General features: G+C 42.9%; 827 protein-coding genes, 23 tRNA genes, 1 other RNA gene and 8 pseudogenes (2 of these 859 cut by a window edge). 355 read left to right on the forward strand and 504 right to left on the reverse strand.

All coding sequences use genetic code 11. The features are described 5' to 3' along the window. The 13 genes and pseudogenes from QSH61_RS08890 to QSH61_RS08960 form a co-directional block, all read left to right on the forward strand. On the forward strand, nt 1-2,625 hold the 3' portion of the coding sequence (locus QSH61_RS08890) for a TonB-dependent receptor (protein ID WP_206472868.1). It extends 360 nt beyond the left edge of the window; the window shows 2,625 of its 2,985 coding nt (coding positions 361-2,985); the start codon falls outside the window, past its left edge; it ends in the stop codon at nt 2,623-2,625. Between the two features lie 95 nt (nt 2,626-2,720). Then, nucleotides 2,721-3,719, forward strand: coding sequence for a proline racemase family protein (locus QSH61_RS08895; RefSeq protein WP_206472869.1), 999 nt, complete (start codon nt 2,721-2,723; stop codon nt 3,717-3,719). Beyond that, nucleotides 3,716-4,804, forward strand: a complete 1,089-nt coding sequence (locus QSH61_RS08900) for a M24 family metallopeptidase (protein WP_206472870.1) — start codon at nt 3,716-3,718, stop codon at nt 4,802-4,804. Before QSH61_RS08895 ends, QSH61_RS08900 begins: the two co-directional genes overlap by 4 nt. 9 nt (nt 4,805-4,813) lie before the next feature. After that, complete coding sequence (gene lhpI, locus QSH61_RS08905) at nt 4,814-5,758, forward strand: bifunctional Delta(1)-pyrroline-2-carboxylate/Delta(1)-piperideine-2-carboxylate reductase (protein ID WP_206472871.1); 945 nt, start codon at nt 4,814-4,816, stop codon at nt 5,756-5,758. Beyond that, nucleotides 5,739-5,996, forward strand: a complete 258-nt coding sequence (locus QSH61_RS08910; RefSeq protein WP_045961857.1) for a hypothetical protein — start codon at nt 5,739-5,741, stop codon at nt 5,994-5,996. Before lhpI ends, QSH61_RS08910 begins: the two co-directional genes overlap by 20 nt. A 1,055-nt stretch (nt 5,997-7,051) precedes the next feature. Further along, nucleotides 7,052-7,345, forward strand: coding sequence for a hypothetical protein (locus QSH61_RS08915; protein WP_206472872.1), 294 nt, complete (start codon nt 7,052-7,054; stop codon nt 7,343-7,345). Between the two features lie 135 nt (nt 7,346-7,480). Beyond that, nucleotides 7,481-7,903 carry a hypothetical protein gene (locus tag QSH61_RS08920; RefSeq protein WP_206472874.1) on the forward strand — a complete coding sequence of 141 codons (423 nt, stop codon included), beginning with the start codon at nt 7,481-7,483 and terminating at the stop codon, nt 7,901-7,903. Nucleotides 7,904-8,038: 135 nt separating this feature from the next. Further along, on the forward strand, nt 8,039-9,115 hold the full coding sequence (locus QSH61_RS08925) for a hypothetical protein (RefSeq protein ID WP_206472876.1): 1,077 nt from the start codon (nt 8,039-8,041) through the stop codon (nt 9,113-9,115). Nucleotides 9,116-9,323: 208 nt separating this feature from the next. Further along, nucleotides 9,324-10,861, forward strand: a pseudogene (locus QSH61_RS08935) (transposase). A 208-nt stretch (nt 10,862-11,069) separates the two neighbouring features. Next, the gene (locus QSH61_RS08945) at nt 11,070-11,294 is read left to right on the forward strand and encodes a DUF6429 family protein (RefSeq protein ID WP_099029137.1); all 225 of its coding nucleotides are present in this window, start codon (nt 11,070-11,072) and stop codon (nt 11,292-11,294) included. A 199-nt stretch (nt 11,295-11,493) separates the two neighbouring features. Next, nucleotides 11,494-11,781 carry a type II toxin-antitoxin system RelE/ParE family toxin gene (locus QSH61_RS08950; RefSeq protein ID WP_174168916.1) on the forward strand — a complete coding sequence of 96 codons (288 nt, stop codon included), beginning with the start codon at nt 11,494-11,496 and terminating at the stop codon, nt 11,779-11,781. A gap of 10 nt (nt 11,782-11,791) precedes the next feature. After that, complete coding sequence (locus QSH61_RS08955) at nt 11,792-12,109, forward strand: HigA family addiction module antitoxin (RefSeq protein WP_099029135.1); 318 nt, start codon at nt 11,792-11,794, stop codon at nt 12,107-12,109. A 115-nt stretch (nt 12,110-12,224) separates the two neighbouring features. After that, complete coding sequence (locus QSH61_RS08960) at nt 12,225-12,848, forward strand: DUF5710 domain-containing protein (RefSeq protein WP_206472878.1); 624 nt, start codon at nt 12,225-12,227, stop codon at nt 12,846-12,848. A gap of 362 nt (nt 12,849-13,210) precedes the next feature. On the opposite strand, the gene QSH61_RS08965 is transcribed toward QSH61_RS08960, so the two are convergent. Next, nucleotides 13,211-14,377 (reverse strand): putative manganese transporter, encoded by a 1,167-nt coding sequence (locus QSH61_RS08965; RefSeq protein ID WP_206472880.1) that lies wholly within the window; start codon nt 14,375-14,377, stop codon nt 13,211-13,213. Between the two features lie 70 nt (nt 14,378-14,447). Then, on the reverse strand, nt 14,448-16,073 hold the full coding sequence (locus QSH61_RS08970) for a M28 family metallopeptidase (RefSeq protein ID WP_206472881.1): 1,626 nt from the start codon (nt 16,071-16,073) through the stop codon (nt 14,448-14,450). Nucleotides 16,074-16,120: 47 nt separating this feature from the next. Between QSH61_RS08970 and QSH61_RS08975 the strand changes: the two genes are divergently transcribed. The 5 genes from QSH61_RS08975 to QSH61_RS08995 all read left to right on the forward strand — a co-directional run bounded on the left by QSH61_RS08975 (nt 16,121) and on the right by QSH61_RS08995 (nt 20,424). Then, nucleotides 16,121-16,294 carry a hypothetical protein gene (locus QSH61_RS08975; RefSeq protein ID WP_206472883.1) on the forward strand — a complete coding sequence of 58 codons (174 nt, stop codon included), beginning with the start codon at nt 16,121-16,123 and terminating at the stop codon, nt 16,292-16,294. 37 nt (nt 16,295-16,331) lie between these two features. After that, nucleotides 16,332-17,132 carry a DUF3025 domain-containing protein gene (locus tag QSH61_RS08980; protein ID WP_130126383.1) on the forward strand — a complete coding sequence of 267 codons (801 nt, stop codon included), beginning with the start codon at nt 16,332-16,334 and terminating at the stop codon, nt 17,130-17,132. Nucleotide 17,133: 1 nt separating this feature from the next. After that, complete coding sequence (locus tag QSH61_RS08985; protein WP_174168911.1) at nt 17,134-17,919, forward strand: ABC transporter ATP-binding protein; 786 nt, start codon at nt 17,134-17,136, stop codon at nt 17,917-17,919. Then, nucleotides 17,912-19,120, forward strand: a complete 1,209-nt coding sequence (locus tag QSH61_RS08990) for an ABC transporter permease (RefSeq protein ID WP_102056757.1) — start codon at nt 17,912-17,914, stop codon at nt 19,118-19,120. The genes QSH61_RS08985 and QSH61_RS08990 overlap by 8 nt, the downstream gene beginning before the upstream one ends. 155 nt (nt 19,121-19,275) lie before the next feature. Continuing rightward, nucleotides 19,276-20,424, forward strand: a complete 1,149-nt coding sequence (locus QSH61_RS08995) for a hypothetical protein (protein WP_206472885.1) — start codon at nt 19,276-19,278, stop codon at nt 20,422-20,424. 442 nt (nt 20,425-20,866) lie between these two features. Here the strand turns inward: QSH61_RS08995 and QSH61_RS09000 are convergent, their stop codons facing one another. From QSH61_RS09000 to tsaA, 3 genes are all read right to left on the reverse strand, one after another. Next, nucleotides 20,867-21,667, reverse strand: coding sequence for a UDP-2,3-diacylglucosamine diphosphatase (locus QSH61_RS09000; protein ID WP_010604698.1), 801 nt, complete (start codon nt 21,665-21,667; stop codon nt 20,867-20,869). Between the two features lie 130 nt (nt 21,668-21,797). After that, complete coding sequence (locus tag QSH61_RS09005) at nt 21,798-23,525, reverse strand: proline--tRNA ligase (protein WP_206472887.1); 1,728 nt, start codon at nt 23,523-23,525, stop codon at nt 21,798-21,800. Nucleotides 23,526-23,656: 131 nt separating this feature from the next. Next, complete coding sequence (gene tsaA / locus QSH61_RS09010; RefSeq protein WP_010604700.1) at nt 23,657-24,364, reverse strand: tRNA (N6-threonylcarbamoyladenosine(37)-N6)-methyltransferase TrmO; 708 nt, start codon at nt 24,362-24,364, stop codon at nt 23,657-23,659. 157 nt (nt 24,365-24,521) lie between these two features. Here tsaA and QSH61_RS09015 point away from each other — a divergent pair, with 157 nt between their 5' ends. Next, nucleotides 24,522-24,704 carry a hypothetical protein gene (locus QSH61_RS09015; RefSeq protein ID WP_102056761.1) on the forward strand — a complete coding sequence of 61 codons (183 nt, stop codon included), beginning with the start codon at nt 24,522-24,524 and terminating at the stop codon, nt 24,702-24,704. Continuing rightward, nucleotides 24,704-24,991: a hypothetical protein gene (locus QSH61_RS09020; protein WP_206472889.1), complete on the forward strand. Its 288-nt coding sequence runs from the start codon at nt 24,704-24,706 to the stop codon at nt 24,989-24,991. Before QSH61_RS09015 ends, QSH61_RS09020 begins: the two co-directional genes overlap by 1 nt. Nucleotides 24,992-25,373: 382 nt before the next feature. On the opposite strand, the gene QSH61_RS09025 is transcribed toward QSH61_RS09020, so the two are convergent. Together QSH61_RS09025 and QSH61_RS09030 are read right to left on the reverse strand one after the other, a co-directional pair. After that, complete coding sequence (locus tag QSH61_RS09025; RefSeq protein WP_010372647.1) at nt 25,374-25,853, reverse strand: acyl-CoA thioesterase; 480 nt, start codon at nt 25,851-25,853, stop codon at nt 25,374-25,376. Between the two features lie 84 nt (nt 25,854-25,937). Further along, a complete protein-coding gene (locus QSH61_RS09030) occupies nt 25,938-27,587 on the reverse strand; it encodes an electron transfer flavoprotein-ubiquinone oxidoreductase (RefSeq protein ID WP_206472891.1) in 1,650 nt (549 codons plus the stop codon). A 176-nt stretch (nt 27,588-27,763) separates the two neighbouring features. On the opposite strand from QSH61_RS09030, the gene QSH61_RS09035 reads away from it, so the two are divergent. From QSH61_RS09035 to fos, 3 genes are all read left to right on the forward strand, one after another. Next, entirely contained in the window at nt 27,764-28,516 is a 753-nt protein-coding gene (locus QSH61_RS09035) for an electron transfer flavoprotein subunit beta/FixA family protein (RefSeq protein WP_174168906.1), read from the forward strand. Continuing rightward, the gene (locus QSH61_RS09040; RefSeq protein ID WP_206472893.1) at nt 28,513-29,439 is read left to right on the forward strand and encodes an electron transfer flavoprotein subunit alpha/FixB family protein; all 927 of its coding nucleotides are present in this window, start codon (nt 28,513-28,515) and stop codon (nt 29,437-29,439) included. Before QSH61_RS09035 ends, QSH61_RS09040 begins: the two co-directional genes overlap by 4 nt. Before the next feature lie 113 nt (nt 29,440-29,552). After that, the gene (fos, locus tag QSH61_RS09045) at nt 29,553-29,960 is read left to right on the forward strand and encodes a fosfomycin resistance glutathione transferase (protein WP_206472895.1); all 408 of its coding nucleotides are present in this window, start codon (nt 29,553-29,555) and stop codon (nt 29,958-29,960) included. Nucleotides 29,961-30,071: 111 nt separating this feature from the next. On the opposite strand, the gene QSH61_RS09050 is transcribed toward fos, so the two are convergent. After that, nucleotides 30,072-31,142: a DUF3083 family protein gene (locus tag QSH61_RS09050; protein WP_206472896.1), complete on the reverse strand. Its 1,071-nt coding sequence runs from the start codon at nt 31,140-31,142 to the stop codon at nt 30,072-30,074. A 248-nt stretch (nt 31,143-31,390) separates the two neighbouring features. On the opposite strand from QSH61_RS09050, the gene glnS reads away from it, so the two are divergent. The 7 genes from glnS (at nt 31,391) to QSH61_RS09085 (ending at nt 38,825) form a co-directional block, all read left to right on the forward strand. Further along, nucleotides 31,391-33,055, forward strand: coding sequence for a glutamine--tRNA ligase (gene glnS / locus QSH61_RS09055; RefSeq protein ID WP_206472897.1), 1,665 nt, complete (start codon nt 31,391-31,393; stop codon nt 33,053-33,055). 56 nt (nt 33,056-33,111) lie between these two features. Continuing rightward, nucleotides 33,112-34,938: a protein kinase domain-containing protein gene (locus tag QSH61_RS09060; RefSeq protein ID WP_206472898.1), complete on the forward strand. Its 1,827-nt coding sequence runs from the start codon at nt 33,112-33,114 to the stop codon at nt 34,936-34,938. A 102-nt stretch (nt 34,939-35,040) separates the two neighbouring features. Next, nucleotides 35,041-36,315, forward strand: coding sequence for an RNA polymerase sigma factor (locus QSH61_RS09065; RefSeq protein ID WP_206472899.1), 1,275 nt, complete (start codon nt 35,041-35,043; stop codon nt 36,313-36,315). Nucleotides 36,316-36,452: 137 nt separating this feature from the next. Continuing rightward, nucleotides 36,453-37,298, forward strand: coding sequence for a YciI family protein (locus QSH61_RS09070; protein WP_206472900.1), 846 nt, complete (start codon nt 36,453-36,455; stop codon nt 37,296-37,298). Between the two features lie 85 nt (nt 37,299-37,383). Further along, entirely contained in the window at nt 37,384-37,773 is a 390-nt protein-coding gene (locus tag QSH61_RS09075) for a YciI family protein (RefSeq protein WP_010372682.1), read from the forward strand. 14 nt (nt 37,774-37,787) lie between these two features. Beyond that, a complete protein-coding gene (locus tag QSH61_RS09080) occupies nt 37,788-38,141 on the forward strand; it encodes a DUF1428 domain-containing protein (protein WP_174168900.1) in 354 nt (117 codons plus the stop codon). A 54-nt stretch (nt 38,142-38,195) separates the two neighbouring features. Then, nucleotides 38,196-38,825, forward strand: a complete 630-nt coding sequence (locus tag QSH61_RS09085; RefSeq protein ID WP_206472901.1) for a glutathione S-transferase family protein — start codon at nt 38,196-38,198, stop codon at nt 38,823-38,825. Nucleotides 38,826-38,915: 90 nt separating this feature from the next. On the opposite strand, the gene fur is transcribed toward QSH61_RS09085, so the two are convergent. From fur to QSH61_RS09110, 5 genes are all read right to left on the reverse strand, one after another. After that, nucleotides 38,916-39,362, reverse strand: a complete 447-nt coding sequence (fur, locus tag QSH61_RS09090; RefSeq protein ID WP_010372691.1) for a ferric iron uptake transcriptional regulator — start codon at nt 39,360-39,362, stop codon at nt 38,916-38,918. Nucleotides 39,363-39,466: 104 nt separating this feature from the next. After that, nucleotides 39,467-39,994, reverse strand: a complete 528-nt coding sequence (gene fldA / locus QSH61_RS09095; protein ID WP_206472902.1) for a flavodoxin FldA — start codon at nt 39,992-39,994, stop codon at nt 39,467-39,469. A gap of 14 nt (nt 39,995-40,008) precedes the next feature. Further along, nucleotides 40,009-40,287 carry a LexA regulated protein gene (gene ybfE, locus QSH61_RS09100; protein ID WP_010372698.1) on the reverse strand — a complete coding sequence of 93 codons (279 nt, stop codon included), beginning with the start codon at nt 40,285-40,287 and terminating at the stop codon, nt 40,009-40,011. Further along, nucleotides 40,287-40,508, reverse strand: coding sequence for a DUF2788 domain-containing protein (locus tag QSH61_RS09105; protein ID WP_010372701.1), 222 nt, complete (start codon nt 40,506-40,508; stop codon nt 40,287-40,289). Before QSH61_RS09105 ends, ybfE begins: the two co-directional genes overlap by 1 nt. 87 nt (nt 40,509-40,595) lie before the next feature. Then, a complete protein-coding gene (locus tag QSH61_RS09110) occupies nt 40,596-41,363 on the reverse strand; it encodes an alpha/beta fold hydrolase (protein WP_206472903.1) in 768 nt (255 codons plus the stop codon). A gap of 136 nt (nt 41,364-41,499) precedes the next feature. On the opposite strand from QSH61_RS09110, the gene seqA reads away from it, so the two are divergent. From seqA to QSH61_RS09145, 7 genes are all read left to right on the forward strand, one after another. Further along, nucleotides 41,500-42,048, forward strand: a complete 549-nt coding sequence (gene seqA / locus QSH61_RS09115) for a replication initiation negative regulator SeqA (RefSeq protein WP_206472905.1) — start codon at nt 41,500-41,502, stop codon at nt 42,046-42,048. A 13-nt stretch (nt 42,049-42,061) separates the two neighbouring features. Continuing rightward, entirely contained in the window at nt 42,062-43,699 is a 1,638-nt protein-coding gene (pgm, locus tag QSH61_RS09120) for a phosphoglucomutase (alpha-D-glucose-1,6-bisphosphate-dependent) (protein WP_206472906.1), read from the forward strand. Between the two features lie 245 nt (nt 43,700-43,944). Continuing rightward, nucleotides 43,945-44,979: a succinylglutamate desuccinylase gene (gene astE, locus QSH61_RS09125; protein WP_206472907.1), complete on the forward strand. Its 1,035-nt coding sequence runs from the start codon at nt 43,945-43,947 to the stop codon at nt 44,977-44,979. Between the two features lie 351 nt (nt 44,980-45,330). Next, nucleotides 45,331-46,548: a thiamine pyrophosphate-dependent dehydrogenase E1 component subunit alpha gene (locus QSH61_RS09130; RefSeq protein WP_010372716.1), complete on the forward strand. Its 1,218-nt coding sequence runs from the start codon at nt 45,331-45,333 to the stop codon at nt 46,546-46,548. Next, nucleotides 46,548-47,525 (forward strand): alpha-ketoacid dehydrogenase subunit beta, encoded by a 978-nt coding sequence (locus tag QSH61_RS09135; protein WP_010604720.1) that lies wholly within the window; start codon nt 46,548-46,550, stop codon nt 47,523-47,525. Before QSH61_RS09130 ends, QSH61_RS09135 begins: the two co-directional genes overlap by 1 nt. Nucleotides 47,526-47,534: 9 nt before the next feature. Further along, nucleotides 47,535-49,106, forward strand: a complete 1,572-nt coding sequence (locus QSH61_RS09140) for a dihydrolipoyllysine-residue acetyltransferase (protein WP_010604721.1) — start codon at nt 47,535-47,537, stop codon at nt 49,104-49,106. Nucleotides 49,107-49,752: 646 nt separating this feature from the next. Beyond that, entirely contained in the window at nt 49,753-52,683 is a 2,931-nt protein-coding gene (locus tag QSH61_RS09145) for a TonB-dependent receptor domain-containing protein (RefSeq protein ID WP_206472908.1), read from the forward strand. A gap of 462 nt (nt 52,684-53,145) precedes the next feature. On the opposite strand, the gene QSH61_RS09150 is transcribed toward QSH61_RS09145, so the two are convergent. From QSH61_RS09150 to QSH61_RS09180, 7 genes are all read right to left on the reverse strand, one after another. Next, nucleotides 53,146-53,394, reverse strand: coding sequence for a hypothetical protein (locus QSH61_RS09150; RefSeq protein ID WP_010604723.1), 249 nt, complete (start codon nt 53,392-53,394; stop codon nt 53,146-53,148). Nucleotides 53,395-53,406: 12 nt separating this feature from the next. Then, nucleotides 53,407-54,231 (reverse strand): CsiV family protein, encoded by an 825-nt coding sequence (locus QSH61_RS09155; RefSeq protein ID WP_174168892.1) that lies wholly within the window; start codon nt 54,229-54,231, stop codon nt 53,407-53,409. After that, nucleotides 54,228-57,701: a transcription-repair coupling factor gene (mfd, locus tag QSH61_RS09160; protein ID WP_206472909.1), complete on the reverse strand. Its 3,474-nt coding sequence runs from the start codon at nt 57,699-57,701 to the stop codon at nt 54,228-54,230. Before mfd ends, QSH61_RS09155 begins: the two co-directional genes overlap by 4 nt. A 16-nt stretch (nt 57,702-57,717) precedes the next feature. Continuing rightward, nucleotides 57,718-58,608 (reverse strand): carbon-nitrogen hydrolase, encoded by an 891-nt coding sequence (locus QSH61_RS09165; RefSeq protein WP_206472910.1) that lies wholly within the window; start codon nt 58,606-58,608, stop codon nt 57,718-57,720. 5 nt (nt 58,609-58,613) lie between these two features. Further along, nucleotides 58,614-59,651, reverse strand: a complete 1,038-nt coding sequence (locus QSH61_RS09170; RefSeq protein ID WP_206472911.1) for an agmatine deiminase family protein — start codon at nt 59,649-59,651, stop codon at nt 58,614-58,616. 114 nt (nt 59,652-59,765) lie between these two features. Then, nucleotides 59,766-60,332: a hypothetical protein gene (locus QSH61_RS09175; RefSeq protein WP_010372743.1), complete on the reverse strand. Its 567-nt coding sequence runs from the start codon at nt 60,330-60,332 to the stop codon at nt 59,766-59,768. Between the two features lie 66 nt (nt 60,333-60,398). After that, the gene (locus QSH61_RS09180) at nt 60,399-62,267 is read right to left on the reverse strand and encodes a methyl-accepting chemotaxis protein (RefSeq protein ID WP_206472912.1); all 1,869 of its coding nucleotides are present in this window, start codon (nt 62,265-62,267) and stop codon (nt 60,399-60,401) included. A 165-nt stretch (nt 62,268-62,432) separates the two neighbouring features. Between QSH61_RS09180 and QSH61_RS09185 the strand changes: the two genes are divergently transcribed. Next, nucleotides 62,433-63,392, forward strand: coding sequence for a DUF4382 domain-containing protein (locus tag QSH61_RS09185; RefSeq protein ID WP_206472913.1), 960 nt, complete (start codon nt 62,433-62,435; stop codon nt 63,390-63,392). A 54-nt stretch (nt 63,393-63,446) separates the two neighbouring features. Here the strand turns inward: QSH61_RS09185 and ald are convergent, their stop codons facing one another. Then, nucleotides 63,447-64,568 carry an alanine dehydrogenase gene (ald, locus tag QSH61_RS09190; RefSeq protein ID WP_102056785.1) on the reverse strand — a complete coding sequence of 374 codons (1,122 nt, stop codon included), beginning with the start codon at nt 64,566-64,568 and terminating at the stop codon, nt 63,447-63,449. Between the two features lie 139 nt (nt 64,569-64,707). On the opposite strand from ald, the gene lrp reads away from it, so the two are divergent. From lrp to rmf, 7 genes are all read left to right on the forward strand, one after another. Next, nucleotides 64,708-65,187 carry a leucine-responsive transcriptional regulator Lrp gene (gene lrp / locus QSH61_RS09195; protein ID WP_095726862.1) on the forward strand — a complete coding sequence of 160 codons (480 nt, stop codon included), beginning with the start codon at nt 64,708-64,710 and terminating at the stop codon, nt 65,185-65,187. Nucleotides 65,188-65,301: 114 nt separating this feature from the next. Further along, nucleotides 65,302-67,911 carry a DNA translocase FtsK gene (locus QSH61_RS09200; protein WP_206472922.1) on the forward strand — a complete coding sequence of 870 codons (2,610 nt, stop codon included), beginning with the start codon at nt 65,302-65,304 and terminating at the stop codon, nt 67,909-67,911. Then, complete coding sequence (gene lolA / locus QSH61_RS09205; protein ID WP_010604731.1) at nt 67,911-68,549, forward strand: outer membrane lipoprotein periplasmic chaperone LolA; 639 nt, start codon at nt 67,911-67,913, stop codon at nt 68,547-68,549. Before QSH61_RS09200 ends, lolA begins: the two co-directional genes overlap by 1 nt. Further along, nucleotides 68,542-69,882, forward strand: coding sequence for a replication-associated recombination protein A (locus tag QSH61_RS09210; protein ID WP_206472923.1), 1,341 nt, complete (start codon nt 68,542-68,544; stop codon nt 69,880-69,882). The genes lolA and QSH61_RS09210 overlap by 8 nt, the downstream gene beginning before the upstream one ends. Nucleotides 69,883-69,884: 2 nt before the next feature. Next, entirely contained in the window at nt 69,885-70,265 is a 381-nt protein-coding gene (gene crcB, locus QSH61_RS09215) for a fluoride efflux transporter CrcB (protein WP_010604733.1), read from the forward strand. 7 nt (nt 70,266-70,272) lie between these two features. Next, on the forward strand, nt 70,273-71,568 hold the full coding sequence (gene serS, locus QSH61_RS09220; RefSeq protein ID WP_045988497.1) for a serine--tRNA ligase: 1,296 nt from the start codon (nt 70,273-70,275) through the stop codon (nt 71,566-71,568). A gap of 488 nt (nt 71,569-72,056) precedes the next feature. After that, nucleotides 72,057-72,227, forward strand: a complete 171-nt coding sequence (gene rmf / locus QSH61_RS09225) for a ribosome modulation factor (RefSeq protein ID WP_010372771.1) — start codon at nt 72,057-72,059, stop codon at nt 72,225-72,227. Nucleotides 72,228-72,305: 78 nt separating this feature from the next. Here rmf and fabA read toward each other — a convergent pair whose 3' ends face one another. Then, entirely contained in the window at nt 72,306-72,821 is a 516-nt protein-coding gene (gene fabA / locus QSH61_RS09230; protein ID WP_174168883.1) for a 3-hydroxyacyl-[acyl-carrier-protein] dehydratase FabA, read from the reverse strand. Nucleotides 72,822-73,061: 240 nt separating this feature from the next. Here fabA and QSH61_RS09235 point away from each other — a divergent pair, with 240 nt between their 5' ends. The 16 genes from QSH61_RS09235 (at nt 73,062) to QSH61_RS09310 (ending at nt 87,879) form a co-directional block, all read left to right on the forward strand. Beyond that, on the forward strand, nt 73,062-73,916 hold the full coding sequence (locus tag QSH61_RS09235; protein ID WP_206472924.1) for a 6-carboxytetrahydropterin synthase: 855 nt from the start codon (nt 73,062-73,064) through the stop codon (nt 73,914-73,916). Beyond that, nucleotides 73,909-74,733: a M23 family metallopeptidase gene (locus tag QSH61_RS09240; protein WP_206472925.1), complete on the forward strand. Its 825-nt coding sequence runs from the start codon at nt 73,909-73,911 to the stop codon at nt 74,731-74,733. Before QSH61_RS09235 ends, QSH61_RS09240 begins: the two co-directional genes overlap by 8 nt. Further along, nucleotides 74,730-75,164, forward strand: coding sequence for an acyl-CoA thioesterase (locus QSH61_RS09245; protein WP_010372783.1), 435 nt, complete (start codon nt 74,730-74,732; stop codon nt 75,162-75,164). Before QSH61_RS09240 ends, QSH61_RS09245 begins: the two co-directional genes overlap by 4 nt. A 284-nt stretch (nt 75,165-75,448) precedes the next feature. Next, nucleotides 75,449-75,814: a response regulator gene (locus tag QSH61_RS09250; RefSeq protein WP_010372787.1), complete on the forward strand. Its 366-nt coding sequence runs from the start codon at nt 75,449-75,451 to the stop codon at nt 75,812-75,814. Continuing rightward, nucleotides 75,811-76,392 (forward strand): chemotaxis protein CheC, encoded by a 582-nt coding sequence (locus QSH61_RS09255; protein WP_010604738.1) that lies wholly within the window; start codon nt 75,811-75,813, stop codon nt 76,390-76,392. Before QSH61_RS09250 ends, QSH61_RS09255 begins: the two co-directional genes overlap by 4 nt. A 2-nt stretch (nt 76,393-76,394) precedes the next feature. Continuing rightward, nucleotides 76,395-77,693, forward strand: coding sequence for a sensor histidine kinase (locus QSH61_RS09260; RefSeq protein ID WP_206472926.1), 1,299 nt, complete (start codon nt 76,395-76,397; stop codon nt 77,691-77,693). Between the two features lie 323 nt (nt 77,694-78,016). Further along, a complete protein-coding gene (locus QSH61_RS09265) occupies nt 78,017-78,532 on the forward strand; it encodes a chemotaxis protein CheW (protein WP_010604740.1) in 516 nt (171 codons plus the stop codon). After that, nucleotides 78,532-79,719: a methyl-accepting chemotaxis protein gene (locus QSH61_RS09270; RefSeq protein WP_193522450.1), complete on the forward strand. Its 1,188-nt coding sequence runs from the start codon at nt 78,532-78,534 to the stop codon at nt 79,717-79,719. The genes QSH61_RS09265 and QSH61_RS09270 overlap by 1 nt, the downstream gene beginning before the upstream one ends. An 8-nt stretch (nt 79,720-79,727) precedes the next feature. Next, nucleotides 79,728-80,093, forward strand: coding sequence for a response regulator (locus QSH61_RS09275; protein ID WP_010372802.1), 366 nt, complete (start codon nt 79,728-79,730; stop codon nt 80,091-80,093). Between the two features lie 10 nt (nt 80,094-80,103). After that, a complete protein-coding gene (locus QSH61_RS09280) occupies nt 80,104-80,388 on the forward strand; it encodes an STAS domain-containing protein (RefSeq protein WP_010604743.1) in 285 nt (94 codons plus the stop codon). 1 nt (nt 80,389) lies between these two features. Beyond that, entirely contained in the window at nt 80,390-82,366 is a 1,977-nt protein-coding gene (locus QSH61_RS09285) for a chemotaxis protein CheA (protein ID WP_069020652.1), read from the forward strand. Between the two features lie 14 nt (nt 82,367-82,380). Beyond that, nucleotides 82,381-84,615 (forward strand): methyl-accepting chemotaxis protein, encoded by a 2,235-nt coding sequence (locus tag QSH61_RS09290; protein ID WP_206472927.1) that lies wholly within the window; start codon nt 82,381-82,383, stop codon nt 84,613-84,615. Nucleotides 84,616-84,626: 11 nt separating this feature from the next. Beyond that, complete coding sequence (locus tag QSH61_RS09295; protein WP_010604746.1) at nt 84,627-85,427, forward strand: CheR family methyltransferase; 801 nt, start codon at nt 84,627-84,629, stop codon at nt 85,425-85,427. Next, the gene (locus tag QSH61_RS09300) at nt 85,421-85,921 is read left to right on the forward strand and encodes a chemotaxis protein CheD (protein WP_227387129.1); all 501 of its coding nucleotides are present in this window, start codon (nt 85,421-85,423) and stop codon (nt 85,919-85,921) included. The genes QSH61_RS09295 and QSH61_RS09300 overlap by 7 nt, the downstream gene beginning before the upstream one ends. Then, a complete protein-coding gene (locus tag QSH61_RS09305) occupies nt 85,921-86,973 on the forward strand; it encodes a protein-glutamate methylesterase/protein-glutamine glutaminase (protein ID WP_206472928.1) in 1,053 nt (350 codons plus the stop codon). Before QSH61_RS09300 ends, QSH61_RS09305 begins: the two co-directional genes overlap by 1 nt. A gap of 54 nt (nt 86,974-87,027) precedes the next feature. Continuing rightward, entirely contained in the window at nt 87,028-87,879 is an 852-nt protein-coding gene (locus QSH61_RS09310) for a lysozyme inhibitor LprI family protein (RefSeq protein ID WP_206472930.1), read from the forward strand. Nucleotides 87,880-87,913: 34 nt separating this feature from the next. On the opposite strand, the gene QSH61_RS09315 is transcribed toward QSH61_RS09310, so the two are convergent. The 19 genes from QSH61_RS09315 to ggt form a co-directional block, all read right to left on the reverse strand. Next, nucleotides 87,914-88,303, reverse strand: a complete 390-nt coding sequence (locus QSH61_RS09315; protein ID WP_010604750.1) for a hypothetical protein — start codon at nt 88,301-88,303, stop codon at nt 87,914-87,916. A gap of 62 nt (nt 88,304-88,365) precedes the next feature. Continuing rightward, entirely contained in the window at nt 88,366-90,657 is a 2,292-nt protein-coding gene (locus QSH61_RS09320; protein WP_206472935.1) for a sensor domain-containing diguanylate cyclase, read from the reverse strand. 2 nt (nt 90,658-90,659) lie between these two features. After that, nucleotides 90,660-91,637 (reverse strand): response regulator, encoded by a 978-nt coding sequence (locus tag QSH61_RS09325; protein WP_174168873.1) that lies wholly within the window; start codon nt 91,635-91,637, stop codon nt 90,660-90,662. Then, a complete protein-coding gene (locus tag QSH61_RS09330; RefSeq protein ID WP_206472936.1) occupies nt 91,609-92,748 on the reverse strand; it encodes a response regulator in 1,140 nt (379 codons plus the stop codon). The genes QSH61_RS09325 and QSH61_RS09330 overlap by 29 nt, the downstream gene beginning before the upstream one ends. Beyond that, complete coding sequence (locus QSH61_RS09335; protein ID WP_206472939.1) at nt 92,738-94,636, reverse strand: EAL domain-containing response regulator; 1,899 nt, start codon at nt 94,634-94,636, stop codon at nt 92,738-92,740. The genes QSH61_RS09330 and QSH61_RS09335 overlap by 11 nt, the downstream gene beginning before the upstream one ends. Nucleotides 94,637-94,638: 2 nt before the next feature. Further along, nucleotides 94,639-95,238: a response regulator gene (locus QSH61_RS09340; protein WP_206472941.1), complete on the reverse strand. Its 600-nt coding sequence runs from the start codon at nt 95,236-95,238 to the stop codon at nt 94,639-94,641. 149 nt (nt 95,239-95,387) lie between these two features. After that, complete coding sequence (locus tag QSH61_RS09345; protein WP_010604756.1) at nt 95,388-96,716, reverse strand: Na+/H+ antiporter family protein; 1,329 nt, start codon at nt 96,714-96,716, stop codon at nt 95,388-95,390. Next, entirely contained in the window at nt 96,716-98,659 is a 1,944-nt protein-coding gene (locus QSH61_RS09350; RefSeq protein WP_206472943.1) for a transglutaminase TgpA family protein, read from the reverse strand. The genes QSH61_RS09345 and QSH61_RS09350 overlap by 1 nt, the downstream gene beginning before the upstream one ends. Then, nucleotides 98,649-99,578, reverse strand: a complete 930-nt coding sequence (locus tag QSH61_RS09355; protein WP_248298726.1) for a DUF58 domain-containing protein — start codon at nt 99,576-99,578, stop codon at nt 98,649-98,651. The genes QSH61_RS09350 and QSH61_RS09355 overlap by 11 nt, the downstream gene beginning before the upstream one ends. A 14-nt stretch (nt 99,579-99,592) precedes the next feature. Further along, entirely contained in the window at nt 99,593-100,498 is a 906-nt protein-coding gene (locus tag QSH61_RS09360) for an AAA family ATPase (RefSeq protein WP_010604759.1), read from the reverse strand. After that, nucleotides 100,495-100,878, reverse strand: a complete 384-nt coding sequence (locus QSH61_RS09365) for a response regulator (protein ID WP_206472947.1) — start codon at nt 100,876-100,878, stop codon at nt 100,495-100,497. Before QSH61_RS09365 ends, QSH61_RS09360 begins: the two co-directional genes overlap by 4 nt. Before the next feature lie 260 nt (nt 100,879-101,138). Next, the gene (locus QSH61_RS09370; protein WP_206472949.1) at nt 101,139-102,395 is read right to left on the reverse strand and encodes a S41 family peptidase; all 1,257 of its coding nucleotides are present in this window, start codon (nt 102,393-102,395) and stop codon (nt 101,139-101,141) included. A gap of 45 nt (nt 102,396-102,440) precedes the next feature. Beyond that, nucleotides 102,441-103,013 (reverse strand): MiaE family protein, encoded by a 573-nt coding sequence (locus QSH61_RS09375; RefSeq protein WP_174168868.1) that lies wholly within the window; start codon nt 103,011-103,013, stop codon nt 102,441-102,443. A gap of 42 nt (nt 103,014-103,055) precedes the next feature. Further along, entirely contained in the window at nt 103,056-103,709 is a 654-nt protein-coding gene (locus QSH61_RS09380; protein WP_174168867.1) for a sulfotransferase family protein, read from the reverse strand. A gap of 2 nt (nt 103,710-103,711) precedes the next feature. After that, on the reverse strand, nt 103,712-104,086 hold the full coding sequence (locus tag QSH61_RS09385) for an MAPEG family protein (RefSeq protein ID WP_017217387.1): 375 nt from the start codon (nt 104,084-104,086) through the stop codon (nt 103,712-103,714). Between the two features lie 56 nt (nt 104,087-104,142). Continuing rightward, nucleotides 104,143-104,847, reverse strand: coding sequence for an SIMPL domain-containing protein (locus QSH61_RS09390; RefSeq protein WP_174168866.1), 705 nt, complete (start codon nt 104,845-104,847; stop codon nt 104,143-104,145). A 137-nt stretch (nt 104,848-104,984) separates the two neighbouring features. After that, the gene (locus tag QSH61_RS24325) at nt 104,985-105,200 is read right to left on the reverse strand and encodes a hypothetical protein (RefSeq protein WP_323054417.1); all 216 of its coding nucleotides are present in this window, start codon (nt 105,198-105,200) and stop codon (nt 104,985-104,987) included. A gap of 125 nt (nt 105,201-105,325) precedes the next feature. Next, a complete protein-coding gene (locus tag QSH61_RS09395; protein ID WP_206472950.1) occupies nt 105,326-107,020 on the reverse strand; it encodes an NAD-dependent malic enzyme in 1,695 nt (564 codons plus the stop codon). A gap of 172 nt (nt 107,021-107,192) precedes the next feature. Continuing rightward, nucleotides 107,193-108,953: a gamma-glutamyltransferase gene (gene ggt, locus QSH61_RS09400; RefSeq protein ID WP_206472951.1), complete on the reverse strand. Its 1,761-nt coding sequence runs from the start codon at nt 108,951-108,953 to the stop codon at nt 107,193-107,195. An 82-nt stretch (nt 108,954-109,035) separates the two neighbouring features. Here ggt and rrtA point away from each other — a divergent pair, with 82 nt between their 5' ends. Beyond that, nucleotides 109,036-109,620, forward strand: coding sequence for a rhombosortase (gene rrtA / locus QSH61_RS09405; RefSeq protein WP_206472952.1), 585 nt, complete (start codon nt 109,036-109,038; stop codon nt 109,618-109,620). A 25-nt stretch (nt 109,621-109,645) separates the two neighbouring features. On the opposite strand, the gene QSH61_RS09410 is transcribed toward rrtA, so the two are convergent. The 4 genes from QSH61_RS09410 to QSH61_RS09425 all read right to left on the reverse strand — a co-directional run bounded on the left by QSH61_RS09410 (nt 109,646) and on the right by QSH61_RS09425 (nt 114,458). Then, nucleotides 109,646-112,129, reverse strand: coding sequence for a S9 family peptidase (locus QSH61_RS09410; RefSeq protein WP_206472953.1), 2,484 nt, complete (start codon nt 112,127-112,129; stop codon nt 109,646-109,648). A 357-nt stretch (nt 112,130-112,486) separates the two neighbouring features. Beyond that, a complete protein-coding gene (locus tag QSH61_RS09415) occupies nt 112,487-113,635 on the reverse strand; it encodes a 5-(carboxyamino)imidazole ribonucleotide synthase (protein WP_206472954.1) in 1,149 nt (382 codons plus the stop codon). A gap of 1 nt (nt 113,636) precedes the next feature. After that, nucleotides 113,637-114,119: a 5-(carboxyamino)imidazole ribonucleotide mutase gene (gene purE / locus QSH61_RS09420; protein ID WP_102056812.1), complete on the reverse strand. Its 483-nt coding sequence runs from the start codon at nt 114,117-114,119 to the stop codon at nt 113,637-113,639. Nucleotides 114,120-114,251: 132 nt separating this feature from the next. After that, entirely contained in the window at nt 114,252-114,458 is a 207-nt protein-coding gene (locus tag QSH61_RS09425) for a hypothetical protein (protein WP_010604774.1), read from the reverse strand. Between the two features lie 129 nt (nt 114,459-114,587). On the opposite strand from QSH61_RS09425, the gene QSH61_RS09430 reads away from it, so the two are divergent. Continuing rightward, nucleotides 114,588-115,112, forward strand: coding sequence for a TetR/AcrR family transcriptional regulator (locus QSH61_RS09430; protein WP_010604775.1), 525 nt, complete (start codon nt 114,588-114,590; stop codon nt 115,110-115,112). A gap of 147 nt (nt 115,113-115,259) precedes the next feature. Continuing rightward, a complete protein-coding gene (htpX, locus tag QSH61_RS09435; RefSeq protein ID WP_206472955.1) occupies nt 115,260-116,120 on the forward strand; it encodes a protease HtpX in 861 nt (286 codons plus the stop codon). Between the two features lie 44 nt (nt 116,121-116,164). Here the strand turns inward: htpX and QSH61_RS09440 are convergent, their stop codons facing one another. Further along, on the reverse strand, nt 116,165-116,644 hold the full coding sequence (locus QSH61_RS09440; RefSeq protein ID WP_206472957.1) for a GNAT family N-acetyltransferase: 480 nt from the start codon (nt 116,642-116,644) through the stop codon (nt 116,165-116,167). 115 nt (nt 116,645-116,759) lie between these two features. Between QSH61_RS09440 and QSH61_RS09445 the strand changes: the two genes are divergently transcribed. Further along, the gene (locus QSH61_RS09445; protein WP_010604778.1) at nt 116,760-116,963 is read left to right on the forward strand and encodes a hypothetical protein; all 204 of its coding nucleotides are present in this window, start codon (nt 116,760-116,762) and stop codon (nt 116,961-116,963) included. Between the two features lie 187 nt (nt 116,964-117,150). After that, a complete protein-coding gene (locus tag QSH61_RS09450) occupies nt 117,151-118,656 on the forward strand; it encodes a hemolysin (RefSeq protein ID WP_206472959.1) in 1,506 nt (501 codons plus the stop codon). 247 nt (nt 118,657-118,903) lie between these two features. On the opposite strand, the gene bioD is transcribed toward QSH61_RS09450, so the two are convergent. Genes bioD through bioB form a run of 4 tightly spaced genes read right to left on the reverse strand, consistent with a single transcriptional unit; the run spans nt 118,904 to nt 122,561 of the window. Further along, a complete protein-coding gene (bioD, locus tag QSH61_RS09455) occupies nt 118,904-119,599 on the reverse strand; it encodes a dethiobiotin synthase (protein WP_206472961.1) in 696 nt (231 codons plus the stop codon). Continuing rightward, on the reverse strand, nt 119,596-120,375 hold the full coding sequence (locus QSH61_RS09460) for a methyltransferase domain-containing protein (protein ID WP_206472963.1): 780 nt from the start codon (nt 120,373-120,375) through the stop codon (nt 119,596-119,598). The genes bioD and QSH61_RS09460 overlap by 4 nt, the downstream gene beginning before the upstream one ends. Then, entirely contained in the window at nt 120,372-121,514 is a 1,143-nt protein-coding gene (locus tag QSH61_RS09465) for an aminotransferase class I/II-fold pyridoxal phosphate-dependent enzyme (RefSeq protein WP_206472965.1), read from the reverse strand. The genes QSH61_RS09460 and QSH61_RS09465 overlap by 4 nt, the downstream gene beginning before the upstream one ends. Before the next feature lie 3 nt (nt 121,515-121,517). After that, nucleotides 121,518-122,561 carry a biotin synthase BioB gene (gene bioB, locus QSH61_RS09470; protein ID WP_010604783.1) on the reverse strand — a complete coding sequence of 348 codons (1,044 nt, stop codon included), beginning with the start codon at nt 122,559-122,561 and terminating at the stop codon, nt 121,518-121,520. A 148-nt stretch (nt 122,562-122,709) separates the two neighbouring features. Between bioB and bioA the strand changes: the two genes are divergently transcribed. The 3 genes from bioA to QSH61_RS09485 all read left to right on the forward strand — a co-directional run bounded on the left by bioA (nt 122,710) and on the right by QSH61_RS09485 (nt 127,135). After that, nucleotides 122,710-123,999 (forward strand): adenosylmethionine--8-amino-7-oxononanoate transaminase, encoded by a 1,290-nt coding sequence (gene bioA, locus QSH61_RS09475; RefSeq protein ID WP_174168854.1) that lies wholly within the window; start codon nt 122,710-122,712, stop codon nt 123,997-123,999. A gap of 188 nt (nt 124,000-124,187) precedes the next feature. Continuing rightward, on the forward strand, nt 124,188-125,525 hold the full coding sequence (locus QSH61_RS09480) for a KamA family radical SAM protein (RefSeq protein ID WP_102056818.1): 1,338 nt from the start codon (nt 124,188-124,190) through the stop codon (nt 125,523-125,525). 638 nt (nt 125,526-126,163) lie between these two features. Next, nucleotides 126,164-127,135 (forward strand): transposase, encoded by a 972-nt coding sequence (locus QSH61_RS09485; protein ID WP_206472967.1) that lies wholly within the window; start codon nt 126,164-126,166, stop codon nt 127,133-127,135. Between the two features lie 234 nt (nt 127,136-127,369). Here the strand turns inward: QSH61_RS09485 and QSH61_RS09490 are convergent, their stop codons facing one another. From QSH61_RS09490 to QSH61_RS09495, 3 genes and pseudogenes are all read right to left on the reverse strand, one after another. Further along, nucleotides 127,370-128,104, reverse strand: a complete 735-nt coding sequence (locus QSH61_RS09490) for a hypothetical protein (protein ID WP_206472969.1) — start codon at nt 128,102-128,104, stop codon at nt 127,370-127,372. Between the two features lie 317 nt (nt 128,105-128,421). Further along, nucleotides 128,422-128,653 (reverse strand): annotated as a pseudogene (locus QSH61_RS24420) (IS91 family transposase); the annotation flags it as partial. 262 nt (nt 128,654-128,915) lie between these two features. Then, nucleotides 128,916-129,350, reverse strand: coding sequence for an AAA family ATPase (locus QSH61_RS09495; RefSeq protein ID WP_026000942.1), 435 nt, complete (start codon nt 129,348-129,350; stop codon nt 128,916-128,918). Nucleotides 129,351-129,578: 228 nt separating this feature from the next. Between QSH61_RS09495 and asnS the strand changes: the two genes are divergently transcribed. The 5 genes from asnS to QSH61_RS09520 all read left to right on the forward strand — a co-directional run bounded on the left by asnS (nt 129,579) and on the right by QSH61_RS09520 (nt 136,658). Further along, on the forward strand, nt 129,579-130,976 hold the full coding sequence (gene asnS / locus QSH61_RS09500) for an asparagine--tRNA ligase (RefSeq protein ID WP_010379069.1): 1,398 nt from the start codon (nt 129,579-129,581) through the stop codon (nt 130,974-130,976). A 279-nt stretch (nt 130,977-131,255) separates the two neighbouring features. Next, nucleotides 131,256-132,266, forward strand: a complete 1,011-nt coding sequence (locus QSH61_RS09505; protein WP_010604792.1) for a heme-binding protein — start codon at nt 131,256-131,258, stop codon at nt 132,264-132,266. 545 nt (nt 132,267-132,811) lie between these two features. Further along, complete coding sequence (locus QSH61_RS09510) at nt 132,812-133,222, forward strand: hypothetical protein (protein ID WP_248298727.1); 411 nt, start codon at nt 132,812-132,814, stop codon at nt 133,220-133,222. Between the two features lie 70 nt (nt 133,223-133,292). Then, on the forward strand, nt 133,293-135,686 hold the full coding sequence (locus QSH61_RS09515) for a TOMM precursor leader peptide-binding protein (RefSeq protein ID WP_206472971.1): 2,394 nt from the start codon (nt 133,293-133,295) through the stop codon (nt 135,684-135,686). Between the two features lie 9 nt (nt 135,687-135,695). Further along, the gene (locus QSH61_RS09520) at nt 135,696-136,658 is read left to right on the forward strand and encodes a Gfo/Idh/MocA family oxidoreductase (RefSeq protein ID WP_206472973.1); all 963 of its coding nucleotides are present in this window, start codon (nt 135,696-135,698) and stop codon (nt 136,656-136,658) included. A gap of 213 nt (nt 136,659-136,871) precedes the next feature. Here the strand turns inward: QSH61_RS09520 and bamJ are convergent, their stop codons facing one another. The 9 genes from bamJ to trhO form a co-directional block, all read right to left on the reverse strand. Beyond that, on the reverse strand, nt 136,872-137,486 hold the full coding sequence (gene bamJ / locus QSH61_RS09525) for a BamJ family beta-barrel-assembly machinery protein (protein ID WP_010604796.1): 615 nt from the start codon (nt 137,484-137,486) through the stop codon (nt 136,872-136,874). 119 nt (nt 137,487-137,605) lie between these two features. Next, nucleotides 137,606-137,989 (reverse strand): hypothetical protein, encoded by a 384-nt coding sequence (locus QSH61_RS09530; protein WP_206472974.1) that lies wholly within the window; start codon nt 137,987-137,989, stop codon nt 137,606-137,608. 53 nt (nt 137,990-138,042) lie between these two features. Then, nucleotides 138,043-138,133, reverse strand: a tRNA-Ser gene (locus tag QSH61_RS09535). Between the two features lie 90 nt (nt 138,134-138,223). Beyond that, a complete protein-coding gene (locus QSH61_RS09540) occupies nt 138,224-138,595 on the reverse strand; it encodes a hypothetical protein (protein ID WP_010379077.1) in 372 nt (123 codons plus the stop codon). A 234-nt stretch (nt 138,596-138,829) separates the two neighbouring features. Next, nucleotides 138,830-141,880 (reverse strand): efflux RND transporter permease subunit, encoded by a 3,051-nt coding sequence (locus QSH61_RS09545; RefSeq protein ID WP_172439979.1) that lies wholly within the window; start codon nt 141,878-141,880, stop codon nt 138,830-138,832. A 45-nt stretch (nt 141,881-141,925) separates the two neighbouring features. Beyond that, entirely contained in the window at nt 141,926-142,963 is a 1,038-nt protein-coding gene (locus QSH61_RS09550; RefSeq protein ID WP_206472976.1) for an efflux RND transporter periplasmic adaptor subunit, read from the reverse strand. 198 nt (nt 142,964-143,161) lie between these two features. Continuing rightward, nucleotides 143,162-144,172: an L-threonylcarbamoyladenylate synthase gene (locus QSH61_RS09555; RefSeq protein ID WP_206472978.1), complete on the reverse strand. Its 1,011-nt coding sequence runs from the start codon at nt 144,170-144,172 to the stop codon at nt 143,162-143,164. A 107-nt stretch (nt 144,173-144,279) separates the two neighbouring features. Then, complete coding sequence (locus QSH61_RS09560; RefSeq protein ID WP_010604801.1) at nt 144,280-145,662, reverse strand: NAD-dependent succinate-semialdehyde dehydrogenase; 1,383 nt, start codon at nt 145,660-145,662, stop codon at nt 144,280-144,282. Nucleotides 145,663-145,964: 302 nt separating this feature from the next. Further along, nucleotides 145,965-146,948: an oxygen-dependent tRNA uridine(34) hydroxylase TrhO gene (trhO, locus tag QSH61_RS09565; RefSeq protein ID WP_010379088.1), complete on the reverse strand. Its 984-nt coding sequence runs from the start codon at nt 146,946-146,948 to the stop codon at nt 145,965-145,967. Between the two features lie 208 nt (nt 146,949-147,156). On the opposite strand from trhO, the gene QSH61_RS09570 reads away from it, so the two are divergent. Further along, entirely contained in the window at nt 147,157-148,488 is a 1,332-nt protein-coding gene (locus QSH61_RS09570) for a DEAD/DEAH box helicase (RefSeq protein ID WP_174168842.1), read from the forward strand. Nucleotides 148,489-148,490: 2 nt separating this feature from the next. Continuing rightward, the gene (locus QSH61_RS09575) at nt 148,491-149,321 is read left to right on the forward strand and encodes a CvfB family protein (protein ID WP_010379092.1); all 831 of its coding nucleotides are present in this window, start codon (nt 148,491-148,493) and stop codon (nt 149,319-149,321) included. Between the two features lie 288 nt (nt 149,322-149,609). Here the strand turns inward: QSH61_RS09575 and QSH61_RS09580 are convergent, their stop codons facing one another. From QSH61_RS09580 to tssJ, 32 genes are all read right to left on the reverse strand, one after another. After that, nucleotides 149,610-150,491, reverse strand: coding sequence for a patatin-like phospholipase family protein (locus tag QSH61_RS09580; RefSeq protein ID WP_102056833.1), 882 nt, complete (start codon nt 150,489-150,491; stop codon nt 149,610-149,612). Between the two features lie 160 nt (nt 150,492-150,651). Beyond that, a complete protein-coding gene (locus QSH61_RS09585) occupies nt 150,652-153,768 on the reverse strand; it encodes an efflux RND transporter permease subunit (protein WP_206473232.1) in 3,117 nt (1,038 codons plus the stop codon). A gap of 9 nt (nt 153,769-153,777) precedes the next feature. Next, on the reverse strand, nt 153,778-154,818 hold the full coding sequence (locus tag QSH61_RS09590) for an efflux RND transporter periplasmic adaptor subunit (protein WP_206473230.1): 1,041 nt from the start codon (nt 154,816-154,818) through the stop codon (nt 153,778-153,780). 275 nt (nt 154,819-155,093) lie between these two features. Beyond that, complete coding sequence (locus QSH61_RS09595; RefSeq protein WP_206473228.1) at nt 155,094-157,262, reverse strand: DUF6359 domain-containing protein; 2,169 nt, start codon at nt 157,260-157,262, stop codon at nt 155,094-155,096. 70 nt (nt 157,263-157,332) lie between these two features. Continuing rightward, entirely contained in the window at nt 157,333-159,372 is a 2,040-nt protein-coding gene (locus tag QSH61_RS09600) for a bifunctional 2',3'-cyclic-nucleotide 2'-phosphodiesterase/3'-nucleotidase (protein WP_102056837.1), read from the reverse strand. Between the two features lie 319 nt (nt 159,373-159,691). After that, complete coding sequence (locus QSH61_RS09605; protein WP_010604809.1) at nt 159,692-162,406, reverse strand: DUF5666 domain-containing protein; 2,715 nt, start codon at nt 162,404-162,406, stop codon at nt 159,692-159,694. Between the two features lie 136 nt (nt 162,407-162,542). Next, complete coding sequence (locus QSH61_RS09610) at nt 162,543-163,499, reverse strand: hypothetical protein (protein WP_206473226.1); 957 nt, start codon at nt 163,497-163,499, stop codon at nt 162,543-162,545. Between the two features lie 51 nt (nt 163,500-163,550). Then, nucleotides 163,551-164,507, reverse strand: a complete 957-nt coding sequence (locus tag QSH61_RS09615; RefSeq protein ID WP_206473224.1) for a hypothetical protein — start codon at nt 164,505-164,507, stop codon at nt 163,551-163,553. A 50-nt stretch (nt 164,508-164,557) separates the two neighbouring features. Next, on the reverse strand, nt 164,558-165,520 hold the full coding sequence (locus QSH61_RS09620; protein WP_206473222.1) for a hypothetical protein: 963 nt from the start codon (nt 165,518-165,520) through the stop codon (nt 164,558-164,560). A 51-nt stretch (nt 165,521-165,571) separates the two neighbouring features. After that, nucleotides 165,572-166,534 carry a hypothetical protein gene (locus tag QSH61_RS09625; protein WP_206473220.1) on the reverse strand — a complete coding sequence of 321 codons (963 nt, stop codon included), beginning with the start codon at nt 166,532-166,534 and terminating at the stop codon, nt 165,572-165,574. Between the two features lie 51 nt (nt 166,535-166,585). Beyond that, nucleotides 166,586-167,542 carry a hypothetical protein gene (locus QSH61_RS09630; protein ID WP_206473218.1) on the reverse strand — a complete coding sequence of 319 codons (957 nt, stop codon included), beginning with the start codon at nt 167,540-167,542 and terminating at the stop codon, nt 166,586-166,588. 13 nt (nt 167,543-167,555) lie between these two features. Then, nucleotides 167,556-171,365: a toxin VasX gene (locus tag QSH61_RS09635; protein ID WP_206473217.1), complete on the reverse strand. Its 3,810-nt coding sequence runs from the start codon at nt 171,363-171,365 to the stop codon at nt 167,556-167,558. After that, nucleotides 171,362-172,384 carry a DUF4150 domain-containing protein gene (locus QSH61_RS09640; RefSeq protein WP_174168835.1) on the reverse strand — a complete coding sequence of 341 codons (1,023 nt, stop codon included), beginning with the start codon at nt 172,382-172,384 and terminating at the stop codon, nt 171,362-171,364. The genes QSH61_RS09635 and QSH61_RS09640 overlap by 4 nt, the downstream gene beginning before the upstream one ends. Beyond that, nucleotides 172,381-173,283: a hypothetical protein gene (locus QSH61_RS09645; RefSeq protein WP_206473215.1), complete on the reverse strand. Its 903-nt coding sequence runs from the start codon at nt 173,281-173,283 to the stop codon at nt 172,381-172,383. The genes QSH61_RS09640 and QSH61_RS09645 overlap by 4 nt, the downstream gene beginning before the upstream one ends. Beyond that, the gene (locus tag QSH61_RS09650) at nt 173,273-174,313 is read right to left on the reverse strand and encodes a DUF2169 family type VI secretion system accessory protein (RefSeq protein WP_211200958.1); all 1,041 of its coding nucleotides are present in this window, start codon (nt 174,311-174,313) and stop codon (nt 173,273-173,275) included. Before QSH61_RS09650 ends, QSH61_RS09645 begins: the two co-directional genes overlap by 11 nt. Further along, nucleotides 174,300-175,451, reverse strand: a complete 1,152-nt coding sequence (locus tag QSH61_RS09655) for a hypothetical protein (protein WP_206473213.1) — start codon at nt 175,449-175,451, stop codon at nt 174,300-174,302. The genes QSH61_RS09650 and QSH61_RS09655 overlap by 14 nt, the downstream gene beginning before the upstream one ends. A 17-nt stretch (nt 175,452-175,468) precedes the next feature. Then, complete coding sequence (locus QSH61_RS09660) at nt 175,469-175,891, reverse strand: DNA-3-methyladenine glycosylase (RefSeq protein WP_174168832.1); 423 nt, start codon at nt 175,889-175,891, stop codon at nt 175,469-175,471. 16 nt (nt 175,892-175,907) lie between these two features. After that, entirely contained in the window at nt 175,908-177,947 is a 2,040-nt protein-coding gene (locus tag QSH61_RS09665; RefSeq protein WP_174168831.1) for a type VI secretion system Vgr family protein, read from the reverse strand. 26 nt (nt 177,948-177,973) lie between these two features. After that, nucleotides 177,974-180,661, reverse strand: a complete 2,688-nt coding sequence (gene tssH, locus QSH61_RS09670) for a type VI secretion system ATPase TssH (RefSeq protein ID WP_174168830.1) — start codon at nt 180,659-180,661, stop codon at nt 177,974-177,976. Between the two features lie 28 nt (nt 180,662-180,689). Beyond that, the gene (gene tssG / locus QSH61_RS09675) at nt 180,690-181,655 is read right to left on the reverse strand and encodes a type VI secretion system baseplate subunit TssG (RefSeq protein ID WP_227387105.1); all 966 of its coding nucleotides are present in this window, start codon (nt 181,653-181,655) and stop codon (nt 180,690-180,692) included. Beyond that, entirely contained in the window at nt 181,656-183,380 is a 1,725-nt protein-coding gene (gene tssF / locus QSH61_RS09680) for a type VI secretion system baseplate subunit TssF (RefSeq protein WP_039495808.1), read from the reverse strand. Then, complete coding sequence (tssE, locus tag QSH61_RS09685; RefSeq protein WP_039495807.1) at nt 183,380-183,781, reverse strand: type VI secretion system baseplate subunit TssE; 402 nt, start codon at nt 183,779-183,781, stop codon at nt 183,380-183,382. The genes tssF and tssE overlap by 1 nt, the downstream gene beginning before the upstream one ends. A gap of 78 nt (nt 183,782-183,859) precedes the next feature. After that, on the reverse strand, nt 183,860-184,345 hold the full coding sequence (locus QSH61_RS09690; RefSeq protein WP_010377064.1) for an Hcp family type VI secretion system effector: 486 nt from the start codon (nt 184,343-184,345) through the stop codon (nt 183,860-183,862). Nucleotides 184,346-184,510: 165 nt separating this feature from the next. Further along, on the reverse strand, nt 184,511-185,017 hold the full coding sequence (locus QSH61_RS09695) for a hypothetical protein (RefSeq protein ID WP_227387104.1): 507 nt from the start codon (nt 185,015-185,017) through the stop codon (nt 184,511-184,513). Between the two features lie 752 nt (nt 185,018-185,769). Continuing rightward, nucleotides 185,770-187,296 (reverse strand): type VI secretion system contractile sheath large subunit, encoded by a 1,527-nt coding sequence (gene tssC, locus QSH61_RS09700; protein ID WP_174168826.1) that lies wholly within the window; start codon nt 187,294-187,296, stop codon nt 185,770-185,772. An 11-nt stretch (nt 187,297-187,307) separates the two neighbouring features. Beyond that, nucleotides 187,308-187,826: a type VI secretion system contractile sheath small subunit gene (gene tssB / locus QSH61_RS09705; protein ID WP_174168825.1), complete on the reverse strand. Its 519-nt coding sequence runs from the start codon at nt 187,824-187,826 to the stop codon at nt 187,308-187,310. Between the two features lie 58 nt (nt 187,827-187,884). After that, nucleotides 187,885-189,468, reverse strand: a complete 1,584-nt coding sequence (locus tag QSH61_RS09710; protein ID WP_206473209.1) for a TssA family type VI secretion system protein — start codon at nt 189,466-189,468, stop codon at nt 187,885-187,887. Further along, nucleotides 189,465-190,457 carry a type VI secretion system-associated protein TagF gene (gene tagF, locus QSH61_RS09715; protein ID WP_010604829.1) on the reverse strand — a complete coding sequence of 331 codons (993 nt, stop codon included), beginning with the start codon at nt 190,455-190,457 and terminating at the stop codon, nt 189,465-189,467. The genes QSH61_RS09710 and tagF overlap by 4 nt, the downstream gene beginning before the upstream one ends. A gap of 7 nt (nt 190,458-190,464) precedes the next feature. Then, nucleotides 190,465-194,175 (reverse strand): type VI secretion system membrane subunit TssM, encoded by a 3,711-nt coding sequence (gene tssM / locus QSH61_RS09720; protein ID WP_174168823.1) that lies wholly within the window; start codon nt 194,173-194,175, stop codon nt 190,465-190,467. 4 nt (nt 194,176-194,179) lie between these two features. Next, nucleotides 194,180-194,902 (reverse strand): type IVB secretion system protein IcmH/DotU, encoded by a 723-nt coding sequence (gene icmH, locus QSH61_RS09725; RefSeq protein WP_206473207.1) that lies wholly within the window; start codon nt 194,900-194,902, stop codon nt 194,180-194,182. A gap of 16 nt (nt 194,903-194,918) precedes the next feature. Then, nucleotides 194,919-196,259 carry a type VI secretion system baseplate subunit TssK gene (gene tssK, locus QSH61_RS09730; protein WP_206473201.1) on the reverse strand — a complete coding sequence of 447 codons (1,341 nt, stop codon included), beginning with the start codon at nt 196,257-196,259 and terminating at the stop codon, nt 194,919-194,921. Then, nucleotides 196,259-196,666 carry a type VI secretion system lipoprotein TssJ gene (gene tssJ / locus QSH61_RS09735; protein WP_232003163.1) on the reverse strand — a complete coding sequence of 136 codons (408 nt, stop codon included), beginning with the start codon at nt 196,664-196,666 and terminating at the stop codon, nt 196,259-196,261. The genes tssK and tssJ overlap by 1 nt, the downstream gene beginning before the upstream one ends. Before the next feature lie 1,196 nt (nt 196,667-197,862). On the opposite strand from tssJ, the gene QSH61_RS24425 reads away from it, so the two are divergent. From QSH61_RS24425 to QSH61_RS09745, 3 genes and pseudogenes are all read left to right on the forward strand, one after another. Beyond that, nucleotides 197,863-198,054: a hypothetical protein gene (locus QSH61_RS24425; RefSeq protein ID WP_502935071.1), complete on the forward strand. Its 192-nt coding sequence runs from the start codon at nt 197,863-197,865 to the stop codon at nt 198,052-198,054. Between the two features lie 160 nt (nt 198,055-198,214). Further along, nucleotides 198,215-198,889: pseudogene (locus tag QSH61_RS09740) on the forward strand (IS3 family transposase); the annotation flags it as partial. A 595-nt stretch (nt 198,890-199,484) separates the two neighbouring features. Next, entirely contained in the window at nt 199,485-199,805 is a 321-nt protein-coding gene (locus QSH61_RS09745) for a hypothetical protein (RefSeq protein WP_010604838.1), read from the forward strand. 74 nt (nt 199,806-199,879) lie between these two features. Here the strand turns inward: QSH61_RS09745 and pyrF are convergent, their stop codons facing one another. From pyrF to gyrA, 9 genes are all read right to left on the reverse strand, one after another. After that, nucleotides 199,880-200,590, reverse strand: a complete 711-nt coding sequence (gene pyrF / locus QSH61_RS09750; protein WP_010604839.1) for an orotidine-5'-phosphate decarboxylase — start codon at nt 200,588-200,590, stop codon at nt 199,880-199,882. Between the two features lie 28 nt (nt 200,591-200,618). Beyond that, entirely contained in the window at nt 200,619-201,755 is a 1,137-nt protein-coding gene (locus QSH61_RS09755; protein WP_010604840.1) for a lipopolysaccharide assembly protein LapB, read from the reverse strand. A 2-nt stretch (nt 201,756-201,757) separates the two neighbouring features. After that, nucleotides 201,758-202,021, reverse strand: a complete 264-nt coding sequence (locus tag QSH61_RS09760; RefSeq protein WP_010377035.1) for a lipopolysaccharide assembly protein LapA domain-containing protein — start codon at nt 202,019-202,021, stop codon at nt 201,758-201,760. Between the two features lie 17 nt (nt 202,022-202,038). Further along, nucleotides 202,039-202,329 carry an integration host factor subunit beta gene (gene ihfB, locus QSH61_RS09765; protein ID WP_010377033.1) on the reverse strand — a complete coding sequence of 97 codons (291 nt, stop codon included), beginning with the start codon at nt 202,327-202,329 and terminating at the stop codon, nt 202,039-202,041. A 61-nt stretch (nt 202,330-202,390) separates the two neighbouring features. Beyond that, nucleotides 202,391-204,058, reverse strand: coding sequence for a 30S ribosomal protein S1 (gene rpsA, locus QSH61_RS09770; protein ID WP_010604841.1), 1,668 nt, complete (start codon nt 204,056-204,058; stop codon nt 202,391-202,393). A gap of 96 nt (nt 204,059-204,154) precedes the next feature. Beyond that, nucleotides 204,155-204,871: a (d)CMP kinase gene (cmk, locus tag QSH61_RS09775; protein ID WP_174168821.1), complete on the reverse strand. Its 717-nt coding sequence runs from the start codon at nt 204,869-204,871 to the stop codon at nt 204,155-204,157. A 254-nt stretch (nt 204,872-205,125) separates the two neighbouring features. After that, nucleotides 205,126-206,406 carry a 3-phosphoshikimate 1-carboxyvinyltransferase gene (aroA, locus tag QSH61_RS09780; RefSeq protein WP_206473193.1) on the reverse strand — a complete coding sequence of 427 codons (1,281 nt, stop codon included), beginning with the start codon at nt 206,404-206,406 and terminating at the stop codon, nt 205,126-205,128. Then, the gene (serC, locus tag QSH61_RS09785) at nt 206,406-207,488 is read right to left on the reverse strand and encodes a 3-phosphoserine/phosphohydroxythreonine transaminase (RefSeq protein ID WP_102056857.1); all 1,083 of its coding nucleotides are present in this window, start codon (nt 207,486-207,488) and stop codon (nt 206,406-206,408) included. Before serC ends, aroA begins: the two co-directional genes overlap by 1 nt. A 211-nt stretch (nt 207,489-207,699) precedes the next feature. Continuing rightward, nucleotides 207,700-210,372, reverse strand: a complete 2,673-nt coding sequence (gene gyrA / locus QSH61_RS09790) for a DNA gyrase subunit A (protein ID WP_206473192.1) — start codon at nt 210,370-210,372, stop codon at nt 207,700-207,702. 265 nt (nt 210,373-210,637) lie between these two features. Between gyrA and ubiG the strand changes: the two genes are divergently transcribed. The 5 genes from ubiG to yfaE all read left to right on the forward strand — a co-directional run bounded on the left by ubiG (nt 210,638) and on the right by yfaE (nt 216,089). Next, nucleotides 210,638-211,348, forward strand: a complete 711-nt coding sequence (ubiG, locus tag QSH61_RS09795) for a bifunctional 2-polyprenyl-6-hydroxyphenol methylase/3-demethylubiquinol 3-O-methyltransferase UbiG (protein ID WP_174168818.1) — start codon at nt 210,638-210,640, stop codon at nt 211,346-211,348. Then, entirely contained in the window at nt 211,345-211,992 is a 648-nt protein-coding gene (locus QSH61_RS09800; protein ID WP_174168817.1) for an HAD family hydrolase, read from the forward strand. Before ubiG ends, QSH61_RS09800 begins: the two co-directional genes overlap by 4 nt. A 355-nt stretch (nt 211,993-212,347) precedes the next feature. Continuing rightward, nucleotides 212,348-214,633: a class 1a ribonucleoside-diphosphate reductase subunit alpha gene (gene nrdA / locus QSH61_RS09805; protein WP_174168816.1), complete on the forward strand. Its 2,286-nt coding sequence runs from the start codon at nt 212,348-212,350 to the stop codon at nt 214,631-214,633. A 53-nt stretch (nt 214,634-214,686) separates the two neighbouring features. Continuing rightward, nucleotides 214,687-215,817, forward strand: coding sequence for a class Ia ribonucleoside-diphosphate reductase subunit beta (gene nrdB / locus QSH61_RS09810; protein WP_010604850.1), 1,131 nt, complete (start codon nt 214,687-214,689; stop codon nt 215,815-215,817). Continuing rightward, nucleotides 215,817-216,089, forward strand: coding sequence for a class I ribonucleotide reductase maintenance protein YfaE (gene yfaE, locus QSH61_RS09815; protein ID WP_010604851.1), 273 nt, complete (start codon nt 215,817-215,819; stop codon nt 216,087-216,089). The genes nrdB and yfaE overlap by 1 nt, the downstream gene beginning before the upstream one ends. A 71-nt stretch (nt 216,090-216,160) precedes the next feature. On the opposite strand, the gene QSH61_RS09820 is transcribed toward yfaE, so the two are convergent. Further along, nucleotides 216,161-216,685 carry a YaeQ family protein gene (locus QSH61_RS09820; protein ID WP_039495785.1) on the reverse strand — a complete coding sequence of 175 codons (525 nt, stop codon included), beginning with the start codon at nt 216,683-216,685 and terminating at the stop codon, nt 216,161-216,163. 174 nt (nt 216,686-216,859) lie between these two features. Between QSH61_RS09820 and QSH61_RS09825 the strand changes: the two genes are divergently transcribed. Continuing rightward, on the forward strand, nt 216,860-219,313 hold the full coding sequence (locus QSH61_RS09825) for a TonB-dependent receptor (protein ID WP_206473190.1): 2,454 nt from the start codon (nt 216,860-216,862) through the stop codon (nt 219,311-219,313). A gap of 68 nt (nt 219,314-219,381) precedes the next feature. Here QSH61_RS09825 and QSH61_RS09830 read toward each other — a convergent pair whose 3' ends face one another. From QSH61_RS09830 to QSH61_RS09850, 5 genes are all read right to left on the reverse strand, one after another. Beyond that, nucleotides 219,382-220,809 (reverse strand): M1 family aminopeptidase, encoded by a 1,428-nt coding sequence (locus QSH61_RS09830; protein WP_206473188.1) that lies wholly within the window; start codon nt 220,807-220,809, stop codon nt 219,382-219,384. 124 nt (nt 220,810-220,933) lie between these two features. Continuing rightward, the gene (upp, locus tag QSH61_RS09835) at nt 220,934-221,566 is read right to left on the reverse strand and encodes a uracil phosphoribosyltransferase (RefSeq protein WP_010604856.1); all 633 of its coding nucleotides are present in this window, start codon (nt 221,564-221,566) and stop codon (nt 220,934-220,936) included. A gap of 12 nt (nt 221,567-221,578) precedes the next feature. Continuing rightward, on the reverse strand, nt 221,579-222,127 hold the full coding sequence (locus QSH61_RS09840) for an NAD(P)H nitroreductase (protein WP_010604857.1): 549 nt from the start codon (nt 222,125-222,127) through the stop codon (nt 221,579-221,581). 185 nt (nt 222,128-222,312) lie between these two features. Next, on the reverse strand, nt 222,313-223,020 hold the full coding sequence (locus tag QSH61_RS09845) for an HvfX family Cu-binding RiPP maturation protein (RefSeq protein WP_102056865.1): 708 nt from the start codon (nt 223,018-223,020) through the stop codon (nt 222,313-222,315). A 63-nt stretch (nt 223,021-223,083) separates the two neighbouring features. Further along, on the reverse strand, nt 223,084-225,045 hold the full coding sequence (locus QSH61_RS09850) for an FAD-dependent oxidoreductase (RefSeq protein ID WP_174168814.1): 1,962 nt from the start codon (nt 225,043-225,045) through the stop codon (nt 223,084-223,086). Nucleotides 225,046-225,257: 212 nt separating this feature from the next. Between QSH61_RS09850 and sppA the strand changes: the two genes are divergently transcribed. After that, nucleotides 225,258-227,138, forward strand: a complete 1,881-nt coding sequence (gene sppA / locus QSH61_RS09855) for a signal peptide peptidase SppA (protein ID WP_174168813.1) — start codon at nt 225,258-225,260, stop codon at nt 227,136-227,138. 71 nt (nt 227,139-227,209) lie between these two features. After that, nucleotides 227,210-228,220: an asparaginase gene (gene ansA, locus QSH61_RS09860; protein ID WP_010376991.1), complete on the forward strand. Its 1,011-nt coding sequence runs from the start codon at nt 227,210-227,212 to the stop codon at nt 228,218-228,220. Between the two features lie 98 nt (nt 228,221-228,318). Here ansA and gnd read toward each other — a convergent pair whose 3' ends face one another. Continuing rightward, entirely contained in the window at nt 228,319-229,692 is a 1,374-nt protein-coding gene (gene gnd / locus QSH61_RS09865) for an NADP-dependent phosphogluconate dehydrogenase (protein WP_174168812.1), read from the reverse strand. Nucleotides 229,693-230,135: 443 nt separating this feature from the next. On the opposite strand from gnd, the gene pyk reads away from it, so the two are divergent. Beyond that, nucleotides 230,136-231,569, forward strand: coding sequence for a pyruvate kinase (pyk, locus tag QSH61_RS09870; RefSeq protein ID WP_102056869.1), 1,434 nt, complete (start codon nt 230,136-230,138; stop codon nt 231,567-231,569). A 131-nt stretch (nt 231,570-231,700) separates the two neighbouring features. Here pyk and QSH61_RS09875 read toward each other — a convergent pair whose 3' ends face one another. The 6 genes from QSH61_RS09875 to QSH61_RS09900 form a co-directional block, all read right to left on the reverse strand. Next, nucleotides 231,701-232,525, reverse strand: coding sequence for a LytR/AlgR family response regulator transcription factor (locus QSH61_RS09875; protein ID WP_010376983.1), 825 nt, complete (start codon nt 232,523-232,525; stop codon nt 231,701-231,703). Then, nucleotides 232,525-233,595, reverse strand: coding sequence for a sensor histidine kinase (locus QSH61_RS09880; protein WP_010604863.1), 1,071 nt, complete (start codon nt 233,593-233,595; stop codon nt 232,525-232,527). The genes QSH61_RS09875 and QSH61_RS09880 overlap by 1 nt, the downstream gene beginning before the upstream one ends. Before the next feature lie 173 nt (nt 233,596-233,768). Then, a complete protein-coding gene (locus tag QSH61_RS09885) occupies nt 233,769-235,325 on the reverse strand; it encodes a SulP family inorganic anion transporter (protein WP_102056870.1) in 1,557 nt (518 codons plus the stop codon). 203 nt (nt 235,326-235,528) lie between these two features. After that, complete coding sequence (locus QSH61_RS09890; RefSeq protein ID WP_010376979.1) at nt 235,529-235,987, reverse strand: Lrp/AsnC family transcriptional regulator; 459 nt, start codon at nt 235,985-235,987, stop codon at nt 235,529-235,531. Nucleotides 235,988-236,098: 111 nt separating this feature from the next. Continuing rightward, nucleotides 236,099-236,740, reverse strand: a complete 642-nt coding sequence (locus tag QSH61_RS09895) for an MBL fold metallo-hydrolase (protein ID WP_206473186.1) — start codon at nt 236,738-236,740, stop codon at nt 236,099-236,101. Nucleotides 236,741-236,742: 2 nt separating this feature from the next. After that, entirely contained in the window at nt 236,743-238,533 is a 1,791-nt protein-coding gene (locus QSH61_RS09900; RefSeq protein WP_424793424.1) for a M14 family metallopeptidase, read from the reverse strand. Nucleotides 238,534-238,656: 123 nt separating this feature from the next. Between QSH61_RS09900 and QSH61_RS09905 the strand changes: the two genes are divergently transcribed. After that, nucleotides 238,657-239,490 (forward strand): SDR family oxidoreductase, encoded by an 834-nt coding sequence (locus QSH61_RS09905; protein ID WP_174168810.1) that lies wholly within the window; start codon nt 238,657-238,659, stop codon nt 239,488-239,490. Nucleotides 239,491-239,585: 95 nt separating this feature from the next. On the opposite strand, the gene rplT is transcribed toward QSH61_RS09905, so the two are convergent. From rplT to thrS, 4 genes are all read right to left on the reverse strand, one after another. After that, a complete protein-coding gene (rplT, locus tag QSH61_RS09910; RefSeq protein ID WP_010376973.1) occupies nt 239,586-239,945 on the reverse strand; it encodes a 50S ribosomal protein L20 in 360 nt (119 codons plus the stop codon). A gap of 15 nt (nt 239,946-239,960) precedes the next feature. Then, nucleotides 239,961-240,161, reverse strand: coding sequence for a 50S ribosomal protein L35 (gene rpmI, locus QSH61_RS09915; RefSeq protein ID WP_010604868.1), 201 nt, complete (start codon nt 240,159-240,161; stop codon nt 239,961-239,963). 181 nt (nt 240,162-240,342) lie between these two features. Continuing rightward, a complete protein-coding gene (gene infC / locus QSH61_RS09920; protein WP_095729294.1) occupies nt 240,343-240,906 on the reverse strand; it encodes a translation initiation factor IF-3 in 564 nt (187 codons plus the stop codon). A 56-nt stretch (nt 240,907-240,962) separates the two neighbouring features. Further along, a complete protein-coding gene (thrS, locus tag QSH61_RS09925) occupies nt 240,963-242,873 on the reverse strand; it encodes a threonine--tRNA ligase (protein WP_095729293.1) in 1,911 nt (636 codons plus the stop codon). Nucleotides 242,874-243,102: 229 nt separating this feature from the next. Here thrS and QSH61_RS09930 point away from each other — a divergent pair, with 229 nt between their 5' ends. From QSH61_RS09930 to QSH61_RS09945, 4 genes are all read left to right on the forward strand, one after another. Beyond that, nucleotides 243,103-244,095 carry an endonuclease/exonuclease/phosphatase family protein gene (locus QSH61_RS09930; protein WP_174168809.1) on the forward strand — a complete coding sequence of 331 codons (993 nt, stop codon included), beginning with the start codon at nt 243,103-243,105 and terminating at the stop codon, nt 244,093-244,095. Between the two features lie 34 nt (nt 244,096-244,129). Beyond that, complete coding sequence (locus tag QSH61_RS09935; protein WP_010604871.1) at nt 244,130-244,576, forward strand: DUF3010 family protein; 447 nt, start codon at nt 244,130-244,132, stop codon at nt 244,574-244,576. Between the two features lie 178 nt (nt 244,577-244,754). After that, nucleotides 244,755-245,942: a hypothetical protein gene (locus tag QSH61_RS09940; protein ID WP_206473184.1), complete on the forward strand. Its 1,188-nt coding sequence runs from the start codon at nt 244,755-244,757 to the stop codon at nt 245,940-245,942. Between the two features lie 89 nt (nt 245,943-246,031). Further along, nucleotides 246,032-247,876: an ABC transporter ATP-binding protein gene (locus QSH61_RS09945; RefSeq protein ID WP_102056876.1), complete on the forward strand. Its 1,845-nt coding sequence runs from the start codon at nt 246,032-246,034 to the stop codon at nt 247,874-247,876. On the opposite strand, the gene QSH61_RS09950 is transcribed toward QSH61_RS09945, so the two are convergent. Next, nucleotides 247,860-248,462 (reverse strand): TetR/AcrR family transcriptional regulator, encoded by a 603-nt coding sequence (locus tag QSH61_RS09950; RefSeq protein ID WP_010604874.1) that lies wholly within the window; start codon nt 248,460-248,462, stop codon nt 247,860-247,862. The two genes, QSH61_RS09945 and QSH61_RS09950, sit on opposite strands and share 17 nt — an antisense overlap. A 418-nt stretch (nt 248,463-248,880) precedes the next feature. Here QSH61_RS09950 and QSH61_RS09955 point away from each other — a divergent pair, with 418 nt between their 5' ends. From QSH61_RS09955 to QSH61_RS09970, 4 genes are all read left to right on the forward strand, one after another. Then, on the forward strand, nt 248,881-250,053 hold the full coding sequence (locus QSH61_RS09955) for an efflux RND transporter periplasmic adaptor subunit (RefSeq protein ID WP_102056877.1): 1,173 nt from the start codon (nt 248,881-248,883) through the stop codon (nt 250,051-250,053). A 4-nt stretch (nt 250,054-250,057) separates the two neighbouring features. Then, the gene (locus QSH61_RS09960) at nt 250,058-253,231 is read left to right on the forward strand and encodes an efflux RND transporter permease subunit (RefSeq protein ID WP_010604876.1); all 3,174 of its coding nucleotides are present in this window, start codon (nt 250,058-250,060) and stop codon (nt 253,229-253,231) included. Nucleotides 253,232-253,458: 227 nt separating this feature from the next. Next, nucleotides 253,459-255,177 (forward strand): AMP-binding protein, encoded by a 1,719-nt coding sequence (locus QSH61_RS09965; protein ID WP_174168807.1) that lies wholly within the window; start codon nt 253,459-253,461, stop codon nt 255,175-255,177. A gap of 190 nt (nt 255,178-255,367) precedes the next feature. Then, nucleotides 255,368-256,810 (forward strand): catalase, encoded by a 1,443-nt coding sequence (locus QSH61_RS09970; RefSeq protein WP_174168806.1) that lies wholly within the window; start codon nt 255,368-255,370, stop codon nt 256,808-256,810. 57 nt (nt 256,811-256,867) lie between these two features. Here the strand turns inward: QSH61_RS09970 and QSH61_RS09975 are convergent, their stop codons facing one another. From QSH61_RS09975 to QSH61_RS10025, 11 genes are all read right to left on the reverse strand, one after another. Next, the gene (locus QSH61_RS09975; RefSeq protein WP_174168805.1) at nt 256,868-257,314 is read right to left on the reverse strand and encodes a hypothetical protein; all 447 of its coding nucleotides are present in this window, start codon (nt 257,312-257,314) and stop codon (nt 256,868-256,870) included. A 195-nt stretch (nt 257,315-257,509) separates the two neighbouring features. Further along, a complete protein-coding gene (locus QSH61_RS09980; protein ID WP_206473181.1) occupies nt 257,510-258,847 on the reverse strand; it encodes a sensor histidine kinase in 1,338 nt (445 codons plus the stop codon). Next, a complete protein-coding gene (locus tag QSH61_RS09985; RefSeq protein ID WP_174168803.1) occupies nt 258,844-260,163 on the reverse strand; it encodes a sigma-54-dependent transcriptional regulator in 1,320 nt (439 codons plus the stop codon). Before QSH61_RS09985 ends, QSH61_RS09980 begins: the two co-directional genes overlap by 4 nt. A 60-nt stretch (nt 260,164-260,223) precedes the next feature. Further along, nucleotides 260,224-261,444 carry an ABC transporter permease gene (locus tag QSH61_RS09990; protein ID WP_174168802.1) on the reverse strand — a complete coding sequence of 407 codons (1,221 nt, stop codon included), beginning with the start codon at nt 261,442-261,444 and terminating at the stop codon, nt 260,224-260,226. Nucleotides 261,445-261,446: 2 nt separating this feature from the next. Further along, the gene (locus QSH61_RS09995; RefSeq protein WP_174168801.1) at nt 261,447-262,808 is read right to left on the reverse strand and encodes an ABC transporter permease; all 1,362 of its coding nucleotides are present in this window, start codon (nt 262,806-262,808) and stop codon (nt 261,447-261,449) included. Between the two features lie 9 nt (nt 262,809-262,817). Next, the gene (locus QSH61_RS10000; protein ID WP_010604884.1) at nt 262,818-263,513 is read right to left on the reverse strand and encodes an ABC transporter ATP-binding protein; all 696 of its coding nucleotides are present in this window, start codon (nt 263,511-263,513) and stop codon (nt 262,818-262,820) included. A gap of 41 nt (nt 263,514-263,554) precedes the next feature. After that, the gene (locus QSH61_RS10005) at nt 263,555-264,823 is read right to left on the reverse strand and encodes an efflux RND transporter periplasmic adaptor subunit (protein ID WP_174168800.1); all 1,269 of its coding nucleotides are present in this window, start codon (nt 264,821-264,823) and stop codon (nt 263,555-263,557) included. A gap of 569 nt (nt 264,824-265,392) precedes the next feature. After that, complete coding sequence (locus QSH61_RS10010) at nt 265,393-266,622, reverse strand: lipoprotein-releasing ABC transporter permease subunit (protein ID WP_010604886.1); 1,230 nt, start codon at nt 266,620-266,622, stop codon at nt 265,393-265,395. After that, complete coding sequence (gene lolD, locus QSH61_RS10015) at nt 266,615-267,304, reverse strand: lipoprotein-releasing ABC transporter ATP-binding protein LolD (protein WP_045990679.1); 690 nt, start codon at nt 267,302-267,304, stop codon at nt 266,615-266,617. Before lolD ends, QSH61_RS10010 begins: the two co-directional genes overlap by 8 nt. Further along, nucleotides 267,297-268,496 (reverse strand): lipoprotein-releasing ABC transporter permease subunit, encoded by a 1,200-nt coding sequence (locus tag QSH61_RS10020; RefSeq protein ID WP_010604888.1) that lies wholly within the window; start codon nt 268,494-268,496, stop codon nt 267,297-267,299. The genes lolD and QSH61_RS10020 overlap by 8 nt, the downstream gene beginning before the upstream one ends. 158 nt (nt 268,497-268,654) lie before the next feature. After that, nucleotides 268,655-269,134 carry an Lrp/AsnC family transcriptional regulator gene (locus QSH61_RS10025; RefSeq protein WP_174168797.1) on the reverse strand — a complete coding sequence of 160 codons (480 nt, stop codon included), beginning with the start codon at nt 269,132-269,134 and terminating at the stop codon, nt 268,655-268,657. Between the two features lie 114 nt (nt 269,135-269,248). Between QSH61_RS10025 and QSH61_RS10030 the strand changes: the two genes are divergently transcribed. Beyond that, nucleotides 269,249-270,166, forward strand: a complete 918-nt coding sequence (locus QSH61_RS10030; RefSeq protein ID WP_206473179.1) for a DMT family transporter — start codon at nt 269,249-269,251, stop codon at nt 270,164-270,166. Nucleotides 270,167-270,505: 339 nt separating this feature from the next. Here the strand turns inward: QSH61_RS10030 and QSH61_RS10035 are convergent, their stop codons facing one another. Beyond that, nucleotides 270,506-270,820, reverse strand: coding sequence for a hypothetical protein (locus tag QSH61_RS10035; protein WP_010604891.1), 315 nt, complete (start codon nt 270,818-270,820; stop codon nt 270,506-270,508). A 728-nt stretch (nt 270,821-271,548) separates the two neighbouring features. Here QSH61_RS10035 and dapE (QSH61_RS10040) point away from each other — a divergent pair. The 8 genes from dapE (QSH61_RS10040) (at nt 271,549) to QSH61_RS10075 (ending at nt 289,352) form a co-directional block, all read left to right on the forward strand. Beyond that, nucleotides 271,549-272,853: a succinyl-diaminopimelate desuccinylase gene (gene dapE, locus QSH61_RS10040; RefSeq protein ID WP_206473177.1), complete on the forward strand. Its 1,305-nt coding sequence runs from the start codon at nt 271,549-271,551 to the stop codon at nt 272,851-272,853. A gap of 34 nt (nt 272,854-272,887) precedes the next feature. Continuing rightward, nucleotides 272,888-282,229 (forward strand): hybrid non-ribosomal peptide synthetase/type I polyketide synthase, encoded by a 9,342-nt coding sequence (locus tag QSH61_RS10045; RefSeq protein ID WP_206473168.1) that lies wholly within the window; start codon nt 272,888-272,890, stop codon nt 282,227-282,229. A gap of 56 nt (nt 282,230-282,285) precedes the next feature. Next, on the forward strand, nt 282,286-283,941 hold the full coding sequence (locus tag QSH61_RS10050; RefSeq protein ID WP_206473167.1) for a phytoene desaturase family protein: 1,656 nt from the start codon (nt 282,286-282,288) through the stop codon (nt 283,939-283,941). Nucleotides 283,942-283,965: 24 nt separating this feature from the next. After that, nucleotides 283,966-284,502, forward strand: coding sequence for a flavodoxin FldB (fldB, locus tag QSH61_RS10055; protein ID WP_039497742.1), 537 nt, complete (start codon nt 283,966-283,968; stop codon nt 284,500-284,502). Nucleotides 284,503-284,572: 70 nt separating this feature from the next. Then, nucleotides 284,573-286,237: a phytoene desaturase family protein gene (locus QSH61_RS10060; RefSeq protein ID WP_206473165.1), complete on the forward strand. Its 1,665-nt coding sequence runs from the start codon at nt 284,573-284,575 to the stop codon at nt 286,235-286,237. Further along, on the forward strand, nt 286,230-287,186 hold the full coding sequence (locus tag QSH61_RS10065; RefSeq protein WP_206473163.1) for a sterol desaturase family protein: 957 nt from the start codon (nt 286,230-286,232) through the stop codon (nt 287,184-287,186). The genes QSH61_RS10060 and QSH61_RS10065 overlap by 8 nt, the downstream gene beginning before the upstream one ends. 4 nt (nt 287,187-287,190) lie before the next feature. After that, complete coding sequence (locus tag QSH61_RS10070) at nt 287,191-288,564, forward strand: MATE family efflux transporter (RefSeq protein WP_286121789.1); 1,374 nt, start codon at nt 287,191-287,193, stop codon at nt 288,562-288,564. Beyond that, nucleotides 288,561-289,352 carry a thioesterase II family protein gene (locus QSH61_RS10075; RefSeq protein ID WP_206473161.1) on the forward strand — a complete coding sequence of 264 codons (792 nt, stop codon included), beginning with the start codon at nt 288,561-288,563 and terminating at the stop codon, nt 289,350-289,352. The genes QSH61_RS10070 and QSH61_RS10075 overlap by 4 nt, the downstream gene beginning before the upstream one ends. Here QSH61_RS10075 and QSH61_RS10080 read toward each other — a convergent pair. From QSH61_RS10080 to msrA, 3 genes are all read right to left on the reverse strand, one after another. Beyond that, on the reverse strand, nt 289,347-290,651 hold the full coding sequence (locus QSH61_RS10080; protein ID WP_069022505.1) for a hemolysin family protein: 1,305 nt from the start codon (nt 290,649-290,651) through the stop codon (nt 289,347-289,349). The two genes, QSH61_RS10075 and QSH61_RS10080, sit on opposite strands and share 6 nt — an antisense overlap. Nucleotides 290,652-291,234: 583 nt before the next feature. After that, nucleotides 291,235-291,726, reverse strand: coding sequence for a GNAT family N-acetyltransferase (locus QSH61_RS10085; RefSeq protein ID WP_010604901.1), 492 nt, complete (start codon nt 291,724-291,726; stop codon nt 291,235-291,237). A 339-nt stretch (nt 291,727-292,065) separates the two neighbouring features. Continuing rightward, nucleotides 292,066-293,358 carry a peptide-methionine (S)-S-oxide reductase MsrA gene (msrA, locus tag QSH61_RS10090; RefSeq protein ID WP_502935072.1) on the reverse strand — a complete coding sequence of 431 codons (1,293 nt, stop codon included), beginning with the start codon at nt 293,356-293,358 and terminating at the stop codon, nt 292,066-292,068. Between the two features lie 173 nt (nt 293,359-293,531). On the opposite strand from msrA, the gene QSH61_RS10095 reads away from it, so the two are divergent. The 8 genes from QSH61_RS10095 to asnB all read left to right on the forward strand — a co-directional run bounded on the left by QSH61_RS10095 (nt 293,532) and on the right by asnB (nt 302,453). Beyond that, nucleotides 293,532-294,848 carry an MFS transporter gene (locus QSH61_RS10095; protein ID WP_211200959.1) on the forward strand — a complete coding sequence of 439 codons (1,317 nt, stop codon included), beginning with the start codon at nt 293,532-293,534 and terminating at the stop codon, nt 294,846-294,848. Between the two features lie 86 nt (nt 294,849-294,934). Next, nucleotides 294,935-296,449, forward strand: a complete 1,515-nt coding sequence (locus QSH61_RS10100; RefSeq protein WP_206473157.1) for a leucyl aminopeptidase — start codon at nt 294,935-294,937, stop codon at nt 296,447-296,449. Nucleotides 296,450-296,591: 142 nt separating this feature from the next. Then, nucleotides 296,592-297,242, forward strand: a complete 651-nt coding sequence (pxpB, locus tag QSH61_RS10105) for a 5-oxoprolinase subunit PxpB (protein ID WP_010604906.1) — start codon at nt 296,592-296,594, stop codon at nt 297,240-297,242. Continuing rightward, nucleotides 297,236-298,174, forward strand: a complete 939-nt coding sequence (locus QSH61_RS10110; RefSeq protein WP_174168787.1) for a 5-oxoprolinase subunit C family protein — start codon at nt 297,236-297,238, stop codon at nt 298,172-298,174. The genes pxpB and QSH61_RS10110 overlap by 7 nt, the downstream gene beginning before the upstream one ends. Continuing rightward, nucleotides 298,167-298,925 carry a DUF969 domain-containing protein gene (locus tag QSH61_RS10115; RefSeq protein WP_010372454.1) on the forward strand — a complete coding sequence of 253 codons (759 nt, stop codon included), beginning with the start codon at nt 298,167-298,169 and terminating at the stop codon, nt 298,923-298,925. The genes QSH61_RS10110 and QSH61_RS10115 overlap by 8 nt, the downstream gene beginning before the upstream one ends. Next, entirely contained in the window at nt 298,922-299,932 is a 1,011-nt protein-coding gene (locus QSH61_RS10120; RefSeq protein WP_206473155.1) for a DUF979 domain-containing protein, read from the forward strand. Before QSH61_RS10115 ends, QSH61_RS10120 begins: the two co-directional genes overlap by 4 nt. Continuing rightward, the gene (gene pcp, locus QSH61_RS10125) at nt 299,932-300,594 is read left to right on the forward strand and encodes a pyroglutamyl-peptidase I (protein ID WP_206473153.1); all 663 of its coding nucleotides are present in this window, start codon (nt 299,932-299,934) and stop codon (nt 300,592-300,594) included. Before QSH61_RS10120 ends, pcp begins: the two co-directional genes overlap by 1 nt. A 188-nt stretch (nt 300,595-300,782) precedes the next feature. After that, on the forward strand, nt 300,783-302,453 hold the full coding sequence (gene asnB, locus QSH61_RS10130; protein ID WP_045988083.1) for an asparagine synthase B: 1,671 nt from the start codon (nt 300,783-300,785) through the stop codon (nt 302,451-302,453). A gap of 51 nt (nt 302,454-302,504) precedes the next feature. Here the strand turns inward: asnB and pssA are convergent, their stop codons facing one another. Further along, the gene (pssA, locus tag QSH61_RS10135) at nt 302,505-303,830 is read right to left on the reverse strand and encodes a CDP-diacylglycerol--serine O-phosphatidyltransferase (RefSeq protein ID WP_206473150.1); all 1,326 of its coding nucleotides are present in this window, start codon (nt 303,828-303,830) and stop codon (nt 302,505-302,507) included. A 286-nt stretch (nt 303,831-304,116) separates the two neighbouring features. On the opposite strand from pssA, the gene trxB reads away from it, so the two are divergent. The 4 genes from trxB to infA all read left to right on the forward strand — a co-directional run bounded on the left by trxB (nt 304,117) and on the right by infA (nt 307,123). After that, entirely contained in the window at nt 304,117-305,070 is a 954-nt protein-coding gene (gene trxB / locus QSH61_RS10140) for a thioredoxin-disulfide reductase (protein WP_174168783.1), read from the forward strand. Nucleotides 305,071-305,159: 89 nt separating this feature from the next. Further along, nucleotides 305,160-305,876 carry a leucyl/phenylalanyl-tRNA--protein transferase gene (gene aat, locus QSH61_RS10145; RefSeq protein ID WP_010604913.1) on the forward strand — a complete coding sequence of 239 codons (717 nt, stop codon included), beginning with the start codon at nt 305,160-305,162 and terminating at the stop codon, nt 305,874-305,876. Further along, nucleotides 305,869-306,600, forward strand: a complete 732-nt coding sequence (locus QSH61_RS10150) for an arginyltransferase (RefSeq protein ID WP_010604914.1) — start codon at nt 305,869-305,871, stop codon at nt 306,598-306,600. The genes aat and QSH61_RS10150 overlap by 8 nt, the downstream gene beginning before the upstream one ends. 304 nt (nt 306,601-306,904) lie before the next feature. Further along, entirely contained in the window at nt 306,905-307,123 is a 219-nt protein-coding gene (gene infA, locus QSH61_RS10155) for a translation initiation factor IF-1 (protein WP_002962494.1), read from the forward strand. A gap of 1,026 nt (nt 307,124-308,149) precedes the next feature. On the opposite strand, the gene clpA is transcribed toward infA, so the two are convergent. Both clpA and clpS read right to left on the reverse strand, forming a co-directional pair. Next, on the reverse strand, nt 308,150-310,414 hold the full coding sequence (gene clpA / locus QSH61_RS10160; protein WP_010604915.1) for an ATP-dependent Clp protease ATP-binding subunit ClpA: 2,265 nt from the start codon (nt 310,412-310,414) through the stop codon (nt 308,150-308,152). Between the two features lie 28 nt (nt 310,415-310,442). Then, nucleotides 310,443-310,760 (reverse strand): ATP-dependent Clp protease adapter ClpS, encoded by a 318-nt coding sequence (gene clpS, locus QSH61_RS10165; protein WP_010379297.1) that lies wholly within the window; start codon nt 310,758-310,760, stop codon nt 310,443-310,445. 199 nt (nt 310,761-310,959) lie between these two features. On the opposite strand from clpS, the gene cspD reads away from it, so the two are divergent. The 8 genes from cspD to QSH61_RS10205 all read left to right on the forward strand — a co-directional run bounded on the left by cspD (nt 310,960) and on the right by QSH61_RS10205 (nt 319,999). Further along, the gene (gene cspD / locus QSH61_RS10170; RefSeq protein WP_010379294.1) at nt 310,960-311,178 is read left to right on the forward strand and encodes a cold shock domain-containing protein CspD; all 219 of its coding nucleotides are present in this window, start codon (nt 310,960-310,962) and stop codon (nt 311,176-311,178) included. Between the two features lie 491 nt (nt 311,179-311,669). After that, entirely contained in the window at nt 311,670-313,889 is a 2,220-nt protein-coding gene (locus QSH61_RS10175; protein ID WP_206471231.1) for an NADP-dependent isocitrate dehydrogenase, read from the forward strand. Between the two features lie 111 nt (nt 313,890-314,000). Then, on the forward strand, nt 314,001-314,669 hold the full coding sequence (locus QSH61_RS10180) for a pseudouridine synthase (protein WP_010604917.1): 669 nt from the start codon (nt 314,001-314,003) through the stop codon (nt 314,667-314,669). A gap of 114 nt (nt 314,670-314,783) precedes the next feature. Then, a complete protein-coding gene (mnmA, locus tag QSH61_RS10185) occupies nt 314,784-315,884 on the forward strand; it encodes a tRNA 2-thiouridine(34) synthase MnmA (protein WP_010379287.1) in 1,101 nt (366 codons plus the stop codon). Then, entirely contained in the window at nt 315,884-316,486 is a 603-nt protein-coding gene (gene hflD / locus QSH61_RS10190; RefSeq protein ID WP_206471232.1) for a high frequency lysogenization protein HflD, read from the forward strand. The genes mnmA and hflD overlap by 1 nt, the downstream gene beginning before the upstream one ends. A gap of 275 nt (nt 316,487-316,761) precedes the next feature. Then, nucleotides 316,762-318,132 (forward strand): adenylosuccinate lyase, encoded by a 1,371-nt coding sequence (purB, locus tag QSH61_RS10195; RefSeq protein WP_102056909.1) that lies wholly within the window; start codon nt 316,762-316,764, stop codon nt 318,130-318,132. 87 nt (nt 318,133-318,219) lie between these two features. Beyond that, nucleotides 318,220-319,407, forward strand: coding sequence for a ribosomal protein uL16 3-hydroxylase (locus QSH61_RS10200; protein ID WP_206472033.1), 1,188 nt, complete (start codon nt 318,220-318,222; stop codon nt 319,405-319,407). A 133-nt stretch (nt 319,408-319,540) separates the two neighbouring features. Beyond that, nucleotides 319,541-319,999: a GNAT family N-acetyltransferase gene (locus QSH61_RS10205; protein ID WP_029215775.1), complete on the forward strand. Its 459-nt coding sequence runs from the start codon at nt 319,541-319,543 to the stop codon at nt 319,997-319,999. Here the strand turns inward: QSH61_RS10205 and QSH61_RS10210 are convergent. The 15 genes from QSH61_RS10210 to QSH61_RS10280 all read right to left on the reverse strand — a co-directional run bounded on the left by QSH61_RS10210 (nt 319,983) and on the right by QSH61_RS10280 (nt 334,129). After that, nucleotides 319,983-320,432 carry a DUF4826 family protein gene (locus QSH61_RS10210; protein WP_010604923.1) on the reverse strand — a complete coding sequence of 150 codons (450 nt, stop codon included), beginning with the start codon at nt 320,430-320,432 and terminating at the stop codon, nt 319,983-319,985. The two genes, QSH61_RS10205 and QSH61_RS10210, sit on opposite strands and share 17 nt — an antisense overlap. A gap of 400 nt (nt 320,433-320,832) precedes the next feature. Beyond that, nucleotides 320,833-321,348, reverse strand: coding sequence for a DUF7691 family protein (locus QSH61_RS10215; RefSeq protein ID WP_206472035.1), 516 nt, complete (start codon nt 321,346-321,348; stop codon nt 320,833-320,835). Nucleotides 321,349-321,411: 63 nt separating this feature from the next. Continuing rightward, nucleotides 321,412-322,428 (reverse strand): biotin/lipoyl-containing protein, encoded by a 1,017-nt coding sequence (locus QSH61_RS10220; protein WP_206472036.1) that lies wholly within the window; start codon nt 322,426-322,428, stop codon nt 321,412-321,414. A 119-nt stretch (nt 322,429-322,547) separates the two neighbouring features. Next, complete coding sequence (locus QSH61_RS10225) at nt 322,548-323,498, reverse strand: sensor histidine kinase (protein ID WP_206472037.1); 951 nt, start codon at nt 323,496-323,498, stop codon at nt 322,548-322,550. Nucleotides 323,499-323,502: 4 nt separating this feature from the next. Next, the gene (locus QSH61_RS10230; RefSeq protein WP_206472038.1) at nt 323,503-324,042 is read right to left on the reverse strand and encodes a heme NO-binding domain-containing protein; all 540 of its coding nucleotides are present in this window, start codon (nt 324,040-324,042) and stop codon (nt 323,503-323,505) included. 130 nt (nt 324,043-324,172) lie between these two features. Continuing rightward, complete coding sequence (locus tag QSH61_RS10235) at nt 324,173-325,570, reverse strand: hypothetical protein (RefSeq protein WP_206472039.1); 1,398 nt, start codon at nt 325,568-325,570, stop codon at nt 324,173-324,175. A gap of 100 nt (nt 325,571-325,670) precedes the next feature. Next, nucleotides 325,671-325,967, reverse strand: coding sequence for a DUF1330 domain-containing protein (locus tag QSH61_RS10240; protein ID WP_045988103.1), 297 nt, complete (start codon nt 325,965-325,967; stop codon nt 325,671-325,673). Between the two features lie 29 nt (nt 325,968-325,996). Then, nucleotides 325,997-326,386 carry an SMU1112c/YaeR family gloxylase I-like metalloprotein gene (gene gloA2, locus QSH61_RS10245; protein ID WP_206472040.1) on the reverse strand — a complete coding sequence of 130 codons (390 nt, stop codon included), beginning with the start codon at nt 326,384-326,386 and terminating at the stop codon, nt 325,997-325,999. 118 nt (nt 326,387-326,504) lie between these two features. After that, complete coding sequence (locus QSH61_RS10250; protein WP_206472041.1) at nt 326,505-327,266, reverse strand: SDR family oxidoreductase; 762 nt, start codon at nt 327,264-327,266, stop codon at nt 326,505-326,507. Nucleotides 327,267-327,272: 6 nt separating this feature from the next. Beyond that, entirely contained in the window at nt 327,273-328,160 is an 888-nt protein-coding gene (gene mmsB / locus QSH61_RS10255; RefSeq protein WP_099029248.1) for a 3-hydroxyisobutyrate dehydrogenase, read from the reverse strand. A 12-nt stretch (nt 328,161-328,172) separates the two neighbouring features. After that, nucleotides 328,173-329,312 carry an enoyl-CoA hydratase/isomerase family protein gene (locus tag QSH61_RS10260; protein WP_206472042.1) on the reverse strand — a complete coding sequence of 380 codons (1,140 nt, stop codon included), beginning with the start codon at nt 329,310-329,312 and terminating at the stop codon, nt 328,173-328,175. Beyond that, the gene (locus tag QSH61_RS10265) at nt 329,312-330,088 is read right to left on the reverse strand and encodes an enoyl-CoA hydratase (protein ID WP_069022460.1); all 777 of its coding nucleotides are present in this window, start codon (nt 330,086-330,088) and stop codon (nt 329,312-329,314) included. Before QSH61_RS10265 ends, QSH61_RS10260 begins: the two co-directional genes overlap by 1 nt. 10 nt (nt 330,089-330,098) lie before the next feature. Further along, nucleotides 330,099-331,256, reverse strand: coding sequence for an acyl-CoA dehydrogenase family protein (locus QSH61_RS10270; RefSeq protein ID WP_128725998.1), 1,158 nt, complete (start codon nt 331,254-331,256; stop codon nt 330,099-330,101). A gap of 107 nt (nt 331,257-331,363) precedes the next feature. Beyond that, on the reverse strand, nt 331,364-332,854 hold the full coding sequence (locus QSH61_RS10275) for a CoA-acylating methylmalonate-semialdehyde dehydrogenase (protein WP_045988107.1): 1,491 nt from the start codon (nt 332,852-332,854) through the stop codon (nt 331,364-331,366). A 96-nt stretch (nt 332,855-332,950) separates the two neighbouring features. Beyond that, nucleotides 332,951-334,129, reverse strand: coding sequence for a thiolase family protein (locus tag QSH61_RS10280; protein WP_010378626.1), 1,179 nt, complete (start codon nt 334,127-334,129; stop codon nt 332,951-332,953). 314 nt (nt 334,130-334,443) lie between these two features. Between QSH61_RS10280 and QSH61_RS10285 the strand changes: the two genes are divergently transcribed. The 9 genes from QSH61_RS10285 (at nt 334,444) to QSH61_RS10325 (ending at nt 344,978) form a co-directional block, all read left to right on the forward strand. Next, entirely contained in the window at nt 334,444-334,836 is a 393-nt protein-coding gene (locus QSH61_RS10285) for a MerR family transcriptional regulator (RefSeq protein WP_010378624.1), read from the forward strand. Nucleotides 334,837-334,860: 24 nt separating this feature from the next. Next, nucleotides 334,861-336,036 carry an isovaleryl-CoA dehydrogenase gene (locus tag QSH61_RS10290; RefSeq protein WP_010378622.1) on the forward strand — a complete coding sequence of 392 codons (1,176 nt, stop codon included), beginning with the start codon at nt 334,861-334,863 and terminating at the stop codon, nt 336,034-336,036. 9 nt (nt 336,037-336,045) lie between these two features. Next, nucleotides 336,046-337,653 carry a carboxyl transferase domain-containing protein gene (locus QSH61_RS10295; RefSeq protein WP_010604938.1) on the forward strand — a complete coding sequence of 536 codons (1,608 nt, stop codon included), beginning with the start codon at nt 336,046-336,048 and terminating at the stop codon, nt 337,651-337,653. A gap of 9 nt (nt 337,654-337,662) precedes the next feature. Continuing rightward, complete coding sequence (locus QSH61_RS10300; protein ID WP_206472043.1) at nt 337,663-338,445, forward strand: enoyl-CoA hydratase-related protein; 783 nt, start codon at nt 337,663-337,665, stop codon at nt 338,443-338,445. An 8-nt stretch (nt 338,446-338,453) separates the two neighbouring features. Then, nucleotides 338,454-340,397, forward strand: coding sequence for an acetyl/propionyl/methylcrotonyl-CoA carboxylase subunit alpha (locus QSH61_RS10305; protein WP_206472045.1), 1,944 nt, complete (start codon nt 338,454-338,456; stop codon nt 340,395-340,397). Then, entirely contained in the window at nt 340,397-341,305 is a 909-nt protein-coding gene (locus QSH61_RS10310) for a hydroxymethylglutaryl-CoA lyase (RefSeq protein ID WP_174168762.1), read from the forward strand. The genes QSH61_RS10305 and QSH61_RS10310 overlap by 1 nt, the downstream gene beginning before the upstream one ends. Nucleotides 341,306-341,332: 27 nt before the next feature. Further along, on the forward strand, nt 341,333-342,031 hold the full coding sequence (locus QSH61_RS10315; protein ID WP_010378612.1) for a CoA transferase subunit A: 699 nt from the start codon (nt 341,333-341,335) through the stop codon (nt 342,029-342,031). A 9-nt stretch (nt 342,032-342,040) separates the two neighbouring features. After that, nucleotides 342,041-342,706 (forward strand): CoA transferase subunit B, encoded by a 666-nt coding sequence (locus QSH61_RS10320; protein ID WP_010604942.1) that lies wholly within the window; start codon nt 342,041-342,043, stop codon nt 342,704-342,706. Nucleotides 342,707-343,403: 697 nt separating this feature from the next. Further along, nucleotides 343,404-344,978, forward strand: a complete 1,575-nt coding sequence (locus tag QSH61_RS10325; RefSeq protein ID WP_010604943.1) for a BCCT family transporter — start codon at nt 343,404-343,406, stop codon at nt 344,976-344,978. Between the two features lie 61 nt (nt 344,979-345,039). Here the strand turns inward: QSH61_RS10325 and QSH61_RS10330 are convergent, their stop codons facing one another. Further along, nucleotides 345,040-345,726, reverse strand: a complete 687-nt coding sequence (locus tag QSH61_RS10330) for a 3'-5' exonuclease (RefSeq protein ID WP_051009502.1) — start codon at nt 345,724-345,726, stop codon at nt 345,040-345,042. Nucleotides 345,727-345,750: 24 nt separating this feature from the next. Further along, complete coding sequence (locus QSH61_RS10335; protein WP_039497644.1) at nt 345,751-347,646, reverse strand: DUF294 nucleotidyltransferase-like domain-containing protein; 1,896 nt, start codon at nt 347,644-347,646, stop codon at nt 345,751-345,753. A 332-nt stretch (nt 347,647-347,978) separates the two neighbouring features. Here QSH61_RS10335 and astB point away from each other — a divergent pair, with 332 nt between their 5' ends. Continuing rightward, complete coding sequence (gene astB / locus QSH61_RS10340; protein ID WP_206472047.1) at nt 347,979-349,319, forward strand: N-succinylarginine dihydrolase; 1,341 nt, start codon at nt 347,979-347,981, stop codon at nt 349,317-349,319. Between the two features lie 62 nt (nt 349,320-349,381). On the opposite strand, the gene QSH61_RS10345 is transcribed toward astB, so the two are convergent. Next, entirely contained in the window at nt 349,382-350,368 is a 987-nt protein-coding gene (locus tag QSH61_RS10345) for a WD40 repeat domain-containing protein (RefSeq protein ID WP_095727524.1), read from the reverse strand. A 116-nt stretch (nt 350,369-350,484) separates the two neighbouring features. Between QSH61_RS10345 and QSH61_RS10350 the strand changes: the two genes are divergently transcribed. Then, nucleotides 350,485-350,934, forward strand: coding sequence for a hypothetical protein (locus tag QSH61_RS10350; RefSeq protein ID WP_010378604.1), 450 nt, complete (start codon nt 350,485-350,487; stop codon nt 350,932-350,934). A gap of 75 nt (nt 350,935-351,009) precedes the next feature. Here QSH61_RS10350 and QSH61_RS10355 read toward each other — a convergent pair whose 3' ends face one another. Continuing rightward, nucleotides 351,010-353,280, reverse strand: coding sequence for an acyl-CoA dehydrogenase (locus QSH61_RS10355; RefSeq protein WP_206472049.1), 2,271 nt, complete (start codon nt 353,278-353,280; stop codon nt 351,010-351,012). 361 nt (nt 353,281-353,641) lie between these two features. Between QSH61_RS10355 and QSH61_RS10360 the strand changes: the two genes are divergently transcribed. The 3 genes from QSH61_RS10360 (at nt 353,642) to QSH61_RS10370 (ending at nt 357,334) form a co-directional block, all read left to right on the forward strand. Next, entirely contained in the window at nt 353,642-355,462 is a 1,821-nt protein-coding gene (locus QSH61_RS10360; protein ID WP_206472051.1) for a M2 family metallopeptidase, read from the forward strand. Between the two features lie 175 nt (nt 355,463-355,637). Continuing rightward, nucleotides 355,638-356,444 (forward strand): ABC transporter permease subunit, encoded by an 807-nt coding sequence (locus tag QSH61_RS10365; protein WP_174168757.1) that lies wholly within the window; start codon nt 355,638-355,640, stop codon nt 356,442-356,444. After that, nucleotides 356,441-357,334, forward strand: a complete 894-nt coding sequence (locus QSH61_RS10370) for an ABC transporter ATP-binding protein (RefSeq protein ID WP_206472053.1) — start codon at nt 356,441-356,443, stop codon at nt 357,332-357,334. The genes QSH61_RS10365 and QSH61_RS10370 overlap by 4 nt, the downstream gene beginning before the upstream one ends. Nucleotides 357,335-357,391: 57 nt before the next feature. On the opposite strand, the gene QSH61_RS10375 is transcribed toward QSH61_RS10370, so the two are convergent. The 3 genes from QSH61_RS10375 to QSH61_RS10385 form a co-directional block, all read right to left on the reverse strand. After that, entirely contained in the window at nt 357,392-359,005 is a 1,614-nt protein-coding gene (locus tag QSH61_RS10375; protein WP_206472055.1) for a M56 family metallopeptidase, read from the reverse strand. Further along, nucleotides 359,005-359,397, reverse strand: coding sequence for a BlaI/MecI/CopY family transcriptional regulator (locus QSH61_RS10380; RefSeq protein WP_174168754.1), 393 nt, complete (start codon nt 359,395-359,397; stop codon nt 359,005-359,007). The genes QSH61_RS10375 and QSH61_RS10380 overlap by 1 nt, the downstream gene beginning before the upstream one ends. 391 nt (nt 359,398-359,788) lie before the next feature. Further along, the gene (locus QSH61_RS10385; protein WP_174168753.1) at nt 359,789-360,253 is read right to left on the reverse strand and encodes a nuclear transport factor 2 family protein; all 465 of its coding nucleotides are present in this window, start codon (nt 360,251-360,253) and stop codon (nt 359,789-359,791) included. A 323-nt stretch (nt 360,254-360,576) separates the two neighbouring features. Between QSH61_RS10385 and QSH61_RS10390 the strand changes: the two genes are divergently transcribed. Both QSH61_RS10390 and QSH61_RS10395 read left to right on the forward strand, forming a co-directional pair. Then, nucleotides 360,577-361,548 (forward strand): transposase, encoded by a 972-nt coding sequence (locus tag QSH61_RS10390; RefSeq protein WP_286121879.1) that lies wholly within the window; start codon nt 360,577-360,579, stop codon nt 361,546-361,548. A 246-nt stretch (nt 361,549-361,794) separates the two neighbouring features. Next, nucleotides 361,795-361,953: pseudogene (locus tag QSH61_RS10395) on the forward strand (transposase); the annotation flags it as partial. 275 nt (nt 361,954-362,228) lie between these two features. Here the strand turns inward: QSH61_RS10395 and QSH61_RS10400 are convergent. The 5 genes and pseudogenes from QSH61_RS10400 to QSH61_RS10420 all read right to left on the reverse strand — a co-directional run bounded on the left by QSH61_RS10400 (nt 362,229) and on the right by QSH61_RS10420 (nt 364,408). Continuing rightward, nucleotides 362,229-362,639 (reverse strand): hypothetical protein, encoded by a 411-nt coding sequence (locus QSH61_RS10400; protein WP_206470946.1) that lies wholly within the window; start codon nt 362,637-362,639, stop codon nt 362,229-362,231. A gap of 162 nt (nt 362,640-362,801) precedes the next feature. Then, nucleotides 362,802-362,945, reverse strand: coding sequence for a hypothetical protein (locus tag QSH61_RS10405; RefSeq protein WP_206470947.1), 144 nt, complete (start codon nt 362,943-362,945; stop codon nt 362,802-362,804). Between the two features lie 24 nt (nt 362,946-362,969). After that, nucleotides 362,970-363,182 carry a hypothetical protein gene (locus QSH61_RS10410; RefSeq protein ID WP_206470948.1) on the reverse strand — a complete coding sequence of 71 codons (213 nt, stop codon included), beginning with the start codon at nt 363,180-363,182 and terminating at the stop codon, nt 362,970-362,972. A gap of 373 nt (nt 363,183-363,555) precedes the next feature. Further along, a pseudogene (locus QSH61_RS10415) lies at nt 363,556-363,940 on the reverse strand (transposase); the annotation flags it as partial. 51 nt (nt 363,941-363,991) lie between these two features. Next, the gene (locus QSH61_RS10420; protein ID WP_174168750.1) at nt 363,992-364,408 is read right to left on the reverse strand and encodes a MerR family transcriptional regulator; all 417 of its coding nucleotides are present in this window, start codon (nt 364,406-364,408) and stop codon (nt 363,992-363,994) included. A gap of 154 nt (nt 364,409-364,562) precedes the next feature. Between QSH61_RS10420 and QSH61_RS10425 the strand changes: the two genes are divergently transcribed. Further along, nucleotides 364,563-365,483 carry an NAD-dependent epimerase/dehydratase family protein gene (locus QSH61_RS10425; RefSeq protein ID WP_206470949.1) on the forward strand — a complete coding sequence of 307 codons (921 nt, stop codon included), beginning with the start codon at nt 364,563-364,565 and terminating at the stop codon, nt 365,481-365,483. A 137-nt stretch (nt 365,484-365,620) separates the two neighbouring features. On the opposite strand, the gene QSH61_RS10430 is transcribed toward QSH61_RS10425, so the two are convergent. From QSH61_RS10430 to QSH61_RS10440, 3 genes are all read right to left on the reverse strand, one after another. Beyond that, nucleotides 365,621-365,929: a hypothetical protein gene (locus tag QSH61_RS10430; RefSeq protein ID WP_045988126.1), complete on the reverse strand. Its 309-nt coding sequence runs from the start codon at nt 365,927-365,929 to the stop codon at nt 365,621-365,623. Between the two features lie 113 nt (nt 365,930-366,042). Then, nucleotides 366,043-367,056, reverse strand: coding sequence for a protease SohB (gene sohB / locus QSH61_RS10435; protein WP_206470950.1), 1,014 nt, complete (start codon nt 367,054-367,056; stop codon nt 366,043-366,045). Between the two features lie 103 nt (nt 367,057-367,159). Beyond that, the gene (locus QSH61_RS10440; protein WP_174168748.1) at nt 367,160-369,589 is read right to left on the reverse strand and encodes a VolA/Pla-1 family phospholipase; all 2,430 of its coding nucleotides are present in this window, start codon (nt 369,587-369,589) and stop codon (nt 367,160-367,162) included. A 196-nt stretch (nt 369,590-369,785) separates the two neighbouring features. Between QSH61_RS10440 and QSH61_RS10445 the strand changes: the two genes are divergently transcribed. Then, nucleotides 369,786-370,529 (forward strand): YciK family oxidoreductase, encoded by a 744-nt coding sequence (locus tag QSH61_RS10445; RefSeq protein ID WP_010604961.1) that lies wholly within the window; start codon nt 369,786-369,788, stop codon nt 370,527-370,529. Between the two features lie 301 nt (nt 370,530-370,830). Here the strand turns inward: QSH61_RS10445 and QSH61_RS10450 are convergent, their stop codons facing one another. The 6 genes from QSH61_RS10450 to rnm form a co-directional block, all read right to left on the reverse strand. Next, nucleotides 370,831-371,235 (reverse strand): GFA family protein, encoded by a 405-nt coding sequence (locus QSH61_RS10450; protein WP_206470951.1) that lies wholly within the window; start codon nt 371,233-371,235, stop codon nt 370,831-370,833. A gap of 273 nt (nt 371,236-371,508) precedes the next feature. Beyond that, nucleotides 371,509-372,369: a 23S rRNA pseudouridine(2605) synthase RluB gene (gene rluB / locus QSH61_RS10455; protein ID WP_010604963.1), complete on the reverse strand. Its 861-nt coding sequence runs from the start codon at nt 372,367-372,369 to the stop codon at nt 371,509-371,511. After that, nucleotides 372,366-372,953, reverse strand: coding sequence for an SMC-Scp complex subunit ScpB (scpB, locus tag QSH61_RS10460; protein ID WP_010378581.1), 588 nt, complete (start codon nt 372,951-372,953; stop codon nt 372,366-372,368). The genes rluB and scpB overlap by 4 nt, the downstream gene beginning before the upstream one ends. A gap of 53 nt (nt 372,954-373,006) precedes the next feature. Then, nucleotides 373,007-373,801 carry a segregation and condensation protein A gene (locus QSH61_RS10465; RefSeq protein WP_206470952.1) on the reverse strand — a complete coding sequence of 265 codons (795 nt, stop codon included), beginning with the start codon at nt 373,799-373,801 and terminating at the stop codon, nt 373,007-373,009. Nucleotides 373,802-373,812: 11 nt separating this feature from the next. Next, complete coding sequence (locus QSH61_RS10470) at nt 373,813-374,433, reverse strand: L-threonylcarbamoyladenylate synthase (protein ID WP_010378577.1); 621 nt, start codon at nt 374,431-374,433, stop codon at nt 373,813-373,815. 4 nt (nt 374,434-374,437) lie between these two features. After that, nucleotides 374,438-375,283 carry an RNase RNM gene (rnm, locus tag QSH61_RS10475; protein WP_010604965.1) on the reverse strand — a complete coding sequence of 282 codons (846 nt, stop codon included), beginning with the start codon at nt 375,281-375,283 and terminating at the stop codon, nt 374,438-374,440. A 436-nt stretch (nt 375,284-375,719) separates the two neighbouring features. Here rnm and QSH61_RS10480 point away from each other — a divergent pair, with 436 nt between their 5' ends. Genes QSH61_RS10480 through trpA form a run of 6 tightly spaced genes read left to right on the forward strand, consistent with a single transcriptional unit; the run spans nt 375,720 to nt 382,237 of the window. After that, the gene (locus tag QSH61_RS10480) at nt 375,720-377,297 is read left to right on the forward strand and encodes an anthranilate synthase component 1 (RefSeq protein WP_010604966.1); all 1,578 of its coding nucleotides are present in this window, start codon (nt 375,720-375,722) and stop codon (nt 377,295-377,297) included. After that, entirely contained in the window at nt 377,290-377,871 is a 582-nt protein-coding gene (locus QSH61_RS10485) for an aminodeoxychorismate/anthranilate synthase component II (RefSeq protein WP_010378569.1), read from the forward strand. The genes QSH61_RS10480 and QSH61_RS10485 overlap by 8 nt, the downstream gene beginning before the upstream one ends. Before the next feature lie 9 nt (nt 377,872-377,880). Continuing rightward, nucleotides 377,881-378,885, forward strand: coding sequence for an anthranilate phosphoribosyltransferase (trpD, locus tag QSH61_RS10490; protein WP_174168745.1), 1,005 nt, complete (start codon nt 377,881-377,883; stop codon nt 378,883-378,885). Continuing rightward, nucleotides 378,878-380,242: a bifunctional indole-3-glycerol-phosphate synthase TrpC/phosphoribosylanthranilate isomerase TrpF gene (gene trpCF / locus QSH61_RS10495; protein WP_206470953.1), complete on the forward strand. Its 1,365-nt coding sequence runs from the start codon at nt 378,878-378,880 to the stop codon at nt 380,240-380,242. The genes trpD and trpCF overlap by 8 nt, the downstream gene beginning before the upstream one ends. A gap of 7 nt (nt 380,243-380,249) precedes the next feature. Next, the gene (gene trpB / locus QSH61_RS10500; RefSeq protein ID WP_174168743.1) at nt 380,250-381,434 is read left to right on the forward strand and encodes a tryptophan synthase subunit beta; all 1,185 of its coding nucleotides are present in this window, start codon (nt 380,250-380,252) and stop codon (nt 381,432-381,434) included. Further along, on the forward strand, nt 381,431-382,237 hold the full coding sequence (gene trpA, locus QSH61_RS10505) for a tryptophan synthase subunit alpha (protein WP_010604970.1): 807 nt from the start codon (nt 381,431-381,433) through the stop codon (nt 382,235-382,237). The genes trpB and trpA overlap by 4 nt, the downstream gene beginning before the upstream one ends. A 42-nt stretch (nt 382,238-382,279) precedes the next feature. On the opposite strand, the gene QSH61_RS10510 is transcribed toward trpA, so the two are convergent. Then, nucleotides 382,280-382,552 carry an HU family DNA-binding protein gene (locus QSH61_RS10510; protein ID WP_010604971.1) on the reverse strand — a complete coding sequence of 91 codons (273 nt, stop codon included), beginning with the start codon at nt 382,550-382,552 and terminating at the stop codon, nt 382,280-382,282. Between the two features lie 122 nt (nt 382,553-382,674). Here QSH61_RS10510 and QSH61_RS10515 point away from each other — a divergent pair, with 122 nt between their 5' ends. Beyond that, the gene (locus QSH61_RS10515; RefSeq protein ID WP_010604972.1) at nt 382,675-383,244 is read left to right on the forward strand and encodes an inner membrane-spanning protein YciB; all 570 of its coding nucleotides are present in this window, start codon (nt 382,675-382,677) and stop codon (nt 383,242-383,244) included. 90 nt (nt 383,245-383,334) lie between these two features. Then, nucleotides 383,335-383,976, forward strand: a complete 642-nt coding sequence (locus tag QSH61_RS10520) for a CPBP family intramembrane glutamic endopeptidase (RefSeq protein WP_102056944.1) — start codon at nt 383,335-383,337, stop codon at nt 383,974-383,976. A 72-nt stretch (nt 383,977-384,048) separates the two neighbouring features. On the opposite strand, the gene QSH61_RS10525 is transcribed toward QSH61_RS10520, so the two are convergent. Beyond that, on the reverse strand, nt 384,049-385,473 hold the full coding sequence (locus QSH61_RS10525; RefSeq protein WP_206470954.1) for a sodium-dependent transporter: 1,425 nt from the start codon (nt 385,471-385,473) through the stop codon (nt 384,049-384,051). Nucleotides 385,474-385,695: 222 nt separating this feature from the next. Between QSH61_RS10525 and QSH61_RS10530 the strand changes: the two genes are divergently transcribed. The 5 genes from QSH61_RS10530 (at nt 385,696) to QSH61_RS10550 (ending at nt 388,793) form a co-directional block, all read left to right on the forward strand. After that, the gene (locus QSH61_RS10530; protein WP_138583523.1) at nt 385,696-385,995 is read left to right on the forward strand and encodes a YciI family protein; all 300 of its coding nucleotides are present in this window, start codon (nt 385,696-385,698) and stop codon (nt 385,993-385,995) included. A 108-nt stretch (nt 385,996-386,103) separates the two neighbouring features. Further along, the gene (locus tag QSH61_RS10535) at nt 386,104-386,361 is read left to right on the forward strand and encodes a PepSY domain-containing protein (protein ID WP_010374059.1); all 258 of its coding nucleotides are present in this window, start codon (nt 386,104-386,106) and stop codon (nt 386,359-386,361) included. Between the two features lie 2 nt (nt 386,362-386,363). Then, a complete protein-coding gene (locus QSH61_RS10540) occupies nt 386,364-387,038 on the forward strand; it encodes a response regulator transcription factor (RefSeq protein ID WP_010374057.1) in 675 nt (224 codons plus the stop codon). Beyond that, complete coding sequence (locus QSH61_RS10545; protein ID WP_102056947.1) at nt 387,032-388,375, forward strand: ATP-binding protein; 1,344 nt, start codon at nt 387,032-387,034, stop codon at nt 388,373-388,375. The genes QSH61_RS10540 and QSH61_RS10545 overlap by 7 nt, the downstream gene beginning before the upstream one ends. Beyond that, nucleotides 388,359-388,793, forward strand: a complete 435-nt coding sequence (locus tag QSH61_RS10550; protein WP_010604978.1) for a hypothetical protein — start codon at nt 388,359-388,361, stop codon at nt 388,791-388,793. Before QSH61_RS10545 ends, QSH61_RS10550 begins: the two co-directional genes overlap by 17 nt. Nucleotides 388,794-388,914: 121 nt before the next feature. Here QSH61_RS10550 and QSH61_RS10555 read toward each other — a convergent pair whose 3' ends face one another. Next, nucleotides 388,915-389,952 (reverse strand): AI-2E family transporter, encoded by a 1,038-nt coding sequence (locus QSH61_RS10555; RefSeq protein WP_010604979.1) that lies wholly within the window; start codon nt 389,950-389,952, stop codon nt 388,915-388,917. 115 nt (nt 389,953-390,067) lie between these two features. Here QSH61_RS10555 and QSH61_RS10560 point away from each other — a divergent pair, with 115 nt between their 5' ends. Beyond that, nucleotides 390,068-390,964, forward strand: a complete 897-nt coding sequence (locus QSH61_RS10560) for a TIGR01777 family oxidoreductase (protein ID WP_174168742.1) — start codon at nt 390,068-390,070, stop codon at nt 390,962-390,964. Nucleotides 390,965-390,978: 14 nt separating this feature from the next. Here the strand turns inward: QSH61_RS10560 and QSH61_RS10565 are convergent, their stop codons facing one another. Further along, nucleotides 390,979-392,304 (reverse strand): transglycosylase SLT domain-containing protein, encoded by a 1,326-nt coding sequence (locus QSH61_RS10565; RefSeq protein WP_206470955.1) that lies wholly within the window; start codon nt 392,302-392,304, stop codon nt 390,979-390,981. Nucleotides 392,305-392,345: 41 nt separating this feature from the next. After that, entirely contained in the window at nt 392,346-392,924 is a 579-nt protein-coding gene (locus QSH61_RS10570) for an LPP20 family lipoprotein (RefSeq protein WP_010604982.1), read from the reverse strand. Nucleotides 392,925-393,100: 176 nt separating this feature from the next. On the opposite strand from QSH61_RS10570, the gene QSH61_RS10575 reads away from it, so the two are divergent. From QSH61_RS10575 to QSH61_RS10585, 3 genes are read left to right on the forward strand one after another with little or no spacing between them, the layout of a single operon-like run. Next, the gene (locus tag QSH61_RS10575; RefSeq protein WP_174168740.1) at nt 393,101-394,762 is read left to right on the forward strand and encodes a COG3014 family protein; all 1,662 of its coding nucleotides are present in this window, start codon (nt 393,101-393,103) and stop codon (nt 394,760-394,762) included. A 4-nt stretch (nt 394,763-394,766) separates the two neighbouring features. Beyond that, nucleotides 394,767-395,384, forward strand: coding sequence for a penicillin-binding protein activator LpoB (locus QSH61_RS10580; protein ID WP_174168739.1), 618 nt, complete (start codon nt 394,767-394,769; stop codon nt 395,382-395,384). Further along, entirely contained in the window at nt 395,332-396,372 is a 1,041-nt protein-coding gene (locus QSH61_RS10585; RefSeq protein ID WP_248298608.1) for a hypothetical protein, read from the forward strand. The genes QSH61_RS10580 and QSH61_RS10585 overlap by 53 nt, the downstream gene beginning before the upstream one ends. Nucleotides 396,373-396,408: 36 nt before the next feature. On the opposite strand, the gene QSH61_RS10590 is transcribed toward QSH61_RS10585, so the two are convergent. The 3 genes from QSH61_RS10590 to yejK all read right to left on the reverse strand — a co-directional run bounded on the left by QSH61_RS10590 (nt 396,409) and on the right by yejK (nt 399,067). Further along, nucleotides 396,409-396,813 carry a type 2 periplasmic-binding domain-containing protein gene (locus QSH61_RS10590; RefSeq protein WP_010374038.1) on the reverse strand — a complete coding sequence of 135 codons (405 nt, stop codon included), beginning with the start codon at nt 396,811-396,813 and terminating at the stop codon, nt 396,409-396,411. 10 nt (nt 396,814-396,823) lie between these two features. Then, nucleotides 396,824-397,900, reverse strand: coding sequence for a porin (locus tag QSH61_RS10595; protein ID WP_010604987.1), 1,077 nt, complete (start codon nt 397,898-397,900; stop codon nt 396,824-396,826). Between the two features lie 153 nt (nt 397,901-398,053). Then, complete coding sequence (gene yejK, locus QSH61_RS10600; protein ID WP_039497545.1) at nt 398,054-399,067, reverse strand: nucleoid-associated protein YejK; 1,014 nt, start codon at nt 399,065-399,067, stop codon at nt 398,054-398,056. 65 nt (nt 399,068-399,132) lie between these two features. Here yejK and QSH61_RS10605 point away from each other — a divergent pair, with 65 nt between their 5' ends. From QSH61_RS10605 to QSH61_RS10635, 7 genes are all read left to right on the forward strand, one after another. Continuing rightward, nucleotides 399,133-399,345 (forward strand): YejL family protein, encoded by a 213-nt coding sequence (locus tag QSH61_RS10605; protein WP_174168738.1) that lies wholly within the window; start codon nt 399,133-399,135, stop codon nt 399,343-399,345. A 4-nt stretch (nt 399,346-399,349) separates the two neighbouring features. After that, nucleotides 399,350-400,870, forward strand: coding sequence for a DUF3413 domain-containing protein (locus QSH61_RS10610; RefSeq protein ID WP_174168737.1), 1,521 nt, complete (start codon nt 399,350-399,352; stop codon nt 400,868-400,870). A 65-nt stretch (nt 400,871-400,935) separates the two neighbouring features. Beyond that, entirely contained in the window at nt 400,936-401,412 is a 477-nt protein-coding gene (locus QSH61_RS10615) for a DUF4094 domain-containing protein (protein WP_010604990.1), read from the forward strand. A 162-nt stretch (nt 401,413-401,574) separates the two neighbouring features. Next, nucleotides 401,575-403,299 (forward strand): bifunctional isocitrate dehydrogenase kinase/phosphatase, encoded by a 1,725-nt coding sequence (aceK, locus tag QSH61_RS10620; RefSeq protein WP_010604991.1) that lies wholly within the window; start codon nt 401,575-401,577, stop codon nt 403,297-403,299. Nucleotides 403,300-403,315: 16 nt separating this feature from the next. Beyond that, on the forward strand, nt 403,316-404,254 hold the full coding sequence (locus QSH61_RS10625) for a LysR family transcriptional regulator (RefSeq protein WP_010604992.1): 939 nt from the start codon (nt 403,316-403,318) through the stop codon (nt 404,252-404,254). A gap of 99 nt (nt 404,255-404,353) precedes the next feature. Next, on the forward strand, nt 404,354-404,728 hold the full coding sequence (locus tag QSH61_RS10630; protein ID WP_206470956.1) for a hypothetical protein: 375 nt from the start codon (nt 404,354-404,356) through the stop codon (nt 404,726-404,728). A gap of 119 nt (nt 404,729-404,847) precedes the next feature. Then, nucleotides 404,848-405,456 (forward strand): MarC family protein, encoded by a 609-nt coding sequence (locus QSH61_RS10635; protein WP_017219127.1) that lies wholly within the window; start codon nt 404,848-404,850, stop codon nt 405,454-405,456. A 54-nt stretch (nt 405,457-405,510) separates the two neighbouring features. On the opposite strand, the gene mltG is transcribed toward QSH61_RS10635, so the two are convergent. From mltG to yceD, 9 genes are all read right to left on the reverse strand, one after another. Further along, nucleotides 405,511-406,482, reverse strand: a complete 972-nt coding sequence (mltG, locus tag QSH61_RS10640) for an endolytic transglycosylase MltG (protein ID WP_174168734.1) — start codon at nt 406,480-406,482, stop codon at nt 405,511-405,513. 5 nt (nt 406,483-406,487) lie between these two features. Continuing rightward, nucleotides 406,488-407,327 carry an aminodeoxychorismate lyase gene (gene pabC, locus QSH61_RS10645; protein ID WP_206470957.1) on the reverse strand — a complete coding sequence of 280 codons (840 nt, stop codon included), beginning with the start codon at nt 407,325-407,327 and terminating at the stop codon, nt 406,488-406,490. A 33-nt stretch (nt 407,328-407,360) separates the two neighbouring features. Then, nucleotides 407,361-408,599 carry a beta-ketoacyl-ACP synthase II gene (gene fabF / locus QSH61_RS10650; protein ID WP_010604997.1) on the reverse strand — a complete coding sequence of 413 codons (1,239 nt, stop codon included), beginning with the start codon at nt 408,597-408,599 and terminating at the stop codon, nt 407,361-407,363. A gap of 86 nt (nt 408,600-408,685) precedes the next feature. Then, nucleotides 408,686-408,922, reverse strand: a complete 237-nt coding sequence (gene acpP / locus QSH61_RS10655; protein WP_010374019.1) for an acyl carrier protein — start codon at nt 408,920-408,922, stop codon at nt 408,686-408,688. A gap of 216 nt (nt 408,923-409,138) precedes the next feature. Then, nucleotides 409,139-409,885, reverse strand: coding sequence for a 3-oxoacyl-ACP reductase FabG (gene fabG / locus QSH61_RS10660; RefSeq protein WP_010604998.1), 747 nt, complete (start codon nt 409,883-409,885; stop codon nt 409,139-409,141). A gap of 13 nt (nt 409,886-409,898) precedes the next feature. Beyond that, entirely contained in the window at nt 409,899-410,825 is a 927-nt protein-coding gene (fabD, locus tag QSH61_RS10665) for an ACP S-malonyltransferase (RefSeq protein ID WP_010604999.1), read from the reverse strand. A 53-nt stretch (nt 410,826-410,878) separates the two neighbouring features. Further along, complete coding sequence (gene plsX, locus QSH61_RS10670; RefSeq protein WP_010605000.1) at nt 410,879-411,925, reverse strand: phosphate acyltransferase PlsX; 1,047 nt, start codon at nt 411,923-411,925, stop codon at nt 410,879-410,881. Nucleotides 411,926-411,936: 11 nt separating this feature from the next. Further along, nucleotides 411,937-412,107, reverse strand: coding sequence for a 50S ribosomal protein L32 (gene rpmF / locus QSH61_RS10675; RefSeq protein ID WP_010374010.1), 171 nt, complete (start codon nt 412,105-412,107; stop codon nt 411,937-411,939). A gap of 10 nt (nt 412,108-412,117) precedes the next feature. Beyond that, nucleotides 412,118-412,642 (reverse strand): 23S rRNA accumulation protein YceD, encoded by a 525-nt coding sequence (gene yceD / locus QSH61_RS10680; protein WP_010374009.1) that lies wholly within the window; start codon nt 412,640-412,642, stop codon nt 412,118-412,120. 119 nt (nt 412,643-412,761) lie between these two features. On the opposite strand from yceD, the gene QSH61_RS10685 reads away from it, so the two are divergent. Further along, nucleotides 412,762-413,364, forward strand: a complete 603-nt coding sequence (locus tag QSH61_RS10685) for a Maf family protein (RefSeq protein ID WP_174168733.1) — start codon at nt 412,762-412,764, stop codon at nt 413,362-413,364. On the opposite strand, the gene QSH61_RS10690 is transcribed toward QSH61_RS10685, so the two are convergent. After that, nucleotides 413,350-413,994, reverse strand: coding sequence for an HAD family hydrolase (locus QSH61_RS10690; RefSeq protein WP_174168732.1), 645 nt, complete (start codon nt 413,992-413,994; stop codon nt 413,350-413,352). The two genes, QSH61_RS10685 and QSH61_RS10690, sit on opposite strands and share 15 nt — an antisense overlap. Nucleotide 413,995: 1 nt before the next feature. Continuing rightward, complete coding sequence (gene rluC / locus QSH61_RS10695; protein WP_010374006.1) at nt 413,996-414,946, reverse strand: 23S rRNA pseudouridine(955/2504/2580) synthase RluC; 951 nt, start codon at nt 414,944-414,946, stop codon at nt 413,996-413,998. 611 nt (nt 414,947-415,557) lie between these two features. On the opposite strand from rluC, the gene rne reads away from it, so the two are divergent. Both rne and QSH61_RS10705 read left to right on the forward strand, forming a co-directional pair. Continuing rightward, nucleotides 415,558-418,959: a ribonuclease E gene (gene rne, locus QSH61_RS10700; protein ID WP_206470958.1), complete on the forward strand. Its 3,402-nt coding sequence runs from the start codon at nt 415,558-415,560 to the stop codon at nt 418,957-418,959. Between the two features lie 148 nt (nt 418,960-419,107). Continuing rightward, nucleotides 419,108-420,766, forward strand: coding sequence for a SulP family inorganic anion transporter (locus QSH61_RS10705; protein WP_010605005.1), 1,659 nt, complete (start codon nt 419,108-419,110; stop codon nt 420,764-420,766). Here QSH61_RS10705 and QSH61_RS10710 read toward each other — a convergent pair. Next, a complete protein-coding gene (locus QSH61_RS10710; protein ID WP_102056963.1) occupies nt 420,753-421,628 on the reverse strand; it encodes a LysR substrate-binding domain-containing protein in 876 nt (291 codons plus the stop codon). The genes QSH61_RS10705 and QSH61_RS10710 overlap by 14 nt on opposite strands. A gap of 95 nt (nt 421,629-421,723) precedes the next feature. Between QSH61_RS10710 and QSH61_RS10715 the strand changes: the two genes are divergently transcribed. Both QSH61_RS10715 and fghA read left to right on the forward strand, forming a co-directional pair. Then, entirely contained in the window at nt 421,724-422,845 is a 1,122-nt protein-coding gene (locus QSH61_RS10715) for an S-(hydroxymethyl)glutathione dehydrogenase/class III alcohol dehydrogenase (RefSeq protein WP_069022378.1), read from the forward strand. A 56-nt stretch (nt 422,846-422,901) separates the two neighbouring features. Beyond that, the gene (gene fghA / locus QSH61_RS10720) at nt 422,902-423,744 is read left to right on the forward strand and encodes an S-formylglutathione hydrolase (RefSeq protein ID WP_174168730.1); all 843 of its coding nucleotides are present in this window, start codon (nt 422,902-422,904) and stop codon (nt 423,742-423,744) included. Nucleotides 423,745-423,843: 99 nt separating this feature from the next. On the opposite strand, the gene QSH61_RS10725 is transcribed toward fghA, so the two are convergent. Next, nucleotides 423,844-425,742 carry a beta-ketoacyl synthase gene (locus QSH61_RS10725; RefSeq protein ID WP_206470959.1) on the reverse strand — a complete coding sequence of 633 codons (1,899 nt, stop codon included), beginning with the start codon at nt 425,740-425,742 and terminating at the stop codon, nt 423,844-423,846. A gap of 117 nt (nt 425,743-425,859) precedes the next feature. Between QSH61_RS10725 and QSH61_RS10730 the strand changes: the two genes are divergently transcribed. Next, entirely contained in the window at nt 425,860-426,852 is a 993-nt protein-coding gene (locus QSH61_RS10730) for a GlxA family transcriptional regulator (RefSeq protein WP_010605009.1), read from the forward strand. A gap of 30 nt (nt 426,853-426,882) precedes the next feature. Here the strand turns inward: QSH61_RS10730 and QSH61_RS10735 are convergent, their stop codons facing one another. After that, entirely contained in the window at nt 426,883-427,359 is a 477-nt protein-coding gene (locus QSH61_RS10735) for a hypothetical protein (protein ID WP_010605010.1), read from the reverse strand. Continuing rightward, nucleotides 427,356-427,790 carry a hypothetical protein gene (locus QSH61_RS10740; RefSeq protein WP_010605011.1) on the reverse strand — a complete coding sequence of 145 codons (435 nt, stop codon included), beginning with the start codon at nt 427,788-427,790 and terminating at the stop codon, nt 427,356-427,358. Before QSH61_RS10740 ends, QSH61_RS10735 begins: the two co-directional genes overlap by 4 nt. 306 nt (nt 427,791-428,096) lie before the next feature. Here QSH61_RS10740 and ccoN point away from each other — a divergent pair, with 306 nt between their 5' ends. The 10 genes from ccoN (at nt 428,097) to uspE (ending at nt 437,192) form a co-directional block, all read left to right on the forward strand. After that, entirely contained in the window at nt 428,097-429,530 is a 1,434-nt protein-coding gene (ccoN, locus tag QSH61_RS10745) for a cytochrome-c oxidase, cbb3-type subunit I (protein ID WP_010373997.1), read from the forward strand. 12 nt (nt 429,531-429,542) lie between these two features. Continuing rightward, entirely contained in the window at nt 429,543-430,217 is a 675-nt protein-coding gene (gene ccoO / locus QSH61_RS10750; RefSeq protein WP_010373994.1) for a cytochrome-c oxidase, cbb3-type subunit II, read from the forward strand. 5 nt (nt 430,218-430,222) lie between these two features. Next, nucleotides 430,223-430,408 (forward strand): cbb3-type cytochrome oxidase subunit 3, encoded by a 186-nt coding sequence (locus tag QSH61_RS10755; protein WP_010373992.1) that lies wholly within the window; start codon nt 430,223-430,225, stop codon nt 430,406-430,408. After that, complete coding sequence (ccoP, locus tag QSH61_RS10760; RefSeq protein WP_206470960.1) at nt 430,405-431,370, forward strand: cytochrome-c oxidase, cbb3-type subunit III; 966 nt, start codon at nt 430,405-430,407, stop codon at nt 431,368-431,370. Before QSH61_RS10755 ends, ccoP begins: the two co-directional genes overlap by 4 nt. Before the next feature lie 118 nt (nt 431,371-431,488). Beyond that, nucleotides 431,489-431,980 (forward strand): FixH family protein, encoded by a 492-nt coding sequence (locus tag QSH61_RS10765; RefSeq protein ID WP_010605013.1) that lies wholly within the window; start codon nt 431,489-431,491, stop codon nt 431,978-431,980. A 6-nt stretch (nt 431,981-431,986) separates the two neighbouring features. Then, on the forward strand, nt 431,987-434,362 hold the full coding sequence (locus QSH61_RS10770) for a heavy metal translocating P-type ATPase (RefSeq protein WP_174168728.1): 2,376 nt from the start codon (nt 431,987-431,989) through the stop codon (nt 434,360-434,362). Next, nucleotides 434,359-434,559, forward strand: coding sequence for a cbb3-type cytochrome oxidase assembly protein CcoS (gene ccoS, locus QSH61_RS10775; RefSeq protein WP_102056971.1), 201 nt, complete (start codon nt 434,359-434,361; stop codon nt 434,557-434,559). The genes QSH61_RS10770 and ccoS overlap by 4 nt, the downstream gene beginning before the upstream one ends. A gap of 1 nt (nt 434,560) precedes the next feature. Further along, nucleotides 434,561-435,232: a sulfite exporter TauE/SafE family protein gene (locus QSH61_RS10780; protein WP_174168727.1), complete on the forward strand. Its 672-nt coding sequence runs from the start codon at nt 434,561-434,563 to the stop codon at nt 435,230-435,232. 184 nt (nt 435,233-435,416) lie between these two features. Beyond that, the gene (locus QSH61_RS10785) at nt 435,417-436,151 is read left to right on the forward strand and encodes an FNR family transcription factor (RefSeq protein ID WP_010373979.1); all 735 of its coding nucleotides are present in this window, start codon (nt 435,417-435,419) and stop codon (nt 436,149-436,151) included. Nucleotides 436,152-436,268: 117 nt separating this feature from the next. Continuing rightward, nucleotides 436,269-437,192: a universal stress protein UspE gene (uspE, locus tag QSH61_RS10790; RefSeq protein ID WP_010605017.1), complete on the forward strand. Its 924-nt coding sequence runs from the start codon at nt 436,269-436,271 to the stop codon at nt 437,190-437,192. Nucleotides 437,193-437,367: 175 nt separating this feature from the next. On the opposite strand, the gene ttcA is transcribed toward uspE, so the two are convergent. From ttcA to QSH61_RS10810, 4 genes are all read right to left on the reverse strand, one after another. After that, on the reverse strand, nt 437,368-438,261 hold the full coding sequence (gene ttcA / locus QSH61_RS10795) for a tRNA 2-thiocytidine(32) synthetase TtcA (protein ID WP_010373971.1): 894 nt from the start codon (nt 438,259-438,261) through the stop codon (nt 437,368-437,370). A gap of 163 nt (nt 438,262-438,424) precedes the next feature. Continuing rightward, nucleotides 438,425-439,561, reverse strand: a complete 1,137-nt coding sequence (locus QSH61_RS10800; RefSeq protein ID WP_010605018.1) for an ABC transporter permease — start codon at nt 439,559-439,561, stop codon at nt 438,425-438,427. Next, nucleotides 439,558-440,292 (reverse strand): ABC transporter ATP-binding protein, encoded by a 735-nt coding sequence (locus QSH61_RS10805; protein ID WP_095729531.1) that lies wholly within the window; start codon nt 440,290-440,292, stop codon nt 439,558-439,560. The genes QSH61_RS10800 and QSH61_RS10805 overlap by 4 nt, the downstream gene beginning before the upstream one ends. Before the next feature lie 3 nt (nt 440,293-440,295). Beyond that, the gene (locus QSH61_RS10810) at nt 440,296-441,780 is read right to left on the reverse strand and encodes an alpha/beta hydrolase (RefSeq protein WP_206470961.1); all 1,485 of its coding nucleotides are present in this window, start codon (nt 441,778-441,780) and stop codon (nt 440,296-440,298) included. An 89-nt stretch (nt 441,781-441,869) separates the two neighbouring features. Here QSH61_RS10810 and QSH61_RS10815 point away from each other — a divergent pair, with 89 nt between their 5' ends. The 3 genes from QSH61_RS10815 to QSH61_RS10825 are packed head-to-tail and all read left to right on the forward strand — an operon-like array spanning nt 441,870 to nt 444,324. Further along, nucleotides 441,870-442,241: a GntR family transcriptional regulator gene (locus QSH61_RS10815; RefSeq protein ID WP_010605021.1), complete on the forward strand. Its 372-nt coding sequence runs from the start codon at nt 441,870-441,872 to the stop codon at nt 442,239-442,241. Further along, nucleotides 442,241-443,074, forward strand: coding sequence for an ABC transporter ATP-binding protein (locus QSH61_RS10820; RefSeq protein ID WP_010605022.1), 834 nt, complete (start codon nt 442,241-442,243; stop codon nt 443,072-443,074). Before QSH61_RS10815 ends, QSH61_RS10820 begins: the two co-directional genes overlap by 1 nt. Continuing rightward, the gene (locus tag QSH61_RS10825; RefSeq protein ID WP_010605023.1) at nt 443,071-444,324 is read left to right on the forward strand and encodes a hypothetical protein; all 1,254 of its coding nucleotides are present in this window, start codon (nt 443,071-443,073) and stop codon (nt 444,322-444,324) included. Before QSH61_RS10820 ends, QSH61_RS10825 begins: the two co-directional genes overlap by 4 nt. A gap of 120 nt (nt 444,325-444,444) precedes the next feature. On the opposite strand, the gene QSH61_RS10830 is transcribed toward QSH61_RS10825, so the two are convergent. Next, a complete protein-coding gene (locus QSH61_RS10830; protein WP_010605024.1) occupies nt 444,445-445,005 on the reverse strand; it encodes a TIGR00645 family protein in 561 nt (186 codons plus the stop codon). A gap of 173 nt (nt 445,006-445,178) precedes the next feature. Between QSH61_RS10830 and QSH61_RS10835 the strand changes: the two genes are divergently transcribed. Further along, the gene (locus tag QSH61_RS10835; protein ID WP_010605025.1) at nt 445,179-445,424 is read left to right on the forward strand and encodes a hypothetical protein; all 246 of its coding nucleotides are present in this window, start codon (nt 445,179-445,181) and stop codon (nt 445,422-445,424) included. Nucleotides 445,425-445,632: 208 nt separating this feature from the next. Here QSH61_RS10835 and topA read toward each other — a convergent pair whose 3' ends face one another. Next, entirely contained in the window at nt 445,633-448,278 is a 2,646-nt protein-coding gene (gene topA, locus QSH61_RS10840; RefSeq protein WP_010373951.1) for a type I DNA topoisomerase, read from the reverse strand. 252 nt (nt 448,279-448,530) lie between these two features. Beyond that, the gene (locus QSH61_RS10845; protein ID WP_502935073.1) at nt 448,531-451,494 is read right to left on the reverse strand and encodes a hypothetical protein; all 2,964 of its coding nucleotides are present in this window, start codon (nt 451,492-451,494) and stop codon (nt 448,531-448,533) included. A gap of 201 nt (nt 451,495-451,695) precedes the next feature. Here QSH61_RS10845 and QSH61_RS10850 point away from each other — a divergent pair, with 201 nt between their 5' ends. Further along, nucleotides 451,696-453,030, forward strand: coding sequence for a dicarboxylate/amino acid:cation symporter (locus QSH61_RS10850; RefSeq protein WP_206470963.1), 1,335 nt, complete (start codon nt 451,696-451,698; stop codon nt 453,028-453,030). Between the two features lie 556 nt (nt 453,031-453,586). On the opposite strand, the gene QSH61_RS10855 is transcribed toward QSH61_RS10850, so the two are convergent. The 3 genes from QSH61_RS10855 to QSH61_RS10865 all read right to left on the reverse strand — a co-directional run bounded on the left by QSH61_RS10855 (nt 453,587) and on the right by QSH61_RS10865 (nt 458,031). Then, the gene (locus QSH61_RS10855) at nt 453,587-456,253 is read right to left on the reverse strand and encodes a TonB-dependent receptor plug domain-containing protein (RefSeq protein WP_174168721.1); all 2,667 of its coding nucleotides are present in this window, start codon (nt 456,251-456,253) and stop codon (nt 453,587-453,589) included. Between the two features lie 316 nt (nt 456,254-456,569). After that, a complete protein-coding gene (locus QSH61_RS10860; RefSeq protein ID WP_010605029.1) occupies nt 456,570-457,220 on the reverse strand; it encodes a DUF2987 domain-containing protein in 651 nt (216 codons plus the stop codon). Beyond that, on the reverse strand, nt 457,210-458,031 hold the full coding sequence (locus tag QSH61_RS10865; RefSeq protein WP_174168720.1) for a glucosaminidase domain-containing protein: 822 nt from the start codon (nt 458,029-458,031) through the stop codon (nt 457,210-457,212). The genes QSH61_RS10860 and QSH61_RS10865 overlap by 11 nt, the downstream gene beginning before the upstream one ends. A gap of 255 nt (nt 458,032-458,286) precedes the next feature. On the opposite strand from QSH61_RS10865, the gene QSH61_RS10870 reads away from it, so the two are divergent. Further along, the gene (locus QSH61_RS10870) at nt 458,287-459,582 is read left to right on the forward strand and encodes an anti-phage deoxyguanosine triphosphatase (RefSeq protein WP_174168719.1); all 1,296 of its coding nucleotides are present in this window, start codon (nt 458,287-458,289) and stop codon (nt 459,580-459,582) included. Between the two features lie 143 nt (nt 459,583-459,725). Further along, complete coding sequence (locus QSH61_RS10875) at nt 459,726-461,384, forward strand: BamA/TamA family outer membrane protein (protein WP_206470964.1); 1,659 nt, start codon at nt 459,726-459,728, stop codon at nt 461,382-461,384. An 8-nt stretch (nt 461,385-461,392) separates the two neighbouring features. On the opposite strand, the gene QSH61_RS10880 is transcribed toward QSH61_RS10875, so the two are convergent. Together QSH61_RS10880 and QSH61_RS10885 are read right to left on the reverse strand one after the other, a co-directional pair. Next, nucleotides 461,393-462,781, reverse strand: coding sequence for a histidine kinase dimerization/phospho-acceptor domain-containing protein (locus QSH61_RS10880; protein ID WP_010605033.1), 1,389 nt, complete (start codon nt 462,779-462,781; stop codon nt 461,393-461,395). Beyond that, nucleotides 462,778-463,455, reverse strand: coding sequence for a response regulator transcription factor (locus tag QSH61_RS10885; RefSeq protein WP_174168717.1), 678 nt, complete (start codon nt 463,453-463,455; stop codon nt 462,778-462,780). The genes QSH61_RS10880 and QSH61_RS10885 overlap by 4 nt, the downstream gene beginning before the upstream one ends. A gap of 162 nt (nt 463,456-463,617) precedes the next feature. On the opposite strand from QSH61_RS10885, the gene QSH61_RS10890 reads away from it, so the two are divergent. The 3 genes from QSH61_RS10890 to QSH61_RS10900 all read left to right on the forward strand — a co-directional run bounded on the left by QSH61_RS10890 (nt 463,618) and on the right by QSH61_RS10900 (nt 467,650). Beyond that, entirely contained in the window at nt 463,618-465,561 is a 1,944-nt protein-coding gene (locus QSH61_RS10890; protein ID WP_227387051.1) for an LTA synthase family protein, read from the forward strand. Nucleotides 465,562-465,636: 75 nt separating this feature from the next. After that, nucleotides 465,637-467,280, forward strand: coding sequence for a phosphoethanolamine transferase (locus tag QSH61_RS10895; protein WP_206470965.1), 1,644 nt, complete (start codon nt 465,637-465,639; stop codon nt 467,278-467,280). Then, on the forward strand, nt 467,270-467,650 hold the full coding sequence (locus QSH61_RS10900) for a diacylglycerol kinase (RefSeq protein WP_010605037.1): 381 nt from the start codon (nt 467,270-467,272) through the stop codon (nt 467,648-467,650). Before QSH61_RS10895 ends, QSH61_RS10900 begins: the two co-directional genes overlap by 11 nt. 67 nt (nt 467,651-467,717) lie before the next feature. On the opposite strand, the gene QSH61_RS10905 is transcribed toward QSH61_RS10900, so the two are convergent. Continuing rightward, nucleotides 467,718-468,953 (reverse strand): DEAD/DEAH box helicase, encoded by a 1,236-nt coding sequence (locus tag QSH61_RS10905; protein ID WP_174168715.1) that lies wholly within the window; start codon nt 468,951-468,953, stop codon nt 467,718-467,720. Nucleotides 468,954-469,234: 281 nt separating this feature from the next. On the opposite strand from QSH61_RS10905, the gene QSH61_RS10910 reads away from it, so the two are divergent. Both QSH61_RS10910 and QSH61_RS10915 read left to right on the forward strand, forming a co-directional pair. Beyond that, nucleotides 469,235-470,047 (forward strand): DUF8213 domain-containing protein, encoded by an 813-nt coding sequence (locus QSH61_RS10910; protein WP_102056985.1) that lies wholly within the window; start codon nt 469,235-469,237, stop codon nt 470,045-470,047. A 149-nt stretch (nt 470,048-470,196) separates the two neighbouring features. Continuing rightward, nucleotides 470,197-470,481, forward strand: a complete 285-nt coding sequence (locus tag QSH61_RS10915; protein WP_010605040.1) for a hypothetical protein — start codon at nt 470,197-470,199, stop codon at nt 470,479-470,481. A gap of 39 nt (nt 470,482-470,520) precedes the next feature. Here QSH61_RS10915 and QSH61_RS10920 read toward each other — a convergent pair whose 3' ends face one another. Next, a complete protein-coding gene (locus tag QSH61_RS10920) occupies nt 470,521-470,955 on the reverse strand; it encodes a hypothetical protein (RefSeq protein WP_010605041.1) in 435 nt (144 codons plus the stop codon). A 265-nt stretch (nt 470,956-471,220) separates the two neighbouring features. On the opposite strand from QSH61_RS10920, the gene xthA reads away from it, so the two are divergent. The 3 genes from xthA to rlmA all read left to right on the forward strand — a co-directional run bounded on the left by xthA (nt 471,221) and on the right by rlmA (nt 473,532). Next, entirely contained in the window at nt 471,221-472,030 is an 810-nt protein-coding gene (gene xthA, locus QSH61_RS10925) for an exodeoxyribonuclease III (protein WP_010605042.1), read from the forward strand. Nucleotides 472,031-472,111: 81 nt separating this feature from the next. Then, the gene (locus tag QSH61_RS10930; protein WP_045989339.1) at nt 472,112-472,735 is read left to right on the forward strand and encodes an energy-coupling factor ABC transporter permease; all 624 of its coding nucleotides are present in this window, start codon (nt 472,112-472,114) and stop codon (nt 472,733-472,735) included. Then, complete coding sequence (gene rlmA / locus QSH61_RS10935; protein WP_206470966.1) at nt 472,732-473,532, forward strand: 23S rRNA (guanine(745)-N(1))-methyltransferase; 801 nt, start codon at nt 472,732-472,734, stop codon at nt 473,530-473,532. Before QSH61_RS10930 ends, rlmA begins: the two co-directional genes overlap by 4 nt. 67 nt (nt 473,533-473,599) lie before the next feature. Here the strand turns inward: rlmA and yfbV are convergent, their stop codons facing one another. After that, complete coding sequence (yfbV, locus tag QSH61_RS10940) at nt 473,600-474,046, reverse strand: terminus macrodomain insulation protein YfbV (RefSeq protein ID WP_010605045.1); 447 nt, start codon at nt 474,044-474,046, stop codon at nt 473,600-473,602. A gap of 152 nt (nt 474,047-474,198) precedes the next feature. Between yfbV and QSH61_RS10945 the strand changes: the two genes are divergently transcribed. From QSH61_RS10945 to QSH61_RS10975, 7 genes are all read left to right on the forward strand, one after another. Then, nucleotides 474,199-475,398 (forward strand): acetate kinase, encoded by a 1,200-nt coding sequence (locus QSH61_RS10945; protein WP_174168712.1) that lies wholly within the window; start codon nt 474,199-474,201, stop codon nt 475,396-475,398. A 2-nt stretch (nt 475,399-475,400) separates the two neighbouring features. Beyond that, the gene (gene pta, locus QSH61_RS10950) at nt 475,401-477,548 is read left to right on the forward strand and encodes a phosphate acetyltransferase (protein ID WP_174169075.1); all 2,148 of its coding nucleotides are present in this window, start codon (nt 475,401-475,403) and stop codon (nt 477,546-477,548) included. Nucleotides 477,549-477,705: 157 nt separating this feature from the next. Continuing rightward, on the forward strand, nt 477,706-478,086 hold the full coding sequence (locus QSH61_RS10955) for an ACT domain-containing protein (protein WP_010605048.1): 381 nt from the start codon (nt 477,706-477,708) through the stop codon (nt 478,084-478,086). Further along, nucleotides 478,083-478,595, forward strand: coding sequence for a PTS glucose transporter subunit IIA (locus QSH61_RS10960; RefSeq protein ID WP_174168711.1), 513 nt, complete (start codon nt 478,083-478,085; stop codon nt 478,593-478,595). Before QSH61_RS10955 ends, QSH61_RS10960 begins: the two co-directional genes overlap by 4 nt. Further along, on the forward strand, nt 478,592-478,939 hold the full coding sequence (locus QSH61_RS10965; protein WP_010605050.1) for an ArsC family reductase: 348 nt from the start codon (nt 478,592-478,594) through the stop codon (nt 478,937-478,939). Before QSH61_RS10960 ends, QSH61_RS10965 begins: the two co-directional genes overlap by 4 nt. Then, a complete protein-coding gene (gene dapE, locus QSH61_RS10970) occupies nt 478,939-480,066 on the forward strand; it encodes a succinyl-diaminopimelate desuccinylase (protein ID WP_206470967.1) in 1,128 nt (375 codons plus the stop codon). The genes QSH61_RS10965 and dapE (QSH61_RS10970) overlap by 1 nt, the downstream gene beginning before the upstream one ends. Next, nucleotides 480,059-480,751, forward strand: coding sequence for a M15 family metallopeptidase (locus QSH61_RS10975; protein ID WP_102056990.1), 693 nt, complete (start codon nt 480,059-480,061; stop codon nt 480,749-480,751). Before dapE (QSH61_RS10970) ends, QSH61_RS10975 begins: the two co-directional genes overlap by 8 nt. A gap of 42 nt (nt 480,752-480,793) precedes the next feature. Here QSH61_RS10975 and QSH61_RS10980 read toward each other — a convergent pair whose 3' ends face one another. Then, a complete protein-coding gene (locus tag QSH61_RS10980; RefSeq protein WP_029215781.1) occupies nt 480,794-481,681 on the reverse strand; it encodes an NAD(P)-dependent oxidoreductase in 888 nt (295 codons plus the stop codon). Between the two features lie 128 nt (nt 481,682-481,809). On the opposite strand from QSH61_RS10980, the gene QSH61_RS10985 reads away from it, so the two are divergent. Both QSH61_RS10985 and QSH61_RS10990 read left to right on the forward strand, forming a co-directional pair. After that, on the forward strand, nt 481,810-482,325 hold the full coding sequence (locus QSH61_RS10985; protein WP_010373899.1) for a glutathione peroxidase: 516 nt from the start codon (nt 481,810-481,812) through the stop codon (nt 482,323-482,325). Further along, entirely contained in the window at nt 482,291-483,271 is a 981-nt protein-coding gene (locus tag QSH61_RS10990; RefSeq protein ID WP_206470968.1) for a 2-hydroxyacid dehydrogenase, read from the forward strand. Before QSH61_RS10985 ends, QSH61_RS10990 begins: the two co-directional genes overlap by 35 nt. 79 nt (nt 483,272-483,350) lie before the next feature. Here the strand turns inward: QSH61_RS10990 and QSH61_RS10995 are convergent, their stop codons facing one another. Beyond that, complete coding sequence (locus tag QSH61_RS10995; RefSeq protein WP_010373895.1) at nt 483,351-483,938, reverse strand: MlaC/ttg2D family ABC transporter substrate-binding protein; 588 nt, start codon at nt 483,936-483,938, stop codon at nt 483,351-483,353. A gap of 322 nt (nt 483,939-484,260) precedes the next feature. Next, the gene (locus QSH61_RS11000; RefSeq protein ID WP_227387048.1) at nt 484,261-485,241 is read right to left on the reverse strand and encodes a zinc-binding dehydrogenase; all 981 of its coding nucleotides are present in this window, start codon (nt 485,239-485,241) and stop codon (nt 484,261-484,263) included. 155 nt (nt 485,242-485,396) lie between these two features. Here QSH61_RS11000 and QSH61_RS11005 point away from each other — a divergent pair, with 155 nt between their 5' ends. Then, the gene (locus QSH61_RS11005) at nt 485,397-486,368 is read left to right on the forward strand and encodes a LysR substrate-binding domain-containing protein (RefSeq protein WP_010605058.1); all 972 of its coding nucleotides are present in this window, start codon (nt 485,397-485,399) and stop codon (nt 486,366-486,368) included. Nucleotides 486,369-486,429: 61 nt separating this feature from the next. Here QSH61_RS11005 and QSH61_RS11010 read toward each other — a convergent pair whose 3' ends face one another. Beyond that, nucleotides 486,430-487,932, reverse strand: a complete 1,503-nt coding sequence (locus QSH61_RS11010) for a putative bifunctional diguanylate cyclase/phosphodiesterase (protein ID WP_233525162.1) — start codon at nt 487,930-487,932, stop codon at nt 486,430-486,432. A gap of 252 nt (nt 487,933-488,184) precedes the next feature. Next, nucleotides 488,185-488,427 carry an HP1242/YdcH family protein gene (locus QSH61_RS11015; RefSeq protein WP_010373888.1) on the reverse strand — a complete coding sequence of 81 codons (243 nt, stop codon included), beginning with the start codon at nt 488,425-488,427 and terminating at the stop codon, nt 488,185-488,187. Between the two features lie 386 nt (nt 488,428-488,813). Here QSH61_RS11015 and purM point away from each other — a divergent pair, with 386 nt between their 5' ends. Genes purM through QSH61_RS11030 form a run of 3 tightly spaced genes read left to right on the forward strand, consistent with a single transcriptional unit; the run spans nt 488,814 to nt 491,225 of the window. Beyond that, nucleotides 488,814-489,866 carry a phosphoribosylformylglycinamidine cyclo-ligase gene (purM, locus tag QSH61_RS11020; protein WP_017219542.1) on the forward strand — a complete coding sequence of 351 codons (1,053 nt, stop codon included), beginning with the start codon at nt 488,814-488,816 and terminating at the stop codon, nt 489,864-489,866. After that, the gene (gene purN / locus QSH61_RS11025; RefSeq protein ID WP_017219541.1) at nt 489,866-490,516 is read left to right on the forward strand and encodes a phosphoribosylglycinamide formyltransferase; all 651 of its coding nucleotides are present in this window, start codon (nt 489,866-489,868) and stop codon (nt 490,514-490,516) included. The genes purM and purN overlap by 1 nt, the downstream gene beginning before the upstream one ends. Before the next feature lie 13 nt (nt 490,517-490,529). Continuing rightward, a complete protein-coding gene (locus QSH61_RS11030) occupies nt 490,530-491,225 on the forward strand; it encodes a DUF3108 domain-containing protein (protein ID WP_019647394.1) in 696 nt (231 codons plus the stop codon). Nucleotides 491,226-491,289: 64 nt separating this feature from the next. On the opposite strand, the gene QSH61_RS11035 is transcribed toward QSH61_RS11030, so the two are convergent. The 4 genes from QSH61_RS11035 to QSH61_RS11050 form a co-directional block, all read right to left on the reverse strand. Continuing rightward, nucleotides 491,290-492,054, reverse strand: a complete 765-nt coding sequence (locus QSH61_RS11035) for a class II glutamine amidotransferase (protein ID WP_138580261.1) — start codon at nt 492,052-492,054, stop codon at nt 491,290-491,292. A gap of 331 nt (nt 492,055-492,385) precedes the next feature. Next, nucleotides 492,386-492,868: a YbaK/EbsC family protein gene (locus tag QSH61_RS11040; RefSeq protein ID WP_206470969.1), complete on the reverse strand. Its 483-nt coding sequence runs from the start codon at nt 492,866-492,868 to the stop codon at nt 492,386-492,388. A 204-nt stretch (nt 492,869-493,072) separates the two neighbouring features. After that, nucleotides 493,073-493,357 carry a hypothetical protein gene (locus tag QSH61_RS11045; protein WP_206470970.1) on the reverse strand — a complete coding sequence of 95 codons (285 nt, stop codon included), beginning with the start codon at nt 493,355-493,357 and terminating at the stop codon, nt 493,073-493,075. A gap of 119 nt (nt 493,358-493,476) precedes the next feature. Next, nucleotides 493,477-494,364, reverse strand: coding sequence for a LysR family transcriptional regulator (locus QSH61_RS11050; protein ID WP_206470971.1), 888 nt, complete (start codon nt 494,362-494,364; stop codon nt 493,477-493,479). 147 nt (nt 494,365-494,511) lie between these two features. Here QSH61_RS11050 and QSH61_RS11055 point away from each other — a divergent pair, with 147 nt between their 5' ends. Both QSH61_RS11055 and QSH61_RS11060 read left to right on the forward strand, forming a co-directional pair. Continuing rightward, entirely contained in the window at nt 494,512-495,228 is a 717-nt protein-coding gene (locus tag QSH61_RS11055; RefSeq protein WP_174168705.1) for a haloacid dehalogenase type II, read from the forward strand. Between the two features lie 113 nt (nt 495,229-495,341). Then, entirely contained in the window at nt 495,342-496,985 is a 1,644-nt protein-coding gene (locus tag QSH61_RS11060; protein ID WP_206470972.1) for a sensor histidine kinase, read from the forward strand. A 61-nt stretch (nt 496,986-497,046) separates the two neighbouring features. On the opposite strand, the gene exaC is transcribed toward QSH61_RS11060, so the two are convergent. After that, nucleotides 497,047-498,567 carry an acetaldehyde dehydrogenase ExaC gene (gene exaC, locus QSH61_RS11065; RefSeq protein ID WP_010373868.1) on the reverse strand — a complete coding sequence of 507 codons (1,521 nt, stop codon included), beginning with the start codon at nt 498,565-498,567 and terminating at the stop codon, nt 497,047-497,049. A gap of 158 nt (nt 498,568-498,725) precedes the next feature. Between exaC and QSH61_RS11070 the strand changes: the two genes are divergently transcribed. Continuing rightward, nucleotides 498,726-499,637, forward strand: coding sequence for a helix-turn-helix domain-containing protein (locus tag QSH61_RS11070; RefSeq protein WP_206470973.1), 912 nt, complete (start codon nt 498,726-498,728; stop codon nt 499,635-499,637). On the opposite strand, the gene QSH61_RS11075 is transcribed toward QSH61_RS11070, so the two are convergent. From QSH61_RS11075 to QSH61_RS11085, 3 genes are all read right to left on the reverse strand, one after another. Beyond that, on the reverse strand, nt 499,573-501,090 hold the full coding sequence (locus QSH61_RS11075) for a trehalase family glycosidase (protein ID WP_206470974.1): 1,518 nt from the start codon (nt 501,088-501,090) through the stop codon (nt 499,573-499,575). The two genes, QSH61_RS11070 and QSH61_RS11075, sit on opposite strands and share 65 nt — an antisense overlap. Nucleotides 501,091-501,098: 8 nt before the next feature. Further along, nucleotides 501,099-502,361 carry an MFS transporter gene (locus QSH61_RS11080; protein WP_010605073.1) on the reverse strand — a complete coding sequence of 421 codons (1,263 nt, stop codon included), beginning with the start codon at nt 502,359-502,361 and terminating at the stop codon, nt 501,099-501,101. Nucleotides 502,362-502,490: 129 nt separating this feature from the next. Continuing rightward, nucleotides 502,491-503,492 carry a LacI family DNA-binding transcriptional regulator gene (locus tag QSH61_RS11085; RefSeq protein ID WP_102057002.1) on the reverse strand — a complete coding sequence of 334 codons (1,002 nt, stop codon included), beginning with the start codon at nt 503,490-503,492 and terminating at the stop codon, nt 502,491-502,493. A 253-nt stretch (nt 503,493-503,745) separates the two neighbouring features. Here QSH61_RS11085 and QSH61_RS11090 point away from each other — a divergent pair, with 253 nt between their 5' ends. Beyond that, nucleotides 503,746-505,998 (forward strand): TonB-dependent receptor, encoded by a 2,253-nt coding sequence (locus QSH61_RS11090; RefSeq protein WP_174168695.1) that lies wholly within the window; start codon nt 503,746-503,748, stop codon nt 505,996-505,998. A 109-nt stretch (nt 505,999-506,107) separates the two neighbouring features. Here the strand turns inward: QSH61_RS11090 and QSH61_RS11095 are convergent, their stop codons facing one another. The 9 genes from QSH61_RS11095 to rlmE form a co-directional block, all read right to left on the reverse strand. After that, entirely contained in the window at nt 506,108-506,512 is a 405-nt protein-coding gene (locus QSH61_RS11095) for a PaaI family thioesterase (RefSeq protein WP_010373862.1), read from the reverse strand. A 324-nt stretch (nt 506,513-506,836) separates the two neighbouring features. Then, complete coding sequence (locus tag QSH61_RS11100) at nt 506,837-509,080, reverse strand: TonB-dependent receptor (protein WP_206470975.1); 2,244 nt, start codon at nt 509,078-509,080, stop codon at nt 506,837-506,839. A gap of 489 nt (nt 509,081-509,569) precedes the next feature. After that, a tRNA-Leu gene (locus QSH61_RS11105) sits at nt 509,570-509,654 on the reverse strand. 23 nt (nt 509,655-509,677) lie between these two features. After that, complete coding sequence (secG, locus tag QSH61_RS11110) at nt 509,678-510,025, reverse strand: preprotein translocase subunit SecG (RefSeq protein ID WP_010373860.1); 348 nt, start codon at nt 510,023-510,025, stop codon at nt 509,678-509,680. A gap of 4 nt (nt 510,026-510,029) precedes the next feature. Continuing rightward, a complete protein-coding gene (gene tpiA / locus QSH61_RS11115; RefSeq protein WP_206470976.1) occupies nt 510,030-510,770 on the reverse strand; it encodes a triose-phosphate isomerase in 741 nt (246 codons plus the stop codon). Nucleotides 510,771-510,849: 79 nt separating this feature from the next. Continuing rightward, complete coding sequence (gene glmM / locus QSH61_RS11120; protein ID WP_010373858.1) at nt 510,850-512,190, reverse strand: phosphoglucosamine mutase; 1,341 nt, start codon at nt 512,188-512,190, stop codon at nt 510,850-510,852. Beyond that, nucleotides 512,187-513,032: a dihydropteroate synthase gene (gene folP, locus QSH61_RS11125; protein ID WP_206470977.1), complete on the reverse strand. Its 846-nt coding sequence runs from the start codon at nt 513,030-513,032 to the stop codon at nt 512,187-512,189. Before folP ends, glmM begins: the two co-directional genes overlap by 4 nt. Nucleotides 513,033-513,179: 147 nt before the next feature. After that, the gene (ftsH, locus tag QSH61_RS11130; protein ID WP_010605080.1) at nt 513,180-515,132 is read right to left on the reverse strand and encodes an ATP-dependent zinc metalloprotease FtsH; all 1,953 of its coding nucleotides are present in this window, start codon (nt 515,130-515,132) and stop codon (nt 513,180-513,182) included. 67 nt (nt 515,133-515,199) lie between these two features. Beyond that, on the reverse strand, nt 515,200-515,829 hold the full coding sequence (gene rlmE, locus QSH61_RS11135) for a 23S rRNA (uridine(2552)-2'-O)-methyltransferase RlmE (protein WP_010605081.1): 630 nt from the start codon (nt 515,827-515,829) through the stop codon (nt 515,200-515,202). 86 nt (nt 515,830-515,915) lie between these two features. Between rlmE and yhbY the strand changes: the two genes are divergently transcribed. Next, nucleotides 515,916-516,212 (forward strand): ribosome assembly RNA-binding protein YhbY, encoded by a 297-nt coding sequence (yhbY, locus tag QSH61_RS11140; RefSeq protein ID WP_010373854.1) that lies wholly within the window; start codon nt 515,916-515,918, stop codon nt 516,210-516,212. On the opposite strand, the gene QSH61_RS11145 is transcribed toward yhbY, so the two are convergent. Further along, entirely contained in the window at nt 516,209-517,456 is a 1,248-nt protein-coding gene (locus tag QSH61_RS11145; protein WP_010605082.1) for a serine hydrolase domain-containing protein, read from the reverse strand. The genes yhbY and QSH61_RS11145 overlap by 4 nt on opposite strands. A gap of 98 nt (nt 517,457-517,554) precedes the next feature. Between QSH61_RS11145 and QSH61_RS11150 the strand changes: the two genes are divergently transcribed. The 4 genes from QSH61_RS11150 to QSH61_RS11165 all read left to right on the forward strand — a co-directional run bounded on the left by QSH61_RS11150 (nt 517,555) and on the right by QSH61_RS11165 (nt 522,062). Then, nucleotides 517,555-518,358: a hypothetical protein gene (locus QSH61_RS11150; RefSeq protein WP_206470978.1), complete on the forward strand. Its 804-nt coding sequence runs from the start codon at nt 517,555-517,557 to the stop codon at nt 518,356-518,358. 119 nt (nt 518,359-518,477) lie between these two features. Next, on the forward strand, nt 518,478-519,185 hold the full coding sequence (locus QSH61_RS11155; protein ID WP_010605084.1) for a response regulator: 708 nt from the start codon (nt 518,478-518,480) through the stop codon (nt 519,183-519,185). A gap of 21 nt (nt 519,186-519,206) precedes the next feature. Then, complete coding sequence (locus QSH61_RS11160; protein WP_174168691.1) at nt 519,207-520,493, forward strand: sensor histidine kinase; 1,287 nt, start codon at nt 519,207-519,209, stop codon at nt 520,491-520,493. 222 nt (nt 520,494-520,715) lie between these two features. Next, nucleotides 520,716-522,062 (forward strand): sodium-dependent transporter, encoded by a 1,347-nt coding sequence (locus QSH61_RS11165; RefSeq protein WP_206470979.1) that lies wholly within the window; start codon nt 520,716-520,718, stop codon nt 522,060-522,062. A gap of 35 nt (nt 522,063-522,097) precedes the next feature. Here QSH61_RS11165 and QSH61_RS11170 read toward each other — a convergent pair whose 3' ends face one another. Both QSH61_RS11170 and QSH61_RS11175 read right to left on the reverse strand, forming a co-directional pair. Beyond that, nucleotides 522,098-522,544, reverse strand: coding sequence for a GNAT family N-acetyltransferase (locus QSH61_RS11170; protein ID WP_206471086.1), 447 nt, complete (start codon nt 522,542-522,544; stop codon nt 522,098-522,100). Between the two features lie 106 nt (nt 522,545-522,650). Continuing rightward, a complete protein-coding gene (locus QSH61_RS11175; RefSeq protein ID WP_010605088.1) occupies nt 522,651-523,394 on the reverse strand; it encodes a sporulation protein in 744 nt (247 codons plus the stop codon). 131 nt (nt 523,395-523,525) lie between these two features. Here QSH61_RS11175 and QSH61_RS11180 point away from each other — a divergent pair, with 131 nt between their 5' ends. Together QSH61_RS11180 and QSH61_RS11185 are read left to right on the forward strand one after the other, a co-directional pair. Continuing rightward, a complete protein-coding gene (locus QSH61_RS11180) occupies nt 523,526-525,097 on the forward strand; it encodes a cation:proton antiporter domain-containing protein (protein ID WP_010605089.1) in 1,572 nt (523 codons plus the stop codon). 276 nt (nt 525,098-525,373) lie between these two features. Beyond that, a complete protein-coding gene (locus tag QSH61_RS11185) occupies nt 525,374-525,661 on the forward strand; it encodes a hypothetical protein (RefSeq protein ID WP_088530338.1) in 288 nt (95 codons plus the stop codon). A gap of 149 nt (nt 525,662-525,810) precedes the next feature. Here QSH61_RS11185 and QSH61_RS11190 read toward each other — a convergent pair whose 3' ends face one another. From QSH61_RS11190 to ilvY, 6 genes are all read right to left on the reverse strand, one after another. Beyond that, entirely contained in the window at nt 525,811-526,797 is a 987-nt protein-coding gene (locus tag QSH61_RS11190; protein ID WP_206470980.1) for a sterol desaturase family protein, read from the reverse strand. Between the two features lie 117 nt (nt 526,798-526,914). Beyond that, on the reverse strand, nt 526,915-529,122 hold the full coding sequence (locus tag QSH61_RS11195) for a TonB-dependent receptor family protein (RefSeq protein ID WP_206470981.1): 2,208 nt from the start codon (nt 529,120-529,122) through the stop codon (nt 526,915-526,917). Continuing rightward, on the reverse strand, nt 529,115-530,383 hold the full coding sequence (locus QSH61_RS11200; RefSeq protein ID WP_206470982.1) for an imelysin family protein: 1,269 nt from the start codon (nt 530,381-530,383) through the stop codon (nt 529,115-529,117). The genes QSH61_RS11195 and QSH61_RS11200 overlap by 8 nt, the downstream gene beginning before the upstream one ends. A gap of 82 nt (nt 530,384-530,465) precedes the next feature. Beyond that, nucleotides 530,466-532,292, reverse strand: coding sequence for an Ig-like domain-containing protein (locus tag QSH61_RS11205; RefSeq protein WP_206470983.1), 1,827 nt, complete (start codon nt 532,290-532,292; stop codon nt 530,466-530,468). A 309-nt stretch (nt 532,293-532,601) separates the two neighbouring features. After that, on the reverse strand, nt 532,602-533,297 hold the full coding sequence (locus QSH61_RS11210; protein ID WP_010373828.1) for a response regulator transcription factor: 696 nt from the start codon (nt 533,295-533,297) through the stop codon (nt 532,602-532,604). 63 nt (nt 533,298-533,360) lie between these two features. Then, nucleotides 533,361-534,254, reverse strand: coding sequence for an HTH-type transcriptional activator IlvY (gene ilvY / locus QSH61_RS11215; protein ID WP_010605095.1), 894 nt, complete (start codon nt 534,252-534,254; stop codon nt 533,361-533,363). Nucleotides 534,255-534,359: 105 nt separating this feature from the next. Here ilvY and ilvC point away from each other — a divergent pair, with 105 nt between their 5' ends. The 4 genes from ilvC to QSH61_RS11235 all read left to right on the forward strand — a co-directional run bounded on the left by ilvC (nt 534,360) and on the right by QSH61_RS11235 (nt 540,346). Further along, nucleotides 534,360-535,832, forward strand: a complete 1,473-nt coding sequence (gene ilvC / locus QSH61_RS11220) for a ketol-acid reductoisomerase (protein WP_206470984.1) — start codon at nt 534,360-534,362, stop codon at nt 535,830-535,832. Between the two features lie 270 nt (nt 535,833-536,102). Further along, entirely contained in the window at nt 536,103-538,004 is a 1,902-nt protein-coding gene (locus QSH61_RS11225) for a methyl-accepting chemotaxis protein (RefSeq protein WP_206470985.1), read from the forward strand. A 195-nt stretch (nt 538,005-538,199) separates the two neighbouring features. Further along, the gene (locus tag QSH61_RS11230; RefSeq protein WP_174168680.1) at nt 538,200-539,402 is read left to right on the forward strand and encodes a tetratricopeptide repeat protein; all 1,203 of its coding nucleotides are present in this window, start codon (nt 538,200-538,202) and stop codon (nt 539,400-539,402) included. 8 nt (nt 539,403-539,410) lie between these two features. Continuing rightward, entirely contained in the window at nt 539,411-540,346 is a 936-nt protein-coding gene (locus QSH61_RS11235; protein WP_174168678.1) for a M20/M25/M40 family metallo-hydrolase, read from the forward strand. Here the strand turns inward: QSH61_RS11235 and QSH61_RS11240 are convergent. Continuing rightward, nucleotides 540,274-540,606 (reverse strand): GIY-YIG nuclease family protein, encoded by a 333-nt coding sequence (locus QSH61_RS11240; RefSeq protein WP_102057019.1) that lies wholly within the window; start codon nt 540,604-540,606, stop codon nt 540,274-540,276. The two genes, QSH61_RS11235 and QSH61_RS11240, sit on opposite strands and share 73 nt — an antisense overlap. A 181-nt stretch (nt 540,607-540,787) precedes the next feature. On the opposite strand from QSH61_RS11240, the gene QSH61_RS11245 reads away from it, so the two are divergent. Continuing rightward, a complete protein-coding gene (locus QSH61_RS11245; protein ID WP_010605101.1) occupies nt 540,788-541,147 on the forward strand; it encodes an outer membrane protein assembly factor BamE in 360 nt (119 codons plus the stop codon). A gap of 58 nt (nt 541,148-541,205) precedes the next feature. Here the strand turns inward: QSH61_RS11245 and QSH61_RS11250 are convergent, their stop codons facing one another. Both QSH61_RS11250 and QSH61_RS11255 read right to left on the reverse strand, forming a co-directional pair. Continuing rightward, nucleotides 541,206-541,541 (reverse strand): RnfH family protein, encoded by a 336-nt coding sequence (locus QSH61_RS11250; protein ID WP_206471087.1) that lies wholly within the window; start codon nt 541,539-541,541, stop codon nt 541,206-541,208. Next, a complete protein-coding gene (locus tag QSH61_RS11255) occupies nt 541,541-541,975 on the reverse strand; it encodes a type II toxin-antitoxin system RatA family toxin (protein ID WP_010605103.1) in 435 nt (144 codons plus the stop codon). The genes QSH61_RS11250 and QSH61_RS11255 overlap by 1 nt, the downstream gene beginning before the upstream one ends. Before the next feature lie 141 nt (nt 541,976-542,116). Here QSH61_RS11255 and smpB point away from each other — a divergent pair, with 141 nt between their 5' ends. Then, entirely contained in the window at nt 542,117-542,599 is a 483-nt protein-coding gene (gene smpB, locus QSH61_RS11260) for an SsrA-binding protein SmpB (protein ID WP_010379116.1), read from the forward strand. Between the two features lie 82 nt (nt 542,600-542,681). Here the strand turns inward: smpB and fabB are convergent, their stop codons facing one another. Further along, the gene (gene fabB, locus QSH61_RS11265) at nt 542,682-543,896 is read right to left on the reverse strand and encodes a beta-ketoacyl-ACP synthase I (protein ID WP_174168676.1); all 1,215 of its coding nucleotides are present in this window, start codon (nt 543,894-543,896) and stop codon (nt 542,682-542,684) included. 176 nt (nt 543,897-544,072) lie between these two features. On the opposite strand from fabB, the gene mnmC reads away from it, so the two are divergent. Continuing rightward, nucleotides 544,073-546,058, forward strand: a complete 1,986-nt coding sequence (gene mnmC / locus QSH61_RS11270; RefSeq protein WP_206470986.1) for a bifunctional tRNA (5-methylaminomethyl-2-thiouridine)(34)-methyltransferase MnmC2/FAD-dependent 5-carboxymethylaminomethyl-2-thiouridine(34) oxidoreductase MnmC1 — start codon at nt 544,073-544,075, stop codon at nt 546,056-546,058. Nucleotides 546,059-546,215: 157 nt separating this feature from the next. On the opposite strand, the gene QSH61_RS11275 is transcribed toward mnmC, so the two are convergent. Together QSH61_RS11275 and QSH61_RS11280 are read right to left on the reverse strand one after the other, a co-directional pair. Next, nucleotides 546,216-547,121 carry an RbmA family biofilm matrix protein gene (locus QSH61_RS11275; RefSeq protein WP_206470987.1) on the reverse strand — a complete coding sequence of 302 codons (906 nt, stop codon included), beginning with the start codon at nt 547,119-547,121 and terminating at the stop codon, nt 546,216-546,218. A gap of 267 nt (nt 547,122-547,388) precedes the next feature. Next, nucleotides 547,389-548,873 carry a DUF3612 domain-containing protein gene (locus QSH61_RS11280; protein ID WP_206470988.1) on the reverse strand — a complete coding sequence of 495 codons (1,485 nt, stop codon included), beginning with the start codon at nt 548,871-548,873 and terminating at the stop codon, nt 547,389-547,391. A 145-nt stretch (nt 548,874-549,018) separates the two neighbouring features. Between QSH61_RS11280 and QSH61_RS11285 the strand changes: the two genes are divergently transcribed. Together QSH61_RS11285 and QSH61_RS11290 are read left to right on the forward strand one after the other, a co-directional pair. Further along, the gene (locus QSH61_RS11285) at nt 549,019-549,507 is read left to right on the forward strand and encodes an aldolase/citrate lyase/malate synthase family protein (protein WP_206470989.1); all 489 of its coding nucleotides are present in this window, start codon (nt 549,019-549,021) and stop codon (nt 549,505-549,507) included. A gap of 94 nt (nt 549,508-549,601) precedes the next feature. Continuing rightward, the gene (locus QSH61_RS11290) at nt 549,602-551,788 is read left to right on the forward strand and encodes a cation:dicarboxylate symporter family transporter (RefSeq protein ID WP_206470990.1); all 2,187 of its coding nucleotides are present in this window, start codon (nt 549,602-549,604) and stop codon (nt 551,786-551,788) included. Nucleotides 551,789-551,923: 135 nt separating this feature from the next. On the opposite strand, the gene recD is transcribed toward QSH61_RS11290, so the two are convergent. The 5 genes from recD to QSH61_RS11315 form a co-directional block, all read right to left on the reverse strand. Beyond that, nucleotides 551,924-553,801: an exodeoxyribonuclease V subunit alpha gene (gene recD, locus QSH61_RS11295; RefSeq protein ID WP_174168669.1), complete on the reverse strand. Its 1,878-nt coding sequence runs from the start codon at nt 553,799-553,801 to the stop codon at nt 551,924-551,926. After that, nucleotides 553,798-557,334: an exodeoxyribonuclease V subunit beta gene (recB, locus tag QSH61_RS11300; protein ID WP_206470991.1), complete on the reverse strand. Its 3,537-nt coding sequence runs from the start codon at nt 557,332-557,334 to the stop codon at nt 553,798-553,800. Before recB ends, recD begins: the two co-directional genes overlap by 4 nt. Beyond that, nucleotides 557,321-560,578 carry an exodeoxyribonuclease V subunit gamma gene (gene recC / locus QSH61_RS11305; RefSeq protein ID WP_248298610.1) on the reverse strand — a complete coding sequence of 1,086 codons (3,258 nt, stop codon included), beginning with the start codon at nt 560,576-560,578 and terminating at the stop codon, nt 557,321-557,323. The genes recB and recC overlap by 14 nt, the downstream gene beginning before the upstream one ends. A 282-nt stretch (nt 560,579-560,860) precedes the next feature. Further along, complete coding sequence (locus QSH61_RS11310) at nt 560,861-561,886, reverse strand: GGDEF domain-containing protein (RefSeq protein WP_010605111.1); 1,026 nt, start codon at nt 561,884-561,886, stop codon at nt 560,861-560,863. 305 nt (nt 561,887-562,191) lie between these two features. Then, on the reverse strand, nt 562,192-563,232 hold the full coding sequence (locus tag QSH61_RS11315) for an alkene reductase (RefSeq protein WP_174168664.1): 1,041 nt from the start codon (nt 563,230-563,232) through the stop codon (nt 562,192-562,194). A 156-nt stretch (nt 563,233-563,388) separates the two neighbouring features. Here QSH61_RS11315 and QSH61_RS11320 point away from each other — a divergent pair, with 156 nt between their 5' ends. Further along, nucleotides 563,389-563,967: a TetR/AcrR family transcriptional regulator gene (locus QSH61_RS11320; protein WP_010605113.1), complete on the forward strand. Its 579-nt coding sequence runs from the start codon at nt 563,389-563,391 to the stop codon at nt 563,965-563,967. Here the strand turns inward: QSH61_RS11320 and QSH61_RS11325 are convergent. From QSH61_RS11325 to QSH61_RS11335, 3 genes are all read right to left on the reverse strand, one after another. Next, a complete protein-coding gene (locus tag QSH61_RS11325) occupies nt 563,964-564,779 on the reverse strand; it encodes a transporter substrate-binding domain-containing protein (protein WP_174168663.1) in 816 nt (271 codons plus the stop codon). The two genes, QSH61_RS11320 and QSH61_RS11325, sit on opposite strands and share 4 nt — an antisense overlap. A 137-nt stretch (nt 564,780-564,916) precedes the next feature. Beyond that, the gene (locus tag QSH61_RS11330) at nt 564,917-565,318 is read right to left on the reverse strand and encodes a hypothetical protein (RefSeq protein ID WP_174168662.1); all 402 of its coding nucleotides are present in this window, start codon (nt 565,316-565,318) and stop codon (nt 564,917-564,919) included. Nucleotides 565,319-565,400: 82 nt separating this feature from the next. After that, nucleotides 565,401-565,916 (reverse strand): hypothetical protein, encoded by a 516-nt coding sequence (locus tag QSH61_RS11335; RefSeq protein ID WP_206470993.1) that lies wholly within the window; start codon nt 565,914-565,916, stop codon nt 565,401-565,403. A 408-nt stretch (nt 565,917-566,324) separates the two neighbouring features. On the opposite strand from QSH61_RS11335, the gene QSH61_RS11340 reads away from it, so the two are divergent. Continuing rightward, entirely contained in the window at nt 566,325-567,680 is a 1,356-nt protein-coding gene (locus tag QSH61_RS11340; protein ID WP_206470994.1) for a hypothetical protein, read from the forward strand. A 350-nt stretch (nt 567,681-568,030) separates the two neighbouring features. Here QSH61_RS11340 and QSH61_RS11345 read toward each other — a convergent pair. The 20 genes from QSH61_RS11345 to aspS all read right to left on the reverse strand — a co-directional run bounded on the left by QSH61_RS11345 (nt 568,031) and on the right by aspS (nt 580,675). Continuing rightward, nucleotides 568,031-568,121: transfer RNA gene (locus QSH61_RS11345), tRNA-Ser, on the reverse strand. Between the two features lie 89 nt (nt 568,122-568,210). Further along, nucleotides 568,211-569,254, reverse strand: coding sequence for a quinolinate synthase NadA (gene nadA / locus QSH61_RS11350; protein ID WP_010605119.1), 1,044 nt, complete (start codon nt 569,252-569,254; stop codon nt 568,211-568,213). Nucleotides 569,255-569,387: 133 nt separating this feature from the next. Further along, a tRNA-Lys gene (locus QSH61_RS11355) sits at nt 569,388-569,463 on the reverse strand. A gap of 155 nt (nt 569,464-569,618) precedes the next feature. Next, nucleotides 569,619-569,694: transfer RNA gene (locus QSH61_RS11360), tRNA-Lys, on the reverse strand. A gap of 155 nt (nt 569,695-569,849) precedes the next feature. Then, nucleotides 569,850-569,925, reverse strand: a tRNA-Lys gene (locus QSH61_RS11365). Between the two features lie 155 nt (nt 569,926-570,080). Next, a tRNA-Lys gene (locus QSH61_RS11370) sits at nt 570,081-570,156 on the reverse strand. A 155-nt stretch (nt 570,157-570,311) separates the two neighbouring features. Then, a tRNA-Lys gene (locus QSH61_RS11375) sits at nt 570,312-570,387 on the reverse strand. A 29-nt stretch (nt 570,388-570,416) separates the two neighbouring features. Beyond that, nucleotides 570,417-570,492, reverse strand: a tRNA-Lys gene (locus QSH61_RS11380). Nucleotides 570,493-570,521: 29 nt separating this feature from the next. After that, a tRNA-Lys gene (locus QSH61_RS11385) sits at nt 570,522-570,597 on the reverse strand. 29 nt (nt 570,598-570,626) lie between these two features. Next, nucleotides 570,627-570,702 (reverse strand) — tRNA-Lys (locus tag QSH61_RS11390). A gap of 149 nt (nt 570,703-570,851) precedes the next feature. Further along, complete coding sequence (ybgF, locus tag QSH61_RS11395; protein ID WP_206470995.1) at nt 570,852-571,607, reverse strand: tol-pal system protein YbgF; 756 nt, start codon at nt 571,605-571,607, stop codon at nt 570,852-570,854. A 12-nt stretch (nt 571,608-571,619) separates the two neighbouring features. Continuing rightward, on the reverse strand, nt 571,620-572,156 hold the full coding sequence (gene pal / locus QSH61_RS11400) for a peptidoglycan-associated lipoprotein Pal (protein WP_010605122.1): 537 nt from the start codon (nt 572,154-572,156) through the stop codon (nt 571,620-571,622). A 40-nt stretch (nt 572,157-572,196) separates the two neighbouring features. Further along, on the reverse strand, nt 572,197-573,555 hold the full coding sequence (gene tolB, locus QSH61_RS11405) for a Tol-Pal system beta propeller repeat protein TolB (protein ID WP_010605123.1): 1,359 nt from the start codon (nt 573,553-573,555) through the stop codon (nt 572,197-572,199). A 9-nt stretch (nt 573,556-573,564) separates the two neighbouring features. Then, the gene (gene tolA, locus QSH61_RS11410; RefSeq protein WP_206470996.1) at nt 573,565-574,506 is read right to left on the reverse strand and encodes a cell envelope integrity protein TolA; all 942 of its coding nucleotides are present in this window, start codon (nt 574,504-574,506) and stop codon (nt 573,565-573,567) included. Beyond that, on the reverse strand, nt 574,506-574,934 hold the full coding sequence (gene tolR / locus QSH61_RS11415; RefSeq protein WP_010377593.1) for a protein TolR: 429 nt from the start codon (nt 574,932-574,934) through the stop codon (nt 574,506-574,508). Before tolR ends, tolA begins: the two co-directional genes overlap by 1 nt. After that, nucleotides 574,921-575,625 carry a protein TolQ gene (gene tolQ / locus QSH61_RS11420; RefSeq protein ID WP_010605125.1) on the reverse strand — a complete coding sequence of 235 codons (705 nt, stop codon included), beginning with the start codon at nt 575,623-575,625 and terminating at the stop codon, nt 574,921-574,923. The genes tolR and tolQ overlap by 14 nt, the downstream gene beginning before the upstream one ends. Before the next feature lie 993 nt (nt 575,626-576,618). Continuing rightward, on the reverse strand, nt 576,619-577,623 hold the full coding sequence (ruvB, locus tag QSH61_RS11425; RefSeq protein WP_010605126.1) for a Holliday junction branch migration DNA helicase RuvB: 1,005 nt from the start codon (nt 577,621-577,623) through the stop codon (nt 576,619-576,621). A 2-nt stretch (nt 577,624-577,625) separates the two neighbouring features. Beyond that, entirely contained in the window at nt 577,626-578,243 is a 618-nt protein-coding gene (gene ruvA / locus QSH61_RS11430; protein ID WP_206470997.1) for a Holliday junction branch migration protein RuvA, read from the reverse strand. A 2-nt stretch (nt 578,244-578,245) separates the two neighbouring features. Then, nucleotides 578,246-578,767 carry a crossover junction endodeoxyribonuclease RuvC gene (gene ruvC / locus QSH61_RS11435; RefSeq protein WP_010605128.1) on the reverse strand — a complete coding sequence of 174 codons (522 nt, stop codon included), beginning with the start codon at nt 578,765-578,767 and terminating at the stop codon, nt 578,246-578,248. Nucleotides 578,768-578,890: 123 nt separating this feature from the next. Continuing rightward, nucleotides 578,891-580,675 (reverse strand): aspartate--tRNA ligase, encoded by a 1,785-nt coding sequence (gene aspS, locus QSH61_RS11440; RefSeq protein ID WP_102057037.1) that lies wholly within the window; start codon nt 580,673-580,675, stop codon nt 578,891-578,893. 194 nt (nt 580,676-580,869) lie between these two features. Between aspS and QSH61_RS11445 the strand changes: the two genes are divergently transcribed. Together QSH61_RS11445 and QSH61_RS11450 are read left to right on the forward strand one after the other, a co-directional pair. Next, nucleotides 580,870-581,718: a DUF72 domain-containing protein gene (locus QSH61_RS11445; RefSeq protein WP_158299115.1), complete on the forward strand. Its 849-nt coding sequence runs from the start codon at nt 580,870-580,872 to the stop codon at nt 581,716-581,718. After that, nucleotides 581,718-582,224 carry a M48 metallopeptidase family protein gene (locus QSH61_RS11450; protein WP_206470998.1) on the forward strand — a complete coding sequence of 169 codons (507 nt, stop codon included), beginning with the start codon at nt 581,718-581,720 and terminating at the stop codon, nt 582,222-582,224. Before QSH61_RS11445 ends, QSH61_RS11450 begins: the two co-directional genes overlap by 1 nt. Before the next feature lie 27 nt (nt 582,225-582,251). Here QSH61_RS11450 and QSH61_RS11455 read toward each other — a convergent pair whose 3' ends face one another. Beyond that, on the reverse strand, nt 582,252-583,049 hold the full coding sequence (locus tag QSH61_RS11455) for a M48 family metallopeptidase (RefSeq protein ID WP_010377574.1): 798 nt from the start codon (nt 583,047-583,049) through the stop codon (nt 582,252-582,254). 231 nt (nt 583,050-583,280) lie between these two features. Here QSH61_RS11455 and QSH61_RS11460 point away from each other — a divergent pair, with 231 nt between their 5' ends. Next, nucleotides 583,281-584,486: a Bcr/CflA family multidrug efflux MFS transporter gene (locus tag QSH61_RS11460; RefSeq protein WP_206470999.1), complete on the forward strand. Its 1,206-nt coding sequence runs from the start codon at nt 583,281-583,283 to the stop codon at nt 584,484-584,486. 55 nt (nt 584,487-584,541) lie between these two features. Here the strand turns inward: QSH61_RS11460 and QSH61_RS11465 are convergent, their stop codons facing one another. The 5 genes from QSH61_RS11465 to QSH61_RS11485 form a co-directional block, all read right to left on the reverse strand. After that, the gene (locus QSH61_RS11465) at nt 584,542-585,105 is read right to left on the reverse strand and encodes a lipid-binding SYLF domain-containing protein (RefSeq protein WP_010605134.1); all 564 of its coding nucleotides are present in this window, start codon (nt 585,103-585,105) and stop codon (nt 584,542-584,544) included. Nucleotides 585,106-585,179: 74 nt separating this feature from the next. Continuing rightward, entirely contained in the window at nt 585,180-586,286 is a 1,107-nt protein-coding gene (locus tag QSH61_RS11470) for an aminotransferase class I/II-fold pyridoxal phosphate-dependent enzyme (RefSeq protein ID WP_206471000.1), read from the reverse strand. A 52-nt stretch (nt 586,287-586,338) separates the two neighbouring features. After that, nucleotides 586,339-588,444 carry a 5-histidylcysteine sulfoxide synthase gene (gene ovoA / locus QSH61_RS11475; protein ID WP_206471001.1) on the reverse strand — a complete coding sequence of 702 codons (2,106 nt, stop codon included), beginning with the start codon at nt 588,442-588,444 and terminating at the stop codon, nt 586,339-586,341. 302 nt (nt 588,445-588,746) lie between these two features. After that, entirely contained in the window at nt 588,747-589,610 is an 864-nt protein-coding gene (locus tag QSH61_RS11480) for a DUF417 family protein (protein WP_174170091.1), read from the reverse strand. Between the two features lie 118 nt (nt 589,611-589,728). Then, nucleotides 589,729-590,598 carry a LysR family transcriptional regulator gene (locus tag QSH61_RS11485; protein WP_174170090.1) on the reverse strand — a complete coding sequence of 290 codons (870 nt, stop codon included), beginning with the start codon at nt 590,596-590,598 and terminating at the stop codon, nt 589,729-589,731. Between the two features lie 103 nt (nt 590,599-590,701). Here QSH61_RS11485 and QSH61_RS11490 point away from each other — a divergent pair, with 103 nt between their 5' ends. The 5 genes from QSH61_RS11490 (at nt 590,702) to QSH61_RS11510 (ending at nt 595,011) form a co-directional block, all read left to right on the forward strand. Beyond that, the gene (locus QSH61_RS11490; protein WP_174170089.1) at nt 590,702-591,679 is read left to right on the forward strand and encodes a TDT family transporter; all 978 of its coding nucleotides are present in this window, start codon (nt 590,702-590,704) and stop codon (nt 591,677-591,679) included. 93 nt (nt 591,680-591,772) lie between these two features. Next, nucleotides 591,773-592,258, forward strand: a complete 486-nt coding sequence (locus QSH61_RS11495) for a MarR family transcriptional regulator (protein WP_039497284.1) — start codon at nt 591,773-591,775, stop codon at nt 592,256-592,258. Beyond that, on the forward strand, nt 592,251-593,315 hold the full coding sequence (locus QSH61_RS11500) for an HlyD family secretion protein (RefSeq protein WP_206471002.1): 1,065 nt from the start codon (nt 592,251-592,253) through the stop codon (nt 593,313-593,315). The genes QSH61_RS11495 and QSH61_RS11500 overlap by 8 nt, the downstream gene beginning before the upstream one ends. Before the next feature lies 1 nt (nt 593,316). Next, entirely contained in the window at nt 593,317-594,348 is a 1,032-nt protein-coding gene (locus QSH61_RS11505) for a DUF2955 domain-containing protein (RefSeq protein WP_206471003.1), read from the forward strand. Between the two features lie 15 nt (nt 594,349-594,363). Next, nucleotides 594,364-595,011, forward strand: coding sequence for a tRNA (adenine(22)-N(1))-methyltransferase TrmK (locus tag QSH61_RS11510; protein WP_174170086.1), 648 nt, complete (start codon nt 594,364-594,366; stop codon nt 595,009-595,011). On the opposite strand, the gene QSH61_RS11515 is transcribed toward QSH61_RS11510, so the two are convergent. The 4 genes from QSH61_RS11515 to QSH61_RS11530 form a co-directional block, all read right to left on the reverse strand. Further along, nucleotides 595,001-595,594, reverse strand: coding sequence for a DUF998 domain-containing protein (locus QSH61_RS11515; protein WP_174170085.1), 594 nt, complete (start codon nt 595,592-595,594; stop codon nt 595,001-595,003). The genes QSH61_RS11510 and QSH61_RS11515 overlap by 11 nt on opposite strands. 85 nt (nt 595,595-595,679) lie before the next feature. Next, on the reverse strand, nt 595,680-596,429 hold the full coding sequence (locus QSH61_RS11520) for a substrate-binding periplasmic protein (protein ID WP_010605145.1): 750 nt from the start codon (nt 596,427-596,429) through the stop codon (nt 595,680-595,682). A gap of 156 nt (nt 596,430-596,585) precedes the next feature. Further along, complete coding sequence (locus tag QSH61_RS11525; protein ID WP_174170083.1) at nt 596,586-597,167, reverse strand: nucleoside deaminase; 582 nt, start codon at nt 597,165-597,167, stop codon at nt 596,586-596,588. A gap of 40 nt (nt 597,168-597,207) precedes the next feature. Further along, complete coding sequence (locus QSH61_RS11530) at nt 597,208-598,602, reverse strand: aminotransferase-like domain-containing protein (protein WP_206471004.1); 1,395 nt, start codon at nt 598,600-598,602, stop codon at nt 597,208-597,210. A gap of 95 nt (nt 598,603-598,697) precedes the next feature. On the opposite strand from QSH61_RS11530, the gene QSH61_RS11535 reads away from it, so the two are divergent. Next, on the forward strand, nt 598,698-600,080 hold the full coding sequence (locus tag QSH61_RS11535) for a pyridoxal phosphate-dependent decarboxylase family protein (RefSeq protein ID WP_206471005.1): 1,383 nt from the start codon (nt 598,698-598,700) through the stop codon (nt 600,078-600,080). 17 nt (nt 600,081-600,097) lie between these two features. Here the strand turns inward: QSH61_RS11535 and QSH61_RS11540 are convergent, their stop codons facing one another. From QSH61_RS11540 to QSH61_RS11570, 7 genes are all read right to left on the reverse strand, one after another. Further along, nucleotides 600,098-600,940, reverse strand: a complete 843-nt coding sequence (locus tag QSH61_RS11540) for a hypothetical protein (RefSeq protein ID WP_102057051.1) — start codon at nt 600,938-600,940, stop codon at nt 600,098-600,100. Between the two features lie 15 nt (nt 600,941-600,955). Then, nucleotides 600,956-601,777 (reverse strand): hypothetical protein, encoded by an 822-nt coding sequence (locus tag QSH61_RS11545; RefSeq protein ID WP_010605150.1) that lies wholly within the window; start codon nt 601,775-601,777, stop codon nt 600,956-600,958. A gap of 126 nt (nt 601,778-601,903) precedes the next feature. Beyond that, nucleotides 601,904-602,284 carry a nuclear transport factor 2 family protein gene (locus QSH61_RS11550; RefSeq protein WP_102057052.1) on the reverse strand — a complete coding sequence of 127 codons (381 nt, stop codon included), beginning with the start codon at nt 602,282-602,284 and terminating at the stop codon, nt 601,904-601,906. 9 nt (nt 602,285-602,293) lie between these two features. Further along, the gene (locus QSH61_RS11555; protein ID WP_010605152.1) at nt 602,294-602,701 is read right to left on the reverse strand and encodes a GFA family protein; all 408 of its coding nucleotides are present in this window, start codon (nt 602,699-602,701) and stop codon (nt 602,294-602,296) included. Nucleotides 602,702-602,714: 13 nt separating this feature from the next. After that, entirely contained in the window at nt 602,715-603,167 is a 453-nt protein-coding gene (locus QSH61_RS11560) for a GNAT family N-acetyltransferase (RefSeq protein WP_174170080.1), read from the reverse strand. Nucleotides 603,168-603,182: 15 nt separating this feature from the next. Then, on the reverse strand, nt 603,183-603,470 hold the full coding sequence (locus tag QSH61_RS11565; protein WP_174170079.1) for a hypothetical protein: 288 nt from the start codon (nt 603,468-603,470) through the stop codon (nt 603,183-603,185). Further along, entirely contained in the window at nt 603,471-603,860 is a 390-nt protein-coding gene (locus QSH61_RS11570; protein WP_010605155.1) for an HIT family protein, read from the reverse strand. A gap of 176 nt (nt 603,861-604,036) precedes the next feature. Between QSH61_RS11570 and QSH61_RS11575 the strand changes: the two genes are divergently transcribed. The 10 genes from QSH61_RS11575 to hisC all read left to right on the forward strand — a co-directional run bounded on the left by QSH61_RS11575 (nt 604,037) and on the right by hisC (nt 617,104). Then, nucleotides 604,037-605,110 (forward strand): SGNH/GDSL hydrolase family protein, encoded by a 1,074-nt coding sequence (locus QSH61_RS11575; protein WP_206471006.1) that lies wholly within the window; start codon nt 604,037-604,039, stop codon nt 605,108-605,110. 402 nt (nt 605,111-605,512) lie between these two features. Continuing rightward, nucleotides 605,513-607,618 carry a TonB-dependent siderophore receptor gene (locus QSH61_RS11580; protein ID WP_206471007.1) on the forward strand — a complete coding sequence of 702 codons (2,106 nt, stop codon included), beginning with the start codon at nt 605,513-605,515 and terminating at the stop codon, nt 607,616-607,618. A gap of 9 nt (nt 607,619-607,627) precedes the next feature. Then, the gene (locus tag QSH61_RS11585) at nt 607,628-608,347 is read left to right on the forward strand and encodes an ABC transporter ATP-binding protein (RefSeq protein ID WP_039497249.1); all 720 of its coding nucleotides are present in this window, start codon (nt 607,628-607,630) and stop codon (nt 608,345-608,347) included. Next, nucleotides 608,347-609,747, forward strand: a complete 1,401-nt coding sequence (locus QSH61_RS11590; RefSeq protein WP_206471008.1) for a DUF3526 domain-containing protein — start codon at nt 608,347-608,349, stop codon at nt 609,745-609,747. The genes QSH61_RS11585 and QSH61_RS11590 overlap by 1 nt, the downstream gene beginning before the upstream one ends. Then, nucleotides 609,744-611,213, forward strand: coding sequence for a DUF3526 domain-containing protein (locus tag QSH61_RS11595; protein WP_206471009.1), 1,470 nt, complete (start codon nt 609,744-609,746; stop codon nt 611,211-611,213). The genes QSH61_RS11590 and QSH61_RS11595 overlap by 4 nt, the downstream gene beginning before the upstream one ends. Then, nucleotides 611,210-612,544 carry an alanine racemase gene (locus tag QSH61_RS11600; RefSeq protein ID WP_174170075.1) on the forward strand — a complete coding sequence of 445 codons (1,335 nt, stop codon included), beginning with the start codon at nt 611,210-611,212 and terminating at the stop codon, nt 612,542-612,544. Before QSH61_RS11595 ends, QSH61_RS11600 begins: the two co-directional genes overlap by 4 nt. Before the next feature lie 36 nt (nt 612,545-612,580). After that, nucleotides 612,581-613,639, forward strand: coding sequence for a cysteine synthase family protein (locus QSH61_RS11605; RefSeq protein ID WP_174170074.1), 1,059 nt, complete (start codon nt 612,581-612,583; stop codon nt 613,637-613,639). A 2-nt stretch (nt 613,640-613,641) separates the two neighbouring features. Beyond that, nucleotides 613,642-614,625: an ornithine cyclodeaminase gene (locus tag QSH61_RS11610; RefSeq protein ID WP_206471010.1), complete on the forward strand. Its 984-nt coding sequence runs from the start codon at nt 613,642-613,644 to the stop codon at nt 614,623-614,625. Further along, a complete protein-coding gene (locus QSH61_RS11615) occupies nt 614,619-615,995 on the forward strand; it encodes an MATE family efflux transporter (protein WP_206471011.1) in 1,377 nt (458 codons plus the stop codon). Before QSH61_RS11610 ends, QSH61_RS11615 begins: the two co-directional genes overlap by 7 nt. Then, entirely contained in the window at nt 615,992-617,104 is a 1,113-nt protein-coding gene (hisC, locus tag QSH61_RS11620) for a histidinol-phosphate transaminase (RefSeq protein WP_206471012.1), read from the forward strand. Before QSH61_RS11615 ends, hisC begins: the two co-directional genes overlap by 4 nt. Before the next feature lie 22 nt (nt 617,105-617,126). Here the strand turns inward: hisC and QSH61_RS11625 are convergent, their stop codons facing one another. The 7 genes from QSH61_RS11625 to QSH61_RS11655 form a co-directional block, all read right to left on the reverse strand. Next, nucleotides 617,127-618,002: a DUF1015 family protein gene (locus tag QSH61_RS11625; protein WP_248298611.1), complete on the reverse strand. Its 876-nt coding sequence runs from the start codon at nt 618,000-618,002 to the stop codon at nt 617,127-617,129. A 180-nt stretch (nt 618,003-618,182) separates the two neighbouring features. After that, nucleotides 618,183-618,770: a helix-turn-helix transcriptional regulator gene (locus tag QSH61_RS11630; RefSeq protein WP_102057064.1), complete on the reverse strand. Its 588-nt coding sequence runs from the start codon at nt 618,768-618,770 to the stop codon at nt 618,183-618,185. Between the two features lie 201 nt (nt 618,771-618,971). Then, a complete protein-coding gene (locus tag QSH61_RS11635; RefSeq protein WP_010605168.1) occupies nt 618,972-619,376 on the reverse strand; it encodes a hypothetical protein in 405 nt (134 codons plus the stop codon). Between the two features lie 101 nt (nt 619,377-619,477). Then, complete coding sequence (locus QSH61_RS11640) at nt 619,478-619,939, reverse strand: GNAT family N-acetyltransferase (protein ID WP_206471013.1); 462 nt, start codon at nt 619,937-619,939, stop codon at nt 619,478-619,480. 86 nt (nt 619,940-620,025) lie between these two features. After that, nucleotides 620,026-620,907 (reverse strand): polysaccharide deacetylase family protein, encoded by an 882-nt coding sequence (locus QSH61_RS11645; protein ID WP_206471014.1) that lies wholly within the window; start codon nt 620,905-620,907, stop codon nt 620,026-620,028. Between the two features lie 199 nt (nt 620,908-621,106). Next, nucleotides 621,107-621,286 carry a hypothetical protein gene (locus QSH61_RS11650; RefSeq protein WP_206471015.1) on the reverse strand — a complete coding sequence of 60 codons (180 nt, stop codon included), beginning with the start codon at nt 621,284-621,286 and terminating at the stop codon, nt 621,107-621,109. Beyond that, entirely contained in the window at nt 621,276-621,602 is a 327-nt protein-coding gene (locus tag QSH61_RS11655; RefSeq protein WP_206471016.1) for a DUF7691 family protein, read from the reverse strand. The genes QSH61_RS11650 and QSH61_RS11655 overlap by 11 nt, the downstream gene beginning before the upstream one ends. A 423-nt stretch (nt 621,603-622,025) precedes the next feature. On the opposite strand from QSH61_RS11655, the gene QSH61_RS11660 reads away from it, so the two are divergent. Next, nucleotides 622,026-622,727, forward strand: coding sequence for a hypothetical protein (locus QSH61_RS11660; RefSeq protein ID WP_010605170.1), 702 nt, complete (start codon nt 622,026-622,028; stop codon nt 622,725-622,727). 12 nt (nt 622,728-622,739) lie between these two features. Here the strand turns inward: QSH61_RS11660 and QSH61_RS11665 are convergent, their stop codons facing one another. The 21 genes from QSH61_RS11665 to QSH61_RS11765 all read right to left on the reverse strand — a co-directional run bounded on the left by QSH61_RS11665 (nt 622,740) and on the right by QSH61_RS11765 (nt 640,327). After that, complete coding sequence (locus tag QSH61_RS11665) at nt 622,740-624,086, reverse strand: DUF2254 domain-containing protein (RefSeq protein ID WP_206471017.1); 1,347 nt, start codon at nt 624,084-624,086, stop codon at nt 622,740-622,742. 122 nt (nt 624,087-624,208) lie between these two features. Further along, the gene (locus QSH61_RS11670) at nt 624,209-625,591 is read right to left on the reverse strand and encodes a Na+/H+ antiporter NhaC family protein (RefSeq protein WP_206471018.1); all 1,383 of its coding nucleotides are present in this window, start codon (nt 625,589-625,591) and stop codon (nt 624,209-624,211) included. A gap of 230 nt (nt 625,592-625,821) precedes the next feature. Then, nucleotides 625,822-626,241 (reverse strand): hypothetical protein, encoded by a 420-nt coding sequence (locus tag QSH61_RS11675; RefSeq protein ID WP_010605173.1) that lies wholly within the window; start codon nt 626,239-626,241, stop codon nt 625,822-625,824. Between the two features lie 52 nt (nt 626,242-626,293). After that, the gene (locus tag QSH61_RS11680; RefSeq protein ID WP_227387022.1) at nt 626,294-626,563 is read right to left on the reverse strand and encodes a GNAT family N-acetyltransferase; all 270 of its coding nucleotides are present in this window, start codon (nt 626,561-626,563) and stop codon (nt 626,294-626,296) included. Nucleotides 626,564-626,614: 51 nt separating this feature from the next. Beyond that, on the reverse strand, nt 626,615-626,752 hold the full coding sequence (locus tag QSH61_RS11685) for a hypothetical protein (RefSeq protein WP_227387021.1): 138 nt from the start codon (nt 626,750-626,752) through the stop codon (nt 626,615-626,617). Nucleotides 626,753-626,783: 31 nt separating this feature from the next. Then, nucleotides 626,784-627,158, reverse strand: coding sequence for a GFA family protein (locus QSH61_RS11690; protein WP_206471019.1), 375 nt, complete (start codon nt 627,156-627,158; stop codon nt 626,784-626,786). 139 nt (nt 627,159-627,297) lie between these two features. Further along, on the reverse strand, nt 627,298-627,765 hold the full coding sequence (locus QSH61_RS11695) for a DUF4265 domain-containing protein (protein WP_010605175.1): 468 nt from the start codon (nt 627,763-627,765) through the stop codon (nt 627,298-627,300). A 179-nt stretch (nt 627,766-627,944) separates the two neighbouring features. Beyond that, a complete protein-coding gene (locus QSH61_RS11700) occupies nt 627,945-628,208 on the reverse strand; it encodes a hypothetical protein (protein ID WP_206471020.1) in 264 nt (87 codons plus the stop codon). Nucleotides 628,209-628,353: 145 nt separating this feature from the next. After that, on the reverse strand, nt 628,354-630,612 hold the full coding sequence (locus QSH61_RS11705) for a hypothetical protein (protein WP_206471021.1): 2,259 nt from the start codon (nt 630,610-630,612) through the stop codon (nt 628,354-628,356). Between the two features lie 64 nt (nt 630,613-630,676). Then, a complete protein-coding gene (locus QSH61_RS11710; RefSeq protein ID WP_017216036.1) occupies nt 630,677-630,997 on the reverse strand; it encodes a DMT family transporter in 321 nt (106 codons plus the stop codon). An 836-nt stretch (nt 630,998-631,833) separates the two neighbouring features. After that, nucleotides 631,834-632,349: a P-loop NTPase family protein gene (locus QSH61_RS11715; RefSeq protein WP_206471022.1), complete on the reverse strand. Its 516-nt coding sequence runs from the start codon at nt 632,347-632,349 to the stop codon at nt 631,834-631,836. A gap of 252 nt (nt 632,350-632,601) precedes the next feature. Further along, nucleotides 632,602-633,216, reverse strand: a complete 615-nt coding sequence (locus tag QSH61_RS11720; RefSeq protein ID WP_206471023.1) for a LysE family translocator — start codon at nt 633,214-633,216, stop codon at nt 632,602-632,604. 25 nt (nt 633,217-633,241) lie between these two features. After that, a complete protein-coding gene (locus QSH61_RS11725) occupies nt 633,242-633,796 on the reverse strand; it encodes a GNAT family N-acetyltransferase (protein ID WP_099028907.1) in 555 nt (184 codons plus the stop codon). A gap of 74 nt (nt 633,797-633,870) precedes the next feature. After that, the gene (locus tag QSH61_RS11730) at nt 633,871-634,497 is read right to left on the reverse strand and encodes an SMI1/KNR4 family protein (protein WP_095728453.1); all 627 of its coding nucleotides are present in this window, start codon (nt 634,495-634,497) and stop codon (nt 633,871-633,873) included. A 78-nt stretch (nt 634,498-634,575) separates the two neighbouring features. Then, on the reverse strand, nt 634,576-635,100 hold the full coding sequence (locus tag QSH61_RS11735; protein WP_069018644.1) for a DUF4303 domain-containing protein: 525 nt from the start codon (nt 635,098-635,100) through the stop codon (nt 634,576-634,578). Between the two features lie 54 nt (nt 635,101-635,154). After that, nucleotides 635,155-635,823: a hypothetical protein gene (locus tag QSH61_RS11740; protein ID WP_227387014.1), complete on the reverse strand. Its 669-nt coding sequence runs from the start codon at nt 635,821-635,823 to the stop codon at nt 635,155-635,157. A gap of 329 nt (nt 635,824-636,152) precedes the next feature. Further along, entirely contained in the window at nt 636,153-636,980 is an 828-nt protein-coding gene (locus tag QSH61_RS11745) for a TolB-like translocation protein (protein WP_206471024.1), read from the reverse strand. Between the two features lie 455 nt (nt 636,981-637,435). Then, on the reverse strand, nt 637,436-637,675 hold the full coding sequence (locus tag QSH61_RS11750) for a hypothetical protein (RefSeq protein ID WP_045988746.1): 240 nt from the start codon (nt 637,673-637,675) through the stop codon (nt 637,436-637,438). A 135-nt stretch (nt 637,676-637,810) separates the two neighbouring features. Then, nucleotides 637,811-638,923: a serine hydrolase domain-containing protein gene (locus QSH61_RS11755; protein WP_010605183.1), complete on the reverse strand. Its 1,113-nt coding sequence runs from the start codon at nt 638,921-638,923 to the stop codon at nt 637,811-637,813. Nucleotides 638,924-638,925: 2 nt separating this feature from the next. Continuing rightward, a complete protein-coding gene (locus tag QSH61_RS11760) occupies nt 638,926-639,291 on the reverse strand; it encodes a hypothetical protein (RefSeq protein WP_248298612.1) in 366 nt (121 codons plus the stop codon). An 85-nt stretch (nt 639,292-639,376) separates the two neighbouring features. Further along, entirely contained in the window at nt 639,377-640,327 is a 951-nt protein-coding gene (locus tag QSH61_RS11765) for a TolB family protein (protein WP_206471025.1), read from the reverse strand. Nucleotides 640,328-640,691: 364 nt separating this feature from the next. On the opposite strand from QSH61_RS11765, the gene QSH61_RS11770 reads away from it, so the two are divergent. Then, entirely contained in the window at nt 640,692-641,900 is a 1,209-nt protein-coding gene (locus QSH61_RS11770) for a porin (protein WP_010605186.1), read from the forward strand. 70 nt (nt 641,901-641,970) lie between these two features. On the opposite strand, the gene QSH61_RS11775 is transcribed toward QSH61_RS11770, so the two are convergent. Both QSH61_RS11775 and QSH61_RS11780 read right to left on the reverse strand, forming a co-directional pair. Further along, nucleotides 641,971-646,413: a di-heme oxidoredictase family protein gene (locus QSH61_RS11775; RefSeq protein ID WP_206471026.1), complete on the reverse strand. Its 4,443-nt coding sequence runs from the start codon at nt 646,411-646,413 to the stop codon at nt 641,971-641,973. Between the two features lie 348 nt (nt 646,414-646,761). Beyond that, nucleotides 646,762-647,274, reverse strand: a complete 513-nt coding sequence (locus QSH61_RS11780; protein ID WP_206471027.1) for a GNAT family N-acetyltransferase — start codon at nt 647,272-647,274, stop codon at nt 646,762-646,764. A 359-nt stretch (nt 647,275-647,633) separates the two neighbouring features. Between QSH61_RS11780 and QSH61_RS11785 the strand changes: the two genes are divergently transcribed. Further along, on the forward strand, nt 647,634-647,792 hold the full coding sequence (locus QSH61_RS11785) for a hypothetical protein (protein ID WP_157782784.1): 159 nt from the start codon (nt 647,634-647,636) through the stop codon (nt 647,790-647,792). Between the two features lie 157 nt (nt 647,793-647,949). Here the strand turns inward: QSH61_RS11785 and QSH61_RS11790 are convergent, their stop codons facing one another. Further along, nucleotides 647,950-648,837, reverse strand: coding sequence for a LysR family transcriptional regulator (locus tag QSH61_RS11790; protein WP_206471028.1), 888 nt, complete (start codon nt 648,835-648,837; stop codon nt 647,950-647,952). Between the two features lie 105 nt (nt 648,838-648,942). Here QSH61_RS11790 and QSH61_RS11795 point away from each other — a divergent pair, with 105 nt between their 5' ends. Genes QSH61_RS11795 through QSH61_RS11805 form a run of 3 tightly spaced genes read left to right on the forward strand, consistent with a single transcriptional unit; the run spans nt 648,943 to nt 650,425 of the window. Continuing rightward, nucleotides 648,943-649,809 (forward strand): MBL fold metallo-hydrolase, encoded by an 867-nt coding sequence (locus QSH61_RS11795; RefSeq protein ID WP_206471029.1) that lies wholly within the window; start codon nt 648,943-648,945, stop codon nt 649,807-649,809. Further along, entirely contained in the window at nt 649,803-650,033 is a 231-nt protein-coding gene (locus QSH61_RS11800; protein ID WP_248298613.1) for a hypothetical protein, read from the forward strand. The genes QSH61_RS11795 and QSH61_RS11800 overlap by 7 nt, the downstream gene beginning before the upstream one ends. A gap of 14 nt (nt 650,034-650,047) precedes the next feature. Then, nucleotides 650,048-650,425: a DsbA family protein gene (locus QSH61_RS11805; protein ID WP_248298614.1), complete on the forward strand. Its 378-nt coding sequence runs from the start codon at nt 650,048-650,050 to the stop codon at nt 650,423-650,425. 142 nt (nt 650,426-650,567) lie between these two features. On the opposite strand, the gene QSH61_RS11810 is transcribed toward QSH61_RS11805, so the two are convergent. Next, nucleotides 650,568-652,043, reverse strand: a complete 1,476-nt coding sequence (locus QSH61_RS11810; protein WP_206471030.1) for a serine hydrolase domain-containing protein — start codon at nt 652,041-652,043, stop codon at nt 650,568-650,570. 82 nt (nt 652,044-652,125) lie between these two features. Between QSH61_RS11810 and QSH61_RS11815 the strand changes: the two genes are divergently transcribed. Then, entirely contained in the window at nt 652,126-652,659 is a 534-nt protein-coding gene (locus QSH61_RS11815; RefSeq protein ID WP_017216057.1) for a helix-turn-helix domain-containing protein, read from the forward strand. Nucleotides 652,660-652,812: 153 nt separating this feature from the next. On the opposite strand, the gene QSH61_RS11820 is transcribed toward QSH61_RS11815, so the two are convergent. The 3 genes from QSH61_RS11820 to QSH61_RS11830 form a co-directional block, all read right to left on the reverse strand. Further along, nucleotides 652,813-653,586: a hypothetical protein gene (locus tag QSH61_RS11820; protein ID WP_223193563.1), complete on the reverse strand. Its 774-nt coding sequence runs from the start codon at nt 653,584-653,586 to the stop codon at nt 652,813-652,815. 172 nt (nt 653,587-653,758) lie between these two features. Then, nucleotides 653,759-654,130 (reverse strand): hypothetical protein, encoded by a 372-nt coding sequence (locus QSH61_RS11825; RefSeq protein ID WP_039497169.1) that lies wholly within the window; start codon nt 654,128-654,130, stop codon nt 653,759-653,761. Nucleotides 654,131-654,216: 86 nt separating this feature from the next. Further along, nucleotides 654,217-654,567, reverse strand: a complete 351-nt coding sequence (locus tag QSH61_RS11830; RefSeq protein WP_039497167.1) for a hypothetical protein — start codon at nt 654,565-654,567, stop codon at nt 654,217-654,219. A gap of 165 nt (nt 654,568-654,732) precedes the next feature. On the opposite strand from QSH61_RS11830, the gene QSH61_RS11835 reads away from it, so the two are divergent. Further along, nucleotides 654,733-655,923, forward strand: a complete 1,191-nt coding sequence (locus QSH61_RS11835; RefSeq protein WP_206471031.1) for a serine hydrolase domain-containing protein — start codon at nt 654,733-654,735, stop codon at nt 655,921-655,923. Between the two features lie 577 nt (nt 655,924-656,500). Here QSH61_RS11835 and ffs read toward each other — a convergent pair. After that, nucleotides 656,501-656,597, reverse strand: an RNA gene (gene ffs, locus QSH61_RS11840) — signal recognition particle sRNA small type. Nucleotides 656,598-656,743: 146 nt separating this feature from the next. After that, nucleotides 656,744-657,622 (reverse strand): DUF3014 domain-containing protein, encoded by an 879-nt coding sequence (locus QSH61_RS11845; RefSeq protein ID WP_010371393.1) that lies wholly within the window; start codon nt 657,620-657,622, stop codon nt 656,744-656,746. A gap of 554 nt (nt 657,623-658,176) precedes the next feature. Between QSH61_RS11845 and QSH61_RS11850 the strand changes: the two genes are divergently transcribed. Genes QSH61_RS11850 through QSH61_RS11860 form a run of 3 tightly spaced genes read left to right on the forward strand, consistent with a single transcriptional unit; the run spans nt 658,177 to nt 661,113 of the window. Continuing rightward, on the forward strand, nt 658,177-659,316 hold the full coding sequence (locus tag QSH61_RS11850; protein ID WP_010606791.1) for a patatin-like phospholipase family protein: 1,140 nt from the start codon (nt 658,177-658,179) through the stop codon (nt 659,314-659,316). A gap of 30 nt (nt 659,317-659,346) precedes the next feature. Continuing rightward, nucleotides 659,347-660,525 carry a beta-propeller fold lactonase family protein gene (locus QSH61_RS11855; RefSeq protein WP_206471032.1) on the forward strand — a complete coding sequence of 393 codons (1,179 nt, stop codon included), beginning with the start codon at nt 659,347-659,349 and terminating at the stop codon, nt 660,523-660,525. A gap of 6 nt (nt 660,526-660,531) precedes the next feature. Then, nucleotides 660,532-661,113: a GNAT family N-acetyltransferase gene (locus QSH61_RS11860; RefSeq protein ID WP_206471033.1), complete on the forward strand. Its 582-nt coding sequence runs from the start codon at nt 660,532-660,534 to the stop codon at nt 661,111-661,113. A gap of 253 nt (nt 661,114-661,366) precedes the next feature. Here QSH61_RS11860 and QSH61_RS11865 read toward each other — a convergent pair whose 3' ends face one another. After that, nucleotides 661,367-662,578: an alpha/beta hydrolase gene (locus QSH61_RS11865; RefSeq protein ID WP_206471034.1), complete on the reverse strand. Its 1,212-nt coding sequence runs from the start codon at nt 662,576-662,578 to the stop codon at nt 661,367-661,369. A 115-nt stretch (nt 662,579-662,693) separates the two neighbouring features. On the opposite strand from QSH61_RS11865, the gene QSH61_RS11870 reads away from it, so the two are divergent. Further along, nucleotides 662,694-664,784, forward strand: coding sequence for a winged helix-turn-helix domain-containing protein (locus tag QSH61_RS11870; RefSeq protein WP_206471035.1), 2,091 nt, complete (start codon nt 662,694-662,696; stop codon nt 664,782-664,784). Between the two features lie 87 nt (nt 664,785-664,871). Here QSH61_RS11870 and QSH61_RS11875 read toward each other — a convergent pair whose 3' ends face one another. Next, nucleotides 664,872-666,842 (reverse strand): monovalent cation:proton antiporter family protein, encoded by a 1,971-nt coding sequence (locus tag QSH61_RS11875; protein WP_174170041.1) that lies wholly within the window; start codon nt 666,840-666,842, stop codon nt 664,872-664,874. Between the two features lie 153 nt (nt 666,843-666,995). Between QSH61_RS11875 and QSH61_RS11880 the strand changes: the two genes are divergently transcribed. Next, complete coding sequence (locus QSH61_RS11880) at nt 666,996-667,892, forward strand: GGDEF domain-containing protein (RefSeq protein ID WP_102057103.1); 897 nt, start codon at nt 666,996-666,998, stop codon at nt 667,890-667,892. 34 nt (nt 667,893-667,926) lie between these two features. On the opposite strand, the gene QSH61_RS11885 is transcribed toward QSH61_RS11880, so the two are convergent. From QSH61_RS11885 to rpsB, 19 genes are all read right to left on the reverse strand, one after another. Then, nucleotides 667,927-668,274, reverse strand: a complete 348-nt coding sequence (locus tag QSH61_RS11885) for a hypothetical protein (RefSeq protein WP_206471036.1) — start codon at nt 668,272-668,274, stop codon at nt 667,927-667,929. Next, nucleotides 668,267-669,574, reverse strand: a complete 1,308-nt coding sequence (gene tilS, locus QSH61_RS11890; RefSeq protein WP_206471037.1) for a tRNA lysidine(34) synthetase TilS — start codon at nt 669,572-669,574, stop codon at nt 668,267-668,269. The genes QSH61_RS11885 and tilS overlap by 8 nt, the downstream gene beginning before the upstream one ends. A gap of 85 nt (nt 669,575-669,659) precedes the next feature. Beyond that, complete coding sequence (accA, locus tag QSH61_RS11895) at nt 669,660-670,616, reverse strand: acetyl-CoA carboxylase carboxyl transferase subunit alpha (RefSeq protein ID WP_010606782.1); 957 nt, start codon at nt 670,614-670,616, stop codon at nt 669,660-669,662. Between the two features lie 16 nt (nt 670,617-670,632). Then, the gene (gene dnaE / locus QSH61_RS11900; RefSeq protein WP_102057105.1) at nt 670,633-674,124 is read right to left on the reverse strand and encodes a DNA polymerase III subunit alpha; all 3,492 of its coding nucleotides are present in this window, start codon (nt 674,122-674,124) and stop codon (nt 670,633-670,635) included. Between the two features lie 2 nt (nt 674,125-674,126). Further along, nucleotides 674,127-674,720 (reverse strand): ribonuclease HII, encoded by a 594-nt coding sequence (gene rnhB, locus QSH61_RS11905; protein ID WP_010606780.1) that lies wholly within the window; start codon nt 674,718-674,720, stop codon nt 674,127-674,129. Beyond that, nucleotides 674,710-675,864, reverse strand: coding sequence for a lipid-A-disaccharide synthase (gene lpxB, locus QSH61_RS11910; protein ID WP_010606779.1), 1,155 nt, complete (start codon nt 675,862-675,864; stop codon nt 674,710-674,712). The genes rnhB and lpxB overlap by 11 nt, the downstream gene beginning before the upstream one ends. 72 nt (nt 675,865-675,936) lie before the next feature. After that, nucleotides 675,937-676,710 (reverse strand): acyl-ACP--UDP-N-acetylglucosamine O-acyltransferase, encoded by a 774-nt coding sequence (gene lpxA / locus QSH61_RS11915; RefSeq protein WP_088530226.1) that lies wholly within the window; start codon nt 676,708-676,710, stop codon nt 675,937-675,939. Further along, entirely contained in the window at nt 676,710-677,162 is a 453-nt protein-coding gene (gene fabZ / locus QSH61_RS11920) for a 3-hydroxyacyl-ACP dehydratase FabZ (RefSeq protein WP_206471038.1), read from the reverse strand. The genes lpxA and fabZ overlap by 1 nt, the downstream gene beginning before the upstream one ends. Before the next feature lie 10 nt (nt 677,163-677,172). Continuing rightward, nucleotides 677,173-678,216 (reverse strand): UDP-3-O-(3-hydroxymyristoyl)glucosamine N-acyltransferase, encoded by a 1,044-nt coding sequence (gene lpxD, locus QSH61_RS11925; RefSeq protein ID WP_206471039.1) that lies wholly within the window; start codon nt 678,214-678,216, stop codon nt 677,173-677,175. Then, nucleotides 678,216-678,734 carry an OmpH/Skp family outer membrane protein gene (locus QSH61_RS11930; RefSeq protein WP_102057107.1) on the reverse strand — a complete coding sequence of 173 codons (519 nt, stop codon included), beginning with the start codon at nt 678,732-678,734 and terminating at the stop codon, nt 678,216-678,218. The genes lpxD and QSH61_RS11930 overlap by 1 nt, the downstream gene beginning before the upstream one ends. An 11-nt stretch (nt 678,735-678,745) precedes the next feature. Beyond that, a complete protein-coding gene (gene bamA, locus QSH61_RS11935; RefSeq protein ID WP_010606775.1) occupies nt 678,746-681,217 on the reverse strand; it encodes an outer membrane protein assembly factor BamA in 2,472 nt (823 codons plus the stop codon). 166 nt (nt 681,218-681,383) lie between these two features. After that, nucleotides 681,384-682,736, reverse strand: coding sequence for a sigma E protease regulator RseP (rseP, locus tag QSH61_RS11940; RefSeq protein ID WP_206471040.1), 1,353 nt, complete (start codon nt 682,734-682,736; stop codon nt 681,384-681,386). 2 nt (nt 682,737-682,738) lie between these two features. After that, a complete protein-coding gene (ispC, locus tag QSH61_RS11945) occupies nt 682,739-683,929 on the reverse strand; it encodes a 1-deoxy-D-xylulose-5-phosphate reductoisomerase (protein ID WP_206471041.1) in 1,191 nt (396 codons plus the stop codon). Beyond that, nucleotides 683,926-684,792: a phosphatidate cytidylyltransferase gene (locus tag QSH61_RS11950; protein ID WP_017216091.1), complete on the reverse strand. Its 867-nt coding sequence runs from the start codon at nt 684,790-684,792 to the stop codon at nt 683,926-683,928. The genes ispC and QSH61_RS11950 overlap by 4 nt, the downstream gene beginning before the upstream one ends. Before the next feature lie 10 nt (nt 684,793-684,802). Beyond that, on the reverse strand, nt 684,803-685,576 hold the full coding sequence (gene uppS / locus QSH61_RS11955; protein ID WP_010606771.1) for an undecaprenyl pyrophosphate synthase: 774 nt from the start codon (nt 685,574-685,576) through the stop codon (nt 684,803-684,805). A gap of 171 nt (nt 685,577-685,747) precedes the next feature. Further along, on the reverse strand, nt 685,748-686,305 hold the full coding sequence (gene frr, locus QSH61_RS11960; protein ID WP_010371327.1) for a ribosome recycling factor: 558 nt from the start codon (nt 686,303-686,305) through the stop codon (nt 685,748-685,750). A 92-nt stretch (nt 686,306-686,397) separates the two neighbouring features. Further along, nucleotides 686,398-687,135, reverse strand: a complete 738-nt coding sequence (pyrH, locus tag QSH61_RS11965) for a UMP kinase (RefSeq protein ID WP_010371324.1) — start codon at nt 687,133-687,135, stop codon at nt 686,398-686,400. A gap of 139 nt (nt 687,136-687,274) precedes the next feature. Next, nucleotides 687,275-688,126 (reverse strand): translation elongation factor Ts, encoded by an 852-nt coding sequence (tsf, locus tag QSH61_RS11970; RefSeq protein ID WP_010371321.1) that lies wholly within the window; start codon nt 688,124-688,126, stop codon nt 687,275-687,277. A 220-nt stretch (nt 688,127-688,346) separates the two neighbouring features. Further along, a complete protein-coding gene (rpsB, locus tag QSH61_RS11975) occupies nt 688,347-689,075 on the reverse strand; it encodes a 30S ribosomal protein S2 (protein ID WP_010371318.1) in 729 nt (242 codons plus the stop codon). A gap of 279 nt (nt 689,076-689,354) precedes the next feature. On the opposite strand from rpsB, the gene map reads away from it, so the two are divergent. From map to dapD, 3 genes are all read left to right on the forward strand, one after another. Further along, nucleotides 689,355-690,146, forward strand: coding sequence for a type I methionyl aminopeptidase (gene map, locus QSH61_RS11980; RefSeq protein ID WP_010606768.1), 792 nt, complete (start codon nt 689,355-689,357; stop codon nt 690,144-690,146). Nucleotides 690,147-690,362: 216 nt separating this feature from the next. Beyond that, nucleotides 690,363-692,981: a [protein-PII] uridylyltransferase gene (glnD, locus tag QSH61_RS11985; protein ID WP_102057114.1), complete on the forward strand. Its 2,619-nt coding sequence runs from the start codon at nt 690,363-690,365 to the stop codon at nt 692,979-692,981. A gap of 10 nt (nt 692,982-692,991) precedes the next feature. Continuing rightward, nucleotides 692,992-693,819 carry a 2,3,4,5-tetrahydropyridine-2,6-dicarboxylate N-succinyltransferase gene (gene dapD / locus QSH61_RS11990; RefSeq protein ID WP_174170035.1) on the forward strand — a complete coding sequence of 276 codons (828 nt, stop codon included), beginning with the start codon at nt 692,992-692,994 and terminating at the stop codon, nt 693,817-693,819. Nucleotides 693,820-693,869: 50 nt separating this feature from the next. Here the strand turns inward: dapD and QSH61_RS11995 are convergent, their stop codons facing one another. The 11 genes from QSH61_RS11995 to rpoE all read right to left on the reverse strand — a co-directional run bounded on the left by QSH61_RS11995 (nt 693,870) and on the right by rpoE (nt 704,491). After that, nucleotides 693,870-695,924 (reverse strand): TonB-dependent receptor, encoded by a 2,055-nt coding sequence (locus QSH61_RS11995; protein ID WP_206471042.1) that lies wholly within the window; start codon nt 695,922-695,924, stop codon nt 693,870-693,872. 81 nt (nt 695,925-696,005) lie between these two features. After that, nucleotides 696,006-696,740, reverse strand: a complete 735-nt coding sequence (gene pdxJ, locus QSH61_RS12000) for a pyridoxine 5'-phosphate synthase (protein WP_174170033.1) — start codon at nt 696,738-696,740, stop codon at nt 696,006-696,008. A gap of 93 nt (nt 696,741-696,833) precedes the next feature. After that, nucleotides 696,834-697,526 (reverse strand): DNA repair protein RecO, encoded by a 693-nt coding sequence (gene recO, locus QSH61_RS12005; protein WP_010606763.1) that lies wholly within the window; start codon nt 697,524-697,526, stop codon nt 696,834-696,836. Further along, entirely contained in the window at nt 697,527-698,426 is a 900-nt protein-coding gene (gene era / locus QSH61_RS12010) for a GTPase Era (RefSeq protein ID WP_010371295.1), read from the reverse strand. Beyond that, complete coding sequence (gene rnc / locus QSH61_RS12015) at nt 698,416-699,093, reverse strand: ribonuclease III (protein WP_010371291.1); 678 nt, start codon at nt 699,091-699,093, stop codon at nt 698,416-698,418. Before rnc ends, era begins: the two co-directional genes overlap by 11 nt. A 2-nt stretch (nt 699,094-699,095) precedes the next feature. Continuing rightward, a complete protein-coding gene (lepB, locus tag QSH61_RS12020) occupies nt 699,096-700,031 on the reverse strand; it encodes a signal peptidase I (protein ID WP_010371286.1) in 936 nt (311 codons plus the stop codon). 12 nt (nt 700,032-700,043) lie between these two features. Beyond that, nucleotides 700,044-701,831, reverse strand: a complete 1,788-nt coding sequence (lepA, locus tag QSH61_RS12025) for a translation elongation factor 4 (protein ID WP_010606762.1) — start codon at nt 701,829-701,831, stop codon at nt 700,044-700,046. 59 nt (nt 701,832-701,890) lie between these two features. Beyond that, entirely contained in the window at nt 701,891-702,349 is a 459-nt protein-coding gene (locus QSH61_RS12030) for a SoxR reducing system RseC family protein (protein ID WP_206471043.1), read from the reverse strand. Continuing rightward, a complete protein-coding gene (locus QSH61_RS12035) occupies nt 702,346-703,296 on the reverse strand; it encodes a MucB/RseB C-terminal domain-containing protein (RefSeq protein ID WP_010371273.1) in 951 nt (316 codons plus the stop codon). Before QSH61_RS12035 ends, QSH61_RS12030 begins: the two co-directional genes overlap by 4 nt. Continuing rightward, nucleotides 703,297-703,908, reverse strand: a complete 612-nt coding sequence (locus QSH61_RS12040; RefSeq protein ID WP_206471044.1) for a sigma-E factor negative regulatory protein — start codon at nt 703,906-703,908, stop codon at nt 703,297-703,299. Between the two features lies 1 nt (nt 703,909). Continuing rightward, on the reverse strand, nt 703,910-704,491 hold the full coding sequence (gene rpoE / locus QSH61_RS12045; protein ID WP_010371267.1) for an RNA polymerase sigma factor RpoE: 582 nt from the start codon (nt 704,489-704,491) through the stop codon (nt 703,910-703,912). Nucleotides 704,492-704,788: 297 nt separating this feature from the next. Here rpoE and nadB point away from each other — a divergent pair, with 297 nt between their 5' ends. Next, on the forward strand, nt 704,789-706,390 hold the full coding sequence (nadB, locus tag QSH61_RS12050; protein WP_206471045.1) for an L-aspartate oxidase: 1,602 nt from the start codon (nt 704,789-704,791) through the stop codon (nt 706,388-706,390). 57 nt (nt 706,391-706,447) lie between these two features. On the opposite strand, the gene QSH61_RS12055 is transcribed toward nadB, so the two are convergent. Both QSH61_RS12055 and QSH61_RS12060 read right to left on the reverse strand, forming a co-directional pair. Next, complete coding sequence (locus tag QSH61_RS12055; protein WP_320076053.1) at nt 706,448-706,801, reverse strand: protein YgfX; 354 nt, start codon at nt 706,799-706,801, stop codon at nt 706,448-706,450. Nucleotides 706,802-706,841: 40 nt separating this feature from the next. Beyond that, nucleotides 706,842-707,093 (reverse strand): FAD assembly factor SdhE, encoded by a 252-nt coding sequence (locus QSH61_RS12060; RefSeq protein ID WP_010371260.1) that lies wholly within the window; start codon nt 707,091-707,093, stop codon nt 706,842-706,844. A gap of 160 nt (nt 707,094-707,253) precedes the next feature. Here QSH61_RS12060 and ygfZ point away from each other — a divergent pair, with 160 nt between their 5' ends. After that, nucleotides 707,254-708,165 carry a tRNA-modifying protein YgfZ gene (ygfZ, locus tag QSH61_RS12065; protein ID WP_206471046.1) on the forward strand — a complete coding sequence of 304 codons (912 nt, stop codon included), beginning with the start codon at nt 707,254-707,256 and terminating at the stop codon, nt 708,163-708,165. An 11-nt stretch (nt 708,166-708,176) separates the two neighbouring features. Further along, a complete protein-coding gene (locus QSH61_RS12070) occupies nt 708,177-708,662 on the forward strand; it encodes an FKBP-type peptidyl-prolyl cis-trans isomerase (protein ID WP_010606755.1) in 486 nt (161 codons plus the stop codon). Nucleotides 708,663-708,693: 31 nt separating this feature from the next. Here the strand turns inward: QSH61_RS12070 and QSH61_RS12075 are convergent, their stop codons facing one another. Genes QSH61_RS12075 through QSH61_RS12085 form a run of 3 tightly spaced genes read right to left on the reverse strand, consistent with a single transcriptional unit; the run spans nt 708,694 to nt 710,317 of the window. After that, entirely contained in the window at nt 708,694-709,143 is a 450-nt protein-coding gene (locus QSH61_RS12075) for a hypothetical protein (protein WP_010606754.1), read from the reverse strand. Between the two features lie 11 nt (nt 709,144-709,154). After that, nucleotides 709,155-709,982, reverse strand: coding sequence for a DUF481 domain-containing protein (locus tag QSH61_RS12080; RefSeq protein ID WP_174170027.1), 828 nt, complete (start codon nt 709,980-709,982; stop codon nt 709,155-709,157). A 17-nt stretch (nt 709,983-709,999) separates the two neighbouring features. Then, on the reverse strand, nt 710,000-710,317 hold the full coding sequence (locus QSH61_RS12085; protein WP_102057123.1) for a DUF440 family protein: 318 nt from the start codon (nt 710,315-710,317) through the stop codon (nt 710,000-710,002). A 192-nt stretch (nt 710,318-710,509) separates the two neighbouring features. Here QSH61_RS12085 and QSH61_RS12090 point away from each other — a divergent pair, with 192 nt between their 5' ends. From QSH61_RS12090 to QSH61_RS12105, 4 genes are all read left to right on the forward strand, one after another. Continuing rightward, complete coding sequence (locus QSH61_RS12090) at nt 710,510-711,307, forward strand: crotonase/enoyl-CoA hydratase family protein (protein WP_174170026.1); 798 nt, start codon at nt 710,510-710,512, stop codon at nt 711,305-711,307. A gap of 111 nt (nt 711,308-711,418) precedes the next feature. After that, on the forward strand, nt 711,419-711,787 hold the full coding sequence (locus QSH61_RS12095; protein ID WP_174170025.1) for a CidA/LrgA family protein: 369 nt from the start codon (nt 711,419-711,421) through the stop codon (nt 711,785-711,787). Between the two features lies 1 nt (nt 711,788). Continuing rightward, entirely contained in the window at nt 711,789-712,469 is a 681-nt protein-coding gene (locus QSH61_RS12100) for an LrgB family protein (RefSeq protein WP_211200811.1), read from the forward strand. 17 nt (nt 712,470-712,486) lie between these two features. Then, nucleotides 712,487-713,308: a mechanosensitive ion channel family protein gene (locus QSH61_RS12105; protein ID WP_206471047.1), complete on the forward strand. Its 822-nt coding sequence runs from the start codon at nt 712,487-712,489 to the stop codon at nt 713,306-713,308. Nucleotides 713,309-713,350: 42 nt separating this feature from the next. On the opposite strand, the gene QSH61_RS12110 is transcribed toward QSH61_RS12105, so the two are convergent. Beyond that, on the reverse strand, nt 713,351-714,247 hold the full coding sequence (locus QSH61_RS12110) for a mechanosensitive ion channel family protein (protein WP_069018601.1): 897 nt from the start codon (nt 714,245-714,247) through the stop codon (nt 713,351-713,353). Nucleotides 714,248-714,427: 180 nt separating this feature from the next. Here QSH61_RS12110 and QSH61_RS12115 point away from each other — a divergent pair, with 180 nt between their 5' ends. Next, a complete protein-coding gene (locus QSH61_RS12115) occupies nt 714,428-715,951 on the forward strand; it encodes an amidase (RefSeq protein ID WP_206471048.1) in 1,524 nt (507 codons plus the stop codon). A gap of 89 nt (nt 715,952-716,040) precedes the next feature. Here QSH61_RS12115 and cysS read toward each other — a convergent pair whose 3' ends face one another. After that, nucleotides 716,041-717,420 (reverse strand): cysteine--tRNA ligase, encoded by a 1,380-nt coding sequence (gene cysS / locus QSH61_RS12120; RefSeq protein ID WP_206471049.1) that lies wholly within the window; start codon nt 717,418-717,420, stop codon nt 716,041-716,043. A gap of 199 nt (nt 717,421-717,619) precedes the next feature. Between cysS and QSH61_RS12125 the strand changes: the two genes are divergently transcribed. Together QSH61_RS12125 and QSH61_RS12130 are read left to right on the forward strand one after the other, a co-directional pair. After that, nucleotides 717,620-718,114 carry a peptidylprolyl isomerase gene (locus QSH61_RS12125; protein ID WP_010371206.1) on the forward strand — a complete coding sequence of 165 codons (495 nt, stop codon included), beginning with the start codon at nt 717,620-717,622 and terminating at the stop codon, nt 718,112-718,114. Between the two features lie 58 nt (nt 718,115-718,172). Then, complete coding sequence (locus QSH61_RS12130; protein ID WP_206471050.1) at nt 718,173-718,898, forward strand: UDP-2,3-diacylglucosamine diphosphatase; 726 nt, start codon at nt 718,173-718,175, stop codon at nt 718,896-718,898. Nucleotides 718,899-718,907: 9 nt separating this feature from the next. Here the strand turns inward: QSH61_RS12130 and miaE are convergent, their stop codons facing one another. Next, nucleotides 718,908-719,690, reverse strand: a complete 783-nt coding sequence (gene miaE, locus QSH61_RS12135) for a tRNA isopentenyl-2-thiomethyl-A-37 hydroxylase MiaE (RefSeq protein ID WP_206471051.1) — start codon at nt 719,688-719,690, stop codon at nt 718,908-718,910. Between the two features lie 209 nt (nt 719,691-719,899). Here miaE and QSH61_RS12140 point away from each other — a divergent pair, with 209 nt between their 5' ends. Continuing rightward, nucleotides 719,900-720,499: a Yip1 family protein gene (locus QSH61_RS12140; protein WP_010606742.1), complete on the forward strand. Its 600-nt coding sequence runs from the start codon at nt 719,900-719,902 to the stop codon at nt 720,497-720,499. Nucleotides 720,500-720,695: 196 nt separating this feature from the next. Here QSH61_RS12140 and QSH61_RS12145 read toward each other — a convergent pair whose 3' ends face one another. The 8 genes from QSH61_RS12145 to pspA all read right to left on the reverse strand — a co-directional run bounded on the left by QSH61_RS12145 (nt 720,696) and on the right by pspA (nt 727,324). Next, the gene (locus tag QSH61_RS12145; RefSeq protein WP_010606741.1) at nt 720,696-721,040 is read right to left on the reverse strand and encodes a 4a-hydroxytetrahydrobiopterin dehydratase; all 345 of its coding nucleotides are present in this window, start codon (nt 721,038-721,040) and stop codon (nt 720,696-720,698) included. Between the two features lie 10 nt (nt 721,041-721,050). Continuing rightward, nucleotides 721,051-721,848 (reverse strand): phenylalanine 4-monooxygenase, encoded by a 798-nt coding sequence (gene phhA, locus QSH61_RS12150; protein WP_010371198.1) that lies wholly within the window; start codon nt 721,846-721,848, stop codon nt 721,051-721,053. A 255-nt stretch (nt 721,849-722,103) separates the two neighbouring features. Further along, nucleotides 722,104-723,282 (reverse strand): trans-sulfuration enzyme family protein, encoded by a 1,179-nt coding sequence (locus tag QSH61_RS12155; protein WP_206471052.1) that lies wholly within the window; start codon nt 723,280-723,282, stop codon nt 722,104-722,106. A 190-nt stretch (nt 723,283-723,472) separates the two neighbouring features. Further along, a complete protein-coding gene (locus tag QSH61_RS12160; protein ID WP_206471053.1) occupies nt 723,473-724,498 on the reverse strand; it encodes a TIGR01620 family protein in 1,026 nt (341 codons plus the stop codon). Next, nucleotides 724,495-725,907 (reverse strand): YcjX family GTP-binding protein, encoded by a 1,413-nt coding sequence (locus QSH61_RS12165; protein WP_174170019.1) that lies wholly within the window; start codon nt 725,905-725,907, stop codon nt 724,495-724,497. The genes QSH61_RS12160 and QSH61_RS12165 overlap by 4 nt, the downstream gene beginning before the upstream one ends. Before the next feature lie 48 nt (nt 725,908-725,955). Next, entirely contained in the window at nt 725,956-726,357 is a 402-nt protein-coding gene (pspC, locus tag QSH61_RS12170) for an envelope stress response membrane protein PspC (RefSeq protein ID WP_010606736.1), read from the reverse strand. Further along, nucleotides 726,354-726,587, reverse strand: coding sequence for an envelope stress response membrane protein PspB (gene pspB, locus QSH61_RS12175; protein WP_010371190.1), 234 nt, complete (start codon nt 726,585-726,587; stop codon nt 726,354-726,356). The genes pspC and pspB overlap by 4 nt, the downstream gene beginning before the upstream one ends. 77 nt (nt 726,588-726,664) lie before the next feature. After that, nucleotides 726,665-727,324 (reverse strand): phage shock protein PspA, encoded by a 660-nt coding sequence (pspA, locus tag QSH61_RS12180; RefSeq protein ID WP_010371188.1) that lies wholly within the window; start codon nt 727,322-727,324, stop codon nt 726,665-726,667. 182 nt (nt 727,325-727,506) lie between these two features. Here pspA and pspF point away from each other — a divergent pair, with 182 nt between their 5' ends. The 8 genes from pspF to QSH61_RS12220 all read left to right on the forward strand — a co-directional run bounded on the left by pspF (nt 727,507) and on the right by QSH61_RS12220 (nt 736,121). Beyond that, nucleotides 727,507-728,598: a phage shock protein operon transcriptional activator gene (gene pspF / locus QSH61_RS12185; protein WP_174170018.1), complete on the forward strand. Its 1,092-nt coding sequence runs from the start codon at nt 727,507-727,509 to the stop codon at nt 728,596-728,598. A 2-nt stretch (nt 728,599-728,600) separates the two neighbouring features. Next, nucleotides 728,601-730,208 (forward strand): ABC transporter substrate-binding protein, encoded by a 1,608-nt coding sequence (locus QSH61_RS12190; protein ID WP_413782965.1) that lies wholly within the window; start codon nt 728,601-728,603, stop codon nt 730,206-730,208. A 1-nt stretch (nt 730,209) separates the two neighbouring features. After that, complete coding sequence (locus tag QSH61_RS12195) at nt 730,210-731,244, forward strand: ABC transporter permease (protein ID WP_010606732.1); 1,035 nt, start codon at nt 730,210-730,212, stop codon at nt 731,242-731,244. Continuing rightward, on the forward strand, nt 731,231-732,124 hold the full coding sequence (locus tag QSH61_RS12200; protein WP_010371175.1) for an ABC transporter permease subunit: 894 nt from the start codon (nt 731,231-731,233) through the stop codon (nt 732,122-732,124). Before QSH61_RS12195 ends, QSH61_RS12200 begins: the two co-directional genes overlap by 14 nt. After that, nucleotides 732,124-733,131: a peptide ABC transporter ATP-binding protein gene (locus QSH61_RS12205; RefSeq protein ID WP_010606731.1), complete on the forward strand. Its 1,008-nt coding sequence runs from the start codon at nt 732,124-732,126 to the stop codon at nt 733,129-733,131. Before QSH61_RS12200 ends, QSH61_RS12205 begins: the two co-directional genes overlap by 1 nt. Continuing rightward, on the forward strand, nt 733,116-733,877 hold the full coding sequence (locus QSH61_RS12210) for an ATP-binding cassette domain-containing protein (protein ID WP_128726417.1): 762 nt from the start codon (nt 733,116-733,118) through the stop codon (nt 733,875-733,877). The genes QSH61_RS12205 and QSH61_RS12210 overlap by 16 nt, the downstream gene beginning before the upstream one ends. 18 nt (nt 733,878-733,895) lie before the next feature. After that, nucleotides 733,896-734,924, forward strand: a complete 1,029-nt coding sequence (locus QSH61_RS12215; protein ID WP_206471054.1) for a helix-turn-helix domain-containing protein — start codon at nt 733,896-733,898, stop codon at nt 734,922-734,924. A 69-nt stretch (nt 734,925-734,993) separates the two neighbouring features. Further along, nucleotides 734,994-736,121, forward strand: a complete 1,128-nt coding sequence (locus QSH61_RS12220) for a nuclear transport factor 2 family protein (RefSeq protein ID WP_206471055.1) — start codon at nt 734,994-734,996, stop codon at nt 736,119-736,121. Nucleotides 736,122-736,188: 67 nt separating this feature from the next. On the opposite strand, the gene QSH61_RS12225 is transcribed toward QSH61_RS12220, so the two are convergent. From QSH61_RS12225 to QSH61_RS12275, 11 genes are all read right to left on the reverse strand, one after another. Continuing rightward, nucleotides 736,189-738,099, reverse strand: a complete 1,911-nt coding sequence (locus QSH61_RS12225; RefSeq protein WP_206471056.1) for a SurA N-terminal domain-containing protein — start codon at nt 738,097-738,099, stop codon at nt 736,189-736,191. 173 nt (nt 738,100-738,272) lie between these two features. After that, the gene (gene hupB / locus QSH61_RS12230) at nt 738,273-738,545 is read right to left on the reverse strand and encodes a nucleoid-associated protein HU-beta (RefSeq protein ID WP_010371157.1); all 273 of its coding nucleotides are present in this window, start codon (nt 738,543-738,545) and stop codon (nt 738,273-738,275) included. A gap of 216 nt (nt 738,546-738,761) precedes the next feature. Beyond that, nucleotides 738,762-741,119 (reverse strand): endopeptidase La, encoded by a 2,358-nt coding sequence (gene lon, locus QSH61_RS12235; protein ID WP_017216125.1) that lies wholly within the window; start codon nt 741,117-741,119, stop codon nt 738,762-738,764. 293 nt (nt 741,120-741,412) lie between these two features. Continuing rightward, on the reverse strand, nt 741,413-742,696 hold the full coding sequence (clpX, locus tag QSH61_RS12240; RefSeq protein WP_010606725.1) for an ATP-dependent protease ATP-binding subunit ClpX: 1,284 nt from the start codon (nt 742,694-742,696) through the stop codon (nt 741,413-741,415). A 122-nt stretch (nt 742,697-742,818) separates the two neighbouring features. Beyond that, nucleotides 742,819-743,436 carry an ATP-dependent Clp endopeptidase proteolytic subunit ClpP gene (gene clpP / locus QSH61_RS12245; RefSeq protein WP_010606724.1) on the reverse strand — a complete coding sequence of 206 codons (618 nt, stop codon included), beginning with the start codon at nt 743,434-743,436 and terminating at the stop codon, nt 742,819-742,821. Between the two features lie 333 nt (nt 743,437-743,769). Beyond that, the gene (gene tig / locus QSH61_RS12250; protein WP_010371144.1) at nt 743,770-745,074 is read right to left on the reverse strand and encodes a trigger factor; all 1,305 of its coding nucleotides are present in this window, start codon (nt 745,072-745,074) and stop codon (nt 743,770-743,772) included. Nucleotides 745,075-745,350: 276 nt separating this feature from the next. Then, a tRNA-Pro gene (locus tag QSH61_RS12255) sits at nt 745,351-745,427 on the reverse strand. 21 nt (nt 745,428-745,448) lie between these two features. Next, nucleotides 745,449-745,525: transfer RNA gene (locus QSH61_RS12260), tRNA-Pro, on the reverse strand. A gap of 19 nt (nt 745,526-745,544) precedes the next feature. Next, a tRNA-His gene (locus tag QSH61_RS12265) sits at nt 745,545-745,620 on the reverse strand. A 24-nt stretch (nt 745,621-745,644) separates the two neighbouring features. Beyond that, nucleotides 745,645-745,721: transfer RNA gene (locus QSH61_RS12270), tRNA-Arg, on the reverse strand. A gap of 41 nt (nt 745,722-745,762) precedes the next feature. Further along, nucleotides 745,763-745,839: transfer RNA gene (locus QSH61_RS12275), tRNA-Pro, on the reverse strand. A gap of 419 nt (nt 745,840-746,258) precedes the next feature. Between QSH61_RS12275 and folD the strand changes: the two genes are divergently transcribed. Continuing rightward, a complete protein-coding gene (gene folD, locus QSH61_RS12280) occupies nt 746,259-747,113 on the forward strand; it encodes a bifunctional methylenetetrahydrofolate dehydrogenase/methenyltetrahydrofolate cyclohydrolase FolD (RefSeq protein WP_102057141.1) in 855 nt (284 codons plus the stop codon). Between the two features lie 62 nt (nt 747,114-747,175). Here the strand turns inward: folD and QSH61_RS12285 are convergent, their stop codons facing one another. From QSH61_RS12285 to prmB, 3 genes are read right to left on the reverse strand one after another with little or no spacing between them, the layout of a single operon-like run. Further along, nucleotides 747,176-747,607 carry a hypothetical protein gene (locus QSH61_RS12285; RefSeq protein ID WP_010606721.1) on the reverse strand — a complete coding sequence of 144 codons (432 nt, stop codon included), beginning with the start codon at nt 747,605-747,607 and terminating at the stop codon, nt 747,176-747,178. 59 nt (nt 747,608-747,666) lie between these two features. Beyond that, nucleotides 747,667-748,764, reverse strand: coding sequence for a chorismate synthase (gene aroC / locus QSH61_RS12290; RefSeq protein ID WP_039497056.1), 1,098 nt, complete (start codon nt 748,762-748,764; stop codon nt 747,667-747,669). A 47-nt stretch (nt 748,765-748,811) separates the two neighbouring features. After that, nucleotides 748,812-749,747 carry a 50S ribosomal protein L3 N(5)-glutamine methyltransferase gene (prmB, locus tag QSH61_RS12295; protein WP_026000853.1) on the reverse strand — a complete coding sequence of 312 codons (936 nt, stop codon included), beginning with the start codon at nt 749,745-749,747 and terminating at the stop codon, nt 748,812-748,814. A gap of 96 nt (nt 749,748-749,843) precedes the next feature. Between prmB and smrB the strand changes: the two genes are divergently transcribed. Next, on the forward strand, nt 749,844-750,395 hold the full coding sequence (gene smrB, locus QSH61_RS12300; protein WP_130163757.1) for an endonuclease SmrB: 552 nt from the start codon (nt 749,844-749,846) through the stop codon (nt 750,393-750,395). Between the two features lie 236 nt (nt 750,396-750,631). After that, nucleotides 750,632-750,874, forward strand: a complete 243-nt coding sequence (locus QSH61_RS12305; protein ID WP_206471057.1) for a hypothetical protein — start codon at nt 750,632-750,634, stop codon at nt 750,872-750,874. Nucleotides 750,875-751,130: 256 nt separating this feature from the next. Here QSH61_RS12305 and QSH61_RS12310 read toward each other — a convergent pair whose 3' ends face one another. The 5 genes from QSH61_RS12310 to QSH61_RS12325 all read right to left on the reverse strand — a co-directional run bounded on the left by QSH61_RS12310 (nt 751,131) and on the right by QSH61_RS12325 (nt 755,802). Then, the gene (locus QSH61_RS12310) at nt 751,131-751,736 is read right to left on the reverse strand and encodes a peroxiredoxin (protein WP_010371125.1); all 606 of its coding nucleotides are present in this window, start codon (nt 751,734-751,736) and stop codon (nt 751,131-751,133) included. 320 nt (nt 751,737-752,056) lie between these two features. Further along, a complete protein-coding gene (gene fadR / locus QSH61_RS12315) occupies nt 752,057-752,770 on the reverse strand; it encodes a fatty acid metabolism transcriptional regulator FadR (protein WP_010371123.1) in 714 nt (237 codons plus the stop codon). A 168-nt stretch (nt 752,771-752,938) separates the two neighbouring features. Then, complete coding sequence (locus QSH61_RS12320; RefSeq protein ID WP_248298615.1) at nt 752,939-753,646, reverse strand: hypothetical protein; 708 nt, start codon at nt 753,644-753,646, stop codon at nt 752,939-752,941. Between the two features lie 185 nt (nt 753,647-753,831). After that, nucleotides 753,832-753,969, reverse strand: coding sequence for a GNAT family N-acetyltransferase (locus tag QSH61_RS24330; RefSeq protein ID WP_349237909.1), 138 nt, complete (start codon nt 753,967-753,969; stop codon nt 753,832-753,834). A 75-nt stretch (nt 753,970-754,044) separates the two neighbouring features. Then, nucleotides 754,045-755,802: a winged helix-turn-helix domain-containing protein gene (locus tag QSH61_RS12325; RefSeq protein WP_206471058.1), complete on the reverse strand. Its 1,758-nt coding sequence runs from the start codon at nt 755,800-755,802 to the stop codon at nt 754,045-754,047. Between the two features lie 145 nt (nt 755,803-755,947). On the opposite strand from QSH61_RS12325, the gene QSH61_RS12330 reads away from it, so the two are divergent. From QSH61_RS12330 to QSH61_RS12340, 3 genes are all read left to right on the forward strand, one after another. Continuing rightward, complete coding sequence (locus QSH61_RS12330) at nt 755,948-757,447, forward strand: amidohydrolase family protein (protein ID WP_206471059.1); 1,500 nt, start codon at nt 755,948-755,950, stop codon at nt 757,445-757,447. A 198-nt stretch (nt 757,448-757,645) separates the two neighbouring features. Further along, nucleotides 757,646-758,155 carry a disulfide bond formation protein DsbB gene (gene dsbB, locus QSH61_RS12335; protein ID WP_206471060.1) on the forward strand — a complete coding sequence of 170 codons (510 nt, stop codon included), beginning with the start codon at nt 757,646-757,648 and terminating at the stop codon, nt 758,153-758,155. Between the two features lie 12 nt (nt 758,156-758,167). Next, nucleotides 758,168-758,473 (forward strand): DUF6170 family protein, encoded by a 306-nt coding sequence (locus tag QSH61_RS12340; protein WP_017216140.1) that lies wholly within the window; start codon nt 758,168-758,170, stop codon nt 758,471-758,473. 51 nt (nt 758,474-758,524) lie between these two features. On the opposite strand, the gene QSH61_RS12345 is transcribed toward QSH61_RS12340, so the two are convergent. Next, complete coding sequence (locus QSH61_RS12345) at nt 758,525-758,833, reverse strand: ComEA family DNA-binding protein (protein WP_206471061.1); 309 nt, start codon at nt 758,831-758,833, stop codon at nt 758,525-758,527. Between the two features lie 271 nt (nt 758,834-759,104). Between QSH61_RS12345 and QSH61_RS12350 the strand changes: the two genes are divergently transcribed. After that, entirely contained in the window at nt 759,105-759,419 is a 315-nt protein-coding gene (locus tag QSH61_RS12350) for a YebG family protein (protein WP_010606713.1), read from the forward strand. A gap of 94 nt (nt 759,420-759,513) precedes the next feature. Here the strand turns inward: QSH61_RS12350 and QSH61_RS12355 are convergent, their stop codons facing one another. The 4 genes from QSH61_RS12355 to QSH61_RS12370 form a co-directional block, all read right to left on the reverse strand. After that, nucleotides 759,514-760,704: an amino acid aminotransferase gene (locus tag QSH61_RS12355; protein WP_010606712.1), complete on the reverse strand. Its 1,191-nt coding sequence runs from the start codon at nt 760,702-760,704 to the stop codon at nt 759,514-759,516. 179 nt (nt 760,705-760,883) lie between these two features. Beyond that, nucleotides 760,884-761,549 (reverse strand): GAF domain-containing protein, encoded by a 666-nt coding sequence (locus QSH61_RS12360; protein ID WP_206471062.1) that lies wholly within the window; start codon nt 761,547-761,549, stop codon nt 760,884-760,886. Between the two features lie 127 nt (nt 761,550-761,676). Further along, nucleotides 761,677-763,335 carry a fused response regulator/phosphatase gene (locus tag QSH61_RS12365; RefSeq protein ID WP_010606710.1) on the reverse strand — a complete coding sequence of 553 codons (1,659 nt, stop codon included), beginning with the start codon at nt 763,333-763,335 and terminating at the stop codon, nt 761,677-761,679. A gap of 21 nt (nt 763,336-763,356) precedes the next feature. After that, nucleotides 763,357-763,662 carry an STAS domain-containing protein gene (locus QSH61_RS12370; protein WP_010371095.1) on the reverse strand — a complete coding sequence of 102 codons (306 nt, stop codon included), beginning with the start codon at nt 763,660-763,662 and terminating at the stop codon, nt 763,357-763,359. A gap of 143 nt (nt 763,663-763,805) precedes the next feature. Here QSH61_RS12370 and QSH61_RS12375 point away from each other — a divergent pair, with 143 nt between their 5' ends. Continuing rightward, nucleotides 763,806-764,135, forward strand: coding sequence for an SUI1 family translation initiation factor (locus tag QSH61_RS12375; RefSeq protein WP_017216143.1), 330 nt, complete (start codon nt 763,806-763,808; stop codon nt 764,133-764,135). 40 nt (nt 764,136-764,175) lie between these two features. Here the strand turns inward: QSH61_RS12375 and QSH61_RS12380 are convergent, their stop codons facing one another. Then, on the reverse strand, nt 764,176-767,139 hold the full coding sequence (locus QSH61_RS12380) for a bifunctional diguanylate cyclase/phosphodiesterase (RefSeq protein ID WP_206471063.1): 2,964 nt from the start codon (nt 767,137-767,139) through the stop codon (nt 764,176-764,178). Between the two features lie 370 nt (nt 767,140-767,509). Between QSH61_RS12380 and pheA the strand changes: the two genes are divergently transcribed. Beyond that, nucleotides 767,510-768,664 carry a prephenate dehydratase gene (pheA, locus tag QSH61_RS12385; RefSeq protein WP_102057158.1) on the forward strand — a complete coding sequence of 385 codons (1,155 nt, stop codon included), beginning with the start codon at nt 767,510-767,512 and terminating at the stop codon, nt 768,662-768,664. A 315-nt stretch (nt 768,665-768,979) separates the two neighbouring features. Here pheA and QSH61_RS12390 read toward each other — a convergent pair whose 3' ends face one another. After that, nucleotides 768,980-771,820: a discoidin domain-containing protein gene (locus QSH61_RS12390; RefSeq protein ID WP_174170002.1), complete on the reverse strand. Its 2,841-nt coding sequence runs from the start codon at nt 771,818-771,820 to the stop codon at nt 768,980-768,982. 144 nt (nt 771,821-771,964) lie between these two features. Then, nucleotides 771,965-774,949: a TonB-dependent receptor gene (locus tag QSH61_RS12395; protein WP_174170001.1), complete on the reverse strand. Its 2,985-nt coding sequence runs from the start codon at nt 774,947-774,949 to the stop codon at nt 771,965-771,967. 384 nt (nt 774,950-775,333) lie between these two features. On the opposite strand from QSH61_RS12395, the gene QSH61_RS12400 reads away from it, so the two are divergent. Together QSH61_RS12400 and QSH61_RS12405 are read left to right on the forward strand one after the other, a co-directional pair. After that, nucleotides 775,334-776,080, forward strand: a complete 747-nt coding sequence (locus QSH61_RS12400; protein WP_010606704.1) for a copper homeostasis protein CutC — start codon at nt 775,334-775,336, stop codon at nt 776,078-776,080. Then, entirely contained in the window at nt 776,077-776,937 is an 861-nt protein-coding gene (locus QSH61_RS12405) for a glucosamine kinase nucleotide-binding domain-containing protein (RefSeq protein WP_174170000.1), read from the forward strand. Before QSH61_RS12400 ends, QSH61_RS12405 begins: the two co-directional genes overlap by 4 nt. Here the strand turns inward: QSH61_RS12405 and QSH61_RS12410 are convergent. Continuing rightward, nucleotides 776,917-777,651 carry an AraC family transcriptional regulator gene (locus tag QSH61_RS12410; RefSeq protein WP_010606702.1) on the reverse strand — a complete coding sequence of 245 codons (735 nt, stop codon included), beginning with the start codon at nt 777,649-777,651 and terminating at the stop codon, nt 776,917-776,919. The two genes, QSH61_RS12405 and QSH61_RS12410, sit on opposite strands and share 21 nt — an antisense overlap. A gap of 163 nt (nt 777,652-777,814) precedes the next feature. Here QSH61_RS12410 and QSH61_RS12415 point away from each other — a divergent pair, with 163 nt between their 5' ends. From QSH61_RS12415 to QSH61_RS12430, 4 genes and pseudogenes are all read left to right on the forward strand, one after another. Next, a complete protein-coding gene (locus QSH61_RS12415; RefSeq protein ID WP_174169999.1) occupies nt 777,815-778,975 on the forward strand; it encodes a Gfo/Idh/MocA family protein in 1,161 nt (386 codons plus the stop codon). A gap of 7 nt (nt 778,976-778,982) precedes the next feature. Next, the gene (locus QSH61_RS12420) at nt 778,983-780,038 is read left to right on the forward strand and encodes a sugar phosphate isomerase/epimerase family protein (protein ID WP_102057164.1); all 1,056 of its coding nucleotides are present in this window, start codon (nt 778,983-778,985) and stop codon (nt 780,036-780,038) included. A gap of 14 nt (nt 780,039-780,052) precedes the next feature. Next, nucleotides 780,053-780,718, forward strand: a pseudogene (locus QSH61_RS12425) (MFS transporter); the annotation flags it as partial. A gap of 33 nt (nt 780,719-780,751) precedes the next feature. Continuing rightward, complete coding sequence (locus tag QSH61_RS12430) at nt 780,752-782,323, forward strand: recombinase family protein (RefSeq protein ID WP_206471064.1); 1,572 nt, start codon at nt 780,752-780,754, stop codon at nt 782,321-782,323. Between the two features lie 1,280 nt (nt 782,324-783,603). Here the strand turns inward: QSH61_RS12430 and QSH61_RS12435 are convergent. Next, nucleotides 783,604-784,263 carry a hypothetical protein gene (locus tag QSH61_RS12435; protein ID WP_206471065.1) on the reverse strand — a complete coding sequence of 220 codons (660 nt, stop codon included), beginning with the start codon at nt 784,261-784,263 and terminating at the stop codon, nt 783,604-783,606. 212 nt (nt 784,264-784,475) lie between these two features. Here QSH61_RS12435 and QSH61_RS12440 point away from each other — a divergent pair, with 212 nt between their 5' ends. From QSH61_RS12440 to QSH61_RS12495, 12 genes are all read left to right on the forward strand, one after another. Beyond that, nucleotides 784,476-784,679 carry a hypothetical protein gene (locus QSH61_RS12440; protein ID WP_206471066.1) on the forward strand — a complete coding sequence of 68 codons (204 nt, stop codon included), beginning with the start codon at nt 784,476-784,478 and terminating at the stop codon, nt 784,677-784,679. Next, nucleotides 784,679-784,939, forward strand: coding sequence for a hypothetical protein (locus tag QSH61_RS12445; protein WP_206471067.1), 261 nt, complete (start codon nt 784,679-784,681; stop codon nt 784,937-784,939). The genes QSH61_RS12440 and QSH61_RS12445 overlap by 1 nt, the downstream gene beginning before the upstream one ends. Then, the gene (locus tag QSH61_RS12450) at nt 784,939-785,319 is read left to right on the forward strand and encodes a hypothetical protein (protein ID WP_206471068.1); all 381 of its coding nucleotides are present in this window, start codon (nt 784,939-784,941) and stop codon (nt 785,317-785,319) included. The genes QSH61_RS12445 and QSH61_RS12450 overlap by 1 nt, the downstream gene beginning before the upstream one ends. Beyond that, complete coding sequence (locus QSH61_RS12455; RefSeq protein WP_206471069.1) at nt 785,267-785,530, forward strand: hypothetical protein; 264 nt, start codon at nt 785,267-785,269, stop codon at nt 785,528-785,530. Before QSH61_RS12450 ends, QSH61_RS12455 begins: the two co-directional genes overlap by 53 nt. Continuing rightward, a complete protein-coding gene (locus tag QSH61_RS12460; RefSeq protein WP_206471070.1) occupies nt 785,531-785,683 on the forward strand; it encodes a hypothetical protein in 153 nt (50 codons plus the stop codon). Then, on the forward strand, nt 785,684-785,938 hold the full coding sequence (locus QSH61_RS12465; RefSeq protein ID WP_206471071.1) for a hypothetical protein: 255 nt from the start codon (nt 785,684-785,686) through the stop codon (nt 785,936-785,938). A gap of 20 nt (nt 785,939-785,958) precedes the next feature. Beyond that, entirely contained in the window at nt 785,959-786,570 is a 612-nt protein-coding gene (locus tag QSH61_RS12470; protein WP_206471072.1) for an HNH endonuclease, read from the forward strand. Between the two features lie 1,140 nt (nt 786,571-787,710). Beyond that, the gene (locus QSH61_RS12475) at nt 787,711-789,207 is read left to right on the forward strand and encodes a DUF5906 domain-containing protein (protein ID WP_206471074.1); all 1,497 of its coding nucleotides are present in this window, start codon (nt 787,711-787,713) and stop codon (nt 789,205-789,207) included. A gap of 107 nt (nt 789,208-789,314) precedes the next feature. Continuing rightward, entirely contained in the window at nt 789,315-790,439 is a 1,125-nt protein-coding gene (locus tag QSH61_RS12480) for a hypothetical protein (protein WP_206471075.1), read from the forward strand. 326 nt (nt 790,440-790,765) lie between these two features. Beyond that, on the forward strand, nt 790,766-790,942 hold the full coding sequence (locus QSH61_RS12485; protein WP_206471076.1) for a hypothetical protein: 177 nt from the start codon (nt 790,766-790,768) through the stop codon (nt 790,940-790,942). Between the two features lie 102 nt (nt 790,943-791,044). Then, nucleotides 791,045-791,395, forward strand: a complete 351-nt coding sequence (locus QSH61_RS12490) for a hypothetical protein (protein ID WP_206471077.1) — start codon at nt 791,045-791,047, stop codon at nt 791,393-791,395. Nucleotides 791,396-791,428: 33 nt separating this feature from the next. Further along, nucleotides 791,429-791,644 (forward strand): hypothetical protein, encoded by a 216-nt coding sequence (locus tag QSH61_RS12495; RefSeq protein ID WP_095729649.1) that lies wholly within the window; start codon nt 791,429-791,431, stop codon nt 791,642-791,644. A gap of 727 nt (nt 791,645-792,371) precedes the next feature. Here the strand turns inward: QSH61_RS12495 and QSH61_RS12500 are convergent. Then, nucleotides 792,372-792,995, reverse strand: a complete 624-nt coding sequence (locus QSH61_RS12500; protein WP_206471078.1) for a recombinase family protein — start codon at nt 792,993-792,995, stop codon at nt 792,372-792,374. Nucleotides 792,996-793,370: 375 nt separating this feature from the next. Between QSH61_RS12500 and QSH61_RS12505 the strand changes: the two genes are divergently transcribed. The 8 genes and pseudogenes from QSH61_RS12505 (at nt 793,371) to QSH61_RS12540 (ending at nt 799,670) form a co-directional block, all read left to right on the forward strand. Beyond that, complete coding sequence (locus QSH61_RS12505) at nt 793,371-793,748, forward strand: hypothetical protein (RefSeq protein ID WP_206471079.1); 378 nt, start codon at nt 793,371-793,373, stop codon at nt 793,746-793,748. Then, a complete protein-coding gene (locus QSH61_RS12510) occupies nt 793,738-793,995 on the forward strand; it encodes a hypothetical protein (RefSeq protein ID WP_206471080.1) in 258 nt (85 codons plus the stop codon). The genes QSH61_RS12505 and QSH61_RS12510 overlap by 11 nt, the downstream gene beginning before the upstream one ends. Before the next feature lie 18 nt (nt 793,996-794,013). After that, nucleotides 794,014-794,376 (forward strand): hypothetical protein, encoded by a 363-nt coding sequence (locus tag QSH61_RS12515; RefSeq protein WP_206471081.1) that lies wholly within the window; start codon nt 794,014-794,016, stop codon nt 794,374-794,376. A 618-nt stretch (nt 794,377-794,994) separates the two neighbouring features. Further along, nucleotides 794,995-795,564 (forward strand): annotated as a pseudogene (locus tag QSH61_RS12520) (MFS transporter); the annotation flags it as partial. A 53-nt stretch (nt 795,565-795,617) separates the two neighbouring features. Continuing rightward, nucleotides 795,618-796,313, forward strand: a complete 696-nt coding sequence (locus QSH61_RS12525) for a 3-keto-disaccharide hydrolase (protein ID WP_174169997.1) — start codon at nt 795,618-795,620, stop codon at nt 796,311-796,313. A gap of 2 nt (nt 796,314-796,315) precedes the next feature. Further along, complete coding sequence (locus QSH61_RS12530; protein ID WP_206471082.1) at nt 796,316-797,995, forward strand: GMC family oxidoreductase; 1,680 nt, start codon at nt 796,316-796,318, stop codon at nt 797,993-797,995. Beyond that, nucleotides 797,995-798,744, forward strand: coding sequence for a gluconate 2-dehydrogenase subunit 3 family protein (locus QSH61_RS12535; RefSeq protein WP_010606696.1), 750 nt, complete (start codon nt 797,995-797,997; stop codon nt 798,742-798,744). Before QSH61_RS12530 ends, QSH61_RS12535 begins: the two co-directional genes overlap by 1 nt. 68 nt (nt 798,745-798,812) lie before the next feature. Then, nucleotides 798,813-799,670, forward strand: a complete 858-nt coding sequence (locus tag QSH61_RS12540; RefSeq protein ID WP_206471083.1) for a sugar phosphate isomerase/epimerase family protein — start codon at nt 798,813-798,815, stop codon at nt 799,668-799,670. A 204-nt stretch (nt 799,671-799,874) separates the two neighbouring features. Here QSH61_RS12540 and QSH61_RS12545 read toward each other — a convergent pair whose 3' ends face one another. From QSH61_RS12545 to rpsP, 8 genes are all read right to left on the reverse strand, one after another. Continuing rightward, a complete protein-coding gene (locus QSH61_RS12545; RefSeq protein WP_174169994.1) occupies nt 799,875-800,243 on the reverse strand; it encodes a hypothetical protein in 369 nt (122 codons plus the stop codon). 242 nt (nt 800,244-800,485) lie between these two features. Continuing rightward, nucleotides 800,486-800,860, reverse strand: a complete 375-nt coding sequence (locus QSH61_RS12550) for a hypothetical protein (protein WP_174169993.1) — start codon at nt 800,858-800,860, stop codon at nt 800,486-800,488. A gap of 45 nt (nt 800,861-800,905) precedes the next feature. Further along, the gene (locus tag QSH61_RS12555; protein ID WP_174169992.1) at nt 800,906-801,343 is read right to left on the reverse strand and encodes a hypothetical protein; all 438 of its coding nucleotides are present in this window, start codon (nt 801,341-801,343) and stop codon (nt 800,906-800,908) included. A gap of 288 nt (nt 801,344-801,631) precedes the next feature. Continuing rightward, a complete protein-coding gene (gene tyrA, locus QSH61_RS12560; RefSeq protein WP_174169991.1) occupies nt 801,632-802,780 on the reverse strand; it encodes a bifunctional chorismate mutase/prephenate dehydrogenase in 1,149 nt (382 codons plus the stop codon). Nucleotides 802,781-802,992: 212 nt separating this feature from the next. Continuing rightward, complete coding sequence (rplS, locus tag QSH61_RS12565; RefSeq protein WP_017216162.1) at nt 802,993-803,352, reverse strand: 50S ribosomal protein L19; 360 nt, start codon at nt 803,350-803,352, stop codon at nt 802,993-802,995. 33 nt (nt 803,353-803,385) lie between these two features. Continuing rightward, nucleotides 803,386-804,153: a tRNA (guanosine(37)-N1)-methyltransferase TrmD gene (trmD, locus tag QSH61_RS12570; protein WP_174169990.1), complete on the reverse strand. Its 768-nt coding sequence runs from the start codon at nt 804,151-804,153 to the stop codon at nt 803,386-803,388. Then, nucleotides 804,153-804,686 carry a ribosome maturation factor RimM gene (gene rimM, locus QSH61_RS12575; protein WP_010606688.1) on the reverse strand — a complete coding sequence of 178 codons (534 nt, stop codon included), beginning with the start codon at nt 804,684-804,686 and terminating at the stop codon, nt 804,153-804,155. Before rimM ends, trmD begins: the two co-directional genes overlap by 1 nt. A 17-nt stretch (nt 804,687-804,703) precedes the next feature. Then, nucleotides 804,704-804,952, reverse strand: a complete 249-nt coding sequence (rpsP, locus tag QSH61_RS12580) for a 30S ribosomal protein S16 (protein WP_010371051.1) — start codon at nt 804,950-804,952, stop codon at nt 804,704-804,706. Nucleotides 804,953-805,208: 256 nt separating this feature from the next. Between rpsP and QSH61_RS12585 the strand changes: the two genes are divergently transcribed. Beyond that, complete coding sequence (locus tag QSH61_RS12585; protein WP_206471084.1) at nt 805,209-806,867, forward strand: tannase/feruloyl esterase family alpha/beta hydrolase; 1,659 nt, start codon at nt 805,209-805,211, stop codon at nt 806,865-806,867. Nucleotides 806,868-806,926: 59 nt separating this feature from the next. Here the strand turns inward: QSH61_RS12585 and ffh are convergent, their stop codons facing one another. After that, complete coding sequence (ffh, locus tag QSH61_RS12590) at nt 806,927-808,306, reverse strand: signal recognition particle protein (RefSeq protein WP_010606686.1); 1,380 nt, start codon at nt 808,304-808,306, stop codon at nt 806,927-806,929. A gap of 207 nt (nt 808,307-808,513) precedes the next feature. Between ffh and QSH61_RS12595 the strand changes: the two genes are divergently transcribed. Together QSH61_RS12595 and QSH61_RS12600 are read left to right on the forward strand one after the other, a co-directional pair. Then, the gene (locus tag QSH61_RS12595) at nt 808,514-809,320 is read left to right on the forward strand and encodes a cytochrome C assembly family protein (RefSeq protein ID WP_174169988.1); all 807 of its coding nucleotides are present in this window, start codon (nt 808,514-808,516) and stop codon (nt 809,318-809,320) included. Nucleotides 809,321-809,388: 68 nt separating this feature from the next. Next, nucleotides 809,389-810,651, forward strand: a complete 1,263-nt coding sequence (locus QSH61_RS12600; protein WP_010606684.1) for an HlyC/CorC family transporter — start codon at nt 809,389-809,391, stop codon at nt 810,649-810,651. A gap of 453 nt (nt 810,652-811,104) precedes the next feature. On the opposite strand, the gene QSH61_RS12605 is transcribed toward QSH61_RS12600, so the two are convergent. The 6 genes from QSH61_RS12605 to rluD all read right to left on the reverse strand — a co-directional run bounded on the left by QSH61_RS12605 (nt 811,105) and on the right by rluD (nt 818,972). Next, nucleotides 811,105-811,713, reverse strand: coding sequence for a transglycosylase SLT domain-containing protein (locus QSH61_RS12605; RefSeq protein ID WP_010606683.1), 609 nt, complete (start codon nt 811,711-811,713; stop codon nt 811,105-811,107). Nucleotides 811,714-811,842: 129 nt separating this feature from the next. Then, nucleotides 811,843-813,420, reverse strand: a complete 1,578-nt coding sequence (gene gshA, locus QSH61_RS12610) for a glutamate--cysteine ligase (protein WP_174169987.1) — start codon at nt 813,418-813,420, stop codon at nt 811,843-811,845. Nucleotides 813,421-813,548: 128 nt separating this feature from the next. Next, nucleotides 813,549-814,484, reverse strand: coding sequence for an NADP-dependent oxidoreductase (locus QSH61_RS12615; RefSeq protein ID WP_010606681.1), 936 nt, complete (start codon nt 814,482-814,484; stop codon nt 813,549-813,551). A 128-nt stretch (nt 814,485-814,612) separates the two neighbouring features. Then, a complete protein-coding gene (gene clpB, locus QSH61_RS12620; RefSeq protein ID WP_130163731.1) occupies nt 814,613-817,186 on the reverse strand; it encodes an ATP-dependent chaperone ClpB in 2,574 nt (857 codons plus the stop codon). Nucleotides 817,187-817,276: 90 nt separating this feature from the next. Further along, nucleotides 817,277-817,993, reverse strand: a complete 717-nt coding sequence (gene pgeF / locus QSH61_RS12625) for a peptidoglycan editing factor PgeF (RefSeq protein ID WP_206473404.1) — start codon at nt 817,991-817,993, stop codon at nt 817,277-817,279. A gap of 1 nt (nt 817,994) precedes the next feature. Then, entirely contained in the window at nt 817,995-818,972 is a 978-nt protein-coding gene (gene rluD / locus QSH61_RS12630) for a 23S rRNA pseudouridine(1911/1915/1917) synthase RluD (RefSeq protein WP_010371027.1), read from the reverse strand. Nucleotides 818,973-819,095: 123 nt separating this feature from the next. Between rluD and QSH61_RS12635 the strand changes: the two genes are divergently transcribed. Then, the gene (locus tag QSH61_RS12635) at nt 819,096-819,860 is read left to right on the forward strand and encodes an outer membrane protein assembly factor BamD (protein ID WP_010371025.1); all 765 of its coding nucleotides are present in this window, start codon (nt 819,096-819,098) and stop codon (nt 819,858-819,860) included. Nucleotides 819,861-820,078: 218 nt separating this feature from the next. On the opposite strand, the gene glnB is transcribed toward QSH61_RS12635, so the two are convergent. Continuing rightward, complete coding sequence (gene glnB, locus QSH61_RS12640) at nt 820,079-820,417, reverse strand: nitrogen regulatory protein P-II (RefSeq protein WP_010371023.1); 339 nt, start codon at nt 820,415-820,417, stop codon at nt 820,079-820,081. A gap of 137 nt (nt 820,418-820,554) precedes the next feature. Here glnB and QSH61_RS12645 point away from each other — a divergent pair, with 137 nt between their 5' ends. After that, nucleotides 820,555-821,106, forward strand: coding sequence for a GspH/FimT family pseudopilin (locus tag QSH61_RS12645; RefSeq protein WP_238536745.1), 552 nt, complete (start codon nt 820,555-820,557; stop codon nt 821,104-821,106). A gap of 98 nt (nt 821,107-821,204) precedes the next feature. Then, nucleotides 821,205-821,711: a GspH/FimT family pseudopilin gene (locus QSH61_RS12650; protein WP_238536744.1), complete on the forward strand. Its 507-nt coding sequence runs from the start codon at nt 821,205-821,207 to the stop codon at nt 821,709-821,711. Between the two features lie 63 nt (nt 821,712-821,774). Here QSH61_RS12650 and QSH61_RS12655 read toward each other — a convergent pair whose 3' ends face one another. The 13 genes from QSH61_RS12655 to murJ all read right to left on the reverse strand — a co-directional run bounded on the left by QSH61_RS12655 (nt 821,775) and on the right by murJ (nt 836,485). Beyond that, the gene (locus tag QSH61_RS12655) at nt 821,775-822,215 is read right to left on the reverse strand and encodes a type IV pilin protein (protein WP_206473402.1); all 441 of its coding nucleotides are present in this window, start codon (nt 822,213-822,215) and stop codon (nt 821,775-821,777) included. Next, nucleotides 822,208-825,345, reverse strand: coding sequence for a pilus assembly protein (locus QSH61_RS12660; protein WP_206473400.1), 3,138 nt, complete (start codon nt 825,343-825,345; stop codon nt 822,208-822,210). The genes QSH61_RS12655 and QSH61_RS12660 overlap by 8 nt, the downstream gene beginning before the upstream one ends. A gap of 25 nt (nt 825,346-825,370) precedes the next feature. Continuing rightward, a complete protein-coding gene (locus tag QSH61_RS12665) occupies nt 825,371-825,832 on the reverse strand; it encodes a pilus assembly protein PilX (protein WP_095727498.1) in 462 nt (153 codons plus the stop codon). Further along, a complete protein-coding gene (locus tag QSH61_RS12670; protein WP_095727497.1) occupies nt 825,820-826,827 on the reverse strand; it encodes a PilW family protein in 1,008 nt (335 codons plus the stop codon). Before QSH61_RS12670 ends, QSH61_RS12665 begins: the two co-directional genes overlap by 13 nt. Next, nucleotides 826,824-827,381, reverse strand: coding sequence for a type IV pilus modification protein PilV (pilV, locus tag QSH61_RS12675; protein ID WP_174169983.1), 558 nt, complete (start codon nt 827,379-827,381; stop codon nt 826,824-826,826). The genes QSH61_RS12670 and pilV overlap by 4 nt, the downstream gene beginning before the upstream one ends. Before the next feature lie 117 nt (nt 827,382-827,498). After that, the gene (locus QSH61_RS12680; protein WP_174169982.1) at nt 827,499-828,185 is read right to left on the reverse strand and encodes a LytR/AlgR family response regulator transcription factor; all 687 of its coding nucleotides are present in this window, start codon (nt 828,183-828,185) and stop codon (nt 827,499-827,501) included. After that, on the reverse strand, nt 828,182-829,186 hold the full coding sequence (locus QSH61_RS12685) for a sensor histidine kinase (RefSeq protein ID WP_174169981.1): 1,005 nt from the start codon (nt 829,184-829,186) through the stop codon (nt 828,182-828,184). Before QSH61_RS12685 ends, QSH61_RS12680 begins: the two co-directional genes overlap by 4 nt. Before the next feature lie 13 nt (nt 829,187-829,199). Beyond that, nucleotides 829,200-830,129 carry a 4-hydroxy-3-methylbut-2-enyl diphosphate reductase gene (ispH, locus tag QSH61_RS12690; protein ID WP_174169980.1) on the reverse strand — a complete coding sequence of 310 codons (930 nt, stop codon included), beginning with the start codon at nt 830,127-830,129 and terminating at the stop codon, nt 829,200-829,202. Continuing rightward, nucleotides 830,129-830,569 (reverse strand): FKBP-type peptidyl-prolyl cis-trans isomerase, encoded by a 441-nt coding sequence (gene fkpB / locus QSH61_RS12695; protein WP_010370993.1) that lies wholly within the window; start codon nt 830,567-830,569, stop codon nt 830,129-830,131. Before fkpB ends, ispH begins: the two co-directional genes overlap by 1 nt. Further along, the gene (gene lspA / locus QSH61_RS12700; protein ID WP_174169979.1) at nt 830,566-831,069 is read right to left on the reverse strand and encodes a signal peptidase II; all 504 of its coding nucleotides are present in this window, start codon (nt 831,067-831,069) and stop codon (nt 830,566-830,568) included. Before lspA ends, fkpB begins: the two co-directional genes overlap by 4 nt. Before the next feature lie 9 nt (nt 831,070-831,078). Next, the gene (gene ileS / locus QSH61_RS12705; protein ID WP_206473398.1) at nt 831,079-833,907 is read right to left on the reverse strand and encodes an isoleucine--tRNA ligase; all 2,829 of its coding nucleotides are present in this window, start codon (nt 833,905-833,907) and stop codon (nt 831,079-831,081) included. A gap of 21 nt (nt 833,908-833,928) precedes the next feature. Then, on the reverse strand, nt 833,929-834,855 hold the full coding sequence (gene ribF, locus QSH61_RS12710) for a bifunctional riboflavin kinase/FAD synthetase (RefSeq protein ID WP_206473396.1): 927 nt from the start codon (nt 834,853-834,855) through the stop codon (nt 833,929-833,931). Nucleotides 834,856-834,922: 67 nt separating this feature from the next. Continuing rightward, a complete protein-coding gene (gene murJ / locus QSH61_RS12715) occupies nt 834,923-836,485 on the reverse strand; it encodes a murein biosynthesis integral membrane protein MurJ (protein ID WP_349237920.1) in 1,563 nt (520 codons plus the stop codon). A gap of 427 nt (nt 836,486-836,912) precedes the next feature. Here murJ and rpsT point away from each other — a divergent pair, with 427 nt between their 5' ends. Then, nucleotides 836,913-837,173: a 30S ribosomal protein S20 gene (gene rpsT / locus QSH61_RS12720; protein ID WP_010370978.1), complete on the forward strand. Its 261-nt coding sequence runs from the start codon at nt 836,913-836,915 to the stop codon at nt 837,171-837,173. A 93-nt stretch (nt 837,174-837,266) separates the two neighbouring features. Here the strand turns inward: rpsT and QSH61_RS12725 are convergent, their stop codons facing one another. Next, complete coding sequence (locus QSH61_RS12725) at nt 837,267-837,650, reverse strand: response regulator (protein WP_010370975.1); 384 nt, start codon at nt 837,648-837,650, stop codon at nt 837,267-837,269. Between the two features lie 92 nt (nt 837,651-837,742). On the opposite strand from QSH61_RS12725, the gene QSH61_RS12730 reads away from it, so the two are divergent. Further along, nucleotides 837,743-838,228 (forward strand): hypothetical protein, encoded by a 486-nt coding sequence (locus QSH61_RS12730; protein ID WP_102057192.1) that lies wholly within the window; start codon nt 837,743-837,745, stop codon nt 838,226-838,228. Between the two features lie 97 nt (nt 838,229-838,325). Here QSH61_RS12730 and QSH61_RS12735 read toward each other — a convergent pair whose 3' ends face one another. The 25 genes from QSH61_RS12735 to QSH61_RS12855 form a co-directional block, all read right to left on the reverse strand. After that, on the reverse strand, nt 838,326-841,403 hold the full coding sequence (locus QSH61_RS12735) for an error-prone DNA polymerase (RefSeq protein ID WP_206473394.1): 3,078 nt from the start codon (nt 841,401-841,403) through the stop codon (nt 838,326-838,328). Further along, entirely contained in the window at nt 841,403-842,800 is a 1,398-nt protein-coding gene (locus QSH61_RS12740) for a Y-family DNA polymerase (protein WP_206473392.1), read from the reverse strand. The genes QSH61_RS12735 and QSH61_RS12740 overlap by 1 nt, the downstream gene beginning before the upstream one ends. A gap of 2 nt (nt 842,801-842,802) precedes the next feature. After that, on the reverse strand, nt 842,803-843,489 hold the full coding sequence (gene imuA / locus QSH61_RS12745) for a translesion DNA synthesis-associated protein ImuA (protein ID WP_174169974.1): 687 nt from the start codon (nt 843,487-843,489) through the stop codon (nt 842,803-842,805). A 662-nt stretch (nt 843,490-844,151) separates the two neighbouring features. Further along, a complete protein-coding gene (locus QSH61_RS12750; protein WP_206473390.1) occupies nt 844,152-845,246 on the reverse strand; it encodes a SidE phosphodiesterase domain-containing protein in 1,095 nt (364 codons plus the stop codon). 174 nt (nt 845,247-845,420) lie between these two features. Further along, entirely contained in the window at nt 845,421-846,464 is a 1,044-nt protein-coding gene (locus QSH61_RS12755; protein WP_206473388.1) for a hypothetical protein, read from the reverse strand. Continuing rightward, nucleotides 846,458-847,024, reverse strand: coding sequence for an isopentenyl-diphosphate Delta-isomerase (gene idi / locus QSH61_RS12760; RefSeq protein WP_010606658.1), 567 nt, complete (start codon nt 847,022-847,024; stop codon nt 846,458-846,460). Before idi ends, QSH61_RS12755 begins: the two co-directional genes overlap by 7 nt. Continuing rightward, on the reverse strand, nt 847,017-847,652 hold the full coding sequence (locus QSH61_RS12765; protein WP_206473386.1) for a sulfotransferase family 2 domain-containing protein: 636 nt from the start codon (nt 847,650-847,652) through the stop codon (nt 847,017-847,019). The genes idi and QSH61_RS12765 overlap by 8 nt, the downstream gene beginning before the upstream one ends. Before the next feature lie 11 nt (nt 847,653-847,663). Further along, on the reverse strand, nt 847,664-848,413 hold the full coding sequence (locus tag QSH61_RS12770; protein WP_010606656.1) for a nucleotidyltransferase domain-containing protein: 750 nt from the start codon (nt 848,411-848,413) through the stop codon (nt 847,664-847,666). A gap of 11 nt (nt 848,414-848,424) precedes the next feature. Continuing rightward, a complete protein-coding gene (locus QSH61_RS12775) occupies nt 848,425-849,321 on the reverse strand; it encodes an RES family NAD+ phosphorylase (RefSeq protein WP_206473383.1) in 897 nt (298 codons plus the stop codon). A gap of 3 nt (nt 849,322-849,324) precedes the next feature. Then, nucleotides 849,325-850,323 carry a prenyltransferase/squalene oxidase repeat-containing protein gene (locus tag QSH61_RS12780; protein WP_206473381.1) on the reverse strand — a complete coding sequence of 333 codons (999 nt, stop codon included), beginning with the start codon at nt 850,321-850,323 and terminating at the stop codon, nt 849,325-849,327. Between the two features lie 11 nt (nt 850,324-850,334). Next, on the reverse strand, nt 850,335-851,132 hold the full coding sequence (locus QSH61_RS12785) for a glycosyltransferase family 2 protein (RefSeq protein WP_010606653.1): 798 nt from the start codon (nt 851,130-851,132) through the stop codon (nt 850,335-850,337). After that, complete coding sequence (locus QSH61_RS12790) at nt 851,129-852,163, reverse strand: hypothetical protein (protein ID WP_206473379.1); 1,035 nt, start codon at nt 852,161-852,163, stop codon at nt 851,129-851,131. Before QSH61_RS12790 ends, QSH61_RS12785 begins: the two co-directional genes overlap by 4 nt. A 3-nt stretch (nt 852,164-852,166) precedes the next feature. Next, nucleotides 852,167-852,994: a glycosyltransferase family 2 protein gene (locus tag QSH61_RS12795; protein ID WP_238536743.1), complete on the reverse strand. Its 828-nt coding sequence runs from the start codon at nt 852,992-852,994 to the stop codon at nt 852,167-852,169. 71 nt (nt 852,995-853,065) lie between these two features. Next, a complete protein-coding gene (locus QSH61_RS12800; RefSeq protein ID WP_010606650.1) occupies nt 853,066-853,998 on the reverse strand; it encodes a glycerophosphodiester phosphodiesterase family protein in 933 nt (310 codons plus the stop codon). Beyond that, on the reverse strand, nt 853,995-854,699 hold the full coding sequence (locus tag QSH61_RS12805; RefSeq protein WP_010606649.1) for a hypothetical protein: 705 nt from the start codon (nt 854,697-854,699) through the stop codon (nt 853,995-853,997). The genes QSH61_RS12800 and QSH61_RS12805 overlap by 4 nt, the downstream gene beginning before the upstream one ends. Beyond that, complete coding sequence (locus QSH61_RS12810) at nt 854,696-855,916, reverse strand: glycosyltransferase (RefSeq protein WP_102057203.1); 1,221 nt, start codon at nt 855,914-855,916, stop codon at nt 854,696-854,698. Before QSH61_RS12810 ends, QSH61_RS12805 begins: the two co-directional genes overlap by 4 nt. A gap of 15 nt (nt 855,917-855,931) precedes the next feature. Beyond that, a complete protein-coding gene (locus QSH61_RS12815) occupies nt 855,932-856,798 on the reverse strand; it encodes a phytanoyl-CoA dioxygenase family protein (RefSeq protein WP_102057204.1) in 867 nt (288 codons plus the stop codon). Then, nucleotides 856,791-857,693 carry a phytanoyl-CoA dioxygenase family protein gene (locus QSH61_RS12820; RefSeq protein ID WP_206473378.1) on the reverse strand — a complete coding sequence of 301 codons (903 nt, stop codon included), beginning with the start codon at nt 857,691-857,693 and terminating at the stop codon, nt 856,791-856,793. Before QSH61_RS12820 ends, QSH61_RS12815 begins: the two co-directional genes overlap by 8 nt. Beyond that, entirely contained in the window at nt 857,686-859,269 is a 1,584-nt protein-coding gene (locus tag QSH61_RS12825; protein WP_158299122.1) for a carbamoyltransferase C-terminal domain-containing protein, read from the reverse strand. Before QSH61_RS12825 ends, QSH61_RS12820 begins: the two co-directional genes overlap by 8 nt. Further along, on the reverse strand, nt 859,263-860,720 hold the full coding sequence (locus QSH61_RS12830) for a hypothetical protein (RefSeq protein WP_029215871.1): 1,458 nt from the start codon (nt 860,718-860,720) through the stop codon (nt 859,263-859,265). Before QSH61_RS12830 ends, QSH61_RS12825 begins: the two co-directional genes overlap by 7 nt. Nucleotides 860,721-860,732: 12 nt before the next feature. Next, the gene (locus tag QSH61_RS12835; RefSeq protein WP_102057208.1) at nt 860,733-861,596 is read right to left on the reverse strand and encodes a hypothetical protein; all 864 of its coding nucleotides are present in this window, start codon (nt 861,594-861,596) and stop codon (nt 860,733-860,735) included. Nucleotides 861,597-861,623: 27 nt separating this feature from the next. Continuing rightward, nucleotides 861,624-862,826, reverse strand: coding sequence for an HlyD family secretion protein (locus QSH61_RS12840; protein ID WP_010606642.1), 1,203 nt, complete (start codon nt 862,824-862,826; stop codon nt 861,624-861,626). Next, nucleotides 862,819-864,489: an ATP-binding cassette domain-containing protein gene (locus QSH61_RS12845; RefSeq protein ID WP_102057209.1), complete on the reverse strand. Its 1,671-nt coding sequence runs from the start codon at nt 864,487-864,489 to the stop codon at nt 862,819-862,821. Before QSH61_RS12845 ends, QSH61_RS12840 begins: the two co-directional genes overlap by 8 nt. 28 nt (nt 864,490-864,517) lie before the next feature. Continuing rightward, on the reverse strand, nt 864,518-865,465 hold the full coding sequence (locus QSH61_RS12850) for a polyprenyl synthetase family protein (RefSeq protein ID WP_206473375.1): 948 nt from the start codon (nt 865,463-865,465) through the stop codon (nt 864,518-864,520). 293 nt (nt 865,466-865,758) lie between these two features. Next, nucleotides 865,759-866,127 carry a helix-turn-helix domain-containing protein gene (locus QSH61_RS12855; RefSeq protein ID WP_206473373.1) on the reverse strand — a complete coding sequence of 123 codons (369 nt, stop codon included), beginning with the start codon at nt 866,125-866,127 and terminating at the stop codon, nt 865,759-865,761. Between the two features lie 128 nt (nt 866,128-866,255). Between QSH61_RS12855 and QSH61_RS12860 the strand changes: the two are divergent. Beyond that, nucleotides 866,256-866,816 (forward strand): annotated as a pseudogene (locus QSH61_RS12860) (IS30 family transposase); the annotation flags it as partial. A 259-nt stretch (nt 866,817-867,075) separates the two neighbouring features. Here QSH61_RS12860 and QSH61_RS12865 read toward each other — a convergent pair. The 9 genes from QSH61_RS12865 to dnaQ form a co-directional block, all read right to left on the reverse strand. Beyond that, a tRNA-Asp gene (locus QSH61_RS12865) sits at nt 867,076-867,152 on the reverse strand. Between the two features lie 29 nt (nt 867,153-867,181). Continuing rightward, nucleotides 867,182-867,258 (reverse strand) — tRNA-Asp (locus QSH61_RS12870). A 41-nt stretch (nt 867,259-867,299) separates the two neighbouring features. Further along, nucleotides 867,300-867,376 (reverse strand) — tRNA-Asp (locus tag QSH61_RS12875). A 49-nt stretch (nt 867,377-867,425) separates the two neighbouring features. Then, nucleotides 867,426-867,502: transfer RNA gene (locus tag QSH61_RS12880), tRNA-Asp, on the reverse strand. 32 nt (nt 867,503-867,534) lie between these two features. After that, nucleotides 867,535-867,611: transfer RNA gene (locus QSH61_RS12885), tRNA-Asp, on the reverse strand. A 32-nt stretch (nt 867,612-867,643) separates the two neighbouring features. After that, nucleotides 867,644-867,720: transfer RNA gene (locus QSH61_RS12890), tRNA-Asp, on the reverse strand. A gap of 30 nt (nt 867,721-867,750) precedes the next feature. Continuing rightward, nucleotides 867,751-867,827, reverse strand: a tRNA-Asp gene (locus tag QSH61_RS12895). 110 nt (nt 867,828-867,937) lie between these two features. Beyond that, on the reverse strand, nt 867,938-869,308 hold the full coding sequence (locus QSH61_RS12900; RefSeq protein WP_102057212.1) for a TIGR03503 family protein: 1,371 nt from the start codon (nt 869,306-869,308) through the stop codon (nt 867,938-867,940). A gap of 101 nt (nt 869,309-869,409) precedes the next feature. After that, on the reverse strand, nt 869,410-870,120 hold the full coding sequence (gene dnaQ, locus QSH61_RS12905) for a DNA polymerase III subunit epsilon (RefSeq protein WP_010370953.1): 711 nt from the start codon (nt 870,118-870,120) through the stop codon (nt 869,410-869,412). A 69-nt stretch (nt 870,121-870,189) separates the two neighbouring features. On the opposite strand from dnaQ, the gene rnhA reads away from it, so the two are divergent. Beyond that, nucleotides 870,190-870,660 (forward strand): ribonuclease HI, encoded by a 471-nt coding sequence (gene rnhA, locus QSH61_RS12910; protein WP_099029375.1) that lies wholly within the window; start codon nt 870,190-870,192, stop codon nt 870,658-870,660. A 63-nt stretch (nt 870,661-870,723) separates the two neighbouring features. Here rnhA and QSH61_RS12915 read toward each other — a convergent pair whose 3' ends face one another. Continuing rightward, on the reverse strand, nt 870,724-871,473 hold the full coding sequence (locus QSH61_RS12915) for a class I SAM-dependent methyltransferase (protein ID WP_010370946.1): 750 nt from the start codon (nt 871,471-871,473) through the stop codon (nt 870,724-870,726). Between the two features lie 52 nt (nt 871,474-871,525). Here QSH61_RS12915 and gloB point away from each other — a divergent pair, with 52 nt between their 5' ends. Both gloB and QSH61_RS12925 read left to right on the forward strand, forming a co-directional pair. Continuing rightward, on the forward strand, nt 871,526-872,293 hold the full coding sequence (gloB, locus tag QSH61_RS12920) for a hydroxyacylglutathione hydrolase (RefSeq protein ID WP_206473371.1): 768 nt from the start codon (nt 871,526-871,528) through the stop codon (nt 872,291-872,293). A gap of 227 nt (nt 872,294-872,520) precedes the next feature. Further along, the gene (locus tag QSH61_RS12925; protein WP_174169972.1) at nt 872,521-874,095 is read left to right on the forward strand and encodes a lytic transglycosylase; all 1,575 of its coding nucleotides are present in this window, start codon (nt 872,521-872,523) and stop codon (nt 874,093-874,095) included. Between the two features lie 230 nt (nt 874,096-874,325). Here the strand turns inward: QSH61_RS12925 and QSH61_RS12930 are convergent, their stop codons facing one another. From QSH61_RS12930 to QSH61_RS12945, 4 genes are all read right to left on the reverse strand, one after another. Continuing rightward, nucleotides 874,326-874,526 (reverse strand): hypothetical protein, encoded by a 201-nt coding sequence (locus tag QSH61_RS12930; protein ID WP_045989219.1) that lies wholly within the window; start codon nt 874,524-874,526, stop codon nt 874,326-874,328. Between the two features lie 204 nt (nt 874,527-874,730). Further along, nucleotides 874,731-875,174: a flavodoxin gene (locus QSH61_RS12935; RefSeq protein WP_010606632.1), complete on the reverse strand. Its 444-nt coding sequence runs from the start codon at nt 875,172-875,174 to the stop codon at nt 874,731-874,733. Next, nucleotides 875,174-875,908, reverse strand: coding sequence for a tRNA pseudouridine(65) synthase TruC (truC, locus tag QSH61_RS12940; RefSeq protein WP_102057217.1), 735 nt, complete (start codon nt 875,906-875,908; stop codon nt 875,174-875,176). Before truC ends, QSH61_RS12935 begins: the two co-directional genes overlap by 1 nt. Further along, nucleotides 875,908-876,225 (reverse strand): YqcC family protein, encoded by a 318-nt coding sequence (locus tag QSH61_RS12945; RefSeq protein ID WP_010370929.1) that lies wholly within the window; start codon nt 876,223-876,225, stop codon nt 875,908-875,910. Before QSH61_RS12945 ends, truC begins: the two co-directional genes overlap by 1 nt. Before the next feature lie 158 nt (nt 876,226-876,383). Between QSH61_RS12945 and QSH61_RS12950 the strand changes: the two genes are divergently transcribed. Both QSH61_RS12950 and QSH61_RS12955 read left to right on the forward strand, forming a co-directional pair. After that, nucleotides 876,384-877,412 carry a DUF3549 family protein gene (locus tag QSH61_RS12950; protein WP_206473370.1) on the forward strand — a complete coding sequence of 343 codons (1,029 nt, stop codon included), beginning with the start codon at nt 876,384-876,386 and terminating at the stop codon, nt 877,410-877,412. After that, on the forward strand, nt 877,413-877,718 hold the full coding sequence (locus tag QSH61_RS12955) for a DUF3301 domain-containing protein (protein WP_206473369.1): 306 nt from the start codon (nt 877,413-877,415) through the stop codon (nt 877,716-877,718). A gap of 78 nt (nt 877,719-877,796) precedes the next feature. Here the strand turns inward: QSH61_RS12955 and QSH61_RS12960 are convergent, their stop codons facing one another. Next, nucleotides 877,797-878,144: a DUF805 domain-containing protein gene (locus tag QSH61_RS12960; RefSeq protein WP_095727928.1), complete on the reverse strand. Its 348-nt coding sequence runs from the start codon at nt 878,142-878,144 to the stop codon at nt 877,797-877,799. Between the two features lie 1,133 nt (nt 878,145-879,277). After that, the gene (locus tag QSH61_RS12965; protein WP_010606625.1) at nt 879,278-879,910 is read right to left on the reverse strand and encodes a nucleotidyl transferase family protein; all 633 of its coding nucleotides are present in this window, start codon (nt 879,908-879,910) and stop codon (nt 879,278-879,280) included. 276 nt (nt 879,911-880,186) lie between these two features. Here QSH61_RS12965 and QSH61_RS12970 point away from each other — a divergent pair, with 276 nt between their 5' ends. From QSH61_RS12970 to QSH61_RS12980, 3 genes are all read left to right on the forward strand, one after another. Further along, nucleotides 880,187-880,414: a DUF2789 domain-containing protein gene (locus tag QSH61_RS12970; RefSeq protein ID WP_010370914.1), complete on the forward strand. Its 228-nt coding sequence runs from the start codon at nt 880,187-880,189 to the stop codon at nt 880,412-880,414. Between the two features lie 71 nt (nt 880,415-880,485). Then, nucleotides 880,486-880,746 carry a hypothetical protein gene (locus QSH61_RS12975; protein WP_010606623.1) on the forward strand — a complete coding sequence of 87 codons (261 nt, stop codon included), beginning with the start codon at nt 880,486-880,488 and terminating at the stop codon, nt 880,744-880,746. Further along, a complete protein-coding gene (locus QSH61_RS12980) occupies nt 880,746-881,519 on the forward strand; it encodes a Zn-ribbon-containing protein (protein ID WP_102057222.1) in 774 nt (257 codons plus the stop codon). The genes QSH61_RS12975 and QSH61_RS12980 overlap by 1 nt, the downstream gene beginning before the upstream one ends. Nucleotides 881,520-881,547: 28 nt before the next feature. Here the strand turns inward: QSH61_RS12980 and syd are convergent, their stop codons facing one another. Beyond that, on the reverse strand, nt 881,548-882,099 hold the full coding sequence (gene syd, locus QSH61_RS12985; RefSeq protein ID WP_206473368.1) for a SecY-interacting protein: 552 nt from the start codon (nt 882,097-882,099) through the stop codon (nt 881,548-881,550). Between the two features lie 127 nt (nt 882,100-882,226). On the opposite strand from syd, the gene queF reads away from it, so the two are divergent. Beyond that, complete coding sequence (gene queF / locus QSH61_RS12990) at nt 882,227-883,072, forward strand: NADPH-dependent 7-cyano-7-deazaguanine reductase QueF (RefSeq protein ID WP_206473367.1); 846 nt, start codon at nt 882,227-882,229, stop codon at nt 883,070-883,072. A 307-nt stretch (nt 883,073-883,379) separates the two neighbouring features. On the opposite strand, the gene QSH61_RS12995 is transcribed toward queF, so the two are convergent. The 4 genes from QSH61_RS12995 to QSH61_RS13010 are packed head-to-tail and all read right to left on the reverse strand — an operon-like array spanning nt 883,380 to nt 890,462. Beyond that, the gene (locus QSH61_RS12995) at nt 883,380-884,246 is read right to left on the reverse strand and encodes a peptidylprolyl isomerase (protein WP_206473366.1); all 867 of its coding nucleotides are present in this window, start codon (nt 884,244-884,246) and stop codon (nt 883,380-883,382) included. Nucleotides 884,247-884,248: 2 nt separating this feature from the next. Further along, a complete protein-coding gene (locus QSH61_RS13000; protein ID WP_010606618.1) occupies nt 884,249-885,070 on the reverse strand; it encodes a transporter substrate-binding domain-containing protein in 822 nt (273 codons plus the stop codon). Continuing rightward, nucleotides 885,067-888,726, reverse strand: coding sequence for an autotransporter assembly complex protein TamB (gene tamB, locus QSH61_RS13005; protein ID WP_206473365.1), 3,660 nt, complete (start codon nt 888,724-888,726; stop codon nt 885,067-885,069). Before tamB ends, QSH61_RS13000 begins: the two co-directional genes overlap by 4 nt. Beyond that, the gene (locus QSH61_RS13010) at nt 888,726-890,462 is read right to left on the reverse strand and encodes an autotransporter assembly complex protein TamA (RefSeq protein ID WP_206473364.1); all 1,737 of its coding nucleotides are present in this window, start codon (nt 890,460-890,462) and stop codon (nt 888,726-888,728) included. Before QSH61_RS13010 ends, tamB begins: the two co-directional genes overlap by 1 nt. A gap of 238 nt (nt 890,463-890,700) precedes the next feature. On the opposite strand from QSH61_RS13010, the gene QSH61_RS13015 reads away from it, so the two are divergent. Beyond that, nucleotides 890,701-891,033, forward strand: coding sequence for a ribonuclease E inhibitor RraB (locus QSH61_RS13015; protein ID WP_010606615.1), 333 nt, complete (start codon nt 890,701-890,703; stop codon nt 891,031-891,033). A 16-nt stretch (nt 891,034-891,049) separates the two neighbouring features. Here the strand turns inward: QSH61_RS13015 and radD are convergent, their stop codons facing one another. The 3 genes from radD to pyrC all read right to left on the reverse strand — a co-directional run bounded on the left by radD (nt 891,050) and on the right by pyrC (nt 894,417). Next, the gene (radD, locus tag QSH61_RS13020; RefSeq protein WP_413782975.1) at nt 891,050-892,786 is read right to left on the reverse strand and encodes a DNA repair helicase RadD; all 1,737 of its coding nucleotides are present in this window, start codon (nt 892,784-892,786) and stop codon (nt 891,050-891,052) included. 120 nt (nt 892,787-892,906) lie between these two features. After that, the gene (locus tag QSH61_RS13025) at nt 892,907-893,212 is read right to left on the reverse strand and encodes an H-NS histone family protein (protein WP_010606613.1); all 306 of its coding nucleotides are present in this window, start codon (nt 893,210-893,212) and stop codon (nt 892,907-892,909) included. Nucleotides 893,213-893,379: 167 nt separating this feature from the next. Continuing rightward, nucleotides 893,380-894,417 carry a dihydroorotase gene (gene pyrC / locus QSH61_RS13030; protein ID WP_174169966.1) on the reverse strand — a complete coding sequence of 346 codons (1,038 nt, stop codon included), beginning with the start codon at nt 894,415-894,417 and terminating at the stop codon, nt 893,380-893,382. Nucleotides 894,418-894,601: 184 nt separating this feature from the next. Here pyrC and QSH61_RS13035 point away from each other — a divergent pair, with 184 nt between their 5' ends. Continuing rightward, nucleotides 894,602-896,962 (forward strand): bifunctional diguanylate cyclase/phosphodiesterase, encoded by a 2,361-nt coding sequence (locus QSH61_RS13035; RefSeq protein WP_010606611.1) that lies wholly within the window; start codon nt 894,602-894,604, stop codon nt 896,960-896,962. Between the two features lie 46 nt (nt 896,963-897,008). Here the strand turns inward: QSH61_RS13035 and metE are convergent, their stop codons facing one another. Beyond that, nucleotides 897,009-899,285 carry a 5-methyltetrahydropteroyltriglutamate--homocysteine S-methyltransferase gene (gene metE, locus QSH61_RS13040; protein WP_211200964.1) on the reverse strand — a complete coding sequence of 759 codons (2,277 nt, stop codon included), beginning with the start codon at nt 899,283-899,285 and terminating at the stop codon, nt 897,009-897,011. Between the two features lie 289 nt (nt 899,286-899,574). Here metE and QSH61_RS13045 point away from each other — a divergent pair, with 289 nt between their 5' ends. The 3 genes from QSH61_RS13045 (at nt 899,575) to QSH61_RS13055 (ending at nt 901,844) form a co-directional block, all read left to right on the forward strand. Continuing rightward, nucleotides 899,575-900,462 carry a LysR substrate-binding domain-containing protein gene (locus QSH61_RS13045; protein ID WP_010606609.1) on the forward strand — a complete coding sequence of 296 codons (888 nt, stop codon included), beginning with the start codon at nt 899,575-899,577 and terminating at the stop codon, nt 900,460-900,462. A 100-nt stretch (nt 900,463-900,562) separates the two neighbouring features. Further along, nucleotides 900,563-901,327, forward strand: coding sequence for a YdcF family protein (locus QSH61_RS13050; protein WP_010606608.1), 765 nt, complete (start codon nt 900,563-900,565; stop codon nt 901,325-901,327). Nucleotides 901,328-901,472: 145 nt separating this feature from the next. Next, on the forward strand, nt 901,473-901,844 hold the full coding sequence (locus tag QSH61_RS13055) for a hypothetical protein (RefSeq protein WP_010606607.1): 372 nt from the start codon (nt 901,473-901,475) through the stop codon (nt 901,842-901,844). A gap of 59 nt (nt 901,845-901,903) precedes the next feature. Here the strand turns inward: QSH61_RS13055 and QSH61_RS13060 are convergent, their stop codons facing one another. Beyond that, on the reverse strand, nt 901,904-903,238 hold the full coding sequence (locus QSH61_RS13060; protein WP_206473363.1) for a PepSY-associated TM helix domain-containing protein: 1,335 nt from the start codon (nt 903,236-903,238) through the stop codon (nt 901,904-901,906). A 353-nt stretch (nt 903,239-903,591) separates the two neighbouring features. Between QSH61_RS13060 and QSH61_RS13065 the strand changes: the two genes are divergently transcribed. Further along, a complete protein-coding gene (locus tag QSH61_RS13065; RefSeq protein ID WP_206473361.1) occupies nt 903,592-905,748 on the forward strand; it encodes a TonB-dependent siderophore receptor in 2,157 nt (718 codons plus the stop codon). Nucleotides 905,749-906,110: 362 nt separating this feature from the next. Here the strand turns inward: QSH61_RS13065 and QSH61_RS13070 are convergent, their stop codons facing one another. The 5 genes from QSH61_RS13070 to QSH61_RS13090 all read right to left on the reverse strand — a co-directional run bounded on the left by QSH61_RS13070 (nt 906,111) and on the right by QSH61_RS13090 (nt 909,862). Further along, entirely contained in the window at nt 906,111-907,679 is a 1,569-nt protein-coding gene (locus tag QSH61_RS13070) for a methyl-accepting chemotaxis protein (RefSeq protein WP_239422492.1), read from the reverse strand. Nucleotides 907,680-907,955: 276 nt separating this feature from the next. Next, complete coding sequence (locus QSH61_RS13075) at nt 907,956-908,147, reverse strand: hypothetical protein (RefSeq protein WP_010606603.1); 192 nt, start codon at nt 908,145-908,147, stop codon at nt 907,956-907,958. 40 nt (nt 908,148-908,187) lie between these two features. Beyond that, on the reverse strand, nt 908,188-908,355 hold the full coding sequence (locus QSH61_RS13080) for a DUF1328 domain-containing protein (RefSeq protein WP_010378934.1): 168 nt from the start codon (nt 908,353-908,355) through the stop codon (nt 908,188-908,190). 10 nt (nt 908,356-908,365) lie between these two features. Beyond that, the gene (locus QSH61_RS13085) at nt 908,366-908,812 is read right to left on the reverse strand and encodes a PA2169 family four-helix-bundle protein (RefSeq protein ID WP_102057237.1); all 447 of its coding nucleotides are present in this window, start codon (nt 908,810-908,812) and stop codon (nt 908,366-908,368) included. 165 nt (nt 908,813-908,977) lie between these two features. Next, on the reverse strand, nt 908,978-909,862 hold the full coding sequence (locus QSH61_RS13090; RefSeq protein WP_206473360.1) for a mechanosensitive ion channel family protein: 885 nt from the start codon (nt 909,860-909,862) through the stop codon (nt 908,978-908,980). A 236-nt stretch (nt 909,863-910,098) separates the two neighbouring features. Between QSH61_RS13090 and QSH61_RS13095 the strand changes: the two genes are divergently transcribed. The 5 genes from QSH61_RS13095 to QSH61_RS13115 all read left to right on the forward strand — a co-directional run bounded on the left by QSH61_RS13095 (nt 910,099) and on the right by QSH61_RS13115 (nt 912,721). Beyond that, nucleotides 910,099-910,662, forward strand: a complete 564-nt coding sequence (locus QSH61_RS13095) for a BON domain-containing protein (RefSeq protein WP_010606600.1) — start codon at nt 910,099-910,101, stop codon at nt 910,660-910,662. 62 nt (nt 910,663-910,724) lie between these two features. Next, the gene (locus QSH61_RS13100; RefSeq protein ID WP_010606599.1) at nt 910,725-911,300 is read left to right on the forward strand and encodes an outer membrane beta-barrel protein; all 576 of its coding nucleotides are present in this window, start codon (nt 910,725-910,727) and stop codon (nt 911,298-911,300) included. A gap of 413 nt (nt 911,301-911,713) precedes the next feature. After that, nucleotides 911,714-912,043 carry a hypothetical protein gene (locus tag QSH61_RS13105; RefSeq protein ID WP_010606598.1) on the forward strand — a complete coding sequence of 110 codons (330 nt, stop codon included), beginning with the start codon at nt 911,714-911,716 and terminating at the stop codon, nt 912,041-912,043. 2 nt (nt 912,044-912,045) lie between these two features. After that, nucleotides 912,046-912,483 carry a hypothetical protein gene (locus QSH61_RS13110; RefSeq protein WP_010606597.1) on the forward strand — a complete coding sequence of 146 codons (438 nt, stop codon included), beginning with the start codon at nt 912,046-912,048 and terminating at the stop codon, nt 912,481-912,483. Continuing rightward, a complete protein-coding gene (locus tag QSH61_RS13115) occupies nt 912,467-912,721 on the forward strand; it encodes a hypothetical protein (RefSeq protein ID WP_045989359.1) in 255 nt (84 codons plus the stop codon). The genes QSH61_RS13110 and QSH61_RS13115 overlap by 17 nt, the downstream gene beginning before the upstream one ends. Before the next feature lie 28 nt (nt 912,722-912,749). Here the strand turns inward: QSH61_RS13115 and QSH61_RS13120 are convergent, their stop codons facing one another. From QSH61_RS13120 to QSH61_RS13145, 6 genes are all read right to left on the reverse strand, one after another. Next, the gene (locus tag QSH61_RS13120; protein WP_174169962.1) at nt 912,750-914,702 is read right to left on the reverse strand and encodes a response regulator; all 1,953 of its coding nucleotides are present in this window, start codon (nt 914,700-914,702) and stop codon (nt 912,750-912,752) included. Nucleotides 914,703-914,815: 113 nt separating this feature from the next. Then, nucleotides 914,816-915,265 carry a response regulator gene (locus tag QSH61_RS13125; RefSeq protein WP_010606594.1) on the reverse strand — a complete coding sequence of 150 codons (450 nt, stop codon included), beginning with the start codon at nt 915,263-915,265 and terminating at the stop codon, nt 914,816-914,818. Then, nucleotides 915,255-916,739, reverse strand: a complete 1,485-nt coding sequence (locus QSH61_RS13130) for a sensor histidine kinase (RefSeq protein ID WP_206473358.1) — start codon at nt 916,737-916,739, stop codon at nt 915,255-915,257. Before QSH61_RS13130 ends, QSH61_RS13125 begins: the two co-directional genes overlap by 11 nt. Beyond that, on the reverse strand, nt 916,736-916,951 hold the full coding sequence (locus QSH61_RS13135; RefSeq protein ID WP_010606592.1) for a histidine kinase: 216 nt from the start codon (nt 916,949-916,951) through the stop codon (nt 916,736-916,738). The genes QSH61_RS13130 and QSH61_RS13135 overlap by 4 nt, the downstream gene beginning before the upstream one ends. Before the next feature lie 14 nt (nt 916,952-916,965). After that, complete coding sequence (locus tag QSH61_RS13140) at nt 916,966-918,369, reverse strand: sigma-54-dependent transcriptional regulator (RefSeq protein ID WP_029215868.1); 1,404 nt, start codon at nt 918,367-918,369, stop codon at nt 916,966-916,968. An 80-nt stretch (nt 918,370-918,449) separates the two neighbouring features. Further along, the gene (locus tag QSH61_RS13145; protein WP_102057240.1) at nt 918,450-920,060 is read right to left on the reverse strand and encodes a diacylglycerol kinase family protein; all 1,611 of its coding nucleotides are present in this window, start codon (nt 920,058-920,060) and stop codon (nt 918,450-918,452) included. 360 nt (nt 920,061-920,420) lie between these two features. Between QSH61_RS13145 and QSH61_RS13150 the strand changes: the two genes are divergently transcribed. Then, on the forward strand, nt 920,421-920,660 hold the full coding sequence (locus QSH61_RS13150) for a hypothetical protein (RefSeq protein ID WP_102057241.1): 240 nt from the start codon (nt 920,421-920,423) through the stop codon (nt 920,658-920,660). Nucleotides 920,661-920,768: 108 nt separating this feature from the next. Beyond that, complete coding sequence (smrA, locus tag QSH61_RS13155; protein ID WP_010606588.1) at nt 920,769-921,350, forward strand: DNA endonuclease SmrA; 582 nt, start codon at nt 920,769-920,771, stop codon at nt 921,348-921,350. 27 nt (nt 921,351-921,377) lie between these two features. On the opposite strand, the gene QSH61_RS13160 is transcribed toward smrA, so the two are convergent. After that, nucleotides 921,378-921,512 carry a hypothetical protein gene (locus tag QSH61_RS13160; RefSeq protein WP_010378895.1) on the reverse strand — a complete coding sequence of 45 codons (135 nt, stop codon included), beginning with the start codon at nt 921,510-921,512 and terminating at the stop codon, nt 921,378-921,380. A gap of 136 nt (nt 921,513-921,648) precedes the next feature. Beyond that, nucleotides 921,649-922,575 carry a 2-hydroxyacid dehydrogenase gene (locus QSH61_RS13165; RefSeq protein ID WP_206473356.1) on the reverse strand — a complete coding sequence of 309 codons (927 nt, stop codon included), beginning with the start codon at nt 922,573-922,575 and terminating at the stop codon, nt 921,649-921,651. Between the two features lie 116 nt (nt 922,576-922,691). Here QSH61_RS13165 and olsF point away from each other — a divergent pair, with 116 nt between their 5' ends. Continuing rightward, nucleotides 922,692-922,746, forward strand: partial view of a bifunctional ornithine lipid synthase OlsF gene (olsF, locus tag QSH61_RS13170; protein ID WP_174169959.1) — the start only. The gene runs 1,667 nt beyond the window's last position; the window shows 55 of its 1,722 coding nt (coding positions 1-55); the start codon lies at nt 922,692-922,694; the stop codon falls past the right edge of the window.

Raw genomic sequence — 922,746 nt, forward strand, 5'->3', positions numbered from 1 at the left:
GGGCAGGACATAGAACGGATAGCGGTGACTGGCACGGCGATTCGACGTGTGGATATGGCCTCTTCAACTGCTGGAGTAACGTTTACAGACGCCGAGCTTAAAGTCATGCCAGTAAATACCGGCTTTGAAAGTATAGCGTTATTGGCACCCGGTACAGCTGAGCCTGGTGGTGATTCATTTAATAGAGCCTCAAGTTTCGGTGGGTCCTCATCGGCTGAGAATGGCTACTATTTTAATGGTCTAAATGTCACGAGTATTCAAACTGGTTTAGGCTCAATTCGTTTGCCTTGGGAAGCTATCTCACAAACTCAAATCAAAACGGGGGGAATTAGTCCTGAATTTGGTGGCGCACTAGGTGGCATCGTTAACGCAATTTCTAAATCTGGGGATAACGAATTTAACTTAGGGGCAGAAGTGAGAATAGACCCTGCTTCAACCCATAGTTATCACGACTCAAACTACCTAGATAATGGCACAGTGAATCTTAATACTGAGCAAGAATACGACTCTTTTAAAGAGCTACAAGTTTGGGCAAGTGGTGCACTAATAGAGGACAGCTTATTTTACTATGGTTTGTATGCACCTCGACGGGAGGTTAATCGTTGGGCTGGGCAAACGACCTTCAATGACAGAAAACGAGATGAAGATCGCTGGTTTGCAAAAGTTGATTGGTTCATCAATGAAGACCATTCCATCGGTTTTTCCGCCATGAATAACAAAAGAGAATGGACACGGCAAACCTATGCCTATGACTGGGAAAGCGATGTGATTGGTGATAAACAAGGGGTTGCGGCTCCTGGTGAAGATGGCGGCAAGGTTTACAGTGTCAATTATAGTGGTTACTTTTCTGACTTTTTCTCGGTGTCGGCTGTGGTGGGCCGAGTGACCGAAAACGTTGAAAATATTGTCGCATCAACAGTGCCGGGTGTTTGGGATGAAAGAGAGGGATTCGTTACTTTATCAAGTCATACAGCCAGCAGTGTTTCTGAGCAAGAGTTTATCCGTGATCAAGCGAGAGTCGACTTTAATATCGATTTGGATTACCACTCCATTTTGTTCGGTGTTGATTATACTAAAGTTACGGTAGATCACTTTGAAGGTCAAAATGGCCTTGGAGACGCAGAAGGCTGGTGGACAATCAAAACCGCTGGTGAAGGGAGCATTTCTGGTGCTGCGCTCGGTCAGGATTATATCGAACGTCGAATAAGAACAAGGACGGTTGATTCTGAGGTTAACTCGCTTGCTTTCTACGTCAATGATTCTTGGCAAGTCACCGACCAACTCGTGTTAAATCTGGGCCTGCGTTATAGTCAGTTTGAAAATACCGTTACTGACGGTAGAGCGTTTGTAGATATGGATAACCAACTTGCGCCTAGATTTCAAGCGATTTATGACCTAAACGGTGATGGCGAATCCAAAGTTTTCTTTACTTACGGGCGGTACTTTCAACCTGTTTCTGCCAACATGAACATCACTCAAGGCTCGGCTTCAGTAGAGTGGTTTGAGTATTTCGACCTCGATCAAGTAGACAGTGATGGCTATCCTGTTTTATTAAGTGATGGCTCGCCAAGTCGAGGGGAAATGCTTCGAGATAGACGCTGGCGTCAACGCGGAATTACAGAACCCGGTTTGATTGCTTCATCCACCCTTAAGCCGATGTATTCTGATGAATTGACTTTAGGATATCAGACCACCGTTTTTGACGATATGGCATTTGGGGTTAGAGCGATTTATCGAGACCTTGGACGCAGTGTTGAAGATACGGATGTTGGTCCTGTGCTTGCGAAGAAATTGGCCGAACTCGGTATCCAAGACAATGTCGGTCAGGGTTCTTACTATGTGCTAAATAACCCGGGTGAAGCGATCACCATGAGTTATGACTTCGATGGCGATGGCCAAGTCGATGAAGTGACACTCAGTGCACAAGAGCTTGCCCTGCAACAAGCAGAACGTAAATATCTTGCACTTGAATTTACCTTAGAAGGAAATATTACCGACAAGTTACGGATTAATTCTTCTTATACTTGGTCACACAGCTATGGTAATACAGAAGGTTTAGTGAAAACCGATAACGATCAGGCAGATCCAGGTTGGACAACTTCTTATGATTACGCGGATCTGATGGATCACGGCTATGGTAATTTACCGAATGACCATCGCCATTCAATAAAAGTATCAGGTTCTTACGATATCACAGATGAGTTAACTTTGGGTCTGGTTGCAAGAACGTCGTCAGGTCGCCCGACTAACTATTTCTCTAAGCACCCAGTCGGTATAGATAGCTGTACCGCAGGAAGCCCTTGGGATGCATGCGTAAGTAAAGATTATGGCCATGTTTCGCATTACGACGAAAATGGCAACCCAGCCCCTCGCGGTAGTGTAGGTAATCTTCCTTGGGCAACCACGATAGACTTATCACTCAGTTACTCTACAGATATTATGGGACATGACTTGTTACTCAAGGGCACCGTTTATAACCTACTAAACAGTGATAAAGCGCTTGGGATCAATGAACAGCGATCTTTAGATGGTGCAAATGGCTTAATCGTTAACCCTGACTACGGCATTACAACGTTACGACAAACTGAGCGTTACGCGTCGTTAGTTGCAAGGTTTACGTTTTAATTTCCCTGGTGATAGCCAAGACTGGGTGCTATGCACCTAGTTCTTGGTTTAAGCCAAACAAAACGTTTGGCTTATTTCATGTCACGGAGAGTATGATGACGTTAACAATAGATTTTGAGCAAATACTGAGCCACGCGGAAGTAATAGAGACGGTTGACATGCATACCGCCGGAGAGCCTTTGCGGGTAATTGTCGATGGTTTCCCTGAACCTCAAGGCAACACTATTTTAGATAAACGGCAATACTGCGTAGAAAATCTTGATCACTATCGCACCGCGCTGATGTATGAGCCTAGGGGTCATGCTGATATGTATGGTGCGCTTATCGTTGAAAAGCAGTTACCAGAAAGCGATTTTGGCGTGTTATTTCTTCATAATGAAGGATACTCAACAATGTGTGGTCATGCGATTATTGCTTTAGCTACACTATTTTTACAGCACAATCCCGCAAAGAAACAGTTGTTGATAGATACGCCTGCAGGGCTAATTACCGCATGGCTAAGAGACGGCCAAGCTGAATTTGCTAATGTACCAGCAGAGGTAGTGACACTTGATAAGCAAGTCAAGACATCTGAATTTGGTTTAATCTCAGTGGATATCGCATTTGGTGGTGCGTTTTATGCCTATATTGACGCTGATACAATCGATTTAGCTCTTACGTCAGAAAATGCAGCTTACATTCAGCAGTTAGGTTTAACGCTTAAACAAGAAATTGCAACACAGATTAGCTTAGTGCATGACGATGCGCGCCTCGCATTTTTATATGGTGTGATTTTTTATTCCAATTCTCAAAAATCGGACTCTGCTCACAGTAAGCATGTGTGCATTTTTGCCGATGGCGAATTAGATCGCAGTCCAACAGGGACTGGGGTCAGTGGTAGGGCTGCAATTCTCGCCGCCAGAAATGAGCTTGCCGCAAACCAACGTATCTTTATTGAAGGTATATTAGGCTTGGGTTTAGATGTTTGTTATCAACTTAGTGATGATAGTAAATCGTTGATCCCAATAGTTTCGGGCGTGGCCTATATTACAGGCCGACACCAATTTATTTTAGACGACCACGATCCATTAGTAAGAGGATTTTTACTACGATGAATGTAGATTACGCAGCCAGACAGCAACGCTTAGTCAATAAATTACAACAACACCAAAGTGACGCTATCATTATTTATGGCTACGAGAATATTGTATATTTAACCGGCTTTACCGGTCATGCAGCAACATTGTTGATGTCTTCAAATGGGCAACACCGACTCATTACCGATTATCGTTACTTTGAACGTGCTAGCGATGAAGCGGTGGGAGTCGAAGTTATTTTAAGAAATCGTGATAAAGAAACGCTACCTGATTGTATTTTTAGATTATTGGATGGGCCGCGACAGCTTGCATTTGAAGCGCATCAAATCAGTCACGCAGATTATGTTTTATTAAACATCAGCGCAAAAAATACCACGCTTATTGCCGCGCCGCTTTGGGTGGAATCGCTAAGACAAGTTAAAGATGGTTATGAAATTAACTGTATTAAACGCGCCGCCGAGATTGCTGACTCGGCGCTTGCCCATACACTGCCTTTGTTAAAAGTAGGGATCACCGAGCGAGAAGCGGCAATTGAGCTTGAGTATCAGATGCAAAAGCTAGGCTCCGAAGGACTCTCTTTTGACACAATCCTATTATTTGGTGCACGTTCTTCCTTACCGCACGGAAACCCAGGACAGACAAAGCTCAACCAAGGGGACTTGGTACTTATCGACTTTGGTTCGGTGATAAGCGGCTACCGCTCTGATATGACGCGAAGTTACGTGTTAGGGGAGCCGACGAAGCAACAACAATCCATTTATGACACGGTCCAACATGCACAGCGAGCTGCGTTGGCGCTAATAAAAGCGGGCGTTAACTGCATAGATTTAAATAACGCATCACACGATGTGTTAAGTCATAGTGACTTTTCACAATACGCAGGTGAGGGACTTGGTCACGGTGTGGGGCTATTTCTACACGAGCAGCCGTTTATTAAACCTGGGGTCGATCACCAATTAGAAGCTGGCAATATCATTACCATAGAGCCGGGTATTTACATTCCAAATTATGGTGGTGTGCGCTTGGAAGAAGATGTACTGGTGACTGAAAATGGTTTTGAATGCTTAACCCACGCGCCACAAGTATTTCAGCTAACGAACTAAGGAGTTAGGATGCAAATTATTGCTCGCCAAGAGGTCGCGGATAGCCTCAACTACCCAAGCTTAATTCAGGCGCTTAAACAGGGTTTTGCGCAACCAGCAGGTACACCAACACGGCAAGTTTTTGAGCTAGATAATAGTCACAACAATCATGACGCTTTTGCTGTTTTACCTGCTTGGAATGCCGATGTGATTGGCGTAAAGGCGTTTACCTATTTCCCAGATAACAACCAGTACGATAAAGCCAGCCTTTACTCAAAAATCATGCTGTTTTCTAGGCAGTTCGGTGAGCCGCTCGCGCTTGTGGACGGCACCGAAGTAACATTGTGGAGAACCTCTGCTGTGTCAGCATTAGCCGCGGAGTATTTAGCGCCTAAGCATGCCAAACATTTGGTTTTCTTTGGCTCAGGTAATTTAGCTAGTTACATGATTAATGCGCATTTAAGTGTTAGAAGTTATAGTAAAATTTCAATAATTGCACGTAACCCTGAAAAAGGACGCCTGTTGCTGGATCTATTGTCCTCGCAGCATCCGGGAATGGAATTTTCATTGCATCAAGAGGCAACTGCGTCTGTTATTGCTTCGGCAGATGTGATCAGCTGTGCAACAGGCAGTCATACGCCTTTGTTCAATGGAGAGTGGTTGAGCGATGGTACGCATATAGATTGCATTGGCAATCATCATAAAGATTGTCGAGAAATTGATACCACAACGGTAACTAAGAGCCGCGTTTTTGTAGATAGTCGCGCCAATGTATTGAACGAGGCGGGCGAATTGTTGTTACCAATCAGTGAAGGTAAATTTAGCCCCGATAAGGTGGTTGCAGAGCTTAGCGAAATGACTAAAAATAACCTAGGTCGAAGTAACGAGAACGAAATTACTTTATTTAAGTCTGTAGGAACAGCATTAAGTGATTTAATTGGAGCGAAATTAGTGTATGACTTGGTTCAAAAATAAAGAGCACGGTAAAGTGTATGAAGTAACCGCAGTAGTCAAAGCTGCTGATAAGCGCTTGGTGAATCCGCTTATTTGTCACGAATGTCACATGTTGGTTAGTTATCAAGGAGTTGGTGGCGAAACGAAAAGTGAAAAGCTCCTATATGACGAGGTGTTTTACAAAGCGTTTCAAAACCACGATAACTGTTACGTCATGGTGGATGACAATGGTATTCGCCATTATCATCCAAGTGAGTAAAGTGACTTATTCAATTAAGTGAACACAATTAAGTGAACACAATTAAGTGAACACAATTAAGTGAACACAATTAAGTGAACACAATTAAGTGAACACAATTAAGTGAACACAATTAAGTGAACACAATTAAGTGAACACAATTAAGTGAACACAATTAAGTGAACACAATTAAGTGAATAAGCGCTAATTTTTAACCTGACAGAGTACAAATATAGAACGCTATGAATACTGACATTTCAGTTATTGGTCTGGTGCGGACTGCGGCACTAACATGTTTCTGCCCCGAAATGAGTTAACGTAAATGCTCTAAGGGTGGCTTTGAGCGAAAAGCTGACGTTCATCCTTTCACCTAAATAACTGTATATACATCCATTGTAATTGAGTTTCTTCCATAGTCAGGAAAACGACCCTGTGGGTCGTTTTTGTCGTGTTCACATTTAGATCAATGTAACGTAACTTCAATGCTGGTAAGTACTTCCTAAATTTGCTATCAATAGTCATGGGACAAAAACGAGACAGATTGCTGTAGAAAAACGACCCAATCGCTCGATATTAAATTGTTAGGTGAACACTCGGGATCGGTGTCTTGAATAAATATTTGTACAATTATTATTGGTTGGCATCTTCTTTAGCAGCTAGGTTGCTTTGGCTAATTGTCCCAGTTATTTTTATCTCTCAAGAGCTATTTTTACCATTTCTAATTTTTACAGTAGCTCTTGGTTGGTCAGCGATAATGGTTACAGCATTTTACAAATGTCCTAGCTGTAACAAGAGGGCTTTGGTTCATTCAGGTGTTGTAGTTAAACAACTCGAAACTGATCGTAGTAAGCTTCAAATATGGCTACTACCGAATGAATTCGTGTATAAGTTTTTTTACTGCTGCAAATGTGGGCATAAAATAAAATCGCAACCATAGCTTGGTTCTTTGTTCACCTAACAAATTAATTAAACAATGGACGCAAAACAGCAGGCTTGCGCTCATTCTTCGCTTAGTTTAGCCTGCTATTTTTCGCCGTTTATTAAGGCGTTATGCGTCAATGGAGTGATTTCAAAATATGGCTGTAGAAGCAGTTGGCGAAATATTCACAGGTATATTTAGATTCTTATTTCGCATTCTTACCGAAGTGTTATTGGAGTTTTTACTAAAAGGTACAGGGTATTTTATCTGCCGCCCATTCTCAAAAAACATAAATCCAGATGGCTTTAAAGTCGTAATAGCTGGTTTCGCCTTTTGGGTTTTAATGTTTATAGTAGCGCTTAAAGTATTTAATTTTGTTCAAGTTGATAAATGCTTGGACTCTGGTGGTAGTTACAACTACCAAACTAAAACTTGCGTACACCAAAGCTAGTTTACTTTAAGCAGGTTTACGCATAACAAGGCGCTCAAGCAAGGAATTTTAAAGTTTGGCTCGGCTCGTTCCTCGCCAATTTTAGCCAAACTCTAAAATCCGCTTAGCTTGGCGTTATATGGATTTTGAAACTTTATGAGTTTAACTACAGGCCTGGCAGTTATAGCCATTTTGGTTGCAATACTTTCGGCACATTATGCAAGAAAGGCACTTGGTGAAACAAAACGCTCAAACGTGATTGCATTGCACTCAAGTAAAAAGGAAATCTATGATGCTTTTTTGCACTTGAAATCCCACATGGAGCAAAAAGCTGATGGCGTAGAATTAACAGCCGTTAGTAATTTCTACCAACACTATAAAAATTCAATTCTTTATTTTGATGAGGCACTCTCAAAGGATATCGAGATATATTTCAAAATGTGTTTTCAAATAGCAGATTTAAATAGAACCAAAATCACAAAAGAGAAACGTTTTGAATTGATGGATCAAGTTAAAGTAGCTGCTAAATTTGCGGTTAGAATCGAAGAACAACTTAAAAATTCTATGATCAACAAGTAATCCATATAACAAGCGGTTTATGGATGGGACTCGTAATAGCTTGCTCGGGTTCGTTCCTCACCAGTTTAGCAAGCTAATACTCGCCCCATAACCGGGCGTTAGGTGCCTGTCAAAAATTTCAACTATGAGGTATCAATGGAAGAGCAAAATAATAGAATTAATCAAGAGTGGGTTACATTAAATGCCGTTAGAGGAATGGTTAAAATTGCTTCTAAAGGAAGCATGACGAAGTCTACCTATGATAATACGTTAGATCTTGCCGGAGAACTTTATCCTGAGCTATTGGGACCGGAGAACAGTTTATTGAAAAGAGAGCGTGAAAGCGATACAACAAAAGAGTATCGCCAAAAAGCAGCTCTTAAATCTATTAAAACTGAAAGTGAGGTTACTGCCCTAAGTTTAGTTTTAGAAGATATTGATGAATATAATTCATACTTGGATATAGCGAGAGAGAATAAAGGTGATAGAAAGAGAACTGACCAATTAAAACGTAAATTAGGTCAGTTGGAAAAAGCAAAAAAAGAGCTAGAACCTAAACCTCATAGTGAAAACCAACTAATATTTCGGGATGCATATAACGTAGATCGAGATTTGCCTGAACTGTCTAGAGGACATGCACATAAAGATTTTCAACTCCCTGATGGAAAAACACTACGTATCAGGGTATTACATCCAGATAGACCAGAGCATATTACAGGTGCTGACATAATCTATGAACGTCATAATGAACATACAGAAGGAGTAAGTATTGTTGCCGTTCAATATAAGATCTGGGAGGATCGTCAGTTATACCTTTCTGATCAAAGAATGTTAGGTCAGTTAGATAAAATGCGTAAATTTCTTTGTGATAAAGGAATCTGTCAAAACAATAATCATGAGAATTCGTATCGTTTCCCTTGCTGTACAGGTTTCTTGAGACCTACAGATAAATTACAAACTGTTGATCAGAAGTTTATTTCAACTGGTGAACATCTCCCAATCTGTCAAATTGACGCCTGTGCTACAGAAGGAAAGCGGGGAGGCACTTTATTGAAATATGAAGATATTAAATCGGCTTCTCTGTCTGGTGAGTTATTCGAAGAACTATTTAATCGTGGAAAGATTGGTTCAAGAGAATTATCCCGAGATGAGCTTGAACATTTATATCAAGAAGCATCTGTGATTGATTCTTCTGATACAGTGGTAATTTATGCGCAAGAGTTTGGCACTTAACAAAGCATTTAAGAGTGATTCGCAACGCTTGGCAGTTTCGCTTCGCTCAAGTATAGCCAAGCGCCGCTCACACCTTAATGCGGCGTTGAGGCTGTAGAATTACTCTTTTCAGGTACTGGATTGTTGGTTTTGGATTGACTATTTCTTAACCTTGAATCGAGTTGGTTACTGTGATCTAATAGATATTATTCACCCACGGTAAACTGTTATGGCCAACTACAAGCCTGACTTATCCTGCCTAAATAAATTCATTTCTATCAATTTCGCTGAGCAAATTTTGCCTGGTACATTTGAATATGCCCTTTGTTATATTGTCGAAAATAAACTCGACTTGTCGAGCTTTGACGCGTGGTATAACAATGATAAATCGGGCGCTGCGGCGTATCCGCCCACGGTGATGTTAAAGATAATTTTACTTGGTTATGCTCATGGATTAATTAGTAGCCGCCGAATAGCCAAGGCTTGTGAGAACAATATTCTGTTCATGAGTGTCAGGGGATCTTCAGCCGCATTACACATCAATAGCAAGTTTCGTGGCCAAAATGCACGAGCAGATTGAACCGCTATTTACGCAAGTGCTGATGATATGTGATGAAGAAGGCTTGATAGGACGCAACATGTTTGCCATTGATGGGTGCAAATTGAAGTCGAATGCGAGCAAGGAGTGGAGCGGTACATTCGATGAGCTAGGCCGTAAAAAAGCCAAATTAGAACGCGCAAGCAAACGCATAATTGAGCGCCATCAAGCGCAAGATGGCTTAAGTGAAGAGCTGGTCACTCAAGACTTAAAGCAAAAAGAAAAGCTAGATAAAAGAGCAGATAAAATCACCGCGTTCTTAGCTACTCACGAAGAGAAAACAGGCAGTAAAGGTAAGCCGGTTAAAAGTAATATTACCGACCCAGACAGCGCGAAAATGACCACGTCAAAAGGCACAATTCAAGGCTATAACGGGATAGCGATAAACGATGATAAACATCAAATTATACTACAAGCACAGGCATGGGGCTCTGTGGGCGAGCAACAAACACTGCAGCCAGCCGTTGAGCAATTAAAACGACAACTTGAAAAACTGAACAGTGATAAATTCTCTAACAAACAGGCCATTAAATTTACCGCAGACAGTGGATTTAATAGTGAAGCGAACCTTGAATTCATGGCGCAAAGTGGCTTTGATACTTACATAGCTGATAACCAATTTAGAAAACGCAACCCACTGTTTAAAGAGAGCGAAACCTACGAAACAGAGCAAGAAAAGCGGCGATTAAAACGCAGTAAAGGCAAGCCACGCTTATTTACCTCAGACGACTTCCATTATGATGAAGCAACACAAACCTGCCGCTGCCCCGCAGGCAATGAGAAGTGGCGAAGTGGTATCAATGTAAACAGCAATCATCAACAAAACACACGATTCTGCGGTTACTTAAAAGACCGTAAAGTTTGCTCCCTGCAACAGCAATGTATGCGAAAACCACCGATACAAACGTGGCGGCAAGTACAGTTTAAGAGTGATGAATCGCGCAAAAAAAATCAGTTGCATCGACAAAATGAAAGTAAAAAAAGACAGCCCAATAGGACGACGACAATACAGCAAACGACTTGGATGTATCGAACCTGTATTCGGCAACATCACGGTGAATAAAGGGATGAATAAGCTCACATTACGCGGCCAAGTAAAAGTCAATGCTCAATGGCAGCTATACTGCCTTGTTCACAATATCGAAAAGTTACGAGAAAGGGTGTCGTAAGCCAAGAACAACCTGACTTAACAGCTCCGAAGCGCTTCTCAAACCACAACAAACCAGCTTAAAAAAACGCCCTAAAATAACAACTCACACCCAACTAAACGATTGAATCAAAATAGGAACTCAGTTATCGTTTGTTGATTACAAAAACAAATTTGAAACGAGTTATTCTACAGGCTCGTTATATGCCCATCAGGTTTTGGAGTGTTGAATGGATATAGATGAAAATAAAATAGATGAAGCAGCTTTAGCTTTATTACATCTCACCTTGCATGATTATGGCCGAGCTTGGAAACAAATTGACTGGGAAGTTATGAATAGGCTTTATGAAAAAGGTCTAATTTGTGATCCGGTTGGTAAGGCAAAGTCAGTGCAATTGACCGATGAAGGCATTAAGCAATCAGAAGAGTTATTCAAAAAGCTTTTTTCAAAATAGAAGCTATTGGTCATATAACAAAGCAACTTAAAAGCTCGGACAAAAACCAGTTGGCTTTGTTAGTACCTCACAAATTATAGCCAACTAATTTTTGCCGTTTATTTGCGGCGTTATGTACTTTCTTGTCCTTCCAACTTGTGCACATCTCTTTTGTGCGATAGTATTTCACTATAGATGCACAGTAAAACAGTGCGAGGATATGTCAGTAAATTTTAAAGATGATTGGCTTGAAGCATTTTATGAGGAAGATAAGCGTCATCGCTTGATTCCTAAAACTATAGAGAATGCGCTGTATCGAAAGCTTGAAATCCTAGATGCAGCAAAAGCTGAATCAGATCTAAGAGTTCCACCGGGTAATCGGTTTGAACATCTTGAAGGCAATCTGAAAGGTTGGTGTTCGATACGGGTGAATAAACAGTATCGTTTGATTTTTAAGTGGGTTGACGGTGTAGCAGAAGACACCTATTTAGACCCTCATAAGTACTGAGGTTAGGATAATGCGCAGAACTAAACGTCGTCCAGTTGGTGTAGGAGAAATGCTCAAAGTTGAATTCTTGGAGCCAATGGAGATTACATCAAAAACATTAGCAGAAGCTATGGGTGTACATAGGAACACCATCAGTAACTTAATTAATGGTGGTACTCTGACTGCTCCACTTGCAATCAAGCTAGCGGCTGCACTTGGGAATACACCTGAGTTTTGGCTTAACATTCAACATGCTGTGGACTTGTGGGATACACGAAATCGTTATCAAGATGAAGCCAAGCAAGTAAAACCTTTGTTTTCAACGCAAGATATCAAACTACGTACATAACAAAGCGTTTAAGAGCGATTCCATAACGTGTGCCGATTTCGCTTCGCTCAAGCGTAGCAAACGTTATTCCACGCCTTTACGCGGCGTTAGGGCTTATCGAAATAGGTAGCTTTTTATGGATGAAATAACATATTTAGAAGTTCCATTTGAGGATAAAGAGAAAGTAAAGTCGTTGGGCGCTCGTTGGCACTCAGAGAGAAAGAAGTGGTTTGTTCCAAAAGGTTTAGATACGGGACCATTCGAAAATTGGCTACCGATTTATGATGATCATGCATCGCAAAAAGCTATCTCTCCATTTTATCTGCTTCAATCGACAGAGCTTTGCTGGAAGTGCGACAAACCATCTGAAGTCATTACCTTTGCTAGTCATGGCACAATCGACACTGAAAGTGATGAGCGCTCTGAAGGATTAACCAAGTATTTATACGTCAGCTTTATCCCAGAGAGACTGAGAGTATACTTGGATCTACACTTCAAAAGTTATTACTTGGATTATTCCGCAACGACCGATTCATTTTACTACATGAATCATTGTCAACACTGCAAAGCCCCACTAGGTGACTTTTTTATGCATTCTGAACCGGAGGGTGCTTTTTTCCCTATCAGTGCAGAAATGTCAGCCAATATTGCTATTACTAGACTGAAAGAAAGTGGATTTGTAAAAATCTCAGCATCTGAATCATATGGGGTTATTGAGCATATATTGGAAAATGGGCAAATGAAAGAGTTTCAGCCCTAACAGTCTGTATAAGAGTGATTCGCAACGCGTGGCATTTTCGCTATGCGTTGATTTTAGTGATTAAGGTGGCATGCTGAGGCTTTTGTATTGCGTTGCTCACTACTTAAAGCGGCGTTAGCCCATAGAAACTTTTAAGCGAAATTTGCCTAATACAGCCGAAGACCTGAAACATTTTTTGTCCAAAAATAGGTTTATTTAACCGTCCGCTATTCGCTCTTTCGGCAATTAATCAGTTACGAACGGTCAGATTTGGTTGAACTCATAACCCTAAACTGCCAGATCGTGTATGAGCCAGCGCACTAAGTCTTGTTAACACCAGCGCACTGAGCTGCGTCAGAGCATTTCGTCGACGTACTCAAGTATTAAGCCAAGTTAATGTAGTAGAGGCCGTAGCCCACGATAAACGCAGGCACTGCAGAGTAGATAGTGGCAAATAGCGCCGCCCTTGGTGCCAGTGCGATCGCTGGAAATAACGCATCGCCATCGTTAGCAACGGCATTGGCTGCAAGGGCACTAAATGGCACGACACCTTGCAGGTAAAGCGTTGTAACAACAATTTGGGGGCCACAGCCTGGTAATAATCCGACAAGAATGGCCACCAGTGGTGCATATAGCGCATAGTCTTTAAACCAAACCGCGAGATCAAGCCCTAAATACGCAGTAGATAGCTCGTAAAGCAAAAAGCTTGCAACGACCCAAGCGGTCACAAAATGCGTGTCCTGTAGCACTCTAGTGAGTTTTGACGGTGGGTCGCATTCACCTTCTTCACAGGTGATATCTTTATAGCTTACGCCCTTTGAATTAAGTGCCCACACGCAAACAGCAAAAAGACATAATGCTGCACCAAGCCAAGCAATTTCTGTATCAAATGGCGCTAAATCGACGTTAAAAGCAATCGCGAGTGCAATAGCAAGGCTAGGTAGTAAGCACAGCTTCCACACCTTACGGCTTAGACTAAACGCACGGCTCGCGTGTAAGGTTTCTTCTTCGACCTCATTGATGGTCTGCGGGACACAAAAGTCGGGTTGATGAATTAAGTGCACACATAGCCCACTCACGATACCCACACCAACGCCCATCGCAATGATAGTAAGGCCTGTCAGGGGCTCTTTGGCGAGTAGCAAAAACGCAGCATCTCCCATCGTCGCAGTAAGTACTGCGACAACTGAAGCAAAACTCGCTTGTTTTTTGGTAAATTGGGTGACCACGATAATCGCGCCACCACAGCCGGGCAGCGCGCCTAATATTGAGGCCATGGCTATTTCGAGAATAGGGGATTTGGTACTCAGATAACTGAGATTAAGCTGTGGAATTCTGTCAACAAGAAAGTAGTACACGAGCAGGGTAGCGGCAACAAAAACGCTGACTTGAAAGAATGCATCGCTCAGCGCGCTGACCACAATTGGTCTCGCCGTTTCAAATGCCATTAGTACAATAATAACGAGGGGTAAAATCAACCGCTTGTTGAACAACAAACTCACCTTAGCGCCATGTGCTGGTTGAGAGTATCGAAGTAGAGATGAAAACATAAAGTGCAACCCGTGTATTGTCTAAGTTGCACTTTAATTTCATTTTAAATGAAAATCAATATCATTTGCATTATTTTCTTTGGAACTCTGCGGTTGCTTTCCATTTTGGCCAAGCGTCTTGCTCAGAGACATCATAGCCAACTTTAAAGAACAGCTGTAGATCCTGTATCGCCCCACTTAAATCCCACTCTTCACGGTAGCGGTCACACGGCTGATGATAACAACCGCGCAATACTAAACCCATACGTTTACGATAGGTTTCAGTCTCTTCGTCACGTGCTTCAGTTCCACCACCTGCGTACATTGCAGGCACACCCATGTTCGCAAATGCGAAGTGATCAGAGCGATAGTAACCACCAGCGGCAGGACGCGGATCTCCCGAAACGACACGGTCTTGCGCTTTTGCTGCGGTTTCTAGCATTTCATCAAGCTCAGATTTACCAATACCAACTACGCTGATGTCTTTTACTTTACCCAATAAATTTAGGCTATCCATATTGATGTTAGCAACGGTTTTCTCTGCTGGAATAACAGGGTTTGCGGCATAAAATTTTGAGCCTAACAGACCTTGCTCTTCAGCCGTCACAGCCAAAAACGTAATTGAACGGCTAGGGCGAGTTGGCAGTTTAGTAAAGGCTTCAGCTACCTCAATCATACCGCCTGTGCCGCTGGCATTATCATGCGCGCCGTTATAGATCTGATCGCCTTTACGGTTTGGATCGGTACCTAAATGATCCCAGTGTGCTGAGTAGATGATGTGCTCGTCAGACTTTTTGCTACCTGGCAGAGTGGCGATAAAGTTATACGAAGTTGATTTTTTGATGGTGTTTTTGACAGTAACTGACGCGCTTAGGTTGCCCATATCAACGTGGTATGCGCCTTCAGCAGCTTTTTTCTTTGCGGTGTCAAAATCAAGTCCAGCCTTTTGAAATAGCTCTTTAGCAACGTCTACCGTTACCCAACCTTCAACCGCAACGCGGTCCATATTGTTATTTTCTTTTTGGAAGCCAAACTGGGGGCCACTCCAAGAATTTTCTACTACGCTCCAAGGATAAGAAGCCGGCGCTGTTTCGTGAACAATGATCGCACCTGCTGCGCCTTGGCGTGAAGCTTCTTCGTATTTGTACGTCCAACGACCATAATAGGTCATAGCTTCACCGGTAAATTTACCCGAATCAGGATTAGCAAAACCTGGATCGTTTACTAGCATCACCACTGTCTTGCCTTTCACGTCTAGGCCTTCGTAGTCATTCCAGTCGTACTCTGGAGCATTTACGCCATAGCCAACAAAAACCAGCTCTGAATCTTTGATTGATTCGAGTTCGCTGATACGGGCCGAGCCCATCACCATGTCTTTCTTATATTCGTAATTTTTACCACCGATTGTTAACGTCATATTAGGATCGGCTTCAAGCGAAACAAGCGGCACTTCTTGCAAGAAGCTGTTGCCATTGCCAGGCTGATAGCCAAGCGCTTTAAAATGTTTGGTTAAATAGGCAAGCGTTAGCTCTTCACCTTTTGTTGACGGAGCACGGCCGCCAAATTCGTCAGAGGCAAGGGTTTTAATATGGGCTCTGAGTTGAGAATCGTTAATACTATTGTATGCAGTATCGATGTCTTGGGGGCTATTGCTAGTGCTAACACAGCCCGCCAGCACCGCCATAGATAGAGCGCTGAGCGTCAGTTTAAGTTTCATAATTGCCTTTCTTTTACTTGTTAGGAACCCATAAGTAGTAACATAAAATGCGTAAAAGTTCGAGCGGGACAAGACGGCTAGAGGAGATAGAAATTAATGAAACAACCGTTGTGGAACAGATCATTGCATTGTTTTTAATCGCTATCCTCATTTTAGCGTGTGACGCAGCCTGTTACGCTCATTTACAATTGGCTTTTGCCAAGTATCAGGCGCTTCAGTAAAATAGTCGACTAATTGCATGATAAGTATCTCAATCAAATGAAAAAGTTTACAGCGCCTGAGGCGTGGCAGGTTGCATGTTTACATGCTGAGCCATTTTCCCATTTAAATCAGCTTTTTGACTTAAAAAGTCAACAAGACTGGCCAAGCCCCCAGTGGCTGTCTTCTCACGTAAACAGCATTAGCTTGCAACAATATGATACCCGCTTTGTGGCCGATGAAACGATAGACTTTGGCGATAAATACTATGAAGAGATTATCTTTGAAACCCATCAGGTACCGACGCGTAGTCAAAACTGGCACGATTTATTTGGCGCGTTGATTTGGTGTTTATTCCCAAAAACAAAAGCTTTGTTAAATGCCCTACATATCGAAGAAATAGCACAGTTTGGTTTAAAGCAGCGGAGTAAAAAGCGTAACGCGTTAACACTCTTTGATGAGTGTGGTTTGGTGTTGGCAATCGATGATGATAAATGGCGTGATGCCTTTAAATCACACCAATGGCAGAATGTATTTTACGATAATCGTTCAGAATGGCAGCAAAACCTAAAACCTTTCGTATTTGGCCACGCAAACTACGAGATGCTAACCAATCCCTTTATTGGGCTGACGGGAAAACTGGTGTGTATCAATGTTGATGCCGCATTTTGGCAACTTTCACTAAGCGAACAATATCGTTGGTTAGATGATAAATTGGTTGCACTGATCAATGATGGGCTGCTTGAAGACAATACCAAAATGTCACCCATTCCGCTGCTTGGGATCCCAAACTGGCATGAGCCACAAGATTTAGAGTTTTATCAAAATACGGACTATTTCAGGCCGAAAAGAAGGAAATAGCATGATAGCTATCAATGGATTAAAAAAACGCTTCGCCCTGACTCGCGAGCACAAAAAGAAAAAGAGTCAGACGGATCCTCGCGAGCGTGATGGCTTTTTTCACAGTGTAGAAGAGGTTAACCTGCACTGTGGACAAGGCGAAGTACTTGGATTGCTAGGCCCCAATGGGGCGGGAAAAACCACCACTTTGCGTATGCTCTCAACAGCGCTGACGCCGGATGCCGGCACTATCTTAGTGGATGGTCAGGATATTGTGAAAAAGCCTGTTGTTGCACGCAAAGCCATCGGCTTTTTATCAGGGTCAACTGGTTTATATGGACGTCTTACTGCCAAAGAAAATGTTGAATATTTTGCACGACTTCATGGTTTAAAAGGAAAAGCATTAAAAGCGAAATGTGATGAGCTGTTTCAGCGCCTGGAAATGGAAACCTTTTTAGATAAAAGGGCTGAACACCTATCGACCGGTATGAAACAAAAGACCAATATTGCACGGGCGGTGGTACACAATCCTAAAGTCGTCGTATTAGACGAGCCAACGACGGGTCTTGATATTATGACCACACAAACGGTTATCTCTTTTATTCGCGACCTCAAAGCGCGTGGTACACCCGTTATATTTTCTACCCATCACTTAGATGAAGTTGCATTATTGTGCGATAGGGTGTCTGTTATCGATAAAGGGATCACCTGTTTTGATGGCAGTTTGGCTGAGTTTAAAGTGAAGGGGCAAAGTGAAGAGCTAAATCAAGCATTTTTAAATTTGTTAACGGGAGCACAGCATGTTTGAGGTATTTTTAAAAGAAATTAGAGAGCTGCTGCGCGACCGCAAAACACTGTTTTTTGTGATTGCACTGCCGATGTTGGTATTTCCCGTGATTATGGCTTTAGTCGGCTTTATGGCTTCACAAGCCGCCATGGAAGCGAAGCAAGAAGTTCATACGTATTACATCGCAAATGAAGCCTATGCTGAAAAGTTCTCTGAGCAGGTTTTTTATCATAAAAGTTTTAAGAAATATGCAGGTGAGCTCAAGCTTGATAGCGTCGAAGCATTGAGTGATGCGGTACGAAGTGGCGTGATCGATGTTGGGATTTTTATTCCATCCGATCCGGTTGAAAATCTAGAGTCTGGCGTAAAAAGTGAATGGAAAATCGTGTTTAACGATGCGCAATCTATCAACTTTATTTACGACCGCTTGTCTAAACTTGCTAAGAAGTTTTCTGATGAACTCAGAGCGGTGAAGTTAACCTCACTGGGATTGTCGCAAGCGGAGCAAGCGGCAGTGCTCCAACCCATATCGATTACTAAAGTGGATACTGCTGACAAACGCGAAAATTTAGGCGAGAAGTTAGGTGCGTTTATCCCTTACATGTTAATTCCGTTGGTATTGATGGGGGCGAGCTATCCAGCTATTGATTTAGGCGCTGGAGAGAAAGAGCGTGGCACTTTAGAGACGCTGTTATTAACACCAATCTCACGCACGGAGCTGGTGTTAGGTAAATTTTTAACCGTATTGAGCAGTTCAATATTCTGTGCGCTTATCACGGTTTCCAGCATGGCACTGTGGATAGGAATTGCCAGTAGCTTCGTCGAGCTAGACGTAATTAAAAACGCCTTCTCGTCGGTTGCATTATTAGACTTTGTCTTGATTTTTGCACTGTTGCTTCCTGTTGCTGTGATGCTTTCGTCGCTAACACTTGCCATCTCAATTTACGCCAGAACCTTTAAAGAAGCACAAAACTACATGGGACCACTTAGCATGGGGATCTTCATTCCCATTGTGATGTCTTTAATGCCAAATATGGAGTTAACCGCAAAAACCGCATTGATCCCAATTACCAATGTGGCATTAGCGATTAAAGAAATCATCAAGGGCACGGTTGATTATGGCTACGTTGCGTTAATTTTTGGCGCTTCTGCCGTTTTAGCAGCAGGGTTACTCGTGTGCTGCGTTAAATGGTTTAATAAAGAAACTGTTTTGTTTAGGTAAAGCTTCAGTTAGGCGTGAGTCATTGAGAATTGTGGCGTTTTTCTGTACGATAAACGCCTTATTCAGCGCTTAACTTTTTGTAATTTAGTCTTCTACCTGTTTAGGTAGCTTGTGCAAGTAGTAGGTTTCAATATTAGTCACTCAAGGAATGTAGGATGACACCAACCACGGTACTTAAGTCAGTCAGTGAATCAGTTACTAACGGCATAGCTATTTTATTCTTTTTATCGTCGGTGTTGCACTTAGTCGGGTCAAGTTTTTTGGAAGCTCCGATCTACTTAGTGATTTCATTGTTACTATTTTCATACCGTAATCGTTTAATGTTTGACCCTGCACAAAAGCAGTTTGTTATCACTAAACAACTATCGTTATTGAATATAAATATTCGGCGAATAGACGAGTGTGTGATACCGCTTTCAACCGTGACTGATGTATCTTCGGGTTGTAACAAGCAACTCAATTATATTGGTATAAGTTATCTTTCAGAAAGTGAGGAGCCTGCGGTCTATTCATTTTCGTGTTTACGGCAAGCTGATAAACTCAATGCACTTTTGTCTGCATCAGCTCTTGACCATAACGTTCAACCAACGGCGGGCGCGGATGCAGATAGAAGATCAGCTACGAGCTCAACTCCCACTAGCCTTGCAAGATTATTTCCTTTATTTATGAATCGCAATCGCGATATTGAAGCGCGATTCTCCGTGTTACGATGTGCACTACCGACGCCTAAGCATAAGCGGCATATTGTTTGGATGGTGGTAGGGGCTTTTGCTCTAATGACCAGCTTTATTCTTTACTCGTCACAAAATTACATAGCTGGTTTGGTATTTTTGGTGCTCACGTACTTGAGCTATTGGTTGACGTCATTATTTATCAGTAATAAACACTATTTTGTCTATCACTCACCCTGTAACCAAATTAAGGTTGAGGAAGATAGTTTGCTGCTACCTGCGTTACTATTTACAGATAAACAAGCACGAGAGGTAAAAAAGGATGAAGTTAACGATATTAAGGTACACTGGAATACGTTTACAGTCAGCGATTTAGATAGGTTAACCTCTTCGACTCGTCGTAACCATATTGTTGATTTGGTCTTTGATACTGAGTATGGTGCGACGGTTTCACTCTCTGGCATGAGCGTAGAAGCCGAGCCACTCTTACTTGCGTTAACGCATTGGCAATATCCTTTGTCTATTGAACGAACGGATAAAGCGGTGTTCCCAATGGTGAGGCACTTTCAATATGGTATTCTAGTATTTATTATCGGTATTATTGTCTGGGCAATGACCACATTTGTGATATAACACACCTGACAAAAGCGGCGATTCTACCAGAATATCGGTATGCTAGTGGCAATAGTATTTTTAATCTATCGCTATCCAGAAATTATTGAACAACCCGTTTTATACCAGTTGTATTAAGTAAATGATCTATCTTGAAGCGGGGAAATAGCTTTAGTAGCACCGCTCTCGCGTCCTGCTACCGCTAAGGTACCTATCTCCATATAGGCAAGGCAAAAATTTTGCTATTTAGTTGTTCTAAATGAGAAATTTTTAACGAAGCTAATATGCTATTTCACCCTTCAAATTGATTAGAGAATTAATTCAATTGGTATTATACATCTTTTTGATTTTAATGATGCGCTTAAGCGCAGAGGCATACGTGCAAAACAAGCGTATCAATAAGCGCATTGACTTACTGCATAAGCTATTAAAAGAAGAATGACTGGAAGAACTGAAGCCGCTATTAAGCGGCTTCAACATTATCGGTTTTAACATTGTCAATTTCAACTACGTTGAGTACAGATTGTACATCTGACCAATGCAGCAATTCGATACGACCTTCTTGGTTTTCAACCAATGCCGTGCAGTTTTCTATCCAATCACCATCGTTGCAGTACACAATACCATCTACGACACGGATCTCTGGTTGGTGGATATGCCCGCAGATAATACCGTCGACACCTTGTTTCTTCGCTTCATGAATTGCTGCGTTCTCGAATGCGGCAATGGCCTCTCTGGCTTTATGCACGCGCTTTTTCAGCCAAGATGCAAGCGACCAATAATGACCACCATATAAACGTCTTACGCGATTGGTCCAGCGATTTAAGAAGAGTAGAAAATCATAAGCGGCATCCCCAATGATACTGATCAGTTTGTTATATCTTGTTGCCGAGTCAAAATCATCACCGTGTAATAATAAAAACCGCTTACCTGCGGAAGTGGTATGAATAAAGGTTTTATGCACTTCGACTTTAAAAAGCGTTTGCCCAACATAGTTTCTGAAGGTTTCGTCGTGATTACCCGGTATGTAGATAACGCGTGTACCAGATCCCGCTTTTTTTTGTATGCATTCTAATACCTGATAGTGGGATGGATCCCAAAAAAACTGGCGTTTCATTGACCATAGATCAACAATATCACCAACCAGATAGAGTACATCACATTCGGTTTTGTTGAGAAAATCTAGCAAGAACTTTGCTTTACAGTCCTTGTAGCCCAAGTGTACGTCTGAGATCCAAATACTCGGATAGTATGTTGTTTTCATGGCTTGGCTCTTTAGCGTAATAATGACAATGCTAAGAGGCAAAGATGACAGTGGCGGGGCAGTTAGGAGAAGCTAATATGACAAAAGAGCATACATCTGTATGCTCTTTTGTCATGCAATTTACGTAGGTTTATTTACTTCTAATTGCATTAACGATTGTTTCAACCGCAGATCCAATATCCAGCATCAGTTTTTCGCCAGTTTGACGATTTTTCAGCTCAACCTTATTTTCATCAAGATTACGCTCGCCAATCACTAGGGTATAAGGAACACCGATAAGTTCCATATCGTTAAACATAACCCCCGGACGCTCTTTACGGTCGTCGAATAACACATCAATTCCCGCATTTTGTAGATCTGTGTAGAACTTTTCTGCGATCTCTGGGATACGGTGAGACTTATGCATATTCATTGGCACGATTGCCAACTCAAATGGCGCAATAGCAACAGGCCATTTGATACCGTAATCATCGTTATTTTGCTCGATTGCTGCGGCAACGATACGAGAAACACCAATACCATAACAACCCATGGTTAATGTTTGGTTTTTCCCTTCTTCGCCAAGTACACCAGCTTTCATCGTTTCAGAGTACTTAGTACCAAGTTGGAACACGTGACCTACTTCGATACCACGTTTGATAAGGATTTTACCTTTACCACAAGGGCTTGGATCGCCTTCAACCACGTTACGGATATCTTCAACAGTATAAGCGCTTACGTCTCTGTCCCAGTTGATCCCACTATAGTGAACACCATCTTTGTTTGCACCGGCAACAAAATCAGCCATGATAGCTGCGCTACGGTCGACAATGATAGGCATTGAAAGACCGACAGGTCCCAAAGAGCCTGGTTTTGCACCAATAGCGTTAACAATGTCTTCTTCGCTTGCCATCTCGAGCGGTGAATCCACTAGTGCCAATTTCTCAGCTTTAAGCTCATTTAAGTCATGATCGCCACGAACGATAAGCGCGACAAGCCCACGTTTACCGTCTTCGTCTGGTGCGCCATACACGATGAGTGTTTTCACACCACGGTGTGGTTTAACGCCGTGTTTTGCTTTTAGTTCAGCGATGGTGAAAGCTTCTGGCGTGTCAAACGTATTAAGTTCTTTACTTGGCGCTGGGCGAGTTTCAGTTGGTGCAAGTGCTTCTGCCTTTTCAATGTTTGCAGCGTAGTCACTTTCATCACTGAATGCGATTGCATCTTCACCAGACTCTGCAAGTACATGGAACTCATGCGATAGGTTGCCGCCAATTGAACCACTGTCAGCAATAACAGGACGGTAGTCAACGCCTAAACGATCAAAAATGTTGCAGTAAGCTTGGAACATCTTGTGATACGTTTTTTCAAGGCACTCATCAGTCATGTGGAATGAATAGGCATCCTTCATGGTGAATTCACGCGCGCGCATCACACCAAAACGTGGACGAACTTCGTCACGTACTTTCGTACTGACTTGATAAAGTGTGATCGGCAGTTGCTTATAGCTGTTGATTTCGCGACGTACAAGATCAGTGATCACTTCTTCATGCGTTGGACCAAGTGCAAATGGACGGCCATGACGGTCATTAATACGAAGTAGTTCGGGACCAAACTGTTCCCAACGGCCTGACTCTTCCCATAGCTCTGCAGGCTGGATCACTGGCATTAGCAGCTCAATCGCTCCCGCTTTGTCCATTTCTTCACGGACAATTCTCTCTACTTTGCGGAAAACTTTTAGGCCTGATGGTAGCCAAGTATAAAGACCTGAAGCCAATTTACGGATCATACCCGCTCTAAGCATTAGCTGGTGGCTTACCACCTCTGCATCAGACGGCGTCTCTTTTAGAGTCGCTAATATATATTCACTCGTACGCATTCTTATTCCAGTATAAGTTACTTATTGTTCTCTTATTGGCGGCTATTCTAGCAGTGCAGTAGCCGCTTAAAAAGCTTTAATACCTAAACATCTTCATAATTTATAAGTTTATTGGCAAGCCGCTGAATTTGCTATTTTGCTAACGATATTTCAGTGACATGGTTATGCTCACCATCCACAGTCCAGCGAATATTAAAATCATACAAACTCATACCATAGTCCTGCTGTGATGTGCGTTTCTTTTTATAAGCCGGACGAGGGTCCTGCTTCAGTACATTGGTAATGAACTGTCGAAGTTCAGGATAGTTTTTCTGTTTTTCGATAAAAATGTTGGCCTCGTCTGAGAAACTAACAGACATTTGCGTTTCTGGCCGAGTATCAGCAAAGCCAGCCGTGGCATCCACCAAGGCATCTGAATAGGGAAGGTACGGCTTAATATCAATGATTGGTGTACCGTCCAATAAATCTACGCCGGAGAGCAATAGATCCAGCTGACCATTTTTATACTCTACGCCCTCGAGCTTTACTGCACTCATGCCAATCCCATTGGGTCGAAAAGTCGCTCTAGTCGCAAACACGCCTTTACGTTCATTGCCACCGAGTCTCGGAGGACGTACAAGTGCGGAGTAACCTTTATCAGCGGTTTCATGAAAACGAAACAACAACCATATATGCGTGAACGCTTCAATACCACGAACAAATTCTTCGCGATTGAATTCACCAACAAATCTAAGCTTGGCTTTTGCCTCTGGGACAAGCCTTGGTTGTCTCGGTATAGCGAACTTCTGTTTATAAGGAGATTGGATAAAGCCGATGGGCTCGATAGTGATTTGTTCCACTATGGTCTCTGTTTTAATTAAGATGAGCGAAGTTTACTATTGATCCTGACTTTCACAAAACCCTGCTCGTAATTAGCCCTGTAATGTCATGTAATTTATCTATTCAGATTTTTCGCATAACCTTGTAAATAATGGAATTGCTGGTGGAAGTCGCAACATGAATCGGCACACTTTTTCGCCCCAAAATGGCTTACGTTCGAGTTTACGCACAGATAACGAACAAATTATTGGTACTCGAGCGTACGAGTACAAGCAATTGGTAGAAGATATAAAGCCAATTCAAGGTTTACGAGAAAAATTACAAGCATTTAATCGCCTGAAACGAGATGAGTGTAAATAATGGAGTTTCATAGAAAGGTTGACCAAAGTTGTCAAGAAGTGCTCTGTAAATCATCCCCTTTAAAGCCTATTTTGATCCGCGCTATATCGGAGCGTAGAGCTGCATTGCAAGCAATAATTAATGATTTAACAGAAGGGGTAGTAAGTCCAACTAAAATGGATATACTGCTCAGTCAAGAGGCTGAAAAAGTAAGCTTACAATTATTAAAAGAAGGTAATTTAAGCAAACGCGATGCGCTAGCTGCTAGTGAAAAAGTTATTTTTTCTCTTGCAAGAAACCTTTTGTGAAATTGCTATTTAACTTAAAGTTTGAATAAGTAATGTTCTTTGTTGGATAAGCTTTTAAATGTAAAATTGGATTAAATCGCTAGTTCAATGGTACTTAGTTTCAGCAGCTTTAGTATCTCTGCATAGAGCGAATCCAATTTGCACTTGTCAACATTGTTAATGCTGGTCCACTTGCAAGAAATCCGTCCAAATGCCCCGAAGTTCGTCATTGTAACCAGTTCTCACAATTTAAATTTGCTGAAAATATGCAGTGGCATATATCGAAAAGTTGGGGTGAGTGTAATGTCGTGGTTTTTGGTGAGCCGAATAGCGCCTTTAAACTGCTAGAAGTTCAATCGTAGTTGAACTTCTACACTTTAATTTTTGTTATCAAACCTTCATGTTATTTACTATCGGACAAGGTTTCTTCTAATAGCGATTCGGTCTGGATCGCTATTTCCTTCATTTTCACCGCATAGGCTTCTAATTTTTTCTCCTCTTCGGTTTTCGCTTTAAACTGAGGAATTTGAATTGGATACCCAGCTTGGTCCATGGCGATAAAGCTGATAATACAGTGATTGGTTTCGACAAGTCGTTGCGTTTTTGGATCACCACAGCGCACCTGAATAAAAATCTGCATACTGGTGTTCCCGGTATGGGCAATGCGCGCGGAAACCTCAACAATCTGACCCACAAGAATCGGACGGTGGAAACGCATGCCCGCAACTGAAACGGTAACGCAATAGCTGCCGCTCCAACCCGCGGCGCAAGCATACCCAGCTTGATCAATCCATTTCATGACCATACCACCGTGTACTTTACCGCCAAAGTTGACGTCGGTGGGCTCTGCTAAAAATCGAAAGGTGACGGATTGTTGTGGCATAGGCTCAGCTCTATTTTTAAAAATATACGCTAAGTATAGGAAAGAAAGGGGCATTTCGCCCCCGCAATTTAGGATTTATTGATATTACATGTTTGGATAGTTCGGACCACCAGCCCCTTCTGGGGTGACCCAGGTAATATTTTGGCTCGGATCTTTAATATCGCAGGTTTTGCAATGAATACAGTTTTGCGAATTGATAACAAACTGCTTCTCACCTTGCTCGTTTTCGTTTACTTCATACACGCCTGCAGGGCAGTAGCGCTGCGCAGGCTCATCAAACTTAGCTAAATTCACTTTGATTGGTATTTCAGAATCTTTTAACTGTAAATGACATGGTTGCACTTCTTCATGATTGGTATTCGATAAAAATACGGAAGAAAGTTTGTCAAAACTTAATTTACCATCCGGCTTTCGGTAACTTATAGTTTGCGATTCAGATGCAAGCTTAAGCTGTGCGTGATCCTGATGTTCGTCCTTAATAGTAAATGGTAGCGAACCTGAGAAAATGTTTTGGTCGATCATATTGTAGGCGCCACCCATAATACGACCTAACTTATGCATTGCTGGGCCAAAGTTACGAGATTGATAAAGCTCATCATAAAGCCAACTTGCCTTAAATTTGTCGGCAAAACTTACCAAGTCTGACGGAGCGCTTTCTTGGCCTAATGCCTCAATGATGGCATCGGCTGCAAGCATACCTGACTTCATTGCAGTATGGTTGCCTTTAATTTTGGCAAAGTTGAGGGTACCTGCGTCACAGCCAATCAGTAAACCACCTGGGAAATGCATTTTAGGTAGGCTGTGAAAGCCACCTTTGGCGATTGCTCGAGCACCATAGGCAATGCGCTCACCACCTTCAAGTACACTCGCAAAGGTGTCGTGATGCTTCATACGCTGAAACTCATCAAATGGACTTAGGTGTGGATTAGTGTAATTTAAGTCGATGATTAACCCGACCACGACTTGATTGTTTTCAGCATGATACATAAATGAACCGCCATGGGTATCATTGTCGAGTGGCCAACCTGTGCCGTGTACAACAAGACCTTCTTTATGCTTGCTTGGGTCTACTTGCCAAATTTCCTTAAAGCCGATGCCATAGTGTTGAGGGGAAGCGTCTTTATCCAGTTTAAATTCAGCTATAAGTTGTTTGCCTAAGTGGCCACGGCAACCTTCAGCAAATACGGTATATTTCGCTCTAAGCTCCATTCCAGGCATGTAGCTGTCTTTAGGCTGGCCATCTCTATCTAGGCCCATATCACCGGTAATAATACCTTTAACTTGTTGCTCTTCTATTATTAGAGAGTGGGCGCTAAAGCCTGGGAAAATTTCAATGCCAAGTTGTTCTGCTTGTTCAGCGAGCCAACGGCAAACATTACCCATAGAAACAATATAGTTGCCGTCATTTTTAAATGTTTTTGGTACCACTAGATGAGGCAGTTTGGTGGCATTGATTTCATTTTTGAATAAATAAATGTCGTCACCCGTCACTTTTGTTGTCACGGGAGCGCCTTTTGCAGCCCAATCAGGGATAAGTTCGTCTAGTGCTTTGGTTTCAAACACTGCACCTGACAAGACATGTGCACCTACTTCAGAGCCTTTTTCGACTACACAAATCATTAATTCTTGTTGTTTTTCTTGAGCCTGTTGAGCGAGTCGGATAGCGCAAGACAGGCCCGCAGGACCTGCACCAACTATCACAACATCAAACTCCATGGTTTCACGTTCGACCATTATTAACCTCACACTATTTGACGGTAGATTAACTAAAGAGAGGCTTTAGTTTGATTTTCGTTAAACTAAGGTTATTTGAGGTTGACGTTTACGTCAACAGGAAGTAGTCTGAAACCAATAAAATAATTTGTTGACGTAGACGTCAGCTTAGAGAATAACCAGATGATGGAGTAACCATGAAAGTACTTGTGCCAATCAAACGCGTGATTGATTACAACGTAAAGGCAAGAGTCAAATCTGACAACAGTGATGTTGATTTGAGCAATGTCAAAATGGCGATCAACCCATTTTGTGAAATCGCGGTAGAAGAGGCGGTTCGTTTAAAAGAAGCGGGCACCGCAACGGAAGTTATTGCCGTATCAATTGGCGATAAAGCTTGTCAAGAGCAGCTAAGAACGGCGCTTGCACTAGGTGCAGATAAAGCAGTTCACATTGAAACAGACGCAAAGCTTGAATCTCTGCACATTGCAAAACTACTGGCTAAGGTAGTGGAGCAAGAAAGTCCAGAGCTGGTCATTCTAGGTAAACAGTCTATCGATTCTGATAATAACCAAACAGGACAAATGCTAGCGGCGTTAACTAAGCGTGCTCAGGGCACTTTTGCCTCTAAAGTTGTAGTTGAAGGCGATAAAGTACAAGTGACGCGTGAAGTTGATGGCGGTTTGCAAACGGTGTCGCTATCACTTCCAGCGATCGTGACAACAGACTTGCGTTTGAATGAGCCTCGTTATGCTTCACTGCCAAATATCATGAAAGCTAAGCGTAAACCACTAGACGTAATCGCAGCGGATTCGTTAGGCGTTGATTTAGCTCCTCGTATTGAATTGGTGAAAGTTGAAGAGCCAGCTAAGCGCTCTGGTGGCGTGATGGTTGAGAGCGTTGAAGAGTTAGTAAACAAGTTAAAAACAGAAGCAAAGGTGATCTCATGAGCGTATTAGTTATTGCTGAGCACGAAAATGGTGTATTGAAACCTGAAACCGCTAAGGTGGTTGCTGCTGCAACAAAAATAGCAAGCGACATCACCGTATTAGTTGCAGGTCACAACATCGCTGAGGCTGCCAATCACTCTGCACAGATCGCTGGTGTAAAAAAGGTGGTTGCTGTTGATGATGCTTCATTCGAACATCAGTTGGCAGAAAACACATCTGAGCTAGTTGTTGAATTAGCAAGTGACTTTTCACACATTTTGTTTTCAGCGTCTACCACAGGTAAAAATATCGCGCCACGTGTCGCGGCGTTACTCGACAAATCACAGATCTCAGAAATTATCGATGTGATTGATGCAGACACCTTTAAGCGTCCAATTTATGCGGGTAATGCAATTGCGACTGTAAAATCATTAGACTCACAAAAAGTTATCACTGTGCGTGCATCAGCATTTGATGCCGTAGAGACTCAAGCAGCATGTGACATTGAGGATCGCTCGCAAAGTATTGCCTCTCAAGTGAGTGAGTTTGTGAGCATTGTACAAACTGAATCTGAGCGCCCTGAATTAACTGCCGCACCGGTTGTTATTTCAGGTGGCCGTGGTATGCAAAACGGTGAAAACTTTGCCTTGCTAAATGGTATTGCTGACAAACTAGGGGCCGCAATTGGTGCATCGCGTGCTGCTGTTGACGCGGGCTTTGTGCCTAACGATATGCAGGTGGGCCAAACCGGTAAGATTGTGGCGCCTAACTTATATATTGCAGTTGGGATCAGCGGCGCAATTCAACACCTTGCGGGTATGAAGGATTCTAAGGTCATTGTCGCTATCAACAAAGATCCAGAAGCCCCGATTTTCCAAGTGGCTGATTATGGCCTTGTTGCGGATCTATTTGATGCGTTACCAGAGCTTGAACAGGCACTGTAACGCTTCTTTTTGTAGCTAGCCTACATCAAGAAAAATAATTCTGGTTGTTAAAGCCGTTGTACCTTTGGTCGCGGCTTTTTTCGTGTCTGGGATAAAAAGCGGTAGGAATAAATATGTTATCAGGATTAAATCACATCACAATAGCGGTATCTAACCTAAATACGTCACTGGATTTTTACTGCGGTTTGCTAGGGTTTGAGCTTTGGGTAACTTGGGACAAAGGGGCATATTTAACGCTTGGTGAGGTATGGCTTTGCTTATCTTTAGGTGAGGTATCTCCAAGCTCAGATTACAGTCATGTAGCGTTCAATATTGCTGCCGAAGACTTTACAACTTTTTCTAAAACATTATTGGAAAACGGGGTTGGCGTATGGCAGCAAAATAGCAGTGAAGGAGACTCACTCTATATTTATGACCCCGATCATCATAAACTTGAGATCCATAGTGGTAGTTTGCAAAGTCGGTTAAAAAGTTTGCAGCAGCAACCTTATTCAGGCCTCACTTGGTATAAAAAATTATAATTTCAATTACGAGAGTTAATTATCTCGTCGTTTAAATTGGTGCTTATATTATTCTGGTAAACAAGTAGGGCGCAATGACTTGCTCGGAAGCGCCCAAACCATATTTAATGGTTAGTAGTCGTAACTAATATGTTGGAAGAAGCGTACGTTGATATCTTGCTTTTCAACATTAACAGGAAGTTGTGCAACAAAGCGTTTAATCGCCGTTTCTACGTGATTCATAAAACGACCATAGCCCATGTCTTTTTTGTCTTTGTCATTGGCGACGATGACAAAGCGAATGGTGTCTACTAGGTTTGCTTCGTTAAACAGTGAGTAAATTTGATTGTCACCGGAGCCGGTATCAAAACTCAGTTTTTGTAGCTCTCGGTTAGTATCGGACTTATCGATTTTGGCGCTTCTGACGATAGGCAAACGGCCATCGGCTACCATTGCTACCATATTGAGCTGTTTATCATTGCAAGAAGAAATAAATGCATCTTCTAGTGTGCGATAGAATTGTCCGTAGTCACCCGGGCGCATTTGGCTTTGGAACTCTGTTTTTATTGCTCGTGACACTGGAATGTTAAAGGTCGCGTAAGTCATTTCGCTATATTCTTCTGGTAACGTGCAGTTTCTGGCTTGATAGCGTGGGTAAAGCGCACGCAACTTATAGCCATATGACTCTTTGTCGCCTTTAGCTTTGGCAAAAAGGTCATAGGTTAAATGTTGATGGTCTCTCACTCTAAACTGAGGTTCTACCGGAGAAAAGCCTTCTTTAAGTGCATCAAGCACCTTTTTCACTTTGCTGTGGAAGGTCGCAGCATTGGCGCGTAATTCATTTCCCGTGGCTAAAAATAATAAGCGGATTTTACGCGCTTGGTATCCGTCATTGAGATAAGTTTGGTGCGCTTCGTGGAACTTAGGGTTGTAGAAAAACAAAATCTGCTTTTCTGTTTGCATGGTATAGGCTTCGTCGTGGTAACGCACCACCGGCAATTTATCGTTCGCAATTACATGTACATTATGCAGCTCATATTCGTCACACAGTGCGAATAGCTGGCGAGACAAACGCTCGTAACACGCGCTGCTGGAGTCAAAACATGCATAGAATGCATCATCCGGTTTAAACTCAGCAAGAATATAGTGGTTGTTCCTAGCCTTAGTTGATATATAAACACGATTCAAATTCATTGAAGCCATTACTTTTGTCCTTTCCTCGGTAACGTGACTTAAGCAGTGTTTGTGGTATAAACACTGAGATGGCGCAACTATAGGATGAAGTTGTGACGGAAATATTGCGCTAGAACAAAATTTGTCACAAAAATCTGATGAACATTTAACCAAATGAATAAATCCTGATACAGCGCAGATAATTGCTGTAAGTTCGGCTGAGTTTTTGTAATAATGCCGAGGTTAACTAAGAGCATAATTCAGAGGAAAGATTTCCTATGGCGGAAACTGAAAATCGCCCATCAAACTTTATTCGCAACATTATTGATGCGGATCTTGCCAGTGGCAAACATGCGTCTACGCACACACGTTTTCCACCTGAGCCAAATGGCTTTTTACACATTGGCCATGCTAAATCAATTTGCTTAAATTTTGGTATTGCCCAAGATTATCAAGGTAAGTGCAACTTACGCTTTGACGATACCAACCCAGAAAAAGAAGACATCAACTACGTTAAATCTATCCAAGAAGATGTCCAGTGGCTTGGCTTTGAGTGGGATGGTGAAATTTGTTATTCATCAAACTACTTCGACAAGTTGTATAGCTACGCCGTAGAGCTAATTGAAAACGGTAAAGCGTATGTTTGCTTCCTGTCGCCTGAGCAGGCGCGTGAATATCGTGGCACGCTGACTGAGCCTGGCAAAAATAGCCCTTATCGTGACACTTCACCTGAAGAGAACTTAGCCTTATTCGAAAAAATGAGAAATGGCGAGTTTAAAGAAGGGGAATGTGTTCTTCGTGCTAAGATTGACATGGCAAGCTCATTTATGGTGCTTCGCGACCCTATCATCTATCGTGTACGTTTTGCACACCATCATCAAACTGGTGATAAGTGGTGCATCTATCCGATGTATGACTTTACGCACTGTATTTCCGATGCGCTTGAAGGGATCACGCATTCACTTTGTACATTAGAGTTCCAAGATAACCGCCGTTTGTACGACTGGGTGCTAGATAACATCAGCATCGAGTGTCATCCACAGCAAATCGAGTTTTCTCGTTTAAATCTTGAATACACGGTGATGTCGAAGCGTAAGCTCAATGACTTGGTTGTTAATAACCATGTTGAAGGATGGGATGACCCGCGCATGCCGACAATTGCAGGGCTTCGTCGTCGTGGTTATACACCAGCTGCAATTCGCGAATTTTGTAAGCGCATTGGCGTAACCAAAATGGACAACATGGTTGAAATGGGTATGCTTGAAGCGTGTATCCGTGATGACTTAAACGAAAATGCACCACGCGCAATGGCGGTACTTGACCCTGTTAAGCTAGTAATTGAAAACTTTGATGCAGATAAAGTTGAAATGCTACAAGCGCCTAATCACCCAACATTAGACATGGGCGAGCGTGAGCTACCGTTTACGCGCGAAGTCTACATTGAACAAGAAGATTTCCGCGTAGAAGCGAACAAAAAGTTCAAACGTTTGGTGCTAGGTAAAGAAGTGCGTCTTCGTAATGCTTATGTGATTAAAGCTAAGCGCATTGAAGAAGACGAAAACGGTAATATTACGACAATCTACTGTAGTTACGACCCTGATACTTTAGGTAAAAACCCAGAAGATGGCCGCAAGGTAAAAGGCGTAATTCACTGGGTATCTGCTTCACATTGTATTGAAGCGCCAGTGCGTCAGTATGATCGTCTATTTACTGTGCCAAACCCAGCGGCTGCTGAAGATTTCACGGAAGTGTTAAACCCAGACTCTTTGGTAACCATTGCAAATGCCAAACTTGAGCCAGCACTTGCAAACGCTAAGCCTGAGCAAGGTTATCAGTTTGAGCGTTTAGGTTACTTCTGTCGTGATAACAAGTCAGAAGCGCTAATGTTTAACCAAACTGTTGGTCTACGTGATTCGTGGGCTAAGATAGAACAGCAAGGTTAATACTGAATGAGGTCGGCTAATGTCGACCTTTTTTATTGCTTTTTCTACGTACAATTATGTCTGAAAAATCCATCCAACACTTCTATATCAACGAACAGCAGTCCATCTACTTACTGTCTCATCATGATGCAAAAAAGCATCGTCAATGGCTGAATATCTGTAAAAAACAATTGAGCCAACTTGGCTATAAACATGTTGAGGTAATTGGCTCTGGTGCATTTGGCTTCGTATTTGCTGGTACAAGTGATATGGGGAAAGACTGGGTGTTTAAATTTTCTCGGATCACGCTTGCCCAAAGTGTGCGTGATAGGCTTGAAGATGAAGGCTATATGTTGTCGCAAATTGACAACCCTATGGTGCCAAACTTCTATGCCTTCGAGCGAGTAAAAAAGCAAGGCATTTTAATGATGGAGCGTGCCCCTGGTGAAGATTTAGAAAAGATCTCACTCAAAAAGGGCCGTTTTAAAGCGCATGAGTTGGTAAGCCTCGCGTTAAAACTCAGAAATGTGTTGGTTGATTTGCGCGAGCGTCGCAATGGCATGTCTCCTCAGCCTATCGTTCATGGAGATATTAAACCATCTAATATCGTTTGGGATGAAGCTTCCGATGGTTTCTCTTTGGTTGATTGGGGAAGCTCAGTTTATGCTCAGGTGGATGTATATGGCGAGCCTATCGCCAGCAATATTATGGATTTGATGTCATCTGATGTAAGTACGACTAACGCTCGGATGGGAGATGTGTACTTTATTGGCGATGAGCAAATGTCGGGTGCACAATCTTCTCCTCGTTTTGATGAACAAGGCGTTGCGTCGACGATTTATGCACTGGCTAGTGCACAATCATGTCGCTTTGGTGCTCAGGTCATTCCTGCTTGCGCTTTGGGGCTGCCAAAAGTATTTGCGCAGGTGCTAGATGGCATGCTTAGCAAAGATAAAGCAACGAGGGATAGCGCAGGGGATTATTTTGTTCGTAATATGCCAGCAATGGCAAAAATGTATTTACCTGATTTAACACTGTCAGAGAAAAAATCCCGCATTCCTTTTTGGACCTACGAAACCGCAGTTAAACCTGAAACGGTCGTCTATAGCTCACGCAAGCAGTTTTTGCGTCGTGCTGACGATAAACACAATCTAAGAGACGTAAACGACGCGCAATTAGATAGATATTATAAAGAGTTTTTGTTTGATACCGGCGATACCGAGAAAGCCTTTTTGGCCTCAATCAGCAGGCTGGCAAAATATCCGGTCGTTGGTGGTCTCAGTTTTCACTGGAAAGACGTGCAAGTATTTGTTGAGTCGAGTCTTATTTTACACGATGAAACAATGAGTCTTGCATTTAAAGACGCGTTGAACGCCACCGTAATGCTCGCGCAGGGGATCAAACAAAAAGGTTTATTTAAATGTTGTTTATTCGACGCGCGGCAAACTATTCAATTGACTCGTGACGGCACCGGTGCGTTCCAATTTGACCATCTGCCAGAACTAGAGTTTAGCGTTAGCGATATTTCGAGCAATGAAATTACACGCCCGCATTCATACTTTGAAGACGGCAAAGATCCAGACGAGCAACTGCAGCTGCCAAGACAGATAATTCAATGCGTGTTCGAGTTAAATCAGATCCATCATACAGGTTGCATCATTTTTGAATCGTTGCAAGATAGGATGAAAATTCATTATTACTACCGGCTACTTGATGCTAATAAAGCAGCGCAATTTAAGGCGCTATTGACTCGGATCATGCAATACGCGGTTAGTATTCAAGATTATGGCGTAGCAGGGTTTATGAAGCTGCCCTATAAAAATACACGTGAGTTTGCTTTATGCGACCGTCAGCCTGACTTTTTCTTTCCCAAAAATCCCAAAACATTTGTCGTTAACACTTAGGTGTTAGTACCGCTTCTGGCCAGTTATTGAGGCTCTTGCTGATTTATGAAATAGTGACTATACCAATTCTAATTGCTATAACCTAGCTGACGAAGGAAAGTGATGAGCAATCAACTTGCTTGCGATAGCAATGCTATTCGTAAGTCTATAGCAGTGCTGTACAAGCAAGAAAGCCGGAAAATTTACGCTACACTGATCCGCCTTTTAGGTGACTTTGAGTTAGCGGAAGAAGCATTGCAAGACGCGTTTAATGCGGCGTTAAAACACTGGCCTACTCAAGGCATGCCAGAAAACCCAGTCCCTTGGTTAATTTCTACTGGTCGCTTTAAAGCCATTGATGCAATACGTAAACAGCAACGTCAAAGAGAAAAGCTAGAAGTTGCTGCTACTGAAGTGGATGGGGTTTCTGATATCGCAGGCCACGCTCAAGAGCAAAACGCCAATGCAATTGAAGACGACCAATTGCGATTAATTTTTACCTGCTGCCATCCGGCTATTGATCCAAAGGTACAAGTTGCGCTTACTCTGCGGGAGGTCTGTGGACTAACAACAGAAGAAATTGCCAGTGCATTTTTGGTGTCTAACACAACAATGGCACAACGAATTGTGCGCGGCAAAGCGAAGATCCGTGATGCCCGTATTCCGTTCGAGCTGCCAGACGACACTGACTTTAACAACCGACTTGATGCGGTGCTTACGGTTATCTATCTGGTCTTTAATGAAGGGTATTCAGCAACACAAGGCGAACTTGCAATACGCAGTGAACTGACGTCCGAGGCAATCCGCTTAACTCGTTTACTTTATTCTCTAACACCAGATCCAGAAGTGGCGGGGTTACTCGCCTTGATGCTCTTGAATGATGCAAGAAAGGCGGCGCGCACCAATGCTAGCGGTGACATCATTTTACTGGAAGATCAAGACCGAAACCTTTGGAGTAAAGGTATGATCGCCGAAGGTACGCAGTTGGTCGCTGAAATAATGCGCGCCGGTGAATATGGCTTTTACACCATTCAGGCCGCTATCTCTGCGACTCATGCAGTTGCGACAACTGCAGCGGCGACAGATTGGTCACAGATTGTTGAATTATATGCTCAGCTACACCAAGTAAGCCCGTCTCCTGTTATTGAGCTCAACCAAGCGGTTGCAATCGCTATGAAAGAGGGGCCGGATGCGGGTATTACCATTATAGAGCGGCTATTTGAGCACAAAGAAATGCAAAGATATCACTTGGCTCATGCGGCTTATGGCGAACTATTATCTCGTGCTGGCAGAACGGCTAGTGCGATTAATGCATTTAAAACGGCTCTCAACTTAACAACGCAATTACCAGAGCAAAGGGTTCTCAAACAAAAGCTTCTCAAGCTAGGTGAAAATTAATTAAGAAAATTTTCCTTACTTTGTCGATCTCTAAAGAATGCATTCGACTAGAGTGTATAGAGCACTTTATTTATTAACACCGCAGGTAACCTTTGGTTATTCAGCTCTATTTATAAAAGACAACAGGAGAATTGACGATGAAAGTAATGGTGATTGTAAAAGCAAGTGAAGGGTCTGAAGCAGGGGAGTTACCAACCGCGGAATTAATGGCTGCGATGGGAGAATTCAATAATGCATTAGTTGATGCTGGAATAATGACTTCTGGTGATGGTTTAAAGCCGAGTAAAGAGGGAGTTCGCGTTCGTTTTAAAGGCGAAGAGCGCATAGTAACTAAAGGGCCTTTTGCAGAGACTAATGAGTTAATTGCGGGTTATTGGGTATGGGAAGTAACATCAATGGAAGAGGCGTTAGAATGGGTTAAGCGCTGCCCTAATCCCATGAATGAGGAATCTGATATTGAAGTTCGACCGTTTTATGAAATGGCTGACTTTGCTGATATCGATCCCAGCGGCGAAATCCTCGCAGACGAAGAACAATTAAGACAAAAGATTGCGATGCAAACTGCACATGTTTGCAATTATTTGTTTTTTGCAGGGCGTACCGAAGAGGCACTTGAATACTATCAACAGCATCTATATGCCAAAGTCGGTCTGCTTATGCGTTTTAACGAAAGTCCAGATCCTATTCCTGATGGTGCGATACAAGAAAACTTCTCAGATAAAGTAATGCACTGTGAGTTTAGCATTGGCGATATGAAGATTTTTGCATCTGACGGCTGTGGTGATGATGCTTCGTTTGCAGGATTTAGTCTGTCTATAACCATTGATTCTGAACAAGAAGCTCACCGTGCATTTAATGCGCTAGCCGATGGTGGTACGGTCAGAATGCCATTACAAGAAACATTTTGGTCCCCCCTTTATGGTCAAGTCGTTGATAAATTCGGTGTTGCGTGGATGGTGATGTTACCTAGTAATACTAATTAACCTTGAGCACGGAATAGCTAAGTCAGATCGAGCAGCAAAAGACGTTCGCTATTCAGATACTAGTTAATAAGGAGCTGGACACACTATGAAATATGTCGCTTTAGTTTATTACGATGAACAAGCAATGGAAAAGCTCTCACAAGATGAATGGGACGCACTTAACCGTGAATGTATCGCGTGTGGGGAATCATTAAAAGAGCGCGAGCAGATGATAGGGGGCAACGCGTTACTCTCAACTCAAAGTGCGACAACCTTGCGGGTACGAGCGGGTAAAGTCGATATTACCGATGGCCCATTTGCAGAGACTAAAGAGCAGCTTGCGGGGTTTTATTTACTTGATGTCAAAGACTTAAATGAGGCCATCCAAGCGGCTAGCAAAATTCCGCCAGCGCGCTATGGCAGCATTGAAATTCGGCCTGTTCGCGAGTTACAAGACGAGAACAATGTCAGCTATGAAGCACAAAGACGAGAATAATAGAGGGGTCAAAGATGAGTTATATAGATGGTTTTGTATGCGCTGTACCCACCAGTAAGCGTGAAGAATATCAAGCACACGCCAGCAAAGCGGCAAAAGTGTTTAAAAAATTTGGAGCAGAACACGTTGTCGAGGCCTGGGGGGATGATGTTCCTGATGGTACGCTTACCTCTTTTCCAATGGCTGTAAAATGTAAGCCTGATGAAACAGTGGTGTTTTCCTGGATCACTTGGCCTTCAAAAGAAGTGCGTGATGCTGGAATGGCAGAAGTATTTAAAGATCCTATTTGCGATCAAGAAGCTAATCCAATGCCGTTTGATGGCAAAAGGCTTATCTATGGTGGCTTTATGACAATAGTAGAGTGTTAATCTTAGTTATTAAATTGGGCTGAGTTATCAGTCCAATAGACATGGAGCTGATATATGCCGAACTTTACCATTACCACGTTTGATTGGGTGCCTGAGCTGCCAAGAGGATATGTCAGGGATATTCGTTTGCGCTGGGCGCTAGAAGAGGCGGGCATACCCTATGATATAGAACTTACCGCATTCAATGAACGAGAAAATGCGCATTATTTACATCAACCATTTGGTCAAGTTCCTTGGCTTAGCCATGAAGATAAGGAGATATTTGAAAGTGGTGCTGGTCTGTTATACATCGCTGAACATAACGATGAGTTAATATCGACAGAAAATAGATCATCGGTAATACAGTGGTTATTCGCCGCGCTCAACTCTGTAGAAATGGCAACTCTTCCATGGACAATTTTGAAATTTTCTGAAGATACTTTTGAGAGTGATGGCAGCAAAGCGATAGAGCGATTTTTACATAGCCGTTTGAAACACATGAATGAATATCTTCGGGGAAAAACTTCGTTGGCTGAGCAATTTTCTGTTGCAGATATCGCGATGGCTGACGTGCTTCGTTTGGTCGATAGGTTTGATGGGCTAAATCAATATAGCTATTGCCGAAAGTATCTAGAGCAATGTGTTTCTAGAGCTGCTTTTAAAAAAGCATACAAAGATCAGCTGGAATTGTACTCTAGAATATAGTGACTATATAAATGGAAGGTGGTGTTTATGCAACAAATTAAAAAAGCCAGCAATTTGCTGGCTTAATGCTTAAATTGGCGAAAAGGTAGGTTAGTTACCATTTTCCTCAGCGTACTTTTTGCACGCTTCTTTATCTTCACACTCACCGTATAAATATAGTGAGTGATTCGTGAGTTTGATGCCATTGCTGTTCGCGATTTCTTCTTGGCGTGTTTCAATAACGTCATCTTCAAATTCGACAACTTTGCCACATTTTAAACATACCAAGTGATCATGGTGCGTGCTGCCAGACAGCTCGAAAACAGATTTACCGCCTTCAAAGTGGTGACGTGTTACAATACCAGCATCATCAAATTGGTTTAGCACGCGATATACTGTAGCTAGGCCAATTTCTTCACCTTTGTCCAATAAGATCTTGTACACATCTTCTGCGCTGATGTGTTGATTATCAGGAGACTGAAGGATCTCTAAAATTTTGATGCGTGGAAGCGTTACTTTTAAACCAGCCTTTTTAAGCTCTAAGTTGTGATCAGTCATTAAATCTGTCTCAATCTGTTAGTTATAATTTGTCTTAGGTCAATATTCACGACGCTATAACCTAAGAATAACTTGCTCGGGCAGCAAGTGCAAAGCAAATGGAATTAATCTTCCAGCTCGCTTAAGCACATTTCGTCATATACTTGTGCACACCACTGTTTAACGCGTTGCTCTGTTAGCTCAGGCTGGCGATCTTCATCAATACCAAGGCCAACAAACTTACCTTCTTCAACTACAGCTTTTGATGCTTCAAAGTCATAACCGTCGGTAGACCAGTGACCAACTACAATCGCACCGCGTTCGGTAACGATGTCATTAACCATGCCCATCGCGTCAAGGAAATATTCAGCATAATCTTCTTGGTCGCCACAGCCGAAAATAGCAACTAACTTACCTTCGAAATCGACTTCTTCAAGTTCAGGGAAAAAATCATCCCAATCACACTGAGCTTCGCCGTAGTACCATGTTGGAATACCGAAAAGTAGTAAATCGAATTCGGCAATCTCTTCTTTACTGCTTTTAGCGATGTCCTTTACGTCTACGAGCTTTTTACCTAGCTCTTTTTGAATCATTTTAGCAACGTGTTCTGTGTTACCAGTATCACTGCCGAAAAAAATACCTACGCTTGCCATTAATTTCTTACCTTCTATCTATTAACCGCTAACTTTTCTTGTAAGATGGTCTCGATGAGTGCACTTCGACTAATGTTTTGCGACTCCGCCATATCACTTAGCGCTTGATACAACTCTGATGAAACCTTAAATTCTACTCTTTTTAGGCCACGCGCGCGATCCCTCTTAATTTGATTGCGCTTGTTAACCTTTAACTGCACTTCTCGTGGCAGTGGATTCGTCTTAGGACGTCCTGGACGTTTTTCATTTTCAAATAGGTCGATAGTTGTTCTATCAGTTTCAGCCTTGGCCATTATCCAACACCTGCGCCTTGCCAAAATACTTGGATCAAGCCTTTTGCTATAAATCCAGAACAGCCGAGAAACAGCACTAGCCAAACGATGTAGCGTCCGAACTTTGGCACATCACCTTTTTTCAGTACGTCCTGAATTGCCATACCGATGAAAAAGAATATACCAGCTAGCGCAAACCACAGCCCTAGCGTTTCAAATTCATTTATAAATTGACTGACCATCTGAGCTCTACTCAATACTTAAACGGCGGCTACTATACCATAACCTACATGCATAAATTAAGTTTATAACGGTAAATTCAATTCGTTTTATTGAAGAAAATCAATAATTGAGCGATTTACAGCTTCAGGCTTTTCAGCATGTAGCCAATGTCCCGCACCTTGTATTATTTTTGCTCGCGCATTTGGGAAAAAACGAGCGATGGGCTCCCTATGCTCAGGCAGGATATAGTCAGAATTATTCCCTTTAATGAACAAAGTATCGCATAAACAGGAATGCGTTTCATTAATATTAGATGTAATTGCGTCGTATTTTTCAGTAATTACATCTAAATTAAAACGCCAAGTAAGCTTACCTTCTTCATTTTTTGCCAAACTTTTAAGCAAAAACTGACGCACGCCGACTGTTTCAATATATTGGGACATTATGGTATCTGCTTCACTACGACTTGATACATCACTTTTCTGCACTTCGTTAAGCGCGGCAATTATTGCGTCATGCCTTGAGTGATAATCAACAGGCGCAATATCTAATACGACAAGTTTGTTGATGCTTTCTGGGAATAATTGGGCGAATTGCATTGCCACTTTACCACCCATTGAGTGGCCAACTAGGCTGACTTTATCCAGTTTTAACTCATCCAATAACGCTTTGATGTCGTTTGCCATTATTGGATAGGACATTTGCTCATCATGAAAAGAGCGACCGTGATTTCTCAAATCGACGTTAATCACACTGAAATGTTCAGCAAGTGCTTTTGCCACCACATTCAAATTTTCCAAGGAACCAAAGAGTCCGTGCATAACAAATACACTAGGTTTGGCTTGGTCGCCAATTTGTTGATAGTTTAACTGCATAAATCCTCCAAAATTGGCGCTAATTGTGACATTGAAGAGTAAAAATGCAAAGCCATAGAGTAATAAGTTAAATTTGGATATACTAAGTGGCAATTGAAATGAGTTGCTCCTAATTAGCATAGATGACAGGAAACGCATGAAAAAGATAGAAATAGATGACGAGCTATATCAATACATTGCAAGTAACACACAAAGTATTGGAGAAAGTGCTTCTGAGATTTTACGTCGTTTATTAAAACTTACTTCTGGGACAGAATCTAAAGCCGTCACACAGCAGGAAGAAAAACAAGTACCAGAAATTACAGCTGAGTCACAAACAAAAACACCAAGCCAACCTGTAAAACCCGTTGCGAATGTCTTTAATATTCTAAATAAAGAAGAGCTTGCCATGCAAAAGGGCGTGGTCGGGCGATTTTTGTTTATCCTATCCGCGCTTCATCGTACACATAAATCCGAATTTAATTGTGTGCTCGAAATTAAAGGCCGCGATAGGATTTACTTCGCCACGAGTAAAAATGCGCTACTCGAAAGTGGTAGCAGTATGAACCCGAAAAATATAGCAGACAGCGAATATTGGGTGATGACAAATTCAAATACGACTAGAAAGAAAATGATGCTTCATGAAGTAGCTAAGGTGTTAGGTTACACAGATGAAGCTGCCGAGAAAATTAGAGACTACCTATAAGTAAGGAAATCTTATGGCGATCCATCCGCAAGCTGGCAAAAAGGTATCGAAAGAATTATTGGTAAATGTACCTAAGCTGGTTTCATCGTACTATTTAAATGAGCCTGACTTAGAAGCGCATCCAGAGCATTGTGTCGCCTTTGGCACAAGTGGCCACCGAGGTTGCTCACTTAATTTTAAGTTTAATGAGTCGCATATTCTGGCCATCACTCAAGCGATCTGCGATTACCGTAAAAACAACAATATTTACGGTCCGCTTTTTCTTGGTAAAGACACTCATGCGTTGTCGGAGGCCGCTTTTAACTCGGCTATTGAGGTCTTGGTTGCCAACGAAGTACAAGTTATCACACAACAAAATGATGACTACACTCCAACCCCAGTGATCAGCCATGCGATTGTCTCGCACAATTTAGTCAATCCTCATGAGCTTGCAGATGGAATTGTCGTTACGCCATCACATAACCCGCCAGAAGATGGCGGGTTTAAATATAATCCTCCGAATGGTGGACCTGCCGATACCGATGTCACCAAATGGATTGAAGATAGGGCGAATCAGTTACTACTCGAAGATTTGGTTGAAGTTGAACTATTTCCGTTTGCTAAAGCGAGAAGATCTGGATTTATCAAGTATGAAGATCTGATCACTCCATATGTTGAAGACTTGGGTAACATAATTGATATGGAAGCCATTGCTCGAGCCGGAGTTAATATTGGTGTGGATCCTCTTGGTGGTTCAGGTGTTAATTTCTGGCCAGTGATCGCCAAACACTACGACTTGAAGCTGACGGTTGTAAATGACGTGGTCGACCCGAGTTTTGCCTTCATGCCACTTGATAAAGACGGCAAGGTGCGCATGGATTGTTCATCGCTTTTTGCGATGGCTAATTTGATAGCACTAAAAGACGACTACGATATCGGTATTGGTAATGATCCAGACTTCGACAGACATGGCATTGTTACCCCTGATGGCCTGATGAATCCTAATCACTTTTTAGCGGTTGCAATTGACTACCTCATTAAACACCGAAGCTGGAAGAGCTCAGTAAAAATCGGTAAAACACTGGTATCTAGTGCCATGATTGACAAAGTGTGTGGCGCAAACGGCCGAGAAGTTTACGAAGTGCCAGTAGGCTTTAAATGGTTTGTAGACGGGTTAGCGGCTGGAGAGCTCGCGTTTGGCGGTGAAGAGAGTGCTGGCGCAGCGTTTTTAAGAAAAGATGGCACCACATGGTGTACAGACAAAGACGGTTTTATCATGGGGTTACTTGCTGCTGAGATCCTAGCTGTTACAGGTAAATCGCCATCTCAGCATTATCACGCTTTTGAACAAGCATTTGGCGCGCCTGTATACAAGCGTATCGATGCACCCGCAAATACTGAGCAAAAAGCAAAGCTCAAGGCATTAAGCGCGGACAATATCAAGGTGGACACCCTGGCAGGTGATCAAATTACTCAGATATTAACCAATGCCCCTGGTAACGGCGCGGCTATTGGTGGCCTTAAAGTCGTTACCAAAAATGGTTGGTTTGCGGCGCGTCCATCGGGTACTGAAGATATCTACAAAATTTATCTTGAATCATTTAAAGGTGACGCGCATTTAGCTGAACTTGAACATGAGGCAAAGACATTGGTTGACTCAGTGATTAGTTAACAAAAAGCTTCTAAAAGCCATACTCCTCGTATGGCTTTTTTGTATCCCAATGCGGGTTATACCAATTAGTCGTAATACTTGCTCAATTTGAAGGAGTAAATCTGACGCTAACCGCGTTAAAAATTTCTTATTTAGAATAACTAAATAGCAAAATTTTAGCCTTGTTATCGACAAGATTTTCTCGCCTCAAAATAGATCACTTAATTAAGATAATTGGTATTACTCAACAACATCAATTTGGAATTATGACGTACTTAGCAGAATTAAAACAAAGCGGTGACTTTCTTACTATCACAAGAAATAACGAATTTACACTTGAACCCGTGAGCTTCACTTTAGACAACGGTACCTTGGTGGAAGTCCATGATACTGGTGTGATCCAGTTTACGCCTGTAGGTGAAACAACGAAAGATATTGTGCTATCGAGCGCTGTGCACGGCAATGAAACCGCGCCAATTGAGATATGTGATGAGCTTATCCAACATATTATTACTGGCAGACTAGCGTTGGCACAACGGGTGTTATTTATTTTTGGCAACCCGAAATCCATTAATATTGGGCAGCGTTTTGTCGATGAAAATCTAAACCGCCTATTTAACGGCGCACATAATCAAGAAACAGATAATCCAGAAAAGGTCCGAGCGCAAAAACTAGAAGGTTATGTTAGGGCTTTCTTTGAACAGGGAAGCGGTGAGCGCTATCGATGTCATTACGACCTTCACACTGCTATTCGAGGATCTAAAAACGAAAAGTTTGCAGTCTATCCATTTTTACATGGTAAGCCGTGGAAGAAATCGCAGCTGCAATTTTTATTGTCATGCGGTGTCAACACTGTATTAATGATGCGATCGGCTGCTACGACATTTAGTTATTTTTCTTCTTATCAGTTTGGGGCCGACGCTTTTACTATCGAACTTGGACAGGTTAAGCCATTTGGTGAGAATAACATGGCAAGCTTTGCAAAAACCAAAGAAACGCTAAAAGCATTAATTAGCCAAGAAAAAGTAGAATATAAAGAATTTAATGCAGATGAGTTCGAGCTGTTTACGGTTCATCGTACAATCAATCGTACTCAAGCCGAATTTTCTTTTCCATTCGCTGATTCTGCTGAGAATTTTACAGGCTTTTCGAAAGGTGAATTACTAGCGACGGACGGAGATAAGCAATATTTCGCTGAAGTTGAGGGGGAAGCTATTATCTTCCCAAATGCCAATGTTGCTTTGGGGCAACGTGCATTACTAACGGTTATCCCGTTAGAGGTTGATGAAAACTTTATATAAATCATAGATGTAAAATTCTACTTGCCTTCGTATCAAAATCTTTCCAAAAACATTGATGCATTTTCACGGTTATTCATCTAGGATTAGTTGAATAACCGTTTACGTTAACGTAAAGTTGAAACGCTTTAATTTAATTTACTTACTTAAATCGCAAATATTATTCAGTCTTTGATAAGTTGTTAGACCAGTTATTCATACTAACCACGAATGTGATCAAGACCAATTAACACAATCATAAATGCGAGGTGAGTTAAGACTCTTTTCGTCTTACGCAATCTGAAGCCAGATCTCGTATGAGAAAGTCGGGTTTGAACTCCGTAAGTTTGTTATGACAACAAGAGAAGGTAGGTTATGACTAACCCCAATAATATATCCTTAAATATCAGCCACGCGCTGGAATTTATAGATGGTCATGCACTCAATATCCCTACATTAAAGATTTTAAGTGACCAAGGCGATGTTTTAGACGGTGCAACAGCACCTGATATTGATAAAGAAACGGCATTAAGAATTTACTCAACAATGCGGTTTATCCGTTTACTTGACGAGCGTATGCAAGGGGCTCAGCGTCAAGGACGTATTAGCTTCTACATGCAATGTCTTGGCGAAGAAGCCGCTGTTACGGCAAGTGCTGCAGCGCTTAAAGAAGATGACATGATCATGGCTCAGTACCGTGAGCAAGCCGCAATTCACTATCGTGGTTTTTCGCTTGAGCAGTTTATGAATCAGCTATTCTCGAATGAGAAGGACTTAGGCAAAGGCCGCCAAATGCCTGTGCATTATGGTTCTAAAGAATTACATTACTTGACTATTTCGTCGCCGCTAGGAACGCAAATTCCTCAAGCAACGGGCTATGCATACGGCCAAAAGCTAAAACACATTGATAAAGAAACTGGCGAGCTAACGTCTGAAATTGACAACGTCACGATTTGCTATTTTGGTGAAGGTGCTGCGTCAGAAGGTGATTTCCACGCTGGTCTAAACATGGCCGCGGTGCATGGTTCACCGGTCATCTTTTATGCACGTAATAACGGTTATGCGATTTCAACACCTGCGGATGAACAGTTCAAAGGTGATGGTATCGCCGCTCGCGGTGTGGGCTATGGTATTAAGACCATCCGTGTGGATGGTGCCGATGCGCTTGCTGTTTACGCCGCAACACAAGCCGCGCGTAAAATCGCAGTTGAAAACGGTGAGCCTGTGATGATTGAGTCTATCGCATATCGTTTGGGGGCACATTCAACATCTGATGATCCGTCTGGTTACCGTACTAAAGACGAAGAAGCTGAATTTAAAAATAGTTGCCCAGTAAATCGATTTAAGCAATGGCTTCTAAAACAAGGTTGGCTGGATGAAGCCCAAGATGATGCGGAAAAAGAGAAAATCCGTGAAGATATCTTGGCTGCATTGAAGGTTGCAGAAAAAGTACAGAAGCCTGCATTAGAAGATCTGGTCTCAGATGTTTATGACACGCCAATTCCATCGCTGCAGAAGCAATATGATGAATTGAAAGCGCATATTAAAGCTTATCCAGACGCATACCCAGTCACAGCAGGGAGAATTAAATAATGGCTAAAATGAACATGCTACACGCCATTAATTCGGCGCTAGATATCACGATGGCGGAGCATCCACAGGCTTGTATTTTTGGTGAAGACGTCGGCTACTTTGGAGGTGTATTCCGAGCAACTTCAGGCCTTCAAGAAAAATATGGTAAACACCGTGTTTTTAATACGCCATTGACCGAGCAAGGTATTTTAGGTTTTGCCAATGGTCTTGCAGCGTTTGGTGCTCCTGCGCTTGCTGAAATTCAATTTGCGGATTATATCTTCCCAGCATTTGACCAAATTGTGAACGAGTCGGCCAAGTTCCGTTATCGCTCAGGTAATGAGTTTGATGTGGGTAACTTAACAATTCGTACGCCATACGGTGGTGGTATTGCAGGTGGTCTATATCATTCACAATCACCGGAAGCTTACTTTGCACATACACCAGGTCTTAAAATTGTAGTACCGCGTAACCCGTATCAAGCAAAAGGCCTACTGCGTGCTGCCATTAAAGATGATAACCCGGTTATTTTCTTTGAACCTAAGCGCTTATATCGCGCCTCTGTTGGTGAAGTGCCAGAAGAAGATTACAGCATTGAGCTTGGTAAAGCTGAAGTAATTAAAGAAGGTACTGACATAACGCTATTGGCTTGGGGCGCGCAGATGGAAATCATCGAACAAGCGGCACAAAAAGCTGAAGAAGCGGGTATTAGCTGTGAAATAATCGACTTAAGAAGTATTCTTCCTTGGGATATGGACACGGTAGCCAAGTCAGTGGTTAAAACGGGTCGTTTGGTCGTGAGCCACGAAGCGCCAATCACAAATGGTTTTGGTGCTGAGATCGCAGCAACCATACAAAAAGAGTGTTTCCTGCATTTAGAATCTCCAATTGAGCGAGTTTGTGGATTAGATACGCCATACCCTCTAGCACTTGAAAAAGAGTATGTGCCAGATGCACTGAAAGTGTTCGCCGCTATCAAACGTTCTATGGAATTTTAAGGATAAGTTATGGCTAAAGAATTTATCTTACCAGATATTGGTGAAGGCATCGTAGAGTGCGAAATCGTCGAGTGGTTGGTGGCTGTTGGTGACGAAGTAAAAGAAGATCAACCTATTTGTGACGTAATGACGGATAAGGCACTAGTGCAGATCCCAGCGGTACATGACGGTGTGATCACCAAGCTGCATTACGAAAAAGGTGAAATTGCAAAGGTGCATGAGCCTTTGTTTGCAATGGATGTTGCCGGCGAGCAAGCTGCTCAGCCTGAGCAATCGGCACCTCAGTCCTCGCCAACTACTTCAACCAGTGCTGTACTTGAAGACTTTATCTTACCTGATATTGGTGAAGGCATTGTTGAGTGCGAAATCGTTGAATGGCTTGTTGCTGAAGGCGATGAAATCAAAGAAGATCAGGCCGTTTGTGATGTAATGACTGACAAGGCGCTAGTGCAAATTCCAGCCAAGTACGATGGTATTGTTGAAAAACTCTATTATCAAAAAGGTGAAATAGCACAGGTGCATAGTCCGCTATTTCAAATGAAGTTGGCGTCATCTCACGCCGGAAAATCAGACGATCCAATCGCTGATGTTCACAAGCCTAAAGAAAGTACAGTACAAGCTGCTACTGCAAACGATGAGGCTACGCGTAGTTTACCGAAAAATGGTAAAGCGATTGCCTCTCCGGCAGTACGCCGCAAGGCGCGCGAAGTTGGTGTTGACCTCTCTGAAGTACCAGGCTCTGGTAAAAATGGTCGCGTGTATAAAGAGGATATCGAACATTTCCTTGAGCACGGTGTAAGTGGTGCTTCGACCACGAATGAAGCTAACACAACGATACAGTCTCAAACACAAAAGCCGGCTCCTACCTCAGAAGGTGGTAAAAGAGTTGAGCCTCTACGTGGTATGAAAGCGGCGATGGCCAAACAGATGGTGGCCTCTGTTTCGACGATCCCACATTTCACTTACTGTGACGAGATTGACTTAACCGATTTAATTGCACTTCGTGGTGCTTTGAAAGAGCAATATGCCAAACAAGGCGTGAAGCTGACGATGATGCCATTTTTTATCAAGGCGTTGTCACTTGCAATCAACGAATTCCCAATTTTGAATGCAAAAGTAAATGATGACTGTACGGAAATCACTTATTTTGATGACCACAATATTGGTATGGCGGTGGACAGCAAGCTCGGTCTTCTTGTACCAAATATTAAATCATGCCAAAGCAAATCGATTGTAGAAGTTGCCCAGTCTGTTACTGAACTGACAGAAGCCGCTAGGGAAGGGCGTGTATCTCCTGATTCTCTGAAAGGCGGTACTATCTCAATCTCAAACATAGGGGCGATTGGCGGTACGGTTGCGACGCCGATTATCAATAAACCGGAAGTTGCTATCGTTGCACTTGGCAAAGTTCAGCAGTTACCACGCTTTGATGCACAAGGTAATGTGGTTGCGCGCTCTATCATGCAAGTAAGTTGGTCTGGCGACCATCGTATTATTGATGGTGGCACGATCGCACGCTTCAATAATTTATGGAAAACCTTCCTAGAGGAGCCGGCTAAAATGATGATGGCAATGCGCTAATCCTTGTTTTTGCTAGTTTCTACTTGTTGTAAAGGGCCTTTACGGCCCTTTTTTATGTCCCGCTATATATATGTAAACCACCGTGAAAACAAACTTGTAATACCTGTTTGCTTAATTTAGAGAGCTATTCTGAAGCAAGAAAGCCTTTTCGATAACACTGCTACGTCACCAGCTATCGTCAAAGTATCTACATTCATGTAGGCAAAAACTCTATTCTAAGTAGGAAGTTCTTAACGGAGTTAGCGTCAGATTCGTTCCTTCAAATTGAGCGAAAGTTTATTAGATATTATCTGCATTTCTACATTCTAACTCTTTGTATATAAAAGATAATTGGAATAGAGCTTAAGGAGCAACTGCTAATTATTTTGCAAAAAAATATTAAAAAGATCCCATTACAATAATTGTACTTCGTATTTATTTCTTTACAATTACTAGAGTGGGTGGGATGACTAAAATGGTATTTTTTCAACTAATTAACAATGGATGCGGGTTAGCTCTGTGTAGTAAAAGTGTAAAAATAAATTTGTACACTTTTTGGGGATAATGGAAATTGCGTTTAGTTGTATTTGCTTTTTTTTAAATTAAGTTAATCTGATCGCGAGACTAATTTTGTCTCAAAGAAAAAGTATAATTAGGGAAAGTCTATATGAAAAAAAGCAAACTGAGTAATGCTATTCACTCTGCATTAGCCATCTCATTGACAGGTATCATTGCATCAACAGCGATTGCAGAAGAAGTTGCTTCAGATGAATCACTTGATAAAGTTGAAAAGATTCAGATTACAGGTTCACGTATTGCCCGTTTTGAGTTGAGTCAACCAGCGCCCATTATTTCAATAACTGGTGAGGAAATTGAACAAGCGGGTATTCCAGACCTAGCTTCTGTACTTGCAGAATTACCTGCGATTGGTGCGACCGGAACAATTCGAGCCAACTCAAATAGTAACGGTTCTGCAGGTATGAGTACTGTAGATTTGAGAAGGCTTGGAGTAGCCAGAACCCTTGTGCTCGTTAATGGTAAGAGACATGTTTCGGGTGAAGCCGGTTCTTCTACAGTTGACCTATCGACTATACCTTCCGCATTGATTAAAACAGTTGAAGTGACAACTGGTGGTGCGTCAGCAGTTTATGGTTCTGATGCGGTATCAGGTGTTGTTAACATTATCTTGAAGAAAGATTTTGAAGGTCTAGAGCTAAGCGCTAGTTACAGCGACTCAACAGAGGGCGTGGGTAGTAAAAATAGTGCATATAGCTTAGTTGGTGGTGTGAATTCAGAGGACGGCAAAGGGAATGTAACCTTTTTCGTAACAAAAGACACTATAGAAGAAGTTATGACAAAAGATATGCCAAACTTCAATCTTGGTGGTCATATGCCAAATCCTGAAAATACTGGTGAAGATGACGGGATCTTTGATGAGCTTTGGGTTCCAAACGTTGTGTCGGAGTATGTTAGCCCTAATGGTGTATTGAGAGGTGGCGGTATTAACTACACATTCTCGAATGACGGCATTGGTGAGTTCATGCCAACTCGAGGCTTATTCGCCAATAGTGCGTTTGCAAGCTTCCCTGATGGTTGTAAATATTGTTTCTCTCCTGAAGACTATGTGAACTATCTTCCTCAGCGTGACAAAGTTTCAACAGGGGCGTTGTTTAACTATGCCTTTAACGATAATGTAGAGCTTTATGGTGATTTCAAGTACGTTCGCTCTGATATCGCTCAACAATTCCAGCCAAGTTTTCGATTTGGCCAAAATAGAATCAAAGTGGCAGATAACCCTTATTTATCTGCTGCAGATAAGAAAGTATTTGCAGATCGTGGACTAGAAGAAGTTCAAATTAATAAATTTCTAGACGAAATTGGTAACCGTTCGGCTAAAAACAAACGAGAAACGTTTACGCTTATGTCTGGGTTACGTGGTGCCTTTACTCTGAGTGACACAATATTTGATTACGATGTGTATTATTCATACGGCCGCACTGAAAATGACCGAATTACTGAAAATGATTTAATTTTGGGGAATTGGGCGGCAGCAATCGATGCGGTGATCGATCCGAATACGGGTAAAGCAGACTGCCGTAGCAATGTTTCTGAAGCTCAGCCGGAAGGTTACCAGAGTCCAGAGACAGTAAATATTGGCGGATGTGTACCTTACAATCCATTTGGATTTGGCCAAGCCTCAGCTGAAGCTATGGATTGGATCACAGCCGATGTTACCAGAAGCGATGCTGTGAAACAGCGTTTCGTGGGTGGTTCTGCATCGTTTGATACCGCTGAGTTTTTTGAATTACAAGGTGGTGCAGTTGGATTTGCGTTTGGTTATGAAAAGCGTTGGGAGTCGTCAGAGACTATCACCGATGAATTAACTCGTTCAAATGTATTATCAAATTCTGCTACACCAAATGTATATGGCGAGTATAATGTATCAGAATGGTTCGTCGAGACACGCCTACCAATTTTGGCTGATGTATTTTTAGCCCATGAACTTTCTGTTGATGCAGCGTTCAGAAGAGCAGATTACTCACATACCGGTGAGGCTGATGCTTGGAAAGTTGGTTTTATGTGGTCTCCATTAGAAGGCTATAGCTTACGTGGTACTTTCGGCGAAGCGGTTAGAGCACCAAACATTGCAGAGTCGTTCTCTCCACGATCACCAGGTTTTGGTCGAGTTACCGATCCATGTGACGTCGATAATATTTCCGATAACCCAAACCGTATCAAGAACTGTGCGGCATTAGGGATCCCGGCTAATTTCCAAGCTGAAGATAATGTATCAAAAGAGACGCTTACAGGCGGTAACCCAAATCTTAACCCAGAAGAAGCTGAGTCGTTAACTTTAGGCTTTGTATTCACGCCAATTGAGGGGCTGTCGGCGAGTATTGATTACTTTGATATCGAGATCACAGACGCAATTCAATCGCTAACAATACAAACCGTAGCGGATAACTGTGTAGATGGTCCTGATCTAGATTCTGTCTTCTGCGGACAAGTAACTCGCGATCCGGCTACTATGTCAATTACGCGTGTTGAGTCTGGCTATTTAAATACAGCTAAACTAAAAGTTAAAGGTGTTGAAGCTGATATTCATTATAATACAGATCTGACATCTATTGGACTTCCTGGTGATCTGAAATTAAAGTGGTTTGTTAGCCATTTGATCGAAAGAAATACATTCCAATTCCAAAACCGCCCTGAGCTTGTAAAACGCGAACATGGCGAGCTTGGTGATCCAGAATGGCAAAGCACGTTCAGAGCAACTTATGCTCAAGATAACTGGTCTGCAACATGGTATGCAAGATTTATTGATCGCTCAGCTTTGATTGATTTAGAAGATACACTGACTGAATCAGGAGAAGAAAGAGGCGAGTCGAAAGAAGACCAAGAGCATTCATATACTGGTAGCTTTATAACGCATGACATTTCTGCTAAGTATCGCTTCGACAAAGCTTCAGTAGAGGTTGGGTTTAGAAACGTATTCGACAAAATTCTACCAGATTACGTAGATGGCCGAGGTGCAAACTCTTCACTCTATGATCCTTGGGGTCGTAAAGTGTTTGTGAATTTGAAATATAATTTCTAATCTAAATACGAGAAAAGAGTACTCAAAGTAGTACTCTTTTTTCATAAACTTTCACTTATACCAATTTGCTTAATTAAGTGATATTTGCCGATAATACTACTGATACATCCAGCTACTCTCCAAGGTACCTAAATCCATCTAGGGAAGCCAAAAGCTTTTCTATTTAGTTGTTCTAAATAAGCAGTTCTTAACGCAGTTAGCGTCAGATTCGCTCCTACAGATTGAGTAAGTATTAAGACAAATCGTTATTAAACTTGCCTACATGTGTGCTCTTTATTCCACTTTACTCTGGTGGTTTTGTTGCGAAGCGAATTTGAAGGAATACCTTTCGCTTTTCCTAAATTGTGATTTTGATTAGTACTATATGAAATTTACACGATTTTTTAGGTTTAGCTTAAGTTGTTTCTCGGAACTCAACACTAGAGTGCTCTATCACATAAACGATAAAGCACTGAGTTGTGGTTAGTTTAACCCTTTCTTTGAATAAAGGGTGACTTTGTCAGAAAGTAGCGTTACTTTAATATGCTTGTCTTCGCTTCCCCAAATACAATTGGTATGTAGTGTTTTCTCTTCACAGTTATCAGCAGAGCCAAGAATACTCTCAACTTCAGCTTTGTCCATGCCCACTTCTATTTTGTTGTAGTTTTCTAAACTTACTTTAGAACAGCCGACTAGGGTAAGTAGCGCAGCAGCAGTTAGTAATTTTTTCATAGGGTTGCCCGTCTAATGTTTGTATTTTCTTATTTGAAAGATGACCCCAAGTTTAGGGTGATCTAAGTAATGTATGTCGCCGCTATACACGCGCGTATATTGAGACATACGAGCAGTACGAATATCGTTACCGTCTTCGTACTTTAAATCTAAATCTGTGGTTACGTAAAGGTAATGTCTCACGTGAATTTTAATCAAGCCTTCAAGCTGCCAATGCACATGCTCTTTCGATTCTTCGATATTAAAACGCTTCGATAGTGACGAAAACTGATCGTCATTTTCTATTACGCTATAACTGGATGGCGATGCAAACTGTTTGCCAGCAATAATCTCGATATTAGGAGCACGCTTATTACTTTGTTCTGGGAATCGCCAACCAGTGTGCAACAGTGGCTTGAGCCCTTTACGTTTTAGCTCTGCAATCTTGTTGGAAAAATTAAGCTGGGACTCATCCAACAAGTAGATAGAGTCCATGTGTTCTTGTGGATCAACTTTTGGTGAAAGAGGCAAAGTGTCGAATTTTTCAACATAGTTTGCATCTGGATCGCAAGAACTAGAGTGCGCGCCCGACGTTAATCCTCGAATAAAATCTTGCTCAGCAAACTGCTCACTGCCTTCCAAGCATAGTTTATAGCCGGTGGTATTAAAACCGTCGAATAATAGTGACTTGATGGTTTTTTGATAGAGCGGTTCAGGTTCAATACTAAAGTCTTCTCGCAAAGAGAAACTAGGCTCTTGCTCAAATGCTATCATTTCTACTTCAAACCAACGGGTGGCATGTGCAGACGCGCTACTGACCAAAGCCGCTAGGATGGCCAGACTTTTTATTGTTTTCATGCTACAGCCTTTTTCTCAAAGTCATCAATCATCGCATTAACCAGTTTTAATCTCTCTTGGCCATTTTTTTCTTCGATCAGGAACTTCAGTTTATTCGCGCCTTCCATTCTATAGGTTGACGGGCTACTTTGTATCAATCCTATGATGAATGTTGGGTTAACTTTTGTATGACTACTGAACTCAAAGAAGCCACCTTTGGGGTTTGCTTCGACCTTGTTAATGCCCAATTGAGTTGCCTTTAGCTTAACAGACTGCACCGCAAAAAGGTTTTTCGCCGCATCTGGAAGCAGTCCAAAACGGTCGATTAATTCGATTTGCAGCTCATCAAGTTCCGCCAGCGACTTAGTGCTTGCGATGCGTTTATACATGCTAAGACGAATATTTACATCATGAATGTAATCGTCCGGTAGCAGTGCTGGGAACTTAAGATCAACCTCACTTTGCTGCTGAAGTAGGTTATCGAGTGTTGGCTCTTTGCCATTTTTTAAGGCTTCAACTGCTTGTTCTAGCATTTCCATATACAGCGTGAAGCCAACGGTTTGAATTTGACCGCTTTGGTCATCTCCCAGTAGCTCACCCGCACCACGGATCTCTAAATCGTGGGTGGCAAGGGCAAAGCCTGCGCCTAAGTCTTCGAGTTGTTCTATGGCTTGTAAGCGCTTGACCGCGTCTTTAGTTAAGGCTTGGCTATTCTTCGTGAGTAGGTATGCGTATGCTTGGTGATGGCTTCGTCCTACACGGCCGCGAAGCTGATGTAATTGTGCCAATCCGAGTTTATCAGCCCTATCCATAATGATGGTATTAGCAGAGGGTATATCGATACCGGTTTCAATAATGGTTGTACATACAAGCACGTTATACTTTTGGTGATAGAATTCACCCATCAAGTGCTCAAGTTCTTTTTCACGCATTTGCCCGTGGGCAGTAGTAACGTTAGCTTCTGGCACGAGTGCCGAGATATCAGCGGTGACCTTATCTATCGTCTCGACGTTATTGTGGAGGAAGTAAACCTGTCCACCGCGCTTTATTTCACGCAGAATTGCTTCGCGAATAAGCTCGTCGTTGCGCTCTCGTACAAAGGTCTTTACCGCTAATCGTTTGGCTGGAGGTGTTGCAATAATAGAGAGATCACGCATACCACTCATCGCCATATTCAGCGTACGCGGGATTGGGGTTGCGGTCAGGGTAAGAATGTCGACATCTGCTCTTAGCTGCTTAATCTTTTCTTTTTGTCTCACACCGAAGCGGTGTTCTTCGTCGACAATCAGCAGACCCAAATCGGCGAACTTGATGTTTTCTTGAATAAGCTTATGGGTGCCTATCACAATATCAATTTTGCCTTCTTCAAGTTTTTGTAACGTCTCTTTTTGTTCTTTCGCTGAGTTAAAGCGCGAAAGCACACCGACTTCAACTGGCAGATCGGCAAAACGGTCTTTAAAGTTCTCAAAGTGTTGTTGGGCAAGTAGCGTAGTTGGCACTAAGACGGCCACTTGTTTGCTATCGTTGACGGCAACAAACGCAGCACGCATGGCCACTTCGGTTTTACCAAAGCCAACATCGCCACAAACAAGTCTGTCCATCGCTAGGCTTGATTGCATGTCCGCAAGTACGGCTGTAATTGCATTGCGTTGATCGTCTGTCTCTTCAAATGGGAAGCTATCGGAAAAGTCTCGATAGGCACTCGCATCTAGCTTAAATGCATAACCCGGTTTACTTTGACGTTTTGCGTATATGTCTAGGAGTTCAGCAGCAACATCTCTGACTTTTTCAGCCGCTTTGCGTTTTGCTTTTTCCCACGCGTCATTACCCAGTTTATGAAGTGGTGCAGAAGCTTCTTCACCTCCTGAGTAACGACTGAGCATATGGAGTGAAGAGACAGGCACATAAAGTTTAGCGTCATTGGCATAGATGATAGTCACAAACTCGGTAGCAATACCCGCTGCATCTATGGTTTCTAGCCCTAAATAGCGCCCTACACCATGATCTAAATGAACAATAGGTTGACCTTCTTTTAACTCAGCGAGGTTTCGGATCAGCGCATCTTGCCCTTGCTCGTATTTATGTTTGCGGCGGCGTTTTTGGGAGATTTTAACACCTAACAGTTCTTGCTCGGTGATGATAGACAGCGATTTTTTATCCAGTAGTTTCACACTGGTAGCGAGTGGAGTGACGACCACACCAACATCTGAGTCGCTAGATACAAATTCTGCAATGCGCTTATAAGGCTTAAGCTTTAGCCCTGTTGGTTTTAATAAGGTAAGCAGTGACTCTCGTCGGCCCTCTGATTCAACACTGAATAACACGCGAGACTTTTGTTTTTTCTCAGCAGCGATGTAATCGAGGATTTTTTGATATGGATTAGCTTGTTTATGCTCAATGCGAACATCGTCGATTAATTCAGCTGCGACATTGCTATTGCCCGCTTTGGTCCCCAGCATCGCTTGACTAAGCTTTATTCGAGAGAAGCCGTTAAGGCCTTCAAACAAGGTCTCTATTGGCTGATATAGCTTGGCTGGTGAAAGTAGCGGACGAAGTGGGTCAACCCGGCGACTTTCGTAGCGTTTAGATACGTCTTGCCAAAAGGTTTGCGCCGCAGATTCAATGTCGCCAAAAGGCATAAATACGGTATCTTCAGGCAAATAGTCAAACACCGTCGCTAACGAATCGAAAAAGAGCGGCAAATAATACTCTATACCAGCAGGCCAGTTTCCTTTACTAACCTGCATATAGATGCTGTCTTTTTCACTACTTGCGCCAAACGCTTCGCGGTAATTAATTCTAAAGCGTTCAATGTCTTCTGCATTGGTTGGGAATTCGTGCGCCGGTAATAAATCGATAGCATCAATCTCATCATTTGAGCGTTGGCTTTCGATATCAAAATGACGAATTGAGTCTAACTCATCATCAAAGAAATCTAGTCTAAAGGGGAGTGGGCTACCCATGGGGTATAAATCGATAATGGAGCCTCGAACAGCAAACTCACCATGTTCCATTACCTGCTGAACATGACGATAACCCGCTTGAGTTAAGGTATCACGCAAGCTTTGTGCGTCTACTGTGTCACCTTTTTTTACCTGAAGACTCATGCCGTGGATAAAGCTAGGTGGTGCGGTACGTAGCATAAGGGTTGAAACAGGAATGATGAGTACGGATTGCTTTTCCTGTTTGAGTGTATTTAGCGTCGCAAGACGCTGAGAAATAATATCTTGATGTGGTGAAAAGTGATCATAGGGTAATGTTTCCCAGTCAGGAAACATCATGACTGGCGTATCTTTTAAAAGATACGCCAGTTCATGCTCAAGGCGAAGTGCAGAGGGGGTGTCGGGAGTGACGAGTACAACTAAGTTGTCATGTTGTTGGATGTGCTCACTCAAACACAGTGATAAGCTACTGCCAACCAAATTACCCCACGAAATTTTATCCTTGTTTGATTTTACCCAAGGTAAATTGTTCCATTGCACATTCGCCATTGATTACTCCTATTTATTAATCGCGATAAATTTTGCAAAGATCCTGATAGTGATCGATTCGTCTGTCTCTTAAATACGGCCAGATGCGACGAACAGATTCACTGCGTGCAAGATCAACATCAACAACCGAGATTTCCTCAGCTGCTTCAGATGCATGCAATAACATTTCGCCTTGTGGACCGGTAACGAAAGAATTGCCCCAGAATTGAATACCTTCACTTTGACCTGAAGGGTCTGATTCATGGCCAACACGGTTAACGCTGATCACAGGTACTCCGTTCGACACTGCATGTGCACGCTGTGCAATTATCCAAGCATCTCGTTGACGGATTTGCTCTGCTTTGTCATCGCGAGGATCCCAGCCGATTGCAGTTGGGTAGATTAAAAACTCAGCGCCCGCCATTGCCATCAGACGCGCGCCTTCTGGGAACCATTGATCCCAACACACCAGTACGCCTAATTTGCCAACAGAAGTCTGAATTGGAGTAAAGCCCATGTCGCCAGGTGTGAAGTAAAACTTTTCATAAAAGCCAGGGTCATCAGGAATATGCATTTTACGGTATTTGCCGGCAATCGTACCGTCAGACTCAAGTACAACAGCGGTGTTGTGATAAAGCCCTGTTGCACGCTTTTCAAATAACGACGCAACGATGACAACATTAAGCTCTTTTGCAAGTGCGCCTAGTGAGTCTGTGCTTGGGCCTGGAATGGTTTCCGCTAAGTCGAAGAGAGCGGTGTCTTCAGTCTGGCAAAAATACAAGCTGCGGTGCAATTCTTGTAGCACGATAAGCTTAGCACCCTGACTAGCGGCTTTTCGGATACCGTCACAGGTTTTCGCAAAGTTATTTACGAGATCTGTAGAGTTACTATGTTGAACAATACCAACTTTGATGTTTTTTTCAGTCATGGTACTTACCTTAAAAAACCTTTTGGTAACTGCATCGTAATACAGTGCAGGCTACCGAATTGATGGATGATTGGTAGGCAGTTAACGCCAATTACCGTTCTTTCTGGGTGGGCAAGAGAGACTTTGTCCAGTGCTTCTTGATCTTTGTCGTCGCCATAGATAGGTACTAACACCGTTTTATTCAAGATCAGATAGTTTGCATAGGTTGCAGGTAATCTCTCACCCTCGTTATCAAACTTAGCACTAGGCCAAGGTAAACTAATTAAACGGTATGGATCGCCATTTGGGGTGCGGAATGTGCGTAGCTGCTGTTCCATTTTATTGAGGGCATCATAGTGCTCGTCTAATTTGTCATCGCACTTAACATATACCAAGGTGTTATCCGGTGCAAAACGCACTAAAGTGTCGATATGACTGTCAGTATCATCACCGGCTAAGTATCCATGATCTACCCACAAGAATGACTCAGCACCCAACTCTTTTTGCAACAATAGTTCTAATTCGGTTTTACTTAGATGTGGATTGCGATTTGGGTTCAACAGACACTCTGAAGTGGTCAATAAGACATTAGACTCGTTAATCTCAATACCGCCGCCTTCAAGTACCACGTTGACCTGTTCAAAGGTACAGTTTGGGTTGAGGACCTGTTTGGCAAGCTGCTGATTGATCTTATTGTCTAAATCCGCAGCAAACTTGTTACCCCAACCTGTAAAGGTGAAATCTTTGATACATAGATTTCCTGTACTTGTTTGCGTCGTAAGTGGACCGTGGTCACGGGCCCATGTGTCATTACAAGGCGTAACAACAAAGTGACTCTTAGCTAAGCTAACCTCAGCTGTGCTGAGTAAGTTTTCGATATGCTGTTTTAGCGCTTCATTATGCGCCACGATAACGACTTCTTGAACTTGGGTAATATGTTGGCAAAGTGCAACGTACACAGGTTCAACGTCACTGAGAATGTCGCTCCAATCGGTATCAGAATGCGGCCAAGTAAGCATGATTGCATCTTGTGGTGCCCATTCTGGGAGTAAAGTAAAACTCATTAAATCATCACCATATAATAATAAGCCTATAGTTTATCATTAACCTCAGGTGTGTCAGTAAGTTTTATGAAGATAATTGAGCATTTAAAGAAGGCACCTAATGCGTTAAATGCCTTATTGGTCTTTTTGCTGCTTTAGCTTAAGTTGTCTGGTCTGGGCGTGTAAGCTCGCCCGTACGAGTAACTCTTGATCCGCTTCTCTAATAGCGGTAAAGGCGAGAGTGAATTTACCATCTTGCTTGGCAATGACTTCTGAGTAGCAAAAGATAGCACTGGCTTCATTGCGCAAAAATATTTTAGTTCGCAATGATTGTCCGACCTCATAATCTGCTTCTAACGTTGCGGTCAGGCCGCCACCGCCGTAGCTGTCACAAAATAGATGACTGTCGTCAGGTTCTTCAGTTGCGAGAATGTGGCTGATAATTAAATCAATCTTACGTGATTGCGCCTGCAAATAAGCTGCTAACTCATTGGCAATATCACCCAGATTACGAAGTGGTCGCAGGGCATTAAGATCTAACTCATTAATTTCGTTCGCGAGCTTAAATAGCGGCGGAATTGCAGCTTCTAATTGATATTCGTTCTCTGGAACCATATTGTCATCAACCGGATAGAGGTTGATCTGAACCTGTTCAGCTATCTGAAAATACTGTTCAAATAATTCCTGCAAATTCGCTTTCATGTTTTATCTCTTGGCATCGCGCCGCTTTACAACTGTCTCTATAGTAACGGTTTAGTTTACCGATAATCAAACCTTGAATTGCTCTAGTAGTTGTTCTTGGGTTGTTATCTTTTCTACTTGAGACTGCATGGTGGCATCAACGCTCTTAGCTTCGCTATACACCGACTCGGAAATACCACGAATTGATGAGCTACTACTATTCACGTTATTTACAATGTCATTTTGCTCATTCAGCATATCAGCAATACGAGAGTTCAAATCGACAATGTGGCGAATGGCGCTGCGCATATCTTCAAGCGCGGCTTTGGTTTGGTCTGCCTTTTCAACCGTTTTATCGACATAATGTTGGCTTTGCTTCATTACAGTGACCGCGCTTTCTGAACCCGACTGCAGTTGACTTATCATTCCACGGATTTCAGTTGTGGCTTCTTGTGTTCTTTGTGCAAGCGATCTTACTTCGTCTGCAACGACGGCAAAGCCGCGACCAGACTCACCAGCCCTTGCGGCTTCAATGGCTGCATTGAGCGCTAGGAGGTTAGTTTGCTCGGCGATACTGTTGATAACAGATAGTATTTGTTCAATAGCCGTAGACGAGCTTTCTAACTCAGTAACTACGGTCATTGCCGAACTGATTTGATTAGATAGCTCTTGAATTGTTTCCGTTGTTTCTGCAACGATTGTTTCTCCTTGGCGAGCAACTTGATCGGTGGTTTTAATTGCTTCAGCGGCTTCATGGGCAGATTGTGTTACTTGATGCTCAGTTGCAGACATGTGTGTTGTTGCTTCATCAAGGACTTTGATACTCGCTAATTGCTCTTGAATGGAAAGTTTGGCTTTATTTGCGACCTTAGATGTTTGTTGAGCATCGTTTAATACCTCATGGCCTAAACCTTGAATATTCGCTATCAAAGACTGTAAGCTGCTGGTAAAGGCATTAAAATTTTGTGCCAGTGCTGCAAATTCGGGTTCATGCTCGGTATTTAATCGTACGGTTAAGTCTGCATTACCGCGTGCGATAGCAGCCATGGCGGTGTTGATTTCATCAAGTGGCTTTAATAATAAACTAATCACAAAAGAAAGTAGCACAGTCGCGAGTGCCACAGAAATAAAGGCAAATATGACTGCATCTCTTTGCAGTCGTGAAAGTGCAGCAAAAACGGTGTCTTCATCCAGCATCACCCCTAAATACCAATCTAAGCCTTCGACCTCTTTAAACTGCACTAATTTGTCTTCGCCGTTAACTTCAACGTATTGGATATTTTCTGAAATACTTATGTCACCGAGAAATGCACGAGAAGACTTACCATTTAGTTTTACATCAGGGTGTGAGATAGTCGACCCGTCTTTACTCACCATAAAGGCAAAGCCTGCGCCTAGCAGGTTAAACGAGTTAATCATTTCGCCGAGTTTTGCCAAACTAACGTCGTAAAAAATAGCGCCGTTAAATTGGCCTTGTTTAAACACAGGTGTACCAATTGATACCACGATTTCGTTACTTACCGCATCAGCGTAAGGTGCTGTGATAATGAGCTTTCGTGCAGTTTTTGCGTCGGTATACCAAGGCCGCTTTCTCGGATCCCAGTTTGCACCTGGGTTCCATTTTGGATCGCTAGCGACATACTTTCCTGTTTGCTCTTCGCCATAACCTATTAGTAGGAAGGAGGTTGTGAGCTGTGGCTGAGAGAGAATAGGGAAGGCCGCGTCTAAGGTGTCAGTGGAAGCTACGAGGTTGGTAGCAAGAGCGGCGAGATCGGTTGCTCCTTTCATTTGCGCAGTGACAGTATTACCAATTCCCTGAATTATTTCATTCACACTTTGTTCGGCTTGCGCTTTGATTGCTGATTGCACCGAAATATATTGAATAACAGATAAGATCAGTAATGCTGCAAGCAGCACAAGCGCAGAGACGGATACGACTTTGTGTTTAAACTTCACGGCCACACTCCAATAAGTTTGATACATTAAACTTATGACATTTAATAAGAAAATGCCAAACCTTCTGCACTGCATTTGAAGGTATTTCAAATTATTGCGTTTATATTAATTATTTATTCATGGCGCAATTCCTATTCTTTAAGACTTAGAAGAGGAGAAAACATCATGTACAAACCAGTTTTAACAGCGATTGCCTCGGCAATGATACTCGCTGCATGCGGTGGCGGTTCAGGTTCTGACTCAAACGACAACAACACCTCACAACCAACTCAAAAAACCACCGTAAGTGTTGGTGTTTCAGATGCTGCTGTGAATAATCTTGCAGAGGTAAACCTCGTTATTCAACGGCTGACATTTAGAGCATCAGGAAAAGAAGATGTGACATTTGATACCTTGGATGCGCAGGGTAATCCAATGAAGATCAATCTGCTTGAGTATACGGGTGATGATATCTATTTGGTTGTAAACGACCAAGAGATCGATGCCGGTGATTATGAGTGGATTAGAGCCGATGTTGTAAACGGTGGTGCGGGGTCTAATTTTGATTTAACCTCTAGCGTGCGTTTTTTAGATGGTAGCCAAGCACCGCTAGCCGTAACCCGTAAAGGTAATGATGGTGTGGGTGAAATCCAACTCAATAACTTCTCGTTAAATGAAGGTGAAAACCAAATCGTATTGGAGTTTGACTTAAATAAGGCGCTATTGAAGCGCACAAATGATGACACCGTTTATCTAAAACCAACAGCTGTCCGTTTGGAAAATCTGTTAACCAGTTTCGAGATTGAGGGTATGGTTAGCGAGTCTGTGAAAAATGCATGTATAGCAGATAACGCAGACTTAGCCCCTCTTGTCGGAGAGTACAAACATGTTGTTTATCTTTATAAAACGGATGTTGCAGTGCCAAGCGACATCAGTGATGAAGATTCAGCGCCAGTAGCAACTGCAAACTTAGATGCTGAGAGTGAATATGAGATAGCATTTATTGGTTCTGGAGACTACAAACTAGGGTATTCGTGCTTAGGTCATTTAGATGATGCCGAAACGATAGATGCAGATTTTAGTTTGTATCAAACAAAAGACGTTACGTTGACGCAAGATACCGAAGTGAATTTTGAGACAAACTAACAGCAAACAAAAAGGGCTTCAATTGAAGCCCTTTTTACTACTTAAAATTCAAAATTAAGCATTTTCTAGTGCAGCGCGTGGGTCAACATATTCCATGTTGAAGCCTTCTGCCACTTCTTTACACGTTACTTGACCTTTCAGAACGTTTAGGCCGTCCATAAAGTGTTTGTCATTAAGTAGCGCTTGTTTGTAGCCTAAGTTTGCAAGCTTGATGATGTACGGAAGCGTTGCATTGTTAAGTGCAAACGTTGAAGTACGAGGTACAGCACCTGGCATGTTAGCTACACAGTAGTGAACTACGTCATCAACAATGTATGTTGGATCTGCGTGTGTAGTCGCTTTAGAAGTAGCAATACAGCCGCCTTGGTCGATTGCAACGTCAACAATAGCAGCACCTGGCTTCATCGCTTTGATGTGCTCTGCAGTTACAAGCTTAGGAGCCGCTGCACCTGGAATTAGTACGCCACCGATCACAAGATCTGCTTCTAGTACGTGTTTTTCAAGTGCATCAGCAGTTGAGTAGATAACTTTAGCTTGGCTACCAAACTGTGCATTTAAAGAACGTAGAACATCGATGTTACGGTCAAGAATAGTAACGTCTGCGCCTAGACCTACAGCCATTTGCGCTGCGTTACGACCAACCATACCACCGCCGATCACAACGACTTTAGCTGGTTCAACACCAGGCACGCCACCTAGCAGCATACCACGGCCTTCACGCGACTTTTCAAGCGCTTGAGCACCAGCTTGAATTGACATACGACCAGCAACTTCTGACATTGGCGCTAGCAATGGAAGACCACCACGTGTATCAGTTACCGTTTCGTATGCAATACAGATAGCACCGCTCTTGATTAGATCTTCTGTTTGTGGAAGGTCTGGTGCTAGGTGAAGGTAAGTAAATAGGATTTGGTCTTCACGTAACATGGCGCGCTCAACAGCTTGAGGCTCTTTTACTTTAACAATCATATCAGCAGTAGCAAAAACGTCTGCTGCAGTGTCTAAAACTTTAGCACCAACTTGAACATAATCTTCGTCAGTAAAACCAATGCCGATACCAGCATTTGTTTCAACAACGACTTCGTGACCGTGATTGATTAGTTCACGAACACTCGCAGGAACCATACCTACGCGGTATTCGTGGTTTTTTATCTCTTTAGGTACACCAATAATCATAATATTCGCCTCAAAATAAGAACGGGGTAAAATTTTTGACTATTATATTTACCTATAGCCAGTTTGTCTCACTGTTTTAATATTTTAATGTAGTGATATAATCTGAATTAATGAGTCATTCAGGATAAAAAACTACACTATGTATCAACAACTAGACAGAATCGACAGAAAGATTTTAGTCGAACTTCAAAAAGATGGCAGAATTTCAAACGTAGAATTAGCCAAACGCATAGGATTGAGCGCTACGCCTTGCTTGGAGCGCGTTAAAAAGCTGGAACGAGAAGGATTTATTCGGGGTTATAAAGCCGTAGTCGATCCTGCTAAGCTTGGACAGGGACTTTTGGTGTTTGTTGAAGTTACAGTGAATAAAAACTCGCCTGATGTATTCGATAGATTTAATCAAGCAGTAAAGCAGCATGACGAAATTATTGAATGTCATCTTGTGTCCGGTAGTTTCGACTATCTATTGAAAACACGAGTGACCGACATGTCAGAATATCGAGGAGTATTAGGAGAAATTTTACTTAAGCTGCCAAGTATCAGTGAAAGTCGCACTTTTGTGGTCATGGAAGAAGTAAAAGGAGAAGAAGGAGAAGTAATAAAACCTTGTGCACCTTGAGGTATTTCTTGGTAAGGTGTAAGTATATACAGCAATACTAACGCAAATCACTAATTTGCTGACGTTTTGGGCTTACATAGTCCAGAAAAGAAACAGAAAAAAGGTTTAATTACAATGCGCTTAAATGGTGTGCAACGCCTCTTAGAGACAGGTTTGATTGTAAGCACGGCTGCAGCAATATTTATGTTGTGTGCGTTGATAAGTTTCGACCCAGCAGACCCTGCTTGGACTCAATCCGGTGAGTACGTAAAAGTAAACAATATAACGGGTGCTGCCGGAGCTTGGCTGGCAGACATTATGCTGCTGAGTTTCGGGTGGCTGGCGTTTTTGATCCCAGCGGCGCTGCAGTTTCTTGGTTATCTGCTATTTAAAAAGCCGCATAAGCTACTGCAACTCGATTACACCACGCTAGGTTTACGCCTTATTGGCGCAACATTGTTTATCACCTCTGCGAGTGCAATCAGCAGTATCAACTTTGATGATATCTATAATTTCTCATCTGGTGGGGTAGTAGGGGATGTGGTTGCAGGGGCCATGATGCCCGCCTTTAACTTTACCGGTACTTCTATACTGTTACTATGCTTTTTCTTTGCAGGAATGACGCTACTTACCGGTGTGTCTTGGGTTGAATTTGTTGATTATTTGGGTGAAAAGGTACTCGCCGGCTTTAGATGGTTACGCGATAGACTGACAGCAGAGCGCAATATAGAGCAAACGCAGTCAGTTTCACAGAAACCTGAGGGTGCTGGCACCAAAACGGATAGAGTAGACAGTGAGACACCAATAATAGCTCCCGAGAAAAAAAATGATTATGAGCAGGCTCTCCAGCAGCAAACCGATACTGAAACTGATATTGACTTCGATGTTGAAGAAGAACCTAGTGGACTTGGTAAATTAAAAGATAAATTGTTCCGCAAAACGAACACTGAATCTACACCTCAAACTTCGTCTGCACAGCACACTGATCTACAAGAGAAGAAAGAACCGTCGGTGTTCGATGAGCTAGATGATATCCTTGAGCAAGAAATCAACTTTTCAGCGATAGAGGATGAGCCACTGGATACTGTCGCGGCATTAAATGCCTTGGATGAAGCACCTGTGCACGAAACCAAAGTGGTTTCTCCTGCAAGGCCACTTAAGCCTAAAGCACCTGAAAAGGCGGCCAATGGTTATCAGCCTCCACCAAGCGCAAAAGAGCAATTTGAAGCGCTTCTAGAGGCTCAGCCACCAGCAGAGCCATTGCCTTCATTAGATTTGTTGGATAGGCCGGACAAGGCTAAGAATCCAATTTCGCAAGAAGAGTTAGATCAGGTTTCGCGGTTAGTTGAAACTAAACTATTAGACTTCAATGTCCAAGCACAGGTAGTTGGTGTGTATCCAGGCCCTGTCGTTACGCGCTTTGAGTTAGATCTCGCGCCGGGCATTAAAGTTGCTAAGATCACCGGTCTGGCAAAAGACTTAGCGCGTTCATTATCTGCAGTCTCAGTGCGCGTAGTTGAGGTTATCCCAGGCAAGACGTATGTGGGTTTAGAGTTGCCTAACAAACACCGCGAAATCGTACGTTTGTCCGAAGTGATAGATGCCCCTAAGTTTGAACAAAATCCATCTCCTTTGACTATGGTGCTTGGTAAAGATATCGCAGGCCAGCCGGTTGTTGCTGATTTAGCCAAAATGCCGCACCTGCTGGTGGCCGGTACAACCGGCTCTGGTAAGTCAGTGGGCGTTAATGTCATGATCCTTAGCTTGTTATATAAGTCGCCGCCAGAAGATGTGCGAATGATCATGATAGACCCAAAAATGCTTGAGCTTTCAGTCTACGAAGGTATCCCACATTTATTATGTGAAGTGGTTACTGATATGAAAGAGGCTGCAAACGCGCTACGCTGGTGTGTGGGGGAAATGGAACGCCGTTACAAGCTGATGTCGGCACTCGGTGTCCGTAACCTTAAAGGTTACAATCAAAAGATTAAAGACGCCAAAGAAGCGGGTCATCCAATCTTAGATCCACTCTTTAAAGATACAGACGGTATGGCGGATGAACCACAAGAGCTAGATAAATTACCGAGTATCGTGGTCGTTATAGACGAATTTGCCGACATGATGATGATTGTTGGTAAAAAAGTAGAAGAGTTAATAGCACGTATTGCACAAAAAGCGCGAGCGGCCGGCATACATTTAGTGCTGGCAACACAGCGTCCATCAGTGGATGTCATTACAGGTTTGATCAAAGCGAATATACCAACGCGAATGGCGTTCCAAGTATCAAGTAAGATTGATTCACGTACAATCTTAGACCAGCAAGGTGCAGAAAACCTGTTGGGTATGGGTGACATGCTCTATTTGCCGCCAGGAACGAGTGTTCCGGTTCGTGTACATGGTGCGTTTGTTGACGATCATGAAGTACATGCCGTAGTAAGTGACTGGAAAGCAAGAGGCAAACCAAACTACGTAGAAGAAATTCTATGCGGTGAAGCAACCGAGGATATTTTACTACCAGGCGAAGCACCGGAAGGTGGGGATGAAGAGTCTGACCCACTTTATGATGAAGCCGTTGGGTTTGTTATTGAAACAGGCAAAGTGTCTGTTTCGAGTGTACAACGTAAGTTAAGAGTTGGTTATAACCGTGCCGCTCGATTAGTTGAGCAAATGGAAATGTCGGGAGTGGTAAGTGCTCCTGGTCATAATGGTGCACGAGATGTATTGGTAAAAGGTGGAGCCAATTAATGAAAAAATTTAAGCAAATTGCATTGCTAACGGTACTATCAAACCTCCTTATTCAGCCTGTGTGGGCTGATGAGGCTGCGATGCAAAGTCTAAAAGGAAGACTGGCTGAATTAACCAGCTTTCAAGGTAAGTTTGAGCAAATAGTTAAAGATCAAGAAGGCAATGAGTTGCAAACCGGTGAAGGGGCGATAATCTTAGCGCAGCCACTAAAAATCCGCTGGCAACAAGAGATGCCGGATGACACTTTATTTGTATCAAGCGGAGCAACAACCTATTACTACGATACGTTTGCTGAGCAAGTGACCATCCTAGATACGACTAAACTTATTGATACTACGCCATTTGTGCTACTTACGACACAAGAGGACAGTCAATGGCTGAAGTACAACGTAGCACTTAACGGTCAAGAATATCTGATCACGCCAAAAAATAAAGTAGACTCGCAGGTAGAGCAATTAACACTGCGTTTTGATGACAAAAACGATGGTTTAGCACTATTGAAAGTGAACGATATTTCAGGTCAAGTCTCTACGTTTAGCTTTAAGGAAAGCAAAGTCAATGCGCCAGTAAAAGAGAGTTTGTTTGAGTTTACAATTCCACAAGGAGTGGTCGTAGACGACCAAAGAGGCAGTGACTAGTTTAGGGTTTGATTTTACACCAGATGTACGACCGTTGGCCGCAAGAATGCGGCCAACCTCGTTAGAGCATTATGTTGGGCAGAGTCATATTTTGTCCAAAGGCTCTGTACTTTATCGTGCGATTGAATCTGGACGCTGTCATAGCCTGATCCTTTGGGGGCCACCCGGAGTGGGTAAAACCACCCTTGCTGAGATCATTGCCAACTATGCGGATGCAGAGCTTATCAAGCTTTCCGCTGTCAGTGCAGGAATTAAAGAGGTTCGTGAAGCGGTCGTCGATGCTAAAAACCGATTAGCTCAATTTGGTAGACGTACGCTGTTATTTGTTGATGAAGTACATCGCTTTAACAAGTCCCAGCAAGACGGATTTTTACCTCACATTGAAGATGGCACCTTTATTTTTATTGGCGCGACCACCGAAAACCCTTCTTTTGCACTGAATAACGCGATCTTGTCCCGCGCGCGTGTTTATACCTTACAATCGCTTGTAGAGGACGAACTAGGTCAAGTACTTAAAGACGCGTTGTCACGAGATGAACAGCTGTCGAAATTAGCCATCACCATTGATGACAGTGCACTTGAACTCATTGCCAAAGCCGCTTCGGGAGATGCGAGAAAGGCGCTTAATCTACTGGAGCAGGCGGTTGACTTAAGTTTTGAGCCAAATTCAAACACTCATTTGGTGAATGAACTTGTACTAAAACAAGTGTTGCCCAGCCAATTATCAAGTTATGATAATAAGGGCGACCTATATTATGACCTAATCTCAGCGTTTCATAAGTCAGTTCGTGGCAGCGCACCAGATGCGGCACTTTATTGGTATTGCAAAATACTAGCAGGCGGAGGCGATCCGCTCTATGTAGCAAGGCGATTGCTGGCGATCGCCACGGAAGATATCGGCAATGCAGACCCAAGAGCGATGCAAGTTGCGTTAAATGCTTGGGATATATTTCATCGTGTTGGGCCAAGTGAAGGAGAGCGTGCGATAGCACAGGCAACGCTTTATCTCGCGAGTGCGCCAAAAAGCAATGCGGTCTACATGGCGTTCAGTCAAGCTAAACGTGATGCTGCAAGTGATCCGAATTACCCCGTACCTGAACATCTCAGAAATGCACCGACAAAACTAATGAAAGAGCTCGGTTTTGGCGAAGAATACCGTTATGCACATAATGAACCTGGCGCCTTTGCCGCCGGAGAAAATTACTTTCCAGAAGCCATTCAAGAGCGACAATACTATCATCCGACAGATCGGGGACTTGAGAAACAAATAGCCGACAAGCTCAACTATCTACAGACGCAAAATGCGCAAAGTAGCACCAAGAGGTACAAGTAGCGATGCTAATAAATTATCTCACAATTGCGCTAGGTGGAGCGTTTGGTGCAATGTTACGCTTTTTTATCAGCGATATGTCGATAAAACTCTTAGGTAAGGGATTCCCTTTTGGGACGTTGATCGTTAATATTCTTGGTTCATTATTGATGGGTGTGCTTTACGGTTTAATTGAAAAAGAAGTTATTTCAGTTTCTCCATCTAAAACGTTGATAGGTATTGGCTTTTTAGGTGCGCTGACTACTTTTTCTACATTCTCAATGGATTCCTTGTTGTTACTTCAACAAGGGCAATATGTGAAAATGGCGTTTAACGTCACATTAAACGTGGTGGCGTGTATCTTTATGGCCTGGGTTGGTCTTTGCCTCATCATGCAAAAAGGTTAAAAAAACAATGTTAGATTCTAAATACTTTCGTCAAGACATCGAGGAAGCCGCTGCGCGTTTGAAAAAGCGTGGTTTTGAACTCGATGTTGCTAAGATCACCGAATTAGAAGAAAAGCGCAAAGCGCTACAAACCAAAACTCAGGAATTACAGAGTGAGCGTAACAGTTCCTCCAAAGCGATTGGTCAAGCTAAAGCGAAAGGGGAAGACGTTCAACCTTTACTAGATGCTGTTGCAAACTTGGGCGACCAATTAAGTGCAGCGAAAGAAGAGCAGGATAAAATTCTTGCTGAACTTAATGACTACGCAATGTCGTTGCCAAATCTCCCTGCTGAAGAGGTACCTGCAGGTGCTGATGAGTCTGAGAATGTTGAAATAAGCACTTGGGGTGAGCCAAAGCAATTTGACTTTGAAGTTAAAGATCATGTTGACCTTGGTGAAGCGCTTGATAAGGGTCTCGATTTCGAAACTGGTGTTAAGCTAAGTGGTTCCCGCTTTACAGTGATGCGCGGTGGCGTAGCACGTATGCATAGAGCACTTGTACAACTGATGCTGAATACCCACACGGAGCAAAATGGTTATACAGAAATGTATGTACCATATCTTGTGAATAAAGCGAGCTTGTTTGGCACGGGTCAACTTCCTAAGTTTGCAGAAGATTTATTCCACACAGAAGCATTATCTGAAGACCAAGATGGCTTTAGTTTAATTCCAACTGCAGAAGTACCGTTAACTAACTGCGCTCGCGATGTTATTTATGACGAAAAAGAGCTGCCGATTAAGATGACGGCGCACACGCCTTGTTTTAGAAGCGAAGCAGGTAGCTATGGCCGTGATACGCGCGGACTTATTCGTCAACACCAGTTTGATAAAGTTGAACTTGTCCAACTGGTTAAACCTGAAGATTCCATGGCAGCGCTTGAAGAGTTAACAGGTCATGCTGAGCAAATTTTACAAGCACTTGGTTTACCTTACAGAAAAGTGGTGCTTTGTACTGGAGACATGGGTTTCGGTGCGACGAAAACGTACGATTTGGAAGTTTGGTTACCAGCACAAAATACCTACAGAGAAATCTCTTCTTGTTCAAACATGTGGGATTTCCAAGCGCGCCGTATGCAAGCGCGTTTCCGCCGTAGTGGTGAGAAGAAGCCAGAACTACTTCATACTCTTAATGGTTCTGGTTTAGCGGTAGGTCGTACTCTAGTTGCGATTTTAGAAAACTACCAGCAGGCAGATGGATCAATTATTGTGCCTGATGCACTAAAACCATATATGGGTGGTGTAGAGGTTATTAAAGCAAGCTAAGACAGTACTGCTTAATTGAGCTTTGCTCGATTTAAAAACTCAAGTTATTGAAAAGAGGTTGGATTCGTCCAGCCTCTTTTTATTACTATATTATGAATGTTTTTTTACAGGGAAATATAGAAAAATAAGATCATCAACCAATAATTTACGTCTTGAGTATCTAGGTATCTATATAAAATTAAAATAATTATGCTTTTTGTGGTCAGCTGTACAAGAATTACATTTCTGATCATTGCATGACTCGCTGAGATGTGATTTATTGAAGGTATGGGTTTGGCCAAATCTCATCGGTAAGTAGCACATCTGTATGAAATATGATGTCGCTCGTGTTTAACTTTTCTCAATAAAATCTTTAATTTAAATTGTTAGTACGAATTGTCATTATATCGCAAGTCACTATCTTCGTTTTGAATGACGTTCGCTTAAGTTTGAACTACACAGTATTAGAAACGCTAATGCTGATCGAGAAAAAGGTGAGGATATTACCTATGAAGAGACAGAAAAGAGACCGTTTAGAAAGAGCACATTCACAAGGATTTAAGGCAGGATTAGCCGGTCGGTCGAAAGAAAATTGTCCCTATCAACAAGTAGAACACAGATCAGAATGGTTAGGCGGATGGCGAGAAGCGATGGATAATCGCAACATCTTTAAAACCTGATACCGAATTTTAGGAGAGCAAAGCCCCAGATGGGGCTTTGTGTGTTTTTAAAGCTATAAAACGATAACAGCGAAAAAGTTAAAATGCGCTGGTATCTTGGAAAAGACCTACTTTCAAATCTTTTGCTTCATAAATCACGCGACCATCAACTTCGACGATACCATCCGCTAGACCCATAAATAGCTTACGTTTGATAACGCGCTTCATTTCAATGCGATAAGTCACTTTTTTAGCAGTCGGTAAGATTTGACCCGTAAACTTCACTTCGCCCACACCGAGTGCACGACCAAGACCAGGACCACCAGACCAACCAAGGAAGAAGCCTACCAATTGCCACATCGCATCCAAACCTAAACAACCAGGCATTACTGGATCACCTTTAAAGTGGCAGTCGAAGAACCACAGATCAGGGTTGATGTCGAGTTCAGCAATAATTTGACCTTTACCATGCTCACCACCGTCATCATTAATTTGAACGATGCGATCCATCATCAGCATGTTGTCGCTAGGTAGGCGGCAGTTGCCTTCACCAAACATTTCTCCACGACCACATAAAATAAGTTCTTCTTTTGTATAGCTGTTCTTCGATTCCATAAATCTTCTTCTTAACTTGCAAATTGACGCTACTTTAGCGTACAGATGTACGCTAAACAACTCCGAACAGTTAAAAAGCGTACGGAGACTTGTAAATTTTGCGCTAAAGATATGTCTATTTGATTAAATTTCAAAAAATTGAAGAGATTAAATGCAAATCAGTTCCAATTAGGGGCGATTTATAATGTGAAAATCATTATAATCGGTGATGATTTTTTAGCAGGCTATTTTAGGTGATCTATGATCCTTTTTGTTGACTCTTTGACCGTAATTGATTTTTCGTACCTTTGCCCACGTCGTGGTGCGGTAGGTGAAAGCTGGATCACCGATATTGTGTTGCATGGTGAGCTAAACGAAGAGTCTATGGTGTTAGACTTTGCAAAAGTTAAAAAGCAAATCAAACGTATTATCGACGAAAAGCTGGACCACAAATTAGCGGTACCCAGCGCGCTTGCGTGTAATGCAAAACACAGTGAAGGCCGATTCGAATTTGATATGCAATTTGATGGAAATCACTTAGCCATGAATGCACCGGAAGAAGCGGTGTGTGTAGTGGAAGGGGATGAAATCAATGAAGCCAATGCAATCGCTTACCTTAAGTCTGTTATTATGCCACATATGCCTGAAAACGTGAAAGATTTAGATATAACACTGCGTCCAGAGGCCGCAACTGGCTTCTATTATCACTATAGCCATGGCTTAAAGAAACACGATGGTAACTGTCAACGTATTATTCATGGTCACCGTTCATTGATTGGTGTGAAGCTCAACGATATCAGCATGCCTAGATTACAAAAGCAATGGGCGGATAAATGGCAAGATATTTATCTTGGCAGTGAAGAAGACTTGATTGATCCTAGTTTGCTTCAGTATGTAACCGCTCAAGATGAAGATTATGCATTCGCGTATACCTCGTCGCAGGGATATTTTGAGTTGGCGATCAGCAAATCACGTTGCGATATATTACCTTGCGATACAACAGTTGAATGTATTGCGGACTATCTTGCTGGCCAAATAAAGCTGCAAAACCCACATGATAAGGTTGAAGTAAGAGCGTACGAAGGGGTTGGAAAAGGAGCGATCGCGTATGCTTAAACGTGCAATTGTTATATTGCTAGCGAGCACCACATTATTTGCTGAGGCGCTTGAATTAAAAGGTAATCTGACACAAGGTGGCTTGGTCGTCGGCAAGCTTGAAAATGCAACTGAGATAAAGCTAAACGAAACAGAATTAAAGCACTCTAAAGATGGCTATTTCGTGTTTGGTTTTGGTCGTGATGCTGAACTTAACCACATCTTGAGTTGGCAATCTGATGATGGCCAAAAGCATCGCCAAGCGATAGTGATCACGAAACGAGATTACGATATAGACAAGATCACGGGTGTGGCGAAAAAGTATGTTTCGCCACCTGATTCGGTGCTAAAGCGCATACGTGAAGAAGCACAAGCTGTGTCAAAAGCAAGACAAGGCAATTCGGATTTATTATTCTTTAAAGACCCTGTTTTCAGACCTGCGAAGGGCCGTATTTCAGGTGTTTATGGTAGCCAAAGATATTTTAATGGTGAGCCAAAACGACCACATTTTGGATTGGATATCGCAAATAAAACGGGTGAGCCGGTCTTAGCGCCGGTATCGGGTAAAGTGGTGTTTGCAAATCCAGATCTTTATTACAGTGGCGGCACTTTGATTATCGATCACGGTCACGGCATTACCTCTACGTATATCCACCTTAGTAAACTGGATGTTAAGGTTGGCGATACGGTAAAAACAGGCGATAAAATCGCTGAAATTGGCGCGACGGGCAGGGTAACTGGCCCGCATTTGGATTGGCGCTTTAATTGGTTCGGGGAACGACTCGATCCAGCTCTACTTATGAAAGATACACTAGCGGATAAAGCAGTAAAAAAATGACAGACGAACAAAGACAAGCCATTGTTGAGCAACGCATCAAAAGCTCAATCACACATGTAACAAAGACCGTTTTCCCAGGCCGAACAAACCACCATAACACTTTATTTGGTGGTGACGCACTGGCTTGGATGGACGAAGTTGCCTTTATTGCTGCAACGCGTTTTTGCCGCAAACCTTTGGTGACTATCTCTTCAGACAGAGTTGATTTCAAAGAGGCAATTCCTGCAGGTACTTTCGCAGAATTAGTATCGAAGGTAGTGCATGTTGGTAATACCAGCTTAAAGGTTGATGTTGAAATCTATCTTGAAAGAATGCACAAAGATGATAAACACTTAGCAATTACAGGTAGTTTTACCTTTGTTGCCGTAGATGACAATCATAGGCCAACTCCTGTTGTTTGTGACAAAATGCTAAACGGCTTTGATAGCTAGTTTTTCGCTAAGATTTTGTTTTTAAAATCTCTAAAGCAAATATAGGGCTTAGCCCTATATTTTACCGATCCAAAAGAACACATCATACAAAATTGTAAAATTGCTACTCATCAAGAACCGCTAAAACTCATTTACGATAATTAATCGAGCCATTATTTGTTATTTCTAAGTTGAATCTCTTTCGTTCAGAGGACAAATGAGTCATTTTTTACTCATAATTTTTTGACAGTCAAAAAGCCAAAGACCATACTTTTTACCAATATAGTGAAATAGGAGTGGTGCTCATGGCAATTCCAGTAACCGTTGCAGACGATTCTATGATGTCGAGAAAGGCTGTGCTTAGGGCAATACCTGAAGACTGGGATGTCGAAGTCAGTGAGGCAAAAAATGGCAAAGAAGCATTGGTGATGGTTGAGCAGGGCAAAGCAGAGGTGTTATTTTTGGATCTAACTATGCCAGAAATGGATGGTTTTGAAGTTCTTACGCATCTACACGAACACCATGCAAAAACCGTGGTAATCGTTATTTCCGCCGATATTCAGCCCGAAGCGAAGAAGTTGGTAGATAAACTCGGCGCATTTCGCTTTTTGCAAAAGCCATTACAAAAAGAAGAGTTACATAACACGCTACAAGAGCTAGGTTTATTATGAACATGCCACTCAGTGAAGAGCAAAGGGACGGCTTGCAAGAGCTAATGAATATATCCATGGGCCAAGCAGCGAACTCTTTAGCTCGATTAATTGAAACGAAAATTAGTTTATCTATCCCTGAAATTACTTCGGTCAGCCCAAATCAACTCAATGAGATCTGTAATACCGCACATGTTTACAGAACGAGGCAGTCATTTTTAGGGGAAATTAAAGGTGAAGTCATTAATCTATTGTCACCGCAAGGCTTACAAGAAATAGCCGAACTTATGGACTACGATAGTCCACTGGATGACTCTGATCTTAATGAAGTCTTATTAGATTTATCTAATATCTTGGCTGGTGCATGTTTAAACGGCTTTTCTAGTCAGTTAGAGCTTAAAACCTCATTGACTATGCCGACTATTTACAAACATCAACTATCCGACGACATTGCCGAGTGGAAAACCACATTGGTGATGAAAATTGCATTTATAATCGAGTCTATTGCTTTTGATTCGAGAGTGATTATTTGTTTGGATGAGAAATCCATTAAAACTGTGATCCAAAAACTCAATGCCATGCTTGGAATAGAGGACTGACTGTGTTTAACGAATTGCAGCGTTATATTCCGGTTGGAATTTGTGTACTCGACCAATCACATACGGTGGTTTTTGCGAATGAATTTTTGAAAAACCGCCTACCGGATAACACTTCCAAAAATATTGAGGGCATGTCTATCGATGAGGTATTTCCTGAAGCTGCAAAAATCATTAAGCGGAAATTGAAGAGTGTTTTTGCTTTAAAAGCAGCAAGTTTTAGCTACTGGGAGCATCGTCCTCATGTTTTTGAACTAAGCAGCAGCCGTCCTGTTACTGGTGATGAAACTTCAATGTATCAGAATATTCAATATGTGCCGATTTTTGAGCATTCTGAAGAAGTGAAAAAGGTATGCGTGATCATACAAGATGTGACGGAGCTTGCGAGCTATTATCAAGAGCAAAAACGTCTAACCGAAGAATTGGAGATAGAAAAGCAGGAGTTAAAAACACTCAACCTTAAGTTGGAAGCTGCACAAAACCAATTACTACAGTCTGAGAAAATGGCAGCAATTGGCCAACTAGCCGCTGGCGTGGCGCATGAAATCAACAATCCAATTGGTTTTGTGAATTCCAATATTCAAAGTTTAGAAGGCCAGGCTAGCGGACTGTTTGCGATGCTCGATTTTTATGAATCGAATTTTAGTACACTTGCCGACAGTGATTTAGCACAGCAGGAGCAGCAGCTCCAAAGTCAGCATAGTATCGACTTTTTAAAGGAGGATGTGCCTGAATTACTGCAAGAGTGCTTAGAAGGGCTGGACCGTGTCTCTAAGATAGTTGAGAGTTTAAAATCCTTTTCTCATGTTGATAACCAGGAGTGGCAAGAGGCAGATCTCATTAAAGGGATTGAAAGTACGCTGAAAATAGCAAACAATTCAATTAAGTACCATGCGGTTATCAACAAAACTTACTCTCTCGATGATGAAGTGTTGCTATATTGTCAGCCAATGCAGATTAATCAGGTATTTTTAAACTTAATTATCAATGCAGCGCAGTCAATAGCGTCAAGCGGTACGGTAACTATCTCTATCGAAGATAAACAAAACGAGGTGGTTATTGCCATCCAAGACACTGGCAAAGGGATCCCTGCTGAGGACATCAATAAAATTTTTAATCCATTTTTTACCACCAAACCTGTTGGTCAAGGCACTGGCCTTGGGCTGTCTCTATCATATAGCATCGTCGCCAAGCACAAGGGTCGCATTCAAGTTGACTCACAAGTCGGTGTCGGCACAACGTTTACGGTATCCTTTCCTAAGCTCAGCGAAGCAGATTTCTCCGACGAATTTACGGATAATTAATCAATCAAACCCAGTTCATAAATAAAATTAGCCTTCATTAGGTTAGCGTTTCTTTGCAATTCATGTACTCCCTTATTGTTTTTGTTCTGATTATCCAGTTTTCAATTATTTGGCTTTAGCTTTCTGACGCTTTCATCATCATAAAATCCAATGCAAAACCGTCACAGCGACAATGCTAAATACTGAAAAATAATTTATAACTAGCTGTTTTTAAATTTATTTTTACCACTCAAAAATAGATAAAATAAATTGTTGCTCAAATTTTGACAGATAAGAAATGTGAGACTAAAGTAACATATAAGACAAATGAGACGGGGCGAAAAATGCAAGCGATCACAGAAAACACACAGTCATTGCAATATCTCACTTTTCAGTCAAGACAGGATTGCTATGCAATTGAGATCCTGTCAATAAAGGAGATTATTGAATTGGGCTCCGTGACAAAAGTCCCTTTGATGCCTGAGTTTATTAAAGGAGTGATTAATTTAAGAGGCTCAGTCGTACCCGTTATCGATCTGTCAGCTCGGCTTTGTGGAGAAGTAATAGAAGTTGGCAGACGAACCTGCATTATCATTTGTGAATTCAGTATTTCTGACAACCTCATTGAGATGGGTGTCATTGTTGACGGCGTTAATGAAGTCATAGAAGTTGACGCAAAAGATCTAACCAACTCACCTCAGTTTGGCGCGCAAATCAGAGCCGACTTCATTGCTTCCATGGTAAGACGCGGAGATGAGCTACTCATCGCGCTAGACCTTGAAAAAGTTCTCTCAGTTGAAGAGATGGCGGAGCTGATAGAGTTAAGCGAGCGTGGTAGTCATCTTGGGGAGTCAGCATAATGCAGATACTTCCAATTAATGAGCTAAAGGCAATCTACAAGTACTACATTAGCGCAGCGGTGTTGCTCAGCCTAGTATTGTCTCTAACGCTATTACTCAGTGTTCGCGTTGATATTTTGTCGCTATCTTCTGTGCTCATCACCAGTGCACTCTTAGCGGTAACGTTAAGGCAGCGTCATTTAACTGCAAAAGTCATTCTTGATTGTGAGGCATTTGCTAGTTATTCGAGTGAGATGCAAGAGCATTGCGAGGTGGAGCAGCACAATACAGAATCTGTTGCCGCGATTTTAGAAACCGTTATTAATCAGGTCTACAGTATTAAAACCTTGGGTAATGACTCGGTTTCTGGGCTGACCTTGCAGTTTTCAGAGCTAAGACAGGCACTAAATAACACGATCGAATCGGCACGAGGTTCTGTAGAAAATTTTGGTGATGATGAACACTGTTTTGCCAAACACAGTCAAGAAGAACTCAATGAAGTCCTGCATAGTTTGCGCGTGGCTCTCGGTTCAAAACTCGAGGTCGTCAATTCCAATCAAGCTGTAAGTCATGCTGCCAAAGAACTAACTGAGCAAACCAAATCCATTCAAAAAATATCAAAAGAGATCACGTTATTGTCACTCAACGCATCAATTGAAGCTGCAAGAGCGGGGGAAGCCGGTCGGGGGTTTGCCGTGGTAGCGGAAAGGGTGCGTGAGCTTTCGGATATTACCTCAGAAGCTGCAGAGCTTATTATTGAAAAGATGAACGGCTTAACCAATGCCGTTGCTGACAATACTGAAAAGCTCACCGAATCACAGGCACAAGACGTTACGCTTATGGATGACGCTGAATTACATATCCGAAAAGTGCTCAATGAGATGGCGACGGTCGCTAATGAGCTGACGCAATCGGTACATGGATTAGATGATACCGCAAGCAAGATAAAAGCGAACGTCGACGACGCGATAACCGATTTTCAATTTCAAGATAGAGTGAGCCAAAAGCTAGAGCACATTTGCAAAGGGCTTACTTCATTAGTCTCGCTCTACAGGACCGAAGGTGAGCTTGGCGAGGACGGGTTGGCTGCATTACAGCAAGAAATGTTCAACTCTTACACCATGAAAGAAGAAAGGGAATGTCATGTTTCAACCACTGAAAATACGTCTCAACACGACCATGTTGAAGACGAAGTAACATTTTTCTAGGAGGTCTTATGACTAAGAAAATTATGATAGTAGATGATTCAGCTTCAATTCGTCAGGTGGCAAAAATGACACTACTCGCTGAAGGTTATGAAGTCATTGATGCCTGTGATGGTCTCGACGCAATCAACAAACTAGATGACGGCAAAATCAACCTGATCATTAGTGATTTGAATATGCCAAACATGGACGGGCTGAGCTTGTTGAAGAAGGTGAAAGAAATGGGCCAATATCGCTTTACGCCTTTTTTGATGCTAACCACAGAATCGGGCTCGGATTTCGTGAGTCAAGGCAAGCAAGCGGGAGCAAAGGCTTGGATGATAAAGCCGTTTAAACCCGAAAAGCTGATTAATACCGTTTCACGTATTTTGGCGTAGGAGCATAAATATGAGCAACTTAACCATTGTGCTGCCAGAAGTATTGACCATTTATGAAGTGAGCAAAGTGGCAGCAAAATGGCAGCTCATGTTAAGCGATGACACGACGGCGATAGCAATTGACCTTAGCGAGCTGTTGGAGGTGGACGCTGCAGGCTTTCAATTAGTTGTAGCACTCGCACAGTGTTGTACGGAAAAGCCGTTATCTGTGATAGGTGTCGATGAGCATCACTCACCTTGTGCCTTATGGCTACTCAATACCTTAGTTGCATCAAACTGCGCGCAAAGGAGGTAAGATGGTTGATTTATCCGAAATTCAAGCGGTCTTTATTGAAGAAGCCAAGGAGTTGGTACTTCAATTTGAAGAAAGTCTCTTGGCAATGGAGTCTATACTGCCAAATAGTGACGACGAGATCATAAACGAGGCGTTTCGTGCTGCACATACCATAAAAGGCTCAGCCGGTGTTGTTGGCTATGACCATATTGTCGATTTTACGCATTTTGTTGAAGCAACAATGGAGCTTCTTCGTGATCACGCGCTAAATCCTTGCGAAAAACTGATTTCGACTTTGCTCGAATGTAATGACCATATAAATGCGTTAATTAAGTGCTTAGAGTCAAACGAAGATTTTCCTCAGGCGTTGACCGATGCTGAAACTGGGCTGCTAGAAAGTTTAAAGTCATATAGTGGTTTGCAAGACCAAGTCTCAAGTGAGCAAACCGTTGTCGAAAATCAAGAAGCAACGCAGAGCTTTCGAGTCTCAGCGCAGTTTTATAAGGCCTGCATGGTGGATGGTTTTGATCCGCTCTCGATTATTCGCTACATCGAAAGTAAAGGTAGTACGGTAGAAGTAGATTGGCTAATTGATGAGGTACCTGCGCTTAACGCGGTCACACCAGATGAACTAGAATTATGCCATTTTAGAATGCAGCTAGAGATACATCACTCTACGCGAGAAGATATTGATGAAGCATTTGAGTTTATTGCTGCAGAATCAAATATTGAGATAGCCCCAATTGAAGATGATAAGCCAACGCCAACACTTGTCAAAACTGATAAACAGCCCACCAAAAATAACAAAGTCAAACCAAAGAATCCCGAGCGAATGATGAAAATTCCGGCGCAGAAGCTAGATGAATTAGTCAATGAACTTGGCGAGCTGGTTATCGTGTCTGCGGCACTTGAAGATCACACTAAAACAATACGTGACTCGGCCCTTACTGAAATTGTTGAACATATTCAACAACTCGTTAGTGATGTGCAAAGCAGTACACTACAACTCAGAATGGTACAGATAGGCGAAACGTTTAATCGTTTTAGCCGTGTGGTGCGAGACACCTCAAAGGAGTTAGAAAAACAAGTTTCTTTAGAAATTATGGGGGCTGAAACCGAACTTGATAAATCAATGGTTGAAAAGATAGTCGACCCTCTTACACACTTAGTTCGCAATGCCATTGATCATGGGATGGAGTCACCAGCACAACGAGCGGACAGTGGAAAGCCTGAATACGGTACCTTATCACTCAAAGCCTTTCATGATTCTGGCAGTATTGTAATAGAGATCAGCGACGATGGACGTGGGCTAGACAAAGAAAAAATTAAAGAAAAAGCAATTCAGCGTAATCTGATCTCACCTGATACTGAGCTTACCGACAAAGAAATTGCTAACTTAATCTTCGAACCAGGCTTTTCCACAGCCGAAAAAGTATCAAATATCTCGGGACGCGGTGTTGGCATGGATGTGGTGAGAAAAAACATTGAAGCGGTACGTGGAACGGTGAGTGTTGAATCTGTCGAGCACCAAGGTACGTGTTTCCAACTCAGGTTGCCGTTAACCATGGCCATTATCGATGGTTTTATGGTGAGTGTTGCTGATGCTAAGTTCGTCATTCCACTGGATATGGTTACAGAGTGTATTGAACTTCCGCTTGGCAATGGGGCAACTCGTCAAACCGATTACATTAATCTGCGCGGTACAGTGCTGCCATTTATTCATTTGAGTCGTATTTTCGACTTACCAACGAACCCTAAGATCAGACCAAGTATTGTCGTTGTGAAGTACGGTCAGTTGCGAGCAGGCATCGTCGTCGATCAGCTGTTAGGTGAGTTTCAAACGGTCATCAAACCACTCGGTGCGTTATTTGAAAAGATGTCGGGGATCAGTGGCTCAAGTATTTTAGGGTCAGGAGACATTGCGCTCATTCTTGATGTACCAAAGCTTATTCATGATTTTGCTCATGAACCTGAATCTAGAAAATTAGCTAACTCTTAATAAGGGGATACATAATGGGAATTTTACCAGCAATCTTTGACAAACAAGTTACTCAACTGTCGAAGGCAGTCGTAAACGCGATTGAACACTCAGATCTTACCCAAGTAAACCCCGCTTTATATGAAGGGGAAGCCAAAACACTCGCGACCAATGTATTAAGTTTGCTTAAAGGCAATGCAGAATTAGAGGCTATCGAGACTACAGGAACATTTGCTGCTCTCCTAGATGGTGCTGGTCGGATTGTTCATCAAAGCAATCAATTCACCCAGCTTATTGCAAATAACGCACAAAGTGATGGTGGATATATTACTGATATGCTGTCGTTGCACAATAACTTTTCCGAGCTGATAGATAAGACCACCAAAGTTAATATGCCAAGCGGATCTTATCAATTAGAAATTATGAATTTAGCACAGCCCATTGCTAACTGTAGTTTCGTGGCTAAATTAATCAGCCAATCGAGTTTGAGCGCTGGAAGTAATAGCGATTTTTATAAGCAAGCCATGGATTACAGTACCGCTTGTATTATGCTGGCTGATGAAAATTACGATATTGTTTATATAAATCGTGCCATGCGAGACATGTTACTCAGGTTAGAAACTGCGATCCAAAGCACGTTACCTACCTTTTGCGTCGACAAACTGGTGGGAGGAAGTATCGACCAGTTCCACCGTAATCCAAGCCACCAGCGCACTATGTTAGCGAGTTTAACCTCTACGCACGTTGCAAAGCTCGGGTTTGGCGAGCACAGCTTGGAGCTCATGATCACCCCCGTATTTGATGAAAGCAATAAGCGTATTTCTACTACGGTTGAGTGGAAAGACGTAACTGATGAAAAGCGCAAAGAGCGCTTGTTAGAAGAAGAGTTTGGTGTTGCCTTCCAAGCGGTAGCTTGCGGGGAATTTGACAGACGCATTGAAGCCAATGAGTTAGAGGGATCGATAGGCAGAATTGCAGAGGCATATAATAAGTCGATGGAAGTGCTGGAATCGGTACTTGAGGACAATTTTGCCGTGCTCAACGCAGTGAGTGAAGGTAACTTATTATTAAAGCCCAAAGTACAAGCACAAGGGCTTTTAGGTGAGCTGGCGCAACGTACAGCCAATCTCACCGATGTGTTAGATACTTTAGCGACCGATATCGTCGAGTTGGTTTCGCAAGCGGTCAAAGGAAACATCCAAAATCGCGCAGACACCTCAAACTATGCCGGCGCATTTAAAACCATGACTGATGGTCTTAACGAGGTATTGGAAGCGACTGAAAAACCGATTCAAGAAATTGCTAACGTCATGGAGGGGTTAAAAGAAGGTCGCCTTGATGTTGAGATTGCAGGAAGCTATTCAGGTGTCTATGACGAGTTGAAGCAAAGCGTCAATAGTACAATCTCCAGTTTAAGTCGCATTATTTGTGATGTTCGTTCTAACTCAGAGTCGCTAGCGCAGGCATCTACCGAAGTCTCTTCTACAGCACAGTCATTGGCACAGAGTGCAAGCGAACAAGCCTCATCAGTTGAAGAGACATCAGCCTCTGTTGAACAAATGACGGCATCCATTGCCCAAAATGCAGAAAACTCCAAAATCACCGACGGTATGGCATCAAAAGCGGCAGGTGAAGCACAAGAAGGCGGTAGCGCCGTGGAAGAGACCGTATCGGCCATGAAACAAATTGCCTCTAAGATAGGTATTGTCGATGACATTGCTTATCAAACGAATCTGTTGGCACTCAACGCTGCCATAGAAGCGGCTCGAGCTGGAGAACATGGTAAAGGGTTTGCTGTGGTGGCTGCAGAAGTCAGAAAGCTTGCTGAGCGTTCTCAATTTGCCGCGCAGGAAATATCTCAGTTAGCATCTGGCTCAGTGAGCAAAGCCGAGCGGGCAGGCAGTCTACTTGCTGAAATTGTACCTGCAATTGGTAAAACCTCTGATTTAGTACAAGAGATCTCCGCAGCGTCAGACGAACAAGCGGCAGGTGTTGGCCAAATCAACGACTCGATGAATCAAATCACCCAGCTAACGCAGCAAAATGCGTCATCGTCAGAAGAACTTGCAGCCACCGCGGAAGAAATGTCCAGTCAAGCAGAGACGCTTACCCAACTCGTCGCCTATTTTAAGATCGGAGACATTGAAAGCCAAAGCAAAATCCGAGTGTTAGAAGGCGGAAAACCGCAAACAGAAGCACAACCCGTCGCCGAGCGAAAAGAAGTGAGTGCTGGGCAAGCTCGCTCAAAAGAGCACTTTGAACAGTTCTAAGGAGGTGCCATATGATTGGGGACTTTATTAGCGATCAAGAATTTACCTGTATTGCTGACTTCTTCAAAGCCGAATCAGGAATACATCTTAGGGATCATAAAAAGAACTTAGTCTGTGGACGACTAAATCAAAGACTGAGGATTTTAGGATTAAGTAGCTATGGTGAGTACATTGAGTATCTAAAAATACCCAATAACAAAGGTGAGCGAAATATGTGCATCGACTTGCTGACTACCAATGAAACCTATTTCTTCAGAGAGCGTAAACACTTTGAAAAGCTCGCAGAGCTGTTTACCACGTACTACCAAAAGTCTGCACCAGATATTTGGTGTGCGGCTTGCTCTTCTGGCGAGGAAGCATACACCTTGGCCATGTGCACGCAGGAGCATTATGGTCACGGGAATTGGGTGGTGCGTGCCAGCGATATTTCTGAGCGGATGCTGGATTTAGCGAAAAAGGCAATTTACCCCTTACATCGTGCTAAAAACATTCCTGACGAATACCTAAGGAAATACTGTCTAAATGGCGTCGGAGAGAAGACCGGCTATATCATGGTGAATGATGAGCTCTATCATAAAGTTAATTTTTTCAAAAATAATCTACTTGTGCCTTATATCGGTGGTAAAGCTGACATAATATTCCTCCGTAATGCACTGATCTATTTTGAAAAAGATGAAAAGGTAAAAATCCTCGAGAATATTTATAGGGCGATGCCGAAGCAAGGTTTTTTGTTTTTAGGACACTCCGAGAGCTTAAATGGCGTGTATGACAAATTTGAATCAATCGCCCCTGCGGTGTATGCAAAATGTTGATGCCAAACAGAGACGTTGAATCAATATTTTTGCAGCCGGGTAGTTTGGCGATTGAGTCATTTCGTCCAGCAACGCTCAATACCTTGCTGGGGTCCTGTGTTTCATTTGTTTTAGTGTCTAAGCAGCACCAACTAGTTGTTGTGAGTCATATGCTATTGCCAACCACAGAAAAGCCGAATGACGATGAGCCGGCTAAATATGTCGATAAGACTTTTTCGTTGGTTCGCCAATATTTAAAGCGGTTTAGTATCCCTGAGGGTTGTGTGGAGATTAAGCTTTTTGGTGGTGGAGAGATGTTCAAAACGTCTTGTTCAGAGACTGTCGGTATGCGAAACATCGAAATGAGTCATAAGCTGATTGACGATTATGGATTTAGGCTTATTGCGCGTGATGTTGGCGGCCCTTATTATCGGAGAATTCAAGTGGATCTCAAGGACGGCGCTTGCCGGGTAGACCGTTTTCATGTTGCGTTATCGAGCAGGAGAGCAACCTGATGTCGAATAAAATTTCCGTCTATATTATCGATGACTCTGCTGTGGTAAGGCAAACGGTCACTGCGATGTTGGAGTATTCGCCTGAAATCTGCGTGACTAAGGTGTTTAGCAACCCTGTCTTGGCGCAGCCCAGCGTGTTGGCAGAGCCGCCAGATGTAATTATTCTTGATATAGAAATGCCACAGATGGATGGTATTACCTTTTTACGCTGGCTCATGGCCAATAAACCTATCCCCGTGATCATTTGTTCATCGCTAACAACCACAGGTGCTCAATTGTCGGTAGAGGCACTCTCCCTTGGCGCATTTGAAATCTTAACTAAACCAGAGTGTGGCTTAAAATCATTTCTTGAGTCTCAACGCGAGCAATTTATTAAAGTGGTTAAGCAAGCGAGATTCTACAGACCAAAGTCCTCTACGGAAGACATAAGCTGTGCGCCTGCTATCAATGTTGCAATGAGCACTACCAACCTTGCCATTAATACCACTGATAAAGTGGTAGCCATCGGCACTTCGACAGGGGGGACGCAAGCGCTTGAGTACATATTTAGTCAATTAGAACCCGAATTGCCTGGTATTGTGGTGGTACAACATATGCCAGCCAACTTCACTAAAGCCTTTGCTCAAAGGCTAAATGATATTTCAAAATTAAAGATTAAGGAGGCTGAGCATAACGAACGCGTACTGGCTAACCATGTGTACATCGCGCCAGGAAGCCATCACCTTCAGCTTGTTCGTCGTGGTGCATTCTATTACACTCAGCTCAAAGATGGGCCGCCAGTGCAGCGCCATAAGCCTTCGGTCAATGTATTGTTTCAATCTGTTGCGAAGCAAGTTAGAAGCAATGCTATCGGATTTATATTAACCGGAATGGGCGCAGATGGTGCATTTGGTTTGTTAGAAATGAAGAAATCGGGGGCGAAGACTTATGCACAAGATGAAAACTCCAGCATTGTATTTGGAATGCCAAAAGAGGCCATTAAGCTAAATGCTCACAGTAAAGAAGTGACTCTAGCGGATGTGCCGATGACAATAACTCAATGTTTTTCATGACGTTACTGTTGGGGTGAGCTCAACTCTTGTTTACGCGATTAAAAGGAAATTAGCTTGAAAGCGACTACATTAACCCGTAATTTTTATCATGGATTGGCTGTAGTTATAGCCATCACTCTATTTGGATGTGCGTCACAAAATAGGACAGTTTTAACACCCACCGAGAAATTGAACGTTGAAGCGTTTCACTGTGGCGAGCAGTGGATGACAGAGGTCGATGATCTTTTAATAAGTGGCGATGGTAGCGGGCATGGTCCTGATCTTGGCAGCCAAGAATGGCAATCGGTCATTGAGTTTAAACTTGGTGTAAGAAGTTACTCGGATAAGCCTGACCGTAGCACGCAGGATTGGTGTCGCTATATTGACGAGCACTTAAAACAACATACCCTACATACGCCTTCATTCGCTTGTAACGAGGTAAGAGCAGGAAGCATGGAAGCCGTTATTTGTGATAGTGCGGCGTTGTCTCGACTGGATCGCAGGCTAAATTCTGTGTATAAAAAAATTGTAAAAGAGCCGCATTCGAAGCAGCTTAAAGCCGAGCAAAGAGGGTGGATAAAAGGGCGCAATGCGTGTTGGAAATCTAGCGATAGCACGCATTGCTTGAAGCAGTCGTATATTCACCGTATTGCCGAGCTTGAGGCTCGTTTTGCATTAGTGACTAGCTCCGGGCATACGACGTATCTCTGTAACGATAAGTTATTATCCGTTTTTTACTATGATACTCAGCCACTAAGCATAGTCGCAGAATTTAATGACAGTGAAAAGCTGATGTTCATCGATAACTCTGCCAGTGATACTCATTACCGCGGTGGCGATTATCACCTTAAAGTACAAAGTAATGTAGCAATATTAACTTGGGGTTATTATCAACAGCCCATCCAGTGCAAAGTTACAGTAGACTAAATTTAGAAGCAGATTAGCGCTTCGAGTTGAAGCGCTAATCACCGGTTGAATGATAGCAAATCTTGTCGAGCATCATGATAATAAACGAGTCGTCTTTTGCTTTTCCTAAGAACTCCATAGCGTTAAATTCAAACGTCCCATCAGATTTGACTTCGTATTGAAGAAGAAAATCAAACTTTTCGCCTTCTTCTTCTACATAACCATCAATATTTATGTAGTTTCTACCCCAATCGCTTGTGAGATAATCCCAAGTGAGTTCGGTAAAAAAATTATTCATAACTTGGCGAAAAGTGTAGTCGCTACACTCTTTAAACGGTGTGTCCTGCATTCGGTCAATTTCTAACTCAGCAGTATAATCGGCATAAGCTACAGATGAGGTGACTAAAAATCCAAGTGCAGCTAGGTTAAGTGAGAGCTGTTTCATCATTTTTCCATTTTTATTTCTGACGCGAAATTAAAGTATATCAAGCAATATGAAATATTTTGTTATTCGAACCAAACTACTTTATTTTTGCCAGTATGTTTAGCCTCATACAAAGCTTTATCAGCATCATTTAAATGTCCTGTAATAGACATTTTTTCCATCTCGGGAAGTACTGCTTTTACACCAATGCTGACCGTGAGATGTATTTTCTCTTCTTCTGACAGAGTAATTTCCAAGTTGGATATAGATTCTCTGATGGTCTCGATCAGTCCGCTAGATGATCCATGTGTGGCATCAAGTAACACAAATGCAAACTCCTCACCTCCCATTCGCGCAGTAAAATCATCACTGCGTAGCGCATCCTTTATGGTGTAAGCAATCAGTTTAATAGCTTTGTCACCAGCATCATGACCGTAGGTATCGTTAATAGACTTAAAGTTATCGATATCTACCATACCAATTAAATAGGGGAAGGATATCTCACCAACTTCGGCGGCTTTTTCCATAAAGGCACGTCGGTTGGGCAGGCCTGATAAGGTGTCGGTCATTGCAAGTTCAAGCAGTTTGTTTTCTGCTTCTTGGCGCTCTTTATCGAGTTTAACCGCATAGTATAAACCCGCTAGAGAATCGACCAGTGGTTGTAAGAATTTTGCATCTTCTTCGGTATAGTCAAAAAACTTATTCGCAAGTCCTATCATACCGACCAATTCGCCATTGAGCTTTATCGGCAGCCCTAAAAACTTAGAGATCCTTGGGTGTCCTTTTGGCGTGCCTTTCGACGCAGGGTGCTTGCCTCGTTCATTACTAATGACGGTTTTTCCCGTCAGGATCACTGATCCAAACAGATTATTAAAATCAGTAAAATAGAGATCGTTATCATAATATCTCTGTACCAATTGAGAGCTTAAATCATTCCACTGCATTTCTGAAATGGCATGAATAAAGAGCCTTGGTACACCGGCGGTATGCTCAAGCTCGCCGATCAGCGCAAATTGGCTATCCGCAATGTCGATGAGCTCTTCTAGAATTTCACGGCATGATTTAGACAGATCACCTGTCTTTAAATAGGCTGACTGTGCTTTACTGATAAAAGACAGTAATTGCTTTTGCTTTCGCTCTTGCAACTGTGCTTCCATCCGGTAGGTAATATCCCGGTGAGTACCAGCAAGGCGCAGTGCTCTCCCACTATTATCGCGTTCAACCACTTTGCCATAGGTTTCTATCCACACCCAGTGGCCATCGGCATGTTTCATTCTATAGGACGTGGTGTAGGCATCGGTTAACCCTTGTAGGTGTTTGGCTAGGTCTCTTTCTACGTGACTACGATCGGCTGGATGAATAAGTTGGCGGAAGTAATTAACACTGGTCTCAACGTATTCAAATTCAATTCCAAGCATATCACACCACTTTTTATTAACTTTATTGATATCTGCTGGAATATTCCAATCCCATGTACCTAGCTCCGAGGCTTCTAGCAACAGCCGCATCTGTCGGTTCGTCTCATTGAGTTTGTCTTCGGTGTACTTTTGCGCAGTATTTTCGGTAATAAAAGCCTGAATGCTTGTCATTCTGCCGTCGTGGTTAAAGTGCGCCACGGTGATCATACGGATCCAGATCTGTTTTGAGTCTAATGCCATCTCTAGCAAAATTTCAGACGCTTCTAAACCATCCAAGTGGTTTTGTAAGTTAAAATGAAATTTCTCAACACTTGGCTCGGTGAGTAAGTCTTCAAAATGCAATTCCCCGGAGCATAAGTGAAAAGCGTCAATACCAATCACGCGCTCAATATTCGGAGAAACCGTACGAATGCGCAGCCCATTATTGTACTTCCACTTAATTAACACGATTGGTGAAAAGCGGATTAACTCTTGATCTTCGAGGTATAACGAATAGTTTTTTTGTAGCTCTAAAATATTGGTGATAAGACCGCTGATCGTCTCGAGTAAATGAACATCTCGCTCGGCATAGTTTTTCGGTTTGGTATCGATTAAACATACGCCACCGATTGGCTTGCCGTCGAGTCTAAAAGGTACACCCAAGTATGAGCGAATGTAGGGCTCGGCAGTCACGAGCGGGTTATTGGCATAATTTTCATCCAAGGCGGTATCTGGAACAAGCAAAGACCTGTTATGTTTGATTAAGCTCTTACAAAAAGCATCTTGCTCCGGTGTCCTATCGGCTAGGATCCCATGTCTGGCGATCAGATGTTGCCATTGCCCTTCGATTACAGTGACTAAAGTTATTGGTACCTCAAAATAATCAGATAGGGAGGTAAGTAGCGTATTGAGGTCGGCGAGCGGAAAGCTTGATTCGACTAAATCTTGTGTTAATTCAACTTTTGCAAAAGTATCCACGCCTACTCTCCATTATTTAAAAATGCAGCAAGTTGAGTGGTGTTACTTTGTATCTCGTGAGGTAGCGCGGTATCGAGTAACTTTTCCAACTGAATTTCTAGCTCTATCTGCTTTCTTGGCAGTAAGGATTGCTCAATGTTATCCAGTACGAATAGATAGTTATGGGTCGGTGATGGTAATATTTTGTAGTTTCTGAAAACTTCTTGAGCTGCAGCTGCCAATTTCGGTGTGGTGAGTTCGCAAGTTGGCAACGCATAGTAAGTGAGCACGGGGTTTATCGAGTAACATAATAGCAGTTCGGTGATAACTTCATAGACGTTAATTTCGTCTGTAACTTCGACTTTTTCTATGGTGATCAGATAGAACTCTTCGTCTTTTGGATTGCTGCGGATCTCACATCTTAAAACACCAAGAGGAGTGTGGTAGATGCCATTACCACTAAAGCATGCCGAGAACTCTACAAGTATCTGAGATTCTATGTCTTTGCTGAGATTATGCTCGACAACTTGGCCTTCATTATTGATTAATACCCGTGGGCAATCACGGTTTTTTAGTTGTTCCTGTAAAACCGTTTTAAAATAATTATTATTGTATACGTCTATTGCTGCATTAACTTCTTCGAGTAATTTGTCGTTCTCCCATGGTTTACACAAAAACTTATGCGCAACCTTGCTATTAATCATATCAATAAGCATATCGGAGTCGGTATAACCGCTAAGAATTAGGCCAATTGCACCAGGGTTTATTTTTTTGGCTCGTTTTAGAAAATCTCCACCATTCATGAGCGGCATTCTAAAATCAGAGATAATAACCTGAACGGGGTGCGTGTCTATGTACTCAAGAGCTTCAAAAGGATTATCAAAACTGACAACCTCTACCGAAGGCAGCCGTATGACTCGTTTTAACGCCTTAAGTATTGACGTTTCATCGTCTAATATCAGTACTTTGTAACTAACTAAAGTATTTGCTTCTGAGTTCATAGAAAAGCTCCAACCAATCTTGGCTCTTTTGATCAAAAAAGGTGTTGATCACCGTCTGATTGACTTCTTTATTGGTGATAGTGTCTATAAGCAACAATAGCTTAGTGGCATTGCAATCTGAGCTAGCCGTTTCTAGGGCATTAATGAGTGCATACAATTGATCTGTGATGGCTGACTCGTAGCCAATTAGCGTGGCTGTATAAAGGGCGATGTGTAATTTCTCGATATAGCAACTCTGTGGGGAATGACATTGACTTTCGGTAATAAGCTGAGCTATTTCTGAGCCGAGCTCACCTAGAAATAATAAGGATTGAAGAAAAACAACACGCTCAGAGTCAATTGATGCGTCATGTAGCTTGTGTACCAATTCCTTAAGTAACTTGACCTTTTTAAAGTTAATATCGCTTAACTGCTCACAGTTCGCGATATCATATCTGGCTGCAACCATATTGTGATAACACACAGAGACAATAATTGCAGACACTAAATCTACACCGAGCGTCTTAATCGCGGTAGAGAGGGAGTATTGCTTCGTCGATAATCCCACATAAGCACTGTTACACAGGTGGAATAATTTAGCTTGAATGAGCACCTCTTGTTCTAGCATCGCTTCAAGCTTGTGAAAATCTAAATCAATGTCTTCAATTTTACTTAGCAAGATAGGCAATTCGTTTCCAATGAAAGTTTCATTTAACGCACGCTTTATTGCTTCTCTTAAAGGCAGCTCATTGAGTCGATAAAAAGCGGTGATAACCTCATCGAATTCTTCTCTTCGAAATGGCTTAGCGATGATAAAGGTCGCAGAAATTGAAGATTTGCACAGTACCTTGCCCGTGGTATCGCCCGTTAATAACACGGTGAGGACTTGCGGATAACGGCGCCTCACGATATTGATTAATTCAACACCGTTAATCGATGGCATAAGGTAGTCACTCACAAAGATGTCTATGCTCGCTAACGTATCTAGGGATTCTATGAATTGTTTAGGTGATGAAAAGGTCAGTATCTCAGCGCCTTCCATGCTGATTTTGAAGTGGCGGTGGAGCGACTTCAACATTAACTCATCGTCATCAACGAGCACAATCCGTGGCACTTGGCTTTTAATAGACATAGTGAGTAAACTCCTCAAGCAAAACAGGTTTTCCGATGAGATATCCTTGTACTTCATCGCATTTTAACTGTTCTAGAATTTCAAGCTGTTCCACGGTTTCTATACCTTCAGCGACAACTTTTAATTCAAGGTCGTGAACTAATCGAATAACATTTTGGACAAGATCTCGAGCTGATTTTGAACTGTCGATATTTTCAATCAGGCTTTTGTCAATTTTGATAACATCCACTGGCAATTTTGAAATATAGCCCAGTGAGGAATATCCCGTACCAAAGTCATCGATGGCAATGGAGAATCCGATTTCTTTTAATTGTAGTAATTTAGTTTTAGCTTGCTCGAGATTTTCTAAAACAAAGTTCTCGGTGATTTCTAACTCGAATTGCTCGGGTTTGAGCGAATACCTTTCAATAATCGAATACATGGTTTGTACAAAGCAGGGATCGGAAAGTTGATAAGGTGAAACATTCACTGCAACTTTTTGGATCTCAAGTTCTTCCTTTTGCCATTCGCACAGTGCGATACACGCCTGCTCAAGTACCCAAGTTCCTATTTTGACTATTTGTCCGTCTTTTTCTGCCAACGGAATAAAATAATCTGGTGAGTTAGCGCCAAACTGGGTGTTCTTCCAGCGAATTAACACTTCGCAACTATTGATTGAATGTTCATTTAAATTAAGCTTAGGCTGGAACCTTAGATAAAACTCATCATTATCAACGGCGTTAAATAATGCCTCAGAGACTTTATGCTCGTTTAGCTTTTCTGAAAGCAGTGATTGCGAATAACGCATATAGAAGTCAGTGCGAGACTCGCAAACAAATTGGGTATAGATAACTAAACTGTCTATTGCTTCCGAGAGTGGTTGCTTAGGCTCAATCATGGTGTACGAGACAGAGAACTTGATTTGGATATTTTTGCGAATGAAAAATTGTTTAATTGAGTTGATTAACTCATCTAAAAATTTGTGTACCTCAATTTCACTTTGTACTGAATCTAGCCAGAAAATGGCTTGATCAAAGCTGATTTCAAGCATCGAAAAATGAGTCGCTTCGCTCAGTAGAGCATGATCTATGATTTTTTTAAACGTATCTGAATATATTGGAGTATTAGAAATAATATTCTTAACCAATAAATCTCGAATTTTCAGGCAGATCATGACAGAGTTATCGGTGCGATTGATATGTTCAAGAAAGCCCAGTTTGCTCTGATAGAAGTTTGGATATTTATCCTGCTCGCTGGAGAGGGGTTTAATGATAAGTAGGTAGCTGGATTCTGTTTTTAGCTTGAGCTCAACTTGACATAACACCCCAGAGCTTTTTAATGTTGCAATTCTGCGCTCAGTAAAATCATCAAGGCATTTATCACTTTCAAAATTAAACAGTTGAAAGAAGTTGCCTTTATTGACCTCGTTTAACACTAATTCCGTGTAAGCGTAATTACAGTCAATGACATTACCTATGGTATTAACTTCGACTAAAGGTGCATTATTGTTACGCAATATCTGGGTTTTTAATTCGTTTTTGTGATGGTTTGTGAGTGCCGCTTCTATCGTTGTGTACAGTTCTTCGTTATTCCAAGGCTTGGATAAAAACTTAAAGGTGTTATTCGCGTTGATCAGCGACTTCATATCGTCATAATCAGCTTGCCCACTGAGCACAATGCATTCAATACTGGGATCATGCTTTTTCACTTCTTGGATAAGCTCTTGGCCATTCATGTTGGGCATTCTGAAATCAGTAATAAGCACATGCGGTTTGTGCTCTTGTATTAAACCGAGCGCTTGTCTTGGGTCATCGGTATATACCACTTCATAATGCTGTAAACGCAGAGTGCGCTTAAGCGACTTTAGAATATCAATTTCATCATCAACCAACATGATAGGTGCATTCATAGCTACCCCTGTATTAGCGCATTAATTTTTTCTAACAGAATAGAGTTATCAAACGGTTTAGAAAGGGCATCGTTGGCGCCCATCGTTTTGGCCTTTTCAAGTTCTACATCATTTAGCGCAGAGATCACCAAAATCTTAATCGCTTTAAATTCTTCTTTTTCGCGGATAAATGAGATCACTTGAAAGCCATCCATTCCCGGCATGGAAAGATCGAGCGTGATTAAACTTGGTTTAAACTCAGAGATGGCAATGCCTGCCATAAAGCCATCCCCAGCTTCTTGTATCAAATAATCGTTGCCTATCACTCGTCTTATCGCTTTTCTATATTGGGGCTCGTCATCAATGATAAGCACCTTAGCTAAATCCCGTTCTTTATCAGAGTGTAGACCACTTTCTGCGATTTGATAGTCGCTAATAAAGTCTTGCGAAAGGGGGATTTTGTGCTTGTTTAAAAAGGATAAAAAGTCTTCAAGTAAGACACGGTAGTTACCGCGTCCAGGAAGCTTATGACCTTTTAATTCGCCATTGGCAATCCAACGACTTACACTGCGTTGGTGTACGTTACAGTAGCTGGCGATTTCGCTTGGTTTAAGTGTTTGCATAGTCTTATTGCTTTAATTCTCTTACCTATTGGTATAGCACAAGAAAACTAATAAGACAAAAGCGACATTAGAGACAAAGAAAATAGAGTATGTTTGTGAGCTAAAGGTATCAAGGCGGGGAGCCTTGATACGATCATGGATATATAAACCTATAACACCATCGCGGCTATCCAGCCGAAGCAGAGTAGTGGGATGTTGAAGTGAATGAATGTTGGCACCACGGAATCCCATATGTGATCGTGCTGGCCGTCGGCATTTAAGCCAGAAGTGGGTCCAAGTGTGGAATCTGATGCAGGAGAGCCCGCGTCGCCTAATGCACCTGCGGTTCCCACCAAAGCGGCGGTAGCCATAGCGGAAAAGCCAACCTCTAGAGACAAAGGTACAAATAGCGTGGCAATGATTGGCACGGTTGAAAATGAACTGCCAATTCCCATGGTAATAAGTAATCCAACAAGCAAAATCATCGCAGCGGCAAGAGGTTTATTATCGCCAACAAAATCGGCACAACTTGCTACTAAACTTGCCACATCGCCCGTTGCTTTCATGACAGAAGCAAAGCCTTGAGCAGAGATCATGATAAAACCTATCATTGCCATCATTGCCACACCTTTACTGAAAACATCGGAGTTTTGCTCCCATTTCACAATGCCAAAGAGGCTAAAAATCATCACGCCAACGAGCCCACCTAATATCATTGAGCCACTGTTATTTTGTGCAATGAGAGAAGCCAGCACCGCAGCACCGCCGACGATCATGACTTTAGTTGCTTCTTGGCCTTCAGGTACAGTGTTTGACTGAGTACTTTGCTGTTGACTCACTTCATAATCTCGCTTTTTACGATAAGTAATGAAAACGGCAACCAACAGTCCTATCAACATACCAAGCGCTGGGATCACCATAGCGTATGGCACGTCGAACTTAACCAATTCTAAACCATTATCTACAAGGTTTTTATGCAAAATAGAGTAAAGGTAAATGCCACCGAATCCATATGGCAACACCATATAACTGGTCGCTAAGCCAAACGTTAAAATACACGCAATCGCACGGCGGTCTATCGTCAGCTTGTTCAGTACGACTAATAGCGGTGGAATGAGGATCGGAATAAACGCAATATGGACAGGCACAAGGTTTTGCGAGGCAATCGAGCAAGCCAAGATGATGACCATTATAAACATGCTTAAAAACGTTGAACCTTCGCTATCATTGGCATTAACCAATTTGAGCAGCTTTTGCGCGAGGATTTGAGTTAAGCCAGACTTTGAAATAGCAACTGCAAACCCACCTAACATGGCATAGCTTAAGGCTATTTCTGCGCCGCCAGATAGCCCATCATTAAAGGCGTTTAAGGTTGTCTTCAAATCTAAACCGGCCACTAAGCCCGCAGCTATTGCACTAACTGTCATGGCGACAATTACATTTATTCTAAAGAGGGTTAACCCCAGCATGAGCAAGACGCCCAAAATAACAGCATTCATTATTTTCTTGCCTTTCTTTTTATTGATTTATACAACCTCTTCAACTCACCAAGCTCAAGTTTATTAAGTGGTTTTTGTTGATACTGTGACTTTTCAATTAATTGATAAAACTGCCAAAGCGACGCTTCTAACTCAGGAAATAACTTACATAACTCAACAATATGTTGTTTCGCCGTAGTGCCACTTAGGTGCTCTTTGAAATCGGACACTATAGCATTGTAATAGACAAGTTCGATAGGGCGTTTATGCCGAGTAAGCTGCTTGCTAAGGTAAAATAGCGCAATTGAGAGCAAAAGCAGCATAAACAGGGAAAATATCCCAGCCCAAAATTGACCATTACTCCCAAACCACTCTTTAAACAGTGCGCCTTGCTTTTCTTTGTCAAAATTAATGACGACGCGAGTCCACTGATAGTCAAGCTCCTCGAGCTGTAATCGCAACCAATTAATAGATTGCCAATTAGACAACCCAATTAAGCTGTAGCCCAAACCACTTTTAAACTCGCTCGATAATTGTTCTAACTGAGAAAGACTCCCTGTCATGCGTTCTGGGGCAATCCAGGCAGTTGGGTCTAAGCGTTGCCAGCCAATTCCCGGTGTAAAATATTCAACCCAAGCATGTGCGTCATATTGATAAACGCTGTAATAGCCTTGATTGTCATTTTTTTCACCGCCCAGATAGCCTGATACTAAGCGAGCGGGGATACCCGCGCTTCGCAGTAGAAACGCCGCAGCAGAGGCGTAATGACCACAAAAACCGTTAAACGAGCTAAATAGAAAGTCATCAATCCTATCGCTCGATTGGGCTGTAGTTGGTGTTAAGGTATAGACGAAACCATTTTGCAAAAAATAGCGCTTCATTAATTCAATGAATTGGCTCGTTGTTGTCGATTGACTGTCCCAGTCGCGCGCCAGTTGCCTTGCCTGTTGATTAATGCCGTCAGGTAATGCGGTGTTACGCCTATAATACCAAGGCCTTAACGAGTCTTGGGGTTCAAAGTCAGTGAAATCGATTTGATACTCGACAGGTTTTGCTGATAGGTTTTTCAAATAGACCGTGCCAAACACGTTACTATTCAACTTAGCGTTTTTCGAATAAGAGTATGACAGGCCATACAACCAAGGAAGTTGACTTGGCTGCGCAATAATGGTTGCTGCGCCGATCGGCTCTTTGGGCAACGCTCTGATATTAGTACCTTGATACTCAGAGACTTTCCATTGCCGTCCGTCAAATTCATCATGAATAATTGCACGCCAATAGAAAGGTCCAGTTTGTTGAGTGTTCTCAAATGACGCCCTAAACACCAAGTCGCTGGACTGGGATAAGTTTGCGATATTGAAAGGATCTACATTCTCAGATAATCCTGTTTTTGCTTGATTCTGCGGTGCAGGTAACTGCCAAAATGCCGGGAGTTTTGGTAAAAAAACGACTAATAAGGTAGCTACAGGCAGCACCAATACCAATCCCTTTGCACTTACCTTAAGCGCAGGTTTGAACCTTAGGTTTTGCTCGAGATTAAGCATGATAGCTAAATTAACAGCCAGCAAAATCAATACAAGAAATGCTGCAAATATACTTTGTGTAAAAAGAAATAAGCACGGATAAGTAAAGAAATTCAAAATACATATTTGTGTAAATTGGCGAGCTTGCGTGGCATGCACTTGTTTCAGTAGCGATGCAACCAACATCAAAGCCACAAAAACATTCACGCTGTTTTTTATACCTATTAATGAGGCCGTTGCAATGGCGCCGAGTAAAGTGACCAAGTTGATAAAGCGAATGCTTAACACGCTTGGTTTAGTCACCAACCTCGATGCTTGCCATAGTGTTAAAACGGTACATAACCCGACAAAACCGATACCAAAATCATCGACAAGAATAATGCTCAGCAGCCATAAAAATAGTGACGTGCTGTAGTACCATTTTGGGAAGCTAGAATTCACTTAATGCCTCCAAGCAACATAGTTTATGGGTTTCACCTTGACCGAACGGGATCCTGTTTTGTTGAAGTAACAGGGCATAACTTGTTTGTTGCTTATCGGCGTCAAGCACCATAGTACAAAGTTTACTCAGACGTTCTTCTTTGCTGCCTGAAAGTTTAGAATAATCGAAAATAATGCGGTGTAAATCGGCCGACTCCGGTGCATTCTGTTTAATTAACATCTGTTCCGTCTTGGCGTAATGCTTCCAAGAAACGCGGCTTAAACTCATCCCTTTTTGATATTGCGAGAGATGGTCGAACTCAACTGAACGCTCTTTCTGTTGTATGCTTTGGCTAGTATTCGAGGCACTGCCGAAGCTAAACTCTGTGTCTACAACGGGCAATGGAGTAGGGTACACGTAGAAAGTATCGTTTGGTTTTATATACGACCAGGTACGAATAAGGCCAAATGGGAAGTAGCTGAGGATTTTAATTACCCCCGTATCATATACGCCACGAGGTAATTCAGGGGCACTTAGCTCGAGAATTTTCTCATCACTCACTTCGGAAATATGGGTAGTCGTTTGGTTGTATTCACTTGAAAGTCGAAGTGATTGGATCTCTGCGCTAGATGAAATACTGAGTCTAATAGATGAACTATATGGGCTAAAATTAGCATTACTTCCCAAATATCGGACATTTGTATTGTTCAAGTTAAAAAAACCTAAAAATAGGGCGGCTATCATCATCACAGCCATAATGTAGGACACTGCAAGGATTAGATTATTCTGATAGTTGATCCCCAATACAAAATTAAGCAAAGCCACAGCGATAAAAAAACCGCCATCCTTAGATGGCAGTATGTAGATATTATTATGAGATAACCGTATTTCTGAGCGTTGATGTCGTTTATAAATATGCTGCTTAACTTTCCGTTTCAAGCGGTTAATCATGCTTAATGTACCGGTACGTTTTGAAAGACCTGTGTCTGAACTTCTGCTTCATTAGTCGTGGTAACGCCAAGTCGATGGGCACAGACTGAAGTGAAAACGGCTTGAACATCATCGGGTATGACGAAATCTCGACCACTAATAAACGCATATGCACGACTTGCGGCTGCAAGTGCGATGCTAGCTCTTGGCGACAAAGGATCGCTAAATTGACCTGAGCTGCGTGTGTAGTTAACTAAGCGAAGGATGTAATCAATAATAGCGTCACTTAGCACAATGTTAGGCACAACTTGTTGATAGGCTAACAGTGTTTTACCATCGATCACTTGTGGTGCTTGAGTCAGTTTTCTCGCTTTCCCAGCTAATTTAATTAGCTGCGCTTCTGCCATTTCCGAGGGGTATCCTAAGCTTATACGCATAAAAAAGCGGTCTAGTTGTGACTCAGGCAGTGGATGCGTGCCAGATTGATGCTGAGGATTTTGCGTTGCAATCACAAAAAATGGGCTAGGGAGCTCATGGCTTACGCCATCGATGGTTACTTGATGTTCTTCCATGGACTCCAACAACGCGCTTTGAGTTTTTGGACTTGCGCGGTTAATTTCATCGGCCAGTAAAACTTGGCTGAAAATTGGACCAGGATGGAATTCAAAAGACTGATGTTCACGGTTAAAAATAGAAGTGCCGGTAATATCAGCTGGGAGTAGATCGCTAGTAAATTGCACGCGACGATATGTCAGGCCTAACACATCAGCAAGAGAATGAGATAGCGTCGTCTTACCCATACCTGGTAAATCTTCGATTAGAAGATGGCCGCGACACAAAAGACTGCAGATCGCGAGTTTTATTTGTTCAGGCTTTTCTAAAATAACGGTAGAGAGCGCATCGGTAAGTTTCTTTATTTCTTCATTCATGTAACCAGCTCTAAACGCTTCATTACCGAATCCACTTTATGTGCATTGAAAGGTTTAGCGATAAAGCCCTTAGCACCAAGCTCCCAAGTATTTTGAACATTCTCCATACTATTATGACCTGAGCACATGATGACATGGGCTACTGGAAAATTTTCGTTAATGTAGGATAGGATCTCGGTACCATCTGTATCGGGAAGCTCAATATCTAAGAAGACAACACTGGGCTGTTTATGCTTTAGTAGTGGCTTTGCGGAATCAAAGTCTTCACAACCATAAACTTCTTCAAACCCTAAGTTTTCCAAAATCTGTGTCAGAAAATCTCTGATCTCAGCTGCGTCATCAATTATCAAGATTGGTTCTAGCGGTCTTACAAATTCCATATGTCGATACTTCAAATTACAAATTCAACCACATACTATAAAAAGCGAAACCATAGCTCAATAGAAAATACAGTAAACTTTTTATTAATGTCCGATACCGTCTAGTATTGGACATTAATTGGTGATTTATTTAGCTTCTTGCTGCTGCTAATACTGGAAATAATTGTATCCTATAATTTATATTATGTTAAATAAAATAAATCAAAAGAGAGATTAACTTACTCTCTTGTACAATCAAAATTTCGCTGGATGTTTATGGGCTACTTTTTGACCTGCTTATCCGTTTTCGAATATAAAACTGACACCGCTGTTTCTAGTGCTACATCCCTACCATTATTGTCCATATCGCCAGCTACAATTATATTTGGTTCGAAGTCTTCACGAAAACTACCATTTACGTGATATAAGCGTTCAAACCCAACTTCAACCCAAGCGTTACTTTGATCAAGGACGAGACGTTTGATGCCGCCAAGCAAATCAGCCATCGGTGCGCCAATTACTGCGTCCGCACCCAAAGCATCAAAGCCAATTGTCATGCCTTCTCCAATACTGCCAGTCCAGCGCCCAGCAAGTACAACAAACGGTACCTTTATTTGTTGCTTTGCTGGTTTAGTGAGCGCGTCTTTTAACTCTGCTTTGTTGAATTGTACAGATCCCATTTGAGTACGGTACTTTTGATACACGCTTGGCGCAGCAGTAAAATGTCCAAGTATGGGTTCTGCGACACCAGTATTCCCGCCGCTGGGTGTATTTCTAAGGTCAATAACATAACCTTTCACTTCACCTAAGAGCTTTAATGCAGCTTTAAACTCATCAACGGTTTGGGCGTTGCCCATGGCGTTATTAAATCGAATATGACCAAATTCATCTATTTTTTCGTAGGATACTTTAGGCCCATTACCTAGCGCATTTATCGCATCATAACTTGCGGCAAGTTCGACAGTTGCTAACTTTGTATCCCGTTGAAATTCAATTTCGCGTTTTTGATAACGTTTTCCTCCTAACGCAATATTCAGTGCGTAACTCTTCTGAGCCTTATTTAATTGACTCAATGGCACCTGCATTACGTCTTGGATGGCTTGCGATATTGTATTGCCATCTATCCTTGTCACTTTATCTCCAGGTTTTATCCCTTTAACGTCTGCATCGCTGCTCCGTTTTACGTCAATAATAAGTGCGCTGTTATCATTAAACTCGACATACATATCTGCACCTGTTGGATACACACTGTAATCCTCTTCATTTAATGGACCAAGATTGAGATGCGGATCTGTAAAGTGGCGTAAATATGCTTGGCTTAAGTCAATAAATGCTTGCTTTGAATCTAAATTATTTAACTTATTCTCAAATAGTTGCCGAGTTTGCTGGTAACCTTTAAAGTCATCTAGATATGCGTAATGGGTTTGCAAGTTATTATCGAGTTCTTTCCACGCATCCAACGCGCTAAAAGTCTCAGCACTTGCAGCAAAATTTGTTGTTAAAAGGAAGCTGAAGCATAAAAAAGCATTTAATTTCATATTATTATGTCCTTGTTATTATTATTTAATCCCAGTTATTTTATTCTAATGAAGCGCTGCGCTAAATGGAATACGCTTACAAATACCCGCTTCTGCGATGAGAATTTCCTCTAAACGTTTGTCTATCGTTAATTTGTCGAAATACTCGTAGCCGAGCTCCACAAAGAGGTTTTTGTGTTTTTCTTCTGACTTGGCAATGGCAACATAAAAGTCTTTCTCTTTGCCTTCAGGAAGCGCTTCTGCAACTAAAGAAAAACGCTCATGGCCCCTAGCCTCAATTACTGCGCCAATCAGCAATCTATCAATTAAATATTCATCTGTGCCCTGGCGGAACAATGCACGCATTTGCTTTATATAGGGGTCTTTTTGATCGTTCCCTAGTAGCGTACCACGCTCGGTTAAGATCTTAAGTACCTGTTTAAAATGGATCATTTCTTCTATTGCGAGATCAGCCATCGCTTTTACTAGCTTGATCCTGTCTGGGTAATGACCAAGCATTGCCATCGCCATTCCGGCTGCTTTTTTTTCTGCAGCGGCGTGATCTTGAAGAAAGGTATCAAAGTCGGCTAGGACTTTTTCAGTCCAGCTAAAAGGTGTGTGATATTTTAATTCAAACATAATTCTATCTTGTATATACAGCTTGTGGTGAGTATAACAAACTCAGACGCTCGAGCGAACTTGCATGCTAAAGAGCGCTGTGTCTTTATCTGCTTTGCCATTACGTGTCGATTCCACTTTATTGGGGTGTGAAAACCACTTCCATGCAGTGACTTTACCACCGATATTGACATGCGGAATGGTCACTTTTTCTTGAGTCACGCCTATAAATTCGGCAAGCGTTTGCTCGGCATCAGTTGCGGTTAGATTGACCATTATAATAGGAATATGATTCATTTTTGCAAAGCTAAGCACCCTATCATGATGCTTGCTATAACAATCCCGCCAATAACCATCGTCTTCAAAATGTTTGTCAAAATCAGGAAAAGTTTCCAAATAACAACGCTTAATGGTGTCGTTAAAGCCCCCTTTTTGTGACAGTAAATTTTCTTTCATTGCCGTCATCAAACGCTTAATTGAGGGAAGCCATTGCTCAAAATCTCGTGTCAAATGTACTATTTTAACTTCAGGATATAAAGCATATAGTTTTTCATAGTCAGCAAAAACGGGCGTGTCAGCAATAAACTCAGCGCAGTCTAACGCTTGCCTTGTGTATGCCGTGTGTGCTGTTTTGTATCCAGCACCTAATGCAGCAATACACAGACTTGTTGTGCCCGTTCGTGGTAAACCCGTTACCAGAAATTTGTGTTTTGTCATATTTAGATAAAGTAATACACGAGGTTGAATGACGCTAAAATAAGTATTACTCCATATGTTGTCGCCATCGCTACTTTTCTGATTGAAAAGTTGGTTTTACCGAGTGCAACATAGTGTGCAACTCGAGAAAACAAAAAAGCAATGCCAAAAGCATGAAGTAGATATGGGTTGATTTGTTGAGTTTCGAGTAACAACATCATTAACAGTACGAAAGGTGTGTACTCGATAAAGTTGCCGTGGATCCGAATTGCACTTTGCAGTTCATCGATACCACCATCTCCAAGCGATACTTTATGTCTGTGTCTGAGTGATATTATGTTAAAACTGAGTTTAATATAGATTAGTGCCAGTAATGCCGCATATAAACCGGTGATCATAAAAAGCCCTCCAGTGGAGGGCTTAGTGTATAAGTTTAATTAGTTCACAGCCAGTATTACTCAATTAAGTAAACAGCATAAACTTCCGCGTTCAATGTAATTGCACCTGTGTTATACGCATTTTTGTATGCGCCTTGATCTGCTTCCATTGCCATCGCTGCAGAGCGCACGTAAGGCTGAACTGGCGTTTGCATTGGTTGGAATGAAACTGAGTACAGCTTTGCCAACTCAACATCAAACTCGCCTGCTAGTTCTTTAGCTGCTTTCTTTGCATCTTTAATGGCGGCTTTTTTGAGGCTTTGCAGATACTTGCCTTCATTTTCAACACCAAATTCCGTGTTATTGAACTGATTGATGCCGCTGTCAACAAACTCTTGAAGTAGCTCCGGGTATTTTTTGATGTCTTTAAGTTTTACTGTAAGGCTACGACTTACGCGAAAACCATCAAACTCTTCTTCATTTGATTCACGATTGTAGCGGGTCTGTCTGTAGACATTCAGCTGTTCTGCGTGAATATCGTCTTCTTTAATATCGAAGCGTTTAGCGATTTCTATGGCCTTAGCCATAATCTTATCGACGTTTTCTTTAGCTGTGGGTAGCGACTTTTGCTTTTCGGTAATGGCAACACGGATGGTTGCAACATCGGGTTGTACTTGAATAAATGAAGTGCCTTTAACATATAAATGCGGAGAGTCAGGCAATGCGCCTGCAAAGCTAAATCCAGATAAACATAATGCCAGTAAGCCAGTTAAAATTCGCATCTTTTGCTCCTAAAAAGTGATACCTGCATATTCAAGCATATTTCAATTAACAACTACTGAATTGGATTTCAAGGTAACAAACTTTAACAAAATGAGTGATTATCACTCTGAGAAGTTATATGTGGTACTCTCAACTTTTACGCGTGATTGATAAACAAAAATCGCCGCCAATATGAGTTGGCGGCGATTTCTGTTTTAGCTAGGGCCTGTTGACCTTTGCTGTTTGATTTTTGTTCTTCTGAGTGTGTTTTGGTCGCGACGCTCGACTTGCCGCCTAGTAATCTAGGCAAAAGTTGAGCAACAATGAACAAAGCGCACTCAGGTGAACCCAAAGGGCAGCGCTTGACTGGCATTTCTACTGTGTTATCACCTGACTTACATAGAATAACTATGCTACGCAGGCTCTGCCTTGTATAAATACCAGTCAAACTGCTGCAAAAACAAACTTGAAAGATCAACAGGCCCTAAGTAAAAGTAATTAGACGCTACAGCGTTTGTAATTTCTATACTTAGGGAGCCAATAGTTTTTCTCTATCGCTGCCCAAATTGCGTCGTCTTCCATTTCAAGTGCAACGCCCTCTTCCATTGCTTTTTTAGCAACTGCAAAAGCAATTCGTTTACTCAACGGCTCAATTTCAGTTAGGGCTGGTAGTAAGCTACCTTTGCCCGTATTAGCACGTGGTGATGATTCAGCAAGCATTTCGCTCGATACCATCAACATGCTATCTGTAATACGGTTCGCTTTAGCTGAAAGTACACCAAGGCCGATCCCTGGGAAGATATAACTGTTATTACATTGAGGTATGATAATTGTTTGCTCACCATGTACTACAGGTTCAAATGGGCTTCCCGTAGCTACAATTGCTTGACCATCAGTCCACTCAATCACATCTTTTGGATGCGCTTCAACTTGGCGTGATGGATTACTTAGTGGGAAAATTATCGGCTGTTCGCACCCTGCATGCATCGCGCGGATCACTTGCTCAGTGAATAAACCTGCTTGACCTGACACACCAATTAAGATGTCTGGTTTTGCACAGTGCATTACATCTAATAAAGATGCAAATTCACCACTGTATGTCCAATCCGCAAGGTTGGCTTGTTGTTGAACTAGCGCTTCTTGGAAATCTCTTAGCCCTTCCATGCCTTCTGTCAGAAGGCCAAAACGGTCCACCATAAACACTTGGCTTCTCGCTTGCTCGTCGGTTATCCCTTCTGAAATCATTTGGCTAATAATTTGCTCTGCAATACCACAGCCAGCAGAGCCTGCACCAACAAACACCACTTTTTGTTCCGAGAGCTTCGCTCCTTTCACGCGGCAAGCGGCTAGTAGCGAACCTACAGTAACCGCAGCGGTGCCTTGGATATCATCGTTAAAGCTACAGATTTCATCGCGGTAACGTTTCAATAATGGCATTGCGTTAGGTTGTGCGAAATCTTCAAACTGTAACAGCACATTAGGCCAACGGCGTTTAACCGCTTTAATGAATAGATCCAGGAATTCGTCATATTCAGCTTGGCCGATACGCGGGTGTCTTGCGCCCATGTACATTGGGTCATTGAGTAGCTTCTCGTTGTTTGTCCCTACGTCAAGCATTACAGGCAGTGTGTAAGCTGGGCTGATCCCACCACATACGGTGTAAAGTGCCAGCTTACCAATAGGAATACCCATACCACCTATACCTTGGTCGCCAAGGCCTAAAATACGTTCACCATCTGTAACCACGATAACTTTTACTTTGCCTTTAGTGGCATTTCGTAAAATATCGTCGATTTGATAACGGTCTTCATAAGAAATAAACAAACCACGAGAGCTGCGATAGATATCTGAAAACTTCTCACATGCATCACCTACTGTAGGGGTGTAGATGATTGGCATCATTTCTTCCAAATGATCGCGTACTAAACGGTAATACAGCGTTTCGTTGTTATCCTGAATAGCACGCAAGTAAATGTGCTTGTTTAGGTTGTCGCTAAAGCTTGAATATTGCTGATAACAACGCTCAACTTGCTCTTCAATTGTTTCATAACGAGGAGGAAGTAGTCCTGCTAAGTTGAAATTTTCACGCTCGCGTTGAGAGAATGCACTCCCTTTGTTAAGCAGTGGCGTTTCTAATAGTGTAGGACCTGAATAGGGAATGTAGAGATAATTTGGATCGGTTTGTTTAGTCATATTTACAAGCTTGACACTAATTTTTTAGTCTAAGGGTTCATTATTGTCGAAAAGGATTAAATTACAATGAATTTAGTGCTCATCAGACCATTATTAACGCGCTCCAGAGCACGTTAAATGCATTTTTCTGGAACGCGAAATTATAGCCTAAAAGCACTTAAGAAACCACGGCTTATTCGCTGCTTTCGCCAAGTGCAACACCTTCTCTTCTTGGGTCTGCACCACCGATTAAATGTGTTCCACGAACCTCAATGGCATGTAGTCCAGAGTTTAAGTCGCGGATCTGTACTTCATGGCCTTTTTTCTCAAAGTAAGGTGCTTGTTTTGTCAGCTCAGTGCCTTTTTCAAGCGTTGTGTACTTATTGCGGTTGGTGATTTTTGGTAAATCAATCGCAGCCTGAACAGATAACCCCCAGTCCAGTACACCAACTAAGGTTTGAGCAACATAGTTGATAATACGGCTGCCACCCGGTGAGCCGACTATCAATTTAAGCGACCCATCTTTATTAAACACCATTACAGGTGCCATAGAACTTCTTGGGCGTTTGTTTGCTTCTACCCGGTTAGCGACCCATTTATCTCCTACTTTTGGAGAAAGCGCAAAATCGGTTAATTGGTTATTGAGTAAATATCCGTTGACCATCACCGTCGAGCCAAATGCCATTTCAATCGAGCTTGTCATTGAAATGGCATTACCCTCTGCATCTACAATCGACACATGGCTGGTCGAAGGTAATTCATAACTATCATCCATAGCATAAGCGAGCGTACCCGAAGTTGGGTCGCCTATTGGAAAGTCCTGATTATCCGTTTCACCGATAAGTTTGCTACGGCCTAATAGATATTGCTCGTTAAGCAATGCTTTTGCTGGCACTTCAACAAAATCAGGATCGGCTACGTAAAAATCTCTATCGGCAAATGCTAGGCGAGATGCTTGAGTAAAGAGGTGCAAGGCTTCTGAGTCATTTGCCTTATACTTACCTAGGTCGTACGGTTCCAACAGCTTCATCATTTGCAAAACGGCAATACCACCACTGCTAGGCGGTGCCATAGAGCACACTTTATATACACGATATTCCGTACAGATAGCGTCTCGGGTTTTGCTCTTATAATGTTCCAAGTCGCTCAGCGCCAATTTTCCAGGTGCGATTTCAGACTTTTGCACAGCTTCCACTAATTGGGTGGCATTTTGCCCTTCATAAAAGGCTTGGATCCCTTGTGTTGCAACCTTGTAGTATAGGTTTGCCAAAGGCAGATTCTTTTTAAGGGTCCCTGGTTGTAGTGCTTTACCATTCGGATAGAAATATTCTTTTGCAGGACTGAGCTTTGTCAAACCAGGGTTGAGTTTTTTCTCAAGCAGCATATTTAAACGTGGAGAGACGATAAATCCGTCTCGAGCTAATTCAATCGCTGGTTTAAATAATTCCTGCCATGGCAGTTTACCGTATTTGTCATGTGCTGATTTAAACGCGTGTAAAATACCAGGCACACCAACAGAGCGACCGCCCACCACAGCCTCAATCCATCTAACCGCATTACCCGTATCATCTAAAAATAGATCAGGGCCTGCAAGTTTTGGTGCAGTTTCTCTTCCATCAAAACTAATTAATTCATTGCTTTTCTTGTCGTAGTGCAGGATAAACGCCCCGCCACCTACGCCCGAAGATTGCGGCTCAACCAAGGTAAGCACAAGTTGAGTCGCTATCATGGCATCAACCGCACTTCCCCCTTTTGAGAGCATCAATTGACCTGCTTTACTCGCATAGGGATTGGCAGCAACGACCATGTACTTTTCTGCGGTGCGTGCTTCTTTAGATTGGAAACCTGTTGCGGCTTCCGGCTCTCTAATTTCGATTTTTTGTTGCTCAGCTAAGGTGTTGGTTGAAAAGCTGAATGCGGCAATCACGGTTAGTGATGCAAGTGTATGTTTCATAATACCCACTTTGCTTACGTCTTATATTTGGCATCATAAAAGCAATTAGGCACAATATGCAAAAATAATAACGTGAAATCGTATGTTTGAACTTCCAACGAACAAAGAATATCTCATTGGCCCTGTGTCTTTGGCGATATTGTCAACAATACTAATGTTGTTCGGGCTTGGCCCACACTTAGATTTTGACAGGAATGCAATTGCTGATGGCGAAATATGGCGTATTTTGAGCGGTCAGTTTACCCATAGCAATTGGTATCACTTGATGTTAAACCTGCTTGGTATCTTATTTATTTGGCTATTACATGCCGAATATACAAGACTAAGAAAATATTGGCTGAATATACTTTTCCTTGGCCTCTTTACCGGGCTCATGATCTTGCTATTTTCGCCAAACATTGTTGTATATACAGGCTTGAGTGGCTTATTACATGGGCTTATCGTATGGGGAGCGCTTGAAGATATTAAGCGGAAGCTAACAACTGGATATCTGTTGTTTATTGGTGTGTGGGCAAAGGTATGTTGGGAGCAATATGCGGGTGCAAGTGCAGATGTAGCCAAACTGATAGACTCGAGAGTCGCCATTGAAGCACATCTATTTGGTGCAGTTGGTGGTGTGGTTTTAGCTGTTATCTATTTATTTTATAAAACAAAAAAGCCAGCTTAAGCTGGCTTTTTATCCACTCATTTGATTACAAGTTTTCTTTGAACAGCTTGTATATACGACGGTATTCATCCAACCAACTTGATGGCTGCCTAAAGCCATGAGGTTCAACTGGATAAATCGCCGTTTCAAAGTCTTCCTTTTCTAGCTCAATTAGGCGTTGCACCAAGCGCACAACATCTTGGAAAAACACGTTATCATCAACCATAGGTGCATTGATCAGAAGCTTGTTTTTCAAACCTTCAGCATGATAGATAGGTGAACTGCGTTTGTATGCAATTGGGTCTACATCTGGGCGATTAAGGATATTTGAGGTGTACGGGTCATTGTAATAGGCCCAATCGGTGACTGGACGTAAAGCTGCGCCTGCTTGGAATAGATCCGGCTGAGTAAATAGCGCCATAAATGTCATAAAGCCGCCGTATGAACCACCATAAGTACCTACAGCACCACGGTCAACATTAGCGTTGTTCACCATCCACTCAACACCGTCTGCCAAATCTTCGATTTCTGGTTTACCCATATGACGATAGATTGCCGTTCTCCAGTCTCGACCGTAACCTTTAGAGCCACGATAGTCCATATCCATGACGACATAGCCTTCGCTCGCGAGAAGTGAATGGAACATAAACTCTCTAAAGTAGTTAGACCAACCCATATGAGAGTTCTGCAAATAACCCGCGCCATGGTTAAAGATCACAGCCTTACGATTCTTACCCGTTTCGCCTTCTTGATAATCTGCTGGGTAATATACTTTTGCGTAGACAGGCTCACCTTGATGGCTTGAAGGAACCGCAACAATCTTAGGTGCAATTAACTTCTTATTTAAAAATGCATCTGAGACCGTATTAGTGAGTCGTGACACCGCTGCTTTTGGCGCTGCATCCGCCACATAAAGTTCTGGAGGCATCATGATTTTTGAGTGAGTTAACAACAGCTTTTGCTCATCTGGGCTTAGCTGGTAATCTGTCAGGCCATTTAAATCGGTTAACTGCTCATCTTCACCGCTTGCTAAATTGACGCGATAAATTTCGTATAAACCTGGGTGATCTTTATTGGCTTTGTAATAAACAAATTGACTATCGTGGGTTAAGGTTGGTTCAGAAACCACAAACTTCCCTGAAGTCATTGCTTTTGCTTTGCCGTTAAGCGGCTTAACATAAAGCTGGCTATATCCAGTTTGCTCTGAAAGATAGTACAAAGCATCTTGGTTGTTTAACCAGCCAAAATCATTGTAGGTGTAATTGATCCAAGCATTGTCATGTAGGCGGTGCTGAGAAACGAATTGTTGTTTATCAAAATCAACAGTTGCTAACCATCTGTCTTTATTATCCCAAGCACCAAGCATCACTGCGACTTGAGAACCGTCACTATTCCATTGGATAGCGGATTGACTCCAGCCCCATGTGTCGATCAAGTTGATATCACGTGGTGCTTTTTCACTCTTATATGATTCACCTTTTGCCTTAGCATTTTCGCGTTTCACCTCGGCTAGTACATCTTCATCAAAGCCAGGCAAAGTATCATAGCTCAGCGTGACTTGCTCTGATTTTGCTAAATCAATGAAAATAACATCAGAACTCATTGGTTTAGTGTCTGCAACGCGGCGGCGAGCTTTTACCGGATCAATGTCACCGTTTTGGCTCACGTAGTTAGGCATGATGTCAGAGTCAGAACGATTTGGTTTATCATCGGTGATCACGGCGATTAACTTGTCACCAGTAGGTGCTAAGCTAACTGAGATAAGCGTTTTTCCTTTACCAAGATAAAACTGATTATCTTGGATGCTTGCGTTATTCGCTTCTATCTCTTGATTTCTAGCTTCTCGATCTTTGCTGTTTTTGTGCGTTAGCGCGACGAATTGAATCAGTTCGTGTTGCTGCTCAGCGATATATCCATTTGGCTCTTTTACCCCTTCTGGCTTATCCGATAAATGTAACTTTACCAGTTCTTTGGTTAAACCTGTGGCTAAATCGAACGCAAACAGCGTATTGCCTGAACGGTAAGCTAATCGGTTATCACTTAAGAATTGCGGTGCATACTCATAGTTCGAAGAATGAGTAACTTGTGTTAAAGCGCCAGACTTCAGGTTTTTAACGAATATGTTACCCTTAAATTCATAAGATTGTAGCGTCCGCTCTTTATTATAAATCGCGTTTGCAGCACCAACGGCATGCAAATCTGACAGCGAAACCGCTTCGCTTGTTTGTGCGCTACTGACTTTAAATAGATCTCTTAACTCTGAACCAGCTTGCTTACGCTTATAGAAAACGGTTTTGCTATCGGCCCCCCAATACGCGCCTTCTGGTTGTCTTCCCAACCAATCAGGATGGGCCATTGCTTGTTTTAGGGTGATCTGCTCACCACCAAAATCAACAGGAGTCGCAACGACTTGTGGGACTGGTGAATTGGCTTCAACTTGTTGTGGTTTTGGGCTTACTTCAGTGGTCTGACAACCAGAAAGGAATAAACCTGAAGCGACTGCCATCGAGATAAGAGAGAGTTTCAACATGTGACTTTCTTATAATAGTTAAATTTGCCTAATTTAAGCAGAAAGCCAGCGGAATATCGACAGATTTAAGATTAAAAGCACAATGGGTGGGACAAAAAAAGGCCAGCATAGGGATGCTGGCCAAATACTCTCTGCGCTCACATAGTCGTTGATGGACAACGAGTATGAAATGAGGCCTATCCGCGCCTCACAATAGTAGACCGCACTATCAGAAAAGAGTTCCAAAAATTACGGTAAAAAATTAAATTTTTTATATCCAACCTGAGCTCTTCGATAAAGGAATGAGCTAACTCAATAGTTATCAGAAGCTTAGGTTTTTAGTTAACAATGGACCTTTTTTGCTAAAATACAGTAGTACTAATTCAAAATTAATTGCTGAGCGGTTTCCATAACCCCAGGGTAGTCTGCTTTAGGCAAGATGTCAGCAAGCTCTGCCAGTGCTTCACCTAACTTATGCAGTGAGTCAGCTGAAACATTGATATGCCCCATTTTTCTGCCCGGTTTCGCATCTTTGCCATACCAGTGACTGGTTGTCCCCGGAACAGCAAGAACTTGCGATGGAATGTGACTTTGCCCTAAAACATTAATCATCGCGGTTGGGCGAAGCAGCCTTGTATCACCAATCGGTAAACCGGCAACGGCACGAATATGGTTTTCAAACTGGCTTACATGGGCACCTTGTTGAGACCAATGTCCTGAGTTATGTACCCTAGGCGCTATTTCATTAACCAATAATTGACCTTCAACATCGAAAAACTCAATAGCAAGTACACCAACATAATCGAGTGCATTCGCAAGTTTCGCAAATGCGTCTTCCGCTTGCGATTGAATATTGGCTTTCTCTTTCCCGGCAATTGATAAGGTCAGTACACCATTGGTATGCTGGTTTTCAGTCAACGGATAAATTTTACATTCGCCATTTTTTGCTCGCACACCAATAATCGACACTTCACGGTCAAACGGTATCATTTTTTCAGCAACGATAGAGTGAGGCTGTGCTTCAGTGCCTGCTTGCAAAAACTCGGACATTTCGGCCCAAGTACTATCTATTTCAGACTCTGATTTAACTCGCCATTGCCCTTTCCCATCATAGCCTGCCTGACAGGTTTTAACGACCAAAGGCATGCCTAACTCATCAATCGCTGTGAGAAAATGCGCTTTATCCGTAATGATTTTGAAAGGAGCACAAGGAACAGATGTTTTATCTAGTAGTGCTTTTTCTTTCGCGCGATCACCACCGGTGGCGATTGCTTCTGCGCCAGGATAAAACTTACCGCTTTGTTCGCAAAGCGCTAAAACATCATGTGGAATATGTTCAAATTCGGCAGTGATGGCATCAGCATTGTCAATGGCTTGCTGTAATGACTCTGGTGTTGTTGCAAAAGTAACGGGGTTTATTACCGTTTGACTGCCAACATCATAAGCCAACACTTTTATATCAAGATGAGTTGACGATAGACTCATCATACGGGCTAATTGTCCCGCCCCTAAAACAAGAATATTCATGTTATTTCGCAGGATCTGGATTAGCTAATACCGTTTCTGTTTGTTCTTTTCTGAACGCTTCTACTTTTGCAAAAACCTCAGGCTGCTGACAACCTAAAATTTGAGCAGCTAGCAAACCGGCGTTTGCAGCACCAGCGTCGCCAATCGCTAACGTACCTACCGCAACACCTTTAGGCATTTGGCAAATTGACAGTAATGAGTCCACGCCATTTAGCGTTTTTGATTTTACTGGAACGCCAAGTACAGGCAGACTTGTAAATGCTGCCGCCATACCTGGTAGGTGTGCAGCACCGCCAGCACCGGCAATGATAACTTTGATCCCACGTTCTGCTGCTGTCGAAGCATAATCCGCTAAAAGCTGTGGAGTACGGTGAGCTGAAACCACTTTAGTTTCATAATCAATACCAAATTTATCTAACATTTCAGCTGCATGTTGCATTGTAGGCCAGTCTGATTTTGAGCCCATAATGATGCCAACGGTCATAATAATTCCTCGACTAATTTTGAACGATACAGGGCTAAGGTCCTTCACACCTTAGCTGCGGGCATTATACCTGAGTTCGTCTTTAATGCGAAGAATCAACTTATTGCAATTATCACGCGATGACACCCTGAGTTATTTAGACACTATCAATTCTTCAATACTTAATGCTTTAGCACGGTTAAAGTGAGAGAAAAACGTTTTAGGACCCATAATTAAGCATAGCACCGCGAGACCACCTGGGATCAGCACAATTTTTAAAGCTGGGCCAAGAATATAGCTGTAAAAAAAGATAAAAGGGATGAATAGAATGTATCCGATGAATAAGCTCAAATATTGCATAACAACTCCTATTGAAATTTAATGAGCACGCTCAATTATAATAATGAGCGCGCTCATTATTTGCAAACTTTATCTCTTAAATAATCTGGAACTGTGCTACACTCTCTTCGCAAATAAAAAGGTAACCATATGAAAAAAAGAGAAATTACGTACAATAAAATTCTCAGTGCTAGTTGGCAGCTTTTTCAAGACAATGGTTTTGAAAACACCACTACTCGGCAAATTGCCCAAGCAGCAAACGTGGCAACGGGAACGGTTTTCTCTCACTTCCCCACTAAGCTCGACATGCTCAAAGTCGCAATGCATAACCAAATAGATGAACTAATTAATGAAGCGAAAACATCAGATGAGCAGCATAGTGCCAGCTTAAAGTTACGCCACTATGCAAAGTATTTATTTGCTTTTTATCTTAGCAATAGAGATTTCAGTAAAGAGCTGCTTTGTGGGATTATTTGGCATAGCGAATTCTTTAAGGGGCAACTCAATTTGTTCAAACACTTGTTATTCAGTGAGCAGGAATACAATGAGTTGAAAGCAACCGTTATGATGGACTGCTACTTTATGACCTTATTAGAAGGGTTAAGCAATGAGCATAGTTCTGTTGACCAGATGCTGCATTCTCTATCTCAGAAGTTGAAACTGGTTAATCAATAAATTGTATGATGTGTTCTTTATTGAATATTCATACGAATTTACTTGTGCTTTTGAACTTCTGACCATATAAAGCATCTAGGACTAGTGTAATAAGCAAGTGCTTGGGAAAAGTTACTTAGTTCCTTATTTTTGTCTAACGAGGTCAAAATGAAACGCGTCATCTTATTCCTTATCACTAACTTAGCAGTAATGCTTGTGTTAGGAATTGTGTTATCTATCTTAATGTCTGTGTTCGGTATTTCTAGCCGAAGCTATACAGGCATTATGGTTATTGCTGCCGTATTTGGATTCGGTGGTTCTTTTATCTCTCTTTACATGTCTAAGTGGATTGCAAAGAAATCAACAGGTGCCCATGTTATTGAGCAACCACGAAACGAAACTGAACATTGGTTAGTTTCTACTGTCGCAGAGCAAGCTAAAAAAGCAGGAATTGCGATGCCAGAAGTTGCGATTTACGACAGCCCTGAAATGAATGCGTTCGCAACCGGGCCGAGTAAAAATAACAGCTTAGTTGCTGTGAGTACTGGCCTACTCCACAACATGAATCAAGACCAAGCAGAGGCAGTGCTTGCGCACGAAGTGTCGCACGTTGCAAATGGCGACATGGTTACACTTACCTTGATCCAAGGTGTTGTAAATACCTTTGTTATATTCTTCGCTAAAGTATTGGCGGGTATTGTTGATAACTTCTTGAATGGCGATGAAGAAGAGTCAGGTGGAAGCTGGACATATTTTATTTTTGATATGATATTCCAGATCCTCTTTGGTATTTTGGCTTCTGTTGTTGTCGCTTACTTTAGTCGTAAACGAGAATTTGCAGCTGATAAAGGTGCAGCGGATTTAGTCGGTGCGCAAAAAATGCGTTCAGCACTAGAGCGTTTGAAGCACAACCATGAATCGCAATTAGAAGGCTCAATGATGGCTTTTGGTATTGCTTCAGGTAAGTCTATTGCAGACTTCTTTGCTTCTCACCCGCCACTTGATGAAAGAATTAAAGCACTTTCGTAACTCTTTTCACATTCATACTAGGGCAACGATTAAGTTGCCCTTTTTTATAGCTCAATTTTATACAGATTATTTCCAACAGCGCTAAACCCTATACGCTTGAGTAGGTTTAATGAACGGTGATTATCAGCCGATACATGCGCCAAAACCACATTGAGCTCAAACTCAATCTGGCTTTTGTTTGCAAATAGACAACGTAAAGCTTCAAACATCACGCCTTTACCCCAATAATCAGGCATTAATTCATAGCCAATATGTAGGCCCTCAATATCACCGTCTTCGTGATAGAAACCAATACATCCAATCACCGCTTTAGTGCTTTTACACACGAGGCAAAAACGACCACCTATACCTTCATATTGACGCTCAATATCCATTTGGATCATGCATTTAAGGTCTACTTCAGTGAGGTTATCGCCGTAATCGTTATACGCTTTTACCTGCGGTAAATTAAGTAACGCTAATAACTGCGGATTATCTTTGTGCCTTATGGGCCTGATGACTAGCCTTGGTGTTTCAAATTCCATAAAATGCTCAGGTCTAAGTATCTGCCGCAATGGTAGCACTTATTGCAGCACATATACCTTTCAATATTATGATCGCTTGCATTGCTTTATAATTTAGCATTTTTGGAGAATGAATATGAGTCAAGAGTTCACCGTTATCCCACCAACGACGAAGGTTTACTGCCCAGAGAGAGGTGAAGGCTGGACTTTAACGGGCATTACAGGGATCGATGAAAATGCATCAGTGATGTTTTCTGGCGTACGCTATACCATCTCAGCAAAAGAAATTGTTGAGTCATTATTGCCAAACTTTAAAAATAGGCAAGAATCAAATAATTAGTACTTTTTAACTATTTTACTGTTGTAAAAGTGTAAATTATGATCAATTATAGCGCTAGATTGCAAAGTCAATAATGGAAGCGCCCGCCTTAAAGGATTAAGTCATCGCATTGAGTTGGACTCAATTGCGAAGACATTGCTTTGTGTTGTTTTAAGTTACAGGACGTACACTTTTTAGGGTTCCTGCTATGTTAAAAGCATCACTCACAACACTTGGTTTACTCTCAACATTACTTTCCACATACACCTATGCAGATAGTTGCCCAGGTCAGGTTTTTGGTATTAACGCTGGCCGCGGCGATATTGGTATTTTGTTTGGCCTAGATGAAGGTGCAGGACAAGCCAGCGCCAATAGTTTAGCCGCTTTTAGTTCGGCAGCACTCGCCTATGATACTAGCAGTGCGCGTTGGTACTATGCATCCGCACCAAGGCCAATCGATTATAAAGTTGATACCAGTCATCTAAACTTACCAGCTGACGCAGATATTCCCATTGAAGGTAAAAAACATCGCTATGTTCAACTGGCATATTTTGATGGAACCTCTCATACCATAGTCGGTAGAACGGCTTATTTGGTGGGATTGGCATATGACAGCACAAACGATAGACTCATTGGAACGAGTTACGATTCTATTTACAGCATAGATAAAAACACAGGCGACGCGACTAAGCTCTCGGATCTCCCCTCATTGGCGGGAAAATACCGCGGCGATCTTGAGTTTTATAATGGTCGCTTAATCCTAGTCACGAGTGCAGCCGTTTACCAAGTTAATACCAACGACTTTTCTGTGACTAAATTATCTGATCACGACCTAACTGCCGTTACAGGGGCAAGCCTTAATAGTAACGGAGAGCTTATTATCAGTCGCGTTATCATTAATGACGCCGGACACACCAACAAAAGTGCGATTTATAAGTTAAACCCTGATACAGGAAGCACCTGTTATATCAATACATTACCAATACGAGTAAATGACCTTACATATAACCCAAATGGTAGCAGTACATGCTATACCGTTACTGGTTGCGGCGGCACACCAACCCCTCCTTCGCCACCGTCTTTTACGTTAACGAGTATTGAAAACACGGTTTATGAAGGAAGTACCCTTAGCTATCAAATTACCTTAAGTAAAGCCTTCGAGCAGGACGTCAGCTTTTCGGTGGCGGTCAATGATGTGACAACGCAATCAGATGACTACGTAGCACCATCTACTTCATTGGTAATACCTGTGGGCAGCACAACAGCTACCATTCAAATAGCAACAATAGACGATGCCGAGTACACTGGCGATCGGGAACTCTCTTTGAGCGTAACAGGCGTGAGCAATACCTCAGGCAATGAAACCCTATCGGGAAACATACTCGACAATGAAACCGCATGTGTGCCTGACAACTACACGCGGATCAATTACGCGTTCGTCAGAGAAGATTCGTTATTCAATAACGACTGGGGTATCAAAGTAAACGGCCAGTATATTAAATTGCTTGATGAATACGGCAGTGCCGGCAGCTATGACATCCTTCAAGGACAATCATTTACCTATGTGCTTGCAATTGATGGTAACAGCAATGCTCTATCAACCAAGTACCAAGTTGCAGGTACCAATCAACGTTGGGAAGATGAAAACGATAATGATTACAATGACTTTGAGGTCAGTGTGACAACACAAACCATTCAAAAAGGTTGTAACTAACAGACTCAAAGCGGCTTACTACCTTTAGAAGCCGCTTTGTTTAACCTGAACTCGGGATAAGAAGTTAGTTAATCCACTAAAATCACTAAGTTCAAAAGCGTAATATCACTCTAGCCAGAAGTTATTTCTTAATACAAGGCAAATTTGTGCGTCAATAGCTGGCCTATTGCAAGCAAATTTAACGCAGTAGTAAGGAATAACAGCTGCTAGAGAACAAATTGTTATCCCGAGTTTAGGTTATTTAATACTAACTGGTACCTGATTTTAGCTCAAACAACTCTAATAACGCTGAGCGAAGCTGTAGCTTTGGTGTGCCCTCACTGTAAGGCGCTGTTGCAAGCAGCGGACAGTCTAGACGAAGCTTTAAACTTTCAAGGTTTTCTTCAAACACAGACATCTCAGGGTCAATCTGGTTTGCAATCCACCCCACCAGATTCAGTCCTTTTTGCTTGATAGATTCTGCCGTTAAAAACGCATGATTCAAACAACCTAGCTTCATGCCAACCACTAAAATAACGGGAAGTTGTGCTCTGACGACCCAATCATACAGATATTCGTTGTCGTTAATGGGCAATGCCCAGCCACCTGCACCTTCACATAATATATACTCAGCGCCTAGTTGCTGAATTTCACTAAAGCGCTCATGTAGCTTATCGACTGTGATGTAAACATTTACCTGTTTTGCTGCAATATGCGGGGCAATTGCTGGTGCAAAACAAAATGGGTTAACTTGCTCGTAAGTACCGTGCACCGTCGCAGCTTCCATTAAACTGATAGCATCGACGTTCACTAGTTCACCAAATGCCTCTTCAGCATCCGCCGCAATCGGCTTAAAGCCAAAAGCCTTTTTGCCGTGCTTAGCCAACAGTTTCAGTAATAAAGTAGAAATATAGGTTTTACCTACTTCTGTGTCGGTCCCAGTTACAAAATATGCTTGATTCATTTCCTTAACTCCAAAAATCCGACTTGATAACTGACATCAAAACCATTTTCACTCTCAGGGTAGCTACTCAGCAGCTGAGCGTAAGCTGATTTGCCTAACAAACCTTGTCGACGAGAAGCGGTTTTTACATCGTTGGCACCGATATTTTTTACCGAGCGCAACGCCTTTAACGGTGTGTCATAACTATCAATCAATAACGCTTCATCCGCCCAAGTCACTGCGAATCCGGCTTGTAGAGCAAAAGATTTAAGTGCCAACAGCGAATAAAATGAATTGATATGGCCACACTCATCGATGGCTCGCCATGCGCTATCGATTTCGTTTAACGAGCCGTCAAGCACTGAGCTTAGCAACACTCGTCCTTCTTTTTTTAGTACTTCATACAACTGCGCAAACAACGCTTGCGGGGAATTAGACCACTGAATTGCAAAATTACTAAAGACTAAGTCGATACAATTTGACTGAATAGCGAGTTTATCCATATCACAGCAAACACTATTTGTCGTATTTTCAGCACTTGCCAACATAGCCAAGCTAAGATCCGCTCCAACATAATGATTCGTGAAGGCGTTTAATCTATGAAAGTTTTCATGTGGCCCGCATCCTAAATCGAGCAACCTAGGAAACATACGCACCGCACCAAGCTCGCTATTTTGCTGTGTTAAACGTGAAAAGAGTACATCTGCGGCCTGTTTTTGTACGTTGGCGTGTTGAGAGTATGATTGCGCGGCTTTTGAAAAGCACTTTGCTGTTTGCGTCTTTTGTGCTTTGCTCATGCTCCCTCCACTAAGGCCGAAACTAAATTGTCTATATCTTCGTGACTGTGCTGTGCCGTTATTGTTATTCGCAATCGTGCGGTATTTTGCGGAACCGTTGGTGGCCTTATAGCCCCAACCCAAAGTCCCTTTTCCTTAAGTTTATGTTGCGCCGCTAATACATTTTCGCTGCTACCATACACAAGAGGCTGTATGGCCGTATCACTTGGAATGGGAGATAAGTTGGTTTGTGCAACTAACGACTTAAAATAGTCGATGTTTACTTGTAATTTGTGTCTCGCTTCAGATGCAGCAAGCAATTTATTCAACTGGCATAATGCAACGCTTGCCATAATAGGCGACAACGCCGTTGTATAGATAAACTCACGATTAAATTGCGTCATGTAATTTATCACATCATGACTTGCTAATACCGCAGCTCCTTGACAGCCCATCGCTTTGCCAAAGGTGATCACCAAAATTTCAGGTTTAATGCCGCTTTCAATCGTGCCAAGTCCTTGCGCTCCCACAACGCCAAACGCATGAGCGTCGTCGACCATGAGCCACGCAGAATGAGACTTAGCCAGCACACTGATTTCAGATATCGGCGCTTTGTCTCCATCCATAGAAAACACCCCTTCAGTCACAATGAGTTTACTGTCGGCTTTGGTTTTTTCTAATCGAGACCTTAAGTGCGTCAAATCATTGTGATTAAAGCGAACAAACTTAGCGCTACCCGCTAAACCACCGTCTAACAGGCTGGCGTGGTTGAGCTTATCTTGGAACACCGCAGCGCTTAATTGCTTTTCTTGGGGCGTGAACAATGCCTTTAACACACTGGTATTAGCGGCAAAACCGCTTGGAAATAACAGTGCTGCATCATAACCCAAAACGCTGCAAAGCTTATCCTCTAGCTGACGGTGAATATCAAGATAACCCGTAACAAGCGCCGAACTACGGCTTCCGGCTTCAGTGCATGCGAGAGCGTTAAATTCCAACGAGTCTGCAAGTCCCAGGTAGTCATTGCTGGCAAAGTTAATATATTGCTGATCAGCAATTTTAATTCTACTTGCAGAGGCCTTTTCAACCACAATGCGTTTTCTTAGCAACCCTTCAGCGTGACGAGCTGCTAAGGCAGATTGAATATACTCAAACGACATTGATTAGTTGGCTTCGTAAAATAGCTCTGATGTCGCCTTGTCTGCAATTGCAGAGCTTAACGATGCCTCATAGGCCTCATCCGAATAATCTTCACGTTTTTCAGGGTTCATCCCAAGTTTTCTGATGAGATTCATATCGGCGTCTGCTTCCGGGTTTTCCGTGGTTAATAGCTTATCACCATAGAAAATTGAGTTAGCGCCAGCGAAGAAACACATCGACTGCATCTGTTCATTCATTGCCGTTCTACCTGCAGATAAACGCACGTAACTGTGTGGCATCATGATGCGCGCAACCGCAATAGTACGGATAAACTCAAAGTGATCGAGATCATCAACATTTTCAAGTGGCGTGCCCTTAACCTTAACAAGCATGTTAATCGGTACACTTTCTGGTTGTTTTGGCAGGTTTGCTAATTGGATCAGCAAGCCATAACGATCAGATGCCTGCTCTCCCATTCCTACAATACCACCAGAGCACACTTTCATTCCTGCATCTCTTACGTGATCAAGGGTATCGAGTCTGTCTTGATAAGTTCTTGTCGTGATAATCTGCTCGTAGTATTCAGGTGAGGTATCCAAATTATGGTTGTAATAATCCAGGCCCGCTTCTCTTAGCGTGTGCGCTTTTTGATTATCCAGTTTACCCAAAGTCATACAGGTTTCTAGACCTAGCTCTTTAACTTCTTTCACCATTTTGGCGATATAAGGCATATCTCTGTCTTTTGGATCAGACCAAGCGGCGCCCATACAAAAACGCGTCGCGCCCTTTTCTTTCGCCAACTTAGCTTGAGTTACAACCTTTTCCACTTCCATCAAACGCTCTCGTTCAAGATCAGTTTTGTAATGACCTGACTGTGGGCAGTATTTGCAATCTTCAGGACAGGCACCCGTTTTGATAGACAGCAAAGTGGAGATTTGAACTTCATTGGGATTGAAGTGTTTGCGGTGAATACTTGCTGCATAAAAAAGTAAGTCGTTAAAAGGCATGGTGAACAGTGTTTTTACTTCTTCATGTGTCCAATCGTGTCTTAGCGCGCCTAATTCCATATTTTCATTCTCTTTTTATTCTTGCCTAAATTTACAACACGAGTATTTTCTAGTGATTAAATTTAGCGCAGTCAAACTGACGGTGATTGGCTTAGTCTACTTCTTAGCTTAGTATTGTCAACGTTACATGCGCCCACAAGGTTTACAAATGAGTAATAAACAGACAATCGATATTGAATTTGATCGCAAGCATATATGGCACCCTTATACATCGATGATTGACCCTCTGCCCGTCTATCCAGCCGCAAGAACATTCGAGAACAAAATTGAGCTTGAAACTGGCGAAACTCTCATTGACGGTATGGCATCCTGGTGGAGTGCTGTGCATGGTTATGGTCATCCAGAAATAATCACGGCGATAAAAAATCAAGCAGACACGATGAGCCATGTCATGTTTGGGGGGCTAACTCATCAGCCTGCCGTGGAGTTATGCAAACTACTTGTGGAGCTAACCCCAGCCCCACTTAATCGAGTATTTCTAGCCGACGGTGGCTCAGTCAGTGTTGAAGTTGCAATCAAAATGGCGATCCAATATTGGTTGAGTAAAGGCAAAAAGAACAAAACCCAAATAATGACAGCCAAAAAAGGCTATCACGGTGATACATTCGCGGCGATGAGCGTTTGCGACCCTGTGAATTCAATGCATGCCATGTACCAAGGCTTTTTACCTGAGCAAGTGTTTGTCGATGCCCCTAAAAGTGAGTTTTACGGCAGCCAAAGCCAAGATGAACTTAACACGCTAGAAACCGCATTTGCTGCTCATCATGAAAAGGTCGCGGCATTTATCATCGAACCGATAGTACAAAATGCAGGCGGTATGAACTTCTACCACCCTGAATATCTCAAGGCGATTCGAGCGCTATGCGATAAGTATGAGGTGCTACTAATTTTAGATGAAATTGCGACTGGATTTGGCCGTACAGGTAAAATGTTTGCCTGTGAACACGCAGGGATCTCACCGGATATTATGTGTGTTGGCAAAGCGCTTACTGGCGGAAACATGACGCTCGCGGCCACTTTGGCAACAGAAGATGTGGCTTTGGGTATTAGCCAAGGCGAAGCGAAAGTGTTAATGCACGGACCAACTTTTATGGGAAACCCGCTAGCGTGTGCTGCCGCAGTTGCTAGTCTCACTATCTTAAAGCGCCAAGAAACAATGGCCAATATTGAACGAGTCGCGAGCGCGCTTAACGCACTCAAGCGCTGTCTTAATCTAAATGCAGTAATAGATGTCAGGGTTCTTGGTGCGATTGGCGTGGTGGAAGTGGAAAGGGTTGTTGATGTTGCAAAAATCCAAAAATTCTTTATTCAGAAAGGTGTCTGGATAAGACCATTTGGCAAGCTAATTTATATTATGCCGCCTTATATCACCTCAAATGAAGATATTGAATCACTCATTGACGCGATTTATATTGCCATTGACGGCGAACACTTCTAAAACACAATAAATTTGGAATTAGGTCTATTTCATGACCTAATTCTAACAATGCAATCTAAAATCATGGCGCATAATCAATAAAATTACGTTATTTCGAACTTTCCTCGCTTTGTACCTGAAATGACATCAATGGTATGTTACCATGCTCGCTTTTATCATTAGCAAATGAGAAAAGAGACATATTATCTATGCAGCAAACCGTCAAATTGCAGCCAGCTGAAGCTTATCAGCCCCCTCGTTTTACTGTTTACCAACACCGCCAAATTGATAAGATTGAGCAATTGGATAAACTACCTGAACACCTTCGCTTTCAAATGAAAGTCGTCGCCAACGTGTTTCCTTTTCGCGTTAATAACTTTGTCATTGAAGAGCTCATAGATTGGGACAAAGTGCCTAATGACCCTGTTTTTCAATTAACTTTCCCACAGCGCGGTATGTTGGATGACGAGTCATACGAGCAAATGGCCAACTTGTTAAGTCGTGAACATACACCAGAAGAAGTGTTTAACCTCGCAACCAAAATTCGTCAAAAGTTAAACCCGCACCCAGCTGGTCAAATGGAAAAAAATGTTCCTGAGTATGAAGGTGAACGCGTAGACGGAATCCAACACAAATATAAAGAAACAGTGTTGTTTTTCCCGTCTCAAGGACAATACTGCCACTCATATTGCACTTTCTGCTTCCGCTGGGCGCAGTTTGTTGGAAAGGCAACTCGCTTCAATAATAACGACGCCGAGCTGCTCCACAACTACTTAGCCGAACACACTGAAGTGACCGATCTATTGATGACTGGTGGCGATCCTATGGTAATGCGCACCGTTAAATTGCGTAAATACCTAGAGGCGCTAAAAGAACCAAGGTTTGACCATATTCGTACCATCAGGATCGGTACTAAATCTCTCACTTTTTGGCCTTTTAGATACGTCACCGATCCAGATGCACAAGAGCTGTTAGCCTTACTAAAAGAGCTGGTTGATGCCGGAAAGCATGTGTCAATCATGGCGCACGTTAACCACAAACAAGAACTGCGTACTGATGTCACACGTGAAGCGATTAAACTCATCCGCAAAACAGGTGCACAGATCAGAACACAAGCACCGCTTTTAAATAATATAAACGTAGACGCTGACATGTGGGCTGACATGTGGAAAGAGCAAACACAGCTTGGCATGATCCCCTACTACATGTTTATCGAGCGTGATACCGGCGCTAAGCGTTACTTTGAAATCCCGTTACATAAAACGTGGGAAACTTTCCGTGAAGCTTATAAGCAAGTCTCTGGTGTGAGCCGCACAGTTCGAGGCCCTTCAATGAGTGCAGGTCCTGGAAAAGTTGAAGTGTCTGGCGTAACCGAAGTCGCGGGCGAAAAAGTATTTGTGCTGCGCTTTATTCAAGCTCGAAACCCTGACTGGGTGCAGCGTCCATTCTTTGCCAAGTTCGACGAGAATGCCCACTGGCTGGATGACTTAAAACCTGCATTTGGGGAAGAAAAATTCTTCTGGCAGGACGAGTACGACGCCATGTAAATGTGAAAATATCAAAAAAGCCAGAAAATACTGGCTTTTATTTTATCTGGCGCATTTAAATAACCTAGTGCTTGAATAAGATACGAGCTAACTCATTGCTTTTAAAATCACAGTGAATTATTTCCTTATCTAGCCAGATAGTTTTGCAGATAACTGGCTACTAAAAGCATTAATTTGAATAAGTCTTAACTATATCTATCAGGTTTGAGTACTAGAGCTTAATCAAATATGACTATCGCTTAAGGGCCAAATTCGGCGGTTCAACAGCAACATCATATCTTAAACCTAATTGCGATAACGGACACTCGACTGACTCGTATTTGGACAAAACGAGTTGGGAGAACGTCTGTATTAGGTGAGTTTCGCATAACAATTTCTATGGCGCGAAGTTAATAGCCTTGTTAGTAGCTATGTCCAAAGCGCCCACCTGATATGAATTAAACGAATCAGCATCTGGTTTTCTTCTTGATACTTTTCTTCGCTACAAGGATTATCATCTTCCTCATAAGATTGCCACCAAGCATACAACGCTTCTAGTTCCTTCTTTACAAATCGCTGACACCCACCTCTAATTTGCACCTTCCTAAAATACCACCTAAGCTTTAGCTCTGCACTCAATGGATTGAGGAAACCAAACTATGGCAACTGCCCGTAAAAGACAAATCAGTTTAACCGACACCAAATATTATCACTGTATCTCCCGTTGCGTCAGGCGCGCATTTCTCTGTGGCGAAGATAAATTTACTGGTAAATCATATGAACACCGCCGTGATTGGGTTGAAGAAAAGCTCTTGATGTTGGCTTCCATATTTTGCATTGATGTTTGTGCTTATGCCGTGATGAGTAATCATACTCACATTGTTTTATATGTTGATGACAAAAAGGCGAAACGTCTGTCGGATGAAGCAATTGTGATGCGGTGGCACAAGTTGTTTAAAGGCAATTGGATAAGCCAAAAATTTACTGAAGGTGAGCCACTCAATGAGTCGGAGCAATTGATGCTAGATGAGCTGGTTGATAAGTACAGGGGAAGACTAGCGGATATTAGTTGGTTTATGCGGGTGCTTAACGAAGACATCGCCCGCCGAGCAAATATAGAAGATAACTGTACAGGCCGATTTTGGGAAGGACGATTTAAATCCCAAGCATTACTGGATGAAGCAGCACTGGCTGCTTGTCTCGCTTACGTAGACTTGAACCCCATTAGAGCCAAAATTGCCGCAACGCCTGAAACCTCAGACTACACCAGCATCAAAAAGCGAATTGACCATGCGAAATTAAGTAAACAGCCAAAAAGCCTACTACGATTTGCTGGCAGCCCACGAAAACATATGCCAAAAGGACTGCCTTTCGAGCTCAAATCCTATATTGAGTTGGTTGAACTCACAGGCCAATGTATTCGCGCCGACAAGCGAGGCTATATTAACGAAGCACAACCCATACTCTCTCGACTAAATATCGAACCGGAGAACTGGATAAAACTCACTACGCAGTTTTCACGGGTATTCCACGGTGCCGTTGGCCGAGAGCGAACAATAACCGCTTACTGCGAAACACTGCAAAAACGACGACGGACAAACCTAACAAACTGCGAGCGCTTGTTGGCTTAGCAAGACTCACATTCTCAACTCTAGAATTTCATACTGCTGTATTTACAGCGCTTTGTCGTGCACGATAACCCAGTTTTAGTGTAGCTATACGCTTACCCGCCAAAGGTCGCCCTATCTAAGAACGCTTTTGTCTATATTCTTTTAGTGTTTCCGCACGCTTTAATCTCACTTTGCCAGCATAGATACAAATAACGGTGGGTGTCATCAATGATAATCAGGTGTCATCAATGATAATCAATCAGCAGATACGTTTGCGGTCTGCTGGGTTGATTTGTTATCTTCACGTTCTGCCTCTCCAATAAGTTTTCCCAACTCAATCATATTTCTCAAATAGGCCTGCATTTTTTCTTCAACGAATAACTTTCTGAATAATTCGTAATTAGGCTGCCGAGTCAAAGAATCACCACATCCAGCAGCAAGTAACCCTCCAAATGAACCAGATTGCCGCATATCCTCAATTAGTTGCACGACATCTCTAGAGATAATCTCGCTATTCTGAAGCGATGCCTTCTCCATAATACTCATTCCCTTCGATGTAAATTGGCAAGTAAGTGTGGCGAGGTTTTTATCCCCATATTGTGGGATTTTTGACAATTTAGAAAAGTCCACTTCAGCAAACTTTGAAAGTAGGCCGACATTTAATATTCTTTGTAACTCAACAACATTTCTTTGCCGTTTTTCACCACTGACCTCCCAATCTAGTAGCATGAATGGGGTTGCAACCATGCCCCAGCCTATCCTTACATCTTTCAATGCAATGGACTGGTAAACTTCTTTAGTCAAATGATCGTCAACGGATTTATATATATTGATAGATATACCCAGCGTTGCGACAGTTGCCGCGACCCACCCGACCTTAGTGATCTTCTTCAAGCCTTGTCGTTCACTATGATAGGTGTCTCCAAGAACAGCGGTAATCGCACCGATAAAGGTAAATACATGACCTAGTGTTGTGAGTAAAATATCCATCTTTAACTCCTTGGAGAAGATAACATTTTAGTATTTATGCGACACGCAGTTTGTGTTGCATAATCGCTTGTTGGACTGAGCAGCTCCCCGTTCGATGTATCATAGGAATTTGCTTTCTATAGACATTAGCCAAATCATTTAGTTTGAACAGCTAATCTATTATTAATGAAGCTTTCCCTGCATTGCTCAGCGCTTATTATGTATTCATTACACCTAAATTTGCCTTAATAAGCAATTATATTTTTTACGCGTACAAAGGCCGCTAGCCTGAGCAATTAAGTAGGTTAACTAATTGATTTTAATTAGCTATCTAGCTGCTAACTCTTTCGGTCTACTTTGCTCGGTGTTGCATCTAACTTAATTACGCCAATTAGCCGCAAGATACCTGTTCGACAATGTTGACAAGGCCAATGCGGTATCAGTGTCACGTTTTCTGTCTTTGGCCTCTTTGCTCTGCGTGTGTACGATGCCAGCAACCTTATCAGCCTAACTTTCGCTTACGACATGCATTGGCTAAAAACCGTAATGCCGAATACGCATTCGGCCCTTTAGACAAAGTATCTACACTCATGTTTTACAGCAAGACGCAAAACGCTGTTATTAACCCTTTGAGCAAAATTTTCTAGCTTATTTTGGGCAGGAATGAGTTAACTAACCGGCCGCTATGTAAAATAAGGCTAACATTGACGACCGTCTCTTGTTTGCTCTAAGGTGAAGTCTAAACCCACTCTTTTTAACTGTAAGATCGGATACGATACTACCCTGTTTTACATGTGCGAGCGTTGTTAGGGTTACTCTACCCTATACTTGATCACCATTCGAAAAGGTGGGCCATTTTTGAAATTGTTTTCAAGCCAATGCCATGGCTATTACGCTTGGCATATAAGTGCTGTAGGGATTTATCTTTAATTTCACCGACAATGACTTCTTTCACTTGATAACCCATTGCCACAGCAGCTGACGCATAAGCAACAAACTCCCATTTCTTGATATTGGTGTTATCAACAACGACCAAAGGGATACCTTCAGCTAAGGCGTTAATAAACCGGGCTAAGTTTAAGTTGTGATATTCTGAAAGGCGTTGTTTTTCAAAATGATACTCGCCGTTTTCATTAAGAAAATAATCATCGGTTGAACAGATAAAATACTGTGTTTCATCGCCGGAGACTAGGTCGTCGGCTAGCGTTTGCGCATAATGCGATTTTCCAGAGCCAGGTAGACCCCTCAAAATAAAAACTTGTTTCATCGAGTTTTGAACGTCACTGTTAGTATTAATAAAGCTATTTTTATCATCGAACATTCATAATGCCACAGTCCGACTGTTTTTTCATGGCTTTTACTCATTCTTTTCAGCCCAGTTTTTTGCATTTCAGTGTTTTTTTATTTGTCCATCGCAGGTAAGATACGGCTTACATGACGATAAGACACTCTGTCTTTTAATTTACAAATAAAAAATAAATCATTTGGAGTAAAGATGAGCCACACAGCGATAACGGAGCTACTAGCAGGCACCGTTGCGGTTGACAGCCAAGTAACAGTAAAAGGCTGGATCCGTACACGACGTGATTCAAAAGCAGGTATTTCATTTCTAGCCGTTCATGACGGTTCTTGTTTTGACCCTATTCAAGCCGTAGTCCCTAATTCGCTGAATAATTATGACGAAGTGACTCGTCTTACTGCTGGGTGTTCAGTAGCGGTGACTGGTGTGCTTGTACAATCACAAGGTCAAGGTCAATCTTTTGAGATCCAAGCGAACAGCGTTGAGGTATTAGGCTGGGTTGAGAATCCAGATTCATACCCAATGGCTGCAAAACGCCACAGTATTGAATACTTACGCGAACATGCGCACCTTCGCCCTCGCACTAATGTTATGGGCGCGGTTACGCGTGTACGTAACTGTCTTGCACAAGCTATTCACCGTTTTTATCATGAGCGTGGCTACCAGTGGATCAGCACGCCTATCATTACCGCAAGTGACTGTGAAGGCGCAGGCGAGATGTTCCGTGTATCTACACTTGATATGAACAACCTACCACGCACAGACAAAGGCGATGTAGACTATTCAGAAGACTTTTTTGGTAAAGAAGCATTCTTGACCGTATCGGGTCAGCTTAACGGTGAAACATACGCCAGTGCCCTTTCAAAAATCTATACTTTTGGTCCAACATTCCGTGCTGAAAACTCAAACACTTCTCGTCACTTAGCAGAGTTTTGGATGGTTGAGCCTGAAGTGGCATTCGCCGACCTTAACGACATCGCAGCGCTTGCAGAAGACATGTTGAAGTATGTGTTTAAAGCAGTACTTGATGAACGTCGTGATGATATGGAGTTTTTCGCACAGCGCATCGAAAAAGATGCCATTACTCGCCTAGAATCATTCATCGATAAAGACTTTGCTCAGGTAGATTACACAGATGCTATCGAAATTCTAAAAGCATGTGATAAAGAGTTTGAATTCCCTGTTGAGTGGGGCGTCGACTTACAATCAGAACACGAACGTTACCTTGCTGAAGTACACTTTAACGCACCAGTAGTTATCAAAAACTACCCTCGTGATATCAAAGCATTCTACATGCGCCAAAACGAAGACGGTAAAACCGTTGCTGCTATGGACGTCGTTGCGCCTGGTATTGGTGAAATCATTGGTGGCTCACAGCGTGAAGAGCGTTTAGATGTGCTAGATGCGCGTCTTGAAGAGATGGGCTTAAACAAAGAAGATTACAGCTGGTACCGCGACCTACGTAAGTATGGAACAGTGCCTCACTCAGGCTTTGGTCTTGGCTTTGAGCGCTTGGTTGCTTATGTTACTGGCATGGGCAACGTACGTGACGTTATTGCCTTCCCTCGTACTAAAGGCAGCGCGACTTACTAAAACGTCACAAACTCAGCTTTGCTAAAAACGCTCCCTTTTATGGGAGCGTTTTGCATTGTGCGTTTAGAGAGCTCTCATGATAACGTCAGCACTTTACTATAGTTGTACCAACATAGCGCTCACCCGAGTTCAAAGAACCCTACCAATTCAAACGCCTAAGCATTCGAATGCACAACACAGCCCTTAATGTAATGTGATGTAATCGATTAATTTGCATAACCATACTTAAATTAAACACCGAAAACACTTTATTAACAAACCTTTTAAAGGGAGTTTTTTATGTTTAATACTGTCACCAATCAGCAAGCAAAAGCCACAGCAGATCACCTACAAGCTGCACTGCAACCTAACAAGCAAGGTTTTGTCCCAGATTACAATATACCTTTACTCGCAACAGGAGGAGGAAATAGCCAGCCAGAAACCCTCAGCGCACTTGGGCCATTGGCAGATCTCATCGGCACTTGGGCAAGCGCTCGTTTTGCGGGATTTAACGTCATGCCGCTGCCGCAAGAAACTGCTCCAGAAGGGGTTATATTATTTAATTTCCCTTACTACGAGGTGATCACCTTTAGCGCCACACAAGGAAAAGTAGTAAATCGAGGTGGCGATTATCAACAAAATAGTTATACGATCTTTTATGAACAACGTGTATTTTTTGCCGACGGTGACAAGAAAGACCAACTTGTGCATGCTGAAAATGGCACTTGGCTCAATTTAGCCACCACCAATCAAGGTTCAGGTAAATACAACCGCCCTCCTTATATCCCCGCTCCTTCAGGTGGAGCAAACGTGCCAATACAAAATCCAGAGCATGCGATAGTCAAACAGGTTTCAATTCCACACGGTAACTCAATTTTAGCACTTGGAAATCATCACTTTGTCGATGGTCGTCCAGAAATTCCCATTGCCAACACGCTGCCGCAACCAGAAACTAAGGCAGGTACTGCCATTGCGGGTTTGTATGGAGAAAACTCACCGAGTAATCCAAATATCAATCCGAATATCGTGTTAGAACAACAATTGCTAGTTAACCAAGCATATAACCCTATCACTAAAACGGATATTTTGACCGTTAACAGTGACAATGATGGATTAGTTTCAAGTATCCCATTTTGTAAAAACCATGTAGACGTTCCAAACTTTTCTACCACTTACTGGATAGAAAGGTTATCCAGTGGCGCGTTGCAACTGCAATACACACAGAATATTTCGCTACAGTTTAACAACACCAAAAACAGCAAACTACTGTTTCCCCACATTACTGCAAACACCCTGTTTAAGGTGGGATAGCGATACTAGGATTTCGCTTAGGTTCAAAATATAAGTTGATATCTACACAGTGTAGTTAGTCAGGTCTCAACCTTGTTGTTATTTGCCATGGCGAATTTAGCGGTGTCTATCGCCCGGCACCAAACATCAACCTAAAGCCATGACTTTGGTCATAAAGGATTTGAAAATGAGTAATGACGTTAAAGATCTTCAGGTTCAGCTCACAGAGCTAAGTTCAAAAGTTAAAGAATTAGAAAAGCAATATTCTGAGCAGCAAGCAGAGGGAGTACGTAAATGCGACGCTTGCGCCCTTACGTGCAGTCCTTGCTATTTATGTACTCCTTGCACTCCATGTACTCCATGCTCGCCTTGCACAAACTGCCTCCCTTGTGTTGTCAATTTCTGTAACTGCTGCCTTCACTGTCAGCCTACTGCTACGCCAGAATCTGCATCACTGCAATGTCTACAGTGTCAACCTTCAGGGGGCGCTAGCGCTCAATGCGCACAAAGCATACAGTGTGTTCCTTGCATCGTTTCGTTCTGTGTAACCTGTCAGCCTGCGCAGTGTGTTACTTGCCAGCCAACACAATGTGTTTTATGTCAACCGCAGTGTGTTACTTGCCAGCCAACACAATGTGTTTTATGTCAACCGCAGTGCGTTCCTTGCCAACCAACACAATGTGTTTTATGTCAACCGCAGTGCGTTACTTGCCAGCCAACACAATGTGTTTTATGTCAACCGCAGTGTGTTACTTGCCAGCCAACACAATGTGTTTTATGTCAACCGCAGTGCGTTACTTGCCAGCCAACACAATGTGTTTTATGTCAACCGCAGTGCGTTACTTGTCAGCCGACACAGTGTGTGTTGTGTCAACCCTCAGTTAATCACTTTCAAGGTGCACAATTGTGTGCCGGAAGTAACCCAACATACCAATGTTATACCTGTACACCAGGTCCAATCTATTGCTGTATGTTGAGTGCAGTTCAAGGATAAAGACATTAGTGAAGCCTCTTTATCGGGGCTTCCATAACTTACAGAGGATGCATATGAATAAAGATAAAATAAGGCTATCACCTGCCGCAAGTATCTTACCTAACGATGAGGGAGTATTGTTACGCTCTGATCTTGGAGACTTTCAACTCCACGGAAAAGACATAAGTACTTTTGTTGACGACATTATTCCTTTATTAAATGGTGACTTTGGCCTCGATGAGATCGCATCACAAATAACGCAATACTCTAGCGCTAGTGTTGAGCAATTATTGCACTTATTGGAGCAAAAAGGTCTCATTGAACGCGTTGTTATCAACTCAACCTCAGCTCCTTGGCCTGAACAATACCGCTTTATTAACGCGTGGCAAAATGAGGCAAAGCGTGACCCTCGAACACTCCAGAATAACCGTATTCTGTGTATAGGGTTAACGCCTTGGGCGATGCCTATGCTAGAAGAGCTGTTAAATGCTGGCGTGGGGTATATTCATATTCTTGATGATGCTAATTGTACTAACCAAAGTGGCTATTATCATCATGCAGTTAATCACCTGCCAAGTAATACTACAACGGTCGATGCCTTCACAGACTACCTAAAGCAACGCTTTGTTCACTCAGAAGTTAGTGCACAAACTGCCGAACTGAACTCCCCATTAGATGAAGTTATTCTTCAAAACTGGGATCTGGTTGTTATTTCTCTGCCATCGGACTCGCTCAGTGCGCATACCAACATCGCCACGCATTTAGCTAAGCTTGCACTACCTACTTTTTACGTCTCAATTGATGGACTAACCGGGCATGTAGGTCCATATGTTACCAATCAAGGCGGTGGATGCTGGAACTGTTTACGGCTGCGAAAACTTGGCACCGCAATAAATCCGCAAACTGCACACAAGATTGATGAGATCACGAATAAAGCACATTCCGGCGCTCGAGCCCATTCAATTTTAAGTAGTATGTCAGCATCAATCGCAATGCAGGCTGCAACTGATATACAAACCATTTTGTTACAGTACACGCAATCTGTGCTGCAAAATACTACCAGAACAACCAATTTGGTTAGTGGAGAAAGCTCGCTCCACCCTATTATTCCAGTCCCTGAATGCGCAGTATGCTCTGGCCCTAGCGAACAAGATATCTCTTCCTGCAATAAGGCGTTACCAGCCATTTCTGAATTAGAGACAGTTGAGCAATTTAAAACAATGATGCGAGGTTGGGTTGACCCTGAATTTGGCGTGATAAAACAACTAACGGGCCATGCCCCCCACTTGCCTGAACTCCCTGTCACCGCATCTGCAAGCCTAAGTAGTTTTACAAGTGGTAAGTTTGATCCGAGAACACAAGGCCAAGTTGGTTCAGGCAAAGGATTAGACTCGCTTTCAGCTCATATTAGTGCCGTGGGTGAAGCGCTTGAACGTTATTCAGCAGCGAGATACGATATTCGTAACTGTCGTTATGCCACGGTAAATCAACTTCAAGGAGACTATGTAAACCCAGCAGATCTGGTCCTCTATTCTCCCGAGCAGTATGCAACACCTGGATTTCCCTTTAGCAAATGGCGAAGTAAACAAAAAATTCATTGGGTTGAAGGCAATTGGATTGGTACAAACCGCGCTACTTGGGTCCCCGCTTTAGTGAGCTACTTTAATTTTAGTTGCCCTTATGAAGAACAATTCAGTCAAGTTTCTTCCAATGGCTTAGCGGCAGGTAAAGATAACGAAGATGCGGCTATCAGAGCCTGCTTCGAACTCATTGAAAGAGATGCAATGATGCTTACCTGGTACGCCCAACTCCCTTGTACTAGATTAAATGCCGACTCCTTGCTAACTGGCAAGTTGAAGCTCATGGTAGAGTCAATAACACAACAAGGCATCGCGCTGGAGTTGTACCTTCTCGACGTCGGCATCCATATCCCAACGGTGGTTTGCCTTGGTCTAGGCGATGGCATCACCACGCCTGCGGTATCAGTTTCATTAGCAACCCATGACAACATCAATGTGGCTGTCACCAAAGCATTATTAGAGCAAGGTCATGTTATGCCCTATCTTTGCAGCCTAATGCAGAGTGGGCATAAAGCTCCACAAATCGTAGAACAGGTCAGGACGTTAGAAGATCATGCCGCGTTTTATTTCTCTAACGCGCACTTATCCACCTTTAACTTTATGAGACAGCCTAAATCTGAAGCTAAACCGCTATCATGCTGGCCTTATCCTACTCTTGAGGGAGCCGCAGATCTAAGACAGCGCATTACCAAAGCGGGGGTTGATATTGCCATTGTTGATGTCACTGCTTCAGACGTTGCATTAAGTCCATTTAGAGTGGCTCGAGCTGTTGGTGTTAATATGCAGCCCATTCACTTTGGCGAACAATTCAAGCGCATTGACAACCCAAGATTGCATAAACTCTTGGCTGGCCGCGCGGTTAACTTGTATCCACACCCCATTGCATAAGGACTCGCTATGAAAGTTTTAGTATGCGGAACCAATTACGGTGCTACTTATATTCGGGCATTACAATTTCAAAATACGGGATTGATGCTCAGTGGCATATTGTCAACTGGTAGTCTTCGCTCAACACAGTACGCTCAGTCCTTTGCCGTACCACATTACACCAATGCAGAGCAGATAACAGACAAACAAGTGGATATTGCTTGTGTGGCTATCGCTGGCGATGCCGGTATTGAGATTACTATCGCACTATTAGAAAAACATATCCATGTAATTTGTGAACATCCAATTGGGCCGACCTCGATGGCACAGGCACTAGCAGCTGCCAAAGCTAATGGTGTTAGATTCTGGGTGAACGCCCATTTCGCTGATCTGTACCCTATTCGCTCTTTCTATGACAACTACTTCAGTGCCGCAGCACATGGCCAATGTATGCATCTAGACCTCGCCGTCAACCTCAGGACACTATATTCGGGACTGGATTTAATTTGTCGTCTATTTACCGACGAAGTTGATGTGGCAGTTGCCATTCAACCCAAGGCTACTCCGAGTGCGTTTGCTAGTATTTTGCTACAACGCGGGACAATGTCCATTTCGCTGCTTTGTCAAAACTTTGCGTCTGAGTTTGATGATGGCTCAGCAACATTTATCAATCATAGAGTCTCAGCCATATTTAACCATGGCACATTACTGCTAAGCGATACTTATGGTCCATTAACTTGGTTACCATCACCTATCACTATGTCTAGTAAAGAGTGGCGAAGCCACTACCTGCTGGAGCAACATGCGTTTACGGTGAATGAAATAATGACATTGCGCGATAAAGCCAACTTAGCCGTACTTGAACAATTTAAAGCCGTGATCTATGGCGACAGCGTCTGTCCCCATTTTCAAACACCTGACTACCTAACTGCATTAGCCAAGCTTTGGGAGAATGTGTATTTAGTATTGAATGGAAGCAATGAGGCGGGTTAAAGAAAATATGTCGAAAAAGTAATAACAGCTAGCGTAGCTCAGTGACCCATTTTGAGGCGATAAAATCTTGTCGATAGCACAGCTGTGGGCAAGGTAGCGACGTCTGTGTCAGCAAGGTAAAAGTTTTTGTTATTTTAGTTGCTCAATTTGAGGGAATATTAAAGCTAAATGGAATAATAGAGTGGATCGAACAGATCCACTCAAAGCATAGACTTAAAGTACGTCTAGTAGTTCAACGTCAAAGATCAACGTTGAGAAAGGCGCGATTGCAGCACCCGCACCACGCTCACCGTACGCAAGCTCATGCGGTACGTATAGACGCCATTTAGAACCTGCTGGCATCATTTGAAGTGCTTCAGTCCAACCTTTGATCACGCCATTTACTGGGAATTCAGCTGGTTGACCGCGCTCGTAAGAGCTGTCAAATGTAGTACCGTTGATTAGAGTACCGTGGTAATGAACACGTACTTTTGAATCTTCAACAGGCTTATCGCCTTCGCCAGTTTCAACTACTTCATACTGAAGACCAGACTCAGTTACTGTTACTTCAGCACGCTTTGCATTTTCTTCTAGAAATGCAACACCTTCAGCTGCTAATACTTTCGCTTCTTCTTCACGACGCTGTTGGATTTCAGCATTGATCTTCTCAAATGCTGCTTGAATTTCAGGGATCTCAACGCGGAAGCTGTCACCAGCATAAGCGTCTTTCATACCTTCGAATACAGAGTTAAGGTTTAGACCTTCAAAAGGGTTTGCTTTAAGTTGCTCACCCATTTGTAAACCAATACCGTAGCTCGCTTTATCTGCGTCTGTGTTGAATTGAGACATAGTCTTTCCATATTTTTTATTAACAAGAACCTTAGATTGTATCACAGCCAAAATAGGCAAGATACCGGAGCGGCTTGATTATCAAGCAGTCGAGCTATTCGTCGGACACAAAAAAACCGCTAACTAGCGGCTTTCTCTTCGGCATATTGTTTGAGTTTTTTCATTACAAAGGTTGCAAATGGCAGCAATAATACAAGACCAATATTAAGCTCATCACTGTACTCTCCCAAGCTACCAACAAAGTAGTGTCCAAATCCAACCACACCAAATAATGCAATAACTACACTGGCGATTTCTGGCCAGGATTTTTCATATTTAGTGATCAGATGACCAACAAGGCAATTGAATAAAAAAACATGCAGCAGCGTCATCGTAATATCAGGGTCTTGTTGCGAATCAATCGACAACGTTAGCGCCATGTTTAGGCCGCTAAGATAAAAATAACTAAATACAATCCAAATAGAACCATGTTTTATTATTGCCATGTTACTAGCCGCAGACATACACGCCTCCAAACGAAAAAAACCGCCATTTGGAGGCGGTTTTGGGAATGAGGTGGCGGAGAGATAGGGATTTGAACCCTAGATACGCTATTAACGTATGCCGGTTTTCAAGACCGGTGCTTTCAACCACTCAGCCATCTCTCCGTTGTTGGCGCGCATTTTATGGAGTTATCCATCGGTTGTAAAGCACTATTTCAATTTTTGCATTCAAAAGCGCAAATAATAGCCGAATAATCAATAATATTGCTTTGGCCTTTTGGCAATGTAAGCAAAAATACAACTGGCGATAACCATTGCAATCACGATGATCCCCGAGTCAATCATACCAATGACTGCGTTTTTTGCAGGCAGCACTTTTTCAATGATAACCGGAATAGATGAAAACAACACAACGGTACTAAGCACTTTGAATGCTCTGGAAAAATCAAATCGCTTGGTGTAACTCATCCATGTTGTTAGTAATCCTAATACCAAGATAGGCGCCAATAGCCCCATCCATATCTCACTGGTATAACTCGATAATGCAACGGTTGCCGTGCATCCTATCAAGCTCCAAATAATCCAGGCGGTCCAATTTTCCCGTTCTTTTAAAAATAAATTACCCATGACACATCTTCTTTCAATTAGCTTGTTATTTTTATTATTGTTATAGAAAACAGGATTTACTGTCTTAGAGTAGCAAACATACTGGCTATAAAACAACCACATCGGTTGTGACAGTTTAAATAATGAAAAGTTCAACAAAAAGTATCAAAGAATGTGTTACCACAACATTAATCACTGTATAAAAAAAGCGCAGCTATTGCTGCGCTCACCTTACTTTATTTTTAACCGTGGAATTTAACTTTCAGCTTTATCAAGTTCATCCACTAATAATTTGGTTTCATCCGCCCTCGGTTTTGTAAATCTCGCTAAACCGAGATAAACGACAGGTGTGAGGTAAAGCGTAAAGAAAACCGCCAAGCCTAAACCGCCAAATACGACCCAACCGATTGCATTTCTCGATTCAGCACCTGCGCCTACCGATAAAATCAACGGTAAAGCACCAAGTAATGTAGATACTAAGGTCATCATGATAGGACGTAAACGGATCACTGCCGCTTCTTCAACAGCTTGTCTTACTGACCGTCCTTTATCACGTAACTGATCTGCGAATTCAACTAACAAGATGGCATTTTTAGCAATTAAACCAATCAACATCACTAAGCCGATTTGCGAATATATGTTTAACGAAGTACCTGTAAGATACAGCGCCAGTATGGCGGAGGTGATCCCAAACGGAACAGTGATCATCACTACAACGGCACTATTCACGCTTTCAAATTGCGCAGCAAGTACAAGCAACACAATCAAAAACGCCAGCACGTAGGTAAGTAACACTTCGTTGGCCGTTTCTTCAAACGTTAATGCTTCCCCTTTAAACGCCAGCGTCACGCTGTCGGGTAAACTCTGATCTGCCAGCGTTCGTAATTTTTCAACCACTTCTGCCATAGGCATGTCTTCTGGCTGTTTCATATCCAGCTCGATACTACGACGCTGAGCGTGGCGTTCAAGCTCGGCAGCTACGCCCTCTTCTACAATAACAGCAAGGCTACTTAGCGGAACTAATGCACCAGAGCGGCTGCCAACATAAAGGTTAGCCAAATCACTTGGATCTCTGATGGTATGGTTTTGAGCTTGCAGCATAATTGGTATGGATTGATCGCCAACATTCAAATCAGCAACATCATCGCCATTAATGGCCGCCCTAAGTGTCGTTGAGATATCACTCAAACTAACGCCAAGCTCTTCTGCTCTTCGACGGTCAATGTTTACGCGGAGCTGAGGTTGCGAGGGTTGATAAGAGATTTGCACTGGAGCCACGTCTGGCATTTCTTTTTCAACCAAAGCCGCAAATTGTTGCGCTGCTTTAAAAATCTCTAAATAGTCGTTACCAAGTAGCGCAAGCTCGATACCACCACCTTGGCCTCTTAGATTTAAGCTATTTGCACCAAAGGCACGAGCAGGTGCACCAGGTATATTACCAAGCGGTCCTCGGATCTTATCGATAATTTCCTGTTGCGAGAAATGACGCTCATCCCAATGCTTTAGCGGCACAGTAATGAACACGATATTGGGATCCCACTGACCAACAACCGTATAGATAGACTCTATTTCTCCACTTTCCACAAAAGGTAATAAAATGTCTTCCATTTGCTTGGCTTGTCTATCCATAAAGTTAAGGCCAACACCGTCAGGCCCTCTTGCGAAAATCCTGATCTTGCCTCTGTCTTCAGATGGCAAAAGCTCATTATCCAATTGCGAATAGAGCGCACCAGATAAGCTCGCAATAACCACAAATACACCAAAGGTTAGCCATGCATGGTCAAGTACCCAGTGGATCGTACCGCGATACATTTCTGCGAGTTTCACACCAATGCTCGAAAATAGATGCTTTTTGCTATCTTGCTTCACTTTTAACTTAGATGTTAATGCTGGCACCAATGACAGGGCCACAAATGAAGAAATAATCACAGCACCAGCTAACACGCCACCAAACTCCCTGAACAATCGGCCCGCAGTCGAGGGTAAAAAGGCAATCGGTACGAATACGGCAGCAAGTACTGCGGTTGTCGCGACTACAGCAAAGAAGACTTCTCTTGTCCCAAGTACCGCCGCGGCGCGACGACCTATCCCTTCGCCACGACGACGCTGAATATTCTCACTAACAACAATCGCATCATCGACGATAAGTCCAGTGGCCAACACAAGTGCTAGCAAGGTTAAAATATTAACAGAGAAGCCAAGCGCCCAGATCAGCGCCAAAGAGCCGATAAGCGCAACCGGGATTGCAAAAGCTGGAATAAGCGTCGCACGCCACGAGCCGATAAATACCCAAAGGGTGAATACCACCAGCAATATGGTTATCACTAACGAGCTCAAGACTTCGTCTACGGATGAGCGAATAAACTGTGCATCATCGGAGGTGACGAATAGCTCCAGATCTGGAAAGCGTACTTTTATCTTATCAACGAGCTGCAGAACTTCATCTGAGATTTCAATGGTATTGGACTGTGCTTGGCGAATGATCTCAAGCCCAATTACAGGCTCTCCGTCAAGCCTCACCATAGAGCGAGGATCAGCCGGCCCAAAATACACAGAGGCAATATCCCCCACCCGAGTCTCACCACGAATGATGATATCACTCACCTGCTCAGCGGTTACTGAGGTGGCATCGGCACGGACAATCAGCTGTTGATCGTCCGACTTTAAACTGCCTGCGGGTACATCAAACGGGGCTTGTCTAAGCGCCGCAGCAACATCCGGAACGGTTAAATTAAAGCTTGTCAGTTTTAACGGATCAAGTCTTACGCGCAGCACTCGCTCTCTATCGCCGTTCAGGCGCACATCGGCAACGCCTGGAATAGTTAAAAACTGCGGTGCTAAGTCTTTTTCTACTCGCTCGGTCAATCCTTCAAGTGTTAAAGAGGCACTACTTACAGTTAAAGACACCACGGCTTCTGCATCATTATCCGCTTTAATAATGGACACCCGCTCAACTTCTTCAGGTAGCTCTCTTTGTACTCGAGAAACGGATTCGCGTGTTTCGTTTGCTGCATCGTCTAGGTTAATGCCCGGACGAAATTCAACAACAATCCGTGCATTATTCTCTTCACTTTGTGCACGAATGCTTTTTACACCACTGACACGCGCGACTGCGCCTTCTAACTTACTCGTGACTTCGGTGTCGACGGTCTCAGGCGAGCCCCCAGGAAACGATGCGGACACCGTTAAACGCGGCCTATCTACATCAGGCAATTCACGAACTTCAACGCCGGCAAGAGCAGCAATACCTGCAATAATAATCAATAAATTTAATACAACGATTAACACCGGACGGCGAATGGCCATCGACGGCAAATCTTGTAACTGTGGTAACTCCGGTTTAGTCACGATTTATTCCTTCGCCAGTGCATTCGTCACCGCAATTTCTTGCCCAGGACGAAGACGTTGCACCCCTTCTACAACTAATAACTCTCTTGCAGCCAAATCGCCTGATACCAGCAATTTACCCGGCAACCGCTGTTGGATTTTGACATCTATACGCTTAGCTTTGCCATCTACTTCTTTCCATACATAAGGACCTGTTGCGCCCCAAAGCAGTGCGGCTTCAGGAATAACGGCAAACTCTTCACCCAATACCGTTAGCGATACTCTAAAGCTCATTCCAGGCAAAAAACGGTCATTGCGGTTTTCAAAGATGGCTTTGATTTTTAGTGTGCGGGCTGTTGGGTCTATTCTAGAGTCCATTTGCGCTATCTTTGCGACGATCCGTGTTGAATTATCATTCCAAGGTGTCAGCAGCACGCTATCGGTCGATTTAAGCATGCCATACGCCGATTCCGGCGCCGCAAATTGAACATACAACTTATCAAAGTTATCGATACTCGCAATCGCGGTTTGGGTGGTAATGCGATCTCCAACCTCAACGTCGGTGAGTCCCATTACGCCAGAAAAAGGGGCGATCACTTGGCGGTCTTCTAATTCATTCTTAGCTTGGATCAAGGCGACCTTTGCTAAGTCTCTGTCCGTTACCGCTTTATCTAATTCATTAATTGGGACGGCGCCGCGCTTTTGGCTATCGGTTAGACGGTCGACGGTGCGCTGCGCATCTGCAAGACGAATTTTAGCTTCTTCAAGCGCCGCTTTTTGGCGGCGTGAGTCTAGCTCCAATAGCAAAGTACCCGCTTTAACCTGATCGCCCGGTTTAAAATGTACCGCAGTCACCCTATCACCAATCGCGGGATACAAAATAACCGATTGAATAGCTTCAGCATTACCTACTGCCTGAATTTGCTGGCTACTGCTTTCAAATTGAATAGGCTCTGCAATCACTTGCGAAGGTTTCGCCAAAGCGGCATTGGTTATCAGCATAGTGGCCGTAAAAACCACCAAGCGCGTTACTTTACACATATTAACCTTAATAATTTCCATTGTTCTTAGCTATATTTGAGTGTAACAGTTAATCACTCACATCAAGATAAACTATTCGATAACACACAGGATAAGTGCGATAAGATGCAGTATGCCTTGCAGCGTTTTAAAGGCAAGCTAAGCCCATGTAAAGTAAGGTAAAGTTATGTAAAGATTGAGGCAGAGTTAGGCGCGATAGACTACCACGCCAAATAATGACTATTGTGCGGCCGCGCGCATCAGTCTGTCATTAACATCGCGCCACTCGGGCGCCGTTGGTGGTGCTTCCAACAAAATCTCGGTTGCACTTGATTGGTCCAATTGATGTAACCCGTGATAAAGGCCCTGCGCATACTTGGCTTTGTCAGCACCAAGTTTGAGATCCACCAGCTCGTTGTTTGCTGAATTCTCAGAGATCATTCGCTCAATTTGCGATGAATAATACAACACACCGGTATTCGCTTCGCACTGGCCGCTTAGGCGAGCAACTAACTCTTCCGTTGACAACAGGGTAAGCGGTTTGCTTGGTTGATAATGGGCTTTTACGTTACCAGGGACGGCTACAGTGTGCACATCGGGCTCGTCTACTTCAATATTGAGCACCGCTTCAAGTGCAGCTTTAGTAATAGGGCCTGCTCGCAAGATCCTCGGTGTGTCTGAAGATACATCGAGGATCGTTGACTCAAGTCCTACTTCACATGAACCGCCGTCTAACACAGCCGCTACCTTGCCAGACAATCCAAACAACACTTGCTCGGCGGTGGTTGGACTAATTTTTTTGTAAGGATTGGCAGAGGGCGCAGCAAGTCCGGAGTTAATGTGCTGCAATAATGCTAGCAATGCAGGATGATTTGGCACACGTATACCCACGGTTGGGTGGCCACCTGTGACTACATCGCTCACATGTGCTTGCTTTTTGGCAACGATCGTCAGTGGCCCCGGCCAAAACGCATCAGCTAAAGCGTCAAAATAGTCTGGTAATGTTTCCACCCACTCAGTGACCAAAGACTTGTCAGCGAGATGTACGATTAGCGGGTGATCAGCTGGGCGCCCTTTTGCTGCAAAGATTTTTTTAACCGCATCAGGTTGCCTTGCATCTGCTGCTAAGCCGTAAACGGTTTCTGTTGGAACCGCAACAAGGTGACCATCACGTGCAAGTTCAGCCGCTTGCGCCACTGCGCTTGGATCGGTTGCCAATAAATGTAAGGTTGTTAAGCTTGCTTCGCCCACGTGTCTTTCTCAGTGTAAAAAATGGACGCGAATTATAACCAATTTAAAATGCAAAGAGCCAGTATTACTGGCTCCAGCGTAAAAACTAACATCAAGAACGGCTTGCGTTATTCAGCGCTTGCGACCATTACGGTTTTCACGTTAACAAACTCTTTGATCCCAAAGCCACCATGCTCTCTACCATAGCCACTGTCTTTAACACCTCCAAACGGCAAATTTGGTTGTGCCAGCGAATAACCGTTGATATTCACCATGCCAGTATCAAATTCCTTGATAGCAAGCTCTGTGGCACGTTGAGTGTCTTCAGAAAAAATGCCACCACCTAAACCATAGCGTGAATCATTGGCTACCATCATCGCCTCAGCCTCATCATGCACACGAATTAGCGACGCCACAGGGCCAAAGAGTTCATCATCATAAGCCGGCATACCGGGTTTGACGTCTTCCAAAATGGTGACAGGATAATAAAACCCCTGTTGCTTTGGAATTTCTCCACCAAGTGGACAAGTCGCTCCCGCCTTAACGGACGCTTCAACTTGTTGGTGTAATTCATCACGTAAATCTTTACGCGCCATAGGACCTAAGTCGGTGTCTGCTGCGGTTGGATCTCCCACCTTAAGCTGCTTAAACCCAGCCACAAAAGCCTCTCTAAATTGGTCATAAATTTCATCAACGATAATAAAGCGCTTTGCGGCAACGCAGGTTTCACCATTGTTGACAATACGACCTTGAATACACGCGGACACTGCTTTATTAATATCAGCGTCTGCCAGCACCACAAAGGCATCGTTACTACCTAGCTCTAGGACGGTTTTTTTAGAAAGCTCAGCAGCTTGTTTGGCAACTTGTTTACCTACTTTATCGCTTCCGGTAAACGTAACACCACGAATATATGGATTCTTTATCAACTCGCTTGCTGTCTCACCATCAATTAACAGTGATTGATAGCAACCTTTTGGAAAACCGGCTTCTAAATACAGCTCTTCAATTAATTTAGCCATACCAAATACATTTGAGGCATGTTTCATTACCGTGGTATTACCCGCCATCACGTTCGAAACACTGTATCTGATAACCTGATAAAGCGGAAAGTTCCAAGGTTGTATTCCTAAGATCACGCCTATTGGTTGATAAGTGATAATGGCATGTCCCTGCTCAAATACCCGATGCTCGTCCTGTAATTCTTTTTCGCCATGCTCAGCGGTATATCGGCAAATTTCAGCACACAAGGAAACTTCCTGTTCACCCTGCTCCGTCACTTTGCCCATTTCCTCGGTCATCAGTGAGACTAACTTGGATTTATTTTGCTCAATTAAATCAGCAAGCCTGTTTAGCTTTTGTGCTCTTTGCGTAAATGTGGTTTTCTTCCAAAATGAATAACAGTCATTGGCTAAGTCCACCGACTTTTGCGCCTCGTCCAAGCTCATTAACGTATATTCATTAACGGGTTGTTCTGTCGCAGGATTAATTGTGGTTACCGTATTTGACATCATAAAGCTCCTTCAAAAATTTAACGGCGTAAATCAATTTTTAGATTTACAGTGATAGCCTTTGAATAAGCAAGGAAGGCACCAATCTGAGAATAATGAATATCCCATTGATTATTATGAATTAATTTAATTTCAGAATTAGATTTAAAAGAATTTGAATACGTGAATTAGAAAAGGCTACACACCTAATATGAAAAGTTTGCAGAGCGAATGGCGCTTGCGCAAATAGCTTGCAATGAAAGTTTAGCTGAGAAAAGGGACCATCCGGTCCCCTTGTTATGTATTCTTAGTACAATGCACCTTTAGCGCTTTTGACGTTGCGCTTCTTTTTGCGCTAGCTTTTCTTCTTTACGCTTACGAATAGCATCCTGTGCTTCATGACCGATATGACCTTCGCCGCGTAGCTTCGCCAGTTCAATTTGCTTTTGGCGCTCAGCAAATCGTGCAACTTGCTCTTCTGTTAAGTCTTTGTGGCAGTGGTGACAAGACACCCCTTCCATATATTCTTCGAGTTGTTTCTCTGCTTCCGTGATTGGCATACGACAAGCATGGCATTGATCATAAGACCCTTTGTTTAAATCATGATCGACAGCAACACGGTTATCAAACACAAAACACTCGCCTTCCCACATGGTTTCTTCTTTTGGCACGTCTTCTAAGTATTTTAGAATGCCGCCTTCCAAGTGATAAACCTCTTCGAAGCCTTGCTCTTTCATATACGCTGTCGATTTTTCACAGCGGATCCCGCCAGTACAGAACATCGCCACTTTTTTGTGTTTTTCTGGGTTTAAGTTATTTTGCGCCCACTCAGGGAACTCACGGAAAGTCTTGGTTTTAGGATCGATGGCATTTTTAAACGTACCGATCTCGATTTCATAGTCGTTACGCGTATCAACTAGCACAACGTCAGGATCTGAAATCAATGCGTTCCAATCTTGTGGTTTTACGTACGTACCAACCACTTCTTTAGGATTGATACCTTGTACACCCATGGTCACGATTTCTTTCTTAAGCTTTACTTTAGTGCGGTAGAAAGGGCAAGTTTCATCGAACGACTCTTTATAAACGATGTTATCAAGGCCCGGTTGTTTGTCTAACCATGTAAGTAGCGCATCAATGCCTTCACGTTTACCGGCAACGGTACCGTTAATGCCTTCTTCGGCAAGTAATAACGTACCGCGAACTTCATTCGCTTCCATCACATCGTGAAGTGGCTGTCTTATCTCTTGATAGTTAGGTAAAGAGACAAACTTGTACATAGCACAAACAACGTATTGTTCTGACATTGTATTTTCCTAGATTTAAGCTTTGATTAGCTTACACATTAAGCATGACGATGTGTAAAGCACGAAAACCGAGTCGCAAACCCGGCGCTGAGGCGCGTATTTTACGGATTTTTGATTAAAATGCAAAAAACACAAATTCTGTATCCGATAGCGTCTATGCTTTGGTATAATCTCGTGTTTTTAAAATTCAAGACTTGGAGAAATTGACTTGAGATTCACTGAACTTGGGATAGATACGCGCCTAGAACAACAATTGGCTCACCAAGGGATCACGGAACCGACCGAGATCCAAGCGCATGCCATCCCAACGGCTCTAGCTGGCCACGATGTTTTTGCGCAGTCTAAAACAGGCTCTGGCAAAACCCTAGCCTTCTTGCTGCCTGCCGTACAGCGTGTAATGAAACAAAAAGCGCTGAGTAAACGCGATCCTCGCGTTGTTATCGTAGCTCCAACTCGTGAACTCGCGACTCAAGTATTCTCTGAGTGTCGTGCACTGTGTGCTGGCACTAATATTCAAGTCTGTAAGATTTTGGGTGGTGAAAACTACAATGATCAGGTAAAAGCGCTACGCCGCGACCCGCATTTTGTGGTGGGTACTCCTGGTCGTATTGCCGATCACGTTGAAAATCGTTCATTATTTTTAGGCGGTCTTGAACTGCTTATTTTTGATGAAGCAGATCGTATGTTTGACCTTGGCTTTGAAAAACAGTTGGACGTCATTAATGATTCTGCGGATCACCGCCAAAGACAAACGCTGCTATTTTCAGCCACGCTAGACCATACCCAAGTTGAAGCATCGTCACGTCAATTACTTAAATCGCCAAAGCGCATTATGTTGAGCAATGCCCACCAGCAGCATGAAGACATTAAGCAAGCGCTCTACTTTGCCGATCATTTAGATCATAAAGAAGCGCTGCTTAAGCACTTCATCACACAAGATGACGTAGGACAGTGCATTATCTTTACCGCAACTCGTGGCGACACAGACCGATTAAGCAAACTGTTAAATGAGATGTCGATTAAAGCGGTATCGTTGTCGGGCGATATGCCGCAAAATAAGCGGTTAGACATTATGGAAAGCTTCAGCCGTGGGATTTATAAAGTGCTGGTTACCACAGACGTTGCCTCTCGTGGTCTCGATTTGCTCTCCGTTACCCATGTTATGAATTTTGACTTGCCTAAGCAGGCAGAAGAATATGTCCACCGTATCGGTCGTACAGGACGTGCCGGATTTAAAGGCACTGCGATTTCATTTGTTGGCCCCAAAGATTGGGATAGCTATGTGGCAATCAAAAACTATCTTGATGAGCCACTACGTTTTGAAGAAGTCTCTGGTCTTGTTGGTAAATTCAAAGGACTTAAGCAAAAACCGCAGCAGAGTAAAAATCGCTCTGCAGAGTCTGCGCCAAAGCAAACAAGTAAACCTAAGAAAAAGCCGGTGAAAAAATCACAACCGAGAAAAGTGGTCCCGCCACCAATTGATATTGACGGTACTATGCCGATGCGTCGCAAACCAAAACCACAAACTGACGAGGAATAATCATGTTAGGTCAAATCAAAATGTTAACCATTGAAGAGCTTACCGCGGAAGGGGCTTATTTAAACGGTGGTGAGCTTGGCGATGTGTTTCTTCCTCGAGCAGAAGTGCCAAAGCACACCGAAGAAGGTGACTCTGTTGAAGTATTTATCTATTTAGATAACTTGGGACACGCAACGGCAACAACCAAAAAGCCACTTGCACAAGTCGGTGAGTTTGCTCTGCTTCGCGTAAAAGAGATCAATAAGGTTGGTGCTTTTATGGATTTGGGCATTGAAAAAGACGTGTTAGCGCCTTTCAATGAACAAAAACCGAAAATGCGCGACGGCTATAGCTATTTGGTTAGGCTTTACCTAGACAACGCGAGTAAGCGTATTTGTGCGTCTAGTGCGCTGGGTAAATTTTTGAGTAAATCAAAAGCCGAGTACGAAAAATTCGAAGAAGTAGACCTAATCGTCGCGGCAAAAACCGATCTTGGCTATAAAGTGATCGTCAATGAAAAACACTTTGGATTGGTCTTTTTCAATGATGTGTTTAAGCGCATGTATATCGGTCAGCGCATGAAGGGCTTTGTAAAAGCGGTTCATGACGAAGATAAGATTGATATCGTGTTAGAAAAGCCAGGTATAGGTAAGGTTAAAGACCTTGCGGAAATCATTTATAGCAAGCTCGAAGAAAGCGGCGGCTATTTACCGCTAGGCGATAAATCAGATCCTGACGCCATCAAGCGTACTTTCTCTACCTCTAAAGCTAACTTTAAAAAAGCCATCGGTGGTTTATTCAAAGATGGCCGAATTGATATCGAAGCGACTTCTATTTCAATTCGCAAGTCTTAAACGCACATAATACTTAACCTGAGGTTTGGATAAGGAATGTTCCAACTCATTGTTTCTAAAGAACAACTTAGTTTTTCCTTTTCTAGCCAGAGAGTTTTAGGGAAAACACCGCTTCCGCGTCCTGCTCTCGCTAAGGTACCTACATCCTGTAGGCAAGGCGAATTTACGCACCAATAGCTGGCTATTGGAAGTGAATTCAACGCAGTTAGCGCTAAAACTGGCTGCTAGAAAGGCATTAATTATCCGCAGCTCAGGTTACTTAGCAAGTCTCAACCTGAGACTTGCTTGTTACATTACACTGACTTCAAGCATATCACGCCATTTATCTACCGCTTTTAATCCCAGCTCAAACCCCAATTTATAATCAGACTTTAAGGTCTCAGGGCTTGAGCCTAAAATCATAGATTCCAGTGGTCTATTGGGCGCTATTTGAATGATGTTAACATCTTCTGGTGGTGAATTCATAAAGTTCACCGCATCGGCATAGCGACTTTGATAGTGATGATACATTTCAAACATTCGAGGAGATTGATTAACGCGCCGCATGATTGGCTTTAAGCGCTCAAGCACTGGCATTTTGCCATCGTCATGTGCCTCAATGGTTCTGATCACCCAAATCGTCTTTGCCCCTTGACTGTGTGCCCAGCGCACGGGTAAAGGATCGGCCACGCCTCCATCCATCATTCCGTGACCCGCAACTTTAACGCCTGGACGATATAAAAAAGGGATCGCACTAGAAGCCTTTAAATGGGTAAACATGTTATCGTGCCACGTATGCAAATAATGTGGCTCAAGCGAATCTAAGTGACTTGCAACCGCATAAAAGTTACTTTCCGGCGTGAGGTGGTTAGGCTCAGTTGGAAACCGTACTTTGCCGCTGTGCTCTACTTGTTGAAAATACCAATCCAAGTCAATGACATTACCACCGGTAAAAAATCGCGCGGGACGGAAAAACTGCTGCTCCGTCGTCAGAGATTCGATAGCAGTTTGCGCATATTGACTTGCGCGAGCACAATAGGCTGCGAGATTTTGTGCACCCGCTGAGACACCCACTTTTAAATCAAAAGGCGTAAATTTTTTCTCAAGAAAAGCATCAAGCACGCCCGCTGTAAAAATGCCTTTTTGACCTCCACCCTCAGCGATAATTGCAGAGCGTATGTTAGTTGTCATGTTGTGCTCTTTTTATTATATAAACCTGTACGCATCTTATTTTACTGTGGGCAAAAACCCGAAATTCAAGCTTTCATACCACTTAGCAATAAAAATGCCCTGCAGAACAGAGTTGTTCAAGCAAGGCATTCATAATATCCACAGTGTGATTAATATGCGGTTAAAGTTTGCTTACAGAACTCTCTACCGGCCGTTTTAAAAAGCTGACTAATAGCGCGGGTAAAATGGTGAGTGTGACGATAGTTGCCATAGCAATACCACAAAGCACTATCATGCCAACGCCTCGATAAAGTTCAGATCCTTCTCCTGGAATGAACACCAATGGCGCAAGACCGCATAGGGTTGTCATCGTTGACATCACAATCGGTTTTAATCGCGTTTGTAGTGCTGAGATCACCGCCTCGTGAACACTCATTGCGGTACTCTCAAGGTTTCTGCGGCTTTGATCCACAATCAAAATAGGGTTATTAACCACAGTCCCTAACAAGATTAAAAAGCCAAGCATGGTGATCATGTCAAAAGGCTGGTGGAAGGTGCCTGTTATGCTACCAATGCCATTAATAGTAATTAGTCCAAGTAAGCCCCCTGCCATGCCAAGCGGCACTGTTGCCATGATAAATAGCGGGTAGCCCCAATGCTTGAAGATAGCGACAAGTAATAAGTAACACAGCGCTAATGCAACGATAAAATTACTGCCCAGCGCTTCTTTGGTTTTGTCTAGTTGATCGGCAGCACCACCTATACTCACATTGACACCAGGCAGCAGATCGCCCTGCCTCTGAAGCTGCGGTAATAATTCTGTTCTTACTAATTCCTGCGCTTCCTCTAGGGCAACATTTCTTGGCGGAATAATATATACAGTTACGGTTCTACGACCATCAACTCGACGCAAACTATCACTGTCTGCTTTTTCTCGTAGATCGGCCAAAGCGCTCAGCGGGATCAGTCCAGCTTTAGTGACAACAGGTGACTGCGCTAATTGCGAAAGACTTTGCTGATTACCCGACTCAGAAAATAAAAAGACGTCTACTTTGTCATCGTCTAAGATCAACTCGTCAACATACGCGCCATCACTCAAGGCTGCGACCGTATAGCCGAGTTCGTCAGCACTCATACCCACTTCAGCCAACCGTTGCCACCTTGGTTGGATTTCTATTAGCGGTTGGTCGAGTGTCAGAGAAGATGGCGCAGAATCCACTTGTGGATTATCAAAGACCTCCCCCGCTAACCGATACACTGCATCTGCTGCCCGATAGAGCGCCGTTTGATCTGTACCGCTAATATCCAAAGCCACTGCTCTTGAACCGCCATCATTACTTGAGATAATCGAGCCTCGTGAAGAAAATGCACGCATTCCTGGGTAGCTTCTAAACTTGGTCGTGATTGCCTCCATCATTTCATCGATGTATTCACGGTTGTATGGTTCACTCAATAGCCAAATGCTACCAACACCAACGGACATCGAATAATATTTTAAAGGTGGCAACGACGTTTTACCTGATACAAAATCGCTGTCATCGTTTTCCAAATGCTTATTTAAATAAGGAAGTAGTTCATCAGCAATTTTTTGCATATGGCTGAGGTTATAGCCCGGAGGCGCTATCATCATAGAGAACGCTTTTGGCTCCTCTCCCTCTGGCAAATATTCGGCTTTAGGCATAAATAACCACGCCCCACCGAGTAACAACACACTACCGAATACAATACACACTATGCGAGCACGTAGACTTGATAACATCGCCGGAATAAACGTTGGTAGTTTAGGCGTAGACAACATGCCACTGGAGATTTCCTTACAGGCAAAATTTGCATTAGCAGCAGGCACCACAAACAAGGCGACCAACATAGAAGCGATGATTGCGGCAGAAATAGCTATTGCTACATCGGAATAAAGCTGTCCGGCTTCTTGCTGAATAAATAAAATAGGTGCGAATACCAACACTGTGGTCAGGGTTGAAGCAAGCACCGCAGGCCATACCTCTTGAACACCGGTAATGGCTGCTTGAAGTTTGTCGAGACCTCGGCGTCTGGCTTGCTCTATGTTTTCAAGTACAACAATGGTGTTATCAACCGTCATGCCAATGGCGAATGCAACGCCGGCGAGGGAAATCACGTTGATCGTTCTGTCAAATAGCAACAGGCCCAAAAATGCCGCGATGGTACAAATTGGAACGCCCATCACACCAATAAAGGTCGAGCGTGGGCTCTTTAAAAACCAAAACATCACCAGAGTCGCAAGCACCGCACCTAGCGCTAAATTCGTCCAAACATTTTCAACAGATCCTTTAACGTAACGAACATCATCGCTCAATAGCGTCAGTTGTAGTCCATTACTTGCAAGCATGTCACGATTGATGCGAGCCACTACCTCCATCATTTCTTCTTTAATCGCCATCACGTTAGAACCACTTTCCCGTCTCACCGAGAGCATTAAGGTTCGCTCGCCATTGTTATAGGCAATATCGCGCACTTCATAATGATCAAGCTTTACCTGAGCGATGTCTTTGAGCTTAATTGTGGTGCCCGCACGGTGACTGACTACCAGCTCTTCTAGCGCTTTAGCTGACTCAAAGCGGCCGACCATACGCAGCAAATAACGGCGTTTACCACTGTCTATATCGCCGGCAGAGGCATCTTGGTTACGGCTGCGTATTGCATTTCTAACGTCAACTAAGCTAATTCCACGGCTCGCCAATTGTTCTTGATCTACCAAAATTTGTACTTGATAGAGTGCACCACCACGCACACCAACCTGAGATACTCCACTGACTCTCTCCATTTCTGGGCGAATAAAGTCTTCGGCATAATCACGAAGCATATCGATATCAAGATTGAGTGGATTTCCCGGTTGTGGCTTTAGATTAAAAAACATAAAGGCATTGCTCGAAAACGCGCTGCTGTATAACACCGGCTGGTCAACGTTTTCAGGATAATTTGGTACTTGAGATAACGCATTACTCACGTTTATGAGCGCTTCGTTGACGTCGACACCAAATGGAAACTCAAGCTCTATCTCTGCCTCACCGGTATTTGCATAACTGGACATGCGAGTTAGATTCGCAAGTGAGCGAAGATACCTTTCTTGCTCTATAAGTATTTCTTTTTCAACATCCTGTGGCGTGGCACCGGGCCAATTGGTCACCACAGTGATGGTTCTTACTTCAAGATCTGGGATCATTTGCACCGGAATTTTAAACGCTGCAACAATACCCAATATCGAACAGATCAATACCGTGACTGCAACTAAAATGGCGTGATTTACACTGGCTCTTAACATCACCCGCTCCTATAAACCCGGTACAATGTTTAATGCTTGGCCTTCTTGCAATAACTCATTGCCTTCAACCACCACTTGTTGCCCTATCTCTAAGCCTGATAAAACTTCAATATGACCATTAATTCGCTCACCAATTTGAACGTTTAACCGCTTTGCTTGACCGTCAACGGCCACAAAGACACTGAACCCACCGTCGGGATGACGCAAAATCGCATCGCTAGGAATAATCACGCTGTGGTCTTGTGCTCGAATTAGCGGCAGTTTTGCCGTAGCCGATGCGCCGACACGCAACTGCGCATCTGTTGGGATTGCCAATCTTAATAGAAACGAGCGACTGGTTTTGTCAACGACAGGAAGTTTTGCCAATACATGAGCTTGATGCTGCACGCTTGGCGCGCTTGCAACACTAAAATTAACGACGCGGCCAAGGTTAATAAGCTGAAAGTACTCTTGTGGCACTTGCAAATCGAGCCACAGAATATCGCTACTTACTAGCTCAAACACCGTTTGTCCGCGCGTCACCCACTCACCTAAATTAACCGTGCGCCTCGCTATTATCCCCGTAAAAGGCGCTTTTAATTGATGGCGGTTAACGAGCTCTCGCTGATAAGCTATCTTAGCTTGTGCTTCTAAAAGAGAGGCTTCTGATGCTTGTAACTTTGCCTGTCTGTCAGCAAGCTCTGTTTGCGCAAATAATTTTTGCTGCGACAGAGACTGTGCTTCTTTTACCAACCTTATCGCATTGTTGCGATCGACCTTGGCACGCTCAAGTGCAGCTTCTACACTTTTCAGCTCAGCTTTTACTAAAGCTGCATCGAGACTCAGCAGTACAGCATTTGCTTCAACAATGTCGCCGGCTTCAGCTGAGATCTTAGTGATTACACCATCGGTTAAACTTGACACTTGTGCATGTTGTGCGGCACTAATCGAGCCAGTTAAAGACAGTGTTCGTTCAAGCTGTTGTTGCTTTACATCAGTGACCACAACGTTGACCGCTGCAGCATAAAGGTTAAAGGATAAAAGAGAGAATATTAAGCAAACGCATTTCATGTAGTTTGATCCAAAGTTAAAAGCACTATTCCTTTTCGTAAGCACTTGGCAAAAGTACCTACTGATCTCGACTAAGCATTGCAGCTGGCGAGTTTATATCACTATAACGCGACACACTAACACAAATAAAAATCATTACTATCTAAACAGGATGAATGACCTCAAAAGTGTAGTTTGTGAAATAATGAATGAACAAAGAACATACAGAAATGACGCTTGGAATAAAGTAGACATAAATGTTGCTATGCCTACTTTAAGGGGTTAATTGCAGTGATTTAATTTAACAATACAAGTGAAGTGACATTACGAACACCAGGATGACTCATATAATCATTTTTAATTCCTTCAACTCTCAGTGATTTACCAATCAAACTCGGGTTAAGCTTGGGACTAAATGCATCACGCTGAGCTGCTTCCAACTTAATATATAGCTTGTTGCCAACGACAGTTGCGTCGCTTAATTCAAGCGCATAGATATCGTTTACAGCAGCTGTGATTTTGCCACTGACTACCACTGCTGAGCCATTATTTAGCGCTAATACGTCAGCTACACTCATATCACTAGATGGCTCTGTCGTTGTACCAACGGTTTGTATTTCACTGACTTCTCGTATCCCCGGTGCACTCATATACGATGAGCGAACACCTTTGATAACTAAAGTAGAATCAAGAATGGATGGATTAAGCTGCGGACTAAATGCAGCACGCTGGTGACTTTCAAGTTTAACATTTATCGTATGAGTAGGATTTTGGCTGTCCTCAAGTACTAAAGCATAGATATCATTAAGTGCAGATTTAACACGCCCAACAAGCTCAATTTCATTGCCCTCGGCGGTTGCAAGCGCCTGCTCAACCGACAATGCCACTGGTGCAATCTGAATATCGCTTACATAACGAATACCAGCCTCACCCATATAGCTGTCTCGAGTACCAGTCACTATAACTGATTGACCAAGGATCTCTGGATTGAGTTGCGGGTTAAAGTCACTGCGCTGAGCAGATTCAAGCTTTACGTTGATACTTAGCGATGCGTTGGCAGTATCTGTGAGTAATAGGCCATAGATACCGTTTACTTCGGCTGTCACTTTACCTAACACTGCAAATTTAGACCCAGCAGAAGCAGCAAGTGCCTGTGCTACAGAAATCGTGCCATCAGGAGTTGGCTCTGGATCGGGATTAGGATCTGGATTGGTTTGCCCTGAACCATAAGGCGCATTGAAAGAGTTATTTTTATAGCTATCTGTATTCCACGCATCAAAACCCGATGCAGGCGTCCCCCATGGCTGACCATTGTTTGGATCAGACATTTCTTGCAGCGCCATTGGCACAGGTGTTACTTCGCCGCTTGCATGACCGTTAGTACCATCAAAGTACTGATACGACTCGGGCGTTGCTAGCCAATTGATGATGTTGACCGAAAGTACAGCTGCATTACCTCTGTCCGTCCAGCCGGGGTACGTCTTTTTACTATTGCCATTATCCTGACGCTTGTATTTAGGTGTAGCGTCTTCAATTGGAGAAGAATCACCAATAAACGCAGCTTTACCTAATCCGGCTTTTGAGATAGCAACATACGGGCCTTCATTTCTACCACCAAAGTAAAGCCCATCATCTTTAGCATGACGCCACTTAGCTGGTGTATCTGAAGGTGAAAAATAAACCAAGCCCTTCGCTTTTTGTTCATCTACAATCGCAAGCGTCGCGCCCGCGGCCATCAATACAGGAGTAACTCCGAGTGTGATCCCTTCTGTTTTGCTCGCAGACTCAATACCACTTACGCCTTGCTTGTAGTCAGCGGCATTAAAGCGAAAGCGGATCCCAAAATTTTCTGCAAGCCATCCCATGTCTGCTGATTTTGGATTACGCCAGTCACCGTACTCACCACCTAGATTATACTTGGCCAGATCTGAGCGGTTGTAGCCGTTAAAGACTTCAGTGGCATCCCACGTATTTAGATTACGATCCGCGTCATAATGATCCGCAATAAAAAATATCCCTTTTCCATCCGCTACAAACTGCAATAACGCTGCTTGCTCTGATTGAGTGAAAGGACGGTTAGTTTCTGCCAATACAAAGACATCTGCATCTTTAATCGCATCGTAGCTGATAACCGCTTCATTTTGATTGCTTTGAGAGGTACGGTCGTCAAAGAATCTAATCTTGCCGTCATTGTTTAAATCAACACCGCGATATTCTTTTACGGTATATCCTTCATTAACCAATGCATCCGCAAAGTCTGAAAACGCACCGTCAATAACCCAATCGGCATTTCCCTCCACGCCACCGTGTGACACATCAAATAATACTGTCTTACCATTGCTGTTTGTGGTTGGTGTTTTAACTGGAATATGGTTATTCCAGTCATACGGCTGTGCTGCAAACACAGATGTGGATATAGCCGCAGCCAAAACTACGCTGCTAAGCTTGAAGTTTACTTGTTTCATTCGTCAAATCCCGTTGAAAATTATAAAAAGAAGCGATAAAAAAGCCGCCAAAATATGGCGGCGTAGTGTATTAGTTCAGCGGTTGTGTTAAATCCAGCTGATAAAGTGCAAAACCTCGTTCGTCGGTTTTGCCAGTAGGTAGAATATGATTAAATTGCTGACTGTAGGTTTCAGCATCCGCACTAGTTGAACTAAAGAACTCAATATTAGCGCCAACTACAGGTGCAAATGACCAGTTCATATCTGCCGATGGATCAAGTCCTGCGGCACCATTTTGGTCGCTAACAAAAGTAATATAGTCAGCAACGACCTGACGGTTCTCATTTGGCGAGTCGACAACGATTTTATCTCCCTTAATATTTGGGAAATTACCGCCACCAGATGCACGATAGTTATTCGTTGCAACCAAGAATACTTGGTCGTCCTTCACCAACTCACCTTGATACTTCAATGCCTTAATGCGGTTACCGTTTGACACCTTTTCACCGTTTGCCGCGTAGCGTGCAGGCTCAGTGACATCAATTTGATACGTCACACCATCTAGCACATCATAGTTATATGAAGGAAAGTCTGGATTGATCAGCGCTTGAACGCCTTCAGTATTCGGTGTGATTTGATTGAACTGGCCTGCAGACATTTCAAGCCATTCGCGCACTTCGCTGCCCTTGAGCTTCAACACCTTAAGTACGTTAGGATAAATGTACATATCTGCAACGTTACGATAGGCGATATCACCTGCAGGAATTGCGGTAAAGTCATCTGGCCCGCCACGCCCAGCTCTAAAGGGTGCACCCGCAGACAGAATAGGTAATCCATCAAGCTCAGTACCTTGCACTATTTTTGCTGTATACCATGCTTGTGCGTCAGTCACGATTTGGATTGAGGGGTCGTCATTCACTAACGCAAAATAGCTGTTCACAGTGTTGGTGATTTTAGCAAAAGGCTCATTCACCCATGCGCGCGTTTCAGCATGCTCACTATGCACTACCGCTTCAATTGCTGCATCGCTTTCAACCAATGATATCGTGTTTCGATTTTCATCCGTTTCATAGATTGGTTTAAGCGTTGACTGTGAGTCAACCACCGTCCATTTACCTGACTTAAACTGGATATCTAAGTCAATTACACCAAGGTGATTTCCCCAAAAACCAGGCATTACAGCCGCAACGCCATTGATTGTGCCTTTATCGTTATCAACACCATGTGCCGCTAAGTCTGCATAGCCCGAACCTGGGAAATTTGCATGCGCATGACCAAACATAATGGCGTCTATATCATCCACCTTAGATAAGGCATAAGATGCGTTTTCAGCCATTGGCTTATCGGCAGATACATCAAGACCTGAGTGCGGAATAGCAACGACAATATCCGCGCCTTCAGCTTTCATTTTAGGTACATAGTGTTTTGCCATTTTTACGATGTCTTTGGCGATCACTTTGCCTTCAAGATTGGCCTTATCCCATTGCATGATTTGCGGTGGAACAAACCCGATAAAGCCGACTTTAATCACCTGAAGTTTGTCATTCTCGTCAAAGAATTGCTTTTCTTGAATTAGGTAAGGCTTAAACAACGGAACATCATTTGTTTCATCTTCGTCGCCATCAACCTTAAACACGTTTGCACTGATGTAGGGAAAATTCGCATCGTCGATTGCTTCGTCTAAAAACGCCAAGCCAAAGTTAAACTCATGATTACCAATATTTGCGACATCGTACTCTAGTGTGTTCATGGCCTTATAAACAGGATGAACTTCTCCCTCTTTGAGGTTTTTGATTTTCGCCATATAGTCGCCAAGCGGACTACCTTGGATCAAGTCGCCGTTATCTACTAGCATGGAATTTTTAACTTGGCTTCTCGCTTGATGGATTAACGCCGCGGTTTTCACTAGACCCACTTTGTCGTCTTGCTTGTCTGAAAAGTAGTTGTAGTTCAATACATTTGCATGCAAATCTGTGGTTTCTAGTAAACGCAAAGACACCGCAGTGCCCTCTTTTGGAATATCAGGTCCTTTCGGCACGTTTATATCAACATTGTTATCTGAATCTGAGCAACCAGTAATAATGCTTGTGGCACCGCACAATAGTGCGATTGGAAGTAGTTTTGTTTTCATAAGTCCTTTCTTTACTTTGTTTGCATACCCGTGTGCATGCTTTTAGTTATTTCAGCAATACCAAGTCACGTCTCTTCTTATTCCACTTCATAGAAACTGAACCTAGAAGCACAGCGAGTCAGTATAAACCGTTGCGTTTTGCGTGGCGGGTGTCACTATACGAGGGAAAAAAGTCAGGAAAGCTAAGCTTTTATGGCAGTTCAGTGGGATAAATATGACGTTACTAAGTCAGGAGAAGCGAATTAATTTTAAAGTGAAATATAAACAAAAAAGCCTCCACATTGGAGGCTTTAATTGTGACTTTTACATTTACCAATAGTTAATCTTCAAAATCGACTTCTAGCGCGATGATCGTGCCTTCGACCATTTGAGCGGTAACTTCAACCTTAACATCATTACTAAGGTCACTTTTTTGGCCATCTTTGAATACGGTGTCATTGGTTACATGAACCGTCATTCCAAATAATGTAAATTGGTCGCCAGACAAGTTTGCAACTTTACCTTCGAGCTCAAAATAGGCGTAGTCTTCGAACTCTACCTTTTCAGCTTGAATATAAGTTTCACCATTTTCAGTTACTAAATAGCCTTCAACTTCAACGTTTTTGCCTGTTGCAATATCAGATTGACTGCCACCTTTAAACTGAGTTTGCTCAGATACTTTGACTTTTTGGCCAAGGACGTAAAACGCCTCATCTGTCTCAACTTGTGTGATTGGACCTTCAACCTCCACATATTTTACGGCTTCAAATTTGAGCTCTTTAGCAATAACAGTGACACCGTCGGTTGTGTAACCTTCAACCTCAACTGCCAAGCCATTTGAAAGCTTTTCAAAATTACCATTCTTAAGCTTTGTATCTGCCGTAATTTGAACGCGCTGCGCACCAAGGTTGAACTCGTAATCAAACGCAGAGTTTTTGACTAGGTCCTCAATTAAGCCCGCAATTTCGACTTCATCAACGTCATCTTCCTCAAACTCGACCTTTTTAGCCAACAATACATTGTCGTCAGTTAACACGCCTTCTACTTCAACCGTTACACCGTTTCCTAGGTTACTGCTACTGCCATCTTTAAATTCCGTGTTGCCATCAGTTGCAATAGAGACACCATTCACCATGAACTCAGACGCTGAGACAAAGTTTGTGATTTTGCCTTCGACTTCAAGTTCAATACCATCATCAGACTCGATTTCAATTTTAAGTGCCAAGATTGAACCATCAGCACGCTGAATAGCGGTAACTTCAACTTCATCGCCAATCACAAATAAGCCGTTTTTAAACTCAGTATTTCCATCAAAAAATACTGTCTTACCATCAACACTAAAAGTTGCGTCGACCGGATTAAAACTAACCACTTTACCTTCTAGCTCAAATCTACGGTCATCGAAGTCATCGTCTTTGTCATCAACTTCAACTTTAGTTGCGATCAATGAGTCTCCTTGGATCACATAATCAACTTCCGCGATATCACCTGCTGCCACTTGTTCAAAAAATGTCGTGAGGTTTACATCATCTTCAAGTTCCAGCTCTGTCGCACCATTGATGGCAAAGACAAGTTTGCCTACTGTGATTGTTTGCTCGCCAGCATTAACAGCCGTGATTTTTCCCTCAACCTCATGTTCTTGCTGGTCGTCAAAATCGCTTGCAGAGATACGCTCTAAATCTCTCACAACGTAGGCACCTTCAAAACCAAATGCCTCAATTTCTACGACATCACCTACACTAAGCTTCTCAAGTTTAAGTTCGATGTCTTCTGCATCCGAGTCATCTTCAAACTGGGTATAGCTATCCACAAAATAGGTGCTACCAAATACTGTTAGTGTCTGTGCTTCAAGGTCAATATCTTCTACTACGCCAGTTAATTCGATTTCAGAGTGCTTATCAAAGCGTACTTTTTTTGCGATTAAACCTTCTTCGGTTGCAACTGCAAGCACAAATACGCGCATACCGATTTGCAGGTCATCATCATCCCCTTTTTTGAAATCAGTGTCGTCATTTAATGTGAAGCTGTGCCCGCCGATTGCGAAGGTGTCGTCACTGACTTGAGTTACAATACCTTCAAATTTGGCGACCGCACCTGTTGATACTGGCTCGTTGCTATCAACCTCTACACTGTCTGCAAGTAATACACCGTCAATAGGTAAACTTGATGCTTCCACCTCCACTATTGCATTGTTTTCAAGCGTCCCTTCAACTTCTGTTGCTTGGCTATAGTCTATAGTCAACATACCTAATTTGAATGTTTTCGCATCAAGATCTAGCTCAGCAACCTTACCTTCAATTTCAAATTCGCCATTTTGCTCTTCCACATCAATGCGGGTAGCAACATACTGACCCTGCCCTTGATGCAACGCACTGATCTCTACGAAATCACCTGTCGTTATTTCTGTGAAAGCTACCTCTAATTTCGTACGTTTATCAACACTAAATTCTTGACCCAAAACAGTGATTGTTTGTTTGGCGTAGTCGACTGCCGTCACCACACCTTTAGCAGTTGCGTCATAGATAATAGAGTCAGCTACTGCAAAATTGCCATCTGCGCCTTGCTTACCTTGCAGATTTATCAGCATGCCCACTTTTAGATTTGCTTGTTGATCTGGCGTCGTCTCATAACGCACACCGTTTACGTATACACTGCCAAACCCAGTTACAGTTCCCTGTGCACTTACTGATGTACGGTAGGTAATGGTGATTGTTTCTTCTTCATTACCACTCAAATCGACAGTAACCGAGTTTTCATTTGGCTGATAGAGTGCTTGATCCACAGAACGAGAAGTAGCCGTTAATTTATACTCCCCGTTTGCTAAGGCATTTAGAGTAGTCGTGCTTGTAATGTCTTCGCTATAGCTAGAAGGGCCTGTTAGCGTTAAGCCCGCATCTGCACCAGCTGGTAAGCCTTGTACAATGACTTTTATTGAACCTTTAGTTCCTGTGTTATCACCAGGTTGCGGATCGGTATCACTTCCACTTCCGCCCCCACAAGCAACCAAAAGGCTACTCGATGCCAATAACGATGGTAACAACCATTTTTTATCCATTATATAATCTCCTAAATTTTGGCTCATTTAGTACATGCAGCTGCTAGCCACAAAAACTTAACATGCACTCTAGACGGCCGAAAATGAATGCGCGCTTTACTAACGCCTTGCTCGTACCTACTTTGACTTTTCGTCGTTACCACACTTCCATGCGATTTACTTGGCAGTCATCTGCATCAAAGTACTTTTTCATCACCTCTGGAAATGGACCATTGCCATGAGCATTCCTATTCTTTTTAAACGTATACTCCATAGCACTGTGATAGTACTCGTCAATTGGTTGAGTAATATCCATAAACCTATTCATTTGTGACCAATCGTGAGCATCGCCACCTCCTGCAATACCTATACGATTTCCAAACCAATAGTGCTCGGGGTATTTTCTACAACTTAAGTAACCCGTTTGCATCGATGCGCTGCCTCGCATATTTTTTACTTCTGGACCAACAACATACTCTAGGTCTTCTATGGGGATATAAAATGGCTTTCTGAATAAGGTGTAGGGCGTTCTTACCAGTCCGGTATGACGGTTAAACTCGATTGCATCCACAATACGAATTGCATTCCCTATTTTGTGCATTATTAAAGGGAATGCAGTCAGTAGAAACAGCCCCAACCATGAATGCCAAGCTGGCATACTGTCGTCTGTCATACTTACCCCTAACAGACAAATCCCAATGATAGGGCCTAATACCAACCCATGTAGCCTAAGGGACCATAATCCCGGTGAGCGCGGTACGGAAACAACCCGACCATCGCATTGGCTAGGGTAACTTACGCCACTAAAGTCGTCTCTCGGTGCAAATGCGTCTTTACAGGGTTTTGCTTCTTTAAACTTACAGCCGTTTAGTTCTTCAGCCTTGGCTAAGCGTTCCTTATAGCTTAAGTTATGGAGGTAGTCTTTTGATAACGCATCATAAAAATTTCCCTCTCTAATATATTTTAACCTTCGTTCTGAGTACCTTTGCATTTCCTCCAATTCTTTTTTCTCAGCTTCACTAGCTTCTTCTTGATAATATCTCTCTCTTCTTTTGTCGCCTTCTTTGATGATTTCTTCAAGTTCTTCTTGAGTCATCTCTTCAATCTTTTTCATCACCAATTCCTTTTAGTCAACCACTAGAAAGCACTTGTAATGATTAACGCCCTACCACACTTCCATGCGATTTACTTGGCAGTCGTCGGCATCAAAGTACTTTTTCATCACCTCTGGAAATGGGCTATTGCCGTGAGCATTCCTGTTATTCTTAAACTGGATTTCCATAGATTTGTGATAGTACTCGTCAATCGGTTGAGTAATATCCATAAACCTATTCATTTGTGACCAATCGTGAACATCACCTCCCCCTGCAATCCCAATACGATTTCCAAACCAATAATGTTCTGGGTATTTTCTACAACTTAAGTAACCCGTTTGCATCGATGCGCTACCTCGTGCGTTCTTTACTTCTGGACCAACAACATACTCAAGATCTTCTATGGGGATATAAAATGGCTTTCTGAATAAGGTGTAAGGCGTTTTTACCAGGCCGGTATGGCGATTAAACTCTATTGCATCAATAAAACGAATTGCATTCCCTAATTTGTACATTATTAAAGGGAATGCAGTCAGTAAAAACAGCCCTAACCATGAATGCCAAGCAGGCATACTGTCGTCTGTCATACTAACTACTAATAAACTTATTCCAGCCAAAGGACCCCATACCAATGAAAGCAATCTAAGTGACCATAGCCCTGGAGAGCGCGGTACGGAAACAACCCGGCCATCACATTTACTCGAGTAACTTACACCGCTAAAGTCGTCTCTCGGCGCAAATCTGTCTTTACAGGGTTTTGCGTCTTTAAACTTACAACCGTTTAGTTCTTCAGCCGTGGCTAAGCGTTCCTTATAGCTTAAGTTATGAAGATGATCTTTTGGTAGTTCTTCATAAAAAATACCGCTAAGACGGTAACCTGTTTCTCTATCTATATATGCGTCAGTTTTTGCAAAGTCTTCTTTTTCTTCTTCGGTAGCTTCTTCGCGGTATTTTCTGTTTCTTTCTTTAGCCCTTTCTATTAAATAAATATCCCGTTCTTCTTGAGTCATCTCTTCAATCTTTTTCATCAACAACTCCTTTTAGCTGACTACTAGAAAGCACTTGTAATACTAACCCTCTACCACACTTTCCAGCGGTTTACTTGGCAATCATCAGCATCAAAGTACTTTTTCATAACCTCTGGAAATGGGCCGTTAAAGTGGGCGTTCTTATCGAGCTTATAGTGATACTCCATAATTTCGTAGTAGTACCTATCTATCGGTTGGGTAGTGTCCATAAACCGATTTATCTGAGCCCAATCGTTTAGGTTTCCACCATCACCAAGTCCAATCGCGTGACCAAACCAAAACTTTTCAGGATATTTTCTGCAACTTAGATAACCCGTTTGGAACGAGCCGCCACCTCTTGCGCTTTTCACCTCAACGCCCACCACATATTCAAGGTCTTCTATTGGGATATAAAATGGTTTTCTAAACAGGGTGTAAGGTGTTCTCACCAACCCGGTATGACGATTAAACTCAATGTTATCAAGAAACCGTAAAGCGTCAGAAAATTTAAACAACAAGAAAGGCGTGATGAAAAGACCAGCCAAACTCAAGTATAAATAGTCTACTGGAAATACATCAACCAGTGTCAGTACAATCAACATAAACCCAGCAATTGCGGACAATATGGTGATTACCATTCGAAAAAGTATTAAGCTTGGGTGACGAATTACCGCAACTTTTTCACCGTCACAATTCCAAGCACCAAAGAGGCGTGTAGGGCCATCAAAATCGTCTCTCGGCGCAAATGCGTCTTTACAGGGTTTTGCGTCTTTAAACTTACAACCGTTTAGTTCTTCAGCCTTGGCTAGTCGTTCCTTATAGTTTAAGTTATGGAGGTAGTCTTTTGTTTGTTCTTCATAATAAATACCACTTCGACGATAACTTGTCTCTCTAGCCAAGTATGCATCTCTTTGTGCTTTCTTTTCTTTTTCTTCTTCAGTTGCTTCTTCTCGATAATATCGCTCTCTTTCCTTCGCTTTATTTGCCAAATAGCTATCCAGCTCTTCTTCAGTCATCTCTTCAATCTTTTTCATCAACAACTCCTTTTAGCTGACTACTAGAAAGCACTTGTAATGATTAACGCCCTACCACACTTCCATGCGATTTACTTGGCAGTCGTCGGCATCAAAGTACTTTTTCATCACCTCTGGAAATGGGCCATTAAAGTGGGCATTCTTATCGAGCTTATAGTGATACTCCATGATTTCGTAGTAATATTCTTCTATCGGTTGGGTAGTGTCCATAAACCGATTTATCTGAGCCCAATCGTTTAGGTTTCCACCATCTCCGAGTCCAATCGCATGGCCAAACCAAAACTTTTCTGGATACTTTCTACAACTTAGATAACCCGTTTGGAACGAGCCGCCACCTCTTGCACTTTTCACCTCAACGCCCACCACATATTCAAGGTCTTCTATGGGGATATAAAATGGTTTTCTAAGCAAGGTGTAAGGCGTTCGCACCAACCCGTTATGGCGATTAAACTCAATGTTATCAAGAAACCGCAAAGAGTCAGAAAATTTAAACAACAAGAAAGGCGTGATGAAAAGACCTGCCAAACTCAAGTATAAATAGTCTACTGGAAATGTATGAACCAGTGTCAGTACAATCAACATAAATCCCGCAATTGCAGACAATATGGTTATTACCATTCGAAAAAGTATTAAGCTTGGGTGACGAACTACCGCAACTTTTTCACCGTCACAATTCCATGCACCAAAGAGACGTGCAGGACCATCAAAATCATCTCTCGGGGCAAACGCGTCTTTACAGGGTTTTGCGTCTTTAAACTTACAGCCATTTAGTTCTTCAGCCTTGGCTAGTCGTTCCTTATAGCTTTGATTATGGAGATGATCTTTTGATAGTTCCTCAAAATAGATACCACTAATAAGGTATTTGCTCTCTCTATCAACATATTCACGTATTTCTTCTCTTACTTTTTTCTCTTCTTCTGTGGCTTCTTCTCGATAATATCGTTCTCTCTCCTTCGCTCTCTCCTCTAAGTAATCGTTTAACTCTTCTTGAGTCATCTCTTCAATTTTTTTCATCAACAACTCCTTTTAGCTGACTACTAGAAAGCACCTGTAATGATTAACGCCCTACCACACTTCCATGCGATTTACTTGGCAGTCATCTGCATCAAAGTACTTTTTCATCACCTCTGGAAATGGACCATTGCCGTGAGCATTCTTATTCTTCTTAAACGTATACTCCATAGCTTTATAGTAATATCGGTTGATTGGTTGAGTAATATCCATAAACCTATTCATTTGTGACCAATCGTGAGTATCGCCACCTCCCGCAATACCTATACGATTTCCAAACCAATAGTGCTCGGGGTATTTTCTACAACTTAAGTAACCCGTTTGCATTGATGCGCTGCCTCGCATATTTTTTACTTCTGGACCAACAACATACTCTAGGTCTTCTATGGGGATATAAAATGGCTTTCTGAATAAGGTGTAGGGCGTTCTTACCAGTCCGGTATGGCGGTTAAACTCGATTGCATCCACAATACGAATTGCATTCCCTAATTTGTACATTATTAAAGGGAATGCAGTCAGTAAAAACAGCCCCAACCATGAATGCCAAGCTGGCATACTGTCGTCTGTCATACTTACCCCTAGCAGACAAATACCAATAATAGGGCCTAATACCAACCCATGCAGCCTAAGAGACCATAATCCCGGTGAGCGCGGTACGGAAACAACCCGACCATCGCATTGGCTAGGGTAACTTACACCACTAAAGTCATCTCTCGGCGCAAATCTGTCTTTACAGGGTTTTGCGTCTTTAAACTTACAACCGTTTAGTTCTTCAGCCTTGGCTAAGCGTTTCTCATAGCTTAAGTTATGGAGATGATCTTTTGGTAGTTCTTCATAAAAAATACCACTCCGACGATAAACTAATTGTCTATCAAAGTATGCGTCTATTTCAGCATCCTTTTTCTTTTCTTCTTCCGTAGCTTCTTCACGGTTATATCGTTCTCTTTCCTTAGCTCTTTCCTCTAAATATTCGTTTAACTCTTCTTGAGTCATCTCTTCAATCTTTTTCATTCTTCGTTTCCTTCTATCTTATTGGCGGCCTTTCAGGAAATCTGAACTTTTGATTTAATCTGGATAGTTCTTTAATGTATCTAACCCCATTCGTAATCAAATAACCATCGTCTTTTTTGGTCACCACCGTTGGTAAAGAGTACAACTCAGTTGCACTTTCGATCACTTTTTTACCTTTACCATTGGGATAGCTTTCTATCTCTATGATTAACTCGATAGAGCTACCAACTTCTAGGTTTAATAGTTCACAGAGTCTTCCTTCTGTGAACTCAAAGTAATAACCGGTTCGATTAGGGTATAGCTTCCAACCACTGCTAAGCTTGGCCAACTGATGATGATTTATCTCCTGTATTTTATCATCACCTTCTTTTGACCAATAGAAACGAGCAGAAAACCCTTCTAATTCATTGGTAAGGGGCGCGCTTACCTGCACTTTAAACACACTTAAAAATCTTTGAATATTTATCGCAGGCGAGTACAACATACTATAAAAATCGGTTAACGCATTTTCCATTTTGTGTTGCCATGTTGACGCCCGAACTGCGGATGACTTATTGCTATCGTCTTTATATTTTTGTTGTTGCTTTTTACTCCAAGGACAAGCATTTAGCCAAGCCTCAATTTCAGACTCATGAAAAATAAGCAGTAAACCAGCACCAATTAAGACAATCAATAAACCCAATAACCCTAGCGCACTTGCAATAGCGCCAAATGTTGCGACTGCACCAACACTTAAGGCGGAAATTAAATGTGTTGCAGCGACTAAGCTTGCCGAAGCGGTTAGTGACAAAAAGCCCACCATCATTGTCATATTGGCATAATATAATGCAGTATCTCCGCTTTCCTTTTCTAACATCGCATCCTTAAACGCAACATAAGCGCTAACGGCAGCGGCAAGTAGGGAAACCGCGTTTGCTGTAAAAACCAATACCCCTCTTAATACGACCATGCTTGAAACATGCGATGCTGAGTTTTTCAATATGGCGTTTACTTGCCTAGGGGTTGGTAATCCAGCTTTTTTTTCTACCACATTCGCACCGATATTGATCATAATATCGGCAAAATCAAGAATTGCAGAGGCTTTTGTAAGTCCACTTGCATTGGCATTTTTCATTGTATCGAATAAATTAACTACCTCTAATGCGGCGACAAAAGATAGTGCGCCGTTTAATGCTATATTGTAAACCTGAGGTTTTACGCTGAATTTTGAGAGTCTCTCCAAGGAGTCCACTTCTTTTTTAACACTATCCAGTTCCCAGTTTTTTCCATCAATCTTACTTTCAAGTTTTGAGACTCTTTTTTCTGTATCTAAAAGTTCGAGATCGAGCTTTTCAATCTTACTCGCATCCAACACCAATACTTTTTGCTGTAAGCGTTTTTGTGCAAATTCGGCTTTTATTTTTTGTCGCTGCAGTGTTTTTTCAATTTCACCCAACGTGCCGTCTAGAGACAAAATATGATCTAACTGTTGCTGAACAATCTGTCCCCCACCCAACTCAGTTCTGACATAAGGGTGTGCTACAAGATTCTTCTGATGACTATCAGCAAACGCCTCTGCCGCTTTCTCCAGCTCATTCAGGCGCTTAGATGCTCGTTCAGCTTTTGACTGAAAATCCAGTGGTAAAAATCCGTCAGGTAAATTGCCATCTAAATAATCTGCAATAGACAGGTTAATCTCTTTTATCAAACCATTTGTCGAAACATCTACCAATTGCTTAAATCGACCAAAGAGATCCCCTCTGACACTGTTTTCAAATCTAGCTGATTTTGCATACTCTATAGAGCTTGACAATGCACTAAGCTCTCTCTTTGCATTCGTTAGTTGGTATTGCACATTGGAGGCAGTTTTTTTGATATCACGTAATGCTTGCTCTTGGCGTTTTATTTGTAAGTCTAGCTGTGCCACTACTGAGTCAGGATTCATCCCTCCTGCAACAGCCGCATTTAAAATTTGGTTACGCGCTTTAATGTAAGCATTAATTTCCGCTTGTTTAGCTTCAATAGAGCGCTCTAGTGCCACTTTTTCATCTTTTAGTGCATTTGTATCAAGCGCTAGCGTTTCTGCTTTAGCTTTACGGTCTCCGTATACCGATTTAATATCCTGCCCTTGCGCTGCATTTAATCCAGTTGGCACCTCGAGACCAATCACCAAGAATCCCCACATCGCCTGTGAGGCTCTTCGCAGTACTTGTATTACCGCATCTGTATATGATGCGTCTTGGTCATGTAAGGGCTGCAAGTTATCTTGCATAAGCGTAAGATCAAAGCGCGTGTCAAACTCGTCGTTTGAACCTTTAAGACGGCACTCATACGCTGTCATCTCATCCTTTATCTTTTTAGGATAGAGCAGCTCAATTAATCTTAGCCTTTCAGTCGGATGCGTCCCCATCACTTTTAGCCAACACTCTTGCCCTACGTCATTCGCATCCAATTCATCTAACTTTTTGAAATCATCGTCTGACACCGCAAAATGACTGATCAGGGTAATGGTTAAGTCCTTCATTGGGCCGAGTACATCGGAGCATACTGCGTATAGTAAGCACCGGCGTATATCATCGTAGTAGGCATAGTCTTCAATGGAGTAATAAAAAGAATTGTTTTTTTGCTCGTCGCTCATAATCTCAAAGAGCTTCGCTTTTGATTGATTAATTTGCAGACCGAGTTCAAAGGCGCGGTCAGTGTGAAGATATTTTCTAAATTCAGTGGTGCTGAAGCTATCTTCTATATACTCCCGATACTGCTGTGCAAGATCCTCAGCGTCTTCATCAACTTCCACTCCGAGCGCCTTCTTCTTTTCTATTCCTTTTGGATAGTGAAAGAAAGTGCTCTGAATTGCAGTTGCTAACGAATGCTTTGCCAATTGGTTTGGACTAGGTTCAAAACGTTCTGTGTTTGACTCTGATTTAAATTCAGGATCTTGTTGTATTGACGTTACCGGAAGGCTTAACAACTCCTTGCGATATATCGCAACTCTGGCACTGGTGTCACGGGCTAACCCTATACTGTCGGCTAGTACCGGTACATACACACCTGACATATCTGGAACAGGTAAAACTAGGTGATCGGGTAATGTCGAATTATCGTAACCCTGCTTAAAACTTGCCAGTTTATCGAGTTTTTGCATTCTGTTGGCACGTCTGTTGGTCGCTTGGTCTCCGTTAAGACCGGGCTTTACACTTGGTCCATAATTTAAACGCGGATCCGTTTCAGCCATACCGCCAAATGCTTCAATTTGCTTCCAGCTCCATTGCGTTTCTGAATAAGCAATTTCAACACTACACTGTTGACCATACAACTTGTTTGGGACGATGATGGTACTGAGCTCTTCTGTAGTGGCTTTTCGCTCACCTTTGTCAACCATCTCAAGTGCTAATTCTGTATTGTCTACACTACACTCTTTGCCATAGTTATCTTTTTTATAAGAATATTCAGCAACACGAATAACTTTATGACCCTTTTGAAAGGCTAAATTGACATCTTTAAACGCGACACCTTCACCATTTTCCCTTGGAAGTACTTCCAGCTCTCGCCATAAGTGTCCGTCAACGTAAATATAGATAAATCCTTCTCTTAGCTGATCTTCTCCGTCTATCCCCATTCTCAACGGATAAATATGGACCAACTCCACTTCTGTATCTTGTGCAGTGTCATTCGCCGAAGAAGTACCAAGTGGTATTTTGTAGTATCCCGAGGTGCCAAGATCTGGGTTAGTATCAGCAACCATCAAAGACACTTTCTCTTGGTCGTTTGCTAGCCCTTCAAAAACCAGCTCTCTGTGAGCAGTTTCAAGATTCGTTAAGTCTGGTACTGTAAAATCACTCATCCTAGTTTCACTCCATCCTTGTAATACTCTTTACCTGATACGCTTACTTTTAACTTTTTACTTCCTGATTTATCGGGGGTTGCATCTCTTTTCGCCACTGACAGTGAGCTAGGGGTCGCACCGCCCGGTTGATTCAAGGGAGAAGGTGGCGTGTTTTTACTGTTAGAGATCATAAGATCTCCTTGGCGCACGGCGGGTTTTCCTTCGATATACACATCAAAAGAGCTGGTAATAAACTCTGCTTTGCCTTTGATTGTGCCACTGGCAATGCCTTTCTTTTTACCGGGTTGATCACCGGTGCTTTTTGAAAAGTTACTTTTGATATTTGCTGCGGGATTGCCATTGATTTTTACTGAGCTTGCCGTGCTCGCTGCATCACCTGATTTGGCGAGATTGCTATAAGGGATTGGCACAACAACTTTACCAATCTTAGTCCAGCACACATCTATGGTATTTAGCATGCCACCACTGTCTTTATGAACTGCGGTGCGACCATTAATTAATACGTTTTGGCCGCTCACGATACCGACTTGCTGTGCTTCGCTATCTGTGTCTTTTTCGATTTGTTCCTCAGTGCCAGCTTGCCATCCTATTTTGCGCTCAACCAAATCTAAAAATGCCCGAGCGTTGTCAATGGGCATGTGCATATCCATGCCAGTCTCTGGCTCTTGATGAGGTAGAATTGGCTCGTTTTTTTCATCGTTCCACTTAGGCGGTGGGACAATATAGTCACTGGCAAACTCGGTTATCATTTCACCCAGCATCATATCGCCATATTTAGCGCGCGCAATCTCATCTATAAATGCGTTTTCACCGCTGGCTTTGTCAGGAAATACGGCTATCCCATTTACACAGCCAATGGCGCCATTATTTTTCGCTGCGATAGTAAGCTTTAACAATGCAGGATTATTATGTCGCCACGACACACTCCCGCCTACTCGAAGCGTCGCAGACATGGCATCTTGATCGTACTGAATCGAATCTGGCTCTTTTCCTTTTACTGCCGCGATAAAGCTCATAACACACTCCTTGTTACTGAGATTAATTGTGGTTTTTCTTGCTCTGTGATCAGCCACACTCTGTCAATATGGCTATTTAACGGGTTATGTAGATAACTACTGGCAACCGCAAGTCCCATTGCATTATGGCCAGCGCCAATATACCCAATGGTATTTGCAGTGTTGTTTAGCTCTATTAACGCGTCATACTCTTGGTACAAGGCGCGGCTGGCATTGAGCCATTCTCTTTGCCACTGCTCACTGAGTAAGCGGGTCGAAATATAAGGCTCGTTTATCTCCGCGTGCAGCTCTTTTAATAGCTCACCTAAGCCGCCCTGATATGCTTTGGTTTGGCATGAAGTCTTACTAGCGCTTGTACCAAGCAGTACGCAACCGCCTTCACTTAATACAATACCTTCAGGGCCGCCAACAACTTGTAGCTTGCCTACCCAGTTTGGTTTTGACGCTTCATCATAACCAACGCAACTATCTACAAATACATAGAGACTATTTGGCGAGAGCGAATCAATATCAAGCGTTTTATGCAACTGAATATCATCAACGTTCAGCTCAATATGGTCACAAAGCGTCCTAACATCAGACACTTCGATATATGGCTCTTCTGATTTTGCGTAGCCAGTAATTAGATTAATGGTGCCGTCCCACGCGTTGGCACTGCCATCAAGCCGTTGCTTAGTCTGGCTTAATAAAGATTCTAGAATGGTTAAACAGCGGTCTTTACGTAACGTGACCGAGATCTCTTCGATTTGTGCGCGCAAGTATGGCGCGTCGAGGCTTATATCGTACCTAACAATGGCTTTGCTTGGCGAGCAAAAGCGCATGTTATTTGCGACCGCGGTATATAAAGCACTAGGATGGTTACCGGCTGGGGTTTCTAGCGCGATTAATTCAAACTGCATGTGCCACTCCTTGAGTTTGTGCCACTTCGACTAAGAACACGCTGTTACTGCCTGTTTGGCTCTTTTTTACCCTTCCTCGCCATATTAATGAAAACTGCTGTGTTTGCGAGTCAATTACCAGCGTATCACACTGCATATCAATAGGCGTGGCGTCTGGGCCATTAACCAAACGACAGCGAGGTACGATTCTGGGCAACGTTAGCTTTAGGCTTTGTCCATAAGGTAAATCTGGCGTCAAGCCCATCATGTCAATCCACCAGCCATCACTAAATGGGTTTGAAGTTTGTTGGTCTTGCGGTGCGACTTGATAATGCGCAGCAGGGACTGCTGCTTTAAATGGGAACTTGCCCGCTAAAGCTTGGGATTCGTCAACCTCAGGAAGTTTATCCACCCTTGGCGACCAAAATGGTGGGATCGCTGCAAAGCTTGCAACCGCAGTGTCGTGGCTCGGCTTTTTTAATACCTGATTAGCATACTCCACTTGTGGCAATGGCTGGCCTTTCGCTTCTTTATTTTTGAGCTTATAACCACGACCGAGGGGATTTTGGGTAGAAACTTGTTCTTCATCCGACGGACTTGTGCCGCCATAGGCAAGTTGATAATTTAATACACAGGACGATAATACTTGTGGATCGCTCGCCACGGGCCCGAATAGCGATCGCTTCCACACACGCTCACCAGTAACTCGAAGTAATTTATCAACAAATACCCTGTCGTTACAGCCGAGTTTTAGTCCAACTTCAATCACTCGCGCTTGCTTGTCGGTTGGTGGAAAACAGGTCAATTCGCCGTATACTTCAAAACCGGTTTTATAGGGCTGAACTTCGCTAACGGCGGTTAGGCAGGCTTCAAGCCCTTCACCGTCGAAGTCATCAGCAAGTACAACAGGCGCTCCAGTTGGATCGGGATACACATTACCATTTACGTCGTATTCAAAGTTTTGCTTCACAGCGATGACTACGATGGGATCTTTTTCCTCATCCCAAGCCTCAACCGTGCTACTTTGCCACTCGGATTCATTCACTAGCATGGTTCAACTCCTGCTTTACTGATTGCCATTGAAGATAAGCCATCGGCATGTAAAAAAGCGCAGCGCCAAGTGCATGCGAGGAAATTTTGGAAAGCTTGCGCTGTATAGCAAGGCCAGCCAATCCCTGTTGTAACCAAGCCGCTGGCTCAGAGACTTTACGCCCTGCGAGTTGATGTTGGGTATTTGCTGTAATTAAGGCTTGGCGTTCGTATTCTGCTTGCTTAAAACTGGGTAATTTTTGCGATTTTTGAGATTTAATGCCAGTTTGCGCATCACTTATTGCGAATTCTTCAGGCAAGTCGAGATCGGTGATTTGTTTCCACGCCTCGTAAGCCGGACGAGCGGTACTGGGGGCTTCGAGTAACTTAACTAGATTTTGTAACGAACGGGTATGAGAAAAGTACGGAAATACTTCTGCAATGTAGCTTGGATTATGCTGACAATAAAGTAAGCATGGTTCATCCCATTTTGGCTCATCGAGTAAACCTGCCAGCTGCAATAGTTTTGCTTTTAGCGCGGCATCATCGGTCATCGCAAACCGCTTCACTAAGTGCTCTGAAAGTTGCTCTGTATTACACAGCCACATATTCACCAATGCCGTGTAGGCAATTTCAGGGTTGCTATGTTCAAGTGCGGCCATGAGTTGGTGGCGCGACAAGTTAGCCGTACTAAATGCTAAATAGATAAGGCTCGTAGGCCAATTTTCATCTGTTGATAAAATTCGCTGTCTGAGTGCATCACCAAAATCAATGCGCCATGCTGACAAGTTATGAATGAGCAGCTCAGCAAGCGCAGGCTGGCTGTTAATCGCCGTGATGATTTCACTAGCTTGGGCTTCAAGCGCTCTTGTCCCAAAAAGATGGTTAATAAGTAACAACAGCTGAGGTGAGTCAATCTCTTGGGTTAACGTAAATACATCATCAATCGACCCATGCGCGATACAATCTAGTTGGGAGCGATTTATCCAGTGTTCTTCGTCCGTCGCAGCTAAGGTATACACATGATTTAATAGTTGTTTTTCAAGAGCATGTAAACGCCCAGTCTCAACTACTTGGCGTGCATTAAACTTTTGATAATGACGCCAAAGCGACTTGAGTTGCTGACGGTGAACGGCCAATTTGGTTGCAGCTAAAAACATAGTCACACCGTATCAGCTTAATTTAATCGAATTGGCCAGCCTTGGAGGCTGAGATCTTGCTCAATATCGGCGTTTAACAGTTTACCTTCAAGCTGTATCTCACCATTGCCGTTGATCGCAATGCTGCCATTTTTGGTTTTGACACAGACTTCTTGCTCGCCATTTAACACCACGGTGCCGTTGTTATTTGTCACCGACGCCGCCGGAAAGTCTTGCGGTGCAGCTAAGCGACCAATAACGATAGGCATTGCCACGCTATGTAGCAACACTTCATCGTCAATACTTACGCGTGTCACACTGTCTAATTGACCTTTAACCTTCATTTCTACATTAGATCCGTCACACTTCACTCGTAACACTTTGCCTAATTTATCAATGGCAGATACACGCCATACGATGTTACTCAACGATGGTGGAAATTGTACGACATTGGTTTTCATAGACTTTGCTCCCTGCTTAGTTATGGCTAATTGCAGAGCCAGACACTGAAATGTTGCTGGCGCTTAAGTTCAAGTTGTTCGCATCAATGGTAATATTACCTGCCGCATCAATTTCTATTTTACCGCCGCCTTGAGAAAGCTGAATTGAGCCGCTACCTTGGCCAACGATAGAAATGTTTCTATCGGCATTGATGGTCAAGTTACCATTTTGCGCCGCAAGCTCGACGTTACCGTCAACACTGAAGTAACTGATGTCTTGCGCGGCCTCTAGATTAATGGATTGCTGCGCTTCGAATTGAATATTGCTATCAGCAGACTGAATTTTAATGTCGGTATCTGCGGTGAGTTGAATAGCCTCTTTGGCATTGATCTCAATATTGGACTCAATACTTTGGATATAAACAGCATCTTCTGCGCGAATGCTTATTTCTTTGTCGGCTTGTGCCACAATATTCGCTTGTGATTGCAGCGTCATCGCTTCTTTCGATTTAATATCGATGTAACCTTTTTTGGTTTCAAGCTTGATAAATTCGCTACCTTCAGTGGCATTAAATTCGAGTATATTTTCTTGCGATTTGGTGAACAATTGAATTTTCTCTTCGCCTTGTTTGTCATCCATCAACAAGGTGTTTTCTGCCTTTGTCACCAATTTATTTTCAGTGGCATTCTCTGCAGTTACCGGGCTTAGCGCTTCATCGTTAAATAGTGCACCGAGAATAACTGGCCTGTCTAAGTCACCATTTTCGCCCGCCACCATAACCTCAGTTCCTTTGTTTAGAGGAAAGTGTATGCCGTGCCCGCCAGGTCCACCATAGTGCTGCATAAGTCGAGTCGGTTTACTCTCTTCCCCTTCACCATCTTGGTTAAATGGCAGCTTGACTTTATAGCGCCCTTTGTCATCCACTTCTTGCTCAATCGTGGCATTAAACGATGCAAAGACCTTTTTACGCTTAACCACAGGCGCTTTAAACTGCACATCAATTGGGATGATCGTCGCTTGGTTTTTATAGGTTAAGCCTTTTACCTTGGAGCCATATTCAACGCTGCCACCTTGACAGCCTTTATGAGCAACAGACACCACTAAGTAACGACCGCTGTAATTAGGGTGATCGGTTATGGTTAAAGCGACACCTGGACGAAGCGCTCGACAGTCAGTATCGATTACAAAAAGATTTCGCTGACAATCAATACTTTGCTGGTGCACTTTGGTAAGTGCATCGCCATCTCCTTCAGTCATGAAGTTTTCAGCGAATATACTGTCTTCACCAAAGCCGCCAACCTCTGTTTGATTATTGCTATTTACAGACAGTGCGCAGCCTTTTTCATAGTCTTCGTCATACAGCCTAAAGCCGCTATTTAGTAAACTCGCTTTTTTAGAAAAGGCAAAGACAGACTCGCTCGGTCTTACCTGTCCGGTGGGTGACGCATAAGGCAAAGTGATCTCTTCCATCTCTGAAGAAAAATCACTGCTGCTGGCAAATACCGATAGGTTGGCTTGGCTACCCGTTGACTCTGTGCTGCCGTAAACAAAACCGTAGCGGCGCATTAGACGCGTTACAAAGTCAAAATCACTTTCATCATACTGTACTGTCATAGCAAGGGAAGGTGATGATGCCTTTAGTTGCAATTTTCCTGACGGGAACCCAGCCTTGTCTAACACACTTTTAACGATGGCATCCGCAGACATGTCGGTAAAAACGCGATTAGATCGTTGATGCTTGAGCAACACCAAAAGTGATTGAAAGGATAAGGTATACACGTAGCCTTGATGACTGCGACCATGGCAGATATATTCGGTAATAATCCCCGAAACCGTTCTGTCAGACATAGCCCATGTAATGGAAAATGTAACATCTTTACCAATCACTAGATCAGGCTCAATTAGCTCTTCACTTAACACCTCAATATCGAAGCGGTAGTCGCTGCATAAGCTGTCATTCTGTGATTCAAAACTCAATACTTTAAATAAACTCCCAGACAACCCCGCAATTTCGATTGCAAAGTGACTCTCGTTTGCCTTAGGTAGTTTATCGGCAAGTGATGCGAACATTTCCATTTTTGTCTCCTTACTCGTATCTACCGTTAACTTAAGTCGGCGAATACGGCTTCAATTTCACCATTTTCATCCAGTGTCAGCGTCAGCAGATCTGGCATATCTTCTTCGCTCATAAAGCCCAAAATTGAGCGAGCGATCCCAGGTAAAATTTGTTGTTCAATTGTTGCGTTAACCAATCGTGCGCCGCTATCAGACATAGCGCATTTATCGGCTAGATAATCTAGCGCTGTTTGATCTACGCGCAGTTGTATTGCGTGATTGTCACGAAGTCGTGCTGCGACCTTTTCAAGCTTTAGTGCCACAATATGTTTTAACACATCGGTATCAAGCGGGAAGAAAGGCACAACCTGCATACGTGCTAAAAGCGCAGGTGCAAAATGCGCGAGCAAGTTTGGCTTAATTAAGCTGACTAGCTGCTGAAAGCTCGGTCTCTCAAACGGTGTTTCTTCCTCGTTGTTGTCTTGTGCTTCTTCATCTTCAGGTACGCCTTGCTGAATGATCCCATCCACCATTTTTTGCATGGCCTGCTGCTCGGTTTCTGGTGTACAAGCATTGATGATTTGCTCAGCCCCTAAATTAGAAGTCATGATAATAACCGTGTTTCTAAAATCGATTTCACGCCCTTCACCATCACGCATTACACCCATTTCAAACACTTGGTAAAACATATTCATGACATCTGCGTGGGCTTTTTCCACTTCGTCAAGTAACACCACAGAATATGGACGTTGGCGCACCGCTTCGGTCAACACCCCGCCTTCACCATAGCCTACATAACCCGGTGGCGAGCCTTTGAGTTGTGATACCGTATGTGCTTCTTGATATTCACTCATGTTTATCGTGGTTAAGAATTTTTCACCACCAAATAGTAGTTCGGCTATGTGTTTTGCGGTTTCGGTTTTACCAACCCCTGAAGGACCCGCTAATAAGAATACGCCCAGTGGGCCAGACGACGCCGATACACCCGCTTTTGCAACCCGTAAGGTTTGTGCAATCGCAGTCAATCCAGCATTTTGACCCACAACGCTTTGTGCCAGTGATTGCTCAAGCTTAAGTAAGCTCTCCAGCTCGTCTTTCACCATGTTACCGACAGGGATCCCAGTCCAACTTGCGATCACTTGCGCTACCGTATCGCTGGTCACTTCAGAGAAAATTGCATTATCATCTTGATTTAACGCAGCAAGCGCTTGTCTAATCGCAGGTTTCTCTTCGTCACTTGCACCGTGTAAGGCATTATAAGTATCAATTTGCAGCTCACGACTTTGCTCAAGCTCAGCAAGCTGCTCTTGGGCTTGTGTAAGCGCATCGGTGAGGCTTTGAATACAAGTTTGATCTGCAATCCCAAGCTTTGACTCGATTGCCAAACGTTCAATTCTGCTTTGATAGTAACGGATCTGCTCTTTGGCTTTATCAATCACCACAGGCGATGTTGCCGGTCCCATTCTGACCATAGCAGCGGCGGTATCTAGTACATCAATGGCTTTGTCAGGTAATTGTCTACCTGTGATATATCGTGCAGATAAAGTAACCGCGGCTTCAATTGCACTGTCTGTGATTTGAATTTGGTGGTGCTTTTCGTATTTATCTTTCAGCCCCGTGAGCATGAGCTTCGCAGCTTGCTCGGTTGGTTCATCGACTTTAATTAATTGAAAACGGCGCTCAAGCGCAGCATCGCGCTCAAAATATTTTTTATATTCGCTCCATGTCGTTGCAGCAAGTGTTCTTACTTCTCCACGTGCAAGCGCAGGTTTTAGTAGGTTTGCGGCATCTCCCATGCCAGCGTCGCCACCAGCACCAATCAAGGTATGCGCTTCGTCAATAAATAAGATAACGGGGGTCGCTGAACGCTTTACTTCATCAATGACTTGTTTAAGACGACGCTCAAATTCACCTTTTACACCTGCTCCAGCTTGTAGCAGACCCATATCTAGTACGCAGATCTTAACTTCTTTAAGTTCTGGCGGAACTTGCCCTTCAACTACGCGCTGAGCAAGTCCTTCTACCACTGCCGTTTTACCAACACCAGGCTCACCGACAAAGATTGGATTATTTTTACGGCGACGACACAACACATCAATAGCGAGGCGGATCTCCTCGTTGCGCCCAAGGACTGGGTCAATTGCACCAGAACGTGCTTTTTCAGTGAGGTCTTCACAAAATGCTTCTAGCGCGCTTTCACCTTGTGAGCGACTATTCGACACCGTGTTGTCAGCATTTGGCTTACTGAATACTTGACGCTCAGTCGAACCTTTACAGATCTTATTTAAATTCTGCTTTAAGAAGTGCGTATCAATCTTGTCGAACTCGCGTGCCAGTCCAAATGCAGGGCTATATATCGCCATGTCTTTGAACGAGTCAATCAGCGCAGCTCCTGTGATCCAATCATTTTGATGGCGCATGTTTGCGCTGAGCCATGCTTTTTCTAACCACTCATAGAGGCGACGGGAGAAAACCGGCTTGCTCGGGTTACCAGCATCTTGTTGATTGATAAATTCGAGCGCACTATTCCACAATGCGTCTTGATCAACTTCGAAGAAAGGTAAGATCTTCGCAACATCGCCGTCATTGTGCTCTTCCATTAACTTTAATAGGTAATGCTCTGGTAGCACTTCAAAATGCTTTCGACTCGCTGCGAATCCAGCCGCGGCTTCTAACGCTGTCGCGCTGTGATGATTGAGTTTGTCTATGAGATTCTTTATGCCTGTTGCGTCCATCTTTTAATCCTTGCTATTCCCGTTCGCATTAAAACTGTGATTGTGAATATATTTTCTTCTCTACGCGTGCGTTAACTTTACCTATCGCACAACTTATCCCAAGCTTGCCAGCTCCTAACCGAGTTCCCTCGCGTGCTTGGCGATTGATCTGCACTACCAGTTGCCAATTCATTTTGGTTGAGGTGTGCCAATTTAATAATTGTGATAAACGTTTGGCTTTTACACCACCGGGCTCATATAGCTGCGCCTCAGCCTCGTCCATTGGACCAAGCTCAATGCAAATACGATTGCCCGTCACCAATACACGTTTGCCCAATATGCCATTGCCGCCCAACGAAAAGCCGCTTTGTTTTGACCCTAACTTACCCGCTTCGGTAATTCCTTCCCACTCAACGATATTATCTTTAATCGTTAAGCTTTCGTCTTGTAGCGCTTGCTTTAATACTTGCTCAAGCCCAGCTGCGCTGGTTTGTTTGGCACTAATTAGGTTTAATTTGCTCTTATCTGACTGGTTATTTTCAAATACTGCAGCAACTATTTGATCAAATTGCTGCGCACCTATGCCCGCAAGGTTTATCTGAGATTTCTTCCAACTTTGAAATAGCTGGCAATACAATACATGATTAAAGAGATCTAAAAATGCACGCGTTCTAGCACCTATCTCCTCGTCTCCTGCGGCTTGTTCTAACAAGTAGTGCGGCATCGCAGCGTCAACGCCATATAAACCGAGAAATGATGTTTCGAGCCTCAGTTTACCTCGTTGCCTTACTTGCAATTCACAGCGTCTAACGTCTGACGCTGGAAACCCAAGTTCTTTATACGGTGCAATTTCAACGCGATGACTGTGGCCACTTTGTAACTCGTTATTGCTAGCCCAGTGCTGTTCAATAAGCGTTAGCGCCTTGTACAAACTAAAACGCCAAGGTGTTGCCATCAATTTAGCGATTGGCTCTGGCAGTTTTGCCCAAATAGGTTGGTTTTGCTGCTCCATCATTTACACCTGATAACTATCGCCTGCAGTCACATCCCACTCCCACTCGTGGTAACTTGGCAGCAGCGTCACTCGGGTTTTTAAGCACTCGTTGATTGGTGCATATAGTTTAAAGAACTGATGCAACACATCGCAAAAATGGTAAGCGTCGGCTGTACAAACAAAGCTCTTTTCGTTTAGGGTTAAGTGTATCTCTATTCCTTTAACAAACACGCCCTTTTGTAGCAATGAGATAGGTTTAGACTCAGCGCCTTGGATGCTCTCGATACGATTTCGATTTTCAGAGCGCTCCGACCAATCAAACAGCGCCAATAGCTTTTTCAGCTGGGTTGGCTCCGCGAGCTGAGAGAAACGCATATTCAACAAGCTAATGAGCTGCCAATGTAATGCCTGATCAGGAGAATTAAGCAACTTGCTCGGCCTTACGACATTTTTAACGCTAAGTACCGACGGCACATCAGCGCTTTGCGCATTGATATCGCCTTCTTGCAGTGTTTGCCTTGGCCACGCCGCGTTATGTGCCAACAGATCAGTCGATAAAGTAGTAATATCACCCACTTCTTGCATTGAAAGCTGAATGTACGTCTGTGGCGATACCCCGCCAATATCACGGCTTATCAGTGAATACAAATGGGCGTTATCTTCATATACCGTGCTATACCGAGAAACAAAGTCGATGGCTTCTCCAGTGCTACTGCTTGCGCCTTGTACCGACTTCACGCTATAACAAAAACTCTCTCCAAGTTTATTTTGCACTGGATGCAATTGGTACTCTGTTTGGTTTTCACTGACTCGGATAGGCTCGGCATCTACAGGATAGATATTTACCGCAGGTACACAGTTAAGCAGGATATTATCCGCGTTTACTTTGTTACCGGGCGGCAATTTAATATCACTGGCTATTTTGATGCTGATAGTATTAGTGTCTGGATCAATATTTAGCGTATCCAGTCCCGTTAGTTCAACAAAATAGAACTTTTCACGAGAGTTAAAGTAATCAAGCAGCAACGCATATGCGGGATGACTCTGTTCGCTATTCGGCAGCATTCCGGTGCTGTCTTTATGAAAAGCCGCATCAATTTTTGACTTGTTCAAGGTATATTGCGTCGTACTGCCAAGCTTTCCTGTCTCAACCTCTATCGCTGCATTTGGATTCTTCATCATTTGATAAAGACTGGCACAAAGCGGCGTGTCTCCACGTAAATACACCCGCAATTTAGAGAGATCGTAATCATCTAAACTGCCTTGGCCTAACCGCTTGAGGTGCAAGTTTAACGTTGCACCAGTGTGGATCTCATGATAGTCCACAGAGTAAATCTCAAACGGCAGCACTTTCGTTTCTGCGGTGGTAGTAAAGTGACAAGCCACAGGGGCGTTGTCACTTTTATGGGAAGAGATTTTCGCGCCTTTTGGCACACTCACCAGTCCTTGCATAGTGAGTTTTGGCGCAAACTCTAGCACCGTCGTAGACGGATAATAATTTAATAATATTGGGCAAATCTGTCTGAGTACCTGCTCAGACACTTCGGGTAGCGTTTCGTCCAATCGCTTTTGCGTAAATGCCGTTAAGTAAGCGACTCCTTCGAGCAAGCGCTCAACATGAGGATCTCTATCCTTTAAAGCGTCAATATTTAAAAAGCCGGCATGTTCAGGATACTGCTGAGCAAATTGTTTACCTGCTTGTGTTAACAGCCTCATTTGCGCATCAAAATATTGCTGCATATCCATTAGTCTGCTCCTCCTGCATTGACGTTTGCTTTACCACCTGATGCAAACTTAGTATTCAATCTGATTATCTCGCCGGTTTTTAATTGCGCTCTTATCTCAAATCGAATCACACAGTTTTCCTCTTTTATGTCGATGGGTCGAACGATGAGGTTAGTAATTCTTGGTTCGTACTTTTCTATGGTTCTTTTTACTTCATTGGCAAGTGTTTGCTGCGAATAAGGTAGCCCTTCATATAGATCTTCCACATCCGGTAAACCGTAATCACCTAAGTGCTCAAGCACTCCCCTACGCGCATTCAATAGTTGCGTTAGGTGTTTACATACGCTGTCGCTTAGATGCGATAAATTGTTATCGCTATAGGCTTGGCGTGATGGCTGAGCTAGCAAATCAAATAAGGCCATAGAAAAATACGCTCTCTATTCATTGCGCGAACTAGTGTAAGCTTGAAAAGGAGGCCAATAGGCCTCCAACACTCGAAATTAACGACCTTCAGTCCATGAGTCAGAGAACTCAATGTTACCGTCTAGGTACGTCCAAGTGATGCGCTTGTAACGCATGTGCACTGTTTCAAGGTGAGGATAACGCTCTTTATCCAAATCTTTAACGTTGTGCATTGTTGGCGTGATTGAAGTGATTTTCACGTCTTCAAGCGTATGGCGGAAGTACTCACGCTCAGTACCAGTGTCATCAATACGGTACCATTTAAGCTCAAGTTGCTTTAATGTTTGACCGTTTGAACACGCTTTGTACATGTACGGAGTAGCAGCATCCACAGCTTTTGTGATAACAAAAGGCTCGTGCTTACGAGTACCTGTTAGCTCGCCCGTGTCGTTATCAGTTGGGATACGCAATTCGTGATCGAAATGCAAAATCTCAATTGAACCTTCACGCTCAGCTACAGTTACTGAACCTTTAACGTCGTTACCTTGGTCGTCCTTTAACCACATATACGCTGGAATTGCCATTTTTAATTTCTCCTTTTAAGATAAGATGTTTCCTAATTATTAAAGGCATTGATCAAACGCGTGTTTTTCACGTTTGATCCCCAAACAAAGCGCCACGCTTTATGCCAATTTGGGAACATGTCCCAAGTTGGTGGCAGCCAACTTGGGGCAATCTTTCACTACATGTTATAAGTCACCACGTAATTCCATCACTAACGTCGCCGCATCAAATGGCGTTTTTAGTATATCCAGCTGCAAAAAGTGCTGCTGAACTGCTTCGGGTAACTGTTTAAATTCGAATTCAGCTCTAAGCTCTTCATTCCATCTAAGCGTCACAAAACTGTCTACCGTGATTAGCTCATCCTTTGGCGCCGTCTGATTGTAGTGCTCAACTGCTTTTAAAAAATTTACATCATGGTCTTGCATACAATCATTAAGCACCACGTAATGCAGGTAATTTACTGCCTCTACGACTAATTCTATCTCTAGTTTGTCTGTCTCTAGCTCGCTTGGGCGAACGCGTGGAGTATGCTCAAAACACGTTTCCATCGCCGCGGTGTAAGCTATAGCTGCTTTTTGCAATTTCTTTTTTGCAAAGAAGAGCTCTGGTGTCATCTCCTGGCTATATGACAAGTTAGTCACCAAGGCTGTACTTAGTACTATCAACCAGCTACATACTTTTCGTTTAAACATGACAATCCATTGCCTCATAATTTCTTTCTCTCAGATATTTCAGTCTTCTATCGCACAACACTTGTTTTGGAGTACAACGAGTAAGCATTTATTATTTTAAGTTTATGCATGGCTTAACTGGTTCTCCTATAAAGCTTCTGTACTTAACTACAGGCAAGGAAAATAAAATTAAAATCCAGATTATATTCCCAAAAAACAACATTTCAGACGAGCTATAACCGCCCAAATAAAATTCGTTTAACAACGAGTATATATTTACAAACCACCACACCCAAACTACCAAACCCCATGTTCTTTGACTTAACACACGAACTTGTAATATGAGCAATAAATTTGCTACCAAAACCAAGCTATCTAAGACAAAGATAACAATGTCTACAAACGCGACGCTAATCTCAGACGAGGTTAAAAGCTGATTGTCGTATATTGAAAACACAGTTAAAGAACATTGCATTAAAAATATAAATTTCCAAATAATATGGTCTGCTTCTATATTCATAAATATACCTTTTAATACCAGCAACCATATTAAACTTGGTCTTTTTATTGATAACCGTTTTCCATAATTGTGCTTATCAACCTAACCGGGTTTAACAACTTCTTCTTTTTGCACTTTTAGACGCAAGCTCAACTAACATCTCAAAAGCGCTTGCCGCTACTTCCGAAACTCTACAATGAAGGTTCAATGTCATGCTTAATAATGGGCAGCATTCACTGCCCTAAATACGCTTCATTGGTTCTTCAGGTGGCCTTCATTTTTCGCCAGGCATTTGTCCAACGAGTGCGAGGCGTACGTCGATACCTTCCACTTGGAAATGTGGAACCACATACGTATTCACACGGTAATAACCAGGATTACCCGGGATCTCCGACACAGTCACGTTGGCATCTTTTAACGGGTGCGTAGCAATTAGAGACTCGTCTGGATTATTCATCTTAGTAACTAATGCACCTAACCAATCATTAAGTTGCTGTTCTAGCTCGTGACGAGGCTTACTTGAACCGATATTTTCACGTTGGATCACCTTCATATAGTGCGCAATACGTGATACCAAGTAGATGTAAGGTAATCTTGCATTGATCCGCGAGTTAGAGGTGGCTTCCGGCGTCTCAAAAATTTGTGGCTTTTGCGCACTATTTGCAGAAAAGAAACACGCAAAGTCACTGTTTTTGTAGTAGCTCAGCGGGATAAACCCTTGGTTTGCAAACTCAAGCTCTTTGGTTTCAGAGATAAGTACTTCTGTTGGGATCTTAGTTTCTTGACCACGACCTGCCTCAAAAGAATGCAGAGGTAGATTTTCAACGCGACCGCCAGATTGTGGACCACGAATATTTACCGCCCAACCATTTTGGTGGAAGCTACGGACGATATTTGCGGCGAACGCAAAAGTCGCGTTACCCCATAGATAACGTTCGTGATGCTCACTACTAACGTCTTCTTGATAGTTAAAGTGACGAATTGGGTTTAAGTCGCCGTATGGTAAGCGCAGTAAGAAGCGTGGGAACGCTAAGCCAATATAACGTGCATCTTCTGATTCACGGAAGTTCTTCCAACGTAAAAACTCAGCACGCTCCATGTAAGAGCCCAAATCCTGAATTTTTGACACTTCTTCAAGCGAATCTTTTAAGAAGAACTTGGCACCAACACTACCTAAGAAGGGACAATGGGCTGCTGCAGAAACCCTTGAAATTTCTTGCAATAACGATATATCAGGCGCTGAACAATCAAATTCAAAGTTTGACACCATAGTCGAAATTGGCTCGCCCCCTGGTGTGTCATACTCAGCCGTATACACTTGCTTATAAAGCGCAGATTGCGTGGTATCTGGTGCTTCTTCGAAGTCGTCACGTAGCGTTTCTTTATCAACATCAAGTAGTTCAAGCTTTACGTTTGAGTTATTTGGACAACGATTCACCAAATAACGCAATGAACGCCACGCTGACTCTACTTTTTGAAACTGTGGATGATGTAAAATTTCGTCCAGCTGTTCAGAAATAATTTTGTCGACTTTAGCGATGTAGTCATCAAGTAATAACTTGTCGATACGCGACACTTCTTTGCTGTCATTAGTGGCCATGTCTAAAAAGACATTGATAGCAGCAGTTAAGCGCTCATTGGTGTCTGTTTCCGCAAGATTATTAGCATCACGGAAGTTATCAATGCTGATTTCGCTTGAAACCGGCTCAATAGACACAAGATTACAGATTGTTTCGTAAGCTGAAGCAGTCAAAGTCTCTTCTTTACGCGCTTCAACGTTTAACGTTTCTTGCATATTCATCGGTAGTATCCTTACTCTTGCGGTTGTTTTTCTTGCTCAGATAAAAGTGGCGCCAGCTCATTAAGGCGTGCTTTTAACTCATCTAGCTCTGGTTTGTTTTGTAAAATACGCTCCAGTTCTTTTCTCAGTGTTGAGTTATCAAGCAAGTTAGATTTCAGATCACGTAACAAGTTACGCATCGACATCATCTTGTTAAGCTCTGGCACTTGCGCTGCAACCTGCTCTGGGTCGAATGACTTAAAATCATCAAACGTCAGGTTGATACCGATTTCACCGTCACCTGCGATTTTGTTCGATACTTGAAACTTTGCCTTTGGTGACATGTCTTTAAGCACTTGCTCTAAATTATTTTTATTAATAGCAATGCGCTCTCGCTCAGCGAGGTCACAGTCGTTTTGGCCGTTGGAATAATCACCCACAACCAAAACTTTCATCGGTAGTTCACTCTTTTGCGTTGCACCTTCGGTTTCCAGCTCAAGCGCTATATTAATCCGCGCTCTTGGGATCTCTTTTTGAAACGTATCAGACATAGTCTTTCCTTATTTAATCAGTCGTTGCGCCTGCCGTTACAAGCCCAGCGGTTAACAATCAAACCCAGTCAATCGCTGAGCTTACTTTGGTTACGAGCATCTGCTGCTTTATCGCGGTTGCTCGTAGGTCAAATTCATCCCCTTGCTCCAAGGATATTGCTTCATTACATTGCTTGGCATAACGCCAAACCTCTAGAGCAAACGACTCATGCCATAGATCCAGTCGGTACTGTTCAATGTCTTTAAGCAGCTGCTCAAACATTGGATAGGCAAGATCAGCGCGTTCACTGCGCATCAATAAACGCGCTTGATATAATTTTTGCTTTGCAAAATCGAACTTGTCTTGGGCAAACCCTTCCATTAGCTGCAGTGCTTGCGCAAGCTTATTTTGGTCAACAAGCGCCTGCGCTTCTTTAAATTTATCTAACCAAATCTTCTGATTACCGTCTGTGCTCGCACCGTCACCTTGGCTTAATAGTTTATGCTCACCAATTCGCTCACGATTCGCCGCGGAGCAGAATTCACTTCCATCTTCATATTTAAGACTTAACAGTGTTGGATACTGATCAGCAATTGCCGCTAACTCTAATTCTATCCACTGTGCTTCTTTAAATAGCTTGAGCCCTTCAAGTGCAGCGATGGTTAGCCTTTGTAAATTAAGGTTAAAATGCATCGCCCCTTCCATAAATAAGGCTTCTGCCTTTTCTAACGCCTGAGCAAAGTTTTGTGCGGCTAAGGCGTTTTCAATAGGCACAAATGCCGCTTGCCTGGGAGCTGGTAGGCGCGTTTTCAGCTCACCATCATGTGGTGGTAATGCAAGCGCCCCCCACCTCACTGCACGTGCCAAGCGAATCGCTCTCATCCAATTTTGGCTTTCTTTGTCATACGCCAATAGTTTGCGAACTTGCTCTGTATAGGCCGAGTCTGACTGCGGTGCTTCCACGGCAATAGCAAGCGTGGAAACTGGCTTTGAAGCAACAGCTGTAGGCTGTGAAGTCGCCGCTACAGATTGCTGTACTTGAGGCTGTTCAGCGGTTGCCACTTCAGGGTTTTCAACAGGTTCTCGTACCGTCGCAACAGGTTGTACAGGAACTGGTTGCGAAACCAAACCTTGCTCACACCAGTGTTTTAAATCGGCAAGCGGCCCTGAGTCTGCATCAAGTATCGCCACCGAATCTGTTGCATACTGTTCAAGTACACGCTTTAATTCTGGCCACTGCTCCGGCACTGTCGCGCTGTGCGCTGTAGCAACACCAAGTAAGCGCTGTTGTTGTTGTAAGAACCAAGTATGAACCGATGCTCTCGCACGTTCTTTCACAGGGTGGATCTGCGCCTGATACTGTTGCAAAAGCTGATTGAACAAATCTAGCGAGTGGATCAAACCCTCAAGCCCAAACTCATTGGTAGCGGCCAACGCTAGATACGACGCAATGCGAATATCTTTGGTTTGTTTTTCTAACAGTTCTGATGCCAAAATAAAGTTGGCTTTGAAGTCTGGCTCGGCAACACCAGATGAAGAACCTTTTAGTAATTTAAATGACTCTTCGTATTTTAAATCGTCACCGCATGGCATACCGCCTAAAGGCGCCAATAAGTTTTCATGCCACTGCTGCCAGCTCTGATACTTATGTGGTTGACTCATAACTTACTCCAACTCCTTAACGCATCGAAAACACTCATATTTGATGCTTTTGCCAATTCATACATATGCGGTGTCACCGGATGTTGAGGCAAAGTCCCTGTTAGATTAATGGTCGTTGACAAGCTATTGTGCTCAAGCCAAACAGACGCAAAATACGAGGCTGGCATAGGTCTGCAATACACCACCAGCGAAGCTTTCTGGCTCAATTGACCATAGTTGTAAAAACACCAAGGCTGCCAGTGATGATCGGCCACCATATTGGTAATTAGATGTAGCCAAAATGCACCTAACAGCTGAGTATCTTCACCCACTTGTGGCATCGGTAATTTCAACCCGAACTGACAACGCAAACAGCCTTGTGTTTTGATCATTTTGAGCGCAGACATCACTTGGCTTATTAATTGTGCTCGCTGGTCAAGATCTTCTAGTTCAAGTGCATCCCATACACGCTGTATCGGTGAAGCTCGTAATGAAGACATCGCCTTATCGAAATCAATCGGTTGCGAAACCAGCTCACTTACCTGCTTAAGCTCCTGCGCGCTATGACGCATTTGCTCAACACTACTGCAGTTTCTGATCAGCTCATGGCTTAAGCTTAATGATTTAAACGCACTACCACATTCACTAAATAAAAATGCAGGGTTTTGTTTGTAGTCCGCATTACTCGATAACACGAACGAACAAAATGGATATTGTCTTCCACTTTTATCTTCGCTTGGCTGTAATGTGCCTAATAAACAGTTTTCGTCTTGACCTGAGGCGATAAAAAATAACGTTGACTGCTCTTTTTGAGAAGATGCATCTTTTATCAACGCCTGTCGGCTCATGTCTGCATACCCTTCTTGAAGCCAGCGCTCAAGCGTAATCGCTTCTCTTGAATCAACGTTAAACTTAATGAAGTCTGCTTGGATTGGGTTCTTACCCATAAATCCAAATGGCTGAGTCGTTGGTACCTTGGCGACTTTCTTATTATTAAAAAAACCGAACATGCCTGCGTTACCTCAACGCCAAGTTTTCATTAGAAGCAACACTCACCTTGGTATCAAACAAAGACTCCGGCAGCGCAAATGACGTCATAAAATATTTACTGAATATGCCACTGTTTCTGCTCGACTTAAGTGCAACTTGAACTTGGATTGGCTCAACACTAGCCTCAGCTTCTCTTTGTAATTGCCACGTTGCCATAAATTCAGTACCACGAACCCACTGCACATTCGCTTCATTCAATACTTTTAGGAATGCCCAAGGTCCTGACTTTTCGATTTCGATTCTGCGGCCTTCACTGTCTAAACCATATACCACTGCTTTTTCAGTGCCCGCTCTTGCAGGCCAGTTAAAACGACGCCACTCTTCAGGTTCGTTTCTATAACGGTAATTTTGGTCACTAAAGCCGATATAAGTTTCTTTTAATCCCTTTTGTGCCACAGGCATCATTTGGAAGCTAATACCCACCTCAGAACCGTCTCGAGGAAATAGCGAACGCGTAACCTTTCTCGCCTTAGTTAGCTTGTCTAGTACCCCAGGCTTAAAGCCGATACCAATCCCATTCCACGTTTTCTCTACCCACTCACCACGTTTTAAACGAAGGTAAGGAGATAGATTTTCAGCCATAAATTGCCAAAACACACCTGACTCTTGGTTTAGCAGTTCGCTAATATCTTCAACCGCTGCATCTGGGCCGTCGATATTGAACGGATATTTACCACGGATATTTTCTTTGTATGTTAAGAATACTTGATTAGACCAACGCTCATTAAGCTGTACTTTCGCTTCGTTCATTACTGTCTGCACACTAGCTAAAAGTGGTGCTTTTAGTAGTTTTTCAAGTGCTTGCTTAGTATCTGGGTCAAGCGCTCTTACTTGGCTTTCTACCACCACCCAGGCACTTTGCAGCGCATGGTTTTTGCTATCACCGTTTAACAACGTTTGAGTAAATGACATCGCCATATAGTCATCATTGTTACTCGCCGCGATCGTTTTGATGTCTGAATGAAATGCACTCAAAGCACCGAGATATTGCTCTAGGTAATCAGAGCGAGCGTTCTCTTCTCCTTTTGCCGTATAGCGGCGAAGATCTGCAAAGCGGCTCGACAGTTCAGGTACACGTTTTCTCGCAGCGGCTTCTATCTTTGCACCTTTAACCTTGCTGTTTTTAGACTTTGCAAGTAATGCATTTGCCTGCTCGGTCAACTTTTCTGTTTCTACCGTTTTGTTTGGCGAATCAATTAGATTCACGTTGTCGTCGATTGACGCCATTAAATCGACCAACGGACCTTCTGGTGATGACAACTGAGCCAGCGTTAAACTTGCCGCGTTGCTCGTATTAAATGGGCTTATTTCTACTGAATTTAAAAACTCAAACCACACATTGGCATAGTCTCTGAAATACAGCGCACGGATAGATTTAACTAAAGCGCTCGCTTTTGCTTCATCGACAGAACCTTGGCTTTCTGCGTTGTCTGTGCCCATCACCCAGTCGCCAGAGAATGCTTTGCTCGCGATGACCTTGATGGCGTCGTATACTTCATTTTCCCAAGCTTCTTTGGTGTAAACGTATGGAATACTGATCTTGGACTGCAAAAAGGTCTTGTTGTTTTGCTGCATCATTTGATCAAGCGTTAGTGCGGCTTTCGATACCGTTACTTTTGCTTTGATCTGCTCATATAACGCAGTCGGTTCTGGCGCACTCATTAAGTCTGAACGAGCCTGACTCACTAAGAAATCATTACTTTGCCAAATCGCAAGTTGCTGCGGTGCAGGCTCAACCGCTAATTGGGCTAAGTAAAAATCAATCAGTCCTGACAGTTGTTCTGTTAATACTTGCGTGTCTTCGTTTAGCGTTAGCTCTAAGCGGTCCGCCGTGTAGTCTAATAGCTCAGACTTAGCATAGTCTTTGTTTAAACGCTCAAACTCATTACTCATCATGAGTTGCAGCTTAAGTGCTTGATAGTACTTATCACGTAGCTTTGGCTCGATACGTTTAGCAACCTGCTCTTCTGTACTTAGCAATGCAATCCAGTTTTGATGGCTTTCAAACAGCGCTTGTTGCACAAGCTCCGAACTTGGTTCACCAATGAGCGCTTGTACACGCTGACGTAATACCTGTTCTATTGGCTTTATGGTGTTGTCAGCACTGTAAACACCAAGTAAGAAATACCAAGGCAGCTTTTTCTCATAGCCTATTAGCTCTTGATAGTGTGCAAAAAGAGACAAGGTAGAGTTAAATTGCTCGGCCAACGGCTGGTTTTCAACTCGTGTATTAACAACAGCAGTCGTTAATTTATCACTGGTTGTTAAAAGCTGCTGATTGTGGGTATAAGAGTTAACCAACAAGCCCGCTAGAGCAAATACCGACGTCACACACAAGCATACAGCAAAGCCTTTTAGCCATTTTTGTACGCGGCGCTTTTTCCGGTTACCCCGAGTGAGGTCTTGCAATTTAAACAACACATCTTTGAATACTTGGTTGATAAAAAATGCGGAGGTAATGCTTTCTTGACGATACTCAAACAATACTGATCTAAACGTAGATAGTTTGCTCGTTGCGCTACGCTCGATAGGCGTACCTTCTTGCGTACCAGAGGTAAAATACACACCAGCAAACCACGGTACTTCTTGGTACGGATTTTCTTTAAATAATGTGTCAATAAACTCTTCGACTTTAGCTGACGCCGCTTTAAACTGATTAGGAAAATCATAAATCAATTGTTTCCGTTGAGCGTTACGCTCACGCGTCATTTTAACTAGGCGCTGATCACACAGTCGCTCATACAGGCCAGTAAGATGCTTTGAAAAGTTCTCGCTCGCCACTTCACCGGTATTGGTGCCATCTTCTTCAAGTAAATACGCGCCCCAGGGTTGCTTACGCTCATCTTCACTTAGTTCATTAAAGAAAGGCTCAAAGCCGCTGATCAAATCACACTTGGTAAATACCACATATACTGGAAAGATAAGTCCAAGTTGATTGATTAACTCATCAATACGAGCGCGGATCTGTTTAACGTGGTCACGGATCTGTTCGCTGTCTGAAGTCAAGATATCAGCAACGCTAATAGCAACCATCACTCCATTGATTGGTTGTTTAGAACGGTATTTACGTAACAGCTTTAAGAATGACAACCATTGATCGTTATCTGATTCTTCAGTGGTATAACGACCTGCGGTATCAATCAAAACGGCTTGATCTGAAAACCACCAGTCACAATTACGCGTACCACCAAAACCTTGGATATGCAGTTGATTAGATTTTGAATAAGGGAAATGCAGTCCTGAATTTGCAAATAATGTGCTCTTACCCGCAGCCGACGGACCAATGATCATATACCAAGGCAAGGCATACAGCGCAGCGTTACCACGATACCCGGCCCCCAAATGAGAAGCTTTTAATGCAGACAGCGCTTCTTCCATTTTGGCTTTGATTTCTTCGACTTCGGCTTCTGTTCCCGCATGATTGTTGGCAATTTCTTTCGCTAACTTGTCACCAGAGCGCTTCACCCATAACCATCGAACTAATAAAGTAAGACAAAACAGACCAAATACAGCACCCATCACCATTAAACGATGATTTTGATCTTCAAGGCCAATAAACCGGCCTGCAAACCAAATTAGTGTCAAAATTGCGAATATGCCGACCCAATGAGCCGTCGCACGAGATGACAAAAATCCTAAGACTAGGTGCACTAGTCCACTACGATTCACTCCTGACATGATGTTACCTCGCTTTCCCTGTTTTCTCTAACTGCGTTAGTACTTCAATATGCTTATCAATTTGCACGACTTGCTGGTTCGCGCGATTCTCAATGAAATACGTTGAACCAACATACATACTGGCAAGTAAGGCGAGCGTTACTGACAAAATAACCCAGTACGGTAGATTTCTTCCCACCTTAGTAACCATACTTTCTTGTGGTTTTGCATTATCAGAAAGCTGTAATTTTGCAGGTCCAGCAAGCTCTTCTAATTGCGCTCTAACATCCAACATCAACGCTTTGAGTTGCTCGACCCCTTTTATCTTATAGATCCCTTCGAAACCCAGTTGTAAACAAACAAAATAGACTTCTAGTAATGTACGTTGCTGAGCCGCTACACGGCGGATATTTTCAAGCTTTTCATAAAAAGCTTCTCCCCCACGCATATTGCCAAATAATTCTAATTGTAAAGGTCGCGCCATCCATTCCATACTATACGGCTTCTGTGCCGTCATGATTTGCTCATCAACCAAAGCAGTTAGTGCAAATTTGGCTTCTTGCATGTCTGACGCACTGATCCGTGCGTCATAACAGCTCTTTTCATATTCATCAAAAGCATCCATGACTTTACTGCGTAGACCGTCAACTCCTTGATGATCAGCCCCGCCCTGGCGAATTGAAGTAAGCACTTCAAGCACCGGTGAAATGCAGGCGACTAGTTCAGATTTATTTTTCGACGCTTCCATGACCTTTACCTACTAACTATTTACTCGCCACTGAAACCACTTCAAGTTTCACGCCTTGAAGGCTAAATGGCACAAAGATTCTTAACGCTAATTCCTGTACAACTTGTTCCCAAGCAGCGCCATGTGGTTCCACTTTAAAATACTCATACCCACCTTTAACTGACACTCTATTCGGTGGGCGCTGGCAATGTGTTAACTTCACACCACCAAGCGCTGAAGCGATTAATATTTCTAACTGACTTGGCGCTGCCAGCTTAACTTGCTCTGCAAACAACTCGATCCATTGCGTAGATTCATTTTCATAGAAAGCCGCAATGTACAGCTCACCCCGTGTCAAGGTACTGCTTTCTATGTCTTTAACCTCAAAGATTGACTGAGAGATTGCACTGAGTACTAGATCAGACGAGCGTGCTGCGCTTATCGAACCAATAAGGGTTTGAATATGAGATTCGATTAAACCAAAGCTGCGCGTTAAGTCTTGATGGTCATAAACAGGTAACTCAAATTTACTCGCTTCTGGTTCGAAATTTATCAGTTGGCAGACCAGTTTATTTAGCGCCATAAACAGTGCATCAGGACTAGTTTTGGCGGTGGTACTTAACTGCTTAATCTCAGGAAAAACAGAGCTAAATGTTTGTAATAACAAAAAGTGTTTGAGTTCTGTTGGACCAAAATCTTCCACGATCCCCATACTCGCACGATTGGTAAACATCGCGGTGTACTTAGCTTCAACCATATTGACGAGTTTATTTACACGCTCGGCTAAATAGCCATGGGCTTTGATGTTTAACAGTGGAGGAATATAGCTTGAGTCAATTTCGAACTGCCCATGTTCACCACGTATAACTTTTATGCAAGGCAATTGCTCGATAAAACTGTTACTTGCGCTGAACTCAACCAGCATAAGTTTAGGCTTAGCAACCATCACTTCTGCTTTTCGGTTTGGATCATGTGCATCTTGAAGCTCAACAAAATCACAGTCATAAGCACTAAGCTGCCCAGTTTGCGGGTAACCTTGGATATTACTTACTGAATGATTGTTCGCGAGCGCCACACTAATGATGTATTCGCTTTTGTTATCTTCAAGCTCAAACATAGGTGCTTCGTTGTCAGCAAAAACATGATGTATATGACGACCACTTTTGAAGATTGCCGCAATACTTTGCAGTTTGACTACACCTTTGGCTAATGCCGATTCGTCGAATACAATTCGGTCTAAACCATATGCATTGTCTCTAAGACTTTGCTGTACACCAGCTAGTTGAGATTGCTGGTATTGATCGAACAGTTGTAAGTGCTGCTGACTGAGCATTAAACCTTCAGCCCAAACAGGTTTGTATACGTTGTTGTGCTGCATTACTTGTCCTCCTCTACTTCAGGTAAGCGAAGCGAGTTACTTGTAATTTCAATATCTAGAGAAGTAGATAAAGGCACAGGCCAATCATTTAAGTCATAAAATGCGCGCCAGTTACCACCCGTTCTATCTCTAAATAGTGCAACAAAAGCCACGTACTTTGCAGATTCAGCTTGTTCAAACTCGATTTTTATACGATCTGAGGGGTTTACGGTACGTTCTTCCACCGTAACTAAGGTGTTAGCCAGAATTGATTTATCGGACTTCCAAAGCTGTTCAAATGTAGAATTTTTAAACGCTTGAATATCAGTAAGTTGATATACTTTTAATACCACAGGTAGTGGCTCGTTAAACTGGTTTAAATTTATGTTATCAGTAGCAGTTACGTCTAACTTAACGTAAGTAGACATACAACCAGTCAAAAACAAAACCATTATAAATAAAGCATTCCTAGCCATATCCGCCTCAATTATAAGACATCCAAATTAGATTATTGGAAACAATTAATCTTTTTAATTTCCAGTACAATAGTAAAAATACATTTGATTTAACTATTTAACAAGAAATTACAGAACACAAGTATGCAGTTTGTAACTGAATACTAAGTTAACATTCAAAAATCTTCTTAAAAAATATTCAAACCATTGTTTTTTATAGGTTTTACTTTCTATTGGGAATTCAGGGAGGAAGTCACGAGACTTAATGAGCAATTCAGTTTGCATTAAGCTTTCTTACAACTTGTTGAGATAGACACTTCCCTGAAAACAAAAACCACACTAAACATCTGGACTTTTGATGTACATTCTCGAACGGCGCATAAGATACACAAACGCTTTTTACAGATCAACCTTAATATCAAACTAATATTATCAACCACCAAAAAACACACTTACACTCCACCAAATCCATGTAATAACCTCCATTATTATATTAAATTAATTTAATAACAGATAATTACACATAAAAACCGTATTTACACTACATTAACCAAGCTTTATGGATTGTTGTGAGAGTTTTCAAATCAACCAAGGCTAAATTTCATGCACACAAAGGTGGTCATTCACGACACAATCCAAAGTGCTAAGGTCACTAGTTATGAACTAACCACTTGTATAAATGAAAGTTTTGTTTTCCATAGTACTTTAGAACCAGGTTCCGATATTCATGACAAACTTTCGACTGGGAATGATGTAACTTTTGAAACAATCAAGCCAGATCAAATAATCACTTTTTCCACGGATGCCCCTTTTTTAAATTCGTGCAAGGGTGACTTCAGAGCGTACCTATTCTTATAAATTAACCTTAAAGCCAAGGATAGAACCACTTAAACAAACAGAAAAAAGTCAAGCTTTTGTAAAAATCAATGTACAATCTTTGAACAACCCTCTTATTTTAATAGCCGGCTATTTACAAAACCGTATAAAGTGGCGAGTCACTAAAGCTCTCCCCACGCTATCACAGTGTGTACAGCACTAGAAAACGACTCACTGATCTGATCCAAAACTTTTGGACACCTCATTAAGTGAGTAAACTAACTCGTAGAGGTGAAAATAACGTCCCCAAAGAAAACCAGAAAACTTATTCAGCCGAATTTAAGTAAGAAGCCTTGAAGCTGGCGACCAAAATTGGAATTGCACAGGCTGCACGAGACCTCACTGTTTATGAATCTCGGCTCTATGCTTGGCGTAATGTCGGGAGCGCAGAGAGTGCCAAGTTAAGACGCCAGTTGGCTGAGCAAGCTAAGGAATTAGAAATCTTAAAAAAGGCGGCCACCTACTTCGCAAAAAACCAAAAGTAACTCGATTTGAGTTTATGAAAGACAACTGCGGGTCATTCTCAATACACAGGATGGCCTATATATTGTCCGTGTCGCCAAGTGGGTATTATTTATGGCTAAAATCGTGCCAGCAGCTGAGTAAGCGCAAGCAAGCCCGCGATACAAAAATTAAAGATGAGTTGAGCGGGACAGTGCTCGACGCATTCCAGCTGAGCTTGAAGAGCAAGGTGAGAAGTATGATATTAAAACCATTATGTGCAGCATGGAGCGCTAAGGGCTTGTAGCCAAAGCGGCCCGCAAGTTTAAAGTTACAACGTACAGTAAACATTCATTGCCTATTGCACCGGATTTGCTTGAGCAAGACTTTATCGCTGATGGGCCAAATCAAAAATGGGCAGGCGACATCACCTATTTAATAACGAGCGAAGGTTGGCTCTATTTAATTTAGCTTTCATCACCGATTTATATTCACGGTCAGTAGTTAGTTGGTCGATGAGTAAGCGCATCACATCAATCTTGGTGTGATGCTCTAAAAATGGCGCTTTGGCGACGCGACAAGCCCAAGGAGTTATTGTTCACAGTGACCGTGGCAGCCAGTATTGCTCTCATGCTAATCGGAATATGATTGAGCAGTACGGATTAACTCAGAGCATGAGCCGCAAAGGTAACTGCTGGGAGCGTCAACGCTTGTGTTGAGAGCCTCTTCCATTCACTGAAAGTTGAGGCGGTTCAATACGAACCAATTATGGATCGTTAAGCGATGTTTCAGCAAATACTTGAGTACCTAGAAATTGATTACAACAAAAAGAGAAGGCATAGTGTTATTGGCTATCTAAGCCCTGAAAGATTTGAATAACTGAAAGTAGCTTAATGAAGTGTCCTGTTTTACTGGATCAGATCACTTTTTTAGTTATGAGTTTAACGTTGCAGAGACAGACCAAATACAGAGGAAGAGCCAGGTACCACAGCCGTTTTCATATATGTGGCGAAAGATCTTACTGAACTTATCGAAAGCAAAATTAAGAGATTAAGAATCTGTTCTTACGGAAACATTCAGCGCTTCTTGAAAGCGACAGAAAATAAATAAAATAATTTACACATCGATTAATAAGAAAATACAATGATCACGATGGAACAATATTTTTATTGGCTTTTTAGTTTCTTTGATCAGTTTTATCGTTGCTGTATCGATTAGCAAACAGGGACATAAGCTAGTTCAACCTTGGATAAAAGCCATCGTGTTACTAACATCAGTACTTTCGTTTTTTATCTGTATGTCTATACTATCAAACCTATTCTCAAATGCGGTTATGATAAGTAAAGCCGCGGATCAGGCGATCATATTTATACTATTCGGTTTTGGGATCTACAAATTTATAGCACATACTAAAGCCAAAAGTCGCCAGTAAAATCAGATCAACATTTATCGCTGAACATAACAAGGAGTTGGAATGCGTGAAGAAAACCGACAAGTCCCACAACAATTGGGTCAATATCTGTATCAACAAATTAAAGAGCCGTGGAGCGAAGCGCGACTCGTATTGGACTATCATGACGACAATATGCCGAGGTGTTCCGCTTTCTACTATGACACCAGCACTCCCAAACAAGCACATGTCATACCTGTAAGTGATGAAATTTCCGTCCTTTTTCTAAGCTTGTTCGAAAATGCGACAGCAAATCAAGAAGAGAACTGGCAAAAGGCTATTTTCTCAGTACAGCGCAGTGGTCAATTTAGTTTGAACTTTGAAACTACGGAAAATGAAGATTAAGTTAAAATCTAACGCTTCGATTAAACTGGTCTCGTAAATTGAAAGAGGCCAACAATAATGTTGGCCTCTCATGTTTAAAGCGAAGCAATACTTTGGTTAATTGCTTCCAGAGCTCCTGCTGGATTGTCAGCTTTAGTGATCGGACGCCCTATCACTAGATAATCACTACCCGCTTTCACTGCTTTTTCAGGGGTCATAATACGTTTTTGATCGCCAGCATCAGCACCTGCTGGTCGGATACCTGGTGTCACAAGCTTAAATTCCTCACCGAGTTGAGCTTTTAAAAGTTCGGCTTCTTGCGCAGAACAAACCACGCCATCTAGACCTGATTCTTTCGCTAATTTTGCAAGATATAGCACTTGCTCTTGAGGTGTCTTTTCAATTCCAAGCTTTAGTAGCTGACCTTGATCCATACTAGTTAATACGGTCACAGCAATAAGTAGCGGCGCTTTATCACCGTATGCTGCCAACGCTTCTTTTGCTTTTGACATCATTTCATGGCCGCCGCTGGCGTGAACATTTACCATCCACACGCCAAGTTCAGCCGCAGCAGTTACCGCTTTTGCAACTGTGTTTGGAATATCGTGAAATTTTAGATCTAAAAATACATCAAAATTCATATCTACCAGTTTTTTTACAAACTGAGGGCCAAAATAGGTAAACATCTCTTTACCTACTTTCAATCGGCATTCGTCAGGTGAAAGCTGAGAAACAAATGATAATGCAGCTTCTTCATTATCATAATCAAGCGCAATCAAAACCTTTTTTAAATCTTGTGTCGACATAGTTACCCTATTTGGCCAAATTAAAAACCTAAAAACCGTCTAACCCACGGCTCGGAGCAAGTGACTCCCAATGTTTGCAGGAGGGACATAACCAGTACATTGTATGACTTGTAAACCCACAATGACCACATTGATAATTCGGCTTAGTTGCAATATAAGACTTTACCAACTTATCTATTTCTTGTAGTACGTGATCTATTTTAGCATCTTTGCCACTAATGAGTTGCAGCAAATAACTAAAGCCCCTAATTGATGGTTCACGCTTTAAACTATCAGTTAGAAACTCTATCGCCTCAGAAATATGACCTTTTTGGACTAATCCTTGGCAGAACTTAATTCTGATCAGCACTCCTCCTTTTTCTAATAGCTCGGAGACTAACTCAAAGAATTGCTCATGAATATTTAATTTAACATAACAAGATTCAAGGTCTTCTATTACTAGTGGCGCCATAAATACAAATTGGCTCACGAGCTTTCGCCAATAATATATACACTTCACGTAATCGTCGTGTTTGTATGCATCTTTGCCCATTTCATACAAGGGTCTTACTGTTTCATGCGCGAGCGCTGTCGCTTTTTCGAATAAGCTTGGATTCTTTTCTTGATTTGCAGCTTCACAATAGAAGTTTGCAATAGTCGCGCAATGAGACGACTTTTTAAAAAGCTCAGGATGCGCTTCATACATATGAACGCCTTTTCGCCAATCTCTAGTTTGAGAGTATAGGTTTAAAATTGGATCGAGTGCATCCTTAAACCCAAGCTTTACAAGAATGACTAAGTGTTCTTCAGCGCTATCCAATAGACCGGCTAAGACGTAATCTTGAGCAAGCTCTAGACGACAGGACTTCACCACTTCTTCGTCTAGATTAGGTTGTTTAAGTAGTAGCTCATGAATTTTTATCGCTCTATCTAACTCTCCCCGCTTTCTAAAGAGCGATGCGAGTGTTAAATAATGGTCGACGGAGTCTGCTGAGACTTCAAGTAACTTTGTGAGGTGTTCAAGACCCTGATCTTCTTCCCTATCCAGTAGGAATTTTAGGCCTTTACTGTATTCTGAGGTAATTTGTCTACTTTGCTCTAGGGCTTGATTCTTAGCACTATTTTTACCCATAACATAACCGTAAGCGGCAGCTACAGGTAGTAATAAAAACAGTAGCTCGATCATAACTAGCGTTCGGCTGCTTGACTAAGCTTACTATTACTTTTTTTTAGGCGATGATTTTGCCATTTAAGCTTAGATAAAACCGACGCTGTTACAAGTAAACCAATAATTATCCCAAGAGCTAAGCAAATACTCATTAAGGTTGCGAGTGGTAACTCTGCACTTGCAATTACAAAATTGACATTAACAACTTGTGGATTTTGTGTTCCAACTAAAAATGCAATCAGTATGGCAACAACAGCTAATCCCTTTTTCAATACTGCAACCAAGTTTAGCTCCGTTAGACTTAATTATTTAAGCTTTCGTTTACTCTATCGCGCAGCTCTTTGCCTGGCTTAAAGTGTGGTACGTATTTACCATCCAATTCTACTGTCTCGCCCGTTTTAGGATTACGGCCAGTGCGAGGAGAACGGAAGTGAAGCGAGAAACTACCAAAGCCACGGATTTCGATACGTTCCGAGTCTGATAATGAGCCAGCCATTTGTTCAAGGATTTCTTTTACCGCATTCTCTACATCTTTAACAGGAACGTGAGCGTGCTGCAGTGCAAGTTGTTCTATCAATTCAGACTTTGTCATAATGTTTCCTTTAGTGTAAAAGGAAGGGCTGAGCGCCCTTCCTAGTTTAAAGACTGATTAATTAGTCTTTTTGAGCATTTTTGAAAGCTGCAGCCATTGCGTTTTCGAACGCAGGCTCATCTTTCTTAAGCTTCTCTAGTACTTCTTTTTCTTCAGCTTCGTAGATAGCTTTAACTGATAGGCTGATAGTACGGTTCTTACGATCAACACCTACAAATTTAGCTTCGATTTCGTCGCCTTCAGAAACAGCAGCAGTCGCGTCTTCAACACGCTCTTGCGCGATGTCAGCTACACGGATGTAACCTTCAACGCCTTCGATTAGCTCAACAGTTGCGCCTTTAGCATCAACTTCAGTCACTTTACCTTTAACAATAGCACCTTTTTTGTTGGCGTCTAGGTAGTTAGTGAATGGATCAGCGTCGATTTGCTTAACGCCTAGAGAGATACGCTCACGCTCTGGGTCAACTTGTAGAACGATAGCTGTGATTTCGTCACCTTTCTTGTACTCACGTACAGCTTCTTCACCTGGAGTGTTCCAAGAGATGTCAGATAGGTGTACAAGACCGTCGATACCGCCGTCAAGACCGATAAAGATACCGAAGTCAGTGATAGACTTGATCTTACCAGAAACTTGGTCGCCTTTGTTGTTAAGACGAGCAAATTCTTGCCAAGGGTTAGCTTTACACTGCTTAAGACCTAGAGAAATACGACGACGCTCTTCGTCGATTTCAAGAACCATAACTTCAACAGTATCACCTAGTGAAACTACTTTTGAAGGGTGGATGTTCTTGTTAGTCCAATCCATTTCTGAAACGTGTACTAGACCTTCAACGCCTTCTTCGATTTCAACGAAACAGCCGTAGTCAGTTAGGTTAGTTACACGACCAGTAAGCTTAGCACCTTCTGGGTAACGACCAGCGATAGCAGCCCATGGATCTTCGCCAAGTTGCTTAAGACCTAGAGAAACACGAGTCTTCTCTTTGTCGAACTTAAGTACTTTAACGTTGATTTCGTCACCTACGTTCACGATCTCTGAAGGGTGCTTAACACGCTTCCAAGCCATGTCAGTGATGTGTAGAAGACCGTCAACACCACCTAAGTCTACGAATGCACCGTAGTCAGTAAGGTTCTTAACGATACCCTTAACTTCTTGGCCTTCAACAAGGTTTTGAAGCAGCTCTTCACGCTCTTGTGAGTTCTCAGACTCGATAACAGCACGACGTGAAACAACAACGTTGTTGCGCTTCTGGTCTAGCTTGATTACTTTGAACTCTAACTCTTTACCTTCAAGGTGAGCTGTGTCGCGAACTGGACGTACATCAACAAGTGAACCAGGTAGGAATGCACGGATTGAATCAACTTCAACTGTGAAACCGCCTTTAACTTTACCGTTGATAACACCAGTAACAGTCTCTTGCTCTTCACAAGCTTTCTCAAGACGGATCCAAGCTTCGTGACGCTTAGCTTTTTCACGAGAAAGGATAGTCTCACCGAAACCGTCTTCGATTGCATCTAGTGCAACGTCTACTTCGTCGCCTACTGCAACTTCTAGTTCACCAGCAGCATTTTTGAATTGCTCTGCAGGGATTGCACTTTCAGACTTAAGGCCAGCATCAACAAGAACAACATTGTTCTCAATAGCGATTACTGTACCTTTAACGATTGAGCCTTGCTCAACTTCAAAACCCTGTAGGCTTTCTTCAAATAACTGCGCAAAATTTTCTGACATACTAAATACGTCTCTATAAAGTTAAATTACCAATTAGCAACCATGCTGCATGGGGTTATTAAATAAACACTAGCTTCCTGCCTGTGTCATTATAAATTACTTAGGTAAACAGCTTTTTGGAAGTTTACCGGCCACAATGGCGTCTTGAATAAAAGACATAACCTCTTTGAACACTTGCTCAGCATTATGCTCAGTTGTATCAACAACTATCGCATCGCTAGCAGGAACTAATGGGGCAACCTTGCGATTCATATCGCGATCATCGCGAGCTTTAATGTCTTCTAACAGACCACTTAGTGTAACATCATGGCCTTTCTCATTCAACTCAACAAATCGCCTGCGAGCACGCTCTTCTGCACTTGCAGTCAAATAAATTTTAAGTTCAGCATCAGGGAATACCACCGTTCCCATATCACGTCCATCAGCAATTAGGCCAACTTCAGTTCTAAAAGCGCGCTGACGTCGTAACAATGCTTCTCTCACTCGTGGCAATGCCGCAATTTTTGACGCAGCTGCGCCTACTTCTTCATTGCGAATAGTGTTAGTAACATCTTCACCTTCAAGTACAATTTTGCTTTTTTTAGTTTCTTTATCGATAGAAAACTGTACATCCAAATTGGCAGCGAGTGGGACTAAACCCTCTTCGTTATCAGTTGCAATTTGGTGGTGTAATGCCGCTAACGAAAGCACGCGATAAATCGCACCGCTATCCAACACTTCCCAATTTAATGTTTCAGCTAACAAGCGACAAACAGTTCCTTTGCCTGAACCACTTGGGCCGTCTACGGTGATAACTGGCATAGCTGCCTGCATTTAGACCTCCTAAAAATGCTCACCTGAATTTGACGGCGCATAGTATACGTCAATTTGCTGAATATATCCTTATTTACCTGTCATTTTTTGTTATATCTCAAATTATTAGTGCAACGAAAAATGCTATACGTCAGGTGCGAACTGGCTTTGATTGAATAAAACTCAATCAAACACCCGTGTATTTGACTTTGTTAAGATTGACTATTTTAGAGAAGATTTTAAGGTGTTGAAGATCTTCAACACCTTGGATGAAATTAATACTGACTAATGCTTTTTAACACTGAAAAATAGGTTGGGAAGGTTTTTGCAGTACATTTAGGGTCGTTAATCGTGATTGCTTGGCCACCCACAGCAACCATCGAGAAACACATCGCAATACGATGGTCATTATATGTGTCTACATCCGTGAAATTAAAATTAGCCGGTGGTGTAACTTCGATAAAGTCGTGCCCTTCTACCACTTCAGCACCTACTTTTTTAAGTTCAGTCGCCATGGCAGCTAGCCTATCGGTTTCTTTCACGCGCCAATTGTAAATATTACGAATTGCCGTTTTACCTTTTGCGAATAGTGCTACAGTTGCAAGCGTCATCGCCGCATCGGGAATAGCGTTGGCGTCAATGTCCACACCATTTAGCTCACCTTTTCGGACAACGATACGCTCATCATGCCAATCAATGTCTGCACCGACTTGTTCCATCACTTTGGCAAAACCGATATCACCTTGCACACTTTGTTTACCCACTCCCTTTATTTCAATTTCACCACCTGCGATTGCAGCTGCAGCAATGAAATAAGAAGCTGACGAGGCATCCCCTTCGACCATAAGTGTTCCAGGAGATTGATACTGCTGGCCTGCTTTCACCACAAAATGTTGGTAATCGTGGTTTTCGACATGAACCCCAAAGTGCGCCATCACGCCAATGGTAATATCAATATAAGGCTTTGAAACCAGTTCACCTTTAATCGCAATATTCGTATCGCCACTAAAAAGCGGTGCTGCCATCAATAATGCAGTTAAGAATTGGCTTGAGATACTGCCGTCAATCTCAACTTCACCACCAGCAAGTTGCTTACCTGCAACTTTTAACGGCGGGTAGTCTTTGTTTTTGAGATATTGAATATCGGCACCAAGCGTTTGCATGGCATCGACAAGATGGCCAATTGGGCGCTCTTCCATTCGTGGCTCACCAATCAGTTCATAATCACCGGGTATAGCTGCAAGCACTGCTGTTAATGGGCGATATGCTGTACCAGCATTGCCTAAAAATAGCGGCTCAACGGGGGTGTGAAAGTTGCCACCATTTCCTTTGACCAGTGCCACCGTATTATCGTCTTCTAACGTTACTTCAACGCCTAACTGGGATAGCGCACCTAACATATGGCGGATGTCATCGCTATCCAATAAGTTCGTCACTTTTGTCGTGCCTTCGCACAATGCTGCAAGCAACAAAATACGATTTGATAAGCTTTTAGAGCCAGGTAGCGTCACACTGCCACTGACTTTAGTAATAGGCTTGAGGGTCAATTGTTCCATCAACAGTTCTCCCGTGCGAATTTATCCATAAATGCAACTAACGCTTTGATCCCTTCAATTGGCATGGCGTTGTATATACTAGCTCGCATACCGCCAACAAAACGGTGGCCTTCAAGTGCAATTAAACCGTTTTGTTCTGCCTCTGCCAAGAATTTAGCATTTAGGCTGTCATCATTTAACCAAAATGGTACGTTCATCAATGAGCGACAATGTTTTGCAACTTTGTTTGAATAGAAGTCAGAGCCATCGATGTAATCGTATAAAATGGCTGCTTTTTCTTGATTGTGCGCTTCCATAGCTTTAACACCACCAATGCTTTCAAGATACTTGAATACCTCAAACGCAAGATACCATGCAAATGTCGGTGGTGTGTTGTACATGCTTTGCTGATCAGCCTCAATGGCGTAATCAAGGATAGCAGGTCTTGGCAGCCCTTCACGCTTCAATAACGTCTTACGTACAATGGCGATACTGAGACCCGAAGGACCGATATTTTTTTGCGCACCAGCATAGATCAAATCAAAGTCATCGACGTTAATTTCACGAGATAAAATATTGGAAGACATGTCCGCTACAATTGGTGCGGTTGCATGCTTTGGAACGTCAAATATTTCAATACCATCGATGGTTTCGTTTGGACAATAGTGAATATATGAAGCGTTTTCTGGTAGCTTCCACTCAGAGACAGGTAAAATATCGAATTGACCATTTTCGTCAGTACGAATATTAATCGCATGCGTTTGCGTGAATTTTTCACCTTCTTTCGTCGCACCGGTAGACCAGATCCCGTTCTCGATATATACGCCAGGTACACCATCAACATGTAGATTTAGCGGTACAGCTGCAAAGTGACCTCGGCCACCACCATGCATAAACAGGACTTCAAATTCATCAGAGATGTTCATCAAACGACGTAAGCTGGCTTCACACTGCTTCGCCATCTCCAAGTAAGGCGCTGAACGATGGCTAACTTCCATCACCGACACGCCTAAATTTTGCCAATCTAAAAATTCTTTTTGCGCTTTTTTCATAACTTCAACAGGTAACATCGCAGGACCCGCGCAAAAATTATAAACCGTCATATTTTTCCTCATTCCAAATAATCTAGATCATCCAAAGAATAGCGTTATTCTCATGACTTTTTGGATGAACAGTGGGCTGCCCGACTAAAACGTCGGATTGTTGGTAGCCTTAATTTATCAGGCTTCAGGCTCTTGTCATAGAGGAACAGATTGAAAAAATTGACAGAAAGAAAAAAAGCGACCGAAGTCGCTTTTTTTTGGATAGGGTTTTTTATTCCTCTGCGTCAGGTTCCGCAGCCGGTGTTGCTTCACCTTCAAACTCTGCAACATCACCTTCAGGCAACGCTTCCACTTCAATTTCTTCGATGCGTTGAAGACCAACTACCTTTTCTTCTTCCATCGTACGGATCAGAATAACACCTTGGGTGTTACGGCCTACCGTAGAAACTTCGTTTACACGCGTTCTAACTAGCGTACCACGGTTTGAGATCAGCATGATTTCATCGTTGTCATCAACTTGAACTGCACCAACCACAGAACCATTTCTTTCAGTTACTTTGATTGACACAACACCTTGTGTTGCACGGCTCTTCGCTGGGTACTCTTCAAGCGGTGTACGCTTACCATAACCATTTTCAGTTACGGTCAAGATTGCACCATCGCCTTGTGGTACGATTAGTGATACCACTTTCACGTCATCTGGCATCTTGATACCACGAACACCTGTTGCTGTACGGCCCATCGGACGTAAAGCCAACATTTCTTCGCCAGTTTCAGGATCACGCTTCACTTCACCTGTTTCAGAATCTCGCTGCTTCTCGTTAAAGCGTACAACTTTACCATGCTCAGTAAATAGCATGATGTCATTTTCACCTGTGGTGATGTTAGCACCGATCAGGCTATCGCCTTCGTTCAAGTTGATAGCAATAATGCCACTTGCACGCTGACGGCTGTATGCAGTCAGAGGTGTTTTCTTAACGATACCACTCGCCGTCGCCATGACGATAAACTTATCTTCTTCGTATTCACGAACCGGTAAAATTGTCGTAATACGCTCATCAGCTTCGAGTGGTAACAAGTTAACAATTGGCTTTCCGCGCGCAGCACGTGATGCAAGCGGCAGCTGGTAAACTTTCAACCAATACAAGCGGCCAGAAGTGGAGAAACAAAGAATTGTATCGTGAGTATTTGCAACGAGTAGACGTTCGATAAAGTCTTCATCTTTCATCTTAGTTGCAGATCGCCCTTTACCACCACGACGCTGAGCTTCGTAATCGCTAAGAGGTTGATACTTCACATAGCCTTCGTGAGAAAGCGTAACGACAACGTCTTCTTCGTTGATCAAATCTTCTAAACTGATATCGTGCGCAGCAGCGGTGATCTCTGTGCGACGCTCATCACCATACGTTTCTTTGATTTCAACTAACTCATCGCGGATCACTTCCATCAAACGCTCTGGAGTAGAAAGGATGTACAGTAGCTCAGCGATAAGATCGAGTAGTTCTTTGTATTCTGCTAGAATTTTCTCGTGCTCAAGACCTGTTAATTTGTGTAGTCTTAAGTCTAGGATTGCTTGGGCTTGTTGCTCAGACAAATAGTACTGACCATCACGGATCCCTAATTCTTGCGCTAACCAATCTGGACGCGCAACATTTTCTTCGCCAGTGCGCTCAAGCATTGATTTAACGTTACCAAGATCCCAAGCTCGCGCAGTTAGCGCCGCTTTCGCTTCCGCTGGTGTTGGTGACTTACGAATAAGCTCAATGATTGGGTCAATGTTAGCTAGCGCAATTGCGAGGCCTTCAAGCGTGTGCGCTCGGTCTCTTGCCTTACGCAGGTCAAATACAGTACGACGCGTTACAACTTCACGACGGTGAATAATAAACGCATCAAGCATTTCTTTCAGGTTGAAACACTTAGGCTGGTTGTTGTCTAGTGCAACCATATTGATGCCAAACACAGTTTGTAGTTGTGTTTGAGCATATAGGTTGTTTAGTACAACCTCACCGACTTCACCACGTTTGATTTCAATAACAATACGCATACCGTCTTTATCCGACTCGTCGCGTAGTGCACTGATCCCTTCAACCTTTTTATCTTTAACAAGCTCTGCAATTTTTTCGATTAGTCTTGCTTTGTTAACTTGGTAAGGAATTTCATGAACGATGATGGTTTCTTTGTTGGTTTTCTCATCGACTTCGATTTCAGCTTTCGCGCGGATATAGATCTTACCACGGCCTGTTTTATAGGCTTGTTCGATGCCGTTTTTACCGCTAATGATGGCGGCAGTCGGGAAATCAGGACCCGGAATATAGTCGATTAACTCTTCAATGGTGATGTCTGGATTCTGGATCACAGCCAAACAGCCATTGATCACCTCAGTTAAGTTGTGAGGTGGAATATTGGTCGCCATACCAACCGCAATACCAGATGAACCATTCACCAATAAGTTAGGCACTTTAGTTGGTAACACATCTGGAATTTGCTCTGTACCATCGTAGTTTGGTACATAATCAACGGTTTCTTTTTCAAGGTCAGCAAGCAACTCGTGAGCGACTTTCGCCATACGTACTTCGGTATAACGCATCGCAGCTGCAGAGTCACCATCGACAGAACCAAAGTTACCTTGTCCATCTACGAGCATATAGCGTAGAGAGAAAGGCTGAGCCATACGTACAATAGTATCGTAAACCGCGCTATCACCATGCGGGTGATATTTACCGATTACGTCACCAACTACACGAGCTGACTTTTTATAAGGTTTGTTCCAGTCATTTTTAAGTTCATTCATCGCGAACAATACACGACGGTGAACAGGCTTTAGGCCGTCACGTACGTCAGGTAATGCACGACCTACGATTACACTCATTGCATAATCTAGGTATGAATTTTTTAATTCATCTTCGATATTGACTGGCAGGATTTCATTGGCGAGATCAGACATTTGACTCCACTTTCCTTCAGTGTCCACCCCTTTTGTGTCACACTACAACTTGTGTTGAGATGCTATCTGAATAGCAAATTGCTTTTTCTGCTGAAGCGCCAATTAAACGCACTTCAAAAAATAGCCGAATTGCCTCAGAGTATCAGCGGGGGCTTTGTTTATTATAAAATTCGTCAAGCATGCTAACACACTTTTTACCGTTTTACAGGTGCTATTTTTATCTAATCCCCTTTATAATGCGCTCAATTCGACGAGGAAGTTTTTTATGACCGAACATCAAAATGTAGACCCTAATGAAATCGCTAAATTTGAAGAAATAGCAGAGCGCTGGTGGGACCGAGAGGGAGAATTTAAACCATTACACGACATTAACCCGTTGAGGTTGGACTTTATTAACGATAAGTGTGAAGGCCTATTCGCAAAAACAGTATTGGATGTCGGTTGTGGTGGCGGGATTTTAACAGAAAGCATGGCTAAGCTAGGTGCAAATGCAACCGGTATCGATATGGGGCAAGAGCCGCTTAACGTCGCAAAGCTCCACGCATTAGAGGTCGGCGTTAACGTAGACTATCAAAAAGTGCCAGCGGAAGAATTCGCAGCCATGCACCAAGGTGAGTTCGATGTAGTAACTTGCATGGAAATGCTAGAACACGTACCAGACCCAGAATCCATTATTCGTTCAGTCGCACAGCTAGTTAAGCCCGGCGGTCATGTATTTTTTTCTACCTTAAACAAAACTACAAAAGCGTATTTACTGGCTATCGTCGCCGCAGAAAAACTGCTTAAAATGGTTCCTGAAGGCACGCATGAGCATGATAAATTTATTCGCCCTTCAACCTTAATTGATTGGGCTGAAAAATACGACCTCAAAGTTAGGGCGGCGACAGGGGTTAACTACAACCCTATCGGCAAAACATTTACCTTAACTAAAGACGTTTCAGTTAACTACATTCTACACTTTGAGAAGCTGGCATGATCCAGGCGGTACTATTTGATTTAGACGGCACCTTGCTGGATACCAGTGATGACTTGGGAGCCGCACTAAACCACGTTTTAGCTGCTAATAAAATGCCTACTGTCGGCAAACAGGTTTATAGCAGTGCGATTTCAAACGGCGTAGCAGCGATGTTGCAAGTAGGATTTGGTGAGTCATTAAAGCACTACGACATTCAAATATTACGGCAGGGTGTACTCGACTACTACCTGGCGAATTTATCAGTACATTCCCAATGCTTTGCGCAAATTGGTGAGTTATTAGCGGCACTTTTAGAAAAAGAGATTCAGGTTGGGATCATGACGAACAAACCTGAGTTTTTAACACTTCCGCTACTAAAACAGATCCCTGAACTTGCAAAGATCGAGACAGTAGTATGCGGAGATACACTGGCGGTGGCCAAGCCTCATCCAGAACCTTTGCTATTAGTGGCTTCAAAATTGGGGATTTCGCCAGAGCAGTGTATTTATGTTGGCGATGCTGAGCGAGACATTATTGCTGCAAAATCCGCAAAAATGATTAGTGCAGCAGCAATGTGGGGATTCATTCCATCTGAATCCGAAGCTAAGTCTTGGCATGCGGATCTCTATCTTACTAACCCATTAGACACGTTATCGCATATTTAGTGTCGATAAAAAAATAAAACACCATATATTGTGTTTTTGCTATAATAGATACGAATTTGTGTAGAAAAAAATCAGTTAGAATTTTTTTTTATTTTTGCTGAAAAGCATCATCTTTTTGTTGATTTTTCTTTGTGGGCAGATAAGTGGATTGTCATAGGTTAGTGGGTACTTACATAAATAAATTATCCCAAACTTATCCACAATTCTGCCCGAGTTGTTCTCTTGCAAATTCACGTCAACCCCACTATCTTGTGATCCCTAGCCACTAGGGCACCATATATAGTGGTGGTTTGCTAAACAATTTTATATTCGTGCGATATCTAAAGCGCGTTCCTAAGGAATACAGGCACATAACATGAACCAACAGCTATCTGTATGCAAAAGAAACGGTCGCAAAGAACCGTTAGATCTAGATAAGATCCATCGTGTCATTACATGGGCGGCAGAAGGCCTAGATAACGTCTCAGTTTCTCAGGTTGAATTAAAGTCACACATCCAGTTTTATGACGGTATTCGTACTGGTGATATCCACGAAACGATTATTAAAGCTGCAGCCGATCTGATCTCAAAAGAGTCTCCAGATTATCAGTATCTAGCCGCTCGTTTGGCTATTTTCCACTTGCGTAAGAAAGCCTATGGCTGTTTTGAGCCGCCGCACTTACACGACCATGTGGTAAAGCTGGTTGAAGACAAGCGCTATGATCAGCACCTTCTTACCGACTACACAAAAGCAGAGTTTGATGAGCTAAACAGCTACATCGACCATAGCCGAGATATGAACTTCAGCTATGCAGCCGTTAAGCAGTTGGAAGGTAAGTACCTTGTACAAAACCGCGTAACAGGTGAGATCTATGAAAGTGCGCAGTTCTTATATGTTCTTGTTGCTGCAAGCCTGTTTGCAAACTACCCGAAAGAAACGCGTCTAGATTACATTAAGCGATTCTACGATGCGGTTTCAACATTCAAAATTTCATTACCAACGCCAATTATGGCTGGTGTTCGTACGCCGACACGTCAGTTTAGCTCATGCGTACTGATTGAATGTGCTGATAGCCTAGATTCAATCAACGCAACTTCTTCTGCGATTGTAAAATACGTCAGTCAGCGCGCTGGTATCGGTATTAACGCAGGTCGTATTCGTGCACTAGGTAGCCCAATCAGAAATGGTGAAGCGTACCACACAGGATGTATTCCGTTTTATAAGCACTTCCAAACAGCTGTTAAAAGCTGTTCTCAAGGCGGTGTGCGTGGTGGTGCAGCGACCCTATTCTACCCGCTTTGGCATCTTGAAGTTGAAAACCTATTAGTACTAAAAAATAACCGTGGTGTTGAAGAAAACCGCGTGCGTCATTTAGATTATGGCGTGCAGTTCAACAAAACCATGTATAGCCGCCTAATTAAAGACGACTATATCACGCTCTTTAGTCCATCAGATGTGCCAGGCCTTTACGACGCATTCTTTGAAGATCAAGATAAATTCGAAGAACTGTATGTTAAGTACGAGCAAGATGAGTCTATTCGTAAGAAACGCATTAAGGCGATTGAATTATTCTCAATGTTTGCGCAAGAACGTGCGAGCACCGGTCGTATTTATCTACAAAACGTTGACCACTGTAATACACACAGCCCGTTTGACTCTAAGGTTGCACCGATCCGCCAGTCAAACCTATGTCTTGAAATTGCACTACCAACGAAGCCGTTAAGCCATGTAAATGACCCTGAAGGTGAAATTGCACTTTGTACGCTTTCAGCGTTTAACTTAGGTGCTATCAAGTCTTTAGATGAGCTAGAAGAGTTAGCAGAGCTTGCGGTTCGCGCACTTGATAACCTATTAGACTATCAAGACTATCCTGTTCCTGCTGCGTACAATGCAACGATGGGACGCCGTACACTGGGTATCGGTGTGATTAACTTTGCTTATTATCTTGCAAAGAATGGTGTTAAGTACTCAGACGGTAGTGCTAACGGCCTAACACACAGAACATTTGAAGCGATCCAATACTATCTGATGAAAGCATCGAATGAACTGGCAAAAGAACGCGGCGCTTGTCCTAAGTTTAACGAGACGACCTACTCACAAGGTATCATGCCAATAGATACCTATAAGCGTGACCTTGATAAAGTCTGTGAAGAGCCATTACGCCTTGACTGGGATGCGTTAAGAGCAAGTATCCAAGAACACGGTATGCGTAACTCAACGTTGTCAGCCTTGATGCCATCTGAAACATCATCGCAAATTTCAAACGCGACAAACGGTATTGAACCACCTCGTGGTCATATCAGTGTTAAAGCAAGTAAAGATGGTATCTTGAAGCAAGTTGTACCTGAGTACGATCGCCTCAAGAACAACTATGAACTACTTTGGGATATTCCATCTAACGATGGTTACCTTGCGCTGGTTGGTATTATGCAGAAGTTCATCGATCAAACTATCTCTGCAAATACCAATTATGATCCAAGTAAGTTTGAAGCAGGTAAAGTTCCTATGAAGCTATTGCTAAAAGACTTACTCACCGCATACAAACTTGGTGTTAAAACACTTTATTACCATAACACCCGCGACGGTGCTTCGGATGCTCAAGATGAGATGAAACCAGAAGCAGAAGACGATGGTTGTGAAGGCGGCGCTTGTAAAATATAACTTTTTATGCGGGTGGTCATCACCCGCTTTTTTAGGTATTGAGTAACACATTTATGGCATATTCTACGTTTAGCAGAAATCATAACGACCAATTAAAAGAACCGATGTTTTTCGGACAAACTGTTAATGTATCTCGCTACGACCAACAGAAGTTCCCTATTTTCGAAAAGCTAATTGAAAAGCAATTATCGTTTTTCTGGCGTCCAGAAGAAGTAGACGTAAGTAAGGATAGATTGGACTTTCAGGCACTTCCTGAGCACGAAAGACATATCTTTTTGAGCAACCTAAAATATCAAACATTGCTAGACAGTGTGCAAGGTCGCTCTCCAAACGTTGCACTTTTGCCGATCGTCTCCATCCCTGAGCTTGAAACTTGGATCGAAACTTGGGCATTTAGTGAAACTATTCACAGTCGCTCTTATACTCACATTATTCGTAATGTAACGCAAAACCCTGAGTTAATCTTTGATGACATCGTGGGCAATGACAAAATTGTTGAACGTGCGGATGCAGTGACCAAGTATTATGACGAACTGATTGAAAAGGTAAGCCTTTATAATCAATACGGTGAAGGCAAGCATGAAATTAACGGCACAACGGTCGTCATAAACTTGTTTGAACTGAAAAAGCTTCTGTACCTTTGCATCATGTCAGTAAACATCTTAGAAGCTATTCGCTTCTACGTGAGTTTTGCCTGCTCGTTTGCTTTTGCTGAGCGAGAGCTTATGGAAGGTAATGCAAAGATCATCAAGCTAATTGCTCGTGATGAAGCGCTTCATTTGTCTGGCACACAGCACATGCTGAATATCATGCAAGAAGGCAAAGATGACCCTGAAATGTCTATCGTGGCAGCACAATGCCGTGACGAAGCGATTAAGATGTTTGTTGAAGCAGCTGAGCAAGAAAAAGAATGGGCTGAGTATCTGTTTAAAGACGGTTCAATGATTGGACTAAACAAAGATATTTTGTGTCAATACGTTGAGTACATCACAAATATTCGTATGTCAGCGGTTGGTTTACCAACGCAATTTGAGACCAAATCGAACCCGATTCCGTGGATCAATGCTTGGCTTGTTTCTGACAATGTTCAAGTTGCACCACAGGAAGCTGAGATCAGCTCATACCTTGTTGGACAAATCGACTCTGAAGTTGATGCCTCTGACTTTGGCGATTTCGACCTGTAATGGTTGAAAAGCCATCCTTCCTAATTCAGGTTGAGAATATTGAGGAGCCACTGGAATATGTGGCTTCTTCGTCTTCGATACTCGAAACCCTTGAAGCCGCAAATATTGAAGTCCCCTATCAATGCCGCGAGGGTTTTTGCGGCGCCTGCCGCGCCAAGCTCATTGAAGGACAAACACAGTACGCGAACGAGCCGCTTGCTTTTGTGAGAGATGGGGAAATTTTATTGTGCTGTAGCAGACCCACAAGCCATATTAAAATAGAGTTGCCGTAAATAACCAAAATCCGCGACATAACAACTTGTTCTCTAGCAGCCGTTATCCCGAGTTTAGGTTAACTAGTGCGTTAAATCAGCTTGGTAATTTGAGTACGAATGTAGTGTTCACTATCAGTAACACTCATCGCCCCATTTTCAAAAATCACGTCCCAATGTAAACTTCGCGTCAGCATTTCACACAATTCAGCTACAAAGTCCGTGGGAATACTAAACACAGAGAAAGATCCAATAAACTGTAATTGCGCTCGACGCTCTTCAAACCATTGCTCACCGTCAGCACACAACACTACAACCTTAGCATAAAGCTTTTCATACTTGAGTATCTCATCGACCTCTAAGGTACCAATAAACAAAGCGACTTCAACCTGGTCGTTGTCGTCTTCTAGCCATACGTCCGGCCAATGTTTTTTCTCCGCCTTGCTCCACTTTGCCGGCTTATCAAAAGACAGTGCGCATATCCCAAGCAGTTTCATCGCAAAATGCTCGCTACTTTCTTTTGACAACATGGCGGTAGTAAACGCTTCTTCATGGTGGCTATGGTGAAATAAGTCAGCAACCTTAATCCTTGCCTTGAAAACAAATGGCTTGTTCATTATGTTGTGCTCACTTTAGCTTGTTTCTTAACTATAGCTGTAATTCTAATTTCAACAATAACTAAGTTATAGTATAACGTTATTGATCCGCAAAATTTGTAGTGTTATATTATCACTCTATTAGTCGAACAGCTCACTCGTTCAATACATAACCTAACTCGTGGTAATAAAAATATGTTTAAGCAGTCTCTTATCGCCAGCGCATTAATTTCAATAATAGGTGCAGCGCCAGCTTATGCTGCACAACTAACAGGTAAAGTTGTTGACGCAAACAATCAACCACTTAGTAATGTAACCATCCATCTTCATGGCAAAAGCAAGTCAGTTAAATCAGATAAGAATGGCCAATTTACCATTGCAATAGATGCTGATTCTCAATTACACGTTACTAAGCCTAATTATCTTGATAAACGTGTAGATGTAGATGAAGCCCAAGGATTTGTTCGAGTCGAACTAAAACCAACATCTGTTGAGAGCATTGTTGTTTACTCTTCTGCCCTACATAAAAATAGTATGGAAATGACCTCTCCGGTCAGTGTATTAAGTGGGGATGAGCTAAAAAACCGTGCCAAACCAACACTGGGTGAAACACTAAAAGGCCAACCAGGGATCAATGCTAGTTACTTTGGTCCGGTGAGTTCAAGCCCTATCATCCGTGGTTTAGATGGTCCTCGGGTTAAAATCACGCAAAACGGGTTAGACAGTAGCGATGCCTCGCGCGTTGGCCCAGATCACGCCAACACTAATGACTCGCTGGCTGCGCAGCAAATTGAAGTGCTAAGAGGTCCTGCAACCCTACTTTACGGCTCAGGTGCAATCGGTGGTGTGGTTAATGTTGTTGATAATCGTATTCCGACAGACGTGATCGATAGCCTTCAGGGCGCTGCCGACTATAGCCATGATACCAACTCAAATACCAATACCTTTGCGGTATTATTAGAATCCGGCTTTGACGGATTTAACTTCCATTTCGATGGCGTTAAGCGTAAAGGTGGTGATTATGAAACCCCTAATTTCGCGCTTCCACACGACGAACATGAAGAACACGAGCATGAACATGAAGGCGAAGATCATGCCCACGAAGCAGAAGAGCATGAAACAGAGTACGCCAATCGCGTCGACAATACCTTTATCGATTCTGAGCAATTTAACTTAGGTACAAGTTACGTTGGCGATCATCTGACCGTTGGTTTCTCTTATGGCCGTGTTGATACGGACTATGGCATTCCTGCTCACTCTCATATTGGTCATGACCATGATCACGAGCATGAAGAGGAAGGGCATGACCACGAAGAAGAATCCGTATTTGCTCGAGTAAAACAAGACCGTTGGCAAGGGCTTGTAAATTATGCAGTACACAGTGACTGGCTTGAATCTGTTGGTCTACGTGTCGGCTACACCGATTATGAACACGCTGAAATTGAAGATGGAAACATTGGCACTGTATTTGAGAATGATACAACTGAGTTACGCTTAACGGCAGAGCACCGCTTAGGAGAGTGGCACGGCACTGTTGGTTATCATTTCTCCGACAGCGATTACGCCGCAAACGGTGCAGAAGCTTTCACGCCATCGACCAATACCAAAACGCACGCACTTTATATCCTTGAAGAACGTCGTTTTGGAGACTTCACACTTGAGTTAGGTGCTCGTATTGAAGACTACCAGTTATCAAGCAAAGGCAATCAACTGGAAGCGTACGAAGAAGATCATGACCATGAAGGTGAACACGACCATGATCACGACCACGGCCATGGTGGTAACTTAGATAATGGGTTTATTTCTTATGACCTGGAAATGACCAATCTAAGCTTGTCTATTGGTGGCGTGTACGACTTTGCTGAAGGCCAAAACGTCGCTGTTTCGCTGTCTCGCTCGGAGCGCGCACCATTAACCGCCGAATTGCTTTCAAATGGCATTCATATCGCAACCAGCACCTATGAACTAGGGCTTGGTTATGAGCTAGAAGGTAATCATTTACACTTTGAGCCGCAAGATATCGAACAAGAAACATCAAACAACCTAGACATTAGCTTTAGAAAGTTCTCAGGTAACTTTGGCTATACCGTTAATTTCTTCTATAACGACATCGAAAACTTCTACTATCAGGCATTAACAGACTATATCTATAGTCCAGAGCACGGTTTAGAAGTGGCGGATCATGCACATGAAGGCGCTGTTCCGGTGTTTAAGTTTGAAAGCAGTGATGCCAAGCTATACGGCCTTGAGTTTGATGCCCATTATAAACTAAGCAACTTTGCACGCGTCAAAGTGTTTGGTGACTCGCTGACAGCGAAGTTAGATAACGACGAATATTTACCACGTATTCCAAGCAACAAGCTAGGTCTCGATTACGAGCACAGTTACGAGAACCTAACAGCTAACTTCACGGTGACACATTACTTCAAGCAAGACAACATCGCGAGCTATGAAAGTGAAACTAAGGGCTATACGTTAGTGGATATGTCGTTTAACTATGACTTTGAGTTTATGGGCAGTGACATGGTTGGTTATGTTAACCTTGATAACCTAACAGATGAGCTAGGCTTTGTGCATAGCTCGTTTATCAAAGAGCAAGCCCCTCTTCCAGGTCGTAATATCAAGCTTGGTATCAGAGGCTACTTTTAATACCGATTCCTTTCTTTTATAGAAGCCAAAAAGCTACCTCTTGTGGGTAGCTTTTTTATTTGGATTATTTATATTTTACTACTTCTTATACTCAACGTGATGAAGTTCTCAAAGTTGGTAGCGTCTAAAATATCAAGCGTGAACCTATGGCTATTCACCCAACGAGATAATATCCAATCAATGTTAGGATCTTTCAAATCACGCAGTGCAAGGATAAAGTCGCCTGTTGATGCTCCGCTTTTAACATGTGCTGCATAAAAAGTACGTAGTAAATGATTAAACCTTTCCTCTCCTAGCTCATGATGCAAAAGCGCAAAAAATAGCGCCCCTACCGAATAGGCATTAAGCCCTGCTTTTCCATACTCTTCAAACGCAGTCGTTAAATATTTAGGCTGTTTAACGAACTGGTTTTTTGCTCGTTTTAGTACGTTTGTCATATGCGAGCTTAAAGACACCCTTTTATTCAGCCGTGAATCCGTTAAATATTCTAAAAAGGTAGCCTTACCTTCATTCCAGCGTGGTGAGTAGCTTTCATTCGAACGTGGGTCCCATAGATGACTCAGTTCGTGATACAAACGAGTTACCTCCACAAACCCCTCGCTGTCTTGAATAATTGCGGTAACACCAGCTTGAGCACCAAACCCCTTTGGGATCTCTATAAAGCTAAACTCACCAGTGCTTTGACGTTGACCAAACCAACTTTCATACAATGTTATGGTTTGTTTTGCCTTTTCCATATAGTCAGTTGCATATTTATTTCCCGGTAACGTAAATAGCTTAAAGCCATGCCCTTTTGTCACGGTATATGGTGCGACCATGAAGTCCATTCTCCATGAAGGTTTCTGGTTTTTGTATGAATAAACCTTTCGTCCTTGATCGGTTTCTGTTACGCCTAGTAAAATTCCACCATTTGCTACTACTAAGCCGCTATCCACTTCGATGCTAGCGGTGTAGTTATACAGCTTCTGCCAAAAGCGTGACGCGCGATTGACCCTATCATCAGGCACTGTGATGAGCGGATAAGCATATGCGTCCATACGAATAATAGAAAACAAAGGGGTGATGTCATCTTTAATATAAGCCATCCCAGTTTCTACATACCCCTTTATATGGCCAGAATAATTAACAGTAAAAGTTGTTTGTTGATCGGGTTGGAGCGCCTCAGATAACGATAATTTAATATAATTAGACTGAAATAGTGAGTCATCAATATTACTTACTACTCCTTGTGTATAGTTGAGGGACTTACCCGCTTCCGAAGTGATATCGACAACACTAAGCAAGCGATAAAGTCTTAATGGGATTACTCTAGTTGGTGTTGTTCCTTGATTTTTAACCGTTATCGTTGCGCTGCCAGATAGACTGCTTGTTTGTGTATGTATGTTGAGATTGAGATGATAGTTGGTTGCAAATGTTTCTATTTTTTCAATGCTGGGGAGCTCGCTTGCTGAAGCAGAAATGCAGCTTAGCCACAAAAAAATACGTAGCAAATACATCGTCTATCCTTAATATTATTTTGTTGTTTTAACAAAAATAGAGCGGAAGGCATGTTTTTACTACCATATTTTTTTGTATCATTGTTTTAGATCAAAAAACAAAATCTGTTAATCACTAAACCTGCTAGGTTCTCGTACCAAAGATTTTGTCACCGGCATCACCAAGCCCAGGGACTATATATCCTTTCTCATTTAAGTGGCTATCTAATGCTGCCGTGTATATTTCAACGTCAGGATGCGCTTCTTCCACTAACTTTACTCCCTCAGGCGCAGCTACCAGCACAATCGCTCTGATCTCTTTTGAACCTGCTTTTTTTAGCATGTCGATAGTAGCAATCAGTGAGCCACCCGTTGCCAGCATTGGATCAATAACCAAAGCGAGTCTAGCATCGATATTGCCCACCAACTTCTCAAAATAAGGCACTGGCTCAAGTGTTTCTTCGTTACGCTGTAAACCCACAACACTTACTTTAGCTGCTGGGATCAATTGCAGTATGCCATCTAGCATTCCCAAACCGGCTCTTAAAATTGGCACCAAGGTGATCTTTTTGCCTGTCAGCCTTTTAACTGTTAATTCGTTACCATCCCAAGCAGAGATGACCTGATCGCTCAACGTCAAATCTTTTGTTGCTTCGTAAGTGAGTAAGTTGCCAACTTCTGAGACAATTTCGCGAAAGTTTTTGGTTGATATACCCTGCTCTCGCAAGAGTCCAAGTTTATGCTGAACTAATGGGTGATCAATTACATGTAATGCCATGGCTGCGTATCCTTATAAACTGCTGAAGAAATCTTCTGGTTTATGCCTTACTGGCTTTGTACACTGCACCGTAGGCGTACCTAAATAAAGATAGCCAACGATCTCATCTTTTTCATCGAGACCAAGTTGCTTTTTCACTTCTGGACTCTGGGCAAAGTAACCCGTTCGCCACACACCAGACAACCCCTGTGCAAAAGCGGCTTGCTGCATAGCAAGTACACTACAACCGGCACTTTGAATTTGCTCAATACGAGGCACTTTTGGATGTTCTTGATAAGGAGATACTGCGATGATCAACATAGGCGCGCGCTCTGGTAGCTCTCTCGCTCTATCTATCACCCGCTGCTCTTGCAGCTCTTTCACCGCCGCTTGATAATAGATTTCACCTAGCTTTTCGCGGCCTTTTTCTTCAACTGTAATAAATCTAAACGGTGTTAAGCCACCATGATCTGGCACTTTTAGTGCTGCTTTTTTAATGATTTCTAACTGAGCTGGATTAGGTCCAGGAAAAGACAGATTGCTATCTGACTGGCGTGTTAAGAGTAATTCTATGGCGTCCATTAACTCATCCCGTGTTGTGCCTTCAAAATGGCCGTGAATTATACCAATTTGACTTAATACGTGTCCCGAAATAGACCAAATACTTAAGCAAATTGGTATTACGTGGCTTGTAGTCTATCATTTTCCCTTAAATTCGACCACGTGACATCACGGATTTCTGGATAGCATCCTTGCAATATTTCGTTTTACTCTGGAAGTAAATTGCGTTGTTTCCTATCAATAAGTAGCCTCAACCAATAGTCAGCACTGACATAACGTCCACCACCGGTAAAAAATAGTGAAAGTAGTAATACAAAGTAAGTTGCCGCAAATTCAATTCCATTGTTTAAAATAACAATATTGCCTTTTTCATAGAGATAATTTGGTCTGCCATTTTCTTCGACTATCTCTTTAATTGAATCCAAACGTTGCTTCGCTGCTACGCTATTTTCTAAGCTCACTTTAGCTTCGTCAAAGCCAAGCCAGTCTAATACTTTAGCGGCGCTGGTGTCTGGGTTTGTTGGCGTTACCGAAAACCAGCCATGCTCCAAATGCACCGTCGTTGCAGCAACGACCATAGTCACCATGAGCGGTATAGACACTAAACGCGTAAGCAAGCCAAGCAAAATCAACCAACCACCTAAAAACTCTGTCCAAGCGGCAAGAAAGGCAAGTAAGTCAGGAAAAGGTAAACCTAAGCCCCATTCACTATTGCCAAACCATGCGACAATATCGGGATCGGCGAGGAGGCGTTGTAAAAATGTCGCGTCCGGATTAGCCAAATTTAATTTATTGTAACCTGCAATGATCATAACTGGCGCGAGAATAAGGCGCATGAGTAATGGCGCGATACCAGAAAAATGTTGAGATAAATGTTGTAGTTGCCGATACGGCTTTAGTAGGTTGGCAAGCATATGCGATCCATAGTTGATGTTTGAATTATCAGTATAGACCGCAGATTGGGTTGGGTTATTTCGTTAGATCTTTCTTGCTACCTGAAGGGCTTCTGCAATCGCTCGCTTAGCATCAATCGCTGCCGCCAGTTTAGCCCCACCGATAACGTGCTGATTTTCAGGTAGCACCTCTTTATCGAACAAGCTATCGTTAGAAACTTGTCCAATACAAGCAATGACCGTATCGACATCTAACAGTTGCTCTTCACCCGCAACTCTTACGGTCAAACCTTGATTATCAAAGCTGATATATTCGCATTCTGCAATTTGCTGAACATTGTGGTGTTTTGCAACGGCTCTGTGGATCCAACCGGTGGTCTTACCTAAGTCTTTACCAAAACGTCCTTCAGAGCGTTTTAACATATAAATCGGCCTTTGCTCTTGTGAAGGCTGCGCTTCGCATTCTATTCCCCATTGAGATTTAAAATCAGGGATCGTTTGTTCTCGCTGTTCAGTTAAAAACGCTACCATGTCAAAGCCAATACCACCGGCACCTAAAATAGCAATTTTATTACCTAATTCTACTTCACCTTTAATCACTTCGTCATAGGCAAACACACGTTTCCCATCTGCGCATTCTATTTTCGACATACGTGGGCTTACTCCCGTTGCAAATACCACATCATCAAACGCGTTTGCCATTGTTTCTTCGTATGGTGTATTTAAGCAAAGCTCAACGCCCAAGCGATTTATTTCGCTGACATAGTATTTAAGCGTATGTTGGAAATCTTCTTTACCTGGTATTCGCATCGCTAAATTAAACTGACCACCAAGCTCGCTACCTTTATCAATCAACTTAACTTGGTGGCCTTTTTTAGCGAGATAGTAACTTACAGACAACCCAGCAGGTCCTGCCCCAACAACGAGTACTTGTTTTTTCCTTTGGGCACTCTGAAGTGGATAATCCAATTCAAATCCGGCTTGTGGATTTACCAAACATGTTGCTCGTTTACCTTTAAATACGTGGTCTAAACAACCCTGATTACAGCCGATGCAAATATTGATTTGTTCCGAGCGCTGCTCTTGATATTTGTTAAAGAATTCAGGATCAGCCAGCAATGGACGCGCCATAGAAATAAGGTCGGCATCACCTTTGGCTAAAATGTCATTAGCAAGATCTGGCGTGTTAATCCTATTTACTGCTACAACGGGTATATCGACAGCCTGTTTTAGCCTATGTGACGCTTCACGGTAGGCACCAGGAGGCACCATTGATGCAATTGTTGGAACGCGCGCCTCATGCCAACCAATACCGGTGTTAAGAATATCCACACCTGCCGCGACCAAAGCTTTGGCTTGAAGCACAACTTCTTCTGGAGTTGAGCCATTTGGGATTAAGTCCATGACCGACAGGCGAAAAACGATAATGAACTTATCGCTCACTTTCGCTCTAACCGCTTTTACAATATCTGTTGCCAATCGCATTCTGTTTTCTAAGCTACCACCATAGTCATCAGTGCGCTTATTGGTATGACCCGCCATAAACTCATTGATTAAATAGCCCTCTGAACCCATGATCTCCACACCATCGTAGCCTGCTTTTTCGGCCAACTTAGCTGAGTGAGCAAAGTCTTTAATCGTACCTTTGATGGCACTTAAGCTCATTGCTTTTGGTTTATATGGATTAATCGGTGCTTTGATCGCACTAGGTGCAGTGTTGAATGGATGATAAGCATAGCGCCCAGCATGTAGTAACTGTAGACAAATTTTGCCGCCGTGTTTATGTACTACCTCGGTGTATGCTTTGTGTTTAATTACATCGTATAACGAGTTAAAAGAAGAAGAAATTGGTGTCAACTTACCACGTAGGTTTGGACTGTAACCACCAGTTACGATCAGGCCCACTCCACCTCTTGCTCGTTCTTCATAAAATGCAGCGAGCCGCTTTCGGTTGTGCCACCCTTCTTCAAGCCCGGTATGCATTGATCCCATTACCAAGCGATTTCGCAAACTGGTATGTTTAAGTTGTAGTTCTTGTTCTAACATTTGCCGCCCCACAAAACTGGTCTTACCTGTGAACATTAACGTTTTTTTATTATTTGGCAAGTCTTAAGAAGAAAGAAATTAACGAATTTGGCAGCATTGGCGATATTTCAATCATGAAAATACTTCGTTACGTTTTTCTATTATTCATGAAACTCGCTCTGATATATGATAAATGTATAGAGTTGTATTGAAGTTAAGCATAAGGGATCATTTTGAAACTGATAGCGAATATTTTTAAGGGCATTTGGGCCACACTGAACTTTTCTAGGCGATTAATTCTAAATCTGCTGTTTTTATTCATTCTTATCGCCATAGTGATAAGCATTGTATCTGGTGAGGATCAGGTTGAGGTCGAAAGTAAAAGCGTATTACGTTTAAACCTAAACGGTATCATAGTCGAACAATTGACCTATGTTGACCCAGTTGAGGCGGCCATGAGTGATGCTTTCGCCGATTCAGAAGAGCCAAGTGAAATTTTGTTAGATGATGTCATTGATGTTATCAATAAAGCAGCTCAAGATGACCGCATTACAGTGATGTATCTTGATTTACAACGTCTTCATAGCGCCCATCTCGACAAATTACGAGATATCAAAGACGCGCTCGCGCAATTCAAAGCTGCGGGCAAAAAAATCTATGCTCACGGCGCTTATTACACTCAAGCTCAATATTATCTCGCCTCAGTAGCCGATGAAATTTCTCTACATCCTTACGGTGGGGTTAACATCACCGGTTTTGGCATGTACCCGCTGTATTTCAAAGAGGCGCTTGATAAGCTTAAAGTTACGCAGCATATTTTCCGCGTTGGTACATACAAGTCGGCCGTTGAACCTTATATTCGCAGCGATATGTCACCAGAAGCAAAAGAATCAAATCTTGGATGGATCACCCCGCTTTGGACACAATATAAAACAGAAGTAGCCGAAAACCGCGGTTTTGATGTGGCTAATTTTGATGAAACCTTCGCAGCATTAACAGACAAAATGGAAGCTGCACAAGGCGATTCCGCCAAATATGCTATCGACAACCAATGGGTCGATGCATTAACCACCAATCAAGCATTTGCTCAGAAACTGATCGATGAAGTTGGTCTTGATGCAAAGGGAAAATCTTTTAAACAGGTCTCGTTCAGTCAATATCTATCGACGTTACCGCCTAAAGAGTTTGCAGAAAATCCATTTACCGAGAAAGTCGCTGTGGTTGTTGCTAAAGGTCAAATCTCTGATGGCAAGCGTAAAGCGGGAGCTATTGGTGGCGATTCAACAGCAGCACTACTTAAGAAGGCTCGCCTTAACGACAAAGTGAAAGCCGTTGTATTAAGAATTGACTCTGGCGGTGGTAGCATGTTTGCTTCTGAAACCATTCGTAATGAAGTTATTGCACTAAAGGCCGCAGGAAAACCCGTGATAGCATCAATGGGTTCAGTTGCAGCTTCCGGCGGTTATTGGATTGCGGCATCAGCTAATGAAATTTGGGCATCGCCAAGCACTATCACGGGTTCTATTGGTGTATTTGGCATGATAATGACCTTTGAAAATGCAGCAAACTCATTAGGAATATACTCTGATGGTGTCGCGACAACCGAACTAAAAGGCCAATCTCCATTCAGAGGGATAGATGGTGGCTATAAAAATCTAATCCAAATGGGCGTTGAAGATGCCTATGATAAATTTATTTCCATGGTTGCAACCGAACGAAACCTTGATAAGTCAGCGGTTAATGAGGTTGCGCAAGGACGAGTATGGCTAGCAACTCAGGCGCTTGATTTTGGCCTAGTCGATAAGTTAGGTAACAAAAATGATGCCATTGAAGCGGCTGCAAGTCTTGCTAATTTAGAGATGTATGATGTTATCACTATTGAACAAACACTCACCGAGCAAGAAAAGCTGATGCAGCAATTATTTGGTGCGTCTATGGTGCAAAGTGCCATTAGTGCCCTTGTACCTGAGCAATCAATATTCGCAAAAACTGCATTAAATGCCCTAGACAGCGTTAGCAATACAATAGCACTACAAACTCAAATGTTAGGCCAGCTTAACGACCCTAACCATGTCTATACGCTTTGCTTAGTGTGTAACGTTTCACCTGAGTAAAATCGATTAAGCACTGCAATTGTGGTGCTGTAATTGTTATACTGAGCCCAGATTTTATTCTGGGCTTTTTTATGAAAAGAAAAAAAATATATATCGCCTATACCGGTGGTACCATTGGTATGAAGCAATCCAGTCGCGGTTACGTTCCGGTTGCGGGATATCTAACAGATACGGTAAAAAATAACGCTGAGTTTACTCGCGATGAAATGCCGCTTTTTGATATTCATGAATATTGCCCGTTAATTGATTCGTCAGATATGTCACCGCATCACTGGCAGCTTATCGCGGATGACATTCAATCAAAATATCACGACTACGATGGTTTTGTGGTGCTCCATGGCACAGATACCATGGCCTATACTGCCTCTGCGCTATCCTTTATGTTTGAGAACTTAACTAAACCTGTGATAGTGACCGGCTCTCAAATTCCGTTGTCACAACTGCGCTCTGATGGTCAAGTGAATCTGTTAAACGCGATGTATTTGGCTGCTAACTACCCTATCGCCGAAGTGAGTTTGTTTTTCAACAATAAACTTTACCGCGGTAATAGAGCAATCAAAGCTCATGCTGATGGCTTCGATGCATTCGCCTCTCCAAACCTTTCGCCGCTGGCACAAGCTGGGATCAATATTCAGCTGATCGAAGGGAAGCTAAGCCCTTACGTTGAGCAAAGCTTGCAAGTCACCAAGATTTCACCTCAACCTATCGCGGTAATGCATTTGTATCCTGGGATCTCAACAGAAATCCTTAAGAACCTAATGCGTGGTGAGATGAAAGCATTAATCTTATTGAGCTTTGGTGTTGGTAACGCGCCACAAGACGAGCATTTTTTAACTGAGCTTAAAGCAATCAGCGATCGCGGAGTGGTAATTATCAACCTCACCCAATGTATTCAAGGAAAAGTGAATATGGGCGGCTACGCGACAGGAAATGCGTTATTAAACTGTGGTGTGATCAGTGGCTACGATATGACACTAGAAGCGTGCTTAACAAAGCTACACTATTTATTTAGCCAGCAGCTTGAGCTAGAAACGATCCGCCATTTGATGCAAGACAATCTGCGCGGCGAGCTAACTCGATAGTAATCGATATCAATAAAGCGAAAAGTATCGCAACAAAAAAGCCGTGATATCTTCACCACGGCTTTTAAATCAGCTCGAACTACTCCGAACGTCGATTATTATCTAACTTTTGCTTCGATATCGACAAGATCAGTAAGGTGACAAGTTTCACCACTGTGTGTCTTTACACCGTGCTCACCAAAGTAATCACGCTGTGCTTGCACCAAGTGTCCGTTGCTTGGCGTGCTCAGTGTTGCAATATAAGTTTGCGTCGCAGCAAGCACTGGGAAAGACAAACCAGTCGCCACCGCTTTACCTGTAACACTACGTAGTGCAAGTGCAGGCTTCTCAAGTGAATCGATAAATTCAACACCTTCAGCAATATCGTCTAAGTAATCAGCTCGGATAATACAGCCCGCACGCCAGGTTTGTAGCGTTTTATTGAGATCTACTTTCCATTGGTGTGCACGAGACGCGCCCTTAATCAGTGCAAGACCTTGGCGGTAGCATAGCAAACTGGCAAAATAAAACGCATCTTTTAACTCGTCTAAATCAACCTCAATTGTTTGCGTTGATTTATTCGCATACGTCATTTCTTTTGCAGCTGGAGTATCAATAGTATTGGTGAGATGGCGAGCTTGTACCGCAGCCACAAGCGAAGGTACGGCAATACCAAGCTCCAGTGCGTTTTGCGCCGTCCAAAGGCCAGTGCCCTTAGCTCCTACCTTATTGTCGATAAGGTCGACTAAAGACTCGCCCTGATCTGTTTCTAGACTTAAAATGTGGCTAGAAATTGCAAGTAGATAACTATTTAATTTACCTTCAGACCAAGATTCAAAAATCTCAGCAACTTCTTTAGGAGAGCGACCGGTCCCCAAGCGTAGCAATTGATAAAGCTCGGCAATAAGCTGCATCAACGCATACTCAATACCATTGTGCACCATTTTAACAAAGTGACCGCTGGCCGATTGCCCTACACGCGCGAAACATGATTCGTTGTTGTAGCTCGCAGCAACTTTTTCGAACCAAGGCTCGATACGCTCCCAGCCACCTTCTGAACCACTTGCCATCATTGCAGGACCATGGCGTGCACCTTCGGCACCGCCAGAAATCCCCATAGTGGCAAACTCAAATTTATTCTGATATTTCAATTTACGTGCAATACCATCTTTGTAATTACTGTTACCACAGTCAACGATGATATCGTCTTTCTCAACTCCAGCTTCAACCAAATCGCTACAAACTTTATCTACTAGTTCACCTGCTGGAACGAGTAATAAAATCGAGCGAGGAGTCTCTAATCTTCTGATCATATCACCGAGATCAGACACTATGTGTAAGCGCTCCGCCATACCTAACGACTGTGCGCAACTCAATAATTCCGCACCTACTTCGGGGTTCTTGTCATAAGCGACTAAGGTCATCCCCTTCTCAATTAGATTTAGCGCGAGGTTTTTACCCATCACACCCAAACCAACTAATGCAACCTGCATTTAGTTTCCTCCTCGGTAACATCAAAACTTTATGCGTTCGTGTATGTGCATTATACCTGAGCGACCATGATTGACCAGCGAGACACACAATTCACTGGTATCATATCGGTCCCCAAAATATGACAGCTAACACAATTCACTGTATAGCAATATAGTGACAGCAGCACGAATTCACCAATTTTGTGATAAATCTCAAATGGTCCCCCTAAGCTGTAAGGTAGAATATTCGAGATTGACGGCCACTGACACCGGTGTCATAATGATGACATATAGATCATATAACTTAATTCGAGTGTTAAAAAGGGTTTTGCATAATTCTTTATGCTCTAATTAGTTAAATCGTGATTTTACAATGTGGCATGTGTAAAAAAACAGCAATTTTGATTTACTTTTAACACATTCATAAGTTTTTGCTTACCTTGATAAGCTAACAGGAGAATCTGATGCTTAGACGCACAAAAATCGTCGCAACACTGGGGCCAGCGACGGATAGAGATAACAACTTAGAAAAAATCATTCGTGCCGGCACCAACGTAGTCAGACTAAACTTTTCACACGGTGTAGCTCAAGATCACAAAAATAGAGCCGAAGCCGTTCGCGAAATTGCTAAACGCTTAGGTGTAAATGTAGCGATCCTTGCAGATTTGCAAGGTCCTAAAATCCGCGTTTCAACATTTAAAGAAGGCAAAGTGTTCTTAGAAGTGGGTGTAAAATTCACGCTCGATGCAAAAATGGAGCCTGGCCAAGGTCACGTTGAAGCCGTGGGTATCGACTATAAAGAATTACCGAATGACGTAAAACAAGGTGATTTGCTGTTATTAAACGATGGACTTATTCAGCTTGTTGTTGAAGAAGTACAAGGTCACTTGGTTCACACTAGTGTTAAAGTGGGCGGCGTATTGTCGAACAATAAAGGGATCAACCGTTTAGGCGGCGGCTTAACAGCACCTGCATTTACTGACAAAGACAAAGAAGATTTGATCACAGCAGCTGAAATTGGTGTGGATTATATTGCGGTTTCGTTCCCTCGCAGTGGTGACGACATGCGTTACGTTAGAGGGTTGGCGGAGAAAGCAGGTTCTAATGCACAGTTACTTGCAAAAATCGAACGTGCAGAAGCGGTTGAAACCGTAGAAGCGATTGACGATATCGTATTGGCTTCTGATGCGGTGATGGTTGCCCGTGGTGATTTAGGTGTAGAAATTGGCGATGCCGCTCTTGTTGGTAAACAGAAGCAAATTATCAGCCGTGCCCGCTCACTAAACCGTACTGTGATCACTGCCACCCAAATGATGGAGTCAATGATTGACAACCCAATGCCAACACGTGCTGAAGTTATGGATGTTGCAAACGCAGTGCTTGATGGCACAGATGCGGTAATGCTTTCAGCAGAAACCGCTGCTGGTGATTATCCTGAGCAAACGGTCGCGGCAATGGCACGTGTGTGTTTAGGTGCTGAATCTCAACCGCAGATCCATATCTCTAAACATCGTTTAGACAGCCGTTTTGCTGATACCTGTGAAACTATCGCGCTGTCGGCAATGTACGCTGCGAACCATTTAGATTCAGTAAAGGCGATTGTCGCACTAACTGAATCGGGTAATACCGCAAAATTAATGTCTCGTATCAGTTCTGGATTGCCTATTTACGCACTGTCTCGCCATCAATCAACACTTGGGCAGGCATCACTCTATCGTGGTGTATATCCGGTAAGATTTGACTCGACGCAATGCTCAGATGATTCAACTGTTCGCGAAGCGCTTGATACGCTAGTTGCTGCTGGCTCATTGGAAAAAGGCGACACAGTGATCATCACACACGGTGATAAGATGGAAACTATCGGCGCCAGTAACACGCTGAAAATCGTCACAGTGTAAAAGCGTTGAACTAGGTAGCCTTGCTGCCTAGTTCATCTTTCCTTAGAATACTCTAAAGTGTACAAGCACATAAAATACACTACGTCACCGTAGGCTAAACACGGCGCAAATCACTTTAGCTCGCGCTTTTATTAGCTTGCGAGTGCGGCCTTTACTTTGTCACGGTAACTACGGCTGACTTTAAGCTCTTGACCATTCTCAAGTACCAATAAATACTCGCCACTGCTTTGTGTGACTAGTTTACTAATCTGCTTAGTATTAACAATTGCAGAGCGATGTACGCGCACAAATAACGTTGGATCTAACTCTTGTTCTAGATCTTTCATTGTTTTACGTAAAATATGAGTCTGACCATCGCTACAGTGTAAGCACATATAGTCACCGGCTGCATCAATCCACTGAATTGACGATGTCGAAACTCGAATGATTTCACCCTGCTCTTTTACTGCGAGCGACTCTGGGAATTTTTTATCTTCAATTGTATCTCCTGTTGCAAGTTTTTTAAGGATTTCTTCACAGTTATTACCAGTGATCCCTGCAACAAAGCTGGCTAGCTTTTTCTTATGCGCATTGTCTTGTTGTGTTTTTAAATAGCTTTGCACTTTCTCCACCGCCTGTTTTAATCTGTTGTCATCAACGGGTTTTAAGATGTAATCCAGCGCATGGATCTCAAATGCCTTTACAGCATATTGGTCGAACGCGGTTACAAATACGATAGCAGGCAATGGTTTAACACTTTCACTCAGCGCTCTCGCTACTTCAAAGCCATTCATGTTCGGCATTTGAATATCGAGAAAGACCAGATCTATGTCCTCAGATTTGCATAGATCGATTGCTTGTTGACCACTGCCACACAATTCTACAACTTCAATTTCAGAAAAATCTCTTAACCTTACCGCTAGCCCTTTTCTCGCTAACGGTTCATCATCTACGATTAGTGTTCTAATTTTGCTCATTACTTCTTCGCCCTTTCATATGGAACGCGAATGTTTACCTTCAAACCAGTTGGCTCATTATCCGAGAGCACAAATGAATAGTTGTTTTCGTACAAGGTTTTTAAACGGTCTTTGGTATTCGCTAAACCCACTCCCTGTGCACTTTTCAGTTGCCCATCTTCCAATTCTGCGCCAGGACCATTGTCTCCTACTTCCAAGAGTAGTTCATTGGCAAACACCTGCGCTTTTATTTCAATTTTGCCGCCATGCTCCATATGGGCAATTGCGTATTTAATGCTGTTTTCAATGAGTGGTTGTAGGATCAAGCTAGGTACCAACGCCTGTTCAGCCTCTTCTGTCACATCAAGCTCAATAGATAAGCGCTCATCAAAACGGACCTTTTCAATTTCTAAGTACAGTCTCAACGCATGTAACTCTTGCTCAAGCGGTACCTTTTTTATCGGATCTGTATTTAATGTATGGCGCAAGAAATCACTGAGCCTTGAGACCATTTGATTCGCATCTTTATTTTCTTCAACCAATATAAGCGTCGAAATTGCATTAAGGGTATTGAATAGAAAATGCGGATTCAGTTGATAACGCAACATTTTCAATTGCGCTTCATGGGCCATAGTATTGGCTTTCAACGCCTTTTGACGCTCACTTTGTAACAACTGGTAATACTTAATACCAAAATACAGCCCACTCCAACAGAGTATGATATAGACAGAGTCTAGTCCCTGCTGTAAGTAATAAAACCATTCATCAGGTCTATACCCGTGACGATAAATTTCCCAATGATTAAACTTCTGAACGACCGCCCATAGTGTTCCAGTTACATATGACGCCGTAAACACAACGAATATCAGCACCAACGGTGTTGCATTCCAAATTTTACGATAGAGGTATCGTAGCGGTACGGTCATCAAACAACCTGCGTAGGCATTTAAAGCGATGACAAATACATAAATATCCCGCATTTCAAAGACTTTTGAGCCAATATAGTTAACTAGCGCGTAGCCCAGCCAACCAGCTATTTGTAATACCCAGAAAAATCTCTGCCTGTTATCAACCAGTGATTGCCACTTCAAAATGATTATACCTCTTCTATCTTAACTGGATTATATCTCAGCATGTCGTCTCTATTCACTGCTGGTGGTCTCAGTTTTTACACGCCCTGCCGCAAATAAAAAAGGCACCTCAGTGCCTTTTTTTGAAATAAATTAACCAGTTAATTTATCTTCATCTATTCAAACTGTCGCTCTTAAGCAAGCTTGTCAGATGCCACTTTATAGGTAGGATCTGCTTGGCCGTCTAGCTCAACGAGATCTTTAGCCTTACTTAGCAGTACTTTACAGTCTTGGCTCAAGTGGCGAAGATGAAGCGTTTTACCAGCCTTTTTATAACGTTCAGCTAGCGTATCTATTGCTTCAATTGCACTATGATCGGCAACACGACTATGTTTAAATTCTACAATGATGTCGTCTGGATCATTATTAACGTCAAACAGCTCTGCAAAGTTTTTCACCGACCCAAAAAATAGAGGTCCGTGTAATTCGTACACTTTTGAGCCTTGCTCATCAATATAATTATTGGTGTAAATATGTTTCGCATGCTCCCACGCAAATACCAGTGCCGAAACAATGACACCAACGCAAACTGCGATGGCCAAATCTGTAATCACTGTAACCCCCGACACCAAGACGATTACAAATGCATCTGATTTAGGGATCTTTCTAATTAATCTAAAACTTGACCATTCAAAAGTCCCCAATACCACCATAAACATTACACCAACTAACGCCGCTAGCGGGATCATCTCAATAAGGCTTGCTGCAAACAGAATAAATACAAGTAGTAATAATGCTGCTGTGATACCTGACAAACGGCTACGGCCACCAGAATTAATATTGATCATTGATTGCCCAATCATCGCACAGCCACCCATCGCACCAAACACACCACAAGTAACATTAGCCGCACCTTGGCCGATACATTCGCGGTTACTGTGACCACGTGTTTCGGTGATTTCGTCGATTAGCGTGAGCGTTAATAAAGATTCAATCAAACCAATCGCCGCTAGGATAAGCGCGTATGGGAAGATAATTTTAAATGTTTCAAATGTCCAAGGAACTTCTGGAATATGGAAAGCAGGAAAACCACCGGCAATCGTTGCATCTACGTTACCTGACATATCTTTCAGATAATCAAGCACATTACGAGCGTCTAAATCTAAACCAATAACAATACCAGTTACCACTAAAATTGCCGCTAGGCTAGACGGAACTGCAGTTGTTAGCTTTGGTAGAAAGTGAATGATGGCCATAGTCAATGCTACCAAGCCCACCATCACATAAAGGGTTTCCCCTTGCATCCAAGTCAGCTCACCTTCACTATTAAGTACTTTGAACTGACCAAGTTGCGCAAGAAAGATAACGATGGCTAAACCATTCACAAAGCCTAGCATCACAGGGTGCGGTACCATACGTATAAACTTGCCAAGTTTAAATATACCTGCGAGTATTTGTAAGAGCCCCATGAGTAATACAGTTGCAAAAAGATACTCGACACCATGATCAATAACGAGACTCACCATTACCACGGCAAGAGCCCCTGTTGCACCCGAGATCATACCCGGCCTACCACCAAAGATTGAAGTCACAAGACCGACAATAAATGCTGCATATAAACCGACTAATGGGTCTACTTGTGCAACAAAAGCGAAAGCCACAGCCTCAGGCACAAGTGCCAAAGCGACCGTAAGCCCAGACAGTACATCGTTTTTAGCAGAGCTAGGCGCTTTGCTGATAAGATTAAACATCAATATCCTCTGGTGTGAATTGACTATGAACACAAAGGCGGCGGATTTTAGCAAAAAGCAGCGCCTTTAACAAATAAGATACAAGCCTGTATCACAAACTCGCTTGCAATACATAACTTAATAAAGCGGTCTGTATTGTAGTATAGAACAATGGTGAAAAGATGACGGGAAGCCCTACCCAACGAGCAGGGCAACAAATTGCATTAAAGTGGTAAGGAAGTGCTGCGCTTAACGCAAGTCATTGTAACATTTGAATGTACTTCTTGGACGAACTCTAAATTAAGTAAGTTATCACGAACAAATTGCTCATAACCTTCAATGCCTTTCGAAATGATACGCAACATAAAGTCCATGGTGCCTGCCATAGAGTAGCACTCTGTCACTTCGTCATAACTTAAGATCAATTTTTCAAACTCGGCAAGGTTGTTGCGGCCATGGTTTGAAAGCCTAACATGCGCATAAACCAACATATCAAATCCGAGTTTCTTCTCATCCAGCAATGCAACTTTGCCTTTGATGTAGCCGTCTTGCTCTAATTTAGCGATGCGACGCCAACAAGGTGACTGAGATAGCCCTACTTTATCAGCGATTTCAGCGGTAGAAAGACTTGCGTCTTGCTGTAACAATGCCAGTATCTGGCGATCTACTTGGTTTAATGACATATCTATTCTAGTTTAATTAGCACACCAGTCTATTAACCGATGCTGATTGTTATTCCCTGAAGCATAGCAAATTAAAAAATGCACATCACTACTATGCCACTTCCACTATATCTAACCAAATCGGCCACTCATAAAAGGATTTGTCGCCTTTTCGAAGCCAATTGAGGTATTTTCACCATGGCCAGAATGCACCACGACCTCATCAGGCAAAGTAAACAGCTTATCTTGTATAGACTGTTTTAGTTGGGCTGCATCGCCTTTTGGAAAGTCATTACGACCAACAGAGCCTTTAAACAACACATCTCCTACTAAGACCTGTTTTGAGCTTGGTTCATAAAAAACCACATGCCCCGGAGTATGCCCTGGACAATGTCTGACTTCGAGTGCGAGGTTCCCCACTTTAACCTTATCCCCATCATTTAACCACTTAGATGGTAAAAAAGCTTCATGATTAGGAAAACCAAACATCTGTGATTGCATTGGCAAGGCTTCCAGCCAAAATTGGTCGCTCTGATGAGGCCCGATAATCTCGATATTAAAATGCTCACTTAATACTGTACTTGCTCCCACATGATCAAGGTGCGCGTGGGTAAGCAAAATCATGCTTGGCGCTACCCCTTGTGTGTTCAACTGCGCAATAATTTTTTCCGCTTCACCACCTGGGTCTACAATTGCAGCGGCTTGTGTTTCTGGACACACAATGACACGACAATTTTGCATAAATGGTGTAACTGGAATGGTAAACACTTGCATGGTTAGTTTGCTCCAAACGACATCAAAACAGGATATTTAAGATACGCTTTATCATAAAACGGCGTTCTTGCATAAAGCCACTCCATCCGCGCTTTTGGATCGTTTGCAAACTGCTTGTCTTCACGTATTTTTTTATCAAAGGCTAATGCCATAGCTGGGTTTTGTTTTAGCATTTTTCGTGCAAAAGGTTCAAGTGCATAATTTTCAACATATTCTGTACGTTGGAAGATAGTATTGAACTCCCCCCAAGCAAAAAATGAGTCAGGCGCTTCTGGATGTAGTAAGTGAGTCACCAGCTCTCCAGATTTTTGCGCCGTTGCCACTTTATACCACCCACTGAGATCGACCTTATCTGAGAGCTCCTTAATGTCGAAAGTCGCATTCACTCTAAAGCGCCCTTCAAAAGGAGCAGTATCGAACTTGTAGTCTTTTACTGTAGCTTGACTTACTTTTTCCACTACCGTTCCATCTGGTAATGTAGAAACGGTTATTCCATGCAGTTTTAATTTTTCGACCACTTCAGGGTATGCGGGTGGAATGTAAAACTGCTCAGGTACATTCACCGCTGTTTTTACTTCCTTCTGCCAATAAATTGGCAGCTTCTCATAGTTTTGTGGCTCGCCTAAGTACTTAGCTTCCAAATGACCAGACAATGCACTTTCAAACTGCTTGTATTGGATGCCTTTAAATTGAATGTAGTCGGGCTCTTTTGCATAGCTGCGTTCAACTACCAATTGTTTAGGTGTGAATTCGGCCTCTTTTTGAACCGCTTCTCGTAATGCCTGAATATTGCTTGAGAGGCCACTGATAACGCCATCCATAAACACATAGGTGCCCAGTACACGCTGCTTATAGGGTTTCAATGAGTGATTTTCTACCAGTATAGTCGGCAGTCCCTTTAAATCTCCCCAACCATTTGAAAATCGCGGCGTTGCCACCCATCCAGCCAGCCCTTTTTTAAAGTCTCGTTTATCCATCACAAACACAAGTGGACCAGGAATATGTCCTTGAGCAGCAAGCGCTGCATTAATTTGTGGCGAAATCTGATTCTCTAACACCTCAGCTATTGCCGGTGACTCACTTGCAAAAGTCGGGTTAAAACCATAAGTGACATCGTATTGGTAGTCTGCGCCATCCGTTACATGAACATCAATGTACAGATCCGGATTGTATTCGTTAATTACCTGCATGACCGCCTTGACTCCTGGCGTGTCCAATTTAGTGTAATCACGATTCAGATTTAAGTTATTGGCATTGGTCCTAAAGCCCATAACGGTCGGACCGCGTTGATTTATACGGTTAAACTCACTGCGCCTTTCATGCCCATCGACGTTGAGAATAGGGATAAAGAGTAAATTCACTTTCGTCAAAATATCACGGCGCTTACCTGTTGCAACATCGCGAAGCAACATAAACATGGCATCTTTGCCGTCAATTTCTCCGGCATGAATACCAGCTTGTACTAAAATGGTTGGCTTACCATTATTAATAACATTTGATTTATCACCGCCCTGCTCCGTTGCAACAATCATCTTAATTGCGCGATTACTATTGCTAAACCCAATGGTCTCTAGCTTAAATTGGGTCGGATTGGCAGCCACTAGGCGGTCAACAAATGCCATCGTATCTGCGTAATTAGGAGAATCTATCGCACCGCTTAGTTCAAAATCAGTCGTTAATGGGCCCTGTTGTTGTAATAGTTGTTCGCTTTTGCCCTGCCACTCCATCAAGGGTGGTAAATGACCGTTCATACCTAGCATTGCAGTAAGCATAATAATGCTGGAACTCATCATATTTCTCTATTCCTCTGCTTTTATCTGCCAATTATATCAATATTTTAGATATCGGCTTACAATGTGCGGTGATTCAACAAAAATTTGCAGTTAATCGCAGATAACCATAACTTTAGGGATCAAATGAGCATACAAAAATCAATTTTAATCACAGGTTGTTCTAGCGGGATTGGTTATTACTGCGCTGTGCAATTGTCAAAAGCAGGATATCAAGTTATTGCTTCGGTTAGAAATGCAAAAGACTTGAATAAATTTGAAGGCACAAACATTCAATGTATTCTGCTAGATTTAGCATGTGAGCAAAGTATAAACGATGGCTTTAACCAAGCTTTGACAATCGCAAATGGTCAGCTAGACGCCTTATTCAATAACGGAGCCTACGGCCAACCTGGTGCGGTAGAAGACTTGCCTACAGACGTGTTACGGCAACAATTTGAAGTTAATTTTTTTGGCTGGCATACGCTCACCTGTCTCGCAGTTGAGCAAATGCGTAGGCAAGGCGCAGGCCGCATTGTTCATAACTCATCCGTGCTTGGATTAGTCGCATTGCCATATCGCGGCGCCTATAACGCGAGCAAATTTGCACTTGAAGGACTTACCGATACCCTACGCATGGAGCTTTCAGGTAGCAATATTCAAGTTAGCCTAATAGAGCCAGGTCCAATCGTGTCTAAATTTAGAGAAAACGCGAAACACGCCTTTTTAGCGAATATCGATCACGAAAATAGCGTACATCGCAATGCATATCAGGCGCAGCTTAACCGCTTAAGCTCAGAAGAAGCTCCGCAAAAATTCACTTTGGGGCCAGAAGCTGTTTATAAAGTGCTGCAACACGCGCTGAGTGCTAAGACTGCAAAGCCAAGATATTACGTCACGTTTCCGACCTATTTGATGGGATACTTGAAACGAATATTGAGCAGTAAGATGCTGGATAAAATCTTAATAAAAAACCGCTAACGTTAGAGTTTATAACGAATATAAAACTAAAAAAGGAGCCAAAGGCTCCTTTTCAATACCAGGTTTAGTCCTAAGACTAATTCTAGTTCCGCTTATTAAGCAGCTAGACCATCTTTTGCTTTAGCAACTAGTGCTGCGAAAGCTACTTGGTCGTATACTGCGATATCAGCTAGGATCTTACGATCAATTTCAATCGATGACTTTTTAAGGCCATTGATGAAACGGCTGTAAGAAAGACCATTTTGACGTGCAGCTGCGTTGATACGAGCAATCCATAGTTGACGGAAAGTACGTTTCTTAGCACGACGGTCACGGTAAGCATATTGACCAGCTTTAGTTACCGCTTGGAAAGCTACGCGGTAAACGCGTGAACGCGCTCCATAGTAACCTTTAGCTTGCTTTAATACTTTTTTGTGACGTGCACGTGCAACTACGCCGCGTTTAACTCTTGCCATTTCTGATATCCTCTATTAAGCGAATGGTAACATACGATCGATTAGGCCTAGGTCATTCTTATGAACCATAGACTTAGCACGAAGGTGTAATTTACGCTTTGAAGATTTCTTAGTCAGAATGTGACGAAGATGCGACTGTTTACGCTTGTAACCGCCAGAAGCAGTCTTTTTGAAGCGCTTAGCAGCACCTCTGTGTGATTTTAGCTTATAAGCCATTTGCAATAACTCCGAATGATATTGCTTTAACACAATGTAAGTAGGCGGAGATAAACTCACTTGTAGGCCTAGCTTACTACCTAAAACCGGTGAAGGATCAATACCTTACTTTAGAACCGGATAACGCAGGTGGCGTTAGCACTTGAGACCTGCGTTAAATTCGATACGTATTATGCCGAGATTAAGACTTTTTAGCAATAGGTGCCATCATCATTATCATCTGACGACCTTCCACTTTTTTCGGGAAAGACTCAACAGATGCGATATCTTCCAACTCAGTCTTGATACGGTTTAACAGGTCGATACCAATTTCTTGGTGCGCCATTTCACGACCACGGAAGCGAATTGTGACTTTAGCTTTGTCGCCACCCTCAAGAAATTTGCGAAGGCTACGTAGCTTAACTTGGTAATCACCAACATCAGTACCAGGACGGAATTTAACTTCCTTAACCTGAATTTGCTTTTGCTTTTTCTTTTGTTCTTTTTGGATTTTTGCTTTTTCAAAAAGGAACTTACCGTAGTCCATCACTTTACAAACTGGTGGTTCAGCGTTTGGACTGATCTCAACTAGATCTAGACCGGCTTCTTCCGCCATGTTTTGTGCGTCTCTTGTTGAGACAATGCCAGCTTGCTCGCCTTCAGCGTCAATTAAGCGAACTTCTTTCGCTGTAATCTCTTCGTTAATACGATTTTTCTGAGCGTTATTTTGCCCTTTTTTGCCGCCTCTAATGGTACGTTCCTCCAAAAAATTCAAAAGTAAATGCGTGCACCAGAAAAAGTAAAGTACACGCAAGTTTATATTTATAGTCGATTTTTAATCTCTTCGCTAACTTTCGCGATGAAATCGTCAACCGAGAATTTACCTAAATCTTCACCAGTACGGGTTCTTACTGCAACTTCTTGTTGCTCGACTTCTTTATCACCTACCACTAGTAAATAAGGTATACGTTTTAAAGTATGCTCGCGGATTTTAAAACCAATCTTCTCATTTCTCAAGTCGGCACAAGCTCTTATTCCAAGTTTATTCAACTTTTGTACAACTTCGTGGACATAATCGGCTTGTTTGTCCGTGATATTCATGATCACAACTTGCTTTGGTGCAAGCCAAGTTGGGAATTGACCAGCGTATTCTTCCGTTAGGATACCAATAAAGCGCTCTAGTGAGCCTAGAATTGCGCGGTGGATCATAACAGGGGTTTTACGCTCGTTATTTTCCGCAACATATGTTGCCCCTAAACGGCCAGGTAGTGCAAAGTCTAATTGCACTGTACCACATTGCCATGCACGCTCTAAACAGTCATATAGCGTGAATTCAATCTTCGGTCCGTAAAACGCACCTTCCCCAGGTAAATATTCAAACTCGATGTCATTGGCTTTCAAAGCATCTGCAAGTGCAGCTTCCGCTTTGTCCCACATTTCGTCTTCACCGATACGTTTTTCAGGGCGCGTCGATAATTTAACAACGATCTTTTCGAAGCCAAAAGTTGAATACGTATCATACACCATTTTGATACATGCTGATACTTCGTCCATGATCTGTTCTTCTGTGCAGAATACGTGCGCATCGTCTTGTGTAAATCCACGAACACGCATCAAACCATGTAGTGCACCAGATGGTTCATTACGGTGACAACAACCAAACTCAGCCATACGCAATGGTAAATCACGGTATGACTTTAGACCCTGGTTAAAGATCTGCACGTGACCTGGGCAGTTCATCGGCTTAATAGCATACTCACGTTTCTCTGACTCAGTCGTGAACATGGCATCTGAATACTTGTCCCAGTGGCCTGATTTTTCCCACAAACCACGGTCCATCATCAACGGACCTTTTACTTCTTCGTACTGATATTCGCGTAGTTTTTCGCGAACAAAATCTTCAAGCTCACGATAAATGCTCCAGCCATCATTGTGCCAAAATACCATGCCTGGCGCTTCTTCTTGCCAATGCCACAGATCGAGTGCTTTACCAATTTTACGGTGATCACGCTTCTCAGCTTCTTCTAGACGCTTAAGATACGCCTTTAGCTGCTTTTTGTCAGCCCAAGCTGTACCGTAGATACGCTGTAACATCTTGTTTTCTGAGTTGCCGCGCCAGTATGCGCCCGCCACTTTCATAATCTTGAAGTGGTGACAGAACTTCATATTTGGTACGTGCGGACCACGACACATATCAACATATTCTTCGTGGTGATATAAACCTGGGCGGTCATCTTTCGCGATATTCTCGTCTAGGATTTCCATCTTATAGGTTTCACCGCGTGCTGCAAATGCATCGCGCGCTTCTTGCCAGCTCACCTTTTTCTTTACTACGTCGTAGTCGGTTTTTGCCAACTCCAACATACGCTTTTCTATCGCTTCAAGGTCCTCTTGAGTAAGCGAATGCTCTAAGTCAACATCGTAATAGAAACCGTTGTCGATAGTAGGACCAATCGCCATTTTAGCTTCTGGGAACAATTGTTTTACAGCGTGACCAATCAAGTGCGCACACGAGTGACGAATAATTTCAAGACCGTCGTCGTCTTTTGCGGTGATGATTTCAAGCGCTGAGTCATTTTCGATGAGGTCACAAGCATCAACACGAACGCCATTTACACGGCCAGCAATCGTTGCTTTCGCAAGGCCAGGACCGATGTCTTGAGCGACTTCTAGAGTAGTGACAGGGTTTTCAAAAATACGCTGACTGCCGTCAGGGAGAGTAATAACTGGCATGATAAATCCTATTTACAGTGGTGACACCTACAATGCATCACATGTATTTAATTAATTTTAAAGTGTGCCTATCAACGCTTTTACGAATAAGCATTGTCTTGCGCGAATTATCGCGGCTCATCCGAGGACTTTCGAATAAGAGCCACTATTCTCGCGTGTTACTTGGCTAAGTGCAAGCCTAGAGCTAAAATTAATCTATTAATTTACAAAAACTATTTTGGGATTATTCGTGGCCAAAAAGCGTTATCGGTTTGCAACCTTTAATCTACTAAATTTTGCAGCGCCGCCTTATTCTTTTTATCAACTTCATGAGCACTATAATGAAACACAGTGGCAAACCAAAACTCAGTTTATTACGGGACTCATTCAGCATATAAACCCCGATGTCATTGTGTTTCAAGAGGTCTTCTCACCTGATAGCTTACAGATGCTGTGCGAAGACTTGGGTCTTGTCCACTTTGCCACTGTAGATGCGCCAAGTCCTGATCACGTCTACCCGTCGGTACTGTTTAAACCCGTGGTCGCTATCGCATCAAAACTACCATTTAAATCCTTTGCGCCGTTAGAGCCCTGCCCCGAATTACTCGAATACCTTAATAATCAACATCAGTTTAAATTCAATCGCACCCCGATAAAATGCAAGTTCGACATTCCAGGCTTTGGGTTACTCGCGTGTTATGCCGTGCACTTTAAGTCTCAACGCGTACATTCAATGGCCCACATGCTGGGAGATTCCAATCAAGATGACCCGCTACTTACATTGCTTCACGAAACCGTAGGTACGATGCAGTCGCAGATCTCACGTTCACTCGAAGCTTCCATCATTTATTACGATGCATTAAAAACACAAAGGGAGAAACAAGCTGCAACATTGGTGATGGGCGACTTCAATGATGCATTAGACAGCCCGGCATTATCTTTTATGACGCAAGCCTTTCCACCCGTCCTTGCTAGTAATGGCTTTGATAATGTCGGTTTGTTTGACAGTTTTCTTTACGCCGACAACAACCACAAAGAAAAACCAGCCAGTCATTACTATCAAGGTGAAGGTAACGTACTTGATTACATTCTTTGTTCAAAAGAGTTCAATCCCAACCGAGAAACGCCCAGGGTGAAGTCGTTACATTACTACAGTTACGATGCTCACCTTGATCCAAAGCGCATGGACGAAGATATTTGCTATTCTGACCATGCAGCGATAGCAATAGAAATAACACTGTGAGATAATTCAATTTTTGCATAATCTGGACACGAAAATGAGAACACTTGGGGTTGAAATTTCAGGCAGCGAAGCTTTGCTTTGTATGCTAACGAAAGAAGATGATGTTTTTGATATTAGAGACATTCGTCAGCGCCGCTTTACGTTAAGTAACCAAGGGACAGAACTTGATGAAATGCGCAAGTTCCAATTCGACTTTGCAAAACTAGTAGAAGATTACGGCGTAGATTCTATCGCCATTCGTCAGCGCCCACACAAAGGTAAATTCGCAGGTAGTGCGGCTGGTTTTAAAATGGAAGCTGCAATCCAGTTAATTTCAGGCGTGGACGTGCAGTTACTTTCTGGCACTGAAGTTAAAGAGCAATTAAAAAGAAACCCAATTCCTGTTGACTATGAAGACACTGGGTTGAAAAAGTTTCAAGAGCAAGCTTTCATCAATGCCTATGTTTATATTCTTCGTAAAACATACGGCAAAGAAGAATAATCATATCAAGGGCCAGCAGTTACTTAGCTACTGGCCTTTTTATTTGCTTCCACACTTCTCTCCCCTGTAAATAATTCAAATATAAAATACTTGTAAAAAATTTGCTTTTATTTGATTCAGCCCTCCGCGCTTTTATGCTATTAATATAACCGTAATAAACCGCAAGGAGTGGATTTAGGTGTTACCTCAACAGTATGGAAAAGCCGTTATTTTTAGCGCATGTTCGCTGATATCCGTAACAGCATTAGCAAATTCAAGCGCTAACCCTGCTTCTTTAATCTTTGGTGTTAACTCAGATAAACGTGTGTTTGAAAACACACGGTCACTCGAAAGCCAAATTCCAGTCAAAGGGCATTTAGATAGCAGCTCAGCAAACATTCAATATGCAGCAACTTATCATTCTATTGTCGGCAATTATTTTGAAGCAGAAAAACTCACCTCAGGGGTGATCAACCCAGATATGTTGCTAAACGATTATCGGCTAGTTCCTGCGCTAGAAATCATAGAACAAAAGGCTGCTGACACGCGTATCACTATGGTAAACGAGGCGTATCATAATGCTAAACACCGAGCGCTAACGATTGCCCTGTTGAAGCCTTTATATGAACAAGGCTATCGCTATCTTGCATTAGAAGCGCTTACCCCACAGGTAAGCGTTGAGCAGCAAATCAATAAACACGGCTTTACAACATATGAGCATGGGATCTACACCATGGAGGCGACTTACGCTAGCTTGATATTTGAAGCCAAATCGCATGGCTACGAGATTATTAGTTACGATCACGACTCACAACAAGGTAGAGCCAAAGCCGCGGCTAAACACATAAAAGAAAAGGTATTTGATAACAATCGCGATGCAAAATTACTCGTTCACCTCGGATTTTCTCAACTAGATGAACAAAACCAACTGGCAAGTGAACTCAAGCAAACATTGAAAATTAATCCACTCACCGTTGATCAGGTTCGCTTATCTGAGGTTCAATCAGTGAGTGGCAATACTCCTTTGCTCCTCGCACGAGTAGCAAGCCAATCTCAGCACTACTCTTCAGACCCGCAAAGGTTTGATCTTTCTGTAACTTGGCCCAAAACCACTAAAATCAATAATAGGCCAAGTTGGCTCTCTTCAACGTTTGACTTACAACAACAATCACTCGGTGTATGTAAAAAGGTGTTTCCATGCTATTTAGAGCTGTCATTTTTTGTCGAGGAAGGTAATAAACTCGTCCCAATCGATAAAATTACAGTAGAAAAGCCACATGATCAGGTCTATTTAAAGCACTATTCTACGCCACTGACTTTGAGTAGCTATAATGCTGTCACTGGTGAGTTCATTACACAAAAACTACTCAACCAAAAACAACTATAATCATTCGTGCAAATTGAGCACCAATCTGTGACTCGCGCATTTCATACTATCAAGGTAGACTAGCTTCTGAACAAATTTAGGGATCATCCATGTATCGAGTATTTGAACGCTTTACCAAACCCTTTCCCGAGCAAGAAGTTGGTCAGCCACCACAAGGTTTGTTGGCTTTCTGTCGCTTCTATACTAAGGGAATGGAATTACCCTTGTTATTTATGTCGCTAAGTGCTGCGCTCCTCGCAATTTTGGAAGTAACATTATTTGGCTTTATGGGTGATTTAGTTGACTGGCTCTCCACTTATACACCACAAACTCTATTTGAAGCTAAACAAACCGAGTTAATTCGAATGTCTGTCATCACGTTAGTGGCGCTGCCACTGTTAGTCTTTTTTCACAGCGCCATTTTACATCAGAGTTTATTGGGTAATTACCCAATGGCTATTCGCTGGCAGGCACACCGCTACTTGCTAAAGCAGTCTATGACATTCTATCAAGACGAGTTTGCAGGGCGTATTGCAACTAAAGTGATGCAAACCGCCCTAGCCGTGCGCGAATCAGTCATGAAGCTACTCGATGTGCTGGTTTATATTTTAGTGTACTTCACCGCAATGCTCGCGCTTGTTGCAAGCAGTGATATACGTTTGATGATCCCCTTGGTTATTTGGCTTGGCTGCTATATCTGTTTCCAGTTTTATTTTGTTCCTAAACTAAAACGCGTTTCTAGTGAGCAGGCTGACGCGCGCTCAGAAATGACGGGAAGGATCGTTGATAGCTACACCAATATTTCAACCGTAAAGCTTTTCTCTTATACCAAACGAGAAGAAGAATATGCCAAAGACAGCATGGATGTGTTTATTCAACCTGTTTATAAGCAGATGCGCTTAGCAACTAGTTTAAACGTTAGTATTCAGGCCTTAAATTATCTGCTGGTATTTTCCGTTGCCGCGCTTTCAATCTACTTATGGTCATTTAATGCAATAACCGCTGGTGCAATCGCAATTACAGTGGGTTTAGCCTTACGACTAAATGGTATGGCGCAGTGGATAATGTGGGAAATTAGCGGCCTATTCGAAAATATTGGTACGGTTGCAGACGGCATGAACACACTCTCAAGACCGCTTGATATTGTTGACCAACAAACAGCGCCACAGTTAGATTTTAAAGCCGGAAAAATCGACTTTTGTAACACTACCTTCGCTTATAAGCGTAAAGATGCAGCGAGACAACATAACGTCATCGACAACTTGAACCTACATATCAAACCCGGCGAGAAAATTGGTGTAGTTGGCCGCTCAGGTGCGGGGAAGTCGACCTTAGTGAACTTATTACTGAGATTCTACGATACCGACGGCGGCAGCATCGAAATAGATGGCCAAAATATTGCGAAAGTAAAACAGGAAAGCTTAAGACGTCATATCGCCATGGTGACGCAAGATACTTCTTTGCTCCATCGCAGCGTGCGTGACAATATTCTTTATGGTCGCCCTGATGCATCAGAAGAAGAATTAATAGCCGCAACAAAAGAAGCGCAGGCTTACGATTTTATCCAAGATTTAGAAGACAGTCACGGTAATACTGGCTTTGACGCACAAGTAGGTGAACGCGGTGTGAAACTATCAGGTGGCCAACGCCAACGTATCGCCATTGCCCGTGTATTACTAAAAAATGCGCCAATTTTAATTTTAGACGAAGCCACTTCAGCCTTGGATTCTGAGGTTGAGCAAGCTATCCAAGAGAGCTTAGATGCACTGATGGAAGGTAAAACCGTTATAGCGATTGCCCATAGGTTATCCACGATTGCACAAATGGACAGATTAATCGTTATGGATGAAGGTCGGATAGTAGAAGAAGGAAGCCATCAATCCTTGCTAGCTTTAGGTGGTATTTACGCCAAACTGTGGTCGCATCAAACCGGTGGATTTATTGGCGTTGAGTAACGCCATTACAAAATAGCGAGACCGCCTTTTCAACTAATATATCAAGCTCTGCTTCTGGAAGCGGAGCTTGCCATTTTATTGCGCGTTCCCAATAGCCTAGCTTTTTCAGTGCGCCCCAAAAGTACGCTGCGGCAAAGTCCGCATCAAAACTACCAAGACACCCTGAATTCGCAGCATCTTCGAACCATTGGATCATCGCGGCTTCACAATGACTAAACTTTTCATTTAAATTCTGTGCTTGCTCAAAGCTACGCATCGATTCAATCATCACAATACGCGACAAACGCATATAATCCTCGTCATTCAACAAAGTCATTGCGCTTTTCGCAAGATGTTGCAGTTGCACTGAAAAGTCATAGTTTGGGATAAATTGTATCGCTGTTATCGGCTTAATTCGCTCAATTAACAGCTCAACAACGGCATCAAAGAGCTCGTCTTTGGTCGAGTAATGCTTGTATAACGTGCGCTTTGATACTTCCGCTGATTGACTAATCGACTCCATCGTCGTCGCCTGCAAGCCTTTTTGAGCGAACTCTTCTATCGCTGCACATAAAATTGACTGCTGTTTTGGTGAAAGTTGCGTCATTTACTTATTCTGTCTTTAATTAATAGTGGGAAAAGCGAGCCATTGATAGCTGCTACTCACATGGTCAGTTGTATACCGAGAATCACCTCTCTATACAGAGATAAGCCTTCTTCGTAATAAATCAACATTCCCTTTATTTTAATCAATAAAGTCGTTAATAAAAAGTACACATGATCGTATACCTAAATTGAAGAAAAGTACACGCAACCGTTTACCTTTTATTTCTTTAAGTATACACTACCGTTTACTTGTTTAATTGTCGAACAAATAGCCTTTACTTTGGTGTGGTTAAGGTATGAAATGAACTCACTTGACTGATTGCATCCAGTTGAGTGTGCGTTATTAAAGGCAAATTGCAAGGTAGTTCCCCGTCAAAGCCGGGGCAGCATAAAATGATAATATAGGAATTGGAGTGTTCATGTATCCAGCATCAATACGCAGTCGTGTTAAACACCTATCTTTTTTAATGCTCACGTTAGGCACTTTGTCAGCGTGTTCAGAAGCACCACAGCAAGGGGGCCATGCAATGCCACCTGCGCAAGTGAGTGTACAACAAGTTACTACTCAATCAGTGCCTTTCGATATCGAACTTCCGGCTACTCTCGCGGGTGATAAAGAAGTCGAAATTCGTTCTCGAGTTTCTGGGATCATCGAATCTCGCAACTTTGAGGAAGGTCAATTTGTAAAAGCTGGTCATTCATTATTCACCATCGAGCTTAAACCTTTTGAATTAGCGGTAGAAAAAGCGCAGGCAGCACTTCAGGCAGCAAAAGCAAACGTTGATCAAACTAAGCGCGAGAGCGAAAGGCTTGAGCGTTTGAAGAACGAGCGTTCAGTATCAAAGCGCGACTTTGATAACTCAGTATCGGCCTACGATATTGCAGTTGCGAATTTAGAATCTGCAAAAGTCGCATTGAGTGAAGCCAAGCTAGACCTTGAATACGCCAAAGTTGAAGCACCTGTTTCTGGTATTGTTGGTCGTGAACTGATGTCAGAAGGCAGTTATGTTTCTGGTCCGAGTGTACTATTAACTGAACTTACCGACATTAGCACCATTCGTGCTCGCTTCGGCTTTTCAGAGCGTGAGCAGCTAACAATGCGCCAAGATGTAGAAAATGGCTCATTGTCATTACCAGATCATAATGAATTTGATACCACGATTATTCTGCAAGACGGTTCACTATACGGACAAGCCGGTAAAGTAAACTTTAGCGACGTTCGGGTAAACCGCTTCACGGGTACCAGTGAGTTACAAGCTCGTATTCCTAATGAAAATGGCGAGTTAAGACCGGGTCAGTTTGTTCGAGTTAAACTCTCTGGTGCGGTACGCAATAACGCCATTGTACTTCCGCAAAGAGCGGTATTAGACAACGGCACGGGTAAATTTGTATACATTGCCACCAAAAATGAACAAGGCACAACCGTAGCCCTGCCTGCACCGGTCAAAGTTGGTGAGTGGGTCAAGCTTAATAATGAGAATATGTGGGTTATTCGCGAAGGCTTAAAAGAAGGTCAACCTGTCATCGTTGAAGGTATGGCGAGGATCTTCTTCCCTGGTATGCCAGTGTCTGTGAGCGAGCAAGGAGAATAATCTGATGTTCTCCAAATATTTCATAAACAGGCCTATTTTTGCCTTTGTTATCTCTATCGTAATAGTGCTTGCGGGGCTTGCTGCAATGCGCAGTTTGCCTGTTGCACAGTATCCCGAAATTGCACCACCTCAAGTTGAGGTACGTGCGGTATACCCTGGTGCATCAGCAGATGTATTAGAACAAACTGTTGCAACCCCTATCGAAAACGCGATTACGGGTGTTGAAGGCATGATGTACATGACATCAACCAGTACCAACTCTGGCGTAACGACGATCGCAGTTACTTTTGAGATTGGAACGGATGTTGATCAGGCTGCCGTAGATGTAAATAACCGGGTGAAGCAAGTAGAAGCTCGTCTCCCTGAAGAAACTAGACGCCAAGGCGTTGTGGTTCAAAAGACATCTTCTAACTTCTTGCAAGTACACGCGTTCTATTCGCCAGATGGAACTCGAGAAAGTCTCTGGACATCTAACTACGTCACCATGAATATCCTTGACCGCGTCAAACGCATTCCTGGTACGACGAACGTGCAGATCTTCGGTGCTAAAGACTATGCCATGCGTATTTGGCTGCGCCCGGATATTATGAGTCAACTGCAAGTCACTGCAGACGATATTGCGGGTGCAATTAGAGAGCAAAACTCTCAGTATGCAGCGGGTAGTATTGGTGCAACACCGACATCTCAAGACGCGCAATCGCTCGTTTATAGTGTCACCGCGAAAGGACGTTTATCGACGGCTGAAGAGTTCGAAAATATCATTGTTCGAGCAAACCCAGATGGCTCAACACTGCGCCTTAAGGATGTTGCTCGCGTAGAGCTTGGTTCTAAAGACTATAACTTCCAAGGTACTATTAACGGTAAAGAAGCGGTATTGCTCGGTGTATTCTTGCAACCGGGCGCGAATGCGCTTGACGTGGCTAAAGCAGTAGAGGCTGAAATTGAACAGATCAAACCTCAGTTCCCTACAGGCCTCGCTCACGTTAACTCTTACGACACCACACGCTTTGTAGAAGTCTCAATTCGCGAGGTGTTAAAAACGCTTGGTGAAGCAATGATCTTGGTATTCTTAGTGGTTTACCTGTTCTTGCAAAACTGGCGTGCAACGCTAATTCCAACGCTTGCAGTTCCGGTCTCGTTACTTGGTACATTTGCAGGTCTCTATATGCTCGGTTACTCGATTAACACTCTAACGCTGTTCGGCATGGTGTTATCGATTGGTATCGTGGTAGATGATGCCATCGTGGTACTTGAGAACGTCGAACGTATTATGCATGAGCAAGGCTTACAGGCTAGAGAAGCCGCAGTTAAAGCGATGCAAGAAGTAAGCGGCCCCGTAGTCGCGATTGTATTGGTATTGTGTTCGGTGTTTGTACCTATCGCTTTCCTAGGAGGGTTAACAGGCGAGCTATTCCGCCAATTTGCGATCACAATCTCCATCTCTGTAAGTTTATCCGGTGTGGTTGCACTGACGATGACGCCTGCACTTTGTGTATTGCTGCTTAAGCACGAGCACAAACAAGATGCCAAGTTTTTCTTGTGGTTCAATGACTGGTTCCATCGTGTAACCGGACGCTATGTTGGTGCGGTTAGCTTTATGGTTCGCCGTGGTTTTGTAGGCCTAACCTTAATGGTAGCGATGATTGGTGCAACGGTATTCCTGTGGCAAAAAACACCAAGCTCGTTGGTACCAGACGAAGACCAAGGTTACTATATGATAGCGGTGTTCTTGCCTGATGGCTCTTCGTTAGAGCGCACTGCGAAAGTGGCCGATGAAGTGATAGCGGCTGCAAAGTCAAACCCAGCTAACGAAAACGTCGTGGCGTTTACGGGGATGGACTTCATCGGTGGTGGCTTCAAAAATAGCGCGGCGACTATGTTCGTGACGCAAACACATTGGGATGAACGCGATGTGTCGGCGAAGGAACTTGTTGGTGAGTTATTTATGAAAACCGCGCATATTAACGAAGCATTAGTGCTGGCGTTTAACCCACCGCCAATTTTCGGCTTGGGTACAACAGGCGGATTTGAAGTCTTCTTGCAAAATAAAGGCGGCTCTGATCCCGCTAAATTGAAGCAAGGCATGCAGATGATCATGGCCGAGGCGCAGAAGAGCCCTATCCTTACAGGCATTCAAACGCTATGGCGTCCTGATGCACCACAGCTAAAAGTGCATATGGATCGTGAACAAGCGCGTGCCATGGGGGTTAATATCAATTCTGCGTTTAACGCACTTGCAGCCAATTTAGGTAATTACTACGTCAACGACTTCAATAAATTTGGTCGTGCATGGCAAGTGATTATGTCCGCTGAAGCCGAGTTTAGAATGACACCGGAAGATGTTGGCCGCATTTATGTGAAAAACAATCGTGGCGAAATGGTACCAATTTCTGCATTTACGGATGTTGAGTATAGTCGTGGCCCGGAAACCATGAATCGTTACAATAACTTATCTGCAGTTAAGTTAATGGGCGAAGCAGCACCCGGCTACAGCTCAGGTCAAGCTATCGCGGAGTTTGAGCGTATCGCCAACAAAGTGCTACCACCTGATATGACTTACGAGTGGACGGGTTCCGCGTTCCAAGAAAAGCAAAACTCTGGTACAACCGGTATTGCACTCGGTATGGCCGTGATCATGGTATTTTTGATCCTCGCAGCACTTTATGAGCGCTGGTCATTGCCATTCTCGGTTATGTTAGCGCTACCGTTTGGTACTTTTGGTGCATTGGTCTCAATCTGGATCGCTGGGCTAACCAACGACGTTTACTTCCAAATCGGTTTGGTTACCTTACTTGGCCTTGCCAGTAAAAATGCCATTCTTATTGTCGAGTACGCACTCATGAAGTATCAAGAAGGATGGAGTCCAGCAACTGCAGCCCTTGAAGCGGCAAGACTGCGTTTTAGACCTATTATCATGACTTCACTTGCTTTCATACTTGGTGTAGTTCCACTGGTGATGAGTTCTGGAGCTGGCGCAGGAGCAAGACACAGTGTGGGTACTGGCGTAATGGGTGGTATGCTCTCGGCTACCTTCCTCGCAGTATTCTTCTTGCCACTATTCTTCTATTGGCTAATGGCAAGACGGATGTCAGAGAAGCGTTCTAAGCAAGAACTTTCAGATGAAATCGCGAAGCATCATAAAGATGAGCATGTCGATACAGATGAAGGATTAGCTTAATAACATCCCTTAAGTGAAACCACAAAACGCCTGAATTTTCAGGCGTTTTTTATACCCCAAAAAAGCTAATCTTGACCTTTCCACTACCTCACCATCACACACTTTATCACTAGCCATTAGTCGTAATTTCATGCTTTTCGTCCAAATGCACTTGATTTTGTCGACAATTAGGTTATCACTGATAAAGCATAATGATAAAAACTAGAGATCAACAGCAAGGACAAGATATGACAACAGAGAGCCAATTAATAAATGCAAGTGCACTTACAAAGAGTTACTTCAAAGGCCCCCAAGTAGCACCGCTTACTCAACTCACCATAGGGCAATACCTAGAAGATATTGTCGACAATTATCCAGAAAGAGAAGCCATTGTTGTCTCTCATCAATCTGTTCGCTTAAATTATCGTGAGTATCTCGCCAAAATAAATCAACTTGCCGCAAGCCTTTTAGCTGTGGGCATACAACCAGGGGATAGAGTTGGGATTTGGTCTCCAAACAATCTTGAATGGAGTCTAGTGCAATTTGCAACCGCTAAAATTGGCGCGATCATGGTGTGCATTAACCCAGCTTATCGTCCAAGCGAGCTTGAATACGTGCTAAACAACGTTGAGTGTAAGATGTTAGTTATGGCGAAATCATTTAAACATAGCCATTACGTTGACATGATAAGAGAGCTGGCACCAGAATCTTATGACTGTATGTTTGGCGAATTATCTTCACAGCGCCTTCCCTCTCTCAAACAGATTGTGCTGATTGACGAAGATATTGAACCCGGTCTTATGAATTTCAGCACCCTGTTATCTAAAGCTAATGATGCCCACTATCTTGAGGCAAATGCGATTGCAGCCAACCTCAGTGCCAGCGACGCAATCAATATTCAATTCACTTCAGGTACTACAGGCAACCCGAAAGGCGCCACCCTCACCCACAATAATATCCTCAATAACGGATTACTCGTCGCCAATGCTATGAAGCTCACAGAGCAAGACAAGCTTTGTATTCCCGTGCCGCTTTATCATTGTTTTGGTATGGTACTCGGTAATCTCGTTTGTATCAGTAAAGGGGCGTGCGCTGTATTCCCTAACGATAGCTTTGATCCGCTTGTCACCTTAGAAGTTGTTGAACGAGAAAAGTGCACTGGGCTTCACGGTGTACCAACAATGTTTATCGCACAATTAGAGCACTCAGACTTTACACAGTTTGATCTATCTTCGCTGCGCACTGGGGTGATGGCAGGCTCTACCTGCCCTGAAAAGGTCATGCGCCAAGTACAAACCCAAATGCATATGACCGATGTACTAATTGGTTACGGGCAAACCGAGTGCAGCCCAATCAATAATATTACCGAAATCGATTCGCCTGTTGAGAAACGCGTGCAGACTGTTGGTCGCGCTATGCCACATACCGAGGTCAAAATTATTGACGAGCTAGGACATATTGCCCCAATTGGTACGCCTGGTGAAGTATGTGCCCGAGGATATTGCGTAATGAAAGGCTATTGGCAAGACCCAGAAAAAACGGCGGCAACTATTGATAGCGATGGCTGGCTACATTCTGGCGATTTAGGGGTAATGGACAACGAAGGGTTCGTCAGTATCGTCGGCCGCATAAAAGACATGATCATTCGCGGTGGCGAGAATATTTACCCCAGAGAAATTGAGGAAGTGCTTTATCATCATCATGATATTCAAGACGCCGCTGTATTTGGGATCAAAGACGAAAAATATGGTGAGGAAGTATGTGTTTGGGTTCAACTTAAGCCCGGACACTATATTTCGGAAGAGGATATTCGTATATTTTTAAAAGATAAACTCGCCTATTTCAAAGTCCCAAAACATATCAAGCTCGTTGAAAATTATCCGATGACAGTCACAGGCAAGCTACAAAAGTTCAAAATGCGAGAGCAAATGGAAAGTGAGCTTGATGCATTTGCCGAATCTCAGTAACTAAGATGAGTAAGTGGTGAGCAATATCCTAGCTCACCACTTACGTAGCTCTTACAACGCGTTTGAAAACTTTGCTCTGTAAAAATCACAACCACCGCTAAGCTACTACTCAACTAATTGTTTAAATTGAATTTTTCTTTGGTTCATTTCTTGCTGTTAGTTTCTAAATTTTATATGAAGGAAACGAGCAATGACCAAGTGTCCATTAACCACCACAGCTGGTAATCCAATCGCCGATAATCAAAATAGTCTTACCGCAGGTCCTAGAGGCCCATTATTGGTTGAGGATTACCAGTTAATCGAAAAACTGGCGCATCAAAATAGAGAACGTATTCCAGAGCGTACCGTGCATGCTAAAGGATGGGGTGCGTTTGGAACATTTACGGTAACAAACGATATAAGCCGATATACCAAGGCAAAGCTATTTGCTGAGGTTGGTAAGCAAACCGACATTCTGATGCGCTTTTCAACAGTAGCCGGTGAAAAAGGGGCTGCCGATGCGGAGCGTGACGTAAGAGGTTTCTCGATAAAGTTTTACACTGATGAAGGAAATTGGGATTTAGTTGGTAATAATACCCCCGTATTTTTTGTCCGTGATCCGTATAAATTCCCAGATTTTATTCACACCCAAAAGCGCCACCCAAAAACCAACCTGCGTTCCAACACCGCGCAATGGGATTTTTGGTCACTGTCGCCAGAAAGCCTGCATCAAGTATTGATTTTAATGTCTGACCGTGGCTTGCCAACGGATGTGAGACATATGAATGGCTATGGCTCTCATACCTTTAGTTTGATTAACGAGGAAAACCAAAGAGTTTGGGTGAAGTTTCATATGAAAACCCAACAAGGCCACCAGCATCATACCGATGAAGAGTCAAAATCAGTAATTGGCGAAAGCAGAGAGAGTTTTCAAGAGGACTTGCTTGAGGCCATAGAGCGCGGAAATTATCCGAAATGGGATATGAAAATTCAAGTGATGACTGAAGCGCAAGCAAAACAGTTCCAACACAATCCGTTTGATTTAACCAAAGTCTGGCCGCATGGCGACTTTCCACTCATCGATGTTGGCACTCTCGAATTAAATCGCGTACCAGACAATTATTTTGCTGAGATAGAACAAGCCGCATTTAGTCCGTCTAACGTGGTATCTGGCATTGGATTTTCTCCGGATAAAATGTTGCAAGCACGCATTTTCTCCTATGCCGATGCTCACCGCTACCGACTCGGTACGCATTATGAGGCATTACCTGTTAATCGCCCAAAATGCCCTGTGCATCATTACCACAAAGACGGTGCAATGCGGTTCTTTAATAATGAACCTGGTGGTAACGAAGATGCTTACTACGAGCCTAACTCGATGGGAGGCCCAAAAGAGAGCCCAGAGTATAAACGCCCTGCTCTTGAGCTTGAAGGAATGGCGGATAGATACGACCACCGCAAAGACAATGATGATTTTTCACAGCCTCGTGCCCTATATTGCCTATTTGATGATGCCCAAAAACAGCGCTTGTACGGCAACATAGCACGCGCTATGGAGGGTGTACCTGAATATATCATTGAACGCCAACTTGGGTTATTTAAATCTGTTCACGAAGAACTTGAAGCCGGTGTTAGAACGGCACTGAGTCAATAAGGTTAACTGCCTAGTCTGAACAAATAGCTAGCACCTGAAGTGCTAGCTATTAAACGGCTAAATTTGTGACCATGCCTTTTTGGTTCCAAGCGCGTAAGCCCCTCCTATTACCAAACAAATTGAGGAACTCATCAGCCAAAACGTCATGCTGTTATCTGGGATCGTTGGCATGATAAAAACAAACCCAATTCCCCTTATTAAAAAGATTGCACTTATTACACACAGGGCGATTTTAAGCATAGGTAATTGTCGGATCCGTTTCGCCCCTGAAAACGCATAGCATGACCAGAGCAGTAAAATCGTAGCGATAACGGCAGTGACAATGTGCGGATAAATAAGCCCCTGTTCGGCCATAGTAGCCATTTCCTCGCCCGCACCAAAAAAGCGATACCAAGGCGCGCCAAAGATAATGCAGCCAATGTGCGCCACTGCCGCAATGGCTGTACACACACCCGCGAAGAGTAAAAAGTGGTTGGTCGTTTGAGTTTTCGTGTTCAAGTTCATTTCCCTATATTGTCAACTTGCTTGAGTATCGCTGCTCTGCCGCTGCCTGTCGATAGATATGCGCTCAACCAATATTATCTGTGGGTCGTGATTTATCACGACAAATGATTTCCGCCGCCTAAGGTACGGCATTAAAACCAAAAAGATCGCGGGTGAACCCGCTCCCACCTGATATGGGTAAGTGTTATTACAACGCTATGTTTTTGGTGCAACGAGGGGTAGATCAAACTGGACCATTAGACCACCTTTCTCGCGATTAAAGAGTTTAAGTTGTCCACCATGGGCAATCGCGACTTCATTACAAATACTCAGCCCTATGCCTGTGCCACTGGGTTTAGTAGAAAAAAACGGCAGTACTGCGTTTGCTAGCTTTTCTTCTTCCATTCCTACACCTCTGTCAACAACCACGACTATCAGGCGTTGATAATCAACCAGCAGCTTCACGCCTATTTCATCTATCTTAGATCCTGACTCATGGGCGTTTTTAACCAAATTAATCATCACCTGCTCTACCTGTATGGGATCAAAAAAAGCGCGCTCCACAGGAAGTGGTGCCAGCAGAGTAAAGTCATAAAGCTTATTTACGGTATCAAGTAAGGGCTGCAAGGGTTGCTCTGAAATATTAGGAGCCGGTAATCTCGCAAATTCGCTATATTTAGCGACAAACTCACTCAAGTTTTCGGTGCGGCGATTAATGGTTGCCAGCATATCAGGCAACAACTGGACTAGGGTATGATTTTGTTCTTTAGCACTGCGCTCAACAATCGTATTTGCGGAGTTAGTCAACGAAGAAATAGGCGCTAATGAATTATTGAGTTCATGACTGATAAGGCGGATCGCATTTTTCCAAAGCCCTACTTCTTGACGGCTCATTTCGCTAGATAAGTTTTGACACATTAACAATACATGTGGCTGGTGGTTGAGCGTTATGCTCTGCCTTGAAAAGTAATAGCTCTGCTTTTCATCATTGGCTTGAAAGGTCACAAACCCAGATTCTTTTTGTAGCAAAATAGTTTGCAGCTTAGGATCTGCATTCGCGATGGCATGGTGAAGCACAAGGCCACTTAACGACTTGTTGTTATTGAGTAACTTGCCGGCTTTGTCGTTGGCATATACAACCTGATCAAACTGATTTAACAGTAAAATCGACACCGGCGACACCTGCAAAATAGTATCGAGTAGTAACTCCCTTTGGCTGGTGGCGTGGCGCTGCTTTTTTAATGTTGTCGATAAACTATTATATTCCAAAATTAGATCAGACATTTCTATGCTTTCAAAATGCGTAATTTGAACTGAAAAGTCTTGATCTTTAAAACTGCGGATCCCGTCCGTTAAGCAATCTATGATCCGTTGTTGGCGAGAGAAAAAGTAACTGATACCGACAATGCCTACTACCGCCGCAACAATTAGCCCCAGTGGAATTGCCAGAGTAAATGGTATTGCAAATAAAGCTGCCAGCCATAGAATAGCCGCAAACACCAATAGTGATACAAATAGGCATGCAGACACCGCTGCTTGAAGAGACACCGTCATTTTAAACCAAACTTCTCCATTCTCCGGTATAGTGCTTGCCGACTTAATCCAAGCTTTCTTGCGGCTTTACTGACTACGCCATCAGCGCTGTCTAATGCAGCTTCGATATCTGCTTGTGTATATTCAAGCGGCTCTTCATGTTGTGGTATTTGAATTGCTAAATGCTCACACTCAATTTCTTGCCTGGGGCTCAGCAACACAGCACGACCTATGGTGTTTTCAAGCTCCCTGACATTTCCAGGCCAAGTATGATGCTTTAACTGCTTCATTGCTGCGTTACTCAAACTCTTATTGCTAGGTAAAAAGTGATCCACTAACACGGCAATATCTTCTTTTCGCTCAGATAGTGGCGGCAATTTAAGCTCAATCATATTGATCCGATAATACAAGTCTTCTCTAAAAGTACCTGCGCGAATGGCCTCTGGTAAATTACTGTTGGTAGCACTTATCACCCTAACGCTCGCCTTTTTGGTCACGTTACTGCCAACGCGCTCAAACTCGCCGCTTTGTAAAACCCTTAGCAATTTTTGTTGCCCTGTCAAAGACAAGTTGCCGATTTCATCCAAAAACAAAGTGCCACCATCGGCGGCTTCAAAACGTCCAGCCCTCGATTTTTGTGCACCTGTATAAGCACCACTTTCAACCCCAAATAACTCGGCCTCAATGAGGTCCGCCGGAATGGCCCCCGCATTCACTTTAATAAAGGGTTTATGTTTATAGCTGCTATTGGCTTGCACGATTTCTGCAATTTTCTCTTTACCAGCGCCGTTTGGTCCTGTGATCAGAATTGGCGCGTCGGAGTGCGCAACCTGCGTCGCCATTTCAAGCAAGCTCAACATGGCAGGATCGGCAACCACCACACCACACAGGTCGTATTGCGCTTTTAGCTTTTGTAACCTGGCGTTGCGCTGATTAGCAGCGCTACTTACTTGCTCTTGTAGTTCTCGCATTTCGAGCAAGTTTTTCACTGAGGTGACGAGTTTATGGTCTTTCCAAGGTTTGGCTAAGTAGTCTGCCGCACCATCTTTAATAAGCTCCACCGCCATTTCAAGATTTGTCCAAGCGGTCAGTAAGATGATGGGTAAGTCTGGCTCTAAATCTCGAATGGCTTTATACAGGGCTTTACCTTCCACGCCGCTGGTGGTGTCTCGGGTAAAATTCATATCTTGAATAACTAAGTCGAACTGTTTGCTACGAACCTTCTCTAGGCCCAGCTGCGGAGAGGTAACACCTTCACACGGAATATCATTGAGCAACAAAAGGACTTTAATGGCTTGAATTACATCCGGATTATCGTCAATTACCAATACACTCATGAACGCTTTTGATCCTAATTTGTAGATTTAGCCCCTTTCGGGGCTTTGTTGTTTTTATTATTAACTGGATTTAGTTACTTGCGCCGGCGACACTTTCGCAGCTTCTTTGGCAGGCAGGTACACTGCCAATGTACTCACAAGCCAAGTAAAAATAGCGACCCCAACCAATAACGGGATCTCTACCACACTTTGCACGCGAACATTATTCATCAAAAAATAGTAAAGCAAAATCGAGAGACCAAAGCCTAGCACTAAACCGATAAAGACTAAAATTGTATTTTCTTTAATTAAAGACCACATCACTTTGCCTTTAGATGCCCCTAACGCACGAAGTACACCATGATCTTTCTTTCTTAGGCTAACAGAAAAGCTGACAAGTGCGACAATACCAAGCGCGGTGACCACGCATGCTATGATGCTTATACCTGCCATGGTGAGTGCAAAGGTGCTACGGCCATCCCACAAACGTTTTTTTGCCCTAGCAACAAACTCTACTCGCTCAACCATTCGTCCGCTGGTGTGATACAGTGCCGTTTCAACTTCTTCTAGCACTCGCTCAGACACACCTTTTTCAACCCTGACTAAATAATTGGCTCGTTGACGGTTACCCCATATGACCTCAGGTACAACCCCTGAATTGTAGTGTTGTTGATTGTATGTTGCGCCTTCTCCAAGCATTTTACCTTTATAAACACCAATCACTTGATGTGGAATGCGTTGTCTTGAAATATACACCGTCTGCCCAAGGGCAGAGTCACCACCAAATAAAGACGTGGCAAGGTCGTCACTTATCATAATAACGCCTGCATTTTTTGTTGCCTCATCACCTTTGATAAATTCGCTGGCATAAAATCTCCGCCCCTCAACGAGTTCAAGCCCAAGTACATCTACCCCTTTTTCATCCAAGCCAAAGTAGCCGAACACGCTGTAATCCGTTTCTGGTTGGGTATCTTTAAAAATAGTCCATCCAGGGCCTAAGCTGTTTAATACCAGCTCTCTACCAGCATAAGATGCGGCAACGACCCCTGGCACATTTTCAATCGCTTGAATATCCTTTTCTATAAGTGACTGCACGTCTACGGAGGTATCAAACACACGCGTCGTTACATTGAGAATTTGTTGCTCTTCCAACTTTGAAGGAATTAGCCAGTTTTGCAGCGTTGCATAGCTGATAAACGCGGTATTGCTGACAATCATCACGGTGATCGCGATTTGTAGAATAATTAACAGCGCAATACTTTTTTGTTTTAAGATCAGTTTTAAAATATGTTTAATCGCCATACTTACCCCCTTAACTCTGCAGCTGGTGATACACGGCTACTACGGTATACCGGATATAATCCAGATATCCCAACCGCCAAGAAAATACCTATGGTGGTCAAAAGTGCCAGCTCACCATCAAACTGATAGATTTGACGAACCTGCTCGGCAAATGCCATATAATCCGTCTGATACATACGTAAATGGAACATCAACTCGAGTCCTGCAAATGCGAGTACAAAACCAAGCAACACAGATGCAACTGTGAGCATGAGAATTTCTAGAAAATGAATTTTCATGATCACCCCACGATTTGCACCGAGGGCTCGGTAAAGGGAAATAAGCTTACGATTGGCTTGGAATTTGGCCAGTAGGATCCCCACAGTGTTCACTAGACAAATGGCAAATAGTAAATATGAAAACGTTAGGTAAATGGCTTCCCATGCCATAAAACGCTGGATCAAAATATAGAGCTCACCCATGCTATAAAAATCGGTGAGATTTTTGTGTTGAAAACGGCCAACCACTTGCTGATTTGCAGTATAGTTATTCAACCAAGTTTTTAGCTCTGCAAGATGTGCCACCCCCATATCATTTTGGTACTGGAACCAAACCGTCAAATAACCACATTCAGCACTTTTCAGCATGTCGATACTGCCGCTACGCGGGTTGGTTGCGGTGTATAAATCGTCGGTTCTACACGATACTTGCCCTGTTCTTGGAAAGTTTTGCGCATAGGCATAATTTAGCGGGATAAATGCATCGTGATTGTAATTATTACTAAAGCTCAAATCTTGGAAACGACGTTTATAATTGCTCAAATCAACCACGCCCACGACTTGTATTTGTTCGCCTTGAACTTGAATAAACTGCCCGACAGAATTCGCCCCACCAAAAAGATGGTCATTAGCGTTTTTACTGATCACAGCGACCGCTTCACCACTTTGCTGGCTTTGTTCACTCCAAGAAGCTCCGTGGATAAACGGCGCATCTAGTACACTAAACATTTCTCTATCTGTACCAGAAGCTTCTACACTAATAGGTCTAACTGAGTTATCCGCCAGCCCCACAATAAACTCTGTGGTGTAGTTAAATGATAGATGCTCGTATGGTAAATCCGCTTGCTTAAGCGCCTCTGCATCTTGATATGTCCAGCGTGGAAATTGGTTAAAATCGACAACGTCTTGGTCGCCATCAAAAAAATTTAGGCCCGCGGTGTACAAGTGATCTCCCTTATAACCGATCACCTCACTGCTGCTTTGTTTTACAATGGCTGACATCGTCAACATTAACGTGATCCCAACTGCAAGGTTGATCACCATCAGTGCGCTTAGCTTGGGTTTTTGCTTTAATCCCTGCCAAGCTAATAGTATTAGCTCTTTCATTGCTAGCTCCTACACTGCCAGTTCAGTTAGCTGAGATTTGGTGATGTCGGTTAGCTCACCATCAAGAATTTGGATGTTACGACCCGCTCGTCGTGCCAGCTCATTGTCATGGGTTACCATAATCAATGTTGTACCCGCCTGATTCACTTCTTGTAATAAATCCATCACTTGCCTTGCCATTAAGCTGTCTAAGTTACCCGTTGGCTCATCCGCTAAAAGGAATCGCGGTTTCCCCGCCAAAGCTCTGGCAATAGCCACACGCTGCTGTTGCCCGCCACTTAGCTGTGCGGGATGATGTTTCATTCGGCTTGCAAGCCCAACGAGTTCAAGCGCTTCTTCAATGCGCTTTTTACGCTCACTGGCCTTAATCCCACGAAAAATGAGCGGCACTTCAACGTTGTCATATAAAGATAAGTCGCTGATAAGGTTAAAGCCTTGGAAGATAAAGCCAATTTTTTCGTTTCTTAGCTGAGACAACTTTTTATCGTTAAGATTGGCAACGTTTTCACCATCTAGAAAATAGTCACCGCGCTCAAAACGCTCTAACAAACCGGCAATGTTCAAAAAGGTCGTTTTGCCTGATCCTGACGGGCCTGTGACCGCAATAAACTCCCCTTCTTCAATGGTTAAATTAACATTGCTGAGCGCATGGGTCTCAATCAGATCTGTACGATAAATTTTGCTTACTTCATTCATTTTTAACATTGTCTATTCCTTCTCATTCTTATTCGGTACGCAAGATGAGGCTACTTCCCGAGTAACACTCGCGCTTTGTTATTGAACGGATCTAAACTTGAAATCACGATTTCTTGTCCTTCACTCAGGCCCTCGATAATCTCAACTTCAGAAATACTTTTTACACCGAGCTGAATGGGTGTTTGATCAGCCTGCTCACCGACAACCGTATAGGTAAAACGCCCTGCGCCAGTTTCAACAAATGCACCACGCCTTACTTTGAGCACGTCTTGCTTTTGCGACAGGATAATTCTTGTAGATACCTTTTGGTTTTGGCGAAGACCACTTGGTTGTTCATCAAAGCGTACTCGCGCACTGACACGGCCAGCTTCGATTTCAGGGGAAATAGCGACAAGCTTTGCATGGTATTGGTATTGATTGATAAATACTTCAGCGGCCATGCCGACACCTAGATTGTCGGCATAAATTTCTGGTATTTGCGCTTCAACCTCAAGCTCTGAAAGGTCAACCAAGGATATTAGTGCCGCATCTCGCTGTACAAACTGCTTTTGCTGGACATGCACCGTACCAACAATACCCGACAACGGCGATATAATGTTAAGTGCCGCTACCTGACGCTGCACTTCTTCTAAAATATGCTGTTGTCTGGTTAGGCTCAGCTCGCTACTTTTTAGCTCAAACGCAAGTCGCTCTTGCTCAAGCTTTAGCGAATCGATGGCGTGACGCTCTTGTAGCTGCGCGCGCTTAAGTTCAACCATTGACTGTTCAAGCTCTAATTTTGAGATAATTTGCTTTTCGATGCTTTGTTTTGAGCGTGCCATTTCCCGCTCTGCCGCTTCTAAGTCTACTTTCGCCATTTCCATGCGTTGTTTAGTATCAAGTAGCTGCTGTTTAATCGAGATCCGTTGGCGCTCAACTTCCGTTTGTAAACGTTCAAATGTCGCCTCTTCTTGCAGTAAACGGTTGGTAAGCTCTGGACTGTCTATGCTAAGCAACGCTTGCCCTGCTTTGATGGCATCACCGGGTTTAACGTTTAGCGTTACTGTGCCCGATGCGATGGCGTATAAGTCGGGATTATTCGCAGCCAGCGTACGCCCTTCAACACGAATATCTTCGCTGATATCACCTCTCACTACCGTGGCGAGACGTACTTGCTCCCGCGATACCGTCTGCTCTGCAGATAAAATTGTGTTAATGCTTGGCCAAGCACTGGTCAATCCACCTAAGGTGATGCCAACGGCCAACAACGCAAGCACAGGCTTTTTTATGGTTCGTTTCTTTGCGATTTGTTTGTCTTGCGCACTTGTATCTTTAATCATGCTACCTCCTTGCGGACAAGAGGGTGTCCGCGATTATTATGAGTAACTAATAACAAGTAGCGTGCCATAATTTATCTTACTGTTTTATATGCTATTTATGTAATTTAACGGCTTTATTGAGAGGGTTTGGACGGACACCGGACAGTTTGCGGACAAGGGAGCTTTATATCAATTTGCTTTATTAAGTGATCTATTCTGCAGCGAGAAAATTTTGTCGATAACACCGCTACTGCATCCTGCTACCGCCAAGGTGCCTACATCCATATCTGCAAGGCAAAGATTTTGCTATTGAGTTGTTCTAAATAAGAAATTTTTAACGCAGGTAGCGTCAGATTTACACCTTCAAATTGAGCTAGTATTAAGACAAATTGGTATTAAAAAATATATTTAAGCTTGATGGTTAGGGCCTGTCCAGCCGTGCGAGTCACTTTGACATTTTAGTGATGTGAACACATGCAAACATCTTGATACTTGATCAAACGTTTCCTCTTCTATTGGGAATTTAATCTATCTGCAGCCAATATATACTTGTTATAGCCGGTTTTACCGGCTATAAATTTTTGCCATCATCAGCCATTTCCCAGTACTTTGGCAGGATCCGTTTTGGTGGCTTGCCAAGCGGGATATAAGCTTGCGACGACAGCCATAACAAAAGTCGTGACTAAACTGATATAAATGTCTGTCCAAATAATTTTGCTCGGTAAGTACTCAATAAAGTAGACGCCTTCAAGCGGATTGGTATCACTCATATTGATCCAGGCTTTAAAAATATCGGGGATATTAATAGCAATAAAAATGCCGATCCCTGTGCCTAGCAGTGCACCTATCCCTGCATACGTCACACCTTGCAGCGCAAAAGTCGAAAAAATCGTACTGTCCTGTGCACCCATCGTTTTCAAAATGGCAATATCCGCCCGCTTTTCTTTTACTTCCATCACCATAGAAGAGACGATATTAAAGCTCGCTACAGCGATGATCAGAAATACCACGAGATAGACGATAGTGCGTACCATCTGAATATCTTGATACAGTCCACCTTGCGTTCGAAACCAAGACGATACGTACACTAAATCGGGTAATGCCCTGCCCGCTGATGTCGCAATTTGCTGTGCCTGAAACACATCACTCACCTTGGCACGCAAGTCCGTTACTTGGTCTTCTCTAAAATCCATCGCTTCTTGCAGTGCGTTAAGTGGCACTAAGGATAATGTTTGGTCAAGTGGCCCGCCCATATCGATAAGCCCCACCACCGTCGCCGTTAATCGCTTTGGCGCAGCGAGTGGATTATCCGAATGTTTGTTAGCAACCAAGAGCTGGATATTATCACCAGCCACGACGCCAAGCTTGTCAGCTATCCCTTTGCCGATGATCACTTCACCCGGTTTTAGTGCCTTTAGTTCTGCGCCTTTTATAAAATCACCTATGCTCGACACCGTATGATGCCTATTCGGTGCGATCCCTTTTAACTGCGCCGCTTTTAAGGTGCCTTTGTATTGCAGCATGGCTGTTAAGTTAATTTCAGCCGTCGCGCTTACGACGCCACGTTGACTCTCCAAAATCTCTACTTTTTGCTGCCACGCTTGAATAGGGTCGTAAGGTGCTTGATAACTAACTTGCGGTACCACCGACAACAGCCGCTGCTCTAATTGTTCTTCAAAACCATTAATCACAGAAAGTGCGACTATCAATACTGCCATACCCAGCATTACACCAAGCGTAGAAGCACGGGTTAAAAAACCAATAAAGCCAAGCTGACGTTTAGACTCTCTAAAACGTTTGCTTAAAAAATAACTAAGCATGCTGATACACACCTACTTTGCCATCGTCCAGTTGCACTGCACGACCAAGCTTATCTGCCAACTCTAGGTCGTGTGTTACAACAACAAAGCTGGTTTTTAGTTGCTGATTGAGTTCAGCTAGGAGGTCATAGATCCTTAGCGCATTATGCTTATCAAGATTGCCGGTTGGTTCATCAGCTAGCACCAAATCAGGTTCTGTTACTAACGCTCTCGCTATCGCAACACGCTGTCTCTCCCCCCCAGAAAGCTCTGAAGGCTTATGATCAGCACGATGACTCAAGCCTACTTTATCAAGCATGAGTAATGCTTTTTCGCGGGCTTGTTTTGCTTTATTACCGGCAATTAGTAATGGCATCGCCACGTTTTCAACCGCGCTAAACTCCATCAACAAATGATGAAACTGATAGATAAAACCCAAATGCTTATTTCTAAATTCCGCCTGCTTTTTACGTGACAGCTTGCCAACTTCCACACCTTTGATTTTTACACTGCCGGTGGATGCTTTATCCAAGGTACCGAGAATATGCAGTAAAGTACTTTTACCTGAACCCGAGCTACCTACAATGGCAAGCATCTCACCTTGGGTTACAGATAAATCAACGCCTTTTAGTACCGTTACTTCGGCTTTACCATCTTGGTAGCTTTTGACCAAATCTTGGCAGTCAATGACTAAATCACTCATATCTTAATACCTCTGCTGGCAGCACACTCGACGCGCGTTTAGCTGGATACAAGGTTGCTAAAAAGCTTAGCAATATGCTGCCCACTGCCATAATCGTTAAATCTGTTAGTTCTATTTTGACCGGAAGTTCAGCGCCACCAAGCAACTGAAGGCCTGCGAGGTGGAGCACCTCATTAATATTGTTCGAAAGCAATAATCCACCAGCAACACCAATGAGTGTGCCAAAAATGCCGTTATACATCCCTTGCGCCATAAACACTTTAGCTATCATTTGTGGTGTAAAGCCAAGCGTTTGCAAAATAGCCACTTCCCCTTGCTTTTCACTCACCATCATAGACAGCGCTGAAATGATATTAAATACAGCCACTATCACAATAAGGCCAAGTAATAGCGACATAATGCGCTTTTCCATTGCAACCGCCGCAAACAATGTGCCTTGCTGAGTTTGCCAATCCTGTATCTCGAGCCCTTGTAACAAACTATCCGCTTGCTGATAAAAATCAGGCAGACTAAAGGCATCATATAAATGAATGTTAAGGTCGTATTGCTCTGGCTTCTTGCGCATTAACCGCTGTAAACTCTTCCCGTCGGCAAATGCCAAATAAGTGTCAGCTTCGCTTTGGCCATCATATATGGCAGCTACGGTGAATAAGCGCTGCGTCGGTGTGCGGCCAAGCGGTGTGTATGTGGTGAATTCAGGCATGATCACGCGAAGTTGTTGACCAACGCTGACGCCAAGTTTATTGGCTAAATAGCGACTCAGCGCCACTTGGTATTTTTGCTCATACAATCGAGTTAAGCTACCTGCGCGTACGGCGTCATCTAACGCTGTTTCATACCCTTGAAATAGTCCTTGAAGTTGCACACCCACCAAATCTTGATTGGTTTGTAGAATTACGTCACTTGCAACATATGGCGAAACTTGCTTAACCAAAGGATGATTTTCAATGGCTTGTAATTTATTTTGATCAAGTTGCTCATTTTCCTTAATTTGCACATGCGGGATCAAATCAAGCATGGCGGCTTTTAAGGTTTGCTCAAAGCCATTCATCACTGAGCTGACGGTGATCAAACTCATCAAGCCAAGGGCGATACCCGCAATTGAGAAAAATGAGATAAACGATATAAATGCATTGCCTTTCGCAGCACGGCTATATCTTAACCCAACAAAGAGGCTAACTGGTTGAAACATAATCTATCTCGTAAAAAACTGCTGCACGGATACTAACATACTCAAAACCAGATTGATGGCAGGATTGCTATAAAAAGTGTGACAAACTATAAATTTGTTGACGTTTAGCTGTGCATTGCTTATCCCGTCAAAACGTTACTACTCGCCATACTTAGCGATTACCTTTTGCGGATCTGATATGGCACGTTTCTGCGTTTGACTACTGTTGATTTCACCACCGATGTGTGGGTATCACCCAGCGTGGAGACTTTATCCAGAATTTCGTCTAGCTTAGGCATACTCTCAAAACACAACCTCACATAAAAACAATCCTCTCCCGTCACTTTGTCACATTCAATCACTTCAGGAATGTTTTGGATCATCGCTTCAAGCTGTTTTAGTTTACCGGGATGCTGACGAATACGCACAATCGCTGTCAGCGGGTAATCAAAGCTTTCTTGGTCTAATTCAATACTGTATTTACTAATTACCCCATACTCTTCCATACGTTTCATGCGCTCATTCACACTCGGTGAAGACATATTCACAGCACGAGCCATTTCAGCAACAGACACTCGGCTGTTGTTTTCTAACAGCGCTATAAGCTTGCTATCTATCGCATCAAGCGACCATTTTTCATTATTAATTAATTTTCGCATTTTTGCCTTTCATTTTTAGGAAAATAGAAAAATTAGCCTTTTATTGTCTATTAGCAATACGGCAAACCCTAAGTAATATGCAAGTATAGAATTGAATATGACAAGGTGTGAACAATGTTTGGCTCAGATAAAGAAAAAGGTTCGATAGAGATGATAATAGCTATGGTGCTATCTGGCACCATAGGATACTTTGTCGTCAGTGCACAACAATCCTATTGGAACGTGGTATTTTTACGTTGTGTTATTGGCGCGTTGTGCCTTCTTGGATACGTGCTCGTAACAAAGCAACTGACAAAAGAGGTGTTTAAAGGTCCCGTTTTTATAACCATCTTGCTCGGCGGTATCGCGCTGGTCGGAAACTGGGTGCTGTTATTCGCCTCGTTTGACTATATTCCTTTTTCAATTTCAATCATCGCATACCATCTACAACCTCTGATGTTGGTATTATTAAGTGCGGTGCTTTATCGTCAGTATCCAAGTAAAGCAATCCTTTTATGGTTGACCATCGCTGTGGTGGGATTATGGTTGGTTGTGGGGATCCCCTATCAAGAAATAGTCGCAGTTATTTTTGCACAAGAGAGCAATCAAGCCGTTTTTGGTCTGCTACTGGCACTTGGAGCTGCATTTCTGTATACCATTACAACGCTGATGACAAAAAAGGTAAGCCAAGTGCCATCCGGTGTGGTTGCTGTGATCCAAATCTTTTTGGGCGGTTTATTTTTATTGCCTTGGGTTGACTTTGCACATTTCCCAGAGACTTCATCGAGCTGGGGCAATATCCTATTCTTAGGCGTCGTCAACACAGGGTTTATGTATGTGATCATGTATGATGCGTTTCAACGCTTAAGCACCACATTAATCGCTATTCTTTCTTTTATTTATCCGGTCGTGGCGCTGTTTGTAGATTTTATTGCATTCGAGCACACGATTTCGATACTACAAACACTTGGGATTGTTTTAATCTTAACGGCCGTCAGCGCTGTAAAGTTCGATTGGAAGTTAGGCAAGTTATTTAACCTGAGGTTTGGATAAGGAGTGTTCCAACTCATTGTTGCTAAAGCACAACTTAGTTTTTCCTTGTCTAGCCAGAGAGTTTTAGGGAAAACACCGCTTCCGCGTCCTGCTCTCGCTAAGGTACCTACATCCTGTAGGCAAGGCGAATTTACGCACCAATAGCTGGCTATTGGAAGTGAATTCAACGCAGTTAGCGCTAAAACTGGCTGCTAGAAAGGCATTAATTATCCGCAGCTCAGGTTATTTAGCACACCAAAGCAAAAAATCAGTTAATTTAGCTAATTTGAACTTAAAGGAAACACCAGTAATAAAAGCAGAGTAAAGTGCAAGTACTTTGCTCTGCTGCTGTTGACTAGCTTACTGCTCTAGGTAACAAATAACCGCTGCTTGCTTAGGGTTGCTTTGTGTATCTTCAATCAGATAGCTCGCTTTTTTACTGTTTTGGCATAAACACATGTCGTAATGACTGATCATGTAAGCATTACCTACAGCATCTTCATCCGTTTTTTGGATGCTACAGGTAGGCTCTCTCCAAATTGGATCCCAGCCGCTTTGGCCAATGGCAACAATTTTAATGTTCTGTTGAGTAACGAGTGCTTTCGCCTCTTCTACTTCTTGAGCAGATACAGATAATGCGGTGAATGCAACGAGTGCGGTGATTAGCTTTTTCATTTTTCATCCTTAATTTAAGTCAGCGCTATAGATAAAAAACAGCAAAATACTGTAACAGTAATCAAAATATTGAATAAAAGCTCTATAGCGCCCGCTATTTTATTCATTAAATATGACAACTCAAGAATAAATTCATTAAATTTATAAAAATAATTTAAACCTTAAAACTTCATCATAAAAAATCTTGCCCACATACGTATGCCCACACCTTTTAGGCCTCTTACATTTAGAATAAATAGAAATATAAAACATAGTTAAAATAACAAAAATGAATAACGAAGTTTAATTCCATTTATCTTAATAGCGCAATTTACACAACAAACTCGCACACTTAAAAAAATAACAATTTCATTAACGTAAACACCATCATTTTTTTAATTCCGAATAACACAAGACATAACTCAAGAAACAAAAACCCGCCCCTGATTATTAAGATAAATTACTTTTCACACATTCAGAATATTAGTACATAGAGCATTTACACCAAAATTAATTCAATAAAACTCAAATATCAAAATTAGACAAACAGCATTAAAAATAACAAATTTTATTACTTCATAAAAAACAACAATAAAATTATCTAGGTTAATTTAGTCAAAATAAAATCATTAGCATCTAAAGAATTTCAATGTTTGAATACGCAACTTGTGAACGCAGTGTAATTAAAATGTGTACAAACAATCTTTTAATTGTCTATTTATCATACTTCTGCATTAAGGTTTTTTGAGATGAATGACTTTTCTTCAAGCACTTGCTTTGAACTTGTCTCTGAAGCACTAGAGGATATCGAAGCTCTTCATGACGAGCTTCAAGGTATTGATGAGGATAAACATACCAGCCACCGCGTTGTTGACATCGCAAGGCAGTTAGTCGCATTTAAGTCGATCACACCAGATGACGTTGGTTGTCAACTGTGGTTAGCACAAGAGTTACGAGCTTTGGGCTTTTCAATCAAACACTTACCCGTTCGTGATGTAAGTAACTTAGTCGCAAGCATAGGTAACAACAGCGATGCTAGGTTTGCTTTTCTTGGTCATACCGATGTAGTACCGGCCGGAAGTGCACAAGATTGGCAGTTTAACCCTTTTAAGCTGACAGAACACAATGGCTGCCTCTTCGCTAGAGGTATTGTTGATATGAAAGGCGCTATTGCCGCCTTTTTCTGTGCAATTGAGGCTCTAGTGACAGAATTTGGAATACCGGAAAAAGAGCTTTGGTTGCTACTCACTAGCGACGAGGAAGGCGAAGCGGAACACGGAACCAAGCGGATCACTCAGTTTTTAAAACAGCAGCGTATCACATTTGATTTTACCTTGGTCGGAGAGCCAAGCTCTGAAGCGCAAGTAGCAGATACACTGAAAGTCGGTCGCCGTGGTGCTTTGTCTTTTACCATTAATTTACATGGTAAAAGTGGACATGTGGCTTACCCTCAAAAAGCGACCAATGCCATCCATCTAGCACAAAATATTATGCAAACATTATTGTCAGTAGATTGGCCTAAGCACTGTGATAACTTTGACTCGACCACACTACAATTCACTCATGTAAATTCTGGCGATTTTGTTGACAACATCATTCCAAGCCAATGTCAGCTAAATTTTAATATCCGTTATACACCCGCATACAACGAATATGAATTGGTCCAGCTGGTCAGAGAAACCATCGAAAAACATACACTCAATTATGCATTAACGACCAATAACTCCTGTAAACCCTATTACTGCGTAAATAATGATGAGATCCCTTCTCCATCCCTCGCTATCGTCTGCGATGAAATCAACAGCCAATGCCATTTCACACCAAAACTATCGACCGCAGGGGGAACGTCGGATGGTCGCTTTATTGCTGAAATATCAACCTCAGTATTAGAACTTGGATTGGTGAACAAAACCATTCATCAAATAGATGAGCACACAACAACATCCGACTTAATCCAGCTTCAACAACTTTACTACGGCATCTATAAACGCCTGCTCTACCCTACGCTTCATGTTCACTCAACCACTCAAGATGAACTGCAGCAACTTCGCTAATTAACAGAAAATAGATAACTTCAAGGAATGCATTATGGCAATCGAAAATGAACGCTCTGTTCGCCCCGCAAACGACACGCTACCGATAGCAATTATTGGCATGGGTTGTCGTTTCCCAGGTCACGCGAATAGTCCTGAATTGTTTTGGGAAAATATTAAACATGGTGTCGATTGCATCATAGAAACCCCAGAATCGAGATGGAATATCGATACTCATTATTCGTCTGTAAAAGCGAATAAAGGCAAGTTGAGCTCAAAATGGGGTGGCTATATCGATGGTATCGATAAGTTTGATCCAGCATTTTTTGGGATCACGCCTCGTGAAGCCGAGTTTATGGACCCTCAACAACGTAAATTGCTGGAGGTAACTTGGGAAGCGTTGGAAGATGGTGGGCAAAAGCCATCTGAACTCGCAGGAGAGTCGGTCGGTGTTTTTATGGGTGGGTTTACGCTTGACTATAAAATCATGCAATTCACTAACCCAGATTTTGACAACATTGATGCTCACACTGCGACGGGTGTTATGATGACGATGCTTTCTAATCGCATCTCTCATACTTTTGACTTTAATGGCCCCAGCATGTCCATCGATACTGCTTGTAGCTCCTCTATTGTCGCATTAGATATGGCCTGTAAAAGCCTACAGACCGGGGCAAGTAATATGGCACTCGCAGGTGGTGTGCTATTACATTTGGCACCACAATATACAGTATCCGAGTCTAAAGGCGGTTTCTTATCTCCGACTGGTTTTTCTCATGCTTTTGACGACTCCGCAAACGGTTATGTCCGCGCTGAAGGCGCTGGCGTCGTTGTGCTCAAGCGCTTAGATGATGCGATTAAGGATGGCGACCCAATTCATGCGGTGATCTTAGCCACCGGTGTAAACCAAGACGGTAAAACACAAGGGATCACGGTGCCAAACGGCGATGCCCAATTGCGCTTGATGAAAGAAACCTATGCCAAAGCGAATATTGACCCCGGTAAAGTGCAGTACATTGAAATGCACGGCACAGGCACGCCTGTTGGCGACCCAATTGAAGCAAAGTCAGTTGGAACACTCCTTGGGATCAACCGTAATCAAGACGATAAATGCTACATTGGCTCAGTAAAAACCAATATTGGCCATACCGAGGCAGCCGCAGGCATGGCTGGTTTGTTCAAGGCGGTCAAAGCCATTCAAAACAAACAGATCCCACCGCATTTACACTTAAAATCAATTAATCCTAAGATTGATTACGCCAATGCGCCGTATGAGATCCCCACTAAACTTACACCTTGGCCTAAGCATCAAGGTTTAGCCGTTGCGGGGGTAAACTCCTTTGGTTTCGGTGGAACCAATTCCCACGCGGTTATTCAAGAATTTGTTGCGCCAGAAGTACCATCAATACCTCCAGCAAATGAGAATGGCCTAAAACTTTATCCATTGAGTGCAAGAGATCAACACGGGATCCATCGCTTTGCCAAAGCGCATAATGAATTTTTGCAAGACAGCGATGCATCTCTCAGTGATATTATCTACACACTGGGTGAGCGCCGTGAACATCACCAATATCGTCATGCAATTTGTTTCAAAAATGCGGAGGATCTGCAACAACAACTGCAAACACTAACTCATGATGCTGAATTTGCTGCGGCCAGTACATTGCGCACGCTGAAAAAAGATGAGCAAAAACTCGTATGGGTCTTCACCGGCATGGGGCCACAATGGTGGGCAATGGGCCGTGAGCTGTACCAATCAGAGCCAACTTTTAAAGCGATGATCGATGAGTGTGATAGCTATATGTCAACACTTACAAATTGGTCATTGGCTGATGAAATGCTTGCCGATGAATCAGCGTCAAACATGCAATATACTTGGCTCGCTCAAACGGCAAACTTTGCCGTGCAAGTTGCACTTGCAGCAATGTGGCGTCAACACGGCATTTCACCTGATGTCATTGTTGGCCACAGTACTGGTGAAGCAGCAGCATTTTATGAAGCCGGGGTCTACTCATTAAAAGATGCTTGCACCATCGTAGTCCATCGTAGCCGTTTACAACATCAATGCCGCAACACAGGTAAAATGATGGCGGTAGGACTCTCTGACAGTGATGTCACGCCATATCTCAACGACCAAGTTGAAATTGCAGCAGTAAACAGTCCAAACTCTGTCACCCTAGCTGGTGAAGAAAATGCGTTACACAGTATCGAAACACAACTGAGCGAAGCTGGTGTGTTTTGCAAGTTTCTCCGCGTTGAAGTGCCCTATCACAGCCAGTTTATGGAACCGATTAAGACCGAATTGCTCGAGTGTTTAGCTGGTATTCAAGCTAACACCGCACATACTCCATTGTATTCAACGGTAACAGGAACACTTGCAGAGGGGCCTGAGCTTGATGCTAACTACTGGTGGCTCAACGTCCGCCAAGCCGTGCGTTTTGTTGATGCCACCCGTGCAATATTACAACAAGGTTACCAAGCATTTTTGGAACTAGGTCCACACCCTGTGCTTGGCGCATCTATTGCCGAAACCGCAGAAGAACAAAGTTGCTCAAGCGTTGTCGTCTCGAGTATGCGCCGTAAATCCGACGAGCAACACACCTATTACCACGCCGTAGCTCAACTGTTTGGTTTAGGCTTTGAATTAAATTGGTCAGCCATAAATGGTCGAGGTAAGTTCATTACGTTGCCAACTTACCCGTTCTTGCAAGAACGCTTTTGGACCGAGCCTGAGTACTTTAATCAAGTGCGTTTAGGGCAAAGTAACCATGCTTTCTTGGGCCGTAAACGCAGTGAAGCTGAACATGTTTGGAACGCGGTAACCGACACAAATCGCGATAGTTTTTTAAGCTGTCACCAAATCCAAGGCAATACCCTCTTCCCCGCTGCTGGCTTTATTGAAATGGCGTATGCTGCAGCCAAAGAGACTTGGGGCAATGGCAGCTATGCACTCGACCACTTTGTCATCGATAAAGCGTTATTTTTGAATAATGAACACGCTCCCAATGTGCAATTCATTTTGCACCATGATGAACCGAATTTTAAAGTGGTAAGCCTTGAAGATGGTAAAACGACCCGCCATGTTCAAGGGACAATCCGCCGAGTACAAAGCGCCAACCTTGCTGAGCCTATTGATCTCAATGCTATTCGTAGTGCCGCTACCAGCGCGCAGCAGCACGATGAGTTTTATGCACACCTAAAAGAGTTTGGTTACGAATATGGTCCATGTTTTAGAGCCATTGAACAGATCTGGGCAACAGACAACGGCGTGCTTGCCAAAATCTCTTGGCCTACTCAACTTGAGCGAACAACACAATTTACCCTACACCCAAGTCTACTAGATGCGTGCTTCCAGACGTTAGTATTTACAGAGCTTGCAAGTGCTAATGCTCAGCAATTCTCTATCCGCTTACCAGTGATGCTAGAGCAGATCCTGCTTTGCGGGCAGAACAATACTGATTTTTGGTGTTATACCCAAATCACTCATCGTGACGACGAAAAAACGGTCGGTGATTTATACCTCTGTGATGAGTCTGGTCAAGTCTTTGGTGTTATCAAAAACTTTATTGCACAAAGCGTTGACTCCGCTGCAAGTGGGATCACCACCAGAACCATAGATAGCTGGCTTTACCAAGTTAATTGGCTTGCAGAGCCCGAGCAGGAAATACAAGAAACCGACACATCGGGTCGTTGGGTGCTCCTCGCAGATCAATCAGGAACAGCCGAACAGGTAGCCGAACGTTTAGTAAAGCTTGGCCACTCTAGCTGTATCGTTAAATCTGGTGAATACTTTGATATCGACAGCGACCATTGTCATGCATGGCTAGTTCCCGATTCACGGGATCACCTGTCACAACTTATCGAGACTTTGGGCAAACAAGAAATTCGTGGCGTTGTGCATTGCTTTAGTCTAGATAACAGCGCGATAGAATCACTGACCCTTGCTCAACTGCAAAGAGAAAAACGTCAGTCGCTACATTCATTGTTAAATCTAGCCAAAACCGTAATTGAACAAGGCTGTAAATTCCCGCTTTACGTGGTAACACGCAACGCCAGCCTCGTTAATAGCGAGCAACTTACCGCGGTGATGTCCGCTTCGTTAACTGGATTTAGCCGAGTGCTCGCACAGCAAGAACTGGTTGATAATTGGGGTGGCCTCATCGATGTTGATGGCCAAAATGATGCCGAACATATCACAGTTAGATTATTAAGTGACCGCCAAGAAGGGGAAGTTGCTTTTAGGGAAAATCAGGCCTATGTTGCTCGTTTAGAGCAGGCAACGTCACTTCAACCCGCCTTCCCAACTCGCGTGCAAAGCCATAAAGCACAATTGATCACGGGTGCATTTGGTTCAATCGGTCAGTTAGTTTGTCAGCTACTCGTCGATAGAGGTGCACGAAACCTCATTTTGCTTGGTAGGAGTCAATTACCTGAGCGTAAGAGTTGGTCAGAACTTACCTCAAGCGACCGTAACTATGATCGCGTTCGGTTTATTCAACACCTTGAGGATCAGGGCGTTAATGTCTCGTTATGGCAGACAGACTTAACTCGAGAGCGTGAACTTCACGCGGCCCTTGAGTCTTATCATCTAAGTGCACAAGCACCGATCAACGGATTATTTTTCTGTGCTGGTATCGTCAATGACACCTTACTTGGCAATATGGATACCAGAGCATTTGACGGTGTGTTTGACACCAAAGCGATTGGTGCGTTGATGCTTCACAAAGCACTCAGTAAAGTTGACCTCGAACATTTTGTACTCTTCTCCTCTGTCGCGGCTCAAGTCACTACCGCAGGACAAACAAACTATGCTTCTGGCAATGCTTTCTTAGATGCCCTCGCCCACTACCGTCGCAATCAGGGTCTTCCGGCGCTGAGTATCAACTGGGGTCCTTGGGCTATTGGTATGATTGAAGAGTTGGGTCTCGCCGAACATTACAAGAACCAAAGGGGCATGAACTGCATCTCACCAAGTGCGGGGATGGCTGTGCTTGAACGTATTCTAGACCAAGATCAACCTCAACTCTTAGTGTGTGACGCCGATTGGTCCAAAGTAACCAATTGGTATGCAGGAAAGCCGAGTTTATTTAGTCACTTGGCTACCCAAGAAAACGACAAGCAAAGCCACCAAGAGCAAGAGTTTGCTCCTTTATACCAGCAAACAGACAGCGCGCTTCGGTTACCGCTTGTTGCCGATCATCTCGCTAATGCTGTCAGCCAAGTATTACGCTGTAAACGAGAGCAAGTGGAATTAGATCTATCGCTCGGTAATCTCGGTATTGACTCTATTATGGCAACAGAGCTGAGAAATAAGATCACCACCCATTTTGGTGAAACCCTAACGATTGTACGCCTTCTAAGTGGTGCATCTATCAACGAATTAAGTATAGAGCTTAATGACAAACTCGTTGAGTCGCTTGGCTTTGAAGTCATAACCACAGAAACATCGCAGGTTCAGCCGGTTTCCGAGACCAAGGTTAACTCTATTATCGTATCTGATGCCAATGTGGAAGCTGAATTCCCACTTTCCTATGGACAAAAAGCGATTTGGTTTATCAACCAACTCAACCCAAGTAGCGCTTCCTACAATATCGGCGGCGCGATGCACATTCCTAGTGCCCTGAATATCGACGCGCTGAAAAAAGCCCTTAGTGCAGTAGTTGCTCGCCACCCAATGTTAAGAACAAACTTCTTCTTTAAAGATGGCGAACCCTATCAAAGAGTCTGGACTCATCGCGAGGATGCACTGCAAGTCATTGATGTACATGGTAAGTCTTGGGAAGATATTCAACCTATGATGATTGCAGACAATGAACAACCTTTCGACCTTGAGCACGACCCGCTGTTTAGACTGTATTTGTATAAGCAGAATGATCAAAGCTACTACTTTGCAGTGACGATTTATCACATCATCTCAGATGCATGGTCAAATTACATGTTTATCGATGAAATGCAGTCACTGTATGCGCATTTTGCAAAAAGTGAACCGTTAGCACTCAGCGAGATAACGTCAAGCTATGAAAAATTTGTCGATTGGGAAACACGCTTTGTTCATTCTCCACGCGGCGCGGCAAACTATAAGTTTTGGCAGAATCACTTACCTGCTGAGATCCCCGTATTAGACCTTGCAACCGACAAACCTAGACCTGCGGTACTTACCAACGTTGGTGATTCATATCATTTTGAGTTGGATAAAGCCCTCACGTCTTCATTGAATACCCTTGCAAAGGCACAAGGGTCCACCATGTTCATGGCGTTGCTTAGCATCTATTACGCAGTCATGCATAAATATACTCAGCAGGATGAGATCATTATTGGCAGTCCCGTGGCCGGTCGTACAAATCCAGAGTTTTCAAACGTCTATGGTTACTTTGTGAATCCCCTACCGCTATGCGCAAGGTTTGATCCTGAAACGCACTTTACTTCGCTTTTAGCGCAGGTGAAAGACATTACCCTCAACGCACTAGATCACCAAGAATATCCGTTTGCGCTGTTAGTGGATAAGCTTGGTATTGAACATGATGCCAGCCGCTCTACGGTATTTCAGGTCATGTTTGTAATGCTCAATCACCGCGTTGAGCAATCGCATATGGATGAAAATAATGTCGCGTACTATAAGGGCTTTCCTATGCAATTCATGGAACTGCCTGAAGAAGAAGGTCAATTTGACATTACGCTTTCGACCTATGAAGAAAATGGCGTGTTCAAAGGCACATTAAAATATAATACCGATCTATTCGAAACCGAAACGATAGCGCAGCTGGCTCGGGACTATATCGCACTGACGCGAATGGTCGTTGATAGTCCAAATCGGCCACTTTCGGAGCTTGCCTTAACAAGTCCAGACGCAATAGATGCCTTGGCGACATTTGCTGAAAGTCAACAAAACGCACCTGTATTACCGACTTTGGTCAGCCAAATAGAAAATGCGGCGCAACATAGTCCTGAGCTTCCTGCCCTCAGCATTGCCTGTGCAACAAATGCCGGAGAACTGGCTGCTACTTTGAGCTATTGCGAACTGAACGGTCAGGCAAATCAGTTGGCGCGACTAATTAATTCGCAGCTAGATAACCAACCTAGTCAAACGATTGCCTTACATTTTGAAAAATCTATCGCATTAGTTGTTGCTTGTATCGCTACGTTAAAGGCAGGTCATCATTTTGTGGTAATTGACCCGCAGCAACCCAATGAACGCAAGCAACTGTTGCTTGAGCAAAGTCGCTGCGCGTTACTACTTTGCGAAGAAGCGCTAACATCAGATCACCCTACACTACTTTGGGAAAGCTTCCAAAGCCAACGAGATGAAATCAGCGAGCACAATTTGGCGTTAAATCATCAGCCAAATGACATCGCGTATATTGTCTTTACTTCTGGCTCTACGGGTACGCCAAAAGCTGTCCAGGTCAGCCATCAAAACTGGGCTACGATCGCTGTGGACTGGTTAGCCCAATTTGATTTAGCACCCACCTCTCATCATTTACAATTGGCCAGCCCAACCTTTGATGTGTTTTGTGGCGATCTCGCGCGCGCATTTTACAATGCGAAGCACTTAGTGTTGTGTCCTAAAAATATGATGCTGAACATGCCGGTGTTGTATGACCTCATTGAGACACAGCAGATTGATACGGTTGAGTTTGTGCCCTCTGTGGTTCGTAATCTCATCTTATTCGCAAAGCAAAGTCAGGTTGGATTCACCAGCTTACGTAGAGTGATTGTTGGCTCTGAGCAATGGCAAATCGCTGAATACCGCGCACTCAAAGGATTGCTACAAGAAGATGCTCGACTATTTAGCTCCTACGGCACATCTGAAGCAACCATAGACAGTAGCTTCTTTGAGGAATCAGAACAGTACCTGGAAACCAGCGCGACTGTGCCTATCGGCAAGCCTTTCAATGCAACGCAACTTATCTTGCTCGATAAGCAAAACCAATTAGTATCCAGTAACGCAGTCGGCGAAATTGCAATTGCGGGGCAAGGCATAAGTCTTGGCTATCTCAATAATCCAGAGAAAAATGCCAGCCAATTTATCCAACTTCCCGTGTCAGAAAATAGCACCCTACGGGTATATAAAACAGGTGATTTAGGTAAGTGGGACAAACACGGCAACCTACATATTCTGCAACGTATCGACAACCAAGTAAAAATACGAGGTCACCGCGTTGAGCTTGGAGAAATTGAGTCTAGCATCAACCAGATCCCAGGAATTAAGCGAAGCTATGTAAAAGGGATAGAAGTACACGGGCAAACCCAATTAATTGCCTACTTTGAGTCGGATCTTGCGGTCGGTACTGAGTTTGTCCTCGAGCAGTTAGAGAACCAGCTACCAAGCTATATGGTACCTAGTAAGCTGGTTGCTATTGATCAATTTCCATTACTGAGTAACGGTAAAATCGATGCAGCGGCATTACCACAGGTTGAACTCGCCGAGTTGGTAAGAGCATTCGTAGCGCCTGCCACCTTATTTGAGCAGCAGCTCGCTGAGATTTGGTCCAATATGCTAGGGCAAAAATCCATTAGTCTTCATGATGATTTTTTTGCCCTTGGCGGTAACTCTTTATATTTGATTGAGCTAATGGTCAGGATCCAATCAGCCTTCAGCATCAAAATGGAAGTTAATCAGCTATTTAGATTTACAACCTTACATGGCATGGCGAGTGCAATTGAAGATGTAGTAACAGGAAAAGAAACGGGCGCGTCCCCTTACCTTATCTTCAATGCGGGTCAATCTACTCGTTTATTTGCGCTACCACCAGCGGGTGGTTACAGCATCGTTTACAAGGCATTTGCCGACGCATTGCCTAACACTGAAGTGATCTCTTTTAACTACCTCGAAAGTGACACTAAGGTTAGCGACTATGCCGACCAAATTATGCAAATTCAACCTCATGGCCCCTATACCCTATTTGGATACTCCCTTGGTGGTAATTTAGCCTTTGAGATTGCTAAGGAACTGGAAAGCCGAGGTCAACGTGTCGGGGATGTGGTGATCTTAGACTCATTCAGGATCACCGAAACAGTCAAAATGCGGGAGCAAGACTTCGCGCACTTTGAGCAAGAGTTAAAAGCACATTTCGCCCGCCACACCGGCTCAAATACGGTACACGAGCATACACTGGCACAAGCGAGAGACTATATCGATTGGTGTTATGAAGTGAAAAACTTAGGTCAGGTTCACGCAAAACTGCACTTTATCGTCGAGCAAAATGCACATGCAGAAGCTGCTCGTCTAACCAGTTGGGATGCAGCATCAGACGCCGAAGTCATTACCTATCAGGGAGTTGGTAAACATGAGGAAATGTTGATGCCCGATATGATGCAGGCAGGCAACGGCGCAATTATGCAAAGTATTCTACAGGATACCCAAAGCCGAGCGGTAATAGCAACAAACGTGGAGTAACAGCTCGCCCCAAAGCCATCGCTTTGGGGCTTTCTAACGACTTTAAGGACAGAATTATGACCACACAAAGACAATCTATGATCATCATAGGTGCCGGTATGGGTGGACTCTCAACCGGTAGCTATGCACAAATGAACGGCTACAAGAGCGTGATCTTAGAACTGCACGATATTCCCGGCGGCTGCTGCACATCGTGGGAACGTAGAGATTATATTTTTGATTGGTGTATTAGCTGGCTACTGGGTAGTGGCTCAGGCAACGGCATGAATCAAATCTGGCAAGAGTTAGGTGCGCTGGATGATAAAGAAATTAGAGACTTTGAAATCTTCAATTCAGTTATTGATGAGGAATTAGGAGAAGTACATTTCTACGCAGATCCAGATAAACTCGAAGCCCACCTTTTAAGCATTTCTCCCGCAGACAAGAAACTCATCAAACAATTTTGCGATGGCATTCGTGAATTCGTCAAAATGATAGACGCTTATCCTTTTCTTGTGCCAGTGGGCATTATGTCACGCTGGCAAAAGCTAAAGATGATGTGGCCGTTCATCAAAAAATTTAATTTAATCCGCAAATCTATGGCGACATTGATGTCGGACTTTGCCGCTAAGTTTTCACATCCGCTGCTGCAAAAGGCATTTAACGTTATCTTTTATGAGCAACATCCCAGTTTCCCGCTATTACCTTTCTATTTTAATCTGGCCTGCGCAGCGAAAAAAAATGCAGGTGTGCCCGAGGGTGGCTCGTTAGGTCTCGCGCAATCGATGGAAGCAAGATATAAAAAGTTGGGGGGTGACATCATATACAACACCCGAGTACACAAGATCTTGGTCGAAGACAACAAAGCCATCGGTGTTGAACTCAGCGACGGCCAAAAAATGTATGCCGATATCGTGATCTCAGCATGTGACGGTACGGATGTGGTAAAAAACATGCTTGATGGCCAGTATTCCAGCCCAGTGTTAGACAAGCTATACGACGAGTTAAGGGAGACCGATGGTCAAATGTTCCCAGGATACGTCTCTGTGTTTTTAGGGGTAAACAAGGACTATACCCATCACCCCCATTGCCGCACCCACTTGTTAGACCAACAAGATCTTGTCCACTGCCCAGGTATGACGCACCCGGGGGTCAATGTGCAGGTGCGCAATGTACACTACCCGCATATCGCCCCAGAAGGCAAATCCGTGCTTTATATCACTTACTTCTCAACCTATGAGCCATGGGCTGAATTAAATAATTTCCAAGAAACAACGGCGACTAAACGCCATCACACTAGGGTCAAGCGTAGCGTTCAATATCGCCTCGCTAAAAAGACCTTAGGTGAATTTATAATCGATAAGCTCTCCACTCATTTTGAGGGACTAAAAGAACATATCGAATATATCGACATCGCAACCCCTTTGACTCAAGTTCGCTATACCCGCAACAGCAAAGGAACGGTATTGGCGTGGCAGCCATTTTTGGAAAGTGGTGAAAGTTTAGAAGACGAAATAAATGCCAACGGGACAACGGGACTGCCAGGCCTTAGCAACTTTTATATGGCTGGTCACTGGGTGACAACCGGCGGGTTGATCCGCGCTGCAGCTACAGGCAGACATGTTCTGCACTTTGTATGCCGTGATGATGACAAGCCGTTTCAGGCTTGGATCGGTGAAAACCCACTACACCAACCTCAATCTTATAGCGAACAAAAGCAGCATGTTGCTTAACCAAGAGAATTAAAAGGAAATATTATGAGTACTCGTATTGGCCTATTTTATGGCAGCACAACAGGTAACACTGAAGCCGCAGCAGAATTAATAAAAGCAAACCTAAACCAGTTTACCATCGACCTCTTTGATATAGCAGACACCGAATTAACCTTAACCGAGAACTATGAATTTTTGATTTTTGGGATTTCAACGTGGGAATACGGTGGTTTACAGGATGATTGGGAATCACGTTGGGAGAGCCTAGCACAACAGGATTTCAGCGGAAAAATCGTGGCTATCTTCGGTCAGGGCGATCAAGTTGGTTATGACGAGTGGTTTCAAGACGGTATCGGCATCTTACACGATAAACTAACCGAACAAGGCGCCACAGCAATTGGTTACTGGCCAAATTCAGGTTACCACTTCACCAAGTCGAAAGGGCTAAATGAAGACGGCAGTGAGTTTCTCGGCTTGTCGCTTGATGATGATAACCAACCAGAACTCACCGAGCAGCGCATCAACGACTGGTGCCAAGAGATTGCCGCCGTGCTTCAAGAACTTACCTGCGAAACAGCTTAAGGCCATCAAGATAACTATTCGGCGATGCTTAGCTGTATTACATGCACGCCGAATATGACAAGGAATAACAATGTCAACAAATACAAAATCAGTCATTATTATCGGAGCTGGCATGTCAGGTCTAAGCACCGCAGCATACAGCCAGATGAATGGTTACGAAACGACAATATTTGAGCTACATGAAACTCCCGGAGGATGCTGTACTTCTTGGCAGCGAAAGGACTTTACTTTTGATTGGTGCTTGAGTTGGTTAAAAGGTACAGGTTACAAAGATGAGATGTCATTAATTTGGAATGAACTTGGTTGCCTCGATGACGTTTCAATCTACCATATTAAAACATTCAACACCGTAATTTTTCCAGATGGACAAAAAGTTACTTTCCACGCAGATCCCGATAAGCTCGAGTTAAGTTTAATCGAACAATTTCCTGAAGATACCAAGCATATTAAAGAGTTTTGCGGCTATATTAGAAAACTAGCTGGTTGTAGTCCCCACTTTCCATTTCTAAAAAATACTGGACTCATGACATGGTGGGAAAAAGCTAAAATGATGTGGAAGTTGCTTCCCTACATGAAAACATTGATGAACACAATGTCTATCAGTATAGAAGACTACTCAAAACGCTTTAATAATCCAATTTTAGCTGAATCTCTTAACTGGATAATTTATGACAGACTTGGGGACTTTCCAGTTATGCCCTTCGCTTTTAATATTGCCAATGCCGCTGATAAAACGATAGGAGTTCCGGATGTCGGCTCATTAGGATTGGCTAAAAAGTTGGCTAGCAGAGTGGAAAAACTAGGTGGAAAAATCCACTATAAAGCGAAAGTCGACCAAATTTTGGTTGAAAACAATAAAGCTATTGGGGTACGACTAAGCAACGGACAAGAACACTTTGCAGATTACGTGATCAGCGCAAGCGATAGTTACAACACAACACAACACTTATTAAAGAGTGCTTACCCTCACCCTGTAATGGATAAAATGTATAGCCAACTGCATAACGATCCAAAGGGCATCATTTTTCCTAGCTTAGTTGCCGTATTTATTGCCGTTAATAAGGATTACACTGATCATGCTCCTTATTCAACCTATCTAATAGACGATAAACTGAAATCAGAGTTGATAGGTATTAACCACGGCGGAATAGCTGTACAAGTTAGAAGCACTCTATTACCAAAGCAGGCTCCTGAAGGTAAGTCAGTGCTCTACATTACTTACCTTACTGACAGTCAACCATGGCAAAATTTAAACGCAAACAGTGTTCAATCCGAACATATCAGTATTGGACGAAATAGCCACACCCGTCGAAGACGCTCTGTAGAATATAAAGTCGCCAAGAAAGACGTTGGCTCCAAGATACTACAATTTCTTTCTCAGCACTTTGAGGAATTAGAGAACAACGTTGAGTTTATAGATGTTGTCACACCGCTTACTTGTGAACGATATACCAAAAACTACAATGGCACAGTATTAGGTTGGGACCCATTCTCTCCTTACTCAGAAGAGTTTGAAAAATACATCAACAGACATGGGCCCACTTTACCTCACTTAGATAATTTCTATTTTTCCGGTCACTGGGGAACATCAAATGGTGTAGCTCAGGCCGTGGCTAGCGGCAGACATATAGCCCAATATCTTTGTCTACAAGATAGCAAAAGGTTTCGAGTCACGCCCTTTTTAAGCAATGCCAACACTGCAACGCAACCAAAAGAGAATGAGCAATATGCATAACTTAGCTACAAAAAATAGGGTCACTCAAGCTATGAGTATACTCTGCTACCCAATCATTTTCTTAATAGTTAGTGCAATTAGTTTACTTGCGATTACAGAAAAACTTGAACTTGGTATCACTACTTTTTTCACCGTTTTATTCGTTATTTTTTACTTCGTTGTGATGGAAAGAATAAATCCTTTTCGACATAGCTGGCATCCAAGCAAAAAGGAATGGCAAAGAGATGGACGTTATTTCATTTTAGTGATGATTTATGGCGCGATTGGCGCGGGCATCATTCGCACCATCTCCATTTATTTGGCACCTCAAGAAAATGCACTAACACTGTCACAAAATGTGTTACTAGCAATTCTCGTTAGTTCATTTACGGGATATTGGCTTCATAGATTGCAACACAAGTACCTATCTTTGTGGAGCTTTCATGGTATTCACCATACTCCGAACAAGGTGACAACAAGTAATAATGTTGTTGTACATCTATTTGAAGTAATTATAAGCGCAGTTACTATTCAACTTATCTTTCTACTCTTAGGCTTTTCTGCCGAAAGCGTATTTATTGCCGGTCAATTTACGGTATTGCAAGGGTACTTCATACACGCCAATATCAATGTCAAAATGGGATGGCTAAATCATCTTATTGCAACCCCTGAGTTGCACCGGTTTCACCACAGCACCAACTTACAAGAAGCTGGAAACTACGGGTCTGAACTAAGCATTTGGGATAAAGCCTTTAACAGTTTCCAGTACCACCCCGAGCGCTCACCTCAGGAAATTGGTGTTACTAAACCACATTTGTTCCCTGCCCCTTCAACCATTGGACTTGGTATTTTGCACCCTTTTAAGTGGTTTATAAGTTCAAAAGGCAAACGTCCAAATTACAGCAATATTGATAAACGCACGGCAAATAGGCCGAAAAAAGTGCCATCAACAACCCATGATATTGGATGATAGTGTGAAAGATTTAACTCAAGGCTCAATTCCAAAACATATCATATCAATGGCCTTGCCACTGGCTATCGGTATGCTTGTCCATACACTTTATATGTTTACCGACCTCTATTTTGTATCTCAGCTAGGTGATGCAGAAACGACGGCACTCAGCTTAGTTGGCAATGTACTCTTTTTTATTTTTGCGATCAGCCAGATTTTAAACGTTGGAACCGCTACGTTAATTGCGAACTCCGTGGGCAAGAAAAACCAAGCTGAATCAAACTCAATCTTCAATCAAGCGATTTTATTGTCCTGCATATTAGGATTGGTGGTGCTATCTTTTGGGCTATTTGTGATCCAATTTTACCTTCAACATACCACTACAGACTTGGCAGTTCGAGAAGCGGCTATGATTTACACTAAATGGTTTATTCCTTGTCTCGCAATGCAATTTTTATTTATTACTTTGGGAGCAGCGATGCGAGGTATAGGAATAGTTAAACCTATGATGTTTGCTCAGCTCGGATCTCTCCTTCTCAATATCTTGCTATCCCCTTTACTTATAACTGGTTGGGGTTTCATCCCTTCCATGGGGATCTCGGGGGCTGGACTTGCAAGTTCAATTTCCATGATATTAGCTATTGTCGTTACCCTTTTATATTTCAGAAAAGCAGATGGTTATCTAAGAATAGATCTAAAAGCATGGAAAATTGATCATTCCACCATCAAAAAACTACTCGTTATCGGCGGACCCGTTGGGCTCGAGTTAACGCTAACCTTTTGCTACATTTCACTGACGTTTTGGGCAATCAAAGATCTCACAACGGATGTCCAAGCAGCACTCAGTATCGGTTCAAAGATAATTCAAGGACTTTCTCTACCCATGATGGCTGTTGTCTTTTCGCTTCCTGCAGTTGCAGGGCAAAACTTTGGTGCAAATAACTTAGCACGATTTAAATATGCTTTTTTTTGGGTAATGTGCTGTGTTTCAATCATTATGTTGCTCATGTCTGTTATCGCAATAAACTGCGGCTCCCTGCTTGCCACTCCTTTCTCAAATGATGCAAATGTCATCGATCAAACGCAGTACTTTTTGGAGATTGTTGCATTTAACTTCATCGCCACTGGTATCGTTTATAGTTGCTCGGGAATATTTCAGGCTACAGGTAATACTTTCCCCTCTCTTATAAGCAATGCTTCCAGACTATTCACTTTTGTTTTACCTGTTATCTGGCTCGTACTTACACAACGAGTTTCCGTAGAGTTACTATGGCATCTGTCTGTGATAACTGTGCTTATTCAAGCAGCTTTAAGCTTGTATTTAGCTAGAAATCATTTAGGGCTCATTGCTAGCAAAATAAGTGCTACCGATTACTCCGTGAAGGAGGTATCGTGATTACCCATAAAATAGAAGAGCGCATAAACCACCAGCTTTCTACTTCAAAATGGTTTTCCTTACTCAATAAGCCTAACACCATTCGCAAACAACTCATTTGCTTTCCTTTTGCTGGCGCAGATGCAGCTGTTTATCAAAACTGGGCAGGAAAACTGCCTGAAGATGTCGCTTTATATGCTCTCCAAGCACCCGGGAGAAAGGAGCGAAGTCATGAAGCTGCCATTGATAATATTCATACCTTGGTCGCAGCAATAGCATCTATTTTGAGCGAAGCAACGCCATTACCCAGCGTTTTTTACGGTCATAGCAATGGCGCTTATATTGCGTATGAGCTTGCCTTAGCACTTCAACATAGCAGTTGCAATATCGTTAAACACCTGTTTATTGCAGCAAGGAAGGCACCGCAATATGCGATAAGAAAATCCCCCTACCATACTCTTGACGATAAGAAGTTCATTGCGGCGGTAAATTTAATGGGCGGTTTACCACCGGCTTTGCTCAATGATATCGAACTGCAACAACTGATGCTGCCAACGTTAAAAGCGGATTTTAAGCTGGGAGAGACCTATCAATACGACTCGGTTTGTAAACTCGACGTGCCTGCAACCGTGTTATATGGTACTCGGGATAAAGCAGCAACAGGGACGGATATGCACCATTGGGAAAGTTGCTTTAAACAAGGTATCACGCCTAAAGCGATACCTGGTCGGCACTTTTTTATGCAGGATTCCTCGGCTTTGGTGCTAAAAGAAATCAACGCGGTGTTAGAAACACTGAGCCCCTTATAGTTGGGGCTCTTTGGTTACTTCAATTTGCCTAATGGCCAATCCTTGAATTTCTATTACTTTAAACTTAAAGCCATCAACTTCTAACGCCTCTCCTTCGACAGGAAAATGCTTTAGCCTGTGGATCACAAAACCGGCTAAGGTTTCTATGGCTTCAATCGGTTCAAACTCGTACTCAATCACCGAAGCTTGAAAGTCCTTAATCGACATATCACCCTGCACTAGCCATCGGGTGTTATCCTTTTGTCTAAATTGGGCTTCTATTGCTTGGTCGTCTTTCAGTGCAATTAAATTCAAGATGCTGGATAACGTTACCATCCCGACCACAGTTGAGAATTCATTGATCACCACCGCACAGTTGCTTTCATGACTTTTCAGCCCATCTAGCGCATCGGAAAGGCTTAGAGTATCAAGTAAAATTACCGGCTTATGGAATTCTTGTTGTTGACCATCCAGTAACGGCTTTTTAGCCAAAATATTACTAAGCAGTTGCTTTGCCTCAGGTGCAGCTATCACTTTGTCGAGCGAGCCGTCACACAGCAGATACTGTTGAAAACTGTGCGCTTGAATTAACGTGCTCAGGTTTTCTTCTGATTCTTGAATGTCTAACCACACGATTGCATCGCGATTGATCATCGCTTGGGTAATATTAGTCTGGTTAAGGTCGAGCACATTGCCAATGATATTGTACTCGTGTTCGCACAGTTCCCCCTGCTCAGCACTTTGATCAACCACCGCATAAATATCATCACGCGTTACCTGTTCGTCACGCTCATTTGGTAAATTGAATAGCTTTATTATCCAATCAGCGAACACGTTAAATAGCCAGATAATAGGCTTAAAAATCCATACACTGGCAAGCATAAGATGGATAAATCGCATCGCGATAGTTTCTGGGATAACCATAGCTATTCGCTTTGGCAATAAATCAGCGAACAGTACAAATAACGATGTGATCAGTAAAAACGACACCACTGTGGATATTTGCAATAACATCGAGGCATGAGCCGCAACATCGGCAAACATAAAACTCGCAACCCAGTTTAGTAGTTGTAATACATAAGGAGTAAACACCGACTCGCCTATCATACCCGCAACAATTGCCAAGGCATTGAGTACCACCTGTACCGCAGCAAAAAACTGATGCGCATTAGCCTGCAAATACAATACTTTCTTGGCTCTAACGTCACCAAGATCAAATAAGGTTTGTAATTTAACTTTGCGTGCCGCTGCCAATGATATTTCACACAGCGCGAAAACTGCACTCAAGCTAATGAGTAACAACACCCAAAAAAAGTCCACAGATACACCTAAAAAAGAAAGCGAGAATTCGACGCGATGTATACGCCTATTTTATGACTTTAGCAATGTAATTCGCGTCAAATAATTAAATTTTTGTCGCCTATCTTGTACTGTTCGCGACGAATAAAAAAGTACGTCAAGGAAGGAAAATGACAAAATTGATACACTCTCTCAAATTAGCGCTATGATCTGCTTGTCAACGGCATGTTCAACCTATCATGAGATCACTACGAGGCGTGTAAAGCACAATTGCTATTAAGTTAAGTCCAAGATCACCAAGCGAGATAAGAGCCAAATCGCAAGTTTATGGTTTTAAATCCGGCCGCGCTTCTGCAAAGCTTGTTGGTGACAGATACGACAATGGCGAGCTCAACTTTACGCACTTCGGAAAATTGAGTTATCTGCTCGCAATTAATTTCGATGTTAAGAGGAGCCTCTTTGAAAAAGCATCTAAAGCGGTTACAACACCTTTAAAAAAACAGCCAAAGGTGCTTTTTCCTCCTTGCCATCTCTGTTATCGCCACTATATTTCTTGGTAAATATAGGTGCTTCAAGCACTAAATGATAAAGAAATAGTACAACGTCATAATGCACTACTGTGCTTTTTTATCAGAGACGCTTTCATAATATGTTGAGGGCCAGCAGGACCACCGAGGTATTTTTCATTTGTGTCTTCAAATCCACCTTTTAGGTAACAGGTAATCGCCGCTGGGTTTCTACAATTTACGGTTAAATATATTGACTCAAACTCTGGATAACTTGCCTGCGCATAAGGGACCAATGTACTCGCGGCTAATGTCCCTAGACCCTGACCTTGTCGCTGGCTATCTATGACAAATGCTCTTAAACCTAAACCGCTTTTTGGGCAAAACGAATATGTGTTCGAATATGCAATATCAAACTTAAAATATCCGATAATTTCATCAGCCACCTTTATGACATGCAAATGGGTGGTCTCACTTTGATCTTCTAAAAATGATTCAGCGGTACCGGCAAATTGAATTTGCTCCTCCGCAAGGTGTACTCGTTTCACTGCCTCTACATGAGTTGCGGTGAATGGCGCTAAGGTCAGCATGACTAAATCCTTCGTTGTCTAAGAGTTATACCATAACATAATACTCTCATTCGTTCCCAATAAGTTTACAGGCAATAAAACCTGTCTTTACTCCCTTATTTAAACTAAAGCTGTCGGTACCGAAATGAGCCACCACAAACAAAACAGACATAGAATATGTATACAGTGCATGAGAATTACTTTTACGTATTTTAAATGGCAGATCAAATTTGAGGAGAAAATAACCAACGTACCACTTTGAAAAGTTAACAAGTAAACACGCTCTCTTAATGCACAAAAGTAACTTCGACTTAAATTTATCTCTGGCTCTAGAGCAAAAGGTAACTTTAGGCGTAATGCCTAAAGCACCTCTCTCGCTTTAAACTCAAGTACTTGGGCATTGATACAATAGCGGTCTTGACCTTTTGGCCCTTCATTTTTAAAGACATGGCCTAAATGAATGCCACTGCTTTTTGAGCGTATTTCGGTTCTTACCATTCCGTGGCTTAAATCTTTGTGATAGGTCACGCTGTCTTTTACTGGGTGAGTAAACGACAGCCACCCAGTGCCTGAGTTAAATCTATCTCGGGTGTCAAAAAGAATCTTGCCGCTTAATTTATCGATAAATACGCCATCTGGTGTGTTTTTAAAGATATCATACTGCTTGCAAAATGGTCTTTCTGTGCCTTTTTGAAAGGCAATGTCAAAAGCTTCTGAACGACCCAGCTTAAAAGCACCGAGTGCCTTATAAAACTCTTCTCTCGCCATAAAACCTTGAAAGCCAAGGGACTCAACACCATTTTCAATAAATAAGATCGTTGGCGTCGCCCAAGTCGCGGTTTTTATCATTAGCCCCTCGAGTTGATCTGCATAGCGAAAATGAAGTGGGATATCACCTTGATAGTCGTTTAACACCTCTTTTTTTAGCTTTTCACAATAAGGGCAATAGCTTTTAGCATCAACAATCACAATATGCTTACCTTGGGCTAGCATAGTGTTATCTGTTTTATCTTTCGCAACCTTTTCAAAGGTCACTCCCGTGCTGTGATCTGGGCAGTATCCCTTAGGGTTCTTGGTTAAGTAGTTTTGATGATACTCTTCCGCTGGATAGAATTTTCTAAGTGGCTTGATCTTGGTTTGAATGTCGCCATAGCCTTGCTCAGATAATAAATGTTGATACTGCGCTTTTAATGTGTGGGCCTTGTCACTTTGCTGCTCATCTGTGTATAGAATGATCGAGCGATACTGCGTTCCAACGTCATTACCCTGACGGTTTTTTTGGGTTGGATCATGACTTTCAAAGTAGTACTTTAGCAGCGCATCGGTGGTGATAAGATTTGCGTTGTAAGTTACCTTTACCACTTCCGCATAGTTGTCTTCATCAAAGCGTCGGCTCGATTTAATAATTTCTCTATAACTTGGCTTAAACCCTTTACCGTCGGCATAGCCAGACTCAGCATCTATCACGCCCGTCATTTTCTCGTAGCGTTTTTCGGGACCCCAGAAACAACCGGAGCCTAACACTAACGTTTTAATATGGTTACTTGCACCATCAACTTTAGGCTTGGGCATATCTGTCCCCGCGAGCGCCGATACGCCTACACCTAACATCATGATAAATCCTATCGATGCGGCTACCTGTAATGTTCTCATCACTACCCTCTCAATGCTGTATGTCACAACTAAGTATGACTATCACTTCATACTTATTGAACTTAATATGATTTACTGCGTATTAAATGAGACCGCTAAAGGTTAATTATCATTTCATCTAAAGTCGTTCATGATAGTGAAGTAGGTTGTCTGCAAAACTGCAAAGTAAAGGAATGGGTGTGAGTAAAATAAGTGAGAATCTCTATCAAAAGCTAACCAATGATGACGAAGCGCGTGCCTGTAAAGCGATTGACGATAAGGCGTGTAAAGAAGTTCCCGGTAACTACGTACTTATTTTATTGAGTCAACTATTTAGCAAATTAGGAGATGCCCTACTCAACCCAAAGATCACGCTACCTTGGCTGATGCAATCACTCGGTGCTCCCGCTTATATGATATCGGCTCTGGTCCCCATTCGCGAGTCCGGTTCACTGATCCCACAATTGTTTATTGGCCAGTGGGTGCGTAAGCACGCTAAACGAAAGCACCTTTGGTCTATCGGCGCACTTACTCAAGCTATTTGTGTACTACTTATGGCACTGCTTGCATGGCAGCAAACTGAAAATCAATTATACGCTTGGTTGGTACTTGGATTACTGGCGATTTTTAGCATCGCCCGCAGCTTAAGTTCCGTGTCGTCAAAAGATGTCATCGGTAAAACTATCCCTAAACAAAAGCGCGGCCAGCTTAGCGGCCAAGCCGCCTCTGTCAGTGGACTTATAACCGTTACATTTGGTGTTGGGCTTTTTATCGCTGCCACTCAAGTAAACAACGTCAACTTTGTGATCACACTGGTACTAGCTGCAATCTTTTGGCTGATTGGTGCGTTAACGTTCTCAAAAATCAAAGAATATGAAGGGGCAACCGAAGGTGGTGAAAGCGGATTAGATAAAATAAAGCAAGATTTAGCACTGTTGAAAACCGATCCAATACTTAAAAAGTTCATTTTAGCCCGTGGATTGCTATTAAGTTCTGCGCTTATTCCGCCCTATTTCACCGTGCTGGCGCAGCAGAATATTGGCAACGGTGCATGGGTGTTGGCAGCTTTGTTAGCGGTATCTGGACTTGCTAGTTTAGTCAGTGGTGCATTTTGGGGTCGCCTTGCCGATCAATCCAGTAAACACGTAATGATTTATGGTGCTACAATCACCGTTGCTATCACTGCTGTACTACTGGCAACTTCTTTATTTTATTCTTCACTGCTAGAAAAAATCTGGTTTATTCCACTTTGCTATTTTGTCATTGCCATCGCTCACCAAGGCGTGCGCGTGGGCCGCAAAACCTACGTGGTCGATATGGCCGAAGGAAACAAACGCACCAGTTACGTCACGCTCAGTAACACAATTATCGGTATTGTACTTTTATTAACAAGTGCACTTGGTGTCGTTGCCTCGGTATTTTCAATTAATGTGTTACTTGCACTCTACATTATGGTCACGATATTAGGCATCGTGCTGACAAGCCGCTTACCTAATGTCACTGAACGGTAAAAGCTGTTACTTCACCGACAAACTGTGTCTAAATTTCTCCAAATGAGGTAAAAACGCCGCAATTTTAGTTATCTGAGGATAAAATTATGTCATTGACTACGCGTTTTTCTGCTTTAGCGCTGGCGGTTGCCAGTATGACTTCTGCAAATGCCGCTGACTTTGAGTTCAATACCAAGCTTGCAGACGCTGATGCACTGGTACTTTTTCAAGCTGGTGAAAACCAAAGTAACCTAAAGTTCCTAGATAAAGACACTCGTAAACAATTGGAGCGCGCAATTGCTGCTGAAGATTTTAAAGGCGCGTATGGCAAAACAGTTGAGGTATTAGCGCCGGTAGACTCTGATTATAAGCGTATCTTCATTGTTGGTTTGGGTGATGCAGGCGAACTCAACGCGAGCGAAATGACCAAACTTGGCGGTAACTTACACGCTAAATTTGAAGGTAAAAAGCTGGAGAATGTTGCGGTTGCATTCGAAGACGTTGAGGGAGCGCTTTCAAATGCAGAACTAGCAGCACAATTTGCACACGGTGCAAACCTTCGTGACCACACCTTCGAAGTATACAAAAAAGAGCCAAACACTTTTAACGTAAGCTATCACTTCGACGTTGCCGATAAACAAGCAACACAGGCTCAGTATAAAGCACTACAACACATTCAAGCTGGCGTGTTTTTAGCGCGCGACTTAACCTCTGAAGTCGCAACAGAAATGACTCCTGTAGACTTTGCAAAAGCGGCAAAGGAACTTGAACAATATGGCGTTGAAGTAAAAGTACTAGCACCAGCTGAACTTAAAGAACTTGGCATGGGTGCGCTTGAGGGCGTTGGCCGTGGTAGTGAGCACGGCTCTCGCTTAGTTGTTGCACATTATAAAGGTAACAGCGAGACACCAATTGCCCTGATCGGTAAAGGTATTACTTTCGATTCTGGTGGTTATAGCATCAAAACCGGCGCTTCGATCGCACGCATGAAATCTGACATGGCGGGCGCAGCTGCCGTGCTTGGTACGGTAAAAGCAATGGCGCTAAGCAAAGCAGACGTAAACGTGGTAGCAGTCATGGGTATGGCGGCAAATATGGTGTCTCAGTATGCAATCGCACCGGGTGATGTACTGCGCACTGCAGAAGGTATTAGCGTAGAAGTGGTCAACACAGATGCTGAAGGCCGTTTGGTGCTGTCTGATGCGATGTGGTATGCACGTAAACATTACAGCCCTGAGATCATGATTGACGTCGCGACATTAACGGGCTCTAAAATTCGTGCTGTTGGTAATGAATATTCAGCAATTTTCTCTGAAGATGATAGCTTAATTACAGAATTTACCAACGCAGGTAAGGTTGTGAACGAAAACGTATGGCGTCTACCGCTTGGCTATAAGGACAAACTAAAATCTGACATCGCCGATTTCCAAAACGTAGGTTCAGGTGGTCCTGGTGCAACAACTGCTGCGACTTTCCTACAACAATTTGCAGGTGACACCCGTTGGGTTCATATCGATATTGCCGGTAACGCACTTTCAAGCTCAGCCAAAGACGAAGTACCAACTGGTGGTACAGGCTATGGCGTTCGCCTCTTAAGCGAGTGGCTATTAACTGCTAAATAAATCCTCAGATTTTAAGCCGTGTTTAAACACGGCTTTTTTGTGACTGCAACAAAATGGCAACTGATAGCAATAACTTCGTTTCAATTGCGAGGTGTGTTATAAGAAATATAACGTTTACCAAAGCAACCAATTGTTATTGTCTATGTCCGATGTGAGTTGTTATCTATTAGGTGAGCAAGCAATTGTTGTAAATGCAACATGTTTGCCTGATAGCAAAAGTCCAATTAATCAACGACTGTTCGCCCTCAAGAAATGGCTTGATAGTAGCGGTGATTTTATTGATGTGGTGCCTGCCAAATCTTCCGTTACTGCCTATTTAAAAGACCCCCGTAAAGCCGATCCGTGGCAACATAAAATCCAAGCACATTGGCAAGATCTAGAGGTAGCAGAGGTAAAGCCTACACACCATCATATTGAGGTGTTTTATGGCAAAGAATTCGGACAGGATTTTGAACGCATAGCGGACGAATTACAACTGACACCAAAACAGCTTATCGAGCTACACTCAAGCGTTGATTATCAAGTACAATTTATTGGCTTCTTACCCGGTTTTGCTTACTTGTCAGGGTTACCAGCTGCGCTTCAATTACCCAGAAAATCCACACCAATTACCAAAGTCCCCAAAGGCAGTATTGCCATCGCAGACAGCTACAGTGCAATTTATCCGAGTCAATCTCCCGGTGGCTGGCATTTACTTGGACAAACCAATACTACGCTATTTGACCCAAATTCTGCGTCAGCAAGCTTGCTGCAACCAGGAGATATCGTGCGTTTTGTGGAGAAATCATGCTAGAAGTTATTAAACCTGGGCCACTTTCAACTATTCAAGACATTGGCCGTCAAGGACTTCGCCACTTAGGAGTAAGTCAAGCAGGTGTCATCGACCCTGTTGCGCTTAAACTTGCAAATACACTCTTGTCAAATGACGACGATAATGCAGCTATTGAAGTGACCATTGGCTTATGTGAGTTTCACTTCCACGCCCCCACTAACTTTGTTATCACAGGGGCAGATCTCAATGCTGCTTTAAACGATGAAGTGATATACCCTTGCTGGCGCTACAGGGCTAAAGCTGGAGATAAGCTAACATTTAAACAAAACCGCGATGGTTTACGCGCTTATTTGGTGGTCGAAGGTGGATTTACCAACATAGACAAGCTGCTTGGGAGTTATTCAACCGATCTCATGGCAGGCTTTGGGGGTATAAGCGGCCGAGCTCTTAAACAAGGGGACAAGCTGAGCTACACGCCAAGCACTGCCAAGGACGCCGTTGGTGGCCTGCAGCCCAGCTACGAAAAGCTCATTCATTTTATCCCAGGCCCACATCTCGAGTTAATTTCCAAACAGACACTGAGTGTATTAAACGACACCATTTGGAAAGTAAATCCCAGCAGTAATCGTATGGGTATTCGCCTAAGTGGCCATAGTAGCCTAGTGCATGCACATAATATTGCAACCCAAGCTGTCCACCCAGGCGTTATTCAGCTCCCCCCTAGTGGCGAGCCCATTATCCTATTGAATGACTGCCAAACCACAGGCGGTTATCCAATTATTGGTACCATCATTCAAGCCGATATGCGCCACTTGAGCCAATTGGGCGCGGGCGATTGTATCCATTTAAAATCAACATCCCTTATAGATGCAGCAAAGGAATCTCACCGAGTACAGGCGCATCTCAATCAGCTAAGGCTAGCGCTTAAAAATAAAGAACAACAAAATGACTGAGCTAAATCTCCTTCCTCTTTCGGGCATTGCTGTGATTGTTATTGGCTTTGCTCTGAGGTTTAATCCCTTGTTGGTTGTCACCTCGGCAGGTCTAGTTACTGGCTTTGCCGTTGGGATAGACTTTGTCGACTTAATTGCCACCTTTGGCGAAAAGTTTATGAACTCTCGCCAGCTTGCAAGCTTTCTACTTATCTTACCCGTGATTGCGATTTTAGAGCGTTACGGTTTACAGCAACGCGCTAAAGCTTGGGTTGCGGGCATAAAAGGGGCAACCACTTCTCGAATTTTAAGTATGTATTTTGTGGTCCGTGAGTGCTCCGCTGCGCTGGGGTTAATCAATTTAGCGGGCCAAGCGCAAACTGTTAGACCACTGCTTGCTCCGATGGCGATCGGCGCTGCGGCAAACCAATACGGCGACCTGCCACAAGATGTAAAAGACATGATAGGCGCACATGCTGCCGCCTGCGATAACATTGCCGTGTTCTTTGGCGAGGATATTTTTATCGCCTTTGGTGCTGTACTACTGATGGATGCATTTCTAAAAGAAAACGGCATTGCCGGGATTGAACCGCTACATATCGGACTTTGGGCAATACCAACCGCAATTGCCGCGCTCATTGTTCATCTTTTCCGGTTAGCGCGATTTGAGGCAAAAATCCGGGCAGAAATTGCGCGCTGTCAGCAGCAACAAAGCGAAGAAGAGCAAACACCTAGCAATACAAATTCAGCGCTTAAGGAGGAGTCATTATGAGCTTAATGAACACTCCTGACGCGCAATCTAGCTTACTTTCAATTGACAACATCTATTTATTAATTGGCTTTATTGTGATGTTTTTAGTGGTGAAAACGCTACAAGATAAGGCCCATCCTAAGCGCCTCACCACCGCCCTATTTTGGTTTTTATTTGGCTCTGTCTTTATCTTTGGTGATGCTTCTATCGCGTTGATTGGTGACCGAAATACATATTTATGGATTGGCATCAACGTGGTGATCATCGCACTACTTGCAGGTATGAATATGGTTTCCATGGGAAATTACGACATGCCGTGCGAACGAGCTAAAACAGAAGATGCAAATCGGTTTGGTAATAAATTGTTTGTTCCTGCTGTACTTATTCCAATAGTTACCGTTATCTGCACTATCATCTTAAGTGAGATCCAGCTCGGCGATTTTTATCTATTCGATCAGGAACATGTGACGCTTTCAGCACTGACACTCGCTTGCACCATCGCATTGCTGGTGAGCTGGAAAATAACCAAAGGCAGTCCACTACAAGCACTTTCTGAGTCTCGTCGCTTAGTCGATTCAATAGGGTGGGCAGCAATATTGCCACAGATGTTAGCAATGCTTGGCGGTGTATTTATCGTCGCCAACACAGGCACTGCTATCCAAGACTTAGTGACATTGTTTATTTCGCCAGATAACCGTTTTATGCTCGTTGTACTGTATTGTGTGGGCATGGCGCTATTTACCATGATAATGGGCAATGCTTTTGCCGCATTTCCGGTAATGACGGCGGGTATTGCGCTGCCATTTTTGATCCAAGGCCACGGCGCTGACCCTGCACCGCTTGTAGCAATTGGCATGTATTCGGGTTATTGTGGAACACTGATGACACCGATGGCCGCTAACTTCAACATAGTGCCAGCGGCACTGTTAGATTTAAAAGATAAATACCAAGTCATTAAAGTGCAAATACCAACCGCTATAACGTTATTGGTGATTAATATTTTTCTTATGTACGGAGTCGTTTTTTAATGTCCAGTTACAGTAAACCTTGTGTCCTCGTTACTGGGTTCACCCCATTTGGTGGTGAGTCCATCAACCCTTCATGGCAATTAGCTCAGCTATTAGAAGGTGAGACCATTGAAGGCCACCTGATCCACACAAAAGAGTTACCTTGTGAATTTGACAAAAGTATTGAGTCTTTAACACAAGCGATAGATAAGTATCACCCAAGCATCGTGATCTGTTTAGGCCAGGCTGGTGGACGCTGTGATATCTCCATCGAACGTATCGCGATTAACATCAACGATGCCAGAATAGCCGACAACGCAGGAAACCAGCCGATAGATACACCAGTCGTTACACACGGACCCGATGCTTACTTTGCCTCTTTACCAATAAAAAGTATGCTAAGTAGTGCGATTCAGGCGGGAGTTCCTGCAAGTATTTCTAATACTGCGGGTACTTACGTGTGCAACCATGTGATGTATGGATTACTGCACTATCTTAGTACACATGACTTAGCGTGCCGTGGGGGCTTTGTGCATATTCCATACTTGCCCTCCCAAGCGGCGCACCACCCTGGTGCACCCAGTATGGACATTGACACCCTAGTTAAAGGAATAAAAATCCTATTAACCAGTGCCATTACACAAAAGCAAGATATTAAGCTTGTCGCTGGAACGACACACTAATAAGTAATGCCCCAAAATGGTGCAAGATTGCACCATTGCACATCACAAAAAATTCACATTTTCTCTATTTCATTGTGTGACTTATCAAATTATTTTTGGTAGAACTTAAACTATCTCATGGTAACTATGCTTCCGTGAGCAATAATAATTTGTTGATATTATCAACACATCAATAGGAATGAGGAAATATGTGTTCAATTTTCGGCGTACTTGACATCAAGACCGATCCCCTTGCACTTCGTGAGCAAGCGATCGAAATGTCAAAAAAATTAAGACACCGTGGCCCCGACTGGTCAGGGGTATATTCAAGTGAAAAAGCCATCCTAGTTCATGAACGTTTGGCAATTGTCGGCGTTTCTAGCGGCGCACAACCATTATTTAACCCTGAAAAAACACATATTTTGGCGGTAAATGGTGAAATTTATAATCATAAAGAGCTTGCAAAAGCACTGACCGTTCCATTTGAATTTCAAACAGAGTCAGACTGTGAAGTGATCTTGGCGCTATACAAGCAAAAAGGCCCTGAGTTTTTAGATGATCTCAATGGAATTTTTGCATTTTGTTTGTACGATGAAACGGAAGATGCCTTTTTAATTGGTCGTGATCATATCGGTATCATTCCACTTTACACTGGCCGTGATCAAAGCGGTAACCTCTATGTCGCCAGCGAAATGAAAGCGCTCACACCTATTTGTACACAAATTGAAGAGTTTCCTCCTGGCCATTATTGGTATTCAAAAGAAGGGGGTCCAAGAGAGTATTACCAACGCGACTGGCAAGCGTTTAGTGCTGTAAAAGACAATGAGGCCAGCCCCGAAGCGGTTAAAAATGGGCTAGAAGCCGCAGTAAAACGCCAATTGATGTGCGATGTGCCATATGGCGTGTTGTTGTCTGGTGGTCTCGATTCTTCTGTGATTTCCGCTATCACACAAAAGTTCGCAGCAAAGCGTATCGAAGATGATGATGCTTCCGATGCTTGGTGGCCAAAACTTCACTCATTTTCCATTGGCCTGGAAGGTTCACCCGATCTCGCTGCAGCACAAAAGGTAGCGGATAAAATCGGCACAGTTCACCATCCCATTCACTTTACCGTACAACAAGGGATTGATGCCCTTAAAGAAGTGGTCTATCACCTAGAGACCTACGATGTCACAACCATTCGCGCTTCTACTCCTATGTACCTTATGGCACGCTACATTAAAGCAATGGGCATTAAAATGGTGCTATCCGGTGAAGGGGCCGATGAACTATTTGGCGGCTATTTGTATTTCCACAAAGCACCAAATGCTGAGGAGTTTCACAACGAGCTAAACCGAAAGGTCTCGAAACTGCATATGTTTGATTGCCTACGTGCAAATAAGTCGATGGCAGCTTGGGGGGTTGAAGCACGTGTTCCCTTCTTAGATAAAGAATTTGTCGATATTGCCATGCGTACCAACCCAGACTACAAAATGTGTAAAGATGGCCGTATCGAAAAACACATTATCCGTGAGGCGTTTGATGGCTATTTACCCGATGACGTATTGTGGCGCCAAAAAGAGCAGTTTTCTGATGGCGTAGGCTATAGCTGGATCGATTCACTAAAAGAGTATGTCAGTCAGCAAGTGAGCGACTCGGATCTTGAAAACGCCCACTACCGCTATCCAATCAATACACCGGATAGCAAAGAAGCCTATTATTATCGCACCATTTTTGAGTCGCATTTCCCAGGAGAAGCGGCAGCTAAGTGTGTTCCTCACGGCAAGTCTGTGGCGTGTTCAACACCCGAAGCACTTGCCTGGGACGAGTCCTTCCAGCGCAATGCCGATCCATCAGGTCGCGCAGCAAGCTCACACAACGAAGCGTATAATCAAAAATAAGAAAGTAAAAAAGGGACGCTCGTCCCTTTTTTAAAATTATCAGTTCTTGCGTTAAATAAAACGCTTGATAATAAAGTCGACTTTCACACGCTTGGCCTGACCAAGGAGTTTTTTCACAGGTGCTGGATAATCCCCCAGCGTCTCGAGATCGTCGTGGCTATCGATGCGACGGCAATGTTTTAATATCTCTTGTTTTTCTAACTCGATTTGAGGCAACAGTGCTTTGTCGGGATCTTCTATTAGAATACCATTTTCAATATCTAACCCCCACGCCCTTGGGTTGAGGTTATGACCACTCATTAAATGCGTATCACCATCTTTGCTCACTCCCTTCAAGTGAAACGAGTTGTTGCCATCTTGCCACAGATACACATCCAGCAATCCGGCGTTTATGAAGCGGCGTTGAGACTTGATAAATTTATACAAAATGGTTTCGTACAAATAAGGAAGCGCACCAATTCGGCTAAATGGCTGCTCTGGACTGATATAGAAATCATTTGCCGTTTTATCCCCCACCACTATTGTCACCTTTTTGCCTGTTTTCAGTAAACGACGTAATGAGCGAAGTAAAGGAGCCGGAAAATTGAAGTAAGGGGTGTAAAGTACTAACTCTTGTTCTGTGGTATCGAAAAGCGCCTTAATAAGACGGTTTAGCTTATTAGTTCTACGACCAAAACCTAAAAATGGACGAACCGTTAGACCCTCCCGACTGTTCGCCTTTGAAATATCATAACTGGCCTTTTTCAACTGTTTCATCAGCTGTTTTTGCTCAGTACGAATGTCGAGTAAAGTAGGTAATGGACGGATGTCGAGTCTAGGTACTGCGTCAGACGCTATCAGCACTTGATCGGTAAAGTGGCAAAAGCTATCCGCGAGCTGTGCTTGTTTAATCACAAAATAGCGGTCTAGACGGTATTTTTCATCATGATGCAAATAGACATTATTTAAACTAGCACCGCTATAAAGCAGGATATCGTCAATAACAAAGCCTTTTAAATGCAACACGCCAAAAAGTTCTTTTGCTTTTACCGGCACACCATACACTTCAACTTGAGTGTCCAGCTGCTCTTTTAAATCACAATATAGCTTGGCGTTGCCTTCTGACTTTTCAGCGCCAATGAGGCCGCGTTGCGCACGGTGAAAATCAACCAACACTTTTACCGTTAAGTCTGGATTTTGCTGTGCAGCCTCGTGCAATGCGTGCAATATCTCACGACCCGCCTCATCATCTTGTAAATAAAGTGCGGTGATATAAATACGCGTTTTTGCCTGTGAGATCAGTTGTAAAAGTGTCTGATGATATTGCTTAGCATCAGTTAACACCTCACAATCTTGTGCACTTAACCCGAAGCCTGGGGTATTCTGCCAAAATGCCATATGTACCTTTTCAATTAGGCTATCAACTCTTGATAGCAAAACAAAATTCTCTAAAACATATCAAAAAAAAAACCTGAGGTCATGAAATACTGCTGTTTTTTGCTAGTCCCGAACAAGATTGCTCAATCTGTAGTCGATTTAAAACAAAACAGTACAAATTTTTTGACAACTTGCCAATTTATACCAAATCAGATTACGGTTTTTTATTTACTTCCCTATTGAATTACATAGAATCGAACAAACTTTTGCTTAATAGCATTTTTTAGAATTTAGTTAGGAAAATTACATGAGCGATGCAAAACACTGCAAACTGTTGATTTTAGGTTCGGGTCCTGCGGGTTACACTGCCGCGGTATACGCAGCACGGGCAAATTTAAACCCAGTACTAATCACAGGTATGCAGCAAGGTGGTCAGCTGACTACAACTACTGAAGTCGAGAACTGGCCTGGTGATGCACATGGTTTAACGGGTCCAGCTCTTATGGACCGTATGAAAGAGCATGCAGAGCGCTTTGAAACTGAAATCATTTTCGACCACATCAACAAAGTTGACGTGACGAAGCGCCCTTTCACACTCACTGGCGATCAAGGCACTTATACTTGTGATGCGTTAATCATCGCAACAGGTGCATCTGCTAAATACCTTGGTCTTGAGTCTGAAACAGCGTTCCAAGGCCGTGGCGTATCTGCTTGTGCAACTTGTGATGGATTCTTCTATCGTGGTCAAAAGGTTGCGGTTGTTGGTGGTGGTAATACCGCGGTTGAAGAAGCACTTTACCTATCAAATATCGCTGAAGAAGTACATGTTATTCACCGCCGCGATTCTTTCCGTAGTGAGAAAATTCTTGCCGATCGCTTAATGGATAAAGCGGCGAACGGTAACGTAGTATTACACCTAAATCGCACACTAGATGAAGTGCTAGGTGATGAGATGGGTGTTACTGGTATTCGTATCAAAGATGCTGATTCAGAAGCGACAGAGCAGCTTGATCTTGCTGGTGTTTTCATCGCGATTGGTCACAAACCAAACACAGATATGTTTGAGGGCCAGCTAGAGATGAAAGATGGTTATTTGGTAGTGCAATCAGGCCTCAATGGTAATGCAACACAGACTAGTGTTGAAGGTGTATTTGCAGCAGGTGATGTGTCTGACCACATTTACCGTCAAGCAATTACCTCTGCAGGTACAGGCTGTATGGCAGCACTAGATGCAGAGCGCTTCTTAGACAGCCAAAAATAATAGATAAATGGGTCGGTCTAGACTGGCCCACTTCCCTCCTTGCCTTAATTTGCTATATTGAAATAAATAACAATCTTGTAGTTTGTTCAATGATCCAACAACTGTTCCATCTCGCCCGCGATGACTTTCGCTTTCCGCCAAATCACTATGCCTTGTCTGAACCAGATGGACTGCTTGCCATTGGCGGGTGTTTACAGGTAAAACGACTGAAAAACGCTTATGCCAATGGGATCTTTCCTTGGTTTAATGAAGGTGAGCCAATCATGTGGTGGAGCCCAAGCGAACGCGGGATCTTGGAGCTTCAAGATTTTCATTGTGGTAAAACGCTAAGAAAAGCCCAACGCAAACTCAGTCCGACCGTCACAATCAATACCGCCTTTTCACAAGTGATTCAAGCTTGTAGAAATCAACGAATGGCCGCTGAAGGAACTTGGATCACGAATGCGATGTTGGCTGCGTATCAGCAAGCGCACATTCAGGGATTAGCACATAGTGTGGAGGTATGGGATAAAGGCAACCTCGTTGGCGGGCTCTATGGCATCATGCAGTCCGGTGTATTTTGTGGTGAATCTATGTTCCACACCTTACCTAATACGTCCAAAATGGCGATGTGGGCACTGGTTAATTGGCTCAAAGCCCATCAAGCACATTTTATTGATTGCCAACTCGAAAATCCTTATTTAACAAGTTTGGGATTAAAAGTTGTACCAAGGAGCGAGTTTTTGACTAGACTTAGATTGGCGGATCGATTTGAGATCCCATCATCAATGTGGCAGCCTCAGGAGTTGAAAGCTATCTATGAATGAACACTTTCCTTCTAAAATCGGACTGAGCCAACAATTTAGTTGTAGTTATTTACCTGAGCAGAAGGAACAGTTACTGGTTATTCTAGACCCAAATTGTTACAGCCCAGATAGATTTGAACAATTGTTAGCATTAGGGTTTCGCCGCAGTGGAGACCAGATTTATCGTCCGCACTGTCCCGCATGCTCAGCTTGTCAATCAGTAAGAGTATTAACTCAAGAATTTAAACCGAGTAAATCTCAAAAGCGCAAACGTAATAAATTAAAACAAGATTATCAGCTTATTATTAGCCATCAGGAGCGGCCTGAATACTATCCGTTATACGAGAAATATATCAGTCTACGCCACAGCGATGGCTCTATGTACCCACCTAACCGTCTCCAGTACGAAAGCTTCTTATTTTGTCGTTGGATGAACATCGTCTTTATCGAGCTATGGCACAAAGATAAATTAATTGCAGTGGCGGTCACAGATTCAATGCCCTATTCATTGTCTGCTATTTACACCTTTTTCGATCCTGAGTATGAATCACTAAGTATCGGTACTATCATGATCATGGCTCAGTTAGAACAGGCGGCGAAACAGAATAAACCCTATTTGTACTTGGGTTATCAAATCGACGAATGTAAAAAAATGCGTTACAAAACCCAATTTGTTCCAGCACAAAAGTTAGTTAAAGATATTTGGCAAGATATTGATCCCGCTCCCCCGCAATCTTGTGGTTAGTGCTTAGTATTCCTGCATGCTTAAGCTCAAATGCAGGAATACTTCTCCTTTTACACCCTTATTATCCCGTTGCATGGACAAAAAACATGCGTTACTAGCAGACTTTCCTATGCTAGAATAGCGCCCTTGCCTAGTAATATGGCTCCAGATTTTGAGATGCGTTAGGAATAGAAGCGAAAAACTTTAGTAAAACTGGCTGAATAAACGACCAAATTAACAAAAAATCAGCTTGTAACTTTACTTATTCCCCGCTTTTGGGCAAAATCTGCATCGTTTAATTTAACCAAGAGGTGATACGCTACACATGGCGAAAGAAGACGTAATTGAAATGCAAGGCACGGTCCTTGACACGCTACCAAACACAATGTTCCGTGTTGAACTAGAAAATGGTCACGTGGTTGTTGCACATATTTCTGGAAAAATGCGCAAAAACTACATCCGTATTTTGACTGGTGACAAAGTTACTGTTGAAATGACGCCTTACGACCTATCAAAGGGACGTATTGTCTTCCGTGCTCGTTAATCTGCGTGTGTAGATTTATACTAAGTTGATGCCGTAAACTCGTTGATACCCAAGCGACTTCAACATACTGATGTTACTTAGGTATACCAAGTTCATTCAAGCAATTAGTATACACGAACGACTAACGCTGAGTTTAAAAGACGGTAATGCCGCATCAAACTCAGTGATAACAAAAAGCCCAGCTATTCTGGGCTTTTTGTCGCTTGAATTTATTATCTAGCCCTAACCTCAGCGTTCAAAGGGAGCACCATGGTCTTCCGTGCTCGTTAATCTGCGTGTGTAGATTTATACTAAGTTGATGCCGTAAACTCGTTGATACCCAAGCGACTTCAACATACTGATGTTACTTAGGTATACCAAGTTCATTCAAGCAATTAGTATACACGAACGACTAACGCTGAGTTTAAAAGACGGTAATGCCGCATCAAACTCAGTGATAACAAAAAGCCCAGCTATTCTGGGCTTTTTGTCGTTTGGATTTATTATCTAGCCCTAACCTCAGCGTTCAAAGGGAGCACCATGGTCTTCCGTGCTCGTTAATCTGCGTGTGTAGATTTATACTAAGTTGATGCCGTAAACTCGTTGATACCCAAGCGACTTCAACATACTGATGTTACTTAGGTATACCAAGTTCATTCAAGCAATTAGTATACACGAACGACTAACGCTGAGTTTAAAAGACGGTAATGCCGCATCAAACTCAGTGATAACAAAAAGCCCAGCTATTCTGGGCTTTTTGTCGTTTGAATTTATTATCTAGCCCTAACCTCAGCGTTCAAAGGGAGCACCATGGTCTTCCGTGCTCGTTAATCTGCGTGTGTAGATTTATACTAAGTTGATGCCGTAAACTCGTTGATACCCAAGCGACTTCAACATACTGATGTTACTTAGGTATACCAAGTTCACTCAAGCAATTAGTATACACGAACGACTAACGCTGAGTTTAAAAGACGGTAATGCCGCATCAAACTCAGTGATAACAAAAAGCCCAGCAGTGCTGGGCTTTTATCCTATAGTTCAAAGGTCTTATGCTGACACCGCTTCCGTTTGGTAATCAAAGGACAACTTGTTGTCTTTCACTGTGACTTTTACCGTCCCACCATCAGACAAATGACCAAACAAGATTTCATTGGCAAGAGGCTTTTTCAGGTTGTCCTGAATAACCCTCGCCATTGGACGAGCCCCCATTGCCTTGTCGTAACCAAGATCTGCCAGCCAATCTCGTGCTTGCGCCGTAAGTTCCAGATTAACAGACTTCTTATCAAGCTGCGCTTGCAATTCAACAATGAATTTATCAACAACTTGCAAGATAACTTCTTTCTCTAGGTGGTTGAACCAAATGATGTTATCCAAGCGGTTTCTAAACTCTGGTGTGAACACCTTATTGATTTCTACCATGGCATCATGAGAGTAGTCTTGCTGCTGGAATCCAATCGATTGACGAACAGTCTCTTGCACACCCGCATTTGTTGTCATCACCAACACAATGTTTCTAAAGTCTGCCTTACGACCATTGTTGTCTGTTAGCGTACCATGATCCATAACCTGCAATAGAATGTTGTAGATGTCTGGGTGTGCTTTCTCTATTTCATCGAGCAACACCACTGCATGAGGATGCTTGATTGCAGCCTCGGTCAACAGTCCACCCTGCTCAAAGCCAACATACCCCGGAGGCGCACCAATTAGGCGGCTAACGGCATGGCGCTCAGAGTACTCAGACATATCGAAGCGAATAAACTCTATGCCCATACACTTAGCAAGTTGCTTGGTTACCTCGGTTTTACCAACCCCAGTAGGACCTGCAAACAAGAATGAACCTACAGGCTTGTCTTCATTAGCAAGACCTGAGCGTGATAAGCGAATAGCTGATGTTAACGCGTCAATCGACTCATCTTGGCCAAACACCAACATCTTTAAGTTACGATCAAGATTCTTAAGCGTTTCTTTATCACTAGATGATACGCTTTGCTGTGGAATACGCGCCATTTTAGACACAATAGCTTCAATGTCCGACACATTAATCGTTTTCTTCCGTCTTGAAGTTGGCTGTAGCCTTTGACTTGCACCCGCTTCATCAATGACATCGATTGCTTTGTCAGGCAAATGACGCTCATTAATATATTTAGCGCTCAGCTCAGCTGCCGCTTTTAACGCTTTTTGCGTGTAACGAATACCGTGGTGCTCTTCATAACGCTCTTTCAAGCCATGTAAGATCTTCGTGGTATCTTCAACACTTGGTTCAACCACGTCGATTTTCTGGAAGCGGCGCACTAATGCTCTGTCTTTCTCAAAGATATTCTTGAATTCAGAATATGTTGTCGAACCCATACAGCGAAGCTGTCCACTCGATAACAGTGGCTTAATTAGATTAGATGCATCCATCACACCACCTGAAGCAGCGCCAGCGCCGATAATGGTATGGATTTCGTCAATAAATAATATCGCATGAGGCTTTGACTGAAGTTCTTTCAGTAGCGCTTTAAAACGTTTCTCAAAGTCACCGCGATATTTTGTACCCGCAAGTAATGCTCCCATATCCAGTGAGTAAACCACAGCGTCAGCAATTACATCAGGTACCTGATTATTGACGATCCGATAAGCTAAACCTTCAGCAATCGCGGTTTTACCAACCCCCGCTTCACCAACGAGTAACGGGTTATTTTTCTTACGACGGCACAGCACCTGAACCGTACGCTCAACTTCCTCATCACGACCAACCAACGGATCAATACGTCCAGATTCCGCTTGAATATTTAGATTAGAAGTGAAATTTTCCAGCTTGGTTTTCTCTTCCTGTTGCATTTCACCGCTATCGTCTTGCATCTCTTCATGATCGTCTCGCTCGTGATCATCTTCAATTTTAGAGATACCGTGACTAATGAAATTAACAATATCTAGACGACTAACGTCGGCTTTCTTAAGTAAATAAACAGCTTGGCTTTCTTGCTCAGAAAAAATCGCGACAAGCACGTTTACCCCTGTTACTTCTGAGCGACCAGATGATTGAACATGGAATACAGCGCGTTGTAATACACGCTGAAAACCAAGTGTTGGTTGTGTTTCTCTGTCTTCCTCTAAATCAGGAATAACAGGCGTTGTTTCATCAATAAACTCTGATAACTCGCGCTTCAAGGTATCCATATCGACACCACAGGCATCAAGCGCCTCACTAGCAGAGGGGTTATCGATCAATGCAAGTAATAAATGCTCAACCGTCATAAATTCATGACGGCGAGAACGGGCCTCGCGAAACGCGGCGTTAAGAGTAAGTTCTAAGTCTTTGTTTAGCATTGGCAACCCCCAACAAGAAATTTATAGGTTATTCCTGCTCACAACTACAGAGCAGCGGGTGCTCGTTGTCACGAGCATATCGGTTTACCTGCTCAGCCTTGGTATGGGCTATGTCAGCAGGGTATACTCCACATACCGCTTTTCCCTTGTGATGCACTTCAAGCATCACCTCAGTTGCTCTCTCGCTATCCATATTGAAGAATGTCGTCAATACCTCGACAACAAAATCCATGGGCGTGTAATCATCATTGTTTAAAATCACTTTATATTTTCGCGGCGGTTGAAGCTGCTGCTTCTGTTCCTCGCGAACGGCGTCCAATACACCCGAATCTTTTGTCCCACTCATAATAAATATAGTCTTGTCTTATATACTCAAGCAAATAGATTTGAGAAATAAATAAAATGTTAAAAAAAAGAGCAAAAAACTTGACTGCTTGCTCATATAAACTACAGTCTTACATGACTGTCTAATCTATGGGCAGTTTAGCAAAATTAAAAGAGTAGATTAACATTAATTTAGTCAACTTATAGAAGGATGTAGAAGTATGGCTTGCGGAAAAGTCAAATGGTTCAATAACGCCAAAGGGTTTGGTTTCATCGTAGAAGACGGCAGTGACGAAGATATCTTTGCTCATTACTCAACGATTGTAATGGATGGATACAAGACGCTTAAAGCTGGTCAGGATGTATCATTCGAGCTACAACAAGGACCTAAGGGTCTACACGCAACCAACATCGCTCCAATTACGGAAGATGTTGTTTAAGTGTTAACGTAGTTTTTGGCTAAAGCGGGTTACATGAGTGCTCGCTTATTCCTCTTTTTTGAATATCTGCACAATAACTAAAAGAAATCTTCAATCTCTCCTTATCACGTTTGTTATAACTTTTCACTTTTACACTTTAAATTTAATAATTAGCCCCCATATGCAAACACTGTTAGACTAAAGCACGCTTGCAAAGTCAATTTCAGGTTGATTAGATATTGCTACTTGATGCATTTCAATGCTGAATGAATACCAGTTATTGTAATAAGCCAAAAGTATAAATACCTAACAAACTTGCTAATGCTGCGCTACCTAGGCATCGATTCTAACGAGGATTGTCGAGGTTTTTTGCACCTTTCATTAATCGCTTAGTGAACTGGTCCCGTTTTAACCAGCGACAACGACACGTTGTTGAGTGTGAAAATTGCGTTGCTTAGTCCTATTAGCAATTGTTGAACGGCGTAAAAGCCCACAACTATCTAGGAATGATGATGACATCGAAAATTATCTATACCAAAACAGATGAAGCCCCGGCTCTCGCAACTTACTCGCTATTGCCAATCATCCAAGCATTCACTAAGCCTGCAAATATCGAAGTTGAAACTCGCGATATTTCACTTGCAGGACGTATTATTGCGACTTTCCCTGAGTACTTAAAAGAAGAACAACGTATTGGTGATGCACTCGCTGAGCTAGGTGCACTTGCTAAAACGCCTGAAGCTAACATCATCAAGTTACCTAATATCAGTGCTTCAATTCCACAACTTCGTGCAGCAATTAAAGAATTGCAAGCTAAAGGTTACGCGCTTCCAGAGTATCCTTCTGAAGCAAAAACAGACGAAGAAGCCGATGTTAAAGCGCGTTATGACAAAATCAAAGGTAGTGCAGTAAACCCTGTACTTCGTGAAGGTAACTCAGACCGCCGTGCTCCAACTTCAGTCAAAGGCTATGCTCGTAAAAACCCACATTCAATGGGTGCTTGGTCTAAAGACTCACAGTCTTATGTTGCATCAATGGCTGACGGTGACTTCTTCGGTTCTGAACAGTCGGTAACGGTTGCTGAAGCGACTGATGTTCGTATTGAGCACGTAGCGAACAATGGTGACATCACCGTACTAAAACAAAGCACGCCACTACTTGCGGGTGAAATCATTGACGCCTCTCGTATGAGTGTACAGGCACTACGTGAATTCTTAGCAGTACAAGTACAAGAAGCAAAAGATAAAGGCGTTTTGTTCTCGCTACACATGAAAGCAACAATGATGAAGGTGTCAGATCCAATCATCTTTGGTCATGCTGTAAAAGTATTCTACAAAGACGTATTCGAAAAGCATGCGGCGACATTTGCTGAAATCGGTGTTGACGCAAGCAACGGTGTTGGCGACGTGTACTCAAAAATTGAGTCGTTGGACGACGCGAAGCGCAAAGAAATCGAAGCAGACCTTGCAGCCGTTTACGAGACAGCACCTGATATCGCGATGGTAGACTCAGACCGTGGTATTACAAACCTGCATGTACCTAGTGACGTGATCATTGATGCATCAATGCCTGCTGCAATTCGTTCAAGCGGTCAGATGTGGAATGCTGAAGGTAAACAACAAGATACGGCTTTTGTGATCCCAGATCGTTGTTACTCAGGTGTGTACGGCGCAACGATTGATTTCTGTAAAGAAAACGGTGCATTTGACCCACGTACTATGGGTACAATTCCTAACGTCGGTCTAATGGCACAAAAAGCGGAAGAGTACGGTTCACACGACAAAACGTTTGAAGCGCCATCAGCTGGCACAATCCGCGTTGTTGATGCTGCGGGCAACACTTTACTTGAGCATACCGTTGCTGAAGGCGACATCTGGCGTATGTGTCAGGTGAAAGATGCACCGATCAAAGACTGGGTAAAACTAGCGGTTAACCGTGCTCGCGCAACGAATACACCTGCCGTTTTCTGGTTAGACGAAGCCCGTGCTCACGACGCTGAACTTATCAAAAAGGTAAACGCATATCTGCCAGAGCATGACACTGATGGCCTTGAAATCTTAATCAAAGCACCAGTGGATGCAACACTATACTCTCTAGAGCGCATGAAAAAGGGCGAAGATACTATTTCAGTAACGGGTAACGTGTTACGTGATTACCTAACTGACCTATTCCCAATTTTAGAGCTTGGTACGAGTGCAAAAATGCTATCTATCGTTCCACTAATGAATGGCGGTGGCTTATTTGAAACTGGTGCGGGTGGTTCTGCGCCTAAACACGTTCAACAGTTCGAAAAAGAAAACCACTTGCGTTGGGACTCGCTAGGTGAATTCCTTGCACTTGCTGCTTCTTTTGAGCATTTGAGCCAAACAACGGGTAATGCTAAGGCACAAGTACTTGCAGACACACTAGACGCAGCAACGGCTAAATTCTTAGATGAAAACAAGTCACCTTCACGTAAAGTGAAAGAGCTTGATAACCGCGGTAGCCATTTTTACCTTGCAATGTACTGGGCTCAAGAGCTGGCTGCACAAGACAAAGATGCAGAGCTTAAAGCTAAGTTTGAAAATGTTGCTGCGGAACTAACAGCAAAAGAAGCTGATATTGTTGCAGCACTAAATGAAGCACAAGGTCAAGCAATGGATGTTGGTGGTTATTACCAGCCTGAAGATGACAAAGCGTTCGCAGCTATGCGTCCTTCTGCGGTATTTAACGACGTACTAGCGTCACTGTAATCTTCGGATAACAGTCAAAAAGCGGCCTGAGGGTCGCTTTTTTGCTTGCAGGCGACACTCAGGAGCAATTGCGCTAAAATGCCATTTTTCGTGAACCTTAGGAATGTGGCGATGAACACAAGTAGTAGAGCCAATACAAATAACAAAAGAAAATCACATGCTAATAAGCCCGCATTCTCTAGACACAACACAGCACGGAAAAAGCCAATAACTAATCGGCTGTCAAAACCCGCCCTACCGCCAGAGCAAGTAAAAGTCGTTCTATTTAATAAGCCTTTTGATGTTTTGTGTCAGTTTACTGATGATCAAAATCGTCAAACATTGGCTGATTTTATTGATATCAAAGATGTCTATGCTGCAGGTCGCTTGGATAGAGATAGTGAGGGGCTATTGCTACTTACCAACTGCGGTAAATTACAAAACACCCTGACTTCTCCTAAAAAATCGACATATAAAACCTACTGGGTTCAGGTCGAAGGAGAGCCAAGTAGCGAATGCCTAAACGCGCTAAGAAACGGTGTAGAACTAAAAGATGGTCCAACTTTACCTGCCAAAGTGGAAGTAATAACTGAGCCCAATGTTTGGCCGCGTAACCCGCCGATAAGAGAACGAAAAAATATCCCGACAACCTGGCTTTCTATTTCCATCAAAGAAGGACGTAATAGACAAGTTCGTCGTATGACGGCGCATATTGGTCATCCTACGCTTAGACTGATTCGCGCACAAATAGGCAAATATAGTCTGGGCGATCTTAAAAACGGTGAATATCGAGTGCTTTAGCATTTCCTAGTGGGACTTTTCTCCTGCGCTTGAACAGCTCACGGACGTGCAATTTAAAGAGATTTGAGTATAATAAGCGCTTTCTATCTGAGCATTAAGATTAATAGCGAAATTATGAGCGATAATAGTCACATTAAAGTCATTGTCGGAATGTCCGGCGGTGTAGATTCTTCTGTATCTGCCTACCTTTTAAAACAACAAGGCTACCAAGTAGAAGGCCTGTTTATGAAGAACTGGGAAGAAGATGACAATGATGAGTATTGTGCAGCAGCTGAAGATCTAAAAGATGCTCAGGCAGTGTGTGATAAGCTAGGTATTGAGCTACACACCGTAAACTTTGCTGCTGAATACTGGGATAATGTGTTTGAACACTTCCTTGAAGAATACAAGGCTGGCCGTACACCAAACCCAGACATCATGTGCAACAAAGAAATCAAATTTAAAGCCTTTTTACAGTTTGCAGCAGAAGCGTTGGGTGCAGACTATATCGCAACTGGCCACTATGTTCGTCGCGCAGAGCGTGACGGTAAATTCGTTATGCTTCGTGGAGATGACGAGAACAAAGATCAAAGCTATTTCCTTTACACATTAAGCCATGAACATATTGCGCAAACACTCTTCCCTGTGGGTGAAATTGAAAAGCCAGAAGTGCGTAAAATTGCAGAAGACCAAGGCTTAATCACACACGATAAAAAAGATTCAACCGGGATCTGCTTTATCGGTGAGCGCAAATTTAAAGACTTCCTTGCCAAATTTTTGCCCGCGCAGCCTGGTGTGATTGAAGATTGCGAAGGTAATCATGTTGGTGAACATGAAGGCTTGATGTACCACACGCTAGGTCAACGTAAGGGTCTATTAATTGGTGGTTCTAAAGAAGGCAACGGCGAACCTTGGTATGTGGTAGATAAAGATATCGAACGTAATGTACTGGTTGTTGGTCAAGGTAAAAACCACCCTCGCCTGTTCAGCAATGGTCTAAACGCAAATCAACTACATTGGGTCGACCGCGTAGGTCCGCAAGGTACAACTCGCTGCACGGTAAAAACACGTTATCGCCAAACCGACATCCCTTGTACGTTATTAGTTGGCCAAGATGGTATGGCACGTGTGCTATTCGATGAGCCACAAAAAGCCGTAACTCCCGGACAATCTGCGGTATTCTACGCAAATGACGTGTGCCTTGGCGGCGGTATTATTGAGTCGGTGATTAAATAATGCAAAACCAATACGTAATGCCTCTGGCGGCAATGTGTCAGATCAGTAAACTGGTACAAAAATGTGCGCGTTACGGCACCTTCAATGAAAATGAAGTTGAGGGCTTTTTAAAAAGCATTATTAATACTTCTCCTGAACGCCCAGAGGACGTTTACCCAGACAAATTTGCCATCAAAACAGGCTGTCGAACGCTAATTGAGCAGCTTTCGGCTGGCGGCGAAAAAGACGTTGAAATGGTTAAATATGTTGGCGCGATGATGCAATTAGAGCGAGTGCTAAGTAACGATAGCAAATCTCTTGATTTGTTAGCACAAAAAATTCAGCAAGTTGAGCGCCAGTTATTACACTTTGATATCTGTGAAAGCCAAGTTGTTGCCGCACTTGCCAACATTTACGGTCAAGTAATAAGCCCTCTTGGCCCTAAGATCCAAGTATTCGGTAAGCCTGAGCTATTAAAACAAACAGCAACACAACAAAAAATTCGGGCGCTATTACTTGCGGGGATCCGTAGTGCAGTATTGTGGCGCCAGCTCGGCGGTAAACGTCGTCATTTCTTTTTTGCGAAAAAGAAAATCATTACTGCTGCAAAAAGTTATATGTAATACCAATTTGTCTTAATACTTGCTCAATTTGAAGGAGCAAATCTGACGCTAACAGGGCTAAGAATTTCTTATTTAGAACAACTAAATAGCAAAATTTTCGCCTTGCCTATATGGATGTAGGTACCTTGGCGTGAGCAGGATGCGGAAGCGGTGTTATCGACTAGATTTTATCGCCTCAAAGTAGACCACTTAATTAATCAAGTTGGTATAAAATTCGTAGTGGTTCTAATACCACTATCTAAGTATCGTTCAAAAACAAATAGTTAGGAGTTATTATGGAGCTTTCAGCGTTAACCGCTATCTCTCCTGTGGATGGTCGCTATGGTAGCAAGACCAAAGAACTGAGAAGCATCTTCAGTGAATTTGGCTTGATCAAATACCGCGTCATCGTAGAAGTTCGTTGGCTACAAGCGCTAGCGAGCAGCGACGCCATTAAAGAAGTACCTGCTTTCAGCGATGAAGCCAACGCACTTCTTGATAGCATCGTTGAAAACTTCAGCGAAGCAGACGCAGCACGCGTAAAAGAGATTGAGCGCACCACTAACCACGACGTTAAAGCTGTAGAATACCTTCTTAAAGAAAAAGTAGCTGACAATGCCGAGCTAAATGCCGTCAATGAATTTATTCATTTTGCATGTACCTCTGAGGACATCAACAACCTTTCTCATGGCCTAATGCTAACTGAAGCGCGTGACACGGTATTACTGCCATACTGTGATGAGCTACTGAGCGCAATCAAAGACAAAGCGGTTGAGTATAAGTCAATTCCAATGATGACGCGTACACACGGCCAACCTGCTTCACCATCAACCATGGGTAAAGAGTTTGCAAACGTGTATGTTCGTCTGCAACGTCAACGCCAGCAAATCGCTAACGTACAAATGCTTGGTAAAATCAATGGTGCCGTTGGCAACTATAATGCTCACCTAAGCGCTTACCCTGATTACGATTGGCATGCACACAGTGAACGTTTTGTATCGAGCCTAGGTTTGACTTGGAACCCGTTCACAACACAAATCGAACCGCATGACTATATCGCTGAGCTATTCGATGCGATTGCACGCTTCAATACTATCTTAATTGACTTTGACCGTGACGTTTGGGGTTATATCGCGCTAAACCACTTCAAGCAAAAAACCATTGCTGGTGAGATTGGTTCTTCAACAATGCCTCACAAAGTTAACCCTATCGACTTTGAAAACTCTGAAGGTAACCTTGGCATTGCTAACGCTATCTTTGCGCATCTTGCACAAAAACTACCTGTTTCACGCTGGCAACGTGACCTAACCGACTCAACGGTTTTACGTAACTTAGGTGTTGGTATGGGTTATGCGCTTATCGCGTATCAAGCAACGTTAAAAGGCGTTAGCAAGTTAGAAGTCAATGCTGATCGTTTGCTTGCTGAGCTTGATGATAACTGGGAACTACTTGCAGAGCCAATCCAAACGGTAATGCGTAAGTACGGTATCGAAAAGCCATATGAAAAGCTAAAAGATCTTACTCGTGGTAAACGCGTAAACAAAGAAATCATGGCTGACTTCATCGATAACCTAGACTTGCCAAATGAAGTAAAAGCACAAATGAAAGAAATGACGCCAGCAAACTATATCGGTCGTGCTGAAGCGTTCATTGACGAACTAAACTAAGTATAAAGCGACACCAGCTTTTTACTACTTGGTATAGAATAAGCGAAAGAGTGCACTCTTTCGCTTTTTTATTACTGGAATTTCCCTATGTATCAACTGCAAATTAATGACCTTACCTTCGAACAATTTCTTGCCCAGTATTGGCAAAAGAAGCCATTACTCATCAAACAAGGATTCCGAGACTTTGAAGACCCAATTGAGCCAGAAGAACTTGCCGGCCTTGCAACTGAAGAATGCATAGAATCTCGAATTGTCACTAATCACAATAATAACTGGGAGGCCCATCACGGCCCTTTTGAACAATTTGATTTACTCACCGATAGTAACAGCACCCTATTGGTCCAAGCCGTTGACCACTGGCACCCACAAGCCGCACAATTAATAGAAGCGTTTAGATTCATACCAAATTGGCGCATAGACGATTTGATGATTAGCTTTTCGACTCCTGGTGGTGGCGTTGGTCCGCACTTAGATCAATATGATGTTTTTATAATTCAAGGACAAGGTAAACGTCATTGGCGAGTTGGCGAACGGGACAACAGCCTAAAGCAATTTGCGCGCAACAAGAGTCTATTACAAGTAGAGCAATTCGAAGCGGTCATTGATGCAGTTCTTGAACCGGGTGATATCTTATATATTCCGCCAGCTTGTCCTCACGAAGGTTATGCAGTTGAGGATGCTTTAAACTACTCAGTTGGCTTTAGAGCGCCTGATCAAAAAGACTTACTTTCAAGCTTTGCTGATCACGTAATTGATATGGAAGCTGGCAAACGCCGTTTTAGCGATCCAGAATTACAACTCAGAGCGTCTATTGGCGAAGTCACCTGCAGCGACCAACAACAGATAAAGTCTCTGCTCAATGCTTTACTTGAAGATAAGGCACTATACAGTCAATGGCTTGGAAAGACACTCAGCGAACCAAAACATGAGATGGATCTCGCGCCATTAGAACCCATAATTGATCCTCAGGAGCTTCTCGAGATCGCCAAAGATAACCCATTGGTTTATCGCGCTGGTGGAGTACGTGCTATTTACCAAATCTGTGACGATCATATTTTGTTCAGTGTTAATGGTGAAAACTATGAATTAGACCATCATTGTTTAGATGCCGTAAAGCAGCTAAGCGATCATGTTGTGTTTGAGTTTAATGCAATAATTCCTGCATTAAATAGTTTGGAATTTAAACAAACGTTAACTAAACTGATTAATGATGGGACCTACTTCGTTGAAGACAGTGATCCAGCCGATGCTGACTTCGATGAGGGCTGGGAGTAGAGCCTGTTAGAACAAGATAGCCGCGTTCACAAAAACAACAATATGCCGCGAGATCCTTGATCTTCAAGGTTTTCGCAAGCTCTAGCTTGTCGCTAAACAGGGAATGCAGGTGCAATCTGTAGATGGGGGCAGTATGAGTTATAGGATCAGTAGAGTAACTTGGCAAACCAAAAAATTGGAGCTAAAAGCGATACGCGAGCGCGTATTTGTGTATGAACTTCATATTCCTAAAGAAGTCGAATTTGATCAGCAGGATATCACTGCTGAGCACTTAATCATTATTGACGAATTCGATGGGCCAGTTGGCACAGGGAGACTGTGCGAAGACGGGTTATTAAGCCGCATTGCCATATTCAAATCTCACCGTAATCGAGATGCTTATGCTTCGTTGATCGGGGGACTTGTTGACTTGGCAAAAGACAAAGGCTTTGAAGATGTTTTTATCCAATGCATTTTGGATGAAGTGCCCGAATTTTTACAGTCGGGGTTTTCCACGCATGGGCACGTATTTATGGAAGCTGGCATTCCAAGACAGCGCTTGAAATGCCCTATTCAATCACTCAAAATGGAACCGTTTACGATGCTTCATTAGCCCAAAGTTCATCTTTAGCGAAAAGGTCATATAGACCATGAGCTCGGTTTACTAGTAGATTAGCAAACTGGGCTTGTGTTTTTTCTACTGGCTTTGCAGACATAATTTCTTCTGCTTTCATTTGCCAATGGAATGAAAAATAGCGCAGTGCTTCACGTGCTGTCGCTGCAGCGGAAGCCTCAATATGATCCGTCGGTAGATTACCTGTGATCACCCAATACTTTTTGCCGTTTTGACCTTTGATTTTCCAAAGCGCAACCAATGGCTCAATATAACGACATTCTTTTTCAATTATACTTTGCGGTAACACTCCTTTATCCGCGAGGTGTTTTTGTGCAGCTTGTACGCAGCTACGCTGCCATTGTATTGATCTTTGCTGCTGTTGTTCTGGTGTCAACGTCTCTTGCTGCGGTTGGTTTTGTTCTTCACTCATTGTTCACCCTTTTATTCTTTTTAGATTACCGAATAGCATTTTACTTTATCGTTATTTACGCGGTGTGTTTCAAAGCAAATTATTCAGCAAATCGGTTTTGATTCTTATACACCAAGCACTCAAACGCTTGCGAAGTTACCTGATACTAAGCTTTTGCAGTCATAACGGCAATACGAACGAAGGAATTTTGAGTTTATATGATTAATTACTGAACTGTAAGTTTCGAGAAAGTTTCTTTCTCTATTCTAGCCATATCAACATGATTACTTAAACTCAAGGAATACTGACTATGGCTAGATTATTGTTACTTATCGTCTTTTCATGTAGAGGCTATTAGCGCTGCTCCAAACAGCGCCGTATGTATTGTAAAAAATTTTAATCAGTAGATTGAGACCTCAAATCAATAACCAAAGAAAACCAAAGCTTTGTGGTTTTGAACTGCTGTATCGAAAATGAAGTTCACCGTTTCTATATAGGAAGTTTCCTTCGTATATGGTTCGTCACTACCAAGAAAAACCTGTCGTCCCTGCTCTAATTCTTCAAAAGGGACACTGTAGAATTCAGGCCAATCATCATTTCTGGGGATAGGAATAAATGCTTTATGATTAGATGGCGTCACATCTTCCATTATGTCTAGAAAGTCATCATGGCGAACCATCTCACCAAATTCTTGGCACAGCATTTCATATAGATAACCGTAAATAAAGTTGTCTTCGTCGTCCTCATCCGTACTCGTTCCATTTATAATATTCGCCATGCAAGCGGCATATCCCTTAACATCCAGCTCGTCTTCTTGTCCTGCGATTTCATCTCGGTATTTGGATAAAAATCGTTGCAAAAATTGCTGATCTTTACTTCCCCACACCGCTTTTACTTTTTCTGCATCGACTTGATATGCAATGACATTATAACTCATTAAAAATCTCCTTTTTGAGTAAAATAGCTTGTTAACTTCTTTGCAGATGCTACAAGCGCGAAGCTATATCAGCAAAAAATAACCCGCCAGCGCAATAACGATTACACTGGCGGCAAACGTAAACACTTTGCCAGAGCTTGCCCCTCCGACTCCGCTGTTGTTACCCTCCCCTATGCGCTCAATAACTGTAGACTCTGCTCGTAAAGGCGTTGAAGCTGAACTAACATGGTCATTTGTTAAATCAACATAGCTATCGCCAGTTTGAGTACTAAGAGGGGGAGATTCATTTTTAAGCTGTGTGTCAATAACCGTGCTATCGGTTGCTTCAACTGCCGCTATGTCGTTATGCGCTTCTAAATTATCGCATGTAGCCTGATGAGAAGGCCTATTGAACTCGACCAGCGTAGAAGGTTCATTATCCAAAGCTGGATCTAACAATACTTGAGCTATTAAGGCATCAATATTATCTTCTTTCGATTCAGGAAGTGTAGTCTCAGGCCCAATATACTCGGGGTGATACAAAGTGACGATCGTTTCACCTGCAACGACTGCTTGCTCAAGCTTTTTGATAAAATCGCACACTACGCCATCATTGGGAGCACAAACTTCGAGGATGACCTTGTCAGTATAAACATCGCAAAGCCTATCGCCACAAGCAACCTTATCTCCTTCTTTGACATAGATTTCAATAATCGTTGCGCTATCAACAAAATCGGGTAATACATCGATCTGCACATCAATATTGCCTTTTCCTTTCAACTTATGGTCAGTTGTGATGCCTTCATTACTGAGCAACCGATGAACTCTCTTCGGCTCAAGTGCAACTAAGTGGTTTAATTCTGGATCTGGAGTGATTGACATAATAAGCGCATCGGCTTTCAAAACATCGCCTTCGTTCACCACGATTTTACCGATACGGCTGGCTTCTGGCGCTCGTAGCTCCAATACGACCTTACTCGTTTCGATATCACATAAGACTTGATTTTTTGCAACTTGATGTCCTTCGGCTACATAGAGTGTTGCAATTTTTGCAGTATCTATTAACTCAGGCAACACGGGTACTTTCATTTCAACCGTCATAATTTCCCTATTACGTTTGAGTATTAAAAGATGAGGCTCGAAACCTCAGATGAAAATCACTGAGATATATCTGATTTAGTCGATCAACGTATTATAAAATAGGGACAGGCGCAAGCTTTTCACTGCTCCAGAGGAAAGGAAATAGTAAACTGACTACCTACGCCTTCTTGGCTCTGAACATCAATTTTCCCTTTGTGCTCTTTTACAATCGCATGAGTAATGGCAAGTCCCATACCCGTACCTTCACCGACAGGCTTAGTCGTAAAAAAAGGATCGAACAATCTAGGAAGCACATCAGCATCAATTCCAATTCCGTTGTCGCTAACGCTTAAGATAATATCTTGATCGTTACCCGGTGCGAGTAACACTTCTATTGATTTATGCGATTTATGGCTCATGTCTACCGCATATTTAGCATTCACCAAAAGATTGATGATCGCTTGTTTTAGCGCTCCCTCCTTGCAATAGATAGTTGGCACATCTTCGACCGCGACGGTCAGCTCGTATCCCTTAAGTTGACCATGAAGTAAACGAAGCGTGTCTTCAACAATAGACTTTAGAGACGCCCTACCGAAACTATCATTATTGGAGCGGGAGAAATTCATTAAATCGTTCACTATGGTTTTAATTCGCTCGCAGCCGTGCAGCGTATCGTGAACGAGATCTGGCAAATCATTCGTAATTTCGTCAATACGTTGCTTTAAATATATATCAATAAGGCGAGCTTCCAATTGATCTCCTCTCAATTCATTTTGCTCAAGTAATTTTACTGTCTCAAGCAACTGTAATATGGGCGAGATATAATAATTAAGTGACTCAAGGTTACCTGCCACATATGCCAAAGGGTTATTTAATTCATGCGCAACGCCTGCTGACAGTGTCCCTAACGTCGCCATACGTTCGTTGTTTATTAATACGGCTTGTTGATTCTTAAGTTGCGCTAATTGACGTTCAAGTGTTTGATTGGCTAGATATAACGCTCGCGTTTTCTCTTCAAGTAATGACTCGACTTCATCACGTGCACGACGCTCTCTTAGATACGCCTTTTTATAGTCGTTATATTCAGACATCGAATTAATCCAAATGAAGAATGAGTAGGCAATGTTTAGCGCCGCTGTGCATGCACTGTGGATGTTCAATTTTTAGTTTGCGACTGTAAAATTGGGCGGCACCATAAAGAAGCCCTTCCGCACAAAAACACAATTTACGATTCGAGCAATACTCTAATACGATAGTTTTGTCATCTTTCTCTATCGCCGCAATTGAGGGGAGGTTCGGTTCATCGTAAAGCTTTTTTACCTCCATGTGTATCACGCTATCGATAGATAAAACCAATTCTTCAAACGACGTAAATTTTGATGAAATACCTTTGTGCTTTTCCGCTAAAAATCCAAATAACGACTGTCCGAAAATGGCCAATACATCTGTCAATGGCTTATTCAATTTGTCAGCAACGCCTTGCGCTAACGCAAATAACTCTGCATCTGGGTAGGATGTAGGGGAAACATAAACCCTTCCCTCAGGTGCATGTGCTTCGAGTAACTCATCCCAAGCTTGCATGCCAATCGCTTCTACAACTAATTCTTCTAAACCTCTAAATATCACGCCGCGCATTAAACTCTCCCTTAACAAAGTTGCTGCGTTATATAGTCAAGACTCACGTCGAAACAAGCCTTTGAATTAACTAGCTTGTTTCGTTCTTAATTAAGTGTAGAACAATATTTGGGATGTAATAGATCTTTCTCTATTCAGCTATAGGAGTTTGTTCGTCAAGTTCAATTGTATCGAGTTCAATTCTTTCAAGCATAGACATATTGAGAAAGTTATCTAGTTCCTCATTATGCGCAAATACCTTGTCTTTTATGCCTTGATAGTAGTCATTTACAATTCCAGCTAAATTGCGCTCCATCCAAGTTTCGACAGAGTCTGAGCGTTTAAACGCATCGGGGTTTTCTTCAACATCTTCTAAAATAGATAGCCACATATTGAGCTCAGCTCGCACAGGCATACCTTCTGACTGCTCCATTACGTCATTCATCCAACCGAGCCCCTGATTTTCATAGGCTTTTATCAGCTGATTGTATAACCTACTTTTTTCGTTATCGTCAGCTGGTGCACCTTTAAATTTAACGTATTCTCGATTGTCAGTTCTAAAGTATTCTGTGTTCTCATTTTCGTAATTGAGTTTGCTCAATCTTGCGAACAGGTTATTCGGCTCCCGCGTATCCACTTCGTTTAACATTTCTATAAAAGTAGTTCGGTCATTTGCCTTAACCAAGGTTGCCATATCTAGCATGCCACGACTCGTATCAAAATCAGAATTTGCTATATGCGCGTTCAGATCTAAAAGATCACCGTCTGAGAATTTGTTATCAATGACAAATTTTGCATAGTCATTTAATAATTGGTTGTTCATGTCACCATACTCATTTACATCTTCAAAAAAGCCCAAATCTCTTACATTTAAATCGAAATCAGCATGGCCGTCTTTATCAAGCAGATAAGCTGGTAAATTTGGTTCTGCGAAGACTTTATTGTTAGCTTGCTCCATCAGCTTAGACATGGTCCTCACCGTATCTTTTAATACCTCATCTGACATATTGCTAAGCTTATTTATTAGCTTGGTAGAATAATCATCCTTTTTTGGATCAAGTATGTTGATAGACAACGATTCGACAATAAAATCGGTGAGCTGTCCAAGCTCCTCATCAGTTAATCTGTTAGCAACATCAAGAAGTGCTTCAGTTGGTTTAAAGTGGGAAAACTTTATTTTTTGTTCTTCGTCCAAACGATCGAAAATAGCTAGAAATTCGTCAATTTTCTCTCTTCCTTCAAAATCACCATAGGTATCTTTATAAATATGGCCATTTTCATCCGTCCCCATATGCTCTCGATGAATCCCATAGCGCTTAAGCCCAATCATGCTGAGGTCTAGGTTGAGAAAAAATTCTTTACTGTATGTGACTGGTGATTGTGTGTAAGAAAAATCAATAGTTAATTCATTGTCTGAACTAGGTAATTGATTGGGCTCATCGTCGGCCCTATTTGTCGCAACTTCTCTGACCTTTTCATGTAGTTTTTCTGACGATGTTGAGTTTACAACATTGCCGTTATTCATTTGATATGGTGGTCTTATATTCATAACCTATATCCTTGTTACAAATTCATTTTACCGCGGAGTTATTAAATGTTATCGACCCACATAGAATAAACTTTACCCAATTTTGCTCCTTGTTTTAGCCTTACCTAATGTAGCTTGCCAAAATATCGAACCCACTGACGCTATCTTCAAAGTATCGCGCTTTTACCTCTACATATTCAGCATCACTGAAGAAGGACTCCATTGAAGCTTGATCAGGAAAATATATGGTAAAAAGTCGATTCGCTTGGCACTGTCCCTCTGTTAGCAAGGTTTCTGCAATATGAAAATCGTTACTAAATCCACCACCATATTGTCTTAAGATTGGCTTCATCGCTTCACGATATTTGGCATATCGTTCGCTGTTATGAATTTCCATCGCCACTAACATCTCATACATAATTTAGCCCTTTTAAAGTTGTTATCATCTTAACATTGCTCATAAAGTTCCAGCGGCAAACCATCAGGATCACTGAAAAAGGTAAACCGTTTGCCTGTATATTCATCTATTCGAACAGGCTCTACAGCCACTTGATACTGCACAAGGTGTGTAATACAAGCATCAATATCCGATACGCTAAATGCTAAATGTCTCAGCCCTTGCGCCTCCGGTTGTGAGGGTCGTTTTGGAGGATTTGGAAACGAAAACAACTCAATCTGGCTCCCATCAGGCAGTGCAAGATCTAATTTATAGGACGCTCTATCTTTTCGATAGTTCTCCCTGAGTACGCGCAAACCAAGTACTTCGGTATAAAACACTTTTGATCTTTGGTAGTCAGAACAAATAACAGCGACGTGATGTATTCCAGATAACTTCAAGCACTTCTCCTAACTAATTTAATGTCTTTCAAATAAAAAAGCGGCAATTTGCATTGCCGCTTCACACACTCAAGTAGGAACTTGGACTACAAGTTGTAAAACCAAGCCTATTTTTTCATTACAAGCGAATGCCGCCGTCAATCTCAACGACACGTCCCGTAAAGAAATCGTTTTCAATGATATATTTTGCAGTATGGGCAATTTCTTGCGCTTCGCCAAGACGCCCTACTGGCTTCATTTTCACTAGACGCTCTTTGGCTTCAGGCTTCATTGCATCGGTCATTTTTGTACGGATCACACCTGGTGCAATTGCGCCCACGCGAATACCAAAACGACCTAATTCTTTAGCCCAACTGGTAGTCATCGCAACGACTCCAGACTTTGCCGCTGAATAATTGGTTTGTCCCATATTACCAGCGCGTGCAACGCTCGACATGTTAATGATCACGCCACCATTACCCGCTTCTACCATTTTGACAGCAGCTTCGCGACCGCACAGGAAAACACCCGTGAGGTTGACATCAATAACGGATTGAAATTGCGAAAGCGACATTTTGTCGATGACTTGCCCATCTTTTGCTTTGAGTAGCAAACCGTCACGCAAAATACCCGCATTATTAATTAATACCGAAATATCGCCGAAGTCATTTACGATCGCATTAAACACATTTTCGACGTCTGATTCTTGACTAACATTAGCGACATACGTGTTAACTTGGGTGCCGAATTGAGCTAGTTCGTGCTTCGCTTCTGCTAAAACGTCTTCTTGCATATCAATCAGGGCAAGTTTTGCCCCATGCTTTGCCATTTCAGCCGCCATGGCAAGACCTAAGCCTTGCGCACCACCGGTGATCACAACTGTTTTATTGTTAATATCCATAGTGTCCTATTTCTCTGAATAAAGCTTAAAAATCGCACTAAAGTCTTCACTACCTTTGCCTTGATTTTGCATCAAGTTATACAAATTCTTCGCCAGAGCCCCCATGGGCGTCGCAGAATTCGTTTGCTGCGCAGATTGCATCGCAAGACCAAGATCTTTAGCCATTAAATCAACCATAAAGCCCGGCTTATAACCGTTCGAAGAAGGCACATTTTCTAGTACGTCAGGACATGGGTTGTATAGCTCTAGCGTCCAGTTACGACCAGAGCTGTTTAGCATGATTTCGCTCAATACTTTAGGATCTAAGCCATGATCTACACCCATCTGCAGCGCTTCACTTGTGCCCGCCATTAGTATTGATAACAGCATATTGTTACATATCTTAGCGACTTGTCCGGCACCAATATCTCCAGCATGGAAGATATTCTTACCCATATTGGTCAGTACCACATGCGCACGTTCAAAGTCCGCTTTATTACCACCGACAATAAAAGTTAAGGTACCGGCCGCTGCACCTGCCACACCGCCAGACACTGGCGCATCGACAAATGAAATACCCGATTCTGCCAACTTGTTGCCAACAAACTGAGCAGATCCAGCATCAATGGTCGAGCAATCAATTACTTGTGTGTTTTTGCTAAGGTAATTAATTAATCCGTCATCACCGGTATACACTGCTCGAACATGTTTGCCTGCAGGCAGCATACTGATCACATAATCAGCTTCGCGACATACATCGCTCACAACCGTCGCCTTCGTCGCGCCACTTGCTTCAAGCGTCGCAACGGCCTCTGGGTTCAAATCGAATACACATACTTGGTGGCCAGCCTTTAATAGGTTAATGGCCATTGGACCACCCATATTACCTAAGCCGATAAATCCTACTTGTGCCATTTAAGTCACTCCTTATAAGTCACGCAATGGGTGATCGTTTTCATCCCAGCGAGGTGCAAAAAAGCGTTCTATTGCATCGTCTGTAACCTCGGCGACAGATTTAAATCGCCAATTTGGCTTGCCATCTTTATCGATAAGCAACGCACGTACACCCTCTTGAAACTCACCAAACTCGCCAGCCGTTACCGACATTCCTAATTCCTGCTTAAAACAGTCTCTTAGTGTTTTGCCTGCACTTCTAGTGAGCTGAGCTTTAACCAATGCAGCACTTAATGGTGAACCATGCTTTAATGCAGCCTGTGCCTTGCTTAGCCATTTGTTGTCAGTGCTATCCAACGCCAAAATAAACTCAACCTGCTCTGATAAATCATCTTTCTCATCAAGCGCTTCGAACACTTTGATAAGCGGTTTAATTTCGCTTTTGGGCGGCGCATGAGACGCTTCATCTAGTGACAACAGCAACTGAGTAAGCTTTTCATGATTTAATACATTGGTTTTGCCCCAGTTCACTTCAACTAGGTTTTGTAACAGTAAGCTCAGTTTTTCTGAGTCCATAAAATGATCGGCGAGCCCAACCAGCTGGGCATCCGCAGCGTTAATGTTTGCAGCGGTGAGACCCAAGAATAGTCCAACGCCTTTTGGCATCTTATTGAGGAAATAGCTCCCACCCACATCAGGGTATAAGCCAATGGTGATTTCCGGCATCGCGATGCGCGACGTTTCGGTCATCACTTTATGGCTTGCGCCAGCCGTTAAGCCCAGTCCGCCCCCCATGATGATGCCATTACCCCAAAGTAGGATTGGCTTATCATAGTTATGGATTTGATAATCTAACCGGTACTCTTCACTAAAAAAGGTTTCGATTAATGCGTTACTCGTATCAGACGACATTTCGCGATATAAACTCACGACATCGCCGCCGGCACAAAACGCCTTCTCTCCAGCACCTTTTAGCATAACCATTGCTATTTGCGGGTCGTTTGCCCAAGCGTCTAGTTGTGGCGCGAGCAAACGGATCATATCGAGGTTTAAGGCATTTAACGCTTTTGGTGCATTTAATGTCGCCAGCGCTATTTTCATCCCGTTATGGCACGTTGCCTGTTCGAATATAACCGGCGCCTCTTCGTGATTTATTAGCTCAAATTCAATCATTAGCCATTTACCCAATTCGCTTTACGCTTCTCTAAAAACGCGTTTACGCCTTCTTTTTGATCTTGCGTATCGAATAGTGTTACGAAAAGTTCGCGTTCAAGTGGCAATGCGCTATTGATTGTGCCAGTGCGGCCTTTTTGAATTAGAGCCTTACAAGCCGTGACCGCAACTGGACTTTGATCTTCTACTTTCTTAGCAAGTTCAAGCGCAGCTTCCAGTGCTTTACCCTGCTCGACCACTTCTTCAACTAAGCCAATTTGCTGTGCTTTATCAGCTTTTAAGCGCTCACCGCATAAAATCATACGTTTTGCCCAGCCTTCGCCTACAAGCCACGACAAGTTTTGTGTGCCGCCAGCACAAGGTAACAACCCCACTTTCGCCTCTGGGAGTGCCATTTGTGCTTGAACTTCGGCAATGCGGATATCGCATGCTAGTGCTACTTCTAAACCGCCACCCATTGCAAAACCATTGATAGCAGCAATAGATACGCCTCTAAAGTCGCTGAGTGTTTCAAACGCTTCGCCAAATACTCGAGACATATCCGCAGCGACTCCTTTGTCACCGTCGGCAAATACGTTTAGATCCGCACCTGCTGAAAAGAACTTTTCACCTTCGCCAGTGATCACTAAAGAATAAATTTCTTTATCTGCATTCAATTCGATTACTAAATTTTTAAGTGCAGTTAATGTGTCTTTTGTCCACGTATTCGCGGGTGGATTTGACATAGTAACAACGGCAGTATGGCCTTGTTTTTCGAGTTTTAATTGTGCAGTCATGATACTCTCCTTATAGGACGCTTGCCGCGCCTTCAGCTAAGATCCGACGTGCAATAATTACACGCATGATTTCGTTTGTACCTTCAAGGATCTGATGAACACGTACGTCACGTAAATGACGTTCAAGTGGATATTCTTTGATATACCCGTAACCACCATGAATTTGCAGTGCATCATCACACACTTTAGTGCCTACATCAGTGGCAAAACGCTTCGCCATTGCGCAATAAGTGGTCTTTTCTGGGTCGTTGCTATCCAGTTTAAATGCCGCAAGTCGAACCATTTGGCGCGCAGCCACAAGTTCTGTATTCATATCTGCAATTTTAAATTGCAGTGCTTGGAACGCTGCTAACGGTTTACCAAACTGAGAACGCTCTTGCATATACTGCTTGGCGGTATTGAGCGCCTGCTGGGCTGTACCAATCGAGCAAGTTGCAATGTTAATACGACCACCATCAAGGCCTTGCATCGCAAATTTGAAGCCTTCGCCTTCTTGGCCTAGTAGGTTGGCAGCTGGGATACGGACATTTTCAAGCGTGATAAGGCGCGTAGGTTGAGCGTTCCAACCCATTTTTTCTTCTGCTTTGCCATAAATAACGCCGTCAGCATCGGCAGGTACAACAAAGGCCGAAATACCTTTTGGACCGTCTTCACCGGTTCTTGCCATTACCACCAATACGTCGGTTTCACCTGCCCCTGAGATAAACATCTTAGAGCCAGACAAAACGTACTCGTCGCCTTCTTTTATTGCTTTTGTTTTCAGCGATGCAGCATCAGAGCCAGAACCAGGCTCTGTTAGACAGTAAGAAGCCAGTAGCTCACCTGTTACTAACTGATCCATATATTTTGCTTTGGTTTCTTCCGTTGCAAAGCTCGCTATCATCCACGTTGCCATGTTATGGATAGTCAACATGGCGGTTGTCGCTGTACAACCCATTGAAAGTTGTTCAAAAATAATACTTGAGTCAAGGCGAGATAAACCCAGACCACCTGCCTCTTCAGGCGTATATAGACCGCAAAAACCAAGCTCACCTGCTTTTTGAATTACGTCTTTTGGAAAAATGTGCTCTTGATCCCATTTTGCTGCATGTGGAGCAAGCTCGCTCATTGCAAATTGGTGCGCCATATCGGCAAATGCTTGTTGATCTTCGTTTAGGTTAAAGTCCACGCTAGACCTCTCTTGCTGTTCTGACACCCTGAATGTGTGTCGGTAATTCTTATCGTTTTGGTAAAAAATAGCGTGCTCCCCCTGCAGAGCACGCTATGCAATATGAGTTATCTAAGGTTGATACTCATATTTGGACCACTGACAGCCTCATCGTCAAACCAACGTGAGGTAATCGTTTTGGTTTCTGTATAGAAACGCACGCCTTGCTTACCATAGGTGTGTTGGTCGCCGTAGAATGAGTTCTTCCAACCAGTAAATGAGAAGAACGGCAATGGCACAGGAATAGGAATATTAATGCCGACCTGACCCACTTCGATTTCACGCTGGAACTTACGTGCTGCGCCACCGCTTGCAGTGAATAATGAGGTGCCGTTGCCGTATGGGTTGTTATTAATAAGCGTAATTGCTTCATCTAAACTATCGACAAAGACACAACAAAGGACTGGGCCAAAGATTTCTTCTTTGTAGATATCCATTTCAGTTGTGACATTTGAAAATAGTGTTGGACCTACCCAGTTACCATTTTCATAACCCTCAACTGTAAAATCAGAACCGTCTAGCAAACACGTTGCGCCTTGCTGCTTACCACTGTCAATCAGCGACAGAATGCGCGCTTTAGCCTGCGGCGTCGTTTGCGGACCATAAGCGGCTTCAGGATCATCCCAAACGCCAGGACGAACCTTCGCCATTGCGTCTCTTAGTTCCTCTACCCACTGTTGTGATTGCCCAACAAACACAGCAACTGAGATCCCCATACAGCGCTGACCACCCGCGCCGACCGAAGAGCCAACCAGGTTATTGATCACTTGTTCTTTTTTCGCATCAGGCATGATAACCATGTGGTTTTTCGCACCGACACACGCTTGAACGCGTTTGAGGTTTTGCGTACCTTTACTGTAAATGTACTGACCAACACCACAAGAACCTACGAAAGAAATCGCGCGAATTTCCGGCGCTTCAAGGATTTGGTCAACCTGATCCTTACTACCGTGTACTACCTGTAGTACGCCTTTTGGCGCACCAGCTTCTTCAAACAATTCAACCAAGCGCATTGGCGTTAGTGGATCTTGCTCTGATGGCTTAAGTACAAAGGTGTTACCGCATACAATTGCCATTGGGAACATCCACAGCGGGATCATCGCTGGAAAGTTAAATGGCGTAATACCCGCACAAACGCCTAGCGGTTGGGTATATGAATAGGTGTCGATATTTCGGGCAACGTTTTCTACCGTCTCGCCCATCATCATTGAAGGGGCATTACATGCTTGCTCAACCACTTCAATACCACGCCATACATCACCTTTCGCATCTTCAAAAGTTTTGCCTAGTTCATGGCAAATGATGGTTGCGATTTCTTCTTGATGCTCTTTAAGAAGCGCTGCATAACGCATCATAATTCGCGCACGCTCAGTTACCGGAACATTACGCCACGTTTTAAATGCTTCTTGAGCTGAATGAATTGCAGCTTGTACTTCTTCGTTAGTAGCACAAGGTACTTTTGCTAACACTTCTTGATTAGCCGGATTAACGACGTCTAACCATTTGTCAGACTGAGACTGTGAAAATTCACCGTTGATGTATAAAGGTACTTGGTGCATGAAGCACTCCTCCCCATAAAACGAGTTTATGCGCTGCGTGAATGATTAGAATTATGGAAAACGCAGCGCCCCTTGAACGAAATAAATTGCAGTAACTTACACTTCTACCGCGAGCGCTACAGCTTCACCACCACCGATACATAGTGACGCTACGCCTTTTGATAAGCCACGGTTTTTTAGTGCATGGATAAGTGTAACTAAGATGCGTGCACCGCTTGCACCGATTGGGTGACCTAGTGCACAAGCACCACCGTTGACGTTGACTTTGTTGCTATCTAACTGCATTTCGTTGATAGCTAACATAGTCACCATGGCAAACGCTTCGTTGATTTCCCAAAGGTCAACGTCTGCTGTCGACCAACCTGCTTTTTCAAGCAGTTTATTCATCGCACCGACTGGTGCCACGGTAAATTCAGCAGGCGCTTGTGAGTGAGTTGCATGGGCAACAATCTTACAAAGTGGTGTCAAACCGTGCTTTTTCGCTTCTGATTCACTCATTAAAATCAGCGCTGCTGCACCATCAGAAATAGACGAAGAGTTAGCAGCAGTGATAGTGCCGTCTTTTTTAAATGCTGGGCGAAGTGATGGAATTTTGTCTGGACGCGCGTTACCAGGTTGCTCATCAGTATTAACCTCAACATCCCCCTTACGCGTACTCATTACATGAGGGGCAATTTCATTGCCAAAGCTGCCATTTTCGATTGCGGCGTTTGCTTTACTTAGTGAGCCAAGTGCAAATTCATCCATGTGCTCACGGGTAATGCCATATTCATCAGCAGTAGCTTGTGCGAAACAACCCATCGCTTTATTGTCATAAGCATCTTCTAAGCCATCAGCCATCATATGGTCTTTGATTTCGCCATGACCCATGCGCATTCCGCCACGGGCTTTTGGAATAAAGTAAGGTGAGTTAGTCATGCTTTCCATGCCACCAGCGATAGCAGAATTAATGCTACCTGAGCGGATGAGATCATGCGCGAACATCGCCGCTTTTAGACCCGAGCCGCACACCTTGTTAATAGTGGTTGCTCCCGTCGAGCGTGCAAGCCCCGCATGTAGCATCGCTTGACGCGCTGGCGCTTGACCTAGGCCTGCGGGTAGTACGCAACCCATGATAACTTCGTCTATACTCGCGTCACTAAGGCCTGTTTCATTCATTACTGCTTTAATTGCAGTCGCACCTAAGTCTGTCGCGGTTGCGTCAGATAGGCTTCCCATAAAGCCACCCATTGGTGTACGCTTAGCAGCGACGATGACAACAGCTTCGTTACTCATTGCAAAACTCCTGTTTACAAGCCAATCTTGGCTTGTTAAAAATTAACTCTGTATTCGAGCATACATAATATTTACGTTTACGCCAACGTAAATCTAAAATCAAGCCAAACGAGATCAGTGAAAGTGTAAAGCTAACTTGCACAAATTTGTTTCCAAGGCTTATTTTCTCTAGCTGTAATGAAGATTTGATGACAATTCGAACGGACAGATTATTCCTTTTATAAGACTAAAGAAGGATCTGCCATTCTTACTTTACCTTTACGTAAACTTCACTTATATTGGTCTAATCAGTGACGTTGTAAGTGTAAATAAAAATGCAAGAAATTAATGAACCTACCTATTCAATCAGCGAGTTAGCTAAAGAATTTGATATTACTACTCGCAGTATTCGTTTTTACGAAGACCAAGGACTCCTTTCTCCTAGGCGCCAAGGACAAACGCGTATTTACTCAAAACGTGACAAAGTTCGATTAAAACTGATCCTTCGCGGCAAACGCCTTGGTTTTACACTTGCTGAAACTGGCCGACTATTTGAGCTTTACGACGCCGACAAATCGAGCGAAAAGCAACTTAAAACCATGTTGCAACTCATTGAAGAGAAAAAAGCCGACTTAAGCCAACAGATGGACGACATTAAAGTTGTCTTAATGGAACTGGTGACGGCTGAGCGCCGTTGTCGCGACACCCTACACGAGCTCGAAAAATAAACTCTCACAACAGGATGAAGACCGATGAGCACAGTATCTTTATATAAAGAATTAAACTTTGGACTAGGCGAAACAGCAGACATGATCCGTGATCATGTGAATAGCTTTGCGACCAGTGAAATTGCCCCACTGGCTGAAAAAACAGATCAAGAAAATGCATTTCCAAACGAAATGTGGCCAAAGTTTGGCGAAATGGGCCTACTTGGGATCACCGTCGCTGAAGAATTTGGCGGCTCAAACATGGGTTATCTTGAACACGTTATCGCAATGGAAGAGATAAGCCGTGCGAGTGCATCAATTGGCTTAAGCTACGGCGCACACTCAAACCTATGTGTAAACCAAATTAACCGTAACGGTAACCAAGCCCAAAAAGAAAAATATCTACCAAAACTTATCAGCGGTGAACACATCGGTGCACTAGCAATGAGTGAGCCCAATGCTGGCTCTGACGTCGTGTCAATGAAACTGCGTGCTGAAAAGCAAGGTGACAAGTTCATCCTTAACGGTAATAAAATGTGGATCACCAATGGTCCAGATGCCGACGTTTTTGTGATTTACGCAAAAACGGACACCAATGCAGGCCCTCGCGGGATCACAGCCTTTATCGTCGAAAAAAGCTTCCCTGGTTTTTCAACGGCACAAAAGTTAGACAAACTTGGAATGCGTGGTTCAAACACCTGTGAGCTGGTATTCGAAAACTGCGAAGTACCTGCAGAAAACATCCTTGGCGAATACAACGAAGGCGTTAAGGTACTCATGAGTGGTCTTGACTACGAGCGTGTGGTGTTAGCAGGCGGTCCGCTTGGTATTATGCAGGCTTGTATGGATGTGGTAGTACCTTATATTCACGAGCGTAAACAATTTAACCAATCCATCGGTGAATTCCAGCTGGTGCAGGGCAAAGTTGCTGACATGTACACGCAAATGAACGCAGCACGCTCATACGTTTATACCGTGGCAAAAGCCTGTGACCGTGGCGAAACCACTCGTAAAGATGCTGCTGGTGCGATTTTATATGCCGCAGAACTTGCAACCAAACTTGCACTTGATGCCATTCAGCTACTAGGCGGAAACGGTTATATCAATGAATATCCTACAGGTCGACTACTTCGCGATGCCAAGCTGTATGAAATTGGCGCTGGTACGTCTGAGATCCGCCGTATGCTTATCGGACGTGAGCTATTCAACGAAAGTCGCTAGGAGTGCTACATGACGGTACTAAATTCTGCGGTTAATCCGCATGATCCCCAGTTTAAGGCAAACAGCGATGCGATGGCATCGCTGGTTGCTGATCTTAAAGAGAAAGTTGCCACATTGAGCCAAGGTGGTGGTGAAGCGCTTATTGCCCGTCACCAAAGTCGCGGTAAATTATTTGTACGTGACCGAATTGAAACCTTGCTTGACGAGGGCTCGCCGTTTTTAGAAATTGGCCAATTCGCCGCGTTTGGCGTTTACGAGCAAGATATTCCTTGTGCTGGTGTGGTCGCCGGGATCGGACGCGTCAAAGGCGTTGAATGCATGATTGTGGCAAATGATGCGACGGTAAAAGGGGGAACCTATTTCCCTATTACTGTAAAAAAACACCTACGAGCGCAAGAAATCGCTGAGCGCTGCCATCTTCCTTGTATTTATTTAGTGGATTCTGGCGGTGCGAACTTGCCAGAACAAGATGAAGTGTTCCCAGATAAATTGCATTTTGGTCGGATTTTCTACAATCAAGCCCGTATGTCTGCAAAGGGGATCCCACAAATCGCAGTGGTCATGGGGTTATGTACCGCCGGCGGCGCGTATGTACCAGCAATGGCCGATGAAAGTATTATAGTCAAAGAACAAGGCACCATTTTCTTGGCAGGGCCACCACTTGTTAAAGCGGCCACGGGTGAAGAAGTGAGTGCAGAAGACTTAGGCGGCGCAGATGTTCACTGTAAAGTCTCAGGTGTAGCCGATCACTATGCAGAAAATGACGAGCATGCGCTTTCTATCGCAAGACAGTGCGTGTCACGCCTTAACCATCAGCGCCCTACTCGCCCGTTCCTGCAAGATGCCAAACCACCACGTTATGACATCAGTGAGGTGTATGGCATTGTTGGTACGGATCTGAAAAAACCATTTGATGTACGCGAAGTCATTGCCCGTATCGTGGACGATTCTCAGTTTGATGAATTTAAACGCTACTTCGGCGAAACACTCGTGACTGGTTTTGCTGAAATTTATGGTCACCCTGTAGGGATCGTAGCAAACAACGGTATTCTCTTTTCTGAATCCGCGCAAAAAGGCGCACACTTTATTCAACTCTGTGCACAGCGCAATATTCCGCTGCTGTTTTTGCAGAATATTACTGGATTTATGGTTGGCCAAAAATACGAAGCGGAAGGTATCGCTAAGCACGGTGCAAAAATGGTAACAGCCGTTTCCTGTGCTGATGTGCCTAAGTTTACAGTATTGATTGGCGGCTCATATGGTGCTGGTAACTATGGCATGTGTGGTAGAGCCTACGAGCCAACCATGATGTGGATGTGGCCAAACGCACGGATCTCCGTAATGGGTGGTGAACAAGCAGCAGGCGTATTAACGCAGGTTAAACAAGATGGTTTAGCGCGCAAAGGCCTTAGCATGAGCGATGCCGAAGTGAGCGAATTTAAAAAGCCAATTATCGAGCAATACGAAAAGCAAGGACACCCATACTATGCCAGCGCAAGGCTTTGGGACGATGGCGTTATCGACCCTGCGGATACGCGCACAGTACTTGGTCTTGCCTTAGAGGCTGCGAGCAATGCGCCGCAAAAAGAATCTAAATTTGGCGTCTTCAGAATGTAAGGAGCACTTATGCCTGTCACTTTAAATATAACAAAAAGCAAAGTGGCGATTTTAGAGCTAAGTCGCCCAGAAAAACATAATGCCTTCAATGCGGAGGTGATTGCCGAACTCATTAAGAATATCGAATATGCCAGCGGTCTCGATGTCAGAACGCTGGTATTAAAAACCGAAGGTAAACACTTTTCAGCGGGGGCTGATCTGGCGTGGATGAAATCCATGGCAGACAACGACTATGACGAAAACGTCGCTGATTCTTTAGAACTTGCTAAATTAATGCAAGTGCTGGCCACTTGCCCTCACCCAACGCTGTGTTTGGTGCAAGGTGCTGCTTTTGGCGGTGCGCTTGGGTTAATCGCCTGTTGTGATATCGCCATTGCAGAGCACAACTCTAAATTTTGTTTAAGTGAAGTCAAGCTTGGTCTTATTCCGGCTGTGATTAGTCCTTATGTCATTAAAGCCATTGGGGAGCGCCAAGCGCGACGCTATTTTTTAACAGCCGAAGTCTTCGATGGTGAAAAGGCGCTAGAAATGGGTTTAATTCACGAATTGAGCGATGATTTAGCAAAAAGCGAAGCGGATTTTCTCGATACCTTACTTAACAATGGCCCTGCTGCTGTGAAAAGTGCCAAAGCACTGATCAACGAAGTTGCAGGTAAAGAAATAAATGAAGCGTTGATCGCCCATACCGCAAAGCGTATCGCTGAAATTAGAGTAAGTGACGAAGGCCAAGAAGGGCTTAGCGCCTTTTTCGATAAACGAGCACCACGCTGGCAAACCGCCGCAAGCGAATAGGAGTCAACATGCTAACTAAAATTCTAGTCGCGAACCGTGGTGAAATTGCCTGCCGCGTGATGCGCACCGCAAAGAAATTGGGCCTAACCACAGTGGCAGTTTATTCTGATGCAGATGCCAATGCGATGCATGTGAAAACAGCTGACGAAGCCTATCATATCGGTCCGGCACCAAGTAAAGAGTCTTATTTGGTCGCAGACCGAATTCTTGAAGTCGCCAAAGCGGCGGGCGTCGATTGCATCCACCCAGGTTATGGTTTTTTGTCTGAAAATGAAGTATTCGCAAAAGCATGCGAAGCGGCAAACATTGCGTTTATTGGTCCGCTGGCAAGCTCTATTGAAGCGATGGGTTCTAAGACACGTGCCAAGGAAATCATGCATGACGCTAATGTGCCTTTAGTCCCAGGGTATTATGGCGACAAACAAGAAGATGATTTCTTACAGGCAGAAGCAGAAAAAATCGGCTTTCCGGTACTTATCAAAGCCGCTTACGGCGGTGGTGGTAAAGGGATGCGCGTGGTACGAGAAAACAGCGAGTTTTTATCGGCACTACATGGCGCTAAACGTGAAGCTGCAGCGAGTTTTGGCAATGACTTAGTACTGCTTGAGCGTTTTGTTGATAAGCCTCGTCACGTTGAAGTACAAGTTTTTGCCGATAGTCACGGTAACTGTGTTTACCTCGGTGATAGAGACTGTTCACTACAGCGTCGTCACCAAAAAGTGATTGAAGAAGCGCCCGCGCCAGGTTTGAGTGATGCTATGCGCAAAGCTATGGGTGAAGCGGCAGTACGCTGTGCGCAAGCGATTAACTATCGCGGCGCAGGTACAGTAGAGTTCTTATTATGTGGCGATGAGTTCTTCTTTATGGAAATGAATACTCGCCTGCAAGTAGAGCACCCTGTGACGGAAATGGTAACTGGCCTCGATTTAGTCGAGTGGCAACTCATGGTTGCTGCGGGTGAACAGCTACCGCTGACTCAACAGCAGGTTTCGTTATCCGGTCATAGCTTTGAAGCGCGTATTTACGCAGAAGACCCTGAAGAAAACTTCATGCCGTTTTCAGGTGTACTTTCACATCTTAGCTTTCCTGAAGCCAAAGATGGCATAAGAATTGACACTGGCGTGCAACAAGGCGATGAGATCAGTCCATTTTACGATCCTATGATCGCCAAGCTTATTGTTCATGGCAAAAACCGCGAGCAAGCGTTACTAAAGCTAAAATCGAGTTTAGAGCAAGTACATCTGTGCGGTTTAAAATCCAATATTGCATTTTTACATCACTTAGCAGGCCACCCTACTTTCACAGCTGGTACGCCTGATACCCACTTTATCGACACGCAAACTGAGGTATTAACTCAATCGAATACGCCGCTGGATAAAATGGTGTTATTAGCAAGTGCGGCCTACCTTAGCCACCAACAACCATGTAAAAACACGGTGTGGGGAAACTTAGGCTTTAGGCTTAACCAAACCGCGAAAGTGGATTTACCATTTGCAGATCATGTCGCCTGTGCCTATCAATCTCAAGGTGGTTGGAAGGTTTCGTTTAACGAGCAAATCCACCAAATTGAATGTGAATTAAATGGACACCAGTTAACAGTGGTGATTGATGGTGAAAGGTTACACGCCAGTGCCATTGTGACCGAAACCGCGATCACTATTATGTATGGCCCGTATCAACATACCGTTGAACTCAAGTCAAAGCATTACATTAGCGATCATGAGCACGAAGCTGCACCGCTGGCAGCGCCATTGAACGGCACCGTGGTTAAGCATTTGTTAGCCGTCGGTACCCAAGTTAATAAAGGCGATGCCGTGGTGATAATCGAAGCCATGAAGATGGAATATACGCTCAATGCACCATTTGATGGCACGCTCACTTCATACTGCTTTGCAGAAGGCGAGCTGGTCAGTCATGGCGATATGCTGGCGATTGTTGAGGAGCAAGACTAATGTCTCAGTATCCGGCTAACGTCAAAATTGTAGAAGTCGGCGCACGTGACGGCTTACAAAATGAGGTCAGTGTTGCCACAGAAGCTAAAATTTCGCTGGTTAACGCGTTAAAAGACGCTGGTCTCAAGCACATAGAAGCAGGCGCGTTTGTGTCGCCCAAATGGGTGCCACAAATGGCCGATTCTGCTGCGGTGATCCAAGGCTTTGAGCGTAGTGAAGGTGTTGAAATAAGCGCCCTAACGCCAAACCTTAAAGGCGCAGAGCTTGCACTAGAAAATCAGGTCGACGAATTTGCCATTTTTACTGCCGCCAGTGAGGCATTTACGCAAAAAAACATCAACTGCACGATTGAACAAAGTATTGAACGCTTTCGTCCCGTTGTTGAACTTGCACAAAAAAACAACATAAAAGTAAGAGGTTATGTTAGCTGCGTGGTTGGTTGCCCATATCAAGGTGAAGTACAACCAGAGCAAGTTTTAGCGGTATGTAAACAATTGTTGTCACTTGGTTGTTATGAAATCAGCCTAGGCGACACTATCGGTGTTGGTACGCCTAAAAAAGTCCAGCAGCTGCTCACCTTGTTACTGCAACATATCCCTGCTGACAAGCTTGCGGTGCATTTCCATGATACCTACGGACAAGCATTAACGAATATTCACACGGCCCTGCAAATGGGGATCGCAACTGTTGATAGCGCCGTTGCAGGTCTCGGTGGTTGCCCTTACGCCAAAGGCGCGTCAGGAAATGTTGCCACTGAGGATGTAGTTTACTTGCTGCAAGGACTTGGCATTGAGTGTGGAATTGATTTAGAAAGGCTAGCAAAAGCAGGATGGACAATTTGTGATGCGCTAGGCAAGACACCAAGCAGTAAAGTGTCGTTAGCACTCAAACAAACTTGTCAATCTTAAAACAATAACATTATTAGGAGTGGGCTTATGGCCGGTTTCGATAAAGTCGTATCAAGCTACAGCGAAGCGATGGCGGGTCTTAAAGACGGCGATACCATCATCGCAGGTGGCTTTGGTTTGTGTGGTATTCCAGAAGGCTTAATTGCAGAAATTAAGCGCCTGCAAACAAAAGAACTTACCGTAGTTTCAAACAACTGCGGGGTCGACGACTTTGGTTTAGGTATTTTGCTTAAAGATCGTCAAATTAAGAAGATCATCGCCTCTTATGTTGGTGAAAATGCGCTGTTTGAACAGCAACTTCTCGATGGCATTATTGACGTTGAATTAACACCACAAGGTACGCTTGCAGAGAAGATGCGCGCTGGTGGCGCCGGGATCCCAGCTTTTTACACGGCAACAGGGTACGGTACTCCCGTTGCTGAAGGTAAAGAAGTAAAAGAATTTGATGGCCGACCATATATTTTGGAAGAATCAATTACCGGTGAGTTTGCTATTGTTAAGGCTTGGAAAGCAGATCGCTATGGCAACTTGGTGTTCCGCCACACAGCAATGAACTTTAACCCAATGGCGGCGACAGCCGGAAAAATCACCGTAGCGGAAGTTGAAGAAATCGTAGAACCGGGTGAGCTTGAGCCTAGTCAAATCCACACCCCAGGTATTTATGTCAATCGCGTGATCAAAGGTGACTTTGAAAAACGTATTGAACGTGTCACAACGCGCAAATAGGAGGCAATCATGGGTTTAAATCGTGAACAAATTGCGATGCGCGTGGCGCAAGAGCTTGAAGACGGTTACTACGTTAACTTAGGCATAGGTATTCCAACCTTAGTGGCTAACTACGTACCACAAGGCATTGAAGTGATGCTGCAATCGGAAAATGGCTTGTTGGGTATGGGTCCCTACCCAACTGAAGACCAAGTTGATGCCGATATGATCAACGCGGGTAAAGAAACCGTGACAGCAGCGACAGGTGCAGCAATTTTTAATAGTGCGGAAAGCTTTGCCATGATCCGTGGTGGTCATGTAGACTTGACGGTACTAGGTGCATTTGAAGTTGATCAACAAGGCAATATCGCGTCTTGGATGATCCCGAAAAAATTAATCAAAGGCATGGGTGGTGCAATGGACTTAGTTGCTGGTGCACGCAACATCATAGTGACCATGACCCATGCTAGCAAACACGGCGATTCTAAATTGCTTGAATCATGCACATTGCCGCTAACCGGCGTAAATTGTGTAAAGAAAATCGTAACAGATTTAGCTGTGTTAGAAGTAAAAGACGGCGCATTCCATTTGCTAGAACGCGCACCGGGTGTTAGTGTTGATGAAATAATCAGCAAAACTGCAGGCAAGCTTATCGTCGACGGTGAGATCCCTGAAATGCAGTTTGAGGCGTCGTAAGACACACCCTAACTTACAAATGTACCGACCTCATTCCCAGTGCCAAAGGCGCTGAGTTACCCAAAACCCCTCGCAAGAGGGGTTTTTTTTCACATGCCATCAAAGGAAAACTCTTTACTTTACATCACTCTTTATGTCTAGTTGATGAATGTGATGATTTTTAAATAAAAAATTCAGTAGCCATTTACTTTTCAATCTCACCCCCTAAACTAGTAGAGATAGTTTTGGTTGGCATTGAATATTCACCTGTCAGTACAACTTAAAACTAAAAAGTTGCTGCTTTGAAGCATCGACTGAATATCAAGTTGACACAATATATTGATACCATAGCTTAGTAGCATAACGGTTCGGTTGGTTTATCTTAATTACAAGTATTGAGGCAGTATACTGTCGCTGTAACTAACATAAACCCATCATATATTTAGATAGTCATTCGGCTGATGTGATTGAAACGCACAAATCGAATGAATACGCTAAATAATCTAAACTAGACTAAGTAGTTTTTGTGGCTTATGGCTAGCATATTGTATGGCAGATAAAGTCATTCTAAGCCGCTAATGATTAGCATTAATAGCCAGATTACATTTTGCTTTGTTGCATAGTTAGTTTATGTCGAATTGTTATCACCCATTGTCTAGCGATTAATTCAGTATATCAGCTTGGTGTCGTATCACGATGAGAACAACAAGAGGATATCATGGGCAATCACCACGATAAGTACAGCATCGATAATACAGACTACACAGTTGGACAAGACAATGTTCAAAAGTGGGGATTTGACGTACATAACCCTGTATTTGGTGTAAGTGCTGGATTAATACTGGCGTTTTTAGTCGCCGTATTATTAGTTGATGCAAACACAGCTAAAACCACTTTAGACGGCATAAAGTGGGATATCATAGGTAACTTTGATGCCCTATTTATGTGGTCTGGTAATTTCTTTGTGCTATTTTGTTTGGTGCTCGTTTTATCGCCTTACGGTAAAATTCGTTTAGGTGGTGAAAACGCCAAACCAAGCTATACTCGGGCGTCATGGCTGGCGATGCTATTTGCAGCAGGTATGGGTATTGGTCTGATGTTTTGGGGTGTAGCGGAGCCTGTCGCCTACTACACTGGCTGGTATAAAACACCGTTAAATGTTGCTGCAAACACACCTGAAGCGGCTGAACTTGCAATGGGCGCGACCATGTACCATTGGGGTTTGCATCCTTGGGCTATTTACGCCGTAGTCGCGCTTTCTTTAGCATTCTTTGCCTACAATAAAGGCTTGCCACTGTCGATCCGCTCAATCTTTTATCCTATTTTAGGAGACAGAGCTTGGGGTTGGCCGGGCCATATCATCGATATTCTCGCCGTTCTTGCTACCTTGTTTGGCCTTGCGACATCACTCGGTCTGGGCGCACAGCAAGCTGGTGCTGGGATCCAACATGTATTTGGCATAGAAGCAGGTCTCGGTCTAGAAATTGCCGTGATTGTGGGCGTTACTGCCCTTGCGATTATTTCGGTTGTTCGCGGTATTGATGGCGGTGTAAAGATACTTAGTAACGTTAATATGTTAATTGCATTTGTGTTATTAGTATTCGTTGGTATTGCAGGTTTTGCGATTGCCATGGGTAATATTCCGACGACTTTAATGGCCTATGTTGAAAATATCATTCCACTGAGTAACCCGCATGGTCGTGAAGATGAAGCATGGTTCCAAGGTTGGACCGTATTTTACTGGGCATGGTGGATTTCTTGGTCACCATTTGTCGGTATGTTTATCGCACGCGTTTCTGAGGGGCGTACCATACGCGAGTTTATTACCGCAGTTTTATTAATCCCGACATTGGTAACCGTGATCTGGATGTCAATCTATGGTGGCCTTGCTATCGATCAGGTAAAAAATGGCATTGGCGCTCTAGGTACTGATGGCTTGACTGAAGTGCCACTGGCGATGTTCCAAATGTTTGAAAACCTACCGATGAGCGATTTACTCTCGTTCACGGCGATTGTACTTGTACTGGTTTTCTTCATCACCTCGTCGGATTCTGGTTCTTTGGTTATCGATAGTATTACCGCTGGTGGTAAAATAGATGCCCCAGTACCACAACGTATATTCTGGGCGAGTATTGAGGGTGCAATTGCTGCAGCGCTATTGTGGATCGGCGGTAAAGAGGCAATTGAAGCACTGCAAGCGGGTGCTATTTCAACAGGTTTACCGTTTACTTTTGTACTACTACTGATGTGTGTAAGTTTGATCCTCGGGCTTCGAACTGAGCCTAAAAGCTAACGGTCGTTAATCTCATTACAGGCGGAGCTTGGTGTATGCTCCGCCTTTTTGTTATTTGGGGTTAGCTCCACCAGCGTTTCACCATGTCTGATGGGTCTAAACAATATTGAGCTTGAGCTTGAAATAGCTCCGCCGTTGCTAACGCATCGGACAAGGCATGATGTGGCTGATAATAGGGAAGCCCATAGCGCTTTCTGCAGTCAGCTAAACGTACCGAAGGAATTGGTTTACGTTTGAGCTTATCAAGCCAGCCTCTGGCGTTGTTTATCGCTGACTTTTCAATTTCCATCGTATCAATCACTGGAAACTCAATACCCTCACCCAATCTCGCTTTTAGCGCAGAATCGAAAAATGACTTTTCGACAAACTGATAGTGCACCACTATGACTTTACCATGCAGCGAAGCAAACACTTCCTCAAGAATATCTTGCAGATCTGGCGCGCTTTCAACTTGTGAGTGTGTGATCCGGTGCAGTACCACAGACTCCTCAGCCAGCGGACTGGTTGGCTTCACTAACCAATGCTTCGCTTGAGCCAAGCGGATCCGTCGTAAGTCAAATGGTACGACGCCAACGCTCACAATATCATCGGTGTTTGGGTCGAGCCCTGTAGTTTCAAAATCAAGGGCAACAAACTCGCACTGGCTCAATTGCTGGTAAGGATCTACCACGCCTTGCTGATAAAATGCTTGAATTCTCGGGTCTTTCGACGTTTCTACCAAATGCTGAAAGCGATTTGGCCATGACATAATCTCGCCTTGCATATTACACCGCTACTTCATCATGGATTTGTTTTGATAGCGAAACTTTAAAAAGCTCTGTGCTTTGTCTAACACGCCAAAAGCTTCTTTAAGATTACGCTGTTCAAAATCAGAGAGTGTTTCAGGCGGCAAGCTGTTATCAGGCTTTTCGCCCTGCTCAATTTGCCATGCTTGATGGCGAATACGCATGATGGCAATATATTCAAGCGCAGCTTGCAAATCTAGCACCTTACCCTTTGGCAGTATATTTGCCTCGTCAATATCTTCTAATCGCTCGAAGGAGTTTTGTTTTTTAGAACCAACACCAAGGGCATGCACTCGAACCAAGTCTGAAAGCGGTGCTGTGCCACGGCGTTTAATGTTCATCGAACGCCTGTGCTCACCGTCTTGCTCAAGGACAAAACCGTTAAAAAAGCCCAAAGGCGGTGTTCTTCTTAGCGCATTATGTGCCATCGCAGCCAAAAATTTAGGGGTGCTTTTGGCCTTTTTACTGATAAAAGCAGTGAGTTTCTCAGCCCATTTTGTTTCACCCCATACGCCTTCCAGATCAAAGAAAATCGAACTATTAAGTAAAGCCTCAGGACTGGGGTTTTCTATCCAGTCTTCAAATTGTGCTAACCATTGACTGTAAGTTAGACGCCAAGCTGGGTTGCTTGCCATGATCCCACCATCGCAATATTTATAGCCGCAATTGGCTAGACCATCACACACAAACTTCGCCAACTTTTCGAAGTAAGCGCCATGCTCAGCGGGTTGATAACTGTCATCCAAGATCAGTGCATTATCCTGATCGGTCACAATTAATTGTTCGTCCCGAGCCATTGAACCAAGGGCAATAAAGCAGTATGGGATTGGTGGCGGACCTAATTTTGCTTCCGCGAGTTCGAGTAACTTGTGTTTAAACGTTTTGCCTATAATCGACATCGCAGAACCAATCATGTGTGAGTTGGCGTCTTCATTCACCATCCGAGTAAAAATTGCAGGAAGCTGCTTGGCGTAACTACTCAAGTCTTCAACACTTTGTTGGTCCATTAGCCCTCTAACAAACAACAGACTGCTTTGAGACTCATAGCGCAAAATATCGGATAGCGCGACCACTCCTATCGGTTTACGCTTATGAACAACGGGCAAATGATGCACATTGTCTCTTAGCATCAGCATCATGGCTTCGAAGACATAGGCATTGGAGTCAACAATAATAAGATCGGTCGACATAATCTCAGAGACCGGAGTTTGATAATTCAGCCCCTCAGCGACTACTTTTGTACGAAGATCTCTGTCACTGATAAGGCCAACCACCTGACCATCATCTTCATCTGGATCTTCGACAACTGGTTTCTCGGGGTCATAGATAAGTAGTGATGACACATGCTCTTTTGCCATCACTTGAGCTGCCTGCTGTACCGTGGCGTTGCGTTCAACGTACACCACATCGCGTAGCAATAGTTTACGCACTTTGGCCGTGGTCAAATCGTTGCTGTCGGCTTGCTCAGAAACCGTGATTTTTAGTCTCGCATTATCGTCTGCTTCAAAATAATCAGCAAACGCTTCATAAACGTCGCAATACTCATCAAAAATGCCTACAGGAATACAGTACACTAGTGTATCTTCAAGGCTTTGAGCGCCAAAACGAACTTTGCGATTCATCAATAAACCACGCTGGCCAAAGATCCCACCTGTGGAAATACGATTGTATAACTCACCTGAGCGCCGATAGAGCTCGACAGCACCAGATCGGATCACATACAAGTAAGTGATCTGCTCTCCATATTCCAAAATGCCGCTGCCCGCTCGGTAGTAACCTACTTCGACTTGGCTTGCGAGTTTATGTAGTGCCTCTTGAGGCAAATCCGAAAACGGCGGGTAAGCTACTAAAAAATTGGCAATTTCCTGATGTTCAACTTCCATGGTTTGCCTTGATATAAAAAGGAATTTAACCCTATTGTGGGCAACGAGGGATAAATTTGCAATGAAAGCTGGTTTAACTAAGGCTGCAGCAATTGTTTTTTCCACTGTTCACCATTGTGATCAGGAGACTCGCTAGGATGCAGTCGAATTTAGTAAACGTGAGGAATTGCGTTGTAATAGGTTAATTCCAATTCCCTATTAATTTGTTTTGCAATGACTGCGTGCTAAAGCTAAATAAGTACAAACGCCTAATTTGACCTAAGTCACTTTAAAAACCAGTGAAACCGCCTCATACTAGTTATCTATAACTATTCGCAACAGGAACCGCACTCATGACTTATGAAGTCAATTTCGACGGCTTAGTAGGGCCAACACATAATTATGCCGGATTATCTTATGGTAATGTCGCGTCACTTTCTAACGCTACCAGCGTCTCTAATCCAAAAGAAGCGGCATTGCAAGGTCTTGAAAAGATGAAAGCAATGCATGATATCGGCCTAAAACAAGGAATATTCGCACCTCACGCACGCCCGAGTTTAGCCCCACTGCGTCGCGTTGGCTTTTCGGGAACTGATGCACAAGTACTTGAAAAAGCATATAAACACGACCCTATATTGCTTCGAGCTTGTTACTCTGCCTCTGCAATGTGGACGGCAAATGCGGCGACTGTATCGCCTTCTATTGATTCCAGCGATGGCAAAGTACATTTCACAAGTGCCAATTTAAACTGCAAATTTCACCGTTCAATAGAGCCAGAAACCACCACGAATTTACTTCGTGCTATGTTCGCTAATGCGCAATATTTTGCACATCACCAGCATTTGCCTGAGCAGCCTTTTTTTGGCGATGAAGGTGCTGCAAACCACACTCGCCTCGCCGATAGCCATGGCAGTAAAGGTCTACAATTATTTGTGTACGGTTCAAGTGGCTTTAACAGCGATATAAAGGGTCCTACTAAATATCCTGCTCGGCAAACATTAGAAGCAAGTCAAGCGATTGCAAGGCTACATCAATTAGATGATAAGCAAGCAATTTTTATCCAGCAAAATCCAAATGTGATTGATCAAGGCGTGTTCCATAATGACGTCATTGCGGTGGGCAATGAGAATGTGCTGTTTTGCCATGATCAAGCCTTCATTGATCAAACCTCCAGTCTAACCAAAATTAGACAAGCGTATATCGGCGAAAAGCCTTTACATATTGTAGAAGTTCCGACACATGCAGTGAGTGTTGAAGACGCAGTAAAAAGCTACCTATTTAACTCACAATTGATCACCTTGCCATCAGGCGAGATGATGCTGGTTGCACCGGAGGAATGTGCGAAGAATGATAACGTTGCCGCGTATATCGAATATATGCTCGGTGCAAAAAATCCGATTTCGCAAGTACGCTTTTTTGACTTACGCCAAAGTATGCAAAATGGTGGTGGACCTGCATGTTTGCGATTACGTGTAGCACTCAATGAAGCTGAGCTAAAAGCGGTAAATCCAGAAGTGATGATGAGTGAAGACAAATTTATTCAACTAAGCGCGTGGGTCAATAAACATTATCGCGATAAAGTCACAGAGCAGGATTTAGCTGATCCGAACCTACTGCAAGAGTCCTATGCTGCACTAGATGAACTCACCCAACTACTTAATCTTGGTAGCGTTTATGACTTCCAACGCGCCTAATTTCAAGTTTTGCTTGTCAAACTGCAATTAATCTGAGATTTAAAGGGAGTGATTTCACTCCCTTACTTTTTAGCAAGTACGTTAACCGCCCACGTCTCAAGCATACCGTCGCTATTTAGCGTTACTAAGGTGTCTGGGTTTGGGACATACATATCGACTACCGTTGCCCCCTCATTCTCAGTATGAATAGACCAAGTACCTAATTCTTCCCCGCTCTCATAGCGCCAGATGGAGAGGTGAGACTTTGACGATGATGTCGCGAGTAAGCCTGAGTCAGAAATAAATTTAGCCTTTCTAAACATCTTAAAACGGGCCATATACTTTAGCTCACTGAGCTGTTTTCCAGACTCAAAGTCTAGTACATGTTGCGCATTCAACCCATCTGAGACGAATAAATGCTTGCCATCATGACTCACTGTTAAACTGGTAACACGATGACTAAATTGATGCTCATATAAAGGTTCTGGTGAGGCAAATTGCCAAAGGGCAACCAACCCATCTTGCGCGCCTGTAACAAAATAGTCGCCACTATTATCAAACGCCAAATGCTCTATCGGCCGAGTATGTGGCATAAAACGATTGTTTAACTTCGTGAATAGATCCGCCATATTGAGTGAGCCATCATCCATCGCAACAAGCAAACGCTGGTTGTTATGGGAAAGCGCTAAAGCAGAGATTGAAGCAAGTGGACTCACCCCAGCAAAAGGTACGTTCGTTATCAACTTTTGCTTTGGGACAGACCAAATTGAGATAAGGTTTTCACCTGCCACGATGAGCATTTCCTTATCATCTGACAATAAAACTTCTTTGACTGGTGTTTTTATTTTGTCTTTGGGTACTGAGAATATGACAGACTGATTGGCATTATCATAAATATGGATTTCAGCATTACTGTCTAATGTTACGCTCCACTTTCCATCTTTAGAAAAGTGTCCAAGTATTATGCCATTTTGCGTCAACTGGCTTGTTACCCCTTTACTAATTTCAGGTTGCGATCCACACCCTACTAAAAATAAAGCGAACCAAGCTAGTGATATTAAACGAGACATCTTAAACCCTTAGCACATAATACATTTATTTCATTTACTGGCTTTACATATCGGCCGTTAGCAGACAAACTTAACTTATTGTGAATAATTTTAGACTGCATATGATGTATTTTAGCATGACAAAGTCACTTATTAAGCAAACTTTCGTTGTCTTAGCCGCAATGATTTTACTCTCAGCGTGCGGCTCAGAGGATAATGTCAGTGGTGACAAGGACACTCCTGGATATGCCGCAACAATGTATTTTGACGCACTCTATAATAAAAAAGATCTAGACGCTGCAATGAAAATCGCCACTCCCCGTCACGCGCGTATCATGCGCTCTTACGGTACTGCGTCGCAATTCGCCAGAAATTTAGTGAATATGCAATACGATGAAGTCACCATAGAAGTTGATATGACCAATCAAAGTCTGCGCGAACAGTATGGCGACAGCGCAAAAATTAATTTAATTTTTACAGGTCAGCTCCACGGTGAGCAAGTAGACGACATGCGTAGTGTCAGTATGGTGCGCAAAAAAGGCAAATGGTACGTAGACAAGGTACTAGCCGACCCCTTTGCACGTTAACTCAAGAATAAGAAAGGAAAGCCCCGTTGTCGGGGCTTTTTTAACAAATTAGCCAAAATCCTCAGTCACAACAAACTAGTTGGGCGCTTTTGCATCAACAGCAATCGCTTTTGCAACCAGCGTTTCAATACAAAAGATGGTTTCAGAACTCTTATCATCAATCACCTTGTCGTCCATTGCGATACTGAGTTTTTCATTCAATGTCTTACCCACCAGTTTCACGCTATTTTGTTTACACCACTTACGATATTTTGCCATTAGTGGAGCATGCGCCTTTTCCAGTAAATAAGCATGCTCAACCGTATCTACCGCAGAGTGTTTTACCACGGCGCACAGGTGCGAGATACGTTCTCGGGTCGAGTTGTGATCAGAAACATTGCTACATACCTGAACCGCCAATTTGTCGCTTGGCGCTTTGAGCCACTTACCAACAGGAAACGCCAAACGTTTTAACAAAAATGCCAGAGGTGCTGCGGTAAAGTTATCGCAAAATGCATAAATAGCCTTACTTGCTTCGTTAAGACAGTGATCTAAGGCAAACTTTACCAGCGGTAAGTCCCCTTGCTGACGGCCATCATCTTCGTATTTTTTTAATACGCACGAGGCGATATAAAGAAAGCTCAGGACATCTCCTAATTTTGCAGAGAGCATTTCTCTACGTTTTAGTGAACCGCCTAGCTTTAACATAGCGATATCACTATACACAGAAAGCGCTTGGCTCAGCCATGTTAGCCGTCGGTAATACGCCGCCACATCACCACTCACTGGCGCACGTTCGAAACGTGCAAGTGTGAAGCCATTAAAAAACGCCTTAAGCCCATTCACAGAGGTATGCTGCAAGTGTTTGCAAAGCACTTCATCAAACTCTTTCAATGCGATTAATTGATCTTCTTGCTGTACGATACTCATTTCTTTGAGTATGAAAGGATGACAACGCGTTGCACCTTGACCAAAAATCATCAAGCTTCGCGTTAAAATATTGGCGCCTTCAACGGTAATAGAAATCGGCATCCCCATATAATTGTGGGCAAGATAATTCATTTCCCCCATTTGAATGGCTTTACCACCATGAATATCCATCGCATCATTTAATGCCACCCTTGCATGTTCTGTGAGGTGATACTTGGCAATCGCAGTGACTACCGAAGGGCTTTGCTTTAAATCAATTGCCAACGCAGTGGTTTGTCTCACCGCTTCAATAAGATAGCTATAGCCGTAAATTCTGGCTAACGCGCTTTGCACTCCTTCAAAGGCAGAGATAGGTACACCAAATTGACGACGGACACCGGCGTAAGCCGAAGTCGTTCTGGCACTTAATTGAGCGGTTCCCGCGCTCAGTGCAGGCAAAGATATCCCCCGCCCAGCACTTAAACACGACACCAGCATGCGCCACCCTTTGCCGATACCTGCCTGTTCGCCTATCACCCAAGCCATTGGAATAAAAACATCTTCACCACTGGTTGTACCATTCATAAAAGCTTGCCCCAGCGGATTATGTCGATCTCCAGTTTTTACGCCTTCATGTGCCGTAGGAATAAGTGCACAAGTGATCCCAAGCTCTACTTTAATTGAAAGCAATTGATCCGGGTCGTAAACCTTAAACGCAAGTCCTAATACATCAGCGACGGGCGCCAGCGTGATGTATCGTTTTTGCCAAGTTACCGCAAGTCCAATTTGTTTTTCTCCCTCAAATTCACGCTCACACACAATCGCAAAGTCTTGAATGCTACCAGCATCCGATCCCGCCTCTGGAGAGGTCAATGCAAAACAAGGTAGCGCCTCACCCGAGGCAAGCTTTGGCAGCCAAGTATTCTGCTGTTCATTGGTCCCGTAATGAAGCAGCAGCTCTGCAGGGCCTAAACTATTTGGCACCATCACGGTCACTGCAGTAGATAAACTACGGCTCGCTATTTTTGCTACGATGGTGGAGTTCGCCTGAGCACTAAATTCCCGACCACCAAAAGCCTTTGGAATAATAAAAGCAAAAAAGCCCTTTTCTTTCAAAAATTGCCAAACTTCTTCAGGCAGGTCTTGAGCCTCAGATATTTTTTCTTCATCAAGCATTTTTAGCAGCGTGTGTAATTCGCTATCTATAAATGCCTGTTCTTCATCGCTTAGCTTTGGTTTATCATTACTTAACCACTTTCGCCAATTCGGCTTACCCGAAAACAACGCACCATCCCACCAGATACTCCCCGCTTCCATCGCTTCTCGCTCGGTTTGGGAGAGTTCAGGTAATGACGTTTTGAAATAATTAAAGAGCGGTTTAGTGATCAACTTAACCCTGATATCACGGACACAAAATACCACCACTATGGCCAAAATCACCAATAAAACAAAAGTCATATGCACTCCTTTTTGCAGGCTCCAAATACGGCCTTTTGATACAATTGACTGTCTTAATTATGGTTAATAATCACACTAACTCAACTTTTATCTCGCTCGTATCTCTTTGTTTGTCCATCGCAAAATTGTCGTTTTAAAGTCGTCCTGCTATTATTCTTGCCACCACAGCAAAAAATGATGCTTTGCTGCGAGAAAAAGCCGCGCTCACTACGATTAGTTGTTCATACGACTAATACTAATTCGATTAATTTACTTGCTGATTTTTAGCAATTAACCCAATTAGTGTAGCTGGCTATAGATACTAAAATGCCGTCTAGCGTTAAGTCGGCTCGTGTATTCATTAAAACAACAAGTGAACTCTATGAAACCAAGATTTAAGTTAAGTGTTGGCGCACTCATTGTTGCCAGTACTTTTGCACTCTCTGCCTGCAAATCCACTGAAACTACAAATAAAGCGTTATCAGAAGCCGATGCAGTAGCATTTTTAGATAAGGCGTCAGAACAGTTGGTTGACCTTAACTTCCGCTCTAGCCGCTCAGCTTGGATTTACGCGAACTTTATTACTCACGATACCGCTTCATTTGCTGCGGACGTTAATGAGGAATACACCGCTGCGCTCGTGGAGCTTGCTAACCAAGCAGCACAATTTGATGGCTTGACGTTAAACGAAGATACTCGCCGCAAGCTTGACAAATTGAAGCTAAACCTGACATTACCTGCACCAAAAGATGCTGACAAAACAGCGGAACTTGCAAAGCTCACTGCAGAGCTTGATGGTATGTACGGCAAGGGCAAATACTGTAAAGATGATGGCACTTGTCTAAGCCTTGGCGACATGACGGCTAAGATGGCGAATAGTCGCGACTATGAAGAGCTTTTAGACATCTGGCAAGGTTGGCGAGAAGTGTCAAAGCCGATGCGTCCACTCTATGAAAAGCAAGTGGTACTTACCAATGAAGGTGCTAATGAGCTTGGCTACGCAGACACAGGCGCCATGTGGCGCAGTAAGTACGACATGCCAGCGGACGACTTTGCAAAAGAACTTGACCGTACTTGGAACCAAGTAAAGCCGCTATATGATTCGCTGCACTGTCATGTTAGAGCCAAGCTTGGCGAGAAATACGGCGAAGATAAAGTGCCTCAAGACCAGCCTATTCCTGCGCACTTGCTTGGCAATATGTGGGCACAAAGCTGGGGCAATATCTATGACTTAGTCGCGCCGGAAAACGCAGATCCGGGTTATGATGTAACAGCGCTACTGGCTAAACACAATTACGACGAAATCAAAATGGTAAAAGGTGCAGAAAAGTTCTTCACCTCTATGGGTTTTGCCCCATTACCTGAGACTTTCTACGAACGTTCTTTATTTATTAAACCACAAGACCGCGACGTACAATGTCATGCATCAGCATGGAACTTAGATGCCAAAGACGACCTACGCATCAAAATGTGTATCCAACGCACCGGTGAAGAGTTCTCAGTTATCCACCATGAACTAGGCCATAACTTCTATCAGCGCGCTTACAATCAACAGCCTGTGTATTACCAAGAAAGTGCCAACGATGGCTTCCACGAAGCTATCGGCGACACCATCGCGCTATCTGTAACACCTGGCTACTTAAAGCAAATTGGTTTGTTGGATAACGTACCAGATGAGTCAAAAGATATCGGTCTATTGATGAAGATGGCACTCGACAAAGTTGCATTTATTCCATTCGGTCTACTTGTCGACCAATGGCGCTGGAAAGTATTCTCTGGTGAGATTTCTCCAGCAGAGTACAACCAAGCGTGGTGGGAATTAAGAGAGAAATATCAAGGTGTTAAAGCACCAATTTCACGTACTGAAAATGACTTTGACCCAGGTGCAAAATACCACGTACCAGGTAATGTACCTTACACTCGTTACTTCTTAGCGCATATTTTGCAGTTCCAGTTCCACAAATCACTTTGTGAAATTGCTGGCAGCAAAGAAGCCATTCACCGCTGTTCTGTTTACAACTCGAAAGCAGCTGGTGAGCGTTTAAATGCCATGCTTGAAATGGGCAGCAGCAAACCTTGGCAACAAGCACTGAAAACGCTAACAGGTAAAGATGAAATGGATGCAACAGCAGTACTTGACTACTTTGCACCATTGCAAAAATACCTAGATGAGCAAAATAAAGGCCGTAATTGCGGCTGGTAATTGCTAGCAAATTTAAACTCAGAAACGGGCACACTCAATCGTGCCCGTTTTTTATTGGTTTAATTTTGTTACAGTTCAGTAACTTCCTTTTTTAGCGCCAATCATATACGCTCAAATCAAAGTCAGCCTACCGCTCTAGTAGTGAAAGTCTGTGTTGTCACTTGCAAGGATCCTTATGAATATAAAAAGAATTGGCCTAATTGCCATCTTTGAATTGCAACGCTTGTTTGCAACGAAACGCGGATGGATAGCCATCGCCGCATTTGTTTTGGTTTGGTACGCCATTTTGCGCTACGCCATTGCAGAAGCGGTATCCATTGTCAGCGACCCCAACTTCAAAAATATGATCCAGAGTTTTTCTGGCGTCGTTGGTATGCACCGTATTGCCCAATGGCCTGAAATGGAACTTGCACTGTACTTAGTTTGGTCAATCTTTCTATTTCCTCTTTTTGTGATCTTTTCAAGCGCAGATCAAACTGTAGAAGATAGAACCCGCGGCACACTGAGATTTCTAACCCTGCGCACATCTCGCGCGGAAATTGTTGTTGGCCGCTTTGTTGGGCAGGTATTCAATACGTTGCTGCTCATAGCGATTTCTGCTGTAGGTGCTTGGATATTAATGGTGGTGCGCGACCCAAGCTTGTGGCTCACAGGGCTAAGTCGGGCTACATTAATTGTTTTAGAGCTAACGCTTATTACTGCGCCATTTATTGCCCTGATGTCTGTTGCTAATCACTTTGCTAACTCAAGCAAAATGAGTATGATTTACGCAATTTTAACCTACTTAACGCTCGCTACTTTGGTCGCTTTTGCACTTGAGTACAGCGCTTACGCGGAGTATCTGTTTTATCTTTTTCCTGGATTCCAAGGCACAGAAACCATCGCACAAAATATCAACCTCACTCGCTTTGCCACACCGGTGCTGCATAGCCTCGTGTTAATTGCAATTAGTTGTGAACTATTAAGAAGGCGCACGCTATGAGTAGCATTATTGAAGTTAATAATTTAGTGAAAGAGTATGGACGAAAGCGCGCACTAGATAACGTATCTTTTACCCTAAACGCAGGTTACCCCATTGCGCTTGTTGGCCCAAATGGTGCGGGTAAAACCACCCTTTTTAGCACACTTTGCGGATATCTAAATGCAGATGCTGGCAATGTTCAGATTTTAGGTCACAAACCTGGCAGCGCTGCACTTTTTGGTCGCCTTGCCGCACTTCCACAGGATGCTCAGCTTGATCCAAGGTTTTCTGTCAGTAATCAGCTACGTTTATACGGACAACTTCAAGGTTTAGATGCGAAAGCGGCCGAGAGTGAAACGCACAGAGTGCTTGCGCTTGTCGACCTCAAAGACTGTTATCACGCCAAACCTCATGAGTTATCTCATGGCATGCGAAAACGTATCTGTATCGCCCAAACGCTACTTTCAAAGCCTGAAATTGTACTGCTTGACGAAGCCACGGCTGGATTAGATCCCGTAAATGCTCGTGAGATCAGAAACCTGGTAAAAAGGCTTCAATCTGAAACGACCTTTATTTTGAGTTCACACGATTTAGTGGAACTCGATGATTTGTGTGATCAAGTATTACATTTACAGCATGGTAAATTAACCGCAGTTGACCGCATCCAAGAAGCGGAGCTTGCCACGCTGACTGTAAAACTTAAAGAGTCTGGCACCAGTAGTCACATAGCGCTTTTGAAAACCTTACAAGGCGTTGAAGAGGTGACAGTAAATGCCAGTGGCGCCCTGCTTATTGAGTACCGTAGCGGCCAACAGGTTGATATTGACGTACTCCGACTTTGCCGTGAACAGGGTTGGCGTTACAAGTCGTTAGTTAACGGTAAAACACTAGAAGATGAACTGTTCGGCTAGCGCACGGTTAGTTTAGTAAATTAAAAAAGCCTGCATCTTACAGGCTTTTTAAATGATTTATAACTTCGCCAGAAGCAAAGAGCCAGGTCGAGGTAAGCGAGGTAATATTGCTGGTGTTTTCGCATAATGTGCTGGTAAACGCTCTTTCAGCTCGTTCACCTTTGTCTGGTTATTCAGTTTTTCGTATACATAGTATCTTAGGATATCTTGATATGTTTGGTTTTCAGCACTCGTTACAGCATCACTGTTTAATACAGCTAATGCTTTATCGTAGTCTGCCATTTCAATGTAGGAGCGTGCCAAATCAGTAGCGCTACCGATTTGAAAGCGGCTTTGCATTTTTTCAGATAGACTCTCTAATTGCTCTGCTGCCTGCTGATATTGCCCAAGGTGCATATAAGCTGATGCCAATCTGTTTTTTAAAAATGGCGGTTGAGTAGAGCCTTCAGGAAACCAATTATTGTAAGCGGTCAAGATTGCTTCGTATTGAGCTAGCTTATGATAGGTTTGGTCGAGCAAGGTAAAGCTTTTTACTTTGATATCCAGCTCTTCAAAACCATTTAACGAACCGCGGTTACTATGCCAATTTAAAATGTGTGAAACCGCTGCTTTAAGCTGTGTTTCATCATTCGATTTCGCGCCTTTCGCCCCAGCGAGTAGCTCTCTCAATTGCTGTTGATATCGCGCTGACTTTTCACTCTTTTGTATACTCGCTCCTTGTGTTACCTGCTTTTCAGAGACGATTTGGTTAGCAGCTAAGGCACTACAAGACAGTGCTGCCGTGATAATCATTAAATGGGATAATTTCATTTTCTTTTCCTTGTTTAGTGTTTTAACTCTTTGAATATTGAAACTTTTCGAGTGAGATACGGCTAATACTGAATGACCTAATGACGCATGTTCATACCGGTATTGATGTTCGGACAACAGTAAACTGGCCAAATCGTATCTATATTTATCACTCAGTTTTTCCATACAGCTTTCATCGCAGCTGAGTTCGATTTGTTGTCGCGCCAAATTTGCTAACAACAAACAGAATGGATTCCAAAAGAAGACGCTTTCAGTCGCACATATTAGCCATAACCAATATGTGTCCTTATGCTTGATATGCGTTAACTCATGCTCAATCACGGAATCGAGTTCTGGTCGACCTTTCATCTTAAAATCTAACCAAATGGTGTGCTGTAATGGGCCTGTCGTAATTGCTGGGGTACTCAATTCTGTAAATTTTACGGTGCAAAACGTGTGTAGATATTGATGCTCTTCACTGGTGTAGGCGCCCTTTTCGATGCCTCTTAGTAATCTTTTATACGACCATACTCTCGCTAAAAATAGTCCTCCACCTACCACTGTCAGAAATACAAACAAATTTGAAAACACTTGGTTTATGGTATAGCCAGAAAGCCAGTTTGATTCGGTTTGCAAAGTGGTTTGCTTGATGCTGTTCGGTGGAGTTGACCCTAAGTCTGAAATAGAACTCACCTCAATAGTGTAAAGCTCCAGATCTATTAAAAAAGGGGGTGGGGAAAGTTGCTGCCATGGAATTAGCCAACTCAATAACCCTACTACCAACACATAAAAGCGCGTTCGTGCAGGCGCAGTTTTCAGAAAATAGCAGCTAGTCAAACTAAACATGCTGAGCAAGCTTGCGGTGAGTAAGTAATCAAACATTAGTCGCTCTCTTTCTTCTGTTTTTTGCTCTTAAGTAGGTTTTGTAAATACTCAATATCATCATCGTCTAAACTCTCTTCTGTAATGAAATGAGCTATCAGGCTGCGTGAACTACCTTTAAAAAAGCGATCCATAAAACGCGGTGTTGCCTGCTGTGAAAGCGCTTGCTGAGTCACTTTTGCTTGATAGACGATTGACCTCCCCTGCTGACCACAGCGCTCGACCGCACCTTTTTGCTCTAGTCGATCTACGATTGTTTTGACTGTGTTATAAGCCACTTTTTTTGTTCTTGTATCATCTGCAAGAAGATATTTATGAAGCTCACTGGCAGTACATGCATTTTGTTGCCAAAGTAACTTCATCACGTCTAATTCAAATTCACTTAGTTTCACTTATCACCTCTACCACTACATCTGTAGTTTTCAACCACTACAAATGTAGTGGTTGGTACCCATGAAGTCAACTAGAAATTTTTGGTGGGACACAGAAGGTGAAACCTTTACATGAAAGCTGTATTACTTTGAAGGAAAGTGAAGACTGTGCAACAACTCCCCCAAGAAGCAGCATAAAATAGCGACGAAGGAGCGCGAGCTTGCTATTTTTCGTTCCTTGGTTAAAGCCTTTGTATGGATAATAACAACTCAAATTAGGGTAAAGTGAGACTCAAGTTTTAGCTACAACTAAAGCTCTCTATGTTGTAGTTCTATTGATCGCTGACACCCACCACTTCTATTGATCGCTGACACCCACCACTAATGTGTTAAAGCGTTTGTATGGTATTGATTACCCGTGGTGTCGACGAATGTGCTTAACTAAGCCCGCTTGATTAAACTCAAGTGAAACAATATTGGTTTTACTATATTCAATAGTTTTATCTAAATGAGCAGGTTTTACTTTACCTGATTCGGTCATTTTTACAAAGACGACATTAGCGCCAACCATTACCTCATTTATTTCTATTGAACTATGAATGACTTCATCTTTTAATTTATTAATCATATCCTCTCGGAGTTTAGATTTATCTGTATAAGTAAATTTAAATTTGACGTGTTCATCGATAAAGTCATCAGAAAGCAGTGAGATATAGTTTTCTATCTCTTTAATTGTTGTATTTGGCTGTTGACGCGCATTTTTTGCCGCTACAAATACTTTTGCTTTCTCAATTAGTTGCTCTGACGTGAAATTCTCGTGTGCACTACTAGAAAATGAAAAAAGAAAACAAAATAACACTAATATAAATTTATTCACGGTTCTTTCCTGATATACCTAGACATATTGACTCCCACATGGCACTTGTCTCCACCTCTTCGTGGGTTAGCTTAAAGCCAATGCCATAATTAGTTTGTCAAATAACTAAACAGCAGAGGCTAACATGAACAAACATAACATATTTTTCATTGGCTTAGGTATTTATAAAGAGCTTGTTAAAGTCGCTTAACGAGGCGCCCAACCCGTTCATTTTGGTCAAGAGTCAAATCGCTCAAATCGCTGACACCCACCACTAATTTGCACCTTCCTAAGATTCCGCCTACGCTTTAATTCTGCACTCAAAGGATTGAGGAAACCAAACTATGGCTACTGCCCGTAAAAAACAAATTAGTTTAACCGACACCAAATACTACCACTGTATCTCCCGTTGCGTGAGGCGCGCCTTTCTGTGCGGTGAAGATAAATTTACTGGAAAATCATACGAGCACCGCCGTGATTGGGTTGAAGAAAAGCTCCTGATGTTGGCAGATGTGTTTTGTATTGATATCTGTGCTTATGCCGTGATGAGTAATCACACCCACATTGTTTTATATGTTGATGATAAAAAGGCTAAGCGTCTGTCGGATAAAGCGATTGTGATACGATGGCACAAGTTATTTAAAGGCAATTGGGTAAGCCAAAAATTTACTGAAGGTGAGCCACTCAATGAGTCGGAGCAATTGATACTCGATGAGCATGTCGCCAAATACAGAGAAAGGCTCGCAGATATTAGCTGGTTTATGCGAGTGCTTAACGAAGACATCGCCCGCCGAGCAAATAAAGAAGATAATTGTACAGGCCGTTTTTGGGAAGGACGATTCAAATCCCAAGCATTACTGGACGAGGCAGCATTGGCTGCTTGTCTAGCATATGTAGACTTAAACCCCATTAGAGCCAAAATCGCCGCAACGCCTGAAACCTCAGACTACACCAGCATCAAAAAGCGCATCGACCACGCTAAGCTGGGCAAACAACCAAAAAGCCTACTACGCTTTGCTGGTAGCCCACGAAAACATATGCCTAAAGGCCTGCCCTTTGAATTCAAGTCCTATATTGAATTAGTTGAGCTCACGGGCAAATGTATTCGCGCCGATAAACGCGGTTATATCAACGAAGCGCAACCTATTCTTACTCGATTAAATATAGAGCCTGAAAACTGGATAAAACTCACTACGCAGTTTTCTCGGGTATTCCACGGTGCTGTTGGTCGAGAGCGAACAATAACCGCTTACTGTGAAACACTGCAAAAACGACGACGGACAAACCTAACAAACTGCGAGCGTTTGTTGGCTTAGCAGAGCAAGCTTTTCAACTCTAGAATTTCTTACTGTTGTATTTACAGCGCGTTGTCGTGCGCGATAACCCGGTTTTAGTGTAGAGATACGCTTACCCGCCAAAGGTCATCCTATCTAAAAACGCTGTTGTCCATCCTCGTTTAAGTGTTTCCGTACTTTTAAATCTTACTTGCCAGCATAGATACAAATGATGGTGGGTGTCATTGACTCCAGATTCATGGTGGGTGTCATTGACTCCAGATTCCATTAAATATAGAGCCTGAGAACTGGATAAAACTCACTACGCAATTTTCTCGGGTATTTCAAGGTGCCGTTGGTCGAGAGCGAACAATAACCGCTTACTGCGAAACACTGCAAAAACGACGACGGACAAACCTAACAAACTGCGAGCGCTTGTTGGCTTAGCAAAACTCACATTCTCAACTCTAGAATTTCTTACTGCTGTATTTGCAGCGCGTTGTCGTGCGCGATAACTCAGTTTTAGTGTAGAGATACGCTTGAGCGCTAAAAAATAACCTATCGATAAACGTTTTACAAAGTGACGGCTGTGCTTTCATACTTTTTTACTTCACCTCCTCAGTTTTGATGTTAATAGTGATGGGTGTCGCTTATTTTCTTATTTATAGTGATGGGTGTCGCTTATTTTCTTATTATGGGTGTCGCTTATTTTCTTATTTTCATTACTTACTGCGGACTATATTGGTTATTATCACAGCAAGTTCACGGCAAAAAATCCACATAACAACGCCATATGGTAGCGCTAATAGATCTAGGTATTCTGGGGCTAAATCATTATTTGATGCCCACATAATGTATTCATAAGATAGAAATGATAAAACTAGCGAAACTAAATAGCCCAACCACAACTTTTTCGTTGTATTAAGATTAACCGTTACCATCAAAGAAACTATTAAAACTGCAACTGATACGAAAACAGGGATAATTATGTAGAGATGTTTAGATATCCAGCTTTCAAAAGTTAATGCCAGCGTTACCGCCACAAATATCGCGAATATGTTGTCAACGAGGGATAAATCATGACCATCATGTGAAATCACGTTTGTTAGATAGTTTAATATTTTTTCTTTCATCGAAATCAATTTATCTCCATAAAACCTAACGCCCCAAGCAGAGACATATTTTGCGTTTTGAGTGCAGCAAAACAAAATATGTCCTACTTGCCTTGGATTGTTAGGTCTATTGTTCACGCCAAGCAGTTATAGGTTGCGAAGGCATTGCTTTTTTAAGCATTTCTACCGCATCAGCCATTGCATGTTCATGGCTGAAATATATTGCTTCCCTACCACAATAGGTAAGTCACCGTCCTTTTGGTAGAGTTCAATGAAGTACCGATTGGAAGTTTCGTCATATACTGTTTCAACTCTGAATTGAGCCATTAGCAATCTCCATAGTGATTTAGATTATTGAAAAGTTACTTTTCCTGATGCTGCTTGAGCAATAGCAATCAACTCAATTTTTGTTTTAGACTGGCAATTTTCTAGCGTAAGATTGCGGCGCTCCGTAATTGCTTTAGCAATAGCGACTAATTCAAGTTTGGTAAATTTCGAGGAATCTAATATTAAACTTGCTCCAGCCTCGGCTATTGCTATCAACTCCAATTTAGTTTTATTCATTTTTCGTTCCTTCTGTAAAAGTAAGCCTTATCCGCTATAAGACCTAACATTTTAGTATTTATGCGACACGCTGTTTGTGTTGCATAATCGCTTGTTGAACTGAGCCGCTACCTGCTCGGTGTGACAGTGTTGGTACTGTTTATGCTATAGCTTACTTAGAAAAAATAGGCTTTTTGAAGGCTTTCACTTTCCTAGCTAGTGTAATCAGTTTAGCTAGTGTTATGTAAGCTTTCCCAGCATTGCTCAGCGCTTATTATGTATTCATTACACCTAAATTTTCCTTAATAAGCAATTATATTTTTTAGCGTACCGAGGCCGCTAGCCTGAGCAATTAAGCAGGTTAACTAATTGATTTTGAGCAGCTATCGAGCTGCTAACTCGTTCGGTCTACTTTGGTCGGTGTTGCATCTAACTTGAATACACCAATTAGCCGCAAGATACCTACCTTACAATGCTGACAAGGCCAATGCGGTATCAATGTCACGTTTTCTCCTGTCTTTGGCCTCTTTGCTCTGCATGTGCATGACGCCTGCGACCTTATCAGCGCTAACTTTCGCTTGCGACATGCATTGGCTAAAAAACCGTAATGTCGAATACGCATAAATCCTTTCGGTAATTAATACATGCTGCAAATAACGCCGTAAGAATTCGTCATTACTCAGTGTCATCACTTTATCAAGATTATCATCTGCGTAATCTCGGTATTTGAAGCTCACCGACTGTGCATTCGCTGATACTAAACGTGCTTTGTTATACACGCAGCATTAGAAATGGCTGTCCTTCTTTCTCTCTTTCTCCTCCTTTTGCATCTACCTCCTCCTTTTATCCATCCCCATTTGTGATATCACTCGCTTGGCATTGTCGGCACACGCCATGTCACCCGGTTTGGCTTCTATGTCATTAAGGATGGAGTTTAATTGTCGTTTGTTGTCTGCAAGCTTTTTCTCCATCAGTTCAATATCAGCAAGTTTTTGACGTAAAGCGTTAAGTAACTGATCATGTTTCCAGTCACTTAGATCACTCGGAAGTAATTTACTCAACTCATCTAAACTAAAGCCTGCCTTTTGACCATTTGAAATTAAATGCAATACAGTTTCAGCTTCAGGGGGATAGATCCTATAACCATTGGCAGCGCGCTTAACTAATTTAAGTAGGCCAATATCCTCATAGAATCGAATTTTCGACGTCGCCAAGCCTGTTCTTTTTGATAATTCACCAATTTTCATAAACTCGAGTTCCTACTGCACTCAGTCTGCTACCTTAAATGAAAAAATCTGTGCTTATCCCAAACAATAGCAGATAACAGAAATTAAGTATTGACCTTCAAGTTTACTTTAACCTTATGCTTGCACAAAACAGATACAAATTAAGGTAATTTTTATGCAAACAATACTTGGAGCAAACGGCCAAATTGGTAGTGAACTCGCCCGAGCTTTAAAGAAAGACTTTACCGATAACATTCGTCTTGTCAGCCGAACACCAAGAAAGATAAACAACACGGACGAATTACTCAGCGCTAATCTACTTGACGGCAGTCAAACGCAAAAAGCAGTAGCAGGCTCTAAAATTGTTTACTTAACCGCAGGACTGCCGATTGACACAAACATGTGGGTTGAGCAATTTCCTATTATGATGCGAAATGTCATCGATGCGTGCACAAAACATAATGCCAAATTAGTGTATTTTGATAACACCTATATGTATCCGCAAAGCAATGAACGTCTCACAGAAGAAACACCTTTTTTGCCATATGGCGAAAAAGGCCAAGTTAGAGGCCTAATAGCGAATACGCTGCTCGATGCGATGAGTACAGGCCAAGTCAATGCGATGATTTGCCGCGCGCCTGAGTTTTATGGACCGGGTAAAACGCAAAGTATCACCAATACAACGGTTCTTGATAAGCTGCGAGCAGGCGATGCTGCGAAAGTATTTATCAGCGATAATACGTTACGTACCTTGATATACACGCCAGATGCTAGCAGAGCAATGGCGTTACTAGGCAATACCTCTGATGCGTATGGCCAGACATGGCATCTACCATGTGATGACAATCGACTCACTTACAAGCAAATCGTTAACTTAGCGAGCGAAATACTCGGCATTCAAGGCAAGTATTCAATATTAAAGAAATGGCAGCTATCACTGCTAAGCATTTTTAGCAAACCTATAAGAGAAACACGAGAACTGTTACCTCGATATGCAGTCGACAACATATTTGTATCAGAAAAATTTAAGCAGCGCTTTACGGAGTTTGAAATTACCACTTACCGAGATGGACTAACAACAACTCTCAAGGAATGACGACGTTATTTAATACCTAGCTCATTAGGCGTTAAGTTAAGTGCTACAACTAACACACGCTTTGGCGAGGAACAAACACTTAGATTGCTAAACTTGGACTCTGTACGGGAAATTGCCCCGCACAGAGTTGATGCTTTTTATCTCATCCCTTTAAGAATTTCGACAATTTCTAGGGTGTTTTCAAGTACCCTGATGACCCTGCCTTCAACGCTTATCGTTACTAAATCCCGATCTCTGTCACGATAAATCACTTTGCCATGGTCGTAGATATCTGGATCTAAGCGTTCTCCAACTTGGAGCTTTTTTTGCCAACCTGGTGGAAGTGGCTTGCCCTGCTTCAACTTTTTCTCAAGGCCCGGTGGTAACTTCTCCGGTTTAGCATTCGCCTGATTTAAACCTAAAGTCAGACTAAAGGTAAGTAGGGAAAGTACAATAACTTTATTCATAACAACCTCTCTTTTAGAGCGTGGCATCATGCGCTTTGTGAACACGATGCCATCTATAAAGTATTGTTAATAGTTTGAAATAAAGCTTATTGATATAAACTGAACAACAATCACTAATATTTAGATTGATTTAGCTTTGTTAACGCTTTAACGGAGAAACGTTCAATGGCGAGCCCCAACTGAAGTCCAAACTTCTCAGCAACGCCTTTTTTAGCTTTAAAAGCCACCTTATAAAGCTGGTGACTTTCATTTAGTGACATGAGTAAATCGTCACTGGTTGATATTTCATCAACTAGTTTAAGTTCTAACGCTTGTGTACCAAACCAATGTTCTCCAGTGGCCACTTTCTCAATATCGAGCTCGACACGATTATCAGAGACAAAGTGTTTGAACAGACCATGCGTTTCTTCAATCTCCTCTTTAAACTTTTCTCTGCCTTTATCCGTATTTTCACCAAACAGCGTGAGTGTACGCTTATACTCACCAGCGGTTACCATTTCAAAGTCAACGTTATTCTTTTTCAATAAACGATTGAAGTTGGGGATCTGCGCAATCACACCGATTGAACCAATAATTGCAAATGGCGCTGCAATAATCTTATCTGCAACGCAGGCCATCATATATCCGCCACTTGCAGCAACCTTGTCTACACAGACGGTTAGAGGAATACCTGCTTGCTTAATGCGCGTAAGTTGCGATGCACCAAGTCCATAACCGTGAACAACCCCACCACCACTTTCTACAGACACTACAACCTGATCCTTTTCTTTATCTGCAATCGTTAAAATAGCGTTGATCTCTTCTCTTAAACCCGAGACTTCGTGAGCGTCCATACTCCCGTTAAATTCAAGATAAAAAACATTTTTCTCTGTTTCTTTATCTTTATTTTTTTGCGCTTTTGATTGCGACTTATTTAGGGCTTTTAGCGCCTTTTTATCAAGCGTTTGCTGCAAAAACTGCTGCTTAGATTGCGCCAAGCTGTCGCTTAAATCGGTAACTTCTATTTCGCCCTTTTTCGATTTTGGTTTTGAGCTTGCTCCCACCATCAAAATAATGACTACTGCAATACCAAAGATAACGGTTACTGTCTTGGCTAGAAATAACCCATATTCAAACAAAAATGCCAAGTCGTTCTCCTCATTTAGCTCATAAAGGGGCCCATTTAACTCAATATTAAATAGACACAAAAAAGGCCGCTAGCTGCGGCCTTTTATAGTCTCGAAAAATGTCTTAGTTTGCAACAACATCCGGGTTAGATACTTGTAAAACCAAACCCTTTGACTTCAAGAAGCTTGCAACTTGTGTTTGCATTTCGAGTGAAGCTGCGGCGTGTCCTGCTGCTGTACCACCGGCTCTTTCATCAAAGCCTGTCGTCAAGATTGAACTATGATGGCCCTGAGAGAACTTCACTACATAACTTCCAGGTGTTCCGTCTTGACTCATTTGCGTTTCGCTTGCAGGCATTAAGCCCATGAAACCAGCAAGTGGTAAGCTACCTGACAAGAAGCTGCGTTCTGTTGTTGGAGGAATAACCAAGTCAGCAGCATTGCCATCAACACCACCCGTAACAACGCTCATATATACTGGCGTTTGTAGCGCTTTCACGGAAGCTGCATAGTTAAGTGGATCGGCACTGCCTAATGCCGTTTGTGCTGCAAAACCAAACTGCGTCACCGTGCCATCAATCAGTGCAAGTGTTGCGGTATCTTCAGCCGCCTCTAGCCCTGCTCTAAAGGTTGTATAAGCACACGACACAAACTCACTTTGTACGGCAGCAAGCGTACCACAGTCAGCAATTGCGCCTTCTTGCAGATAGGTATTAAACGCTTGCGATGCTAGGTTACCTGCAGAGCTCAACACTGAACCTTGTACAAACGGGCCAAATGATTTTGATTCAATCAAGAAATTAGCAATACCCGAACCACCACTTGCAAGCGCTGCTGACTCAACTTTAAAGAAGCCATCAATTGCTGGATTTAATGGTGTATTGGTTTGTGCAAGGAAGCTTGGGCCTACAATAGAACCAAGTGAGTGACCTAAGTAACTAACTTGTTGAGTATTAAAGTTAACTTGACCGCCAGATGCTAGATTGATGAAGTTTAAGCCTAAACGTAAACCCATTAAATCTGCTGCTGATTGCTTTAAGTTATCACGCGCAACTAACAACGATGTTAGGTTCATGTAGGACAACACGCTACCTGTCGAGGCATTAAAATCATCAGTGCCATCACCATCGATATCTAAACCGCGAGCACCGTGCATTGGATGATCAATCGCAACTGTGGCAAATCCTGCTTGTGTTAATGACAACGTCAAACCAAGCATGTCTTCTTTTTTACTCGTGATACCATGTTGCAAGATAACAACAGGCCAGCCGCCTTCTGGGCGCTGAGACTCATCCGCAGGCATTGTGATTTGCACAGGAACATTAGCAAGCCACTGCTCTTTAGGGATTGGATTGTACTTAGTTAAGAACTTAGTACCATCTAAACCTAAATCTCTCAACTTTCCACCCGAAAGTGTATTACAAGCAATATCATTTGGTTCTGTTGGCTCTGGTAAACCACCAGCTTGCGCCGCATATCCAGCGACAGCTACCGCGCTGTCGCAGCGAGCTTGCCAATAGGTATCAGCTAGCGCAGAGATATCTTTATTTTTTGGTTGTGATAAGTACTGAGGTAGTTGTATTTGACCTTGCAATAAACGCACGCTTCTAAAAGCAGGTAAAATAGCATCAGGCACTTTTCCTACAAGGGCATCAGCAACGGTGATCACCGGTTGTGCAGGTACAGCGACAACAGGGTTAGCACCGCCCTGTAGTTTAGCGGCTAACAATTGCTTAGTCGCCGCCAATGCGTGACCAGTCGACTGTGTCGTCATTGCTGCAGTATATATAATCTCTTCTTTACTCACCGAACCCGCTGCAGTTACCGCCCCTTCATAGCTACGAATCACAGCCTGAAGAGACTTCTGAGCATCAGTTACCAATGGCGCGTCTTGGCGCAATAAGGTGTAAGTCGAAGAAGCATCTACACTTTGACCTTTTGAGTCTTTAAGACCTTTGGTCAAAACAGTAATGTACGTAGTTTCAGGTTTGAATGGTTTAACTGGGATAATAACTAAACCGTTACCTGTGCTATTAGCCATGGTAACGAAATCACCATCAGGGCCAAATTGTAATTCAGCAATTGGCTTACAAGCGATACCTGAAGGCACCTGAGCACAGTCTTCGTCGGTTTGTAATGGTCCACCCATTGCAACTTCAAAAATTCGTACAGAGCCCGGGGTCATGACGCTTTGCGCATCGAGTGTCAAACCATTCGGTGTCGTCATGTCGATAACGTAAGGCATTTGCGTCGACCAACCATCTAAGGCGCCAATCACAATACTTGGGTTTGCGTAGCTTGCACGCGTTACCAGAGGGTTACCTTCACCATCTTTCACTCCTAACATTTCGTCAGGTAGGTTTAAGGTACCGTCTTGAGTGCCGGATAAAAGAATATCGTTTGGAACTGAGATCACACCACCTGATGGATCAAATTTAACAGAAATCGTTGGAGAAACGGGTGTAGTATCATTTTTTACATCTTCTAACGTTTCACCGCCTCCACAGCCAGCGAGTGCTGCTGATACTGCGAGTGAGAGTAGCATTTTTTTCATTTTATAGGCTCCGACATAATCTTATTATTATTGTGATAATTCTCGTTAAATCTATGTAATTGCATTTTTAATAAGACATTAGACCAGTTAAACTTAACTCAAACTTTGTTATTTCGCCAGCCATATTTACAATAAATTCGCTAACTTGCTACGGCATTGTGATAAAATAGCCCAAACATCTTAATTGGAGTCCAGAATGCAGACTTATCAAGCTCCTGAAAACGCACTTGCGAATAAAACGATACTAGTAACAGGTGCCGGCGATGGCATCGGCCGTGTTGCGGCGATTAATTACGCCAAATATGGTGCAACGGTTATTCTATTAGGCAAAACCACCAGTAAACTAGAAGCCGTTTATGATGAAATTGTTAACGCCGGTTACCCACAGCCTGCAATTGTACCTTTAGATTTACGTGGTGCAACCAAACAACACTTCCGAGACTTGGCTGCCACCATCGAGCAGCAATTTGGTAAGCTCGATGGCTTGCTAAATAATGCTTCTATTTTAGGCTCTTTAGGTCCAATGGAACACTTTTGCGTTTCAACCTTTGAAAACATAATGAAGGTAAACGTAACAGCCCAAGCGGTGATCACTAAATCGCTATTCCCTGTAATGAGAAAAGCGCCTAATGCTTCTATCGTCTTTACTTCATCGGGTGTAGGACGTAAAGGTCGTGAGTTTTGGGGAGCGTATGCAATTTCTAAATTCGCAACCGAAGGTATGATGCAAACTTGGGCCGAAGAAGTGGGTAAAACCAATATTCGCATCAACTGCATTAATCCTGGTGCAACAAGAACAAGTATGCGTGCATCAGCATTCCCAGGTGAAGATAAAGATAAACTAAAAACACCTGAAGAATTAATGCCAACATACCTGTACTTGATGTCTGATGACTCAATCGGAGTTAATGGCCAATCTTTAGATGCCCAAACCTACTAACTAGCACTTTAAAGGCTGCAGATCCACAATTGCAGCCTTCTATATTAACCTGAGGTTTGGATAAGGAATGTTCCAACTCATTGTTGCTAAAGCACAACTTAGTTTTTTCCTTGCCTAGCCAGAGAGTTTTAGGGAAAACACCGCTTCCGCGTCCTGCTCTCGCTAAGGTACCTACATCCTGTAGGCAAGGCGAATTTACGCGCCAATAGCTGGCTATTGGAAGTGAATTCAACGCAGTTAGCGCTAAAACTGGCTGCTAGAAAGGCATTAATTATCCGCAGCTCAGGTTATATTACTTAAGTTAATCTCTCGGCAAGGTTTCAAACGCCAGCACTTGCTCTAATTTTTCATCCCACTTCGCTTTACTCGCGATAAATAGGTGTGCAGTTGGCGTAAGACTCGGCGCATCATCTAAACTACCGGCAGGTACCACTATACCAACAGGCTGCTGGTTTGGTAATGCAGAGCCACAACAAGTACAAAAGGCTTTAACGTGCTTAGTATTCGGTAAAATAAAGCGGGTTATTAACTTTTCGCCCGCAAGCCAAGTTAGCACTGCATTTTGAAAAAATAAATTCGCAGCATGTGCGGAGCCTGTGTCTTTTTGACAATACTCACAATGACATAAATAAAAGCCCTGCGCGTTGCCCTCTACAAGATATTTAACCTGACCACACAGACAACTACCAGCAAACATCTCTTTCATTTGCATCTCCTTATCAAATACAAAAACACCAGCTCACTAGGCTGGTGTTTAATACCAATTAGTCTTAATACTTGATCAATTTGAAGGAGCAAATCTGACGCTAACTACGTTAAAAACTTCTCATTTAGAACAACTAAATAGCAAAATTTTTGCCTTGCCTATATGGATGTAGGTACCTTGGCGATAGCAGGACGCGGTAGCGGTGTTATCGACAAGATTTTCTCGCCTCAAAATAGCTCACTTAAATAAGCTAATTGGTATAAAAAGCTTAAATTACTTTCTTCTTGGGGTTTTGACCCTTTGATTATGCTTTTTCACTGCTTTGCGGATCTTATTAATTTTCGCGCGCTTGTCTTTGCGCTTTTCTGGCATAACCGACAACTTAGTTTGCTGCTCGGCCCTCATGCTTACCGATTTACGTAGGTAGTTAACATCTTCTAATTTTAATTCTTCCCATCCACCTTGTGGTAAACGCTTATTAAGCTCCAATTTACCATAGCGGATACGGATCAAACGCGACACTTCAACATCTTGCGACTGCCAAAGACGTCTAACTTCGCGATTACGCCCTTCGGTCAGTGTTACGTTGAACCATTTATTCAGGCCTTCACCACCAAGTGGCTTAATCTTAAGGAATTTTGCAGGACCGTCTTCTAGCTCAACGCCTTTGGTTAATGTACGCAACGTTTGATTTGTTACTTCACCAAATACGCGAGCAGAATATTCACGTTCCACTTCGTATTTTGGGTGCATCAAGCGATTAGCTAGCTCACCATCATTGGTAAAGAGCAACAGGCCTGATGTATTGATATCTAATCGCCCAATAGCTATCCAACGGTCACCATCTAACTTAGGTAGCCTATCGAATACAGTACGACGACCTTGAGGGTCGCGACGAGTACACAGCTCACCTTCAGGTTTATGATACATAAGTACGCGACAGATGCGCTCTTCTTGCTGCTCTATTTTAACAATATGTCCATCTACACGGATCACCGAAGTCTCTTCCACTCGGTCTCCTAGCTTGGCAACTTTTCCATCTACACTTACGCGGTTAGACTCAATATACTTTTCCATTTCGCGTCTTGAGCCAACGCCTGCTCTTGCCAATACTTTTTGTAGTTTTTCACTCATTCAGATGGTTCTCTCACAGAAGGATCGTTTAATAACTGTTCTATTTTCTCATTATGTTGTTCAGGTAATCGAGGTAATTCCCCAAGACCAGATAATGAGAAGTAATCTAAAAATTGTTTTGTCGTTGCATACAATGCAGGCTTACCCGGTACCTCTTTGTAACCCACCACTTTTATCCACTCGCGATCTATCAAGCTTTTGATAATATTAGAACTCACGGTGACCCCGCGCACTTGCTCTATTTCGCCTCGAGTGATTGGTTGTCGGTAAGCAATCAATGCCAAAGTCTCAAGTGTAGCACGTGAGTATTTTGGTGCTTTTTCCTGCCACAGTTTACTTAGCCAAGGGCTCAAGCTCGGGCAAGCTTGAAAACGGTATCCAGTACCAACCTCAACCAGCCTTACACCGCGAGTTTGATAATGATTTACCAGTGTTTCCAGTGCCTGATCAATACGCGGTGATGACACGCTGATATCTTCCAGCACAGTTTCTTTTAAGCGCTTTTTAGATAACGGCTTATCTGAAACGAAAATCGCTGCTTCAACCAATTCAACCAGTTGTTCATCGCTAACGCGTCTTTTCATATTTTATGCTTGAAGATAAAAATGCGGAGTATAGCAGAGGCTGCAGCCATCCCCTAGCCTTTTAAATGCAGGTAAATCGCCGCTGCTGTTGCTGACTGAATATAGTCAACTAATTGCTCCTTAATGAGTTCGAGCATGGCAATAAAAGTAACCACCACACCACTGCGCCCTTCGTCCAAGGTAAAAAATCGCGCAAATTCTACCGGCTTATTCTGTTCTCGTAGCAATTGCAATATAAAGCTCATACGCTCTCGAGTCGAAAGTGCTTCTGCGGATATATGATGGTGCTCAAAGGTCTTGGCTTTAGCCATCACTTCCGACAGCGCCAAAAGTAATTCCCTCAGTTCAATGTCTGGGAATTCTGGCTCAGAGTCGGTACTACTGTCTACCAACGCATGAGCGACAAAGATATCACGCTCAACACGAGGGATATCATCTAAGTTCTCAGCAGCTTGCTTAAATTGCTCGTATTCCTGCAATCGCCTCACTAGCTCCGCTCTGGGATCTTCCTCTTCCTCTAACTCTTCGTGTTTTGGTAGTAGCATTCTTGATTTTATTTGTGCCAGCAAGGCTGCCATCACCAAGTATTCACCCGCAAGTTCGAGCTGCATGTCCTTCATCATTTCAACGTACTGAACATACTGCTGAGTAATACTAAAAATCGGTAATTCTAGAATATCTAATTTATGTCTTTTAATAAGGTAAAGCAGTAAGTCCAACGGGCCTTCAAAGGTCTCTAAGATAACTTCTAGGGCTTCGGGGGGAATATAAAGATCTTCCGGCTTTTCAATTACCGCTTCACCGTGTAAAAAAGCCAGCGGTAATTTCTGTTGGAGTGCTTCTGTCATCTCAACATGCGTTATTCAAAAGGCGACGTATCACCACAGCCACGACGCAAAATTTCAATGGTGTCTTCAGACATATCAATAACGGTGGTTGCTTGCTCGATTAAATAGCCACCATGGATGATTAAGTCTACGTGCTTCTCAAGACGCATGCGGATATCATCGGGGTCAGACTCAGTAAACTGCTCTCCTGGCAAAATCAAAGAGCATGACATCAAAGGTTCACCTAGTGCTTCCAGCAACGCGCAAGTAATTGGGTTATCAGTAACACGGATCCCGATGGTTTTTTTCTTCTCATTGAGCAAACGGCGAGGAACTTCTTTCGTCCCTTTAAAAATAAACGTGTACGGACCGGGCGTATTATTTTTAATCATCCTAAACATTTGATTATCGACACGGGCATAGGTCGAAAGCTCCGACAGATCACGACATAAGAGAGTGAAATTATGGTGTTTTTCGATGCCGCGGATCCGCTCTATCCGCTCCTTAGCTTGCTTATTACCGAGGTTGCAACCAATGGCATAGCCGGAGTCGGTTGGAAACACCACTACGCCACCTTGTTCAATAATATCAGCCGCTTGGCGAATTAAACGCGTTTGCGGGTTATCTGGGTGAATATGAAAAAATTGACTCATAAGCTTATTCCTCTTTGCCTCCCCAATGACGCCAAACTCCCTGACAATCTTTAGGTAAATACAAGTTACGACCAAGGTCGACCCAAGGCATTGGGAAGTGGAAATCTGACCCTTGGCTTGCTAACAATTCAAACTCTTGACTTAGCCGCCCCAAAAATTGGCGCTCAGTAGGCGCTTGCTGCGGCTGTGCAACTTCCATTGCAGCTCCCCCAACCGCTTTAAATTCAGCGATTAACTTTCTTAGCCACTTATTCGACATCTTATATCGAGCAGGATGCGCCAACACACTTACTCCACCCGCAGCATGAATAGCAGAAACAGCCGTTTGTATATCGCACCATTGACTTGGCACATACCCAGTTTTGCCACGTGCTAAAAATTTATTGAAAACGCTTTGCACGTTTTTAGCCACACCTCGCTCAACCAGCACTTGAGCAAAATGCGCTCTGGTGATCTGCGCAGTTTGGGCAAGTGCAAGGGCATCTTCGTAGACATGCTCATAGCCCTTTTTGGCTAATCGCTCGCCGATCTCTTTTGCTCTGGCTTCTCGCTTTTGCTGCTGTTCGTGCAGCAACTTTGTTAATGCTTCATGCTCAGGGTCAAAATTTAATCCAACGATATGGATTTCAAAGCTTTCCCATTTTGTAGAAATTTCAACGCCATTAATAAGTTCTAACGTGAGATTATTTTGGCTAATGTAGTCACGGGCAGGCTGGAGCGCATCTATCGTGTCATGATCTGTAATTGCAAGAATATCAACGCCTTTTTCCGTTGCTCGCTCAAGCAATTCATCAACAGCTAAGCGGCCATCGGAAAAAGTAGTATGGCTATGGAGGTCATATTTAATCAAAATGTATTAACTATCTCTATGAATTATCAACGTTTTGATTATATCACAAGTTAACTGATACGACCTTAGGTTATTTTCTGATATTTGCCCTTGACACTTGTAGCAAGAATAGGGTTTACTGTAGCTAATTTAGATTAAACAACGAAATATTCACAAATGAACAAACAAATTCAAAAAAACATTTGGTGGTGGCACTCGAACTAAGCGGGTGTGTTTCGTTATATCTACGATTTATCAACCCGCGCAATGTCGCGGGTTTTTTTATACTTTTTAGAGGCTTATATGAACAACAATATCACAGTAAACACAATTTGGTGGTGGTGGATGCCCTAGCGGGACGGTATTGTTGTGTCTGAACAATAACCCCCGCAGAGCTCAGCTTTCGGGGGTTTTTTATTTTCTAAACAGAATATCTAGAAATTAAGAGGAATGAGGTTTGATTTTTAGTCACATAACGACCACACCAGGTGAGGTCACCAGCATAAGACAAAGGCGCGATTATATTGCCAGCCCACTGTCTTTATACGCAGGTTTAAACAAAGCAAACTCGTTACTGCTCGAATCGGCAGAAATAGAGTCTAAAGACAATGTGAAAAGCATCGTGCTTGTGGATAGTGCGATTCGATTCGAATGTAACGGCGCCCAAGTCATTGCTAAAGCCTTGTCTAACAATGGTGCTCAGTTGCTACCGTACCTTGCGCAAAAGGTCACAAATTGTGACGTGACCCTCAATGATAATACCTTGACGCTCACGTACAACGCATTGGAAAGTAACATTGATGAGCATACAAAACTAAAAGCGGATAACGCCTTTAGTGCGCTCAGAACCTGCATAAATGAAATTAAACGTAACTCAGATACGCCATTTTCAGTTTTTTTAGGTGGTGTATTCGCCTATGATATGGTGGCAAACTTTGAGCAACTTCCTGAAGTACCAGATGGGGACAACGACTGTCCCGACTATGTTTTCTATCTCGCTGAAACCCTAGTTGTGATCGATCATCAAGCACGAACTACTGAGCTCATTGGTAATGTTTTCAATGGCCCTGAGGTTCACGCCAATTGTTTTGAAGTAGGCAAACAGCTAGAAGAGCTAAACAGTCAGTGTGACCAAATCACTGAATTTCAGTTTGAGCCACAAAGTGGCGGTGCAGACGTCAAAGTCAATGTGAGTGACGACGAATATTGTCAACACGTTGAAAAGTTGAAAACCAACATTATCAACGGTGACATCTTTCAAGTCGTTCCCTCTCGCACTTTTTCACTCCCTTGCCATAACTCACTCGCCGCCTATAAACAGCTCAAACTACAAAACCCTAGTCCCTACATGTTTTATATGAAGGATGAGCGCTTTGTGTTATTTGGCGCATCTCCAGAGTCTGCACTCAAATATTGTGAGCAGAGTAACCAAGTTGAAGTCTATCCCATTGCGGGGACAAGACCACGAGGTAAGTTTGCTGATGGTAGTATCAATCCAGATTTAGATAGCCGCATTGAGCTTGAGCTGCGCAACGATCAAAAAGAGCGTGCAGAGCACCTTATGCTTGTTGACCTTGCTCGTAACGATGTCGCACGGATCAGTATTGCAGGTACTCGACACGCAAAAGAATTATTGAAAGTGGACCGCTACTCACAAGTCATGCATTTAGTATCGCGCGTCGTTGGCCAATTAAAGCCGGATTTAGATGCGCTTCACGCCTATCAGGCTTGTATGAATATGGGCACTCTCGTCGGCGCACCAAAAGTTAAAGCCGCAGAACTGGTTCGCCATACAGAAAAGCAGCGTCGTGGCAGCTACGGCGGAGCGGTAGGTTATTTGATGGGCAATGGCGCCATGGACAGCTGCATCGTAATTCGCTCCGCGTTTGTAAAAGATAACGTTGCTTACGTGCAAGCGGGAGCGGGTGTTGTGTTTGATTCAAATCCACAAAGCGAAGCAAATGAAACTAAAGCTAAAGCCATGGCAGTGATTAAAGCAGTACAGTCCACGTATGAAGGAGCAAACCATGACTAAGGTATACTTTTTAGATAATTTTGATTCTTTCAGTTATAACCTTGTGGATGAGCTTAGTTTGCTAGGACTCGACTTGGTCGTTTATCGTAACAATATCTCTGCCGAAACCATTTTCAATAAAATGTGTGCAGAGGTTGATCCTGTGATCTTAGTTTTATCACCTGGACCTGGCGCGCCATCGGAAGCAGGCTGTTTGCTCGCGTTAATTGAGCTATGTAAAGGTAAATTCCCCATGCTTGGGATTTGCCTTGGTCAACAAGCCCTAACCCAAAGTTATGGTGGTGAAGTTGGCAAAGCAGGTGAGACGGTACATGGTAAATCTTCTATTATAGAAGCGGATGAACATCCGGTATTTGCCGGACTCGGGACGCAATTCCCCGTGGCGCGCTATCACTCTCTAATGGCAACAAGCGTACCACCAGCACTGCAAGTGATCGCGAGATATCAGGCCATTCCGATGGCTATCTATCACAGTGAACACAAAGTAATTGGTTATCAATTTCACCCAGAATCAATATTGACCCCCAATGGCGCTCAGCTATTACAACAAAGTATCGCGTACCTTAGCGCTTAGGAGATCAGGATGGAAAAGTTACAACCTCTATTACAGCAACAAGATTTATCGTTCGACGCCGCCAAATCCTTGTTTAGCGATATTATGGCTGGACAACTGAGCGACATCGAACTTACCGCAGCGCTGCTTGCGCTAAAGTTTAAAGGTGAAACAGCGGCGGAAATAGCCGGAGCAGCTCAGGCCATGCGTGATCATGCCACCGCATTTGACAAGCAAAATCTACTCGCAGCAGACAGCTGTGGTACGGGTGGCGATGGCACAAATACCATCAACGTGAGTACCACCGCCGCCATTGTCGCCGCAGCATGTGGTATTAATATGGTCAAACACGGTAATCGCAGCGTGAGCAGTAAATCAGGTTCCGCTGATTTACTAAAAGCACTTGGGATCAACATTGATATGACCCCCGCACTTGCAGAAAAGTGCTTAGCAGAGACCGGCTTTACCTTTTTGTTTGCGCCGCATTACCACGCCGGTGTAAAACATGCCATGCCGGTTCGCACGCAACTAAAAACACGCACGATATTTAATATTCTCGGGCCATTGGCAAACCCTGCTAAGCCTGAGGTGCAATTACTCGGCGTTTACGACCCTGCCCTTGTTTTACCCATGGCTGAAACGTTAAACCGTTTAGGTACGAAACGAGCGATGGTAGTTCACGGTAGTGGCACAGATGAAATTGCCCTACACGGCGAAACGCTAGTCGCAGAAGTAAAGCAGGGTGAAGTGACGCAATACACCGTTACCCCAAGCGATTTTGGACTAGAAAACTATTCACTTGAATCTATTGCTGGTGATACGCCAGAATATAACGCGAAAGCGAGCCTTGCGATTTTAAATGGTGAAGGCGAAGCAGCACACAATGCAGCGATTATTGCAAACGTTGCAGCCTTGTTGGTATTAACCGATAAGGCCACAGATTTTAAAACCGCAAGCGAACAAGTACGCGAAGTGCTTGCTACCAAGAAAGCCATGACAACCTTGGCTAACATTGTAGAGGTGAGTAATGGCTAATGTATTAGAAAAAATTGTTGCCGATAAAGTCGAAGAATTAAAAGCGCGCAAGGCGCAGCGTCCGTTAAGTGACTTTATCGATGAAGTAACCCCCACCACGCTTAACTTTATCGCTGCGTTGGCGCAAGCTGGGACCCAATTTATTTTAGAGTGCAAAAAGGCGTCACCTTCAAAAGGCCTTATTCGCTCACATTTTGATTTGACTGAAATTACCAGTGTTTATCGTAAGTACGCGACATGTATTAGTGTGCTAACCGACGAAAAATACTTTCAAGGCAGTTATGAATACCTTGCCACGGTGAGAAAGCTGGTTGATCAGCCTCTGATCTGTAAAGACTTCTTTATTGATGAATACCAAGTTTATCTCGCCCGCTTACACGGTGGCGATGCCATTCTTTTGATGTTGTCTGTATTAAATGACGAAGAGTATTTGGCACTAGCGAGCGTGGCCAAATCACTTAATATGTCGATTTTAACGGAAGTAAGCAACGAAGAAGAAGTGACCAGAGCGCTTGCATTAGATGCTGAGCTTATCGGTATTAACAACCGTGACCTCAGAGATTTATCAACGGATTTAGCAACAACAGAAAAGCTACGAGCGTTAATCCCCGAAGACAAAGTGGTGATTTCAGAGTCTGGCATATACACGCACCGCGATGTGAAACGCTTATCACCGATTTGTGACGGCTTTTTGGTCGGCAGTTCATTGATGGCTGAGCAAGACTTGGAACTTGCTTGCAGACGCTTGATTTTGGGCGAAAACAAAGTGTGTGGTCTTACTAGAAGCCAAGATGCACAAGCAGCTTATGAAGCTGGAGCGGTATACGGCGGTCTTATCTTTTATCCAAAATCGCCTCGCTATGTCGACATTGATTGTGCGAAGGCCGTCGCCGATAGCGCACCGCTCAAGTACGTTGGTGTGTTCGTTAACGCACCGCTTGAGCAAGTTGCTGAGTATGCGCAAATATTAAAACTGAGTGCAGTGCAATTACATGGCAACGAAGATGAGTTGTACATCGATACCCTGCGAAAACAACTTCCAGTGACCTGTCAAATTTGGAAAGCACAGGGTGTGGACACAGCACTGCCAAGCCCCTTCGCTGGCGTAGACAAGCAATTGTACGATACCAAAACCGACACCGCATTTGGTGGCACGGGGCAAGTGTTTGATTGGCAGCTATTAAATCGTAGTTCGAGCAATTATATGTTGGCTGGCGGCCTAAACCCCGAAAACATTCACGGTGCCGTTAATATAGGTGCCGATGGTCTTGACCTAAATTCAGGCGTTGAGCAATCGCCTGGTAAAAAATGCGCTCAAAAAATCGCTAACGCGTTTACACAAATTCGAAAATATTGAGGTGGACATGAGTAATTCAGCTTATTTTGGTGACTTCGGAGGCATGTTTGTGCCCGAGTTACTCGTACCTGCGTTAAAGCAGTTAGAACAGGAGTTTTATAAGTCACAAAAAGACCCAGAATTTCAACAGGAGTTTTATCAACTTTTGAATGAATTTGCGGGTCGCCCGACCCCGCTGACTAAGACACGCAACTTAGTTAAAAACCCTAAGGTCAAACTGTACTTAAAGCGTGAAGATTTACTTCACGGTGGTGCACACAAGACCAACCAAGTGTTGGGTCAAGCGCTCTTAACCAAACGTATGGGTAAAAAAGAAGTCATCGCTGAAACCGGCGCTGGACAACATGGTGTTGCAACCGCCCTAGCCTGCTCATTACTCGGCTTAAAGTGCCGCGTATACATGGGGGCTAAAGATGTTGAGCGTCAGCAACCAAACGTATTTAGAATGCGTTTGATGGGTGCGGAAGTTATCCCTGTTACCGCCGGCTCAGGCACATTAAAAGACGCGGTAAATGAAGCATTACGTGACTGGTCTGCAAACTACAAAACGGCACATTATTTACTCGGCACGGCTGCAGGTCCTCATCCATTCCCGACGATTGTCCGTGAGTTCCAAAAAATGATTGGTGAAGAGGCGAAACAACAAGTACTAAAAGCGGAAGGTCGTTTGCCAGATGCTGTTATCGCTTGTGTGGGCGGCGGCTCAAATGCTATTGGTATGTTCGCAGACTTTATTGATGAAAAAGACGTTAAATTAATCGGGGTGGAACCGGCTGGTAAAGGCTTAGATACCGATGAGCACGGCGCTGCACTATGTAAAGGAAGTAAAGGCATCTTGCACGGCGCCTATACCTATATCATGCAGAACAAAGATGGCCAAATTGAAGAATCTTATTCTGTCTCAGCAGGTCTTGACTACCCAGCTGTTGGTCCACAACACGCCTACCTTCATGAAACAGGCCGCGCGCAATATGTTGGCATTACCGACACTGAAGCATTAAATGCCTTTCAAGCGCTTGCTAAACACGAAGGTATTATTCCAGCCCTAGAGTCAAGCCATGCTCTGGCATACGCACTAAAATATGCAGAAGCGAAAACGGAAGAAACGGTGATTGTTGTTAACTTAAGTGGTCGCGGAGACAAAGACTTAGCTCACGTCCACCAGGTACTATCTGAGCGAGGTGAACTATGAGACGTTATGACGCGATGTTCGCGCACTTAAATGAAAAAAACCAAGGTGCATTTGTTCCTTTCGTGACGATTGGTGATCCCGATAAGGCACTCAGTATTGAGATCATCAAAAGCCTGATTGACGGTGGCGCTGATGCATTGGAGCTCGGTATTCCGTTTTCCGATCCCATCGCTGATGGTCCTGTTATCCAAGCGGCTAACATCCGTGCATTAGAGCAAGATGTTAATACGCAAGACTGTCTTGAGATCATCGCTGAAATTCGTCGCTACAACAGTGATATTCCAATTGGTTTGTTGCTTTACTCAAACTTGATTTTTGCTCGTGGTATTGAGCAGTTTTATCAAGACGCCAAAACTGCGGGTGTGGATTCTATCTTAGTTGCTGATGTGCCACTGCACGAAGCCAAACCGTTTAGGCTCACTGCAATGGCAAATGACATCGCGCCAATTTTCATTGCCACACCGAATGCCTGCGATGATACGTTACGAGAATGCGCCACCCGAGGTCGTGGCTATACCTATTTACTTTCGCGTGCAGGCGTGACAGGTACAGAAACGACAGCACAAATGCCGGCAACAGAGATGATCACCAAACTTATCGAATATCATGCTGCGCCGCCACTGCTAGGGTTTGGTATTTCTGAACCGGAGCATGTAAAGCATGCGATTGGCTCAGGTGCAGCAGGTGCGATAAGTGGCTCTGCAGTGGTGAAAATCATCGAAAAACACTTGGATGACCCTAGCACCATGTGCTTTGAGCTAAAAACCTTTGTTGAGCGAATGAAAGCTGCAACGCAGAAGTAATATTACTTTCAAGCCAGTGTTTAACACTGGCTTTTCTTAGAATTAACGCAAGTTATCTTTTAAGGCTTTAGCAGGCTTAAATAATACCTTATTTTGTCCCTCAATGGTGATGGTCTCACCCGTTTGAGGATTACGTCCTTGCTTTGGGGGATGATAACTTAACGCGAATGTCCCAAGTCCATTGATTTGCATCTGATCGCCTTCTGACAAGCGCTTTTTAGTGGCCTGTAAAATGACATTTAACACCGTCTGTGAATCTTTCTTTGTTAATCCACTAATTTCCGCCATTTTTGTAACTAAATCGCTCTTATTCATGCAAATACCTCTGAACCATTGAATGAGCGCAGCAGGCTATGGGTTTCGTTAAAGAAAGTCAATGTTGATGTTCTCGCCGTATCTTGGTAAAACCCTTACAACCAACTTTGTTAGGATAAAAAATGTCATTTTTAATTGAGTACTTACCGCTTATCCTGTTTTTTGCGGTTTATAAGTTTGTCGATATTTTTTGGGCAACGGGTGTGCTAATCATCGCTTCTCTTATACAGGTTGCACACCAATACATCACTAAGCGCGAAGTCGCAAAACGTCATTGGGTATTCTTAGCGATTGCGTTGATCCTCGGTGGAATGACGATTTTCTTCCATGATGAGCAATTTATAAAATGGAAAGCCACTATTATTTATGCAATTTTAGGTGTGGCTTTACTCGTATCGAGGTACTTGTTTAATAAAAACTTGGTAAAAGGCGCACTCGAAGGGGTTTTAAAGTCAGTAGCTGAGAAGGAAAAAAGCGAGATTGATATTGATTTACCAGTAAAAGACTGCGACCAATTAAACCTATTTTGGGCAGTATTACTTTTCTTCATCGCTGGCCTAAACCTTTACGTTGCGTACCACTTCTCTCTTGATTTTTGGGTGAACTTTAAAGTCTTTGGTTTAATTGGGATCACCTTCGTTGCACTCCTCTTTACCATGTTTAAAATTCAAAAATATTTACCTGAAGAGTAACCATTCAAGGTTCATCTGCAGCTGCTATAGTTAACGAGTAAGAGCTAACTATAGCGGCTTATAGCCGCCAAATATTTTGGGGAACCAGCCTTGAACGCAAGCCAATACCGGTGGTGTGAACTCGTATTTGTATTCTTTGTCCTGCCCATTGTCGCTTATCAATTCCGTGATCACCTCAACAATTGGCTTTTTCCAGCACTGATCATTTTAATGGCAGTCTGTACCCATTTACTACTAACCGACCCCCATTTCAAGCGATTTAGGTTAACCAGTTTGGGAGAGTTTTCGTCCGTCAAAAAACGTTTATTCACCACGTTTTTCGCAGGTGCGATGTTTTCAGCCATGCTCTATGGTTTAGTTAGTCAAGGAAATTGGTTTTCCCTGCCGCTCAATTCACCTAGCGACTGGTTATTATTATTATTTGCTTACCCTATTCTTTCTGTCTTACCACAAGAGTTAATTTTCAGGAGCTACTTCTTTCATCGCTATAAAAGGATTTTACCAAATAAAAACAACCGAGTTTTGTTAAGTGCATTGGTGTTTGCGCTTGCTCACTGCGTCTATGACAACTGGATAGCCGTGGCGTTATCTTTTGTTGGAGGACTACTATTTTCTTATACTTACGCACACAGCCGTTCCCTTGCTGTGTGTGTGTTAGAGCATAGCCTGTGGGGGCTGTGGATGTTTACAATAGGAGTTGGGCAGTACTTAGATTCGGGCGTAAAATTTTAGTGGCTTAGTGAAGAATAAACATCGGCGCATTAATACGCCGATGTCATCGTGCCCAAACCAAATGTTCCGTTGCTAGAAGCCAAAGATACTAAATGCAAAATATTTAGTTGCAACGGTATTAATGAAAATAGCTAACAGGATCACCGGGATGAATGTAGATAGGGAGAAATTAATATATTTCTCAGTAAAGCTGCCTACGTACCCCTCTGAACCTTGCGCAAGTTCTTCATTCAAACCAGATTTTTTCCAGCGATAAGTAACAAATAGACACAACAGCAGACCATTCAAGGGTAAAATAGTATCGTAAAACACATCGTAGATTAGGTCAAAGAAGCTCTTCTGAGCATCGCCATAACTTACAAAACTTGTAAGCCAATCCACCATTCCAAAAGACATAGTAGATAGCACAGTCAAGATACCTGTGGTCAACGCTAAGATAATCAATGCCTTTTTACGTGAAATACATTTTTCTTCCATCAAAGTCGCTGTAGGCACCTCGACAATTGACACTAGCGATGTTATCGCGGCAAAGAAAACCAGTAAAAAGAAAGTACCTGCAGCTATTGAGGCACCGACGTAGCCAATATCATCTTGTAAAGCCAATAACAATTTCGGCAAGTAATCGAAAATCATAGATACAGAAGAGTCAGATAACTTACTTGGATCTGTATTCGGATTGAAACTAAAGATAGCCGGAAGTACCATCAGACCTGCGATAAACGCCACTAATGAATCTGTAATCGCGACCATTTTAGAGCTACCGACGATGTCGTCTTTCTTAGAAATATACGAAGCGTATGTGATCAATATACCCATCCCCAAAGACAGTGAAAAGAACGCTTGTGACAGTGCGCCATTTAGCACACTTGCATTCATCTTTTCGAAGTCAGGAACGATGTAATAGCGTACACCTGCCATCGCGTTATCAAGAGTTAATACGTATGCAACAAGGCCAATTAACATGACAAATAACGCTGGCATGAGTAACTTAGCTGCTTTTTCAATCCCTTCTTTTACACCGCCAACCAAGATAAGATTCACGATCACACCCACTATCAACATATAGATGAAAACATTGGTATCGTTGATAAAAGTGCCAAAGTACTTCGGAGAGGCGAGTACATCTAAGTTACCTAAAGCTGTTTGCGCTAAGAAGCCAAAAATCCAAACGGTAATAACCATATAGAAGACGGCAATCATAAACGGCGTGAGTACAGCCAAGAATCCAGCTATTGACCACTTTTTATCATGATTAGATAGCAGCTTATATGCGCCAAACGGGTCCTTTTGGGCTTTCCTACCCATTGCCATTTCGGCCATCATGACAGGTAAACAGATAAACACTACAAATAGTGCATAGATTAGTAAAAATGCCCCACCACCATTTTTTGCGGCGGAAACAGGAAAGCCGACTAAGTTACCAATACCAACAGCAGAACCTGCAGCGGCAAGGATAAACCCTAGTCGGGAGCTAAAATGCTCACGGTTTGCACTCATTGCAATCAACCTTATTATTATTTTCTACAAATATCCGAAGGACTCTACCAGTCAAGCTGAGTGTTTTTCAAGTTTAAATGTCTAATCACTGAAAAACTCTGCGTACATTTACTTTTGCACTGAGGGCGTTTTATCATAGTATTGATAAACGGGCCTGAACAGCCGACAAAATACGTAAAAAATAACAATAATAACCTAGAAACCAATCCGGAACTAATACTTATGCTTTACATGATCTATTCAACCGACGCTGAAAACTCATTAGAAAAGCGTCTTGCTGTACGCCCTGCTCATCTAGCTCGTTTAGAAGAATTAAAACAACAAGGTCGATTGTTTGCAGCAGGCCCGTTACCGGCGATTGACTCGGAAGATCCTGGTGAAGCGGGTTTTACGGGTTCTTTGGTTATTGCTGAGTTTGAAAACCTAGAAAGTGCACAGCAATGGGCGAGCGTCGATCCCTATATTGATGCTGGTGTCTATACTGCTAGTATTGTAAAACCGTACAAGCGAGTTCTGCCATAAAAGTTTACTGAACGTTAAGTTCAGCAAAGGTTAATTACAAAAGCACTAAATTTGTTTGAGATTTATGAAGTTTAGACACTTAGTATCTATGAAACTGTGGAGCTTAAAATGCGATTGCAACTCACTCTTTTAGCGTTGATTTTGGCGTTCGCTTCGAGTGTAGCAGACGCCAATAGCCGCAATGATAAGAATGTAAAGACAATTACAAAAAAAGAAGCTGTGTCTCTGGCGCTTGATAAGTACGCTGGGAAGACGCTTAAGATTTCTGAAGAAAATCAGTTTTTTGTGGTAAGAATTCTCCAACCAGATGGTCGAATTGTTGACTTAAAAGTAAACAAGAAGACAGGTGAAGTAAATAAGGACTAAGGATGCGTATTTTAGTTATCGAAGACGATATTCAACTAGCAGAAAACCTGCGAAATGCATTAGAGAAAGAAAAATATAGCGTTGACTTGTGTCATGATGGTGAGTCTGGATTATTTCACCTTGAAGAATATCCGTTAGATATGGCAGTAATCGACCTCGGTTTGCCAAAACTTGACGGTATTGAAATTATCCGTAGAGCACGAGCTAACGGCGTTAAGATCCCTATTTTAATCTTAACGGCACGCGACCGCTGGCAAGACAAGGTGGAAGGCCTTGATGCAGGTGCTGATGACTACCTCACTAAACCGTTTCATGTTGAAGAGCTAATTGCGCGCTGTAATGCACTTATTAGACGTAGCGCTGGACAAGCAAATCCAGAGATTTGCATTGGTCCAATCAAAATCCATACTCGCTCACAGCAAGTCTGGGTTAACGATAACGAGCTATCACTAACAGCCTATGAATATAAAGTTTTAGAATACTTAATGGTTAACCCACAAAAAGTCATTTCTAAATCTGAGCTCACTGAGCACATATACGATCAGGACTTTGACTTAGACTCTAACGTCATTGAAGTGTTTGTCTTAAGGCTGCGTAAGAAACTTGATCCTGATGGCACTCTGAACCCTGTTGAAACCCTTAGAGGACGTGGATATAGGTTCAAAAATCAGTGGTAAACAGCTCTCAAATTTCGCTTAAAATAAGACAAGGATTTATCCTTGTCTTTGTGCTTATTATTGCCCTTCCCGCGCTATTTTTCTCCGTGGGCAGGGCTTATTACTCTTCTTTAGTCGATGCGACTGAAAAAACATTGGAAGCCCACCTCTACTCACTTATCTCTGAAGTCGAATTTGTCTCTAACGGACTCGAAATGCCTCGCAGTATTCTTGCACCTGAGTTAAACAGATTGAATTCTGATACTTATGCACTGGTCTATCAAGATAACTCCCTCGTTTGGTATTCCGAGTCGGCTGTAAATCTCTCAATTTCACCTGACTTTTCAGAAAACCAGGCTGGAGCATCTGAGTTTAAGCGAGTTGAATATAATGGCGTACTGTTTTGGCAACTTAGCCTGACCGTTATTCTCGGAAATGCAGAGCAATCGCAGCAAGCCCGCTTTGTACTTTTAAAGAAAAATGACGCGCTGATGGAGTTAATGTCAGGGTTTAGAAACACCTTGGTCAACTGGATGCTGGTTATGGGTGTGGTGATAGCCGGATTGATGGCATTTGGGTTTGTATGGAACGCAAGGCCGCTGCAACGACTCGATAGAGAAATTAAAGAGATTGAAGCTGGCGAGCGCGATAAGATCACAGGTCTTTACCCCGTCGAACTCCTAACAATCAAATCCGACTTAAACCTACTATTGGAATCTCAAAAGCGTCAAAAAGAGAGATATAGAGCTTCACTTAGCGACCTTGCGCACGCGTTAAAAACGCCCCTTGCGGTGATCAAATCCAGTCCACTGGCAAAAGATGCAGACGCTCAGGAGCAGCTAGACAGAATCAATGCAATGATCGAACATCAATTGAAACGTGCTGCAACGGGCGCATCCGATACATGGAAGAAGCAAACATCAGTAAAACCCGTACTTGACTCAATACTCAACGCCATGACTAAAGTGTATCATGACAAGCACATTCAATTTTCATCCGAATGTGGTGAGGAGGTTGCATTTTTAGGTGATAAAACGGATTTAATGGAAATTCTTGGTAATATTATAGATAACGCCTGTAAAGCATGTGGTTCCTTGGTCGATATAAAAGTAAGTGCACCTAAAAAGCGCCTACTAATCATAGAAGTAGAAGATGATGGCCCTGGCATTCCAGAGCATCGCCGCTCAGAACTACTAACCAGAGGTGCAAGATTAGACACCTATGAAGCTGGCCACGGCGTAGGAATGGCTATCGTATCTGATTTAGTTAAGTCCTATCATGGCTTGATGCAAATCGGTACTTCCAAACATGGTGGCGCGAAATTTACGATAGAGTTTAACCATGAAAAGAATAATTAGCAGTCTATTGGTATCGGGATTAACCTTTTCTGTGATTGCAGACGACGATGTCACACTACAAGACTGTACGAAGTATGAGTCAACGCATCCGGAAAAGGCAAAAAAATTCCTCATGTGCCTGGATGGCAATATCAACTTACTTGAACGTCATCGTCAAACCTGGATCACTAAGTTATTGCTCGATACTAAAAAGTACCAAGCGGACACTGGTAATACACAGATCTTGCCAATTATGGAACGTGCCCTTCGCAATCAGGAGGAATATATGGAAGACAGCTGCCGGTGGCGATACTTACTAGACATGCCAAACGCAACGCGCTCAGCGACAGCTTATAAAAATTGCAAAATTGCATTTTTAAAAGCACACATCATCGAGCTAAAAAGCAGTAAAGTATTGAAAGAAGATTTGAATCTCTAGCGACATTTTTGATTGGATTATTAGGTGCTAAGCTTTAATAACCTGAGCTTCAGATAATGACGAGTAAACCTTAGAAAGGAGCTGTTTATAGCTCCTTTTTATTTGCCGGATCTCAGCGTTGTTAAGATGGTCTATTATCGGGTTGTTCTGAACCGAGAAGGATTGCAAGCCATTTACCCTCTTCGCTGGTTTCAAGGGCAATTTTCACAACCATGGTAAGTGGCACAGAAAGCAGCATTCCAACAGTTCCGAGTAACCACCCCCAGAAGATTAACGAGAGAAACACTACCAAGGTCGATAAACCTAACCCTCGACCCATAAACCTTGGCTCAATAATGTTGCCCATCAAGGTATTAATACAAATGTAACCCACAGCAACAATGCCGCTCACCAATGGCCCCTGTGTCACTAAGGCCAGAAAAACAGGCGGCACAGCCGCAATGATTGAACCTATGTTTGGAATATAGTTAAGCAAAAATGCAACTACGCCCCAAAGCACGAAGTAATCAACATCTAACGCCCATAAAAAAACGGCCGCCACGACACCAGTCGCCAGTGAAACAAGCGTTTTAATCGCCAAATAGCTATTGATAGAATCTAAAAATCTATCAATTTGCTGCATTTTCATCTCTGGATCGTCTAGTGCGAGATGCACTTTGTGGCCCAAAGAAGGCGCTTCAAAAAGCATGAAGACGACGATAAGCAGAATTAAAAAGCTATTTGCCATCACACCACCAAAGCCAGTCAGCATGTTGGTGGCCACATCGATTAGCTTATTTGGGTCTAGCATGCTAATAAGTTGTTGTTTATCCAATAATATATTGTAGTTCGCTGCAGTATTGACCAACCAAACGAACTTTTCTTGTAAGTCTTCTTTATAAGTTGGCAGCTGCTTAGAGAAATCATTGACTGATTGCCCAACAAGCCCACCAATACTTGCACCAATTAAAATCACAAGTGCGATAATCACCAAAATGGCCAGACCTTTTGGTATCTTAAAACGGGCCAAAAGCTTGAGCATGGGATTACAGATAATCGCAATGAATGCGGCTAATATAAACGGCACAACAATCTCAGACGCAAGCTTGATCCCACCTAACACTAAAAATAGCGAGGCCAAAACCACCAGCGTTTTGTTAATTCCAGTTAGTGAAGACACAGTTCACTCCTTTTGCTTTTTTACCATTCTAAAACAAACCACCTATAATGAAAATGAGTGATCTAACTCCTTGCTAAAACGTAAGTTTATTTGATTACAATAAAGAGTATTGAGAATGAATATATTCATAACAGGCGCTACAGGATTAATTGGTAAAAAGCTATGCCAATTTTTAGTACACAAACATAATCTGGTTGTACTGACCCGTTCGCCTTCAAAAGCTGTAAACCTATTACCAGGAGGGGTTAGCTGCGTCACCGATACTGATGATGTCGACTTTAATGAGCTTGATGCGGTCATTAATCTTGCGGGTGAACCAATAGCCAATGGCCGGTGGAGCAAAGAAAAAAAACAAGAGATCTACAATAGCCGGATAAAAATCACTGAGCAAATCGTTACAGCGATAAACACTGCGACGTCACCGCCCAAGGTGTTTATTTCAGGTAGTGCAATAGGTTTTTATGGACGCCAACCGGATAACTTGACCATCACTGAAGATTTCAAGGATTACCATGATGAATTCTCCCATAGGCTGTGCCGAGATTGGGAAGATACCGCCTTTAGAGCCAGCTCCAGCCAAACTCGAGTATGTATAATAAGAACAGGCATTGTGCTTTCAAAATCGGAAGGTGCTTTAGATAAAATGTTACCGCCTTTTCGATTTGGCGTTGGCGGCCCGATTGGTTCTGGAAGACAGGTGATGTCTTGGATCCATATCGACGATATGATTCAGGCGATAATGTATCTACTTAAACATGACGAGATCTGCGGTGTTATTAATGCAACAGCCCCAAACCCGGTATCAAATAAGCAATTTTCTCAAGCCTTAGCACGCGCTATCTCACGCCCTTGCCTATTTACCGTACCACCGTTTGTCCTCAAATTGGCATATGGTGAAATGTCAGAATTGCTACTGTACGGCCAATACGTCGTACCAAAAAGACTTCTCGATGCAGGTTATCGATTCCGCCACGATCATATTGAAGATGCCTTGAACGCACTTAACTTATAACTTTGTGCAATACTTTATTCAGATGATATATAGAGCTTTTCCCGCGTTAAGACTTTGTCCAGGTAATGTTTGGTTTCATCATACGGTAAACTCTTGTCTAGCGCTGCTAGTACGTTTTCTGGCGAGAGTGAATTAATTATCTTTGCTGCTTTTGTAATTGATCTCGAATCATCAGCATTAAAAACACGAGCAACATTTCCAGCACCGGTGTTATAAGCCGCAATCGTGCAATACTTACGACTAAGTGGGTTATGTATTTTACTCAGGTAGCGCTTATCTAGAATATTCAGGTAAGCCGTCCCCGCTTCAATATTATTATCCGTCACATATAGATAAGGTGCCGACATCGGTTCATCGCGATTGTACAACATACGATTCACATCAACACCCGCACTCGTCGGTACTATCTGCATCAAACCAAACGCAGGAATGTGTGACTTTGCCATTGGGTTAAAGTGGCTTTCGGTGTGCATAACCGCAAAAATTAAACTAGGTTCAATGTCAAAGCGCTTCGCTTGTGCATTCACTTGCCTAACATAACGTTCTGCTCGATGCTTGGAAAGTTCAGTCTGCTTGGGTAGCTTAAGCACGATTTCAGATACGACAGTTGCTTCACTTTTACCAGTATTACTAGCTGTTTCTAATAGCTTTTTAAGGCGTTTTTGCTTTAACAACTCCAGCTTTTTCTGTTGCGCTTGTTGTTGAGCCTCTGCTAATTTTGAATCTTCACCGTCAATGATGGCCTCATCCGTCTGACGTTCTATGTAGCGTTGCTGTTGTTCGAATTGGCTATCTATTTGCTTTTTCGCTGCGATCAACGCTTTTGCACGAGCAGCGTTATCCACTTCACGTTTCGTTGTTTCACTTTGGTTTATCGCGAGCGTATCAACATTAAATACATCAATTACTGCACGGTCTTTCGCGGTAAATTCCTTGTATAGGGCTTGAAGTTGAGCCTGAGATACCTTTTCATCTTCTGCATGCCTAATGCTTACTACCAACTCATTGGCTTCAAAGTCGACAACCATTCTGGATGATAAATCGTCACTGTAGGTGACAAATGCAGCTTGATCAGCAACAGTTATATCTCCCCACTGTTGGATCACGTTATCACGAAAGGCATCGTACTCTTCAAAATGCTCTTCGACATAATCAGCAAACTCACTTAATTGTTGGCGTTTATATTGCTCAAACTCGCTCAGCTCTTCATCACTAGGCTCGGAGGTTTGCCAACGTGACATTTTCTCTGATAGCTCTTCAAAAAGCTGGGCTTGACTCGCCACCGCACTTGGAATGGCACTTAACGCCATGACTAAAAATGAGTATATCGATTTGCGCATAGAGCGTTCCTTTCAAAAAATTAAAGCGTGAAACTCACGCTTTAATTAGTTAGCCTTGCAATTTCCTTCTCCAGATCTTTTTCTGCTTTGTAAGCTTTAAATTCTTGATATAAAAACTTTTCATCTTGAGGGTTTACACTGCGCTTACTTTCTTTGATCAAATCTTTGAAAAGTTCTTTAGTCTGATCAGGTGATAACGTCGTCAATGCACAGAAATAATCTTTACCAGAAATATCGATAACATCGGCCTTAACGATACGAGAGCCATTTAATGTTTGTTTAGTCAATTGTTTGGATACAGAGCTAAAGGTTGCGCCTACCGTTGTGTCATCGTTTGCATCTGTACGGTTCGCGAATGTCTTATCAAGGCCTTCAACACGGGTTTCAATTTGCTGAGCTAACGCAAGACGCGCATTTGCAACCGCCATTTTTTGATCGATTGAAATGTTGCCCGAGTATTTCACACAATCTGCTGCAGCTATACCATCTTCGATTGTTGGATTGAGAACCCATTCTGGAATATTAACTCTTGGGCTTGAAGCCGCATCATCTTTACTTGAACTACAAGCCGATAGCATCCCTATAACGGCCACTGATATAAGTAGTTGTTTTGCTTTCATGTTGGGTTCCTTAATTGCCCTGATTACGGAATAAAATTTATCAAAAAAATTATTGATTAACAGTAATAAATTGTAAAAACGATTTTTAACAATTTAGCACTTTCAATTCAATTTTTTACTATTTAATTTATTGTTATATGATTGAACACCACAACACTGCCATTATAAGAACAAGTATGCAAGGAATGCGATTCCAAGTTGATTTATATAACTTCATGATAAAGCTCTTTATCTTTACAGGTTGCTTGATGCTGAGCGGCTGTAACTTGACCCCTAAAGCCAACAAGCAGGCCATAGAATACGCGGAGCAAGGAGATTTTATCTCAGCCCAACAGCGTATTGACGATGCCTATAAAAATTCATCTAGTGACGAATTATTGTATTACCTAGAATCAGGCATGTTAGCTCACTTACAACATCATTATGAGTTAAGTAATCAACACCTTTCTCACGCAAAAGAAATTATTGAAGCCGCTTACACTGTCAGCATCAGCGACCAGCTTTTTTCTGCTTTTACTGGTGCGAGTTACAAAAAATATACTGGCCGTGCTTTTCATAAACCTATGATCCATACATTAATGGCGCTTAATTATGTATCGTTAGCAAACGCATCAAAAGTGAATCGTGTTGCTATGTATGACTCTGCACTGACAGAAATGCGTCAACTGGATTTATATCTCTCTCAATTACAGCAACAAACCGGAGGCTACGTAAATCAGCAAAAGGCAGGAAATGATATTGAGCAAATTTTTAAAGCGATTTTTAATCAACCATTTATCAGCGGTGAACTTGAGTATAAAGACGATGCATTTGCACAGTATTTAAGCGGCGTTCTATATGAGCAACAAGGCGAGCTAGATAGTGCTCGGATCCAATATGAGCGAGCGGTGAGCGCATACAAAAATGGCTTTAGTAAACAATACAAACTAGGTCAATATGCAGGCCAACAAGCACAGCAAGACCTCAACAGAGTGGTTGCAGACAAGGAAGAAAACTACTTCACATTAGTTCAAAGCTTAGGTGTATCACCGCAACGCAAAGAGTTTAACCTTTACCTTAGACCTGATGAAGAGGCACAAGCATTAGTGATTACGCCAATTTATTGGGGAACAAAAGAAGAACGCCAAGCCCAGTTCGCATGGTTTAATTTAATGTTTGCTGATACCAGTCTGTTTGATCTCATTCAAAACTATGCAACAGGCGACTTTAGCGATGTTGTATTAGGCACTGTCACAAAACGCTTACCTCTCGGTGATAAATTATGGCAAAAAGCCGTAGACGAAGGGGTGATTGATGCACTCAAGTATGGCAGTAGAATCTCGGTTACTTACTTACAACCTCATAAAAATGATATTCAACATGTTACGCTTTTCGCCAACGGACAAAAACTTACAGAATTACACCCCTTTTATTCGGTAAACTTACTCACACTGTATGACGCGCTAGGTAATGCCAATATGGAAATTTACACCGCTATTTCACGAGAAGTGTTAAAAGCAGTCACAGCAAGTAAAGCTATAAAGCAAGTTGGCATCCAACAGAACTCGCTGTTGGCAGGGCTTGCTCAGCTAACATCATCTGTCACCAACGCCATTACAGCAGCGGCAGACACAAGGCAATGGCAATCTTTACCGGGTGAGATTAGAGTAGCTCGAGTGAAATTACCCGAAAATACCACTCACCTGCAATTGCAAACCCAATTAAGGACTGGCAGAGTAATTAAACAGGATATACCGCTGACTCAAACAGCACCATTGCTCAGCCACATTCGCACCTTCACCGGTGTAGCTGAACCAGAAAAACAAAATTATTTATCATCTCTAACTAACATGGACTGAATACATGAAGCCTAAATTTGCAGTTAAATTAGTTGTCCCAATGCTCATCGCGTCTTGCGCAGCTATGACGGGTTGTTCTTCAACAACCAAAGTGAGTCGCGTGGACGCCAATGAAGAAATAGCGCTTTCAGATAAATGGAATGCCAAAGACTCTCAGTTAGTTGCTGAAGCAATGATAAGCGATATGCTCGGCTTCCCTTGGGTACGTGAACACCGTGCCAAAGAAGGCACTCGACCCGCAATCATTATTCAATCTGTTCGTAACAAGTCGCATCAGCATATTGCAGTTGACACTTTTTTGAATGACCTCAAGCGCGCCATATTGCGAAGCGGGCAAGCTGACTTCGTCGCAAACCGCTATGTACGAGATGAAATTCGTGAGGAAAGGCGAGACCAAGAGCTTAATTCAAGCCTCGAAACTCGTAATGAGATCGGCCAAGAGCAAGGTGCTGATTATGCACTATCCGGCACGATTAACTCATTTGTTGATGAACAAGGTGGTAGTCGAGTCACTTTCTACCAAGTAGATCTTCGATTAATAGACATGACGACTAACCGAGAGGTGTGGAATGGACAGAAGAAAATTCAAAAACTTCAAGAGCGCAGCGGGTATGGCTTCTAAACGTCTAGCGTTACCTCTGTGTATTCTACTTAGTTTATCTGCCTGTCAGTCTACCAAGCAGGCTGTTGCAAAGGAAGAAAGCTTACCCACTTGGGCTACACAGCAACCGAGCTCCGATTATCTAGTGTATGGCGTTGGTTCAGCGAGTCATATTGTAGATAGGACGGAAGCCAAACTTGCCGCCCAAGAAGCAGCTAGATTGGCGATTGCCAAACAGTTAAATGTGGAAATTGAAGGAACAACACAAGTTGCTCAAAGTCAAGCTAATGGCGATTTTTCGTATCGAGTGGATGAGATTTTATATTCTCGAGTCCCAAGTATACAATTACAGGGGATCAATATTGAGCAGGAGTTTTACTCCACAGAGCAAAAAACGGCCTATGCCCTTGCCTCATTTAACAAGATTGAGTCAAGAATGCACGCTGAGCTTGATATTAGACAACTTGACGAAGAGATCAGTAACGCGACTATTTCGGCACTAACCAATTCAGAAAAATTAAAAGAAGCGATGGCAATTAAGCGACTAATTGCTAAAAGACGCAAAGCAAACGAATATCACAGGCAATTAGGTGGAGGCAGCATTGCCATACCAGCCTCAGTGAGCAACAAAAACAAAATGCTGAATGATTTTATTCAGTCATTAACTTTTAGTATTTCATCAAAGTTTTGGGGACAGGAGTCTATCCGTAACCAGTTAGCCGAAAGCTTGACTAAGCAAGGTCTTACTGTTGTGGGTGAAAAACAAAGTGCAGACTTTCAAATTGATTTTAGCGTTGATTTCGAAGACGTGAAGAAAAACAGCACTTATTATGTTTTTGCCAACTCAAGTTTAAAACTCATGGAAAACGATAAAGAAAAGGCGCATGTTTCTGCACAAATAAAAGCAGCGTCTAGTTTTGAGAACATGGCTAAGTCTAATGCTGAAGAAAAGTCAGCAAAAATGCTAAGCAAAAAGCTGACGATGTTAATCATTGATAGCAAAATCTAAAGTAAGGCCCTTTTATAGGGCCTTACTTATCCCTTCCTAGAATGACTTCACCACTTTAACGCTGCTATCTGCAGCTCCCGAAGATACAAACCCAATTAGGTTAGGGTTACTCGCAACGAGTTTAAGTACCTCAGCATCATCGGCGGCTTCTTTTGGTGGCGTCCCTTTTCCAGTAAATACTAATTTTGACCAATAAGCTTTAAGTTGACTTGATGACTTATTAAGTACCTTTTCATTAAACTCATCGGTTACCGTCGAACCATCAGCCTGTGTTATCGGAAGTGCTTTAGAGCCATCGGAGAATGACTTTGATTTACCAATAAAAATTTGCTTAATTTCGTTTTCATCAAGTGTAGAGGTATTGGCAGGATTGACAATGACATCCACGGCTAGGCAACTAAAAGCGCTGCAAAGTAGAGTAAGTAAAAATAATTTTTTCATGCTTCTCTCCTTAAAATACCATGTCGATGCCAATTGTAATGGCTTTACTATCACCTGCGACCGCTAAACCAACGGAGTTATCCTCTACCTCATCGTACTGAATCTTGAAAGCGGCGGAGGAATGAAAATCCCAACGTACTCCAAACGAAGTGGTTTCATGGCTTTCGGCATCGTCGCCCTCGCCTTCAAAATCTGCGTAAGATACGAATGGCGTGATATTGTCAAAGCGATAGCCCAGTGTCAGCATCTTAGTGTCTAGATTGCCGTCTAAGTCCAACCGATTTAGCTCAGATAAAATAAAGAAATTTCCCCAGTCTGCATTTACTGCTAAACCATAAAACTTACCATCTCGCTCATCACTCCCCTCCCATAAAACAGGCTCTCCAGAGCGATACCGCTGGTTGGTGTAACGCATATGGGTTAAACGCACTTCAAGCCAATCATTACTGGTTTGAATTACGCCGCCTAGGATGTCTTTCCAGATTTCTCTAGTTGGCTCTTGAAAGAAAAACTCGCTCAACAGCTTATTGTCATCATCGTCTTCTTTACCGGCGTAAATATTCCCGCTTAATGACCAGTCGCCTATACTGCCGCTGTAGAGCATATTGATGCCATTATAATTAAAGATTTGCCAGGTGTAGTTGTCCGCGGGTGCCCGCATCCAAATATAGGCGTAACCCACATCATAAAAGTCGGAGTAATAGAATAGTGGTAAGCGCTTTTTACCTGCTTGGAACGTCCAATTCTCATTAATCTCATAAGACAAGTAAGCCCATTCGAACTTTGCATCAAAATCGTCTGCGCCGCGCGCAACAATTTGACCAGTAACACTTAAACCTTCTGTTAGATCAGCACTAAATTGAAGGCCCATCAGTGTTTCAGGTTCAAATGAGATATCCTCGTCGTAAACACTGACGATAGGATAATCGGCGAGAAATATTGGATCGTTTATTCCGAATTGTGGAACACCACTTCCGCTCAGCACCTTACCAGCATTGATACTTGCGAATCCGGAAAAGTTAACCTCTGCATGCCCTGAAAAACAGGCAAGGCAAAGGGTACAACCTAAAGCTAGTTTCATCTTCATTGTGATTCATCCCAATTGCTTGTTCTACAAGTACTACATTGCAAGTATAGTTAAATTTAAGAAAATGCTAGCAAAAGCAGAAAATTGATATAAATATTTGCAGAAAAAGGGATGAAATAGGAACAAAAAGCAGCATACGCTGCTTTTTAACAATTAAGATTCGTCGTTATAATAACGTTCTATTTGGTCCTTTAAGTTAGGCGGCACACCTTTAATCGTAAGTGTATCAGTCGCAGCATCATAAATAACCCGCTCACCCAAATGCTTACGTTCAAAGCCAACGCTTACTCCACCGCCGAGCCCAGAAAATTTCACCATACTCGTTACTGTCTTTTTATCGACAGGAAAGCTTTCTTCCAGCTCATAGCCCTGCTCTTTATAAAAGTCTTCAAACTTTACGTCTGAAGACTTAGAAAGCGTCTCGGACAGTGTATTAACATCTGCGTCCTCGCCGCTTGAAACACAGTCGTTACAGTAATCAAAAATTTCCTTGCGGATGTCGTCTTTTTCTGACTTTTCAAATTGCTGTGTAGACAAATAATCCTCAACCGCGTGTAACATAGTTTGTGATTGCTGCTTTGGATCGATCCCCTCTTCACAACCAAGAAAATCTAAAAAGAAATCAGCAACTTTTCGACCAGCACGCCCCTTAATGAAGGAAATATAACGGTTTTCTTCTGCGGCTGTATCCCAAGCATCTAAATCGATTCTAGCAGCCAATTGCATACGTGAAATATCTAAGTGTTTTGCTGCGGATAAGTCTAAGTCTGAGGTAATCGTGTAATGCTCTTTAATATTAATCAGTGCAATCATAATAAAATTGCTGGCAACATACTGATAATGACAAAACACTAAATACCCAGTTTCATGAAATGCATATTTATTAAGCTCTTCTTTAAGCACATTGGTTGCTTCTTGGGTTAAATTCCAAAAGTTAAGCTCATTATTTCTATAACTCTGCATCGCAGACGCGACCACACTGCTTTTTTCGCCGCTAAAAGCACAGAACCCTTTACCCGGTTTGCCATTGTAGGCATGGTGCAATTGTTCAATGAAAACATTAACTTTGTCATTGATTTGCATTTCATCGTCACGTAGATGTATTTCGGTATCTTCGTCTTGTTTGTCTACATAGTGAACAACTAGTTTTTTTACCTCAACGCTCATCTTTGTTTTTCACGCCTCTAATGTTAAAATGTAAAAATTATTGCTTTTATAAATTGAACCAACTGATGCCTATCCAATCAAAGTATTCCAATAAACAAGTAGAAGAAATTGTTGACCAATTAGTTAATGTATTAAGCTCGCAAAACGCACCAGTTGATCTCAGCTTAATGTGTTTGGGTAATTCTATCACGCACATTCTAAAAGAACATGTTCCAGAGAGTAAGAGACTATCTGTTGCCGAAAATTTTGCCAAAGCACTTACACAATCAGTAAAGTAACGGAATGAATCTTACACCGCACAGCCCTTTTTCATCAAAAGCAAGTCAATTACTCAGCTGGGGACACTGGTTTACCTTTGCTAACATTGGCTTGGTTTTATTGATTAGCTCAGTTTATTTGTTCGCCGACAAAGCGCCAAGTACCTTTGTCGGTTGGTTTTATATGCTGATCACGTGGATAAGCCATACCAGTTTTATCACTTTTTGTGCGTTTGTATTAACTATCTTTCCGCTTAGTTTAATATTCCCTTACCCGCGACATATTCGCGGGATGGCTGCAATTATTGCCTCGGTTGGTATTGTTGTACTAACAGTGGATGCCTTTGTTTACCTACAACTTGGCTACCATATAAACCCAGCTTCGCTTTCCGATATTTTTGTTTTATTGTGGGAAACCTTAGTCGGATCATCCCTCATTAATCTCATTATTACCATTGCAATGCTTGGACTGGTGCTCACTTTTGAACTACTCGCAGGTAATTATGCTTGGCGTCATTTGGCCGAGCTTAAATCCTATAAATTCCCTCGCTATGCAACGGGGACCATTGTTACCTGCTTTGCGCTCAGTCACAGCCTGCATATTTGGGCCGATGCGAATGCCTTTTTCGATATCACTAAGCAAGATAATGTATTACCTCTCTCATATCCTACAACCGCAAAGAGCTTACTCGCCAGACACGATTTACTTGATATCGAGCAGTATGAAGAAGCGCACTCATTGAGCATTGGTGATACGCATTCAAAATACAAAGCCCCTGTAATTTCGGCGGTATGCAAAGAAAAGAAAGATACCACAGAGCAACCTATCAACGTTTATGCTTACACAGATGAGGCGCTGTTCCAAAAAACAGCAACAGCACTTCAGAGCAACGGTAAAAATAACGTGTTCCGAATGGATTCTGTTTTACGCGCAGGAAATAGCAGCGATGCGCTATTCAGCCTGATATACGGTCTACCGAGTTATTATAAAGAGTCTGTCCTGCTACAGCAGCAAGTTCCGGTATGGTCAATTAATAATGACTTAATGAGTGTTAATGCTAATGGCGAGTTCTCTTTTGTTCCTTCTCATCAAGCAAGTAAATTAACAATCATTGAAGTAAGTGACGAAATTGACATTGATAGTTCAAAGCCGTTCGTGGCAATTGATATTAGTGCACAGCAAGCGACGGTGTTAACCAGTTCTGCAGTAACGAACATTGAGCTGTTTGCTCAGGCTTCTGGTCTTGTGCAGCCCAATGACATCACCTACACCCTGTTAAGCTCTTATCTAGGCTGCGACCCCCTTGCTCAACAAAGTATGCTGGCATCGAACATTAAAACTCGCTCTCATGCAGAAGGCGTTAACTTTACGCAAGGTGTCTTAGTTGCCTTCAAAAAAGACAAAATCACCTTAGTCAATCAAGATGGTAGCTTCAAGCAGATGTCAGCAAAGGAAGGCTTTGTGTTAAACGGTAATTTAGATATTCCATTTTTAATACAAAGTATTAAGACATTAAAAAAATTCACGGCCCCTGAAGCGCAATAACCTTGAACAAAGTGGGATGTCATCTATGGTTAAGTAGATATTAACTGTTACAGCAGGGATGCCATATGCAATTATATCTAAAACTACTTGTACTGATTTTTGTTTCTACTCATTGTTTCGCCACAACAACGGTAAAATACTTTAAATGCACGACCGATAGAGGCATCGTTTTTAGCCAATTTCCCTGTTCGGCCAATGCGACCCAGCATACGATAACCACATCCGATCCTAAAGCCTCGGCTCCCTCAGAGCAGCACTATAAAACGTTAAACAATTTGGAACGTAACCAAATTGCGAAAAGGACAAAGCGTGCACTCAGAGCCAAACACCATGAAAAAGCCGTGCTCAATCGCAAAAGAGATACCGCAGTTAGAGAGCAACAAGATCAATTAACTAAACTGATGAATGAAGACAGGCGCAAAAAGGTCGTCAGACAAGTTAAAAAGGAAATAAAGGCCATTAATAAGGCACATGCTAAAGCGATTAAAAGCCTAGAGAAAGAGATTTCAAAATTAGAAAAGCAACTCAAAGAATATGAGTGATATAACCGCTCAATTACATTGGTTGTTTTTTGAGAATCACACTTGGTCTATGCGCATTCGCTATAGTTATGCAAATACCTTAACTGGTATTACCAGATGACTTTTCGCACATTACCTTGTAAAGTGAAACCACTCCGCGTGGATAATTTATGAGGGATGTAGATGCAAGCACAGCAGTTAGCAGAGCGAATTTTATCAGGTTTTCAAAACCACTATCACGCATTTGTAAAAATTACCAAACTGGCACCCATCGCTTTTGCTGCTCAAAATTGGGGAGAGATAGAGCGGATAAGTAAAGCGAGGATCAGCCAATACGATAGTAAAGTTGATGAAACCGCACAGAAGTTAATACAACTCTATGGCTCTACGCAACTGGATGAATCGCTATGGTATAAAGTAAAACAGGCTTACCTTGAGCGTCTTACCTTTCACCCTCAACCAGAGCTTGCTGAAACTTTCTATAATTCAGTTTTTTGTCGCCTCTTTCACCGCCGATATTACAATAGCGATTTCATTTTTGTTGAAACCCAGCTTGCTAACGCCACATCACTCCCTGTAGAAGCAGAGTATCGAAGCTATTTTCCAGTCGTCAGTGGCCTCAAACCCACCATCAAAAGAATCATTGAACACATTGACTTTCATTGTGAATTTGAAGATTTAGATAGAGATATTCGACTACTCGTTAAGGCGTTTCTTAAACAAGCACCTAACACCCATCATCAGGCGCACTTAATGCGCTTCGACATCCTCAGCGCACCTTTCTATCGTAATAAAGGCGCCTATATTGTCGGCCGAGTGGTATCTAAATCTGGTGTACAGCCGTTTATCATTTCGGTATTACACGCACAAACTGGGGGCTTACTGATCGATGCGCTGCTTACCAACAGCTCACAAATGCGGGTGATTTTTGGTTTTGCGCGGGCTTACTTTTTAGTAGAGACCCACGCCCCATCTGCGCTAGTTAAGTTTTTAAATCAACTCATGCCAAATAAAACAAAGGCTGAGCTTTATAACGCCATCGGCTTTCATAAACAGGGGAAAACCGAATTTTATCGTGAGTTTTTACACCACTTAGCTAATTCCGAAGAACAATTTGAAGTCGCTCCAGGTACACCGGGTATGGTGATGATGGTATTCACTCTGCCAAGCTTTCCCTATGTTTTTAAAGTGATCCGTGACCAATTTCCAGAAAGTAAGCCATTTACAAAAACAACCGTTTTAGAGCGCTATCAACTTGTAAAACGCCACGATCGCGTAGGTAGAATGGCAGATACAATTGAATATTCCGATGTGGTGATCCCACTTGCACGTATTTCACCAGCCCTTTATCAGCTATTGCTGGACTCTATCTCTCAAAGTATACGTATTGAGGGGGATAATATGGTGATAAAGCACTTGTATATTGAACGCCGTATGACACCGCTCAACCTCTTTGTACAGCAAGCCGATGAAGAAACGTGTGAGCAAGTCATTAGAGATTACGGCTATGCGCTCAAAGAAATGCTCGCTGTAAACATTTTTCCAGGTGACATGCTGTTAAAAAACTTTGGCGTGAGTAAACACCATAGAGTTATCTTCTACGACTATGATGAGGTGCAATATCTCACGGAAATGAACTTTAGAGCGCTGCCAAAACAAGGGCTAGATAATATGTACGACTCTGGCGATATTTCCAGTGCACCACAAGACGTCTTTCCTGAACAGTTGTGTACATTTGTTCTGACAAATCCTACACTAAAGGAAATGTTTCTGCGCCATCATGCTGATTTGGCTGAGGTGTTGTTTTGGCAGCAAGCACAACGAGATATTCGTGAGAAAGTCGTAAGACATATTTACCCTTATCCACATGACAATCGCTTTCTCCAAAATGCCAAAAAAGAAGAATAATACAAAGGAAAACTGAGTGAACATTAGTAAAATTGACCTTAACCTGCTGGTTTACCTCGATACCTTACTTCGAGAATGCAATGTAACACGTGCCGCAAATCAATTAAGTATTACCCAACCGGCAATGAGTAACGGTCTTAAGCGTCTCAGAAACCTCTTTAATGACCCTATTTTAGTACGTACCAGCGAAGGCATGGTGCCAACAGAGCGCGCGCTTGAGCTGCAGCCTGTGATCCGTGGCATACTCATGACTTTGGAAGAAACCTTAGCCCCTAACAGGGAGTTTGAAGCAGCGAGTAGTAATCGAGTGTTTAGGATTATGGCCAGCGACTATGCTGCAAGTACGCTTGCGCCGAAACTTCTAACTAAACTTCATGAGGAAGCCCCAGATACGACCCTTGATATTCTCACGCCGAGTGATGTTACTTTTCATGATGTAGAAAATGGCAAGGTAGACATGGCAATTAACCGCTTCGAAAATCTACCGCAATCGTTTCACCACAAACGAATTTGGAAGGATAGTTTTTGCTGTCTGGTGAAGTCCGATAACCCCGTTATTACCAACTTTACGCTTGATGCCTATTTAAAATCTCGCCATATTTGGGTAAGTAAAACCGGATTTGGTGTTGGGGTCGGAATGGATCCCGCCGATGTACAGAAACTTGGCTGGGTTGACGAGGCACTCGCACACTTTGGAAAACACAGAAACATCGCAACTTTTACACGTAATTACCACGTTGCAATTCACTTAGCAAAAGAGCAGAACTTAATCGCAACATTACCGTCAAAAGCCGCGAATATCTATCGTGATGATCCGACCTTAACAGTTTTGGAGCCGCCATTCCCTATTCCGCCGTTTGAGTTAGATATGATTTGGAGCCCGCTATTACACCGTGATGCAAGCCACATTTGGCTGAGACAAAAAATCGCTGAGGTAGCTGAAGAGCTAGCATAGCGATATAACTAAGCTTTGCTTTGGTGCGCTTTTTGAAATTGGTATCGCCAGCTAATTGAACTATCCTTTTATCTATATGCATAAAAGGTGCAATAGAGCATGGCGAAATTCTCTTATAGAGCAACGGTTGATAGTAAAGAGAAACTTATCCACGCAGCCGCATACGGGGAATGCGTGGAAGCCAATATCATCGAGATGTACAAAAATTTAGGGCTTGCACTTAAATCGAATCAGCTAAAAAGTTTAGTTATCGACGTCTCTCAATTACATATCACCTACGACTATCCAAGCGTGCTAACCGTTTTACAAAAACTCAATCAATTTGTCGATGGGATTACTCTTGCCCGAGTTATCTCCCCCTCAGACACCAAAAGTGGATTAATTGAAGCATTTGCTGACAAGCACGGCTTAACGATTAAAAACTTCGAGAACTACAACGACGCAGTGGCTTGGGTACATGCTGTGAATACATAAAATAATTAAGGAAATTCAGAATAAAGTCATGAAATTAGTGATATTATTTTCCGTTGGTCAATAGCAGATGGCCAACCATAAGTAATTTTTGAACAACCTTTATTTCATAATAGGGAACTATGGAACACTATATCTCAACGTTCATTTTTTTCTTTGCGGTCATCGACCCCATTGGCACCATTCCAGTATTTATCGCAACCACTACTGGCTTTGATATTGCGACGAAACGAAAAATAGCGGTAAAAGCTACACTGGTTGCAGCAATTGTGTTGCTGTTTTTTATTATTGCGGGCGAAATCATTTTAAACGCGATTGGTATTCCCCTACCTGCATTCGCGATTGCCGGAGGCATCGTACTATTTATCTTTGCCATGACAATGATTTTTGGCGAGGGTAAGCCAAGTGAAGAGATTAAGTTAGACAGTAAAGCATCCGATACCGCTATTTTCCCTTTAGCAATGCCTTCTATCGCAAGCCCAGGGGCAATGCTAGCAGCCGTTTTGCTTACTAAAAACAGCGAAAACAATGTATTTGAACAACTCCAAACGTCGATTATTATGCTCAGCGTATTGGCTATCGTGTTGATATTTCTACTGGTTGCGACAAAAATTCACCAATGGATTGGTGATAGTGGCGCAAGTATCGTCAGCCGAGTAATGGGACTTATTTTAGCTTCAGTTGCAGTATCTAGTGTATTGGCGGGTATTAAAGAATATTTTATGTTGTAATAGAGAGTAACGAGAGGGTTAGCCCTCTCTTTCAACGCCAGCTCTCTTGCAATGTCATTGTTTCAAAATAAATTTCTTCACCGCTTTATTGTGTTCAGTCAGTGTTTTCGAAAAGTGGTGTCCACCATCTCCTGACGCAACAAAGTACAAGTATTCGGTTGTTGCTGGATTAAGTGCCGCATGGATCGCAGCACGAGATGGCATTGCAATGGGTGTCGGTGGCAAACCATCAATCCGATAGGTGTTATATGGTGTCTTTTCACGGATATCTTCACGTTTAATATCACCATCAAAGTGCTCACCGATACCATAAATAATGGTTGGATCTGTCTGTAAACGCATGCCCTTACGCAAACGATTGATAAAAACGGAGGCAACTTTATCTCGTTCTGCGACTACACCCGTTTCTTTCTCAATAATCGAAGCCAAGATCAAGGCTTCATAAGGCGTGTTTAAAGGAAGATCTGGCATTCTATTTTGCCACTCTTCTTCAAGCACACTCTGCATTTTGGTATGGGCACGTTTAAGTAAGCGCTGTGCTGAATCATTTCCATGATAGTGGTAGGTGTCGGGGTACAACCACCCTTCAGCTGAACTTTGCGATATATTCAGTTGTGCTGTCAGCTTATCAATGTCTTGCGTTAAGTAGGGGGCGCTGAGGAGCTTGTCTTTGACTTCCCAAATGGGCATCCCTTCAATGATTGTAAAGCTAAAGTTGTGTTGCTCCCCGCGACTAATTTTGCTGATGGCATCTAGTACAGTTAGCCCTTTAAGATCGTAAAAGCCCGCTTGTAACGCGAATAACTTAGGCTCTAACTTACTATAAAGTTGATAAGGAAAGCAGTTAGATAACGCCCCGCTACGCTGCCATAGATGACATAGCTGATTGAATGTTTGCCCAGCCTTTATCTCAACTAATGGCTCAGAGATATTAAGTGGTTCAAATTTAACCTTATTTATTTGCTGAGATAACCACCATGACGCTGCTGCTATCAAAAATGCGACTATGATGAACAGTTTTTTCATTTATATTATTTCCCTAAAAATCGCCTTTTCAATTCATGTAAGTCGGCGATATCGAAATGTTTATTCTCAATTCTTACTACAGGTACCAACTGCATTAAACTATTACAAATAAATACACCATCAGCCGCTTGTAACTCGTCAAAAGCAATATTTTTGACCCTAATATCGTGTTTACTTTCAAGTGCGGTTAAAAACACGCCTTTAATGCCTGAGCCACTAAGTTCTGGTGTATACAGCCTGTTGTCTTTAATCATGATGATATTTGCCGCTGACGCTTCAATCACCCTATCATTGATGTCCGTCACAATGACATCGTCACAAACCAATGTCTGAGCATCTTGTTTAATAAGTACTTGTTCTAACCGATTCAGTGTCTTTAATCCAGCGAGTAACGGCTGAATACCCAGTTTAACCCGGCTTAATGCGACTTCAATCCCACTCTGCTGCCAAGTTGTATAGTGTGAAGGAAAAGGTAATATCTGAATACTCACACTCAGCTTAGGCGTCTCAGGAGCTTGATAACCACGGCCCCCTTCCCCTCGAGTGATAAGGAGCTTTAGCACCGCTTCCCTTTTATCTTTAACTTGCTCTTGAACCAAAGACTCGATTTCGCCTAGTCGTAACTCAGGAAAGCCCAAGCGCTGCTGACATTCCACCAGTCGGTTTCTATGAAGTGGCCACAAATCAACATTTCCATCACGGACTAACGCGGTGGTAAAAAAGCCATCGCCATAGGCCAATCCTCTGTCAGTGTTAGAAAAAAGCTGTTGATTATCCACATCACTTTCCTTTTTAAGGGTATCAAAAACATAAAAAAACTCGGCAATGCCGAGCTTTTTTATCATAACCTACTTTGCTATCAAATTACTAAGGCTGATCTACACCTTTTTAAATAGCAACGAACCGTTTGTTCCACCGAAACCAAACGAGTTACACAAAGTGTACTCTAGTTTCGCATCACGGGCAGTATGAGGCACATAATCTAAATCACAGCCTTCATCTGGGTTATCCAAGTTAATGGTCGGCGTTACTTTTTGGTCTTGCAGCGCAAGAATCGAAATAATTGATTCAACTGAGCCCGCAGCACCAAGTAAGTGACCCATCATTGATTTAGACGAGCTCACCATCACATTTTTTGCCGCAGAACCAAATACCGACTTAACAGCATGCGTCTCTGCAACGTCACCCGCTGGAGTAGAAGTGCCGTGTGCGTTGATATAGCCAACCTGCTCTGCATTGATCCCTGCATCATTCAATGCATTAACCATGGCCTGTGCAGCACCTGCACCGTCTTCTGGTGGTGATGTCATGTGATATGCATCGCCACTCATACCAAAGCCAACCAGTTCAGCATAGATCTTCGCACCACGAGCTTTCGCATGCTCATATTCTTCCAGTACGATCACACCGGCTCCATCAGCTAGCACAAAACCATCACGGTCTTTATCCCAAGGGCGAGAAGCCGCTTGCGGATCATCGTTACGCGTAGAAAGCGCACGAGCCGCGCTAAAACCACCCATACCAATTGGGGTTGACGCTTTTTCAGCACCGCCTGCTACCATCGCATCCGCGTCGCCGTACGCAATCATACGTGCCGCATGACCAATATTATGAAGGCCAGTTGTACATGCAGTCACAATCGAAATATTTGGACCTCTCAAGCCATGCATGATGGACAAGTGGCCAGAGATCATATTGATAATGGTAGACGGAACGTAAAACGGAGAAAGCTTGCGTGGACCGCTATTTAATAGCTTAACGTGGTTTTCTTCAATAAGCGTCAAGCCACCGATACCAGAGCCGATGGCCACACCAACTCTAGCGGCATTCTCTTCGTTAACTTCAAGACCTGAGTCTTTTAAAGCCTGTACACCTGCAGCGATACCATACTGGATGAAAACATCCATTTTTTTAGCATCTTTAGGGGAAATGTACTCAGTGACATCAAAGTCGTTCACTAAACCAGCAAACTTAGTCCCGAAACCTTCTGTGTCAAAATGCGTGATATTGCGAATACCACTACGGCCTTCTAATAAGCCCTGCCAGGTAGATGCAACATCATTACCCAGCGGCGTCAACATACCTAAGCCAGTTACTACGACTCGACGTTTAGCCACGGTGTCCTCCAAAAAGGGATTATTATAATAATTGGGGGGTCTAGAAAGAGTTAGGGCAGCGAGTGCTGCCCTAATAGAAAAGCTAGTTACTCAGCGTGAGCAGTAACGTAGTCGATAGCTGCCTGAACAGTAGTGATTTTCTCAGCTTCTTCATCAGGGATCTCTGTATCGAACTCTTCTTCTAGCGCCATTACAAGCTCAACAGTGTCTAGAGAGTCAGCACCTAAATCATCAACGAAAGACGCTTCTGATTTAACTTCTTCTTCTTTAACACCTAGTTGTTCAACAATAATTTTCTTTACGCGTTCTTGGATGTCGCTCATTCTTCTTTCCTTTATTTAAACGCTACTGCGTTAATTTTCAGATTGCGGCGCAGTTTACGACGCATCATTCTGGGATTCAAGGATTGACCCGTACTTTTTTTTCTGGTCAAACCTGTTACAAAGCTATGGATCTTTTTATCGCCTATTTTCGTGACGATTTCAAGTACGTTGTCGACAAGATCACAAAAATTTCAATTGATTTGTGATCTTAGCGGGTTAAACCATGTACATCGCACCATTTACGTGCAAAGTTTCACCAGAAACATAAGCTGCCACATCTGATGCTAAATAAACCACAGCCGCTGCGATTTCTTCAGGCTGACCTAAACGACCTGCTGGTACATTCGCCAAAGTCGCTGCTTTTTGCTCATCAGTTAGCTCATCCGTCATGTCTGTCTGAATGAAGCCCGGTGCTACAGTATTTACCGTAATACCACGAGATGCAACCTCACGCGCCAATGATTTTGTAAAACCAATTACGCCCGCTTTTGCAGCAGCATAGTTAGCTTGACCCGCATTACCCATAGTGCCCACTACTGAACCAATGTTAATGATACGGCCATTTTTCTTCTTCATCATTGGGCGAAGTACCGCTTTTGATAAGCGGAAAATGGATGACAAGTTAGTATCGATGATGTCATCCCACTCTTGATCTTTCATGCGCATCAGCAAGTTATCGCGTGTGATACCAGCATTGTTTACCAACACATCGATATCACCTAAGTCTGCTTTGATTGCATCCAAAGTTGCTGCGATTGAGTCGGCATCTGTCACGTTTAGCGCATAACCTTTACCATTTTCGCCTAGATACTCAGAGATACGCTCTGCTCCAGACTCACTCGTTGCAGTACCCGCAACTTTTGCACCTTGTGCCACTAAGGCGTTAGCGATTGCTTTACCAATACCTCGGCTAGCACCCGTTACTAGTACTACTTTTCCTTCTAAAGAAAATAAATTACTCATAATACTCTCGTTATTATTCTGCTGCTGCAATGGCAGCTAAATCATTTACCGACACGCACGACACTGAGCGGTCGATGCGTTTGACAAGACCCGAAATCACTTTACCAGGGCCGAACTCAAAAGTTGTTGTAACACCTTCTTTTGCAACCGCTTGTACAGTTTCAGTCCATCTTACTGGACTATAAAGCTGGCGAATAAGCGCATCTTTTATTGCTGCAGCATCTTTTGCAACAGCAACGTCAACATTGTTAATCACGTCAAACTTTGGCTCTGAAAAAGCGAGTATCTCAAGATCTTTAGCTAATTTATCAGCTGCTGGTTTCATTAATGCGCAATGAGATGGAACGCTAACTGCTAGTGGTAATGCGCGTTTAGCTCCTGCTTCTTTACACGCTTCAGAGGCTCGATTTACTGCTTCAACATGACCCGCAATCACCACTTGACCTGGTGAGTTGTAGTTTACCGGCGAAACAACATCCCCCTGTGCAGATTCGGCACACACCTTAGCAATCACGTCATCATCTAAACCAATAATTGCCGCCATTGAACCCGTACCAGCAGGAACTGCTTCTTGCATGTATAAACCACGTTTTTCAACTAACTTAACGGCATCTGCAAGGGTTAATACTTCTGCACATACTAATGCAGAGTATTCGCCTAGACTATGGCCTGCTAACGTCAGTTCAGCTTCAACACCTTTCTCTTGCCACGCTCTAAAGATAGCGACACTTGCGGTCAATAATGCTGGTTGAGTACGGTGCGTTTGGTTTAATTCTTCTTCAGGACCATTTAGCACAAGTTCGGCTAAATCGTAGCCTAGTGCTTCTGACGCTTCAGCGAACGTCGCTTTAACGATGTCAGAAGATGCTAATAATTCAGATAACATGCCCACGCTTTGTGAGCCCTGCCCTGGGAAAAATAATGCGATTTTTTGTGACATATTGTGCTCTTATTTTCTCTGTTGTCGCCACGTCCTCATGTCACTTAGAAGTGTTAGGGATGCGGACCTGACGGTTGTTTTTCTGTGTCGACCTGAGCAAACACCGTTTGGATCTTTTCAGGGATCTTACGTTGTACTTCTTGCGCAGCTTCTTCAATCGCGGCTAAAAATGCCTTAGTTGTGGCATTTCCGTGACTTTTCACAACAATACCGCGCAATCCTACCAGACTTGCACCGTTATACTGGTCGGGGTTCACCCTTCTATACAATTTTTTTATAACGGGTCGAAGTAAAAAGGCCAACGCTTTATAAAAAAAGTGCTTTTTTAACGCTTTGCTAAACTTATGCATGATGAGTTTGGCAATCCCTTCACAGGTTTTCAAGGCAACGTTGCCGACAAATCCCTCACACACAATAACATCGGCTTTGCCAGAGAACATATCGCTCCCCTCACAATAGCCTTGATAATTAATAACAGATGAGGATTTCATTAATTTTGCAGCTTGCTTGATACCATCATGACCTTTGATTTCTTCAGAGCCAATGTTTAGCAAGCACACTTTAGGTGAAGGAATATTTAATGCCTCTCCAGCCACGATTGAGCCCATAATACCAAACTGATAGAGGGTCTCAGGGTCACAATGCACATTCGCACCAAGATCAAGCAGATAAACGGGCTGTTTTTTCTCTGTTGGAACGGCTGAAATTAACGCGGGACGCTTGATGCCAGGCAACATTTTTAGCACATAGTGGGCCATAAAAAAGAGCGCACCTGTATTGCCTGAACTTACACAAGCCTGCGCTTCGCCAGATTTCACCAAATCAAGCGCAATACGCATTGAAGACTGCTTTTTATTTCTAAGTGCAGAGGCAGGTTCACAACCGTTAGTGACGACTTCTTTACAGTGTTTAATTTTGAGTCTTGGATGATCCAGCATATTTGCTTTAGTCAAAGCACTTTCAATAACTTGCTGATTACCACAGAGGATTAGATTTAAATTTGGGTGCTTAAGCACAGCAGCGATGGCTGCGGGGATAGATGAACGGGGGCCGTAATCGCCCCCCATCATATCTAACGCAATGGTTAGATCAGTCAGCATAAAGTAATCTCTTACTTAGAAATTACTTTAACGCCTTTGTAGTAACCGTCAGCAGTCACGTGGTGACGACGATGAGTCTCGCCAGAAACCTGATCTACAGTTAGAGCTGGTCCACTGATCGCATCGTGTGAACGACGCATACCACGACGTGCGCGTGACTTCTTGCTTTTTTGTACCGCCATTAGCCTTCTCCTAAGAATCTTTCTTAAGTTGTTTCAAAATTTCAAATGGATTTGGTTTGCTATCTTCTGCTTCAATTTCACCAAAGCTCTTTGGCTTATCAGAATAAGAGCATAGTGCTTCATCATGCGTCGGGACTATCGGAATCGCGAGTAGCAGTTCATCTTCGACGATTTGTCTTAGATTAACTTCACCCTCTTCATCCAGTTCCAACACATCATAACGCTCGGGAAGATCATCCGACTCTGCACCTAATCCGACTGGCGAATACGCAAAGTCTTGTTCCAAATCCAACCCTAATTCATCATTACAACGCTGACATACAACAGTTAGATGGGCTCGGACTTTGCCTTGCACAACAACCAAACCTTGTTCGTCGATGTTGAAATGAATGTCTACCGCTATTTCACTATTTTGATCACGCACAACTTGCTGCAATCGAGAAAGTTCTTCAAGCATTACAACACCGTCATAAGATGCTCGACGTTGCGCTGCTCTGCATGGATCAATAGTGATGGGAATTTTCACCTTTTGCATAGGGGCTGCATCATATAGATAGTTACTGTGTTAGTCAAAGTAAAAATACACTTTCCCTTTGTTTTTCGCGTTATTGCGCATTATCCTGTTGGCAATGTTGTCACAAAGATAAAAATCTCATGAAAACGCCCCTTATTCTAGCCTCAAGTTCGCCATTTAGGCAGTCAATTTTGAAAAAATTAATGCTTCCTTTTGCATCTTTTTCACCGGATGTAGATGAGCAAACACTCGAAGGTGAATCAGCGCAGCAACTTGTTGCACGGTTGAGCGAATCAAAAGCCAAAGCAGCAATAGCAAAATATCAACAAGGTGTGGTAATTGGTTCAGACCAAGTCGCGCTGTTCAACGGTGAGATCCTAGGAAAGCCGCATAATAAAGAGAACGCGATTAAGCAACTAAGCCTATTTAGTAATAATCGCGTGACTTTTTTGACTGGTTTAACCGTTTTCGACATTGAAAGCGGCAAAACGGTCACTGAAGTAGTACCGTTCTACGTTTACTTTCGCCAACTTACCCAAGTACAGATCAGTAACTATTGTGATGCGGAAACACCTTACAACTGTGCTGGAAGCTTTAAAAGCGAAGGATTAGGGATCTGTCTGTTTGATAAACTTGAAGGAGAAGACCCCAATACCCTGATTGGCCTTCCCCTTATTCAACTCACTAAAACACTGCTCACATTTGGTATTGATGTGCTCGCTGAGCAATCAGGCCAACAATAGGTTAGACAAGTCATGATAGTTATCGCAAATATGGGCAGCCGATGTTTGCGATAACAGCTCTCTTGTTGCAACACCCATAGTGACGCCGATCGCGTCAATGCCTGCATTCTTCGCTAAATTCATATCAATTATCGTATCGCCTATCATGACAGCCTCTGTAGCTTCCACATTTAGTTCAGCCAAAATCTGAAGCAACATATCGGGATGCGGTTTAGACTCCGCCTCACATGCTGTCCGTGTCGTAACGAAAACATCACTCAACCCGCTTTCTGTCATCAGACGGTCAAGCCCGACTCGGCTTTTTCCTGTTGCAACCGCAACTTTGACTCCATTGCCATGTAATTGCTTTAAAAGTGTTTCAGCGCCTTCAAATAGAGGCGCTGGAGTTTTATCTTGATGTTTATAGATATACTTATAAGCCGCTATTAAAGACGCTAATTTGTCTTCATGATTTGGAAAAAGTGTCAGTATCGCTTTATCGAGAGACAGGCCGATAATACTTTTCGCCGCTTCGTTACTGACGGGTGCAATTCCACAAGATTCAGCAGCTTGATGAATGGTATTTATGATTTTTGGCACAGAGTCCATGACGGTGCCATCCCAGTCGAAAATTACACACTTATAACGCATGTTACTTCCTTAATTTAACTAAGCATGCTTCCAAAGCCCCATCCAATGGCGCCTCTACATGGTGTGTCGTTTCTGTTTTTGGGTGCATAAATCTGAGTTCTTTGGCATGCAAAAACAGCCTATTTAATCCCACTTCACGCATTTTGGCATCAAACACCTGATCGCCATACTTATCATCACACGCAATTGGATGTCCTTTGCATTGAGTATGCACTCGGATCTGGTGCGTTCTGCCTGTTACTGGTGACGCTTGCACTAAAGTTGCGGACTCAAAACGCTCGACGACTCTAAAACGAGTATGAGAAGGCTTGCCTTGCTCATGATCCACTCGCACCACTCGCTCACCTGACTTTAAGGTATTTTTACGTAGCGGTTCGGTGACATTTTTATGTTTGGCATCCCATTGCCCTGAAACCAGCGCAAGGTAATTCTTCTCCATGGTCTTTTCTCTTAACTGTTCATGAAGTCCTTTAAGCACAGCGCGGCGCTTTGAAATCAACAAACAACCCGATGTGTCGCGGTCCAAACGGTGCACCAACTCCAAACTTTGCTCTTGTGGGCGTAATGCTCTTAATGCTTCAATTAAGCCATAGCTTAAGCCGCTGCCACCATGTACCGCCATACCGGCTGGTTTATTTATAACTATCAGATACTTATCTTCATAAAGAATGGCATCTTCTAAGTTTGCGACTTTATCTAGATTTTTAGGCACAAACTCTGTTTTCTCCGCAACACGCACAGGTGGGATACGGATTTCATCATTGATTTGTAGTTTATATACAGGCTTCACCCGCTTTTTGTTTACGCGCACTTCCCCTTTACGAAGAATTTTATATACGGCGCTTTTTGGCACCCCTTTCAAATGCGTAACTAAAAAGTTATCGATCCTTTGACCTTCTTGGTCTTCAGTCACGGTAACGAAGCTAACTTGTAATGCGGGTTTCTCTGACATTGCCTAATCACTGATTTGAGTAATAATTTAGTTGCTATCTCGACATTATTAGTGGGATAATCAGGCCGCAAATTTTTGCGAGGTGCTTTTTATCGCAAAAACAATATCGTGATGCACATCTTGGATGGCAGATCATACAGATTAGAGCTAATATTTCCAAAGCTTTTATCATGCATCTAAGATAAACACGTGCGAACAGTCAATGCGAAGCGCGTAATATTTCGTTTAATGACTGGACACGACGAATAAACCAAAAAGCAAGAAATTAAAATTTGTCTGATACGTTTACCACAGTTGCAGTAATACCCGTGCATAGCAGGCCGCAACTCGTGAATAATCACAAAGCAATAAAGTCAAAAGATGGTGATAACCAAGCTTGGTAAACCAAGCTCAACTTACCCCGTGCAAGACGACTTTGTGAAACGAATAAACGTGCAAAAAGCGAACGATGGATCAGTGATTTTACCCTGATTTAAAGCGGAAACTGTGAATATGTTCCCTTTCCCCCAGTCGTGAGACTGCATCATTTAATAGGAACATCCAAGGTGTAACACGCTGTCGCTGGCAAGACGTATCAGGCGCTGTGAATAAATTAAGTAGAGAATTACAATATGAAACGTATGCTGATCAATGCAACGCAGCAAGAAGAAATGCGCGTGGCACTGGTTGACGGCCAGCGTCTATACGATCTAGATATAGAAAGCCCTGGTCACGAACAGAAAAAAGCCAATATCTATAAGGGTAAAATTACCCGTATCGAACCATCCCTAGAAGCCGCATTTGTTGATTATGGCGCTGAGCGTCACGGATTCCTTCCTTTAAAAGAAATCGCTAAAACGTATTTCCCAGATGGCTACACATTCAATGGTCGTCCTAACATCAAAGACGTGATCAAAGAAGGTCAAGAAGTCATCGTTCAGGTTGATAAAGAAGAACGTGGTCAAAAAGGTGCGGCACTTACAACGTTTATCAGCGTCGCTGGTAGCTACTTGGTATTAATGCCAAATAACCCAAGAGCTGGCGGTATTTCACGTCGTATCGAAGGTGATGAGCGCATTGAGCTTAAAGAAGCATTGAGTCGCTTAAACGTACCTAAAGGTATGGGTCTTATCGTACGCACCGCGGGCGTAGGTAAATCTTTCGAAGAACTAGAGTACGACCTTAAGGCGCTACTTGTTCATTGGGACGCAATCCAAAACGCAGCAAATAGCGGTAAAGCACCTTTCTTAATACACCAAGAAAGTAACGTGATCTTCCGTGCTATTCGCGATTATTTACGTCGTGATATCGGTGAGATCCTAATTGATAAACCGCGTGTTTTTGAAGAAGCGAAAGCGCATATCGAGCGTTTCCGTCCAGATTTCATCAATCGTGTTAAGCTTTATCAAAACGATGTGCCGTTATTCACGCATTATCAAATTGAGAGTCAGATTGAGTCAGCTTTCCAGCGTGAAGTGCGTTTGCCTTCAGGTGGTTCTATCGTTATTGATCCAACAGAAGCACTCACTTCTATCGATATCAACTCGTCAAAAGCGACGAAAGGTGGCGATATCGAAGAGACTGCGCTGAATACTAACCTAGAAGCGGCTGACGAGATTGCACGCCAGTTACGTTTACGTGATTTAGGTGGATTAATCGTTATCGACTTTATCGATATGACTCCGCCTCGCCATCAACGTGAAGTAGAAAACCGCTTGAAAGAAGCCGTTCGTACTGACCGTGCTCGCGTGCAAATCGGTAAGATTTCTCGTTTCGGCTTATTAGAAATGTCGCGTCAACGTTTGCGTCCGTCTTTAGGTGAAGCGAGCCAACATACGTGTCCACGCTGTGACGGCCAAGGCACCATTCGCTCAAACGAATCCATTGCTTTGTCTATCTTGCGTCTAATCGAAGAAGAAGCGATCAAAGATAATACCGCTCAGGTCAACGCCCAAGTGCCTGTCGCTGTTGGTGCTTATCTATTAAATGAAAAGCGTCGTTCTGTGCAACGCATCGAAAAGCGCCACGAGTGCCACGTTGTTATCATCCCTAATCAACACCTAGAAACACCTCACTATGAAGTGGTTAGGTTGCGTAAAGATGAAACAACAGAAGCTGCAAGCTATGAGCAGATCACCGCGCCAGAGCCTGAAGTCGTTGAAATTGCTCGAGCTCAAGCGATTGTGAAAGAGGAGCCTGTGTTAAAAGGTGTCGTTATGCCTGATGCACCGGCGCCTGCGCCAGCCCCTACTCCAGCTCAAACAGCAAAACCACAAACGCGTAAGCCACAAGCACAACCTGCTCAAAACGGCACCAGCCTGTTTGCAAAGATTGGTCAATGGTTCAAGAGCCTATTTGCTAGTGACAGCGATAACCAAGAAGAAAACAAGCCTTCTGAAGAAAAATCATCACGCGATAACAACCGTGATAATCGCCGTCGCAATAATAACAATCGTCGTCGTAACAATAACCGCCGTCGTAACGATCAACAAAAAGACACAACGGTTGAATCGAAAGACGAAAACAACAGTAACGAGCAACGTGGTGATAACCGCAAACGCCGTCGTCCAAATAACAGAAAGCGCCAAGATCAGGACAAAGCAAACCGTCCAGCTAAGGAGCCTGTAAACGATAACGTTGAAACGGTTGAGGCTAAAGACGCGCCAGTTAAAGAAGCGACAGTAAAACCACGCAGACAAAGACGTAATCTTCGCAAGAAGGTACGTGTGGAAGAAACCAATGCGCAGGATACTAACACGTCAGAGCAAGTTAGCACTGAAGAAGTGAAAGTAGAAGCAAAGCCGCTTGAACAACCAGCGAAAACGGCAGCTGAGTCTAAAGCTGAACAAAAGCCAAGGCAAAGAAAAGCGAAACCCGTCGCTGACAAATCAGAACAAGAGTCTGCAACTAACGAACATGTAGCAGCACCTTCTGAACAAGCTGACGTACACGCTCAAGCAAAGCAGCAAGAAACTGCTAACACTGAGCGCCACGAACAAAACGATGTTACCGAGGTGGTATCTACCGAACTTTCAGAATCGCAAAATGATGACGAAAATAAAGAAGGCCGCACTCGCTCTAGACGTTCTCCGCGTCATCTGAGAGCGGCAGGTCAACGTCGCCGTCGTCAGGATACGCCTGAAAAAGGTCAAGCTGCTGCATTTGTGCCCGTTGCAGATCAAGCAGCTGCAGAATACGAAGCAGAGCTAAAAGCAAAATCTTCTTCTGACATTGACGTTCAAGAAGGTGTACAGCAAGAAGCAAATACAGTTGAGACTCAATTGTCACCTGAAGCGGTAACTGAAGATAATGCGCCAGCGGCAGAAGTGACAGTTTCTGAGACACACACTGATGCAGAGCAGCATGTCGAAACTAAGCCAGCCGAAGCACAGGTTGACGAAAATGCAGCGCAAGAAGCGGAGCCTGTAAAAGAAGTTGAGGCAAGTACTGCTGAAGCACCATTGCAACAAGCTGCACAGCCCGAAACATCCGCAAGCGCTGACGAAGTAGTCGCAGAAGCAGTAGAAGCTATGCCGCCAGAAGCAGCAAAAGAGGTGAAAGCTGAGCCAATCGCTGACACAGTAGAGGCTGAACAAGTTGAATCGACAGAGGAAAAAGTTGAGGCTGAAACTGCAGTTGTAGAAGAAACTCAGGCTTCTGACACTGAGGCAACACCTGAAGTTCAGGAGCCAGCAGCCGAGGCACCGGCAACAGAAGCGGTTGTGGAAACAACAGCTGCTGAAACAGTTACTGAATCTTCAACTGAAGATACAGCAGTCGCTGAAACAGTTGAAGCACCTACTCAACAAGTAGTAAACGGCAATTCAGTACAAAGCCGTATACGCTTCAATCAAACGGCTGCCGCGCCAATGACAAAGGCACAAAGTGTGATTGAGGATGTCGTGGTAGAAACACCATCTGCGATGCCACATGAACAGCGTCAGACTGTGGCGAATAGCGGATTAGGTGTTGGCTCTAAGTCACCAACAGGCAGAGCAAGCGCCGACATGGCCTCTCCTGCTCAGGTTGACTAAGCAGTAATTGAAAAGCCAGTCTTTTTAGACTGGCTTTTTTGTGTCCGAATTTTACTGAGCAGACAAATGGTAATACCAGTCCTTCGTAGCACTCCGTGTTATTTATCAGTAGAATGCCGTCAATTCTTTGATCGTTAAAGTCAAAAGTATGATCACACTTAAGAGATTTAAAAACGCCTCTTTAAAAGGTGACCTATTCGGTGGTGTAACCACTGCAATTATTTCTTTACCACTCGCACTCGCTTTTGGTGTTGCTTCTGGTGCTGGCGCAGAAGCTGGGATGTGGGGCGCAATTTTAGTTGGCTTATTTGCCGCGCTGTTCGGTGGTTCAACCTCCCTCATTTCTGAACCAACCGGCCCAATGACTGTTATCATGACAGCAGTACTCACCGCCATGATGAGCAAGTACCCCGAAAATGGTCTTGCGATGGGCTTTACTGTTGTCATGATGGCAGGTGCTTTTCAGGTTTTACTCGGTACGCTCAAGTTAGGTAAATACGTTACCTTGATGCCTTACAGCGTCATCTCCGGATTTATGTCTGGTATTGGTGTTATCCTCATTATTTTGCAGCTTGCTCCTTTACTTGGACACCAAGCGCCTGCAGGTGGTGTTGTTGGCACTTTGTCTAATTTGCCCAGCCTGCTAATGGATTTACACTTTTCTGAGTTGTTCCTCGGGGTGATCACACTTGCAATCTTATTCAAAATGCCAAGTAAGTGGCGCCAGTACGTCCCCGCTCAACTGGTCGCACTCGTCGCCGTTACACTGCTTTCAATTATTATTTTTGATACCGATAGTATTCGCCGCATCGGAGAAATTCCAAGTGGCTTGCCAAGTATTGTGTTGCCAGTATTATCACCAGAGCTATTCGTTGAAATGCTTATCGACGCATTGGTACTGGGCACTTTGGGCTGTATAGATACGTTACTAACAGCAGTAATAGCCGACAGTTTAACGCGAACCGAACATGATTCTGATAAGGAGCTCAGAGGCCAAGGTATTGCCAATATGATAGCTGGCCTTTTTGGTGCATTGCCAGGTGCTGGTGCAACGATGGGAACTGTGGTCAATATTCAAGTGGGCGCTCGCTCGCCCATTGCTGGCATATTCAGGGCACTAATTTTGATGGCCGTAGTCTTTATCGCGGGCAGCCTGACCGAGCCAATCCCAATGGCGGTGCTTGCTGGTATTGCAGTGTATGTTGGTTTTAATATTCTGGATTGGAGTTTTATCCAGCGTGCTCATAAGCTTAGTGTCAGTCAAATGGCGATTATGTATGGCGTAATGCTACTTACCGTTTTTGTTGACCTGATTGTTGCCGTGGGCCTTGGCGTATTTATCTCTAATGTGATGATCATAGAGAGATTAAGCCGAGTGCAAGCTAATCATGTTAAAGCAATTAGCGACAGTGATAGCGACGAAGATGTGCCACTAACAAAAAAGGAAAGCGAGCTGTTAGATAAAGCCAACGGTAAACTATTATTCTTTTATCTTTCCGGGCCAATGATTTTTAGCGTCTCAAAAGCAATCGCAAGACAACACCGCAAGATTAGTGAATACAAAGCCATGGTATTAGATTTAAGCGACGTAGCTATGATTGATGTCACCGTGGGCTTAGCCATTGAAAATGCGATTACAGATGCGCTTGATGCTGACTGTAGCGTGTTTATCTATTCACCGAATTTGGAGACCACCGATAAGCTCAAGCGCTTAAACATTCATGACCGTCTAGGCGACCGTGCATTTTGTGATAGTCGCGAGATAGCGCTCAGTCAAGCCATTGATACTATGGCTAAAACTTATTAAAGTGCGCACTTAAGTGATCCAGTAATAACCGTAAGCTGGTCGCGACAAATTGTCTGGGTGGATACAGCGCCCAGACCCCCTCTTCTTCAGGTCTAAAGTTGGTTAGTACCTCTGTTAACTCACCACTCTCTAGCGACTCTTGCACGTAATAATGTGGTAACTGTACCAAACCTAAGCCTTGCTTTGCTGCTTCCAAGAGCCCCCAACCACTGTTGCAACGCAGTGGCCCCGCCACTTTAATTTGTCGCGTTTTACCGTGCTCAACAAAGCGCCATTCGCTGCTATTGCCAATCAAACATTTATGATTGCCAAGCTCAGCGAGCGTATGCGGTTGGCCAAATTGATTTAAATAGATATTCGCGCCACACACCATGGTTTTACGTGTGGTTAGCCGTTTGGCGCGCAGTGATGAATCCTGTAACTTACCGAGTCGAATTGCCAAGTCAAAGCCCTTATCGAGCAAGTCGACTTGATTGTTCGTCAAATGCATTTCAACCTCAACTTTTGGATACAAACGCATAAAGTCAACCACGGCAGGCATGACATAAGATTCGCCGTACATTACCGGTGCGGTAAGCTTAAGTTTGCCTGTTGGCTGTCTATCACGTTGACGGATTGCAGCAGTGGCGTCATCTAATCCATGCTGCAAATGCTTTGCGTGAGATAAAAACACTTCACCTTCCTGAGTCAGCGCTAATTTTCGGGTAGTGCGCGTCAAAAGTTGTATGTTGAGCCGCTCCTCTAACATTTTCACACGGCGACTAATTTGCGCAACCGAAGTATTTAACTGAGTTGCAGCCCCACTAAATGAGCCATTACTCGCGACCGCTACAAACTCATCAATGCCAATCCATCTATCCATTATTACATATACGTAAAAGTCTTTATGATTTTTATAGATTATCAAAAATCATAATGTAGTTATACTGATATCAACTTTTAAGAAAGGAACAAACCATGTCTGAATTTATTAAATCTAAAGCAGCAATCGCTTGGGGCCCAGGTCAACCGCTTAGTATTGAAGAAGTTGATGTTATGCCACCGAAAAAAGGCGAAGTCTTAGTTAAAATCACCGCAACAGGCGTATGTCATACCGATGCTTTCACTTTGTCTGGCGACGATCCTGAAGGCGTATTCCCAGCAATCTTAGGTCATGAAGGTGCAGGTATTGTTGAAGCGATTGGTGAAGGCGTTACTAGCGTTGCCGTTGGCGACCATGTGATCCCATTGTACACACCGGAATGTGGCGAATGTAAGTTCTGTAAGTCTGGTAAAACGAACCTTTGTCAGCAGATCCGTGAAACCCAAGGTAAAGGCTTGATGCCTGATGGCACAACCCGCTTTTATAAAGACGGCCAACCAATTTATCACTACATGGGCACGTCAACGTTCTCTGAGTACACTGTGCTGCCAGAAATCTCTTTGGCTAAAGTAAACAAAGCAGCGCCTCTTGAGGAGATCTGTTTGCTTGGCTGTGGTGTCACCACAGGAATGGGCGCAGTAATGAATACCGCTAAAGTGCAAAAAGGCGATACCGTCGCCATTTTCGGCCTAGGTGGTATCGGCTTGTCCGCTATCATTGGCGCGGCAATGGCTGGCGCGAGTCGGATCATCGGTATCGACATCAATGAAGATAAGTTTGAGCTGGCGACAAAGCTTGGGGCAACCGATCTTATCAACCCGAAAAACTTCGACAAACCTATCCAAGAAGTGATCGTTGAAATGACCGATGGCGGTGTGGATTTCTCGTTCGAATGTATCGGTAACGTAGATGTTATGAGAAGTGCCCTTGAGTGCTGTCACAAAGGTTGGGGTGAGTCTGTCATCATCGGTGTTGCAGGCGCTGGACAAGAGATTTCAACACGCCCATTCCAATTGGTTACCGGTCGCGTATGGCGCGGCAGTGCTTTTGGTGGCGTAAAAGGTCGCTCAGAGCTTCCTGAGATTGTTGAACGCTATATGGCTGGTGAATTCAAACTCAATGACTTTATCACTCATACCATGAAGCTCGAAGATATTAATGAAGCCTTTGATTTAATGCATGAAGGCAAGAGTATCCGCTCAGTGATCCATTACTAGTACCCGCTCAAGGACGCACAGGTTGCGTCCTATTTCGCTTAATTAAGGAGCACTTGATGGAACTGATTTCCAGCAACAAAGTATCCGGCGGTTGGCATAAGCGCTACACACATACCAGCCAGTCGACACAGTGTGAAATGACCTTCGCCATTTTTTTACCTGAAATTGTCAACGAGGGACAACAAGCCCCGGTTTTATATTGGCTCTCAGGGTTAACCTGCAGCGATGAAAACTTCATGCAAAAAGCAGGCGCGTTTAAAAAAGCCAACGAGCTTGGTATCGCTATTGTCGCGCCAGATACAAGCCCGCGTGGAGAAGGCGTTGCAGATGATGAAAATGGCGCTTATGACTTTGGTCTAGGTGCGGGGTTTTACGTCAATGCGACACAGGCACCGTATAGTCAACATTATCAAATGTATGACTACGTGACCGAAGAGCTGCCCCAGTTAATCGAAGCGCACTTCCCTGTTAGTCCGCAAAAAGCCATTAGTGGTCACTCCATGGGGGGGCATGGTGCGTTAATTATTGGGCTTAGAAACCCTGATGCCTATACGAGTATCTCAGCATTTAGCCCAATCGTGAACCCAAGTAACTGCCCCTGGGGTCAAAAAGCGCTAACAGGATATTTAGGGGACGACAAACAGCGCTGGCTACAATATGACGCGACCGAATTATTGTCGCACTATGTTAGTCCAACGAAACGTCCGATACTCATTGAGCAAGGTTCAAGTGACCAGTTTTTAGACGAGCAGTTAAAGCCTTGGTTATTCGAACAAGCTGCAGAAAAAGCAGGCTACCCTATCACGCTAAACATGCATGAAGGTTACGATCATAGCTATTTCTTTATCTCGAGCTTTATTGAAAATCATCTTGAGTTTCATGCTAACTATATGAGATGAGCCTGACTGCCGCTTGCGCTTTGAGCACTAAGCTAAAAATAAAAAAGGCGTACTCCCTGTACGCCTTGCTTGCTTAACATTATTCTTTATATCAAATCATCAGATTAAATCGCCGTATGGATTCGTTGGACAAAGCTGTATACTTTGCTCGAACCCAGGAATGGCTAACTCTTGCTGGCTTAAATTTAATTCAGACTCATCAATCATGCCATTGCCAAAACGGTAAATGAGTTCGTACTGACCATAATCGGCCCCTTGCTGATATGCAATTTGCCTTTGTGTTGTAATGGCAAGTTGTTGCTCATAATTTGCAAACTCAGCTTGGCTATAGCGCTTGCTTAGTAGCTGCTTCGTGAGCTTTGGAGAAAGTACAGTTGCCGTTGCATTGTTGCCGCCAAAGCCCTTGGAGTTTATAAAGGCGATATCCATTGGCTCGCACTCATAGTGCTCGGTACGAATATCTAAATGCTCGGCGTGAACATCTTCTGCTACTGCATTGATTGTGGTGATCCCGGGCATAATATTGTATTCGAACACCCCAAGTGCCATCGCAAGCTGGTCGCCAGACGCCGGCGCGATGGTATGACCAACATAGGCTTTTGGCGCCGCCACTTTCCAACCATTAATCGCAAAGGTTTCTGCGATTTTGTGGTAGATAAGCGACTCAGTGACCCGGTTTTGTGGTGTGCTTGAGCCATGTGCCAAAATAAAGCTGCGTTTTATTAAAGCCTCTGTGCCTGCGATTTGCTGAGCCAGCGCGACCGATTTTGCCATGGTAATATAGTTACCAGGTCCTGGTGCCGTAATCGACTTTTTCACGCCGTCTGCATTGACATATACGTCAGCAACCGAGCCCATGATCTGCGCGCCAAGTTCAATTGCTAAGGCGTCATCCATCAAAATCGCCACTTGTGCCCCTTCACCAATTGTAAAGCCACAGTTTTCACCAAAAGGACGACTTGTTTTGCGATAATCTACATGCTCAGTACCATCAAGTTTACGCAAACCTTCTTCATTTGCGAGTGCGCCCATATTACCGAAGCCTTCGATGATCTCTGGTGTAATGGCACACTCAACACTGGCTACAATCGCCACTCGAGTACGGCCAGCCTGAATATCATTCACTGCAGCGCGGAGGTTATATAGAAACGTCGCACAGGCACCTGATGTCGTAAATGTTGTGCCAACGCTACCAGTAACATAAGCATTGATAAAGTCAGTGGACATGGTGTTGAGTCCTAGCGCTAACTGCTTAGTGCTTACTCGGTCGCCACGCAAACGACTACGTACTAATCCACCTAAGCCCTCATCATTCATTTGCCCTGCCACAGAGGCGGAGTAAGTGCCGATTTGGTCCGGTCGCACGCTGTTCATTACCTTGTCCCACTTAAGACCCGTTGAGCGGATAGCGTCGGTTGCAGCAAAAATCGTCGCCTGAAGACCGCGTGGTTGGTAACGGCTGTTATACATGAGTGACGGCTCAAAGCCTGTTGGTAATTGACCTGCGGCTTTAATTGGATTGTCTCTATAGCTATCGTGCTTAACTTCAATCTGGTCCGCAATGGTTACTTCAACCGTTTTTGGATCGAGCTCAATCACTTGCCAAGCTGCAGGAACAGGCTCTGGTAAGTCACGTTTACGACAACTGAATACTATCTTGCTATCATCATTTGCTTTCATTGTGAGCTTTTGCTGCCAAGGGGTCGCATCTACATCAAAATGGTTTTTTTCGATTTTACGGATCAACGTTCCCGCTAAGATCTGCTCACCAAAACGCGACTCAATCTCCATCTCTTGAACGACTTGGTCATTTTGGTCAATCAGCTGGCCATCTTCATAACGCACTAAGTTCATTAAACTCGCAAGGCCCAAATAGGTCTCTTGTCGGTCTTTAGCATTTAGCTTATCAAGTACAATACGTTTGTAGCCTTGATGGAAAGAGGTGCGCCCCGCGGCGTTAATTCCCCCCATTCCTATAATAATTGGCAATGCTGTCATGTCGTTCCTACTTCTGAACTAAGATAATGACTTGATTTTAATTGCATTCGAATTTAAGTTTTTACAAAATACGCCACATATAAATCATTTTTCGCCAAAACAAAGAGGTCGGAGCAGATGAAATCCTATACTAAGGTCGCCATTGTGCTTTACAAGCATATGCTCGTTACCAGTGTCACCTTACCGCTGGAAATGCTCAAAGCCGGACAAGCCTTTGCTAAAGTACATCTAAAAGAGGCTTATGTTCCTTTAGAAGTTCTCCTTTGCAGCAGCCAAGGCGAGGCGGTCAACGCCGATAATTACCTGACACTTGAGGCACAAAGTGACTTTAGCTCATTGCCTTTATATGACTACATTATTGTGCCAAGTATATGGCGAAATCCAAGACCTATTGTAAGACAAAACCAAGCGCTGAGTGAGTCACTTGCGGATGCATGGGGAGCAGGAAGCACACTGATAGGTGTTGGTACAGGTGTTTGCTTTTTAGCAAGTTCAGGCCTGCTTGACGGGCATTCAGCAACGACCCACTGGCATTTTGCCAAACAATTTTCTCAGCTATACCCCAATGTTGAATTAAAACCGGATTACTTTATCACTCAATCAGAGCGGATCTACACTGTAGCCAGCTTAAATGCGCTGGCTGATGTTATTGTACATATTATTGAACTACTGTACGGGATAGATGCCGCACACCATGTGCAGCAAAACTTTTCTCATGAAATTCGTAAACCATACGAAGAACAGCGCTATTTAGAAGGGGCTGTGGACCGTCATGCTGACGAGCAAATTGCCGCAATTCTATTTTGGCTGAAAAATAACGCCGCATCGGAAATCTCTTTACCCGCTGTCGCGGCGCAATTTGATTTGAGTTATCGCACCTTTAACCGCCGCTTTAAACAAGCAACAGGACAAACCGCCGTTGCCTACTTGCAACAGGTGCGTATAGAAATGTGTAAAGAGCTACTCGCGAGCAGTAACCTCTCCATTCAAGATATTGCCCTTGCTTCTGGATTTAATTCACAAGGGCAATTAAGTAGAGTATTTAGGCAATTAATGGGAAAGTCACCAAGCACATATCGGGCAATAGTAAGAAAGAAATTGTTCTCGTAGCAACTCGTAGCAAAACGAGAGTAAACTACTCTACAGTATTTGCATCACGGTTAACGTTTGCTGTTGGCCGTTGAAGAAAAACGAAATATCTTCGTCTACCGTTAACCCCTTTAGTCGCTTGCCAAGAGGCGCATCAAACGTTAACACCAACACTGGTGTTTCTTTATATTGGATTTTTAGCCCGCCTTCGCAAGGCGCAAAATAGAACCAATGACAGTTGCCCTGCTCGTCTTCAATTTCAACTAGTGCGTTATGTGCAATTGTATTGCTTACAGCTAGAGCCAACTGATTCAATATTGTTTGTTTTGCCAAATGCATGGCATCAACGCGCTCACTTTGTCCTTCTGCCAAATACCCATATTCGATACTCAACGAGTCATATTGTGTTTCAGCAGCACTTTGTTCATGGGTAGCATCAGCACGTGCACTGTTTGCCGCTTCAGTGGCTTCAATCAGCTTTTGTTCAAGTGCAAACTTGAGATATTCGATAAAAACAGATTTATTCATTGGTAGTTTACAGCTATTGGATGACTGGTAGTAACAGACTGGCCGTTAACGGTTAGCGCCAAACGTAAAATCCAACGCATAGATTTATCCGTGCAAACACCGACCATGGTTTTTGCTATCAGTGTGTTTTTGTCAAAGAACACGGGAATTCTCCCCATGTTCATATTTTCTCCCTCAAGCCATGCCGAAACGACCTCTACTTTAGTCGCACTTTTTAGCCCAATGGTAAATTCTGTTTCCGGTTGAACCTGCTCTGAGCCCAGATAAATCTGCACTTGTGGAGTCAAATCACAGGGCGTTGAAAAATTACAGACATTTCTTGTTACTGAACTTTCACTTTTTTCTGAACTTTCATGTATAATAATAGTCGGGTCTGAACAGGCCACGAGGAAAACACCTAGCAACCCGATTGTTAATTGCTTTGCAATCATGAGGGATTTACCGTCACTTCTGAATCCTGCGCAGTGTACGCAAGTTTCAGGGCAAATGCTAGGTTGCTTAAGAAGCGAACAAAAAGCGCCTGAAAACTTGATTGATGTCATAATTTTAGGCGTTTTAGGTATCTTTTCATAAGCAAAAAAATTATCATTTCCTCGCAAAAATAAAGGTTTCTCGGGCTGGTTAGGTTTTCACTCATCTTTTGAGTTAAAACATGACGGGCTTGAAGAAATATAACTAGGGCCTGTAATTCAGGTAATTCATTTCTAATCGCAATAAATTGCAGCGGAATCCAGAAAATGAGCCAAACAGTAGCATCACAAACTGAGTACAATTATAAAGTTGTACGCCAATTCGCTATCATGACAGTGATTTGGGGCATTGTTGGCATGGGTGTAGGTGTATTTATCGCAGCGCAACTTGCGTGGCCTGCGTTAAACTTCGACATTCCATGGTTAACTTACTCTAGACTTCGTCCGTTACACACGAACGCAGTAATCTTTGCATTTGGTACAAGTGCACTATTTGCAACCTCTTACTATGTTGTTCAGCGCACGTGTCAAACGCGCCTGTTCTCTGACAAACTTGCCGCATTTACCTTCTGGGGTTGGCAAGCCATTATCGTATCTGCGGCTATCACGCTTCCTCTGGGCATTACTTCTTCAAAAGAATACGCTGAACTAGAGTGGCCGATTGATATCGCAATCGCGGTAGTATGGGTTACTTATGCTGTAGTATTCTTTGGTACTCTTATCAAGCGTAAAGTGTCACACATCTATGTAGCAAACTGGTTCTACGCTGGTTTCATTATCACTGTTGCAGTGCTTCACATTGTAAACAGTATGGCTATCCCTGTATCACTTACTAAATCTTATTCAATCTACGCAGGTGCAGTAGATGCGATGGTTCAGTGGTGGTATGGTCACAACGCAGTAGGCTTCCTACTTACCGCTGGTTTCTTAGGTATGATGTACTACTTCGTACCAAAACAAGCAGGTCGTCCAGTGTACTCTTACCGTCTATCGGTTGTTCACTTCTGGGCTCTTGTTTCTCTATATATTTGGGCAGGTCCTCACCACCTTCACTACACCGCACTACCTGACTGGACACAGTCTCTAGGTATGGTGATGTCAGTTATCCTATTCGTTCCTTCTTGGGGCGGTATGATCAACGGTATCATGACGCTGTCTGGCGCTTGGCACAAACTACGTACTGACCCAGTACTGCGTTTCTTAGTTGTGTCTCTATCGTTTTACGGTATGTCTACGTTCGAAGGCCCAATGATGGCTATTAAGTCTGTAAATGCGCTTTCACATTACACAGACTGGACAGTAGGTCACGTACACTCTGGTGCACTAGGTTGGGTTGCGATGATTTCTATCGGTGCAATTTACCACCTAATCCCTGCCCTATTTGGTCACGGTAACATGTACAGCATCAAGCTAGTTAACACGCATTTCTGGCTACACACTGTTGGTGTTGTGCTTTATATCGTTGCAATGTGGATCTCTGGTGTTATGCAAGGCCTAATGTGGCGCGCAGTAAATGCTGACGGTACATTAATGTACAGCTTTGTTCAGTCACTAGAAGCTTCTAAGCCTTTCTATATCATGCGATTCCTAGGCGGTGTATTCATCGTAGTTGGTATGCTGGTAATGGCTTACAACGTATTCCGTACGGTTACTGCAAAAAGTGGTCAACTTGCCACTGATGCAAACCCGCAAGTGGCTTAAGGGGTATTGAGTATGAGCAACAATAACTCAACAAACAAACACGAAATCGTTGAAAAGAACGTTGGCCTGATGGCTATCCTAACGGTATTCGCGATTAGCTTCGGTGCACTAGTTGAAATTACTCCACTAATGTTCCAAAAAGATACCACTCAGCCAGTAGAAGGCTTACGCCCGCTTACCGCGCTTGAAATGGAAGGTCGTGACATCTTCGTACGTGAAGGTTGTTACAACTGTCACTCACAGATGGTTCGTCCATTCCGTGATGAAGTTGAGCGCTACGGTCACTACTCTGTAGCCGGTGAGTCAGTATGGGATCACCCATTCCAGTGGGGCTCTAAACGTACAGGTCCAGATTTGGCACGTGTTGGTCAGCGTTATTCTGACGACTGGCACTATGCGCACTTAATGGATCCTCGCTCGGTGGTACCTGAGTCAAACATGCCAGGCTACCCTTGGCTTGATAGCACTAAAGTAGATACCACTTATACTCTGAAAAAATTACAAGTGTTCCGTGATGCATTTGGTATTGATAAGTCGTCAGACCGCTACAATGGCAAAGGCTACGGTGATGATGCTGAACTACAAGCGCAAGTGGATGAAATCCACGCGATGAACGGTGGTGAAGGTGCGACAGAAATGCAAGCACTTATCGCTTACTTACAACAACTTGGCACACATTTGAAGTAATTGTTATGGATTACGGCACATACAGAGGCATTTTGACTCTGGTAATTTTGGTACTGTTTATAGTGATTGTTGTGTGGGCATATAGCAAGCGCTCTAAGCGCCGTTTCGACGACGCTGCTAATGCCATTTTTGAAGATGAGAAAAAACATAACAACACTATCTCTAACGAGGAAAAGGAGTCTGAAAAATGACTAGCTTTTGGAGTATTTGGGTTATTGTACTAACCCTAGCGTGTCTAGCTCTGATTTTCGGCCTGCTAATTTGGAACCTGAAAAACTACACAGGTGTCAAAGAAGGCGAAAGCTGTGGTCACGAGTTCGACGGAATTGAGGAATTAAATAATCCACTACCAAAGTGGTGGACTTACATGTTCTTCGCGACTTTTGTTTGGTCAGTATATTATCTTGCTGCTTACCCAGGTCTTGGTAACTTTAAAGGTTTCTTAAACTGGACGAGCTCTAACCAAGGTATTACTACCTTGGCAGAGTCTAAGAAAGCAGTCGCTGAAGCAAATGAAAATGGCCAGTGGGTACAACTTGATAAAGAAGTTGAAGCAGCACAAGACCGTTTTGGCCCTATCTTCCAAGAATTTGCAAAGCAAGACGTACTTGCGCTTGCAAAGAATGAAGAAGCACTTGAAATCGGTCAACGTTTATTCTCGCAAAACTGTGCTCAGTGTCATGGCTCTGATGCTCGTGGTGGCGCAGGCTTCCCTAACCTAACTGATAAAGACTGGTTATATGGTGGCACGCCTGACAAGATCAAAGAAACACTGCTTAACGGTCGTGTTGCAGCGATGCCAGCTTGGCAAGATGCACTTGGTGATCAAGGCGTAAAAGAAATGACTGCTTATGTACTAAGCCTTTCTGGACGTACTGTTAACCAAAAAGATGCTGAAGCAGGTAAAGCTAAGTTTGCAATGTGTGCAGCTTGTCATGGTATGGATGGTAAAGGTTCTGTTGCACATAACCTGCCGTTCGGTGCACCAAACTTAACCGATAATATCTGGCTATACGGTGGTTCTCAACGCGCAGTTGAAGACACACTTCGCCACGGTCGTGCGGGTGTTATGCCAGCATGGAAAGATATCTTAGGTGAAGATAAAGTACACCTTCTAACAGCGTATGTTTATAGCTTGTCACAAGACCAATAAGCTTAGCTTTTAGAACATTATTTGAGATCAAAAAAGCCTCCATTTGGAGGCTTTTTTTTAGGTATTTACCGCAACTTACGATAGAATACGAGCAAGTTTTATAGCCATGTGAGCAACTATGAACCCTACCCCTTGGTATAAGAATTTTTGGCCTTGGTTTTTAATTTTTTTCCCACTCGTTACTGTCGTTGCCTGTGTTTTTCTCATCACGTTTGCAGTCGGTAATGGTCCTGATATGGTCGTTGATGACTACTACAAAAAAGGTAAAGCAATCAATCTAGAGCTGAGTAAGTTTGATAAAGCAAAAGCGCTCTATTTACATGGTGACCTGCAAGTAGCAGAGCAAAAAGTCACCTTTAAATTTACCAAGGGCGACGCTTCTAAAGTTCATGCATTAAAGCTTTCGTTTTACCACCGCACTATTGAGAAATACGATTTTGCAGTCACGCTGACTAAAAACGCCAGCGGCGAGTTTACTGGCTTATTTGATGAACCACATAGCGGTGTATTCACGGTATTTATAGAGCCTATGGACAACAGTTGGAAAATGAAAGAAAAAATCCAACTGCCACATGATGGTATTATCGCGGTCACTCCACAGTATAAGTAAGCTGCCATGGCAAATTCGTGTTTTCATTGTTTGGAGCCTATTCCTAAAGGGTTTGTAGGCTCGGTTACCTTTGAGGGTAGCGCACAACCGGTTTGCTGTATTGGCTGCCAGGCCGTTGCCGAAACCATTATTTCTCAAGGTATGAGTGACTACTATACTTACCGCACAGAAAGTGCAGGTAAAGTTGAAGAGCTTGTACCTGAACAACTCAAAATGCTACTCAGCTATGATAACGACGAGATCCAAGAGGACTTCGTCGAAATTAGCGGAGAACATAAAGAGGTACTGCTCAGTGTTGAAGGAATAAGCTGCGCCGCTTGTGCTTGGCTTATCGAAAAGCAACTGCTGGCGCTCGGTGGTATCGTTCGTGTTGATGTTAACACCTCCACTCACCGCGCCATGATTGTATGGCAAGATAAACACGTTAAGCTTAGCGATATCATTAAATCTTTGATGGAAATCGGCTATAAGGCCTACCCATTTCAAGCCGATGAAGAAGCTGCACAGAAACAAGCCGTAGCGAAAGCATACATCCGTCGTTTAGGCGTTGCTGGCCTCATGACTATGCAAGTGATGATGTTTGCATTTGCCATGTACTTTGGCATGTTTTCAGGCATGGAAGAGAACTTTGAACAGTACTTTCGTTGGATAAGTCTCGTGCTTGCCTCTCCTGTTATTCTGTATTCAGCGATGCCATTTTTAACGAATGCGGTTAAAGGGCTGAAAGCTAAACAACTGAATATGGATCTCCCTGTTTCACTTGCTATATTCGGAGCTTACGGCGCCAGTACTTACGCGACTTTTATGGAAGTCGGCGAAGTCTATTTTGAATCCATCTGTATGTTTACCTTCTTGCTGTTGTTAGGTAAATACCTTGAGTTCAGGGCCAGATTAAAAGCCAGTGAGTTTACTGCAAACCTGCAAAAGCTGCTGCCATTGACCGCCAGAAAGGTTGATGAGAATAACAATGAGCAACATATTGCCGCCAAAAAGCTAAAACTGAACGATCTGATATTAGTTAAGGCTGGAGAAACTATCCCTGCGGATGGCTTAGTGATCAAAGGCCATACCACAGTTGATGAGTCGATGATGACAGGCGAACATTTGCCAGTTAAGAAATATCAAGGCCATCAAGTGTATGCTGGAACCGTGAATCACGACGGTATAATTACGTTAGAGATCAATAAAATTGGGCAAAATACCTTGCTCAACCAAATTATTCGACTGCAACATAACGCACTTACCAAACGCCCTAAGTTGGTGGAAATCACCGATAAAGTCGCGCAGTGGTTTGTTGCCTGTCTATTAGTTTTTGCCTCAATTACCGCCATCGGCTGGTATCCCATTTCACCAGATAAGGCTTTTTGGATCACGATTTCGGTGCTAGTAGCAACCTGTCCTTGTGCATTGAGCCTAGCTATACCCACCGCGCTGACTTGCGCCGTGGCGTCACTTACAAAGAAAGGGATCTTGATTAAAGAGGCCCATGTATTAGAAACGGCAACCAAATTAACGCGTGTTGCCTTTGACAAAACAGGCACACTGACCGAAGGCCGTTTCTCAATCAAACATATCGAATTGCTACAAACTGACTATAACGAGCAACAAGTCTTGGATTTTGCAGCAGCGTTAGAGCGGTTTTCTGAACACCCTATCGCTCGCGCATTTGCACATATCACCCCAACCGAAAACCTAGTCCAAGATGTTGAAGTTGTGGCTGGTTCAGGTATCCGTGGTCACTGGCAAGGAATCACTATTGCCCTTGGGAAAAGCCATTGGTTTGATAACCACGCGTCATTTGCTCAAGCAACCTTGTTCATTGATAACAACGCAGTCGCTGACTTTTACTTCAATGACAAAGTAAAAAGCAATGCAGAAACAGTTGTTGAACAGTTACAACAAGCGGGCCTTACATGCCATATGCTAACTGGGGATAGCTCCAATGCGGGTAAAGAGTTATCGCAGCAGTTAGCATTAGATAGCTACCAAAGCGCTTGCACACCAGAGATTAAGCAACAAGCCGTTGAGGCTTGGTCCAAACAAGGCGAGATTGTCGCTATGGTAGGTGATGGCATCAACGATAGCCCAGTATTCAATAGCGCTCACTTGTCAGTTGCGATGGATACCGGCGCTGATATCTCAAAAAATACCGCTGATGTGGTGTTGTTAAATAGCGATTTGAATGCCATTCTAGCCCTTCAGCAAGTAGCGAAACAAACGCGCAGAATAGTAAAGCAAAACTTAACCATATCACTTTTGTATAACGGCTCCATTTTGCCACTCGCTGCACTTGGCCTTATTCCACCTTGGATAGCAGTTATTGGCATGTCAGCCAGCTCGATCATCGTGATCGGTAATTCATTAAGGTTATTAAAGCTATGAGTATCATCTACGTATTAATACCTATCGCCATTTTATTCGTCATTATTGCTATTGGTATTTTCTTTTGGGCAGTAAAAAGCGAACAATTTTCAGATTTGAATAAACAGGGCCACAGCATCTTATTCGATGATGATAAAGCGCAAACGGGTGATAAGTCCGTAAAACCATCAAATGACAAAAGTAATAACGACAACTAGCATGAATGAGATAAGCTTGCTGAGTGCATTTGTGATGGGGCTTGCGGGAAGTGGCCACTGCTTGGTGATGTGTGGCGGTATTGCCAGCTCGCTACAACTGGCGAGCAAGCAACTTTCTGCGGTGGTTGTTACCCTGTTGTATAATATCGGACGTATCTCCAGCTATGCGCTTGCTGGCAGCCTTGTTGCCCTACTCGGGGCAAGTCTCGCCAAGCAAAACACATCTCTCGCCATTATATTACAATTGATGAGTGGTATTTTTATGGTGCTTGTCGCTATCTACGTAATGCGCTTAGCCAGTACCTTAAAATGGCTAGAGTCGTTTGCTAAAAGCTTAATTTGGCAACATATTGTTAAGCTCAATCGCTACTTAGTCCCGGTCAACACAAAAACCAAAGCATTTTGCTACGGCGCCTTATGGGGCTGGCTACCCTGTGGCCTAGTTTATTCGGCTTTAACATGGACATTACAAGCGAGATCAGCAACTGAAGGCGCACTCATTATGCTCGCCTTTGGTGTCGGCACAATGCCTGCAATGATTGTAATAGGACAATCGGCTCAGCTGCTACAAAAGTTTATAAATCATTTAGTTACACGTATTATTATGGGTAATTTATTGATTTGGTATGGTGTTTATTTAATTATTATTGCAACTGATAAGTTAGTACATTAACCTATCCTTATCTAAGCAAACTCATCATTTAAGATTATTGGTTAGCGCTTTGAGATTAGGAGCTCCAATTGATAACCAAATTTTCTTTTGCGTGTCATATGAGTTTGTGGCGATCTGTAGTACCAAAGCCGTTATGCTTTGTACTAGGTTGCCTTCACGTGCGTCATAGACTTATGGAAATTTTATGGACTTAAGTAATCAAAACCGCTCAAAGAGCCAATGCACAATCAGCTGCAATAATTGCAGTATCAGTCAACTTTGTCTCCCATTTTCGCTCAATGGCAGTGAAATGGACAAGCTAGATGAGATCATTGAACGTAAAAAGCCGCTTCATAAAGGAGATTTTCTTTTCGAGTCAGGTGCGCCATTAAATGCTATCTTTGCCGTTCGTTCCGGCTCATTTAAAAGCTACACACTGTCTGAACAAGGTGATGAGCAGATCACAGGATTTCACCTTGCGGGCGATCTTGTGGGTTTTGATGCCATTAATAAAATGCAGCACCAAAGCTTCGCACAAGCTTTAGAAACCTCTATGGTATGCGAAATCCCTTTTGACACCCTTGATGAGTTAGCTGGTAAGCTGCCAAAACTGCGCCAACAGATCATGCGATTAATGAGCAGTGAAATCAATTACGACCAAGAAATGTTGTTATTACTGAATAAAAAGACTGCTGAAGAACGCTTAGCAACTTTTATCTATAACCTTTCAAATCGCTTTGGCGAGCGTGGTTTTTCTCGTAAAGAATTCCGCTTTACGATGACGCGCGGTGAAATTGGTAACTACTTGGGTCTTACTGTAGAAACCATTAGTCGTTTACTCAGCCGCTTCCAAAAAGCTGGAACAATAAAGGTCGAAGGCAAGTTCATCACCATTATTGATGCTGCAGCCCTAGCTGAAACAGCCGCGATTGCATCTTGATTTAGAACAAACTATTTATCGTTAAGACTTTATCCTTAGATAGGATCGGTTACACTCAATAAGGTCAGAGGTGAAAAGCTTCTGACCTTATTTGTATACCGTTTTAAGGAGATAGTCGTGGATAAAATCAAAAGTATACTCACCGTAATTGATCCAACTAAAGAGCGCCAAAATAGCTTAGAACGCTCTATCAATCTTGCCAAACGTACCGGTGCAGCCATCACTGCATTTATGTCTATTTATGACTTCTCCTATGAAATGACCACGATGTTGTCTAAAGACGAGCGTGAAGCAATGCGTGAAGCGGTGATCAAAGACAGAGAAGCATGGCTTGCCGATATGGTTAAGGACTTTTCTGATGTGAGTATCCAAACTAAAGTGTTGTGGCACAATCGCCCCTACGAAGCGATCATCAAAACCGTGCTTGCGCATGATTATGATTTGGTCATTAAATCTACGCATCAACACGACACCCTGAAATCAGTGATCTTCACCCCAACCGATTGGCATTTAATTCGCAAATGCCCTGCACCTCTATTACTGGTTAAAGATCACGCTTGGCCAGATCAAGGCAACATTATTGCAGCGGTAAACTCTGTCAGCGATAACGAGCAACATCAAGAACTCAATAAACGTATCATTACGGATGCTCAGTTTTTATGTGAATTAGCCAATGCCAAATTGAGCCTGGTAAACACCTATCCAGCAACGCCTGTTAATATTGCCATTGAAATTCCCGAGTTTAACCCATCGCAATACAATGAAGCCGTAAAAAAACACCATGAAGACGAAACATTTGCACTCGCAGAAACTTATTCAATAGATAAAAGCGATTGCATCATCAAAGAAGGGCTACCAGAGGACGTTATTCCCTACGTTGCTAAAGAAAAAGACGCTGAGTTAGTGGTCATTGGCACTGTCGGTCGCACTGGACTGAGTGCAGCGCTGGTTGGCAATACTGCTGAACATGTGATTGATAGCTTAGATTGTGATGTCTTAGCACTAAAGCCTGATGGCTATAAATCCCCATTAGAAGACTAATGCGTAGACTCGGGATAACAGCTGCTAGAAAAAGAGGTGATCCCAAGTTTAGATTGGAATGTGCGGCAAATACACAGCCACACATTCCGTTTACTTGAGCTGTGCAAGCCAAAAAGTAAAATAGTTAAGAAGTATAAGACTATTTAGGCTAGTCTGGGTAAATCACTATTGAGAATTAAATATTGGTTACATCAATGAACAATGATTCATCAATGTTTGTCGAGGAAACCACCGCTTCGTTAAAATCATAAGCTTCTCGCTCACCGTCTCTATCTAGAGGCAAACTTTCGAAATCAAAGAGTTCAGTGTCAGCCAGTTGGCTTGGACTAACATTCTGAATTGATTTGAAAATATTCTCTACTCGACCAGGCGTCTTCTTGTCCCACTCAACCAACATAGATTTAATATTTTGACGTTGCAGGTTTTCTTGCGAACCACATAGGTTGCACGGAATAATAGGAAAATCCTTGTGTTCAGCGTATTGAATAAGATCTTTTTCACGTGCATAAGTGAGTGGGCGGATCACCACATTACGACCATCATCAGAACGTAGTTTGGGTGGCATCGCTTTCATTCTCGCGCCGTAGAACATGTTTAAAAACAGCGTTTCAACAATATCATCTAAGTGATGACCCAGTGCGATTTTTGTCGCGCCAATCTTTTCAGCAAATGAATACAAAGTACCACGGCGCAAGCGTGAACAAAGGCCACAAGTCGTTTTGCCCTCTGGTACTTTTTCTTTTACGACTGAGTAGGTATCTTTATCAATGATATAATAAGGAATGTCTAACGTTTCGAAGTACTCAGGCAAAATATGCTCTGGGAACCCAGGCTGCTTTTGATCCAGATTGACCGCGACCACATCAAAGTGAATTGGTGCCGCTTTTTTTAGGCTAAGTAAAATATCCAGCATGGCGAATGAATCCTTACCACCGCTGATACAAGCCATCACCACATCGCCTTCTTCGATCATATTGTAATCTTTGATGGCGTTGCCGACATTACGGCGCAGACGCTTTTGCAGCTTATTAAACTCTAAAACTTCTTTGCGATTATCTTGCTCTGTCATGGTGTTAGGTGCCGTATTCATACTTACTCAACTGCGTACTGTGCGCGTTATCGCGCTAGTACATTACTACATCAATTATGGGGCGCCGATTATACGTGAAATTAAGATGAGGTAAAATACAAAAATGGCGCCGCTTTGGGCGCCATAGTTGGGAACAAATAAATTAAAGGCCGAACACTACCTTTTCACTTTTTAGCATACGACTGCTTAGGTAGGTGAAAATAGCAAACAACCCCAGTGTGACCGCGCTCGACAATAATAGTTGTGGTACCGGTATCGCGTTGCCTTTAATGATTTCAATCATTGCATTTTGCTGCGCTGCGATCGGCATCCACTGCATAATGTCAGTGGCAATATCATAGGTCGTTGCCATACTCATCATTACCGGAATGAACAGCGCCATCGCCACATAAGATTGCGCTTCTTTAAATGATTTAGCTAAGAAAGAGATAAATATCAATAAACTGGCAGACATTAATGCAATAGGCAGGCCAATTATAATTGCTGAAATAATAAATTTAGGACCAATGACCACTGTAAAGCCCATCATTTCCCATGGCACCATATTATAAGCAAACTTAGATACTATGGTGGTTAACACTAAAGCAATGATAGAAAAACCTGCGATTGCCCCCACTTTAGCTAACACAATATGCATGGTGCTGATCGGATGGCTAAGTAATAGCTGTAATGAGTTACGTTCACGCTCCCCTGCACTACTGTCAATCGCCATACCCATCGCCGCATAAAATAGCGAAATAATAATAGATAATGTTGCAATACCTAATACGAAGCCTCCTTTAGAGGTCGGTGTCGCTTGGTCATGAGTTTGGACATCAATCGCACGTGCAATAGTCGGATCGATACCACGCGCGACTAATCGCAAGGAAGCAACTTCGCTGTTGTATAACATGAGGTTACGCTCTAGTCGGTTAATTGATGAACGTAACTTTTGCTCCGATTTATCAGCAATGATAAATACCGTCGCACTCTTACCTTGCATCATATTTTCTTGGTAATCTTCGCTGATCTCCAAGGTAATAGCTTTAACTTCTTCGCCTTCACCATGTTCAATTTCTTTACTCGCTAAAAATTGCACTAAGTTTGGCGCATTTTCTGCGTTATTAATGGTGATTTTGAGTGCTTCAGGCGAAGCCATTTGCTTAAACATGACGGTAAACAATACACACATTAGAATAGGTGCACCGATACAATAGTAAAGGCCAGCCATCACTGAACGTTTGTCGCGGCTTGCGTCTAACACTTCTTTTTTAAATAAAACTGAGATTAATTTCATCATGCTGCAATTCCTTCATCTGTACCTATCAGGGTAATGAAAGCTTCCTCAAGCGACGCTTTACCTGTTTGTTCACATAGGGCCTCTGGAGAACCTTCCGCGACCACTTTGCCTTTCGCCATGACCACCACATGATCACAAAGTGCTGCAACTTCTTGCATCACGTGGCTAGAAAATAAGACACAGTGACCTTGCGCCTTAAGCATCATCAACAAATCCCGTAACACTCTGGTACTCATTACATCTAAACCACGTGTTGGCTCATCAAGTACAATATTCGTTGGTTTATGCACGATTGCCTGTGCCAACGCCGTTTTCATTCTTTGGCCTTGTGAAAAGCCTTTACAGCGTCTATCCGCGATATCCAACATTTGTAGCTTTTCTAATACTTCTTGCGTCGCTGTAGCGGCCGATTTTGCGTCCATGCCACTTAGTTCAGCGTAAAATTGGGTATATTCACGCGGCGTCATGCGCTCGTAGAGCCCACATGGGTCTGGGAACAATCCTAATTGTTGTTTTGCCCTGGTTGGCTCTTTGGCAACATCAATACTATCGATAGACGCCATACCTTGATCAGCTTGAAGCAGGCCAAATACGGTCCGTAAGCAAGTCGTTTTACCAGCTCCGTTGGGTCCCAATAGTCCCGTAATTTGACCATCACGAGCGGTAAATGACAGCCCGTCTAGCGCGTTCACTTCACCAATCTTTTTATGTAAGTTATCTACTTGGATCATGAGTTACTCCTTATCAGCTGTTGCAGGGCCATTGATGTTCATAAAGAATTGTTTGCGTGTGTCTTCTTCAAGACAACTGGTATCAAAGTCTCCCACTGTCTTTTCATCGTAAAACTTAGCAATAAGCTTATTAGCACAGCTTTGCCCTGCGACAATATGCGTTGCCGTTGGTGCAACTAAGTGTGTGGCATTTTTTAGTTTTTCCATCGCAACTTCGGCCCACTGAGCAGGCGTTGCTGGGTCTAATCCGCCAGAAAGTAGTAAGGTTGGAATATCGGACGCAACGGGTTCATAGTAACTACTCGACACCGGACTCACATTCCAAATTGGGCACGTCGCATCCAATCCTGTAATCATCATCTTACCCATATAGTTTTCACTATATTTCGCTTTGTCCGCAGCCGTTAATCGTGGCCAATCTTCCCCACATACAATTGCCTGATGCATCCCCATGGCCAATCCAAGGCCGTCTTCACTTGGTGCCATCATGCCAACTAGAGGAGCAAGGTTGCCTTTAGTCGCTTCACTAATCGCAAGCGGCACCAATGCTCGGGAGGTATGAGAGTAAAGCGCCATCCTAATCGCGCTAAATAGCTTCATTTTGGTCATCGTCATTGCGAGCGGTTTACTGGTTCTGGGGTGAAGCACAGAAACCTCTATCGGCGTTTGCCCAACTTGCTCCAGCAAGCTTTGCCATTGCTGCTTTAGATTAGGATAATTATTTGCACACTTTTTATCGGCTTCACATTGTGCAAATAGGGCGTTCAATGACTCTTCTATCGCACCACCAATCGCCATTAAACTTTGGTTATTGGGTGCAAGACCATCTAACACGGCCGATGCAACACTATCAGGGAACTGTCTCATATACTCAAGTGCGATGCGTGTTCCATATGAGCCACCGTATAAGTGTAACTTGCTATAACCGAGTGCGGTTCTTACCGCGTCAAAATCTTTTGCTGCCGCAACAGTTGTGTAATCGGAAAGATCTGTGTCTAATTTTTCTTTGCACTTTAGGGCGTCTTCTTTGTAAAAATCGAGACCCAGCAAAGTATCATTTAGCGCAAATTGTTGTTCAAGGTTATCCATATCACATTGCAATAGATTGGATTTTCCAGTTCCCCGTTGATCAACAAGTATAATGTCTCTATTTTCTCTCGCGTATTTCAGAATTCTTTCAAAGTTTGCTGCGATTTCGGTGGCTGATTGTCCAGGTCCCCCTGCAAACGCAATAATTGCTTCTTGTGGGTAAAGTTGTTTTATTGCAGGAATAACCATAAAGTGAATATCAATTTTTTGTTCTGTTTTGGTTTCACTTAATGGTTGTGAGATTTTTCCGCATTGTGCTCTATCATCGAGTCCCTTTGCATAGCAAGCGGATAATTCTGCTGTTGATGCTGCTGCTTGTAATGGCAGCACAGCTCCTAAAACGAGAGGAAGCAGCGCTAGCTTTACTAAGCTTTTCTTAAACTTAAATGGCTTTTTCATAGTTATTTCCTTGTTGACTCACGGTCAGTATGCTAACTTTAAGTGAGTGTATCAGTGTATTATTGTATTAATACAGTAGAATTAGAGTAATGCTAGATCTTATTCATGTCAACCCCAACAGCGCAGAGCCGATTTATAAGCAGCTATTTGATCAGGTAGTGCGTTTAATTGTGTCAGGTAAAGCACAAGCCGGAGAAGAGCTACCTTCTGTAAGAAAGCTAGCTGAACATTTCTCGGTAAATCCGATGACTGTCTCTCGAGCAATCGGGCAACTTGTCGATCAAGGTTGGCTTGAACGAAGACGCGGTCAGCCGACACGAGTAGCACAACAGCCAACCACACAACAGACCGATAGTCTGCTCAACAAAAACCTAGATATTTTAATTAATGATGCGAAACAACTTGGGATCACCAAGGTTGAGTTGATATCATTGATAGATAAAAACTGGGGACAAGAATAATGACAAGCCCACTACTACAATTCACCAAAATCCATAAACAATTTTCCGACAAGTCTGTTCTTGAAAACATAAACCTTACTATTGAACCTGGTATGGTTATGGGTCTACTGGGACGAAACGGTGCAGGTAAAACTACGCTACTGCGAATTGCACTTGGACTAATCGAACAAAATAGTGGTGAAGTTAGCTGCCTCAACAGCAGCAATCTAGAGCTGAGTCCTACATGCAAGAGCCAAATTGGCTATGTGCCACAGCAACCCTGTGGTTATCAAGGTTTTAAAGTCAAAGACGCCCTCGCACTGCACCGCAGCTTTTATCAAAATTGGGATAACACGCTAGAACAAGAGTGGCTTTCTCGCTTCGAGTTAGATGAAAACAAGCTAGTAAGTAACCTTTCAGTTGGTCAGCAACAAAGCTTAGCGCTGATAATGGCGATGTCGTATCGACCTAAGTTACTGATCCTTGACGAGCCTGTTTCAAATCTCGACCCCATCGCACGCCGAGAATTTATGTCGGACTTATTTGAGCTAGCGCTTGAGTCCGGCTCTGGTGTACTTTTCTCCTCGCATATTACATCTGACGTTGAGCGCGTCGCGAGTCATATTGCTATAATTAAAGATGGTAAGGTATTGGTTACTGGCGAACTAGATACACTGAAGGAACAGATTAGACTTGTTCCGCATCACCTTACAAACAACCTTCCATCAGCAGAGCTGCTTCACCAATCTGAACGTTTTAGTATTTACCAAGCTCAAGACGGCTCAAATTGGCCAACGGGCCTACAGCAAAGCCATAGCAACCTTGAACAACTTTTTGTGGAGCTACACACATGAGCACGTTAACTCGGCGCAATTGGTGGACAGGGTTTTCCGGCTTTTGGTTACGAGAGTGTGGCTCTGCAAATTTTTTCATTCCGGGGATCTTAGCTTCTATTGCTACACCATTATTAACCTTAATAGAAGAGCAAAACATACAAACATTTAGCTTGGTCTTTGCTATCAGCGCCTTATGGATGGCTTTTTGCTGGCAGTTAGTGAAATTACAAGCACAGGAAAGCGCATTACTATTCCCTGCAATTAAACGGCACGTATACTTACAAGGACTTGTAATACTAGTCGTTGGCTACATGTTCAATGCACTCGCTCTTTTCAACCGCCCCGCGCCAGAAGTTGCCTATGCCATGTTGTTTGCAACGAGTTTTGGTGGTAGTTTCTTTTTATTATGTATTCGAAATAGCTTTTATTTCAAACATAATAGCTACGTTTTCATGCTCGTACTCATGCTCGCTATGTTTTTTGGCGATACTCCACAAGTTTTAGCACTACTCGCCATTCCCTTCATATTAGTGGCAGTTTATCTGCTGATTACACGAAATAATAACTGTCAATGGCATCATTTGGCATATCAAACCTACATAAATAATATACAGACTGGCTGGCTCCCGAGTAATACCTTTACCCCTGATTTCCTCACTCAGCGGTTTAGGCAATTTTTTATGCCGATGAGCTATTTTTCAGGCAACCTGTTGATACAAACTTGTCAAATATTTTTTCTCTCAGGGCTTTTAGCCATTGTGGCAGTCGGCTTTTTTGGAGTCACAATTCAATTTATCACTGGCTTTACCGATATGCTTGTTTTGATGGTCGCTATTTTTGTCTGTTGGTCCAAACTACAAACAAAAATGACATGGGACCAGCTCTATCTATTACCTGTCTATTCAAGCCTAAAATCAATTAAACAGGCCTATCACGTTGCAGCAGTTAAGCTTGGCTTTTGCTTATCTTTGTTTCAACTTACAGTACTGCTGGTTTGCAGCTTCCTTACCACATTTGAGACTGTGGTTTTCTACCTTATGATATTTATCGGCTCGGTTGCAGGATTTATTCTTTGCGTTGCACTAGGGAGCATCATAACGAGCGCCCTTACGTTGTCACTTTCGTGCATGTTCGTAATCATTTTACATAGTGCGTTTAAATCTTACCTGTTAAATCACGAACACTCAGTTGCCACTCTATATCTGTTATTGGGCTATGTTGTGGTAGCCACTTCATTGCTCCTTTACAGTAATAGAAAGTTTGACTAAGACGTGCTCGGATCCAAGATGTTGCTCATATAGGCGTAGCACGAACCAAAGACTGTGCTAATAAGAATAAAAGAGTGATAGTGAGCATAAGTCGATTATCACTCTTTTTATCCGCTATATTTAATGGGAGTGGGTTCGACTATTAATAAAGTCGGTAACCGAAAACAACACCCCAGAGATCACGAAAGTAATATGTATGCCTACTTTCCAAGCAAGCTGCTCACTGGTTAAGTCTTGAGAATGGATAAAGACTTTGAGTAGTTCTACCGCAGATATTGCTACGATGGCACTGATCAATTTGATTTTAAGGCCCGAGAAGCCAACCTTTCCCATCCAAGTCGGCTTATCTTCTTGGGGCTCAACATTGAGCTTAGAAACGAAATTCTCGTAGCCACTAAAAATAATAATGATCAACAACCCGGCCAGTAAAGCCGTATCAACCAATGTTAAGATACCAATGAGTAACTCTTGGTTTGTCGCCGTAAGCGCACTGATGGTCATCACATAAAGCTGTTTAAAGAACTTAAGTAACAACAACACAATCGCGAGCAGTAGGCCAACAAAGAAAGGCGCTAACAGCCATCTTCCTTTAAATAAGGTTCTTTCTAAGAGATATTCATAACGATTAAATTGCTCATTCGCCGACTTAGTTTCTTGCTCCATGTTTTTGATTTTCACCATGTTTAGTTAGTTTTACTTAACCTTTGAATGTAGCATCAACGCTTGTATTTCTCACCATTTATTAATGTAAATTTGAATCAATTTTCTGCTCTTAAGGAGAAAATTAATTCGTTTTCCTTATTTTAAATTTTGCTTTAAAACATGCTTGTTCTTTCAACTAACAGGTAACACGAATGAAAACCTTAGTTTCATCATTAATCATCGCTCTATCTCTTTTTGCTTGTGTACAAGTACAAGCGGATGAAGAGCTACCAGTCGCGCCTGCAGATTTGGTTCAAGAGTTAACTCAAATGTGCCTTGATTGGGCAAAAGATGATGATGTACAAGCATCTGAGATGAAAAAATATGTTTTGAATTGCGTTAACGACGAGCTAGAGGCAACTGGCTATCAAAAAGTCAAAGACGTAAACATTAAATAACACCATTTGTTTTAAGTAAATGAGTTATTTCACCCTTCAAATTGCTTGGAGAATTAGTGTAATTGGTATAATACCAGTTCGCTTAATTAAGTGATGGCATTCATGATGAAAAGGCCGCTCAATACGTTGAACGGCCTTTTGTTTTTAATAACATTTTGGACAAAATATCCATAGCATCCGAAGACGCTTATCGATGTTTGGCTAGCTGTTAAGCTTTCTTTTTCTTGGTAGTTTTCTCTTCTTCTACCCATTTACCATTACTATACGTCGCTTTCCAACCCGTCGCTTTACCATCCACTTCTGTCATCACATATTGTGTCTTGGTTTTTCTAGAGTAACGAACAATCGCAGGATTACCATCCGAGTCTTGCTCAGGCGCATCAGCCAGATAATAGAATTTAGGTGAAATTCTATCTCTAAAGCGTTTTAGCTCAGATACCTTAGGAGCACGTGTTTCACGTGACTTCGGGAATGTGTGCGCCGCTAAGAAAATACCTGAAGCGCCATCTCGAAGCACAAAATGCGCGTCCGATTTTTCGCATTCTAGTTCCGGTAGCGGAACTGGATCTTCTTTCGGTGGCGCAGCTTCACCGTTTTTCAATAGTTTACGTGTATTTTTACAATCTTCATTCGTACAACCAAAATACTTACCAAAACGGCCGGATTTAAGCTGCATATCCGAGCCACACTTGTCACACTCAATCAGTGGTCCATCGTAGCCCTTGATCTTAAATGCACCTGTCTCAATGACATAGCCCTTACATGCAGGATTATTACCGCATACATGGAGTTTTTTCGTTTCATCAATAAGATATGAATCCATTGCTGTTTCGCAAATTGGGCAACGTTTCATATGACGAAGTGATTCAGCTTCCGCCTCTTCATCCGCATCCGCGGCAACTGCTTCATCACCTGACACGAGATTAATTGTCGTAGTACAGCGCTCTTTTGGCGGTAAGTTATAGCCTGTACAGCCAAGGAATACCCCAGTAGAAGCAGTACGAATACCCATCTTACGTGAACATGTAGGACAATCTATGTCTGTTTCGACCATCACATTTTGTCGCATGCCGCCTTCACTTTCATCACCAGCTGCAATTTCTAGCTGGTTAGAAAAGTCGGCGTAAAACTTATCAAGTACCTGCGTCCATAAGCGTTCACCTTCTGCGATATCATCAAGGCGACCTTCCATTTTGGCGGTAAAGTCAAAGTCCATTAAATCGTTAAAATTCTCAACGAGTCTGTCAGTAACGATCTCGCCCATTTTTTCAGCGTAAAAACGGCGGTTTTCAACTCGGACATAACCACGGTCCTGAATCGTCGAAATGATAGCAGCATAGGTAGATGGACGACCAATACCACGCTTTTCTAATTCCTTAACTAAGCTTGCTTCGCTGAAACGTGCTGGTGGTTTAGTAAAGTGCTGTTTAGGATCAATCGCAATAAGATCAAGCTTATCGCCAACTGAAACACTTGGAAGCGCCTGCTCTTCTTCATTCTTCTTACGGACTGCCGGTTGTACACGTGTCCAACCATCAAAACGTAGCACACGCCCTTTCGCTTTTAATGTGTAATCTTCCGCGGCGACGGTCAGCGTCGTTAGGTCGTACTCTGCTGGCATCATTTGACACGCCACAAACTGACGCCAAATAAGCTCATAGAGCTTCTTAGCATCTGCCTCTACGCCGTCTAAATGACCGGATAAGATTGTCACATCAGAAGGACGAATTGCCTCGTGCGCTTCTTGTGCGTTGCCTTTTGCGGAATAACGCAGCGGTGCTTCTGGTAAATACTTACTACCAAATTCACTATCGATATAGCCACGACACATTTCTAACGCGTCATTTGATAAATTCGTCGAGTCTGTACGCATATAGGTGATGTAACCCGCCTCGTATAGACGCTGCGCTAACATCATGGTTTTCTTTACGCCATAGCCTAAACGAGTACTTGCCGCTTGCTGCATTGTCGAGGTAATAAATGGTGCACTTGGCTTACTCTTACTTGGCTTTTCTTCAACCTTGACTACTTCGTAAGCACTGTTTTCAAGCACTTGTACGGCTGTATCAGCTTGCGCTTTATTTACTGGCTTAAATGCTTCGCCTTTAAACTTAGTAACCGCTAGGCGAATATCATCTTTTGTTGCTTTAACATCAGCGTGAATATCCCAAAACTCTTCTGGAATAAACGCTTTAATCTCACGCTCTCGTTCAACAAGTAATCTCACAGCAACAGATTGTACACGACCTGCCGATAACCCTCTTGCTACTTTTTGCCAAAGCAGCGGGGACACCATAAAGCCAACAACACGGTCAAGGAATCGTCTTGCCTGCTGCGCATATACCATGTCGGTGTTAAGGTCGCCAGGTGCCTCAAACGCTTGAGTTATCGCGTTTTTGGTGATCTCGTTAAAGACCACACGCTTATACTTGCTCTCATCGCCACCGATAATCTGCTCAAGGTGCCAAGCAATGGCCTCCCCTTCTCTATCCAAATCGGTTGCGAGATAGATATGGTCAGCATCTTCAGCAAGCTTTTGTAGTTCTTGAACTACTTTTTCTTTACCCGGCAAAATTTCGTAATGCGGTTCCCAACCCTTCTCAGGATCAATCCCCATCCTCGCAACTAAATTTGCATAATCTTTTTGCTTTTTATATTGCGCTTTTTCTTCAGGTGACATTTTACGTACTTCAGCTGGCGACTTAGTTGCCAAGCCTTTCGTTTTACCTGCCCCTGAGGTAGGAAGATCTCGAACATGACCTACACTGGATTTAACAATGTAATCCTTGCCGAGGTATTTATTGATTGTTTTTGCCTTCGCGGGAGACTCTACAATTACTAGCGATTTGCCCATAGCTGCCTATTTTTGACCGATTCTGTCTGATGTTTTGCCCTTACTTGGGCGTTAAATTACTTATAGGTATATCTACAAACACCTATTGTTACAAGCTAAAAATACTAACTTTTCCCTGATCACCGAATTATTATCCAATTTGTGTACAATATTCAGCCAATTTAGGGACGCATTCATATATATAAGGTTAAGGCACGGGAATATAAAGGAATAGAAACAAAAATGCCAACCCGAAAGTTGGCATTTATCATTTTATCCAGCGTCAATGACGGTTAATGGTACACTTTGAACCAAACCATCATCGTCATCACCTAATCCTTTAAAAGTAAACTTAATCGTCAACTCACCCAAAGTTTTATTATTAGGCTCGGTTTCACGAGTCAGAAATGCAGAATAGACCAATGGTTTATCGGTTCCTGTATTTCCTAATACTTCGGTTTGAGTTCCAGATGCAAGTTCACCATTGGTGGTTGCTATTTCTACTTCTGTTTTCGCAGGTAAGGGATTACCGTTAATATCCGTGACGAAGATAGAAACTCTAACGTTACTTATTTGATCGTCAATTGTATCGTCATCTATCTCAGGAGCAGATAAATTGATTGTTTGAACATCACAATATTGAGCGTCATCGGATTCTTCAAGGTCTAAGATAACTACAGTATTTCCATTGTCAACGCGAGTAACGTCTTGGCATTGATCAAGTTGATTTGCTGCCAGTCCCATACTTTGTGCATCCGATTTTCTAACTGCGAATCGTACATAAGCAGTGTCGTCAGACATAATTAGTTCAAAATTTCTAAAGACGTTAACCAACTCACGGTTACACTGATTTTGCGCTAAAGCAGCCTCAGAGCAAAGTAAGCCGTTATATTTACCATCTCCTGGAACACCATCACCATTAGCGTCATAATCAAAGATGCCATTGTTATTTGCGTCTATCCACCAATCATCATGGCCACCATTTTTCGTATTCACCGGTGTGCAAGGACCGGTAGTTGGTGACGCGTCACAATCTTCTTTGTCAAACCGTCCGTTTTCATTGGTATCCAAAATAGCTTCTGTGAGATCAAACTCCTGGCGATATTCACCAACATCAAACAAACCATTTCTACGCTGAACACCATCACTGGACTCTTCGTCTCTATAGCTTTCTTGACCTTTAACAAATGCAAGTACGCCTACCCTGCCACCCATTACGACTCGCTCATCAGCATAGGGATCAGTTCCTGTGCTAGGCGCATTTTTTTGACGCTTTAATCCATTGATACAAGGTGCTGGTCTATTAAAATAAGGATCACAATTCCAGTTTTCAGGAATGTTCGCAACCGTACCTTTTTTTCTTGGCGCAATATCATTGATCCTATTGCCCCATTTAGGGTCAGAAAATGGACGCTCACCTTGGCTACGCCACACCACCGAACAGGTTGCCTTATTTGTTCTGCAATCATAGGTATCAGGTGATTCTAAACTACCGATAGCTCCAGCTTCTGCGATGACGGTTGCCGCTACACCATCGGCATTGAAGTGATTGAATTGATCACCAAAGAACAACGTGATATTTGTTGTGACTCCGCTGTAACTGTATGAATTTGAATTAATTATATCTGGAGCCGCGTCAAAGGTATCTTGATCAGTAACGCCAGAACTCAAAATAAGCTGTGATGAGACGCTAAAAATTTGCTCACTTAATGGGATTGTGTGCATAACTCCCGTAGGACAGCGAGCGTCGTCGTTTGATGCATCTGCATCATTACATGCTTTGGCGATATCCGTCCAACAAGTAATCGCATCACCCTCAGGTAAATTCACGTAAGATTCTTCTGGGATATAACATGCACTAACAACAAGCGGGCCAGGTACAATGCCAGACTTAACCGTTGTTCTTACAATACCATTTGCATTGGTGTTTCCCGTAATTTGCGTAATTGAGGCAAGGCCTTGCTCATCAGACAATCTAAAGTCGACTCGTGCTCGTGGAATTGCAAGGTTGTCTTCATCTACCAGTTTAAAGCTCACAACAGATTGGGTTGGTAAACCGCCTTCGCCAGGGGGTAAAGCAATAAACTGATTAAACCCATCTTCCTCAGGTAAAAATTGTACCGCTTGTGCAAGTGCACTATCCACTTCAATAATCGTTTCTTGATTTATTGGAGAGCTGCCGTTTTGGATAGTAACAGAAATCCTATCTTCACCTTGACAACCTTTAGCACGGTATGTCGAGCGGGCAATACCATTGGAGGTATTTACCGTTTCATCTAATTCCGCCAACGCGGGAGTTGCCGAGGCACATGCCGAGCTAAATGCAACAGCAACTGCACTGTTGATTAATACCCCATTCTGATCTCTTAGTGTCACGGTGATAACCGTACTGCCACCAGCTGAAAGTTTTTGCTGTACACCACTGCTATCAACTAAACCATTATCAACCGTGACATTTAGCTGAGCAACACCAACACTAAAGTTGATTGACTTAGTTACATCCACATAATTAGGCGAATTTACTGTGACAGTACCTGCACCACCTTGGTTTCCAGGTTTAAGATTCAAAATTGCGATACCAAAAGTATCCGTCAATGCTGTGTCTGGAGAGATTGTCCCTAGCGTTGTTTCTGCACCAATAAGCACATTTGCAATGCCATCACCAGTCTGGCTGGATGTCATTTTAATGAAGATCTCAGCTGTCTCGTTTGACGACACTCGATTAACACGACTACATCCAGCAGCTATAGGATCTATCATAGCCTGATCGCGGTTATCATCCCAGCCCGCTGGGCACTTACTTAACAACATAACCTCAAGTTTCGCTGACGCGGTTACATTACCGTCATCACCACCACCTTGAGAGGTAAAATCAAACGTTTGTGAGACTGTATTGCTGCCATTTGTATAAGTAGCGGTAAGACGACCCGCACCAACAACGTTGGTCGCTTGTAACGTAATTGTTGCTTCACCCGCGTCATTAGTTAAAACTGAACCAGAACTCGGCTCCATGGTTGCAAAATCATCGCTTTCAAAAACCACTCGACTGTTTGCTAACGCACTACCATTTTTCGTCAACGTAGCGGTTACTTTCAAAGGAGTATCGGATGACACGCTATTAGCGCCACCTTCTCCAGCGAGCGTAATCGCATAGGTACCATCGCTACCATCACCATTATCTGTATCTTTTTGAATACTGCCGCCGCCACCGCACGCGGTCAGTAAGAATGCTAGCATCAGTATGCTAAAATAGCGCATCAAGGGCATTTACCTATCTCCCTAGCTAAGTTAATTTTATTATTGTTCAATAGTAACCCAATTTTATCGATAAAATCACAATTTTTTATTAGATTAGGTAGATTTTCTGTCGTGAAATGCTGTTCATCTGCGCCAAGCCTGTTAAGCTTTAGCAGTTTTAAGATACATAGTGTTAGGGCAATGTCAGAAAATAAAAAAATGGGCCTAACGGCGCGCATTATGATAGGCATGGTGTTGGGGGTTGTACTAGGCCTCACCCTTCAAGCCATCCTAGGTAAGAATAAAGAAATACTTATTCCTTTAGGTCTCTTTGACCTCCCCATTAAGGGTTTCTTCGTTGACGGTTTATTCCACATCGGTGGGCAGATCTTCATTGCAAGCTTAAAAATGCTTGTTGTTCCTTTAGTGTTTATTTCCCTTGTATGTGGCACATGTAGCCTTAGTGACCCAAAAAAATTGGGCCGCTTGGGTGGTAAGTCCATTGGTTTGTATCTCATTACAACAGCAATCGCAATCACGGTAGCGATTACGCTCGCACTACTTATTGCACCGGGTGGTGGCGTTGAAATTCCAAACAGCGCGTCATTTGACGCAAAGCAAGCGCCGACACTTGTGCAAGTCATAATCAACATGTTCCCGACCAATCCAATTGACGCGATGGCCAACGGTAACATGCTTCAAATCATCGTCTTTGCGCTACTATTTGGCATCGCTATGGCGCTCAGCGGCGATGCTGGTGCTCGCCTAGCAACTGTATTTGAAGACCTAAATACAGTGGTGCTTAAGCTAGTCACTTTATTGATGAATGTCGCTCCATATGGCGTATTTTGTTTAATGGCTAAGTTGTTTACAACGATCGACATGGGGTTAATCGCCGAGCTCGGCAAATACTTTATGGTAGTGTTGGCAGCTCTGCTAATTCATGCATTCATTAACTATTCAATTTTATTCAAGCTGTTAACAGGCTTGAGCCCTTTTATCTTCCTAAAGAAGATGAAAGACGCATGTATGTTTGCCTTTAGTACGTCAAGCTCAAGTGCAACTATGCCCGTAACACTAGAGACCGCTACTAAGAAACTAGGTGCGCATAACTCAGTTGCCTCTTTTACGATCCCTCTGGGTGCAACCATTAATATGGATGGCACGGCTATCATGCAAGGTGTTGCAACGGTCTTCATCGCTCAGGTATTTGGCGTAGACCTCACCATCAATGACTATCTCATGGTTATCTTGACTGCGACTCTTGCCTCAGTTGGTACGGCAGGCGTGCCTGGTGTTGGCTTGATCATGCTTGCAATGGTGCTTAACCAAGTTGGATTGCCTGTTGAAGGTATCGCGCTTATCATTGGTGTAGACAGACTATTAGATATGACAAGAACAGCAGTTAACGTAACAGGTGACTGTATGGTAACTTGTGCTGTGGCCAAATCTGAAAACGAATTTGATATCGATGTTTTCAACGACCCTGATGCAGCAAAAGAACTAGAAGAAACCACTTCTAAAGCAAAAGCGTAAATATCAATAACGCAGCTAACTATAAATAGCTGCGTTATTCTCCTCAACTAGTCAACTCAATACTCCTCTCTGCGACATATCAGCTATCCATACCCTTTTCTTCATTGTCACTTTTCCTAGGTACAGAATAAGATTAAGCAGAAGGTTCTCCATGCCTATGCATGTGAGTGCTTTAGTTATAGCAGGATTTGGACGTGAAGTTATCGGTAATCCTCTCTCATCTCAAAGATAGAACACTTATCTAGACATTTGCTCAGGCTAAGTCCTGTGCAACAAATACACTGTTGTGGATAATACCAATTAGTCTTAATACTTGCTCAATTTGAAGGAGCAAATCTGACGCTAACGGCGTTAAAAATTTCTCATTTAGAACAACTAAATAGCAAAATTTTCGCCTTGCCTACACGGATGTAGGTACCTTGGCGATAGCAGGACGCGGTAGCGGGGTTATTGACAAAATTTCCTCACCTCAAAATAGACCACTTAATTAAGCGAATTGGTATAAGAAAAAACCGCGCTATAAAGCGCGGCTGTCATCTTAATAAACGTTAACGTATTAGAATTGGTATGCAAACTTCACATATGCTTGACGACCAAGGATACTGTGCGTTTTATTGTCAATCCCCATTGACTCTGAAGGCGCTAGAGGCGCTTCTTCATTGAACAAGTTAGATGCACCTAGTGTTACTGTCAGCTTTTCTACGCCAATATAACTGACACTTGTATCTACAGTAGTCCATGAATCAATCTCATATTTATTGCCATCACTGTCAGCAAGATCTTTATAAGAATCAACATAGTTTACGCTGATATTTGCAAGCCAATCGTTTTTAGCCCAGTCCATACCCGCTGTCCAGCGGAACTGTGGATGCTGATACTCTCCATTGAGATCTTCAGCAACATTGAATGTGTTACCTTGTTCATCACTTTCAAACGACTGTTCTTCAAAGTTAAGCGCGTAAGTTAAGTTGTAATTGAACTTAAACTCACCCATTTCACGAGTAGTTAATGCATAGGCTAAGTTAACATCGAAACCGTCTGTTTCACGACCACCAATGTTAACAAAGGTGTCGTTAATGGTGAGAATACGACCAAGTGTGCTACCTTGATTAGGCGCACGAACTACCAGATTAGGATCGGTACCACAACAATCAACTAGCTTCTGTGCTCCAATTTTCTTGATGAGATCTTCCTGATCATAATTCCAGTAATCTACACCGATACTAAAGTCATCAGTTGCTTGCCACACTACACCTAAATTGTAGTTTTCTGACTCTTCTGGTTGTAGGTTTTTGTTACCGGACACAATCGCAGTGTATTCATACGGGCTACAATCATCATCAGCACCTGTTTGGCGACAACGTTCACGGTCTATCACGCTTGGTGATTCGTCTGTTCTACCAAGATGTAGCTGAACAAGAGAAGGCGCTCTGAATGCTGTCCCCCAAGAACCACGAACCACTAAACTATCAAGCGGTGACCAACGGAATGCTACTTTTGGATCTGTTGTAGTTCCAAAGTCGCTATAGTCTTCATAACGCAAAGCTAATTGTAGCTCTAGTGTATCTAGCACTGGTACGCTAAATTCTGCGAATATCGCAGTATTATCGCGATCTCCGTTAGCTTGCGTTGCTTCTGTACCAAAGATTTCGCCTCTGATGTATTGACTATCCGGGTTATCTTCAATTTTCTCGTAGCGATGTTCAAAACCAAACGCTGCGGCAACGTAGCCGGCTTCCAATTCAAATAATTCGCCCGAGATAGTACCATCTAGTGACTGCATGGTTGATGCACCATAACGCGTAGTGGTAGTTTCAAAAAACGCCAAACCGGCTTCTGTATTAGTGCTTGGTTCAAATGGGTTCCATAAACCTTCATCAATCGCTTGCTGCGCTCTTAGCTTGTTAGGGAAACCATCAAAGCCTTTTTCAACTGCACTTGAACGAATAGCAGAGTACGCAACTTCCCAAGACCACGCGTTCCACTCACCACGTGCTCCAAGGACAGCACGATAGTATTCTGAATCGACATCTTTTTTACGGTTGCCGATATCAACCGTTCGACGACGCATTGAAATATCTACACCATGTAAGAAGTGGTCTGGATCGTTAAATAATGGGTGGTTTGGGTTATCACCATCCATAAATAGTTCTGTAAAGCTCGGGCTACCTGCACCTTGAATGAAGGTTGAAGAGTGCTGCGCCGAGATTTCGGCAAAACCTTCAATACCATCGATGATTTCTTGTACGCCATTGTAGTTAAAGCTAATACGTTCCGTCGACGGAATAGCAGTCATGTACGGTGCATAATCGTAGCGACAGATATCACCAATATCTAAAGCAGGGTCGCATTTGTCATTCCCCCATACGTCCGTAAAGATAGTCTGCCTTACCTGAGTGCCATCATCTTCAACACGAACGACTGGTAATCCTGCCCACTGTTCGTCTGTTAGCATGCTTCTCATCACCTCAACGCTGCCGGGAATACCTGCAGAGCTTAATGAATTGTTACCACCGCGAAAACGTTGATCAGCAGAAGCTGTGTAGTCACGATCGGCATAAGTTAGGTGACCGCGTTTGAAATAATCGAGTGAGAAATTATGATGGCCATTTTGCGTTGACGATCCCCAAAGAAGAGTAAAGTTCTGTTCTTCAGCCCCACCATCGGCGGTGTTAGATAATTTACCGGCGACCTCGAAACCGTCTATATCGTCACGTAAAATAATATTAATAACCCCTGCGACCGCATCAGAACCATAAGTTGCAGAAGCACCGTCTTTTAAAATATCAATACGTTTAACTGATGAAACAGGAATGGTATTTAAGTCCACAAATGATGTTTCTATATCTTTTGCAAACGGGCTCACGGCAACACGACGACCATTAATAAGAACAAGCGTAGATGATGCTCCTAATCCCCTTAATGCAACACTTGAACCGCCATTTGCGGTGTCATCGCTGGAGTTACCTTGTGTACTAAAAGTACCAGTACCCGACACAGGCAGCTTTTGTAACGCCCCAATAAGGTCGGTAGATCCCGTTGAAGCTAGGTCAGCAGCTGACAAGCTTTGAATTGGTGACGGACCTTCTAAGTCTGTTCTTTTAATGTGAGAGCCTGTCACTTCAATACGTTCAACTTGCGTCGTCTCTTCCGCCTTAACTTGTTGATTCATGCCGATTAATACGGCAATTGAGAGCGCACTGAGTGGTAATTTATAGGTCATCCTGTTTCCCCTTAAGTTAATAATTACACTGTAGTTTTTTTAATAATCCAGCCATTATTAGCATACCAAAGCAACTTTAACAATGCATTTATTTAACATTAAGTTTCCATTTTGGGGGTCTAATAGCAGAAATTCGCGACGAAAGAATATCGTTATTTATCAGTATGAATTATTGTTTAAATTGGGATTAGAGGGAGGAGAAGCGTTTTACAAACAGCTTCAAAAAGTTGATAAGACGCCTAAAATCTTTACTGAATAAGAGCGGTTTCTTAGCCTAAAGTTTAAAGACGTCAATGATCATGTTGTAACTACTTAACTATAATGCCAACCAAGGTTGCACTGACTTCACATTTGCAGAGTCGGCAAAGTGAGTATTGTCGTTTGACCACGCCTTCGGGACACTGATTCGACAGACTTGCGACTCACACTTCACTGTAGCATCTGTGACGTTTTGACTTCTGCCAAAGGTCACGATGACTCCCTGTTGCTCAGGCAGCAAAAATGACAACAAGTTTTTAATAAAGAAACCTGATAGATCAGCCAGCAACTCTTCAAACTCCTGTTGCATTTTATAAAGGTCAGACTTGCTTAGAGATCTCGTATTAAATAACTCGGCCTCAATCTGCATTTTTAGCTGGCAGTCCGAGCTTTCGCCCTTCGTTTCAATTACCACTTTAGCTTTGTCTTTGTCCAATTCTTTGTCAAATGGTAGCAATAATTGCGCTTCATCGGTGTACGACAATGGAAAGCTCGCTTCCTCGGTCACAATATTACCCGCCGTGATTTTACACGCCTGCATGCTAAGTGTATCGACAAGGTAAAATCCCACACGTGCAAACTCAAACTCGCCTTTATTTACCACTTTCAGTCTGTCGTAAAAGCTGTCGTATGCAAAGGTGACCGTTTTAGCGGACGCTATCGCACTCCAAAGTGTCATTATCAGGACAAGTACAATCTTATTCTTCATCAAAATACGCTCGGTTATGCCTTATCATATCGTTAAGTTCATTTACGTAGTCTTCACCACGCTCTGAATAACTCAAAAGGCCACTTGTTAATACTGTAGCGTCAATCGGTGCTTTTTGAGCTCGCAGCTCTGCTCGTACCGCGCGCAAGTCTTTGTATGCATCATTAGTATTGATATTCCTAAAGTACGATTTGACCGCGCCTCTTACCGACTGAAAGGCTCTAACTTCGTGATCGGCCGCATCTTCTCGCCGTTTCGGCACCATACCGCAGCCTTTGGTGTAACACCATTGACCAAAAAAGTTTAACCCAATTCGCGCAAATCGTGACGTACCCCAAGCAGATTCATTAGCGGCCTGCATCAACGCCAGCTCTTTAGGAATAATATCCACGCGGCGTAATGCACGTTTAAGCGAAGATTCATTGATGGCTTCACCTTTTAAATCATACTTTGTGAAAATCAATGCAACCTTTTCTATTTGTTTGCGTGTCAGGGTTTCATCAAATTGCAGCATCATTAGGGCGATTTCAAGTGTTGCCCGCTGCTCTAAGATCTGTTTATTTTCGGCTTCTACGTGCGGTTTAATAAAGTCGAAAAATGCCGTTTTCTTCTCCTTGATATCACGAATGGCTGCAAAATTAGGTAGTTTTACGCTATGGAGTGGCTTTTCGGGCACCTTAGGTACAACCTCTGCACCCGTACCCTCTTGATCTAAAGTAGAATCTTGAGAACTTTCATCTTGGATAAAAGGATAAATTAACGCCCAAATGGTCACTAGGGCAACAATGAGTTTAATCAGTTTAGCTTGCATACTTCTCCTCGCAGTGGCGTTGTTCTGGAAACGGAGTCTCTTTCCCTAAGTCTCTAAGAACTTTTCTCAAGCCCGCTCAATAACAGTTTTATTCTGTTACTATAGTTTGATAGAGCGTTGATAAATTGCGCCAAAATAACAGTATTCAAAAATAGCGGCTGATAATATCAAAAGCCGCAATTAAACGCGAATTTTCGTTCAGTTATCGTACATAGTTTAGACGAATTTAAGGTATAAAGAAAAAGGAACAGAAGTATGACGTCTAACGCTTGGCAGCAGCGTCTGCTATCGCAGCAAAAAAACCGCCCTAACGACAATCGCTCAGCATGGCAAATAGATCGTTCTAGGATCATACATGCCGCGGCTTTTAGGCGCTTGCAAGCCAAAACCCAAATTATGGCAATCGGCGTCAACGACTTTTATCGGACTCGCCTAACACACTCTTTGGAAGTATCGCAAATAGGCAGCGGTCTACTACGCCATTTAAGAAAACAACACCCTGAATTTGAACACTTTCCTTCGACAAGTCTTATTGAAACTTTGTGCCTAGCGCATGATATCGGTCACCCGCCTTTTGGCCATGGCGGAGAAATCGCGCTTAATTACCTTATGCGTGATCACGGAGGGTTTGAAGGAAACGCCCAAACCTTGCGCATTGTCACCAAATTGGAACCGTACACTAAAGGTTATGGCATGAATTTAACACGCCGTACCTTACTAGGTTTTATTAAATATCCTGCATTAATCGACACACTTTGGTATCACCAACCAACGCAAACACAAAGTCGAAAATACATATTGTCCAGTGATTGGCTGCCTGCAAAAGGCATTTATCAATGCGACCAATCGGTATTTGATTGGATCCTCTCGCCATTTTCTCAAAACGACCAAATAAAGCTGCAAGAAACCGAGGTAAAAGACACCTTCCGTCGCAAGACAAAGTTTAAATCGTTAGATTGCGCCATTATGGAATATGCCGATGATATCGCCTATGCAGTTCATGATTTAGAAGATGCGATAGCTACCGAGACCCTTAACGAGGCAGCATGGCATGATTTTGCTCTGCCTGAATTGCAAAAGTTAGACTCACCTTGGTTAAAGCAAAACTTACCGCGCGTAAGCGAGAGTTTATTTTCAGAAGATGAATCTAATCGAAAAGATACCATAGGTGAACTCGTCAACCTGTTTATTGTGCATTGTAAACTCAGCGTTCAAGACTCAGATTTTGACTCCGCCCTACTTCATTTTACCGTTGAGATGGCACCCGAATTTCAGGAAATCCTGCAAGTATTAAAAGTGTTCGTATATCAAAGATTAATTCGTGAACCTAAAATGCAGCAAATTGAGTTTAGTGGTCAAAACCTGCTTATTGATTTATTTGAAGTTTTTGCCAGTGACCCGATGCGATTGTTGCCGTATACAACCCAAACATTGTACCAGCAAGCAACCGATGAAACGCAGCAAATGCGCGTGTTAGCGGACTATCTTGGTGGCATGTCTGATGAGTATGCACGAAAAACGCATCGACGCTTATTTACCGGGGAACTGTAAACTCTGCTCGAAGAGGTAAAAATTAATCATGAAAAATTCGCATACATTGGCGATTAACTCATTCTTTAATTTTTCTTAAGCCTTTCTTAAGTATTGGCATATATGTTTTCAACGTAGCTTGATATTTTTCAGTTGGAGCATATATGCCAGCCAAAACCGTTGCGGTATTCGTGTTAGTCACTTCAATCACTCCTGCGTTTGCTGGTGACCCATTTAGCATCGACTCCCTTTGCAATAATAACGCTGAACATAGTAACAAAATGGCGCGACAGACGGATAAAGCAAGTCAAGAGAAAAACATCAAGATTGAGTCTATCGAAATAAACTCAAACCCTATTTTTAATCCGGACGACCCAGAAACGACCTCTTTCCATGACTTCGTAAACTGGCTGCATATAGAAACCCGAGATGCGACTATCGCTTCTCAACTCCCTTTTCAGGCTGGTGACCTAGTCAGCGAGGCCGATATTTTAGAGGCTGAGCGGATCTTGCGTGCTAAAAAATACATCAGAGAGGCGAAAATTAACTATGCCAACCCATGCAGCAGTGCCGAGCCACAGAAAATATCAGTGCAAACGTGGGACACCTGGAGTTTGCTGCCCAGTGTAAACTTTGGCCGAAGTAGTGGAAACAATAAGTTAAGTTTGGGGTTTAAAGAGGAAAACTTGTTAGGGTATGGCGTTAGGGCATCCGTAAAATACAAATCTGACCATGAACGTTCCGGTTACCATACCGTGTTGCAAATGCCTGCGCCATGGCAACCACATGCCATGATAACGGTGCAAGCAGATGATTATGATGACGGTCAAATATTTATGACTGACATTTATCAACCTTTCTATCAGCGCTCCAGCTCTTTGTTATATAGAGCTTATATTAATGCACAAGACCAAACGACTTCTATCTATCATAACGGTCAAACAGAAAGTCAGTTTCGATATAATGGTACATCTGCGCAGTTTGCTTATGGCCGTTTAGGGCAGCAAACCAACACCACCACACTTAGGTGGATAGCTGGTGTCGATTACCAAGATGTCAGCTATGACGAGCCAAACTTAGCCATAAGGGATAACCTTTATGACTTCAAATTGTTAGCGCCTTGGATAAGTCTTCAATATATCGAAGATAATTATATCGTGCTGCAGGACGTAGACTTAATCAATCACAGTGAAGATTTCAACCTCGGATGGTCACTTGCGGCCAAAACAGGTATTGATACCGAAGCGGATGGAGTTGGCTCAATTTGGGAGTTTTCAGCCAATAAAGCATGGCTATTTAATGATGATGTCTTATACCGATTTAAAGCATCAACCAATGCCCAAATCGGCACGCAGCAAGGTGATAGAGTATGGTCTACTCTCGCTGCAAAGGTAAATTATCGCTGGAGCGATAGTTTTGCTTTTTATGCTGATGCCATTGCTGCGTGGCAAAACAAGGAATTTGCCGAGCGTCCTCTTGCACTCGGTGGAGAAGAAGGGATCCGTGGCTTCCCACAAAGCTATCAACAAGGTACGCAAACGGTCAAATCTTCATTCGAGCTCCGTATGTACCCTAACATTAATATTTATCAGCTTGTTGATTTAGGATTCGTTGGCTTTGTTGATCTGGGAAAAGCATCCGGGAATATACAACATCCTAATATAAGCAATAAAATGCTAGGTAGTGTAGGGCTCGGAGTTCGTTTATATTCCGCCCGTTCAAGTAATGAAAACGTAGTGCATATAGACTTTACTAAACCATTAAGTAACTACCCTGAAGTTGACAGCTGGGAACTTGGTTTATCAGTGGAAACTCGCTTTTAAATAGCGCTTCAAAGGGTAAATGTAAAGGTGATGGTGCTCGCTTCCAACGCAACAGTGAGTTCCGCGTCAATGGCTTCAGCAAAGGCCCTAGCAATAGGCAAGCCCAAGCCAAAGCAATCATTCGCGCTTCTCGATTGGTCGCTTTGCCATAGTGGTTCAAATAATTGTGCTAAATTCACGTTTTCGAGCTCGCCGGAAACCTGATTGCTCACTCGAACATTTATCCCATTTGTCGCCCCCTTTTCAACAACGATAAGTGCTTCAGAACCCAGTACTCGGTGGCGCTTGGCATTTTTCAGTAAGTTACCAATGATGCTCTCGACTGCCATTAAGTTGGTCTGAATTGGACATTCGGAGCAAGTTGTCTGAATCTCAACATTATCAAATGCTATCTCACCAATCGAACGGTTGATGACTTGCAATACATCAACAACATCGTCTTTAGGTAGCTTTATCTGCTCGTATTTATGTAACAACATGACGTTGGTGACGATGTTTTTCATCCGCTGACTTATTCTTAATACTTCTGGCACAAAGTCATCCGCCAGTTCATTGTCTTCCGGGAAGCGTGAAATAACTTCCGCCAAATTAATAAGCTCCGTAATGGGCGTTTTTAATTCATGCGAAATATCTGAGGTTAGGCGCTTTTCTCGCAAGTACAATTGTCTGTTTTCAACAATAAAACGGTTTAGGCTTTGCTCAACGGGTAATAGCTCAGAGACAGGCTTTTCTAATATTATGGTGTCTGAATCTTTAGAGAAATTTAGTTTGGCTATCTGAGCGTTCATGCTATTCAACGGCGCGAGACCAACATCGACCGTTTTGCGCACAAATACACGAATAAACACCACAACACATACAATAGTCACGATAAAAACGATATCAATGAGCCAAAGAATAAAGTCCAATCCCTCCGACGAGGCCGCATAGGCAATAACAAGTTCGTCGTCAAAAGATTTTTTTTCCCCTTTTAGGGTATGGATCTGCGGAATAAAACGGGTATATATGATCCGTCCCGCACGACCATCTGGCAGGGTTTCATTTACCACTTTGCTCTCGCCAAGTGATAACGACAAATAAGGTAACTCGTGTTGCGAAAAAAGATCTAAGCTGTCAGAGCGTGCAAAAACTCGGTCGTTCAACCAGATTTGATAATATTCGGGCTCGATATTGCCAGTAAATTCAGGTAAAAACTCACCGGAAAAGTGCAGTTCAAGATGATCTTCATCTTCAGAGACTAACGTCATCAGCATGCCAACTTTTGTATGCATCGCTTTGTCGAATTGTGAGTCAATCCAAGAGTCCACAGCCAAATCTGTAGCGAGTAAAATGGCGACTACAACACCTGTGATGGTAATTGATAATGTGCTAACTAAGTTCCCTCGGATCGACTTCATGGTAGTTGCTCAACATAATATCCAAACCCGCGTTTAGTTTTAACTGGCAAGCATTGACCCAGCGCTTTGACCTTTTTACGTAGCGAAGAAAGGTGAGCTTCGATGGCATTTTTCGACACGCTATCGAAATTGCCGGTAATATAAGTGCTTAATTTTTCTGGTGTAATAATCTTATTTTGATTAGTAAACAAACATTCCAAAATTTTATACTCATTGGGTGTTAAGTCTATTTGCTGCCCTGCAATTAACGCCGACTTTAGCTGCAAGTCAATGGTCAAAAAGCCATGCACGATTTCATCACCATCTTGTTTAAATGCCCCTCTTCTCATTAGCGTTAATAGCCGTGCATGCAGCTCATCAAACGAAAAGGGCTTGGCGAGATAGTCGTCTGCACCACTTAATAAACCCAGCACTCGGTCTTCAGGTTGTGACTTTGCTGACAACACCAACACTCGAGTGTCATTCTTCTGCTGTCTTAGCGCTTTAAGCACACTTATGCCATCCAAACTGGGCAACATAATATCTAAAATAATTACATCATAGTGATCCATCAGCGCCATACTCAAACCGCTAGAACCATCCGCCGAATCATCTACCGTAAAACCCAGTTTAGAGAGCCCTAAGGTTAAGCTGCGACGCAAGGACTCAGAATCTTCAATCAGTAACACATTCATAAATAAACCTTTGGCTAGTGCTTAATATCACATAGCTTAGTTGCTCAAACTTAAGATTCGCTAAAGAGAACTTCAACTTTCATCAATTCCGAAGGATTTCCTAAGCTTTTCTTAAGTTTCGTCGGATAGTCTTGTGATAAATGCAACTATTCTTAACATTCTATGAACAAAGTACACTTTTCAACTCCTTATGCACAACCTTTCATGGTGTTTTTCCTTTCCTTGTTGATGATTTTGACGCTTAGCCGTTTAGGGCTATCGACTTGGATGTTAGAGAGAATGGCAGGCTCTGATCCTTTAACCTTTGTGATATCAGGCCTACGAGTTGATTTGAGTACTATCGCATATCTCGCGATACCACTCTTATTGTTAATGGTCACGCACTATTTTATGCCCAAGCCACTGAAGCCTTTACTTACTGCGCTAGTAACGGGGTATATTGCGTTGGGTATTGTATTTGTCCTACTACTCGAAGCTGCAACTCCTGCATTTATTTTGCAATACGACATCAGACCAAACCGTTTATTTATTGAATATCTGATTTACCCCAAAGAAGTCATTTCAATGTTGTTGAGTGGTCACTTGGGCACAGTGATATTGACCCTACTTTTATGTACGTTGGCTTTAATAACCACCTTGAGATATTTTCCTCGCATTAGCAACGATGCGCCATCAAAGCGGAATATGGCTATCTCTACTTTTTGTAGTCTTATCTGTTTAGCGCTATTAGCAAGAGGCACTCTGGGTCATAGACCACTTAACCCTGCTACCGTCTATTTCTCACAAGATGCATTGGTTAATTCGCTGACCATCAACTCAGCTTATAGTGTTGCGTTCGCAGCAAAAAATATGGGCAGCGAAAGAAGTGCCAGTGCGCTTTATGGTTCGCTATCCAAAGAAAAGGTTTTTGATACAGTAAGAAAAGCAAGTTACAAACAAGGTTTTATCTCAAATACACTTCCTACCCTAGCCACTAATCCGGCATATCATCAGGGCAAAAAGAAAAACTTAGTGATTATCTTAGAGGAAAGCTTAGGCGCACGTTTTGTAAGCTCGCTAGGGGGAGCAAACCTAACCCCAGAGTTAGATAAACTGTATCAAGAAGGCTGGGGGCTGGAGAACCTCTACGCAACGGGCACCCGTTCGGTTCGCGGAATTGAAGCCGTGATCACCGGCTTTATACCCTCACCATCACGCTCCGTCGTTAAGCTTTCAAAGTCTCAGCAACAGTTTTGTACGTTGGCGGATATTTTAGCCAAAGAAAACTATACCACACAGTTTATTTACGGTGGCGAAAGCCACTTCGATAACATGAAAAGCTTCTTCTTAGGAAATGGCTTTCAACGTATCGTTGACTTTGATGATATTGAAAACCCAGAATTTGTTGCGTCTTGGGGCGCCAGCGACGAAGATCTGTTTAATCAAGCGGATAAAGAACTAACTCAGCTGAGTGAAGAAGAAAAGCCATTTTTTAGTTTGATCTTTACATCTAGCAATCACGACCCGTTTGAAATTCCTGACGGAAAAGTAATGTTACCAACAAATCATAAAAGTGATAAACCTGCGCGAGATCTCGCTATCAAGTACGCCGACTATGCACTCGGAAAGTTTATTGATAAGGCCAAGCAAAGTCGTTATTGGCAAGATACTATCTTTTTAGTCGTTGCAGATCATGATGTCAGGGTGTATGGATCCGAGCCCGTCCCTATTAAGTCTTTTCATATTCCAGCCGTTATTTTGAATTCAGACTTTAATCAGAAACAAGATAAAAGATTGGTCAGTCAAATTGATTTACCTGTCACTTTGCTTTCTTTAATAGGGGTTGAACGCCCAACGCCTATGCTTGGTTTTGACTTAACCAAACAATATCCAGTGCAAAGAGCGATGATGCAATATTACGATAATTTTGCCTACATTGAAGATGACAAAGCCGCCATTTTGATGCCAGGCAACAAAGTGAGTTATTGGCAATATGACACGGCGACTAAGATGCAAAAACCATTGCTGAATACAGTGCACACCATTGATTTTAAAGAAAAAGCACTATCTCATGTATTATTTAGTAATTTGGCCTATCAGGAGCAAATTTATCGATTAAAAGAGTAAAGCATAAGGTTCTCTTAAGTATTTCTATAGAAAATAAAGATAACTTAGTTTTTATTTTCTCGTCAGGAGTTGGATATGTTTAAATTTTTAAAACATATCTCCCCATCAGGCTATACCAGCCTGATGGTTCTCGCCACACTTTATTGTACCATTGCTTTTAATAGCCTATTTATTATCAAAGTCTTTAATGTTTCTACAATACAGGAGTGGTCCGATTGGCTATTTTTAGCGTCTGTCCCTATTCTTTTGTTTTTCCTGACACTGTTACTATTTAGTTGGTTTTCTTTAATCACCTTTGTACGGCCTTTTTTATTTATCACCATTGTGCTATCCAGTGTGTTGCTATACGCATCAATAAACTACGGCGTCATATTTGATAAAAGCATGATGCAAAACGTTATTGAAACAGACACGGGGGAAGCATTTTCATATTTAAATATAAACCTAGTTATTTTCGTACTAACCCTGGGTTTAACCCCTGCTTATTTAATGACAAAAAACAAAATAAAACAGCCACTAAAGCAAAGGCTAAAATCCTTTATACTCATTAATTTTGTTTCAATTACCTTCATCTCTTTGATAGCCTTTAGCTTTTATCAAAACTATGCCTCCGTTGGTAGAAACAATAAAGAAGTCGCAAGCTATATCACGCCATTTTCATTTTATATTGCAGGATATAAATACCTGAGAGATAACTATTTTTATCCTCCATTACCATTTCGATTACTAGATAAAACACCTGCTTTAGCTTCCAAGTCAGGTGCTAATATCACCGTTATCGTTGTTGGTGAAACTGCACGTGCAAGCAACTTTTCACATGGAGGCTATAAAATAGATACTAACGAATACACTAAACAGGACGGCATCAAATATTTCAGTAACATGTCATCTTGTGGCACAGCGACAGCAATTTCAGTACCCTGTATGTTTTCACGGCTAGATAGAGCACATTACAATAGCCGTCTTGCTCAGAGCCAAGATAACGTGCTTGATGTGATCCACAGGGCTGGCGCCGAAGTGTTTTGGATAGACAATAATAGTAGTTGTAAAGGTGTATGTAATCGGGTTGAGAATTATCGGATTGATACTAACAAGGATAACCCGCTGTGCGACGGTAAGTATTGCTTTGATGAGGTACTAATCCCATCACTTATGACTACCATAAACAACGCGCAAACAAGCAATATTGTTGTTGTCTTACATATGATTGGCTCGCATGGCCCAACTTATTACCGCCGCTACCCTAAAACGCAGCAAAAATTCCTCCCAGATTGCCAGCGTAGCGATATCCAAAATTGTACGCCTCAAGAATTAGTGAACACCTATGACAATACCATCGCTTACACAGATTTAGTGTTGCACAAAATCATTACACAACTGTCTTCGTTAGACGCAGAAACAGTCAACATGCTCTATGTTTCCGATCATGGCGAATCACTTGGTGAAACCGGATTATATTTACATGGCTTTCCATATCGTCTAGCACCTAAAGAGCAAACCCAGATCCCGATGATTTATTGGAGTAATCGCCTAACAAATAAAAGCTACAGTGGTTGCATTGACGCTGTAAAACAGCAACCCCTTTCTCATGACAATATCTACGATACGTTAATTGGCTTAACCCAAGTTAATTCGAAAACCTATCAGTCCAAAAATGACATATTCGCAACCTGTCGAACTCAATTACTCGCAACTAATGGAGAAACTAATGCATTTTGATAACACCAATAAGCCAACTGGAGCAAAACGACTATTGCTGGCGCTTGGACACTCATTTAGAGCGTTTAATTGGCTCACAAAAAATGAATCCGCCTTTCGGCAAGAGCTTATTCTACTGCTGGTTACTATCATTTTGCTGTTTACACTTGAACTTTCACTCTATGAGCGCGTTATGTTGTTTTGTGCAACGCTGTTTGTGATGTTTGCTGAGATAGTGAATACCGCTATTGAAGCAACAATTGATAGAGTCGGTTTAGAAATCCATCCACTGTCGGGGCTTGCCAAGGACTTGGGCTCTGCAGGCGTATTGATCGCACTTATCGTTTTTATCTGCATCTGGGGCAGCTGTTTATATCAAAACCTCTACTAGCAATTAATGGCCAATGATGCTTATGTTTGGATGAGAGAAGCCAAACATAAGCTTTAGCGCTAAGCCATTACTTCCTTTTACGCTTGGTTCTTGTTCCTAGAATACGCTTTTTGTCTCTTTGCTTCTTAGATTTACCAGAATTACGGCGAGTGTCTTTAGGCTCTTTGGTTAAATCAGGTTCATAGCCTGGCAGCCATTGCGGCGCAAATCGCTCATCTAAGAAAATTTCTATTTCTTCTAGTAGCCACTGTTCATCAATACTCACAAGCGAAATGGCTTGGCCGTTTTGTCCAGCACGACCACTACGGCCGATACGGTGCACATAGTCTTCAGCAACATAGGGTAACTCAGCATTGAAGACATAGTTTAGCGAGTCAATGTCAATGCCACGAGCTGCTACATCCGTTGCGACCAAGACGCGAATTTCACCTGATTTGAATTGAGATAGCGCTTTGTCACGCGCGCCTTGAGACTTATCACCGTGGATCGCTGCGGTTTTAAGGCCATCCTTATTCAATTCTTTTGCGTAGCTATCAGCACTATTTTTTGTGCGAGTAAACACCAGTACCTGATGCCAATTATTTTTGCCAATCAAGTGGGCGATCAATTCACGTTTGCGATCTTCGTCTACCGAATAGAAAGTTTGCGTAACTGTGCTTGCGGTGCTGTTCTGGGATTCAACTCCTACTCGCTTAGGGTCGTTCAACCAAGGCTTTACTTGGGATAACACAGCATCGTCAACCGTAGCTGAAAATAGCAATGTTTGACGCTTAAGCGGCATAGTGCGCATGATCCGCTTAATTTCCCCCATAAACCCCATATCTAACATGCGATCTGCTTCATCGAAGACCAAGTGTTGAATATTTTTGAGTGTTAATGTGCCTTTGATTAGGTGGTCAAGTAAACGCCCAGGTGTCGCAACTACTACGTCTACACCCGCTCTTAAGCGCTTTTCTTGCGGGCCAATATTTGCACCGCCATATAAGCACACGACATTTAAACTGGTGTTCACCACTAACTTTTCAGTGTGCTCTGCAACCTGCTGTGCCAGCTCACGAGTCGGCGTTAATATCAATGCCTTAACCGATTTCTCACCTTGCGTGGCGCCTATCAGCATGGAGTGCAAAATCGGCAGCATGAAGGCGGCAGTCTTACCGGTTCCAGTTTGGGCACTTGCAATTAAATCACAACCACTGAGCAGAAGTGGAATACTCTTTTCTTGAATTGGTGTGGGTGACTCAAACCCAAGCTCAGTAATTGCGCTTAGTAGTTCAGGGTGAAGTTGTAACTCGCTAAATGTCATTGGAGATCAGTGTCTATTACCAAAATTGTGCAGATTATAGCAAAGGATTGTAAGGAAAAAACTGGGAGATAGTTTTATTAAGCTAAATAAGTAAAGGTAATTAACTGATACTATTTTAAGAATCTAATTAAAGCAAACAACTCATTATTAGATAAAAAAGAACAAAACTATTTATAGCTCAGACTTGACAAACATCCAAATTGAAACAAAATTGTAAACCAGGTTAACCAAAGGTTCTCCTGCTTAAATATTACGATTATTAATTTAAAAAAGGATTTAATATGAAATATCTGTTTTCAACTGTCATTATGGCAGCATTTTTGTTCTCTAGTTTTACCTTTGCTATGAATGATAATACTACAATTTATCTCACTGAAAACGGGATTAAAGGAGTTATCCAGGCTCAACATAGCGTTAAAACAGAGTCGTTTGATCAGAAAGGCATGCATTCTCCAATCGAGTTTTCAGTATCCAATGACTTGCTTGATACTATTTCCGCATCTATCAAATATCAGGGCAATCACTATGCTTTGTTACTCAATCAAGTTAAAAAACAAGTTAAGATAACTGGTACTGATATCAATAATAAACCTCTTATTAATACCCCAGCACTTCGTGCCGACATAAAGAATATGCTACACGACGTAGAGCTTAATAGTGGTTTGATTATGAAAAGCCAATCAACTCTAGATAAGGAGTCGAAACTTGCACTCTTAAAATTCTTCGAATTTTTATCTACCTATCCATTAGGTGAAGCAATTGATCAGCAAATAGAGAGCAAAATCAGTGCACAAGATTGGACTGATCTCTGTGCGTATATGGGTAAATCAAAGACTGCTGTTTGGGATATTACCAACTCGTCTGTAAAGACAAAAAATTATATCGTCGGTGGTCATGGCTTTTGTGCAGCTAGATGTGGTGCGGGTTGTCCAATGTTTGGTGATGGTCAATATACCCAAGATTGCTTGAATCACGATGCCTGTGCCGATGTTGAAGGTGAGCAACTAGGTGTATGTGGTGACGAATGGACTTCAGCCTCAGACGACTTTTGGTTTTCTCCTGACTGTACAACTCCACCACCCTCATTACGTTAAAATAATAATTTTTGGCTGGTATGCTGTTTTGCAAGCGAGATCACTACATCCATATAGGCATTGAGCATGACTAAGTGAAATCGGTATTATCAGCCTAGGTTAATCTATCGGGGGCACAATCACCTGAAATGACTAATAAGGAAATGTTCATGTCACGACAAAGATTGAAGCTATTAACGATAGGTCTTTGCTTAATAGCCTTTACACCCTTGCTTGGTTTACTTCTTGCGGAGCTTATCGCTGAAATTCTTCACTGCCATGTTGCAGAAAGTGCTAGCTCAGATTGTATTGTCGCCGGCTATGATTTTGGTATGCCACTAGCAATTTTATACACAGGTGGTTGGGTAAGTATGATTACGGTCCCTGTTGCGGGCTTGGCAGCTTTAGTTTGTTACATCAAATACCGTGATGCAAAACTAAATAACAACCAATAAAAAAGGGGCTTAACGCCCCTTCTATTCACATCAACTTGATTAAATTGCTGCGTTTCTGAATTCTCTTACAAATTGCTTAACAGGCATATCGTTACAACGTAAGTTGCGAACCTGTTGGTTATTCAAACGTAGGTGATTAACGCCGTGACGTACTGCATCTAAGCATAACTCAGTTGCTGTATCTGACTTTTCAGCAATTAGCTCCACTTTCTTTTCTTGCTTTTGCGAGCGCTTCGCTGCTTTTGCAAACTCACGAATATCTTCACCATTACAGTGGATGCTTGGTGAGAAGCGAGAAATAAATAGGCCTAGTGATGCAGCTTCTTTACGTGCTGCACTGAAACCTTGCTCTGCTGCAACAGCACATACTTTTGTCGCTGGTGATGCGTCAGCTTGAGTGAACTCAACCTGTGAAGCGAAAGCTGTTGTAGAAACCAAAGAAACAAGACCAAAGAAAGAGAGAGATTTAAGCATAATATACCCCAATTGAACGATTCGGCGCGGATTATAATTACAACGACGAATAAGTAAACAGCTAAATCATGCAATTTTGGTTATTTAATGATCTATTTACACTAAGCTAAAATCCTCGTTATCCTCTCGCTAAACTTGTGCAAAATTTAACAACTGCCAACATGCTTGTCAGCTGACTAAATAAGTAATTTCACCCAAGCGCTGACCCTCTCGTTTTTAAGTGATAAACTTTGCCAAATAACAGCAAGAATCTAAAGAGAGCGCTATGAAAATTGTTTCGTTTAATATAAACGGCCTCAGAGCTAGACTACATCAATTACAGGCATTGATTGAAAAACACCAACCTGATGTCATTGGACTGCAAGAAATTAAAGTCCATGACGAAGCTTTTCCTATCGACGATGTAGAAGCACTTGGCTACCATGTTTACTTCCATGGTCAAAAGGCGCATTACGGTGTGGCACTACTCTCCAAGAAACCTGCAAAAGCTATCCAAAAAGGCTTCGCTACGGATACTGATGAATCACAACGTCGTATGATCAGCGGTACGTTTGAAAGTGATTCAGGTAACGAAGTTACCGTTATGAATGGTTACTTCCCTCAAGGTGATAACATCAGCCATGAAACAAAATTTCCGTATAAAAGACAATTTTATGCAGATCTCATGACCCACTTAAATGATTTTGCCGATCCTCAATCTAACCTTGTAGTCATGGGCGATATTAATATTTCTCCATTGGATGCGGATATTGGTATTGGTGAGCAAAACCGCAAGCGTTGGTTAAAGACGGGTAAGTGCTCGTTCCAACCAGAAGAGCGCGAGTGGTTAAAAACACTGCTAGATTGGGGCTTTAAAGATACATTTAGAGTGCTGACACCTGATGCAACCGAAAAGTATTCGTGGTTTGACTACCGCTCAAAAGGGTTTGATGATAACCGAGGTCTGCGCATAGATGTGGTTTTAGCAACCGCTCCATTAACTGCGAAATGTATTGAAAGTGACATAGATTACGAATTGAGAGGAATTGATAAGCCCTCGGATCACGCACCAATTTGGGCAACTTTCGACATTTAATCATCTGCTTTTTCCGCCGAGACTGTAAATACAGTGCTCGGCATAGAGCAAAATCACCAAATTTAAAAACTGGATAGAAACGTGACGTTTATCGCTGCCCTTGGGTTATTTTTACTCAGTTTTCATCGCAAAGAATATCAGCAATTACTACAAGTACCTGCCAGACAAACTGGCGTATTAAGTTGTGCGGTTGTCCTCACGTTACTGTGGCAAATAAAAGCAGGCATTTTACCTGAGCTGAACATTCATATTCTTGGAATAACAGCAGTAACGTTAATTTTAGGTTGGCGACTGGGTGCGTTGAGTGCAACTTTGGCCTGCCTCGTCCATAGTTACTTTAGTGCTTTTACCTTGGTGGAGTTTGGTAATTTTTGGCTGTTTACTGCACTGATACCTGTCTACTTAAGCTATGGACTTTTTGCCCTTTGCTATCATCATTTACCGCGGCACTTTTTCGTTTATATTTTTGTTTGTGCATTTATTTTCGCAGGTACGGTGGGCTGTTTAAAGATACTTCTAAGCGCATTCTATTATTATGCAATCGATGCCTATACTTGGTATCAGTTGGCAGACAATTATCTCCATTTTGCCGTCATAATGTGGTTCCCTGAAGCCATGTTAAACGGCATGGCCATCACCTTACTCATTACATATCGCCCACATTGGGTAAAAACTTTTTTTGATAGGGAATACTTAGACAAATGATCTCCCACTACCGCTGTCCACTGTGTAAACTGCCTTTATATCAAGGTGGTGCAAGCTACAGCTGCAATAATAATCATCACTTTGATATTGCCAAAGAAGGCTATGTCAACTTACTACCCGTGCAAAATAAAAAATCAAAACAGCCGGGCGACAACCAAGAAATGGTTGCGGCGCGTCGGGCATTCTTCGAAACCGATCATTATCATTTTCTACGTGATAGGCTTGCACAAATCGTCTCTGAAAAAGCGCCGGCTACCCTGCTGGACTTAGGGTGTGGTGAAGGCTTTTACACCCATGAAATCGCAAATCGCTGCGAGAATGCCAAAGTCTACGGGGTCGATATCGCAAAGCCTGCTGTCCGCTATGCCGCTAAACGCTATCCTCAAGTAGAATTTAGCGTAGCCTCCATCAAAGAGGCTCCTTTTGAAAATGAATTTGCAGATGTGATTGTGAGTATTTTTGCGCCAGTGTTCGCCGAGGAGCTCGCCCGTCTATGCAAACCATCAGGCAGTTTGTATGTCGTCTCACCCGGCGAGCATCATCTATTCGAACTCAAGTCTCTGATTTATGACAATGTAAAGCTACACAAGGCACCAGAAACACCACAAGGGTTTGAATTGGTTGAACGGACTAAATTACAACAAACACACAGAATGGAATTTGAGTGTGTTGAACACTTAATCATGATGACGCCATTTGCTTGGAAATTTAAGCAACAACACATGGACAGATTACAGAAGATGGACCATATCGAAATCACGCTCTCGTTTTTGATAAACCAATATCAGCGCATGTAACCCTACATCAGCTCACCCATTATGAGCAAATCGCTGCCTACTTGCTTGGTAGGCAGGCAAACAGAAACTACAGATTTTCTTGCGTAAACGCTTTGTCCATTTTATCGAACATATCTTTTAGCAATCGCGCTAAATCTCTATATCTAGGCTTTCTTGAGGACAGGGGTGCATCGTAGCCATTGGCAACCATCTTTTGATGCAGTTCTGTATACCAAGAATACAAAGCCGGATTTAACGGCGTTTCAGCTCTTTTACCAAGCCATAATAACCCTTGGACAGGAAGCGATAAAAAGAATAAAGCAATCGCAATGGCTTGCGGCAGATATTGAAAACCCAATTGGCTGGTCTGCAAAAACAGAGTAAACACCGCCAGCATAGGCATTGTATTTAAAGCAAGTTCTGTCGCCTTGATCACCCTAAATTCGGGGAACAACGGTGCTAACTCCTTGCGCATAGGCCACTCTTTCGAGTATTGACGTCCAAGTTGCACTTGCGAAATAAGACTTTTTTGCATCATAACTCCTAGGTGCTAACTTTTATATAAAAAATGAGGTAAAATCGACGTCTTTACTGTCAACTATACCTTAGTCTAAATGCGTAGCTTATATGCGCTATAGCTTTAAGCTTAATACGCAATAACTGTTATTGTCAAAACGGAAAGTCATTATGTCATCTCAGCATGTTTTGGTTCTTAATTGTGGAAGCTCCAGTCTTAAGTTTGCAATCATCGATAACGCAACGGGAGAGGAGATATTATCAGGTCTGGCTGAACGCCTAGCTGAACAATCACCACAAATTAAATATAAGTTCCAAGGCAACAAGGAAATCGTGCCCCTCAATAGTGGTGATGCGCACCAAGTTGCGATCACAACGCTTGTAAAACTCATCAAAGATCTCGCGTTAGACGCAAATCTTGTCGCTGTCGGCCACCGCGTGGTACACGGCGGTGAGCGCTTTACACAATCTGTCATTATCGATGACTCCGTTATAAATGCTATCCAAGAAACGGCTAGTCTGGCACCTTTACATAATCCAGCTAACCTACTAGGTATCCGCGCAGCTCAAGCCGCATTTGCGCATCTACCGCAAATTGCTGTCTTTGATACGGCTTTCCATCAAAGTATGGATCAAACAGCGTACCTTTATGCTCTACCCTATTCACTATATCGTGAGCATGGTGTTAGACGTTACGGTTTCCACGGCACCAGCCATGCTTATGTATCGGCGCAGGCCATCGAGATTTTAGGCTTAAAAGATAAGCCATCTCGTATTATTACCGCACACTTAGGCAATGGTTGTTCCGTTACCGCAATTAAAGACGGTAAATCGGTGGACACCAGCATGGGCTTAACTCCATTAGAAGGTCTAGTGATGGGCACCCGAAGTGGTGATATTGATCCGGGCTTATTCTCGTTTTTAGTTAATCACCTTAACTATTCAACACAGCAAATTGACACCTTGTTGAATAAACAAAGTGGCCTTTTAGGTATTAGTGAGCTTTCTAACGATTGCCGAACGATTGAAGAAGCAGCGCAGGAAAGCCACCCTCAAGCAACACTGGCGCTTGATATTTTCTGTTATCGTTTAGCCAAACAAATTGCTAGCTTCTTGGTACCACTAAACGGTTTAGATGCACTTGTATTTACCGGTGGAATTGGCGAAAACTCTGATGTTATCCGTGAAAAAGTAGTAAACCAGCTTAACTTCCTTGGCATGCATATCAATAAAGAGTGTAACCTCAACGCACGCTTTGGTAATCAAGGTGTGATCACTGATGAGTCTCACTCTCCTGTCGCTATGGTCATCCCAACCAATGAAGAGTGGGTGATTGCCAACGATGCAGCCACGCTTGCTAAAGGAGTGTAATGATGGGTCGTCGTATTATGCTTATTCCCATTTCTACGGGCGTTGGTTTGACGTCGGTGTCTGTAGGAATCGTCCGAGCACTGGAACAAAAAGCGGTAAAAGTAAATTTCTTTAAGCCAATTGCACAACCTCGCAAAGATGAAGTCGGCCCTGAAAAGTCAACACTCATCGTTCAGCAAGGTTCTACTATTGCCCCACCCACGCCGTTTGGGCTGAGCTACGCTGAGCAAATGATAGGTGATGGTAAAGGCGATGATTTGTTGGAAGAAATTGTGGAGCGCTTTGAAGGCACAGTACAAGACGATGAAGTTGCCATCATTGAAGGAATGGTTCCTACCCGTCGTCAACCTTACGCTGGCCGTGTAAACCGCGAGATTGCGCAAACACTAGGTGCAGATATCGTGTTTGTCTTAACGCCGGGTAATGACTCTATCGACGAGCTTGAAGACCGCTTAGAGATTGCTGCTGGCAATTATGGCGGTGTAAACCACCCTCGCGTATTGGGGTGTATTTTCAATAAAGTGAATGCACCGCTGGATGAAGATGGCAGAGCGCGCGCCGATCTGGTTGATCAATACAAACCAGAAGAACTTGAAAACGAGATGAATCGTTTGGCATCGCTACCTATTTTCAGAAAACACCCATTTCAACTTTTAGGTGCCATACCATGGGACTTTGACTTAGTAGCGCCGCGAGTTATCGACTTAAGCAATTATTTAAAAGCCGAAATCATCAATGCGGGTGATATGGAGCACCGTCGTCTGCGCCGTGTTACTTTTTGTGCAAGAACGGTATCGAACATTCTTAACCACTTTACGCCAGGTGCCCTGTTAGTTACTCCTGGCGATCGTTCAGATATCTTAGTCGCTGCGTGTTTATCGGCCATGAATGGCACCAAGATTGGCGCTATCTTGTTAACTGGTGGATTCAAACCAGAAGAGAAGATCATGACCTTATGCGAGCAAGCGATGGATACAGGTCTACCTATCCTTGCTACTGAGGCTGATACTTGGCGCACTTCTTTGCTATTACACAATTTCAATATGGAAGTACCCAGCGATGACGAGCAGCGCATCGAGCGCGTAAAGCAGCACAACGCCCGTCACATCGATAGCGAGTGGCTGGAAAGTTTGGCCAAAGGGGTCGCAAAAACCCGCAAACTCTCCCCTCCTGCGTTTCGTTACCTGCTGACTGATTTAGCTAGGCGTGCGAGCAAAACCATTGTGCTGCCTGAAGGTAATGAGCCGAGAACAATTAAAGCGGCTGCTATCTGTGGTGCGCGAAATATCGCTAAAACCGTACTGCTTGGAGATAGAGAAGAGATTGAACGTATCGCACAGCAACAAGGTGTTGAGCTTAATGAAAACGTGACTATCTTATCTCCTGAAGAAGAGCTGCAAAAGTACATTGCGCCTATGGTTGAGCTACGTAAAAACAAAGGCCTAACCGAGGTCGTTGCGGCAGAGCAACTGCAAGATAACGTCGTGCTCGGCACCATGATGTTAGCCGAAGGCCAAGTTGATGGCTTAGTATCTGGTGCGGTAAATACCACCGCCAATACTATTCGCCCACCCCTGCAGTTAATCAAAACGGCACCAGGCGCGTCGTTGGTAAGCTCAGTATTTTTCATGCTGCTACCGGACCAAGTGCTAGTATACGGTGACTGTGCAATTAACCCTGATCCAACGGCAGAACAGTTAGCCGATATTGCAATTCAATCTGCAGATTCCGCTGCAGCATTCGGCATTGAACCTCGCGTTGCCATGATCAGCTACAGCACAGGAACATCTGGACAAGGTGCAGATGTAGAAAAAGTGCGTGAAGCCACCGAGATCGCACAAAAGAAACGCCCTGATCTCGATATTGACGGGCCGCTGCAATATGATGCCGCCATTATGGAAAATGTCGCACGTAAAAAAGCGCCAAACAGCAAAGTCGCTGGTAAAGCAACGGTATTTGTCTTCCCAGATTTAAATACAGGTAACACCACATACAAGGCGGTGCAGCGAAGTGCTGAACTTGTTAGCATCGGACCTATGTTACAAGGTATGCGTAAGCCTGTTAACGACCTAAGCCGCGGGGCTTTGGTTGATGACATAGTATACACCATTGCCTTGACTGCTATTCAGGCAACACAAATTGAAGAATAATCTTTATACCAAGGGCTCAATGCATGAGCCCTTTTCTTTTTCATCTCACTAATCCTTTCTTTTGCCTAGAATTCAGGCGAACGCTCTGGTCTTTAAATTGACTTCGCTATACTATGAATTATACCAATTGGTATTTTTCCAAAAACAAGGGTTGGTAATGTCAAAGCAAACGCTGCAATTGCTCAAACAAGAATTTACGATACATAGCTTGGATTGCGATGACGCTGTTCCACAAGCAGTGTTAAACAGTGAAATCTTTTTTATTGCCAAAACTGAGGATGAACTCTCTATAGTTTGCGCGTCAGATATCGCAGTCAGTAGCCTCGCGGCTGAAAGTCATTGGAGAGCATTGGAAGTCGTGGGCCCGCTGGGGTTTTCGCTTACGGGAATTATGGCCAATATTTCTGGTGTGCTAGCAAAGTCCAACGTCTCTATTTTTACGTTATCAACGTACGATACCGATTACATTCTGGTAAAAGAAAGCCAAATCCAGCAAGCGATGCAAGCACTTAAAAAAGATGGATATTTATTACTTTGATTGAACTCTCACCACCAATCCAATATCGGCCAATATCCCAAATCGCAAACCCTATTGCCCATATTCCAAGTCCCTTTTCTGGTAAAGTCTTACCGCTAAGTACATATCCAAACGCGGCGATTGCGTCAGGTATGTTAGGGATTGGTGTTTGTGTACAAATGCGCGTGCCTTTGCTGCTATCTCCTTGTAACGGAAAACTAATCCAGATCAGAAAAAATAACTGCGAATACATTTTACACGCCAATAACGGCTTAAAAATGTTACTGAGCTTAGAAATCGGCAATGAATTTGCCAAACCCGAATATCTCAAAGCAAACAGCTTTGGCAAAACCACGGTAAAGCTTGGAGAGCCGCTATGCTTTTTTGATATTCCACTCAGTGAAGCAAAAACCATGGCCGCCATTGTGCTACTCAATGCACAAAAGCTTGGTGCGTGTTATTATCCTTTAAAACAAGTATCTGCGGCCAAAGAGCCGATAATCACAATTGCAAGGGCGTGTGCTTTATGACAATCACAATGTATGGGATCAGCAACTGCGATACCATTAAAAAAGCCAAAAAATATCTTCAAGACAACAATATCGAATTCACCTTTCACGACTACCGCAAAGATGGATTAGACGAAGCTCTACTCACCGCTTTTATTGACCAACTTGGCTGGGAAAACGTGTTAAACAAACGCGGGACCACATACCGAGCGCTTAGTGAAGAACAAAAACAAAATCTCGATGCGCAGTCAGCGAAACAACACCTTTTGGCGACACCAGCCATGATAAAACGTCCTATTTTGCAGTACCAAGGTCAATATCACTTGGGTTTTAAAGCTGCACAGTATGATGAGATTTTTGCCTAATGAGCGAAGTAGTTAAGCTCGCTCAAGCTCTGATCCAAAGGGCTTCTGTTACACCTGATGATGCTGGTTGCCAACAATTAATAAATGAACGCTTGGCAAAGCTTGGCTTTACCATCGAAGAACACTTCTTTGTTGATACGCTCAACACGTGGGCACGAAAAGGCGACAGCGGACCACATTTTTGCTTTGCTGGACACACAGATGTAGTACCGGTTGGTGACGAGAGCCAATGGCAGCACCCGCCATTTGCTGCAGTGATTGAAAATGACATGTTACATGGCCGCGGAGCTGCTGACATGAAAGGCTCACTTGCAGCTATGGTCGTGGCAACGGAAAGGTTTATCGAAAAACACCCCAACCACAAAGGGTCATTGTCTTTTTTGATAACCTCTGATGAGGAAGGTCCTTTCGTGAACGGCACAACTCGAGTTGTAGATTTATTAGAAGCCCGAAACGAAAAAATTGATATGTGCTTGGTTGGTGAACCTTCATCACGTCATGAGCTTGGCGACGTAGTAAAAAATGGTCGTCGCGGTTCACTCACCGGACACCTAAAAGTGATTGGAAAACAAGGTCACGTAGCCTACCCTCATCTCGCTAAAAACCCCATTCACTTGTCTGCGGCGGCGATTGCTGAACTCAGTCAAACCGAGTGGGATCAAGGGAATGCATTTTTCCCCGCAACAAGCTTCCAAGTTTCCAATATCAATGGCGGAACTGGAGCTGGCAATGTGATACCGGGCTCTTTGCAAGTACAGTTTAACTTTCGCTTTAGCACTGAAGTTACAGCCGATGAGCTCAAACAACGTGTTATTGCAATTTTAGACAAGCATCAACTTGATTATGAGCTTAATTGGATACTGAATGGGCTACCGTTTTTAACAGAGCCAGGCCCATTGCTCGATGTGACGATTGCAGCCATCAAAGAAGTGACGGGAATGCAAACCACACCGGAAACTTCAGGTGGCACATCTGATGGCCGATTTATTGCCCAAACGGGATGTAAAGTAATTGAGCTTGGTCCAATTAATGCCACAATCCATCAAGTCGATGAATGCGTGAGTTGCAAAGACTTAGATCAATTGGCCTTAGTCTATGAAAAGATCTTGGAGAAGTTACTTGCCTAGCCGCTATATGCTTACAAGCGCTGAATGCAGCGCTTGTGGCGTTAATGAATCACATCTGGTTTTTTACCATGGCCGCCATGTGCATAGCGCAATCGTTTCCGATCTCAACGCCCTCTCACAAGCTGCAAAAAAGGCAGGTTTTGAATTCTACATGGCGTCCGCATATCGAGGGTTTGAAAGGCAAAAAGCGATTTGGAATAGCAAGTTTGCGATGCGCCGTCCTGTTTTTGATATCTCTAACCAAGAGGTAGAACTGAGCAACCTCTCAGACATCGACAAAGTAAAAGCAATTATGTTGTTCTCCGCCCTACCTAGTGCTAGCCGCCACCATTTGGGTACTGATCTGGATGTGTTCGCCAAAAACCTTGTACCGACAGGACAATCACTACAACTAGAACCATGGGAATACCAGCAAGATGGACATCAGCACGAATTTTCACTGTGGCTTGATGCGCATTTAGCAACTTTTGGTTTCTACCGGCCTTATGATTGCTATCGAGGGGGAGTTGCTGCGGAGCCTTGGCATATTAGCCACCAGCTAACGGCATCAAAACTTGCCACGTTGCAGTCCGTTGATGCGATTGATGCCGTGCTGAAACGCAGCGATATCAAAGGTAAAGGCGCAATATTGGCGAATCTCAGCGCACTACATCAGCAATTTATCACCAATGTAGCGCAGCCATAACGACAGATCCGAGCTTAAGTTACTTAGACTAGAAACGAAAGGTTATTTGTTTTTGTCGTGGATAGCGTCAAGCCTAGCCAGTAGACTTGAGGTATCAAAACGGTTGCCGCCAAGCGCTTGAACATCCGCATAATATTGATCCACTAAAGCTGTAAGCGCCAAATTTGCGCCGTTACTTCTTGACTCGTCTAGTGCAATGCCTAAATCTTTTCTCATCCAATCGACTGCAAAACCAAAGTCATATTCGCCTGCCAACATGGTTTTATAACGATTCTCCATTTGCCAAGAGCCAGCTGCACCCTTAGCAATCGTTTCAATTACCTTTTCACCATCAAGACCCGCCTTTTTAGCAAAGTGTAAGCCTTCTGCGAGCCCCTGTACCACACCTGCGATACAAATCTGATTGACCATTTTACAAAGCTGCCCAGCACCCACTTCTCCAATTAATTGGCTAAAGCGAGCAAACGCGGCCATGATTGGTTGTGCTTTTTCAAACGTACTTTCGCCTCCTCCAACCATCACCGTTAACACGCCATTTTCTGCACCAGCCTGACCACCAGATACAGGGGCATCTAAGAATTCAACTTGTAATTTTCTGGCTTCTTGCGCTATTTCACGGGCAACTTTTGCAGATGTTGTCGTATGGTCAACTATCACCGCACCCGGCTTTACCCCCGCTAACACACCACTCTCGCCATATACGACTGAGCGTAAATCGTCATCATTGCCAACACACATAAACACAAAATCACAGTCAGTCGCTGCATCTTTAGGTGTAACTGCAAAGTTGCCAGCATACTCAGCGGCCCATTTTTCGGCTTTGCTGGTGGTACGATTGTATACCGTGACTTGGTAACCCGCCTTTTGCAAATGCCCAGCCATTGGATACCCCATGACGCCTAATCCTATAAATGCGACTTTCACTGACATATTTCTGTCCTATTTCGTTGTTATCTTAATAAGAATGGAGTTTTTATACCCGACCACCTCTGTCATAGCAAATGAAAAAACCGCTTTGATACCGAATAACATGAATAAATCACACGGAGCCTGAAAGGATGGAGAATATTTATCGTTTTAGTGCACAACTTATTGATGGCCAAGTTTTGCCATTACAGTCTTTAGCGGGAAGACCGCTATTGATCGTTAACATTGCGAGCAAATGTAGCTTTGCTCCGCAACTGTCTGCACTTGAAAAGCTATACAGCAAATACAAACCTTTTGGATTTGAGGTATTGGCCTTTCCTTGTAATCAGTTCGGTCGCAATGAACCACTTGAAGATGAAATGCTTAAAGAGTTTTACAATACACATTTCAATTTAAGCTTTAAGATCTGTACTAAAACACAAGTCAACGGACCTGATGCACACCCATTATTTAGCTATTTAAAATCTCATACCCGTGGTATCGCGCAAAACCGCGCAATTAAATGGAATTTTACCAAGTTTCTAATAAACTCTGAAGGCATGCTAGTATCAAGATATGCCCCAAGAACAAAACCAGAAACGCTTAAGTCAGTGATAGAGAGCCACATTAATCATGAGAATCGCCCTATTCAGTTCGCAAAACTATGAAGTGCCGTTTTTTGAGCAAGCCGTAAATACCTACTCAGAACTTGAAATAAGTTTTATTAGTGAGTCACTCAATGAAAAAACGGTTTCGCTGTGTCAGCAATATGACGCGGTTTGTGTATTTGTAAACGATACTGTAAATGCACAAGTGATTGATAAACTGGCTGACTATGGCGTTAAAACCATCGCCCTACGCTGCGCAGGTTTCAATAACGTTGATATTCAACAGGCAAAACAGCGTGACATAAAGGTTGTCCGTGTTCCAGCCTACAGCCCAGAAGCGGTTGCAGAACACTGTATCGCGTTGATGCTAACGCTCAGCCGCAAGACACATAAGGCCTACAATCGAGTTCGAGAAGATAATTTTGATCTCAACGGCTTACTCGGTTTTAATATTTACAATAAAACGGTTGGTATCATCGGCTGTGGCAAAATTGGCCAAGCCTTAGTCAGTATCTTAAACGGCTTTGGTGCCAATGTCCTAGTTTATGACCCAAACATAGGGGAAGGTCCTTATACCTTGGTCTCTCTAGATATCTTACTGGCGCAATCGGATATTATTAGCCTACACTGTCCGCTTAATGAACATACCCATCATATTATTGATGATGCTGCGTTTGCCAAAATGAAAGCGGGTGTCATGCTTATTAACACTAGTAGAGGCGCCCTGTTAGATAGCAAAGCCTGTATCGCCGCGCTTAAGTCTAAACGACTCGGTTACCTCGGCTTAGATGTATATGAGCAAGAGTCAGAGCTATTTTTTAAAAACCACAGTGAAGAAATAATTCAAGACGATGTTTTCTCGCGTTTGGTTAGCTTCCCCAATGTGCTAGTTACTGGACATCAAGGTTTTTTTACCAAAGAAGCACTAAAACAGATTGCAACGATAACCTGTGAAAACCTCGACGCAGCAAGACTTGAAAGGCCACTGACAAACCAAGTAGTCTGATTTCAGAACCAAAAAAAAGAGCATATCAGTCATGATGTGCTCTTTTGGTTACTTCAAAGTCGGGGGGAAGTAATTTGATTTATGCTTTACTCTTCAATTCAGCTGTAACCTGAGCCAAACCTACTTCTGAGATTCTCATCGTGATTTCTTTTTGTTTAGCACTCAATAAAGAAATACCTTCAGCAACCATGTCATACACTTTCCAGTCTCCATCTTTGCTTTGACGAAACTTAAAATGCATGTCTATATCTGGTTTTGATTGCTCTCTTATTACCACCTTTACCGTCGCAAAATCAGCACCATCAGAAACTGGTAACTCTTCAAACAATACGTCTTGGCCTTTGTACTGTAAAAGTGCATTGGCGTAGGTAGATACAAGATAGTTATCAACCGCACCAATAAACTCGATGGCTTCGTCTCTTTTTAGCCCTTTAATATGTTTACCAAGCAATTTAAAAGATACAAACTTCACATCGATGTGTGGCATCAAGCGACTACGTACTATGCCCTTCATCTGAGTTTCAGTTGCTTTGCCATCTTGATTAACCGTTTTTATATCAGCAAATAGCTTATCGCCAACTTGGTTAATTAATTCATAAGGTGTGTCATTCGCAAACGCAACACCTGAGAAGATGAGAAAACTGAAAATAACAAGTAACTTTTTCATTGTTTAATCCTTATTAAACTGATGACACTAGTCTATCCAATTTGACGAGTGCAAATAAACATATCAATTCGCACCAAATTGATGCCTCTCCGACATCAATTAACGCAATGTAAAATTTCGCCTTACGATGACAATGACTCTTTATGAAGTCGTAAAGGAAAGGCGTATTCCCTTCATGGCGAGGCCTGGAGGGAAGTATACGGTGTTCAAGCGATGAAAAATGTCAGAAATTGTATCAATTTATTTGGACGCTGAGCCCAGCGAATATTGCCAAGCTCAGTATTGTTGCGTAAAGGGGATAAATTATTGTTGCTAGTGGGGACTACAGTTTCATATCTGCCGCAAAAAACGTGATGTTATCGTTGCTTTCTAGCTTTTTCAGCGTTTCAATTATCGCATCATGCTGCGGTGAAATTGATTCAAGTTGCTGCAAAGTAATTTCATTTTTTTCAAGCTTTTCAGCCAGAGTATTGCCAATAAATGCCATTCTCTGCTGCGCACAAACACTATTAGAAAGCCAACTACCACACAAAGAAACGATGCCTATGTTTGGCGCTTTCTTCATTAAGACGTGTTGCTCAATAGCAGGTAATCCCGCTAAGCAACTTACTCGACCACAAAATATCAAATGCGAAATCAATTGTTGGGTATGTGTACCTGTTAAATCTAGTGCGCCTTGCACCTCTGCTGCACCAAAATGAAGCTGCAGGGCATCGGCTAAGCCGGCAAAGTCAGACTGGGTATAGACGAGATCTGCACCTAGCTTTTCAAGCAGCTTTTTATATTTAGACTCGGAACATGCCGCCACCCCAAGCCCCACCTGTTTGGCAAATTGTATTGCCATTTGGCCAACTGGATGATGAGCTGATTCGATTAAAATCGTATCACCTGTATTCAGTTGAAGCTTAAATAGCGCAATCAATGCACACATAGCAGGTGCGATTGCCGCTGAGGCGAGCTTACCATCAACATTTTCTGGTAGTACAGTAAGTGCGTGACTTGGCACCAAGGCAAATTCACTCATCGTGCCTTGCTCTCGAATGTCTCCATGCCAAAAAACCCGCGTACCTGGTTCTGGAAATCCCGTTTTACATGCTTTTTCCACAACACCCACAGCATCCACACCAAACACTCTATTCGGTGTTTCTTCACAGGGACAATTGGCCACTTTGGTATCGATAAAGCTTAAACCAACGTATTCAACTTTGACCAAGACTTGATCATCGGTTGCCTCAGGTAAGTTAATTTCTCCCTGCTCGAAGGTAAGTCCATTTGTGTGATTGAATCGGACTGCTTTCATCATATGCCTTTGCGTTAGGTTAAAAATAAAGTAGTGAGACTAGATTCATTAAACCATTGTTAGCATGTTGCCACAACTTTATTAGTGTAAATATGCCCCTCGCAATTCCAATTGTTTAGTGTCACAATGGCATCAGTCTTAGTGAACTTTCTCGCATTATGGATATTAGCAGCAGATTATTAATCTTTTTAGACGTTGTAGAGCGTGGTTCCTTTGCCAGTGCCGCACAACTGAGAAATATCGATCGCTCTGTCATTTCAAAGCAGATGACCAAGCTGGAAGAGGAACTCGGTGTAAGATTAATGAATCGTACGACTCGTTCCTTCTCGCTCACCTCTGCAGGTTCCGAGATGGTGAAAAAGGCAGAAGAGCTAAGGCTGCTACTAAACGACACTCAGCGCATCGCACAGAATTATCACACCGAGCCTAAAGGTTTGCTTAAAATTGCCAGCTCAACTGTGGTAGGTCGACGCTACGTACAACCTGTTATCAATGACTTTCAAAAACGTTTTCCTCATGTTGAGGTTGAACTTAGGCTTGAAGACAGACTCGTGGACTTAGTGGGTGAAGGCTTTGATTTAGCTTTTCGTGTCGGCGAGCCGAAAGATTCATCACTTATCGCCCGCAGAATTGCACGCAATCGATTGCTCATATTAGCAAGCCCGACGTTCTTAAAAACTCATGGCACGCCAAACTCGCTTGAGGAGCTCAGCGAATTACCTGCAGCAACCTACGCCAGTGATGCGTTAAGGTTTACCAGTATCACCTATCAAGACGAGCAAGGCATCGAGCAGCAAATGCCTGTAAAGAGTATCTTCAGAACCAACGACGGAGATACATTGATGGAAAGTGTGCTGTCTGGTACCTGTTATATTGTTGCACCAGCCTTTCTAGTCGGTAAAGAAATTACTGAAGGCAAATTACAACCGATTTTAACTAACACAAAACTGGTCGATTTTGCTGCGATGTATGCGCTCTATCCTCATCGTGATTTACCAGTCAGAACTAGGCTGTTCCTTGATGCATTCCGTGCATATATCGGTGAAGAAACCCCAATATGGGAAACAGAGATCCCTGGATTTGAACAAATGTACGGTTTTATCCCACCTAAGCCGATGTTAACTTTCTAGTCGACAGCAATTTATTCGTATATCTGGATATCAAGCTTTTTGCAGAGAGAGGTTATAGACCTCATCCGTCTAACCTTTTCATTGCGCCTTTCACCATATTCTGGGAATTAATCCACTTTACGCATTCGCTTAGCGAAAGTGGTTCACATATCTGAAAGCCCTGAATATACGGACAATTCAAGCTATACAAATACTGCAAACAAGCATCGCTTTCAACACCCTCAGCAACAATACTGCAGTTCAATTTACGTGCTAAAAACATACTGGTTTCTACTATGGCTTGATCTTTTTCACTTTCATGACTTAGCCTTACAAACGAACCGTCTATTTTGATCTGCGAAATTGGTAACTCTTTTAAAATAGAAAATGAAGAAAAACCAGTGCCGAAGTCATCAATACTCACTGCAAATCCCATATCTATTAATGTTTCAATTAGGCTTCTCGCTTTTTCCACTTCTTCCATTACGGTGCTTTCTGTAAGCTCAAATACTATATGAGTTGGGTCGACTCGGTGAGTATCCAGTAGCATAGCAAGGGTATTAATTAGATTCTGTTCAGCAAAATCTTGGCAGGAAAGGTTGATATGCACAACTAACTTGTCATCTATTTCAATCAATATTGCAAGGTCTTGGAATACACGGTTAATCACAAATGCACTCAGCTGCCGGATAAGATTATTACGCTCCGCTAACTCAATAAACTGATCTGGCATTATCATTGTACCGTCGGGCTGAGGCCACCTTAGTAGCGCTTCTACTCCATGAATATCACCACTTTGAGAACACACTATCGGTTGATAATAGAGCGCCAATTCACCTCGAGCGAGCGCAACTTTGAGATTAGCTAAAAGTTGGAACTCGGCCTCAATTCCCTCATGAAGCTCTTCATCAAAGATGACGATGCTTTGACGGCTATGCTTGGCCGAATACATGGCGATATCAGCTTGCTTCAAAAGGTCAAACACATCAAGTTGGCGCGATTTAGTCCATAAGCTTGCTCCTGCGCTGTAGGTCACATCCAGTTGTAACTCCTCAATTTCTATCCCAGACTTTAATTCGCTCAGTAGTGCATTGTTTTGAGAGTAAATACAGTTTACGTCTGTAACGTCCATCAGGATAATGAATTCATCGCCGCCCATGCGATATAACTTGCTACGAGGAAGCAGTGCTGCACGCATTTTGTGTGCAAGTTCCACCAACAATTTATCACCAAAGAAGTGCCCTTTTGCATCGTTGATCTGCTTAAAATTATTCAGATCAACCAAGATAACACTAAAGTCGAGCTGCTGATGCTTACGTTCATTAATGGCGTCAATGCAGCGCTGGCGATTCTCTAAATCCGTTAAAAAATCATGTTCAGCGTTATATTTGGCCTGCGTTGCAATTTCATTTAATTCTTGCAGACTTGTTAGACTTAGACAATTCACCACAAAAACAAAAATGGAGCCAAGAAACAGGATTAAACTTAAGCCTTGCTCAATGAAACTAGCGCTATTGTGATCGTACAGAAAGTAGGCAAAGCTCAAGTATCCGAGTTCAAACAGAGCCATAAGAATTAACAACACTCGCCACCCGACCGAAGAGGTTAATCGACATATTTTAAAGGCCGGTGAAAAAGCTAATCCCATGATAAAGCTGCCAGCTAATACTAATATAAGTGCAATCAAAGGAGTCGTCGTGCATGGAATACAATGGTTAGAGTATAGATTATAAATCTGCCCTTGCTCGGGACAGGCTAAATTATTCAACAATTGGTGGGGAATTTAGTAGCGGACTTGGCAGCCCGCTCACATAGACCAGTTGGTCTTGATTAAAAGTTAGTCTGCACTTTTTAGAATTCGGTAAAGTTGATCTTTTAACCACAGTCTCTTTTTCTTCAGTGACTCAAGATACTCATCACTTGAGTGCTCTACACCGTCTTCAATTCGAATAACTTCATTGTCTACTTCATGATAATCTTTAAAAAGTTTTGAGAAATGTCCATCAGACAGTTTTAATTCATGAATTCTGTCTTTAAACTCTGGCAGTTCTTTAGCTAGGCTGTGGCGTTCAATATTCATCGTTTTATTCCCATAAATAGCTAGGTAATCTGAGTTTGGGTATAAATCTCAGATTAAGGCTGAAAATGCATTTGAGTTTAGGGTAGACCCAATCAATGCGCCGTTAGTGACAGTGATTTCGAATACATTTTTTGAAGTTACTGTCTGATTGGGCCTGTTTCCATAGTACGCTGCCACCTTCTTTGAGTATTGATCTAACGCAAATCACATTCAGTTATAAACAATCAAAGTTTTTGTCGTTTCTTTATACTGTTCGTGATACAAAATCGAGGACCTTTGACCACATTCTTAGGGTTTCTCGCAAAGTCGCTAGCCGCCTAGATGCAATTGTTGTAAAATGTCGGCGTTTCTAAGCAAATCTATCTAGCAACTTTTGAGGAAAACCTGTGAGCGAACAAAAACAGTCTCTTAGTTATAAAGACGCTGGCGTTGACATCGATGCGGGCAACGCATTGGTCGAAAGAATTAAAGGCGTAGTGAAAAAAACTCGTCGCCCAGAAGTAATGGGTGGCATTGGTGGTTTTGGTGCACTATGCGAACTTCCAACTGGATATAAAGAGCCTGTTTTGGTTGCTGGCACTGACGGTGTTGGTACTAAGCTACGCTTAGCTATCGATTTGAAAAAGCACGACACAGTAGGTATTGACCTAGTTGCTATGTGTGTTAACGATCTTATTGTCCAAGGCGCTGAACCCCTATTTTTCTTGGACTACTATGCTACAGGCAAGTTAGACGTTGATGTTGCGGCGGACGTAGTATCTGGTATTGGTAAAGGATGCGAGCTTTCTGGTTGTGCGCTTATCGGTGGTGAAACGGCTGAAATGCCAGGCATGTACGAAGGCGATGACTACGATATGGCAGGCTTTTGTACTGGCGTGGTAGAGAAGTCTAAAATCATTGATGGAACTAAAGTTGCGGCTGGCGATCAGCTGATTGCATTGGGTTCAAGCGGTCCGCACTCAAACGGCTACTCTTTAATCCGTAAAGTACTAGAAGTATCTGGCGCAGATACTAACGCAGAGTTCGAAGGCAAAACTCTAGGCGAGCACCTGCTAGAGCCAACCCGTATCTACGTAAAGCAAATCTTAGCGCTATTAAAAGAAGTTGATGTTCACGCACTTTCTCATATCACTGGCGGTGGTTTTTGGGAAAACATCCCTCGCGTGCTACCTGAATCTGCAAAAGCAGTGATTAAAGGTGATAGCTGGCAATGGCCTGCAATCTTCAACTGGTTACAAGAAAACGGTAACATTGCAACGCACGAAATGTACCGCACATTCAACTGTGGTGTTGGCATGATCTTAGTTGTTCCTGCTGACAAGCTTGAACAAAGCCTTGAAATCCTGAAAGCACAAGGCGAAAACGCTTGGCACATCGGTGAAATTCAAGACGCTCAGGCTGGTGAAGAGCAAGTTGAGATCTTAGGTGGTGCCGAGTAATGGCACCCACTCGCCTTGTTGTTCTGATCTCTGGTAGTGGTTCAAATTTGCAAGCAATCATTGATGCTTGCAAATCTGGCTATATTCAAGGTGAAATTGCAGCCGTTGTCAGTAATAAAGCGGACGCATACGGCCTAACCAGAGCGCAAGAGGCTGGTATAGCGACTTCTGTTTTAGACCATAAGCAATACGCATCTCGTGAAGAGTATGACGTTGCGCTTGGTCAACTAATTGATAGCTTTACACCAGATTTGGTTGTATTAGCTGGATTTATGCGTATTCTAACTCCAAACTTGGTGCAAAAATTTAGAGGAAAAATGTTGAACATTCATCCTTCTTTGTTGCCTAAGTATCAAGGGCTGAACACCCACCAAAGAGCAATCGATGCAAACGATGCAGAACATGGTGCTAGCGTTCACTTTGTCACAGAAGAGTTAGATGGTGGTCCTGTGGTCTGTCAGGCCAAGGTCGCTGTTCTTCCAGATGATACGGCAGAGTCACTGGCGCAACGTGTGCATAAGCAAGAACACATTCTTTATCCTTTGGTGGTCAAATGGTTCAGCGAACAAAGACTAACAATGGAAGCAGACTATGCTGTTTTTGATAACAAAACCTTACCAGTTCAAGGTGCGCCGTACCCAGAAAAATAAAAAATGGAGCGCTGTGCTAATTGGTATTAGCGCTCTACTTTCCACTTCGACATTTGCGAACTCTCTCACTGAATATCACGCCGAATACCAAGTTTCACGCAAAGGTAAGGTTCATGGTAGTGCCACGCGAGACCTCACAAAAATAGCCGATGCAACATACGCTGTACGTTACAAAAGCGATATCGAATGGATGATTTTTTCAGACGTAAGAACTGAAGAATCATTGTTTAAAGTCGCTGAACATACCGTCAGCCCACTACATTACAGTATGACCCGTGAAGGGACTGGTCCAGATAAAAGCTACAAAATTAAGTTTGATCATCAAAACCAAGCAATTACCTCCAGTGAAGAAAAGTATCCACTGAAAGTGAAGTGGCTTGAGAATCAGCAAGATTTAATTAGTTATCAAGTACAGCTGCGAGAGGATTTAAAGGCGGGAAAGACCAAGTTTAGCTATCCTATCATAGACAAAAAAGGCGACCAGCGAAGCTATGATTTTGAGGTGGCTGGCGAGGAAATGATCACTCTACCTTTTGGCAACGTCAAAACCATCAAAGTTAAACGCGTTTATGATGATAGCGATCGTCAAGCCATTGCTTGGTTTGCACCAAGTTATGATCATATGCTGGTTAAAATGTACAAAGGTAAAGATGGTATGGAGCAGTTTCAGATAGAGCTTAAAACCTACCAACCCAAATCAGAGAGTTGATAGCTACATCGTTAATTCATCAAGGCGGCTCAACTAGGCCGCCTTTGCTTACAAAAACTCAGAACTACACCTTCTCACCTAATTTGAATAAAGCAAACTCGCCGGGCTCAAGTTTCTGCCACTGTTCATCGTTGGTCAGCGGTCGAGTCGCAATAACAGTGACAACATCATCTGGTGTGGTTTCCTTTTGAAAATCCACCACCATATCCGCATCAATTAAGGTAGCCTTACCAAATGGGGCTCTACGGGTTATCCAATGTAGATTATTGGTGCAATACGCCAACACATAAATACCATCGGTTATCAACATGTTGAATACCCCTTTGTCTCTCAATGTGTGCGCTAGCTTTGCGATATACCTGAAAACTGAGATCATGTTTGACGGACGACTTGGGTATTTTTCTCGTACTTTGTCCAAAATCCAGCAAAAAGCAAGTTCACTGTCTGTATTCCCAACAGGTCGATAGAAGTCAGTTTTTAAATCTTTATAGTCCGAAAGCTGGCCATTGTGAGCATAAGTGATCTCCCGACCCCATAATTCTCGAGTAAATGGGTGGGTATTTTCAAGACAAGTCCGCCCCCTATTTCCCTGTCGAATATGACTTATTACAGACACGCTTTTAATCGGATATGCTTTGACTAGTTTAGCAATTTCAGACTGACAGCTAGGCTCTGGATCTTTAAAGGTTCGACATCCTTTCCCCTCGTAAAAGGTGATACCCCAGCCATCTTTGTGAGGACCTGTATTACCACCGCGCTCCAACAACCCAGAAAAGCTAAAACAAATATCCGTCGGTACGTTCGCCGACATCCCCAAAAGCTCACACATAAATCACTTAAACCCTAAATATCATAAAGTTATGATTAAAATACAAATCACAAATATCAAAAGGTCACACGTTTGGTCACACTTATGACTAGTAGCTCGATTATCGTAGATAGTCATACTACTGAATTATTGGCGGTAAGTTTATCATGTATCTCTGTGTCTTTACCTTTTAAATTCAACTACCTTGAGAGCCGTATTAATACGATTATTTTGAATGACTGTCGGGCTGTTCTCATCTAGAAAGCACTTTATTGGTTGAGAACCTTAATGACCACCCCAAGTTGATTAATAGATAAATCATATAGACACAAGGTCGATTACGAACTGAGGGTTACTTCGCAATATCTAACCAAGTGCCACCTGTAAGCGTATCTAGATCATGCGCTTTTAACTCAAAAACCGAGTTGGGCGTGCCTGCAGCAGCCAAAATACGATCGTATCGCTTTAAATCTTTATCAATTATCGTCAATACAGAGTCAGTGTGCGCCACAGGAGGCACACCGCCAATGACAAACCCGGTTTTTTCCTGCACAAAGTTTGCATTCGCTTTTTCGAGCTTTACATTAATTGCTGCTTCCACTTTTTTCACGGACACTTGGTTGCTACCAGAAGCAATTATCAAGACCGCCTTTTCAGTATTGCTATCTTTAAATATCAGAGACTTGGCGATTTGAGACTCAGTGCAACCAATCGCATTTGCAGCATCTTTCGCAGTACGAGTAGAGTCTGCAAGCTCTGTAACGGTGAAGTTGTGCCCATGACTGGCTAGGAACTCTTGAACACGTATTGATGAGGATTTTAACGGCTGTGACACTCAATTGCTCTTCCATACTGTGGTAGTTAAAACCAATCTAACAGCTAGTGAGCGGATTTTAAACATCCAGTATGTTTTATACTATTTGTGATATGAGGCTAACCCTATCTCGGGGGTAGCATTGAAAAATATCCGAGTATCCCATTAAGAGAAACTCGGATCATGGCTGTATATAAACACTCAAGATATTAAGTTCAGTAAAGTCTATATTGTTACCACATGCCATTGGTACGCAAGGCTAGCGCCAGCCAATGAGCATGCTAATAAAAAGTTCATTACCTCTTTTGAGCTAAGTGAACGAGACTCCCGAGAAAAATGCTTAGCATGTAATCTCATACCGAGTGGTTGCAATTCTTTTTCATGTTTTGGCAATGCTATCAATCCAGCAAGTAGCATGACTAAACAAAGCATATAACTACCTTGCACGATAAAGAATAGAGTAAGTGAAAATACGGTGACAGAAAAAATCCAAGAAATGAATTTGAACATAGCAGCTCCGTTTGCTATCAGTGTTACCAGTTCGATTTTACAATCATCAATCTGGCTAGTTTCTAATTTTAATACGGAGTTTAGAGTTATTAGTTTAAAAGCACAAGCAGACTAAAGTATTAGCCCTTATTTTCGAATAATGTCTTCATAAACTCATAGAATGCCTCTGCCTTGCGTGTCTTCAGCGAGTGCTGAGGCCTGACAAACCAAATAGGTGCGTCGTCACTTTCGAGACAACCTGGAATTATAGGCACTAACTCACCTCTTTTTAGGTTATCTCTGATGGCAATGTGAGATTTAACTGCAATACCATGCCCAGCTAGGGCAGCAGAAGTCATATTGTCTGAGTTTGAAATCGTAAAACGAGTTTTTGCGTTAAAGTGTACAATTCTACCGTTTGGTTCTTTTAACTTAAATTCTCGTTGCCAAGGTAAGCATACAAAAAAGTGGTTTTGTAATTCGCTGATATTATCAGGCATGCCATAGCGGTCAATATAGCTCGGCGCTGCACATAATATCCGATGGTTATCGCATAGTTTTCTCGCCAACAACCCAGAATCAGCCAATTGTCCAACGCGTATCGCTACATCTTGAGCACCTTCAACTATGTTTACAAACTGATCGTTGATCAGGAAATCGAGTGCTAATTGCGGATGCGCTTGCTCAAATTGACTTAGATTTGGCATCACAAATTGTGAAAACACCCAAGGCGGCATAGTGACACGAAGTAACCCGCTCACCGCTGAGCCCCTTGCACCTATTTCGTGCTCAGCATCATAAAGCGCCTCTAATATATGCTCCACCCGCTCTCTAAAAGTACTTCCGGCTGGGGACAATGTTAGCGTACGACTATCTCTAAACAGCAAAGTCATGCCTAAATGTTGCTCTAACTTGTTAAGACGATGACTAACTGTCGCAGGCGAGAGTCTCAATTGCTTCGCAGCATTAACCACTCCTTGATGTTTAATAATAGCTAAGAATGTTTCGAGTTCAGCGATTGAATACATGTCGATTTAGTTTTTTCGAATCTTGCTTTCGAATATGCGCGCTTTGTTTAAATTTATCAAATAAATATACTGCTTCTCATCGCAACTAAATTGGAATTATCAATGAAACGCACCTTAATTAGTCTATTCGTTATGTTAGGAGGCCTAATGCCGAATATTAGCCAAGCCAACTCAAAGGTTGAACGCCCGGAAGTTATTTTCTTCGATGTCAATGAAACCTTACTTGATTTAGAGTCAATGAATAAGCCGGTTAGCCAAGTTTTAGGTGGCGATGAGTCCCTATTAGCCCTTTGGTTTTCCACTATGCTACATCACTCGTTAGTGACTACAGTAAGTGGTGATTATCAAGATTTTGGCAAGATAGGCGTTGCCGCGCTACAAATGGTTGCAAAAAACAAAGGCCTAACGATAACTGACGCACAAGCTAAACAAGCAATCGTGCCCGCTCTGCTCTCTTTGCCCCCGCATAAAGACGTCATTCCCGCGCTAAAACAGCTCAAGCAAGCTGGGTTTAAACTCGTGAGTTTAACCAATTCATCGAATGCGGGGGTTAAAGCGCAGTTTGAAAATGCCGGTCTAATTACCTATTTTGACCAACGCTTGAGTATTGAAGACATCAAAGTGTATAAGCCCGACCTTAGAGCCTACGAATGGGCGTTACAGCAATTAAATATTCGTCCAGACCAAGCGCTAATGGTGGCGGCTCACGGCTGGGATGTTGCCGGCGCTAAAGCCGCGGGCATGCACACAGCATTTATTGCAAGACCACAAAAGCAGCTCTACCCACTGGCAAAGACACCAGATTACGTGCTACCTGACTTAACAAGTTTGGCTGACGAGCTCATCACTTCTGGAAACGAGTAACATTGGAAAGTATCAGCTGGCACCTTGATACCAGCTGATAAAAATGCTCAGCATGCTTTATCTACATAATAAATGTACTAGATTTAAGGAGGTGAATCGAAGGAATAGCCTCCATGAATATAAATAAAAACACCCACATTGTGATCTGGATAATCATAGGTGTTAGCTTAACTATCCACGGCGCATCCCTTTTACTGAGCAATACGCTTCTTAATAATATAACTTGGCCGCTGATAGAAGCGCATGCAGTGGTTGAAACCTTCGGCTCTGCTGTCGCCCTTTTCATTGCATTGGCGTTGTTATTTTTTGAAAAGTACAACACCGGTACAAGTTTTAATATCGAAATCGCCACGGCGCTGCTGGTAATGGGGATCTTAGATGGATTCCATGCCGCCGTAAATGTTGGCCAAACCTTCGTTTGGCTTCACAGTATCGCGACTTTCTTTGGTGGTCTCACTTTTATCACCCTGCTTGCTCACAGCCGATTTACTTGGTTTAAAAACCGCTATTGGCTGATCAGCGCATGCACAGCCGCTATCATCATCGGCACCATGAGCCTAGCTTACCCTACGGATTTACCACACATGGTTGAGCAAGGTCACTTTACTGGTACGGCGATGGCGCTCAACGTCATTGGCGGTACTATGTTTTTTGTCGCCGCAGTTAAAATTCTCCTTGTATATCGCGACTCTCATAATGTGAGCGATTTGCTCTTTTGCTTACATTGTTTCCTATTTGGCGCAGCCGCTATTATGTTCGAGCAATCCAAGTTGTGGGATACCGCTTGGTGGGGCTGGCATATTTTAAGGTTAATGGCCTATATCGTCGCTTTAGGGTTTTTACTAGTTGAAGGAATGCAAATCTTACAAGAGTTAAAACAACATAAAGAGCAGTTAGAAGAGTTAGTGAGTGAGCGCACTCGCTCACTAGTCGAGACCAATCAAAAGCTAGAAGAAACCGTTGCCTATCTCAACCGTACTCATACGCAATTACTTGAACGAGAGAAAATGGCATCGCTTGGCGATTTGGTTGCAGGTGTTGCACACGAAATCAATACCCCCATCGGGATTGGCATCACTTCCACCACTTATCTACAGCAGCACTTAGACGACCTCACCATGAAGTACCAAACCAAAGTGCTCTCTACCGGAGTATTGGAGGACTTTATTTCAGATTCTACTGGCGCTTGCAAACTGCTATTAAAAAACCTCCAACGCACCGCGAATTTAATTAATAGCTTTAAGCAAGTTGCTGTCGATCAATCTTGCGAGCAAGTGAGGGCCTTTAATGTCCATGATTATGTTCAAGAGATCATCGCGGCGCTCAATCCAGAGATTAAAAAGCATGACCATAAAATCAAGTTTCATTGCGATCCCGGCCTTATCGCCACGACCTATCCCGGTGTTATTTTTCAGATCATTTCGAATTTAGTCGCAAATTCCATTGCACATGGCTTTAAAGAGTCGGAACAAGGTGAGATCACCATTGAATTCTTTAAACATGATGAACACATTGAGCTTATTTATAAAGACAATGGTAAAGGCATGTCGGAGCTTGAATTAAGTAAGTTATTCGAGCCATTTTATACCACCAAAAGAGGAAGTGGCGGTATGGGACTTGGCGCTTATATTATCTATAACTTGGTGACTCAAGGGCTAGATGGAGATGTACACACCGTCAGCGAGCCCGGCAAAGGACTCGAATATAGGATAGCATTTGCTAATAAACAAGCGACGCCATTAAAAGTTGTTTCTTAACCAGATGACTGATTGAGTACTGCCACAATGGTCAGTACTCAATACTTCTATAATAATTAAATTAGAAAAATCCTAGAGGACTGGTGCTATAGCTTACTAAGAGGTTCTTGGTTTGTTGGTAATGATCCAGCGCTTTTTTGTGAGTTTCTCTGCCAATACCTGATTTTTTATAACCACCAAATGCCGCGTGTGCAGGATACATATGATAACAGTTAGTCCACACGCGACCCGCTTCGATTTGGCGACCAAATTGATATGCGCGATTCATATCTCTAGTCCACACCCCAGCACCTAAACCAAACTCAGAGCTATTCGCCAATTCCAACGCCTCTGCTTCATCTTTAAAAGTGCATAAAGAGATCACCGGACCAAATATTTCCTCTTGGAATACCCGCATTTGGTTATGCCCTTTTAACAGCGTCGGCTGAATATAAAAGCCTTTGTGATAACCCTCGCCAAGCTCTGCGACTTCGCCACCGATTAACACTTCAGCCCCTTCCTTCTTGCCAATATCAATATAGCTAAGGATTTTATCAAATTGGGCTTGTGAGGCTTGTGCACCAACCATGGTCTCTGTATCAAGCGGATTGCCGCGTTTAATCGCCTTGGTGCGTTCGATGACTTTGGCTATAAAGTCATCGTATATATCTTCTTGCACGAGCAAGCGCGATGGACAAGTACATACTTCGCCTTGGTTAAAGTAGGCCAGCACCGCGCCTTCAATACACTTACTTAGGTAATCATCGTCAGCTTGCATCACATCACTAAAGTAGATATTGGGCGACTTACCTCCTAGTTCCACCGTTGAGGGAATGATGTTTTCAGCAGCACATTTTAGAATGTGAGAGCCCACAGGAGTCGAGCCTGTAAACGCAATTTTTGCGATACGTGTACTCGTAGCAAGCGCTTCACCAGCCTCTTTCCCGAAACCATTTACAACATTAACCACACCATTTGGTAATAAATCAGCGATTAATTCCATCAACAACAAAATAGACGCAGGCGTTTGCTCCGCAGGTTTTAGCACTACGCAGTTTCCAGCTGCGAGAGCGGGTGCCAGTTTCCAAGCGGCCATAAGTAATGGGAAGTTCCATGGGATGATCTGCCCCACAACGCCCAGAGGCTCATGAAAATGATAGGCCACGGTTGACTCGTCAATTTCACCTATGGCTCCTTCTTGAGCACGAATGCAACCTGCAAAATAGCGGAAATGATCAGCAGCAAGCGGAACATCAGCGGCTAGCGTTTCACGTACAGCTTTACCATTATCCCATGTTTCGGCTACCGCTAGGTATTCAAGGTTTGCTTCTATTCGGTCTGCGATTTTGAGTAATATATTGCTTCGTTCAGTGACCGAAGTTTTACCCCACGCCGCCTTTGCAGCATGGGCGGCGTCAAGCGCCAGTTCAATGTCTGCATTATTTGAACGCGGGATCTGACAAAACACTTCGCCATTAACAGGACTAATATTGTCGAAGTACTGGCCGTCAACGGGTGGCGTCCATTCACCGCCAATAAAGTTTTGATATTGCGACTTAAAGCTGACGATCGCACCTTCAGTATTTGGATTTGCGTATATCATTTTTACCTCTGCAACTTGTGTTATTTATTTGGGCTTCATTCGTCCCAGTTTTGTTTTTGCTAATATTTGACATTAGCCAAATTCACCTTTAAAAACTTAACTTAGGGTCTCGGAATGTATACGCACAGTCCAAAAGTAACCGAGAAGGAGTGCATTGTTTGCAGATCTCTAAACATCGCAGTCGTGTCGAACGCTTAGTTGAAAACAAAATAAGTTTTGCCGCCAATCAGGTAGAGCTGAGCGTCTATGACACTTACGAAAGTACCAATAGAGTCAAACTCGCCTCTAATGAAGTGTTGTTTTGTGCGATGATCACTGGTAAAAAAGTGATGCACGTAGACAGTTGCGACTATCACCAACCCTTTTTACCTCATCAAAGCTTCGTATTGGTACCTGAACAAACCGTATTTATAGACTTTCCCGACGCCAGCTTATCCGCTCCCACCACCTGTTTAGCAATCGAGATCAGTCGAGAGAAAATTAATACCGTGAGCGAGAAGTTAGCGCTTTCACTTCCTAGTGATTTTAATTATCAAAAGCAGCTGGTGCACACCGAGCATAACTGGCAAACCCAGCACTGTTTGGGGCGATTGCTCCATCTGTTCAGTGAGAATGAGGCTGAGCGGGGATACTTTATCGATTTGGCAATGGACGAGCTAATTGCAAGACTACTACAGCAACAAAGCCGAGATCTGCTGTTAGGCGCAGTAAAACAAGCACCAGATCATAATGGTTTGTATCAAGCGATGCATTATTTGGAGACTCATTTAGACCAGCCACTAGATGTAGAGAAGCTTTGTAAACTTAGCTGCATGAGTAGAAGTCGCTTTTTCAATCAATTTAAAAAGTCATTTTCGACGACGCCACAGCAGTGGCTCCAAGCACGGAGACTAACTGAAGCAAAGGCAAAACTAAAAGCAGGAATTCAGATCACCGCAATTAGTTTTGCACTCGGCTTTAAGCATCCAAGTCAATTCAGTCGAGCGTTTAAACAAGCCTTTAATATCACGCCGAAGGACTATCAACTTCAGGCACTAAAAGCCGATAAAAACGACTGGTTACTCCGTTAGTCCAGCCAAAACCCTGTTGCACCACGTATTCTCCGCCACTTGCCTGTTTATCCGGTTCAACCACATTGTACTTCTCAAGCAAACAGCCTGTTTGCTCAAAGCCGGTTTCAACAGCATAAAGCCATGCTTGCATAATCTTATTCGCGAGTTGATTTTGACCATATGCCCTTAAACCTGACACCGCAAACCACTGTAGTGGTGCCCAGCCATTAGGACTGTCCCACTGCTGTGAAGTAGTGACTAAGGTACTAACCAATCCACCTTGCTGCGAAAACTCTGCCTCGAGTTTTTTGCCAATATGCTCTGCCTGCTCTGGTGTAACCAGCTCTGCAAACATAGGCACAACGCCCGCTAGAGATTCAACGGAGGTACGCGCATAATCATTAAGATCCACATCGAAAAACCAACCTTTTTTATCGCACCAACAATATTTCTGTATCAGTGCACTGCGATTTGACGCTAAATTGGCATAGTACTGAGCTTGCGTTAGCTCGTTTAATTTCTCAAAACAACGTGCAATTTGCGACTCAAGCAATACTAGTAGTGCATTTAAATCCACAGGGATAATGTCTGTTGTACGAATGCTCGCTAAATCGTCAGCGTTTGCTAACCAACGGCTACTAAAGTCCCACCCCGACTCACAAGCCGCACGAATGTGCTGATAAAAGGTTTCGCTGTCCGTAACCGCTGCGGCTAATTCTATATCCTCAATAAAAGACTCTGGGCGCGGTGCTGCAAGCGGATCCCAGTAGCGATTCAGTTTGCCCCCACATGGCATGTTGACGACTCGGTAATGCGCTTTTTTATCCGTGCAACTCAAATCCTCTCCAGTCTGCCAAAACTGATGTTCTTTCAGTAATGCCTGAGTAACTCGTGACAACCACTGCTTATCATGAGATTTTTCCTGCCACAGTAACTCAACCATTAATGCTGTTACAGGTGGCTGGGAACGACTTTGGTAATAATCTCGATTGCCATTAGGTACATGTCCAATACGATCAATAAGACTCACAAAGTTATCTAACATTCCCGCAACGAGATCGCTTCTGTTCGCATCCAAAAGCCCAAGTGCCGTAAAGTAGCTATCCCAGTAATAAATCTCATTAAAACGTCCACCCGGTACAACATACGGATGGGGTAAAGGTAGCAAGGAGCCCTTAGCAACGGTGCTCGGCTTTCTAGATAAACGCGACCACAGCGCACTGATATACTGCTGCGCACTAGTAAAATCGGGTAAGGCATTTAATTCTTTGTTGGCAACAAAGTCAAAATGCGCATGCACAAATCTAAGTAATGCCTCTCCCGTCGGCTTTTGCATCACATACTGGTTTTCTATCTCTGCAAGCGGAATTTTTGCGATGGCATCTGCAAAAACCTTACTGTCTGAAAACAGGCCAGCGCTTTGCACCGCCTTAAAAATCTCTGTGGAATAAAAGTTTGATTGGTACTGCATGTAAAACCTCAGCTCACCTTTTGTTGACTTGGCGTGTGAGCATGATTTGATTGGCTAGACTCACTCATCGATTTAAAGAAATATAAACACACTGCAATCACCAGCATGGGAATAAGTGCCCCATAAAACGCTTGTTGACCACCAAAATGTTGAAATACTAAACCTGTGATCATTGAACCCGTGCTACCACCCAGCGCTGAAAATACAACGATTAGCCCTGTCATCGACGCGTGCTGTGTAGTGGGTAAACTACTTAGCATTACCGAATTAATCACTGGATAAATAGGCGCCATAAAAAGACCGATCAGCGGCATGAGAAAAGCCACAAGGGGTGCGTCAAATAACGAAGAAATAAGCGTTTTCTCAATACCCTCAGTCATCGGTAACGTTAAAATCACTAATCCTGCCATAGCGGCAAGGCAAACATTTAACACCACATACCAATGTACTTTGGTGAGCACAACGCCGGCACCGAGCCGACCGAGTGCTAAGCAAGCAGCAAAAACACTGGTAATTTGCACGCTAATATTCACCGGTAATGACAAGATCTCATTATTAAAAGTAGGCAGCCAAGTGCCTATACTCTGCTCTATCAATACGTATAAAAATGCGGAAATCACAAATACCAGCACAAGGGGCTTAGCCACAAGCTTTAACATCGCTATAAATGCAGAGACACTAGACTCGGTGGCTTGCGTTGGCTCTGGCTTTGCAATTGGGGAGATCCAAACAATAAATGCGGTGAACGCGCTCAGCACAGCTAACACGAAATAGACGTTTAACCAGCCAAGAGAGTTATCGCCGCTGTCAATAAACGCCGCAAAAATCCAATAACCGCCGAGGACCCCTAACATAAACACGCCCTCAATAAAATTAAGCAGGCTTGAATGTTGGTTGCTTCCTTCAGTGACTTGGCCAACTAGCGCATAAACCGACACTTTGACCACCGCAAATGCCGCACCCACGCAAGCAAATACTAGTTTAAGAATCCAAAACTCAGCGACCATAGGTGTGATACTGCAAATTAATGCCACGCCCGCGAGCACTGCGGTCAAAGCAATTTTAAATCCAACCCTGGGGATAACCGACGCAACCAGAAATGAAACGATGGCGATGGGAAGATCTTTAAATGCCTCTAAGGTGGCGGCCTGCGCTTTTGTAATGCCAAAGCTATGAATAGACTGCAAGATGACCGTCCCTACGCTATTGAGCAAAATAGCAAATAGGAAGTAACTAACGGCCATGGCAAGTATGATACGTGCTCGATTCATTGTTATTCTCGTTAAAACACTGTGATTCCTTTTTAGTCTAGACAGACTTTTTTATTTTTGCAATCGTTTGCATTTTAAATCACATCAAAACAATTTAAGCTAATGATTGTTATCGCATATTGTGCTGCGTTAACTAGATTGTCTGATCACTAATAATGACGGCACCTCTTGAGAAGCACATGTCTCACCACTTAGCTGAGAGAGCAGCTTTTCCACCAATAACTGTGCCGCTGCATTGGTGTCTTGTTTAATCGTAGATAGCGCAGGGAAGCTGATCTGTGCCATGGCTATGTCGTCAAATCCGACTATTCGTACGTCATTTGGTACGCTAACGTAACGCTCTTTTAGCGCTTTTAGTGCCCCAAGCGCGACCATATCACTACACGCAAAGATCCCATCAAAGGTTAATCCTTGTGCTCGCAACAAAGCGTTTATACTCGCGTAGGCAGCCTCTGAAGTAATGTCGATTTTAATCATTTGCGCTTCTACCTTGGCTTTTTCCACCGCATGGCAAAATCCGCGATAGCGCTCACCAAGTTCGGCATGACCCGGATCGCCCAAAAATAGAAGTTTAGACGCTCCCTTGGCAATTAAGTGCTCCGTTGCGCTAAGGCCACCAATAAAATTGTCACTACCAACGATAGGATAATTTGCAGAAGTTTTAGGGTCGCCCCATACCACGATCGGCGTGCCAGCTCTTGCAGCACGTTCAATTCGTGCTTGCTCCTTGCCTTGCCCGACAACGATAACTCCATCGGCTCGACGGCCAGAAATAAAATAACCATGCCAGTCTTCCCCTGCCATATAAGAATTAGAGAGTAATAACTCGTACCCTTTTCGGTTCACCGCACGATTAATATCGCTCACTACTTTAAGTAAAAATGGGTCATCGACGGATTGTTTGGTTTCGGCTTCGAGATTGATAATAACGGCAATGACTTTGGTTTTTTGCATCCGTAAGCGACTAGCCGCCGCGTTAACGCTAAAGTGATGCTCTTTTGCAAGCGCCTGAATGCGCTCTCGAGTTTCCTTTTTTATCAGAGGGTTATCATTGAGTGCACGGGAAGCTGTGGAGGTAGAGACTCCAGCTAGCCTTGCTAGATCTGATAGCTTTAATTGTGTTGTTCCCATCGCAAACCCCTTTTTAGCACACGTTATTACATCGCTATTCTTACAATTTTTTGATACTTAAACCATAACTAATTGAATCTCCTACCCTAACCAAGCAGAAAAGATAAGCAATCACTGTAAATTTGTAACGCCTTCCATCATTTTATGACAAATTTTTAAACAACATCATTGCAAACGTTTGCATTAAGATCTATTTTAAAAAATAGACAGTCGTTAAATACCAGTCTATGACAACAACAAGAGGGCTTTAGCCGTGATAAAAACTAACTCCTTAAGCTTGATCGCTGCAGCTATAACGCTTGCGTTAAGCGCATCAGCTCAGGCTGAACAACAACCGAACAATAACAAAGAAAAAGTAGAAACCATCATTGTGTCAGGTACACCTGGTGGCGCAGGGATCAGAAAAATTGATGCAAGCTTTGCTGTGACTAACATCGATGCCGTGCAAATTGATAAGCTCGCCCCCAAAAGTACCGCTGACTTGCTTAAAGCGGTGCCTGGGATCTGGGTTGAAAGTTCAGGAGGTGAATCCGGTGCCAACGTTTTTGTTCGCGGCTTTCCAGGCGGTGGGGATGCGCCATTCTTAACGGTTAGTTTGCAAGGCAGTCCTATATATCCCGCGCCAACGCTCTCATTTTTAGAAAACACCTCGATTTTCAGACTCGATGAAACCATCAGTATGATGGAAGGCCTGCGTGGTGGACCAAACCCCGTGGTGTCTAATGGTCAGCCGGGCTTAACAACTAACTTTCAACTTAAACGCGGCCAAGCCGACACCGAAGGGACGTTTAAATATACCACCACAGACTATGGTCTTAACCGCATTGACGGCGTGTTAAGTGGTGAGATCTCCAATGATCTTTACTACATGGTTGGCGGCTATATCAAACGCTCTTCTGGGATCCGTGATGCGGGCTTTACCTCAGAAAAAGGCCATCAATTTACCATAAACCTAACCAAAGAGTTTGCTGATGGTGAATTTAACCTTTATACCCGTCAAACTGATGACAGAGGCGCATGGTATCTGCCAACCCCACTTAATGTTGAGGGTGTGGATGCGGGCTTTACTCAGCTGGGAACGAATAATCGCAAAGCTATTATTTATGTCGGTGATGAAAATGCACCGATGAGCGTAGATATGGGTGATGGTCGCGGCTGGAAAGGCCATGTTTCTGGAGGTAGCTTAAAAGTAGAATTCAAAAATGGTTGGCAGTTAAATGACCGCTTTAGCTTAACGCAAGGCGATGCAAATACACTAGGCCTTGTGCCTGCTGGCAGTGCCATGCGTTTAAGTGAAGTGGCGGACAATGGTGAAACCGCAACAGGTAGCGTCACGGGCGATGAATACGCGGGTGATACCATGGTACAACAATATGGTCGCTGGGTTGTATTAAAAGATATCGAAGCTTTCACCAATGACTTAGCCTTAAGCAAAACCTTTGGTGATTGGTCAAGTGCCTTTGGTATTTATACAGCAACTACTTCTGCAAAAGACTGGTGGAGCTTAGGCAATACCGCCTACCACGTTTTGGAACAAGGTGGCGAAGCATTGAATGGTATCGCGTGTAATAGCGATGTTGCCGGTTGCGCCTTCAACTACGACATTAACAGTTCTGGTGATGCCACGACATGGGCAGTTTATACCACTCATAGTTACCAAGCTACTGAAGCGCTTAAATTAGACTTAGGCCTGCGTAGTGAGCAGCACGAGGTAGAATACTCTGTAGATGAAGATTTAGACGGAGTGATCACAAAAGCGGTTGACTATGATGAGCGCAAGACTTCATGGACCTTAGGCGCTGACTATAGTTTGAGCTTAGATTCAGGTGTTTTTGTGCGTATGAACAAAGGCTACAAAATGCCTTATTTCGACGACTTCAGAGACAACTATAGCACCTATGAATCGGGCGAGTCGCTGATTAAAGAAGTCACACAAGCTGAGCTTGGCTATAAATATATGGGTGAAACCGGCGACCTCTTTGTTACTTTATTTACCAACGAAGTAAAAGGCGACACGTTTGTAAGACGCCCAGGTATACCTGCGGAAATTCTAACCAATGAAGCAACCGGTGTAGAACTTGATTACAGCTACAACCATGAATCGGGTTTATCGATAAACTTGAATGCCACTTGGCAAGACACTGAAATTACTGAAAGCCCAACAAATGAGGGAAATAAAGCACAGCGCCAACCAGATTGGATGCTGCGCGTTACACCAAGCTACGACTTTGAAATGTCAGGTATGTATGCCACCTTGTATGGCACACTCTCAGCTGTAGATGACCGTTTTGGCGATAATGAAAACACTGTCGTGTTAGAGGGCTACGAAAAGCTTGATATTGGCCTTATCGTAGAGCCAACAGAGGGCGTAAAATTACAACTAGCGGTAGATAATCTTACTGATAAACAAGGGATCACCGAGGGGGATCCACGTAACCCAGATTCACCTAACGGCCGCTATATCATGCCAAGGAGTGTAAAGTTTAGCGTTGCGTATACGTTCTAGTTGCTGTAACTAAGCGTTTAACATAGCGCTGCCCGCTTATATCAAATACCTGAGGCTGGTAGCGCTAAAAAGACCTAATCAAATACACTTCAGAACACCGCCTGCTACCCTAAACCTTAGTTATTGTGCCAAGAGAAACCGCCACCAACTTTTCTTCGTCACCGCTTTGCGCATATACCTTACATTCGCATGTCGCCTGACGTTTACCCGAATACAACACGGTTGACTTCGCAATTAGCTTATCGCCAATAGCGGGTCTAACATAATTCACTTTATACTCTGAGGTAACACAGCTGCCCAGCACCGATGCACCAGCAAAAGTAATACAATTATCAGCTAGATAGCTAACCACGCCGCCATGTGCAAAACCATAGTTTTGTTTAAGATCATCCCGAATAGCGAGACTTAACTCAGCAACGCCAACCTCAAACACCTCCAACTCAGCGCCCAACAACAAACTAAAAGACTGCTGTGCTAGGATCTCCTTTCCTTCCTCTAACATAGTATTGCTCAACTTCTTCTCCTTAATTATATTTAAAATATCAACGCTCAAATAGACTCGACGTCGCGAATAGTCTTCACGTTATAGTAAACAATCATAGTTAATTAAAACCGCGATATGATTAGCTCAACACGACTAAAAACTGGGCTAGAAATACCGCCTATCACTAAACTCCCATAGGTCAACTACAATGTAAACAAGCAGCTATATCAATTATTTTACGTATTCTGAATGAGTTTGATATGTTGCCACATAATTTAGGACGGGGTAGCTACAATAAAAAAGCCGCTTAGCTAAAAACTAAACGGCTTTTTCTATATTCAAGCTAGGGTTGGATTAATCTAACCAGAACTCTTTTTTGAACTTAATACCAAACTCACTGCGGTCATTGCTGCGCATGACACCAACAAAGCCACTTTGCTGTAGACGACCTACATCGTACACTTCGTTTAGCACGTTTTCACCGTATAGCGTGACTTCCATATCACCTTCAGCGTTGGTGTATGAGATGTTAAAGCCTAACAATTCGCGAGAATCAATATGCTCGCTTGCTCGTGTTACAGACTGACCTTGCATGTCTGAGCGGTACGAGTAGCTTGCGTTAACTGCAATCGTTGCACCATGCTCTAAGTCATGGAAGTAAGATGGTGCGACCATCACAGTCCATCGAGGTGTGAGTGCTGGCGCATCGCCTTTACCAATACCAATAACACCTTCATCAACATGGGTAATTTCTGAGTCTAGGTAACCGATTGAGCTGCGTACTGAGAAATCATCAGTAATTGCGATTGTCGTTTCAAGTTCAATACCTTGTGCTTTCGACTCACCTGCATTTTCCACGATAGTGACGAAACCACCGCCAGCAGTCGGGTCGTTGAAAGGTAGCGCCAGATCGGTGTAATCCGTTACAAATGCAGCAACCATCATAGATACGTTGTCATGCACTTGGCCTTTGAAACCGATTTCGTAGTTAATCGCTTTAGTTTCATCAAACGCAGCGAATTGATCTGGACCACCAAATGGACGTGGTGGGAAGCCGCCACTTTGGTACCCTTTTTGGACCTGCGCGTAAACATTGATGTCACGAGTTAACTGGTATGACGCATTCACGTCCCACGTCACTTCGTCAAAGTCTGCGCTTACATATTTACGAGCACCAAAGCTTGGGAATAGTGCGTTTGCCTCTTTTTTGTCTTCAGAGTAACGTAAACCACCACCTATGCTGAACAGCTCAGTCACGTCAAAGCTTGCATTGATGTAAGCCGCATAGGCATCGGTTTCTTGGTTGATATCAAAGTAACCGTAGTCACCAAAAGAAGCTGTCTGACCATCGTTTAATAAGCCATTTGGCGTGTTCCACGGGCTAAATACGAACGGACCAGAGCTGGTAAAACCGTCTTCGTTAAAGTAATAAAGACCCGATACAAAATCCCAAGAGTCATAAGTACCGTTTAGTTGTAGTTCAAATGAGTACTGATCTGCACCGCCCTCTTCTGGGAATTCAGATAGATTAAGTGCTACCGCATCGTCATCTAGGCCACCGGTATATTCAGAACTACGCTTGCTTGCGATAAATTTAACAGAGTAAACATCACTTGCTTGCCAATCAGCAGTCACTGACCCACCCCAACCAGAATAATCTGTGCTTTCAATGCCAGCAACCGTTGTTGCCAAATCATCAGGATTGTTTGGCAACATAGATTCATCTAGCAATGGGAAGTCACCATTGAAAGGGTCATTTGAGTCAAGTGGATCTGTTAATTCGATAGTATACGGTGATTGACCAGACTCGTTCTCAACGCCGTCAAATGCAGCGGTGACAACTAAATCATTCGTTGCTTGCCATCTAAGTGCTAAACGGCCACTAAACTCTTGCTCTTCGCCGATTTCCTTTTCAGGATTTGCTAAGTTGATTGCTTTACCTACACCGTCGCGCTCTTTATAAGAAGCACTTGCAGAAAAGCTCAGTGTGTCTGTTAACGTCTGGCTGGTATAAAGATCAGTCGCTAAACGACCGCGAGAACCTATTTTAGCTTCAACGCGTGCAACTTCTTCAGCGCCAGGTTGTTTAGTGATCACATTTACCGCACCGCCTAATGTGTTACGGCCGTACAGTGTACCTTGTGGACCACGTAGCACTTCTACGCGTTCAACATTGGGCAGTGAAAGGTTAGAACCCATCTGACGGCCAAGGTATACGCCATCAACGTAAACACCAACACCTGGGTCCGTTGTGATCACATGGTCTTGTAGACCAATACCACGGATAAATACAGAAGCATGTGCAGCGTTACCTACACCATAGCGAGTAATATTTAAGTTTGGAACGAACTTACCAATATCGTCTAGATTACTGATATTGGCTTTATCAATATCGCTAGCACCGATAGAAGTAATTGCAGTAGGCGTTTCGAACAAGCTTTCAGTACGTTTACGAGCAGTCACTTCTATTTTTTCAAAAACTTGTTTTTCTTGCTCTACATTAGCTTGTTCAGCCAATGCTGTACTAGGAAGGGCTACTGCTGCTAACACTGCAGCTGAAATCGCAGATAAACCAAGGCGAGGTAAAACTGTAATCATATAATCTCCAAAGGAATCACCGTGTGTGTGCTAGTTGCGAGAGGTCGCAACTAGAGAAGTAACAAGCTAAGTGTCATTACCTCTAGCCCAGTAATCCGTTAAATCTAAATAGACTTAAACACTACAAATTTTGGGCATAAAAAAAGATGCACTAGGGGCATCTCTTTCCTCTGGAGGGGTATTATAGTCACAACCAGAGTAAATTGAAATATTTATTTAATAAAAATTACTTTTAGGGTTTTTGTAACCATAATAAAACCAATATTAGAAAATTAATTTTAATAAAAAATCGTTACAGAACAATTGATTATACTAGATAGCAGGATTATATGTTACTAAAGTGAAACTTCAGCCTAGGTTTTTGCCGTGGTTTTAGTGTGTTTGAAATAGCTTCTATTAGCGAAGCTGTGAATGATAAGACTAATTGGTATTAGGCTTAGTGGCAAACGGCAGACGAAAAAAAAACCAGCCTAAGCTGGTTTTTTTATTTGGTGCGAATGGGGGGACTTGAACCCCCACGGCCGAAGCCACCACCCCCTCAAGATGGCGTGTCTACCAATTCCACCACATTCGCAAATTCGGTGTATTTCCTAATGATTAATTAGGTACGTCAGAAGCTGGATTTTCTTCTGTCGCTGGCACATCATTTGTTGCTGGAACTGTTGTTGCAGCAGCTGGTGCCTCTAGGTTTTCCCACTCATTAGTCTTTTTAATCTGACCCGTAGTTAGGTTACCTAGAACAATACTTAGTACAAAGAATATCGTTGCTAAGATTGTTGTTGTCTTGGTCATAAAGTTACCTGCGCCTGATGAGCCGAAAACTGTCGCCGATGCACCTGCACCAAACGAAGAGCCCATATCTGCGCCTTTACCTTGTTGAATTAACACCATACCAATTAATGCTAATGCCACAATTAAGTAAACAACCATTAGAATTTCGTACATTTACTTATCCTTTTGCACTTCTGCATATAGCTGCGAAACTCTCAGGTTTTAGGCTTGCGCCACCTATAAGTCCACCGTCTATATCGTCTTGTGCGAATAACAATTCACTGTTCTGTTCATTAACACTGCCACCGTAAAGGAGCTGCAGTGATTGTGCAATTTGCTTGTCATTGTCTGAAAGCAAATCACGTATAAATTTGTGTACTGCTTGCGCTTGCTCAGGAGATGCTGTTTTACCAGTACCAATAGCCCAAACAGGTTCGTATGCTATCACAGAGTTTGTTAGCGCTGCTACACCTAATTTGGTGATAACTGCGTTTATTTGCCTAGCAACCACTTGCTCTGTCTGCCCATTTTCTCTTTCTTCTTCGGTTTCACCAACACATAAGATTGGTGTCAAACCTTGTTCTTGAGCATGTGCAAATTTGTTCGCAACATCTTCATCGCTTTCGCCGTAAATAGCTCGCCGCTCTGAGTGACCAACTAAGGTATATGTTGCACCTAGCGATTTTGCTAGGGACGCCTGAATTTCTCCAGTATATGCGCCTTCTTTATATTCCGAAACAGTTTGAGTTCCGACAGTAAGCCCTTTACTTGCTGCTTGCTCAATGAGCATGGCAGGAGGAAAAACAATTACATCTGCTTGAAATGTTTGATTGCTTACTGCTTCTGATATTTGGTCAACAAGGGCTTTTGAGCCATTCATTTTCCAGTTACCAGCAACAATTTGCTTTCTAGTTGTCATACGATACTCCGCAGTAGAAAGCGGGTGAGATACTAACTCTACTCACCCGAAGTTACAAGAAATAAATTTAATTTTTGGTTTAATTGCTCACAGATTCAACAACTTCAGCGATTTTTTGGGCAAAATCGATAACTTGCTTCTGTTGCTGAGCTTCAACCATGACGCGAACCACTGGCTCTGTACCAGATTTACGCAATAGCACTCTGCCCTTTCCGGCAAGCTGAGTTTCAACTTCAGCGACAACCGCTTTAACAGCGTCTTGCTCGGTTGGATCATCTTTAGTGCTATAGCGCACATTAATCATCTTCATTGGGTATTTGCTAAAACCTTCACCCAAATCTTTTAATGTTTTATTCTGCGCAACCATGGCAGCAAGCACTTGTAAGCTAGAGACAATGCCATCACCGGTGCTGATCAGATCCAGATTTAAAACGTGACCTGAACTTTCGCCGCCGATTTTCCAGCCTTTCTCACCAAGAAGCTCCATTACATAGCGGTCACCGACCTTACTACGCTCAAACGCAATTCCGCGTGATTTAAGGGCGTTTTCGAGCCCCATGTTAGACATTACCGTACCTACAACACCGCCACCTAATGTGCCATCGGCATGAGCTTGGCAAGCGATAATATAGACGATGTCATCACCATCAAATACATGACCGTCGTGATCGACCATCATGACTCGGTCACCATCACCATCATAAGCAATACCAACATCCGCTTGATGTTCAAGCACGGCTTTTTTCAACGCTTCGACATGCGTTGCACCGCATTTTTCGTTGATGTTAACACCATTAGGTTCACATGCGGTTGTGATCACATCCGCACCTAGTTCACGCATGACACTTGGTGCAATGTGATAAGTCGCGCCATTTGCGCAGTCCAGCACCACTTTCAACCCTTCAAGCGATAGCTCTTTAGGAAACTGGCCTTTACAAAATTCGATATAGCGACCATCCGCACTCTCTAGGCGCTTAGCTTTACCGAGTTTTTCAGACGCGACACACGTCATCGGTTCATCCAGCTTTGCTTCTATTGCAAGTTCCACCTCGTCAGGGAGCTTTTTACCATCGCCACCAAAAAACTTGATGCCATTGTCATGGTATGGATTATGAGATGCACTGATCACAATACCAGCCTCAGCTCTGAACGTTTGCGTCAAATAAGCAACAGCAGGTGTCGGCATAGGCCCCAATAAAATCACATTGATCCCAGCGGCAATTAACCCAGCCTCTAACGCGGTTTCAAGAAGGTAGCCAGAAATGCGGGTATCTTTGCCAATAATTACCTTTTTGGTACCACGCTCAGACAGCACTTTTCCAGCCGCCCAGCCTAGTTTCATTGCAAATTCAGGCGTAATTGGGAACTCGCCCACCATGCCCCTTACACCATCCGTACCGAAGTACTTTCTTGTTGTCATTGAGTAACTCCATTGACCGACGCTAGCCATACATTAAGCGCGTCGCTTGTTTCTTTTACGTCATGAACACGAATTATGTGCGCGCCTTTCTGCGCACATATCAATGCACCAGCTAGACTCGCAGCTACACGCTCATGCGTTTCCCGAGTGAGTAGTTGTCCAAACATGGACTTTCTAGAGAGGCCTGTCAGAATAGGCAAATTGAAAGCGTGAAACTTGTCCAACCCTCCTAATATCTGAAAGTTATGCTCTAGAGATTTACCGAAGCCAAAACCAGGATCTAAAATCAGCCGATTGATATCAATCCCAGCTTGCTTGCACGCACTGATCCTAGCTTCGAAAAACTGACTGATGTCTGAAAATAAGTCATCATAGTGAGGGTTATTTTGCATTGAGCGAGGTTGACCTTGCATATGCATTAAACAAATTGGTACATCACTGTATTGAGCTGCGACTTCGAGCGCATCTAGCTCTTGCAACGCTCGAACATCATTAATGATATCAGCGCCTGCCTCTATTGCTTGTTTCATCACCTCGGCTTTACTGGTATCTACCGAAATCACACAGTTAGAGTGTGTGCGAATTGCTTTAATAACCGGTATCACGCGCTGTAATTCTTCTTCTAATTGGACGTCTGGCGCGCCGGGACGAGTGGACTCTCCACCTATGTCTAAGATGGTAGCGCCTTGTGAAAGCATTAAATTTGCTTGCTCGATCGCACTATCAAGGTGAGTAAAATGTCCACCGTCAGAAAATGAGTCGGGAGTAACATTTAAAATCCCCATTACCTGAGGCTTATCTAAACTAAGGGTGCGCCCTTTGGGTAAACGTAACTCGTACATTCTATACCTATTTTCTGTAGTCTAAGTTTGGTGATAACGAAAGGCTTATAGCAGTTGATTTAAGTTCTCACATCGAATGTCATAAAACTTATATCAACTGATACAAAAAAGCCCCGATTGCTCGGGGCTGTCGTATTCTACCTAATCTTACGATTTGTCATCAAGCTCTGAGTTTGATGATGTATCGTTTGACTGCTCTTCTGCTGGTTTTTCAGCTTTAGGCTCAGGTTTTATGTCTGTTACTTTTGCAGATTCTACTTTTTTCTCTGGCTTAATGTCATGTGCATCCCTTGGTGGACGAACATCACGACGCTCCATTAGATCATCAATCTGCAATGCATCAATCGTTTCGTATTTCATCAACGCATCTTTCATGGTGTGAAGAATATCCATATTATCTTTTAGGATTTGCTCCGCACGTTGGTAGTTGCGATCAATGAAATCTTTAATTTCAGCATCAATAAGCTTGGCGGTTTCATCCGACATACCTGACATACGGTGAGAACCACCACCCATGTACATTTCGCCTTGCTCTTCCAAATACATCTGTGGACCAAGTTTCGGACTTAAGCCCCACTGAGTAACCATTTTCTTAGCAATATCGGTTGCGCGCTCAATATCGTTGCTCGCGCCTGTCGTTACTTTGTCATCGCCGTAAATCAGCGCTTCAGCGATACGACCACCGTATAAACTCGAAAGCATAGATTCTAGGTGTTGCTTAGAGTGACTTACGCGGTCTTGCTCCGGCAAGTACATTGTTACACCTAATGCGCGACCACGTGGAATAATCGACACTTTATATACTGGGTCATGTTCAGGCACTAAACGACCAACAATCGCGTGACCAGCTTCGTGATATGCCGTCATTTCCTTTTCTTGCTCGCTCATCACCATGGACTTACGCTCAGCACCCATCATGATTTTATCTTTCGCGGCGTCAAATTCCGCCATACTTACCTTACGCTTGTTGCCCCGAGCGGCAAACAGTGCGGCTTCATTCACAAGGTTAGCTAAGTCAGCACCAGAAAAGCCCGGCGTACCACGTGCAATTACAGACGCTTCAACATTATCGTCTAATGGCACTTTGCGCATGTGAACGTTTAAGATTTGTTCACGACCACGAATATCCGGAAGACCAACCACGACTTGGCGGTCGAAACGGCCAGGACGTAATAATGCAGGATCTAGTACATCAGGACGGTTAGTAGCAGCGATAACGATAATACCTTCGTTACCCTCAAAGCCGTCCATTTCTACAAGCATTTGGTTAAGTGTTTGCTCACGCTCATCGTGACCACCGCCCATACCAGCGCCACGTTTACGGCCTACCGCGTCGATTTCATCGATAAAGATGATACAAGGCGCAGCTTTCTTTGCCTGTTCAAACATGTCACGAACACGAGATGCACCAACACCAACAAACATTTCTACGAAGTCAGAACCGGAAATGGTAAAGAATGGTACTTTTGCTTCACCAGCAACGGCTTTAGCAAGTAAGGTTTTACCCGTACCTGGAGGACCAACCATCAACACGCCTTTCGGAATGCTACCGCCCAACTTTTGGAACTTTGACGGGTCACGCAAAAAATCGACTAGCTCAGTAACATCTTCTTTCGCTTCGTCACAACCAGCGACGTCTGCAAATGTTGTCTTAACTTGGTCTTCGCTCATTAATCGAGCTTTACTTTTACCAAACGACATTGCGCCTTTGCCGCCACCGCCTTGCATTTGACGCATGAAGAAAATCCATACCCCAATAAGCAAAAGCATTGGGAACCAAGAAATAAAGATGTTTGCAAGGAAAGATTGCTCTTCCGGTGCAACGCCTTTGATGTTTACGTCGTTCTTAAGTAAGTCATTAACCAAATCCAAATCAGTTAATGGAATTACTGTTTGAAAACGATCACCACTTGAACGAACGCCGCTAATTACGCCTGTTTGACGATCAATACTGACTTCTCTTACAGAGCCATTGCGCACATCCTTTACAAATTGTGTGTAACTCGTTTGGCGATCATATTGTTCGCCACCGTTAAAGCTCTGGAACACAGTCATTAGCACTACTGCAATCACTAACCAGAGTATTAGATTTTTAGCCATATCGCTCAAGGAGTTAACCTCTTGTATCCAAAAAAATTCAAATTCAACTTGATGCTTTCCAACTGTACTACAGTTTGTAGCCCGTCGCCACTACATATACTTCGCGTGAACGAGGACGAGACGCTTTTGGTTTACGGATCTTTACGACCTTAAAACAATTACGTACCTCTTGTACAAATTGATCAAAGCCTTCTCCTTGGAAAACTTTAACCGCAAATGCACCGTTTGGTTTTAGCACTTGATGGCACATATCTAATGCTAGCTCGACCAGATACATACTGCCAGATTGATCGGTTGACATATTTCCGCTCATATTTGGTGCCATATCAGAAAAAACTACATCAACATTCTTGCCGTTTATTCTATCCAATAATGCATTTAATACCGCTTCTTCTCTGAAGTCTCCCTGAAGGAAATCGACACCCGCTAATGAGTCCATCGGTAAGATATCACAAGCAATAACTTGTCCGCCAATATCTACCTGCTCTGCGAGATACTGCGACCAGCTCCCCGGAGCAGCCCCTAAATCAACTACCGTCATTCCTTTACGGATCAATTTATCCTTTTGCTGGACTTCTTCCAGCTTAAAAACCGCTCGTGAACGATAGCCACGTTTTTGGGCTTCATGCACATACGGGTCTTCTACGTGTTCTTTTAACCAACGTTTCGAACTGGCGGAATGTTTTTTATTTGCCATATTAACTACAACTCATTAGTAATATTGTCTAGATGGCGTTAGAATATCGATAATTCAAGCCTTTTAATAAATAAGATTGTATCAATATGACCTTATCAAATAAACAAAAGCAGTTCCTAAAAGGGCTAGCTCATTCTTTAAACCCAGTTGTTCTTCTAGGCGCAAACGGCCTAACCGAAGGCGTCATGGCTGAAATTGAGCAAAACCTGAACATTCACGAACTTATCAAGGTAAAAGTACCAACCAATGATCGTGAAACTAAGAAACTGATTTTTGAAGCAATTGTTCGTGAAACAAATGCACATAAAGTACAAACCATTGGCCATATCATTGTGTTGTACCGCCAAAGCGAAGACAAAAAGATCCAGTTACCTCGTAACTAACCTTTGTTGTCTGCGACGTTTTCACCAGAAGACGTCGCAATCTCTTGTAATAAACTCGCTTCTTCTGCTTTTACTTTCTTAATTTCCTGCTCACTCACCTGAGGCAGTAATTTCTTCTCAAGCGCCAATGCGTCAACAATAAAGTCGTTTGTTAACTGATTAATAATGCCACTCTCTGCATTTAACAGTAGGCTAAACCCAATACCAAGCTCTGGAATAATCACCACATCGGTACGATAACCTTGCACCCAGCCACTATGATAATAGAGCAATTTGCCATCGTAACGATAAATTCGCCAGCCAAGTCCATAATAGGCTTCTTCTACATGACCACGCCAAACGCGTCTGCGTAGCTCTCGTTTCGTTAACGTATACGGCACTGATTGCTTACTCAGAGCATCCGGTGATAGAACACTTGGATACAGACCTAATTGTGCTTTTAACCACTGCGCCATATCAGCAGCACTAGCGTTTACACCAGCTGCGGGGAGTACTTTATAGTAATGCGGCTTTAATTTAGCGGTATGCCAACGCTTTCGCCCTCTGACATGCGGCCACGCAAAATTATCATTTTTTGTCATTTGCTCGTAGCCAAGGCCGGCGTCATGCATATTAAGTGGCGCGAAAACAAACTCTTCCATCCAAGTTTTGTAACTGATATTCGTCGCCTGCTCGATAACATCTCCAATCAAGCTAAACATGACATTTTGATAACCATAACACTCACCGGGCTGACATAACGCTTTGACTTGCAGTAAGCGCTCAACAATTTGTGGGTAGTCCATGCGAGACTCGATTAAATTATCGTAGGCATTGGGCACTAAGCCACTCGAGTGACTTAACAAATGATAGAGCTTAAGTTGGCTATAATCACCTTTGGCGACTTGCGGCAAGTAGCTGGCCACTCGATCGTCAATATTAAAATACCCTTCGCTCGCTAATTTAGCCGTTAGACTTCCTGCAAACGTTTTTGAAACCGATGCCAAGCGAAAGCGAGTTTGTTCGTTGACCACACTTCCTTGTCGACTTTTTGTCTTGCCAAAACCTTCTGCGTAGCTGCCGTGCTCGACATGCACGACGGATAAAGCAGCACCGGGCACCGATTTTTCTTTTAGTTTGCGCTCGACTTGCTTAGAATAGCTCTTTAAAAATTGTGACCATTGCTGGTTTGGGGTTTTTGCAATCGTTATTTTTGGATAACTAATGCAAAAAAAACAAACTAATGTGAGAATTAGCGACTTCATAATGACTCATTTCATTAACACTCGCCCGCCATACTAACATGATGAATTGGCGGAACTCACTAAATATAAGAAAATAACTGTTTAATTGAGGTATTTTAATGCGTTTAGTGCTAGCAGCTCTATGTACAAGTCTACTTTTTGGATGTGTCACCACAGCGCCATTAGCGCCAAAGTTAGATGTACCTAAGAAGCCACTATTAAAAAAATCTGTTTATCAAATCAGCTATAGTACCGAACTTAATTCTGCACGAATTAAATCAGTGCAATTACCTGCTCACCCGCTTGCACAAGGTGATACCGTTTATATCAACGCAGACAAAGTAAGCTTAACCGATACGTTAAGAAAACAAATCGTTACTTTGCTCGAGAAAAAAGGCCTGAAAGTTGTCGCTGCCAAAAGCGCAAGTTACACGCTAACAATTCATCAACTTGATTTGGAATTTGCAGCCAATAAAACGTACGCACTGGATAGGCCAAGAAACCCACATCCACATATTGCTGAACTTGCTCAAAATTCGCCAGCATTTCAATGCACTAATATTGTGGCTTCAGTCAGTATGCGCCTAGCACACCAAGCTTCGTCAGATGTTGTCTGGTTTGCCAAATCATCAGTAGATAGCGCTGGATTTCAAGGGATCCCTTTACAATTCACATTTACTGAAGTGGAAAAAATAGAAAACGAGCACGATGTACTGTCGTTTATTGTGGCCCAAAATACCGACGAGGCGCGCCGTCAACGTGGCGAAAAGCCCGTTGATATTCCTCCTTACAAGGTAACTAAAACGGTTTCGCCGCTCGAGAAAACCGCTGGTGCATGTACCCAAACCGAAGTATCAGCGCTAACAGCGGATATGCAAAAACACTTGGCCGAGAGTTTAATTGAAAAGCTAAACGTTAAGTAACATAAGTACTCGCCAGTTTGACAGAGGTCAACTGCAGGCTGGCGCTACACTTATTTACAGACAATGACGCTTTTAGAATTATACTCGACGCAGAAAAATAAAAAGTTCGGAGTAAAGACATGGAGCAATACGGCACAATCTTATTGGTTGAAGATGACACTTCATTAGCGCAATGGGTCGCTGAATATCTTGATAATCAAGGTTACAAAACACATTGCTGCTACCGCGGTGATGAAGTCGTTGAACGTGTTAAGTCACTAGACCCCGACCTTGTTTTACTTGACCTTATGCTCCCCGGTAAGGACGGTATCAGCGTATGCCGTGACTTACGTCAGTTTTATAGCAAGCCTGTTATTATGCTCACAGCCAAAGATGAAGAAATGGATGAAGTCATCGGTTTGGAAGTTGGCGCTAGCGATTATGTAATCAAGCCTGTGCGTCCTCGCGCCTTACTCGCTCGTATAAAAGCGAATGTTCGCGCTGCACAAGAAAAACCACAAGATCATCAAGCTGCCAATCACGAACTCGTGGTGGGACATTTATGTATCGACACTCAAGCTCGCAAAGTCAGTGTTGCAGGTCAAGAAGTCATCGTCTCTAGTGCCGAATACCTACTACTGCAATTTTTAGCCAGTCACGCTGGTGAAGTTGTCTCTCGCGATGCGGTTTTTAAAGCGACAAAAGGGAGAGAATATGACGGCCTCGACAGAAGCGTCGATGTGCTCATTTCTGCCCTACGTAAAAAGTTTAATGATGATCCTCAAAACCCAGAAAAAATTAAAACGGTGTGGGGTAAAGGGTATCTACTCGTACCATCAGCTTGGTAATGAAGGTCGCAAGCTAATATCGTGAAAAAACTCTATATCTACTTACTCGCTGGTGCGTTAATTTCGATCTTCGCTCTGGGTTGGGTGATCGACACCTATAATCAGCAAACCGCTCCCTTAGAAGATAGTTTTGAGTGGCAAAGCAAACTGATTACAGGTCTTGCCAAGCAAGTTGCAGATATTGAACAGGGAAAACGAGAAGACGCAACGGCTTTGATTGCCAAACAATTTGACATCAACATTAGCTATAAAGATGGCGAAACGCTAGCCATGCCGCTCGAGTTAAAGCAACGGATGTTACAACCTGATGGGTTAGTAATAGAAAACGAGAATGTATACCTTCTAAAAACAACCCCTAAAATGGCGCCTGACTACGTTGAACTTGAATGGCAACCTCAGGTTGAACAGGCTGATTACGACGTATTGCTAACATTATTTTTCTACGGTGGAATTTGCGCAATATTATGGTTCATTCTCTCTCCGTTAGTTAAACGTTTGATCGTTCTCAATACTGCAGCAAAGCACTTTGCCAGCGGTAACCTAAGCGCGCGCATCGCCCCCAATCATTTCACCTATATCCGCGACTTGGAAAATACCTTTAATCGAATGGCAAGCCAAATAGAGAAGTTGATGGCTGAGAATAAGCTAATGGCCTCCAGTCTTTCTCATGACATTCGGACACCTGTTGCGTGTTTAAGGTTTGGCTTAGATGCAGCTTTAGATGAAAGTGATATCGATGCCATTCACGATTATTTAGCACGCATGGAAAAAGATTTAGATCAAATGGAGGACATGCTCTCGAGCTATCTATCTTTTGCGACGCTTGAACAAAAGTCTCATTTACTCAAACATGAAGTAACGACTCTATCTCGCTATGGTCAAGATCTAATGCAGCAAATGCAACCAAAGCTACAAAAGAACCAGTTGTCTGGTCGCGTAGAAATTCCTGAACAATTAATGATCCATGGCGACTTACATTGGCTTGCAAGAGCGATAAGTAATTTGATCAGCAATGCCTGTGACTTTGCCACTGCCAGTGTGTTATTAAGTGCACACCATACCGAGCATTGGCTCATTATTACCGTTGAAGACGATGGCCCTGGGATCGCGAGACAAAATTGGGATAAAGTCTTTAGTCCTTTCTTTCAAGAGCAAACTCACCGCAACCGTGCAGGTAAAAGCTACGGCTTAGGCCTTGCAATCGTTGCAAAAGTCATGGATTGGCATCATGGTACAGCCACCGTAAACCAGTCAGAGCGATTAGGTGGCGCAAAATTTGTGCTTTCGCTACCCTGTAAAGAAAAATAATTATTGTAAATAAGTCGCTACACGGTGACTTATCTCATATAGAAATAATCGTGAAAACATTAGCTTATAAGCTAAGCTTTGATTTTTGAGTGCAACAACTTAATTACGGCTAAATATCAGGCTAAAACTTGCGCTAAATCAAGGTAATTTACTCTTTTTATTTCTTTTTAATTACAGTAGATTGTCAGCGCCGTTAGAAATTTTTAGAGAAGTATAATAATTATGAGCAATGTCCGAGGAGAGTTCAGCTCTCGCTTTGGTTTTATTATGGCCGCCGCAGGGTCGGCGGTAGGTTTGGGAAACATTTGGGGGTTTCCAACACAAACGGCATCCAATGGTGGTGCTGCATTTGTTTTAGTTTATCTGGTTTTGGCTTTTTGTCTTGCCTATCCAGCACTAATGGCAGAACTCGTCATTGGTCGTCACGGTCAAGCAAATGCCGTATCTTCACTGCGCAAACTAACAAATACAGCATGGCAAAGTAAGCTTGCTTTTGTTGTCGGGTTCGGTGGTATCATTTGTGCGGGTCTTATTTTAAGTTTTTATGCAATCGTGGCAGGGTGGATGTTTAGCGCAACACTTGAACCCATCGCGGAAGTTGCATCAATGACTCAAGCGCAATCTTGGCTTGCTGATTCGTCTATGTCGCGCAACATCGTCTTTACAGCCACCTTTATTGCACTCACCGTGCTTATAATTAGTAAAGGCGTAGAAAACGGGATTGAAAAGTGGTCAAAGCGTTTGATGCCCGCACTTATCGGTATTTTATTCTCGTTAATTGCGTATGTATTAACCCAAGAAGGTGCCGTTGAAGGTCTTAAGGTGTATCTTGTTCCTGACTTTTCTTCTGTGCTTAATCCACAGTTACTCGTTGATGCCCTAGGGCAAGCATTTTTCTCGCTTTCGCTCGGTACCAGCGTGATGATCATTTACGGCTCATACATAAGTAAAAAAGAGAATCTAGTTTCACTTGGTGCAATGGTTACCTTAATTGACGTTTTTATCGCATTCGTTGCCGGCTTACTTATCATTCCCGCCATGTATGTCGCGCAAGCGCAAGGCGTAGAGATTTTTGCAGCTGACGGCTCACTGCTAAATGAAGACACCTTAGTGTTTCAGGTATTGCCAGCATTGTTTGATAGCATGGGTAGCATTGGCCTGGTGGTAAGCTTCGCTTTCTTTGCTCTGATGAGTATTGCCGCACTCACCTCGTCTATTTCGATGTTAGAAGCGCCTGTTTCCTATGCTGTTGAACGTTTTGCACTAGGCAGAGTACAGGCCACCTGGATCATCGGCACCTTGGTAACAGCCGTGAGCTTCACCATTTTGGTAAACATCGAGACGCTGTTCGGTTTTATTGTTAGCCTGACAACGAAGTTTGGTCAGCCACTACTTGGCATGCTGTGCTGTGTATTTGTCGGTTGGATTTGGCACAGAGCAAAACTGCTTAAAGAAATTGAATCAGGATGCCCGGAAGTTGGCAGTAGTTTCTTCTGGAAAGTATGGCCTTGGTACATCCGCTTCGTTTGTCCAATTGCCATTGCTGCAGTATTTTTAAATTCACTATAATTTCGCTCATAAAAAGAGGCTGCGCATAGCCTCTTTTACTTTTTCACAAATAACATATCCTGATGCGGGATCCCATCTTCTAGATAATCTTCACCTTGCTTCACAAAGCCGAGCCCCGTATAAAACTTGTCTAGATAACACTGCGCAGAAATAACTAGATTCTCATGAGTAATCTCCGTTTCACAACAAGCAATCGCACGATGCATAAGATCACGTGCAACGCCCTGTCCTCGCAGCGTTGGCGAAACAATAACACGGCCTATGGACGCAGTAGTTGCGGATTTTCTATAACAACGTGCATACGCTAAAATTTGTTCATCTTTGACCAAAAACAGATGTTGAGTTTCAGACGCCCTATCGGTATCGTCAATTTCTGGATAGGGACATGCCTGTTCTACAACGAATACATCAACCCTTAGCTTTAAAATCTCAAAAAGCTCATCTTTAGTGAGCGCATCATAACTTTTAAGTTGCCAATTCATATTTTTCTCTGTCATACCGATTAGCTTTATTAAGACTGATTGGTATCATTTATGCTCGAAACAAAAACGCCCAGACAAAGCTGGGCGTTTGGAGTAAATTAAGTGATTATGAGAACAACCGCTCCAACTGATCGCACAATTGAGAGATATTGACGTGATCGTGCTCAATCGTTAAATCGACGTATCCATCCCCTCGAAACGCTCTGTCCAACTCTATCAGTACATGAGTTCGATGTGCTTCAGGTACAAACGAAAGCTCAACTTCTTGTAGTCCAAATAATGCACGTGAGTTTGGTCGGTATTCTAGTTCTTGGTAACAACCAGAAACAGACTGAAACTCGGACGCTCGTAAATAGCCCTTTTCTACATCCGCTTTCACTAAATGGAAGCCTAAACGCTCCATCGCTGTCATACATGCTTTCACTGCTTCATTTGGATAAATGTGTAAAGCATCTTTGTCTGATGGGTCGATGGCTAAATCAATGTCTAAGCCTGTTTCAATCCAAACATGACAGCGGTTGAAGCCCGCATTGATTTCTGTGATTGGTGTTTCTGAATGAAGTCGAGCTTCAAAAGGAATAACTTTTTCTTCGCCTGGGCCTATCGTGAAATTATTACCTACACGCCAACGGTCAATAACATGATTACTAAAATATTCTCCGTCTTCCCCTTCAACCTTAACTCTTGTCATTAGCGCAAGTTCTAAACCTGTTACTTCTTGGCTAACGTCACCGCCTTTTACTACAATTTGCGCTTGAAATTTCTGTCCCGGGTGCAAATGCTCTGTTTCCAATACAGTGTCTACTTTTGCCGCACCGATACCGACAGATGCTAGGATCTTCTTAAACATTACGTCTCCTGTCCGGTATGTCCTTACCTGCATCATAACCATATTTTTTCCAACTTGTCAGCGAAAATTTATAATTTATATATCAGGAGGTTTTGGTACACTGCTCATATCTTGGATAAAAATTTAAAGTTATGGAACTGCTCTATTTTGCTGTCGCATTTGCATGCGGATTTTCTGTTTATCAATTAAAGCTTCCTCCTTTGATTGGTTTTTTGATGGCGGGCTTTGTCTTAAATCTACTTGGCCATAAAACCACAGACTTACTTACTCAACTTGCAGATCTTGGTGTAACGCTGCTGCTTTTTAGCATAGGTTTAAAATTACGAGTTGGTAACCTGATAAAGCCTCAGGTTTGGGCACCAGCGAGTATGCATATTATTACCAGTACAGCGTTTTTCGCTAGCCTGTTGTTGATGCTAGGGGCGATGAGCCTACCTTTATTTACTGACCTAGACTGGCAAAGCGCTTTATTGGTTGGTTTTGCATTTAGCTTTTCCAGTACCGTTTTTGCGGTAAAAGTGCTGGAAGAACGTGGTGAAATGGCAAGTCTTCACGGTAAAATCTCAATCGGTATTTTGGTTATGCAAGATATCTTTGCGGTTATCTTTCTCGCCGTCAGTACGGGCAAAGTACCCAATATTTGGGCACTGGCACTGCTTGTGGTGCTACCGCTTGTACGTCCAGCTATGTTTTGGGTATTAAGCCGCTCAAAGCACGGTGAGCTACTCCCTCTTTTTGGCTTCTTTTTTGCGTTAGTCGCAGGTTATCATGCCTTTGAATTTGCGGGCCTAAAAGGTGATCTCGGTGCGCTGATCATGGGTATGATTTTCGCCCCACATAAAAAAGCCGGTGAGTTATCAAAATCACTATTGAATGTAAAAGACATCTTGCTTGTTGGTTTTTTCTTGAATATTGGTCTGAATGCCACGATTACACTGGACGCACTTTTAATAGCGATTCTACTGGTAATTGTTCTACCGATTAAAGTCTCACTTTATTATCTCTTCACCAATATGTTCAAATTGCGTGCTCGTACATCGCTATTGAGCGCTTTCACACTCACTAACTATAGCGAGTTTGGTCTTATCGTGTGTGCCGTTGCATCTGCTTCTGGTGCGGTTGCTCCTGACTGGCTAGCAGTAGTTGCTATTGCTGTTTCTATTACTTTTGTGATCGCGTCTCCGCTCAACAAACGCTCGAACGAGGTCTACGTTAAATTAGAGCCTTGGTTATTAAAGTTTGAGAACCAAGACCGTTTAGAAGAAGAGCTTCCGGTAAATCTTACCGACACCAAGATCGTTATATTTGGTATGGGAAGGATTGGAACAGGTGCTTACGAAACAATACAGGCCAGCTTCCCAGATACCGTTGCTGGTGTAGATATTAAGCCTGAAGTAGTTGAAAAACATGTTTCCCGAGGGCGCAGGGTATTAACTGCTGACGCAACCGACCCTGATTTTTGGCAGCGTGTAAATCATTCTGAAGTAGAAATGGTTATGCTCGCGATGCCTAAACATATGCAGAATATTTATGCACTCGAGCAGCTCAAAGCATCAGGCTACAACGGCCAAGTTACCGCCATTGCAAACTACCCAGATCAACAGAAAGAATTAGAAGAAATGGGTGTGAATTCTACCTACAACTTCTATTTAGAAGCGGGTAGTGGCTTTGCAGAACACGTAAAAGAGAAATTATTTACTTAAATTAGTATTGGTTCTCAGTATCATAATTGGTACTGAGAACTATTTTCATATTCAGATCATCGTGTTACATCTAGACGTCCATCTTATTATTTCATTCCACTCATTATTCGATTTACAAAGCTTTACATCCAAGATGGTAATTTGCCCTCACTTCAGAGTAAACTGATCACATCGGACATGGCGTAAGTATCTATTTTATGAACAAAAAATTGATACCAAATGCCTTTTGAACATCGTGTCACTGGATTGTGAACAAGCTATACCTTTGGGGGTTTTATGATTAAGAATAAATCTAATGGTCAATTTTCTGCAGTAGTGGATGACGTCAAGGCTGCGCCTTTTTCAGACCTCCAAGAAAGGCTGGATGCAATTCAGGACGGTGGTATGACAGCGTTGGCAATTCGCAATATCCTATTTCATAAAATGCTCGATATGCATTCCGTACCAAACGATCACTATTTAAGGGATGAAGAAACCCCGAACCGGTTGGACGATCCAAAACTAATTGAAAAGTTAAATGAACTAGGCTTTTTCCGCAGCAAGCCTTCATCACAACTACACTAGTAAAGATTTAGGGAGCCTACTCTCCCACATAGGCTGACAATGCCCGTCGTCAGCCTATTTTCCCCTTCCAAGCACGAGCTTCACCTTTGAAAAACTCTCCCATACCGAAATTAATTCATTGCAAATATGTAGTTCTGAATAGTGAAGATCTAGTCACCCTGAGATGATTTAAGTGGTGGGTTACTTTTTTTCTTCGGTAATAAGGTTTTCCAAGCCTGCTTAAATGGCTTCAAATAAATCGCGGTAAGTGAATCATGTCCCGCATCATATTGCCCAACTCCAATGGTAATTTTACCCGCACTCGAGGCCTTAATCAGCGAGCCATACATACGATCCCAAATGGCAAGTGCTGAGCCTAAATTGGTATCAAAATGGATTGGATTGTCACTGTGATGTACTTGGTGCTGTGCAGGACTAATAAACCAATCTTCTAGCTTGTCACCCCAACTCAGCCAGATATGTGAATGCCTTAAATTGGCCCCAAAAATATTAAACAAAAAGACAAACGCATTCGCACCAAGAATATCGTACATGCTCAAGCTGCTGCCAAATACATAATACCCTACTCCAACCACAATTCCTTGAGTTAATGCCATACGACAGGCGTACAGGTAGCTTTCAACGGGATGTGAGCGATAAATGGTAAAGGGGGTCAGGACTTTTGCAGAATGGTGCACCTTGTGAAACTCCCAAAAGAATGGGATTTTATGTAGGATCAGGTGCAGCAAGAATCGAGTGAGGTCATCAACTATAAACAAAAATAACGTAAATAGTCCAATCACCACCCATTCTGGCGCTTCAAGATGTAACGCTGGGCCAAAAAACGCTTCAAGCCCACCTGATAACCCTAGCGCCACCGGTACCATAGTCAACACGATAGGCGTAAACGTCGCTGCCTTTATCAATCGATTTGTGATCAATAAACAGTAATCGAGCTTGGCGCTTTTGCACCACCACACTTGCTTGGGAAACAAAAACTTTAAAAAACCTTTACCAGAGCGCGCTTTTTCTGTGGCGATATAAACAGGAACAGCCATCAAAATAGCACTAAACAAGTATGGCAAATACACTCTTTTATTGGCATCGAACAAGTAGCCTGGGAGTTCAGTAATGCTTTGCCATAATTGCTCTAACATAGTCATTTCCATCAAAAAGAAATAATGAATACATATATTTTTGGAATAGCTCCATTGGTCTAGCGACAAGCCGCCGTGAAGCTGCGGCTCTTACTCAAGAGCCGCATAGACAATCAATTAAAACTGGTATTTATAACCTAAACTAAATTGTCTTGGTTTGCCCGGACGCGCGCCATACGGGCGACGACTAACAATTTCTGCTTCATCGAACAAGTTGTCGATTTTAGCATAAACTTGACCATACTGACCTAGCTCGTAACTTGCGGATACATCAACGATGGTTGTGCTAGGCACCTTGGCACCTTCAAGTACAAGCTCAAAGTCTTCAGTGCTTCTGCCAGCAGCTTCGTTCATCTCACTGATGTATTTAATGGCTACGTTAACTTTCCAGTCACTTGCTGCAAGGCCAATATTAAAAGTGGCTTGATGAGATGGCAAATACGGAAGCTCATCACCATTTTTAATATAACCCCATTGTGCAAACGTTGTCGCACGCTCATTCTGGAATTCACCTTTCGTATAGGTGTAGGTGAGACTATAAGGGATATCCAGTTGAAGGTTCAAAGGGTAACGTTGTGCAAACTGCATTTCGAGACCGTAAACATCCACCTCACCGCCACTGAATTGCTGATCTTGTTGGTCATTGACACCACAGTTAGACTGACCACAGCTTTCGTTCAGATTCTCATAATCGTTGAAAAAGCTCACAATCTCAAACTGCGTCACACCATCATTAAAGCGCCCACCAAATTCGTAGTTAACACTCTTCTCAAGCTCTATATCCGGATCCTGTTGGGGTGAAGAAGGTACAAAACCTTGGTGCACACCAAATAAAAGACCGGCATCATCAGAAAGCTGATAGAAACCACTTAGGCTAGGTAGCCAAATACGGGTGGTTTTATCAATCCAAACATCGGCATCTTTATTATCTTGGTAAGACATGTCCATCAGCTCGCCACGAAGACCAAGGCCCAAAGTCAACGCATCAAGCTGTACCTTATCTTCTAGATATACCGACCACGCTTTAGTATTTTCAGTATTCAGCGAGGTAAACTGCTTTGAACCCTCTAGCAACACAGGTGAACCACCTTCCATTGCATATGCTTGCTCAAAATGTTTGCGCTCAATTTCATCTTCATGAAAACGCACGCCAACAGCAATATCATGGGTTAAGTTAAACAGGCTAAAGCTCGTATTGGCATCGACTTGAAGACCTTGTGAGAAATACTCACGGTCATTAGTCCCCATATTCAAAAAGATATTTGAACCTGCAACGACAGAGTCACGTGCCCCTGTGATCACAGCGTACTCATTTGCGAAAGCCTCTGGGTTTGCCATGATTTTTGAAAGGGATGGTCCACTTTTACTACCTAGACTATTAAGCTTAAGCCAAGCTCGCTCATAGTCATTACGGTACAGCCTTGTCGTAACGTTAAAGTCTTTGCCATCAAGTACATGGGATAACATTACCTGAGTGTGCTTGGTATCCATCTCTGCAGGCTGAGACGCTGCGTATCGACGATACGGATTTTCAGCAAAATCTGCATCCGTTAAACCAAGGTAAGTTTCATCGGACAACTCGTCGGCATAGCTGAGCTTTAAGCCAAACGTATGGTTTAGCTCGCCTTGTGACAGTTTATAATTAAACTTGGCTAAGATATCGTTCTTCTCAAACCCCGTATCACCACCGCCATCAAGCTCTTTAAAACCATCAGCTTGTAGATTTACCGCTTCGAATAAGAAGCCAACATTATTTACTACTGAACCGTAGTAACCGTGTGCTTTGGAATAACCGTCACTGCCAGCCGCAACATCAATACCGCCTTCTGTAAACTCTGGCACTTGGCGAGTCACTAAGTTAAGCGCACCAGCAACTGTTTGCGGACCATGCTTGATAGCCGCTGGTCCTTTAAATACCTCAACCGCAGTCATACGAGTCGTAACCGGGAAATAATAAGCAGCCGGCGCAGAATAAGGAGCTGGGCCAATAAGCACACCGTCTTCCATTATGGTGATTTTTTTGCTTCGCTCAGGTGTTACACCACGAAAACCAATGTTTGGTCGCAGGCCATAACCATCTTCTTCCCGAATATTAACACCAGGTACATTAGAAAGAATACGGTGAATATCATCGTATTCGTATTCTGCCAACTGCGCTTCTGACAACAAGGTTGCAGAGCCGGCTTCTTTTCGCAATTTATCGTGATGGCTGATAATAGAGATATGCTCAATATCTTGATTGTCATCCGCAGCTTGCGCTTGAGGTAGTGCAAAAATTACCGCTACCGCTAATAAAGATTTCTTCATGTTCATGCGCTTAATCATTGTCACCTGCCGAAGTTTGTGGAAGTTCTAGGGCGAGCTTTTCGATAAACTCAGTCTTTAAATCATCCGTCACTTTTTTAACGTCTGTATGCGTTTGCGTCACTTGCTCTGCAGAACCCGCAAGCTCAGCTTTCAGGCTCGCATTCATCGCAAGAAGTGTAGCTTCTGCATCCGCAAGCCCTGCAAGCATGCGCTCTTTTACATCACTACCATTCTCAGCATCTAAAAAGTCATCAAAGCCCAATGTATTCTCAGCATCTTGGCCATTACCAGTGAAGATGTTTCTAAACGCTCTGATATTAGCAAGTAAATTCTCTTTAGAATGTTCTGCAATTGGCGACTCCACCGCTTCTGGGCAAGCTTCTAAACCACATGCGTTCGGAAAACCTAGGCCTAACGGCGTCGCTATTTTGCCGTCTTTTAACTCTTCGGTCATGTAAAATAACGCCTTTGATATTTCATTAAGCGCTAAGTGGGGCGTGTCAAACGGAGAGCCTGGTTGTCCTGCATTAACGAGTTTAGCTGCGTAGCCATTTTCTCCAGTCCATTGAGACAAGAGTATATTGCTCTGTGCTTCAATGTCTTTAGCCACTTCCATCGCAAACTCACAACGCGCGACCGCTCTTTCCTGAGTTGAACGGCTATTCCATGGTGCCAACGCATCATTCACTGACGAGCAGTTGTGGTCAAGATTGGCATTGAATAGAAGGTGCTCTAAGGCAGTTAAGCCTTTACGGTTTGCAGTACGCTCAGAGATATTATAAGGATTGCTAGCATTGCCATTAATAACGCCATCTTCAAAATACACTACATCCAAGTCGATATCACATAAAGAGCCTGTAGCGGGCCAAACATAAATGTTGTTTTTAAGCTCTTTACTATTGGCAGTAAGTGGACCCATTTGCATCAATTCAACATACTGCCACCCAATCATAGCGTTGCGCCAACTTTGTTGAGCATTTTGCTTTAACGCGGCGGTATTTTCAGCCTGTACTTTTTCAGCGCTACAATAACTCGCAACTTCAAGTTGCTGTGTTACCGCGAGTTCATTGAATTGCTCAATTGCAGGGGTAAGCACATTATTCACAAGGTTACTTACCAAGGCCGCTTCATCAAATTGCGTGGGTAGAGTTGGGTTATCCGTTCCAGAGTTATTATCTTTCACTCCAGATCCTTGGCTGCTTGAAGTACTTTCACCACAACCAGACAATACCAAAGCCACAGCGACGGCAGCAGCACTTAAACGTTTAGATACTCTCATTTGCATTCTCTATTATCTATATACAACAAAAGGTTAGCAGAATTAACGGCTAACCTTTTAACGTTATAAACGAAAATTTAGATTACCAGTTGGCAACATTCTCAGCATCGAAACCATATGCATTGGCAATGATTTCTCGCGCTTCCAATAAAGCAGTCTTATAAGCTTCCACTTTATCTGCCGCGAATTCAGGCTTGTCACCCATCAGGTTATGGATTTCAGCAAAAGCAGTATCTGAGACAGGAGAAAACGGATTAAACTGGAAGTTTAACGCGAAACCTTTCATTTCTGACCAGTGTTTTGCTACCGCATAGAATTGATCGGCATCAAAATCACCTGATGCAATATCGTCTAAATCGCCGTCATCATGTGAGATTGTATCATTGATATAATGCACAACGGTTGCAGCGATAGACTTTTCCCATGCTAGCAACGCTTGATTACGCAATGTTTCTAAGCGTGCTTTGTCCTCATCTGACCACTGCGCAACATTAGTACCAACATTAGCGTTGATAAGTTTACGTGCTTCAATAAACGCTAATTGTGCTTCAGCGCTGAAGTCCGTTGGGTTAGCGTTAGATTTAGTACCACGGTCACGCTTTGCTGCATTTGTTGAGTTACCAAAGTTAAATTCAGATAGTAGATCGATTTTGCCGTTATTATCCAAATCATGATAACCACTTGCATACGCTTCACGGCCACCTTTAGCTGAAAGTTCATCATCTGTATAGTCTAGATAATCAACAGCAGCACCGAAATAGCCATAGCCTTCATCAAACTTGTGTTCAAGTTCCGTGTAGCTTTTGCCATCCGCTAATGTCGCGTTATCAGCTGACTTTTCACCAATGAGTAAATCATCTAGATAATCGTCCGCACCTTGAGAAAGCGACACTGCACCGTTTAAATGTTTTTGCATTAGCTGGGCAAGATCAAGGCCTTCCGGTGTTACATATAGTTTGTTCAGCGTGATAGCTGTGCCATTATGCTCTGCTTTGATTGTTGAGCCATTTTCAAACTGCTGAAGTTGCGCTTGTAGCAGGTCTAAATAGTGTAGGGCTAAACCTTCAGGTGTTTTTGGCTGTGTACCAAAGTTAACCCAACCAGCCATGACCCCATCCTCTTCCCATGCTTTATGCATATTAGAGGTATCACGTCCCGCAATTTTACCACCTTCGCCAGCAACGTTTTTCAGTGAACTTGAAATTTGTCCTAATGTGGTTTGTGCAGCGTTTGCGGCAACAGCGAAATCAAGGGTTTCATCCAAGACCACTGTGTCTGTCGGCATCAAGAAGGTTTTAATCTCAGTGATTGCCGCTTCAGCTGTTTTTTGCTCCGCCGCATTACCCACAGTTTCATTATTAAGCTTACCCATTAGGCTCTTAATATGAACCATAGCTGCGTGACGTGCGATTTGGCCAGAATAAGAAACTGAAGATTCACCTTGTGTGTTATTAAAGGCATAGCGGTTTACACCCGCTTTGTTTTCTTCAGCAATTTGTTGAACAGCAATTTCAGCTTCAACTTCTGTTTTCTCGCCTTTGCTGTCAGTTGCCGTGATAGTTACCGATACTTTACCGCCTTCAACCTGTTCGAAGTTTAGTGCGTTTGCAGCTTTGAGCTTAACCGCACCGTCAACAATTTCAAAACGGTTGTCAGAGATGGTTAGTGTCAATGCACTTACTTCATCGCTATCGTCAGAAAAAGAGATATTTGCAACCGCAGCACCAAGCGTATCCTCAGATACTGATGCACTGTCTACGGTAATAGTAGGTGCAGCATTGGTGGCTGGAGGTGGTGTTGTGTTGTTATCATCGTTGTCATTTGAGTTGCTGCTAGAGCCACCACATGCGGTGAGGCCTAAAGTTGCAGCGAGAATAGCAGTCGTTAACAGAGACTTTTTAAGTGCCATTGAATTGTTCCTTTGAGACTAATTATGTTTATATTTTCATAACTAGGCGTAAAGTATACACACACCTAAATAGCAATCAATATTATTTGCATTGTATAAATAACAATTTTTTTAAAAATGCTACGTAACAGCTAACTACTCCAGCGCTATCACTTGTTAAAAGGAGTAAAGATACTCCATATAAAACAAAGGGATAACACCATATAGCTGGCATTATCCCTTTGTGTCAGAAACCTGTTTCACAGATTTCTCCGAATTGAGCATTCGAAAAATTCGAAGTATCTTTGTGTTAAATCAAATTGTTACTTTTTAGTTCCAAACATCGGTAACAAATAGGTAACCTTGACGCCAAATCGTTTTGATCTTCTCTGGACGACTCGGATTATCGTGTAGCTTTTTACGCAAGCGAGAGATGCGAACGTCTATTGTCCGAGTGTCTGGGCGATAATATTTGCCAAGGATCTGCTCGTATACAAAGTCACGTTTCACTACTTTGCCGCCATTGCTCGCAAGTAACCACAGCAACTCAAACTCATGGGTTGTGAGGTCAATGCGCTCCTGCCCATAACTCACGCGCCTGGTGTTTTTGTCGATATGCAGCTGCCCAAAGGTTAATTGTTCAGGCTCATCGTCAAACTGCGAGTTTGCAGCTTGCCTTCTTAACACTGCATCGAGTCGAGCTCGCCATAGTCTAGGCTTTGCATCTTTGGAAATAACTTCGTCAGCACCGAGCTCTAAAAACAGGCTGTGAACATCCTCGTCATCGCTGTCAAGACTGACGATCACGGGAGCTTTGAATCTTTGTCTAAATTGGCTGATTGAATCGCAGGTTGGTACGGATGCGATAGCTTGATCAAGCACGATACCGTTAATGGATTTCCCTGAAAAACCGTTCAATTGACCTAATTCCCTCAACAACTCAACAGTGTAGCCTTGCTCTTCAAGCATTTTTTGTTGTGATGTCAATATATTGTTATTGCTTTGTGCAACCAAGATAGTGGACACGGACGCACCTCATTCATTCAACATGGATGAACACAGTGTAGTCACGCAACCTGAATGGATGCTTTACAGCGTAAATAATCCTTTTGCCGTATCCCAAAGTGCTTTAACAACTGGGTCATATAACCGTTTATTCTTAGTTACAAGTCCAATTTCAATCTCGTCCGATCTAAGCTGCAAAAGCTGAACTTGATTCTTAAATGGACTTTGACTAATTACTATCTCGGGGACACACGCAATACCAAACCCTAAACTCGCAAGCGCAACCATAGCTTCATGGCCCGAAACATGCGCATAGACTTTAGGAACAAAATTGTGTTTTTTGCAAAAGTTATCGATTCGATCTTTTAACACACCTTGCTCTGGCATAATAAAAGACAGCCTCTGCCACGGCATTTCACTATGACTGTATTCATCAATAATAGACTTAAGCGGACAGTCCATCGTTGGACCAATGAACACCAATCTCGAACGGCCTATTGGCAAATACTCTATACCGTTCGGTAGATGTTTTGGCTTCACCGCGACCGCAACATCTTCCTTACCACTAGCCACTTCTGCTATTGAATGCGCGGGATCACCAGTAATAAGATTTAACTCTACTTGCGGGTATAGGTGGCGAAACTTGGAAAAAAGATCATAAATAAAACTGTAAGTCGCGGTCACTGAACAAAATAAACTCAACTCACCGGTCAAAGGCTTATCATCGTCAACACATTCGCTCTTAAACTGCCGCCAGCTTGCCAACGTCGCTTGCGCGTAATGAACAAACGCTTTGCCTTGCTGAGTCAGCTCAACGGTGCGATTATCTCGTAGGAATAAAGGCGCGCCAACTTCCTCTTCTAACTGTTTGATTTGACGACTTAATGTCGGAGGACTTACAAAACAGCGCTCACTCGCTCGGGAAAAGTGCAGCGTATCTGCAAGTGCCAAAAAATATTTAAGTTGTTTGTGATTCATAGTATTTCACCTTTTGAAACACTATAGTTCAAATATATCATTTTACGCAATCAAAAGTTCGCCCTACTCTGACTTCAATCTATTTCTACAGAATCAGGAAATATCATGTCGAATTACTTTAATACTTTATCTTTACGTGAGCAATTAGCTCAGCTTTCTCAATGTGAATTCATGGATCCAAAAGAATTCGAACAAGGTGTCGACGTTCTGATTGGTAAAAAACTGGTCATTGTTGGTTGCGGTGCACAAGGCTTGAACCAAGGTCTAAACTTAAGAGATTCTGGCTTGAACGTCAGTTACGCACTACGTCCTTCAGCAATTGAAGAAAAACGTCAGTCGTTTCTTAATGCATCTGAAAACGGCTTTATTGTTGGCACTTATGAAGAACTCATTCCTGAAGCGGATTTGGTCCTAAACTTAACGCCTGACAAACAACATACTTCAGTTGTAAACGCAGTAATGCCGTTAATGAAAAAAGGCGCAACACTTGCTTATTCTCACGGCTTTAATATCGTCGAAGAAGGTATGCAAGTGCGTGAAGACATCACCGTAATCATGGTTGCACCAAAATGTCCTGGCACAGAAGTACGTGAAGAGTACAAGCGCGGCTTTGGTGTACCTACGCTGATTGCAGTTCACCCTGAAAACGACCCTGAGGGTAAAGGTCTCGCGCAAGCTAAAGCATATGCGGCGGGAACCGGTGGTCATCGTGCTGGCGTATTGCAGTCATCATTTATTGCTGAGGTAAAATCAGATCTAATGGGTGAGCAAACCATCCTATGTGGTATGTTGCAAACTGGCTCACTTCTATGCTTTGACAAAATGGTAGAAGAAGGCATTGAACCTGGATATGCATCAAAACTCGTACAGTATGGCTGGGAGATCATCACTGAAGCGCTAAAACACGGTGGTATCACCAATATGATGGACAGACTGTCTAACCCCGCTAAGTTACGCGCATTTGAACTGAGCGAGCAACTAAAAGACATTATGCGCCCGCTTTATAACAAGCATATGGACGACATCATCAGTGGTGAGTTTTCAGAAGGTATGATGGCTGATTGGACTGAAAACGACAATAAATTGCTTACATGGCGTGCAGAAACCGCACAAACCGCGTTTGAAAAGCAAGCGAATACGGATGCTGAAATTTCAGAGCAGACTTTCTTCGACCAAGGTATTCTAATGGTTGCTATGGTTAAAGCCGGTGTTGAGCTGGCGTTCGAAACCATGACAGCAGCTGGCATTATTGATGAATCTGCTTACTACGAATCACTACACGAAACGCCGCTAATCGCGAACACCATTGCGCGCAAAAAGCTGTTCGAGATGAACCGTACTATTTCAGACACCGCAGAATATGGTTGCTACCTGTATAATCACGCATGTCTACCACTATTGAAGCCATTTATGGAATCAATCACAAAACGTGAGATTGGTGAAGGCTTGTTAGACAGTGACAATTATGCTGACAACCAAAAGCTCATCGCTGTAAACCGTGCGATCCGTAACCATCCGGTAGAAAAAATAGGTGAAATCCTTCGCGGTTACATGTCAGATATGAAAAAGATTGTTTAGTAAGTAGAAATAAATTTGCGTCAATAATATAGCAAACTAGTTCGCTTGTTAGTAACCAAGGCCACTTTCCACCCTGAGATTGTGGCCTTTTATCTCTATTTCTCAACATAACCACCCATTTAACTCAAATACAGTTAACACTAAATACTGAGATTAACTTTATTTTATAAACCAAAATTATTTTTTTGTGACTTGGATTGTTACTTGTTCCGAGCTGGTTATTTACTATGCTAGAATAATCGGTTCCACGGGATTACACACACAAATCGAATGCAAAACACAGGTTTAACAATTACTCAAAGAATTACCCTTTTGGGTAGTCTCATTGCGATTGCTGTCGCTTGTTTAATCGGGTTTACCTCGCTTTACAGCGCCAAAACGCTCATTAATGAACGCATGATGCAATCTGAATTGCCAAGCAAGATAGAAAGTATCAATAAATCATTAAGCAAGCAGATAGACACGTTGAAAAATGCAGCCGAGCAGCTTTCAAGCAATTTATTAATCACCCAAAGTGCCAAGCAAAATACTTTGGACGAAAAACTTCTTGTCAACGAACTCAAGCGTATTGCGGCGCAGTATGACTTAGTTACGGCTTCTTGGGCTAACCGCGAAACCAATCAATATTGGAATCAAAACGGCTTTCTGCGAGTACTAAATAGAGAGCAAGATGGTTGGTTTTTCGGCTTTACCACTAGTGGCTCGCCATACTCTATTAGTATCTATCAAGAAGCGCCGGGCGATGTAAAAATGTTTGTAAACCATCAACAACTAAGCGGTCTTGGTTTAGCTGGACTTGCGAAAAGTATTGATGATATGCAGGCGATGCTTGCTAATATGAAAATCGAGCAAAGTGGCTTTGTTTTCGTCATTAACAGGCAAGGTACCGTGCAATTGCACCCAGATGCAAGCAAAGTTGCAAAGTCCTCAATTGAAGATTTTTACGGCCAGCACAGTCGCGATTTTACCTCCACACGTGGATTTATCGTTAAAGAGTTGGAAGTAGATGGCGAAACTAATTTAGTTGCAGCGAGCCCAATTCCAAACACAGATTTGCTTGTTATTGCCCAAGTGCCAACCAGTGAAATCAATAGTGGGATCACTTCTTTGCAGTGGCAAATCATTGGTTTTTCGATAGTGATTGCGCTAGTGGCGAGCTTTTTTAGTATGCTACTGGCTAAGAACTTAAGCGCGCCACTTAAAAAGATGGCAGATTTATTTGAACAGCTTGGTAGCGGCGACGCAAAACTCAATTATCGTTTACCAGACTCAGCACAACCTGAACTTCATGCTTTGGCTGGCGGCTTCAACCAGTTTATGGCTAAGATCGAAGAAGCTATCCACATGGTTGCGGAAGAGAGCCGTTCAATTCGCGTGACGAGCGAAGCCGTGTTTAAACAGAGCCAGCAAAACTCTCAGTCTCTGGATGAACAAAAGTCTCAAACCATGTCTGTTGCCGCGGCAATCAATGAAATGGGTGCGACAGTACAAGAGATAGCGAGCAGCGCGACCAACACGGCAAAATTGACAGAAGAAAGTAAAGCGTCAACCAAGCGCAGCCGTCAAGGTGTGCAAGAAAGCCAAGAAACACTTCACTTGCTTGCAGGTGACATCGAAAATATGGCAGGTCAAGTCGCTACATTGGCCGATAAAACCCAGTCAATTGCCAATATCGTTGATGTGATCAGAGGCATATCTGAACAAACCAACTTGCTTGCACTCAATGCTGCGATTGAGTCTGCGCGAGCGGGTGAGCACGGTCGTGGGTTTGCCGTTGTTGCAGATGAGGTGAGAGCACTTGCGAGTCGTACATCACAATCTACCGACGAGATCCAAGCAACGATATCTGAATTAACTCAGGTGTCTGGCGCTGTCGTAAACCAAATCCAACAATCCAGTGAACAAGCAGAGCAAAGTGTTCAAACGATGCAATTGTCAGTGGAGTTAATGTTGGAAATCTCGGAAACCGCAAATCAAATAAATGACATGACCGCGCTTATCGCAACAGCGACAGAAGAGCAAAGTAATGTCGTTGCGGACGTCGGCCGCAACATCGAGCAAATTAGCGAAATTAGCGATGCCGTGATGAACGAGCAACTTGACACGGAACAAGCAATTCAGCGTCTTGCTGCATCAGCAAAAGCGCTTGATGATCTCGTCGCGAGCTTTTAACCTCTGCTCAACTCTAAAGTAAGCCTGCATGTTTCCTTGTAGGCTTACCCTTTCAAATTGTCTCTTTGTTACATGGTGTAACAATCACACCGCGCAAATTTTGCAATTATGGTCTAAATTCAATAATAGTAAGGGTCAAAGGTAAGCAATTAAGCCATAACTAAAAGTCAGCCGAATGCCCAATCTGGAGGTTGTATGAAGATAGTAATTCAGTTCTCTATTATTGTGCTTAGCATTATTTTACTTAGTGCTTGTAATAGCACTCCCAAAGCGACGATTGATAGATCAATTCTTAATGCAAATCACCAATTTACTGTTCACAAAGTTGAGTCGTATTCTGACGTCTTTCAACTCAATAACCAAATTCGCATTAAATTAGAACAATACTTTCACAACGGAGAGATAGGCCTTAAACGTGCTAAAATGCTGATGAGATTTTTGGTAAGTAGTGGAGATGATTCACTTTCTTACCTTTCAGGTGCAAATTTAACTGCAAATCAAGCATTTAATAATATGAACGCGAACTGCTTGTCCTTGTCTATACTAACTCACGCTATTGCTAAGCAGCTAGGCTTACGCAGCCAATTTCAACAAGTACACATACCTGAATATTGGGATGAGAGCCAAGGCTATAGCCTGCTAACAGGCCACGTCAACATCAAAATTTTTGAAGTAGATAACACACAGGACTCAGTTAAAACTTTATATGTTAAACCAACTGCGGTCACTGTTGATTTTGATCCTAATAGCCGCTCTCAACACTTTAGTACTTCACCAATTAGTACAAATACTATCTTATCTATGTTCTATAACAACAAAGGAGCAATGGAAATGATTAGTGGTAACTTAGATATGGCATATAGCTACTACAAGGCAGCCGTAGAAAGTGATCCCTATCATGACGGCGCCTGGGGGAACCTCGGTATTTTATACCGTATAACAAACCAGTACGACCTCGCCGAGCGAGCCTATAATCAGGCCATTGCCATTAACCACGATAATCGAAATGCACTAAGTAACCTTGCTAAACTCTACCACCTGACGGAACGAGATCATGAAGCTGGCATTATTGAAGCAAATATCCATAATTTGAGAAAAAGCAACCCTTATTACATGTTGGTATTAGGGAACGAAGCCTTTAAACAAGGAGAGTTAAATCGCGCTAAGCATTTTTATCAAAAAGCTTATCAACTTGATCGCAACGTTCATGGTAGCTACTTTGGGCTGGCAAAAGTTGCCTATGAGCAAGGCGATAGAAAAAAAGCGGAGTATTACCTCAACAAGGCATACAAAGCTTCTGTCTTCGAACACGACAAAGCGCGCTACGAAGGCAAACTGGCCTTATTGAGAGGAGTTGCAAGCAACCAATTGAATTTAACAGACAACGATGAGAGATAACAATAATAATGAAGAAATGTTCTTTCAAGCTAATCGGCATGATGCTGGCCGCGATATGTACCACGAATGTATTGGCTCAGTCGCGACATCAAAGTATTGCTAATGTTGATAATATATTGGTGCAAGATTTACAAGCTCTCACAAGTGCTCGTCACCAAGGCCGTAAAAGTGGTGCTCAATCGCCTAACATCAGTGCCCAATATATTTTTGCTGCTTTTGAGCAATTAGGTGGAAACCCGATCTATCAGCACTTTACCTTTAGAGCAGGTATTTTTAGTAAGGACGCAGGTCACAACGTCACGGCGATTTTACCTTGCACTCAACCTCGATGTGATAAGGCCATCGTTATCAGCGCGCATTACGACCATTTAGGAACCACAGGACAAAGACATTATCCAGGTGCCAATGATAATGCATCTGGCACCGCTGCAATGTTGCACATTGCGAGGCAACTTAGTAAAACAAATCGCGCTCGCGATATATTGTTTGTCGCAACCGATGCAGAAGAGCGCGGCTTACATGGAGCGAAACATTATGCCAAGCACCTTAAACGAGAAGTTGAGCTCAATATCAACCTTGATATGTTAGGAATAAATAACAACAACCGTTTATTTGCATTGTTTTCACCGGGTTTCAAGGAATATAAATCTGAGCTCCAGAACAAGGCGCAATCTTCAGTAAAATTGACCATAGTATCGTCACAACGACAAATTGAGCGTTATATAAATAACCCAAGAGTTGATTGGCACAAAGCAAGCGATCACTACGCCTTTTATCGCCAAGGGATCCCCTATATTTATTTTGGTATGGGTGAAGATAAACATCATCACACCACCAGGGATACACTAGAGAATATGGATCTAAATAAGTATCAGGCAGGGGTTAACCTCATCAATGACTTTATTTTGTCATTAACTCGTTCACCTTTTGACTCTACCAGCTGAATTTTTTGTGCTTTTGTCAGCTGCTTAACATGCCACTCAAGTTTTGCAGCTTGAGATTTAGTACCTGCAGCACATTGAAATTTTAACGTTAAGGGCCCTTTACCTTTTAAATTTTTTGCCCCCTTCCCAGCCTGATGCTGCTCTATGCGCCGCTCTACATTGGTTGTTATTCCTGTGTACCAATGACCAAAGCGCGTTTCTAGGATATATAAGCTCCAAATAGCTTGGTGATCCGTTTTATTGGGCTCGTTAAGTAACATTTTTCCTAGCACTAACAGGCTCTCCTCAAAATCTTATCAATGACTTCTACCACACATGGCAGCTCTTGCAACTTATCTGCGAACTTTTTACACTTAGTGCAGTCCAATTCCGCTAAGAGACTTTACCTTCTCTGTGCAATCGGTATCATGCAAATAACTGATAATAAGGATACACAATTTCATGCTGTCTAATAAAACCCTTTCTGTTTGGCTCAGTGCTGTAGTTATGACGGTATTTATGTCTGGCTGTTCAAGCTGGATTTATCGCATCAACGTGCCACAAGGTAATTTCTTAGAGCAGTCAGATGTAGATAAACTTCGCGTGCAAATGACCAGAGAGCAAGTGCTATATGTGCTAGGTACACCGCTTGCTAAAGATACTTTTAACAACAATATCTGGCATTACCAGTACGTATTTAATATTGATAGAGACTCAGAGGTCAGAAAGTCGTTTAGCGTTTATTTCGAGAATGACAAACTAGTTCGCGTGAGCGGCGACTTCGAAGAGCCGGAAGAATTTAACACCCCTTTAGACTCATAGAGTCAAGGGACACACATTATTTCGTAGTCAAAGGGGAAAGGTATTTCCCCTTTTTTAATTATTCCTTATCTCCTAAAGAGACAGGTCGCCCACCGGTAACTTTGCTTGCACGGCCCTCTTCTTTTGCTTTTTCCGCACGGCGTCTGCGCGCCTCTTTTGGGTCTGCGATTAATGGACGATAGATCTCTATTCTGTCACCGTCACTCACTACTTGATGTAATTTTGCTGTGCGATTCCAGATCCCAAGCGTCAAGTCATTCGCATCTATCTCTGGGCATCTTTCTAATATCCCTGACTGTAGTACCGCTTGCTCAGCTGACGTCCCCTCAGGCACATCAACCGACAATGACGTCGCGCTGTCAGGCAATGCAAATACCACTTCAACCTTTATCATCATCTCGCTCCGTAAACAATTTTGGCTCGCTGGGTAAACGCAGATACCATATTCTTGGCCACTTCATTGAATAGCTTGCCAAACGCCATCTCAATTAATTTGCTCGCAAATTCAAACTCTAACTTTAAACTCACCTTACAAGCCTGTTCATCAAGCGCGGTAAACTCCCAGTAGCCGTTTAAAGACTTAAATGGCCCATCAACTAAACACATTTTTACTCGGTTGCCATCAAATTCATTTTTTGTGGTAAACCACTTTTTTAGGCCGGCTTTCGAAATTTCTAGACTCGCGGTCATCCCTTGTTCATCATTGCTGATAACTTTTGCATCTGAGCAATGCGGTAGAAATGCGGGATAAGCGTCAACATCATTGACCAATTCAAACATTTCCTTGGTGCTATACATCACCAAAGCACTTTTTTCTATCTGTGGCATAGACACTCCAAATCTTAATACAAGGATTTTACCAAGGTTTTGCAAATTTATCTTGTTTGCAGCCACTGACTAAGTAAAAATACGTCACATTAATGAAAAAGCGCTGTCTTAAAACAGGATTTATAGGTAGACTAAGCCATTATGGCAAAGAAAAATTCAAGTAAATCAAATAGCAATACCATAGCGCTAAATAAAAAAGCGCGTCATGAGTATTCACTACATGAAAAGTTCGAAGCAGGTATCGAATTACAAGGCTGGGAAGTAAAAAGTATCCGCGCCGGTAAAGTCAATATCTCAGATACTTACATCCATATCAAAAACGGCGAAGCCTATTTGTTGGCCAGTCAAATTCAACCGTTAAATAGTGCTTCTACACATGTGATATGTGATCCGCTTCGTTATCGTAAACTGTTACTAAATAAACGTGAAATCTCACGTCTTATCGGTGCAACCGAGCGTGACGGTTATTCTCTGATAGCCACAGCAATGTACTGGAAAAAGTGCTGGGTAAAACTCGAGTTCTATCTTGCGAAGGGTAAAAAGCAACACGATAAACGTGCTGATATTAAAGACCGTGATTGGTCACGTGATAAAGAACGTTTGATGAAACACAATGTACGTTAATTTATTTTAATATACGAACAGAACGAAAAAAGCAGGCTTAGCCTGCTTTTTTGTGTTTGATATCAAGTTAAGTGTAAAGCGCTTAACCTTTGTACTTTTTCATCACAAGTGTTGCGTTAGTACCACCAAAGCCAAAGCTGTTTGACATCACCGTATTAAGCGGTCCATCACGGCGCTCGGTTACAATGTCTAAACCTTGTGCTTGCTCGTCCAATTCATCAATGTTAATTGATGGTGCGATAAAGTCATTATCTAGCATCAGCAAAGAGTAAATCGCTTCATGCACGCCAGCCGCACCGAGTGCGTGGCCTGTCATTGCTTTAGTTGCACTAATAGCTGGGGAATTATCGCCAAACAATTCTTGAATAGCGCCTAACTCTTTCACGTCACCAACTGGTGTTGAAGTACCGTGCGTGTTTAGGTAGTCAATCGGTACATCAAGACCTTGCATCGCTTGCTTCATACAACGCACAGCGCCTTCACCTGATGGTGCTACCATGTCGTAACCATCTGATGTCGCACCATAGCCAACGATTTCAGCATAAATGTGCGCGCCGCGAGCAAGTGCGTGTTCTAGCTCTTCAACTACCACAATACCGCCACCGCCAGAGATGACGAAACCATCACGATTTGCATCGTACGTACGTGATGCGCGCTCAGGCGTTTCATTGTACTTGGTTGACAACGCACCCATGGCATCGAATTCCATCGCCAATGTCCAGTGTAGCTCTTCACCACCACCAGCAAAGATAACATCTTGTTTGCCTAGTTGAATCTGTTCAACAGCATTGCCAATACAGTGTGCTGATGTTGCACATGCAGAGCTGATTGAGTAGTTCACACCTTTAATTTTAAATGGTGTTGCCAAACACGCAGAAGTCGTGCTTGCCATGGTACGTGGAACCATATAAGGCCCTACACGCTTTACGCCTTTTTCGCGCAGAATATCAGCGGCTTCAACTTGGTACTTAGACGAACCACCACCAGAACCTACGATAAGGCCTGTGCGTTCGTTTGATACTTGCTCTTCTGATAGCCCTGAATCTTCAATTGCTTGCGCCATCGAGATATAAGAAAACGCTGCCGCGTCCCCCATAAAGCGATGTGCCTTACGGTCAACGAGAGATTTTACGTCGATATCTATTTTACCAGACACTTGGCTACGTAGGTTGTAGTCTGCAAATTCTTGGTTAAAAGCAATACCGCTCTTACCTGCTTTTAATGACTCTAAAACTTCTTGCTTGTTGTTGCCGATGCTCGAAACAACACCGATCCCCGTAATAACGGCTCTTCTCATGGGTTTATTCCCTTCGATATTACAAATTATGCGTAGTATACGCTGAATTTTAGCGCCAAGTGGTCAGCTTTCCAGCGTACACATGTACTCTGAACCTAAATAACTAAAAATGCAACCAGACTATTGAGTCGAAAGACAGTAAAATAGTTCCCAAATAGTCGAACATAGAGTCTTTCATGATAAAAAACGCTCAAATACACTTCAACGATGCTGGTACCCCTGTTGCCGATAGTTTTGACGATGTCTATTTTTCCAACGATGATGGATTAGCTGAGTCACATTACGTCTTTTATACTCAGAACCATATCGACGAGCGGTTACAAAATCATGGCAAAGACCGATTTGTCATCGCAGAAACTGGTTTTGGTACTGGATTAAACTTTCTCAACGCTTGGTATCACTTCAACCAGCGTAGCAAAGACGCATGCGTTAACCAACTTCACTTTGTCTCATTTGAGAAATATCCAATCCATATTGATGATTTAGTTAAAGCGCTACAAGCTTGGCCTACGCTTGCCCCGCTCGCCAAAAAACTTTGCCAACAATACCCGATGGCCCTTGAAGGATGCCATCGCCTAGAGTTTGACAATGGTCAAGTGACCTTAGATTTATGGTTTGGTGATATTCACGATAATTTACCACAACTAAGTTTCGAACAAGCCGGATTTGTCGATGCGTGGTTTTTAGATGGCTTTGCTCCGAGTAAAAACCCAGAAATGTGGCAACAAAGCTTATTTGATGCCATGGCCAATATGAGCCGAGATAGCGCTACTTTGGCAACATTTACCGCAGCGGGTTTTGTCCGCAGAGGACTACAAGACGCCGGCTTTGCGTGCAAAAAAGTCAAAGGGTTTGGCCGCAAACGCGAAATGGTGGTTGGAACGCTGAGCCGTGCCAATAAAAACTCCAATACTCCAGCGTATTACAGCACCACACCGCGTAAGCTAGAGAGTATCGCTATTATTGGCGGTGGTATTGCCTCAAGTTGTTTGTTGTATCACCTTAGTAAACGTGATCTTAGTGCAACACTTTTTTGCCAAGACGACACGTTAGCCAAAGGTGCTTCTCACAATCGTCAAGGCGCGCTATATCCAAACCTGCAAGCAGATCACACGCCATCGAGCGAGCTATACGCCCACAGCTTTTTATATGCAAAGCGCCTCTATCAGCACATTGCAAATACAGGATATCACTTCGCACATGATTGGTGTGGCGTACTCTTGCAATCCGTTAGTGAGGCCAAACGAGCGCAACATCAAAACCTAGCCGAAAAGGCAACTTGGTCACATGATTTAATTCATGCCGTCGACGCCAAGCAGGCTTCAGCTATCGCAAATACCATGCTGCCCTACGGTGGACTCTATATTCCAGAGGCCGGTTGGCTAAACCCAGCAGAGGTAACGCACGCTGTGTTTGATGCAGCCCACGCATTAAAAACGATTTCGACTTATTTTAATACTGATATACAAAAACTTGAAAAAGCGGAGAGCGGCTGGCTGTTACACAGTGAAGATAATACCTTTGGGCCGTTTTCAGATGTATTTGTCTGTGGCGGTGAGCACTCTGACCGATTCGAGCAAACCAAACATGTTCCTTTACACGGCGTCCGCGGTCAGGTCTCTCATGTTGATGCTGGAGAAGAATCACAAAAACTCAATACCGTACTTTGCCATAAAGGGTACTTTACTCCTGAAATGGATGGGCAACATTGTATGGGCGCGACATTTGAAAAAAACAGCAAAAGCCGAGAGATAAAAGCTGAAGATGATGCAGCTAACCGTGCCCAGCTTGAACGCTTTTACAAAGACACGGAGTTAGCCGCGAGTCTTGGCGAGATCACCTCAGCAAAAGCCGCAGTACGTTGCTGTTTTAACGATCATTTGCCTATGCTTGGTCAAGTCCAGCATAACGATGAATTTTGCTCAGCGTTTGCTAATTTAAGGAAGGGAAAACACTACGGCTTTGGGAGGCCTGCACTACCCTATCAAGGAATTCATATTGTGACCGGTTTTGGCGCACGAGGACTGTGCAGCGCTCCACTTGCTACTGAGCACTTAGTTGCAACTCTACTTGGCGAAGCAAGACCTTTAAGCGAACGAGTACATCAGGCAATCCACCCTGCGAGGTTACTTGTGAGAGATCTGATCAGAAACAAAATCTAATATTAAGTTTCGTAATTAACCTAAGCTGTGGATAAATAATGCGCCCCAGCTCAGGTTAAATTATAAAAAGCGTGCAAAAGTACGTACTCTTACTGTCTACCTTTTTAATTAAGTGTTCTAGTTCACTCAATTGAGCGACTATTAAGGCAATGTATTATTATTTCTTAATAAATGTAAAAGAGCTCTTCGACATTTCCCCTTTCTCGCCATTGCCACCGATGAGCAGAGATTGGAAATTGTACGTATACTGACCGGCAGGCCAATAGGCAGGAATTGTGAAGTAACGACCGGTTTGAACATACTCTTCTTTAGACGCCAGCTTGATTTCTGATGTCTCACCTAAATTATAGGCTGTACCATCTGGCATGGTGATATATTCCCATGCTTCAACAGTGACTTCTGTCTCTTCTTTGTTAGCTACAGAGTAAGCGTAGTTTACTGTACCACCTTTTGTTGCTAGTTGCTGGTTACCCGCTACAACGCTGGTTATAACTGACTTTGTGTTTCCAACAGTAAAGTTAGTAATATCTGCGTAGATAAAAGCACCATTGTACTGGACTAAAGCTTCAGTCCAAGCGAAATGATTTGGTGCCACATTCCAATCTGATATTAGGTTTACATCACGAAGTACGTCAGTGATTTGCTTAAATTGCAGGTAAAAACTGATGTTTTCACCGTTATTTGTCACTGTATTTTTTGGAGAAAAATTCGTATTGTAGTGAAATTCGTTATACTCAGGGAACTCCATTTTGGTTGACTCTATATTATATACTGTGCCACCAAGGTTTTTATTTGAAGCTGTTAGCCCACTTTCAAAGCTGGCAGAAAAGTAACTGTTAGGATTACTATCGACATAGTAATTATTCACTAATTCTGCTTCAGTATCGTATGCAATCGTGAAGTTTAACTTTTCTCCAGCTTGTATCAGCGGACTTTCAGCTCCCTGACGAGTTTGTACAAAGTTAACTTTTGCATCAAAGTGTACTGTTATAATTTCAGCAGATGCTGACATGGAAAATAACAAGCAAGAAATTGATAAGTAAGCGTTTTTTCGGTTAAACATTAAATACTCCCTTTATAAGTTTTGTTAAATACCCATTTGATTAATTAAGCAGTCTATGTTGAGAAGATGACACCTTGTCTATAACAGCACTGCTTCCCCTCAAATAATTCATATGTCACACAGAAACTGCAAAAATATCTTAATCAAAATAACCTGTCATAGAGTAAATAATTTTAGTACCCACCTTATGAACATGAAAAGTGTAAACTAAATATGTATGTTATCTCAAGGCAAAAATAGCATAACTAGATATCACCATTATCTTTATTAACCATGGCCATTGAGGTAACACCCTGGCTTTCTCGGGCAGCTTTTTCCTCGAGTACAAATCACCCGAACTGAGCCCTCAAGTCCTCTTTCAATCCACTGGATATTTAAAATCTTGGCGACACGGAGTAATTGGGTTTTCATATGATAGGGCACCACGCTCGCGCCACCATGGCTAATACAAGCTTTTTGTAACTCTCCAATCAAGGCGTCAGCATCAATCCCTTGTGCATTAATAGCAGGATTGAGATCAAGACCCGCGCACAGCACCCTTGGACGATTCGCCACATCAACGATTTTTACTGACTCACAGCAATACAGACGCGGTTTACCATTGACGTTCAGGATCGAAAGCTGAGCACTGGCACTATTGCTATCATCATGAAATTTACGAAATACGGCCCAGTGCTGACACGGATCGGCAACGCTACGCATATTGCCCCAAGGTAAAGGAATGCCATTGCCCCGATACACCGCCTTGAGTTTACCGGCTTGATAAGCATCAAAATAATGCCAATGTGGATAAGGTGAAACCGATGTCATTCTGCGCATTGCGACGGAAGCAGAAATACCAAGTTGCTCATGGACGCGCACATCGTAACCTCGGCTTTCGAGTAACTGCCGAAATGGTGTACGGGGACACAATAAGGCCCCTGCGAAGAAGCTCGATTCAAAATCCTGCCACGCGCTCAAAATATCCTGAGCATTTGGAGTATCATGATCGGGGTTATCGTTACTTTTACGACTTTCTCCAGTAGTGAGTACACATTCTAAACCCTCACTATTGTGAAGCACGGCATGGCCAATATGAACGGCTAAATCGTATTTCATTCTCGCGGGATGTGCGTGCAATGCGCGATTTATAAACACCATGTTTGGCTCTTTGAAATAAGAAGTGATCATCCCCTCTCCGTCAGGCGATGATTGCTCAAACCACTCCACTTTTCGACCTTTTGCTATCAAAATTGCCATGAGATCATCACAGCTGAGATAGAGATTTTTACCTCCCACTTCATCGGCTGCTCGCTCTAAATCAGGAAAGTGGTTTTGATGGTGTTCTTGGTGGGCACGGATCAAAAGGTGCGCAAACTGCCTACCACTGATCCCCGCTTGGGATAGCATTTCTGGGATCGCAATTTGTAATATCTCTTTGGCAAATAGAAAGTTGGGCTCTAAAGCCATCCCCATTATCCCACCGAAATTGCCTTTATCTGGCGCAATCTCCGGCGCTTCAGGTTGACTGTCTAAAAACCACTCAATCGGTTTTTGAAATACATTAGAGAAGTTTTCGAGCATCGCTTCGCTTGGCGTACGCTGGCCTCTTTCAATCATTGACAGGTAGGAAACGGAAGGCGCGCTGGTTGGATCTTGCTTAACACATCGAGCCGATAAATCTTCTAAAGTCAGATGGTTACGCTTTCTTAGATTTCTTATTTTAGTACCCAAAAAGTGAGACTTTCTAATTAAGCTTGCAACTTTTGCCATGATTTCACACCCCATTTTTGTGAAATTCACACTGTGAAATTCTTTTTGTGAAATTATTTGAATATTTAACTTACACTCAAAATGTACACGAAACAACCAGAATATATTTCCCAATTTATGACAACATGAACAAGTGAGGTGGATCATGGCAGCGCAATTACAACCGCATACAGAGCAATCAATTGACGATACAAAAGCGCAACAGTCAATGCTGGCAAAACAGTATCTTGATGAACAATGTCCTTTAGAGTTTGGCTCACACATAGAGGTGACAGACTATGTGGTTTACTACAATCACCTGCTTGCGTTTTTTGCCAACGGCACCCATTGTGGTTTAAAAAATTGTAGCCAATTCGTCGCGCTTTGCGGTCACCGAGAAACGCCTGAGGCTGTTTTGCTAAAACAGGACGATGGCTTACATATTGAAATTACCTTCAATCGCACCGGAATGCTCGGCCAATTTGATAGCGCCCATATCGAAGATATTATCGTCGAAACGCCACTGGCGTCTGTGGTTGGTAAAAAGACTAAAACCCAGCTACAAAAACTATGGATGAGCTTTTATCACGGGGTGCAACAACCAGCAGGAAAAGCCTGTTATCGTGCCAAAAATGGGGATGATTATGAACTTTGAGTAAACACTCGATAATTTGTAATCAAATCGCTCAAACATTCAGTAAGTTTTAAGCTAAGCTAATTAAAATACCGCTCTTTTTTCGACTGAGCACATGACTAAATTGCTTAATTTTCTAAAAAACATTAACTGGATGCTTTGGGCGCTCATACTTGGCATTTTTGCTGGTTTAGTTTTCGGTGAACGGTTATCATTTTTAAAACCTATCGGTACAGGTTTTGTAAACCTGATGCAAATCACCATTCTCCCCTATATTGTCGTCAGCCTTATCGTGGGTTTAGGCAAATTTAATCCCGAACAGGTTAAAAGTATTCTTGCAAAAGCGGCGCTAGTCATGGTCTCCATTTGGGTGGTAGGTCTTGCTGTGATCTGGTGCTTTATTATGACATTACCAGCGCATGATGCCGGGACCTTTTTCTCCCCGGCACTGGTCGCCGCTGCTCCCGAAGTAGACTTCGTCAAACATTATATTCCCGCTAATCCATTTGCTTCTATGGCGGAAGGTAATGTACCTGCCTTAGTCATATTTTGTATTGCGCTAGGTATGGCACTTATTTCCAATCAAAAGAAAAACCGTTTACTGGATGTGTTAGAAGTCGTCGGTCAAGGTCTGTCGGTGATTTCCAAGAAGATCATTGCCATCTTCCCTATCGGCATTTTTGCGATGACTGCAAGCACCGCTGGCACCATGAGCGCAGAAGAATTGTCTGAATTGCAAGTATACTGGGTTGTCGTTTTATGTGTCGGCGTGTATTTGATGTTAGTACTACTCCCTATGCTTGTTGCCGCACTCACCCCTGTTAAATACCGCGACCTCATCATGGTTATGCGCAATGCATGGATCACCGCATTTAGTACCGGAAACGTTTTTATTGTATTGCCAGTGATCACCGAGGGGATCAAAGATCATTTACGCAAAATTAAGCAAAGCGACGAAAGCTCTGATCACATCGCTGAGGTGTTAGTGCCTATCGCTTATACCTTCCCGAGTTTAGGAAAGCTTACGACCCTCATTTTTGTCTCTTTTGCAGCATGGCTTACCGGCAACCAAATCGGCATCGAACAAATTCCTAATGTGTCTTTGTCGGCGATGCTAAGTTACTTTGCTAACGTACATATCGCTATTCCCTATTTGCTCGATACCTTGCGTGTCCCGGCTGATACTTATCAGTTATATCTATCAATGTCAGTACTCACCGCAAAGGTGGTTTCACCGACCACTGTGGTGTATATCTTCGCATTTGTATTTTTATGTATTTTTATCAACCGTAGACAATTACACCTAAAACGCGTGCGCTCGGTTTATTATTTAACGCTACTTTCTGCACTACTCCCAGCATTTATGTTGTTGAGTTTTACGGCAAATAATTACCTCGGTAAACAAACTAAATCGGCCGATGAGGCCATTGCTAATATGGTGATCTCAGATACCGTCCCTGCTCATGTGCTTAGCTATGTCCCTAAAGCATACCAAAGTGGTGAGTTGTCTTTGACGAATATCGATGTGATTAAAAAACGTAACCTGCTGCGTGTCGGATATCTTATCGATAATGTGCCATTTAGTTACTTTAATCAAAAAGACCAGTTAGTGGGTTTTGATGTCAGCCTAGCACATAGGCTCGCATCTGACCTTGGGGTTAAAATCGAGTTTATTCCTTTTAAAAAGCCACAACTGGCAGAGTATCTCAACAAGGGATATTTCGACATTGCAATGTCCGGCCTTGAAATTAATATTGCCGACTTACAAAGCGTGCGCTTTAGTGACAAGGTATTGGAACTGCAACTAGCGCTCTTGGCCAAAGATCATGATTTGAAGAAGTTTGCTGACAAGTCAGCCCTACTTACGCTTGATAAGCTGAATTTAGCTCACGTTGAGTATGCTCCGTTACTCAAACAATTGGCGCAGCAAAACCCTAAGGTAAAAGTATCCGGTATTAACAATTTGCAAAGCTATTTTAAGCACCCAGAAAAATATGACGCCTTAGTGATCAGCGCAGAGGCGGGCTTTGCATGGAGCATGTTCTACCCTGAATTTGGTGTTGTGGTACCGGAAGGGGCGAGTTTGAAATACCCCGTTGGATTTGCCGTCGCCAAGCGTAATCAAGATTTACTGAGTTATGTAAATGCGTGGTTGACTATACAGCATACCAATGGCCGTATTGAAAAAACTTATGATTACTGGATCTTAGGAAAAGGTAGTGTACAAAAGCAAACTCGTTGGTCGTTAATGGATGAACTTGAAATCGACCCTAACACACTTATTGATAAACTAAAGTTCTAATACCAACGGAATAAAAAACGCCGTCAGTTAACACGTTAACTGACGGCAAGTCTACTCACTGGGCGAGCTAGCTTTCAAGCTCACTTTAACCTTAGCCAAACCACAAAATAAAACAAGTTTTTAACAAAAAATTCATCATTTTGATAGCCGGCTTCGTAAACCACTACTGCGACTTACACTTCGATTCATACCCTGTACTAATACTTTATATTGCGCCACCAATTCAAACTGCTGTTTAGCTCGGGTGATCCCAGTATAAATAAGCTGGCGATTTATCCCCTGCTGTGCGCGTTGAATGGGTGGTAGTATCATTGCCGTGTAAGCAAACTCAGAGCCTTGCGATTTGTGGATAGTCATCACGTATACTCTATCAAAGCTCGGCAATCTTGCAGGATAAAAGCGCCTAACGCAGCCCTGTTCATCAATAAATGATGCCTGTAGCTCACCCTGTTCGTCGCGTAAAATGATCCCGATATCGCCGTTAAACAGTTTCAGCTGGTAATCATTTTGGGTGATCATAATGGGCATACCAACGTAAAACCGTCCTGTCGGTTGCACTAATCCCATTTGACTAAGCTTGAGCTCTATTCTGCGATTTAATTCGTTCACACCGTAAGGCCCCTCTCTCACGGCTGCAAGCAATTGATAACTGGCAAACTCGCTATGAATGATGGCTTCACTCTCACCATGATGAATGGCAAGCAGGTATCGCTGGTATTGCTCCGCCGCTCTGGCAATTAAGGCATTGTAGGTTTCACTATTTAATTCATGATGCTGTATATCGCTAAAACCTTGCCTCAGCACGCTGTCTAATTGCCGCTTATTGTTACTATTTACGGCAAATGCTAACTGACCTATCCCACTTCGACTGTCAAAACGGTGACTTTTTTGTAAAAACGCCAGATTATCTTCCAACATAAAGTCAGCGCTGGTATCACCCGATTCAGGCAAGTTTTGTTTACTCAACTCAGCTAGCTTTGCTTTCAGTGCCTGACTGTAATGTGGTGCTTGCCCAAGCGTTAAGTTTTCACATAAGTCGCTGAGTACGTTACCGGTATCTACCGATGCGAGCTGATCTTTATCGCCGAGCAAAATAAGCCGTGCATGTTTTGGTAGTGCATCCACCAGCTTAGCCATAAGCGATAAGTCCACCATGGATGCTTCGTCAACAATCAGCACATCAACATGCAGCGGGTTATCTTGATTATGACGATAGTGCACGCTATTAGGAATAACGCCTAACAAGCGATGAATAGTTTGCGCCTGCTCCGGCAGTAAATCAGCAAGCGCTGGCGGCAGGTTTAACCTCGCTTTCGCACCAATAATTGACTCACTGAGCCTCGCAGCCGCTTTGCCGGTCGGCGCTACTAGCTTGATGGTCAACGGCGCACTGTTATAAAGCGACTGTAAAATAGCAAGCAGTTTTGTGACCGTCGTGGTTTTTCCTGTACCGGGACCACCCGTGATGACACAAAATCGCTTAATAATAGCAAGCGTACAAGCCACTTTTTGCCAATCAATGTCTTCTTCACTGGCTGGAAAAAACGACGCCAACAGTGCACTCAGTTTTGCTTCGTCCAGCGTAACATCGGCTTTTGCCAACATTTCAAAGTGTCCAGCAAGCCTTGCTTCATAATTTGCTAATCTCGCCAAGTAGAGCTTATTACCGTATAGCCGAAGCGGCTTATCTTCACCGATCGCAGGATGCTGTGCGAGCGCAGCAAAGGCTATACCTGTGCTTGAAAATGGCGACAACTCTACAGATCCATCCGCAACCGCGTAGCTGAGCTCAAACGGATCCTGATAATTAATACTGTCTAACTCTAAACAACTATGCTGACGTCCATGAGCGATTAATAATAGTAAAAATACATAGAAGTAATCGTCGTAGCCTTGCTGATTCAACAACTTGGCTAACGCGATATCGGCTTTACCAACTCGTTTGTGTTCAAGCAATAACGCTATAAAGCTATGATGATCGAATGCCTCAAAGTCCATACTTAACTGGCTCATACAGACTCCTCAAATAATGCATCTAATTCTAACACCTGCTCTACGCTTAACTGATTGAAGAAAATCCCCTGATTGTCCGGTAATGCACGTAAGAACAAATAGTAGTTTCCACCTAAATGCTGCTCAGGGTTATAGTCCACGAGGCGCTGCTTTAACAAGCGGTGAAGTGCCACGGTATAAATCATATACTGTAAATGATACTGATGAGACGACATCGCGGCATTGAGGTTATCGTAGTGATAATCTTCTGGGCTATCGCCAAGGTAGTTGGACTTGTAATCGAGAACAAAAAACTGTCCTTGCCACTTGAAGATTAAATCAATAAACCCTTTCAACATGCCTGTCACATCATCAAAGTTTAAAAACGACTTTTGTCCAGTGATATCACTGAGGATCTTGTTCAGCTTCACCGCACTGAGTGGTTTCAGTGGCAAATAAAACTCCATTTCAACAATACAGTCGTCCGGTGGCAGCACACCAAGTTGTAAATGAGGATGTGGCGCAAGTGGTGCTGCCAAACAGCTTGTTATCCAGCGCTCAGCGGTCTCTTGCCATTCGGTCGCAATACCAAACTTATCCAAAGATTTAGTGACCGCTTCGGTCAACGTATACTTATCTTCGTTTTTGGGGGAATTCGGTGCGGTAAAATCTATTAGCTCAAAGATTTCGTGCAAACAACTACCCGGCTTGGCGCCCTTAGGAAATGTATAAGAGTTTTTTTCCCGCTCTTGATGCTGCTCAGGTAAGTCCAGTAAATGGTTTTCGTCCACGGCCCCGGCAGGTTTATCACCATGATGCGTGTGATAGCTTAGCTGGCTAAAGCTTGTAGTACGCCAGTGGCGTTCAATCTGACCGCTGAAGGTTTTCGCTGACAAAGCTAGAGGCTTGTCTTCAAGCGATATGTTTATCGCTTGCTGTGGTGCGGTGATTTCATCTAATCTTACGCACTCCATTGCCGCATGTGCTTTACATAACTCGCTTAGGGCACTTTGCCAAGCCTCGGCACTGTCGAAAGTTTTCGTGCCAAACAAGGCAAATCCTAAAGCCGTTTTGTGCAGCGCAGACTTTTTACTGCGCCCTTGTTGAATGTCGTAAAGCCCAAGCTCGCAATAATGCACCGCACGCGTCAGCGCAACGTAAAGTAAGCGAATATCCTCAGCCAGTCGTTCTTGCTCTGCTTTTTCTTTCGCGTCATCACTGGCTTCAAGGTCGACAACTAACTTATCCCCTTGGTGATAAACTAACGTATCAGGCTCACGAAACCCAAGTGCAAATGGCATAAAGACAATCGGATACTCCAAACCTTTTGATGCGTGCATGGTCACAATTTTCACCAAATTGGCATCGCTCTCTAAGCGAATTTGGCTGCTGCCACTCTGAGCATTATTTAGCTGCGATAAAAACCAACGTAACACACGACCCGTGCCATCAAGCTCTAATTGCTTATGCTGTAAAAGCTCAGCCAAATGACGGAAGTCAGTAAGCCAACGCTCCACTTCCATTCCCTGCTGCTGCCAAATCACTGGCAGCTCACAAGTTATCAATAAGTGTTCCAGCATCGCCATTGCACCAGAGCGATACCACAGCTGTGTTAACTCACTAAATAGCTGCAAATAACCTTGCCACTGCTGTTCATTAAACTGCAAGTCGTACAGTGCTTGGTTGTTTAAATAAAATAATGGTCCCGCAAGCACGCCTCTGAGCGCCGCTTCGTCGTAACTCCCGTGCAGTACATCAAGCAGTTGATACAACGCGATTGCTAGCGGCTGCCTAAATACACTATCTCTGGCAAGGTACACACTGGCAATATCGAGTTGATTTAAGGCTCGTTTTATCAAGCTCGCTTCTATGCGGTCGCGAACTAACACACAGATATCCGCTGGCACAACTGGGTTTTCGCCAATCTTCGCAACCCCCGACCGCCCTTGCTCGATAAGCGCTGCAACTCGACCAGCGAATGCTTGGCTTAGCCGCGCTTGCGCGGCGCTTTTGTTAAGCGCTTCATCCTCACTTGGTAATACACTAAAGCGCAGAGCTGACGGCTTTTTAGACGCGATAGTAAATTGCGCATCCTCGGCTTTACCTTGTGCGCTCACCTCAATGAAAGGGATATCTTTGTTGTAGATAAAACTATTGGGATGGCGAGTAAATATCGTATTCACTGCGGCAACCACGTCACTATCGGAGCGATAATTGGTTGCAAGCGTATACTGCCTGTTTTGCGCAACTCCTTGCTTTGCACCGATATAAGTAAAAATATCCGCTCCACGAAAGCCGTAAATGGCTTGTTTTGGGTCGCCTATCAAGGTTAATGCCGTATTTTTCTTTGCATAAACTCGGCTGAAAATCCCATATTGGATGGGATCGGTATCCTGAAACTCATCTATCATAGCAACCGGATATTGCAATGCAATTTTTTCGGCTAAGCACTCACCACTGTCGCCCATCAGCGCTTGATGCAGCTGCTTAAGTAAATCGTCGGGAGAGATCAAGCCATATTCTTCTTTGTGGGCGTGAAGCAAAGCCCTCACCTCAGTCACCGCTTGTTGCACTAACGCGATTTTAAGCCCATTCCCGACCAATTGGTGGAGCTCTGCCAAGGTATCAAAGTGACGAATAAGTTCGTGCTCCAGCGGCGTTGTATTCTTTTTATATTGAGCAACATCAGCAAGGCTTTCACTGCCCCAAAGTCCAAACGAGTGATTGCTGCTACCAAACTCAAACCACCACTGCTCACTGTTGACATAATTCTCAAGAGCTTGAAGGTTATCCTTTCGCCCTGGTGCACGATTGCCTGCCAGCCCCGATTTTTTCAACACATTGATGTAGTCAGTTTTGACTATTTCGGCCTTTAGCCACAGTGCTAATGTTTGGTATTTTTCACGTGCGGCAAACACTGCATCTAAGGAAACAGAGGGTTTAATTTCGGCATTTTCTCTTGCTAATAACGGTCTAACTTGCTTCGCCAGTGCATAAGGCGTAGCAAATTGCTCTATCACAGCCTGTGTTTTTTCTGTGTCTAGCGGGTAGACAAAACGTCGCCAATGATCTGCCATCGCGGCATCAATCAGCTCGCTCTCATCGAGAATAAATTCGAGGTTAAATGCCACCTTAGACTCAAAAGCGTGTTGCTTCAGCATTCTTTGGCAAAAGCCATGAATGGTGAATATCGCGGCCTCATCCATTGACTTAGCGGCAGCATCAAGGAGATCAAAGGCGCGCTTTTTATCTTCAATTTGCGCCAAAATGGCATTGATCAGTTCATCTTTACAGACTTCACCTAGTAGCACGTCTCGAGCTTGAATAATGCGTTTTCTCACTCGGTCTTTGATCTCTTGTGTTGCCGCTTCTGTGAAAGTTACCACTAAGATTTGTTCAACGCTTAACGGCTCATGTTGTTGATCAGAAGTGCGCAAGCCTAGTAAATAACGCAGATATAAACCGGTGATGGTGTAAGTTTTCCCCGTGCCTGCACTGGCTTCAATTAGGTTTTGGCCACTTAAAGGCATAGTAATGGGGTTAAGCATCTCCATGACGTACCTCCTCAGCGGCATTAAGAATAGGTGTTAACAAAGTAAGGCTAAGTGCGCAAAAACGCGCTTCATGAGCTGACAAATCGCTAAAGCATAGTTGAACATAGGGATCTTCTCCCTCTCCTCGACCAACATATTGCGGCTTAAATTTATATGCGGCCTTTTTAATATCCTGTGTCTTGGCATATTCCATGCTAGAACTTGGGAAAAATGCCACAGGTTCGCTCAGCGCTTGTTTATAAAAAGCCAGCCACTGCTCCAAATATTGCTGAGCGTGTGGCTGTGAAATAGCGGTAAAGTGCACGCTTTGATCTAGCCCAACAATATAAGTAGTGACTTCATGCCCCATTACGCAAGCCGCGCAGTGATGTAAAAACCCTTTAATTAAATCTTTCGCTTTAATACTGGCGCTGCGATAGTACACTTGCCTGTTTTCATACACACAATCAAGCCAACCAACCAGCAAATGCTCTGCAATACCAAGTTTTAGCTCTAGAGGCGCCTTTGCTTCATTAAGCAAAGGCGTTAGTACCTTAACCATAGGTTCAACGCGGGTCAGCAGCCCCTCTAGCTGTAGTTTGCCGATGTTCGCTTGTGGCAGCGAGCCTCGTTGTAAAATCTGTTCAAGATTTAAGGACCGTTGTTGTAGCTGAGCATCCAGCACTTCATCTAAATATTGATAGCGCTCCAATGCATCTAAGGCGAAAGGCTCTTCATCAAGTGTTAACGCTTCTATTGGTTTGAGTTTAATGCCCAGCGCTTGCTGATAAAATAACTTTTGCGGCTCGCAAACGCCGCGCAGCAAATCGCTAAACTCAATTTCTGCGTCTAAAACTGGTACTAACGGTTTTACCTCATCAGCATGCGCCGCCCTATGCTGCCAAAGCCAAGTACGATTGTAGCTCTGTAGTGAGCCCGCTTTAAAATGTTCGGGATTAAAAGGTTGTAATGGCAGCTGTGAAGTTAATCGAGTGACTAACGACTGCTTTGGCATGTCTTCGAAGTAAAAGCTGCGATCTAAATATTCTGTCAATTCGCTGACTAAAACGGATGGCACTTGGGCTTCGTTGTTAAAACAAGAGCGGCCAATATAACTGATATACAAGTTTTCTCGAGCACTGAGTAAGGCTTCTAAGAACAAGTATCTGTCGTCTAGTTTTCGTGAGCGATCGCCTTTACGTCTCGTGGAGTGGGCGACTAAATCAAAACCAATAGGCTGCACGGTACGAGGATAGTCCGCGTCATTTAGACCAAGCATACACACCACTTTAAATGGAATAGCACGCATCGGCATCAGCGTACAAAAGTTTACCGCTCCGGCTAAAAAGCGCTGCCCAACCCCTTTTTCTCTGACGCCTTGCTTAACCAAATACGCTAATATTTTTGCTGAGACTGGCGCTTGAATATCGCCATTTTCCTGGTGTTTTTCGATATTCTCTATAATCTGCTCAAGCTTAAGTAAATCCCAACTCTGTTCAGATTCTGACGAGTAAAATAGCGCCATGGCTTCACGTAGAATTGCTGCGAAACTCGTTAAGGTCTTTTCGCTGCTGAGTTGTAGTTTTAACCAGATAAGCGCATCAACAAAGCCGATAAGCTTGTTAAGTACCGCCACCGACATACCTTCGACTTCATCAGCAGGATAAATGGAAGCGAACGGTGTCTGTTCATCGTTTGTTGCAACCCCTAAGAGCAAACGGTTGAGTCCATGCTGCCACGTATTTAGTGGTATTTTTGGCAAGCCATATTCGCTTTTATGGCTGTCGTTTAGGCCCCATTTAACACTGACCTGATCAAGCCAATAGCGAATTAAGTCAAACTCATGGCTTTCAAGGTTAAACTGTTCGGCGATCGGCGCAACGCCCAGCAAATCGAGAATATCCGACACGCAAAAACGGTTATTGGGTAAGTCTGTCAACGTCACAAAAGACGTTAAAATAGGCCGCTCTTGCTCAATTGCAAGATCAGAAATCGCATAGGGGATCCGCAGATTGTCCTCACTACTGTCAAACACAGCTTTAATAAATGGCGAATAGGTGCCCACATCAGGCATCATGACGATAATGTCTTTAGGCGTCAGACTAGGGTTTTGTTCAAACTGATTGAGTAAGTAATCATGGAGCCGCTCGACCTCACGCAGTGGCGTATGGCAATCCTGAAAAACGATACTGGTATCATCGGCCATAATGGGTAACTTGCCCTGCTGCGAAACAAACCAATTTGGATCAGCAGTTAACGACTCTCCTTTAAATGCCAACTGGTAGATCTCTTGCTGAACCTGACCAAGCAGACTGTCATCAAACGCGTCATCAAATCCATCAATCCAACTGGCATCAAGCTGCAATAATTGCTCAAAATAGTCACGCCCGAGCTTTCCCCATGAAGAGAGTAGTGGATTGCCAACGTAATAATACTCGCCGTCTTTCGCTTCGAGCTCTGGCATTTTGGCGTATTTTGCGGCGACTTTAGCTTGAGTCTTCTCATCGACTAAATCTCCCCAGTAGTGTTCACTAGGGTTAAAAAAGAATAAAAATACATTCGTTTTTTGGCCAAGCGATTGAAAAATATCAAGTTGGCTGGTTGATATTGCCGACAGTCCAAATATACAGATCCGCTCGGGAAGTTTGCCTTCTGGTGCATTGGCCAGCCCTTGCAGTAACTGATCGTGCATGTTGGCACGGTGATACGGGCTTTGTTCAAGTGCTTCAACATGGTGGACTAAACGACGCCAGAGATCAGGCTGCCAAGGGGCGATGGCTTCAACATCCACATCTATAAGCGCATCTTGGCCCTGATCCCAAAATTCAATCCACTGGGGGCGATACATTAAATATTGGTCAAAAACGTCGGCAATTTTTTCACACAACGCAAAGAGTTTAATTCCTGAAGGGTCGTCACCTAAATAGTGCTTAAGCGCAATATATTGAGGCTTATCAATGCAGCCGGGTAATAGCGTAAATAGTTTCCAAGTCATATTGCCTTTATTAAAAGCGGATTCCTTGGGAACATCATCAATGAAATTTTGATATAGCTTCCAAATGAAGCTAGATGGTAATGGAAAGTCGACTTGTGCACTTATCCCTAAGTGTTGACTCATGCCTAGTTTGAGCCATTCAGACATACCAGGAGATTGTACTAACACCACTTCTTTTGCAAAAGGATTTGCGAGCGGTGCCGATTTTATGAGTGTGCAGAGTTGTGCCTGCAAGATTTCCATTCGATTCGATTGGATGATGTGTAACATGTTGTCTGCCATGCAGTTTAACGCTGTATTAAGTGTATCGGAATCTTCCTATAAGCGGTAGTTATTGAAGTTATTGCGAGTGCACTTGAGTAGAAAATCAACAACCGCCGCTTCTCAGAAACACTTTTATACCTATTTAACCTGAGTTTCGTATAATTAATGCCTTTCTAGCAGAAAGTTTTAGCGCTCATTGCATTCACTTGTTCTAAATGAGAAATTTTTAACACAGCTAGCGTCAGATTTAATCCCTCAAATTGAGCACCTTATTAAACCAAATTGGTATTAGAACAAATCTATATCAGAGCTCTCTTCCGGCGCTTCAATTTTATGCTCAGACAGCAACGCTTCGTAAAAACAAAGCATATCGCGACCGTTATCTTTTGCGTAATAAAGTGCTTTGTCGGCATTTTCAAGCACAGTGATAGGGAAATCATATGGACTAATGCGAGACATTCCAACACTGACGGTGAGCTTTTTTACGAATGGAAAGTGAGTATTTCGTACCAACTCCATAAACTCGTCCATCTTAGCTTTTATCGAATCGTAATCGGTTGGCTCAAAGACCAGTACAAATTCTTCGCCACCGAAGCGAAACAATAAGTCTGTGGATCGAAAAAACTGACGCATACGCTGCGCTAATAACAGTAAAACCTCATCTCCGCATACATGTCCGTAGTTATCGTTGACTTTTTTGAAGTGATCGATATCCATGATAGCAAGCCAGGAGGTTGCGCCTTTATGCACCGAGCGCACATCACCATGCCATACCGTTTTGTGTTGTTTGATAACTTGCTTTTCAATCAGTTGCTTTAAACGTTTTTCAAAGGTTTGACGGTTCAGTAGTCCGGTGAGTTTATCACGCTCGTTTTCGTGAAGAATGGTGAGATAATTTTCAAAAATGCGGCAAAATGCATTAAGTAATACTTGATCTGCACTCGACAAGCCCGTACTGATAACTGCTATTGCACCAACCGGCTTTTCCTGAAGGCTGATTGGCACCCAACGATGCTCAGTGCCATCTTTCGCTTGTACCGTAATTATACAGGCCGACTGCAAGCAAGAAATTAATTCCTTATCTGGCTCTTTAACTAGGCTTCGCTCTTCCCAATCAAATTCCTTATCGGAGAGTTTTCTTAAGAGCAGGCTTCTCTCTATCGCGATCTCTCCAGGAACGAGCAAGTCCTTATAGACAGCGACCTCTTTACAGCCTATGAACTCTTGAATAGTAGATACTAAGCTATATTCAAGAGAATCAACGTCTCTCGTTTTTGTTATTTTGATAACGGAATTTAGTAAATCTTCTTGCATGTCCGACGCACTCACAACTGCATTGCTGGCATATTATTACACACTTAGCGAACAAATAAACTCCAAAGTACTCCTTTATTCCTATCAATGTTAAAAAATAAGCTACAATCCAGTTGATTATTAATTAGCAAATACTTGAGGGTTAAACACTTAACTGCTCTCAAGCTTAATTGATAAAGATGACAACTTTTGCATCAAAAGTTTTCGCTTTACCACTGACGCCTGCTTTAAGCTTATGCAATGTACAAAAAAATGCCAAACTTAAGTGTTTGGCATTGCTATAAATTCATACTTATGGATTGGTTTTATTCTAATGTTGCAAGCATAGACTCATCATACTCTTTCACGGCTTGACCAGCTTGCACCTTCTCCACATAATCAGGATTAGCAATAAACGGCCTACCAATGGCTAATAAGTCAAATTGTTGGTTTTGGATAGCCTCAGCACCTGATTCAGCCGTATAACTCCCCACACCTACTAACGTCCCTTTATAAATGCTGCGTAAGTAAGCTGAAGCACTGCCGCCCAAATAATCAAACTCCATTGCATCGTCGAAAATGCCCAGATGCAGATAGGCTAAGTTGCGACTGTTTAACGCTTTAAGTAGGTAGTCAAATACCGCTCTGTCTCTTTGGTCGCCATCCATATTGAAGTAAGCACCCGGTGACACTCTCAGACCCACTCTGTCGGCACCAATACGCTCAGCGATAGCATCTGTCACCTCCAAAGCAAATCGGCTCATATTTTCTGGTGTTTGACCATACTCATCGGTACGCTGATTCGCAGCGTAATGTAAAAACTGGTCAATTAAATAACCATTGGCACCATGAATTTCAACCCCATCAAAACCTGCTTTTATCGCGTTTGCTGCCGCTTGGGCATAGTCGGCAATGAGTTTTGTAATATCTTCCTTCGTCGCCGCTTTTGGCGTTTGGTAGGTTAAATCACGCATTCTTGGAATTGAACCTTCGATACCAATAGCCGACGGTGCTAAAACTTCTCCGTCAAAAAAGTACGGGTGCGCAACACGCCCAACGTGCCACAATTGCGCAAACATTTTCCCCCCCTCAGCGTGTACAGCATCGGTTACTTTTTTCCACCCTGCAATTTGTGCTTGTGTAAACAAACCTGGGGTATTCGGGTAGCCTTGCCCATCAGGACGAATAATCGTCGCTTCACTAATGATTAATCCTGCTTTGGCTCGCTTAGCATAGTACTTCACCATGTCATCGGTAGGAACTAAATCGTCGTCTGCCATACAGCGCGTCAATGGCGCCATCAAGATGCGATTATTGAGTGATATCGTGTTATTTAGCTTAACATTTTCAAAAAGTACCTGTGGCATGCGTGTCTCTCCATATTTGAATATACATTCAAGATATGGATTCTTGAATCATTATTCAAGTTAAACCTTTACATTTTTTTCATTGTTATCAAAAATAGGGGTGAAGTATTGGTATAATGACGACGTTTAAACCCACTTGGTGCACCTAGGAAATCGATGAGAACAGCAGAGTTTGATAGAGAAACCGTACTGAGAAATGCCATGCAAGCATTTATGACTTATGGCTACAATAAAACCAGTATGCCCAAACTGACCGAAGTAACCGGACTCCATCCTGGTTCTATCTACTGTGCGTTCAAAAATAAAAAAGGTTTGCTATTAGCCGCTATAGATCAATATCAAGCAGACCGACGAGTGCATTATCAACAGCTGTTCGAAAACAGCACCAGCCTTCGCTGCGCACTTGAGCGATTCTTACAAGATCTCGTCGGTGAGTGTTTGGGCGACGAGTCAAAGAAAGTGTGTTTGCTCACCAAAACGCTTAATGAAATTGGCGAGCAGGATGCGGAAATTCAAACGGCACTCAGCGCTAACTTGCACCAATTTGAATCACTGATCAGGCAACAATTTTTAATGGTTTGGCCCGATAGTGAAGCATTAAGTGAAGATGAAGCCACAAAGAGAGCGCGTTTTTTCATTATGTCTGTATATGGTATCCGAACTTATGCAGCGACTCAGTGCGACAGCTCACACCTAAATGCACTGGCGGATAGGTTATTGGAGGTCTCAATTTAAAGCCGAGAGCTTTGAGCTTGGCTAAACTGCCGTTTAAACGTATCGTGTAAACTCTTGTCTATGAATTCGAGATGCCAGTTAATAAAGCGCTCGTCCACCGTCAAGCCCGCCAATACAGAATTAACCGCTGCTAAAAACCCGCGTGTAACGGGTGTATCCCGACAAGCGATATGCCCAGTAATAAATGGAGCAAAACCACTAACCGCAATTGGTACGGGTTTTTCTGATGCGTCTTTCGCGTGGTATGCAATAACCGAGGGATACTCAAGCAGCAACTCAAAGCGCTTGCTCATCAACATAGAATACATTTGTGCTTCGTTTTCGCTGCCTTCTTTCACGTAGAGCTGATCTGCTGGTGTCTGCTGTATCATGGCATCGGCAATATCACCATATGAGCGCTCTTTTTCTACGCCCAACAACCATTTGGGATGACTCGTTAACAATGCTTCTAGGTTTTGCTCGGTTTGTGCAGACGACAATTGCGCGGAAGGTGCAGCAAAAACTTGTAGCCCTAAAAAGTAAGTGGTCGGCTCAGAAAATAGTAATGTTTTACTGCGCGCTTTATTCACAACTAAGTTTCTAACACACTCCCCTTCACCACCTGCAATATTTTTAAGCGCACGATCAACACTGGCATCAGACTGTGTAATCTCAAACTGAGTTAATTGGCTTTGCAGATAGGAAAATACACGACTCTCAGTGAGGACACCTTGAGAAGGGTTATTGTAAATTGTGATTGCTTGCGGCTGGGGCTGAGCGATTGAATAGCTACAACAAAGTAGCAAACCAGATAGTATGCCAAGTCTATTCATTGATATGTCCTTTTATTTCCCGTTGATACTTCCCACAGTAGTCTATTTTATACTGCAAATTATATCGTTGGAACAGATTCAAAATAAGTAAAACTGCAATTCGTCCTCTTCCGGATGTTTTCACACAACCATTTTATTTACTTTCGATACTTTTCATAGAAAGAGTCAATTGAGCATTCAAATAGCGCTTTTATATGATTTTTAGCCTCTGGAATTGAGACAAGCTCAAAATCGACGGAAACAGATTTACCACCAAATAGTCCAAAAGTAGCTGGCTTAGACACAACATCCAAAGTCAGTAATCCGCTGTTATTTTCTATTGGTGTCAATTGGTAAGAGGCGCATTTACCGCCTTCATCGCCAAGTATAAAAAAGAACCCGCCACCTTCCCCAAGTGCCTCAAACAATTCCAATTCTTTGTCCCAAGGGTAATGATCAATAACATCCCAAGCTTCACGATAAGAACGTAGTTCTTTTTCATAATTGATCAGCTCAGTGCTGCCGTCACGATGTTGGTAATAGACTTTAACTCGCCTCATTAAACTTTCCTTATCCACTAACATCACATTTTTTGAGAATTTGCTGCCGGAGAAAAGCCTTCAGCAGCTTAGTTGACATACTCTACATTTTCGCCACAAATACGTCATGTATTTTCTCTCGCGTTAGCTGGTTGAAATCACCGTCATGATAGTTTTCGACATATTCAATAAAGGCGCTTGGAGTGATAGTAATAGCTGACAGAAGCCAGCTCGAACCGTCATCTTCATCATTATTAAACTCTACAGCTCCCCGAGACCTAGTCGCTTCATTATCAAGTCGCCAAATGCAAAACGTGACCTCTTCTATTTCGAAAGCCTCGTCATTCAGTACTTCCAACAGCTCTGTCGGCGCTCCCTCGTACATCCCAAGCCGTACACCGTACTCTTCTTGAGCATGAGGGCTAACTTCCGACTCATGATCGAACCCCTTGATAAGGATCGACTCGTCTTTAATCACAACAACAATATTGTCGCCGCCCCCATTTTTGTAAGTCGCGATATCAATACCAGAGGCCCAATTTTCGGTATAAGTAAAACAGCGCAAATACTCATCATCAGAGATTTCAATATCTAATGCCGCACTGGCCTTAAGAGCCAACTTCAATTCCTTATTTGATATTTTGTTGAGTTCCATCTCTTTCTCTATGTTGGAGGTGAGTTATTATGTAATTTAGCACTTTCTAAGGTCTAAATTATGATGAGTGTCGCTGCTTTTTTGACTTTCAGAGTCAACTTCCGGAGCAGCTTAATTATGCTACTATCGAGCTTATAGTAAAATCCTAATAGGAACGCAGAAATTTCTCCTAATGCTTCAGGGGGTTTGACTATATCTTATGACTAAGAGCGGATGTTTTAGCACCAATAATACATCATGTAAATGCATCAAGTAGTCTCAACTATATAAAACCAAACAGAGAGAAAAATGTTTCTTTCTACTATTTTACTAACGAATGCTGACTTAACCCTTCATATAAGAAAGGGTTAAGTAAGCACAGGGACAGACAATATGGATATATCAAATACCCAATGGCATGCTAAAACCAAAGCTTCGCCTGCTACCTCATATCGTTCGAATACGGATACCAACCAGAACAATGCACGCAATACACAGGTGTCTGTTTCTTCATTGGCTGTGAAACTAAAAGAAGCACAACAGGCGATTGACGCAGCTCGTTTAAATCAGCAATCATTTCCACAGAATAACAACGTTTTAACGTGGCAAGCGCAAAGCAATCAAGAAGAGATTAATTCGGCTAAGTGGGAGTTTGAGCAACTGTCAAAACCTCAACTGGAGACTATCGCCATGGATCCCAGTAATACCTTTTCAAAAGCAGAGAAGACTGCTGCTTACGAAAAGTGGCATGCACTTGATCAACGAGCGTTGTCTGAGCTGAAGCGGAACGCCCTCAATGATGATAATGCAATGACATCATTTGAAGCTGCGCTATACACACATAGCCAGACATTCTCAGAACTCGGTAAAGCTATGCTCCCTGATGATTATCTTTCGCAAGCACAGTCACACTTCGAGTCAGCGCTCCAAGACATGAACTTATCAGCGCATACAATGAGCAATCAAGCTGAGCATTACTATAGCCTAATGGTTACAGATCTGTTTGCTGGCAATGAACCTAAAGTGCACAATGGCGCTGAAGGGATGTCTTCACATAACTTAGAACGAAGCAACTATGACTTCTTGACTCATAAAGACAGATTTATGCTGGCTGATATGTATGAATATGCAGAAAAAAGTGGCATAGATTTCGAGTATATTCAAAAACTTGCTAGTGACATAGGAAACTACCGACGACATGATGACGGCAAATTACTCAGTAATTTCAACGAGGGGCATTTTAATACCGAAGGCCAAAAGCTCACTGTCGGATTTACGCAAAGAGATCAAGCCTCTATAGATCGCCTGATGAATAATGGTGCACTATCTTCCAGTGCTCTGGACGCGGGCTTTGTATCTTTTATCACAGACCCAGGCCTTGGCGCACTCTCTCACCAAGGCAGCTACCAGTTTCTGGCACATATAGCAGAAGTAACAGCCGGTATTGCGACCAGTGACTCAGCAACGGAATTTAAAACGTTCACCGAGGCAAGTAGCATCAACGAGCGCTATGTCATGACCCAATCTGAAGAAAGTATTTCCCTCCCAGAACCGGATGTGACATGCAAAAACGGGGTCTGTGAGGTAACCGAAAAAGGACGGAAAAATGGCGTAACCTTAACGCAAAATACTCAAGTGCTCGCACCGCCTATTGAGTTCAAGCCCGCTCAATTTGATACCCTATTCCACCTACAAACCGACCCCGATACTCAGAAATCACTCTGGTTCGAATGGCTTATAGAAAAGTAATTACTTAAACTTAAAGCGGGCATTTCGTATTTTTGTAAATAAGATAGCGAAGTTATCTCCACCTTATGTTCGTTTGACTTAATATCTATCGCTGAGACATTTAAGTTAAAATAAATCATAGATACCCACCTCAAATTCGGATGGCTGTGCTGTCTGCAACTCCAACCGATAATCTAAGGCTAAATGCACAAGCAAAGATATTTTAAATAAAAATGACGTAAGCCAGAATGGCTTTTTAAGATGCGCTGTATTGAGGAAATAAAAACGAAGTTTAGGGTTTTCATAGCCCCAAAATGTCCCCAAAAGTACGAGCAGCTTCTAGTAGGTGATTGATTTGAATAAAAAAGGAATGGCGGAGAGAGAGGGAGTCGAACCCTCGATACGCTATAAACGTATACACGAGTTCCAGTCGTGCGCCTTAAGCCACTCAGCCATCTCTCCGCACTGAATTGCGGGGCTAATACTATGAAAAGCCTCGCACTTTATCAAGCAGTTTTTTGCTTTTAGGATCTATTTGTCTATTAATCCTACTATTTCTGCAAGGATGCAGAAAAATCTAGCATGCGATTGAGCGAACGTAGTGCGCCTTCACGCAATTCCATATCAACGAAGACTTCTTTGCCCTGTGGGCTGATAAGCGCTTCTTCAATTGCCTGTAGGCCATTCATTGCCATCCAAGGGCAATGGGCACAGCTACGACATGTAGCGCCTTCACCGGCGGTTGGTGCTTCGAAGAACTCTTTCTCAGGGCAAAGTTGCTGCATTTTATAGAAGATACCGCGATCGGTAGCAACGATAAACTTCTGATTATCCATTTCTTGCGCAGCTTTAATTAACTGACTCGTTGAGCCTACTGCATCTGCTAAGTCTACGATTTCCGCAGGAGACTCAGGGTGAACCAGTACCGCAGCGTCAGGATGTAGCTGCTTCATGTCTTTAAGGGCTTTGGTTTTAAATTCATCATGAACGATACACGCACCGTTCCACATGATCATATCGGCGCCTGTTTTCTTTTGAATATAAGAACCCAAGTGCTTATCCGGACCCCAGATAATTTTTTCACCTTGCTCATCAAGGTGCTCAACAATCTCAAGCGCGCAAGAAGAGGTGACAATCCAATCCGCTCTTGCTTTTACCGCAGTTGAAGTATTGGCGTATACCACCACTTTTCTGTCTGGGTATTGATCACAAAACGCAGAAAACTCGTCGATAGGGCAACCTACATCCAACGAGCAAGTTGCTTCGAGTGTTGGCATCACAACGGTTTTGTGCGGTGTCAATATTTTTGCCGTTTCGCCCATAAAGCGCACGCCGGCTACGATGATCATGTCTTTGTCTTCTTGCTTAGCGCCAAAGCGTGCCATTTCTAATGAATCAGCAACACAGCCGCCAGTTTCTTCAGCAAGTGCTTGGATCTCAGGATCAGTATAATAGTGGGCAACCAGTACCGCATTCTTTTCAACTAATAGCGCTTTGATACGCGCTTTATACTCTGCTTTTTCTTCAACGGTAAGAGGGGCAGGTTTTGGAGGGAAGATATAATCTTCCGGCATAATACGTTCAGCTAGACTCATTTCTCGACCACTAGTCCACATTGCATAATTAGGTGGAATTATACGAAAAATACAGGGGTAATCCTAGCGATTGTTTAGCTCTAAATGGCGAGTTTAAGAAAGTATTTTGAATAATATATGAAGAATAAGAGGATGGTGGGTCATGATGGACTCGAACCATCGACCAATGGATTAAAAGTCCACTGCTCTACCAACTGAGCTAATGACCCGCTCAAGCATTAAAAGTGCCATTAATTCATCCTGAAGAGGTGTTCTGGCTCGTCGTCCTGACTCGCGTTCAAAAAGCTGCGAAGCGATGCTCCGGTCTTTTTTCACCCAACTGAGCTAATGACTTGCTCAAAACTGAATTAGTATGCTTGTAAAGTGGTGGGTCATGATGGACTTGAACCATCGACCAATGGATTAAAAGTCCACTGCTCTACCAACTGAGCTAATGACCCGCTCAAGCATTAAAAGTGCTATTAATTCATCCTGAAGAGGTGTTCCGGCTCGTCGTCCTGACTCGCGTTCAAAAAGCTGCGAAGCGATGCTTCGGTCTTTTTTCACCCAACTGAGCTAATGACCCGCTCAAGATTGAATTCGTATGCTTGTAAAATGGTGGGTCATGATGGACTCGAACCATCGACCAATGGATTAAAAGTCCACTGCTCTACCAACTGAGCTAATGACCCGCTCAAACATTAAAAGTGCCATTAATTCATCCTGAAGAGGTGTTCCGGCTCGTCGTCCTGACTCGCGTTCAAAAAGCTGCAAAGCGATGCTTCGGTCTTTTTTCACCCAACTGAGCTAATGACCCGCTCAAATATGAATTATAAAGCTTGTAAAGTGGTGGGTCATGATGGACTTGAACCATCGACCAATGGATTAAAAGTCCACTGCTCTACCAACTGAGCTAATGACCCGCTCAAGCATTAAAAGTGCCATTAATTCATCCTGAAGAGGTGTTCCGGCTCGTCGTCCTGACTCGCGTTCAAAAAGCTGCGAAGCGATGCTTCGGTCTTTTTTCACCCAACTGAGCTAATGACCCGCTCAGAATCGAATTCGCAAGCTTATTAAGTGGTGGGTCATGATGGACTCGAACCATCGACCAATGGATTAAAAGTCCACTGCTCTACCAACTGAGCTAATGACCCGCTCAAAATCGAATTCGTAAGCTTATAAGTGGTGGGTCATGATGGACTTGAACCATCGACCAATGGATTAAAAGTCCACTGCTCTACCAACTGAGCTAATGACCCGCTCAAAATCGAATTCGCAAGCTTATAAGTGGTGGGTCATGATGGACTCGAACCATCGACCAATGGATTAAAAGTCCACTGCTCTACCAACTGAGCTAATGACCCGCTCAAACATGAATTCTAAAGCTTATAAGTGGTGGGTCATGATGGACTCGAACCATCGACCAATGGATTAAAAGTCCACTGCTCTACCAACTGAGCTAATGACCCACTTAACGCAGCAGTTTTTTGTTACCAATCGCCTGCTGCGGGCGCTTATAATACTTATTTAAATTTTGAGTGCAACTGAAATAGCTAGTTTTTTTCACTTTTTATGACTAAGCGCCTAATTTTAAGGCACTCAGCTCAAAAAGTGATAACTACATCTTCGCTAAACGCTCTGTTGCCAATTTTGCAGGCGTCGTACTTGGATACTCTTTAATCAATTTATTAAGGAGTGTCTTCGCTTCTGCTGCTTGTCCCTGTTTATGTAAAATAGTACCCAGCTTTAACATCGCTTCTGGACGTTTATTCGATTCAGGGAAATTATCAACTACGGTTGCGAAATGAGACTTAGCTTTACCATCATCAGATTTTATTAAGAATAGCTGACCTAACCAGTAATGCGCGTTCGGCACATATACTGAGTTTGGATACTGCTGCAAGAAACTTTGAAACTCAGGGATCGCCGCATCGTAGCGCTTATCCTTCATTATCATGTTTACAGTACGGTCGTACGCTTCATTCTCTGATAGATTACTGCTAAATGCTTGTTCGGGCGTAACATCTGGCGTTACCGCGACTGCGGTCGATTGTGACTGGTCGTAGGCTTGGCTGACGCGATTTTCAATCTCTTGATACAACTCACGTTGACGTTGTAGCACTTTTTCAAGCTTATAGCTTTGCTCTTCCGTCACACCGCGTACTTGGCTTACTTCTTCTTGCAGCAAGTTAAGTTGCTGCTGTAGCTCAGCCTGTAGCAAATTGCGAGTTCTCATCATACTCTCAAGTTGAGAGACGCGTTCTTCCAGTGTTTGATTTGAATTTGCAGCTTCTGAAACAGGAGCGGGAGCAGCCCAAACTTGGGCGCTCCCGCTCATGAGTAAGAATGCTGCCAAAATAGTATTCGGCTTCATAATAACTCTTTCTTAGTACACCAATACCGCGCGGCGGTTCTTAGCGAATGCTTCTTCTGTACGTGACTTCACTAAAGGTTTCTCTTCACCGTAGCTCACTACAGAAATTTGGCTGTCAGAAACACCAAGGCTTTGAAGGTACTTAGCTACTGCCTTACCACGGCTTTCACCTAGCGCGATGTTGTACTCAGGCGTACCACGCTCGTCTGCGTGACCTTCTACTAGTACTTTCACACTTGGGTTTTTCACTAGGAAATCAGCGTGCGCTTGAAGTAATTCGGCGTACTTACTCTGAATAGTAGATTTATCGAAATCGAAGTATACGATCTGTTCTTGACGTAGTGCTTCGTATTTCTCTCGTAGTTTTTCTTCTGCTGATTTCTCACGAGAAATAGTGTTTACGTCAACAGTGTTATTATCTTGATTGGTTGCCGCTTGATTGCTTTCGCTCGCCGCGCCCTCGTCAACACTTGAAGATGAGCTACATGCTGCAAGTGTCATCACTGGCAACGCGACCATTAAGGCTTTTAGAGTTTTGTTAAGTTGCATCGAGTATATTCCTATATCTTTATAAATCTAACCAGCAAAATTACTGTAAAAACGGCGACCAGGCTGGTGCCTTAACTTGGCCATCCAAGACAGGTAACCTTGCCTTAAAACGACCATCCATAGACACCAATGCCAATACCTGCTTATTATTGTGCAAGGTGCTGTATATTATCATCGAGCCATTTGGTGCAATACTCGGAGACTCATCTAATCTCGTACGAGTGAGAACTTGAAACAGCCCGGAATCTAATTCTTTTTTCGCAATGTGGTAACGGCCAAGCGTGCGGTTAACCATAATCAGACGCTTTCCATCTGGTGTGATCGAACCTGCTAAGTTCATGTCGCCGTCGAACGTCACTCGCTTAGACCTACCAGTTTTTAAATTTAACTTATAAATCTGAGCATTACCACCCCTTTCAGATGTATACACAATTTCTTGACCGTTTGGGTGCCAAGAAGGCTCAGTATCTATACTACGGTGTCGAGTTAAGCGTGTTTCTTGACGAGTTTTAAGGTCAATTAGATAAACTTCTGTCGCACCACCTGAGTCCTTAGAGAGTACCGCAAGTAATTTAGTTCCATCAGGAGAAAACTGTGGCGCACCATTAATACCTGGATGGCTAGTGATCAGTTCACGCTTTCCTGTATAGATATCTTGAATGTAAATTTGGGATTGGCGATTTTCAAAAGTCACGTACGCAAGTTTGTTTGCATCTGGCGACCAAGCAGGCGACATTAACGGCTCTTTTGAGCGCAATAACACCTGCTCGTTGTAACCATCATAATCGGCAACAACTAATTGGTATGGCTTATCCTGTCCGTCACGCACGATAATGTAGGCAATCTTAGTTCTAAATGCGCCTCGCTCACCTGTTAAAGCTTCATATACTACGTCGCTAATTTGGTGCGCGTAATTTCTAAAGCCTGTACTGCTAACAATACTTTGGCGTCCTTCAAGCACATGATCGTCGCTTTGCATTAAGCGACCATTCGACATTATGCGAGTTTCACCACCGGTCAGCTGTGCTCTGATCACGTCAATCAGTTCATACTTTACCAAGTAACGTCCAGCAGATTGCTGGGTCACGGTGCCTACAACTACCGCTTCAACCCCTGCATCGACCCATGCAGCGTAGTCGATTTCCGAGTCAGTTGTTGGTAATTGAGGCATGTCAGCCTCGGCAACAGGCTTAAATTTACCGCTGCGCATCAAGTCTGCAGAAATAACGTCACTTAAACTCGACGGCATTTCACCAGTGCCATTATATTTAAATGGTACAATTGCGATGGGTCTAGCACTGTCTACCCCTTCTGTTATCACAATTTCAAGTGCGGCTTGCGCAAACTGTGAAACACCCAGAGTAAAAACCAGCAATAAGGTTGTGAACTTCTTTAGCATGTTCGTCCTTTAAAAATTTGGTTTAATTGTTAAATTGATATTCTTAAGCTGTTCAAACACGTCTTTATCTTTAGAAACAGGTAAAGTATCTGCCATTTTCACAGCACGGATAGCGGCTTCACATACAAGCTTATCGCCACCCAATGACTCTACATGCGTCACAAGGCCATTAAAGGCAAGACGAATGTTTACTCGGCATTGTTTACCTTTCATTGTTTCATCAATAAGCAAGTTTGCTTGAATGCGTTGCATAATAAGCGCTTTAAACTTATCCACTTCGCTCAATACTTGCTGTTGACGGATCTTAGCTCTTGCTGCCTGCTCTTTGGCAAGCTGGTCACGCAGCATTTGTTCTTCAAGTGCCTTTTGACGTTGACGCTCCGCTTCTTCCGCTTTTCGTTTTTCCTCAGCTTCGCGACGCTTCCTCGCCTCTTCGGCCTTTCTTAAGCGATCTTCCTCAGCTTGGCGTTGGGCAGCAGCCTTTTTAGCAGCTTCTTCCGCAGCGGCTTTTTCAGCTCTCGCTTTATCAGCCTGTTCACGTTGCTTTTTCTCAATTTCGCGAGCGCGTTTAGCTTGCGCCTCAGCTTGGCGAGTCTCTTCCAACTTAGCTTGACGCTCTTGCTCCAGCTTTTTTATGCGCCGAGCTTCGGCTTCACGGTCTTTTCTAGCTTGCTGTGCTCGCTGTTCAAGATCGCGAATACGGCGATCTTCAGCAGCTTGCTTTTCTTCTTCACGCTTTTTTAAAGCAGCAATCTTTTTCTCAACCGCTTGCTGATCAACCGACACTGCAGAAACCGCCCTTTCAGGCTTTTGATCTTTCTGCTGTGGATTTAAGGTGACTTCCATCACAGTAGGTGTTTCAACTTGAAAATTTGCCGTAGCAAATAGCAGACTGCCAATCGCGCCATGAAGCAATACTGACTTAACTACGCTGCTAGATAATGAACTCATTACTCATCCTCAAATGATTTAGTCATTAAGCCAACAGAAGGAACACCCGCTTTTTTCAAGAAGTCCATTAAATAGAGTACTTCTTGATATGACACTCTGCCTGAACCTTTGATCATCACAGGAGTATCTGGATTTTGTTCTAACTTTAGTTTAATCACCGCAGCTACTTCTACGGCATCCATCGGTGCTTCAGGATCGGTACCGACAGTAACAAAATAGCGACCTTCAGCATCAATGGTGGCAATAATCGGTGGCGAGTCTTTGGTTTCAACCAATTCAGACTCTTCCATCTGAGGTAAGTCTACTTTTACGCCGTGTTGGATAAGTGGAGCCGTTGCCATAAAAATGATTAACAGCACCAACATAACATCAATATAAGGAACGACGTTGATCTCCGCGACGGGACGACGTCTCTTACGCTGATACATTTTGTTTTGCCTCTACTTGTGTTGCAGCCTGACGATAAAGAATGTTAGCGAACTCTTCCATAAAGTTAATGTACTGAGTTTCTAGCTTTTCTACATTTTTGGCAAATCGGTTATACGCCATAACCGCTGGAATTGCCGCAAACAGACCCATGGCTGTTGCAATCAACGCCTCAGCAATACCTGGTGCAACCATTTGCAGTGTCGCTTGTTTCACTTCGCCAAGCGCGATGAAAGCATTCATGATCCCCCAAACAGTACCAAATAGACCGATATAAGGACTGATAGAGCCAACTGTCGCTAAGAAAGAGAGGCTCGATTCTAACTTTTCAATTTCACGAGAAAGCGCGACACGCATTGAACGGTGAGTACCTTCAACAACAATCGAAGGAGATTGGATATTGCCTTTTTTATGCTTTGCAAATTCTTTAAAGCCGGATACAAATAACGCTTCTAACCCTGTTGCACTACCAGCCCTTGCAGCTATTTCATTATAGAGTTTGCTAAGATCCATACCGGACCAAAATTTTTGCTCGAAATTCTTTGATTGGCTTTGGGCTTGAGAAATGACAGTTTTACGTTGAAAAATAATTGCCCAAGAAGCAATAGACAATCCCACCAGGGTCAACATTACAAGTTGTACCAAAAAACTGGCTTTTAAAATTAGATCGACAAAATTTAGTCCCGATTCCACGTTATTATACTCCCAAAAGTGTTTCGGCAATGGTAGCCATTTATATTCTTGCGCTCTACTGAGCAATATCTAGAGATAGACTAGATTTACTACCAAAAGGTTCAGCTAGTTTAACCACACTACAAATACCTTACAATCTCAATACTGCGAATTCATTGTATTTGACGATAAATAGAGCAAAACAGTGTAACTCCCTTTGCTTTACCCAAACTTAAGCAAATTCGGCAATCTCCATCACAGTCTCTAAATATGACCCAAAACTGCATAAAATAGGAGTTTTATGCACAAATAGAGAATAAAACCTCAAAAAACAGATTGGTCTTACCAATTAACAACAGATTATCTAATATTTACATTTTGCGCATTTAACATACAACCCCATATTTTACATGAACTTATACAAATACATCGCCACATTTAAGCTCACTTTTTAGCCTCAATAAAAATTCTGATATTAGTTTTTTTTATCTGAAAAAAGAATTTTTCTAGTTTGATGAAAAACCAAAACCTCTTTAATATACACCCTGTACTGAGCGAGCAGCTGAAGTTTCAGCAAAGCACAGTTACTTGCAATAGGATTCTGATTTTTCGTATTGCTTAGATGATGCATTTTGTGGATAAAACCCAAAGTAACTCATCTTGTTCCCTGGATTACTTCCTTCAACTTGTTGTTTTGCCCGCATTATTTGCGGGCTTTTTTTTGCCTGAAATTTGGTGCACGCCCCTTATTACGCTCCTCGTTTTCTTTAACACTCGATTATTTTGCGGTTTTTATTTAGCACTTGGTTTAAAGGACGAGGCAATCTACAAATAGTTTAAGCAACGTATAACACACAGGTAAATTACTTCAGCGGTAATGAATCTTGCTTGAATTGAGCTGATACAAAATTATGGATTTATGCAAACGTGATTTGCAAAACTCTAATGTAGAAATGAAATAGCCGAGTGAATACTCGGCTATGAAGAACAAAGGTGTTTGTTACCCAGCTTGGATTATTCTGGCTTGCTTAGCTCAAAATGCATATAGGCTTTATCAGAGACAATACGTCCTCTTGGCGTGCGTTGAATAAAGCCTTGTTGGATCAAAAATGGTTCTATCACATCTTCGATGGTTTCTTTTTCTTCTCCAATCGCCGCAGCAAGGTTATCAAGACCAACTGGGCCACCGGTAAACTTTTCTATGATTGCCAGCAGATATTTGCGATCCATATAATCGAAGCCACATTTATCAACATCGACCATATCCAGCGCCAAGTGTGCAATCTCTTCAGTGATAGAGCCATCACCCTTCACTTCAGCAAAGTCTCTTACCCTGCGTAGTAACCGGTTTGCTATTCGTGGTGTACCGCGCGCTCGACGCGCCACTTCAGTTGCACCCGACTCGCTGATCTCTAGATTTAAATGATGCGCTGAACGAGTCACAATCGAAGACAAATCCGCAACCGAGTAAAACTCCAAGCGCTGCACAATACCAAAACGATCTCTTAATGGTGAGGTTAATGAGCCGGCACGTGTCGTTGCGCCAACCAAAGTAAAAGGCGGTAAATCCAGTTTAATCGAGCGTGCTGCAGGGCCTTCACCAATCATGATGTCCAATTGGTAGTCTTCCATAGCGGGATAGAGAATTTCTTCCACCTGAGGGCTTAAACGATGGATCTCATCAATAAATAACACATCCCCTTCTTCAAGGTTAGTGAGCAATGCGGCCAAGTCTCCCGCTTTTTCAAGCACAGGTCCCGAGGTGGTTTTTATATTAACCTCAAGCTCGTTTGCGACAATGTTCGCAAGCGTGGTTTTACCTAAACCCGGTGGACCAAATATCAGCAAGTGATCTAAGGCTTCCTGTCTTGAACGTGCCGCCGCAATAAAAATTTCCATTTGCTTTTTGACATGCGGCTGACCGGTATAATCATTTAGTAATTTAGGTCTAATCGCCCTATCAACTAAATCTTCATTACCTTGGATCTCAGGTTCAATTAATCTATCTGCTTCAATCATAGTTACATCATCGATTTAAGAGCGTCTTTAATGATACTCTCGGTCGTCATGCCTTCTCTGTTTACGGCTTTTACCGCTTTTTGTGCTTGAACTTGTTTATACCCTAATGCCATTAAGGCTGCAATCGCTTCATCTGCTGGGGTATCACTTACCGTCGGATGCTCTTGCGGCGCAAGTACAGCGGCATCGCTAAACGGTGTGAGTAAGTCATTGCCAAAGTCTTTTAGCTTATCTTTCATTTCAAGCACTAGGCGCTCAGCGGTCTTTTTACCAACTCCTGGGATCTTAACCAAAGTCGTTGCATCGCCATGATTCACGCAGCTAACAAATTGCTCTGCCGACATGCCCGACAAAATTGCAAGTCCGAGCTTTGGACCGACTCCGTTTGCTTTAATTAACGTGCGAAACAATGCACGTGCTATCTTGGTATTAAAACCAAACAGTAACTGCGCATCTTCACGCACCACAAAGTGAGTAAATACGGAAACCGGCTCGCCCACGCTCGGTAATTTATAAAAACAGGTCATTGGCATTTGTACCTCATAACCTATACCTGCAACATCAATTAATATCTCTGGTGGCTGCTTTTCTAACAGTGTTCCGCTTAATTTTCCTATCATCGTTATCTCAACCTTCCTCTTACGGTTTTACGCGCTGCGCCTGCCATTTTTATTAAGTTTTGCCTTGAGTGCGCGTGACAAATCGCCACCGCCAACGCATCTGCTGCATCAGCTTGGGGTGTGCCTGGCAATTTTAATATGCGCTTTACCATTTCCTGTACTTGGGCTTTGTCTGCACCACCGGTACCCGCAACGGCTTGTTTAACTTGCCTTGCCGAATATTCACTCACAACCACTGACTGCATGGTCGCTGCAACAATGGCCGCACCTCGCGCTTGACCAAGTTTTAAGGCTGAGCTTGGATTATGCGCAACGAACACTTGCTCAATCGCAAAGTCGCTCGGCGAAAACTGCTCTATGAGCTGTGTGATCCCTTGATAGATCATTTTTAATCGAGTGGGAAAGTCATGTTCACCAACTTTAATGCAACCGCTCCCCAAATATTGGAACTTTGCACCTTGGTGAGCAATCACACCATAGCCTGTAAATCTTGACCCCGGATCAATTCCTAAAATGACAGCCAAACGCATCGTCTCTTGGTTTTTTGGTTATAATGCCAAAATACTGTATAGATTACCAGTTATAAGCTAGTTCATCTGATCAAAAAAGGCGACCTAAGTCGCCTCTTTTACATCAGGTTGACGAACTTACTCGCCTTCACCTTGCTCTGTTAACTGCTTTTCTATTGAGATAGCAAGCTCTTTTAGCGCATCTGGGTTTGCAGGGCTTGGCGCATCAGTCATCAAGCACGACGCTTGCGTCGTTTTCGGGAACGCAATAACGTCACGGATGTTGTCAGTGCCACACAGTAGCATCACCAAACGGTCAAGACCGAATGCCAAACCTGCGTGCGGAGGCGTGCCATACTTCAGAGCATCAAGTAAGAAACCAAACTTCTCTTGCTGCTCAGACTCTTCAATGCCTAGGATCCTGAACGCAGCCTGTTGCATTTCGTTGTTGTGAATACGAACCGAACCGCCACCGACTTCGTAGCCGTTAAGTACCATATCGTATGCATCAGAAAGTGTACCTGCTGGATTTGCTTCAAGGTCCGCAGCACTTACGCCTTTAGGCGCGGTAAACGGGTGGTGTACCGCGTGTAGGTTACCTTCGTCGTCTTCTTCGAACATCGGGAAGTCAACAACCCAAAGTGGTGCCCACTTAGTTAGATCTGTGATTTCTAAATCAAGACCAATCTTCAGACGTAGCGCGCCCATCGCTTCGTTTACAGTATTACGCTTGTCTGCGCCGAATAGAATAATGTCACCTGTGTTTGCGCCTGTGCGCTCAAGCAGTGCATTGATCACTTCTTCATTCAAGAACTTAGCGATTGGTGACTGTACGCCCTCGATACCCGCATCACGGTCGTTCACTTTCATCCAAGCAAGGCCTTTCGCACCGTAAATACCTACAAACTTAGTATATTCATCGATTTGCTTACGTGAAAGTTGTGCGCCACCTGGTACTGATAGTACTGCAACACGACCTTTTTCGTCATTCGCTGGGCCACTTAGTACTTTAAATTCAACGTCTTTTACGATGTCTGCAACGTCGATAAGCTCAAGCGGGTTACGTAGGTCTGGTTTATCCGAACCATATTTGCTCATCGCTTCGCTGTATGGCATCACAGGGAACTCACCCAAATCAACGTCTAGGAAAGACTGCCACATTTCACGGATCATTTTTTCTGTCACGCCACGAACTTGGTCTGAGCTCATAAATGACGTTTCGATATCGATCTGAGTGAACTCTGGCTGGCGATCGGCACGTAAGTCTTCATCACGGAAACACTTTACGATTTGATAGTAGCGGTCAAAACCAGACATCATTAGTAGCTGCTTAAATAGCTGCGGCGACTGCGGTAGCGCATAGAAACTGCCTTTGTGGACACGACTTGGTACTAGATAGTCGCGTGCACCTTCAGGTGTCGCTTTCGTTAGTACTGGCGTTTCAATGTCTAAGAATGCATTTTCATCCAAGAAACGACGCACGAAGCTACTCGCTTTAGCACGCATTTTAATGCGATCGCTCATTTCTAGACGACGTAGGTCTAAATAACGGTACTTTAGACGACGCTCTTCAGAGTTTTGCTGATTGAAGTCAAGCGGTAATGGTTCTGAACGGTTGATAATGGTTAAGCCAGTGCCTAAGATCTCAACTTCACCGGTTGCCATGTCTTTGTTTACTTGGCTTTCAGGACGCGCACGGACAACACCTTTGATCTGAACACAGAACTCTTGGCGCAACGTATTCGCTTTATCCATTAAGCCTTCCACTTCAGGATCGAATACCACTTGCACAAGCCCTTCTCTATCTCTTAAATCGACAAAGATTAGGCCGCCAAGGTCACGACGTTTATTGATCCAACCACATAGTTCAACTTCCTGATCTACATGGCTCTTATTTAGTTTTCCGCAGTATATAGAGCGCATAAAATTCCTGTCAGTCCAGTTTGCTCTTACGACTAATCACTTCTCACCACACAATATGAATTCACAGTATTGGTAAGCCAGTCGCTAAGACTCATTTTCAATAACCGCCAATTATATAAAAATACGCTGCATTGTCATCCTCAATCTAAGGATCTGATACACTATTCACACATTTAATCGTTGTTTTGATCACTATGTTGTATCTGGGTTGCCCACAATGGAGTAGCGCACACTGGAAAGGTCGAGTATTTTCCAGCCATTGTAGTGCCACAAATATGCTCAAAGAGTATGGCCAAATTTTTAATAGCGTTGAAGGCAATACGACTTTTTATGCCGATCCAAATCCGCAGACCGTATTAAAATGGCTAGAACAAGTGCCCGATGACTTTCGCTTTACGTTTAAAATTCCTAAGCGTTTTAGTCATGAAATGGCACTTAGCCACTGCCAAGATGAATTATTGGCTTGGTGTAAAAACATGGCGCCGCTGTTTCCTAAATTAGGCGTGTTAATGCTGCAATTACCTGCGCAGTTTGCGCCTGAACATATAAATAAAATGCGACAATTTTTATCTTGGTTGCCCAAAGCGCTAACTGTTGGTGTTGAAGTACGGCATTGGGACTTTTACCGCAAAGGCGATGCTGAGCGCAGATACAACCAATATTTAATCGAAAATAACTACAACCGCATCGTGATGGATACTCGCGCACTCTTCAGCGAGCCTGCCAGTACTCCTGCGATAGTAGATGCACAGCAAAAGAAGCCGCGATTACCTGTGCATGCAATTGCCACTGGAGACAGCCCTATTCTGCGATTTGTTGGTTGCTCTCAGCTTGAGTCTAATAGAGACTTTTATCAGCCTTGGTTAACTAAACTCAATCAATGGCTCAGCGAAGGTAAATCACCTTATGTGTTTTTCCATACCGCAGACAATTTTGATGCGCCATTTTTAGCGAGACAATTTATTGCAGATTTAGAGATACATCATCAAGTAAGCAATCCATTCCCCGCTGAAAAAGAAGCAAAGCAAGAGGCGCTGTTTTAATGTCCCATCCCTATTTTTTAAACTACTCAGAGCAAATCCAGACTCAAGTCACTCAATTAATAGAGAGCAAACGACTCAGTGCTTTTTTCAAAAGCCGCTATCCTGAACCGCATCAAATCAAAAGCGATAAGCTACTTTACGAATATGTGGAAGGATTAAGACAGCAGTACTTAAAAAATACCCCACGGGTATCGCAGGCCAAGTTTGAAAAGTGCAACAATATGGTATTGAATGCGTTAGGAACCCATACGTTCAAAACCACACGACACGGGCAAAAACAAAAAACGTCGCACCAAATACACATTGCAGCACAGTTAAAACACGCACCCGAGGCAGTGCTACGAGCATTGGTTGTACACGAGCTAGCGCACTTTAAAGAGAAAGACCATAACAAGGCGTTTTACAAGCTTTGTCAGCATATGGAACCCCACTATCATCAACTTGAGCTAGAGTTACGGCTATTTATGCTGATGTGTGAAACAGAAGGCAACACCAATTACACTTAACTTAAGGGTAATTGGTGTTTTGAGAAATTAGCGTTTACAGCTTGGTGCAAAACCACCCGTACGCGCTTTGTTAGCGGTTGCTTGGGCAGTTGTCATGTTTGCTTGTAATTGCTTAATTCGATTTTCAGGCGCAGGGTGCGTCGACATAAATTCTGGTGGACGCTGTTCGCTCATTTTCGCCATATTTTGCCAAAGCGCAACCGAGCCTTCAGGATTAAAGCCTGCCTTGGCCATTAGATCTAGGCCGATAACGTCCGCTTCGCTTTCATGAGAGCGGCTAAATGGCAGCGCGACACCATACTGCGCGCCAAGACCTAATCCCTGCATAATGGCATTGCGATATTCGATATTATTCATTTCAAGCACCGCCGCCCCTGCTTGCAGGCCAAACTGCAACACACTGTTTTGCGATACACGCTCATTAGCGTGTTCAGCAATAACATGTCCTACTTCATGGCCCATCACCGCAGCAAGTTGATCTTGGTTTTCTGCAACTTTGAGAATCCCCGTATGAACCCCGATTTTGCCGCCGGGTAGTGCAAATGCATTAGCAGAGTCATCTTCAAATACCACAACTTCCCATTGCTGGTTTGCGTAGTTTGCTGGGAGTTGTGCTATTAAGGCATTTGCAATACACTTAACGTAGCGATTGGTTTTAGCATCAGTATCAACTTTTTGCTCTTGCTTCATTTGTTCAAAGCTTGCAACACCCATTTGGTCCATTTGCTGCTCGGAATAGAGTGCTAACTGAGTGCGTCCGGTAGGCGATGTTTTGCAGCCAGCAAGCGTTGCTGCCACAGCTATCGCGAGAACCAGTTTTTTCATAACTTGTTCCTTTTCTTATTTTATAACTTAAGTTTTTCTAAGTTTACCGCAATTTCGTCACTTAACGAGACTAACTTAGTACAATATAAAAAATTTTTCATGAACTTCTGCTGATCAGAACGCCGTCTTTTCGTTGCTCCACTCTAGTGCACCGAGTTCCATTTCCATATAAAGCGTCTCTGATTGGTGTATTTATTCTGCTTAACATTAACAAGGTAACAATACCAACATATGAAGTCATCAACACTCCCAGCAATACTCTTGCCATTACTGGCTAGTATTGTCGCGATAACGCCTTTGGCTATCGACTTGTATCTCCCCGCGATGCTTGCGATTGCAGACAGCTTGAATAGCCCGCTTGAGCAAGTACAGGTTTCTCTTAGTAGCTATTTAGCAGGTTATGCTGTAGGCATGATGGTGTTTGGCCCCCTTGCTGATAGATTCTCAAGACAGACGTTAGCTATTTGGGGCTTGGTCGGCTTTACCGCATCGTCAATTGGGCTTGCGCTAACGAATGACATCGATATGTTTTGCTTCTTACGTGTTGTTCAAGCATTTTGTGGTGCCGCAGCGACTGTCGTTGTACCAGGTGTAATCCGCTATTATTACAAAGAACACACAGCCAAAGGGATGTCTTATGTTTCGATGATCATGATGATCGCGCCACTTATTGCTCCCTCTCTTGGTGCGTTGATCTTGTTGTACTTTGATTGGCACGCCATTTTTTGGTTTTTAGCGGTTTATGCAATACTCGTTATCATCGCATTACAGTTTTTCTGTATTGCAATCCCGACCAAAGCTGATGTACCGCTTAGCTTATCGTTTTTCTTAAAAAACTACCGCATTGTATTAACACAAAAGAAAGCCCGCTACGATATTCTTTCGTCGATGCTGGCATCATTTGCATTCTTTTGCTTTTTAACTTCAGTTTCATTTATTTATCTTGAGTATTATGGCGTGTCGGAGCAGCTATTTGGAGTGTTATTCGCCATGAATGTGATTGCATTGATGCTCGGTAACTTTGCCAACACGCGTTTAGTGCCAAGGCTTGGTTCTAGGAAAATGCTCAATATCGGTCTTACTATTGGTATCGTCTTCGCGACACTACTGGTCATACTCAGCAGCCAATCAGTCTCGGTTTGGGTGCTAGCTTCTGCCATTGCACCTTTGATGATGAGTTTGGGGATCATTGCCAGCAACGCTGATGCGCTGATATTACTGGGCTTTGAGCATCAAACCGGTACTGCGACCGCAGTGATAGGCACGCTACGATTTGGTAGTGGCGCTTTGGTCGGCCCCTTACTTGCACTCGCGGTTCCTGAGTCACCTTTGCCGTTCTCAAGCTTTATGTTCGCTGCCATTGTGTTGACTATCGTCTGCCAATTGTTAAATAGGCGTTTTGAGAAAAGTCTCAACGCCACAGAAATCAAAGAGTAAATCACAAAAAGCCCCGACTTGCGGGGCTTTTCTCTAAAATCGTTATTATATCAGGTTAATTTAGCTCTTTATCTTTCCAGAACTTAGTGCCTTTTACTGTTGCTTGCAGTGCCAAACCACTTTCAGTAAAGGTGTACACAGTAACATCACCATAATAGGCTTCGCCTTCTACCGACGCACCTTTTTTAGCGGCTTTCGCTGCAGCATCTGCATTTCCGCCAAACGTCCAGCCTGAAGTAACAAACTTATTCATTGCTTCAGGAGTATGGAATACCATCACAATACGATAATCTTTTACACCTAGACCAAGGCCTACACCACCTTCAGCCATATTCATATAGGTGTTACTTCCTACCGTATTATCGTGTACGACACCGTAACCTGTTCCAGCTGCAACAAATAGCAGATTAATATTGGCATTAGAAAAAACAGCATAGCCCGGCGCTGCCGCAATTTGCGAACGCGTATCTGGCTTTTTGCTGTAGAGCTGAGTAAGTACATCGTTTTTCATATCTAGGATGGCACGTTGCTTTTCAACCTTGTCACCATCGCCCATTGAAGCACATGCACTAAGCATGACGGCCAAAAAGCCAGCCATTAAATGTTTAACGTTTACCATAGGTTTTTCCTTTCCTGCATTAATTGAAAATAACACTGCCTATCATAGACGCTTAGTTTGAATGCTGGATTAATTTAGAGGTATGTTTCGAGCCTTGCCAAACCAGCGGCAAAGTTACGCTTGCCCGTTCCTAAACGAAAGTGGCACTCGCTCTCCAATAGAAATAACTTTGCGGGTAACAATAGCGTGTTCGAGGTCTCTGCAAATTGACGTGACCACTTTTCAGGATCCCTTACTGAATTAATCTTCAGCAATGACAACACACCGCCATGCGGCTCAACCCAAGTTACTTTTTGCGAGTATAAACTGGCAAATTCACGCATCAATTGGACGTTGTTTGCAATGATTTTTGCATTATGCGCTAAGATAGTTTCACTATGCAGTAATGCAGTCGTCGCCAATAAATCATCCACTTTACTGCCACAAATGCTTAAGTAGCTTTTACCGGCCAACAGCGCATCAGCTAGTGCTTTCGAACCGCAAATTGCCCACCCTACTCGGATGCCAGGCAAGCCCATACTTTTAGATAATACGCCTAACGTAATCGACCGCGGATAAGCCGAAAAACGCCCACCTGCGGCGCGGTCATCGCCATGGCTCTGTGCTGATACTTCATCACTTAATATGTAAGCACCACACTGCTCTGCCAGTTGTTGTATTTGTCCAACTTCATTGTCAGTCAAGCCTGCGCCCGTTGGATTATGAGGAGCATTGACAATAATGAGTTTGGTTTTTGTCGTCACTGCGTTTTTGAGTCTTTCTATATCAACCTGCCAGTTGTCCTCTTCTCGCAATGCCACCGTGTTGACGATAGCGCCAAACTGTTTGGGAAGTGTTGCAAGCGATGGGTAACTTGGTGTGCAGACCACCACCTCATCTTGTGGGTCTAGTAATTGCGCCATCGTAGTGAAAATAGCTTCTTGAGCACCGCTAAATGACACGATTTGATTAAGATCCACACATGCCGTCGTCGGCAGATGATAAGCTTTAATCGCCGCTTTTAGCCCTTCACTGCCCGCAATCGGATTGTAACCCAGTTCAATGTCTGGCATTTTACCGCCACCAAGCTCAATAAGTTCGCCAAGCGTGACGCCTTGAGCGCAGGAATCACTCAAGTTGATGTCGATGGGAGTAGCCAAGCTTTGACTAAACTTAATGTGATCGGGTAATACTAATTCCATTCTCTAACCTAAAAAGTCATGCCAGCACTTTGGCTGGCATGTGTATCAACGACTATTTAAGACGCCATAGCGTAAGTTGGCATCGCTCTAGTTCAACTTTACGTGCGTTTTTGCTTATGGCGGACATTACTTCATCTTCAGCCAACAGTTCAAAATCTCGTCCCAGTAAAATTTCTAAACCATCACGGCCCGTGACGTTCTCACCACTGACCTTATAACCGCCCAACCAGTTTTGTGCTTGGGTTAGCGCTTTATCCCACTGATAGGCTGAGCTTATCGCAAGGATCCCGCCTGCATTCAAGCGCGATTTAATTTGGTTTAAAAAGGTTTTTGGTGAATATAAGTATTCCACAACACGATGACACAAGATTAAGTCATACTCGGCGAATTGTGGTTTAAGGTTATGCCCATCCCCTTGGCAGAAATGGATACGCTCACTGAGTTCATTAAAACCTAATTGCGAAGTAGACACTTCGTGGAAGTCCACAATTTCACCTTCAATCTCGGTAGCAAAGCGTACCGGCGTGCCTTCTTTTAAGGCCAACGCGTGTTGAATATTGCGCGCAGTAAAATCAATGCCATCTACTTGAGTAAAGTGTTTCGCTAATTCAAAACTTGCACGACCGACCGAGCAACCCAAATCCAGCGCTTTATCTGTATTACCTTGATAATGCACCATTAGCTGTGAAACAACACTTTGCAATGGATTGCCAAAATGCATAACTGGCTTTCCGTAGTGGCTATGTAGCGCATTGGCAACGTCCGCATCCATTTCACACAGGTTGACCTTTTGCACTGGCACTTGTGATTCTTCACTTTCGATGTATCTGAATCCTGCATGTTGGAAGAAGTGGCGTCTAAAGGCATAACGTGAATCTCGCACGGCTTCGTTGCCTGTAGAAATCCAGGAGCCACCTTTGATCAAATTGTGTTTACCGTCAAAAGTAGGGGTTGAGAAATCATCGTATAAAGGGTGCACTTTAAAGCCGCTGTATGCGTCGATCGGACTTTCCGTCCATTGCCAAACATTGCCGATGATGTCGAATAAACCTTCAGTTTCAAAACGGTTAACCGGACAGCTTGAAGCACATACCTCAAGGTTGATGTTTCCCGGCGCTTCGCTCCATGTCGGCAGATCAACATCAAGCTTATCGCGTAGTACTTGCCACTCTGCTTCTGTTGGTAAGCGTACAAAGTGCTCACTTTGCTCAGACTTCCAGTTACAAAAAGCCTTCGCTTCAAGGTAATTAACCTCAACTGGCCAATTGAGTGGTAAAGGGATTTCTTCGGCTAAGTTTCGTTGCCAAAATCCTGTGTCTTTTTTTACCCAAAAACGCGGCATGGTTGATTTAGTTGAAGCCAGCCAAGCTTGACCTTCAGCCGTCCAAAACTCAGGCTGATTGTAGCCACCAGCTTCGACAAAGGTTAAAAACTCTTGGTTTGAAACCACATATTTACTGGCCTTGAATGGTGCCACTTTGACGTCTTGTACACCATATTCGTTATCCCAACCGTAGGTTTGATTTGATTCAGGTTTACCGAGGCGAACATCACAACCGCTTACTGAGATTAGGTTGTTGTCAGGTGCATCACCGTACTCATCACACGCTTCCCAACCGGGTTGTAAAGTCAAGTCAGCCAGCGGCAACATCCGCATTATTACAGAAGAGGTTTCTAGGTGGATACGTTCGTGTTCAATCCCCATTAGGACAACCCACGCAAGGCTATCTTGAGTGATTGGTAGGGTAATATCCATCTCATCGATTAACCCGTTAATAAGTGCATTCACTTGTTGGCGATAAGCACGCACTTCTGGCACTGTTGGCCAATCGTAATTATTGCTATCAAGGTCATCCCAAGACATTTCGTCTACGCCAACTGCACAGGTAGATTCAATGTGTGGATTAACGCGTTGAGTGATATATTTCCCTAACATCAACTTATTAACGTAAAAACAAGCGGTATGACCGAAATAGAAAATGAGCGGATGCCGTAACCGCTCAGCCTTCACAAAATAGGCGTCGTCATTGTTGATATTGCTAAATAATGATTCGTACTGCTGCCAGCTATTGTTGAAGTATGCTTTGATCTCAGCGCGCTTTTTCTCCACGTCGCCACCTGAAAGCCAGATTGGCTTTAATGTATTTGGTCTTTCCATACAATTATCTTCTTTAAACTTGCTACTTCGATACATACACCATTTCAATGCATGCAGCTTTTAAACTTTGCTCACTTTGCCACTTAATGCCAATGGCATCTTGCTGTATACGTTTGATAATCTAGCTTAGACCACTGATATCAACTTTTTATGACCTTAACTTATTCACATTTAATTTTCACTGCCGACAAGACTATTTTCGGAAAAAACTTCACTTGGTACATCTGGCATATGTGATAAAAATAAAAAGAGCGCAACTTAGGTCACGCTCTTTTGGCAGCCGGGCTGCATCACAATGAAATTTACGCGACCACGGGCTCTAAAGACTCAGCTGAGCTGGACTCCAATGTCAAAAACACCAGCACCATGATATTGGCGATGAACCACAAGTCTTTAATCACAAATTGTCCTAAACCACCAAGCAAACTCATGTCGCTGAACGCACCGGCTGCGGTAAACAAAAAGCTTTGTGTCATAACAAACACCGCAAGACACCCAAGGCTTGCAACGCCAATCAAGACTCGCTGATTAAACCAAATGCCAATGCCGAGCAAGCCTGCCATCAAAACGTCATAGACGCCTATAACATTTGAGGCTTCTTGCACGGAAAACAAGTCATACATCCAAGACATAAACGGTGAAGTTTCCACTAGCGGCACGATTGCCTTTGCTTCGAGTTCGAGAAATTTCATTCCGCCAATCCAGACTAAAACCAATGCCACCGGGAAATAGTTCGCCCACACTAGCGTTCGCGTGTTGATATGATGACGACAGTATAGAAATAGTGCGATGGGTACTAACGCAAAATACTTGATGATCCCTTGCCCAGAACCAATAACGGGAAAGCCGCCATGAGCTGCTATCCAGCGGTTTTCGGCAAACAACGTCAACAAAGTAAATAAACTAATGATGGCGATTAAGGCAAGCGGCCACGCCGCAGGAATAATCTTACATTGCTGTAAAATGACTAGACCCGCGGCAACCATTAACGCAAAGCCAAATACAATGCCAAGTGTGGCAACAGGCACCCACTCTGTTAACCCGTAAAAGCTAAAGGTACCGGAAATGGTACTTGGCCCAGCGCCAAACAAAAATGAAATGCCAAGCAGTAATAAGCTCACTGCTAACACGCCTGAAATAGAATAATCGATAGTTCTAAACGACATATCTAACCTCTTAATATGCTATTGTCTATAAGACCCGAGGTTTGAGAAAGTTCATTCAGCGTTTGTGAAGTTTATACCCATTGCAAGGTATACTAAGTAGTTAGGTCCACAACCCAGTTCAATGCCAGTGCGTCGCAAAGTCAATGAGTCGCGTTAATATTGGGCTTTGAAATTTATCTTTACGCGTCACCAACCAAAACTGCCTCGGTGCGGCTTTTAAACCTGAAAGCGCCTTAATTCGTTGCTGTGCTATGGCATGTTCAGCGGAGTATTTTGAGATACACGCTAAACCGAGCCCTGCCGCCACACCATTTATAATCGCCTCGGTGGAATTTAACTCAAACGCGGTTCGCCACGACGTAAGCTGCGCTGCAATATTCGCTAAGAAAAATTCTCGACTGCCGGAGCCTTGTTCCCGCAACAACCAACGAGATTGACTTTGTATCAGCGTTTGAAAGTCAGTTACCGCAAAGTCCATTGCACTCACGATACACATTTCATCTTCAAACCAAGGCATGATGTCTAAACCTTCGCCTATCACTCGGCCTTCAACAAAACCAATGTCTAATTCGTAGTCACGAAGCATAGCGCACACTTTCGCCGTATTGGTGATAAACAACTGCTGCTGCGTATGCCCTGTTTGCTGCTGAAAAGCCGCTAGCATGGGAGGCAGCAAATGATTGCCTAAGGTATCGCTGGCACCAATTTTAATTTCGCCATATAGCCTCTCGCTTTCTTTAAATAGGGACTCTAAGAAGCGACATCTATCTAGCACTTGATGCGCATGCGGTAGTAATAACTCTCCGGCTGGATTTATCATTAATCGATTATTTACACGATCGAATAATGGTTGTTCGAGGTGACGCTCTAACTCCGCCAGAGCCATGCTAACAGCAGCCTTAGTTAAACATAGCTTATCCGCTGCAGCCGTGATCGAACGCTCTTGCACGATTACCGTAAATACATTGAGTTGCTTAAGGGTTATCATTGGCGTTAAGAATTACTGAACACTAATTTAAATATATTCAGATATTCTTAATTAAAGCGCAAGCGTATTATTCCCTCATCGAACAATTATTGTGAAATTACGCATGGCTACTCTTCATTCTTACAGTAAAAAACTCACCGCCAATATCCCCACCCCTATGTCTGGTCTTGCTCTTGGGCTGGCTAGTTTAGGCTGGTGTATCAGTAACCTCTTTCCCGCATTTTTTGTGTTAAAACCTTTAAGTGCACTGCTGGCTGGCTTTATTTTATTGCTGTTAGTGCTTAAGTTTATTCATCAACCCGCTCAATTAAGAGCAGATCTCGCGCATCCAGTGGTTGGGAGTGTCTTACCAACCAGCGCCATGACAATCATGGTTATTTCTCATAGCATCGCGGCCTATTCTCACCTTATTGCAACTGTGGTTTGGCTACTCGCCATTGCAGTTCATCTGGGTTTGCTAGCCAGCTTTGTGTATTTTCGCAGCCGCAATTTTGAGCTTAACCAGCTTGTGCCAAGTTGGTTTATTCCCCCAGTGGGGTTTGTCGTTGCCGATGTCACCTTTAACGGCATGTCAGCGTTGCAACCATTGGCGATGGGGCTCTGGTACTTGGGAGTGATATTTTACTTACTGCTGCTACCGTTCATGATTTACCGTTTATGTAGAGGCAGTGCCATACCACAGCAAACCCAACCAACAATTGCAGTCATGGCAGCGCCTGCTAGTCTATGTTTAGCAGGATATTTAAGTGTCCATCCAATGCCAGCGGCTGGCGTGGTGTTTGCCCTACTGAGCGTCGCTATTATTATGACCCTAGCGATATACCTTGCTTTTATTCAGCTGCTACGGCTGCCATTTAGTCCTGCCTTTGCGGCATATACCTTTCCATTAGTCATCGGCGTCACCGCCATTAGTAAAGTCGTCACTTGGCTAAGCAGCGAACACTTAAGCCCAGGCTGGTTAAGTGTGTTGCAATACCTAGTTTGGCTTGAACTTGTCGTTGCGATCGCAGTAATTAGCCACGTTTGTATTCACTATGCGCGATTCTTACTAAAAATAAGCACTGCCAATTCAGAGAGTTAAAGCTAATATTGCAATAACCTAAACACACACCATTTACTTAGCATGCTAACTATTTTAGAATGCTTAGCATGCTAAGTAAATATATCTTAAGTTATGTCGTCACTTCCCTTTCATGAAACGCTCGATCTTAGTCTCTGTGGCAAGTTAGGCCGAGTCCATAGAATTTGCCGTCAAGCCGTAACCCAAGCTGTGGAGCCACTCGGTTTTACCCAGCCACGCTGGACCGCCATGATGCATATTCATCATTTGGGTGAAGGTTGCACACAACACCAATTGGCGTGCAGTTTAGATATCGAAATGCCGAGCCTGACTCGCACGATGAAACAGTTAGAAGAAAATAACGTGATAGAGCGCCGCATTGATAAGCAAGACAAACGCTGTCGTAAAATCTACTTCACCGAACACGGGCAAGCCCAGTTAGCGCAGCTAAAGATGCGGATCAGTGAAGTGAAGGCACTTTTATATCATGGGCTTAGCGATGACGAGCTCAATGCTATCGCACATGCGTTGGTCAAACTTGAGAACAATGCTCAGCAATGTTGTGACAATATTTCTGAAAATGGGAGTACCAGTGAGTAAACTTAGTCCAGATCAGCAATTTTCCCGCTACGTAAAGGTTTCAATCGCCCTTTTTGCCCTCTGCTTTAGCTATTTTATCTTTGCTGATCTCTATATACCAATGACGCCTCAGGCACGTGTGTATCATCAAGTAACCAAAGTGACGCCCAAAGTCAGTGGTGAAGTGCTTGCAGTAAATGTCAGCAATAATCAAAGAGTTCAGCAAGGGCAACTACTACTTACTATCGATGAAGCGCCGTATCGTTTAGCATTAGCTAAGGCTGAGCTCGCTTTGGCAGAAGTTAATCAACAGAACAAACAATTAGACGCACAGGTGGTTGCGCAGCAAGCACAAATAGAGGCTGCTGTAGCCAAGTATGATGAGCAACAGCGACTTTATAAACGCAGCCAATCTTTGCTGTCACAACACGCAATTTCAACGCAGGAATCAGATCAAATTCAAGCAAATTTTGCGACGGCTAAGTCACAGCTCAGTGCACTCAAAGCTAATCTACATGCGCTTGAAGTAAAGCGTGGTGCAACCGACGAACAGAATATTGCACTAATGCAAGCACGAAATGCCGTAGAGCAGGCTAAATTGCAACTCAGCTACACCGAAGTCCGCGCGCCCCATGATGGCATCATTAGTAACTTACAGATCACCACGGGGACCTATGCTCGCACGGGTGTGAGCCTAACCAGTTTGGTTTCGGACAATGTTGACTTAGCTGCGGATTTCAGAGAAAAATCGCTTTACCACGTCAAACTTGGTGAACAAGCGTTAGTGAGTTTTGATGCGTTACCGGGCAAAGTCTACCCCGCCGTGATCCATGAATTTTCTGCTGGCGTCAGTGATGGACAACTCAATGCCGACGGCCAATTAGCTGCCGTTGAGACCTCCAATCGCTGGGTGCGAGATGCGCAGCGTCAACGCGTTCATTTAGCATTTGATGAGCCATTACCTATACTAGCAAGTGGTGCCAGAGCGACAGTTCAAGTCCTGCCTGAAAGCACTTTGCTTGCAACCCTTGCACAAGCGCAAATCAAATTCGTCAGTCTACTTCACTACGTTTATTGATATGAAAGTTGCACTGAACGCCAATGACCTAAGACAGATGCTGCGTATTGCAACTGGGAGTACGCTAGGCTTTGCACTAAGCAAACTGCTCAACTGGCCGTACGGTATCTTTTTTACCGTATATCCCATGCTGCTACTTGGGTTAGTACCAATGTTAAACGCACACATAGTGCGCCAGTTTATCTTAAGTGGGTTGGTCTGTGCCTTTTCGGTATTGGTGCTACAAGGGCTATTTGGCTTCCACCCTGCGTTAATGTCCTTACTCACCTTTGCCTTATTTGCCTTTTTGTTTTTGCAAATGAGCAAAGGCGTTAATTTCTTATTTGGTGCAATGAGTGTGGTGGGACTATCAATCCAACTTCATTTTGCCAGTTATGCTTCAACCAGTGGTGGCTTATATTCACTCATAGCCAGTAACTCTCTGGCTATTATCATTAGTATCGCAACCGCATATGTAATGCATTGGTTATTTCCGGACGTTATTGTGCGTCAATTACCGCCACGGCCAGCAAAAGATGCTGCAAGTATTCGCCATGAAGTCTTACTGTGCGCCACCGTAGCCACACTCTCATTTATGGTATTCCAAATCCTAGATTTACAAGATTCCGTTTCCGCCCAAGCGGCATCAATATTAATCCTCTTTCCACTGAGCTGGAAAGCGGCGGGCACAGCAGGCTGGCAACGTGCAGTTGGCACGCTGATAGGTTGTAACTTGGCATTAGCAGCGCAAATCCTACTGCAAACCTATAGCCAAATTTTGCTTTTTCCAATTTTGATTTTATGGATCTTAGTCTTCATTTTTAGCCGCTACCACTTGCTAAGTGGTGGTGCTCCTGGGATTGGCTTTGGTATTATTACCACTTTTGGGATCTTGTTTGGTCAGTCTCTCGCACCAAATCAAGATTTGATCTACAGCGCACTGTATCGCTTCAGTTCAGTGAGTGTTGCAATTACGGTAAGTCTCTGTGCAATCTACCTTATTCATCGCCTACTTAACCACTTTAGTGCAACGCGCCACCATACCTACGCCTGAATAAAAGGAATCCACTTGAAGCTTGGAAAACGCTTACAGACTTTGCATGATGTTGTTACTGAAGACTATCAACATATTTGGGACTGCTGCTGCGATCATGGCCAGCTTGGCGCACAGTTTTTAGATTCGAGCCAAGCGCACATACACTTTGTTGATGTAGTCCCAGCGCTTATCGCGAAAGTGAAACTGGATCTCACACGCTTCTTTCCAGAAGCCGAAACGCGCTATAGCCTTTACACCCAAGACGTTGCGAAGCTCCCTCTTGCACAATACTCAGGCAGGCAATTAGTGATCATCGCAGGTGTTGGCGGCGACTTAACCGCAGAACTGATGACAAGTCTTTGCTGCAATTTGCGTGACGAGGTCGATTTCTTGCTTTGCCCAGTTCATCATCATTATACCCTGAGGCAAACCTTGCAATCTTTGCCACTTAAGCTGACCCATGAATCACTGGTTGAGGAAAATCGACGTATTTACGAAGTGCTCTATCTTACTTCAGGTAAGACTGGCGCTGCCATAACCCCGTTGGGCGAAGCGATTTGGCAACAAGGAACGCTTTCCAAACGCTATTTAGAGAAAACGTTGGATCATTATGCACGAGTTGCCAAAGGCAAACCCGAAGCGCAAGCCATTTTATCGGCTTATCAACACCTTACACTATAAAACACAGCGCACTCAGCCAAACTAACTGAGTGCCATAACTTAATCGCTGATAGAGCCCACTATTACGTTTTTGTTTGTAAGCGTTGGCAAGCTGATAGCTAAAACCGACACAAACAAGTACACAAACGGTAGAAAACCAAGCAAATAGCGAGTTTAACGGGCTTACAAACCAGACCAATAAAGGGGCGATGAGTAAGCTTAATAGCATTACCATGCCCGCGAAAGAATGAATAGTACACGCTCGACTTGGCGAGGTTGTGTATGGATCGGGATCCATAGGAAAGAAACCTGCAACAGCGGTTGCTAGACCATGACAAACAATCAAACCGCCAATAACACCTAACGCCCAGTTCCCTTCGGGTACCAAGATGATATAAAAACCAAAACAACAAAATAGCAAGGCTAAGGGGTAATTATTAACTGCGGGAGACAATCGTTCTGTTGGGCTACCACTGGCACCTAACTCACTACAAAATTGATTTTTGTGACTATAATTTGGATAACGCTTGGCAACGCCATACACCCCTACCAGCATCCATATACTTGCTAGTATGCCAAAATAACTCACCAACTCTTGCAACATCACGCCTATCCTTAATGCGCTAAATTTATGTCTACACACTTTATACTAATTTAGGAACATACGAAACCAAGCAGCTGCATTCAATTTAGTGTATTTTCCAGCGCTCCAAAATAGCTTGTTGTTGACCACTTTGACTTAATTCCGCTAGTGCGTGCTGCAGGCGGTTCGCAAGCTCATTGGGAAACTCTGCATTCACCGCCAGAGCCAACTCACTTGGGAAATGCTCAAGAAGTAACTTATGCTCAATTGCTTTTGGGTCCAGCTTAAGGGCGTTTAGTTCTTTCTCGAGTGTTAGTGTGTTGGTTAGTACAAAATCAATCCGGCCCTTAAACAATAAATTCCAAAGACTTTGGTAGTTTGACACTAATACCAACTCATAACCTTCAGAAAAGCCAGCTTGTTTGAGAAAGGTTTCACTATAGTAACCGCGTATGGTTCCAGTACGATAGCGCTTTGCAGCGTCAAGATCGTTTATTGGCGTTTGAGATTGTTTCAGGCCAATAAGTGATGCGGACGTATGGCACATTGTCCCCAAAAAGCGGAAATAGACTTCTCGAGTTGGTGTTTTTAGCCAAGATAACAGCACCACATTAGGTTTAGTTTCTAATTCGTGTAACACACGTGCCATCGGCATTATTTCAATTTTAGCAGTAACATTTGCTTTATCTGCTACCGCTTGAGCAAGCTCAACTAGGCCACCATCCACTTCTCCTTGGCCATTAATAAAATGATAGGGAGGCAAGTCTTCCGCTACAAAATGCACTGTTTCTTGCGGCGAAGCAATTATTTTGGTTGATGCAAGTAGCGCTACAAGGAATAAAATTTTCCTAATCATTTTATCTCAATAAATTAAATAATCATTCGGTCAGTGTGCCCGTATTTGCATTGCAATTCAATCAGCAGCAATGGCTAGATTGCTTCAGAAAGTATTTCATTTGATAATCCAGTACATCATGTAGTAATGGTTTTACCTCGCCATGGGTACAGTTAGCTACTTATGACCCGCGTTTACCGCTGCCAGACCTTGCCAATCTTCTAAATCTTGTTCTGGCTTTTCAGCACGAAATTGTTGATACAAGGCAATACCTTGCTCATCTTCTAAAATATCGACTTGTACGCCCTTACTTTCAAGTAACGGCTCATTGCCTGAAGCATTAGTGATATCCCCTACCACGACTCGCTGAAAACCACGCATGTAGAGTAATGTTGCGCATACGTCACAAGGACTTAGGCTGGTATACAAAGTGGTTTTACTAAAATCAATCCGTCCCGCATCTCGAATTGCCGAGGTTTCACCATGGTTATATGGGTGGCTCTCTTGCACTAACGTATTATGTCCTTTACCTACAATTTGATTGGTCTCGTTATCAACAATAACCGCACCAATTGGGCAACCTCCCTCTTCATAACCCTTTTTTGCCAGCAAAACAGCAATGCGCATAAAGTCTTGATCGCAAAGCTTACGCGTAAAGTCGCTATCGAGTAATACGCCAAGACTCTTGGTTGGCATATGTGCAATGGCATTGAGCGCTTCGCTATTTACTTGGGTTTCTGCGTTGAGTAATACAGTCATTTTTTTATTCCTTGTTGTATTATCTGAACCGAGCTTAACACTATAATTTGGCGCAATTATGAAGTACCCAATCACATAGCTTATCTAACCAAGGTTTTGCCACATCAAGCGGCCAACCACAATTGATCCGCAGATGATCTTGATACAACTCACGACTTGTAAATAAGCTGCCTTGGCGAATTTCAACACCAAGTTCAGCGAGCCGTAAAGCGAGTGCATCACAGTCAATATTAGGCAGTTTCAGCCATAATGCCATCCCGCCCTGAGGGGAAGATATTTTACAGCCCTTTGGTAAACGCGATTTCAAATAGCTTTGGTAAGCGAAGCAGTGTGCCGCTAAGGTGCGATTAAGCGTCCGTAAATGGCGCTGGTAATGTCCTGTCTCAATAAATCGTGATACCGCCATTTGTAAACATTGATTTGGCATGCCGTGAAATGCCTGCATGAGCGCGGCCACTTGGCTTTGATAACGCCCAGCTTCACACCATCCAACTTGCAAGCCCGGCGCTAACGTCTTAGACACTGAGCTACACCAAATTACATATCCGGCTTTATCCCACGCCTTTATCGGTAAAGGCATTGTGTGATTATGGCTCAGCTCCCCAAAGACGTCGTCTTCGATAATCGCCACTTGATACCGCACAGCAAAATCCGCAAGCCACGCTTTTTGTTGCACAGATAGACTGTGCCCCGTTGGATTTTGATGGTTTGCCGTAAGCAAACACGCAGATACCCTTTGCGTTGTCACTACCTGTTCCAAGGCTTCTAGGTCGAGTCCTTCGGGCGTCGTTGGGATCTCAATCACCTTGAGCTGTAGCGTTGCAAGCAGTTGCAATAAACCTTGATAACAAGGTGATGGCACTACCACACAATCCCCCGCTTTTGTAACAGCCTGCAGTCCCGCCATCACGGCTTGAATACAGCCGCCAGTCACCACGAGATTATCAGGATTCAGCGCCAACCCCTTTTGTTTAAAGTGCTTGGTTAGATTCTCTCTAAGCGACCTCAGTCCCATCGCATTGGGATAATGAAAATGGTGATACTGAGGAGAGTCGAACGCTTGCTTTATAAACTTAGTCAGGCGATTTATGGGCATCAACTCGGGTGCTACTTGCACCGTCGATAACATCGTATTGAGCCCTACGACAGAGGGTCTTAACGCACTTTTGGGAAATTTTACTTCACTCGTAAACGTGGCAAAGTCAATGTCACTATTTTTCGCTTTCGGTTTACAAATATAAAAGCCAGACTTCTCTTGAGAAGCTAAAAAGCCATTATCCTGTAATTCCTCATAGGTTCTAATCGCGGTACTCATGCTCACGCCATGCTGCTTGGCAAAGATCCTAAGTGAAGTCATTTTTTCACCGCATTGACGCTCACCGGCGTTTATCTCTGCAATCACCTGCTCACTTAATGTAATAAACTTCCTCGCCATCTGTATCCCTAACAACCAATAACTTTGTATCTGTACTGCATTTTTACCGAAGTTACACTGTAATTCCAGTATTCGTTCACAAATAGGATTGACACATGACCATGACACACAACCAATGGCAAGCATTACCCCAATTGCTCACTGAGTTTTCTAAACTTACCGAGGCATTTATACAGTCTAACAATAGCCGTCCAGTCGCAGGTCGCGATATTGCTCCGCCCGACCTAGCACTCACAGAGTCTGGAATTGCATTTGAATCACTGATAGAGATTTTTAGTAAACAAGTAGTGCCAAACTTAAGCACCAGTATTGGACCTAGGTATTGGGGATTTGTCACCGGCGGCGCAACGCCTGTTGCCACCTTTGCCGATTGGCTAGTGTCAACCTATGACCAAAATGTCTCAAAAGGCGATGGCTCCATTGCGACCAGTATAGAGCGGCAGGCCATTCGCTGGCTAACCGAATTATTCGACCTACCAGCAAGCTTTGATGGTCTTTTTACTACAGGGGCGACAGCAGCAAATTACTTAGGTGCAGTCATAGCACGCCAGTTTGCAGGGCATCAACAAGGGATCAATGTGGCAGAAGAAGGAGCCTTCGGTTTGGAAATTGAGGTTTTTTGCGCGACGCCCCACGCGAGTATGATTAAGGCGCTTGGTCTTGCAGGCCTTGGCCGCAACCAAATCACTAGAATCGCGACGCAAGTAGGCAATGAGGCTACAGATATTGCAGCGCTTGAGTCAGCGCTTGCAACAAGTAACGCCAAAGGAAAAGTTGTCATCGCCAGTGCCGCCACGGTTACTGGCACTAATTTTGATGATTTAATTCAGATCCGCCATTTATGCGATAAACACCAAGCTTGGCTGCATGTTGATGCTGCATTTGGCATTTTCGAGCGTCTGGTCTCTGGCTCAGAAAGTCGCACTAAGGGGCTAGAGTTAGCCGATAGTATCACCTTAGATGCACACAAGTGGCTCAATGTACCATACGACTGCGGTATTTTTCTCACTCGTCATTTGTACTATCTGGTTGAAAGCTGTGATGTTCCAGCGCCTTACTTAGTCACATCAAAAGCCGATCCTGACTTTTTTTCGATGGGTGTAGAAAACTCTCGTCGATTTAGGGCGCTGCCCGTTTGGATGTCATTACTTGCGTATGGTAAAGACGGGGTCCGTCAATGGGTAAGCAAAAATATTGCGCAAACTAAACAACTTGCAGACTGGTTTACTGATTCTCCAGACTATGATTTAGTTTATTACGGAGAGCTCAACGTAGTGCTTTTCAAGCCAAGTGGCAAAGATGACGCAGCAACAACCGCCCTTCTTCATGCCATTAATGCGGACGGCCGTATATTTGTCAGCCCAGGGAGTTGGCAAGGACAGAAGGTGATCCGTGCTGCGCTCGGTAATTGGCAAACAGAGCAAGTTGATTTAGACATAGCAAAAAGCGCATTAACCGAATTAGCTAAGGCGCTTTAAGATTATAATATTTGAAGTTAGCTAACGCTGTGATTAGGAGTAATACTTTGCGCCAATTTGCGACTGTATTCCTCAAAATCAATATTGCTTTGCTCACCAAGTCCAGCCACCGCATGAGAAATAAACTGCGGTGGTACAAATAGATAAGTACGTTTTTTAAATTTCCAATGACGCACGATGTGCTTGGGCTGATGCTTGTCTTCATCTAACCCAGCCAACGAAAATAAATCTTGCCAGTCACTCTCGGTATCGCCGGTCGACTGGGCAACGCTTTGTGGTTCGATACTGAGCAAAATTGCCGACGTTTGTGGCACGCCCATCAACAGCTCACCAATAAAAAAGATGCTACCACTGCGGCACAACTGCTGCTGCGCTTCCGTCATCTCAGATTGCTCTGCCATCTTCGCCCTTTGATATTGCATACCATTAAACATGGACTTGGCAAAAGGCAGCTGCTTTTCAGAAAACTCTCGATTTAAGACATGCTGAAACAACGCTTTGCCAAGCGTATTACCTACGCCATCGTGACTAAAAGTGCCTTCTTCCACATTGGTTTCAATGAAAAGCCCTGACTCTACCAAAATATTTTTCACAGCTTGGTAGTTAAATATTGAAAACGGCTTACCCGTCACCGGATTTGTTGTCGACGTCACCGCTTTTGTCATCGCAGCAAAAAACACACTAATATCAACGAATGCACTTTTTAAGTCAGTGTCAAAGCTCTGAATGCTATCCGCCGTTGCACACAACATGATATTACCCGTTTCATTAAACACATAATGTTTAGTAATTGGGGTATATATTGGCTTTGATTGCAGTTTTGACGGTTTATCTTGCTTGCTAAACCAAGTTGAGAACATTTTTTACTCCCAACATTAACTGTCCTTTTTAGTCGTTTTACTGGCTGCTGTGGTTTGCGGCGGTGCGGCTATGACACTTCGCATTGATTCAATCAGGTTATTAAACTCTGGATCTGACATCGCCTCATTGAGCGATGCCGCTTGCTTAACAAAAGCAGGAGGAACGAATAAATAAACAGACTTACAAAGTGTAAGTTGTATCTCCGTATGGCCCCCTTTTAAACAAGGGCCTGCTTGCCACACCGATTTGACATCATTGGCATCCGCTGAGATAACAATTGGCGCAATAGAAATAGCACCGAGTAAATATTCGCAAACAAAAATGATGGTGCCGACCTTTTTGTCTTGACTGTCGGAACTCGCACTAATACTTACCGAGGCTTGCCCCATACCAGCGATCATATCCATCAATGATTTACCTATGGAGGCTAAATTACCACTGAGCCCTAGTAAAGTTTGAATCAACTGGCTCGATAGTGTGACCCCTGTCTGTTTACTCTCAAACTGAATATTACTCTCTGTCACTTTGACAAAAAGACCTGAACTTGAGACTAATTTATTGAGCGCGTCATAGTCATATAAACTCGTGCCTGACTCTGCCATCGCCTTGGTTAAAGCAGCAAAAAATACACTCACTTCACCAAACGCATTTTCAGCTTCTTGCGGCAATACACTTCCACCTGCGGTACTGTTTAGCGTACTTGCGATAAATAAGTTGCCGGTGGCATTCACTACAAATTGTTTAGTCGCTGGCACTTCATTGCTGTTTGTCGTCGTTAAATTAGCGGCTCTGGTTTGTGCATTACTCACAACAGTGCCGGGTTGAGGTGTTGACATACTCGTTCCTTAGATCTTGGTCTAGCAGATATTCTTCTTATGTCGATTTAGTGTAGTCGCATTTTCAATTACTTAAAATTTACTTTTGTGATTTTTTACAACCCAACCTATGTCGTAAAAACAGCACTAAAATAAACTGGTGGGCGTACCCTGATGATGTAACAACTGCCACTTATCATTTTGCTCGACCCATAAAGATGATCGATAGGCATGCTCTGAAAGCGTGCCATCAGTGTTCCGCCATGCGGAGCGATAAGTAAGAAGCAAAGCGTCACTATTCATATAAGCACAGTGAAACTGCTCTGCTACTACCTCCCCATCTGGCCATTCTTCTTCATTCATTAAGCATAGGATCTGGCCTAAGTTATATTGGCTTCCAGAGCGTCCAACCTCAATAAATTGAGGGTGAAGGAGTTCGCGACACAGCGCCATATTATGCCTATTTTCTTTGCGGTGAAGCGCACACTCCTTCGCGATCACTTGCTTAATAATTGACGTTGAACACATCAGAGCAGGCTAAGGCTGTTTATCAAATACGATGACGCCCTCTGGGATGGTATACCAGTCTTGCTTTTCACTAACCCATGCATGGGCCGTCGGTTGAATAAGGCGAGTATCGTCCAAATTACTTGGTTTGAGTTTAATTGAATTCGGCTCTGCTGGATTAAAGTGGTAAATGCGATTGCCGCAAGTTGGGCAAAACTTAGCTCCGCTAACGTTACCGCTGTCAGCAGGGCGTCGCCATTCCTTCATCGGACCCGAAAATTCAATATCGTCTTTATCAACAATGGCTGTAATGCTAAATGCGCTGGTTGACAGTTTTTGGCAAGCCTTACAATGACAGGCGACCACCATTTTAGGTGCTGCTTTTAACGTGTAGCTTACTTCACCACATTGGCACGAGCCGTTAATTGGAAATGTCATAAAATATCCTTGCTTAAGTTCGGTCTAACTTCATTGGAACAAATCTAATACCGTTTTTCTGTGCTTCTTGCCCTGTCGCCTGAAAACCTAGCGCAAGATAAAACGATGCTGCATTAAGCGATGAACATAGCGAGATTTGAGCTGCGGATGTACTCGCTAACACAGTATCTAATAACTGCCGGCCAACCCCTTTACCTTGAGCTGACTTAGCAACAAATAAATGGGTGAGGTAGTTACCGTCTCTTAATAAAGCAAACCCGATCAGCTCACCGTTTATCAACGCCTTGGCACCGACAAAGTTGGCGTTGCACATGACTTGAGTTACTTCAGGTATTATTTCGTTTAGATAAGTGTCTTTGCCAAGCTGCGAAAAATTCGGTAAGACGTCAGCCTCTGAGACTTCACGCATTAACCTTTCGATGGCATCCGCATCCTCGCCCTGAATCGCATTGATGGTAATCTTCACTTATGACCTTTTGATTTATTGCGTGCTTACATTTCTGGCAAACATTATCCCAAAAAAGCAATGCATTGCCGCTAGGCTAAATATTAACTTACTTAAACTGGCATCGAAAAACCAAATGCCAATAGCAAATACGGGATGCATAGCAACCATTACCCACCAGCACACTCGGCCAATGTTGTAGAGTGGGTAGCCATGTTTCTTTTGGAAATTTAATAACCCAAACGCCCAAGGCAACAAAGTCCAGACAAGTGACATACAAAGCAATAGCGTCACAACAACCTTAATTAATACTTCCCCGAGCATCTATAACCCCTCAAGTGAGGTACGCAAAACCTCTTGAGGTTTAATATTGAGCCCATCGCGCCCAAACGCAAAACTATCTCGCTTATAGCGGGGGAAAATATGCAGGTGATAGTGGCTCAATTCGTTAAAATGCCCGTTGTTTTGCACCAGCGTAATCCCATCTGGGGAAAATTTACGCTCAATTCGCACATAAAGGTCACGCGCAACGCGGTGGATTTCAGCCAGTATGGATTCAGGGACCTGAAGAAGCGTTTCATAAGGGGATTTGGGGCAAATTAAGATATGGCCAAAGTTTATGGGGTCATGATCGGCAAACGCAATCACCTGCTCTGATTCATATACAATAACCGCTTCAATATCTCTAGCAACTATCTGTTCTACAATCGTCATCAGCTACTTCTCCTTAACCTGATTACATAGAGTAATGTACCTGAGCGACTCTCTTCCTGCCAGTGATATATTCTATTTTCTCCTTTGTTAAGTGAATAATTTTCAAGCCCAAATTAACTCACAACCTATTTAAACCAGTTACATTATTCAATGAATAACCCTACAAGGAATACAACATGTTAAAAACGTTAGTTACGGTGGCTTTATTAGCTTCTGGAAGCGTAGCCAGTGCCGCAAATCACGCAGCGACCCATCATGCGATTCATTATGAAGGACGCGTCAGTAAAAACTATGCCGATGGCAGTGTGAGTTTTAATTGGCCGGGTAGCCAGCTGCATACCAAGCTCACTGGTCGTGCCTTTCATATCGAGTTGATGGGCTATGGCGATCAATTCGATGTATTGATTGATGGCAAATTTACAAAAAAGCTAAAGACCAACGCCAATGGTGTTGCGGAGACCTTCACGCTATTTGAAAGTACAAAGACAGAAACCGTCACAATTGAACTCGTTAAACGCTGGGAGCACTACGAACACAATACCCAGATCCTAAGTGTTGATGTGGACGGAAAATTAGACTCAATCCAGCAGCCACAGCCCCATATCTTATTTATTGGCGATTCAATTAGCGCAGGCTTTGGCAGTGAGTCCACTCAAAGACAGTGTGAATGGAGTGAAATTCTTGATTTAAGTAACGCGCGTAAAGCATTTCCGTATATGAGCGCGCAACAGCTGGGAGCCAGTTTTACCCAAGTTTCATACTCAGGTTTAGGCTTAATTCGAAATTGGGGCGGCAATCAACCACATCATACGTTGCGTAGTTACTACGACAAAATGTCAGCAGTATTTACCGACAACACTGACTTTGAAGACAAGTTTCCACAGCTTATCGTCATTGAAGTAGGCACCAATGACTTTAGTACCGATCCAACCCCTGCAGAGCCTTGGCAAACTATTGATGAAGTCAAAACGCAGTGGGTAAAAACGATGGTCGTTTTCACCAAACAGCTGCGTGCAAGATATCCTGCAGTCCCCATTATTTATATGCCTCGTCCGGCATATCCATATAACTTTATTATTCCAGCAACTCACGATGCAATTGCAAAGCTTAATCAGCAAGATATCAGTAAACTATACAGTCATACATTCGACTCACCATTAGAAGGCTGTGTGTGGCATCCAACCGCTTCAGAGCATCAAGACATTGCTGAGAAACTCGTTACCTTTATCAAGCAGCAAGCACTTCTCTGAGCATATGTTCAGCGTTATTCAGTGAGATTAAGCTCGATGTACTGAATAACACGCAAACCATTTACAAACTTTCACATTGTTTTTTATACAAAAATTCACAACAAAAAATCAACTCACCCGCTTTAAAAACAAATTAATGAGAACGATTTTTATTTGTAAAAATAATACTTGTTGAGATTTATACTTTTTCAACACGTAAAGCCGGTACTTTGAACGACCTACATTAATTTTACTTTTCACAACAAAAATCACCAAGGATAACCTTTTGGCAATAACTCCCCTCTTTTCAAGCACGCAAAAACATGATTAAGATCGTTACGTTATAACATTTTTAAAAATAATCATTTGTATCAAATAAATGATGGTTCTTTTCACATTCGTTTTTGCAGTTGGAATAACAAAATGACAAGGTCACTCCTGACAGTTAGCGTGCTTAGTAGCTTATATTCTTCACTTAGTGTTGCCGAACAATCCATTGAAACAATTGATGTGCATGGCACTCGCGCGCCTCTTTACAGCACGAGAGACGTGAACGCTTCGGCGTTGGGGATGAAAGATCCACAGCTTCTTCCTATTTCCATTCAATCATTTTCTGAAGAACTGATCAGCAATCAAAGAGTAAAAACGCTAGGCGAAGTGCTTGCCAACGATGCTTCTGTTCAAAACACCTCAATTGGTACGGTTTTCGACTTTGTGAGTCTGCGTGGCTTTCAACTAGATTGGACTAACGGTCTAAGACGCGACGGTTTAGCGCTTGCCCCCTACCAAGATGTACCGCTAGAGAATATTCAGCGCATTGATATCGTTAAAGGCCCGTCAAGTCTCGTATCAGGCTTTAACAACCCCGGCGGTACCATCAACTATGTGACAAAGCGCCCTACCATGGACGCCTTTTTGGATGTCACAACAGAAGTACGTAGCCGTGGAGGAAAGTATTTACACATCGACCTCGGTGGGCCAATTTCCGAAGAGCAAACGCTCGGCTATCGTATTAATGCCGCAGCAGAGAAAAACGGTGACTTTACCGGTGGTGATGACTTAGAGCGCTATTTCTTTAGTGCAGCACTGGATTGGCAAGTCTCAGACCGCCTATTTATCCGATTAGACGGCGATTACCAAGACAAAAGCACTGTATCACAGCCTTTGATAGGACTTGCCAGCGACCCCAATGATCCTGACCGTAAAATATTACCGCCCTATGTCGACACCAGTGATGTCTTGCTCGGACAACCTTGGGCAAAGTATCAAACCGAGTCATATAACCTTGCCGCACGTGCTGATTTTTGGTTGAACGACACCTGGCAATGGGTAAACCAAGCTGCGCTTTCTGGTAATGACAGGTTTACCGTTTTTCCTGATATCTACTCGGTTGATACACAAGGTAATGTGCTGTCTGCCGCTATCCACATTACCCCAGACGAAACGTATGACACACTCTCCGCACATAGTTTTGTCAGCGGTCAACTTACCACCGCTGCAATTGAACATGAGCTAGTCGTCGGCGTTAGTATTCGTGATTATGAGTCAAAGGATGGGCGTTGGTTTGAGTTAACCAACCCCGTTGGCAATATTTTCAATCCAATTCATAGCAGTAAACCGCAGTTCCCTGATTATCCAGAACCAACCAAAACTGAAGCCTCTGAAAGCGCGTTATTTATCACAGATACCTTGCACTTTAACGATGTATTTTATGCCACCTTAGGGCTGCGTCATATTCAATACAAAAAAGAGCAAACTCTACCTAGCCAAACTAAAACCACGCTAGACGACCGAACTTTTAATACCCCCATCATAGGTCTTAACTACAACCCAAGCGATCAGCTCGCGTTTTATGCCAGTTACTCAGAAGGCGCGGGGGAAGGCGGCGTTGCAGTCATCGGCAGCGGTGCAATAAACGAGGGCGAATCACTCGGCCCACAAGAAAGCGAACAAATTGAAGCTGGCATAAAATACCAAACGGACACCATGAACTACTCGATAGCCGTCTTCGAAATAGAAAAAATGTTGGAGTACCACAATCACATTACTAACTATTTCGTGCAAGACGGTGTCCAGTCACATAAAGGTATTGAGCTCAATGCTAGTGGTTCATTGGCTCACGGTCTTGCAACCGTAGCATCCATCACCTTGATGGACCCCAGCTTAGATAAGCTCGACGGCGAGCCCGCGCTTAATGGCAACACCCCAGCCAATGTGCCTGAATTTCAAGCAAATCTCTATGTCGACTATCAACTGCCATTTTGGGAGGCGTTAAGCATCAATGCGGGTATTTTCCATGTTGGTGAGCGCGAACAAAACGTCAATAACACGCTAAAGCTACCAGCCTACACGCGCTTCGACTTGGGCGCTAAATACCACTTTACTGACATTAACACCACGCTACGACTCAAGGCCGAAAACCTGTTCGACAAAGAATATTGGCTATCTGGCGGTGCCAAAGGCATAGACTGGGGAGTCGCTCCAGGTCGTGGCCGCACCTTTATCGCCTCATTAAGCGTGAGCTTTTAAGGATAATTCATGACTACACCTGTTATTCAAATCAATAACCTGCAAAAGCGCTTTGGTGAATACCAAGCGTTACAGGGATTAAACTTGAGCGTACATCAAGGTGAAATTCTAGCGCTGCTAGGCCCAAATGGTGCAGGTAAAACCACCACGATTAATTGCTTACTGGGCTTTTTACAACCGGATGCCGGGGAAATCACCATCGCTGGAATTAATCCACAACATGACGTAGTAACGGCAAGGCAGCAACTGGCTTATATTCCTGAACAAGTCGCGCTCTATCCGCGACTTAGCGGACTTGAGAATCTCGCGTATTTCAGCAAAATGGCCAGCATAGAAAAGACCGACGAGGCCTTTCGCACACTGCTCAGTGAAGTAAAACTGCCAAGTCACGCTGTAGACAAACCCGTTGCAACCTATTCAAAAGGGATGCGACAAAAAGTGGGCATAGCCATTGCCCTCGCAAAACAAGCCAAGGCATTGATCTTAGATGAGCCTACATCAGGTCTTGATCCTTCAGCCAGCCATGAATTTAGCCAGCTCATTCAGTCATTAGCAAAGCAAGGCGTTGCGATTTTAATGGCGACCCACGACTTATACCGCGCTCAAGAAGATGCTCATCGCGTGGCAATTATTAATCAAGGGCAATTAGTCGATACCTTAGTCTATGAACAGCTGCAAGAAGTCCAACTTGAATCCGTTTACCTCAAACATATCAAGGTGGGTGTCTGATGTTTCAAACGACATTAAAAAAGGAATGGCTCGATACCAAGCGACAGGGACAAGCTCTTTGGCTTGGAGGCATTGCAGTATTGCTGCTCTTGCTTGCCTGCTTGACTGGTTTTAAAAGCCACCAAAGCTATCAGCAAGCCGTCACGGAAGTGTCCCAATCAGAGCAATTACGCTGGTTAAATCAAGGTGAAAAAGGTCCCCATTCCGCCGCCCACTACGGTATTTATGTGGTCAAACCCACCACCCCATTGGCTGCACTCGACGCGGGATTACAAGCATACCAAGGGAATGTGTTGAGGCTTGAGGCTCATATTCGCAACGATAGCATGTTTAGAAGTGCGCAAGATAACTTGCCGATGTCACGTTTTGGTAGCTTATCACCCGCCTTTGTGCTGCAAGTCTTACTACCGCTATTGATTATATTAATTGGCTACCCACTACTTGCCCGAGAGCGTGAGCAAGGCACCTTAAAACAACTGCTCGCATCGGGCGCAAGCCCAGCTAAGTTGTTTATCGCCAAATGTGCGCTGCTTTTTGCTATTTCTTGCTTATTTTTATTGCCTGTCGCGCTTTTTTTACTTTATAGCCAAGTAACAAGCGCGGAGCCTCATACACTCAGAAGTGGGCTATTTTTACTATTTTATTTGGTTTACTTATTGCTTTGGTCGTTACTCACCACCACGCTTTCAAGTTTACTTCCAACGGCAAGGCGCGCATTGGTAGCGCTATTAACCATTTGGGCCCTTACAACACTTTTACTACCAAAACTGGCGATGAATATCGCAACCACCATTCATCCGCAAGGTTCAGGTCAAGCGTTTCAAGCAAAGCTTGAAAGTGAGGTTTATACCGAGGCACGAGTTGAAGCAATCGCAAAGTTCAAACAACAAACATTGACTCAATATGGTGTTAGCAATGTGGAAGACTTGCCCTTTGACTATGCCGGAGCGCAACTCCAATTTGGTGAACAATACGCTGATAAAATCTTTGACCGCTTATTTTCAGCGCGTTTAGCTCAACTAGAAGCGCAATCACAAAGCTATCAACTTGCAGGAATGTTAACGCCGTTTATCGCGATACAAACGCTGTCGATGGCCACCGCAGCCAGCGACTTTACCCACCAGCAAGCATTTGAGAATGCGGCAGAGCAGCACCGCCGCCTGATGCAAGAGGTGCTTAACTTTAATCAAAGAGATCACGGTCACAAGGCGGACGGACATTACACCGCGGGCGAGGAATTATGGCAGCAGATCCCAAAGTTCGCATTCCAATACCCTAATTTCATTCGTTACCTGCCTCACTACGTTATCAGCCTGTTTAGCCTGAGCTTTTGGTTGATTGTGCTGGTGTTATTGAGTTTCTTCGCGATTAAAAAACTGCGCTTGGAGGAGCAAAGATGAAACGCTTAATGTTAGCTACTGAGTTTAAAAACCTCTGGCGAGAAAAGCTCGTACTCGCGCTGTTTGTGACCACTACCATGCTTGCACTAGTGGCATTTTTTAACGCCCATTACTTTGCTAAAAAACAGCATGGCGTGGTACTTGCCGCACAGCAAATGCAGCAACAGGCCATCCAAGATGCCAAAGCTGGATTACCCGAAAGAGTCGCCAGTACAGCAGACTATAAATGGTGGGAAGACCCATACGACCTGCGCGGGCAGGCTTTTTACTTAATGCAAAATTACGCCACCAAAACCCCGCTTGCAACGTCGCCAATCGCAACAGGGCAAGCCGACGTATTACCTTACTATTTTAAGATGCTAATCAAAGAAAAACAGCACATCGTTCATCAATATGACTATGTTCATCCGCTATCTCTGTTGTTAGGCCAGTTCGATTTAAGTTTTGTAATTGTCTACTTACTGCCATTGCTCATTATTGGCATTTGCTTTAATGCCTTGGCAAGTGAACGCCAAGATGGGCAGCTAAGACTACTGATGCTGCAAGGAGGCAGTGCGACCCGCCTTCTGACCTATCAATTATTGCTGCGAAGCGCGTTAATTGTGCTGCCATTTTTAAGTATTAGTAGCCTGCTTTTAATAACAATACGAGAGCAGCTAGGAGTGGTTGAACTGCTGAGCTATAACCTTATCGCACTATGTTATTCTGGGTTTTGGATTGCCTTAACCGCTTGGGTAAATAGCAGAGCTAAAAGTGCAGCAAACAACGCAGCTACCTTAGTCACCTGTTGGCTTGCCTTGGTGATTGTGGTTCCAGCTTTGGTCAATACCAGCATCGCTTTGCTTGACCCAACCCCTTCACGAATTCACTATATAGATAGCCTCCGTGTCGCTAGCGACGATGCCCAAAAAGCGAGTGAAAAGACCTTAGCTCAGTATTTTCAAGATCATCCAGAACTTGCGAAGAATGGCAGTGGTTCCAGCGATTACGCAACCAAAAAAATCGCCACCATTAATTCTGTTGAACGCGCAATGGCGGCCGAAGATTTACGCTTTTTAACTGCGCAACAAGCACAGCAACATAATGCACAAAAGCTACAGTATCTCTCCCCCGCACTCATCGCACAAACACTGCTGGTTGATTTAGCGGGCAATGGATTAGCACGTCATCACGCCTTCATGGCGGAAGTTGAAGCTCATCATCAAGCACTACAAGGTTTCTTTGCCAACGAAATTGCCAAAGCCAACCAAAGAGGAGACTTTGCTCCTTGTGAGGGTTGTAGCGCCAAGCCAACGCTCACGGACTTAGCTGATATTCCTCAATTTAGCAGTGACTTTGCCACACCAGTGAACAACTACACGCCATTAATCTGGTTGCTGCTCCTAGCCGCCGGCCTGCTCCTTATAGCAAAACGCCGTGTCAACAAGATAGACAGTGCAAACAACAAAGAGGTGTTAGTCGTATGAGTGATGCCTTCACTGCAAAATTGCATCCGCAAACGCAGAGCCTGCTCGCGGAGCACCAAGCCAAGTTATTTGAATGGGCGGCAGCATTGGGAGCGCCGCTACATTTAGTGTTTCCTCAGCGTTTTGCGGAAAATATCGAAACCCTGCAAGCTAACTTAATAAAGCTCGGGCTTGAACATGAGATTTATTTTGCCAAAAAAGCCAACAAAGCCCAATGTTTTACTCAAGTCGCGTCCAATCACGATATAGGAATAGACGTGGCTAGTGTGCAAGAGTTTGAACTTGCCCTAAGCGGTGGTATTCAAGGTGTAAAAATTGGTGTATCTGGTCCGCATAAATCAGATGCACTACTTAGCTTAGCGCTTGTGCATCAAGCACTTGTCGCCATAGATTCAAGTGCTGAGTTAAGCTCCATCATTACACTGGCCCGCCAGCGAAAGCGCCCAGCGCAAGTGCTACTGCGTTTACAAACACAACCAACTAAAGCCTCACGCTTTGGTAGTTCACTGTGCCAGCTTACGCCGCTATTAGCACAGTGTCGAGAATACAAGGAGTGGGTAAGCTTAGAAGGATTTAGCTGCCACTTAAGCGGGTACTGCCCACAAGCACGTGGCGAGAGTATCCATACTTTAGTCGGTGCGATAGACGAGGCCAAGCAAATGGGACTGTCGCCATCAAAAGTGAATATTGGCGGTGGCCTGCCCGTCTCCTACTTACAGAATGAGCAGTGGCAACAAGCCTTGGACTTTGAATGCTTTTTTGCAGATAAAACCTTTGCAGGATTTTATCCCTACCATAACAAACAAAGCCCTGCGGACACCTTACACGCTATTTTGGCAGTGAAGAACGCGCATGGACAAACCGCATTAGCGGCATTACGCCAAAGGAACCTTACATTGATGCTTGAACCTGGGCGCGCACTGCTCGAAGAGGCTGGCATTAGCTTGTTTAAAGTGCAAGGGACAAAGCCGCACCTAGGCACATCAGACTGTTATATCGCTACACTTTCGGGCTCGAGCTTATCACTGTCAGAACAGTGGTTTGAAAGCGAATACTTGCCGAGTCCGCTGTTACTCACGGCACATTCAAACCGCAAACAAGGAACGTATCGCGTGGCTTTTGGCGGCGCAACCTGCCTAGATAACGACATGATAAGCTGGCGGTTTATCCCCTTGTCGCAACTACCGCAGCGCGATGACCTAATGGTTTACCTCAACACTGCAGGATATCAAATGGATTCAAATGAATCTGAATTTCACTCTATGCCATTGCCACGAAAAATCGCCGTAACGTGGGAGCACAACAGACTTTCTTGGCAACTACTTAGCTAGAAAAACCCCAACAACACAACGTAAAGGAGCCTATTTATGAACATAAATGTGCAGCATTCGCTCGCCTCGACATTATCCCTAACCCCCTATTTAAGGGTTTCGCAAAGTATTGGTAATACCCCGCTAATGCAGTTTTTAAGTCTACCAAACGGTAGCAAACTGTTCCTTAAACTTGAGCAATTTAACCCCACTGGTAGCGCTAAGATCCGAATGGCGAAGTCTATGTTAGATGAAGCAGAAGCCAGTGGCCAACTGAAGCCAGGTGGCTGGGTCGTTGAGTCAACTTCTGGCAATACCGGCGTTGGTCTTGCGCTGCTTGCAGCGGAGCGTGGCTATCGCTTTACCGCACTTGTGGATAACCATGCGGCAAAAGAGAAAATTAGTAATATGAAAGCCTTTGGCGCGGAAGTGATCTGCGTTAGCGAAGCTGGAGACGACAGCCTATCTACTGATATTCGCGATGCAATGGCCGCGAAGCTGGCACAAGAGCAAGGCGCATTTTGGACCGCCCAACACAATAATTTTGCCAATAGCCGCGGTTATACAGGACTTGCGCAAGAGGTCTTTCATGAACTTGGTGAACACATTACTCACCTTGTCGGTGCGGTTGGCACAGGTGGGTCGCTATGCGGCACAACAAGGGCTTTGCGCGACTTAGGTTGTCATCACCTCACAACGATTGGAGTTGAACCTGTAGGGTCTGTGATTTTTGGTGGACCAGGACTGAATTATCATCAGTCAGGAACGGGGACGCCGGAAGGCGCTGAGATAGGTCCCGTTATTGAGTATGAACTTATCGACAAAGGCGTGAAGGTATCTGACAAACAAGCGTTTAATACCGCCAGGTACCTTGCCAAGCACTACGCCCTAATGGTCGGTGGCTCGGCAGGTGGGGTTATATACGAAGCAGTACAGGCGTTAAAAACCGCCCCCGCCGATAGCTTATTTGTGGTACTCGTTTGTGACGGTGGCGAGAAGTATCTCGATACGGTATTCAATGATGATTGGATGGCAAAACACGACCTTATCGACATTAACATCGAGCAAGAGCTCGATGACCTATTAACGCAATATAAACCTGCCGCGAGAGCCTAACCATGACCCAACAAACTGTTCTGCCGATACTAAATGAAGCCCGACTGGCGCAACTTGATTTTCCCTATAGTAAAGTCATTGAGGTGGTGGAAAATGCCTTTCGTTCACTGCACCACCCTGACTCTGCCAACCCACTCAAAGTGATTATGACGCCACAAGATGGTCGATCCATTGCCTATAGTATGGCTGGCCGAGATGCCGCAAGTAATACCGTAGGGTTTAAGGTCGTCTATGAATACGACCCAGACAGAAGTCGCAACCAATATCAATTCTATTCCTTTATTTTCCTTTGCGATGATGCCACAGGCCACCCTGTGGCCCTAATGGATGTAAAAGAACTAGGTCCTATGCGCACATCAGCCACCTCCGCCTTGTTCGCAAAATATGCCGTTCATTCAGATGCTAAAAATGCGTTGGTTGTAGGCACCGGTGTTCAAGGGCAAATCGCTTTACCAATGCTGGTCACGGCATTACCACAACTCACAAATCTAACCGTTCATGGCAGCTATCAAGCAGGTTTGGAAGTGGTTCAGCAAAAACTAAAGGAGTATCACCCACAGCGACAAGTTGCGGTATCACAAGATTTAGAAGCTTCAGTAAGACAAGCCGATGTGATCCTTGCCGTTACTGGGTTATCCGCCAAAGAGAACATAAAATATGAATGGTTAAAACCCGGCGCTGTGGTGATTTTAGTTGGCTATGGGATCGAAAAACCAGTGCTACACCGAGCTGATAGATTGCTCACAACGGATGCAGAACAAATGAAGGTCACCGGAGACGATTTATTAGACGAGAACGATAAGCTACCCGCCGTTGATGCGACATTGACGGAAATACTAAATGGTGAAAAGCCGGCACGAACCCACCCTGATGAAATTATCTTTGTCTATAACAGCGGCATGATCATTACTGACGTGGCACTCGGAAGAGCGGTTGCAGACTTTGCCATCACACAAGAAAACGTGGAGGAAGTAACGTTATGGTAGCTTCAGCGCGCGCCGATATTTTTAAAGTAAGTCAGCTCGCAGGGCCGCTTATTCTGACCAATCTGCTCTACGTGGCAATTGCAACGATAGATCTTATCATGCTCGGTATGTTGAGCCCGTTAGAACTGGCTGCTGGCGGCCTCGCCATTGGTATTTTTAATCAATTTAGAACCATGGGAACGGGCGTAGTCACGGCAACGGGTAATCTGGTATCTGATGCAATCGGCAAGGCTAAACTAGATCAGATCACTCCTCTTTTTAACGCCAGCATGCTTATCGGAACATTTTTGGGTCTGCTATTCGCCGCCGCGATGTTTGCCATAGAGCCATTTTTAAGGTTTATCGGTACATCCGAGGCAATTGCCAATTTGACGACCCAATATTTAACCGTTGTCGCTTTGGGCCTATTACCTTGTTTTTGGTTTCAAAGCGTACGGCATTTTAGTGTTGGATTGAAAAGACCAGGGCCATTGATGTTAATAACGGGTGTATCTGTTGTACTCACTATCGTGCTCAATTACGGTCTAATTTTTGGTCAGTTTGGCCTACCACAACTCGGCTTTGTGGGGGTTGCAGCCGCCACGTGTATCGTGCTGTATTTATCGTTTTTACTGTTTGTACTATTTGCCAAGCGCGATGACGTACTCAGCCCCTACCTCACTATAAAGTTTTGGCAAACCGACCGTGAAGCACTTAGTAAAACATGGAAAATGGGCGTGCCAATTGGCGCAACTTACGGGCTTGAAGCTGGTTTTTTCACCGTGCTTGCGTTGTTTGTGGCAACACTCGGCGTAAATGCCTTAGCCGCCCACAACGTGGTAAGCCAAATGGTGTACATCGTATTTATGGTATCTGCTGGCATTTCATCTGCTTGTTCTATTTACATCAGCGAAGCCAATGCTGCGGGGGACTTTCATCATGCAAAACGCATCGGCAATTTGGGGATTATTTGCGGTGCCGTGGTCATGTCTGTTTTCGCCTTAATCTATTTATTCACACCCGAGTTTGTACTGCTGCCATTTTTAAGTGCAGAAGAATTACAAAACTCCGACGTCGTTGTTATCGCTATAGAGCTACTCGTTATTGCCGCCTTTTTGCAATTTTTTGACGCGTGGCAAAATATCGGGCTCGGTATCTTGCGTGGACTTGGCGATGTTAAAAGCACCCTAATGCTGTCTTTAATTGGTTATTGGTGCATTGGTCTTCCCGGTGCGTGGTTATTTCAAGAGTTTTTCTCTTTGGGTATTTTGGGCGTTTGGTACGCCTTAATGTTAGGACTTGCAGTCACAGCACTATCTGAGATTTGGCTTTTTAATCATAGGGCTAACCGTTTGCTTGAGCCCACATCACTCAAGGAGCAAAACGCATGACAACGACAATGCCAAACCCAGCCCGCAAAGAAGTCATTGCACTGCCGCCCTATGGTGCAGGACAAACCATTGAGCAAGCAACAGCGCGTAATCTCCACCCCAATATGATAAACCTCTCAGTGAATGAAAACCCTTTAGGGCCAAGTCCTGCTGCGCTTAATGCTTTTAAAGCACAACTGCATACCGCTAGCTGCTATCCAGACAGCCAATGCACTGAGCTAAATGAGCAGCTGGCAACTAAACTTAACGTTGCCAGAGAACAAATTGTACTCGGCAATGGCTCTGAGGATGTACTCTCAATGCTCTGCAAAGCTTTCCTCAGTCAAGGCGATAAGGTGTTAGTGGCCAAGCCTACCTTTGCGCTTCATGGGATTTACGCCAATATGATGGGGGCAAAGGTCCTAGAAGTGCCGATGCAAAGCGATTTGTCCTATCGAATTGATGATTGGCTCGATGCTATCGCATGCCACCCAGATTTAAAAATGCTTATGCTTGCTAACCCATCCAACCCCATAGGTTGTACGTTTGATGCCAATAATTTGCAGCGCCTCATTGATGCCTGTCCGCTCAATACGGTTATCGTCATTGATGAAGCGTACTGCGAATATGCCCAAGGCCATAAACAGTTTGCCGATAGCTTAACACTACTTCAAACACAGCCTCGTCCCTACGCGGTATTACGGACTTTTTCCAAAGCCTATGGTCTTGCAGGGCTTAGAGTGGGCTACGGCGTAATGGCAAATGCACAATTGGCGGATTATCTGCACCGCGTACGTACACCTTACAATGTAAATCGACTAGCACAACTTGCAGCGATCGCGGTACTACAAGATCCCTCCTATTTGGCAGACACGGTCACGCAAACGAATCGCGAAAGGGAAAAACTCAGCGCCGCCCTCACCGAGCTGGGTTATTTTGTCGCGCCAAGTCTAGCCAACTTTTTATTTATTGATGTCAAGCAGCCGTCTGCGCATGTCGCATCTTTGCTGCTGCAACAAGGAATAATGACAAAACCATGGCTAGAATCAGGTTTTGATCATTTTGTAAGAGTAAGCATCGGACTGCCGGAGCAAAACCTTAGGGTGCTTGAAGCCTTTAAACAGTTGTAAGTATCGCCCTCTGTGAGGGCTTTTAAGCACAAGCTGCCTGCTGATTTAAATGGTAAAGTACTTGGCTGTCGGCCTTATGAGTAAATAAGGTCGACTTTTCTGGAAAGTACTTGCCTGCTTTGGCAGCAGCAAAGATGTCTTCAATTATGGGGGCGCGACAGATGGCGGTTACAATATGAGCGTCATCACTTAGCTCAACTTTATTTTTAGACCACAGCTCCTCAAACGCTGGCAGTGCCTGCAGTGCTCTACGCAACTGGGTCTGAATAAGATAAGAATCGCTTGTCGCGCGTTGGAGAGCAAAACATAAAGCAGCTTTCCCCAACCAAATAGTATAATCGCCCTCAGTCTCCGAGGATTCACAGATATCAAAATCGCTAAGGTGCTGTTTGAATTTAGTAACATCTACAGCTTGTGTGTAAGATGCCTGCACCGCGAAACTCGTTATCACCGCATCTTGCTGTGGAACTAACCATGCCATCATCCGAGATTGAGGCGCATGACGTTGGCTGGCAGCAAACATCCTGTGATGTCCATCAGCAATTAGCCATTGTTGGTGCATTGCGATCTGCTGTCTGAATTCTTGTAGCACGTGACGATTTTCAACAGCATAGAGGCGATGAGTACACTCACCGCAATCACTGTGCCACTGCGCAGTTTCAACACATTCCGCTTGCCATCGCACCTTGTCCAAATTAAGTTTTCCGACCAAAAGACACGGGGGTAAGAGCAACTTCTCGAGCTGAACACGCTTTTTCAGCGCCATAGCATGGGTAACCGAAACCGACTCGTGAGGCAGAATCGCTTGCTCAGGTAACACTGAAACGTCAAGCTCGGCCAAAATGCCTGTAACCAAAATACCACCTTGCTCCACCTTGGTAAAGATGAAGTGGTCCATCCGTTATTGTGATCATAAAATAAACCTTGCACCATTTTAGATACAATATAACATACCATAAATTGAGTAACATCAAGTTTACATGACAATTTATACTGACTTGTTTAGTGTGGTTATTGCTTTGCCTCAATAATCAGAAAAAATTCAGTAAGTTTGCTTTAACTTACTGAGCTTTTTGTATTACAGATTTGGTGACAACGAGAGTTGATAATCATCAAAGTGTACTTCAGCCTGTTTTTGATGTTGAACCGTAACACTAGGGGAAGCGATAAGAACTTGACCCTCAGAAGATAAGCTGTAAATCTCGGTCACTATTTTCACTTGGTTTTCTTGTTCAATTTTTGAGGTGAGGCGAATTTTTAGCTTATCTGAAAATACAATCTCGCTGAATGCGCCTTCGTCATTCAAAACCTGAACATCAGCCAGCGTTTGTCCCTGAGAGGTTAGCATAAGGTCAACCATCACGGGCTTAGCTGACGCCGTTAAGGTAAAAACACTTGCAGCCATCACAGCAGTACCTGCAAAAAATGCCGCAGCTTTGCGTGTTAATTTGGCACCTTTTAGCTTAGGCTGATGTTGAATTTCTATCACCTTAACTTCATAAACCGCAGCAAGTGCTTTTATCGACTCGAGCGATGCCGTCCCTGACTTTTCGATACGTTGTATGGTTCGCAGGCTTAGCCCAGAAACCTGTGCCAATTCGGATTGACTCCACGCCCGCTCTACTCTTTTCGATTTTATAAGTTGTTTGTTAATTTGCATTTCCATGATTGGTCTCCTGTATTAGTTAGCTCAACTATACTCGGAGACCTTCCTACTGATTACGCCACTTAGGCGACATAGGTATGTCAACTCTATGACATTAAAGAATAAATTAAAACTCTTTCACTGTGTTCTGACACATAACGTTTAAGAGTTAAGCATTAATGATATTTTCACTTAATATTGGCAAATCAGTTTACACAAATACTAAATGGACATTTCATCGAGTTGTTTCACCATCGACTTTAGCTCATTAACTGTGACTTTTTCTGCACTAAACTCTTTGCTAAGATTTTGCTGGGCTGCTGCGAAAAACGGCTCAGCTGTTAGTGAGTTTCCAAGCTTTTCGTGCAATAATCCGATACGGATGTAAGTAAATGCTAAAATATTGGGCCCTAATTCAGCACGAACGCTTGAGGACTCCGCTTGATTCAAAAGCCTAGCCAACGACTCCAAAGCATAGATTCCACTTTCAATTGAGCCATCTTTATATTGCTGAAATGATATTTCAACCTCATTTTTAATAAAATCCATTTCCATATCTTCTGCATAAGCGGTTGTTGTATTGAGTGTAATTAAGCCACATATGCCTATTAAACATCCTTTAATCATCGAATTCTCCTTAGCCTGTTGTAACATTTATTTTTAGAGTTCGTACCTTTTATAGCAAAAAAAGTTTACTGTGTACATTTTATCATCTTAAGGATGAGTTATTATTGAGCGGGTTTAATTACTGATACAAACGCCAGCTTCTCTATTCCATGTGTGGGCAACCAACGTTTAAACTCAATAAATCCATACTTTTGATAAAGCGCTATGGCGGGGATATTTGCGCTAGCTGTTTCAACTATTACCTTCTCCGCACCCAACTCAGCTAACACAAAATGCAGTAATTTACCCGCAATCCCTTTGCGAAAATAACTGGGATCAACGGTCAGGCTAACTATTTCTAGCGTTTTCTCAACAATGACAATTTCAATGACAGCAGCAAGATTTTGATTTTCAAAATATCCATAAAAGTGACTCGTCGCACCGCATATATCTTCTATCGTTCGAGATAAAGGCGGAAAATAACTCGCCCCAATTAACTCTGCTTCTACTTTGTATGAGCGTTGAAACACACTGAAAATCTCTATCGCCACCAACGCATCGCGATTGTCTAATTGTCGAATCACAGCAAATTTCTCACATTTTAACGTATTAGGTGCGCTTAAGTCGGTGTTTTCCAAATTCGAGCGCACCCAATCATATTTAAAGTTGGCTATCTCAACTGATTCATTGTTTTAAATTCCATTCCTATTTTTTTCGCATGAGCGAAGATTTTTAGCAATGTATTTGTCGGTGTTTGCCAGCGATCTGTGACTTCTCCCTCGACGATACAATGGCCAACCAACACTAGGTCTCTACCTGTCTTCATTGCTCTTTCCATCGCTCCAAACACTCTTTCTTGAGGTTCAAAATAAACGCTGTCAATACCCACACCATTATAGAAATAGCCATCACTTTGTGTCGCAAATCTCAAACTATCCGTTTTGGGACTTAAATATCCCCTAACGGAAGTGAACTCGCTTTTCAGAGCTTCACTTAGTTCTAAATTATATGAGCCGAACGGAAATGCAAAGGCAGTTACGTTAAGACCATCATTTCTCATGTTCGTAAGAGAATCCAACACTGCACCTTTGAGCCAAGACTCTACACCATGTTTTTCAACCCATTCCACTGCATTTGCGTGATAAGTAGTATGGTGGGCAATTTCAAAGCCTCTACTTTGCAAGTCGAGCAGATTTGCTGCCATATCACTATTATACTTACTCACGTATAAAGTCGCGGTGGCTCCGTGCTCTTCAAACAAGTGCGCATGCTCTACCCACGAGTCAACACAGTGGCCGTCATCAAATGTCAAAACAACGCTGCCCAGATTTTCACGACCAAGAACAACCTCTTTGATCACTTCGATTTCTTTAACTACTTCGATTTCTTTAACTACTTCGATTTCTTTAACTACTTCGACTTCTTTAACTACTTCGACTTCTTTAACTACTTCGACTTCTTTAACTACTTCGACTTCTTTAACTTTATCTGAAGAGCAACCTAACAAAGTGGTTAATACAATTGCAATCGGTAAATGCTTAACTGTTAACATAAACGTCCCTATAAACAACCCAAAAGGAAGCGATGCTAACATTGCTAAATTACCTAGAAAAGGGATTCTTGTAAAAAAAACCTCTATTAGATACAAAAAAAGTATTTATAAACAAACAATTAACAAAAATTGCATACTTCTAAAGTATGCGCCGAGCATTCCGTTCTTGATGAGAACGATTCATTCTAACTTTGCGAGATCAATGCAAGAAAAGATACAAATGCTGGTTTTTCATTTTAGCTTCATTAAACCAACTTTCGAGCTGCGCGATTTGGGTTTGATCAAGCTCACCATAGTCCGCTTCGTCTGTATTGATGCTCTCAGGTGCAATGCTGAAAATTGCAGGAAAGTCATCTGGGATTGGAAATTTATAAGGCATATCCATCATAGATGGTGAACGGGATATCATAAAGATTATCCATATCGCATGGGTACCACGCACTATTGTTTAAAAATTGTCCCTTTATCTCGCAAATGGCCTTGAATAAATAACCAAAGGCAAAACCTAGTCCAGCTCGGTTCCCCTCACCAATCAGCAGTTCTTTGAGTAAATCTAACGCGCGAACGTGCTCGCTATGATCTTCTAGCATTGAATTGATCTCACGCAATTCTCTCGCACATTTTAAATTAACTTCTTCAAAAAGTACTCTTGCTGGTGTGTTTAACAGTGCTTGCGTATCTACTAGATACGCCATAGGACATATTATCTCATTAATTTAGTCCATTGTTTACCTAATTGCTTTGCCAGCACGATTGCTGATTGCAATAATAAGCCATGCTAAAAAGTCGGTCGTTATTGTCCGCCTCTCAAAGCACCATTAGCACAACGAAACTTAATATTGAAATCATCTGAATTATCAATTTTATGCTATTGAATGGCCACATAACTCGCCGATCCAGCCACAGAGTCAAGAGTTAGTGCTGATAGTACCAAAACCCACTGCTAAAACTGCAGTTAACGGCTAGAACTCAGGTAAACACTAAAATTTTAAACAAAACGATGGTATTTAGGGCGGATAGAGCCTGGTATTATTTCTAGTGAATTTCAAGTTGTTGCGGTTATAGGGTATAAACAACGCACACTAAAAATAATTTACATAAGATCAAGGAAGCGTTTCATGTCGTTAGCTAAACACACACTCGATTTATCACTAACGGATAAAGTTTGGTTCAAATATGTGACTCTAAAAAACAAAAATGAATTGAACGATAACTCTCAAGTATCACTCAAATCTATCGCAGCGCTGGGCATGCTTTCCGGTGGCGCTGAGTTTTTATTTGCATTATTAGTCTTCGCCTTGGCTATCACAGCGTCGTTTATTGATGGCGAGTACCCACGCTACCTTGCCTTTCCTGCTTGTTTAATCGCATTTTTAATTATCTTTTTCACTAAAAGAGTCATGCTGTACAAAAAATTTGGCTTTGGCTCTCAATGGGTGATGGACGTGTCGAAAAACCAATTAACCATTTCGCCCAAAGCAATAAAAACAAAGGTAACTGGTACGCAAAAAATTGCTAGAGAAGATATTACTGAAATCACCTTTCATTACTTACTATTAAAAGACCGCAAAGGCGGAAGAATAAAAACAACGGCCAATTTATGCTTTGCCGAAATCTTATTAAAAGATGGTACAAAAGTAGAACTCAATGGCACTCGGATCGGTTTTTTTGACTTACTCTACTTACTTATATTCTTTGATTATCCCTTAGTTTATCGAAATACGTCTGCAGGCGGCAGCTCTGATATTGCCATCATTTTACTCAGGTTACTCTCCCTTTCTGCCATTGCCGCCGGTCTTGCTAAGCTTGCGCTGAATTAAAAAAGTTCGCGCTTATTCTCGTTTAAATTGAGTAATAAGCGCTTCTCCTTTGTCGCCATTGATTTTCTCAATGGCCTCGAGCATTTCAATGATCCGTTGACGGTCAAACGGGTTAGTGATGGTATTGCGCACATCGTCGATGATGGCCTCTAGATAATTAAATAAACTTTCCGTCGCTTGTTGACCCGCACGTGAGCGAAACAGTATATTTTTAAACGCTTCCAACACATTAACCATGACATAGCCATCGGTCTTTGCATAGTTTCTTATCGGCGTAAAATTATCATGCAGTAATTCATCAAAAGACGCTTCGTGAATATATAAAAGCGGCTCATTTTTAGCGTGTTTAAAGGAGTAGTTCACATCGCAAATATCCAAACGCTGGATAAGTAAAATACTCAGCATATCAATCGCCTTTACCGCAGTACCGGGGTCATTAATCCCTGGGCTCATGGCCTTCACTGCAATCTCCGAGATTTGTGTTAAACCATAGCGATAATGGTCGCTGATGTACTCTTCAACATAAAAAATAAAACAGCCAAGTAACGCATCCTGTAGCGCCTCATTTTCACTAAGATCCTTATTACACTTAAGAAACGGATAGCCTTTAACGGTAAAAAACCCTTGTTTAACTGCAATATATATTTTTAAGTCATGTTGCTCGCACAACCCGCACAGTTTGTCACTGTGTACTCCCTTAAAATATCCCTCTTCTGTGCTGGGTAAATTATGCCAACTCGAAAAGTCAGGAAAGTTATCAAAAGGCTGCTCTTGCTGTTTGGTGATAATATTCTTCATCTCATTCTTGGTGTTGTTAAACAGTTCATTTAGCACATTATCGACCTGTATGGCGCGGGAGATTGAATGGATAAAAAATACAAAAAAGCCTAATGAGATCAGTCCAAACACCAACGAAAGTAAAACCCCTAACGCTGGGATCCCAGTTTCACCATTGCCCACACCACGAATGTTTATCAGCATAATGATGGCATAAATGATACTGCCGAGATAAAACCCCAATACCAGCTGGTGCGACTTTCTGGTGATAAGGCCTGGCAGTACCCTAGGTGACAACCCAGCGCTGGCATTATTCAGCACAATCATCACCATTGAAAAACTAAATACCGTCAATGAGATGATACTACCCACGAGCGTGCTTAAAATGGTTCGTGCGTTTTCTTCACTGTCGACAAGTACAATCGCTATAAGCTCCTTAAAGTTGCTGATAGGAGCTGCATATTCAAGTGCAGTGGTTATAAGCGCGAAAATGAAAAATGCAACTGCAAGTAAAGAGGGGTAGAAACCGATACTACTTATCAGTTCGCGATAATTTTCGGCTAACTTGCGAGGTGTGAACATTGCTATCCTTACACTTTGAGAGTCTGGTTATATAGCCTAGCAAGACTTGAGCAATAGAGTAATGTATTTTAGAAAGTTAGCTTCGAAGGGTTAGCAAAACTAACCCTAAAACTTACTTGCGATTATGCAATGATCAAGAAGCCAACAAAGGCGATAGCAGCCGCAATCAACGCATAAGGTAGCTGAGTGATGGCGTGACTGACTAAGTTACAATCTGAGCCTTGAGCTGCCAATACTGTAGAATCCGAGTAGAAACACGCTTGACTTCCAAATGATGATGCCGACAACAACGCGCCTATTACCAAAGGAATATTAGCATCTACAGCAACGGCCAATGGCATCACGATAGGAATAGTCACAGCGAAGATCCCCCAACTAGAGCCTGTTGCAAAAGCCAAAATAGCCATAGATAAAAACACCATCGCAGGCAGTAAACCAGCAGTCATATAAGGACTCAGCGCATTTATCACATATTGTGGCAATAGCAGCTGATCGCACACATCCTTAAAGATAAATGCGGCGATAACCGTTCCTATCGCGGGTAGCATGCATTTAAAACCATTGATCATTTGCTCAAGCATGTCTGCAAGCGGCATCAACCTTTGCACCATATAAAATGGGATAGTCACAGCCAAAGTCGCTAACAAGCCTTTCCATACATCAATGTCAAAATACACTGTAAACGCCACCAACAAACCAATGGGCACTAAAAAGTTAACCAGTTTGCCTTGAGTGTCGGCTTGTTCAAATTCCTGCTCAATGGCTTTTGCAGCATAGTGATCCGGTGTATGCACTTCTTCCAAATCAACCTGCTCAAGCGCAGGCTGTCCTTGTTTAGCTGCAAGCTCTGCTTTTTTCATTGGGCCGAATAGTGGAACAACACCAAATATCACCAGTGGCACCATAATTACAGCCACCCAAGCATACAGCATGTAAGGAATGGCCTGAATATACATGCTGATCCCCTGTCCTTCTCCGGCGACACCGTTATCAACCAGCAAACCACCAAAGAACACTGCCCAAGTCGAAAGTGGTACTAGAACACAGATAGGCGCAGCGGTTGAATCCACTACATAGGCAAGCATTTCCCTAGAAATCTTAAACTTATCGGTAACGCGACGCATCGTCTCACCAACCGTCAGCGCATTAAGATAGTCATCAATAAAAATGATCACACCTAAAAAATAGGTCATAAGCAAAGACGACTTTGGCCCTTTTGCCATTTTCAGTGCATTGCGACCAAATGCTAAGGCACCACCCGTGTGCACCAACAATGCTATCAAAGCACCAAACGTACCACATACCAGAATAAGCCAGCCGATGGTTTCATCGCCCATCACTTTTAGCGAAGCATCAGCAAAATTTGCCAATACGGTGGCAGGGTCTAACAATGCGAGTCCTACAAGCGCCCCTAAGACAAGGGACAAGATAGGACGACGTAAGATAATTGCAAGCGTCAATACGACGACTGGGGGAATGATGCTAATTGCACTTGGCTCAGCCATGCGAATTTCCCAAATCAAAGGAATTTGAGCTGCGGAAAAAGGGACGCAACATCGGCTATAAACAGCGGTTGATGCAGTCTTATCCGTTTCCCAAATTCAGAACAAAAGGTTAAAATCACAGGCACTTAATGGCGTGTGAGGATCTGCCTAATATTGGGTTGACGAGTTGACTGTATGGCCCTCATTGAAACATCGCGGAGAAAATATACAGAATTTGACTTTGCGTCAATTTATTTTTTGTCTAATGCTAGTTTTGCCATGTGCTTATTTACTTGCTCTATCTCTTCAGCGGTCAATTCGGCGTAACGTCTAGGATAAGACCACCCGTACCCCCAACGAAATGGCGTAGGTAAATAAGGAAGCCCACCAAGTCGTACACCCGCTAACATCAAGGTTGCCACTTCTTCTTGACCTACCGCAGCAACACATTTTTGCAAGGCAATGTCGGCATTTTCGCGCTCTATAGCGGTACCACCTTTCCAGTAGGCAAGGTCGTGTGCCGTGCAACAGCTCAACCACAGTTCATTTTGCGCCAAAGTACCATCAGGAAATGCACTACAACCATCGCTTGTGAATGGCTTTAATTCATCAGCACTGCCGTGGCTAGATGCAAACAGCAGTGAGAATATAATTACTATTTTTTTAATCATCGTAAATTACCGTTTGGCTACTTTTATGACTTCCAACCTTAGCTGGCGCACCTTACACTTTCATTTCCATCAGCTGCGCATCTTCACCATAACTTTTGCATACCTTAATTGGCTTTGGAACAAAGCCTAGTTTCAACCAAAACCCTACGCTATTTTGAACAGCCACGAGTCGAATGCGACAGTACCCCATTTGGGTCGCCAACTCAACTAAGCGTTTAATCATCAAGGCACCAATCCCCTGCCCAGATACGGCTTGTGAAACAACTAGGTCATGTAGAAACAACGACGAACTAGGCGGCTGTTCAGGAAGTAATGTAAACAAACTCGGCGGCTAGGGTGCGCCAATAAATAGGCATACACGGCTCGATGTTGTTTAAAAACAACTCTTTGGCGAGCGCATCCATTTACTTTTTAGGATATCCACAGTTTCCGGCGCAACATCATGATACGCCTGACTTTGTAGCGTTAGGATCTCAGGCCACGACGCATCTTCGATAGCGTAATAAGTCATAATATACTCACATACGACGCTTAGGTTAACTTCATCCTATGCGCCACCATTTTGGCCTTTTTGAAATATAAGAATGAGTTTTGGGTTCTAGGGCTTTACGACTATTGGCATCAAAAACGCCGAGCACCAATGCAATGACAGGTGCGTCATCTATTGCACCTAATGTGCTACCACACTCAGGGCAAAAAGCGCGCGATGAATAATCCGATGAACGCCACGCCTTAGGATCACCGCCAGGCCCATCCCAGCTTACCTCTTCACTTGCGAACTCTACCCATGTAACGGTTAGAGCACCGCTATGTCTTTGGCACATTTTACATGAGCAGGTATGAGGGTTACGAGGGACGCCAATCGCAGTAAAACGGATCTGCCCACATAAACATCCTCCAACAAAATTGACAGCCATCCTTGTGTTTCCTTAGTATTTCACCATTATCCTAAATTAAGTACGATAGTAAATTACCGTGCCTATAAAGTTCCAAGTGAAACACAAAACTGAACACTAAGCCACTGAATTTGTGATGCATTAGTTAGGTATCTCTTAGTTACGCACTGTTACCATCGAAGTTATCGTGGGGCTCGCCGGCAAGTTCATACTTCAATACGCCAAGCTCCTGATAATAATGCAAGATATCGATAAAAGATTCGTATTCTCTTTGCGGTGAAACCGTCAAGGCAAAGCACCCATCATCCAATTGCTCGCTCTCCACGCCAGATAGAGTAAGCTCTTGAAGTAGCTCTATGTTTTTGGCATTTTCTAACTCGTTTGTAAAGCGGATCCGCAAAGAGTGATACTCACTTCGAGCCACAATCTCGATGACGTCTAAAGAACCTTCGCTATCTGGTGCAACCAAAACGTGGTCGTCGTAGTTAACACCAAAAGCAAAAAGCGGAGCGCCTTTTATTTGATAAATATTATCGCTCACTGCCGTCGCAACAATAAATTCTTCAGCACAACCTTGAGGATGGTTTTTAAAAGTAAACCGTACTTTGTCAGTGACTACATCATTCATATGGATACAAACCGCCTTTACATGGACTGATCTCGTTTTATTTAACCGACCGTAAGTCCAACAAATAAAAGTTACCCACAATTACAATGTGTTACTTGTATATGGGTTTAGATTGCAAACATGATGCAGTAGCAAAACTGAAGAGAAAATTAAGCGACGACCTATAGAAAACAAAGTGGTTAATCACCAGCTAATTTTAGCTTTGAGATCGACTGTGCGATCTTTCTTTTTATAATTTTCTGTTCAATATATAAAGAGACTCCCACTCCTATCATAGCGGTGATAAGCATCACTAACCAAAAGGACAAATTGTCGTAAGACAATAACCCAGAACCGGCAAGGTAGACGTTAAACGGTACTGCAATAAACAATACACCAAGCGCTTTGCACAGCTCATTTAAGGTTGCTGAGTCTGCTTTCGCTTCTGTAATTACCTCATGCAATATCCGATCGTCTATCAGCTCGATTTTCGTGAAATTATTCCTTATCCATCGTAAGTAATCCAATTTATCTTTGCCTCCAAATTTCGGTTTTAGATATAACGTATACAATTTGGGAACGTGGTACTCTGAGACTCAAAGTGGCATGCTAACGTTTGCCCCAAAGCACATCAATTTCTTTACCGTCTTTAACAAACTCTAGCTTCACCGTCACTTTGGTACCATTTTGTGCCTGAGGAAAAGTGCGCGTACATTGCAATACATAATGGGCGAAAAAGCGGTTATAAAATCCATGTTCGCCCATGTCATCAAAAAGATTAAATGCTTTTTCAAGCACTGAATAATCCCCTTCTTGGTGATAAGCGAGGTTAAGTTGTGCAAAACCATCGCATAGGTTTTTAATGTCGTGCAAAATCCGCGGATGCAACTCGACTATTCCTGCAAGGGTTTGGAATTTACTCGCACCTAGCCTGCGCCAATCCCGCTCTTTGCGTGCAAGTTTTCGACATCCCTTTGCTTTGAGATATTGATATGTCGCCAGAGCCACTTCGTTATGAGAGTTAAGTTGCGAATTTAACAATGCCTCAAAAATCGCATCATATAATTTCACCCGATTTTCTATAGTCGCCCGCTCAGGAAGTATTTTGTGATTGATAGGTAATGCAGCGGCAAGCGAGATGGCCAGTCTTCTATTATCAAACTGACCTAATAAAGGTAGTAGCTGAACAAACGCGTCATGGTCAAGGTGTAAGGACTTAACGATCCGCACATTATCGGCATCTTTGAGTATCTCGCTCAATCGGTGTTTTGTATCCTCAGAGTCAAACTCTGGGATCATACCCCATACCGATAAATCATCGACCAAGTGGTCCAGCTCGTTACTGGTCACACTCGCCTCTTGCTGTTTATGTAAGAGCGTCAGACCCAATGTAAACTCGTTTAGCTTGGGCGGCGTTGATGTTGAAAAGGCCACCATCTGAGCATCAAAGCTGAGATAGTAATGACGTTTATCGCCATTAATATCATCTTGATAACCACGCATTCCAAGCGTAGCAAGTTGCACTCTATTTAGCTTGTCTCTCGTTTCAATGGTTTTAAATGAATAGCTGTTACGGCTCATGGCCGACCAAGCACCAAAGCCTAAATTGAACCCATAGGCTTGCTTGATTTCAGTACTGGTTTGAAAGAAGAAGCGCTCTATCTCGATTTCATCTTGGTAACTAGGCTGAGTGATAGTACCAACCCGCCCAAATAGCGCATCAAGATGCACCTGCTCTAGGCCTTTGGTAGTTAATTTCGCTTCAAGCAGCGATTGATGACTGGATAAACGCGTATATTCAAACTTAGCACTTAACTCGGCTTTCAGCTTTGCAGCCGTTTCAATATTTGCTAACACCGTTTTTTTAATGGTCAGCAGCTCGCTTTGGAGTCGTTCTAAACTGTCCATTAGTGGATCAAGCTGTAAGCGATCTTTTAATCTTAAGATCAGGTCGTTTTGCGCTTCATCGGGAGAGTCTGTTGCGACGAGTGAAAGGACTTCTTCAACCTTATCCAGAGGTGCATTGAATATCCCTGTCAAAATACTCGAATAAGCTTGCTTAAATCCGGCTTGGTCGGCAAATTTGGCGTTCACTCCCCCAGTGATTGTTAAAGCAGTATTCGACAATGTTGATTTTTTAATTGCGAGGAAAGTATGGTGTGGTTTATCCAAGCGTTTAGAAAAGACAACACGAAAGCCACCACGGATCTCGATATTAAGGTCCGCATTTAAAGCCGAATCAAGGTTAATATCAAGTAATTCTCCTTGATCCAACCAACGACTAAACATATCGAGATTTTGCGCGATTATATCTGACCACCTAAAATTGGCGCTCACCGTTAACGCCCCTGCCGTTTCCATCATTAATGCATTATTAGGTGCAAGTGACTTAATATCCTCAACATCGAAAATAACCGGCATAGTTGCAAGGTCGCGGCCTAAGGCAAAACCCACAGCTTCATGTGGTTGATGGCAAAGGTAGGCTGCTAGTTTACATTGTGCCTGCCCATCTGTATTAATACCAAGCAGCTCCGCTTTGGAGGCACCGGTGAGATCAAAGTCAATGTGTGTGCTGTATTTTATCCAGCACACCTCATCACTATAGGTAAGTGTTGTGGTAGGTTCGAGATTTGCATTAACCTCCTTTTGCTCACCAATAATACCGTCTTCATCGATGACTGTGCTCGCGTTGATAAGCTCTATCTTACTTTCACCAGTAACACTTGTGGTTATATCTTCCAATGCGAAGCTATGGCTTTCTACCATTTCCCCGCGCCAAGGTAACAAATCACCATGATAGTCTTTAAGTGGTGTGAGGGTAGTCTCGACAAGCGTTTGTAAGCCCGTCATATTCAGTTCAATCGTCATCGAATTTCCTTTTCATCTGAAGTGGAATTATCTAACCTAAGCTCCGATTAACTATAGCTGTAATTTAACCCTGAGAGGATAATTTTAGACCAATAATCCCAATCACTATCAGCAGTAAACTGAGTAGCTTAAGTGATGACAACGGCTCTTTAAAATAGACAAAGCCAACAATAATCGACCCTAGCATACCAATGCCAACCCAGACAGAATAAGCAACGCTAAGCGGTAAAGTTCGTAGTGCAACACTGAGAAAGTAGAAACTTGCGGCCATCGCCACTAAAGTAATAATTGAGGGAACAGGCTTCGTAAAACCGTTGGTAAATTTCAAACCAATAGCCCAAACGACTTCCAATAAACCTGCAAAAACAAGTAGCAACCAGCTCATGACAACTCCAAAATGGGGTCGTCCCCGCCAGTAAAAGAAAGCTCTGGAGGTCGTCCACCAGAGCGAGAGAAAATTAGCACGCCCGTGAAGCTAATTCAAGCTTCACGGCAAACAAATTAAGACTCAATTAAAATTGTAAAAGAGCGAGGGCCTGTTGACCTTTGCTGTTTGATTTTTGTTCTTCTGAGTGTGTTTTGGTCGCGACGCTCGACTTGTCGCCTAGTAATCTAGGCAAAAGTTGAGCAACAATGAACAAAGCGCACTCAGGTGAACCCAAAGGGCAGCGCTTGATTGGCATTTCTTCTGTGTTGCCCCACAAGGATGTGGGGTAAGGTGACTTTGCAGGAGCACAAAGTCTTTATCACCAGACTTACATAGAATGACTATGCTACGCTGGCTCTGCCTTGTATAAATACCAATCAAACTGCTGCAAAAACAAACTTGAAAGATCAACAGGCCCTAATATCCTAAAAAATCGCAGTTAGCCGTGACAGACAACACCTTCCAACCATCTTGCTCTATCTGCTCAATCTGTTGGTTGAGTAACTCAACGTCTGGTTGTGGCGAAAAAATGCTTTTTCTTATTAAATATTATAACTCTTCTCATGCACCTCTCCATGCGCAATTATCAAACCGGCTAAGTATAAAGAACAACAAAAAAGTACAAAGGCAAATAGCAAATAGCAAATAATAGCTGCGATTAGATGATTTATCACCGTTTTAGTGAGGGTAAGACCGCTACAAGCTTTATTATTCATCATTTACAGCGCAAAAGACGTAACACCAAAGGCTGTAAATCAAATCAATACATTACTCACGTTTACCCTTTGATGATATTACTTCGCATGTTGGCGTACAAAGCTATCAAGCGCCGCAACCGACTTAATCACATAGAGTGTTTTGGTTTGCGTGCTTTGCTCTAACTGCGATAAAAATTTTTCATTCCAAAATTGCGGGCAGCGCCTTAACGTTTTAATACTGGCAATCGTCCCTTTAAACACTGAGCTACCATCTGGCCAGCCTTCAGGCTTAGTGATCATGCTTTTTAAAAGACGTTTTATTACAAACCAATAACTCACTCGATATGGTAAGTCGATGTAGACTAAGGTATCTGCTGCATCTAAGCGCTGTTTAAACGCATCTAACGGACCAAAGCCGTCAATGATCCACGCATCAGTATTCAATATGTTTTGATGTGCTTTATCAAAAGCGGCTCTGTCAACAAACTCGCCATTTGCTTGGTAGAGCATCGAGTCTAATTGATACAACGGGATGTGTATTGCCGCGGCCAGTCCTTTACTCACCGTAGACTTGCCGCTTCCCGGTTTACCAAAAACTGCTATTTTCTTCATGTAACCTCCTTGCTGTGGCCCCACAAGGCAGATACAAAAAACCCACCTTACTTTGGTGGGTTCATTAAAAAAGCACACAAAACCACCACTCCTAAGGAATGGTAATAATTCGTGTACTTGTGAGAAATAGTTCTATATTCATAACGATACTTTCACGTAATGATTAGTTATTGTCAAGCACACGCAGGCTAGATGAGTGAATTGAGAAGTAGCATCACTTTGTGGGCTGGCGAGTCACTAACTTTGGCATCGCTACTGTCTACTCAACAGTAAGTTGCCGCCAGATAGCGCCAAAAATGAAGCACATGCACGATTAAAACGTTTAACCAATTTAGGTTTACTAAACCACTGCCTTAGATATAGCCCAATAACAGCGTACATAGCGATAGCCACTATTTCCAGAACGAGAAAAGTAGCCCCCAATAGTGAAAATTGCTCTGTCACATTTTTTGCAACGTCGACAAACTGAGGGAGAAAAGCGGTAAATATCAAAATTGCCTTTGGATTACCCGCAGCAAGAGCGAACTCTTGCTTCATCAGTCCGGTAATGCTCAGATTGCGGACATCATCCGAAACTGGACTAACGTCTGAGCGCCATAAATTATAAGCAATCCATAATAAATAGAGCGCGCCACAAATCTTAATGGCAAGAAACAATATTTCCGACGTGTACAGCACAACAGCAAGGCCTGAAGCGGCAAGCGCAATCATCACACAAAATGCGGCGAGCCTTCCAAATCCCGCAAGAAGAGCTATACGAAAACCATAACGACGAGCATTATTTAGCGCTAGAAGATTATTTGGCCCTGGTGCCATATTCAAGGCAAAGCAGGCTGGAATAAATAAAAGTAGTGTCCAGATGTCCATTGTCTTTCCTTTAAAAAATATTGGCTCAGCGATTAAATTCTGACTTTAATAACCCAAAGCACGTTAGGTCGTGAAATTGTTCTTTCCAATATCCACTTTGTCGTCTAACCCCCTCAGCTTTAAAACCTAGCTTTTCTAGCACAGCCTCTGACGCATGATTTCCCGGCACCGTATCTCCTTGAATTCGATTCAGTGCGCCACATGCTAGTAAACCACCAAACGCGGCGGTGATAATTTGGTGTAATGCTTCAGTGGTATAACCCTTTCCCCAAAATTTCGGCATCAAATCATAACCGATAACTGCATTTTTCATCGCTGAGTTCCATGAGTTAAAACCACACGTACCTATAAGCTGCTCAGTATCTTTTAATCGGATAGCCCAACGGATCCCAACACCGCTATCAAATCGAGAATGAAAGAAATCTATGAGTTTTTCAGCTTGTAATCGCTCACTAAACGCCTCTAAATCGTAGTATTTCACTACCTCTCGGTTTGAAAATAGTTCAAAAATAGCATTACTGTCGCATTCGGATAGCGCCGTAAGCTTCAAGCGTGGTGTTTCAAATTCTGGAAATTGCATATTGATCTCCTAAACATTCAAAACGCAACACAGAGATAACTTCAAACCGCGATAAATAGCATGGTGAAAGTTATCTATACTGCGCGAAATAGCACTTTGACTGCATCTAAAAAATGGCCGGATTGCGGCTGTTTAGTATTAAAACTTCTACCACCATCGTCTTCGACCACAATACTGTAATTACCTGACTCAAGTTCAGCGGTATACCACTGCATAAACTCAGAGAACGACTTAGCAATCACAAACTTTTCGTCTTCATCACGACCAAAGTTTATCACTTGTCCAACTGTGCCATTTTCGGCCGGATCAAAATCTAAACCAAGGTAGTTGCCTGCCCAATCATGGGCAAACGGTACCCACTTTTTATTGGCATAAACTTCTTTGATAAACCCAGGAACGTGAGAGGTTGAAAACATGCTCAGCTCTTTCATTCCCTCTTCACCTTGTGAATCGATGATTTCAGCCCACGAACACCATTCTTCATAAACTCTGTTCAAAGGTAGAAAATTGAGTCCGTAAAATAAACCAGTATTGATCTCATCTTTCTGGCCGTTATGTTCGAGATACATCGCTTTCAATCGCTCAGGCAGTTCAACACCGAGCTTATTCTCTAGGCTTGCTATTTCACTCGCTGTCGCCGGCTGATTAAGATCACACATAAGCTCAGGCAATGTTGCCTGTACCCATTCCATCAAGTTCATTTTAATTACTTCCTTATCACTTAAATCTAAGAGTTAATTCCATTGATATCTAAAATACGCGTGTTTACTCATCCGCCTTCAACCAAACCGAGCATGCCAATCATTGAATCGGTTCAGCAACTCTGCGCTATTTAGCTTACGATTTGCTGCGCTTTCAAGTTCCAACATATGCTCGCTTGGATCTGTACTTAGCACTGACAGAAAAACATTTTTGGCAAAGACGCCTTCTTGCCTCAACTCTAAAAGCGCCAATACAAAAGCCTTGAAAGTGGGGTTGATAATTTCTTCAAGATAATTTTCATAGAGCTTTGCATCTTCCAGTTCAAGGCGAGCTGCGAGTAAAGTAGCAACACCTTTAAAATGCACATCCCTATCGCTTAAATCCCACTCAACGGGAGAGAACTCAAACTCAGTATTATCATCTTGTGAAAGCCATTGTTGTGTCATGGCAACGTGATAGAGCGTCATTACACTATCATCAGTACATAAGGCATAACCGAGCAACTCATCTGGCTGGTGTATACGTTGGAGGTTTGTAAAAGTAGTTTTTACGGCATCTTTGACGAGACTTTTCAACTTATCAAAGTCAATCAAATCTGACATGGCACAACCTCCATACACTACACTCTGGATAACACACCAAACAGATCCGCAGGCTTATTTATCTGCTAATGACATCGACCCAACTATTTTGCCATTTTCGATTAAAAAGAGCCTATTTGCGATAGGTGCGTTACCGTAACTATCATCGTTCCAAGCTTCGCTATGTAAATAAATAAACTTATCCAATAAATCGTGCGATGCATCTCTGGATACCACCATTAATCCGGTACGTCTCGCTATTGAGACAAGTAACTGTTCGGCATCTAGCATTTCGTGCGCTTTCAGCATTTGCGTTTGAGATAAAATCGCTTCACTACTAAAAGACTCTCCGCTGGCAGTTAATACTTGGTTGTTTAGCACTGCGGACGGGACAAAGGTTACATCTAAAGCATCAATATTTTGAAAAGCCTGTGGAACTACCACATTTAAATCGATCTCTTGACCGTCTTGATGTGTTAAAAAAACGAAGTTATCTGGGGTATCATAACCAAAACCAATCACGACTTCTGGGTCATCTTCTGGGCCAATTAATACTGAATAAACCGCACCGTATTGAATACCTGGCCAATCTCCAGCCTTAATAATGGGATAAATTGTTCTATCCTTTAAGTCCATTGCTATTTCCTTATCTAAGTTGTTTGGTAAAGTAGTTTCTATTGGCATGTCTGCAACAACATCTCCCGAAAACGCAGCTACCAATAACAGTATTAAAAAGACCTTCATAAAAATTTAAGCCTCAATCAAGTAAGACGTACTGCGTAATTGTCGGTTCGAATGTGTTCGTACTTATGCTGACGGTTGTAAGGGAGATAAATAGACGCACTAGATTTTTGGATTTATTTTGCGATATCCATACCATGCTATCTAAATACGATACTATTCTCAGCAATCCCTGGCAGTATCCATGCTTTTTTATTAAATCACCTTTGTTCCTTTTTTCAAGGTAATTTTATTAGACCATTAATAAAAAATTCAGTGATGTAGAAAAAGGCATGCATGCATGCCGTTTAGTCTAGGTTTTTAGTAGTAGTATAACCAAGAATAATTGAGTGCTAGCGTGTTGGTCTCAGCGTTTCAATAACCTTCGCATCCATCCAATATGGATTACCTTCCCAGTAACTCGTGCCGTCTTTTTTGACTTTTTTGTCACCTCGCCAAAAAAATAAGTACTTTCCGTCTGGTGATACTTTAGGTCGTTGCTCGTACGCAGCCGTATTAATCGTATCTCCCATATTTATTGCGTTTGTCCATGTGCCATCTTGGTTACGAAAACTAATGTAGATATCAGGCGTGTTTTCACCTTCCTTTTCAGCATCCCACATAATATAAGACTCATCTGGCGCGATGTAGGGGTGAGCAATGTACTTTCCTTGGTTAATTGCCTTACTCATTTTGTGCGGTGTTTCATATTTGCCATCAACAAGCCGTGAATAACTCAAATGCCCACTGCCGTCTTTCAAATCTAAGACATAAAAGTAGTGTGTCCCTTTTGCTGAGGTGGTATAACCTCTGATTGGAATATCTTTAAAAGGCTCGATGTTTTGTATGTGTGAAACCGGTGGGCTAAATTGCTCCTGATATGCTTTTCTATCTGCTTCGGGTATTGATTTTTCAATCCATTGATTGTTTTTATATTGCATCACAATCCATGTTGGTTTTTGATATTCCCCACCAGAGCGAGTAAAAGAAAGCTCTGACATATCTGGCAAAAACAACACTTCAGTCTCGCGGTGCTCATCCGTAGAAACGACACCTGGAGCAAATAACTCGGGTGTTAATCCCGGTGTTTTTTGTCCTAAATCGTAATTGTTTTGGGCATAACTTTTATCGCAAATTATTAAACTGCAAAACATAGCAACTAGAATGCTCATCTGCTTCATAAACTATCCTTTTATTAGAGCCTTTAGTTTTCAAGTAAATATAATTGCACTAGGAAACAGACAAATCCAAGCACCTTTACAAAACCTGACAATAACACCAGTTTGTCTTAATACTTGCTCAATTTGAAGGAGCAAATCTGACGCTAACTGCGTTAAAGATTTCTTATTTAGAATAACTAAATAACCTGAGCTGCGGATAATTAATGCCTTTCTAGCAGCCAGTTTTAGCGCTAACTGCGTTGAATTCACTTCCAATAGCCAGCTATTGGTGCGTAAATTCGCCTTGTTTTCCCTAAAACTCTCTGGCTAGACAAGGAAAAAACTAAGTTGTGCTTTAGCAACAATGAGTTGGAACATTCCTTATCCAAACCTCAGGTTAAATAGCAAAATCTTTGTCTTGTTATCGACAAGATTTTCTCGCCTCAAAATAGAGCACTTAATTAAGCAAATTGATGTTACACCGCAAAGCCTCGCCATTGCGGAATCAAAAGGCCTGCAATAAACCAAGGAACTTGTAGTACGAGAATACACAGTGCATACAAACGCAACTGCTCAGCAGTCCATAGCGCAGCAAACCACCCTATGATAAAGAACGACTTCCATCCTTCTATTTTTGCAGCTCCGCCAAAATTTAAAATCCAAAGCCAAAATGCCGCAAGTGTGACATGAGAGAGTATCCATGTAAGTAAACTCATACCTAACTCCTTGTCTCTAAGTTCGTACCCGATCCAGCTTTCGCTTCAGAAAGTAAGCTAATGAAGCTGATATTAAACCACTTTAATCAATTGCATATTTTTTAACTTCTTGAATCCGGAATTTTCATTGTCTTTTTAGCGCTTAGCGTGCTCATACTTTTCAACAATCGCATTGGCAATATCATTTAATTTCCCTTGCGTGTTGTTCGCTGAAACATTTGTGGCAATAAATATTCCTAACTTCTGCTTTGGATAAAGCGCAAGCCAAGTGGAAGTACCTATAGAGCCTCCACTGTGATAGAACATAGGATTAGCTGAGTGATACTCGTATGTATTCCAAAAAAATGCATGGCCATGTTCACTGCTGGTTTCTGTTAATAAGGTGCGCGACAACAGCACTTCTTCTGCTTGGGTGCTGAGTAAATACTGCATATAATCGGCAATCGAAGCTGCATTGGATGTTAGTCCGCCTTCAGCAAACGAGTGTGGACTGAGTAACGGTGCAATTTTGCCGTTTCTATCTACCCCTCTCGTTATTTTACTTATCTCACTGGGCTCTAAACGAAACCTTGTATGTTCTTCACCCGATTGTTCCGTGATCAATTGCGCAACAAGTGTAGATAGTGGTCGGTTATACACGTTTTCCAAAATATACCCAGTCAGGTTTGCGCCAACATTGGAGTATTGAAATGTCTGACCAGGCATTGAGGTAAGTTGGTACTGAGCTAAATCTTCAAAAAACTTCGCTTTTGAATAGTTAGAGAACAGCTCAAAAGCCTTGCCAGACTTTATATCTGCGCTTGTATATGCAAAATCTTGCGGTAAACCACTTCTGTGAGTCGCGAGATGACGCAAAGTGATAGGTTTGCCTAGATGTTGCAGGTTTTGATAATCACCACCCTGCAAGTACACCCTAATATCTTCATCTAATTGCACTTTTTTATCTACTACCGCCTTGGCAAGCAACAACCCGGTATAAGTTTTAGTGATGGATGCAATTTCATACACGGTATCATGGCGTGGCTTTGTACCATCAGGAAACTCGCCAAATTGCTTTTGATAGTTAAGCTTATCATTCACAATAGCGATGGAAGCAATTTGTGCATTTTCCTCAATCAGAAAATCTGTTAGTTTTTTCTCAACAAACGCGTCAAAGTCTAGTTTGCTATCGTTGTTGCAGGCGGTTAACACCATCAAAAAGAGCATCAAACAAAGTAGAGTTAATGATTTCACTGAACGTAGCAGCATATTTACTCTGGCGCCTCGGTTAATTGATTGATGTATTCCAATAGAAGGCTTTTATTTACTTCATTATCAACCAGTCGCACGGCTACTTTGGTGTTTTTCAGCGCTTGTAAGTTATCCTCATTCGCCTCAAATGCCTTTGCTAATGACTCATAGGCTTGCCAAGACTTAGGTTGATATTCGGTGTAACGTTCTGCGACTTCTATCGCTTCTATGACTCGGCCTTGTCTAATCAAATACGTACTAATGAAGCCGAGCCTATTAACACTATTCCAACGCGTTGATCTTGGCAATATAGTAAAATTATAACGGTCTCTTAATTGGTCGTAGTTGTTATTAATATTTTGTAGAACATTACCAGATTTAGTCACAATATCGCGATACTTCTTTTCCTTTTTTAGGTCGTCTCCAACAACAGCAAAAGTAAATAACTTAAGCTGCGGTCAGCGCACAGGTCTACTGGCGCTCATTTGTTTTCTTTAATTTTTGTAGCGTTTCTTGGTCAAGACCTGGCACAACTGTCGCTTGCGAGCTGTTTTGAAGTATTTTTTTGATAGACGTGCCATCCACATTTATAGAAAAGACATCATAAAAGCCAAATACATTCTCTGAAGCGAAATACACCTTTGTGCCGTCTGGAGACCAAGATGGATCCCACTCTTGAATGTTATTACGAGTCAGTCGCTTGTTATTGGTTCCATCAATACTCATAACATATACTTCCTGATTCCCATCTCTATTAGATAGATAGGCTATTTTTGTGCCATCTGGGGAAATTTGAGGAGACATGTTATCAGTGTCGTCTTGAGTGAGTTGAATAACCTCGCTGCCATCCAAATTGGCAATGCTAATTTGGCTTGGGCTGGCTTTAGATTGGTATAGTAATCGACCATCTGGCAGAAATTCTGGAGCACGACCTTCGAGATTTTTAATTTGGCGCTGTTCACTACCATCAGCATTCATTAACCAAATTTCTTCCTGCCAAACACCTTCCTTATTTTCATATTCTCTAGCAAACGCTATCGTCATTCCATCCAAAGACCAAGCAGGTGCACTATCCCACACATATTTTTTACTGGTTAATCTTTTCAGATTGCGGCCAGTAATATCAACGGTATGAATTGACCATGTTTTGAAGTTATCGTATTTACCGTAAAAGGTTACTTTGTCTCCCGATGGTGAGACAGCAGGATAGCCGTCACTTGACGTGGCTTTCACGATCTTTACTGGCGATTTACCACCTTGGTCACTTAAGTAAATCGCTTTGCTATTACCGTCTTTAAGACCATATATAACACCATACGACTCTGTTGGTAGTTCGCTATATGATTGAACTTCATGAATAAAAAACAACATAATGGTGGAAAAACAAGCCAATTTTGAGATGCCAATTTTTTTAACAAGCATTACTCAATCTCCCTTTTGTAGTTGTGTATCTAATTGGAAGACTACAGAAGTCTATCTACCAAAAACATGATGTTTTATTGATTTTTCGCTGAATTACACTTTTTCGTGCTATCTTGCAGTAACAAAACGCTGATATTGCTATAACCCCTTACATTTATTGCGTAAAATCAATCAATAACCTCAGAACTCGTACTTTCCTAACTCATTGATATTTAAACTCAATGAACAGGAAATGAATAAATTTACCAAAAACCACGTTATTTTCTTGATATTTTTTCACTTTTGCCTGTATTTTAGCTTTGATAATCTCCATTTTTTAGCTAATTTAGCCCTATTTAGCAACAACATTGAAACAAGGTAATTCATGAAAAGAACACTTGCTGCCACCCTAATCGCTAGCGTGACTACTATTCCAACAGTGAACGCTATCGAGATATTCAAAGATGAAAAGAATAGTGTCACGGTTGGCGGCTTTATCGATGCTCGAGTTATTAACACTCAAGGCGAGACTGAGTTGGTAAACGGCGCATCGCGTATTAACTTTGACTTTAAACGCCAATTGAAAAACAACTGGCAGGCTTTCGCACTCCTTGAATGGGGTGTAAACCCTGTTGGTAGTAGTGATATTGTTTACAGCAACCGCTTCGAATCAATACAAGACGAGTTTTTATATAACCGATTAGGTTATGTTGGTATTAAGCACGATGAATACGGCCAAGTTACCCTAGGAAAACAATGGGGCGCTTGGTACGACGTGGTATACAGCACCAACTACAGCCTAGTTTGGGATGGTAATGCCGCAGGTGTTTACACCTATAACAAAGACGACGGCGCGATCAATGGTACTGGTCGTGGTGATAAAGTGCTGCAATACCGTAATCAATTTGGCAAGCTGAGCTTTGCTGTACAAGCTCAGCTAAAATCTGATGACTTTTATACTTGTGATGTCGTTGATATTTCGAGCAGCTCCTGCGAAGCCCAATTTAATCAAGGGAACAACGCGGCACAAAAAGTAGAGTTTAATTCAACTTATGGTGCCTCACTTACCTATGCTGCGACCGAAAACTTAACTCTCACAGCCGGTGTTAACCGCGGCGCGTTTGATATTGTGTACGCTGGTGGCCGAAATCAATCGGTTAAAGATTTAATTTATGGCGTCGGTATTACTTACGGGGATTTCTATAAGCCTGGTTGGTATGCAGCTGCAAACATCAATAAAAACGAAAACCACGATACAGATAACCTAGGCCGCTTAATCAAGGATGCCGTTGGATTAGAGTCGCTTGTTAGCTACCGCTTTGATAATGACGTGCGTACATTTATCGCTTACAACGTATTTGATGCGGGCGATGACTATGTGATCCAACCAAACTTTAATGCTGATCCTAATGATGTTTTTAAGCGTCAGTTTGCCGTGATAGGCGCACACTACTTTATGTCTGAAGACACCATTTTGTACATTGAAGCGCGTAAGGACTTTAGTGACTTCTCAAGCGCCGATGCCGCGCAAGAAGCACAAATGTCACAAACCGAAGACGACGGTATCGCCATCGGTTTCCATTACACGCTGTAAGACTAAGCACTGTAATAACAACTTCAAGTGCATCAAAGCTCATGACTTTCGTGATCTTTGATGCACAAACTTACAATGAGTTTAAAAATGCCAACACGGCTGATTTATCATTTGCCGACAAGCTTTCGTAAGCTACTCTCGCTGCTTGCGCTTCACCATCATGCCATAAAATAGCTTCTTCAATCGTTCGCGCACGACCATCGTGCAGATAGCTTGGCTCAGCGGTACAAAACTCATTGCCCTGCCCACCTAACACATTATCAACACCACCTGTCACACAAGCAGACAATCCAATCCCCCATAATGGCGCTGTTCGCCACTCAGCACCGCTAGCGATGCCTTCACCTAAGTTATCCGCAAGACCTGGGCCCATATCATGTAGTAATAAATCGGTATACGGATGGATCGTTTGCGCACGTAACTCCGCAAATGGATGATACTCACTGGTTTCAAATGTTGCTGTATGGCAACCTTCACAGCCAATTGAGGTAAAGCGTGCCTTTCCTAATTGCACCTCAGGGTCGTCAAGCCCACGCTGCGCTCTTACACCCAATAAAGCGATATATTTGCTTAGCGCAGTGAGATGTTGATCAGACACTTCTACACCGCCACCTCCGCAGCTTGATTGTGATGCTCCACAGTCAGGATTTGGAAATACCGAGTTGGTTACTCCCATATCCGTATTAAATGCACTAGCGACTTGGTGTTTAATTGATGCCGCCGCAGCTTTGTAGCCAAAGCGTCCTAACCGTGTTTGACCGGTAATAGGATCGTTCACGCGCTGCGCTTTGCCCGAAATACCGTCGCCGTTACTGTCGTTTTCATCCGCCAAGGCTAACACCGCACTCTCTGGTATCGCTTCAAGTAAGCCCAAGCCCACCAGCTGAGGCGCGATACGGGCTGAGTAGCGTGCTGGAGTGGTTTTATTAAATTGGTAATTGGGTGAACGCAAACCATTATTTTCAGTCCACGAAGCAATCGTTACATCTCCCTCGCCTTGCGTCTCGGTATCTATGCCTGTGTTTTTAGGCTGTAACACATTCCCCAATAAGGGATGGGTGTTGCCATTGATATCGGCCACTTTAAACACCCATTTTGCCAATGAGCCGCCAATAGCTGGTGGAGCCGCACGACCATTGCGAACATGGCAAGCTGCGCAACTGTCGTTGATGTAGTGTGGGCCTGACTTTCCAACCACCGCACTAAACACGCCATTTTCTCCGTTGCGTTCATCGTGCTCACCATTAACAAAACTACTGTGGTGAACACGTCGCCCCTGAACAAATGCCTGTCCATTTTGGCTCGATAAATTGGTCGCCATTTGCATAAAGTGATTATCAGGCTCATTGGTGTAATTGTATGGCAATGTGGTTTTGCCTCCCAACCACCCCGCTTCTGCAATCGGGTAAGAATCTTCGCGTTGTGATGATGGATCAGCAAAGTCGCCAACGGTTTTCCATGGGACAAGCCCTTCACCTACCATGTATAAATACGTTGTACCATAATAATTTTCTCGTCCTTCTGGTGGCGCATCAAGAAACTGGCTAACTTCAAACTCCATGCGCTGACCAACTTCAAGAGGCAAAAAGCCTGCAGCAGGGTCCCAATTTAGCGGTCTGTAGTCATCAATGATCACTCTATAACGATATTGATCACCTGAATCACTTATCTTATTAAAGTTCGTATCATAACTGCCGTTATCAAGCTCAACGACCGCACCGCCACCAAAGTAATTACCGTGGTACTCAGCAACTGTGCCTAATCCACGATACCAAGCACGAAATTCGCGCGCACCGAGTTTCCATTCTGTAATAAAGGTCACTTCAATGCGTGAGCCGCCTTTAGCTACAAAATCAGCGATTTCAAATTGCGCAGTTCGATGCGTCCAATAATGCGATAAATAGTGATCATAGATTTGAAACTGATCTTCTTTTGCATGGCGGTCTCGGCCGCGATCAGCAAAACGCGTAATTAGTGCATCTCCACGGTCATAACTAACGGCTTGCTCTAAAGGTGTTGTTGCATCATAAAGTGGCACAATAGTGCCAAAGCTGAGCTCACAACCTTGGCTGTCAACTTGGCGCCCCGTAGGGGTATTGGGACATTGGTCTAGATTATCTGGCACACCATCGTTATCGCTATCATTGTTAGATGAACCAGCGATATTGAACTCAAGCCAGTTTAGATTTAACTCGCCACCCGCCATTTCAACACGAACGGTATGTACACCCTCATTTAACGTAATCGACGCAATATTTTGACTAATAAAGGTTTGCCAGCCACCCGTAGCAGGCACAACGGTACTGGCAACTAGATTACCATTAACAAGAACGTTATACGCTCCGTTACCAACTTGGGAGGCAACGCGTGCGGTCAAATTATAGCTTCCCGCGCCTAAATTAGCCTGATATTCGAGCCACTCTCCCGCCGACGTCCAACCTACGTTGTAACCACCGCCGTTGTCGCTGGTCAGCTCAATATCAACATCATCATTGCGATATTCGCCACCTGTATTGCCTGCATCGTTATCAAAATAGTTGCTGTAGTCTTCCGCTTCGATACGAAGTTGCTCAGTGATTAAAATGCTACATCCATCGGTGTTTACCACATCCCCCACAGGCGTATCTGGACACTGATCGATACCATCATTCACGCCATCACCATCGCTATCGTTACCAGCTGAGGATTCTGAAAGTATATAGGCCTGCTCTGCGGTATCTACGACCGTTCCGTCCTCCTGTTGGTAAGTAAACCAAAAACTAACCACATCCCCCACTGCTAGCCCAGATATTGTCAGCTCATTGCGACCATTAATCACTTGCATGCGGACATTTTGCTGCACACCGCCGTTGACTCGATAATGAACATCCGCCCAGCCGGTAGTGTTAACATAGAAAGTTAAAGTATCCAGAGAGACCTGTTCCAATCCATCGGGTAGATTATTCAGTGGACAGCCATTCGCATCAACTTCTTCATTTGGTTGAGTATTTGGGCACTGATCGAGGCTATCCTCAACACCATCTTGATCGCTATCGACAGGGGTACTACCGCCCCCTGTCCAGGTAATATCGTCAATTGCCATTTGAAAAGAATAGTTAGGTTCTTGCCCAGCGACAGAGACAATATTGAAGTGATTTTTAATTGATTGTAATGCCACCAAGCTACCCGCTAACTCAGTGATTGGAATACGCACTTCACCCCATTGACCATCACGAACAAGGCCATACTGATTGGTGTTCGCGGGGAATGTGATCCAGTTCTCATTAGTATAAGTGTCAGCAATGCCAATTCTGAAACTCACATTCGCAGGAATTTTAATCTTAAAATTTAAGTAACCATCCCTAAAGTTGCTCATATCTCGCGCTTGACGACTTTGAATACCGGCTCCAAACCACTGCGTTGGCGAATATTGCCATGCAATCACTTCATTGCCTTCATAGGCAGGGATATTGCCCTGAGTGAGTGAGTTTTGGTTCCACACATAAATATCCGCGTTGCTTCCCGGCACTAACTGATTATCGCTTGGCCCCTCACTAAAAACACCAAAGGTGCCAACTTCGGGCTTAGTGACATTGCCGCTGAACACTTCACCTTGACCATCTAGCTCATAAATACGCACATAATCCACCACCATTTTCCCAGGAAGTGGTGCGCTCACCTGGTCATTGCTAAGCGCGTCCGTAAATAACCCGCCGACAGCCAAGTTCATCAATAGATAAAATGGCGCGTTGAATTCGTTTGACTCTTCACTAATAACAAACGGGCTATCGAACATATCATATTCGACCCCATTATCTTCAACTGTGAAACGGATCGTTTCTTCGGTCCAATAAGTACGATAGATAACAAAGCGATTGGTTAAGGGGGTTGAGGACAAATGTGCATTATCGGTTTTGTATGCCACACTTGCTGCACAGGTTGGATTACCTTCATTGCAGGCGGCATCTGCATAAAAAATTAAGTTTGAGCCTGTATAGTTATTGCTTGGCGCACCGGGAAAGCCAGCATCATTACGAGCGGCTTGAGATTGGCCCATCTCCATGATGTCGATTTCGCCTTTTGCCGGCCAGCTAGCAGTACTCGTCCCTAGCATCCAAAGTGCAGGCCAAAGCCCCGTGTCGACATCAGATACCTTCATTCTGATCTCTATCATGCCATATTGCACAGCAAGCTTATTCTTACTCTGGATCTTACCTGAGGTAAATGCCTTGCCGCCTATCGCTTGATTTTTTGCTTCAAGAACAAGGCCTTTGTTTCCCACCTCGCCTACAATGTCGGTAATATAGACATTATTTTCACTGTACCACTGTAATTCTTGATTACCCCAACCACATATTCCTTGGTCACAACCATCCCCGACATCTATATTCCATGTGTTGGTATCTAAATTATTAAAATTATCTTCCCAAAGTAAATTCCCCACAGCCGCGTTACTTTGCGAAGACGCACAAACAATCAGACTGATAACGCTAATGTTTGCGAGCTTTGCGATTAACTTGCTACTCGTTTTCACTTTATGTCTCCAAATGTAATGTATAAAACTGCTTTAGTGATCAACCACTAAAACACGGATCCTTTTATCACTTCATAAACCGCAGAAATGAAAGCGCTTACATTTCAATCCATAACAACCCCGAACAATTGAAAAATATAGCGCTTTTCAAACACACGAGCTTTACTACACACTTTTCAGCGCGGTGTAATCGTATGTTGAATGTTAAACCTAACATGTAAGCGCTTACATTAACAAGAAAATAACAACAATTGTTATATTTTTTACTTTTATCAATTGATGGACTAACGACAAGTCGAGCGTTGTGACCAAAGCACATTCAGGGAAATAAAAGTCAAACCGCTGAGGTCAACAGACGCGATGGATCTCATATTCAAAGAAAAGTGGACTGTTTTCATCATGCACTTGCTGTGAAAACCCCAGCTTTTTGAGCAACCGAATGGAAGCATGGTTGGATTGCTCCACTCCCGCAATTAGGGTACTCCAATACTCTATACTGGTAACTGCATGGATAAACCCTTGCAGCAATTCACTGGCGTAACCTTTGCCCCAGTGCTTTTCAGCCAATAAGTAACCGATATGCGCATCACTTTCGTTTTCAACGTAAACAAACAAAAAGCCAATTGTCTCATGCTGCCCAAGCTTAACTTGCAGTAAGCGGCTCTCTGAACACATACGCTGAAACCAGTTTTCGGCCTGTTTTGTTGAATCAATACCATGAAAATAGGGGGGAAGGTTTTCAACCACGTTAGAACTCAGGATATGGGGAATTTGCTCTATCAGCCGTTCACGATCGAGTGCCGGAAAATCGTCGTTAACCTCAATAATATGCAACCTTAAGGTCTGAAATGATAATGCCATTAGCTCCCCTACTTTTTATCAACTCGATTGTTATCCTAACAAGGATACTAGCATTGCTTCTTTTAATGTGTAAGGCGCACGCAGCTATTTGCCGCAACAATTGGTTGGATATAGGTTGTACAATCAACAAGATTGACATGCACAAAAGTCCAACGCTGTCATTTTTACTTGCTTGATAAAAATTCAATATAATAAACAACTTAAAAAACAAACAACTAAAAGATCTACTGAAGTTATTTGCCATCCCCGCTTGAAATATGTTTAAAAATTAAACACATTATTTAACAGATAAGTACTTAGAAATAGGTATTTATCTACATTACCGAATAATCAAAGATAACAAAATAACTGGATACAACATGAAACTGAAAAAAGTAAAATTAAAAAACCTTAACGCAAACAAAGCGCTAGATGCTAAACAAACGAAAGAAATAGCAGGCGGAACCGGCGCTTACAGTAAAGACTACGGTGCATGCTATACCGCACCTGAATTTTGCCCAACAGTTTACATCTGCTAAGTATGTCAAGCCCAGCAACTAGCTGGGCTTAGTTTTAAGTAAAAAGTAATTGAGAAATATAGCGATAATAAAACACTCGTCGTGTTAGCCACTCATCTGAGCAAACGAGCTAGTAACGTAACAACATTAAGATGTAACTCTTAAGATACTTGCAGTTTCACCATGGCGTGCTGGCAAAATAGTGCGACAAATAATCTATCAATGCCCTCACGGTTGGAGACATATACTTTCTCGAAGAATAGAGCACGTATATATTCATATCGCTTGGCTTCCAATCAGGTAGTACCGGCTTAAGCTCGCCAGATTTGATGTAGCGGTTAACCAAATAAGTGGGTTGAATTGCCAAACCAGCGCCATTTAACGCTGCGTGCATTAAGGCCGTCGCTTCGTTCGCAGTTAAACGACAGTTTACGGCTACCGACTGTTGTGAGTTACCTTTGCGCAAATGCCAGATATGCTGCTGAAAATTCTTATACCCAAGGCATAAGTGCTCAGCTAGGTCATCAGGTTTTGTGATTTCACTTGCACTCGTAAGGTACTGCGGCGACGCCACAATAACAGAGTCACATACTGCAATTGATTTACCAATCAAAGAAGGGTCCGGTGCAGAGGCAATACGAATAGCAAGATCTATCTGACTCTCAGTGAGATCGGCCACAGAATCTTGCAAATCAATATCAATATTCACATCAGGATGTGCTGACATAAACTGTTGAATAGCGGGCACAAGTTGAGAAAAGCCAAAAGACATACTGGTTGCTAGTCGAACCGTACCAGACAGTTTTCCGCTAGTATTCGCCAAGCCGGTTATGGTGTCAGCTTGCCTCAGCCACTGTCTTACTTCTTCCAAGCAGGACTCCCCTGCTGTCGTTAAAGACACTCTTCTCGTGGTGCGATGTAATAAACGAATGTTTAGCCAGCTTTCCATTGCTTCAATGTACCGAGTTACCATAGGGCGAGACATATCTAGCCTGTCAGCCGTCGCGGTAAAGCTACCTGTGATTGCAACGTCGGCAAAGACCTTAGCAGCGATGAGTCTATCCATTTATTTGCTCGATTTATGAAACAATGATGTTTAGTTTGGCATGTTTTTCTGAGCCTATCAATTTCATATCATCTGCTCCGTACTAAACCTATTGAGGCAAAAGATATGAAACACCTAACGTTGATAGCAGTATCGATTTTATTAGCAAGCAATGCGATGACAGCAAACACCGCCCCACTTACACTGGATGTTTATAACGCTGACAAAAACAGCTTCCACGTTAACTCAACGCTAGTGATTGGTGAGAGTGAAGTGATGGTCGTAGATACAGGTTTTACCAAAGCGGATGCTCTACGCATAGCAGCCAAAGTACTCGACAGCGGCAAAACCTTAAAGACGATTTTTATCAGCCAAGCCGATCCGGATTATTACTTTGGCGCGGAAGTGCTACACGCTTTGTTCCCAGAAGCTAAGATCCTAACCACAGCTGCCGTAAAAGCAGTGATTGAAGAAAAGCTCGCGGGTAAATTAGCATTTTGGACACCAAAAATGGGCGCGAATGCTCCTGTAAAACCGTACATTCCAACGGTTGTAGAGGGAAATACACTCTTTGTAGATGGGCACAAAATAGAGATCCACGGCACGCAATCTGAGCTGGCACACCGCCCCTACTTATGGATCCCGTCAAGTAAAGCGGTTCTGGGCAATGTTGCAGTCTACGGTAATGTACACTTATGGATGGCCGATGCACAATCCCAACGCAGTCAACAAGCGTGGAGTCGCCAATTAAAAGAGTTAAAAGCACTGAAGCCAGAGGTTGTAATACCTGGTCACATGAAAGCAGGCACCAAACTTGATTCAAGTACCATAAGCTACTCGCAGCAGTATTTAAGCGACTTTAGTCAGGCAAAAAGCAGCAGCAAAAATAGCGCTGAACTGATTGATAGTATTTCTGCACGCTACCCTGATGCAGGATTACCGATGGCGTTGGGTATTGGTGCTAAGGTACATATGGGAGAGATGAAATGGTAAAAGTGCACTACTTCTTCGACCCCATGTGTGGCTGGTGTTACGGTGCGACTTCACTGTTGGATGCGATTGCGGCCAACAGTGACCTCAAGCTTGAACTGCATCCTGGAGGTATGATTGCCAACCAATCTATAGAGAAAGCGTTCCGCAACCACATTCTCACAAGCGATGCGCGTATAGCCAGCATAACAGGCGCGCAGTTTGGTAAAGGTTACATCCAAGGGTGAAGAGTAACGAGTCGATGATCCTTGACTCATACATCACCGCTCGTGCCATCATAACCGCTGAGCAATTGGGCATAGCGCCACTTAACATGCTTAAAACTATTCAGCATGCCCACTATGTAGCCGGCAAACAGGTTAACCAAACTGAAGTCATAGAAGGACTCGCGGTAGAGCTTGGGCTAGATAAAAACCACTGGCAACGAGCTATGCTGGCAAATCAAGGTGCTGAGCAAACAAAAATCGCGCAAAGCCGCCAATTAATGCAAAAGCTTCAGGTTACTGGCTACCCAACCCTTATCCTTGAAAAGCATGAGACGTTCGTAAAGCTTCCGCATACTGCCTATTACGGTAAGCCCGATGCTTGGCGCCAGCTAATTGATGACTATATACACTAGTTCTATACAAGCTTTGGGGTTGGAATTGGAGCTGCTGTTACGCTAATGTGAGCTCCAAAAGGGGCAGTCGGCATATCCGCTACACAACTTTGGCGTTGTCACACTAATTTGCATCTAGATTGCAACTAACCTTACCTCTGAATTACCTAACTTTTTGGAATTGCCAATCCTTTAATTCGATAACGGACATGCTTTTATCAGCGGTTAGTTCGTAGAACTTACCCGGTCTAAGTTCTACTATAAATTCATTATCTGCTTGTCCACTGTAAACCTTGCTCTGTAAATCCCCCCAAGCAAGATGTAAATCGCTGTCTCTCTGTTTAATAGTCAACTGTCCAACATCCGTGTTTTCGTATACACCTTCAAGTGATAATTTAAGCGAAGGTGATATGCTCCGGCGTTTTGACAAGTCTTCTCTTTTAGCGGCAATTGCTGCCTTTGCTTTTTCAACATAAACAGCAAGATCAGTCATCTCCTCTTGGTGGAATTCAATAAGCTTACTCACATCTTGATTAGTTAACATTTTATAAGCGATTTCAGTTATTCTGCCATTTAACTCATTTGCAATGAGCCCACTTTCGTTATGAACAACAACGACACCAAGGTTTTTTTCGGGAGCGTAAGATACTTGAACAGAAGCGCCATCAAACCCTCCAGTGTGCATTAACACACTTTCACCAGCCACTTTTGAGTGCATCCATCCCCATCCATAGCCGGAAAAATAGCTATCAATATCACTAACCAGTAGTTGTTGAGACGCTCTTACAACCGACTTGGGAAACGCTGAGCGCTCTGCATTTATTGGTAACAAGTGGGTTATCAACTTACCCCAATCATTTGGTCTGGCAAAAATACCCACTGAATACAAAGTCGCATTGTTTTTATTCATATAAATCTCAGATTGACCACTTCGGAATTTATATGAATATGGGCTTGGAATAGGCCAATTTTGCAATCTTGCTTGATCAACATCTGCTGTTGAATTTTTCATTCCTGCAGGTGAAAGCACTAGATCTTTAATCGCATTTGTCCATCCCCCTTCATAGTTCTCATCAAACCATATTGCTAAAAGATTGTACCCAAGGTTTGTGTAACCAAACTCATCTTTTTTAATTTTCGGGTGCTGTTTTAGCGAGGAAACAAAATGAATTCGTTGCTTTTTATCATGGTTTCCAGTGTAAGAAAAAGTCCATGTCATCGCGTCATTGGTTAATCCAGAGCGATGAGACAATAAGTCTCTGACTGAGTAGTTGTCAGGATTGATATAAGAAAACTTAACGTTTGGAAATAGCTGCCTCAAGGTAGAGTCCTTAGAAAGCAAACCTTCTTTTTCAGCCTGTAATGTCGCCAGCCCCATTATCGCTTTAGTTGTCGAAGCGAAGTAGTAAACCGAATTTGTATCGACAGGGATCTGCTTTTCAACATTCGCCATACCAACGTGAACTTCGTGAGTAATTTTACCATCCTTAATCAATACAACGGATGTGCCTGAAGCCGACTTGGTCACGGATTTGGCTTTAACGATAAAGTTGTCTAAAGGCGTATATTCTGACGCTACACTGACAGAGCTGATGAAACAAAGTAAATAAACGAAGCAAACAAAAGTTTTACTAGGCATGTAATTCCCTTCTGAATAGATAAGTGCTGCATTGTGCGTTATAGTGCACACAATATCACTGTACGCAATAACGCACAACATAATGAAAGTTAAATCGGAAATTTCCAAAAACCTAGGTGTTAGATTAAAAGACATCAGAAAAGAGAGAGGCCTAAGCCTAGATAAATTGGCCAACATGACCGGCATCTCCAAGGCGATGTTAGGACAAATTGAAAGGTTTGAGTCTAGTCCAACAGTTGAATTATTGTGGAAGTTGGCGCAGGGTATTGGCATAGAGTACACAATGTTACTTGATCCGAGCGACCCGCAGAATTCGAATAACTCTATCAACCAAGAAGGCTCTATATTTGCTCCTGTTTATTCATCTAACGGGAGCAAAAATACCGAGGTGTTTGTCATTTCTCTCATTCCAAATGATGAACACTTAAGAGAGCCGCATGATAATGTTGCAGAAGAGCTTGTTCATGTTCTAGAAGGTCAACTTGAAGTTTTTTATGACGGTGTTTGGCATCTCCTTAAAACTGATCAGAAAACCAAGTTTAGTGCTGCGCAAAAGCATGGTTATAGAGCTTTAGATTCTGCTACAAAGTTTATTAACGTCATAGTTTATAAGTGAATTTCATTTTAACGAATTTTTGCCGATTGGCTTTACACAAGCAGTCTCTAATATTTTAGACTCTGGAGTATTGTAGTTGCGCCCGTTCATCACTATCTTTAACTCTTGAGCGTCATACAAAATGTGAGACTTGCTCTAGCTATCGATACTCAATTACACATTTATGTTAATTCTAGGATATATTGCCTCGTTCATTTTCATTGCAAACAGCATTGGGTGGCTATTCACTTTGTCCTCAAGTGTATGATAATCCTGACCAAAGCCCGTATCATGGAATTGGTTTTCGAAGCTTTTACTTAACTCATTCAACCTAATATTGCCATAAAGGTCCTTTGCTTCGATGCCTTGCCGATCTGCACCAGAGAATCGAACAATTTGTGCAAGTCCTTCATGCACCTGTTCATAGGCATTTTTTAGCTTATTGTTTTCGTTAATTATAGACTCAAGATCCTCACGCAATTTACCGTCTACACTTCCACCAACGAGCTTTAGTGTGCCATCTTCCTCTTGCGATAAATCTAAAGAGCTCAAATCAATTCTTGGATTTAAGCTACTTTGTTCTTTTTTAAATTTTTCAAACTCGCTTAAGGTGGTTGCAAACGCCTCTTGCGTCTCTCCCATCACTTTATAATTTTGTTTGCTAATCTCAAAAGTTTCTTGTTTTAATTTTTGGATTTCTTCTTCTGTTAATACTGGCGTATTTTCGGCTGACAATGCCGCAGCGTTCATCTCCTTCTTTGGTGCTTGAGGTTCGATGTTATGCGCCTTAGCCTCCTTTTTAGCGGTTAAGTTACTGGCTAAATTGACCTGCGAATTAACTAGTGGTGAATTAATCTTCACTGTTTCAGTCCTTGATAGTGGTAAATGTCTGATGCAGAAAACATTAACATTTGTGTTGATTTTCTCAAGGAGAAAAGAAAACAACATTTGTAACCGCTTTTAAAAGACTAAAATACTGTATAAGACATATTGGCATAGAGAAAGTTAACTCTATGCCACTTTAATGAGGAAGTTAAGGTATAGGTCAGCAATGATATTTTCACTACACAAACCAGATTTTGGTGACAAAAAACTGCCTTACTCTTTTCAATATTAACGACTAGACAATTAAGAAATTAATTCTTCGTAATTCGTCATCATTAGGCGAACTTCTATATCCCATTGCTGACACATCTATTTCGCTTTGGTTAGCATTTACTGCAAGGCTCTTTACACCTTCCTGAGGATCTTTAATACTCAAAATTTCCAAAGTACCAAGTACGTTACCGCTGTCTCCGCCAATAAAGTCAATATCTAACTCACCATGGTGGCCTGTTTTAGCGACCACCTTAAAGACGCCATGTTCACCTCGAGGGATTACTTTACCATCAATTGAACTGCCATCACCCTCAACCCAAGAGTCTCGAGTGACTTTCGTAGTAATTGATTGATTTGTTCTATTCTTAATTGTGACATTCGCTGGACTGGACATAAACAAACTCCTTCTTTCGAACTTGTGCTTGAAGGCCTTCCCTCAAGCTGCGTACAAAGTATAGAAACGAAAAATGAGTGAGGACATTACAGCGCATTACAAAAAATACTGATGGGTTTTGCCATATTTTTACTCAGTGATAAACGTATGAAAAATGATTGAAACAACTTACTAGCGTCTGAAAATAACCCAGTGTTGGCTTCCATGTACTCGAGCAACAGTTGGCAAGCAAACGTAATGTGATTCATCCATGGCAAACTTTTAACTCCACAACTGGCCGACACCCAGCGATCAGATGAAGGGTTATATGTAGTCTTAACTCTTACCCAATTTACTTGTTGCGCCTCTTGGGCATCAACTTCAATAATGGGGTACGTTTCTCCTGGAGTTGATTCAAGTGAACCGGAGTTGGTTCCTTTACGCTTAGACTGGTACATATCACATGACTGGCTTGCGATAAAACTCCCTTTTGCAGGGGTAGCAGCGGCAGTAAGGCCACACAAATTAGCTAACTATACATTTTTAAACAAATTAATTTTGAGTAATTCAATAATATTTGAGTCTACAGTGGAGCATTAACAACCAACATAAAGGATTTTGCTTTGCTTATAACAAACTTACAATCATCATTTAAATTCGCTCATTTAGCGTTATTAACCTTACTATTAAGCGCATGTGGTTCGGATATAACTCAAACTTCGCCCTTAATTGATGAAACTGAGCTCCCTAAAGAAGTAGGTATTGCACAAGATGGTGCATTAAAACAGCATTTAGAAAGTATTCGACAGGCATATAATGTACCTGCAATTACGGCTATGACAGTAAAAGATGGCTTAGTGTACGAAATTGCCAGCACAGGCTATCGTGATATACAAAGCCTTGAGCCTGTAAGCGATAATGATCGTTGGGCGATCGGCTCTGTCGCAAAATCTATGACCGCTTTGCTCGCCGCTCGTTTAGTTGAACAAGGCCTCATTACTTTTGACACTACCGTCATAGATATATTTCCTGAACTTAAAGGCCAAATTCGACCAGAACATGAGACAATTACTTTACAGAATCTGTTGAGCATGACATCCGGATTAAAAAAGGACATAGATGTAAAAAATCAGCAGTGGTACGACAATACCAAGCCTTTAACCGAATTAAGATATGAGCTAACAAAAGAGGTGCTTAATACCGCTGCAGTGAAAACCCGAAGTGAGTTTTGGTATAGTAATGTTGGTTACGTGATAGCAGGACATATGTTAGAGCGAGTCAGCAATCAGACTTGGGAGTGGCTTATTGGCGAAGAAGTCTTTGGGCAATTAGGCATCACTAATTATGGTTTTGGTGAACCGAGCTTTGAGAGCGCAAAGCAGCCTAAAGGGCATATTTACGAAAATGGTCACTGGCATGGGGTAACTGAAGAAAAAAAGCTTGCTCCAAAAGTATATGGTCCTGCCGGTACGGTGAATATAAGTTTACCTGACCTTGCTGTTTATTTTTCTTCGGTATTAGAGGGAATGCAGGGAGGTGACAATATTGTGAGTAAAGAGAGTTACAAAATGTTGCTCTCGCCTTATAGTAAAATTCAAGACAGCCATTCTGAGTATGCGATGGGCTGGTTTGTCAAGTCAGATAAAACGGCTTTTGGTCATGACGGCTTTACGGGCGCATTTTCGGTCAGTAGCCTGCTTTATCCTAGTCAAAATAGCGCTTATTTTGCGGCAGTGAATGGCGATACAGATAACGCACCCAAAGCACTCTCGCAAGCGTTAGAAGTACTGATGAAAAGAAACTCTATAGAATAGTCAATTTGATAGCGTAGGCAAATGAAGCATCGACGTTATATTCTATTAGGGCCTGAAACCCATCGCGCTTGGTATTCGACGCTGATGCCACACCTTAAGGCAGAGGGTCAATCTTGTAGTAATTATTAGGGTCAGATCTTGCTTATTGCCTTCATGTTCTTTTCTAAACGAACAACTGCCGTGAATAAGGTTAGGTATGCGCGAGTTTCGACCACAGATCCGTCTTTAGGTTTACAAGTAGCCAAACTTGAGGAAGCGGATTGCGACAAAGTATTTATTATTATGACTTACTTTGTTGATTTGTAGGTCGAATAAAGCGTGCAACGCCGCCATCCGACAAACCTTTTGCACAGCAGTTACACTTTTTTCATAACTCAGTTGGAAAGCGCCTACGACTTTTCCAACCTACGAGAACACGCTAATAAAGTGTTGTTGATCTAACGAACGAAGAATAAGTGTTTTATTTGATTTAGTTTTTAAATTTAGAAAGATAGGAATTAGTATGTTTTAGTATAGTTTTAAGTACTATCAATAAGACTTACACTTCAAACAACACACTTGGAGGTTTGGGTGGCAGTCTTACCAGCCACATCCCGGCACACAAGTCATACGCTGTGGCTGCTTCGTTCCCGACCTGACCAGATTCACGTACTATTGTTGCGAGAGGACCAATAAGACTACCATTGAGGGCCTTGTTTGGCGCGGGATGAATTATCTCGAAGATTGCAGGGGGATGCAAGGGAAAAGTCAAAAAGCTTGGCTAACTGGGTGATGTTTAAACAGTTTGCCAAGCTTTTGTGGATTTTATGAGGCTGTGTGCTTATTTGTTCAACGCAATTTTGATTTCTTCTAGGCGCTTTTTCACTTTTTTCATGTTTTCAGGGCCCATTCTTAAAAACTGTTTTTGCGCCGGAGAAAGTTGCTCCCATTCTGCATATGCATATTTATAGGTAACTGAGTCTTTTACCAAAGGCAGTGCGGTGTCTGGAATGGGTGTTGCCAACAACTCGTCGATTGCATCAGTTAACGTGCCGTTGAATGCATCTCCTTCGTAGCCTATTTCTTCGTATGCTTCTTCAAACAATGGTTTGTATTGGTCGTATAGTCTAACCACTTGCGCGGTGCTCATGGTGTCGAACATGGCGACATAAGGTGTGTAACGCTCGTAGCTGTTAGGATCAGTAATAATAATGTCGTCATCAATTACGCTAAAGCCATCTTGCGGCTTCACCACTGGTGCGTGGTTTTCTGCCACTTTACCCTTTGCTAGGTTATCTACATAAACCACCGTGCGGCGGATCACGTCGTCATCTGCCAGCAATTTTACCGCTTGATTAGAGAGATAATTTGATACTGCTTCTTTAATTTCGGTATCACTTTGAGAAAGCGGCGGTAGTGTTACTTCAGGTTCAACCGGTTCTACTTGCTCTGGCTCGATTTGCTCTCGTTGCGGTGGCAAGGTTACTTCAGGTTCAACCACTTGCTCAGGTGGTGTTTCTCTTGCGGTATTGACCAATGGCGTTTCTGTTTGTTCAGGCACAACAATATCTTGTTTGACCTTTTGGTTTTCCGTCGATGGAGTGTCTTTTTGTGCTAGCACAAACACAGCCACAATAATCAACGCTAGTACAACTACCGCGGCAAATAACAACTGGCTGTTAGAAGGTCTTTTATTACCTTCTTGATGGTTCTCTGACATGGGGACTCCCTCTTCGTCATTGTTGATACGCGTTAATGTAAAACTATCACCAAATACTTGACTAATAACTTAATGCGCGCTGAAACCCTAAAAAAATGCGTTGTGGTGCAAACTCTGGCTACACCTTGTTCAAACATTTGATCTTAATAAAAATACTTGAGCACCGAACTTAAGTTCAGTACATTGAAGTTAAGCTAAATTGCCACTTTATTAAATACAAAATCGCGCCAATTAGCGACTAAATTAAATCGCTAGTTTGTTAAAATTTGTTTGTGCCACCATAGCGCTTTAGTACTTAAATTTCAAAATAATAGCCTAATATATTGCGCGGGTATGTGCACTCAGACAACTTGGGTTTTAGCTAGGTTCAACTAGAATAAATAAAACAACCTATAAGCGGCTTAAGGGCAAAGTGGCACTTTACTACTAAAAATAACGCATTTACTGGAGTTATCAACTCTTTGCCCCTAAAGCATTACAACATCAACAAAGATAAATAACGCATAAAAAGACCAAATTTAAATTAAGCAAATTTAACAGCAGGATGGCCTCTTTTGAGAAAGCATAGAACGAGTGATAAAAAAATTGCCTTACTACTGACTGGAGGTGGCGCAAGGGCCGCTTATCAAGTTGGGGTATTAAAGGCGCTTGCGCAAAGTATGCCTCGTACTTCTCCCCTCCCTTTTGAGATCATTACTGGTACCTCTGCCGGCGCAATTAACTCGGCGGGGATTGCCTGTTACGCATCTTGTTTTCACCTTGCGGTGAAAAAAGTGGAATATATTTGGAAGAACTTTAGCACCGACATGGTGTACAAAAGCTCGTTTACTGGTGCATACGGCCATTTATTTGCCAATATGATGCGCAGCTTTCAAGCGCAATACCTTAATCAGCCACCAGCCAGCTTGTTAAATAACTCGCCGCTTCGAAAGCTGCTGGCCAATGTACTTGATTTAAATCGCATCGATCACAATCTACACCGCCATTATCTTGATGCCATCGCGATTACGGTTTCGAGCTATTCTACTGGTAAATCTGTGGCGTTTTATCAGGCGAACAATGCTGAACCTTGGCAGCGCTCAAAGCGCGAAGGTGTTCCGGGCACGATTTCGCTCGACTTACTCATGGCAAGTTCGGCTATACCTATGGTGTTTCCAAGCGTGCGCGTTAAGCATCATTACTATGGTGATGGCTCTATCCACCAGCTTTCCCCGCTTAGCCCTGCCATTCATTTAGGTGCGGATAAAATCTTTGTGATTGGTGTTGAGCAGCCTAAACTGCCACAGCCGCTCGGCTATGAGCCGCATTTTCCGGGAATGTCAGTGGTCGCCGGTCACCTGCTAGACAGTGTGTTTAGCGATACCTTAAATTCAGACATCGAACGGCTCGACCGCGTCAACCGTACGGTAAGCTTGCTACCGGCCAGAGAAAAGCACAAAGAGCTTAGACGAGTAGATCATATGCTCATCAAGCCAACGGTTAATTTTAATGAAGTCGCAGATCATTATTACGAAGATATGCCGTTGGCAATCAAGCTGTTGCTCAGAACCATGGGGGTTAAAAAGCATTCTCCGTCGAGTTTAACGAGTTACTTGCTGTTTGAGCGTACTTATACACAAAAACTCATTGAGCTTGGATTTGAAGACGGCATGAGCCGCTTGGACGAAATGAGAGAGTTTTTGGAACTCAAGTAAGATATACAATAATAAAAATAGGTAGTAAAGATGTATAAACCTACTATAAGTGCACTTATGCTTATCGCACTTGGGTCAATTTCATTTTGCGCACACAGCCAAACGTTCGACGTTGTTCAAACCATCCAAAATAACACCGCAGGGTTTAGCGGCTTAGATAATCCAAGGCAGCTGCGTTTTAATCACCAAGGTACACAGGCCGTTGCAGTAAGTGGCGACGATAACGCAGTGGTTACATTTACGCTTAATGAAAATAAGCAGCTAGTCCAAGATCAACTCTTTCAATCGAGCGACGCGCAACCGCTTTTACTTACTGGCGCATCCGATGCGGTATTCGTAAATAGCAATCTCATTCTTAACACTAGCTTTTACGATGGTGCATTAAATGTGTTTGCAAAAGATAAAACGGGTAAGTTTAACCTTGTGCAAACCTTTTCTGACGAAGTGTCTTACAAAGTGGTATTTGATCCAACCAAAAATGCCTCAGCTCATGACACCCTTGGCTTGTTTGCACCTTGGAAAATTAGTTTAAGTGGCGACAAGCGCTATGCATTTATCCCAAGTTATAAAAGCAATACCATCACTGCTTTTAGGATCACGCCTACAAACAGCGTGACATGGCTCGGCCCTATTGATAGCGCTGAGCAAACTGATATGGGTGGGCCTGTGGATGTGCTAGTAAGTAAAGAGGCTAACGCGCTTATCGTTGCAGGTTATGAAGGCGATGTCATTACGCTGTGGCAACAGACAAAAGGTACTTATACTGTTAAACAGCGCATCGTTAAAGACGACACTAACTTGCTCGCACTCAGTAAACCACAAGCCTTAGTTGCAAGCTCAGATTTCACTGTTTTTTATGTTGCAGCGGCGGGCAGTAACAGCATTTTAGCCTTTGAACGTCAACAAAATGGTCAATATCATTTACTCCAGACCATTGATGCAAACCAAGTTGGCAAGCCACTTAACGGTGTCTCCACCTTGTTACTTGCTGCTGATGGCAAAAGGTTGTTCGCAGCCTCAGAGAGTAGCTCTGGTATTGCAGAGTTTAGCGTTACCGCAACGGGCAAGCTCACACATATCGCAACTTTTGATGATTTGACCAATCCTTTAGCCAATATATCGGCCTTGGCTTTTGTAACTGACCCAAATCACTTAGCTGTATCTCTTGCAAAACAAGATACCGTCAAAATACTCAAAATAAGGAAGTAGTACCGCATGTGGCCAGCTAATAAACCACTGATAGGACAGCATGTCACCCTTGAACCATTATCAACAACCCATATTAATGCCCTGCAACAAGCAGTAAAAGATGGTGAAGCTTGGAAGCTTTGGTATGCCAATGTACCCACTCCAGACGATATGGAACGCTATATTAACACTGCGATAAGCCAAGGATCTGAAGGCAACCTTGCGTATGCGGTAAGGCTAAATAGCAGCAACGAAATTGTGGGAACCACCCGCTATTACAATGCAGATATAGCCAATCGCCGTGCCATGCTTGGCTATACTTGGTACAGCGATAAAGTACGTCGAACAGCGGTTAACACGGAGTGTAAGCTTTTGCTGTTACAGCAACTTTTTGAAGATTTTGACGCCATTGCCGTTGAATTTAGAACCCACTTTTTTAATCATGCCTCTCGCAATGCGATTGAGCGGCTTGGCGCCAAACTCGATGGTATCTTGCGCAGCCACCAGATCGGTAGAAACAGCGAGCTAAGAGACACTGTTGTGTATTCGATTATCGCCTCAGAATGGCCCACCGTTAAGCAGCATTTATTGAGCAAGCTTGACAGGTAGTAAAAGCATAAAAGATCGCAGGGTGAACCTGCTCCTACTCCGTGTTGTAGGAGACACTTTACGCGGCGATCTGTAACAACAAAAACAGAACAGAGCACAACCTCGCAGGGTAAACCTGCTCCTACTTTGTGTTGTAGGAGACGCTTTACGCAGCGAGCAGTAACAACAAAAACAGAACAGCGCACAAGATCGCAGGGTGAATCTGCTCCAACTTTGTGTTGTAGGAGACGCTTTACGCGGCGATCTGTATAGCTTACTGCACGATTTTGCTTTTTGCTTGGGCTATCATGCTTTCAAAATAATCATATACTGACGGGTCGTCGACTTGCTGTGCTTTCGCAAGTTGCAAGGCGTGATTAAAGCTTTTCAGCGCCTTGTTATACGCTTTATTCTCTAAATATCCATGGCCTAGGCTTGCATGCGCATAAGACGAGTCGGGATAACGCGTGACAAATGCATTTAAAGTCGCAAGTGCAGCGTCTACACGTTTATGGCTGATTTGCGCGTCAGCAAGTGCTCTGTATATAGACTCTGGCACTAACACATCAAACTCATAGCGCTTAGAGAGCTTTAGATAATAATCTTCAATATCAGAGATATGCGCATATTTTCCTGCTTCTTCATTAAGCTCAAAATAAAAATCATCAAAAAGTTTTGTTAGTCCTTCATAGAGACTTGGGTAGAACGTAGTTTGATGCGTTTCCAATTCTTTGAGGCTAAATTGCCAATTTACTTCTTTTGATCGAAGTGCTTTCAGGTTTGACGCAACTCGCATACCGTTGGTGTAAAAGTCGCCACCTTCCCCTGCGATACTAATATACAGATTGCGACGTAAATCATGTGCTGAGTTGCTAAGTGCTTTAAACTGCTGATCGAGCTCTTCCTCACCCCACCAACCTGGCGGGCTAATAAGCAGATAATTAGTAAATGTCTCTGGCTTATTTAGAAAGGTGTGTAGTCCGTAGATCCCACCATTGGAATACCCTACTAACGTACGATTAGGTTTGAGTAAATATTGTGACTCAATGAAAGGAAATAACTCTTGAGTTAAGAAGGCTGTAAACTCGGTTGTCTTGCCAAATTGAGGAAACTTCTCTTTAATCCAGCGCTGTCTATCACTTTGAGCCTCACCGTTAATTGGCGGTAAGTAGTCTCTTGTTCTCACCGTGGTTTTCAACCCAACAACGATGGTAGCTGGTATTTTTCCAGTGCTAACCAAAGACTCCACAATGCCCACTGTTTGGGTAAAAAAGAATTCTGCATCGAGTAAGTACAACACTTGATATTGTTTCTTAGGGTCATAATCATTTGGCGTATAAACCATGACCTCCCTATTCTCACTTAATATCTTAGATGCAAAAGTTATTTTAGATCCAATCGTGATGGCTTGTTGTTCTAATGTTTGCCCATACACCTTGCCCAATGCTGCAAGTAGCATTAACAATAGCAAAATAATAAAACGCATGACTTTCCTTTTTAGTTTATTTTTATCAGTGTGTTACATTAGAAAAAAACAGGGCGATAAAACAGCAAAGTTTGCTGATTTTTCGCTGATAATTCGCTGAAAAAAGAATTTTAAAATGGAATTAAAGCAGTTTTTGATTGCAGAGCACCTTGTGGATGTAAACCGCAATCATATTGTTATCGACCAACAGACTTATGCGCTCCCCCCTAAAGCAATAGCGGTGCTTTGTGAATTGGCAAAACAACCCAGAGAAGTAGTGAGCTTTGAGCAACTACTTAACACCGTTTGGCACGACAGAGTTGTTTCTCCCAATACATTGCAGCGCTGCATTTTCCAAATTCGCCAAGTATTCAAATATGCTGATAGTGAGTTAGAGTTTATAAAAACGCACAGTAAAAAAGGCTATAGTTTAGAGGCATCCGTTACGTCGACAAGCGATAAGCCGAGCGCGCATAAAGCGACTCAAAAATCTCGCCCACGCGCTGCAAAATTTGGGGTGGCGGCACTAGTGGTAGTTATCACGGCTTACCTCTTTACTATTATAATTGCACCCGAAACCGCCCCCAGAGTACCTATTCAACCTACTTTTACTCCAATGACCACAAGTGACGCATGGGATGCAAATGCCAGCTACTCACCCAATGGACAATGGATTGTTTTTCAGCGCTTTAGCGATAATTGCCATAGTCAGCTTTGGGTCAAAAATCTAGCCTCGCACAAAACCTCTCGTTTAACCGCTCGCCAGGGCGTGTACGGAAAACCAAGTTGGTCACAGGACGCAAAGCAACTAACTTTTACCGAACGGAGTCATTGCAAGGCTCAAGAGACGTCTCCCTTTTGCTGGTCTTTAAACACACTAAATGTCGATACTGCAATCAACTCACCACAAAATCCACATGCCGTTATTGCTTGCCAAGAAAAGCCCATATGGCGTCCAAATTGGATGAAAAATGGCGAGATCAGTTACTTATCTCATTTACGTCCCAAACAAGCAGTGCCCTACCTTTTTGATTTAAAGACAAAAAAAAGCCGCACTACCGAGTATATGCCAAACTTTGAAAACTACACTCTTGACTATCTTGCAGATAAAAATGTTTTCGCAATGGTAAGCATTGATGAGCACAACTCTCATCACCTGAATATTTACAATCCCGATAAGACACCAACGATCACGGCAAAGATATTACTACCGCACGAATTGTCACCATTACAGCCAATTGAAGTCAGTTATCATCCAAGCGGCGAGTATTTGCTCGCATCGACGACTAATGGACTTTATAAACTGCAAACCAACGGGAGAATGGTTGCACTTGATACTGGGGGTAGAAAAAATCTAAGGGAGGCTTCTTTTTCAGCTGATGGAAAACAGATTTTAGCGACACAGATAAATGCCGATACCGATATTTTTACATTAAGTCTTGCTCAAATACGAAATCACCAAACCACTGCGGCAGCAAAGATAGCCAGAACAACAATGAAGGAAGACAACCCTCAGTTTCAACCTTATGGTGATCATATTGCTTTTACGTCTACACGTACTGGTTCAAGGCAATTATGGCTTTATAATGACCAAGGTGTTGCACAGCTTACCGATTCACAGCAAGACAATATCAGCAAACGAATTGTGTGGTCTCCTGCGGGTAATGAGATAGCGGGCACAACACAACAAGGACTCACTATTTGGTCTTTAAATGGTGAGAAAACCCTCATTGCTAATTCGCTTGCCATTGATTCTGTCCTGCAGTGGCTAACGCCGAAAACGTTGTTGGTCACAGCAAGGGAGAATGGAAACGCGGGGCTTTACATTCTTAATAAAGATACCAAAGAGGCCTCACTCATTGTTTCTGAAAATGTAGTTTGGGCCACGCAAGTAGATAGTGAGCATTTTCTGTATCAAGATATGAATCAGCGTTTTTGGCTTGTTAACACAAACACAGATCCTATACCGACTGAGATCAATGCGTTACGCGCTCAGTTAGCGCAGCCATTTGCCGTTTATAAAGATGGTATATTGTACGGCGTAAACAACGACAACCAGCTATGGTCTTATCATCTCAGTACAGGGATATATCAACGCCTTGCAGAGGTACCCAGTAACAGCCGTTACTTGGCAGATTTTAACGGTGAAACCTTTTTGTTTACTCAAATGCATTTGTTACAAAAGCATATCGTGTCATTTAATACACCTGATGATCAAGGCACATAGATAGAGCAAGAACGCAGGCCTACTCCGTGTTGTAGGAGACGCTTTACGCGGCGATCTGTTAAAAAAGCATAAATTTAAGAAACGTTATTACGGTAGGCCATCGAGTAAAAACTGCTCCGCACGTTCAACGCGGCGGGGTTTCCCCTTTAACAGCAAAACATCATTAACGCGTAAAACGGTTTGCTCATCTGGTTGAGCAATTTCTTCGCCGTCACGCCTTAACGCAGTAATATCAACGCGCTTAACGTTGAGCTCAAGCTCAGCAATCGATTTATTAACGGCAAATGCATGGTCAGGCAAAGCAATGGCATGCAGATATTCTAACCGCTCACCTGTGACTTCATGCAGATCACTGCTGTCTCCAGCAAAAAAACCATGTAAATACGGATAACGATTTTCTCGCTCTTTACTGACGCGACGAAAAATTCTGCGCATTGGCACACCAGACATGTACAACACATGAGAAACCAGCATCAAACTTGCTTCTAAAGTTTCTGGCACAACTTCTGCGACGCCCATGGCTTTTAATTGCTCCATGTAGCTGTCATCTTTCATGCGTACCAAGATCTTCACTTCGTGGGTACGCCGACGAATGGCGTCAACAACCACCTGCGTCTGTTCAAAGTCATCAAAGGTAATGATAACCAAGCGCGCTTTATCAATATTTGCTGACTTTAACAGCGTTTTTTGTGCCGCATGACCAAATAACACGGGCTCACCCGCAATTTGTGCGTCTTGTACAATTTGCGGGTTGCGCTCTACCGCAATATATGGAATAGCCTCTGGACGTAAAAATCGTGCGATAGTTTGACCAACACGCGCGTAGCCAAAAATCACAACATGATTTTTTAAATCAGCCGCGTTATAACCACTTGGCGCTTCGGGTTGCCAGTCTTTTTCTATTCCCAAGATATTGAGAATATGCGCGGTTTTACTAATAAGATAAGGCGTTAACGCCATAGACAACACGCCAAGCGTGATAAAGAAGGACACTTCATTCTTGTCTAATAATTGATGTTTACTGGCAAGAGCAACCAATACAAAGCCAAATTCCCCCATTTGCCAGATCAAAATACCAGCGCCCCAAGCGTCTTTTTTACGCTCTCCCATTAACTGCGCAACGCCAACGATGATCAACACTTTGATCACAAGCACAGCGCCAAGTGCTGCAACAATATAAATAAATTGGTCGAGCACATAAGGAATATCTAGTTGCATACCCACTGTGACAAAAAAGAGTCCCATTAGAATATCTCGAAACGGTCTAATTTCTGCCTCAAGCTGATGCCGATATTGGCTTTCCCCTAACATCATGCCCGCTAAAAATGCGCCGAGCGCCATTGAAAGTCCGAAGGCATAAGTGAGCGAACCCGCGCACAGGGCAACAACTAAAGTAGATAAAACAAAGAGCTCATCCGTTCTTACTAATGCGATTTCGTTAAATATTTTAGGTAGTAACCACTTACCTACTGCCCATAAAACCAGACACACAACCGCACCCTTAGCAAATGCAAAAAGTAGCGCTGACGCCAGCTCTGAATTACTCGCAGAGGAAATAAGCGGAAACGCGATGAGCAGCGGCACAACGGCAATATCTTGGAATAACAACATACCAATACCGAGCTGACCATGACGTGTGTTGAGCATCCCCAGCTCCTTTAACAGCTTAACCACAACCGCCGTAGAAGAAAGTGCAATGAGGCTTGCAATCACAAATGCACCCACCCACTCATATTGCATAAAACGCAACACAAACATACCAATGATCGTGGTAACGATGACCTGCAAACTCCCTAAACCGAATACTACGTTTCGCATTGCCATTAATTTTGGCACGGAAAATTCAAGCCCTAAACTGAACAGTAAAAACACGATCCCAAGCTCGGCCATAAAGTGGATTTCTTGGCTGTCACTCATCCATCCAATGCCGTGACTGCCTGCAATGACTCCAGTGAGCAAATAAGCCAGAATAGGCGGCAAGCCAATCCGCTTAAAGGACCAGACTAAAATCACTGCACATAACAGCAAGGCAAAAACCTGCGCGAAGATACTTTGCAATCTGCCTCCTGAGCGAAAAAATTGACGGGGAATAAAGGTGGATTTCTTTTTCTTTCTCTTAAATATAGCAAGCGTTTGTTTTTAAGCCAGTTTAAATTTTTGGCACAAAGTTCGCATATTAATCATGTATTGTTGTATTTAAGGGGAAGAAATATGGAAAATGTCCATATTTTGACACAGAGATTGCCGACCAGAGGCGATTACTTGCCGTTCAATTCTGAACAGTATAGTACGCAAGGCGGTGAACACTACGCGCGATTAGTCGACAAACTTCAGACAACACTCAACATTGAAGAGCTGTTGACTATTTACGCGGAGCATGTGGCAAGAATTTCAAAAATTTCGGGGCTCCAGTTCCATTGTAGCCTTGGTGTCTTTCAGATGAAGGACAGCGATAGCCAATTTCCGGCTAGTACGTTTGATCTTGAGCTAGAAAAAGAGCACTTAGGACAGCTGGTGTATTTCAGTGAGTTTCCATTTAGTGAAGCGATCAAGGCAAAATTGTCAAAATTACACGCCTGTTTAATTTACCCAATGCGTAATGCCTTGATGTACAACCGTGTATTGCAATTAGCAACTAAGGACTCTCTAACAGGACTTTATAATCGCAGTCAATTTACTGACAATTTAGAAGAGAAACTCGAGCGTTGCCGTCGTCAACATCGTAATTTTAGCCTAATGCTTTTAGATTTAGACAACTTTAAGCAGGTGAATGATGTTCATGGTCATAAAGCCGGTGACGAAGTGCTGGTTGAGTTTTCACGTATTTTGCAAACCTCAACGCGCGCAACTGATTCGGTATTTAGATTCGGTGGTGATGAGTTCGCCATTTTAATTGACGATCCTGCGTTTACCACCAACAAGGTAATTGCAGAAAGAATTATGGAAGCCGTAAGAAAGTCGAGCATGTTGGCTAAATATACGGTGACCACGAGCATTGGCTTTACGCTGGCATCGAGCCATGATACTGCCGACAACATATTTGCTCGTTCGGATAGCGGCTTATACCGCGCCAAAGCAGCCGGACGAAACTGCGCTCGCGCAGTATAAAAAAACCACTTCCCCTTTTGCTCAGTGTTATGCGTTAACGCTGAGCACCTTTTCCTAAGTATAGGTAGGCCATCAGGGCTAACGCCGCGCCGTTAAAAAATCCATTTATTACCCATGCAAGCGCAAGGAAATCGGGTAACACTGAAAACATCACCGCAAGCATTGGCGCAAGTAAGCCAAGAATAAAATACATTCCACCCTTACCATGCCAATACAGAAGTAAAAACACGATACTGATAATGCCTGACGCGGAAGCAAATATTTGATTTAGCCACACCACTTCACTCGACATAAAAAGTACGATAAACACCACCGCAGTGAACACCACCGCATAAGGTGCCTTTTGCGCTAACTGTTGGCCAATCTTTTTACTTTCAGTCATCTTTTACTACCCAAATAATGCCATTGTCTTCTGCGTGATCGGCACTCACAAACAGTCCGTTCACCGCAACCGGTGTATCATTGTAATAAACAACCGCAATAGAATCACGCTCCCAGCTTGGAATGTGTAAATCTTTTAGCCAATGTTTCAAGGTATTAGAGCCAGGTTTGCTCTGTGGTTTGATTTTATCTTTAAGTCTGCCGTAGCGAATGCTAACGATTTCGTCCGTGAAAGGTTTGCGGATCCCCTTGCCAGTTTGTAAAGCAACAGGTGTACTTTGTCCGCTGAGTTCGTTGAGGTTGACGGTCTCAATGTCATGCTTTTGGCTAGTTTCCGTTACCCAATAAAGTGCGTCACGATAGCGCCTCACTGCGCCTTGCTTAAAACGAATTTCAAGTTGACTGTCTTGGCGCGATAAAAACGCCTGTTGTACGATTTCATCTAGCTGTTTGTGACTCGGCATCTCTATGCCCTGCTTTGATAGCCACAGTCTGATAACATTATCTCTTCTTGCACAAGAGAGCCGTTGTAAAGCCGTGATATTTAGCGCCATCCGACAACGACACTTTTGCAAGTCTTCTTCACTCACCTCATCAATTATGGCTTGTTGGCGCTGTAAAATATCAATACTGCGCAGTGTGTTACCTACAAAACCATTGAATCGAGAGGTAAGTAGCGGGATAACCTGATTGCGTAAAAAGTTACGGTCAAACACATCGTCAGCGTTGGACTCATCAGTAATATGCTCAAGGCCAAACTGCTGTGCAAATGCTTCAATGTCACTGCGACTAACGGCAAGTAACGGACGAATACAATAGCGCCCAGATGGCAGCTGAGTAGTCGCTCTCATCGCTCCAAGCCCGAGTAATCCCGAGCCGCGCTTTAATCTCAGTAAGAAAGTTTCTACTTGGTCATCGGCATGTTGCCCAAGTACGATTGCAAAACCGGCTTTGGCCGCGTCATCTAAAGCTTGATAGCGAGCTTCGCGTGCTTGCGCTTCAAGGCTAGTACGGGTTTTCCGAGTAATAGCAACCTGTTTTGCAACAAAGGGAACATTGAGTGTTTCACAAAGCGATTTACAAAACTGCTGCCACTGCGTAGCGTGCTGTGACAAGCCATGATTAACATAAACCGCTTGGAGTATAACGTTATGCTTGTTTGCATATTCTCGACAAAGATGGAGCAACACAACCGAATCCACACCACCAGATAAAGCAATACACAACCCTTTGGCGTCAAGGCTGGAACTCAATACCTTTAAACTTGACTCTACTTGTTGGTAAACCCGACTATTAATCATGTTTTCTACAATCAATAAAAAAAGCCGCTCAATAGCGGCTTTTTAACTTAAATTAGCATTGATATCAATACGAGCAGAACCCGTATTAACAATAACCAAATGACATCAGACGCTTATAACGCTGATCTAACATCTCTTCGGTGCTTAGCGCTTCAAGATCAGCCAAGTCACGTTTAAGCTGCACTTTCAGGTTTTTCGCCATCGCATCGTAATTGCGGTGTGCGCCACCTAGCGGCTCTTCGATGATGTTATTGATAAGGTCTAACTCTTTTACGCGAGAAGCTGATACACCCATTGCTTCTGCTGCAAGTGAAGCTTTGTCTGCACTCTTCCAAAGAATAGAAGCACAACCTTCAGGTGAAATTACCGAATACGTGCTGTATTGCAGCATGTTTACTCTGTCACCTACCCCAATAGCCAATGCGCCACCAGAGCCGCCTTCACCGATCACAGTACAAATGGTTGGCACTTTGAGCGCTGCCATCACCTTAAGGTTACGTGCAATCGCTTCACTTTGACCGCGCTCTTCAGCACCTACACCCGGGTAAGCTCCCGGAGTGTCGATAAAGGTAATGATTGGCATCTTAAAGCGTTCAGCCATTTCCATTAAGCGTAATGCTTTACGGTAACCTTCTGGCTTTGGCATACCAAAATTACGTTTGATTTTTTCAGCCGTATCACGACCTTTTTGCTGACCGATAATCATTACTGGCTTGTCGTCAAGACGTGCAACACCACCAAGAATAGCCGGATCGTTAGCAAAAGTACGGTCGCCTGCGAACTCGTCAAACTCGGTAAAAATGCGTTCAATATAATCGCGAGTATATGGACGAAGCGGATGACGCGCTAATTGAGACACTTGCCAAGTACCTAAACCATCGAAAATTTTCTTGGTTAGTTCAACATTTTTGTCTTTTAAGCGGCTTATCTCTTCTTCAAGGCTAAGATCTAAATCGCCAGAGCGGCTTACGTTTTGTAATTCTTTGATTTTTGCTTCCAATTCAGCGATTGGAAGTTCAAATTCAAGATAATTGAGGCTCATGCTCTAAACTACCTGTTTAGTTAAATTCTAATTCTAATTCCTGCGCCGCCAACAGTGATAAACGAGTTAAAAGCTCATCACTTGGCGTCACACACCATTGTGTTCCTAATGTTAACTCTGCTAATGCATCAGGACGCTGATATTTAATTTTTACCGGACACGTTCCAAATTTGTATGGTTCTAGCACTTTTTTGAAATTATCAAAGAAGTTCGCGTCAATTTGAGCCATATTTAGCGTCATTTTTATTGCACTAATACGCTTTTCTCGCGCCTGAGCAATGGTAGAGATTTCTCTTGCGGTCATTGTAATGCCACCAGAGAAGTTATCAAAGCTGACCTGTCCAGATATTACCAAGATTTGGTTAATTTGCAGCATTTCTTGGTACATTTCAAACTGTTCAGGAAATAAGCGTACATCAATTCGGGCACTTTTGTCATCTAAAGTGATAAGCCCCCAACGCGCTCCTTTTTTGTTTATCAAGGTACGAGCATTGATAACCAGTCCCGCCGCGGTTGCTACCGTATCACGATTACCGGGTTGTAAGTCAACTAACTTGCCAGAGGTATAATATTTTAATTCTTTACGATATTGGTTAATTGGGTGGCCTGTTAGATAAAGACCTAAGGTTTCTTTTTCCCCATTTAACCATTCTTTATCGCTAAGCGGCGTGGCTTTGATAAAGGCTTGCTCAACCTCCTCAGGCTCAACTGCTAGCAAACCAAATAAGTCGCTCTGTCCAAGTGATTCGGCTTTGTGATGCTGCTCTGCCGACTTCATGGCATCTTTTAAGCTTGCCAGTAAAGTCGCGCGCCCAGGCTGATCTCTGTCAGGGCCAAGCTTATCAAGCGCTCCTGCGTAAATGAGCTTTTCAATCACGCGTTTATTTAGACGCTTTAAATCAACTCGCGCACAGAAGTCGAATAAATCTTTAAATTCTCCCCCTTGGGCTCGCGCTTCAAGGATCGCTTCAACGGGGCCTTCACCCACCCCTTTTATCGCACCTAAACCATAGACGATCTCACCTTGAAGATTTACAGCAAATTTGTAGACACCGGCATTCACGTCTGGTGGTAGCAGCGTCAACTTCATATTTTCGCATTCATCTACCAAGGTTACGATTTTGTCGGTGTTATCCATATCCGCTGACATTACTGCCGCCATAAACTCGGCAGGGAAATGGGTCTTCATCCATAGCGTTTGGTACGACACTAACGCGTAGGCTGCGGAGTGTGATTTGTTAAAGCCGTAACCCGCGAACTTTTCTACCAAGTCGAAGATTTTCATGGCAAGTTCGCCTTCGACGCCATTATCTTTGGCACCATCTTCGAACGTTGCACGTTGCTTCGCCATTTCTTCAGGCTTTTTCTTACCCATCGCACGACGAAGCAAGTCAGCGCCACCTAGACTATAACCGGCAAGCACCTGCGCTATCTGCATTACCTGTTCTTGATATAGGATGATCCCGTAGGTTGGCTCCAGTATGGGTTGTAGACTTTCATGCTGGTATTGTGCGTCTGGATACGATACTTCTTCACGACCATGCTTACGGTCGATAAAGTTATCTACCATGCCTGATTGCAAAGGACCCGGACGGAATAGCGCAACCAGTGCGATCATGTCTTCGAAACAGTCTGGCTTCAAGCGACGGATCAAGTCTTTCATACCACGAGATTCCAACTGAAATACCGCAGTTGTTTGTGCGTCTAGTAACACTTTAAAACTTGCAGGGTCATCCAATGGGATCGCAGCGATATCAATCGGCTCACGACTTTCTCTACCAAGGCGTTCGTTCGCCATGTCGAGCGCCCATTGCAAAATGGTTAGCGTTCTTAGACCGAGGAAGTCAAACTTAACCAGACCTGCAGTTTCTACGTCATTCTTATCAAACTGGGTAACTGGGAATTTACCTTCTTCATCGCAATACAGCGCTGCAAAGTCGGTAATGGTGGTAGGCGAGATAACAACACCACCGGCGTGTTTACCTGCGTTACGCGTACAGCCTTCAAGAATACGACATTTATCAATCAGTTCACGAACTTCTTCATCGCTATCGTAAGCTTCAGGCAGGCGAGGTTCAACATCAAACGCTTTGGCAAGTGTCATCCCAGGGTCGCCAGGTACAAGCTTAGAGATCCTATCTACGAAGCCATAAGGGTGACCAAGCACACGACCAACGTCTCGAATTACCGCTTTTGCCGCCATCGTACCAAAGGTGATGATCTGAGATACGGCGTCTCGACCGTACAGTTTAGCAACGTGATCAATTACCTCGTCTCGTCTATCCATACAGAAGTCGACGTCAAAGTCTGGCATCGAAACCCGCTCGGGGTTAAGGAATCGTTCGAATAGAAGATCGAATTCAAGTGGGTCAAGATCTGTGATCTTAAGCGCATATGCCACCAAAGAGCCGGCACCGGAACCACGACCAGGACCTACAGGGATGCCGTTATCCTTACTCCACTGAATGAACTCCATTACGATTAAGAAGTAACCTGGGAATCCCATTTGGTTGATAACATCGAGTTCAACCTGCAGACGGTCGTCATATTCACCACGCTTTTCTTTGCGATCATTTTCATCAGGAAATAAGAACTGCAACCGTTCTTCTAGGCCATCTCGCGACACTTTTACCAAGAAATCTTCAATCGCCAGATCGCCCGTTGGATAATCTGGTAGGAAGTAGGTGCCAAGCTGTACCGTCACGTTACAGCGTTTGGCGATTTCTACGGTGTTTTCTAAAGCTTCTGGAATGTCACTAAAGAGCGCTTGCATTTGCTCAGAAGTCTTTAAATATTGCTCTTTAGAAAAGCGTTTTGGTCGATTTTTGTCTTCTAATGTATAGCCGTCGTGAATAGCAACACGAATTTCGTGGGCATCAAAGTCTTTTTCGTGTAAAAACACCACTTCATTCGTCGCAACGACGGGTATATTACGCGCAGCCGCGACCTCCACAGCACCATGGAGATATTCTTCTTCTTGTGCACGTGCTGTGCGTTGCAGCTCAATATAAAAATGGTCGCTAAAATGTTGCTCGTAAAACGCCAGCGTTTCTTCAATTAGCTTAGGATTGCCTTTTAAGATGGCTTTACCTAAATCGCCATCTTTCGCGCCGGAGATAAGGATCAGCCCTTCTTTGTATTTGGCGAGCCATTCTTTATCAATAACAGGACGATGGAATACATGACCACGAAGATAGGCATCGGAGATCAACAAGGTGAGGTTTTTATACCCTTGATTGTTCTTGGCGAGAACGAGAATTCGGCTTGGTTCATCAGGAAACTGATCTGACTTCAGCCAAAAATCCGCACCAATTATTGGCTTAATCCCTGCCCCGTGTGCGCCACCATAAAAACGCACCAAACCACATAAGTTCATTTGATCGGTGATGGCAAGCGCAGGCATTGCAAGCTCTTCGGCCCTAGCCACAATTGGTTTGGTCTTTGCTAGACCATCCACCATTGAGAAGTCACTGTGTACACGCAAATGGACAAATTGCGGGGCTGGCATGTTTACTCCTTCTCGGCCAAAATTCGTTGCACAGGCTTAAAGCTTGTACGGTGATGCGGAGTAACACCATGTGCTTCGAGTGCGGCAAAATGGGCTTTGGTTGGATAACCTTTGTGGCCTGCAAAACCAAACTCTGGATATTCCGCATCGAGTGCTAACATCTCATTGTCTCGGGTGACTTTCGCCAATATGGATGCTGCACTTATCTCGGCAACTAGGCTATCCCCTTTTACAACTGCGGTTGCCGCAACACTTAGCTTAGGTAAACGATTTCCATCAACAAATACATGATTTGGTTGAATTTCCAACCCTTCAACTGCGCGTGTCATCGCCAACATCGTTGCGTGAAGAATATTCAGATCGTCAATTTCTGCAACTGATGCTCTCGCAATGCAGTAACATAATGCCTTTTCTTTTATTTCTTCTGCCAATGCAATGCGCTTTTTCTCTGACAGTTTTTTTGAGTCGGTTAACCCTACTATTGGTTTGGTTGGGTCTAAAATAACGGCAGCGGTCACAACGTCACCCACCAACGGGCCACGTCCTACCTCGTCAACGCCTGCAATATACTGCACATCAGGACGTTCAATTTGCATCTATTAACTCCATTACAGCCTGAGCCGCTTGTTTGCTGGCATTTAGGCGAATGTTCTCATGTATCTCGTAAAACTTTCTAACAAGCTTACTATTATTGCCCTTTAACATCGGGAAAAGTGCATCAGCGAGTGCGTCAGGATTACATTCTGCCTGTAAAAATTCAGGCACAAGTGGTGCGTCAGCCAATAAATTCGGCAAAGCAAAGTATTTGATGTTAAAGGTAAAAAAGGTATTAAAAATCCAATAACTCTTAGGATTTAGCTTATACCCTACCACCATTGGCTTTTTATATAGCATCGCCTCAAGTGTGGCTGTACCCGAGGCCAGTAAAACGCTATCCGCAGCTTGCATTGCCAGTGCTGACTGGCCGTCAAGCATAATCGGGTTCAATTCCGGCGCAACTTCCTTCAAGGCTTCCAAAAACTGCGCTCTGCGCTTTTCGTTTACCAAAGGCACGACGATTTTTAAGTCGGGAATTTTATCGACTAGTTTTTTTGCAGTGGCAAGGTAAGTGCGACTCAATAAGCCAACTTCAGAGCCCCGGCTACCAGGAAGCAGTGCTAAAACCGTATCATCTTGACTTAAGCTCAGCTGTGCACGCGCACCTGCGGTATCCGGCTCAAGTGGAATTTCATCCGCTAGCGTGTGACCCACAAATGTACAAGGCACTTCATGTTTATCATAAAAGGCTTTTTCGAACGGCAGCAAAGACAGCACTAGGTTAGTCGCTTCAGCAATCTTATGGATGCGTTTTTGACGCCACGCCCACACACTTGGGCTTACATACTGAATGGTTTTAACCCCAGCCGCTTTCAACGGTTTTTCAACACGCAAATTAAAATCCGGCGCATCGATACCGATGAATACATCGGGTGGATTATCAATAAAGTAATTCACCAATTGCTTTTTAATTTTTAGCAAGCGAGGTAAGCGACCAAGCACTTCGACTAGTCCCATAACAGCCAGTTCATCCATGTCAAACAGGCTTTTACAACCAGCTTGTTGCATTTTAGGACCACCGATCCCGACAAAATTGGCATTGGGGTAATGAAGTTTTAGCGCGTTTATGAGGCCTGCTCCGAGTATATCGCCCGATAACTCTCCTGCGACCACGCCAATGGTAATATTTTTTTCGTTAGCCATTGTTATTTTTCAGTATAAAAAAACGCCATACAAAATGTATGGCGTAAGTATAACCTGTATTGCGGTTCAAGTTTAGCGGATCAAACCACGATTAGAAGTCGCAATAAAATCAATCATTTGTTGAACTGCTGCGAACTCAGAAGCCTCTTCTTTTAGCGCTTCTAACGCATCTTCTAAACGCAGCCCCTTACGGAACAACGTTTTGTATGCGCGTCTTGTTGCCATGATTTCATCAGACTCAAAGCCGCGACGCTTTAAGCCTTCAGTATTAATTGCAACGGGTCTCGCTGGCGTGCCAGTCGTTGTAACAAATGGCGGCACGTCTTGGTTCACACCCGAGTACATACCAATAAAGGCATGTGAACCCACTTTACAAAATTGATGTACACCAGAATTACCCGCAAGGATAACCCAGTCACCAATATGTACGTGTCCGGCTACACTCGCATTGTTAGCGAAAATCACATTGCTGCCAATGACTGCGTCGTGTGCTACATGGGTGTAAGCCATAAATAAGTTGTTGCTACCAATTCGAGTGATCCCTTCGTCTTGAATTGTGCCACGATGGATGGTCGCACACTCACGAATAACGTTGTTATCACCAATAATTAGCTTGGTTGGTTCATCCTTGTACTTTTTATCTTGGCAGGCTTCCCCTACTGACGCGAATTGGAAAATGTGATTGCCTGAACCAATTTCAGATGGGCCTTTGATCACAACATGTGATTCAATCTTACAGTTATCGCCAATGACTACGTCATTGCCAATATAACTATAAGGGCCTACAGAAACATTCTCGCCTAGACGCGCGCCTGATTCGATAATTGCGGTAGGATGAATAGCCATTAAAACTCTCTTCTAGCACACATAATTTCAGCTGAACACACAGTTTTGCCTTCTACTTTAGCTTCAGCACTGAATTTCCAGATATTACGGCGTTCTTTTTCGAACTGAACGTGCAAATGCATCGTGTCACCCGGTAGAACAGGTTGTTTGAAACGTGCATTGTCAATCGCTGCAAATAAGTATAGTTCATTCTCGCTGCGATTCTCGACCGTTTTAAAACCAAGTAAACCAGTTGCCTGTGCCATCGCTTCTAGGATCAACACACCTGGGAAAATAGGTTGCTCTGGGAAGTGACCCGTGAAAATAGGCTCATTAATCGTCACGTTTTTAATCGCGTGAAGATATTCGCCAGGCTTAAAGTCTACCACTTTGTCAACAAGCAACATTGGGTAGCGGTGCGGAAGAAGTTTTAAAATCTCTTGGATATCAAAGCTGTTTAATTCGTTAGCCAAAATAGCTTCCTTATTCTACATCAGTATCTTTAAGCTGTGCTGTCAGCAGCTCAAGTGCCTTCAGGCGCGACTTAAAGTCAGATAAATTGCGTAAGTGTGCAATAGACTTACGCCACTCTTTATTCGTTTGGTGAGGTAAACCAGAAGAATAGATCCCTGGCTCAGTAATTCCTTTAGTAACCATGCTCATACCAGTAATGACAACCCCATCACAAATTTCGTTGTGACCATTGATTGCTGTCATGCCGCCAATTTGGCAGTACTTGCCGATCTTAACACTGCCCGCTAATACCGTGCAGCCTGCGATGGCTGTACCGTAACCAACTTCGACGTTATGGGCAATTTGGATCTGGTTATCTAAAATGACGTTGCTATGAATAATGGTGTCTTCTAGCGCACCTCTATCAATAGAGGTACTCGCGCCAACTTCGACACGGTCGCCAATAATTACGGTGCCAACTTGAGGGATTTTAACCCACTCGCCTTTCTCGTTGGCGTAGCCAAAACCATCACTTCCTATTACGGCACCAGACTGGAATAGACATTGCTCGCCTATCTGTACTTCATGATAGATAGTCACGTTTGCCCAGAGTTTAGTCTTTGCGCCTATTTTGGCATGTTTTCCAATGAAACAGCCTGGCCCTATCTCAACATCATCACCAATCACAGCGCCATCTTCAATTACAGCGTTCGCACCCACACTGACATTTTCGCCAAGCGTCGCGGTATCAGAGATAACTGCTGTACGATGAACTCCTGCTGCTGCGCTAGGTGTTGAGTCTAGCTTCTGTGCAAGTTTTGCATAGGCTACATAGGGATCTGCGATAATGAGTTTATTACCCGCAAAATAATCCGCGTCTTTTTCACTCAAGATCACGGCCCCCGCAGTCGTGCTTTCAAGCTGACCACGGTATTTGCTGTTGGCTAAAAACGCGATTTGGTCGTCTTTTGCCTGTGCGAGAGTGGCGATATTTCGAATTGATTTATCGCCATCACCTTGCAGCTGAGCACCTAGAAACTCAGCAAGTTGAGATAAGGTGTGAAGTTTTGTCATTACTTATTGCTAACCGCTTTTACCACTTCTTCAGAAAGGTCGGCTACTTTATCAGGATTGAAGTAAATTGTCGTATCTTTTACTTTAACTTCATCAAACTTACCTTTTTTAGCAACAGACTCAATCGCATCTACGATTAGCTTTTGTACTTTAGCAAGCTCTTGGTTTTGACGAACTTTAATTTCTTGCTCTAGTGGACGACCTTTTTCAGCAAGTGTCTTTTGCATTCCTTGGATTTTTTCACGAAGCGCTTCTTTTTGCTCTTCACTCATAGTCGTCGCTTCGCGCTTAAATTTTTCAGCTTCGAAACGAATGTCACCTTGAATTTTTTCAAGCTCTTGACGACGCTCAGCAAACTCAGCTTGTAGCGTTTGTTCAATTTTCGCCATTTGTGGAATTTGCTTATACACTTCCTGCATGTCTACGATGCCGACTTTGTGTGCAAGCGCGCTACCTGAAGCACCCATCATTAGTGCTGCTGTCATGGCTAGTGTTGATGATTTAATAAATTTTTTCACAATAAAACTCCTTAGAATGTATTACTGATATTGAAGCTGATCGTCTTCGTATCGTCTTCTTCTTCTTTTTTGAGTGGGTAAGCGAAACTGATCAGCATTGGACCCATTGGCGAGATCCACTGAATCGATAAACCCGTTGATACTCTGAACCTTGATGGATCAGAGAAATCAGAAAGTAGATTGTATTGATCTTCCGTCAAGTTGTTATAGCGATCTACATCAAACTCGGTATCCCAAACGTTTGCCGCATCAACGAAGAAGCTGGTTCTTACAGAACTGGTATTATCTTCGTCTAGGAATGGCGTTGGTACAATAAGCTCTAAACCTGCTAGTGCTTTTGCGTTACCACCGATACGGCCACCTAGGTTTAGCGTATCGAATTGCTGATCGCCGCCAATACAGCTACCTGATGTACCATCTGGTTTAGGTGTACCCGGAATACACTTAGGCGCACGCTGTACCGCTCGAGGTAGGATCGTGTTTCGGTCAAAGCCTCGCAGCTCTTGCTCTGAAATACGGAAGAACTCTTGGAATGGCAATACTTGCTCAAAGCCATTGGTCTCGCCATAACCGTTACCATAACCTAAGCCCGCTCTCGCTGAGAATACCCAACGATGGTCGTTACTGATTGGCCAGTAAAAACGTGAATCGTAATTAATCTTGAAGAAATTAAGATCTGAGTTTGGTGTAGTAATACTTAAGTTCAAGCTTTGACGAGAACCTGCGGTTGGGAACATACCACGGTTAACCGTTACACGTGACCAACCTGCGCTTAACTCATATTTGGTAAAGTCATAATCTGCGTTTGGATCGCTTTCGTTTAAGAAGCTCTCACGAAGTACGCGTGTTTGCTCAAAGTCTGAAATTTGCGAAAGGCTTTCTTCAATCCAACGAATACCAAAGTTAACACGGTTTATCGCATTGATTGGGAAACCAAAGTTAGTGCCGATACCGTAGCTCGTCGATTTATAATCTACAATCCCAAACTCACTTGCATCGAACTTACTATAGAAGATACTGCTGCCTTGCGACACACCATCAGGTGTAAAGTACGGATCGGTATAAGATACACTATAACGCTCTGAACCACGCGAAGTGTTGATATTGAACGCAACTTGGTTACCTGACCCCAAGAAGTTAGACTCACTGACACCGATGTTAAACTGAAGGCCCGCATATGAACCATAAGCAACACCCGCTTGGAAACTGCCTGCAGGTTGCTCTTTTACTTTAAAGTCAACATCAACCTGATCTTCAACCCCTGGAATTGGCTTGACTTCAAACTCTACCGATTCCATATATGGCAAACGTTGAATTTGAAGCTTAGAACGCTCTAAGTTTTGGTTAGACAACCATGCACCTTCAAGCTGCGTCATTTCACGACGTAACACTTCATCCGCTGTATTCTGGTTACCATTCACTACGATTCGACGCACATACACACGCTTACCAGGGTCTACCGATAGCGTTAGTTGTACTTCTTTATTTTCGTCATCAATTTCAGGGACTGTTCGCACTTCAGCGTTAGCATATCCAAAGCGCGCCAAATAACTCTTAATGAAGTCTTCCGTCGCCGTTACAACTGAGCCGTTGTAAAGCTCACCAGCGCGAAGTGGCACAATACCTTTAATTAAGTCTTCACGGCCTAGTAAGTCACCAATGAAATCAAATCCTTTAACGGTATACTTTTCACCTTCGGTGATGTTTGCCGTAACATAAACTGATTCACGTTCTGGGCTTACTGAAACTTGCGTTGAATCGATGTTAAAACGTAAATAACCACGGTCTAGGTAAAAACTGCGGATCTTTTCTAAATCGCCTTCAATAGTTTGTTTTTGATAACGGTCATTAGAGAGGAAGCGCCACCACGGCAAGTCCTGCTGAGATTCAATTAGGTTAAGAAGTTCTTCGTCCGAGAACAGTTCATTACCAACAAGGTTAATTTGACGTACAGAAGCAGCATCACCCTCTTCAAACTTCAGCATCAACTTCACACGGTTACGTGGCAATTCTACAATGCTCACCTCAACCTTAGCATTGTATTTACCAATACTGTGGAAGAATTCCGTTAAGCCTTTTTCGATACTATCGAGTACCGTTCTGTCTAACGGCTCACCTTGGCGAATATTTTGCTGTTCTAAACTCTCATTTAGCTGCTCGTCTTTGATGTCTTTGTTGCCATCAAATTCGATTGAGCTGATAGTTGGACGTTCTTTAACCTTAAAAATAATCTGATTACCATCACGGAATACCGCAATGTTGTCAAAGTGGCCAGACTTATACAACGCCTTGATTGTGCGTGAAATAGTAAACTGATCGACATTGTCACCAACGTTGATCGGAATATGTGTCAATGCAGCACCTAGTGCAACGCGCTGCAGCCCTTCTACTTTTAAATCTTCTACGATAAAGGAGTTTTGCCCTAAGGCAGCAAAACTAGCGCCCAGTAAACTGGTTACTGCAATGTGTTTTTTTATAGGCATTTTATTATCTTTATCCTTTACAACAATTTTGGCGCGATACGCTAAGGCCCACTACATCACAACATTCAAACGTTACAGCTTTTGTATTATGTTATCCGTTGTATGCTTGAACAAAAATGCAAACATTTAAACTGCATATAATGTGCGCTTTTTAGCACCGCACGGCTTAAAGCCGAGAAACATCATTAAATAGTGCAAAAAACGTTAAGGCAAGAAGAAGCGCTGCTCCAATCTTAAACCCAAACTCTTGTGTCTTTTCAGAGACTGGTTTTCTGCGAATTAGTTCAACTAAGTAATACATTAAATGCCCACCATCTAGGACAGGGAGCGGTAATAAGTTAAAAACTCCTAAATTCACGCTGATAAGCGCTAAGAAGCCTAAAAATGCAACTAACCCGTAACTAACGCTATTTCCGGCACTAACCGCGATCCCCACAGGCCCGCTTAAGTTTTTTACCGAGACTTGGCCCGTGATTAAGTTGCCGATCATGTCGAAACTTAAGGCAATCAAGTCGTAAGTTTTACGAATGCCAAGCACCATACTATCTAGGATGCCATATTGTCTAGTTTCAATATAACCATTTGGCCATTTTTCCATCACAGGCACAACGCCCAAGTAGCCTTGTACGACACCTTCTGATGACGTTTTTGCCCGAGGGGTTACCGTTAGGGTTTGTGGCTGCCCATCGCGCAGAATATCAATGCTTATGGCTTGATTTGCCGATTTTTGAACTCGGCTCACCAGCTGTTGCCACGACGCCAATTTGTCACCATTTATCGCAACTAGCGTGTCTTCTACTTGTAAGCCACCTTTGTCGGCAGCCGCACCTTCTTCAATATAACCGAGCTGCAGCGTCAGCGGCGGCCTATATGGCGTAATGCCGACTGAGGTCAGCGGCGCTTCGTCCTGCTTTTCCAGCTTCCAGTCACTCAAACGTAGCGTGCGAATTGCTAAGCTACCCTTTTCATCTTGTACTTTGGCAACCAGTGATGGTTCACCTAAATGCGCCATCAATTCAAACGTAACGTCTTGCCATGAGTGCACTAACTCATCATTCAGTGCAATGATGTGGTCGCCTGATTGAAACCCAGCATCCGCCGCGATACTGGTTGGTGTCACAGCTCCAACGACGGGTTTTACTGATTGAACCCCTACCATATACATTGCCGCCAACGCGACAATGGCAAACAAAAAGTTCGCAATGGGGCCTGCAGCTACCACAGCGATACGAGAAAGTACTGGCTTATTATTGAAGGCAAGGTGGCGCTCCTGCTCTGGCACATCGTCGACACGTTCATCGAGCATTTTGACATAACCACCAAGTGGAATTGCGGCGATAACGTATTCGGTTTGGTGTTTGTCATACCACTTAACTAAAGGCTTACCAAAACCGATAGAAAAACGTAAGACCTTAACGCCGGCTTTTCTGGCAACCCAAAAATGGCCATATTCATGAACGGTAACTAAAATCCCTAAAGCAAGAATAAATGAGCCTAAGTGCCAGAAAAATTCAAACATGGTTACCTCAATGTGGCGATAATTTGCTGCGCTCGGTGGCGTGCCGTTCGGTCTGTTTCCATAATAGACTCAACGGATTCTAATACGCTTAGCTCACTGTGCTCAAGCGTTAAGGCATTGACTCGATAGATATCACAAAACCCTATCTTACCCTCTAAAAATGCCGCAACAGCAATTTCATTTGCAGCATTCACTGTTGTTGTTGCGGCCTGACCACTACGACATGCGTCAATCGCTAATTTGAGGTTGGGATAACGGTTAAAATCTGGTTTGGTAAAAGTGAAATCGACAATCTGAGAAAAATCTAATGGCTTGACGCCCGCGTCAATTCTGTCAGGATAGGCAAGCCCATATGCAATCGGCGTTCGCATGTCTGGTTGCCCCATTTGTGCCAGCACCGAGCCATCGCGATACTGCACCATAGAGTGGATCATACTTTGTGGGTGTATCACCACTTCAATATCGTCAGCTGAACAGTTAAATAACCACTTAGCTTCAATAAACTCTAGCCCTTTATTCATCATGGTCGCAGAGTCGACAGAGATTTTTCTGCCCATCGACCAATTAGGATGCGCAACCGCTTCTTCTACCGTTACTGAAGCTAAGGTAGCCAATGAACGCTGCAAGAAAGGTCCACCTGAACCGGTTAATAAAATCTTACTAACACCGCTGTGGCTTAGATTTGAAGATTGCCCAGTTTGTATGGTCGTTGGTAGGCACTGATAAATAGCATTATGCTCACTGTCGATAGGGAGTAAAGTCGCACCATGCGCTTTTACTTTATCCATAAACAGCTGGCCACTCATTACTAACGACTCTTTGTTCGCCAGCAACACTTTTTTACCCGCTTCGACTGCCGCTAAAGTCGGTAACAACCCAGCTGCACCAACGATTGCGGACATCACAATATCCACATCCACGTGGCGAGCCATCTCAGCCATTGCTTCAACGCCATGGAGTACTTCGGTGGTAGTGTCCGTCAAACGTTGAGAAAGTTGCTTAGCTGCGTGCTCAGAGCTCATAACCGCGTATTTGGGTTGATGATGTAAACAAAGCTCAGCCATCTTTTCCGCGTTTTGCCCTGCGACTAAGGCAAATACACGATATTGTTCTGTATTGCGGCTGACGACGTCTAAGGTTGATAGTCCAATTGAGCCTGTCGCCCCCAGTACTACCAAGTTTTGCTCGCTCATAGCACTACCGTCCAAGCGTAGCAAAAAGCAAAAATGGGTGCTGCAGCCGTTAAGCTATCAATGCGATCTAGGATACCGCCGTGACCTGGCAAACAACGGCCTGAATCTTTAAGGCCTACTTCGCGTTTAAACATACTTTCAAGCAAATCACCAACGGCGGAAAATAGCGCGATAATAATGGTCATTGCAGCGTAAATTGGCCACATGTTGAGATCAATCGCAGCGAAGTGACAAAACACCAAAACAAAAACAACCGCGGTGATCACACCACCAACAAGACCTTCAATCGTTTTATTAGGGCTCACTTTAGGCATGAGCTTGTGCTTACCTAAATTCTTTCCAGCGAAGTAGGCGCCAATGTCTGCGCTCCACACTATACCCAATACCACCATGATAAGAACCGAACCTATGTGTTCGCCATCTTCGTATCCGGCACTACGCATCACGTTTAACGCAAGCCACAGCGGTACTAGTGTCAGTACACCAGCGATGGAGCGCATCATGATCCCTTCATTCCAAGCACGAGCTGCTCGTGGATATTTAACTACCAAGAAAGTAGCAACCAGCCACCACGCAAAAGCGAGCGTAAATACATAATTAGCATCAGCGACTAAGCGCCCTTGCTGCCATAAATCCTGTATTGGCCAGTGGGTGTTAAGCAATAGAATTAACACCGCCATGACGCCAACGAAAGTAAAACGCTGACGCTTTTGACATAGGCCCGCAAGCGCCGACCACTCCCATGCACCAAGCAAAACGATTAGTGCGGCAATCGTACTAAACATTGCCAGCGGTGTATAAAACACCAAAAGTAGAGCCAGAGGTGCAAGCACCGCTGACGTTAGAATACGTTGTTTTAACAAATTTGAACCCTTAACTTGTTGCGTCTTTCTCTGCGAGGAGCTGCTTTATCTGCTCTCCTGTGCATCCGAAGCGTCGCTCTCTAGACACGTAACAAGCAATGGCTTCAGAGAATGCTTGCTCGTCAAAATCAGGCCAAAGCGTGTCGGTAAAATAGAGTTCGGCATACGCAGCTTGCCATAGCAAGAAGTTACTGATGCGGAAGTCGCCTCCCGTTCTGATCAGCAAGTCGAGATTCGCTTGATCGGCCATCGTCATCTGCTCTGTCAAGGCATCTTCGGTTATATCACTTGGTTGCAATTCACCCGCTGCAACTTGTTTTGCGAGGTGTTGTGCTGCCTGTGTGATATCCCAACGTCCACCGTAATTTGCTGCAATGTTTAAGTTAAGCCCTGTATTGTCCTGGGTCAATGTTTGAGCTTCATGAACACGCTTTTGGAGGCTGTCAGGAAAACGAGAAAGTTCGCCAATAATGGTTAGCTTTACGTTGTTCTTATGTAATTTTTTAACTTCTTTAGTCAGCACATAAATAAATAATTCCATTAACGTGCTGACTTCATCTTCTGGCCTACGCCAGTTTTCACTACTAAAGGCAAATAGCGTCAGAGACTCTATACCTAACTTGGAACAGAATTGTACAGCACTACGAACAGAATCTACGCCCTTCTTGTGTCCGAAGGCGCGTGGACGCCTGCGAGCTTGAGCCCAACGACCGTTGCCATCCATTATTATCGCAACATGTTTTGGCAATGATTGCTGCGAAATAACCTCTGCTTTTAAAACCATAATTCCAATTTAAGTGAAAAAAAACGCCGCCTAGTATACCTTAGGCGGCGCTTCAAACCTAATAAATTTGTCAGTGTACCTAGCCCAAAAAAACCTAACTGCTCAGAAACAAAGCAGAATTTTCTGCAATACGTAAACAGTGCGTAAATATAAACGCTAGGATAAAGACATTTAGATTTCCATCAACTCTGCTTCTTTCGCGCTTAGTTGAGTATCCATTTCTTTGATGAACTTGTCAGTCAGTTTTTGGATATCATCTTCAGCTTGACGCGCTTCGTCTTCAGAAATTTCTTTGTCTTTTAGCAATGATTTAATATCACCGTTTGCATCACGGCGAATGTTACGTACTGCAACACGACCACCTTCAACCTCACCACGTACGATCTTGATGAGATCTTTACGACGCTCTTCAGTTAGTGGAGGAAGTGGAACACGGATCACGGTACCTGCTGACATTGGGTTTAGACCTAAGTCAGAAGACATGATTGCTTTTTCTACCGCTTGTGCAAGTGACTTGTCGAATACGCTGATAGCCAGCGTACGAGAGTCTTCCGTCGTTACGTTTGCTACTTGGTTTAGCGGTGTATCTGCACCGTAGTATGAAACAGAGATACCATCTAGTAGTGCAGGGTGTGCACGACCTGTGCGGATTTTAGAAAGCTGGCTTCCAAGTGCCGCCACACTTTTTTTCATGCGCTCTTGAGCGTCTTTTTTAATATCTTCGATCACAATACTTTCCTAGTCTGTTCTTGTTATGCCAGATTATACTCGCAATTTAGAGATTCGCTACTTAACTGCGAATTGCTGAAATAGTCGTCAGATTATTCTGCTGCTTGAGAAGAGATAAGGGTACCTTCCTCTTCACCCATGATGACATTTTTCAATGCACCCGGTTTATTCATGTTGAATACGCTGATTGGCATATTGTGGTCACGTGCCAATGTAAATGCAGCTAAATCCATCACTTTCAATTCTTTATCGATCACTTCGTTGTAAGTCAACGTGCGGTATAGCGTAGCATCTGGGTTTTTCACCGGATCGTCACTAAATACCCCTTCAACCTTAGTGGCTTTAATCACGGTATCCGCTTCAATCTCAATACCGCGCAAACATGCTGCTGAGTCTGTAGTAAAGAAAGGATTGCCCGTACCTGCAGAGAAAATAACAACACGGCCAGATTTTAGTAGGCTAATTGCTTCTGCCCAATTGTACGCATCACACACACCATTTAGCGGGATAGCAGACATCAAACGTGCGTTTACAAAAGCACGGTGCAGCGCATCACGCATCGCAAGGCCGTTCATGACGGTCGCCAGCATGCCCATGTGGTCGCCCACAACTCGGTTCATGCCCGCTTCTGCAAGTGAACCACCACGTAAGAAGTTACCGCCACCGATAACCAAACCCACTTCTACGTCGAGCTCTACTAACTCTTTGATTTCTTGTGCCATACGATCCAATACTTTTGGATCGATACCAAAGCCTTCATCTCCCATTAAAGCTTCACCACTAAGCTTTAAAAGAACGCGTCTAAAAACAGGTTTTTTATTGATAGTCATAATATCCGGGCCAATTAAAAGTGAGGTAAAAAATAACCGCGCTTATGCTAGACATAAATGCGCGGTTATTTTAGAGAATTTTCAGCAATGACGCAAAGCTAATGTCAGCTTTTACGTCATTAGGCATCACAATAAGTGATTACTGGCCTTTTGCTGCAGCGATTTGTGCTGCAACTTCTGCTGCGAAATCTTCTTCTTTCTTCTCGATACCTTCACCTACCTCTAGGCGAACGAATGAAGAAACAGATGCATTCTTCTCTTTAAGGTAGTCACCCACTGATTTCTTAGGTTCCATGATGAAAGCTTGACCAGTAAGAGAGATCTCACCAGTGAACTTCTTCATACGACCAACAACCATTTTCTCAGCGATTTCAGCTGGCTTACCTTCGTTCATTGCGATTTCAACTTGAACCGCTTTTTCTTTTTCAACTACTTCAGCAGGTACGTCTTCTGGGTTTAGGTAGTCTGGCTTAGAAGCAGCAACGTGCATTGCAACGTGCTTAAGTGTTTCTTCGTCAGCATCACCAGCTACAACAACACCGATACGCTCGCCGTGACGGTAAGCAACTAGCTTGTCACCTTGGATGTAAGAAACACGACGGATGTTCATGTTCTCACCGATTTTAGCTACTAGTGCAACGCGAGTCTCTTCAAACTTAGCTTGTAAGTCTTCGATAGTTAGTTGCTCAGCTACAGCTGCGTCAGCAATTTCGTTAGCAAATGCAAGGAAGCTTGCATCTTTTGCTACGAAGTCAGTTTGACAGTTAACTTCTACTAGTGCAGCAAAACCTTCGCCTTGCTTGATGATGATTGTACCTTCAGCAGCGATGTTGCCTGCTTTTTTAGCAGCTTTAGCAGCACCACTTTTACGCATGTTTTCGATTGCTTGATCGATATCACCGCCAGTTTCTGTCAGTGCTTTTTTACAATCCATCATGCCAGCGCCAGTGCGCTCACGAAGTTCTTTTACTAGGGCAGCAGTTACAGCCATTAGAATATCCTCAAATCTGAATTCAGTTCTTGATAAAACCAACCTTCGGTTGGCTGAATATCAAATCAAGTACAGCTCGCCTCAATTTGATAAAAATCCGTTATCTTTCAAGGTCTGCTTGGCAAACAACGGGATAAGCAGTTAATCGCTTATAAAGAATATCAAGTCTTCACCAATAATTTGATGAAGACTTGATGACAGCTAATACCTAATCAGGTAATTACTCAGCTTCAACGAAGTCGTCGTTTTCTGCTTGAGCAACGATGTTGCTTTCACGACCTTCAGTGATAGCAGTCGCTACTGCACCAGTGTATAGCTGGATTGCACGGATAGCGTCGTCGTTACCAGGGATGATGAAATCAACACCATCTGGGTTAGAGTTAGTATCAACAACAGATACTACTGGGATACCTAGGTTGTTAGCTTCACGGATAGCGATGTGCTCGTGGTCAGCGTCGATAACGAAGATAGCGTCAGGAAGACCGCCCATATCTTTGATACCGCCAAGGCCTTTTTCAAGCTTTTGCATTTCACGAGTAAGCATTAGCGCTTCTTTCTTAGTAAGCTTCTCGAAAGTACCGTCTTGGCTTTGAGTCTCAAGCTCTTTAAGACGCTTGATTGATTGACGAACTGTTTTCCAGTTAGTCAACATACCACCTAACCAACGGTGATTTACGTAGAACTGCTCACTTTGGATAGCCGCTTCTTTAACTGCTTCGCTTGCAGCGCGCTTAGTACCTACGAAAAGGATTTTGCCTTTGTTAGATGCTACGTTCTGTAAGAACTTAAGTGCATCGTTGAACATAGGAACAGTTTTTTCTAGGTTGATGATATGAACGCGGTTACGTGCACCGAAGATGAACGGCTTCATCTTAGGGTTCCAGTAACGTGCTTGGTGACCGAAGTGAACACCAGCTTGAAGCATATCGCGCATTGAAACGTTTGCCATTGTATATTTCCTCTAAAAGTTAGGGTTAGGCCTCCACATATCCCATAGCACCAACACGAAGTTTTTATAACTGCATGCACCCAAGTGTATGTGTCGATATGTGTGTGTGTTAATATTAATAAGTGTGTTGTCTTAACTACAAACATTCAATCTCATCGTGTGAGGAAGAATTATTTGTAAAAAGACGGCGCGCTTTATACCATATATAAAGAATTAACTCAATCTTATGCGTAAAATTTGTGCATAATAAATGTTCATCTAAATTGACTTGGAGTCTAAATGAGTGCAGTGATCAAAACCCCTGAAGAAATCGAAAAAATGCGTGTTGCTGGGCGTTTAGCCGCGGAAGTACTGGAAATGATCGAGCCGTATGTTAAGCCAGGGGTGACCACCGACGAATTAAACACCATTTGTCACAACTACATTGTTGATGAGCAAGGTGCCATTCCTGCACCGCTAAATTATCACGGCTTTCCGAAGTCTATTTGTACCTCAGTTAACCACGTTATCTGTCACGGAATCCCGAACGATAAACCGCTAAAAGAAGGCGACATTATCAATATCGACATCACTGTGATCAAAGATGGGTATCATGGTGATACGTCAAAAATGTTTTACGTCGGTACACCAACGATCCAAGGTAAGCGCTTAAGCGAGATCACGCAAGAAAGCCTATACCTTGCGATAAAAATGGTAAAACCGGGCGTGCGTTTGGGTGATATTGGCGCTGCAATTCAAAAGTATGCAGAAGGCTTTAACTACTCTATCGTGCGTGAATATTGTGGTCACGGTATTGGTAAAGAATTCCATGAAGAGCCACAAGTAATGCACTACGGCAAACCAGGTACTGGCGAAGTGCTCAAAGCTGGCATGTGTTTGACTATCGAGCCTATGGTTAACGCCGGTAAGCGCCAATGTAAGCTACTAAAAGACGATTGGACTGTCGTTACCAAAGACCGTAGTCTTTCGGCGCAGTGGGAACACACGCTGCTTGTCACAGATAATGGCGTTGAGATCTTAACGCTGCGCAATGACGAAACGATAGACCGCGTTATTACGCATTCAGCTTAATTGCAAAAAGCATTTATCAAAGCCAGCCAGATTGCTGGCTTTTTTGTTGCAAAACTCACACAACAGCGATTACAGCACCCCTTGGTTTAGATGTCAGTTACACACGATGATAGTTGTCCAATCCTTGACCCTTCACCTCCTCGTCACTCGCAATTCTTATTTATTTAGTGTAAAACAGGACTCTACTGTTTTTGCGCGCATGACACAGGATCCTAAGTGGCATTACCGAACAAAGTGAAGACGCTTCTTGACGAAGCACAAGAACTTACCGATTACCGTGATTGTCTTGCTTTTTTCTACAAATGGTTAAGCAATCAATTTGCCAAGCAACCCGTTAGAAATCTAATTAACTCTCGAGCCGAATTTATCGATCGATTGTTGATTAAATTGTTTAATGAAACTGGGCTAGCGCACCAACCAGACTTGTCGTTAATCGCCATTGGTGGTTATGGCCGTGGTGAGTTACACCCGTTCTCTGATATCGATTTTTTGGTGCTGACCAAATCCGTTCCCTGTGAAGAAGTGACCAGCTGCTTAGAGCGTTTTGTCACTTATTTATGGGACTTAGGTCTAGATATTGGTCATAGCGTAAGAACCCATGAACAAGTCCTAGAACAAAAACAAAATGACGTTCACTTTGCCACTAGCCTGCTAGAAAGCCGCCTCATTTGTGGTAACCATATTGAATATGAACGCCTCAAACGACATATTGTTGAAACCCCAATTTGGCAATCTAGTGACTTTTTTATCGCTAAGGTCAATGAGCAGAATATTCGCCATAAAAAATGCCATGGTACCGCCTACAACCTTGAGCCTAATATTAAAGAAAACCCCGGTGGCCTGCGCGACCTGCAAACCATTTTTTGGGTCGCTAAAAAACACTTCCGCGCTGAAACTTTGGAAGAGTTAATCAATCACGGTTATTTGACCCATGAAGAATATCAAGAGCTGTTAGAGTGCATCGAAAACCTGTGGAACATTCGCTTTGCGCTGCACTTAGCCGCTGGTCGCAGTGAGAACCGCTTACTGTTTGACCATCAACCACATGCCGCAGAGCTCCTCGGTTTTGGCTCTGAAGGTAAAGCCTCGGTCGAGCGTATGATGAAACGCTTATTTAGGATCATGAGCCGAGTGCGCGAAATGAACCAGATGCTGCTTTCCTATTTCGAACAAAGTATTCTTCCTGAGCAGTTAGAGCAAGAAGCCGTGCCACTTGACAGAAACTTTGAGCGTATTGGCAATAAAATTCGCGTTAAAAACCCCTCGGTCTTTTTCCGTCGAGAGAATTTGTTTGTCCTCTTTGAACATATTGCAGACAACCCTAAAATTAATCAGATTGACCCCAGTACCATACGTACTATGCGCCAAGTCAGACGCCGTTTATTAGGCGATTTGCAAGATTACGCAGGCTGTCGTGACGCTTTTTTAAGGTTATTGAAACACCCTAATGGCATGGGACGAGCGTTTACTCTGATGCACAAACACGGGATCATCGCTGCCTATTTACCGCAGTGGCGTAATATTTTTGGACAAATGCAGTTCGATCTGTTTCACGCCTACACGGTAGATGAGCATACCCATAAACTCATCAATAACATCTACCGCTATTTCGATAAAGAGCATATTAGTGAATTCCCGATTTGTTCTGAGATTGTTGCCCGCATGGACAAACCAGAGCTACTCTACTTGGCTGGGATCTTTCACGATATTGCCAAAGGTCGAGGTGGCGACCATTCCGAGCTTGGTGCCGTTGACGCCATGGCATTTACCAAAATGCACGGTTTTACCGCTTCCGACGCTAAATTGGTAGCTTGGCTGGTGCAAAATCACCTCCTGATGTCTGTCACAGCCCAGCGTAAAGATATTAACGACCCCGATGTTATTGCAGAATTTGCACAAAAAGTGAAAAACGAACGTCAGCTAGATTATCTCTATTGCTTAACGGTTGCCGACATTCGTGCCACCAACGACAACCTCTGGAACGACTGGAAAAACACCCTCTTACGCGAGCTATATCTACATACTCAACGGGCATTGCGCTTGGGTCTTGAAAACCCAATGGATATGCGCGACCAGATCCGTGATAAGAAACGCCAAGCCAAGCAACGACTGATTAATTTGGGCTACTTCGAAGAGTACATTGACCTTATTTGGTCACGCTTTAAGGCCAATTATTTTACTGCCTTTAGTGAACAGCAGATCTCTTGGCATACTGAGCACTTATTACAGTCTGATGATTTAAGTCAGCCAAGCGTGATCGTCTCTAACAAGCCCATGCATGGCGGGACGCAAGTATTCGTATACAGTCCTTATGAGTCGGCGCTATTCGCCAAACTAGTCAGTGTAATTGGTTCTAAAAAAGCACAGATCCAGCATGCTCAGGTCATGACCACAAAAGATGGCTATGTTGTCTTTAGTTTTGTTATCCTAGAAGTGAATGGCGACCCACTCAGCACCAGTCGTGCAGCGGGGATCAGGAGAGGCTTAGAGACGCTCTTAAAAGACCCAAAAAAGAAAATCAGAGTCAAAAAGAATCGCTCACAGAAGTTTAAAGATTTTAATATTAGGCCAAAAATTATCTTGCGCCCTCATGCTAGAGCAAACCGTAGCCTTATTGAAATTCAGGCCATTGATATTCCGGGGTTACTGACTAAAATTGCTGAGGTATTTCAGGCCTATTCACTACATATTCATGCCGCGCGCATTACAACCGTCGGCGAACGCGCAGAAGACTTTTTCGTCGTCTCAAACAAAGATTACAAGGCACTAGATGAAGTACAAAAAGCTGAGCTTCATCGCGCCCTACTCAAAAAATTAAATGCTGAAACAGATTAACGAGGAATTTATGTCTGATTTAAAAACGACTATTGAAACCGCGTGGGAAAACCGCGATACCATTACTCCAACCACGGTATCAGACGAAGTAAAACAAGCGATTGTCAACGCATTGGAAATGCTAGATTCAGGTGCAGCGCGTGTTGCTGAAAAAATTAGTGGTGAGTGGGTTGTACATCAATGGTTGAAAAAGGCGGTACTCCTGTCTTTTAGAATTCGTGACAACCAACCAATGAACGATGGCGTTAACCAGTTTTACGACAAGGTACCATTAAAATTCTCAGAGTATACGCCAGAGCAGTTCCAACAAGGTGGTATGCGCGTAGTACCAAACGCGGTAGCACGTCAGGGCAGCTTTGTCGGTAAGAACGTGGTACTTATGCCGTCTTACGTTAATATTGGTGCATATGTTGATGAAGGCACCATGGTAGACACTTGGGCAACCGTAGGCTCGTGTGCACAGATCGGTAAAAACGTACACCTATCTGGCGGTGTGGGCATTGGTGGCGTATTAGAGCCGCTACAAGCCAATCCAACGATTATTGAAGATAACTGTTTCATCGGCGCGCGTTCTGAAATCGTAGAAGGTGTAATTGTTGAAGAAGGTGCAGTTATCTCCATGGGTGTCTATATTTCACAAAGTACTCGTATTTACGACCGTGAAACTGGTGAAATCCATTATGGTCGCGTACCAGCTGGTGCAGTGGTAGTACCAGGATCACTACCAAGTAAAGATGGCTCTCATAGCCTATATGCAGCAATTATTGTGAAAAAAGTAGACCAGCAAACCCGCGAAAAAGTTGGGATCAATGCACTACTTCGCTCACTAGACGAATAAATATCACGACGGTTTCAAAAAAGGGAGCTTTCTGCTCCCTTTTTCATCTATTACCAGCGGTAGTCCAGTGACACTAGAATGTTTCTTGGTCTTCCTGGAAAGTACCTTTCACCACTAAATGAAGTGTAATCGGCACGCTCAGCGTAACGTTCGTCGGTTAGGTTCTTCACTCTCATCGTCAACGCCAAATGCGGATTTACCTGCCACTTTCCTCGTAAGCTCAGCAAATCGTGACCGGAATAACGATGAAGATTTTCGGGGTCAGTAAAATACTCTCCTACATGATGCCAAGCTAAAGACCAACTGAGATTATCCAGTGCTTGCCAGTGTAATTGGGCGTTAATGACGTTCCTTGGTGCTGAATCTAGATCGTTGCCGTTAATATTGATGCCACCAAGAATATTATCTTGTTCATAGGTATGCTTAGCACGCGTTGCGGCGAGATCTAGTTGCCAATGTGCTGTGAATGAATAACTCAGCTCCAACTCCACACCTCGGTGTCTTGAGCGACCATCGTTAATATAGAAAAAGTCGCTATCTCGGAAGATCAAATTTTCTTTTTCCATGTCATAAATCGCGACCTGATAGCCAAGACTATCTGCACTCCCTTTTAGGCCAAGCTCGATATTGTCCGCCTTTTCTTCCTCTAGCGATGCTTTTATCTGCTCTCGCTGCAATTGGTAAAGCTCAGCACTTTGTGGTGCGCGATAGCCTTTGGACAAGTTAGCATAGGCAATATCTCGCTCAGTGAAAGCATAGCTTAGGCCAAATTTTGGTGAAAAATATGCAAAGCTATCTTTGCCACTGGCTGGGCGACTATAACGACATCCTCCCATTGCACACACCGAGCCATCTTCTTTGGTGCGCCCAGTAGGCAAAAAGTTGCGATAATCGTATTTCATTGACTCAAAACGACCGCCCAGTTCAACTAACCAGTTACCCTGTCGCCAACTGAGGTTTGCAAAAGGCGCGAGTTGCCTTGCATCTACCTCATAGTCGTAATGCTTTCCTGTGGGAATAGTTGAGCGCAAAAATGCAGAGCCTTCAGTCGGCGTAGGCTGATACTGCAACATCTCGCCTTGAGTATATTCCGCATCCATTCCCCAATCTAGTTGTATTGAGTCACTTAATTCAGTGTGTATAAGCGTTTGCAGCCCTACACCAGTTTGACCATTTTCTTCAAACGGCTTACCCGGCAAGAAATGCTTAACAAATTCCATCTCTTGCCAGCGTACATAAGGTTTTATCAGTACGGTGTTGCTATCATCAAAGTGCCCGGTTATTTCTGTCCAAGCTCTAAATGACTCTGCCTTTCTAAATGCTTCAGGGTTTTCGTTTTGCTTTGCCAATTGCTTATTTTTATAGCTGTCCACTCCTGTTATATAACCCGCAGTTTGCTGATTTAAGTGGGTGTATGTCATCCCAGATACGACACCAACCTTCTCACCTTCATATTGATGTTTGACGCTCAACTTTTGTTGCTCAACGCTTTCATCGTCACGATAACCCGTATCTTTTGTAAGGGTTAACGCTGCGCCCAAGCCAAGGGCTTTATCGCCAGCTTGTATTCGAGTTCGGCTATAACCATAGGAGCCGATATCTAACGCTACCCTAGGTGTTTTTTGAATGCTGTTTGAAGTAATCACATTAACCACTCCATGCACCGCATTCGAGCCATACAATACGCTGTTTGGCCCTTTTAGCACTTCTATACGCTCAGCTGCTTCAAAGTGCGATTCAAAGAGTTCATTAATATTGCAAAAACCTGCGGCTCTGAGTGCAATACCATCTTCAGCCATTAAAATGCCGCCACATGCGCCTGCACCAGAGAGCACTTGTGAGCGCAATGCAGGTAGATACTCTTGACCATTACCATGTTGTACATTTGCGCCAGCAACGAGCCTCAACGCCTTTTCGATATGCGTGACGCCTGTATCATCTAATTGAGCTTCTGTTAGCAAAGAGAGGCTTACAGGACGCTCTCCTGCCGTCTCAGCCAATCTGGATGCCGTAGTAGTGATGATTTCAAATTCGTTGTTCTCTGTCGCTTCGCTAAGTTGTGGTGCAAGGGCACAACTTGCAAAGACCAACACCATTTTTTTCATTTTGATACCAACTGTATTAACTCGATTACAAGGCAAAAAGAAAGGGCTACACAGCCCTTTCGTTTTCTTTACCACTAAGCGTTATGCTTGTCTCGCCTCTAACATCAAACGCTTCATATCTCGTACTGCCTTTTCCAGCCCATCAATTGCCGCTCGAGCAATAATGGCATGGCCAATGTTAAGTTCGTAGATTTCTGGCATTTGTGCAATCGGTTTAACGTTATGGTAATGCAAACCATGACCAGCGTTAACGATAAGACCTAAGCCATGAGCATACTGAACGCCTTCACGAATGCGTTCAAGCTCAGCGCTCATTTCGGTGTCGCTCTCAGCATCCGCATAAGCACCAGTGTGGATCTCAATGTAAGGCGCACCGGTTTGCTTTGCAGCATCTAGCTGCTTTTTGTCCGCGTCAATGAACAAGCTTACTTTAATACCTGCATCAGCTAGACGCTGAGTTGCCGCTGTGATCCTATCAAGATTACCCGCAACGTCTAAGCCACCTTCCGTGGTTAACTCTTCGCGCTTTTCTGGCACTAGGCAAACATATTCAGGTTTTACTTCGCAAGCGATGTCGAGCATTTCGTCAGTTACTGCGATTTCTAGATTCATACGTGTTTGGATGGTTTTTGCCATCACGTAAACATCGCGATCTTGAATGTGGCGACGGTCTTCACGTAAGTGAATAGTAACGCCGTCGGCACCTGCGTGCTCAGCTACTGCAGCTGCATGTGCAGGATCAGGATAGCTAGTGCCTCGCGCCTGACGAAGCGTTGCAATATGGTCTACGTTGACGCCGAGTAAAATATCTTTCATCGTTTATCCCTTGATAATATGACGTAGCAAGTGGATCACCCACCTATTACTGCGATACCAATTTACCGATTTATACTTTTGATTAAATTGGTATTATTTCTTTGAAATAAATAGTTCTCTACTTTTCAGCCCTTGCTTACCAACCAGCGGCGCCATTAATTTTCGTGTTAATAGCTTAGCCGCTCTTCTCACGGCAAGGTCTTGGAAATCTTGATTGGCAATGGCCAATAACATACTGCCCGGTATCGTATCAGGTTCACGACCGACTGCAATAAAACCGTACTCAGATACGTACTTATACGCGGCTTTTGGCCGCACTGGATTACCTTCAGCGTCAAATTCCAGTTCCACCCCGAAACCCAGCTCACCTAACAATTGCAACTCAAAGCTACGTAAGATAGGTTCCACATCTTCATCTTGGGCCAAACGCATTAAATGTAGCTGATAGAGCGCAAAGATCTGCTCTAGCGGTTCGTTGGTTGGTACCACGCGTTGCGTTAATTCATTGAGATACAAACCACAATATAGCTGCCGCCCAACGAGTTGGATTTGGTTGTCTGTGGGTTCAAAACGGTTTAGGTATTTAAAATCGTATCTGCCTGCATATTGCAGTAAAAGTAATGAAAATGGCCGCAGCTGGGCATTATGTTTGAGGGATTGCTTGCCCTTGACTCGGGCAAGCATTTTAAGTTGTCCAACGCCTTCGACCAGCACGTCAAGCAGTACCTGAGAATCGCTGTAAGGTCTGCGATGTAACAGATAGGCCTGTCGAAAGTCGCTATCCAATCAGTCTTCTCCGTACCCTAAGCTACGAAGAGCACGTTCGTCGTCTGCCCAGCCAGATTTCACTTTAACCCAGCATTCGAGATAGACCTTGTTGTCTAGCATGTTCTCAAGATCTTTACGCGCTTCGCGACCGATAACTTTGAGCTTTTCGCCTTTGTTGCCGATCACCATGCGTTTTTGCGATTCGCGCTCAACAAGGATCAACGCGTTGATCTGCCAAACGCCGTTGTCTTGCCACTTAAACTGTTCGATCTCTACCGTCACCGAGTACGGTAACTCATCGCCCATAAAGCGCATCAACTTTTCACGCACGATCTCTGCCGCCATAAAACGCATCGAGCGATCGGTAACATAATCTTCAGGGAAATAGAATTCACACGCAGGTAAACGCTTGTGCACTTCTTCTCTGATCATATCAACGTTTTTACCTTGCTTCGCAGAGATAGGTACGATCCCGATAAAATCCCCCTGTTCACTCAACCACTGAATATGTGGCATCAACAAGTCTTTATCTTTTACCTGATCGGTTTTATTCATCACCACCAAGATAGGACGACCGCTGTCTTTAACTTTAGCCAGTACCATTTCGTCATCAGGCGTCCAATGCGTCCCTTCTACGACAAAAATAACCAGTTCAACATCGCCGATTGAGCTTGATGCTGCTCGGTTCATTAAGCGGTTAATTGCACGCTTTTCTTCAATATGAAGTCCTGGTGTATCAACGTACACCGCTTGATAGTTACCCTCTGTATGGATCCCCATGATGCGGTGACGAGTGGTTTGTGGTTTACGCGAGGTAATACTTACCTTTTGCTCAACCAATTTATTTAATAGTGTCGATTTACCTACATTAGGTCTACCGACAATGGCAATCATGCCGCAATGTGTATCAAGCGTCATTCTTTAATATCTTAAGCGCTTTTTCGGCAGCTTTTTGCTCAGCTTTACGTCGCGAGCTGCCTACTGAAATTATACTTTCCATCCCTTCCACTATACATTCGACCGTGAATGTTTGGTTGTGAGCTTGCCCTTTGGTATCTATTACAGTGTAGCCCGGCAAAGGTAATTTTCGAGCTTGTAGATACTCCTGCAGCAGCGTCTTCGGGTCTTTTTGATTATGACCAGGTGAAATCGCTGTTAAGCGTGATTCGTACCAACTTAGTACCAAATCTCTACACACGTCGATGTCAGAGTCTAAGAAAACGGCACCAATTATGGCTTCTACTGCATCTGCGAGCGTCGACTCACGGCGAAAACCGCCGCTCTTCAGCTCACCTGGACCTAGGCGCAGATAATCACCCAGCGCGAATTCCACACCGAATTCCGCCAGAGTTTGACCACGCACTAACGTTGAACGCATGCGGCTTAAATCACCTTCACGCGCTTTTGGAAACTTGTGATACAAAGCATTTGCAATCACAAAGCTTAAAATAGAGTCGCCCAAAAATTCGAGACGCTCGTTGTGCTGGCCTTTGTGACTGCGATGCGTCAAAGCCTGCTCAAGCAGCGCCTTATCAGAGAAGTTGTACCCTATTTTATTATAAAGTTCTTCTACGTTTCTTTTCATTTTTACTGAATACTACCTAGGCGTTCAAAACGAACACCAGTTGGAACCCACCCTGGCAAAATGCTGTCTGGGCCATTATCAAAATCAAAACTTAACCAAATAAATACCGCTCTTCCAACCAAGTTTTCATCAGGTACAAAACCCCACATACGACTATCTTGGCTGTTATTACGGTTATCACCCATCGCAAAATAACTTCCCTCTGGTACTACCCACTCATCGCGGCGAGTACCTGGTTGTTGATAGTAGCGATCTGTTAACTCTAACACTTCAGGATTAATTAAAATATCATGTTCTACGTTTGGCAAATGCTCGGTTAGACGCACTAACTGCATTGGACCTTGCGTAAACTCGTCACGATTTACAATGTCTACATCAATCTTGTTATATTCGCCACACGTCAACCCGTTTGCTTCGCTCTGCCCGTCTTCACACTTAGGTTTAATGTAAAGCTGACGATTGCGATAAACAATGTGGTCGCCCGGTAAACCAACAATACGTTTGATGAAGTCAATTCTCTCGTCTAGCGGAAACTTGAACACCGCAATATCACCGCGCTCAGGGGTACCCGTTTCAACGATTTTGCTACGCCACACTGGGTCTTTAATCCCGTAAGCATATTTTTCCACGAGAATAAAATCGCCATCCAATAAGGTTGGCATCATTGAGCCGGATGGAATTTGAAACGGTTCAAAAATAAACGAACGGAAAATCGTGATTGCGGCAATCATAGGAAAAATTGATTTCGCGTTTTCAACAATGGCAGGTTCAGGTGCGATTTCCGCAATGATGTCGGCATCTAACTGAGTGTCAGACGCACCTTGCGCAATAGCAAGCCTAGCTTGTCTTTTTGGTGCATACACCAAATGATCGATCAACCAAATAAGGCCTGAACCGACCGTGAGTAGCACCAATAAAATTGAAAAATAACCTGCCATTTGTATTTCCTGTTACTTACCTACTTTCAATATTGCTAAGAATGCGTCTTGTGGCACTTCAACGTTACCAAGTTGCTTCATACGCTTCTTACCTTCTTTTTGCTTTTGCAGTAGCTTTTTCTTACGGCTCACGTCACCACCATAACATTTTGCGATTACGTTTTTACGTAACTGCTTAACTGTACTACGCGCAATGACGTGATTACCAATTGCAGCTTGAATAGCAATATCAAACATTTGGCGAGGGATCAATTCTCTCAGCGCTTCAGCTAACTGACGGCCACGCGTTTGTGAACCGTCGCGGTGAACAATTATTGCAAGTGCATCAACGCGGTCACCATTGATCAGAATATCCACACGCACCATGTCTGATGCTTCAAAACGCTTGAAGTTGTAATCTAGTGATGCAAAACCACGGCTGGTAGACTTCAACTTATCAAAGAAGTCCATTACCACTTCTGACATCGGCAATTCATAGGTTAACGCAACTTGCTTACCGTGATAGGTCATCTTGGTCTGCATACCACGCTTTTCAACACATAGCGTGATCACATTTCCTAAATACTCTTGCGGAACGAGAATATTTGCTTCAACAATTGGTTCACGAATTTCAATAATGTCGTTTACTGGCGGTAAATCCGATGGATTATCGATTTTCACCACACCGTGCTTAGTTTCTACTTCATAGATTACCGTTGGAGCTGTGGTAATAAGATCCATGTCATATTCACGTTCAAGGCGCTCTTGAATAATCTCCATATGCAGCATACCTAAGAAACCACAACGGAAACCAAAGCCTAGTGCTGTTGAGTTTTCAGGCTCGAAGAATAGTGATGCATCGTTGAGGCTCAATTTATTAAGCGCATCGCGGAAGTTTTCATAGTCATCAGATGAAATTGGGAACATTCCCGCGTATACCTGAGGCTTCACCTTTTGGAAACCAGGCAAACGGTCTGTTGCAGAATCACGAGCCATGGTAATGGTATCACCAACTGGTGCACCATGGATGTCTTTGATACCTGCGATAACAAAGCCTACTTCACCCGTTTTCAACACCCCAGTATTGGTCTGCTTCGGTGTAAAGATACCAACCTTATCTACTTGGTGAGCTTGCTCTGTAGACATGATCTTGATCTTCTCGCCCGCTCTTAATTCACCGTTTTTAATACGTACCAATGACACTACGCCTTGGTACGGGTCAAACCATGAATCGATAATCAGTGCCTGTAGTGGCGCATTTGGCTCACCTTCTGGCGGCGGAATATCACGTACGATCACTTCGAGCACTTCATCAATGCCGATCCCCGTTTTCGCACTACAACGCACCGCTTCTAATGCTTCAATACCAACGATATCTTCAATTTCTTCGGCAACGCGAAGTGGATCAGCCTGTGGTAAATCAATTTTGTTTAGTACCGGAATAACTTCCAAGTCCATCTCAAGTGCAGTGTAACAGTTCGCTAGTGTTTGTGCTTCTACACCTTGACCCGCGTCAACAACCAATAGCGCACCTTCACAAGCGGCTAGAGAGCGTGAAACTTCATAAGTGAAGTCAACGTGTCCCGGTGTATCGATAAAGTTTAGCTGGTAGGTTTCACCATCTTTTGCTTGATAGTTAAGCGTTACACTCTGTGCTTTGATGGTAATGCCGCGCTCACGTTCGATGTCCATCGAATCCAGTACCTGCTGCTGCATTTCGCGGTCTGTTAAACCTCCACAAACTTGGATTAAGCGGTCTGATAGCGTCGATTTTCCATGGTCAATGTGGGCAATAATAGAAAAGTTACGGATATGCTTCATATACTGGATTCAATACTTCTGTTAGTCACAAATAGAGATTAAGGCCTCGATTTTACATTTTATTTAGTACAATCACCATCTATTTGCGTTATTGGTAGGCTAATTGGGTAAATTTTTATCACTTTTACCTGATGTTTGAGTTTATCCCCTTGGACTCTGGCGAAAAATAAACCGAGTGCTGCACTCGTAAATGCAATAAGTATCTGCAAAGGTTCATTGAGACCAAGTACGAGAGCTGCGATAAACATGCCGGCAAAAGCAAAAAGTAATGGCATCATGTAAACATAAAACGCATGTTTCACCACATTAGAGTCGTCTAATGCCAACTTAATTTTTTGGCCAATTTCGACAGATTCCGTCAAATCTACAAGGAATTGTTTTTTGTGGGTGCCAAAGAGTTTGGCGAATACTTGGGAGCCGCATTTGCCGTTACAACCTTCACAGGCGGGCTTTGGCTGTGCTTCTAAGTAGACAGTTGCGCCTTTTATGGCGGCAACTGTCAGAGTTTGTTCTATCATAAAGGTCTTTTCACAGACTCAGCGATTGCTTTTGCGGTCATTGCTGGAATATTTCCAACTACGGATACGTCAAACGCACCTGTGTTGTGTACGTACACCGTTGTTGCACCTGACGAGAGCGCTCCACTTGGGCGCTGGCCCGGTAAAGGACGTTGTACAAATACCGAAATATCAACAAGGCCATCGGAAAACAAGTAGTAGTCTGCCAGCTCATTGTTTAAATCTAACTTATGTCTGTCAGATTTTAGCAGCTCGAAGCCCTGAGGTAACCAACCAATTTGCCAATTGTTTTTTGTGCCATTCTCAAGTGTCTTCAACAACCCAGATACGGCTTCAGGAAACTGCTTTTGTGAAAGTTCTAACAATTGCTCGGCTGGGGTTTCAGTCACGCTGATATGGGTGAGCTGAAGCTGCTCTAACAATTCGCCTTGTTGGTTTACGTAAGCGGATTTTAGCAACAGAGATGACTCGGTATCGATCCACAACCAATAGTTGTATTTAGCGTCGTCCTTTGCTTCTAACCTGACAAGCTGAGCAGGTCTGTCAACAATCCGACCTTTACCACCTAAGACAAAATCATAGCTTTCTTTGAGGCTGTCGATATTTTTGAATAAAACTTCGGGAATAGGACCTGCTATCGAATCTGTTTGGATGGTGTAAGGCTCAGACTTTGGTTCAAAATAAGTCACTTTGTCACCAATGCGGATCATTTCAAGTCCAGCACCATTGAGCAAACTTAAAAGCTCAAATTCAGTCCCATCTTGGTTACCATGAAGCCAACGGTAAGGCTCCATAGATTTTCCTTTCACCACGACAAACGATGCATCAAAGTTTCTATGATGCACCGCTTCGGCCATGTCTTTTAGCAGTTGTTTGGCTGATACGCTTTCATTTGCCCACAGCCAACTAGAGAAAAATACACTTACTACAACTAACAGTGCTCTCATTTATTGCTCTTTTTCCTCTTGCTTTTCAGCGGTGTTGTTTTCACCAGATTGCTGCAGCGCATACGCCATACGTGACTGTCTTTGATGCTCTAGCACCAATGCACCAATACGCTGCTGCTGTAACTCTCTAATGCCTTTAGCCGCTGATTCAAGCGCAGGCTCAGTTGATAAGCTCACAGGAGAAACGCCTCCAGCAAAAGGAGTAGATTGCAACTGTAATGCATCGCCCGCAGGTAAAGTCGCGTCAGTGCTTAGCGTATTAACCCCAAGCACAGCAAACAATGACACACTTGCCGCGATAGCCACTTGTGCAAACGGCTTACGCCATGCACTTAGCTCAATCACATTGCTCTTTGGCGTCGTTTCTTTCACTTGCTCAACGGCCGTATCACTATACGTTTGCTCTTGTTCAAGTGCCGCTGCAAAGCTGCTGGTGATATCAATGCAAAGTGTGTCTTGCTTTTGACTACGCATTACATCACCAATCAAGGCATACCGAGCAAACTTTTGTTCGTCTAAACGAACATCAGTTTCAGCGTTGAGTGACAGATCACCGTCAAAAATTTGCGATGTCGTTAAATCTTCTGTCACTTGTTTTTCAGCTTGTGCCATATTAAGACTCACCTATTAATGGGTTCAAATTGTTATCTATCGCTTCCCTTGCGCGAAAAATTCTCGAACGAACTGTACCAACCGGACAATCCATAATGACAGCTATTTCCTCGTAGCTCATACCTTCGATTTCACGCAAAGTAATTGCGGTTTTTAAATCGTCAGGCAAGCGCTCGATAGTTTTGAAAATCACTGCTTTCACTTCGTCGCTTAACAATAGATTTTCCGGTGAAGCGTTCGATCTTAATTGGTCTGCACCATCATAAAACTCAGCTTCTTCCGCATCTACGTCGTTTGCTGGCGGCTTTCGACCAAGCGCCACCAAATAATTTTTTGAACAGTTAACCGCGATTCTATACAACCAAGTATAAAATGCGCTCTCGCCCCTAAAGTTAGGCAACGCTCGATAAGCTTTAATGAACGTTTCCTGTGCCACATCTGCCACATCGCCTTGATTCGCTACATAACGAGAAATCAGCGCTGCGACTTTATTTTGATACTTGGCAACTAACAGGTTGAATGCGTTTTTATCTCCCTGTTGAACGCGTTTAACTATATCTAGATCTAAATCCTGCTCGCTCATTCGAGCCGGTACTCCTCTTTTTGCTTTTCTAAATCGTATCTAGTTGCCATCATTCACAGCTACTCTGACTTAGTACTGAATAAAAAGTTCTGTTTTTTTGTATTTTTTTTTAAAATAAACGAATTCATCCATCTTTGCGTACTAGTTTCTTGGCTGCTTTTTAGCATTATTCCATTAGCAGTCACACAAAATGTTCTAAATGATTCTCATTAAACGGAACAAACTCTCTGCCTTCTATGATAGCAGATGTGGTATAAATAGCAGAATTAAACGCAAAAACAGTAAAGATCTTCGAATATGAAAAATACGACTCACCACAATACTGATGTAGTCATTATTGGCAGTGGCGCTGCTGGACTCTCTCTTGCGCTCTCTTTAGCAAACCACTGTAAAGTTACCGTGATAAGCAAAGGGGCGTTAAAAGAAGGCTCCACACTTTATGCTCAGGGTGGCATTGCCGCAGTATTCGATAAGAAAAATGACAGTATCGAATCACATGTCGAAGACACACTTGCGGCAGGCGCTGGCTTATGTGACCGCGATGCGGTGCACTATACCGCCTCAAATGCAAAAAATTGCTTGAAGTGGCTGATTGAGCAAGGCGTACCATTTGATATGGAAGTGGATAGCAAAGGGAAAGAGCGCTTTCATTTAACCCGCGAAGGTGGGCATTCACATCGTCGTATATTGCACGCAGCTGATGCAACGGGTAAAGCCGTTCAAACCACATTAATTAGCCAAGTACAGTTACACCCAAAAATTAATATATTAGAGCAATACAACGCCATCGATCTCATTAAAGATAAATATGGTGACTCAAGCGATATTAAAGGTGTTTACGTCTACAATCGCAAAGCGGATAGAGTTGAGAGCATCTCGGCTAAGTTTGTCGCTTTAGCAACGGGTGGCGCAAGTAAAGTTTACTTGTATACCTCAAATCCAGATGTTTCTTCAGGTGACGGCATCGCAATGGCGTGGCGTGCGGGTTGCCGTGTAGCCAACATGGAGTTTAACCAATTTCACCCGACCAGCTTATACCACCCTGAGCTACAAAACTTTTTAATAACCGAAGCCATGCGCGGTGAAGGCGCGCTGCTTAAACGTCCTGACGGCACACGCTTTATGCCTGACTTCGATGAACGCGAAGAACTTGCCCCTCGCGATGTAGTCGCCCGTGCCATTGACTATGAGATGAAGCGATTGGGTGCAAATTGCGTCTATCTGGATATCTCACATAAAGACAAAGAGTTCATCATTGAGCACTTCCCTACGATTTATGCTAAGTGCTTAAGTGTTGGTTTAGATATCACCAAAGAGCCAATCCCCGTAGTGCCAGCGGCGCATTATACTTGCGGTGGTGTTATGACTGACTTTAACGGTCGTACTGACATCGACAATTTATATGCAATTGGCGAAGTGGCTTACACAGGTCTACACGGCGCAAACCGCATGGCGAGTAACTCGTTGTTAGAATGCATTGTGTTTGCCCACGCTGCCGCAAAAGATATTTTAGCTAAAATCGATAATCGTCCTGAGCCATCTAAGTTACCAGATTGGGACGAAAGCCGTGTCAGCGATTCGGATGAAGAAGTAGTTATCACCCACAACTGGCATGAACTTAGATTGTTTATGTGGGATTATGTTGGCATTGTTCGCTCAACTAAACGGTTAGAACGTGCGCTACACCGCGTTGAGTTATTGCAGCAAGAGATCCACGATTATTACGCCAACTTTAGAGTGAGTAACAACCTGCTCGAATTACGTAACTTAGTACAAGTAGCTGAACTTATTATTCGCAGCGCGTTAGAACGTAAAGAAAGTCGCGGACTGCACTACACCATTGACTTCCCTGACATGGCTGAAAACTCCACACCGACCGTTTTGTCACCGACAAAATAATAATATTTGCATGTAGAGCATGTGCTGATTTTTATCGCCATGCTCTGGTCGCTGTTTCTAATTGGCTTGCAGCGCAGTGCGGCAAAGTAAACGCCAGTCCGCTTCTGGTATTGCCTGTCGAGTCAAAAATACCTGCTGCTTAGCTTGGTTCGCATCCATGATTTTTAGCGCTATTTGACTATCAAACCATATGGTTGCACCAATAAGCTGCCCTTTGAAATTTATCGTTTTCGACTGTATTTCAATGAAGTTTTCCTTCGGGATCAAGAGTACAGTACCCGCCTTTGGTGTACGAGATAGAACAGTTTGCCAACTGCAATAACCCGTAACAGCAAACACGATTGCGACTAACCACCACAGTGTTGGAAACAGCAGAAAAAGGATAAAAGCGAGGCAAGAAAAAAGAACCACAAAGAAGGTGTGGTTCTGAAGATTGTGTTGAAAGTCGATTCTATACGCGGATCCGATCAAGGATTAACTTAACCATGCGTTTTAGCTCTGGATCTGGACATTCTTCATGACCCATAAACCAAGCAAATAAATCTGGATCCTCACAGGTAACTAGACGCTGAAACACGTACTTACCTTCGTCGGATAGCGCGTCATAAGCCTGCTCAACAAACGGCTCTAAAATAACGTCCAGCTCTAACATGCCACGACGGCAAGCCCATTTAACTCGAGCTTTAGGCAGTAACTCAACCATAAACTGATTAACCCCTCATAAACTATTGAGAAAATTATACCCACTGTGCAGGACATATGCCATAAAACTTATAGAAATGGCACATTGAAATCGTCCGTCCCTATCTCCACTTATGATTTTACGGTAACATTACGAAAACACTTTAATAGGGATCAACATTATGTCAATTGCTCGTGCTTATGCGCTTCCGTTCAAGGTTATTCGCATTTCAGGACAAGATAAACTTAGCTATTTGCACGGTCAGGTTACTCAAGACATTAACCTTATCAAAGAAGATAATTTTATGTGGTCTGGGCATTGTAGCCCTAAAGGCAAGCTTTGGTCTGTGGCGCGCTTAACCCGCTATCAAGACGACTACTTAATGCTTGCAGGTGTAGCCGAAGCTGAAGCATCACTTCGTGAGCTAAAAAAGTACGGCGTTTTTGCCAAAGTTGACATTGATTTTGCTGACTGCGAAGTCTTTGGCTTAATGACTCAGGACAGTAAAGCGCTTGCTACTGCCTTTGGCGTTGAGCTTTCGTCTGACGCAAGCGCTGTAGATGTTGCCAACGGCAAGCTGCTAAAACTCGCAGACGAGCGCTTTGTTTTCATCGCGTTCGAAGGCGCAAGTTTACCCGCGGACGTGGAACAACAAAGCAATCCAGCACCGTTTATTGCGGCCAGCATTTTAGCAGGTGAGCCAAGCCTTGATGCAGATCACGTGGACGAATTTGTACCACAAATGGTTAACCTTCAGGCCCTTAACGGGATCAGCTTTAAGAAAGGTTGCTATACTGGTCAAGAAACCGTAGCTCGTATGCGCTATCTTGGTAAAAACAAACGTGCCATGTACATAGTGACAGGCAATGCAGCAGAGCGCATCGAAGAGGCAGACATTGAACTGCAGATTGAAGACAACTGGCGTCGTGGTGGCAAGGTTATTCAACAAACCTTCGATGCAAGCAGCGGCCGTTATTATGCGCTGGCTGTGATGCCAAATGACACACCACAAGACGCAGTGCTAAGAGCAAAAAATTCACCAGAGGTGAGTCTTACTATTCAACCTCTACCTTATTCTTTAGAAGACAACTAACGGGATCTTATATGATTATTGGCCCTAACTCGGTAGTGACAATCCACTACTCAGTTCAAGACAAAGACAACAACACGATTGATAGCACATTTGATGATGAGCCTGTGATAGCGATGCTTGGCTCAGGTTATCTGATCCCAGGTCTTGATGATGCCCTACAAGGCAAACAAGCTGGTGACACTTTCAGTGTGACCATAGAGCCACAAGAAGGTTATGGTGAGCGCTTTGACGAATTGACTCAAGCTGTTCCTAAGTCAATGTTTGAAGGCATGGAAATCGAAGTGGGTATGCAATTTAGAGCTACCACCGACGAAGGCGACCAAATCGTTGTGATCATTGGTATCGAAGATGAAGAAGTCATTGTTGACGCGAACCACCCGCTTTCTGGGATCACACTAAATTTTGACGTTGAAGTGCTTGAAGTACGTGAAGCAACAGCAGAAGAAGTTGCCCACGGCCATGTTCATGGCGAGGGCGGTTGTGGTCACGACCACTAAGATTAGTCGAGTTACTAATAAAAAGCGCTGATCATTCAGCGCTTTTTTCTTGTTTAAGTTTACTTTCCATTGCCGTAACCAAGTTAGCTTGGTCATTTGTACCCAAGCGATATTTAGTGCCGTCCTTCATCACCACTTCGAGTGCCTTGAATCCGGCAACTGTGTATACCCAACCGTCTGTGCTGATCCGCATGCCAATACCATGGCGTAGAGAATTAGTCACAGGCTGAACATAATCAATATCGTCAAACTTTAAGGTCATTTTGGCCACCGACGGTCCAAACCACCAGCTTAACGTTTGTTGCTCTTGGTTCACTTGAATGGTTAAGCCGTAAAAAATAAACGCAACAAGCGCGAGGATCACCAAAAAGCCAACAAAGGCGAGATTGCTACCAGCTAGGAAAATTGCCAATATGGTAAAACTGGCGATAAAGGCTAGAAACAGCCATATAACCCATGCAAACTGTGTATTTTTATACATCGATAGTCTTCTTAATCAAAGCTGTAAACTAATGTAGCACCAAGTTCGGTGTCTACCTTTTCTTTTTCATTTTCTGGCTGCGAATTATAACGGTAAATAAACGCAAACTTCAGCGCAATCCCGCCAATCACTTGTGTGACTAGCGCAGACTCAGCAAACAATCGGGAGTTTAAACCTGACAGCGATTGCTCAAAACTGACGTCTTGATTAAAGCGGGTACGCTTTGAAACGTTTCTTTCCCACTGCAATGCCATACGCAAAAGCTGGCCTTGCTCGGTTCTATCTTCTTCCGGTTCAAGCTCGATTTCGTTATCCACACGAGAAATGGACATACCGGGACCAACGTCGATATCTACAGTATTCTTTCGTCCCTCGTACACACGATTGCCATAACCGAGCGCAAATGTCGTGGTATATTCCTTGCCGTTAAACCTGTCACGCTCATAGTCACCGTACATAAAGAACGAAGCGTTATCGTCTCCTAGCTTGTAGTTACCTTGCGCAGAGCCAAAATAGCGCGACGCTGAGACATCTTCGACGTCTGTTTCTGTATTTTGCTCGCGGCGATAAAGGCCATTAAATTTAAATTGATTACGCCACTTGGGGAAATCTTGGTAAAGGTTACTTTTAAACTTAAATGACGTGTTTTGCGTATTACCTTTGTTAACGATAAAGCCAAATTCAACGTCGCCGTACAGCATTTCGCCCTTGTGTTTTTGATGAATTTCGTCATCGGGCATTTTGCCATATTCGTGAAAATCTTCGAATGGATCCGTAGCTAAGCTTGGTAGCGAAACCAAGCCAATTGCAAATAAGGCGAAAGTTCTAAAAAACGGCACTGGCAACTACTTTCCGGTTATTGCTTCCATATGATATGACAAAACGGTGCATCTAAATCTCTGCTAATCAAGATTTTTGCGTACACCTGATCCGAGTCATCAAACTCGATACCAACCAAAACCTGTACGAAATGCTCTGGTTCTGCTTCTTGTTCATACGCAGTGATGCTCGACCAACTCTCGTCCGGCTCACTTTCTTCAATGAAGCCACGCTCTTCACGATGTTCGTTGAACATATTAATATCGTGTTCTTCAAGATTATCCGGGGCCAACTCAAGGAAGATATCATATGCTTGGTGAGTGGCTTCTTCGATGCTACAAAGTCTCGCTGTCATGGACGCTAGCCTGTTGTTTTAAAGTTGGCGCAATGATAGCAAAATGAGGTAAAACATAAATACATAGTCGCGATAATCAAACAGAAAATAACGCTAAATGACGAACAAATTATCGGTAAAAGTTGAATGTTACGTCGCTTTTGAGTTATTACTCTAAAACTATCGCACAAAACCCGCAGGGAGCATCTCATCATGATTTTATTTTCCGAAGCGAACAACATCGCATTTGTGACCTTATCTCGACCAGAAAAACAAAACGCGCTGTCTGTTGAAATGTTTGTTGGTTTAGATAATGCAATAAAGAAAATTAGAAAAAGCAAATCAATTAGGGCTGTCGTTCTCCAAGGTGAAGGCGCACATTTTTGTGCTGGCCTAGATGTAAAAAGCGTGCTGAATAAACCTTCTGGGATCATCAAGCTACTTAAAAAGTGGTTACCTGGCAATGCTAACTTAGTACAAAGAGTCGTACTCGGCTGGCAAACTTTGCCTGTTCCTGTCATCGCCAAGATCACAGGCAATTGTTTAGGCGGAGGCTGTCATATTGCATTAGGTGCAGATATTCGTTTAGCCGACAGCAGTGCGCAGTTTGCCATTATGGAAGCCAAATGGGGACTTTGCCCTGACATGGGCGGCAGCTTACTTTTGCCTGCCACAATGAACAAGGATAAGGCATTGCTAATGACAGTCCATGCACAGCGAATAGACGCCCAGCAAGCACTAAAGGACGGTCTCATTACCGAGATCTGTGATGATGTTGACGCTAGACTCTCAGAGTTACTCTCTCAATTTACCGCACGCTCGCCAGATGCCATTGCAGCAATTAAGAAAGTGTATAATCGAGCCTACAACCAGCCCGCACGTAAACTATTGTGGTTAGAAACGTGGTCACAAATTAAATTGCTCGCCGCTAAAAATACCAAAATTGCAATGAAGAATGCCTCTGTAGCAGATGATAATAAAAAGCCATTTTTGCCTCGCATGAAGTGGTGAGGCTAGATTGAATGCCTGTTTGCCCAAAGTATAATGGTCATCGCAATACGAAAGCGTACAATGAGCCATCATACATACTAGAGCCATTACAGCGCTAAGGATTTACATTTAATGGTACACAGAGCGAAGTTGATATTACAATTTGCACTAGGCTTTGCCATCATTTTAGCGTGCCTCTTCAGCGCTAAGTGGATAATTCAGCTTAGTGCTTTACAGATCCCAGCCGCCCTACTTGGCATGGTGTTTCTTGTCATACTCCTTGCCACAAAAATCATTAAAGTAGAATGGTTAGCCCCCGCAGCAGAGCCCATCTTAAAATACATGGCGCTGTTTTTTATTCCAGCGGGAGTGGGCTTGGTAGAGCATCTCAGTTTGTTTCAATCCCAATGGCTTATGCTACTGTTATTGCTAGTTGGTGTACCAACAATAAGTCTTGTATTGTTAAGCCCTATCGTTAAGAGCATCAAGTTTCGTGATTAATATGATTATGGCGTCAGCGCTCACTGTGCTATTATTTTTTAGTGCTCGCAAACTATATCAGCGCATCTCCTTACCGATATTGAACCCTGTGCTGATCTGCATTTTGGCCATTTCGGCATTTCTACTGTTCACGAAATTCGACTACAAGGTATATCAACAAGCAACGCTACCAATTCATTACTTGTTAGAGCCAGCTGTCGTTGCACTCGCTTACCCTTTGTATAAACAATTTCACCAAATTAAACCGGTATTTTTTGCATTGTGCTTAACCAGTTGGTTGGGTGTTTCACTGTCTACGTTAAGCGCTTTTCTTATCTGCCAGTTTTTTGCAGCCGATCCGCAGCTCTCAGCTTCAATGGCGGCCCTGTCGGTTACAACACCAATCACCTTACTCATTAGTGATTATCTCGGAGGGATCCCCGCTATTGCAGCGATTATGGTGATACTAATTGGTGTATTTGGTGGCGTGTTTGGACTACATATCTTGCACTGGTGTAAAGTTGACCATATGCAAGCGAAAGGCACTGCGCTTGGTGTTGCTTGCCATGCGATAGGCACAGCCGCAGCGATAGAGCATCACCCCATGGCTGGCGCTTTTGCTTCAGCGGCGATGACAATTACCGCCATGATAACTGCACTTTGGGTGCCTTTGTTTTATCATTGGTTGGCTACTCTAATTTAATAACTCGGGATACGACTTTGATCAATCAAGAAATCGAGCAAATAGAACACTATTACAACATTATTCGAGAGTATCTGGTGACTTACAGTTTCCAATTGCTCGCTGCGATATTCATCTTCCTTCTCGGTTTGTGGTTATCAAGAAAGCTGTCTAAAGCGACTGAAAACTTGATGCTAAAACACAATATCGATCCTGCTTTAACCAACTTTATTGGCAATGTGATCAAAGTGCTTATCATTGCCATGTTTGTGATTATTTCTCTTGGCAAGGTTGGCATAAGTATCACACCGTTTGTTGCCGCCATCGGTGCCGCGTCCCTAGGTGCTGGTCTTGCGCTGCAAGGTATGCTGGCAAACTATGGCGCAGGGCTTGCCATCATTGCTACCCGCCCATTTGTGATTGGCGATACCATCAGCATCAAAGGGGTTAACGGCCAAGTTAAAATGATTGAGCTTGGACATACCACGCTCATCAACGAAGACAAAGTAGAGATCACTATCCCGAATAAACATGTGGTGGGAGAAATTCTCCATAACTCATTTGCAAACTCTCTGGTTAAAGGTGAAATAGGGATAGCTTATGATGCTGATTATCAAGGTGCATTAACACTTATCAATCAGGTACTCGCTGATAATGCGAAGGTCAGTCAAGACCCTAAGCCTCAGGTGGGGATTGAGGAATTTGCCGACAGTGCGGTGATATTGAGCTACCGCTACTGGGTGCCTACAACTTCACTTATCGAAACTAAATTAGAAGTGAATAAAGCGGTGTTTGCCGCGATTAAAAATGCGGAAATCGAAATTCCATTCCCGCAACGAGTGGTTAAAGTCATTCAGTGAGTAAACTCACGAACGGCTAGGGTGCTAGCCGTTATTCTACACTCAGTTTTCATCAGGCTTTTCCATAGAAAAGCCACTGCGTAAATGAAGATCGCGCTGTGGAAACGGGATCTCGATTTGATATTTGCGAAAGGCATCATCAATAGCCCAGAGGTAATCAGAAACCAGCGCAGTTGGCCGCTTTACCTGCTCAGGTTGCACCCAAACTCCTAGCGTGAAATTCAAGCTACTATCACCAAACCCTGTCATCCATACCGTTGCTTCTCGCCCCGGCGTATTCAAGGTATATTGGACATTTTTGGCCGCTTCCAATGCGGCACGCTTCACCTTCTCTTTGTCGCTGCCGTAGGCCACCGAAAAAGGAATACGGAAACGACGATATTTGTCCGACATTGTCCAATTGGTAATTGTATTTGACACCATTTCCGAGTTAGGAATAAGCAGGTCGACGTTGTCATTTGTACGGATCCAAGTTGAGCGCATGTGAATGGCTATCACTTCCCCCACCACCCCGTTGGTCAGCTCCACAAAGTCCCCGACTTTGACGGTTTTCTCTAGCAGTAACACCAGACCTGAGACAAAGTTATTCACCAGACCTTGTAGGCCTAAGCCAATCCCAACGCCGAGCGCACTGGCAACAAGCGCTAATTCAGTGATCTCTATTCCTAACGCCGTCAGCGCAATAATAAGACCAATAAATAACACGATGTAGTGAATGATCCTGCCTATCACATAGGCTGAGGTATGCTGGATCACCCCTTGTCTTGACGCAAGACGATTAAATGCTAGTCGTAGGATCTTGGAGATCACCAAAGTCGCAACGATCACCGCGATAAATGAGAGTGCTTCTCCCACCTCTAATGAAAATTTACCTAATGAAAATAGCTTTTGGTCAAGCCACGGAATATCTACGTCTATATCTATTGGTGCTTTTATCATGGTTATATTTTTTGTTATCTCGTGAAGTTAAGTGTGTGTGGCGAGCAGCAAAAATACAAGTTTTAAAGACGCCTAAATCATGCTTTGTTCAAGCTACTCGCTTGACCTTTTACAGGGCTCGTGACTAAATAAAGGACAAACAAATAACAAAAATACTACTGCGGATTGGTAAAATACGTCATGAAAAAGTCCCTACTCGCTTTAACCACTTGTCTCGCGCTTGCGTTGCCGGCTCATAGTCAATCGCTTGCGGACCTTACCACGCTCGAAGCACAAACCAAAATACAAAATCGAACTTTATCAGCAACGCAACTCACTGAGTTTTATTTAAAAAGGATTTCACAACTTGACGACAGTGGCCCTATGCTCAATGCCGTGATCACGCTCAATCCCAACGCTTTACAAGACGCTAAAAAGCTTGATGCCGAAATACTCGCGGGAAAATATCGAGGGCCACTTCATGGCCTGCCAGTTATTGTTAAAGATAATATCGACACCAGGGCGCCAATGGCAACAACCGCAGGCGCGCTCGCCCTGCAACACAACGTCAAAACCCAAGCTGCACCGCTTATCATCCAGTTAGAACAAGCCGGCGCTATCATCCTTGGCAAAGCCAATTTAAGTGAATGGGCAAACTTTAAATCAAGTTTCAGCTCGAGCGGCTACAGCACGCTCGGTGGTCAAACCAAAAACCCGTATGTGTTAGATAGAACCCCATGTGGCTCAAGTTCAGGCTCTGCCGTTGCCGTCTCCGCAGGTCTTGCACTGCTCGCCATTGGCACGGAAACTGACGGCTCTATTGTTTGTCCTTCAGCACATAATGGCGTTGTAGGTATTAAACCGACTGTCGGTTTGGTTTCTGGTGAAGGCATTGTTCCTATTAGTCATAGCCAAGATAGCGCAGGCCCTATGGCAAAATCGGTGATGGGCGCCGCCTTATTACTCAATGCTATCGTTACCAATGCAAAACAGCCTATTGATTTTACCCAAGGCTTAAACGCCGCCAGTTTCAAAGGCAAACGAATTGCTATCACCAGTCATGTAGGTCAGTTTCCACCTGCAGTTCAAGCGGTATTTGCAAAAGCCGTTGCAACCATGAAAGCAAATGGCGCAGAAATAATTGAAGGGTTAGACTTACCTGAGCTGGAAGCTTTAGGCTCCGCCGAATTGGATATTTTGCTCTATGACTTTAAACATGATCTCAATGCTTACCTTGCCACGACACCAGAGCAGGTAAAAGTAAAAAACCTAAACCAGCTCATCCAATTCAACCAGCAACATCCCTCCACCATTAAGTACTTTGATCAATATTTGATAGAGGAAGCAGCAAAGAAAGGCGATATCACAGAACACCGATATCAAGAAGCCCAAGCTTTGGTTAAAAAATTTGCCCGCCAACAAGGCATTGATAAAATAATACAAGAACATCGCCTTGACGCATTTATCGCACCAACGAATACCCCAGCTTGGAGTATCGATATCATTAACGGTGATAACTTCTCAGCCTCGTCGTCATCTCCCGCGGCGATTGCAGGATATCCAAGCATTACAGTACCGATGGGTTTTCATCACGAGCTACCGCTGGGTATTTCTTTCTTCGCTGAGGCTTATAGCGAAGCGAAATTAATCAAGCTTGCCTATGCTTTCGAACAGTTGACTAATGCACGCAAAGCACCTGAGTTTAAGGCGACATTAACGCCTTAAAAATAATAGTAGTGTTATAAATAAAAATGCCTTCACACCGATTGATGTGAAGGCATTTTTATTTGCGTATCGTGTTGGTACCAAGAAGGTTAAGCTTTACGCCAAGTTGTTTTGCCCGCGCTATCTTCTAACACAACGCCTAAGGCAGTTAGCGCATCACGCGCTTCATCCGCTGCAGCCCAATCTTTATTTTCGCGAGCGCTGCGGCGCTTTTCAATCAATGCTTCGATTTGCGCTACTTCGTCGTCGTCTTGTTCACCTTGTAAGAAAGATTCAGGGTCTTGCTGCGCAATACCTAAGACTTCCGCGAGTTTCACAAGAATAAATGCATGCTCACCTGCAGCTTCTGCGTCACTCTCTTTTAAGCGATTCACTTCTTTTGATAATTCAAAAATCACTGGCAGTGCTTCTGGCGTGTTAAAGTCGTCGTTCATTGCTGTCTCAAAACGTTCAGCGTAAACATTACCTTTAAGCTCGACTTCCACCAGCTCAACGCCACGTAGCGCAGTGTAAATACGCTCAAGCGACGAACGTGCTTGTTCAAGGTTTTCTTGTGAATAGTTTAGCTGGCTACGATAATGACCATTGATCAAGAAATAGCGTACTGTTTCTCTATCAAAAGCTTTTAGCACTTCACGTACGGTAAAGAAATTGCCAAGAGACTTAGACATTTTCTCTTTGTTAACTTGTACCATGCCGGTGTGGATCCAGGTGTTCACATAACGGCCATTATTTGCGCAGCAAGATTGGGCAATCTCGTTTTCATGGTGCGGGAATTGCAAATCTGAACCCCCACCGTGAATATCAAAAAATTCACCCAAATGCTTTGAACTCATTGCGCTACATTCAATGTGCCAACCCGGACGACCTTCGCCCCACGGAGATTGCCACGCAGGCTCACCCGTTTTGGCTTTTTTCCACAATACAAAGTCGAGTGGATCATCTTTATCTTGTGCTACCTCAACGCGTGCGCCCGCTTGTAGCATTTCTAAATCCTGCTGAGATAACTGACCATATTGCTCAAACGTTGAGACATCAAACAATACATCCCCATCCTTCGCAACGTAAGCATGGCCTTTTTCAATCAAGCGCGCGATCATCTCGATGATTTCATCCATATGCCCTGTTACCGTCGGCTCAATATCCGCAGGTAGCATATTCAACGCAGTAAAGTCTTCATGCATGGCTTTGGTCATGCGAACGGTTAGATCATTAATCGACTCTTTGTTTTCCGCGGCGCGTTTAATGATTTTGTCATCCACGTCAGTAATATTACGCACATACGTGACGTCATAACCTAAATAACGTAAATAACGGTTCATTACGTCAAATGAAACGTAAGTGCGTGCGTGTCCTACATGACAGAAATCATAGATAGTGATACCACACACGTACATATCAACCTTGCCTTCTTTGAGCGGTTTAAAAGGGGCTTTTTGGCGAGTGAGTGTGTTGAAAATCTGCAACATGTAGTTTTCTTCCTAAGTACGGTTCATTTTTTAACAAAAGTGCTTTTAATCATACCACCTGCATAGCAGCGCCTCTAGATTTTAATAACAAATTACGGCAGTTTTTTGATTTTTTACGCTGATTTTTAAGGAATGCTTTTTCACAAAAGCCCAGTTGATATAAAATAGGGTTTTATCATTCAACACGATGGACACTAACATGGTTGTTTTAGAAACAAATCACGGCGAAATCCGTATTAATCTTTTCGCTGACAAAGCGCCTGAAACGGTAGCTAACTTCCTAAACTACGTAAACAGCGAGTTTTATAACGGTACTATTTTCCACCGTGTAATCGACGGTTTTATGGTTCAAGGTGGCGGATTCGCATCGGGTATGGAACAAAAACCAGTTGAAGCACCGATCAAAAACGAAGCTAACAACGGTGTTGCAAACAAAGTGGGTACCCTAGCAATGGCACGTACGCCAGATCCACACTCTGCAACTGCACAATTTTTTATCAATGTTAACGACAATGACTTCCTTAACTTCTCTAGCGAAACATCGCAAGGTTGGGGTTACTGTGTATTCGGTGAAGTTGTTGAAGGCATGGACGTAGTAAATAAGATTAAAGGTGTTGCTACTGGTTCTTCTGGTTTCCACCAAGACGTACCGCTTGAAGATGTGATCATCGAAAAAGCATACGTTGCTGAGTAATATCCTACTTTTTATTCAAGGCCAGTATTTATGCTGGCCTTATTAGTTTTGAGGTCCCATGGGTAAAACCTATTTTATCGCCGACTTGCATTTAACCGAGCACCGCACTGATATCACCGACGCATTTTTCGCTTTTCTCGACCATCATATGACCGCCGATGTCGACGCTTTATATATTCTGGGTGATTTTTTTGAAGTGTGGATTGGAGACGATGAAAAAGACCCCTACGCCCTGAGTATTGCACAAAAACTGCGAAGCTTGAGTCACCTCGGCATTCAAGTATTTTTTATTCACGGTAACCGTGATTTTTTAATCAAACAGGCCTTTGCTGACGAATGCCAAATGACTTTGCTACCTGAACAAGCGGTGATAGATCTATACGGCACACCAACGGTGATTTTGCACGGCGACCAGATGTGTACACAAGACGAAGCCTATCAAAAGTTTCGCAGGAAGAGCCGCGGCTGGTGGTGGCCAAGGCTGATGCTTGCTATGCCACTTTGGTATCGTCGCAGAGTCGCTGCAAATGCAAGACGTAAGAGTATTGAAAACCAAAAAGGCAAGCCCCTCGAGATTCTAGATGTCACCGAAGAAGCAGTGGCTGAAATGTTCGCAAAACATGGCGTAGACAATATGATCCACGGCCACACCCACAGACCAAAGGTGCACACATACCAAGGCGGTAAGGTACGCACTGTGCTTGGCGATTGGTATTCACAAAGCTCATATATCGTCGTTGATGACTGTGGCAAACAGCAGCTCCTTTGCCACCCTTTTGAATAAATTTAGTGCTTAAATAGGCGCACCTGAGTGGAACTTGAAATCAAGGTCCGGTGAGCTGATAAGCTCGTTTTCTACTTGTTGAAATAGTTTAATGCGCCCAGCTACATCACAGCGCTTAGGATCGGTTGCGTTGGCTACTTGATGCGCCAAATCAATATAGTCTTGGTAATGTCTGGCTTCTGAGCGCAATAGCGACACATAAAACTTAGCAATTTCTTGATCTAAGTGTGGCGCAAGTTTAGCGAAACGCTCACATGAACGAGCCTCAATGTAGGCACCAATGATCAGTTTATCAACCAGAGCTGCGGGTTCATAGGTGCGAATATGTTTGATCATTCCAGACGCATAGCGAGATGCTTGTACGTACTCAACAGGAATATCACGTGCCCTTATGATTTCTAGCACCTGTTCAAAGTGATGTAGCTCTTCTTTGATAAGCCTCACCATCTTACTCAAGATATCTTGATTGTAAGCATATTCAGGTCGTGCAGTTAACTCACCAATCAATTCATTTTTACTGCCTGAAAACTCGCCATCACCAACACTGCGATAAATAAAATCTTCGTAGGGTTGCAACCAACTTAACAATGTTTTTGCAGACGCATCATCTATTGCATATTTGCGAATTAAGAAGGCCGCACTTTGTGCCGCTTTTAACTCACAATGCATATGATCGATAAGCAACAATGGTAAGTGCTCGCTTTGTTTTGCTTTTTCAATCCAAGCTTGCGGGGTTTCACAGCCTAAAAATTGGTTAATAGGCGCAAGTAAATCTGTGTACTTTTCTAACATAACAACAAAAGACTAATGTGTTTGCGCCATTTTATCATAACTTCTCGCTGCAAGGTGCACCACAAGGCTATTCCCCAAGAAGTTTTAGATCATTCTGAAAATAGTAATATTGCTATTCAACTACATTTTCTTGACAAAAATTAACTCATCTCTCATAACTTAATTGAATTGTACAAAAATAGTACAAACCTATATTTGAGGGGCTAACTATGATCTTTAATCATCTATGGGGCTTATATGCTCACCCGCACGAAGAGTGGCAAACAATCGATAACCGTCACGAAAGTATGTTTTACAGTTTGTCACATATCGCACTTGTTGCGCTGATCCCAAGCATTATGGGGTATTATTCTTCGGTCTACTTAGGCTGGAGTGTTGGTACTGGGGATGCTGTCTATTTAACTCATGAGTCGGCAATATTAATTGGTGTTGCAATGTACTGCGCATTAATTGCAGGCGTCTTTATTCTGGCGTATCTCGCCCACTGGATGGCCATCACTTTTGGCTCAACACCGACCTATACACAAACTCTAGAGTTATCGGCTTACACGGCAACGCCAATGTTTATGTCGGCTTTTGCGGCATTTTATCCTGAGCTTTGGTTTGTCGTATCGGTTGGGATGGTTGCACTGGCGTACTCCGTTTATCTGCTTTATACGGGCGTGCCTATTCTGATGCATATTCCTGAAGAGCGCGGTTTTATTTATGCCAGCTCGGTTGTGACTTGTGGCCTAGTGCTGTTAGTCATCATTCTTGCTGCAACCGCTATCTTGTGGACTAATGGCATAATTAGCCCTACGTTTACGTAGCCTGAAGGTGGGATAAAAATAGATTAATCTATGTCTGCTAACGCTAGTTGTATTTGCTTGGAAAATGAAAAGACGAACGTTTTCTTGGCTTTTATCCTAAATGATGAATAAAAACGGCGCTTGTTTAGCGCCGTTTTTATTTTGTAGGTCGAAATATGACATGGGGTTGTCGATATTTGTCGACATAAATGTCGACCTACTGTGCTGCGAATACTTCGTCAGTTTTAGCGGCACAAATAAAATCGTTTTTATGAAGACCTTTGATAGAGTGGCTCCACCACGTTACCGTCACTTTACCCCATTCGGTAAGTAAACCTGGGTGATGGCCTTCTTCTTCAGCCATATCGCCCACCTTGTTTGTGAACGCAATTGCTTGTTTAAAGTTTTTAAACTTGTAAACACGCTCAAGCTGCATAATACCATCGCGTACTTCAGGTACCCAATCAGGGATCTGTTTGATCAGAACCGCTAGTTCTTCATCTGATACTTTAGGCGCATCCGCACGACACGCTTCACATTTTTGTGCACTTAAATCAGACATTGATAATTCCTTAACTTGCTAGTTTTTCTTTTGGCGGAAACTTAGGTTCAAATAACCCTAGCTCTTTTGCTTGTTCAACCTGCGACATGATATCCATTTTAGAGATCTCAAATAAGTCGTTGATTGAGTTAATTGTATAGTAAACAGGTTGCATAATGTCGATGCGATAAGGTGTACGTAACACATCTAACACTTTAAGCGGATTAATTTCTGGTTTGTCAGAGTAAACATATTGAGTCTCACCTGGGCTTGACAGCACACCGCCACCATAGATACGTAGACCTTGCTCAGTTTGCATTAAACCGAACTCGACGGTAAACCAGTATAAGCGTGCAAGGTATACGCGATCTTTCTTCTCAGCGGCATAGCCTAGCTGACCATACTTGTGTGTAAACTCAGCGAATGCTGGGTTTGTTAGCATTGCACAGTGGCCAAAAATCTCATGGAAGATATCTGGTTCTTGCAAGTAATCAAATTCTTCTCTGGAGCGAATAAAGGTCGCTACAGGAAACTGTTTGTTGGCAAGTAATCGAAAGAACTCATCAAAATCAATCAGTGCCGGCACTGGTGCTACCTGCCAACCCGTTTCTTTCGCTAATGCTTCGTTTAATTCACTTAGTTGTGGAATGCGGTCTTTTGGTAAGTTAATTTTCTCAAGGCCCGCCAAATATTCATCACAGGCTTTGCCTTCGATACACGCTAGCTGACGTGCAACTAACTCTGACCAAATTTGGTTCTCTTCATCTGTCCAAGCAATAACGCCATTTTCATCTGGCTGCTTAGATACATATTTACTTGCTTTAGCCATTTTACATTCTCACTTACTTCACCCCGAGTTTATGATCTTGCAATTTCAATTGCCGTCCTGTTGATGGTTCGGAGCGCTTCAACTTGTGACTTTGATACTAAGTAAAAGTGAAGGAAAGTTTAATAGTGCGCACGTTTATCACATTTCGCACAACAAGCATTTTCGTAAACTATAAAATACACACCTGTAAAATTAAAATTACACACATAATAAAAAGGGGCTAAACCCAGCCCCTTTGTAAAAATTAACTTACAGCTATATTTTATCAAACGCCTGCTTAAGATCGTCAATAATGTCTTCTACGTCTTCAAGCCCCACTGAAATCCGAATTAGTCCATCAGAAATTCCCGCAGCTAACCTTTCCTCTTGTGTATAAGGAGAGTGTGTCATTGATGCCGGATGTTGAATGAGCGTTTCCGGATCACCTAGACTTACCGCTAACGTACACAGCTCAGTCGCATTGATAAATTGTTCACCCTGCTCTAGTGAGCCGTTGATTTCAAAAGCAATTACCCCACCAGCCCCTTTCATTTGTTCACCAAGAAATTGGTAACCAGGATGCGAAGGTAAACCAGGGTAGTAGACTTTATTCACTTTAGGGTGCGCTTCTAGGAACTCTGCTACCGTTTGTGCGCTTTGACAGTGGCGTTGTACACGCAAAGCTAAGGTTTTCAACCCTCGATTGATTAACCAAGCATCATGCGGACTGATTGTAGCGCCAATGTCTTTTAACACGGTTAATTTGATAAGTTCTATGTGCTCTTTTGAACCGCACACGAGCCCTGCTACCACATCCCCATGACCATTTAGATACTTGGTTGCGCTGTGCACAATAAGATCAGCACCATAATTCACAGGCTTTTGTAAAAGCGGTGTCATAAAGGTATTGTCAACGACAAACAAGAGCTCGTACTGTTTAGCGATCTCTCCTAACATTTTCAGATCTAATACCGTCATGTTGGGGTTGATCGGCGTTTCGGCAAACAATAGTTTTGTATTTTCCTGTACCGCATCACGTAACGCGTGCTCATCGGTTAAGTCTACAAATGACACCTCAATACCGAATTTAGGCAACATATGCGCAAATAGTGCGAAGCTACAGCCATATAATGCGCTTGATGCAATCATATGGTCGCCTTGCTGCAAAAAGCTCAGCACCGATGCAGACACAGCCCCCATACCAGTGGCGGTCGCCGCAGCATCTTCCATTCCCTCGAGTCGAGCTACTTTTTCTTCTAGCTCTCGCGTCGTAGGGTTGCCTAAGCGAGTATAGATATAGCCGGGCTCTTCACCGGCAAACCGTGCGGCTCCTTGCGCTGCGTCTTTAAAGTGGAATGTTGAGGTTTGATACAAAGGAGCGGTTAACGCCCCATGTGGGTCGTCAAAATGATTGGGTCCGTGAATACACTGACTGTCATCTCTTAATTTTTTCATACTTGCCTGCTGATTTTATTATTGCCAACCAAATAAACATGGTAGTGAATTGATTAGCGTCGTTTTTGTGTAATAACCAATATGTAGGGCAGTTTAGAATAATAGACAAGCATGCCAGATGGGGAGACGGCTAGTTCACTTATTGTGACTAGCCAATTTTACTTAAAGAGGTGTATAAAATTGTTGCCGCTTAATCTTTTTTGCTACGCCTTAATAGCACATCAACGACTGAGCTAATCGCATTTTTTAAAAGACTTTGTTTGTGCTCCAAGCGTGGCAATGGTCGACAAAGTTCCATCGCCTTATAGCCCAAGCGGGCTGTGAATATCCCAGCACTTAGGCCCTGTGCCGAACGGGTAGAAAGCTTGCCAAGTAATTCAGCCCCCACACTGGTCGCAGCAAGGTCGCTTACCAGTTCACTTGCGCCAACAAATACCATTTGCTTCAACAACATTTTATACAAGGTGATGCGGCTACGATACGCTAATCGAATACCATAATGTTTGCTGATCTTTTCCACCAGCACGACTCCGCGCCAAAGCACCGCCAGCATATCCACAAGTGCAAGTGAACTTAAAGCAACTAAGAGCGCCGATGTTGTTGCATGAGCCTGAATTAGCTTTTTAGCTTCAGCATCTTGGCCTCGGAGCAAGGTTTTTTCATATAAAGTGATGACTTCTTTGTCTGTGTGGTGAGGCTGTAATGCCTCTTCAAATGCGGCAACCTTTTGCTCTGGATGCGCTTTTAATAGTGGCGCAAGCCAAGCTCGCGCCTCGCCAATTTGGTCACTCTGTAATAAGCGCTGGGCATCATGCTTAATTTGCTGATGTTGTTTAAGCTTGCTAAGTGCGATGACTTCCGAAAATAAGAACTTAAATAGCGCAAGCAACCCAAGAGACAACACGGTGGTGTATAGACTAAACAGCAGAATATTTTGCTCATAGCTCTCTATCAAGGTCAGTGCTGCTTCCACAATGATAAGTATTAATAGCGCAAGCAAAAAGCACTGCTTAAACCCAAATCGCCAAGGCGATTCGTAAATACGTTCAATTTTCGGTAACTCGGGTTCAGGCACAGCATCAAGGCTTTCACTCACAACCAGCTCGTTGCCGAGAACTTTGCCTTCACCACCCAAATGTTGAGACTCATCTTGGCGTTCAGTATCGATGTTTAAGCGCCTACCCGAGCCTTGGTAAGATTTTGTCTGATCTGTCATCTTAATTTATCTCCAATTAAGAACTGCAAAGCATGATCAAGCCTGATATGCGATAAGTTTCCTTGCCTGGCAGGTAGCGGCTCAAACGCTAAAAACTCAAACCCATTTTGAGGCCAAGCCTGCGATTTTGGAACGTGATCAGGCGGGGTTGGTGGCACATAATTAATAAACTGCTGCTCGCCGACTGGCTTGCCGTAGATACATTGCACATGTTGCGTCCCCTCTTTCACTGCCCTCGACTCAACACTTCTCACCGAAGAAAGAGACATCGTATCCACGGTTACCCCGTTGAAGCGCAGCTCATTGGCACTGTCCACCAGCATTTCATTTAACAACCTGGTCAAATTGGTCTGCTGCTCGTTCAAAACGCCATCACATTTGTTGGCGGCAAATAGCACCTTATCTATTTTTGGGTTAAATAAACGAGACAAAAAGCCACTTTTACCATGAGAAAACATGGCGAGGATCTGCTTTAACGCAACTTCTTGCTCCTTCAGTGTGTCATAGCCATCACTTAAACTACCCAATAGATCAACTAACACGACTTGGCGGTCAAACTGACAAAAGTAATCTTTGTAAAAAGGTGCGACGACTTGCTTTTTGTAGGCTTCAAAACGCTCCACAAGCTGTTGATATTGTGAATGCTCGGTAATGTCGTTTGGGTGAACTTGTACCGGGAAAAACAGCAATATTGGCGCTCCCTCAAGGTCACCTGGGATCAACGCTCTGCCAGGTTGCAAGTTAGATAAACGAGTGTCCCGCTGCAACTGCGCTAAAAGCGCATGGTAACTTTGTGCAAGCATTTTCAGCTTACTTTCATCCACCGCTTCCGTCCCATCAAACTGCTTGAGGAGCTGTAAAAACGTTTGTGCAAATGGCTGGTATTTAGGCTTATTTAATAATGCAAATTGCTGCTCACACCACTCGGGAAAAGTCATTTTAAGTAGCGGCAAGTCCATTAACCATTCACCTGGGTAATCATATAGTTCAAGGTATAGTGTATGGGTTTGCGCTAAGTGCTGTTTGAGTCCGCGTTCACTATGATACCTAAACGCCAGTGTTAAGGTGTTGATACGTTTGGTTGACGCAGGCCATGTTGGCGGCTCTTCCAACAAACAAGTTATCGCTTGCTGATAGTCAAAAGTTGGTACCGCCAGTGCCTTCTGCGGCTCAGGACGACACGCAACAAGACGACCTTCACTCACGACATCTAAAAACGGTAAGTTGTCGGTGCTCGTTTGGGTAGTCAGGTGCTTGATAAGAGCCGTGATAAATGCGGTTTTCCCGCTGCCACTAAACCCGGTTACGGCAAGCTTTATATGCTTATCAAAAGAGCGGTGGAGCGTTTTTTTGGCTTGTTGTTTTAACTTATCTAGGGAAGATGGGGTTCGAAAACGTGACGTAGTCATAAGTAGAAAAGTGCCCCTCAAGAAAATGCCAAGGCGGCCAATACCGCCTTATAGCTTGTCAATTTCTCTGCTAACCGTAAATTCAGGGGAAGTTACGTAGCGTTCCATGTTCTGAATGCGACCATCAAGTCGTGATAATCTGTCTTTTAGGTCGTAAAGTGCCTGTCTTGGCGGCTCGCCTTTTTGCCACACCTTAAACTTCACCGATACTTTATCTTCATCTTTTGCATCAGGTGAACGGTTTGGCGTCACTTCACGTTTATCTAAAATAAACCAGCATGCCACATACACGACGATAAATAATGGACCACCTGATAATAGCACGGCTGTGATGAATAAGATCCTAACAAGCCATAACTCCATGTTGAAGTAATCGCTAAGACCTGCGCATACCCCAGCTATCTTGCCGCGACTTGGGTCACGATATAGCTCTCGCTTTACTCTACTCATAACTTGCGTCTCCATTGTGGTGACTCTTGGTCAAGTAAAGCTTCTAACGTTTCAACACGATCTGCCATTTTTTCTGCCTTGCTGGCTAATTCGATAAGCTGACGATGCTCGTGTTCACTTAACCCTTGGCTTACCTGCTTTTTGCTACGGTAGTGCAAAATCAACCAAAGTGGTGCCACGATGACCATAAAAATAATCAACGGAGCCATTAAAACTTCTGCGTCAAACATAATCTTCTCCTGCCTTCAACCTGGCTGTTATTATTGTAGTTGGTTAGCACCTACCCTGACAGTAGGTGCGACTATTTTCACTTTTCAGCCATTTTCTTTTTCAGCTGTTCAAGCTCATCGTCAATCTTTTCGTTCTTTTGCAGATCAGCAATCTCATCCGCTAAAGATTTCTTACCTAAATCGTAAGATTCGATTTGCGACTCTAGGCCATCGATTTTGCTCTCATAACGCTCAAAGCGATTTAGGGCATCATCTACTTTACTGCTGTCGAGTGCCTTTTTCACCTCTAAACGAGATTCTGCTGAGCGCTGACGTAGTACAATCGCTTTTTGGCGCGCTTTTGCGTCGGCCAGTTTATCTTGTAATGTACTGACTTCTTGCTGCAGCTTTTCAATGTGCGTGTCTACATGCTCTAGCTCTTTTTCAAGGGCTGCAACATCTTCCGCAGACTTTTGCTTTTCAAGTAAAGCAGCACGTGCTAAATCTTCACGTTCCTTACTTAGTGCAAGCTCTGCTTTGGTTTGCCAATCATCTACCTGTGCTTTTAGCTGATCTAGACGGCGTGTTAACTCCTTTTTCTCAGCGAGTGTTTTTGCTGAGGTCGATCTTACTTCGACTAGTGTATCTTCCATTTCTTGGATAATTAGGCGAACCATTTTTTCTGGATCTTCGGCTTTATCCAAAATAGCATTGATATTAGAATTCACTATGTCTGCAAAACGAGAAAAAATTCCCATAGTGGTTACCTCTTTGGTTAATAGCTAAATTGCTTACTTCTATGTATCAAATAGCTTGCCAACTTTAACAAAATTAAAAACACAATAAAATCATAAGGTTATTTTATTTTTAAAAAGCCTTTAGTTATCACTTTTTTTAAAATACACTAGTTATTAGTAAAAACCACTAAGAGTTAGGCAATATGAGCCGTTTTCGCCAACAGGATAATTTATTAGGCCAATCTGACAGCTTTTTAGCTGTGCTAGACAAGGTTTCACAGCTCGCTCCTTTAGAAAAGCCCGTGCTTATTATTGGCGAGCGTGGCACAGGTAAAGAGTTAATTGCGGCACGTTTGCATTATCTCTCAGAGCGGTGGGATCAGGAATACGTCAAACTAAACTGTGCAGCCCTAAACGAAAACCTTTTAGAGAGTGAATTATTTGGTCACGAGAGCGGTGCCTTTACTGGTGCAAGCAAGCGCCATGAAGGTCGATTTGAACGCGCTAACAGTGGCACACTGTTTTTGGATGAGTTAGCTAATACCTCTGCGATGGTGCAAGAAAAGCTCTTGCGTGTAATTGAATACGGTGAGTTCGAGCGAGTTGGCGGCAAGCAAACCGTAAAAGTAGATACTCGACTGGTATGCGCTACCAATGAAGACCTCCCCACTCTTGCCGATGCTGGAGAGTTCAGACACGACTTATTGGACCGCCTCGCATTTGACGTCATCACCTTACCGCCATTAAGAGCGAGAAAAGAAGACATCTTATTATTGGCCGAACATTTTGCAATAAATATGGCTCGGGATTTAGGATGGGAGTTATTTAGCGGCTTTACCCGCAAAGCCATCGAGAAACTGCTTGATTACCCGTGGCCCGGTAATGTACGAGAGCTCAAAAATGTGGTGGAGCGTAGTTTATATCGTCATGGCAATGACCAAATTCCGGTTCATGATATTGTGTTTGACCCCTTTGCCAGCCCATTTAGGCCGAGTCAACGGATCAAAGCGCCAAATGCCCAGCCAACAACTGCAGCCACTCATAAAGTTGAGCCTTTGCCTGCAGCGCAACCGAGTAACGAACAACAGGCAGATCCTGCCCTCGAATTCGACTTCCCTTGTGATTTAAAATCGCTTTCCAACGACTATGAAATCACAATGCTGCAAAAAGCACTTGAATTTAGTCAATTTAATCAAAAGAAAACTGCACAAAACCTTGGTTTGACGTATCATCAACTTAGAGGTTATTTGAAAAAATACAACCTACTGGACCAAAACCAAAAACAAGAGGCATAGTGGTGCGTAAATTGTTTTTTGGTGTGCTGTGTACCGCTTTATTTGGCTGTACGGATCAGACGCCAAATAAAGTGAATGATAAGTCACAAGGCTTAGTATATTGTGCAGAAGCGAACCCTGTGTCATTTAATCCACAAGTGACCACAACAGGGTCTACGATTGATATTATTGCCAATCAGCTTTATGACACCTTGATCAGTATTGATCCTGAAAGCGGCGAATTCTTACCTGAGTTGGCAACGTCTTGGCAGGTCAGCGATGACGGTAAATCTTTCACTTTTACCCTGAGGGATGATGTCCAATTTCACGATACCCTCTACTTCACACCAACAAGAAAAATGAATGCCGATGATGTGGTATTCTCATTTAACCGTTTATTTGATGTTTACAATCCGTACCACTTTGTTGGTGATGCAAATTATCCTTATTTTCAAAGTATTGGACTCGACCAACTGATCCGCCAAGTAAAAAAAGTGGATGAACATACCGTTCGCTTTGATCTGTTCAACGCGGAAAGTAGCTTTTTATCCAATATCGCCACAGACTTCGCTGTCATTCTTTCTAAAGAATATGCCGATCAGCTTATACAGCTTGAACATAAGCAAGATTTTGATCAAAAGCCCGTAGGCACAGGTCCGTATAAGTACCGTGAATTTTTACGTGATAACCTGATCCGATATTATCGCCATGAGCATTACTGGAAACACCCGGTATACATGGAACAATTGGTCTACGATATCACCACCAATGGCACTAGCCGCATCGCAAAAATGCTAACTAAAGAATGTGATATTACGGCGCACCCCAGTGCTACCCAGCTCACCGTGCTTGAGCAAAGAAAAGACATAGAAGTTGAAAAGGCCGCAAATCTGAATATAGGCTACTGGGCATTCAACACCGAAAAGCCACCATTTGATAATCCGTTGGTCCGCAAAGCGCTGGCGCACAGCATAGATTTTGAAAAAATCATGCAAGCGGTATTTTACAACAATGGAATTTTAGCCCGCTCGATGCTTCCCCCTTCTTCATGGGCATTTGAAGCACAGCAAAAAATGCCAACATATGACCCTGAAAAAGCCAAAGAGTATTTGAAACAGGCTGGTCTTGAGGGTGGTTTTTCCATGACCTTATGGGCCATGCCGGTGTCGCGAATTTACAATCCTAACGCGCGGAAAATGGCTGAGCTTATTCAACGTGATCTACGTGATATTGGCGTCAATGCCAGAATCGTCGAGTACGAATGGAATACCTTTATTGAACGCGTTGGCCGCCATGAGCATGATAGCGTGTTATTAGGCTGGGCAGCAGATACACCTGATCCAGACAATTTCTTCAGCCCATTATTGAGCTGCACTGCGACATTTAGTGGCAAAAACCCTTCCAACTGGTGTAATCCGGAGTTTGACTTATTGCTCACTCAAGCGTTAGACACCAACGATATGGAAGAAAGAAAATACTATTATCAGCAAGCACAAAAAATGGTCATTGAGCAACTGCCTCTCGTCCCAATTGCGCACGGGCTAAGGTTCCAAGCAACTAGCTCTGATATCAAGGGCGTCTCATTACGTCCATTTGGTGGTATTTCGCTCGCTGAGGCAAGGAGAGACTAACATGTTCGCAAAATATGCTTATCGAAGACTGAGCTTGCTTTGCTTTATGTTGTTTACCCTAACGATATTTACTTTCGCCCTCAATTACCTGTTTCCTGGTGAGTTGATCACTAACTTCAGTGGTGAAGTCAACTCAAGTTATGCCCAAACGCAGGCGCTAGTTGAAAAATATCGTATTGAAGAAAATATCTTTGTGCAATATGGCGCGTTTATGACTCGTATGTTTGAAGGCGACTGGGGTTTATCTTTATCATCAGGGCAGCCCGTGCTTTCTCATGTGAAACATCTATTTCCAGCAACGCTTGAGCTGTGTTTATATGCTTTGACGGTTGCAGTCTTGATTGGTGTACCAAGTGGAGTAATAGCCAGCGCTTATCATAAAAAGTGGCCAGATAAGCTCATTAACTCATTAAGCTTGATGGGATTTTCCATTCCAGTTTTTTGGTTAGCCCTGCTGCTTATTATGGCATTTTGTCTGGGCCTTGGGCTTTTCCCCATGTCCGGTAGAATTGGCTTACTTTATGAAATACAGCCCGTTACTCATTTTATTCTGATTGATATTTATCTTGAAGATTTTCCCTATGGTGGTGCCGCATTTTGGGATGCACTTCATCATTTAGCGCTGCCAACCGTTGTGCTAGCTATGTACCCAACGACAGTTTTGATCCGCTTTACTCGCGACTCTATGCTCGAAGTCCTCGACCAGAACTATATTAAAACAGCTAGAGCAAAAGGCCTTAATCGCAGCCAGCTTATCATCCACCACGCGCTGAGAAATGCGCTGCTTCCAGTGATAAAACAAATTGGCCTCCAATTTAGCACGCTCATCACACTTGCGATGATCACTGAGGTGATATTCTCTTGGCCTGGGATCGGTCGATGGTTAATTGAAAGCATCTATCAACGTGATTTCCCCGCCATCCAAGGGGGACTGCTCGCGGTGTCTTTCTTTGTTATCATTGCCAACATGTTGTCTGATTTTATTCACTCGATACTCGATCCGCTCGCAAGGAATCAGGCTCATGGCAAAGTTTAATCTATTTACCGAAGAGTCTAATCGCTCACCTTTATTTAGGTTATGGCGTAAATTCCGCTCAAACCACGTTGCGCTAGTGGGTTTATGGCTGTTTGTTGCTCTGACGGTGTTGGCTTTAACAGCGCCGCTGATCGCGCCCTATGGTGTTAACCAGCAGCATGCTGATGCCCTGTTGCTACCACCTTCTTGGCATGACGATGGCGATGTGCGCTTTATACTCGGTACAGATGATTTAGGGCGAGACATCTTATCGCGCTTAATGAATGGAGCAACCTACACGTTTGGTTTATCTATCATTGCAGCCTTGGTTACCACGGCGCTCGGCGTCGTACTTGGTACGCTTGCTGGCGCCAGTCGAGGCTTAAAATCCAGCTTTCTTAATCACTTATTGGATATTACGCTCGCCATTCCTTCGTTACTGCTGGCCATTATCATCATTGCTATATTGGGGCCAGGTTTGATGAATACAGTGTGGGCAATTATCTTCGCGCTATTGCCACAATACATCCACTCGATTAGAAACTTAGTGGTCACTGAGCTGAGTAAAGACTATATCATCGCCTTTAAGCTTGATGGTGCAACACGCTGGAAACTGCTCGTCCGTGGCATACTGCCTAACATTTACGAGCATATCGTGGTTATCTTCACCATGGCGCTGTCGACTGCTATTTTGGATATTGCGGCACTTGGTTTCTTAAAGCTCGGTGCGCAGCCTCCATCGACCGAATGGGGTGCAATTCTCCAAGAAAACTTAAGTTTAATTTATCTAGCGCCTTGGACTGTAGGTCTCCCAGGTGTATTGCTCTTTTTGGCAGTACTGTCTACCAACTTGGTTGGTGATGGACTGCGTGAAGCGCTGAAACAACGTAAGGCAGATTAATGCAATTACTAGACATTAAGAACCTCACCATTGAACTACGTACCGAAGACGGTGTTATTCGCGCGGTTGATAAGGTCAACCTTAGCCTTAAAGAAGGCGAAGTACATGCGCTTGTCGGTGAGTCTGGCTCTGGTAAAAGTCTAATCGCCAAAGCCATTGTGGGGGTACTCAATCAGCGCTGGACAGTAACCGCAGACCGCATGCACTGGCGTGGCGTTGACCTTATGCGTTTATCTTCAGAAAAGCGCAGAAAGCTCGTCAGCCAAGATATTGCGATGATTTACCAAGAGCCAAGTCGAAGCCTTGACCCAACCGCTACCATTTTCGACCAAGTCGCGGAATCTATTCCCGATAGCGTCTTAAAAGGTGGCTTTTTTGGTCGTAGAAAAGCACGAAAAGAAAAGGTCCGAGCGCTATTGCACAAAGCTGGGATCCGAGACGATAAAAAGATCTGCAGCAGTTACCCACATGAACTTTCTGAGGGGATGTGTCAAAAGATCATGATTGCGATGGCCATCGCCAGAAGCCCTAAATTACTTATTGCCGATGAGCCAACCACCGCACTTGAGAGTACCGCCCGCGCGCAAGTATTTCGATTGCTCAAGGCATTAAACCAGCTTAAGAACATGTCGATATTAATGATTTCGCATGAGCTGGAAGAGATCTCCGACTGGTCTCATGCAATGCATGTGCTCTACTGCGGACAGATGGTTGAAGCAGGTCCTACTCAGGCTATTTTTAAACAGCCATTGCATCCCTACACCCAGGCGCTGGTTAAGAGTTTACCTGACTTTGGTCAAGGGCTCGGCCATAAAGAAGCATTCTATGCCTTGAAAGGCACGATTCCACCATTACAGCATTTACCCATAGGATGCCGCTTGGGGCCTAGATGCCCTCAAGCGCAAAAAGAATGTGTCGTCACGCCAAGGCAAAGTCGCTCGCATGGTCATAGTTACGCTTGCCACTTTCCGTTAATTAAGGTGAAGCAAAAATGCAACCCGTCTTAAAAGTACAGTCTTTAAACAAGTCCTACACTTCTCGTCAAGGACTGTTCAGACGCCGCTCGTTACAGGTACTCAGAGATGTGTCGTTTGCGCTTGCTCCCGGACAAACCCTCGCGATCATAGGCGAGACTGGCTCTGGTAAAAGTACGCTCGCCAAAGTACTTGCCGGTGCCGACATGGCAGACTCAGGACAAATATTACTGAATGGCCAAATTGTAGAAGACGCAGGTATTCGCAATCATGACTGCCGTACTATTCGCCTTATCTTTCAAGACCCAACTCGCTCGCTCAACCCGGGTCTCACCATTGGGGATATGCTTGATGATTGTCTGCAATACAATACAGAACTCACTGAAGAGCAGCGCTATAAGAAAATCCGCATCACGCTCAGCCGCGTCGGGCTACTTGGCGAACACATAGACTATTATCCTCATATGTTTAGTGGCGGGCAGTTACAGCGGGTTGCCTTAGCGCGGGCCCTTATTTTAGACCCAAAAGTGCTGGTATTGGATGAAGCGTTGTCATCATTAGACCCATCCGTACGCGCGCAAACCGTAAATCTGCTGCTAGAGCTACAAGCAGCAACGGGACTTGCATACGTGCTTATCACACATCATTTGAGTTTGGTTCGTCACATGAGTGATGAGATTTTGGTATTAAACCGCGGCAAAGTCGTCGAATATGGCGAAACCGAACGTGTGTTCAATACTCCAAAATCTAAAACCATGCAGAAGCTGCTATCAGCATAATTTCGCGGGGAATAAGTAATGGATTTTAGTGCCCATCTGTTATTTTTCTTCTCACTTATCGGGGTGTTTAATGGCTTTATTCTCAGCGCCCTACTGCTAATAAAATTTCAGGAGGCAAAGGCACTGCGCTGGGTGTCGGTGCTCCTCATTTTACTCTGTATTCGAATTGGTAAATCAGTCCTTTTTTACTTTAACCCAGAGCTGGATAAAACGATCCTGCAAATAGGTTTGAGTGCCTACTTTTTGCTTGGTCCCTGCCTGCTTAATTTTGTACTTGCAAGCTACAGTAAAACCAAAAATCGTTATCTAACAATACACTTTTTGGCATTAAGCGGTTTTATTATTGGATTTGGTATACTTATGCCCTATCAGCTTCACCCTGAAATTTGGCAAATGTGGGGTTACAAAGGCACATCCTATTTTTGGCTAGGTTATTTACTGATAAGTTCTTATACTTTTTATCGTCTAGCTATAGGCAAAAGCGCCAATGGCAACGCTGAGTTTCATCTAACTTTGGTTGTGATCTGCGGTTGCTGGCTCATTTGGGCCGCGTATTTCTTTTCGTCGTTCACTTCTTACATCACAGGAGCACTCACGTTCAGCTTTGTGCTCTATTTAAGCATCCTTTTCGCACCCAAATTACTACGAAAACCAACTGCTAATGAAAAGAAATATGCCAATACGCACATAAGCGACGATGAATACAATCAGCTCATAGCCAAACTTGAGTCGCTAATGTCAGAAAGCAAGCTATTTACTGAGCCGGATTTAACGCTCCCCCGATTGGCCAAACGATTAGGCACGAGCCACAACAAATTATCGCAAATAGTAAATCGCCACTATCATTGTAACTTTAAACAATATCTCAATGGCTTGAGAGTTGAATATGCGAAACACTTGCTTTCGAGCACCAACATGCCGCTGGAACACCTTGCACTGGAGTGTGGTTTTAATTCTGCATCCACATTTTTTGCCGCATTTAAGAAGCTCACGGGGTACTCTCCAAATAGCTTTAAGCACTCCGAGAACATACTATCAGACTCCTAAAATATACTCTAGGTGACTGCTTTAATTAAATAAGTTTATGTTTCTTCTGAATCATTACAGGAGAAGCTTATGACCCTATCAAAACTAGTACCATTGTTATTTTTACTACTTATCCAAACCAGCATCGCCATCGCTTTTGAGGATGAGACCGCTAAAATTACCGCTACATTAAACCACTACATCGGTGGCACCGCGAATAACCAGCCTGAAATGATAAGAAAAGCGTTTCATCCCGATGCGATACTTATTTTAGAAAAGTCAGACCAAGCGATGTGGCAAGTCCCGTTGAAAGAGTATTTGAGTTGGTATAAAGGTCCGAAAAAAGACACAGGCAGGCGCGCAAAAATTCTAAATATCAGCGTGAATGATCACCTTGCACAGGCCAAAATCCGCATTGATATATTGAAGTCAAACGTGCAGTACATCGATCACCTACTCCTAAAGAAAATAGCTGGCACATGGAAAATCATCAGTAAATCTGCGCAGCAAACCACGCTAACTTCCGAGCAAGTAACGAACTTAGGTCGCCGAGTGCTCATTGTCGCGTCAAGCAAGGCCTTTCACGGCGATAGTCAGCTGCCAGCTGGCACGAGCTTCGAAGAGCTACTCAGTGCCTATGACGTATTTACTCAAGCAGGACTAATTGTTGATTTTGTCAGCACACAAGGTGGCGCGCTAAACCTGAGCTATATAAATACTTCAAACGGCGAACATAAAAAGTACCTTTACCAACCTGACTATATGTATGCGCTCAGCAACACAATGCGCCCAGCTGAAGTCGACCCTAGCCAATATGCGGCACTCTATTATGTAGGCGGCAGTAATGCCATGTATGAAGTAGCAGAAAACCTTACTCTACAGCGTATTGCTATGCATATATATGAACAAAACCAAGGTGTTGTTGCCGCTGTATGCCACGGCACAGCTGGTATCGTTAATTTGCGCTTGAAAAATGGCGAGTATCTCATCAAAGGAAAACAAATCACCGGTTACCCTACCGCATTTGAAAATCCAGATAGAGCGTATTTCGAGCATTTTCCTTTTCAAATTCAGCCTAAAGTGGAAGAGCTTGGAGGGAATTTTGTATATGGAGAGCGGGATGCGTCTTTTATCAAGGTAGATAGCCGCATAGTGACGGGCCAGAATTATCAGTCTTCACAAGCGGTTGCAAGCACCGTACTTGAGCATATTCAATAATACCGATATCCCTTCACAAGGCATAAAAAAGGCGCCGTGTTGGCGCCTTTCTGCTATCTAAAAACGATTATTGCTGCTCTGTGACCTGTAACTGTGGTCTTTTCACTTCAGACTTAGCTTCAAGTGCTGCTAGTAGCTCAAGATAGTTTTTGTTTGCATAAGAAGCCGTGATTGACTGCTTCTGCTGCACATCAACTTTGCCATCAACTTCAGGCGTGGTTACAGACTTCAGCACCACAAATGCCGAGTCACCATTACCAAGCTCTACAAGTGCAGATTCTGTTTCTGCTACACCAGGCTGAGGCAATTTAAATGCTTCTGCTGCGATAGCTGGCGGTACGTCGTAGCTACGACGCTTAAGCTCAGTCACGCTTTTCACTTCGATATTTTGTGCTTTGGCAATCTCAGCTAAAGTAGAACTACCTTGTAGTTGCTCAAATAGTGACTGTGCTTTCTCTGCAATTAATGTCGACGCTTTTTCATTGCTCAACTGCGTTTTGATCTGCGCGCTGACTTCCTCAAGTGGCTTCGTCGCTGCCGCTTTATGCTCAGCAACACGAACCACCACGATATGCTCTGGTGCAACTTCTAACACTTCAGAGTTTACGCGGTCTTCTAGCAGCTCTGGCGTGAAGATAGTATTGCTTATCGCTGGTGAATTCAGTGGCTCAGGAAGCGCATTACGACTTACCAGCTCAGTTGATTTGATTTCAACACCAGCGGCTTCAGCAGCGTCTTGTAGCGAGTCAGCCATTTCAAAAGCAAGTTCAGCTACACGGGTTTGCTTTTGATAGAACGCATCGATCTTAGCTGCATTTTCAAGCTCTGCACGAAGGTCGTCTTTTACGTCTTCAAAAGATTGTGCCTGTTGGCGCTGAATGTCTGTTAGCTTGATAATGTGAAAACCAAACTCAGATTCAACTACTTCAGATACATCACCTACCGCGGCAAGCGCAAATGCTGCATCTTCAAACGCCGGATCCATCATGTCCCTTTCAATCCAATCTAGATCACCGCCAAGCTCAGCGCTCACCACGTCGTCAGATTTTTCTTCTGCAACAACGGCAAAATCAGCACCGTTATTCAATTCAGCCAGAATTTCATCTGCTTTTTGTTTAGCGGCTTCAGCATCTTCGCTTGCATCAACAAGAATGTGTGACACGCGGCGTCTTTCAGGTTCAAGATATTGGTTTTTTTGCTCTTCGTAATACGTTTTTAACGCTTCCTCAGTAACTGGTTCTGCAGGCGCTAAATCTTCAGCTTTTAGCTCGATATAGTTAACCGCCACCAATTCTGGAGCTTGGAACTGAGTTTGATTCAAGTCGTAATAGTTCTGAACTTCTTCATCTGATACTGACACTTCATCTTTCACCAACTCTTTGCTTAATACCGCATAGTCGATAGCACGAGTTTGTTGCTGTAGCGCAATAGATTGCTGAAGTTCGTTTTTCAGTACAAAATCAGTGCCAGCAACTGCAGAGATTAACTGCGCACGAGTCATCTCGTCACGAAGATATTCACGGAAGCTATCTGGCTGGAAGTTCATTTGACGGATAACTTGTAAGTAACGGTCGTTACTGAATTCTCCACCAATTTGAAAATATGGCATTTCAACAATCGCTTTTTTAACCTGCTCATCGCTCACACGAAGACCAAGCTCTTTAGCTAATTGAGTTTGTAATTCTTGTTGTACTAATTGATCAACAACACCTTGGCGAATTTGCGCCATATAATTAGGATCGGCTGCAATCTGTGCAAAGTATTCGCCAAACTGTTGCTCTAGTCGTGCGCGTTCATTTGAGTAAGCACGAGAAAACTTGGTTTGTGAAATCTTTACTCCGTTCACTTCTGCGACAGGCTGCTCTGTGGTTTGACCTAGGTAACCACCGATCCCTGCTAACGCAAAAGATAAGATGACTAAACCTAATACGATTTTAGCCGCCGGGCCTTGCGAGCCTTCTCTGATCTTTTCAAGCATTTATTGTTTCTCTTATCTAAGTCAAAGCACTAAAGCACTTTGTGTTTGCTAGATTTGGGTTAAGCATTACACCAATCAGATTAGTGATGGTATAAAAAAAGCGTATCTTAGCAGATACGCCTTTTATCTTGAAGCAGTTCGCGATGACTCTGCACCGCCTAATTCAAATTGAATTAGTTTACTGCGTCTTTAAGCGCTTTACCCGCTTTGAAAGATGGGATGTTAGCTGCTGCGATTTGAATAGTCTCACCAGTTTGTGGGTTACGACCAGAACGTGCAGCACGCTCGCGCACTGAGAAAGTACCAAAACCTACAAGTGCAACAGAGTCACCGTCTTTTAGTGCACCCGTTACAGACTCAATGAATGAATCTAGCGCACGACCAGCAGCCGCTTTAGAAATGTCAGCATCAGCTGCGATTTGATCGATTAATTGAGATTTATTCACAATATCATCCTCTTCCATAGTTATTGTCAAAAGTTACTTCTTACTGGTAACTTTTGCTATTCATTTAGAGACATCACAGCGACTCTCTAATTCTCGAAATCTTTCTCAAGCCTAGTGATTACGGGGCTTCCGAACCAGTAGGCTTGAATACAGTGCCTAACTTAACACACCTTTTAGATTTGAAAAGCCTTTTCACTCAATTTTTTGGCTTTTTTCTTAGTTTTTTTGCGATTCCACACTAAAACTGTCTATTGGGTGCGCTAACGCCAGTGATAATACCTCATCAATCCATGACACCGCATGAATATCAAGCCCTTCAAGAACATTCTCAGGAATTTCTTTTAAGTCGCGCTCGTTCTTTTTCGGTATTAAAACTCGTTTAATTCCACCACGGTGCGCTGCCAATAATTTCTCTTTCAGACCACCGATAGGCAGAACTTCACCACGCAAGGTAATTTCACCTGTCATCGCGACATCTGCACGCACTGGATTGCCAGTGAGGCTTGACACTAAGCCCGTTACCATCGCAATACCGGCGCTCGGACCGTCTTTCGGTGTTGCACCTTCAGGAACATGAACATGAATATCACGTTTCTCGTAGAAATCGTCATTAATGCGTAGTTTGTCAGCACGGTTGCGCACAACCGTCATTGCCGCCTGAATTGACTCTTGCATCACATCGCCCAGCGAGCCGGTGTAAGCAAGTTTGCCTTTACCTGGTACTGCCGCACATTCGATAGTGAGTAAGTCACCCCCTACTTCCGTCCATGCAAGCCCGGTAACTTGACCAACTCTATCGCCGTCTTCCGCCTTGCCGTAGTCGTGACGTTGTACACCTAAGAAGTCTTCAAGATTTTCTTGGTTAATCACAACTTGCTTAACATTTTTATCTAGCAAGATGTTCTTAACGGCTTTTCGGCATAACTTAGAAACTTCGCGCTCTAGATTACGGACACCCGCTTCACGCGTGTAGTAGCGGATAATGCCAATGATCGCACTGTCTTCAATATTGATTTCAGACTCTTTTAATCCATTGCGTTTCACTTGCTTTGGAATTAAGTGCTGCTTGGCAATATTTAGCTTTTCGTCCTCGGTGTAACCAGAAAGACGAATGACTTCCATACGGTCTAATAATGGACCTGGAATGTTAAAGCTATTAGAAGTCGCAACAAACATAACATCAGACAGATCGTAGTCCACTTCTAAATAGTGGTCTGCAAAGTTGCTATTTTGCTCTGGATCTAACACTTCTAGTAGAGCCGATGCAGGATCGCCACGCATATCCGATGACATCTTATCGATTTCATCCAACAAGAAAAGCGGGTTCTTTACGCCAACTTTCGACATGCTTTGGATCAATTTACCCGGCATTGAGCCAATATAAGTTCTTCTGTGACCACGAATTTCAGCTTCGTCGCGCACGCCACCGAGCGCCATACGTACGTACTTACGGCCAGTCGAACGCGCGATAGATTGACCTAAACTGGTTTTACCAACGCCTGGAGGACCAACTAAGCATAATATAGGACCTTTAAGCTTATTGGTGCGCTGCTGTACCGCTAGATATTCGATGATGCGGTCTTTCACTTTCTCAAGACCATAATGATCGGCATCTAGTATCTTTTGTGCACCAGCTAGGTCTTTTTTCACCTTTGAGCGTTTTTTCCAAGGTACATTGATCATCGTCTCAATGTACGAGCGCACAACTGTCGCCTCTGCAGACATAGGTGACATCATTTTAAGTTTGTTAAGCTCTGAAAGCGCTTTTTCTTCCGCTTCTTGCGGCATATTCGCTTCGCTAATACGCTTTTTCAGGGCTTCAAATTCGTCAGGAACATCATCCAGCTCACCAAGCTCTTTCTGAATAGCTTTCATTTGCTCATTCAGATAGTACTCTCGTTGAGATTTCTCCATTTGCTTTTTAACGCGTGAGCGGATCTTCTTCTCTACTTGAAGTAAATCGATCTCGCCTTCCATCAACGCCATCAAATACTCGAGACGCTCAGTCACATCGTTAATTTCTAGCACCTTTTGTTTTTCAGGTACTTTAATTGGCATATGAGCAGCCATCGTATCCGCTAAGCGTGCAGCTTCATCGATACCCGATACTGAAGTTAGTACTTCTGGTGGGATCTTTTTATTTAGCTTCACATAGCCTTCGAACTGGCTAATTGCGCTGCGAACTAATATGTCTTGCTCTTGCTCATCCACATCCTGAGATGGAATGTACTGAGCTTGCGCCAAGAAATATTCGTCTGTAATTAGAAACTCATCTATTTTTGCGCGTTGAGTACCTTCAACTAGCACTTTCACTGTGCCATCAGGTAGTTTGAGTAACTGTAGTACCGTTGCAATGGTACCAGTCTGATAGACATCATCAGTGCTTGGGTCATCAACTGAGGCGTCTTTTTGCGCAACTAAAAAGATTTGCTTGTCATTGTCCATCGCAGCTTCTAGGCATTTTATTGATTTTTCTCGACCTACAAACAGCGGGATCACCATATGCGGATACACCACTACATCGCGTAGCGCTAGCACAGGAATTTCTACTCGATCCGTTCTTTCAAGCGTCATTATGTTCTCTTCGCACTTCAATTAATTTTGGGAATACTGAGCTATATGGGGATAACGCAGATAAAGTTCAATAGTTTATAGTAATCCGCATCAAGTAGAGATCAATTTAACGTATAAAAAGCTTAGTTTTGACACTCAATTTACCGTGGTGAAATGTATGAAATATTCACCCTAAAAACTTGTCTCGCTATTGCCCTTTATTGTTATAGCAATTTGACTATATTGGTTTCTATCTGATGTGGACTAAGAAATAAAAAGGAGCGCTAGGCTCCTTTTTTCAATCTCATACTGAGCTATTCAGACGCCGCCTTTTCTTTACCGTTATTTTCGTAAATCATAATAGGGTCTGATTCGCCTTTGATCACCGTTTCATCAATGACGACTTTACTCACTTCTTCTAGTGAAGGAAGCTCATACATAGTATCAAGCAGTACGCCTTCGACAATCGAACGCAGACCGCGGGCACCCGTTTTACGCTCCATCGCTTTATGAGCAATCGCTCGTAGCGCATCTTCACGGAATTCAAGGTCAACACCTTCCATCTTAAATAGCGCCGCGTATTGCTTAGTGAGTGCATTTTTCGGCTCATTTAGGATTTCAATTAGTGCTTCTTCGTCCAGTTCAGTCAAAGTTGCAACTACAGGCAAACGACCAATAAATTCAGGAATTAAGCCGTACTTAACTAAATCTTCAGGCTCTACGTCTTTAAACGTTTCGCTTAATGAGCGCTCAGAGTCTTTAGACTTAACTTCAGCACCAAACCCAATTCCGGTATTTTTTGTACTGCGCTGCTCGATGACTTTATCTAAGCCTGCAAACGCACCACCACAGATAAACAAGATCTTAGAAGTATCTACTTGTAAAAACTCTTGTTGCGGGTGCTTTCTACCACCTTGTGGCGGAACAGATGCAACCGTGCCTTCAATCAGTTTTAGTAGTGCTTGTTGTACACCTTCACCTGACACATCACGGGTAATTGATGGGTTGTCAGATTTTCTTGAAATTTTGTCGATTTCGTCAATGTAAACAATACCACGCTGTGCTTTCTCAACGTCGTAATCACATTTTTGCAGAAGCTTTTGAATGATGTTTTCAACATCTTCCCCCACATAACCGGCTTCGGTTAATGTCGTTGCATCTGCCATGGTGAATGGGACGTCAAGTAAACGTGCAAGCGTTTCCGCTAGAAGGGTTTTACCACTACCCGTTGGACCAATTAGTAGAATATTACTCTTGCCAAGTTCTACATCACCTTTACCACCTTGGTTACGCAGGCGCTTGTAGTGATTATAAACCGCAACAGACAAGACTTTTTTAGCGTGGTCTTGACCTATCACATAATCATCTAAGTGATTTCTGATCTCTTTTGGCACAGGTAATTTATCAGACGCGTCATGCTTAGGCGCAATATCTTTGATTTCTTCCCTAATAATGTCGTTACAAAGTTCAACGCACTCGTCACATATATAGACAGATGGACCGGCAATTAACTTACGAACTTCATGCTGGCTCTTACCGCAAAATGAGCAGTAGAGTAGCTTGCTATTCTTATCGCCGTCTGTTGGAGTGTCTGACATTCAGCTACCTCATTCAATTGCTGTTATCTCTAGATAACATCGTATTTCTTTTAACTATACCAAAGAAATTTGGCTTTGGCACAGTAGAAGCCGATGAATTCAATTCATCGGCTAATTCATAATCACTTAAGCTCTCGACGAGAGTGAACCGCATCAATCAGACCATATTCTAACGCTTGATCTGCAGTCATAAAGTTGTCTCGGTCTGTGTCATGCGCAACCACATCATAAGGTTGACCGGTGTGATCCGCCATTAAGCGATTCAATTTTTCTTTGATCGCCAAGATTTCGCGGGCGTGAATTTCAAAATCAGAAGCCTGACCTTGGAAACCACCTAAAGGTTGGTGGATCATCACACGCGAGTTCGGCAAGCAATAACGTTTACCTTTAGCACCGCCAGATAGCAAAAATGCTCCCATACTCGCAGCCTGACCAACACAAACCGTACTAACGTCAGGCTTGATAAAGTTCATCGTGTCGTAGATTGACATTCCAGCAGTCACAGAACCACCTGGCGAGTTGATATACAAGAATATATCTTTGTCAGGGCTTTCTGATTCTAAGAACAGCATCTGCGCCACAATTAGATTGGCCATATGGTCTTCGACTTGACCTGTTAAGAAAATAATACGGTCTTTTAACAGTCGTGAGTAAATATCATAAGAACGCTCGCCTTTAGCCGTTTGCTCCACGACCATAGGTACTAACGCATTGATTGGATCGATCATACCATCATTCATGTTTTTTATTCCTTATTAGCACAGAATCTATTGCCTATTCGCAGCAACTTTCATTGGACTTAGCGCGGTCCATAAAAACATTCTGTGATCGGTGTTTAGGCTAATACTTTTTTGAGCGAATTGAAACGAGTAGATATAACTGTATCAGTAATACTCAACGAAACCTGACTCGTAAAATAAGTATAGCTAATAAAATAAGCCATGCCTCAAGATATAAGTACTTAATGCTTCAATATCAAGGCTTAAAAACAAAAATGGCCCGAATTCTCTATTAGAGTAACTCGAGCCATTTAAACTTCAGCTTAGCTGTAAGTCAATGATTTCTTCAAAGACTTATTGAGCAGCCTGTGGATTCATGATGTCGTCGAATGACTTTTCAACATCAGAAACAGATGCAGCAGCAAGTACAGCTTCAACTGCTAGCTCTTCCATCGCAACGTTGCGCATTTGCTGCATTAGTTGATCGTTTGCTTTGTAGTATGCCACTACTTCACTTGGATCTTCGTATGCAGAAGCAACTGTGTCGATTAGTTCAGCAACTTTATCTTCATCAACTTTGATGTCGTTCGCTTTGATCACTTCACCTAGTAGTAGGCCAGTTTTCACGCGAGTTACTGCTTGCTCGTGGAATAGCTCAGCTGGAAGCTCAGGCATGTTTTGTGCGTTGCCACCAAAACGTTGTGCAGCTTGTTGACGAAGTGCATCGATTTCTTGGTCGATTAGTGCTTTTGGCACTTCAACTTCGTTAGTTTCTAGAAGACCTTTGATAGCTTGATCTTTCACGTTAGCTTTAACCGCTTGGTTTAGCTCACGCTCCATGTTCTTCTTAACTTCTTCTTTAAGTGCGTCAACGCCGCCTTCAGCAACACCAAACTTAGTTGCGAACTCGTCAGTTAGTTCAGGAAGCTCTTGAACTTCAACTTTCTTCACAGTGATTGTGAATTGAGCCGCTTTACCTTTTAGGTTTTCAGCGTGATATTCTTCAGGGAAAGTTACGTCAGAAACAACTTCTTCACCTGCTTTTTTACCAACGATACCGTCTTCGAAACCTGGGATCATACGACCTTGACCAAGCTCTAGAGGGAAGTCTTCAGCTTTACCGCCTTCGAACTCTTCACCGTCGATTGTACCAACGAAATCAACCGTTACACGGTCTTTTTCGCCAGCTGCAGCATCACTCTCAGTCCAAGAAGCGTGTTGCTTACGAAGCGTTTCAAGCATGTTCGCTAGGTCTTCATCAGTGACAGAAACTGCAGGCTTCTCAACCGCAATTTTGTCTAGATCTTTAAGCTCAACTTCTGGGTATACTTCAAAAGTTGCATCGAATTCTAGATCTTTACCCGCTTCTAGTGACTTAGGAGCAAAAGATGGTGCGCCTGCAGGGTTGATTTTCTCTGCAATGATTGCTTCGATATAGTTACGCTGCATCAGATCGCCAGCAACTTCTTGACGTACAGCCGCGCCGTAACGCTTAGTGATGATTGACACTGGAACCTTACCAGGGCGGAAGCCATCGATACGCTGTGTTCTTGACAGTTGTTGTAGGCGTTTTTTAACTTCAGTCTCAACGTTCTCTGCAGGAACGGTGATGGTCAGACGGCGCTCAAGGCCTTGAGTCGTCTCAACAGAAACTTGCATGATTTACCTCAATCTTCATTTTTGGGCGACAAAGCGCCTTCCTTACTAACAAGACAACCATCATGCTTTTATGGGCCTTCGGCTAAATTGCCAAACTCTCCGTTGCATGTGACGCTTGTTGCCTGCCCTACGGGCACTACGTTAATTAATAGACGCGGCATTATAACCTATTCAACGACGGAGTCGAGCAATCAGGTTAAATAATTAGGCATATTGGTGCTAATTGATTAAAAGTTAGTAAATTTGAAATAAAGGACTGAAATACTAGAGAGAAAGTGGTCGGCGATGCAGGATTTGAACCTGCGACCCCTTGGACCCAAACCAAGTGCGCTACCAAGCTGCGCTAATCGCCGAACATATATATTTTGTAGAAGTGGTCGGCGATGCAGGATTTGAACCTGCGACCCCTTGGACCCAAACCAAGTGCGCTACCAAGCTGCGCTAATCGCCGACTGATTTTGGCATGTAGATGGGGCGACTGATGGGACTTGAACCCACGACAACCGGAATCACAATCCAGGGCTCTACCAACTGAGCTACAGCCGCCACTACATGTGGATTAAAATAAGATGGCGCACCCTGAAGGATTCGAACCTTCGACCGACGCCTTAGAAGGGCGTTGCTCTATCCAGCTGAGCTAAGGGCGCAAACTCGTAAACATCTTCATGCTACATTCTTATTTTAAAAGTGGTCGGCGATGCAGGATTTGAACCTGCGACCCCTTGGACCCAAACCAAGTGCGCTACCAAGCTGCGCTAATCGCCGACTGTGACCTTGGAGAACTAAGAACCTTTTTATCGGTGAGTCCTCGTTGGCAACGGGGTGCATAATAGTGATTTGCCCGAAGTAGGTCAAATATTTTTTTTAGTTTTTGTTTCAACTGCCTAATTTTGCCACAAATTGTTGATAAAACAGCTGACTTAAACAATTTTTGAGCGGTTCTTGTAGAACAGATCATGAAAACCTTTGCTTTTACGCAATGCAAACTTGGCGGGCTGGCTGTTTTTTGAGAAAATAGCGGGCAAATGTCCTCCTTTGTTGTAACTAAAGGGACATATAAATAGAGCGACCCCATTTTCATCTTTATTAAGCAATCATTTCATCAATACATGAAAGTGCTTGTATAGAAGAATTTAAAGGCTCTATCATCGTTCAAGTTTTTTAACCCTTAATATAGGTCAATCATGACGGCAAACATCATTGATGGCAAAGCTATCGCGAAACAAGTTCGTTCTACTGTTGCACAACGAGTTCAAGACAGACTAGCGCAAGGCCTAAGAGCGCCTGGCTTGGCTGTGGTATTAGTAGGCCAGGATCCCGCGAGCCAAGTTTATGTTGGTTCAAAGCGTAAAGCCTGTGAAGAAGTCGGATTTGTTTCTAAATCTTTCGACTTACCAGGTGACACAAGCGAAGAGCAATTACTTGCGCTTGTTGATGAGCTTAATGCAGATCCTGAAGTTGATGGGATCTTAGTACAATTGCCGCTACCTGAAGGCCTAGACGCAGAAAAAGTGTTAGAGCGTATTGATCCTCATAAAGACGTCGACGGCTTTCACCCATATAACGTAGGTCGTCTTGCCCAAAGAATGCCAGCACTGAGACCTTGTACGCCAAAAGGGATCATCACCCTACTCGACTCTACCGGTGTGCGTTATAAAGGCATGCATGCTGTTGTGGTTGGTGCTTCAAACATCGTTGGTCGTCCTATGTCGCTAGAACTATTACTTGCCGGTTGTACTACAACCGTTTGCCATAAATTTACGCAAGACTTGGAGGCTCACGTTCGTCGCGCCGATCTATTAGTTGTGGCGGTTGGTAAACCTGAGTTTATTCCAGGCGACTGGGTTAAAGAAGGCGCGATTGTCATCGATGTAGGCATTAATCGCTTAGAATCTGGCAAACTGGTAGGTGACGTGCAATACGACATCGCAGAACAAAACGCGAGCTTTATTACCCCAGTGCCAGGTGGTGTGGGCCCAATGACCGTCGCAAGCTTAATCGAAAATACGCTAGAAGCGTGTGAAAAATATCACAGCTAAACGCTGTTAGTTTATAGCTGTAATAAAAGCCTCAGTTGAGGCTTTTATTATTTTAAGCCTCACTAACTCATTAGCGTGTCCTTGTTCGCTTTGTTTTCTTCCTGAGTTACCGCTTCTCTCATCGCTTCTTGTAAGGCAGCCATCCGCTCTTCTAATTCTTCAGGTGAAATTTTTCCCTCAGCCGCAAGCTTTTCAAGTTCTGCCATTTTCTCTTTTAATTCGTCTATTTTCTCTTTATTTGCCCCTAAGCGGCTAAACATTACCGCTTCTCTCATTTTTTCTAGAAATGACTGATTACGCTCCACCACTTCATATTTATATGGCTCGTCGGCTTTATTATCCAGTACAGGGGATGATTGGGTTGCGATGTTAGCAGCCGCGACATAGTCTTGCTCCTGCGCAGCGGTATTAGCTCGTTTAGTTTGGGCAAGGCTTTGCTGCTCTGAAACGGACTCAGTGGTACGAATTGCGGAGTGGGTTTGGTAAGTGATCATGATTGCTCTCCTTGATTTGTCCAAGAAAAGCAATCACTGTGCCAGAATTAGCTTACTGGCTAGATATGACCAGGAATTGGCTTATGCGGCAAATTGACGTCTTGGTTTTGACCACGGTGACGTAATAAGTGATCCATGAGCGTAATAGCCAACATAGCTTCTGCGATTGGAATGGCACGAATACCAACACAAGGATCATGGCGACCCTTCGTCACAACTTCTTGCGGTTGGTTGTGGGTATCAATACTCTGTCCTGGTACCGAGATACTTGATGTCGGTTTTAGCGCAATTGATGCGATAATATCTTGCCCTGTAGAAATACCCGCTAAAACGCCGCCTGCATGATTAGAGGTAAAACCCTGTGGCGTTAGCTCATCTCTATGCTCCGAGCCCTTTTGCTCAACCACATCAAAGCCATCACCAATCTCTACGCCTTTTACGGCATTAATGCTCATCAAGGAGTGCGCTATCTCAGCATCCAAACGGTCAAACACTGGCTCACCTAAACCAACAGGCACATTTTTCGCCACGACTTTTACCTTTGCGCCGACTGAATCACCTTCTTTTTTCAGCGTACGCATATATTCATCTAGCGCCTCTAGCTTAGATTCATCGGGAAAGAAAAATGGATTGGTTTCAACGGCTGACCAATCATAATGCTCGGCTTTAATCGGGCCTAATTGAGAAAGACAGGCGTTGATTTCGATGCCATGGACTTGCTTGAGATATTTTTTCGCGATTGCCCCTGCTGCAACTCGAATGGCAGTTTCACGTGCCGACGACCTACCACCACCGCGATAATCTCTATGTCCGTATTTGTGCCAATAGGTATAGTCGCCGTGACCCGGACGGAACAAGTCTTTGATGTTTGAGTAATCTTTTGAACGTTGGTCGGTATTTTCAATCAACAATCCAATGCTCGTACCTGTGGTCTTGCCTTCAAACACACCCGAGAGAATTTTTATCTCATCGCCCTCTCGGCGCTGTGTTGTGTAGCGGCTTTGACCTGGTTTACGTCTATCTAAATCGATTTGTAAATCAGCTTCAGTGATCTCAAGCCCTGGTGGTACACCATCCACCACGCCACCAAGCGCGGCGCCATGGCTTTCACCAAAGGTCGACACCTTAAATAATTGGCCAATGCTATTGCCTGCCATCGTTTTTCCTCATTCCTAAATAGACGATAGAGAGCATTGGCTCCCTATCAGTTTTTAAAGTATTCCAATAGTTGTTGTTTGGATACGACAAAGACCCCTAAACCACCATGCTCAAAGTCTAACCAAGTAAATGGCGCTTCAGGAAATTGCTGCTCCATATGTACCATAGAATTGCCAACTTCGACAAATAACAAACCATCATCATTTAGATGATCGGCCGCTTCTGCCAGTAGTGTGCGGGTCACATCAAGGCCATCTTCTCCTGACGCCAAGCCAAGCTCTGGCTCATGGTGGAACTCCTCTGGCAGATCTGACATATCTTCTGCATCAACATAAGGAGGGTTCGCTACGATTAAATCGTACTTTTGACCCGGTACACCACTAAATACATCAGATTGGATAGCAAAGACTCTGTCTTGCATCATATGCTGATTGATATTGTGATCAGCCACTTCTAAGGCTTCAAAAGAAATATCGACTGCGTCTACTTGTGCGCGCTCAAAAGCTTTGGCCAATGCAATCGCAATACAACCAGAACCCGTACACATATCTAAAATACGCGTTACTTTATTCGGTGCAGCTACCCAGGGGGCAAAATGTTTTGCGATTAACTCTGCAAATGGTGAGCGTGGTACTAATACGCGCTCATCAACATAAAACGGCATACCAGCAAACCAAGCTTGATTGGTTAAGTAGGCGACGGGAATACGCTGCTCAATACGTGCTTTGATAAACTCCATCAGATGCGCTTTTTCACTTTGTGTCATACGCGCATGCATGATTTCTTTGGGAGCATCAATTGGCATATGCAGCACCGGAAGCACTAAACTGACCGCTTCGTCCCAAGGATTATCCGTACCATGACCAAAAAACACCTCGTTACTCACAAACTGGCTCGCTGTCCAGCGTACCCAGTCCTGAATGGTATGTAAGTCTTGAAAGGCTTCAACGGCCATTTCTTCGGTAATAAGTGGTTGCGACATTTCCGTCATGATGACTCTCTAAAGATCAAACTATATGGCGCTATTGTAGCGGTTTTTAAGCTAGGTTTTTATGCTTTTTTTATTTAAAATGCCATCATGAACAGAGAATCTAACACTAATGCTGACCTAAATGACGATTTCGCGATGTTTCGTGAGTCTTTGAATGGTGTAAAACCCCTCAAACAAGATCAGGTGCAGCTCAAACAAAAGAAAAAAATTCAGAGCGTTGAGCTGAAGCAACAAGTCAAGCAGCAGCAATCTGAGTTTTACTTTTCTGACGAGTATATTCCTGATATTGATACCTCGGGAACCATTAATTTCGTAAAGCCCGGAGCTGATCGCTATTTAGCAAAGCAGCTAAGGCGTGGTGACTACGCGCCCGAACTCATCTTAGATTTACACGGACTAAATAAAGAAACGGTAAAACAAGAACTGGCAGCATTAATTCATGCTTGTAAGAAACAGCATATTGCTTGTGCGTGCGTGGTGCATGGAATTGGTGAGCGTGTGCTTAAACATAAAGTACCGCAGTATCTTGTCCAGCATCCAGATATACTGGCGATGCACCAAGCACCTTTAGAATATGGCGGTAAAGGGGCGGTATTAATCTTGGTTGATTTACCTGATGACCCTAACTTTGGCCGTTAATTCGGCCCAAACCTTGTTTTTCATCCTTTCTTACTTCGCTTAATCCAGCCTTAATAAATTTAACTAAATCTTAGCCATTTCACCCATTCTGCACTGGTCAAATTCACCACCCCATTAACTCCCCTATGCCAAGAAAAAATTAAAATACATAAAAATCAATAAGATAAAATTTAAATTCATTTTGGCACAACCTTTGTAATAGTTATTGCGACTAACAAATTACAAGGAAACTTATTATGACTACTTTAGCGAAAATCACCATGACCACTTTACTGTTTACAGCAAGCATGACAACACCAGCTGCAGAAATTGATGCTTCATTACTTCAAGAAGTAAAAACCAAAGTAACGCAAGCTATCACTGAGTCAATCAAAGCGAATCTAGAAGAAATAAAAATTGAGACCAAACAGTCTTTAGAGAAAGCGTTTCAAACAACCAATAACAACGAGCAAGAAAAAAAGGAAGAGACTAATGATTAATGAACTCGAATTTCTGAGTCTGCTCGCAACTCCCGTGATCAGTTTATTTGCCGCTTACCTAAGCATTCAACTGATAAAATCACTGGGTCAGTTTATCAACTTTAACTAGCATGGCACTTGCTAAAGTAGGCAAGGTAGCCGAGTAGTCAAAGTTTTACCCTGAGAAAGCTATTGAGGTATCAGTAGCCATTAAAAAACCCGCCAATTGGCGGGTTTCTTTTTGATATCAGCGAGATATCACAAAGTCGACACTAAATTATAGTGCGCCTTCGTTTTCAGATAGGAACTTAGCAACACCTTCAGGGCTTGCATCCATACCTGCTTTACCTTCAGTCCAACCAGCTGGACATACTTCACCGTGCTCTTCGTGGAATGCTAGTGCATCAACCATGCGAAGCATTTCGTCGATGTTACGGCCTAGTGGTAGGTCGTTAACTACTTGGTGACGTACATTACCTTCAGCATCGATTAGGAAAGAACCACGGAAAGCAACACCAGCTTCTGGGTGCTCAACGTCGTATGCTTGACAGATTTCGTGCTTAACATCAGCGATTAGATCGTATTTAACTTGACCGATACCGCCTTCGTTTACTGGAGTGTTACGCCATGCGTTGTGTGAGAATTGAGAATCGATAGAAACACCGATCACTTCAACACCACGCTTTTGGAACTCTTCGTAACGCTTGTCGAACGCGATTAGCTCTGAAGGACAAACAAACGTGAAGTCTAGTGGGTAAAAGAAAACAACCGCTTTTTTACCTTTAATACGCTCGTGCAGGTTGTAGCTATCTACGATCTCACCGTTACCTAGTACTGCTGCTGCTGTAAAGTCTGGTGCCTTGCGGCCTACTAATACACCCATTTTTATCTCCAATAGTTAGGTTTATTTCCAATCTTATTTGGTATCTCGTGTCGAGACCAAAATATCTTGTTCATAATATTGTGGCGTGCTTATGAAAAAACAACCCTAGCTAAATTCATAACCAAAGTCTCTTTGTCATTCTCACCGCCAAAAACTGCGCCTAGTGTATTTGGCAAGCGCCATAATTAACAATCGAATTTACCGATAGCACCAATCTATAAATTCGATGAGACAAAAATGCCTCCGCTCAAAATGCCATTCGGAGATCAAAAAAGGCTTCACGAAGAAGCCTTTTTAAAATGTCTATCACTCAGTGGACATTAGTCCATGATATTTTCAGGCATATCACCGCGGATCTGCTGCCAAATTTCACCCGATTGGTGACCATACTTACGCATCAATGAAATAGCACCATCGTGTTCTTGATTTTCTGCCAGTTTGGTTAAATCTGCATAGAACTGTCTCGCCAGTCCTCGTGTTCTTGAATCAGAAAAGTAATGGCAACCAATTTTTGAGTATAAACCTCTGAAGCCATTTAAAATAAGCACATAAATTTTGTTTTGCCCAGCACCTGCCAGCTCATGGTGAACTTGGTAGTCATAATCGGCAAACGCTTCTGCGGTGTCTTCTAGCTCTTCATGCTTAGACAAAATATCGATAACACGCTGCGGATTGAATTTTATCGCCGCACGCGTATAGATAGCACTAATATTGGTACGCGCAGACAGCAGCTGATCGGTCAACTCAGGCATCTTATCTTCATCAAGACGCGCTAAAGTTTCTAATATATTAAGCCCTGACGTTTCCCAAAAGTTATTCACCCGGGTTGGCTTACCATGTTGGATAGTCAACCAGCCATCACGAGCTAGCCTTTGTAATACTTCGCGCAGTGTTGTTCTTGTTACACCAATGAGTTCAGAAAGCTCACGCTCAGCAGGTAGAATGGATCCCGGAGGGAATTCGCCGTTCCAAATTGACTCAACAATATATTCTTCAGCAAATCCAGCTGGGCTCTTGGCTTTGAAAATTCTCATCTCACACCACTTTATTATTACATCAATGCCTTGATTGGCAGGTTGTGCTTGTTAATCCACTGATTGTACCAGATGAAGCTCAACTAACAAGCTACAAATCACCCTAGCTGAAAATAGCCATGTTTAATGCAGATGAGATTGTTACGCGGTGTGAGACTTAGAACTCACTTAAGGCGATATAGACTTGGCCATAACAGGCTCATCTTCGCTCAACACTGAGCTGTTAATGTAAACAAATTGCTCCTCATCAGACCATCCTGCCTCTGCTTTCATTTTGTATAACTCAAATGCTTCGTAGTACGGATCGGTATCGTATTCGTTTTCTACCATCGCCCATGCTATCCAATGCGAAACGGTATAATCGCAACCTGCCAATTGGTATAGCGGCTCACTTAAAAAGAAAAGTGCTTCGTAACCTTCTCCACCACAGTGTTTCTTGATAATTTCAGACAGTGCATCATCTAAATGTATGGTGGGTGGATCCGCATTTTTAAACACTTCACACCTTAGCGTTTCACTGCCTCGATAAACACGACATTTCTCAGTGGAAGACTTTTCTCTATTTAACTCAATAAGTGCTTGATCGCCGAATGCTTGAAGCACAATCTCTATATTTTCATTGAGTTGATTTAGCTTGCTTAAGAGTGTTTCATCATCAGTATCTGTAGATTGCGGACACACTTTTCTGACTTCTTTCACTCTTTTAAGTATTCGCTTGCCATTTGGAAATATTGAAAAGCAGGCTTCGAGCTTTTCATCATCTAGTTTCCATATGTCGAAATGAAGAGCATAATCCTCCCTGATATCAGGCATTGAGTCAGTCGACTCTCCTAATACTTCTCTCCACTTCCTTTGCCAATGTTGTTGATTGCTCATATTGTTTTATGTTTATTACGCCGCAACAGCGGTAAATTATAGTGAAGTATTTTTGTATAGAAAGGCGGAGCTAACACAAAAATGCGTAACAGCGCTTTGCCCGCTAATTGCAATGTGATGCACACTGATTGCTCGTGAGAGAGGTAAGTATATGATCTTCCCATTTACCGGCAATTTTAAGGTACTCATGCGCCAACCCTTCTTTTACAAAAACCCAAACGGTTTAGTAATTTTTCTGACCCCAAATTATAAGCCATGTAGTTTGCCATTATGCGATGAAGTTTTAATGTGTGAAAAGCATAATCAATAGCAGTATTGCACATATTGAAAACACCAAAAAAATTCGCTCCCTATTTTTAAATCACATAGCGAACTTTATACCTGAGTAACCAAACGTATTAGAGCTCGTTTTGTCTGCTTTCAAGCTTATTCAGCCATGCTTGTTTAAATTCGTGGTCTGATGTCAAAGCGAGATAAAGATCCGTAGCAAAAAAACTATCATTGTAGTCGGGTAACCAACCTGTGTTGAGCAGCTGCGTTAGCGCTTGTTTCGTTTCTGCTACGTCATTGTTAAGTGCAAACCAGTAAGGAGATAACGCTGCATCTAGCTGATTTCCTTGGTTAAGGTATTGTGCCAACAACTGTGTTACTCGCTTAAGCTTGCTTTGTTCACCTGTACGTTTCAGCATCAGGGCATAAGTAAGGTATTGCCCTACATTACCTGCCTCTGGCAATTTAAGCGCCGCGATATCAGCAAAATGCTGTTCAAAAAGTGTTAGCGCAGGTTGTATTCTCTGCTGTGCAAGTAAAGCAAGAATATAAGGCATCACATAATGATTACCCTTTGAGTCGAGCTCGTATCGCTGTTTTAAGAGTTCTTCGGCCTTTTCGAAATCGCCTTGTCGCCATGCGATCCCAGATTCAACATAGAGTCTAAATGCTGTAGAAATTGAACCTAAATTTGCGGCTTGCTGATATTTTTCCTCAGCTTCTTCTGCTCGCCCTAAACTCAATAACACCAATATGTGGCTCAACTGCTGCGCGGGGTACAATTTACTATGACTGATGTGATTGTTGCGGTACCACAGCAAATATTGGCTTGCTCTATTCTGGTTAAGCGGATAAAAGTCTAGCGCATAGAGCGGATTGTTCTTGGTGTGAGGGGCTACGGCAACGCTACGATCAAAATATTTTCGAGCGAGTACTAACTCTCTAAAATTCAAATAGGCATAGGCTAACCCTCGGATAATAACCGCATCGTTTGGTGCTAACTGATACGCTTGTTTATGCGCAGCAATTGCATCGGATATTTTGTGTTGGTCCCGAAGAAATCGACCGTACCAATGCCATAGGCGAGCATGCTTGGTTGAGAGCTCAAATCCGCGCTTAAAATAATTCTGTGCTTGCTCAATTTCATTCTCCATCACCGCAAAGCGTGCAAGAGAGGTTATCACTTCAATATTTGTATCATCTAAGATCCGTGCTTTTTCTAACAATGGCCGACATAAAGCAAGCGATTCATACTCTGACACCGCGCCATATACGCTTAGCCCCATAAAGACATTGCACAAGCCACTAAGTGCCTCGACATTATCACTTTGTTTAGATAACACTTGTTGATAAATCGTTTTCGCTCGCGCTAACTCTTCCACCGCTGTACTTTGGGATAGGTGTGTGGCAAGAGTGATCTCATCAAAGTACGGGTTGTTTTGTGTCTTGTGCTTTTGATCAGTTTGAATATAAAAAGCAAAAAAAGCGATGAGAGCGAGCAACGTAATGATGACACCAAGCAGCCAAATTCGCTTTTTGCTCACAGGCATCACAGCCGCTTTATGCTCTCTAAGCGCAATGTTTGGATGAATGCGGTAGCCTTGAGCTGATATTCTTTCTATGTATTCTTCGTGTTGCGGATCTGTGTTTAAAATCTTTCTTAACTGCGCAACAGCTTGATAGACCGAATTGTCAGACACCACCTTCGGGTGCCAAACTAACTCGACGAGGGTATCAATACTCAGAGGCTCAGGTTTCGCATCGACCAGCACCAACAGTAATTTCATCACTTTTGGGGTGACGGTATATTCACGGCCAGTCGGATACTCCACAATCTGGTTCAATTTAGGCACGACAAGCCAATTTCCCAAAAGCAAATTTTTCAACCCACGAACACCTTACATTATTGATTGTTATAGTTTTAATTAAATTAAGAAAAATTTCAGAGTTAATTTATATGAAAATTAAAACACAAAGTACCTCGCCAGTTATGCTCGAAGGCATCTAATACGACACTAACTGGTTTTCATTATGAAAAAACAAACATTAATATTTGCGGCCTGTTGCGCCCTGTCTTCTCATGCATTATTTGCAGCAGTGGACCTTCGTATCGACAATGCTACCATTTTAAATCCTATTGATAAGCACCAAGTCAATATCATTTCCAATCATTGGCTCGCCATCCAAGATGGCAAAATTATACAAGTCTCTGACTCAAGTCAAAAACCGGATGCAGCACAGGTCATTGATGCTCATGGTCAATACCTCATACCAGGGTTAACCGATAGCCATGTCCACCTAAAAACAATGCCGGGATTGCTTAACACTTCCCCTAAAGCTCGCCAAATGCAGGCAGCATTTTTACAACGGCAAGGCGCTAATTATCTTTACTATGGCGTCACGCAAGTTATTGACCCGTCAAACACTGCAACCGGCATGACCGAATTTACAGCAAATGGCCCCGCACCCGACGCCTACTTTTGTGGCGCGATGCCGGTTTACCAAGGGTATAATGCTGAAGGCCTTAGTTACTCAAAGCTACATCAACATAAACCCTACTTTGCTGCACAACACGGCGATCCTGCTTATGAGCTGACGCCATCTCAAGCACACGCTCACCAAGGAGCTCAGCCCTTGACGCGAATGAAATCTGACGGTGCAACTTGTGCCAAACTGTACTTTGAAGATGGCTTTGGAGAAAACAGTGCTATACCGCTTATTAACCAAGAAACTGCTAAACAATTAGTCGAGTCCGCAAACTCATTGAAGTTACCCGTAATGGCACATGCGAATGCCGTTGATATGCAACAACTTGCTGTAGATGCCAATATCAACGTTATGGCGCATGGACTTTGGAACTGGTTATCGCCAAATACAGCCCCTAGCGAAAGCGAACTGCCAACCAATGTAAAAGCTGTGCTGGATACCATCATCGAAAAAGGCATCGCATATCAAGCCACATTAAATGTGATGAATGCTCTGGCGAAAGTGACTGACAACACTTTTACCTTCTCCTCTGAATATCGTACCGTATTACCTCCGTTTCAAATTGCTTGGTATCAAAGTGAACCTGGTCGCTGGTTTTCTCGAGAAATGGGTCAAGGCTGGGGTGAAATAAGTAATCAACAAAAGGTCGCTAAACTTGAGCAAGTTTTCTCACAAGGGCAACGAGCACTAAATTATCTATATAAAAATGGCGCAACCTTGCTGCTTGGCTCAGATACGCCACCCGCACCAACTTATGTCTCGCAACCTGGCTTATCGACTTATCAAGAATTAACGATGATGGATCAAGCCGGAGTAGGCCTCGTTAGCTTGCTATCTGCTGCTACCATTAATAATGCGAAAGCATTTGCAATAGACAACCAGTACGGCAGTATCGCAGCTGGAAAAGTGGCAAATCTATTACTTTTAAATAGTAACCCTTTGCAGTCAGTCGCGGCTTATAACGATATTGAATATGTTATCTTACATGGCTCCGCCTTTGAGCGTGCGACTTTTCATATCGATGCCCTCGAGAAAAGTGAATGAGTAAATACGTTAGAATAGAAATGCTGATAATGTCGGTCTCACTTCAATTGACTTAATCAAGTGGTCTGTTTTGATATTTTCGAACTTCTGCAGGTAACAAGAGTCGAAAAATCGTTGCAAAGATAGCGCACACTGCGAAGTAAGGTTGCTCTAACGCGGCCAGATAAAGCATAATAAAACAAAAAGGGTTTCTCTATAATGAAGATTTCATCTTTTCATCTCTCTAGGCAATCTTGGGGATTGCTAGCACTATCCGCTGCTATTTTTGAAGCCGCTGCACTGTATTTCCAATACGGTATGGGTTTAGAGCCCTGTATTATGTGCATCTATCAGCGTTTTGCTATGTTGGGGTTATTAGCAGCTGGTTTAATCGGTATGACTTCTCCTCGCTCATTCGCGCTGCGTAGTCTGGCATTTGTTTCGTGGGGTGTAGGCAGTATTTGGGGTTATTTTATCGCCCGTGAACATATCAGTATGCAAACCACAACGGATCCATTTGCTTTTACCTGTGACTTTGTACCAAACTTTCCTGCGTTTATGCCGCTGCATGAATGGCTACCAAGCTTTTTTGCTGCAACAGGTGACTGCGGCAACATAGATTGGTCTTTTGCAGGATTATCTATGCCTGGATGGATGGAAATTATCTTTGCATTTTATAGTGTTGCATTTATTCTTTTCTTATTTTTCCACGTTACCAAAAGAAGTTGAGATATCACATTCATGCATTTTAGGTTAAGCCAAATTGAGCAACTGAGAGCGTTTAAATTACGTGACAAGCAGATGATCTTACGTCTTGCACTTAGCCACCTTGATGCAAAAACAAAGGTCGTGTTAAGAATAGCCAAGTTGCTACTGCTCACACCATTTTTTGCCTCATTGGTCGTATTTGAAGGCTGGCTGTTATTACCTGTCTTATTGGTAGCAGGACTAATTTATCCGCTACTGACCACACCACTGGAAATACAGTTTGGCAAACCCAAGTTAGCTCAGGCAATCGCTGAGTTTAACGCCTCGAATAAGCCCTAATCTTTAATTTACCTGTGTGCGAGCAGCTAAGCTCGCACACAATAACTACGACTAGACTCTAATTTTCCCCTCCAGTTTTGCCAATATTCCTTTCCCAATTCCTTTTACTTCCAGCAACTCCGTTGTTGTTTTAAAGCGCCCCATTTTCTTGCGGTACTCTACGATGGCTTCAGCTTTACGAATACCAATCCCTGGTAAACTTGAAAGCGCCGAAGCGTCAGCAGAATTAATATCGAGTACAGCACTTTGCTGCTGTGTTTGAAAGACTGACTTTGCTTGCTCCGCAGGTTTTGCGAGCACGCTTGAACAGCTTAAACCTAACGCCAATAAAATAGAAAGTATGGTGGGTTTATTGAACATATATACACTCCTTGTGCGTAAAAAGTATCCAAAGCTTTTTGCATTCCTCTCAATGGATGATTGCAGCAAGCTTTTTAAATAAAGATTGGAATATTGACTTTGTCAAAAAACATTCATTCTTTCAAAAATCAAAATAAACATTAAGCTTTTGTTTTTAATGAATTTAATTAATTCTACTTCACTCAACAGCACTTGAAAAATTTTCAAAATAACTTGCTTAATCACTCGATTCGATTTACTGTATAAAAAAACAGTGACTAGGGGAATAACCATGGCCGTTATCATCAAATATGTTGTTGAAAGAAATGGAGTCGAGCGTATGACTTTCACGTCTAAAAAAGAAGCTGATGCTTATGATAAGATGCTAGATGTAGCTGAAGCATTGGAAGACATGCTAACGAAAGTTGACGTGCCGCTAAGTGAACAACAAGTTGAATCCCTAGCGCTTGAAATTGCAAAACAAAAAGATGACTTTGTGTCTGTGTTAAAAGGTGGCAAAGTAGCACCAAAGGCCAATACCAAAAACAAATCTGAAAACGAAAAAGCGTCAGATCCAGATAAAGTGACCAAAATTAAGCAAGCCTAAATGATAATAACCACTTACTTCAGTGGGTGGTTTAGGCTGAAAATAAAAAACCGCATGTTCTGCGGTTTTTTATTTTGTGCTGTGTAGCGTGGTATTATTTAATCACGCTTGCCACTGCGTCAGCAAAGTAGTCAATATTGTCTTTGCTTACGCCAGCTACGTTAACGCGGCTAGAGCCTACCATATAGATAGCATATTCAGTGCGTAGTCTGTCAATTTGCTCTTTATTAATACCCAAGAAAGAGAACATACCGTGCTGACGGTCAATGAACGAGAAGTCTTGCTCAACACCTTTTGCAGCTAGGCTTTCTTTGATCAACGTACGTAGACCATTGATACGACCGCGCATTTCGTCAAGTTCGTCGTACCACATTTGCGTAAGTTCAGTACTGCTTAGAATGGTATTTACAATATCAGCACCGTGTGCTGGCGGCATTGAATAGATACTACGAACCACACTAAGTAATACTGAGTTTGAAACATCAGCAGTTGCACTGTCTTTTGCAATGATTGAACACGCACCGATACGCTCGCGGTATAAACCAAAGTTTTTAGAGCAAGATGAACAGATGATCATTTCATCAACTGTATCCGCAACCGTTCTAAGGCCTTGTGCATCTTCTTCAAGGCTAGTACCAAAGCCTTGGTATGCAATATCAATTAATGGCGTAAAGCCTTGCTCTTTTGCAAGTTCAGCAACCACTTTCCATTGCGCTTGATTTAAGTCCATACCACTTGGGTTATGACAACATGCATGAAGTAGTACTACATCACCTTTAGGTACTTGCTTCAGCGCATTGATCATCTCATCAAACAACAACCCTTTGTTTTCGTAGTCGTAGTAAGGATACTCTTTAACTGTTAGACCAGCTGCTTCAAATAGGCTGATGTGGTTTGCCCAAGTTGGAGTCGTAACCCAAACAGTTGCATTGGTGTTGCAACGTTTAATAAATTCGGCAGCAACACGTAATGCGCCAGTACCACCAGGTGCTTGCGCCGTACGTACGCGATTTGCCAATAATGTACTATGCTCTCCAAGTAACAGTGTTTCCATCTTTTGACAGAAGTCTAAATTACCAGCCAAACCAATATAAGATTTTGTCGTTTCGTTTTCTAAACGAAACGCTTCCGCTTTTTTAACCGCTTTAAGTACCGGCGTGTTTCCCTGCTCGTCCTTATAAACACCTACACCAAGGTCAATTTTGTTTGGGTTAGTGTCCTGTTTATAAGCGGCCATCAGGCCTAAAATAGGATCTGTTGGAAGTGGTTTTAGCTCTGAGAACATGGCTTATCTCTTTTATTTTAATTAATGCAAACTCGAGCGGCTGACGCCCGATTCCAGTAGACTTGATGGTAACATAGAGACTTGCATCTCAGTTACCATATTTATCTAGAATTTTATTCATTTTTGTAAACTTGGCAGCACCACAAAGGCGTCAAGTTTACAGCCGGACATTCCGATAATTATTTGGGTAAATATTCAGGGATTCTCGTACATGCTGCTGCAAGCAATGCTAAAATTTCTTCGTTGAAAAATGACTCAGAAAACGCTTCTGCATCAAGAATTCCAATACAATTTTGAGCATCATCGAATAATGGCATACAGGTTTCTGCTTTCACCTTTGGATCGCAAGTGTAGTACTCTCCACCACTGGCGACATATTGAGGGATGTCATTAATCACTCGAGCTTTAGCACTTAATACCGTTTGAATATTATTTGACGTAGCGGCAAAAGCCTCCGTTATTGGGAATAGCGGTCTACTCGGCGCGCCAGAGTACGCTAATTTGAGAAGTTGTTTCCCTTCATTTGTCGCTCTTGCTTGGTATATGCCAAACCAATCAACAGCTGTAAATTCAACTACCGCTGACACTATCGTTTGTAGCTTAGCAAGCGATTGCTCATTCACCGTGTTCTTTTCAACGTAGTCACTCAACAAAAAAGGCGCTTCCTGAAGGTGCCCAAACAAGCTACAAGCGCCTCCTTCCCCAAGCTCAGGGATCTGATATGACCACACAGCAAGGCTTGAGTTTTGCTCAATATAAGCATCTAGTTTTTCTAATTGCAGCAAAAGCAATTCGCGGGAGATAGATAATCCACTCAATGAAATATAATCTGACATTTTAGCCATCTAAACATCTAAAGTTAATGCAACTTTACCACGCTCTTTATACCTTGCCAACACTAAAAAACAGGTACATAGAGTAATAGGAATAGATATTAAACTAAAGCAGAGGTGAAATGCGCTTGAGTGGAAGTTAGACCGATTTGGAGGTGAGTGAATAAATCATTTCTACTTCATTTCCAGCACTGTTGTAGCTAACGCTTTGGGCAATCTCGTTAAGTAAGCTAACACCTCGACCGTGGCTATGCTCTTGCTGCGCTTTATTGCGCTCGCTTGATTCAAAACCATTACCTGAATCACAAATGTTGAAGTATAGCTTTAGCTCTTCAGGGCTATAGCGCACAGAAATAATAATTAGCGCTTCTTTTAGCTCCTTCAAAACACTCTCTCGCAGACTATAGAACTCAAAAAACCCATCTTCTTTGTTTTTAATCTCAGAATCTAACCCCAGCACACCGTGATCTAAAGAATTATTGTAGGCCTCTGAGAGTAATAAGAAGATGTTAGAGCGATGCGCCGAAATACCGTCAACCTCACTAAGCAAATCCACCAGCTCAAGTACCGGATCTGTCGTTTTCATCTGCTTGGCATCTAAAGATAACGAAATATTAAACGGCAAACTTGAATAATGGTTAGGCACAGAAACAATTGAATCGCTAGCAACGCAATTAACAATCGCGATACTTAAGTCATCTTGTTGCTCTGTATTGCCAGAAAACTCGCGAACTTCAGAGATAATTTGATCCGTGGAAATATGCTGCCGACTCGCCAGCAAGCGCTTTAACCGTCGTTCGCCATACATTTCCCCCCGCTCAGACTCAGACTCGATGATACCGTCTGTCGCCATTACGAGGCGTTGGTCGGGGCTAACTTCAAAATGCAGCAGATTACGTTCAAACTCATCGACTTCTAAAATGCCGAGTGCCATATGTTGGCTCTCAATGGTTTTAATAAGGCTACCATTTTGGTCAATCAGATATAAATCTGGCAAACCACCAAGCCAAGCAGAAACACTTTTCCCTGAGCTGCTCAATTCAATGATTGCTGCTGCACAAAACATATGACCGGGTAATAACTCATTAAGGGCGGTATTGAGCTCAACGGCTATATCACTCACCGCCATCCCCTTTTGCACCATAGTATAGAAAATGCGCGACGCAGGAAGCGCGCCGACCGCAGCTGCTAAACCATGGCCAGTAAAATCACCAAGTAAACAATAAAAGCCACCCATCGGGCTCTTGGCCATTAAAAACATATCGCCATTAAACATTGACGCGGGTGACAAGTGATATTCACAAATCTCAGGATATTCAGATTGTTGTGCAAGCGCATTACTAAAGATGTGCTCAACAATCTCGTGCTCTCGCTCTATTTGGTTATAGTGATATTCTAGTTGTCGGCGTTGTTCGTTGCTTTGTTGGCTGAGCCTACGGGTCCTCGCATGCGCTTTGATTTTGGCTGATAAAATGACTTTATCAAACGGCTTATGAATAAAGTCATCGCCTCCTACAGCGAGACACTTTTCAAAGCTGCTTTGATCTTCAAGTGCAGTGATAAAGATGATGGGGAGGTATACGTCGCCCGCATATTGCTTTATTTTGGGGGCAGTCTCAAAGCCATCCATTACGGGCATGACAACGTCTAGCAGCACGATGTCGATGTCCTGACTTTCGAGAATTTTTAATGCATCACGACCATTGTGCGCACAAAAAACGGTATAAAATTGTTGCTCAAGCATCGCCTTGAGCAGCTTACAGTTTAATACCTGATCGTCGACTACCAAGATATTCATGAGGGGCTAATCTATCGGCGTTCAGTCAATATCAAACTTCTTATCAAAACGAGAGATCTGGAGGATTTTCTTAAGTTGTGGACGACAATTACTAATTTGAATGCTAGAAACTGAGCTTCCTAGTGTTTTTTTCATATTTAACAGCATACCCAAAGCGGAGCTATCCATATAGTCGGTTTCACGCAGGTCAACAACAACCTTTTCGGTTTGATCATTCACCTCCGCATACGCCTGACGAAACGATTGCACCAAATTAAAGTCGAACTTGCCTCTAATTTGAATGGTTAGTGTCTTACCGTCAGCAGAAGCGTTTTTACTCAAGCTCATCATTAAGCTCCTAAATTATTTTGATTTGTTTCCCCTCACCAATTTAAATATAACGCTTAAAAATCATTTAGCAAAAAATAAAAAACATCTAATCTGCTTTTTGCTATGATCTCTGCAAAGAACCCGTAAGAGGACCAGAATCAATGTCAGAATCAAGACTTGTGTACTCCACAGATGTAGGCCGTATTGACACCAAAGAGCCAAAGCAAGAAGTTCAAGGGAAAGTTTTTAAGGACGGCGCCGTTCGTATTGAAAGACAAACTAAAGGGCGCAAAGGTAAAGGTGTTATGCTTGTTGTTGGCATCGATAGTGAACAGCACGATCTCAAGAAATTGGCAAAAACGCTTAAATCTAAAATGGGTCAAGGTGGTGCAGTTAAAGAAGGCGTTATTGAAATTCAAGGCGATGACAGAGAAAAGCTTAAGCAATTATTAGAAGGCCAAGGCTTCAAAGTGAAAATCGCTGGTGGTTAAGCGCTTATTATTTTCAGCCCCAAGCTTTGGGGCTGAGTCGCTATACCGCTGGGGCAAACCGCAAAATCTCGGCTTCACTTAACGGCGGGCTGTAGTAATAACCTTGTACAATATAGCAGTTATTTTTCGCCAAGAACGTCATCTGAGCCTCAGTCTCCACCCCTTCAGCAATAACCTGCAAATTTAATTTTTGCGCCATCGCAATGATAGCTGCAGTGATTTCCATATCGTTCGGATCTTCAGGGATATCCTTTACAAAGGAGCGGTCTATTTTGAGTATATCAACTGGGAAACGCTTAATGTAACTCAAAGACGAATAGCCTGTACCAAAGTCGTCAATAGACAGTGAAACACCAAGCGCTTTGATATCTTTAAGTTGTATGATTGCCGCTTCCACGTCTCCCATCAGCATACTCTCGGTAAGCTCAAGGTGCAGTAGAGTCGGCTCCATCTCAGTTCTGTCTATAATATCTGACAGCGTGCTGATCAATTGTGCATCTTTAAACTGCCTCGCAGAAAGGTTGATGGATATGTTGGCAATCTTCCCCGCGGCTTTTAAACGACGAGAAAAATGGCACGCTTCTTCTAACACCCATGCACCAAGCTCTACGATTAGGCCTGTCGCTTCAGCAATTGGAATAAACTTACTTGGCGGAATAGTTCCCTCGCTCGGGTGGAACCAGCGAATAAGCGCTTCATAGCCTACAACCTCTCTACTTTCACTGTTCACTTGTGGCTGATAATGCAAGGTAAATTGTTGCGCTTTAATTGCTATACGCAGCTCGTTTTCTATATATAGGCGCTCGTTAGCAGCTTCGTCTAAATCTTGGCTATAGAAATGGTAAGTGTTCCGCCCTTTTGCTTTGGCCTGATACATTGCCAAATCTGCATGTTTAAGCAGCTGCTCCTCTTCTTTACTGTCAAACGGAGCCATGGTTATACCAATACTTGCACTGACGATCACTTCGTTATTCCCCAGTTTTATTGGTTCTGCCAGTGTCTTTTGAATGATATTGGCAACTTCCATGGCATTTTCTCGCTCATTGATGCCACTCAGTAACACCGCAAACTCATCCCCACCCAATCTGGCAATGGTATCTTCTGCACGGAGCCGCTTTTTCAATCTCGTCGCGACTTCAAGCAATAAGCGGTCACCCGCGTCATGTCCCAAGGTATCATTGATGCGTTTAAACTCATCTAAGTCAAAGTAAAATAGAGCAAAGGCGTAATGGCCACGTTCGGCAAGCGCCATGGATTTACGTAACTGCATCCTGAAAAACGTTCGGTTGGCAAGGCCAGTTAAGGTATCAAAGTAAGCCAATTCTTCCATTTTACGCTGGCTTTCTTTTACAAACGAAATATCTTGGGCTGAGGCGACATAACTTGAAATTGCGCCGCCTTCTTCACGGATCGGCGACACGCTCAAACTGACCCAAATAGGCGCCTCTCTGTTACCCGCCAACATGGTATCCCCGCGCCAATGATTGCGACTGCGTAAGTCAATATCGATATCATCAATGAGAATTGCCATGTCTTTTGAAATAATACTCAAAAGCGGAGAGCCAATAAAATGCTGTTCATCATAGCCCGTCATTTCCTGCATTTTTGGATTGACGTACTCAATTTGAAAATGCTCATTGGTCAATACAACGCCAGTACCAGAAAAAGCCACAGCTTTTGACAAACGGTTTGCCGCCTTTTCTGCGATTTCCTTTTCTGTAATACGTTGATTTAGGCCATTTACAAGCTGTTTTATCTCAACACTCATGTCATTAAATGAGGCGTTCAATTGACCTATTTCGTCATCGGTATGGGGTAAGGTTGGCGTATCCCACTGCCCTCGGCCAAATCCCTTCACTGCTTTAACAAGCGCATTGATGCGTTTGAGTACTAATTGATATAGAACCTGATGCAGTAATATCGCAACAAAAATGGCATACAGAATAAACAAACCAAAGAACTTAACTTTAAGCTCTTCAATGGCCGAGATAGCCGACGCCCGCTTCTTGTAGATCCCAATGTACCAATCTAAATTGGCAATATGGGTCACGTGCATAATATGCCAGTTGTCTTTATACCTAAATTCATCTTGGATATTTGGTAGCTTAGTAATAAGTGCAGTTTGTACTATTTTACTCAAGTCTTCAGGTAGTTTGTTGTGGTCCAGTAGCTGCCCGGTCGTAGCAGTGGTTTTAAACAGACCTGGAGCTGCCAATAACCGACCCTGTTTATCAAAAACGATGAAGCCTTGCTGATGGTCAGATTTAGGTAATTTTTCGAGTAAGGTGGTCAACTCTATATCGCTACCCGTTAACCCAAGGTATTTATCATGTAAGTATAAAGGCACCAAAATACTCACCACCCACTTGTTCCAAACCCTATCAAAATACACGCCCGACCAAACCGCTTCCCTCGTTGGGTTTTGTTCAGCGTGTAAAACAGGCAAGTTATGAAGCTGATTATTTACCAGCCTTGGGTCTTTCGCTAATAAGGCATTAGGAGGTGCAACACGAACAAAGCCGTCTTTTGTAGATAAGTAAAAATTAAAGAAATCTTGTAACAGTGGAGGCGCAAGAATGTTCCAGAGCAATTCAGATTCAGAAAATAGCTTTTGCACTGACTGCAATTTTAAATTGCCAGTATACATAGCTGCAGAGAGGCCATTTTTAGCTGTACTCGCTAAGTTTTCGCCACGCACGTCAACGCTCGCTTGTGCGCCAGATAAATCTTGAACACCGTAAAGTAAGTGTTTGGAAACCACTGAGTTGGCTTGTTCGGCCAAGTTGGCTTTAAGATCGAGGTAATTTGAGAACTGATTGTTCACCTGCGCACTAAAACGCTTGAGCTCATCATACTCTTCATAGATTAACTGCTTTTCTTCAGATTTTAGCATCAATGCCGCAGCAAAAACCCCCGCGATCAAACACACGGCCGAAATCAACATCGACAGCTTTACACTTAAAGAGCTTGCACCATATCTTGATGGGGGACGACGATTGCCCACAAGTTAGCCTATTCTTTTATTTACAGTGGTGGTGTTGCCTGAATATACCAGAATATTTTTCGACTCGCCAATAAGTTACGTTTGATTAACGTACTTAACTCACTGAGATTGGACACTTATCTACCAAATAACTTAGGTTTTTGCGCATACGTCCAAAGTAGTACTTGTTTTCTCGTTTAGTTCTATGCTAATAATGTATTCAGTTTCAAAGTAAGGTTTGAATAAATGAATTTCATCACACGCAACAGCAACACATATTTCTTTTTTAGCTTCTTTAGGTGAAGAGGCTTGACTGTTCGCGAGTGAAAAAGAATAGCTAAGCCTCCCAACTTCGGGAGGCTTTTTTTTGGCTAAATGGGAGTGAGGACCTATGACACAAAATACATTAGATGCCCTTAGGCATGACATCAATGAGATAGATTCAGAATTACTGATTTTACTGGCAAAGCGACGTCGCATTAGTCATGGCGTGCTGGAATATAAGATTACCAACAACAAACCTATCCGTGATGAAGCACGTGAGCAGGCATTGCTGGAGAAACTGATCCGATATGGTAAATCTCTGGGTCTTGATGCCTTTTATATAAACAGCGTTTTCCAAACTATCTTAGAAGACTCTGTATTAAACCAGCAAGCCATGCTGCAAAAGAACTTAAACCCCGATGCCGTAGGTGATACACACCGCGTTGCCTACTTGGGTGGACAAGGCTCTTATAGCCAGCTTGCTTGTCATAAATACTTCAGTCGTCGTCCCGGTAAGCTTGTGGAAATGGGTTGCCAAAGCTTTGAGCAAATCACCGAGCAGGTAGAGAAAGGCCAAGCTGACTTTGGTATCTTACCTATTGAAAATACCAGTTCAGGCAGTATCAACGAAGTATTCGATTTATTGCAACATGCGCAAGTATCTATTGTGGGTGAAGTAACGCATACCGTAGAGCATTGCCTCCTGGCTTTGCCAGACACAGAATTACAAGCGATCGACAAAATTTATGCGCACCCTCAACCTTTTGCGCAGTGCAGCCGTTTTATTCAAGGTCTTGGGGATATTCAGCATGAAACTTGCGACTCAACCTCTAGTGCATTAAAGCAAGCTGCAGAGCACCCAAATAGTGCCGCGATTGGCTCTGCACAAGCTGGTAAAAATATGGGTCTAGAAGTGGTGAAGTCTGGCCTTGCGAATCAGACCGAAAACCATAGCCGCTTTATTGTGGTAGCAAGAAAAGCACTTCAAGTGTCTACTCAAATCCCAACGAAAACCAGTTTAATTATGGCCACCAAACAGCAAGTAGGCTCACTTGCTGACGCGCTGATGGTATTTAAACAGCACAATATCAATATGGTTAAGTTAGAGTCACGCCCAGTACCTGGTAACCCTTGGGAAGAAGTCTTTTATGTAGATTTGCTTGCCAATATTGCAGACTCACAAGTCCAAGTAGCACTTGAAGAATTAAAAGACCATACCCAGTTTGTACGCTTGTTGGGCTGCTACCAAAGCGAGTCTTTGCAAGCAGTAGAGGTGTTATAATCCCAATTTGACTCAATACTTGCTCAATTTGAGGGATTAAATCTGACGCTAGCTGCGTTAAAAATTTCTCATTTAGAGCAACTAAATAGCAAAATTTTTGCCTTGCCTACACGGAGGTAGGTACCTTGGCGATAGCAGGACGCGGTAGCGGGGCTATCGACAAGATTTTCTTGCCTCAAAATAGACCTCTTAATTAAGTAAATTGGCATAATCAATCATATTAAGTCACTCTCATTGAGAAAAATAAAAAGCCAGAGCGCAAGTTGCATTCTGGCTTTTTTTGGTTGAGATTTGTTTAACCTTAGGATATTCAGGCTATTCGCCGCTAAGGCCTAGGAGCTCGATTTCTGAGATCTGTACTAAGCCATCGTTATTCGCATTTTTGCTAATATTTAGACGATAACTGCTATAGGCAAAAGCATTGGAGAAAGTAAACGCTCTTCGTTGTAAGCGCTCATCCCAGCTTTCTCCCACCCAAACCGCAACTTCTGTCCACGTCTCACCGCCATCATTAGAACCCAGTAACTGGAAGTTTTCGGGATCGCGCTCTGGTGCATCATTGGCACTGGTGATTGCCAAACCACTCACAATCTGTGGCGTAGTAAAATCAGCTTGGATCCAAGATGGTGATTCCTCTGTTGGCGGGCCTTGCCACTCATTGTGATCTAGCCATTTTGTCTCGATATCATTATCAAACGCCTTTTGTTCACTTTCTGCATCTCCAATACGATTACGCGCGGTAAAGCTTGTTCCAGCCAAATCAGATAAATCTTCAAGTGCATACTGAGGTCCAGCGAGTTCAATTTCAGCTACTTGCACTAATCCATCATTATTCGCATTTTTACTGATAGACAAGCGATAATGTGAGTAAGCCAAACCATTAGCAAACGCGAAGGCACGACGTTCAAAACGCGATTCAAACGATTCTCCTACCCAAGTATTTAATACTTGCCACACTTCCCCATCGTGAGATGCTAAAAGTTGGAAGTTTTCAGGGTCACGCTCCGGCGCATCATTGGCGCTGGTAATGTACAAAGTATTTACCGCTTGCGCTTGCGGCAAGCTAACTTGAACCCAAGCCGGATTTTCAACAGTGGGTGGCCCCTGCCAGTCGTTGTGATCGAGCCATTTAGTCTCAACATTTTTATCAAATGCTTGCGCTGCGCCCTCTGAATCACTAATGCTAAAACGCGCCGAGTAACTCGCACCTTGTACTTGTGCATGATCTAATCCAGAGATTTCTGGACCGATTAATTCAATCTCAGCAAGCTGCATCAAGCCGTCATTATTTTTGTTCTTGGTTATCTCAAGACGATAGCTTTGGTATGGCAATTGATTCGCTACCACAAAGCTTTGACGCTCCCCTCGCGCTTCAAAAGACTCACCAACCCAATTACTCAAATGCTGCCATGTAACCCCGTTATCGTTAGAGCCAAACAAAGCAAAGTTCTCAGGATCTCGCTCTGGTGCATCATTGGCGCTCGTTATCGCAAGCTGATTAACCGCCACCGCCTCATTAAAGTCTACTTGGATCCATGAAGGCGCTTCGACGGTAGGCGGGCCTTGCCAATCATTATGATCTAGCCACTTAGTGGTTGGGTCGTTATCAAATGCCTTATCTTGGTTTTCCCCCTCACCGATACTGTTGCTTGCCGTGACCGCAAACGTCTCAGTATCAGTATGGTCAACGCTCGGATAAACCGGCCCGACAAATTGAATTTCTCCAATTTGCAGTAAGCCATCGTTATTTTTGTTCTTTGTCACTGCAATTCGGTAGCTTGTATACTTTTGCGCATTACCAAATACAAAGCCTTGACGTTCAAAGCGCGCTTCAAACGACGCCCCAACCACATTACCCAAATTAACCCAACTCGCACCCTCATCATTAGAAGCTAGTAAAGAGAAGTTTTCAGGGTCTCGCTCTGGGGCATCATTAGCACTGGTAATGTAAACACCGCTAATTGCTTGTTGAGTAGGAAAATCCACCTGGATCCAAGATGGCGCTTCCTCAGTAGGTGGCCCCTGCCAGTCATTGTGGTCAAGCCATTTAGTTTGTGGATCGCCATCAAATGCTTTGTCTGCACTCTCGGCATCACCAATAGCATTTCTTGCTGTGATAGTGGCACCTGATGTCACGACTTGCTGCATCGGCCCCGTGGAGACCGGCTCATCAAATAATGGTAACGCTAAGTCCATAATACTATCGGCACTAAGATCTAGCTGCGCAGTTAATGGGTGAGCTTGAAGCGCGTTGTAAATTGGCAATCGAAGCGCTTCAAGTGCAACTTCATCACCGCCAAGTGCGGCGCTAAGATTGCTAGCTGAGTCGCTTAAGACGCCTTGCAAAGAGCCTTGCTCGTCAAACTGTGCAAACGCGGCATTGAATAGAGAAAGCTTTTGCACACTTTCGGAAACATATGTCATCTCACAACTTTGCTCACCAGAGTCAGAGGTTGTGCAAGTTTCTCCTAATTCAAAATTCGTTAATTGATCAGCGCTAACCACAGGTAACTCAAAAACATTGATGTTCCCGGTTTGCCAGCCAAGGGCCCGAAGCAATAACGCAGACATCTCCACTTTTGCCAATGCCATTAATTCGGGAGTAGAGACATTACGCCCCTCAGCAATTTGCTGCTCTACCAGCATGGTTGCTAGTGTCGTCAAGGCGTTGATTTGTATGGTAGCATCAGCACTGCCATCGGCATTTGAACCAAACGGCACGGCGACATGACTTAAGGTAGCCAAAGTCACACCAGCAATGTAATCGCCACTTACCTGCTCCCCAATTCCTGCAGAACCACAGCGACTGGCGTCGCAGCGCATCTGCGAGCCTTCACTCGTTGTGGCGGTCACTTTAATGGTGGAATTAATGCCAAACCCGGCTTTACCCGTCAGTTCAATAAACAACTCCCCCGATTGACTGGTTGCCGAGTTCTCATCCATCATCATGCTAGAGCCATTGAGCGCCGTCACCGAAATGCGGGCTTGGCTCAACGCGCCTTTTATCACTGAACCAGATACTTCTGCCGTCGTCACAGCAGGGGTTACTGGCACTTCTTCAACTTTTGGGTCATCGCTCCCGCCGCCACATGCAGCCAATAAACTGCTAACGGCAATGAGCGGGATCGCATTTCTTATTTTATTTAACGTTTTCATATTTATCCCTTCTTACATATCAACCAACTCGTGTGACTAGGTTGATATAAACGCACCACAAGCAGGTGATAAGCCGTGATATTGTTTCTCGTTGTGCTGACACGACTTCACCCTGTTTGCATTACTTTATGGTTATCGCCAAAGTTAAAATCGATAGGTGATCCCGGCATAGTAGCGCTGCCCGGTGTAGCTGCTGCTGCGCAATCTCGCTTTAGAATCTTCACCATAAAAGGTTCTCGGTTCTTCTTTGGTTAGGTTGATCACAGACGCGGTTAGGATCAAGTTTTCCATCAAGTTATAAGAAGCGTTCACATCAACTTGTTGGTATGGTTCCTGATATACAGTGAGTCCGTCGGCAAGCCCCAAAGCGGTTTCTCCTCGGCGGTTATATGATGCTCTGACACTAAAAGTGTCATTCTCGTAATAGGCGGAGAAGTTAAATTGATTATCGGCACTGCCAACAAGCGCAGACTCACCGACCTTTTCACCGTCTACGCTAATGTCTGCCTGATTGGTATCGTTTAGGGTGTAGTTAACGTTGAGACCAAAGCCATTGTCGAATGCATGTTGTGCAAACAGCTCTATTCCCCGAGAGGTTGCGTTTGTACCATTGGCGGTGGTGGTAAACGGCGTGACGGTAATATCACCCGGCGGTACAATTTCAACACCGGTAAAAGGGTTATCAAAGCCCTCAAACGGCCTTACTGAGGTAATAATCAAAGGCACGATAAAGTTATCTACGTCTTTGTTGAATACCGCAATGCCAACCGCAGATCCTTCGCCATAATAATACTCCGCAGATAAATCCATCTGTACCGATTCAAATGGTTTTAGCGCCTTGTTACCACCTGAGCCGCGCCACCCTGGCTCCACAGGGTTGCCTCTAAACTCTAGTCTATCGTCTGCCCATTCTTGAGAGATAAAGGTCAGCTGCTCTGGCGCACCCATGTCGTTGAACGGAGCTCGAGACATCGTTTTGGCGATAGCACCACGTATGACAAGATTGTCGCTGGCATCCCAGACAATATTGAAACTAGGTAAAAATTGTGAGTCGGTTACGGTACGCACGGTGGTGGTTTCAACATCAATGAGACGTTCATCACCTAAAATATCCTCTTCGGTGACATCATCAATGTCATCTAAAAAGTAGTTAATTTTATCCGACGACATAATCTGCGTTTCAGTCTCGACATAGCGTACTCCGATGTTTCCTCTAAAATCTCCAAAAGAAAAATCGGCCTGTAGATAGGCGGCCATGATCTCTTCTTCTATGTCGAACACAAAATCAGGCTCACGGCGCGTGTGCTTAACATATTCACTAGTCACAATTTCGCGGTATCGATCCCAATTGATCGTGGGCATCGCATTCACTTCAAAACCGCCTGGGATATTTTGTTCAGACGTTGCATTCAAAATATCCTCCAGTTTTGGCATACCCCCAATCCACTGATAAGACACTTCATCAATGGCACCTTGACTAAATGGATCTAGCTCGCCACTGGCAATTCTGTCAGCCCCATCTTGAGTAATAAAGAAGGTGTTGTTGGTTTCGCGGTGTAGTGTTGCTTTACGATATTTAGCACCGACGCGCAGCGTATCAACGATGCCGTACCCGACGCGATAATCAAGGTCTAACTGAGCATAGTCCTCTTCTAAGTCACTGACGACAAAGCTTGAGCCTGTCGAACCCGGATCGGGATCGCCGGCAATACCAGCCTGAAGGTTAGACAACAAAGCGGGATCAGCGTACAGCGACACTCTGTCACCTAATCGCCACCCTGCAAATGAAGCGGCGTTTTCAACCTGCCCGGAATCGCTGCGACTCGCAGGTTGGCCGCTTTTATACGCCGCACTCCAAGATTCTGAAGGGCCACCGCTGGCTTCAGTGTGACCAAATTTACCGCGTAAGTCATATAAGTCACCGGCATACTCAAAGGCGAAGTCGTAGGTATCCGAGGTATCTTTTTCTACCGTATAACTACCAATGATCCAAGGAAATTCAAGATTCCCTTCAGTGCCACCTGCGCCACTGGTAAAGTCCATGCCAGTCACAATCGTACCGGTTTCGTCTAGAGTAATACCGGTAAGATAATCTGGGTTGTACTTCCATTCTGGGATCCACATTTGTGACGTGGTGCGATTTTGCCCAAGCTCAAAATGAAAATGATTGAATGTTAAAGATAAATCATCTATTGGACGCCATTGAATGGTGGCTTGTAACCCCTGACGTTCACGTTTTTCTTTGGTTACCCCAATACCTGCAACTTGCGGTGCCCAAACACCATCATAAACGTTACCATAAGCATCTTCTAACGCTGCAAATCGACGTGTACTATCAGCAATCACATTGCCCGCCGTGTCCGTTGCTTGCAAGTCTGAACTCGTTGCCCAACGCCAACCGCCACCGCCCGACATATCACCGCCTAAAGAACGGTTGGTACGGTCTTGTTTAGTATAACCAACTAGCAAGCCAAAGGTTTCTTCTTCGTTCTTCCAAGAATAAACGCCGCTAAAATTAGGCTCGTACTCTTCAGTCACATCAGCGTAGGTATATTCAACATTCAACGCCCCAGAATTTGCCTCCATATCCAGCGGTTTCCGGCTGTGTAGAATAACCGTGCCGCCAACCCCACCTTCATCTAAACGCGCCTCAGAAGACTTAAACACCTCAACCGATTGCACCATGGTAGAAGGCAACAAAGAGTAACTAAAAGAGCGCGACGGCGAGCCCGGAGAAGACGCGATAAAGTTGCCGTTTAACTGCGTAAAAGTAAGATCAGAGGAAAGACCACGAATACTGACGTTTTCCCCTTCCCCGCCACTACGAGAAATCACCACACCGGGTACGCGTTGCAGTGAATCCGCCACATTTTTATCGGGAAACTTGCCAATGTCTTCTGCTGTAATGGCATCCACAATCGCGTTTGATAAACGCTTAATCGCCAAGTTTTCGGCCATAGATGCGCGGATCCCACGCACCTCAATCGTTTCGATTTCCTGCGCTTCCTCTTTTTCGGTTTCTTCAGCCATTGCCCAGTTAGTAGCTGATAACATAGCGAGGACCAGTGCAGACTTGCTAAATTGCCGTGACCTTCCTGTCACATGGCGTCTGTTATTATTATTGGCCATTCCTATCTCCAAGTTTTTTATAATTTGTAAAGCCACGACGTCCCTTGCTGCTCCATGACGCATGACTTTGTGACGACCCTTTTTTGTTTCCCTATAGGGGTTAATGGTTTGTGAAACACTCGTTCAGAATAGGAGCGCTCTACAAAAAGTGATAATAGAATTTCGGTTTGCACTAAGACAAAATCGGCGTTTAGGTCAAAAAAAGATCCAATTTCAATTTCCTTAGTTTATAGTCTGATTAACATAAAAACTCATTATTAGTTTCTATATTAGGCAATTTAAAAACGTTCCAAACACGTGTAACTAAATGTTTTTATTGAACTAATTAAATATTCAAAACCAAGCATTTTAAACTTTAAAATTATTCAACTTCAAGAGTGAAATATGAATTCGGCAAACTATTCAGGTAAAAACTTGGAAATATGCCTCAGCAGCGATAATCCTCATTTGTTGCAGCGAAATGCACAAATTGCTTTTGCATCAGGTGCAACAAGGATAGAGCTCTGTGGTGTTCTGAGTTGCGGTGGCTTGACCCCAAACCCGACGGCGATAGCGGCAGTTGCCCAGTATTTACCAAGCTTTGGCGAATGTATTGTGATGTTACGCCAAGCGCCGCATTTTTTTATTGATGACACCATGCTCTATCAGTTACAAAAAGAGATAGATGGCATTGCTTGCGCGGGTGCAACCGGTATTGCGCTTGGTTTTATCGACGACAATCAGGAGATAGCGGCTGACCACTGTAGCGCACTCATTGCCACGGCAAAATCCTTAGGCCTTTCTGTCACCTTTCATCGCGCCTTTGATGCCGCTGCAAACTGGCAGCAGGCAGCCGAGACGCTGCTAGAGTTAGGCGTTGAGCGGGTCTTAAGCGCCGGCAATACATGGCAAAGTGGTAAAGGCGCAGCGTTTGGTACCAGTCAGCTCATTGCCTTACTGAAAAAACTCAATGCTGAAATCGAAGTGGTGATCGGTGGAGGGGTCAACACGAAAAACGCCGCGGATCTTTGGCTTTTAAGTGAATTTGGTCCACTCTCTCTACATACTCACTCTGGCGTGCATCATGGCGATGAAGTTTGCCCAAGGCTAGTTAATGCAATACTCACCGGATCAGAAAAGGCAATACAATGACAGCATCGAAGCTATTTTTAGGGATTGATGGTGGCGGTACGAAATGTAAAGTCCGCCTCGAGGATCAACATGGACAGCTCCTTGCCGAGGCCACCAGCGGCCCTGCAAACATAGCAACATCAATACATCAGGCCCAAGAGTCAATGTTGAGCGCAACAATGACAGCGCTGACAAACGCAAAAATCCCCCACCACGATATTGCCAACATCAGTGCTTTTGCAGGACTTGCCGGCGCGAATGTCACGACGGCTTGTGAGGCGATGCAGCAATGGCGTTCCCCTTTTGCACGTTTTCAATTTTCAACCGATGCACACATAGCTTGCCTTGGTGCGCATCAACACGAAGATGGCGGTGTAATCATTCTTGGCACCGGATTTTGCGCGGGTCTGGTGACGCATGGACAATTTAGGGAGTTCGGTGGCCACGGATTATTACTCAGTGATGGTGCAAGTGGCAGTTGGATCGGTTTGAGTTTAGTGAAGCATGCCATCGAGGTGCTTGATACACTATCCCCTAGCAGTCTGATGATTGAGTCGTTTTTGGCTGCCATGAATTGCCACAGTACCGAACAGCTAGTCAAACTCACGCTAAACGCCACTCCCCAGTATTTTGCCCAGTTTGCTCAACATGTTTTTGCTACGCCAAACGATCCCTATGCCGAGCAGATCTTAAATGGCGCGGCACGGTTTATTGAGCGTTATGTCCGTCATCTGCAGAGCTTAGGGGCACATAAAGTCGCGTTAGTTGGAGGCATTGCCACGCCCATTCGTCCATGGTTAGCTTCTGAGTACGCAGATACGCTGGTGACACCGGCACTACCACCAGAAGTCGCAGCGTTAACGCTCGCTCGACGTTAATTCCTTACGTAATTGCGACGGGATTTCACCAAATAAACGACGAAACTGCTTGCTAAAATAACTTGGCTCTGAAAAGCCGCACTGATAAGCGACTTGTGATACTGGTAAACGTGTTTCGACCAATAATTTACGGGCATTTTCCAATCTCACTTCGTTGATAAATTGATTGGGAGTTTTGGCTAAATGCTTTTTAAATCTACGCTCCAGTGCGCTTACCGACAGGTGAGCAAGTTCCGCCAATTCTTCGATACAAATATGACGATGGTAATGTGCCCGAATAAATTCAACGGGCGCTTCAATGGCTCTTACGTGAGACAACGCCTTTGACGTTTTCGCTAGATGTCGTGTAACACCATAAGTGCCCATAATCGCATTTTCGCCATCAAGTAACACTTTTTTTGACGTGGAAAACCATGCCAATTCCCCATTTGCGGTTTGATTGAGTTCTAATCTATCCGTCACGATAAAGCCTTCCATCACTCGTTTATCATCGTTAACGTATTGGAATGCCAAGTGTTGCGGTGAAAAGTCAAAATCGGTTTTCAGTAAGATTTGATCTAGGGTTTTATAGCCCTGATGTTCAACAAAGTGTTGGTTCGCATGCACTATTCTACTTTTTGTGTCTTTGACCCAAAAGAGGATGTCTGGGATCAGATCAAATGCTGCAATCAATTGATTTACGCCAGCTTTATTCAATATTGTTTGCTCTTCCATTGCCCTACTTACCGCCTTTTTATAATTATAATAATTTATTTTAAACGCCGATTTTGTTGCATTGTCAACCGAATTTTTATTATCACTTTGGCGCCTCTGTTACCTATTATCAATAACATCAGATTAACTTACCTCGATAACTCGACGGAGACGGAGCTAAACGATGGATAATAACAAAATCCGCATGGCCATGATCGGTGGTGGAGAAGGCGCTTTCATAGGTGCTGTGCACCGCATAGCCGCGCGTTTAGATGGTCAAATTGAACTTGTTGCAGGCGCATTTAGCGCCGATCCAAACAAAAGCCTAGCAATGGGCCAGCAACTCGGGCTTAACCCAGCACGTTGCTATACCAGCTACCAAGCACTCTTACAACAAGAGGCGGAACTACCAGAGTCGGAGCGCATCCACTTTGTTGCCATCGTGACCCCAAACCATTTGCATTTTCCGATTGCCACAGCCGCTATCGAACACGGCTTTCACGTCTTGAGTGATAAACCTGCAACGCTCAATTTATCTGAGGCTCTGCGTCTACAAACACAGCTTCAGAAGAGCAATTGCTTGTACGGATTAACACACACCTATACCGGCTACCCAATGGTGAAAGAAGCACGCCACCGCATCGCAAATGGCGAACTTGGCAAAATACGCAAAGTCGTCGTTGAATATAGTCAAGGATGGCTTGCAAGTGCTGATGACGAAAACAGCAAGCAAGCCAGCTGGCGACTAGATGCAAGTAAGTCTGGCGTGAGTTGTTGTATGGGCGATATCGGTGTGCACGCAGCGAACCTCGCCGAATATGTGAGTGGCTTGGAGATAGAGGCGCTTTGTGCGGATTTAAACACGGTTGTGTCCGGCCGACAGCTCGACGATGACGGCACCGTGTTACTGCGCTTTGGCAACGGTGCAAAGGGCGTGTTGATGGCAAGCCAAATAGCCCTTGGCGAAGAAAATAATCTCACCTTAAAAATCTATGGTGACAAAGCCAGTATCGAATGGTCGCAAATGGAGCCTAATAGTTTGTGGTTACGTGCGGCAAATGCTCCAGCTCAGTTGATCCGCACAGGAGTGGGTTCACTTAGCCAAGCAGCCATTAGCGCAACTCGTGTGCCAGCCGGTCACCCTGAGGGATATCTGGAAGCATTTGCAAATATCTACCTTAACTTCGCCAGCCTTATTCGTGCGCATCAGCTGCAACCCGATGTGCAGCACGAAGAATTTGACGTGCCAAGTATTAACGCTGCAGTCCGTGGCATGGCATTTATTGAAAACGCGGTCGCAGCTAGTGCAAAAGACACTAAGTGGCACCCCTTTACCATTGGATAAAATAAGAATGAAGCAAATTAAAGGACCCGCTATTTTTCTCGCGCAGTTTGTCTCGGACGAGGTGCCATTTAACAATTTTAATAGTATTTGCCAGTGGGCAAGTAACCTAGGTTATAAAGGTATTCAGCTACCAAGTTGGGAACAGCGACTGTTCGATCTGCAAAAAGCCGCTGAAAGCCAAGATTATTGCGACGAGATCACTGGTATTGCTGCAGAGCATGGCCTTACTATTTCAGAGCTATCAACCCATTTGCAGGGTCAATTAGTGGCGGTGCACCCAGCTTATGACCAAATGTTTGACGGCTTTGCACCAGCAAAAGTGCATGGCTCGCCTCAGGCTCGTATGGAGTGGGCAACCGAGCAGCTAATGTTAGCGGCCAGTGCCAGTGCTAAGCTTGGGCTAACTAGTCACGCAAGCTTTTCTGGCGCCTTGCTCTGGCATACCTTTTACCCCTGGCCACAACGTCCAAATGGCTTGGTGGAACAAGGGTTTGAGGAGCTCGCAAAACGCTGGTTGCCTATTTTGAACCGCTTTGACGAGGTTGGTGTGGATGTCTGCTACGAGCTTCATCCAGGTGAAGATCTACACGATGGCGTGACTTTTGAGCGCTTTTTAGCGGCGACGAATAATCACCCGCGAGCCAATATTCTTTACGATCCAAGTCACTTTGTTTTACAGCAATTGGACTACTTAGCGTTTATCGACATCTATCATGAACGTATCAAAGCGTTCCATGTAAAAGATGCCGAATTTATCCCCAATGGCCGCTGCGGTGTTTACGGCGGATACCAAGGATGGCAACAACGGCCAGGTCGGTTCCGTTCATTAGGTGACGGACAGGTCGACTTTAAGAAAATATTTAGTAAGTTAACACAGTACGGTTTTGATGGTTGGGCTGTATTGGAATGGGAATGCTGTATTAAGCACCCTGAAGATGGGGCCAAAGAAGGTGCCGAATTTATCAAACAGCACTTGATAAGACCAACCGAAAAAGCCTTCGATGATTTTGCAGGAAGTAGCACCGATACCGAACGCAATAATCAAATCCTCGGCATAAAATAAACAGGACTACGACCATGAATAATAATAATCATAATCGGACCGTGTTTCAGCTCTGTTGCCTTGCACTGGTCGTCACATCAATGACGTTCGCTATTCGCGCAGGCATTTTGGGGCAATTAGGTGCGCAGTTTGGACTCTCAGATACAGAACTTGGTTGGGTTAACGCTATGGCATTTCTGGGCTTTCCCGTTGCAACCATGTTAGGTGGCGCAATCTACAACGCCATTGGCGCTAAAAAGTTAGTTGCCCTCGCCTTTATTTGCCACTTTGCAGGATTGGTTTTAACCATTACCGCTGACGGTTTTTGGTTACTGCTGATCTCGACGTTTTTAATCGGCTTTGCGAATGGTTCAGTGGAAGCTGGCTGTAATCCACTGATTGCCGAAATGTATCCGAAAAACACCACGACCATGCTCAACCGATTCCATGTCTGGTTTCCAGGCGGCATTGTGATTGGTGCTCTGGCATCGAATGCCATGACTGCATCGGGCTTTAATTGGCAATGGCAAGTTGCTTTGATATTAATTCCAACGCTGATTTACGGAGCAATGATGGTCAAGTCACGGTTTCCTGAATTTGACCGCACAGATCATTCTACCACCAGCAATCTCAAGCACCTGTTTTCTCCGCTCTACCTATTTTTAATTTGCTGTATGACATTAACAGCAACCGCTGAGTTAAGTTTAAACACAATCAATTTATAGTGTGGTATAATGCCTAAATCTTTTATAAAACATGGATTTATGATGATGGAAAGAGACTTATTGATTTATGCCCGTAGCTCCACTAAGAGGCAAGTTGAGCAAGTAAACAGAGACTCTATGAATAGACAACATAAGCTTATAGAGGATCGTGCGCAAATTGAAGAATATTATGGATGTACCTATAAAGGAACATTCAGCGATAAGGGGAAGTCAGGCTTTAAAGGTGAACATTTAGAGGAAGGCTCTGAACTATACAAAATAATTCGGAACGCCGAAAACGGACTCTATAACCAGCCTATTCTCTATGTGGAAAACTGGGACAGACTATCGCGTTTAAGCTTACAAAATAGTCAACAATTATTAAATAGAATGTTCTCAGCTGGTATATCGATCATTGTTCAAAAAACAGGCATTCATAAATTATGGTGCTCGGACGATCAAAACAATATAAGCTCAAGTATCATGTTGAGTGTAGCCCTATGGCAAGCTCACGAAGACTCACGCAACAAAGCCGAACGACTTCGGCAGACCTATAAAAATAATGTTGAAAAAGGTACTATCCGCTCATCAATGAACCTACCTTTCTGGATAGATTTTAACCATAAAACACAAGAATACAATATTAACGAATATTCGAAACACGTTCATAAAGCATTCAATCTGAGGTTACAAGGGTATAGTTGTTTAAACATAGCAAGATACTTTAACGATAGAGGTATCTTGCTTGGTAAGCATCAAAAGAAGAGTATTCAAGAAATTCGCATCAAGAAGTTATTAACAGAGTCACAAGTCCTTGGCAGTTACGTGACAAAAGGCCGCACTATTCCTAACTTTTTCCCACGTTTAATTGATGATGAAACCTTTGATAAAGTTGCCCTATCTTTTAACACCAAAAGTACTAGACAGGCACAGACTATTCATAACTTGTTTTATGGTCTCACGGTATGTAGTAAATGTGCTTCACCATACATAAGCGTTAATACAAGCAGGGATGACTTTAGTTTAAGATGTAGCAATCGTGCGCGTGGCATAGATGAAAAATCTAAATCATGCAGCAATAGCGCCATAAGATACAATTCAATCATTGAACCTTGTCTCAGATATTATTTTAACAGCGTTGACATTAAAGAGGTTATGAAAAGGGATGATTCAGGTATTGATACCACTATCTTAGAGGAACAGATTCACCAGCATGAAAAACTGTTAAAGAAACTTACTAATTTATACTTAAGTCTCGATGACGAATCATTCCTCGATAAGTCAAAAAGTTGTAAAACAGAGTTAGAGAGACTGAAAGCTGAGTTAAAACAGCATGAGAAACCTTTACAGATAGATTCTGTAGAGTGGTCAACTATTGTAGAACATCCTATAGAATCAAAGGATGATAAAATCGCCGTGAATGCCATTTTAAGACGTTATATTGATAAGATCGAGTTGCTATCAAACGATGATAAGAAACAGCTTACAATGGGCTGTGTGGCTATAATACATTGGAAGTATGGCGGTATTGTTCGGTTAAAACTGCCAAGCGTTGTTAAAGATCCAGACGCTTTTGAGACATTCAAAAAAGTTTGGAAATAATTGAAAAAAAGTGTTCTAAAGGGTTGATTTATATTTAAAAATATGATAAAATCCCTTTTTTAATCCAAACTTAATTAATAGCTAACAGATCTAACTTTAAAATAAGTTTTAATTTGCAGGGGCGCGCCCCTCGCACTCCCCTTGGGGAGCGTATATTTGATTATAATTAATGATTATTAATAGGATCTGTTAACATAATTGATCATCTAAAAACCTACGGTTTTCTCGCCTTGCTCGTAAGTAACTGATCTTTAAAAGGAATATTGAATAGATGAGGAATGATTATTAAATATCTTACAATAATCATTAATAGGATGTTAACAATATAGTTTCACTACGTTCAACCACTCGCTAAGCTCGCCGATGATTAATTTTTGTACATCTTATAAATGGAATTTACACACCTTAATATACAAAAGTAGCCTGACTATGAAACCATGATATAAAACATAGACAGACTATTTTTGAACGTTAATTAAATGAGGAGAAATTAACTGGTAAACTGGTAAGGTCAACATTAAGCTGACCAATGCGGACACTTTGGGTTGTAAAGTGCTATTGATAATAATACTCATTGAATACCATTATCAATAGCGTTGGTAAAGGTTGAGATCCATAAATGTATAATTCGTCGCCATTCTCAACCAACCCTTAAACATCATCATGAACCGATGAGCAACTGTAAATAAATCGTTACACTACCCTGTGTAAGTATTCACTAACTATTGCCCATCATAATTGAATATTTTTTAACCATTCGTGCAATGGTACACATAACATGTAAAACTTTTTCAGCACATTGTTTTACAATAAACCCATTTAAAAAATCATTCACTTGAAAAATTAAATGACAGGTGCAATATTCAATCATTGTTTTTGATGATTATAGAACCGTTCTTTATTATTGCTTAGTGTAGCTCACCATTCAGACTTGAATAATACATTTTTCAACACTGTGTATTATCGCGTCATCGATGCGAATTTCACATCTACAGGAATGGAAGTAACGATTCTTTTAGAAATCTTTTATTAAATTGTGTGACTCTAAGCACTGTGAATATATAATTCAATCCGCCTAAAGAACCTTTTCAAACTATGCACGAAGCATAACACCAATCATTTGATAGTGCCAACTCTTTTTGCATATTTTTTTAAATATTTTTACTGGTGGTTCTCATGGAGATCTCAAAGTTAAGAGTCTACCCCACCATCACGAAAGATTATCTCATGTTTAGAAAACATTGTCAACCCTTTTTTTTGAATTATTTTCAACTTTTTGATTAAGCCATAAGCATGTGTGATTTATGAACACTTTCTGAATAACTGTCCTTTTTATATTCATGATTAAACACAGCGTTAGCTTTAGCTTGTTCTTCCAGTGCCGCCCACTTTTCTTTTAATGGTTCGAGAGCGTTACTTTTTAATGTGGCGTGAACCGTGACCTTATCCTCAGAAACCCTTGTTTGTAGTTTAGTAAAAGTCATTAAAAATGGATGTTGGCCTGCAAAAATTGCATCGTATTTTTCACTAGTTGATACATTATCCGCTGCAAATCCAATAAAATGGACTGTTAATTCCATAAGGTTTTTCAATGTTAAAGAACCATCATTTAATTTTAAATTATGATTAAATGAATATACCTCATCATTGATTAATAGTTTCAAACTAACATTCTTAAAGTTTTTGTATGTTTCTGAATGAATAAGAGTATCATCCAGATCATAAAATGCGTTCTTATCAACTAAATCATAATCTTTAAACTTCAGGTTGATAAGTTCTAAACCTGTGGCACTGTCAAACATACCCTGACGAATTCTACAATTATTATTCGTCGCATATTTAAATACTGAATACACGCTAACGTTTTTTACATCATGTGTAGTTAATTTTGTTTCACTCTTAGTCACTTTTTTAGCTTGTTGTTTTAATGTTGCAGCCATATTTTTAATCCTCTTTGTTTTAATTATAACTTACAGTAAAAACACTCTACATTATAATCAATGAAAATCATGGATTAACATTTGCTGTTCTTTTACTGTATCTTTTATTGTATCAATATTTATATACTTTAATTTACTGTATTTTTACTGCAAACATTTTATATATAAATATTATTAAAATAAATAAAGTAAGTTTACAGTATGGTGAAAACATGAAAACAAGAATTAAAGGTGTGCAGGTTGATCTTAATGAATATGCCAGAATAGCACTAGATAAACTACAGCAACCAGAATTTAACAACGGTAAAAAGAAAAGTATTAATGCCGTTATTGCTGAACTATTAAACGAATACCTAGTTGATGTATATCAATTTAAAAAAGAAAGATTATCCGAATATAAAAAACAGGTGCAATAATGGAACAAGAAATTAAAGATATTATAGAACAGGCTAAAAAAGAACTTATAGAATCAATCGGTATTGAAGTTTCGGAAGAGTTTGAATCTAAAACTGCTAAAGTGTTCGGAGAGGCCATAGAAGAGGCTTTAAACGGTGAATATAATAAATTATGTCGAGCTTTTGTTGAGCAATTAAAAGAGGCTGAACAAGAAATAGGACATATTAAAACACAGGTTGATACTATTCGCGAACTTTTAAACTTTATAGGTGACAAATAATGAGTGAGAACATTAAACAATTATTCGAGGGTGTAGAACTATCAAAAGAATTTAAAGAAAAAACGGCATCAATCTTTAGGCGTTATATCCAAAAGTGTGTTGACGCTAAGAAGCGAATTTTACAGAAAGATTTTGATTTATTAATTGATAGTTTAAAGAAAGGTGATGAATATTCAGAAGATAATCTTAAACAATTAAAGTATGAATATAATCAAATCGTTAAAAATAAAATCGATGAAAAATCTAAAAACAAGAAGAAAGATCCTAGTGATAATTCAGAAAATGAAAAGGTAATTTTACCAGAAAATAAAAATAAAGGTATTGAAAATGGTATTACAGAAAGTAAAACAGGAGAAAAGATCTACAAGTTTAAACTCTAGCTATCCTAGCATTAATAATCCAGCGTTAATTGAACAATTAAAAACTGTTGAAAATATTAAGGCATACAAACCCATTATTGAAGCAGAGTTAAAAGAGCTTGAAACTAGAATCCCTAGACTACAAAAAACTATTAACTATCTTAAAGAAGTATTACGGATTTTTGAACATAATCGAGATGATTTCAAAGAGATCTTAAAAGGTAAAGAATAAATGATTGAAAATTACACTAAAACATTATACACACATTTAATGAATGAGGCTGAAAAATTCAAACATCAATTTATTAAACATAACGACGTTGTTATGATGCTTGAGAAAAATGCAAAGAAACATAATATTAAAGGAAAAAATAAAGGTGAATAAATGATGTCTGAGAAAGCTTATAAAAGAGGACTTTTATTATACATTAAAAATAAATTAACATCTTTTTATACTCAAGACGATGATTATACAGATGAAGATATTAATAATTTAATCAAGTCTGTTATAGCTGGTGGTGATTTTAATTTCACTTTAGATAATGTATTAAAATGCTTTAATGATGATTATTCTAAAATTGATTATTATACATTGTCAGAAACTTTAGCAGATCTTATCTATAAAGAAACAAAACAATAATAAAATAAACGGGGTTAAAAATGAACAAGAATATTAACAATAATGATAAAAATGATGATAAACCCCTTATAAAAAAGCCTAAAAGAGATACTACCCCGAATAATATCCGTTCAAAATTAGCTACAGATCCAGATTTTATTGATTATTTTAACAGCACTGTTTTTGAAGATATTGATAATAAATCCAATATCCCAGAATATATTATTGAGAAGCATGGTTGCTGTATAATACCAAAAGATGTTAAATCGTATTTAAAATATCAACGAACCATTATTAAAACTCGCTTTAGAGTTAAGTATAATATTAAACAAAATTGGTTATCTAACCACAGAGTCGCGTATAAAATTCGCTATCCAAGTAAAGACCTTAAAGGATTAACTGTAGACCATTTTGCTTGTAGCAACCCATTATGTTCAAACCCCAATCATTTAAGGTTAGCTACGTATTCTGAAAACACCAAAGAAAGATTCGAAAGAGAGGAAAATCATTTAAAATTAATATTAAAAGAGCTTAAAGAAAACAATGATTTCAATAAATGGCTAAAAATCATAAAAAAAGAGGCTGTAAATTTTGACTATTCAGGGGATTATAAAACTAGGGTTGATGAAGATTTATTTAAAGATTTAATATAAAAGGTAAAGAAAAAAATGGAAAATTTATATAGAAAAATATACGAATATTTTACAGTAAGTATATCATTTAAAGACAAAAGGTTAATAGTAAATGACATTTTAGAATATTATGGAATTAATGGGAACTATCATTTACTCGATAACGTTGACACGTCTATTGAGGATTTAACTCGACAGTTAGTGAAAATTATCAACCCCAAACCAAAAGTTGATAATACTCATTTAATTGGCTAGGCATAAAAAACGGTTAAATTAAAATTCGTCAATATTAATTTAACCGTTCACAAAACATGATAGATAACTTTTCGAGTAAAGATTCATCATCAACTATCGCTAGTCTGTGAATATTTAGATAAAAAAAATAGCCCAACGAGGGAAAATTCGTTGAGCTATTTTGATGTAAAATGAGGACTTTTTTTTAATTTATACCTTAATATTTAGTCCCTATCCCTACCCTATCTTATCCCTACCCTATCTTATCCCTACCCTATCTTATCCCTACCCTATCTTATCCCTACCCTATCTTATCCCTACCCTATCTTATCCCTACCCTATCTTATCCATACCCTGAATTGTCAACAACTTTAGATAAATTATTCACAATGGTTGCGAATACTGAGGTAAAATTATGTTATTTTGCATTATTTTAACCACTTTACAGGAATATTGACTCACTTTAGCATTAACAATGGAATATTAATTCACTTTTAGCTTGCAAATGGCATGAACAATGCTCTGTTTACATTCATTTACAAAAAAAGCGACTGTTCGGCTACTTTTTGTACAGTTTTAGCCACTTTTTAGAAAAAACTTTTATATATATTAATACATGGTGAGCAAAGACTCGCTTTTTTTTAAATTAAAAATGCTCTGTTACGGGGCTAAAGGTAAATAACAATGGCAAAACAATACATACACATTTTTAAGAATCTAAGAACACTTATGGAACTGAAAAAGCTACACGAAACAGGAAAATACAATCAATGCGAATTAGCTGATTATTTTGGATGTAGCCGAGCGTGTATTCAACGTAATCTAAAAAAACTTGAAACGTTATAAAATTGAAATTTAGAAAACTGTCCTGAACAAGGATAAAACAACCCAACAAGGGAGACAAAATAATATACAGGTAAAATAAAAATGAACGATAATAATCTTAAAATGGAACGACTAGAAGCGGAGACTAAGAAAGACAACGAGAACAAAGAAAAGGTTTTAAAATACCTTATAGATAACGAGATCACTTATATTTTAAGGGGTGACAAGTTTGTCCATTTTGAAGATGAGAACGGCGGGGACGGTTATAATAGAAGCTGGATTGTGAGTAAGCCTAAAGAAATGTCAAACCAGATCCGTTTATACGCACAAGTTAAGATAACAGCGGCGGACTTAGTTGATTTAGCGTTAGACAATGGCCTAGCAAGAGCTAAGCAGACTGTCACCAAAACTAGTATAAAGAATCCTAAAGCTTTAAACCTAGCTGAACAAGAGGAAAAGTATTGGATCTATAATAGACCTTTATACAGCGAGGTTACAGCTAAGAAGAACAAGTACATTGATACTCTTTTCACGTCACTAGCAGGGTGTAAAGAAGAAAATAAGAAACACATTGAGGAATGGATAGCTTTTAAATTATTTAACGCTACAGACTGCCAGACGCTACCTGCTTTAAACATTTATGGACAAGGCGGTACGGGAAAAAATCTATTTTTTGAACGCTTACTCCCTATTATGTTTCATGGTAAACATGCCTTAACGTCAGCTAACATGAAGAACGTAGGCGGGTTTAATGGACATTGGGAAGGCAAACGTTTTGCAGTGTTTAACGAGAGTGCACAAGAAAAGGCTAACATGGAGGGATTAAAACAAATAGTAGGTGCGACTTCACTTATCATTGAGAAGAAAGGCCATGACGCATACGAGGCGGAAAACTTAATGTCAGTGCTGCTGTTCACTAACGACATGCTCGGCTCTATTAAGATCGATACACAAGACGGTGTTAACAGGCGTTGGTCTATTATCAAGTGTGAACATACACTTGTTGATGTGATTAAGAAACTATATCCGAACGAGAATACAGACGATTTTCTAGAGGAATTAGTAAGAGTGGTAACAGAAGATGAACATGCGGTTGCGGAGCATGTTAAATGGTTAGAAGAAAACGTGTTAACTGATACACCACCTAAAGCACACCACGGCCAAGATTATGCAGAGCTTAAAGAGAATACGAAAGACGAAGCAGAACAGATCTTAGATTATGCGTTTAAAATGAAAAGTTTAGAAAGTGTTCCTGTATCAGTTGTTAACGATGCGGTTAAAGCTCTTTATAAAGAGAATAAAAACCGTATGATTAATAAGACCACATTAAATAGGATGGTTAAAACAGCGGTTTCTAAACGTGGTGAGGTTGTTATCAAGTCAGTACGAATTGACGGTAAAACGGTTAAATGTTATGTGAACGATAAAGGTTCAAACAAGTATAACAGCGCTTTGTTTATAGGTTTTGACGGTCAGATCAAAAATGACTTACATCATGATATTGACAACTACATTGACGAAAACACAGACAACGTTTTACCTTTTGTAAAAAAAGAAAAAGAAGTTAATTCTATTTTTGATGATTTTAACTTCTCTTAATATTTAATTTTAGGCATAAAAAAACCCAGTTGAACAGGCTGGGTTTTAAAAATACGGTTAGGAGGATGAACGATTCCCCCTACTACAATATTTATGGTATCAAAATAATGAAAAACAATCAAGTAAAAATTAATAAAAATACAAAAAATCTTCCTTTAAAAATGACTCTTCTTAAAGGTAACGGTTTAATTAAAACAGCGTTCCGTAAAAGTATATACAATGAGGATGTAAAATCAATAACGTGGGGCGGACTAGTAACACAACTTTCAAATTTCTATAAAGTGGCTAGTAAAGAAAACCTACCTGCAATAGTCCCTGTAGACTGGAAAGAAGATTATCAACCAGCGTTAGACGATGATAAAAACCCCATCGTAAAAAATGGTGAAACTGCTATAAGACGATGCAAAGAAAATATTAATTTACAATACATGCTTATTTTAGATATTGATGGGGACGGGGTTAGTTTTGAACGTTTTAAGCAAATGTTTAAACGTAAATTAGAGTTCTTCATGCACACAAGTTCAAGTCATGGTCTGGATGGTGGCGGGGATAGATACCGTGTGTTAATACCTCTTAAAACACCAGTGACAGGTGACTTTATTGCAAGCCGTAAAGAAGCTATTAAGAACTATCTAGAAAGCTTTGTATTAGGCCATGAAACGGTTATAGATGATGAATCAACTTTTGCTAGGTCTAGACTATTCTATCTTGCTGGTGGTGCTAAAGAAGAACATAAAGAGCTATACAAACAATTTTATAGTAACAATGGTAACTTACTGGATATAACAGGGTTTGAAGAAAATAAAGGCAAGCTTGAATATTATTCATCTAAACCTAAAGAGAAGATAACCGATGATGCCTTTATTAATTTTTACGATATACCAAACTTTCTAAGTGAGATTATAGAAAATACTGCTGAACAACTTTTAACAAAATACAAGGCAGCTTCTAAAAATAAAGGTGACACACAAAGCTTTGAACTCAGTAGAGAGTTAGCAAAACTAGGTATACCACAATCCTATGCTTTGATATATTTACAGCGATTAAAAACAGGTTTGCCAAAATCCGAATTCGATCCTAAGCATAAAGTAAACACCGTTTATTCAACATGGAGAAACGAGGGTCAAGTATTTTTACCAACCCTTTATAAAGAGCATAAGGATCTTAAAAATAAAATGGAACAATGGAAAATGGAAAAATTAGTAGAAAGCGCTATTCCTGTATTCGAATAAACTGGTGTAACCAGCGTAACCAAGGTGTAACCAATATTTTAGAAAAACGGTTACACCTTAAACCCCCGTATTTACTGGCCTGTAGAGGGTTTTCAGGTGGTTGTAACCAATGTAACCAAAAAATAAAGGATTCATCCCCTTATATTATCACTACTATTATTATTTTAACTTATAAAAAATGGTTACAACGGTTACAAATATAAAAATCAAGCTGTAGCCCCCGTCATTACTGGGTTTAAGGTGTAACCAATATTTTAGAAAAACGGTTACACCTTGGTTACAACGGTTACACTATCAAAAACAATAATAAAAAAAGGTAAATCAACATGAACGACATTAAAGCAAGAATTGAAAACTTCAAAGCAACATTTAAGAATAATAACAAACCTGTAAAATACGAATATCCGAAACCTGTTAGTTATGAATTGCCAAAAGGCGAGAAGTATAGTTTCGAAATTCCATGTGTTAAATACACTAAACCACTAGCTATAAAATATGGTTAAGAAATATAGCATGTCCCCATTCGCGCATTGTTCAGAAAGGTGATTGATATTGAAGGAATTTTAATGTAAAATCCGTGTATATTTAATCGATGGAGAATTAGCATGAGCAACGATGATGAATTGAAAATGGAATTAAAATTATACCCTGAACTATTTTTGGTTCTTAATGGTCAGTTAGATGATTTACAAACAATGCAAAATGATTTTTCAGAAGCTATTGAAAATATTATTAACAAACAAGATTTTGTATATTCCTACGAAACTGAACAACAATTCATTATTAACAGAATTAACAGAGAATTCGAAAAAGGATTGTTAAGCAGGGATGATTTAAAAGAAATGTGTAAGCACATTAATAATATAATGTATTTTGACTTATACGACCTTGAAGAAAAACATAAAAATATTTACATCGATCCATTCTCTTTTGAAGTGTCTTATAAAAAATCATAAAATTACAGAATAGTTGATAAGGATTAATGAATCATGAATGAAAATATTGTATTATACTTCAACAGTTTTGATAACTTTGACGAAGCTAAATCAAGCTTCCTAGATGGTATCAACGCCATTATAAACGGTGAGTTATTTTCTGAAAATGAGTTTTTAATGTCCCTAAACGAGGACTACCAAAATACAGAACTGTCACTAACAGATCTCGAATTAATTCGCGACTATGTTCAAAACCTACAACCTGATTAATTATTAAACAGTATAAAAATAACAATGAATGATGGATTAAATTAATTCACCATTTTTTGTATAAAGTAGTTGCATCGCGGCGAATGTTCCGTTAATATTAAGCCTCTTGTTAATGCGGTTTACGTCAATACTAAATTAGCAAGTTTTCAATACCAAAAAACAAAGATTGCGCAGTCTTTTTATGGCTTGCTGAATCGTAACTGAATCATCAAGCCACCATCTCCCTACTATGCGCAACAATCCGAATTCTATTTTTTAACTGTCGATTTTAATATACATAAAAACCTGTTGATTTTAATCTACATAAATATTCCTGTACTGATTCAAAGCTTTAAAGCTTAATACTTCATGCTCTCTTTGAGGCTATCCCAGATGGTAGTGAGCATGATAAGAACTGTTCATAAAACTATACTTCTGAACTCAATTTTAATATCTGGATTATTTTGAGATAGTTTTATGAATGGTTGAAAAATGGCTAGTTAATCTTTTGATTAATTAATTTTAACTATGCCATAAAGCAGAAACCCCATGATCTTTTATCTGTTTGGTAGATCATGGGGTTTTTCTGTATGTGGGGATATTGTACGGACTATTCGTTAACCATTCTAAAATAAATCATACCCCCATCTATTTTATAAGCAATGAATAATACACCATTTAAGACCAGTCTACTGGTAAGACCTATACCAGTATTAGGGACATACTTTGTAACTAGATCGGTCATTGTTCATCCCTCTTCTTTCATAGTTTTAGAAACTTTCTGAATAGTTGATCTACTACAATTCAAAAGTTGTTGGATTCTAGTCCACGACACACCATCATTAAGCAACGATGCTATATTTTCATGTAGTTTAGTATCAACGGGACGACCCATTTTTACACCATTCTGAATTGCAATTTTACGACCCTCGTTGCATCTACGTTTACGGTCTTCAAGATCTTTTCGTGCAGTAGTTACCAAAAGTTCTAACACCAATTCAGAAAGAAATTCGCCTATCATACTCAATATTTTGTTATCTTTATCAATCATCTTAGTTATTGCTGGCAACTCTGGCGAAAGGATGATTAATTCTTTCTTTTTGATAATGGCTTTTAGAGTAGTCCAATCATCATCATTAAGCCTTGATAATCGATCTACTTGTTCTACTAAAATTGCATCCCTTTTGTTTGCAAATTCCAATAAGGCCATTAACTGAGGACGTTCAAGTTTAGACCCGCTCTCTTTCTCGTAGTAGTAACGGTCACTAACAGTTAAGTTATTTTCTTTTGCATAATTCAGTAACGTTTGTTCTTGCCTATCCAATTTTTGCTGAACAGTAGAAACGCGCATGTACAAAAAACACTTCATCATGTAACCTCATTTATCAACAGTATGTTTAATCAGTATGGAAAGTATAGGTTCGTTTAATCAGTATGTAAAGTGGTATTTTGCATGATTTTGGTATGGTTCGAATTATTATAAATTAACATACCTTTTTATTTTCTACTTAGAGTTGACAACCACCAATAAACGTGAAGCGAAACTTAATGAATGATATATCAATAATATAAAACGGTTTTCAATAATTAATCTATAATAATGAACAGTGTTACAATGTAACAAAAAGGCTGGTGGTTGAGAGCTAATATCATTTAATAATAATTATCATTTAATGTTGTCGCGCTTTTAACAAAATCCGCGACATTTTACAATCATAAATATTATAAAAAGTAAAGGTTGTAAATTATGGCGAAGAGGATACACAAATATACAGTGAGATTGACCGATAAGGCTAACGATGCTTTTAACAAGCTGACCCAAGATGAAGATAAAACTAAGGGCGATCAATTCAATGATTTTCTAGAGTTCATTAATGATCGAGTTATTGTTCTAAAAGAAGATGAAATCGACTTACTACAACGTTACATGAACATTATCGACCCTATTCAGCACATTGAAGATTATGTATATAACCTTGTGTTAGATGCTAAGAATAATGAACAAAAGTTTCTTATGCGTCAGCGTTTAGAGTCACATGAGAATACTAGTTTTCATGGTGTGCCAGAGCGTAAGGCAGAAGTTGAATACCAGCCGCTAGAGTTCAGACAGATCTATGATTGCTGAAAATAACAATAAAAAGAAAGGTGTAAAAATGGAAACAAATTCTATTATCAATAGTTTACAAGAATCCCTCACACGTAGAGACAGACTTGCTTACAGTGACTTTGTTCGTGGCGAACGTGAGCTGAATCGTTTAGAAAAGCTAGTCCTTAATACTAAAAAGTCAAGCGATACTGAAAAATTGCTGCAAAAGCAAATCTCAATCTTGAGAGCGATTATTCACCCTCATTTTTCAAAAGAAGAACAATAATTAATTAACGGTAAACCCATGCAAAAAACAACCGAATTACAAAGAGAAACATTATCAAAAATACTATACGGTAAAGGTGTTAAACAGTTAGATACCTCGCTAGAAGTCACTATCATAAGCTTATGTGACCGTTTAGGTATAGATCTAACAACATACAAAACATCTATTTTTCATAATGTTAGTGAAAAAATTGATGATTATGCAGCATTGCGAATTTTCCTTGTAGGACTAGTTAAGAACCCTGAATTATTATTTAAGCTATTCAGCCATGTTGCTCAAGGGATCACGAATCCAGTACCTTTTTTAAAGATGCTAGAGAACGTTAATGACATCCCATTAATCATTCGCTATCGTCTAGTAAATCATCTAGAAACACTCTAACACACACGTTTTTTAGACTTTTTGCCATTTTAGCGAATTGTCGCTCAGTATTCACATATCCTGAATATCCTTTTTAGTATGTTAACGCATATATTTTTCCTTATCAAAAATCACTATCATTAATGATGGTGATTTTTTTTGTCTATAAATCAATGGCTTATACGTGAGCATAAAGCAACTGTTAATTAATTATTGATTATTTTTGATGAATGTTAATAACTACAAAGGTATATTTACAGAATATTACCTTAATATTACATATATAAATGTCGCGCACGATGTATATTCAATATAAATATTAATGCATGGGGCGGGACGGTTCATGAGTTTACAGTCATATTCTCAGTGAACCGTCCTTTACCTTAAGTATTATATTTAACATGCTCAACTTTTACACCCCGTTCATCAGCTATTCTGAATAATTCAAAATGTATGAATAACAAGAACATAGAACAATCTTTCCCATAGGTTTCAGTGTGGCCGTGAGGTAAGAGATCCTTACTAAAATTAACTGAATAGTTCCCGAATCGTCTTTTAGCCTCTTTCTCAACCTCAAGAATAATCTTCCCGATATTTTTCAACCACTTATAGCCTCAGTTAGTTGTGTTTAAAACATAATCAGCAACCACTGAACTTGGTACACAACAGTGGATTGAACGCATACTGGGAGCGTCAGGCGCCTCTCCTATGATGATCCTCGCACTGATCACAGGCTTGATGGCATTAGGTCGCTTCTTTGCCGGCCCAATAGTCCACCGTTTTAATCCAACAGGCGTGTTACTCGGCTCTGCGGTATTGGCAACCGCGGGGATTTTCATGATGAGCCAAGCACAAGGGTCAGCAATCTACTTGGCTGCAATATTATTTGCCTTGGGTGTCACTTATTTTTGGCCAACCATGCTGGGCTGTGTTGCAGAATATACCCCAAAAACAGGCGCACTTGGTATGTCTTTAATGGGCGGTGCGGGGATGTTCGCTGTCAGCATGTGGAATCCAGTAATTGGTAGTTGGATTGATTCGGCGCGACTCGAAGCCCAAGCGGCGAACTTAACTGCGCAGCAATCAGAACTAGTTGCAGGTCAAGCGGTGCTTGAAAATATCCTGTTATTCCCAGCTATTCTCATTGCCGCTTTTATCGGCCTTTACCTTTATATCAATAAAAATAAACGCGTTGAGAAATACGCGTAATACCCTTTGTATTAAGTAGCAACAAGTAAAAAGTGAACAGACGAGGTTCCAATATGCTCAACTCTATAAAAATACTAACGCTGGCATTGGCTGTTAGTTGTGCGGCTTGCGCTAGTACAACTGACAACCAATTGAGCCCGCAAGAACAACAAGCCGGATGGCAACTGCTTTTCGATGGCAAAGATATGTCGCAATGGCGCAACTTTAAAAGTGACGGCCTAAATAGCCAATGGCAAGTTGAGGACGGCGCGATGACACTTACCCAAGGTGGTGGCGGCGATATTCTGACCAAAAAACAGTATCACAATTTTGAGCTCCAGCTCGATTGGAAGATTTCTAAAAAAGGCAACAGTGGGATCTTTGTATTGGCGGATGAAAGAGGCGGTGCAATATACTCCCACGCCCCAGAAATCCAAATTCTAGATAACAAAGAACACCCAGACAATAAAATAGACTCTCACCTTGCAGGTTCTATATATGACCTGTTTGCAGCGCCAAGTACGGCACATAAACCTGCCGAAGCTTGGAACCAAGTTCGCATTAAGCTACAAGATAGTCACCTACAAGTTTGGCAAAATGGTGTAAGCACGACGAGTATCGTGATTGGCAGCACCACTTGGAATGCTTTGGTTAAGAATAGTAAATTTGCAACATGGCAAGGGTTTGCTGAAGGTAAAAAAGGCCACATCGGCTTGCAAGATCACGGCGACAAAGTCTGGTTTAAAAACATTAAGATCAAGGAGCTGTAACCATGGCAACATTTGATCATAAAGTATTGGTCGTTGGCTCAGGTGCCGGTGGCGCAATGGCCGCTTATACACTCACTAAGCTAGGCCACAAAGTTTTATTGCTAGAAGCTGGCAGAAATTACGACCCAAAAACAGAAAGCCCGATGTTCCGTCGCAATAGCGAAGCCCCACTCATGGGCGCTGGTAATAAGGATAAGAACTTTGGTTTTTACGACGCGACGATTGATGGCGGTTGGCAAGTGCCAGATGAACCATACACACGCGCAGAAAACACCGATTTTTATTGGTGGCGTGCACGTATGCTCGGTGGCCGCACCAATCACTGGGGTCGCTACTCGCTACGTTTTAGTGAACACGACTTTAAGGGCAAAAGCCGCGATGGACATGGCGCTGATTGGCCGTTTGAATATCAAGACATTGCGCCTTGGTATGACAAAACAGAAGAAATAGTCGGGATCTGCGGTACCAATACCGGCTTGGATGACATGCCCCCTTCTGCGCCTGGCGTGTTACAGCCACCACCGACGCCAAGAGTACCCGAATTATTGGTTGCAGCTGCCGCGAAAAAAATGGGGATCCCAGCGGTTCCCATGCACAGAGCGGTGCTGACTCGTAACAAAGGCGACCGCTTAGCGTGTTTTTACGCCACGCCTTGTGGCCACGGTTGCTCGATTGGTGCGGCATTCCAAACCACAACCTCGCTTATTCCGATGGCCAAAGCGACAGGAAACCTTGAAGTGATCACCGATGCCATGGTGAAGTCAGTGGCGATGAATGAAGATGGCAAAGTAACTGGTGTGACTTACGTCGATAAAAAGTCTGCACAAGAACATGCACTCAATGCTGATGTAGTGATTTTGGCGGCCAGCGCCTGTGAATCTGCACGTATTTTGCTTAATTCTAAACATGCAAAACATCCCAAGGGACTTGCAAACTCAAGTGGTCAGGTAGGTCGCAATCTAATGGACTCTACAGGTGCTTGGCTTGGTGCACAAATCCCTGCGTTAAAAGGCCGCCCGCGTTATAACGAAGACGGCCATACCGGTAACCACCTTTTTATTCCTTGGTGGGGACACAAAGCCCATGAGAAAGGTGAGCTTAATTTTCCGCGCGGCTATCACTTTGAAATTAGCAGCGGCTTTAATCAACCGGGCTCTGGCGTGTCTGGCAATAAACAAGGTTATGGCCCCAAATTAAAGCAGCAAGTGCGTGACGCTTATGGCTCCTATGTTGGATTTGCACTGCGTGGAGAAATGCTACCGAACAAAAATTCTTACATGGAAATTGACGAAAACGTCAAAGATAAATGGGGGATCCCGGTTGCTAAGTTCCATTTCAAATGGTCTGACAGAGAGCTCAAGCAAATCGAGCATGGTCTCAAAACCGCTAAGCAGATCCTTGAGAACATGGGTGCCAAAGTCGGCGAGCTACCGCCTGCGGAAAAAGCCATTTCAAAAGGCGGTGAGATCATTCATGAGGTCGGCACGACGAGAATGGGCAGCTCAGCAAAAGAATCGGTAACGAATCAGTGGGGGCAAACATGGGACTGTGACAATCTATTTGTGATGGATGCCGGCGTCTTTGCGTCTAACCCCCATAAAAATTGCACCTTAACCATTATGACCTTAGCGATGCGAAACTCCACCTGGTTAGCAGCACAAATTGATAAAGGAGCGCTGTGATGAATACACCTGTCCGCGTTGATTCTTATAAATATATTTCAGGCATGACACGTCGCGAGTCATTAAAGTGGTTAGGCTTGCTTGCTGCTGGATCTGCGGTGACACTCACCGCTGGTTGCAGTAAGGCCATTGAAGGTGAAACGGCTGCAGCTGGGCACTGGCCAGATATTGAAATAAAGCCAGTTAGCGCTCAAGGGTATGGCACCGATCCAAACATGATCATGCCGCCAGAATCACCTTGGCCGCTCACCCTCACCGAAGCGCAGCTCACGTTAGTTGCAGTACTAGCTGATTTTATTGTGCCAAAGGAAGGAAATCATCCATCGGCTTCTGAAGTACAAGTACCGAGTGTGATCGATGAATGGGTAAGCGCACCGTATCACGGACAACAAAAAGACAGAGTGACAATACTCCATGCGCTTGCTTGGATTGACGATGAGTCGACTTTGCGCTTTAAAAAGCCATTTATACAACTTAGCGCAACGCAGCAAAGTAAGATTATGGATGATATTGCTTATTTTAATGCACAAACACCAGAGCAATTTCAGCGTATAGGTAAAGCATTCTTGCGCTTTAAAGATCTCGTTCTCGGCGCTTACTTCTGCACACCTGAGGGCTGTCAAGACATAGGTTATCTGGGCAATATGCCAATTGCAGGTGATTATCCAGGGCCTACTGCCGAAGCCAAGGCGCATCTAGATGGCGTACTCGCAGAGCTTGGGCTAAGCCAGTATGCGTACCGCGACTAACCCTTGAGTCATTTTGTTATGACTAACCGAAGCAGAGTCTAGCTCTGCTTTTTCTTTAGGAGTAGATCATGTTTGTTGAAAACACCAACCGATTAAAGCAAGTAATGCTGTTCATTGCTTTAATTTTTATCTCGCCACTGTATGCACAGCCTTCCCTTCAACCTTTGCCCGTTAGCGTTCAACTGTGGTCGGTAAAAGATGAATTGGCAAGAGACTTCGACGGCACCTTGCAAGCACTCGCTAGCATGGGATTTGATGGCGTTGAGTTTGCGGGAAACTTTGGCAGCTATGCCAATAACCCAAGTAAATTAAAACAAAGGTTAGCCGAACTCGGCCTAGTTGCGAGCAGCGCCCACATCGGCTTTGACGCATTAGCTGAAGAAAAACGAGCAAGCACCCTACTCTTTTACAAAACCTTAGGCGTATCCACGCTCTTTATTCCTTGGGATGAAAGAGCATGGGATAAAAACCAAGTGCAAGCATTTGTAAAACAGCTTAACCAAGTGCACCAAATTGCCAAACGTTATGATATGAGGATCGGATTTCATAATCATGAGAAGGAATTTAACCCATACGCTAATAGCACGTTTTGGGATTATATCGCCACCAATACCCCTAGCGATTTCCCACTGCAGCTCGATGTCGGCTGGGTGATTTACGCAGGTAAATCACCCAGCGATTATGTTAAGCGATATGCAGGAAGAACCGTATCGACACATATTAAAATACGTACTCATCAAGGAGATGACAAAAGCCCAATCATTGGCGAAAACCACTACCCCTGGAAAGCGCTCATCCAAACCATGCAGCAACACGGCGGTACACAGTGGCTGGTAATCGAACAAGAAGAATACCCAAGCGGCCTAACGCCCCTAGAAAGCGTCGCCCGCTCAAAAGCGAATTTAGATAAGATACTGAGTGAGTAACAAGCGGGAATATGTTTATCTGAAATAGCTAATAGTCACTGTCAGGTTTGAGCTTTAGGGTTAATCAAACCTGACTGCTGTAATGGTGCGAGAGTAGAAAATGGTAATATTAAGGTAAGGGAAAATATGGTGCTATAACGCGAAGATACGCTACGCTTTAGGCCCGATTTGTGAAGCGAATGTTTTAAGCGCTTGTATGTGCGTTTACCAGAAACGCCACCAAGGCTTCCCCTCAACCTCATGCAAATAAACAGGGTACTTGGTATTTAGTAACTCAACTGGTGAAGGCAACTGTTCCATCGCTTCTTTAGTTGGATTCATAGCAATAACTTCATTTGCATATGACTGACTAAAGCTGTTGAGGAGTATACCTATTTCTACATTTTTTCTCGTTTTGGGGATTATTTTTCGATTGCACTCAATTAAAGTCACCTCGGCAGATAGACTCCCTTCATTCGTCTGAAAAGAAACTGTCTGTCCCGTTTTTAATACACCGTCCAACACGTATCCACGAAATACGATCCCACGCCCAGCCAGCACAAAAATATCTTCAGATTTGAATCGAAACTTCATGTTAACCCTTTAACACATAATGCCTGTTGCTAGAAAATCGCTGACACCCCATCTCAAACCTGTGCGTTCCAAAGATAGCTTTTTCAGCATCATACAATTAGTAACCGTGTCATTGATTCGTCTATTAACGACTCACCGACATAACGAAGTTGTATAGTTCTAAGCATTGCCACTACAAATTAGCAGCTAAAAAGAATCGTAATGCATACTTGAATGGAGAAAGCTAGTATGCATTAGGTGAATTAATCACCATAGAACAACAAGCCCGTTTTATGTTTTATTGCTAACTCAGCTGCTTCAGATAATTGCGCTAGAGTTGACATAATTTCGCATTTATTCAATGAAACCAAACCTTTCTCAATAGTTTCGTATCTCACAACTGACTTTGACATAAGAGCTAGAGTTTCTTTAGCGAAAGCTACCGTATTTATCAAACGACGGCAATCTTCTACGGTGTAATTAGTTTGCCCATATTCATCGAAATTTTGTCCACCAACATTAATGATTGGTAATAAATATTCTTGAATTTCAAATGATGGAAAGTGCCAACTGCTTTGGCCTTCCTTAATGATAGCAATATTCCACAAAATCAAAAGTTCACCTAATGCTTTAAACAATGGAAAACACGAGCACAGCGGGTGGTTTTCCAGTGCTTTAACTTGTTAACTGCTTTTGCAAACATGATAGATTTCCTGTGTATCAACAAACTTGTTCACTTGGGACCAATTTTGACCATCGTAATAATTAACAACAACACCATGCTTATGTACATATATCGTAATTTTGTCTGATTTATAAAAATATCCAGGAGCAGCAGTTGCTACATAGTTTTGCCAGTTTGAGCCATTTAATTTCAACCATTTATTAAGTCGGCTATATTCAACTGAACCCTTGTTGATTTTTCCATTACATGTAGCCCAAAAATCTGGTTGATAAGCAGAAAAGTCTATATCTTGGGAACGGTCAAACCACAGAAACAATGCGCCAACTAGAAGTGCTGCAACGATAACAACACATGCAATAACTTTAAGGAACTTGACCATGCGACTCCATGCAGTTAACGAGTCAGTAGAATCACTTGTTTTTAATACATTTCCCATTGTGGTATTAACCTTAGCCGTGTTCTTTATTTGATTCAACCATTCACTTTAAAAAGAAAGAAATCGCTGACACCCACCTCATGCTTGGAGCTGTATTATCAGCATTGATGCAGATAGTAACGGGTATTATTTGATACTTCGCTTCGTTAGGCTAGGGCTAAGAACAAATTTCTTTTGTATCAGCATCTAAGTTATTTGTCGCCATAAATGGCGACCTACATAAAATCGTGGCGTAAAGCCACTCCCGCAACACTATTTGCACTGTGATGTAGGAGACATACCTTGACGCTAAATACTTTCCTCATAATCCAACACTTTTGCGTCATTGGCTTTGTTAAGCAGGCCTCGGCTTTGTGATAAGAAGTGTTTCGCGCTTTCTGAGAAATACTGTTTGGCCTCTGAAAAAGATTGCATTAGGCCTTCTTTATCGCCTTGTTGTAGCTTGGTCAATGTCTGCTCAAAGGTATCTTGATAGCTTGCCAATAACCCTTCTACATCATTAAATTGCGCGAGCATAATATCTGAATAAAGCTCAGGGGATTGCGCAAACAGCCGTCCCACCATCATCAGCTCTAATTGGTAGATAGGCGATGAGCAGCTTCTTAGCTCTTTTAATGAATGGCACTGCTTAGATAAGAACTGACCGTATACAAACGTAGTTAAGTGGCGCATTACCTGAATGATCTGCATGGATTGGTCGTGTTTTTTAGCGTCCATCGGTACCAACTGGCTGCCCCAGATCTTTAGTTGCTTGATTAATCCTTCGCATTGCTTTGGCATACGTCCTTCGCACACCACGACAGTTTGCTTAACCCAGTGAGATATATCTGGACCAAACATAGGGTGTAGACCGACCACAGGGCCGTTGTGCTTGTTCATTAGTACTTTGAGCGGGGCTTGCTTCACAGAGGTAATATCTGCAAGAATACAATCATCAGGTAGCGCTGGTAACTCGTTAACGACTTGCTCTAGCGCGTTAATTGGTACGCTCACCAGCACCAATTTTGCATCACTCAGTAGCTCAGTAGCCTGTGATTGATTGTCTTTGTCTAAAATGCGTACTTCGTAGCCTGAGCGTCTAAACTGTTTCGCAAACAGTTTACCCATGGCGCCTTGGCCACCGACAATAACAACCGGAGACATTTTTGGTGCGGCACAGGCGAGTTCACTTTGCTGGTTTTCGTAGGCTTCTCGCATCATACGACGCAGAATATCTTCAACTAAATCAGGGTTTACCCCTTTGGCATCCGCTTCTGCGCGCCGGGCTTTGATCAGCTCAGCTTCGCGCTTCGGCACATGTAGCGGTGCGCCCTTTTGCTGTTTTATTTTTCCAACCTGCTCGGTCAATGCTTTGCGCTTTGCAAGTAGTGCGACAAGCTCACTATCGCAATCATCTATTGCAACGCGTATTGCTTCTAAATCGTTAGCCCCATTCATGATGTAAACTTATATATACAGTAGTAAATCAAATAATACACCGAGTCTAACAAGAAGTGCGCCGCTTTAAAAGTAAGCAACCATGAAAATATCGTGACAAGACGCCTGATATGTCAGTGAGTATTCACAGAATGGAAATAATGAGAGGAAATAAAACCAAAACAGGCCGCATAAAGCGGCCTGTTTTATCTGCATTTGATAAATGCGACGTATTAGTTAAGTTTTTCTTTAATACGTGCAGATTTACCAGAACGCTCACGTAGGTAGTAAAGCTTAGCGCGACGAACCGCACCACGACGCTTAACTGCTACGCTGCTGATAAGAGGGCTGTGCGTTTGGAATACACGCTCAACACCTTCACCGCTTGAAATCTTACGAACAGTGAAAGATGAGTGTAGACCACGGTTACGCTTAGCGATTACAACACCTTCAAAGGCCTGTAGACGCTCTTTGTTACCTTCTTTTACGCGTACCTGTACAACTACTGTATCACCAGCGCCGAACGCAGGTACGTCTTGCTTAAGCTGTTCAGCTTCAAGCTCTTTAATAATATTTTGGTTTACTTTTGCCATTTTATTTCTCACATTCCTAGGTGTAACTGTCTTCTAGCCACAAGCTTGGCCATTCTCTTGCTGAAATTCAGCAAGTAATGCCGCCTGCTCCTCAGTCAGAGCTAGGTTACGCAACAAGTCAGGACGACGTTGCCAAGTTCTACCCAAAGACTGCTTTAAGCGCCATTTGGCTATTTCTTGGTGGTTTCCGCTGAGTAATACAGCAGGCACCTGTTTATCATCCAATGTTTCCGGCCGAGTATAATGAGGACAATCCAACAAGCCATCCGAAAATGAATCTTGTTCTGCTGATTGGTTATGACCTAACACACCTGGCACTAATCGCGCGACTGCATCGATTAATGTCATGGCTGGTAACTCACCACCACTCAGTATAAAATCGCCGATGGACCACTCTTCGTCTATATAAGACTCGATGATCCGCTCATCAATACCTTCATAACGACCCGCTACTAAAATCAACTTTTCAGATTGCGCCAATTCAGTCGCACCTTGTTGATCTAGCTTTCGCCCTTGAGGGGACATATAAATTACTTTAGCGCCTGCTCCTGCTGCCGTTTTGGCATCAAGAATAGCTTTTTTAAGAGGCTCAACCATCATCAACATTCCCGGGCCACCACCATAAGGGCGGTCATCCACGGTTCTATGTTTATCAGTGGCGTAGTCTCTCGGATTCCAACAATTAAACTCAATCAAGCCGTTTTTCACAGCTCGACCCGTTACGCCTTGCTGAGTTATCGCATTAAACATGTCAGGAAAAAGTGAAACCACTCCAACCCATAGCTTTTGCTGATCGCTCATTAAAACGCTGGATCCCAATCTACCGTAATTTTTCTCTCGTCATGATTAATATCCAAAATAACAGAGTCTGTTAAGAATGGAATTAATCTTTCCGATTGGCCAAATGCATCTTTTTTGTTTGCTTTCACAACCAAAACGTCGTTTGAACCAGTCTCCATCAAGTCATCAACTATGCCTAAGTCGTAGCCTTTATCGGTTACTACTGACATGCCGATGAGATCTCGCCAATAAAACTCCCCTTCAGGTAATTCAGGAAGCTGCTCAGCATAAACAGCGATTTCAGCATTGGTATAAGCCACTGCTTCGTCTCTGTCGTTTACCTGTGCAAATTTAGCGATATATCCCTTGTTGTGACGACGCCAGTCGCTCACTTCAAGGTTTTGCCATTTACCTTGTTGCCCTATCAACCATGGGCTGAAATCGAAGATCCCTTGGGGATCGTCAGTAAATGAATGCACCTTAAGCCAACCCTTGATGCCATAAGGAGCACCAAGCTTACCAACAACGATTGTCGAGGTTTTACTTTGACTCATGGTTACACTTACGCCTATTAAGCCGCTTTACGAGCGTCTTTAACCAGCTTCGCAACACGATCTGAAAGAGCTGCACCTTGACCTACCCAGTGATCAACACGAGATAAATCTAAACGTACTTTTTCTTCCTGACCTGCAGCGATAGGGTTAAAGAAACCTACCTTCTCGATGAAACGACCGTCACGCGAGAAACGGCTATCCGCAACCACGATTTGATAGAATGGACGCTTTTTAGCGCCGCCACGTTGCAAACGAATAGTTACCATACCGTCCTCTACATAGATTGACTGTTTTCATTAATAAGTTTGTACTTCCCATTACGGGAAGCTCGGGCATTTTACGCATTTTCACGCGCAATGCAAGTTAATTCCAAAGTTGATGCTTTATTAGACCCTGCTACAAAGTTACCGCTGAAGTTTCGCACGGCACATTCGTCCCAATAGTGGTACAAAAAATTGGCTTTTTCAGCACTGCTGGAAAGTCGAAAATCCCTGTTGTTTCATTTATAAGGAAAGCACACATATGAACCAAATGCGAAAAGCAAAACGTTCAATTAAACATCTACTTCTAGGTATACCACTCTTTTCTTTTGCGCTCATTGCTACTTCAACACTTGCAGCAAACAATGAAGAAATAACGGCTTGTAAACTGTTACGTTTTGGTGACTTCTCGCAGCTAGAGCAAGGTAATGCTGCAATGAGTATCACCAACGCAGAATATGTACCAAGCCAAACCCTAGATGCCGACACCGAACTCTGGACATATAAGTATAGTCGCCTATTGGGTGCACCTATACCAAAAGGAATAAACTCTTTACCTGAGCACTGTTTGGTTGAAGGCTATGCGGCACCGACGATACGTTTTCAGCTTAGGTTGCCAATGAATCAAGTTTGGAACCAACGTTTCTTGCTCAATGCCTGTATGGGCTTTTGTGGCGAAGTATCCAACTACCCAACGATGGCTGGCGTTATGCGTAATTACGCGACCATGTCTCATGATGGCGGCCATACTGCTGCCGGATTCGATGGTTTGTGGGCTAAAAACAATGTGCCATTAAGGGAGGACTTTGCCTACCGAGCGAATCATGTGGTTGCTGTTGCAGCAAGGGCGGTTATTGAGCGCTTTTATAGTAAACAACTTACGTACTCATTTATATCGGGTTGTTCGAAGGGAGGTCATGCAGGGATAATGGCCGCAAAGCGTTACCCAAATGATTTTGATGGCGTGATTGCCAGAGGACCGACGATTAATTACACCAAAGTCAACCTAATTAACTGCATGGATAACGCAAAAGCTATTTTGGATGAAAACGATAACGCACTGCTCGATGCAAGCTACACTGACTTTATTTCACAGGCCGTCATGCAAGCATGTGACCATAAAGATGGCTTAGTTGATGGATTAATAAGCGACCCAAGACGCTGCGATTTTGACCCGCAAACGCTCCTGTGCAGCAACAACACCACGGGTAAATGCCTGACACCTCGCCAAGTCAACGCAATTAAGGAAATATATGCACCATCCTACGACCAACAAGGCAACGTCATTTATGGCGGCCTCCCCTATGGCTCTGAACCTGAATGGACAGGTTGGTTGTTCCCTGAAGCACCGTTTATCAAGCCTTATCACTATTATGCTGCAACCGAGTATTTAAAGTACTTGGCTTTTCCTCGAGAAAGATACAATCAAGGCAACTGGAGAGACTTTTCTTATAACAATGAGGCTGGAGAGCTTTCACCTATCTCAAGCTTTATGGACGCCGATCACCCTGATCTCACTGGATTTAAAAATAGCGGTGGCAAAATGATTGTATTACATGGATGGTCAGACGCTGCAATACCCGCATATGCAACTATTGATTGGTATGAGTCAGTTATCAACTATATGGGTAAAGACAACACCTACGACTTTGCTCGGCTATTCTTGCCACCAGGATTGGTGCATTGTGGTATCGAGGGACCTGGCGCTGAAACCTTTGATGCTATCGCAGCGTTAGCGCATTGGCTTGATACAGGCATAGCACCGGATGCGCTTATGACGCAAAAAGAAGATCCGCAGGGTAATATTCTTTTCACTCGCCCTGTTTACCCCTATCCACAAGAAGCCCAGTACATTGGTACAGGCGACCCTAAAAAAGCAGAAAACTTTAGGCCAATAGTGCCCAATTTTAAGAATAACTAAGTAAACAAAAAGGCAAGCCCCATGGCTTGCCTTCACGTTATAAAAACTATAAAACGGTGTTAGAACTTAGGCCCACCGCCACCGAACATGCCCGGCGGCATCATGCCTTTCATGTTCTTCATCATTTTCATCATGCCGCCTTTGCCTTTCATCTTCTTCATCATCTTCTGCATTTGGGTAAATTGCTTCAGCAACTTATTAATGTCTTGTACTTGCGTACCAGAACCCGCAGCGATACGCTTTTTACGCGAGCCTTTGATGATTTCAGGACGTGCACGCTCTTTTGGCGTCATTGAGCTTATGATGGCTTCCATTTGGTTAAAGGTCTTATCATTTACTTGACCTTTTACTGCATCTGGCAAGTTCGACATACCAGGCAGCTTTTCCATCATCGACATCATACCGCCCATGTTTTTCATCTGGCGCAGCTGCTCAGCAAAATCTTCCAGTGTAAAACCGTCGCCTTTAAAGACTTTCTCAGCCACTTTTTGGGCTTTGTCTTTATCGACTTTCATTTCGACTTCTTCAATAAGCGACAGTACATCGCCCATACCTAGAATTCGAGATGCAACACGGTCAGGGTGGAATGGCTCTAGAGCATCAGTTCTTTCACCCACACCGATAAACTTAATGGGTTTACCGGTAATATGACGAATAGACAGAGCCGCACCGCCGCGCGCATCACCATCCGTCTTAGTTAAGATAACACCGCTAAGTGGCAGCGCTTCATCAAACGCCTTTGCTGTATTTGCAGCATCCTGACCTGTCATTGAGTCAACGACAAATAAGGTTTCAATCGGATCAATCGCCGCGTGTAAATCTTTGATTTCGTCCATCATGTCTGCATCTACGTGCAAACGACCTGCGGTATCCACAAGTACCACATCAATGAACTTTTTCTTCGCGTGAGAAATAGCACCCGTTGCGATATCTACCGGCTTTTGTGAAATATCACTGGGGAAGAACTCGACGTCAACTTCTGCTGCTAACGTTTCAAGCTGTTTGATAGCCGCTGGACGATAAACGTCAGCACTCACCACCAACACAGATTTCTTTTTGCGCTCTTTAAGGAATTTAGCCAGCTTACCAACACTGGTGGTTTTACCCGCACCTTGAAGACCTGCCATCATGACGACAGCTGGCGGCTGCGCGTTTAGGTTCAGCTCCTCGTTGGCCTCACCCATCGACTTTTCAAGTTCTTCGCGAACAATCTTGATGAAAACCTGGCCTGGGCTCAGACTCTTTGTGACTTCTACACCAACCGCACGTTCTTTTACTTGTTTTACAAAGTCGCGCACAACCGGCAAGGCAACGTCAGCCTCAAGCAATGCCATGCGTACTTCACGGAGTGTTTCTTTAATATTGTCTTCAGTTAGTCGGCCACGGCCACTGATGTTTTTAAGCGTTTTTCCTAAACGCTCTTGGAGGTTTTCAAACATGTATCGGTTCCAAAATCTCGAAATTGTCGGGCATTATACTGATATGCGAGCCACTAATACAGTATTCAAGCCGATTGTTCTGCTTTTTACGCTTTCGTTGAACGAAAATAAGAATAAGTTAACGGATTGAAATAAAACCCTATGCAAGCGCAGAGGCTTTAAATACAATAGCTAAAAAAGGAAAGCAAAAATTAGGCACTTATTTTTATGTTGATTGTTAGCTTGTCATTAATCGCCTGTCTCTTTTACGTCATGGCCACTAGCCATGTTTTATCGCGCTTATTTGACAAACAAGGTCCAGATCAAAAGAAAACCTTAATATTAAGCACCGTCGCCATTTTGACTCATATGCTAGTGTTGGTGAATTCAGTGTTTACGCATCAAGGACAAGATCTCAGTACCGTCAACGTTGCCTTGTTAACCTGTTGGGTTATCGTCGTTTCTGTAACGACCGTATCTTTGCGCTTCCCTGCAACACTATTACTACCTGTGGTGTATGGCTTTGCCGCCATTTTGTTATTAGCAAGCCTGTTTATTCCGCACCATATTATTATGCATACAATAAACATAGATGTTGGTCTCGTTTTGCATATTTCACTTTCATTGTTGGCTTACTGCGTACTTATCATCGCCACCCTCTACGCCATTCAATTTATGTTTATTGATAAACGTCTAAAACAGCGGGATTTGGCGATTATGACCAGCCATCTACCGCCACTTATGCAAGTGGAAAGGCAGCTTTATCAACTGTTATTTGTAGGCACAGGTTTATTAACGCTGGCATTGGCATCCGGTTTTTACTTTTTAGACGGTATGTTCGCTAAAGAGACTATTCACAAAACCATTTTATCTATCGTTGCATGGCTTATTTATGTCGTCGTCGCATTTGGGCATAAGCAGTTCGGCTGGCGCGGTAAATCTGTGGTGATTTCAATCATAGCGGCTTCTGGCATCGTAACTTTAGGTTACTTTGGTAGTCGCTTTATACAAGAAGTGATTTTAGGCAGGTTTTAAACTTTAACTTGACTATCGTAACTCACTAACGCTTAATACTCTTTCGTAAGTAAAAAAGGGATCCACTGTTGGAAGACATATCGACCAGCGCCTTGTTTATCATACTCGGCGTGCTCATTTTGATGTCGGCTTATTTTTCTAGTTCAGAAACCGGTATCATGTCAATCAACCGTATTCGTCTACGCCATCTTGAAAAAGAGAATCACCGTGGTGCGAAGCGTGTAAGTAACCTCCTTAACCGTCCTGACAGACTGATTGGTCTGATCCTGATTGGAAATAACCTCGTCAATATTGCCGCTGCGCAAGTGGCTACCATCATTGGATTACGCCTGTATGGCGATATGGGTATCGCAGTTGCTACTTTTGGTCTCACACTTGTGGTTCTTATCTTCGCTGAAGTTACACCTAAGACTCTCGCGGCTTTATACCCTGAGAAAGTCGCGTTCCCAAGCTCTGTTATCCTCAAAGTATTGTTGAAGGTCTTGTTCCCTTTGGTTGTGGCAACCAACTGGATCACCAATGGTATGTTGCGATTGGTCGGGATCACACCACAAGAGATTGAAGAGCACAGCCTAAGTAAAGAAGAATTAAAAACCGTGGTAAATGAGTCGAGCGCTATGCTGCCCTCAAACCACCAAAACATGCTCACTTCTATCTTAGACTTGGATCACGTGACCGTAGAAGACATTATGATCCCACGCAGTGAAATCAATGCGATAGATATCAATGACGAGTGGAAAGATATTGCTCGCCAGCTCACGAATGCGCAGCATACCCGAGTGCTACTTTACCGTGACCAAATTGATGATGCGGTTGGTTTTATTCACGCTCGTGATGCGCTACGCCTACTGACAAAAGAGCAGTTTGATAAGCCGTCACTACTACGTGCGGTAAGAGAGATTTACTATGTACCAGAGAATACCTCGCTCAATACACAGCTGATTAAATTCCAAGAAGCCAAAGAGCGTATTGGTCTTGTTGTTGATGAGTATGGTGACATTCAAGGTCTGGTTACACTCGAAGATATTCTTGAAGAAGTTGTTGGTGACTTTACCACCACGCAGACGCGTGCGCCGAGCGAAGACGTAAACATGCAGCGTGATGGCTCAGTTATGGTTGACGGCAGTGTAAACGTGCGTGACTTAAATAAGGAAATGAGTTGGGACTTACCTACCGAAGGTCCTAAAACCCTGAGTGGCCTGATTGTAGAGCACCTTGAAGATATTCCAGATGCGCCTCTTGGCTTAACGATTTCTGGTTATAAGATGGAAGTCATTGAGATAAAAGAAAACATGATCAAGATGGTGAAAATTTCCTCTAATACCAATTAGCTTAATTAAGTGGTCTATTTTGAGGCAAGAAAATCTTGTCGATAACACCGCTACCGCGTCCTGCTATCGCCAAGGTACCTACATCCATATAGGCAAGGCAAAAATTTTACTATTTAACCTGAGGTTTGGATAAGGAATGTTCCAACTCATTGTTGCTAAAGCACAACTTAGTTTTCTCCTTGTCTAGCCAGAGAGTTTTAGGGAAAACAAGGCGAATTTACGCACCAATAGCTGGCTATTGGAAGTGAATTCAACGCAGTTAGCGCTAAAACTGGCTGCTAGAAAGGCATTAATTATCCGCAGCTCAGGTTATTTAGTTGTTCTAAATGAGAAATTTTTAACGCAGTTAGCGTCAGATTTTATCCTTCAAATTGAGCAAGTATTAAGACTAATTGGTATAACTCTTAAGCAAGTAAACTCAATTGTGGTGTTGAAAATAACACCGCAATTTCCTCAAGAAAAAATTCGCTCGAACCAGTTCTTATCTAAATCATCTTCACAGCGTTTAAGTTGAACGGCATAGCGCGCAGCTCGATGCTTTACCTTATTTGCGACTTGCATTAACCATTTCTTATTTTTATAAGTGCCACGACGATAACCGCCCCAGCCTTCATGATAATTGAGGTATTGTGCATAAGCGTCCCATTTTGACACGCCGTTTACTTTGTGAGTTTTGTATACGAACCAAGCCATAAAATCGATGGCGTCTTCAAAGTCATCGCGATCTGCACCTGAGTTTCCAGTTTCACGAATATAATCAGACCAGGTCGGAGTTTTGGCTTGAGAGTAGCCATAAGCAGAGCTCACTCTGCCAACAGGAATAAACCACAGGAAATATTCCATAGGAGGAGCCGCATCGTGACGAAAAGAGCTTTCTTGGTACATCATGCTCATCAGTACATGCTTTGGTGAGCCCCATTTTTCTTGAGCATCACGAGCATCATAATACCAATCTTCTTTTTCCTCAAAAATTTTACAAATATCATGAGGTTGTTTAGGTGGTGCAGTAGCACATCCGGATAAAACGGCGACGAGGCTAATTAAAATTAATTTTTTTTGCATTTTTTCGAAACCTAATGAACTTTTACAATTTGCATTGGTCTGAACTTATGAATGCAGCAGTTTAGCATTGTTTCATCCCTGAAATTTATTTGCGCAGCCTTATGGCTGCGCTTTTTTTTGTCTTGTGCATTATGCCCTTGAAAAATAATCGTCAAGGAAAGCCGTGAAGTCTACCGTATCCGCAGCTCTAACCGCAGCCTCATCTTCGAAAGACTGACGTGCAAATGACTTCAGCGTATCTTCATCGTAATAACCATATTTGATATCTTGATGAAGTTGCTTATATTTTTTCGCAAGTTCAATGCCCATTGAGCCTTGTTCTAAGGTACGACTCTTCAGTTGAGATAGCAACTGCCCAGAAAAAGTAAGTGCAGGCGTTTCAATTGACAACATTAATTTTTCCACCGTCGCCACATAGACTGATTGTTCAGTACTCGCATCTAACATTTTTGCGACTTTGAGTAAGTCTGTAAAAATCTCTGTGCCCCACTGTTTCACACTCACAGGCTCACCCGCTTTACTCAGTTCGAGTGCTGTGCAGCGACCTTGGTTAACCACCTGATGTAAATTCTTACCAGCGAGCTTCTGCGCTTCAAACGAAAGTTCAGGGCTTGGCTTTAACAAACAATAGGTTAAAAACACGTCTAGGAAGTGGATTTGCTCCAGACTCACACCGGTGTGCTCGAATGGGTTAACATCCAGCGCACGAATTTCGATATATTCGATACCACCACGTTCAAGTGCCTGAGTCGGCGTTTCACCAGACTTGGCATTGCGCTTTGGTCTAATTGGTGAGTAGAACTCATTTTCAATTTGTAAAATGTTGCGATTCAGCTGTTTTGGCTCTGCTGCTCGATAGTCTGGAATTTCATGATACAAGTCGGAGCGGCAACGAATGGCTTGTCGCAAGCCTGCAATATACTCATCCAGATCGTTATACATCACCTTAAGCGAGCTTTGTGCGCTATTGGTATAACCTAAATCACCCAGTCTAAGTGCGGTGCCATATTCAAGATATATGGAGCCATTTTCTAGCTTACTAAATGGCAAGTCGCTCTTTTTGCCTTGCAAAAATGACGGACAAAGCGCAGGAGATGCGCCAAACAGGTAGCTTATCAGCCACATTTCACGCTTGAAGTTACGAATGAGGCCTAAATACTGCTGGGAGATAAATGATTGTTGAGGGTTATCATCTTCAGACATCACTTGCAGGCTTTGCCATACGGTCTCTGGAAACGAAATATTGAAGTGCACACCCGCAATGGCCTGCATCATACTGCCATAGCGATTTTTCAGCCCTTCACGATATAGGGTTTTCATTTTGCCGATATTAGAAGTACCAAACTGTGCTAGGACAATATCTTCTTCATCCTCAATAAAGCACGGCATCGACAAAGGCCACAGTAACTCATCACCCATGTTAGCCAAAGTAAACTTCTGTAGATCAGAAAGTTGCGCTAATGTCTCTTGTGGGTCCTCACTCACTGGAGTGATAAATTCGAGTAGCGACTCAGAAAAATCAGTGGTGATATGACCATTGGTCAATGCATGGCCCGTCTTTTCTGGATGCGGTGTTTTCGCTATTTTTCCCGACCCTTGGATCCGCAATGCCTCACGTTCGATACCTCTTTTGATACCTTTGAAAACGCCGCGATGCGCGCCGTCAGACAATAAGTCCAGCTTAGTGTTTAAGTCTAATTGTTTCAAAAATTCTTCCTCGAACCTACAGGCCAATTTCAAGTTTATGGGGTCGAAACCAAATTATACCAAGTGTATTCATTAAATGAGTGATTTAAACCGAGCAATCAATTTAAATATGGTTACTTTTAGTACACTTAGGCCTTAATAATAACTTTGCCAACATGCTTACCACTTTCCATACAGTGATGAGCCAGCGCAATATCCGCCATAGCAAAGTAATGACTTACATTTATGCTGATTTTGCCAGCTTGGTACGCCTGATACAAATATTTAAGATCGTCTAAATTACTCGCAACCAACATCCCCTCAGCCCTTACACCCCTTGTCGTAGCTCGCTCACAGACCATTTCTTTGGTGACGCTGGGAATAGTCACTAGGTGCGAATCCGGCTTCATCGAGTCGACACACTGTAATGCAATATCGCCACCAATTAAGTCCAGTAAATCGCATTCAACTTGGTGCTGATAAAATTCGTCATAACTTATTGCCGTTACCTTAAGCTTTGACAACAATTCGTGCTCAGGGCGGGTCGAGACAGCAACTACCTTTCGACCTTCAAGCTGTGCTAGTTGAACTGCTAAATGCCCCACGCCACCGGTTGGTGCCAATACATATAGTGGACGATTATGATTCGAAAATTTATCTAGCGCTTGTTTTGCCGTAAGACCCGCAAGACAAAGACCTGCAATATCTGGATTTTCTTGCAAAGAAACCTTAATGAGCTCTGGCTCAAGCGCCACGACATAATCACTATAGGTTCCGGGGTTACTTGCAAACCCAATCATACCGATGACAAGGTCGCCTACTTTAAATTGGCTATCTGGGCCATAAACCTCAACCACCTCACCATACAGATCATATCCGAGCGGCAAAAAAGCATCTGCGCTTTTTTGCGCTGCAACATAACCAAGGCCTTGTCTGGTTTTCACTTCAATAGGATTTATGCTGGTACTGTTTACTTTTATGCGCACTTGGCCTGAACTAAGCGCTGGCAAAGAAATGGTGGTACTACACAGCTGATTGCTATCACCAAATTCGTAGATACCGTAAGTGGTTGACTTATTTATCATGTGCGGCTTTCTTAGAAGACAGTTTGTTATCTTTGTAGAATACGCGAAAGGGTAAAGAGTTTGAAGAAATTTACAGTATGGGAAAGAAAAACGCTCTTACAGTATGGCTGTAAGAGCGTTTAGCCATATTAGTGATTGAACACTATCTGGTCGTCGACAACCTCGACTTTAATGGTATCTCCAGTCACAAACTTCCCTTGTAACAAGTCCTGCGCCAACGGGTTTTCAATGTATTGTTGCACTGCTCGTTTTAGAGGACGGGCACCATATACAGGATCAAACCCGCTTGCAGCGATTTTATCAAGCGCGGCGTCACTGAGCTCAAGCGCAAAGCCTTTTTCAGTTAAGCGTTTACTCAATCTGTCTAACTGGATACTCGCAATTTCTTTAATATGCTCATTGATAAGCGGGTGGAACACCACAGTTTCATCAATGCGATTAATAAATTCAGGCCTAAACTGACTAGCAAGCACGCCCATAACACGCTCCTTGAGTGTCGCGTAGTCGTTATTTCCTGCTTGCTCTTGAATGACATCCGACCCTAAGTTCGAGGTCATGATGATCACCGCATTTTTAAAATCAACCGTGCGACCTTGACCATCGGTCAAGCGACCATCGTCCAAGACCTGCAATAAGATGTTAAATACATCTGGATGCGCTTTTTCCACTTCATCAAGTAAAATCACAGAATAAGGACGACGCCTTACCGCTTCTGTTAAATAGCCGCCTTCTTCATAGCCAACATAACCAGGAGGTGCACCAACCAAGCGCGCAACTGAGTGTTTTTCCATAAACTCGGACATATCAATGCGCACCATGGCGTCTTCTGTATCAAACATAAAGTTGGCTAACGCTTTGGTCAGCTCCGTTTTACCGACCCCTGTTGGACCTAAGAACAAAAACGAACCAATTGGGCGATTTGGGTCTGCAAGCCCGGCTCGTGAGCGACGGATAGCGTTGGCAACCGCATTAACGGCTTCGTCTTGCCCAATCACTTTTTTATGGAGCTCGTCTTCCATTTGCAGTAACTTTTCACGCTCACCTTGAAGCATTTTTGCTACCGGGATTCCAGTCCAGCGAGATAAAATTTCTGCAATTTCATCTTCACCCACCTGATTTTTTAAAAGGCTCATTTCCTGCATTTCAGCCTGAGAAGCAAGGTCTAGTTTTCGCTCAAGCTCAGGGATCCGACCGTATTGCAGTTCGGACATGCGTTGCAAGTCACTTGCTCGACGCGCGACTTCTAGATCTAAACGCGCTTGCTCAAGCTCAGCCTTAATCACTTGTGTGCCTTGTAGTGAGGCTTTTTCGGCATTCCACACCTCATCCAGCTCACGATACTCAGCTTCTAATTCATTAATGAGCGTTTGCATCTCAGTGCGACGCTTTTGACTCGCTTCATCTTTCTCTTTTGCCAGCGCGTTATCTTCCAATTTTAGTTGGATAATACGGCGCTCTAGTCTGTCTAATTGCTCCGGCTTTGAATCAATTTGCAGCCGAATTGAAGACCCTGCTTCGTCTATCAAATCGATAGCTTTATCTGGAAGCTGCCGATCTGAGATATAACGATGTGATAAATTAGCCGCAGCGACAATCGCGGGATCGGTAATATCGACCGAGTGGTGCAATTCGTAACGCTCTTTTAAGCCACGTAGAATCGCGATGGTGTCCTCTACGGTTGGCTCTGCAACAAATACTTTTTGGAAACGACGCTCAAGTGCCGCGTCCTTTTCAATATACTGACGATATTCATCGAGCGTGGTCGCCCCCACACAGTGAAGCTCACCACGAGCAAGTGCGGGTTTTAGCATGTTACCTGCATCCATTGCACCGTCGGTCTTGCCAGCCCCTACCATAGTATGGATTTCATCAATAAAGAGAATAACTTGACCTTCTTCTTTAGCCAACTCGTTCAATACCGACTTTAGGCGCTCTTCAAATTCACCACGGTATTTGGCTCCTGCCACCAATGCGCCCATATCTAGCGATAGTACGCGCTTACTTTTCAAACCTTCAGGAACTTCACCGTTGATAATACGCTGCGCGAGCCCCTCAACGATGGCGGTTTTACCAACGCCCGGTTCACCGATAAGTACAGGGTTGTTTTTAGTACGGCGCTGTAGCACTTGAATAGTGCGGCGAATTTCGTCGTCACGGCCAATAACAGGATCAAGCTTACCTTGCTCAGCACGCTCAGTGAGATCGATGGTAAATTTCTCAAGAGCTTGGCGAGTGTCTTCGGCATTAGGGTCATCCACTTTTTGACCCCCTCGAATAGCCTTAATGGCTTGCTCAATCTTTGGCTGGGTGATGTTAAGCGCTTTGAAAATCTCGCCTAATGGGCCTTTATCTTCGCACGCAGCAAAAACAAATAGCTCGCTGGAGATATATTTATCTTTACGCTTTTGTGCATATTTATCACACAGATTGATCAGCGAAATAAGGTTATTTGAAAGCTGTACATCACCACCTACACCTTCTACTTTAAATAGCTTTTCAATGGCTTGTGACAACTTAGTATTAAGCTCGTCGGCGCTCACACCTGCTTGTGCTAATAATGCGCGCACACTCGATCCGCTCTGTTGGAGCAAAGCATACATTAAATGAACAGGTTCAATAAATTGGTGATCGCGCCCAAGCGCTAATGACTGCGCATCAGAAAGCGCAGCTTGGAATTTGCTTGTAAATCTATCTAAACGCATGATTTATTTACCCATATAAAATATCGAATTACCTTATTTATGGGTATTAACTGAACGAAGATCAAGCGTAAAAGTAATAATTTACCCTGATTATTTGCGCCAAATCAAAGTTGCCATACGGCCCGTTGTTTTGTCTCTACGATAGGAAAAATACTGCTCGGACATAGTTACTGTACAGTGTTTATCGCCGTAAAAATTTTTTACACCTTGCTCGCGTAGTAACGATTGTGCAAGCTCGAAAATATCCGCAATATATTTACCGTCTTTTTTGGCAACAAATGCCGTATTTCGTTGCGCCTCAAAAGCCTCTACTACGTCTTCGCCCACCTCGAATGCTCTAGGCCCAATCGCAGGGCCAAACCATACACAGATCTCTTCAGGTGCACAGTTAAACTTAGCCAGTGTTTGCGAGATAATTCCAGCCGCAAGAGGCTTCCAACCACCATGGATAGCGGCCACCTCTTCACCATCTTTTGATGCAAGCAGAATGGGTAAGCAGTCTGCTGTCATGATAGCCAGTGGTGTTTGACGCAATCGAGTGTATAAGGCATCGGCTTGATGGACCTGTGCGATTTCAAACTGCTCGTCGACCACCACCACTTCTGCGCCATGTACTTGCTCAAGCCATACAATCGGGTTGGCCACATAACCATGTAAAATTCGACGGTTTTCGGCTACATGTTCAGCATTATCACCAACATGAAAGGCTAGATTGAAGCTATCATACGGCGGCGCTGAAACACCGCCCTTACGCGTTGTTGATAATGTCCCAACTAATTGGGTTAATGGCCACTGAGCAAGTTGCATCTTATAACGTTAAATCCGGGTTTTCTTTGGTGTCTTCTCTGAGCGCTGCCACCAACTTAATCATATCTTCAGGCACAGGCGCTTCCCATGTCATCTTCTCGCCAGTAATAGGGTGAGCGATACTCAATTTTATAGCATGCAATGCCTGACGTTTAAACTCTCTTAATTGCTCGGTTAATCCTTGAGTTGCATTTCTTGGTGGACGAGGACGGCCGCCATAGAGCTGATCGCCAATTAGTGGGTGATTCAAATACGCCATGTGTACACGAATTTGGTGCGTTCTACCGGTTTCTAGGCGCAGGCGCAATCGCGTGTGTGCTCTGAACTTTTCAGCAACACGGTAATGAGTGATAGCTGGCTTACCCATCTCATGTACTGCCATATGTGTACGCTTGGTTGCGTGACGACCGATTGGCTTTTCAATCATGCCACCTGCGGTCATCGTGCCATTACAGACAGCTTCGTATTCACGTGTGAAGTTTTCACGCGCTTGCAGATTCTTCACCAAGTGCGTTTGTGCTTGAATAGTTTTCGCTACGACCATTAGACCAGTCGTGTCTTTGTCTAGACGGTGTACGATGCCAGCACGTGGCACGTTAATGATTTCTGGGTGATGGTGCAACAGAGCATTTAACACTGTGCCATCTGGGTTACCGGCACCGGGGTGAACCACCAGCCCCATCGGCTTGTTTATCACAAGAATGTCATCATCTTCGTAAACAATGTCTAACTCTATATCTTGCGCTTCGTATTCACGTTGTGCTTCGATAACCGTCTCGATAGCGACACTTTCACCACCAAGTAACTTTTCACGAGGGGTGTTGAATACTTCGCCATCTACGGTGACTTTATCTTCAAGGATCCAAGTTTTTATTCTTGAACGAGAAAAATCCGGGAACAATTGCGCCAATATTTGGTCTAGACGTTTACCACCGAGTTCGACTGGAACCTCCGCTTGGAGGGAAATTTGCTCTGACATCTGAAACTTTACCTAATTTACCAGTGCAAGCCGTGCTCGACTGGGTTAGAATCGTATTAATGCATAGTTTACTCGGTTTTGCCGAGTTGGCCTAGCCGAAGAAAACAAAGGTAGTAAAATAAAATGATTAAAAACTTAAGGACACACGCCTTTAGGCTGGCGTTAGCCGCGTCTGTTTTGGGTTTGGCAGCCTGTTCATCCGCACCAGAACAAGAAGATATTGAGCGCGTACCAAACAAATCCGCCCAAGCGCTTTATGAAGATGCTAAACAAACATTAGATTCAGGTTTATATGCCCGCGCCATTGAATTATTGGGCGCGATTAATGCTCGTTACCCGTTTGGCCCTTATGCAAGACAAGTTCAAATGGACTTAGTCTATGCATATTATCAAACAGGTAACACTGACCAAGCACTTGCCACTATTGATCGTTTTATTCGCTTAAATCCAAATCATAAAGACCTAGACTACATGTACTACATGCGAGGTCTGGTAAGTATTAAAGCTGACGAAAACGCATTCCAAGAATATTTCGGTGTAGACAGAGCCGACCGCGATGCCAATCGCACCCGCGTTGCTTTTCAGGACTTAACCACGCTGGTTAAAAACTACCCAAACAGTCCATATGCACCAGAGGCGAAAAAACGCTTAGTATGGTTACTAAACAAAATGGCTCGTTACGAACTGAGAGTCGCTGAATATTACTTCGAACGTGAAGCATATCTTGCCGCAGCAAACCGTGGCAAATATGTAGTAGAGCACTACTCTCAAAGTAGTTATCTGACCCAAGCTTTTGACATTATGGAAAAAAGCTACCGAAAGCTTGGTCTTCCTGACCTTGCAGATAACGTGAAAAAAGCCAAATCGGTTAACGCACGTAACAAATAAAAAGAGTGCTAAGTCACGATATCACCAATGTCGTGACGCCTCTTTCACCAGTACTCGCCTTCAAGCATTCTACAGCAGTAAAAAATACTTGTTTCCTGTACATAGACATCAGCCGTCAGCGTGTTTTTTTTGATTGTCGTTGTAATAAGGAAGGATTTAGGCTGCCCATAATAGAAGGTAAGCAGCCTTAAAAGGTAAGCATTTGACTGAGCAGCGTATTAAATTGCTTCTTCGTCCTCTTCACCTGTACGGATCCGAACCACACGCTCAACATCGGTCACAAAGATTTTACCGTCACCAATTTTGCCCGTTTGAGCGGTTTTTAGGATAACTTCAATGGCTCTGTCAACGTCTTCATCTGCGGTAACAATATCAAGTTTCACTTTAGGCAAGAAATCTACCATATATTCAGCACCGCGATATAACTCAGTATGACCTTTCTGACGACCAAAACCTTTTACCTCACATACCGTCATACCCGTGATCCCCACATCCGAAAGCGCTTCTCGGACATCATCAAGTTTAAACGGTTTAATTATTGCTTCTATTTTCTTCATGACTATCTCGATTCCTTTGGTATAGCGTCGATTTTAGACAATCCGCTTGCCCAAGGCAAACAAAGACATTGAAAGTTGAAGTGATTTCACGCAATAATATTAATCATAAATTATTACTTTTTGGTTGTGAGGCGGTAATGAAACAATCAGCAGGATTCAATCTACTAGAACTGATGATAACCATCGCTATATTGGCTATCGTGTTGGCCATTTCATTTAGCTTTGATGGCAACCTGCTGCAACGTAACCGAGCAGAGTCCTTCTTACAAGAATTACAACGCAATATCGCTTTTGCTCGTGTAAAAGCAACCGCTGCAGACGACATTGTCATTCTCTGCCCCGCGCCACCAGCCAATATTCAAGCTAGGACTGCATTTACTTGCCAAGATAATTGGGCAACAAACAGAATTAGCGTGTTTGTTGACAGAGATAAAAATGGCACATTTAGTAATGGAGATACTATCCATCGCACTATGGAGGTCGTAGACGATAACGACACTATGGTGTTTAAGAACAAAGACCAGCCTGCAGGCAATCTTCTAAGGTTTGATTCAAGCGGACTCTTAAGTGGTTCAAACGCTGGCAATTTCACCTATTGCCCAGGCGATGACAACAATAATCAGCAGCTGAGTGTTTCAACCGCTGGCACAGCATTATATCGAGGAAGTACGACAGAATCCTGTGAATAGACGCAAAACACCGATACGCAAATTATCTCGAAGTTCCAATCTTGCCTTTAACATATAAACGACTAGGCTTAAAGAAAATATAATACGAGGCAAAGGATATGCATCGTCATATGGGTTTTTCCCTATTGGAATCTTTAGTGTGTTTGGCGATTATCACCATCGTCAGTTTATTTTCTCTTCCCACTCTTACTGCTTTGTTTCAGTTTGATAAACCAAAAATAAAATTGGAAGCATTACGACGGGCCATTAATTTTGCTCGCATTCAAGCCGTTGCAAGCGGTGCAACCGTTACTTTGTGCCCATTGAAAAACAATCGCTGCGACGACAAAGAATGGCACACTCAGTTAACGGTTTTTATCGACTACCACCCTCAAGGTGAGTTTTCAGACGATGATTATAAGTTAGCGGTTGTGGACTCGGTAGACTCAGGTGACAAGCTCACCTACCCAAGAAACGCCATTATATTTCGTCATTTTGGTCATCTCGCAGGACTCTATAACGGTACTTTTGTCTACTGTAACGCAAGTTCTACTGTGGGATTGTCGTTGTCAGTTAGCTACACAGGGAAAAGCACTCTAAAAGATACTGATGAGTGTCAAAAGTAAATAACCTAAGCTCGGGGATAGTTAGTATTAATAAAAAGGGAAGTTAACTACTTCCCCAGAAAACTAGCGCTCCCAACACCTGTCTATAGCGTCTTGATTCGTTGTCCCAGTAACACCACGAACCCCAAGTTCATCGATAGTTAAAGCAGGACACTGCTCATCACCTTGTACGGGCCCCGATGCAGCTGTTGCAACAATTCTGAAAGTATCATTGGTGACGTTTTCAAGTGTCACGTTGAAGTAGCCATTCTCTGTTGCTGTTGGTACACCGATTGCTTCAAGATCATTCGAATATGCTCTGTTGTCCACAAAAAATTGTTCTTGCTTATTCGCAGCGTCAAGTAACAAAGTCATAGCGTCTGCTCTTGCCCCCCTCCTAACGTATTCACTGTAATTAGGGTAAGCGATAGCTGATAGGATCCCGATAATCACCACCACTATCATTACTTCAATTAAGGTAAACCCTCTTTCGACTAAACAACCTGCGGAGTTATTTCTATTCATCTTTCCCTTTCTCATCGCTATCTTCTCTCTTATAGATATAAAGCTGTTTAGTCTTTATCTTTGTACTTTTGGTTGTGAATATTTCAACCGGTTTTTTAACGGGTACCGGTTCACTAGGAATACTCGGTGGTGCAAATGGAGTACTTGCATCAGGTCCTGCTTCAATCCCTGGACCTGGAATATACACAATATTGTCTCTTACTATGATCGAGGGCTTATCTGGTAAGTCTTGTGATGTAATATAGGTTTTACCCGTACCATAGTGCAAGTGAAACATATAGAGCTGGCCTTTGCCGCCCGTGAGCGTACATTGCTGAGTAGTCTGGTCTGCTGGGGTAAATGACGTAAAATAAGCGACCCCACCAATCACTGTTGATTCTGCTAGCGACTTTTCTCCACCAGATAATTGATACTTCCAACCTTTAAATTGAGCCAGCTTAGCCTCTTGTTTAACGAATTTGTCCAAGTCATTTACCGCATTACCAAAAGGATCATCTTTCATTTCCATTAAATCACTGATGACTATCGGCTCTGGGATATCCTCGACAAATGACTGTGTTTTGGTATTCACATCCCTAACCATAAATAGATAATCCGTTACACTTGAGTCTGTTGGTTTTGCGCGGTTGCCGCTACCTATTACAATGGCATCAAACGGTGTATCTTTTCGCTCCATACGATAATCATTCGCTCCTGTACCGAAGATAGTTTTAGTTACCTCACTATAAAACGTTCTCGCAATCGTCGGTTTATAGAAAAAACGTCTATCCTGATCAGCGGCTGTACTACCCAGTTGTGCAAGCTCAAAGTGTGTCCACGGCTCCGTAGGATCATTAGGGTTTGGTCCAGGCATATCTATTCGCCATATACTGCCTGCGGTATCCGCTAAATATATTCGGTCGCTAAAGCCATCGTAGTCCGAATCCGTCAATGCAGGTTGCGCAACGATGCTATGCTCCCCCTTAAACGCATCCCCCGTAAGCGACCAAACGATATCAGCATTGTTTGACATAATATCGACCATGTAAATGCCAACACCTTTGTTATTCTCGTCGACTGAGCGCGATACATTATCTTTGTTGGTGTTGTAACCTGCAGCAAAAATCAATACGGGTCTATTCTTTTGCTTCTCAATAAAGCTGACGACAGGCTTAGACCACGTTTGTCCCAAATCTTTAAACTTATTTGAATCACCAGAAATAGGCCCACCCCAAAGTAATGATGGCGAATCAGGGTTAGTGATATCGAAACCATAGTACTTGTTTCCACCACGGCGCATACCAACAAAGGCCCACACCTTGTCACCAGACTCTACTTTTCGGTTTTTATTGATATCATGAAAATAGACAGTAATTGGGCCATCCATGCCATATAACTTGGTTTCTGCTTTTTCCGTTTTCACTGGGTTTAAGATAGATAAAAGTGACTTCGGAATAAATGCCCAACTTTCGCTTACACTGTTACCATTGTCTTTGAACATGTGTAACACACCAGCATTGGTGCCTACTAAGATGCGAACGTCACCATTCCCATAGTCAATTGATGCTGGCTTTGAATGAAGCGGATCTGCAAATATATCGGCTCTTCTATCCGAAGAAAAACCATCTCCATCGTCATCATCTACATCTTTGCCAATTACCCAGTTGAAGACTTCTTGTAACTGGCTTTTACTGGCACCACTTAGGCCCATCGCATCCGCTAATTGTGTTCGGCCACCGTATGCACTCTCTGCATTATCATAAGTAAATTCAACTAACGAGCCGCCGTCAAAATCCGACAGCACTTTTCTCGTTAGTTGATTTTCCAAAGCGTAGTTAACACCACCCTTTTCAATATTATTGCCATCCTTCGAGCCTCCAGCTGACCAAAAGGTGGTAATACTGTTTGAGATTGCGCCTTTTTCATCTATCGCGGGGGTACCTTCTTGGCCCACCACTTTTTTATTTTCAAATTTTAATTTTTTAAGGTTACCGCGCCAGCGAGTATGAGTTTCCGGCTTAAACTGAGTGTAGTATAAAGCATTTCCGGTTTGCGTCGGATCTTGTGCGTTGGCAGACACGGTTGGTGAACTAAAGCTTGCACTCACATTTCTGATATTGGTAATCGTGGTTTTGAGCACGTCCGATAAGTCGTTTGCGGTATGCGCATGAAGATATTGCCCACCACCTTGCGTCGCGGTTTCTTTAAGCAGATCTATGCCTGTACCCGACATACCATTACCAAAACCAATCGTGAAGACCCGTGCAAAATCGTGTTCATCAGGTGTAGAAGGATATAAGTCAACTTTAACTTGAGACGTACCGCGCATTGTTTTAGCTAATGCGGGTAAATAATTTTTAGTGACACCAGAACCTTCATTTATATCAAAGTAATTGGGATAAGAGCCATAGACTGAAAAATATTCATTCACTATGCTATTGTTAGAGCTAGTGTCACTGGTTGGATCTCCATCTGTCATTAAAATTAAATTAATTGAGGTATCGCAGCGTTCATCCGCGCCACGGGCTGGAGTAAACGCGGAGATATAATTACCACGACGCTCTATACTCTTATCTCTATCGTTTCCACCGTTTTCGCCCCAGTAGACATCTCCACCTTTAAGGTAGTTATACAACTCCCATAAGGTTTCAGATAACGGCGTTGAGCCAGAAGCAGGTAATGCATTTATTTTTTCTACAATGTCATCACTACTACTACCAATACCATTTAATATATAACCGCCACTTGAAGAATATAGGCGAGATAAACCAAATTGGATATCTGCGTTGTCTTTCACCAGTTTACGCATCGCGTTTTGCGCAACTTTGAGGCGGCTATCAGCACAGCCCTGTACAGCTTGATTGTACTCATTTGCTTGATAACAGTTACTACCGTTAAAGCACTCTGTTTCTTGGTATCCATAACGTGTTTCATAACGCCAGCCAGTCCACACGCGATATGAGTAACGCTCATAACACGCCTTACCATTTTGTGAGTCCCACGCCATACTGCCCGATGTATCAAATAACATTAATACTCTGGGCTGCTCACGGGTAGAGACATTATGTTTAACGTAAAGCTCGATATCTTCGGCCTGAACGATTTGTGTCAACGCGGACCAAGCAATTAAAATACAAAATAACTTTTTCATAATTTATATCCGAAGAAGTCTATAGTTAATTTGAAACACTGACTATTTCTTGCCCAACACCCATCACAATAGTTACATTGTGACGACCTCTATCGCCGTATTCCACCGTGGCCTGGACTTCCGTCATGTTACAGACGAACCCATCTGTGTAATCAAATTGTCGGGGACAAAATAGCTCAAGCTCTCCGTTATTTAAGTTTTTCACGGTCGCTTGTAAGCCATTGGGTGTTTGTACTGTCGCGCCACCATCTGCTAGCTGCTGTCGTGAGCGTAAAAACACATTATTGGGGGCTCGTTGCTCTTGCCTTATCAACCTTTGCATTTCACCAAACAGTAAACTCTCGGCTTCTTCTCGCTCCATCACCGCATGTGTCATTTTAATATCCAAGGTACTTGTGCTCATTAAAGTCACTGCAACCGCCATAACAGCAACCACCATCACCATCGCCATGATCAGCACCACACCTCGTTGCTTTACATTTCCCATGCTGAGCCTCCCATGTTGTACATCGAAATCGTAGTTGAGAAAACCGTTCTGCGAACGGCATCTGTATAAGTTAGCTCGCTTCTATTGGGATCATTTCCCAGATAGTAAGTCCGCTTTTGCACCCCGAAATCTGCATCAGGCTGTAGGACTCTAACTAAAACAAACAACTGCAAAGATAAAATCCCTCGCGTTCCGCTCCAATCGGCCTCAGACATATTCGCAGTGTGCCTATATCTATCTACGCGGCCGTCATAATCGGTATCTAAGCCAAACACAAACCGCATCCGTTCAACCCCTTCAATGACCAGCTCATCACTCATTCCACCACTTACCAGTAGACGTTTTCTTCTCAATACAGGGATGGTGATAGTGCGATTGTTAATCACCTGCTGCTCTTCACTTATGTAATAAACATGGTGACTATAAGGCCACAATGTGGCGTTTACACTTGGCATATTGCCAATGGTATTACCAGCAATAAACTCCGCCTGCTCTTGCTGCGCAATAAAGTAGTATCTTCCATTTTGGATTTGTGTCCCATCTGGAACTAGTCCTGTGATTTCCACTGGGTTACCTTCCAAAAACTTCACTTGCAACACTTCGGTCTCGGGTATCGCTTTGGTAATACACTCCATAGCATTAGCACCGTCGGAGAGTGTCGCTAAGATAGGTCTAAAATTTGTGGGGTCGTTGTTAGGGAAACTTCCATTATTAGGTCCATCGCTGCAATCATTACCCGGATTTGCTGGTGCACTTTGATTGGTACTTTTGAAGCCTTTGTCGTAAAAGGTTCCCCAAAAGCCAACTTGCTCGATATCGCGACGCATTATTGATAGAGACAAGCGTCCCTTTTCTTGTAATTCTCCAATTTGCATCGTGTCATTGGTGGTCGCCTTCATACCTATGTATGTTGCTATAACACCTGCTAATAACATCACACCAATGAACATGGCGATCATTATTTCCAATAAGGTAAACCCTAGCATCCTTTTCATGGCTCACTCCTAATTAAAACAAATGTTTCCATGACTACCGCTCTGCGTCTATCATCAACCGTACCACAATCCCCCGCGGGATTATCCTCAAGGGCAGTCATGGCCTGACGTCCTCGCCACGTGACAACAACCCTCACATTTACCCCGGAAGGATCGGTGGCACTCGAGGTGGGAGTAATACATACAACCGCATTATCCAACGAACCGGTATTTTCTCGTGCTCTTATGGCTCGACGCCAATTAGCAATATCCGTTTGCGCGATGCTAGCTGCACTACAATATCCGGTATAACAAGTGTCCGCTTTTGTAGTTCCGCTCTCACTATTAAACTTTACCTTATAAAGTGTCGTGATGTCGGTCGCATCATTACTACGAATACGATGCATGATGTCGCTGGCAAGCTCAACCGCTGCGGCTCGCTGCATAGAATCAAAACTTGCTTGTTTAGCTTTTGCTTGTAATGCCACAGCACCAAGCAGCCCAAAGCTCAAAATCATAAAAGCAATAAGCACTTCTAACAGTGTGAAGCCATGTTGCTTTAGCGAAAGATGCATATCTCAACCAGAATTCAATTATCCTAGTTTCAGTGTAAGCGGTCGTCTTTGAAACTCAATACGAGATAGTATGAAAGGTCTATTGAGGCGATAAACGGTTTATTCACCACTTAACACTCAAAACAATGTTTTTATTTGGGTATAAGCTCTACGGCTAACTTCATAGCGATTGGGCAGCGACTTGAGGCAAACATAGTGCTTTTGTTCATGTAGTTCTAAAGCAGAAATTTCTGTTCGCTTAACTAATGTACTGCGATGGATTTGAATAAAATGTGTTGGAAACTTATCTAACAGTGACTTGAGTGACATGTCAATTAATGCTTGTAGGCCGGAATTCAAGGTTACTCGCGTATATTTTTCATCCGCCTCGGCAACAATAACATCCGAAGCCTGAACGTAACGCAACTCACTGCCAACGTAATAGCTGAGCGTCTCCATACTCGGAAAGATAGTAGTCAATAAAGCATCAAGCTTATCACTATCTAGTGGCTTCACTAGATAACCATTGGCGTGCAGTTCAAATGCTTCTAACGCATATTCCGGATGCGCCGTTAGAAACACGATTTTCATCCTCGGAAATTGCAGGCGTAATTGACTCGCAAGCTCAACACCTGACTGACCTGGCATCGAAATATCAAGAAAAATTAGCTGTACAGGCTCCTGATTTAGTAGCGCTTCCACACCGTCAGCGCAGTCAACTTCACCGATACAACGAAAGCCCACGTGCTTTTGCATTAGTCGTTTAACGCGAGCTCTTGCCAACGGCTCATCATCCACAATAAGATAAGATATTACTGTTTTCATAGTGGTAGCGAAAAACTGACGGTATAGCTATCTTGACTGGCTTCGGTTTTAAAATCAATGGGCTGATTGTAGTGTAAAGTCAAGCGGCGTCTGATGTTACTTATCCCAATGCCATGCCCTTGGTGCGTCGGCTTTAATTTTGCGTCATAGCTGTTAAAAATTACCACCGTTAAGGTGCGTTTACTACAGTGAATATGAATACGAATATCCGCTCCATTTGGGTTTGGCTCTACCCCATGGCTAACCGCGTTCTCCACCAATGGCTGCAATATCAACGCAGGGATAAAAACATCTCCCAAGACATTGTCTAATTCCCACTCTACCCTCAGACGCTCTGCAAAGCGCCACTGCTCAAGTGCTAAATACGCTTTGCATAAAGATATTTCACTTTCCAGCGGAACAATATTTTGTGTGGACATCGCAGCGCGAGATAAATCGGCAAGGGCTAATGCTGACTTTTCTGCTGCACTTGGATCGATATGAGTCAATTCGGCCACTGTATTGAGTGAGTTATATAAAAAGTGCGGCCGAATTCTCGCATGTAACGCTTCAAGTTCCGCTTGAGATAGCGCTTTCACCTTACGAATATTATCGGTAAAGATAGCTAAGAAATGCGCGAAAAGCGTGATAATGCAAAGACATATTGCGATGTTACGCCATAAGCTCAATTCAATTTTTGCCTCATCAATCCAACCGAGCAATGTAAAACCATAGGGAAAAGCCGTACTAGTGACAACAGTACAAAGCACGAAGACAGATATGAGAATACCTGCTTCAACTAGATCTGAGCGCTTCTCAACAGCGTGGCGTACAATCGCTATCACGGCAAGTGATAAAAAGGCAGTGAAATGAATAAATAAGCTAGTTAACCCAAGGGATTGCCAAAACGCAGTCGCGGAAATCAGCGTGTATAAAAAGGCTAGGATTTGCGAGGCAACTAGCAATGCTAGCACACCTCGCTCACTCAATAGTGCAGACAACAACCTGATACGCGGTGTCATCGTGCTAACTCTCTTATCTGAGTTCTACAGGTACGGCAAACACGACATTTTCTTCTTGTCCTGGGTTCTCAACTACCGTTTTCCCACCAAGTTCTTTAAGTCGAGAGATAACCTGTTGAACCAACACTTCAGGTGCAGATGCGCCGGCAGTTACACCTACCTTTGCAACCCCATCGAACCAAGCTTCTTCGATGGAAGAGGCATCATCGATAAGAAATGCTTTAGTTCCCATTTTATCCGCAAGCTCTCTTAAACGGTTAGAGTTAGAACTATTTTTCGCACCCACCACAAGCAATAAATCAACTTTGTCCGCTAAGTCGCGAACCGCATCTTGGCGGTTTTGCGTGGCATAACAGATATCATCTTTTCGAGGACCACTGATGTTCGGAAACTTGCTACGCAGTGCGTCAATTACATCCGCAGTGTCATCTACCGATAATGTTGTTTGACTGCAATAGAACACATTGTCAGCATCTTTCACTTCGAGTGCTGCTACATCCTCTGGTTTTTCAACGAGATAAATACCACCATTCGGATTGTCATACTGCCCCATAGTACCCTCAACTTCAGGGTGCCCCTGGTGCCCAATCAAAATACACTCAGTACCTCTGCGGCTAGCACGCGTCACTTCCATATGCACCTTTGTCACTAACGGACAAGTCGCATCAAAGACTTTTAGCTCTCGGCGCTTCGCTTCATTACGTACTTGCTGAGAAACACCATGCGCGCTGAAAATAACAATACTGTCGTCTGGCACTTCATTTAGCTCTTCAACGAATACCGCACCACGAGACTTCAGACCATCAACAACATATTTGTTATGAACAACTTCATGGCGAACATAAATAGGCGCTTCGAAAATATCGAGTGCACGCTCAACAATGCTGATCGCTCTATCTACACCTGCACAGAATCCTCTCGGGTTTGCCAGCAAGATATCCATCAGTTATTTACCTCAAGAATTTCAACTTCAAACGTTACTTTTTGGCCTGCAAGCGGGTGATTGAAATCGACAGTTACCGAGTCGCCGGCTACTTCTCGGATCAATCCAGGTAAGTCAGTACCATCAGGTTGCGTAAATGCAATGATGCTACCTACTTGAGCAGGGGTTTCTGCGCCAAATTTGCTTCTATCAACATAATAGATGTTATCAGGATTTGGTTGTCCAAACGCGTCTTCTGGCTCTAGCTCAAAAGATTTCTCATCGCCCGCTTTTAATCCAAGCAAGCACTTTTCAAAATTTTCCGTCAGGCTGCCATCACCCATAAACAACTTAGCGGGTTTATTATGAACTTTGGTAGAATCTGCTGCTGAACCGTCTGATAACTTGATTGAAAAATGGAACAAGACTTCAGACTTTGCTCCAATTAGTTGCTCACTCACGCATTTTTCTCCTGTGGTTTATCGCCACTGGTAAAGGCATCGAAAATTAATAGTGCAGCACCGCCGACAATCGCCATGTCTGCGACATTAAACGCTGGATAATGCCAGTCTTGATAATAGAAATGAAGGAAGTCAATCACATAACCATGAATAATGCGGTCGTATAAATTTCCTACCGCACCACCTAATACCAGGGCGTAGGCCAATCCCAACTTCCAATTTGATGCCGGCAACTTACGTAGCCAAAAAATCAATAAAGTGCTAATCGCCACGGCAATGCCACTTAAAAAGTAACGTTGCCAGCCACCTGCTTCACTTAGGAAGCTAAAAGCCGCACCATAGTTATGCATATAGGTGAGATTGAATATAGGCAAAATATCAATGGACTCATAGAGTTCCATTTCAGTCATAACCAGTGCTTTGGTGAAATAGTCTACTGCAAAAAGCAGTAGACTAAGCCACAACCACACCAGACCACTTTTCTGTGTAGTTTGTGTCACGTTTTACTCCTAGGCGAATTGACGCTGCTCGCCGTCACCTTCAACGTTACTAATACAACGGCCACAGATATCTGCATGTTGCTCATTCTTACCTACGTCGTCCGTATAGTGCCAACAACGATCACATTTTTTAGCCGATGTTGCCGCTACACTAATGTATAAACCATCAATTTCTGATGAAATTGCATTTTCTGGCTTGCGGTTGACTACTTCTACCGTTGCTTTCGAAGTCAGTAAAACAAAGCGCAATTCGTCGCCAATGGCGTTGAGCTGCTCAGCTAAGTCACCGCCAGTATATAGCGTTACTTCAGCCTGTAGCGTCGCACCGATCACTTCTTCTTTACGTGCATTCTCAAGCACACGGTTTACTTCATCACGTACCGCCAGTAGGTTTTGCCAGTACTCGTTATTCAACGAGCCTTCTGTCGCCCCTTCAATTGCATCATACCAAGTATCCGTGAATACAAACTGGCCACGCTCACCTGGTAATACTTCCCAGATTTCTTGCGCAGTAAAGCTCATGATTGGCGCCATCCAACGTGTCATCGCTTCGGCGATATGATAAAGCGCTGATTGACAAGAACGACGGGCATGGCTATCACTTTTCGCCGTGTACTGACGGTCTTTAATCACGTCTAGATAGAACGAACCCAATTCACCAGTACAGAAATTCATAAGCTTCTGTGTTACTTGAAGCATTTGATACTTGTCGTACGCTGTTTTGATCTCAGTTTGTAGCTGTGCAGCACGCGCAACAATCCAGCGATCTAGCTCAACCATATCTTCAATTGCTACTAAATTCGTTTTTGGATCAAAGCCGCTTAGGTTCGCAAGTAGATAACGACTTGTGTTACGAATACGACGATAACGGTCAGCTGAGCGCTTAAAGATTTCATCAGACACAGTCATTTCGGCCGTATAATCGGTAGAAGCTACCCATAAACGTAAAATATCTGCACCTAGTTTGTTCATGATGTCTTGCGGCGAGATCACGTTGCCTAATGACTTAGACATCTTATGGCCTTTTTCATCGACCGTGAAGCCATGCGTTAACACTTGCTTATAAGGTGCATGACCATTGATAGCAACTGAAGTCATCATTGATGACATAAACCAACCACGGTGCTGATCCGAGCCTTCAAGGTAAAGATCTGCAGGACCTGTTAAATCTTCACGCGCATCAACAACACACGCATGTGTTACACCTGAGTCAAACCATACGTCTAGTGTATCTTGTACTTTTACGTACTGTTGAGCATCTGCTTCACTTAATAGCGCGCTAAGCTCTAGGTCGTACCACGCCTGAATACCCTTTTCTTCCACTAATTTAGCAACGGCTTCAATAAGGGCTTCCGTTTCAGGATGTAGGCTACCGGTGTCTTTATCGACAAATAATGCGATTGGTACACCCCAAGTACGCTGACGTGAAATACACCAGTCAGGGCGACCTTCAACCATGTTTGCGATGCGGCTTTCACCCCACTCTGGTAACCACTCTGTCTTTTTGATTTCATTCAGTGAATCAGCACGTAGGTTAGCCTGATCCATGCTGACGAACCATTGTGGCGTCGCACGGAAAATAATAGGAGTTTTGTGACGCCAGCAATGTGGATAACTATGCGTTAGCGCCTTATGACGGAACAATACGCCTTTCTCAGTTAATAACTCAATGATGCTGTCATTTGCTTTAAATACGTGCTGACCTGCAAAAATCGGTGTATCTGGTAGATAAACACCATTTGCACCAACAGGGTTTGCAACTTCTAGACCGTAAGCCTGGCCCGCAGCAAAGTCTTCTTGACCGTGACCAGGTGCAGTGTGAACGATACCAGTACCTGAGTCTGTTGTTACGTGCTCACCTAAAATAACAGGCACATCGAAATCTAAGAATGGGTGTGCAACGCGCAGATTCTCAAGCGCAGCGCCTTTCGCGTAACCTAGTACGTGGAAGTGCTTGAATCCAAAACGATCAACAGCGTCTTTGACTAATTCAGAACCAAGTACAATACGCTGCTCTTGACCTTCATCTTCGATTTGTACCAGCGCATACTCTAGCGCGCCGTGTACTGCCACAGCGCGGTTTGCAGGCAATGTCCAAGGCGTTGTAGTCCAAATTGCGGTACTTACTTCGCCTTTGCCTTCGTGACCTTCGGCCAAGCCAAACGCACCAATGATTGCCGCTTGATCAGCAAACACAAATTTTACGTCGATTGCTGGCGATTGTTTGTCTTGGTATTCAACTTCCGCTTCTGCAAGTGCTGAACCACAATCCGTACACCAGTGAACTGGCTTTGCACCTTTGTGCAGGTGACCATTTTTGATAATACGACCAAGCACACGAATAGCATTGGCTTCAAAATCAAAGTTCATGGTTAGGTATGGCTTATCCCAGTCACCTAAAACACCAAGGCGTTTGAAATCTGTTTTTTGGCCATCAACTTGCTTTTTAGCATAGTCGCGGCACTTTTCACGGAATTCAGCAGCCGATACCTTCTTACCTGGTTTGCCTACTTTCTTTTCCACCTGTAGCTCAATTGGAAGACCATGACAGTCCCAACCAGGTACATAAGGTGCATCAAAATCAGAAAGCGTTTTTGACTTAATAATAATATCTTTTAGGATTTTGTTTACTGAGTGACCTAGGTGAATATCACCATTTGCATACGGAGGACCGTCATGCAAAATAAATGGCTTTTTACCTTTTTTCGCAATGCGAATTTGACCGTATAGGTCTTCTTCATACCATTTTTTCAGCATCTTTGGTTCGCGTTGCGCCAAATTACCACGCATCGGAAACTCAGTTTCCGGTAGATTTAAAGTATGTTTGTAGTCGCTCATTTATCCTACTTTCCGTATCGGCTACGTTAAAGAAAAACACTGTTTTGCATTGCTAACATCACGACTGATTTGTTCTGTTAACTGCGACAATGTTTCGAATTTTTGCTCATCGCGAAGCTTTTCAATTAGCTCCACTTTCATAAACTGACCGTAGATGGTCTCATTAAAATTAAACAGATGCACCTCTAAAAGGGCTTTCGTTCCGTTTAGGGTTGGCTTAGTGCCAACATTCGCTACGCCATAATGTGTTTTGTGACTCACAGTCGCTTTGACCGCATACACACCGCGCACAGGGCTCACTTGGCGTTTTAAGGCAATATTTGCAGTATGGAAACCAAGCTCTCTGCCTTTCTTCCAACCGTGAATAACACGGCCCGAAATGGCATAGGTATGGCCCAACATATCATGTGCTTGACGTAAATCACCAGCCGCAAGTGCCGTGCGGATCAACGTGCTACTTACACGACAATCTTGCTTGCGAAAACTTGCCGTGTCTTTTACTTGCATACCTAGCGGTTCGCCTACTTGCTTTAACATTGCAAAATCACCAGCACGTTCACGGCCAAAACGAAAGTCATCGCCGACCGTGAGCGCCTTGGTTCCAAGCTTTGTCACTAGGACTTCTTTGATAAACTGCTCTGCATCTTGCGAGGCAAATTTGCGATTAAAGTTGACGCAAATGACCCGCTCTATGCCAAGCTCTTGCAACAGGACTAGCTTATCACGTAATCGCGTCAGCCTAGCCGGTGCTTTATCTTTGGCAAAAAACTCCAAGGGCTGCGGCTCAAATAACATCACTGTGCTTGGAAGTTGATAGTGTTTTGCGTCGCTAATCAGCCCCTTCAAAACCTCTACATGTCCAAGATGAACCCCGTCAAAGTTTCCAATCGTCAACACACAACCAAAATGATGTGGTCGAATATTATGGATCCCTCGGATTAGTTGCATAGTGCCGTGCCTTTGTGCAGCAAATATCAAAGAGCCCGATTATACCCAAGTTGCTTAAAAATGCGAATCAAGCATCTCGGATTGTGCTCAATCTTACCCCTAGTATAAATAGTAAACTAAAATAGCTCACCATCGCAGTTACTAATAATCCGCAAAGTAATAGCACCTGCTCCATCAGTCCCCACTCTAGCCATTCAAAACGTGCGCCGAGAAAGTATACACATACAGCCATCACGACCGCTGCAACAAAGCATTTGGCAGTAAAACCAAGAGAAAATGCGCTTAGCTGATACACACCTTGATGTGACAGCTGACGATAAAGTAAAAACGCATTACAAGACGCTGATAATGAAGTTGCCAATGCAAGGCCGATATAGCCAATAAAAGGAGCTAAAAGCAGATTAAACACCATATTCAGTACCATCGAAATGATACCTATACGAACTGGCGTTTTTATGTCTTGTCTCGCATAAAACCCCGGAGCGAGCACTTTTATTAGCATAAAACTTAGCAAACCGACGGAATATGCAGCAACACCTAAGCTGACTTTTTCTATATTGTCTGCATTTTGAGAAACAAACTCACCGTGTCCAAACAATACTGAAATGATAAGTGGGCTTATTACCATCAACCCAAACATTGCGGGTAAACCTAAAAAAACAACGAAGCGCACCCCCCAATCCAGCGTCTTTTGGAAGTCTGAACTATTGTCTCCGGCATGCAACCTCGACAATGCAGGTAAGATGACCGTAGCAATTCCAACACCAAACAGACCTAGTGGAAACTCAATTAATCGATCTGAATAATACAACCAAGCAATTGAGCCTGTGACTAAAAACGAGGCGATAACGGTGTCTATTAATAAGTTAATTTGGCTAACAGAAACTCCAAATAATGCTGGGATCATCAAAGTTCTTACTTTGGTTACCTCGGGGCTTCGCCAAGCAAAGCGGGGGCGACTTAGCACGTTTAAACGCAGTAAAAACGGTATTTGGAATAGCAGTTGAACCATTCCCCCAATAAATACCCCTAGTGCCAATGCATATGCACCCTGCTCAAATTTATCATGAAGGAAAATAGCGCAAATAATAATCGCAACGTTCAATAATACAGGGGTAAAAGCAGCTGCGGCAAAACGATTATAAACATTCAGTACCGCGCCACTCAGAGCCACGAGAGAAACAAAGAACAAATAAGGAAAGGTCAGTTTTAATAGTGCACTTGCAAGCACAAACTTTTCACCATCTGCACCACCTTGCCACCAATCTATGAACCAACTCGTACCGAATAATGCCGCAATGACAGGCGAACCAACTACGCCCAAAATAGTGACAATAAGTAGCACCGTGCCAAGTGTACCTGCGGCTTGTGCAACAAATAACCTCACTTTATCATCGCCATGCTTTTCTCTAATTTCAGAAAGCACAGGTACAAATGCCTGAGCAAACGCGCCTTCAGCGAATAGTCTACGTAAAAAATTAGGGATCCGGTTGGCGAATAAAAAGACATCTGCGGCCAATCCAGCGCCTAATAAGTTTGCCACGACGGCATCTCGAACGAGGCCCAGAACCCGCGAAATCATAGTCATGGCACTGACAATCATACCCGATTTAAATAACCCTTTTGCCACCTTAACTCCTAAATTCAGTGAATCGCGGCAGATTATGCCACAGTCGTTGTGCATTTAGCACTAGGCGTGCCCTGTCAGCTTTGATACAATACGCGCCATTAACCTTGGTAGGCCTGTTTCACCTTGTGAAATTTGACTGTTTACTTTGGTTCAGACCTGAGATTTTCAAGGCACTTTGTGAAGCTACGCTTTGCAAATTATTAGTGCAACTTGGGATATTACGGGTTTACTTGCCTGCTATAGAAGTAAAAATGTCGCATAGCAACGTTTTGATTTGTACAGGTTAAGAATTGAGAATAGCCCAAGTCGAGTCTTGGGTGTTGAACATTAGGCCGCGCTTGTTAATTTATATTGACTTTTGCGATTAAAACAGGCATATTCCTCGGCCTTTAAATTAAGCTTATTTTAAGATTGTTAGGAGCAAACCTTGGCTAACATCAAGTCTGCAAAAAAACGCGCTATCACTAGCGAAAAGCGTCGTAAGCACAACGCAAGCCGTCGTTCAATGATGCGTACATACTTCAAAAAAGTAATCGCTGCAATTGAAGCTGGTGATAAAGAAGCTGCAACTCAAGCATTCGCTGTTGCTGCACCTATCCTAGACCGTTACGCAACTAAAGGTCTAATCCACAAAAACAAAGCTGCTCGTCATAAGAGCCGTTTAGTTGCTAAGATCAAAGCACTTTAATTTGTTGCTGGATTGAAAAAACCGACATTATGTCGGTTTTTTTATGTCTGTAATTTATATACTTTGGTATCAAAAGATAAAATCAGTGCCGTTTTAAACCAATTCTAAATCTGGGTAAAACTTCTTCAGCATAGCCGCGATTTTCTTTGGCGAAAATGGCTTAACAACAAAACCTTTAGCACCGCGCTCAATCGCATCTTTAACATTGTCTACCGTTGAGTGTGCCGACACCATAACGACATTAATATTCGGGTTTATTTCATTTAGGGTTGCAATTAACTCTTTACCATCACCATCGGGCAGCTCAATATCTAAAAAGACAATATCAAAATGTTGCTCTTCACATGACTTTACGCATTGCGTTGCAGTGGAGGCTTCTCTTACATGATCAATGCCTAAGTGCATTAAGGTTTGATGTAAAAAGCTGCGAACTGTCCCTACATCATCGACGATTAAAATAGAGATGTTTTGATCCATAGTCCTTTCCCGTAGGCTGTAGTGTAAAAATAAGCTATTATACTTAGCATAGAAGCATTATAGAGACCTGCAACTAAAAGGCTACTTAAAGCATGGCAAAACCATCAAAAAAACAATCGCTTTTAGGTCAAGTACAGTCCAATCAAAAGAAACGCACTAGTACAACAAAAAACCGTCGACCATCGCCACAACAAATTGCAGCGATAAAGGCTCAACAGACCGCGCAAGCGCGGCAAACAAATACACCTCAAACACAAGCCGCTACAGATAACGATAAACCCAAGGGTAAAGGTAAGTGGATAGTGTTTGCTGTGATTGGTGTTTTATTTATTATCCTGCCAAAACCACAACTGATTACTTATGAAAAATTAGGCCTTGTGGCTAGTAGTGTATATTGGTCTGGTCTTCCTGGTATAGATCCTGTGCTATTTGATTCAAACTTACATCCAAAGCCTGCGCTTGAGCGCAATACACTATATTTATGCCACGATTTGAAAAACCCTGACTCCTGTCAGAAGTACCAAATCGTTAAGCAAGAAGGGTTTATTGCAGCCATGATGAAGCTGCTCCAAGGCTAAAGCGAAAAAGCAACGAAAATGCCTCTCTATTGGGGCATTTAAACCTTATACGCATATGTGAAACGCATTTACGAAAGGCCGAGCACCTCACAAGCAATTAATGAAAAGCGCGAGCCTTAATTGTCATCGCTGCTAGTAATTCACTTCTATCGATTAACCTACCAGCAATAACATGTACCACTTCACCCTCTTTCTCTACTATACCCTTTATTTCTAATAGCTGTGCGCCCATATAGGCTTGCTTTTGTGCTCGAGCAGTACCAGACCACACAATTACATTGATGTTGCCTGTTTCATCTTCTAAAGTAAAAAAGGTCACGCCTTTTGCGGTACCCGGGGCTTGCTTTCCTGTCACCAGCCCTATCACTGTTACTAACGATTTATGCGGTCGATAAAGCAGTTCATTGGCCTTAACCGTTCGGTGTATAAGCTTTTTTTGCTCAAGTTGCTTGATTGGGTGAGTGCGTAAAGAAACCTTAGTGCTATTGTAATCTTCCTGTAAGTTTTCAAACTCTGTGGCGCTAAAGTGACTATATTGCGACTCTTTCTCTTCAATATCGCTGAATAGTGGCAAGGTTTTACTTTGATCTGCAAGTGACCACCTAGCCGCATAACGGCTATCTACAAAGTGATGTAAAGCATCCGCGGAAATCAGCTTTTCAATAGTGCTGTTAGTAATACCAGCTTGCTGTAACTGCACGATATTCCCAAACCCCTCTTGAGGTCTGCATTGTAATAATTGCAGTGCTTCTTCTTCACTTAACCCTTTTATAAGCCGAAGTCCTAAGCGGATCGCAAACGTTGCTTGTCTTGGCTCTTGTACGACTTGATGTTCGTAATCGGACTGGTTAACACAGATAGGTAAAATGCTAACCTCATGCCTTGATGCATCTTGCAACAGCTGTGAAGCCGAATAAAACCCCATTGGAAAGCTATTGAGTAGAGCGGTATAAAACATTGCGGGGTAGTAGTATTTCAACCACGCAGAGGCATAAGCCAGCACTGCAAAAGAAGCTGAGTGACTTTCAGGAAAACCATATTCACCAAAGCCGCAGATCTGCTCAAAAATCCGCTCAGCAAATTGTGCTTCATAGCCCCGATCCAGCATGCCTCGAATAAGCTTTTCTCTAAACTGCATTAGCTCCCCGGTTTTTTTCCATGACGCCATGGCTCGGCGTAGGCTATCCGCTTCTCCTCCAGTGAACCCAGCAGCAACCATAGCCAGTTTTATCACTTGTTCTTGGAAAATAGGAACCCCCATTGTCCTCTCTAATACCGATTTAACCGCTTCGGATGGATAAGTCACTTGCTCTTCACCATCCCGTCGCTTTAAAAATGGATGCACCATATCCCCTTGAATAGGGCCGGGACGTACAATCGCTATTTGGATCACTAAGTCGTAGTAATTCGCGGGTTTCAGCCTTGGCAACATACTCATTTGTGCACGAGACTCTACTTGAAACACGCCAACACTATCCCCTTTTTGCAACATCTTATAGACCAAAGGGTCGTCTTGCATACGAGTCAATTGGGCAAGATCCAGATTTCGCTTCGTATGCGCTGCAATATAGCCAAAACACTTACGGATAGCGCTTAGCATACCCAAGGCCAAGATATCGACTTTGAGTAACTTAAGGGTTTCAAGGTCATCTTTATCCCATTGAATAATGGTGCGCTCTGGCATAGCTGCATTTTCTACGGGCACTAATTCATGTAATGGGCTTTCTGAGATAACAAAACCACCAACATGCTGCGATAAATGCCTTGGAAACCCCATAATGTCATTAACCAACTGAATAAAGTGCTGACCTTTTAATGAGTTTGGCTCTAACCCTAACTCCACTAATTGGGCCTGCCAGTTAAGTCCTTTATCACGGCGGTTGAGATGCTTAATAAAGTACTCTATTTGCGCCATTTCAATGCCCAAGGCTTTGCCAACATCACGCATGGCACTTTTTAAACGATACGTGATCACCGTTGCTGCTAATGCTGCGCGTTTACGACCATATTTTTTGTAGATATATTGGATCACCTCTTCACGACGTTGGTGTTCAAAATCCACATCTATATCGGGTGGCTCATTACGCTCTTTACTAATAAAACGCTCGAACAATACACCCACTTGCCGAGGGTCAACCGCGGTTATCTCTAAGCAATAACAGACCACAGAGTTAGCGGCTGAGCCTCGCCCTTGGTATAAGATTTGATGCTGTTTGGCATACATCACAATGTCATGAATAGTGATAAAGAAAAACGGATAATCAAGCGCTTCGATAAGCGCTAGCTCTTTATCAATAATGGCTTCTATATCTGGCGGCACGCCATCAGGAAAGCGAACTTGTTTACCCTTTTCGACCAACGCGCGTAAATAAGTCATTGGAGTAAAACCTTTAGGCACTAACTCCTGAGGATATTGATAATGCAATGAGTCTAAATTAAATACACATCGCTTCGCGATATTGGCACTTTCTTCAAGAAAGGTAGGTGAAAACAACTTATTAAGCTTAGTGATAGATCTAAGTGCCGACTCGCTATTGCTAATCATTTTCTCAGGGATCTCGCTTATCACACGATTCTGTCGAATGGCTGTCAGTGTATGCTGTAGCGCAAGTCTAGACGAGCAGTGCATAAGCACCCCACCAACAGCGCAAATAGGTATTTGGTAAGCTTTTGACAGTTTTACACAATGGGTAAAATAATGTACATCTTTTGCACTCAAGTTACGTCGGTAGCCAATCCATATTCTATTATGGTGATATTTACACAGCCATTGCAATGATTGAACATCTTGACTGTTTCCCTTTGGCAACCATAACAATAAGACATGCTTAAGCGACATAATATCCCACTCACTAAGCTGATATTGTCCCTTCTCCATTCGCTGGCGAGCATTACTGATCACTCGACATAACTCTGTATAAGCGAGCTGGCAAGGACAAAGAGCAACCAACTCAATATTGTTGTACTTCAGTAAACTCCCAACTATCAGTTTTATCTTGAGTTTATGATCTCGAATATAAGCATGAGCACGGACAATACCAGCCAAAGAGCATTCGTCAGTAATGCCTATTGCGCTATAACCTAAAAAATCTGCTTGTTTGACCAACTCTTCTGGTCGCGATGCGCCAGTCAAAAATGAAAAGTTGCTCTGGCAAAAAAGCTCGGCATAAGACATTAGCTAAATACTCCATGAATATACCAATGATTATTTTGCTCTCGAAATACCCATAACCGCTGCGCTTGTTCATTTTGTACAATAAAATAATCTCGCTGGACCGGCTCACCGTCCCACCACCCCGAAGCGATACGCTCTGGACCAGAAATAATATTGACTCTTTCACATAACAGCTGTGGCTTCGAAAATAGGATAGTAGGTCTTAATTTACTCTTGAGTGTCGTGAAATGTGGCTCGTGGCTATAAGTGCTGGCCTTTTCAGGACGAGGATCGCCTGTAAGTTGTAAACCTTGCACTGCCTGCTCACCGAGCTTAGCACATAGAATAGCCCGCAGTCCTTGCGCAGACATCGCACTTTGCTGCGTTGAGAAGAGATCTTTTATTGTGGCATGCTGCGCTTCTAGTGCATCAGCTTTGAGTGAAACACTTTGTACGGGTGCATCTAAGGTTATGGATTCTAGCTTGAGGTTTAACAAGCGCTGCCAATTTGCCGCCTTATATTCAGGCTCCGCGCTGTTTAATGTGATCTCTAAAGCCTCTTTATCTCGAAGTGCTAAGGTAAAATAAAGCGTTCGAGTTACTAAGTTACGTTGCTGTAGGAATAACGCTAAACGCGATAGCAAATGCTCGATTGGCTTTTCTAACCAAGCCATTACTTCGACTTCGTAAAGTAAAGGTGCAGTAAGCTCAAAGGTTTCCGCAGGTTGGTAATAGTTAAGGGTTTCCTTTAGTTTTCCAAACAAGCAGCCTACATAATGTACGAGTTCAGTATCAAAACGTTTGGCCAGTTCACTGAGTGAAAACAGCTCTAACTGCGCCACGTTTTTAACTCCGGTGCGAGCAAGCAACTCAATCACTTGACTGCCTAGACTTGTACGTGTTAATCCTATCTTCCCCAAGTAATGACGCTTTTGGCACTGCGTTAACATAAGCGCATTGCAATGCTCTCGCGCTAAGAGCTTAGCCATTATTGTGGACTCACCCATGCCGTAATAATAACTCTTGCCAAGTTGCGCTAATTGTCCAGATATTACTTGCCAGTAACTTGGCAAATCATGATAGAGCGACAGCATAGAATCGACTTTAAGCACAAGGCCATTAGGTTCATCGATTACAATATCTGCACTTACTTGATAAAGCGTATTGGCAATTTCTAATAGCTGCTGTCTTTCTAGAAGGTCGTCGTAGGGCAAAACATGAAGCTGTGTACACAATGCACAAGCAGTCCCAAGGCCCATTCCTATTTTTATACCTCGCTGCTGCGCTGCATCATTGAGCTGCACTATCTGGTTTTTGCGGCCATCAATAATAACAACGGGTGTAACAAAATCACCAGAAACCGTTCGCTTTGTCATTCCCTCTAGTTGCAGCATAGGAAAATAGAGATATAACCACATAACTAGCTCGTTAAACGCCGCTCATAGCCTGTAAATGCAACTATATTATCGCTAACATGAGGTAGATTTGGCTTTTCAAGCTCTGGCCAATAGTGGGGGTTTTCTAGTTTAAGACTACGATGTGCCAAGTGCCCCTTGTGCTTCTTCACTATCACATCCAAGCCGCTGTGCTGTGCTTGTAAAGCCACTGAAAGCGTAAATGGTAGAGTTTGAGCGTACTGTGCTTGATGTAAAACAAATAACCTACAACCTCCCGTCTGTGCACCTAGCTGCAAACGCTTTACAGCGGCAATAGAAAGCGCTTCGTGCCAAAGTACAAGCGCACTACACGCACCACTTTTTACACACTGCTCCGCAGCCCACAGTGCTTCTTTTTCACTTGGTGGCTGCAATATCATAAATTCACTCAGGTCTAACGATAAATAATGCAATGCCGCGGCATGTATTTGTCCTGGTGGATTAATTAATACCTTCAAACGGTTATCATCCGCAAAGTGGGGCAATATCAACCTTAACTCCCCTATTCCCATTGCAGTTTTTACACCAATCACACCTTGTTGCGGCCAACCACCACACAGCACATCATCAAGTGCAGCAAAGCGAGTACTGACGACATCATGCTGCACGGCCTTTCCACGCCCACGCCAAAGCAAGTTTTTACGCTCAAGAAGATCTATATAATTCGCCATACATCACCAAACACTGTTTATACATACAGTATATTTAAATAAAGACAGATCGCAAGTAGATCGCTAGAAAAGAGACGAGTTAAAAAGTAACCATGGTTTACGCTTTAAGTTAATCGTGTTTTGCTTAGAGGATATGAGAGTTGCAATGAGTACGGCGCGTAGATAATCGTCTTAGGCCTAGTTATCTAAGACAAGAGCTAACCAACTGAGCCTGCCACTTTGCCACAACAGGCAAAGTTATGTCGACATTATTATAAGCTTATGTTGAAAAGTGAGCTGTTTGATTGCGATGACAAAGGAAGGGCTAAAGTAAATGAGCTTTTTGGATTTTTGTAAAGGAAGCTCGCTTAGAAGAGAAAATGCAAGCAAGCCCAGTGGTCGGGATTCGAATCGAAGCGTCGAACCGCCGCAACCCCGGCGTGACAGGCCATGCCCACTTCATATTGTTAATCGGGCTTAATAGGTACAACCCATAACTCATTGGTTTTATTTAATTTAATTCGTAACACCGAATAAAAACTTTTATTTGACCACGAGTTTTGTAAAGTTTTATTTATCAGAGTTTGGAAGGCATAATATTACAGTTATCAATTATTATCTGAATTCGGGTATACTTACTGCGAAATTAAATTTTCACTTATAATATTTGGTAAGTTTTTTGACTAATATTTTTTCAATCTTTTAAATATTTTACGACTAGCTTTTACCAATTTTCCAACTTTTTTCGTTCTCGGTGAATATACTGGCAACGGTTTTGAATAGTCCAATACCACAGCTTGCGCCATTAAATCTAAATCATTGTTTTGCATATACCATTTCTTCTCAAAACGATAAAAACCCAAAATACCATTATTAACCAAGTAGCAGTCAGTTAACTGTCTAAGTTCCCTGATTACTTGTGAGCCACCAGTACCTCCCTTATTCTCACTATTATGCATTAATTGTGTATTAGCATTAAGTAATTGAGCAGCAATAATGCTATCTTTTTCACCATACAAACCAATTCTTTGTAAATCCAACATATGGGCCGCTGCCATTATATCACCCATCACATGAGGCTCAGCAAGATAATCACAAGCAGCAGTCAAAGCGTTGGCAAAATCATCTATTTGTAGTTGATCATCAAATAAACTTGAATATCGTGCAGCCTGACGAAAAAAGCCAACATCAGCACGGGCATAAGCTTGATAGTTTTCAGCAACATTCCCCTCACTTTCGCGTCCCGAGCGCTGAAATGCCCCCGTAAATTGCATTTGGCGGATAAACTTACACAGGTCTGTTTGAGCCGCAACCAATTGAACAATATCTTGTCGGAACTCATCAGGGTACTTACCCACCAAGCGAATAATATCTCCAGACAAACGACCTTGGCGAATACCGTGATCTAATGGATGATTAGGCCTAAAAACTTCTACACCATACGCTTTTATTTTGTCATTAGGTTTTAGCAAATAAGGCCGACCAAAATGAAACTTAATCAAATCCAGTAACGTTCGAACAAACTCCCATTCAGTCTTAGCTCTGCCCGTTTGTTCAGCGTAGAGTTTCATCTTCTGCAATTGTTCAGGGCTATAACGACTGGTAACGGTCACTGCATTGCGATCAGGCTCTATTGAATGGAACTCATACAAATAGCCAGAGCCGAATGTACGACGGAAAAACAGCTCAAAATCAGTCTTATTAATATTACCAATTTGTTCTGTCAATTGCGGATGAGCCTGCTCAATTAAATGCAACTCAAGTCGCGACCAATTCAATTGAGTACCTAAACGCTGTGTAAGCTGTTTAAGTAATCGACTCTGTTTGACTTGGACAACAGGGCCTCGCAGCCTATACCACCAGCTAAAAATAAATAGCGATACCAGCACAATAACCAATAACACAATGGATTGACTCTCGTTCATTACAATAATATCCATAGCAAATAAAACTTAAGTGGGCCGCCTTTTACCAGAATGACCATACCACCCAACTTGCCGAATTGGTTTTTTCAACCAATATCTTACAGTGATCTCGGCTAGAAACAGCCCATATAAACCATATAAGCAACGTTTTATCAAACGAGTTTTAGCAGTGCTATGATGGGATTTATCCATCAATTCTTTAAAAATAATCTGATTAAATGCGTATTTTGCAGAGCTTTCATCCACTCTAGATAACACAATAAAATTGCTCAGAACCAAACGACGCAAGCGTTTTAGATTAGACAAAGGTGTCGCCCCCGATTGAAACTCCCCCACAGCCTGCTCAACAATAGCAATTTTATTCATAGGTTCGGCATCAATAAAAATATTAGCGAATGTAAGATAGGTATCATCACTAATAACCCCAGAATCGAATTGGTGATCAATTTTATCTAATTTAAACGCTAAATATGCTTGCGGATATTTATTAACCTTATTATGTGAATTTCGGATGCTACTCCATAGGGTTTGGCCTTTTTGCTCAATCAACACCTTACGGCAGCCTGCAAGATGGCAATCATCCGACTTAATTTTGTCCACCAACATACCCAAGCTTCCAGAAGACACTTTAATATCATCGTCACACCAACAGAAAAACAATGAGCCAGCTTGACGTGCCAATTCCACAGCAGTATTTATCGCATCAATTTTATTTGGATAATCCATACTAATGAGTAATGTAGTTAGGCCTACAATCGACTTCGATGCCAATAACCCTTGCAACAATTCAATGTAAATATCACTTTCATGCTGATGAGCAGGATGATATTGTGCAGCCACGACCAGCTGCACATCTGAGCAAATTTTCTTTTCTAGCACCAACTCGACTTCTGCAAACAAACTTTCAAGCGTTTTATACAAATCAATAAGACTATCGCTAGTAAGTAAACAAGGCACTAAAACAGTTAACTGTGCAGACTCAGCAACTCCTCCCCACTCTATTTGATAACCATTTTTCGGCGCATCATATTGATAAACTTCACCAATGACACGTCTAATTGTGTTTAACATGGCGATAACTCACCGAATAATTGTTGTTTAATAGCCTCAAGATGATGAACTTGCAAATAAGCCCATTCCATCTTAAACCAAGGAGTCACTTGCTGTTCATTAGCAGCAATAAAATCGGCGACACCATCAATATCAATATACTGATATGCAGCCACTTCATCGGTATTTGGTTTTGGCAAATCATCGCAAATAGCCCAAAACACGTGACACAACTCATGCTCATGACCAACATCCAAATATTTAGCGCGATACAAGAACTTATACAAGTATTCCACTGATGCCTCTAAGCCTAGCTCCATTTGAACACGGCACTGAGCAGAATCTTTAATAGCAACACCCACTGACGGATGAGAACAACAAGAATTAGACCAACTTCCCGGCCAAAGTGGTTTTGGCGCAGCCCTTTGTTGCAATAACAACTGCCCTTGACGATTAAAAATAAACACCGAGTAAGCTCGATGTAATTGACCTTCACCCAAATGGGCCGCCAATTTACTCTGATGACCAATAACTTGATCATTTTCATCTACTAAAAGTAACTGAGGATTAATATCACTCATATTGATATTCTCCATAATCCTGAGTATAGAGGTTCTTGATAAACACACTCACACGCTCCTCAAGCTCAACTTGAATATTTACTTTCGATTGATTGTGTATCACTCCGACATCAACACCAAGCGGCGTCAACTCCTTGGACAATTGTTCACTATCTTCCATCTTTACCACACGATAATTGTTATCATTCAAAGCCTCTCGAATTTCTTCAGGCAAAATCGCATATTGTGGAGTTAAGTGTTTAGTATGAGGATACAAATGAGGTAACATTTTTAAAGCAAAAACATCAAAACGCACCGCCCGCAATCCAGCCAAAATATCGGCTACTGTGGTTTCTAAACTAAGTTCCATTTGCATCATGGCCAACAACATATATTGGCAATTTTGAATTTGAATTTTGCCATTATCATTACGTCTACCAGCATCGATAATTTTATCTTTATAAAAAGAAACGACCCTATCCACCGGATTTCTAACCAGTTGCAATATAGGCCAACCTTCATCGAACAGCGCCTTAAATTGGGCCAAGTCAATCTCTTCAAGAGTTTGCGCGCACGTTAAGCTGGTATACATCACCTTTTTATTGGTCACCAACAATTGCCGTTGCTTTATACTTTTAAAAAAAGCCATCACATCATCCCTTAATTTTCAATGGTATTGATCACCTGTTCAACGCCCATAGACAGCACCGACTCTTTCACTGCCACCACACCGCCAAGAGCATCAATCACCAAATGATACAAGGCATCAATGTTTTCCATTCTCAGCTCTTGAGGATTAGGTGCCATAGCAGATTCAAATTGCTGGTGCACTTTAGGATCTATCGCTTTGAGTTGTCTTGCTGATTCGCGAAAGCCCTGTAGCCCCCAATGACAATGCAGACGAATAAAAGCATCAGCCAAATTAAGCAATAGTTTTGAACAAGCAAATTCAAAAAAGCCGGGATGATCTTTAACCTGATGGATTTTGCGATGCAGGCTTTCAATCACCAGCGCTTTTTCCCGTCTGGCATCATGAGGAAAGGTCTCATCAATAGACTTGGCAGTAATATCTATAGCGTATTGCTTTAGTTTTTCAGCTATGCCGTTTGGATCTGACACAATAGTGGCTTCCAACATATGTTTGATGGTAGGACCATGCCTTCGGCTAAGCAGTTCAAGTAAGAAATCTTCAGTCACATAACGAAATTCAAATTCCAACCCTTCATTAAACACTTTCTTTTTATATGAAATATCTTCGCCATCGCGTATCAAAATCAAATCAATATCGCTGCCAGATTTAAATCTGCCTTTAAAATATGAGCCGTAGCCCATCACAGCAAGCACTTCATCGTCTTGTTTAAGTTTTTCGATTTCTGCATCGAATTTTTGATTCACTAATTCTAAACCCATCTTCATTTTCCCTAAAGTTGGTTACTCGATGTTATTGCTTCTATAGTTACCACTTCGACCAATGAGTCGAGTATGGGCCTACCGAACATGGCAATATTCTCTACCACCTTCGAATTATTTTGTTGTTTAGCCTTAGGATCGATTTTTGCCAGAATAGTAGATGTAGCCGGATAGATAATGCCATCAAAACCAGCCTGTTTAGCCAACACCGCAATTCTGCGAGTCAGAGGATAAGAAAAACGACTAAACATAAATACCATATGCAAAGCTTTTTGCAGCGGTTCGGCTGCAATACAAGTCAAATCCAGCAATTTTAAATGTGACGTCGGGCGCAATGTCGCAACAAAAAGGCTATCATTTGCCGCCGCTCGGCACTCATGAATACATATCTGAAGATTTTGCGATGCATACATGACAGGCATGTTATCCGAATCAAGTCGTCCCGAACCCAACAATTCATCTGGAGGGCTATCATATTCTGCTGAATTTTGTGGCTGCTCTGGCGATACTCTTATACGGTAAAATTGATCTGATGGGGTTAAAACCCGAACCGGATAACTCTCTAACGCTCGCAGTAGTATCTGGGAATCAGTATTCTCCAAATAGGCATAATTAATGGCATTTTCAATGCACAATATATCCTGTTTCAGGGTTTTCCCCAGACTGCTTGACAACTTTTGCTGTTTATTGCGCTCTATATTCTTATCATTGTAATAAGCAGCCTTAGCGATTTCCCCGTGCAAAAAGCACTTATCAGCCAATTCAATAACCATAGCGCCACTTAAACAATGGCCTTCAGTCGAATCGCAATGAGGGCACCCAGCTAAATCAGCGACAAACAATTCCTCAACATATCTTTTCAAACCCGGATTGTTAAAACAATCAGAACACAATACAACAGCAGACATCCGCTATACCTTATAGCCTTGGCTCAACTGCCAATATTGATTCAACATGATCAGCACCTGAGCACTACAAAAAACGTCTTCATTTTTCTTGATTTTGACATTCGGATGAGGAAATACCCCACCATGCCAGCAACCGTTTTCACTTTGTTGGCTAAGCAACCATTTAAGGGCTTTTTGAACGTTAGGATCATCTAATTGAATGCCCGTCGCCAATAAAGTTTTTAGCCCCAATACCGTATGTAAAGACTCACTGATCTGATTTTCACCATCAGTTTGGCCACTAACCAGACGTCCATCACTTTGTTGCTCAGATAAAACAAAACGTTGCGCTTTAGCAAGATAACTATCAAAACGGCCATTATCATTTAAGCGCTGCAACAACTCGCAAATTGGAGCCATCAGATAAAACGGCGTTTCATAATATTGCCAATGTTGACCCCAAGTACCATTAGCCAACTGTCCTTCAGTTAAAAATGTCAGTGCTTGTAAAAAATATTTAGGCTCAGTATCAACCCTAAGCAAAGCCAACATGGCAAAAGCGGTGACACTAGGCAAGTGCTGTACATCTTCGCTTACCGCCGGATTTTCGATTCTCCAACGACCATCATTAAGTTGTTTCTCACAGATATATTGCGCTTGATTTATCACATCGGTGCGCTGAGGAAATTGGCGTTCTAGCAAGGTCTTTAATAATTGCAGATATTCACTGGAAGTCTCAATGCAATATAAATCCGTACGTTTTGCTGAGTCTGGCACCATACCATCATCAGTTTCGCTACTGGCCAAAAACGCCATAGCGGCACTTAGCACTGCATCATTTTGCAAACTTTCCTGCTCAGTCCACAAAGTGATAGCCATAGCCGCTTCAATAGTTTCCCAAACATCAAAAGTGCCGTAATTAGCAGCTGTAATTGCTCCATTGGCTTTTTGTTGCTGACGCAAATAAGCCAACCCTTGTTCGCAGGCATCTTTGAGTTGTGTTGTAGAAATTCCTGTTGTCATATGTATCCCTTTTAAAATTCCTTCAAACTAAAATCTTCATCATTAGGCGTATTGCGATAACACTCTTGGCTTAAGCCCGTTTTAATTTTCTTACGCAAATCGGCCATTTTCTGTTTATAAGCTGCACGTATAGGCGATTGATAGCCAGTCGTCTCATCGGTAGTCAACGACTTAGCTTGTTCTATTTTTACATAGAGAGGCTCACTTAAATTACGCACCTTTTTGCAATGTACAGCACGTAAGGTAAACTCATCGTCCGCACCAATTCGAGTAGAACCATCAAATCCACCTAAAGTGTCAAAACAGCTAAAGCGCACTAATTGAGAGGGTTGATAACTGATGTATTTAATCCCCACTTTATGGGCAAGATAAGGCATCTTATAAAACCGTTTAATGTAATAACTATCGCCTTTATCTAAATCCGACATGACTTCCATATAAGCAGAGCCAAGTATATCGATATTGCTGTCTCTCATCCCATCATATAAACGGTCTAAACGCATAGCCACACTGAAGTCATCAGCATCGTGAAAGGCCAAATATTCAGTATCCAACTGCTGGATAATGGCATTTTTCATCCGATAAGTACCAACATTTTTACTGGCACGAAACAAACGAATAGGATGTTTGCTTAGTTGTTTAGTTTTATCTAACTGCTGTTGCAACTGAGCAAAGACATCATCTGATGAGGCATCGTCCATTACCAATAATTGAATATCTTTAAGACACGTCAAAGACAATGACTCAATAGCCCTACTAATCAAATGAGGTTGATTATAATGAGGAATAGCAATACTGATACGGCTCATTCGTCACCACCAGATGAAGCAGACCACACAATTCGTTTTAACGGTTTGTCTATCAGCACTCTTAAAAGCAATTCAAAAGTCACTAACAAATAACCAAAATAGAGTAAAGACTTTACAACCAGTTGACGATTAAACTTCAAAGGCCGTGCAAACAATGGTGCAAACATAATATTGTGATAAATATATTTAGCTTTAGTCTTATCGAACTTATGCAATAAGATCATATGACTAAGACTGATACGGCGAAAACGAATTAACTTTTGTTTAAGATTCAAATCGGTCAAATAATAAATTTTGGCCGCTTCAATAACCTGTATTCCATTCATAGGTTGACCATCCAAACACAGATTGGCAAATGTTAGATAGCCATCATCACTGATATCTCTTTCATCAAAGTCATGCTCAACAGCATTGAGCTTAAACAGCACACAGCCTTGGGGATATTTATTTGGTTTAGTCCTTGGAAGTTTTAAGTAACGCTGCTCAATAAAATCTTGCGGATTTTTAACTTGAACATGCACTGGACCTACGATGCAATTGTGTCGCACATAAATACTACCAATTAATGTTTCCATAATATTGTCAGACAACAGCAAATCACCATCACACCAACCAAATAATTCACTTTGTTTTTCTTTAGCACATTTAATTGCTCTTTTGATCATAGCGATTTTATTGGCTTTATTTTGCTTTATCAGTGCCACATGTACATTAGATTTAGCCAATTTAGCGCATAAATCAGCAATGATTTGCTGGTATACACTTTGTTGCCAATTTCCCTGAATGCCTAAAATCAACTGAGCACTAGAGATCAACCCACTTTCAAGCTGTGAATTCAATTGTTCACACACTTGACAAACACAACGATAAAACGCGGCAATATTATCATTTGGCAATACCAAAGGTAGTAAAAAACTCAATTGGGCAGTATCACCTTCGCGGATGAATTCAACTTGAGCATCAAAACGGCCAAAATCAGCTTGCCAAGTTTTCCCAATGAGCTTACGCATTTGATTAAATAAAAAAGACATTGATTAGCTACTTCCACAGGCGGCCAGCAACATCCCCCACTGGCGGCAAATTTTCATTTGATAACGGATAGAGTGTGCAGGATGCCAACACAGCAGCGCCAATCTAACTAAATTAACCAAAAATCTGGCGAAAATTTTTAAGCTAAAAATGAAGCCACTGCGATTTTGATGAAAAATTTTGACATTAGTTTGGCCGACTCTAAAACTACGCTTACGCACCCAACTTTTAGTTGCTCTTAGTTGATCATAATCTTCATAAGCCAAAGCCTTACCCTCATAGGCAAACTTAGCACCTAAAGCTTTAGCCCGATGGAAAAAGTCGGTATCCTCACCACCTGAAATGCCAAATTGCAGATCGAACAATTGCCCGTGCATCTTTTGATAAATAGCCTTAGTTATCAAAATATTGCAAGAACTCAACGCCATTGAATCATGACTGCTCATCAATTGATGGCGATAGAAAAAAGGCACTTGACTCATCCAAGGTTCAACCTTAACTAAAAAGTTAGGAAGTGTATTACCCTGGACAATATCCGCTTCGCTTTGCAATTGACAATTAACCAACTGGTTAAGCCAATCACAATCTACTATTTCATCATCATCTACCATAGCAATGACACTAAAGTCATGTTCTTCAAATACCATCTGCAACAACATATTGCGAGCTACAGAAATATTGGCAGGCGCAACGGCACGGGTATGCAAAGTAAAACGATAATCGGCTAACCTGCTAGCCAACAAATTAACTGCTGATTGACTGTGATTATCATTGTCCACGACAAAAACACAAAATTGTGCAGAAAATTTCAGTTGATTAATTGAATCAAGCAAACGTAACAACGACTTTGGCCGTTGATAAGTTGGAATTCCTATGGCTACCTTATGCATCACAATACAACTAGCTATAAACTACCTTGGGACAAAGCAGCAGGCGCGTTGCCACTAATTAAACCAATACCATGCAGCAACAAATTATCACTGTGTTGATAGCTTTGATGTTTAGTCCATAAATAAACTCGGCTACCATGCTGTTGCGCTCTGGCAGCAAACTGTTCAGGCCACCCCCACAAGTATTCAGCAAATTCAGGTGACACAATAATGATGCGGTTTTTACACGAATTAGGATAAGACTCACTCCAACCAACCAGCGCGTAATCAATCAGACAAGTCTTTAAATCCCGTTGGGTAATACTGTTCACTTGCGGATTGAGGCTATGAATATAATCCACAACCTGAGCATTGCCGATATGTACAATTTGTTGCTGCATTTGAGGCTCTAAAGTATCGATAAACTCCAACAAAATACGCGATGCACGTTTAGCGGTGGTTTTTAGATTCAACCAGTAAGTAACATCTGGATCTGTAACTAAAGTCTCTAACAAAGCTATTCTTAATCCTTGATTGCGATAAGGAAAAGTTTTGCCGCCATCTAGGGTATAACCGTAGCCAGCATCTAAATCTTTTATTTGCTCCCAAGTCAATTGGTGAACTTTACCTTCACCATCAGTAGCACAGCTCAAGTCATTATCATGAAACGCCACCAAACGGTTATCACGAGTTAACTGCACATTCAAATGAATATTACGTACACCGTTTTTGATTTGTTGCTCAACCGCCGCCAGCGTGTTTTCGATTAAACCACTTTCACTTGCCGTAATACTTTGAGCCATACAACCAGTTTGCTTGAGTTTAAGATAGTCCACCACCAAACCACCGCCACGATAAGCAACAACATCACCTTGGTGGCGCAATTGAAACTCAGGGCTTTTAAAAAAACCAACAATGACTGTACCAACCAATGCCAATATCAGCAGTATGTTAGCAAGCTTCTTCATCTTTGATCCTCGGAATATTTTTCATTAAAGCGCTGTTGCAACCAATTAAAGTTGTTAATGAAGCTAGCGTGATCTTCTCCTGTTGCACTACATTGACGATAAAACTCTATACCTTCAACACAACCCCGTGCCACCCATTGCGCATATTCAACATCCTCTTTAACATTGGACCACTGTCCTAAGCGTTGTTGACGTATAAATTCTTCCCGCACTCGCTTTCGCGGCACACTCAATTTAACCGACTCGCGAAACGCTGCACGCCACGCATGAAAAGCGCTAGCATTAATAATAGTGGTAGAAGCAACCACATCCACTGGCTTGTATCGCTTACTTAGCGACATTGTCATATCGCCCCAAAACTCATCGACCGTAGCAAAAACTCGTTTATTAAACAGTTTTACCCCACCATTGCCATAACACAACCCATTGACCGAATTGATACAACGCCAAACATAAGTGGTGTCGTCACACAACTGTGATTCAGGTAAGGCAAAATCAAACTCAGAATGAATTTTATTATCACCATCAACAACAAAAAACCACTCACCACTAACCGCTTGAGCTGCTAATTTATGCGCATTGAGAATACCATCAACACCATGAACCCGCTTAACTTTTGGAAAACGTCTGCGTAAATTTAGCCAGTTATCCTCAGCACACAGCTCATCATATGAAATAAAAACAATATCGTACTGCATCATAATTCTCGCAATAAACTAGCCAAGGCATGAGATTGCTTGCCTTGGTTAAATAATTGACTAACTTTAGCTACAGCCTGTTGCCCAATATGAAGACGCATATCAGATGTAAAATTAGCTATTAGTTCAATCTTCAACGAAAGCCCTTCAATATCACCTTCTGCAACCAAAAAACCATTCTCACCATCATCGACCAACTCACCAATCCCCGAATGAAAACTCGACAACACAACTTTTTTCATGGCCATAGCTTCCATCAACACTACTGGCACCCCTTCCATATCACCGTTATCCGCAGTCTTAGAAGGCAACAACAAAACATCAGTTTGCGCCATAAGCTGCAAAGTTTTGTGATGGGCCAAAGCACCGTGTAATGTCACTCGATCCTCAAGTTCTAGTTCTCTAACCGAATTTTCACAAATTAGGTTTAACTCGCCATCACCGACAATATCAAAATGAAAATTGACTCGATTAGAAACTCTGGCCAAAGCTTCAAGAGCATCCAGTATCCCCTTCTTTTGAGTCAGGCGACCAACAAACAGGACACGCAATAACCCCGCATCCATTTTATGGTACTCAGCCAATTGAGCTAGTTGTTCAATATTCACTCCCATATGCATAACATCAACTTTCTCTCGCGCACAGCCCAAAGATGTGATCTTATCTTGCATAAAACGGCAGACCGATAACACCTTATCCGCTTGAGTAAATAACTTATGATAATGTGGTGTTAAATCTTTAAACGCTGGAAGCTTAGTAAGTTCATAGGCATGTAAAACACTAACTAACGGCCCTTGTATATAGCCAAACTGCTTTAACTGTGCCGCCATAACGCCTGCTCCCCCAAAATGAGTGATGACAATCTCATCAGCTGCAATACGCTTAGGACCTGAAACAATTTTATACAGTAACTTAGTGCGGTAATGTTTAGCATTTAAATTATCCCAGCGCTGTTTAAACTTACCTTGAGAATAAGGGTGTAATAACCAACGAAGCATACGCCCTTTTGAATAAACTAAATCTTGCTCACCAATAACATCGACTTCACACCGAGCCAACAGCGGATGCTCGTTAGCCAAATCCACATGATTACTCTGTTCTGAACAAGCTACTGTGACCACTCGAACGCTAATCCCCTGCTGCAACAAACCCAATATTTCTTGACGAATAAAGGTTTCACTCAGCTCCGGAAATCTTTCGAGAAAATAGACTATTTTCATCCGTTTAAACCAAATTTATCCAGCCTTTAACCGACGCTCTGGTAAATCTGTCGCAACACCGTGTAAAACTGGACACATGATCGAATCGGCTATATCAACATAAAAATTCGGTTGTGGCGGCTCGTTTGTAACATGAATAGGATCGCTAAACAGCAACTTGTTATGCTCAAAACGCAAATGCAATACAAAAGTTTTACGGGTACGACCTGAGAGTAAATTATCAGTGGCATGGATCAAACGACTATCATGAAAAGTCACATCACCACGCTTAGATAGATATTCCACCACATTCCACTTAATACCTGTCTTTTGGGCAAACTGCTGTCCCAATTCATCCAACGGTTTACGGAAACTGAATCCAGACACTTCGCGCTTATTCAGCGGCTCAAGTCGGTGAGAATTTTCAACATAAAGAATTGGCGCATCATCACTGTTAACATCTTCAAGAGCGATATGAGCTGTAATCCAGTGACCACTAAACAAATGTTTACCGTATTGACCGTCTTGATGCCAACTTATGTTGTACTCTAAACCTTCACCGGGCACTTTGTTAACCAAGTGAATAAAAAATGCCTGAGCAAAATCACTATTCATCAAGCGACTAGACAATACCCCAATCCCAGCTTCCATCAATAAACCAACCAAAGCAGGATCTGCCACAGTAGGATAAGAAACACGAGTAAGGTATTTTTCTGAATCTTTCGGAGGGTGAGTACGACGAGGTGGCGGATTACCACTAACATATTCACCAGCCATAATACGGTCATAACAAGCCTCTAGCTTATCTAGCATTTGCTCGTTAAGTAGCCCTTCAAATTTTACCAAGCCAGTATCATTCAATTGCTTTTGATGAGCAGACATATCATAGTATTTATCAAACACGGTTTAGTTCCTCAAATGTTTGTTTAGGCGCAGCAAAACCGACCAAATCAGTAGCAACACCATGAATTACCGGACACATCAATTGATCGGCAAAGTCCAAGTAATAACTAGTTTGTGGCGGATTATTCCGAATTAAAAACGGTTCGTTGATCACCAACGGGTTATGGCTAGTACGCATATGAATACTAAAGGTCTTACGGGTTTTACCACTGCGTAGATTGTCCGAAGCGTGAATTAAACGACTGTGATGAAAATTAACATCACCGCGCTTAGAAGTATGATACTTAACCTTCCAAGGTACATTTAAACGCTCAGCTAATACCAAGCCATGCTCATACAAATCAGCCTTAAAGGCCTGCCCAGTAATTTGTCCTTTATGTAAACCTTGTTTGAAAGTCGGTAAATGATGTGAATCTTCAATATACAATACTGGCGCATCATCTTCATTAACATCAGATAAAGTAATGTGAGCGGTGATCCAATCTCCTTCAAATAACCAAGGAGAATATTGTCCATCTTGATGCCAGCCGATATTAAACTCAGGCCCCTCGCCGGGCACCTTATTAATCAATTGAATACCCCAAGCCTGAACAAAATCACTCTCGCTTAATGCATTGGCCACAACCCCAATTCCAGCTTCCATTAATAAGCTGACCATTTGCGGATCTGCAATTGCCGGACAAGAAATTCTGGTCAAATTATCGTATGAGTCATTTGGCATATGAGTGCGATTAGTCGGTGGTACACCTGTTAGATAATTACCTTCAATAATACGGTCAAAACAAGCTTCAAGTCTTTCAAGCAAATCTTCACCTATTAATTTTTCGAAACCAACAACACCATTATCTAGATAATGTTGCCGCTTTTGATTAAAATCATATTCGCACTCAAACAAAATGCCCCCTCCTTGCAATCAAATCACCAAATACATAAACATCAACATCTCTGTCGGCAAAATCATTGATTACATCTTCTGGTGTCAAACAAATTGGCTTGCCACGACCATTAAGAGAAGTATTAATCAACGCCCCAACACCACTAAACTTTTCATATGCTAGTAATAACTCATGAACTTTAGCATTATCTGTTGAGCTAACGATTTGCAAACGCGACGTGCCGTCAACATGAGTAGCCTCTGGGATTAAGTCCGAGTCAATATCATAATTAAACAACATATATTTGGACGGAAATATATCATTGGTGATTTTAGCCAAAGACTCTTCAGCAACTATCGCCGCTAAAGGGCGATACCATTCACGAGACTTAACCATATGATTGAGTCTATCTTTCATTCCATGAGCCTGACAACTTGCAAATAATGAACGATTACCCAAAGCTCTTGGTCCCATCTCAGATTTACCCTGATACCAAGCAACAACCTCATGATTGTGTAGATATTTTGCTAATTTTTGCGCTGTATAGTCCTCGACAATAAAACCTTGCTTTTCAAGCCAGTCACGCTCAACTGTATAGCTTTCACCACAGCTATATACAGACACAGGCTCAAGTAAATGACCTTTCAATTGTAACTGGGCAAATATCGCCGCTCCCAAACTTTGACCTGAGTCATTGCAAACAGGAGGTACAGAATAACGTTCACCATAGCGCTGCCACAGCAGAGTATTCACCATAAGATTCAATGCGCAACCACCAGACATGGAAACTGAGAGGTCCTCATCAGTAACAATGTGACTAACATGCTCAACCACTGTCTGAGCGAACAATTGTTGTAAAGTCGCCGCCAAATTAGCCTTAACTTTAAACGTCGGTTGCCCTATATATTGTTTAAACAACTTAGCTAAAAACTTAGGTCTTTCAACTACTGAATAATCATAAAGATTATGTGGTGCAGCCAAAATCATCTCAGCATATCTCGGTTCATATTCACCATATGCCGCCATACCCATCACTTTGCCTGCAGCTGAAGGAGATTTTTCTATGCCCATCATAACCGCAAGAGAAGTCCAACCCATACCAGAGCCAAACCAAGGCAATTCATTGCAATGAGTAATAGTTAATTGTTTGCCATCACGACGAACCACACAATTACGTGAAAAATGCCCCCGCCCTTCATTAACAAAACACAGCTGTTTTTCCGCTGGTTTAGCATATTGAAAGCCAACCATTGCATGGCACATTTCATGGGCAACAACAAAACATTTAACTGACTTTCCTGTAATCAGAGTTTTAGACTCAAAATAGAAGTTATGCTGGTCAATACCTTGATTCAACGTTTCAAAATCATCGATTTTTGCGACCTTATTGCTAACGTGAGTACTAAAAGAAACCACATCGACCCTTTGCAACAAATCGGCCTTATGCTCTTTTAGATAATCCAGGGTAGTTTGAATTTTTCCATCGTGTTTGACCCGAGATAACCGCTCGGTTTCAATCGACCAAATCAATTCTCCATTTTCAACAAAGCTAACAGCCGAGTCATGACCTATTGAGTGAACCCCCATAATCAACATGATGCTGCTTCCTGCGCTTGTTTGGCCGCAACCCATTGTTCATGCATCATTGCTAATAAACGCACAGTCCGATTAGTGGTCAGGCGCAAGGCTCCAAACTCCTCAATATACATTTGACTAATCTGTTCGATATTGAGCTTTTGTAACAGCAACACCAAATCCTCTGGTGAAGTAACAACTTTGTCAGTCAACTGAGCATCAACAAACATATTCATCATTGCCTTAGCGCTATCTGTCATCTCAACTTGATGCTCAGACATTTTAGCTTCAAGACCAGCAATCAGTTGAACCTTGCACTGACCTATTTGCCCAAGAACTTTTTGCTCTTCGGTAGGTGGTTGTAACCACGCTAAGTTAGGCCTTAAGTTAATCGAATCACCAGCCAAATACTTCAATACATTGGTTCTTAGTTCACAATAAGCCTGTGGCGAGTCAACCAACTCAGCAATCTTGTTGTAAATATCTTTCCAATCATCTCTGATACAACCAAGTTGATGCTGCTCAAGGTACTGTGCTCCCCACTCTTCCATTGGCAATCCAGAACGCAAACCCAACACAGGTTGCTTACCAAGTACAGCTTCGATCAATGTATTAATACTACCTTTACCAACATACACAGTGCCTTTCTTACCAAGTTCGGCCACTAAAGCTAAAAAATCCTTTTGTTGCAGACCATCAAGGACTTTTGCACGGCCCGGATAATCACGGGCGCTTTGTTCAGCTACCGCCAGCTCTTCAGCATCATTGATCACAATATAATGAAGGTTTAAATTGGTGTTTTTCAACAACTCTTGATACAACAATGTATATTTACGCCCACCGCGATTACTTACCAAAATCACATCTGTCAATTCACTAACTTGCTGCGTATCAGCTAAATTTTCCATTTGCACCGAAGAGATATAACCAAAATCATGAATTTGTGTTGCAGGCACTTTCACTATATCGCGCAGATATTCAGTTGCAGCAGGTAAACGAGTCAGATATTTCATACCGCTATCAATTGCACTACGGTGAACATCCATACTAAAGTGACCGTGATTAGTCACATAGTTATATAATTGTTCCGGCATTTTCTTAATTTTCTGGGCTGCTAACATACGAGCCACCACACCTTTAGTGCAGATAACGGTCGTAGGTTTACGCTGTTCAATCGCCTCAAGCAAAGGTAAATATTCAGAAAAATCTTGCTCTTCGGTTTGCTTAGCCACCCTATGATCTAAACGGGTAACAATATTCAAATAATTATCAAATACTTCATCACTATTAGCGGCACTCTTTACCGCCATCTTAATGTCTTGACCCACTTGAACAAAATTATCAATATAATCATCACCAGCAATCAAATCCACAAGCTGACCCGAGGTCTTAGTCAAAAACGCCTGCAACTGTTTAGCAGCCAGAAAATTCCCAAATTCTCCCCAGGACTTCATACATACAATTAAAATCATCCTCAAGTCCTCTTATTGTGCATTCATAGTAGTAGTAATGTAATCAACTATATCCAAACGAATTTGAGCAAATTGCTGCTGACAATCTTGACTCCATATGCTTTCAAGCAGTTTGCTCAAAGTACTGTATTCCCTATCAAGAACTTGCAAAGCAGCATTAATGCGGATTTGAACGTCAGATTTAGATTGCTCAAAAGTCGCCTTATCCATAACTTCAAAAATAATATTCTCACCTTGGATTTCGACATCTTTAGTAAAATCAATGGCATCATCAATCAAACAACAAATACGACCGAAATAACGGGTCGCTTCAATGAGGTTATGGTCATTTTGTTGTGGTAAAGCATCAACAAAATCTCTGGCAATCATCGCGAAGAAACTACCGATGCGGTCAGTAGAAACATATTCGTCACCATTTTCCCCCTTTGCTTGGGCTATTTTACTTTGAATAATGGAGTCGTAGAGTCCTTTACAAGTCTGCTTAATATTATCTAAACGACTTTTCTCACCGCAGCTTCTTTCAGCAATTGCTAACATCATGATGTAAAAGACATACATATCTTTATCGCCGACCCTTTCGTCGCCATCAATAAAGTCGTCGGCGATACTAGTAGACAAGCTAAACAGTAAACTTTGCATCACACTTTCAATACGCTCAGGCCATTGCTCTTGAGGAATATCGCAAACACGAAATAAAAACCAAATTGATGGGTATCCCATGCACTTTGACGAAAAGTATTGAGCCGACTGACCCAATACAGAACTAATAAGAGGGCCGTATTCTTGCAAATGCTCACAAACCTGTTGAGATACTTGATTGCGGACAGGTGTCGCATCCAAGATGCGCTCAAGCGCATCAGAAACATATTTATCCATGGGCTATTCCTTATTATCAATGACAAATTAAACGATATACGGGAAGAAAATCCCAAACACATACTCATAGAGTTTTACCCCTTCAAGGGTAATAAAGGCTTGAGTTGAATTACCATGAACTAACTTAAAGTCTTTCATATCCACAATATCAATAATCACTTCAGCACGACCATCCTTTACTCCCATAATGGTTTTAACCTTTCCTTTAATAGAACCATACTTAAGATAATTATATGCGCTGAGTTTAACTTCAACCTCTTTACCCAAGGCGATATCGAGAATGTGCTTTTCATCGACATAACCTTTGGTAACAAAGTGCTGTCCTTCAGGGTAGATGGTGTAAACCAATTCGCCTTTTCTATATTGGGTTTTGCGAATGCCATTGAGACTTTCAAACTCAACTCGGCCATCAACTTCAGCCTTGCCCTGCAAGCGGTTATGATTTTTTTCCAATTGCGCTAACTCTAATTCTTTAAGTTTTAGGCTATCGGCAAACACTTTAGCTTCGTTTTCCAATACAGATAAAGTCACCGCCATATCGCGTTGACGGGTTAAACCTATCTGTTGTTGGCTTTGTTGATTTTTTAATTGCGCCAATTTCAGCTGTTGTTGATGAATATCTTGCTCCATCTCAATGATTTCCGCTCGCTTATGGAATAAATCCTGTTGATAGCGGATTTTGCGGTCTTTAGAGATATGACTTAAATTAGTCACTCCTTCGACAAAGGTCGATTGCTTAAGATAATCCTTATTAAGTAAAGTCAATTCTTGCTTCAACCTAACCAGCAGGTCTTCGATCATGATAATCTCAGCCTTTATACTTTTGACTTCAACCTCTTCAAACTGACTGAGCATAGCCACCGAACTTCGAGTTTGCTCTATTTTCTGCTTTAAAGCCTGCGCTTGCACTTGATCGCGGATCTCTTCTTGCCGAAGCAAAACCAACTGATCCTTAAGCTGAATATTTTCCGCTTGGTACATAGACATATCGGACACCACTTTACTCCCGTCAGGCACCTGATATTGATCAATAATAATATCTCGCTCAGCGTAATGAAGGACAGGTTCGGGAACGATATAAATAAACGCTTCTTCCAGCACCACTCGCAATTGAATCGTTACCGCCAATGACGCCACTAATGCAATAGAAAATAACCAAAAAGTCACTTTTAACAACTTAGAGCGAGCTTTTCTCAATTCACCGTGAATATTGTCATTGACCTCATGCATATGCCACATCCTTGCGTTTATCAGTCTGTTTACTATCCGACAGACGTTTAGTTAACGTCAGAAGTTCACTGCGTTCACTATCAATAGTAAAATCATGGGCAACATAAAGAATGATACAGTTTGTTTTCTGATTAATAAGCTCACCAACAATCTTACTAGTGTGCTTATCTAAACCACGAAACACCTCATCAAACACCAATATAGGCTTATTCGACAAATACACTCTCAAAAACAAGATAATCTGTCTTTGTCCCTCAGAAAAAGGATTCACCCTATCACTAATTTGCGTATGCAATTGCTCCGGCAAAGCTGCAATTACAGACCATAGACCTATTTTCTTAAGTAAATCAACGACCGTTTCTTGTTCGATTGCTTGGCCTAAAGTAATGTTTTCCCACAGCGTAGTAGTAAACAGAATGTCATGGGGAAAGTACGCCGCACAATGGTTAATACGACGGTTTGAGTTAACCAAACGCTCGCCAATTTTAAAAGAAAATTCGCCATCAATGGGGTCAAACAAACCGACCAACGACTTACAAAAAGTCGTTTTACCTGCACCATTAGCACCAACCAATTTATAAATTCGATTAAGTTTAAAGGTAGTATCAGGTACATCACAAACAGCCTTACCATTAACCCCAACCTTAAGACCACAAACACTTACTTGCTCAATTGGCTGACATTCAACAGGTTTATCATTCAACTCCTTTTCATTGATACTGACACTATCCAAAAACTCCCGATAACGCTTTAGAGTTATACTAGTGCGCTTCAATTGCATAAAAGACATCAATATTTGCATTGTGGTTTTCATCGAAATTTCAGAAAATGCCATTAAAGTCAACATTTCACCTAAAGTGAACTTATTTAAAGACAAAATACTTATCACCACAATTGCTCGGATAGCAATACTGCTAACAGTACGGACGACAGAAGTACTAGTTTGAATTTTTTGCTGTAAAAACGACACATCCCGCTCACGATTGAGAAAATCCTCCATACGAGCAGTACATCGTTTAAAGACTTGACTTTTATAATTATTAGCGCGGATAGTTTCCCGCCCATCAACAATATCATCGACTACAGACAAAAAATCTGATTTAATTTGAAAACGCTGGGTTTCATACTCAACAGTTTTAGGAACGGCTTTAAGGTAGATCACCACCAACAACCCCAAACTGATAGCCATCACCAAACCTATCAGAGGGCTCATATACAAAATAATCGAACTAAGAACAAAGATGGTCAAAAAGCTAACGGCGATATCAACTTGCAAAGTTAAATAATACTTTTTGATATTCTGAGCATCATAAATCCTCTGAATCAAACTGCCCTTCTTATAACTGTTTAATTCAGGGATTTTGGCCGTAAGTAAGGCCACCAAATACTTATCTAAATGATGGTAATCGAGAAATTTTTCTAACACCACTCGATAACTTCTAGACAAATACCCGATAGTCAAATTTAGAGTTTCGTAGCAAGCATAAAACATTAAGAAGATTAGCAAAAATCGCATATCCCCCGACGGAATAACGCTATCGATAAGATACTGGGTAAAAAACGCCGTAAACGAGCCAATTAAACTAATTAGCAAAGCGAAAACAAACAATACCCGAATATGTTTGGAGTAAGAAAAACTAAGTTTTAAACGTTTAAAAAGCATAGACAAAACCAGATATAATACTCACAAACTAAATCGTATACTTAGTCAACATATGCCAAACGTAAGCATCTAAGTCACTCAGCGCTTGAGTATTTGGAGTATCGATTCGAGCAAGAAGAGCATGTGCCGCCTCTCGATGTTCAGCAAGAGTCACTTGAATCGCCTTTTTCACTTGTGTTCTGGTCATTGATTCTAAGTCATCTTTGTTACTGACCAAATCCACAATAGTCTTTTTACCATTTAACCGATCAAGCCCCGGCGTTTTACTTGTTTTCTCATCACCAATAAAGGCATCATAAAAATCATCTAGAATCTGCAAAATACGAGCAACTTCTCGGGCGTAATCAAACAAATGCTGACTAAGCTGTTCATTTTCATTAATCACACCAAGAATTTTCATCGGAAGAGAGATAATCGAGGAAGTTTTACCATCAATGAGTTTATAATAACTATCGAGATCTTCGGTATCAAAAGAATTAATATCCAATAGCTGACCATCAACTAATTCCATGCAAATATCACACAAATACAAACTGCAACCTGCAGCATATTTTGCCTTAACGGAATTAGCCAATTTAAATGCCAGACTAATAAGAAAGTTACCAGCCAAAATGGCAGTATCGGTACCATATTTTTTGTAAATTGTTGGCTCATTACGACGATAATCAGAATTATCCATAATATCATCATGTACTAACGCTGCCGCGTGTAACATTTCAATAGCAACAGCAACTTTCATTGCATCAGAAGCAGATTCTTGAGGTTCGTCATATACTTGGTTAGCCATGAGAACCAAAATCGCTCGAATACGTTTACCACCTTGAAGAGCATCACAAATCGGTTGATAGATATTTAAAAAACGAACCTTGTCCATTTCTTTTAAGATTTCATCATCAATTCTTTTTCTAAAAGATAACCAAGATTTCCCTTCCAAAACATCATTTGGTTGCTTAACTACGTCCATATCATCCATCATGCTTGCATATCCTTTTAATTTTCGAGACGCGGAATTATACCCAACTTTCTAAGTTTTACTACTAAAAAATCACATTTTACTTTCAGTTCACCTCTCATACTTAACATAAAAACAACAACCAACCAAACTAAATAAACAGTCAAACAATCAAGAGTTCAAGGTAAAACAAAATTGAGCTTACTGCGCCCCTTTGCCATGTAGTGGGCTTTCCCCACCTCGCACTACTACGAGCGCTCCGGCCAATATATTTATCGATTTCAGACAGGTTCGTGGTTCAATTTAAAACATCCTTGTTAGCCCTGAACTCCGGGCACACGGTAAGTTATATCCCATGACCAAACTTCATTCGGTGTAGCAGCTGTAAAACTCGTGGGTTTAGCCACTTTTCTCAGTGCTTTGCTGCGACCACGATGATGTAATTGGTTTTCAGCCTTAAGCACACGATAGAAGCTTGAAACTGAGCCAAGATAGATATTGTTATCTAACAACCTAGGCACTATCTGTGAAGGCGGTAAGCTAGCAAATTCAGGCTCATTACAAACATCAACAATGGCTTGTTGCTCATGCACGGTTAGTTTATTACTTGGCACTGGACGCTCTGCCTCTGGGCGTTTGTCTGTTTGTACTATGCCTTGCTGATACCATCGTCTATACGTTCTCAAGCTGATATCCATTTCTCTGCAAGCTTTCTCTACAGCGCAACCCGATTGTTTTGCTTCTTGAATTAAATCAATGTATTGCTGCCTATGGTCAAGCTCTGTTAATCGTCCCCTGAGTCCTCCCCGAATAAGGACACAGACGTTATCGTAAAGGTTGCCGAAGCAAACGTGTCATCATCCTAAATCGGGTTGGCATTGAGCATAAACCTGCGATTGTTGACATTAAAACACGGTTTGGTGATTGGGAAGTGGATACTGTACTTGGCAAGCATGGCACGGGGGCAATCGTTAGTTTGGTCGAACGTACAAGTAAGTTTTACCTGATACGCAAAGTTCCAGCAAAAAGTGCAGCGCAAGTGAGCAGAGCGATGAGAGGCATGCTGTGGCGCTATCGACGTCATGTTCATACGATAACCGCAGATAATGGGAGTGAGTTTTGCGAGCATGAATATGTCTCAGATAAGCTAAAAACCGATATCTATTTTGCTAACCCCTACTCCTCATGGGAGAGAGGGTTGAATGAAAACTTTAATGGTCTGCTGCGTCAATATATTTGCAAAGGAACAGATTTACGAACGGTGACAGATAAGCAAATTGCGCATATAGAGCGGGCGATCAATGCGAGGCCGATAAAATGTATAGGGTTTAGGCAACCTGTGGTGATATTCAATGAATTACGCAAAGCAGCCTAATTTAGCGAGTGGTGCACTTCGGACTTGAATTCGCGGGTAGCAATGAAGAGAAATAAAACAAAGATAAAAGATAGATATGCTAAGAAAAAACAAAGTTGATCATGAAAACCAAACCGCATTCTCGTGACCAATGAATACCATTTTTAAACGCCCACGGTCACCAAATGGTGATCATCTGATCACAGGATAAAATAACAATACAATAGAAAAAGAAAATTAGGAGATAAGTAATTGAAATATGAGAAGAGAGATTGCAAACTGGCGGAGTGGACGGGACTCGAACCCGCGACCCCCGGCGTGACAGGCCGGTATTCTAACCAACTGAACTACCACTCCGCAGTGATAGATTTGCAAGATATCTTAAATGGCGGAGTGGACGGGACTCGAACCCGCGACCCCCGGCGTGACAGGCCGGTATTCTAACCAACTGAACTACCACTCCGCAGAGATATCTTAATGACATTATTTTACTCGTTTTAGTGTTGGCGGAGTGGACGGGACTCGAACCCGCGACCCCCGGCGTGACAGGCCGGTATTCTAACCAACTGAACTACCACTCCAGCGAGTAAACAAGCTGTCATAAAGCTTGAATATAGTTATGCGATACATTGGCGGAGTGGACGGGACTCGAACCCGCGACCCCCGGCGTGACAGGCCGGTATTCTAACCAACTGAACTACCACTCCACTGAGTATTCGCATATTTTGCTTCGAAGTGTTGGCGGAGTGGACGGGACTCGAACCCGCGACCCCCGGCGTGACAGGCCGGTATTCTAACCAACTGAACTACCACTCCATAAGAAGCAAATGCACGTTTGTAATAAGTATTGGCGGAGTGGACGGGACTCGAACCCGCGACCCCCGGCGTGACAGGCCGGTATTCTAACCAACTGAACTACCACTCCAGCGCGACTTATTGATACCACGAAGAAATTTGGCGGAGTGGACGGGACTCGAACCCGCGACCCCCGGCGTGACAGGCCGGTATTCTAACCAACTGAACTACCACTCCGCGTCATATTCTTGCAGTGTTTGCTGTAAGGTGTGCTCCCTGACAGCGGCGTGAATAATACGAATGACCCCCTCATGAGTCAACCGTTTTTTGAAAAAAAACCGTGTTTTTTAGTTATCTTTCATTGAAAGGTTCAAAATATCACCTGATTTATCATTTTTTGAACCATTCCCTGCTGCGTTATTTTCAGATGGTCCTAAATCATCAAGATCAATGACTTCTTCGGTTTTCTTAAATGGATTCTTTGGCATTGGTACTTTTAGTCTAATTGGCTTTTTTTGCACCAGAACACGAATGGCTAACCAACCGAGCAATAATACAACTAAGTTACCAGCAACAATAATACTGACTAGTAGCGCTGTACTTATAGTCGGCTCTGGTTCTGGCTCAGGTTGTATCACTGCCGGTAACGCAGCGGCTTCCAATTCAGGCACTTTTTCAATGGGTCTTTCAATTTCAAAATTGTAGTTTGGCAACGTTGCCATAAACTCACGGCCATTGATATTTTCACCAAATACGGAGATTTCTACACTATAACGCCCCCAATCATAATTCTTGATTGGCAGCTGACGATAAAGCCGTTCTTCTGCATCTAAGGTAAACATCTGCTCTTCACCATTAGGGTAAAAGATTTTACCCTGTAGCAATATGGTCTCAGGTTTCACAACCGTGTCGTCTATCGTAATAGTAAGGCCATGTTCAAGCTCGTTTTCACCCGCTAGCATCAATTCAAAGTTGAATGGCGGCTCAGCGATAACAATAGGTGATTTGATCACTCTTCTTTTTAGAATGGGCGTTTCTATGAAAAATTCAGGCTGCCACTCTCCCGCAGGAAAGTTTAATTTAAACTCACCAGTAAAAATTCCATCCAAGGGTCTTTCATCAAACTCTCGGCCATCATCTTTAAAGTCGGTCACGCTTTGCGTACCTGCACCAAAGTTGGCATATTCATCGTTATTGGTACTAGAGAACTCCACATACAAAGTCACGACATCCCGGAAGTAACCCACATCTATCTGTTTGCCATCATTAGTCACGCGCCCTGTTACCTTCAGCACTTCACCACGGAATAATAGCGGGGGCAAAGCTTCAACTTCGAGTTCAATGTCACCAAGCACCATTATGCGGCTGTTTTTTTGGATCTGTCCGATGACTTGCCAAGGGCCTGGCGTTGGGTTCTTTAGAATGATCAAGTCATAACTGACTTCGTCATACCATCGTAGTGCATCATTATCCAGTGAACTGGTCGCATAATATTTACTACCATCAGGCTTCACAAGTACCACGGCGGGAGCGCCTGGGGCGCGAAAAAACAGTAAAGTGATCTCTTCAATATTATAATCAATACGAAAACGGTTATCTAAAAGAGGGATTTCATTTACCTTACCGTCCCGCTGCAACATCGTTATCTGTGGTGTTTGAGCGCCAACAACCGTACTTACTAGCAGTACAAACCCCAAGATAAGCTGTTTTAGATTCATGTATTAACCCTACATTGCGTTGATGGCCTGAGTGATCTTTTTTTTGGGACAAAGCCCCTAGTTAAGCGTCTACTCCACCCCAACGATACCGATTATATTCATTATTGTTGCCACAGACTTTGTCCACAAGCTTTGTTTACAAGCTCTAAACGTTCTGTATGTGCTTGTTCTTCATCGGCAGAAGCACGTAAAACTTTAAGTGCAGGACGATTGCTGTCTAAACGAATAATGCCACCGGCTGAGTTAGCCTGATCACCTTTATTTTGATTTGCCAAATTCAGCTTTTTTTGGCCTCCCGTCATCGACAGGTAAACATCAGCAAGGATCTCGGAATCCAGCAAAGCGCCGTGCAGCGTACGCTTTGAGTTATCGATATCGTAGCGACGGCAAAGCGCATCTAGGCTGTTCTTCTGGCCCGGATGAAGATCCCTTGCCATCACCAAAGTATCTAGCACTTGACAATAGTCATGGGTTGCCGGAAAGCCTTGATTTAACTTAGCAAACTCGTGATCCATAAAGCCGACGTCGAACGGCGCGTTATGAATGACAAGCTCAGCTCCTTTAATATAGTCAAAAAACTCTTGCGCAATTTGATGGAAAAAAGGTTTATCACGTAAAAATTCGTTGGTGATACCGTGAACATCAATGGCTTCTTCTTCAATGTCGCGCTGAGGGTTGATATATACGTGGAAGTTATTCCCCGTTAGTCTGCGATTGACTAGCTCAACACAACCAATTTCAATGATCCTGTGCCCTGCTTTAGGATCAATACCTGTGGTTTCTGTATCCAGTACTATTTGCCGTGTGTGCATATCGTTGCTCGCTTAACTTTGCTATTATTTTGCCCTATTCGCACATTTTACATAAAAATAGGCAATTCAGTGCAAAAAACCGTAGAGATTTATACCGATGGCTCGTGTTTAGGCAATCCAGGTCCAGGTGGTTATGGTGTTTACCTTTCCTATCAAGGACATGAAAAAGAAATGAGTGCAGGGTATAAACTCACAACCAATAATAGAATGGAAATGCTTGCGGCTATTGTTGCACTCGAAACATTAAAGCGTCCCTGCGATATTATTCTGTATACCGACAGCCAATATGTTAAACAAGGCATTGAGTCTTGGCTTGAAAATTGGAAAAAGCGCAATTGGAAAACCGCAGCCAAACAACCGGTAAAAAATGTCGATTTATGGCAAAGACTGGACGCTGCCACCAGCCGACATACGATCCAATGGCGCTGGGTAAAAGGCCACGCTGGAAATAAATATAATGAGCTTGTTGATGACTTAGCGCGTGAAGCGGCTTCAGGTTCAAACCTACTTGTAGATGAAGGTTACGAAGCCAGCGTCTAACTAAGGGATCATTCAATAACAAATAACAGCTCCCTTAAGATTTATCTTAAATAATAATACTCGTTATTCTTTATCTTGGCAGGTTTGCCTGAGTCCAGCCCCTTTCACAGCGGGTGTCCACTTAGGCTTTACATGCCACTTGGGTTTGATTGGAGTGAGCGGCATCACCCGCTTTCTTGCCACCAACATATACACGCTTCCCATCGGCTTTAAGTAATGACGGCAAAAACGACGCCATGGCGCAAAACGAGAAAGCCTCGAGCCTCGCGCTAAAGACGCATAAATAAAGCGCTCGTCACCAACAATCTCAAACCCGAGTAAATCTAGCCAATCCTTCACCCGCGATGGAGTAAAGAAGCGCCCTGACCAAGGTAGTTTTTCTTTACTAAAGGGAAGCATTTGCGCCACACCACATAAACTAAACGGATTAAAACCTGAGATCACAATATAACCTCCGGGAATAAGCGTTCGGTGGGCTTCGCGTAGAATATGATGCGGATCAGAATGATATTCTAAGCACTGACTTAAAATACAAGCATCGACTGAGTTTTCGTAAAAAGGTAGCTCGTCAATTTCAGCAAATACTCCGACATGTTTGCCTTGTGGGGCAACACAAACTTGATGCTTAATCGGGCTGGCAGAGGTATTCATTTGACCGCTCAAACAGCCGAGCTTTAGCATGTGGTAACCAAACATTCTTGGTAGCCATTCATCCAGTCGTTTTTGGATCCCCACCTTTAAATATTCACCGTGAGGAAAGTCTTGCCACTCATCGGGTTTGGGTCCTTGTAAAAAACTTAACGCTGGTTTCATTTACTAAGCTCGTTATACTGGTGTTATTAATCACTTTATAGAGCATTGCGTTATGGTGCAAGTCGATGCAATCAAAGCATTTGATGACAATTATATCTGGGTGATAAAAGACCCTCTAAGTTCAAACTGTTGGGTGGTTGACCCCGGTGACGAACAACCTGTTTTAGATTACCTCGCCAAGTTTGATTTAACACTCCAAGGCATATTAGTCACCCATCATCATTGGGATCATACTGATGGCATTGCCCCGCTTTTATCACATTTTCCCAGCTTAACAGTCTATGGGCCCAAAAATGGTAAATATAAAGGCATTACTCATGGCCTTAGCGAACACGATAAGATCACACTTTTTGATACCATGCTGAACATTATTGCCACCCCAGGTCACACCTTAGACCATATCTGTTATGTAAATGATGAACTGGCTTTTACGGGGGATACCTTATTCAATGCAGGTTGTGGCAGACTTTTTGAGGGCACACCAAGCCAAATGTGGCGCTCCTTTGAAAAGCTACTCACCCTACCTGACACATGTAAAGTGTATTGCACGCACGAGTACACGCTCGCGAATCTTGCTTTTGCTGAGGCCGTTGAGCCCGCTAACCAAGCACTAACCCAGTATCACCAACAAGCAAAGTCATTACGTGCCAATAACGAGCGCACAGTACCGACGACAATTGAACAGCAAAAAGCAATCAATCCTTTTGTACGTGCCGCAAATGAAGCCATTCTCACCCATGTTCCAACGCAATTTATCGCGTCAGAAAATACACCTGAAGCTCGCTTTAGTGCACTGAGAAAATGGAAGGATAACTTCTAAAATATTCAATAGTGACCTAATGTAACGCCAAAATGACGCTTTTTTGGCGTACTTACATGGGAAGTATTGAATAAATTATCCATTTTCTTTGCAATACCGCCAAAGATAAGCATTTCTAACGATTTTTAGGAAGTCGAAATAAAATAATAAAGAAGCTTTAAATGCTGATACAAACTCGGTAATATTGCCGAGTTTTTGTCCGAACCCCCAAGCAAAAGAACGCATTTATGAAAAAGCTCGCCTTTATTATTGCATCAACAGCAATATTAAGTGGTTGTGAAATCACACAAGAAACCCCATTGGAAACTGCAACTGAACAAGTGAAGCAGGCCAACTTAGATCACGCGAGCCCTTATGATATCTCTCAAACACTCAGTACCTCATGGCAAGACGAAGATGAAGAGGCTGTGCCTGTATTTGACGACGTATGGGAGCGGATCCGTTATCAGTTATCTATCGAAGTGCCACAAAATAGACCTGTGGTCGCCGAGCGTAATTACTATCAACGTCACCAAGCCTATTTAGACCGTATCGCAAAACGTGCAGAACCTTACCTCTACTACATTGTTGAAGAAGTAGAAAAGCGCAATATGCCGGTAGAAATCGCGTTGTTACCTATTGTGGAAAGCGCATTCGATCCATTTGGCTATTCACACCGTACCGCTTCCGGTATTTGGCAATTTATGCCTCAAACCGGTGAACGCTTTAACCTCAAACAAAATTGGTGGTATGACGGCCGTCGCGATATTATTGCATCAACGCAGGCTGCATTAGATTACCTCACCTATCTCCATAAAACACTGGAAGGCGACTGGTTAAACGCAATTGCCGCTTACAATTCAGGTGAAGGTCGATTGCTCAGAGCAATCCGAAAAAATCGTAAAAAGCATTTGCCTACCGATTTTTGGTCTCTCGATTTACCTCGCGAAACCACCGCGTATGTGCCTAAATTACTTGCCTTATCCGACCTCTTAAAACGCTCAGATGAGTTTAAGGTCGCGTGGCAACCTATAATCAATGCCCAAGTTGTTGATACCGTTGAGGTAGGGTCACAAATTGATTTAGCGCTTGCCGCTGAAATGGCCGATATTTCTTTAACTGAACTCTATCGCTTAAATCCAGGTTTTAATCGTTGGGCCACCGATCCAGATGGCCCACACCAGTTATTATTACCCATGGAAAAAGTTGACGCTTTTCAAGAGAAATTAGCTAAAACTGAAGTAAAAGATCGACTTCGTTGGCAATATTATACAGTGCAAAAAGGAGATAGCCTGTCGGTCGTTGCGACTAAGTTTAATACTAGTATCGGCGCCATTCGCTCACTCAATAGCATCGATGGCAATATGATCCGTGTTGGCCAGAAGTTATTGGTGCCACTCAGTGATGGCGAATTGCAAAGTGAGCATTTACCACCAGAAGTGCGCCTTGCCGCCAACAAAGTAACTAAGAAAAAACTCAGCCACACAGTAAAATCAGGCGATACATTGTGGGATATCAGCCGCGAATATGATGTTACCGTTAAGCAATTAGCTAGCTGGAATAAGTTAAAAACCAATGCCGTTTTGCGCCTTGGACAAAAGCTTACCGTCTTTAAAGATGAAAAAGCAGCAAATCAAACCGTCCTCGTCAACACCGAGCGCACAATCACTTACAAAGTGCGTAAAGGCGACTCATTGGCACGTATCGCCACTAAGTTTAACGTCAGCGTGAATGAAATCGTCAAATGGAACAACCTGACTGGACAGAAGTATCTTCAGCCTGGTCAAAAGTTAAAACTGAAAGTTCAGACGAAACGTGTTTAGCGCTAAGAACCAGGGTTTAAAAATAAAAATCCAATATCAGTGATGATATTGGATTTTTACATATTAAAGCAGCACTTTTGACTCACTTTTCCTTAAAGATTACGACAGTTCTATCGTTTAAATACACAGTTTTTCAACGTCGCTTACAGCTGATTTAAACCCAAAAATTTGGTTAGGCTTCAATGCTGATTAATATTATCTAAAGAAAATTTCATAAAGAACTGATATCGTTAGTACATTATTGGCGTACCACCAATCCTCCTGCAAATTCTCGATGCGTTATCCGCATCTCGATAATCACTAAAAGAGTCAGCCCATAACAACTCACCATTTTTGTAACATTCAAGGTAAATTTCTTCGAATGCGGTAGCATTAGACGACATAGCGGTGGCGAAAATAGCAGATACAGCAAATAGAATCGGTTTAATCATTATTTTTCCTTTTCATTATTTTGAACTTTATAATATCGGTCACTTTTCATACAACCAAGACCAATGTCACACAACGTAACCGAAATGTAAATATTTATATTTTTCCGTTACTATGATTATGCTGATGAGTTTGCTATTTAAGCAGGCAACGCGACCTATTAAGCCGCGTAAATTGAAAGGTAATGCTTGAACAGAAGATAAAACCTAAAGGTTTTTTGCCAATGATTGAAGCCAAGCCTCTGCCGGCTCCCAAGGCTCAAAATATTCACAGGCATCGATGTCTAGACGCGGTTGTGCTCGAGTGGCGTTCAACTCTTCAATCAGGGCATCAATTTGCTTTCCAGCACCACAATAAGTATCGCCATAACTAGAATCCCCCAATGCGATGACCGCTACTTTCTTGCCCGTTAGCATCGGAAATTCGCTTTGCATTTGCAAAAATAAAGGCAGCAAGTTATCGGGAATATCACCAGATCCGGTAGTAGAAGAAATAAATAAAATGTTTTCAGCTTGCGTTACATCAACGATGGAAGCAGGCTCAATAACACTTGCCTCATGACCCGATTTATTCAAAAACTCAGCACTGTCGTTTGCCAAGTTTTCAGCATTGCCGTACATACTTCCCACAAAAATGGAAACTTTTGCCATTATTTATAATCCTTCTCGTTGTCTGACCAGCCGAGCTGAGCGAAGACAGCCAATGCTTCTTCTCCCAAATCCGCGGTAATTGAAATCGTCGTGTTGGTATAAGGATGTACAAATTCCAATTTAGTTGCAAATAACATCAACCGACGTAAGCCAAAATGATCGACAAAAAAGTGGTTGTGTTTATTATCACCGTGATTGACATCACCAATAATCGGATGTGCTAAATAGTTAAGGTGGCGCCTGATTTGGTGTTTTCTACCCGTTTTAGGAAAACACTCCACCAATGAGTAGCGAATACTTGGATACTTACCAAAAGGAATTGGCAAGCTACCCTGCAATAAACAATTTATCTGTGTTTGCGCCTCCTGCGGAGCTTTATCCTGACAGGCAAACTTATCAGCAATTTTATCAAGTTCTTCTTTGAGTGGTCTGTCGATGAATCTAGATTCCGGAGCAAATCCGCGAACAAGCGCTAAATAGCGTTTTTGAATATTACCGCTAATAAAGATTTCATTCATGTCTCGCGCGGCTTCAGAGCTTAGTGCAAACAGTAGCACGCCTGACGTTGGCCTATCTAAACGGTGAACGGGGAAAACATGTTGACCAAGTTGATCACGTAGCATTTGCATCGCAAATTGTGTTTCTCGCTTATCCAAAAATGAGCGATGAACCAATAACCCTGACGGCTTATTTATCGCAACATAATGTGCATCTTGATATAAAATCTCAAGCATTACGCGCTCTTTGCAATTGTATTATCGAGGTTTTTTAAGCACTGATGCACCGCATTAAAATAAAGATGTTCACTCAGCACCATTTCAGCCATTGGCGCAATCGCCATATTTTCCGGTAATGCTTCACCACTTTCTACCATTGTTCGCATTTTGCCCAAGAATACAAATTGCAACCACTGCGCGAAGGTCATCGTATCGCAGCAAAATGGCTCCGTAGAGGTAAGTGCCTTAGCCGAAATTGGCTCGTCTTGCCAAAGACCCGTCGCCTTTAAACAAGTCTCAAGTTCGTCTAACTGAATCAATAATTCCGAATTCATCGGTTCTGTCTCTTTCTCAATTTTTTACATTATAGCAATTTGCATGATTTAGGAGCTAGCCAATTCTCTCAAGTGCACCTTTTTCATAGGCTTATCAGCGCACCTAAAAGTAGCTATAATTGCCGCTATTGAAAATATAAGTAACATATAGAGCATTCATGACAGCGCAAATTTCAACTTTAGGTGAATTACTAACAAACGCCGGTACACAGTGGCGAGTCTATGATCTGGGTCGACGTATCACAAAAATAGATAAGAAGCAGTTTGCGCAAATCGAGAGTACTCAAGTCCCTTATCCTTACCCGCTTGGCGGCCATGCCATCATGGCGATTCAATTTTGGGATAATGAAGCAACCGTTGATCCTTATGTGTGGTTTTTAAAGTTTCCACTAGATGAGCAAAGCAAGCTCATTATCGCCAGCCGTGACCACTTTGCCTCCATGGTACTCGAAGCATTAGGTACTCAACTCACGGGCGAAGCCGCTCAAGGGAAACTTGATAACAACCCTTATGTCTTCACGCCAAACGCGAACAAACTCGCTGCATTCAATGCGCTATTAAAGCGTGAGCTTAATCGCCCGGCTTCTCAATATTACGAGCACGCCGAACTCTACTTTTCGGGCAAGCTTGGGTTTGAACGCTGGCAAGAAATAGCGCTACAAGGTATTGCAGACTTTGCCCTACGTCTAGACCATGGTCATAACGCGAGCAACCTGCAACAGGCGTGGTCTTTTTTGCCAGCAGAAGTTAAGACCCCATTAGCCGCAATGCTTGAACACGTTACGGTCTCAACATCACAAACCGAAGACTTTTTAGCCGCTTTAATCCATGCATGCCAACAGCAAGATAAGGACGCCGTAGTCACTAATTTGCGTGCGATGTCGGGAAGTCACGCGCTTGGTCTCATCGCCCATGCAGTAGACGCTATTTTAGCATCCGAATTGGGATCAGATGCAGATTGCTTACTCACGATTGCAGGGCGTGCTTGGGAGACACTAACCGACCAGCAAAGACTCTTTTCCTATATGGAAAAGGCCGCTGAGAATAATCAAATTGATGGACTTTTCAGCAGTATTTTCGCAGACTTAGTTGCAATACCTATGTTACGCCCACATGTTTTAGGGATTATTAGAGCAGAAAATCGCAGTGAAACTCTGTCTCGTGCAATTGGAAGGTTATTTTCTTAAATGACAACGCTTTGGCTTTTTATCATCGTTTCATCTGTTATCGCGCTATTTTGGTATAGCCGCCAGATCGCAGAAGCGGCAAATAGGCATGCACAGCATCAAGCTGAAAGTTTGCAAGTGCAACTGTTAAGTGTTGCCTGTATTAAGCGCCGTTTCGGCGTATTAAAAGGCGGTAAACTCGGAATAAAAAGCCAATTTATGTTTGAGTTTAGTTCAGATGGCGAGTCAGCCTATCAAGGTAAGCTTTACTTAGAAAATGAACGATTAGTCAAAAAAGAATTGCCCGCTTATAAAATCGCAAGTTAATCCGATGGGTGCGAAAGTAGGCACTTAAATTCATATAAATACAAGTGCCTGCACTGAATTTATAATAGTACAACTATTTTAAACATACCCTTTGACGCTTGGCCCGTAGTCGTTTTCACCAACCTCGCTATCCATAGTGGTGAAATATATAATCACTAATAAGCCAACGATAGGTACAAAGCTCACTAGAAGCCACCAGCCCGAGCGTCCAGTGTCGTGAAGACGACGAATAGATACTGCAACTGTCGGTACTAGAACCACCAAATAATAGATACCTGTCAAAAACAGAGTTCCAAAAAGCCCGTCGACAATACCAATTGCAAAGCCTATCAACGCATTTATTAAGATAAACATCCAGTATTCTTTGCGTCTTGAACGTCCACTAAAATCGGAATATCTTTTTAATACTGTTAGATACCATTCCATTTCTTTTTCCTTAACTATTGCGCCAACATCGCGCACTAAAAAACAATACCAATTCGCTTAATTAAGTGATCTATTTTGAGGCGGGAGAATCTTAGCGATAACACCACTACCGCGTCCTGCTATCGCCAAGGTACCAACATCCATGCAGGCAAGGCAAGGCAAGGCAAAAATTTTGCTATTTAGTTGTTCTAAATGAGAAATTTTTAACGCGGTTAGCGTCAGATTTGCTCCTTAAAATTGAGCAAGTATTAAGACTAATCAGTATAAGACTAAAATGAGAGTGGAATAATCTAGCAATGAGATCGAAAGATAAGAATGAAACTGCAAGCGGAGAGTTTTGAGAACTTCAACTAAGTTATTAGGAAAATATACATCCAATTTACAACCGTCACAAAAAACTAAGGCGCTAGCCTATCTGCTGCGCCTCAATCCTGACGATTATCCCAAGAGGTATCCAATTCCTCTGCTTTACAACCCAAAAGCCATCCGCCAATTCTTCTTCCCCTGAACGGGTATGTACTCCGACCTACCCGAATCCCATCCTTGTGTCATCCATTAGCACTTCCAATGCATCTCCATTTTAGCCACCTTGGCCTCCACTTCGCTTCCCGCGCTCCAATGCCACCTTGGCTCCGCTTCACATAATCCCTATGTGCTCCCTATACATTGTTACGTCCAGTGTAACCCATCCACTTCGCAATCATCCAAATTGCGCTCCCTCATCCTAGAGCCTTGCTCGTCCTTATCTGCTCTTCCTTGCTCCACTACGCTTCCCGCGCTCCTTGACACTCCATGTGTCTCCTTATCCCTAGTGAAGCTCCGCTTCACACTCGCTTCCTCGAGTTCCTGATCTTCCTTGCCCTATGCAATACATCCTTCTCTTGTTGTCAAATTCCTTATCCTTTGACGCTGAGCTCCTGCTCTTGTGTTTCCTTACATTGTTAAGTTTACGGGGATTGAGCACTTTTGTTAGATAGCTCCGAACAATCTTTTTGCTGTCATTTAAAAGAAAAGCAAAGTAACTTCTTTAAAAACAGAAGGGTAACTAAAAATCACACTACAAATTCGGTACTACAAAGCGCCTTAACCCACATTCTCGTACGAGATCTCTTACATGGTAATTTCCATTGTTGCTATTTGCTCTTAAATAGTAATGTGCCCTCTACTGAGCTAAACGCCATCTTTTGCAGAACTTGATAACCGTGACCCGCAAAAAACTGCGCTTGTTCTGGCTTAGTAATAAATACTGCCATCCCTTTCGTTTCTTCACTTTGTGCAATTAAATCATCCAACGCAGTGAGTAAATAGTGGCCATAGCCAAGCCCTTGAACATGTGGGTCAACGGCAATTAGAGATAAAAAGTGACACGGCTCTTGCGTTTGCAACGCTTGTCTAATCGACTTTTCTTTATCGATAAGCTGCTGCGTTTGCAAATATCCCGCACTCATCATGAGTCGTAATCGCCAATGCCACTGCCGATTTGCGTCCAATTCATCGCCATTTGCAATAACGCATGCTACCGCGACCAATCTATCTTGATGATATAACCCCACCATCGGCTGCCCCGTTTGACCAAATGCCGACAGCTCCTCTCGTATTAAGGCTCTGAGTTTTTTTTCAAAAATTGCTTCTTGTTTTGCCTCCAATACCTGCTTGAGTAACGGATCATCATGGTAAGCCTGATACAACACACTCGCGGCTACGTTGATATCTTCTGGATTTAAATATCTAACGATTAATTCATGTTGAGAAGTTTCTACTGACATCATGGTTCCTTATTGTTATTGCCCCAAGCTTCTGATAATCATGCCGAAATACTACTTAATATCAAAACCTCAGAATTTTTTCTGTGTACTTTAATAATGTACGGTTACTCGCTAGTGGTAGATATTGATACAAGTCACAATTTATTCAGTCGTGGACAGGTATATTTATCCTCGCATTAGTCATTATGGTTTTTATCGATGATGACTTGCTAAAGGTTTTACAACCACCTTTACTATAGTTAGTGAGTAAAATTCAAGCAAACGAGGGAGAACGAAATGGATACTAGTCGCCACACTATGAGTACTTTATTTGCCCAACTTGGGCTCGACAACAATCCCAAGGCAATCGAAGGGTTTGTCAAACAACATCGCCTTCCTGACGATATGCTGTTAAGCCAAGCACCATTTTGGAATGAAGGGCAACGTCACTTTATTGAAGAATCGCTAAAAGAAGACGCCGATTGGAGTGAAATCATTGACGAACTAGATGCGATGTTAAGATAGCTAAAGCAATCGCTCCTTACGTAACTTGGTGCTATGATCCACTCCTATGATTAAGACGTTTAGGAACCTCTATGCATCCTGCCGTTGCCAGAGCTATCAAAAAATTAGTCGATAGTGGGAAGACTCCAACTGTCGCGCTAACAAAAAGCAAATTAACTCAAAGCGTCGCAATGCCTGACGTTATCTCAGGCATTGCTGCGTACAAACAAGACCCTACCTGTATTGAGCACTATCAAGAGGTTGAAGAGGTCGTCAAAACAAGTTCACAAAGCCAATTAGATAGAATTGAAGCTAAGCTTGATAAGCTCATTGCCTTATTGGAGAAGTCGTAGTGTTTGTTGTCGACTTAACTTTTGATTGCTATGAGGAAACCACCTTAGATGCTGCCGAGCAGGCCATTAACCGGGTGGTCAATGCGCTTCGCTTTAATGGTCAAATCATTGGTGACGAATTTCCAACTGTACTTAAAGATGGCTATTTCGTCACTCGTGTGATGTGTCCAGAAGAAGACGCTTTGCATCCATTAAACCATAGTCCTTTTGTGAAGTTTGCGATTGACCAGCTACAGCAATCAGGCTTGCTTGCACCTAAGGTTAAAGTTTTTGGGCAAGATATACATGCCAACAGCGCTGATGCCTGTCATGAGCCGTCAAGCTACATTCTCTACACCACATACGTACACACTTGTAGTCCACTGTATTGTGGCGACGACTTTTTACCAGTGCCTTTATATAAAATCCCTGCTATTGCCAATGGCGATTACAAAACACTGATCAAATGGAAAGAAGATTGGCAAGCCTGCGATCAAATACAGATCAATGGTGCGACTCGCTGCGAATTTGCTGCACTAGAGGAAATTTCCAGTACGGGTAGTGATTTGTTTAGACGTGGCATGGATTTGAGCAAACGTATTCGCTATCTCACGAAAAAACCGGTTTACTATTATCTGTATCGTGTTGGCGGCGAAAACCTCGCCGCAGAAAAAGCAAGAAAATGCCCAAGCTGTCAGGGAGACTGGTTACTCGAGGAGCCTTGGTTCGGCCTTTTCGACTTTCGCTGCGAAACTTGCCAATTGGTCTCGAATATTTCGTGGGACTTTCAATAAGGAGCGCAAGCTCCTTGATACCAACTAGCTATATTGGATAGTTGACTGTCAGTTTTTCTACAAACTCCGCGATAGAATCAGCCAAAACATGATGCTGTTTCTTACCGACAAACTCTAACCCAATTTGACCCGTAGCGACATCGACCGACACCAATAAGTCGTCTGCTTCTGTTAAGCCAATAAATACGGTTTCAGGTTGTTTGAGCCTGCGCTTCATTAAAATATGGCCGGTGATATTTTGCTGCAAGCGCTCGAAGTCATCTTCGTTCCATGCTTGCAGTAGCTCAATTTGCTTACCCTCAATAAATGCCACGATATTGCCAGCAAAGAAATCACCATACAGTCCGTTCAATCCCTCAGGAAATTGCGTTTCCAACGCTCTGGCTAAATCATTTAGATGTCCCGCTGGCGAGCGCGCTACCGCTAGCCATTTTATCTCGTTAAGCTTGTTCGGTTCACCCTGCTCACATGGGCTCGGCCAACTTTCATCATGCTCGGTACTCGGTAAATCTTTGAAGGTCTGTTGATGATAGTCTGCATAGGCTTGATGCAAGCGCGTCATATTTACGGGCTGAGTCATATATAAAGCTCTCTTTATTTTTCTCACCTCGGGCTGAATACTTGTTTCGTGTAATTAAGCAAATTGCTATTAATCCCGAGGTGAACATTCGTTATAATGACCGCATTGTAACGAGATTTGAATTAACATGACAGACTACAGTAATTCGCCAGAGCTGCAATCTTCTGTGCTTGGTAAAACCACAGAATATGCCAGTGTTTATACTCCAAGCCTGCTACACCCCATTGCACGTAAACTCAATCGTGACCAAATCAATGTTGATGAGTCCGCTTTACCATTCAAAGGTGAAGACAGCTGGACAGGCTACGAATTGTCTTGGCTCAATAACAAAGGTAAGCCTCAAGTTGCGGTTGCCACTTTTGTGTTTCCTTGCCAAAGCTCGCATATCATTGAGTCAAAATCGTTCAAACTTTACTTGAATAGCTTTAACCAAAGTCGCTTTGATACGATGGAAACCGTGCGCCAAATGCTAGCTGCGGATCTTTCCACGGCATCAAATAGCCAAGTTAGCGTGACTTTATTTGGCGCAGACGAATTCGATTGTATTCCTTTCTCGCGTCTCCCTGGTGAGTGTATCGACGAGCTGGATATTGAAGTTGATAGCTACACACCAAATAGTAACTTACTACAACTTGCCTCTGAGGATGTGGTCGACGAGACGCTTCACAGCCACTTACTCAAGTCAAATTGCTTGATCACCTCACAGCCAGACTGGGCAAGCGTGGTGATAAGTTACCGTGGTAAGCAAATCGACCGAGAAGCGCTGCTTAAGTACCTAATCTCATTCCGTGACCACAACGAGTTCCATGAGCAATGTGTGGAGCGCATTTACTGCGAGCTTTGGCGCACCTTTAACCCTGAAAAATTATCGGTTTATGCACGCTATACTCGCCGTGGCGGGTTAGATATCAATCCATATCGTTCGAGTGAACAAGATCAGACTCCGTATACGGTAAGAACTAACCGACAGTAAAACGTAAAAAAGCCATGTTCTCACATGGCTTGGCTTTTTATCACATCTAAGTATTGCTATTTAACCTGAGGTTTGGATAAGGAATGTTCCAACTCATTGTTGCTAAAGCAAAACTTAGTTTTTTCCTTGTCTAGCCAGAGAGTTTTAGGGAAAACACCGCTTCCGCGTCCTGCTCTCGCTAAGGTACCTACATCCTGTAGGCAAGGCGAATTTACGCACCAATAGCTGGCTATTGGAAGTGAATTCAACGCAGTTAGCGCTAAAACTAGCTGCTAGAAAGGCATTAATTATCCGCAGCTCAGGTTATTTATTCCCCTGCCGTGTCTTCCATTTCAACAGGGACGGGAACCGAACATATATCGGTGTGATTTGGCGTATCAACAAACCAATCTCCCGCTCTATTTTTACGTGCAGCAATTAGCGACTCAAAAACCGGCGTATTTGTCTTTAGCCTTTTAAAAGAAGGTGCACCTTTTACATCAGCAAGTACCGTAACGCCTTTGATAACATTATACGCTTGTCCAGCAACTGGTTTACGATCTAGATGCTGAACATGCTCCATTCCCGATAACAGCTGCCCAAACACGGTGGTGTTTTTGTCTAGGTACCGCTGCGGCGTCAACGTGATGTAAAACTCGGTACCACCACTATTAACATCGTTGGTTCTGGCCATGGCAAACGAACCAACGCAGTGTGTCATCCAGGTTTTAGTTCCAGCTTCATTTTGTCCTACGGCAAAACCATTTAAAAACCCGGTACGCGGCGCGTAGCCGTCTACAGCAGCAAGAGGTGTGATCTTCAAGGTTGATTCTGTGCTATGAAAAAACTCAGCGGCAATCGCTTTTTTTCCTTTTTGCGGCATTTTATTGTCCGACATATCGCCGCCTTGGGCCACAAAGTTTTCCACGAACCGATACATACTCAAGTTTGTGTAAAACCCCTCTCGCGCTAACGCTTTAATATTTGCCACATGATTGGGCGCAAGTTCAGGGTTAAGCGCGATATAGACCGATCCTGTTTGTAATTCTATTTTAAGAATATTTTCAGGGTCCAGCTGCTGCCAGTCGCTGCTTTTGGCCTCAGCGACAACTTCCGTTGGTGACTTTGTATAAGGTTTTGCTAAGACAAGAGATGAACTTATGCCAAGCGCAATAAGTAGTAAGGTTTTTTTCATTATTATTTTCCTTGTTTATACCAATAAAATGGCACCTCCAACGGCGCACTGGGTGGCAGGTTTGGGTTGTCTAATTCTATGACTGTTTTGTTTTTAAGATCTAGCTTTTCAAGACGAGCGGAAAAGTGTTTTAAAAATAACGCCTCGAATCGGCCATCTTGCAGTGCGCTTTTAAGGCCTTTCTCAATTTGGCTATGGAGCAACGGGTTGTCGTGAGAAACAAAAAAATATACCGCCGAAGGATAGTAAAACACCACATGCTGATCTGCTACCAAATCCGTGTCACTCAGGGCAGCTTCAATACTCACTAAATCGCTTGGTAGCACATCAAAACGTTTTTTCAACAGCATGTCGTAACCACTGTCTTCTTGTGAGAAAGAAGTCACACTGAGGCCATTACGCTCAAAAATCTGATGGTCTGGCCAATCTCTGCGTAAACCAAAAGTAACTCGGCGCAAGTCGCCAATGTAGCGTACTCCGCTCAGTAAGGCTTGATTATGTTTGTGCACTAAAGGAATGCGATAACCCAAAATCCCTTTCACTAGGGGAATGCGAATTGCACTCGCGGCCTTTTCGCGCTGTGAGTTAGTCACTAACCAACTGACATCCAGCCCCCCTTTTTCTCCAAGTAGGCGCACCGCTCTGTCTTGAGAAGGAATACTTCTCACTGATACGAGCCTCGCTGACTCTACCTGGTAGGATAAACTCAAAGTAAGCAGCTCTATAATGTACGGATCGGCACCAGCGCTGATTCTAATTTCCGTTGTTTCTTGTGCTTTGAGAGGAAATATCACAAAACCTAGAACGAGCCAAAGCAGTTTCATTTATCATCCCAATCAAATTTGTATAAGAAGTCTATACTGTTGTACAAACCGCTCGTGGCTTCAACATAAAACTTCGAAAAAACACGATAACGCAGCGCAATTTCATTAATAGACTCAAATACCCCAACACGATAACTGACCTGAACATTGGGGGTGATGTAACCTGACACCTCGACCTGTGTATCGTCACCACTGCCTTTTGCTGATAGGTTAACATCCGAAAGTCCAAGCGATTCCCCCGCCTTACTAAAGAACCCTTCACTGCGGTCAATTCCCTGTGAGAGTAAAAACTGCGTGAGTAGCGCATTGTTAGAGGTTTCTGACTCCCCTAAAGGCTGACCGTTAAGTAGGTATGACAGTGCCTTGGCTTGGTCCATTGCAGGCTCTGAAAACACAGTCAAACGCGGCTTAGCAATATTGCCCGTGAGCTCAACACCCGCTATTACATCATTGGCGGTTGTCGCTGGATTTCGAATAGCTCGAATGTTCAAATAAGGTTTATCTAATGCACCATTGAAGCCAATTTGCCCAGTACGGATCAACAAGTCTTGGCCAAATGCACGATATTTCCCCTCTCGCAATTGCAACTCTCCCGTTGCTAACATTGGCGACTCAACTTGCTTGTCAATTTCGATTGCACCGGTAACAAAGCTATCTAGCCCAAGCGCCTTCACCCTAAAATTATCTTTAACGGTCAGTTTTAAATCTATTTCATGTTGAACTGGCACCGACATCTGCTTTTGCACCTTAGCATCAACAATGACTTCATCGTCGCTTGGCGAGGTGACTCCCTCAGGCAGAGATTCAATGTTTACTCGGCCAAACGGCACCACAATTTCTCCAAGTACTCGCGCAATCTTACCTTTATAGGCAAGTGTTAGATCTGGGCTTGCGGTTAGTTCAATCTGTGAGTCTGGTTGCACATAAATATTTTCGCCCTTTATTTTGACTTCAGCAGAGAGCTCGGGCGACCAATAGGCTTCGCCAGTTAGTGCTACCTTGCCGCCTTTTGCTGCTGTTAACTCAGCCTCAAGTTGAGCTGAAGTGGCATTAAAATCAAGATTGATGTGACCTTTATCAATTTCAACAGGCAAAGAGTCAGAAGACATAAATAAGCGCTGAGCAGTTAGTTTACCGTTCACTTCAGGGGCCGCGAGGCTACCTGAAATATTTATATCCCCTAACACTTCCCCTTGCAGGTCAAAACTTTGTTCCGTTACTCGGTTTAGTAGCGCTGACAACTTAGCCAGCTCAATTGACTCTATTTTTACGTTACCAGCTAATTGGGGGGATTGTTTATCTAGCGGCACACGCGTATCACCACTGAACTTACCTAAGGTTTCGGAGGTCATGCGCCAATCAGCGTGGATTTGCTTGTTATTGGTTTTTAGTAACGCTTTAAATTCAGAAATTGAAAATGTTTGCCCATGAGTCGTAATGCCGGCATCAACAATGTTCAGCTCGCCATCGGCTCGCGTTACTTGGCCGTTTTGCCACGCAAGTTTAGCCACGGCCTGAGTTTCACCTGTTATTTTGAGCTCTGCTGGCAACCAAGTTTGTAGTTTAGCCAGTGCCAATTTCTCCAGTTTAACATCGGCTTGCCCTTGTGTGCCTTGTTGCTCGGCTGCAAAACACAAATCAGTATCATCCATCCGCCAACACTGCTTTGCAATGCGTTGACTGACTTCACTGATCACGATTGCGGCAGGACTTTGCAATGCTATCGTTTGCCCTTGGGAAGTTACCTCTCCAGACGATAATTCTCCCTGCCAAGTGGACTGTTGCAACTTGCCATTGACTTCAAAGCTTGCAACCACTCGCTTATCACGAATATCCAATGTCGCGTTATGTTGCTGCTGATTGCCTTTCACAGCTAGACTAATGTCTTCAACCATTTCAGAGTCAACAATCAAACGGTCTAATGCCAGTTTAATTTGCCCAGTCACTTCATTGGCAATATCAACCGTGCCTTTCGTCGTTAAGCCATGTAGTGCTATATTCTGGTAACGCACAGAGTCAAACTTAATATCGGTCTGAATCCTTGGCTTGAGGTGGTCGCCCTGAACAAAGATTTCACCACTGCCCTTTAAGTCAGCTGGAATAAGCGTATTTGCCGCCTGCTCAAACTGAAAGTCAATATCGAGATCTAACTGCTGACCAAGCTCACCGCTTACCGTCAGGCTATTTTTGCCATAATTCAGGCGTGCATGGCTAAACTCACCTAGCAGGCTCTCATCCACAACGACCTTAACGTCCGCATTAAGTGGTGTACCCGCCACTTTACCATCGAGCTTAAAGCGCTCAACATTAACCTGCCACTGCTCACCTTGACTCATAAAATCAAACGCGAATTGCCCTGCCAGCATATCGTTTTTCGTCAGGCCTGCATCGTATTGCACTAGCCCTAGTAATCTATCGACTGGTAGCTGAGAAAAGTCCCCGTTCACTTTACCCTTCACCCCTTGCGACCAGTTCACTTGTCCCGCGATTTGCGCTTGCGCTTTTTCAAGCTGAAGCTTTGCTTTAGCTAATGTAAACGCTTGTAGTCCACCTTGCCCTTCAAGTGTCGCGGTAACATCACCAAACTGCACAGTATTAACAGCGATTGAGCCTGACAAATTGTATTTTGAGGCATCCCCGCTCAAGCCGAGTGTCGCACCTTTTAAAGTCGTGGGCTCTGAAGGAATAACTAATTTATCTATTTGACCCTGTAAATCAAAAGGCCAGTTTGTCGCTGTCAAATCCGCATGGGCTTGCAGTTGTGCAAAAGCCATTCCCTCGCTATTCAAAGTAAGCGTGAGATCGTGAGGGCGACCCGCCAGTGTTAAACTGGCTAATCCCTGTGGCGCGCTCAAGGTTGACCTCAGATCAATAGTCCAGTCATTAAGCAAGATTTCTGCCGCTGCTGATATAAACCATTCTTGATAGTTAAGCTGAACCTGCTCCACGTCCACATTTTCATCCACTACAACTTGAGAAAGCTTGATATTCTCAAGTGTCTGCTCATCTACCGCGAGGTTGTTAATCTTTAACTCGCCGAGCTCAGCGGTTAGCGGTAGGTCTATCTTAGGCAGCTGGAGTGGCGCTATTGCATTAAGTGGTGCTGGCGATTTTGCAGGCACAGGCTGTTCAGTTGCCTTTGTGGTCAACTTCACACTGTCTAACAGCAAAAAAGGGACATTAAAATGTGAGCCAGAACCTGAAAACTGCGTGTCTAAGCCTTGCAATCGCACAGTAATTTCCGGCGTGTCCAACGAGAATTGCTGAACTTGAGCACGTTTTATTGCAATTGGCAGTGGTAACTCAACTTGGCCACTTTCAGTAGTTTCCGCTTCGCTGACACTTTTCTGCTTTTGTACGATCGCTATCGTTTTTGCGTCTAGCGCAATGCAAACGCTGGCACAGGTCAACCACTCAACAGTGACTTTGGTGTCTCTAAGACGAATATCTATATTGTCATTGTGATAACGCAACGTAAGATTGGCGCCAGATAACAAGCGCTTATCTAAGCCATCGATTTCTAACCCTGAAACCGTTTTATTCGCTGTCCAAACCAGTAACTTTTGCCCAGGCAAGGTAAAGCATAAACAAACCAAAAGTAAAAATAAGCTAATAATGGCAGTAATGATTTTGATTCTTAAGCTTCTGAACTGCATTAGATTTCAGGTCCTATAACAATACTGAGACGGGTGCTTTTACTTTCTTTGGTCAGCCCCCAAGCATGATCGAGCCGGATTGGACCAACGGGGGTTAAATAACGAAAACCAAACCCAGCTCCAACTTCCCAAGCGTCCGAGAAATCGTTCGTTGCAGTACCCGCATCAACAAACAAAGCAGCTCGCCAACTTGGATGGAATTGATAGTTATATTCCACTGTACCAGTGGCTAAATATCTGCCGCCAAGTATGCGCCCTTCGTCATCGCGAGGGCCGATAGATTCATAGGCAAAACCACGGATACTCTGATCCCCCCCAGCAAGAAAACGATGGGTAAACGGAATTTGGTCAATATCCTTTGTCACAATCGCCCCTAAGTCTAAACGACCAAAAAACAAGTGCTTGGTTTCAAAGCTTCTTAACCATTCATTGTTCCATCTCACTTTCAACATATTTGCAGACGATAGTACAGAATCTGCTGCAGCTTCAATGGAGATCAGGCGCTCGTTCCCCCAATAAGGTAACGCTCCACCTTTACTTTCTTTCTTTAAGTAGCTAATACCTGGGATCAACATTTCCGTCCGTTGTTTTTCGCCTAGCTGTTCCGTAGTTTCGTGTTCACGTTTCAAAAACGCCGTCCTCACCCACTCGTCATCCGTTAGCCATTGTCGCTGTACTTGTACGTTCCAAATCCGGCTGTTGATCCCTTCAGTTACTTCATCCTGCACCTTATAACCGCCTAACACACGCCATAAATCGTCGTTAGGATTGTCTACTGGAATGGTATAACTGGCAGTGATATCTTGTTGCTTTTGCGACAGCCTCAGATTGGATTCAAAGGAATGGCCATCCTCGGTGATCCAAGGTTTAGTCCACTTAAAACGGGTTTTTGCACCCACATCATCACTGTAGCCAGCACCCACTTCAAAGCTATTTGCGGGTTTGTCTTCAACACTCACTCGAACGGGGATCTGATCGCTCGTCCGGTCCTTTAACAGCGGATAAACCTTTATCGCACTAAAATAAGGTGTGGCATTTAAAGAAAGATTAAAATCAGACAAGAGGCTAGCTTCAAACGGCTGCCCTTTCGAAAATGGGCTTAGCGAACGTATATAGTTAGCCGCTTTGGTGTTTCCCTCAATAGCAAGGTCGCCAAATTGATAACGTTTACCTGTGTTGAGAAGTAGTCGCACGCCAGCATAGCGATTCGCTTTGTGAACAAGCAACTTGGACTCCTGCCATTGATAATCAAAATATCCAAGTTCTAGTAGCTCGCTTTCAAAGCTGCTTTTCGTTGCCTGATAATCACTATGATTAACTTGCTTGCCAACTTGGATTGGTACATCTTTGATAAGCGAAACTAAATCCGCATTGTCCTTCCCTGTGCCCACAAGCTCAATATTAATATCTTTCCATTTAAGTGGTGCTTCAAGTTTGACTTCGGCTATGACGTTTTGCCCTTCTCCACTGAGTTGAATATCAAAATGGTAATAACCTAAAGCATGCAAAGCGCGACGTATGTCCGCACGTACCTCTTTCATCACCCGAGGGATTTTTGGCTTACCTTTGTAAGATTTTAAAAAACCAGTGATGTTGTCTTCTACATCGCCGTTTTCGACTTTGACTTCAATGTTGGAGATTTTTACTGATGCAGGGCGAGACTCCGCACCTGCGTTAAACGAGGAAAAGCAGCACAAAAAAAGCGCTAGTGTTAAACAAGAGAAATACGGCTTCATTTAAATAAAACGACCTAAATATCGCGACTTATGGGCATCGATAACGCCATTGTGCTTGTGAAAATGGATACTGTAAAACGACTTTTCAGAGAAAGTGCAATTTTACTGAGCTTAAGCTGAACATAGGGTGTATTTTGATGTAACGCAGTGGCTTTATCGCACATTTATTTACATTCATCCTTTTTATTTTCTTGCAGATGACGGACAATAGCAGCAATTGAACCTGCAGAGTGAAATTATGCAATTCCCAAATGATGATAACGGTGAACTTTTAGCTGAGATTGCCGCTGCTGGCGTTGATCTGACGCAAATGCAGAATATCGATTTTTATATTCTTTTCGAGCAAGCTGATGATGCTAAGCGCTTCAGTAGCGCGATTGAGAAAGATGAATTAGCACCTAAAACCCAGTTACAACAATGTCCTGATACTGGCGTTTGGGAAGTGATCACCACAGTGACTATGGTCCCTATGCACGAGCTGCTGAGTCAGACAGAGCAATACCTAGAAAGCATAGCCAATGGCTATGAAGGATATGGTGATGGCTGGGGCTTAATGGCCTCGGAAGAATAAACTTGCTACAGAAAAGCTAACTTTTGTCGGCCTTTCTGTAGTTTCCTTGATAATCAAACAGCTTTTCAGAAACCTGCCAACCAAACTTCTTGTGTAATTTAGCAATCACAAAATCCGGTGCAATTAAGTCAGTATCTATCACTTCTTCAGCTGACTGCCATTGCGCAGGTGCCGATGTTGACTTTCTCCGCTTTGCAAATTGCTGGTGGAATATAAATAGGCTCTTTTGATTAGAAAAGTCATAGACTTCACTGCAACTTGCCCCATCCTCATCAAAGTAAGTAATTTTTAATTTATTGCCACCGAGTACTTCGCTACATAGCCCGCTACAGCGTAATACCATTGCATGTTTTAAATTCAGTGCCGCGCGCAGCTTATCATCTGGGTCTGCCATTATTCCGCCGCACTGATGACATTGCCTTGCAGCAATATCATTTTCTGCACCGCACTGCTCACATTCTTTAAACTTAAAACGATAATCACATTGCTGTGAGTGACCTTCATCGTCTTCAAGCAACCCCTGACAGCGCCTACCAAAATGCTCAATAAGCTTGCCTTGCTCGTCTACCTTGCCCCAGAAAATATTGGCAAAGCCACAACCAGGACACAGCACCTGTACGGGCTCATTGTCTGAATTTGGCTTTTTACTTCCCACTTCAGGTGCAAATAAGTCAAAGTCATTGCCAGCATAATCAATGACAAAGCAATCTTCTTTATTTTCGTCTAACCTAAGTCCTCTGCCTACAATCTGCTGATAGAGGCTCACGGACTCCGTGGGTCTCAAGATAGCGATAACATCAACATGGGGCGCGTCAAACCCGGTAGTCAGCACAGAAACATTCACTAAATACTTAATTTCTCTATTTTTGAACTGGACGATAAGTGCATCTCTCACGGCAGATTTGGTTTCACCCGTTATTAGCGCACTATATTGCTCAGGTAAATAGCCGAGAATTTCTTTTGCATGCATAACCGTCGCGGCAAAAATCATTACGCCGACCCTATTCTCACTTAGCGCTAGTAAGTGCGAGATAATGCTTTTTGTTGCACGGGTCTGAGCCTGTAATAATGTATTCATATCAGATTCTGAATAACGCCCAAATGAATCTGTACTTAAACTAGAAAAGTCATAATTTTCAACCGCTGGATCAATTTTTTTAGGTGGCGTTAGGTACGAGTTTTTTATCATATATCTGAGCGGCAGCTCATAAATACACCGCTTAAATGGTGATTCTGCTTTCCCCCTCACAAAACCGTGATAATGCTTATGATATATCCATCCCATACCCAAGCGATAAGGTGTTGCTGTTAAGCCCAGTAACTTTAATTCAGGATTAAATTCAGTCAGCTGGTTTAAAATTTGCTGATACTGACTATTATCATCACCACTTACTCGGTGACATTCATCAATGATAACTAATGAATAGAATTGATTAAGTTGTGACAAATTTCGAGACAACGACTGCACACTGGCAAAAGTCACCTGATGCTGTAACGACTTTTCTTTTAATCCAGCAGAAAAAATGCTCGCTTGTAATCCATAGCTTTTATATTTTTGTGCATTTTGTTCTACAAGCTCTTTAACATGAGTCAACACTAATATTTTGTGCCTAGCAAGCCGTGCAAGCTCCGCAATAACTAAACTCTTTCCGGCGCCAGTAGGCAAAACAATTACTGCAGACTCGCTAGATTTACGAAAGTGGAGCAGTGTATTTTGTACCGCTTCCTGCTGATAAGGTCTTAAAACGTAAATAAGCGCCTCAGGGGATATATAATTAAGTCAAAAAAGGCGTACCTACTAAGGTACGCCTTTTATTTAAGCAATTTAAACAAAGGTTGTTCAACACCGAACCACCTTCATAATAAAGCATTATTAGATTAGATAATCATCTAGGTTAACACCTTGGAATACTTTAGGTGTTTTACCACGGCCAGTCCACTCGATTACCTCACCGTCTTTTTCAATACGGTATTTTGCTTTTACTTTAGAACGACGGTCAGCTGACGTAGTGCCCACTAAATCATCAAGCGTAAGTCCTTTTTCTTTCAGCATAGCCAATACCTCTTCTTTAGCTTGCTGTTGTTCCTTTTGCTCGTCCAGTGCTTTTTGGATAAGCTCTAACGCTTTTTCTAAATCACCGTAGCTTGCATTTTTAATAAAAGACTTGATCTCACGCATTGATACTCTCTCAATTAAGCTTAGTTTTAATATTTATATTGAATACTATATTAAAATTAATAAAAAACAAATTGTATTCTGTGAATTTTAATTTTGTTACGAAAAAAGCGCCATAATAGCGCTTTCTAGTTAGGATTAAGAAGATTTAATTACATTTTGTTTAAATCTCATTCAACTTTCCAGTCAATAGTTGTACCCGCTTTAATAGGAACAACAGATCCTTCACCTAATTTGTATGCATCAGGCACTTGCCAAGGAGACTTAGTCAGCGTAATGGTATCTGTATTGCGTGGTAAGTCATAAAAGTCCGGACCAAAGTGACTCGCAAAGCCTTCTAATTTATCAAGCTCTCCCGCGTCTTCAAATGCTTCGGCGTATAGCTCTATTGCGGCATGTGCAGTGTATGCACCGGCACAGCCACATGCGGCTTCTTTTTTATCTTTCGCATGAGGGGCTGAATCAGTGCCCAAAAAGAATTTCTTACTTCCGCTTGTCGCCGCTTCAATTAGCGCTTGTTGATGTGTATTACGTTTTAAGATAGGTAAGCAATAATAGTGAGGGCGAATACCACCAGCCAACATATGATTGCGGTTATAAAGCAAGTGATGAGCAGTGATAGTTGCTGCAACGTTGTCAGGTGCTTGATTGACAAAATCAACGGCATCTTTTGTTGTGATATGTTCGAGTACGATTTTTAGCGCTGGAAAGTTATCAACGACTTTAGATAGCTTCGTCTCAAGGAATACTTTTTCTCTATCAAAAATATCAATAGATGAGTCCGTCACTTCACCGTGCACAAGCAGCAACATGCCAACTTCTTGCATCGCTTCAAGTGCTGGATACACGTTTTCAATATCCGTTACCCCCGACGCTGAGTTTGTCGTCGCACCGGCTGGATACAACTTAGCAGCAACGATATGACCGGTTGCTTTCGCTTTTTTTATTTCTTCAGGAGTAGTGTTATCCGTAAGGTACAACACCATTAGAGGCTGAAAGTTACCTTGAGGATTAGCGGCCATTATGCGGTCACGATAAGCCAAAGCAGTCTCTGTGCAAGTTGCTGGTGGGACCAGATTTGGCATGATAATCGCGCGGCCCATATAGCGACTAATATCTCTTACCGTATCGACCAATACATCACCATCACGTAGGTGCACATGCCAATCATCTGGTCGTGTAATCGTTAGCGTTTGTTTGCTCGTCATTGCTCTCTTCCACTGCTGAATTTGCCCGATCATAGGCTGCACATGGGTGTTAGTAAAGTTTTTCAGGCCAACCGCAGATTATTTCACTTTGTGAGTTTACTTTAGCGCGTTTTCATTTTTCACAATATTGGTAAATATGTACAATTTAAGTTAACTTAGTAGCATCTTTTCATGAGAAATATGTATGCTATCTGAGAACCAAAAATTAGAATCAAAAACTGAGCAGCTTAGCATCATTAACCAGTTTTCTTCGTCGCTGCTGCATCTAACCAAACTTGACGAATTATTTGAATACGTTACGACACAGGTTGTCAACCGACTGGGGTTTGTCGATTGTGTTATCTATCTCGCTGATCCTTACCAAGAATATCTAGAAGTCGCTGCAAGTATGGGCGTTTCCCATGCTAATGGTGATTATCGTGTTGAACAAACCAAGATAAAGATTGGTTTAGGTATTACTGGTCAAGTAGCAACGACTAGAGCGCCCTTTATTTCTGGAAACGTCGCCGCTCACCCTATGTACATTGCTGACTTACGACCCGCCATGTCAGAGCTTTGTGTACCACTTGAGTATGACGGTCATTTAATCGGTGTGATTGACTGTGAGCATCCAGAGGCCGATTATTTTACCTCCGCGCATTTACAGATATTATCGACGGTCGCACATCTGCTCAGTGCCAAAATCCACCAGTTACGTACCTTAGAAAACCTCCAAACCACGATTGCCCAGTTACACCAAGCACAGAATTTAGAAAAGTCCCTGCTTAAAATTGCAAACATCACTTACCGCTTTGAGAACCTTGAAGCTTTTTATGATGACTTATATAAAATCATTGCCTCTCAGCTTTGCGCCGAGAACTTCTTTATCGGCCTTTATGATACTCAACAGGATATTTTAGAAATCGATTATTTGATTGAGGGAGGCGAAAAATGTAATGCACATCAAAAAGTATCAAAAGATCAGATTAAGCATACTGCATCCTACTATATACTGAAGAACCAACGACCACTGCTGTGTGATAACAATCAATTTAGAATGCACATTACGCGGGGTGATTTTAAAATGGTGGGCCGCTCGCCGCGCTCTTGGTTAGGCGTACCATTTTTGGTTAATGATCAATATCAGGGCGTGATTGTACTGCAAAGCTACAATAACGACCAAGCTTTCGTGAATCATGATTTATCTATTTTGACTTATATAAGTCGCCAAGTCAGCATGGCCATAGACCGGCAGCTTTCACGACAAGCGTTAGAGCATAGAGCCTTACATGACGACTTAACAGGTCTTGCCAATCGCTATTTATTGTTAGAGCGGATCAAGCATGCCATTTTGAGGCTTGCACGAATCGAGTCCTCTAATTTGCACTGCCTAATTTATCTGGATTTAGACAGATTTAAGAGCATTAATGACTCACTTGGCCACGATGTTGGTGACCATTTCTTGATTGCTATTGTCGAGATGATAAATGGCTGTATTCGCAAAACCGATACATTCGCGCGGCTCGGGGGTGATGAGTTTGCAATTTTTATGGAAAATGTCCAAGACAGGCAACAAGTCACTCTGCTACTTGATAGGATCACCACAGCAATAACCAAGCCCCTTCATATAGATGGTCATGTTCTGCAAGCTTCTGGCAGTATTGGCGTTGCCTTCACTGATAACGAATCCGATAGCGCAATTAATTTACTGCAGCAAGCAGATGCCGCCATGTACGAAGCAAAATCTTCGGGTCGGGGTCAGGTCTGCTATTTTAATAATGCCATGCGCAAGCGCCTAAAACAGCAAGCCGATATTGAAAATGATCTGCAACATGGCATAAAAAACAATGAATTTGCGCTGTACTATCAGCCGATATTTTCTCTCACGACTGGCGCTATTGTGAGCTTTGAAGCCCTTGTCCGTTGGTTTCACCCCAAAAATGGTCTCGTCTCTCCAGATGCTTTTATTCCAATTGCAGAGCAAACCGGACAGATCATTGAACTTGACTTACATTTGTTGGAATTAGCAGCCAAACAACTCAAACGTTGGAAAGCGCAAAAGCTGCCGAAAACTCGCGTTACGGTAAATGTTTCATCGCGACATTTCGCAAGCTTAGAGTTCGTAGATACAATTCAGCAACTTTATCATCATTATGAGCTTACACCTGGCTCTTTATGTTTGGAAATCACAGAATCTGGATTAATAGCAAACTTAGCTCTTGCAACCAAAATTATTCAAGGATTAGAATCCCTTGGAGTGAAGCTTTATCTTGACGACTTTGGCACCGGTTACTCTGCTTTAGGTTATTTGCACCAGCTCCCCATTCATGTGCTTAAAATTGATAAGAGCTTTATTGACCAACTAACTGAAAGAGAAAACCCCCTAGTTGATGCGATTTTGAAGCTTGCACAATCACTTAACCTGACCGTTGTCGCCGAAGGTATCGAGCTCGAAACCCAGTGGCAGCTATTAAAGCAAAAAGGCTGTCAATTTGGTCAAGGTTATATTGTTTCTAAACCACTCGCCGCAGATCAAGCGATGGCATTTTTACTGAGTAGAAACTAGCAAATACCCATTGTTTATAAACAATGGGTATTTAGACTGGTTTAGTTTAACTTCTACCTAATTCGCTTCTAAGCTCCTTGGTTGCTGCCACCATATTCTCAAGTGCAGCCCGGGTTTCTGGCCATGCTCGGGTTTTTAGCCCGCAATCTGGATTCACCCATAATCTTTCTACTGGGATTTTCTTCGCTGCTTTGTGAATTAAGTCTTTTATCCAAGCCACCTCAGGGACGTTTGGCGTGTGAATATCATAAACACCAGGCCCGATGTCATTGGGGTAGTCAAAATCTTCAAAGGCGTCGAGTAAGGTCATATTTGAACGTGACGTTTCAATTGTGATCACGTCCGCATCCATATCCGCTATGGCGGCGATAATATCGTTAAACTCCGAATAACACATATGCGTATGGATCTGTGTTTCGTCATTCACACCACTTGCAGATACCCTAAACGCATATGCCGCCCACGCTAAGTAAGTTTTCCACTGACTGGCTTTGAGTGGCATCCCCTCTCTAAAAGCAGGTTCATCGATTTGGATCACCTTAATCCCTGCATTTTGCAAATCTACCACTTCATCTCTCAGTGCTAATGCGATTTGATTCGCGATGCTCGGCTTGTCTAAGTCATCTCTGACAAACGACCAAAATAAAATAGTCACCGGCCCTGTTAGCATGCCCTTCATCGGTTTTTTGGTTAAGCTCTGTGCATAACTCGTCCACTTCACTGTCATTGGTGCTGCACGCGAGACATCTCCCCAGATCACAGGGGGTTTAACACAGCGCGACCCATAACTTTGCACCCAACCAAACTGAGTAAAGGCAAAACCTTCGAGTAATTCACCAAAATACTCAACCATATCATTGCGCTCTGCTTCGCCATGTACAAGCACATCTAAGTTAAGCGCTTCTTGTTCTTCAACGGCATAACGGATCTCCGCTTCCATCTGGCTTTGATAAGCATCAGTACTCAACGTACCCGCTTTATAATCACGTCGCGCCTTACGAATAGCTTGGGTTTGTGGGAAAGAGCCTATCGTTGTGGTTGGCAATAAGGGTAAATTTAGCGATTGTGCTTGCTTTTTAATTCTGGTTGCGAATTCACTCGTGCGTTGACCGTCTTTTGTTGTAAGCGCTGAAACACGCTGCTGCACCTCATTATTATTCACTCGAGTAGAAGTCAAACGCGCTTTTACAGGCTTAGAATATTCGACCAACTGGGTAATATCACGCTGCTCCAATGCATTTTTCAATAATGCCAGCTCTTGCCCTTTTTGTTTGGCAAATGCGAGCCAAGACTTTAACTCACTATCAAGCTTTTGCTCTTGCTCTAAGTCCACTGGCGTATGTAATAATGAGCACGAAGGAGCGAGCCAGAGATTATCACCGCGACGTTCATGAACCAGAGCAAGTTGCTGATATACACCTTCGAGATCCGAGCGCCAAATGTTACGACCATTCACAATCCCGAGAGACAGTACGCTATCTTGCCCAACTACTTCCTCTAACGCAGCCAAGTCGTAGTTTGCCGTTACGCAGTCAAAATGCACGCCTTCTACGGGGTAAGATTGAATATCTTCAACATGCGCTTGTACGGAGTCAAAATAACTGGCCAACAACACTTTTACTCCTTGGCCACTCAACGCATCAAAACTCCGGCGCAGCGCGTTACGATAAGCATCGTCGATTTCCAGTGCTAAAATAGGTTCATCAATTTGTACCCACTCAACACCTTGAGCTGCAAGCTTGGCAAGTACCTGCTGATATACAGCCAATAACTTATCTAATAAAACTAATTTATCAAACTCTTGGCCAACACATTTAGCTAAGTAGAGATAGGTTACCGGGCCGACCAAGACGGGTTTTGCTCGGTAGCCAAGTAATTGTGCTTCCTCTACTTGAATGAATAACTCAGTCCAAGTCAGAGCAAACTCCTGTGTTTGAGTTAGCTCAGGGACGATGTAATGATAATTGGTGTTGAACCATTTTGTCATTTCACTTGCTGCACACGCACAGCCGCTAGGTGCTCGACCCCTGCCAATCCGAAACAAAGTATCGAGATTTACAGACTCATCATTTTTGTGACGACTAGGGATCGCGCCGACAAGTAATGAAATATTCAACACGTGGTCATACCAAGCGAAATCGCCAACTGGGATAAGGTCAACACCAGCATCAGCTTGCAATGCCCAATTTTCTGCACGAATGCGCTTTCCTTCCGCGATTAAGTCGTCTTGCGTTAAGTCGCCCGACCAATAGCGCTCTACTGCAAATTTAAGTTCACGTTTTTTGCCTACGCGTGGAAAACCCAAATTATGTGTTAATGCCATGATTTTAATTCCGTCTAGATGTATGGATGTCTAAATTTAATTATCATAATCAAAAACAACAATTGATGCTTTTTCAGATTTCATATGAATAAAATTAATTTGTAATTTTTTGCAAAATTTTTACAGAAGTAGTGACAACGCTGTCATTTTTAGTGTTATAGTGGATTTGTGAATTTTTGAACAATTCACCGTAGGTATTTAGACGTCTAGACATTGATAATAACTAAATAGAATCGTAATATTGAGTAATGCTGAGATTTGCTCACTTCAAATATGAGAATTGTTGATAATGATTGATATAAAGCACCTAAAGACTATCTCCACCTTGAAAGAAACTGGTTCTCTTGTGAATACAGCACGAGAGCTATTCCTGACTCAATCCGCTTTATCTCATCAGATCAAAGATCTAGAGAACAAACTCGACTGCCAACTATTCGAGCGCAAGACCCAACCGGTACGCTTTACCCCTCAAGGCATGTTGCTATTAGAGCTCGCCAATGATGTATTGCCTAAAGTTGAAGCAACAAAGTGTCGTTTGAAGGAAAGCCTTAACCAGCCCATCTCACAACTCAGATTAAGCGTGGAATGTCATGCTTGTTTTCACTGGTTGCTGCCAACGATTAAAGAATTCAATACCTTTTGGCCTGACATTAAAGTCGATTACGAACGAGGCTTTAGCTATGATGCGATTCCTGACCTTATTGAAGATGAGCTGGACTTAGTGCTTACTTCGGACATTCGAGAACCAGAACAGCTCGAATACGCGCATCTTTTTGACTTTAAATTAAAGTTAATCGTTGCACCAGATCACGAATTGGCCAAGAAGGCCTATGTCACAGCACTCGACCTAAAAGATGAAACCATCATTTCTTACCCTATTCCTCGCGAGCGTCAGGACATATTTAAGCACTTTATTCAAAATGCACGCTTTGATGGTACGCTAAAAACCGTCGATCAAGGTTTATTAATCTTCCAACTTGTGAGTGCAGGTATGGGGGTTGCGGCATTACCAGACTGGTTGGTCACACCGTATGAAAGCCAAGGGCTGATTAAATCGATTCCTCTAGGCGCTCTTGGGCTAAATCGTCCAATGTATTTAGCAATGAAGAAAAGCATGAAAGATAACCCTGTTTATCGCCATTTCCTCAATACTTGCCGTAAAACCACGGCAAGATAGTTGACTGGGCTCTTTTTGAGCCCTAACTGTTATACATTTCTACAGCTCCCATCTCATGCTAGCATTGCGTCAGGCTTATCTAAATCTAAGGCATGTTTAAATGTTTGAAGTCAAAAAGGTTATCGGTCAACTTCTGATGCCGTTACCGTTATCTTTGGTTGCACTTATGGGGCTCATGTTTTTTATCGCCAAAACACGCAAAGGGCCGTATATCGCAGTCTGGTTGGTCCTACTAACTACTTGGAGCATATCCACTCCTTATGTCGCGCAACACATTATCGAGTGGGATAAGGGCACGCTCACCGCATTCAATCCAAGCAGGCACAAAAACATAGACAGAATTGTTGTGCTTGGTTGTAATTTATACCCCGATGATTCCCTCCCCAGTAATGCTCAACTAGGTAGTTGCGGTTTAGCTCGACTAGTTGAAGGCATTAGACTTGCTAATATTTACCCAAAAGCCCAGCTGTATGTTTCTGGTTATGGCTATGGCAACGCAACAAGCGCAGGACTCATGGCTAAAACTGCACAGAGCTTAGGTATTTCCGCTACCCGTATCAAGCAAAACCACAATGCCAAAGACACCGCAGACGAAGCGAAAATGCTCGCGCCCGTTTTGGTAGATTATGATGTTGCACTTGTCACGTCAGCTTCGCACATGAAACGCGCAAAAAACCTATTTGAAGCACAAGGCGTTGAAGTATTCCCTGCCCCGACAGAGTTTTATAATTTTAAGTCACTCCCATTAAGTCGGCAGTTTATCGCAAATGATAAGGCGCTAGATATAGTCACTCGAATTTGGCATGAACAAGTTGGTAGTATGTGGATCACGATACGTCGCATTATCGACCCTGAAGCACTTTAAGCGTCGAAAAAGGCATCAAAACCAGGCTAAAGTTCGATAAATTGGCGCTGAAAAACGTAAAAAATTGAAAATTTGCGCAAATATGGGTATAAATAGAGTTTAATCTTAACCCGCGTATCCGCGTACAACACGACTAGGATCTACGATGAGTAAACTAGATAAAACTGAAGTACTAAGCGCTTTCGAAGCTGCGTACGAAGCTGCACATGGCAAAAAGCCTGAAATCACTGCAAAGCCAGGTTGGTATAGCATCGATGGTGGCAAAAACATGCGTCTTGCTGAGGTAGCTGAATTAACAGAAGAGCTAACTTCAGGGTCAGCTGTAGCAAGTGAGACAACGCAGGCGCCTGCCAAAAAAGCGAAAACGACTAAGAAAGCGCCGAAGGCAGCAGCTGTAAAATCAGCAAGCTTTACTATCGTTACAGAAAACGAAGATGGCTTCAAAGCGGAAGAACAGTGGATTGCTGAACTAGCAGCAAAAGATCACGACTGTCGCTTACCTCGTGGTGTTGTGTAAGCACAGTTTCATGAGTGAAGAAACCTCGCAGCTGCGAGGTTTTTTTTGGTCTGCAACAATCAATACCGATTCAACCTGAGCGAAGAAGAGCTATTTTTATGACGTAAATTGAGCAGGGCGGCGCTCCAAACCAGGATAATCAAGCAAGTTAGTGACACCCAGCCTAATAAAAAAGTCAACGAAGCAAGCGGCAATTCCGGCCACTTTCCTGCCATACCATAACCCGCAATTGTGCGATGGGCGTAAAAACAAATACATAAGACCAATCCGAAACTCAACGCTAGTGATACCATTACACCTCGGTATTCATCTTTGCGGCGCAATTTAAACTGCCGCTTGATATACATGTAAGTACCACTGAGAACCAAAAATGAGAGCACAACCCCAAATATAAACCACAGTATCTTCCCCCATATCCCCGCAAAATTGCCAAAATGTAGAGGGTCTGCGGTGTCGGATAATCGCCAATATAGCCCTTGGCTCGATGCTGTTTGGCTATAAACAACTTCCCCCGTGTAAGGGTTGACATAGATCTTGTTTGCCCTATCCCGAACTATCCAATCCTGCGATTGTCCTTCAGCATAAAAATAACCCCCAGAATAGCGAATAGCTTTCACCTCAAGATCGGGTCTCGTCGCTTTTACTATTGCGAATAATTCCACAACAGACAATTGTGGTTTATCCTGTCTCGGCAGTTCTGCCAAGGGATTAACGGCAAAATCCCCAACATCAGTATAAGCTGTTTTACCATCGACCATATCCATTCGTACAAACTCAAATAGATACCAGATACTCGTAAGCGAAATAACAACCGCAAGCCATAAGCCCCACGTCCCACTTATTTTATGCATACTTGCCATTTTGGCACGTGCATCCCCGCTAAACGTAAATACAAATAACTTTTTCCACCAGAGGCGATATACATAATGCGCACTCACGGTCGAAATACACAAAGGAACTGCAAAGATAAGCACAAGATAGTATGAAATGATGCTGTCAAACACGCCGAAAAAATGCATGTGGAAATCGCGAAAAAAGCGCTGAATATTAAAAAAACTACTTTCACCTTGGATAGCTCCTGAAAGTGGATCGACATAAACGTGTTGCCAAGGACTATCAGGCATCCGCATCACGATATCATACGAAAAATAGGTATCAGGACCTGTAAAGGCAATCCCTATTCGGGCGTCAGGATACGCCTTTTGTACCATCTCGTAAGCTGCTGCTAAGCTTATGTTTGATTGCCCGTCTACTGCCCTCACCTGATCGTTGAATAGCCAATCTAGTTCGTGGGCAATACTCGCAAACGCGCCAGTCCAGCATATTATGAACAGCAACACCCCAAACCACACGCCACTCAAACTATGCCAGTTGAACCATTGTTTTGCCGTCATGGACCACCCAATAGCGAAGACATAAAACGACTTCACTTCCTTGCCTTGTATTAATATTCAAACATAGATAAGCCCTATGACAGCGCCATCCAACCTAATTGACATCCCCCCTAACAATCAGATCCTAACAACTATGAGATTTGGGTAAGCCATTATTTTTGCAATAATTCATTTTTTGCATTACCCCTTATAGTAACAAAAAGAATTATCATTTAGAATTGAAAATAATTTCTGTTTTCAGTTAGAACTATTCAAAAGCTTGGTTCAATCTCAGAAAAATAGCTCCTACATATCATAGGAACTTTCATCTTTATCTCTTGTGACGAAAAAACAATTTAGGAAAGGAAACACCCATGCAAACCAAAGCGCATCAATCTACAGCACTAGCTCTGATGTTATCACTCCTTTATTTTTCTCCAAATGCGGCAGCAAAAGCCGAGCGCGACAATATTGAACGGATCAGTGTTGTAGGCCAGCCAATCAAGCGTAACTCGGGTCCAACAGGACTTGACCTTACCATTAAAGAAACCCCCCAGTCTGTTACCGTGTTAAGCCACGATTACATAGAAGACTTCGAACTGAATGATCTTGAGGACATCATGGTACAGGCAACAGGCATCTCAAGATACAAATTTGGAGCGGGTGATAATACTGAGTTTACTTCTCGTGGGTATCTCGTCAATGCATTGGTTAAAGATGGCTTACCGACCTCAATTGCTGGACCACAAGAGAGTCGCTTAGACACTATTGTCTATGACCGAGTAGAGGTTCTTCGGGGCGCTGCGGGGTTAATGGCGGGTGCAGGACAACCATCGGCAACATTAAATGTCATCACAAAACAACCAGACCGAAGTGGATTTGTTGAAGTTGGTGCTGAGATTGGCTCTTGGAATAAAGTGCGTACACACATAGATGCAACAGGCTCCCTAACGAAAGATGAAGCATTGGCCGGACGAGTTATTCTTGCCTATGAGGAAAGAGATAGCTTTGTCGACAAAGAAAATAGTAATAAGATCGTCGCATACACCCAATTACATCATTATTTCTCCGAAGATACCGAAGCCTCGCTTAGTGTTCATTACCAAGACAATGAACTGAAACTATCACCCTGGGGATTACCCATTTTTTACTCTGATGGTAGTTCCGTCGAAATAGACAAGAAAACAAATTTATCATCGCCAGATAGTCACAACGGCAATACCCACCAAAGTTATCATTTAAAATTATCTCACCAAATCAATTTAGATTGGGAACTTAACTTTGGCGCACAATACAGTAAAACAGAAGCTGACATTACCTTGACCTACTTTAGTGGTAACCCAGACAAAGAAACAGGTCTTGGCCTTCAAGGCGGTGACAGACGCTGGGTTGAAACGGTTGATGGGACTAATTTTATTTTGGGACTGGTTGGTCGGTTTGAGTTATTTGACCGCGCACATCAGGTGAATATCACCTATTTAAATGCCGATTTTGAGTCCACAGACGATCGCTTCGAAGAACTGGATGAAAACGCGAGAACAGTATTTTATCCACTCCAATCGATTAATAACCTTCACCCAGCCGCTCATTTAACTGCGACAGATAAGCAATTTATTGGCTATTGGGACAAAACGACGAAAGAACAGAGTATTGCACTCAGCAGTAAGTTAACGTTAACGGATGACCTTCATGCCATTGTTGGTGTCAAATTTTTTGATTATGAACGTACCAATGAGCGTGACTTTGCTTGGAGCGGGTTCTCAAGCGACAAAGGTGAAGAAACCGGTGAGAGCTTATACTTGGGGCTGGTTTACGATCTCAATGACCAGATCAGCACGTATGCAAGTTATACCGATGCTTATGAGCCGCAACTGGATAAAGTGGATGCCAATTTAAATCAATTAGCACCAATCACCGCCCGGAACTTAGAAGTCGGCATTAAAACCACCCTTTGGGATGATAAACTACGTCTAAACGTCGCTTACTTTGATAGTTTAAAGGAAGACTTCGGTGTTGTTATCCCCGAATATGCAGACGAAAGACCTGCTAGGTATCGACCCGTAGATGGTGCAGAAGCTGATGGATTTGAAGTTGAATTAGAAGCAAAACTGACAGATGATTGGCAAGTAAACTTTGGTTACAGTGATTTTGATGTTGTCGATGAGCATGGCGAAGATATTAACTTGTATGCACCAAGACAAACGCTCAATACGAGCACCAAGTATACTTATGGGGCTTGGCGATTAGGGCTAAATGCAACTTGGGATACGGACAGAAAAGTCGATATTTTAAACGTCCCAGGAGTTGACCTTGGACTTCCAACAGGTGGTCGTCGAGGCGCAGTGCGTGCAGATCAAGATAGCCAGCTTTTACTAAATGCACACGTCAAATATCAATTTTCTAGCCAACTGAGCGTTAAACTGAATATCAGTAATCTCACAGATGAAGGCTATTACGATACTTACGGTTTCGTGCCGAAAAAGTACAGCGAGCCTAGAGCATACAATTTAAGTATGGAATATCTGTTTTAACGTAAAGCACTATGCAAATGCTGTGGCGTGATAGGGTTACAACACCTTTAAAACTTAGCTGCAGCAGCAAAATGCCTATAATACCAATTGAATTAATTCTCTAATCAATTTGAAGGGTGAAATAGCATATTAGCTTCGTTAAAAATTTCTCATTTAGAACAACTAAATAGCAAAATTTTTGCCTTGCTACTAAAGCTATTTCCCCGCTTCAAGATAGATCATTTACTTAATACAACTGGTATAAATAAAGCGCGGGCTTCTGACTAGAAACCCGCGCTTTTCTATCTCACACCAATTTACGTAACTGTGTTTTCAATCCCAAGAGCCGAACCTCCCAAATTAAGTACTAAGTCGAGTTGCCATTAAACCTTAAATACCGACACTTGACCGTTTAACTGCTCAGCTAACGCCTCTAAGTCATTACTCACATCTGCATTACTCTGCGCACTTCGAGTAATTTCAGAAATACTGCTACTGAAATCATTAATATTTTCGCTGATTTCCGCAACCACCGTTGTTTGTTCTTCCGTTGCCGTTGAAACCTGAATATTCATACCGACGATTTCATCCACCGCCTTGTCTATATCAGTCATGATTTGAGCTGACTCATTGGCCCTATCAACTCCTGCAGCTGCACTCGACTGTGCATTCTCCATTGACGACACGGCATTTTGTGCCATGCCCTGTAACTTACTGATCATATCTCGGATCGATTCCGTAGCTTTTTGCGTGTTGTGTGCCAATTGCCTAACTTCATCAGCAACAACCGCGAAGCCTCGACCTGATTCCCCAGCTCTCGCCGCTTCTATTGCAGCGTTTAATGCCAAAAGATTTGTTTGTTCAGCCACACCTTGGATCATTAGCACGACTTGGTTGATTTCATTCGACTGGTCGTTCAACGCTTTAATTAACTGCGCGTTATCTCCCACCTCACTGGCAAGACGCTCGATGGCCTGAATATTTTGCGAAATAACATCCATCCCCTGCTTTGCAAGCTGACCCGACATCTCTGCTTTGTTTGCGGTATTCATTGCATTATGTGCAACCTCCTGAATTGCACTACTCATTTCTGTCGCTGCGGTTGCGATCATTACCGTTTGCTGCTCTTGTTCTTGTGAAGTGCCCGCAATTGACTGACTAATTCCATTTAGCTCGTTGGATGTTGAGGACAGACTATTCACCATCGTAACTAGGTTGGTAACTAACTCATGTAAGCTCGACACCATAGTATTGAAGTCGTTTCCTATCTCACTCAGCTCGTCCTGCCCCTCAACCACTACACGTTGGGTTAAATCAGCATCTCTTGCAATGTTACCAATACGCATACGCAAACGACTGAGTGGTTCGTTAATTGACCTAAATATCAACATACCAATCATCACCATTACGATCACAATAGTAACGGAAGAGATAATCATCGCCGTTTTTGTCGCACTGGCTTCTGAGCGGCCAACATCTCTTAGTGCACTTGCCTCTGCAAGTTGTAACTCAATTAGTGCATTGTAGCTTTCACTTAAGGGGTCAAAGGCGGCATAGAGATCGCGTACAAATTTATCATAAGGAATTTCTTCAAAAGTATTTGCGTTAACTCGGTTAATATAATTAGACAGCAGTTGCTTGACACTTATCTCTGCTTTTTCAACTTGCTTTACTAAGCTTCGCTCTTCGCTCGTAAGGTCCGTGGACAAATAGCTATTCCATTCTTTTTCAGCGATATTTTTAGCTTCTTCGATTTGCTTTAACGCGGCACTGTTGGATAATTGATGGCCTCGTAACTTGTGAAAAGTATCTACAATAACCACCGCATAGTTGTCTGACACGACTTTTATTTGCCTCAGCGGTACAACTCTGTCGTCATAAATACGGTCAATGTAATTGATAAGATTTGATAATGTTCCAATTGTAAAGATAGTAGCGAGAATAAAAAACACAGCAGGTATGCCCGAAAGCGACAACAATCTGCTTTTAACTGAAACCCTATTTAGCATAGTCTGATTTTTATTGAGTAAACATAGAAATAAAGTATTACTCAAAGTTCATAGATTACAATAATAATTGCAAATTAAGCAGCGCATTATTGATATGCATCATACTTCGTAACTGTGTCTCTTAACTGTATAGGTTTGATTTTTAAACCTATTACAAAAAAAAGAGGAGAAGCTTTTATCGGCTTCTCCTCTTTTATTCCACGTCGAAATCACTTTCGCTTAACACTCTTCGTTTTCAGCGTTCATGTTCTCTTTTACATCTTCACACGCGTCTTCCACACTATTTTCTACTTCCTGAACTGTTTCATCGAAACGCTCACCAGCATCTTCCGCCGGACCTTCGCTACAACCAAAAAGTGCTAAAATTGAAACAAAACCAAATGCTTTTGCTAATGTAATTGCTGATTTCATAATCTATCTCCTAAAACCGTTTTTGTACGTTAATTCCCTTTTACCTGGGAGCTCGTGCTTTGCCAAAAATAAACGAAATAATCATAAAGGCGATAAACACAAAGAATAGAATTTTCGCCATACCTGCCGCAGCGCCAGCGATTCCAGTGAAACCTAGCACGGCTGCGACAAGTGCTAGGAATAAAAACATTACAGCCCAACTCAACATAACATTCTCCTTAGGCAGTTAGCTCTTGCAACTGCTTCATTTGATCGTGACAAGCTTGCATTCTGGTTTGAATTTGCAGTAATACACTCTTGCATTTAGGTGGAAGATCTTTGCTTAATGCTTTATCAAGCTTGCTTAACACTTTGTCTTCCACTTCTTCTAGCTGAGAAATATAGGTGTGCTCTTTGTCGGTGCTCACCATACCAACCAACTTGGTGTACGATTCACGAATGTCGATGCTAAGCGCTGAATCTGTCTCAATTTCACCTTCGTCAATAAGAACAAATGGTTGTAGATCCGAGATTGCTTGCGCTTTATCTACAATCATTTGGTCAAATACGCGGTTTAATTCGATATTATCTAGCTTCTTTTTAGCTTCAGTGTAAAAATCAACACCACCATTTAATACTTTGATGAGCTCTTTTACCGGCCCCATGTCGTAATTTGAATCTGCCATAAATAACTCCTTTCGTTGCGATATTTAATAAGTGCATTTTGCAAATATTATTTTCTGTCCCTTTCACTAATGCAGATTAAATGCCAAATCATAAACCTTTATTATATAAGGCTTTTTAATCTAAGCACCTTCAGACCGGTGAAAATATTACAAACTAGATGTAAATTATTCCTGTGATAATTGCGTACTTAAGGTTGTGCTCCCTTTAGCATTGAAATCCATAGTCCTAATTGGGAAAGGAATTAAGATATCGTTATCAGCTAATACACGGTTAATGGTGCAAATTGCTTTGTGCCTGACCACCATAAAGCCCGGATCTGCTGGGTAATCTATCCAAAACCACACTAATAGATTAATAGAGCTGTCACCAAAAGACTCTGCATAGACATCTGTTTCTTTTTGGCTTACTACGAAATCAAGCTTGTTAATTGCCTCAACAATCACCTCTCGGGCTTGCTCTGGGTCGTCCGCATACGAGATACCAACTGGTACTTCTATTCTTCGCTTGCCAAGCTTAGTGTAGTTTTGTAACTCATTCTTAAAGAGAATTTTGTTGGGGATATAAGACAGCTGGCCATAAAAGTTTTCTACTAAGGTGTTTCTCAAATTGATTTTGCTTACCGTGCCAAAGCAATCCTTGGTTCTTATAATGTCACCGACCATAAAAGGTTTTCTGACCCCCATCACAAATCCAGCGATGAGGTTCTCGGTCATGTCTTGGAATGCAAAGCCAATAGCAAGGCCAATGATCCCCGCCCCAGCCAACAATGACATTACAGCACCTGATAGTTTTACTATATCTAAAGCGAAGAAAATCCCAATGGCAATAATAGAGACTTTAAATATGGAACTAATAAGTGAAGCCACTTGTTCTGTCTTTATTGCTTTTTTAATTGCCTTTGAAAACCAAATTGAAGATATTTTAGCCAAAACTGTGAAGAATATGAGTATCATTAAGGCTAGGATCATATTCGGTAGTAACTGCACACCGGATTCAAGCCAAGAGATTAACTTATCATTAATTAACGCCCAGAATTTTTCTAAATTCATAATCAAATATTCCTATTTAAGTACTCGACAAATCTAGAATGCAGTAATCATTCCTAGTTATATTAATTAGCCGTTCATGGAAAAGGTAATTATTACAAACTAATTTACACATCTTCTCGGTAAATTCTTCCTTAAAACTTACTCCATAAAAATAAATCACATAATTATCAATAATTTAAAGGTTGGCACAACAGCTGCAACAGATAATTCGACTACGAAATTAAAGGAGTTTAATTATGAAAAAGACATTAATTGCAACTGTACTAGTATCTTCACTTACTACTGCTTCAGCATTTGCTGCTGATAACTCTTGGGAAAAAGAAGCGAGTGACGCTTGGATAGACGGTAAAGCAGAAGCAACACTGCTTTTCAACGGTGAACTGAACAACTTTGACATTAACACTGATGTAAAGAACGGCGTTGTAGTGCTAACCGGTAAAGTTGAACACTCAGTAGATAAAAAGCTGGCTGAAGAACTGGTACTAGGTATCGATGGCGTAAAAGAAGTGAAAAACGACCTGACTATCGTAGATATGTCAGATGAGCGCAAAAAAGAGCGCAATTACGAAAGCGATAGCGGTTTTACTGACGCAAAAATCGCAACAGTAATTAAGTCTCGCTATCTGTTCGACACAGATGTAGATGGTACTGACATCGATGTTGATGTGGAAGGTTTAGTCGTAACATTAAACGGTCATGTAGGTAGCGAAGCAGAGCGCAAACTTGCTGTGCAAATCGCGAAAAACGCCAATGACGTTAGAGATGTAAAAGATAACCTTCGCGTTACCACAAAATCATAAGCCAATTTTGATTTGAGGGGGGCTTTCCCCCTCCCATACTTATATTGATTTAAGGAGTAAAGATGAAACAATTAACAATTGCTGCTGCGCTACTTGCCTCTCTAGGTCTTGCATCCACAGCCGCTCACGCGGAGTCTGATTTTGGACTAGATGATTATAAAATTTACACAGGTATCGGTTATGGCCAATACTCTTTCCAATGGGAAGATCGTGAGAATGACACTTCATTCGACGACGACTCTTCTATGCTAAAAGCGTATGTGGGTACAAAAATTAATCCATATTGGAGTTTTGAACTTGCCTATGAGAACTTCGACGAAGCAAGTGACATTGACAACTCTGCTGAAATAGACGGTATTTCTTTATCTACACGTATTTCAGCTCCACTAAACGAACATTTCTCAGTGTATGCTAAAGGTGGTTGGCTTGAGTGGGATGCTGATATCTACGCGGATATTCCAGCTGTAGGTCGAGTTTCATCTAGCCTTGAGGGTGGCGACTGGCTCTATGGTGCCGGTGTTGAGTTTCACCTCAATGAAAACGTTAACATGCGGTTAGAATACACTCGCTATGAACTTGAAGACAATATCGACCCTGATATGGACGTAGCTGCCGTCTCTATCGAATATCAGTTTTAAGCAGTAATTTTGGCTCTATAGCCTCCCAATTATTTCCCCTTTGACTCAGTCCTGGCTCTTCCACAAGAGTCTGGTTTTGGCGCTACCACTTGGTAGCGCTTTTTTTGTTTTCAGTGTACGGCCTCCATATTGAATAATGTAAGTACTTTCTCGCTATTTCTTATTTTCAGGAAACAGAATTTAAAGGTAAACAACCTCTAGATGTAATAGTTGCCATTCAGTGCAAGAAATGAAATCTGTCAATTTTTCAAACTCTACACCCTGTAGGTTCTGCTATGTAACATTTACACCCTTCATTTCGCATCTACCGACAAACGATACCGGAAAACATTAACCTTATGAATTTAAACAGCTTTCAAGTTGGCAAAGGGTTTGCAACCTATATAGTGAACTAAACGAATAAGGAGTAGTTTATGAGTAATCAAGCAAACCAAACACAGACAAGCAATACAGCTAAACCACAGCCAAATGGCCAAGACTCTAGCCATCCTGTTACGGATCAAATTGCAGATACATTGCATGCATCAGTAGATTCACTGCACGCTTCGGCATCTCGTACTGAAACCTCACTACGTGAAAAAAGCCATAATTCGAGTGAAGCGATTGGTGCCAAGCGCAAGGAGTGGGAACGTGCGTGGAATACATCAGGTGTGAAAAAGTATGCAACGGAAAACCCAGTAAAAACGGCTGGTATCGCATTCTCACTTGGTATGTTAGCAACTATGCTGTTAAGGAATAAGTAATCATGCAAGACCAAGCTCAAATAAGAGACCGTCAAGCAGCAGCTCACGAGCGCACTCCAGCGCTCGCTGAGCTTAAAGATTCTGTGTCTCTATTATTCAACAGCTATCAGCAAATCGCAGAAGCACAACTAAACCTATTAGGTGCTAAGTTTAGAGCTAATCTAAAAACCTTATGTATTGCGCTCGGGTTAATTCTATTTTCTCTAATCTTGACAGCAATGGTGTGGGGAAGCTTGCATGTGTTATTTGCTTACGCGTTAACCTACGCGGGACTAAGTTGGTTTGTTTCGGCGGGTATCGTACTGACTATCAATATCGCGATGATTTATTACCTAATCATAACAGGGCTGAAGCTCTTTAATAATAGTATTAACGACCTGACGTCTGGGTTTTATACCCCAGTTGCGAAGCAGGAGGCTAGCAATGACGAAGCTCGCTGAATTCATCACTGATAAGTTGCACCAAGAAGTGGTGATTGAGAAGAAAAAGCTCATTACCGCTAAACATTTTAATCAACTTACCCAAGTGAAAGCCAAGAAGGTATTCACCGGCGCGATTAGCTCTCCTCAAGGGTTGGGCTTCATGTTTATGTTTGGCGCACTCAGCGCTAAATATGGCAAGTTTGGCGCACTAAGAAAAATCGTACTTTTACAAAGAATAGCTCAAGGTATCATTTAACTCCTTGAGCTATTCTTTGGCTCTCTATCTAAACTAGCTTTTCTTTAATTTCTTTCAAATCCACAAGTGTAATTGGCTTTAATAACACTTCATCCACTTGCGACTCAGCCAACTTTTCCGGCTCTGGATCAAAACCACTAGCAATCACAATATGCTGATTAGGATCTTGTGCTTTAATTTCTCGAGCAAGCGTAAGCCCGGACTTATCGGGCAGACCTATATCCAGTAAAATCGTGTCAAAGCGCTCAGAACCAACAAAATGCTGCCAACAAGTTTGCGCGCACTCTGCCGTAACCACATTCACTTGCAGTGAATTAAGTAACAGCTTAAGCAGATTGCGTGTATCTGCGTCGTCTTCTACCACTAAAAACTGCAATGTGCCGCTAGCTTGCTCTACGTCATTGCTAGAAGCTACCAACACCCCGCTCAAGTAGTGTGTTAAACATTCTCCTAACTCAGAGACATTAACAGGTTTGCTCATCATATCGCTAAAGCCTAATGCCATTAACTCCTCTTTTGTGCCTTTTTGAGCTGCTGCTGTCAGTGCGACAACAGGTAAGTCAATACCACGCTCTCTGAGTGCAACAATCGTGTCTCGGCCATCCATTCTAGGCATATGCAAGTCCATAAAGACTAAGTCATACTTATCAGGGTTATCCTTTAGCATCGCAAGCGCTTCAATACCATCACCCGCAATTTCAGCGGTTGCGCCAGTTTGACCAATCAAGGTACGCATTAACATTTGGATCTCACTGATATCTTCAACGATAAGGATATGCCCTTTCAAATCAGATGGAAGCGAGTTATTAGCCGCGTTGTGGGTCTTATCAAGCATTAATGGCGCCAGAGTCATTTCATCGATAGTATCAAGGTCAATACTAAAGCCAAATTCACTCCCCTCTCCCAAAGTCGACTCAACCGCCAGCTCCCCCCCCATCAATTTAATGAGTGCCGAGCTAATAGCCAAACCAAGACCTGCACCTTCGTCTGTACGAGTCGTAACATTTTGTACTTGTTCAAAAGGTTTAAATATACGTTTTAACTTCTCGCAAGGAATACCAATACCCGTGTCAATCACCTTGAATTCAAGTTTTGCATCCGCTTGTAGTGTTATCTCAACCTTCACAAAACCGGAGCTTGTGAACTTAATCGCATTATAAATAATGTTGATAAGTACCTGCTTCAACCGCGTCTTATCTACTTTTACATCCTGCGGCAATGGCGTTTTAGCCTCGATACTAAAACTCAAGCCTTTCTTAGCTGCGGCCATTTTAAACAAACTATACAAATCACTTAAAAAGCTACTCAAACACGTGCTTTGTTTATTGAGCTGTAACCGATTTTCATTTAGCTTGGATAGGTCAAGCACATCGTTTAGCAGATTAAGTAAGTGCTCACTATTATTATTGATAATAGAAAGCTCAGGCTTAACATTCTGCAATTCTTCCCGAGATAGGAGGAGATTAGTGTAACCTAAGATAGAAGTTAAGGGTGTTCTCAACTCATGGCTTAAATGGGCCAAAAAGCGGTCTTTTGCTCGACTATCAGACTCTACACGCAATCGCTCTAGGCGCTCACGTTCAAGCTCTTTGCGTGCCAAAGCGTAGCGAATGGAACGAATAAATCGTGCGCTACTGATCTCTGACTTAAGTACAAAGTCTTCAGCACCAGCTTTTAGGGCTTCGTTATCTAACACTTCGTCTGATTGCCCCGTCAGCATGATTATCGGTGTATGGACCCGTCTTGCTCGCGCTTCTTTTAACACGCTCAAACCGGTTTGTGGGCCTAATTGATAATCCAATAAGCAGAGATCGAAGCCATTGCTCTCAAGTGCTTCTAGCGCTTGATGGTATTGGCTTTGCCAAACGAGATTAAATTTAAAGTTAGGAATAGACTGTAAATAATCTAAGGTTAAAATATAATCGTCTTCGTCATCTTCAATGAGTAGCACATTGACTTCACTGACCGACTCCTTTGTCATACTGTCCTCCACAAATGAAGTGATACTAATTCGTTTAGGTCGCCACGTTATGTTGATACAGATATAGGACGACTTGGGGTGAGGTAGCGCTTGCTTGCACAAGCGCGATAGGATTAGTTTGGCAGCTCTACTATTTCAATCCAGTACTTGCCTAAATGTTTCATCAAATCGACTAAGCCATCAAAATCAACAGGTTTAGTAATATAAGATGCAGCGCCTGAGTCATACCCTCTCAATTTGTCCTCTTCTTCCTTTGAGGTCGTTAAAATCACCACAGGAATAGAACGTAGTATCGGGTCTTTTTTGATTTCTTGTAGTGCTTCTCTACCATCCATTCTTGGCATATTCAGGTCAAGTAAAATAAGGTTAGGTCTTGGGTACTGTTGCTTATCAGTAAACTGGCCCTCATTTCTCAAGTATTCCAAAAGCTCAACCCCGTCTTTAACAAACTGAAACGCATTGAGTACTCGGCTCTCTTCTAGAGCATCTTGAGCCAATAAACGATCATCTTCGTCATCATCCGCCATCAAAATATGGATCGGCTGAGTTTTCTTATAGTTCATTCTTCAATTCCTGAATAATTGGTGTTGGTTCAGCGAGTAGTGTTATCGTGAATTTAGCACCTTTACCATCTTCACTGGTCGCTGAAATCGTTCCGCCGTGTCGCTCAACAATGCGTCTACACACGGTTAAACCAATGCCAGTACCAGCATATTTTTTTCTGTCATGCAGTCGTTGAAAAGGCGAGAATATTTTCTCAGCGTATTCAACGTCAAAGCCAACGCCATTATCTTCCACTACAAAGGTATAGGCATCTTGACTCATCAATTGACTGTTTTCAACCGCGATTGTAATAATCGGATCGCGCCCTTCTATTCTGAATTTAATTGCATTGGAAAGTAGATTTAAAAACAACTGATGTATTTGACTGGCATCACATTTTATTGTCGGTAACACGTCCGAGTTTACGCTCGCTCTACTGTCATGAACTGCTATTTCTAAATCATCCAACACAAACTGTAAAACTTGATTAAGATCCTGATCTTCAAAAGGCTTTGCTCTGGTGGTAACTCGGGATAACTCAAGCAAGTCAGTGATAAGCGTTGACATCCGTTGCGCGGCGCTCGTCATTCGAGCCAGATAATCTCTGCCCTTATCATCAAGGTGTTCGCCATAATTCTTTTCGATGCGATCGCCAAAAGCACGGATCTTTCTCAGCGGCTCTTGCAGGTCGTGAGAGGCAACAAATGCAAAGTCTTCTAGCTCACGGTTACTACGGTTTAACTCTTCAGCATAATGTTCTAACGCTTCGGTACGCGCTTGTACCTTTTCTTCCAGGTGATCGTTCGCTTTTTCTAACTCATTCTTTGCTTTCTTTGCGCTGCGTAGATTGACAACTAAAAGTACCAAAATGGCAAAAATCATCACGGCGCTCAGCAAAGTAAATACAACGATATTCATTTGTGCTTCTTTGCGGACGCGTTTTAACTGATTAAGCTGAATGGTTCGAATATCCACTTCTGCGGCCATGATTTGAGTAAACTCTTCCCGTAGGTCGCCACCAGAGTCCGCAGCTCGGTCAAGTAATAAGTTTTCATTACCTGTATCGGTGTTACGCGCAACGATTACCGTACTTTGTAAAGTTTTAAATCGCGCTTTTACACCTTCAACATAACGATTGATTTTTTGCTGCTGTACTTCACTTTCAGAGTGATTGCTATCAACCCTAGATAGACTTTCATCAAGGTTTTGCAACGCCTTTCTAAAAGGTGCCAAATCGCTTTCTTTATTTGAGATTAAAAATGCTCGTTGTCCAGCCTCTGCATTTAGCATCGCAATATGCAGCCTGTCCAATGACATCATCACTTCGCTGGTGTTACGGATACTCTCTTGAACTTGGTTTAATTCTTTAACATTGTTAAAACCGATTAGGGCATTGGACGCGACAAGGCCAACGCTCACAACCACCGCAAACCAAATAAAATTAAGCTTACTACTCAAATTCATAAAGTAATTCGACTTTGTTTCATTGTTCACTCATCATTTCCTTGCTCCACCAGCGTTTGTAACAACTCGCTGCACTCTTTGGTTGCCTTAATAATCGTATTCGCTATCTCGATCACCTGTTGCTGAGAACCAGGCTGTTCAGCAATAAGCTTAATCAACTCTGAGTTCATTGAAATTTGATTCAAAGGTTTGCGTGCATCGTGTACTAGCTTCGCGAGCTCACCTTGATCATGTTGTGTCATTGTTCCTCCCGAAATTATGACTGTGTTTCTCCCTCATAGGCGTTTAAACGGTTGTAGAGCGTTTTTGTACTGATCCCAAGCATTCGCGCGGCCAGCGTCTTATTACCTTCTACTGATTCTAACGTTTGATAGATCAATTCTCTTTCTACTTCTTCAATCGTTTTACCAGGCTTCATTTCAGGCGTTGGTACTTGAATCGCATTTGCTCTGCTTGAAGTCCCCACCTGTGGTGGAATTGGAGTACGATTAAGCTGCGCATGCTCCATCATACGTTTAGCCTGTGCGAATGGTGAAGCGAAGTTCGCATCAAATACTAAGCTATGGTCATCGTGATCTGCCATAATATAGGCACGATGAATTGTGTGCTTGAGTTCACGCACGTTACCAGGCCAGTCATATTCAACCAAACGGCTCATATCCGCCGCCTTGATCACATATTGGCTATTACCTTTTTTATTCAAGCCTTGGAGAAAATGCTCGGCAAGCAATGGAATGTCTTCTTTTCTCTCTCTCAGCGGTGGAATATGGATTGGAAATACCGCCAATCGGAAATAAATGTCTTCTCGCAGTACATCATTGGTAGCAATATCTTCAACGCTACGGTTAGTCGCTGATATTACCCGACAGTTTACTTTTATCGGCTTTGTGCCACCGACCCGTGTCACCGTATGCGTTTCAAGTACACGTAACAAGTTTGGCTGTTGCTCTATTGGCATTTCGGTTAATTCATCTAAAAACAAAGTGCCATTTTCTGCTTGTTCAAATACTCCAACTTTTTGAGCATTTGCTCCCGTAAACGCGCCTTTTTCGTGACCGAATAGTTCGCTACCGATCAAGTCTTTCGGAATTGCACCACAGTTTACGTTAACCAAGTCCCCTGTCACTGTGCTGGCATTGTGAATTGCGCGGGCAAACATTTCTTTACCTACACCGCTTTCCCCCATCAACATCACATTAGCATCAGTACCCGCAACGCGCTCTATCATCTTATATAGATGTTTCATTTTGGCAGACTCGCCCAGCAACACACCAAAATGTGCTTGACTCTCGGTTCGCTTGGCTTTGTTCTTAGAAGGGCTTAATGCGTTTCTAAAATCGTCTGCATCAACTGGTTTAGTGAGATAATTTAACCCATCATGACAAAGCTGCGACAATGCTGATTTTACTGATGGATGTCCCGTAACCATAGTTATTGGTGTACGGATCCCTGCAGCTCTGATTTCATCAACCAAATGTAAACCACTGCCATCTGGCAGCATAAAATCAAGAAAGATATGATCAAAACTTTGTGTTTCTAGCCATTGTCTGGCCGACGCTAAGTCATTCGCTAAACACGCGTCATGGCCTAAGTATTCGACAATGCGACAGGCCAGCTCTGCAAAATCATGATCATCATCTACTAATAAAACGGTTTTCAATTGAGTCCCTCTCTCAATACTCCAATAGTGTTTCCACTTTTGATTTTTATCTCGCACACTAATGAATGGCCGCAAAATACCTAATTCGGAACCATTACGTTCAGCGCGTGTTTCTGGATCACTATCTCAATACTTTTTGCACTAAGCACTTCACCATCTAGTGCAAAGTGTTGTTCTTGTTCAAATTCTATGTTTATCTTTTCGCACTGCTCGGTGCGAATATTAGAAGGTTTGCCGTCCAATTTAGGTAAAATAAGTTCGGCTACCGTAAGATTCTGCGCACCATCCGGCTCAACCGGTAAAATCGTAATATCTAGTTTGCCATCGTCATAGATTGGCTCTCCATGACCTTGAGCAAGAATTGTGGTTTTTGGTGCTGCATTCGCTACAACCAGACTAACACATTCTATTTGAGATTGCTCAGCGCCATCAAAGCTCACTTTAAAATTAAGAGGCTTATTCTCACTTACCGCCTGCCAAAGGCCTCGAATATAGGCTAATTGCCCCGAGTTATTCTTTTCTTCACGCCCAGCCTTTTCGATCATTTCCTGACCAAAGCCAACGGCTGCTGCTAAAAGCGCGGTGCGGCCATTACAGTTCATTATATCAATAGGCTTAGTTTTACCCGCTAAAATTGCTTCACAGGCACGGTTAATGGGATCTATTTTGGACAGTGAACCAAGTAACACGGTCGCTAAGGAATTGGCAGTACCTAAAGGCAATATACCAAACTGTACATCACTTTGATGAACACCATGAGCAACACTTGCTAATGTGCCATCACCGCCTCCTGCGATGATGATATTTGGCTGTTTATCAGACATGATTTGTTTAGCCAAAGCCGCGACATCTGTCTCTTTCTCTGTAAAGTGAATGGATAAGTTATATTTTTCCGTCAGCATACCCACAATGTCGTTTTCATAGGTAAACCATTTACCCGATCCTGATACAGGGTTAATGACTAATGCCGCCTGCTCACTATGGGTAAAATTTTGACTGTGATGTAGCTTTGTCAGCCCTTTTAGCTGATGCTTGTTTAACCTTGCTGTTTCACGGCGGTTTTGAATTTTTTCAAGTGCTTCACGGACGGTATAATCGGGGTTGGTTGCAAGTAAATAAGCAGTACAAAAGAACACTGAGCGTCCTCGACCTAACGCACAATGCACCACAACCTTTCGCTTTAATTCGTGCTGCGCCGCTATCCATGCCATGCCATGCGCTAACTGCTCTGAGGTAGGCGCTTGATGATCTAACACTGGAATATTGAGGTAGTGTAAGCCTTGCTGTTCTGCTGACCAGTTTAACCCATCAAACTCCGCAGTTACGTCTAAAATGGCTTCAATCCCTTCCGCCTTAAGCATATCCACATCGCTTGGAAATAACCGACAAGCAACAAATAAATCATCGGTAAGCGGCTGAAATGCATCAACAACATCTCTACCTCTTTCAATTGCATTGTATAAATGTACACAGCCTAAATAAGGCCAAAATAGCCAAGTTATATACCAAGGAATTTTGCCTGTACCGTGCTTTCTAAATATGTGCGGATAGTTGGTTGCATAAGCAAAAGTAACTAAAGAAATAGAGACGGTAAACCACGCAAGCGGCAACATTAGCCAAGATCCAATACTGTGGATCGTGAGTGCGGCTAAACAGAGACTTGCAAACAGGTAGTACTTGAGCATTTTCATTGCCTTTCCTTAATTATTTTTGTCGCCTACGGCTTTTTATTATCGCCTTATGCGGAACTCTCTTAGGTTTGTACATATGTAACTAAGTATAGGTATGCATTTCTTAATCTGCGCTGATTCATCAACTTGTTTATGATAATCATGAAGATACTTAACTATAGCTGAGACTATTCACAAAGAAATAAAAAGTGCGTCTGGGTATTTGTAACGACTTATGCAAGCGCTGCTACATAAGTATTCAGCCACCATTAATCCATTAAAATTTCTAATGTGAAAATCATAAAATTTATCAGTTGAATGAAGCATAAATGATCACCATAATGGCGATCCTTTAAACGCATTTGGAGAACCAAACAGACAATGGCAAACGAGCTCGACTGGCTACTTAACTTAATATTACTTACTTTAGGTTTTGGTGCCTTTTTTATTAACCATAAAATGCTACTAAGAATAGCTGCTGTGTGCGCATGTGGCGTACTTTTTATCTCGTTTAGCCTTGATCTGATGAACACCAGTGTAATTTCTAACCTTAGCTTGATTTTGATAAATACTTTTTATCTATTCAAAGTCTATACCTTTGGTCAGCTGGAAGTTCACTAGTTCTTTGCAGTAACTCGTTCATAGCGACTAGTTCCCAGCGACTAGTTCCCTATTTCACTTCGGTGCGCTAAAATCATGGCCATCATTGCTTGTTAATGGAGAAGCAGTATGGCCATGACTGATGAAGAGCTATTTTTAGCTTCAATGGGCGACGTCACTCCGCTCGCCCAAGACAAAAAAGCAGAATTACGCCGTCACAAAAACGAACCTACTATTTCGCAACTCGCAAAACGCGAGGCCGCCGAGCAAGAACTTGAGTTTGATCCTAATTACTTATCTACAGAGTACGTCGATCTATTAGATCCACACGATCTACTCGCCTATAAAAAAAGTGGCGTCCAAGATGGTGTATACAAAAATCTCAGATTAGGTAAATACCAAGTTGATGCTACCTTAGACTTACATGGCAAACCCTTTCATGATGCCCGTAAAGCCTTGTTTGACTTTGTTACCGATTGCCATGCGAAAAGCATCCGAGTGTTGTTATTAAGACATGGTATCGGTTTAAACAGTAAACCCTTTCCCGCTGTATTGAAAAGCTATACAAATAAATGGCTGCAAGAAATGCCGCAAGTGTTGGCATTTCACTCTGCATTAAAATGCCATGGTGGTAGCGGCTCTACTTACGTACTACTAAGAAAGAGTGAAGAGAAAAAACAAGAGAATAGAGAGCGTCACGCTAAACGCTAAAAAACAAAAAGCCGAGTGAAACTCGGCTTATTTGCTATTTGCGGTGGGTGTCGTCCCCTGAAGTTCACTTGCACTAGCTTGATTAAACCAAGCTGATACACCTAACAAAATAACCGAAACCACAACAAGTGATAATTTCGCGCCACCTTGACTTTGCTTCATGGGTTAGACCTTTTTATTATTGTTTTTTTGTTAAATTAATGCATCATTCATAAACACTCAAGATGTTTTTTTATACAGTAGTTTATTCTATTCTCTTTACACTCTGCTCTGTGGCTAATTACAATCATTTAATCAATTAGTAACCCTGTTTTTTCTGGACTGAGTGAACGAGTGCTTTGCCCTCCTGCATCGCTAAATAGTTGTTAGCAATTTGCTGAACAGCCGTATTCAAACTAGTTAATGCGGCAATATGTGGAGTAATACTAATGTTTGGCTGCTGCCAAAAAGCATGTGATGCAGGGAGTGGCTCAGTGTCAAACACGTCTAAAATAGCCCCGCCAAACGTCTCAGCCGCTAATGCATTGAGTAAATCCGCCTCGTTAAGATGACCTCCTCTTGCGACATTGATGAGTACGCAATGATCTGGCGCGAGTGCAAATAGCTGGGCGTTTAATATCCCTTTTGTTCGTTCAGTCAATGGCAGAAGGCACACAAGATAATCGATGTCCGAAAGAAAAACAGCTAGCTCATCTTGCCCACTGAAGTGCTCAATATTGTCGAATTGTTTTGCAGAGCCGGACCAACCTTTGATGTTAAATCCATTTACGTGTAGCTTGTGCGCGACCGCAAGGCCAAGTTGCCCCATTCCCATAATACCAACCGTGCGGCCTGCTCTTGCGCGCCTTGGCTTCCATATTTGCTGAGATTGATTGTGCCCGTACTCTCTAACTCTAAGCTTATGACTTAATAGTTGGCCTAATACATATTCAGCCATATCATTCGCTAAATTTGGGTCAACGATACGCGCAACTTCCACATGTGGTGGTAATAGCTGCATCGGAATACTATCAACACCGGCACCGTAAGAATGCACAACTTTTAAATTAGGAAGCTGTGACCATAACGTCTCTGGCGCATTCCATGCCAGCACAAACTCGACCTCCTTTAATAAGCTAACATCATCAACGGGCCATTCAAGCAAGGTTTGCTGCGGCAGCAGCGCTGCTAGCTTAGCAACTAACTTGTCATTATTACGACCAGTAACACAAATAAGTAAAGCCATATCGTTCCTTTATTTTCGCTATACGCTATCACTGCAAAATAAATGACATACCAATGCAACATGCTTGTCATTAATAGTTTTTACTCTTGCAAAAAAGCGCCAACAGGTGATGAAAAATGATCAGTGTAGATAAAGTCATTGAAGCAAATCTTCCACAACTTGAAAACTCCC

Origin of the sequence: Pseudoalteromonas sp. JC3 (genome assembly GCF_030291895.1) — a bacterium.
Lineage (GTDB): Bacteria > Pseudomonadota > Gammaproteobacteria > Enterobacterales > Alteromonadaceae > Pseudoalteromonas.

What these genes read in the sequence shown, in the direction of transcription:
- QSH61_RS12460 (WP_206471070.1), top strand. Translation starts at nt 785,531, where the DNA reads ATGATTGAAAATTACACTAAAACATTATACACACATTTAATGAATGAG.
- pspF (WP_174170018.1), top strand. Translation starts at nt 727,507, where the DNA reads ATGAGCCGTTTTCGCCAACAGGATAATTTATTAGGCCAATCTGACAGC.
- QSH61_RS10800 (WP_010605018.1), bottom strand. Translation starts at nt 439,561, where the DNA reads ATGATGAAATTAATCTCAGTTTTATTTAAAAAAGAAGTGTTAGACGCA.
- QSH61_RS11635 (WP_010605168.1), bottom strand. Translation starts at nt 619,376, where the DNA reads ATGATTAAAGGATGTTTAATAGGCATATGTGGCTTAATTACACTCAAT.
- tagF (WP_010604829.1), bottom strand. Translation starts at nt 190,457, where the DNA reads ATGTTCGGTTTTTTTAATAATAAGAAAGTCGCCAAGGTACCAACGACT.
- QSH61_RS13000 (WP_010606618.1), bottom strand. Translation starts at nt 885,070, where the DNA reads ATGAAACTGCTTTGGCTCGTTCTAGGTTTTGTGATATTTCCTCTCAAA.
- recD (WP_174168669.1), bottom strand. Translation starts at nt 553,801, where the DNA reads ATGAGCCAGTTAAGTATGGACTTTGAGGCATTCGATCATCATAGCTTT.
- aceK (WP_010604991.1), top strand. Translation starts at nt 401,575, where the DNA reads ATGCAAGCACAGCAGTTAGCAGAGCGAATTTTATCAGGTTTTCAAAAC.
- QSH61_RS12070 (WP_010606755.1), top strand. Translation starts at nt 708,177, where the DNA reads ATGATTATTGGCCCTAACTCGGTAGTGACAATCCACTACTCAGTTCAA.
- QSH61_RS10615 (WP_010604990.1), top strand. Translation starts at nt 400,936, where the DNA reads ATGCAATTATATCTAAAACTACTTGTACTGATTTTTGTTTCTACTCAT.
- trpCF (WP_206470953.1), top strand. Translation starts at nt 378,878, where the DNA reads ATGGCTAATGTATTAGAAAAAATTGTTGCCGATAAAGTCGAAGAATTA.
- QSH61_RS09605 (WP_010604809.1), bottom strand. Translation starts at nt 162,406, where the DNA reads ATGGATAAAAAATGGTTGTTACCATCGTTATTGGCATCGAGTAGCCTT.
- QSH61_RS12305 (WP_206471057.1), top strand. Translation starts at nt 750,632, where the DNA reads ATGACTACTTTAGCGAAAATCACCATGACCACTTTACTGTTTACAGCA.
- QSH61_RS12960 (WP_095727928.1), bottom strand. Translation starts at nt 878,144, where the DNA reads ATGGAATGGTATCTAACAGTATTAAAAAGATATTCCGATTTTAGTGGA.
- QSH61_RS09030 (WP_206472891.1), bottom strand. Translation starts at nt 27,587, where the DNA reads ATGGTCGAACGTGAAACCATGGAGTTTGATGTTGTGATAGTTGGTGCA.
- QSH61_RS09655 (WP_206473213.1), bottom strand. Translation starts at nt 175,451, where the DNA reads ATGTTTTTAGCTGCAACCAAATTGGCCGTTCACCGTCAGCAACTCAAG.
- trpB (WP_174168743.1), top strand. Translation starts at nt 380,250, where the DNA reads ATGAGTAATTCAGCTTATTTTGGTGACTTCGGAGGCATGTTTGTGCCC.
- QSH61_RS10725 (WP_206470959.1), bottom strand. Translation starts at nt 425,742, where the DNA reads ATGACAGCATTGCCAATTATTATAGGAATGGGGGGAATTAACGCCGCG.
- icmH (WP_206473207.1), bottom strand. Translation starts at nt 194,902, where the DNA reads ATGGAAGCGTCGAAAAATAAATCTGAACTAGTCGCCTGCATTTCACCG.
- map (WP_010606768.1), top strand. Translation starts at nt 689,355, where the DNA reads ATGAGTGCAGTGATCAAAACCCCTGAAGAAATCGAAAAAATGCGTGTT.
- QSH61_RS11565 (WP_174170079.1), bottom strand. Translation starts at nt 603,470, where the DNA reads ATGCTCGGGGAAGTATTAATTAAGGTTGTTGTGACGCTATTGCTTTGT.
- QSH61_RS12965 (WP_010606625.1), bottom strand. Translation starts at nt 879,910, where the DNA reads ATGTCAGTAGAAACTTCTCAACATGAATTAATCGTTAGATATTTAAAT.
- QSH61_RS12390 (WP_174170002.1), bottom strand. Translation starts at nt 771,820, where the DNA reads ATGAAAACGTTAAATAAAATAAGAAATGCGATCCCGCTCATTGCCGTT.
- QSH61_RS11490 (WP_174170089.1), top strand. Translation starts at nt 590,702, where the DNA reads ATGGCTACTCTTCATTCTTACAGTAAAAAACTCACCGCCAATATCCCC.
- QSH61_RS09035 (WP_174168906.1), top strand. Translation starts at nt 27,764, where the DNA reads ATGAAAGTACTTGTGCCAATCAAACGCGTGATTGATTACAACGTAAAG.
- QSH61_RS12945 (WP_010370929.1), bottom strand. Translation starts at nt 876,225, where the DNA reads ATGAATTCGGAATTATTGATTCAGTTAGACGAACTTGAGACTTGTTTA.
- QSH61_RS12145 (WP_010606741.1), bottom strand. Translation starts at nt 721,040, where the DNA reads ATGTCTGATTTAAGTGCACAAAAATGTGAAGCGTGTCGTGCGGATGCG.
- QSH61_RS12445 (WP_206471067.1), top strand. Translation starts at nt 784,679, where the DNA reads ATGGAACAAGAAATTAAAGATATTATAGAACAGGCTAAAAAAGAACTT.
- QSH61_RS11855 (WP_206471032.1), top strand. Translation starts at nt 659,347, where the DNA reads ATGTATAAACCTACTATAAGTGCACTTATGCTTATCGCACTTGGGTCA.
- QSH61_RS10410 (WP_206470948.1), bottom strand. Translation starts at nt 363,182, where the DNA reads ATGAATAAAACTAAATTGGAGTTGATAGCAATAGCCGAGGCTGGAGCA.
- QSH61_RS10705 (WP_010605005.1), top strand. Translation starts at nt 419,108, where the DNA reads ATGATCACACTTAAGAGATTTAAAAACGCCTCTTTAAAAGGTGACCTA.
- QSH61_RS10100 (WP_206473157.1), top strand. Translation starts at nt 294,935, where the DNA reads ATGTCATTGACTACGCGTTTTTCTGCTTTAGCGCTGGCGGTTGCCAGT.
- ribF (WP_206473396.1), bottom strand. Translation starts at nt 834,855, where the DNA reads ATGCAACTAATCCGAGGGATCCATAATATTCGACCACATCATTTTGGT.
- QSH61_RS08965 (WP_206472880.1), bottom strand. Translation starts at nt 14,377, where the DNA reads ATGTTTTCATCTCTACTTCGATACTCTCAACCAGCACATGGCGCTAAG.
- QSH61_RS12975 (WP_010606623.1), top strand. Translation starts at nt 880,486, where the DNA reads ATGCATCCTGCCGTTGCCAGAGCTATCAAAAAATTAGTCGATAGTGGG.
- ygfZ (WP_206471046.1), top strand. Translation starts at nt 707,254, where the DNA reads ATGTCAATTGCTCGTGCTTATGCGCTTCCGTTCAAGGTTATTCGCATT.
- QSH61_RS10565 (WP_206470955.1), bottom strand. Translation starts at nt 392,304, where the DNA reads ATGCGCAAATCGATATACTCATTTTTAGTCATGGCGTTAAGTGCCATT.
- ileS (WP_206473398.1), bottom strand. Translation starts at nt 833,907, where the DNA reads ATGAGCGACTACAAACATACTTTAAATCTACCGGAAACTGAGTTTCCG.
- QSH61_RS08900 (WP_206472870.1), top strand. Translation starts at nt 3,716, where the DNA reads ATGAATGTAGATTACGCAGCCAGACAGCAACGCTTAGTCAATAAATTA.
- QSH61_RS10450 (WP_206470951.1), bottom strand. Translation starts at nt 371,235, where the DNA reads ATGAAAGAGATGTTTGCTGGTAGTTGTCTGTGTGGTCAGGTTAAATAT.
- QSH61_RS12345 (WP_206471061.1), bottom strand. Translation starts at nt 758,833, where the DNA reads ATGTTCAATAAACCCACCATACTTTCTATTTTATTGGCGTTAGGTTTA.
- pgm (WP_206472906.1), top strand. Translation starts at nt 42,062, where the DNA reads ATGGCGATCCATCCGCAAGCTGGCAAAAAGGTATCGAAAGAATTATTG.
- QSH61_RS10515 (WP_010604972.1), top strand. Translation starts at nt 382,675, where the DNA reads ATGTCATTTTTAATTGAGTACTTACCGCTTATCCTGTTTTTTGCGGTT.
- QSH61_RS09025 (WP_010372647.1), bottom strand. Translation starts at nt 25,853, where the DNA reads ATGCCACAACAATCCGTCACCTTTCGATTTTTAGCAGAGCCCACCGAC.
- pta (WP_174169075.1), top strand. Translation starts at nt 475,401, where the DNA reads ATGGGTCGTCGTATTATGCTTATTCCCATTTCTACGGGCGTTGGTTTG.
- rpsP (WP_010371051.1), bottom strand. Translation starts at nt 804,952, where the DNA reads ATGGTAACTATTCGTTTGCAACGTGGCGGCGCTAAAAAGCGTCCATTC.
- QSH61_RS09185 (WP_206472913.1), top strand. Translation starts at nt 62,433, where the DNA reads ATGTACAAACCAGTTTTAACAGCGATTGCCTCGGCAATGATACTCGCT.
- QSH61_RS12780 (WP_206473381.1), bottom strand. Translation starts at nt 850,323, where the DNA reads ATGACAACAGGAATTTCTACAACACAACTCAAAGATGCCTGCGAACAA.
- astE (WP_206472907.1), top strand. Translation starts at nt 43,945, where the DNA reads ATGACGTACTTAGCAGAATTAAAACAAAGCGGTGACTTTCTTACTATC.
- QSH61_RS09850 (WP_174168814.1), bottom strand. Translation starts at nt 225,045, where the DNA reads ATGTTAGAACAAGAACTACAACTTAAACATACCAGTTTGCGAAATCGC.
- QSH61_RS12100 (WP_211200811.1), top strand. Translation starts at nt 711,789, where the DNA reads ATGATTATGGCGTCAGCGCTCACTGTGCTATTATTTTTTAGTGCTCGC.
- QSH61_RS12800 (WP_010606650.1), bottom strand. Translation starts at nt 853,998, where the DNA reads ATGAAGAAGCTTGCTAACATACTGCTGATATTGGCATTGGTTGGTACA.
- QSH61_RS11605 (WP_174170074.1), top strand. Translation starts at nt 612,581, where the DNA reads ATGAACATAAATGTGCAGCATTCGCTCGCCTCGACATTATCCCTAACC.
- QSH61_RS11450 (WP_206470998.1), top strand. Translation starts at nt 581,718, where the DNA reads ATGTCCCATCCCTATTTTTTAAACTACTCAGAGCAAATCCAGACTCAA.
- rne (WP_206470958.1), top strand. Translation starts at nt 415,558, where the DNA reads ATGAAACGTATGCTGATCAATGCAACGCAGCAAGAAGAAATGCGCGTG.
- QSH61_RS13050 (WP_010606608.1), top strand. Translation starts at nt 900,563, where the DNA reads ATGTTTGAAGTCAAAAAGGTTATCGGTCAACTTCTGATGCCGTTACCG.
- QSH61_RS10810 (WP_206470961.1), bottom strand. Translation starts at nt 441,780, where the DNA reads ATGAAAAAGCCATTTAAGTTTAAGAAAAGCTTAGTAAAGCTAGCGCTG.
- rplT (WP_010376973.1), bottom strand. Translation starts at nt 239,945, where the DNA reads ATGGCAAGAGTTAAACGCGGCGTAGTTGCACGTGCACGTCACAAAAAA.
- QSH61_RS12370 (WP_010371095.1), bottom strand. Translation starts at nt 763,662, where the DNA reads ATGAGCTTGAGTAAAAACGCTTCTGCTGACGGTAAGACACTAACCATT.
- pyrC (WP_174169966.1), bottom strand. Translation starts at nt 894,417, where the DNA reads ATGACGAGCAAACAAACGCTAACGATTACACGACCAGATGATTGGCAT.
- pxpB (WP_010604906.1), top strand. Translation starts at nt 296,592, where the DNA reads ATGTCCGATGTGAGTTGTTATCTATTAGGTGAGCAAGCAATTGTTGTA.
- QSH61_RS12465 (WP_206471071.1), top strand. Translation starts at nt 785,684, where the DNA reads ATGATGTCTGAGAAAGCTTATAAAAGAGGACTTTTATTATACATTAAA.
- QSH61_RS09275 (WP_010372802.1), top strand. Translation starts at nt 79,728, where the DNA reads ATGACTAAGAAAATTATGATAGTAGATGATTCAGCTTCAATTCGTCAG.
- tssF (WP_039495808.1), bottom strand. Translation starts at nt 183,380, where the DNA reads ATGGATATGCAGCAATATTTTGATGCGCAAATGAGGCTGTTAACACAA.
- QSH61_RS12340 (WP_017216140.1), top strand. Translation starts at nt 758,168, where the DNA reads ATGCATTTTAGGTTAAGCCAAATTGAGCAACTGAGAGCGTTTAAATTA.
- QSH61_RS09450 (WP_206472959.1), top strand. Translation starts at nt 117,151, where the DNA reads ATGTTAAAAGCATCACTCACAACACTTGGTTTACTCTCAACATTACTT.
- QSH61_RS11455 (WP_010377574.1), bottom strand. Translation starts at nt 583,049, where the DNA reads ATGAAAAAACTGGTTCTCGCGATAGCTGTGGCAGCAACGCTTGCTGGC.
- QSH61_RS10995 (WP_010373895.1), bottom strand. Translation starts at nt 483,938, where the DNA reads ATGAAAAAGTTACTTGTTATTTTCAGTTTTCTCATCTTCTCAGGTGTT.
- QSH61_RS12660 (WP_206473400.1), bottom strand. Translation starts at nt 825,345, where the DNA reads ATGAAAAAGTTATTTTGTATTTTAATTGCTTGGTCCGCGTTGACACAA.
- QSH61_RS09985 (WP_174168803.1), bottom strand. Translation starts at nt 260,163, where the DNA reads ATGAGTGTATTGGTAATTGACGATAATCCGGATGTAATTCAAGCCATT.
- QSH61_RS09660 (WP_174168832.1), bottom strand. Translation starts at nt 175,891, where the DNA reads ATGAAAACCAATGTCGTACAATTTCCACCATCGTTGAGTAACATCGTA.
- QSH61_RS12500 (WP_206471078.1), bottom strand. Translation starts at nt 792,995, where the DNA reads ATGATGAAGTGTTTTTTGTACATGCGCGTTTCTACTGTTCAGCAAAAA.
- QSH61_RS09200 (WP_206472922.1), top strand. Translation starts at nt 65,302, where the DNA reads ATGCGCTTAAATGGTGTGCAACGCCTCTTAGAGACAGGTTTGATTGTA.
- bioB (WP_010604783.1), bottom strand. Translation starts at nt 122,561, where the DNA reads ATGGAATTAGGCGCGCTAAGACACGATTGGACACATGAAGAAGTAAAA.
- QSH61_RS10860 (WP_010605029.1), bottom strand. Translation starts at nt 457,220, where the DNA reads ATGAAGAATAAGATTGTACTTGTCCTGATAATGACACTTTGGAGTGCG.
- QSH61_RS12470 (WP_206471072.1), top strand. Translation starts at nt 785,959, where the DNA reads ATGAACAAGAATATTAACAATAATGATAAAAATGATGATAAACCCCTT.
- QSH61_RS09620 (WP_206473222.1), bottom strand. Translation starts at nt 165,520, where the DNA reads ATGAAAAAGATTGAAGAGATGACTGAAGAAGAGCTGGATAGCTATTTG.
- QSH61_RS12450 (WP_206471068.1), top strand. Translation starts at nt 784,939, where the DNA reads ATGAGTGAGAACATTAAACAATTATTCGAGGGTGTAGAACTATCAAAA.
- QSH61_RS11005 (WP_010605058.1), top strand. Translation starts at nt 485,397, where the DNA reads ATGGATATTAGCAGCAGATTATTAATCTTTTTAGACGTTGTAGAGCGT.
- idi (WP_010606658.1), bottom strand. Translation starts at nt 847,024, where the DNA reads ATGAGTGATATTAATCCTCAGTTACTTTTAGTAGATGAAAATGATCAA.
- QSH61_RS09975 (WP_174168805.1), bottom strand. Translation starts at nt 257,314, where the DNA reads ATGAACTTGAACACGAAAACTCAAACGACCAACCACTTTTTACTCTTC.
- QSH61_RS10050 (WP_206473167.1), top strand. Translation starts at nt 282,286, where the DNA reads ATGACCACACAAAGACAATCTATGATCATCATAGGTGCCGGTATGGGT.
- QSH61_RS10740 (WP_010605011.1), bottom strand. Translation starts at nt 427,790, where the DNA reads ATGATTGCAAAGCAATTAACAATCGGGTTGCTAGGTGTTTTCCTCGTG.
- queF (WP_206473367.1), top strand. Translation starts at nt 882,227, where the DNA reads ATGACAGACTACAGTAATTCGCCAGAGCTGCAATCTTCTGTGCTTGGT.
- syd (WP_206473368.1), bottom strand. Translation starts at nt 882,099, where the DNA reads ATGACTCAGCCCGTAAATATGACGCGCTTGCATCAAGCCTATGCAGAC.
- QSH61_RS10580 (WP_174168739.1), top strand. Translation starts at nt 394,767, where the DNA reads ATGAAGCCTAAATTTGCAGTTAAATTAGTTGTCCCAATGCTCATCGCG.
- QSH61_RS11690 (WP_206471019.1), bottom strand. Translation starts at nt 627,158, where the DNA reads ATGGCTGTCAATTTTGTTGGAGGATGTTTATGTGGGCAGATCCGTTTT.
- QSH61_RS09595 (WP_206473228.1), bottom strand. Translation starts at nt 157,262, where the DNA reads ATGAAACAAGTAAACTTCAAGCTTAGCAGCGTAGTTTTGGCTGCGGCT.
- QSH61_RS12475 (WP_206471074.1), top strand. Translation starts at nt 787,711, where the DNA reads ATGAACGATAATAATCTTAAAATGGAACGACTAGAAGCGGAGACTAAG.
- QSH61_RS09390 (WP_174168866.1), bottom strand. Translation starts at nt 104,847, where the DNA reads ATGCGAATTTTAACTGGCTTACTGGCATTATGTTTATCTGGATTTAGC.
- QSH61_RS11530 (WP_206471004.1), bottom strand. Translation starts at nt 598,602, where the DNA reads ATGGCGAGGAAGTTTATTACATTAAGTGAGCAGGTGATTGCAGAGATA.
- rpmI (WP_010604868.1), bottom strand. Translation starts at nt 240,161, where the DNA reads ATGGCTTATAAGCTAAAATCACACAGAGGTGCTGCTAAGCGCTTCAAA.
- QSH61_RS10405 (WP_206470947.1), bottom strand. Translation starts at nt 362,945, where the DNA reads ATGGCTCAATTCAGAGTTGAAACAGTATATGACGAAACTTCCAATCGG.
- QSH61_RS12835 (WP_102057208.1), bottom strand. Translation starts at nt 861,596, where the DNA reads ATGGATAAATATGTTTCTGATGCGCTTGAGCGCATCTTGGATGCGACA.
- QSH61_RS09410 (WP_206472953.1), bottom strand. Translation starts at nt 112,129, where the DNA reads ATGTTGAAACTCTCTCTTATCTCGATGGCAGTCGCTTCAGGTTTATTC.
- QSH61_RS10095 (WP_211200959.1), top strand. Translation starts at nt 293,532, where the DNA reads ATGGGTGTGAGTAAAATAAGTGAGAATCTCTATCAAAAGCTAACCAAT.
- QSH61_RS09240 (WP_206472925.1), top strand. Translation starts at nt 73,909, where the DNA reads ATGCTTAAACGTGCAATTGTTATATTGCTAGCGAGCACCACATTATTT.
- QSH61_RS12285 (WP_010606721.1), bottom strand. Translation starts at nt 747,607, where the DNA reads ATGATCACTTACCAAACCCACTCCGCAATTCGTACCACTGAGTCCGTT.
- QSH61_RS11505 (WP_206471003.1), top strand. Translation starts at nt 593,317, where the DNA reads ATGAAAGTTGCACTGAACGCCAATGACCTAAGACAGATGCTGCGTATT.
- rluB (WP_010604963.1), bottom strand. Translation starts at nt 372,369, where the DNA reads ATGAGTGAAAAACTACAAAAAGTATTGGCAAGAGCAGGCGTTGGCTCA.
- QSH61_RS09325 (WP_174168873.1), bottom strand. Translation starts at nt 91,637, where the DNA reads ATGAACTCAGAAGCAAATACTTTAGTTAGTTACAAAGTACTGATATTA.
- QSH61_RS13085 (WP_102057237.1), bottom strand. Translation starts at nt 908,812, where the DNA reads ATGGCAGATTCAAATTACGACATGGGGCCGGTAAAAGAGCTCATCAAA.
- QSH61_RS10540 (WP_010374057.1), top strand. Translation starts at nt 386,364, where the DNA reads ATGCGTATTTTAGTTATCGAAGACGATATTCAACTAGCAGAAAACCTG.
- rnc (WP_010371291.1), bottom strand. Translation starts at nt 699,093, where the DNA reads ATGAAAAGAAACGTAGAAGAACTTTATAATAAAATAGGGTACAACTTC.
- QSH61_RS09300 (WP_227387129.1), top strand. Translation starts at nt 85,421, where the DNA reads ATGTTGATGCCAAACAGAGACGTTGAATCAATATTTTTGCAGCCGGGT.
- QSH61_RS09340 (WP_206472941.1), bottom strand. Translation starts at nt 95,238, where the DNA reads ATGCAAACACTTAAACCAAGCGAAATCGCCAGCTACTGTAACGTACAC.
- QSH61_RS13080 (WP_010378934.1), bottom strand. Translation starts at nt 908,355, where the DNA reads ATGTTGAGTTGGGCTGTAATGTTTTTATTCCTAGCACTTGTCGCAGCC.
- lpxA (WP_088530226.1), bottom strand. Translation starts at nt 676,710, where the DNA reads ATGGCTATTCATCCTACCGCAATTATCGAATCAGGCGCGCGTCTAGGC.
- QSH61_RS12540 (WP_206471083.1), top strand. Translation starts at nt 798,813, where the DNA reads ATGTTTGTTGAAAACACCAACCGATTAAAGCAAGTAATGCTGTTCATT.
- QSH61_RS09305 (WP_206472928.1), top strand. Translation starts at nt 85,921, where the DNA reads ATGTCGAATAAAATTTCCGTCTATATTATCGATGACTCTGCTGTGGTA.
- QSH61_RS13125 (WP_010606594.1), bottom strand. Translation starts at nt 915,265, where the DNA reads ATGAACTATAAGAAAACTCAGCCGATCCATATTTTGATGGCGGATGAT.
- QSH61_RS09175 (WP_010372743.1), bottom strand. Translation starts at nt 60,332, where the DNA reads ATGAAAGCGAATTTGCAGGAATTATTTGAACAGTATTTTCAGATAGCT.
- QSH61_RS11645 (WP_206471014.1), bottom strand. Translation starts at nt 620,907, where the DNA reads ATGTTAACAGTTAAGCATTTACCGATTGCAATTGTATTAACCACTTTG.
- QSH61_RS12665 (WP_095727498.1), bottom strand. Translation starts at nt 825,832, where the DNA reads ATGGGAAATGTAAAGCAACGAGGTGTGGTGCTGATCATGGCGATGGTG.
- QSH61_RS10375 (WP_206472055.1), bottom strand. Translation starts at nt 359,005, where the DNA reads ATGTTTGATTACTTACTCACCGCAAGCTTGCTCAGCATGTTTAGTTTG.
- QSH61_RS13095 (WP_010606600.1), top strand. Translation starts at nt 910,099, where the DNA reads ATGAAAAAGACATTAATTGCAACTGTACTAGTATCTTCACTTACTACT.
- glmM (WP_010373858.1), bottom strand. Translation starts at nt 512,190, where the DNA reads ATGACAACAAGAAAGTACTTCGGTACGGATGGTGTAAGGGGCATGGTG.
- QSH61_RS11275 (WP_206470987.1), bottom strand. Translation starts at nt 547,121, where the DNA reads ATGTTTAACCGAAAAAACGCTTACTTATCAATTTCTTGCTTGTTATTT.
- ccoO (WP_010373994.1), top strand. Translation starts at nt 429,543, where the DNA reads ATGAGCAACAATAACTCAACAAACAAACACGAAATCGTTGAAAAGAAC.
- QSH61_RS10025 (WP_174168797.1), bottom strand. Translation starts at nt 269,134, where the DNA reads ATGCGAAAATTAATTAATAATGAAAAATGGTCGCTTGATGCGATAGAT.
- pspA (WP_010371188.1), bottom strand. Translation starts at nt 727,324, where the DNA reads ATGGGAATTTTTTCTCGTTTTGCAGACATAGTGAATTCTAATATCAAT.
- QSH61_RS11800 (WP_248298613.1), top strand. Translation starts at nt 649,803, where the DNA reads ATGGTAAAAGTGCACTACTTCTTCGACCCCATGTGTGGCTGGTGTTAC.
- QSH61_RS10365 (WP_174168757.1), top strand. Translation starts at nt 355,638, where the DNA reads ATGAATATAAAAAGAATTGGCCTAATTGCCATCTTTGAATTGCAACGC.
- ccoS (WP_102056971.1), top strand. Translation starts at nt 434,359, where the DNA reads ATGAGTATCATCTACGTATTAATACCTATCGCCATTTTATTCGTCATT.
- QSH61_RS10400 (WP_206470946.1), bottom strand. Translation starts at nt 362,639, where the DNA reads ATGAAAGAAAAAATATTAAACTATCTAACAAACGTGATTTCACATGAT.
- QSH61_RS09480 (WP_102056818.1), top strand. Translation starts at nt 124,188, where the DNA reads ATGCAGCAAACCGTCAAATTGCAGCCAGCTGAAGCTTATCAGCCCCCT.
- QSH61_RS11520 (WP_010605145.1), bottom strand. Translation starts at nt 596,429, where the DNA reads ATGATTAGGAAAATTTTATTCCTTGTAGCGCTACTTGCATCAACCAAA.
- QSH61_RS11495 (WP_039497284.1), top strand. Translation starts at nt 591,773, where the DNA reads ATGTCGTCACTTCCCTTTCATGAAACGCTCGATCTTAGTCTCTGTGGC.
- QSH61_RS10855 (WP_174168721.1), bottom strand. Translation starts at nt 456,253, where the DNA reads ATGACCTATAAATTACCACTCAGTGCGCTCTCAATTGCCGTATTAATC.
- QSH61_RS11810 (WP_206471030.1), bottom strand. Translation starts at nt 652,043, where the DNA reads ATGCCTAGTAAAACTTTTGTTTGCTTCGTTTATTTACTTTGTTTCATC.
- QSH61_RS12355 (WP_010606712.1), bottom strand. Translation starts at nt 760,704, where the DNA reads ATGTTCTCAGAGCTAAAACCACTTCCAACAGATCCTATTTTAGGCCTG.
- QSH61_RS11330 (WP_174168662.1), bottom strand. Translation starts at nt 565,318, where the DNA reads ATGAGGCGAGTTAAAGTCTATTACCAACATCGTGACGGCAGCACTGAG.
- QSH61_RS08955 (WP_099029135.1), top strand. Translation starts at nt 11,792, where the DNA reads ATGCGCAGAACTAAACGTCGTCCAGTTGGTGTAGGAGAAATGCTCAAA.
- QSH61_RS10235 (WP_206472039.1), bottom strand. Translation starts at nt 325,570, where the DNA reads ATGAATATAAGACCACCATATCAAATGAATAACGGCAATGTTGTAAAC.
- purB (WP_102056909.1), top strand. Translation starts at nt 316,762, where the DNA reads ATGGAGCTTTCAGCGTTAACCGCTATCTCTCCTGTGGATGGTCGCTAT.
- QSH61_RS10685 (WP_174168733.1), top strand. Translation starts at nt 412,762, where the DNA reads ATGAAAACGCCCCTTATTCTAGCCTCAAGTTCGCCATTTAGGCAGTCA.
- QSH61_RS11610 (WP_206471010.1), top strand. Translation starts at nt 613,642, where the DNA reads ATGACCCAACAAACTGTTCTGCCGATACTAAATGAAGCCCGACTGGCG.
- QSH61_RS10265 (WP_069022460.1), bottom strand. Translation starts at nt 330,088, where the DNA reads ATGACTGCACAATTAAAACTCGAAAAACAAGGCCATACTGCCGTTGTT.
- QSH61_RS10880 (WP_010605033.1), bottom strand. Translation starts at nt 462,781, where the DNA reads ATGAAGTCGATCCGAGGGAACTTAGTTAGCACATTATCAATTACCATC.
- ihfB (WP_010377033.1), bottom strand. Translation starts at nt 202,329, where the DNA reads ATGACAAAGTCTGAATTGATAGAACAACTTGCACTGCAGCACGCTCAC.
- QSH61_RS11280 (WP_206470988.1), bottom strand. Translation starts at nt 548,873, where the DNA reads ATGGCAAAAGTTGCAAGCTTAATTAGAAAGTCTCACTTTTTGGGTACT.
- QSH61_RS11165 (WP_206470979.1), top strand. Translation starts at nt 520,716, where the DNA reads ATGAGCAATGTCCGAGGAGAGTTCAGCTCTCGCTTTGGTTTTATTATG.
- aroA (WP_206473193.1), bottom strand. Translation starts at nt 206,406, where the DNA reads ATGGAACAATTGACCCTCAAGCCTATTACTAAAGTCAGTGGCAGTGTG.
- QSH61_RS10610 (WP_174168737.1), top strand. Translation starts at nt 399,350, where the DNA reads ATGAATCTTACACCGCACAGCCCTTTTTCATCAAAAGCAAGTCAATTA.
- QSH61_RS09145 (WP_206472908.1), top strand. Translation starts at nt 49,753, where the DNA reads ATGAAAAAAAGCAAACTGAGTAATGCTATTCACTCTGCATTAGCCATC.
- QSH61_RS12805 (WP_010606649.1), bottom strand. Translation starts at nt 854,699, where the DNA reads ATGATGCAGTACGATATTGTTTTTATTTCATATGATGAGCTGTGTGCT.
- QSH61_RS12650 (WP_238536744.1), top strand. Translation starts at nt 821,205, where the DNA reads ATGCATCGTCATATGGGTTTTTCCCTATTGGAATCTTTAGTGTGTTTG.
- mnmC (WP_206470986.1), top strand. Translation starts at nt 544,073, where the DNA reads ATGATAAAAAACGCTCAAATACACTTCAACGATGCTGGTACCCCTGTT.
- QSH61_RS12925 (WP_174169972.1), top strand. Translation starts at nt 872,521, where the DNA reads ATGAAAAAGCTCGCCTTTATTATTGCATCAACAGCAATATTAAGTGGT.
- QSH61_RS12195 (WP_010606732.1), top strand. Translation starts at nt 730,210, where the DNA reads ATGTTCGCAAAATATGCTTATCGAAGACTGAGCTTGCTTTGCTTTATG.
- QSH61_RS09235 (WP_206472924.1), top strand. Translation starts at nt 73,062, where the DNA reads ATGATCCTTTTTGTTGACTCTTTGACCGTAATTGATTTTTCGTACCTT.
- QSH61_RS08895 (WP_206472869.1), top strand. Translation starts at nt 2,721, where the DNA reads ATGACGTTAACAATAGATTTTGAGCAAATACTGAGCCACGCGGAAGTA.
- QSH61_RS11685 (WP_227387021.1), bottom strand. Translation starts at nt 626,752, where the DNA reads ATGACTTATTACGCTATCGAAGATGCGTCGTGGCCTGAGATCCTAACG.
- QSH61_RS11770 (WP_010605186.1), top strand. Translation starts at nt 640,692, where the DNA reads ATGAAAAGAACACTTGCTGCCACCCTAATCGCTAGCGTGACTACTATT.
- recB (WP_206470991.1), bottom strand. Translation starts at nt 557,334, where the DNA reads ATGGAGATGCTTAACCCCATTACTATGCCTTTAAGTGGCCAAAACCTA.
- QSH61_RS10910 (WP_102056985.1), top strand. Translation starts at nt 469,235, where the DNA reads ATGAAATATCTGTTTTCAACTGTCATTATGGCAGCATTTTTGTTCTCT.
- pilV (WP_174169983.1), bottom strand. Translation starts at nt 827,381, where the DNA reads ATGCATCTTTCGCTAAAGCAACATGGCTTCACACTGTTAGAAGTGCTT.
- QSH61_RS09365 (WP_206472947.1), bottom strand. Translation starts at nt 100,878, where the DNA reads ATGGAATTTGTAAGACCGCTAGAACCAATCTTGATAATTGATGACGCA.
- QSH61_RS11795 (WP_206471029.1), top strand. Translation starts at nt 648,943, where the DNA reads ATGAAACACCTAACGTTGATAGCAGTATCGATTTTATTAGCAAGCAAT.
- QSH61_RS11470 (WP_206471000.1), bottom strand. Translation starts at nt 586,286, where the DNA reads ATGGAATTAGTATTACCCGATCACATTAAGTTTAGTCAAAGCTTGGCT.
- QSH61_RS10805 (WP_095729531.1), bottom strand. Translation starts at nt 440,292, where the DNA reads ATGATCCAAGTAGATAACTTACATAAAAAGATTGGTGAAGTGAACGCG.
- msrA (WP_502935072.1), bottom strand. Translation starts at nt 293,358, where the DNA reads ATGAGAACATTACAGGTAGCCGCATCGATAGGATTTATCATGATGTTA.
- trhO (WP_010379088.1), bottom strand. Translation starts at nt 146,948, where the DNA reads ATGTCAGAACAATACGTTGTTTGTGCTATGTACAAGTTTGTCTCTTTA.
- QSH61_RS11865 (WP_206471034.1), bottom strand. Translation starts at nt 662,578, where the DNA reads ATGCGTTTTATTATTTTGCTATTGTTAATGCTACTTGCAGCATTGGGC.
- QSH61_RS12930 (WP_045989219.1), bottom strand. Translation starts at nt 874,526, where the DNA reads ATGATTAAACCGATTCTATTTGCTGTATCTGCTATTTTCGCCACCGCT.
- QSH61_RS10715 (WP_069022378.1), top strand. Translation starts at nt 421,724, where the DNA reads ATGTCTGAATTTATTAAATCTAAAGCAGCAATCGCTTGGGGCCCAGGT.
- QSH61_RS10585 (WP_248298608.1), top strand. Translation starts at nt 395,332, where the DNA reads ATGGACAGAAGAAAATTCAAAAACTTCAAGAGCGCAGCGGGTATGGCT.
- yceD (WP_010374009.1), bottom strand. Translation starts at nt 412,642, where the DNA reads ATGCAAAAGGTGAAAATTCCCATCACTATTGATCCATGCAGAGCAGCG.
- QSH61_RS09335 (WP_206472939.1), bottom strand. Translation starts at nt 94,636, where the DNA reads ATGAATGCACCTATCATGTTGGTTGATGATGAAATTGATATTCTAAAG.
- QSH61_RS09540 (WP_010379077.1), bottom strand. Translation starts at nt 138,595, where the DNA reads ATGGGTAATTTATTTTTAAAAGAACGGGAAAATTGGACCGCCTGGATT.
- QSH61_RS12725 (WP_010370975.1), bottom strand. Translation starts at nt 837,650, where the DNA reads ATGGATCAAAACATCTCTATTTTAATCGTCGATGATGTAGGGACAGTT.
- QSH61_RS12155 (WP_206471052.1), bottom strand. Translation starts at nt 723,282, where the DNA reads ATGAAAAAATTAAGAGATGACAGTCAGTGTATTCACGGACCCAATCAT.
- ispC (WP_206471041.1), bottom strand. Translation starts at nt 683,929, where the DNA reads ATGAGCGAGCAAAACTTGGTAGTACTGGGGGCGACAGGCTCAATTGGA.
- QSH61_RS10005 (WP_174168800.1), bottom strand. Translation starts at nt 264,823, where the DNA reads ATGATTAAAGATACAAGTGCGCAAGACAAACAAATCGCAAAGAAACGA.
- QSH61_RS09140 (WP_010604721.1), top strand. Translation starts at nt 47,535, where the DNA reads ATGGCTAAAGAATTTATCTTACCAGATATTGGTGAAGGCATCGTAGAG.
- QSH61_RS09395 (WP_206472950.1), bottom strand. Translation starts at nt 107,020, where the DNA reads ATGACTAAACAAACCGATCCAAATTATCTCTACATTCCCTATTCAGGT.
- dapE (WP_206473177.1), top strand. Translation starts at nt 271,549, where the DNA reads ATGAATGACTTTTCTTCAAGCACTTGCTTTGAACTTGTCTCTGAAGCA.
- dapD (WP_174170035.1), top strand. Translation starts at nt 692,992, where the DNA reads ATGTCTGATTTAAAAACGACTATTGAAACCGCGTGGGAAAACCGCGAT.
- QSH61_RS10990 (WP_206470968.1), top strand. Translation starts at nt 482,291, where the DNA reads ATGAGAATCGCCCTATTCAGTTCGCAAAACTATGAAGTGCCGTTTTTT.
- QSH61_RS09105 (WP_010372701.1), bottom strand. Translation starts at nt 40,508, where the DNA reads ATGGTCAGTCAATTTATAAATGAATTTGAAACGCTAGGGCTGTGGTTT.
- QSH61_RS13110 (WP_010606597.1), top strand. Translation starts at nt 912,046, where the DNA reads ATGCAAGACCAAGCTCAAATAAGAGACCGTCAAGCAGCAGCTCACGAG.
- QSH61_RS09560 (WP_010604801.1), bottom strand. Translation starts at nt 145,662, where the DNA reads ATGTCAAATACGGTAACCACAATTAATCCTGCGACAGAACAACCCGTT.
- QSH61_RS12495 (WP_095729649.1), top strand. Translation starts at nt 791,429, where the DNA reads ATGAATGAAAATATTGTATTATACTTCAACAGTTTTGATAACTTTGAC.
- trpD (WP_174168745.1), top strand. Translation starts at nt 377,881, where the DNA reads ATGGAAAAGTTACAACCTCTATTACAGCAACAAGATTTATCGTTCGAC.
- QSH61_RS11750 (WP_045988746.1), bottom strand. Translation starts at nt 637,675, where the DNA reads ATGAGTTTACTTACATGGATACTCTCTCATGTCACACTTGCGGCATTT.
- tolR (WP_010377593.1), bottom strand. Translation starts at nt 574,934, where the DNA reads ATGTATCAGCGTAAGAGACGTCGTCCCGTCGCGGAGATCAACGTCGTT.
- QSH61_RS09695 (WP_227387104.1), bottom strand. Translation starts at nt 185,017, where the DNA reads ATGTTTAAACGAAAAGTATGTAGCTGGTTGATAGTACTAAGTACAGCC.
- ccoN (WP_010373997.1), top strand. Translation starts at nt 428,097, where the DNA reads ATGAGCCAAACAGTAGCATCACAAACTGAGTACAATTATAAAGTTGTA.
- QSH61_RS11845 (WP_010371393.1), bottom strand. Translation starts at nt 657,622, where the DNA reads ATGTCAGAGAACCATCAAGAAGGTAATAAAAGACCTTCTAACAGCCAG.
- exaC (WP_010373868.1), bottom strand. Translation starts at nt 498,567, where the DNA reads ATGATATACGCAAATCCAAATACTGAAGGTGCGATCGTCAGCTTTAAG.
- QSH61_RS10755 (WP_010373992.1), top strand. Translation starts at nt 430,223, where the DNA reads ATGGATTACGGCACATACAGAGGCATTTTGACTCTGGTAATTTTGGTA.
- lhpI (WP_206472871.1), top strand. Translation starts at nt 4,814, where the DNA reads ATGCAAATTATTGCTCGCCAAGAGGTCGCGGATAGCCTCAACTACCCA.
- QSH61_RS10335 (WP_039497644.1), bottom strand. Translation starts at nt 347,646, where the DNA reads ATGGAAGTTGAACATCAGGAAATTGCCAATTTTTTAGTAGCTTACCCG.
- fabB (WP_174168676.1), bottom strand. Translation starts at nt 543,896, where the DNA reads ATGAGAAGAGCCGTTATTACGGGGATCGGTGTTGTTTCGAGCATCGGC.
- QSH61_RS09380 (WP_174168867.1), bottom strand. Translation starts at nt 103,709, where the DNA reads ATGACAAAACACAAATTTCTGGTAACGGGTTTACCACGAACGGGCACA.
- QSH61_RS10730 (WP_010605009.1), top strand. Translation starts at nt 425,860, where the DNA reads ATGAAATCCTATACTAAGGTCGCCATTGTGCTTTACAAGCATATGCTC.
- QSH61_RS09580 (WP_102056833.1), bottom strand. Translation starts at nt 150,491, where the DNA reads ATGACAACTAACATACGCTCTGCAATTATCGCTGAGGGTGGAGGTCAA.
- QSH61_RS11460 (WP_206470999.1), top strand. Translation starts at nt 583,281, where the DNA reads ATGAAGTCATCAACACTCCCAGCAATACTCTTGCCATTACTGGCTAGT.
- QSH61_RS12360 (WP_206471062.1), bottom strand. Translation starts at nt 761,549, where the DNA reads ATGGCTAAAATGTCAGATTATATTTCATTGAGTGGATTATCTATCTCC.
- yfaE (WP_010604851.1), top strand. Translation starts at nt 215,817, where the DNA reads ATGGTTGAAAAGCCATCCTTCCTAATTCAGGTTGAGAATATTGAGGAG.
- QSH61_RS09900 (WP_424793424.1), bottom strand. Translation starts at nt 238,533, where the DNA reads ATGATGAGTTCCAGCATTATTATGCTTACTGCAATGCTAGGTATGAAC.
- QSH61_RS24325 (WP_323054417.1), bottom strand. Translation starts at nt 105,200, where the DNA reads ATGCCAGTCAAGCGCTGCCCTTTGGGTTCACCTGAGTGCGCTTTGTTC.
- QSH61_RS13075 (WP_010606603.1), bottom strand. Translation starts at nt 908,147, where the DNA reads ATGAAATCAGCAATTACATTAGCAAAAGCATTTGGTTTTGTTTCAATT.
- QSH61_RS11575 (WP_206471006.1), top strand. Translation starts at nt 604,037, where the DNA reads ATGTTAAAAACGTTAGTTACGGTGGCTTTATTAGCTTCTGGAAGCGTA.
- QSH61_RS12030 (WP_206471043.1), bottom strand. Translation starts at nt 702,349, where the DNA reads ATGATAGAACAAACTCTGACAGTTGCCGCCATAAAAGGCGCAACTGTC.
- QSH61_RS09430 (WP_010604775.1), top strand. Translation starts at nt 114,588, where the DNA reads ATGAAAAAAAGAGAAATTACGTACAATAAAATTCTCAGTGCTAGTTGG.
- QSH61_RS11145 (WP_010605082.1), bottom strand. Translation starts at nt 517,456, where the DNA reads ATGAAGTCGCTAATTCTCACATTAGTTTGTTTTTTTTGCATTAGTTAT.
- folD (WP_102057141.1), top strand. Translation starts at nt 746,259, where the DNA reads ATGACGGCAAACATCATTGATGGCAAAGCTATCGCGAAACAAGTTCGT.
- QSH61_RS11540 (WP_102057051.1), bottom strand. Translation starts at nt 600,940, where the DNA reads ATGTTCTCAACTTGGTTTAGCAAGCAAGATAAACCGTCAAAACTGCAA.
- QSH61_RS10765 (WP_010605013.1), top strand. Translation starts at nt 431,489, where the DNA reads ATGAACCCTACCCCTTGGTATAAGAATTTTTGGCCTTGGTTTTTAATT.
- prmB (WP_026000853.1), bottom strand. Translation starts at nt 749,747, where the DNA reads ATGTCGCAACCACTTATTACCGAAGAAATGGCCGTTGAAGCCTTTCAA.
- QSH61_RS09425 (WP_010604774.1), bottom strand. Translation starts at nt 114,458, where the DNA reads ATGCAATATTTGAGCTTATTCATCGGATACATTCTATTCATCCCTTTT.
- QSH61_RS11730 (WP_095728453.1), bottom strand. Translation starts at nt 634,497, where the DNA reads ATGAACTTGATGGAATGGGTACAGGCAACATTGCCTGAGCTTATGTGT.
- nrdA (WP_174168816.1), top strand. Translation starts at nt 212,348, where the DNA reads ATGAACCAACAGCTATCTGTATGCAAAAGAAACGGTCGCAAAGAACCG.
- QSH61_RS10180 (WP_010604917.1), top strand. Translation starts at nt 314,001, where the DNA reads ATGAACACAAGTAGTAGAGCCAATACAAATAACAAAAGAAAATCACAT.
- QSH61_RS10915 (WP_010605040.1), top strand. Translation starts at nt 470,197, where the DNA reads ATGTCACGACAAAGATTGAAGCTATTAACGATAGGTCTTTGCTTAATA.
- QSH61_RS10020 (WP_010604888.1), bottom strand. Translation starts at nt 268,496, where the DNA reads ATGTTTCAACCAGTTAGCCTCTTTGTTGGGTTAAGATATAGCCGTGCT.
- xthA (WP_010605042.1), top strand. Translation starts at nt 471,221, where the DNA reads ATGAAAATTGTTTCGTTTAATATAAACGGCCTCAGAGCTAGACTACAT.
- QSH61_RS12085 (WP_102057123.1), bottom strand. Translation starts at nt 710,317, where the DNA reads ATGACAGCGAGACTTTGTAGCATCGAAGAAGCCACTCACCAAGCATAT.
- QSH61_RS13065 (WP_206473361.1), top strand. Translation starts at nt 903,592, where the DNA reads ATGCAAACCAAAGCGCATCAATCTACAGCACTAGCTCTGATGTTATCA.
- lpxB (WP_010606779.1), bottom strand. Translation starts at nt 675,864, where the DNA reads ATGGCTAACGAAAAAAATATTACCATTGGCGTGGTCGCAGGAGAGTTA.
- QSH61_RS10820 (WP_010605022.1), top strand. Translation starts at nt 442,241, where the DNA reads ATGACAAGCCCACTACTACAATTCACCAAAATCCATAAACAATTTTCC.
- QSH61_RS12435 (WP_206471065.1), bottom strand. Translation starts at nt 784,263, where the DNA reads ATGGCTGCAACATTAAAACAACAAGCTAAAAAAGTGACTAAGAGTGAA.
- QSH61_RS09710 (WP_206473209.1), bottom strand. Translation starts at nt 189,468, where the DNA reads ATGAGTCAACCACATAAGTATCAGAGCTGGCAGCAGTGGCATGAAAAC.
- QSH61_RS10440 (WP_174168748.1), bottom strand. Translation starts at nt 369,589, where the DNA reads ATGAAAAAAATGCTACTCTCACTCGCAGTATCAGCAGCACTCGCTGGC.
- QSH61_RS11660 (WP_010605170.1), top strand. Translation starts at nt 622,026, where the DNA reads ATGTCGTTAGCTAAACACACACTCGATTTATCACTAACGGATAAAGTT.
- QSH61_RS12205 (WP_010606731.1), top strand. Translation starts at nt 732,124, where the DNA reads ATGCAATTACTAGACATTAAGAACCTCACCATTGAACTACGTACCGAA.
- QSH61_RS12555 (WP_174169992.1), bottom strand. Translation starts at nt 801,343, where the DNA reads ATGGGAAATGTATTAAAAACAAGTGATTCTACTGACTCGTTAACTGCA.
- QSH61_RS09050 (WP_206472896.1), bottom strand. Translation starts at nt 31,142, where the DNA reads ATGGCTTCAATGAATTTGAATCGTGTTTATATATCAACTAAGGCTAGG.
- QSH61_RS09460 (WP_206472963.1), bottom strand. Translation starts at nt 120,375, where the DNA reads ATGAGCAAAGCACAAAAGACGCAAACAGCAAAGTGCTTTTCAAAAGCC.
- QSH61_RS11815 (WP_017216057.1), top strand. Translation starts at nt 652,126, where the DNA reads ATGAAAGTTAAATCGGAAATTTCCAAAAACCTAGGTGTTAGATTAAAA.
- rluD (WP_010371027.1), bottom strand. Translation starts at nt 818,972, where the DNA reads ATGTCAGAGCAAATTTCCCTCCAAGCGGAGGTTCCAGTCGAACTCGGT.
- QSH61_RS09590 (WP_206473230.1), bottom strand. Translation starts at nt 154,818, where the DNA reads ATGAAATGCGTTTGCTTAATATTCTCTCTTTTATCCTTTAACCTTTAT.
- QSH61_RS10595 (WP_010604987.1), bottom strand. Translation starts at nt 397,900, where the DNA reads ATGAAGATGAAACTAGCTTTAGGTTGTACCCTTTGCCTTGCCTGTTTT.
- QSH61_RS12830 (WP_029215871.1), bottom strand. Translation starts at nt 860,720, where the DNA reads ATGATTTTAATTGTATGTATGAAGTCCTGGGGAGAATTTGGGAATTTT.
- tolB (WP_010605123.1), bottom strand. Translation starts at nt 573,555, where the DNA reads ATGCTAAAGAAGTTCACAACCTTATTGCTGGTTTTTACTCTGGGTGTT.
- QSH61_RS12350 (WP_010606713.1), top strand. Translation starts at nt 759,105, where the DNA reads ATGGCCGTTATCATCAAATATGTTGTTGAAAGAAATGGAGTCGAGCGT.
- QSH61_RS10590 (WP_010374038.1), bottom strand. Translation starts at nt 396,813, where the DNA reads ATGAAAAAATTATTTTTACTTACTCTACTTTGCAGCGCTTTTAGTTGC.
- QSH61_RS11585 (WP_039497249.1), top strand. Translation starts at nt 607,628, where the DNA reads ATGACTACACCTGTTATTCAAATCAATAACCTGCAAAAGCGCTTTGGT.
- metE (WP_211200964.1), bottom strand. Translation starts at nt 899,285, where the DNA reads ATGGCATTAACACATAATTTGGGTTTTCCACGCGTAGGCAAAAAACGT.
- htpX (WP_206472955.1), top strand. Translation starts at nt 115,260, where the DNA reads ATGAAACGCGTCATCTTATTCCTTATCACTAACTTAGCAGTAATGCTT.
- QSH61_RS09360 (WP_010604759.1), bottom strand. Translation starts at nt 100,498, where the DNA reads ATGAATGAAGAAATAAAGAAACTTACCGATGCGCTCTCTACCGTTATT.
- thrS (WP_095729293.1), bottom strand. Translation starts at nt 242,873, where the DNA reads ATGCCAGTTATTACTCTCCCTGACGGCAGTCAGCGTATTTTTGAAAAC.
- asnB (WP_045988083.1), top strand. Translation starts at nt 300,783, where the DNA reads ATGTGTTCAATTTTCGGCGTACTTGACATCAAGACCGATCCCCTTGCA.
- crcB (WP_010604733.1), top strand. Translation starts at nt 69,885, where the DNA reads ATGCTAATAAATTATCTCACAATTGCGCTAGGTGGAGCGTTTGGTGCA.
- QSH61_RS10575 (WP_174168740.1), top strand. Translation starts at nt 393,101, where the DNA reads ATGCAAGGAATGCGATTCCAAGTTGATTTATATAACTTCATGATAAAG.
- QSH61_RS09965 (WP_174168807.1), top strand. Translation starts at nt 253,459, where the DNA reads ATGACAACAGAGAGCCAATTAATAAATGCAAGTGCACTTACAAAGAGT.
- era (WP_010371295.1), bottom strand. Translation starts at nt 698,426, where the DNA reads ATGACGCTTGATACACATTGCGGCATGATTGCCATTGTCGGTAGACCT.
- QSH61_RS11465 (WP_010605134.1), bottom strand. Translation starts at nt 585,105, where the DNA reads ATGGTAAACGTTAAACATTTAATGGCTGGCTTTTTGGCCGTCATGCTT.
- QSH61_RS11740 (WP_227387014.1), bottom strand. Translation starts at nt 635,823, where the DNA reads ATGAAGGTCTTTTTAATACTGTTATTGGTAGCTGCGTTTTCGGGAGAT.
- QSH61_RS09270 (WP_193522450.1), top strand. Translation starts at nt 78,532, where the DNA reads ATGCAGATACTTCCAATTAATGAGCTAAAGGCAATCTACAAGTACTAC.
- QSH61_RS09745 (WP_010604838.1), top strand. Translation starts at nt 199,485, where the DNA reads ATGCGTGAAGAAAACCGACAAGTCCCACAACAATTGGGTCAATATCTG.
- QSH61_RS10875 (WP_206470964.1), top strand. Translation starts at nt 459,726, where the DNA reads ATGCCAGCCAAAACCGTTGCGGTATTCGTGTTAGTCACTTCAATCACT.
- QSH61_RS09245 (WP_010372783.1), top strand. Translation starts at nt 74,730, where the DNA reads ATGACAGACGAACAAAGACAAGCCATTGTTGAGCAACGCATCAAAAGC.
- QSH61_RS08915 (WP_206472872.1), top strand. Translation starts at nt 7,052, where the DNA reads ATGGCTGTAGAAGCAGTTGGCGAAATATTCACAGGTATATTTAGATTC.
- QSH61_RS09890 (WP_010376979.1), bottom strand. Translation starts at nt 235,987, where the DNA reads ATGTCATTAAACCAAGTAGATCGCCAGATACTGGCATTGTTACAGCAA.
- QSH61_RS09970 (WP_174168806.1), top strand. Translation starts at nt 255,368, where the DNA reads ATGACCAAGTGTCCATTAACCACCACAGCTGGTAATCCAATCGCCGAT.
- QSH61_RS09520 (WP_206472973.1), top strand. Translation starts at nt 135,696, where the DNA reads ATGAAAGTTTTAGTATGCGGAACCAATTACGGTGCTACTTATATTCGG.
- QSH61_RS09495 (WP_026000942.1), bottom strand. Translation starts at nt 129,350, where the DNA reads ATGAAACAAGTTTTTATTTTGAGGGGTCTACCTGGCTCTGGAAAATCG.
- QSH61_RS12375 (WP_017216143.1), top strand. Translation starts at nt 763,806, where the DNA reads ATGTCAGAATCAAGACTTGTGTACTCCACAGATGTAGGCCGTATTGAC.
- QSH61_RS10850 (WP_206470963.1), top strand. Translation starts at nt 451,696, where the DNA reads ATGTCAGAAAATAAAAAAATGGGCCTAACGGCGCGCATTATGATAGGC.
- lrp (WP_095726862.1), top strand. Translation starts at nt 64,708, where the DNA reads ATGTATCAACAACTAGACAGAATCGACAGAAAGATTTTAGTCGAACTT.
- QSH61_RS10920 (WP_010605041.1), bottom strand. Translation starts at nt 470,955, where the DNA reads ATGCTTAAATCTCTCTCTTTCTTTGGTCTTGTTTCTTTGGTTTCTACA.
- QSH61_RS12510 (WP_206471080.1), top strand. Translation starts at nt 793,738, where the DNA reads ATGATTGCTGAAAATAACAATAAAAAGAAAGGTGTAAAAATGGAAACA.
- QSH61_RS12670 (WP_095727497.1), bottom strand. Translation starts at nt 826,827, where the DNA reads ATGAAAAGGATGCTAGGGTTTACCTTATTGGAAATAATGATCGCCATG.
- QSH61_RS09020 (WP_206472889.1), top strand. Translation starts at nt 24,704, where the DNA reads ATGGAGTTTCATAGAAAGGTTGACCAAAGTTGTCAAGAAGTGCTCTGT.
- QSH61_RS12490 (WP_206471077.1), top strand. Translation starts at nt 791,045, where the DNA reads ATGAGCAACGATGATGAATTGAAAATGGAATTAAAATTATACCCTGAA.
- QSH61_RS11725 (WP_099028907.1), bottom strand. Translation starts at nt 633,796, where the DNA reads ATGCAATTTCCAGAATTTGAAACACCACGCTTGAAGCTTACGGCGCTA.
- QSH61_RS10310 (WP_174168762.1), top strand. Translation starts at nt 340,397, where the DNA reads ATGTCTCAGTATCCGGCTAACGTCAAAATTGTAGAAGTCGGCGCACGT.
- fabA (WP_174168883.1), bottom strand. Translation starts at nt 72,821, where the DNA reads ATGGAATCGAAGAACAGCTATACAAAAGAAGAACTTATTTTATGTGGT.
- QSH61_RS09945 (WP_102056876.1), top strand. Translation starts at nt 246,032, where the DNA reads ATGTATCGAGTATTTGAACGCTTTACCAAACCCTTTCCCGAGCAAGAA.
- clpS (WP_010379297.1), bottom strand. Translation starts at nt 310,760, where the DNA reads ATGAGTGGGACAAAAGATTCGGGTGTATTGGACGCCGTTCGCGAGGAA.
- QSH61_RS10885 (WP_174168717.1), bottom strand. Translation starts at nt 463,455, where the DNA reads ATGAATGTGTTACTGATTGAAGATTCTGAGTCCTTGCGTCGCAGCTTA.
- QSH61_RS11340 (WP_206470994.1), top strand. Translation starts at nt 566,325, where the DNA reads ATGGATATATCAAATACCCAATGGCATGCTAAAACCAAAGCTTCGCCT.
- QSH61_RS09130 (WP_010372716.1), top strand. Translation starts at nt 45,331, where the DNA reads ATGACTAACCCCAATAATATATCCTTAAATATCAGCCACGCGCTGGAA.
- gyrA (WP_206473192.1), bottom strand. Translation starts at nt 210,372, where the DNA reads ATGTCTGATCTCGCCAATGAAATCCTGCCAGTCAATATCGAAGATGAA.
- QSH61_RS11695 (WP_010605175.1), bottom strand. Translation starts at nt 627,765, where the DNA reads ATGAATGATGTAGTCACTGACAAAGTACGGTTTACTTTTAAAAACCAT.
- tilS (WP_206471037.1), bottom strand. Translation starts at nt 669,574, where the DNA reads ATGATTAATAGTCGGGTTTACCAACAAGTAGAGTCAAGTTTAAAGGTA.
- QSH61_RS12430 (WP_206471064.1), top strand. Translation starts at nt 780,752, where the DNA reads ATGCCTAAATCTTTTATAAAACATGGATTTATGATGATGGAAAGAGAC.
- ftsH (WP_010605080.1), bottom strand. Translation starts at nt 515,132, where the DNA reads ATGGCTAAAAATCTAATACTCTGGTTAGTGATTGCAGTAGTGCTAATG.
- QSH61_RS11325 (WP_174168663.1), bottom strand. Translation starts at nt 564,779, where the DNA reads ATGAATAGACTTGGCATACTATCTGGTTTGCTACTTTGTTGTAGCTAT.
- QSH61_RS13135 (WP_010606592.1), bottom strand. Translation starts at nt 916,951, where the DNA reads ATGACACAACATGATCAAGGTGAGCTCGCGAAGCTAGTACACGATGCA.
- QSH61_RS11735 (WP_069018644.1), bottom strand. Translation starts at nt 635,100, where the DNA reads ATGTCAGATTTGATTGACTTTGATAAGTTGAAAAGTCTCGTCAAAGAT.
- fabD (WP_010604999.1), bottom strand. Translation starts at nt 410,825, where the DNA reads ATGTCACAAAAAATCGCATTATTTTTCCCAGGGCAGGGCTCACAAAGC.
- QSH61_RS10220 (WP_206472036.1), bottom strand. Translation starts at nt 322,428, where the DNA reads ATGACGGTTGAAATGAAAGTACCCGTGTTGCCTGAGTTAATAGATACT.
- secG (WP_010373860.1), bottom strand. Translation starts at nt 510,025, where the DNA reads ATGTACGAAATTCTAATGGTTGTTTACTTAATTGTGGCATTAGCATTA.
- QSH61_RS12060 (WP_010371260.1), bottom strand. Translation starts at nt 707,093, where the DNA reads ATGGTTGAGTTACTGCCTAAAGCTCGAGTTAAATGGGCTTGCCGTCGT.
- rplS (WP_017216162.1), bottom strand. Translation starts at nt 803,352, where the DNA reads ATGGCAAAAGTAAACCAAAATATTATTAAAGAGCTTGAAGCTGAACAG.
- QSH61_RS12200 (WP_010371175.1), top strand. Translation starts at nt 731,231, where the DNA reads ATGGCAAAGTTTAATCTATTTACCGAAGAGTCTAATCGCTCACCTTTA.
- QSH61_RS08985 (WP_174168911.1), top strand. Translation starts at nt 17,134, where the DNA reads ATGATAGCTATCAATGGATTAAAAAAACGCTTCGCCCTGACTCGCGAG.
- QSH61_RS12955 (WP_206473369.1), top strand. Translation starts at nt 877,413, where the DNA reads ATGACAACGCTTTGGCTTTTTATCATCGTTTCATCTGTTATCGCGCTA.
- tyrA (WP_174169991.1), bottom strand. Translation starts at nt 802,780, where the DNA reads ATGAATGGGGCTAACGATTTAGAAGCAATACGCGTTGCAATAGATGAT.
- QSH61_RS11595 (WP_206471009.1), top strand. Translation starts at nt 609,744, where the DNA reads ATGAAACGCTTAATGTTAGCTACTGAGTTTAAAAACCTCTGGCGAGAA.
- tsf (WP_010371321.1), bottom strand. Translation starts at nt 688,126, where the DNA reads ATGGCTGTAACTGCTGCCCTAGTAAAAGAACTTCGTGAGCGCACTGGC.
- ilvC (WP_206470984.1), top strand. Translation starts at nt 534,360, where the DNA reads ATGTCGAATTACTTTAATACTTTATCTTTACGTGAGCAATTAGCTCAG.
- bioA (WP_174168854.1), top strand. Translation starts at nt 122,710, where the DNA reads ATGAGTAATAAACAGACAATCGATATTGAATTTGATCGCAAGCATATA.
- QSH61_RS11580 (WP_206471007.1), top strand. Translation starts at nt 605,513, where the DNA reads ATGACAAGGTCACTCCTGACAGTTAGCGTGCTTAGTAGCTTATATTCT.
- QSH61_RS09345 (WP_010604756.1), bottom strand. Translation starts at nt 96,716, where the DNA reads ATGAATGCTGTTATTTTGGGCGTCTTGCTCATGCTGGGGTTAACCCTC.
- fur (WP_010372691.1), bottom strand. Translation starts at nt 39,362, where the DNA reads ATGACTGATCACAACTTAGAGCTTAAAAAGGCTGGTTTAAAAGTAACG.
- cmk (WP_174168821.1), bottom strand. Translation starts at nt 204,871, where the DNA reads ATGCAGGCAGCTATGCCAGTTATCACCGTAGACGGCCCAAGTGGTTCA.
- QSH61_RS11100 (WP_206470975.1), bottom strand. Translation starts at nt 509,080, where the DNA reads ATGATTACAGTTTTACCTCGCCTTGGTTTATCTGCGATTTCAGCTGCA.
- QSH61_RS10010 (WP_010604886.1), bottom strand. Translation starts at nt 266,622, where the DNA reads ATGCTTAGTTATTTTTTAAGCAAACGTTTTAGAGAGTCTAAACGTCAG.
- QSH61_RS12095 (WP_174170025.1), top strand. Translation starts at nt 711,419, where the DNA reads ATGGTACACAGAGCGAAGTTGATATTACAATTTGCACTAGGCTTTGCC.
- QSH61_RS09370 (WP_206472949.1), bottom strand. Translation starts at nt 102,395, where the DNA reads ATGAAATTAAATGCTTTTTTATGCTTCAGCTTCCTTTTAACAACAAAT.
- nadB (WP_206471045.1), top strand. Translation starts at nt 704,789, where the DNA reads ATGAAAAATACGACTCACCACAATACTGATGTAGTCATTATTGGCAGT.
- QSH61_RS09990 (WP_174168802.1), bottom strand. Translation starts at nt 261,444, where the DNA reads ATGGCGATTAAACATATTTTAAAACTGATCTTAAAACAAAAAAGTATT.
- pspC (WP_010606736.1), bottom strand. Translation starts at nt 726,357, where the DNA reads ATGAGTAGAGTAAAGCGAGAGCTATATCGTGACCCAAGTCGCGGCAAG.
- QSH61_RS12635 (WP_010371025.1), top strand. Translation starts at nt 819,096, where the DNA reads ATGATTAAAAACTTAAGGACACACGCCTTTAGGCTGGCGTTAGCCGCG.
- QSH61_RS09005 (WP_206472887.1), bottom strand. Translation starts at nt 23,525, where the DNA reads ATGCGTACGAGTGAATATATATTAGCGACTCTAAAAGAGACGCCGTCT.
- rlmE (WP_010605081.1), bottom strand. Translation starts at nt 515,829, where the DNA reads ATGGCAAATAAAAAACATTCCGCCAGTTCGAAACGTTGGTTAAAAGAA.
- QSH61_RS11655 (WP_206471016.1), bottom strand. Translation starts at nt 621,602, where the DNA reads ATGGCGTATCTAGTAGATACGCAAGCACTGTTAAACACACCAGCAAGA.
- truC (WP_102057217.1), bottom strand. Translation starts at nt 875,908, where the DNA reads ATGCTTGAGATTTTATATCAAGATGCACATTATGTTGCGATAAATAAG.
- QSH61_RS10945 (WP_174168712.1), top strand. Translation starts at nt 474,199, where the DNA reads ATGTCATCTCAGCATGTTTTGGTTCTTAATTGTGGAAGCTCCAGTCTT.
- QSH61_RS12595 (WP_174169988.1), top strand. Translation starts at nt 808,514, where the DNA reads ATGTTGATTGTTAGCTTGTCATTAATCGCCTGTCTCTTTTACGTCATG.
- QSH61_RS10250 (WP_206472041.1), bottom strand. Translation starts at nt 327,266, where the DNA reads ATGGATATTAACAATAAAACAGTTGTGATCACCGGTGGTGCGCAAGGC.
- dsbB (WP_206471060.1), top strand. Translation starts at nt 757,646, where the DNA reads ATGAAGATTTCATCTTTTCATCTCTCTAGGCAATCTTGGGGATTGCTA.
- QSH61_RS11515 (WP_174170085.1), bottom strand. Translation starts at nt 595,594, where the DNA reads ATGTTGCAAGAGTTGGTGAGTTATTTTGGCATACTAGCAAGTATATGG.
- QSH61_RS09905 (WP_174168810.1), top strand. Translation starts at nt 238,657, where the DNA reads ATGAGCATACAAAAATCAATTTTAATCACAGGTTGTTCTAGCGGGATT.
- QSH61_RS12420 (WP_102057164.1), top strand. Translation starts at nt 778,983, where the DNA reads ATGAAGCAAATTAAAGGACCCGCTATTTTTCTCGCGCAGTTTGTCTCG.
- ggt (WP_206472951.1), bottom strand. Translation starts at nt 108,953, where the DNA reads ATGAAACATACACTTGCATCACTAACCGTGATTGCCGCATTCAGCTTT.
- QSH61_RS12400 (WP_010606704.1), top strand. Translation starts at nt 775,334, where the DNA reads ATGAATTCGGCAAACTATTCAGGTAAAAACTTGGAAATATGCCTCAGC.
- QSH61_RS11445 (WP_158299115.1), top strand. Translation starts at nt 580,870, where the DNA reads ATGTTGTATCTGGGTTGCCCACAATGGAGTAGCGCACACTGGAAAGGT.
- QSH61_RS11590 (WP_206471008.1), top strand. Translation starts at nt 608,347, where the DNA reads ATGTTTCAAACGACATTAAAAAAGGAATGGCTCGATACCAAGCGACAG.
- QSH61_RS12790 (WP_206473379.1), bottom strand. Translation starts at nt 852,163, where the DNA reads ATGTCTTTTTTATTTAATCAAATGCGTAAGCTCATTGGGAAAACTTGG.
- QSH61_RS12545 (WP_174169994.1), bottom strand. Translation starts at nt 800,243, where the DNA reads ATGAAGTTTCGATTCAAATCTGAAGATATTTTTGTGCTGGCTGGGCGT.
- QSH61_RS10300 (WP_206472043.1), top strand. Translation starts at nt 337,663, where the DNA reads ATGCCTGTCACTTTAAATATAACAAAAAGCAAAGTGGCGATTTTAGAG.
- QSH61_RS11250 (WP_206471087.1), bottom strand. Translation starts at nt 541,541, where the DNA reads ATGATAAAGGTTGAAGTGGTATTTGCATTGCCTGACAGCGCGACGTCA.
- QSH61_RS08945 (WP_099029137.1), top strand. Translation starts at nt 11,070, where the DNA reads ATGGATATAGATGAAAATAAAATAGATGAAGCAGCTTTAGCTTTATTA.
- fabG (WP_010604998.1), bottom strand. Translation starts at nt 409,885, where the DNA reads ATGAGTAATTTATTTTCTTTAGAAGGAAAAGTAGTACTAGTAACGGGT.
- QSH61_RS13035 (WP_010606611.1), top strand. Translation starts at nt 894,602, where the DNA reads ATGCTATCTGAGAACCAAAAATTAGAATCAAAAACTGAGCAGCTTAGC.
- QSH61_RS11205 (WP_206470983.1), bottom strand. Translation starts at nt 532,292, where the DNA reads ATGGCACTTAAAAAGTCTCTGTTAACGACTGCTATTCTCGCTGCAACT.
- QSH61_RS10295 (WP_010604938.1), top strand. Translation starts at nt 336,046, where the DNA reads ATGACGGTACTAAATTCTGCGGTTAATCCGCATGATCCCCAGTTTAAG.
- QSH61_RS10710 (WP_102056963.1), bottom strand. Translation starts at nt 421,628, where the DNA reads ATGGATAGATGGATTGGCATTGATGAGTTTGTAGCGGTCGCGAGTAAT.
- QSH61_RS09615 (WP_206473224.1), bottom strand. Translation starts at nt 164,507, where the DNA reads ATGAAAAAGATTGAAGAGATGACTCAAGAAGAACGGGATATTTATTTA.
- QSH61_RS10390 (WP_286121879.1), top strand. Translation starts at nt 360,577, where the DNA reads ATGGCTACTGCCCGTAAAAAACAAATTAGTTTAACCGACACCAAATAC.
- QSH61_RS09600 (WP_102056837.1), bottom strand. Translation starts at nt 159,372, where the DNA reads ATGAAAACAAAACTACTTCCAATCGCACTATTGTGCGGTGCCACAAGC.
- tssB (WP_174168825.1), bottom strand. Translation starts at nt 187,826, where the DNA reads ATGTCTGATACGTTTCAAAAAGAGATCCCAAGAGCGCGGATTAATATA.
- QSH61_RS12330 (WP_206471059.1), top strand. Translation starts at nt 755,948, where the DNA reads ATGAAAAAACAAACATTAATATTTGCGGCCTGTTGCGCCCTGTCTTCT.
- tssE (WP_039495807.1), bottom strand. Translation starts at nt 183,781, where the DNA reads ATGGCCTTATTTGATTTGCTAGCTCAGCCATCACGCCAAGCCTATAGC.
- QSH61_RS12775 (WP_206473383.1), bottom strand. Translation starts at nt 849,321, where the DNA reads ATGTCTGCTGTTGTATTGTGTTCTGATTGTTTTAACAATCCGGGTTTG.
- QSH61_RS12405 (WP_174170000.1), top strand. Translation starts at nt 776,077, where the DNA reads ATGACAGCATCGAAGCTATTTTTAGGGATTGATGGTGGCGGTACGAAA.
- QSH61_RS10030 (WP_206473179.1), top strand. Translation starts at nt 269,249, where the DNA reads ATGTTTGGCTCAGATAAAGAAAAAGGTTCGATAGAGATGATAATAGCT.
- trmD (WP_174169990.1), bottom strand. Translation starts at nt 804,153, where the DNA reads ATGAGCGATCAGCAAAAGCTATGGGTTGGAGTGGTTTCACTTTTTCCT.
- cspD (WP_010379294.1), top strand. Translation starts at nt 310,960, where the DNA reads ATGGCTTGCGGAAAAGTCAAATGGTTCAATAACGCCAAAGGGTTTGGT.
- QSH61_RS11995 (WP_206471042.1), bottom strand. Translation starts at nt 695,924, where the DNA reads ATGAAAAAAATGGTGTTGGTCTTTGCAAGTTGTGCCCTTGCACCACAA.
- QSH61_RS09895 (WP_206473186.1), bottom strand. Translation starts at nt 236,740, where the DNA reads ATGCAAGTGTTTACCATTCCAGTTACACCATTTATGCAAAATTGTCGT.
- accA (WP_010606782.1), bottom strand. Translation starts at nt 670,616, where the DNA reads ATGAGCCTCAATTATCTTGAATTTGAACTTCCAATCGCTGAATTGGAA.
- QSH61_RS11545 (WP_010605150.1), bottom strand. Translation starts at nt 601,777, where the DNA reads ATGTCAACACCTCAACCCGGCACTGTTGTGAGTAATGCACAAACCAGA.
- QSH61_RS12365 (WP_010606710.1), bottom strand. Translation starts at nt 763,335, where the DNA reads ATGAATATCTTGGTAGTCGACGATCAGGTATTAAACTGTAAGCTGCTC.
- QSH61_RS10315 (WP_010378612.1), top strand. Translation starts at nt 341,333, where the DNA reads ATGGCCGGTTTCGATAAAGTCGTATCAAGCTACAGCGAAGCGATGGCG.
- QSH61_RS12970 (WP_010370914.1), top strand. Translation starts at nt 880,187, where the DNA reads ATGGATACTAGTCGCCACACTATGAGTACTTTATTTGCCCAACTTGGG.
- QSH61_RS09075 (WP_010372682.1), top strand. Translation starts at nt 37,384, where the DNA reads ATGAAATATGTCGCTTTAGTTTATTACGATGAACAAGCAATGGAAAAG.
- QSH61_RS08995 (WP_206472885.1), top strand. Translation starts at nt 19,276, where the DNA reads ATGACACCAACCACGGTACTTAAGTCAGTCAGTGAATCAGTTACTAAC.
- QSH61_RS09265 (WP_010604740.1), top strand. Translation starts at nt 78,017, where the DNA reads ATGCAAGCGATCACAGAAAACACACAGTCATTGCAATATCTCACTTTT.
- QSH61_RS12605 (WP_010606683.1), bottom strand. Translation starts at nt 811,713, where the DNA reads ATGCAAAAAAAATTAATTTTAATTAGCCTCGTCGCCGTTTTATCCGGA.
- QSH61_RS12140 (WP_010606742.1), top strand. Translation starts at nt 719,900, where the DNA reads ATGATCTTTAATCATCTATGGGGCTTATATGCTCACCCGCACGAAGAG.
- QSH61_RS10320 (WP_010604942.1), top strand. Translation starts at nt 342,041, where the DNA reads ATGGGTTTAAATCGTGAACAAATTGCGATGCGCGTGGCGCAAGAGCTT.
- QSH61_RS09545 (WP_172439979.1), bottom strand. Translation starts at nt 141,880, where the DNA reads ATGGCCATTCGCCGTCCGGTGTTAATCGTTGTATTAAATTTATTGATT.
- QSH61_RS11630 (WP_102057064.1), bottom strand. Translation starts at nt 618,770, where the DNA reads ATGGAAATGCAAATTAACAAACAACTTATAAAATCGAAAAGAGTAGAG.
- QSH61_RS09505 (WP_010604792.1), top strand. Translation starts at nt 131,256, where the DNA reads ATGTTTAATACTGTCACCAATCAGCAAGCAAAAGCCACAGCAGATCAC.
- lepB (WP_010371286.1), bottom strand. Translation starts at nt 700,031, where the DNA reads ATGGCAGGTTATTTTTCAATTTTATTGGTGCTACTCACGGTCGGTTCA.
- QSH61_RS13115 (WP_045989359.1), top strand. Translation starts at nt 912,467, where the DNA reads ATGACGAAGCTCGCTGAATTCATCACTGATAAGTTGCACCAAGAAGTG.
- QSH61_RS12755 (WP_206473388.1), bottom strand. Translation starts at nt 846,464, where the DNA reads ATGTTAAACACAATTAGACGTGTCATTGGTGAAGTTTATCAATATGAT.
- QSH61_RS11075 (WP_206470974.1), bottom strand. Translation starts at nt 501,090, where the DNA reads ATGCAGTACCAATCAAACTTTTATTCCACAGAGATTTTTAAGGCGGTG.
- ruvB (WP_010605126.1), bottom strand. Translation starts at nt 577,623, where the DNA reads ATGATTGAAGCAGATAGATTAATTGAACCTGAGATCCAAGGTAATGAA.
- QSH61_RS10445 (WP_010604961.1), top strand. Translation starts at nt 369,786, where the DNA reads ATGCAGACTTATCAAGCTCCTGAAAACGCACTTGCGAATAAAACGATA.
- rluC (WP_010374006.1), bottom strand. Translation starts at nt 414,946, where the DNA reads ATGTCAGAGAAACCCGCATTACAAGTTAGCTTCGTTACCGTGACTGAA.
- QSH61_RS09085 (WP_206472901.1), top strand. Translation starts at nt 38,196, where the DNA reads ATGCCGAACTTTACCATTACCACGTTTGATTGGGTGCCTGAGCTGCCA.
- QSH61_RS13120 (WP_174169962.1), bottom strand. Translation starts at nt 914,702, where the DNA reads ATGACAAAGGAGTCGGTCAGTGAAGTCAATGTGCTACTCATTGAAGAT.
- pal (WP_010605122.1), bottom strand. Translation starts at nt 572,156, where the DNA reads ATGCAACTTAACAAAACTCTAAAAGCCTTAATGGTCGCGTTGCCAGTG.
- bioD (WP_206472961.1), bottom strand. Translation starts at nt 119,599, where the DNA reads ATGAATCAAGCATATTTTGTAACTGGGACCGACACAGAAGTAGGTAAA.
- QSH61_RS12615 (WP_010606681.1), bottom strand. Translation starts at nt 814,484, where the DNA reads ATGATAAATAAGTCAACCACTTACGGTATCTACGAATTTGGTGATAGC.
- lolA (WP_010604731.1), top strand. Translation starts at nt 67,911, where the DNA reads ATGAAAAAATTTAAGCAAATTGCATTGCTAACGGTACTATCAAACCTC.
- rpmF (WP_010374010.1), bottom strand. Translation starts at nt 412,107, where the DNA reads ATGGCGGTACAAAAAAGCAAGAAGTCACGCGCACGTCGTGGTATGCGT.
- tssH (WP_174168830.1), bottom strand. Translation starts at nt 180,661, where the DNA reads ATGGACGCAACAGGCATAAAGAATCTCATAGACAAACTCAATCATCAC.
- pdxJ (WP_174170033.1), bottom strand. Translation starts at nt 696,740, where the DNA reads ATGAAAGATATTTTACTCGGCGTCAACGTAGACCATATTGCAACGCTT.
- QSH61_RS12785 (WP_010606653.1), bottom strand. Translation starts at nt 851,132, where the DNA reads ATGAGCCGTATCAGTATTGCTATTCCTCATTATAATCAACCTCATTTG.
- QSH61_RS10120 (WP_206473155.1), top strand. Translation starts at nt 298,922, where the DNA reads ATGAGCTTAATGAACACTCCTGACGCGCAATCTAGCTTACTTTCAATT.
- fldB (WP_039497742.1), top strand. Translation starts at nt 283,966, where the DNA reads ATGAGTACTCGTATTGGCCTATTTTATGGCAGCACAACAGGTAACACT.
- QSH61_RS08980 (WP_130126383.1), top strand. Translation starts at nt 16,332, where the DNA reads ATGAAAAAGTTTACAGCGCCTGAGGCGTGGCAGGTTGCATGTTTACAT.
- QSH61_RS12160 (WP_206471053.1), bottom strand. Translation starts at nt 724,498, where the DNA reads ATGACAGATCAGACAAAATCTTACCAAGGCTCGGGTAGGCGCTTAAAC.
- QSH61_RS12765 (WP_206473386.1), bottom strand. Translation starts at nt 847,652, where the DNA reads ATGGCTTTTTTTAAAAGTATAAAGCAACGGCAATTGTTGGTGACCAAT.
- QSH61_RS12225 (WP_206471056.1), bottom strand. Translation starts at nt 738,099, where the DNA reads ATGCTTGAAAAGATCAGAGAAGGCTCGCAAGGCCCGGCGGCTAAAATC.
- tssK (WP_206473201.1), bottom strand. Translation starts at nt 196,259, where the DNA reads ATGCAGCACAACAACGTATACAAACCTGTTTGGGCTGAAGGTTTAATG.
- QSH61_RS10280 (WP_010378626.1), bottom strand. Translation starts at nt 334,129, where the DNA reads ATGAGTAACGAAGCTGTTGTCATCGTCGCTGCTAAGCGTACACCAATG.
- QSH61_RS12935 (WP_010606632.1), bottom strand. Translation starts at nt 875,174, where the DNA reads ATGGCAAAAGTTTCCATTTTTGTGGGAAGTATGTACGGCAATGCTGAA.
- QSH61_RS11230 (WP_174168680.1), top strand. Translation starts at nt 538,200, where the DNA reads ATGAAGATAGTAATTCAGTTCTCTATTATTGTGCTTAGCATTATTTTA.
- QSH61_RS11290 (WP_206470990.1), top strand. Translation starts at nt 549,602, where the DNA reads ATGACTAAATTGCTTAATTTTCTAAAAAACATTAACTGGATGCTTTGG.
- trxB (WP_174168783.1), top strand. Translation starts at nt 304,117, where the DNA reads ATGAGCGATGCAAAACACTGCAAACTGTTGATTTTAGGTTCGGGTCCT.
- QSH61_RS08950 (WP_174168916.1), top strand. Translation starts at nt 11,494, where the DNA reads ATGTCAGTAAATTTTAAAGATGATTGGCTTGAAGCATTTTATGAGGAA.
- QSH61_RS09150 (WP_010604723.1), bottom strand. Translation starts at nt 53,394, where the DNA reads ATGAAAAAATTACTAACTGCTGCTGCGCTACTTACCCTAGTCGGCTGT.
- QSH61_RS09135 (WP_010604720.1), top strand. Translation starts at nt 46,548, where the DNA reads ATGGCTAAAATGAACATGCTACACGCCATTAATTCGGCGCTAGATATC.
- rimM (WP_010606688.1), bottom strand. Translation starts at nt 804,686, where the DNA reads ATGAGTCAAAGTAAAACCTCGACAATCGTTGTTGGTAAGCTTGGTGCT.
- ilvY (WP_010605095.1), bottom strand. Translation starts at nt 534,254, where the DNA reads ATGAATCACAAACAACTTAAATATTTTTTGGCACTTGCAGATACGCTG.
- QSH61_RS12825 (WP_158299122.1), bottom strand. Translation starts at nt 859,269, where the DNA reads ATGTTGATTATGGGGGTTCACTCAATAGGTCATGACTCGGCTGTTAGC.
- tssJ (WP_232003163.1), bottom strand. Translation starts at nt 196,666, where the DNA reads ATGTCTACTTACGTTAAGTTAGACGTAACTGCTACTGATAACATAAAT.
- QSH61_RS09825 (WP_206473190.1), top strand. Translation starts at nt 216,860, where the DNA reads ATGTTTAAGCAGTCTCTTATCGCCAGCGCATTAATTTCAATAATAGGT.
- cysS (WP_206471049.1), bottom strand. Translation starts at nt 717,420, where the DNA reads ATGTTGCAGATTTTCAACACACTCACTCGCCAAAAAGCCCCTTTTAAA.
- tssM (WP_174168823.1), bottom strand. Translation starts at nt 194,175, where the DNA reads ATGTCAGGAGTGAATCGTAGTGGACTAGTGCACCTAGTCTTAGGATTT.
- QSH61_RS10000 (WP_010604884.1), bottom strand. Translation starts at nt 263,513, where the DNA reads ATGTTAAAAATGAATGAAGTAAGCAAAATTTATCGTACAGATCTGATT.
- fghA (WP_174168730.1), top strand. Translation starts at nt 422,902, where the DNA reads ATGGAACTGATTTCCAGCAACAAAGTATCCGGCGGTTGGCATAAGCGC.
- scpB (WP_010378581.1), bottom strand. Translation starts at nt 372,953, where the DNA reads ATGAAAAGACGCGTTAGCGATGAACAACTGGTTGAATTGGTTGAAGCA.
- QSH61_RS10830 (WP_010605024.1), bottom strand. Translation starts at nt 445,005, where the DNA reads ATGGTGAAAATCAAAAACATGGAGCAAGAAACTAAGTCGGCGAATGAG.
- QSH61_RS11535 (WP_206471005.1), top strand. Translation starts at nt 598,698, where the DNA reads ATGACCATGACACACAACCAATGGCAAGCATTACCCCAATTGCTCACT.
- QSH61_RS11045 (WP_206470970.1), bottom strand. Translation starts at nt 493,357, where the DNA reads ATGTTCAAATTCATTTCTTGGATTTTTTCTGTCACCGTATTTTCACTT.
- QSH61_RS10835 (WP_010605025.1), top strand. Translation starts at nt 445,179, where the DNA reads ATGAAAACCTTAGTTTCATCATTAATCATCGCTCTATCTCTTTTTGCT.
- rpsA (WP_010604841.1), bottom strand. Translation starts at nt 204,058, where the DNA reads ATGTCAGAAAATTTTGCGCAGTTATTTGAAGAAAGCCTACAGGGTTTT.
- QSH61_RS09285 (WP_069020652.1), top strand. Translation starts at nt 80,390, where the DNA reads ATGGTTGATTTATCCGAAATTCAAGCGGTCTTTATTGAAGAAGCCAAG.
- QSH61_RS12655 (WP_206473402.1), bottom strand. Translation starts at nt 822,215, where the DNA reads ATGAATAGAAATAACTCCGCAGGTTGTTTAGTCGAAAGAGGGTTTACC.
- QSH61_RS10330 (WP_051009502.1), bottom strand. Translation starts at nt 345,726, where the DNA reads ATGTCATGGCCAAATCGCTTTCAGCATTTGGTAGAAACGTCGAAAGAC.
- aspS (WP_102057037.1), bottom strand. Translation starts at nt 580,675, where the DNA reads ATGCGCTCTATATACTGCGGAAAACTAAATAAGAGCCATGTAGATCAG.
- QSH61_RS10770 (WP_174168728.1), top strand. Translation starts at nt 431,987, where the DNA reads ATGGCAAATTCGTGTTTTCATTGTTTGGAGCCTATTCCTAAAGGGTTT.
- QSH61_RS09690 (WP_010377064.1), bottom strand. Translation starts at nt 184,345, where the DNA reads ATGGCAATTCCAGCGTATATGTGGTTAAAGGACGACCAAGGTAACGAC.
- QSH61_RS11650 (WP_206471015.1), bottom strand. Translation starts at nt 621,286, where the DNA reads ATGCCTTATAAATTTCCAATCCCAGATGACTTTCCTGCAATTTTCAGC.
- glnS (WP_206472897.1), top strand. Translation starts at nt 31,391, where the DNA reads ATGGCGGAAACTGAAAATCGCCCATCAAACTTTATTCGCAACATTATT.
- QSH61_RS09315 (WP_010604750.1), bottom strand. Translation starts at nt 88,303, where the DNA reads ATGAAACAGCTCTCACTTAACCTAGCTGCACTTGGATTTTTAGTCACC.
- QSH61_RS11860 (WP_206471033.1), top strand. Translation starts at nt 660,532, where the DNA reads ATGTGGCCAGCTAATAAACCACTGATAGGACAGCATGTCACCCTTGAA.
- QSH61_RS12950 (WP_206473370.1), top strand. Translation starts at nt 876,384, where the DNA reads ATGACAGCGCAAATTTCAACTTTAGGTGAATTACTAACAAACGCCGGT.
- QSH61_RS10900 (WP_010605037.1), top strand. Translation starts at nt 467,270, where the DNA reads ATGCATTTTGATAACACCAATAAGCCAACTGGAGCAAAACGACTATTG.
- QSH61_RS09585 (WP_206473232.1), bottom strand. Translation starts at nt 153,768, where the DNA reads ATGTTAAGAGCCAGTGTAAATCACGCCATTTTAGTTGCAGTCACGGTA.
- QSH61_RS13060 (WP_206473363.1), bottom strand. Translation starts at nt 903,238, where the DNA reads ATGACGGCAAAACAATGGTTCAACTGGCATAGTTTGAGTGGCGTGTGG.
- QSH61_RS12215 (WP_206471054.1), top strand. Translation starts at nt 733,896, where the DNA reads ATGGATTTTAGTGCCCATCTGTTATTTTTCTTCTCACTTATCGGGGTG.
- QSH61_RS12395 (WP_174170001.1), bottom strand. Translation starts at nt 774,949, where the DNA reads ATGGCCAATAATAATAACAGACGCCATGTGACAGGAAGGTCACGGCAA.
- QSH61_RS09465 (WP_206472965.1), bottom strand. Translation starts at nt 121,514, where the DNA reads ATGTCGTTTGAGTATATTCAATCTGCCTTAGCAGCTCGTCACGCTGAA.
- lepA (WP_010606762.1), bottom strand. Translation starts at nt 701,831, where the DNA reads ATGAAGCATATCCGTAACTTTTCTATTATTGCCCACATTGACCATGGA.
- QSH61_RS12130 (WP_206471050.1), top strand. Translation starts at nt 718,173, where the DNA reads ATGGGTAAAACCTATTTTATCGCCGACTTGCATTTAACCGAGCACCGC.
- smpB (WP_010379116.1), top strand. Translation starts at nt 542,117, where the DNA reads ATGGCAAAGAAAAATTCAAGTAAATCAAATAGCAATACCATAGCGCTA.
- QSH61_RS10035 (WP_010604891.1), bottom strand. Translation starts at nt 270,820, where the DNA reads ATGAAAAAGCTAATCACCGCACTCGTTGCATTCACCGCATTATCTGTA.
- QSH61_RS13100 (WP_010606599.1), top strand. Translation starts at nt 910,725, where the DNA reads ATGAAACAATTAACAATTGCTGCTGCGCTACTTGCCTCTCTAGGTCTT.
- tamB (WP_206473365.1), bottom strand. Translation starts at nt 888,726, where the DNA reads ATGCAGTTCAGAAGCTTAAGAATCAAAATCATTACTGCCATTATTAGC.
- QSH61_RS09995 (WP_174168801.1), bottom strand. Translation starts at nt 262,808, where the DNA reads ATGAAAGAGCTAATACTATTAGCTTGGCAGGGATTAAAGCAAAAACCC.
- QSH61_RS10065 (WP_206473163.1), top strand. Translation starts at nt 286,230, where the DNA reads ATGCATAACTTAGCTACAAAAAATAGGGTCACTCAAGCTATGAGTATA.
- QSH61_RS11765 (WP_206471025.1), bottom strand. Translation starts at nt 640,327, where the DNA reads ATGCTTGTTAAAAAAATTGGCATCTCAAAATTGGCTTGTTTTTCCACC.
- QSH61_RS10110 (WP_174168787.1), top strand. Translation starts at nt 297,236, where the DNA reads ATGCTAGAAGTTATTAAACCTGGGCCACTTTCAACTATTCAAGACATT.
- aat (WP_010604913.1), top strand. Translation starts at nt 305,160, where the DNA reads ATGATCCAACAACTGTTCCATCTCGCCCGCGATGACTTTCGCTTTCCG.
- astB (WP_206472047.1), top strand. Translation starts at nt 347,979, where the DNA reads ATGACTTATGAAGTCAATTTCGACGGCTTAGTAGGGCCAACACATAAT.
- QSH61_RS09015 (WP_102056761.1), top strand. Translation starts at nt 24,522, where the DNA reads ATGAATCGGCACACTTTTTCGCCCCAAAATGGCTTACGTTCGAGTTTA.
- QSH61_RS12770 (WP_010606656.1), bottom strand. Translation starts at nt 848,413, where the DNA reads ATGGGTTTAGAATTAGTGAATCAAAAATTCGATGCAGAAATCGAAAAA.
- QSH61_RS12210 (WP_128726417.1), top strand. Translation starts at nt 733,116, where the DNA reads ATGCAACCCGTCTTAAAAGTACAGTCTTTAAACAAGTCCTACACTTCT.
- QSH61_RS10570 (WP_010604982.1), bottom strand. Translation starts at nt 392,924, where the DNA reads ATGAAAGCAAAACAACTACTTATATCAGTGGCCGTTATAGGGATGCTA.
- pyk (WP_102056869.1), top strand. Translation starts at nt 230,136, where the DNA reads ATGCTTAGACGCACAAAAATCGTCGCAACACTGGGGCCAGCGACGGAT.
- QSH61_RS10890 (WP_227387051.1), top strand. Translation starts at nt 463,618, where the DNA reads ATGAACAAAGTACACTTTTCAACTCCTTATGCACAACCTTTCATGGTG.
- QSH61_RS10470 (WP_010378577.1), bottom strand. Translation starts at nt 374,433, where the DNA reads ATGAGTCAATTTTTTCATATTCACCCAGATAACCCGCAAACGCGTTTA.
- QSH61_RS12850 (WP_206473375.1), bottom strand. Translation starts at nt 865,465, where the DNA reads ATGATGGATGATATGGACGTAGTTAAGCAACCAAATGATGTTTTGGAA.
- QSH61_RS10230 (WP_206472038.1), bottom strand. Translation starts at nt 324,042, where the DNA reads ATGCGCGGCGTGATATTTAGAGGTTTAGAAGAATTAGTTGTAGAAGCG.
- QSH61_RS12845 (WP_102057209.1), bottom strand. Translation starts at nt 864,489, where the DNA reads ATGCTTTTTAAACGTTTAAAACTTAGTTTTTCTTACTCCAAACATATT.
- QSH61_RS08920 (WP_206472874.1), top strand. Translation starts at nt 7,481, where the DNA reads ATGAGTTTAACTACAGGCCTGGCAGTTATAGCCATTTTGGTTGCAATA.
- QSH61_RS12410 (WP_010606702.1), bottom strand. Translation starts at nt 777,651, where the DNA reads ATGGAAGAGCAAACAATATTGAATAAAGCTGGCGTAAATCAATTGATT.
- QSH61_RS09830 (WP_206473188.1), bottom strand. Translation starts at nt 220,809, where the DNA reads ATGTATTTGCTACGTATTTTTTTGTGGCTAAGCTGCATTTCTGCTTCA.
- QSH61_RS09800 (WP_174168817.1), top strand. Translation starts at nt 211,345, where the DNA reads ATGATCCAGGCGGTACTATTTGATTTAGACGGCACCTTGCTGGATACC.
- lolD (WP_045990679.1), bottom strand. Translation starts at nt 267,304, where the DNA reads ATGAGTGATTTAGTCATTGACTGCCAAGATTTGGTCAAAAGCTACCAA.
- QSH61_RS10845 (WP_502935073.1), bottom strand. Translation starts at nt 451,494, where the DNA reads ATGCTAGCATTCTTACTGACCGCGTGCGGTGGCGGCGGCAGTATTCAA.
- QSH61_RS09755 (WP_010604840.1), bottom strand. Translation starts at nt 201,755, where the DNA reads ATGATCGAGCTACTGTTTTTATTACTACCTGTAGCTGCCGCTTACGGT.
- QSH61_RS10485 (WP_010378569.1), top strand. Translation starts at nt 377,290, where the DNA reads ATGACTAAGGTATACTTTTTAGATAATTTTGATTCTTTCAGTTATAAC.
- QSH61_RS09040 (WP_206472893.1), top strand. Translation starts at nt 28,513, where the DNA reads ATGAGCGTATTAGTTATTGCTGAGCACGAAAATGGTGTATTGAAACCT.
- ybfE (WP_010372698.1), bottom strand. Translation starts at nt 40,287, where the DNA reads ATGGCCAAGGCTGAAACTGATAGAACAACTATCGACCTATTTGAAAAT.
- QSH61_RS11615 (WP_206471011.1), top strand. Translation starts at nt 614,619, where the DNA reads ATGGTAGCTTCAGCGCGCGCCGATATTTTTAAAGTAAGTCAGCTCGCA.
- QSH61_RS12995 (WP_206473366.1), bottom strand. Translation starts at nt 884,246, where the DNA reads ATGAAAAAAACCTTACTACTTATTGCGCTTGGCATAAGTTCATCTCTT.
- QSH61_RS12680 (WP_174169982.1), bottom strand. Translation starts at nt 828,185, where the DNA reads ATGAAAACAGTAATATCTTATCTTATTGTGGATGATGAGCCGTTGGCA.
- smrA (WP_010606588.1), top strand. Translation starts at nt 920,769, where the DNA reads ATGGCCATGACTGATGAAGAGCTATTTTTAGCTTCAATGGGCGACGTC.
- QSH61_RS11285 (WP_206470989.1), top strand. Translation starts at nt 549,019, where the DNA reads ATGGCAGCGCAATTACAACCGCATACAGAGCAATCAATTGACGATACA.
- QSH61_RS10425 (WP_206470949.1), top strand. Translation starts at nt 364,563, where the DNA reads ATGCAAACAATACTTGGAGCAAACGGCCAAATTGGTAGTGAACTCGCC.
- QSH61_RS09290 (WP_206472927.1), top strand. Translation starts at nt 82,381, where the DNA reads ATGGGAATTTTACCAGCAATCTTTGACAAACAAGTTACTCAACTGTCG.
- QSH61_RS11170 (WP_206471086.1), bottom strand. Translation starts at nt 522,544, where the DNA reads ATGAATTGGCAACTTAAAAGTTATGATGCGCTCACTAAAGATGAGCTT.
- QSH61_RS11555 (WP_010605152.1), bottom strand. Translation starts at nt 602,701, where the DNA reads ATGACATTTCCAATTAACGGCTCGTGCCAATGTGGTGAAGTAAGCTAC.
- mltG (WP_174168734.1), bottom strand. Translation starts at nt 406,482, where the DNA reads ATGAAAAAACTGTTCATCATAGTCGCATTTTTGATAGCAGCAGCGTCA.
- QSH61_RS10525 (WP_206470954.1), bottom strand. Translation starts at nt 385,473, where the DNA reads ATGAGTGCAAACCGTGAGCATTTTAGCTCCCGACTAGGGTTTATCCTT.
- QSH61_RS10530 (WP_138583523.1), top strand. Translation starts at nt 385,696, where the DNA reads ATGCTTTACATGATCTATTCAACCGACGCTGAAAACTCATTAGAAAAG.
- QSH61_RS09155 (WP_174168892.1), bottom strand. Translation starts at nt 54,231, where the DNA reads ATGAAAACAATAAAAAGTCTGGCCATCCTAGCGGCTTTGGTCAGTAGC.
- rrtA (WP_206472952.1), top strand. Translation starts at nt 109,036, where the DNA reads ATGTTTGAACTTCCAACGAACAAAGAATATCTCATTGGCCCTGTGTCT.
- QSH61_RS09575 (WP_010379092.1), top strand. Translation starts at nt 148,491, where the DNA reads ATGTTAGGTCAAATCAAAATGTTAACCATTGAAGAGCTTACCGCGGAA.
- QSH61_RS12735 (WP_206473394.1), bottom strand. Translation starts at nt 841,403, where the DNA reads ATGTCTTATGCCGAGCTTTTTTGCCAGAGCAACTTTTCATTTTTGACT.
- rmf (WP_010372771.1), top strand. Translation starts at nt 72,057, where the DNA reads ATGAAGAGACAGAAAAGAGACCGTTTAGAAAGAGCACATTCACAAGGA.
- QSH61_RS10305 (WP_206472045.1), top strand. Translation starts at nt 338,454, where the DNA reads ATGCTAACTAAAATTCTAGTCGCGAACCGTGGTGAAATTGCCTGCCGC.
- QSH61_RS11780 (WP_206471027.1), bottom strand. Translation starts at nt 647,274, where the DNA reads ATGGCATTATCATTTCAGACCTTAAGGTTGCATATTATTGAGGTTAAC.
- ubiG (WP_174168818.1), top strand. Translation starts at nt 210,638, where the DNA reads ATGACCGAACATCAAAATGTAGACCCTAATGAAATCGCTAAATTTGAA.
- QSH61_RS12075 (WP_010606754.1), bottom strand. Translation starts at nt 709,143, where the DNA reads ATGTATAAAAATACACAGTTTGCATGGGTTATATGGCTGTTTCTAGCC.
- QSH61_RS12515 (WP_206471081.1), top strand. Translation starts at nt 794,014, where the DNA reads ATGCAAAAAACAACCGAATTACAAAGAGAAACATTATCAAAAATACTA.
- miaE (WP_206471051.1), bottom strand. Translation starts at nt 719,690, where the DNA reads ATGTTAGAAAAGTACACAGATTTACTTGCGCCTATTAACCAATTTTTA.
- QSH61_RS13025 (WP_010606613.1), bottom strand. Translation starts at nt 893,212, where the DNA reads ATGCGTGAGATCAAGTCTTTTATTAAAAATGCAAGCTACGGTGATTTA.
- QSH61_RS11225 (WP_206470985.1), top strand. Translation starts at nt 536,103, where the DNA reads ATGCAAAACACAGGTTTAACAATTACTCAAAGAATTACCCTTTTGGGT.
- QSH61_RS09060 (WP_206472898.1), top strand. Translation starts at nt 33,112, where the DNA reads ATGTCTGAAAAATCCATCCAACACTTCTATATCAACGAACAGCAGTCC.
- QSH61_RS09875 (WP_010376983.1), bottom strand. Translation starts at nt 232,525, where the DNA reads ATGAGCAAAATTAGAACACTAATCGTAGATGATGAACCGTTAGCGAGA.
- QSH61_RS12035 (WP_010371273.1), bottom strand. Translation starts at nt 703,296, where the DNA reads ATGAGAGCACTGTTAGTTGTAGTAAGTGTATTTTTCTCTAGTTGGCTG.
- QSH61_RS10045 (WP_206473168.1), top strand. Translation starts at nt 272,888, where the DNA reads ATGGCAATCGAAAATGAACGCTCTGTTCGCCCCGCAAACGACACGCTA.
- serC (WP_102056857.1), bottom strand. Translation starts at nt 207,488, where the DNA reads ATGACGGTTTATAATTTTTGCGCGGGTCCTGCGATGTTACCTGTTGAA.
- QSH61_RS13105 (WP_010606598.1), top strand. Translation starts at nt 911,714, where the DNA reads ATGAGTAATCAAGCAAACCAAACACAGACAAGCAATACAGCTAAACCA.
- QSH61_RS09445 (WP_010604778.1), top strand. Translation starts at nt 116,760, where the DNA reads ATGAGTCAAGAGTTCACCGTTATCCCACCAACGACGAAGGTTTACTGC.
- QSH61_RS09610 (WP_206473226.1), bottom strand. Translation starts at nt 163,499, where the DNA reads ATGAAAAAGATTGAAGAGATGACTCAAGAAGAACTTGAAGAAATCATC.
- QSH61_RS11315 (WP_174168664.1), bottom strand. Translation starts at nt 563,232, where the DNA reads ATGCCACAGGTACTTTTTGAAAATGTTAAGCTAAATAACACGATATCA.
- fos (WP_206472895.1), top strand. Translation starts at nt 29,553, where the DNA reads ATGTTATCAGGATTAAATCACATCACAATAGCGGTATCTAACCTAAAT.
- QSH61_RS10360 (WP_206472051.1), top strand. Translation starts at nt 353,642, where the DNA reads ATGAAACCAAGATTTAAGTTAAGTGTTGGCGCACTCATTGTTGCCAGT.
- QSH61_RS09080 (WP_174168900.1), top strand. Translation starts at nt 37,788, where the DNA reads ATGAGTTATATAGATGGTTTTGTATGCGCTGTACCCACCAGTAAGCGT.
- QSH61_RS09885 (WP_102056870.1), bottom strand. Translation starts at nt 235,325, where the DNA reads ATGTTTAATCTTATCAGCAAAGCGCCTAGCTCTGCTAAAAACGATGTA.
- ovoA (WP_206471001.1), bottom strand. Translation starts at nt 588,444, where the DNA reads ATGGAAAGACCAAATACATTAAAGCCAATCTGGCTTTCAGGTGGCGAC.
- QSH61_RS09935 (WP_010604871.1), top strand. Translation starts at nt 244,130, where the DNA reads ATGAGAACACTTGGGGTTGAAATTTCAGGCAGCGAAGCTTTGCTTTGT.
- yfbV (WP_010605045.1), bottom strand. Translation starts at nt 474,046, where the DNA reads ATGCAAAAAAGTCTTATTTCGCAAGTGCAACTTGGACGTCAATACTCG.
- QSH61_RS11035 (WP_138580261.1), bottom strand. Translation starts at nt 492,054, where the DNA reads ATGTGTGAGCTTTTGGGGATGTCGGCGAACGTACCGACGGATATTTGT.
- ruvA (WP_206470997.1), bottom strand. Translation starts at nt 578,243, where the DNA reads ATGATAGGAAAATTAAGCGGAACACTGTTAGAAAAGCAGCCACCAGAG.
- trpA (WP_010604970.1), top strand. Translation starts at nt 381,431, where the DNA reads ATGAGACGTTATGACGCGATGTTCGCGCACTTAAATGAAAAAAACCAA.
- yejK (WP_039497545.1), bottom strand. Translation starts at nt 399,067, where the DNA reads ATGAGCGTTGAGGTAAAAAAACTAGTTGTTCACTATGTAGACAAACAA.
- QSH61_RS13010 (WP_206473364.1), bottom strand. Translation starts at nt 890,462, where the DNA reads ATGAAGCCGTATTTCTCTTGTTTAACACTAGCGCTTTTTTTGTGCTGC.
- QSH61_RS12525 (WP_174169997.1), top strand. Translation starts at nt 795,618, where the DNA reads ATGCTCAACTCTATAAAAATACTAACGCTGGCATTGGCTGTTAGTTGT.
- QSH61_RS10285 (WP_010378624.1), top strand. Translation starts at nt 334,444, where the DNA reads ATGCAAGAAATTAATGAACCTACCTATTCAATCAGCGAGTTAGCTAAA.
- pcp (WP_206473153.1), top strand. Translation starts at nt 299,932, where the DNA reads ATGTCCAGTTACAGTAAACCTTGTGTCCTCGTTACTGGGTTCACCCCA.
- QSH61_RS11155 (WP_010605084.1), top strand. Translation starts at nt 518,478, where the DNA reads ATGGAGCAATACGGCACAATCTTATTGGTTGAAGATGACACTTCATTA.
- QSH61_RS12810 (WP_102057203.1), bottom strand. Translation starts at nt 855,916, where the DNA reads ATGAAAATAGTCTATTTTCTCGAAAGATTTCCGGAGCTGAGTGAAACC.
- QSH61_RS09955 (WP_102056877.1), top strand. Translation starts at nt 248,881, where the DNA reads ATGTATCCAGCATCAATACGCAGTCGTGTTAAACACCTATCTTTTTTA.
- QSH61_RS11200 (WP_206470982.1), bottom strand. Translation starts at nt 530,383, where the DNA reads ATGAGAGTATCTAAACGTTTAAGTGCTGCTGCCGTCGCTGTGGCTTTG.
- imuA (WP_174169974.1), bottom strand. Translation starts at nt 843,489, where the DNA reads ATGGCGAATTATATAGATCTTCTTGAGCGTAAAAACTTGCTTTGGCGT.
- ispH (WP_174169980.1), bottom strand. Translation starts at nt 830,129, where the DNA reads ATGGATATCTTGCTGGCAAACCCGAGAGGATTCTGTGCAGGTGTAGAT.
- QSH61_RS08960 (WP_206472878.1), top strand. Translation starts at nt 12,225, where the DNA reads ATGGATGAAATAACATATTTAGAAGTTCCATTTGAGGATAAAGAGAAA.
- QSH61_RS13145 (WP_102057240.1), bottom strand. Translation starts at nt 920,060, where the DNA reads ATGAAAATGCTCAAGTACTACCTGTTTGCAAGTCTCTGTTTAGCCGCA.
- QSH61_RS09485 (WP_206472967.1), top strand. Translation starts at nt 126,164, where the DNA reads ATGGCAACTGCCCGTAAAAGACAAATCAGTTTAACCGACACCAAATAT.
- QSH61_RS12310 (WP_010371125.1), bottom strand. Translation starts at nt 751,736, where the DNA reads ATGGGTGTATTAGTAGGCCGCAAGGCACCAGACTTTACAGCAGCAGCA.
- hisC (WP_206471012.1), top strand. Translation starts at nt 615,992, where the DNA reads ATGACAACGACAATGCCAAACCCAGCCCGCAAAGAAGTCATTGCACTG.
- QSH61_RS12535 (WP_010606696.1), top strand. Translation starts at nt 797,995, where the DNA reads ATGAATACACCTGTCCGCGTTGATTCTTATAAATATATTTCAGGCATG.
- QSH61_RS08970 (WP_206472881.1), bottom strand. Translation starts at nt 16,073, where the DNA reads ATGAAACTTAAACTGACGCTCAGCGCTCTATCTATGGCGGTGCTGGCG.
- QSH61_RS24330 (WP_349237909.1), bottom strand. Translation starts at nt 753,969, where the DNA reads ATGTGCAATACTGCTATTGATTATGCTTTTCACACATTAAAACTTCAT.
- QSH61_RS10825 (WP_010605023.1), top strand. Translation starts at nt 443,071, where the DNA reads ATGAGCACGTTAACTCGGCGCAATTGGTGGACAGGGTTTTCCGGCTTT.
- QSH61_RS11320 (WP_010605113.1), top strand. Translation starts at nt 563,389, where the DNA reads ATGAGAACAGCAGAGTTTGATAGAGAAACCGTACTGAGAAATGCCATG.
- QSH61_RS11245 (WP_010605101.1), top strand. Translation starts at nt 540,788, where the DNA reads ATGCTGTCTAATAAAACCCTTTCTGTTTGGCTCAGTGCTGTAGTTATG.
- QSH61_RS09490 (WP_206472969.1), bottom strand. Translation starts at nt 128,104, where the DNA reads ATGGATATTTTACTCACAACACTAGGTCATGTATTTACCTTTATCGGT.
- fldA (WP_206472902.1), bottom strand. Translation starts at nt 39,994, where the DNA reads ATGGCAAGCGTAGGTATTTTTTTCGGCAGTGATACTGGTAACACAGAA.
- QSH61_RS10420 (WP_174168750.1), bottom strand. Translation starts at nt 364,408, where the DNA reads ATGAAAATTGGTGAATTATCAAAAAGAACAGGCTTGGCGACGTCGAAA.
- QSH61_RS12440 (WP_206471066.1), top strand. Translation starts at nt 784,476, where the DNA reads ATGAAAACAAGAATTAAAGGTGTGCAGGTTGATCTTAATGAATATGCC.
- QSH61_RS09550 (WP_206472976.1), bottom strand. Translation starts at nt 142,963, where the DNA reads ATGGAAATTATTAAGGTTAATATGTGTAAAGTAACGCGCTTGGTGGTT.
- QSH61_RS11015 (WP_010373888.1), bottom strand. Translation starts at nt 488,427, where the DNA reads ATGAATATTGAACGCCACAGCCTAGCTAAAGAACTGCCAGAGTTTAAA.
- asnS (WP_010379069.1), top strand. Translation starts at nt 129,579, where the DNA reads ATGAGCCACACAGCGATAACGGAGCTACTAGCAGGCACCGTTGCGGTT.
- QSH61_RS12900 (WP_102057212.1), bottom strand. Translation starts at nt 869,308, where the DNA reads ATGAATCTAAAACAGCTTATCTTGGGGTTTGTACTGCTAGTAAGTACG.
- QSH61_RS11000 (WP_227387048.1), bottom strand. Translation starts at nt 485,241, where the DNA reads ATGATGAAAGCAGTCCGATTCAATCACACAAATGGACTTACCTTCGAG.
- QSH61_RS10290 (WP_010378622.1), top strand. Translation starts at nt 334,861, where the DNA reads ATGAGCACAGTATCTTTATATAAAGAATTAAACTTTGGACTAGGCGAA.
- yhbY (WP_010373854.1), top strand. Translation starts at nt 515,916, where the DNA reads ATGACCTTATCAAATAAACAAAAGCAGTTCCTAAAAGGGCTAGCTCAT.
- QSH61_RS12645 (WP_238536745.1), top strand. Translation starts at nt 820,555, where the DNA reads ATGAAACAATCAGCAGGATTCAATCTACTAGAACTGATGATAACCATC.
- QSH61_RS13055 (WP_010606607.1), top strand. Translation starts at nt 901,473, where the DNA reads ATGAGTAAACTAGATAAAACTGAAGTACTAAGCGCTTTCGAAGCTGCG.
- QSH61_RS12415 (WP_174169999.1), top strand. Translation starts at nt 777,815, where the DNA reads ATGGATAATAACAAAATCCGCATGGCCATGATCGGTGGTGGAGAAGGC.
- QSH61_RS10895 (WP_206470965.1), top strand. Translation starts at nt 465,637, where the DNA reads ATGTTTAAATTTTTAAAACATATCTCCCCATCAGGCTATACCAGCCTG.
- QSH61_RS10225 (WP_206472037.1), bottom strand. Translation starts at nt 323,498, where the DNA reads ATGTCTGAATATAACGACTATAAAAAGGCGTATCTAAGAGAGCGTCGT.
- QSH61_RS11240 (WP_102057019.1), bottom strand. Translation starts at nt 540,606, where the DNA reads ATGTTACTTAACGAGCCCAATAAAACGGATCACCAAGCTATTTGGAGC.
- QSH61_RS11745 (WP_206471024.1), bottom strand. Translation starts at nt 636,980, where the DNA reads ATGAAGCAGATGAGCATTCTAGTTGCTATGTTTTGCAGTTTAATAATT.
- rnhB (WP_010606780.1), bottom strand. Translation starts at nt 674,720, where the DNA reads ATGCAAATTGAACGTCCTGATGTGCAGTATATTGCAGGCGTTGACGAG.
- clpA (WP_010604915.1), bottom strand. Translation starts at nt 310,414, where the DNA reads ATGCTAAACAAAGACTTAGAACTTACTCTTAACGCCGCGTTTCGCGAG.
- QSH61_RS12485 (WP_206471076.1), top strand. Translation starts at nt 790,766, where the DNA reads ATGAACGACATTAAAGCAAGAATTGAAAACTTCAAAGCAACATTTAAG.
- QSH61_RS09960 (WP_010604876.1), top strand. Translation starts at nt 250,058, where the DNA reads ATGTTCTCCAAATATTTCATAAACAGGCCTATTTTTGCCTTTGTTATC.
- glnB (WP_010371023.1), bottom strand. Translation starts at nt 820,417, where the DNA reads ATGAAGAAAATAGAAGCAATAATTAAACCGTTTAAACTTGATGATGTC.
- ansA (WP_010376991.1), top strand. Translation starts at nt 227,210, where the DNA reads ATGAAAAGAAAAAAAATATATATCGCCTATACCGGTGGTACCATTGGT.
- QSH61_RS13165 (WP_206473356.1), bottom strand. Translation starts at nt 922,575, where the DNA reads ATGGCTTTACTTATTTGTGTTACTGGTCGTAATAATGACAAGTTAGTT.
- QSH61_RS11785 (WP_157782784.1), top strand. Translation starts at nt 647,634, where the DNA reads ATGAAACTGAAAAAAGTAAAATTAAAAAACCTTAACGCAAACAAAGCG.
- QSH61_RS12730 (WP_102057192.1), top strand. Translation starts at nt 837,743, where the DNA reads ATGGCAAAACCATCAAAAAAACAATCGCTTTTAGGTCAAGTACAGTCC.
- QSH61_RS11310 (WP_010605111.1), bottom strand. Translation starts at nt 561,886, where the DNA reads ATGCAAGAAGATTTACTAAATTCCGTTATCAAAATAACAAAAACGAGA.
- QSH61_RS11830 (WP_039497167.1), bottom strand. Translation starts at nt 654,567, where the DNA reads ATGTACCAGTCTAAGCGTAAAGGAACCAACTCCGGTTCACTTGAATCA.
- QSH61_RS10690 (WP_174168732.1), bottom strand. Translation starts at nt 413,994, where the DNA reads ATGCGTTATAAGTGTGTAATTTTCGACTGGGATGGCACCGTCATGGAC.
- QSH61_RS10370 (WP_206472053.1), top strand. Translation starts at nt 356,441, where the DNA reads ATGAGTAGCATTATTGAAGTTAATAATTTAGTGAAAGAGTATGGACGA.
- QSH61_RS09635 (WP_206473217.1), bottom strand. Translation starts at nt 171,365, where the DNA reads ATGAGTGATTTTACAGTACCAGACTTAACGAATCTTGAAACTGCTCAC.
- gloB (WP_206473371.1), top strand. Translation starts at nt 871,526, where the DNA reads ATGGTGCAAGTCGATGCAATCAAAGCATTTGATGACAATTATATCTGG.
- QSH61_RS11710 (WP_017216036.1), bottom strand. Translation starts at nt 630,997, where the DNA reads ATGAGCTGGTTGCTACTTGTTTTTGCAGGTTTATTGGAAGTCGTTTGG.
- aroC (WP_039497056.1), bottom strand. Translation starts at nt 748,764, where the DNA reads ATGGCAGGCAATAGCATTGGCCAATTATTTAAGGTGTCGACCTTTGGT.
- rpsB (WP_010371318.1), bottom strand. Translation starts at nt 689,075, where the DNA reads ATGGCAAACGTTTCAATGCGCGATATGCTTCAAGCTGGTGTTCACTTC.
- QSH61_RS08990 (WP_102056757.1), top strand. Translation starts at nt 17,912, where the DNA reads ATGTTTGAGGTATTTTTAAAAGAAATTAGAGAGCTGCTGCGCGACCGC.
- pgeF (WP_206473404.1), bottom strand. Translation starts at nt 817,993, where the DNA reads ATGCAACTTGCTCAGTGGCCATTAACCCAATTAGTTGGGACATTATCA.
- QSH61_RS11600 (WP_174170075.1), top strand. Translation starts at nt 611,210, where the DNA reads ATGAGTGATGCCTTCACTGCAAAATTGCATCCGCAAACGCAGAGCCTG.
- QSH61_RS09950 (WP_010604874.1), bottom strand. Translation starts at nt 248,462, where the DNA reads ATGACGCAACTTTCACCAAAACAGCAGTCAATTTTATGTGCAGCGATA.
- QSH61_RS13090 (WP_206473360.1), bottom strand. Translation starts at nt 909,862, where the DNA reads ATGAATTTAGAAAAATTCTGGGCGTTAATTAATGATAAGTTAATCTCT.
- purE (WP_102056812.1), bottom strand. Translation starts at nt 114,119, where the DNA reads ATGACCGTTGGCATCATTATGGGCTCAAAATCAGACTGGCCTACAATG.
- QSH61_RS12115 (WP_206471048.1), top strand. Translation starts at nt 714,428, where the DNA reads ATGAAAAAGTCCCTACTCGCTTTAACCACTTGTCTCGCGCTTGCGTTG.
- QSH61_RS11195 (WP_206470981.1), bottom strand. Translation starts at nt 529,122, where the DNA reads ATGATTAAGCGCATGAACATGAAGAAATCTTTATTAGCGGTAGCGGTA.
- plsX (WP_010605000.1), bottom strand. Translation starts at nt 411,925, where the DNA reads ATGCTGACTGATCTAACCATTGCGTTAGATATGATGGGGGGCGATTAC.
- pssA (WP_206473150.1), bottom strand. Translation starts at nt 303,830, where the DNA reads ATGGCATTTTGGCAGAATACCCCAGGCTTCGGGTTAAGTGCACAAGAT.
- lpxD (WP_206471039.1), bottom strand. Translation starts at nt 678,216, where the DNA reads ATGACAAAACTTCACACCTTATCTCAACTTGCTGAGTTTCTAGGTGCT.
- QSH61_RS11720 (WP_206471023.1), bottom strand. Translation starts at nt 633,216, where the DNA reads ATGGACATCTGGACACTACTTTTATTTATTCCAGCCTGCTTTGCCTTG.
- tssC (WP_174168826.1), bottom strand. Translation starts at nt 187,296, where the DNA reads ATGAATATGCAAGAAACGTTAAACGTTGAAGCGCGTAAAGAAGAGACT.
- QSH61_RS11175 (WP_010605088.1), bottom strand. Translation starts at nt 523,394, where the DNA reads ATGTTTAAGAAGATCCTAGCATCTGTCGGTATCGGTGCGGCAAAAGTA.
- QSH61_RS12685 (WP_174169981.1), bottom strand. Translation starts at nt 829,186, where the DNA reads ATGACACCGCGTATCAGGTTGTTGTCTGCACTATTGAGTGAGCGAGGT.
- QSH61_RS12165 (WP_174170019.1), bottom strand. Translation starts at nt 725,907, where the DNA reads ATGACTACGTCACGTTTTCGAACCCCATCTTCCCTAGATAAGTTAAAA.
- pyrH (WP_010371324.1), bottom strand. Translation starts at nt 687,135, where the DNA reads ATGACTATCAATAAAAAACCTGTTTTTAGACGCGTTCTTTTAAAGCTT.
- QSH61_RS10780 (WP_174168727.1), top strand. Translation starts at nt 434,561, where the DNA reads ATGAATGAGATAAGCTTGCTGAGTGCATTTGTGATGGGGCTTGCGGGA.
- QSH61_RS09515 (WP_206472971.1), top strand. Translation starts at nt 133,293, where the DNA reads ATGAATAAAGATAAAATAAGGCTATCACCTGCCGCAAGTATCTTACCT.
- QSH61_RS09650 (WP_211200958.1), bottom strand. Translation starts at nt 174,313, where the DNA reads ATGCTAGTGAATGAATCCGAGTGGCAAAGTAGCACGGTTGAGGCTTGG.
- QSH61_RS12740 (WP_206473392.1), bottom strand. Translation starts at nt 842,800, where the DNA reads ATGTGGTTATATCTCTATTTTCCTATGCTGCAACTAGAGGGAATGACA.
- QSH61_RS11885 (WP_206471036.1), bottom strand. Translation starts at nt 668,274, where the DNA reads ATGACTGAAAGTAAAAAGATTGGCCAACAGTTAGCGCAAAAGGCACCT.
- pabC (WP_206470957.1), bottom strand. Translation starts at nt 407,327, where the DNA reads ATGATAAAAAAGCTCGGCATTGCCGAGTTTTTTTATGTTTTTGATACC.
- seqA (WP_206472905.1), top strand. Translation starts at nt 41,500, where the DNA reads ATGAAAAAGATAGAAATAGATGACGAGCTATATCAATACATTGCAAGT.
- QSH61_RS10355 (WP_206472049.1), bottom strand. Translation starts at nt 353,280, where the DNA reads ATGACTTTTGTTTTATTGGTGATTTTGGCCATAGTGGTGGTATTTTGT.
- tpiA (WP_206470976.1), bottom strand. Translation starts at nt 510,770, where the DNA reads ATGACAACTAGAAAGCAAATTGTTGCTGGTAACTGGAAAATGAATGGC.
- dnaQ (WP_010370953.1), bottom strand. Translation starts at nt 870,120, where the DNA reads ATGCACACACGGCAAATAGTACTGGATACAGAAACCACAGGTATTGAT.
- QSH61_RS10115 (WP_010372454.1), top strand. Translation starts at nt 298,167, where the DNA reads ATGACTGAGCTAAATCTCCTTCCTCTTTCGGGCATTGCTGTGATTGTT.
- dapE (WP_206470967.1), top strand. Translation starts at nt 478,939, where the DNA reads ATGAGCGAAGTAGTTAAGCTCGCTCAAGCTCTGATCCAAAGGGCTTCT.
- QSH61_RS10870 (WP_174168719.1), top strand. Translation starts at nt 458,287, where the DNA reads ATGACGTCTAACGCTTGGCAGCAGCGTCTGCTATCGCAGCAAAAAAAC.
- QSH61_RS11675 (WP_010605173.1), bottom strand. Translation starts at nt 626,241, where the DNA reads ATGATTAAAAAAATAGTAATTATATTCTCACTGCTGTTTGCATCTAGC.
- QSH61_RS09625 (WP_206473220.1), bottom strand. Translation starts at nt 166,534, where the DNA reads ATGAAAAAAATTGAAGAGATGACTCAAGAAGAGTTAAACGATTACTTA.
- QSH61_RS11485 (WP_174170090.1), bottom strand. Translation starts at nt 590,598, where the DNA reads ATGATAACCCTTAAGCAACTCAATGTATTTACGGTAATCGTGCAAGAG.
- acpP (WP_010374019.1), bottom strand. Translation starts at nt 408,922, where the DNA reads ATGAGCGACATCCAAGAACGCGTAAAGAAAATTATTGTTGAACAACTA.
- ffh (WP_010606686.1), bottom strand. Translation starts at nt 808,306, where the DNA reads ATGTTTGAAAACCTCCAAGAGCGTTTAGGAAAAACGCTTAAAAACATC.
- QSH61_RS10210 (WP_010604923.1), bottom strand. Translation starts at nt 320,432, where the DNA reads ATGAGTGAAGAACAAAACCAACCGCAGCAAGAGACGTTGACACCAGAA.
- QSH61_RS11050 (WP_206470971.1), bottom strand. Translation starts at nt 494,364, where the DNA reads ATGTATTCAATCGCTGAACTCGAAACATTCTTAGCTATTATTAAACAT.
- QSH61_RS09165 (WP_206472910.1), bottom strand. Translation starts at nt 58,608, where the DNA reads ATGACTGAAAAAAACATCAAAGTTGGTATTGTTCAACATAGTAACTCT.
- tig (WP_010371144.1), bottom strand. Translation starts at nt 745,074, where the DNA reads ATGCAAGTTTCTGTTGAGACGACTCAAGGCCTTGAGCGCCGTCTGACC.
- QSH61_RS11150 (WP_206470978.1), top strand. Translation starts at nt 517,555, where the DNA reads ATGCGTTTAGTGCTAGCAGCTCTATGTACAAGTCTACTTTTTGGATGT.
- QSH61_RS10205 (WP_029215775.1), top strand. Translation starts at nt 319,541, where the DNA reads ATGAGTTATAGGATCAGTAGAGTAACTTGGCAAACCAAAAAATTGGAG.
- QSH61_RS10260 (WP_206472042.1), bottom strand. Translation starts at nt 329,312, where the DNA reads ATGATTGAATTTGAGCTAATAAATCACGAAGAGGCGCCGGTTATATTC.
- upp (WP_010604856.1), bottom strand. Translation starts at nt 221,566, where the DNA reads ATGGCATTACATGTAATTGATCACCCATTAGTTCAGCATAAACTTGGA.
- bamA (WP_010606775.1), bottom strand. Translation starts at nt 681,217, where the DNA reads ATGCCTATAAAAAAACACATTGCAGTAACCAGTTTACTGGGCGCTAGT.
- rpoE (WP_010371267.1), bottom strand. Translation starts at nt 704,491, where the DNA reads ATGAGCGAGCAGGATTTAGATCTAGATATAGTTAAACGCGTTCAACAG.
- mnmA (WP_010379287.1), top strand. Translation starts at nt 314,784, where the DNA reads ATGAGCGATAATAGTCACATTAAAGTCATTGTCGGAATGTCCGGCGGT.
- QSH61_RS11820 (WP_223193563.1), bottom strand. Translation starts at nt 653,586, where the DNA reads ATGTTGTTTTCTTTTCTCCTTGAGAAAATCAACACAAATGTTAATGTT.
- QSH61_RS12455 (WP_206471069.1), top strand. Translation starts at nt 785,267, where the DNA reads ATGGTATTACAGAAAGTAAAACAGGAGAAAAGATCTACAAGTTTAAAC.
- QSH61_RS11185 (WP_088530338.1), top strand. Translation starts at nt 525,374, where the DNA reads ATGATTAAGAATAAATCTAATGGTCAATTTTCTGCAGTAGTGGATGAC.
- QSH61_RS12530 (WP_206471082.1), top strand. Translation starts at nt 796,316, where the DNA reads ATGGCAACATTTGATCATAAAGTATTGGTCGTTGGCTCAGGTGCCGGT.
- QSH61_RS10965 (WP_010605050.1), top strand. Translation starts at nt 478,592, where the DNA reads ATGACAATCACAATGTATGGGATCAGCAACTGCGATACCATTAAAAAA.
- QSH61_RS10955 (WP_010605048.1), top strand. Translation starts at nt 477,706, where the DNA reads ATGTCAAAGCAAACGCTGCAATTGCTCAAACAAGAATTTACGATACAT.
- QSH61_RS12125 (WP_010371206.1), top strand. Translation starts at nt 717,620, where the DNA reads ATGGTTGTTTTAGAAACAAATCACGGCGAAATCCGTATTAATCTTTTC.
- QSH61_RS09820 (WP_039495785.1), bottom strand. Translation starts at nt 216,685, where the DNA reads ATGAACAAGCCATTTGTTTTCAAGGCAAGGATTAAGGTTGCTGACTTA.
- QSH61_RS11570 (WP_010605155.1), bottom strand. Translation starts at nt 603,860, where the DNA reads ATGACGATTGTAGAACAGATAGTTGCTAGAGATATTGAAGCGGTTATT.
- QSH61_RS12040 (WP_206471044.1), bottom strand. Translation starts at nt 703,908, where the DNA reads ATGGCACAAGCTGAAAAACAAGTGACAGAAGATTTAACGACATCGCAA.
- QSH61_RS11825 (WP_039497169.1), bottom strand. Translation starts at nt 654,130, where the DNA reads ATGTCCAGTCCAGCGAATGTCACAATTAAGAATAGAACAAATCAATCA.
- QSH61_RS09845 (WP_102056865.1), bottom strand. Translation starts at nt 223,020, where the DNA reads ATGCTTGCCAACCTACTAAAGCCGTATCGGCAACTACAACATTTATCT.
- QSH61_RS09330 (WP_206472936.1), bottom strand. Translation starts at nt 92,748, where the DNA reads ATGTCTATTAAAAGCCAAGTGCCACGGATTGTGCTCGTTGATGACGAT.
- QSH61_RS10785 (WP_010373979.1), top strand. Translation starts at nt 435,417, where the DNA reads ATGGACTTAAGTAATCAAAACCGCTCAAAGAGCCAATGCACAATCAGC.
- QSH61_RS11870 (WP_206471035.1), top strand. Translation starts at nt 662,694, where the DNA reads ATGGAATTAAAGCAGTTTTTGATTGCAGAGCACCTTGTGGATGTAAAC.
- ald (WP_102056785.1), bottom strand. Translation starts at nt 64,568, where the DNA reads ATGATTATTGGTGTACCTAAAGAGATAAAAAACCACGAATACCGCGTA.
- pheA (WP_102057158.1), top strand. Translation starts at nt 767,510, where the DNA reads ATGACACAAAATACATTAGATGCCCTTAGGCATGACATCAATGAGATA.
- QSH61_RS11235 (WP_174168678.1), top strand. Translation starts at nt 539,411, where the DNA reads ATGAAGAAATGTTCTTTCAAGCTAATCGGCATGATGCTGGCCGCGATA.
- QSH61_RS09170 (WP_206472911.1), bottom strand. Translation starts at nt 59,651, where the DNA reads ATGAGTTTTACTTTACTCCCAGAATGGGCACCACAAGATGCAATCATG.
- nrdB (WP_010604850.1), top strand. Translation starts at nt 214,687, where the DNA reads ATGGCATATTCTACGTTTAGCAGAAATCATAACGACCAATTAAAAGAA.
- QSH61_RS10550 (WP_010604978.1), top strand. Translation starts at nt 388,359, where the DNA reads ATGAAAAGAATAATTAGCAGTCTATTGGTATCGGGATTAACCTTTTCT.
- serS (WP_045988497.1), top strand. Translation starts at nt 70,273, where the DNA reads ATGTTAGATTCTAAATACTTTCGTCAAGACATCGAGGAAGCCGCTGCG.
- QSH61_RS12505 (WP_206471079.1), top strand. Translation starts at nt 793,371, where the DNA reads ATGGCGAAGAGGATACACAAATATACAGTGAGATTGACCGATAAGGCT.
- rlmA (WP_206470966.1), top strand. Translation starts at nt 472,732, where the DNA reads ATGATCTCCCACTACCGCTGTCCACTGTGTAAACTGCCTTTATATCAA.
- QSH61_RS11755 (WP_010605183.1), bottom strand. Translation starts at nt 638,923, where the DNA reads ATGCTGCTACGTTCAGTGAAATCATTAACTCTACTTTGTTTGATGCTC.
- QSH61_RS12915 (WP_010370946.1), bottom strand. Translation starts at nt 871,473, where the DNA reads ATGAAACCAGCGTTAAGTTTTTTACAAGGACCCAAACCCGATGAGTGG.
- bamJ (WP_010604796.1), bottom strand. Translation starts at nt 137,486, where the DNA reads ATGTCTCAATTCAACACAGACGCAGATAAAGCGAGCTACGGTATTGGT.
- QSH61_RS09110 (WP_206472903.1), bottom strand. Translation starts at nt 41,363, where the DNA reads ATGCAGTTAAACTATCAACAAATTGGCGACCAAGCCAAACCTAGTGTA.
- QSH61_RS09665 (WP_174168831.1), bottom strand. Translation starts at nt 177,947, where the DNA reads ATGGAAATGTTCGCATCACTTGCCGATAAACTACCTAAGGCAAACGAG.
- QSH61_RS10865 (WP_174168720.1), bottom strand. Translation starts at nt 458,031, where the DNA reads ATGCAAGCTAAACTGATTAAACTCATTGTTGCCCTAGTGACCATTTGG.
- QSH61_RS12585 (WP_206471084.1), top strand. Translation starts at nt 805,209, where the DNA reads ATGAACCAAATGCGAAAAGCAAAACGTTCAATTAAACATCTACTTCTA.
- QSH61_RS10630 (WP_206470956.1), top strand. Translation starts at nt 404,354, where the DNA reads ATGGCGAAATTCTCTTATAGAGCAACGGTTGATAGTAAAGAGAAACTT.
- QSH61_RS11055 (WP_174168705.1), top strand. Translation starts at nt 494,512, where the DNA reads ATGCCGAATATTAGCCAAGCCAACTCAAAGGTTGAACGCCCGGAAGTT.
- QSH61_RS09440 (WP_206472957.1), bottom strand. Translation starts at nt 116,644, where the DNA reads ATGGAATTTGAAACACCAAGGCTAGTCATCAGGCCCATAAGGCACAAA.
- QSH61_RS11180 (WP_010605089.1), top strand. Translation starts at nt 523,526, where the DNA reads ATGGAACTGCTCTATTTTGCTGTCGCATTTGCATGCGGATTTTCTGTT.
- QSH61_RS10085 (WP_010604901.1), bottom strand. Translation starts at nt 291,726, where the DNA reads ATGCTGACCTTAGCGCCATTCACCGCAACTCATGTAGAGGCAGTGAAA.
- QSH61_RS10345 (WP_095727524.1), bottom strand. Translation starts at nt 350,368, where the DNA reads ATGTCTCGTTTAATATCACTAGCTTGGTTCGCTTTATTTTTAGTAGGG.
- smrB (WP_130163757.1), top strand. Translation starts at nt 749,844, where the DNA reads ATGAACAGAGAATCTAACACTAATGCTGACCTAAATGACGATTTCGCG.
- QSH61_RS09065 (WP_206472899.1), top strand. Translation starts at nt 35,041, where the DNA reads ATGAGCAATCAACTTGCTTGCGATAGCAATGCTATTCGTAAGTCTATA.
- QSH61_RS10150 (WP_010604914.1), top strand. Translation starts at nt 305,869, where the DNA reads ATGAATGAACACTTTCCTTCTAAAATCGGACTGAGCCAACAATTTAGT.
- recC (WP_248298610.1), bottom strand. Translation starts at nt 560,578, where the DNA reads ATGTTACACATCATCCAATCGAATCGAATGGAAATCTTGCAGGCACAA.
- QSH61_RS09530 (WP_206472974.1), bottom strand. Translation starts at nt 137,989, where the DNA reads ATGTCTGCGGCTAGTAACATGGCAATAATAAAACATGGTTCTATTTGG.
- QSH61_RS11880 (WP_102057103.1), top strand. Translation starts at nt 666,996, where the DNA reads ATGGAAAATGTCCATATTTTGACACAGAGATTGCCGACCAGAGGCGAT.
- QSH61_RS10735 (WP_010605010.1), bottom strand. Translation starts at nt 427,359, where the DNA reads ATGAATAAATCTGTTTTTATCGAATATCTCAAGTTTGCACTTGAACAA.
- QSH61_RS08910 (WP_045961857.1), top strand. Translation starts at nt 5,739, where the DNA reads ATGACTTGGTTCAAAAATAAAGAGCACGGTAAAGTGTATGAAGTAACC.
- fadR (WP_010371123.1), bottom strand. Translation starts at nt 752,770, where the DNA reads ATGAGAATTTTCAAAGCCAAGAGCCCAGCTGGATTTGCTGAAGAATAT.
- QSH61_RS10275 (WP_045988107.1), bottom strand. Translation starts at nt 332,854, where the DNA reads ATGCACCAAGTACCTTTATACATCAACGGTGAATTTTCACAGTCTCAG.
- QSH61_RS12220 (WP_206471055.1), top strand. Translation starts at nt 734,994, where the DNA reads ATGACCCTATCAAAACTAGTACCATTGTTATTTTTACTACTTATCCAA.
- QSH61_RS09375 (WP_174168868.1), bottom strand. Translation starts at nt 103,013, where the DNA reads ATGTTTGAATTAAAATATCACACACCTTTTAGCTGGACTGAAAAAGTC.
- QSH61_RS09250 (WP_010372787.1), top strand. Translation starts at nt 75,449, where the DNA reads ATGGCAATTCCAGTAACCGTTGCAGACGATTCTATGATGTCGAGAAAG.
- QSH61_RS09000 (WP_010604698.1), bottom strand. Translation starts at nt 21,667, where the DNA reads ATGAAAACAACATACTATCCGAGTATTTGGATCTCAGACGTACACTTG.
- clpX (WP_010606725.1), bottom strand. Translation starts at nt 742,696, where the DNA reads ATGTCAGACACTCCAACAGACGGCGATAAGAATAGCAAGCTACTCTAC.
- QSH61_RS10980 (WP_029215781.1), bottom strand. Translation starts at nt 481,681, where the DNA reads ATGTCAGTGAAAGTCGCATTTATAGGATTAGGCGTCATGGGGTATCCA.
- QSH61_RS11670 (WP_206471018.1), bottom strand. Translation starts at nt 625,591, where the DNA reads ATGGCTGAGCCAAGTGCAATTAGCATCATTCCCCCAGTCGTCGTATTG.
- QSH61_RS11480 (WP_174170091.1), bottom strand. Translation starts at nt 589,610, where the DNA reads ATGTCGTTTAGAACTATCGATTATTCTATTTCAGGCGTGTTAGCAGTG.
- QSH61_RS10535 (WP_010374059.1), top strand. Translation starts at nt 386,104, where the DNA reads ATGCGATTGCAACTCACTCTTTTAGCGTTGATTTTGGCGTTCGCTTCG.
- rseP (WP_206471040.1), bottom strand. Translation starts at nt 682,736, where the DNA reads ATGTTTGAATTTTTCTGGCACTTAGGCTCATTTATTCTTGCTTTAGGG.
- topA (WP_010373951.1), bottom strand. Translation starts at nt 448,278, where the DNA reads ATGGGCAAATCGCTAGTAATTGTAGAGTCTCCCGCGAAGGCAAAAACA.
- ttcA (WP_010373971.1), bottom strand. Translation starts at nt 438,261, where the DNA reads ATGACAGAGCAAGATAATCGCAAAGAAGTTTTAGAGTTTAATAAGCTG.
- QSH61_RS13015 (WP_010606615.1), top strand. Translation starts at nt 890,701, where the DNA reads ATGCAATTCCCAAATGATGATAACGGTGAACTTTTAGCTGAGATTGCC.
- QSH61_RS08975 (WP_206472883.1), top strand. Translation starts at nt 16,121, where the DNA reads ATGCGTAAAAGTTCGAGCGGGACAAGACGGCTAGAGGAGATAGAAATT.
- lon (WP_017216125.1), bottom strand. Translation starts at nt 741,119, where the DNA reads ATGACGCTTGAAAGAACGGATCGAGTAGAAATTCCTGTGCTAGCGCTA.
- QSH61_RS10605 (WP_174168738.1), top strand. Translation starts at nt 399,133, where the DNA reads ATGCCTATCCAATCAAAGTATTCCAATAAACAAGTAGAAGAAATTGTT.
- QSH61_RS08925 (WP_206472876.1), top strand. Translation starts at nt 8,039, where the DNA reads ATGGAAGAGCAAAATAATAGAATTAATCAAGAGTGGGTTACATTAAAT.
- QSH61_RS11085 (WP_102057002.1), bottom strand. Translation starts at nt 503,492, where the DNA reads ATGGGAACAACACAATTAAAGCTATCAGATCTAGCAAGGCTAGCTGGA.
- mmsB (WP_099029248.1), bottom strand. Translation starts at nt 328,160, where the DNA reads ATGGCACAAGTAGGATTTATCGGCTTAGGTAATATGGGTGGTCCAATG.
- QSH61_RS11190 (WP_206470980.1), bottom strand. Translation starts at nt 526,797, where the DNA reads ATGTTAGAGCAATTATGGCAAAGCATTACTGAACTCCCAGGCTACTTG.
- uppS (WP_010606771.1), bottom strand. Translation starts at nt 685,576, where the DNA reads ATGGTTTTAAAAGCAGAGGTTATTTCGCAGCAATCATTGCCAAAACAT.
- QSH61_RS11525 (WP_174170083.1), bottom strand. Translation starts at nt 597,167, where the DNA reads ATGACTGTATTACTCAACGCAGAAACCCAAGTAAATAGCGAAGCGCTC.
- QSH61_RS11080 (WP_010605073.1), bottom strand. Translation starts at nt 502,361, where the DNA reads ATGAATCGAGCACGTATCATACTTGCCATGGCCGTTAGTTACTTCCTA.
- pyrF (WP_010604839.1), bottom strand. Translation starts at nt 200,590, where the DNA reads ATGTCGACACAAGATTTAAAAAAGGTTTTGATTGCGCTTGATTATGAT.
- QSH61_RS10905 (WP_174168715.1), bottom strand. Translation starts at nt 468,953, where the DNA reads ATGACATTTAGCGAGTTACAACTTCACCCTGAACTACTAAGCGCAATT.
- QSH61_RS11805 (WP_248298614.1), top strand. Translation starts at nt 650,048, where the DNA reads ATGATCCTTGACTCATACATCACCGCTCGTGCCATCATAACCGCTGAG.
- QSH61_RS13045 (WP_010606609.1), top strand. Translation starts at nt 899,575, where the DNA reads ATGATTGATATAAAGCACCTAAAGACTATCTCCACCTTGAAAGAAACT.
- QSH61_RS09385 (WP_017217387.1), bottom strand. Translation starts at nt 104,086, where the DNA reads ATGATCACCGGTTTATATGCGGCATTACTGGCACTAATCTATATTAAA.
- QSH61_RS11625 (WP_248298611.1), bottom strand. Translation starts at nt 618,002, where the DNA reads ATGGACCACTTCATCTTTACCAAGGTGGAGCAAGGTGGTATTTTGGTT.
- dnaE (WP_102057105.1), bottom strand. Translation starts at nt 674,124, where the DNA reads ATGCCAGCCCCGCAATTTGTCCATTTGCGTGTACACAGTGACTTCTCA.
- QSH61_RS11705 (WP_206471021.1), bottom strand. Translation starts at nt 630,612, where the DNA reads ATGACGATTGAACTGAATATGACGGGCTTACAAACGCTTGTCGAGACT.
- mfd (WP_206472909.1), bottom strand. Translation starts at nt 57,701, where the DNA reads ATGGCGAATGTGCAATGGAACAATTTACCTTGGGTAAAATCAAACAAG.
- tolA (WP_206470996.1), bottom strand. Translation starts at nt 574,506, where the DNA reads ATGAGTTCATTATCTAGCAGCGTAGTTAAGTCAGTATTGCTTCATGGC.
- nadA (WP_010605119.1), bottom strand. Translation starts at nt 569,254, where the DNA reads ATGAGTCTAGCTGAACGTATTATGCCGGAAGATTATATCTTCCCTCCA.
- QSH61_RS09280 (WP_010604743.1), top strand. Translation starts at nt 80,104, where the DNA reads ATGAGCAACTTAACCATTGTGCTGCCAGAAGTATTGACCATTTATGAA.
- QSH61_RS10635 (WP_017219127.1), top strand. Translation starts at nt 404,848, where the DNA reads ATGGAACACTATATCTCAACGTTCATTTTTTTCTTTGCGGTCATCGAC.
- QSH61_RS10510 (WP_010604971.1), bottom strand. Translation starts at nt 382,552, where the DNA reads ATGAATAAGAGCGATTTAGTTACAAAAATGGCGGAAATTAGTGGATTA.
- QSH61_RS13150 (WP_102057241.1), top strand. Translation starts at nt 920,421, where the DNA reads ATGGCAAACGAGCTCGACTGGCTACTTAACTTAATATTACTTACTTTA.
- QSH61_RS09415 (WP_206472954.1), bottom strand. Translation starts at nt 113,635, where the DNA reads ATGAATATTCTTGTTTTAGGGGCGGGACAATTAGCCCGTATGATGAGT.
- QSH61_RS10215 (WP_206472035.1), bottom strand. Translation starts at nt 321,348, where the DNA reads ATGAGTTATAATGTCATTGCATATCAAGTCGATGCAGAAAAAGTAAAA.
- QSH61_RS10560 (WP_174168742.1), top strand. Translation starts at nt 390,068, where the DNA reads ATGAATATATTCATAACAGGCGCTACAGGATTAATTGGTAAAAAGCTA.
- QSH61_RS12840 (WP_010606642.1), bottom strand. Translation starts at nt 862,826, where the DNA reads ATGCATGAGGTCAATGACAATATTCACGGTGAATTGAGAAAAGCTCGC.
- QSH61_RS09070 (WP_206472900.1), top strand. Translation starts at nt 36,453, where the DNA reads ATGAAAGTAATGGTGATTGTAAAAGCAAGTGAAGGGTCTGAAGCAGGG.
- gnd (WP_174168812.1), bottom strand. Translation starts at nt 229,692, where the DNA reads ATGCAGGTTGCATTAGTTGGTTTGGGTGTGATGGGTAAAAACCTCGCG.
- QSH61_RS09840 (WP_010604857.1), bottom strand. Translation starts at nt 222,127, where the DNA reads ATGGACGCCATAGAATTACTCTTAACACGCCAGTCAGATAGCAATCTG.
- QSH61_RS11665 (WP_206471017.1), bottom strand. Translation starts at nt 624,086, where the DNA reads ATGTTCACACCTCGCAAGTTAGCCGAAAATTATCGCGAACTGATAAGT.
- QSH61_RS10200 (WP_206472033.1), top strand. Translation starts at nt 318,220, where the DNA reads ATGTATCAACTGCAAATTAATGACCTTACCTTCGAACAATTTCTTGCC.
- tssG (WP_227387105.1), bottom strand. Translation starts at nt 181,655, where the DNA reads ATGATGGAGCAGCAAAACCAACCTATTTGGGCAAAACTGCCAGAGCCA.
- QSH61_RS13160 (WP_010378895.1), bottom strand. Translation starts at nt 921,512, where the DNA reads ATGAAGCAAAGTCAAGGTGGCGCGAAATTATCACTTGTTGTGGTTTCG.
- ybgF (WP_206470995.1), bottom strand. Translation starts at nt 571,607, where the DNA reads ATGAAGCCGAATACTATTTTGGCAGCATTCTTACTCATGAGCGGGAGC.
- QSH61_RS11550 (WP_102057052.1), bottom strand. Translation starts at nt 602,284, where the DNA reads ATGTGTTCAACGTCAATTATTAAGCAAGTGATCGCGAAGGAGTGTGCG.
- QSH61_RS11060 (WP_206470972.1), top strand. Translation starts at nt 495,342, where the DNA reads ATGAATATAAATAAAAACACCCACATTGTGATCTGGATAATCATAGGT.
- QSH61_RS10325 (WP_010604943.1), top strand. Translation starts at nt 343,404, where the DNA reads ATGGGCAATCACCACGATAAGTACAGCATCGATAATACAGACTACACA.
- QSH61_RS11715 (WP_206471022.1), bottom strand. Translation starts at nt 632,349, where the DNA reads ATGAAGAAAATAGCAGTTTTTGGTAAACCGGGAAGCGGCAAGTCTACG.
- pspB (WP_010371190.1), bottom strand. Translation starts at nt 726,587, where the DNA reads ATGTTTGACGCAGAAGTTTTAATGGCTCCGTTGATTATTTTTATGGTC.
- QSH61_RS11255 (WP_010605103.1), bottom strand. Translation starts at nt 541,975, where the DNA reads ATGCCACAGATAGAAAAAAGTGCTTTGGTGATGTATAGCACCAAGGAA.
- phhA (WP_010371198.1), bottom strand. Translation starts at nt 721,848, where the DNA reads ATGGCTAAAGCAAGTAAATATGTATCTAAGCAGCCAGATGAAAATGGC.
- QSH61_RS11790 (WP_206471028.1), bottom strand. Translation starts at nt 648,837, where the DNA reads ATGGATAGACTCATCGCTGCTAAGGTCTTTGCCGACGTTGCAATCACA.
- QSH61_RS10465 (WP_206470952.1), bottom strand. Translation starts at nt 373,801, where the DNA reads ATGACAGAAGCACTCCAACAGAAATTACCGCTGGCTTTTTTACACGGT.
- QSH61_RS09295 (WP_010604746.1), top strand. Translation starts at nt 84,627, where the DNA reads ATGATTGGGGACTTTATTAGCGATCAAGAATTTACCTGTATTGCTGAC.
- QSH61_RS09630 (WP_206473218.1), bottom strand. Translation starts at nt 167,542, where the DNA reads ATGAAAAAGATTGAAGAGATGACTCAAGAAGAGTTAAACGAATATTTA.
- ccoP (WP_206470960.1), top strand. Translation starts at nt 430,405, where the DNA reads ATGACTAGCTTTTGGAGTATTTGGGTTATTGTACTAACCCTAGCGTGT.
- clpP (WP_010606724.1), bottom strand. Translation starts at nt 743,436, where the DNA reads ATGAATGATGGTATGATCGATCCAATCAATGCGTTAGTACCTATGGTC.
- QSH61_RS09640 (WP_174168835.1), bottom strand. Translation starts at nt 172,384, where the DNA reads ATGAGCTTTATCGCGGCAGTAAAAGGAAAAGAGCCAGATTCGATTCAG.
- QSH61_RS10985 (WP_010373899.1), top strand. Translation starts at nt 481,810, where the DNA reads ATGGAGAATATTTATCGTTTTAGTGCACAACTTATTGATGGCCAAGTT.
- QSH61_RS10350 (WP_010378604.1), top strand. Translation starts at nt 350,485, where the DNA reads ATGACAAAGTCACTTATTAAGCAAACTTTCGTTGTCTTAGCCGCAATG.
- QSH61_RS12110 (WP_069018601.1), bottom strand. Translation starts at nt 714,247, where the DNA reads ATGATAAAAGCACCAATAGATATAGACGTAGATATTCCGTGGCTTGAC.
- hflD (WP_206471232.1), top strand. Translation starts at nt 315,884, where the DNA reads ATGCAAAACCAATACGTAATGCCTCTGGCGGCAATGTGTCAGATCAGT.
- folP (WP_206470977.1), bottom strand. Translation starts at nt 513,032, where the DNA reads ATGTACGAGTTACGTTTACCCAAAGGGCGCACCCTTAGTTTAGATAAG.
- purN (WP_017219541.1), top strand. Translation starts at nt 489,866, where the DNA reads ATGGCACCCACTCGCCTTGTTGTTCTGATCTCTGGTAGTGGTTCAAAT.
- QSH61_RS12090 (WP_174170026.1), top strand. Translation starts at nt 710,510, where the DNA reads ATGATTTTATTTTCCGAAGCGAACAACATCGCATTTGTGACCTTATCT.
- QSH61_RS12320 (WP_248298615.1), bottom strand. Translation starts at nt 753,646, where the DNA reads ATGAGCAATCAACAACATTGGCAAAGGAAGTGGAGAGAAGTATTAGGA.
- QSH61_RS09255 (WP_010604738.1), top strand. Translation starts at nt 75,811, where the DNA reads ATGAACATGCCACTCAGTGAAGAGCAAAGGGACGGCTTGCAAGAGCTA.
- QSH61_RS10815 (WP_010605021.1), top strand. Translation starts at nt 441,870, where the DNA reads ATGCTAGATCTTATTCATGTCAACCCCAACAGCGCAGAGCCGATTTAT.
- QSH61_RS10175 (WP_206471231.1), top strand. Translation starts at nt 311,670, where the DNA reads ATGACATCGAAAATTATCTATACCAAAACAGATGAAGCCCCGGCTCTC.
- infA (WP_002962494.1), top strand. Translation starts at nt 306,905, where the DNA reads ATGGCGAAAGAAGACGTAATTGAAATGCAAGGCACGGTCCTTGACACG.
- QSH61_RS10060 (WP_206473165.1), top strand. Translation starts at nt 284,573, where the DNA reads ATGTCAACAAATACAAAATCAGTCATTATTATCGGAGCTGGCATGTCA.
- QSH61_RS10240 (WP_045988103.1), bottom strand. Translation starts at nt 325,967, where the DNA reads ATGTATGAGATGTTAGTGGCGATGGAAATTCATAACAGCGAACGATAT.
- clpB (WP_130163731.1), bottom strand. Translation starts at nt 817,186, where the DNA reads ATGCGTTTAGATAGATTTACAAGCAAATTCCAAGCTGCGCTTTCTGAT.
- QSH61_RS09645 (WP_206473215.1), bottom strand. Translation starts at nt 173,283, where the DNA reads ATGCAGTTTGAATTAATCGCGCTAGAAACCCCAGCCGGTAACCATCCT.
- QSH61_RS12480 (WP_206471075.1), top strand. Translation starts at nt 789,315, where the DNA reads ATGAAAAACAATCAAGTAAAAATTAATAAAAATACAAAAAATCTTCCT.
- QSH61_RS09980 (WP_206473181.1), bottom strand. Translation starts at nt 258,847, where the DNA reads ATGACGGTGTCTCTTCAAGCAGCGGTGTCTGCATGCCTATTTGTATCA.
- QSH61_RS10430 (WP_045988126.1), bottom strand. Translation starts at nt 365,929, where the DNA reads ATGAATAAAGTTATTGTACTTTCCCTACTTACCTTTAGTCTGACTTTA.